Origin of the sequence: Cupriavidus sp. BIC8F (assembly GCF_032465815.1) — a bacterium.
Lineage (GTDB): Bacteria > Pseudomonadota > Gammaproteobacteria > Burkholderiales > Burkholderiaceae > Cupriavidus > Cupriavidus necator.
On record NZ_CP136095.1, the window covers coordinates 1705497 to 2618723 of the forward strand.

813 protein-coding genes, 3 tRNA genes, 3 rRNA genes, 27 pseudogenes and 1 riboswitch (2 of these 847 running past the window's edge) are annotated in these 913227 nt (G+C 66.8%); of the genes and pseudogenes, 432 read left to right on the forward strand and 414 right to left on the reverse strand.

Annotation, left to right across the window (positions count from 1 at the left end; genetic code table 11):
* On the forward strand, window positions 1-688 hold the 3' portion of the coding sequence (locus RS901_RS27850) for a LysR substrate-binding domain-containing protein (protein ID WP_316153745.1). 215 nt of this gene lie to the left of the window's left edge; the window shows 688 of its 903 coding nt (coding positions 216-903); its start codon lies off the left edge, out of view; it ends in the stop codon at window positions 686-688.
* Window positions 689-702: 14 nt separating this feature from the next.
* Here RS901_RS27850 and RS901_RS27855 read toward each other — a convergent pair whose 3' ends face one another.
* The 6 genes from RS901_RS27855 to RS901_RS27880 all read right to left on the reverse strand — a co-directional run bounded on the left by RS901_RS27855 (window position 703) and on the right by RS901_RS27880 (window position 8637).
* Window positions 703-2235: a class I adenylate-forming enzyme family protein gene (locus RS901_RS27855; protein ID WP_316153746.1), complete on the reverse strand. Its 1533-nt coding sequence runs from the start codon at window positions 2233-2235 to the stop codon at window positions 703-705.
* A gap of 143 nt (window positions 2236-2378) precedes the next feature.
* The gene (locus RS901_RS27860) at window positions 2379-3677 is read right to left on the reverse strand and encodes a CaiB/BaiF CoA-transferase family protein (RefSeq protein WP_316153747.1); all 1299 of its coding nucleotides are present in this window, start codon (window positions 3675-3677) and stop codon (window positions 2379-2381) included.
* A gap of 89 nt (window positions 3678-3766) precedes the next feature.
* Window positions 3767-4924 (reverse strand): acyl-CoA dehydrogenase family protein, encoded by a 1158-nt coding sequence (locus RS901_RS27865; RefSeq protein ID WP_316153748.1) that lies wholly within the window; start codon window positions 4922-4924, stop codon window positions 3767-3769.
* 52 nt (window positions 4925-4976) lie between these two features.
* Window positions 4977-5963, reverse strand: a complete 987-nt coding sequence (locus RS901_RS27870) for a tripartite tricarboxylate transporter substrate binding protein (protein ID WP_316153749.1) — start codon at window positions 5961-5963, stop codon at window positions 4977-4979.
* A 119-nt stretch (window positions 5964-6082) separates the two neighbouring features.
* Window positions 6083-7291: an acetyl-CoA C-acetyltransferase gene (locus RS901_RS27875; protein ID WP_316153750.1), complete on the reverse strand. Its 1209-nt coding sequence runs from the start codon at window positions 7289-7291 to the stop codon at window positions 6083-6085.
* Window positions 7292-7332: 41 nt separating this feature from the next.
* Window positions 7333-8637 (reverse strand): acetyl-CoA hydrolase/transferase family protein, encoded by a 1305-nt coding sequence (locus RS901_RS27880; RefSeq protein ID WP_316153751.1) that lies wholly within the window; start codon window positions 8635-8637, stop codon window positions 7333-7335.
* A gap of 255 nt (window positions 8638-8892) precedes the next feature.
* Between RS901_RS27880 and RS901_RS27885 the strand changes: the two genes are divergently transcribed.
* Window positions 8893-10059, forward strand: a complete 1167-nt coding sequence (locus tag RS901_RS27885) for an acyl-CoA dehydrogenase family protein (RefSeq protein ID WP_013952984.1) — start codon at window positions 8893-8895, stop codon at window positions 10057-10059.
* A 150-nt stretch (window positions 10060-10209) separates the two neighbouring features.
* Here the strand turns inward: RS901_RS27885 and RS901_RS27890 are convergent, their stop codons facing one another.
* Window positions 10210-10725: an Lrp/AsnC family transcriptional regulator gene (locus RS901_RS27890; protein ID WP_316153752.1), complete on the reverse strand. Its 516-nt coding sequence runs from the start codon at window positions 10723-10725 to the stop codon at window positions 10210-10212.
* 192 nt (window positions 10726-10917) lie between these two features.
* Between RS901_RS27890 and RS901_RS27895 the strand changes: the two genes are divergently transcribed.
* Window positions 10918-11934: a 1-aminocyclopropane-1-carboxylate deaminase gene (locus RS901_RS27895; RefSeq protein ID WP_316153753.1), complete on the forward strand. Its 1017-nt coding sequence runs from the start codon at window positions 10918-10920 to the stop codon at window positions 11932-11934.
* Window positions 11935-11975: 41 nt separating this feature from the next.
* On the opposite strand, the gene paaX is transcribed toward RS901_RS27895, so the two are convergent.
* Window positions 11976-12917, reverse strand: coding sequence for a phenylacetic acid degradation operon negative regulatory protein PaaX (gene paaX, locus RS901_RS27900; protein WP_316153754.1), 942 nt, complete (start codon window positions 12915-12917; stop codon window positions 11976-11978).
* 131 nt (window positions 12918-13048) lie between these two features.
* Here paaX and paaA point away from each other — a divergent pair, with 131 nt between their 5' ends.
* The 12 genes from paaA to RS901_RS27960 all read left to right on the forward strand — a co-directional run bounded on the left by paaA (window position 13049) and on the right by RS901_RS27960 (window position 23546).
* Window positions 13049-14035: a 1,2-phenylacetyl-CoA epoxidase subunit PaaA gene (gene paaA / locus RS901_RS27905; RefSeq protein ID WP_316153755.1), complete on the forward strand. Its 987-nt coding sequence runs from the start codon at window positions 13049-13051 to the stop codon at window positions 14033-14035.
* 54 nt (window positions 14036-14089) lie between these two features.
* The gene (gene paaB / locus RS901_RS27910; protein WP_010809321.1) at window positions 14090-14371 is read left to right on the forward strand and encodes a 1,2-phenylacetyl-CoA epoxidase subunit PaaB; all 282 of its coding nucleotides are present in this window, start codon (window positions 14090-14092) and stop codon (window positions 14369-14371) included.
* Between the two features lie 11 nt (window positions 14372-14382).
* The gene (paaC, locus tag RS901_RS27915) at window positions 14383-15138 is read left to right on the forward strand and encodes a 1,2-phenylacetyl-CoA epoxidase subunit PaaC (protein ID WP_316153756.1); all 756 of its coding nucleotides are present in this window, start codon (window positions 14383-14385) and stop codon (window positions 15136-15138) included.
* A gap of 5 nt (window positions 15139-15143) precedes the next feature.
* A complete protein-coding gene (gene paaD, locus RS901_RS27920) occupies window positions 15144-15659 on the forward strand; it encodes a 1,2-phenylacetyl-CoA epoxidase subunit PaaD (protein WP_316153757.1) in 516 nt (171 codons plus the stop codon).
* 19 nt (window positions 15660-15678) lie between these two features.
* Window positions 15679-16755, forward strand: a complete 1077-nt coding sequence (gene paaE, locus RS901_RS27925) for a 1,2-phenylacetyl-CoA epoxidase subunit PaaE (RefSeq protein WP_316153758.1) — start codon at window positions 15679-15681, stop codon at window positions 16753-16755.
* A 58-nt stretch (window positions 16756-16813) separates the two neighbouring features.
* Entirely contained in the window at window positions 16814-18478 is a 1665-nt protein-coding gene (gene paaN / locus RS901_RS27930; protein ID WP_316153759.1) for a phenylacetic acid degradation protein PaaN, read from the forward strand.
* 80 nt (window positions 18479-18558) lie between these two features.
* A complete protein-coding gene (paaK, locus tag RS901_RS27935; RefSeq protein ID WP_316153760.1) occupies window positions 18559-19908 on the forward strand; it encodes a phenylacetate--CoA ligase PaaK in 1350 nt (449 codons plus the stop codon).
* A gap of 255 nt (window positions 19909-20163) precedes the next feature.
* On the forward strand, window positions 20164-20472 hold the full coding sequence (locus tag RS901_RS27940; protein WP_316153761.1) for a DUF485 domain-containing protein: 309 nt from the start codon (window positions 20164-20166) through the stop codon (window positions 20470-20472).
* Window positions 20469-22133, forward strand: a complete 1665-nt coding sequence (locus RS901_RS27945; RefSeq protein ID WP_316153762.1) for a cation acetate symporter — start codon at window positions 20469-20471, stop codon at window positions 22131-22133. The genes RS901_RS27940 and RS901_RS27945 overlap by 4 nt, the downstream gene beginning before the upstream one ends.
* A gap of 283 nt (window positions 22134-22416) precedes the next feature.
* Complete coding sequence (locus RS901_RS27950) at window positions 22417-22926, forward strand: lecithin retinol acyltransferase family protein (RefSeq protein WP_316153763.1); 510 nt, start codon at window positions 22417-22419, stop codon at window positions 22924-22926.
* A 193-nt stretch (window positions 22927-23119) separates the two neighbouring features.
* Complete coding sequence (locus RS901_RS27955) at window positions 23120-23413, forward strand: hypothetical protein (protein ID WP_316153764.1); 294 nt, start codon at window positions 23120-23122, stop codon at window positions 23411-23413.
* Window positions 23397-23546: a hypothetical protein gene (locus RS901_RS27960; protein WP_316153765.1), complete on the forward strand. Its 150-nt coding sequence runs from the start codon at window positions 23397-23399 to the stop codon at window positions 23544-23546. Before RS901_RS27955 ends, RS901_RS27960 begins: the two co-directional genes overlap by 17 nt.
* 8 nt (window positions 23547-23554) lie before the next feature.
* Here the strand turns inward: RS901_RS27960 and RS901_RS27965 are convergent, their stop codons facing one another.
* The 4 genes from RS901_RS27965 to RS901_RS27980 all read right to left on the reverse strand — a co-directional run bounded on the left by RS901_RS27965 (window position 23555) and on the right by RS901_RS27980 (window position 30184).
* Window positions 23555-25102, reverse strand: a complete 1548-nt coding sequence (locus RS901_RS27965; protein ID WP_316153766.1) for a class I adenylate-forming enzyme family protein — start codon at window positions 25100-25102, stop codon at window positions 23555-23557.
* A gap of 68 nt (window positions 25103-25170) precedes the next feature.
* On the reverse strand, window positions 25171-25680 hold the full coding sequence (locus RS901_RS27970; protein WP_316153767.1) for an acetone carboxylase subunit gamma: 510 nt from the start codon (window positions 25678-25680) through the stop codon (window positions 25171-25173).
* 23 nt (window positions 25681-25703) lie between these two features.
* The gene (locus tag RS901_RS27975) at window positions 25704-28028 is read right to left on the reverse strand and encodes a hydantoinase B/oxoprolinase family protein (protein WP_316153768.1); all 2325 of its coding nucleotides are present in this window, start codon (window positions 28026-28028) and stop codon (window positions 25704-25706) included.
* A gap of 11 nt (window positions 28029-28039) precedes the next feature.
* A complete protein-coding gene (locus tag RS901_RS27980) occupies window positions 28040-30184 on the reverse strand; it encodes a hydantoinase/oxoprolinase family protein (RefSeq protein ID WP_316153769.1) in 2145 nt (714 codons plus the stop codon).
* Between the two features lie 450 nt (window positions 30185-30634).
* Between RS901_RS27980 and RS901_RS27985 the strand changes: the two genes are divergently transcribed.
* Together RS901_RS27985 and RS901_RS27990 are read left to right on the forward strand one after the other, a co-directional pair.
* Window positions 30635-31168, forward strand: coding sequence for a lecithin retinol acyltransferase family protein (locus RS901_RS27985; protein WP_410054192.1), 534 nt, complete (start codon window positions 30635-30637; stop codon window positions 31166-31168).
* A gap of 296 nt (window positions 31169-31464) precedes the next feature.
* The gene (locus RS901_RS27990) at window positions 31465-33444 is read left to right on the forward strand and encodes a sigma-54-dependent Fis family transcriptional regulator (RefSeq protein WP_316153770.1); all 1980 of its coding nucleotides are present in this window, start codon (window positions 31465-31467) and stop codon (window positions 33442-33444) included.
* A 320-nt stretch (window positions 33445-33764) separates the two neighbouring features.
* On the opposite strand, the gene RS901_RS27995 is transcribed toward RS901_RS27990, so the two are convergent.
* On the reverse strand, window positions 33765-34493 hold the full coding sequence (locus RS901_RS27995) for a TetR/AcrR family transcriptional regulator (protein WP_316153771.1): 729 nt from the start codon (window positions 34491-34493) through the stop codon (window positions 33765-33767).
* Window positions 34494-34779: 286 nt separating this feature from the next.
* On the opposite strand from RS901_RS27995, the gene RS901_RS28000 reads away from it, so the two are divergent.
* From RS901_RS28000 to RS901_RS28055, 12 genes are all read left to right on the forward strand, one after another.
* Window positions 34780-36612, forward strand: a complete 1833-nt coding sequence (locus RS901_RS28000; protein ID WP_316153772.1) for an FAD-dependent monooxygenase — start codon at window positions 34780-34782, stop codon at window positions 36610-36612.
* On the forward strand, window positions 36609-38543 hold the full coding sequence (locus RS901_RS28005) for an FAD-dependent monooxygenase (protein ID WP_316153773.1): 1935 nt from the start codon (window positions 36609-36611) through the stop codon (window positions 38541-38543). Before RS901_RS28000 ends, RS901_RS28005 begins: the two co-directional genes overlap by 4 nt.
* The gene (locus RS901_RS28010; RefSeq protein WP_316153774.1) at window positions 38540-39136 is read left to right on the forward strand and encodes a VOC family protein; all 597 of its coding nucleotides are present in this window, start codon (window positions 38540-38542) and stop codon (window positions 39134-39136) included. Before RS901_RS28005 ends, RS901_RS28010 begins: the two co-directional genes overlap by 4 nt.
* Window positions 39137-39149: 13 nt before the next feature.
* A complete protein-coding gene (locus tag RS901_RS28015) occupies window positions 39150-40115 on the forward strand; it encodes a fumarylacetoacetate hydrolase family protein (protein WP_316153775.1) in 966 nt (321 codons plus the stop codon).
* Between the two features lie 71 nt (window positions 40116-40186).
* Window positions 40187-41512, forward strand: coding sequence for an OmpP1/FadL family transporter (locus RS901_RS28020; RefSeq protein WP_316153776.1), 1326 nt, complete (start codon window positions 40187-40189; stop codon window positions 41510-41512).
* Window positions 41513-41624: 112 nt separating this feature from the next.
* The gene (locus RS901_RS28025) at window positions 41625-45086 is read left to right on the forward strand and encodes an indolepyruvate ferredoxin oxidoreductase family protein (protein WP_316153777.1); all 3462 of its coding nucleotides are present in this window, start codon (window positions 41625-41627) and stop codon (window positions 45084-45086) included.
* A gap of 45 nt (window positions 45087-45131) precedes the next feature.
* On the forward strand, window positions 45132-46055 hold the full coding sequence (locus RS901_RS28030; protein WP_316153778.1) for a 3-keto-5-aminohexanoate cleavage protein: 924 nt from the start codon (window positions 45132-45134) through the stop codon (window positions 46053-46055).
* Between the two features lie 243 nt (window positions 46056-46298).
* A tRNA-Met gene (locus RS901_RS28035) sits at window positions 46299-46374 on the forward strand.
* Between the two features lie 587 nt (window positions 46375-46961).
* On the forward strand, window positions 46962-49457 hold the full coding sequence (locus RS901_RS28040) for a heavy metal translocating P-type ATPase (RefSeq protein WP_425476456.1): 2496 nt from the start codon (window positions 46962-46964) through the stop codon (window positions 49455-49457).
* Between the two features lie 15 nt (window positions 49458-49472).
* A complete protein-coding gene (gene cueR / locus RS901_RS28045; protein ID WP_316153780.1) occupies window positions 49473-49961 on the forward strand; it encodes a Cu(I)-responsive transcriptional regulator in 489 nt (162 codons plus the stop codon).
* A 16-nt stretch (window positions 49962-49977) separates the two neighbouring features.
* A complete protein-coding gene (fdx, locus tag RS901_RS28050) occupies window positions 49978-50316 on the forward strand; it encodes an ISC system 2Fe-2S type ferredoxin (RefSeq protein WP_316153781.1) in 339 nt (112 codons plus the stop codon).
* 96 nt (window positions 50317-50412) lie between these two features.
* Window positions 50413-50589, forward strand: a complete 177-nt coding sequence (locus RS901_RS28055) for a hypothetical protein (RefSeq protein ID WP_316153782.1) — start codon at window positions 50413-50415, stop codon at window positions 50587-50589.
* Between the two features lie 90 nt (window positions 50590-50679).
* Here RS901_RS28055 and RS901_RS28060 read toward each other — a convergent pair whose 3' ends face one another.
* Window positions 50680-50874 carry a heavy-metal-associated domain-containing protein gene (locus tag RS901_RS28060; RefSeq protein ID WP_316153783.1) on the reverse strand — a complete coding sequence of 65 codons (195 nt, stop codon included), beginning with the start codon at window positions 50872-50874 and terminating at the stop codon, window positions 50680-50682.
* Between the two features lie 441 nt (window positions 50875-51315).
* On the opposite strand from RS901_RS28060, the gene RS901_RS28065 reads away from it, so the two are divergent.
* From RS901_RS28065 to RS901_RS28080, 4 genes and pseudogenes are all read left to right on the forward strand, one after another.
* Window positions 51316-52818, forward strand: a complete 1503-nt coding sequence (locus tag RS901_RS28065) for an ISNCY family transposase (protein WP_410054180.1) — start codon at window positions 51316-51318, stop codon at window positions 52816-52818.
* A 153-nt stretch (window positions 52819-52971) separates the two neighbouring features.
* Window positions 52972-53265 (forward strand): annotated as a pseudogene (locus RS901_RS28070) (helix-turn-helix domain-containing protein); the annotation flags it as partial.
* Between the two features lie 111 nt (window positions 53266-53376).
* Entirely contained in the window at window positions 53377-54606 is a 1230-nt protein-coding gene (locus RS901_RS28075; RefSeq protein ID WP_316153784.1) for a molybdopterin-dependent oxidoreductase, read from the forward strand.
* A gap of 10 nt (window positions 54607-54616) precedes the next feature.
* Window positions 54617-54895 carry a cytochrome c gene (locus tag RS901_RS28080; RefSeq protein ID WP_316153785.1) on the forward strand — a complete coding sequence of 93 codons (279 nt, stop codon included), beginning with the start codon at window positions 54617-54619 and terminating at the stop codon, window positions 54893-54895.
* A 112-nt stretch (window positions 54896-55007) separates the two neighbouring features.
* On the opposite strand, the pseudogene RS901_RS28085 reads toward RS901_RS28080, so the two are convergent.
* Window positions 55008-55115 (reverse strand): annotated as a pseudogene (locus tag RS901_RS28085) (type II toxin-antitoxin system YoeB family toxin); the annotation flags it as partial.
* A 167-nt stretch (window positions 55116-55282) separates the two neighbouring features.
* Between RS901_RS28085 and chrA the strand changes: the two are divergent.
* The gene (gene chrA, locus RS901_RS28090; RefSeq protein ID WP_316153786.1) at window positions 55283-56512 is read left to right on the forward strand and encodes a chromate efflux transporter; all 1230 of its coding nucleotides are present in this window, start codon (window positions 55283-55285) and stop codon (window positions 56510-56512) included.
* A gap of 35 nt (window positions 56513-56547) precedes the next feature.
* Here the strand turns inward: chrA and RS901_RS28095 are convergent, their stop codons facing one another.
* From RS901_RS28095 to RS901_RS28125, 7 genes are all read right to left on the reverse strand, one after another.
* Entirely contained in the window at window positions 56548-57927 is a 1380-nt protein-coding gene (locus RS901_RS28095) for a YncE family protein (protein WP_316153787.1), read from the reverse strand.
* A gap of 36 nt (window positions 57928-57963) precedes the next feature.
* Window positions 57964-58410 carry a CopM family metallochaperone gene (gene copM, locus RS901_RS28100; protein WP_316153788.1) on the reverse strand — a complete coding sequence of 149 codons (447 nt, stop codon included), beginning with the start codon at window positions 58408-58410 and terminating at the stop codon, window positions 57964-57966.
* A 111-nt stretch (window positions 58411-58521) separates the two neighbouring features.
* The gene (locus RS901_RS28105; protein ID WP_316153789.1) at window positions 58522-59340 is read right to left on the reverse strand and encodes a hypothetical protein; all 819 of its coding nucleotides are present in this window, start codon (window positions 59338-59340) and stop codon (window positions 58522-58524) included.
* 118 nt (window positions 59341-59458) lie between these two features.
* Window positions 59459-60649 carry a class C beta-lactamase gene (gene ampC / locus RS901_RS28110; RefSeq protein WP_316153790.1) on the reverse strand — a complete coding sequence of 397 codons (1191 nt, stop codon included), beginning with the start codon at window positions 60647-60649 and terminating at the stop codon, window positions 59459-59461.
* A 173-nt stretch (window positions 60650-60822) separates the two neighbouring features.
* A complete protein-coding gene (mdeB, locus tag RS901_RS28115; RefSeq protein ID WP_316153791.1) occupies window positions 60823-63519 on the reverse strand; it encodes an alpha-ketoglutarate dehydrogenase in 2697 nt (898 codons plus the stop codon).
* Between the two features lie 172 nt (window positions 63520-63691).
* Window positions 63692-64171, reverse strand: a complete 480-nt coding sequence (locus RS901_RS28120; protein ID WP_010809356.1) for an Lrp/AsnC family transcriptional regulator — start codon at window positions 64169-64171, stop codon at window positions 63692-63694.
* A gap of 168 nt (window positions 64172-64339) precedes the next feature.
* Window positions 64340-65272, reverse strand: a complete 933-nt coding sequence (locus RS901_RS28125) for a LysR family transcriptional regulator (RefSeq protein ID WP_316153792.1) — start codon at window positions 65270-65272, stop codon at window positions 64340-64342.
* Between the two features lie 165 nt (window positions 65273-65437).
* On the opposite strand from RS901_RS28125, the gene RS901_RS28130 reads away from it, so the two are divergent.
* From RS901_RS28130 to RS901_RS28155, 6 genes are all read left to right on the forward strand, one after another.
* Window positions 65438-66202, forward strand: a complete 765-nt coding sequence (locus tag RS901_RS28130; RefSeq protein ID WP_316153793.1) for an SDR family oxidoreductase — start codon at window positions 65438-65440, stop codon at window positions 66200-66202.
* Window positions 66203-66330: 128 nt separating this feature from the next.
* A complete protein-coding gene (gene phnC, locus RS901_RS28135) occupies window positions 66331-67185 on the forward strand; it encodes a phosphonate ABC transporter ATP-binding protein (protein ID WP_316153794.1) in 855 nt (284 codons plus the stop codon).
* Between the two features lie 54 nt (window positions 67186-67239).
* Window positions 67240-68232 (forward strand): phosphonate ABC transporter substrate-binding protein, encoded by a 993-nt coding sequence (gene phnD, locus RS901_RS28140; RefSeq protein WP_316153795.1) that lies wholly within the window; start codon window positions 67240-67242, stop codon window positions 68230-68232.
* Window positions 68233-68316: 84 nt separating this feature from the next.
* Complete coding sequence (gene phnE / locus RS901_RS28145) at window positions 68317-69129, forward strand: phosphonate ABC transporter, permease protein PhnE (RefSeq protein ID WP_316153796.1); 813 nt, start codon at window positions 68317-68319, stop codon at window positions 69127-69129.
* A 4-nt stretch (window positions 69130-69133) separates the two neighbouring features.
* A complete protein-coding gene (locus RS901_RS28150; protein WP_316153797.1) occupies window positions 69134-69670 on the forward strand; it encodes a phosphonate degradation HD-domain oxygenase in 537 nt (178 codons plus the stop codon).
* Window positions 69667-70131 (forward strand): GNAT family N-acetyltransferase, encoded by a 465-nt coding sequence (locus RS901_RS28155; RefSeq protein ID WP_316153798.1) that lies wholly within the window; start codon window positions 69667-69669, stop codon window positions 70129-70131. The genes RS901_RS28150 and RS901_RS28155 overlap by 4 nt, the downstream gene beginning before the upstream one ends.
* A 41-nt stretch (window positions 70132-70172) precedes the next feature.
* On the opposite strand, the gene phnN is transcribed toward RS901_RS28155, so the two are convergent.
* The 3 genes from phnN to phnF all read right to left on the reverse strand — a co-directional run bounded on the left by phnN (window position 70173) and on the right by phnF (window position 72349).
* On the reverse strand, window positions 70173-70763 hold the full coding sequence (phnN, locus tag RS901_RS28160; protein ID WP_316153799.1) for a phosphonate metabolism protein/1,5-bisphosphokinase (PRPP-forming) PhnN: 591 nt from the start codon (window positions 70761-70763) through the stop codon (window positions 70173-70175).
* Window positions 70760-71485, reverse strand: a complete 726-nt coding sequence (locus RS901_RS28165; RefSeq protein ID WP_316153800.1) for a DUF1045 domain-containing protein — start codon at window positions 71483-71485, stop codon at window positions 70760-70762. The genes phnN and RS901_RS28165 overlap by 4 nt, the downstream gene beginning before the upstream one ends.
* 129 nt (window positions 71486-71614) lie before the next feature.
* Window positions 71615-72349 carry a phosphonate metabolism transcriptional regulator PhnF gene (gene phnF, locus RS901_RS28170; RefSeq protein WP_316153801.1) on the reverse strand — a complete coding sequence of 245 codons (735 nt, stop codon included), beginning with the start codon at window positions 72347-72349 and terminating at the stop codon, window positions 71615-71617.
* A gap of 178 nt (window positions 72350-72527) precedes the next feature.
* On the opposite strand from phnF, the gene phnG reads away from it, so the two are divergent.
* From phnG to RS901_RS28205, 7 genes are read left to right on the forward strand one after another with little or no spacing between them, the layout of a single operon-like run.
* The gene (gene phnG / locus RS901_RS28175) at window positions 72528-73013 is read left to right on the forward strand and encodes a phosphonate C-P lyase system protein PhnG (RefSeq protein WP_153956203.1); all 486 of its coding nucleotides are present in this window, start codon (window positions 72528-72530) and stop codon (window positions 73011-73013) included.
* Window position 73014: 1 nt separating this feature from the next.
* Window positions 73015-73632, forward strand: a complete 618-nt coding sequence (gene phnH, locus RS901_RS28180) for a phosphonate C-P lyase system protein PhnH (RefSeq protein WP_316153802.1) — start codon at window positions 73015-73017, stop codon at window positions 73630-73632.
* Window position 73633: 1 nt separating this feature from the next.
* Window positions 73634-74758, forward strand: coding sequence for a carbon-phosphorus lyase complex subunit PhnI (locus RS901_RS28185; protein ID WP_316153803.1), 1125 nt, complete (start codon window positions 73634-73636; stop codon window positions 74756-74758).
* Window positions 74755-75657 (forward strand): alpha-D-ribose 1-methylphosphonate 5-phosphate C-P-lyase PhnJ, encoded by a 903-nt coding sequence (locus tag RS901_RS28190; protein ID WP_316153804.1) that lies wholly within the window; start codon window positions 74755-74757, stop codon window positions 75655-75657. The genes RS901_RS28185 and RS901_RS28190 overlap by 4 nt, the downstream gene beginning before the upstream one ends.
* On the forward strand, window positions 75654-76430 hold the full coding sequence (gene phnK, locus RS901_RS28195) for a phosphonate C-P lyase system protein PhnK (protein WP_316153805.1): 777 nt from the start codon (window positions 75654-75656) through the stop codon (window positions 76428-76430). The genes RS901_RS28190 and phnK overlap by 4 nt, the downstream gene beginning before the upstream one ends.
* A gap of 5 nt (window positions 76431-76435) precedes the next feature.
* Window positions 76436-77161: a phosphonate C-P lyase system protein PhnL gene (gene phnL / locus RS901_RS28200; RefSeq protein WP_316153806.1), complete on the forward strand. Its 726-nt coding sequence runs from the start codon at window positions 76436-76438 to the stop codon at window positions 77159-77161.
* Window positions 77162-77198: 37 nt separating this feature from the next.
* A complete protein-coding gene (locus RS901_RS28205; protein WP_316153807.1) occupies window positions 77199-78416 on the forward strand; it encodes an alpha-D-ribose 1-methylphosphonate 5-triphosphate diphosphatase in 1218 nt (405 codons plus the stop codon).
* Between the two features lie 186 nt (window positions 78417-78602).
* On the opposite strand, the gene RS901_RS28210 is transcribed toward RS901_RS28205, so the two are convergent.
* On the reverse strand, window positions 78603-79439 hold the full coding sequence (locus RS901_RS28210; RefSeq protein WP_316153808.1) for an IclR family transcriptional regulator: 837 nt from the start codon (window positions 79437-79439) through the stop codon (window positions 78603-78605).
* Window positions 79440-79621: 182 nt separating this feature from the next.
* On the opposite strand from RS901_RS28210, the gene RS901_RS28215 reads away from it, so the two are divergent.
* Entirely contained in the window at window positions 79622-80608 is a 987-nt protein-coding gene (locus RS901_RS28215; protein ID WP_316153809.1) for a tripartite tricarboxylate transporter substrate binding protein, read from the forward strand.
* A gap of 71 nt (window positions 80609-80679) precedes the next feature.
* Window positions 80680-83022: a cytochrome P450/oxidoreductase gene (locus RS901_RS28220; RefSeq protein WP_316153810.1), complete on the forward strand. Its 2343-nt coding sequence runs from the start codon at window positions 80680-80682 to the stop codon at window positions 83020-83022.
* An 11-nt stretch (window positions 83023-83033) separates the two neighbouring features.
* Here RS901_RS28220 and RS901_RS28225 read toward each other — a convergent pair whose 3' ends face one another.
* Window positions 83034-83540: an N-acetyltransferase gene (locus RS901_RS28225; RefSeq protein ID WP_316153811.1), complete on the reverse strand. Its 507-nt coding sequence runs from the start codon at window positions 83538-83540 to the stop codon at window positions 83034-83036.
* Between the two features lie 183 nt (window positions 83541-83723).
* Between RS901_RS28225 and RS901_RS28230 the strand changes: the two genes are divergently transcribed.
* The gene (locus RS901_RS28230; protein ID WP_316153812.1) at window positions 83724-84281 is read left to right on the forward strand and encodes a hypothetical protein; all 558 of its coding nucleotides are present in this window, start codon (window positions 83724-83726) and stop codon (window positions 84279-84281) included.
* Between the two features lie 21 nt (window positions 84282-84302).
* On the opposite strand, the gene RS901_RS28235 is transcribed toward RS901_RS28230, so the two are convergent.
* Window positions 84303-85208: a LysR family transcriptional regulator gene (locus RS901_RS28235; RefSeq protein WP_114136106.1), complete on the reverse strand. Its 906-nt coding sequence runs from the start codon at window positions 85206-85208 to the stop codon at window positions 84303-84305.
* Window positions 85209-85420: 212 nt separating this feature from the next.
* Between RS901_RS28235 and RS901_RS28240 the strand changes: the two genes are divergently transcribed.
* From RS901_RS28240 to RS901_RS28270, 7 genes are all read left to right on the forward strand, one after another.
* A complete protein-coding gene (locus RS901_RS28240; RefSeq protein WP_316153813.1) occupies window positions 85421-87421 on the forward strand; it encodes an FUSC family protein in 2001 nt (666 codons plus the stop codon).
* A 26-nt stretch (window positions 87422-87447) separates the two neighbouring features.
* Window positions 87448-87666: a DUF1656 domain-containing protein gene (locus RS901_RS28245; RefSeq protein WP_316153814.1), complete on the forward strand. Its 219-nt coding sequence runs from the start codon at window positions 87448-87450 to the stop codon at window positions 87664-87666.
* Window positions 87663-88571 carry an HlyD family secretion protein gene (locus tag RS901_RS28250; RefSeq protein ID WP_316153815.1) on the forward strand — a complete coding sequence of 303 codons (909 nt, stop codon included), beginning with the start codon at window positions 87663-87665 and terminating at the stop codon, window positions 88569-88571. Before RS901_RS28245 ends, RS901_RS28250 begins: the two co-directional genes overlap by 4 nt.
* The gene (locus tag RS901_RS28255; RefSeq protein ID WP_316153816.1) at window positions 88568-90031 is read left to right on the forward strand and encodes an efflux transporter outer membrane subunit; all 1464 of its coding nucleotides are present in this window, start codon (window positions 88568-88570) and stop codon (window positions 90029-90031) included. The genes RS901_RS28250 and RS901_RS28255 overlap by 4 nt, the downstream gene beginning before the upstream one ends.
* Before the next feature lie 181 nt (window positions 90032-90212).
* Window positions 90213-90566, forward strand: a complete 354-nt coding sequence (locus tag RS901_RS28260) for a hypothetical protein (RefSeq protein WP_316153817.1) — start codon at window positions 90213-90215, stop codon at window positions 90564-90566.
* Between the two features lie 92 nt (window positions 90567-90658).
* Window positions 90659-90865, forward strand: a complete 207-nt coding sequence (locus tag RS901_RS28265) for a hypothetical protein (RefSeq protein WP_316153818.1) — start codon at window positions 90659-90661, stop codon at window positions 90863-90865.
* 105 nt (window positions 90866-90970) lie between these two features.
* Window positions 90971-91306: a cupin domain-containing protein gene (locus tag RS901_RS28270; protein WP_316153819.1), complete on the forward strand. Its 336-nt coding sequence runs from the start codon at window positions 90971-90973 to the stop codon at window positions 91304-91306.
* 280 nt (window positions 91307-91586) lie between these two features.
* On the opposite strand, the gene RS901_RS28275 is transcribed toward RS901_RS28270, so the two are convergent.
* On the reverse strand, window positions 91587-92471 hold the full coding sequence (locus tag RS901_RS28275; protein ID WP_316153820.1) for a LysR family transcriptional regulator: 885 nt from the start codon (window positions 92469-92471) through the stop codon (window positions 91587-91589).
* Window positions 92472-92593: 122 nt separating this feature from the next.
* On the opposite strand from RS901_RS28275, the gene RS901_RS28280 reads away from it, so the two are divergent.
* Window positions 92594-93025 carry a VOC family protein gene (locus tag RS901_RS28280; RefSeq protein WP_316153821.1) on the forward strand — a complete coding sequence of 144 codons (432 nt, stop codon included), beginning with the start codon at window positions 92594-92596 and terminating at the stop codon, window positions 93023-93025.
* Window positions 93026-93040: 15 nt separating this feature from the next.
* Here the strand turns inward: RS901_RS28280 and RS901_RS28285 are convergent, their stop codons facing one another.
* Window positions 93041-93364 (reverse strand): thioredoxin family protein, encoded by a 324-nt coding sequence (locus RS901_RS28285; protein WP_013952898.1) that lies wholly within the window; start codon window positions 93362-93364, stop codon window positions 93041-93043.
* A gap of 124 nt (window positions 93365-93488) precedes the next feature.
* Window positions 93489-95795, reverse strand: a complete 2307-nt coding sequence (locus RS901_RS28290) for an ATP-dependent DNA helicase (RefSeq protein ID WP_316153822.1) — start codon at window positions 95793-95795, stop codon at window positions 93489-93491.
* Between the two features lie 194 nt (window positions 95796-95989).
* Here RS901_RS28290 and RS901_RS28295 point away from each other — a divergent pair, with 194 nt between their 5' ends.
* On the forward strand, window positions 95990-97567 hold the full coding sequence (locus RS901_RS28295; RefSeq protein ID WP_316153823.1) for a fatty acid--CoA ligase: 1578 nt from the start codon (window positions 95990-95992) through the stop codon (window positions 97565-97567).
* Window positions 97568-97570: 3 nt separating this feature from the next.
* Here the strand turns inward: RS901_RS28295 and RS901_RS28300 are convergent, their stop codons facing one another.
* The 3 genes from RS901_RS28300 to RS901_RS28310 form a co-directional block, all read right to left on the reverse strand.
* Window positions 97571-98044, reverse strand: a complete 474-nt coding sequence (locus RS901_RS28300; protein ID WP_316153824.1) for an RES family NAD+ phosphorylase — start codon at window positions 98042-98044, stop codon at window positions 97571-97573.
* Window positions 98041-98556 (reverse strand): type II RES/Xre toxin-antitoxin system antitoxin, encoded by a 516-nt coding sequence (parS, locus tag RS901_RS28305; RefSeq protein WP_316153825.1) that lies wholly within the window; start codon window positions 98554-98556, stop codon window positions 98041-98043. The genes RS901_RS28300 and parS overlap by 4 nt, the downstream gene beginning before the upstream one ends.
* A gap of 96 nt (window positions 98557-98652) precedes the next feature.
* On the reverse strand, window positions 98653-99618 hold the full coding sequence (locus RS901_RS28310; protein WP_316153826.1) for a DNA-binding protein: 966 nt from the start codon (window positions 99616-99618) through the stop codon (window positions 98653-98655).
* A 113-nt stretch (window positions 99619-99731) separates the two neighbouring features.
* Between RS901_RS28310 and RS901_RS28315 the strand changes: the two genes are divergently transcribed.
* A complete protein-coding gene (locus RS901_RS28315) occupies window positions 99732-100859 on the forward strand; it encodes a site-specific integrase (RefSeq protein ID WP_316153827.1) in 1128 nt (375 codons plus the stop codon).
* 239 nt (window positions 100860-101098) lie between these two features.
* Window positions 101099-101524: a hypothetical protein gene (locus RS901_RS28320; protein ID WP_035823937.1), complete on the forward strand. Its 426-nt coding sequence runs from the start codon at window positions 101099-101101 to the stop codon at window positions 101522-101524.
* A gap of 51 nt (window positions 101525-101575) precedes the next feature.
* On the opposite strand, the gene RS901_RS28325 is transcribed toward RS901_RS28320, so the two are convergent.
* The 4 genes from RS901_RS28325 to cls all read right to left on the reverse strand — a co-directional run bounded on the left by RS901_RS28325 (window position 101576) and on the right by cls (window position 104663).
* Entirely contained in the window at window positions 101576-101758 is a 183-nt protein-coding gene (locus tag RS901_RS28325; RefSeq protein WP_316153828.1) for a hypothetical protein, read from the reverse strand.
* Window positions 101759-101835: 77 nt separating this feature from the next.
* Window positions 101836-102138, reverse strand: coding sequence for a hypothetical protein (locus RS901_RS28330; protein WP_316153829.1), 303 nt, complete (start codon window positions 102136-102138; stop codon window positions 101836-101838).
* A 314-nt stretch (window positions 102139-102452) separates the two neighbouring features.
* Window positions 102453-103097, reverse strand: coding sequence for a TetR/AcrR family transcriptional regulator (locus RS901_RS28335; protein WP_316153830.1), 645 nt, complete (start codon window positions 103095-103097; stop codon window positions 102453-102455).
* 129 nt (window positions 103098-103226) lie between these two features.
* Window positions 103227-104663 carry a cardiolipin synthase gene (gene cls, locus RS901_RS28340; protein ID WP_316153831.1) on the reverse strand — a complete coding sequence of 479 codons (1437 nt, stop codon included), beginning with the start codon at window positions 104661-104663 and terminating at the stop codon, window positions 103227-103229.
* A gap of 439 nt (window positions 104664-105102) precedes the next feature.
* Here cls and RS901_RS28345 point away from each other — a divergent pair, with 439 nt between their 5' ends.
* Entirely contained in the window at window positions 105103-105858 is a 756-nt protein-coding gene (locus RS901_RS28345) for a response regulator transcription factor (protein ID WP_410054193.1), read from the forward strand.
* On the opposite strand, the gene RS901_RS28350 is transcribed toward RS901_RS28345, so the two are convergent.
* On the reverse strand, window positions 105855-107705 hold the full coding sequence (locus RS901_RS28350; RefSeq protein WP_316153833.1) for a phosphodiesterase: 1851 nt from the start codon (window positions 107703-107705) through the stop codon (window positions 105855-105857). The two genes, RS901_RS28345 and RS901_RS28350, sit on opposite strands and share 4 nt — an antisense overlap.
* 231 nt (window positions 107706-107936) lie before the next feature.
* On the opposite strand from RS901_RS28350, the gene RS901_RS28355 reads away from it, so the two are divergent.
* The 3 genes from RS901_RS28355 to RS901_RS28365 all read left to right on the forward strand — a co-directional run bounded on the left by RS901_RS28355 (window position 107937) and on the right by RS901_RS28365 (window position 110826).
* Window positions 107937-109553: a methyl-accepting chemotaxis protein gene (locus RS901_RS28355; protein WP_316153834.1), complete on the forward strand. Its 1617-nt coding sequence runs from the start codon at window positions 107937-107939 to the stop codon at window positions 109551-109553.
* A 191-nt stretch (window positions 109554-109744) separates the two neighbouring features.
* Entirely contained in the window at window positions 109745-110341 is a 597-nt protein-coding gene (locus RS901_RS28360) for an HAD domain-containing protein (protein WP_114134743.1), read from the forward strand.
* A gap of 116 nt (window positions 110342-110457) precedes the next feature.
* Window positions 110458-110826: a 5-carboxymethyl-2-hydroxymuconate Delta-isomerase gene (locus RS901_RS28365; protein WP_035823957.1), complete on the forward strand. Its 369-nt coding sequence runs from the start codon at window positions 110458-110460 to the stop codon at window positions 110824-110826.
* Between the two features lie 225 nt (window positions 110827-111051).
* On the opposite strand, the gene RS901_RS28370 is transcribed toward RS901_RS28365, so the two are convergent.
* The 3 genes from RS901_RS28370 to RS901_RS28380 all read right to left on the reverse strand — a co-directional run bounded on the left by RS901_RS28370 (window position 111052) and on the right by RS901_RS28380 (window position 113198).
* Window positions 111052-112038 carry an alpha/beta hydrolase gene (locus RS901_RS28370; RefSeq protein WP_316153835.1) on the reverse strand — a complete coding sequence of 329 codons (987 nt, stop codon included), beginning with the start codon at window positions 112036-112038 and terminating at the stop codon, window positions 111052-111054.
* Window positions 112039-112168: 130 nt separating this feature from the next.
* The gene (locus RS901_RS28375; RefSeq protein ID WP_316153836.1) at window positions 112169-112627 is read right to left on the reverse strand and encodes an HU family DNA-binding protein; all 459 of its coding nucleotides are present in this window, start codon (window positions 112625-112627) and stop codon (window positions 112169-112171) included.
* Window positions 112628-112808: 181 nt separating this feature from the next.
* Entirely contained in the window at window positions 112809-113198 is a 390-nt protein-coding gene (locus RS901_RS28380; protein ID WP_316153837.1) for a hypothetical protein, read from the reverse strand.
* Window positions 113199-113276: 78 nt separating this feature from the next.
* Between RS901_RS28380 and RS901_RS28385 the strand changes: the two genes are divergently transcribed.
* From RS901_RS28385 to RS901_RS28400, 4 genes are read left to right on the forward strand one after another with little or no spacing between them, the layout of a single operon-like run.
* Complete coding sequence (locus RS901_RS28385; protein ID WP_316153838.1) at window positions 113277-113627, forward strand: PepSY domain-containing protein; 351 nt, start codon at window positions 113277-113279, stop codon at window positions 113625-113627.
* A 16-nt stretch (window positions 113628-113643) separates the two neighbouring features.
* Entirely contained in the window at window positions 113644-114318 is a 675-nt protein-coding gene (locus RS901_RS28390) for a response regulator transcription factor (RefSeq protein ID WP_316153839.1), read from the forward strand.
* Window positions 114319-115311: a sensor histidine kinase gene (locus RS901_RS28395; RefSeq protein WP_316153840.1), complete on the forward strand. Its 993-nt coding sequence runs from the start codon at window positions 114319-114321 to the stop codon at window positions 115309-115311.
* Window positions 115301-115657, forward strand: coding sequence for an ATP-binding protein (locus RS901_RS28400; protein ID WP_316153841.1), 357 nt, complete (start codon window positions 115301-115303; stop codon window positions 115655-115657). The genes RS901_RS28395 and RS901_RS28400 overlap by 11 nt, the downstream gene beginning before the upstream one ends.
* Here RS901_RS28400 and RS901_RS28405 read toward each other — a convergent pair whose 3' ends face one another.
* The gene (locus RS901_RS28405; RefSeq protein WP_316153842.1) at window positions 115658-116155 is read right to left on the reverse strand and encodes a DUF962 domain-containing protein; all 498 of its coding nucleotides are present in this window, start codon (window positions 116153-116155) and stop codon (window positions 115658-115660) included.
* A 186-nt stretch (window positions 116156-116341) separates the two neighbouring features.
* On the opposite strand from RS901_RS28405, the gene RS901_RS28410 reads away from it, so the two are divergent.
* From RS901_RS28410 to RS901_RS28430, 5 genes are all read left to right on the forward strand, one after another.
* Window positions 116342-117094 (forward strand): Crp/Fnr family transcriptional regulator, encoded by a 753-nt coding sequence (locus tag RS901_RS28410; protein WP_316153843.1) that lies wholly within the window; start codon window positions 116342-116344, stop codon window positions 117092-117094.
* Between the two features lie 27 nt (window positions 117095-117121).
* A complete protein-coding gene (locus tag RS901_RS28415; RefSeq protein WP_316153844.1) occupies window positions 117122-117988 on the forward strand; it encodes an arylamine N-acetyltransferase in 867 nt (288 codons plus the stop codon).
* Between the two features lie 205 nt (window positions 117989-118193).
* Window positions 118194-118958 (forward strand): SDR family oxidoreductase, encoded by a 765-nt coding sequence (locus tag RS901_RS28420; protein WP_316153845.1) that lies wholly within the window; start codon window positions 118194-118196, stop codon window positions 118956-118958.
* A gap of 97 nt (window positions 118959-119055) precedes the next feature.
* Window positions 119056-120804 (forward strand): class I adenylate-forming enzyme family protein, encoded by a 1749-nt coding sequence (locus RS901_RS28425; RefSeq protein ID WP_316153846.1) that lies wholly within the window; start codon window positions 119056-119058, stop codon window positions 120802-120804.
* Window positions 120805-120852: 48 nt separating this feature from the next.
* Window positions 120853-121695: a phosphatase PAP2 family protein gene (locus RS901_RS28430; RefSeq protein WP_316153847.1), complete on the forward strand. Its 843-nt coding sequence runs from the start codon at window positions 120853-120855 to the stop codon at window positions 121693-121695.
* A 33-nt stretch (window positions 121696-121728) separates the two neighbouring features.
* Here RS901_RS28430 and RS901_RS28435 read toward each other — a convergent pair whose 3' ends face one another.
* The 3 genes from RS901_RS28435 to RS901_RS28445 form a co-directional block, all read right to left on the reverse strand.
* Entirely contained in the window at window positions 121729-122211 is a 483-nt protein-coding gene (locus tag RS901_RS28435; protein WP_316153848.1) for a CreA family protein, read from the reverse strand.
* Window positions 122212-122225: 14 nt separating this feature from the next.
* Complete coding sequence (locus tag RS901_RS28440; protein ID WP_013952870.1) at window positions 122226-122711, reverse strand: acyl-CoA thioesterase; 486 nt, start codon at window positions 122709-122711, stop codon at window positions 122226-122228.
* Window positions 122712-122922: 211 nt separating this feature from the next.
* Entirely contained in the window at window positions 122923-123204 is a 282-nt protein-coding gene (locus tag RS901_RS28445; protein ID WP_010814166.1) for an HU family DNA-binding protein, read from the reverse strand.
* A gap of 507 nt (window positions 123205-123711) precedes the next feature.
* Here RS901_RS28445 and RS901_RS28450 point away from each other — a divergent pair.
* Both RS901_RS28450 and RS901_RS28455 read left to right on the forward strand, forming a co-directional pair.
* Window positions 123712-124914, forward strand: a complete 1203-nt coding sequence (locus tag RS901_RS28450) for an ammonium transporter (protein ID WP_316153850.1) — start codon at window positions 123712-123714, stop codon at window positions 124912-124914.
* Window positions 124915-125127: 213 nt separating this feature from the next.
* A complete protein-coding gene (locus RS901_RS28455; protein ID WP_316153851.1) occupies window positions 125128-125982 on the forward strand; it encodes a mechanosensitive ion channel family protein in 855 nt (284 codons plus the stop codon).
* Window positions 125983-126001: 19 nt separating this feature from the next.
* Here RS901_RS28455 and RS901_RS28460 read toward each other — a convergent pair whose 3' ends face one another.
* Entirely contained in the window at window positions 126002-127207 is a 1206-nt protein-coding gene (locus RS901_RS28460) for a Bcr/CflA family multidrug efflux MFS transporter (RefSeq protein WP_316153852.1), read from the reverse strand.
* Between the two features lie 387 nt (window positions 127208-127594).
* On the opposite strand from RS901_RS28460, the gene RS901_RS28465 reads away from it, so the two are divergent.
* Window positions 127595-128182, forward strand: coding sequence for a hypothetical protein (locus RS901_RS28465; protein ID WP_114134757.1), 588 nt, complete (start codon window positions 127595-127597; stop codon window positions 128180-128182).
* Window positions 128183-128288: 106 nt separating this feature from the next.
* On the opposite strand, the gene mdoH is transcribed toward RS901_RS28465, so the two are convergent.
* The 3 genes from mdoH to RS901_RS28480 all read right to left on the reverse strand — a co-directional run bounded on the left by mdoH (window position 128289) and on the right by RS901_RS28480 (window position 133211).
* A complete protein-coding gene (mdoH, locus tag RS901_RS28470; RefSeq protein ID WP_316153853.1) occupies window positions 128289-130901 on the reverse strand; it encodes a glucans biosynthesis glucosyltransferase MdoH in 2613 nt (870 codons plus the stop codon).
* Window positions 130874-132472 carry a glucan biosynthesis protein G gene (locus tag RS901_RS28475; RefSeq protein ID WP_316153854.1) on the reverse strand — a complete coding sequence of 533 codons (1599 nt, stop codon included), beginning with the start codon at window positions 132470-132472 and terminating at the stop codon, window positions 130874-130876. Before RS901_RS28475 ends, mdoH begins: the two co-directional genes overlap by 28 nt.
* 367 nt (window positions 132473-132839) lie before the next feature.
* On the reverse strand, window positions 132840-133211 hold the full coding sequence (locus RS901_RS28480; RefSeq protein ID WP_114134759.1) for a hypothetical protein: 372 nt from the start codon (window positions 133209-133211) through the stop codon (window positions 132840-132842).
* Window positions 133212-133411: 200 nt separating this feature from the next.
* Here RS901_RS28480 and RS901_RS28485 point away from each other — a divergent pair, with 200 nt between their 5' ends.
* Window positions 133412-133843, forward strand: a complete 432-nt coding sequence (locus RS901_RS28485) for an RT0821/Lpp0805 family surface protein (protein WP_316153855.1) — start codon at window positions 133412-133414, stop codon at window positions 133841-133843.
* 29 nt (window positions 133844-133872) lie between these two features.
* Here the strand turns inward: RS901_RS28485 and RS901_RS28490 are convergent, their stop codons facing one another.
* The 4 genes from RS901_RS28490 to ribB form a co-directional block, all read right to left on the reverse strand.
* Window positions 133873-135534, reverse strand: coding sequence for a mechanosensitive ion channel family protein (locus tag RS901_RS28490; RefSeq protein ID WP_316153856.1), 1662 nt, complete (start codon window positions 135532-135534; stop codon window positions 133873-133875).
* 444 nt (window positions 135535-135978) lie between these two features.
* Window positions 135979-136212 carry a hypothetical protein gene (locus tag RS901_RS28495; RefSeq protein WP_114133674.1) on the reverse strand — a complete coding sequence of 78 codons (234 nt, stop codon included), beginning with the start codon at window positions 136210-136212 and terminating at the stop codon, window positions 135979-135981.
* Window positions 136213-136387: 175 nt separating this feature from the next.
* A complete protein-coding gene (locus RS901_RS28500) occupies window positions 136388-136975 on the reverse strand; it encodes a surface-adhesin E family protein (protein ID WP_316153858.1) in 588 nt (195 codons plus the stop codon).
* A 103-nt stretch (window positions 136976-137078) separates the two neighbouring features.
* The gene (ribB, locus tag RS901_RS28505; RefSeq protein ID WP_316153860.1) at window positions 137079-137762 is read right to left on the reverse strand and encodes a 3,4-dihydroxy-2-butanone-4-phosphate synthase; all 684 of its coding nucleotides are present in this window, start codon (window positions 137760-137762) and stop codon (window positions 137079-137081) included.
* A gap of 171 nt (window positions 137763-137933) precedes the next feature.
* Window positions 137934-138092: riboswitch (FMN riboswitch) on the reverse strand.
* A gap of 328 nt (window positions 138093-138420) precedes the next feature.
* On the opposite strand from ribB, the gene RS901_RS28510 reads away from it, so the two are divergent.
* Entirely contained in the window at window positions 138421-138960 is a 540-nt protein-coding gene (locus tag RS901_RS28510; protein ID WP_316153861.1) for an acyloxyacyl hydrolase, read from the forward strand.
* Here RS901_RS28510 and RS901_RS28515 read toward each other — a convergent pair.
* The 5 genes from RS901_RS28515 to RS901_RS28535 all read right to left on the reverse strand — a co-directional run bounded on the left by RS901_RS28515 (window position 138935) and on the right by RS901_RS28535 (window position 144266).
* Window positions 138935-139828, reverse strand: a complete 894-nt coding sequence (locus RS901_RS28515; protein WP_316157313.1) for a helix-turn-helix transcriptional regulator — start codon at window positions 139826-139828, stop codon at window positions 138935-138937. The genes RS901_RS28510 and RS901_RS28515 overlap by 26 nt on opposite strands.
* A 36-nt stretch (window positions 139829-139864) precedes the next feature.
* Window positions 139865-140854: a LysR family transcriptional regulator gene (locus tag RS901_RS28520; RefSeq protein WP_316153862.1), complete on the reverse strand. Its 990-nt coding sequence runs from the start codon at window positions 140852-140854 to the stop codon at window positions 139865-139867.
* Between the two features lie 98 nt (window positions 140855-140952).
* Window positions 140953-141903, reverse strand: coding sequence for an amidohydrolase family protein (locus tag RS901_RS28525; protein ID WP_316153863.1), 951 nt, complete (start codon window positions 141901-141903; stop codon window positions 140953-140955).
* A complete protein-coding gene (locus RS901_RS28530) occupies window positions 141900-143237 on the reverse strand; it encodes an MFS transporter (protein WP_316153864.1) in 1338 nt (445 codons plus the stop codon). Before RS901_RS28530 ends, RS901_RS28525 begins: the two co-directional genes overlap by 4 nt.
* An 84-nt stretch (window positions 143238-143321) precedes the next feature.
* Window positions 143322-144266 (reverse strand): YncE family protein, encoded by a 945-nt coding sequence (locus RS901_RS28535; RefSeq protein WP_316153865.1) that lies wholly within the window; start codon window positions 144264-144266, stop codon window positions 143322-143324.
* A gap of 252 nt (window positions 144267-144518) precedes the next feature.
* Between RS901_RS28535 and RS901_RS28540 the strand changes: the two genes are divergently transcribed.
* The 3 genes from RS901_RS28540 (at window position 144519) to RS901_RS28550 (ending at window position 147744) form a co-directional block, all read left to right on the forward strand.
* Window positions 144519-145832, forward strand: coding sequence for a hemolysin family protein (locus RS901_RS28540; RefSeq protein ID WP_041228620.1), 1314 nt, complete (start codon window positions 144519-144521; stop codon window positions 145830-145832).
* Between the two features lie 316 nt (window positions 145833-146148).
* The gene (locus RS901_RS28545) at window positions 146149-147468 is read left to right on the forward strand and encodes a GGDEF domain-containing protein (RefSeq protein ID WP_316153866.1); all 1320 of its coding nucleotides are present in this window, start codon (window positions 146149-146151) and stop codon (window positions 147466-147468) included.
* Between the two features lie 144 nt (window positions 147469-147612).
* A complete protein-coding gene (locus tag RS901_RS28550; RefSeq protein ID WP_010814145.1) occupies window positions 147613-147744 on the forward strand; it encodes an entericidin A/B family lipoprotein in 132 nt (43 codons plus the stop codon).
* Between the two features lie 94 nt (window positions 147745-147838).
* Here RS901_RS28550 and RS901_RS28555 read toward each other — a convergent pair whose 3' ends face one another.
* The 3 genes from RS901_RS28555 to RS901_RS28565 form a co-directional block, all read right to left on the reverse strand.
* Complete coding sequence (locus RS901_RS28555) at window positions 147839-148483, reverse strand: bifunctional 4-hydroxy-2-oxoglutarate aldolase/2-dehydro-3-deoxy-phosphogluconate aldolase (RefSeq protein WP_316153867.1); 645 nt, start codon at window positions 148481-148483, stop codon at window positions 147839-147841.
* A gap of 65 nt (window positions 148484-148548) precedes the next feature.
* Entirely contained in the window at window positions 148549-149484 is a 936-nt protein-coding gene (locus RS901_RS28560; protein ID WP_316153868.1) for a sugar kinase, read from the reverse strand.
* A 13-nt stretch (window positions 149485-149497) separates the two neighbouring features.
* A complete protein-coding gene (locus tag RS901_RS28565) occupies window positions 149498-150766 on the reverse strand; it encodes an amino acid deaminase (protein WP_316153869.1) in 1269 nt (422 codons plus the stop codon).
* A gap of 224 nt (window positions 150767-150990) precedes the next feature.
* Here RS901_RS28565 and RS901_RS28570 point away from each other — a divergent pair, with 224 nt between their 5' ends.
* The 8 genes from RS901_RS28570 to RS901_RS28605 all read left to right on the forward strand — a co-directional run bounded on the left by RS901_RS28570 (window position 150991) and on the right by RS901_RS28605 (window position 156674).
* Window positions 150991-151896: a MurR/RpiR family transcriptional regulator gene (locus RS901_RS28570; RefSeq protein ID WP_316153871.1), complete on the forward strand. Its 906-nt coding sequence runs from the start codon at window positions 150991-150993 to the stop codon at window positions 151894-151896.
* 2 nt (window positions 151897-151898) lie between these two features.
* On the forward strand, window positions 151899-153371 hold the full coding sequence (locus RS901_RS28575) for a D-aminoacylase (protein WP_316153872.1): 1473 nt from the start codon (window positions 151899-151901) through the stop codon (window positions 153369-153371).
* A gap of 52 nt (window positions 153372-153423) precedes the next feature.
* Window positions 153424-153816, forward strand: a complete 393-nt coding sequence (locus RS901_RS28580; RefSeq protein WP_012355941.1) for a RidA family protein — start codon at window positions 153424-153426, stop codon at window positions 153814-153816.
* Window positions 153817-153927: 111 nt separating this feature from the next.
* Window positions 153928-155289, forward strand: a complete 1362-nt coding sequence (locus tag RS901_RS28585; RefSeq protein ID WP_316153873.1) for a GntP family permease — start codon at window positions 153928-153930, stop codon at window positions 155287-155289.
* Window positions 155290-155396: 107 nt separating this feature from the next.
* Entirely contained in the window at window positions 155397-155699 is a 303-nt protein-coding gene (locus RS901_RS28590) for a hypothetical protein (protein ID WP_316153874.1), read from the forward strand.
* A gap of 96 nt (window positions 155700-155795) precedes the next feature.
* Window positions 155796-155981, forward strand: coding sequence for a DUF1484 family protein (locus RS901_RS28595; RefSeq protein WP_316153875.1), 186 nt, complete (start codon window positions 155796-155798; stop codon window positions 155979-155981).
* Between the two features lie 109 nt (window positions 155982-156090).
* Window positions 156091-156297, forward strand: a complete 207-nt coding sequence (locus RS901_RS28600; protein WP_316153876.1) for a type II toxin-antitoxin system VapB family antitoxin — start codon at window positions 156091-156093, stop codon at window positions 156295-156297.
* A complete protein-coding gene (locus RS901_RS28605) occupies window positions 156294-156674 on the forward strand; it encodes a type II toxin-antitoxin system VapC family toxin (protein WP_316153877.1) in 381 nt (126 codons plus the stop codon). Before RS901_RS28600 ends, RS901_RS28605 begins: the two co-directional genes overlap by 4 nt.
* Window positions 156675-156775: 101 nt before the next feature.
* Here the strand turns inward: RS901_RS28605 and RS901_RS28610 are convergent.
* Window positions 156776-157048: pseudogene (locus tag RS901_RS28610) on the reverse strand (ABC transporter ATP-binding protein); the annotation flags it as partial.
* 89 nt (window positions 157049-157137) lie between these two features.
* Here RS901_RS28610 and RS901_RS28615 point away from each other — a divergent pair.
* From RS901_RS28615 to fghA, 9 genes are all read left to right on the forward strand, one after another.
* Window positions 157138-158055: an aldo/keto reductase gene (locus tag RS901_RS28615; RefSeq protein WP_316153878.1), complete on the forward strand. Its 918-nt coding sequence runs from the start codon at window positions 157138-157140 to the stop codon at window positions 158053-158055.
* A gap of 12 nt (window positions 158056-158067) precedes the next feature.
* Window positions 158068-159435: an NTP/NDP exchange transporter gene (locus RS901_RS28620; protein ID WP_316153879.1), complete on the forward strand. Its 1368-nt coding sequence runs from the start codon at window positions 158068-158070 to the stop codon at window positions 159433-159435.
* A 150-nt stretch (window positions 159436-159585) separates the two neighbouring features.
* Window positions 159586-161049, forward strand: coding sequence for an MFS transporter (locus RS901_RS28625; protein ID WP_316153880.1), 1464 nt, complete (start codon window positions 159586-159588; stop codon window positions 161047-161049).
* Window positions 161046-162569, forward strand: a complete 1524-nt coding sequence (locus RS901_RS28630) for an FGGY family carbohydrate kinase (protein ID WP_316153881.1) — start codon at window positions 161046-161048, stop codon at window positions 162567-162569. Before RS901_RS28625 ends, RS901_RS28630 begins: the two co-directional genes overlap by 4 nt.
* Before the next feature lie 18 nt (window positions 162570-162587).
* Window positions 162588-164267: a glycerol-3-phosphate dehydrogenase/oxidase gene (locus RS901_RS28635; RefSeq protein ID WP_316153882.1), complete on the forward strand. Its 1680-nt coding sequence runs from the start codon at window positions 162588-162590 to the stop codon at window positions 164265-164267.
* Window positions 164264-165814 (forward strand): FAD-binding oxidoreductase, encoded by a 1551-nt coding sequence (locus tag RS901_RS28640; protein ID WP_316153883.1) that lies wholly within the window; start codon window positions 164264-164266, stop codon window positions 165812-165814. The genes RS901_RS28635 and RS901_RS28640 overlap by 4 nt, the downstream gene beginning before the upstream one ends.
* Window positions 165815-165819: 5 nt before the next feature.
* Window positions 165820-166404, forward strand: a complete 585-nt coding sequence (locus tag RS901_RS28645; protein WP_316153884.1) for a glycerol-3-phosphate responsive antiterminator — start codon at window positions 165820-165822, stop codon at window positions 166402-166404.
* 170 nt (window positions 166405-166574) lie between these two features.
* Entirely contained in the window at window positions 166575-167681 is a 1107-nt protein-coding gene (locus RS901_RS28650) for an S-(hydroxymethyl)glutathione dehydrogenase/class III alcohol dehydrogenase (protein WP_010814124.1), read from the forward strand.
* A gap of 13 nt (window positions 167682-167694) precedes the next feature.
* Window positions 167695-168537, forward strand: a complete 843-nt coding sequence (gene fghA / locus RS901_RS28655; protein ID WP_316153886.1) for an S-formylglutathione hydrolase — start codon at window positions 167695-167697, stop codon at window positions 168535-168537.
* Between the two features lie 10 nt (window positions 168538-168547).
* On the opposite strand, the gene RS901_RS28660 is transcribed toward fghA, so the two are convergent.
* A complete protein-coding gene (locus RS901_RS28660) occupies window positions 168548-169561 on the reverse strand; it encodes an AraC family transcriptional regulator (protein WP_316153887.1) in 1014 nt (337 codons plus the stop codon).
* Between the two features lie 152 nt (window positions 169562-169713).
* Here RS901_RS28660 and RS901_RS28665 point away from each other — a divergent pair, with 152 nt between their 5' ends.
* The 6 genes from RS901_RS28665 to RS901_RS28690 all read left to right on the forward strand — a co-directional run bounded on the left by RS901_RS28665 (window position 169714) and on the right by RS901_RS28690 (window position 176152).
* Window positions 169714-170847 (forward strand): acyl-CoA dehydrogenase family protein, encoded by a 1134-nt coding sequence (locus RS901_RS28665; protein WP_316153888.1) that lies wholly within the window; start codon window positions 169714-169716, stop codon window positions 170845-170847.
* A gap of 45 nt (window positions 170848-170892) precedes the next feature.
* Window positions 170893-172416, forward strand: coding sequence for a CoA-acylating methylmalonate-semialdehyde dehydrogenase (locus RS901_RS28670; protein WP_316153889.1), 1524 nt, complete (start codon window positions 170893-170895; stop codon window positions 172414-172416).
* A gap of 240 nt (window positions 172417-172656) precedes the next feature.
* The gene (gene mmsB / locus RS901_RS28675; RefSeq protein WP_316153890.1) at window positions 172657-173562 is read left to right on the forward strand and encodes a 3-hydroxyisobutyrate dehydrogenase; all 906 of its coding nucleotides are present in this window, start codon (window positions 172657-172659) and stop codon (window positions 173560-173562) included.
* The gene (locus RS901_RS28680; protein ID WP_316153891.1) at window positions 173559-174329 is read left to right on the forward strand and encodes an enoyl-CoA hydratase; all 771 of its coding nucleotides are present in this window, start codon (window positions 173559-173561) and stop codon (window positions 174327-174329) included. Before mmsB ends, RS901_RS28680 begins: the two co-directional genes overlap by 4 nt.
* 9 nt (window positions 174330-174338) lie before the next feature.
* Window positions 174339-175472 (forward strand): enoyl-CoA hydratase/isomerase family protein, encoded by a 1134-nt coding sequence (locus tag RS901_RS28685; RefSeq protein WP_316153892.1) that lies wholly within the window; start codon window positions 174339-174341, stop codon window positions 175470-175472.
* Window positions 175473-175486: 14 nt separating this feature from the next.
* Window positions 175487-176152 (forward strand): Crp/Fnr family transcriptional regulator, encoded by a 666-nt coding sequence (locus RS901_RS28690; RefSeq protein WP_316153893.1) that lies wholly within the window; start codon window positions 175487-175489, stop codon window positions 176150-176152.
* A gap of 12 nt (window positions 176153-176164) precedes the next feature.
* Here RS901_RS28690 and alaC read toward each other — a convergent pair whose 3' ends face one another.
* The 4 genes from alaC to RS901_RS28710 all read right to left on the reverse strand — a co-directional run bounded on the left by alaC (window position 176165) and on the right by RS901_RS28710 (window position 179604).
* Complete coding sequence (gene alaC / locus RS901_RS28695; RefSeq protein ID WP_316153894.1) at window positions 176165-177391, reverse strand: alanine transaminase; 1227 nt, start codon at window positions 177389-177391, stop codon at window positions 176165-176167.
* A 131-nt stretch (window positions 177392-177522) separates the two neighbouring features.
* Window positions 177523-177933: a hypothetical protein gene (locus tag RS901_RS28700; protein WP_316153895.1), complete on the reverse strand. Its 411-nt coding sequence runs from the start codon at window positions 177931-177933 to the stop codon at window positions 177523-177525.
* Between the two features lie 57 nt (window positions 177934-177990).
* Window positions 177991-178818, reverse strand: coding sequence for a siderophore-interacting protein (locus tag RS901_RS28705; RefSeq protein ID WP_316153896.1), 828 nt, complete (start codon window positions 178816-178818; stop codon window positions 177991-177993).
* 78 nt (window positions 178819-178896) lie between these two features.
* Entirely contained in the window at window positions 178897-179604 is a 708-nt protein-coding gene (locus tag RS901_RS28710; protein ID WP_316153897.1) for a PadR family transcriptional regulator, read from the reverse strand.
* A 296-nt stretch (window positions 179605-179900) separates the two neighbouring features.
* Here RS901_RS28710 and RS901_RS28715 point away from each other — a divergent pair, with 296 nt between their 5' ends.
* On the forward strand, window positions 179901-180953 hold the full coding sequence (locus RS901_RS28715; RefSeq protein ID WP_316153898.1) for a hypothetical protein: 1053 nt from the start codon (window positions 179901-179903) through the stop codon (window positions 180951-180953).
* Window positions 180954-181031: 78 nt separating this feature from the next.
* On the opposite strand, the gene RS901_RS28720 is transcribed toward RS901_RS28715, so the two are convergent.
* The 7 genes from RS901_RS28720 to RS901_RS28750 all read right to left on the reverse strand — a co-directional run bounded on the left by RS901_RS28720 (window position 181032) and on the right by RS901_RS28750 (window position 189839).
* A complete protein-coding gene (locus tag RS901_RS28720) occupies window positions 181032-181271 on the reverse strand; it encodes a hypothetical protein (RefSeq protein WP_316153899.1) in 240 nt (79 codons plus the stop codon).
* Between the two features lie 566 nt (window positions 181272-181837).
* Window positions 181838-183259, reverse strand: a complete 1422-nt coding sequence (locus RS901_RS28725) for a mannose-1-phosphate guanylyltransferase/mannose-6-phosphate isomerase (RefSeq protein WP_316153900.1) — start codon at window positions 183257-183259, stop codon at window positions 181838-181840.
* Window positions 183260-183309: 50 nt separating this feature from the next.
* Window positions 183310-184869 carry a capsular biosynthesis protein gene (locus tag RS901_RS28730; RefSeq protein ID WP_316153901.1) on the reverse strand — a complete coding sequence of 520 codons (1560 nt, stop codon included), beginning with the start codon at window positions 184867-184869 and terminating at the stop codon, window positions 183310-183312.
* 444 nt (window positions 184870-185313) lie between these two features.
* Window positions 185314-186465, reverse strand: a complete 1152-nt coding sequence (locus RS901_RS28735; RefSeq protein WP_316153902.1) for a glycosyltransferase family 1 protein — start codon at window positions 186463-186465, stop codon at window positions 185314-185316.
* Window positions 186466-186615: 150 nt separating this feature from the next.
* On the reverse strand, window positions 186616-187665 hold the full coding sequence (locus RS901_RS28740; protein WP_316153903.1) for a polysaccharide pyruvyl transferase family protein: 1050 nt from the start codon (window positions 187663-187665) through the stop codon (window positions 186616-186618).
* Window positions 187665-188978, reverse strand: a complete 1314-nt coding sequence (locus RS901_RS28745) for a glycosyltransferase (RefSeq protein ID WP_316153904.1) — start codon at window positions 188976-188978, stop codon at window positions 187665-187667. Before RS901_RS28745 ends, RS901_RS28740 begins: the two co-directional genes overlap by 1 nt.
* Window positions 188979-189047: 69 nt before the next feature.
* A complete protein-coding gene (locus tag RS901_RS28750; RefSeq protein WP_316153905.1) occupies window positions 189048-189839 on the reverse strand; it encodes a hypothetical protein in 792 nt (263 codons plus the stop codon).
* 42 nt (window positions 189840-189881) lie between these two features.
* Between RS901_RS28750 and RS901_RS28755 the strand changes: the two genes are divergently transcribed.
* Window positions 189882-191111 (forward strand): ISAzo13 family transposase, encoded by a 1230-nt coding sequence (locus RS901_RS28755; RefSeq protein ID WP_316149395.1) that lies wholly within the window; start codon window positions 189882-189884, stop codon window positions 191109-191111.
* A gap of 385 nt (window positions 191112-191496) precedes the next feature.
* Here RS901_RS28755 and RS901_RS28760 read toward each other — a convergent pair whose 3' ends face one another.
* The 3 genes from RS901_RS28760 to RS901_RS28770 are packed head-to-tail and all read right to left on the reverse strand — an operon-like array spanning window position 191497 to window position 194438.
* Complete coding sequence (locus RS901_RS28760) at window positions 191497-192162, reverse strand: ABC transporter ATP-binding protein (protein ID WP_316153906.1); 666 nt, start codon at window positions 192160-192162, stop codon at window positions 191497-191499.
* Window positions 192162-193457 (reverse strand): ABC transporter permease, encoded by a 1296-nt coding sequence (locus tag RS901_RS28765; RefSeq protein WP_316153907.1) that lies wholly within the window; start codon window positions 193455-193457, stop codon window positions 192162-192164. Before RS901_RS28765 ends, RS901_RS28760 begins: the two co-directional genes overlap by 1 nt.
* Window positions 193458-193508: 51 nt before the next feature.
* Window positions 193509-194438, reverse strand: a complete 930-nt coding sequence (locus tag RS901_RS28770; protein ID WP_316153908.1) for a polysaccharide biosynthesis/export family protein — start codon at window positions 194436-194438, stop codon at window positions 193509-193511.
* Between the two features lie 1091 nt (window positions 194439-195529).
* On the opposite strand from RS901_RS28770, the gene RS901_RS28775 reads away from it, so the two are divergent.
* The 7 genes from RS901_RS28775 to RS901_RS28805 are packed head-to-tail and all read left to right on the forward strand — an operon-like array spanning window position 195530 to window position 209615.
* Window positions 195530-196735, forward strand: a complete 1206-nt coding sequence (locus RS901_RS28775; RefSeq protein ID WP_316153910.1) for a capsular biosynthesis protein — start codon at window positions 195530-195532, stop codon at window positions 196733-196735.
* Window positions 196732-197517: an SDR family NAD(P)-dependent oxidoreductase gene (locus RS901_RS28780; RefSeq protein WP_316153911.1), complete on the forward strand. Its 786-nt coding sequence runs from the start codon at window positions 196732-196734 to the stop codon at window positions 197515-197517. Before RS901_RS28775 ends, RS901_RS28780 begins: the two co-directional genes overlap by 4 nt.
* A gap of 6 nt (window positions 197518-197523) precedes the next feature.
* Window positions 197524-199041: an LTA synthase family protein gene (locus RS901_RS28785; RefSeq protein ID WP_316153912.1), complete on the forward strand. Its 1518-nt coding sequence runs from the start codon at window positions 197524-197526 to the stop codon at window positions 199039-199041.
* Window positions 199042-199095: 54 nt separating this feature from the next.
* Window positions 199096-206685, forward strand: coding sequence for an SDR family NAD(P)-dependent oxidoreductase (locus tag RS901_RS28790; RefSeq protein ID WP_316157314.1), 7590 nt, complete (start codon window positions 199096-199098; stop codon window positions 206683-206685).
* The gene (locus RS901_RS28795) at window positions 206682-207578 is read left to right on the forward strand and encodes a UDP-3-O-acyl N-acetylglycosamine deacetylase (protein ID WP_316153913.1); all 897 of its coding nucleotides are present in this window, start codon (window positions 206682-206684) and stop codon (window positions 207576-207578) included. The genes RS901_RS28790 and RS901_RS28795 overlap by 4 nt, the downstream gene beginning before the upstream one ends.
* A gap of 14 nt (window positions 207579-207592) precedes the next feature.
* The gene (locus tag RS901_RS28800) at window positions 207593-208942 is read left to right on the forward strand and encodes an aminotransferase class I/II-fold pyridoxal phosphate-dependent enzyme (RefSeq protein ID WP_316153914.1); all 1350 of its coding nucleotides are present in this window, start codon (window positions 207593-207595) and stop codon (window positions 208940-208942) included.
* Between the two features lie 22 nt (window positions 208943-208964).
* Window positions 208965-209615, forward strand: coding sequence for a GNAT family N-acetyltransferase (locus tag RS901_RS28805; protein WP_410054194.1), 651 nt, complete (start codon window positions 208965-208967; stop codon window positions 209613-209615).
* A gap of 20 nt (window positions 209616-209635) precedes the next feature.
* On the opposite strand, the gene RS901_RS28810 is transcribed toward RS901_RS28805, so the two are convergent.
* The 6 genes from RS901_RS28810 to RS901_RS28835 all read right to left on the reverse strand — a co-directional run bounded on the left by RS901_RS28810 (window position 209636) and on the right by RS901_RS28835 (window position 217278).
* Window positions 209636-210724, reverse strand: a complete 1089-nt coding sequence (locus tag RS901_RS28810; protein WP_316153916.1) for an MBL fold metallo-hydrolase — start codon at window positions 210722-210724, stop codon at window positions 209636-209638.
* A 165-nt stretch (window positions 210725-210889) separates the two neighbouring features.
* Window positions 210890-212335: an FAD-binding oxidoreductase gene (locus tag RS901_RS28815; protein WP_316153917.1), complete on the reverse strand. Its 1446-nt coding sequence runs from the start codon at window positions 212333-212335 to the stop codon at window positions 210890-210892.
* Window positions 212336-212360: 25 nt separating this feature from the next.
* Complete coding sequence (gene hpaI / locus RS901_RS28820) at window positions 212361-213170, reverse strand: 4-hydroxy-2-oxoheptanedioate aldolase (protein ID WP_316153918.1); 810 nt, start codon at window positions 213168-213170, stop codon at window positions 212361-212363.
* Between the two features lie 37 nt (window positions 213171-213207).
* Window positions 213208-214680 carry an NAD-dependent succinate-semialdehyde dehydrogenase gene (locus RS901_RS28825; RefSeq protein WP_316153919.1) on the reverse strand — a complete coding sequence of 491 codons (1473 nt, stop codon included), beginning with the start codon at window positions 214678-214680 and terminating at the stop codon, window positions 213208-213210.
* A gap of 34 nt (window positions 214681-214714) precedes the next feature.
* Window positions 214715-216238: an altronate dehydratase family protein gene (locus RS901_RS28830; RefSeq protein WP_316153920.1), complete on the reverse strand. Its 1524-nt coding sequence runs from the start codon at window positions 216236-216238 to the stop codon at window positions 214715-214717.
* 23 nt (window positions 216239-216261) lie between these two features.
* Entirely contained in the window at window positions 216262-217278 is a 1017-nt protein-coding gene (locus RS901_RS28835) for a tripartite tricarboxylate transporter substrate binding protein (RefSeq protein ID WP_316153921.1), read from the reverse strand.
* A 144-nt stretch (window positions 217279-217422) separates the two neighbouring features.
* Here RS901_RS28835 and RS901_RS28840 point away from each other — a divergent pair, with 144 nt between their 5' ends.
* From RS901_RS28840 to RS901_RS28860, 5 genes are all read left to right on the forward strand, one after another.
* Complete coding sequence (locus tag RS901_RS28840) at window positions 217423-218358, forward strand: LysR substrate-binding domain-containing protein (RefSeq protein ID WP_316153922.1); 936 nt, start codon at window positions 217423-217425, stop codon at window positions 218356-218358.
* 374 nt (window positions 218359-218732) lie between these two features.
* Complete coding sequence (locus RS901_RS28845) at window positions 218733-218879, forward strand: DUF3096 domain-containing protein (RefSeq protein WP_013952956.1); 147 nt, start codon at window positions 218733-218735, stop codon at window positions 218877-218879.
* Window positions 218880-218931: 52 nt separating this feature from the next.
* Complete coding sequence (locus RS901_RS28850) at window positions 218932-219087, forward strand: hypothetical protein (RefSeq protein WP_316153923.1); 156 nt, start codon at window positions 218932-218934, stop codon at window positions 219085-219087.
* Window positions 219084-219602 (forward strand): hypothetical protein, encoded by a 519-nt coding sequence (locus RS901_RS28855; protein WP_316153924.1) that lies wholly within the window; start codon window positions 219084-219086, stop codon window positions 219600-219602. Before RS901_RS28850 ends, RS901_RS28855 begins: the two co-directional genes overlap by 4 nt.
* A gap of 387 nt (window positions 219603-219989) precedes the next feature.
* The gene (locus RS901_RS28860; protein WP_316153925.1) at window positions 219990-221084 is read left to right on the forward strand and encodes a branched-chain amino acid aminotransferase; all 1095 of its coding nucleotides are present in this window, start codon (window positions 219990-219992) and stop codon (window positions 221082-221084) included.
* Between the two features lie 24 nt (window positions 221085-221108).
* Here the strand turns inward: RS901_RS28860 and RS901_RS28865 are convergent, their stop codons facing one another.
* Window positions 221109-221852 carry a sulfite exporter TauE/SafE family protein gene (locus RS901_RS28865; protein ID WP_316153926.1) on the reverse strand — a complete coding sequence of 248 codons (744 nt, stop codon included), beginning with the start codon at window positions 221850-221852 and terminating at the stop codon, window positions 221109-221111.
* Window positions 221853-222275: 423 nt separating this feature from the next.
* On the opposite strand from RS901_RS28865, the gene RS901_RS28870 reads away from it, so the two are divergent.
* Genes RS901_RS28870 through RS901_RS28880 form a run of 3 tightly spaced genes read left to right on the forward strand, consistent with a single transcriptional unit; the run spans window position 222276 to window position 224882 of the window.
* Window positions 222276-223709, forward strand: coding sequence for a cytochrome ubiquinol oxidase subunit I (locus tag RS901_RS28870; protein ID WP_316153928.1), 1434 nt, complete (start codon window positions 222276-222278; stop codon window positions 223707-223709).
* A 4-nt stretch (window positions 223710-223713) separates the two neighbouring features.
* Window positions 223714-224721, forward strand: a complete 1008-nt coding sequence (cydB, locus tag RS901_RS28875) for a cytochrome d ubiquinol oxidase subunit II (protein ID WP_316153929.1) — start codon at window positions 223714-223716, stop codon at window positions 224719-224721.
* The gene (locus RS901_RS28880; RefSeq protein WP_316153930.1) at window positions 224721-224882 is read left to right on the forward strand and encodes a DUF2474 domain-containing protein; all 162 of its coding nucleotides are present in this window, start codon (window positions 224721-224723) and stop codon (window positions 224880-224882) included. Before cydB ends, RS901_RS28880 begins: the two co-directional genes overlap by 1 nt.
* 25 nt (window positions 224883-224907) lie before the next feature.
* On the opposite strand, the gene RS901_RS28885 is transcribed toward RS901_RS28880, so the two are convergent.
* The 5 genes from RS901_RS28885 to RS901_RS28905 form a co-directional block, all read right to left on the reverse strand.
* A complete protein-coding gene (locus RS901_RS28885; protein ID WP_316153931.1) occupies window positions 224908-225672 on the reverse strand; it encodes a fumarylacetoacetate hydrolase family protein in 765 nt (254 codons plus the stop codon).
* Between the two features lie 92 nt (window positions 225673-225764).
* Complete coding sequence (locus tag RS901_RS28890) at window positions 225765-227219, reverse strand: MFS transporter (RefSeq protein WP_316153932.1); 1455 nt, start codon at window positions 227217-227219, stop codon at window positions 225765-225767.
* A gap of 107 nt (window positions 227220-227326) precedes the next feature.
* Window positions 227327-228853, reverse strand: coding sequence for an amidase family protein (locus RS901_RS28895; RefSeq protein ID WP_316153933.1), 1527 nt, complete (start codon window positions 228851-228853; stop codon window positions 227327-227329).
* Between the two features lie 93 nt (window positions 228854-228946).
* Window positions 228947-230251: an MFS transporter gene (locus tag RS901_RS28900; RefSeq protein WP_316153934.1), complete on the reverse strand. Its 1305-nt coding sequence runs from the start codon at window positions 230249-230251 to the stop codon at window positions 228947-228949.
* A 119-nt stretch (window positions 230252-230370) separates the two neighbouring features.
* Window positions 230371-231591, reverse strand: coding sequence for a pyridoxal-phosphate-dependent aminotransferase family protein (locus RS901_RS28905; RefSeq protein WP_316153935.1), 1221 nt, complete (start codon window positions 231589-231591; stop codon window positions 230371-230373).
* A 180-nt stretch (window positions 231592-231771) separates the two neighbouring features.
* Here RS901_RS28905 and RS901_RS28910 point away from each other — a divergent pair, with 180 nt between their 5' ends.
* From RS901_RS28910 to RS901_RS28945, 8 genes are all read left to right on the forward strand, one after another.
* Window positions 231772-232491, forward strand: coding sequence for a GntR family transcriptional regulator (locus RS901_RS28910; protein WP_316153936.1), 720 nt, complete (start codon window positions 231772-231774; stop codon window positions 232489-232491).
* Window positions 232492-232698: 207 nt separating this feature from the next.
* Window positions 232699-234753, forward strand: a complete 2055-nt coding sequence (locus tag RS901_RS28915; RefSeq protein WP_316153937.1) for a LamG-like jellyroll fold domain-containing protein — start codon at window positions 232699-232701, stop codon at window positions 234751-234753.
* 90 nt (window positions 234754-234843) lie between these two features.
* A complete protein-coding gene (locus RS901_RS28920; protein ID WP_316153938.1) occupies window positions 234844-235077 on the forward strand; it encodes a hypothetical protein in 234 nt (77 codons plus the stop codon).
* Between the two features lie 48 nt (window positions 235078-235125).
* Complete coding sequence (locus RS901_RS28925) at window positions 235126-237282, forward strand: phosphocholine-specific phospholipase C (protein ID WP_316153939.1); 2157 nt, start codon at window positions 235126-235128, stop codon at window positions 237280-237282.
* A 148-nt stretch (window positions 237283-237430) separates the two neighbouring features.
* Window positions 237431-238318: a LysR substrate-binding domain-containing protein gene (locus RS901_RS28930; protein WP_316153940.1), complete on the forward strand. Its 888-nt coding sequence runs from the start codon at window positions 237431-237433 to the stop codon at window positions 238316-238318.
* A gap of 124 nt (window positions 238319-238442) precedes the next feature.
* Window positions 238443-239144, forward strand: a complete 702-nt coding sequence (locus RS901_RS28935) for an HAD family hydrolase (RefSeq protein ID WP_316153941.1) — start codon at window positions 238443-238445, stop codon at window positions 239142-239144.
* 4 nt (window positions 239145-239148) lie between these two features.
* Window positions 239149-240171, forward strand: coding sequence for a M14 family zinc carboxypeptidase (locus tag RS901_RS28940; RefSeq protein WP_316153942.1), 1023 nt, complete (start codon window positions 239149-239151; stop codon window positions 240169-240171).
* Window positions 240168-240923 (forward strand): alpha/beta hydrolase, encoded by a 756-nt coding sequence (locus tag RS901_RS28945; protein ID WP_316153943.1) that lies wholly within the window; start codon window positions 240168-240170, stop codon window positions 240921-240923. Before RS901_RS28940 ends, RS901_RS28945 begins: the two co-directional genes overlap by 4 nt.
* Here RS901_RS28945 and RS901_RS28950 read toward each other — a convergent pair.
* From RS901_RS28950 to RS901_RS28965, 4 genes are all read right to left on the reverse strand, one after another.
* Window positions 240909-241496 carry a TetR/AcrR family transcriptional regulator gene (locus RS901_RS28950; RefSeq protein ID WP_316153944.1) on the reverse strand — a complete coding sequence of 196 codons (588 nt, stop codon included), beginning with the start codon at window positions 241494-241496 and terminating at the stop codon, window positions 240909-240911. The genes RS901_RS28945 and RS901_RS28950 overlap by 15 nt on opposite strands.
* A gap of 209 nt (window positions 241497-241705) precedes the next feature.
* Window positions 241706-242326 (reverse strand): copper resistance protein CopQ, encoded by a 621-nt coding sequence (locus RS901_RS28955; RefSeq protein WP_316153945.1) that lies wholly within the window; start codon window positions 242324-242326, stop codon window positions 241706-241708.
* A gap of 412 nt (window positions 242327-242738) precedes the next feature.
* Window positions 242739-243305, reverse strand: a complete 567-nt coding sequence (locus RS901_RS28960) for a TetR/AcrR family transcriptional regulator (RefSeq protein WP_316153946.1) — start codon at window positions 243303-243305, stop codon at window positions 242739-242741.
* A gap of 271 nt (window positions 243306-243576) precedes the next feature.
* On the reverse strand, window positions 243577-243972 hold the full coding sequence (locus RS901_RS28965) for a hypothetical protein (RefSeq protein WP_316153947.1): 396 nt from the start codon (window positions 243970-243972) through the stop codon (window positions 243577-243579).
* A 380-nt stretch (window positions 243973-244352) separates the two neighbouring features.
* On the opposite strand from RS901_RS28965, the gene RS901_RS28970 reads away from it, so the two are divergent.
* The 5 genes from RS901_RS28970 (at window position 244353) to RS901_RS28990 (ending at window position 247368) form a co-directional block, all read left to right on the forward strand.
* Window positions 244353-245357, forward strand: a complete 1005-nt coding sequence (locus RS901_RS28970) for an alpha/beta hydrolase (protein ID WP_316153948.1) — start codon at window positions 244353-244355, stop codon at window positions 245355-245357.
* A gap of 183 nt (window positions 245358-245540) precedes the next feature.
* On the forward strand, window positions 245541-245825 hold the full coding sequence (locus tag RS901_RS28975) for a hypothetical protein (RefSeq protein WP_316153949.1): 285 nt from the start codon (window positions 245541-245543) through the stop codon (window positions 245823-245825).
* A gap of 90 nt (window positions 245826-245915) precedes the next feature.
* Window positions 245916-246608, forward strand: coding sequence for an alpha/beta hydrolase (locus RS901_RS28980; RefSeq protein WP_316153950.1), 693 nt, complete (start codon window positions 245916-245918; stop codon window positions 246606-246608).
* A gap of 60 nt (window positions 246609-246668) precedes the next feature.
* Window positions 246669-247037, forward strand: coding sequence for a hypothetical protein (locus tag RS901_RS28985; RefSeq protein WP_316153951.1), 369 nt, complete (start codon window positions 246669-246671; stop codon window positions 247035-247037).
* Window positions 247038-247134: 97 nt separating this feature from the next.
* On the forward strand, window positions 247135-247368 hold the full coding sequence (locus tag RS901_RS28990; RefSeq protein ID WP_316153952.1) for a hypothetical protein: 234 nt from the start codon (window positions 247135-247137) through the stop codon (window positions 247366-247368).
* Window positions 247369-247513: 145 nt separating this feature from the next.
* Here the strand turns inward: RS901_RS28990 and RS901_RS28995 are convergent.
* Together RS901_RS28995 and RS901_RS29005 are read right to left on the reverse strand one after the other, a co-directional pair.
* Window positions 247514-248411, reverse strand: a pseudogene (locus RS901_RS28995) (DUF2827 family protein).
* A 358-nt stretch (window positions 248412-248769) separates the two neighbouring features.
* A complete protein-coding gene (locus RS901_RS29005; RefSeq protein WP_316153956.1) occupies window positions 248770-249900 on the reverse strand; it encodes an AGE family epimerase/isomerase in 1131 nt (376 codons plus the stop codon).
* Between the two features lie 136 nt (window positions 249901-250036).
* Between RS901_RS29005 and RS901_RS29010 the strand changes: the two genes are divergently transcribed.
* The 3 genes from RS901_RS29010 (at window position 250037) to RS901_RS29020 (ending at window position 251096) form a co-directional block, all read left to right on the forward strand.
* The gene (locus RS901_RS29010) at window positions 250037-250285 is read left to right on the forward strand and encodes a hypothetical protein (RefSeq protein ID WP_316153957.1); all 249 of its coding nucleotides are present in this window, start codon (window positions 250037-250039) and stop codon (window positions 250283-250285) included.
* 236 nt (window positions 250286-250521) lie between these two features.
* Window positions 250522-250800 carry a hypothetical protein gene (locus tag RS901_RS29015; protein WP_316153958.1) on the forward strand — a complete coding sequence of 93 codons (279 nt, stop codon included), beginning with the start codon at window positions 250522-250524 and terminating at the stop codon, window positions 250798-250800.
* A gap of 23 nt (window positions 250801-250823) precedes the next feature.
* A complete protein-coding gene (locus tag RS901_RS29020) occupies window positions 250824-251096 on the forward strand; it encodes a DUF6566 family protein (protein WP_316153959.1) in 273 nt (90 codons plus the stop codon).
* Window positions 251097-251117: 21 nt separating this feature from the next.
* Here RS901_RS29020 and RS901_RS29025 read toward each other — a convergent pair whose 3' ends face one another.
* Window positions 251118-252752, reverse strand: a complete 1635-nt coding sequence (locus tag RS901_RS29025) for an acyl-CoA synthetase (RefSeq protein WP_316153960.1) — start codon at window positions 252750-252752, stop codon at window positions 251118-251120.
* Window positions 252753-253020: 268 nt separating this feature from the next.
* On the opposite strand from RS901_RS29025, the gene RS901_RS29030 reads away from it, so the two are divergent.
* The 5 genes from RS901_RS29030 (at window position 253021) to RS901_RS29050 (ending at window position 259060) form a co-directional block, all read left to right on the forward strand.
* A complete protein-coding gene (locus RS901_RS29030; RefSeq protein WP_316153961.1) occupies window positions 253021-253725 on the forward strand; it encodes a Crp/Fnr family transcriptional regulator in 705 nt (234 codons plus the stop codon).
* Between the two features lie 125 nt (window positions 253726-253850).
* Window positions 253851-254492, forward strand: coding sequence for an AraC family transcriptional regulator (locus tag RS901_RS29035; RefSeq protein WP_316153962.1), 642 nt, complete (start codon window positions 253851-253853; stop codon window positions 254490-254492).
* Between the two features lie 193 nt (window positions 254493-254685).
* A complete protein-coding gene (locus tag RS901_RS29040) occupies window positions 254686-256287 on the forward strand; it encodes a hypothetical protein (RefSeq protein ID WP_316153963.1) in 1602 nt (533 codons plus the stop codon).
* Window positions 256288-256592: 305 nt separating this feature from the next.
* Window positions 256593-257228 carry a response regulator transcription factor gene (locus tag RS901_RS29045; protein WP_316153964.1) on the forward strand — a complete coding sequence of 212 codons (636 nt, stop codon included), beginning with the start codon at window positions 256593-256595 and terminating at the stop codon, window positions 257226-257228.
* Window positions 257228-259060, forward strand: a complete 1833-nt coding sequence (locus tag RS901_RS29050; protein ID WP_316153965.1) for a hybrid sensor histidine kinase/response regulator — start codon at window positions 257228-257230, stop codon at window positions 259058-259060. The genes RS901_RS29045 and RS901_RS29050 overlap by 1 nt, the downstream gene beginning before the upstream one ends.
* 33 nt (window positions 259061-259093) lie before the next feature.
* Here the strand turns inward: RS901_RS29050 and RS901_RS29055 are convergent, their stop codons facing one another.
* From RS901_RS29055 to RS901_RS29075, 5 genes are all read right to left on the reverse strand, one after another.
* Complete coding sequence (locus RS901_RS29055; RefSeq protein ID WP_010812488.1) at window positions 259094-259261, reverse strand: hypothetical protein; 168 nt, start codon at window positions 259259-259261, stop codon at window positions 259094-259096.
* 265 nt (window positions 259262-259526) lie between these two features.
* Complete coding sequence (locus RS901_RS29060) at window positions 259527-259949, reverse strand: VOC family protein (RefSeq protein ID WP_316153967.1); 423 nt, start codon at window positions 259947-259949, stop codon at window positions 259527-259529.
* A gap of 29 nt (window positions 259950-259978) precedes the next feature.
* Window positions 259979-261094 (reverse strand): NADH:flavin oxidoreductase/NADH oxidase, encoded by a 1116-nt coding sequence (locus tag RS901_RS29065; RefSeq protein WP_316153968.1) that lies wholly within the window; start codon window positions 261092-261094, stop codon window positions 259979-259981.
* Between the two features lie 81 nt (window positions 261095-261175).
* Window positions 261176-262522, reverse strand: a complete 1347-nt coding sequence (locus tag RS901_RS29070) for an MFS transporter (RefSeq protein ID WP_316157315.1) — start codon at window positions 262520-262522, stop codon at window positions 261176-261178.
* Window positions 262523-262758: 236 nt separating this feature from the next.
* Complete coding sequence (locus tag RS901_RS29075; RefSeq protein ID WP_316153969.1) at window positions 262759-263526, reverse strand: glucose 1-dehydrogenase; 768 nt, start codon at window positions 263524-263526, stop codon at window positions 262759-262761.
* 163 nt (window positions 263527-263689) lie between these two features.
* Between RS901_RS29075 and RS901_RS29080 the strand changes: the two genes are divergently transcribed.
* Entirely contained in the window at window positions 263690-264283 is a 594-nt protein-coding gene (locus tag RS901_RS29080; protein WP_316153970.1) for a TetR/AcrR family transcriptional regulator, read from the forward strand.
* A 105-nt stretch (window positions 264284-264388) separates the two neighbouring features.
* Window positions 264389-265693: an MFS transporter gene (locus RS901_RS29085; RefSeq protein ID WP_316153972.1), complete on the forward strand. Its 1305-nt coding sequence runs from the start codon at window positions 264389-264391 to the stop codon at window positions 265691-265693.
* 185 nt (window positions 265694-265878) lie between these two features.
* Here RS901_RS29085 and RS901_RS29090 read toward each other — a convergent pair whose 3' ends face one another.
* Both RS901_RS29090 and RS901_RS29095 read right to left on the reverse strand, forming a co-directional pair.
* Window positions 265879-266109, reverse strand: coding sequence for a hypothetical protein (locus tag RS901_RS29090; RefSeq protein ID WP_316153973.1), 231 nt, complete (start codon window positions 266107-266109; stop codon window positions 265879-265881).
* Window positions 266110-266142: 33 nt separating this feature from the next.
* Window positions 266143-266289 (reverse strand): annotated as a pseudogene (locus tag RS901_RS29095) (porin); the annotation flags it as partial.
* A 40-nt stretch (window positions 266290-266329) separates the two neighbouring features.
* Here RS901_RS29095 and RS901_RS29100 point away from each other — a divergent pair.
* Window positions 266330-266731, forward strand: coding sequence for an IclR family transcriptional regulator domain-containing protein (locus RS901_RS29100; RefSeq protein WP_316153974.1), 402 nt, complete (start codon window positions 266330-266332; stop codon window positions 266729-266731).
* A gap of 55 nt (window positions 266732-266786) precedes the next feature.
* On the opposite strand, the gene tssL is transcribed toward RS901_RS29100, so the two are convergent.
* The 8 genes from tssL to RS901_RS29140 all read right to left on the reverse strand — a co-directional run bounded on the left by tssL (window position 266787) and on the right by RS901_RS29140 (window position 277075).
* The gene (tssL, locus tag RS901_RS29105; RefSeq protein ID WP_316153975.1) at window positions 266787-268094 is read right to left on the reverse strand and encodes a type VI secretion system protein TssL, long form; all 1308 of its coding nucleotides are present in this window, start codon (window positions 268092-268094) and stop codon (window positions 266787-266789) included.
* Window positions 268095-268157: 63 nt separating this feature from the next.
* On the reverse strand, window positions 268158-270545 hold the full coding sequence (locus RS901_RS29110) for a DUF2235 domain-containing protein (protein ID WP_316153976.1): 2388 nt from the start codon (window positions 270543-270545) through the stop codon (window positions 268158-268160).
* Window positions 270542-271159, reverse strand: a complete 618-nt coding sequence (locus tag RS901_RS29115) for a DUF3304 domain-containing protein (RefSeq protein ID WP_316153977.1) — start codon at window positions 271157-271159, stop codon at window positions 270542-270544. Before RS901_RS29115 ends, RS901_RS29110 begins: the two co-directional genes overlap by 4 nt.
* A gap of 101 nt (window positions 271160-271260) precedes the next feature.
* Complete coding sequence (locus tag RS901_RS29120) at window positions 271261-271989, reverse strand: DUF3304 domain-containing protein (protein WP_316153978.1); 729 nt, start codon at window positions 271987-271989, stop codon at window positions 271261-271263.
* On the reverse strand, window positions 271989-272606 hold the full coding sequence (locus RS901_RS29125; RefSeq protein ID WP_316153979.1) for a DUF3304 domain-containing protein: 618 nt from the start codon (window positions 272604-272606) through the stop codon (window positions 271989-271991). Before RS901_RS29125 ends, RS901_RS29120 begins: the two co-directional genes overlap by 1 nt.
* The gene (locus RS901_RS29130; RefSeq protein WP_316153980.1) at window positions 272593-273390 is read right to left on the reverse strand and encodes a DUF4123 domain-containing protein; all 798 of its coding nucleotides are present in this window, start codon (window positions 273388-273390) and stop codon (window positions 272593-272595) included. Before RS901_RS29130 ends, RS901_RS29125 begins: the two co-directional genes overlap by 14 nt.
* 91 nt (window positions 273391-273481) lie before the next feature.
* Window positions 273482-276040 (reverse strand): type VI secretion system Vgr family protein, encoded by a 2559-nt coding sequence (locus tag RS901_RS29135; protein ID WP_316153982.1) that lies wholly within the window; start codon window positions 276038-276040, stop codon window positions 273482-273484.
* Window positions 276041-276337: 297 nt separating this feature from the next.
* On the reverse strand, window positions 276338-277075 hold the full coding sequence (locus tag RS901_RS29140) for an XRE family transcriptional regulator (protein WP_316153983.1): 738 nt from the start codon (window positions 277073-277075) through the stop codon (window positions 276338-276340).
* A 186-nt stretch (window positions 277076-277261) separates the two neighbouring features.
* On the opposite strand from RS901_RS29140, the gene RS901_RS29145 reads away from it, so the two are divergent.
* Genes RS901_RS29145 through RS901_RS29180 form a run of 8 tightly spaced genes read left to right on the forward strand, consistent with a single transcriptional unit; the run spans window position 277262 to window position 287078 of the window.
* Entirely contained in the window at window positions 277262-278428 is a 1167-nt protein-coding gene (locus tag RS901_RS29145) for an FAD-dependent oxidoreductase (protein ID WP_316153984.1), read from the forward strand.
* A gap of 51 nt (window positions 278429-278479) precedes the next feature.
* A complete protein-coding gene (locus RS901_RS29150) occupies window positions 278480-279934 on the forward strand; it encodes a M81 family metallopeptidase (RefSeq protein WP_316153985.1) in 1455 nt (484 codons plus the stop codon).
* 60 nt (window positions 279935-279994) lie between these two features.
* Window positions 279995-281578: an ABC transporter substrate-binding protein gene (locus tag RS901_RS29155; protein WP_316153986.1), complete on the forward strand. Its 1584-nt coding sequence runs from the start codon at window positions 279995-279997 to the stop codon at window positions 281576-281578.
* Window positions 281579-281612: 34 nt separating this feature from the next.
* Window positions 281613-282554: an ABC transporter permease gene (locus RS901_RS29160; protein WP_316153987.1), complete on the forward strand. Its 942-nt coding sequence runs from the start codon at window positions 281613-281615 to the stop codon at window positions 282552-282554.
* A 26-nt stretch (window positions 282555-282580) separates the two neighbouring features.
* On the forward strand, window positions 282581-283474 hold the full coding sequence (locus RS901_RS29165; RefSeq protein WP_316153989.1) for an ABC transporter permease: 894 nt from the start codon (window positions 282581-282583) through the stop codon (window positions 283472-283474).
* A 16-nt stretch (window positions 283475-283490) separates the two neighbouring features.
* Entirely contained in the window at window positions 283491-284546 is a 1056-nt protein-coding gene (locus tag RS901_RS29170) for an ABC transporter ATP-binding protein (RefSeq protein ID WP_316153990.1), read from the forward strand.
* Window positions 284543-285535 carry an oligopeptide/dipeptide ABC transporter ATP-binding protein gene (locus RS901_RS29175; protein ID WP_316153992.1) on the forward strand — a complete coding sequence of 331 codons (993 nt, stop codon included), beginning with the start codon at window positions 284543-284545 and terminating at the stop codon, window positions 285533-285535. The genes RS901_RS29170 and RS901_RS29175 overlap by 4 nt, the downstream gene beginning before the upstream one ends.
* Before the next feature lie 31 nt (window positions 285536-285566).
* On the forward strand, window positions 285567-287078 hold the full coding sequence (locus RS901_RS29180) for a D-aminoacylase (protein WP_316153995.1): 1512 nt from the start codon (window positions 285567-285569) through the stop codon (window positions 287076-287078).
* A 25-nt stretch (window positions 287079-287103) separates the two neighbouring features.
* Here RS901_RS29180 and RS901_RS29185 read toward each other — a convergent pair whose 3' ends face one another.
* The gene (locus tag RS901_RS29185; RefSeq protein ID WP_316153996.1) at window positions 287104-287742 is read right to left on the reverse strand and encodes a CDP-alcohol phosphatidyltransferase family protein; all 639 of its coding nucleotides are present in this window, start codon (window positions 287740-287742) and stop codon (window positions 287104-287106) included.
* Between the two features lie 9 nt (window positions 287743-287751).
* Entirely contained in the window at window positions 287752-288042 is a 291-nt protein-coding gene (locus tag RS901_RS29190) for an antibiotic biosynthesis monooxygenase family protein (RefSeq protein WP_041228612.1), read from the reverse strand.
* A 146-nt stretch (window positions 288043-288188) separates the two neighbouring features.
* Here RS901_RS29190 and RS901_RS29195 point away from each other — a divergent pair.
* Window positions 288189-289997, forward strand: a pseudogene (locus RS901_RS29195) (ExeM/NucH family extracellular endonuclease).
* Here the strand turns inward: RS901_RS29195 and RS901_RS29200 are convergent.
* From RS901_RS29200 to RS901_RS29235, 8 genes and pseudogenes are all read right to left on the reverse strand, one after another.
* The gene (locus RS901_RS29200) at window positions 289949-290416 is read right to left on the reverse strand and encodes a DUF2127 domain-containing protein (RefSeq protein ID WP_316153997.1); all 468 of its coding nucleotides are present in this window, start codon (window positions 290414-290416) and stop codon (window positions 289949-289951) included. The pseudogene RS901_RS29195 and the gene RS901_RS29200 overlap by 49 nt on opposite strands.
* Window positions 290417-290508: 92 nt before the next feature.
* Complete coding sequence (locus RS901_RS29205; protein ID WP_316153998.1) at window positions 290509-290940, reverse strand: hypothetical protein; 432 nt, start codon at window positions 290938-290940, stop codon at window positions 290509-290511.
* Between the two features lie 25 nt (window positions 290941-290965).
* Complete coding sequence (locus RS901_RS29210) at window positions 290966-291445, reverse strand: YbhB/YbcL family Raf kinase inhibitor-like protein (protein ID WP_316157316.1); 480 nt, start codon at window positions 291443-291445, stop codon at window positions 290966-290968.
* A 144-nt stretch (window positions 291446-291589) separates the two neighbouring features.
* A pseudogene (locus RS901_RS29215) lies at window positions 291590-292117 on the reverse strand (SRPBCC family protein); the annotation flags it as partial.
* Window positions 292118-292182: 65 nt separating this feature from the next.
* Window positions 292183-293725 (reverse strand): annotated as a pseudogene (locus RS901_RS29220) (efflux transporter outer membrane subunit).
* A pseudogene (locus RS901_RS29225) lies at window positions 293725-296909 on the reverse strand (efflux RND transporter permease subunit). Before RS901_RS29225 ends, RS901_RS29220 begins: the two co-directional pseudogenes overlap by 1 nt.
* Before the next feature lie 118 nt (window positions 296910-297027).
* Entirely contained in the window at window positions 297028-298278 is a 1251-nt protein-coding gene (locus RS901_RS29230; protein ID WP_316153999.1) for an efflux RND transporter periplasmic adaptor subunit, read from the reverse strand.
* A gap of 183 nt (window positions 298279-298461) precedes the next feature.
* Window positions 298462-299427 (reverse strand): alpha/beta hydrolase, encoded by a 966-nt coding sequence (locus RS901_RS29235; RefSeq protein WP_316154000.1) that lies wholly within the window; start codon window positions 299425-299427, stop codon window positions 298462-298464.
* A gap of 387 nt (window positions 299428-299814) precedes the next feature.
* Between RS901_RS29235 and RS901_RS29240 the strand changes: the two genes are divergently transcribed.
* The 3 genes from RS901_RS29240 (at window position 299815) to RS901_RS29250 (ending at window position 303163) form a co-directional block, all read left to right on the forward strand.
* Window positions 299815-300750 carry a LysR family transcriptional regulator gene (locus tag RS901_RS29240; protein WP_316154001.1) on the forward strand — a complete coding sequence of 312 codons (936 nt, stop codon included), beginning with the start codon at window positions 299815-299817 and terminating at the stop codon, window positions 300748-300750.
* Between the two features lie 118 nt (window positions 300751-300868).
* Window positions 300869-301441, forward strand: a complete 573-nt coding sequence (locus tag RS901_RS29245; RefSeq protein ID WP_316154002.1) for a superoxide dismutase family protein — start codon at window positions 300869-300871, stop codon at window positions 301439-301441.
* A gap of 144 nt (window positions 301442-301585) precedes the next feature.
* Window positions 301586-303163: a phospholipase D family protein gene (locus RS901_RS29250; RefSeq protein WP_316154003.1), complete on the forward strand. Its 1578-nt coding sequence runs from the start codon at window positions 301586-301588 to the stop codon at window positions 303161-303163.
* A gap of 25 nt (window positions 303164-303188) precedes the next feature.
* On the opposite strand, the gene RS901_RS29255 is transcribed toward RS901_RS29250, so the two are convergent.
* Both RS901_RS29255 and RS901_RS29260 read right to left on the reverse strand, forming a co-directional pair.
* Complete coding sequence (locus tag RS901_RS29255) at window positions 303189-303452, reverse strand: hypothetical protein (RefSeq protein ID WP_316154004.1); 264 nt, start codon at window positions 303450-303452, stop codon at window positions 303189-303191.
* 122 nt (window positions 303453-303574) lie between these two features.
* Window positions 303575-304834 (reverse strand): M20/M25/M40 family metallo-hydrolase, encoded by a 1260-nt coding sequence (locus RS901_RS29260; RefSeq protein WP_316154005.1) that lies wholly within the window; start codon window positions 304832-304834, stop codon window positions 303575-303577.
* A gap of 193 nt (window positions 304835-305027) precedes the next feature.
* On the opposite strand from RS901_RS29260, the gene RS901_RS29265 reads away from it, so the two are divergent.
* Window positions 305028-306110, forward strand: a complete 1083-nt coding sequence (locus tag RS901_RS29265; RefSeq protein ID WP_316154006.1) for a GlxA family transcriptional regulator — start codon at window positions 305028-305030, stop codon at window positions 306108-306110.
* Between the two features lie 19 nt (window positions 306111-306129).
* On the opposite strand, the gene RS901_RS29270 is transcribed toward RS901_RS29265, so the two are convergent.
* Window positions 306130-306861, reverse strand: coding sequence for a BON domain-containing protein (locus tag RS901_RS29270; protein ID WP_013952736.1), 732 nt, complete (start codon window positions 306859-306861; stop codon window positions 306130-306132).
* Window positions 306862-307010: 149 nt separating this feature from the next.
* Complete coding sequence (locus tag RS901_RS29275) at window positions 307011-308663, reverse strand: AMP-binding protein (RefSeq protein ID WP_316154007.1); 1653 nt, start codon at window positions 308661-308663, stop codon at window positions 307011-307013.
* A 240-nt stretch (window positions 308664-308903) separates the two neighbouring features.
* On the opposite strand from RS901_RS29275, the gene RS901_RS29280 reads away from it, so the two are divergent.
* Window positions 308904-309578, forward strand: coding sequence for an SOS response-associated peptidase (locus RS901_RS29280; protein ID WP_316154008.1), 675 nt, complete (start codon window positions 308904-308906; stop codon window positions 309576-309578).
* A 51-nt stretch (window positions 309579-309629) separates the two neighbouring features.
* Here the strand turns inward: RS901_RS29280 and RS901_RS29285 are convergent.
* Window positions 309630-310986: pseudogene (locus RS901_RS29285) on the reverse strand (TonB-dependent siderophore receptor); the annotation flags it as partial.
* 101 nt (window positions 310987-311087) lie between these two features.
* On the opposite strand from RS901_RS29285, the gene RS901_RS29290 reads away from it, so the two are divergent.
* Together RS901_RS29290 and RS901_RS29295 are read left to right on the forward strand one after the other, a co-directional pair.
* Window positions 311088-311357 carry a BrnT family toxin gene (locus RS901_RS29290; RefSeq protein WP_316154009.1) on the forward strand — a complete coding sequence of 90 codons (270 nt, stop codon included), beginning with the start codon at window positions 311088-311090 and terminating at the stop codon, window positions 311355-311357.
* 7 nt (window positions 311358-311364) lie between these two features.
* Complete coding sequence (locus RS901_RS29295) at window positions 311365-311691, forward strand: BrnA antitoxin family protein (protein WP_316154010.1); 327 nt, start codon at window positions 311365-311367, stop codon at window positions 311689-311691.
* Between the two features lie 57 nt (window positions 311692-311748).
* Here the strand turns inward: RS901_RS29295 and RS901_RS29300 are convergent, their stop codons facing one another.
* From RS901_RS29300 to RS901_RS29310, 3 genes are all read right to left on the reverse strand, one after another.
* The gene (locus RS901_RS29300; protein WP_316154011.1) at window positions 311749-312297 is read right to left on the reverse strand and encodes a helix-turn-helix domain-containing protein; all 549 of its coding nucleotides are present in this window, start codon (window positions 312295-312297) and stop codon (window positions 311749-311751) included.
* 107 nt (window positions 312298-312404) lie between these two features.
* Window positions 312405-313796: a dihydrolipoyl dehydrogenase gene (locus tag RS901_RS29305; RefSeq protein ID WP_316154012.1), complete on the reverse strand. Its 1392-nt coding sequence runs from the start codon at window positions 313794-313796 to the stop codon at window positions 312405-312407.
* Between the two features lie 141 nt (window positions 313797-313937).
* A complete protein-coding gene (locus RS901_RS29310; RefSeq protein WP_316154013.1) occupies window positions 313938-314669 on the reverse strand; it encodes a glutathione peroxidase in 732 nt (243 codons plus the stop codon).
* A gap of 304 nt (window positions 314670-314973) precedes the next feature.
* Here RS901_RS29310 and RS901_RS29315 point away from each other — a divergent pair, with 304 nt between their 5' ends.
* Window positions 314974-316692, forward strand: coding sequence for a dipeptidase (locus RS901_RS29315; RefSeq protein ID WP_410054195.1), 1719 nt, complete (start codon window positions 314974-314976; stop codon window positions 316690-316692).
* Window positions 316693-316796: 104 nt separating this feature from the next.
* Here RS901_RS29315 and RS901_RS29320 read toward each other — a convergent pair whose 3' ends face one another.
* Window positions 316797-317276 (reverse strand): nuclear transport factor 2 family protein, encoded by a 480-nt coding sequence (locus RS901_RS29320; protein ID WP_316154015.1) that lies wholly within the window; start codon window positions 317274-317276, stop codon window positions 316797-316799.
* Window positions 317277-317512: 236 nt separating this feature from the next.
* On the opposite strand from RS901_RS29320, the gene RS901_RS29325 reads away from it, so the two are divergent.
* Window positions 317513-318289 (forward strand): 2OG-Fe(II) oxygenase, encoded by a 777-nt coding sequence (locus tag RS901_RS29325; RefSeq protein ID WP_410054242.1) that lies wholly within the window; start codon window positions 317513-317515, stop codon window positions 318287-318289.
* An 8-nt stretch (window positions 318290-318297) separates the two neighbouring features.
* Window positions 318298-319368 (forward strand): bifunctional DNA-binding transcriptional regulator/O6-methylguanine-DNA methyltransferase Ada, encoded by a 1071-nt coding sequence (gene ada / locus RS901_RS29330; protein ID WP_316154017.1) that lies wholly within the window; start codon window positions 318298-318300, stop codon window positions 319366-319368.
* Between the two features lie 11 nt (window positions 319369-319379).
* Here ada and RS901_RS29335 read toward each other — a convergent pair whose 3' ends face one another.
* A complete protein-coding gene (locus tag RS901_RS29335; protein WP_316154018.1) occupies window positions 319380-321116 on the reverse strand; it encodes an FAD-dependent oxidoreductase in 1737 nt (578 codons plus the stop codon).
* A gap of 203 nt (window positions 321117-321319) precedes the next feature.
* On the opposite strand from RS901_RS29335, the gene RS901_RS29340 reads away from it, so the two are divergent.
* From RS901_RS29340 to RS901_RS29350, 3 genes are all read left to right on the forward strand, one after another.
* Window positions 321320-322060: a YceH family protein gene (locus RS901_RS29340; RefSeq protein ID WP_316154019.1), complete on the forward strand. Its 741-nt coding sequence runs from the start codon at window positions 321320-321322 to the stop codon at window positions 322058-322060.
* A 229-nt stretch (window positions 322061-322289) separates the two neighbouring features.
* Window positions 322290-323192 carry a patatin-like phospholipase family protein gene (locus tag RS901_RS29345; protein WP_316154020.1) on the forward strand — a complete coding sequence of 301 codons (903 nt, stop codon included), beginning with the start codon at window positions 322290-322292 and terminating at the stop codon, window positions 323190-323192.
* A gap of 151 nt (window positions 323193-323343) precedes the next feature.
* Entirely contained in the window at window positions 323344-323937 is a 594-nt protein-coding gene (locus RS901_RS29350) for a TetR/AcrR family transcriptional regulator (protein WP_316154021.1), read from the forward strand.
* 9 nt (window positions 323938-323946) lie between these two features.
* Here RS901_RS29350 and RS901_RS29355 read toward each other — a convergent pair whose 3' ends face one another.
* A complete protein-coding gene (locus RS901_RS29355; RefSeq protein ID WP_316154022.1) occupies window positions 323947-324453 on the reverse strand; it encodes a hypothetical protein in 507 nt (168 codons plus the stop codon).
* Between the two features lie 139 nt (window positions 324454-324592).
* Between RS901_RS29355 and RS901_RS29360 the strand changes: the two genes are divergently transcribed.
* Window positions 324593-325078 carry a helix-turn-helix domain-containing protein gene (locus RS901_RS29360; protein WP_316154023.1) on the forward strand — a complete coding sequence of 162 codons (486 nt, stop codon included), beginning with the start codon at window positions 324593-324595 and terminating at the stop codon, window positions 325076-325078.
* The gene (locus RS901_RS29365) at window positions 325075-325626 is read left to right on the forward strand and encodes an IS630 family transposase (RefSeq protein WP_316154024.1); all 552 of its coding nucleotides are present in this window, start codon (window positions 325075-325077) and stop codon (window positions 325624-325626) included. The genes RS901_RS29360 and RS901_RS29365 overlap by 4 nt, the downstream gene beginning before the upstream one ends.
* A 130-nt stretch (window positions 325627-325756) precedes the next feature.
* On the opposite strand, the gene RS901_RS29370 is transcribed toward RS901_RS29365, so the two are convergent.
* Together RS901_RS29370 and RS901_RS29375 are read right to left on the reverse strand one after the other, a co-directional pair.
* On the reverse strand, window positions 325757-326437 hold the full coding sequence (locus RS901_RS29370; protein ID WP_316154025.1) for an Hpt domain-containing protein: 681 nt from the start codon (window positions 326435-326437) through the stop codon (window positions 325757-325759).
* Between the two features lie 39 nt (window positions 326438-326476).
* Entirely contained in the window at window positions 326477-327103 is a 627-nt protein-coding gene (locus tag RS901_RS29375) for a response regulator transcription factor (protein WP_316154026.1), read from the reverse strand.
* A gap of 101 nt (window positions 327104-327204) precedes the next feature.
* On the opposite strand from RS901_RS29375, the gene RS901_RS29380 reads away from it, so the two are divergent.
* Both RS901_RS29380 and RS901_RS29385 read left to right on the forward strand, forming a co-directional pair.
* Window positions 327205-327453 carry a hypothetical protein gene (locus tag RS901_RS29380; protein WP_316154027.1) on the forward strand — a complete coding sequence of 83 codons (249 nt, stop codon included), beginning with the start codon at window positions 327205-327207 and terminating at the stop codon, window positions 327451-327453.
* Window positions 327454-327787: 334 nt separating this feature from the next.
* Window positions 327788-329722 (forward strand): PAS domain-containing sensor histidine kinase, encoded by a 1935-nt coding sequence (locus RS901_RS29385; RefSeq protein ID WP_316154028.1) that lies wholly within the window; start codon window positions 327788-327790, stop codon window positions 329720-329722.
* Here RS901_RS29385 and RS901_RS29390 read toward each other — a convergent pair.
* Window positions 329719-330192, reverse strand: a complete 474-nt coding sequence (locus RS901_RS29390; protein WP_114136464.1) for an Lrp/AsnC family transcriptional regulator — start codon at window positions 330190-330192, stop codon at window positions 329719-329721. The genes RS901_RS29385 and RS901_RS29390 overlap by 4 nt on opposite strands.
* 231 nt (window positions 330193-330423) lie before the next feature.
* On the opposite strand from RS901_RS29390, the gene hppD reads away from it, so the two are divergent.
* From hppD to RS901_RS29415, 5 genes are all read left to right on the forward strand, one after another.
* Window positions 330424-331503, forward strand: a complete 1080-nt coding sequence (gene hppD / locus RS901_RS29395; RefSeq protein ID WP_316154029.1) for a 4-hydroxyphenylpyruvate dioxygenase — start codon at window positions 330424-330426, stop codon at window positions 331501-331503.
* Window positions 331504-331690: 187 nt separating this feature from the next.
* Window positions 331691-333085 carry an amino acid permease gene (locus tag RS901_RS29400; RefSeq protein WP_316154030.1) on the forward strand — a complete coding sequence of 465 codons (1395 nt, stop codon included), beginning with the start codon at window positions 331691-331693 and terminating at the stop codon, window positions 333083-333085.
* A gap of 109 nt (window positions 333086-333194) precedes the next feature.
* Complete coding sequence (locus tag RS901_RS29405; protein ID WP_316154031.1) at window positions 333195-334391, forward strand: amino acid aminotransferase; 1197 nt, start codon at window positions 333195-333197, stop codon at window positions 334389-334391.
* 174 nt (window positions 334392-334565) lie between these two features.
* Window positions 334566-335426: a MipA/OmpV family protein gene (locus tag RS901_RS29410; RefSeq protein ID WP_316154032.1), complete on the forward strand. Its 861-nt coding sequence runs from the start codon at window positions 334566-334568 to the stop codon at window positions 335424-335426.
* 175 nt (window positions 335427-335601) lie between these two features.
* On the forward strand, window positions 335602-336603 hold the full coding sequence (locus tag RS901_RS29415; RefSeq protein ID WP_316154033.1) for a tripartite tricarboxylate transporter substrate binding protein: 1002 nt from the start codon (window positions 335602-335604) through the stop codon (window positions 336601-336603).
* Between the two features lie 151 nt (window positions 336604-336754).
* Here the strand turns inward: RS901_RS29415 and RS901_RS29420 are convergent, their stop codons facing one another.
* A complete protein-coding gene (locus RS901_RS29420) occupies window positions 336755-337201 on the reverse strand; it encodes a cupin domain-containing protein (RefSeq protein WP_316154034.1) in 447 nt (148 codons plus the stop codon).
* Window positions 337202-337933: 732 nt separating this feature from the next.
* On the opposite strand from RS901_RS29420, the gene RS901_RS29425 reads away from it, so the two are divergent.
* Complete coding sequence (locus tag RS901_RS29425; protein ID WP_316154035.1) at window positions 337934-339031, forward strand: porin; 1098 nt, start codon at window positions 337934-337936, stop codon at window positions 339029-339031.
* Window positions 339032-339271: 240 nt separating this feature from the next.
* Here RS901_RS29425 and RS901_RS29430 read toward each other — a convergent pair whose 3' ends face one another.
* The 3 genes from RS901_RS29430 to RS901_RS29440 form a co-directional block, all read right to left on the reverse strand.
* Window positions 339272-340414, reverse strand: coding sequence for a 3-deoxy-7-phosphoheptulonate synthase (locus RS901_RS29430; RefSeq protein WP_316154036.1), 1143 nt, complete (start codon window positions 340412-340414; stop codon window positions 339272-339274).
* A gap of 472 nt (window positions 340415-340886) precedes the next feature.
* On the reverse strand, window positions 340887-341123 hold the full coding sequence (locus tag RS901_RS29435; RefSeq protein ID WP_316154038.1) for a hypothetical protein: 237 nt from the start codon (window positions 341121-341123) through the stop codon (window positions 340887-340889).
* Between the two features lie 188 nt (window positions 341124-341311).
* Window positions 341312-343288, reverse strand: a complete 1977-nt coding sequence (locus RS901_RS29440; RefSeq protein WP_316154039.1) for an aconitase family protein — start codon at window positions 343286-343288, stop codon at window positions 341312-341314.
* A 107-nt stretch (window positions 343289-343395) separates the two neighbouring features.
* Between RS901_RS29440 and RS901_RS29445 the strand changes: the two genes are divergently transcribed.
* The 3 genes from RS901_RS29445 to rraA all read left to right on the forward strand — a co-directional run bounded on the left by RS901_RS29445 (window position 343396) and on the right by rraA (window position 345954).
* A complete protein-coding gene (locus tag RS901_RS29445) occupies window positions 343396-344286 on the forward strand; it encodes a LysR family transcriptional regulator (RefSeq protein ID WP_316154040.1) in 891 nt (296 codons plus the stop codon).
* Window positions 344287-344420: 134 nt separating this feature from the next.
* The gene (locus RS901_RS29450) at window positions 344421-345401 is read left to right on the forward strand and encodes a tripartite tricarboxylate transporter substrate binding protein (protein WP_316154041.1); all 981 of its coding nucleotides are present in this window, start codon (window positions 344421-344423) and stop codon (window positions 345399-345401) included.
* A 10-nt stretch (window positions 345402-345411) separates the two neighbouring features.
* Window positions 345412-345954: a ribonuclease E activity regulator RraA gene (gene rraA / locus RS901_RS29455; protein ID WP_316154042.1), complete on the forward strand. Its 543-nt coding sequence runs from the start codon at window positions 345412-345414 to the stop codon at window positions 345952-345954.
* An 18-nt stretch (window positions 345955-345972) separates the two neighbouring features.
* Here rraA and RS901_RS29460 read toward each other — a convergent pair.
* The 4 genes and pseudogenes from RS901_RS29460 to RS901_RS29475 form a co-directional block, all read right to left on the reverse strand.
* A pseudogene (locus RS901_RS29460) lies at window positions 345973-346170 on the reverse strand (LysR substrate-binding domain-containing protein); the annotation flags it as partial.
* Between the two features lie 98 nt (window positions 346171-346268).
* On the reverse strand, window positions 346269-346961 hold the full coding sequence (locus RS901_RS29465) for a 3-oxoacid CoA-transferase subunit B (protein WP_316154043.1): 693 nt from the start codon (window positions 346959-346961) through the stop codon (window positions 346269-346271).
* Entirely contained in the window at window positions 346951-347628 is a 678-nt protein-coding gene (locus RS901_RS29470) for a 3-oxoacid CoA-transferase subunit A (RefSeq protein WP_316154044.1), read from the reverse strand. Before RS901_RS29470 ends, RS901_RS29465 begins: the two co-directional genes overlap by 11 nt.
* Window positions 347629-347676: 48 nt before the next feature.
* Window positions 347677-348696: a tripartite tricarboxylate transporter substrate binding protein gene (locus tag RS901_RS29475; RefSeq protein WP_410054196.1), complete on the reverse strand. Its 1020-nt coding sequence runs from the start codon at window positions 348694-348696 to the stop codon at window positions 347677-347679.
* A gap of 32 nt (window positions 348697-348728) precedes the next feature.
* Here RS901_RS29475 and RS901_RS29480 point away from each other — a divergent pair, with 32 nt between their 5' ends.
* Window positions 348729-349190, forward strand: a complete 462-nt coding sequence (locus RS901_RS29480) for a hypothetical protein (protein ID WP_316154045.1) — start codon at window positions 348729-348731, stop codon at window positions 349188-349190.
* 504 nt (window positions 349191-349694) lie between these two features.
* On the opposite strand, the gene RS901_RS29485 is transcribed toward RS901_RS29480, so the two are convergent.
* From RS901_RS29485 to imuA, 3 genes and pseudogenes are all read right to left on the reverse strand, one after another.
* Window positions 349695-353117 carry an error-prone DNA polymerase gene (locus tag RS901_RS29485; RefSeq protein ID WP_316154047.1) on the reverse strand — a complete coding sequence of 1141 codons (3423 nt, stop codon included), beginning with the start codon at window positions 353115-353117 and terminating at the stop codon, window positions 349695-349697.
* Complete coding sequence (locus RS901_RS29490; protein ID WP_316154048.1) at window positions 353114-354685, reverse strand: DNA polymerase Y family protein; 1572 nt, start codon at window positions 354683-354685, stop codon at window positions 353114-353116. Before RS901_RS29490 ends, RS901_RS29485 begins: the two co-directional genes overlap by 4 nt.
* Window positions 354618-355486 (reverse strand): annotated as a pseudogene (gene imuA / locus RS901_RS29495) (translesion DNA synthesis-associated protein ImuA). Before imuA ends, RS901_RS29490 begins: the two are co-directional and overlap by 68 nt.
* A gap of 372 nt (window positions 355487-355858) precedes the next feature.
* Here imuA and RS901_RS29500 point away from each other — a divergent pair.
* Both RS901_RS29500 and RS901_RS29505 read left to right on the forward strand, forming a co-directional pair.
* The gene (locus tag RS901_RS29500; protein ID WP_316154049.1) at window positions 355859-356119 is read left to right on the forward strand and encodes a helix-turn-helix domain-containing protein; all 261 of its coding nucleotides are present in this window, start codon (window positions 355859-355861) and stop codon (window positions 356117-356119) included.
* On the forward strand, window positions 356116-357435 hold the full coding sequence (locus tag RS901_RS29505; protein ID WP_316154050.1) for a type II toxin-antitoxin system HipA family toxin: 1320 nt from the start codon (window positions 356116-356118) through the stop codon (window positions 357433-357435). Before RS901_RS29500 ends, RS901_RS29505 begins: the two co-directional genes overlap by 4 nt.
* A gap of 18 nt (window positions 357436-357453) precedes the next feature.
* Here RS901_RS29505 and RS901_RS29510 read toward each other — a convergent pair whose 3' ends face one another.
* Entirely contained in the window at window positions 357454-358317 is an 864-nt protein-coding gene (locus RS901_RS29510; protein ID WP_316157318.1) for a transporter substrate-binding domain-containing protein, read from the reverse strand.
* Between the two features lie 99 nt (window positions 358318-358416).
* On the opposite strand from RS901_RS29510, the gene RS901_RS29515 reads away from it, so the two are divergent.
* Complete coding sequence (locus RS901_RS29515; RefSeq protein ID WP_316153348.1) at window positions 358417-359775, forward strand: IS1182 family transposase; 1359 nt, start codon at window positions 358417-358419, stop codon at window positions 359773-359775.
* A gap of 273 nt (window positions 359776-360048) precedes the next feature.
* Here the strand turns inward: RS901_RS29515 and pedF are convergent, their stop codons facing one another.
* Window positions 360049-360528: a cytochrome c-550 PedF gene (gene pedF / locus RS901_RS29520; protein ID WP_316154051.1), complete on the reverse strand. Its 480-nt coding sequence runs from the start codon at window positions 360526-360528 to the stop codon at window positions 360049-360051.
* A 276-nt stretch (window positions 360529-360804) separates the two neighbouring features.
* Between pedF and RS901_RS29525 the strand changes: the two genes are divergently transcribed.
* Entirely contained in the window at window positions 360805-362775 is a 1971-nt protein-coding gene (locus tag RS901_RS29525) for a sigma-54-dependent Fis family transcriptional regulator (protein WP_316154052.1), read from the forward strand.
* Between the two features lie 39 nt (window positions 362776-362814).
* Here RS901_RS29525 and RS901_RS29530 read toward each other — a convergent pair whose 3' ends face one another.
* Together RS901_RS29530 and RS901_RS29535 are read right to left on the reverse strand one after the other, a co-directional pair.
* Window positions 362815-363777 (reverse strand): MBL fold metallo-hydrolase, encoded by a 963-nt coding sequence (locus RS901_RS29530; protein WP_316154053.1) that lies wholly within the window; start codon window positions 363775-363777, stop codon window positions 362815-362817.
* Window positions 363777-364736: an alpha/beta fold hydrolase gene (locus RS901_RS29535; protein ID WP_316154054.1), complete on the reverse strand. Its 960-nt coding sequence runs from the start codon at window positions 364734-364736 to the stop codon at window positions 363777-363779. Before RS901_RS29535 ends, RS901_RS29530 begins: the two co-directional genes overlap by 1 nt.
* A 92-nt stretch (window positions 364737-364828) precedes the next feature.
* On the opposite strand from RS901_RS29535, the gene pqqA reads away from it, so the two are divergent.
* The 5 genes from pqqA (at window position 364829) to pqqE (ending at window position 368052) form a co-directional block, all read left to right on the forward strand.
* The gene (gene pqqA / locus RS901_RS29540) at window positions 364829-364903 is read left to right on the forward strand and encodes a pyrroloquinoline quinone precursor peptide PqqA (protein WP_010809778.1); all 75 of its coding nucleotides are present in this window, start codon (window positions 364829-364831) and stop codon (window positions 364901-364903) included.
* A 132-nt stretch (window positions 364904-365035) separates the two neighbouring features.
* Window positions 365036-365953 (forward strand): pyrroloquinoline quinone biosynthesis protein PqqB, encoded by a 918-nt coding sequence (gene pqqB, locus RS901_RS29545; RefSeq protein ID WP_316154055.1) that lies wholly within the window; start codon window positions 365036-365038, stop codon window positions 365951-365953.
* Window positions 365950-366660: a pyrroloquinoline-quinone synthase PqqC gene (gene pqqC / locus RS901_RS29550; RefSeq protein WP_316154056.1), complete on the forward strand. Its 711-nt coding sequence runs from the start codon at window positions 365950-365952 to the stop codon at window positions 366658-366660. The genes pqqB and pqqC overlap by 4 nt, the downstream gene beginning before the upstream one ends.
* Window positions 366657-366929 (forward strand): pyrroloquinoline quinone biosynthesis peptide chaperone PqqD, encoded by a 273-nt coding sequence (gene pqqD / locus RS901_RS29555; protein WP_010809775.1) that lies wholly within the window; start codon window positions 366657-366659, stop codon window positions 366927-366929. The genes pqqC and pqqD overlap by 4 nt, the downstream gene beginning before the upstream one ends.
* Entirely contained in the window at window positions 366901-368052 is a 1152-nt protein-coding gene (pqqE, locus tag RS901_RS29560) for a pyrroloquinoline quinone biosynthesis protein PqqE (protein WP_410054243.1), read from the forward strand. Before pqqD ends, pqqE begins: the two co-directional genes overlap by 29 nt.
* An 80-nt stretch (window positions 368053-368132) precedes the next feature.
* On the opposite strand, the gene RS901_RS29565 is transcribed toward pqqE, so the two are convergent.
* The 9 genes from RS901_RS29565 to RS901_RS29605 form a co-directional block, all read right to left on the reverse strand.
* Complete coding sequence (locus tag RS901_RS29565) at window positions 368133-368456, reverse strand: c-type cytochrome (protein ID WP_316154058.1); 324 nt, start codon at window positions 368454-368456, stop codon at window positions 368133-368135.
* A 120-nt stretch (window positions 368457-368576) separates the two neighbouring features.
* Window positions 368577-370319, reverse strand: a complete 1743-nt coding sequence (locus tag RS901_RS29570) for a PQQ-dependent methanol/ethanol family dehydrogenase (RefSeq protein ID WP_316154059.1) — start codon at window positions 370317-370319, stop codon at window positions 368577-368579.
* A gap of 201 nt (window positions 370320-370520) precedes the next feature.
* Window positions 370521-371492: a quinoprotein relay system zinc metallohydrolase 1 gene (locus tag RS901_RS29575; RefSeq protein ID WP_316154060.1), complete on the reverse strand. Its 972-nt coding sequence runs from the start codon at window positions 371490-371492 to the stop codon at window positions 370521-370523.
* Window positions 371489-372268, reverse strand: a complete 780-nt coding sequence (locus tag RS901_RS29580) for a quinoprotein dehydrogenase-associated SoxYZ-like carrier (RefSeq protein WP_316154062.1) — start codon at window positions 372266-372268, stop codon at window positions 371489-371491. Before RS901_RS29580 ends, RS901_RS29575 begins: the two co-directional genes overlap by 4 nt.
* A 17-nt stretch (window positions 372269-372285) precedes the next feature.
* Window positions 372286-373098, reverse strand: a complete 813-nt coding sequence (locus RS901_RS29585; RefSeq protein WP_316154063.1) for an ABC transporter permease — start codon at window positions 373096-373098, stop codon at window positions 372286-372288.
* 7 nt (window positions 373099-373105) lie between these two features.
* Complete coding sequence (locus RS901_RS29590; protein ID WP_316154064.1) at window positions 373106-374311, reverse strand: ABC transporter substrate-binding protein; 1206 nt, start codon at window positions 374309-374311, stop codon at window positions 373106-373108.
* On the reverse strand, window positions 374304-375332 hold the full coding sequence (locus tag RS901_RS29595; protein ID WP_316154065.1) for a PQQ-dependent catabolism-associated beta-propeller protein: 1029 nt from the start codon (window positions 375330-375332) through the stop codon (window positions 374304-374306). The genes RS901_RS29590 and RS901_RS29595 overlap by 8 nt, the downstream gene beginning before the upstream one ends.
* The gene (locus RS901_RS29600) at window positions 375329-376105 is read right to left on the reverse strand and encodes an ABC transporter ATP-binding protein (RefSeq protein ID WP_316157319.1); all 777 of its coding nucleotides are present in this window, start codon (window positions 376103-376105) and stop codon (window positions 375329-375331) included. Before RS901_RS29600 ends, RS901_RS29595 begins: the two co-directional genes overlap by 4 nt.
* Entirely contained in the window at window positions 376105-377100 is a 996-nt protein-coding gene (locus RS901_RS29605) for a tripartite tricarboxylate transporter substrate binding protein (protein ID WP_316154066.1), read from the reverse strand. Before RS901_RS29605 ends, RS901_RS29600 begins: the two co-directional genes overlap by 1 nt.
* Window positions 377101-377486: 386 nt before the next feature.
* Between RS901_RS29605 and RS901_RS29610 the strand changes: the two genes are divergently transcribed.
* Window positions 377487-379931: a TonB-dependent receptor gene (locus RS901_RS29610; RefSeq protein WP_316154067.1), complete on the forward strand. Its 2445-nt coding sequence runs from the start codon at window positions 377487-377489 to the stop codon at window positions 379929-379931.
* 140 nt (window positions 379932-380071) lie between these two features.
* Window positions 380072-380404, forward strand: a complete 333-nt coding sequence (locus tag RS901_RS29615; RefSeq protein ID WP_316154068.1) for a hypothetical protein — start codon at window positions 380072-380074, stop codon at window positions 380402-380404.
* Window positions 380405-380441: 37 nt separating this feature from the next.
* Here RS901_RS29615 and RS901_RS29620 read toward each other — a convergent pair whose 3' ends face one another.
* The gene (locus RS901_RS29620; RefSeq protein WP_316154069.1) at window positions 380442-381215 is read right to left on the reverse strand and encodes a GntR family transcriptional regulator; all 774 of its coding nucleotides are present in this window, start codon (window positions 381213-381215) and stop codon (window positions 380442-380444) included.
* 179 nt (window positions 381216-381394) lie between these two features.
* Window positions 381395-381907, reverse strand: a pseudogene (locus RS901_RS29625) (helix-turn-helix transcriptional regulator); the annotation flags it as partial.
* A gap of 47 nt (window positions 381908-381954) precedes the next feature.
* Between RS901_RS29625 and RS901_RS29630 the strand changes: the two are divergent.
* On the forward strand, window positions 381955-383184 hold the full coding sequence (locus RS901_RS29630; RefSeq protein WP_316149395.1) for an ISAzo13 family transposase: 1230 nt from the start codon (window positions 381955-381957) through the stop codon (window positions 383182-383184).
* Between the two features lie 28 nt (window positions 383185-383212).
* On the opposite strand, the pseudogene RS901_RS29635 reads toward RS901_RS29630, so the two are convergent.
* Window positions 383213-383734, reverse strand: a pseudogene (locus tag RS901_RS29635) (AraC family transcriptional regulator); the annotation flags it as partial.
* 127 nt (window positions 383735-383861) lie between these two features.
* On the opposite strand from RS901_RS29635, the gene RS901_RS29640 reads away from it, so the two are divergent.
* Complete coding sequence (locus RS901_RS29640) at window positions 383862-384773, forward strand: TauD/TfdA dioxygenase family protein (RefSeq protein WP_316154070.1); 912 nt, start codon at window positions 383862-383864, stop codon at window positions 384771-384773.
* A 159-nt stretch (window positions 384774-384932) separates the two neighbouring features.
* Here the strand turns inward: RS901_RS29640 and RS901_RS29645 are convergent, their stop codons facing one another.
* The 9 genes from RS901_RS29645 to cyoA form a co-directional block, all read right to left on the reverse strand.
* Complete coding sequence (locus RS901_RS29645; RefSeq protein ID WP_316154071.1) at window positions 384933-385928, reverse strand: tripartite tricarboxylate transporter substrate binding protein; 996 nt, start codon at window positions 385926-385928, stop codon at window positions 384933-384935.
* A 260-nt stretch (window positions 385929-386188) separates the two neighbouring features.
* Complete coding sequence (locus RS901_RS29650; RefSeq protein ID WP_316154072.1) at window positions 386189-387250, reverse strand: 3-keto-5-aminohexanoate cleavage protein; 1062 nt, start codon at window positions 387248-387250, stop codon at window positions 386189-386191.
* A gap of 71 nt (window positions 387251-387321) precedes the next feature.
* On the reverse strand, window positions 387322-388302 hold the full coding sequence (locus RS901_RS29655) for a quinone oxidoreductase (protein WP_316154073.1): 981 nt from the start codon (window positions 388300-388302) through the stop codon (window positions 387322-387324).
* Window positions 388303-388522: 220 nt separating this feature from the next.
* Window positions 388523-389515, reverse strand: coding sequence for a tripartite tricarboxylate transporter substrate binding protein (locus tag RS901_RS29660; protein ID WP_316154074.1), 993 nt, complete (start codon window positions 389513-389515; stop codon window positions 388523-388525).
* A gap of 173 nt (window positions 389516-389688) precedes the next feature.
* On the reverse strand, window positions 389689-390675 hold the full coding sequence (locus RS901_RS29665) for a hypothetical protein (RefSeq protein ID WP_316154075.1): 987 nt from the start codon (window positions 390673-390675) through the stop codon (window positions 389689-389691).
* 59 nt (window positions 390676-390734) lie between these two features.
* Window positions 390735-391160 carry a cytochrome o ubiquinol oxidase subunit IV gene (gene cyoD / locus RS901_RS29670; protein WP_316154076.1) on the reverse strand — a complete coding sequence of 142 codons (426 nt, stop codon included), beginning with the start codon at window positions 391158-391160 and terminating at the stop codon, window positions 390735-390737.
* The gene (gene cyoC / locus RS901_RS29675) at window positions 391157-391813 is read right to left on the reverse strand and encodes a cytochrome o ubiquinol oxidase subunit III (protein WP_316154077.1); all 657 of its coding nucleotides are present in this window, start codon (window positions 391811-391813) and stop codon (window positions 391157-391159) included. Before cyoC ends, cyoD begins: the two co-directional genes overlap by 4 nt.
* On the reverse strand, window positions 391806-393809 hold the full coding sequence (gene cyoB, locus RS901_RS29680; protein WP_316154078.1) for a cytochrome o ubiquinol oxidase subunit I: 2004 nt from the start codon (window positions 393807-393809) through the stop codon (window positions 391806-391808). Before cyoB ends, cyoC begins: the two co-directional genes overlap by 8 nt.
* Before the next feature lie 81 nt (window positions 393810-393890).
* The gene (gene cyoA / locus RS901_RS29685) at window positions 393891-394928 is read right to left on the reverse strand and encodes a ubiquinol oxidase subunit II (protein ID WP_316154079.1); all 1038 of its coding nucleotides are present in this window, start codon (window positions 394926-394928) and stop codon (window positions 393891-393893) included.
* A gap of 177 nt (window positions 394929-395105) precedes the next feature.
* On the opposite strand from cyoA, the gene RS901_RS29690 reads away from it, so the two are divergent.
* The 4 genes from RS901_RS29690 (at window position 395106) to RS901_RS29705 (ending at window position 399582) form a co-directional block, all read left to right on the forward strand.
* On the forward strand, window positions 395106-396425 hold the full coding sequence (locus RS901_RS29690) for an MFS transporter (RefSeq protein WP_316154080.1): 1320 nt from the start codon (window positions 395106-395108) through the stop codon (window positions 396423-396425).
* A gap of 235 nt (window positions 396426-396660) precedes the next feature.
* Window positions 396661-397710: a transposase gene (locus RS901_RS29695; RefSeq protein ID WP_316157320.1), complete on the forward strand. Its 1050-nt coding sequence runs from the start codon at window positions 396661-396663 to the stop codon at window positions 397708-397710.
* Window positions 397711-397763: 53 nt separating this feature from the next.
* On the forward strand, window positions 397764-398672 hold the full coding sequence (locus RS901_RS29700) for a DMT family transporter (RefSeq protein ID WP_316154081.1): 909 nt from the start codon (window positions 397764-397766) through the stop codon (window positions 398670-398672).
* Window positions 398673-399021: 349 nt separating this feature from the next.
* On the forward strand, window positions 399022-399582 hold the full coding sequence (locus RS901_RS29705; RefSeq protein ID WP_316154083.1) for a cysteine peptidase family C39 domain-containing protein: 561 nt from the start codon (window positions 399022-399024) through the stop codon (window positions 399580-399582).
* Between the two features lie 340 nt (window positions 399583-399922).
* Here the strand turns inward: RS901_RS29705 and RS901_RS29710 are convergent, their stop codons facing one another.
* Window positions 399923-400966, reverse strand: a complete 1044-nt coding sequence (locus RS901_RS29710; protein WP_316154084.1) for a hypothetical protein — start codon at window positions 400964-400966, stop codon at window positions 399923-399925.
* Between RS901_RS29710 and RS901_RS29715 the strand changes: the two genes are divergently transcribed.
* Window positions 400965-401258, forward strand: a complete 294-nt coding sequence (locus RS901_RS29715; RefSeq protein WP_316154085.1) for a hypothetical protein — start codon at window positions 400965-400967, stop codon at window positions 401256-401258. The two genes, RS901_RS29710 and RS901_RS29715, sit on opposite strands and share 2 nt — an antisense overlap.
* A gap of 441 nt (window positions 401259-401699) precedes the next feature.
* Here the strand turns inward: RS901_RS29715 and pstS are convergent, their stop codons facing one another.
* On the reverse strand, window positions 401700-402737 hold the full coding sequence (gene pstS, locus RS901_RS29720; protein WP_410054244.1) for a phosphate ABC transporter substrate-binding protein PstS: 1038 nt from the start codon (window positions 402735-402737) through the stop codon (window positions 401700-401702).
* A 305-nt stretch (window positions 402738-403042) separates the two neighbouring features.
* Window positions 403043-405178, reverse strand: a complete 2136-nt coding sequence (ppk1, locus tag RS901_RS29725; protein WP_316154087.1) for a polyphosphate kinase 1 — start codon at window positions 405176-405178, stop codon at window positions 403043-403045.
* 201 nt (window positions 405179-405379) lie between these two features.
* Between ppk1 and RS901_RS29730 the strand changes: the two genes are divergently transcribed.
* The 5 genes from RS901_RS29730 (at window position 405380) to RS901_RS29750 (ending at window position 410386) form a co-directional block, all read left to right on the forward strand.
* Window positions 405380-405661 carry a hypothetical protein gene (locus tag RS901_RS29730; RefSeq protein WP_316154088.1) on the forward strand — a complete coding sequence of 94 codons (282 nt, stop codon included), beginning with the start codon at window positions 405380-405382 and terminating at the stop codon, window positions 405659-405661.
* An 88-nt stretch (window positions 405662-405749) separates the two neighbouring features.
* Window positions 405750-405980, forward strand: coding sequence for a hypothetical protein (locus RS901_RS29735; RefSeq protein ID WP_316154089.1), 231 nt, complete (start codon window positions 405750-405752; stop codon window positions 405978-405980).
* A complete protein-coding gene (locus RS901_RS29740; RefSeq protein ID WP_316154090.1) occupies window positions 405981-407513 on the forward strand; it encodes a CHAD domain-containing protein in 1533 nt (510 codons plus the stop codon).
* Between the two features lie 325 nt (window positions 407514-407838).
* Complete coding sequence (locus tag RS901_RS29745) at window positions 407839-408879, forward strand: isocitrate/isopropylmalate dehydrogenase family protein (RefSeq protein ID WP_316154091.1); 1041 nt, start codon at window positions 407839-407841, stop codon at window positions 408877-408879.
* Window positions 408880-409066: 187 nt separating this feature from the next.
* Window positions 409067-410386, forward strand: a complete 1320-nt coding sequence (locus RS901_RS29750) for a CitMHS family transporter (RefSeq protein ID WP_316154092.1) — start codon at window positions 409067-409069, stop codon at window positions 410384-410386.
* Between the two features lie 131 nt (window positions 410387-410517).
* Here the strand turns inward: RS901_RS29750 and RS901_RS29755 are convergent, their stop codons facing one another.
* The gene (locus RS901_RS29755) at window positions 410518-410871 is read right to left on the reverse strand and encodes a hypothetical protein (RefSeq protein ID WP_316154094.1); all 354 of its coding nucleotides are present in this window, start codon (window positions 410869-410871) and stop codon (window positions 410518-410520) included.
* 177 nt (window positions 410872-411048) lie between these two features.
* On the opposite strand from RS901_RS29755, the gene RS901_RS29760 reads away from it, so the two are divergent.
* Complete coding sequence (locus RS901_RS29760; RefSeq protein ID WP_316154095.1) at window positions 411049-412272, forward strand: polyhydroxyalkanoate depolymerase; 1224 nt, start codon at window positions 411049-411051, stop codon at window positions 412270-412272.
* A gap of 99 nt (window positions 412273-412371) precedes the next feature.
* On the opposite strand, the gene RS901_RS29765 is transcribed toward RS901_RS29760, so the two are convergent.
* The gene (locus tag RS901_RS29765) at window positions 412372-413544 is read right to left on the reverse strand and encodes an FAD-dependent monooxygenase (protein WP_316154096.1); all 1173 of its coding nucleotides are present in this window, start codon (window positions 413542-413544) and stop codon (window positions 412372-412374) included.
* Between the two features lie 280 nt (window positions 413545-413824).
* On the opposite strand from RS901_RS29765, the gene RS901_RS29770 reads away from it, so the two are divergent.
* From RS901_RS29770 to RS901_RS29780, 3 genes are all read left to right on the forward strand, one after another.
* Window positions 413825-414718, forward strand: coding sequence for an SDR family oxidoreductase (locus tag RS901_RS29770; RefSeq protein WP_316154097.1), 894 nt, complete (start codon window positions 413825-413827; stop codon window positions 414716-414718).
* A 484-nt stretch (window positions 414719-415202) separates the two neighbouring features.
* Window positions 415203-416429 (forward strand): cyanophycinase, encoded by a 1227-nt coding sequence (locus RS901_RS29775; RefSeq protein ID WP_316154098.1) that lies wholly within the window; start codon window positions 415203-415205, stop codon window positions 416427-416429.
* A gap of 245 nt (window positions 416430-416674) precedes the next feature.
* A complete protein-coding gene (locus tag RS901_RS29780; RefSeq protein WP_316154100.1) occupies window positions 416675-417793 on the forward strand; it encodes a WD40 repeat domain-containing protein in 1119 nt (372 codons plus the stop codon).
* Between the two features lie 110 nt (window positions 417794-417903).
* On the opposite strand, the gene RS901_RS29785 is transcribed toward RS901_RS29780, so the two are convergent.
* A complete protein-coding gene (locus RS901_RS29785; RefSeq protein WP_316154101.1) occupies window positions 417904-419178 on the reverse strand; it encodes an MFS transporter in 1275 nt (424 codons plus the stop codon).
* 313 nt (window positions 419179-419491) lie between these two features.
* On the opposite strand from RS901_RS29785, the gene RS901_RS29790 reads away from it, so the two are divergent.
* The 3 genes from RS901_RS29790 to RS901_RS29800 all read left to right on the forward strand — a co-directional run bounded on the left by RS901_RS29790 (window position 419492) and on the right by RS901_RS29800 (window position 422135).
* Window positions 419492-420721, forward strand: a complete 1230-nt coding sequence (locus RS901_RS29790) for an ISAzo13 family transposase (protein WP_316149395.1) — start codon at window positions 419492-419494, stop codon at window positions 420719-420721.
* 358 nt (window positions 420722-421079) lie between these two features.
* Window positions 421080-421586: an ester cyclase gene (locus RS901_RS29795; protein WP_316154102.1), complete on the forward strand. Its 507-nt coding sequence runs from the start codon at window positions 421080-421082 to the stop codon at window positions 421584-421586.
* A gap of 39 nt (window positions 421587-421625) precedes the next feature.
* Window positions 421626-422135, forward strand: coding sequence for a 2,4'-dihydroxyacetophenone dioxygenase family protein (locus RS901_RS29800; protein ID WP_316154103.1), 510 nt, complete (start codon window positions 421626-421628; stop codon window positions 422133-422135).
* Between the two features lie 8 nt (window positions 422136-422143).
* Here RS901_RS29800 and RS901_RS29805 read toward each other — a convergent pair whose 3' ends face one another.
* The 7 genes from RS901_RS29805 to RS901_RS29835 all read right to left on the reverse strand — a co-directional run bounded on the left by RS901_RS29805 (window position 422144) and on the right by RS901_RS29835 (window position 428534).
* Entirely contained in the window at window positions 422144-422821 is a 678-nt protein-coding gene (locus RS901_RS29805; protein WP_316154104.1) for a Crp/Fnr family transcriptional regulator, read from the reverse strand.
* 6 nt (window positions 422822-422827) lie between these two features.
* Window positions 422828-423799, reverse strand: a complete 972-nt coding sequence (locus tag RS901_RS29810; protein ID WP_316154105.1) for a tripartite tricarboxylate transporter substrate binding protein — start codon at window positions 423797-423799, stop codon at window positions 422828-422830.
* 51 nt (window positions 423800-423850) lie between these two features.
* Window positions 423851-424357, reverse strand: coding sequence for a 2,4'-dihydroxyacetophenone dioxygenase family protein (locus RS901_RS29815; RefSeq protein WP_316154106.1), 507 nt, complete (start codon window positions 424355-424357; stop codon window positions 423851-423853).
* 33 nt (window positions 424358-424390) lie between these two features.
* Window positions 424391-425359 (reverse strand): tripartite tricarboxylate transporter substrate binding protein, encoded by a 969-nt coding sequence (locus RS901_RS29820; protein WP_316154107.1) that lies wholly within the window; start codon window positions 425357-425359, stop codon window positions 424391-424393.
* 204 nt (window positions 425360-425563) lie between these two features.
* A complete protein-coding gene (locus RS901_RS29825) occupies window positions 425564-426541 on the reverse strand; it encodes a zinc-binding dehydrogenase (RefSeq protein ID WP_316154108.1) in 978 nt (325 codons plus the stop codon).
* Window positions 426542-426719: 178 nt separating this feature from the next.
* Complete coding sequence (locus tag RS901_RS29830) at window positions 426720-427751, reverse strand: LacI family DNA-binding transcriptional regulator (protein WP_316154109.1); 1032 nt, start codon at window positions 427749-427751, stop codon at window positions 426720-426722.
* Window positions 427752-427991: 240 nt separating this feature from the next.
* Window positions 427992-428534 carry a VOC family protein gene (locus RS901_RS29835; RefSeq protein ID WP_316154110.1) on the reverse strand — a complete coding sequence of 181 codons (543 nt, stop codon included), beginning with the start codon at window positions 428532-428534 and terminating at the stop codon, window positions 427992-427994.
* Window positions 428535-428758: 224 nt separating this feature from the next.
* On the opposite strand from RS901_RS29835, the gene RS901_RS29840 reads away from it, so the two are divergent.
* Together RS901_RS29840 and RS901_RS29845 are read left to right on the forward strand one after the other, a co-directional pair.
* Entirely contained in the window at window positions 428759-429538 is a 780-nt protein-coding gene (locus RS901_RS29840; RefSeq protein ID WP_316154111.1) for an SDR family NAD(P)-dependent oxidoreductase, read from the forward strand.
* A gap of 85 nt (window positions 429539-429623) precedes the next feature.
* Window positions 429624-430061: a nuclear transport factor 2 family protein gene (locus RS901_RS29845; RefSeq protein ID WP_316154112.1), complete on the forward strand. Its 438-nt coding sequence runs from the start codon at window positions 429624-429626 to the stop codon at window positions 430059-430061.
* 57 nt (window positions 430062-430118) lie between these two features.
* On the opposite strand, the gene RS901_RS29850 is transcribed toward RS901_RS29845, so the two are convergent.
* Window positions 430119-431450: an MFS transporter gene (locus tag RS901_RS29850; RefSeq protein ID WP_316154113.1), complete on the reverse strand. Its 1332-nt coding sequence runs from the start codon at window positions 431448-431450 to the stop codon at window positions 430119-430121.
* Window positions 431451-431823: 373 nt separating this feature from the next.
* Here RS901_RS29850 and RS901_RS29855 point away from each other — a divergent pair, with 373 nt between their 5' ends.
* Window positions 431824-432267, forward strand: coding sequence for a cupin domain-containing protein (locus tag RS901_RS29855; RefSeq protein WP_316154114.1), 444 nt, complete (start codon window positions 431824-431826; stop codon window positions 432265-432267).
* Between the two features lie 80 nt (window positions 432268-432347).
* On the opposite strand, the gene RS901_RS29860 is transcribed toward RS901_RS29855, so the two are convergent.
* The gene (locus RS901_RS29860) at window positions 432348-432995 is read right to left on the reverse strand and encodes a TetR family transcriptional regulator (protein ID WP_316154115.1); all 648 of its coding nucleotides are present in this window, start codon (window positions 432993-432995) and stop codon (window positions 432348-432350) included.
* A 164-nt stretch (window positions 432996-433159) separates the two neighbouring features.
* Here RS901_RS29860 and RS901_RS29865 point away from each other — a divergent pair, with 164 nt between their 5' ends.
* A complete protein-coding gene (locus tag RS901_RS29865) occupies window positions 433160-436447 on the forward strand; it encodes a bifunctional cytochrome P450/NADPH--P450 reductase (RefSeq protein ID WP_316154116.1) in 3288 nt (1095 codons plus the stop codon).
* Window positions 436448-436486: 39 nt separating this feature from the next.
* Here RS901_RS29865 and RS901_RS29870 read toward each other — a convergent pair whose 3' ends face one another.
* On the reverse strand, window positions 436487-437983 hold the full coding sequence (locus RS901_RS29870; protein ID WP_316154117.1) for a M81 family metallopeptidase: 1497 nt from the start codon (window positions 437981-437983) through the stop codon (window positions 436487-436489).
* A gap of 29 nt (window positions 437984-438012) precedes the next feature.
* The gene (locus tag RS901_RS29875; protein WP_316154118.1) at window positions 438013-439332 is read right to left on the reverse strand and encodes an MFS transporter; all 1320 of its coding nucleotides are present in this window, start codon (window positions 439330-439332) and stop codon (window positions 438013-438015) included.
* Window positions 439333-439470: 138 nt separating this feature from the next.
* Here RS901_RS29875 and RS901_RS29880 point away from each other — a divergent pair, with 138 nt between their 5' ends.
* On the forward strand, window positions 439471-440433 hold the full coding sequence (locus tag RS901_RS29880; protein WP_316154119.1) for a LysR family transcriptional regulator: 963 nt from the start codon (window positions 439471-439473) through the stop codon (window positions 440431-440433).
* A 26-nt stretch (window positions 440434-440459) separates the two neighbouring features.
* On the opposite strand, the gene RS901_RS29885 is transcribed toward RS901_RS29880, so the two are convergent.
* From RS901_RS29885 to RS901_RS29910, 6 genes are all read right to left on the reverse strand, one after another.
* Window positions 440460-440801 carry a zinc ribbon domain-containing protein YjdM gene (locus RS901_RS29885; protein ID WP_316154120.1) on the reverse strand — a complete coding sequence of 114 codons (342 nt, stop codon included), beginning with the start codon at window positions 440799-440801 and terminating at the stop codon, window positions 440460-440462.
* 58 nt (window positions 440802-440859) lie between these two features.
* Window positions 440860-441243 (reverse strand): hypothetical protein, encoded by a 384-nt coding sequence (locus RS901_RS29890; protein WP_316154121.1) that lies wholly within the window; start codon window positions 441241-441243, stop codon window positions 440860-440862.
* Between the two features lie 134 nt (window positions 441244-441377).
* The gene (locus RS901_RS29895) at window positions 441378-442388 is read right to left on the reverse strand and encodes a tripartite tricarboxylate transporter substrate binding protein (RefSeq protein ID WP_316154122.1); all 1011 of its coding nucleotides are present in this window, start codon (window positions 442386-442388) and stop codon (window positions 441378-441380) included.
* Between the two features lie 114 nt (window positions 442389-442502).
* Window positions 442503-443561 (reverse strand): 3-keto-5-aminohexanoate cleavage protein, encoded by a 1059-nt coding sequence (locus RS901_RS29900; protein WP_018309550.1) that lies wholly within the window; start codon window positions 443559-443561, stop codon window positions 442503-442505.
* 50 nt (window positions 443562-443611) lie between these two features.
* Complete coding sequence (locus RS901_RS29905; protein WP_316154123.1) at window positions 443612-444454, reverse strand: TauD/TfdA dioxygenase family protein; 843 nt, start codon at window positions 444452-444454, stop codon at window positions 443612-443614.
* Between the two features lie 12 nt (window positions 444455-444466).
* A complete protein-coding gene (locus RS901_RS29910) occupies window positions 444467-445447 on the reverse strand; it encodes a quinone oxidoreductase (protein WP_316154124.1) in 981 nt (326 codons plus the stop codon).
* Between the two features lie 161 nt (window positions 445448-445608).
* On the opposite strand from RS901_RS29910, the gene RS901_RS29915 reads away from it, so the two are divergent.
* A complete protein-coding gene (locus tag RS901_RS29915) occupies window positions 445609-446607 on the forward strand; it encodes an AraC family transcriptional regulator (RefSeq protein WP_316154125.1) in 999 nt (332 codons plus the stop codon).
* Between the two features lie 10 nt (window positions 446608-446617).
* On the opposite strand, the gene RS901_RS29920 is transcribed toward RS901_RS29915, so the two are convergent.
* Window positions 446618-447037 carry a PaaI family thioesterase gene (locus RS901_RS29920; protein WP_316157321.1) on the reverse strand — a complete coding sequence of 140 codons (420 nt, stop codon included), beginning with the start codon at window positions 447035-447037 and terminating at the stop codon, window positions 446618-446620.
* A gap of 308 nt (window positions 447038-447345) precedes the next feature.
* Between RS901_RS29920 and RS901_RS29925 the strand changes: the two genes are divergently transcribed.
* Window positions 447346-448752: a selenium-binding protein SBP56-related protein gene (locus RS901_RS29925; RefSeq protein ID WP_316154126.1), complete on the forward strand. Its 1407-nt coding sequence runs from the start codon at window positions 447346-447348 to the stop codon at window positions 448750-448752.
* Window positions 448749-449414 (forward strand): hypothetical protein, encoded by a 666-nt coding sequence (locus RS901_RS29930; protein ID WP_316154127.1) that lies wholly within the window; start codon window positions 448749-448751, stop codon window positions 449412-449414. Before RS901_RS29925 ends, RS901_RS29930 begins: the two co-directional genes overlap by 4 nt.
* Window positions 449415-449423: 9 nt before the next feature.
* Here RS901_RS29930 and uraD read toward each other — a convergent pair whose 3' ends face one another.
* Together uraD and RS901_RS29940 are read right to left on the reverse strand one after the other, a co-directional pair.
* Complete coding sequence (gene uraD / locus RS901_RS29935; protein WP_316154128.1) at window positions 449424-449942, reverse strand: 2-oxo-4-hydroxy-4-carboxy-5-ureidoimidazoline decarboxylase; 519 nt, start codon at window positions 449940-449942, stop codon at window positions 449424-449426.
* A 124-nt stretch (window positions 449943-450066) separates the two neighbouring features.
* Window positions 450067-451011: a LysR family transcriptional regulator gene (locus tag RS901_RS29940; RefSeq protein ID WP_041228594.1), complete on the reverse strand. Its 945-nt coding sequence runs from the start codon at window positions 451009-451011 to the stop codon at window positions 450067-450069.
* A 390-nt stretch (window positions 451012-451401) separates the two neighbouring features.
* Between RS901_RS29940 and RS901_RS29945 the strand changes: the two genes are divergently transcribed.
* The 3 genes from RS901_RS29945 to uraH (RS901_RS29955) are packed head-to-tail and all read left to right on the forward strand — an operon-like array spanning window position 451402 to window position 453617.
* A complete protein-coding gene (locus RS901_RS29945; RefSeq protein ID WP_316154129.1) occupies window positions 451402-452742 on the forward strand; it encodes an MFS transporter in 1341 nt (446 codons plus the stop codon).
* 1 nt (window position 452743) lies between these two features.
* Window positions 452744-453250, forward strand: a complete 507-nt coding sequence (gene uraH, locus RS901_RS29950; protein ID WP_316154130.1) for a hydroxyisourate hydrolase — start codon at window positions 452744-452746, stop codon at window positions 453248-453250.
* A 31-nt stretch (window positions 453251-453281) separates the two neighbouring features.
* On the forward strand, window positions 453282-453617 hold the full coding sequence (uraH, locus tag RS901_RS29955; protein WP_011616942.1) for a hydroxyisourate hydrolase: 336 nt from the start codon (window positions 453282-453284) through the stop codon (window positions 453615-453617).
* 64 nt (window positions 453618-453681) lie between these two features.
* Here uraH (RS901_RS29955) and RS901_RS29960 read toward each other — a convergent pair whose 3' ends face one another.
* Window positions 453682-454128 (reverse strand): helix-turn-helix domain-containing protein, encoded by a 447-nt coding sequence (locus tag RS901_RS29960; RefSeq protein WP_316154132.1) that lies wholly within the window; start codon window positions 454126-454128, stop codon window positions 453682-453684.
* 103 nt (window positions 454129-454231) lie between these two features.
* Between RS901_RS29960 and RS901_RS29965 the strand changes: the two genes are divergently transcribed.
* Complete coding sequence (locus RS901_RS29965) at window positions 454232-455488, forward strand: MFS transporter (RefSeq protein WP_316154134.1); 1257 nt, start codon at window positions 454232-454234, stop codon at window positions 455486-455488.
* 42 nt (window positions 455489-455530) lie between these two features.
* Here the strand turns inward: RS901_RS29965 and RS901_RS29970 are convergent, their stop codons facing one another.
* From RS901_RS29970 to RS901_RS29995, 6 genes are read right to left on the reverse strand one after another with little or no spacing between them, the layout of a single operon-like run.
* Window positions 455531-456517 (reverse strand): tripartite tricarboxylate transporter substrate binding protein, encoded by a 987-nt coding sequence (locus tag RS901_RS29970; RefSeq protein ID WP_316154136.1) that lies wholly within the window; start codon window positions 456515-456517, stop codon window positions 455531-455533.
* 60 nt (window positions 456518-456577) lie between these two features.
* Window positions 456578-457339 carry a cupin domain-containing protein gene (locus RS901_RS29975; RefSeq protein WP_316154137.1) on the reverse strand — a complete coding sequence of 254 codons (762 nt, stop codon included), beginning with the start codon at window positions 457337-457339 and terminating at the stop codon, window positions 456578-456580.
* A 14-nt stretch (window positions 457340-457353) separates the two neighbouring features.
* On the reverse strand, window positions 457354-458181 hold the full coding sequence (locus RS901_RS29980; protein WP_316154138.1) for a GntR family transcriptional regulator: 828 nt from the start codon (window positions 458179-458181) through the stop codon (window positions 457354-457356).
* A complete protein-coding gene (locus RS901_RS29985; protein ID WP_316154139.1) occupies window positions 458178-459959 on the reverse strand; it encodes an acyclic terpene utilization AtuA family protein in 1782 nt (593 codons plus the stop codon). Before RS901_RS29985 ends, RS901_RS29980 begins: the two co-directional genes overlap by 4 nt.
* A gap of 23 nt (window positions 459960-459982) precedes the next feature.
* Window positions 459983-460750 (reverse strand): enoyl-CoA hydratase/isomerase family protein, encoded by a 768-nt coding sequence (locus RS901_RS29990; protein WP_316154140.1) that lies wholly within the window; start codon window positions 460748-460750, stop codon window positions 459983-459985.
* A 2-nt stretch (window positions 460751-460752) separates the two neighbouring features.
* Window positions 460753-462003, reverse strand: coding sequence for a CoA transferase (locus RS901_RS29995; protein ID WP_316154141.1), 1251 nt, complete (start codon window positions 462001-462003; stop codon window positions 460753-460755).
* A 147-nt stretch (window positions 462004-462150) separates the two neighbouring features.
* Between RS901_RS29995 and RS901_RS30000 the strand changes: the two genes are divergently transcribed.
* The gene (locus tag RS901_RS30000) at window positions 462151-462744 is read left to right on the forward strand and encodes a hypothetical protein (protein WP_316154142.1); all 594 of its coding nucleotides are present in this window, start codon (window positions 462151-462153) and stop codon (window positions 462742-462744) included.
* Window positions 462745-462792: 48 nt separating this feature from the next.
* Here RS901_RS30000 and RS901_RS30005 read toward each other — a convergent pair whose 3' ends face one another.
* On the reverse strand, window positions 462793-463695 hold the full coding sequence (locus RS901_RS30005; RefSeq protein WP_316154143.1) for a LysR family transcriptional regulator: 903 nt from the start codon (window positions 463693-463695) through the stop codon (window positions 462793-462795).
* Window positions 463696-463835: 140 nt separating this feature from the next.
* Between RS901_RS30005 and RS901_RS30010 the strand changes: the two genes are divergently transcribed.
* From RS901_RS30010 to RS901_RS30020, 3 genes are read left to right on the forward strand one after another with little or no spacing between them, the layout of a single operon-like run.
* A complete protein-coding gene (locus RS901_RS30010; protein ID WP_316154144.1) occupies window positions 463836-464831 on the forward strand; it encodes a hydroxyacid dehydrogenase in 996 nt (331 codons plus the stop codon).
* 45 nt (window positions 464832-464876) lie between these two features.
* Window positions 464877-465581: an RraA family protein gene (locus RS901_RS30015; protein ID WP_316154145.1), complete on the forward strand. Its 705-nt coding sequence runs from the start codon at window positions 464877-464879 to the stop codon at window positions 465579-465581.
* A gap of 51 nt (window positions 465582-465632) precedes the next feature.
* Entirely contained in the window at window positions 465633-466607 is a 975-nt protein-coding gene (locus RS901_RS30020; RefSeq protein WP_316154146.1) for a tripartite tricarboxylate transporter substrate binding protein, read from the forward strand.
* Window positions 466608-466659: 52 nt separating this feature from the next.
* Here RS901_RS30020 and RS901_RS30025 read toward each other — a convergent pair whose 3' ends face one another.
* The 4 genes from RS901_RS30025 to RS901_RS30040 all read right to left on the reverse strand — a co-directional run bounded on the left by RS901_RS30025 (window position 466660) and on the right by RS901_RS30040 (window position 472292).
* The gene (locus RS901_RS30025) at window positions 466660-468249 is read right to left on the reverse strand and encodes a gamma-glutamyltransferase family protein (RefSeq protein WP_316154147.1); all 1590 of its coding nucleotides are present in this window, start codon (window positions 468247-468249) and stop codon (window positions 466660-466662) included.
* 65 nt (window positions 468250-468314) lie between these two features.
* Window positions 468315-469292, reverse strand: coding sequence for a tripartite tricarboxylate transporter substrate binding protein (locus RS901_RS30030; protein ID WP_316154148.1), 978 nt, complete (start codon window positions 469290-469292; stop codon window positions 468315-468317).
* 273 nt (window positions 469293-469565) lie between these two features.
* Window positions 469566-471017 carry an NAD-dependent succinate-semialdehyde dehydrogenase gene (locus RS901_RS30035; protein ID WP_316154149.1) on the reverse strand — a complete coding sequence of 484 codons (1452 nt, stop codon included), beginning with the start codon at window positions 471015-471017 and terminating at the stop codon, window positions 469566-469568.
* 9 nt (window positions 471018-471026) lie between these two features.
* Window positions 471027-472292 carry a 4-aminobutyrate--2-oxoglutarate transaminase gene (locus RS901_RS30040; RefSeq protein WP_316154150.1) on the reverse strand — a complete coding sequence of 422 codons (1266 nt, stop codon included), beginning with the start codon at window positions 472290-472292 and terminating at the stop codon, window positions 471027-471029.
* A gap of 140 nt (window positions 472293-472432) precedes the next feature.
* Here RS901_RS30040 and RS901_RS30045 point away from each other — a divergent pair, with 140 nt between their 5' ends.
* Window positions 472433-473947, forward strand: coding sequence for a PLP-dependent aminotransferase family protein (locus RS901_RS30045; RefSeq protein WP_316157322.1), 1515 nt, complete (start codon window positions 472433-472435; stop codon window positions 473945-473947).
* A gap of 43 nt (window positions 473948-473990) precedes the next feature.
* On the forward strand, window positions 473991-475175 hold the full coding sequence (locus tag RS901_RS30050; protein WP_316154151.1) for an amidohydrolase family protein: 1185 nt from the start codon (window positions 473991-473993) through the stop codon (window positions 475173-475175).
* A 38-nt stretch (window positions 475176-475213) separates the two neighbouring features.
* Here RS901_RS30050 and RS901_RS30055 read toward each other — a convergent pair whose 3' ends face one another.
* A complete protein-coding gene (locus RS901_RS30055; RefSeq protein ID WP_035827823.1) occupies window positions 475214-475429 on the reverse strand; it encodes a CDGSH iron-sulfur domain-containing protein in 216 nt (71 codons plus the stop codon).
* Between the two features lie 249 nt (window positions 475430-475678).
* Here RS901_RS30055 and RS901_RS30060 point away from each other — a divergent pair, with 249 nt between their 5' ends.
* Window positions 475679-476020, forward strand: a complete 342-nt coding sequence (locus RS901_RS30060) for a hypothetical protein (RefSeq protein ID WP_316154152.1) — start codon at window positions 475679-475681, stop codon at window positions 476018-476020.
* Window positions 476021-476083: 63 nt separating this feature from the next.
* A complete protein-coding gene (locus tag RS901_RS30065) occupies window positions 476084-477124 on the forward strand; it encodes a ribonuclease Z (protein ID WP_316154154.1) in 1041 nt (346 codons plus the stop codon).
* Here the strand turns inward: RS901_RS30065 and RS901_RS30070 are convergent.
* On the reverse strand, window positions 477121-479022 hold the full coding sequence (locus RS901_RS30070) for a potassium transporter Kup (RefSeq protein WP_316157323.1): 1902 nt from the start codon (window positions 479020-479022) through the stop codon (window positions 477121-477123). The genes RS901_RS30065 and RS901_RS30070 overlap by 4 nt on opposite strands.
* 64 nt (window positions 479023-479086) lie before the next feature.
* Between RS901_RS30070 and RS901_RS30075 the strand changes: the two are divergent.
* Both RS901_RS30075 and RS901_RS30080 read left to right on the forward strand, forming a co-directional pair.
* Window positions 479087-479296 (forward strand): annotated as a pseudogene (locus RS901_RS30075) (coniferyl aldehyde dehydrogenase); the annotation flags it as partial.
* A 148-nt stretch (window positions 479297-479444) separates the two neighbouring features.
* Entirely contained in the window at window positions 479445-479993 is a 549-nt protein-coding gene (locus RS901_RS30080; protein ID WP_316154155.1) for a ProQ/FinO family protein, read from the forward strand.
* Window positions 479994-480031: 38 nt separating this feature from the next.
* Here the strand turns inward: RS901_RS30080 and RS901_RS30085 are convergent, their stop codons facing one another.
* Both RS901_RS30085 and RS901_RS30090 read right to left on the reverse strand, forming a co-directional pair.
* Window positions 480032-481171, reverse strand: a complete 1140-nt coding sequence (locus RS901_RS30085; protein WP_316154156.1) for an acyl-CoA dehydrogenase family protein — start codon at window positions 481169-481171, stop codon at window positions 480032-480034.
* The gene (locus RS901_RS30090) at window positions 481164-482360 is read right to left on the reverse strand and encodes a CoA transferase (protein ID WP_316154157.1); all 1197 of its coding nucleotides are present in this window, start codon (window positions 482358-482360) and stop codon (window positions 481164-481166) included. Before RS901_RS30090 ends, RS901_RS30085 begins: the two co-directional genes overlap by 8 nt.
* Window positions 482361-482476: 116 nt before the next feature.
* On the opposite strand from RS901_RS30090, the gene RS901_RS30095 reads away from it, so the two are divergent.
* Window positions 482477-483382 (forward strand): LysR family transcriptional regulator, encoded by a 906-nt coding sequence (locus RS901_RS30095; protein WP_316154158.1) that lies wholly within the window; start codon window positions 482477-482479, stop codon window positions 483380-483382.
* Window positions 483383-483629: 247 nt separating this feature from the next.
* On the forward strand, window positions 483630-483854 hold the full coding sequence (locus tag RS901_RS30100) for a DUF3820 family protein (RefSeq protein ID WP_013952607.1): 225 nt from the start codon (window positions 483630-483632) through the stop codon (window positions 483852-483854).
* A gap of 18 nt (window positions 483855-483872) precedes the next feature.
* Here the strand turns inward: RS901_RS30100 and garD are convergent, their stop codons facing one another.
* Complete coding sequence (gene garD / locus RS901_RS30105; protein WP_316154159.1) at window positions 483873-485438, reverse strand: galactarate dehydratase; 1566 nt, start codon at window positions 485436-485438, stop codon at window positions 483873-483875.
* Window positions 485439-485827: 389 nt separating this feature from the next.
* Here garD and RS901_RS30110 point away from each other — a divergent pair, with 389 nt between their 5' ends.
* The 4 genes from RS901_RS30110 to RS901_RS30125 all read left to right on the forward strand — a co-directional run bounded on the left by RS901_RS30110 (window position 485828) and on the right by RS901_RS30125 (window position 489936).
* Window positions 485828-486883 (forward strand): cyclase family protein, encoded by a 1056-nt coding sequence (locus tag RS901_RS30110; RefSeq protein ID WP_316154160.1) that lies wholly within the window; start codon window positions 485828-485830, stop codon window positions 486881-486883.
* Between the two features lie 28 nt (window positions 486884-486911).
* A complete protein-coding gene (locus RS901_RS30115; protein ID WP_316154161.1) occupies window positions 486912-488153 on the forward strand; it encodes an ABC transporter substrate-binding protein in 1242 nt (413 codons plus the stop codon).
* Between the two features lie 156 nt (window positions 488154-488309).
* Window positions 488310-488585 carry a helix-turn-helix transcriptional regulator gene (locus tag RS901_RS30120; protein ID WP_316154162.1) on the forward strand — a complete coding sequence of 92 codons (276 nt, stop codon included), beginning with the start codon at window positions 488310-488312 and terminating at the stop codon, window positions 488583-488585.
* 4 nt (window positions 488586-488589) lie between these two features.
* Complete coding sequence (locus RS901_RS30125; RefSeq protein WP_316154163.1) at window positions 488590-489936, forward strand: type II toxin-antitoxin system HipA family toxin; 1347 nt, start codon at window positions 488590-488592, stop codon at window positions 489934-489936.
* Window positions 489937-489967: 31 nt separating this feature from the next.
* On the opposite strand, the gene RS901_RS30130 is transcribed toward RS901_RS30125, so the two are convergent.
* The 4 genes from RS901_RS30130 to selB form a co-directional block, all read right to left on the reverse strand.
* Window positions 489968-490555, reverse strand: a complete 588-nt coding sequence (locus tag RS901_RS30130) for a PAS domain S-box protein (RefSeq protein ID WP_316154164.1) — start codon at window positions 490553-490555, stop codon at window positions 489968-489970.
* 501 nt (window positions 490556-491056) lie between these two features.
* Window positions 491057-492475 carry a pyruvate kinase gene (gene pyk / locus RS901_RS30135; protein WP_316154165.1) on the reverse strand — a complete coding sequence of 473 codons (1419 nt, stop codon included), beginning with the start codon at window positions 492473-492475 and terminating at the stop codon, window positions 491057-491059.
* Window positions 492476-492530: 55 nt separating this feature from the next.
* Window positions 492531-493619 carry an iron-sulfur cluster carrier protein ApbC gene (gene apbC / locus RS901_RS30140; RefSeq protein WP_316154166.1) on the reverse strand — a complete coding sequence of 363 codons (1089 nt, stop codon included), beginning with the start codon at window positions 493617-493619 and terminating at the stop codon, window positions 492531-492533.
* Between the two features lie 45 nt (window positions 493620-493664).
* Window positions 493665-495575, reverse strand: a complete 1911-nt coding sequence (gene selB, locus RS901_RS30145; RefSeq protein WP_316154167.1) for a selenocysteine-specific translation elongation factor — start codon at window positions 495573-495575, stop codon at window positions 493665-493667.
* A 510-nt stretch (window positions 495576-496085) separates the two neighbouring features.
* On the opposite strand from selB, the gene RS901_RS30150 reads away from it, so the two are divergent.
* Window positions 496086-497087 (forward strand): Dyp-type peroxidase, encoded by a 1002-nt coding sequence (locus RS901_RS30150; protein ID WP_316154168.1) that lies wholly within the window; start codon window positions 496086-496088, stop codon window positions 497085-497087.
* Between the two features lie 8 nt (window positions 497088-497095).
* Here RS901_RS30150 and RS901_RS30155 read toward each other — a convergent pair whose 3' ends face one another.
* The gene (locus tag RS901_RS30155) at window positions 497096-498634 is read right to left on the reverse strand and encodes an FAD-dependent oxidoreductase (RefSeq protein WP_316154169.1); all 1539 of its coding nucleotides are present in this window, start codon (window positions 498632-498634) and stop codon (window positions 497096-497098) included.
* A gap of 158 nt (window positions 498635-498792) precedes the next feature.
* On the opposite strand from RS901_RS30155, the gene RS901_RS30160 reads away from it, so the two are divergent.
* The 5 genes and pseudogenes from RS901_RS30160 (at window position 498793) to RS901_RS30180 (ending at window position 502932) form a co-directional block, all read left to right on the forward strand.
* Window positions 498793-499443, forward strand: a complete 651-nt coding sequence (locus RS901_RS30160) for a DUF1345 domain-containing protein (protein ID WP_316154170.1) — start codon at window positions 498793-498795, stop codon at window positions 499441-499443.
* 107 nt (window positions 499444-499550) lie between these two features.
* Entirely contained in the window at window positions 499551-499835 is a 285-nt protein-coding gene (locus RS901_RS30165; protein WP_316154171.1) for a hypothetical protein, read from the forward strand.
* 113 nt (window positions 499836-499948) lie between these two features.
* A pseudogene (locus RS901_RS30170) lies at window positions 499949-501051 on the forward strand (malate/lactate/ureidoglycolate dehydrogenase).
* Window positions 501052-501126: 75 nt separating this feature from the next.
* The gene (locus tag RS901_RS30175; protein WP_316154172.1) at window positions 501127-502035 is read left to right on the forward strand and encodes a 2-hydroxy-3-oxopropionate reductase; all 909 of its coding nucleotides are present in this window, start codon (window positions 501127-501129) and stop codon (window positions 502033-502035) included.
* Window positions 502036-502065: 30 nt separating this feature from the next.
* A complete protein-coding gene (locus RS901_RS30180) occupies window positions 502066-502932 on the forward strand; it encodes a DMT family transporter (RefSeq protein WP_316154173.1) in 867 nt (288 codons plus the stop codon).
* Here RS901_RS30180 and RS901_RS30185 read toward each other — a convergent pair.
* A complete protein-coding gene (locus tag RS901_RS30185; RefSeq protein ID WP_316154174.1) occupies window positions 502929-503486 on the reverse strand; it encodes a flavin reductase family protein in 558 nt (185 codons plus the stop codon). The genes RS901_RS30180 and RS901_RS30185 overlap by 4 nt on opposite strands.
* Window positions 503483-504661 carry an acyl-CoA dehydrogenase family protein gene (locus tag RS901_RS30190; protein WP_316154175.1) on the reverse strand — a complete coding sequence of 393 codons (1179 nt, stop codon included), beginning with the start codon at window positions 504659-504661 and terminating at the stop codon, window positions 503483-503485. The genes RS901_RS30185 and RS901_RS30190 overlap by 4 nt, the downstream gene beginning before the upstream one ends.
* Before the next feature lie 146 nt (window positions 504662-504807).
* Here RS901_RS30190 and RS901_RS30195 point away from each other — a divergent pair, with 146 nt between their 5' ends.
* Entirely contained in the window at window positions 504808-505812 is a 1005-nt protein-coding gene (locus tag RS901_RS30195; protein ID WP_316154176.1) for an AraC family transcriptional regulator, read from the forward strand.
* Between the two features lie 78 nt (window positions 505813-505890).
* Here RS901_RS30195 and RS901_RS30200 read toward each other — a convergent pair whose 3' ends face one another.
* A complete protein-coding gene (locus RS901_RS30200) occupies window positions 505891-506034 on the reverse strand; it encodes an entericidin A/B family lipoprotein (RefSeq protein ID WP_316154177.1) in 144 nt (47 codons plus the stop codon).
* A 269-nt stretch (window positions 506035-506303) separates the two neighbouring features.
* Here RS901_RS30200 and RS901_RS30205 point away from each other — a divergent pair, with 269 nt between their 5' ends.
* From RS901_RS30205 to RS901_RS30220, 4 genes are all read left to right on the forward strand, one after another.
* Window positions 506304-506576, forward strand: a complete 273-nt coding sequence (locus tag RS901_RS30205) for a DUF2188 domain-containing protein (RefSeq protein ID WP_316154179.1) — start codon at window positions 506304-506306, stop codon at window positions 506574-506576.
* A 199-nt stretch (window positions 506577-506775) separates the two neighbouring features.
* A complete protein-coding gene (locus RS901_RS30210) occupies window positions 506776-506973 on the forward strand; it encodes a hypothetical protein (RefSeq protein ID WP_316154180.1) in 198 nt (65 codons plus the stop codon).
* A 148-nt stretch (window positions 506974-507121) separates the two neighbouring features.
* On the forward strand, window positions 507122-507460 hold the full coding sequence (locus tag RS901_RS30215; protein ID WP_316154181.1) for a hypothetical protein: 339 nt from the start codon (window positions 507122-507124) through the stop codon (window positions 507458-507460).
* Between the two features lie 206 nt (window positions 507461-507666).
* On the forward strand, window positions 507667-509937 hold the full coding sequence (locus RS901_RS30220) for a VTT domain-containing protein (protein WP_316154182.1): 2271 nt from the start codon (window positions 507667-507669) through the stop codon (window positions 509935-509937).
* On the opposite strand, the gene RS901_RS30225 is transcribed toward RS901_RS30220, so the two are convergent.
* The gene (locus tag RS901_RS30225) at window positions 509934-510416 is read right to left on the reverse strand and encodes a DUF1579 domain-containing protein (RefSeq protein WP_316154184.1); all 483 of its coding nucleotides are present in this window, start codon (window positions 510414-510416) and stop codon (window positions 509934-509936) included. The two genes, RS901_RS30220 and RS901_RS30225, sit on opposite strands and share 4 nt — an antisense overlap.
* A 226-nt stretch (window positions 510417-510642) precedes the next feature.
* On the opposite strand from RS901_RS30225, the gene RS901_RS30230 reads away from it, so the two are divergent.
* The 3 genes from RS901_RS30230 to RS901_RS30240 are packed head-to-tail and all read left to right on the forward strand — an operon-like array spanning window position 510643 to window position 511855.
* Window positions 510643-510963, forward strand: coding sequence for a helix-turn-helix domain-containing protein (locus RS901_RS30230; RefSeq protein WP_316154186.1), 321 nt, complete (start codon window positions 510643-510645; stop codon window positions 510961-510963).
* The gene (locus RS901_RS30235; RefSeq protein WP_316154188.1) at window positions 510960-511424 is read left to right on the forward strand and encodes an SRPBCC family protein; all 465 of its coding nucleotides are present in this window, start codon (window positions 510960-510962) and stop codon (window positions 511422-511424) included. Before RS901_RS30230 ends, RS901_RS30235 begins: the two co-directional genes overlap by 4 nt.
* 14 nt (window positions 511425-511438) lie before the next feature.
* Window positions 511439-511855: a GFA family protein gene (locus RS901_RS30240; protein ID WP_316154189.1), complete on the forward strand. Its 417-nt coding sequence runs from the start codon at window positions 511439-511441 to the stop codon at window positions 511853-511855.
* A 2-nt stretch (window positions 511856-511857) separates the two neighbouring features.
* On the opposite strand, the gene RS901_RS30245 is transcribed toward RS901_RS30240, so the two are convergent.
* Both RS901_RS30245 and RS901_RS30250 read right to left on the reverse strand, forming a co-directional pair.
* A complete protein-coding gene (locus RS901_RS30245) occupies window positions 511858-512220 on the reverse strand; it encodes a DUF2880 domain-containing protein (protein WP_316154190.1) in 363 nt (120 codons plus the stop codon).
* A gap of 113 nt (window positions 512221-512333) precedes the next feature.
* Complete coding sequence (locus RS901_RS30250) at window positions 512334-513071, reverse strand: GntR family transcriptional regulator (RefSeq protein WP_316154191.1); 738 nt, start codon at window positions 513069-513071, stop codon at window positions 512334-512336.
* A gap of 140 nt (window positions 513072-513211) precedes the next feature.
* On the opposite strand from RS901_RS30250, the gene RS901_RS30255 reads away from it, so the two are divergent.
* From RS901_RS30255 to RS901_RS30280, 6 genes are all read left to right on the forward strand, one after another.
* Entirely contained in the window at window positions 513212-515359 is a 2148-nt protein-coding gene (locus RS901_RS30255; RefSeq protein ID WP_316154193.1) for an acetate--CoA ligase family protein, read from the forward strand.
* A gap of 25 nt (window positions 515360-515384) precedes the next feature.
* Entirely contained in the window at window positions 515385-516698 is a 1314-nt protein-coding gene (locus RS901_RS30260) for a DUF1254 domain-containing protein (protein ID WP_316154194.1), read from the forward strand.
* 11 nt (window positions 516699-516709) lie between these two features.
* Window positions 516710-518026, forward strand: a complete 1317-nt coding sequence (locus RS901_RS30265) for a DUF1254 domain-containing protein (RefSeq protein ID WP_316154195.1) — start codon at window positions 516710-516712, stop codon at window positions 518024-518026.
* Window positions 518023-519003, forward strand: coding sequence for a tripartite tricarboxylate transporter substrate binding protein (locus tag RS901_RS30270; RefSeq protein WP_316154197.1), 981 nt, complete (start codon window positions 518023-518025; stop codon window positions 519001-519003). Before RS901_RS30265 ends, RS901_RS30270 begins: the two co-directional genes overlap by 4 nt.
* 58 nt (window positions 519004-519061) lie before the next feature.
* Complete coding sequence (locus RS901_RS30275; protein ID WP_316154199.1) at window positions 519062-520075, forward strand: tripartite tricarboxylate transporter substrate binding protein; 1014 nt, start codon at window positions 519062-519064, stop codon at window positions 520073-520075.
* 78 nt (window positions 520076-520153) lie between these two features.
* Window positions 520154-520645: a flavodoxin family protein gene (locus RS901_RS30280; protein WP_018309499.1), complete on the forward strand. Its 492-nt coding sequence runs from the start codon at window positions 520154-520156 to the stop codon at window positions 520643-520645.
* Window positions 520646-520690: 45 nt separating this feature from the next.
* On the opposite strand, the gene RS901_RS30285 is transcribed toward RS901_RS30280, so the two are convergent.
* Complete coding sequence (locus RS901_RS30285) at window positions 520691-520900, reverse strand: hypothetical protein (RefSeq protein WP_316154200.1); 210 nt, start codon at window positions 520898-520900, stop codon at window positions 520691-520693.
* 363 nt (window positions 520901-521263) lie between these two features.
* Here RS901_RS30285 and flhC point away from each other — a divergent pair, with 363 nt between their 5' ends.
* From flhC to RS901_RS30300, 3 genes are all read left to right on the forward strand, one after another.
* Entirely contained in the window at window positions 521264-521857 is a 594-nt protein-coding gene (flhC, locus tag RS901_RS30290) for a flagellar transcriptional regulator FlhC (protein ID WP_410054197.1), read from the forward strand.
* A 130-nt stretch (window positions 521858-521987) separates the two neighbouring features.
* Window positions 521988-522365, forward strand: a complete 378-nt coding sequence (locus tag RS901_RS30295) for a hypothetical protein (protein WP_316154201.1) — start codon at window positions 521988-521990, stop codon at window positions 522363-522365.
* Window positions 522366-522727: 362 nt separating this feature from the next.
* Entirely contained in the window at window positions 522728-523606 is an 879-nt protein-coding gene (locus RS901_RS30300; protein WP_114135422.1) for a lipid A biosynthesis lauroyl acyltransferase, read from the forward strand.
* A 7-nt stretch (window positions 523607-523613) separates the two neighbouring features.
* Here RS901_RS30300 and RS901_RS30305 read toward each other — a convergent pair whose 3' ends face one another.
* Window positions 523614-524450: an IclR family transcriptional regulator gene (locus tag RS901_RS30305; protein ID WP_316154202.1), complete on the reverse strand. Its 837-nt coding sequence runs from the start codon at window positions 524448-524450 to the stop codon at window positions 523614-523616.
* Window positions 524451-524558: 108 nt separating this feature from the next.
* Here RS901_RS30305 and RS901_RS30310 point away from each other — a divergent pair, with 108 nt between their 5' ends.
* The 4 genes from RS901_RS30310 to RS901_RS30325 all read left to right on the forward strand — a co-directional run bounded on the left by RS901_RS30310 (window position 524559) and on the right by RS901_RS30325 (window position 528797).
* Window positions 524559-525329: an enoyl-CoA hydratase/isomerase family protein gene (locus tag RS901_RS30310; RefSeq protein ID WP_316154203.1), complete on the forward strand. Its 771-nt coding sequence runs from the start codon at window positions 524559-524561 to the stop codon at window positions 525327-525329.
* A 13-nt stretch (window positions 525330-525342) separates the two neighbouring features.
* Window positions 525343-526533: a CoA transferase gene (locus RS901_RS30315; protein ID WP_316154204.1), complete on the forward strand. Its 1191-nt coding sequence runs from the start codon at window positions 525343-525345 to the stop codon at window positions 526531-526533.
* 20 nt (window positions 526534-526553) lie between these two features.
* Window positions 526554-527720, forward strand: a complete 1167-nt coding sequence (locus RS901_RS30320) for an acyl-CoA dehydrogenase (protein WP_316154205.1) — start codon at window positions 526554-526556, stop codon at window positions 527718-527720.
* Between the two features lie 72 nt (window positions 527721-527792).
* Entirely contained in the window at window positions 527793-528797 is a 1005-nt protein-coding gene (locus tag RS901_RS30325) for a tripartite tricarboxylate transporter substrate binding protein (RefSeq protein WP_316154206.1), read from the forward strand.
* 21 nt (window positions 528798-528818) lie between these two features.
* On the opposite strand, the gene RS901_RS30330 is transcribed toward RS901_RS30325, so the two are convergent.
* Window positions 528819-529712 (reverse strand): LysR family transcriptional regulator, encoded by an 894-nt coding sequence (locus RS901_RS30330; protein WP_316154207.1) that lies wholly within the window; start codon window positions 529710-529712, stop codon window positions 528819-528821.
* A gap of 133 nt (window positions 529713-529845) precedes the next feature.
* On the opposite strand from RS901_RS30330, the gene RS901_RS30335 reads away from it, so the two are divergent.
* The 6 genes and pseudogenes from RS901_RS30335 to RS901_RS30360 form a co-directional block, all read left to right on the forward strand.
* Window positions 529846-531399: an AMP-binding protein gene (locus tag RS901_RS30335; protein WP_316154208.1), complete on the forward strand. Its 1554-nt coding sequence runs from the start codon at window positions 529846-529848 to the stop codon at window positions 531397-531399.
* An 11-nt stretch (window positions 531400-531410) separates the two neighbouring features.
* Complete coding sequence (locus RS901_RS30340; protein WP_316154210.1) at window positions 531411-532595, forward strand: acyl-CoA dehydrogenase family protein; 1185 nt, start codon at window positions 531411-531413, stop codon at window positions 532593-532595.
* Window positions 532596-532658: 63 nt separating this feature from the next.
* Complete coding sequence (locus RS901_RS30345; RefSeq protein ID WP_316154211.1) at window positions 532659-533651, forward strand: tripartite tricarboxylate transporter substrate binding protein; 993 nt, start codon at window positions 532659-532661, stop codon at window positions 533649-533651.
* A gap of 79 nt (window positions 533652-533730) precedes the next feature.
* Entirely contained in the window at window positions 533731-534873 is a 1143-nt protein-coding gene (locus RS901_RS30350; protein ID WP_316154212.1) for a CoA transferase, read from the forward strand.
* Window positions 534874-535991: 1118 nt separating this feature from the next.
* Window positions 535992-536174: a DUF1484 family protein gene (locus RS901_RS30355; protein ID WP_316154213.1), complete on the forward strand. Its 183-nt coding sequence runs from the start codon at window positions 535992-535994 to the stop codon at window positions 536172-536174.
* A gap of 173 nt (window positions 536175-536347) precedes the next feature.
* A pseudogene (locus RS901_RS30360) lies at window positions 536348-536533 on the forward strand (DUF1016 N-terminal domain-containing protein); the annotation flags it as partial.
* Between the two features lie 6 nt (window positions 536534-536539).
* On the opposite strand, the gene RS901_RS30365 reads toward RS901_RS30360, so the two are convergent.
* Entirely contained in the window at window positions 536540-536821 is a 282-nt protein-coding gene (locus tag RS901_RS30365) for a DUF2188 domain-containing protein (RefSeq protein WP_316154214.1), read from the reverse strand.
* 94 nt (window positions 536822-536915) lie between these two features.
* Window positions 536916-537131, reverse strand: a complete 216-nt coding sequence (locus RS901_RS30370; protein ID WP_316157325.1) for a GDCCVxC domain-containing (seleno)protein — start codon at window positions 537129-537131, stop codon at window positions 536916-536918.
* A 151-nt stretch (window positions 537132-537282) separates the two neighbouring features.
* Here RS901_RS30370 and RS901_RS30375 point away from each other — a divergent pair, with 151 nt between their 5' ends.
* Window positions 537283-537696 (forward strand): MerR family transcriptional regulator, encoded by a 414-nt coding sequence (locus RS901_RS30375; RefSeq protein ID WP_316154215.1) that lies wholly within the window; start codon window positions 537283-537285, stop codon window positions 537694-537696.
* A 157-nt stretch (window positions 537697-537853) separates the two neighbouring features.
* Here the strand turns inward: RS901_RS30375 and RS901_RS30380 are convergent, their stop codons facing one another.
* From RS901_RS30380 to RS901_RS30400, 5 genes are read right to left on the reverse strand one after another with little or no spacing between them, the layout of a single operon-like run.
* Window positions 537854-538843: a tripartite tricarboxylate transporter substrate binding protein gene (locus RS901_RS30380; protein ID WP_316154216.1), complete on the reverse strand. Its 990-nt coding sequence runs from the start codon at window positions 538841-538843 to the stop codon at window positions 537854-537856.
* A gap of 51 nt (window positions 538844-538894) precedes the next feature.
* Complete coding sequence (locus RS901_RS30385) at window positions 538895-539899, reverse strand: nitronate monooxygenase (RefSeq protein WP_316154217.1); 1005 nt, start codon at window positions 539897-539899, stop codon at window positions 538895-538897.
* On the reverse strand, window positions 539896-540669 hold the full coding sequence (locus tag RS901_RS30390; protein WP_316154218.1) for a crotonase/enoyl-CoA hydratase family protein: 774 nt from the start codon (window positions 540667-540669) through the stop codon (window positions 539896-539898). Before RS901_RS30390 ends, RS901_RS30385 begins: the two co-directional genes overlap by 4 nt.
* A 7-nt stretch (window positions 540670-540676) precedes the next feature.
* Window positions 540677-541468, reverse strand: coding sequence for an SDR family NAD(P)-dependent oxidoreductase (locus tag RS901_RS30395; RefSeq protein ID WP_316154219.1), 792 nt, complete (start codon window positions 541466-541468; stop codon window positions 540677-540679).
* On the reverse strand, window positions 541465-543006 hold the full coding sequence (locus RS901_RS30400; protein WP_316154220.1) for a class I adenylate-forming enzyme family protein: 1542 nt from the start codon (window positions 543004-543006) through the stop codon (window positions 541465-541467). The genes RS901_RS30395 and RS901_RS30400 overlap by 4 nt, the downstream gene beginning before the upstream one ends.
* Window positions 543007-543200: 194 nt before the next feature.
* Between RS901_RS30400 and RS901_RS30405 the strand changes: the two genes are divergently transcribed.
* Together RS901_RS30405 and RS901_RS30410 are read left to right on the forward strand one after the other, a co-directional pair.
* The gene (locus RS901_RS30405) at window positions 543201-543650 is read left to right on the forward strand and encodes an OB-fold domain-containing protein (protein WP_316154221.1); all 450 of its coding nucleotides are present in this window, start codon (window positions 543201-543203) and stop codon (window positions 543648-543650) included.
* A gap of 18 nt (window positions 543651-543668) precedes the next feature.
* Window positions 543669-544826: a thiolase family protein gene (locus RS901_RS30410; protein WP_316154222.1), complete on the forward strand. Its 1158-nt coding sequence runs from the start codon at window positions 543669-543671 to the stop codon at window positions 544824-544826.
* 19 nt (window positions 544827-544845) lie between these two features.
* Here RS901_RS30410 and RS901_RS30415 read toward each other — a convergent pair whose 3' ends face one another.
* On the reverse strand, window positions 544846-545499 hold the full coding sequence (locus tag RS901_RS30415; protein ID WP_316154223.1) for a TetR/AcrR family transcriptional regulator: 654 nt from the start codon (window positions 545497-545499) through the stop codon (window positions 544846-544848).
* A 288-nt stretch (window positions 545500-545787) separates the two neighbouring features.
* Here RS901_RS30415 and RS901_RS30420 point away from each other — a divergent pair, with 288 nt between their 5' ends.
* The 14 genes from RS901_RS30420 to RS901_RS30485 all read left to right on the forward strand — a co-directional run bounded on the left by RS901_RS30420 (window position 545788) and on the right by RS901_RS30485 (window position 561463).
* Window positions 545788-547020 (forward strand): MFS transporter, encoded by a 1233-nt coding sequence (locus tag RS901_RS30420; RefSeq protein WP_316154224.1) that lies wholly within the window; start codon window positions 545788-545790, stop codon window positions 547018-547020.
* Window positions 547021-547139: 119 nt separating this feature from the next.
* Complete coding sequence (locus RS901_RS30425) at window positions 547140-547433, forward strand: hypothetical protein (RefSeq protein WP_316154225.1); 294 nt, start codon at window positions 547140-547142, stop codon at window positions 547431-547433.
* Complete coding sequence (gene kdpF, locus RS901_RS30430; RefSeq protein ID WP_010809614.1) at window positions 547433-547522, forward strand: K(+)-transporting ATPase subunit F; 90 nt, start codon at window positions 547433-547435, stop codon at window positions 547520-547522. Before RS901_RS30425 ends, kdpF begins: the two co-directional genes overlap by 1 nt.
* Window positions 547522-549342 (forward strand): potassium-transporting ATPase subunit KdpA, encoded by a 1821-nt coding sequence (gene kdpA, locus RS901_RS30435; RefSeq protein ID WP_316154227.1) that lies wholly within the window; start codon window positions 547522-547524, stop codon window positions 549340-549342. The genes kdpF and kdpA overlap by 1 nt, the downstream gene beginning before the upstream one ends.
* A gap of 103 nt (window positions 549343-549445) precedes the next feature.
* Window positions 549446-551680, forward strand: coding sequence for a potassium-transporting ATPase subunit KdpB (gene kdpB, locus RS901_RS30440; RefSeq protein ID WP_316154228.1), 2235 nt, complete (start codon window positions 549446-549448; stop codon window positions 551678-551680).
* 20 nt (window positions 551681-551700) lie between these two features.
* A complete protein-coding gene (gene kdpC, locus RS901_RS30445) occupies window positions 551701-552324 on the forward strand; it encodes a potassium-transporting ATPase subunit KdpC (RefSeq protein WP_316154229.1) in 624 nt (207 codons plus the stop codon).
* A gap of 69 nt (window positions 552325-552393) precedes the next feature.
* Window positions 552394-555240, forward strand: a complete 2847-nt coding sequence (locus RS901_RS30450; protein ID WP_316157326.1) for a sensor histidine kinase KdpD — start codon at window positions 552394-552396, stop codon at window positions 555238-555240.
* A 32-nt stretch (window positions 555241-555272) separates the two neighbouring features.
* The gene (kdpE, locus tag RS901_RS30455; protein ID WP_316154230.1) at window positions 555273-555968 is read left to right on the forward strand and encodes a two-component system response regulator KdpE; all 696 of its coding nucleotides are present in this window, start codon (window positions 555273-555275) and stop codon (window positions 555966-555968) included.
* Window positions 555969-556099: 131 nt separating this feature from the next.
* Window positions 556100-556924, forward strand: a complete 825-nt coding sequence (locus tag RS901_RS30460) for a TorF family putative porin (RefSeq protein ID WP_316154231.1) — start codon at window positions 556100-556102, stop codon at window positions 556922-556924.
* A 100-nt stretch (window positions 556925-557024) separates the two neighbouring features.
* Window positions 557025-557423, forward strand: coding sequence for a hypothetical protein (locus tag RS901_RS30465; protein ID WP_316154232.1), 399 nt, complete (start codon window positions 557025-557027; stop codon window positions 557421-557423).
* Window positions 557410-558378, forward strand: coding sequence for a 4-hydroxy-tetrahydrodipicolinate synthase (dapA, locus tag RS901_RS30470; protein ID WP_316154234.1), 969 nt, complete (start codon window positions 557410-557412; stop codon window positions 558376-558378). The genes RS901_RS30465 and dapA overlap by 14 nt, the downstream gene beginning before the upstream one ends.
* Before the next feature lie 591 nt (window positions 558379-558969).
* Window positions 558970-559233 carry a hypothetical protein gene (locus RS901_RS30475; protein ID WP_316154235.1) on the forward strand — a complete coding sequence of 88 codons (264 nt, stop codon included), beginning with the start codon at window positions 558970-558972 and terminating at the stop codon, window positions 559231-559233.
* Window positions 559234-559301: 68 nt separating this feature from the next.
* Window positions 559302-559565: a hypothetical protein gene (locus RS901_RS30480; protein WP_041228579.1), complete on the forward strand. Its 264-nt coding sequence runs from the start codon at window positions 559302-559304 to the stop codon at window positions 559563-559565.
* 632 nt (window positions 559566-560197) lie between these two features.
* Window positions 560198-561463 (forward strand): IS256 family transposase, encoded by a 1266-nt coding sequence (locus RS901_RS30485; protein WP_316154236.1) that lies wholly within the window; start codon window positions 560198-560200, stop codon window positions 561461-561463.
* A gap of 13 nt (window positions 561464-561476) precedes the next feature.
* On the opposite strand, the gene RS901_RS30490 is transcribed toward RS901_RS30485, so the two are convergent.
* The 3 genes from RS901_RS30490 to RS901_RS30500 all read right to left on the reverse strand — a co-directional run bounded on the left by RS901_RS30490 (window position 561477) and on the right by RS901_RS30500 (window position 563739).
* Window positions 561477-562232, reverse strand: coding sequence for an isochorismatase family protein (locus tag RS901_RS30490; RefSeq protein ID WP_316154237.1), 756 nt, complete (start codon window positions 562230-562232; stop codon window positions 561477-561479).
* 247 nt (window positions 562233-562479) lie between these two features.
* Entirely contained in the window at window positions 562480-562914 is a 435-nt protein-coding gene (locus tag RS901_RS30495; protein ID WP_147266318.1) for a hypothetical protein, read from the reverse strand.
* Between the two features lie 9 nt (window positions 562915-562923).
* The gene (locus RS901_RS30500; RefSeq protein WP_316154240.1) at window positions 562924-563739 is read right to left on the reverse strand and encodes a class III extradiol ring-cleavage dioxygenase; all 816 of its coding nucleotides are present in this window, start codon (window positions 563737-563739) and stop codon (window positions 562924-562926) included.
* 399 nt (window positions 563740-564138) lie between these two features.
* On the opposite strand from RS901_RS30500, the gene RS901_RS30505 reads away from it, so the two are divergent.
* From RS901_RS30505 to RS901_RS30515, 3 genes are all read left to right on the forward strand, one after another.
* Window positions 564139-564444 (forward strand): hypothetical protein, encoded by a 306-nt coding sequence (locus tag RS901_RS30505; RefSeq protein ID WP_316154241.1) that lies wholly within the window; start codon window positions 564139-564141, stop codon window positions 564442-564444.
* Window positions 564445-565020: 576 nt separating this feature from the next.
* Entirely contained in the window at window positions 565021-565284 is a 264-nt protein-coding gene (locus RS901_RS30510; RefSeq protein ID WP_316154242.1) for a hypothetical protein, read from the forward strand.
* Between the two features lie 64 nt (window positions 565285-565348).
* Window positions 565349-565612: a hypothetical protein gene (locus RS901_RS30515; protein WP_316154243.1), complete on the forward strand. Its 264-nt coding sequence runs from the start codon at window positions 565349-565351 to the stop codon at window positions 565610-565612.
* Window positions 565613-565786: 174 nt separating this feature from the next.
* Here RS901_RS30515 and RS901_RS30520 read toward each other — a convergent pair whose 3' ends face one another.
* From RS901_RS30520 to RS901_RS30535, 4 genes are all read right to left on the reverse strand, one after another.
* Complete coding sequence (locus RS901_RS30520) at window positions 565787-566662, reverse strand: ABC transporter permease subunit (protein ID WP_114134385.1); 876 nt, start codon at window positions 566660-566662, stop codon at window positions 565787-565789.
* A gap of 10 nt (window positions 566663-566672) precedes the next feature.
* Window positions 566673-567449, reverse strand: a complete 777-nt coding sequence (locus RS901_RS30525) for a taurine ABC transporter ATP-binding protein (protein ID WP_316154244.1) — start codon at window positions 567447-567449, stop codon at window positions 566673-566675.
* Between the two features lie 86 nt (window positions 567450-567535).
* On the reverse strand, window positions 567536-568534 hold the full coding sequence (gene tauA, locus RS901_RS30530) for a taurine ABC transporter substrate-binding protein (RefSeq protein ID WP_316154245.1): 999 nt from the start codon (window positions 568532-568534) through the stop codon (window positions 567536-567538).
* A 269-nt stretch (window positions 568535-568803) separates the two neighbouring features.
* A complete protein-coding gene (locus RS901_RS30535) occupies window positions 568804-569784 on the reverse strand; it encodes an ABC transporter substrate-binding protein (RefSeq protein WP_316154246.1) in 981 nt (326 codons plus the stop codon).
* Window positions 569785-570161: 377 nt separating this feature from the next.
* On the opposite strand from RS901_RS30535, the gene RS901_RS30540 reads away from it, so the two are divergent.
* Entirely contained in the window at window positions 570162-572210 is a 2049-nt protein-coding gene (locus RS901_RS30540; RefSeq protein ID WP_316157327.1) for a TonB-dependent receptor, read from the forward strand.
* Between the two features lie 66 nt (window positions 572211-572276).
* Here RS901_RS30540 and RS901_RS30545 read toward each other — a convergent pair whose 3' ends face one another.
* Together RS901_RS30545 and RS901_RS30550 are read right to left on the reverse strand one after the other, a co-directional pair.
* A complete protein-coding gene (locus tag RS901_RS30545; protein WP_316154247.1) occupies window positions 572277-572696 on the reverse strand; it encodes a DUF1801 domain-containing protein in 420 nt (139 codons plus the stop codon).
* 91 nt (window positions 572697-572787) lie between these two features.
* A complete protein-coding gene (locus RS901_RS30550) occupies window positions 572788-573756 on the reverse strand; it encodes a GlxA family transcriptional regulator (protein WP_316154248.1) in 969 nt (322 codons plus the stop codon).
* 180 nt (window positions 573757-573936) lie between these two features.
* Here RS901_RS30550 and RS901_RS30555 point away from each other — a divergent pair, with 180 nt between their 5' ends.
* Window positions 573937-574545: a cysteine hydrolase family protein gene (locus tag RS901_RS30555; protein WP_316154249.1), complete on the forward strand. Its 609-nt coding sequence runs from the start codon at window positions 573937-573939 to the stop codon at window positions 574543-574545.
* A gap of 84 nt (window positions 574546-574629) precedes the next feature.
* On the opposite strand, the gene RS901_RS30560 is transcribed toward RS901_RS30555, so the two are convergent.
* The 5 genes from RS901_RS30560 to gtdA all read right to left on the reverse strand — a co-directional run bounded on the left by RS901_RS30560 (window position 574630) and on the right by gtdA (window position 579840).
* Complete coding sequence (locus RS901_RS30560) at window positions 574630-575970, reverse strand: aromatic acid/H+ symport family MFS transporter (RefSeq protein WP_316154250.1); 1341 nt, start codon at window positions 575968-575970, stop codon at window positions 574630-574632.
* Between the two features lie 109 nt (window positions 575971-576079).
* Window positions 576080-577294: a 3-hydroxybenzoate 6-monooxygenase gene (locus tag RS901_RS30565; protein WP_316154251.1), complete on the reverse strand. Its 1215-nt coding sequence runs from the start codon at window positions 577292-577294 to the stop codon at window positions 576080-576082.
* A 27-nt stretch (window positions 577295-577321) separates the two neighbouring features.
* Window positions 577322-577963, reverse strand: a complete 642-nt coding sequence (gene maiA / locus RS901_RS30570; protein WP_316154252.1) for a maleylacetoacetate isomerase — start codon at window positions 577961-577963, stop codon at window positions 577322-577324.
* Between the two features lie 36 nt (window positions 577964-577999).
* Window positions 578000-578698, reverse strand: coding sequence for a fumarylacetoacetate hydrolase family protein (locus RS901_RS30575; RefSeq protein WP_316154253.1), 699 nt, complete (start codon window positions 578696-578698; stop codon window positions 578000-578002).
* Window positions 578699-578793: 95 nt separating this feature from the next.
* Complete coding sequence (gene gtdA, locus RS901_RS30580) at window positions 578794-579840, reverse strand: gentisate 1,2-dioxygenase (RefSeq protein WP_316154254.1); 1047 nt, start codon at window positions 579838-579840, stop codon at window positions 578794-578796.
* 152 nt (window positions 579841-579992) lie between these two features.
* Between gtdA and RS901_RS30585 the strand changes: the two genes are divergently transcribed.
* Window positions 579993-580913, forward strand: coding sequence for a LysR family transcriptional regulator (locus tag RS901_RS30585; RefSeq protein WP_316154255.1), 921 nt, complete (start codon window positions 579993-579995; stop codon window positions 580911-580913).
* A gap of 248 nt (window positions 580914-581161) precedes the next feature.
* Here the strand turns inward: RS901_RS30585 and RS901_RS30590 are convergent, their stop codons facing one another.
* Both RS901_RS30590 and RS901_RS30595 read right to left on the reverse strand, forming a co-directional pair.
* Window positions 581162-582274 (reverse strand): porin, encoded by a 1113-nt coding sequence (locus tag RS901_RS30590; RefSeq protein WP_316154256.1) that lies wholly within the window; start codon window positions 582272-582274, stop codon window positions 581162-581164.
* Window positions 582275-582436: 162 nt separating this feature from the next.
* On the reverse strand, window positions 582437-583792 hold the full coding sequence (locus RS901_RS30595) for a serine hydrolase (protein WP_316154257.1): 1356 nt from the start codon (window positions 583790-583792) through the stop codon (window positions 582437-582439).
* A 199-nt stretch (window positions 583793-583991) separates the two neighbouring features.
* On the opposite strand from RS901_RS30595, the gene RS901_RS30600 reads away from it, so the two are divergent.
* Window positions 583992-584903 (forward strand): YihY/virulence factor BrkB family protein, encoded by a 912-nt coding sequence (locus RS901_RS30600; protein WP_316157328.1) that lies wholly within the window; start codon window positions 583992-583994, stop codon window positions 584901-584903.
* 22 nt (window positions 584904-584925) lie between these two features.
* Here the strand turns inward: RS901_RS30600 and RS901_RS30605 are convergent, their stop codons facing one another.
* From RS901_RS30605 to RS901_RS30620, 4 genes and pseudogenes are all read right to left on the reverse strand, one after another.
* The gene (locus RS901_RS30605; RefSeq protein ID WP_316154258.1) at window positions 584926-585876 is read right to left on the reverse strand and encodes a GTP-binding protein; all 951 of its coding nucleotides are present in this window, start codon (window positions 585874-585876) and stop codon (window positions 584926-584928) included.
* A pseudogene (locus tag RS901_RS30610) lies at window positions 585873-587535 on the reverse strand (amidohydrolase). Before RS901_RS30610 ends, RS901_RS30605 begins: the two are co-directional and overlap by 4 nt.
* A 12-nt stretch (window positions 587536-587547) precedes the next feature.
* Window positions 587548-588930, reverse strand: coding sequence for a sodium:solute symporter family protein (locus tag RS901_RS30615; RefSeq protein WP_316154259.1), 1383 nt, complete (start codon window positions 588928-588930; stop codon window positions 587548-587550).
* 13 nt (window positions 588931-588943) lie between these two features.
* Window positions 588944-589150, reverse strand: coding sequence for a DUF3311 domain-containing protein (locus tag RS901_RS30620; RefSeq protein WP_013952505.1), 207 nt, complete (start codon window positions 589148-589150; stop codon window positions 588944-588946).
* 155 nt (window positions 589151-589305) lie between these two features.
* Between RS901_RS30620 and RS901_RS30625 the strand changes: the two genes are divergently transcribed.
* Together RS901_RS30625 and RS901_RS30630 are read left to right on the forward strand one after the other, a co-directional pair.
* Window positions 589306-590241, forward strand: coding sequence for a LysR family transcriptional regulator (locus tag RS901_RS30625; protein WP_316154262.1), 936 nt, complete (start codon window positions 589306-589308; stop codon window positions 590239-590241).
* A 59-nt stretch (window positions 590242-590300) separates the two neighbouring features.
* Complete coding sequence (locus RS901_RS30630) at window positions 590301-591338, forward strand: LacI family DNA-binding transcriptional regulator (RefSeq protein ID WP_316154263.1); 1038 nt, start codon at window positions 590301-590303, stop codon at window positions 591336-591338.
* 4 nt (window positions 591339-591342) lie between these two features.
* Here RS901_RS30630 and RS901_RS30635 read toward each other — a convergent pair whose 3' ends face one another.
* The 3 genes from RS901_RS30635 to RS901_RS30645 are packed head-to-tail and all read right to left on the reverse strand — an operon-like array spanning window position 591343 to window position 594870.
* A complete protein-coding gene (locus RS901_RS30635; RefSeq protein ID WP_013952502.1) occupies window positions 591343-592050 on the reverse strand; it encodes a sulfite exporter TauE/SafE family protein in 708 nt (235 codons plus the stop codon).
* A 2-nt stretch (window positions 592051-592052) separates the two neighbouring features.
* On the reverse strand, window positions 592053-593501 hold the full coding sequence (locus RS901_RS30640; protein ID WP_316154264.1) for an amidohydrolase family protein: 1449 nt from the start codon (window positions 593499-593501) through the stop codon (window positions 592053-592055).
* A gap of 19 nt (window positions 593502-593520) precedes the next feature.
* The gene (locus tag RS901_RS30645) at window positions 593521-594870 is read right to left on the reverse strand and encodes a uracil-xanthine permease family protein (RefSeq protein ID WP_316154265.1); all 1350 of its coding nucleotides are present in this window, start codon (window positions 594868-594870) and stop codon (window positions 593521-593523) included.
* A 301-nt stretch (window positions 594871-595171) separates the two neighbouring features.
* Here RS901_RS30645 and RS901_RS30650 point away from each other — a divergent pair, with 301 nt between their 5' ends.
* The 4 genes from RS901_RS30650 (at window position 595172) to RS901_RS30665 (ending at window position 598075) form a co-directional block, all read left to right on the forward strand.
* Window positions 595172-596443: a molybdopterin-dependent oxidoreductase gene (locus RS901_RS30650; protein ID WP_316154266.1), complete on the forward strand. Its 1272-nt coding sequence runs from the start codon at window positions 595172-595174 to the stop codon at window positions 596441-596443.
* Window positions 596444-596453: 10 nt separating this feature from the next.
* A complete protein-coding gene (locus RS901_RS30655; protein ID WP_316154267.1) occupies window positions 596454-597113 on the forward strand; it encodes a c-type cytochrome in 660 nt (219 codons plus the stop codon).
* Window positions 597114-597213: 100 nt separating this feature from the next.
* Window positions 597214-597618, forward strand: a complete 405-nt coding sequence (locus RS901_RS30660; RefSeq protein WP_114134436.1) for an ArsR/SmtB family transcription factor — start codon at window positions 597214-597216, stop codon at window positions 597616-597618.
* Window positions 597590-598075, forward strand: coding sequence for an SRPBCC family protein (locus RS901_RS30665; RefSeq protein WP_316154268.1), 486 nt, complete (start codon window positions 597590-597592; stop codon window positions 598073-598075). The genes RS901_RS30660 and RS901_RS30665 overlap by 29 nt, the downstream gene beginning before the upstream one ends.
* A gap of 160 nt (window positions 598076-598235) precedes the next feature.
* Here the strand turns inward: RS901_RS30665 and RS901_RS30670 are convergent, their stop codons facing one another.
* The 6 genes from RS901_RS30670 to RS901_RS30695 all read right to left on the reverse strand — a co-directional run bounded on the left by RS901_RS30670 (window position 598236) and on the right by RS901_RS30695 (window position 602664).
* A complete protein-coding gene (locus tag RS901_RS30670) occupies window positions 598236-598493 on the reverse strand; it encodes a PAAR domain-containing protein (protein WP_316154270.1) in 258 nt (85 codons plus the stop codon).
* Window positions 598494-598499: 6 nt separating this feature from the next.
* Entirely contained in the window at window positions 598500-599084 is a 585-nt protein-coding gene (locus RS901_RS30675) for a hypothetical protein (protein WP_316154271.1), read from the reverse strand.
* 73 nt (window positions 599085-599157) lie between these two features.
* On the reverse strand, window positions 599158-600273 hold the full coding sequence (locus RS901_RS30680) for a DUF6708 domain-containing protein (RefSeq protein ID WP_316154272.1): 1116 nt from the start codon (window positions 600271-600273) through the stop codon (window positions 599158-599160).
* A gap of 9 nt (window positions 600274-600282) precedes the next feature.
* A complete protein-coding gene (locus RS901_RS30685) occupies window positions 600283-600678 on the reverse strand; it encodes a hypothetical protein (protein ID WP_316154273.1) in 396 nt (131 codons plus the stop codon).
* Between the two features lie 90 nt (window positions 600679-600768).
* Window positions 600769-601884 (reverse strand): DUF6708 domain-containing protein, encoded by a 1116-nt coding sequence (locus RS901_RS30690; RefSeq protein WP_316154274.1) that lies wholly within the window; start codon window positions 601882-601884, stop codon window positions 600769-600771.
* A 9-nt stretch (window positions 601885-601893) separates the two neighbouring features.
* Window positions 601894-602664 (reverse strand): hypothetical protein, encoded by a 771-nt coding sequence (locus RS901_RS30695; protein WP_316154275.1) that lies wholly within the window; start codon window positions 602662-602664, stop codon window positions 601894-601896.
* Between the two features lie 75 nt (window positions 602665-602739).
* Here RS901_RS30695 and RS901_RS30700 point away from each other — a divergent pair, with 75 nt between their 5' ends.
* Window positions 602740-603969, forward strand: coding sequence for an ISAzo13 family transposase (locus RS901_RS30700; protein ID WP_316149395.1), 1230 nt, complete (start codon window positions 602740-602742; stop codon window positions 603967-603969).
* Window positions 603970-603987: 18 nt separating this feature from the next.
* On the opposite strand, the gene RS901_RS30705 is transcribed toward RS901_RS30700, so the two are convergent.
* The 9 genes and pseudogenes from RS901_RS30705 to RS901_RS30750 all read right to left on the reverse strand — a co-directional run bounded on the left by RS901_RS30705 (window position 603988) and on the right by RS901_RS30750 (window position 616192).
* The gene (locus RS901_RS30705; RefSeq protein WP_316154277.1) at window positions 603988-605814 is read right to left on the reverse strand and encodes a T6SS effector BTH_I2691 family protein; all 1827 of its coding nucleotides are present in this window, start codon (window positions 605812-605814) and stop codon (window positions 603988-603990) included.
* The gene (locus RS901_RS30710; RefSeq protein WP_316154278.1) at window positions 605795-606715 is read right to left on the reverse strand and encodes a DUF4123 domain-containing protein; all 921 of its coding nucleotides are present in this window, start codon (window positions 606713-606715) and stop codon (window positions 605795-605797) included. Before RS901_RS30710 ends, RS901_RS30705 begins: the two co-directional genes overlap by 20 nt.
* A gap of 9 nt (window positions 606716-606724) precedes the next feature.
* Window positions 606725-609237, reverse strand: a pseudogene (locus tag RS901_RS30720) (type VI secretion system Vgr family protein).
* A 411-nt stretch (window positions 609238-609648) separates the two neighbouring features.
* On the reverse strand, window positions 609649-610674 hold the full coding sequence (locus tag RS901_RS30725) for a porin (RefSeq protein ID WP_316157329.1): 1026 nt from the start codon (window positions 610672-610674) through the stop codon (window positions 609649-609651).
* Window positions 610675-610729: 55 nt separating this feature from the next.
* Window positions 610730-611737 carry a tripartite tricarboxylate transporter substrate binding protein gene (locus RS901_RS30730; protein ID WP_316154281.1) on the reverse strand — a complete coding sequence of 336 codons (1008 nt, stop codon included), beginning with the start codon at window positions 611735-611737 and terminating at the stop codon, window positions 610730-610732.
* Window positions 611738-611843: 106 nt separating this feature from the next.
* A complete protein-coding gene (locus RS901_RS30735; RefSeq protein WP_316154282.1) occupies window positions 611844-612989 on the reverse strand; it encodes an acyl-CoA dehydrogenase in 1146 nt (381 codons plus the stop codon).
* Window positions 612990-613044: 55 nt separating this feature from the next.
* Window positions 613045-614268, reverse strand: coding sequence for an acyl-CoA dehydrogenase family protein (locus RS901_RS30740; protein ID WP_316154283.1), 1224 nt, complete (start codon window positions 614266-614268; stop codon window positions 613045-613047).
* 14 nt (window positions 614269-614282) lie between these two features.
* Window positions 614283-614972, reverse strand: coding sequence for an enoyl-CoA hydratase/isomerase family protein (locus RS901_RS30745; protein ID WP_316154284.1), 690 nt, complete (start codon window positions 614970-614972; stop codon window positions 614283-614285).
* Window positions 614969-616192, reverse strand: coding sequence for a CoA transferase (locus RS901_RS30750; RefSeq protein ID WP_316154285.1), 1224 nt, complete (start codon window positions 616190-616192; stop codon window positions 614969-614971). Before RS901_RS30750 ends, RS901_RS30745 begins: the two co-directional genes overlap by 4 nt.
* Window positions 616193-616390: 198 nt before the next feature.
* On the opposite strand from RS901_RS30750, the gene RS901_RS30755 reads away from it, so the two are divergent.
* From RS901_RS30755 to RS901_RS30765, 3 genes are all read left to right on the forward strand, one after another.
* The gene (locus tag RS901_RS30755) at window positions 616391-617323 is read left to right on the forward strand and encodes a LysR family transcriptional regulator (protein ID WP_316154286.1); all 933 of its coding nucleotides are present in this window, start codon (window positions 616391-616393) and stop codon (window positions 617321-617323) included.
* A 220-nt stretch (window positions 617324-617543) separates the two neighbouring features.
* Entirely contained in the window at window positions 617544-618797 is a 1254-nt protein-coding gene (locus tag RS901_RS30760) for an alkyl sulfatase dimerization domain-containing protein (protein WP_316154287.1), read from the forward strand.
* Window positions 618798-618806: 9 nt separating this feature from the next.
* Complete coding sequence (locus tag RS901_RS30765) at window positions 618807-619829, forward strand: tripartite tricarboxylate transporter substrate binding protein (protein WP_316154288.1); 1023 nt, start codon at window positions 618807-618809, stop codon at window positions 619827-619829.
* 80 nt (window positions 619830-619909) lie between these two features.
* Here RS901_RS30765 and RS901_RS30770 read toward each other — a convergent pair whose 3' ends face one another.
* From RS901_RS30770 to RS901_RS30780, 3 genes are all read right to left on the reverse strand, one after another.
* Window positions 619910-620749, reverse strand: coding sequence for a universal stress protein (locus RS901_RS30770; protein WP_316154289.1), 840 nt, complete (start codon window positions 620747-620749; stop codon window positions 619910-619912).
* Window positions 620750-620908: 159 nt separating this feature from the next.
* Window positions 620909-621838, reverse strand: a complete 930-nt coding sequence (locus RS901_RS30775) for a glyoxylate/hydroxypyruvate reductase A (RefSeq protein WP_316154290.1) — start codon at window positions 621836-621838, stop codon at window positions 620909-620911.
* Window positions 621839-621840: 2 nt separating this feature from the next.
* Window positions 621841-622611, reverse strand: a complete 771-nt coding sequence (locus tag RS901_RS30780; RefSeq protein ID WP_316154291.1) for a class II aldolase/adducin family protein — start codon at window positions 622609-622611, stop codon at window positions 621841-621843.
* 109 nt (window positions 622612-622720) lie between these two features.
* Here RS901_RS30780 and RS901_RS30785 point away from each other — a divergent pair, with 109 nt between their 5' ends.
* Both RS901_RS30785 and RS901_RS30790 read left to right on the forward strand, forming a co-directional pair.
* Complete coding sequence (locus RS901_RS30785) at window positions 622721-623428, forward strand: Crp/Fnr family transcriptional regulator (protein ID WP_316154293.1); 708 nt, start codon at window positions 622721-622723, stop codon at window positions 623426-623428.
* Window positions 623429-623585: 157 nt separating this feature from the next.
* On the forward strand, window positions 623586-623981 hold the full coding sequence (locus tag RS901_RS30790) for a hypothetical protein (protein ID WP_316154294.1): 396 nt from the start codon (window positions 623586-623588) through the stop codon (window positions 623979-623981).
* A 71-nt stretch (window positions 623982-624052) separates the two neighbouring features.
* Here RS901_RS30790 and RS901_RS30795 read toward each other — a convergent pair whose 3' ends face one another.
* Window positions 624053-624949 carry a LysR substrate-binding domain-containing protein gene (locus RS901_RS30795; protein ID WP_316154296.1) on the reverse strand — a complete coding sequence of 299 codons (897 nt, stop codon included), beginning with the start codon at window positions 624947-624949 and terminating at the stop codon, window positions 624053-624055.
* Between the two features lie 112 nt (window positions 624950-625061).
* On the opposite strand from RS901_RS30795, the gene phnA reads away from it, so the two are divergent.
* Both phnA and RS901_RS30805 read left to right on the forward strand, forming a co-directional pair.
* Complete coding sequence (gene phnA, locus RS901_RS30800) at window positions 625062-626282, forward strand: phosphonoacetate hydrolase (protein ID WP_316154297.1); 1221 nt, start codon at window positions 625062-625064, stop codon at window positions 626280-626282.
* A gap of 91 nt (window positions 626283-626373) precedes the next feature.
* Window positions 626374-628053: a Na/Pi cotransporter family protein gene (locus RS901_RS30805; RefSeq protein WP_316154298.1), complete on the forward strand. Its 1680-nt coding sequence runs from the start codon at window positions 626374-626376 to the stop codon at window positions 628051-628053.
* Between the two features lie 96 nt (window positions 628054-628149).
* Here RS901_RS30805 and RS901_RS30810 read toward each other — a convergent pair.
* Window positions 628150-628425, reverse strand: a pseudogene (locus RS901_RS30810) (MFS transporter); the annotation flags it as partial.
* Between RS901_RS30810 and RS901_RS30815 the strand changes: the two are divergent.
* Window positions 628397-628582: a hypothetical protein gene (locus RS901_RS30815; RefSeq protein ID WP_316154299.1), complete on the forward strand. Its 186-nt coding sequence runs from the start codon at window positions 628397-628399 to the stop codon at window positions 628580-628582. The pseudogene RS901_RS30810 and the gene RS901_RS30815 overlap by 29 nt on opposite strands.
* Before the next feature lie 10 nt (window positions 628583-628592).
* Here the strand turns inward: RS901_RS30815 and RS901_RS30820 are convergent, their stop codons facing one another.
* The gene (locus RS901_RS30820; RefSeq protein ID WP_316154300.1) at window positions 628593-629429 is read right to left on the reverse strand and encodes a DUF2182 domain-containing protein; all 837 of its coding nucleotides are present in this window, start codon (window positions 629427-629429) and stop codon (window positions 628593-628595) included.
* Between the two features lie 8 nt (window positions 629430-629437).
* The gene (locus tag RS901_RS30825) at window positions 629438-630214 is read right to left on the reverse strand and encodes a DUF899 domain-containing protein (protein WP_316154301.1); all 777 of its coding nucleotides are present in this window, start codon (window positions 630212-630214) and stop codon (window positions 629438-629440) included.
* Window positions 630215-630312: 98 nt separating this feature from the next.
* Here RS901_RS30825 and RS901_RS30830 point away from each other — a divergent pair, with 98 nt between their 5' ends.
* The 6 genes from RS901_RS30830 (at window position 630313) to RS901_RS30855 (ending at window position 635049) form a co-directional block, all read left to right on the forward strand.
* Entirely contained in the window at window positions 630313-631533 is a 1221-nt protein-coding gene (locus RS901_RS30830; RefSeq protein WP_316154302.1) for a helix-turn-helix domain-containing protein, read from the forward strand.
* A gap of 34 nt (window positions 631534-631567) precedes the next feature.
* A complete protein-coding gene (locus RS901_RS30835; RefSeq protein ID WP_316154303.1) occupies window positions 631568-632236 on the forward strand; it encodes a glutamine cyclotransferase in 669 nt (222 codons plus the stop codon).
* A 108-nt stretch (window positions 632237-632344) separates the two neighbouring features.
* A complete protein-coding gene (locus tag RS901_RS30840) occupies window positions 632345-632539 on the forward strand; it encodes a hypothetical protein (RefSeq protein WP_013952470.1) in 195 nt (64 codons plus the stop codon).
* A 128-nt stretch (window positions 632540-632667) separates the two neighbouring features.
* Window positions 632668-633201, forward strand: a complete 534-nt coding sequence (locus RS901_RS30845; RefSeq protein WP_316154305.1) for a hypothetical protein — start codon at window positions 632668-632670, stop codon at window positions 633199-633201.
* Between the two features lie 110 nt (window positions 633202-633311).
* Window positions 633312-634529, forward strand: coding sequence for a phosphoglycerate dehydrogenase (serA, locus tag RS901_RS30850; protein WP_316154307.1), 1218 nt, complete (start codon window positions 633312-633314; stop codon window positions 634527-634529).
* 172 nt (window positions 634530-634701) lie between these two features.
* Complete coding sequence (locus RS901_RS30855) at window positions 634702-635049, forward strand: hypothetical protein (protein WP_316154308.1); 348 nt, start codon at window positions 634702-634704, stop codon at window positions 635047-635049.
* A gap of 66 nt (window positions 635050-635115) precedes the next feature.
* Here the strand turns inward: RS901_RS30855 and RS901_RS30860 are convergent, their stop codons facing one another.
* Window positions 635116-635421, reverse strand: coding sequence for a tripartite tricarboxylate transporter substrate-binding protein (locus tag RS901_RS30860; protein WP_316154309.1), 306 nt, complete (start codon window positions 635419-635421; stop codon window positions 635116-635118).
* Window positions 635422-635562: 141 nt separating this feature from the next.
* Between RS901_RS30860 and RS901_RS30865 the strand changes: the two genes are divergently transcribed.
* The 16 genes from RS901_RS30865 to ccmI all read left to right on the forward strand — a co-directional run bounded on the left by RS901_RS30865 (window position 635563) and on the right by ccmI (window position 649528).
* Window positions 635563-637191, forward strand: a complete 1629-nt coding sequence (locus tag RS901_RS30865; protein ID WP_316154310.1) for a hypothetical protein — start codon at window positions 635563-635565, stop codon at window positions 637189-637191.
* A complete protein-coding gene (locus RS901_RS30870) occupies window positions 637188-638243 on the forward strand; it encodes a LuxR C-terminal-related transcriptional regulator (RefSeq protein ID WP_316154311.1) in 1056 nt (351 codons plus the stop codon). Before RS901_RS30865 ends, RS901_RS30870 begins: the two co-directional genes overlap by 4 nt.
* 114 nt (window positions 638244-638357) lie before the next feature.
* The gene (gene napE, locus RS901_RS30875; RefSeq protein ID WP_316157330.1) at window positions 638358-638522 is read left to right on the forward strand and encodes a periplasmic nitrate reductase, NapE protein; all 165 of its coding nucleotides are present in this window, start codon (window positions 638358-638360) and stop codon (window positions 638520-638522) included.
* Window positions 638523-638597: 75 nt separating this feature from the next.
* The gene (locus tag RS901_RS30880) at window positions 638598-638936 is read left to right on the forward strand and encodes a chaperone NapD (protein WP_013952464.1); all 339 of its coding nucleotides are present in this window, start codon (window positions 638598-638600) and stop codon (window positions 638934-638936) included.
* On the forward strand, window positions 638933-641428 hold the full coding sequence (napA, locus tag RS901_RS30885; protein ID WP_316154312.1) for a periplasmic nitrate reductase subunit alpha: 2496 nt from the start codon (window positions 638933-638935) through the stop codon (window positions 641426-641428). The genes RS901_RS30880 and napA overlap by 4 nt, the downstream gene beginning before the upstream one ends.
* A 24-nt stretch (window positions 641429-641452) precedes the next feature.
* Window positions 641453-641941 carry a nitrate reductase cytochrome c-type subunit gene (locus tag RS901_RS30890; protein ID WP_316154313.1) on the forward strand — a complete coding sequence of 163 codons (489 nt, stop codon included), beginning with the start codon at window positions 641453-641455 and terminating at the stop codon, window positions 641939-641941.
* Window positions 641942-641953: 12 nt separating this feature from the next.
* On the forward strand, window positions 641954-642541 hold the full coding sequence (locus RS901_RS30895) for a cytochrome c3 family protein (RefSeq protein ID WP_189374239.1): 588 nt from the start codon (window positions 641954-641956) through the stop codon (window positions 642539-642541).
* 69 nt (window positions 642542-642610) lie between these two features.
* Window positions 642611-643225: a cytochrome c biogenesis heme-transporting ATPase CcmA gene (gene ccmA / locus RS901_RS30900; RefSeq protein ID WP_316154314.1), complete on the forward strand. Its 615-nt coding sequence runs from the start codon at window positions 642611-642613 to the stop codon at window positions 643223-643225.
* Window positions 643222-643899: a heme exporter protein CcmB gene (gene ccmB / locus RS901_RS30905; RefSeq protein WP_035819421.1), complete on the forward strand. Its 678-nt coding sequence runs from the start codon at window positions 643222-643224 to the stop codon at window positions 643897-643899. Before ccmA ends, ccmB begins: the two co-directional genes overlap by 4 nt.
* Entirely contained in the window at window positions 643896-644687 is a 792-nt protein-coding gene (locus RS901_RS30910) for a heme ABC transporter permease (protein ID WP_316154315.1), read from the forward strand. The genes ccmB and RS901_RS30910 overlap by 4 nt, the downstream gene beginning before the upstream one ends.
* A complete protein-coding gene (gene ccmD, locus RS901_RS30915) occupies window positions 644684-644827 on the forward strand; it encodes a heme exporter protein CcmD (RefSeq protein ID WP_316154316.1) in 144 nt (47 codons plus the stop codon). Before RS901_RS30910 ends, ccmD begins: the two co-directional genes overlap by 4 nt.
* Entirely contained in the window at window positions 644824-645297 is a 474-nt protein-coding gene (gene ccmE / locus RS901_RS30920) for a cytochrome c maturation protein CcmE (protein ID WP_114131623.1), read from the forward strand. Before ccmD ends, ccmE begins: the two co-directional genes overlap by 4 nt.
* The gene (locus RS901_RS30925; protein ID WP_316154317.1) at window positions 645294-647324 is read left to right on the forward strand and encodes a heme lyase CcmF/NrfE family subunit; all 2031 of its coding nucleotides are present in this window, start codon (window positions 645294-645296) and stop codon (window positions 647322-647324) included. The genes ccmE and RS901_RS30925 overlap by 4 nt, the downstream gene beginning before the upstream one ends.
* Complete coding sequence (locus RS901_RS30930; RefSeq protein WP_316154318.1) at window positions 647321-647863, forward strand: DsbE family thiol:disulfide interchange protein; 543 nt, start codon at window positions 647321-647323, stop codon at window positions 647861-647863. The genes RS901_RS30925 and RS901_RS30930 overlap by 4 nt, the downstream gene beginning before the upstream one ends.
* Window positions 647856-648326: a cytochrome c-type biogenesis protein gene (locus RS901_RS30935; protein WP_316154320.1), complete on the forward strand. Its 471-nt coding sequence runs from the start codon at window positions 647856-647858 to the stop codon at window positions 648324-648326. Before RS901_RS30930 ends, RS901_RS30935 begins: the two co-directional genes overlap by 8 nt.
* Window positions 648323-649528: a c-type cytochrome biogenesis protein CcmI gene (gene ccmI, locus RS901_RS30940; RefSeq protein ID WP_316154323.1), complete on the forward strand. Its 1206-nt coding sequence runs from the start codon at window positions 648323-648325 to the stop codon at window positions 649526-649528. The genes RS901_RS30935 and ccmI overlap by 4 nt, the downstream gene beginning before the upstream one ends.
* A 4-nt stretch (window positions 649529-649532) precedes the next feature.
* On the opposite strand, the gene RS901_RS30945 is transcribed toward ccmI, so the two are convergent.
* Complete coding sequence (locus tag RS901_RS30945) at window positions 649533-650489, reverse strand: L-threonine 3-dehydrogenase (protein WP_316154325.1); 957 nt, start codon at window positions 650487-650489, stop codon at window positions 649533-649535.
* On the reverse strand, window positions 650489-651688 hold the full coding sequence (gene kbl / locus RS901_RS30950) for a glycine C-acetyltransferase (protein WP_316154327.1): 1200 nt from the start codon (window positions 651686-651688) through the stop codon (window positions 650489-650491). The genes RS901_RS30945 and kbl overlap by 1 nt, the downstream gene beginning before the upstream one ends.
* Window positions 651689-651792: 104 nt before the next feature.
* Here kbl and RS901_RS30955 point away from each other — a divergent pair, with 104 nt between their 5' ends.
* Window positions 651793-652389 (forward strand): helix-turn-helix domain-containing protein, encoded by a 597-nt coding sequence (locus RS901_RS30955; protein ID WP_114131630.1) that lies wholly within the window; start codon window positions 651793-651795, stop codon window positions 652387-652389.
* A 35-nt stretch (window positions 652390-652424) separates the two neighbouring features.
* Here RS901_RS30955 and RS901_RS30960 read toward each other — a convergent pair whose 3' ends face one another.
* Genes RS901_RS30960 through RS901_RS30995 form a run of 8 tightly spaced genes read right to left on the reverse strand, consistent with a single transcriptional unit; the run spans window position 652425 to window position 661158 of the window.
* Entirely contained in the window at window positions 652425-653600 is a 1176-nt protein-coding gene (locus RS901_RS30960; RefSeq protein WP_316154328.1) for a xanthine dehydrogenase family Fe-S subunit, read from the reverse strand.
* A gap of 9 nt (window positions 653601-653609) precedes the next feature.
* Window positions 653610-654437 carry an FAD binding domain-containing protein gene (locus RS901_RS30965; protein WP_316154330.1) on the reverse strand — a complete coding sequence of 276 codons (828 nt, stop codon included), beginning with the start codon at window positions 654435-654437 and terminating at the stop codon, window positions 653610-653612.
* Between the two features lie 3 nt (window positions 654438-654440).
* Entirely contained in the window at window positions 654441-656837 is a 2397-nt protein-coding gene (locus RS901_RS30970; protein WP_316154332.1) for a xanthine dehydrogenase family protein molybdopterin-binding subunit, read from the reverse strand.
* Window positions 656838-656883: 46 nt separating this feature from the next.
* Window positions 656884-657510, reverse strand: a complete 627-nt coding sequence (locus RS901_RS30975) for an N-carbamoylsarcosine amidohydrolase (protein WP_316154334.1) — start codon at window positions 657508-657510, stop codon at window positions 656884-656886.
* A 2-nt stretch (window positions 657511-657512) separates the two neighbouring features.
* Window positions 657513-658568, reverse strand: coding sequence for a 2,5-dihydroxypyridine 5,6-dioxygenase (locus RS901_RS30980; protein ID WP_316154336.1), 1056 nt, complete (start codon window positions 658566-658568; stop codon window positions 657513-657515).
* 16 nt (window positions 658569-658584) lie between these two features.
* Window positions 658585-659412 (reverse strand): alpha/beta hydrolase, encoded by an 828-nt coding sequence (locus RS901_RS30985; RefSeq protein WP_316154338.1) that lies wholly within the window; start codon window positions 659410-659412, stop codon window positions 658585-658587.
* Window positions 659413-659421: 9 nt separating this feature from the next.
* Window positions 659422-660174 (reverse strand): maleate cis-trans isomerase family protein, encoded by a 753-nt coding sequence (locus RS901_RS30990; RefSeq protein WP_035819453.1) that lies wholly within the window; start codon window positions 660172-660174, stop codon window positions 659422-659424.
* A 21-nt stretch (window positions 660175-660195) separates the two neighbouring features.
* Window positions 660196-661158, reverse strand: a complete 963-nt coding sequence (locus RS901_RS30995; protein ID WP_316154341.1) for an amidohydrolase family protein — start codon at window positions 661156-661158, stop codon at window positions 660196-660198.
* Between the two features lie 440 nt (window positions 661159-661598).
* On the opposite strand from RS901_RS30995, the gene RS901_RS31000 reads away from it, so the two are divergent.
* From RS901_RS31000 to RS901_RS31045, 10 genes are all read left to right on the forward strand, one after another.
* Entirely contained in the window at window positions 661599-663203 is a 1605-nt protein-coding gene (locus tag RS901_RS31000; RefSeq protein ID WP_316154343.1) for an MFS transporter, read from the forward strand.
* Window positions 663204-663373: 170 nt separating this feature from the next.
* Window positions 663374-664591 (forward strand): ABC transporter substrate-binding protein, encoded by a 1218-nt coding sequence (locus RS901_RS31005; RefSeq protein ID WP_316154345.1) that lies wholly within the window; start codon window positions 663374-663376, stop codon window positions 664589-664591.
* A gap of 7 nt (window positions 664592-664598) precedes the next feature.
* A complete protein-coding gene (locus RS901_RS31010; protein WP_316154347.1) occupies window positions 664599-665405 on the forward strand; it encodes an ABC transporter ATP-binding protein in 807 nt (268 codons plus the stop codon).
* Window positions 665402-666139 (forward strand): ABC transporter ATP-binding protein, encoded by a 738-nt coding sequence (locus RS901_RS31015; protein ID WP_316154349.1) that lies wholly within the window; start codon window positions 665402-665404, stop codon window positions 666137-666139. Before RS901_RS31010 ends, RS901_RS31015 begins: the two co-directional genes overlap by 4 nt.
* Window positions 666140-666150: 11 nt before the next feature.
* A complete protein-coding gene (locus RS901_RS31020; protein WP_316154351.1) occupies window positions 666151-667035 on the forward strand; it encodes a branched-chain amino acid ABC transporter permease in 885 nt (294 codons plus the stop codon).
* Window positions 667035-668081 (forward strand): branched-chain amino acid ABC transporter permease, encoded by a 1047-nt coding sequence (locus tag RS901_RS31025; protein ID WP_316157331.1) that lies wholly within the window; start codon window positions 667035-667037, stop codon window positions 668079-668081. The genes RS901_RS31020 and RS901_RS31025 overlap by 1 nt, the downstream gene beginning before the upstream one ends.
* Before the next feature lie 82 nt (window positions 668082-668163).
* Window positions 668164-668469: a non-heme iron oxygenase ferredoxin subunit gene (locus tag RS901_RS31030; RefSeq protein WP_013952434.1), complete on the forward strand. Its 306-nt coding sequence runs from the start codon at window positions 668164-668166 to the stop codon at window positions 668467-668469.
* Window positions 668470-668480: 11 nt separating this feature from the next.
* On the forward strand, window positions 668481-669761 hold the full coding sequence (locus RS901_RS31035; RefSeq protein ID WP_316154354.1) for an NAD(P)/FAD-dependent oxidoreductase: 1281 nt from the start codon (window positions 668481-668483) through the stop codon (window positions 669759-669761).
* A 12-nt stretch (window positions 669762-669773) separates the two neighbouring features.
* The gene (locus RS901_RS31040; RefSeq protein WP_316154356.1) at window positions 669774-671063 is read left to right on the forward strand and encodes an aromatic ring-hydroxylating dioxygenase subunit alpha; all 1290 of its coding nucleotides are present in this window, start codon (window positions 669774-669776) and stop codon (window positions 671061-671063) included.
* Between the two features lie 35 nt (window positions 671064-671098).
* Complete coding sequence (locus RS901_RS31045) at window positions 671099-671614, forward strand: aromatic-ring-hydroxylating dioxygenase subunit beta (protein ID WP_410054198.1); 516 nt, start codon at window positions 671099-671101, stop codon at window positions 671612-671614.
* A 39-nt stretch (window positions 671615-671653) separates the two neighbouring features.
* Here the strand turns inward: RS901_RS31045 and RS901_RS31050 are convergent, their stop codons facing one another.
* Together RS901_RS31050 and RS901_RS31055 are read right to left on the reverse strand one after the other, a co-directional pair.
* Window positions 671654-672184 (reverse strand): MarR family winged helix-turn-helix transcriptional regulator, encoded by a 531-nt coding sequence (locus tag RS901_RS31050; protein WP_114133620.1) that lies wholly within the window; start codon window positions 672182-672184, stop codon window positions 671654-671656.
* Between the two features lie 75 nt (window positions 672185-672259).
* Window positions 672260-672934 carry an ankyrin repeat domain-containing protein gene (locus RS901_RS31055; protein ID WP_316154360.1) on the reverse strand — a complete coding sequence of 225 codons (675 nt, stop codon included), beginning with the start codon at window positions 672932-672934 and terminating at the stop codon, window positions 672260-672262.
* Window positions 672935-673199: 265 nt separating this feature from the next.
* On the opposite strand from RS901_RS31055, the gene RS901_RS31060 reads away from it, so the two are divergent.
* From RS901_RS31060 to RS901_RS31105, 10 genes and pseudogenes are all read left to right on the forward strand, one after another.
* A complete protein-coding gene (locus tag RS901_RS31060) occupies window positions 673200-673667 on the forward strand; it encodes a nucleoside deaminase (protein WP_316154362.1) in 468 nt (155 codons plus the stop codon).
* Between the two features lie 366 nt (window positions 673668-674033).
* Complete coding sequence (locus tag RS901_RS31065; RefSeq protein WP_114133617.1) at window positions 674034-674243, forward strand: hypothetical protein; 210 nt, start codon at window positions 674034-674036, stop codon at window positions 674241-674243.
* Between the two features lie 67 nt (window positions 674244-674310).
* Window positions 674311-675018, forward strand: a complete 708-nt coding sequence (locus tag RS901_RS31070) for an intradiol ring-cleavage dioxygenase (protein WP_316154364.1) — start codon at window positions 674311-674313, stop codon at window positions 675016-675018.
* 249 nt (window positions 675019-675267) lie between these two features.
* Window positions 675268-675804, forward strand: a pseudogene (locus RS901_RS31075) (twin-arginine translocation signal domain-containing protein); the annotation flags it as partial.
* 26 nt (window positions 675805-675830) lie between these two features.
* A pseudogene (locus RS901_RS31080) lies at window positions 675831-677745 on the forward strand (TRAP transporter large permease).
* A 34-nt stretch (window positions 677746-677779) separates the two neighbouring features.
* Complete coding sequence (locus RS901_RS31085; RefSeq protein WP_316154366.1) at window positions 677780-679246, forward strand: MFS transporter; 1467 nt, start codon at window positions 677780-677782, stop codon at window positions 679244-679246.
* Between the two features lie 519 nt (window positions 679247-679765).
* A complete protein-coding gene (locus RS901_RS31090) occupies window positions 679766-681145 on the forward strand; it encodes an HlyD family efflux transporter periplasmic adaptor subunit (RefSeq protein ID WP_316154368.1) in 1380 nt (459 codons plus the stop codon).
* A 27-nt stretch (window positions 681146-681172) separates the two neighbouring features.
* The gene (locus RS901_RS31095) at window positions 681173-682525 is read left to right on the forward strand and encodes a hypothetical protein (RefSeq protein WP_316154370.1); all 1353 of its coding nucleotides are present in this window, start codon (window positions 681173-681175) and stop codon (window positions 682523-682525) included.
* 2 nt (window positions 682526-682527) lie between these two features.
* Window positions 682528-684489: a glycosyltransferase gene (locus RS901_RS31100; protein WP_316154372.1), complete on the forward strand. Its 1962-nt coding sequence runs from the start codon at window positions 682528-682530 to the stop codon at window positions 684487-684489.
* Window positions 684490-684528: 39 nt separating this feature from the next.
* A complete protein-coding gene (locus tag RS901_RS31105) occupies window positions 684529-686262 on the forward strand; it encodes an efflux transporter outer membrane subunit (protein WP_316154374.1) in 1734 nt (577 codons plus the stop codon).
* Between the two features lie 28 nt (window positions 686263-686290).
* Here the strand turns inward: RS901_RS31105 and RS901_RS31110 are convergent.
* Window positions 686291-687506: pseudogene (locus RS901_RS31110) on the reverse strand (DUF1624 domain-containing protein).
* Between the two features lie 2 nt (window positions 687507-687508).
* On the reverse strand, window positions 687509-689692 hold the full coding sequence (locus RS901_RS31115) for a TonB-dependent siderophore receptor (RefSeq protein WP_316154376.1): 2184 nt from the start codon (window positions 689690-689692) through the stop codon (window positions 687509-687511).
* 99 nt (window positions 689693-689791) lie between these two features.
* Between RS901_RS31115 and RS901_RS31120 the strand changes: the two genes are divergently transcribed.
* Both RS901_RS31120 and RS901_RS31125 read left to right on the forward strand, forming a co-directional pair.
* The gene (locus tag RS901_RS31120) at window positions 689792-690214 is read left to right on the forward strand and encodes a transcriptional repressor (protein ID WP_316154377.1); all 423 of its coding nucleotides are present in this window, start codon (window positions 689792-689794) and stop codon (window positions 690212-690214) included.
* Window positions 690215-690345: 131 nt separating this feature from the next.
* On the forward strand, window positions 690346-691221 hold the full coding sequence (locus RS901_RS31125; protein WP_316154379.1) for a DMT family transporter: 876 nt from the start codon (window positions 690346-690348) through the stop codon (window positions 691219-691221).
* A 9-nt stretch (window positions 691222-691230) separates the two neighbouring features.
* Here the strand turns inward: RS901_RS31125 and RS901_RS31130 are convergent, their stop codons facing one another.
* Window positions 691231-691812: a GNAT family N-acetyltransferase gene (locus RS901_RS31130; protein WP_316154381.1), complete on the reverse strand. Its 582-nt coding sequence runs from the start codon at window positions 691810-691812 to the stop codon at window positions 691231-691233.
* Between the two features lie 78 nt (window positions 691813-691890).
* Between RS901_RS31130 and RS901_RS31135 the strand changes: the two genes are divergently transcribed.
* The 9 genes from RS901_RS31135 (at window position 691891) to RS901_RS31175 (ending at window position 703968) form a co-directional block, all read left to right on the forward strand.
* Window positions 691891-692376 (forward strand): helix-turn-helix domain-containing protein, encoded by a 486-nt coding sequence (locus RS901_RS31135; RefSeq protein WP_316154383.1) that lies wholly within the window; start codon window positions 691891-691893, stop codon window positions 692374-692376.
* Window positions 692377-692693: 317 nt separating this feature from the next.
* Window positions 692694-694013: an MFS transporter gene (locus tag RS901_RS31140; RefSeq protein WP_316154385.1), complete on the forward strand. Its 1320-nt coding sequence runs from the start codon at window positions 692694-692696 to the stop codon at window positions 694011-694013.
* Between the two features lie 64 nt (window positions 694014-694077).
* Window positions 694078-696639 (forward strand): nitrite reductase large subunit NirB, encoded by a 2562-nt coding sequence (gene nirB, locus RS901_RS31145; RefSeq protein WP_316154388.1) that lies wholly within the window; start codon window positions 694078-694080, stop codon window positions 696637-696639.
* A 26-nt stretch (window positions 696640-696665) separates the two neighbouring features.
* The gene (nirD, locus tag RS901_RS31150; RefSeq protein ID WP_316154389.1) at window positions 696666-697055 is read left to right on the forward strand and encodes a nitrite reductase small subunit NirD; all 390 of its coding nucleotides are present in this window, start codon (window positions 696666-696668) and stop codon (window positions 697053-697055) included.
* A gap of 58 nt (window positions 697056-697113) precedes the next feature.
* Complete coding sequence (locus tag RS901_RS31155; protein ID WP_316154391.1) at window positions 697114-698355, forward strand: NAD(P)/FAD-dependent oxidoreductase; 1242 nt, start codon at window positions 697114-697116, stop codon at window positions 698353-698355.
* A 45-nt stretch (window positions 698356-698400) separates the two neighbouring features.
* Window positions 698401-701130, forward strand: coding sequence for a molybdopterin-dependent oxidoreductase (locus RS901_RS31160; RefSeq protein ID WP_316154393.1), 2730 nt, complete (start codon window positions 698401-698403; stop codon window positions 701128-701130).
* 94 nt (window positions 701131-701224) lie between these two features.
* Window positions 701225-701797: a dihydrofolate reductase family protein gene (locus tag RS901_RS31165; RefSeq protein ID WP_316154395.1), complete on the forward strand. Its 573-nt coding sequence runs from the start codon at window positions 701225-701227 to the stop codon at window positions 701795-701797.
* 129 nt (window positions 701798-701926) lie between these two features.
* Window positions 701927-702934 carry a tripartite tricarboxylate transporter substrate-binding protein gene (locus RS901_RS31170; protein WP_316154397.1) on the forward strand — a complete coding sequence of 336 codons (1008 nt, stop codon included), beginning with the start codon at window positions 701927-701929 and terminating at the stop codon, window positions 702932-702934.
* A 524-nt stretch (window positions 702935-703458) separates the two neighbouring features.
* Complete coding sequence (locus tag RS901_RS31175; RefSeq protein ID WP_316154399.1) at window positions 703459-703968, forward strand: MFS transporter; 510 nt, start codon at window positions 703459-703461, stop codon at window positions 703966-703968.
* A gap of 78 nt (window positions 703969-704046) precedes the next feature.
* On the opposite strand, the gene rrf is transcribed toward RS901_RS31175, so the two are convergent.
* The 5 genes from rrf to RS901_RS31200 form a co-directional block, all read right to left on the reverse strand.
* Window positions 704047-704159, reverse strand: a 5S ribosomal RNA gene (gene rrf, locus RS901_RS31180).
* A gap of 126 nt (window positions 704160-704285) precedes the next feature.
* Window positions 704286-707166 (reverse strand): 23S ribosomal RNA (locus tag RS901_RS31185).
* A 296-nt stretch (window positions 707167-707462) separates the two neighbouring features.
* Window positions 707463-707538, reverse strand: a tRNA-Ala gene (locus tag RS901_RS31190).
* A 12-nt stretch (window positions 707539-707550) separates the two neighbouring features.
* Window positions 707551-707627: transfer RNA gene (locus RS901_RS31195), tRNA-Ile, on the reverse strand.
* 62 nt (window positions 707628-707689) lie between these two features.
* Window positions 707690-709221, reverse strand: a 16S ribosomal RNA gene (locus RS901_RS31200).
* The 16S, 23S and 5S rRNA genes sit together here with 2 tRNA genes alongside, the layout of an rRNA operon.
* A gap of 489 nt (window positions 709222-709710) precedes the next feature.
* Between RS901_RS31200 and RS901_RS31205 the strand changes: the two genes are divergently transcribed.
* Together RS901_RS31205 and RS901_RS31210 are read left to right on the forward strand one after the other, a co-directional pair.
* Entirely contained in the window at window positions 709711-711306 is a 1596-nt protein-coding gene (locus tag RS901_RS31205) for an exonuclease domain-containing protein (RefSeq protein WP_316154401.1), read from the forward strand.
* A 113-nt stretch (window positions 711307-711419) separates the two neighbouring features.
* Entirely contained in the window at window positions 711420-711860 is a 441-nt protein-coding gene (locus RS901_RS31210) for a hypothetical protein (RefSeq protein ID WP_316154404.1), read from the forward strand.
* A gap of 29 nt (window positions 711861-711889) precedes the next feature.
* On the opposite strand, the gene RS901_RS31215 is transcribed toward RS901_RS31210, so the two are convergent.
* From RS901_RS31215 to RS901_RS31225, 3 genes are all read right to left on the reverse strand, one after another.
* The gene (locus RS901_RS31215; RefSeq protein ID WP_316154406.1) at window positions 711890-712897 is read right to left on the reverse strand and encodes a tripartite tricarboxylate transporter substrate binding protein; all 1008 of its coding nucleotides are present in this window, start codon (window positions 712895-712897) and stop codon (window positions 711890-711892) included.
* A 139-nt stretch (window positions 712898-713036) separates the two neighbouring features.
* Window positions 713037-714011 (reverse strand): pyridoxamine 5'-phosphate oxidase family protein, encoded by a 975-nt coding sequence (locus tag RS901_RS31220; protein WP_316154409.1) that lies wholly within the window; start codon window positions 714009-714011, stop codon window positions 713037-713039.
* A 54-nt stretch (window positions 714012-714065) separates the two neighbouring features.
* A complete protein-coding gene (locus RS901_RS31225; RefSeq protein ID WP_316154411.1) occupies window positions 714066-714707 on the reverse strand; it encodes a glutathione S-transferase in 642 nt (213 codons plus the stop codon).
* Between the two features lie 98 nt (window positions 714708-714805).
* Here RS901_RS31225 and RS901_RS31230 point away from each other — a divergent pair, with 98 nt between their 5' ends.
* The 4 genes from RS901_RS31230 (at window position 714806) to RS901_RS31245 (ending at window position 718186) form a co-directional block, all read left to right on the forward strand.
* Window positions 714806-715708 (forward strand): LysR family transcriptional regulator, encoded by a 903-nt coding sequence (locus tag RS901_RS31230; RefSeq protein ID WP_316154414.1) that lies wholly within the window; start codon window positions 714806-714808, stop codon window positions 715706-715708.
* 23 nt (window positions 715709-715731) lie between these two features.
* Complete coding sequence (locus RS901_RS31235) at window positions 715732-716466, forward strand: VIT1/CCC1 transporter family protein (protein ID WP_316154416.1); 735 nt, start codon at window positions 715732-715734, stop codon at window positions 716464-716466.
* A 160-nt stretch (window positions 716467-716626) separates the two neighbouring features.
* A complete protein-coding gene (locus RS901_RS31240; RefSeq protein ID WP_316154418.1) occupies window positions 716627-717313 on the forward strand; it encodes a TetR/AcrR family transcriptional regulator in 687 nt (228 codons plus the stop codon).
* A 198-nt stretch (window positions 717314-717511) separates the two neighbouring features.
* Window positions 717512-718186, forward strand: coding sequence for a histidine phosphatase family protein (locus RS901_RS31245; protein WP_316154420.1), 675 nt, complete (start codon window positions 717512-717514; stop codon window positions 718184-718186).
* Between the two features lie 169 nt (window positions 718187-718355).
* On the opposite strand, the gene RS901_RS31250 is transcribed toward RS901_RS31245, so the two are convergent.
* The 3 genes from RS901_RS31250 to RS901_RS31260 form a co-directional block, all read right to left on the reverse strand.
* Window positions 718356-719531 carry an acetyl-CoA C-acetyltransferase gene (locus tag RS901_RS31250; RefSeq protein WP_316154422.1) on the reverse strand — a complete coding sequence of 392 codons (1176 nt, stop codon included), beginning with the start codon at window positions 719529-719531 and terminating at the stop codon, window positions 718356-718358.
* 146 nt (window positions 719532-719677) lie between these two features.
* Window positions 719678-720148: a PaaI family thioesterase gene (locus tag RS901_RS31255; RefSeq protein ID WP_316157332.1), complete on the reverse strand. Its 471-nt coding sequence runs from the start codon at window positions 720146-720148 to the stop codon at window positions 719678-719680.
* Between the two features lie 4 nt (window positions 720149-720152).
* A complete protein-coding gene (locus RS901_RS31260; RefSeq protein WP_316154423.1) occupies window positions 720153-721124 on the reverse strand; it encodes a nitronate monooxygenase family protein in 972 nt (323 codons plus the stop codon).
* Between the two features lie 231 nt (window positions 721125-721355).
* Here RS901_RS31260 and RS901_RS31265 point away from each other — a divergent pair, with 231 nt between their 5' ends.
* Together RS901_RS31265 and RS901_RS31270 are read left to right on the forward strand one after the other, a co-directional pair.
* Window positions 721356-722231 (forward strand): crotonase/enoyl-CoA hydratase family protein, encoded by an 876-nt coding sequence (locus RS901_RS31265; RefSeq protein ID WP_316154425.1) that lies wholly within the window; start codon window positions 721356-721358, stop codon window positions 722229-722231.
* A 34-nt stretch (window positions 722232-722265) separates the two neighbouring features.
* Window positions 722266-722937 (forward strand): nitroreductase, encoded by a 672-nt coding sequence (locus RS901_RS31270; RefSeq protein ID WP_316154427.1) that lies wholly within the window; start codon window positions 722266-722268, stop codon window positions 722935-722937.
* Between the two features lie 39 nt (window positions 722938-722976).
* Here the strand turns inward: RS901_RS31270 and RS901_RS31275 are convergent, their stop codons facing one another.
* Window positions 722977-725739, reverse strand: a complete 2763-nt coding sequence (locus tag RS901_RS31275) for a LuxR C-terminal-related transcriptional regulator (protein WP_316154429.1) — start codon at window positions 725737-725739, stop codon at window positions 722977-722979.
* A gap of 154 nt (window positions 725740-725893) precedes the next feature.
* Window positions 725894-727441: an AMP-binding protein gene (locus RS901_RS31280; RefSeq protein WP_316154431.1), complete on the reverse strand. Its 1548-nt coding sequence runs from the start codon at window positions 727439-727441 to the stop codon at window positions 725894-725896.
* Between the two features lie 255 nt (window positions 727442-727696).
* Between RS901_RS31280 and RS901_RS31285 the strand changes: the two genes are divergently transcribed.
* From RS901_RS31285 to RS901_RS31300, 4 genes are all read left to right on the forward strand, one after another.
* A complete protein-coding gene (locus tag RS901_RS31285) occupies window positions 727697-728848 on the forward strand; it encodes an acyl-CoA dehydrogenase family protein (RefSeq protein ID WP_316154433.1) in 1152 nt (383 codons plus the stop codon).
* Between the two features lie 45 nt (window positions 728849-728893).
* Entirely contained in the window at window positions 728894-730129 is a 1236-nt protein-coding gene (locus tag RS901_RS31290) for an acyl-CoA dehydrogenase family protein (protein WP_316154435.1), read from the forward strand.
* A 577-nt stretch (window positions 730130-730706) separates the two neighbouring features.
* On the forward strand, window positions 730707-731843 hold the full coding sequence (locus tag RS901_RS31295) for an FAD-dependent monooxygenase (RefSeq protein WP_316154437.1): 1137 nt from the start codon (window positions 730707-730709) through the stop codon (window positions 731841-731843).
* 69 nt (window positions 731844-731912) lie between these two features.
* Window positions 731913-732752 carry an IclR family transcriptional regulator gene (locus tag RS901_RS31300; protein ID WP_316154439.1) on the forward strand — a complete coding sequence of 280 codons (840 nt, stop codon included), beginning with the start codon at window positions 731913-731915 and terminating at the stop codon, window positions 732750-732752.
* On the opposite strand, the gene RS901_RS31305 is transcribed toward RS901_RS31300, so the two are convergent.
* The 7 genes from RS901_RS31305 to RS901_RS31335 form a co-directional block, all read right to left on the reverse strand.
* On the reverse strand, window positions 732739-733755 hold the full coding sequence (locus RS901_RS31305) for a tripartite tricarboxylate transporter substrate binding protein (RefSeq protein ID WP_316154440.1): 1017 nt from the start codon (window positions 733753-733755) through the stop codon (window positions 732739-732741). The two genes, RS901_RS31300 and RS901_RS31305, sit on opposite strands and share 14 nt — an antisense overlap.
* A 38-nt stretch (window positions 733756-733793) precedes the next feature.
* Window positions 733794-734669, reverse strand: a complete 876-nt coding sequence (locus RS901_RS31310) for an IclR family transcriptional regulator (RefSeq protein WP_316154441.1) — start codon at window positions 734667-734669, stop codon at window positions 733794-733796.
* A 102-nt stretch (window positions 734670-734771) separates the two neighbouring features.
* Window positions 734772-735512, reverse strand: coding sequence for an SRPBCC family protein (locus RS901_RS31315; protein WP_316154442.1), 741 nt, complete (start codon window positions 735510-735512; stop codon window positions 734772-734774).
* Window positions 735502-735978 carry a (2Fe-2S)-binding protein gene (locus tag RS901_RS31320; RefSeq protein ID WP_316154443.1) on the reverse strand — a complete coding sequence of 159 codons (477 nt, stop codon included), beginning with the start codon at window positions 735976-735978 and terminating at the stop codon, window positions 735502-735504. Before RS901_RS31320 ends, RS901_RS31315 begins: the two co-directional genes overlap by 11 nt.
* A 9-nt stretch (window positions 735979-735987) precedes the next feature.
* A complete protein-coding gene (locus RS901_RS31325) occupies window positions 735988-736854 on the reverse strand; it encodes a xanthine dehydrogenase family protein subunit M (protein WP_316154444.1) in 867 nt (288 codons plus the stop codon).
* Complete coding sequence (locus RS901_RS31330) at window positions 736847-739138, reverse strand: xanthine dehydrogenase family protein molybdopterin-binding subunit (RefSeq protein WP_316154445.1); 2292 nt, start codon at window positions 739136-739138, stop codon at window positions 736847-736849. The genes RS901_RS31325 and RS901_RS31330 overlap by 8 nt, the downstream gene beginning before the upstream one ends.
* A gap of 49 nt (window positions 739139-739187) precedes the next feature.
* Complete coding sequence (locus RS901_RS31335) at window positions 739188-740180, reverse strand: Bug family tripartite tricarboxylate transporter substrate binding protein (RefSeq protein WP_410054199.1); 993 nt, start codon at window positions 740178-740180, stop codon at window positions 739188-739190.
* A gap of 320 nt (window positions 740181-740500) precedes the next feature.
* On the opposite strand from RS901_RS31335, the gene RS901_RS31340 reads away from it, so the two are divergent.
* Window positions 740501-741019 carry a MarR family winged helix-turn-helix transcriptional regulator gene (locus tag RS901_RS31340; RefSeq protein WP_316154446.1) on the forward strand — a complete coding sequence of 173 codons (519 nt, stop codon included), beginning with the start codon at window positions 740501-740503 and terminating at the stop codon, window positions 741017-741019.
* A gap of 61 nt (window positions 741020-741080) precedes the next feature.
* On the opposite strand, the gene RS901_RS31345 is transcribed toward RS901_RS31340, so the two are convergent.
* The 13 genes from RS901_RS31345 to RS901_RS31405 form a co-directional block, all read right to left on the reverse strand.
* On the reverse strand, window positions 741081-742499 hold the full coding sequence (locus RS901_RS31345) for an MFS transporter (protein ID WP_316157334.1): 1419 nt from the start codon (window positions 742497-742499) through the stop codon (window positions 741081-741083).
* Between the two features lie 253 nt (window positions 742500-742752).
* Window positions 742753-743709, reverse strand: coding sequence for a PDR/VanB family oxidoreductase (locus tag RS901_RS31350; protein WP_316154447.1), 957 nt, complete (start codon window positions 743707-743709; stop codon window positions 742753-742755).
* Between the two features lie 26 nt (window positions 743710-743735).
* A complete protein-coding gene (locus RS901_RS31355) occupies window positions 743736-744710 on the reverse strand; it encodes a VOC family protein (protein ID WP_316154448.1) in 975 nt (324 codons plus the stop codon).
* A gap of 23 nt (window positions 744711-744733) precedes the next feature.
* Window positions 744734-746212, reverse strand: a complete 1479-nt coding sequence (locus RS901_RS31360; protein WP_316154449.1) for an aldehyde dehydrogenase — start codon at window positions 746210-746212, stop codon at window positions 744734-744736.
* 40 nt (window positions 746213-746252) lie between these two features.
* A complete protein-coding gene (locus RS901_RS31365) occupies window positions 746253-747053 on the reverse strand; it encodes an aspartate dehydrogenase (RefSeq protein ID WP_013952368.1) in 801 nt (266 codons plus the stop codon).
* A 12-nt stretch (window positions 747054-747065) separates the two neighbouring features.
* On the reverse strand, window positions 747066-748781 hold the full coding sequence (locus tag RS901_RS31370) for a thiamine pyrophosphate-binding protein (protein ID WP_316154450.1): 1716 nt from the start codon (window positions 748779-748781) through the stop codon (window positions 747066-747068).
* Window positions 748774-749577, reverse strand: a complete 804-nt coding sequence (locus tag RS901_RS31375; protein WP_316154451.1) for an SDR family oxidoreductase — start codon at window positions 749575-749577, stop codon at window positions 748774-748776. The genes RS901_RS31370 and RS901_RS31375 overlap by 8 nt, the downstream gene beginning before the upstream one ends.
* A gap of 5 nt (window positions 749578-749582) precedes the next feature.
* On the reverse strand, window positions 749583-750437 hold the full coding sequence (locus tag RS901_RS31380) for an IclR family transcriptional regulator (protein WP_316154452.1): 855 nt from the start codon (window positions 750435-750437) through the stop codon (window positions 749583-749585).
* Between the two features lie 38 nt (window positions 750438-750475).
* Window positions 750476-751012 carry a cupin domain-containing protein gene (locus RS901_RS31385; protein WP_013952364.1) on the reverse strand — a complete coding sequence of 179 codons (537 nt, stop codon included), beginning with the start codon at window positions 751010-751012 and terminating at the stop codon, window positions 750476-750478.
* A gap of 34 nt (window positions 751013-751046) precedes the next feature.
* Window positions 751047-751820 carry an SDR family oxidoreductase gene (locus RS901_RS31390; RefSeq protein WP_316154455.1) on the reverse strand — a complete coding sequence of 258 codons (774 nt, stop codon included), beginning with the start codon at window positions 751818-751820 and terminating at the stop codon, window positions 751047-751049.
* Window positions 751813-752874 (reverse strand): aromatic ring-hydroxylating dioxygenase subunit alpha, encoded by a 1062-nt coding sequence (locus RS901_RS31395; protein WP_316154456.1) that lies wholly within the window; start codon window positions 752872-752874, stop codon window positions 751813-751815. The genes RS901_RS31390 and RS901_RS31395 overlap by 8 nt, the downstream gene beginning before the upstream one ends.
* A gap of 40 nt (window positions 752875-752914) precedes the next feature.
* On the reverse strand, window positions 752915-753220 hold the full coding sequence (locus RS901_RS31400; protein WP_410054200.1) for a recombinase-like helix-turn-helix domain-containing protein: 306 nt from the start codon (window positions 753218-753220) through the stop codon (window positions 752915-752917).
* Between the two features lie 251 nt (window positions 753221-753471).
* On the reverse strand, window positions 753472-754356 hold the full coding sequence (locus tag RS901_RS31405) for an alpha/beta hydrolase (RefSeq protein ID WP_316154458.1): 885 nt from the start codon (window positions 754354-754356) through the stop codon (window positions 753472-753474).
* Window positions 754357-754670: 314 nt separating this feature from the next.
* Here RS901_RS31405 and RS901_RS31410 point away from each other — a divergent pair, with 314 nt between their 5' ends.
* The gene (locus RS901_RS31410; RefSeq protein ID WP_316154460.1) at window positions 754671-755765 is read left to right on the forward strand and encodes a porin; all 1095 of its coding nucleotides are present in this window, start codon (window positions 754671-754673) and stop codon (window positions 755763-755765) included.
* Window positions 755766-755877: 112 nt separating this feature from the next.
* Window positions 755878-756870: a Bug family tripartite tricarboxylate transporter substrate binding protein gene (locus tag RS901_RS31415; protein WP_013952358.1), complete on the forward strand. Its 993-nt coding sequence runs from the start codon at window positions 755878-755880 to the stop codon at window positions 756868-756870.
* 38 nt (window positions 756871-756908) lie between these two features.
* Here RS901_RS31415 and RS901_RS31420 read toward each other — a convergent pair whose 3' ends face one another.
* Both RS901_RS31420 and RS901_RS31425 read right to left on the reverse strand, forming a co-directional pair.
* Window positions 756909-758990: a 3-hydroxyacyl-CoA dehydrogenase NAD-binding domain-containing protein gene (locus RS901_RS31420; RefSeq protein WP_316154463.1), complete on the reverse strand. Its 2082-nt coding sequence runs from the start codon at window positions 758988-758990 to the stop codon at window positions 756909-756911.
* Window positions 758987-760372, reverse strand: a complete 1386-nt coding sequence (locus tag RS901_RS31425) for an MFS transporter (protein WP_316154465.1) — start codon at window positions 760370-760372, stop codon at window positions 758987-758989. The genes RS901_RS31420 and RS901_RS31425 overlap by 4 nt, the downstream gene beginning before the upstream one ends.
* A 498-nt stretch (window positions 760373-760870) precedes the next feature.
* On the opposite strand from RS901_RS31425, the gene RS901_RS31430 reads away from it, so the two are divergent.
* The 7 genes from RS901_RS31430 to RS901_RS31460 all read left to right on the forward strand — a co-directional run bounded on the left by RS901_RS31430 (window position 760871) and on the right by RS901_RS31460 (window position 769344).
* Entirely contained in the window at window positions 760871-762055 is a 1185-nt protein-coding gene (locus RS901_RS31430; protein WP_316154467.1) for an acyl-CoA dehydrogenase family protein, read from the forward strand.
* 53 nt (window positions 762056-762108) lie between these two features.
* The gene (locus RS901_RS31435; protein ID WP_316154469.1) at window positions 762109-763248 is read left to right on the forward strand and encodes an acyl-CoA dehydrogenase family protein; all 1140 of its coding nucleotides are present in this window, start codon (window positions 762109-762111) and stop codon (window positions 763246-763248) included.
* Window positions 763249-763598: 350 nt separating this feature from the next.
* On the forward strand, window positions 763599-764555 hold the full coding sequence (locus RS901_RS31440; protein WP_316154471.1) for an ABC transporter permease: 957 nt from the start codon (window positions 763599-763601) through the stop codon (window positions 764553-764555).
* Complete coding sequence (locus tag RS901_RS31445; protein WP_316154473.1) at window positions 764555-765466, forward strand: ABC transporter permease; 912 nt, start codon at window positions 764555-764557, stop codon at window positions 765464-765466. Before RS901_RS31440 ends, RS901_RS31445 begins: the two co-directional genes overlap by 1 nt.
* A 127-nt stretch (window positions 765467-765593) precedes the next feature.
* A complete protein-coding gene (locus RS901_RS31450; RefSeq protein ID WP_316157335.1) occupies window positions 765594-767261 on the forward strand; it encodes an ABC transporter substrate-binding protein in 1668 nt (555 codons plus the stop codon).
* Between the two features lie 24 nt (window positions 767262-767285).
* Window positions 767286-768287, forward strand: coding sequence for an ABC transporter ATP-binding protein (locus tag RS901_RS31455; RefSeq protein ID WP_316154475.1), 1002 nt, complete (start codon window positions 767286-767288; stop codon window positions 768285-768287).
* Window positions 768274-769344: a dipeptide ABC transporter ATP-binding protein gene (locus tag RS901_RS31460; RefSeq protein WP_316154477.1), complete on the forward strand. Its 1071-nt coding sequence runs from the start codon at window positions 768274-768276 to the stop codon at window positions 769342-769344. The genes RS901_RS31455 and RS901_RS31460 overlap by 14 nt, the downstream gene beginning before the upstream one ends.
* Before the next feature lie 4 nt (window positions 769345-769348).
* Here RS901_RS31460 and RS901_RS31465 read toward each other — a convergent pair whose 3' ends face one another.
* The 3 genes from RS901_RS31465 to RS901_RS31475 all read right to left on the reverse strand — a co-directional run bounded on the left by RS901_RS31465 (window position 769349) and on the right by RS901_RS31475 (window position 773174).
* Window positions 769349-770587, reverse strand: a complete 1239-nt coding sequence (locus RS901_RS31465; protein WP_316154479.1) for a TetR/AcrR family transcriptional regulator — start codon at window positions 770585-770587, stop codon at window positions 769349-769351.
* Between the two features lie 145 nt (window positions 770588-770732).
* Entirely contained in the window at window positions 770733-772316 is a 1584-nt protein-coding gene (locus RS901_RS31470) for a fatty acid--CoA ligase (protein ID WP_316154481.1), read from the reverse strand.
* A gap of 75 nt (window positions 772317-772391) precedes the next feature.
* A complete protein-coding gene (locus tag RS901_RS31475) occupies window positions 772392-773174 on the reverse strand; it encodes an SDR family NAD(P)-dependent oxidoreductase (protein WP_316154483.1) in 783 nt (260 codons plus the stop codon).
* A 265-nt stretch (window positions 773175-773439) separates the two neighbouring features.
* Here RS901_RS31475 and RS901_RS31480 point away from each other — a divergent pair, with 265 nt between their 5' ends.
* Together RS901_RS31480 and RS901_RS31485 are read left to right on the forward strand one after the other, a co-directional pair.
* Window positions 773440-775776 carry a mechanosensitive ion channel family protein gene (locus RS901_RS31480; RefSeq protein ID WP_316154485.1) on the forward strand — a complete coding sequence of 779 codons (2337 nt, stop codon included), beginning with the start codon at window positions 773440-773442 and terminating at the stop codon, window positions 775774-775776.
* Window positions 775777-776123: 347 nt separating this feature from the next.
* Window positions 776124-777320, forward strand: a complete 1197-nt coding sequence (locus RS901_RS31485) for a helix-turn-helix transcriptional regulator (RefSeq protein WP_316154487.1) — start codon at window positions 776124-776126, stop codon at window positions 777318-777320.
* Between the two features lie 24 nt (window positions 777321-777344).
* Here RS901_RS31485 and RS901_RS31490 read toward each other — a convergent pair whose 3' ends face one another.
* Window positions 777345-778235 (reverse strand): LysR family transcriptional regulator, encoded by an 891-nt coding sequence (locus RS901_RS31490; protein ID WP_316154489.1) that lies wholly within the window; start codon window positions 778233-778235, stop codon window positions 777345-777347.
* A 106-nt stretch (window positions 778236-778341) separates the two neighbouring features.
* On the opposite strand from RS901_RS31490, the gene RS901_RS31495 reads away from it, so the two are divergent.
* The 5 genes from RS901_RS31495 to RS901_RS31515 are packed head-to-tail and all read left to right on the forward strand — an operon-like array spanning window position 778342 to window position 783302.
* Window positions 778342-779565, forward strand: a complete 1224-nt coding sequence (locus RS901_RS31495; RefSeq protein WP_316154491.1) for a CoA transferase — start codon at window positions 778342-778344, stop codon at window positions 779563-779565.
* On the forward strand, window positions 779562-780023 hold the full coding sequence (locus RS901_RS31500) for a MaoC family dehydratase (protein ID WP_316154493.1): 462 nt from the start codon (window positions 779562-779564) through the stop codon (window positions 780021-780023). Before RS901_RS31495 ends, RS901_RS31500 begins: the two co-directional genes overlap by 4 nt.
* A 50-nt stretch (window positions 780024-780073) precedes the next feature.
* Window positions 780074-781063: a tripartite tricarboxylate transporter substrate binding protein gene (locus tag RS901_RS31505; RefSeq protein WP_316154495.1), complete on the forward strand. Its 990-nt coding sequence runs from the start codon at window positions 780074-780076 to the stop codon at window positions 781061-781063.
* A gap of 40 nt (window positions 781064-781103) precedes the next feature.
* Window positions 781104-782264 carry an acyl-CoA dehydrogenase family protein gene (locus RS901_RS31510; protein ID WP_316154497.1) on the forward strand — a complete coding sequence of 387 codons (1161 nt, stop codon included), beginning with the start codon at window positions 781104-781106 and terminating at the stop codon, window positions 782262-782264.
* 39 nt (window positions 782265-782303) lie between these two features.
* The gene (locus RS901_RS31515; RefSeq protein WP_316154499.1) at window positions 782304-783302 is read left to right on the forward strand and encodes an acyl-CoA dehydrogenase family protein; all 999 of its coding nucleotides are present in this window, start codon (window positions 782304-782306) and stop codon (window positions 783300-783302) included.
* 31 nt (window positions 783303-783333) lie between these two features.
* Here the strand turns inward: RS901_RS31515 and RS901_RS31520 are convergent, their stop codons facing one another.
* The 8 genes from RS901_RS31520 to RS901_RS31555 form a co-directional block, all read right to left on the reverse strand.
* Window positions 783334-784887: a SpoVR family protein gene (locus RS901_RS31520; RefSeq protein WP_316154501.1), complete on the reverse strand. Its 1554-nt coding sequence runs from the start codon at window positions 784885-784887 to the stop codon at window positions 783334-783336.
* Window positions 784888-785022: 135 nt separating this feature from the next.
* Window positions 785023-786285 (reverse strand): YeaH/YhbH family protein, encoded by a 1263-nt coding sequence (locus tag RS901_RS31525; protein ID WP_316154503.1) that lies wholly within the window; start codon window positions 786283-786285, stop codon window positions 785023-785025.
* 37 nt (window positions 786286-786322) lie between these two features.
* Window positions 786323-788245: a PrkA family serine protein kinase gene (locus RS901_RS31530; RefSeq protein WP_316154504.1), complete on the reverse strand. Its 1923-nt coding sequence runs from the start codon at window positions 788243-788245 to the stop codon at window positions 786323-786325.
* A gap of 427 nt (window positions 788246-788672) precedes the next feature.
* A complete protein-coding gene (locus RS901_RS31535) occupies window positions 788673-789860 on the reverse strand; it encodes an acyl-CoA dehydrogenase family protein (protein ID WP_316154506.1) in 1188 nt (395 codons plus the stop codon).
* Window positions 789861-789996: 136 nt separating this feature from the next.
* On the reverse strand, window positions 789997-790776 hold the full coding sequence (locus RS901_RS31540) for an enoyl-CoA hydratase/isomerase family protein (RefSeq protein ID WP_316154508.1): 780 nt from the start codon (window positions 790774-790776) through the stop codon (window positions 789997-789999).
* Between the two features lie 23 nt (window positions 790777-790799).
* The gene (locus RS901_RS31545) at window positions 790800-791783 is read right to left on the reverse strand and encodes a tripartite tricarboxylate transporter substrate binding protein (RefSeq protein WP_316154510.1); all 984 of its coding nucleotides are present in this window, start codon (window positions 791781-791783) and stop codon (window positions 790800-790802) included.
* 34 nt (window positions 791784-791817) lie between these two features.
* The gene (locus tag RS901_RS31550) at window positions 791818-793530 is read right to left on the reverse strand and encodes a long-chain fatty acid--CoA ligase (protein ID WP_316154512.1); all 1713 of its coding nucleotides are present in this window, start codon (window positions 793528-793530) and stop codon (window positions 791818-791820) included.
* A 34-nt stretch (window positions 793531-793564) separates the two neighbouring features.
* Complete coding sequence (locus RS901_RS31555; RefSeq protein WP_316154514.1) at window positions 793565-794557, reverse strand: tripartite tricarboxylate transporter substrate binding protein; 993 nt, start codon at window positions 794555-794557, stop codon at window positions 793565-793567.
* Between the two features lie 315 nt (window positions 794558-794872).
* Here RS901_RS31555 and RS901_RS31560 point away from each other — a divergent pair, with 315 nt between their 5' ends.
* Complete coding sequence (locus tag RS901_RS31560; protein ID WP_316154516.1) at window positions 794873-796054, forward strand: AraC family transcriptional regulator; 1182 nt, start codon at window positions 794873-794875, stop codon at window positions 796052-796054.
* 75 nt (window positions 796055-796129) lie between these two features.
* Here the strand turns inward: RS901_RS31560 and RS901_RS31565 are convergent, their stop codons facing one another.
* From RS901_RS31565 to RS901_RS31595, 7 genes are all read right to left on the reverse strand, one after another.
* Window positions 796130-797482 (reverse strand): TolC family outer membrane protein, encoded by a 1353-nt coding sequence (locus RS901_RS31565; RefSeq protein WP_316154518.1) that lies wholly within the window; start codon window positions 797480-797482, stop codon window positions 796130-796132.
* 166 nt (window positions 797483-797648) lie between these two features.
* Window positions 797649-804650, reverse strand: a complete 7002-nt coding sequence (locus RS901_RS31570) for a VCBS domain-containing protein (protein ID WP_316154520.1) — start codon at window positions 804648-804650, stop codon at window positions 797649-797651.
* Between the two features lie 74 nt (window positions 804651-804724).
* Window positions 804725-806113 carry an HlyD family type I secretion periplasmic adaptor subunit gene (locus RS901_RS31575; protein WP_316154522.1) on the reverse strand — a complete coding sequence of 463 codons (1389 nt, stop codon included), beginning with the start codon at window positions 806111-806113 and terminating at the stop codon, window positions 804725-804727.
* Complete coding sequence (locus tag RS901_RS31580) at window positions 806097-808292, reverse strand: type I secretion system permease/ATPase (RefSeq protein ID WP_316154524.1); 2196 nt, start codon at window positions 808290-808292, stop codon at window positions 806097-806099. The genes RS901_RS31575 and RS901_RS31580 overlap by 17 nt, the downstream gene beginning before the upstream one ends.
* Before the next feature lie 306 nt (window positions 808293-808598).
* Entirely contained in the window at window positions 808599-808805 is a 207-nt protein-coding gene (locus RS901_RS31585; RefSeq protein WP_010813946.1) for a DUF6494 family protein, read from the reverse strand.
* A 145-nt stretch (window positions 808806-808950) separates the two neighbouring features.
* A complete protein-coding gene (locus RS901_RS31590) occupies window positions 808951-810195 on the reverse strand; it encodes a CaiB/BaiF CoA-transferase family protein (protein ID WP_316154527.1) in 1245 nt (414 codons plus the stop codon).
* Window positions 810195-811109 (reverse strand): SDR family NAD(P)-dependent oxidoreductase, encoded by a 915-nt coding sequence (locus RS901_RS31595; RefSeq protein WP_035820693.1) that lies wholly within the window; start codon window positions 811107-811109, stop codon window positions 810195-810197. Before RS901_RS31595 ends, RS901_RS31590 begins: the two co-directional genes overlap by 1 nt.
* 190 nt (window positions 811110-811299) lie before the next feature.
* Between RS901_RS31595 and RS901_RS31600 the strand changes: the two genes are divergently transcribed.
* A complete protein-coding gene (locus tag RS901_RS31600; RefSeq protein WP_114135631.1) occupies window positions 811300-812202 on the forward strand; it encodes a LysR substrate-binding domain-containing protein in 903 nt (300 codons plus the stop codon).
* A gap of 21 nt (window positions 812203-812223) precedes the next feature.
* Here RS901_RS31600 and RS901_RS31605 read toward each other — a convergent pair whose 3' ends face one another.
* Both RS901_RS31605 and RS901_RS31610 read right to left on the reverse strand, forming a co-directional pair.
* Window positions 812224-812730, reverse strand: coding sequence for a DUF2628 domain-containing protein (locus tag RS901_RS31605; protein WP_316154529.1), 507 nt, complete (start codon window positions 812728-812730; stop codon window positions 812224-812226).
* Between the two features lie 196 nt (window positions 812731-812926).
* Window positions 812927-813394 (reverse strand): MgtC/SapB family protein, encoded by a 468-nt coding sequence (locus RS901_RS31610; protein ID WP_316154531.1) that lies wholly within the window; start codon window positions 813392-813394, stop codon window positions 812927-812929.
* Between the two features lie 499 nt (window positions 813395-813893).
* Between RS901_RS31610 and RS901_RS31615 the strand changes: the two genes are divergently transcribed.
* The 5 genes from RS901_RS31615 (at window position 813894) to RS901_RS31635 (ending at window position 819501) form a co-directional block, all read left to right on the forward strand.
* Window positions 813894-815063: an acyl-CoA dehydrogenase family protein gene (locus RS901_RS31615; protein WP_316154532.1), complete on the forward strand. Its 1170-nt coding sequence runs from the start codon at window positions 813894-813896 to the stop codon at window positions 815061-815063.
* Window positions 815064-815072: 9 nt separating this feature from the next.
* Entirely contained in the window at window positions 815073-816269 is a 1197-nt protein-coding gene (locus tag RS901_RS31620; RefSeq protein WP_316154533.1) for a CaiB/BaiF CoA-transferase family protein, read from the forward strand.
* A gap of 111 nt (window positions 816270-816380) precedes the next feature.
* Window positions 816381-817763 (forward strand): MmgE/PrpD family protein, encoded by a 1383-nt coding sequence (locus RS901_RS31625; protein ID WP_316154534.1) that lies wholly within the window; start codon window positions 816381-816383, stop codon window positions 817761-817763.
* 10 nt (window positions 817764-817773) lie between these two features.
* Window positions 817774-818592 carry a CoA ester lyase gene (locus RS901_RS31630; RefSeq protein ID WP_316154535.1) on the forward strand — a complete coding sequence of 273 codons (819 nt, stop codon included), beginning with the start codon at window positions 817774-817776 and terminating at the stop codon, window positions 818590-818592.
* Window positions 818593-818634: 42 nt separating this feature from the next.
* Window positions 818635-819501 carry an FAS1-like dehydratase domain-containing protein gene (locus RS901_RS31635; protein ID WP_316154537.1) on the forward strand — a complete coding sequence of 289 codons (867 nt, stop codon included), beginning with the start codon at window positions 818635-818637 and terminating at the stop codon, window positions 819499-819501.
* A 165-nt stretch (window positions 819502-819666) separates the two neighbouring features.
* Here the strand turns inward: RS901_RS31635 and RS901_RS31640 are convergent, their stop codons facing one another.
* The 4 genes and pseudogenes from RS901_RS31640 to RS901_RS31655 form a co-directional block, all read right to left on the reverse strand.
* Window positions 819667-820002 carry a helix-turn-helix domain-containing protein gene (locus RS901_RS31640; RefSeq protein ID WP_316154539.1) on the reverse strand — a complete coding sequence of 112 codons (336 nt, stop codon included), beginning with the start codon at window positions 820000-820002 and terminating at the stop codon, window positions 819667-819669.
* Window positions 819999-820172 (reverse strand): annotated as a pseudogene (locus tag RS901_RS31645) (type II toxin-antitoxin system RelE/ParE family toxin); the annotation flags it as partial. The gene RS901_RS31640 and the pseudogene RS901_RS31645, both read right to left, overlap by 4 nt.
* A gap of 991 nt (window positions 820173-821163) precedes the next feature.
* On the reverse strand, window positions 821164-822135 hold the full coding sequence (locus RS901_RS31650; protein ID WP_013952320.1) for a Bug family tripartite tricarboxylate transporter substrate binding protein: 972 nt from the start codon (window positions 822133-822135) through the stop codon (window positions 821164-821166).
* A gap of 56 nt (window positions 822136-822191) precedes the next feature.
* Entirely contained in the window at window positions 822192-823712 is a 1521-nt protein-coding gene (locus RS901_RS31655; RefSeq protein WP_316154541.1) for a class I adenylate-forming enzyme family protein, read from the reverse strand.
* A 345-nt stretch (window positions 823713-824057) separates the two neighbouring features.
* Between RS901_RS31655 and RS901_RS31660 the strand changes: the two genes are divergently transcribed.
* On the forward strand, window positions 824058-825251 hold the full coding sequence (locus RS901_RS31660) for an acyl-CoA dehydrogenase family protein (RefSeq protein ID WP_316154542.1): 1194 nt from the start codon (window positions 824058-824060) through the stop codon (window positions 825249-825251).
* A gap of 13 nt (window positions 825252-825264) precedes the next feature.
* Entirely contained in the window at window positions 825265-826392 is a 1128-nt protein-coding gene (locus RS901_RS31665; RefSeq protein ID WP_316154543.1) for an acyl-CoA dehydrogenase, read from the forward strand.
* 75 nt (window positions 826393-826467) lie between these two features.
* On the opposite strand, the gene RS901_RS31670 is transcribed toward RS901_RS31665, so the two are convergent.
* The 3 genes from RS901_RS31670 to RS901_RS31680 all read right to left on the reverse strand — a co-directional run bounded on the left by RS901_RS31670 (window position 826468) and on the right by RS901_RS31680 (window position 830556).
* Window positions 826468-828255 carry an acyl-CoA dehydrogenase family protein gene (locus RS901_RS31670; protein ID WP_316157336.1) on the reverse strand — a complete coding sequence of 596 codons (1788 nt, stop codon included), beginning with the start codon at window positions 828253-828255 and terminating at the stop codon, window positions 826468-826470.
* A gap of 75 nt (window positions 828256-828330) precedes the next feature.
* Window positions 828331-829554 (reverse strand): CaiB/BaiF CoA-transferase family protein, encoded by a 1224-nt coding sequence (locus RS901_RS31675; protein ID WP_316154544.1) that lies wholly within the window; start codon window positions 829552-829554, stop codon window positions 828331-828333.
* 15 nt (window positions 829555-829569) lie between these two features.
* The gene (locus tag RS901_RS31680) at window positions 829570-830556 is read right to left on the reverse strand and encodes a tripartite tricarboxylate transporter substrate binding protein (RefSeq protein WP_316154546.1); all 987 of its coding nucleotides are present in this window, start codon (window positions 830554-830556) and stop codon (window positions 829570-829572) included.
* A 155-nt stretch (window positions 830557-830711) separates the two neighbouring features.
* Between RS901_RS31680 and RS901_RS31685 the strand changes: the two genes are divergently transcribed.
* Together RS901_RS31685 and RS901_RS31690 are read left to right on the forward strand one after the other, a co-directional pair.
* Entirely contained in the window at window positions 830712-831596 is an 885-nt protein-coding gene (locus RS901_RS31685; protein ID WP_316154547.1) for a LysR family transcriptional regulator, read from the forward strand.
* Window positions 831597-831824: 228 nt separating this feature from the next.
* The gene (locus RS901_RS31690; protein WP_316154549.1) at window positions 831825-833204 is read left to right on the forward strand and encodes a DUF1329 domain-containing protein; all 1380 of its coding nucleotides are present in this window, start codon (window positions 831825-831827) and stop codon (window positions 833202-833204) included.
* 295 nt (window positions 833205-833499) lie between these two features.
* Here the strand turns inward: RS901_RS31690 and RS901_RS31695 are convergent, their stop codons facing one another.
* The 20 genes from RS901_RS31695 to RS901_RS31790 all read right to left on the reverse strand — a co-directional run bounded on the left by RS901_RS31695 (window position 833500) and on the right by RS901_RS31790 (window position 855101).
* Window positions 833500-834291 (reverse strand): SDR family oxidoreductase, encoded by a 792-nt coding sequence (locus RS901_RS31695; RefSeq protein ID WP_316154550.1) that lies wholly within the window; start codon window positions 834289-834291, stop codon window positions 833500-833502.
* Between the two features lie 25 nt (window positions 834292-834316).
* Entirely contained in the window at window positions 834317-835417 is a 1101-nt protein-coding gene (locus RS901_RS31700) for a Rieske 2Fe-2S domain-containing protein (protein WP_316154552.1), read from the reverse strand.
* A gap of 75 nt (window positions 835418-835492) precedes the next feature.
* On the reverse strand, window positions 835493-836686 hold the full coding sequence (locus tag RS901_RS31705; RefSeq protein ID WP_410054245.1) for an NADH:flavin oxidoreductase: 1194 nt from the start codon (window positions 836684-836686) through the stop codon (window positions 835493-835495).
* 71 nt (window positions 836687-836757) lie between these two features.
* Window positions 836758-839199, reverse strand: coding sequence for an efflux RND transporter permease subunit (locus tag RS901_RS31710; protein ID WP_316154555.1), 2442 nt, complete (start codon window positions 839197-839199; stop codon window positions 836758-836760).
* Between the two features lie 38 nt (window positions 839200-839237).
* Entirely contained in the window at window positions 839238-840212 is a 975-nt protein-coding gene (locus tag RS901_RS31715; protein WP_316154556.1) for a WD40/YVTN/BNR-like repeat-containing protein, read from the reverse strand.
* Window positions 840213-840282: 70 nt separating this feature from the next.
* The gene (locus RS901_RS31720; RefSeq protein ID WP_316154557.1) at window positions 840283-841485 is read right to left on the reverse strand and encodes an acetyl-CoA C-acyltransferase; all 1203 of its coding nucleotides are present in this window, start codon (window positions 841483-841485) and stop codon (window positions 840283-840285) included.
* Between the two features lie 13 nt (window positions 841486-841498).
* The gene (locus RS901_RS31725) at window positions 841499-841954 is read right to left on the reverse strand and encodes a MaoC family dehydratase (protein ID WP_316154558.1); all 456 of its coding nucleotides are present in this window, start codon (window positions 841952-841954) and stop codon (window positions 841499-841501) included.
* A gap of 243 nt (window positions 841955-842197) precedes the next feature.
* A complete protein-coding gene (locus RS901_RS31730; RefSeq protein WP_316154560.1) occupies window positions 842198-843001 on the reverse strand; it encodes an SDR family oxidoreductase in 804 nt (267 codons plus the stop codon).
* Window positions 842998-844200, reverse strand: a complete 1203-nt coding sequence (locus RS901_RS31735; protein WP_316154563.1) for an acyl-CoA dehydrogenase family protein — start codon at window positions 844198-844200, stop codon at window positions 842998-843000. The genes RS901_RS31730 and RS901_RS31735 overlap by 4 nt, the downstream gene beginning before the upstream one ends.
* A complete protein-coding gene (locus tag RS901_RS31740) occupies window positions 844197-845360 on the reverse strand; it encodes an acyl-CoA dehydrogenase family protein (RefSeq protein WP_316154565.1) in 1164 nt (387 codons plus the stop codon). Before RS901_RS31740 ends, RS901_RS31735 begins: the two co-directional genes overlap by 4 nt.
* Before the next feature lie 11 nt (window positions 845361-845371).
* Window positions 845372-846256 carry an SDR family oxidoreductase gene (locus RS901_RS31745; RefSeq protein WP_316154567.1) on the reverse strand — a complete coding sequence of 295 codons (885 nt, stop codon included), beginning with the start codon at window positions 846254-846256 and terminating at the stop codon, window positions 845372-845374.
* A gap of 10 nt (window positions 846257-846266) precedes the next feature.
* Window positions 846267-847418, reverse strand: a complete 1152-nt coding sequence (locus RS901_RS31750) for an acetyl-CoA C-acetyltransferase (RefSeq protein WP_316154569.1) — start codon at window positions 847416-847418, stop codon at window positions 846267-846269.
* A gap of 20 nt (window positions 847419-847438) precedes the next feature.
* A complete protein-coding gene (locus RS901_RS31755) occupies window positions 847439-848518 on the reverse strand; it encodes an acyl-CoA dehydrogenase family protein (protein ID WP_316154571.1) in 1080 nt (359 codons plus the stop codon).
* A 20-nt stretch (window positions 848519-848538) separates the two neighbouring features.
* Entirely contained in the window at window positions 848539-849705 is a 1167-nt protein-coding gene (locus tag RS901_RS31760) for an acyl-CoA dehydrogenase family protein (protein ID WP_316154573.1), read from the reverse strand.
* The gene (locus RS901_RS31765) at window positions 849695-850486 is read right to left on the reverse strand and encodes an enoyl-CoA hydratase family protein (protein WP_316154575.1); all 792 of its coding nucleotides are present in this window, start codon (window positions 850484-850486) and stop codon (window positions 849695-849697) included. The genes RS901_RS31760 and RS901_RS31765 overlap by 11 nt, the downstream gene beginning before the upstream one ends.
* A 19-nt stretch (window positions 850487-850505) precedes the next feature.
* The gene (locus tag RS901_RS31770; RefSeq protein WP_316154577.1) at window positions 850506-851588 is read right to left on the reverse strand and encodes a nitronate monooxygenase; all 1083 of its coding nucleotides are present in this window, start codon (window positions 851586-851588) and stop codon (window positions 850506-850508) included.
* On the reverse strand, window positions 851585-852475 hold the full coding sequence (locus tag RS901_RS31775) for an enoyl-CoA hydratase (RefSeq protein ID WP_316154579.1): 891 nt from the start codon (window positions 852473-852475) through the stop codon (window positions 851585-851587). Before RS901_RS31775 ends, RS901_RS31770 begins: the two co-directional genes overlap by 4 nt.
* A gap of 7 nt (window positions 852476-852482) precedes the next feature.
* The gene (locus RS901_RS31780; RefSeq protein WP_316154581.1) at window positions 852483-853283 is read right to left on the reverse strand and encodes a ketoacid CoA transferase; all 801 of its coding nucleotides are present in this window, start codon (window positions 853281-853283) and stop codon (window positions 852483-852485) included.
* 23 nt (window positions 853284-853306) lie between these two features.
* Window positions 853307-854197: a CoA transferase subunit A gene (locus RS901_RS31785; RefSeq protein WP_316154583.1), complete on the reverse strand. Its 891-nt coding sequence runs from the start codon at window positions 854195-854197 to the stop codon at window positions 853307-853309.
* A gap of 7 nt (window positions 854198-854204) precedes the next feature.
* On the reverse strand, window positions 854205-855101 hold the full coding sequence (locus RS901_RS31790; RefSeq protein WP_316154584.1) for a VOC family protein: 897 nt from the start codon (window positions 855099-855101) through the stop codon (window positions 854205-854207).
* Between the two features lie 282 nt (window positions 855102-855383).
* On the opposite strand from RS901_RS31790, the gene RS901_RS31795 reads away from it, so the two are divergent.
* The 3 genes from RS901_RS31795 (at window position 855384) to RS901_RS31805 (ending at window position 858166) form a co-directional block, all read left to right on the forward strand.
* Window positions 855384-855821 (forward strand): helix-turn-helix domain-containing protein, encoded by a 438-nt coding sequence (locus RS901_RS31795; protein WP_410054201.1) that lies wholly within the window; start codon window positions 855384-855386, stop codon window positions 855819-855821.
* Window positions 855821-857182, forward strand: a complete 1362-nt coding sequence (locus RS901_RS31800; RefSeq protein WP_316154585.1) for a HipA domain-containing protein — start codon at window positions 855821-855823, stop codon at window positions 857180-857182. Before RS901_RS31795 ends, RS901_RS31800 begins: the two co-directional genes overlap by 1 nt.
* A gap of 117 nt (window positions 857183-857299) precedes the next feature.
* On the forward strand, window positions 857300-858166 hold the full coding sequence (locus RS901_RS31805) for an SDR family NAD(P)-dependent oxidoreductase (protein WP_316154586.1): 867 nt from the start codon (window positions 857300-857302) through the stop codon (window positions 858164-858166).
* A gap of 918 nt (window positions 858167-859084) precedes the next feature.
* Here the strand turns inward: RS901_RS31805 and RS901_RS31810 are convergent.
* From RS901_RS31810 to RS901_RS31850, 9 genes and pseudogenes are all read right to left on the reverse strand, one after another.
* Window positions 859085-859255 (reverse strand): annotated as a pseudogene (locus RS901_RS31810) (nuclear transport factor 2 family protein); the annotation flags it as partial.
* On the reverse strand, window positions 859255-860895 hold the full coding sequence (locus tag RS901_RS31815; RefSeq protein WP_316154588.1) for a FadD3 family acyl-CoA ligase: 1641 nt from the start codon (window positions 860893-860895) through the stop codon (window positions 859255-859257). The gene RS901_RS31815 and the pseudogene RS901_RS31810, both read right to left, overlap by 1 nt.
* A 1-nt stretch (window position 860896) precedes the next feature.
* On the reverse strand, window positions 860897-861964 hold the full coding sequence (locus RS901_RS31820; RefSeq protein ID WP_316154590.1) for a ferredoxin--NADP reductase: 1068 nt from the start codon (window positions 861962-861964) through the stop codon (window positions 860897-860899).
* 27 nt (window positions 861965-861991) lie between these two features.
* Window positions 861992-862756, reverse strand: a complete 765-nt coding sequence (locus tag RS901_RS31825; RefSeq protein WP_114133836.1) for an SDR family oxidoreductase — start codon at window positions 862754-862756, stop codon at window positions 861992-861994.
* Window positions 862740-864446: an FAD-binding protein gene (locus RS901_RS31830; RefSeq protein ID WP_316154594.1), complete on the reverse strand. Its 1707-nt coding sequence runs from the start codon at window positions 864444-864446 to the stop codon at window positions 862740-862742. The genes RS901_RS31825 and RS901_RS31830 overlap by 17 nt, the downstream gene beginning before the upstream one ends.
* 19 nt (window positions 864447-864465) lie before the next feature.
* The gene (locus RS901_RS31835; RefSeq protein WP_316154596.1) at window positions 864466-865002 is read right to left on the reverse strand and encodes a flavin reductase family protein; all 537 of its coding nucleotides are present in this window, start codon (window positions 865000-865002) and stop codon (window positions 864466-864468) included.
* Window positions 864999-866753, reverse strand: coding sequence for an FAD-dependent oxidoreductase (locus RS901_RS31840; protein WP_316154598.1), 1755 nt, complete (start codon window positions 866751-866753; stop codon window positions 864999-865001). The genes RS901_RS31835 and RS901_RS31840 overlap by 4 nt, the downstream gene beginning before the upstream one ends.
* A gap of 26 nt (window positions 866754-866779) precedes the next feature.
* Entirely contained in the window at window positions 866780-868009 is a 1230-nt protein-coding gene (locus RS901_RS31845; RefSeq protein ID WP_410054202.1) for an acyl-CoA dehydrogenase family protein, read from the reverse strand.
* Between the two features lie 161 nt (window positions 868010-868170).
* On the reverse strand, window positions 868171-869322 hold the full coding sequence (locus RS901_RS31850) for an LLM class flavin-dependent oxidoreductase (protein ID WP_316154600.1): 1152 nt from the start codon (window positions 869320-869322) through the stop codon (window positions 868171-868173).
* Between the two features lie 211 nt (window positions 869323-869533).
* Between RS901_RS31850 and RS901_RS31855 the strand changes: the two genes are divergently transcribed.
* Complete coding sequence (locus tag RS901_RS31855; RefSeq protein ID WP_316154602.1) at window positions 869534-869878, forward strand: VOC family protein; 345 nt, start codon at window positions 869534-869536, stop codon at window positions 869876-869878.
* A 6-nt stretch (window positions 869879-869884) separates the two neighbouring features.
* On the opposite strand, the gene RS901_RS31860 is transcribed toward RS901_RS31855, so the two are convergent.
* Window positions 869885-871069, reverse strand: coding sequence for a helix-turn-helix transcriptional regulator (locus tag RS901_RS31860; RefSeq protein WP_316154604.1), 1185 nt, complete (start codon window positions 871067-871069; stop codon window positions 869885-869887).
* A gap of 400 nt (window positions 871070-871469) precedes the next feature.
* On the opposite strand from RS901_RS31860, the gene RS901_RS31865 reads away from it, so the two are divergent.
* From RS901_RS31865 to RS901_RS31875, 3 genes are read left to right on the forward strand one after another with little or no spacing between them, the layout of a single operon-like run.
* Window positions 871470-872279, forward strand: a complete 810-nt coding sequence (locus RS901_RS31865; RefSeq protein ID WP_316154607.1) for an SDR family NAD(P)-dependent oxidoreductase — start codon at window positions 871470-871472, stop codon at window positions 872277-872279.
* Between the two features lie 33 nt (window positions 872280-872312).
* Window positions 872313-873269 (forward strand): alpha/beta hydrolase, encoded by a 957-nt coding sequence (locus tag RS901_RS31870; protein ID WP_316154609.1) that lies wholly within the window; start codon window positions 872313-872315, stop codon window positions 873267-873269.
* A complete protein-coding gene (locus RS901_RS31875) occupies window positions 873266-874366 on the forward strand; it encodes a 3,4-dihydroxy-2-butanone-4-phosphate synthase (RefSeq protein ID WP_316154611.1) in 1101 nt (366 codons plus the stop codon). Before RS901_RS31870 ends, RS901_RS31875 begins: the two co-directional genes overlap by 4 nt.
* Before the next feature lie 4 nt (window positions 874367-874370).
* On the opposite strand, the gene RS901_RS31880 is transcribed toward RS901_RS31875, so the two are convergent.
* From RS901_RS31880 to RS901_RS31895, 4 genes are read right to left on the reverse strand one after another with little or no spacing between them, the layout of a single operon-like run.
* Complete coding sequence (locus RS901_RS31880; protein WP_316154613.1) at window positions 874371-875336, reverse strand: acetyltransferase; 966 nt, start codon at window positions 875334-875336, stop codon at window positions 874371-874373.
* Window positions 875337-875359: 23 nt separating this feature from the next.
* A complete protein-coding gene (locus RS901_RS31885; protein WP_316154616.1) occupies window positions 875360-876151 on the reverse strand; it encodes an SDR family oxidoreductase in 792 nt (263 codons plus the stop codon).
* A 33-nt stretch (window positions 876152-876184) separates the two neighbouring features.
* Entirely contained in the window at window positions 876185-877378 is a 1194-nt protein-coding gene (locus RS901_RS31890; RefSeq protein WP_316154618.1) for a sulfotransferase, read from the reverse strand.
* Window positions 877375-878493 carry a DUF1214 domain-containing protein gene (locus tag RS901_RS31895; protein ID WP_316154620.1) on the reverse strand — a complete coding sequence of 373 codons (1119 nt, stop codon included), beginning with the start codon at window positions 878491-878493 and terminating at the stop codon, window positions 877375-877377. The genes RS901_RS31890 and RS901_RS31895 overlap by 4 nt, the downstream gene beginning before the upstream one ends.
* A 212-nt stretch (window positions 878494-878705) precedes the next feature.
* Between RS901_RS31895 and cysD the strand changes: the two genes are divergently transcribed.
* From cysD to RS901_RS31915, 4 genes are all read left to right on the forward strand, one after another.
* Complete coding sequence (cysD, locus tag RS901_RS31900) at window positions 878706-879602, forward strand: sulfate adenylyltransferase subunit CysD (protein ID WP_035826692.1); 897 nt, start codon at window positions 878706-878708, stop codon at window positions 879600-879602.
* Window positions 879602-881548, forward strand: coding sequence for a sulfate adenylyltransferase subunit CysN (gene cysN / locus RS901_RS31905; protein ID WP_316154622.1), 1947 nt, complete (start codon window positions 879602-879604; stop codon window positions 881546-881548). Before cysD ends, cysN begins: the two co-directional genes overlap by 1 nt.
* Before the next feature lie 103 nt (window positions 881549-881651).
* The gene (locus RS901_RS31910) at window positions 881652-882791 is read left to right on the forward strand and encodes a helix-turn-helix transcriptional regulator (protein WP_316154624.1); all 1140 of its coding nucleotides are present in this window, start codon (window positions 881652-881654) and stop codon (window positions 882789-882791) included.
* A gap of 78 nt (window positions 882792-882869) precedes the next feature.
* Window positions 882870-883310, forward strand: coding sequence for a nuclear transport factor 2 family protein (locus tag RS901_RS31915; RefSeq protein ID WP_316154626.1), 441 nt, complete (start codon window positions 882870-882872; stop codon window positions 883308-883310).
* A 66-nt stretch (window positions 883311-883376) separates the two neighbouring features.
* Here RS901_RS31915 and RS901_RS31920 read toward each other — a convergent pair.
* The 6 genes and pseudogenes from RS901_RS31920 to RS901_RS31945 form a co-directional block, all read right to left on the reverse strand.
* A pseudogene (locus RS901_RS31920) lies at window positions 883377-883712 on the reverse strand (isochorismatase family cysteine hydrolase); the annotation flags it as partial.
* Window positions 883713-883764: 52 nt separating this feature from the next.
* Window positions 883765-885342 carry an IS66 family transposase gene (gene tnpC, locus RS901_RS31925; RefSeq protein WP_316154628.1) on the reverse strand — a complete coding sequence of 526 codons (1578 nt, stop codon included), beginning with the start codon at window positions 885340-885342 and terminating at the stop codon, window positions 883765-883767.
* 32 nt (window positions 885343-885374) lie between these two features.
* Window positions 885375-885728, reverse strand: coding sequence for an IS66 family insertion sequence element accessory protein TnpB (tnpB, locus tag RS901_RS31930; RefSeq protein WP_316154630.1), 354 nt, complete (start codon window positions 885726-885728; stop codon window positions 885375-885377).
* A complete protein-coding gene (locus RS901_RS31935) occupies window positions 885704-886204 on the reverse strand; it encodes a transposase (RefSeq protein WP_316154632.1) in 501 nt (166 codons plus the stop codon). Before RS901_RS31935 ends, tnpB begins: the two co-directional genes overlap by 25 nt.
* An 82-nt stretch (window positions 886205-886286) precedes the next feature.
* Window positions 886287-886538: pseudogene (locus RS901_RS31940) on the reverse strand (cysteine hydrolase); the annotation flags it as partial.
* Between the two features lie 77 nt (window positions 886539-886615).
* Window positions 886616-887536: a pyridoxal-phosphate dependent enzyme gene (locus RS901_RS31945; RefSeq protein WP_316154633.1), complete on the reverse strand. Its 921-nt coding sequence runs from the start codon at window positions 887534-887536 to the stop codon at window positions 886616-886618.
* 141 nt (window positions 887537-887677) lie between these two features.
* Between RS901_RS31945 and RS901_RS31950 the strand changes: the two genes are divergently transcribed.
* Window positions 887678-888595, forward strand: a complete 918-nt coding sequence (locus tag RS901_RS31950; protein WP_316154635.1) for a LysR substrate-binding domain-containing protein — start codon at window positions 887678-887680, stop codon at window positions 888593-888595.
* A 57-nt stretch (window positions 888596-888652) separates the two neighbouring features.
* Window positions 888653-889621 (forward strand): bifunctional helix-turn-helix transcriptional regulator/GNAT family N-acetyltransferase, encoded by a 969-nt coding sequence (locus RS901_RS31955; protein WP_316154637.1) that lies wholly within the window; start codon window positions 888653-888655, stop codon window positions 889619-889621.
* A gap of 95 nt (window positions 889622-889716) precedes the next feature.
* Here RS901_RS31955 and RS901_RS31960 read toward each other — a convergent pair whose 3' ends face one another.
* Entirely contained in the window at window positions 889717-890007 is a 291-nt protein-coding gene (locus RS901_RS31960; RefSeq protein WP_316154640.1) for an excalibur calcium-binding domain-containing protein, read from the reverse strand.
* Between the two features lie 78 nt (window positions 890008-890085).
* Window positions 890086-890544 carry a MarR family winged helix-turn-helix transcriptional regulator gene (locus RS901_RS31965; protein ID WP_316154641.1) on the reverse strand — a complete coding sequence of 153 codons (459 nt, stop codon included), beginning with the start codon at window positions 890542-890544 and terminating at the stop codon, window positions 890086-890088.
* Between the two features lie 68 nt (window positions 890545-890612).
* Here RS901_RS31965 and RS901_RS31970 point away from each other — a divergent pair, with 68 nt between their 5' ends.
* Both RS901_RS31970 and glnA read left to right on the forward strand, forming a co-directional pair.
* Window positions 890613-891092, forward strand: coding sequence for a PaaI family thioesterase (locus RS901_RS31970; RefSeq protein ID WP_316154643.1), 480 nt, complete (start codon window positions 890613-890615; stop codon window positions 891090-891092).
* Window positions 891093-891241: 149 nt separating this feature from the next.
* The gene (glnA, locus tag RS901_RS31975) at window positions 891242-892717 is read left to right on the forward strand and encodes a type I glutamate--ammonia ligase (RefSeq protein ID WP_316154645.1); all 1476 of its coding nucleotides are present in this window, start codon (window positions 891242-891244) and stop codon (window positions 892715-892717) included.
* A gap of 19 nt (window positions 892718-892736) precedes the next feature.
* Here the strand turns inward: glnA and RS901_RS31980 are convergent, their stop codons facing one another.
* The gene (locus RS901_RS31980) at window positions 892737-893654 is read right to left on the reverse strand and encodes a LysR family transcriptional regulator (protein ID WP_316154647.1); all 918 of its coding nucleotides are present in this window, start codon (window positions 893652-893654) and stop codon (window positions 892737-892739) included.
* Between the two features lie 292 nt (window positions 893655-893946).
* Here RS901_RS31980 and RS901_RS31985 point away from each other — a divergent pair, with 292 nt between their 5' ends.
* Genes RS901_RS31985 through RS901_RS32000 form a run of 4 tightly spaced genes read left to right on the forward strand, consistent with a single transcriptional unit; the run spans window position 893947 to window position 897529 of the window.
* Window positions 893947-895149 carry a CoA transferase gene (locus tag RS901_RS31985; RefSeq protein WP_316154649.1) on the forward strand — a complete coding sequence of 401 codons (1203 nt, stop codon included), beginning with the start codon at window positions 893947-893949 and terminating at the stop codon, window positions 895147-895149.
* 13 nt (window positions 895150-895162) lie between these two features.
* Entirely contained in the window at window positions 895163-896116 is a 954-nt protein-coding gene (locus tag RS901_RS31990; protein ID WP_316154651.1) for a hydroxymethylglutaryl-CoA lyase, read from the forward strand.
* A gap of 19 nt (window positions 896117-896135) precedes the next feature.
* The gene (locus RS901_RS31995; protein WP_316154653.1) at window positions 896136-896522 is read left to right on the forward strand and encodes a VOC family protein; all 387 of its coding nucleotides are present in this window, start codon (window positions 896136-896138) and stop codon (window positions 896520-896522) included.
* Window positions 896523-896560: 38 nt separating this feature from the next.
* The gene (locus RS901_RS32000) at window positions 896561-897529 is read left to right on the forward strand and encodes a tripartite tricarboxylate transporter substrate binding protein (RefSeq protein WP_316154655.1); all 969 of its coding nucleotides are present in this window, start codon (window positions 896561-896563) and stop codon (window positions 897527-897529) included.
* Window positions 897530-897576: 47 nt separating this feature from the next.
* Here RS901_RS32000 and RS901_RS32005 read toward each other — a convergent pair whose 3' ends face one another.
* The gene (locus tag RS901_RS32005; protein WP_316154656.1) at window positions 897577-898731 is read right to left on the reverse strand and encodes a glycerate kinase; all 1155 of its coding nucleotides are present in this window, start codon (window positions 898729-898731) and stop codon (window positions 897577-897579) included.
* 31 nt (window positions 898732-898762) lie between these two features.
* Window positions 898763-899719: a D-2-hydroxyacid dehydrogenase gene (locus RS901_RS32010; protein ID WP_316154658.1), complete on the reverse strand. Its 957-nt coding sequence runs from the start codon at window positions 899717-899719 to the stop codon at window positions 898763-898765.
* A gap of 336 nt (window positions 899720-900055) precedes the next feature.
* Between RS901_RS32010 and RS901_RS32015 the strand changes: the two genes are divergently transcribed.
* The gene (locus RS901_RS32015) at window positions 900056-900766 is read left to right on the forward strand and encodes a DUF899 domain-containing protein (RefSeq protein ID WP_316154660.1); all 711 of its coding nucleotides are present in this window, start codon (window positions 900056-900058) and stop codon (window positions 900764-900766) included.
* Between the two features lie 19 nt (window positions 900767-900785).
* Here RS901_RS32015 and RS901_RS32020 read toward each other — a convergent pair whose 3' ends face one another.
* A complete protein-coding gene (locus RS901_RS32020; RefSeq protein ID WP_316154661.1) occupies window positions 900786-901160 on the reverse strand; it encodes a VOC family protein in 375 nt (124 codons plus the stop codon).
* Window positions 901161-901490: 330 nt separating this feature from the next.
* Between RS901_RS32020 and RS901_RS32025 the strand changes: the two genes are divergently transcribed.
* Window positions 901491-901970: an SRPBCC domain-containing protein gene (locus RS901_RS32025; protein ID WP_316154663.1), complete on the forward strand. Its 480-nt coding sequence runs from the start codon at window positions 901491-901493 to the stop codon at window positions 901968-901970.
* 131 nt (window positions 901971-902101) lie between these two features.
* On the opposite strand, the gene RS901_RS32030 is transcribed toward RS901_RS32025, so the two are convergent.
* Window positions 902102-903001 carry a LysR family transcriptional regulator gene (locus tag RS901_RS32030; protein WP_316154664.1) on the reverse strand — a complete coding sequence of 300 codons (900 nt, stop codon included), beginning with the start codon at window positions 902999-903001 and terminating at the stop codon, window positions 902102-902104.
* 145 nt (window positions 903002-903146) lie between these two features.
* Here RS901_RS32030 and RS901_RS32035 point away from each other — a divergent pair, with 145 nt between their 5' ends.
* Together RS901_RS32035 and RS901_RS32040 are read left to right on the forward strand one after the other, a co-directional pair.
* The gene (locus tag RS901_RS32035) at window positions 903147-904169 is read left to right on the forward strand and encodes a tripartite tricarboxylate transporter substrate binding protein (RefSeq protein ID WP_316154665.1); all 1023 of its coding nucleotides are present in this window, start codon (window positions 903147-903149) and stop codon (window positions 904167-904169) included.
* Window positions 904170-904215: 46 nt separating this feature from the next.
* On the forward strand, window positions 904216-905391 hold the full coding sequence (locus RS901_RS32040) for a M20 aminoacylase family protein (protein WP_316154666.1): 1176 nt from the start codon (window positions 904216-904218) through the stop codon (window positions 905389-905391).
* A gap of 323 nt (window positions 905392-905714) precedes the next feature.
* Here RS901_RS32040 and RS901_RS32045 read toward each other — a convergent pair whose 3' ends face one another.
* The 6 genes from RS901_RS32045 to RS901_RS32070 all read right to left on the reverse strand — a co-directional run bounded on the left by RS901_RS32045 (window position 905715) and on the right by RS901_RS32070 (window position 910036).
* Entirely contained in the window at window positions 905715-906869 is a 1155-nt protein-coding gene (locus RS901_RS32045; protein ID WP_316154667.1) for an IS110 family transposase, read from the reverse strand.
* Between the two features lie 79 nt (window positions 906870-906948).
* Window positions 906949-907185, reverse strand: a complete 237-nt coding sequence (locus RS901_RS32050) for a hypothetical protein (RefSeq protein ID WP_316154668.1) — start codon at window positions 907183-907185, stop codon at window positions 906949-906951.
* A 135-nt stretch (window positions 907186-907320) separates the two neighbouring features.
* Window positions 907321-907926: a TetR family transcriptional regulator gene (locus tag RS901_RS32055; RefSeq protein WP_316154670.1), complete on the reverse strand. Its 606-nt coding sequence runs from the start codon at window positions 907924-907926 to the stop codon at window positions 907321-907323.
* Window positions 907927-907939: 13 nt separating this feature from the next.
* Window positions 907940-908317, reverse strand: coding sequence for a nuclear transport factor 2 family protein (locus tag RS901_RS32060; RefSeq protein ID WP_316154672.1), 378 nt, complete (start codon window positions 908315-908317; stop codon window positions 907940-907942).
* A 21-nt stretch (window positions 908318-908338) separates the two neighbouring features.
* On the reverse strand, window positions 908339-909124 hold the full coding sequence (locus RS901_RS32065; protein WP_316154674.1) for an SDR family NAD(P)-dependent oxidoreductase: 786 nt from the start codon (window positions 909122-909124) through the stop codon (window positions 908339-908341).
* Between the two features lie 39 nt (window positions 909125-909163).
* Window positions 909164-910036: an alpha/beta fold hydrolase gene (locus tag RS901_RS32070; RefSeq protein ID WP_316154677.1), complete on the reverse strand. Its 873-nt coding sequence runs from the start codon at window positions 910034-910036 to the stop codon at window positions 909164-909166.
* A gap of 126 nt (window positions 910037-910162) precedes the next feature.
* On the opposite strand from RS901_RS32070, the gene RS901_RS32075 reads away from it, so the two are divergent.
* The 3 genes from RS901_RS32075 to dmpE all read left to right on the forward strand — a co-directional run.
* Complete coding sequence (locus RS901_RS32075) at window positions 910163-910951, forward strand: SDR family oxidoreductase (protein ID WP_316154679.1); 789 nt, start codon at window positions 910163-910165, stop codon at window positions 910949-910951.
* Between the two features lie 136 nt (window positions 910952-911087).
* Window positions 911088-912650, forward strand: coding sequence for a DUF1302 domain-containing protein (locus RS901_RS32080; protein WP_316154681.1), 1563 nt, complete (start codon window positions 911088-911090; stop codon window positions 912648-912650).
* A 68-nt stretch (window positions 912651-912718) separates the two neighbouring features.
* On the forward strand, window positions 912719-913227 hold the 5' portion of the coding sequence (gene dmpE / locus RS901_RS32085) for a 2-oxopent-4-enoate hydratase (RefSeq protein ID WP_316154682.1). 274 nt of this gene lie beyond the right edge of the window; the window shows 509 of its 783 coding nt (coding positions 1-509); the start codon lies at window positions 912719-912721; its stop codon lies beyond the right edge, outside the window.

The following is a 913227-nucleotide window of genomic DNA, read 5'->3' on the forward strand; positions in this document are numbered from 1 at the left end:
CGTGCTGCGTCAGCTGGAGCAACTGAGCGGCGATCTGCAGGAATACGCGGCGGGCGTGAAAGGGCATGTGCGCGTGTTCGCCAACACCACCGCGATGAGCGAGTTCCTGCCGGCGGTGCTGCGCAGTTATCTCGTCAGCCATCCGGACGTGACCATCGACATGCACGAGCGCCTGAGCCCGGATATCGTGCGCGCGGTGCAGGAGGGCATGGTGGATATCGGCATCATTGCCGGCAACGTGCGCACGGAAGGGCTGGAGGTGATGCCTTACCGGCGCGACCGCCTGGTGCTGGCCACGGCGCTGAGCCATCCGCTGGCCGAGCGCGGCAGCGTGGATTTCATCGATACGCTGGACTATGACTTCATCGGCCTGCCCGAGGCCAGCGCGATCCACAATTTCCTGATGCGGGCCGCGGCCGACCTGCAGCGCACGCTGCGCTGGCGCGTGCAGGTCAGCAACTTCGAGACCGCCTGCCGGATGATCGAGGCCAATGTCGGCGTCGGCGTGTTGCCGGAGACTACCGCCAGGCGCCATGCGAAGACGATGGCGCTGCGCATCGTCCAGCTCAACGATGAATGGGCCGAGCGCAAGCTGCAGGTATGCGTGGCCGACCTCGGCGCCTTGCCGCTGTTTGCGCGCAAGCTGGTGGACCTGCTGGTCGAGGACGGCCTGGGGCGCCAGGACTGAGGGCGCCTGGTGGACTAGGCCTTGTCAGCCAGCATCTGCCGCAGCTGGTGCTTCAGCAGCTTGCCGCTGGCGGTGGTGGGAATCGAGGCCACGCGCAGGATCCGCTCCGGGCGCTTGTACGGCGACAGGCGGTCGACCAGGTAGTCGTGCAGCGCCGGCGCATCGAATTTCTCGCCATCCCTGATCTCGACGAAGGCGATCACTTCCTCGTTGCCGTCCGCGGTCGGCTGCCCGATGACGGCTGACACGCGCACGGACGGATGCGTGTTGATGACCGATTCGACTTCGATCGGGTAGACATTGAAGCCCGAGCGGATGATCAGGTCCTTGGTGCGGCCGACGATAAACAGCGCGCCGTCCGGGTCCAGCCGGCCGATGTCGCCGGTGCTGAGCCAGCCGTCGGGCCGCAGGGCCTCGGCGCTCAGGTCCGGTGCGCGGTAGTAGCCGCGCATCACGCCGGGCCCTCTGATCCATAGCTCGCCGGGTTCCCCCTGCAGCACCGGCTTGCCCTCCGGCCCGACTACCCGCAGTTCTGCGCCTTCGACGATCTCGCCCGCCGAGCAATCGGTGCGCGGCCGGTCCATGCGGGTCACGAACAGCGACCCGGCGTATTCGGTCATGCCGTAGCCATGGTGCAGCGGCTGGCCGAACATCGCCTCGACGTCGTGCTTGAGCGTCGGATCAAGCGGCCCGCCGCCGGTGTAGAGATAGCGCAGCCGTGGCGAAGGCTGCAGGGGCGTGCCCGTTGCCCGCACATGGGCGAGGATGCGGTTGAACATCGTCGGCACGCCCTGCAGCAGCGTGATCGCACCCTGCCGGATCGCCGCGGTGACGTCCGCGGCATTGAAGCGCGCGCTCAGGTACAGGCTGGCGCCAGCCTGCAGGGTCGACACCAGCAGCGTCCCCAGGCCGAACACATGCGACATCGGCATGACCGCATAGGCGCAGTCGTCTGCCCGCATGCGGCGCGACGCCACCGTGACGCGCGCAAAGTGCAGCAAGCCTCGGTGGGTGACCATCACGCCCTTGGGCTGTCCGGTGGTGCCGGAGGTGTAGATCAACGCGGCGACGTCACGCGCCAGCGCTTCAGGCTCGCGCTCGCCGGCCTCGTCGACAGCGCCTGCCATCAGCGGGCCGAGGCCGGCCGGGGCAATCTCCCTGGCCCGGCAGCGCACGCCGTGCCGCAGGGCATCGGGCGACACCGCGTGGGTGAACAGCATCAGGCGCGGCTGGCAGTGGGCGCGGATCACCTCGATTTCGCGCTCCGACAGGCGGGCGTTGACGACGACCGGCCACGCGCCCAGCTCCGACAAGGCGAAAACCAGCGTGATCACCGCCAGGCAGTTCTCGGCCGTGATCAGCACCCGATCGCCGGTGCCGACGCCCTGCGATTGCAGGTAGCGCTGCGCATCCTCGATGCCCGCCCACAGCTGCGCATAGGTGGTGGTCCGGCCTTCCTCGAAGACGGCCACATGGCCGGGGGTCTCGGCGGCCCAGTGGCGTGGGATGTCGCTGATCCGTGGTGGGGTGTCTCGGTCCGGTGGCATCTCGCGGGAATCCTTGTGCTGGAATAACCGTTCGGCAAGGCGGCATGCCAGCCGAACGGCGCCAGTGTATGTGTGCCCGTTGCACGGTGCAATCAGCAATCGGCAAAGGCGGATTTCTTGCCCGCCGAAAGCCGCCTGGCCCCTTACACCACGCGCCTGGCGCGCAGTGCTTCCAGTTGCTGCGGGCTCAGCCTCAGGTACTCGCGCAGCACCTCGTCGGTGTGCTGGCCCAGCGCGGGCGGGGCATAGCGCAGCGTCGGGGGCGTCTCCGACAGGCGCAGCGGGCTGGCCGCGGTAACCACCTGGTTCACGGACTCGCCGGCGGGCGGCTGGGCTCCCGGATAGCGCTCTTGCTCGACGCGCAGGCCCCGGTGCAGCACATGGGGGTCGGCGTGGGCCTGGGCGATGTTGTTGATGGGGCCGCAAGGCACGGAATTGGCTTCCAGCAGCGTGACCCATTCCGCCGTGGACCGGGTGCGCGTGAGCTCCATCATCATCGCGATCAGCGTCTTGCGGTTGTTGACGCGGCCGGTGTTGGTGGCATAGCGCTCGTCGCGCGCCCAGTCCACGCCCGCGGCGTCGCAGAAGCGCGCGAACTGCCCGTCGTTGCCGATGGCCAGCAGCATATTGCCGTCGGCGGTCGGGAAGTCCTGGTAGGGCACCACGCTGGGGTGGATATTCCCCTGGCGCCGGGGGACGTCGTCGGCGTTCAGGAAGCCCGCGCCCTGGTTGGCCAGCACCGCCATCGCCACATCCAGCAGAGCGATGTCGATATGCTGGCCGCGGCCGGTGAAGTGGCGCGCCTCCAGCGCGCTCAGGATCGCGGTGGTGGCGTACATGCCGGTGAACAGGTCGATCACGGCCACGCCCACCTTCATCGGGCCGCCGCCAGGCTCGCCGTCGGCGTGGCCGGTGATGCTCATCAGGCCGCTCATGGCCTGGATCAGCAGGTCGTAGCCGGGCCGCGCCGCGTAGGGACCGGTGTGGCCAAACCCCGTGACCGAGCAGTAGATCAGGCGCGGGTTGAGCGCGCTCAGGCTGTCATAGTCCAGCCCGTAGCGCCTGAGGCCGCCGGTCTTGAAGTTCTCCACCACCACATCGCTCTGCCGGGCCAGTTCGCGGATCAGTTCCTGCCCCTGCGGCGTGGCCATGTCCACCGTGACCGAGCGCTTGTTGCGGTTGGCGGCGGTGAAATAGCAAGCCTGCCGGGTCGGCGCGCCGGCCTCGTCAGCGAGGAACGGGGGCCCCCAGTGGCGGGTATCGTCGCCTTCGCCGGGCTTTTCGATCTTGATCACGTCGGCGCCCATGTCCGCCAGGTTCTGGGTGGACCATGGCCCGGCCAGCACGCGCGAGAGGTCGAGCACCCGCAGGTGGCTCAGGGCGCCGGTGCGGGGGGAGGGGGGAGGAAGGCCAGCGGCCGGCGTAGCGGTGGAATCTGTCATGTCAGGGCAGGGGTCTCAAGGCAGGCTGCCCGTCCTGGGGACGAGCAGCGTCGCGCGTGGGCTTGGGTCAGGCGTCCTGGAGCGGGTTCCTAGGCGCCGCGGGCTTCACGGATCATGTTGCGCGCGATGATGACCTGCTGGATCTGCGTGGTGCCCTCATACAGGCGGAACAGGCGCACATCGCGGTAGAAGCGCTCGATGCCGAACTCGGAAATATAGCCGGAACCGCCAAGGATCTGCACCGCGCGGTCCGCCACGCGGCCCACCATTTCGGTGGCGAACATCTTGCAGCACGAGGCCTCGGTGGAGACGTTCTTGCCATCGTCGCGGCGGCGCGCGGCGTCGATCACCATGCATTCGGCGGCATAAAGCTCGGCCTGGCTGTCGGCCAGCATGGCCTGGATCAGCTGGAACTCGCAGATCGGCTGGCCGAACTGCTGGCGCTCCAGTGCGTAGTTCAGCGCGTCGCGCAGCACGCGCCTGGCCACCCCGACGCTGACCGCCGCAATGTGCAGCCGGCCCTTGTCGAGCACCTTCATCGCCGTCTTGAAGCCCTGGCCTTCCTTCAGGCCGATCAGGTTGGCCGCCGGGACGCGCACGTTATCGAAGATCACGTCGCAGGTATGCGCGCCTTTCTGTCCCATCTTCACGTCGCGCTTGCCGAAGCTGATGCCCGGTGTCTTGGCATCGACGATAAATGCCGAGACGCCGGCCGAACCCTTGATTTCGGGATTGGTACGCGCCATCAGCGTGAACATGCCGGCCTGCGGCGCATTGGTGATAAAGCGCTTGGTGCCGTTGACCACGTAGTGGTCGCCATCCCTGACCGCGGTGGTGCGCAGCGAGCCGGCGTCCGAGCCGGCTTCCGGTTCGGTCAGGGCAAACGAGGCCAGGAGCTCGCCGGTGGCCAGGCGGGGCAGCCAGGCGGCCTGCTGCTCCGGCGTGCCATCCATCAGGATGCCCTGCGAACCGATGCCCACAGTGGTGCCCAGCAGCGAGCGGAAGGCCGGCGAGGTCTGGCACAGCTCCATGACCACGCGCACTTCCTCTTCCATGGTCAGCTCCAGGCCGCCAAAGCGCTCGGGGATGGTCATGCCGAACAGGCCCATCTCGCGCATGTCCTGCACGATGTCCTGCGGGATTTCGTCGGTCTCGGCGACCAGCGCCTCGGCGGGAACCAGGCGTTCGCGCACAAAGCGGCGCACGCTGTCGAGCAGGGCTTCGAGGATGTCGTTATCGCGGATCATGTCAGTTCTTCCTGGATGTCGGGTCGGTGTCCGTTCGAGGGTGGCGGGGCCATCAGTCCAGCGTCACGCCCTTGAGCACGCTGGCCCACTGCGTGCGCTCGCGCGCGGCGGTGTTCACGACGTCCTGCGTGGTGCCGCTCCACTGTTCGTAGCCCAGTTCGGCATAGCGCTTCCTGAGCTCCGCGTCTTCCACGGCCTGCCGCACTGCCGCGGCCAGCTTCTGGGTTTGCTCGGGGGTTACGCCCCTGGGAGCGTAGATGGCGTACCAGCCGCCGGCTTCGTATTCCTTGAGGCCGGCAATCCCGGATTCGCGGAAGGTGGGCACGCCGGGCAGCGATGCACTGCGCTTGGGCGAGCCCACGGCGATGGGCTTGACCTTGCCGCTCTGCACATAGCCGCTGGCGGTGCTGATGATGTCGAACATCACGTCGATCTGGCCGCCGATGGTGTCGGTCATGGCCGGGGCATTGCCCTTGTAGGGAATATGGTTCAGCTCCACTTGCGCCTGCCGGGCGAACAGGGCCATGGCGACGTGGTTGGAGCTGCCGACGCCCGAGGAGCCGTAGCTGAGCTTGCCGGGATGCGCCTTGGCATAGGCAACCAGGTCCTGGGTGCCCTTGAACGGCTCTTTGACGTTGGCCACCAGCATGTTGTAGTAGCGTGCCACCGGTGCCACCGGGGCGAGATCCTTCGCCGGGTCGTATGGCAGGCTCTTCATGATGTTGGGCGCGACCGTCAGCGCCGCGCTGGCTGCGAACCACAGCGTGGCGCCGTCGGGCTTGGCGCGGACCACTTCATAGCCGGCCAGCGTGGCATTGGCGCCGGGCTTGTTGTCGACGATGACGTTGGCGTTGAGCGCCTTTCCCAACGCCACGGCAAACAGGCGCGCGGCCTGGTCGGCGGGGCCGCCGGCCGCGTAGCCGACCACGAGACGCACCGGCTGGCCGTTGGGCTGCGCCGAGGCAGGGGGAGTGGCCAGCGTTGCGCCGCACAGGGCCAGGGCGGCCAGCATGGCGTGGCGGCGTGAGGTGGAAATCAAGATACTTCTCCTACGTAAAGCAAAGAGCCGATGGCAAAAGCCGAAAAGCAAAAGGCTAAAGGCGGGCGCCGCCCCCGCCGTCGCGCACGGGGGCTGTGCGGTGAATGCAGTGGGTCTTCTCAGTAGCGTTCGAAGACCGCGGCGATGCCCTGGCCGCCGCCGATGCACATGGTTTCCAGGCCATAGCGGCCGCCGCGGCGCTGCAGTTCGTGCAGCAGCGTGGCCAGGATGCGCACGCCGGTGGCGCCGATCGGATGGCCCAGCGAGATCCCCGAGCCGTTCACGTTGAGCTTCTGCTCGATCGCGTCCTGGTCATGCCATTCCCAGCCCTTGAGCACCGCCAGCACCTGGCAGGCGAAGGCTTCATTCAGCTCGACCAGGTCCATCTGGTCCAGCGTCAGTTTCAGGCGCGCCAGCAGTTTCTTCACCGCGGGCACCGGGCCGATGCCCATGTGCGAGGGCTCGCAGCCGGCCGCCGCCCAGCCCACCAGCGAGGCCATGGGGGTGAGGCCCAGTTCAGCCAGCTTGTCTTCGGCCACGATCAGGCAGGCGGCCGAGGCGTCGTTCTGCTGGCTGGCGTTGCCGGCGGTGACGGTACCGTTCGGCATCAGCGTGCGCAGCTTGCCCAGGCTTTCACGCGTGGTATCGGGGCGGAAGCCTTCGTCGCGCGTGAACCGCACCGGATCGCCCTTGCGCTGGGGCACCTGCACGGGCACGACCTCGGCATCGAAGCGGCCGGCCTCCCAGGCTGCCGCGGCGCGTGCGTGGCTGCGGGCGGCGAAGACATCGGCCTGTTCACGGCTGATGCCGTAGTCGCGCGCCAGGTTCTCGGCCGTCTCGATCATCCCGGAGATCTTGCCGAAGCGCTCGACCGGCTGGGAGCGTTCACGGCCGCGGTCGAGGCGGTCGAAGAAGCGCACATTGCCCGAGCGCGCGCCCCAGCGCATGTCGGTGGTGTAGTACTCGATATTGCTCATGCTCTCGACGCCGCCCGCGATTACCACGTCGGCGGCGCCGCTTTGCACCATCATCGAGGCCGTGACGATGGCCTGCAGGCCGCCGCCGCAGCGGCGGTCCAGCTGCATGCCCGGCACCTCGACCGGCAGGCCGGCCTGCAGCGCGGCCCAGCGGCCGACGCAGGGCACTTCGCTGTTGGCGTAGGACTGGGCAAAGACCACGTCATCGATACGCGCGGGATCGATGCCGCTGCGTTCCACCACGGCGCGCACGGCGGTGGCGGCCAGTTCCTCGACGGGCACCGGGCGCAGGCTGCCGCCGAAGGTGCCGACGGGCGTGCGGAGGGGAGTGACGATTGCAGCTCTGCGCATGGAAGTCTCCTTGGAACTCTGTGTTGGGGTGAGCAAATAGGTCAGTCGGTCAGCGAGTGCCCGGGAAGGGCCACGAAGGCCGCGCCGCACTGGCGCAGCAGGGCGTGGGCCTGGCGCTCCAGGTCCTCGCGGTGTTCGGGGGCGGCAATGTCCAGCATGCGGCGCACGCGCTGCGACAGCGTCTGGCCGCGCAGGTCGGCCACGCCGTGTTCGGTGACGATCAGGCCCGCGTCCGAGCGGGGCGTGCTGACCGGGCCGGACAACTGCGCCACGATGCGGCTCGCGCCCTTGGCGGTCGCCGGCAGCGCGACGATGGGCAGGCCGCCGCGGCTGCGCGCGGCGCCGCGCAGGAAGTCCACGGCACCGCCTACGGCGCCGACATAGACGCCGGCGGCGACTTCGGCGTTCACCTGGCCGGTGAGGTCGACCTCGATGGCGGAGTTGATGGCGGTCAGCTTGTCGACGCTGGCCAGCACCTCGGGGTGATGGGTATAGGCGGTCTCGCGCAACTGCAGCTGCGGATTGCGGTGGGCCCAGCGCCGCAGCCGTTCGCTGCCCATCAGGATGCCGGCGATGCCCACGCCCGTATCGATGCTCTTGCGTGCGTTGGTCAGCACCCCGGCTTCGGCCAGCGCCGCAATGCCGTCGCCGATCGCGCCACTGTGCAGCCCCAGGTCGCGGTGGCCATGCAGCGCAGCCACCACCGCCTCAGGGAGGTTGCCGATGCCCATCTGCAGGGTAGCGCCATCCTCCACCCAGCCGGCGATGTGGCGGGCAATGGCCTGTTCGGCCGGGCCGGGCGCGCTTCGGTCAAGGCTGATCGGCGGGTGCAGCGCTTCGACTTGCAGGTCGATGTCGTCCGCGGTCAGGTAGCGGCTGCCGTGGGTCCACGGCACCTCCGGGTTCACCTCGGCAATGATGACGCGGGCGCGGTCGAGCGCCGCGGGGATGTATTCATGCACCAGCCCCAGACTGTGGCGCCCCTGCTCGTCGGCGGGCGAGACCTGCACCAGCACCACGTCCGCCCGCAGCGTGCCCTGGCGGATCAGCCCGGGCAGGTGCGAATAGTGGCTGGGCACGATGTCCAGCACGCCGGCCCTGGCCAGTTGCCGGTGCGGGCCGCTGGCGGCGTAGCCGAAGAAGTCGAGCACTTCGGCCTGGGCCGGCTGCAGGGTGTCTGACTGCCCGATGCCGACAAAGACACTGAGCCGTCCGCCCTGGGCGATGGCGTGGCGGTGTTCCACCAGCGCGCGCGTCAGCGTCAGCGGCTCGGCGGTGGCTTGCCCCCACCAGATGTGGTCTCCGGGGCGGATCAGGGCTTGCAGGCGGGAGGCGAGGGTGTGCATGTCCACGGGGCAGCGGTCAGTCGGCGCATGCGCCAGATAGCCCGGAGCATGTCCCCAAAGCGGGGTTTGCGCTATTTGACAATGCCAATGGTGGACTTTGGCGAAAGCGAAAGGCCTTGACCGCCGCCGGGACTTAACCCCGGTGGAAGGCGCGCTTTCGGAAAGGCTGATTGTCCAACTGGCCGAACGCCGCGACCATTGCGGCTATCACAAGGAGGCGGCCGTCCGCCAGAGACCGAACGCAAGCCAAGCGCCATGATCGAACAGACCCAATCGAACAACTTCCAAGAAATCCGCGACGCCATCCGCGCCCTTTGCGCCGAGTTTCCCGATGAGTACTTCCGCAAGGTGGACGAGCAGCGCGCCTATCCCGAGGCCTTTGTCAATGCGCTCACCGCGGCGGGCTGGCTGGCGGCGCTGATTCCGCAGGAGTACGGCGGTTCCGGCCTGGGTCTGACCGAAGCCTCGGTCATCATGGAAGAGATCAACCGCTGTGGCGGCAACTCCGGCGCCTGCCACGGCCAGATGTACAACATGGGCACGCTGCTGCGGCACGGCTCCAAGGCACAGAAGGACAAGTACCTGCCGAAGATTGCCTCGGGGGAATGGCGCCTGCAGTCCATGGGCGTGACCGAGCCCACCACCGGCACGGACACCACCAAGATCAAGACCTCGGCGGTCAAGAAGGACGGACGCTACGTCATCAACGGCCAGAAGGTCTGGATCAGCCGCGTCCAGCACAGCGACTTCATGATCCTGCTGGCGCGCACCACGCCGCTGGCCGAGGTGAAGAAGAAGAGCGAAGGGATGTCGATCTTCATGGTGGACCTGCACGAGGCGCAGAAGAAGGGCCTGACCGTGCGCCCCATCCCCAATATGGTCAACCACGAGACCAATGAACTGTTCTTCGAGGACCTGGAAATCCCCGAGGAAAACCTGATCGGTGAAGAGGGCAAGGGCTTCAAGTACATCCTCGATGGCCTGAACGCCGAGCGCACCCTGATCGCGGCCGAGTGCATCGGCGACGGCTATTGGTTCATCGACCGCGTGACCAAGTACGTCAAGGAACGCGAGGTCTTCGGCCGTCCCATCGGCCAGAACCAGGGCGTGCAGTTCCCGATTGCCGAGTCCTTTATCGAGCTGGAAGCGGCGAACCTGATGCGCTGGAAAGCCTGTGAGCTGTTTGACAAGCACGAGCCCATGGGGGCCCAGGCCAACATGGCCAAGTACCTGGCGGCCAAGGCCAGCTGGGAGGCCGGCAACGCCTGCCTGCAGTTCCACGGCGGCTTCGGCTTTGCCTGCGAATACGACGTGGAGCGCAAGTTCCGGGAAACGCGGCTGTACCAGGTGGCACCGATCTCCACCAACCTGATCTACTCTTTCGTCGCCGAACACGTCCTGGGCCTGCCCCGCTCATTCTGAGCGGTGAACTGCGCGCCAGCCCCAATGCCCAAGGGGCTGGCCGGGTGGAACCCCGGCAGCAACGGCCCCGGGGTTACTGCTTCGTCCCAGGCCCCGAATTTCCCTCCCTGTCTCCACTCCTTGTCCGCGCAGCTGGATCCAGGCCGACCCTCAAATCGGAAACTGCGTCGTCGACAGCACCTGCTTGAGCACCATGAACGAGCGAATCTGCCGCACGCCCGGCAGATAGAGCAACTGCTCCGCGTGGAGGCGGTTGAAGCTCTCGCTGTCCTTCGTCCTGAGCATCATGATGTAGTCGAACTCGCCGGTGACTTCATGGCATTCCATGCAGCCTGATACCTTCTGCGCCGCTTTCTCAAAGGCGGCGAAGGACTCGGGCGTGGACCTGTCCAGCACGACCCCGATGATGACCAGCATCCCCGCGTCCAGGGGAGCCGGGTTCAGCAGCGCCACGACGCCGCGGATCAGGCCATCCGCTTTCAGGCGTTCCACGCGGCGCAGGCATGCGGGCGGGCTGAGGCTGACCTTGCCCGCCAGGGCCAGGTTGGAGATGGACGCATCGCGCTGCAAGGCGCGGAGGATGGCCTTGTCCGTGCGATCCAGCACCGGCGCGGGCTGCGGGGAGGTCTCGGATTTCGTACGAAATTTTATTCTGGATGTGGTCATTTCTACGGAATAAAGAGAATTTCGTGGTGCTTCCGGCCTTTTTATCGTGCAAGAAGTCGCAGATCTTTGCAAGCACCTTTCGTCTCAGCCTTCTTATGATGATTCCAGATGCGGCGTCGCGCAGCTTCCGTGCGAATGCCGGGCATTGCGGCTGCCGGGCGCCCGCATGCCAACCACAACCTGGAGCCAGTCATGAACCTGAAGCAATTTCCGCGTCATTCCCTGACCTTCGGCCCGACGCCGATCCATCCGTTATCGCGGCTGAGCGAAAGCCTCGGTGGCAAGGTCGAGCTCTATGCCAAGCGCGAGGACTGCAACAGCGGCCTTGCCTTTGGCGGCAACAAGACGCGCAAGCTCGAATACGTCATTCCGGACGTCCTGGCGCAGGGCGCCGATACGCTGGTCTCGATCGGTGGGATCCAGTCGAACCACACCCGCCAGGTTGCCGCCATCGCGGCCCACCTGGGGCTGAAGTGCGTGCTGGTGCAGGAGAACTGGGTCAACTACTCAGACGCGGTCTATGACCGCGTGGGCAACATCCAGATGTCGCGCATCATGGGGGCCGATGTGCGCCTGGTCAGCGAAGGGTTCGACATCGGCATTCGCCCAAGCTGGGAAGATGCCATGGAGAGCGTGCGCAAGGCGGGCGGGAAGCCTTACCCGATTCCGGCCGGCTGTTCGGAGCATCCGCTCGGCGGCCTCGGCTACGTAGGGTTCGCCGAGGAAGTGCGAGAGCAGGAAGCTGGACTCGGCTTCAGGTTCGACTACATCGTCGTCTGCTCGGTCACCGGCAGCACCCAGGCGGGCATGGTGGTGGGATTCGCTGCGGACGGCCGCGCGGACCGCGTCATCGGCATCGATGCATCGGCCAGGCCGGAACCGACGCGCGCGCAGATCCTGCGCATCGCACGCCATACCGCGGAGCTGGTCGGCCTCGGCCGCGACATCACTGAAGCGGATGTGGTGCTGGACACCCGCTATGGCGGACCTGAATACGGCCTGCCTTCGGCGGGCACCCTGGAAGCCATCCGCCTCAGCGCCAGGCTGGAGGGCATGATGACCGACCCGGTCTATGAGGGCAAGTCCATGCAGGGCATGATCGACATGGTCCGTCGCGGCGAGTTTCCGCAAGGATCGAAGGTCCTGTTCGCACACCTGGGCGGGGTGCCGGCACTGAACGCCTACAGCTTCCTCTTCAAGGACGGGTGATTCCGTGCGCAGTTTCGCAGCCGGGATACCCCGTTGCCCGGCTAAGTGCGGCCGGCCGCCTGCGCGCCGGCCCCAAAGCGCAGGCGCAGGCTCTGGTTGGCATCCTGCAGCGAACCGTCTGCCACCTCCACCACGCGGTGCAGGTAGTCTTCGCTTGCGTCGAGCAGTGCCCCATACAGGGTGTGGCACAAGCCGCGCGCGGTGCGGCCGGGCCAGTCTTGCGGCAGCATCGCCTCGGGCAGGTTGGGGTCGCGCAGCAGCACGCGCCGGTATTCGTGCACCAGCAGCGTCCGCACGAAGAAGGCATCGGTCGGAGCAAGCCCGGCGGCCTCTTCGGCCAGCGGCGTAAAACGGCGCAGCAGTGCCTGCCAGGCAGCGGCCACGTCGCCGAGCTTGAAGGTCTGGTGCATCAGCGCCTGCAGTGGCCGGATGGAAAACGCCTCAAGGCTGCTTGCCTCCATCACCGCCACATCGTCCTGCGCGCGTGCGGCCTGGATGATTTCGCGCAGCGAGGCGAGGTCCGCATTGGGGTGGGCCATCACCCCTGGCGCGATGGCGCCGAAGCCCTCCCACAGTAATTCCCGCTTCAGCTTCTGCCGGACCGTGGCGCGTACGTCACCGCGCACCATTACCAGGGTCCAGCGGCCGTCCCATTCGGATGCCTCACCCGCATAGATGCGCTTGCCGGCGTGCAGTACACGCTGCAAACCGGCTTCTGACAGCCCGTAGTAGCTGCGCCGTCCGATCCTGGTCGCGGCCAGCCAGTCGTCGGCGGTCAGGCGAAAGGTGGCGGTGCGCACCAGCCGGTCATTGATGCCGAACGGCGCCGCCAGCCGGATCAGGCTGCCCAGCCAGATTGCCTGGGGCCGCGGCGCCACCACATCGCCGAACAAGGTCACCAGCATGGAATTGGCGCCCAGCTTCAGCCCGCGTGCCAGCCGCGCCACGCGCGGAGAAACCGGATCGGTGCCTGACGTCGCCATTGGTCTGCCCCCTGAAGTGATACACAAACGCCGATTGATTGAATCAAATTGTATCACTACCATCCATTGCAACTGACGATGTTGATGCAGGTCAAGACCCCGATTCAGAGCAACCAAGAGCGGAGCAAAGGATGTACGCACAGCTGGTGGAGACAGGAGCGACGAGGCTTCGCGCCATGGAAGAAATGGAGCCGCAGGAACGCGAGTTCCAGGCGCGCGTGGATGCCGGGATCAAGATCGAGGCCAAGGACTGGATGCCCGAGGCCTATCGCAAGACCCTGGTCCGCCAGATCTCGCAGCATGCGCATTCGGAGATCGTGGGCCAACTGCCGGAAGGCAACTGGGTCACCCGCGCGCCGACGCTGGAGCGCAAGGCAGTCTTGCTGGCCAAGATCCAGGATGAGGCCGGCCATGGCCTGTATCTCTACAGCGCGGCTGAGACGCTGGGCGTGTCGCGCGACCAGATGCTGGGCGACCTGCACACCGGCAAGGCCAAGTACTCCAGCATCTTCAACTACCCGACGCTGAGCTGGGCCGATATCGGCATGATCGGCTGGCTGGTCGACGGTTCGGCCATCATCAACCAGGTGCCGCTGTGCCGCTGCTCGTTCGGCCCGTATGCGCGCGCCATGGTGCGTGTGTGCAAGGAAGAGTCCTTCCACCAGCGCCAGGGCTACGACATCCTGCTGTCGCTGTGCAACGGCACGCCCGAGCAGAAGCAGATGGCGCAGGGCGCGCTGAACCGCTGGTGGTGGCCGGCGCTGATGATGTTCGGCCCGTCCGACGGCGATTCGCCCAACAGCGCGCAATCCATGCAATGGCGCATCAAGCTGTTCTCCAACGACGAGCTGCGCCAGAAGATGGTCGACCAGACCGTGCCGCAGGCCGAGTACCTGGGCCTGGCGATTCCGGATCCCGAGCTGAAGTGGAACGAGGAGCGCGGCCACTATGACTTCGGCGAGATCGACTGGTCCGAGTTCTACAACGTCATCCAGGGCAACGGTCCCTGCAACCGCGACCGCCTGCGCACCCGCGTCAAGGCCTGGGAAGAGGGCGCGTGGTTCCGCGATGCCCTGGTGACCCACGCCGACAAGCAGGCGCAGCGCGCCGCCGCCTGACCCCGCGGCGCCCGGCGCCGCCATCCATCCAACGCAGTGACACAGGAGGTTGCCATGAAAGAGTGGCCGCTTTGGGAGATCTTTATCCGCAGCCAGCACGGCCTGGCCCACAAGCACGTGGGCAGCCTGCACGCGCCGGACGGCGAAATGGCAATCAACAACGCGCGTGACGTCTATACGCGCCGCAACGAGGGCGTCAGCGTCTGGGTGGTGAAGGCCGGCGACGTGGTCGCCAGCAGCCCGGGCGACAAGGGCCCGCTGTTCGAACCGGCCAACAGCAAGGTCTACCGCCACCCGACGTTCTTCCCGATGCCGGAAGCGGTCAAGCACATCTGATACGGGCTCGCATGATGGACAACCACAAGCTTGAATACCTGCTGCGCCTCGGCGACTCCACGCTGGTCCTCGGCCAGCGCCTGTCGGAATGGTGCGGCCGCGGCCCGGCGCTGGAAGAGGACATCGCGCTGACCAATGTCGCGCTCGACCTGATCGGCCAGACCCGGCTGTGGCTGGGCTACGCCGCGCAAGTGGAGGGCGCCGGCCGCACCGCCGACCAGCTGGCCTACCTGCGCGACGCGCACCAGTTCCGCAACCTGCTGCTGGCGGAGCAGCCCAACGGCAGCTATGCCGATACGCTGGCGCGGCAGTTCCTGTTCGACACCTGGCACTACTTCCTGCTCGATGGCTTGCAGCGCTCGACCGATGCCCGCATCGCCGAGATCGCCGCCAAGTCGCTCAAGGAAGTGACCTACCACGTGCGCCGCAGCGCCGACCTGGTGGTGCGCCTGGGCGACGGCAGCGAAGAGAGCCACCGTCGCATGCAGGATGCCTTCGACGACCTGTGGATGTTCAGCGGTGAGCTGTTCGAGTCCGACGCGGGCGACGCCGCGCTGGTGCAGGACGGCGTGGTGCCCGATCCCGCATCACTGGCCGCACCGTGGCAGCGCCACGTGGCCGCGGTGCTGGACGAGGCCACGCTGCAGCTGCCTGCCGGCACGTGGTCGCAGAGCGGCGGCCGCCACGGCCGCCATACCGAACACCTCGGCTACCTGCTGGCCGAAATGCAATTCCTGCAGCGAGCCTATCCGGGCGCCAGCTGGTGAACGCCATGACTGCGCAAGCCATCGCACGCCCGGCCGTCGGGCAGGTCTGGACCTGGCTCGATACGGTGCCCGATCCCGAGATCCCGGTGATCTCCGTGGTGGATCTCGGCATTGTGCGCGACGTGGCATGGGAGGATGACGCCTGCGTCATCACCATCACCCCGACGTACTCCGGCTGCCCGGCCATGACGGTGATCCGGGAGGAGATCGAGCGCACGCTGGCCGCGCAGGGCATCGCCAGCGTGCGCGTGCGGACGCAACTGGCGCCGGCCTGGACCACCGACTGGATGACGCCGCGCGGCAAGGCCAGCCTGGGCGGCTACGGCATTGCGCCGCCGGCCCAGCAGGTGATCGACATCAGCGGCATCAGCCGCAAGCCGGCGCCGGCGCTGGTGGTGGCCTGCCCGCACTGCGGGTCGCGGCACACGCGGCTGGTGAGCCAGTTCGGCTCGACCGCCTGCAAGGCCCTGTACCGCTGCGGCGACTGCAAGGAACCGTTCGATTACTTCAAGGCGCACTGAGCCTGACCGAGGTAGTGAGATGAGCAAATTCCATGAACTGACCGTGGCCTCGGTCACCCGCGAAACCCGCGATGCCGTGGCCGTGACCTTTGCCGTGCCGGATGAACTGGCCGACACCTACCGCTACATCCAGGGCCAGCACCTGACGCTGCGCACCGGCATCGGCGGCGAGGACGTGCGCCGCTCGTACTCGATCTGCTCGGCGGTGCAGGACGCGCAGCTGCGCGTGGCGATCAAGCGCGTCGACGGCGGCTTGTTCTCCAACTGGGCCAACGAACAACTGCAGCCCGGCATGAAGCTGGAGGTGATGCCACCGTCCGGCCACTTCCATGTGCCGCTGTCTGCCGCGCAAGCGAGGCACTACGTGGCATTTGCCGCCGGCAGCGGCATCACGCCGATGCTGTCGATCATCAAGACCACGCTGCAAGCCGAGCCGGAAAGCCGCTTCACGCTGTTCTACGGCAACCGCGCGTCGTCGTCGGTGCTGTTCAAGGAAGAGCTGGAAGACCTGAAGGACACCTACCTGCAGCGCTTCAACCTGGTGTTCGTTCTCAGCCGCGAGCAGCTGGATATCGACCTCTTCAACGGCCGCATCGATGGTGACAAGGTCAATGCCTTGCTGAAGCACTGGGTCAAGCCGCAGGACATAGACATCGCCTTTATCTGCGGCCCGCATTCGATGATGGAAGAGGTGTCGCAGGCGTTGCTCGACAACGGCGTGGACAAGGCTCGCATCAAGCGCGAGCTGTTTGCCACCAGCATCCCCTCGGCACGCCCGCCCGCGCATGCGCACAAGCAGGTGGGTCAGCAGCAGTGCGAGGTGACGGTGATCCAGGACGGCCGCACGCGTTCCTTCACGCTGGAGAAGAACAAGGAGACGGTGCTGGATGCCGCGCTGGCGCAAGGCATCGAGCTGCCTTACTCATGCAAGGGCGGCGTCTGCTCGACCTGCCGCTGCAAGCGCATCGAAGGCGAGGTCGACATGGACGTCAACTTTGCGCTGGAGGACTATGAAGTCGCGCGCGGCTTCATCCTCAGCTGCCAGAGCTACGCCGTCAGCGACAAGCTGGTGATCGACTTCGACCAGGAAACCTGAGGCGTTTCCTGCTGCTGTCCCGCCCCATACACAAACCATTCTGCCCCCGGAGCAAGCCGTGTCCCATCCGTTTTTTGAACGCCACCAGGCGCTGCTGGAACAAGCCACCCAAGCCATTGCCGAGCGCGGCTACTGGAGCCCGTTCACCGAAATGCCGAGCCCCAGGGTCTACGGCGAAACCGCCAGCGCCGACGGCAAGGCAGCCTTTGACGCCCGCCTGAACCGGCCGTTCGCGCTGTCGCAGCCGGGCACCGTCGGCCAGGCGGGCAAGGAAGTATCGCCCTACGGCGCGGAACTGGGCATCACCTATCCGAAGCCCGACCTCGACCAGCTCTTTGCCGGCGTGGCCGAAGGCATGCCGGCCTGGCGCAAGGCCGGGCCGGAAGCCTGGGTCGGCGTCTCGCTGGAAATCCTGCAGCGCCTGAACCGCCGCAGCTTCGAGATCGCCTACGCGGTGATGCACACCACCGGCCAGGCCTTCATGATGGCCTTCCAGGCCGGCGGCCCGCACGCGCAGGACCGCGGGCTGGAAGCGGTGGCCTACGCCTGGGACGAGATGCGCCGCATCCCGAAACAGTCTGTCTGGGAGAAGCCGCAAGGCAAGAACGAGCCGCTGCGCATGGAGAAGCGCTACAGCGTGGTGCCGCGCGGCGTGGGCCTGGTGATCGGCTGCTGCACCTTCCCGACCTGGAACGGCTATCCCGGCCTGTTCGCCAGCCTGGCGACCGGCAACGCGGTGGTGGTCAAGCCGCACCCGGGCGCGATCCTGCCGCTGGCGATCACCGTCGAGGTGGCGCGCGAGGTGCTGCAGGAAGCCGGCTTCGACCCCAACCTGGTCACGCTGGTGGCCAACGACCCGACCGAGCGCATGGCGTCCACGCTGGCGCTGCGCCCTGAAGTGCGCCTGATCGACTTCACCGGCAGCAGCGCCAACGGCGACTGGCTGGAGCGCAATGCCCACCAGGCCCAGGTCTATACCGAGAAGGCCGGCGTCAACCAGATCGTGATCGACTCCACCAGCGACTTCAAGGGCATGGTGCGCAATATCGCGTTCTCGCTGGCGCTGTACTCGGGCCAGATGTGCACGGCACCGCAGAACATCTATGTGCCGAAGGACGGCATCGACACGCCGGAAGGGCACCTCAGCTTTAACCAGGTGGCCGCGGCGATCGGGGAGGGCGTGGTCAGGCTCACCAGCGATGCGGCCAAGGCGGTGGAGCTGCTGGGCGCGATCCAGAACGACGGGGTGGTGCAGCGCATCGAATCGTCGCGCGCGCTGGGCGAGATCGTCGCCGACAGCCGCGTGCTGGAGCACCCGGAGTTCCCCGGCGCGCGCATCCGCACGCCGCTGGTGCTCAAGGTGGACGCCAGCGACGAGGGCAAGATCATGCAGGAGCTGTTTGGCCCGATCTCCTTCATCGTCGCCACCGACAACACCGCGCACAGCATCGCGCTGGCACAACGCGGCGCGAAGGAACATGGCGCACTGACGTTGTCGGCCTACACCACCGATGCCGGCGTGACCGAGGCCATCCGCGATGCCGCCGAGGACGCGGGCGTGGCCCTGTCGCTGAACCTGACCGGTGGCGTGTTCGTCAACCAGTCGGCCGCGTTCAGCGACTTCCATGCCACCGGCGCCAACCCGGCAGCCAATGCCTCGCTGTCGGATGCGGCCTTCGTCGCCAACCGCTTCCGCGTGGTGCAGAGCCGTTCCCATATCTGATGGACTAGCTAGCAGTCGCAGTACCCGGCGCCGGCCCCCGATACCCATGCGGCGCAATCATAACGATGATGGAGCAGACAATGGTTCAACGCATCCCCAACCCCAACGAGCTGGAGCCGATCGAGCGCGCCAGCCGCGACGAACTGCAGGCGCTGCAGCTGGAACGGCTGAAATGGAGCGTGCGCCATGCCTATGACAACGTGCCGCATTACCGCAAGGCCTTCCATGCGGCCGGGGTGCATCCGGACCAGCTGCAGTCGCTGTCGGACCTGTCGAAGTTTCCGTTCCTGACCAAGCAGGACCTGCGCGACAACTATCCCTTCGGCATGTTCGCGGTGCCGCGCGAGAAGGTGGCGCGCGTGCATGCGTCGAGCGGCACCACGGGCAAGCCGACCGTGGTCGGCTATACCGCGAAGGATATCGATACCTGGGCCAGCGTGGTGGCGCGCTCCATCCGCGCCGCCGGCGGCCGCGCCGGCGACCTGGTCCATGTCAGCTATGGCTATGGCCTGTTCACGGGCGGCCTGGGTGCCCACTATGGCGCCGAGAAGGCCGGCTGCACGGTGATCCCCATGTCCGGCGGACAGACCGAGAAACAGGTGCAGCTGATCCGCGAGTTCCAGCCCAACATCATCATGGTGACGCCGTCGTACATGCTGAACCTGATCGAGGAGATGGAGCGCCAGGGCATGGATCCGTCGGAAAGCTCGCTCAAGGTCGGGATCTTCGGCGCCGAGCCGTGGACGGATGCGATGCGCGCCGAGATCGAGGCCCGCGCCGGCATCGACGCGGTGGACATCTACGGACTGTCTGAAGTGATGGGGCCGGGGGTCGCATGCGAATGCATCGAGAGCAAGGATGGCCCGGTGATCTGGGAAGACCACTTCTACGCCGAGATCATCGACCCGGTGACCGGCGAGGTGCTGCCGGATGGCGAAGAGGGCGAACTGGTGTTCACGTCGCTCACCAAGGAAGCGCTGCCGGTGATCCGCTACCGCACGCGCGACCTGACGCGCCTGCTGCCGCCCACCTCGCGTTCGATGCGCCGCATCGGCAAGATCACCGGCCGCTCGGACGACATGCTGATCATCCGCGGCGTCAATGTGTTCCCGTCGCAGATCGAGGAACTGATCCTGAAGACGCCGGCCCTGGCGCCGCAGTACCAGCTGGTGGTGACCCGCGACGGCCACCTGGACAAGCTGGAAGTGCGGGTCGAAGCGCGGCCCGGAACTTCGGCACCCCTCTGCGCCGACGACCGAGCGACGCTGGAGCGCGAGCTGAAGGCGCAGATCAAGACCTACGTGGGCGTGACCACGCGGGTGCAGGTGATGGATGCGGACGGCATCGAGCGCACCACGGTCGGCAAGGCACGGCGGGTGCTCGATATGCGGCCGAAGGTCACGCACGAGCAGCCGGTCGGGGCGATCTGACGCCCTGTTTTCTACCAACACCCGTGGCAAACGCACCCCTCTCCCGCTTTCGGGAGAGGGGTGGGGGAGAGGGCAGGAGTATCCACTGAGTGTGGCGGCAACGTGCTTGCCACACGCCTGCCCTCTCCCCCGGCCCCTCTCCCGCGCGCGGGAGAGGGGTGCAAGCCGCGGGCAGATTCATCGCCGCAGCAATTCACCCACCGATAGCGCCCACCCAGAGGCGCCACGCCCACCCCTGCGCCAAAGGAGACCACCATGGACGCGCGACAACTGGAAACCATCCAGAACCACCCCGATTTCATCCGGCTGACCAACGGGCGGACCCGCCTGGGCTGGTCGCTGACGCTGGTCATGCTGGCAGTCTACTTCGGCTTTATCCTGCTGCTGGCGTTCTCGCCGGCCACGCTGGGCACACCGCTCGGCGCGGGTGTTATGACCGTGGGCATTCCCGTCGGCGTGGCCGTGATCGTCTCGGCTGTGCTGCTGACCGGGATCTACGTGTACCGGGCCAACCGCGACCTGGACCCGCTCAACGAACGCGTGCGCAAGGAGTGCCAGGCATGAAGCCCGCCAACCGTTACCTGTGCGCGGCCCTGCTCGGGCTTGCCAGCATGGCCGCCTCGGCGGCACCCGCAATCCAGGGCAATGCCGCGCCGCGGCCGCTGAACTGGAGCGCCATCGTGATGTTCATGCTGTTCGTGCTGTTCACGCTCGGCATTACCCGCTGGGCCGCGCGCCGCACGCGCTCGGCATCCGACTTCTATGCCGCCGGGGGTGGGCTGAGCGGCTTCCAGAACGGCCTGGCAATTGCCGGCGACATGGTTTCCGCGGCCTCTTTCCTCGGCATCTCCGCGATGATGTTCGACAAGGGCTATGACGGGCTGATCTACGCGCTGGGCGTGGTCGCCGGCTGGCCGATCATCCTGTTCATCGTCGCCGAACGGCTGCGCAACCTTGGCCGCTATACCTTTGCCGACGTGGTGTCATACCGGCTGGCGCAAAAGCCCGTGCGGATCACCGCCGCCTGCGGCACGCTGACGGTGGTGATCATGTACCTGGTGGCGCAGATGGTCGGCGCCGGCAAGCTGATCGAGCTGCTGTTCGGCACCAGTTATGAGTCCGCCGTGGTGATCGTCGGCCTGCTGATGGTGCTCTATGTGATGTTCGGCGGCATGCTGGCCACCACCTGGGTGCAGATCATCAAGGCCGCGCTGCTGCTGGGCGGCGTGACCTTCATGGCGGTGATGGTGCTGGCGTACTTCGGCTTCAGCCCGGAAGCCATGTTCGCCGGTGCGGCGAAGGTGCATGACAAGGGGCTCGCGATCCTGTCGCCGGGCGGGCTGGTGTCCAATCCCGTCGATGCGATCTCGCTGGGGGTGGGCATGATGTTCGGCACCGCGGGCCTGCCACACATCCTGATGCGCTTCTTCACCGTGGCCGACGCCCGCGAGGCGCGCAAGTCCGTGCTCTACGCCACCGGCTTCATCGGCTACTTCTACGTGCTGATCCTGGTGGTGGGCTTCGGTGCGATCGTGATGGTGGGTGCGGATCCGGCCTACCGCGATGCGGCCGGCAAGATCATCGGCGGCAGCAATATGGTGGCGGTGCACCTGTCGCATGCGATCGGCGGCGATCTTTTCCTGGGCTTTATCTCGGCGGTGGCGTTCGCGACCATCCTTGCGGTGGTGGCGGGCCTGGCCCTGTCGGGCGCTTCGGCGGTCTCGCACGACCTGTACGCCAACGTGTTCCGCCGCGGGCAGGCCAACGAGAAGGACGAGATCCGGGTGTCCAAGGCGGCCACCCTGGTGATCGGGGTGCTGGCCATGGTGCTGGGCGTGATGTTCGAGAAGCAGAACATCGCTTTCCTGTCCGGCCTGGTGCTGGCGATCGCGGCCTCCGTCAACTTCCCGGTGCTGTTCCTGTCGATGTTCTGGAAGGGCCTGACCACGCGCGGCGCCGTGGCGGGCAGCCTGGCCGGTCTGGTGTCGGCGGTGGCGCTGCTGGTGCTGGGCCCGACGGTCTGGGTGGGCATCCTGCATCATGACAAGGCGATCTTCCCGTATGCCAACCCGGCACTGTTCTCGATGACGCTGGCCTTCGCCAGCGCCTGGCTGGCGTCGGTGCTTGACCGCTCGGCCCGGGCCAGCACCGAGCGCCAGCGCTATGGTGCGCAGTTCGTGCGTGCGATGACCGGGATTGGCGCTGCCGGGGCAAGTCAGCATTGATCCTGGGGGCAGGGCAGCGGCGTGCGCGCGCCTGAGGCGCAGTTCCCGGCATCGCAAGCGCCCGAACCGCGCACCCGCGACAGGACATCCGCGGCGAAGTGGACTGACGAGGGGCCGATTCAGCGCGCAACCAGGGCGCTGTTGATACTCCGTCGCCGATCCAGTAGCAGAACGCATGGCATAAGCAAAAATTTATGGTCAATAGAAGAAGGTTTAATTGTTATTAATGTGTTGCCGGGCATAGGCTTTTCTCAAGTTCACCTGATCGCTTGGGCATTCGAACATGGGCCAGCCAACCTCCAACCAACGTCGCACCGCCAGCGCAGCCCTTGCGCAGTGCCCCCTCGATGCCGGCGCAGAACCGCCGCTAGGTGCCCATCTCGTCACGCCGCGGCGCGGCTACAGCCACCATGGCATCTATGTTGGCGATGGCAAAGTGGTGCATTACGCCGGACTTGCCGGGTCGCTGCGTCGCGGCCCTGTCGAGGAAATCAGCATCACGCGTTTCGCCGCCGGATTCGAAGTCCTGATCGAACCAAGTGCTGACCCGGTGTACGTCAGGCACGAAGCCGTGCGGCGCGCACGCTCGCGGTTGGGCGAGAATCGCTACAGGCTGCTGACCAACAACTGCGAGCATTTCTGCGCCTGGTGCCTGTATGGGGAAAGCCGCAGCGAGCAGGTGCTCGCGTGCTTCATCGACCCGCGCGCAGCCCTTCGGACCGCGTTATGCCTGTTCACGGCATGCCTTGCGGTGGCATGGCCAATGCGGCGCATCGAAGCTTGCGTGGCCTGACCGGCCCGGTTCTTCCCATGCCGTACAGCGCGGTTGCGGTAAAACCGCCGAATGACGCTCTGCACTTGACAGCGTTGTCGGCGCGCCCCGGCGACGATGCCATCACTGGGGATCAGACGAGGTCGTAACGATTACAGTCTTGTCAATCCGCACATGGAGCCGCGCCGACGGACTGCCTGTGCGGGGCATTTCGATGCTTGCGCACGCCGGAGCGCTGCCGCTGCCGGTGCAAGTCATGGTCTACCAGGTTGCAGCGTCGCGCATGGCACTGTTGCGCGCCTACCGTTGGAAGCTGGTCATGGCAACGTGCTTCGGTGTCCTGGCCGCGGGCATGCTTGGCTATGCCGCGCTGCGCGCCGGCATGGCGCCATTGCATCGCATAGCCGCTGGCACCCGGGCCGTGACATTCACCAGCGGAGCGCTGCCCGTCGATCCGTCGCTGCTTCCCGCGGAACTCCATGAGGTGGCGCTTGCGTTGCAGCATTGAGCGGCTGCGTGAGCGCTATGAGCGCTTGTCGCAGTTCTCCGCGGACCTGGCGCACGACTGCCGCACGCCCATCAACAACCTGCTTGGACAGACGCTGCCGGCCATGTCAATGATCTTGATGACAGAGTTGTAAGTCTCGGTCTACGCAAGCTGCCAGCGCCACGTCCTGGCATTCGCCTGTTCGCCACCTTGGGCCAACAGCTCGCGTAGCGCCGTCTTGAGTACCTTGCCGTTGCTGTTCTTCGGCAACGCATTGACGAACAGATAGGCTTTCGGCCGCTTGAATCTGGCGATCCGGTGCAGGCACCACAGATCCAGTTCGGACTGGGTCATCCGCATCCCGGCCTTGAGCACGACGACGGCCACCACTTCCTCTCCCCAGACCGGATGCCTGCGGCCGAGCACGGAGACTTCAGCCACCGCGGCATGGGCGAGCAGGGCGTCCTCCACTTCGCGCGGGTAGATGTTGGAGCCACCGCTGATAATCGTGTCCTTGCTGCGGTCCTTCAGCGCGAGCTGCCCCTGCTCGTCCACGCACCCGACATCGCCGGTATGCAGCCAGCCATTGCGCAGCGTCGCCACACTGGCCTCCGGGTTGTTCCAATAGCCTTGCATCACGGTGGGCCCGCGCACCAGGACTTCACCGACTTCCCCCACCGGGAGCGCACGGTCCGCGGCATCGGCGATACGAATCTCCACGCCGGGCAGGGCATGCCCGACCGAAGCCAGAGCCTTGAGGTCGCCGACGGCGCAGGCGCGGCCGATTTCGTGGGACGACTGGGCGGTGATGGTCATCGGACTTTCGCCCTGGCCGTAGATCTGCGCGATGCGGGGGCCCAGGCATTCGATTGCGGCGATCTCGTCCTCCACATAGACGGGCGCACCGCCACAGACTACGACCTTGAGATTGGAGAGGTCGGCCCGGGTCCGGCGTGCGTATTCGACCAGGCGGTTGAGCATGGTCGGCGCAGCGAAGAAGCTCGGGCGCTGGTGTGCGGCGACGAGGCCCGCCAGTTCGGCGGCGTCGAAGCCGCCTGAAGGTGGAATCACCTGACTCGCACCTTCGGCCATGTGGGGGACCACGTAGAGTCCCGACCCATGGGACATTGGCGCCGCGTGAATCAGGCTGTCGCCTGGAAGGACGCGAGTGACCGCGCTGGCATAGGCGCGGGACATGGCGGTCAGATTGCGGTGCGAGAGCATGACCCCCTTGGGCTTGCCGGTCGTGCCGCTGGTGTAGAACAGCCAGGCGAGGGCGTCTTCGGACACATCGGTGACCGGCATGCCGTGTGCCGCAAACAGGGCATGGTAGTCGGTGGAACCGACCACGATGGTCCGGGCGCCAGGCGCTGCTTCGGCGTCGGCGGCGAAGCTGAGGCGGGCGCCGCTGTCCTGCAGGATGTCCTCGATTTCACGCGGATGCAGCCTGGCGTTGATCGGCACGGCACACAGGCCGGCGTGCCAGATGCCGTACAAAAGCTCGACGTACTGTGGGCAGTTCTTCATGACCAACGCGACCCGGTCCCCGGCATGCAGGCCGAGCCAGTCACGCAGCCCGCAGGCGCAGCGTGCCACGCGATCGGCGAGTTGCTCGAAGGTACATAGCGGCTCGGTGCCGAGATAGAGCGCTGCCTGATCGGGATAGGCGCGGGCCGTGCGGACGAGCATTTGCGCAAGGTTGGGGTTCATGCTGCCTCCCGTTTTAACCGTTGTCTGCAGGGGACAGGCAGTGCCTGCCCCCGCTCTTCACGCTGCGCTCAGTCCGGGGCGCGCTCCGGAACCGGCAGGTGCACCCATTCCTTATAGAAGGCCTCGATGTCCGGCTCGAAGTCGTGGATCACCGGATACCACGGGGTGGGTGCTTCGACGTCGTGCATGGTGCCGCACGATGGGCAGTAGTACTCGCGATACACCTGCCACTGGGTGTCGGGGGCCATGAGCCTGGGATAGACCTCGGTCATTGCCTCCTCGGTGTCGCGCACGTAGATCGAGGCATGGAGTTTCCAGTTCTCGCGGTAGTCGCAGAACTCGTGGCCGCAATCGCACTTGACCAGCCACTTCTTGGTGCTGGCCGATTGCACGATATGCATATGCGGGCCGAGCGGAAGCACAATGCGGTCCGCAAAGCTCACCTTGGCCTGCAGGGCCGCCAGGTACTGCTCGAACCGACTGTCATCCTTGGGCATTGAGAGCATGCGGAAGGTGGTTTCCCAGTCCAGGGAACCCTCGACGAGGTGAGCGACCTGTTCATTGGTATAGGCAGACATTGTTCAGCTCCTTGATTCGGTGATTACTCTTCGACCTGGACGACAGTGGTGACGTCGGGCAGCAGGGAGAGGTCCATGCGGTGCCTGGCACCGTAAGAGGGCACGCCCAATTCCTCCTCCAGTACCTGCCAGTCCGCGGGGAGATTCCAGAATTCCTTGAACTCCCGGGTGAACTTCTCGGACAGGGCAAAGCTGGTGGCGAACATGTGTTGCACCTGGACGGACGCGTGCTTGTTGAGGATGCGTTCGCGCTCTTCCTTCATCCATTCGCGCGTCGGCAGGGCTCGGGCGAGGCGTTCCTTGCGGATCTCGGCACGGCGAGCCTGGGTCTTGGCTGCATCCACCGTGAACACGCCCTTGGCGTCCTGGGTGAAGACGGCGCCATAGACCTTCTGCGCATACTCCGGCAGCAGGAACTTCTGGTTGAGGTCCGCTTCGACGGCCTTCGGATCCCGGTCGATCGGGTCACCGAAGCCCGGGCCCCCGCGCAGGTAGTTGAGGTACAGGTCGTGGTTGGCGTAGCAGTCCTCGGTGGTGATGCACTGTTTGTCACGCTTGACCACGGCAGTGGCATCGATGTGGCGCTCGTAGTCCGGGTTGCCCGGATCGATGTCGCCGCCCAGGGGCAGGGAATCGCCGATGGCGATGCGCTTGTCCAGCCCTGTCTTGTGTGCCTCAAAGCGGTAGCCGGTGGCTGAGGGATAGCCGCCCATCATGCCCCAGTCGCTGTTCATGAAGCCGTTGCCCATGAAGAACATGGTCCAGTCCTGGGCGTTCCACACCATGCGCAGCGTCTCGAAGCCGCAGCCGCCGCGGTACTTGCCATACCCGCCGGAGTTGGCCTTGACGTTCCGGCCAAGGTAGAGCAGCGGCTCGGCCATCTCCCAGATCTCGATGTCGCCCATGTCGCCTTCCGGGTTCCAGATCGCGGCGGCGTGGTTGAGGCCATCCTTGACGGCGCAGGCACCGGTACCGCAGGAGCTGGCCTCGAAGCTGTTGACCGCGTGGATCTCCCCATCCTGGTTGATGCCGCCGCCCTGAAGCCAGTTGGAGGTATTGGCGTTACCGGCATTGACCTCTTCCAGATAGCCGCGGCTGAAATAGGACTGTGAAAGGCCGCGCCACAGGGCCGCCCAGCCGGAGACCAGGAAGTGCCAGGCGTAGGCGTGGCCGGTGCGGCGGTCATCCGGGTTGCACCACGTGCCCTTGGGCAAGCGGAATTCGGTGGCAAAGTAGGCACCGTCGTTGATGCGCTGGGTGGGCACCAGGGTCTGGCACATCATCACCCAGATTCCGGAAGTAAATGCCACCTGGTGAGCATTGAAGGTGTGCCAGCCCCAGCGGCTAGCGCCTTCGAAGTCGAGGCGCCACTTGCCGTCCGGCTTGATGGTCATCTCCACCGGCGAGTGCATGATGGAGTCGAGCTTGGCGAACGCGTTGGAGACCTGCACGTCATCGTGCTTGTATGGCACGTCGACAAAGGAAACCTTGCGGTACTTGCCAGGCAGGGTCATGGCCTTGATGCGGCTCTGCAGTCCGCGGCGGCCTTCTTCGATGACCTCGTAGGTGAACTTCTCGTAGGCCTCGATGCCGTCGGCACGAATCACTTCCTCGACCAGGTCGCGAATCATGTGGCAGCCGGCAATGCGCGTCTTTTCGTCCAGGATCCAATACTTGGGCGTGCGCACTGAGCGCTGGGACTCGTGCAGCCAGTCGCGCAGCGGTTCGTCATTTACCCCGGTCTTGCGGCAGGTGATCATGTAGCCGTCGCCGAAGCGCTGGGTCTGGCCGGTGGACATCGAGCCCGGCGTCACCGAGCCGGTGTCGATGACGTGCGTGACGCCGCCCACCCAGCCGATCAGCCGGCCCTTCCAGAAGATCGGGACGATGGTGGCGATGTCGCAGGGGTGGACGTTGCCGATGGCACAGTCATTGGTCGTGAACATGTCGCCGGGGTTGATGCAGGGGTTGGCTTCCCAGTTGTTCTCGATCATGTACTTGATCGCCGCGCCCATGGTGCCGACGTGGATGATGATCCCGGTCGAAGTCAGGACGCAGTCCCCGGCGGCGTTGTAGAGCGTGAAGCAGAGTTCGCCTTCCTGCTCGACGATGGGGCTGGCGGCGATCTTCTTGGCAGTCTCGCGGGCATGCACCAGGCCGCCGCGCAGCTTGGAGAACAGTTTCTCGTAGCCGATCGGGTCGCTGTCACGGAATTCCAGCTTCTCGAGGCCGTTGTAGTGGCCGGTGGCCTTGGTGCGCTCGATGATGCCGTCGCGGTGCTGCTTGAGCGTCTGGCCGTTCTGCAGCAGGTCGGCGAAGCCGATTTCTTTATTGCTCATCATGTTCATGGCGGGTCTCCTTACTTCACTTCCTTGAGATGGAACAGGCGGTGCTTGTCGATCGTGGTTTCGAAGCCGTCGGGCACGACAAAGGTCGTGGCGTCGGATTCGATGATGGCGGGACCCACGATGTGGTTGCCGGCCTTGAGGGCTTCCATCTTCCAGAGCGCGGCATCCACCCACTTCTTGTGGCGGTAGAAGGGACGGGTTCCGAGATAGGCTTTTTGGGGCGGCGTCGGGCCGGCATCCGCGTCTTCGGGCAGCACCGGCTTCTGGGTCACGACGGTGCCGCGCAGGATGGCGCCGGTGATCGAGAAGCCCAGTTCCGGCGAGCGGGCGGAACTCGCGTACACGCGGCCGTAGGTGTTCTCGAAGGCCTCGACGATCTGGTCCCAGTCGGCGGCGGTGGCGGCGCGGGTCACCGGCGAGACGATTTCGAGGTCATTCAGCTGGCCCATGTACTGCATCTTGTAGCCAGGGATCAGCAGCACGTCCTCGGCCTTGTAGCCGTTGAGAACGAATTCGTCGATAACCTTGACTGCCAGTTCAGACCAGGCTTCCTGCAGGCTCTTGCAGGCGGCTTCCTTGTCGGCGTCGGGGGCGTGCTGGGCGACACCAAGGTCCACTGACTTGTCGTAGCGGTACTCGAAGTCGGCGCAGGCGCAGCCGAAGGCCGAGAAGCCGGCCGCCCAGGCCGGCACGACGACGTCCTTGAAGCCGACGCCCCCGGTGTAGCCATAGGTGTGCACGGGGCCGGCGCCGCCGTAGGAGAAGCAGGTGAATTCCGCCGGGTTGTAGCCCTTGGCACTGATGTTGGCGCGCAGGTACTCGGAGAGCGTGAGATCGAGCAGCTCGATGACGCCGGCGGCGGCATCCTCGACCGACAGGCCGAGCGGGTCGGCGATCTGCGCCTTGATGTGGTCGCGGGCGCGCTGCACGTCGAGCTTGATGGCACCGCCCAGGAAGTTCTCCGGGTTCAGGTAGCCGAGCACGACGTGGCAGTCGGAGACCGACACCGTGTCGAGCCCGCTTTCCGGCCAGCAGGTGCCGACGCGGTAGCCGGCGCTGTCGGGGCCGAGCTTGATCGACTTGCTGTAGGGGTCGAGGCGCACGAAGCTGCCGGCGCCGGCACCGACCGAGTCCATCGCCACCAGGGGCAGCGAGAGCACCAGGCGGGCCATGTCGGGGTCGGACTTGATGGCGAAATTGCCCTTGGTGATCAGGGCCACGTCGAAGCTGGTGCCGCCGATGTCGGAGCAGGCAATGTTCTCGTCGCCCAGGTACTCACCCAGCAGCTTGGAGCCGATGACGCCGCCGATGGGGCCGGACACGATCGTGCGCGCGAGTTCCTTGGCCTTCCAGCTGATGGTGCCGCCGTGCGTGGCCATCACCCGCAGGTCGAACCTGGCACCGTGCTTCTTGAAGCGATCGCTGACCTTCTTCAGGGTCTGCCGCGAAGGCTCCGCGCCGTAAGCCTCGAGGATGGTGGTATTCATCCTGTGGCTCTCCTTGCGCGACGGGTAGTAGTCCACCGAGGCGAAGACCGGGATATCCGCCTTCAGCTTTTTGAGCTCCTCGCGCACGATGTCACGGGCGCGTTGCTCGCTCGATTCGTTCTTGTGGGATTGCAGCAGGCAAATGACGATGGCTTGCGAGCCGGCCTCGACCAGTTCCCGGGTTGCCTGGCGGACCTCGTCTTCACGCAGCGGGATGACCACCTTCCCCTGCACGTCGGTTCGCTCGGTGACGCCGCGCGTGCGCGAGACGGGCACCAGCGGCTCGTCGTAGCGATGGGTGTTCAGGTGAATGCGGTCCTCCAGCGCATAGCCCAGGTAGCTCTGCAGCGCACGGCCCATCGAATGGATCTGCTCGAAGCCGCGGTTGCAGATGAGGCCGACGGCAAGGCCCTTGCGCATGAGAATGCGGTTGAGCATGGCCGTACCGGAATAGACGCAAGTCACCAGCTCCGGATAGACGTCGTCCACGGTCCGCTCCCAGTGGGCGAGGGCGTCTTCGGAAGAGTTGTAGATGGCAAGGGATTCGTCGCCGGGATTGCTCTGTGCCTTGCCGACCACGAAGCGGCCATCGGAGCGCACGAAGAATGTGTCGGTCATCGTGCCGCCAGCATCGATGCCCATCACCTGTACGGTGGACTGCGGTTGCATACTGCCTCCTGTCGTTGGTGTCGTCATGGTGGGAGTTCCCCACGATCCTTCCATGGCAAGGCCTGTGCCAAGCGCTGGCTGGCACAGGCGCGCAGCGCCGGTATGCAATGGAATCAACACGTTGCGGGCATTCCCCGGCCACTCCGGCGGTAGCGGGGGTGCCTGCTGTCGCTGTCCGGATTCACGACGCCCCTGCACAGCGGTGTCCGGGAACCGGACATCTTCTGGCCAGCGATTCGATGCGGTTGTCTAGCGGCGAGCCCAGGCTTTAGCGGCCGGGGGCATGCGCTGTTGCCCTGCGCGGATGGCGCCGGGCGTGGGGATGGGCGTGGGGATGGGCGCTTGCCTGTCGCCGCAGCGATGGTCTTTGACTTCCCTGTGCCCGGACACAGCGCTGGCACGCCCTGTGCGCTGGTTTCCTGCGAATGGCAGCGAAACGTGGTGAAGTCCATGAAGAATTCAACGATGACAAGGCGCCTGATGGTCGAAGCGGTTGCCGACACCGACCTGGCGCCCGGCGCCCATCTCGTCACCGATCGGTTTGGGTACACGCATCACGGCGTCTATGCGGGCGCCGGCAAGGTCGTGCATTACGCGGGTCTGTCGCGGTCACTGCGTCCGGCCCCGGTGCACGAGGTCACGCTCGAGGAATTCGCGAACGGGCGTCCGGTGCGGGTCCGGCAAAGCCCCGGTGCCAGGTTCGCAGGTGTGGAAGCCGTCCGGCGCGCCTACTCCCGCCTCGGCGAGGATCGCTATCGCCTGATTTCCAATAACTGTGAGCACTTCTGCATGTGGTGCTTGTATGGCGAGAGCCGCAGCGATCAGATCGACCTCTGGAAGTCGTGGGCAAGCGATATGCTGGCTGCCTGCCGCAACGCCATCAGGCGGCTCGCGGACTCGCGCAGTGTGCCGGTGGTGCGAGCCGATTCCCGCTTCGGATTCGAGTGCGGAACGCTCGTGAATTCAACGCAATCCTCTTCCTGAATCGTGCTCGGGCGACATGCATGGCTTCCGGCACATCGGCCAACGATCATACGGCCGCTACCTTCGTGGCGGCTACGGCAAACGCAACCGGACCTGTCGCGGGCGACGGTTGGCACTGTCCGGTTTCCGGACACCTGAAGCGGCGTTGACCGGAAACCGGACACCCTCCGAATGATTTGCTGCAGAGCACAAACTGTTGATTTCAAAGAGGTTGTTGACTTGGGGATAGCGCGGGCATACGGTTACTGCAGTCAATTGATAGTGATCGTTCCATGCCGTCTTTACATTGCAGCGCCTTGATCCCCCGCATCGGCGACGAACTGGTCGTGGCGTCGGCCTGGGAGCGTTTTCTGCAGGACCAACCCGTGGAAGCGAAGGGGGTGCGAAGCGTTGTCCTCGCATCGTGGCAGCGGTGTCGGTCCGAGGCCGTTGATCCTGCCAAGCACTCCGCACCGGGGGCTGGCGCCGAGCATGTGCGCCAGTTGCAGCGCCAGAGCCGGGACCTGTGCGATGCCGCCAGGCCGGCACTCGAGGGCCTGCGCGAGATCCTGCGGGAATGCGGCACCCTCATCATGCTCTGCGATCCGGGTGGCACCATTCTGCTACTCAACGGTGAAACCCGGGCCCGCAGCGTTGGCGAGAGGATCAACCTGGCCGCAGGTGGCTGCTGGAATGAGGACGTGATCGGCACCAATGCCATCGGCACCGCGATCGCCACCGCCGCCGCGGTTCAGATTCATGCCAACGAGCATTTCTGTGTGGACGTCAAGAGCTGGACCTGCGCCGCGGCGCCCATTCTCGACCCCTTTGGCGGCACCCTGCTGGGCGTGGTGGATGTCTCCGGCGTCAAGGAAACGTTCCATGGCCACACCCTGGGCCTGGTGGTGGCTGCCGCCAGGCAGATCGAATGCGAGCTGGCCCGCCGCAGCGTTGCCATGCACGAGCGGCTGCTGACCCGATCGATCGATCATTTCATCCGCTACGCCAGCGACTACGTGGTGCTCGTCGACAGCCGCGGGCGCGTTGTCCGTACCAACGGCAATGCGCAGGCGGCGCGCGAGAGCCATGACGTGCGGCTGCCCCTGGAAGTCGGCGCCCAGGTGCCGGGACTCAACCTTGCACTGCCCGATATCGACCGGAGCTGCCAACGCCCGCAATGGCTGAGCCCCGAATGGCTGCACCCGGTGAAGGACCATGACGGCATGCTGGGTACGATGCTGGTGATCCCGCTCGAGGCGCGCCAGCATCGAAGCGCGGTATCGTTGCCCACGGCTACGGCATCGATGGCAGCCAACGATGCGTTTGGCGAGATCATCGGGGCAAGCGAGGTGCTGGTGGCGACCAAGGCGCGCGCGCGCCGTATCGCACCTCTCGATCTGCCGGTACTGCTGCTTGGCGAGACCGGGGCCGGGAAGGAACTTTTTGCGCGGGCGCTTCATCAGGCGGGTAGCCACCCCGACGGTCCTTTTGTTGCCGTCAACTGCGGCGCTTTTACCCGTGAGCTGCTGGCCAGCGAACTCTTCGGCTATACCGACGGCGCCTTTACAGGCGCCCGCCGTGGTGGCCTTCCGGGCAAGTTCGAGCAGGCCGACGGCGGTACGTTGTTCCTGGACGAGGTTGGCGAGATGCCGCTGGACATGCAGCCCCACCTGTTGCGCGTGCTGCAGGACGGCGTTGTGGTCCGCCTGGGCGATACCCGCGAGCGGCGCGTCGCGGTGCGCGTCGTCGCAGCCACCAACCGTGACCTGCAGAAGGAGATCGCGGCCGGGCACTTTCGCGAAGACCTGTACCACCGCCTCTGCGTCGTCAGCCTGCTGCTACCGCCGCTGCGCGACCGGCCCGGCGATATCGAGGCAATCATTGCGCATCTCAACGGCAAACTGGCGTGCAAATATGGCTGTGCGCCCAAGCAGCTCGAGCCCGCCGTGTGGCAGGCGCTGCTGCGCTATCGCTGGCCGGGCAACATACGTGAACTGCACAATGTCTTCGAGGTGATGTTCGCGCTCAGCGAAGGCCACGTCATCGATTCTTCTCTGTTACCCGCGGGCATCGCGCAGACGCCAAAGGACTCGGTTTCCATATCCACCTCGACGTCAATGCCCGTTCCGCGCGGTCGTCTTGAGGAAATGGAAAGACAAGCGATACTCGATGCGATCGCGAATTCCCACGGCAATATGTCCATGGCCGCCAGGACGCTGGGAATTTCGCGGAGCACGTTGTATGTCAAATTGGCCGCAATCCATTCCGACCTTGGCAGCTCAGGCGCCGGCATGTAGCGGTTTGATTTGACCCGCCGCGTGACATCCTTGCGCTGCCATAGCATCGCCGAGTGCAGATGGTGTGGGTCTTCAAGGCTCCGGCGCTTCCCGGCCTACTCATTTGCAGACAACATCGCGTGCATGCCCTTCAGGGATGACGATCTGGGGCGCATTGCGAAGGGTCTGGACAGGGCTGGATTGCTTGCAAGCTCCCACATTGTTCCCTGAGCATGGGCGATGCCGCGGTCGCGCGACGCCCATCGGGCGGGCGCAGCAACGCTATTCGGCCAGGGGTTTCTGCGGCAGTACTCCATGCCACCAAGCCGGGCTACGCCGAACTAGACAGGGCCTGCCGCCCGCCGCCGACCGGGCTTGCGGGCGGCCATGCCATGCATCAGGACATCGATGACCTGTTCCGCATGCTGTTCCGCCTGGGCCGGTGTCATGGGCCCGACGCCATAAAGGCGCTTCAGCAAATGCGTGGCTGACTGCACGGCCGTAAGCATGGCCGTCATCGTGACGCTGGCCCGTTCCGCTGGGTAAGGCTTGAGTAGTTGCGCTGCATGGCACTCCGCGATCAGCGCATCGAGCTCCTCGTGAAACGGCTTCATATAGTTGTCCACCAGCCAGTCCAGCCTTGGACCATCCTGCGCGACTTCCATCAGGACCAGGGAGTGCGCCGCCGGATGCAGGACATTGCTCACCGCGAAGGCCTTTAGCGCTGCCTGCAGGCGGGCGAGCGGGTCGGAGCGGTCTAGGGCGGCCGCTGCCTGCCTGGACGCGGCCAGCAATCCCGTGTACGCGTTCTCCACTACCGCGCGCCAGAGCCCTTCCTTGCTGCCGAAATGGTAGTTCAGCAGCGGTTGCTTTACGCCCGCGCGGTTTGCGATCGACAGGACGGACGCCCCGTCGAATCCCTTTTGCGTGAACTCGATTTCGGCGGCGTCGATCAGGCGCTGGCGCCCCGGCACCTCGGCCGCGCGGGCGACTGGTGTCGGGGCAGCGGAGGCTTCGGTGGCGCGCTTGCGGGCAGGAGTCTTCGAGCGTCGGCTCTCAACAGTTGTCATGGTGGTTTGGGACGCGTTTCACACACGGTAGCGATCTCGCCATTCTCCCACATGGCCGGGACCTGACCCCCAACCACATCCGGGGGCGGCGGCTTTGCCGGGCCGTCCGCTCGCGCGTTCGTCGAGGTCATCCTTATATAAGTATAAACACTAGTGTGAGTTTGACTTATACTTATATAAATTCACGGTCCAGGGCGGCCATGAGGCGGCGAGCAACATTGGGGGCAGGATGCGCGAGTTGGAGGTTCCGGTATTAATCGTGGGTGCTGGCCCGGTTGGCATGCTGATGGCAGCGCTGCTGGCGGACCAGGGCATTGAATCGCTGCTGGTCGAACGTCGTGATGACCTGCATCTCGCGCCGCAGGCGCACGTCATCAACAGCCGGACGCAGGAAATCCTGGCAGGTATCGGCGTCACCGACGAGGCACTGGCCGGTATCACGACCCATAGCAGCGATGCACGCTTCGTGACGTGGCGGCGCAACCTTGCCGAGGGCGACCTGGCTCGCATCGATATCGGCAGCCCTGGCTACCTTGCCGGCATGGCGGCCGCCAGCAGCAAGCGCACCGCGAACATCCCCCAGCATCATCTGGAGCGGCTGCTGTTTGCCCAGGTGTCGCGCCGCGTCCGCTGCCAGGCGCGCTTCGGCCATGCCTGGCAGGAAGCGGAGCACAACGAGCACTGCGTTGTGTCGTCCGTGCGCGATGCCGCGACTGGCGAGATCTACCGGGTGCGCAGCGAATGGCTGATCGCGGCCGACGGGGCCGGTAGTCCGGTACGGCGCAGCCTGGCACTGCCCATGGTCGGGGAGACCAACCTGGCGCATCTCATCACCATCAACTTCGAGGCGGATATCCGGCATCTGGTCAGGGACAGTCCGTCGATCCTCTTCTGGGTCCTGTCGGCCGCGGCGCCCGGCACGTTTATCGTCCACGATTCGGCGCGCTACTCGGTGTTCATGACACCGTATTTTCCGCAGCATGAATCGCCGGCGGACTTCCCCCTGGCGCGCTGCGAGCGCCTGCTTCGGACCGCGCTCGGGGATCGCCATATGCCTTTGCGCATCACGTCGCTGTCGAACTGGACGATGCAGGCGCACATCGCCGCGTCCTACCGCAAAGGGCGAGCCTTTCTCGTGGGCGATGCCGCGCATCGCTTTCCGCCCACTGGCGGACTCGGGCTGAACACAGGCGCTGCCGATGCCCACAACCTGGCATGGAAGCTGGCCAGCGTCATCCAGGGCAGGGCGGGTCCGGGGCTGCTCGATACCTATGGTGACGAGCGCAAGCCGGTGGCCGAGACCAACTGCGGCGTCAGCGTGGCAAACCACCGGAAGATGCGGGAGGTCACCGCGGCCTTGGGTCTGGATGAGGCCAAGTTGCCGACGCTGGCGCGATTGCGCGCCAGCGCACCGGCCCGCGCGCTCCCCGCTGCGCTGCGTTCCGCCGTGAAGCGGATGCTGGTGGCGCCCGTCGACGCGCGGACCCGGCGCGTGCAACTGGCGACAACGCCGCGGTTCGCGGCCATCCAGCGCAACGTGCAACAGGCTGCTGAAGCGCAGATGGAGCATTTCAATACGCTCGGGCTGGACCTGGGCTACGTGTACCGGAGTTCGGCTGTCTGCGACAGTGAGGCGATGCCCTCGGGGGCGCCAATGGCGGCAAGTTCGGTACTGGAGGTGGCGCAGTCGTTCACCCCGGGCGCGCGGCTGCCGCACTTCCGGCTGCAGGACGCTTCCGGCGCGTCCGCCACTTCGCATGACCTGGTTGGCAACGGGCACTTCCTGCTCGCGGGCTTCGGCCGGCATGGCAAGGCATGCGCCGGGCTTGCCGCGTGTGCGAGCCAGCGGCTTGGCGGCCTGCCGGTGCACGGCGTGGACATTGGCGCAGCCATCCATTGCGCCGACATGCAGCAACTGTCCCGATGGAACCGGGGCCTGCCGGACGGCGTCCTCCTGGTGCGTCCCGATGGCCATATTGCCTGGCGCCATGCATCGGCCACGGACGTGCAGGCGGAGGACGTGCTCACCGCCCTCTGCCGGGTGCTTCAGGTTCCAGTGCCGTCGCCGCTCCGCGCGGCACAGCCACCTTTCAACACACTCGCGAAGGTTCACCAGTGACATACGATTCCGAAGCCCCGCCGCCGCGCCAGGATGGGCATTCCGTTCCGGACCCGATTCCCGTGGCGATCATCGGCGCGGGCACGGCCGGCTCCGTGCTGGCCTTGCTCCTGGCCAGCCGCGGCATCCGCAGCGTGCTGGTCGAGCGCCAGGGCGACGCGGACACGCACCCGCGCGGACACGTCTGGTCCGCCCGCGCGATGGAGGTGATCCGCGCCATCGATGTCGAACTTGCCGAGCAACTGCGCGAGATCAGTTCGCCACCGCTCAAGCTGCGCTACATCACCTGGTGCACGTCGCTGGCCGGGGCCGACCTGGGCCGCTGCGTGCCGATCGGAAATGACCCCGCGCATACCGCCAGCCTGCTGGGTAGCGGCCCCTGCCGCCCGCTGCACTTGTCCCAGAACGTGACCGACCCGATCCTGCGGGAGCGCGTGGCACGCAACGCGCTGATCGAGTTCCTGCCGGGGTACGAACTGGAGTCGCTGTCGCAGGACCAGCATGCCTGCACGTTGACGCTGCGCGAACTGCGCAGCGGCCTCAGCGTGCGGCGCAGCGCGCGTTTCGTCGCGGGTGCCGATGGCGCGCAGAGCACGGTGCGGCGCCTGCTGGGCGTGCCATCTGTGCAGACGCCGCTGCAGGCGGTGGCGCAAATCCATTTTCGCGCGCAGTTGGACAAGCTGACCGTAGCGCGGCCAAGCCCGTTGTACTGGATTCTCAATCCCAAGGTGGTGGGCACGCTCACCGCCCACACCGCCGATGAACAGGACTGGGTCCTGACGACGGCGGTGCTGCCTGCGCTCGAGCCTGCCGGCGGGATGCCGGCCGCGCAAGCGCTGTCGCTGGTGCAGGCCGCGATCGGCGACCACAGCGTTGACGTCAGGGTGCAGTCCGTCCGTCCATGGACCATGGCGCTGCGCCGTGCGGAAGTGACCCGGGTCGGGCGCGTGCTGCTGCTTGGCGACGCCGCTGCCGGCTTCTCCGCCATCGGCGGCTTCGGCATGAACCACGGCATCGAGGACGCGGCGAGCCTGGCGTGGCGGCTGCAGATCCTGCTGGGCAGTTTTGTGCCCGACGACCTTGGGCAGGCGCTGTTGTCCAGTTATGCCGAGGAAAGAGCGGCGAGCGCCCAGGCGCATGCCAGCCGTACGCAGCAACTGAGCGACCTGGCCGACCAGGTGCTGCGCGCCACCGGTGTGGATCCGGACGGTTTCCAGACCTTGTCCGCGCTCTCCCGGTCCCCCTGGGTCCGGCTGCTGCCCAGGCCTGCCGCGCGCACGCTGTTCCGGGCCGTGACCGGCGCTGGCCTGAAGCCGCTGGGCCGGCTCGCGGACGCTGGCCAGGCAGGTGCCGACGCCCGTGCTCGCGTGCGCAGGGCGATCGACCGGCAGCGGGAAGTGTTTGTGACGCTGGGTACCGATCTTGGCTATGCGCATGCGACGGGATTCCTCTGCCGCGAGCCCCATCCGCAGGCGAAATCGCCCCACGCGGGCACCGACTACTGGCCGGAGACCAGCCCCGGCGCACTGGTCCCCCATCTGTGGAGTGACGCGGATGGCGCATCGCTGTCAACGCGCGACCTGGCCCGGCGTGCCCCTATGACGCTGCTGGTCCACGAAAAGGAGCGCGTGCGCTGGCAGGCGGCGCTGGCGCAACTGCGCGCCGCCTGGGGTATCGACGTGGCGTGTCCGCGGGTCGGCACGGGCGACGACGCGCAGTTCCGCATCGGTGCGCCGGCGTTTGCCGAAGCCTTGCAGGTCGACGTGTCCGGCGCGGTGCTGCTGCGCGGCGACGGCATCGTGGCCTGGCGCAGCCGGCGCCAGTGCGCCGATCCCGGCGCGGCGCTGCAGGCGGTCATGGCGCGCATGGTTTCCCAGTCCAACACGATCCGCGCCGCGAGCGCGGCACACCTGACCAAGGAGATGCAATGAGCGACAGCATGGACCAGTTCCCTATCCCCTGCCCAGACCCGGACGCGCGCCCGCCGCAAAAGCTTGCGCACATCGTGCTGGCCACGCGCCGCTTTGACGAAACGATCCACTGGTGGAGCATCGTGCTGGGCGCGCGCGTGATGTATCGCAATGCCTTGCTCTGCTTCCTGTCCTTTGACGAGGAGCATCACCGCCTGGCGCTGATCAATGCCGCGAACTTCTCGCCCCGCCGGCGCGAGAGCACAGGCCTGGACCACGTGGCCTTCACCTACAGCTCGCTCGGCGACCTGCTCCACACCTATGAGCGGCTCAAGGGCCATGACGTCCGCCCGGAATGGTGCATCAACCACGGACCGACCACCTCGCTGTACTACCGCGACCCCGACGGCATCCAGGCGGAACTGCAAGTGGACAACTTCGAGACGCTGGAGGCACTGGATGTGTGGCTGCGCTCGGGAGCCTTCGCGGAGAACGCGATCGGGGTCGAGTTCGATCCGGAGCATCTGCTCGAACGCTACCAGGCTGGCGAGCCGGAAGCCAGCCTGAAGCAGCCCGGCGCGGTGACCAGCCGTCAGTTCCTGACCCTGCGCTGAAAGGGGAGAGCCCGTGAGATTGTGCACGTTTTCCACCGCGCAGGTGCAGGGCCATGTCGGCCTGGGCCTGGCCGGCGACCGGGTGCTGGATGTGACCGCGACCTTCGCGGGCGACGCGCGCTTTGCCTGCCTGCTGGCGCTCATTGAGCACCAGCAGGACACGCTGCCGGCCCTGCGGGCGTTGCTGGAAGACCGAACCCGAGACGGCGCGCACCAGGTGTACGCGTTGCGCTCGATTCGGCTCCAGGTCCCTTACCGTCCGCCGCAGATCCGTTGCTTCAGCGTCTACGAGCAGCATCTGCGCAATGCCTTCGGGCAGGTCATGGCCCATGGCGTCAGCCCGGCTACAGGCCTGCTGATGCGGGCGCTGGGTGCGGGCAGGGTGCCGAAGGCCTTCTACGAAACGCCGATGTACTACAAAGGGGCGCGTCTCAATCTGTCCGGCCACGGCAGCAAGGTGGCCCGGCCCGATCCCGGCAGCAAGCTGGACTACGAGGCCGAACTTGCTGTCGTGATTGGCCGCCCCGGCAAGAACATCGATCGCACGGTGGCAATGTCGCACATCTTCGGCTACGTGATCTTCAACGATTTCTCCGAACGCGCCCAACTGATGAAAGAAATGCGCGCCCGCCCGAATGCCGGCCCGGCCAAGGGCAAGGACTTCGACGGCAGCAACAGCCTCGGCGCCTGGATCGTCACCGCCGACGAGATTGCCGATCCACACGCGCTCGATGTCACCGTGCGCGTCAACGGTGAAGTACGCGGGCAGGGCAGCACTGCGGGGATGACCCACCGCATCGACCGCATCGTCAGCTACGCGTCGTCCAACGAGACGCTGCACGGCGGCGAGCTGCTCGCCACCGGCTGCGTGCCGAACTGCGCCGGCATCGAGCAATGGCGCTTCCTGGAGGACGGCGACTGCGTCGATGTGGAGATCGCCGGGCTAGGCGTCCTGACCAACTCGATCGCCGGCAACTAGCCGTACCTCAGCCCCCACGCCCGGCGGCCCGAGACCTTCCCGCGGCAATAACAATTAGATTGGAGACAGCAGTGAACCCGAAACAGTGGATGGTCCTATCCGCGGTAGCCCTGCGCCCGGCGCTTGGGCTGGCCGACAACGGCTACTTCCAGATCGGCTACGGTGCCGAAGCGCGTGGCGTGGCAGGTGCGGCTGCGGCGTCGACCCGCGACGCGTTCGGTGGTGCCAGCAACCCCGCCACCACGGTGTGGGCTGGCAACAGCTTCGAGGGCAACCTGATCGCGACCAACGGCCGCACCAGCATGAGCCGCGCCGCGGGATTGCCGCCGCCGTTGAGCGGGGTGCTCGATACGAACACGGCCAGCGCAAGCCGCTGGGTGCCGCTCGCGGACATCGCGGTGAGCAAGATGGTCACGCCTGACTTGTCGCTGAGCGTGGTCGGCTACAGCAATGGCGCAGGCACCTACTTCCCGGATGGCACCACGACCTGCCTGGCGCCGCCGCCGGCGGGCGCCGGCACCACCTATCGTGGCAACCTGCTGTGCGGCAGCGGCAGGGCCACCACCACGATCCAGCAACTGACGATCGCGCCGACGGTGTCGGCGCGGGTCTCCCCGAGCGTCTCCTTCGGTTTCTCGGTGCTGCTGACCGGCCAGTTGTTCAGCGCCGAGGGTCTGCAGGCGCTGGCGCCGCAGTCAGCGGCGCCGGACTACCTGACCAACCAGGGCAGTGCGTCCTCGTTCGGCGTGGGCATGCGCGTGGGCGCGTACTGGCGCGCCAGCGACGCGCTGGCTTTCGGTGCCGCCTACTCGCCCCGTATCCGGATGGGACGGCTCAAGGAGTATGAGGGCCTGCTGGCGGACCAGGGCCGCCTGGATATCCCGGAGAACATGTTGCTGGGCTTGCAGTGGTCGCCCACGCAGGATCTGTCTTTTCTCTTCGACTACCAGCGCATCAATTACTCGGCTACGTCCGGCCTGGGCAACCCATCCTTTGATGGCACCGCCCTGCGCGGCAGCAGTGGCGGTCCGGGCAACGGCTGGAAGGACATGCATGTGTTCAAGGTCGGCGTGCGCTACCAGGTGACGCCGGCCCTCAATGTCTCGGGCGGCGTGTCGTTTAACAGCGCGGCCTATGCGGACGAGGACACGGCGAACAACGTCACCGCGCCCGCCACCTTCCGCCGGCACTACACCCTCGGGCTTGGCTACGCGACCGGGCCCAACAGCAAGTGGTCGGTCTTCTACTCCTTGTCTCCGGGGCACACCACCACCGGCAGTTCGGCCCTGGCATCGGCCGTTGCCACGCAGCTTGCAGGCAGTCCCACCGTAGCGGGCCAGGAGTCCCTGGCCACGCGGCAGCAGAGCATCGGCGTGCAGTACTCGCAACGGTTCTGACTGTCTTCGGCACCTACCTGACCTATCGGTTCATTCATCACGGAGTACGTTCGATGCAGGCTTGTCTTTTTCTGTACCACAGCGGTAACCGCGTCCTCACAGGCGATCAGGCATGAACGCACGCACGGAGCCATCGGCGCTGCAGTCGCCACGGCTGGACGACCGCTTCGAGCAGCTGGCCGGCAAGGTCTTTCTCACGGGAAACCAGGCCATCGTGCGTATCGCGCTGGACCAGCGCCGCATCGATAGCGCCCTGGGCCGGAATACCGGCGGCTTTATCTCCGGATATCGCGGCTCGCCGCTGGGCCGGCTCGATATGGAGCTGTGGCGGATCGAGCCGCTGCTGCGGACGGCCAACATCCGCTTCCAGCCTGGCGTGAACGAGGACCTGGCCGCGACCGCGATCTGGGGCACGCAGTATGTCGGCACCTTTCCCGGGGCAACCGTGGACGGCGTGTTCGGCATCTGGTATGGCAAGGGACCGGGTGTGGACCGCAGCGGCGACCCGTTCAAGCACGGCAACCTGGCCGGCACCAGCGCCGCCGGCGGCGTACTGGTGCTGGCGGGCGATGACCATAGCGCAAAGTCCTCCACCACCGCGCACCAGTCGGATTTCTCGCTGATCGCGGCAGGCATCCCGGTGCTGTATCCGGCCAACGTCCAGGACATCATCGACTTCGGCCTGCGCGGCATCGAGATGTCGCGCCACAGCGGCTGCTGGGTGGGGATGAAGCTGGTGACCGACGTGGTGGAGTCCGCCGCTGAGGTCGAGGTGGGCCAGCAGGCACCCGTCGAGGTCTTGCCCGCCGCCAACGGGGCCTTGCATATCCGCGCCTTCGAGATGGCGCCGGCCGCCGAGGAGCGCCTGTACGTGCAAAAGCTGCCGGCGGCCGTACAGTTCGCCAGGGCGGCGGGGCTCAACCGCCTGGCATGGCCCGCTCCGGCAGCGAAGGTGGGCATTGTCACCGCCGGCAAATCGTATGCCGACACCATGCAGGCCTTGCAGCGGCTGGGGATCGATGCCGCCGGCCCGCACGGCGCCACGCTGCGCATCCTCAAGATCGGCATGGTGTGGCCGCTCGAAGACGAGATCGTGCGCGCCTTTGCGCAAGGTCTCGATACCATCCTCGTGATCGAGGAAAAGCGGCCGCTGCTTGAGTCGCAGCTGAAATCCATCCTGTTCGATGCGCGCCTCGCGCGGCCGCCCGTGGTGCGCGGCAAGTTCGACGGCGCGACCGAATGGTCGGCGTCCCGCGGCACGCCGGTGCTGCCCATTTGCAACGAGTTGACGGTGCTCCAGGTCGCCGAAGCGATCCGGCGGCTGCTGGGCCTGCCGCCCGCGCCGGACGTGAACGCCCCGATCCCGTGCGAGGCGGGGCAGGGCGCGCCGCTGCGCCGCCCCAGCTTTTGCGCGGGCTGTCCGCACAACACGTCGACCCGGCTGCCGGATGGCAGCCGGGCGCTGGCCGGCATCGGCTGCCATACGATTGCCATGCTGAACGACCCGACCAAGACCCACACGGCTTCGCATATGGGTGGCGAGGGGGTGATGTGGATGGGGCAGGCGCCGTTCACGCGCGAGCCCCACGTCTTTGCCAATATGGGCGACGGCACCTATTTCCATTCCGGCTACCTGGCTATCCGCCAGGCGCAGGCGGCCAATCTGCGGATGACCTACAAGCTGCTGTTCAACGGCTTTGTCTCCATGACCGGCGGCCAGCCTGTGGACGGCGAACTGAGCGTGGACAAGGCGGTGGCCCAGCTGCAGGCGGAAGGGATCGGCAAGATCGTCGTGGTCACCGATGACGTGACCGCTTACGACGCGCCAAGGCGCGCGGCGCTGGGCGTGCCGGTGCACGACCGCGCGCAGCTGGAGACCGTACAGCGCGGGCTGCGCGAACATGCCGGCCTGTCGGTACTGATCTACGACCAGGCGTGTGCCACCGAGGCACGGCGCTTGCGCAAGCGCGGCAAGCTGCCCGACCCGCAGGTCCGTACCTATATCGATCCGGAAGTCTGCGAGGGCTGCGGCGATTGCGGCGAGCAGTCCGGATGCCTCGCGATCGAACCGCTGGAGACGCCGCTGGGCCGCAAACGGCAGATCAACCAGTCTTCGTGCAACAAGGACCTGTCGTGCGTGCGCGGCTTCTGCCCCAGCTTTGTCACGCTCGATGGAGCCAGGCCGCGCCGGCCACAGCGCGGCAAGGACGGCGACCTGACAATTCCCGCGCTGCCGGACGTTGAGATTCCGGCCGATTTCGCGCCGACGGCAATCCTGGTGGCGGGCATCGGCGGCACCGGCGTGGTCACCATCGGCGCGGTGCTGACCATGGCGGCGCACCTGGACGGCAAGGCCGGCAGCTCGCTCGACGTGACCGGGCTCTCGCAGAAGTATGGCGCGGTCGGCTCCCACATCCGCATTGCGCCACGCGCGGAACTGCTGCACGCCGCGCGCATCGGCAGCGCGGAGGCCGATGTCCTGCTGGGATGCGACCTGATCGTCGCCGCGGGCGCGGACGCGCTGTCCCGACTGCGAGCGGAACAGGCGCGCGCCTTCGTCAACACCGGGATCGTGCCCACCAGCGACTTTACCAGCCAGCCGGACTGGTCGGCGGATGAGGCAGGCCTGAGGCAGCGGTTGAGCGGGGCCCTGGGCGTGCGCGCCGAGTTCGTCGATGTGGCGGCGCTCGCGCAGCAGCTCCTTGGCGACGCCATCCTCTCCAATATGCTGTTGCTCGGCTATGCCTGGCAGAAGGGCGCGATCCCGGTGCGGCGCAAGGCGATGGAGAAAGCCATCGAACTCAACGGCGTGGCGACCGGAACCAACCACAAGGCATTCGCGCTGGGCCGATGGCTGGCGCACGACCACGCCGCAGTGGGGCGCCTGCTGGCGCCCGCGCAGGTGGTCCAGTTCCTGAAGAGGGCCGACGGACCGCTGGGCGAACTGATCGACGACCGGGCCCGGCGCCTCGTCGACTACCAGAACGCGGCACTGGCCACGCGCTACCGTGCACGGATCGAGGCAGTGCGCCGGATGCTGGCGGGCCGCAGCGATGCGCAGGCGCTGCTGCGAGAGGTGGCAACGCAGTACTACCGTTTGCTGGCGGTCAAGGACGAGTTCGAGGTGGCGCGCCTGTATTCGCGCCCGGCGTTCATGCAGTCCTTGCGCGACGGCTTCGAGGGCGACTTCAAGGTCAGCTTCCATCTCGCGGGCGGCCCCTTCGGCAAGCTGGACAAGGTGACCGGGAAGATCGGCAAGACCGCCGTCGGCGCGTGGATCCGGCCCGCGTTCCGCCTGCTGGCCGGTGCGCGCTTCGTGCGCGGCAGCCGGCTTGATCCGTTCGCGCGGGGCGCCGAAGCACAGCTCAATCGCCGCGTGCTGGCGGCCTATGAGGCAGACCTTGACCTGCTTGGCCACGCCGCGGCGCAGTGGCCGGCCGAACGCTTGCAGGCCTTGCTTGGCTGGCCAGCCAGCGTGCGCGGCTACGGCCACGTGCGCGATCGGCAGGCGCAGGCGGGCTTTGCCAGACGGGAGCAGGCACGCGAGGAGTGGGGCGGCGATGCCAGCCGGTAGCGACAACGGCATCCGTGCGATGCCATCACCGAAAGCGGAAACACCATGAACAAAGTCATCATCACCTGCGCCATCACCGGTTCGATCCACACTCCGTCCATGTCACCCTACCTGCCGGTTACGGCCGATGACATCGCGGCGAGCGCGATCGACGCCGCGCGGGCCGGAGCCGCCATCGTCCACCTGCATGCGCGCGATCCCGCGGACGGGCGCCCGTCGCAGGACCCGGCACTGTTCCGCCGGTTCGCGCCAACCATCAAGGCGGCATCGGACGTGGTGATCAACCTGACAACCGGCGGTGCGCCGACGATGAGCGTGGAGGAACGCCTGCAGCCGGCACTGCAATTGCGCCCGGAAGTCGCCTCGCTCAATATGGGCTCGATGAACTTCGGACTGTACGAATTGCTGGACCGCTTCACGGAATTCCGACACGACTGGGAACGGCCTTATCTTGCGCAAAGCTATGACGGCATCTTCAGGAACACCTTCAAGGATATCGCCTACATCCTGCAGTCCTGCAGCGAGAACCAGACGCGCTTCGAGATCGAATGCTACGACATCGGGCACCTGTACACGGCCGCCCATTTTCTCGATCGCGCACTGCTGACGCCGCCGCTGCTGATCCAGTCCGTATTCGGACTGCGGGGCGGCATCGGCGCGCATGTGGAGGACCTGATGCATATGCGCCGCACGGCGGACCGGCTGTTCGGCAAGGACTATGTCTGGTCGGTGCTGGGCGCCGGCCGCAGCCAGATGTCCATGGCGGCGATCTCCGCGGCGATGGGCGGCAACGTACGCGTCGGGCTGGAGGACTCGCTGTGGGACGGACCCGGGAAACTGGCCGACAGCAATGCCGCGCAGGTCCTGCGTGTGCGCAGTGTAATTGAAGCGCTGTCGCTGGAGGTTGCCACGCCGGAGGAGGCCCGTACGTTGCTGAAGCTCAAGGGGCGGGAGAATGTTGGGTTCTGAACGGAGGACGCCGGCGGTCGGGCAGCGCAGCGTATCGGTCTTGCCATCTGGACAGCGACCGTGGCAACGCGCCAGGACACGCCTGGCCAAAGGCAGACTTCCTTTGTAGCGAGATTCCAGCAAGAGCGAGCTTCCGGAAGTCCGTGCCAGAAGCGCTCGGCCCAAGAGGGCCTGCTCAACAATCTGCGCAGTTTTTTTTTGTAAGGGGTATCCAGGTGCCGCCAATCAGCGTATATTTCGCCCCGCGGGGTGGAGCAGTTGGCAGCTCGTCGGGCTCATAACCCGAAGGTCGCAGGTTCAAGTCCTGCCCCCGCAACCACATTCGTCCAAGCCCCGCCGGAGCCATCCGCGCGGGGCTTTTGCATTTGGTTCCAGCCGCAGATGCACGTATAGCCCTCAGCCTTATGGCTGGACTGGTCGCCTGGGAGCTGAGCCTTGTATTCCATGCGTTTTGGCGCCAGGTACAGCGGGTCCTTTCTGTTCCGCCGGTTCGCTAAGTGGTCCTCATCGCGATGACTCCAGAGTTTCCTGGCGGGAGCAGCTGGTGCAAGTGATGAGCAGGAATTTCGTCATGGGTTCTTCCTCAATCAGGCTCGGCGGCGCAGTTTAACTGGCTTGCTGCGGGTCAAGCCGGTGCCGGTTCCGTGCGGGCCTCCGAGCTTGCGTTATTGCGATTCAGTGGGTATGGCTGCCACAGACGGCGGCACAGCGCATGCTGTGGGGAAGCGCCAACGTTGATGACACGCCCTCAGCGACCGGGCACGTGCAAGGGCCACGCGCTGGAGAGTACGTTGCTGACCAGTCCAATGCGATGCAGAAAAGTAAACGAAACGCTTGACCTTCCCACGATGGCAAGGGTCAAGCTGCGCTTCTATCGAGTTTCAACTATGGAAGCAAACCATGAACATGCCAAGCACAAGCGGTGCTCGTGCCACTGCGACAGCGATCAGCCTGCCCATCGAAGGCATGACTTGCGCAAGTTGCGTTGGCCGCGTCGAGGCTGCCCTTGCCAGGGTCGACGGCGTGGGAAGCGTATCGGTCAATCTCGCCACCGAACGAGCGGACATCCGCCTGGCGGGTCCCGTCGAGCGCATGGCGCTGGTTCAGGCGGTGGAGAAGGTGGGCTACGACGTGCCTGCCAGTACCGTCGAGCTGGCGGTCGAGGGCATGACCTGTGCCTCGTGCGTCGGTCGGGTCGAGCGGGCGCTCAAGGCCGTGCCAGGCGTCTCGAATGCGGCTGTGAATCTGGCGACCGAGCGCGCCACCGTGCGCGGTGTGGCCGTCGTGGAGGCTTTGGTGGCCGCCGTCGAGAAGGCGGGCTACGAGGCCCGTCCAGTCGATAACGCAGCGCAAACTGACGATGAGGTTACTGAAAAGAAGGACGCCGAGCGGGCCGAACTCCGGCGCGACCTGACCTTGGCCGCCGTACTGGCGCTGCCGGTATTCGTGCTTGAAATGGGCTCGCACCTGATCCCCGGCATGCACGAGTGGGTCATGGCCACCATCGACATGCAGCAGAGCTGGTATCTGCAGTTCGTGCTGACGGCGCTGGTGCTGGCCATTCCGGGCAGGCGCTTCTACCTCAAGGGCTTCCCGGCGCTGGTGCGCCTGGGGCCGGACATGAATTCTCTGGTGGCTGTCGGCACGGCGGCGGCATTCGGCTATTCGGTGGTTGCAACCTTTGCTCCAGGCCTGCTGCCGGCCGGAACGGTGAATGTCTATTACGAAGCGGCAGCCGTCATCGTGGCGCTGATTCTGCTGGGGCGCTTCCTTGAGGCACGCGCCAAGGGGCGCACCTCCGAGGCCATCAAGCGCCTGGCCGGTTTGCAAGCCAAGGTTGCGCACGTCTCGCGCGATGGCCGCATCGTGGACATTCCGATTAACGAGGTGGCCCTGGGCGACATCGTGGAAGTGCGTCCTGGCGAGCGGGTGCCGGTCGATGGCGAAGTGACCGATGGCCGCAGCTTTGTTGACGAGTCGATGATTACCGGCGAGCCGATTCCCGTCGAGAAGACGACCGGCAGCGCCGTGGTGGGCGGCACCGTCAATCAGAAGGGCGCCCTGACGCTGCGCGCCACGGCCGTGGGCGCCCAGACCATGCTCGCGCAGATCATCCGGCTGGTCGAACAGGCCCAAGGCTCCAAGCTGCCGATCCAGGCCGTGGTGGACAAGGTGACGTTATGGTTCGTGCCGGCGGTCATGCTGGCAGCCTTGTTGACCTTTCTGGCCTGGCTGATCCTGGGGCCGTCGCCAGCACTGACTTTTGCACTGGTCAACGCGGTGGCCGTGCTTATCATCGCCTGCCCCTGCGCGATGGGCCTGGCTACACCGACCTCCATCATGGTCGGCACCGGCCGCGGCGCCGAAATGGGCGTGCTGTTCCGCAAGGGCGAGGCGCTGCAGTTGCTCAAGGATGCCCGGGTGGTGGCCGTGGACAAGACCGGTACGCTGACCGAGGGCCGCCCGGTACTGACCGACCTGGAGGTCGCCACCGGATTCGACCGCAGCCAGGTGCTGCGGTGGGTTGCGGCGGTGGAGTCGCGTTCGGAGCACCCGATTGCCCGCGCCATCGTCGAGGCCGCAGAGGAGGGTGGCATTGCGCTGCCGGTAATGACCGATTTCGAGTCGGTCACCGGCATGGGCGTGCGCGCCACCGTGGATGGCGCCCGCGTGGAGGTTGGTGCTGACCGCTACATGCGTGCGCTGGGGCTGGACGTCGGCGCCTTCGCCCGCACCGCCGGACGCCTGGGCGACGAGGGCAAGTCGCCACTGTATGCCGCCATTGACGGCCGACTGGCTGCCATCATCGCTGTCGCCGATCCGATCAAGCCCAGCACGCCCGCCGCCATCGCCGCTCTGCACCAGTTGGGTCTGAAGGTGGCGATGATCACGGGCGACAACGCGCGCACCGCGCAGGCGATCGCCAGGCAACTGGGCATCGACGAAGTCGTGGCCGAGGTTCTGCCCGAGGGCAAGGTGGAGGCTGTGCGCCGGCTGAAGGCAGCCCACGGCCAGATCGCCTTCGTGGGTGACGGCATCAATGATGCACCGGCGCTGGCCGAGGCCGATGTGGGCCTGGCAATCGGCACGGGCACCGATGTGGCGGTGGAATCTGCCGACGTGGTGCTGATGTCCGGCAATCTGCAAGGCGTGCCCAACGCCATCGCGCTGTCCAAGGCCACCATCGGCAATATTCGTCAGAACCTGTTCTGGGCCTTTGGCTACAACACGGCGCTGATTCCAGTGGCCGCAGGCGTGCTGTACCCCACCTACGGGGTGCTGCTGTCGCCCATCTTCGCGGCCGGCGCGATGGCGCTGTCCAGCGTGTTCGTTCTCGGTAACGCGCTGCGCCTGCGCCGCTTCCAGGCGCCGCTGGCGGCGGTATCCGATACATCTCATTGAGCAAGGAGGACAAGCATGAATATCGGTGAAGCATCCAAGGCATCCCGCGTGTCGGCCAAGATGATCCGCTACTACGAGCAGATCGGCTTGATTCCCCCAGCGGACCGGACTGGCTCGGGCTACCGTGCCTATGCCCCAGCTGACGTCAATCGGCTGCACTTTATTCGCCGCGCCCGCGACCTCGGGTTTTCGGTGGCCGAGATTGGCGGTCTGCTGGGGCTCTGGAATGACCAATCGCGTCACAGCGCGGACGTCAAGCGGCTGGCCGAGCAACAGATCGCCGAGCTGGATCGGCGAATGGAGAACATGCGGCAGATGGCTGAGACACTGACGGCACTCATCAGCTCCTGCGCGGGCGACCACCGCCCTGACTGCCCGATCCTTGATGAGCTACAGCAGCCGGATAACGATTGTGCAGCACCTGAGGCGCGCACCGGCGCGGTGGCTCGTCGTGCGCGCGGTAAAGCGGCTATCGCGGTTGAGTCATGCACTTGCACACACTGAGCGGCGAGGAGACGAAATGCCCAAACTAACAGTCCTGCCTCATGCAGATCTGGCGCCTGAGGGCGCCGTGTTGAACGTGTCTGCGGGCGCGTCGATTTGCGCGGCGCTGCTCGACCATGGGATCGAGATCGAACACGCTTGCGAACAAAGTCGCGCATGCACGACCTGCCACTGCATCGTGCGCAAGGGCTTTGATTCCCTCAACGAGGTTGAAGAGGGCGAGGATGATTTGCTGGACCGGGCCTGGGGACTGGAGGCGCAGTCGCGCCTGAGTTGCCAGGCCATCGTGGCAGGTGAAGACCTGACGATCGAGATCCCCAAGTACACGATCAATCATGCCAAGGAAAACCAATGAGCTGGCGTAGCGCACGCCGGCTCACAAAATGCTGCATCGGCCGCGCTTTATCCGCTGATGTGTCCGTGGCCCCCTCTGGTGGTTGCAGGTGCAAGCATGCTCGCCTCTACTGGTGCTATTGACAGCATCAAGCGGCGGGCTGCTGCTTTTGAGGGGGATGAGTTGGCTCAAGCAACGGTGCGCAAGATTCGCTCGGACTTCACATCGCTGACGAAGAATCTGCTGATCGCGGCCATCACCCTATGGGAGTGGGCGACGCTTGCCTGGCGCTGAGCATGAAAAGGCGCGGCCCACACTCTTGGATCGGAGCGCCTGCAGGACAGACAGCCTGCCGAAGCGCCTCCGGCAGGCTGCAAGGTTGCCTTACTGTGCGCGGGGCGGGAAGCCAGCCTCACGCAGGGCCGTGACGATCTGCTCCTCGGATGCCGAGGTTTGCACCTGCACAAGACGGGTGGGCGGATCCGTGACGACCCTGGCGCCGGGATCGATCATCTGGATCGCCTTGGTTACTGTGCGGGCGCAGCCGCCGCAGGTCATGTCATCGAGGTGGAACTGCATGGAAACTCCTTTCATGTTGGGGTGCTCAGCAGTTTGGTCCTTGCCACGGTTGGAAGGTCAAGCCTCTAAGATGCGCGTGGCCGAATACTCGACCAACTTGCCAGTCTTCAGGTCAAAAGGACTCACGCTTGACCGGGGTCAGTTCATAACGACCGGCACTTGCGTTTTGCCCATTCCCATTGCGCCTGGAGATACTGTGGTTGCTGATTTTGCGTGGCTCGGCGGCGAAACAGGCAGATGTAAGCGGATTATCGCTACAGCTCCGTCTCGCGCCATGGTGATGTGACGATATTTAACATAACACTTATTATGCGAGTAACGCCTGTTGGCGCCAGATTCTAATGTCCGTTTATAGCCAGATTCAAATGTCCGAGTTGGTCCGGGTAACCTGTACGGCCTTGAGCCAGCCAGGGAGCCGCCATGCGACCGGACACGATCACCATGACGATGCGTCAATTGGACCGGCTCAAGGTCCTGCAAGCCTTGGCAGACGGTCACTTGAAGACAGGCATTGCGGCGGCTCGGCTGGGACTCAGCACACGGCAAACGTTGCGCTTGCTTCGTCGGTACCAGGTCGGAGGTGCGCCGGGCTTACAGAATCGCCGGCAAGGCGCTCCGGGTCATCGCCAGTTGCCGCCCGGGCTGGAGTCCCGCGTGCGTGGCCTGATCCGCGACACCTACGCCGACTTCGGCCCGACCCTGGCGGCTGAGAAGCTCAGAGAACGCCATGGTATCGACCTGGCCACGGAGACGGTGCGCCGGATCATGATCGACGCCGGTTTCTGGGTGCCGCGCAAGTTGCGCCCGCCCAAGGTGCACCAGCCGCGCAACCGCCGCGCCTGCCTTGGCGAGCTGGTGCAGATCGACGGCAGCGACCACGCCTGGTTCGAGGACCGGGCGCCGGCGTGCACGCTGCTGGTCTACGTCGATGACGCGACCGGCAAGCTGATGCAGCTGCGATTCGTGCCGAGCGAATCGACGCCGGCGTACTTCAGCGCCACGCGTGACTATATCGAGCGCCACGGCAAGCCGATGGCGTTCTATTCCGACAAGTTCAGTGTCTTCCGGGTCAATGCCCGGGACAGCGCCGAAGGCCGCGGCTACACCCAGTTCGGGCGCGCGCTGTTCGAGCTGAACATCGACATCCTGTGCGCCAATTCGAGCCCGGCCAAGGGCCGTGTCGAGCGGATGAACGGCACGTTGCAGGACCGGCTGGTCAAGGAACTGCGCTTGCGCGGCATCAGCACCATGGCCGCGGCCAACGACTTTGCCGCGCATTTCATGGCCGACTTCAACGCCCGCTTTGCCAAGGTGCCCAGGCGGGACTTCGACGCCCACCGGCCGCTGCGTGGCGACGAGGACCTGGCGCGCATCTTCAGCTGGCGCGAGTGGCGCAAGGTGTCACACAGCCTCACGCTGCAGTACGACAAGGTGCTGTACCTGCTCGAGGACCGACCCGAACACCGGCGCCTGATCCACCGCTATCTCGAGGTCGCCGAGTACCCGGACGGCAGGGTTGAGTTGTGGGCCGACGGCGCGTCCCTGCCCTACACCACCTATGACCGGCTCGGCGAGCTCGACCAGGGCGCGATCGTCGACAACAAGCGGCTGGGGCACGTGCTGGCCATCACGGCGCAGGTGCAGGCGCAGCGCGACAGTCGCCAGCAGGCGGGGCCGTCGCGCACGCTGCAAGGCGAACCGGCCCGGCCCCATCGCGCGCCGCTGAACGTCAAGCGGCAGCGTCTGATCAACCGGCTCGATCTCGAGCGCGCGATGGCGGCGGCACCGCTGCAGCGGAACGCGGACATTTTAACTTTGCCTACCGTGAATCCACCGCCCCACCCTGGGCCAGACTCGGTCACGTCAGGCCAGCACCACCGCCCTACCATCCCCCCACAAAAGCATCCAACCCCGCACAAAAAGCACGCCCGCACCGACATTTGAATTTAGCGGAGGGGGCGACCTTTCAAAACCCACTGGACAACGCCTGTTGGCCCCAAATAGTAATGTCGCATTTGAGCCAAATAGAAATGTCGTACCCCCTTGCCAAGGCTGGCATGCTGGCGGTTTTCCGTCTGTCCGAGACCGGAGGCCGCGATGCCCAAGCCCGAGACCATCACGATGACGATGCGCGAACTCGATCGGCTCAAGGTGATTCAGGCCGTGGTCGACCATGGCCTGGCGGTCTGGCGCGCGGCCGAGAAACTAGGCTTGTCCCGGCGCCAGGTGGAACGGCTGGTGTTGCGCTACCGCGAGGATGGCCCCAGCGGCCTGGGCTCACGCAAGCGTGGCCGTGACAGCAATCGCCAGTTGCCGCCCGGGCTGGAGTCCCGCGTGCGTGGCCTGATCCGCGACACCTACGCCGACTTCGGCCCGACCCTGGCCTGCGAGTGCGCCTCTCTTCCGCGCCCCAGGATGAGCTTTGGTGCCAGACCGCCGCTTCTGGGCCAATGGCGCGGCATGCACTAGAGTGATGTCATGTGGACCTCGGACGGGGGCGACATGACATCACGCAGAGCGTTTCTCAAGCGCGGAGCCGGACTGCTGGCCGCCGCCACTGGGCCATTGCTGCCGGCACCGCTTTTCGCGGCGATCGCAGACATGCCGCCCGAACTGCCTGAAGGCGCGCGGGAATCAGCGGTGCTGGACGCGCTGCCGGGCAAGCTGCCGCTCATCAAGCGGACTTACCGGCCACCGAACTACGAAACGCCACTGGCATATTTCGGTGAGGCCTTCACCCCCAACAATGCATTCTTCGTGCGCTATCACCTCGCTTCCATTCCCGAGGTGAACGAGGCCGACTGGCGGCTGCGAATTGGCGGAGAAGCCGCCACAAGTCCGTTCGAGCTGACGCTTTCCCAACTGAAGAAGGACTTCGAACCGTTCGAGGTGGCGGCGGTTTGCCAGTGCTCTGGCAACCGGCGGGGCCTGTTCCTGCCCCACGTGCCTGGCGTGGAATGGGGGCCAGGCGCGATGGGCAATGCAAAATGGCGCGGCGCAAGGCTCAGGGACGTACTGGCCAGGGCCGGGATCGGCAAGGACGCCGTGGAGATTGCCTTCGACGGCGCCGACCGGCCCGTGATGGCGCAGACGCCGGACTTCGTCAAGAGCATACCGGCATGGAAGGCGATGGAGGAAAGCGCCCTGATCGCCTGGGAAATGAATGGCGCCCCGCTGCCGCACTGGAACGGCTACCCTGCGCGCATCGTCGTGCCCGGGTGGACCGCGACGTACTGGGTCAAGCACATCGTCTCGATCAGTGCGCTGGCCAAGCCGTTGTCCGGCTTCTGGATGAACCCCGCCTATCGCATCCCCAAGGGCAAGTTTCCGCAGGTCGACCGCTTTGTCAGCCAGGAAACCGACGTCAACATGCCGATCACCGAGATGGTGGTGAACTCGCTGCTGACGAATCCGCTGCCGGGCCAGCGCATACGGCGCGGCACGGTGCTGGAGGTGAAGGGGATCGCCTGGGACGGCGGTTACGGCATCCAGCGCGTGGAAGTCTCGATCGACGGCGGGCGAACCTGGCAAGCAAGCGAGCTCGGGACGGAGCACGGGCGCTACGCCTTCCGGCTCTTCAGCCTGCGGTTCACGCCCGGCAAGAGCGGCAAGCTTGCCGTCATGGCCAGGGCCAGCAACCGCGCCGGCGCCACCCAGACGTTCGAGCTGATCCACAATCCCGCAGGCTATCACCACAATGTGGTGCAGCGGGTCGAAGTCGAGATCGTGTGAGGGAGATGCCATGAAAGCCATGCTGCTCAGCCTCATCCTGTTGACGGGCAGTGCGCTGGCCGATGAGGCGAGCATCAGGCTCAAGGACGGTGCCGGCAAGGACAAGGTCATGGCCAACTGCATCAGCTGCCATAGCATCGACTACATCCCGATGAACTCGGTCTTCCTCGATCGCAGCGGCTGGACCGCCACGGTGAACAAGATGGTGAAGGCGTTCGGCGCCCCCATCAAGGACGAAGACATCCCTCAGATCGTGGACTACCTCAGCCGGTACTATGGCAAGGGATGAGGCGGGCGAAGGCGGTCAGGAGGCGAAACGCGGCACCCATTGCGGTGGCGGCACTCAGGGCCTTCCGGCTTCCCGCCTGACGCGCAAGTGGTCAGCTTACTTGTCGACGTAGTTACTTGTCGCCGTAGTGGTAGCGGCAGCTGACAATGCGCATCGTTTCATCATCCGCCGCATAGACCAGGCGGTTCGTGTCGTCGATACGGCGCGACCAGAAGCCCGACTTTCCATCCAACCGTCGTACCGCTCCTGTACGATCGCCAGCACGCCACCCTGAGGTAGGCTCGATACAATATCGAAGTTCGTTATGCAACGGCCGTCAGGCACTGGGGGCTTTGCGCCCACGGCTCGCGGAACTGGTCGATGAAACCTTAACCGAGAAAGCCGCCGATGCCCCCCAACCCCGCCCAGGACACAAACCGCGCCGCTGCGGCAGCAACACGTGGCACGGTTCCAGAGGTTCTGCGGGCGTTCCTGAAACTTGGCCTGACTTCGTTCGGCGGCCCGATCGCGCACCTGGGTTACTTCCGCACCGAATTCGTGGAGCGCCGCCGCTGGCTGGACGACAAGAGCTACTCGGACCTGGTCGCGCTATGTCAATTCCTGCCTGGGCCTGCCAGCAGCCAGGTTGGCATGGCGCTGGGGCTGCAGCGGGCGGGCTGGCTTGGCGCACTGGCCGCCTGGGCGGGCTTTACCCTGCCCTCTGCGATTGCACTTGTCCTGTTTGCCTTTGGCGTTGCGCGGTGGTCAGGCGTTGCGGATTCCGGGGCAGTCCACGGCCTGAAGGTGGCGGCCGTGGCGGTTGTTGCACAGGCGGTATGGGGCATGGCCAGGTCGCTGTGTCCGGACCGGCTGCGCGCGGGCATCGCAGTCGTGGCCGCGCTTCTGGTCCTCGCGGTGCCAAGTGCGGTGGGCCAGGTTGCTGCCATTGTGCTGGGTGGCCTGGTTGCGCGCTGGACCTTGCGGTTGAACCATCTGCCTCCTGCCCAGCATCTCAACTACGGTGTGAGTCGCCGGGTGGGCGTTTTGCTTCTCGCGCTGTTCGGCGTGATGCTGGTGCTGCTCCCGGCCCTTGCTGCAATGACCGGGTCCACGGCGGTTTCGGCCGTGTCGGTCTTCTACCAGGCCGGAGCGCTGGTTTTCGGGGGTGGGCATGTCGTGCTGCCGCTGCTGCAGGCTGGCGTGGTGCCCCCTGGCTGGGTCGGCAATGATGCATTCCTGGCGGGCTACGGCGCAGCACAAGCTGTTCCGGGCCCCCTGTTCACCTTTGCCGCATACCTCGGGGCGCTCTCCCCCGCGCCACTGGGTGGATGGGTGGGCGCGCTGATACTGCTTCTCGCGATCTTTGCGCCGGCGTTTCTGCTGGTGGCCGGCGCATTGCCGTTCTGGGAAAGCCTGCGCCAGCGCGATGGGGTGCAGAGCGCGATGGGTGGCATCAACGCCTCTGTCGTTGGTGTCTTGGCCGCCGCGCTGTACGACCCCGTGTGGACCAGCGCGATTCACTCGAAGGCGGATTTCGGCTTGGCGCTGGCGGCCTTCGGCCTGCTTGTCTACGGCCGCGTGTCCCCCGTGCTGGTGGTGGCCGGCGCGGCGCTGGGCGGATGGATCCTGGCGCTCTAGCCTGGCATCCGCGAACCCGGCTCACCAGGCTCAGCTCACGGCACGCTCACCAACACCGCCGTAGCCGGATCCGCCGCTGCGTCGCCCTCCATGACGATCAGTTTCGCTGGGGTGGCGCTCTTTGGCGAAAGCGTCGTCACGACTTCGCGCAGCGGGCCAATGGCGGTGCCGTTGGCCATGCCGGCGGCATTGGTGCGGAAGCTTGCCACGGGCGTGGCCTGTCCTGCGACATAGACGCTGTAGGTGGTTTGCGGCTTCAGCTTGAACAGGGATACCTCCAACGCGTCGACAACACCGAGATTGCGCGCAACCACAAAGCCCTTGGCATCGCCATTGACCGGTCTGAGGGTGATGTTGACCGGATCGCTGTTCGCTCTCTGCACAAGGTTTGCGGTCCCGTCGCCGCCTGGCACGGCGCTGGAGACGTATACCAGTGCCTGCGGTGCCTGGCCCACTGGCACGCGGGTCATGACCTGGTTCGTTGCGGTGTCGATCACGTCGACGGCGTCGCCGTTTTCCAGGCCGACATAGATGCGTGAACTGTCGTCGGCAGCCCAGATGCCGTGCGGCAGCGCGCCGACCGGAATGGTCGCTGCCAGCCGCGGTTCGGCCTCGGTGGTGAATACCTTGACCACGTTTTCGCCGCCCACCGTCACATAGGCGAACGTGCCACGCGCAGTCCTGGCAAAGGCAAGGTGATTGGTGATGAAGCCGGTGTCGAAGACGCCCTTCACTTCCAGTTTTTCGGTGTCGATGCGGGTAACCTTGCCCACGTCCTTGTGCGTCATCCACACCTCGCGGAAGTCCGGCGTGAATTGCAGGAACGGTGAAAACGGGCTGGTGACATTGAGCCGCTTGACCACCTTGTGTGTCCTGACATCGATGACATCCACCACGGGGTTGAAGCTCGATACCACGAAGGCGAGCTTGCCGGCAGGATGAAACAGCACCATGCCCGGCCCTGCCGTGGTCTGGATGCGGCGGGTTTCCCGGAACGTCACCGGGTTGATGACGGAGATATAGTCTTCGCCGCGCACGACAACCCACACCTCTTTTCCATCCGCGGTAAAGAAGCCCTCATGCGGTGAGCGGCCGATATAGGCAATGCCCTTGACCTTGTTGGTTGCGGTATCGATGAACGCGACGGAATTCGAGCCGTTCGAGATCGCGATCAGGGTCCGATGGTCAGGCGAGAAGCCAAGGCCGTGGACATTGAGCTCGCCCTTGTATAGCGGCGACAGCACGTCCGGCCGCGCGTTGCCAAGGCGGATCTGCCCAAGCAAGGTGTTGCTCACCGGATTGATCACTGAAACGGTGTTGCTGTTCTGGTCAGCGGTATAAATGCGATCCTGTGGCTGCGGCGCGGCGACTGCGAGAGGCGCGGCCAAGGCAAGGATAAGGGCATGTCTTTTCATGATTCGGTTCCGATGCGGGCGGTGGATGTCCGCCGGTTAGCGAGGATTGGCGGCGCCAGGTGCCCTGGCCTGGCTGCGCTGGAGCCAGGCTTGCATGAGGCGGATTTCGTTTTGCTGCTCGGTAATGATGGCCTGGGCAAGATTGCGCAGCTCCGGGTCCTTGCCATACAGCAGCAGCGCCTTGGCCATGTCGATCGCGCCCTGGTGGTGCGGGATCATCATGGTGACAAAGTCGTGGTCGGGGATGCCGTTCATGGCTGCTTGCGCCATGCCGTGATCCATCACGGCCATGGCGTCACCCATCAGGCCGGAGAACGGTTTTGCGGTGCTGGCGACGAAGGGCGGCGGTGCCTGCCCCAGGGTGGTTTGGTGATGCCGGTGGGCGTCCTGGGCTGGCGCGGCAAAGCTTGCTGCCCATAAGAACAGCGCCGGCACCATGCGTGCCGCAGTGCCGACGCCGTTGCGTGCGGTTCTCCATTGCATTGCAGGGTCTCCTGTTTTCCGGGCCTGGCGTTCGCCGGCGGCCGGGGGATTACCTGCGTATACACGCGGGGCGCGTGAACTATTCCATGGAGAACCGGATATTTTTGCGCGCTAGCCGTTGGGGTACGCCGCCGCGATAGCCATGGCGCGCAGCCTCTGCACCTGGGCGGACATATCGTGCAGCAGGTAGAGGTCGCGCCGACGCGTCCAGGACTGGCCCGATTGCGCGTCGTATTCGCCAGGCATTTCCACACCTTCCGGGGCAAAGGCATTCATGCCGCGGTCCCGCGAGGTCAGCACGCAGCGCTTGACGTGGTCACGGAAGCCGATGACCCCCACTACCCCCATGGCGGCGGCATTGTTCTGTTCGAGTTCCACCACCTTAGCAGCAACGCCATCGGTGCTCAGGTAGGTGATGCTGCCATCCGGATTGGTCACCGGCTCGATCGATACCATATCGGTCAGGCCGTACTTGGACTTCAGGAAGCGCGCAATCTCCCACTGCGCATAGACCTTTACCGGGTGCTGCTGATAGATGGCATGGACGGTGTCGGCGAGCTTTTCATTGACGGGGCCCGGGTCCGGCAGTGCGGCCTGGTTGCCGCCATTGGTAGGCGTGTTGCCGCTTTGCGCGTTCGGCCGGTTGCCGAACCCATACGCCACAATGCGGTTCAGCCTGGATACCGCGATGGTCGGAGGCTGCCAGGTGAGCGCAAAGTCCAGCACCTGGGGCGAGATCTGCTCCGCAGCTGCGGTGTCTTTAAGCTGAACGGCCAGGCGCGCGTTCATCTGCCGTTGCAGTTCCGCATCGGAGATCGCGGCAGGTGCGTCGGCGGCATTGCCGTCCCCGCAGGCGCTCAGGATGGTGGTGGCGATCGGGGCCGCAATGGCCGCGGAGGTTGATGCAAGGAAACGGCGGCGTTCAAGCATGAGTGGACTTCATCGGATAGGAATCAGGGCGACGATGCCTTGCCAGATCAACCGGCAAGCGCGGACCAGGCAGCTTGCCTGGGTATCGTGTCGCCTTGATGAAAGGCGTGCCCTCCCCTTACCGGCTGCCGGGCCCTGCCGGCACACCGTCCAGCACCGCCAGTATCCGAAACGCTGCCTTTACCCGCTCCGGCACCGGGAAGTTCTTGTTCGCCAGCATCACGATGCCAATTCGCTTCGCCGGCACAAAGACCACGTAGGCGCCAAAGCCATTGGTCGAGCCGGTCTTGTTGACCAGCACATCGGCGGGCGATGCCAGCGGCGGCTCCAGCCGGCTCACCGGGTTCGCCTCGAGCACGACCTGCGGTGAACTGCCGGCCAGCACGCTGTCGACCCGGGTGGGCCAGGCGTACATTTCCCAGCCCAGCCCCTGCACCATGTCGCCAACCTTGAAGTACCCGGTGTGCGTCCCGGCAATGGCACGCCGCAGCTTGTCGTCCAGGCCGGCGCTGTCGATGTTGGCTTCGACAAAGCGGATCATGTCGGCCGCCGTGGTTTTCACGCCGTAGGCTTCGGCGTCCAGCACGCCGGGCGTCACGCGGACCGGCTTGCCGTCTTTCGAATAGCCATAGGCGTAGTCGCCCATGCGCGCTTTCGGCACCCTGATGTAGGTGTGGGCCAGGCCCAGCGCCGGGAACAGCGTCTTCTCCATCAGGTCATCGAAGGGCTGGCCCATGCTGCTGGCAGCCAGATAGCCGAACAAGCCGATGCTGGGATTCGAATACTGGCGATGGGTGCCGGCGGCATATCTGGGGCGCCAGCCGCGGAAATAGTCGACCATCGTCCTGGTATCGGTGACCGCATCCGGAAACTGCAGCGGCAGGCCGCCGGCTGCATAGGTGCCAAGATCAAGCAGGCTGGTCGCGCCCAGGCTGCTTCCCGCAAGCGCCGGCAGGTATTTCCCGGCAGGGTCCGCCAGAGACAAGGTGCCGCGGGCCTGTCCATAGGACGCGAGCGTCGCGGTGAAGGTCTTGCTGACCGAGCCGATCTCGAAGAGCGTGTCGCCGTCGACCTTGCGCCCGCCCTCCTTCGTCGCGACGCCGTAGTTGAAGACATAGCGCTTGCCGCCGGCCGTGACGGCAACGGCCATGCCGGGGACGCCGTGCGCCGCCATCAGGGGGCGGATGGCATCGTTCACGGCGCGTTCTATCTGGCGCTGGCCGACACTGTCGGCGGCACTGGCATTGGCCGCGAAGAGGCTGCAAGCCATGGCGATGGCGGCGATGCGGGCAACAGGAATCCGTTTCATATCCGACGTTTTGCGATCATGCTGGAGGGCGGCGCCGGTCCATGGCGGCACGGGCGCGCAACTGGAGCGGCTGCAAAGGGATAAAGCTTAACAGCCGCAGCCGCAGCCGGAGCCGGAGCATGTGGAGTCGCACCGGTTCGCCCCGCCAGGCCTGCAGGGCGAACCGGGGGATATCAGAGCGAGGACGGCGCAGGCTTGTCCGTGTCGATGCCGTAGCGCGCGATCGCCTCGGCCACCACCGACGCCGGCATCGTGCCCTGCGCCGCAAGCGCGCGCAGCGCCGCCACGCAGACATAGGCGCGATCGACCTCGAAGAAGCGGCGCAGCGACGGCCGGTTGTCGCTGCGGCCATAGCCGTCGGTGCCCAGCACCGTGAAGGGGGCCGACACATACGGCGCAATCAGCTGCGGATAGGCGCGCACGTAGTCGGTGGCCGCCACCACCGGGGTGTCACCGGCCAGCAGCGCTTCCACATGGCTGGGGGCGATGTTGTCCTGCGGGTGGTGCAGGCGCTGGCGCGCGGTCTCGCGCGCCTCGCGCTCCAGCTCGGAGAAGCTGGTGACGCTGAACACCTCGCTGTCGACCTGCCAGTCCTCGGCCAGCATCCGCGCCGCGGCCTCTACCTCGCGCAGGATGGTGCCGCTGCCGAGCAGCCGCACCCGGGCGCGCCCGCCCCCTTCCACCTGCGCAAGCCGGTACATGCCGCGCACGATGTCGCGCTCCACGCCGGCCGGCATCGACGGCTGGGCGTAGTTCTCGTTCATCACGGTCAGGTAATAGAACACGTCCTCCTGGCGCTCCATCATCGCGCGCATGCCCTCGTCGACGATCACCGCCAGTTCGTAGGCATAGGCTGGGTCATAGGCGCGGCAGTTCGGGATGGTGGCGGCAATGATGTGGCTGGTGCCGTCCTGATGCTGCAGCCCTTCGCCGGAGAGCGTGGTGCGGCCGGCCGTGGCGCCCACCAGGAAGCCGCGCGCACGCTGGTCGCCGGCGGCCCAGATCAGGTCGCCGATGCGCTGGAAGCCGAACATCGAGTAGTAGATATAGAGCGGCAGCATGGCCGTGCCATGGGTGCTGTAGGCAGTGCCCGCGGCAATCCACGACGACATCGCACCGGCCTCGGTGATGCCCTCTTCGAGGATCTGGCCGCGGATGTCCTCGCGGTAGTACAGCATCGAGCCGGCGTCCTCGGGCTCATACAGCTGGCCCTGCGATGAATAGATGCCGACCTGGCGGAACAGGCTGGCCATGCCGAAGGTGCGCGCCTCGTCGGCGACGATGGGCACCACGCGCGGGCCGAGCGTCTTGTCCTTGAGCAGGCCGGTCAGCATGCGCACCATCGCCATGGTGGTCGACATTTCCTTCTGGCCGGCGTCCACGGCGAACTGCCCATATTGCGCCAGCGGCGGCACCGGCACGGCGCCGGCCTGGCGCCGGCGCGCCGGCAGGTAGCCGCCCAGGGCCTGGCGGCGGTCGCGCAGGTAGCGCAGCTCAGCGCTGTCCTCCGCAGGGCGGTAGAAGCGCATCGATTCCAGGTCTTCGTCGGACAGGTCCAGGCCGAAGCGGCTGCGGAACGCCTTCAGCGCCTCAAGATCCAGCTTCTTCTGCTGGTGCGTGGTGTTCTGCGCCTGGCCGGCATTGCCCATGCCATAGCCCTTGATGGTCTTGGCCAGGATCACCGTGGGCTGGCCCTTGTGCGCGCGTGCCGCGGCAAAGGCCGCATGGAGCTTGCGCAGGTCATGCCCGCCGCGGTTCAGCGCCGCCACCTCATCGGGTGTCATATGGGCGACCAGCGCCTTCAGCGCTTCGTTCTGGCCGAAGAAATGCTCGCGCCCGTAGTGGCCGTCCTTGGCCTTGTAGGTCTGGAACTGGCCGTCCATGGTCGAGGCGAAGGCGCGCAGCAACGCGCCGGAGTGATCGCGCGCGAAGATCGGGTCCCAGGCGCTGCCCCACAGCACCTTGATCACGTTCCAGCCGGCGCCGCGGAACAGCGCCTCCAGCTCCTGCACGATCTGGCCGTTGCCGCGCACCGGCCCGTCCAGGCGCTGCAGGTTGCAGTTGATGACAAAGGTCAGGTTGTCGAGCTTCTCGCGCGCCGCCAGCGGCAGCGCGGCGATCGATTCGGGTTCGTCCATCTCGCCGTCGCCGAACACGCCCCACACGTGCCGGCCCGAAGTGGCCTGCAGGCCCCGGTGCTCCAGGTAGCGCATGAAGCGCGCCTGGTAGACCGACTGGATCGGGCCCAGCCCCATCGAACCGGTGGGGAATTGCCAGAAGTCCGGCATCAGCCAGGGGTGCGGATACGAACACAGGCCCTGCCCGCCCGCCTCGCGGCGGAAGTTGTCGAGCTGGGCTTCGGACAAGCGCCCTTCCAGGAAGGCGCGCGCGTACACGCCCGGGGCCGAGTGCGGCTGGAAGTAGACCAGGTCGCCGCCGTTGCCGGCATCGGCGCCCTGGAAGAAGTGGTTGAAGCCGACCTCGAACAGGTCCGCCGCCGAGGCATAGCTGGAGATGTGCCCGCCCAGCTCACCGTAGGCCTGGTTGGCGCGCACCACCATGGCAAGGGCATTCCAGCGCACGATGCCGGTGATGCGCGCTTCCATCGCCAGATCGCCCGGATAAGGCGGCTGGCGCTCGACCGGGATGGTGTTCAGGTAAGGCGTGTTGCTTTGCGCCGTGGTCGACACACCCAGCGCGGGCGCGGCATCGAGCAGCCGGCTGAGCAGGAAGCGCGCGCGCTCCTGCCCGCATTGCGCCACCACCGCCTCCAGCGCGTCCAGCCATTCGCGCGTCTCCTGCGGATCGTCGTCGCCCTCGGGCATGGCCTGGGCGAGCAGGCGGGCGTGCGGGGAGGCAAGGTCGGTCATGGGGAAGTCTCCAATGGGTTTTGCCCCATTCTATGGAGTGCCCTCCCGCATGAGGTGCTGAAGTTGACTGCCCGCTCGGAAGATGGCAGCACAATCCACTGCTGCTCACGATCAAAACCACTCAAAAATGCTGAAGCGCGGCATATCCCACGCCGGGCGGCGCCTTGCCCGGCTAGCGCGGATTGCGCAGCGGCAACGCTGTGTCGTACATCACTTGCTTGAGTGCGAAGCTGCTGCGGATGTTGGCGACGCCGGGGATGCGCGTGATCTCGTCGACGATCAGCCGCTCCACGGCCTGGACGTCGGCCACCACGGCGCGGATCAGGTAGTCCGCGTCGCCCGTCATCAGGTAGCACTCCATCACGTTGGGCAGCGCGCGCACGGCGCGTTCGAAGGCATCCAGCCCCTCGCGCGCCTGCCGTTCCAGCGACACGTGGATAAAGACGTTGACGTTGAGGCCAAGCTTCTGCGGATCGAGCAGCGTCACGCGCTGCCGGATGATCCCGCGCTGCTCCAGCGCGCGCACGCGCGCCAGGCAGGGCGACGGCGAGAGGTTGACGCGCGCGGCCAGCTCGACGTTGGTCAGGCTGGCGTCGCGCTGCAACGCCTCGAGGATCCGGATATTGATTTCATCCAGTTCGGGTTCCTGCATGGGGTTCCTGTATGGCCGGCTCGATGTAAAGCGCATGGCGCCCTGCCTGCTTGCGGAAACGGGGCGCCGGGCAGGGCACTAGAATACAGGCCGCGCGACGCGGGCGGCAACCTTCCGGGCTTGCGGGGTCGCCACATGGCGCTCATGGAACCCTGCCAGCAGCCGGCATCAGGTTCCCGCGCCCTCCCCGCGTGCCTGCGCCCATGCGTCCCAGTACGGCGGACTCCCGATTGCCATGCGCACGCACTCCGCAAACGCGCGCAGCCGCGCCGACACCCGCCGACCTTCCGGGTGGGCGATATAGATGGATTCCGGCTCGGCCCGCAGGCCGACCTCGATCACTGCCAGCGCCCCCTGCCGGATGGCATCGCCGGCAATAAAGGTCGGCAACAGCGCGATGCCGACCCCCGCGATGGCGGCATCGCGCATCATGTCGCCGTTGTTGACGCGCAGCGCAACGGCCGCACGGGCGATTTCGGTGCCGTCCGGGCCTTGCAGGCGCCAGTCAGCCGCGCCGCGGTTGGCGTAGAAGATGCCACGGTGCTGCTGCAGCTCCGCCAGCGCTGCCGGCGTGCCCATCTGCGCGAGGTAATCCGGGGATGCGACCAGGAGGCGGTGGCTGGGGGCAAGCTGCCATGCCACCAGGCGCGAGCTCTCCAGCGGGCCGTGCCGCACCACGGCGTCATAACTGTCCGTGGCCGCGTCCACGCGCCGGTCGTCCAGGTCCAGGCTCAGCTCCAGTTCCGGATGCCGGGCCAGGAACGGATAGATGGCAGGGCCCAGGTGCATCCGGCCAAATGTGACCGGCGCGGAAATCCGCAACGACCCGGCCAGGGTGCCGCGCCGCTCGGCAACATCGGTTGCGGCCGCCTCTACCTCATGCAGGATGCGCGTGGCCCGTTCCAGGAAGGCGGCGCCGTCCTCGGTCAGCGACAGCCGCCGCGTGGTCCGGCGCAGCAGGTTGGCACCCATCGCCTTTTCAAGCTCGGCCAGGCGTTCGCTGACAACGGACTTGGACAAGTTGAGCCGCCTCGCGGCCTCGCTGATGGAACCTGCCTCCACCACGGCGACAAAGCTGGCGACACCTTCTAGCTTGAACATTGTTCGGCATATCCGGAAAGTTGTTCCGCGATCTTCAGTCTAGTGCGAACCACGCGGGTTGCCCATACTGGTTTCACGAGGCAGCGGGACGGTTCCTGCTGCCCTACCCGCAAAACCGGCGCTGTGGGCCAGCAAGTTGCCCCGGCGCCAGCCCGGAGATCGATCATGGGACGTTTGTCTGGAAAAGTTGCCATCATTACCGGCGCCAGTGCCGGCATTGGCCGCGCCACTGCATTGCTGTTTGCCGCCGAGGGTGCCAGGGTGGTGGTCGGCGCCCGCCGCCAGTCCGAACTGGACAGCCTGGTGGCGCAGATCCGTGACGCCGGCGGCGACGCGGTCGCGCTCGCCGGCGATGTGCGGCGCGAGGAATACGCCAGCGCGCTGGTGGCGCTGGCGGTCGAGCGCTATGGCCGCCTGGATATCGCCTTCAACAACGCCGGCACGCTCGGCGAGGGCGGGCCCAGCACCGCAGTTTCGGCTGAGGGCTGGAACGACACCCTTGCCATCAATCTCACCGGCGCATTCCTCGGCGCCAAGCACCAGGTCGCACAGATGCTGAAGGACGGCGGCGGATCGGTGATCTTCACATCGACCTTCGTTGGCTACACCGTCGCCTTTCCCGGCGTGGCCGCGTATGCGGCAAGCAAGTCCGGCCTGATTGGCCTGACCCAGGCGCTGGCGGCCGAGTATGGGCCGCAGGGCATCCGCGTCAATGCGATCCTGCCGGGTGCCGTGGACACGGACATGTATCGCACCATGAACGACACCGCGGAGTCGCAGGCGTTCATCACCAACCTGCATGCGCTCAAGCGCGTGGCGACGCCGGAAGAACTGGCGCGCTCGGTGCTGTATCTGGCATCGGACGATTCGGCTTTCGTCACCGGCACGGCGTCGCTGGTGGATGGCGGCGTCTCGATCACGCGCACCTGACCCACCGGCGCCGGCGGCCAGCACGGCTGCCGGCGCTGCCAACTGGTTTCAGCCCCCTTCCGCTCAAGTCATCGTTCTGTCATCCGCTCCGGCCAGAATGCGCAGGTCATTCAAGCCAGGGAGTCGACATGACGCACGCAATTGAAGTCCGCGGGCTTTCCAAATCGTTCCGCGCGGACCGCAAGGCGCTTGACGATGTCACGCTGCACATCGCGCCAGGCGAGATGGTCGCCCTGCTGGGTGCATCAGGATCGGGCAAGTCCACGCTGTTGCGCCACGTGGCCGGATTCATCACGGGCGATGCCGGCACTGGCGAAATCCTCGTCAACGGCCGCCATGTGCAGCGCAACGGCCGCCTGGCCCGCAACGTGCGCAAGGTGCGTGGCGAGATCGGGTTTGTGTTCCAGCAGTTCAACCTGGTGGGCCGTCTTCCGGTCATCACCAACGTGCTGGTCGGCATGCTGGCCCGCGTGCCCAGGTGGCGCAGCCTGCTGCGCATCTTCAAGGCCGATGAAGTCCAGGGCGGGCTCGATGCACTTGCACAAGTTGGTATAGACGACTATGCGTTTCAACGGGCCTCGACGCTGTCGGGCGGCCAGCAGCAGCGCGCCGCCATTGCCCGCACGCTGGTGCAGAACGCCAGCGTGATCCTGGCCGACGAGCCGATCGCCTCGCTCGACCCGGAATCGTCGCGCCGGGTGATGTCGCTGCTCAGGCAGATCAACCGCACGCGCAAGGTCGCGGTGCTGGTGTCGCTGCACCAGGTGGATGTGGCGATGCGCTACTGCCCCCGCGTGGTGGCGCTGCGCCACGGCAAGGTGGTCTATGACGGCCCCTCTGCCGCGCTCACGCCCGGCATGCTGCGCGATCTCTACGGTACCGAAGCCGACGAGCTGCTGCACGATTCCGTGCCCGACGAAGACGTATCCACTGCGGCCATGCCGGCACCGGCGATGGTCACGATGAACCTGGCGGCCGCCTGAACGGCCGCCTGTCCAAACCGCTTTCCCCCAAACCGCTTCCCTCCGGAGTTGTCCATGCTTCGCAGAACCTTTCTCGCCGTCGTGGCCTCGGGCGTGGTCGCCCTGCCCGCCTTTGCGCAGGATGCCAAGAGCCTGAACATCGGCTTTATCTCGACCGAATCGTCATCGAACCTGAAGTCCGCCTGGCAGCCGCTGATCGACGATCTCAGCAAGACGCTGGGTGTACCCGTCAAGCCCTTCTTTGCGTCCGACTATGCCGGCATCATCGAAGGCATGCGCTTCAACAAGGTGCAGATCGCCTGGTTCGGCAACAAGTCGGCCATGGAGGCCGTGGACCGTGCCAACGGCGAGGTCTTTGCCTCGGTGATCGACAAGGACGGCAACCCGGGCTACTGGTCGGTGCTGATCGTCAACAAGGACAGCGACCTGAAGAGCGTCGAAGACGTGATCAAGCGCGGCAAGGACCTCAGCTACGGCGCCGGCGACCCCAATTCCACCTCGGGCACGGCCGTGCCGGGCTTCTACCTGTGGACTGCCAACAAGGTCGAACCCAAGACGTTGTTCAAGGCCGTGCGCATCGGCAACCACGAAACCAACCTGCTGTCCGTGCTGAACAAGCAGGTGGATGTGGCGGTGAACAACACCGAGAACATGGAGCGCTATCGCATCAACACCGGCAAGAACGCCTATGACCAGGTGCGGGTGCTGTGGAAGTCGCCGCTGATCCCGGCCGATCCGATGGTCTATCGCAAGGACCTGCCGCCGGAGGTGAAGAAGAAGATCCAGGCCTTCTTCGTCAACTACGGCAAGGGCGCCGACGCCGCGCGTGAAAAGCAGGTGCTGGCCACCCTGACCTACCAGGGCTTCCGCACCGCCAGCGATGCACAGCTGGTGCCGATCCGCCAGATCGAGCTGGCCCGCGAGAAGGCGAAGATCGAAACGGACACCACCCTGGCCGCTGCCGACAAGGAAAAGCGACTGGCCGAGGTGACCCGCCGCCTGGCTGAGCTGGACAAGGCCGCCGGCAACGCCACCAGCACGCAATAAGCCCCACCCGGCCGAGGCCGGTGGCACCCCGCCGCCGGCCCCGCATCGCTTTCGATTTGTTTCCGCTTGATTCCGGATTGCCCCATGACCGTCACCGCCAGGCCCGGCCTGCCTCCCACGCCCCAGAGCAACGTGCGCCCGCCGCGCGCTTCCCTTGCCGTGATGCTGACCTGGGCAGTCCTGCTGGCCATGCTCGCCCTGTCCTGGCAAGGCGCCGACATGCGCCCGCTGGACCTGCTGCGCGACTCGGACAACATGGCAAAATTTGCCGCCGATTTCTTCCCGCCCGACTTCCGCGACTGGCGGCACTACCTGGACGAGATGCTCGTCACCGTGCAGATCGCGCTGTGGGGCACCGCCCTGGCCGTGGTGATGGCGGTGCCGCTGGGCCTGCTGTGCTCGGCCAATATCGTCCCGGCGTGGGCCTACCAGCCCGCACGCCGCATCATGGACGCTTGCCGCGCCATCAATGAGATGGTGTTCGCCATGCTGTTCATCGTGGCCGTAGGCCTGGGACCGTTTGCCGGCGTGCTGGCGATCTGGATCCACACCACCGGGGTGCTGGCCAAGCTGTTCGCCGAAGCCGTCGAGGCCATCGACCCGCGCCCGGTGGAAGGCGTGCGCGCCACCGGCGCCGGCCCGATCGAGGAGATCGTCTACGGCGTGATTCCGCAGGTGCTGCCGCTGTGGCTGTCGTTCGCGCTGTACCGCTTCGAGTCCAACGTGCGCTCGGCCTCGGTGGTGGGCATCGTCGGCGCCGGCGGCATCGGCACCGTGCTGTGGGAGATCATCCGCAGCTTCCAGTATGGGCAGACCTGTGCCGTGATGATCATCATCATCCTGTTCGTCTCGGCCATCGACATCATCTCCGCACAAATTCGCAAGGTACTGGTCTGACATCATGCTGAACCTGTCCCGCATCGAAACGCTGTTTGCCGACCATGGCAATGCCTGGTACGGCGGCGAAGCCATCAGCCAGACCGCGCACGCGCTGCAGTGCGCGCAACTGGCCGAACAGGCCGGCGAGCCGCAGCCGCTGATCGTCGCGGCCCTGCTCCACGACGTTGGCCACCTGCTGCTGGCCGAAAGCACCACCACCGACATGCGCCACCAGGAGGCCGCCGCCGATGCGCTGGCCCGACTGTTCGGCGACGAAGTGACCGAGCCCGTGCGCCTGCACGTGGCGGCCAAGCGCTACCTGTGCGCCGTCGATCCCGCGTATTCCGGCTCGCTGTCCCCCGCTTCAGTGCAAAGCCTGGCGCTGCAAGGCGGCCCGTACAGCGCCGCGCAGGCCGATGAGTTCGCCGCCAGCCGCCACGCCGCTGCCGCGGTCCGCCTGCGCCGCTACGACGACCTGGCCAAGGTGGTCGACCTGGCCACGCCGCCGCTGGCGCACTATCTGGACATGGCCGCGCGTTGCGCGCGGACTGGCGCATGAACACCATCGCTGAAGCCGTGCTTGCCCTGCGTGAAGTGCGCGGTTCCGACGCGGAACTGCGGCACCTGTCCGCGCTGCTGGCCGCGATGGACGATGAGTCGCCGATGCCGCTGGCCACCATGCGCGAGCGCTACGCAACCATGCGCCGCTATCCGGACTACCGCTGCTACATGATGGTGGATGAGGACGAGGTGCCGCTGGGCACCTTCAGCCTGCTGGTATTTCCCGTGATGGTCCACGACGGGCGTCCCGAGGCGATTGTCGAGGCAGTGGTGGTGGCGCCGTCCGCGCGCGGCATGGGCGTCGGCAAGGCGATGATGCGCGCAGCGATGCGCCTGGCCCGTGAGGCCGGTGCGGCCAAGCTGGCGCTGTCGTCCAACGCGCGGCGCCTGCAGGCCCACCAGTTCTATCGCCGGCTCGGTTTCACCGAGCACGGCATCAGTTTCAGCATCGAACTCTGATGGCAAGGCCGTGCCGGAGGCTTTACCCGGGCACGGAATTATCAGCCTAATGTTGCGCTATCGGAGGTAGTCCCGACCAACCGCGCGAACGCTTCCGCCGCGGTTTCCAGGGCGCCGCTATTGTCGAACTCGACCAGGCGGCACCCTGCCGGCACGGTGAATGCCTGCGCCGCGCGCGCCAGGCGCCGGGCAATCGCCTCTTCCGACTCGCGGCCACGCTGGCGCAGCCGGGTGGCCAGCACCTCCGGCCGCACGCGCACATGCACGGCGCACAGCTTCGGGTAGCGCGCCACGGCTTGCGGCAGGTACTCGCGCGAGCCATTGACGATCACCGTAAGGCCCCTGGCCAGCCACTGCTCGATCTCGATACCGATGCCGTAATGCAGCCCGTGGCTGCGCCAGTCCAGCGCCAGGCAGCCGAGTGCCTGGCGGCGCCGGAATTCATCGGGGGTCAGAGCAACGGAGGCCTCGTTGGCATCGGCCTCGCGGGTGATATAGCGATGCGCGATGATGATGCGGTCGTCCGGCCCGAGGCGCTCGCGCAGCGCGCGCAGCAGCGAGTCCTTGCCGCTGCCGGACGGCCCCATCAGGTAGAACAGGCCGTGTCCGTCGGCCGCGCCATGTGCGTTCATGCGTCCAGGTACGCCGCGCCGGCGCCGTCGGTGGTGCTGCCGTTGAAGCCGTAGTGGCGGGCAACGATAAAGTCGTCGCCCGGCGCCGGCTGCACGAATACGCTGATCGCATCCACATGAAGCGGCGCCTGCAGCAGCCTGCCGCTCGCGGCCCCAAGGCGCTCCATGGCGGCGCGCTGGCCGGCAGTGTCAAGCATGCCGGTCAGCGTGATATGGAAGACGAAGGTAGCAAACACATACGGGTAGCCCCATGCGTCGAGCATGCGACGCTCTTCGTCGCTCAACTGGTCCGGTTTGCGCCGGCCGAGCTCTTCGGCCGTGGGCGGGGCGCGCAAGCGCTCGAATGCCAGTACGCACGCATCGGCCAGCGCCTGCATCGGGGAGGATCCGCCATCGGCCAGGCACCACGCCACAAAACCCCGCAGCGCACGCAGCGCCAGCGGCGCGTCGAATGCCTCGCAGCCACGCACGAAGTCCCGCGCAGCGGCGTCGAGCATCGGCCCGTTGGTGCCCTGTGCAAGCCGGAATGGCGGCTTCAGCGTGGCATGCAGGCCGTAGTGCGCCGGGATCTGGACCCATTCCGCGGGCGGCGGCGCCATGCCTGCCGGGGCGGGCAGCGCGGCGCCGGTTTCGGCGTCGCGGCCCAGCCACTGGCTGCCAAACGTGCGGAAGGGATCGGCGGGCGCCAGGTAGATGGCGTAACGGTGCGCTGGCAAGGTCATGCGGCAAGGTTACCAGCGGCGCCAAACGCCCGGCGGCGGCGACTGCCCTGGTTTGTGGTCTGGACCGCAGACACGTTAGCGCAGGCAGATGACAGCCGGATGTCTAGACCAATGCCACGGCGCCCCACCTCAATCATTGTCGGAAACCGTCAGCTGCACCCAGTCCCCGGCAAACCGCACCAGGCTGTACTGCACCGGCGCCCCGTCGATATCGACGTTCAGCGCCTCCACCTGCAGCACCGGGCGCGTCTTCGGCTGGTTCAGCAACCGCGCCACCGGGGCGCTGGGCATGGCCGCCGTGATGCGCGACCACTTGCGCGTGTAGTCGGCAATGCCGAAATGCGCCAGCGCGCGCGACACCGATTGCCTGGCGCGCAGCACCTCGTCGATACCCGGGAAGCGCTTGAGGTCGAAGTAATGCTCGGCAACGTCGATGGTGCGCTCTTCGGCCTTGCCTATCATCTGCACGTGCAGGATCTCCGCCGTGCGCGCCAGGCCCAGTTGCTTTGCCACTTCCGGCGCGCGCACCACCTGGCTGTCGATGATCTCGGTATGCCCGCGCATGCCTTGCGCGGCCAGGTTTTGCGAGAAGCGCGTGCGGCGCCCGATCGCGTAGTCGATCGCGTGCTCCTGCACGAAGGTGCCGCGGCCCTGCTCGATCCGCACCAGCCCGCTCAGCTCCAGCTCGCCCATGGCGCGGCGGATGGTGTGGCGGTTGACCGCGAAGCGCGTGGCCAGTTCAGGCTCAGGGGGCAGCTGTTCGCCGGGCTGGTACAGCTTCTTGCGGATGTCGTCCGCCAGCGCCTCGCCAATCTGGCGCCATACCGCCACGCCGGAACCCCGTTCCACTTCTCGATCAGACATCTCGCGCTGCCCTCTTGTCATCAAGCGTTCACCATTGCCATGCGATTGTGCCTCAACCGCGCCGCGATGGCGGGGTGCCCGAGCAATGCCCCGCCCCGTCATGAAACGTTCATCTGCCTGTGGTCTAGTAGCTGCGTGCTCAAGCAGTGACATCTAAACGTATAGACGTATAGGGGTGATGATGCAAAGCGAAACCGCGCAGGCCCATGCCGCCCGCGCCGCCTGGCTCCGGATCCTGGCGACGGCGCCCACCGACGCGCTCGACGGCGCTTACCAGCGGCTTGGCCAGGCGCAAGCCCTGCCGGCCTACAGGCTGCTGCGCAAGCCGGAGTCCGGCATGGCCATGGTCCGGGCCCGCGCGGGCGGCACCGGTGCCCAGTTCAACCTGGGGGAAATCACGGTCACGCGCTGCGCGGTCGTGCTGGAAGACGGCGCTGCCGGGGCCGCTGCAGGCGTGGCCTATATCCAGGGCCGCAGCGCCCGCCACGCCGAACAGGCCGCGGTGCTGGACGCGCTGCTGCAGCGCCCGGCCTGGCACCAGCGCGTGCAGGACCTCGTGCTGGCGCCGTTGGCAAGCACGCAGGCGGAGCGCGCGGCACACGCAGCGGCCACTGCCGCCCAGACCCGCGTCGAGTTCTTCACCATGGTCCGGGGAGAGGACTGAGATGACTGCCATGCAACCGATCCTGTCCACCCCGGCCGCCTCGCTGCTGCCGGGTTTCAACAACCCGGTCGACGACGCCCAGCAGGTCTTCCGCGCCGCGCTGCAGGCGTTTGCCCATCCGGGCCGGCTGCAAACGCTGCCCGTGGCCAGCGGCCTGCCCGACGGCCTGTCGCCTGCGCTGGCCGCGCTGCTGCTGACGCTGGCCGATCCCGATACCCCGGTCTGGCTGCCTGCCGGCGTGCCGGCCGCGGCGCGCGCGTTCCTGCGCTTCCATTGCGGCTGCCCGCTGACCGACGATGTCGGCGCCGCGGCCTTTGTCTGCGTGCCCGCCGGATATGCCATGCCGGCACTGGCGGACTGCGCGCAAGGCGACCCGGCCTTCCCGGACCGCTCGGCCACGCTGCTGATGGAGATGGCCTCGCTTGCCGATGGCGACACCCTCACGCTGCGCGGCCCCGGCATCGAAACCACGCAAGTGCTGCGCGTGGCCGGCCTGCCCGCGGACTTCCGCGCCGGCTGGCGCGCCAACAACGCCGCCTTCCCGCTCGGCGTGGACCTGCTGCTGGCCTGCGGCGACCGATTCTGCGCCCTGACGCGCACCACGCTGGTGGAGGACTGACATGTACGTAGCCGTCAAAGGTGGCGAGCGCGCCATCCTCAATTCCTACCGGATGCTCGATGCCTACCGCCGTGGCGATACCGCGGTGCCGGAACTCACGCTGGCGCAGATCCGCGAACAGATGCCGCTGGCGGTGTCGCGCGTCATGGCCGAGGGCTCGCTGTACGACCCGCACCTGGCCGCGCTGGCCCTGAAACAGGCCGCCGGCGACCAGATCGAGGCGATCTTCCTGCTGCGCGCCTATCGCACCACGCTGGCGCGCTTTGGCTATACCCAGCCGGTGGATACGGGCGCGATGCGCCTGCAGCGCCGGATCTCGTCCACGTTCAAGGACGTGCCGGGCGGCCAGGTGCTGGGGCCGACCTACGACTACACCCAGCGCCTGCTGGATTTCACGCTAGAAGCAGGCCGCGACCCCGAGCCGCTGCCGCCCTCGCCCGAACCCCTCGCCGCCAGCATGCCGCGCGTGACCGGCCTGCTGGAAGCGGATGAACTGGTCGAAGCCGACCAGATCCCCGCGGGCGACCCCACGCCGCCCGACCTGACGCGCGAGCCGCTGGCCTTCCCCGCCAACCGCGCCGCGCGCCTGCAGAACCTGGCGCGCGCCGATGAAGGTTTCCTGCTGTCGATGGGCTATTCCACCCAGCGCGGCTACGGCAACTCGCACCCGTTCGCAGCCGAGATCCGCTACGGCACTGCCGAGGTCGAACTGTTCGTGGAAGAGCTTGGCTTCGCCGTCACCATCGGCGAGATCGAGCTGACCGAATGCCAGATGGTGAGCCAGTTCGCCGGCAATGCCGACGAAGCCCCGCGCTTCACGCGCGGCTACGGGCTGGTGTTCGGCTACAACGAGCGCAAGGCCATGTCGATGGCGCTGGCCGACCGCGCCATGCGCGCCGAAGAACTGGGCGAGGCCGCCGACGCCCCGGCCAACGATATCGAATTCATGCTGTACCACAGCGACAATGTCGAGGCCTCCGGCTTCGTGCAGCACCTGAAGCTGCCCCACTACGTGGACTTCCAGGCCAACCTGGAACTGCTGCGCCGGCTGCGCGCGGAACAGGATGGCGCCGTGACCGCTACCGTCCAGAAGCAACCGCAGCCGCACGAGGAGACGCTGGCATGACCACCGCCGACACCACCATGGCAACGGGCATGGCCCGCGACGACCACTACAATTTCGGCTACCTGGACGAGTCGACCAAGCGCATGCTGCGCCGCGCGCTGCTCAAGGCCGTGGCGATTCCCGGCTACCAGGTGCCCTTCGGCAGCCGCGAGATGCCGCTGCCCTACGGCTGGGGCACGGGCGGCATCCAGGTGACGGCCGCCATCATCGGCAAGGATGACGTGCTCAAGGTGATCGACCAGGGCTCGGACGACACCACCAACGCCATCAATATCCGCCGCTTCTTCGGCCGCGTCACCGGCGTTCAGACCACCGAGCGCACCGCCGAGGCCAGCATCATCCAGACCCGTCACCGGATTCCGGAAACGCCGTTGCGCGCGGGCCAGACCATGGTGTTCCAGGTGCCCATCCCCGAGCCGCTGCGCTGGCTGGAACCGAGCGAGGGCGAGACCCGCACCATGCACGCGCTGGCAGAGTACGGCGCGATGCACGTCAAGCTGTATGAGGACATCGCCCATCACGGCCATATCGCCACCACCTACGACTACCCCGTGATCGTCAACCAGCGCTACATGATGCGGCCGTCGCCGATCCCCAAGTTCGACAATCCCAAGCTCGACCGCAGCCCCGCGCTGATGCTGTTCGGCGCCGGGCGCGAGAAGCGCGTCTATGCCGTGCCGCCGTACACCGCGGTGAAAAGCCTGGACTTTGCCGACCATCCCTTCACCGTGGAGAAGTGGTCCAGCTGCTGCGCCCAGTGCGGCGCCACTGACAGCTACCTGGACGAGATCATCACCGACGACGCCGGCACGCGCCTGTTCGTGTGTTCGGACACCGAGTACTGCGCCGACCGCCAGGCGGCCCAGGCCGTCAAGACCGCTGCCGGAGGTGCCCGATGAGCGCCACCCCGCTGCTGTCGGTGCGCAACCTGACGCGCACCTGGGATGGCCTGCATGGCTGCCATGACGTCAGCTTCGACCTGTACCCGGGCGAGGTGCTGTGCGTGGTGGGCGAATCGGGCTCCGGCAAGAGCACGCTGCTGCAGGCCTTGTCGATGCAGGCGCCGGCGCAGCGCGGCAGCGTCAGCTACGACATGCGCGAGTCCGGCCTGACCGACCTGGCCACGCTGTCCAGCGCGCGCTTGCGGCTGCTGGCCCGCACCGACTGGGGCTTCGTGCGCCAGCACGCGCGCGACGGCCTGCGCATGCAGGTCAGCGCCGGCGCCAATATCGCCGAGCGCCTGATGGCCGTGGGCGAGCGCCACTACGGCAACCTGCGCGAGGTCGCCGGCAACTGGCTGGAGAAGATGGAAATCGACCTGGCCCGCCTGGACGACGTGCCTGGCACCTTCTCCGGCGGCATGCAGCAACGCCTGCAGATCGCGCGCAACCTGGTCACGCACCCGCGCCTGGTGTTCATGGACGAGCCCACGGCGTCGCTGGACGTGTCGGTGCAGGCCCGCCTGCTAGACCTGGTGCGCCGCCTGGTGGCGGACCTGGGCCTCGCCGCCGTGCTGGTCACGCACGACCTGGCCGTGGCGCGCCTGCTCGCGCACCGCACGCTGGTCATGCAGGGCGGCCGCGTGGTGGAGCAAGGCCTGACCGACCAGATCCTCGACGACCCGCAGCACCCGTATACGCAGTTGCTGGTCTCTTCCATCCTGCAGGGCTGACGACGATGCACGCAGAACACCCACAGAAGCTGGTCGAGGTCCGCGCCCTCGGCAAGATGTTTACGCTGCACAACCAGGGCGGCATCCGCCTGCCCGTGCTGCGCGCGATGGATTTCGATGCCGCCCGCGGCGAATGCCTGGTGCTTTCCGGGCCCTCCGGCACCGGCAAGAGCACCCTCCTGCGCTGCCTGTACGGCAACTACCTGGCTACCGAAGGCAGCATCCGCCTGCGCGATACCAGCGCCGAGGGCGAGCCGTGGGTCGAGCTGACCCACGCCCCCGAGCAACGCGTGCTGAAGCTGCGCCGCGAAGTGATCGGCTATGTCAGCCAGTTCCTGCGCGCGATTCCCCGCGTCGGCGCGCTCGACGTGGTGGCCGATCCGCTGCAGCAGCGCGGCGCCAGCCATGAGGAGGCCCGCGCCCGCGCGGCAGACCTGCTGGCACGGCTGAACCTGCCGCGCCGGCTGTGGGATTTGCCGCCGGCCACTTTCTCCGGTGGCGAGCAGCAGCGCGTGAACATCGCGCGCGGGCTGATCGGCGGCCACCCGATCCTGCTGCTGGACGAGCCCACCGCCTCGCTGGACGCCGACAACCGCGCCGTGGTGGTCGAGCTGATCCGCGAGGCGCTGGCCGAAGGCCGCGCGCTGATCGGAATCTTCCACGACGAAGCCGTGCGCGACGCCGTGGCCACGCGCCTGCTGCCGCTGCAACCCGCTACCGCCCTTGCCTGATTTGATCCCAGAACGGAATCCCAGAACGGAGCCGGACATGTCTGCTACCTACCTGACGCACGCCACCCTGGTGCTGCCGGACCGCGTGCTGCACGACAGCGCGCTGCTGATCGAAGATGGCCGCATCGCCGCCATCGAACCGGCACCCGCCGCGGTGCCTGCCCACGCCGCCGTGATCGACCTGCATGGCCACACCGTGATGCCGGGCCTGGTCGACGTGCATTGCGACGCCATCGAGAAGGAAGTCGAGCCCCGCGCCAGCGTGCTGTTCCCGCTGGACTTTGCCGTGGCCCAGGTGGACCGCCGCAACGCGGCGGCCGGCATCACCACGCCGTACCACGCGCTGTCGTTCGCCGGCAACCAGTTCGGTGTGCGCAATGTCGACACCGCGGCCACGGTGGTGCGCACCCTGGCCGCGTATCGCCGCCACAGCCTGGTCGACAACCGCATCCATTGCCGCTACGAAGTCACCGATTCCAGCGCCGTGCCGGTGCTGGAAGCGCTGATGGCCGAGGGCGTGGTCGACCTGCTGTCCGTGATGGACCACTCGCCGGGCCAGGGCCAGTTCAAGACCATGGATGCCTACCTGGCCTACATGATGGGCAACCACGGCATGAGCCGCGAGGAAGCCGCCGATGCGGCCCACAAGAAGGCCGCCGCGCTGGAAGGCGCGCATGACCGCGTCAACCGGCTGGTGGCCAGGGCGCATGCGCTGGGCATCCCTACCGCCAGCCATGACGACGATTCGCCGCAGCGCATCGCCGCCATGCACGCGCTGGGCGTGCGCATGAGCGAGTTCCCGATCAACCTGGAAACCGCGCAAGCCGCGTGCGCCCAGGCGCTGCCGACCATCCTGGGCGCGCCCAACGTGCTGCGCGGCAAGAGCCAGAGCGGCTCGATGCGCGCCATCGACGCCATCCACGCCCGGGTCGGCACCATCCTGTGCTCGGACTACCAGCCGTCCACGCTGATCGCGGCCGCGTATGCCGCCGCGCGCCTGGCCGACCTGCCGCTGAACCAGGCGCTGGCGCTGGTCACCGCCAATCCCGCCGACGCCTGCCTGCTGGACGACCGCGGGCGCCTGGTGCCGGGGCTACGCGCGGACGTGATCGCCGTGTCCGGCGTGGCAGGCCAGCCGATGGTCACGCATACCTGGTCTGGCGGGCGGCTGGTGTTTGCGGCGGGGTATCCGTCGGTGCGGCACGTTGGCGATGCCGCCATGCCGCGCGAACCCGCACTGCGCGAGGTGGCATAGGGAGGATTGGCCGGGATTCGTAAGAATCCGCCACGCCTCCGCCAGGCGGCTGATCTGAACAGGAAGTCGAGCGCAACCTCGGTCAGCGCTTGGACGAGCCAGCGCCGGTCAGGCCGGCAACACAGTAGCGCAGGCTACGGCGGCTCGCTGCTGGCCGATGGCGGCTTCACCGGCTGAGGCTTCGGGTCAAGCCCCGGGGTTGAACCCCAGCGCCGTGCTGACCGCGCGCGCCTCGCGCCGCACGGCGCTGCCGATGGGCCCGTCGATGGCGGGATCAAAGCCGCCGGTGGCGCCCAGCGCCGTCAGCACCGCGCAGACGCGCCCGGTGTAGTCGCGCACTGGCGCCGCCACGGCGCTGATGCCGGTCAGGTTGGTGTCGCGCACCCAGGCGCAGTCGTCGGCCTGCACCGCGCGGCGCAGCGCGCCGATGGGATCCCTGGCATCGAGCAACGCCAGCCGCGCCGGGCTGGCCGTGGCCAGTTCGTCTTCGGCCTGGGCATGCACGCGCTTTTCATCGAGCAGGCCCAGGAACACGCGCCCGGTGGCCGACCACAGCAATGGCATCACCGAACCCGCGCGCACGTTCACCGTCACCGGCAAACCCGGTTCTTCAAAGCGCATGATGGTCGGCCCCTTGTTGCCCATCACCGCGACAAAGCAGGTCACCTCCAGCGCTTCACGCAGGCGCACCAGCGAGGCTTCGGCCAGCCGGATCGGGTCGGCCTGCCGCATCGCCGCCATGCCGATCTGCAGCGCCTCGAAGCCCAGGTGGTATTGCTGCGTGCCCGCCTCCTGCGCCACCAGCCCCTCTTCCACCAGGCTTACCAGGTAGCGGTGCACCTTGGCCGGGCTTTCGTCGATATGCGCGGCCAGCGCGGTCAGGCTGGCGCGCCCGCCCAGCCGGGCCAGTCCCTTGAGCACGGCCATGCCGGTGACCGCCGACTGCACGCGCTGGCGGCGTTCGCGCGTGCGGGGCGCGTCGGCAGGTTCGATAGGAGGTTCGGTAGCTTTCGGTCGGGGCATGGCGGGAAGATCCGGCAAACGGTAAGCGGTCATCACATGGAAGGCGGATTAAGCCATGCGGCCGCCGCAGGGTCAGTTCAAGGTTAACCCGCATTCAATCATTACGCAATGCGTATATTATTTACGCAAAACAGAAACACCGGTGCCGTACACCGGGCTGACCAACAAGGAGACAAGCCCCCATGCCCCGCCCCCACTTCAAGCACCTGGCCATTGGCGCCCTGGCCCTGCCGATGCTGGCCGCTGTCCCGGTGCACGCCGCCGACGCCTACCCTGCCAAGCCGATCCGCTGGATCGTCCCCTACGCCGCCGGCGGCGGTTCGGACTTCCTGGCGCGCACGATCAGCCAGGGGCTGTCGGCCAAGGTCGGCCAGCCGGTGGTGGTGGACAACAAGCCGGGCGGCAATACCGCCATCGGCGCGGCCGAGACGGCGCGTTCGGCCGCCGACGGCTATACCGTGCTGTCGGCCGACAACGGCACGCTGGTGTTCAACCCCGTGCTGTACAAATCGCTCTCCTACAACCCTGGCAAGGATCTGGCTCCGGTGACGCTGCTGGGCCGCTTCCCGATGATCCTGGTGGTGGGCGCGACCAGCCCGGTCAAGAGCGCCAAGGAATTCATCGCGCAGACCAGGGCCACCCAGGGCGGCATCAACTACGGCTCGGCAGGCGCGGGCAGCCCGCACCACCTGGCGATGGAGCTGCTGAAGGTGGAAGCCGGCCTGTCGATGACGCATGCCCCGTACCGCGGCGCCGCGCCGGCGCTGTCGGACGTGGCCGCCGGGCAGGTGGTGGCGATGATGGTGGACTACGCGGCCGGCGCCGGCTTTATCAAGGGCGGCAAGGTCCGGCCGCTGGCAGTGGCCAATGCCACCCGGCTGCCGCAGCTGCCTGACGTGCCGACCTTTGCCGAGCTGGGCTACCCGCGCGTGGAGGCTGCCGCGCTGGTGGGCATGGTGGTGCCGGCCGGCACGCCGCCGGAGGTGGTCAACACGCTGAACAAGGACGTGGTCGCGGCAATCCGTGAGCCCGCTGTCAACAAGCGGCTGGTGGACTTCGGCGTGGAGCCGGTCGGCAACTCGCCGGCGCAATTCAGCGAGCTGCTGCGCAGCGAGTCCGCCCGCTGGACCAGGCTGATCCGCGACCTGAAGATCACGCTGGACAACTGAGTCCGGCCGCAACACCGAATGGCCGTCCGGCCCTGACCGGACGGCCCTGTTTTTCGCCAGGAGTACGCAGTATGGCCAACCCCTCCCCCAGCGCCGCGCGCAGCGGCTGCCCGATCGACCACAGCGCCTTGACCGCGCCCAACGGCTGCCCGGTCAGCCACAACGCGGCGCAATTCGATCCCTTCGGCGACGGCTACCAGCAGGATCCCCCCGAATACGTGCGCTGGTCGCGTGAGCAGGAGCCAGTGTTCTACAGCCCCACGCTGGGCTACTGGGTGGTCACGCGCTACCAGGACATCAAGGCGATCTTTCGCGACAACCTGACCTTCAGCCCGTCGATCGCGCTGGAGAAGATCACGCCCACCGGCGACGAGGCCAATGCCGTGCTGGCGTCCTATGGCTACGCCATGAACCGCACGCTGGTCAACGAGGACGAGCCCGCCCACATGCCGCGCCGGCGCGCGCTGATGGCACCGTTCACCCCCGCGGAACTGGCGCACCATGAGCCGCTGGTGCGCCGCCTGGCGCGCGAGTATGTCGACCGCTTTATCGACGATGGCCGCGCCGACCTGGTCGACCAGATGCTGTGGGAGGTGCCATTGACCGTGGCCCTGCATTTCCTGGGCGTGCCCGAAGAGGACATGGACTTGCTGCGCCAGTACTCCATCGCCCATACCGTCAACACCTGGGGCCGGCCGAAGCCGGAGGAACAGGTGGCGGTGGCGCATGCCGTGGGCAACTTCTGGCAGCTGGCGGGCCGCATCCTCGACAAGATGCGCGAGGACCCGTCCGGCCCGGGCTGGATGCAGTACGGCCTGCGCAGGCAGAAAGACCTGCCCGAGGTAGTCACCGACTCCTACCTGCATTCGATGATGATGGCCGGCATCGTCGCCGCGCACGAGACCACCGCCAATGCCTCGGCCAATGCCATCAAGCTGCTGCTGCAGCATCCGGATGCGTGGCGCGAGATCTGCGACGATCCATCGCTGATCCCCAATGCGGTGGAAGAATGCCTGCGCCACAACGGCTCCGTCGCCGCATGGCGGCGGCTGGTGACGCGCGACGCCGAGGTCGGCGGCATTCGTCTGCCCGCGGGCAGCAAGCTGCTGATCGTCACGTCTTCGGCCAACCATGACGAGCGCCATTTTGCCGATGCCGACCTGTTCGATATCCGCCGCGACAATGCCAGCGAGCAGTTGACTTTTGGCTACGGCTCGCACCAGTGCATGGGCAAGAACCTGGCGCGCATGGAGATGCAAGTCTTCCTGGAAGAACTGACACGCCGGCTGCCACACATGCGCCTGGCCTGGCAGACCTTCACTTACGTGCCCAACACCTCGTTCCGTGGCCCGGAGCACCTGCTGGTGGAATGGGATCCTGCGCAGAACCCTGAGCGCCGCGACCCGGCCTTGCTCGAGGTGCACCAGCCGGTGCGCATCGGCGAGCCGTCCGCGCACACCATCGCCCGCACGGTGGTGGTCGAGCGCGTCACGCCCGCCGCCGACGGCGTGGTCCGGCTGCGGCTGGCGGCGCCTGACGGCAAGCCGCTGCCGCGCTGGGCGCCGGGCTCGCATATCGACGTGGAATGCGGCGATACCGGGCTGTCGCGCCAGTATTCGCTGTGCGGGGATCCGGACGACGCCGCGGCGCTGGAGATTGCCGTGCTGCGCGACCCCGACAGCCGCGGCGGCTCGGCCTGGGTGCATGGCAGCGTCCGGGCCGGCGACCGCCTGCGCGTCCGCGGGCCGCGCAATCACTTCCGCTTCGATGAAAGCTGCAGGCGCGCCGTCTTTATCGCCGGCGGCATCGGCATCACGCCGGTCAGCGCGATGGCGCGGCGCGCCCGTGCGCTTGGCATCGACTACGAATTCCACTACTGCGGCCGTTCGCGCCAGGCGATGGCGATGCTGGATGAACTGCAGGCCCTGCACGGTGCACGGCTTCAGGTCCATGCCAGCGACGAAGGCCAGCGCGCCGACTTCCGCAAACTGCTGGCGCTGCCGGACCCGCGCACCCAGATCTACGCCTGCGGCCCGCAGCGCATGCTGGATGCGCTGGCCGAGTGCTGCGCGGCGTGGCCGGAAGATGCGCTGCGCGTGGAACACTTCGTATCGAAGCTGGGCACGCTGGATGCGTCGAAGGAACAGCCCTTTACCGTTGAGCTGAAGGACTCCGGCCTGATCATGGAAGTCCCGGCCGGCCAGACCCTGCTGAGCGCGCTGCGCGGCGCCAATATCGACGTGCAGAGCGATTGCGAGGAAGGCCTGTGCGGGTCCTGCGAGGTGCGCGTGCTGGCCGGCCAGGTCGACCATCGCGACGTGGTGCTCACGCGCAGCGAGCGCGAGGCCAACCAGCGCATGATGGCGTGCTGCTCGCGCGCCTGTGGCGGCGGCCGGCTGGTGCTGGAGCTCTGAGCGCCCGCCCGTCAGGCGGTGGCGTTGAAGGCGTCGTGGTATTGCACGCTGCCCGCCGGATAGCCGCCGTCGAACGCCAGTGCCTGGAAGTACTCGGGCGGCACGCCGTCCAGCACCAGCCCGGGCCGCGCGGCGAAGCCGAAGCGGCCGTAGTAGGCGGGATCGCCCAGCAGCACGCAGCCAGCGGCGCCAAGGCGGCGCAGGTCGGCCAGTGCCGCGTGAATCAGCTGTGAGCCGATGCCCTGTCCCTGCCGGTCCGGCGCCACCGAGATCGGACCCAGTCCGTACCAGCCGGTCGCGCCGGATGAGAACGTCACCGGCGAAATCGCCACGTGCCCCACCAGCCTGTCGCCGGCCTGTGCCACCAGCGACACCGTCAACTGGCCGGCGCGGCGCAGCGCATTGACGACAAACGCCTCGGTGTGGCTGGTGTGCGGCGCCGTCAGGAAAGCGGCGGTGGTCAGCCGGGCGATGGCGTCGGCGTCGGACGGCGATTCTGGGCGGATCTGCACGGACATGGCGGGACTCGGGACTTCGATCAGGTCTTGGGGACCTGGATTCTACGCTCCCCGTTCACTGGCATGGCGCGGCCGCCAGCGCAAGCCACCGTTGCGCCGTAGGACAACGCCTGACAACGGCGGCAAGGCGCCAAGGCTAAAGTAGCAGCGCGAACCCCAAGGCAATCCTGTCCCCGTTGTGTCATGCGCCCTGCCCCTGCTTTCCCTGCTGCCCCTGCCGTCCCCGATCGCCATCCTTTGCGCCATGCCGCTGTGTGCCTGGGCCTGCTGGCCGCGCCACTTGCCCTTTCCGCCACCCTGGCTGCCCCGCCTGCGCCGTCCCCGCAACTGTCAGGGCTGGCCATGTTGCTGCTGGGCACGGTGCGCGGCAAGCCCACCGGCATGAACGGCGTGACCCGCCTGACCACGGGCGATGTCGACCGTGAGCTGCGCATGGCCTGCCAGGAGCTGATGCGCGCCGGCCCGCTTGACCTGGACGACACCACCCGCTTCGACGGCTGCGTGACGCGGCCGGGCAAGATTGTCGAGTTCCAGCTGAAGGTTTCGGGGGTGGATGCCGCGCGTGACGATACCCGCGAGTTCATGGCGAGGGCCAAGCCGATCCTGGAGCGCGGCATCTGCCGCAACCCGGATGTGCCGGTGCTCGGCAAGCTGGGGGTCAGGTTGCGCTACCACTACGTGGCCGGGCAGAAATCGCTGGTCTTGCTGGATATCCCGCCGGACCAGTGCCTGAAGAAGTAAGGCCGCCGCACGCGCGCCGGTTCAAGTTCCCTTTCCGCTCCCCAGCACCTCATCGCAAACCGCCAGCCACGCCCGCGCCGCATGCGACAGGTAGCGTCCCGGCGACCAGATATGCGCCATGGTCCAGTCCATTGCTGGCTCGGTCAGCCGCGCCATGGCCAGCGTGCCCTGGCCCTGCAGGCGCTCAGCCAGCGGCTGCGGCAGGAAGGTAGTGCCCAGCCCCGCCGCCGCCATCGACGCCAGGAAATCCCAGTGCCCGCTGCGCGCCACCACGCGCGGCTCGATGCGTGCTTCGAGAAATGCCTGCCGCAGCTTGCGCGTCAGCGAGAAGTCATCGGTCAGCATCACCAGCGGCTCATTGCGCAGCGCCGCCAGCGTGACGGTGCGCCCGCGCGCCCAGGCGGCCTTGCGCGGCCCCACGGCCCAGATCGGGTAGCGGCCGAACTGGCGCGTTTCCAGCGCCAGGCCGCTGTCGCCAGGCAGCACCGTGGCGCCGACTTCCAGCTCGCCGCTGGCCACCAGTTGCTCCACCACCTGCCCGCCGTGTTCATCCAGCGTCAGCAACAGGTTGGGATAGCGCTGCCGGAAGGCGCTGACCGCCGGTGAAAAGAACAGGTTGACCATCGGCGGGATCCCCACCGTCAACTGCCCCCGGCCCAGCGAGGACAGGTCGGACACCTCCAGCGTCAGCCGGTGCACCACGCCCAGCGCCTCCTGCCCGCGCTCGTAGACCACGCGGCCAACGTCGGTCAGCCGCACGCTCTTGCCTTCACGGATCAGCAGCGGCTGGCCGACCTCGTCCTCCAGCTGCTTGACCATCTTGCTGATGGTCGACTGGGTGACAAACAGCGAGGTCGCGGCCTGGGTAAAGCTGCGCAGCCTGGCAGTCTCGACGAAATAGCGCAGGGCGCGGATATCGATGGGCATGGTGCTGAGGGACGGCGAGCGGGCTGCCGGCAGGCCGCTTGCGCCATCCATGAACAAAGGGAATGGAAAGACCAATATTAAATCATGAATAGAATGCGAAAGGTTTGGCTACACTTCGCTTCCACACATCGCCCCCGCCCAACCGCGCCGTCAATGAAGCGTGGAGCGGCAGGCCGCGGTGTGCCCTCAACTCCTCCTGAAGACCCCGCTCCATGGCTAGCTGGCCGAATGCACGACAGTGGCTGTTCTCGCTGAAGGCATTCGCCGCCGCGATGCTGGCGCTCTATATCGCGCTGGCGCTGGGCCTGCCGCGGCCGTACTGGGCCATGGCAACGGTGTACTTTGTTTCCCATCCCCTGACCGGCGCCACCCGTTCCAAGGCGGCCTACCGCGTGGCCGGCACGATGCTGGGCGCCACCGCCGCGGTGGCCACGGTGCCGCAGCTGGTCAACATGCCGATCGTGCTGATGGGTGCGATCGCGCTGTGGATCACCGTGCTGGTGTACCTGTCGCTGCTGCAGCGCACGCCGCGCAGCTATGTGTACCTGCTGGCGGCCTACACCCTGCCGATCGTCGCGCTGCCGGCCGTCAGCGCGCCGGCGCAGATTTTCGATATTGCCGTGGCCCGGATCGAGGAAATCGTGATCGGCATCGTCTGCGCCGGGCTGGTGGGCTCGGTCGTCTTCCCGGCCAAGGTGGCGCCCGCGCTGCGGTCCCGCGCCGCCACCTGGCTGGCCGACGCGGCGGCCTGGGCATCGGACATCCTCACCGGCAGCCCGCGCGCCGATGACAGCCGCCACCGGCTCGCCGCCGACATCCTGGCGCTGGACCAGCTGGCCAGCCAGCTGGCCTATGACACCGAGGGCAGCCACACGCTGCGCCATGCCCGCGCGCTGCGCCAGCGCATGACCATGCTGATGCCGCTGCTGTCGTCGCTGGAAAGCGTGCTGCAGGCGCTGCGCCGCCATCCGGACGACATGCCGCTGCCGCTGCGCGAGGCCTTGGCTGCGACGACCGCCTGGCTGGGGACCGATACTGCCACGCCGCCTCCCGTCACCACGGGCGGCTGGCTTGCCGATGGCCGCGCGGGTGATGTCGGCTGGCAAGCCGGCCTCGCCGCCACGGCGGCGGACCAGCTGCGGCGCCTGGGCACCTTGTACGCTGAATGCCGCACCCTGCAGCAAGGCATTGGCGAGCGCAGCGCCGGCGCGCCGCTGCTACGCGGCGACCCGGCCCCGGAGGCTGCCGGCCATCACCACGACCACGGCATGCTGCTGTTCGGCGCCGTGTCCAGCGGCCTGGCCGTTTTCTGCGCGGGGCTGCTGTGGATCTTCTCAGGCTGGGAGGACGGCGCCGGCGCGGTCGCGGTGGCATCCATCGCCTGCTGCTTCTTTGCGGCCATCGACGAGCCGCGCCGCATGGCCGGCCCCTTCCTGCGCTGGAGCACGATCTGCCTGCTGGTGTCGTCCGGCTACCTGTTCCTGGTGGTGCCGCACACGCACACCTTTGAAGCGCTGGCCGCGATGCTGGCGCTACCTTATCTCGGCATTGGCCTGCTGATTGCGCGGCCCGGCTTCCAGCTGATCGCGATGCTGCTGTCGGTCAACACGGCCTCGTTCGCCAACGTGCAGGCCGTGTTCGACGCGGATTTCCTCGGCACCTTCAATACCTGCCTGGCCGGCGCCGCGGCAATGCTGTTCGCGCCGCTGTGGTCGATGGCGGTACGCCCGTTCGGCGCGCGCGCGGCGGCGCACCGGCTGGTGCGCGCCAGCTGGCAGGACCTGGCCCGGGCCGCCACGCTACGCGCGGCCGATGGCGATGCGCAGCTGGGCGCGCGCATGCTGGACCGGCTCGGCCAGCTGGTGCCTCGGCTGGGGGCTGCCGGCGATCCCTTGTCGTCCGACGGCTTCCATGCGCTGCAAGTCGGCTACTGCGCGCTGGCGCTGCAGAAGGCGCTGCCGGCCTTGCCGCCCGCGGCGCGCAAGCCGGTGCGCCGCGTGCTGGCCGCAGTGGCCCGGCATTTCCGCGCACGGCTGCGCGCGGGCTATGCCGTGCCGGCGCCGGCGGGGCTGGCCGCCTGGGTGGCCGATGCCGTCGCCGGCGTGGCCGCGCTGCCCGCAGGTGACCGCTCTGACCACCGCGGCACGCTCGGCGCGCTGGTGGTGCTGCAGGTCACGCTGCTGCCTGGCCCGGCGGCTGCCCTGTCCCGCTGATCTCCCTAACTCTCTGCTGCCGCCGAATGCTCAGTGAAATCGACCTCTATGGCGTCTTCGTGCCAGGCGTGCTGGTGCTGATGGTGCTGGCCTTCGCCGTCACTACCGCGATCCGCATGGTGCTGGCCGCGCTGGGCTGCTACCGGCATATCTGGCACCGCTCGCTGTTCAATTTTTCCCTTTATGTGATCGTCCTTGGCGCCGTGGCCGCAGTCTTTGTCGCGGTGCCGGGACTGCCTTCATGACCTTCCGACTCCGCCCCCTGCTTCCCTTGCTGCCCACGCTGCTGGCCGCCATCGCCGCCCTGCTGGTGCTGCGCCACCTGTGGGACTACTACACGGCCGCGCCGTGGACCCGCGACGGCCATGTGCGTGCCGACATCATCCAGGTAGCGCCCGATGTGTCAGGGCTGGTCACGCGCGTGCTGGCGCGCGACAACCAGCATGTGCAGCAAGGCGAAGTCCTGTTCGAGATCGACCGCGACCGCTACGCGCTGGCCCTGCAGCAGGCACTGGCCACGGTAGCGACGCAGCGCGCCGCGCTGGCGCAGGCGCGGCGCGAAGCCGCGCGCAACCGCAATCTCGACGGCCTGGTTGCCGCCGAAGTCGCGGAACAGGGGCGTGCCCGCGTAGAGCAAGGCGAAGCCGCGCTGGCACAGGCCGAAGCCGCGCTGCGGCTGGCCCGGCTGAACCTGGACCGCACCAGCGTGCGCAGCCCGGTGGCAGGCTACCTGAACGACCGGCTGCCGCGCCTGGGCGACTATGTCTCGACCGGCCGTCCGGTGCTGTCGATGGTCGACGCCGGTTCCTTCCACGTGGAAGGCTATTTCGAGGAAACCAAGCTGCACCGGATCCGCATCGGCAGCCCGGTCGACGTGCATATCATGGGCGAGCCCCGGCACCTGCGCGGGCACGTGCAGAGCATCGCCGCCGGCATCGAGGACCGCGACCGCAGCGCGGGCTCGAACCTGCTGCCCAACGTCAACCCGACCTTCAACTGGGTGCGGCTGGCACAGCGCGTGCCGGTGCGCATCGTGCTGGAGGACGTGCCCGCGGATGTGCGCCTGGTTTCCGGCCGCACCGCGACTGTGGCCGTTCGCGAAGCCAGGCGCGACGATGACGCCGGCCGCCGCGCGGGGCCCCGGTCGTGAGGCCGCGCCATCCCTGGCTGGCGTGCGCCGCGGCCTGCCTGTGCGCCTGCACCACCGTGGGCCCGGACTATCGCGGGCCCGATCATGCGGCGGTGCGCGCGCCCGCGGCCAACGGCCCGCTGCAGGGCGCCGAAGCGCACGGCGTGGCCATCGCGCCCGTGCCCGACGACTGGTGGCGGCTCTATGACGACGCGCGGCTCGACCGGCTGGTCGAACAGGCGCTGGCCGCCAACACCGACATCCGCGCCGCCAGCGCCAACCTGCGCCGCGCGGTGGCGCTGCTGCACGAGGTGGAGTCCGAAAACCTGCCCCAGGGCGGCGCCAGCGCCAGCGTATCGCGCGCGCAGCTGTCGGGCGAGAGCTTCCTGCAGAGCACCAAGCCACCGGTATTCAACCTGGGCGACTTCGGTTTCGGCGTGTCCTACCTGATCGACTTCTTCGGCAAGCTGGCCCGCGCCGACGAAGCCGCGCTGGCCGGTGCTGAAGCCAGCGAGGCCACGCTCGACATGGTGCGCGTCACTGTGGCAGCGCAGACCGTGCGCGCCTACGTGCAGGGCTGCGCCGCCACGCATGAACTGGCCGCCGCCACCCAGCAGCTCGCGGTACAGCAACGCACGCTGGACGCCACCGGCCGCCTGGTCGCAGCCGGCCGCGGCGAGCCCACCGACGTAGCGCGCGAGCGCGCCCGCACCGAAGCGCTGCGCGCTGCCTTGCCAACGCTGGAAGCCGCGCGTAGCGCCGCACGCCACCGGCTGGCGCTGCTGCTGGGTAAACCGCCTGCGGCACTGCCAGAGACCGAGGTGGACTGCCATGCGGAACCCAAGCTGCGAGTGCCGCTGCCCGTGGGTGACGGCGCCGCGCTGCTCAGGCGCCGGCCCGATATCCGGCAGGCGGAACGCGAACTGGCCGCGGCCACCGCTCGCATCGGCGTGGCCACGGCAGACCTGTATCCATCGATCCGCATCGGCGCCAGCGCCGGGCTGACCGGCGTGCTGAGCCACCTTGGCAGCGGCCCGACGGCGCGCTGGAGCGTGGGGCCGCTGCTGAGCTGGTCGCTGCCGACCAACGGCGTGCGCCATCGCATCCACGGACATGAAGCCGCGGCCGACGCCGCCCTGGCGCGCTTTGACGGCACGGTGCTGCGCGCATTGCAGGAGACCGAAGCGGCGTTGTCGGCCTACACGCGTGAACTGGAACGGCACGAAGCCCTGCACGCGGCGCGCGAACAGGCCGCGGAAGCGGCGCGGCTGCAGCGCCGCCTGCAGCAGGCGGGGCGTATCCCGTACCTGGCGCACCTGGACGCCGAGCGCACGCTGGCCGATGCAGAGGCCGCACTGGCTGCGTCCGAAGGCCATGTCGCCGCGCGCCAGGTCGACCTGTTCCTCGCGCTCGGCGGGGGCTGGCGGGCCGGCCGCAAGGTGGCTGCCGCCCATGCGACTGGCGATGAAAAAAATGACTGATCTCTCGACGTTTAAATCATCACAGGAATGCATCGACCTGACTAAACTTCGTCCTGTGCCGCACGCTTTCCACGCGACGGCACCGCCCAAACGGCGAACCCGGACGGCGCGGGAGGCAGATCCGCCATCCCCGCGCGGCCCCTCGCGGGCCATGCCGTCCATCCACCCAAAAACAGCAGACATGCATAAAAACGCCCTCAAAGCCCTCCTTGCCACGACCCTCTCGATCGCAGCACTCGGTGCCGCCGCACTGGCCAGCCCTGCCATGGCGCAAGGCCTGAACGACCGCGGCGTTGCCGCCGACCGCTACGGCTACAACCTGCACAACGGCAAGCGCGACCCGTTCACCGAAGGTGCGCACATCCATGGCAAGCGTGACCCCTTCACCGATGGCGCCCGCGTCAACGACCGGCGCGACCCGTTCACCGACGGCGCCAACCGCGCTGCCGCCGGCATGGAAGTGGCGGGCATGGACCGCAGCGGCGTGTCGGCACCGCCGGCCCATAGCGGCTCGCGCGTTTCGGCTGCCGCCTGACCAGCGCCTGCTCGCGCCACGGCAGCCGCCGTGGCGTGTCGACGGGGCGCAAGGCCCCGTCTCTTCTCCCGTTCCTCCTGAAGACCTCCCTCATGAAAACCATCCTGTTCGCGCTGCTCGGCCTTGGCGCCCTGGCCGCGTCTTTTCCCGCTGCCGCCGGTCCTGACTGGGCTGTGATCGAGCGCGGCCGCGCCGCTGCCAGGACCGCAGCCGAGCGCACCGCCCAAGCGCACAATGCCACGCCTTGCGCACAAGCGGACGTTGCCGCGTCGGTGCCTTCGCCGGTTACATCACGCTGAGTACTACTGAGGTGCGCGCTCCGGTGCTAGATTGAGAAGACGTGCCGCCGCCAGGCGCCGGCCGTGCCTGACAAGCCACCCCACCAGAAGAGCGAGGAGCCGCGCATGTCCCTTCCCCATCTTGCATCCGGACAGATCGCCAGCGTGCTGCCACTGGGCACACGGCTGGACCAGACCGCGACCCAGGCCCTGTTCAAGGAAGGCCCGCTGGAAGTGATGCGGCTGGTGCTGAAGGCGGGCAAGCATATGCCGCCCCATGCAGTGGATGGCCCGATGACCGTGCAATGCCTGGAGGGCGAGGTGCGCGTGCGGGTGGACGGCGCCGAGCGCCAGCTGCATCAGGGCGACCTGCTCTACCTGGGGCCGAGCGTGCGCTACGACGTCACCGCCATCTCCGATGCCTCGGTGCTGGTCACGTTGGTCCTGCCCGGCAGCCGCTGAGTCGTCCGGCCTTAGAACCCATTTCATAATGAAGAAGGGGCGCGAAGGCTGCTGCCGGGCCGCAGGGCTAGGCGTGGCCGACGCCGCGTGGTTATTCCACGCAAGGAGGCCGCAACAACGCCATGCGGCACGGCAGCAGCCTTCCCTTCGGGTTCAAGCCAGGCGCGGCGCATGCGTCGTTACGGGCCTTGACCTTGGAATCACCAAGGCCGGCGGCCCGCGCCTAGCCTGCGCCGCGCCTGGCTTGAACGCGTCCCCTTCTTCATTATGAAATGGGTTCTTAAGCCACAACAGGCTGCCAGCGCGCGCTGGCGGCCACAAAGGCATCGATCAGCGCCGCCACCGGCTCGCGGCGCAGTGCCGATTCGCGCACCAGCACGCCTACGTCGCGATAGAGCGGCCCGCCCGGCAATGGCGCCTGCACCACGCCCGCGGACTGCTCCAATGGCACCAGTTCGGACGGGATAATGGCGCAACCCAGGCCGGCTGCCACCATCTGCAGGATCACGGCCGGCTCATCCAGTTCCATCCCTTCCCTGACCCATAGCCGCTGCCGCTTCAGGTAGCCGTCCACCAGCTGCCCGCCGGTGCTGTGGCGGTTGTAGCGGATGAACGGAAGCGTCTCCAGCAGCGCGCGCAGGTCTGCAGGCGCACCGGCGGGACCAATGCCGACAAAGCCCTCGCGCACCAGCGGCACCCACTTGAGGTCCGGCGGAAAGCCCAGCCGCGGCCGGATCAGCACGGCAATGTCCAGCTCGCGCGCATCCACCTGCGTCAGCAGCTGGGTGGACATGCCCGGCACCACGTTGACGTGCGAGTCCGGAAAGCGCCCCCGGAAATGCCGCATCGCATCGGCCAGCAAGGTGGCCTGAACCGTGGACACTGCACCCAGCTCCACCGGCGCGGCGTCGGCGTGCGGGCCGGCGCGGTCCTTCATCGCGGCATAGAGCTCGACAAAGCGCCGCGCCTCCGGCACCAGCCGGCGGCCGGCTTCGCTGAGCGCGACCGACTTGCCGGTACGATCGAAGAGTACGCAGTCCAGGTCCTCTTCCAGCCGCCGGATCTGCGTGCTGACGGCCGACTGCGTCAGCGCCAGCCGCGCCGCGGCGGCGGAAAACGAGCCGGTCTCGGCAGCCACCAGGAAGGTCTGGAAGTAGCGGATCATCTATCGAAAAGTCTGATGCTCAGAGCAAAAATGATTCGCTTTATATTACGGCTTGTGCTGGCTACAATCAACGCGCAGGCCAGCGCCTGCCCGCATTCCGACCCCCGACAAAGGCCCCCCGCATGAGCGTGACTTCCTCCATTCCCCTGTTCCACCTGGCTTTCCCCGTGCGCGACCTGGCCGAGGCAAGGCGCTTCTATGGCGACTTGCTTGGCTGCCCCGAAGGGCGCAGTTCCGAGGCCTGGGTGGACTTCAATTTCTATGGCCATCAGGTGGTGGCGCACCTGTCGCCAGAGGAATGCGGGCACCACGCCACCAGCGCCGTCGATGGCGATGACGTGCCGGTGCGGCACTTCGGCGCAATCCTGCCGATGGGCGAATGGGAGGCCTTGGCCGAGCGGCTGCGCGCGGCGGGCACGCAGTTCGTGATCGAGCCGCATGTGCGCTTCAAGGGCCAGGTTGGCGAGCAGGCCACCATGTTCTTCCTGGACCCGTCGGGCAATGCGCTGGAGTTCAAGGCATTTGGCGACCTGAGCCAGGTGTTCGCTAAATAAGGCAGCGCGGCCGGGCTACGCAATGCGGCGCATGGCCTCGCGGATCGGGTCGGACTCGGTCGGGCGCACCAGCCGCGCCACTTCCTGCCCGTCGCGCAGGAACACCAGCGTCGGCCACAGCTTGATGTGAAACGACCGGCCAAGCCGGCGCCCGCTGCCGTCCTCGATCTTGAGGTGGCGCAACGCCGGATGCACGGCAAAGGCCTCCGCCAGCGCCGGCTGGGCGCGCTGGCAGTAGCCGCACCACGGGGCGCCGAATTCCAGCACGGTGGCGCCCGGCAGCGCATCCACTTCCGTGCGGGTCGGCTCGGTGGCCGCGTATTGTTGGGTCATGGGCATGGATCTGGTCCTTTCGCGACAGCCGGCTGATGGCATCCGCATGCCTGCCAGATTCGTTCCAGCGGCAACTCCGGGCAGGCACCGCGCAAAGAGGATGCACCAGACCGGCCCGGCTGTGTAATTTCTACGCCGCCGTGGCGATTTCCCACCAAGCCGGCAGCAGTTCGCGCACCTCGGCCGCGGCAAAGCGGTCGTCGATCAGGTAGACCACGCCCTGGTCCTGCTGCGTGCGGATGACCCGGCCCGCCGCCTGCACCACCTTGCGCAGCCCGGGATACAGGTAGGCATAGGCATAGCCCTGCCCGAACGCCTGCTGCATGCGCGCGCGGAACTGCTCGTTGACCGCGTTGAACTGTGGCAGTCCCAGGGTGGCAACGAAGGCGCCGATCAGGCGCTCGCCGGGCAGGTCCACGCCTTCGGCAAAGGCGCCGCCCAGCACCGCAAAGCCGATGCCCTCGCCGCCTTCCGCAAACGTATCCAGGAACGCCGCCTGCGCGGCTTCGTCCATGCCGCGCGACTGCACCCAATGCGGAATATCGGGGTGAGACTGGGCAAAGCGGGCCACCGCTTGCTGCAGGTATTCATGGCTGCTGAAGAACGCCAGGTAGTTGCCGCGCCGCGCGCGGAACTGGCCGGCCATCAGCGCGACGATCGCCGGCAGCGATTGTTCGCGCCGCGCATAGCGGGTGGAGATGCGCGCTGCAATCCGCACTGACAGTTGCTCGGCGCGGAACGGCGATGGCACTTGCACCCGCGCGCAATCGGCCGGCAAACCCAGCGTATCGAGGTAATAGGCGGCAGGATCGAGGGTCGCGGAGAACAGCGTGACCGAATGCGCGGCGGCAAAGCGCTGACGCAGGAACGGAGCCGGGATGACATTGCGCAGGCACAGCCGCGCATGGTGGCCGCGGCCGCTGCGGGGCACGCGCTGGATATCGAACAGCGAATGCGCGTCGAGCTGCTCGGCGAGGCGGCCAAAATGCAGCGCATCGAAATAGAAGCGCTGCAGCGCCGGATCCTGCGCGCCTGGATGTTCGGTCATATGCGTCAGTGCCGCCGCGCAGCATTCGTCCAGCGCGCGGCGGAAGGCGGCGGGCACTTCGGGCAGGACTTCATAGGCGCCGTCACTCTGGCGCGCCAGCGCGCTCCATTGCCGGGCCAGCCGCGTCAATGGCTTGCGCACGATGGCCGGCGCGCTGCGGCGCACCTCGCGCAGCGATTGGGGGTCGAGTTCCGCGGTGTACATGGCGCGGCCGCGCTCGACCAGGTTGTGGGCCTCGTCCACCAGCACGCTGGCGCGCCAGCCATTGGCCGCGGTCAGGGCATACAGCAACGCGCTGCGGTCGAAGTAGTAGTTGTAGTCGGCCACCACCACGTCGCTCCAGCGCACCAGCTCCTGCGACAGGTAGTAAGGGCAGACCCCATGTGCCAGCGCCAGCGTGCGTACCGCGGCGCGGTCGCGCACCGGCACGCCGCGCGCGGCTTCGCGTGCTGCCGGCAGGCGGTCATAGAAGCCGCGCGCCAGCGGGCAGGACTCGCCATGGCAGGCCAGCTCCGGATGCTCGCAAGCCTTGTCGCGGGCCACCAGCTCCAGCACATGCAGCGGCTGCGCGCCGTGGCCGCGCAGCGCATTGGCGGCGTGCAGCACCACCCCGCGCCCGGTGGAGCGGGCCGACAGGAAGTACACCTTGTCGATGCCCTGCCCCGGCATGGCCTTGAGCACCGGGAATAACGTGCCGACCGACTTGCCGATGCCGGTAGGCGCCTGCGCCAGCAGGTGGCGGCCCGCGCGGTTGGCGTTGTAGACCGCCTGCGCCAGTTCGCGCTGGCCCGGACGGAAGCCCTGGTGCGGAAAGGCCAGCTGCGTCAGCGCGCCATCGCGCGCCTTCCGGTGGGCCAGTTCCGCCTGCGCCCAGTGCAGGAACTGCTCGCAGGTCTGTACGAAGAAGGCTTCAAGCGCCTGCGCGGTGAAGTGCTCCGCGACCGGGTGCTCGCGCTGGCTGATGATGTCGAAATAGACTACCGCGATCTCCAGCCCGGGCAGCCCCAGCTTGCGGCATAACAGGCAGCCGTAGACCTTGGCCTGCGCCCAGTGCAGGTGGCGGTGGTTGTCCGGCACGGCGGCATCGCCGCGCACGGTCTTGATTTCTTCCAGGCGGTTGGCAGCGGGATCGTAGCCATCGGCGCGGCCGCGCACATGCAAGGGGCCGAAATCGGCGGCAAGCGCCACCTCGGCCTGGTAGCCCTCCCCGCGCCGGCTGGTCACTACGGCATGCCCGGCCACGCCCTCCTGCGCCGATGGCGTCGGCACGAAGCGCAGGTCCAGGTCACCCGCCTTGGCGGTGAACTCGCACAGCGCACGCACGGCCACCACGTAGGCCGGAGCGGCTCGCGTGGCAGGCGGGGCTGGAATGGGCGGGACGGCGGACACAGGAACGGGGCGCGGCGATAACTGTATGAATATACAGTATCCCGCAAGGCGTTATCGCGTGACGGCCGCTCCGGCATAAGGAAAGAGCAAAACGTTATTTCCATGTGCCCCACCCGCCGCTCTATATTGTCCGGCTTACAAGACAACAACCGCCTGCCGGCAAGCCGGCGGCGGACCACGACCGGAGCACAGCCTTGACCCGCGGCATCACCCTTGGCGACACCCTCTCCTGGCCCGCGCGCTACCTGCCGCGCAAGACCGCGCTGGTCAGCGGCATCGGTGCCGGTCGACGCGCGTGGACGTATGCGGAGCTCGATGCCGAGGTCCACCGCCACGCGCACGCGCTGCAGTCGCTGGGAATCGGCAAGGGCGACGTGGTCGCGGCCTTCCTCTACAACACCCCGGCCTTCGTCTTCACGCTGCTGGCCACGGCGCGCATCGGCGCGGTCTACAACCCGGTCAACTACCGCCTGGCTGCGCAGGAACTGGCCTACATCCTGAACGATGGCGGCGCCAAGGCAGTGCTGTTCGAGCAGGAAGGCGCGGGCGTGGTGGAGAAGGCGGCCGAACTGGCCCCCGGCACCGCGCTGCGCATCTATGCCGACCCCGATGCCGCGCCCGCCTTTGCCACACATCGGCTCGACACGCTGGTTGCGGGCCGGCCGGCCACGCCGCCCGCGGTGACGGTCCTTGAAGACGACCCTTGCATCCTGATGTACACCAGCGGCACCACCGGCCGCCCCAAGGGCGTGGTGCACACCCATCGCAGCAAGCTGCAGCACAACGCGATGATGCACCAGGCCATGACGCTGTCGCGCGAGGACGTGGGCCTGTCGGTCGCGCCGCTGAACCATACAGCCGAGCTGCATACCAGCTTCCTGCCCCGCCTGCAGGTCGGCGCGACGCAGGTGCTGCAGCGCCGCTTCGACGCGGGCGAGGCCTGGCAACTGGTGGAAAGCGAACGCGTCACGCATTTCTTTGCCGCGCCGACCATGGTGGGCATGCTGCTGAACCATCCGGACGCCGAAACACGCAACGTGTCTTCACTGCGGCTGGTGGAATACGGCGGCGCGTCGATGGCACCGCACCTGATCCGCGAGTGGGACCGCAAGGTCGGCGCCGGGCTGGTGCAGGTGTACGGCACCACGGAAATGGGCCCGTGCATGTCGGTGCTTTACCCGCAAGAGCAACTGAGCCACGCTGGCTCGGCAGGCCTGCCCGCGCTCGGCCATGAACTGGTGGTGGCCAGGCTGCGCGACGACGGCGAGCCGACCGACCCCTTGCAGCCGTGCGCGCCGGGCGAAGTCGGCGAAGTGCTGGTGCGTGGCCCCTGCATGATGCAGGGCTACCTGAACCGCCCGGATGCCAATGCGCGCGCGCTGGCGCACGGCTGGTACCACACCGGCGACCTCGGCAGCCTGGATGCGGACGGCTACCTGTGGATCCGCGACCGCATCGACTACATGATCAATTCCGGCGCGGAGAACGTCTATCCGCGCGAGGTGGAAGACGCACTGATCGAGCATCCGGCCGTGCTGGAGGTAGCCGTGCTGGGCGAACCCGATCCGACCTGGGGCCAGGTGGTCGGCGCCTATGTGGTGACGCGCGGCGACGCACCGATCAGCGCGGCACAGCTCGACGCCTTCCTGCTGCAGGGCGACCGGCTGGCAGCCTACAAGCGCCCGCGCCGCTATCACTTCCTGGACGCATTGCCCAAGACCACCAGCGGCAAGATCCAGAAGCATATGCTGCGCGCAGGCGCCACGGCCTGAGCCTCAGACCAGGCGCGCATCGTACTGCCAGCGGCGCACCTTGACGTAGGCCAGCCGCGCGGCGTCGCGGTGTGCCGGGTTGACCAGCACGTTGTGCTCTTCGGGAATGACGATGGAAGGCACCAGCAGCAAGGCGCTGGTGCCAGCCATGGTCCAGGCTTGGCCGGCGTCGAGGCTGGTCTTGCCGGCGGGAATGGCATCCCAACCAACCGGGGCAGTGTCCGCGCTCAGTCTCTGCGCCGCCGCCCATAGCTCGTCAGGGATGTCGATCCGGACCAGGTGGCGGTTCAGCGGCAGCCCGCCCGCGCCCAGGTGGACCAGCGTTTCCAGGCAAGCCAGCGCGATACTGGACGCCGCATAGATCAAGGGCGTGCCTTGCCGGTTCCAGCGCCCGCCGGTAGCCTTGGCGCCGGCGCCGCTGGCATCGTCCGCGGTGTAGTCTGGGGTGTCGGTCGCGATCCGCCAGGCTGGCCTCACGCGTAAGCCCCGCTCTGCATCCTGGCCACCAGGTCGGAAACGATGCGCTGGCCGGCGAGGGTATCCATCAGCTCAGCGGGGCGGCGCCCGCCCAGCGCAGGCGACGGCTGCTCCAGCCACTGCGCCACCCACTGTGCCGCGCTGAAGCCGCGCGGATCGCCCGAGCTTTCCACCAGCGCCTGGACCTGCCCGACCAGCCGCGCCATGCCCAGCACGCGCTCGCTCTGCTCGCTCGACAGGTTCTGGTGCGCCCGTGCCTTGCGGTCCACGGTGGCGCGCGGCAAGTCCAGTGTCTTGATCAACTGCTCCTTGGTCGTGCCCATGGATTCGGCCAGGCGGGTCAGGTCTGAAGCCGGCACACCTTCACGAATCGCGCGGATGACCGACATGGCGCCTTGCGTCGACAGGCTGGCCTCATAGACGGCGACGTAGTTGTTGACGCTCAGCTCGGGCGGAGCCGGGCGTTCATGAGCCAGCGGATAGCGGCCTTCGGGAGTGAATGTGAGCGGCATGGCAGATCTCATCAAATGAGCATTCAGTATAGCTCAATTGACAAAAGCCACCTGGGCACCCGCCATGCATCCCCGGGGTGCCCTGTGCCAGGTGCGCTATAAGCCTCGCATGCGCCGCCGGCTGCCCTTGCCGGCTGCCAGCGCAGCGCGGGCCGGCTTTGTGCGGCGGCCGGCCGGACTGGCGGGGCCGGCGGCGGCCGTGGTTGCGGCACCCGCCTGGTCGCGATACTCGGCCAGCAGGCTTTCCCGCTGCCGCACCCGTTCTTCCAGCACGGCGAGCGCCTGGCCAAGGCGGGTCATCTCGCTGCCCTGGCGCGACGCGGCCTCGGCGGCACGCGTCAGCCGCTCAACGGCCGCCTTGCGTTCGGCTTCCAGCAGCTTCTGGGCTTCCCTGGCGGCCATGCGCGCGGCGTCCAGCTCCAGCGCCATGCGGCGCTCATTGGCGGCGGCGCGCTGGGTCACGGTTTCCCGCTCCTGGTCCCACGCCGCCCGCTGCGCGGCGAAATCCTGCTGCATGGCGTTGTGCGCCGACAGCGCCGCGGCCGACTCTGCGCGCATGGTCTGCGCCTGTTGCTGCAAGGCGGCGGCCGCTGTTTCAGCACGCACGGCGCGCTCCGTGGCGTCGTCTCGGGCCCGTGTCAGTTCCGCCATGGCCGTCTCGGCCCCTTCCAGTCGGGCCTGCATGACCTGGCGTTCCTGCGCCAGCGCCTCGCGCTCCTGCTCCAGTGCCGCCCGGGCCTCGGCCAGCGCCGCCTCACGCTGCATCAGCGCGGCCTCGGCCGAAGCCTTGGCTACCTGCAGCGCCGCTTCCCACAGGTAGCGCGCTGCCTCCGTGACTGGCTCCGGGCATCCGGGTGCGGGCGCAAAGCCCTGTGGATCCTGGATACGTCCACCCAGCGCCGCAAACCAGGCATCCAGGTGCGGGCTGACCGTATTGGGCGAGCCCCGCCCCAGGTGCAGTCGGATGCGTTCGATGGTGGGCCGCTGGCCGGCCTTGAGCAAGCTGTCGGCGGCCTGCCAGACGTCGTCTCGGGTAATGCCACGGCTGCGGAGGGTTTCCATGATGGGATCCGGCAAAAGTCTGTGAGGAAGAGAAATAAAGTTCGATAATGGAGACTTATCGGTTGTTATTTGTTTTTTTCGTATGATATATTACAGCATACATCATATTTGATATGATAAAAATCAAAGAAGCCCACGCGGCCTACTTTCCACCGATCGCATCCGATGTCGAACTACCGGCGCCGCTTCGTCCGTCCGAACTGGATCCTCTTGCCGAGCAAGCGGCCAATGCCTTGCGCCGCGAAGGCGAATCCCAAAACACGGTGGCGAGCTACCGGTCCGCATTGCGCTACTGGGCTGCCTGGTATGCCCTGCGCTACCGGCAACCTGTGCGGCTCCCGCTCGCGCCTGCCGTCGTCATCCAGTTCATCGTCGACCACGCCACGCGCCAGACGCCGCAGGGCCCTGTCTGCGAGATGCCCGCGGCCATCGACCAAGCGCTGGTCGCTGACGGATACAAGGCACGACCCGGCCCGCCCGCGCTGTCCACGCTGACGCACCGGCTGGCGGTACTGGCCAAGGCCCACCACCTGCAGGCCCTGCCCAACCCCTGTGCCGAAGCTGCGGTGCGCGAACTGATGGCCGGCATCCGGCGTGCCTATGCGCGCCGCGGGCAGCGGCAGGCGCGCAAGGCGGCGCTGACCCGCGATCCGCTGCTGCGCCTGCTCGATACCTGCGATGACTCGCTGCGCGGCCTGCGCGACCGCGCGCTGCTGCTGTTTGCGTGGGCCAGTGGCGGGCGCCGCCGCTCTGAAGTCGCGCGCGCGACCCTCGACCACCTCACCCGGCTTGGCCCAGGTGATTTCGTCTATGCACTGGGCTGGTCCAAGACCAACCAGTCAGGCAACGAGCGCGCCGATACCGCCAAGCCCGTCACCGGTGCCGCCGGCCAGGCGCTGGAGGCATGGCTTGCGGCCGCCGGCATCAGCAGCGGGCCGCTGTTTCGCCGCATCCGCCGCGGCGGGCATGTGGCAGAAGGTTTGTCCGATGCGGCAGTCAGCCGCATCGTCAAGACGCGCTGCGCACTGGCGGGACTGGAGGGCGACTACTCAGCGCATTCACTGCGCTCGGGCTTTGTCACTGAGGCCGCTGCGCAACAGGTGTCGCTGGCCGAGACCATGGCCATGACCGGCCACGCAAGCGTGTCGACGGTAGTGCGGTATTTCCGCGCAGCGGACGCGCGGCGCTCACGTGCGGCCGACCTGCTGGCGCAAGCGCCGCAATCCGCCGAAGGCGACTGACGGCGGCTTGCAACTGGCGCCAATCATGCCGCGCAGCCGGCCCAAATACGGGTATTTCGCTAGCTGGCAGCGCTGGCTCGGGCTGCGGGGGGTGCCTATACTGGCAGCGCGCCGCACAGTGCCAGGCATGGCCGGCCGCGCCCGGAGAATCCGGCAGGCAATCGCCATTGGCACGATGTGCAGCGGCGGGATGCAATTGCGCACCACCTGCCTGGACCGGAACAAGCAGAAACGCGGAGATGGGGATGCCCAACGAACAATTCCTCGCCACCCAGGAAACCCGGCGCTCGGGGCTGAAAGCCCTGCGGGCTGCCTTGCTGCAGGTTCACAAGGAAGTCATCGGCTATGACAGGACCCAGTATGAGCGCCTGAACGGCCCGATTCCGGCGGGCCTGTTTGTGCAACTGGTGACTGAAGACAACTACTTCCGCTGGCTCGACCCGCTGTCGCGCCTGATCATCGAGATCGACGAAGAGCTGGAGGCCAAGGAACACCACGACGAAACCTGCCGTGCAGTCGGACGCGCCGCGGAAAGACTGTTCAGCGACGGTTCCGACCCGGCCTTCCGCAAGCGCTACCAGGAAGCCCTGCAGGACGAGTCCGGCGTCATCGTGGCGCACGGACGGCTGATGTCGGTGATCGGGCAGTTGCGCCAGTTGCCATAGCACGCCGGATTGCGGGGGCGCGTTGCACGCCCCTCGGCATAGCCTGCCCGCCTACTTCACCGGCTTCGATCCCGGCCCGGGTTTGCGCGGCGCATGGGTATCGACAGCCACGGGGTCGCTCGCCGGGAACGTCTCTTTCAGCGCCTCGTCCAGTTCGCGCTCGATCAGTTCATCCTTCCGCTGTTGTTCACCGGAGGCTGGCGTCTGGTGCTTCTGCGTTGCGGGCTTGGTCATGGCGATGGGGCTCCGTTGGCGTCCATGAGCGGATGGTAATCCCGTGCGGGCTGCCTTGCCATCACGGCGACGCATGGTCATCGGCCCCTGCCACCGCGTCCGCCCCCATGCCAGCCGCCATTCCCGTGGCCACCACCGCCATGCCAGTGATGCCCGCCGTAACCGCCGCCATGGATATAGGTAAAGCTGCCGTAGAAACCACCGTAGCCGGGCCAGGGACCGTAGTACGGATAGTACGGCGCAGCCGGGTAGCCATCGTAGTAGGCAGACGACACCGGATAGGCCGGATAAGCGGGGTAGTAAGGGTCGCCTGCATATGGATAGGCGACGCAGCCAGCCAGCACTGCCACGCAGAGGGCCGCTCCCAATCCATATCGCATGATCCGCTCCTCACCGTGGCGCCGGCGTTCGGCCGCCTGACAGCAAGTTAGACCGCTCGGCAAGCCTCGCAATTCCTCGAAATGCGGCCGCGCCCTGATGACGTGCAGCAATCGACGTGCATATATCGGGACAATTCAACGCCATATTTAAGAAATGTCCGATATTCAGATGAGAAACAACAGAATACAGTCCTCTTGCACCCGGCCCGCGGGTGCCCCGACTGAGCCAGGTTGACCCCCTTCCTGGTTCCTTACACTGCCACGATGGTCCCCGCCATCGTGGCATTTTTTTCGCCGCGATCCTGCTGCAGGCGCTACAGGCCCTTCTCGACCATGTCGAGCAGGCGCTGCCCGAGGATCTCTGCCTGCTCCCTGGCGCGGCTGCGCAGCGGGCCGTCGATCAGCAGGATGGCCAGGCCATGCACGGCCGACCACGCCAGGTACTCCGCACCCGGCCGGCGCTCGGGCGGCAGCACGCCGGCCTCCACCAGCTTGTCGAGTGCCGCGCCCAGCAGCTGGAACGGATTGAGGCCGCTGTTGCCCGCCTTGGCCGGGTCGGCATCGTCTTCCACTTCATCCGGCACCGAGAATGCGGTGCGGAACAGTCCGGTCTCGGCCAGCGCAAAGCGCAGGTAGCCGGTGCCGACCGCGCGCAGGCAGGCACGCGCATGCGCGGCGGCCCCGCGGCCCGGGCGCAGCCCGCCGATTTCACCTTCCATGGCAATGGCAAGCGACGACAAGGCCGAGGCCCGCACCGCCTGCAGCAGGTCCTGCCGGCTGGCAAAGTGCCGGTACGCGGCATTGGGCACCACGCCGGCACGGCGCGTGGCCTCGCGCAGCACGATGGCGTCGGGGCCACCCTCGCGCGCCAGGTCGATGCCGGCGTCCAGCAGCGCGCGGCGCAGGTCCCCGTGGCGGTAGGTGGCGCGCGCCGGGGGCACGGGGACAGCCCGGGTCATGCGGCCCCCCTTGAATATGGATAACGGTTCATGATGTGCATACGCTTATAGTGAACAGTGTACACAATCAAGCCGAAACAAGTCTGTTGCATCAAGGATTGCAGGAACCAGCGGACCGGAATGCGGGCTTCAGAGGATTGGCGCAAACAGCTTGGCGACGTGCATCGCCACGCGCAGCGGCGCCGGCGCGTCAAGGAACTCGTCCACGCCGATGCGCCGGGCCTGGGCGAAGTCGGCTTCGAGCATGGTGGCCACGCTCGCGGCAAAGCCCTTGTCGGCGGTCATCACCATCAGCTCGAAGTTGAGCCGGAACGAGCGGTTGTCCAGGTTGGCCGTGCCGACGGCCGCGGCTTCATCGTCGATCAGGATGACCTTCTGGTGCAGGAAGCCCGGCTGGTAGCGATACAGCTTGATGCCGGCGGACACGGCCTGGTACGCATAGATGGTGGAGGCAGCATAGACCACCAGGTGATCGGGCCGCGCCGGAATCAGGATGCGCACATCCACGCCGCGCAGCACGGCCAGCCGCAGCACCGCAAATACCGCCTCGTCTGGCACGAAATACGGCGACGTGATCCACAGCCGGTGGCGCGCCGACTGGATGGCCTCGACAAAGAACAGCGAACAGGTTTCCTGCGCGTCGGCAGGGCCTGATGGCACCACCTGGCAGGTCATGCGCCCGCCCACCTCAGGCGGCGGCATCAGCAGGTGCGGCACCTCCCGCGCAGCCCAGAACCAGTCTTCGGCAAAGGCCATCTGCAGGTCCAGCACGGCGCTGCCGCGCAGCACGATATGGGTGTCGCGCCACGGCGCCAGCGGCGGGCGTTCGCCCAGGTATTCGACGCCGACGTTGTGGCCACCGACAAAGGCCTCGCTGCCATCGACGATCACCAGCTTGCGATGGTTGCGAAAATTGAGCTGGAACCGGTTGACAAAGCCGCTGTGCGTGGAAAACGCCCGCGCATCGACGCCAGCCTCGGTCAGCGTGCGCACATAGCTGCGCGGCAGCGCGTGGCAGCCGATGCGATCGAACAGGAAGTACACCTTGACGCCGGCCCGCGCGCGCTCACACAGCAGCGCCTGCAGGCGCTGGCCCAGCGCGTCGTCATGCACAATGAAGAACTGCACGATCAGCACCTGGCTGGCCCGCGCGATCGCGGCAAAGATCGCCTCGAAGGTCTGCTCGCCGTTGACCAGCAAGCGCACGTCATTGTTGGCCAGGCACGGCATGCCGGTCAGCCGGGGCAGCGCACGCATGCAGACTTGCGCCGGCGCATGGACCACGCAGGCGCTGCGCGCCTCGCGCTCGCGCGGGGTCATGCCGTGGCGCAGCTCGCGCAGGTGGTCGTCATTGAAGCGCCGCGCATCGACGTAGCCGGCGAAGGTGCTGCGCCCGAAGATCAGGTAAGGCACCAGCGTGAAGTACGGCATCATCAGCAGCGACCCCGCCCACGCGATCGCGCCGGGCGCGGTACGCACCGTCATGACGGCATGCAGGGCGGCCACCACGCCGACGACGTGAAAGCACAGGACGATGATGGCGATGACACTCGGGCTCTGCAGCATCGGTGGGCTTGAGTCCCCGGACCGGAACGGGATGCGCGCTATTTTGGCACACCCCGCCCGGATGTTGACAGCACGGCGCCCATAACTTCAACGCGGCTGCCTTCTTTTTTGGCACGCCGACAGCATCACGGTGCCAGGCCGAAGTCCGGCCACTGCTCCCCGGCTTGTCCACAGGAACTGTGGACAACTTTCCATATCGCCATCGGCCCCGTCGACATGCGCTCCGTCACGCCAAGAACGCGAGCTCCATCAAAAAAAACAGCAGAAATTTCAGAAATGTCTGATTGTCCTGTTGACCGCACTTTTTGTACGCTTGCTGCTTGCGATCGGTAGTGCTGCGTGCGTGCGCGCCTGGTGCCTGCCTTCGTCCCATCGTGGTCCGGCTCCTGCCCTACCGCGGTCCGGCCGTCCCTGCCAAGGCTCTCGTATTTCGCCATCGATGAATATTGCGCTGCTCATGGGCAAGTCGCCCCAACTCCGGCAGGTGCCGGAACTGCTGGCACGTTCCGGTTATCGCTGCAATGTGTTTGAAACGGGCCGCGACCTGATCCACGGTGTCAGCCAGGCACCGTTCGAGCTGCTGCTGATCGATGACGAGTTGCCGGACCTGCCAGCCGTCGACGTTATCCGTGCCGTGCGATGTGCGCGCTCTCGCGATGTGCCCATCATCATGCTTGCGGCCGACAGCAGTGAAGACGGCCTCGTCGATGCACTCGAAGCCGGCGCCGATGACTACGTGTGCCGCCCGCTCAATGCGCGCGTGCTGATGGCACGCATCACGGCGCTGCGCCGCCGGGTGACCGGCGAGCGCCTGCGCCAGGGCCTGGTGGTGCGCGTCGGCCCCTACCAGCTCAACAGCGTGGGCCGCTTTGCCACGCTGCGCGACGAGCGCATCGAAATGACGCCGAAGGAATTCGATCTGGCCATGCTGCTGTTCTCCAATGTCGGCCGGGTCCTGTCCAGCGACAGCATCCAGCAGGCGGTGTGGCGTCATGAACTGGCACCGCTGTCGCGGGCGCTGGCGGGACTGATCTCGCGCCTGCGCAGGACCCTGCGCATCGGCATCGCCAACGGCATCGTCATCACCGTCGTCTACGCGCACGGCTACCGGCTCGACGTACTGGAAGGGGGCGACGCGCCCAGGCTGCCCGCAGCGGACCGCCGGGTTACAAGACGCAGGCAGCTGGACCGCTAGGCCGACAGCGTCGCCGCCAGCGACAGGAAATCCAGCACGGCCATGCCGGTTGCCGAGCGCTTGGCCTCGCGCTTGGCTGCCGCCGCCGCGGCACCGATATGCTGGCTGCCCATCCGCTGCAGCCCCGCCACGCCCTCGCCGCTCACGCACACCACGCCAACCGCCATCGACACTGGCGCGAAGAACACTGGCCGTCCGTGCCGGTCTTCGCCATGCATGCCGCCGGCGCTGCGATCGGCGGGCGAATACATGGCGCGCGCCGCGTCGTTGAAGCGCCGGATCGCAGCTTGCAGGCGCGCGGCCCAGTCGTTGCTCTGGTACAGGACCAGGAAGTCGTCGCCGCCCACATGGCCGAGAAAATCACGTGCGGGATCACAGGCCTCGGCCAGGATGGCGGCCGCACCCTTGAGCATCTCATCGCCCTTCCAGTAGCCATACTTGTCGTTGAAGGGCTTGAAGTGGTTCAGGTCGACATAGCAGGCGCGGAACTCGCTGGCGGCTTCGATCAGGCGCTCGATATGCTGGTTCAGCGGAATATTGCCGGGCAGGAAGGTCAACGGATTGGCGTAGCGCGCCGCCTCCATGCGCACTTCGGTGATGGCGCGGATCAGGTCAGCGCCGGTGCCCAGGCCGATATAGCAGCCCTGTTCGGTGATCACGAAACCATCGGCAAGCGAGCGCGTGTTCTCGCCGGACAGGATCTGCGCCATCTCCTCCAGGCTGGCGCGATGGTCAAAGCAGGCCGGCTCGCGGTTGGCCATGGCGATGCAGGCCTTCTTGCCATACAGCTCGCGATGGAACGGCGCCGCGTAACGGTCGACAAATGCCTGGCGGCTGATGATCGCCAGCGGCCGGCCTTCGTCATTGACGACGGCCACGGCCTGCAGGTCGGGCTGGTCCTGGAAGACGCGCAGCGCCGCATCGTTGCTGGTGCCAGGCGACACGGTCGGCGCGGGCCGCAGCAGGCGCCCGGCGGTGATGCCCGACCATCCTGAGCGCACCATCTGCGGAAACACCGCGATATGCCGCGACGCCAGCGCCTGGTGCACGTGCAGCGGCGCCTGCGCGGCCGGCCGTGCCACGGGCCTGCCCACGTAGTAGCCCTGGGCGCCGGTCACGCCCAGGTCGCGGATCACGGCGAGCTCGTCCTCGCCTTCAATGCCTTCGGCGATCACGCGCCCGCCAAAGGCGCTCATCAAGCGCAGCAGCGCGCGCAGGATCTCCAGCCGGCGCGAACAGGACGCAATGCCCCGCACCAGCGATTTGTCGATCTTGACGAACTGCGGCGACAGGTGTGCCAGCAGGTCGAGGTTGGCATGCCCGGTGCCGAAATCATCCAGCGCGTACTGCATGCCGAGCTCGCGCAGCACCGCCATCGCCTGGGCAAAGCTGGCCGCATCGCCGATCGGAGTCTGTTCGGTGACTTCGATCACCAGGCGCGATGGCGCAATGCCCGCTTCCAGCAGCGCCGCCATCAGCCGCCCGCGCTCGGCCAGCAGGTGCCGCAATGTCATGGGGCTGAAATTGAGGAAGAGCTTGCCGGGAAGGTCCAGGCTGCGCCAGGCGGCCAGCGCGGTGCGCGCTGCGTGGATCTCCAGCGCCATGGTCGCGGCAACGCCCTGCGCCAGCCGGAACAACGCGTCGGGTTGCGCCCAGGGCGAGCCCGCCGGCCCCCGGATCAGCGCCTCGTAGCCAAGGATCTCTGCGTTGTCGGCCTGCACGATCGGCTGGAATACCGCGTGTAGCGGCGGCAGCCGCGCACGCACCAGTGCCGCCGCGACGGGGGGGCCAGAAGATGCGACAGGTGCGCGGTCGTGCGAAGGCGTGGCGGCAGGCAGGCCTGTCATGGAGGGAAATCCGGGGGTGGAGCAAAAAGGGCGAGCGACATTGCATGACATGGAGATGACAGCGTGATGACAAAGATCCTCATTCCATGTCACGCCAGCGTCACGTTAATGACCGACCATCCGTGCGCCGCCTGCGACCGCCCCGGACAGAGGACAGCGCGCGCGGCAATTCGGGTCAAGCCCGGGCCGTGCATCCTTCTGGAACCAGCGTGCCCGTTTGGAGTCTTCTCCGTGTTGCAAGTCATCAAGACACACCTGCCCGGCCGCAGCCGGGCAGCTGCCTCCGCGCGGCTTTCCGCACGACTGGCCCGCCTGCCGCTGGTGGCGCGCCTGTGCGCCGCCTTTGCCCTGGTATATCTGTTCGGCGCCGCCGTCGGGTTGACCGGCATCGCCAACCTGGTCTCGATCAAGGCGCGCACCGACACCCTGTACGAGCACGACATGCACGGCGCCATCTCGGCCGAGCGTGCGCAGTCAGCGCTGGCCACCCTTGGCCGTGCCCAGCTGGCGCTGACCATGGCTACCAGCAGCACCGAGCGCGACGATGCCTCCGCGGACATTACGCGCGGCCTGTCGCAGCTCGATGCTGCGCTGGCCGGCGCACGCCAGGCCGCCGCGGCACAGGCCGCGCCGCTGCTGCGCGAACGCCAGCGCGCCGGCGAGCTGGTACAGGCCTATGTGGCGCTGTTGCGCAAGCAGCCGCTGGACTCGCTGCAATTCGACAGCGCGGTCTCGGTCGACGGCCACTTCGTCACCGAACAGCTGCAATCCCTCAGCCGGCAGGTGGAAGCCATGCGCCAGCAGCAGGAACAAAAGGCCGCCGCCACGGTGGCTAGCGTGGCGGCCAGCCAGCTGCGCGCACAGGCCTGGATGGCCGCCCTGCTCGGCGCCAGCCTGCTGGCGGCCGCCGCGCTGGCGTGGATCGCGGCACGCAGCCTGCGTGCCGAACTTGGCGGCGAGCCGCGCGACGCCGCCGAGATCGCCCGCCGCATAGCCGCCGGCGACCTGACTGCCACCATTGCCCTGCGCCCGTCGGACCACAGCAGCATGCTGCACCACGTGGCCGGCATGCGCGACCAGCTTGCCGGCGTGCTGGCGCGCATCCAGGCCAGCGCACAGGAGATCACCGCGGCCGGCCAGCAGATCGCCGAAGACAACCAGGCCTTGTCGGCGCGTACCCAGCAGCAGGCCAGCGCGCTCGATGCCACCACCGGCAGCATGCAGGCACTGGCCGCACGCGTGGCCGACGCGCACGCCCAGGCCACCGAATCGAGCCAGATGGCCAGCCAGGCACGTGCCGCCACCGATGCCGGCGCTGCCGTTGTGCAGCAGATGCGCGGCGCGATGGATACGCTGCACGGCCACTCGCGCCATATCGCCGAGATCGTCGGCGTGATCCAGGGCATCGCCTTCCAGACCAATATCCTGGCGCTGAATGCCGCCGTGGAAGCGGCCCGCGCCGGCGCCGCCGGCCGCGGCTTTGCGGTGGTCGCGCAAGAAGTGCGCGCGCTGGCCCAGCGCAGCGCCGATGCGGCGCGCGAGATCGGCGGCATCGTCGGCACGGCTACGCACGAGATCGAGCAAGGCGCGCGCCTGAGCGCCAGCGTGGTGGCGGCGATGGACCGCATCGCGGCTACCGTGGGGCACAGCCATGCGCTGGCCGAGGCGTTGCGCACGATTGCCGACGAGCAGGGCGGCAGCGTGCAGGCCGCCGGGCAATCCGTATCGCAGCTGCGTCAGACCGCCCAGCAGAACGCGGCGCTGGTCGATGACCTGGCCAGCCAGGCAGCCCGGCTGGACCAGCAGGCAGCGGCACTGGCCGACGATGTGGCCCGCTTCCGCTTCTAGTGCGTGTCATCTTTGTATCGGCCAGATGTGTCTGGGCGATACATTTGTCATGGCGGCGTAACCGGCATTTACGTCTTCCCCGACAAAGTTACAGATCTGTTTCAACTGAACCCGCGCCGGTTACGTGTCAGCCTGCCCGTGGCGAGTAATCTTGGTTCACACCAACTGAACTGGCACCCGCACAGGAAACCATGGCTGAACGACTCATCATGCTGGACGTACCCGGCGTCCTGTATTCCGACCGCTCCCGCACCCGCCTCGGCGGCATTCCGGATTCGGGCACGCTGCGCGACGTCCGGTTCTTTGATCCTGTCGCGCTGGGGTTCGTACGCAGGTTGTTCGGCGTGGCCGGCGCCCGCGTGGTGGTGTCCGACGCCTGGCGCCGCGGCACGCCCGCGGCAATCCTGCAGCAGCTGGACCTGCAGGTCGAAGCCATGACCCCGCCGGCCGCAGGCGGCCATGGTGCGGAAATCGAAGCCTATTTCGCCCAGGGCGCCAAGCCGGTCCACTACGTGATCATTTCCTGCGCCGCCCCGGAGTCCATGCCCGAGGCCTTGCGCGAGCACCTCGTCACCGTTGACCCGGCTGCCGGGCTGACCCTGGAGAACTTCCAGCAGGCACTCGGCATCCTGGGCGTGGCCTGCCCGTCCACGGTGATGCCCGCACCGAAACTGGATGCCGGCCTGAAGGCAAAGCTGGCCCAGCTGCAGCAGCTCGCCCGGGAGAATCCGGCCCGCTTCGACGGCGCGCTGGCACCGGCACGCGAGCGCACGCCCGTCCACGCCTGATCCCGCACCGGCAGCACATCCCGACGGGGCGCCCAAAGGCGCCCCGTTTGCATTGGTACGCCCGGCGATCCCGTATCATGCTCGGTTTCACCGGAACACACAGTCAGGACGCCGCCATGCCTCACCTCGTCATCGAACTCACCGAAAACACCCGCCTGAACTGTTCGCAGGAAGAGTTGCTGGATGAAGCCAATGCCGCCCTGCTGGCTTCCGGACAGTTCCAGGAAGCGGACATCAAGTCGCGCTGCATCACGCTGTCGACTTACCGCCAGGGCGTGGACGCGGTCGAGCGGGCCTTTGTCCACGCGCGCCTGTCCATCCTGGACGGCCGCGACACCGCCGTGCGCCAGGCACTGGCGCAGGCCGTCTGCGACGTGATTGCCGAAGCGGTGCGCGCTGGCTCCGGCACCGGCCAGGACGTGCAGGTGTCAGTAGAAGTCTGCGAGATGGCGCGGGCAACCTATGCCAAGCAGGTGGTGGCCTGAGGTAGCGGACCGGATGGTGGCCGCCAAGTAAAAAACCCGCGGCCATTGCGGCCGCGGGCGGAAGCTTCAGGAAGACTCCGGAAGCTCTGTCATGGGGAGCGCCCCCGCACCCATGACCTGACCGATTCTAGGGGGGCGCCCGTCCTGTCCATTTGACGCAGATTAAACTTGCTCCAGTCGGATCCGGTTGCGGCCAGCCTGGCATGCATCACCCGGCGGCCGGCATCAGCCCGGATCCGTCACCTCCTGCGGGCCAACGGCAGCGCACACCGGCGCCAGCCCGTCCCTGCCCTCGGCGCCATGGGCTTCGTCGGCAAGCACGGACCGCACAATCTCGGCAAAGGCCGCGTCCGCTTCCGGCATCGGCAGCAGCATCCAGACGTGGAACATCCCCTCGCCCTCGTGATACCGAAGCGGCAGGCCTTGCTCGTCGGCCATCTGGCGGAACTTCCTGCAGTCGGGCAGCAGGATGTCATGGGTGCCGATGAACAACGTGGTGGGCGGCAGCCCGCGCAACACGCCGTGCATGGGACTAACCTGCGGCAAGGTGACCGGATCGGCGCCGGCATAAACGCGCCCGCATTCAATGCCCCCGGGGCGTGACAGCATCGGGTCGAACGGCTCCAGGGCATCGATGCCGGGATTGTCGCCGGTTGCATCCAGGAACGGCGACATCAATACCAGGCGCCGCGGCAGCGGCTGGCCGCTGTCGCGCAGCACCTGTGCCAGCGCCAGCGCCATGCCGCCGCCAGCGGAATCGCCCATGACGGTCAGGTCTGCGCCCGCATAGCGCTGCTGCAGCGCCTGCCACAGCGGCACCATGGCCGCGAACACGTCGCGGTGGGTATGTTCCGGCGCCAGCGGATAGACCGGCACCGTCACCGCGCAGCCGAGCGCGTCCACCAGCTTGCCGACGAAATCCCAGTGCTGGCTGACGATATCGAAAACATAGCCGCCGCCGTGCAGGTAAAGGATATGGCGGGCCTTACCGTGCGCAGGCCCGCTCCTGGGCTGCACGGTGTAGACCTCCATCCCGGCGATCCGCTCCTCGCTCACCGCGTGCCGCGCACGCAGGCGCCGGGACGGATAGGCGCGCCCGGCGATACGGCGCCGCCGGATTTCATCATGGAGCGCCTGGGCGCTGGCAAACCGCCGCTTGCGGCGGACCAGGCGCAAGGCAAGCCGCCACAGCTGGCATTGCAGACTTGGCATCGTGTCTCCTCCCGCGCCGGTCTGTCGCCGGCGGCTGAAAATGCAGGAACGCGCAGCAGGTATTGCGCTCGCGCAATAAAAAAAGGAGCCGGCAAGCGGCTCCTTTTTTGTCAGGACAATGTGGCGCAGATCAGGCTGCGGCGTCCTTCAGCTTCTTCAGCGGACGGACCTTGACCTTGACGCTGGCCGGCTTGGCCGGGAACCAACGCTCTTCACCGGTGAACGGGTCCTTGCCGAAGCGCTTCTTCTTGGCCGGCACTTGCTGCGCCGTGACCTTCAGCAGGCCGGGCAGCGTGAACTCGCCAGCGCCCTTCTTGCTCAGCGCGCCGATGATGGTGGTTTCCAGGTGGGCCAGCACCGTCTTCACGGCCTTGGCTTCCAGTTGGGTCTGGGCTACCAGGTGAGCGACCAGGCTCGACTTGTTGAAGGTGTCCTTCAGCGGGCGCGCAACGGGCGCAGCGGCGGGAGCAGCCTTCTTGGCCGGCGTGGCCTTCTTGGCGGCAGCCTTCACGGGTGCCTTGGTTGCCGCGGCCTTCTTGGCAGCGGGCTTGGTTGCAGTCTTCGCGGTCGGTTTCGCTTTGGTCGCCATATCGATATTCGTAAGTTGAACAAATGGGTGTCGGCAGGTGTTTCGCATTGCTTCTCAGCGTTGCGCAATCGTCTTCTCGACGCCCACTGAATCATAGCGGAAAGTACCGTAAGTCAAGGGGTTTTCGTGCATGCGAAGCGTAAAACCCCGTGAAAACCCCGGGTTTTGTCGCGGCTTTGCCTCAGTGGAAACGCGAATACGGCCTACGTACCCCCCTTTTGGCGTTCACGGCAGCCGCTTCAGGTGCCTGCGCGCGCAGCGATGCGCGTGCCGCGGCGCTACCGTTTGCTGCCTGGTCACCCGTGCAAAGCGCCAGCAAGAAGCCCGCGACGAGAGTGCCGAGCGCGATCATCGCCAGGCTTGCATCGGCATGCCACCATGCCTGCCAGGACGCAAGCAGGCCGGCCTGCATGCCGAACAGGCTCGCCACGCACAGCAGTGAAACCGGCGCGCCGGCCGCCAGTGCGAGCCAGCGCAGCCACCTTGCGCGCGACGAAGACAAGTGGCGGGCGGGTGTCGATACGGGCGGCATGGGCGGGCTCTCTGGCAGGATGGCTGTGATGGCGGCCATTGTCCGTGCCGGCGGCTGAACGCCGCCTGAGGGTTCCGTTCAGCCCGCATTCAGGCAATTTGATGCAAACTCCGGGCCATGAAGTTCAATTTCCCGGCCCTCCTGCGCCCGCGCATTCTGGTCGCCGCGGCGCTGCTGGCGCTGGCGGCGATGCCGGCCGCGCACGCCGACAAGGACGCCGACCGCGCCCGCGCGGCCGTGCAGTCGGGCGAAATCCTGCCGCTGTCGCGCATCCTGGAAACAGTATCGCGCCAGTACGCGGGCGACGTGATCGGCGTGGAGCTGGACCGCGACGACGGCATCTGGCAGTACGAGGTCAAGCTGCTGTTGCCGGGCGGTTCGGTAGCCAAGCTCAAGTACGATGCACGCACGGCCGCCCTGCTCAAAGCCAAGGGGCGTGGGCTGGAAGACGCCCGCCGCAAACCCTGACCGACAGGAGACCCCGATGCGCATCTTGCTGGTCGAAGACGAAGCCGCCCTCGCCGCCCAGGTCCGTGCCAGCCTGGCCGACGCCGGCTATGCCGTCGACGTGGCCGCGGACGGCCTGGACGCCTGCCACCTGGGCGAGCAAGAGCCCTACGACGCCGTCATCCTGGACCTGGGCCTGCCGCGGCTGGACGGCCTTTCGGTGCTGCGCCGCTGGCGCGCCGCGCAGGTCAGCGTGCCGGTGCTGATCCTGACCGCGCGCGACAGCTGGACCGAGAAGGTCGAAGGCATCGACGCCGGCGCCGACGACTACCTGGCCAAGCCATTCCGCATGGAAGAGCTGCTCGCGCGCATCCGCGCGCTGATCCGGCGCGCGCACGGCATGCCGGCGCCGGAGCTGCAATGCGGCCCGGTGCGGATGAATCCGCGCGCAGGCACGGTCACCGTCGACGGCACGCCGGTGGCGCTGACCTCGCATGAATTCCGCGTGCTGGACTACCTGATGCACCATCCCGGCGCCATCGTCAGCAAGACCGCGCTGACCGAGCACATCTATGCCCAGGACTTCGACCGCGACAGCAACACCATCGAGGTCTTTGTCGGGCGGCTGCGCCGCAAGCTTGGCGTGGACGTCATCGAGACCGTGCGCGGCCAGGGCTACCGGCTGCGGCCGCCGTCGCCGCCGCAGCCCTAGATGCCCGCCCGCCTGCGCCGATCCCTTGCGCTGCGCCTGCTGGCAGTGGCGGCGATCTGGCTGGCAGCGGCGCTGGGCGTCAGCGGCTGGCTGCTGTCGACACTGTTCGAGCGCCACGTCAACAACACCTACGTGCGCCAGCTCGACCACCAGTTGGCGGGCCTGGCCGCGGCACTGGACTGGAGCGCCGACGGCAAGCTGGTCCTCACCCGTACCCCTGCCGATCCCCGCTACGAGCTGCCCTACTCCGGCACCTACTGGCAGGCGCGCGCGCCGGGCGCGCTGCTGCGCTCGCGCTCGCTGTGGGATGCGGAAATGCCGGTGACGGTCGAGCGCCGCCTTGCCGGCGCCCAGGCCGACGTGCGCCCGGGCCCCAGCAACCAGTCGCTGCTGGTGGTGTCCCGGCAACTGGTGCTGCCGTCCGCGGATACCCCGGTGGAGATCTCGGTGGCGCTGGACCGGACCGAGCTGCGCGCCGCGCGCCGCAGCTTCAACCGGACGCTGGCGTGGTCGCTGACGGCGCTGGGACTGGGGCTGATGCTGGCGGTCGCGGCGCAGGTGAAGTTCGGCCTGGCGCCGCTGGCGCGGCTGCGGCGCGCGCTGGGCACGATGCAGGCGCGGCGCGAGGCGCGCCTGGGCGGCAACTGGCCCACCGAAGTCGAACCCCTGGTGGCCGAGATCAATGCCCTGCTGGCGCGCAACGCCCAGGCGCTGGAACGCTCGCGCCGGCAGGCGGCGGACCTGGCGCACGCGGTCAAGACCCCGCTGGCAGTGCTCGCCAACGAGGCCGCGGCGCTGCCGGGGGCGCCGGCGCAAGCCGTGGCGGCGCAGGTCGAAGCGATGCGCCGGCAGGTCGACCGCCACCTGGCGCGCGCCCGCGCTGCAGGCGCCGCGGCGGCGCGCGGCCAGCGCATCAATGCCGGCCCGCCGGTACGGGAGCTGACGCGCGCACTGGCGCGGCTGCACGCTGAGCGCGCTGGCATTGACGGTTGAAGGCGCCGGGCACTTTGCCGGCGACCGGCAAGACCTGGTCGAAATACTCGGCAACCTGCTCGACAATGCCTGCCAGTGGGCGCGCACGCGCGTGCGCATCACGCTGCAGGAAGCGGATGGCGAACTCGAAATACTGGTCGAAGACGACGGCCCGGGCATGCCGACGGAGGCGCAGGCACTGGCCACCGCCCGCTTTGGCCGGCTCGACGAGGCCGCTGCCGGCAGCGGGCTGGGCCTGGCGATCGTGACGGAAATCGCCGCGATGTACGACGGCAGCCTGGCGCTGGCATCTAGCCCGCTGGGCGGACTGGCGGCGCGGCTGCGGCTGCCGGCGGGGCTGCCTTGATCAGTGCGCGCGGGCGGCCATGGCCTCGCGCGTGTCGCGTGCCAGCCCCATCGCAAAGGCGGTTTCCGCCACCAGGAACAGCGGACCGATCAGCAGGCCGACCAGGTCGTCGACGAACGCCGGCTTGCGCCCCTCGTAATAGTGGCCGATGAACTGGATCACCCATCCCACCACGGACAGGCCAACCCCGATGGCAAGCCACCAGGCTGTGGGCATCGCCGCAATATGCGCGCCGGCATAGAGGAAAAACGCCAGGATGACCGCCATCGCCACCCCGAACACCAGCGACAGGCGCAGGTAGAACAGGCACGACAGGATGTACAGCAGCATCGCCGGCGTCAGGTAGGCGGAGCCGTCGCCCAGCGGCAGCGCCGGGCGCGCCAGCAACGTCGTCACTGCCAGCACGATCATCGGGATGCCGATGAAGTGCGTAAACACGTTGCGCGGGTCGCGATGGTAGGCGGCGTAGTTGGCCAGGTGTTCGATCAGGGTTTTCACGGGGGCGTCTCCTTGTGCGCAGGCGTGCGCGTGCCGCCTGCTGCTGCGCGGCGGGCGCGATGTGGATTTATAGTAGTGGGCACGCACGGTCCGGTCTGTCAGGTTTTTGACAGTCCGGACCGTCGCCGCGTGCCCTTGTGTGTCCCTGCTGACACCCGGCACAGCCCCATATGAAAGGAGACCGGCATGGGACTGGCGAGCCCGCCGCAACGCCCCCGATCGCAACTCGCCGGCACACTGCCCGGCACGCTGCCGCCGCGCGACGATGCGCTTGCTGCCGTACGTGCCGGCGCCTGGTTCAGCCAGTTGCCGCCAGCACTGCGCCAGGCACTGCTCGATGACGGCAGCCTGCGCCGGCTGGTAGCCGGCGAGACGCTCTTTGCGCGCGGCGACCGTTTCGACGGCCTGTATTGTGTCGCCAGCGGCACCATGCAGATCCACGCCAGCGGCGAATCGGGCAAGGCGGCGTTGCTCGGCCTGCTGGAACCCGGCACCTGGTTCGGCGAGATCTGCCTGTTCGACGGCCTGCCGCGCACCCACGACGCGCGCGCGGTCAGCGCCACGCTGCTGTGGCACGTGCCGCGCGCCAGCCTGGAACGGCGCCTGGCGCAGCAGCCGGCTTGGTGGCAGGCCTTCGGGCAACTGCTGGCCGCCAAGACGCGCCAGGCCTTCAACTATGTCGAGGAAGCGCAGTTGCTGCCGCCGGCGGCGCGCATCGCCCGGCGCCTGGCCGCGATCGCCCATGGCTACGGCAACCCGCCGCAGGCCCAGGCCACGCAGCGCGTGCGCATCCCGCAGGAACAGCTGGCGCAGATGCTGGGCCTGTCGCGCCAGACCGTGAACCACGCGCTGCGCGAACTGGAAGCGCGCGGGCTGCTGCGACTGGAGTATGGCGGCATTGAACTTCTCGACCTGCCGGCGCTGGAAGCGCTCAACTGAATGCATCGCACCGGAGCCCCGCACACCATGCTGACCCTGGACGCCCCCCAACTGGACGCCTGGCTGGCGCGCCTCGGCATTGCCGCCCCGCCCTCGCCCACCCTGGAAGCGCTGGATATCGTACTGGACGCGCACTTGGCCAGCATCCCGTTCGAGAACATCGATCCGCTGCTGCGCCGGCCTGTACGGATCGAACTGGATGCGGTCTTCGACAAGCTCGTCACGCGCCGGCGCGGCGGATACTGCTTTGAGCTCAATACGCTGCTGGCGGCCGGGCTGGGCGCGCTCGGCTACGCCGTGACGCCGCTGGCCGCGCGCGTGCGCTGGGGCGTTCCCGACGATGTGCCGACCGCGACCTCGCACATGCTGCTGCGCGTGGAAGTGGCGCATCGCAGCTACCTGGCCGATGTCGGCTTCGGCGGCCCCACGCCATACCGGGCGATGCCGCTGTCCGAGCCGGCCGATGACAGCTTCCCGTACCGTCTGGCCCCTTCGCAGCCGGAGGCCGCCACCACCGCGTTCCACAGCTACGACCTGGAGGCGCGCGGCGGCGCCGGCTGGATCAAGGTCTACCGCTTTGACCTGACGCCGCAGCCGTGGATCGATTTCGTGCCGCGCAACTGGTATGTGTCGACGCACCCTGACAGCGTGTTCCTGCAGCGGCTGATGGCCGCGCGCACCGACGGCGGCACCCGCGTGACGCTGGCCGACGGCGACCTGGCCGAGCGCGCAGCGGACGGCACCGTGCGCCGAACGCGGCTGGCCTCGCCCGAGGCCGTGGTGCAGGCCTTGTCGGATCGCTTTGGCGTGCTGCTGGACGATGACCTGCGGCGTGGCCTGGCCGACGCCCTGCCAGCGCTGCTGGCACCCGCAACGGCATCCTCGGGCACCTGAGGCGCCATGATTCCGCTATGCAGCATGCGCGCCATGCACGGCGCGCATTGCCCGCAGAAAGAATCCTGATATGGCCGGCGCACGGCACCCGGACCTGTGGACTGGGGCCAGCGGCGCCACCATAATGTCCCGGCGATGCTGCCTGCGGGCACGTCGCCAGGACAAAGCCGGCCCCTGACGCCGGCGCAGCCATACAGGAGACTCCATGTCATTGTTTGATCTGACGGGCAAGGTTGCCATCGTCACCGGCTCCTCGCGCGGGATTGGCCGCGCCATCGCCGAGCAGATGGCCATCCAGGGCGCCAAGGTGGTCATTTCTTCGCGCAAGATCGAGGCCTGCCAGGAAGTGGTGGATGCCATCAACGCCCGCCACGGCGCCGGCACCGCGATCGCGGTCCCTGCCAATATTTCTTCGAAGGACGACCTGCAGCGTCTGGTCGACGAGACCAACCGCGCCTTCGGCAAGATCGACGTGCTGGTCTGCAATGCCGCGTCCAACCCGTACTACGGGCCCATGAGCGGCGTGTCGGACGACCAGTTCCGCAAGGTGCTGGACAACAATGTCATCTCCAACCACTGGCTGATCCAGATGGTGGCCCCGCAAATGATCGACCGCAAGGACGGCTCGATCATCATCGTGTCGTCGATCGGCGGCCTGCGCGGCTCGCCCACCATCGGCGTGTACAACATCTCCAAGGCCGCCGACTTCCAACTGGCGCGCAACCTCGCCGTCGAGTTCGGGCCGCACAATGTGCGCGTGAACTGCATCGCGCCGGGGCTGATCAAGACCGACTTTGCGCGCGCGCTGTGGGAAGATCCCGAGCGCTACAAGCAGTCCACCCAGGGCGCCCCGCTGCGCCGCATCGGCGAACCCGTCGAGATCGCCGGGGCGGCGGTCTACCTGGCGTCGGCGGCCAGCACCTTCATGACCGGCCAGGCGCTGGTCGTGGACGGCGGCGTGACCATCTGAGCGTCTGGCCCCAGCGTTGCGGGCGCCGGCCTGTAGGCCGGCGCCCGCCGCTTTCCTGCATTTCCCTCAACCTGCAGTGCAGTTCCGGGAGGCAGTCATGTCGAGCAATCCGCAAGTGGCCGGCACCTGGCCGGTCATGTCGCTGGCCGAGGCCCACGCCCGGCTTACCGCGCCCGGCGCGCCGTTCGAAACCGAAACGCGCGTGATCCGCGGCATCCCCACCACCGTCTGGAAGAACGCACCGCCCACGCTGCGCGAGCTGCTACTGGCCACGCGCGCGTTTGCCGACCGCACCTTCGTGGTCTACGAGGACGAGCGCGTCTCCTACGATGCCTTCCGGCGCGCCGCCATCGCCCTGGCCCATGCACTGGTGCGCGACGGCGTGCGCAAGGGCGACCGCGTGGCCGTGGCCATGCGCAACCTGCCTGAATGGCCGGTGGCTTTCTATGGCGCGCTGCTGGCTGGCGCCATCGTGACACCGCTCAACGCCTGGTGGACCGGGGCCGAGCTGGAGTACGGCCTGGCCGATTCGGGCAGCTGCGTGGCCATCGTCGATGCCGAACGGCTCGACCGCATCCTGGGACATCTGCCGCGCTGCCCGGCACTGGAACGCGTCTATGCCTCACGTGCCGGCGGCACCGCGGCCGAGCCGCGCGTGGCCCCGCTGGAGAGCGTGATCGGCAGCCCGGCTGACTGGGCCGCGCTGCCAGACCAGGCGCCGCCACAGGTCGATATCGATCCGGACGACGACGCCACCATCTTCTACACCTCGGGCACCACCGGCAAACCCAAGGGCGCGCTCGGCACGCACCGCAACTCCACCAACGTGGCGGTCGCCGGCAGCTTCAGCCCGATCCGCAACCTGTTGCGCCGGGGCGAGCCGATTCCCGCGCCGGACCCCGCCGCACCGCAGAAGGCCATGCTGCTGGCGGTGCCGTTCTTCCACGTCACCGGCTGCATGGCGGTGCTCAACGGCGCCATCGCCACCGGCGGCAAGATCGTGCTGATGCACCGCTGGGACGCGCTGCGCGGCATGGAGCTGATCGAGCGCGAGCGCTGCACCGCGGCCGGCGGCGTGCCCACCATCGCATGGCAGATCCTGGAGCATCCGGAGCGCGGCCGCTTCGACCTGTCCTCACTGGAGAATGTCAACTACGGTGGCGCGCCGGCATCGCCCGAACTGGTGCGGCGCATCGGCGAGGTATTCCCGCTGGCCGCACCCGGCATCGGCTGGGGCATGACGGAAACATCGTCCACCTTCACCAGCCACAGCGCCGAGGAATACGTGATACGCCCGGACAGCAGCGGCCCGGCACTGCCGATCGGCGAAATGAAGGTGGTGGACGGGCACGGCCGCGCCTTGCCGCCCGGCGAAACCGGCGAGCTGATGGCGCGCGGTGCCAATGTCGTGCGCGGCTACTGGAACAAGCCCGAGGCCACGGCGCAGACCTTTGCCGACGGCTGGCTGCGCACCGGCGACATTGCGCGGCTGGATGAGGAAGGCTACGTCTATATCGTCGACCGGATGAAGGACATGCTGATCCGCGGCGGCGAGAACATCTACTGCATCGAGGTGGAAAGCACCCTGTACGAGCATCCGGCGGTGATGGATGCCGCGGTGGTCGGGCTCGCGCACAAGACGCTGGGCGAAGAGCCGGCCGCGGTGGTCAGCCTGAAGCCCGGCATGCAGGCGAGCGAGGCCGAGCTGCAGGATTTCGTGCGCACGCGGCTGGCAGCGTTCAAGGTGCCGGTGCGTATCCTGATTTACCAGGAGATGCTGCCGCGCAATGCCAATGGCAAGATCCTGAAGTCGAATCTGCGCAAGCTGTTCGACGCGGCCGCCTGAGTCGCGGCAGGACAGCCCCGACTCGACAAAAAAAACAAGGACGACAAATTGACGGAACAAGCAAAGCGTGACCGCTCCCTGTCCACCCCAGTGCGGGCAATTGCCGCGGTGACACTCGCCGCCCTGGTGGCGGGCTGCGCCGCCGGCGGCACCAACCTGTCCGCGGTGCCAGAGCTGCGCCCCGGCGTGGCGGCAGGGTACCTGGCGGCCGATGCGCGCCCGGACAGCCTGAAGCTGCTGCCCGCGCCGCCGGCGCAGGGCTCGCCCGCCCTGGCGCTGGATGAAGACGCCGCGCGCCAGTCCGGCACGCTGCGCGGCTCGCCGCGCTGGCAGCTGGCCACCGACGATGCCGTGCTGACGTTCCCGCAGGCTGCCAGCGCGTTCTCATGCGTGCTGGGCGTGCCGGTCAGCGAGAAGGACACGCCCTACCTGAACATCCTGCTGCGGCGCAGCCTGGTCGATGCCGGCCTGTCCACCTATGGCGTCAAGGACCGCTACAAGCGCACCCGCCCCTTTGTGGCCAACAAGACGCCGATGTGCACGCCGGCCGAGGCCGCCAAGCTGGAAAAGGACGGCTCGTACCCGTCCGGCCACAGCGCCATCGGCTGGGCCTGGGCGCTGATCCTGGCGGAGGTCGAGCCGGAACGCGCCAATGACATCCTGGCGCGCGGGCGCGCGTTCGGCCAGAGCCGCGTGGTCTGCAACGTGCACTGGCAAAGCGATGTCAACGAGGGCCGCATGATGGCCGCGGCAACGGTGGCGCGGCTGCATGCCGACCCCACCTTCCGCGCCGACCTGGACCAGGCCCGCCGCGAAGTGGCGGCGGCGCGCGCCAGCGGCGCGCGCCCGTCGCGCGACTGCCAGGCGGAGAGCGCAGCGCTGGCCCCCTGATCCGCCGGTTGCCGGCGCCGGCTACGGCACGGGTTACTTCACCGGGATGACCGTGCCGGCCGGCACCGGCACGGCGGTGACGCTGTTCTGCGGGCTGCCGCTGACAATGCGGTCGGAGTACGTCAGGTACACCAGCGTATTGCGCTTGCGGTCGACGGCGCGCACGACGTGCAGAGCCTTGAACAGGATCGACATGCGCTCGGAGAAGACGTTGTCCTGTTGCCGGATCGGCCCCTTGAAGGCGATCGTGCCCACCTGCCGGCAGGCGATCGATGCCTCCGGCGGGTCTTCGGCCATGCCCAGCTGGCCCTTGATGCCGCCCGTGCGGGCGCGCGACACATAGCAGGTCACGCCGTCCACCTGGGGGTCGTCATAAGCTTCGATCACGACCTTGTCGGAACCGGTCATGCGGAAATTGGTGCTGACGCTGCCGATCTCCTCGGCGTGGGCGCCCGAGGCAGCCGCCAGACAGGCGACGGCCAGGACCGTGCGGATGCGATTGCAGGTGCGCTTCATGGCGGGGTCGGTATTCAGGTCACCGACGACTTGATGTCGTCGTGGCGCTTTTCCATTTCCTGGCGCAGCGCGCGGCGCTGCTGGGCGGCGGCAAAGCGCTGGCGCTCCACCTCGTCGCGCGGCTCCAGCGGCGGCACCTCGGCCGGCGTGCCGTTGTCGTCCACGGCCACCATGGTGAAGTAGCAGCTGTTGGTATGGCGCACCAGCTTGCTGCGGATGTTCTCGGTCACCACCTTGATGCCGATTTCCATCGAGCTGCGGCCGGTGAAGTTCACCGAGGCCAGGAAGGTCACCAGCTCGCCCACGTGGATCGGCTGGCGGAACACCACCTGGTCGACCGACAGCGTCACCACGTAGCGGCCGGCGTAGCGGCTGGCGCAGGCATAGGCAACCATGTCCAGGTACTTGAGGATGGTGCCGCCGTGGACGTTGCCGGAAAAGTTGGCCATGTCCGGCGTCATCAGCACGGTCATGGAAAGCTGGTGGGACTGGTCGTTCATGGTGCGGGTACGGATTGCGGGGCGGGATTTCGGGGGCGAACCTGCGACGGCGGCATTGCCTGAATGCAATTGCCGGAACGCTGGCGCCGGCAGTTTAACCCGGATCGTGCCCGCCGTTACCGGCGGCAGCCCGGTGCCGGCAGGCGTGGCCGTGCCGGGCAACAAAAAAGCGGCCTGCAAGGCCGCTTTTCACGCTGTGGACGCAAACTGCTTACTTCTTCTTGTTCACCGCGTCCTTGAAACCCTGCCCGGCAGAGAACTTGACCGTCTTGGCGGCCGGGATCTTGATGGTTTCACCGGTGCGCGGATTGCGGCCGGTGCGGGCGGCGCGTTTGCCGGCGCTGAAGCTGCCAAAGCCCACCAGCGTCACCGAATCGCCCTTTGCCACTGCCTTCTTGATACTGTCCAGCGCTGCGTTGAGCGCACGCTCGGCGGCGGCATTGCTCAGTTCTGCTTCCGCGGCGATGGCCGATACCAGTTCACCTTTATTCATGGCTGATTTCCCTTGTTGGTCGTCGTCACCGATGTGCGTGCCTCGCGGCAAAGCCATCGATCGGCGCAGTCTAATCTGCCCGTTGCGCGTAGAGCAATCCCCAGTGGCACCAATGCGACAAAAAAACCGCAAATCCTTGATTGAGGCCGGTTAGCGGGCAATTTACCTCGCTTTTCCCGCTTGCCAGAAGCCGGCTTTTCCAGGCTGTCCTGCCGAGCGGCAACGCCGGGCCGGCCCGCAGCTGGGGCGAACCAGCAGCATAGGACAAATTCCCCTAAATGGGGCGACGCACCATAACGGTTCAGCATGTGCCGCCGCCGCGCGCCATTTCGGCGCATCCGCACCACCACGGCGATGCCCATGGCAACGATACCAACAGCGTCGCCCCTGCCTGCACGCGGCATTCCGGTGCGGTTTTACCCGGCAAGGTGCAAGTGGCACCAGGATGCGGCCATTGCTGGAATGCTTTTTGCGTACCCACGCTCCCATTTTGAGCATGAGGTCACAATGGACAACTGGAAGACCGGCACCGACGCCCTGTTTATCTTGCTAGGCGCCATCATGGTGCTGGCCATGCACGCCGGCTTTGCCTTCCTGGAACTGGGCACGGTGCGCAAGAAGAACCAGGTCAACGCACTGGTAAAGATCCTGGTGGATTTTGCGGTATCGACGATCGCCTATTTCTTTATCGGCTACACCATTGCCTACGGCGTGCAATTCATGTCCGGGGCCGAAACGCTGGCGCAGAAAAACGGTTACGAACTAGTCAAGTTCTTTTTCCTGGCGACATTTGCTGCGGCTATTCCGGCGATTATCTCGGGCGGTATTGCCGAGCGTTCACGCTTCAATCCGCAGCTGGTCGCCACCTTCGTGCTGGTGGGTATTGTCTATCCGTTCTTCGAAGGCATCGCCTGGAACCAGCGCTTTGGCGTGCAGGACTGGATCACGCGCGTGGCCGGCGCACCGTTCCATGACTTTGCCGGCTCGGTGGTGGTGCATGCGCTGGGCGGCTGGATCGCGCTGCCCGCGGTGCTGCTGCTGGGCGCGCGGCGCGGGCGCTACCAGAAGGACGGTCGCATCAGCGCCCATCCGCCCTCAAACATCCCGTTCCTGGCGCTGGGCGCCTGGGTGCTGGCGGTAGGCTGGTTCGGCTTCAACGTCATGAGCGCGCAGACGGTCGACAAGGTCAGCGGCCTGGTGGCGATCAACTCGCTGATGGCAATGGCCGGCGGCACGCTGGCGGCCTGGGCCGCCGGACGCAACGACCCGGGCTTTGCCTACAACGGGCCGCTGGCCGGGCTGGTGGCGGTGTGCGCGGGCTCGGACCTGATGCACCCGCTCGGCGCGCTGATCACCGGCGCGGTGGCCGGCGCGCTCTTTGTCTATATGTTCACGCTGGCGCAGAACAAATGGCATATCGATGACGTGCTCGGCGTGTGGCCGCTGCACGGGCTGTGTGGCGCCTGGGGTGGCATTGCCGCGGGCATCTTCGGGGCCAGGGCGCTGGGCGGGCTGGGCGGCGTGTCGCTGGGCGCGCAGGCAATCGGCACCGTGCTTGGCATCGTGGTGGCGCTGGCCGGCGGCACCCTGGTATATGGCGCGCTGAAGAAACTGGTGGGCATCCGGCTGGATGCCGAAGGCGAATTCAACGGAGCGGACCTGACCTTGCACCGGATTTCGGCAACGCCGGAACGGGAAACCAACTGGTAATGGCGTTCGGGCCGTCCTGATCTAAATAGACAAGCTGCGCCAAGCAGCTTGTCTTAACAATAATTTGCTTGCACTTCCGGTACGGCGTCTCAATAATTGCCGTGCCCATGTATTGCGCCGCAACAGCGCGCAGGGCTAGCACGCAGCTGCCGGCTGAATCGGGAGATGTTGTGCCGGCGGCCGGCCGGACACCAACATGAAAGGACTACGCCGATGGATGCCACTACCTTCGATAACCTCAAGGCCCTGGTTGTCACCTACGCGACGGAATTCGGGGTCAAGATCCTGGCGGCCCTTGCCTTCTGGGTCATCGGCCGCTGGCTGATCCACTTTGTCGTGCGCATGGTGCAGAACGCGCTCGGCAAGCAGAAGGTCGATCCCACGCTGCTGCGCTATGTCGGCTCGATCGTCACCGTGACGCTGAACGTGGTGCTGGTGATCGGCATCCTCGGCTACTTCGGCATCCAGACCACGACCTTTGCCGCACTGATCGCCGCCGCTGGCGTGGCCATCGGCATGGCCTGGTCGGGGTTGATGGCGAACTTCGCTGCCGGCGCGTTCCTGGTGGTGCTGCGTCCGTTCAAGGTGGGAGACTTCGTGACGATCGGCGGCGTGACCGGCACGGTGCGCGAGATCGGCCTGTTCGCAACCTCGCTCGACACACCGGACAATGTGCAGACCGTGGTCGGCAACAACAAGATCTTCAGCGATACCATCCAGAACTTCACGGCCAACCCGTACCGGCGCGTGGAACTGAAAGCGCAGCTTGCCGGCAGCACCGACACCGCCCATGCGGCAACGCTGCTGAAGACCCGCATCGCGGAGATCCCCAACGTGCTGGCCGAGCCCCCGGTCGATGTCGAGATCCTGGAGTTCACGCTGGTCGGCCCGGTGCTGGCGGTGCGTCCGCACTGCCACAACGACCACTACTGGCAAGTCTATTTCGATACCAACCGCATCATCCGCGAGAGCTTCGGCCAGGCCGGCTATGCCGCACCGATGCCGGCGCAGATGGTGGTGGTGCAACAGGCTGCCGCCCAGCAGGCCGCCGCGCAACAGGCCGCCTGACGACGGCTCGCAGCCGGTGTCAGCGGGGACCTGAGCGCCCGTAGTAGCGCATCAGCACCGCGCCCGCGCCGCAGGCCGCCATCACCACGCCCAGCGGCAGCGCGGTGCCGTCGCGCCACAGGCTGACGGCCGCGCCGCCCAGCGTCCCGAGTGAAAACTGCAGCGTGCCCATCAGCGCCGAGGCCGTGCCGGCGCGATGGCCCTGATGGGCGAGCGACAGTGCCGACGCATTCGGCGATACGCAGCCAAGCGCGCCGATAAAGACGAAGAAGCCCGCCAGCAGCACCGGCAGCACTGCCGCGCCTGCAAGCGCGGCAACAGCCAGCGCCAGGCCCGCCGCAAAGGCCGCCAGCAGCGCGCCCCCGAGCACCTGATCGAGCGAGCGGCCGCGCACCAGCCTGGCGTTGAGCTGCGACATCGTGATCAGGCCCAGCGCATTGGCGCCGAACACAAAACCGTAGTGCGACGGCGCGATGCCGTGCAGCTCGATCAGCACGAACGGCGAGCCGGAGATATACGCGAACATGCCTGCCGAGCCGAAACCGGCAGACAGCGAGTAGCCGAGGAATTCGCGATCCCGCAGCAGCTCGGCATAGCTTTTCGCCACGGTGCCGAGCCGCAGCGGCGCCGCATGGCGCCGGTCCAGTGATTCTTCCATGCGCAGGTGGACCAGCAGCAGGATCAGCATCCCTGCCGCCGCCAGCACCCAGAAGATCGCGCGCCAGCCCGATACCGAGAGAATGGCGCCACCGACGATCGGCGCCAGGATCGGCGCAACCCCCATCACCAGCATCAGCGACGAAAAGGCGCGCGCCGACTCATGCGCCTCAAGCCGGTCGCGGATCACCGCGCGTGCCATCACCATGCCCGCGCAGCCGCCCAGGGCCTGCAGGAAGCGCCACAGCATCAGCGACTCCACGCTGCGTGCCAGCGCGCAGCCCACCGCGGCGGCCACGTAGAGGCACAGGCCGACATAGAGCGGCGGCTTGCGCCCGAAGCGGTCGCTGAACGGCCCATAGAAGGCCTGCCCCAGCGCCAGCCCCACCAGGAATGTGCCGAGGGTCAGCTGCACCTGGCCGATGTCCACGCCGAGATCGCCGGCCAGCGACGGAAAACTCGGCAGGTACATGTCGATCGACAACGGCGCGATCGCCATCAGCGAACCGCAGATCAGCAGCCAGGCAGGAAAGCGCGCGGGCGAAGCCGCGCTGGTGGAACGGGGCATGGAAAGTATCCGGGGGAACGGCGTTGTCACGCACGGCCAGCCTGCTTGCGGCCCGCGCCTGCAACCCGTGAAAAGGCGCAATTGTTGCACAGCATAACGAAGGCGGTACGGCCCTGGCGCGCAGGGCTTTGAAACAGTCGTTCAGAAAAACTGCCCTGCCAAGGTCGGGTCCGATGGTGCTGGCGAAGTTGGCGCTATTGGTGAATAGTGAGGTCAGGTCATTTGCGATCACGGCGGCGCGTGTCCGGCGCTGCAGATGCCCTTGCCGGGTGGCGCGGCTTTCACCTGCGGCAAGGTGGAGGGTACAATGCCAGCCTGTCGGCGCAAGCCACACCGTCGGCCACGCAGAGACGGACGACAGTATCGGTCCCGGCAACGTTAGCCTGCATGAGAATACGACACACGCCGCTTCCCGCTTCGCTAGGCCCGGCCGCACTCGCGGCTGCGCTGCTGTTGCCGCTGCCCCTGCCCGGCAACGCCGCGCCGGTGCAGGCGCGCAATGTCGCCGCCTCGGCGCCGGCCCCGGCGATCGATGAGGCCGACCCGCTGTCACGCATGCTCAAGGGCGCTGCCACCGGCCAGAACACCGGCGCCGCCGGCGTGCCTGAATTGCTGCGCAACACCACGCGGCCCGACAACGTGCTGGCACGCGCCTGCCGCCAGCTCAACGACGCCCTGCCGATCGAAATCGACGGCGAAACGCGGCTGCGCCGCTGCCAGTCTATCCCCGGCAAGCATGTGTTGTTCCAGCTGGAGCTCACCAACTACCGCGGGCCGATGCTGGACCTGGCCAGCTTCGAGGTCAACTACGCCGCGCCGCTGCAGCGCAATATCTGCGCCAACCGCGACGTCGAGATCCTGACCAAGCTTGGCATCAGCCTGATGTTCCGCTATATGACGCGCAAGGACCGTGGCGAGCGCCGCATCGGCGATGTCTACATCAATGCGCCCATCTGCACGGCGGCGCTGCGCTAGCCAACACAAACAAGAATCGATTGCAATTGACGCGGGACGACATGCCGCCTGCGCAAAAGAAAGACGGCCCGCAGATGCGGGCCGTTCTCGTTTGGGACAGTCCCGCTCAGGCAGCGCGCGGGCGCAGCGGCAGCACGTTGGCCGCGCGCCGCACCAGGATGCGTGTGTCCTTCCAGCCGGCATCGGCCAGCGGCGAGCCCCACACCAGTTCATGCAGGCGTGCCAGTGCAAACGGATTGCCCAGCAGCACATGCTTCTGCGCCGGGGTCAGCGCGCGCGGGCCATGCGTGAGCGCATGCTCGACCAGGGCCTCATGACGCCTGCGGGCCGATTCCGGCTGCACCACGCGCGGCGTGGCGGTCGCGCACATCAGCGCATTGGTAACCGGGTCCACCACGGCATCGACAAAGTCAGGCGTTTCGGCCGCGGCTTCGACATGCTGCTGGGTTTCGACGATCTCGCGCGGTACCTGCGTCTCCTCAGGGATCATGAAGAGGCCCGCATTGCGCGAGGCACGACCGAACGAAACCCGCGACAGCATCACCGACAACGGGATCGACAGCGCCAGCGAGCCCACGATCGGCAACAGCCACAGCACGTAGGACGGGTTCAGCCAGTACACCAGACCACCCCAGGCCAGGCCCAGCGCGGTGTGCCAGCCGTGGCGGCGGAACGCTTCGCCCCAGGTGGTCTCGGCGTCTTCACGCGGAGGCGACTTCCACGAGATGCCCCACCCGCTGTACGCGGCGATCACGAACTTGGTATGGAACAGCATGCGCGTGGGCGCCAGCAGCGCGGACAGCAGCACCTCGATCAGCATGCTGGCAATCAGCTGCACCGCCCCGCCATAACGCCGCGCCTGCTTCATCAGCAGCACCACGCTGGCCAGCTTGGGCAGGAACAGCAGCGTGGCCGTGGCAGAGAACAAGGCCAGCGCTTTCTCCGGATGCCATTCGGGCCAGGTCGGGAACAGCTGGTATTGCTGCGTGAAATACTCCGGCGGCACCAGCGCATGCTTGGCCAGCATCGCCGTGGACAGCAGCAGGAACAGCAGCCACAGCGGCGCCGACAGGTAGGCCATGATGCCGGTCAGGAACACCGCGCGGTGCACCACGTGGAAGCCCTGCTTGAGCCACAGCCTGAAGTTCATCAGGTTGCCCTGGCACCAGCGGCGGTCGCGCTTGACCTCGTCCAGCAGGTTGGGCGGCAGTTCCTCGTACGAGCCTTCCAGGTCGTAGGCGATCCACACGCCCCAGCCGGCACGGCGCATCAGCGCGGCTTCGACAAAGTCGTGCGACAGGATCTCACCCGACAGCGGCCCGCGGCCGGGCAGCGGCGCCAGCGCGCAGTGCTCGATGAACGGATGCACACGGATGATGGCGTTATGGCCCCAGTAGTGCGATTCACCCAGCTGCCAGTAATGCAGGCCGGCCGTGAACAGCGGCCCGTACACGCGCGTGGCGAACTGCTGCACGCGCGCGTAGAGGGTCTCGCGGCCCACTGCCAGGGGTGCGGACTGGATGATGCCCGCGCCGGGGTTGGCTTCCATCAGCCGCACCAGCGTGGCCAGGCAGTCGCCGCTCATCACGCTGTCGGCATCGAGCACCACCATGTAGCGGTACTTGCTGCCCCAGCGGCGGCAGAAGTCGGCCACGTTGCCGGTCTTGCGCTTCACGCGGTGGCGGCGCCAGCGGTAGAAGATGCGGCCAAAGCCGCCGACGGCGCGGCACAGCTCCATCCACGCGTCATGCTCGGCCGTGCGCAGGTCCGGATTGCCGCTGTCCGACAGCACGATGAAATCGAAGTTGGACAGGTGACTGGTGCGCGCCAGCGATTCATAGGTGGCGCGCAACCCCGCGAACACGCGCGTCACGTCCTCATTGCAGATCGGCATGATGATGGCGGTGCGCGCCTCGGGCGCGATCGGGCCATCTGGCGCTGCCGAGCGCGAGATCAGGTGGCGGTCGCCGCCCTTGGCCAGCACCAGAAAGCCCATCATCGCCGTCCAGAAGCCGGCCGACACCCATGAGAACAGGACGGCGAACAGCACCAGGATCGCGATCTCGAGCGGATCGGCGCCGTGGTACGGCAGCACATTGCTCATGAAGTACGTGGCCAGCACGGTCTGGATCACGACCAGGCCCAGCAGGAACCAGCGGCGGTGCGAGCCGGCCGGATGCCATTTGCCTTCGGCATCGGGACCGTCGTGCAGCGTGTCCCAGGTCTCGGGCACGGGCGGGCGGCCCAGCATGCGGCGCCAGGTATTGCGCAGCCAGCCGGTGACGATATGCGGCGGCCACTGGCGCGGCACCATCGAGCTGCGCTCGGGCTCGGGGCCGGTGTCGACCTTCACGGTGCCGTCTTCGCGCCGCTGCAGCAGCGGCGCACCATCCACCTGGGGATTGCCGTATGCCATCGTGAAACGCCGGCCGACGGAGGCGTAGGCACTGCCGCCCTGCGCGGGCGGCGTGTCCTTGGCCGCCAGGCGAGACTGCAGGCGCGTGATCGCTTCCTGCGCATCGCGGCCGTCGGCGGTAACCGCGATCACGGGGGCAACGGATGCCACGGGCGTGACCGGTGCGACCGGCGTCGCGGCCGCGCCGTCCGCCAGCAGTTCGCTGCGCACTTCAGGCGATACCGGCAGGCGGTCGACATAGCGCTCGCATGCCGCCGCCTGGGCCGGTCGCTGCTTTAGCCTGGGGGTAAGATGTAGCTCCACGTCTCGGATAGGGTTGTATTGCCGTTGCGAAGATAGCCGCGCAACTCAACCGGCTTGGTTTCGTCCTTGCGGCGCATCACCATGGTCATGCGCCAGCCGCCGGTCGCCTCATTGCGCTGCACCGACGTTTTCAGCAGCTCACCGTTGGCATCGGCCGAAACCACCGGGTCGATGCGCACGTTCGCCGGCAGCTTGCCGAAGGCCGGGCCTTCGAAGTCCACCACCAGCGAAAAGCTCGTGTCTTCCTTGTTGCGGGTCTGGCCCTGCCCCAAGCGGGTCTGGGTCACCCACGACAGCGGCGGCTGTTGTTCGCCGTCCTTCTGCCACAGCAGCCGGTACTCATAGTCGAAGGGTTGCTTCGGCTTGGGCGGGTTGTCCGGCACCCAGTACGCGACGATGTTGTCATTGGTCTCGTCCGGCGTCGGGATCAGCACCAGCTCTACCCGGCCCGAGCCCCAGTTGCCGCGCGGCTGCACCCAGCCACTGGGCCGGCGCTCATACCATGAGCCGATCTCCTGGTAGCTGTTGAAGGTGCGGTCGCGCTGCATCAGCCCGAAGCCCTGCGGATTGGTCGCCGCGAACGAGGTGACCAGCAAGCGCTTGGGATTGACCAGCGGGCGCCAGACCCATTCGCCGGTGCCCAGGTGGATCGACAGGCCGTCAGAGTCATGCACCTCGGGCCGGAAATCCTGCGCGGCCGACGGCTGGTTCTCGCCGAACAGGAACATGCTGGTCAGCGGCGCCAGGCCCAGCTTGGTCACGTTCTCGCGCAGGTAGAGGCGCGACTTGACCTCCATCGCGGTCTCGGCGCCGGGCTTGATGGTGAAACGGTACGCGCCGCTCATGCGGCGCGAATCCATCAGCGCGTAGATCGTGATCTCCTTGGCATTGGGGCCGGGACGCTCGATCCAGTATTCAACAAAGCGCGGGAACTCCTCGCCCGAATTGAGCGCGGTGTCGACCGCCAGGCCGCGTGCCGACAACCCGTACCACTGGTCCTTGCCCAGCGCGCGGAAATAGCTCGCGCCCAGGAACGACGCCAGCTCATCCTTGCGCTTGCCCTGGTTCAGCGGATACAGGATGCGGAAGCCTGCGAAGCCCAGGCCCTTGAGCTTGCCGGCATCGACCTTGTGCGGGCCGTAGTTGAACGCGGACGGGTCGAAGCGGAATTCACGCACGCTGTTGTCCACCACTTCATGAATGCGCACGGGCTGGTCGAACACCATGCCCTCGTGGAAGAACGACAGCTCGAACGGCGAGCGCGTGCCGCGCCAGGCAAAGCGTTCGGGCTTGTATTCGATCTCGCGGTAGCGCTCGTACGACAGCTCGCGCAGCTCGCGCGGCAGGTTCTGCGGCGGCGCCTTGTAGGGCGACGCCGCCAGCTGGCGCGCGCGCGCCGCCACGGTGTCGAAATCGAACGCATGGGCTGCCATGGCACAAAGCGCCAGCGCACTGCCACCAAGCCAGGCTGCGATCCGAACACCCGCCCGCGCAGTGCGGCGGCGAGCCCCCGGCCCGGCGACGGGCAAGGCATGGGTAACGGACAGGCGTGGCGTGGCGATCTGTGACATGTATGCCAGGGTGAGCGGTTGAATCGGGGTGACCGGCATCGGCAGTCGGAACGAAGGACGACACAGCAAGAGACGGGCCCGGCGCCGAGTGGCGAGGCCCGGACACGAGGCAAACGGCCCGCGGGGCACTGTGTCCGGTTTGTTGCGATGCGCAATAAACCATAACAATTCGAGACGCAAAAGTCACGTTTCGATCACGCAAGGTTTGAAACAAAATGTTGGCCAGGTTGCCCGAAAGCCGCTCCGGACAAGGCTTTGCGGGCGCCGGGGTCACACGGCCGCAAGCCCCGGCGAGGCCAACGCCTGCCGGCTGCGAGAATCTGGTGGAGATCGGGGCCGGCCGGCAGCCGGCCCTTTTAATACAGTGTTACTTCTTAGCCCCTTCGCTGTACGGATCGAACTTGCCGCTCTTGGCGCCTTCGGAATACGGGTCGAACTTCCCGCTCTTCATGCCACCCTGGCTATATGAATCGAAGGACTTCTGCGCGCCGCCCTGGATCGGCTCCATCTGGTCAGGGCGGGCACCCGGGTTCAACGAGGTCACGTTGTCGCTTTTTGCGCCATCCGAGTACGGGCTGAATTTGTCCTGCTTGGCACCATCGGAGTAGGGACTGAACTGGTCTTGCTTGGCGCCGTCGGTGTAGGGATTGAATTTGTCGGCCTTGCCCGTGGTCTGGGCGTGCAGCGTGCCGAATGCGCAGGCAAGTGCCAGGCCGATGGTCAGATAGCGCAGCTTCATTGGATCTCCTCTCGCAGGGGGAAAGGCGCTTGCCTTGCAAAGCGCACAGCAGGCGCCGCTGCCGGCCAACGCGAAGCGCGGGGCAACAATCAACGCTAGGTCAGCGGCTGGCACGTGTCAACCGCACCGCGCGCTGCCGCGGCGCTGCATTGCGCTTACAATGCCACCCAAACGCCACCACGAAGCCACAAGGAATCGTCATGCTGCCTCGGCCATCCGACCCTACCGCCAGCCCTGCCCGCCCTGCCCTGCGCGCCGCCGTCACTGGCGCGCTTGGTGCCGCCCTGCTGTTTGCCGCTGCGGCACCGGCGCAGGCGTACTTCGACAACTACCTGAGCGGCACCATCATTGGCACGCTCAACGACAAGGAAGGCGCGTCGCTGGCCAAGTCAGTGCGCACGGCACTGAACGATACGGCCGACGGCAAGACCGTTGAATGGACGTTCCCGGCAGCGGGACGGCGCCAGCAGATCGACGGCACCATCACGCCGATCGAAAGCAAGACCGACAAGGGCCAGCCCTGCCGGCGCCTGAAGTCCGACCTCAAGCGCGGCAGCGCTGAAGAGCACTGGAGCGGCTGGTTCTGCAAGCAGTCCAACGGACAATGGAAGTCGCGCCAGGTGGCTGACTAAGCGGCGCTGATCGCTCGCGCAGCCATCGTTCATGCCGCGCGCGACGGCGCGCGATGCGGCCGCGCTGCCGGATCGACCTGCGGCGACCCTGGTTCCTCGTACCACTTGGTCCCGGGCACGTAGACAGTCTTGTCCGGCTGCGCCATGAAATGCGGCGACATGATCTGCACGCCGTGGGTGTTGAACTGGTCCTGGATCGCCGCGTGCAGGGCCGACAGCGCGTAGAAGCGATTGCGCGGATGGTCCAGCGCGCAGAACAATTCGTACTCGACGTAGAAGTCGGACAGCCCCCGCTGCAGCACGAATGGCGTCGGCGACGGCGCAATATGTGCCGCCTCGGCAGCGGCTGCCAGCAGCATCGCATGGACCTGCCGCCAGGGCGTGTCGTAGCCGATCGTGACCGAGGTCGAGATCAGCGCAGCCTGCCAGCCTTCCTGCGCGTGCGGATCACGCACGCTGCCGTGGCGGGTGTAGTTGTGGATGGCACTGCCGACCACCACCGCGTTGGGCAGCGTCACCTCTTCATTGCGCAGGTTGATCACCTTCACCGAGAGCGCGTCCAGCGAGGCCACGGTGCCCACCGTATCGCCGATGCAGACCATGTCGCCGCGCCGCAGCGCCCGCGAATACACCACCACCATGCCGCTCATCAGCTGGTTGACCACATTGGCCGATCCCAGCGTCACCATGAAGCCGAGCAGCACTGACAGCCCCTTGAAGACATCGCTCTCCGAGCCCGGGATGTAGGGGTAGGCAAAGGTGAAACCCAGCGCCCAGATCACCACCGCCGCCAGCCGCCGCGTGGCGCCTGCCGTCTCCGGATGCATGCCGGGCACCGTGATCTGGCCTTTCTGCACCGCCTTGAAGATGTTCGACACCAGCCGCTGCACCGCGCGGGTAATCAGCAGGATCACCGCCACAGTGACCAGGCCCGGCACCGACGACACCATCGACAGCGCGATCTGCGACAGCAAGCCGACGATAAAGACGCCCATGCGGTCGCCCATGGGCTGGGTCAGCGGAAACTGCTCGAGCGCAAACTCCAGCCAGGCAAAGGCCAGCACCAGCACCAGCCCGATCGCCAGGATCTGCACGACGCGGGCAACCAGCTGGTAGAGCGCGCCGGTCCAGTCGAACTGGCCGCCAACGCGCTGCGCCAGGTGCCGCTCCAGTGCCACGTGCAGGCGGGCGCGCAGGGCCACGCCGGCTCGCGCCACGCCCCATGTCAGCGCGGCCAGCACGGCCAGGCCAAGCAGGCTCAGCGCGGCACCGTGCAGCAGGTTGGGCCAGTGCAGGTGCGCGCGCCGTGCGGTAATGGCCTGGCGCAGGCCCGCGGTGGTACGCGTTGCGGCCGCTTCAAGCGTAAGGTGGTCCTCCGGGGAGAGGTCTTGCGAGGTCAGCGCGAACAAGAGCCGATCGCCCAGCCGGAAGGCGACCATCGGCGCGTCGCCGAACGTGCCGCTGACCTGTCCGAGCGGCAGTGCCAGCTCGCTTTCCGTCAGGTCGTTGAACACCAGTTGCACGCGCGAGACGCGCATGGCCGGGGTGGCACCCGCAATCTCGGCGCGCATGGTGGTGATGGGCCGGTCCATCAGGCGCAACTCGACCGCGGCCCCGCTGCGCACGGCAATTGGAACCTGCACGGCCGCGGCCGCGGCCTCGGACGCCGGCGCGGCCAGGCTGGCTTGCATCCACAGCGCGCCTATCACCCAGCCTAGTCCCGCCATCCAGAATGCCGTCAATCGCCGCCACCGCCGCCACACCGCTAGCGTTGCCATAAGACCGCTCCCGTCCGAGTTCGCCTGCGCCGGCGCGAGGGCTCCACGCCCTGCCCGGTACGATGCCCGCAAGCATAGCGTGCGGCGGCGCAGGCGCAAAGCCGGCGCGGCGGCCGCCGCTTGCGGCAGCGGACGAAAAAAAGGAGGCCGAAGCCTCCTGTTGCGATCCGCCCGACATGCCCGGCTTTATCCCCCCGGAAGACACGCAACGCGTGCCGCAGGGCTGTCCTGCGCGCGGCGGGTCCGCGCCATGCAGGCACGGCCGGCCATTATTTGCGTGGCGGCATGGCAGTCACGGACGCAGCCTGCATCCCCGCTTGCCGGGGAGCCGTGCGCCCGCCGCCATCGTCAGCGCGCTCAGGCGCCTTTGTTCTTCGTCGGATCCTTGGCCGCAGGCGCGTGGCTCTTCTTCTTGGTGCTGGTCTTCTTGGCCTTGGCCTTGCTGCTGTCTGCCTTGGCCGGCGCGGCCTTGTCAGTCGACGCTGCCGCCGGCGTGGCCGGGGTGGCAGGCGTCGCCGGAGTCGCAGGCGTCTGCGCCATCGCGCCCGCACCAAACATTGCCATCGACAGCATGACGATCCATTTCTTCATTTCCGTCTCCTCGTTTGCCCTGCGGATAGGTATGGCAGGGATGCCTGCCATGACTGGCGCTTCTGGCTCGCGCCCTGTCACCAGCATCAACGAGGAAGGTTCGCGCGCCGTTGACCGGGACAAACCCTGATAGGGAGATGGATAGGGAGCCGTGGATCGCCGGTCGCCGCCAGGCTTACCTGCACAGCTTGCGCAGCAACTCCGCGGCAATCGTGCCGGGGCCGGCAACCTGGAAGGTGCCGTACTGCGGCGCGCGGATCGTATAGAGCGAGTCGCCGCGCGCAAAGCGCTTGCTGTAGAGCGTCTGCTCGACCACGGCGAACATGGACGTGGCGCAGTTCAGCACCATGCGCTTGAGCGACGAGCGGATCGGCTCGCCGCTGGCGGTGCGGATCACGCCCGACGGTGAGTTGCGCATCACCACCACGCCGACTTCGGTGCCCTGGCGGCGCACCGCGGACTGGTCGAAATAGGAAACCACGCCATTGGCACCCATCAGGGGAAGCCATCGCTGCGGATCGGGGGCGGCGGGATCGGGTGCCGCGACCAGCCGGCAGCCTTCCCTGGGCGTGGACCGGAATACCGTGCCGGTGCCGGCGACCTGGCACTCGTACAGGCCAGCGGCGGCAGCCGGGCGGGTGGTGCTGGAGGGAACGGGGGACGGTGCCGGCGCGGCGCTGCCTTCGGCATGCGCCAGCGGTGCGGCCAGTCCGAGCAGGCAGCCAGCAAACGAGGCTGCCTGCCTAAAAATGCGGAACATCATGGAATTGCCCTCATATAGACGGGAAAAAGCGATCCGCATTGTCGCACAGGAAGCACGCATCCCGGCGCGTTTGCATGCCGGGATGCGTGCAGGCGGCGACTTTTCAGTCGTGCAGGCGCCGCCAGGCTACCAGGTCCTCGATGGTCAGCACCGGCAACTGGTACATCTCGGCAAAGGCCAGCGCCTCTGGCCGGCGTGCCATGGTGCCATCCGGGTTCATCAGTTCGCACAGCACCGCGGCAGGCGACAGGCCTGCCATGCGGGCCAGGTCGACCGAGCCCTCGGTATGGCCGCGGCGCACCAGCACGCCGCCGTCGCGCGCCACCAGCGGAAACACATGGCCCGGGCTGACCACGGCATCGGTGCCCGCATCCCCGGCGATGGCGGCGCGGATGGTGGTGATGCGATCCGCGGCGCTGACACCCGTGCTGACGCCTTCGCGGGCTTCGATCGATACCGTGAAGGCGGTGCCGTACTGGCTGCGGTTGTGCTCGACCATCGGCCGCAGGCCGAGGCTGCGCACCTTGTCTTCGGTCAGGCACAGGCAGACGATGCCGCTGCATTCGCGGATCATCATCGCCATGTTGGCGTTGGTCAGGCGTTCCGCGGCCAGGATCAGGTCGGCCTCGTTCTCGCGGTCGTCATCGTCGAGCAGCACGACCGGGCGGCCTTCGCGCATGGCGTCCAGCGCCTGCGCGATGCGCGCGGCCAGGGAACGGGGGTCGGCATCGGCGGCAGGATCCGCGGACACCTCGGGTGCAACAGCTTCGGTGGAAAGGCTAGACATGAAACGCTCCTTGTTCAGCATCAATGGGCGTTCCAGGGGAAGGATCAACGGAGCCGCAGCGCCGCACGCCGCGCCGGAAGCGCGCGCACGAACAGCCGCGCCCTGCGCGCGGCGCAAGGCAACAGCAAACCGCCAGGCCGGGCAAGGCGCCAGGTCGCGCGGGCAAGCTCCGTCCATCTTCTTTCATCCGGACTATGACCGTCGGCCCTGGCCTCTCACCAGGTCTGCTGACCTCGCACGGGAATGCGAGCGCTCGCGGGCTCGCCGGACACGCACTGCGCGCCGCGGCATACCGCCGGTGGGGACTTTCACCCCGCCCTGAAGACGTAACGAACCGGTGCGGCCATGTAGCCGGCACCGGCCAGCGCATGTTAGCACGATTGTTGTTTTTTTCTTCGCGCGGGCGCTCACCCACGTTCGGCCATGTCCGACCATCGCAAGGTGCCTTCCCGTGTACTACAAATAAGGAAGGGAGGCAGCGCATGTGCAAGCGGTTCCCGCAGTGGCGGCCACCTCATACCTTGCCGGACAACAACGCAGCACCTCTTCATCCGTGCTTCCCATGCGCCGACTCGAACAAGAAGCCAGACAAGACCGCCATGTGAGTAGTTCCGCCTGCCATCCGCCCCCGCCCTGCCGGCGTGCGTGGCAACAGCGGGTGCGCCGCACCGTCGCCGCGGGCCTGCTTGCCCTGCCCTTGTGCCTGGGAACGACGGCGCGCGCCGCGCCTGCCGTGCAGATTGGCTACGGCTTCGACAATAACAACGACGTGCAGAAGGCGGAGGTCGCCATGTTGTGGGATTCGGGCTTTGCGTGGGGCAATCCACAAGGCTGGCAGGTCGACCTGCAATGGGAGGTCAACGTTGCGCGCTGGCGCAGCAGCAGCGACAACCAACCTAACGACCTATGGGAGTTCGGTGCCTCGCCGGTGGTGCGGATCGCATGGTGGCGCCACACCTGGGTGCCCTTCCTTGAGCTGTCGGTCGGGCCGCGCCTGCTGACCAGCACGCACACTTCGGCCGAGCACAACATTGCCACCGCCTTCCAGTTCTCGGACTACGCCGGGATCGGCCTGACGGTCGGCAAGGACCGGCGCTTTACCGCGGGCTACCGCTTCCAGCACCTGTCCAACGCCGGCATCAAGCAGCCCAATCCTGGCACCACCTTCCACGTCATTTACCTGCGCTACCACTTCTGAGCGCCGGCCGCTGCGGCGCGCCCTGCGTTTCAAACAGGGTGCGGGTGGCGTCGTCGGCCGGGAAAAAGCATTCGATGCGCAGCTCCTGCAGCGTGATGTCCTGTGGAATGCCGAGCGTGGTCAGGGTCGAGAACAGCGACGCGCGGAACGCGCCCGCATGCAGCACCACCGGCAGCAATGGCGCCGGCGGGCCATCGGTGCCGTCGTCCTCGCGCAGCAGCATGCCGCCCGGCCCCACCATGTCAGGATGCCAGGCGGCGATGCGCCCGAAGATCTCGCGCGCGGTCTGGTCGTGGGCCTGCACCTGCAGCTCCTGCCACACGCGCCGCAACAGGTAGCGCCCGACCTGGCGCGCGTTCTCGATCACCGGCCACAGGCCCTCCGGATCAAACACGGTCAGCATCAGGTTGATCCTGTGACTGCCTTCCGTTAGCGATGCCGGCGCGCGCCCGCCCAGCAGGGTATCGAGCATGCGCCGGTAGGCCGGGTTGGCATCCACCAGGTTCCAGAAGCGGTCCAGCACCACGGCCGGGTACGGCTCCTGCTTGGCCAGGATCAGCGCGATCGCCTGCTGCACCATCTGCAGCGGCGGCGAAGCCAGCGCGTGTTCGCTGTAGGCCGGTGCAAAGCCGCCGGCCAGCAGCAGCCGGTTGCGCTGGCGCAGCGGCACGCCCAGGCGCTCGGCCAGCGCCAGCACCATTTCACGGCTGGGGCGGGCGCGGCCGGATTCCAGGAAGGAAATGTGGCGCTGCGAGACTCCGGCCGCCAGCGACAACGCCAGCTGGCTGTAGCCGCGCTTGCCTCGCCAGTAGCGCAGCAGGCCGGGGAAGTCGAGGGTGGCCTCGGAGGCTGGGGTCAGCGTGTCCATGGCATGCATTACAGCATGCGCCGCGGCGTATGACCATTACCTGGCAGGTAATGGCTCCAATTCAGTCACCGCCTGCGGAGCGCCGGGCCCCGCCGCCCGCACCGCGTCGATCAGCAGGCGCATGGCCGGCGTCGCGGCCCGCCGCCGGCGCAGCACAATCCCATAGGGCACCAGCCGCCCTCGCATCGGCACCGGCAGGACCGCCAGTGCGCCGAGGGCGGCGAAGTACTCCGCGATGGCGCCCGGCACGACGGCAATGCGGTCGCTGTCCGCCAGCAGCGGCAGCGTGCCCATGATTGACGAGGTCTCGATGATGTCTTCCGGCAGCGGCACGCGGTTGTCGCGGAAGGTCTGGTCGATGATCTGCCACATCGGCACGGCCGCCGGCGGGATGATCCAGGGATAGCCAGCCAGGGCGGCCAGCTTGACGCTGCGCTTGCCTGCCTGCGGATGGCCGGCACGCGCCACGATGGCCAGCGACTCCTCGAACAATGGCTCAAAGGCGAGATCGTCGGCCATCGCACCTTCCGGAATGCGCCCGATCACCACGTCCAGCGCATCCTGCCGCAGGGCCTGCACCAGCACGTCGCTGGTATCGACCTGCATCAGGATATGCAAATGCGGAAAGCGCGCCTTGAGCGCATTGATGACGCCGGACAGCACCGAAGGCACCGGGGCCAGGATCGAGCCGAGCCGCACCTTGCCCACCTCTCCCGCGGCGATGGCGGCAAATTCATCATGCAGGGCATCCAGGTCGGCCAGCACCACGCGCGCGTAGCGGATCAGCGCCTCGCCGAATACCGTCGGCTCGATGCCGCGCGCATGGCGCGTAAACAGCAGCGTGCCGACCACGCTCTCGAGTTCGTGCAGGGCCTTGGTGACAGCCGGCTGCGATAGCGACATCTGCGCGGCGGCGCGCCGCAGCGAACGGTGTTCGGCCAGCGCAAGGGCCAGGCGCAGATGCCGCATGTGCAGGCGTTTGCGCAGGGTGGAGGCGCTGGACAGTGTGGCGGGGAGGTCTGGCATGGTGGCCGCTCAGGGTGATCTTCGGCGAAGATCGGGCTTTATAGCATGCGCCATCGCCGCTGACGCTCCTCTCCCGCTGAGTGCGAGAACAACCTTGCTCAGGCTAGCTCGAACGGCTTGGGAGCACAGATGCGATAGAACCTCGCCGCATTGCCAACCAGCACGCGCTGCCTGGCCACGGGATCTGGCAGCGCCTCGCAAACCGTGCCGAGGATCGTACCGAAGTCCGCGCTCAGGCCCGAGACCGGCAGGTTGCTGCCGAACATCGCCCGCTCATGTCCGAAAATCGCCAGCACCTCGCGCACGATGCGGCGGTTGCCCTGCGCATCCCAGCGCCCGCCGGCCAGCCCGAACTCCGACAGCTTGACCGACACATTGGCGCAGGCAGCCAACGCCTCCATGCCGGCGCGCCAGCTAGCCAGGCCCTCCTCCGAGCGATCCAGCGGCAGGCCTGCGTGATTGAGCGCGATCGGCACGCCCGGCAAGGCGGCCGCCACCTGCGCCGCCTCGCGCAAATGCCAGAACGGTACCCGCAGGTCCCACGACAGGCCGTGGCGCTCCAGCCGCGCCAGGTCATCCAGCCAGTCCTGGTCCTGCATCGACCCGGGGCGCCCGGCTACTGACTCGCCCGGCGCCAACGCCGTCAGCGGTTTGCACCGGATCCCCCTGACCCGCGCGAAGCCAGCCTGGCGCGCCAGCAGTTCGGCGCACCCAGGGGTCCCGAACGGTGCATAGGCCACCACCGCGGCAGCCATCCCGGGGCGCCAGGCCTGCCGGTGCAGCCACGCGGTCTCGTCAATGGCTTCGCGGCGGTCGCGTTCGGCTTCTATGTGCACGCTGGCCAGCACGGTGACGACGCTGGTGTCATGCGCGTACTGCGCCTCCAGGTAATCGCGGCGCAGAGTCTCGTAGTCGCCGAGAAAGAAGGTCTGCGGCCGGTATTCGTCCTGCAGCCAGGGATAGCGGCCGCGCCCGAGTTGCCACAGGTGGTGGTGGGCGTCGACGATGGCCAGGCCTGCGGGCAGCGCGCCAGTTGTTGCCCGGTTCATCGGCACCGCCTCGGCAACGTGGCAGCCAGGGCGCCAGCCAGCACCAGCGCGGCGACCAGCAAGTAGACACCGGCGCCCGCGCCGACGCGCTCGATCAGCACGCCAGCCGCATAGGGACCGCAGAATCCGCCCAGGTTGCCGAGCGCATTGATCACGCCGCGCGCAACACCTGCGTGCTCGGCGGCCAGCAACCGCGGCGGCAGGGTCCAGAACACCCCCGCGGCGGACTGCAGGAAGAAGCCGCTGCCGACCAGCAAGCCATAGGACACCCAGGTGTTGTCGTGCCACCAGACCGAACCGGCCAGGCAGGCGGCGAAACCCAGCAGCGGCCAGACCACGAAGGCCTTGCGCCGGCCGGTGCGGTCGGACAGCGAAGACATCGCGAGGATGCCGGCCATGGTACCCAGGTAGGGCAGCACAGCCAGCATGCCGACCTGCCCCATTCCGCCTCCTGTCAGGCCCTTCAGGATGGTGGGCAGCCACAGCGTATAGCCGTAGATCCCCATCTGATAGAGAAAATTGACGGCGATCAGGCGCCAGATCACATCCTGCGACAGGATGTGAGCCAACACCGCCCGCGTGCTGCCCGCGCCCTGCCCCACGTTCGCGCCAGCCACGGCTGCCTGCTGCTCTTCCTCGCGCAGGCGGGCCAGCAGATAAGCCTTCTCTTCGGCGGAAATCCAGCGCGCCTGCTCCGGCCGGTCACAGGCCAGCTTCCACCACACGCCGAGGCAGGCCAGCGAAATCAGGCCTTCCACGATGAACAGCCAGCGCCAGTCGAGCGCCGCGATCACCAGGCCCGACAGCGGCGCGGTGATGATGCCGGCGATTGGCACGAACAAGATCACCAGGGCGTTGGCTCGTCCGCGCTCGTGGTCGGGAAACCAGTTGCCGACCATGGTCAGCACCACTGGCAGCATGCCGCCCTCGGCCACCCCGAGCGCAAAGCGCAGAATCAGCAGTTCCGCCTCGTTGCGCACCAGTCCGGTCAGCACGGAAATGACGGCCCAGGCCAGCATCGACCAGGCGATGAAATTGCGCCCGCTGCCGCGCACGGCCAGCTTGCCGCCGGGAATCTGCAGGAACAGATAGCCGACAAAGAAAATGCCGCCGGCCAGGCCGGCCATGCTGGCACCGATACCGAGCGCGTCGCCCATCCCGCCCGGCATCGCGAAAGCGATATTGACGCGATCCATGTACGAGACGATGCAGACCATCAGGATCGGCGGGATGATGCGCCACCAGCGCTGGGCGGGGATGCTGGGCGCACCGGTGAGAGGTGTCGCGTCGATGGCGACGGACGTGCCGGCGCCGGCTTGGTCCAAGCCTTTCATACTCTGTCTCCGTATGGATTTCTGGGTATCAGCCGCCGGCATCTGCGCTGCCTTCGCGGCCTTGTCGGTTGAAACGCCCGCTGGCTACCGCGGCGGCAAAGCCAGGATGGCAAGACCGTCCGGTTCCTTGCCGGTGGTGAAGGCATGGCGCAAGGTCAGGCCAGGCAGGTCAAGCTGGCCGACGGTGTGGTCGTTGAGCGCGACATAGGCGCGGCTCGGGTCAGCCGGATGGAAGGCGAGCGCGATCGGCTTGGCGCCGGTATCGACCCGACCGGTCTCTGCGAGCGTGTCGGGGTCGAAAATGCGGATGCTGCGCTCGCCGTAGTTGAGCACGAACAGGTGGTTGTCCGGCGACCAGTAGATGCGGGTGGGGTCCTCGCCGGTCGGCACTGTGCGCACGGTTTCCATCGTGCGCGCGTCCAGCCGGGTAAGACTGTGATCATCGCGGCTGGCGACGTAGAGCGCCGCTTCGTCGCGACTCAGGCAGCAGCCCTCGGGGCGCCTGCCGGCGTACGCTGCGCGCGGAGCGCGGGTGGCGTCGTACGGGTGCACCAGTGTCACGGTATGCGACAGCAGGTTGGTCACGTAGGCACGCTCGCCATCGGCCGACAACACAAACAGATGGCTCTTGACCCCGCCCGCCGGCACCGCGCGGTCCGGCACCGGGCGCTCTAGTGGCGCCTCGAACACGAGCAGCATATTGTCGCGCTCGCTCAGCGCGTAGACGCGCCCTTGCCGGTCGATCTGCAGGCCATGGATGCGGTGATAGGGCGAGCAATCCAGCCGTGCCCCGACTGTGCCGCGCATCAGGTCGACCGCAATCACCGCGGCGCCGCCGTCGCCGGCATGTGCGAAGGTCTGCACACCATAGTGGCCGACGTAGCCGCACAGGCGCTCGCGGTCCACCACGAATTCATGGGGATAGTCCGGCAACTGCACGCTGAAGCGGCGCTCGCCGCCAACCAGTTCGTAGGCGCTGAAGCTATGGCCGAATTTCTCCACCAGCACGGCCGTCCATCGGTTGTCCATTCTGTCTCCTTGTGATTCGCACGCCTGTCGGATCCAGGCTTTTCGTAAGGGGGCACAGGTAGTGCCACGGACAGGAGTTTGGCGCGGCCAACGATAACTATCTATTGAATATTAGGCATCGAGCTATCTCCGCTGGTTATCGCTAAGCGACCGGAGCAGCCGCCACCATTGCCAGGCTGCCCGGCGCCGTGTCGTCATGCGCGGATGGTATGCTTGGTGCTTTCAACTCACACGCAAAGGGCGCGTACCCTGATGGAAATTGCCATACTACTGGCGCTGATTCTGCTCAACGGCCTGTTCGCGATGTCCGAGATCGCGCTGGTCACGGCCCGTAAGGCACGTCTGCAGCGCCAGATCGAGAACGGTGACCGCGGCGCGATTGCCGCGGTCCAGCTGGGCGAGGACCCCACGCGCTTCCTGTCCACGGTGCAGATCGGCATCACGTCGATCGGCGTGCTCAATGGCGTGGTCGGCGAATCCACGCTGGCGCAGCCGCTGGGCCTCTGGCTGCAAGGCTTCGGCTTGTCGCCGAACACGTCCGGCTATGTGGCGACCGCCATCGTCGTGGCCGGCCTGACCTATTTTTCCATCGTGCTGGGAGAACTGGTGCCCAAGCGCCTGGGCCAGATGGCCCCGGAAGCGATCGCGCGGCTGGTCGCGCGCCCGATCGGCTGGCTGGCCGTGGCCTCCACCCCGTTCGTCAAGCTGCTGTCCAGCTCCACGCGGCTGGTGCTGCGGATGCTGGGCACCAAGGTCGATCGCGGCCCGGGCGTGACCGAGGAAGAAATCCACGCACTGCTGGTCGAGGGCTCCGAGGCCGGCGTGATCGAGCAGCACGAGCACACCATGGTGCGCAACGTGTTCCGGCTGGACGACCGCCAACTGGCTTCGCTGATGGTGCCGCGCGGCGATGTCGTGTACCTGGACGTGGAGGAGACGCTGGATGAAAACCTGCACCGCATCGAAGAATCCGACCACTCGCGCTTTCCGGTTGTGCGCGGCGGCATGCACGACATCATCGGCGTGGTCAGCGCGCGCCAGCTGCTGGCACGCCGGCTGCGCGGCGAGGAAGCCGACCTGAAAGCCGCGGCGCAGCCGGCGGTGTTCGTGCCCGAGAGCGTGACCGGCATGGAGCTGCTGGAGAATTTCCGCGGCTCCGGCGGCCAGATGGCCTTTGTCATCGACGAATACGGCGAAGTGCTGGGCCTGGTCACGCTGCAGGACCTGATCGAGGCCATCACCGGCGAATTCAAGGCCGACGCCGCCGGCGAGGAATGGGCGGTGCAGCGCGACGACGGCTCGTGGCTGCTCGACGGTCTGATCCCGATCCCGGAACTGAAGGACCGCATCGGCCTGCGCCAGGTGCCGGAGGAAGAAAAAGAGCGCTACCACACCCTGTCCGGCATGCTGCTCCTGCTGCTGGGCCGCCTGCCGCAGATCGCCGACAGCGTGCAATGGGGCGACTGGCGCTTCGAGATCGTCGACATGGACGGCAAACGCATCGACAAGGTGCTGGCCGCGCGCCTGCCCCCGCAGGAAGGGCCCGAGGAAGAAACCACCGGCTGATCAGGCCAGCCAATCCGCCGCTGCCGGATTCCGGCGGCGGCATCAATCCAGGATCACTGCCGATGACGGCCATCTTGATCCACATCAAGTTGCAGGTTGCGACCAAGTCACCTTGGCGCAATTTGCAATGTTCCGCCCCTCCCCCTTCGCTTATGATCGGCCTGTGCGGCCCGCATGCGGCCGTGGCAGGCATGAATCACCAGGGCCTGACGACAAGCGCCGGCGGCCGCCCCAGCGGCCAGCCGAACGACCAAATCTGATACCGGGGAGACGCGGGCATCGCACGGCCATCAACAGGCGGCCCGCAAGACCATCCATGCATCCTGATGCTGATGACATCGCCGCGGCCGCGGGCGCGCCTGGCGCGATGCAGCCGTCCGCCCTGGTGTCCGCGCTTGCGGCACGCCGCTCCGGCACCGGGCAGCCAGCGACGATCCTTTCTATCCGCCTGGACCGCTTTGCCAGCGCCTGCGAAACCCTGGGGCCCCGGCGCGCGGCCAGGCTGCAGGCCATCGTGCAGGCACGCATCGCCTGCCTGCTGCCGCCCGGCGCCATCATGCACTGGATGGCGGCGGCAGACCTGGTGGTCATTACCGCGCTGCCTGACGGCGTGCCCGACCCCGGCCCGGTCGCCAGCCGGCTCGCCGACGACCTGTCCCGGCCGTTCGCGCTGGAGGGCTTCGAACTGTTTATTTCGTGCAGCATCGGCGTGGCCACCGACCATCCGGACATCCCGGCGGAACGCAGCCTGCAGCAGGCCCTGGACGCCATGCTGCGGGTCGATCGACGCGGGGGCGACGGCCTGGCGCGCGCCGACAAGCCCGCCGCGCCGCCGATCGCGCCCCTGCTGGCAGCCCTGCCCGACGCACTGGAGCGCGGCGAACTGAGCCTGCAACTGCAGCCGCGCGCCAACTTCGCCAGCGCCGTGGTCAGCGGCTACACCGTGCGGCTGCGCTGGCATCATCCGGCGCTCGGGCGGGTGGCGCCGCAGGATTTCCTGCCGGCGGTGGAGTCGCTGGGGCTGGTCGGCCGGATTGGCAGCTGGCTGCTGGAAAGCGTGCTGCCGCTGGTACGCGCCGCCGAAAACGTGGCCCCGCTGCAATTCACCCTGCTGGCCTCCAGCGCCCAGCTGCACCGCCCGCAGATGGTGGAGGCACTGGCCCAGGCCATCGACGCAGGCGGCATCGCACCGGACCGCCTGTGCATCGAAGTGTCGGCCAGCGCGGTGCCGGCCGACGCCGACATCATTGCCCGCTTTGCCGCCCTGCGCCGGCGCGGGCTGCAACTGACGCTTGGCGATTTCGACGACAGCCCGGGCTGCCGCCAGTTGCTGGCGGCGCTGCACCCGGACAGCGTCACGCTGGACGCGCGCCGGCTGGGCCATGCACCCCGGCCCGGCGATTCCGCCAACCGTGCCGACAGCCTGCGCGCCGCCTGCCGGCTGGCCCGGGGCGCCGGCGTGTCGGTCTGCGCCAAGGGAATCGAGACGCGCCAGCAGCTTGAGGCGGTGCGTGCCTGGGGCTGCCACAGCGTGCAGGGTTACCTGCTGGCGCAGCCATTCCCCGCGACCTGGCTGCTACAGACCCATGCGGCAATCCAGCAACGCGCCCGGGAGCTGCTGGCGCCGCACGCCTGAGAGGCGGCTGGCGTTGCGGCCGTTGCACGATTTACAAATTGGCACATACCAGATGTCAAACCGGCTCACAGCAGCGGTAAAATCAGCGCAAATCCCTCAATCCCTGAATCTCTCGATTCTTGAAATCCTCGAAAGGAGCCCGGCGTGAAGAAAGGTTGGATCTGGTGCGTTTTGTTTGCCACCCTGTTGGCTGGCTGCAACACGATGGCGGGGCTCGGCCAGGACATTCAGCGCGGTGGCCAGAAGCTTGAAAGCTCGGCGGACCGTCACAAGTAAGCCGCCAGCCCCAAAGTCTGATGCGGCCCGGACCGCGTCGAAAATGAAAACGGCACGCCATGCGGCGTGCCGTTTTCATTTGCGCTGCCGGTGCTCAGCCCTTGCTGCGCAGCGCCCTGGCCTGCTCGGCCAGCGTGCGGATGCGGCTCCAGTCGCCGCTGGCGACGGCGTCCTTGGGCACCACCCACGAACCGCCCACGCACACCACGTTGGGCAGCGCCAGGTAGGTCGGCGCCAGCGCGGCGTCGATGCCACCGGTCGGGCAGAAGCGCAGCTGCGGCAGCGGCCCGCCCAGCGACTTCAGCATCGGCACGCCGCCCGCGGCCTGCGCCGGGAAGAACTTGAGGAAGGTGAAACCGGCTTCCAGCGCCGCCATCGCCTCACTGGCCGTGGCCACGCCTGGCAGCAGCGAGATGCCCGCGCCCTGCGCGCCCTCGGCCAGCGCCGGGGTCAGGCCGGGCGAGACGGCAAACTGCGCGCCCGCATCGCGTACGGCGTGCAGCTGCTCGACGTTCAGCACGGTGCCGGCACCGACACAGGCCTGCGGCAAGGCTGCCGCCACGGCCCTGATCGCTTCCAGCGCCACCGGCGTACGCAGCGTGATTTCAAGCAGCGGCAAGCCGCCGGTGACCAGTGCCTCGCTGACGTGCAGGGCCTCGTCGACCGAGTGGAATTCCAGCACCGGGATCACCGGCACATCGGCAAGGCGTTGAAGCAGCGGGGAAGTCTGGTTTTGCATGGCTGTCTCAGAGTAGGGAGTGCAGAAGCAGGGTTTCAGAAAAGCAGGAGTTCAGGCCTACGGGGTCACGCGATCACCGACACCGACTGCGCCAGCCGGCCTAGCACGGTCTGGGCGTCGGGGATCGGCGCCACCGCGCCGTAGCCGGTGGTCGACAGCGCCGCGGCCACATTGGCATAGCGCGCCGCCTCGAACGGATCGGCACCCGCGGCCAGGCGCGCGACAAAGCTGCCGCCGAAGCAGTCGCCGGCGCCGGTGGCATCGATCGGCTTGACTGGATAAGGCGGCACCAGCGCGCGCGACTCGGGCGTGGCCACATAGGAGCCCTCTTCGCCCAGCTTCAGCGCGACCAGGCCGATGCCGCAGCCCAGCAGGTAGTCGACGATGGCGTCGCGGTCGTCCAGCCCGGTCAGCACGGTGATGTCATCCCAGCTGGGCAGGCACACATCGGTCAGCATGAGGGCCTCGCGCATGATGCCGCGCGCGCGCGCCAGCGACCACAGCCGCAGCCGCAGGTTGGTGTCCAGCGTGACCTTGGTGCCGGCCTTGCGCGCATGCTCCATCGCGTCCAGCCCGGCATCGCAGGCGCTGGTGCTGATGGCCAGGCTGATGCCCGACAGGTGCAGGTAGCGCGCCGCGGCGATCGCACCCAGCGGCAGATGCTCGTGCTGGTAGCGGCTGGCGGCAGAGCCTTCGCGCAGGTAGTCGAAGCGGTGGCCGTGGTTGTCGTGCGAGACAAAGTAGACCCCGGTGGGCGCGCTCGGGTCGATGCGCACGTGGCGGGTATCGACCCGCTCCTGCGTCCATAGCGCGCGCAGGCGCTCGCCGAAGGTGTCGGCGCCGACCGCGCAGATGTAGCCGGTGCTGGCGCCCTGGCGCGCAGCCGCAATGCAGAAGTTGGAAGTGTCGCCGCCAAAGCCTTGCAGGTAGCGCGACGGATCGTCGGGCTGCTGGTTGAACTCCACCAGCGGTTCGCCGTAGGCCAGGATGTCGATGCTCATGGGGCTGCCTGCCTCAGAAGAAGGTTTGCACGATGTCGATCACGCGCATGTCGCGGTCCAGCACCGGGATATGGCGCCACTTGTCGAAGGTCAGGCACGGGTGCGAGATATCGAAGGCGATCATGTCGCCAACCTGCACGTCGTCGCCCGGCTTGACCTGCAGGTAGGCGTGCTGGTCCATCATGCCGGTGACCTCCCAGTGCGCTGGCACGTCCACCGGCGCCTCGGTGCCGGGCCGGTACAGCCGTGCCGGGATCGGCATGCCGGCGTCGAAGGCCGCATCGCGCTTGCCCATGCCGATGATGACGCGGTCCGGCTCGGGGATCGACTGCACATAGGCCCACAGCTGCAGCGCCGGCAGCAGGCCCTCGCGCATCTTCTGCGCGACCGGGTTGCTGGCCAGGATGCGTTGCTGCGCGGCGCGGTAGATGCCCACGTCATGCGTCAGGTAGCAGCCCGGGCGCAGCACGATGTCGATCGGCGCGCCGATCTCGGTGCGCGCGAATTCCTCGGCCACCACGTCGTACCAGGCCGAGCCCGCGCCCGACATCACCACCGGGCTGCGGCCGAAGCGGCCTTCCCGTGCCAGCTGCCGCGTCACCGCCACGGTGCGCTGCAGGAACTTGCGGATATCGGCTTCTTCCTTGAGCACGCCTTCATAGATCTCGACGCCGGCCAGCGACAGCGCCTGCGGCCAGCGCGCCAGCGCGACCAGCACGGCCTGCTGCTGCGCATCGTCGCGCACGCCGGTGCGCCCGCCTTCCACGCCCAGTTCCAGCAGCACCTGCAGCTTCTGGCCGCGCTCCTGGAAGTACTTGCCGAGCTGGTCGACCAGCGCGGCCGAGTCCACCAGCGCGAAGAATTCGAAATCCGGATCGCGCAGCAGGTCAGCGATGATTTCCATATTGCGCCGGCCCACCAGCTGGTTGGCCATCAGTACGCGCTTGACGCCGTGCGCATGCGCGGCCGCGGTCTGGTGCGCGGTGGCCAGCGTGATGCCCCACGCGCCGGCGCCAAGCTGGCGCGCAAACAGCTTGGGCGCCATGGTGGTCTTGCCATGCGGCGCAAGCTGCACGCCGTATTCGTTCATGAAGCGGCGCATCCATTCCAGGTTGTGCGCAAGCCGGTCTTCATAGAGCACCGCGGCCGGCAGGCTCAACTCTTCCTGCAACAGGTTCCAGCCGGTCTGGCCGGCCGCATCCGGGGCGATCGGGGCTTCCATCCGGCCCAGCGCCTTGTTGAGCGGATCGATCACGCCGGCCTGATACTTTATTTCACGCATGCTTGTCATCATCCTGAAAAAATCTGATTGACGTAATGATAGCCCTGAAAATAAGATATTTCATCCTTGTTATAAAGTAACACGCAGATGCCCGGAAGGGCTAGCCGGGACAACGCGATTGGCACCCGCCACGTGCGCCAATCACAGTTATAGCCCCTGCCCGCGGGCACTGCCGCCTCCGTCACATTTCGATCCGACCCGTCTTCCGACCAGACCTGCCGCCCATGACCGCGCCCTTCGACATCCTGACCCGCATCGCCGAGCGCGGCCCCGCGCTGCGCCTGGCCGAGCAAAAGGTGGCGCAGGTGGTGCTGGAAGACCTGGCCGGCGCGGCCGCCGCCAGCATCAATGAGCTGGCGCGCAAGGCCGGCGTCAGCGAGGCCAGCGTGACGCGCTTTGCCAAGGCCATCGGCTGCCGCGACGTGCGCGACCTGAAGCTGCGCCTGGCCCAGGCCACCGCGGTGGGTGCGCGCTTCCTGCAGCCCGGCAGTGTTCCGGCTGGCGAAGCCGCCCCGGCCACGCTCGCTGACAGCATCCACGCCGACATCCTCACCGCACTGGAAGTCAACCGCGGCATGATGGATGCGAAGCGCATCGAACAGGCCGCGCGCCTGTTGCTTGGCGCACGCATGGTCTACGCTTTTGGCATGGGCGGCGGCTCGTCGTTCATGGCCGACGAGGCGCGCCATCGCCTGGCGCGCCTGGGCCAGCCGGTGGCGAGCTACCAGGACGCCCTGCTGCAGAAGATGGTGGCGGCCACGCTGGGCCGCGACGACGTGGTGCTGGCCTTCTCGGCCAGCGGCCGCGTGCCGGAGATGCTGGCCAGCTGCGATATCGCGCGCGAGTACGGTGCCCGCCTGGTGGCCGTGACCGCGCTGGGCTCGCCGCTGGCCGCGCGTGCCGACGTGCTGCTGCCCGTGCGCACGCTGGAGACGGATTTCATTTTCAAGCCGTCGGCATCGCGCTACGCCATGCTGATGGTGCTGGACGTGCTGGCCACACAATGCGCGCTGTTGCAGCCGGACCAGAGCAAGGAGCGACTGCGCCGGCTCAAGTACGTGCTGGACACCCACCGCGGTGAAAGTGCCCCCGCCAGGGGCCCTGACAGCCGCCAGCCGCTGGGAGACTGACCATGCCACACCTGTTCGATACCCTGATCCGCTGCGTCACCCTGATCGACGGCTCCGGCGCCGCCGCGCGCCTGGCCGACGTGGCCCTGCGCGACGGCCGCATCGCCCGCATCGATGAAGCCGGCGCGATCGATCCAGACGCCGCCTCGCATGTTGTCGAAGGCGACGGCCTGGTCCTTGCACCGGGCTTTATCGACGTGCATACGCACGACGACACCAACGTGGTGCGCCAGCCCGAGATGACGCCCAAGCTGTCGCAGGGCGTGACCACGGTGGTGGTCGGCAACTGCGGCATCAGCGCCGCGCCGGTGACACTGGCGGGCGAGCCGCCCGACCCGATGAACCTGCTCGGCCATGCCGACGCCTTCCGCTACCCGGATTTCAAAAGCTACGTCGATGCGGTGGAAGCCGCGCAGCCCGCGGTCAACGTTGCCGCGCTGGTCGGCCATACCGCGCTGCGCAGCAACCATATGGACCGCTTTGACCGCGCCGCCACGCCGGAAGAAATCGCGGCAATGCGCGCGCAGCTGGAAGAAGCGCTGCAGCACGGCGCGTTGGGACTGTCCACGGGCCTGGCCTACGCCAACGCCTTCAGCGCGCCGACCGATGAGGTGCTGGCGCTGGCCGAACCGCTGGCCAAGGCCGGCGCGCTCTACGCCACCCACCTGCGCAGCGAGTTTGCCGAGATCCTCGACGCCATGGACGAGGCCTTCCGCATCGGCCGCCATGCGCGCGTGCCGGTGGTGATCTCGCACCTGAAATGCGCGGGCGTGGCCAACTGGGGCCGCAGCACCGAGGTGCTGGACGCGCTCGACGGCGCGCAGCGCTGGCAGCCGGTGGGCTGCGACTGCTACCCCTACACCGCCAGTTCCTCCACGCTGGACCTGAAGCAGGTCACCAGCGACTTCGACATCATGGTGACCTGGTCCGAAGGCGCGCCCGAAATGAGCGGCCGCCTGCTGGCCGACATCGCCGCCGAATGGCAGGTCGACCTGCACGAAGCCGCGCGCCGGCTGATGCCCGCGGGCGCGGTCTACCACTGCATGGAAGACGCCGACGTCGACCGCATCCTGAGCCATCCGGCCACGGTGGTCGGCTCGGACGGGCTGCCCAACGACCCGCTGCCGCATCCACGCCTGTGGGGCGCCTTCCCGCGCGTGCTGGGCCACTACGCCCGCGACCGCGAGCTGTTCCCGCTCACGGTGGCCGTCAACAAGATGACCGGCATGTCCGCCGAGCGCTTCGGGCTGCATGAGCGCGGCTTCGTGCGCGAAGGCTACTGGGCCGACCTGGTGCTGTTCGACGCCACCACCATCCGCGATGCGGCCAGCTTTACCGATCCCATGCAACCGGCCGAGGGCATTGCCGCGGTCTGGGTCAACGGCGAGCTGTCATGGCAGCAGCGCCAGACCACCGGCGTGCGCGCCGGCCGGTTCCTGCCGCGAGGCTCGCGGCCTGAGTTCGGCGCCGCCTGACCGGCGCGCTGCCCTCCTTCCTTCCCATATCCAACACATCCCAGGAGTACCCATGGACATCAAACGATTCGGCGTCGAAGGCGGCACCGGTACCGGCGGCCAGCACATGCCCTTTGCCCGCGCGGTTGCGGCCGATGGCTGGCTCTATGTCTCCGGCCAGGTGCCGATGGTCAACGGCGAGGTCATCGACGGCGGCATCGTGCCCCAGACCCACCAGGCCATCAAGAACGTGCTGGCCATCCTGGCCGAGGCCGGCTACGGCCCCGAGCACGTCGTGCGCTGCGGCGTATGGCTGGACGACACGCGCGACTTCGCCTCGTTCAACAAGATCTTCAAGGAATACTTCGGCGCCAACCCGCCCGCGCGCGCCTGCGTGCAGTCGAGCATGGTGGTGGACTGCAAGGTCGAAGTGGACTGCATCGCCTACAAGAAGCCGGCGGCCTGAGCCTGCTGCCTGCGGATTGCGTACTCCCCTCTCCCAACCGCGGGAGAGGGGAAAAACTAAAAACTAACCCCTGCCGCCACAAGCGGCCTTTTTTCCACACAAGGAGACAATATGGGTGCCGTCACCGGAACCACGCTCTTGGTGTATGCGCTGATCGCAGTGATCGCACTGGTGGTGCTGATCGCGCGCTTCAAGCTCAACCCCTTCATTACCCTGGTGGTCGTTTCGGTGCTGCTCGGCTTTGCCGTGGGCATGCCGATGGGCGACATCGTCAAGTCCTTTGAAGCCGGTGTCGGCGGCACCCTCGGCCATATCGCGCTGGTGGTGGGCCTGGGCACCATGCTCGGCAAGATGATGGCCGAATCCGGCGGCGCCGAGCGCATCGCGAACACACTGATCGATTTCTTCGGCGCGAAGAACGTGCATTGGGCGATGGCCACCATCGCCTTTATCGTCGGCCTGCCGGTGTTCTTCGAGGTGGGCTTCGTGCTGCTGGTGCCGATCGCCTTCAACGTGGCCAAGCGCACCGGCACGTCGATGGTGCTGGTCGGCATCCCGATGGTGGCCGGCCTGTCCGTGGTGCACGGCCTGATCCCGCCGCACCCGGCCGCGCTGCTGGCGGTGACCGCCTATGGCGCCGACATCGGCAAGACCATCATGTACGCGCTGATCGTTGGGATTCCCACGGCAGCCCTCGCTGGCCCGCTGTTCGCCAGGCTGATGGACCGCTACGTCAAGCTGCCCGAGGTCAACCCGCTGGCGGACCAGTTCACCGAAGAGGATGAGCGCGTCAAGGCATCGCATGAATTGCCGGGCTTCGGCATCACGGTGTTCACCATCCTGCTGCCCGTGATCCTGATGCTGATCGGCAGCTGGGCAGACCTCATCGCCACGCCCAAGACCTTTGCCAATGACTTCCTGAAGCTGATCGGCAACTCGGTGATGGCGCTGCTGATTGCCGCGCTGGTGAGCTTCTACACCTTCGGCAAGGCGCGCGGCTTCAACCGCGAGACCATCCTCAAGTTCACCAACGAGTGCGTGGCGCCCACCGCCATCATCACGCTGGTGGTCGGTGCCGGCGGCGGCTTTGGCCGCATCCTGCGCGACTCGGGCATCTCCAACGCCATCGTCGACGTCGCCACCGGCGCCAACGTGTCGGTGCTGGTGCTGGGCTGGCTGGTGGCGGTGATGATCCGCATCGCCACGGGCTCGGCCACGGTGGCCATGACCACCGCCGCGGGCATCGTCGCGCCGATCGCCGCCAGCGTGCCGGGCACCCGCCCGGAACTGCTGGTGCTGACCACCGGCGCCGGCTCGCTGATCCTGTCGCACGTGAACGACGGCGGCTTCTGGCTGGTCAAGGAGTACTTCAACATGACCGTGACCCAGACCTTCCAGACCTGGTCGGTCTGCGAAACCATCATCTCCGTGGTGGCACTGCTGCTGACGCTGGGCCTGGCCACGCTGATCTGAGCGTTTCCTCCCGCGCCCCCACCCCGGGGGCGCGCCAGGCGGCCCCGGCAGGCCCCGGTGTCAACCGGGATTGGCTTGCCTGCACGGGCCGTCCCAGCTTCATGGCCGTGGCTGCCTTCGACGGCATGGGCGCGGTCTACGAAAGCTGCACGCGCATTTTCAAGAGTCAGCGATTCCTGGATCCGCTGCATGGATTCAAACTTCGCCCGCCCTGGAAATGCGACATCTCTCATCGATTCCCCGGCACCGACAGCAAATACTGGTGGCGTCATCGGATCACCGATGATCGGGTGTGGAAAGCCCGGATGTTTAAGGTGGACAGGCGTTGCGCTTACAGCGGGCAACGCCTGTGTGCTCGCATGAACCAAGTTGGTTCCCTGGCGGGCCGGGCGAGGCAGCCGCAAGGCTGACCGGTTCCCCACCTTAGACCGGTCTTTCCACCCTCGCTGTCTGGCCCGCCGCCCTCATGTGGAAATGACTGGCGCGCATTCACTAGTGGGGAATCAATGACAACGATCGATGAAATGACTAACGAATGCCTGCAGCAGGTTCGCGCTGGTATTGACGGAGTTCTCGTACTTATGGATCACGAAAGCGAACGCTCGGAGGGCTGCTTCAGCGCGCTTTGCCTGCTTGGCAGGGTGAAGGCGCAGCTTGATGGACTGCTGGCCGAACGGGAGCGGATGCTGTAGCGGCCCGGTGGCATGACGGGGCAGTCACCGTCACACCATCCTGCGGGCAACCTTGCCTAGATGATTTTTTTGATGCAAGATGACATCAAATATGAGGCAAGGAGCAGCTATGCGCACGACCGTCACTATCGACGACGCCCTGTATGAACAAGCACTAGAGATGGCCGACCCTGGCATGGACAAATCTGATCTTTTTCGTGAGGCAATCAAGACTTTCGTGCGGGTGCAAGCAGCCAAGCGGCTCGCTGCGCTGGGTGGCACCGCTCCCGACATGGAAGATGTGCCACGTAGCCGCATGGAACCCGAATCGAAATGAGCGTGCTCGTCGACACCTCTGTGTGGGTGGACCATTTCAAGAACCGCAATGACGCACTGGTCAGTTTGCTCGTGTCGGATCAAGCACTGACCCACCCCATGGTCCTGGTTGAACTAGCCTGCGGGACGCCCCCGGCACCGCGTGCGCGGACACTCGGTGACATCGGGCTGTTGCAGCCCGCAAGGCAGGCGAGCCTGGCAGAGGTAATGGCGTTCATCGAGCACGAGAAATTGCATGGACTGGGTTGCGGCCTGGTGGATGTCTCATTGCTGGCTTCCACTTTGATTACGCCAGGCGCACGGCTGTGGACATTGGACCAACGTCTCAACGGCTTGTCAGTGCGTTTTCGTGTGGCGCATCGACCCAAGCTTCACTAGGTCACGTGAAGCGCGGCGACTCTATTCAGCAACGAAGCACTGGCTGCTGAAAGCGACCGGCAGGTTAACCTGCACCAGGTTCGCGACGGTTTTTGGCCACGTCATACCCCGCCCACACTCATCAGCGCATCCAGCCGCGCCTTGTCTGCCAGCAACACAGCGCCGTCCGACGCATGCACCACCCTTCGCCGGTCCAGCACCATCGCCCGCTGCGTCATCGCCAGTGCCAGTCGCGCATTCTGTTCCACCACGATCACCGCCATGTCCGACTGGCCGATCAGTTGCCGGATCACCCGCTGCAGTTCCTGCACGATGATCGGCGCCAAGCCTTCCATCGGTTCGTCCAGCAGCAACAGCACCGGGTTGAGCATCAGTTTGCCGCGCAACTGATCAACGCAACGGTTTACAAGGGTCCGCCCGCAGCCTAAGGTCAACCAGTCAGTGACCTGCCGGGAACCACCCCATGTCGATCGACCGCCGCTCCTTCCTCAGCCTGGCAGCCGGCCTGGCCGCTACCGGCCTCGGCCCTGTGCTGCCCGCCCATGCCGCCACCGTCGCCGCCCCCTTGCGCCGCAACATCCCGGGCACCACCGAAGCCCTGCCCGTGATCGGCATGGGCACCGCCGACACCTTCAACGTCGGCACCGGCGCCGATGAACGCAAGCCGCTGGCGGAGGTGATGGGCCTGCTGCTGCAGAGCGAAGGCTCGGTCGTCGACACCGCGCCCAGCTACGGCAGCGCCGAAGTCGTGACCGGCGACCTGCTTCGCGCGGCCAATGCCCGCAGCCGGGTGTTCCTGGCCACCAAGATCTCGGCCAAGTCCGGCGCGCCCGCACAGGCGCAATGGGCGCACTCGATGGCCGACCTGCAAGTGGACAAGATCGACCTGCTGCAGATACACAACCTGATCGACTGGCAGGCCAACCTGCGCTGGCTGCGCGAGCTGAAGGAACAGGGCCGCATTCGCTACCTGGGCATCACCCATTACCGCGAGGACGCGCACGAGGCGCTGGAGAAGATCGTGCGCAGCGAGCGCGTGGATTTTGTCCAGATCAACTACTCAGTGGCCGAGCGCAATGCCGAACGCACACTGCTGCCGCTGTGCGAAGCGCGCGGGGTGGCGGTGCTAGTCAACCGGCCATTCCAGGACGGGCGCCTGTTCCGCGTCGTCAAGGACCGCCCGCTGCCGCCGTGGGCCGGCGATATCGACTGCGGCTCGTGGGGCCAGCTGTTCCTGAAGTTCATTGTCAGCCATCCCGCCGTGACCGCGGCGATCCCGGCCACTTCCAAGCCGCGCAACATGGCCGACAACCTTGGCGCCGGACTGGGCCGCATGCCCGATCCCGGCCAGCGCGAGCGCATCGCCGCGCTGCTGCGCTGAGCCGTATCGATCGTGGACAATCCCGCGCGCGACCCGCCTGCCGGTGGCCTGGCCCGGCTGCGGCGCGGTTTCGGCATCCACCCCGGCGAGGGCGGAGCCGTGGTGGCCGGCTTCCTGTTCTTCTTCTGCCTGTTCGCCAGCTATTTCATGCTGCGGCCAGTGCGCGAGACCATGGGCATTGCCGGCGGCGTGAAGAACCTGCAGTGGCTGTTCACCGCCACCTTTGTCGTGATGCTGGCCGCGATCCCGCTGTACGGTGCGGTCTGCGCGTGGCTGCCGCGGCGCCGCTTCGTGCCCTGGGTGTACGCCTTCTTTGTCGCCAACCTGCTTGGCTTTGCGCTGGCCACTCGCGCCCTGCCTGACAACGTCTGGCTGGCGCGCGTGTTCTACGTCTGGCTGTCGGTGTTCAACCTGTTCGTGGTGTCTGTGGCATGGAGCCTGATGGCCGATGTGTTCCGCCCCGAGCAGGCGCGCCGTCTGTTCGCACTGCTGGCCGCCGGCGCCAGCGCGGGCGGGCTGGCCGGCCCCGTGCTGGGCGGCTGGCTGGTGCCGCAGATCGGCCTGACCGGGCTGATGCTGCTGTCGGCAGCGCTGCTGGCCGCCACGCTGCCCGGCGTGGGCTGGCTGTTCGGCTGGCGCCGCCGCGCCGGCGCGGGCGTGGTGCAGCCGGGCGAAGCCCCGGCCGGCGCGGCGCAGGATCCGGCAAACCCCATCGGCGGCAGGCTGCTGGCCGGGCTGTCGCTGCTGCTGCGTTCGCGCTACCTGCTGGGCATCGGCCTGTTCGTGATCCTGCTGGCCACGGCCAGCACCTTCCTGTATTTCGAGCAGGCGCGGCTGGTGGCCGACGCCTTCCCGGAACGCACCCGCCAGACCCAGGTCTTCAGCGCGCTGGATGCTACCGTGCAGGCGCTGACCATCCTGGTCCAGCTCTTCTTCACCGGCCGCATGGCGCGCCGCTATGGCGTCTCGCTGCTGCTGACCGCGGTGCCGCTGGCAGTGACCTGCGGCTTTCTCATACTGGCGATGCTGCCGACCTTCGGCGTGCTGGCCGGCGTGATGATCCTGCGGCGCGTGGGCGAATACGCGCTGCTGCGTCCCGGGCGCGAGATGCTGTTCACCGTGGTCGATCCCGAGACCAAGTACAAGGCCAAGAACGTGATCGACACCGCCGTCTACCGTGCGGGCGATGCAGTCAGTGCGTGGGTCAAGACGGGGATCGATGCGCTGTCGGGCCATCCCGCCACGGTGGCCCTGGCTGGCGCAGTGCTGGCGCTGGCGTGGGCGGGATTGGGGTGGTGGCTGGGGCGGCGGCATGAGGGGCAGCTGGGCCCGCCGGATGCCAGTCTGCGCCGTGCCGTGGGGAATACCGCTGCACGCTAATGCCCAGGACAAGGGTTTTCCCGCTTGACGCTGTGTCTGCGAAGCCATACATTGGCCACGCAGATCTAGATAAGAGACCATCTGTAAGATGGTCTCTTCGCGCCTTGCAGTCGCTGCGGCCTCTTACAGAACAAATAAGAGGAAACCGCCGTGCAACGCTCTGCCATCAAAATTCGTGGCATCGATGATGTCATTGCCTACATAGATTCCTGCCCAGGCATTCGCGGCAGGGCCGGTGTCATCTGGTGGCTCGCACTCGGCGGGCTATTCCTTGATGCGTTTTCCAATTCTGCACTGAGCGCCGGCCTCGGGCCGATGACGCGCAACCTTCAACTCGCGCCCGCAAAGGTCGCCCTGTTGACCTCGTTCGCCTCCTGGGTGGCCATTGCCTTCAACCCTATCGGCGGCTGGATGGCCGACCGCTGGGGCCGCGTCCGCCCGCTGATTCTCGCCAAGGTCCTGGCTGTGGCCGGCGCATTGCTGGTGGTGTTTGCCCCCGGCTTCGAGGTGATCCTGGCCGGGCGCTTCTTTGTCGGCGCGGCCTACGGCATCGACTTTGCCATCGCCATGGCGGTGCTGGCGGAGTTCACGCCGGTGAAGCTCAAGAGTCGGCTGAACACGTGGCAAGGCATGTGGTACACGGCCGTCTGCTCTAACCTGTTGCTGGCACTGCTGTTCTACTCCTGGGACGTTGGCGACACGATCTGGCGCTACTCGGTGGCAGCCACCGCGGTCTTCGGCGTGATCATCCTGCTGCTGCAGGGCCTGTTCCTGGTGGAAAGCCCGATCTGGCTGGCGCGCAAGGAATTGCTCGATGCCGCCGCACACGCCATGACGCGCATCTACGGACGTGAATTCGTTGCCGCCCCGCCCGCGGAACGCATCCCCGTCCTCAACCAGGCGCGCCGCGGCCTGGCCAACGTGCTGCTGATCTTCCGCGGCGTCTACCTGCCGCGCACCATCCTGGCGGCCACCGTGCAGATCGGGCAGTCGATCCAGTACTTCGCAATCGGCTGGTACCTGCCGCTGATCAGTGCGGCCCTGTTCGGCAAAGACTTCGTCTACGCGACGATCGGCGCGCTGGTTTTCAACGTCTGCGGCATCTTTGGCGGCTTCCTCTCGCCCCTGATAGGCCGCAAGCTGGGCCTGCGCCGCGCCTCGGCGTTCGGCTTTGCGGCGGTATTCGCCATGCTGCTGATCCTGGGCCTGTTCAACGGCAAGATGCCGATGTGGATGGCAGTGGTCGTTCCGTCGCTGTTCATCCTGTTCCACTCGGGCGGCCCCGGCGCAAATGGCAAGAGCCTGTCGTCACTGTCTTTCCGCAGCGAACTGCGCGCGGGCGCCAACGGCATCATCGGCGCGCTCGGTGCCATCGGCGCTGCACTGGGCCTGCTGGTCTTCCCGCTGTTCCGCGCACAGTATGGGCTGGAGGCCACCTTCCTGATTCTCTCAGTGGTCCCGCTGCTGGCCAGCATCATCTGCTTTGCGATCCGCTGGGACCCGACCCGCACCACCATCAACCCCGACAATGAAGCCGATGCCCCGCAGTTCAAGGGCGATGTGCCGGACGCTCCGGGCTTCATGAATCCCGCGATTGAGAAGGCCCGCCCATGACCCAGCGCAGAAATGTCATCCTTGCGATCGATGAAGGCACCTCAGGCACGCGGGCAGCGGTGGTGGCCGCCGACGGCCATGTCATGTGCCTCGAGTACACCACACTTGAGGTCCGTTCCCCCTGCCCTGGCGTAGTCGAGCAGGACGCCGACGTCCTGCTCGACAAGACCGTGGCGGTTTGCCGCGCCACCCTGGCGCAGGCTGCTCGCGAAGACCTGACCGTCACCGCCCTTGCCATCGCCACCCAGCGCGCCACCGCGGTACTGTGGGACACGCAGACCGGGCGTGCCCTGGTACCCGCCATGGTGTGGCAGGACACGCGGTACGCGGCCGATCTGGACCAGCTCGCGCCAATCTGGGATGCGACCCTGCGCGAGACGGTCGGCCGCCCCACCGGTGTACGCTCGCCTTACCTCTGGGCAGCGCGGCACCTGCGCGACACGCCGGCTGTGGCTGACGCCTTCCGTGCGCGCCGGCTCGCCTTTGGCACCATCGACAGCTGGCTGCTCTGGCACCTGTCGACGACACGCGCGTGCATCACCACGCCGACCAACGCCACCTCCTGCAACGCCTACGTGCTGACCGGGCATCACTACCAGCTCGACTGGATCGACGCGCTTGGCTTTCCGCGTGAACTGCTGCCCGAACTGCGCCAGGATGCGGACGACTTCGGCCGCACCCGGCCGGACGTGCTGGGTATTGACGTGCCGATCCTGGCTTGTGCCGGGGACCAGCTCGCCGGCGCAATCGGCCTGGGATGCCTCGATGCCGGCCAGGCGATGTGCCTGCATGGCACCGGCAGCTTCGTCGACCTGGTAGTAGGCCCGAACCTTCCCCCACGCAGCGGCAAGTCGGACAGCACCCTGACCATGACCGCGCGCCGGCAGCTGGGCGTGTCGCATTTCTCCGTCGAAACCTTTGTCGCCACCACTGGCTCCGCGCTCAACTGGGTCTGCGACAAGCTCGGCTGGTTCGAGAACGCCCGGCAAATCAGTGCGCTGGCCAGCACGGTTGCGTCGTCACGGGGCGTGACTTTTGTTCCCGCGCTGACTGGCCTGCGCGTCCCACGCATGCAGCCCGAGGCGCGCGCGGCGCTGACCGGCATCTCGATGGCAACGACGCAGGCCGAGATGGCCTTTGCCATCCTCGAAGGCATTGCGCATTCGGTGACCTCATGCATCGAGGCAAACCGGGAGATCGCGGGCGTGCCGGTGTCGGAGCTCGTGGTCGGCGGCGGCTTGTCTGGCAGCGATGCACTGCTGCAGATGCAGGCGGATCTCAGCGGAATTTCCATCCACCGCATGAAGGAGACCGACCGCGCCAGCCTGCGCGGCATCGCTTACCTTGCCGGCTCGTCCGGCCTGCTTTGGGATTCCATGCAGCAGGCCCGGGCCACCACGACCCCGGACGCGGTATTCGAACCGGCGATCAGCGCGGATGAACGTGCCCAGCGGCGCGCGCGCTGGAATGCGCGGGTGGCATCCGAGCTCAACCATGCGGACGCGCTTGCGGTCCACTAATCAGGAGCAACAACAGACATGGTGATTTTTCCATCCCGCAGCGCTAATCGCGAGCGCGCCGCCATGACCAGCACGGAGCCGTTGCGGCTGGTGCGCCGGGACCTGCTTGACCGCCTGGAGACGGATTCGTTCGACATCCTGGTGGTCGGCGGCGGCGTGACGGGCGCCTACGCCGCGCTGGATGCCAGCTTGCGCGGCTATCGCGTGGCGCTGGTTGAAAAGTGCGACTTCGCCGCGGGGACCTCGTCCAAGTCATCAAAGATGGTGCACGGCGGCCTGCGCTATATCGAGCAGGGCAATCTCGGCCTGGTGCGCCATTCACTGCTGGAGCGCCAGCGCCTGCGCCGCAACGCGCGCCATCTGGTGCAACGGCTGCCGTTCCTGTTCCCGGTGATGGAGCGCAACGGCGTGTTCGACAAGCGCCTGGCCAAGGCCTTCGAAAGCCTGCTCTGGACCTACGACCTCGCCGGTGGCTGGCGCGAGGGAATCCTGCACCAGAAGCTGACCAAGGCCGAGGTGTTGTCCCACTGCCCGACCTTCAATGAGGAACATCTGACCGGCGGCTACCTGTACTTCGATGCGCGCGTCGATGATGCCCGGCTGACGCTGAACATCGCGCGCACGGCAGCATTCCATGGCGCGGCCGTGGTCAACCACGCGACCGTCGCCGAGATCACCCGCGACGGACACGGCAAGGTGGATGGTGCCATTGTCCACGCCGGCGAGCGCGAGATCCGCGTGCGCGCAGGCGTGGTCATCATGGCAACCGGTGTCTGGCTGCGCGACTGGACCGGCCGCAGGAAGGGCGAGGCCAGGACCCTGCACATTCGCCCCGCCAAGGGCGTCCACGTTGCCATCCCGTGGCTGAAGATCCGCAATGACTGCACGGTGACGATCCCGGTGCCCGGGCGCAGCCGCCGGGCAACCATCACGCGGTGGGGCAATGTGTCCTACCTTGGCACCACCGACGAAGACTATGAGGGTGACCTCGACAATGTCATGTGCACCCGGCAGGAACTCGACTTCCTGCTGGAGGGCGCGCGCTCGGCACTAAAGACCGATCTGACGCCGGAAGACGTGGTGGGCAGCATCGCGGGGTGCCGCCCACTGGTGGCGCCGCCCGGCGGCAAGACCCTGGAAATCAAGCGCAATCACGAGATTCATACCGCGGACGACGGCCTGGTGACCATCGTCGGCGGCAAGCTCACGACCTCGCGGCACATGGCCGAGCAAACCATCGATGCCGCGCAGAAGGTCATCGGCAAGCGCAGCAAGTGCCTGACCAAATCGGCCTATCTGCTCGGGGCGGCTGGCTATGACGCGCAGGCTATCGTCGCATCCGGCGGCATGTCCGCGCACCTGGGCGAGCGCTACGGCACAGAGGCGCGCTTTGTCAGCGACATGCTGCAGGCGGACGCCACCCTGGCCAGGCCGATCGTCGAAGGCCTGCCGTATACCGAAGCCGAAACCGTCTATGCCGTGCGCCATGAACTGGCCGGTACGGTCGACGACGTCTTGTCACGACGCATCCGCGCCCGCCTGATGGCGCGCGATGCCTCGGCCCGCGCCGCGGCGCGGGTGGGCCAGATCCTCCAGGCCGAACTCGGATTGTCCGAGGCGGCCGTGGCGCGGCAAGTCAGCGAATACCTGGCCGCCGTCGCCCTCGAAAAATCCGTCCTCATGGGAGACTCAGCATGATCAGCAAGGAAGCCATCAAGCGCGGCTACAACCGCGGCAACTACGTCGTCGGCGCCCACACGCCGCCGGGCTATGCGGCGAACATCCACGGCACCCCGGATGCGCCGGGCCTGCAACGCGACAGCATTTCCGTCTGCGCGGCCGATGTCGCGGCCCTGCGCAAGGTGGCCGACGAGGTCCTGACCGATACCGCCGATGTCGTGGCGTGGACCCGCGACTGGTGGGCCGGATCGATGATCTCGGAGACCGCTGGCAAGCCCGCCACGCCACGCGGAGTCATCGTACGCGCTTCCACCGTGGAACAGGTGCAGGCAGTCATGCGCATTGCCAGCGCCAGTGCCATTCCGGTCACCGTATCGGCCGGCCGCAGCAACGTGACGGGCGCCGCCCTGCCCGTGCGCGGCGGAATCGTGCTGGACGTGTGCTGCCTGAACAGGCTTGTCGGGTTCGACCAGGACAGCCAGATCGTCGACGTGGAGGCTGGCATGTTCGGCGACATCTTCGAGGAGACCGTGCAGAAGGAATTCGGCATGACGATGGGCCACTGGCCATCGTCGTACGCGATCAGCACGGTCGGCGGATGGGTAGCCTGCCGCGGCGCCGGTCAGTTGTCCACGCGCTATGGCAAGATCGAAGACATGGTGTTCGGCATGGACGTGGTGCTGGCCAACGGCAGCCTGGTCACCGTGGGCGGCTACTCGCGCGCGGCATTGGGCCCGGATCTGCAGCAACTGTTCATCGGATCCGAGGGCATGCTGGGCGTGATCGTGCGCGTGCGCCTCAAGCTGCACCGCCTGCCCGACTACGGGCGTGCCATCGCCTACGGCTTCAAGACCTTTGCCATTGGCCTGGAGGCCTGCCGCGAGATCATGCAGCGCGGGGCCAACCCGGCGGCGCTGCGACTCTATGACGAACTGGAGAGCGGAGTGCAGTTCGGACTGCCTGACACCAACGTCCTGCTGGTTGCCGATGAGGGTGCGCGCGAGATGGTCGATGCGGTGATGACGATCAGCGAACGCGTGTGCCAGGAACGTGGTGACAAGCTGGACAGCGAGTCCATTTTCGAGCGCTGGCTCGACACGCGCTACCTGACCGGCAAGAGCGCCGAGGGCTTCAAGCGCAGCCCCGGCTTTGTCGCCGACACGCTCGAAATGTCGGGACCGTGGCGCGACCTGGCTGCCATCTACGCGGACGTGGTCAAGGCCATCAATGCCGTGCCGGGCACCCTCGCCGGCTCCGCGCACCAGTCGCACGCCTATGTGGACGGCGCCTGCCTGTACTTCTCGCTGCGCGGCGAGGTCGCGGTGGAACACCGCCAGAAGTGGTATCGCCAGGCATGGGATGCTGCCAATGCGGTGCTGATCCAATACAATGCGGCACTGAGCCACCACCACGGCATCGGACTGCTGCGCGCGCCATACATGGCCTCGTCGCTGGACACGGCGTTCCCGCTGCTGGCGGCAGTCAAGCAGGCACTTGACCCGCAGAATATCCTGAACCCAGGCAAGCTGGGTCTCAGTGACGTGCTCACCAACGAACCGAAGTAACCAGCATGGACAGGTCCCTCGGTGCGCGCCTGACGCGACACCCCGTCATCGGCACACTCTACGGTGTTGACCAGATCGACGCCATCTTTGAAAGCGTGGCCGAGGTCTGCATTGTCGCCAACGTGGAGTTGCGCAAGCTGCAGCCCGTCATCGCCACGCTGGCCGGCGCTGGCAAGTACGTCATCGTCAATATCGACAGCTGCGAAGGCTTGTCGCAGGACAAGGGCGGGGTGGAGTACCTGGCCGACATCGGGGTGACCAGCCTGGTTTCCACGCGCGTGGCAACGATCCAGCGGGCCAACCGCGCGGGCATGGTGACGATGCAGAAGGTATTTGTGACTGACCGCTCCACCTGGCCGCGCAGCGTCAAGGCGCTCGAACAGAGCGACCCGAACCTGGTGCAGCTGATGCCGGCGCCGATGCTGTCGCACCTGCCCGAAGCGGACCGCAAGGCGCTGCCGCCGATCGTGACATCAGGCTTTGTCTGCAATCGGGATGATATCCGCAGCGCGCTCGCACATGGCGCCGTGGCCGTCTCCACCAGCGACCGCAAGCTCTGGAATCTGGAAGCGAGAGCGCTGAAGGCGTAAGAGTCCCGCCCAGGCAGTTTCGCTGACCGATGATCGGCCAAAACTGGCCTGCTGCCGCAGGAAGATCGTATAGTCATGTCCTCGGACCTGGCTTGTCCCCGCGCCGCGCCGGCCTGCGCCGCGCAGCCTGCAAGCCACCCCCCACATTCCTGATCCCGGAGGACTCCCCCATGAAAACCAAAGCCGCCATCGCCTGGAAAGCCGGCGCCCCGCTGACCATTGAAGACGTGGACCTGGACGGCCCGCGCGCCGGGGAAGTGCTGGTGGAAGTCAAGGCCACCGGCATCTGCCATACCGACTACTACACGCTGTCCGGCGCGGATCCGGAAGGCATCTTCCCCGCAATCCTGGGCCATGAAGGCGCGGGCATCGTCACCGACGTTGGCCCGGGCGTGACCTCGCTCAAGCCCGGCGACCACGTGATTCCCCTGTACACGCCGGAATGCCGCCAGTGCAAGTTCTGCCTGTCGCGCAAGACCAACCTGTGCCAGGCGATCCGCGCCACCCAGGGCAAGGGCCTGATGCCGGACGGCACCTCGCGCTTTTCCATCGACGGCAAGCCGATCTTCCATTACATGGGCACCTCGACCTTTGCCAACCACATCGTGGTGCCGGAGATCGCGCTGGCCAAGATCCGCCCGGATGCGCCGTTCGACAAGGTCTGCTACATCGGCTGCGGCGTCACCACCGGCGTGGGCGCGGTGCTGTTCACCGCCAAGGTGGAAGCCGGCGCCAATGTGGTGGTGTTTGGCCTGGGCGGCATTGGCCTGAACGTGATCCAGGCGGCCAAGATGGTAGGCGCCGACAAGATCATCGGCGTGGACCTGAACCCTGGCCGCGAAGCGATGGCGCGCAAGTTCGGCATGACGCATTTCATCAACCCGAAGGACGTGGAGAACGTGGTCGACCACATCATCCAGCTGACCGACGGCGGTGCCGACTACTCGTTCGAATGCATCGGCAACACGCAGGTCATGCGCCAGGCGCTGGAGTGCTGCCACAAGGGCTGGGGCAAGTCGATCATCATCGGCGTGGCCGAGGCCGGCGCTGAGATCTCGACGCGACCGTTCCAGCTGGTGACCGGGCGCGAGTGGAAGGGCTCGGCCTTTGGCGGCGCGCGCGGGCGCACCGATGTGCCCAGGATCGTCGACTGGTACATGGAAGGCAAGCTCAATATCGACGACCTGATCACGCACACGCTGCCGTTGGAGCGCATCAACGAGGGCTTCGACCTGATGAAGCGCGGCGAGTCGATCCGCTCCGTGGTGCTGTACTGAGGACGGCGCCGACATGGAACTGATCTCGCAACACGGCTGCCACGGCGGCGTGCAGCGCTTCTATCGCCATGACTCGGCGGCGATCGGGCTGCCGATGCGTTTCTCGGTCTACCTGCCGCCGCAGGCCCAGGCAGGCGGCAAGGTGCCGGTGCTGTTCTACCTGGCCGGCCTGACCTGCACCGAGGAAACCTTCATGATCAAGGCTGGTGCGCAGCGCTTCGCCGCCGAGCACGGCCTGATGCTGGTGGCGCCCGATACCAGCCCGCGCGGCGCGGGCCTGCCGGGCGAGGCCGATGCCTGGGACTTCGGCGTGGGTGCCGGGTTCTATGTCGATGCCACCGAGGCGCCGTGGCAGGAGTACTGGCGCATGGAAAGCTATGTGGCCGACGAGCTGTTCGGGCTGGTCACCACTGCGTTGCCGGGCGATGCCAGCCGCGTCGGCATTTTCGGGCATTCCATGGGCGGGCACGGCGCGCTGGTGCTGGCACAGCGCCATCCGCAACGCTTCCGCTCGGTGTCGGCGTTCGCGCCGATCGCCGCGCCGTCACGCTGCCCGTGGGGGGAGAAGGCTTTCACCGGCTACCTGGGCAGCGACCGCGCCGCGTGGGCCGAATATGACGCCAGCGAGCTGATGGCACGCCAGCAGGGCGCGCCCTTCCCGGCCGGCATCCTGGTCGACCAGGGACTGGACGACCAGTTCCTGCAAAGCCAGCTGCATCCGGAGGCATTCGCGGCGGCCTGCCAGTCCGTCGGCCAGCCGCTGACGCTGCGCCGGCATAGCGGCTACGACCACGGCTACTACTTCATCACCAGCTTTATCGCCGACCACATCCGCCACCACGCGGCGCAGCTGTAGACGCACCGCATCAACCTTCCGCCACCCGGCGGTAAGCCCCCGGGCGCGATCCGGTCCAGCGCCGGAACGCCCGGTGGAACGCGCCCGGCTCGGCAAAGCCGAGCTCGGCCGCGATATCCGCCACCGGGCGGCCGGAATGGCTGAGCGCCTCGATGGCAAGATCGCGCCGCAGCGCATCCTTCAGGTCCTGGTAGCTGACGCCCTCCTCCATCAGCCGGCGCCGCAGCGATGATGCGGACAGGTTCAGGCTGATCGCCAGGTCTTCAAAGGTGGGCCATTGATCCGGACGCTGGTTGCGCAGCAGCCTGCGCACGCGCGCGCCCACGCTGGCGCGGTCGGAATACTTCACCACCACGTTGTGCGGCGCATCGCGCAGGAAGGCCTTCAGGCTGCGCTCGTCCTGGCGCACCGGCTGCTCCAGCAGTGCCGCGTCGAAGACCAGCGCCGTGGCCGGCTGCCCGAACGCCAGCTGGCGCGAATACATGACGCGGTATTCCGCACTGTATGGCGGCTCGTCGTAGTCGAAGGCGGCCAGCCGCACCGGCACGCGCCGCCGCAGCAGCCAGCTCATCAGGCCATGCAGCATGATCAGCATGGTTTCCTTGGCAAACACGCCGGGCTGCCGCCCCAGGTGCGCGCAGGGCGCGGTCAGCACCAGCGCGGCCTCGTCGCTGTGGCGCTCCAGCCGCACGCCGATATCGTCCAGCAGCAGCCGGAAGTACCGCGTGATGCGCTCCAGCCCCTGCGCAAGCGTGCGGCTGCCGGCCACCGCGTGGCACAGCATGGCAAAGCTGCCGCATTTCATGCTGCGCGAATCCTGCCCGAAGAATTCATCATCCAGCACCGCCGCCACGGCCAGCCACAGCTCGCTGTAGCTGGCGGACGAGACGCGCGCCTGCGGCACCGCCAGCAGCGCCGGCGCAATGCCGGCGCCGCGCAGCACCGGATCGGGGTCGATGCCGCGTGCGCGCAGCCCCGCAATGGCGTGGTGGACGAAACAGATGGCGACACTGCCTTTTTCCATGGCGCTGGCGGGTGGCAAACGAGTTCACAAAGATTGGCGGATTTTGGCATAGGAGCCCGCCCCTGGCGTTCCTACACTGCCCGCAGGTCAAACGCCAAGCGCGCATTCTGCCTGACTTGCAGCGCGGCTCCAAACGCCCACCCTTATCTGCCATGCACAGCGACTACACCGAAGAGCAAACCATGATCCGCGACAGCGCGCGCGCCTTTGCCAGCGAACGGCTGGCCCTGGGCGCCGCGCAATGGGACCGCGACGGCCGCCTGCCCGATGAAGTCGTCGCCGAGATGGGCGCGCTGGGGCTACTGGGCATGATCGTGCCCGAGGAATGGGGCGGCACCTATACCGACTACGTCGCCTATGCGCTGGCCATCGAAGAAATCGCCGCCGGCTGCGCCGCCTGCGCCACCATGATGAGCGTGCACAACTCGGTCGGCTGCGGGCCGGTCCTGCACTATGGCACCGATGCGCAGAAAGAACGCTACCTGGCGCGTCTGGCCAGCGGCGAGCTGATCGGCGCGTTCTGCCTGACCGAGCCGCAGGCCGGCTCCGAGGCGCACAACCTGCGCACGCGCGCCCGCTTCACCGATAACGGCTGGGTGCTCAACGGCAGCAAGCAGTTCGTCACCAACGGCCAGCGCGCCGGTGTGGCGGTGGTGTTCGCCTCGACCGAGCCCGAGCGCGGCAAGAAAGGCATCTCGGCCTTCCTGGTCCCCACAAACACCCCCGGCTTTATCGTCCACGCCCCGGAGAAGAAGCTCGGCATCCGCGCCTCCGACACCTGCGCGATCACGCTGGAAGACTGCACCGTACCCCACGACGCACTGCTGGGCGAGCCCGGCGAGGGCCTGCGCATCGCGCTGTCCAACCTGGAAGGCGGGCGCATCGGCATCGCCGCGCAGGCAATCGGCATTGCGCGCTCGGCCTTCGAGGCCGCATGCCGCTATGCATCGGAACGCATCCAGTTCGGCCGCACCCTGCGCGAACACCCGCCCATCGCCAACATGCTGGCCGACATGGCCACCGAACTGAACGCCGCGCGCCTGCTGGTGCACCGCGCCGCGCGCATGCGCAGCGAAGGCGTGCCGTGCCTGTCCGAAGCCTCGCAGGCCAAGCTGTATGCGTCGGAGCTGGCCGAGCGCGTGTGCTCAAAGGCGCTGCAGATCCACGGCGGCTACGGCTACCTCGAAGACTACCCGGTCGAGCGCCACTACCGCGACGCCCGCATCACCCAGATCTACGAAGGCACCAGCGAGATCCAGCGCATGCTGATCGCGCGCAGCCTGTAGTCCCGCCATCCCTTGCCAACAGAACCAGACCTTCCGGAGACAACCATGAGTGCCGTGCCCAAGACCGACAATGCCGTGCCGACCGTGCCGCTGCTGATCAACGGCGAATGGGTGGATTCGTCCGCCACCGAATTCCGCAACGTGGTCAATCCCGCCACGCAGGAGGTGCTGGCACGCGTGCCGCTGGCCACCGCAAGCGAGGTCGCCGCCGCCGTGGGCGCCGCGCACCGCGCCTTTGCCACGTGGCGCCATACGCCCATCGGCGCGCGGCTGCGCGTCATGCTGCGCTTCCAGGCACTGATCCGCGAGCACAGCAAGCGTATCGCCGCCATCCTGACCGCCGAGCAGGGCAAGACCCTGGCCGATGCCGAAGGCGACATCTTCCGCGGGCTGGAGGTGGTGGAGCACGCCTGTTCGATCGGCACCCTGCAGCAAGGCGGTTTTGCCGAGAACGTGGCCGCCACCGTCGACACCTACACGCTGCAGCAGCCGATCGGCGTCTGCGCGGGTATCACGCCGTTCAACTTCCCGGCGATGATCCCGCTGTGGATGTTCCCGATGGCGATCGTGTGCGGCAATACCTTCGTGCTCAAGCCGTCGGAGCAGGACCCGCTGTCCACCGTGGAACTGGTCAAGCTGGCGCTGGAAGCCGGCGTGCCGCCGGGCGTGCTGAACGTGGTGCACGGCGCCAAGGACGTGGTCGATGCGCTGTGCACGCACCCGGACATCAAGGCTGTGTCGTTCGTGGGCTCGACCGCCGTTGGCACCCACGTCTACAACCTGGCCGGCGCCCACGGCAAGCGTGTGCAGTCGATGATGGGCGCGAAGAACCATGCGGTGGTACCGCCCGATGCGCACAAGGAGCAGACGCTGAACGCGCTGGCCGGTGCCGGCTTCGGCGCGGCCGGCCAGCGTTGCATGGCCACCTCGGTGGTGGTGCTGGTGGGAGCGGCACGCGACTGGGTGCCCGACCTGGTCGAACGCGCCAAGACCCTGAAAGTCGGCGCCGGCGCGGAAGCAGGCACCGATGTCGGCCCCGTGGTATCGGTGGCGGCAAAGGAACGGGTCCTCGGCCTCATCGCAGCCGGCGAGCGCGAAGGCGCGACGCTGGTGCTGGATGGCCGCGGCGTGGAGGTGCCGGGCTATCCGCAGGGCAACTTCATCGGCCCGACCATCTTTACCGATGTCCGCACCGACATGTCGATCTACACCGAGGAGATCTTCGGGCCGGTGCTGGTGGTGATCGGCGTCGATACGCTGGACGAGGCCATCGCCCTGGTCAACCGCAATCCGTTCGGCAACGGCACCGGCGTGTTCACGCAGAGCGGCGCCGCGGCGCGCAAGTTCCAGAGCGAGATCGACGTGGGCCAGGTCGGCATCAACATCCCCATTCCGGTGCCGGTGCCCTACTTCAGCTTCACCGGATCGCGTGGTTCCAAGCTGGGCGACCTGGGGCCGTATGGCAAGCAGGTGGTGCAGTTCTATACGCAGACCAAGACGGTGACGGCGCGGTGGTTTGATGACGCGACGGTGAATGATGGGGTGAACACCACCATCAGCCTGAAGTAAGGCAGGGTGTCGAGCGCACCCGCTGCCTTGCTCCCCTCTCCCGCTCGCGGGAGAGGGGCTGGGGGAGAGGGCCGGCGCTGGCAGCACCTCACCCTACGCAAACCACCGGCACGCGATCGCGAGCAGCCTGAAGCAACCCAGCAGCAATAGACACTCCCGCCCTCTCCCCCGCCCCTCTCCCGCAAGCGGGAGAGGGGAGAAAACAAGCGGGATTCGAGATTCATCATCGAAGGAGACCCCATGCATATCGCCTTCATCGGCCTGGGCAACATGGGCGCGCCCATGGCGCGCAACCTGCTCAAGGCCGGCCATTCGCTGACCGTATTCGACCTCAACGCCGCGGCGGTGGCGTCGCTGTGCGCCGAGGGCGCCGCCACCGCGGATTCCGCCCGCAAGGCGGTGACCGAAGCGGACTTTGTCATCACCATGCTGCCCGCCGCCGCCCATGTGCGCAGCGCCTACCTGGGCCCGGAAGGCGTGCTGGCCGGCGTGCGCCCGGGCGTTCCGCTGGTGGACTCCAGCACCATCGACCCCGCCACCGTGCGCGAACTGGCCGCTGCCGCCGAGGCGCACGGCAATGCGCTGGCCGACGCACCGGTCTCCGGCGGCACTGTTGGCGCGCAGGCCGGCACGCTGACCTTCATGGTCGGCGCCTCCGAAGCGCTGTTCGCCCAGGTGCGCCCGGTGCTGGCCGGCATGGGGCGCAACCTGGTCCACTGCGGCGGCACCGGCACCGGCCAGGTCGCCAAGATCTGCAACAACCTGATTCTCGGCATCTCCATGATCGGCGTATCCGAGGCGATGGCGCTGGGCGTCAAGCTCGGCATCGACGCCAACGTGCTGGCCGGCATCGTCAATACCTCCACCGGCCGCTGCTGGGCCTCGGATACCTGCAACCCCTGGCCGGGCGTGATCGAGACCGCGCCGGCCGGGCGCGGCTATACCGGCGGCTTTGGCGCCGACCTGATGCTCAAGGACCTGGGCCTGGCCACCGACGCCGCGCGCAGCGTGAAGCAGCCGCTGTTCCTGGGCGCGCTGGCGCAGCAGGTGTACCAGGCCGTGAGCCATGCCGGCGATGGCCAGCTCGACTTCTCCGGCGTGATCCGCCAATACCTGTCCGCAGCCGACAAGGAGGGCAAGCAATGATCGAGTTTGCCCTGCAAGGCCACGTCGCCACGCTGACGCTGAGCCGCCCGCCCGCCAACGCCTTCACCGCCGAAGGCCTGCAGCAGCTGCGCGAGCTGGTGGCCAGGATCGACGCCAACCCTGAAGTACGCGCCGTGGTCATCACCGGTGCCGGCGAGAAGTTCTTCAGCGCCGGCGCCGACCTGAACGGCTTTGCCGAGGGCGACCGCGCCCATGCCCGCGTGATGGCGCAGCAGTTCGGCAGCGCCTTCGAGGCCCTGCAGAACGCGCGGCCCGTGGTGATCGCCGCGATCAACGGCTATGCCATGGGCGGCGGCCTGGAATGCGCCCTGGCCTGCGATATCCGCATCGCCGAGGAACACGCGCAGATGGCCCTGCCTGAAGCCGCCGTCGGCCTGCTGCCATGCGGCTGCGGCACGCAGACGCTGCCGTGGCTGGTGGGCGAAGGCTGGGCCAAGCGCATGATCCTGACCAACGAGCGCGTGGATGCCGCCACGGCGTTGCGCATCGGGCTGGTGGAAGAAGTCGTGCCGCGCGGCCAGGCCTTCGCCACCGCGCTGGCGATGGCTGAGCGCGCCTGCAACGTCAGTCCCCGCGCCGCCGCGCACAGCAAGCGGCTGGTACACCTGGCGCGCCAGGGCGTGCCGCGCCAGGCCGCGCTGGCGCTGGAGCGCGAGCGCTTTGTCGACCTGTTCGACGATGCCGACCAGCGCGAGGGGGTCAACGCCTTCCTCGAGAAACGAACGCCGCAATGGCGCAACGCCTAGGAGCCCGCCATGCGCCTGACTGAAGAGACCAAGGCCGCCAACCTGGATGCCGCCGAGCCGGAGGTGCTGTTCCAGGTCGTCAACGGTGTCGGCATTGCCACGCTGAACCGGCCGCGCCAGCTCAATGCCCTGTCGTACCCGATGATCGTCGCGCTCGGTGCGCAGATGGAAGCCTGGGCGCAGGATGACGCCGTCCGCGCAGTGGTGCTGCGTGGCGCCGGCCCCAAGGCCTTCTGCGCCGGCGGCGACATCCGCGCGCTGACCGACAGCTACCGCGACGGCACCCCGCTGCACCGCCGCTTCTTCATCGACGAATACACGCTGGACTATCGCCTGCACCGCTATCCCAAGCCGCTGGTGGCGCTGATGGACGGCATTGTCATGGGCGGCGGCATGGGCCTGGCGCAAGCCGCGCACCTGCGCCTCGTCACCGAACGCTCGCGCGTGGCCATGCCCGAAACCGGCATCGGCCTGGTGCCGGACGTGGGCGCCAGCCATTTCCTGTCGAAGCTGCCGGTGCAGCTGGCCCTGTACCTGGGGCTGACCGGCGTCACCATCGGCGCGGCTGATGCGCTGCTGTGCGGACTCGCCGATGCCGCGGTGGACAGCGCCACGCTGGGCGGGCTGGAGCAAACGCTTGCCGGCATCGCCTGGGGCCATGACACGCTGGCAGACCTGCGCCATGCGCTGGTGCGCGAGCACGTGGCCAGCGCCGCCGACGCGCCGCTGCTGCAAGTGCTGCCGGCACTGCTGCAGCATTTCCCGGCGCACGCGACACTGCCCGAAATCCTGGCCGGCCTGGCTTGCCAGGACGACCCGGCCTACGCCGCATGGGCCAGCCGCACCATCGATGTACTGCGCACCCGTTCGCCGCTATCCGCCTGCGCCACGCGCGAGTTGCTGCTGCGCGCGCGCCGCATGGACCTGGCCGACTGCTTCCGCATGGAGCTGGCGGTGGTGGTCAACACCTTCACGCAAGGCGATTTCATCGAGGGCGTGCGCGCGCTGATCGTCGACAAGGACAATGCCCCGCACTGGCGTGCCACCAGCTATGACGGGGTGGATAACGCCGCCGTCCAGGCGCTGTTCCGGCCGTGGTGGGCGCCGGGCGAGCAACCGCTGCCCCTGGGCCCGCGCGGCTGAGCGGATGCGCTGCCGTGAGCCTCGACGCCCTGCTGGCGCGCAGCCCCTGGGCCGCGGCACTGACCCCGGCGCAACGCCAGCGTGTGCGCGCCGAGCTGCGTGAACGCACGGTGCCGCAAGGCGCCTATGTCATCCGCAAGGGCGACCGGGCCGACAGCTGGCTAGGCATCGCCGAGGGCCTGGTCAAGGTGCATTGCGCATCGCCCTCCGGCAAGCGCGCGACGCTGACCGGCGTGCCGGCCGGCGGCTGGCTCGGCGAAGGCTCCCTCCTCAAGCGCGAGGCGCTGCGCTATGACGTGGTGGCGCTGCGCGATTCCCGCATCGCCTGCATGCCGGGGGCCACCTTCCGCTGGCTGCAGGAGACCAGCCTGCCCTTCAACCGCTATCTGCTCGACCAGCTCAATGAACGGCTCGGCCTGTTCATCGCGACCGTCGAGCATGAACGGCTGCACGGCATCGAGGGCCGCGTGGCGCGGGCGCTGGCTACGTTATTCCATCCGGTGCTATGCCCTGGCCTGGGCCCGGCGCTGCATCTGACACAGGAAGAAGTCGGCCTGCTGGCGGGGATCTCGCGCCAGCGAGCCAATGCGGCGCTCAAGGTGCTGGAGAGCGAAGGCTTGCTGGCGGTCGAGCACGGCGCGGTGCATGTGCTCGACCTGGAGGCACTGCGCCGCTACTGAGGCGGCGCCCGTTCATGCCTGCGCCGCCGACGGCGGCTTGACCAGGCCGTCCGCCCGGAACATCGCCTTGATGCCGCGCACCGCCTGCCGGATGCGCGATTCGTTTTCGATCAGGGCAAAGCGCACGTATTCATCGCCATAGTCGCCAAAACCGATGCCCGGCGACACCGATACCTTGGCCTTGGCCAGCAGCTGCTTGGAGAATTCCAGCGAGCCCAGCGCGCGGTACGGCTCGGGAATCCGCGCCCAGATATACATCGACGCCTTCGGAATCTCCACTGGCCAGCCCGCCTCGATCAGCCCGCGCGCCAGCACATCACGGCGAGACTGGTACTGCGCGGCGATCTCGCTCACGCATTTCTGGTCGCCCTCCAGCGCGGCGATGGCCGCGATCTGCAGCGGCGTGAAGGTGCCGTAGTCATGATAGCTCTTGATGCGCGTCAGTGCCGCCACCAGGTCCGGGTTGCCCACCATGAAGCCCACGCGCCAGCCCGCCATGTTGTAGCTCTTGGACAGCGTGAAGAACTCCACCGCGATGTCCTTGGCGCCCGGCACCTGCATGATCGATGGCGCCTTCCAGCCATCGAAGACGATGTCGGCATAGGCCAGGTCGTGCACCACGAAGATATCGTGCTTGCGTGCCAGCGCAATGACGCGCTCGAAGAAGTCCAGCTCCACGCATTGCGCGGTGGGGTTGGACGGAAAGCCCAGCACGATCATCTTCGGCTTGGGATAGCTGCCGCGGATGGCGCGCTCCAGCTCGGCAAAGAAGTCGATGCCCGGCACCAGCGGCACCGAGCGGATATCCGCGCCGGCAATGACCGCGCCGTAGATATGGATGGGGTAGCTGGGATCAGGCACCAGCACCGTGTCGCCGCGGTCCAGCGTGGCCAGCATCAGGTGCGCCAGGCCTTCCTTGGACCCGATCGTGACGATGGCCTCGGTATCCGGGTCGATCTCGACGTCATAGCGTTCGCGGTACCAGTGCGCGATCGCGCGGCGCAGCCGCGGGATGCCCTTGGAAGCCGAGTATCCGTGCGTATCGGGCCGCTGCGCCGCTTCCGTGAGCTTGGCCACGATATGCGCCGGCGTGGCGCCATCGGGGTTGCCCATGCTCATGTCGATGATGTCCTCGCCACGGCGGCGGGCGGCCATCTTCAGCTCGGCGGTGATATTGAAAACGTACGGGGGAAGGCGATCGATGCGCGCAAAGCGGCGCTTGCCGGAGGCGGCAGTCATGTAGAGTTCCTTTACGTAAGCGCCCGGAACCGTCCGAGCGACGTCGGCAGCCGTTGTCTCGGCTGCCGGAGACTCATGTTAGCGGGGATGCGGCGAATGCACAACGGCCGCGTGAGGCCGCGCGCAAAAGATCAAAGCAGCTTGCCGCCCGGCGGACGCGTCGGCCGGTCCGCCGGCAGGTTGCGCACGATGCAGTCCAGCGCGCGCGAATCGGACTTGCCGCCAAGCGCCGCGCTGACCGAATCGCGATACTGCGCCGGCGAGATGCGCTGGTAGTAGAGCCGCGAGGTCTGGTCCAGCCAGTAGACATAGTTGTCGTCGTCCCTGCTGCCACTGGCGCGCAGCCAGTCGCTGATATTGCTGGAGCCAACGATCATGTTGGGGCAAGCGGTCTGCAGCGAATCGAGATAGGCATTGAAGCCCTTGGCCTGGATATTGCGCACGGAGTCCGGCGCACAGGCCGCCAGCAACGCTGCGCAGGCGGAGGCCAGCGCGAAACGCCGGCTGATCGTGAAGCGGCGAAAGATGGGCGAAGGCTGCACGGCAGGGTCTCCCTGGCGGATGGCGATGGCGCTATCTTACCGGCACCCTGCCCCGCTTCAGTCGTCCAGCGTCTCATGCACGGCAGAATCGCCGCGCTTCCAGTACGCCGACGCGCGGATGCGGCGCTTGTCGATGCCGCGTTCGCTGACCAGGTACTGGCGCACCGCTTTCATCGCTGCGGCTTCACCAGCGGCCCACACGTAGCCCTCGCCGCGCGGCAGCGTGAGCTTGCGTAGCGCCCCTTCCAGCAGGCTGCCTTCCAGGGCATCGCCACGATGCAGCCAATGCACATCGCATTGCGCCTGCGTCGGCAGCGAAATCTGCGCCGCGGCATTGCCCACTTCCACCACCACGATGGCGCGCGTATCGGCCCCAAGCTCTTCCAGGCGCCGGGCGATCGCCGGCAGCGCGGTATCGTCGCCGATCAGCAGGTGCCAGTCGAACGCCGTGGGCACCACGAACGAGCCGCGCGGCCCGCCCACGCCGAGGTACTGGCCCGGCTGCGCATGGGCCGCCCAGGTCGACGCGGGACCATCGCCATGCAGCACGAACTCAATATCCAGCTCCTGCTTCGCTGCGTCGTAGCGGCGCGGCGTGTAGTCGCGCGCGGCCGGCCGCGGCTGGCCTTCGGGGACGGTGATGCCGTCCGGGGTGACCTGCGGCAACACCGGCTTGTCTGCGCCGTCCACCGGGAAGAAGACCTTGACGTGGTCGTCGAACGACGCCGAGACAAAGTCCTGCAGATCAGCGCCGCCCAGCGTGACGCGCAGCAGCTGCGGTGACACTTGCGTGGTGCGCACCACTTGCAGCAGGCGCATCTTAAGAGGGTGGCGCACGCGCTGCACAGCCAGGTCGCGTGCGAAGTCTTGGTTGTTTTCACTCATGTTGGAATTCCTTGGATTCAAACCCGGCGTCTGCCGGGTCAGGTTGCCGATGGCCGCGGCCAGCGTCAGTGCCACGTGTCAGGCCTTGCGGACCGCTTCGATCTCGGCCGCCGCGCGCAGCAGGATCTCTGCGATGCGGCGCTGCTCGTCGGCGCCCGCATCGCTGCGCAGCGCAATGGCACGCTTGATCGCGGCACGGGCCTGCATCAGCTCGGGCAGCCAGCCGCCCTGCTCCGGCTCGGGCTGCGGCTCGCCGCTCATGGCGCGCCGCATCCATTCCACCTTGCGCGCCACGTGGCGCAGCTTGGCAATCATCACCTCGACCCGCTCGCGGTTGGCCGCCAGGTGGGCCTTGCCGGTCTCGGACAGCTGGTAGCGCTTCTTGTTGCCCTCCGTATCGACGGTGGCGTAGCCGACTTCTTCCAGGTAAGTCAGGGCCGGATAGACCACGCCGGGACTGGGCTTGTAGAAGCCGTTGGTACGGGTCTCGATCGCCTTGATCAGTTCGTAGCCATGGCTCGGCTTCTCCTCGAGCATGGCGAGCAGCAGCAACTGCAGGTCATCGGCGCTGAACTTGCGGCCCCGGCGCCAGCCTTCGCCGTCGAAGCTGCCGGGACCATCGGGGCCGCCCGGGCCGAAGCCGTCGTCATGGCCGCCGCCCCAGAAGCCGCCGCCGTGGCGACCCATGGCGTGGTGGGCGAAGTGATTCTCAAAGTGCGGCACAAGGCTCATCAACAGGTGACGGCCGCGGCCTGAGAAGCCAAAAGGGTGGGAATGATGGCGCATGACTACCCTCCGATATGTCGTAAAACATATCTTACGATATATATCGTACGAGCCAATGTCAAGCACAGCCAAGCTTCCGTCAGCCGGTACGTGCCCTGCCGCACCAAGCCGACTTGTAGAGCGGCTCCCCGCTTTCCAACATTCATTTAACGCCAGCCTCGAAAAACAAGGCGAGAACAAGGCACAAAAAAAGCGAACCGGGAACGAGAGCAAGAGCGCGACAACAAGCGCCAAAAGAAGCATCAAACCGGTCCGCCAGAAGCCGCAACAACCGAGCTGGCACACCGGGGAACCACATGAACGCCATCAAACAGCGAAGGCTCGCGGCGGCCTGGATCGGTGCCATGATGCTGGGAACGTGGCATGCGGCGCACAGCGCCATGGAAGATGCGCTGCTCAGCGCCGAGCCGGTAGGCCCGGCACCGCAAGGCTATATGGCGGAAGGCGCCTATGACTTCAGCGGTCACTACCAGGGTGGCCATCTCAGGGCAGGCTACAAGTTCTCGCCTTCCTGGTCGCTGGAAGCAGGATACTGGGGCCGGCATATGAGTCACGGGCAGGACTCCGCGGACGTCGACAGCTGGCTGGCTGGCGTGAGCTATGGCCTGCTCACCAGCCCCGATGCGGGCCGCAAGCTCACACTGCGGCTGTCCGCCTGGGGCAACTATGCCGGCAGCCTGAGCAGGAGCGGATCCAGCAACGGCAAAAAGCTTGGGGACTTCACCGTCGCGCATCCGAACGACACGCAAGTGCAGGCAGACCTCATCTACACCGGGCAGCCATGGACCAACCACTTCCTGACGGGTTTTGTCAGCGCAGGCTATAGCTGGGTGCGAGCCGGCGATATACAGGGCACGTGGCAACAGGGCGCATGCCAGTACAACATCAGGGTCAGCGCGGACAACATGGCCATCGGCACGCTCGCAGCGCCATGCCGGATGGGACGCGCCACCATCACCAGTGCCAGCGTCCGCGTCAACGCGACCCAGTTCGGCCTGGACGCGGGAGACGGCTTTCATGACAGCAGCGCCTTCGTCGGCGCCGGAGGCTCATGGCGGTGGCGGTTTGGCCCGATAGGCCTTCTGGCCGGCTACCATGCCCAGTACTTCCTTCGCGAACTAGACCAGCGCTACTCGTCCTATGGTGCACCGAAGGCCCAATTTAATCAGACGATTGCACTGCAGGCTTCCTATGCGGTCAACCGCTACATTGACGTGTTCGTACGCGGGGAAGGCTCGCAGAACAGCCTCTTCGGCTATGTGCCGATGCTCTACAACCCGGTCATGGCAAGGGGGCTGGGCCGATCAAATGGGCTGGTATCGATCGGGCTGCGTATCAACGGCTTCTAGAAATGGCCCCGCCAGGCCAGTTGCCCGCGGGACCGGGTAGCCCGACAGCCGCGGCACCACACCGCGGCCCGCGCAACATCAGTCACGCTGCAGTGCCTGGCGATGCAGCAAGGCCAGCTCGCTCAACACCTGCGTCTCATGCGCCAGCCTGCCCGCAAGGGAAAGCAGGCTCTCCCTGGTCTCCTGGCTCAGACCGCCCAGGTCCTCGCCCGAGGCGCCATAGTCGCTGGCCATCAACAGCAGGCCATAGAGCTCGGCTGCGCGTTCTGCCGCAAGGCTCAGCGGATTTTCGCCCGGGCTGTGGGCAGTCACGAGCATGTCAGCACCATTGTGTTCCGCTGTGATGCCGTGATGGCTATGGCTATACATGGCGCACCTCCGCATGCGTGGCTCGCACGCGCTGATGCATTGTGCAGATACTGGAGATTGCCAATCGCCCAATATGGGCAAGCAAAGACTGAAGCATGGAAATGCCCCCTTTTTCATACAGGTTCAGTCCCGCTCCCCGGGTGCAAATCGGGGTGGGCGGGCGCAAGGCAGGGTTAGCGGACCGGGGAACAGGAGCCGGCGAGCCCGGGGGCTCCCCTGCCAGGGCCCGCCCGTGGAAGGGCGTGCGCAGGCACGGCGGCCGCCAGAAGGCGGTCGTTTGGCGTGCTCACTCGGGCCGCTAAACCCGGTCGCTACGATGGCAGCGACGTGCCTAGTATGGCGAGGGACAAGACCTGCTGGTATGGGCAAATTCGCAAAAGCGGCCGTAGGCAGCGCAGTATCGCGGCGTTTGTCAGCAACACCGCCCTGCCGACCCCGTTGCCCGACCGGGTTCACGAGTTGCCAACTATTGGCAAATCGTCAGCACGCCACGGGCGCGGGGCCCGTGCGCTACGTCATTGCACGCGGCCGTAGTTGTCCTCAAAGCGAACGATGTCGTCTTCGCCCAGATAAGTACCGGATTGCACCTCGATAAGTTCAAGCGGAATCTTGCCCGGATTCTCGAGACGGTGGGTTACGCCCAGCGGAATGTAGGTCGACTGGTTCTCTGACAGCAGCAAGACCTGGTCGCCATTGAAGACGCGTGCGGTGCCGCGCACGACGATCCAGTGCTCAGCGCGGTGATGGTGCATCTGCAGGCTCAGCGATGAGCCTGGCTTTACGACGATACGCTTGACCTGGAAGCGGTCGCCCTGGTCAATGCCCTCGTAAGAACCCCACGGGCGGAACACTTTGCGGTGAGTAACCGATTCATGGCGGCCGGACTCGTTCAGCTGCTCGACGATCTTCTTCACATCCTGCGCGCGGTCGCGGTGCGCCACCAGCACGGCGTCCGCGGTTTCTACAACCACCAGGTTCTCAACGCCGACCAGCGCGACCATGCGGTGCTCGGCACGCACATAGCTGTTGCTGACGTCCTCAGTCAGCACATCACCCAGCAGCGCATTGCCCTGCTCGTCCGAAGCCTCAATTTCCGCCAGCGCCGTCCACGAGCCAATGTCATTCCAACCCAGGCCGGCTGCGGCCACCACTGCGGCTTGCTCGGTCTTCTCCATCACGGCGTAGTCAATGGAGATGCTCGGGCAGGCGGCAAAGGCTTGCGCATCGAGACGGATGAAATCTGCATCGCGCGTGGAGGCTTGCAAGGCCAATTCGGCCTGCTTCAGGATTTCCGGCTCGTGGCGGCCGAGCTCCTCAAGGTAGGTGGCCGCCTTGAGCATGAACATGCCGCTGTTCCAGTAATAGTTACCTTCCTTGAGGAAACCTTGCGCCGTGGCGCTGTCCGGCTTCTCGACAAAACGGTCCACCAGATATGCGCCATCACTGCCCAGACCTGCGCCGCTGCGAATGTAGCCGTAGCCTGTGTGTGGCTCCGTGGGCTCGATACCGAAGGTCACCAGATAGTTATCGCGCGCGATGGCTGCTGCGTCATTCGCCAGCTTGGCGAACATAGCCTCATTGGCGATGACATGATCCGATGGCAACACCATCAGCAATGCATCGTCAGACTGCTGGCGGGCCAGCAACGCTGCCACGGCTACCGCCGGTGCTGTATTGCGGCCCATTGGCTCCAGGACGATCGAGGATGGCGTGATGTCAACGCTGCGCAGTTGCTCGGCCACGAGGAAGCGCTGTTCGGCGTTGGTAATGACGATAGGCGATGCCACATTGCGTACGCCATTGAGGCGCAAAGCCGTCTGCTGGACCAGCGTATTCTCACCAGTCAGTTTCAGGTATTGCTTAGGGTACCCGCCGCGCGACATTGGCCAAAGGCGGGTACCATTGCCGCCGCAGAGAATTACGGGGTGAATGTTCATGACAACTCCCGAAGAGAGAAATAATTGTTATTGATTTGAATTCAATGCATCTAGGCAATAGCACCGCGCTGGCGTTGCCAAGCCCATACTCCATACTTCACAGCATTCCGACTCCAGCGCCAGATCTTCCGAGGCCAACGCATCGGGTCCTTCGCAATACGAACCAGTGGTCGGCTAGCAGTTTTACCCAGCAAATTCACCACGGCCTCGGGTGTCGTGAACATCTGCATGCGCCAATCCCAATACACCGGATAGCGAAGCAAAGTCCCTGCCACCAACATATCCAGTGTCAGACTGCGTTCGCGCCAAGGCTGTTCAAGCTCATCGGTCGTCAGTCCCCAACCTGCATAAAACGGCAAGCCGTATGTGAACACCCGTTTTCCCCGCAATAGGGCATCGAAACCTGCCAGCGACGACAGCACGTGGACTTCATCGGCCCGATCTATCAACGACAGTACGTCAGCGTCAGCATCCACAACATCGGCAAGCCGTTGGGCGTGGACCAAGCCGTTTCGGTTGCCCGACAGGACATCGGGGTGAGGCTTGTAGACGATGAAAGCATCGGGATTGCGCTGGCGCACGGTTGCCAGCAGCGCCTCAGCAGTGCTGATGGCACCGGTGCCGAAACGAATGGAGGCGTCATCGGCTACCTGGCCCGCCACCAAAAGCACCCGCCGATTTGCCGGCACACGCCAGCGCGGCACGCAGCGTCCGAGGTTGTACTTGGTCACGCCGAGCCGGCATGCCAGTACGCGCAGCGCCGCCGCGCGCTTCAGTTCGGCCTCGTCGAAGCAAGCCTGATTCAGGATATGTGTCAGTTCGCTCGGGCGTCGGGCATCGAAATACAGGCCATGCCGGTCCAGCACCTGACTTTGCGGCGCATTCATGTCTGAGCCCAGTCCGTCGGAATGGAAGAATCCATCTTCCATGCGCAAGACCGGTGTGCCGACGGGAATGTCCTCCGCACTCTTCCCGCCCCATACCACAACCCGCTCACCAGGCATGATCTGTTCGGGCGCATCTGTCCAGCGCAACTGACCGCCGCCCGCACCAAGGAAAGGCGTTGCAAATGGCCGCTTCCATATCTGGAAGCGTAGGCCTGCCAACTGGCCGCAATCCGCAAAGCGTCCACGCACAGCGCGCTGTAGTTCGATGCAGTCAAGCAAGCGCTGCAACGTACCGACATCTTGAGTTTCCGGGTCCAGATAGTGTGCGAGCCGCAAATAGACCACTTCAAATAGTGCAGCGAGTGTGGGCCGCGCGCGACGCTCCGGCATAGGCAAGTCGTCAACTGTTAGCCCCCAACCCGCATAGAAGGGGCGACCAAATACCCGCACCGGCACCCCGGCCAGCAAAGCTTGCATGCCTTCCGGGGCGCTGACGGTATAGATACGATCAATTTGTGACAGCGCGGCGAAAAGGCTGAATCCCGGCGAAACGTAACTGGCGTCCCTGGGCAAGTGACGGACACGGGCGAGTTCGCCCGCCGCGCCACTCTCGGCAGGCCATATCCAAAATTCTGCGTTGGGATCGTCGTTACGCGCCGCTGCGACCATACGCATGAAGGCGAGACGTGTTGTCTTGTTGCCTCGCGGCTGATCAATTAGCATGATCCGTGTGCTGCGGGGAGGCTGAAGCAACTCCGGGGGGCAGGCAGGTATAGCATCGCGCGAGATTTCCGCGCGTGCGGCCACGAGGCGCGCTATCAGCCCTGGCAGGTCCGGAGATGTGCCAAGGCCCTCGTCCGTATCGATAAGCGCCTGAATGGCCCGGCACATTGAGCCACGTACGCTGCCAGGGTCGGGGAGCACGAACCAAGAGAGCATCGGCACGCTCCTCCGGCGTGTCGACCATACAGGGCCAGAAAACAGGGCGGGCGTGGCCGGATAGAAAATTTGCCTCAGCCGCACCATAGCCCGCCCGGCAAGGCGTCCGCACCATACACTGCCGGCGGTGCCGTAAATGGATGCGAGCGTTCGCCGACCGCGCGCCATGCTGCGGAGATCGAAGGGGGCCCGCCACACAGGTCCGATGGCCGCTCTAATCTGGCTCATCTACATCAATTCCTCGATGAACCGATCTACCGCAGAAAAATGCTGCTCCCAGGTTGGCTCGCGAAACCCCTCAATGCGCTCAATCTGCGCAGCGCGCTGAGGGCTCTCCTCGGTTGCATACTCCATGACGCGCGTCATCCAGCCGAGGCCATCTAAGGGATCGAGGTACTCTGGAATCTCGCCAGCGATTTCGCGAAACGCAGCCAGGTCACTGGCAATCACCGGCACCCGCATTGCCAACGCTTCAGCCAGCGGCATGCCATAGCCCTCCACGAACGACGGAAACAACAGAGCACGGGCATGGTTCAGGTAAGTACAGAGTCGCTCGTCGGAGCAATTGGCTTCTTCTATCACCTTGCCGCGCAGAGGAGCACAGCGTTCAAGCATATCGATCACGTTTTCGCACTCCCACCCGCGCCTCCCGATCACCACCAATACTGGCGCCCTCTGTCCCATAACTTCGACCAGACGGCGCCAGACATGGAGCAGCAACCAATGATTCTTACGCGGCTCGATGGTGCCCAGCATGACGAAATACGGTTGCGCAAGCAGACACTCGCCCGCGACGCCGGATATCCCCGAAGCGAGCCGCGCCACCACCGCCCCAGGGACCGACCAGCCGTTGTGTCGCGCTTGCTGCACGAGGGAGTCGAGCGTGTCCTGAGAGTTTGCAACAATGCCCGCAGCATGACCGAGCGCTACCCGCATCCGTTCGAGATGGACTTCCCGCACACCAGGGCGGCAGTACTCTGCATGCGTGACCGGAATCAAATCGTGCAACATGAACACCGTATGGATATTCCGGCGTTTCAGCGACTTGAAGTAGCGGCCATACTCCAGCCCAGAATGGCTGGTGTGCAGTAGCACCCCCCCATTGAATATCTCGTGTCGCAATGCACCGCATATGGCACGTACCAAAAGGGACTTGATCCCTGCTGGCTTGGAAGAATGCTGCTTCAATAGCAGCTCAAATGCCTCAGCAGAATGCTCCGCTGACAACACCACGTTGAAGCCGCGGATACTCAACACCGCGCGGGCGCGGTGTGCATAGTGTTTGATATAAAGGAGACCAACACGGTCAACGCCTGTGGGCAAAATCTGCTGGCCCAGGCGATCCAGGAGCCGCGTGACGTCGAGGAAGATCGGGATCAAACTTTCTTCTTTCCTTGAAGATCCGTGACCTAAACCAAGATCACCTGTTAAACCAAGTCATGTGACCACAGACGGCATTCACCACCGTCACATCGTGCCCCTCCGGCTGCACGTGCCTTTGCCTGGTGACTGCAGTGCAACCAATCCGACTCACAGAATCATTTTCAAGACGCTCATATACCTGTGCTTCATATCGTCAAGTCGCTCACTATAGAATCCCCGGTTCACCGTCGCGTAACTGTCCGCCTCCCGCAACAGGCGCGATGGATCATCCACGGCATCTGAAAGCGATATCATCGGCAACTGCAAGTCATGACAGATCGTCGTAATCTTCAATTGCCAGGGAATGCGCGGCGTTTCAACGTAGATGACCGGTCTGCCAAGCGATGCCGCAAATATCAGCGGGTGGTAGCGCCCGGCCGATACGACGAGCCGGCACTTCGCCAGTACCGCCTTTACCGCTTGCGGATTCCACCAACACTCACAAACTTCAGCAACCCGCTGCTCGGAGGCATACTTCCGCATTTCGCGAGCGTCTTCGGGTGAAAACGGAACAAACAAGCACCGCAATCCCAATGTTTCGAGCTTCTGGGCGAGCAACTCGATGCGACCCTCTCCAAAAGCGAGTTCCGGCCCATTCTCTTCCCGCACTACGATTGCTACGGTGTTCTCTTCAATGCTGATGTCGTCCGGAACATCGCCGATGGGCAAGTCCCAGGCCCAGTCCGCTCCAAGGTGGGCTTTCCTTGACAACATCGAATAGCGTTCATAGCTCCAGCGCGTGCGAAAGCTCACGAACGCGAGATGCTGCGTAAAGAATTCTGTTGTCGATCGAAGGCGCACATGTGCATCCCCAACAATGGTCGGGAAGTCGATCCCGCTGACCAGCACTGGAACGTTAGACAGAATTGCATGAATCAGCTGCGCGCCATTGAAACTGAAACCCAAGCCGCCCCCGCCAATATGCAGCGCCGCTGCACGATCTGGCTCCACCGGACCGATTTCAAGCTGATGGACGCTGAGGCATTGTGTGTATGGATGCCAGTTCCAGAAGCCGTCGTAGGCGCCATGCCTGTCGAGTGACAACGTGACAGGCATGGTCGGAGACAGGAAGTCATAGATGCGCTGCAGCATCGCCTCGTCACCTGTGTTCCCTCTACCCCAGAAACCTGATACAACAATGGGCTTGCTGTGTTTCATCAGTACCCCATTGCCTGCTTGTACACGAGAGTATTGCTCTCTGCGTCATACTTCCCTTGTGTGTGGACTACGTCTTCACGCGCTGCCACCGCGCAAACCACTTGCGCCAACTCCAGGAAATTGCCAATCTCGAACAGATTGAGGCGATCCGGGTGATAGCGTTCGATCTGCATAAACGCCTTGGTTCGCGAAGCCACAATAGGCTTGCCCATCTCGATGGCAATTGACATCGGTCCCGACGAGGACTGACCCACTTCCATATAGGGAAGCAGCGCGACGTCACAAACTTCCATCGCTTTAGGGAAATCATCATCCTTCAGGGCGCCCACGAAGTGCACGCGTGATGACAGGTCCGACGGATGCTTAGCGAGTGTCAACTTCTCGTAGTCGCCCGCAGACAACGTCAGATTGACCTTGGCATCTTCATCCTGTCTAACATCGAGCCACTTTCGCCCAGGTTCGATTTGACCAAGCAGGTTCGAAACATAGGCGTCAATGGAAACACCCTGCTTGATCTCATTGGGGTGCAAACCGCCAAAGATCGCCAGGTGGAAATTCGACGGAAGCAACCTGAGGGCACGCAACGCCACGTCAATACCCTTGTACTTGCTTACGAAGCCAAAGCAGCCAAGCACAACCGTACCTTCAGGCAACTGGCCAAGCCGGAGAAAGTCCTCGCGCCTGGTCGTTCGCTTCACCTCATCGACTACAGCCTTTGGATAAAAGGCGAGCGGATGGTCGAAGATACTCTCGATACCATGGACATACTTCAACATGCGCATGTCGCGTCGCGTGTGCACGATGACAGAGGCCTGCCGCTTTCTCAGGTGGGCGTATAGCTTCGTCGACAGCATCTCATTGTCCACGTGGTTGCCGTAGATGCCTACGACCTTATCGAACCGAAGCTTCAATACTGCGCTGGCAACGTCGCCCCAAGGGAATTGCTTGGATTGCAGAATCGTGTGAAACGTGACGCAAACTCTAGGCGAGGCGTCCACAAGCCTCGTGAAACGGCGAAAGATCGCCTTCTTCGTACGCCCGAGCGTGCCGTGCTCAAGCTGGATATTGACAGCATCGAAGTTCCGCAGCTCTTTGCAGATCCGAGTGATTTCCGCATCGGCAAGCCGCTGAACCGACTTCGCCTCGGCGCGAAACAGGAACTGGTCCAGATCGAACACAGTGATGTCGAAATGATTCTTGAGTTGCGGCACCAGCGCCTTCGTATATCCAGCAATGCCGCAAAGCTCATCGAAAGTACTTATGATCGCGAGCCGAGGCTTCCCACTCTCTCGAGAAACTGCAAAGTTCGTCATTATTTTGCTTTTCGGATTAAATCATCAGCGAGGCGATCGCCTTGCTGGCGTGAACACTCAACACAATATTCAGGTCAGGTGGTCCTTTGTGGCCTGGCGCGCAAACACTGCGATTACCGACATGAGGAGACCTCCAATAAGCGTCAGCAGAACCGCGCGCCAGCCATGTGGTCGGGTGGCGCTATCGGGCAGCACAGCGTCAACGAACTTGACGAGATATAAAGACTGACGCTCCGCATTCGTAATTTGTCGTTGGCGCGCATCGGTGGCCGAGGCGAACAGCTTCTCAAGCACCGTGATATCGGATTTCAGGTTTTCCAACTCCTCAATGCGCGGCGCATAGTTGCGCGCGCTCGCACCCAAGCCGGAGCTATTGTTTAACTGTTCGATACGGGCTGTGATGAACTTGATCTTGCTGTTCAGATTCTTCATCACGGGGGAGTCAGCACTGAGTTCCTGACCCATGGCCCGCTTCTGTGCCTCCAACGAAACGAGGTCATCCTCCAGCTTATTGATGAACTGCAGGTTACTAAGCGCAACCGCAGACTGGTCGATAATGCCGTATTGCGTACGCTTCTTTGCCAACTCACGTCGCTTCTCGTTCAACTCCCGGCTAGCGCGGTCGACGTCACGATTCGCAGTTGCCACCGCATCCCGGCGGATGCGATCCGATATATCGTTGATCAGCCCTTCGGAGATCTTCAGTACCTCAAGGGAAAGGCGATAAGAGTCATCTGCGCTGAACGCCTCAACGTTGACACTCACCAAGCCCGTCGTGATGTCGAAGTACGGCTTGATCTTGCGCTTGAGGTAGCGAAGCTTCTGTTCGGAGTCGGCATCGGCTGCTAAGGACCCTAGCAAAAATAACTTGAACAGTTGTCCTCGCGTCTATACGATGCGCACATGGATATCAGCGAGGCAGTCGAAGCGAAGTTTCGGGCCCTGCAGGCGCGCCTTGATGAGGCGACGTTGCGCCTATGGGCCGCCGCCGAAGCGCGCAGCCTGGGGCGTGGGGGCGTGAGTCTGGTGGCCAAAGCGATAGGCATCTCGCGCACCACGATCTATGCGGGACTGGCCGAACTCGAAGCGGCCGGTGGAGCGACGCGGGACATGACGGCCAAGCGCATTCGTGCCCCGGGAGGCGGGCGCAAGAGGCTAACTGAGCTCGATGCGAGGTTGTTGGAGCACCTGGATGCACTGGTGGAGCCGACCAGCCGGGGTGACCCGATGTCAGCACTACGATGGACGTGCAAGAGCACCACCCGTCTGGCCGAAGAGCTCAACCGGCTGGGGCATCGCGTGAGTCAGCGCACGATCTGCGATCTGCTGACGCAGACGGGCTACAGCTTGCAATCGGTGCGCAAGACACGCGAAGGCGCGCAGCACCCCGACCGCGACGCGCAGTTCCACTACATCGCCGACAAGGTGGCGCAGTATCAGCGCCAGCGTCAGCCGGTCATCTCGGTGGACACGAAAAAGAAGGAGCTGATCGGCGATTTCAAGAACGCTGGCCGCGAATGGCAGCCCAAGGGCCAACCCGAGCAGGCGCGTGTGCACGATTTCATCGACGATGAACTGGGCAAGGTTGCCCCGTATGGCGTCTATGATGTGACGGCCAACGAGGGCTGGGTCAGCGTGGGCATCAACCACGACACCGCCGAGTTCGCGGTTCAAAGCATCCGTCGCTGGTGGCTGGAGATGGGCCGTCCGTTGTATCCGAAAGCCAGGCGACTGCTGGTCACCGCCGACTGCGGTGGCAGCAACGGGTATCGTGTGCGGCTGTGGCGGGTGCAGTTGCAGCGACTGGCCGACGAACTCGGTTTCGCTGTGCAGGTGTGCCACTTTCCGCCGGGTACGAGCAAGTGGAACAAGATCGAGCATCGCCTGTTCTGCCATATCACGAACAACTGGCGCGGCCGACCGCTGTTGACGCGTCAGGTGGTAGTGAACCTCATCGGCAGCGTGAGTACCGCTGAAGGGCTGAAAGTGCGTGCGGAACTGGACGAGAACATGTACGACGCAGGTATCAAGGTCAGCGACGCCGAACTCGCTGCCGTGGCCATTGAGCGCGACGAATTTCATGGCGAGTGGAACTACCGCATCAAACCTCGAACATCTCGTCGCAAGACGTAATTGTTCAAGTTATTTTTGCTAGGATCCTAAGTGGTCTAGGATATCGCCACGGCCTCGCCCGAACAGCACTTGCAAATTGAGCCTCGATCCAAGGTCGCGCACGAAGGCATCGCTCTCCAAGTACCGCACGACCCCGTAGGAGGTAACTCCGACCTCCGAAGAGAACGGCACGCTTTGGGCAATGCCAGCACCTTCGCTCTTTACCTGCGTGGGCTCGGCCGGTCGTACACCAAATTGCACGGTCGTGAGATAACCTGGACGCGCAATGAGCCCATAATATCCCCCTACCAGCAGAGTAGGAACGATGCAGAATAATACAAAAAACAATACATTGGATTTAGGCCAGGCAATGCCTAGCGACCTGCTCGGTGCATAACCGAGCGTTTCATTCGTGGCCATTTTTTTGAATGATATCGTTATAAGCTTGAATAGCGCTCTCGATGTCATCATGCAGGGTGACCGTACCGTTATTCAGCACAAGGCCGCAATCGCACGAGTCGCGCAAAACATCGTTGTTGTGGGAAACCAGGATGATATTGGCATCTCGTATGCGCTTATTAAGCTCGTTCTGCGCCTTCTGACGAAACGCCGCATCACCTACCGCAGTCACTTCGTCAATGAGATATGTATCGAAACGAAAGGCAAGACTCAACCCGAACGCCAACCTCGCTCGCATCCCGGATGAGAACGTCTTAATTGGCATGTCGAAGTAGCTGCCAATCTCGCAAAATGCCTCGACATACGCCATCACTTCACGCGACTCATAACCATAGACCCGCGAGACGAATATCACGTTCTGGCGGGCGCTTAGACTGCTGATGAAGAAACTGCTCAGCGCCATTGGAAATGAGATTGCCCCGCTACGTCGGATCGCTCCTCGATCGGGCTTTTCCGCGCCGGCGATGAGACGAATCAGCGTTGACTTGCCAGCGCCGTTACGTCCCAGAATTGCCAGATTGCGTCCCTGCGGGATAAAAAAACTCACGTCATCGAGGATCACTTTCGTTTGTCGCGATGTTCGAAAGGCTTTTGAAACACGCACAAACTCCATCAACTCTCGACTCCGATGTGCCGATCGAGCACACGCATTAGTATTAACCCGCCAGCAAGCAATAAGGTGGAAAGCAGAAGCAAATACCCAGGTTCCAGCCACGGCGGTTGGAATCCACTATAGAATCCCGCGCGCAATAGTTCGATGCATTGCAATACGGGGTTCCAGATCAACACTGCCCGGATCTCCGGCGGCATCTTTTCCGCGATGTAGAAGATCCCGCTGCAGAAGTACAGCACCCGTGTAATCTGCGACCAGATCATCTCCCAAGATTCGAACATCTCATTGAGCATTGCCATGAAGATGCCGAGAGATACTCCAAAGAACCATGCGAGGAGCATTGCCCCCAAGATCGAAAGGCCATCCTCGGGGACCGCCTCGATGCCAACAAGATTAAAAATAACTAGAATCAGAGCCGCAACGAGCAATTCTGTCAGCAACGACAGGATTCCGCGCGCAACGAGCACGTCGAATACCTTAATTGGTGGCAGGAGCAACAAGGATCGATTGGCACTCAGCCCTTGCATTACTTTAGACCCGGTATGAATCACCATGAAAAAAGGCAGCAAACCGGTGAGGTAGAACAGATAGAGATTGTGGCCGAGTGGTGCTGTCGAGTGATTAAGGAGTGAGAAGAAGAAGCCCAGAACCATCAGGTGCACAATCGGTTCAATGATGGCCCAGAGGTATCCGAGCCTCGACCGCTCATATTGCCCGGCGATCTCGCGTAGGATCAGTGCGTGGAGGACACGCAACTGGGCCTTAAACGGCCCGGTGGGCGGACGTCGGGGAGGGGCAGAAGCGCTTTCCATAGACAGATTTACCTGTATCTGCCGTTCAACGTGGGCACTCAGGCCTTCGGCGTGCGCAAGAAACTCATCGTGCCCGGGCCGTTTCGCGACAGCCGCTTCCGCGTGTTGAAGCGCACGTCGGTACTCGCCGCAAGCGGCCCAGGCACCGCTGAGTACGCGCTCAAGAGTCCCGTCCCCGTTCGGGGCGATACGCGCCTGGAGCAAATGCACAGCTTCGTGGGGGCGTCCGGACTCGATTGCCAGAGACGCGCTGTGAATTGCGTAGTCCAGATTATGCGGCTCCATCTCCAGACAGCGCGCGGCATCCTCGCGAGCCTCGTGGAATCGCCCAGCGCACGCGAGCGCGCCGCTTCGCGCGCGCAGAACGGCCGCGCTCTCACCGCCACGCTCGATCAATTGATTTGCCAAGTCAATGGCACGATCATAGGCACGAGCTTGTACAAGCTCGTGGACCTGGTTCAGCTCCAACGCCGAATCTTTCATACCAGCATGAATCCCGTCATCCCGCACTGCACGCCTTCAACTGATCAACCGTTACTTGAATGCATTGATAGAGTTGACAACCGGATAAGCCACCGAGAAAACGACGTTGAGGAACTTTTGCAGGTCCGCAATTGGCGCGTTCGCCACATACATGATGTCCTGATCATGCATCTTAAAGCTACGCGCCAGGAAGTAGTTGCCCGGGTCCCTAAGGTCAATACGATAAATCACCGGGACCAGCTGACTCTCCGAAGAATCAGCTACGTCACCAGCCAGCGCCGAACGGCGCTCCATACGGAAGACGAATACCCCACTGGGATCTGCGCGATTGTCCAGCAGACCGCCCGTACGAGCCAATGCCTGCGTCAGTGAGATCCCTGGCTCTTCAAAGCTGATTTCGTCGTTCTTCCCGCTTGCACCAAACGCCACAAATGTATTCGGCTTGAATAGCAGCGCAACGGTGTCGCCAGGAAACAGCCTGATGTTCTGCCGGGGATCCTTGATTACCGTCGACAGCGGCATGCTGCGCACTAAATTGCCCCGCGTGATCTGTACCGTCAGCTTATCCAATTGCTGCTTTCCACCTCCCGCGCTCGATATCGCATCGAGCAGCCTTTCACTTTTCGGAGTGAAGGGTACACGCGTGGCCCCGCCAGCATCGCTGATCACGGTAACGAATGACGTCTGATTCTGCGCCAGCCGCACCAGCACCTGCGGTCGGTTAGCCTTTCCATTCAGACCTTGCGAGATCTCGGCAGCAACCTGGGCCACGCTGCGCCCTGCTGCCCGCACACGCCCGACAAATGGGACCATAATGTTCCCTTGGGCATCAATCACCTGGGTCGGCAACTGTGTTGCGTGACCACCCGCAGCCCCCGAAAGGCTCTCCGCTTGCAGGCCACCGAACAATACGGCTGGTGGCGCCTCCCAGATCGTGATGTCCAGCAGATCTCCCGCAGCGAGATCCTGCTGCGCAGGCATGCGGTCTCCGAGCGTTTCCGCAAAGGTCGATGTCCCCTCTTGCGCAGCCAATCGCCTGATGACGGGTACGCTAAGTTCTACGAGATCGATCCCCCTGGCTTTCAAATCGGCTTGCGCGGAATCGATCTGATCCGTCCGCGGCCCTGCCGACGGAATACCGGCGCATGCGCTAAGGCATGCGACTGCTATTGCAGCCACAACCGATCTGAAGAGGAATGAAACTCGCATTACTGTACTACCCAAATCAGGACTTGAAGACATTGCAGCCAGGCTATGGCGGATGGGATCTTCTGCCACTCCACTGCCTCTGCTTGGGTGGCGGCGCAACGGAGAGCCTCAACGCGGGAGTCAGCGAACGCCGAAGAACGCCGCGAGTAGTCGGAAAACAAATTTGACACTATGCGGCACGCAATTATAGCGAGCACTAGCCCAACTTGCCATGTAGAAGTGGATCTTGCGGCAACGCCCCCACCCAGATTGCTCATCGCACCTTGCCCGTACCAATCATGCGAGCAACACATCATCTACCCCGCAGCCGCATGTTAAATCCAGCGTTAGCGGGGCAAGAAGCAGACCCGCTCGCAGCCTTCTTCGCTACAGCAGGACTTTGCGATAGCTGTAGCCCTCCCGGGGATCGCCCCAGTAAAAATATCAAATATGCTCACACCAGCAGAAGTGCCGGGGACCGTGTAGCCAGCCCAACACCGCCTCCGAGACGCGATCCAAGGCGCCTTCGGTACAGTGCCAAATGCCCGCGCATGCTGATCGGGCTCCCGCCCCCCGCAACTCCCTTGCGACCAGGAAATCCTGTGCGCCACCAGCAAACGATGCGGGTTTCCGCGACGGACTACGGACGTAGCGGAAGACCGTAGATTATCCCCGCCGCACATGACAAAACTTGCGGACCTGCGTTTCTATGCGCAACCGCATCGGCCAAAGCGCAAAAGATGCTGAAAATGCTTAACAATGGGCGGCGCGTTCGGGTATCCTCCCTGCTTCCGCGGTCACGCCCATTTCTGCTCCCCGGTGGCCCTGTTTCGCACGGGGTTGTTGCCGCACGCCGCCCTGCTTGCGCCCGTCCTTCGCTACCCATGCCCCGCTCCTTCCTGACCCTGCAAGGCACGGCTTCTCCCTTCTTTAGTCAGTTGGCTATCGCTCTGGCCGAGCGCGGCCAACCGGTACGGCGCGTCAACTATTGCGGCGGCGATTTGGCCTATTCGGGCAAAGAACAAGCCTATAACTACTGCGCGGAAATGCAGGCGCTGCCGGATTGGTACAACAAGATACTTGGCTCTGGCAATTTCACCGACATCCTACTTTTCGGGGATTGCCGAAAGATTCATAAGGCGATATATCCGATCGCACAACAATATGAAATCCGTGTGAACGTATTCGAAGAGGGCTACGTCCGGCCAAACTGGCTGACCCTGGAAACGCATGGTGTCAACGGCCGCTCGCGGCTGCCGCGCGACCCTGCGTGCTATCGCGAGCAGCGCGGCGTCACGCCGCCCTGCCCTTCCAGCCAGCCCACCGGCTACAGCCTCTTTGAGCGCGCTTTTCACGATATCCGCTATCGCGCAGCGAACGCACTGTATGCCGGCCGTTTTCCGCACTACCAGAGCCATCGCCCTCATAACGGATATCGGGAATATGCCGGCCTGGCTCGCCGCCTGCTCCAGCAACGCCAGCACCGCATTGAAGCCGACCGGCTCACGGAACGCCTCCTGGCCAGGAAGCTGCCCTATTACCTCTTCCCGCTGCAGCTCAACTCGGACTCCCAGATCCAGGTCCACTCGCCGTTCGAGGGCATTCGGCAGGCTATCGACCACGTGCTGATCTCTTTTGCGGCGCACGCACCCACCGACGCCCTCCTGGTCATCAAGAATCATCCGCTTGACACAGGACTGATCGACTATCGCCACTACGCCAAGATGAAGGCAAAAGAGCTAGGCATGGACGATCGCCTCGAATTCATCGACGCCGGCCATCTGCCCACGCTGCTCGACCACGCACGGGGCGTGGTGGTCGTCAACAGCACGGTCGGGCTGTCCGCCCTGCACCATCGCCGCCCCCTGGTGGCATTGGGAACGGCGATCTACGACATGGCCGGCATGACCTGGCAGGGCAACCTGGATGCCTTCTGGCGGGAAGCGGAAGGACCGGACATGGGCCTGTACCAGGCATTCCTCGATTACGTGGTGCACCACACGCAGATTAATGGCGATTTCTATACCCGCACCGGTATTGCCATGGCCGTCGCCGGCGCGGTGAAGCGGCTGGAGGCCAGTCCTCAATGACGGACCGCGGCCCCCGCCACGTTGTCATCACCGGTGCAAGCGCCGGCATCGGCCAGGCGCTTGCCCGCGCCTACGCGGCTCCCGGCGTGACGCTGGGCTTGGTCGCCCGCGACGCAGCGCGCCTCGCCGCATGCGCGGAACAATGCCGCCAATCCGGTGCGACGGTGGAAACTGCGCAACTGGATGTCCGCGACGCCGCCGGCATGTCGGCATGGCTGATGGCCTTCGACGACGCCCACCCGATCGACCTGCTGATTGCCAATGCCGGCGTCGCCAGCACCTTGGCAACGACCGGCGACTGGGAAGACCTGGAGCGTACGCGCCGCGTCTTCGACACCAATTTCTATGGCGCCATGCACACGCTATTGCCGGTGATCGACCGGCTGCGCGGGCGCAAGCGCGGACAAATCGCGATCGTCAGCTCGCTGGCCGCACTGCGCGGCATGGCGATTTCGCCGGCCTATTGCGCCAGCAAGTCGGCCATCAAGGCATACGGCGAATCCGTGCGGCCGCTGCTGGCCCGCGATGGCGTCCGGCTTTCGCTTGTGTTCCCGGGCTTCGTGAAGACATCGATGAGCGACGTCTTCCCCGGAGAAAAGCCGATGCTGTGGTCCGCCGACAAGGCCGCACGACACATCCGCGCCAAACTTGCCGCCGGACGCGCGGAGATCAAGTTCCCCGGCCTGCTTGCCTTCGGCATGGGCCTGCTGCCGCTGCTGCCCGCCAAGCTTGGCGATGCCATTCTCAACCGGCTCTCCTACGTGCCCCGGGAAGATCGCTAGGCACTAATGTCGGGCTGGATCTACTTCCTCCTGGCGCACGCCATCTCGTTTGTGCCGGACGGCATCGTCCTGCCACAGCCCCGCGCACCCTGGCGCCGGGGCATCCGGGCTCTGAGCATCCACTGCCTGTCGGTGACGAACCTCTTTTCGCTGACGCTGCTTTGCACCGCACGCCCGGCCTTTGCGGCGCTCGTTGCTGCCTCGATCGTCGGCCTGCTGGCGGTGGTCAGCAACGCCAAGTACGCGTCGCTGCGCGAGCCGTTCGTCTTCACGGACCTGAGTCTGTTCAGCCAGCTCTTCCGCCATCCGCGCCTGTACCTGCCATTCCTCAGCGTCGTTGAGGTCCTCGCGATGCTTCTCGGTGCGGGCCTGTTCGCCGGCGCCTTCATCGCTAGCCCGGCACTGCCCGCAGTGCCCGCCGTCGCCCTGCTGGCCACGTCCGCCGCATGCGTGCTTTGGGGCGCGGTGTTCTCCGCCGCCCTGCCGCTCACGCTCGAACCCGGCAAAGACCAGCAGCACCATGGCTTCTTCGCGGTGTTCGTCGCCTACTTGCTGAATGGCATGCGGCCCGCTGTGATGCGCGGATTCCGGGCCGCGCTGGTGGCCGGACCCTTCTCCGGAAAGGCCGCGCCGGCGGAGAAGCCCGACGTCATCCTGATCCAAAGTGAATCGTTCTTCGATGCCCGGCGACTCGGCGATGCGATCCGCCCGGAGTTGCTACGGCACTTCGATGCGGCCCGGCAATCCGCCTTGCAGCACGGCGAGCTGCGCGTGCCGGCCTGGGGCGCCAACACGATGCGCACGGAATTTGCTGTGCTGACGGGACTGCCCGAGTCGGAGCTTGGTTTGGCACGCTTCTACCCCTATGTGTTCATCCGTCGGCCGTGCGCATCGATCGCCGGCTGGTTCCGCCGTGCGGCCTTTCGCACCGTCGCGATCCATCCCTACTACGCGGACTTCTTCGGGCGCGACCGCGCGCTGCCGCTAATGCACTTCGAGCGTTTTCTCGATATCCGTCACTTCACGGATGCCAGCCGGGCTGGTCCCTATGTCTCGGACGCGGCAGTCGCGGACGCAATCCTCGCGGAACTGGAAGCCGCCGGCAACGAGCCGGCGTTCGTCATGGCGATGACCATGGAGAACCACGGGCCGCTGCACCTGGAGAAGGTGGCACCCGGCGAAGGCGCGCAGTACCACACACGCGGCGATGGCGCTCCGTGGGACGACCTGACGGCGTACCTGCGCCACCTGGCCAACGCCGACGCAATGATCGGGCGCCTGATGGAAGCCCTGCGAGCGCGCAAGCGCAGCGCCATCCTGTGCTTCTACGGCGACCACGTACCGGCGCTGCCCAGGGTCTTTCAGGCGCTCGGCGGCATGCAGGCACACAGCGATTACTTTATCTGGCGCAGCGACGACGGCGGGGAATCCGCCCCGCTGCGCCGGGACATATCAGCAGCTGAGCTCGGACAGGAACTGGTACGGCGCATCCAACAAGCGGTGCCCGCATGCCTGTCGGCATAAGCAGAAGAAAAATACGAATTGAGCAGTAGCAGGGATAGCAGGGTCTTAATAAAAATGAAAGATGCAATTGCGATCGTCGGAATGTCGTGCAGGTTTCCGGGAGGCGTACGCAGCCCGGAAGATTACTGGAACCTCTTGCTGGCGGAGAAGGATGCGGTAACGTCGGTACCGCCCGGCCGCTTCGACACCGAGTTCTACCAGCACCCCTCCAAGCGCGAGCCAGGCAAGAGCTACACCTTCTCCGCCGGCGTGATCGACGACGTGGCCGGCTTCGATGCCGACTTCTTCGGCATCTCGCCGCGCGAAGCCCAGCAGATGGATCCGCAGCAGCGCCTGCTGCTCGAACTCGCCTGGGAGGCCTTCGAGAATGCCGGCCAGCTGCCGCAGCAAATGGCCGGCAGCAACTGCGCCGTCTTTGTCGGCGTGGCGAGCCAGGACTATGGCGATCGGGCCGTCGACGACCTGAGCGTGGTCGATGCCTACTCCGCTACCGGCAATACGCTCTCCATCGCGTCGAACCGGATTTCCTACCTGTTTGACCTGCGCGGCCCCAGTATGTCGATCGACACGGCGTGCTCGTCGTCGCTCGTCGCGCTGCACCAGGCCTGCAACGCGATCCGCTCTGGCGAAGCCGAGACGGCGCTGGCCGGTGGCGTCAACCTGCTGCTGCACCCCTTCCCTTTCATCAGCTTCTCCAAGGCCTCGATGCTTTCGCCGACGGGTCGCTGCCGCGCGTTCGACGCCAGCGGCGACGGCTACGTCCGCGCCGAAGGCGGTGCGCTCGTGCTGCTCAAGCCGCTCAGCAATGCGCTAGCGGACGGTGACACCATCCACGCGGTGATCGCTGCCTCCGGCGTCAACTCGGATGGCCACTCGCATGGCGGCATCAACGTGCCCGGCGCCGCAACGCAGGCCGCGCTGCTCGATGCCGTCTACGCTCGCGCCGGGGTGGATCCGCGCGACCTGGCCTACGTGGAAGCGCACGGCACCGGCACCGCGGTCGGCGACCCGATCGAGGCCCGCGCGCTGATCGACGTGATCGGCAGCCGGCGGAGTGCCGAGTCGCCGCTGCTGATCGGTTCGGCCAAGACAAATCTCGGCCACCTCGAAACGGCGTCGGGCATGGCGGGCCTGCTGAAGGCGGTGCTCTGCCTGAAGCACCGGGCGGTGCCGGCATCGATTCATTTCTGCAATCCCAATCCGAACATCGACTTCGCTCGTGGCAACCTGCGCGTCGTCGATCGCTACCGGCCGCTCCAGACCAGTACTGCGCCGCTGCTGATGGGCGTCAACTCGTTCGGTTTCGGCGGCACCAATGCCCACGTCCTGCTGCGAGAAGCAGTGGCCTCGCCTGAAACCAAGCCCAAGGTGCCCGACGCAGAAGTACCCCGCCTCGCACCGCTGGTGCTGAGCGCGCGTGCGCCGCAGGCGCTGCAGGCGCTGGCCGGCGAATACCAGGCACGGCTGCGGGCCGGCGCCTCGTGGCAGTCGCTCGCCAGCGCCACCGCGCATCGGCGACAGCTGCTGCGGCACCGCGCCGTAGTCGCCCCCGCCACAGTGGCGGAGGGCCAGGCCGCCCTCGCGCTGCTGGCAAAGGGCGAAGGCTCGCCGTCGTATGTCATTGGCGAGGCGGCCAGCCAGAGCGGCAAGCTTGCGCTCGTCTTCTCCGGCAACGGCTCGCAGTGGATCAACATGGGTCAGCGCCTGCTTGCCGAGGACGCCGTCTTCCGCGCCGCACTGGAGGAAATCGACGCGCAATGGCAGGCCGACGGCAGTCAGTCGTTGGCCGGCGTAATGCGTGACGGCGCCAGCGCCGAATGGCTGCAGCGCACCGAAAACGCACAACCCCTGCTGTTTGCGATGCAAGTCGGCATCGTTCGCTCGCTCCGCGTCAGCGGCCTTGAGTACGACGCCTGCTACGGCCACAGCGTGGGCGAGATCGCCGCAGCATGGGCATCCGGCGCGCTGACACTGGCGCAGGCCGTCAAGGTGATCAAGGTACGCAGCCGCGCGCAGGCGCTGACGGCAGGCACCGGGAAAATGGCTGCGGTGGGCCTCGGCGAGGCGGCAGCGCAGGAGCTCATCGAACAGCTAGGACTGGCCAAAGACCTTGAAGTGGCTGGCATCAACAGCCCGGAGGCCGTCACGCTGGCCGGCTCGCCGCGTGCGTTGCAGGCGCTGCAGGACCATGTCTCCCGCCAGGGCAAGTTCTTCCAGTTGCTCGACCTCGACTACGCGTTCCACAGCAAGCGGATGGATACGATCCGCGAGACCGTGATGTCGGGGCTGGCCGACCTGCGTCCGCAGCCAACGCAGACTGTGTTTGCTTCTACTGTGACCGGCGGGCAGTTGTCCGGCGTGGAGCTCGACGCACGGTATTGGTGGCGCAACATCCGGGAGCCGGTTCGCTTTGACGCCGCCACAAGGCAACTGGCTAGCACGGGCATTCACCTGTTCCTGGAGGTGGGCCCGCATTCGATCCTTCGCAATTACGTGGTTCAGTCCCTGGAGCAAACAGGATCAGGAGCCCGCGTCCTGCCCACGCTGAAGCGTGGTCATGATTCTGCCGCGCAACTGCGTCATGCGCTATGTGCCGCCGTGGCGCATGGCGCCCGCCTTGACCACGCCACCCTCTATCCGTACGTGGATCGCACGCTGTCGCTGCCGGGCTATCCCTGGCAACGCAGCCGTCACTGGGTACCTGTCACCCCCGAAGGCTACAACCTCGTCGATCGCCATCGCGAGCACCCGCTGCTAGGCTACCGCCTGAAGGACAGCGCGGCCGCCTGGGAAAACCAGCTTGACCCGGTCAAGCTACCCGCGCTCGCCGCGCACGTGGTGGACGGCACCGTGACCTTCCCGGGCGCCGGCTACGTGGAAATGGCGCTGGCGGCAGCACGCCTGTACTTTGGCACCGAACAGTGCGCAGTGGAGAATCTCGACATCCGCGCGCCGGCCGTGTTCCAGCCGCAGCAGAGCAAGCTGTTCCGCTTCACCATCGAGCCGCGCACGGCCAGCTTCGCCATCGAATCGCGGTTGCGCGGCAGCAACGATCCCTGGACGCTGAACGCCGTCGGCCGCCTGCTCATCGGCGGCCCGGCGCTGCCGGCGCCGACTCCTGCCGCGGCGCAACTTGCTGCGCTGCAGGCCGCGCCCGTCATTGACGGCGAAACGCTGTATCAAGGGGCTGCAGCCATCGGACTGGAATTCGGGGACGCGTTCCGCTGGGTGGGGAACGTCCGCGTGGACGGCGACACCGCGCTGGCGGCATTCAATGCGCCCGCCGCGCTGGCGGACCCGAAGGCTGTCGCGGCCTACGTGATGCACCCGGGCGCAATGGACAGCGGTTTCCATCCGCTGCTGGCGCTGGAGGCCAACGGCCGCAAGTCGGCGGACAGCGCGGCCTACGTCCCGGTGCAGTTCGGCCGGATCGACTTCTACGGCGGCGGTGCCCCGGTGCGCGTCGTCGCCCGCATCGACCGCCGCAACCCGCATTCACTGGTCGGCACCTTCACCTACCTGGACCACGCCGGCAATGTCACGCTGCGGATCAGCGAATGCCGCTTCCGCCGCGTCGACCTGGTGGCGCGCCGCCATGGCGCGCCCGGCCGCTATGTGTTCGCGGCCGAGGCTCGTCCGCATGCGCAGGACATGAGCGCCGAGGCACTGCCCGTACCGGCCACGTTGCTGGCTACCGCCGCGCAGGCCGTTGCCGCTCGGGAGGATGCCGCGCACCGCAATTCCCACCGGACTGAGGTGATGCCGCTGCTGGACGTGCTGGCCGCCGCCTATGCGTGGCGCGCCATCGAGGCACTGGGCGTGCTCGAGGCCGAAGCACTCCCCACCACGGCGAACCCCGCATTGCTGGAGCGCCTGATTGGCATGTTGCTGGAAGATGGCGTGCTGGCGATGCGCGACGGCCGCCTGGTTCGCGGCGACGAGACGTTGCCGTCGATCGAGGAACTCTGGCGCACTCTGTTGTCCGCATCGCCGGGACATGTTGCCGAACTGACGCTGCTCGCACATTGCGGCGCCTCGCTACCTGCGATCCTGCAGGGCGAGCGTGACGCATCGGCGGTGCTGCCTAGCGGCCGCAGCAGCCTGCTCGATCATTTCTTCGAGGCCTCGCCCACCTGGGCGCATGTGAACGCGATGGCTGAGTCCTGCCTGGACGCCGCAGTGCGGTCCTGGACCCAACGCCGGCCGATGCGGATCCTTGAGGTCATCACCCCCGGCGCGGACCTGTTCCAGCCGATCGGCGCACACTGGCAAGACCGCTGCGACTACACGATCGCCGGCAGCGTCGAACAGCTTGGCGCCTTCGATGCCGCCGGTCACCCGCGGATCCGCACCGCGCCGATCGAACTTGGCAGCGAAGTCACGCTGGCCGTCGAGCCGGGCCGCGGCAAGTCGTTTGACGTTGTCATCGTCAACAACCTGCTGCTCGCGGGCGGCCAGCCGGCCCACCTGCTGGCCGCCATCCGCTCGTGGATGGCGCCCGGCGCGATGCTGATCCTCGCCGACGGCCAGTCCAGCCGGTTCTCCGACATCGTGTTCGGGCTGTCCCCGGAATGGTGGCGCCATGGCCGCGGCGAGCTGATCCCGGCTGCCGCGATCAGCGCAATGCTGCACGCGCAGGGCTTCGAGGCTGCGACGCGGCATGTGGAAGCCGATCTCGATATCGAGGGCGCCCCGCTGCTGCTGGTTGCCCGCCGCGACGCGTCGCACGACGAAACCGCGCCCGCCGCCACCCCTGCCACGACCTCTTCCGCGGTGCACTGGCTGCTAGCCTGCCCGGGCGAGCCCGGCCCGCTGGCAGCCGCGCTGGCCCAGGCCATCCAGGTTGCATCGCCGGTGGCGCAAGTGTCGCTGCTCGCCTCGCCGGATGCCTGCATCGCGCACGCCACGGCGGCCATGGGCGGCGGCACTCCCTGCCATGTGGTATTCCTCGCGGCCGATGCAGCGGTGCAGTCCGCAGCTACGGACGGCAATGCGATGATGCTCGCGCAGGAATCGACCTCGATCGCGCTGGCTCGGCTGGGCCGCGAACTGCCCGGCAGCATGCCCGCCGTGCGGCTGTCGGTGGTCACGCGCGGCGGCGCACCATTGCCGGTCGCGGACGCCAGCGCGGAAGACTTCCAGCCAGCGCAGGCCACCGTATGGGGACTGGGCCGTGTGCTGATGAACGAGCGCGCGGAGCTTGGCTGCCGCCTGATCGATCTCGATGCGACAAGCAAGGCACCGGCTGCCGCGCTCGCGTGCGAACTGCTGTCTGCCGACCAGGAAGACGAAGTGCTGCTGTGGGGCGGCGAACGCTATGTCCCGCGCATGCTGCCGGCCGGTCTTGCGCCGCGCCAGGACGTCATGCCCGACCAGTCCGCGGCGGCGCCTCACAGCGTGCTGGCGTTCGAATCGCCAGGTTCGCTGCGCCACCTGCAATGGTTTGAACAGCCGGCCTTTGATCTTGCACCCGACGAGGTCGAGGTCGAGCCGACTGCCACGGGCCTCAACTTCCGCGACGTGATGTACGCGATGGGTCTGCTGTCTGACGAGGCCGTGGAAAGCGGCTTTGCCGGCCCCACCATCGGCCTGGAGTTCTCCGGCCGTGTCACGCGCGTCGGCAGCGATGTGCGGTCCTTCGCCGTCGGTGATCCTGTGCTGGGCTTCGCACCGGCGTGCTTCGCGAGCCGCGTGCGAACGCGAGCGACAGCTATCGCGCACAAGCCGGTGCGAATGAGCTTCGAGGAAGCCGCCACCATTCCCTCCACGTTTTTCACGGCCTACTACGCGCTGTGCGAGCTGGCGCGGCTGCGCAAGGGCGAGCGCGTGCTGATCCATGGCGCCGCTGGCGGCGTAGGGATCGCCGCGATCCAGCTGGCGCGCCATCTTGGCGCGGAGGTGTTTGCCACCGTCAGCAGCAACGAGAAACGGGAGTTCGTGCGCCTGCTGGGCGCCTCCCACGTGTTGGACTCGCGCAGCCTGTCGTTTGCCGACGATATCCGCCGCATCACCAACGGCCAGGGCGTAGACATCGTGCTGAACTCGCTGGCCGGCGAGGCGATGGTGCTGGGCATCGATGTGTTGCGCCCGTTCGGCCGCTTCCTTGAGCTTGGCAAGCGCGACTTCTACGAGAACAGCCGCATCGGGCTGCGCCCGTTCCGGAACAACATCAGCTACTTCGGCATCGACGCCGACCAGTTGATGAATGCCGCGCCTGAGCTGACCGCCTCGCTGTTCAGCAATGTGATGACGATGCTGGACGAGGGCTCGCTCGACCCGCTGCCGTACCGCGCCTTCCCCGCCAGCCGCGTGGAGGAGGCATTCCGCTACATGCAGCAGGCGCGCCAGATTGGCAAGATTGTCATTACCTTCCCGCACGGCGCGCCGGCGCCGCAGGCAGATGAGCCGGCCGGCCTGGCGCTGGACGCTCATGCCGCCTACCTCGTCGTCGGCGGTACCAGCGGCCTCGGCTTCGCCACCGCGCGCTGGCTGGTGGACAAGGGTGCGCGCCACCTGGTGCTTGCCAGCCGCCGCGGCGCGCTGGCACCGGAACTGGCCGCCGAAGCTGACCGCTGGCGCGACGAGCACGGCGTTGCCGTCACGGTGTCTTCCTGCGACTTCACCGATGCCACGGCAGTGGACGCGCTCGTTGCGGGCATCGCCGCGCGCGGTGCGCCCCTCAAGGGCGTCGTGCATTCGGCAATGGTGATCGCCGATGGCCTCCTCGCCAACCTCGACGATGGCAAATGGCGCGACGTGCTTGCGCCCAAGGTTGCGGGCGCGTGGAACCTGCATCGCGCCACGCAGGCACTCGCGCTGGATTTCTTCGTGGTCTACTCATCGGCCACCACGTTCCTGGGCAATCCGGGACAGGCCAACTACGTGGCTGCCAACAGCTTCCTCGAATCGCTCGTGCACCAGCGGCGTGCTGCAGGCCAGCCGGGCACCTTCATGGCCTGGGGCCCGCTTGAGGACGTCGGCTTCCTGGCGCGCAACGCGCAGACGCGCGAGGCGATCCAGTCGCGCATCGGAGGCCGCTCCATCACATCCGACGAAGCGATGGCAGCGCTCGAACGGGCACTGCTCACCAACCGCGCCGGCGAGGCGCTGCTGTGGCTGGACTGGCAGGCAATTTCGCGCGTGATGCCGGCCGCGCGCTCGCTGCGCTATATGGAGATGGGCGCGGGCACGAGCCAGGACGCGCAGCGCCAGGGCGGCGCCAGCGTCGCAGCCGACGTGCGCGCCCTGCCCGTCAATGAAGCCGTGCAGCGCGTCATCGACACGCTGCAAGCCCAGATTGCGCACATCCTGCACCTGTCGGCAAAGAAGATCGATCCGGACCGCTCGATCACCGACCTGGGCATGGATTCGCTGATGGGCATGGAACTCGGCATGGCCGTCGAAGAGTCCTTTGAGGTCAAGCTCTCGGTGATGCTGCTGGCCGAAGGTGCTACCGTGCGCTCACTGGCGCAGAAGATCGTTGAGTCAGTGCGCGCCGGCGCGGACAGTCAGGATGGCGGGGAAGCCGCCAGCATGGAGCAACAGATCGCTGCGATGGCATCGATCCATGCCATCGATCTGTCGCAGCCGGGACACGACGGCACCGCCGGCACGACGATCCTCGCCGACGAGGCCGCGCAGTGACGGCGCAGCCCGGCTGGGCGCAGCAGCAAGGCACGCTTGCGACCGAACTGCGGCTGTCCGGCCACGGCCTGCACACGGGGCGGCGCGTCAACGTGCACATCTCGCCCGCACCGCTGGGCCAGGGGATCGTATTCCGACGCATGCGGGCGGGGCGCGTGGTGGCTGAGTTGCCCGCGTCGCCGCAGCTCCGGCTCGGGCAACCGCTCTGCACGGCGCTGCAGTCGGCAAGCGGCGTGCGCGTGCGCACTGTGGAGCATCTGCTCGCGTCGCTGCTGGCCTGCCAGATCGATCACGCCACGGTCGGGCTCGATGCTGAAGAAGTACCGATTCTCGACGGCAGCGCATTGCCATGGATCGCGGCCATCGATGCCTGCGGGCGCGCCGCACTGCCGGCGCCCAAGCGCTTTCTGCGCATCCGGCGCGCGGTGACGGTCGAGGATGGCGGCACGCGCCGCCTGACGGTAACGCCCGCGGACGGCTACGAGATGGATGTCACCAACGATCTGAAAGGCTTTGGCGAACTGAAGTGGGCAGGCACGATCGACCCGGCCTCCTTCGCCACCGAGATTGCGCCGGCGCGCTCGTACGGGCGGCTCAAGTGGGCGGTGCCTGCCATCGCCTTCGGCTACCTCCGCGGCAATCCGATCCTGCGGGGCGCGCGGCCATCCTGCACCGCGACCATCGTCGGCAACGGTGTCATCGGCGGCATGCGGCTGCCGATGGAGTTCGTGCGGCATCGGGTGCTCGACCTGATCGGCGATCTCGCGCTGCTCGGCGCGCCCCTGCTGGGCAAGGTCACGGCGCTGCGCCCCAGCCATGAAATGAACTACCGCCTCTGTGCCGCCCTGCTCGACCAGCCCGATGCGTGGGAGTGGGCGGACACGGCCAACTGAAAACAAGGACAAGCATGGGACTGGGAGACCAGTTGAGACAGCAACTCGCGGCCAAGGCACTCAAGCGCCAGTTGGAACGGGTGACTAACGAGATCGATTCGCAAGTCACTGCGCGCGACGCGAACGACGTCACGCCGCGCGCTGTGACGGCACCGGCCGACCTGGCGGAGCTCTCCCGCTTTGACACGATGCCGGCCTACCAGCAGGTGGCGATCGGCCGCCAGATGAGCGAGCGGCTGCGCATTCCGTCGCCGTTTTTCCGCGTGCACGAGGCAGTGGCCAGCGCCACCACGCAAATCGACGGGCGGACTTACGACAACTTCGCCAACTACAACTATCTCGGCTTGGCCGGAGACCCGGTGGTATCCGCCAGCGCCAAGGCTGCGATCGACCGGTACGGCACGTCGGCCTCCGCCAGCCGGATCGTGGCGGGCGAGCGGCCCATCCAGCGTGAGCTCGAGCAGGAGCTGGCGCGCCTGTACGACGTGGACGACTGCGTCGCATTCGTCAGCGGCCACGCCACCAACGTCACGGTGATCGGCTGCCTGTTCGGGCCGGCCGATCTGATCGTGCACGATGCGCTGGCTCACAACAGCATCGTGCAGGGTGCGCAACTGAGCGGCGCCAAGCGCTTGAGCTTCCCCCACAACGACTGGGCAGCGCTGGACGCGTTGCTGACGCGCGTGCGCCGGCAGTACCGGCGCGTGCTGATCGCCGTGGAAGGCATCTACAGCATGGATGGCGACTTCCCGGAACTCGATCGCTTCATCGAAATCAAGCGCCGGCACGCAGCGTTCCTGATGGTGGATGAAGCCCATTCGCTCGGTGTGATGGGCGCACGGGGCCTTGGCATCCGCGAACACTTCGGGCTGGCTGGCCGCGATGTCGATATCTGGATGGGCACCTTCAGCAAGACGCTGGCCGGCTGCGGCGGATACATCGCAGGCGAGCGGGCACTGATCGACATGCTGCGCCATCTGGCTCCCGGCTTCCTCTATAGTGTCGGGCTCTCGCCCGTGCTGGCGGCTGCATCGCTGGCCGCGCTGCAGTGCATGTTGCGCGAGCCGCAGCGCGTGACGAGCCTGCAGCAGCGCGGACTCCAGTTCCTGGAGGAAGCGCGCCGCGCGGGACTCAATACAGGCCTGAGCGCCGGCTACTCGGTGATCCCGGTCATCAGCGGCAGTTCGATGAAGGCAGCGCAGTGGGCCAATACGCTCTTTGACCAGGGCATCAACGTGCAGCCGATCTTCTATCCGGCAGTGGAAGAGAAGGCGGCGCGGCTGCGCTTCTTCATCTGTTCAACGCATACGCCCGAGCAGATCAGTGCCACGGTGGACGCCGTGGCGCGACTGGCGCACGGATAGCGCGTCGACAGGCATTCACACCATGCAAGATCGCCTCGGGTTCCGGTCCGCCACGGCAGACGACGCACGCGTGCTGGCACCGCTGGTGCTGGCCTCTGGACGTCAGGAATTCGCGTTCCTGTTCGATGACAGCGATGCCGCATGCGAGGGATTCCTGGCGTATGCAATGGCTGCGGGGCATGGGCGCTTTTCCTGGCGGCGTCACTACGTTGCAACCCTCGATGACATCCCTGTGGCCGTGATGGCGATTCAGGACGGCCGCGGCCGCACGGGCTGGCTGGACGATGCGGTTGCCGCCGGCCAGTTCCTGCGCCACTTCGGCGCGCGCCGCACGGCCGGCATCATCCGCCGCGGGCTGCTTCTCGAACGAGAAATCCCGAATCCCGCCGCACATCAGACCCTGATGGCACATTGCGCCACGCGGCCCGAAATGCGCGGCACAGGCATTTTCCATGCGCTATTCCAGCACGTTATCGAGACGAGCCGCCTGCCTGCATGCCCCGGCCAGGAGTTGGTGCTTGACGTACTCAAGCACAATACGCGCGCGGCAGCGTTGTACAAGCGGCTGGGTTTTATCGTTGCCGCGGGCAAGCGCCCCGCTCCGCGAGGCCTGCCTGTCTCACTTGCCGCGGATCGGATGGCTTTCAGTCAAAAACCGATCACACAAGGGTAAACCCTTGGTCGCTCAACGGCCTACCTTAGCCGATACCAATAGCACCCGTCATCGCCGCGCTCCCGCACGGCCTCTTCCCGCGTCAGCAAGTAGTTCAGGTGCGCGATGCTTTCCCCCGTTGCCATCCCCAGCAAACCGCCACTCCCAGTGATCGGCCGCGAGAACAATTCACCGAATACGTCCACGGCCCGCTTCGGTGTGGTCAACGCCCCACGCAACCGATCCAGCGCCTGCAACTGGCTCGCCCGCAAATAGTCGATGCGCGCATGCAGCCCACGGAACGGTTCGTTATGCGCCGGCAGCACCAGCACATCGTCCGGCACGGCGGCGCGCACCTTGTCGAGTGAAGCCAGCCAGTCCTGCATCGGATCGGCATCGGGCTCGGTCGGAAACACCGATACATTGGAGGAAATGCGCGGCAGCACCTGGTCGCCGGACACCAGCAGTTTCAACGCCGGGCAGTACAGGCACGCATGTTCGGGCGAATGACCGGTGCCGACGATCACCTGCCAGTCGTGCGCGCCAATGCGCACGGTGTCGCCATCGGACAGCCGGTGGAAGCTCTCGGGCAAGGCGTGGACATATTTGCCGAAGCCGCCGAAGCGGGTGCGGTAGACCTCGATCGCTTCGTCGTCCCAGCCGGCCTTGCGATAGAACTCGATCGCGTCATCCGGCGCGGCGCGCCCCGTATCGGCTGCCAGCACGCGGCACATCAGGTATTCCAGCCGCGTCATCCACAGCTGGCAGTCGAATTTACCGGTCAGCCACCCGGCCATGCCGATGTGGTCGGGGTGCATATGGGTGACGAACAAGCGTGTCAGGCCGCCGGCGAGCGCGCCGTTTTCGCTGAACAGCGCACGCCAGGCCTGGGCGGTTTCCGGCGTCTGCAGGCCCGAGTCGACCGCGGCCCAGCCGCTGCTGTCGCGGATGGCCCACAGGTTGATGTGATTCAGGCCCAGCGGCATCGGCATGCGCAGCCACAACACGCCGGGGGCGACCTCACGGGCGCGGCCGGGCTCGGGCGCGTCGCCGCAGGGGTAGTCAAGCTCGGGCTTTTCGAGGGAGATGGGGGCAGCTGCGAGGGCGATATCGGGGGATTGGGCGCTCATCGGTGTCTGGGCCGGTGGGCCGGCCGTGCTGTGCACGGTGGCCGAAGCGGCTATGCCCCGGCTCCGCGCGTTCTGGATAGCTGACACCTTAGCCCAGATAGGCGATTCCTGCTACGCACGCCCTGCCCGTGTTCCGCGGCGTGGAACCGCGTGGAATGGCTGGCGCTATCGGCCCGGCGCCGGCAGCACCTTGCCCGGATTGAGCAGGTTCAACGGATCCAGCGCCTGCTTCACCTGCCACATCAACTCCAGCTCCACCTGGGACTTGTAGCGCGTCAGGTCGTCGCGCTTGGCCACGCCGATGCCGTGCTCGGCCGAGATCGAGCCGTTTTCCGCATGGGCCATGCCGTCGACCAGCGCCGAGACCCGCTCATACCACTGAGCCAGGAACTCTTTACCTGGCTGATCCCTGGGCCGCAGCGGGTTGAAGTGCACATTGCCGTCGCCCATATGGCCGTAGATCACCATGCGCGCGTCCGGCACCAGTTCCAGCACCTTGGCCGAGGCTTCCTCGACAAACGCGGCGATGCGCGACAGCGGCACCGAGACATCGCACTTGATGCTGCCGCCGGTGCGGGTCTGGGCGTCGGAGATCTCTTCGCGGATGCGCCAGAAGGTCTGGGCGTCGGACAGGCTGGCGGCCACGGCGGCGTCGAGCACCAGGCCCTGGCTGAAGCCGGATTCGAGGATCTCCATCAGCGTGGCGTTCAAGCTTTCCGCATCTGCGCCAGAGGTCAGTTCGATCAGCACCATCCAGTCGTGCTTGTCCTGCAGCGGGGAAGCCACGTTGCCAAGATACTCAAGCACCAGTTCCAGCGCGGGCCGCGAGATCAGCTCGAACGCGGTCACGGCCTGGCCGGACAGGCACTTGGCTTCGCCCAGCAAGGCCACGGCCGCGGCGGGGTCCTGCACGGCGACAAAGGCCACGGCGCTGCTGCGCGGCTGCGGCATCAGCTTGAGCACGGCGCCGGTGATGATGCCAAGCGTGCCTTCCGCGCCGACGAACAGGTGCTTGAGGTCGTAGCCGGTGTTGTCCTTGCGCAGGCCACGCAGCGACGAGTAGATGCGGCCATCGGGCAGCACCACTTCGATGCCGAGCACCAGGTCGCGCATATTGCCGTAGCGCAGCACCGCGGTGCCGCCGGCATTGGTCGACAGGTTGCCGCCGATCTGGCACGAGCCTTCGGAGCCGATGCGCAGCGGGAACAGGCGTTGCCCGGCCTCGGCGGCGCCGCGTGCCGCGCTCAGCGTGACGCCGGCCTGCACGGTCATGGTGTCGTTGATGGTGTCGATGTCCAGCACGCGGTTCATGCGGCTGAGGTTGACGACCACGGCGGTGCCGCTGTCGTCCGGGACGGCGCCGCCCATCAGCGAGGTATTGCCGCCCTGCGGCACCACCGGCACGCGCTGGGCATGGCACCACTGCAGCACCTGGCTGACCTCTTCCGTCGATGACGGCAGCACCACTACCTGGGCCTGGCCGCGGTAGATGCCGCGGTAGTCGGTGACGTAGGCCTGCGTGTCGGCATCGCCGCTGCGGCAGGCGTTGGCGCCGACGATAGCCTGCATCGCGCGCAAGGTGGTGTCTGGGGTCGGGAGGTCAGCTGGCATGTGTGTAAGGCCTAGGAAATACGGGTCAGTACGCGGCGGAAGGCTTGTCTGCGGCGGGGGCGTCCGCGGGCTGCGCACGGAACGATGCGGCAAGCTTGCGCGCGGCGTTGGCGTACAGCATCACGTCCACGCCCGTGGCCACGAAGGTGCAGCCCAGGTCGAGGTAGCGGCGCGCCAGTGCCGGGTCCGACGTCAGCGTGCCGGCGGCCTTGCCGCTGGCGATGATGGTACGCATCGCGCCTTCGATGGCGGCCTGCACCTCCGGGTGTCCGGGGCGGCCGCGGTGGCCCATCGACGCGGCCAGGTCGGCCGGGCCGATAAAGACGCCGTCGACGCCGTCCACCGCGCAGATCGCTTCCAGGTTCTGCAATGCGGTGACGGTTTCGGCCTGCACCAGCAGGCAGACTTCATCGTCGGCCACATCGAGGTAGTCGGTGCGGGCGCTCCACTGCGAGGCGCGCGCAATCGCGCTGCCCACGCCGCGGATGCCTTGCGGCGGGTAGCGCGTGGCGCTGACCACCATGCGGGCCTGTTCCGCCGTATCCACCATCGGCACCAGCAGGCTGCGCGCGCCGATGTCGAGCAACTGCTTGATCAGCGGCACTTCGCCGGCCACGGCGCGCACCACGGGCTGGACCGGGTATGACGCCACCGCCTGCAGCGCGTGCAGCGTCGAGCGCAGGTCGTTGGGGGCGTGTTCGCCGTCGATCAGCAGCCAGTCAAAGCCTGCGGTGGCCGACACTTCGGCCAGGTACGGCGTTGCCATCGACAGCCACAGGCCGATCTGCGCCTGGCGGGCGGCCAGCGCCGTCTTGAAGGGATTGTTTGCGGGCATGGTGTGTTCCGGTTCGATGATCGATGGGCCCGGCGCGTCAGCCGAGCTGGCCCTGGCAAAGGTACTTGGTGTGCATGTAGTCGTCCAGCCCGTGGCGCGAGCCTTCGCGCCCGTAGCCGGATTCCTTCACGCCGCCGAACGGCGCCGCCTCGGCCGCGATGGCGCCCTCGTTGATGCCGACCATGCCGGTTTCCAGCGCCTGCGCCACGCGCCAGATGCGGCGGATGTCGTTGGAGTAGAAGTAAGCAGCCAGGCCGAACGGGGTGTCGTTGGCGTCGCGGATCACCTCGGCTTCATCGCGGAAGCGGAAGATCGGCGCGACCGGGCCGAAGGTCTCCTCGCACGACAGCTCCATCGCGGGGGTCGCATCGGCCAGCACCGTCGGTGCATAGTAGTGCGGGCCATCGCCGGTGCGCACGCGCTTGCCGCCGGTGACCACGCGCGCGCCCCGGGCGACGGCGTCTTCCACATGGCGTGCGATCTTGTCGACGGCGCGGGCATTGATCATGGGACCGATCTGCGCGGCCTCTTCCGTGGCCGGACCGACATGGAGCGCGCCAACGCGCTGTGCCAGGCGCTCGACAAAGGCGTCGTGCACGGCGTCGTGCACATAGACCCGGTTCGGGCACACGCAGGTCTGGCCACCGTTGCGGAACTTGGACGCCATCAGGCCATCGACCGCGGCGTCGAGATCGGCGTCCTCGAAGACGATGAAGGGCGCGTTGCCGCCCAGCTCCAGCGACAGCTTCTTCAGCGTGGCCGCCGATTCGCGCGCGAGGTGCTTGCCCACGGGCGTGGAGCCGGTAAAGGTGATCTTGCGCACGCGGCTGTCGGCCAGCCAGGCGTCGACCACGCCCGGCGTGTGCTCGCGCGATGCGGTGACGATGTTGAGCACACCCGCGGGCATGCCGGCCTGCTGCGCCAGCCATACCAGCGCCAGCGCGGTCAGCGGCGTGTCCTCGGCGGGCTTGGCCACCACCGTGCAGCCGGCGGCCAGCGCCGGGGCGATCTTGCGGGCAATCATCGCCAGCGGGAAGTTCCACGGCGTGATCGCCGCGACCACGCCCACCGGCTCCTTCAGCACCAGCAGTTTGCGGCCCGGCACGGCTTCGGCGACGATATCGCCACAGATGCGCGTGGCCTCTTCGGCAAACCACTCGACATAAGACGCGCCGTACTGCACCTCGCCGCGTGCCTCTTTCAGGGGCTTGCCCTGCTCGGTCGAGATAATGCGCGCCAGGTCTTCCTGGTGTGTGAGGATCAACGCATGCCAGCGCTTGAGCAACTGGGCCCGTTCGCGCGCGGGCCGGCGGCTCCACGCCGGGAAGGCGGCGGCGGCGGCATCGACGGCAAGTCGGGCATCGCCGGCATCGCTGTCTGGCACGTTGGCAAAGGTTTCCCCGGTGGCCGGGTCGGCGACCGGCAGGCGGGCGCCAAGGCCGGCATCGCACCACCGGTCGTCAATCAGGTTCTGGCTGCGCAGAAGCGCTTGCTCGGAAAGCGTCGGCATAAGTGTGGAGGAAGCGAGATTGGCGGAAGGCGGATTAGCTGACGATGCCGAGGTGCCATGGCACGAACTCGTTGTCGCCCAGGCCCAGCGCTTCGCTCTTGGTAGGCTCGCCGGAGGCCGCGCGCAGGATATGTTCGAAAATCCGCTGGCCCATCTGCGGCACGGTCAGCTCGCCGTCGAGCACCTGCCCGCAGTTGATGTCCATGTCTTCTTCCAGGCGGTGGTACATCGCCGAGTTGGATGCGAGCTTGATCGTCGGCGCGGGCTTGGAGCCGAACATCGAACCGCGGCCCGTGGTAAAGCAGATCAGGTTGGCGCCGCTGGCGATCTGGCCGGTGACGGCCACCGGGTCATAGCCGGGCGAGTCCATGAACACAAAGCCGGCCTGGTCGATCGGCTCGGCGTATTCGTACACCGCCTGCAGCGGCGTAGTGCCGCCCTTCATGGCCGAGCCCAGCGATTTCTCGAAGATATTGGCCAGCCCGCCCTGCTGGTTGCCGTGGCCGACCACGCCGTTGAACTGCGCGTTGTGGCCGGCGGTGTAACGCTCCCACCAAGCGAGGCGGTCCAGCAGCTTCTGGCCGACCTCGGGGGTTACCGCGCGGCGCGTCAGCATGAATTCCACGCCGTGGATTTCCGGCGTTTCAGACAGGATGGCGGTGCCGCCATGGCGCACCAGGATATCCATCGCCGCGCCCAGCGCCGGGTTGGCGCTGATGCCGGAAAACCCGTCCGAGCCACCGCATTCCAGCCCGATCTTCAGGTGGCTGGCCGATACCGGCTGGCGCACCGCGGCATTGGCCGCGGGCAGCATCGATTCGATCGCGCGGATGCCTGCGGCAATGGTGGCACGCGTGCCGCCGGCATCCTGCATCACAAGCGTGTGCACCGCGGGGCCGGGCTCCAGCCCCTGCGATTCCACCAGCGATGCCACCTGGTTGCGCTCGCAGCCCAGGCCGACGATCAGCACGCCGGCCAGGTTGGGATGGCACGCATAGCCGGCCAGCGTGCGGCGCAATACGTCGAAGTGCTCGCTCGGCGACGACATGCCGCAGCCGCTGGTCTGCGCGAAGGCCACCACGCCATCGACGTTCGGAAAGGCCGCCAGCCGCTCCGCTGTGAAATGCGCGGCAATCTGGCGGATCACGGTGGACGAGCAATTGACCGACGACAGGATGCCGATGAAATTGCGCGTGCCCACGCGCCCGTCCGGGCGCACAAAGCCGTTGAAGGTGGCGCGCCGGGCCTCGGGCACGTAGTCGACCGGCCGCACGTCCTGGCAGAACGCCGGGTCGCGGTAGAAATCGACCAGCGTCAGGTTGTGCGAATGCACGTGGTCGCCCTGGGCGATATCGCGCGCGGCCACGCCGATGACGGTGTCGAACTTGCGCACCGGCGTGCCGGCCGCGATGGCGCAGGCAGCGATCTTGTGGCCGGCCGGCACCTGCGCGCGCACGCGCACGGCGGGGTCAACCAGCTGCTGGCCAAGGCTGAGGTCGCTGCGGGCGACCAGCACGTTGTCGTTGGCGTGCAGGCGGATGACGGGATTGGGATTCACTTGGACTTGGCCTTAGACGGCATTCAGCCTTGCTGCAGCAGTTCTTTCAGCTTGAGGCGCTGGATCAGCTGGGTTTCCTGGTCATAGACGCTGGCCACATACTTCTTGTAGTCAGGACCGTCCAGGTACATCACGGGCGCATCCAGGCGCGCTGCCACCTGCTTGAACTCGTTGCTGGCCACGGCGCCGCGAAAGGCGTCACGCAGCTTCTTTTCCACGGCGGGCGGCAGGCCCTTCGGGGCGCCGATGCCGTTGGGCGCTTCCACCACCACGTTGTAGCCCAGTTCCTTCAGCGTCGGCGTGTCCTTGAAGCGGGTCGCGCGCTGTTCGCCCCAGGTGGCCAGCAGGCGCAGCTTGCCGGCTTCCACGTGCGGCGCCCACGAGCTGGAATCGGCCAGCAGGTCCACCTGCCCGGCCAGCACATCCTGCAGCGCCGCCGCGCCGCCCTTGTAGGCGATGGCATTGAACTGGATCCCGGCGGCCAGAGCGAACTGCTCCATGCCGACGTGGGTCGCGCCGCCGATGCCGGCGTGCGCATAGGTGATCTTGCCGGGGCTGGCCTTGGCGGCGGCCACCACGTCCTGCAGTGTCTTGTAGCGCGAGTTGGCCGGCACGGCGATGCCGAAGGTCTGGCCCGAGGTGCGCGCCAGGTAGGTCAGCTCGGTGCGCGGATCCAGTTGCAGCATGCCGAGCTGCGAAAAGCGCGTCACCGAGATCGGGATCTGGCCGATGGTGTAGCCGTCCGGATTGGCGCGCGCCAGGGCCTTGGTGCCGATCATGCCGGAGGCGCCGGCGCGGTTCTCGACCACGATCGACTGCTTGAGAATGCCGCCGGCCACCTGGCACAGCGCGCGCATCGACTGGTCAGCGGTGCCGCCCACCGGCCACGGGCAGATAAAGGTGATGGGACGCTCGGGATACTCGGCGGCCAGCGCCCGTGCGGCAGGCAGCAGCACGCCGGCGGCGCCCGCGGCAGCACCCGCTGCGGCTCCGATGAGCAGGCGGCGGCGCTTGGAATCGATGGGGAAGCCTTGAGTCATTTGCGGGTGTCTCCGATGTTCTGATTATCGGCGGGACCGGCGCAGCCAGCCTCGTCATGCCCGCATTCTGTCGTGCCTCAACATAACAATCCAATCAAAGAGCGGCATTGCTTCATAACCTTAAGGTTAGATAGACTGGCGGGCATGGTCCAGATCGATCGCGCGCTGCGCTCCAATATCAAGCTGCGCCACCTGCAACTGCTGGTGGCGCTGGATGAGTTCCGCCACCTCGGCCGCACGGCGGAGTTCCTGTCCGTGAGCCAGCCGGCGGTGTCCAAGGTGCTCACCGAAGTCGAAAAGATGCTGGGTCTGTCGCTGTTTACGCGCTCCACCCGCGGCACCGAGCCCACCCCCGCCGGTGAATCGCTGGTGCGCTTTGCGCGCTCGGTGCTGGCCCAGTACGAGCAGACCCGCGACGAGATCGCCGCGGTGCAGAGCGGCGCCTCCGGACGCATCCGCGTGGGCTCGATGGGCGCGGCGCTGCCGGTGCTGCTGGCGCAGGCTGTGGGAACGCTCAAGGAGCGCCACGCGCGTGCCACCGTGCTGGTGGAGGAAGGCGACCTGACCCACCTGCTGCCCAAGCTGCGGCTGCGTGAACTGGACCTGATCGTGGGCCGGTTGGAGCCGGGCTATGCCGCGCCGGACCTGCTCACCGAAGCGCTCTACGAAGAGCCCATGGTGATAGTGGTCCGGCGTGGCCACAAGCTGGCACGCAAGGCGCGCCCCGGCTGGGCCGACCTGGCCGCGATGCCGTGCGTGCTGCCGCCGCCGTGGGCATCGCTGCGCGTGAAGATCGAACAAGCGTTCTATCGCCACGGCCTGCACCCGCCGCAGGATGTCATCGAGACCTCGTCCTACCTGGCCCAGGCCACCTTTGTCGGCCAGCGCGGGGCGGCCGGCTTCATGGCCGAGTCGGTCGCCTTGTCGCTGCAGGAGGAAGGCAGGCTGCAAGTGCTGAAGATGGAGGTGCCGGTCGACCTGCCGCCGGTGGGCATCATCACGCTGCGCGAGCGCGCACCGTCGATCGGCACCGACCAACTGGTGGCGTGCCTGCGGGAAGCCGCTGCGGCGCGCGCCTAGCGTCCTCGGCGCGCCCAGCCGGTTGTTATCCAGGTAGATATGATGAACTCCTCGAGCTTGCCGAGGAGTTTGGCTCATCGGGACTAGCCTCGGCAGCCAGACCCCAGCTTAGGCTTTCCAGCCGACGCAACGCTGGAGGGGCAGCCCAGTGCATGAAGGGATGGCGCTCGCTGAGTGTGCACGCGAGTTAAAGAATGACGTCAAGACCGCGGGCAAGAAGACTGGCCACCAACGCGCCCGCCTGGCGCTTCCTTCGTATGCTGTCATATTGCAATCCCACACACGCTGGCCTACGCTGAATTATTGACAAATAAGCAAGCGCCCGTAGCCACCGGCGGAATTACCCTCCGATCACGCCAATACATGGAGTCATCGTGAATATCATCACCAGCGCTGGCCCTCTCATTTCCCTGATCGCTGGGATCCTGATTCTTGTCATGCCGCGGCTGCTTAACTACATCGTCGCCATTTACCTTATCGTCATCGGCCTGCTCGGACTGTTTGGCGGACATCTGCGCTGATGTGGACACGGTGTCCTGCTTCGTTTTTCCACCTCCACGACAAAGGACCGACATGCGAACCCCGCATGAAATCGCCGCGCTTCTGCTGCTTGGCGATGCGCAGGATATCCATGACCCGAGCAATTGGCAGCTTACTGGTCCAAGCAATAAGCTGATGGAGTTCACCGGCCTGCATCCTGAGCAATCAAAGCGTCGCGAACAGGCATGAAGCGCAGGCTGGTAGCCGCGAGTCTGATTTGCCTCGTTGCGTGTGACCACCGGCCCGCTGATCCAGCGCGATCCGGCGCAACAGAGTCTGCCTCCTCAGCGGCGCCAGCCTCATCCGCCGAGGCACCTTCCCCTGCCGTCCTTAAGTGGAATGAGTTCAAAGCCAAGGCTGGCTTTGACGAGGCCACTCCAGAAGAACAAGGTCTTATCTGGGAAATCTACCGGGACCAGTTCCTGCCCACCATTGCGGCCGACCAAGGTGACACCGTCGATGAAATGACGCGCCGGTTCGAAGCTCAGGTGCCCCGTCCGACGCAAGGCGATGCCGGCGGCGAACGGTTCTTAGGCTCCCGCTGCACCCGGGACTGCACAGGACATGAAGCGGGCTACTACTGGGCGGCTGACAACGATATCTCCGATCCGGACGATTGCACCGGTGACTCCCAAGCCTTTGTTGAGGGCTGCCAGGAGTATGCCGAGGAGCGCCGAGAGTCCAGCAGCAACCTCGAGCATTGAGTCCTCAGGCTCACCGCATTCGTCGTCGCCGGCGTCTATAACAGTACTGAACCGCATTAAGGCGCCTGTACTCTTGCAACGCACGCGCCCTGCTCATTCTGCTGGCAGGCTTAGAGATGAAGCATGGCTAACATCGACCGTGGAGTCGCCGGTCTGGGCCTGCGCGGCTTCGGCGACGCGCCCTGGTCAGCTTGCTCTGGCATATGGCAGTCCTTAGAGTCCCGGATTCCAGGAGCCGGCCAGGAGCCAGGCGAAAGACAACCGGGGTGGTTTGCGTCGTGCACCGAGGTATAATCCACGGCCTGTGCTGGCGGAAAACCCGCCACAGCAAGCTGTATCCAGGCCGAGAGCATCGTCGGTGCGAAAACCATCCTATGACACTGAAACATGAGCACTGACAACCAACTGAAGTTCACCGTGGAGCGTCACTCCAACCCCACGCCGGCCGAACAGATCGCTGCCAGCCTGGTCGATCCCGTCTTCGGACGCGTCTTCACGGACCACATGGTGACGATCCGCTGGACCGAAGGCCGCGGCTGGCATGACGCCAAGGTGGAAGCGCGCCGTCCGTTCCAGCTCGACCCGGCCTGCGCCGTGCTGCACTACGCCCAGGAGATCTTCGAAGGCATGAAGGCCTACCGTGGCGCCGACGGAAAGATCTCGCTGTTCCGCCCCGGAGAAAATGCCAAGCGTTTCCGCGCCTCGGCCGCCCGCATGTCGATGGCCGACCTTCCGGAAGACGTGTTCCTGCAGGCCGTCGGGGCCCTGGTTGACATCGACCGGGACTGGATCCCGGGCGGTGACGGCAGCCTGTACCTGCGCCCGTTCATGTTCGCCGCGGAAAGCTTCCTGGGCGTGCGTGCGGCGGCTGAGTATATTTTCTGCGTGATCGCATGCCCGGTCGGCGCGTACTTCAAGGGCGGAAAGTCGGCGGTGACGGTCTGGGTGTCTGACCAGTACACGCGCGCCGCCTCTGGCGGCACGGGCGCAGCCAAGTGCGGCGGCAACTATGCCGCCAGCCTGATCGCCCAGACCGAGGCGTCGGCAAATGGCTGCGACCAGGTCGTATTCCTCGACGCCGCGGAGCATCGCTGGATCGAGGAACTGGGCGGGATGAACGTGTTCTTCGTGATGGACGACGGCTCGCTGCTGACGCCGCCGCTGGCCGGCACCATCCTGCCGGGCATCACGCGCGCGTCGATCATCCAGCTGGCGCGGCATGAGGGCATGACGGTGACCGAGGCCCCCTACGCGTTCGAGGCCTGGCGTGCCGATGCCGCCAGCGGCCGCGTCAGGGAAACCTTTGCCTGCGGCACGGCTGCGGTAGTCACCGCGATCGGCCAGGTGCGCCATGCCGGTGGCGAGTTCACCATCGGCAACGGCGCCGAACGCGACGTTACGCAGCGCCTGCGCACCCTGCTGACCGGCATCCAGCGCGGCAAGGTGGCGGACTCGTTCGGGTGGGTGCACCACATCGCCTGAGACCCGCTGGCTCCCGGCAGCAGGCTACAGCAGTTCCGGCAACGATGACGCCAGCAGCGCCACGCCTGATGCCGTCAGCAGGATCAGCACGATCTTGCGGAACGTGGCCTCGCTGATGCCGAGGTAGAGCCGCGTGCCCAGCAGCGTGGGCACCAGCATCGCGGGAGCCACCACCAGGAACATCGGCAGCATCTCACGCGTGACGATGCCCTCGCCCACATAGGCGGCCATCGTCATGGCCAGGGTGGCGAGGTTGAAGTTCTGGATCACGGCGCGCTGCTCGTCCTTGTCAAAGCCGCGCAGCGTGCACCACAGCGTGGGGATCACGCCGGTAAAGCCGCCGATGCCGCCCATCACGCCGCCGGCCGCGCCGGCCACGCCATCGGCCACGCGCCCGCCCACGCCGATATGCGGCAGCCGGCGCGCCATCAGCATCACCGGGCACCACAGCGTCAGGAAGGCGCCGAGCACGGCCTTGAACCACTGCGCATCGAGCACCGGCAGGATCGCCACGCCCAGCGGAATGCCAATCATGCCGCCGGCCACGAACGGCCACAGGCGCCGCCACGACAGCCCGCGGCGTACCGACGCTGCCGCCAGCAGCTGGCCGGTGAGCGCGCCGAACACGGTCATGGCCGCGGCCAGCCGCGGCTCGATCGCCCAGGCCCAGAACGACATTGCCACCATGCCGAAGGCAAAGCCCGACAGCCCCTGGACAAAGCCGGCAACGGCGGCGCCGGCGATCACGATCAGCAAGGTGGAATCCATGGCGGGCGGGGCCGCGTCAGGCAGTGGCGGACGCGATGTTCAAAGGCTTCTGGGAAGCGCATGACTATGCACTTCTTTATCCTCCTTGTCAGCCGCTGCCTCTGCTGCGCCGCGCAAAACTGATACGATAATTTTTCAATGAGGTGATGCTGTTCTGTTCATCCCGGCTCCGTTAGCATGGTCGCCATCAACAAGGGCACCGGGCCGCGTGAAGCGGCGCCGGCGGCACCGGGTGCGGCGATATGTCACCCGTACGCCGCCGGCAGCAACAGTGCCGTTTGCTAAGCGCGCGGCGTACACTACGCTTTACCGCACGCGCCTACGGCCCGCGCCCCGGCGCGCCCTGCCGACCAGCCCGGCCTGCCAGACGGCAGTGCCGCGCCCGTCACAGGCGTGCGCCAGGCCAGCGCCACGGAGAACAACATGTTTGGTTTGACCGCCCTAGACCTCGCCCGCACGCAGTTTGCGTTCACGATTTCCTTCCACATCATTTTCCCGGCGATCACCATCGGCCTGGCCGCCTACCTGGCAGTGCTGGAAGGCTGCTGGCTGCGCACGCAGCGCACGCATTACCGCGACCTCTACCACTTCTGGTCCAAGATCTTTGCCGTCAATTTCGGCATGGGGGTGGTGTCCGGGCTGGTGATGGCCTACCAGTTCGGCACCAACTGGAGCTTCTTCTCGGAGTTCGCGGGCAGCATCACCGGGCCATTGCTGACCTATGAGGTGCTGACCGCCTTCTTCCTGGAGGCGGGCTTCCTGGGCGTGATGCTGTTCGGCTGGAACCGCGTCGGGCCGGGGCTGCATTTCCTTGCCACGGTGATGGTGGCGCTCGGCACGCTGATCTCCGCCACCTGGATCCTGGCATCCAACAGCTGGATGCAGACGCCGGCGGGCTTCGAGATCATCAACGGCCGCGTGGTGCCGACCAACTGGTTCGAAGTCATTTTCAACCCGTCGTTCCCCTACCGCCTGGCGCATATGAGCGTGGCGGCGTTCCTGGCCACGGCGCTGTTCGTCGGCGCGTCCGCTGCCTGGCACCTGCTGCGCGGGCGCGACAACCCCGCCATCCGCAAGATGCTGTCGATGGCGATGTGGATGCTGCTGATCGTCGCGCCGATCCAGGCCGTGATCGGCGACATGCACGGCCTGAACACACTCAAGCACCAGCCCGCCAAGATCGCCGCGCTGGAAGGCCACTGGGAGAACAAGGGCAATGAAGGCCTGCCGCTGCTGCTGTTCGGCTGGCCCGACATGGCGCGCGAAGAGACACGCTTCGCGGTCGAGGTGCCGCGCCTGGGCAGCCTGATCCTGACCCATACCTGGGACGGGCAGATCAAGGGCCTGAAGGAGTTCGCGCCGCAGGACCGGCCCAATTCCACCATTCTGTTCTGGTCGTTCCGCGTGATGGTGGGGCTGGGGCTGCTGATGATCCTGCTGGGCGTGTGGAGCCTGCTGCTGCGCAGGGGCGAGCGCATGTACCGCTCGCGCGGCTTCCTGCATATGGCGCTGTGGATGGGGCCCACCGGCCTGATCGCCATCCTGGCCGGCTGGTTCACCACCGAGGTCGGGCGCCAGCCGTGGGTGGTCTACGGGCTGCAGCGCACCGCCGACGCGGTGTCGCCGCACGGCGTGCCCGAGCTGGCGGCGACGCTGGCGATCTTCGTGGTGGCGTACTTCTTCGTGTTCGGCGTGGGCATCGCCTATATGATGCGGCTGGTACGCAAGGGTCCGGCGCTGGAAGAAACCAAGCCGGAAGGCGGCCCCGGACGCGAGCATACGCCGGCACGGCCATTGTCAGCGGTGGATGACGACGAAGCGCTCGCCCCCGCCACCACTGCACGCACCCGGAGCTGACACCATGGGCATCGACCTCTCGCTTCTCTGGATTGTCATCATCTTTTTCGGCGTGATGATGTACGTGGTGATGGACGGCTTCGACCTGGGCATCGGCATGCTTTACCCGTTCGTGCCGGACCGGCATGACCGCGATGTCATGATGAACACGGTGGCGCCGGTCTGGGACGGCAACGAGACCTGGCTGGTGCTGGGCGGCGCCGGGCTGCTGGCGGCATTCCCGCTGGCGTATTCGGTGGTGCTGAGCGCGCTCTACCTGCCGCTGATGCTGATGCTGCTGGGCCTGATCTTCCGCGGCGTGGCGTTCGAGTTCCGCTTCAAGGCCAACGACCGCGAACGCCCGGTGTGGGACGCCTCCTTCATCCTGGGCTCGGCCACGGCCACGTTCTTCCAGGGCGTTGCGCTGGGCGCCTATATCGACGGCATCAAGCTGGAGGGCCACCGCTTTGCCGGCGGCCCACTGGACTGGCTCACGCCCTTCCCGCTGTTCTGCGGCGTGGGCCTGATGGTGGCCTACACGGTGCTGGGCAGCACCTGGCTGATCATGAAGACCGAGGGCAACTTGCAGCAGCGCATGATCAAGCTGACCGGCACGCTGGCGTGGCTGCTGCTGGCGGTGATCGCCGTGATCAGCCTGTGGACGCCGCTGACGCATCCCGAAATTGCCGAGCGCTGGTTCAGCCTGCCCAACCTGTTCTGGTTCTCGCCGGTGCCGATCCTGGTGGCGCTGTGCATGTTCATGCTGATGCGCGCGCTGCGTCACGAGCCCGATATCTCGCCGTTCATGTACGCGCTGGGGCTGGTGTTCCTGGGCTACAGCGGGCTGGCGATCAGCGTCTGGCCCAATATCATCCCGCCGGGAATCTCGATCTGGGACGCCGCCGCACCGCCGCAAAGCCAGGGCTTTGCGCTGGTGGGGGCGCTGTTCATCATTCCCTTCATCCTGATGTACACGGTGTGGGCCTACTACGTGTTCCGCGGCAAGGTGCGCCACGGCGAGGGCTACCACTGATGGAAACGGATGCACAGCGCCAGAGGACAGGGACGGGCGGCGGCATCTGGCTGCGCCGCATCGGCTGGCTGGTGCTGATCTGGGCCGCCAGCGTGGCGGCACTGGGCGTGGCCGCGTGGGTGCTGCGGATCATCATGCAGGGCGTCGGCTTGCGCAGCTGACGCCCCATGCTCCGGTCAGTTGACCTCAGAGCTGGACCGAGGCCTCGCCGATGCCATCGAACTCCGCAGTCACCAGGTCGCCAGCCGATGCATCCAGGATGCCGACCCAGGTGCCGGTAGTGACGACCGTGCCGGCCTCTACGCGTCGCCCGTCGCGCGTGGCGTGGCGCAGCCAGGCGACCAGCCCATAGGCCGGATCGCCCAGCGCGTGGGTGCCGCGGCGCTCGGTCGTTTGCGTGCCGATCCGCACCCGGCAATGCTGTGCCGCCCAGTCCCGCGCCGCATAGTCACGCCATTCGCCAAGCACCAGGGCGCCGTGGGACTGCAGGTCGGCCAGCTTCAGCAGCGCGGGCGTGGCGAGATACTGCCGCCAGCGCGAATCGACGACTTCAATCGACACCGCCATCGCATCGACCAGCCCGGCCGCGCCGGCGTAGTCGAGGGCGGCAGCCTGCGCGGCGTCAACGCCCTGCCCCAGCCGCAACGCAATCTCCGCCTCGATGCCGCGCCATGAGAAAGGCCAGTCGCCGGCATGCGCGGGGCTGGTCCAGACCCCGGCCGGCGGCAGTTGGGCATGCGTCAGCACCGCCTCGCGCGAGGCGCCGCCGGATTTCCAGTAGCCGGCGCCTGACACTTGCCAGCCAAGCGCGCGGGCCACGGCCGACTGTACGGCGTAGGCCTGTTCCGCATTCTCAAGCACGGTGGCAAATTGCCCTGCATCGGCGCAGCCCTGTTCGCTACGCGCGCTGAGCAGGGCCTGCGCGACCCGATCGATATTGGAAGATGTCATGCCTTGGGTATTTCCTTGAATGAGGGATGAATATTGCCTGGCATCCCGCTCCCGGCAAGCGCGCGCAGCACGCTGCCGGGGGCGGGCCGGTCTCAGGAACCGCTGGCTCCGGCCGCGGTGCCACTGACCGCAGGCCCGGCTTCGTCGTTGTCGTCGGCGGCGGTCTCGCCCATGGCGCGGCCGAAGGTTTCCGGCGCGAACTGCACGGCCAGCGCAAACACTGCGTACATCGCCGCGAGCATGCTGAACATGCCGCCAACGCCGTAGGTTTCGAACACGCGCCCGCTGACCAGCGGCGTCAGCGCCCCGGCCAGGGTGCCGAGCGCCAGGATCAGCGAGGTGCCGAACGCGCGCACGTGGGTGGGATACTGCTCCGGCGCGAAGATCCAGATCGACGTGTTCAGCAACACCACGCAGAACGTGAAGGCCGCGCCAAACAGCAGCACCAGGCCCACGTTATACGTCAGGAAGCCGAAGCACAACCCGGCTGCGCAGGCCAGCCCCGCGCCTATCGTCAGCACCCGCTTGCGCGGAAAGTGATAGCCGCAGTACGACGCCGCGAGCGCGCCGAACAGGCTGCCGCTCTGCATCACCATGGTGAAGAGAAAGCTCTTGGAGATGGTGTAGCCCTGCGACATCAGGATGGTCGGCATCAGCGTCAGCACCGAGATCTGCGCGCCGTACGTCATGGACACCGCAATCCCCAGCGCGATCGTGCGCCGTCCCAGGCGGCCCTTGAAGATGTCGCTCAGGCGCACCCTGGTGCGCGGCGCCTCGTCCTGGAGCGCGGCCTTGATATAGGGCGTCGGCTCGCCGTCGAGCTTGCCCAGGCGCCCGGATGCGAGCACCGACAGCACCCGGTTGGCCTCGTCCACGCGCCCCTTGGACAGCAGGAAGCGCGGCGTCTCCGGAATAAAGCGCCGGTAGAACACGACGAAGAATGCCGGCAGCACCAGGCAGGCAAACAGCCAGCGCCAGCTGTCCGGACCCGGGAACATGGCGAATACCGCCAGGCCGAAGGCCGGCGCCAGCATATTGCCCAGGCCGCCGCTGCCCACGCTGACCAGGCCCACCGCGGTACCGCGGAAGCGCGTCGAGCACAGCTCGGCCAGCATGGTCACGGCGATCGAGATTTCCCCGCCCAGGCCGATGCCGACGATAAAGCGGCCCGCCGCCAGCACACCATAGTTCGGTGCCAGCGCGCAGATGATGGCGCCCAGCGTGAACAGCAGCAGGTTGGCGCTCAGCATCGTGCGCCTGCCGTAGCGGTCCGCGATATAGCCGGAGCCGATGCGTCCCAGCGCGGCGGCACTGAAGGTCAGCGTATTGAGAAAGCCGATCTCCGCCACCGAGATACCCCACTGCTCGCGCAGCATGGGGCCGATCAGGCCGACGGCGTTCTGTTCGAAGACATCGAACATCACCCCGAGCATGATCATGAAGATGATCTTCTTGTGCGATGCCGTTACCCCGATGCCATCCATGGCCCGGTCGAGCTCATGCTGCTGTGGGGAATTCGGCGATTGAACTACAGTTTCTGCGCCCATCTTTGTCTCCTCCTCGTTTCGAGGTTGCCGCGCTATGTCCGCGACCTTGTCGCCGCCGTGTCCGGGGCGTTTGTAGAGCAGCGATAAAACTTCGTTCCGGCGCGCGCCTATTCCAGCGCGGGCGTCGAGTGCGGCGGCCGGCGGGCCCGCAAGGCCTGCTCGGCCGCATAGGCCAGCCGTATCAGCACGGGTTCGGTGAAAGGCAGGCCAAAGAACTCCAGCCCGACCGGCACACCCAGGGGGGCATTGCCGTCCGGCGCCGAAAATCCGGCCGGAATCACGATGGCCGGAAAGCCGGTGGCCGACGCGAGCACGCCATTGCGCTCTGCCTGGGTCTCGCCGACCGGCACCACCAGGCGCCGCTGGTGCGGAAATGCCAGCGCGTCAAGCCGATGCCGCGCCATCAGGTCCTGCAGCCGCTGGCGCAATGCCTGCTGGCGCTGCAGGCGTTCGCGGTACTCCCCTTCCCGCCCGCTCAGCGCTGCCGCGGTGGCGAGGGTTCCCGCCACGCTTGGATGGACAGAACCGGCAGTGATGATGTCCTGCATCGATCGCACCGGGACGCCGGGGGGCAGCCCCGCCAGGTAGGCATCGAGATCGCGCTCCATCTCGTAGTGGTGCACAAGCGTGGACGCGAGCAGCTCGTCCGGGCCGATGGCGTCGTCAAGGGCGACCAGCTCGGCGCCTTGTGCCGCGATGGTGGCCAGCGCTGCCTGCATCACGGTGTTGACGGGACGGTGCACATCCTGGTCGCCGAAGAAATGGCGCAGCACGCCGATGCGCGCGCCCCTGAGTCCGTCGCGGTCAAGGCTTGCGGCATAGCTCGCCGGGATGTGGGGCGCGCCCTGGCTGGTGACCGGGTCGGCCGGGTCATAGCCGGCGATGACATCGAGCAGCAGCGCCGTATCGGCAACGGTGCGGGTGATCGGGCCGATGGTGTCCTGCGTCAGCCCGCAAGGGACCAGCCCGGCCCGGCTGATCAGGCCCATGGTCGGGCGCAGGCCGACCAGGTTGTTGGCCGAGGCCGGCGAGCGGATGGAATTGACCCCGTCGGTACCGATGCCAAGCAGGCCGAAGCTGGCGGCGATGCCGGCGCCGGTGCCGCCGCTGGAACCGCCGGGCGTGCGCGTCAGGTCATAGGGATTGAGGGTCTGGCCAGACAAGGTGCTGACCGTCTCGCCGCCGGAGGCAAGCTCGTGCAGGTTGGTCTTGGCCAGGACGATGGCGCCCGCCTCGCGCAGCCGGCGGATGACGAAGGCATCGCCGGTGGACAGGTTGCCGCGCAGGCAGGCGGCGCCGGCGGTAGTTTCCATGCCGCCGCATTCGATGTTGTCCTTGACCAGCACCGGGATGCCATGCAGCGGCGCCAGCGCCTGCGACGGGTTGCGCCCCGCCATGGCGTCGATGCGTCCGGCCTCTTCCAGCGCCTGCGGGTTGCGCTGCAGGATGCTGCGCAGGGCAGGACCATCCTGGTCATAGGCCGAGATGCGCGCCAGGCATGCGCTGGCCAGCTGGCGCGCCGTCAGCCTGCCGTCGCGCATCGCGGCATGCGCGCTGGCGACGGTGGCTTCCACCACGCTGAACGGCGCGTGATGGCCCGGGCCGTCCGGCACCGGTTGGTACGAGTTTGTCATGAGAGCCTTCCATGCGCCGGCAAGGGCGCGAAGTGTTTGCGAGGTGATGGGCAGGCGGGGCAGCGGCACGATGCCGCACCCCGCTTTGTCTCGCTATCGGTTGACCAGGCGGGCAGGTATTGTCCAGATGCAGAACGCACCCAGCATCAGCATCCCGGCAATCATGTAGTAAGCACTGTTGCCGCTCTGGGTCACGTCGCGCAGATAGCCGATCATGTAGCCGCTGGTAAAGCCGGCAAGGTTGCCGATCGAGTTGCTCATGGCGATGGCCGTGGCCAACGCCGCGCCGCTGAGGAAAGCCGTCGGCAGGGACCAGAACAGCGGCGTGCAGGTCAGGATGCCGGCTGCGGCGATCGACAGGAAAACCAGGGACAGCGCGGTGTTGTGCATGACCCAGGGCAACGCCAGGAAACCGATCGCGCCCATCATGCACGGGATGATCAGGTGCCAGCGCCGCTCGCGATGTTTGTCGGCGCTGCGCCCGAAGAAGTACATCGCGACAATGGCCGCCATATACGGTATCGCGCTCAGCAAGCCGATATGGAGCGGGTCGCTGACACCGGTCGACCTGATGAACGTGGGCAGCCAGAGCGTGATGCCGTACTGGCCCGTGACATAGCAGAAGCAGATCAGGCTGATCAGCCAGACGCGCGGATCGGTAAACACCTTGCCGACGCGTGCCTGCGGGTCCACCGCCTTGACGTCCTCCGACTTGGCCAGTTCAAGGACCTGCTTCTCCGCGCTGGTCAGCCATTTGGCCTTGGCAATGGAGTTGTCCAGGTAGTAGAAGCAGAAGCACCCCAGCAGCACCGCCGGCACCGCCTCGATGAAGAACATCCATTGCCAGCCGCCCAGGCCAGCCACGCCGGCCATGCTGCCCATCAGGTAGCCGGACAGCGGATTGCCGATGATGCCGGACAGCGGCGAACCCATGCAGTAGATGGCCATGATCTTGGCACGCCGGTGCGACGGGTACCAGCACGACAGGTAGTACACGATGCCTGGCGTAAAGCCGGCTTCGGCCAGCCCCAGCAGGAAGCGCAGCGTGTAGAACTGGGTTGGCGTCTGCACGAACGCAAAGCACGCGGAGAGTATCCCCCACGTGATCATGATCCGGCCGATCCACACCTTGGCGCCAAACTTGTGCAATGCCAGGTTGCTCGGCACCTCGAACAGGAAGTAGCCGATAAAGAAAATCCCGGCTCCCAGCCCGTAGACGGTTTCGCTGAAGCCCAGTTGCTGCGACATCTGGAGCTTGGCAAAACCTACGTTGACACGATCGAGATAAGCGATCAGGAAGCAGACCATCAGGAATGGCACCAGCCTCCAGCTCACCTTGCGATAGGTCGCATCCTCGAACGTCCTGATCTTTTCTCCCGCCTGCAGGGTTGTATCCACAGCGTCTCCTCTGTTTTTTGTCAGGTACGGCAGTGCTGCGCTGATCCGTTGCGATCAGTCCGGCGGGGGCGTTGCGCACGCGCGGCGCCCGCCCCCGTCTCGGATGGCAGTGGCTCTCGTCAGGCGGCAGCCTTGAGCGACAGCGGCGTGGCGTGCGCGGCGAGATAGTCCATCGCGGCAACGGTGCCGCTGCCCGCGAGCGGAACGCCCGAGATCTTCAGGCCCATCTCGCAGCCGGCCAGCGTGGCCATCAGCGTGAGGTCGTTGCAGTCGCCCAGATGGCCGATGCGGAACATGCGGCCCTTGACCTTGCCCAGGCCGGCGCCGAGCGACATGTTGAAGCGGTCATAGATGTTCCTGCGCACCAAGTCCGCGTCGATCCCCTCGGGCATCATCACGCCGGTCAGCACCGGGCTGTAGACGGCGGGGTCCGCGCACTGGATCTCCAGGCCCCAGGCCTTGACCGCGCGGCGGCAGGCTTCGGCCAGGCGCTGGTGGCGGGCGAAGACGTTGTCCAGCCCTTCCTCAAGGATCATGTCGAGGGCTTCGGACAGGCCATAGAGCAGGTTCGTGCTGGGGGTATAGGGCCAGTAGCCGGTCCGGTTCATCTCGATGATTTCATCCCAGCCCCAGAAGCTGCGCGGCAGCCGGGCCGTGCGGGAGGCTTCGATGGCCTTGGGCGACACCGCATTGAAGCTGATGCCAGGCGGCAGCATCAGGCCCTTCTGCGAGCCGGACACGGTCACGTCAACGCCCCACTCGTCATGCCGGTAATCGGCGGAGGCCAGCCCGGAAATGGTGTCGACCAGCAGCAGCGCCGGGTGTCCGGCCGCATCGATGGCACGGCGCACGGCGGCGATATCCGAGGTCACGCCGGTCGAGGTCTCGTTGTGCACCACGCACACTGCCTTGATCGCATGCGCGCTGTCGGCACGCAGGCGGGCCTCGATCATGTCGGCCTGCACCCCGTGGCGCCAGCCCTCCACGCCCGGCAGGCCGAGGAACTCGGGCTTGATGCCCAGGTTCTCGGCCATCTTCTTCCACAGCGTGGCGAAGTGGCCGGTCTCGAACATCAGCACCGTGTCGCCAGGGCTCAGCGTGTTCGACAGCGCCGCTTCCCAGGCCCCCGTGCCCGAAGCCGGATAGATCACCACCGGCTGCTCGGTCTTGAAGATCTTCCTGATGCCGTCCAGCACCTTGAGGCCCAGCGCGCCGAATTCCGGGCCGCGATGGTCGATGGTCGGATAGCTGATGGCGCGCAGGATGCGATCGGGAACCGGGCTCGGTCCGGGGATCTGCAGGAAGTGGCGGCCGGCGGGATGGAAGTTGAGATTCAGCATTTGACTCCTCCTGTTGAGTTTTGAATGCAAAATACTTTATCAGAGGAGCGACGGAAAAACAGGGTAGATTGCGCGCAAATTCTCTAGCGTTTACCCCACAGTACAAGGGTTTACCTGCGTTTTTGAGTTCCAGTTAAGAGTCTGCTAAAATTGAACACAATCACGCGATAGGAATTTTGAATGCAAATGGTCGCCACTTCCGGCACGGATTCGCCGGCCCCGGTACTGCCCAGGCTCGAACGGCAACGCTTGCACGACACCGTGGTGGCCCACCTGCGCACGTTCATTGTCGAGGGCGCCCTGGAACCGGGCAGGAAGCTCAATGAGCGCGAACTGTGCGAGACCCTGGGCATCTCCCGCACGCCCCTGCGCGAGGCCCTGAAGGTGCTGGCAGCAGAGGGGCTGATCGATATCTCGCCCAACCGCGGGGCGACCGTATCGCGCCTGTCCGGGGCGGAGATCCAGGACACGTTTGAGCTGATGAGCGGGCTGGAAGCCTTTTCCGGCGAACTGGCCTGCGAACGCATCACGGCCGTCGAACTGGCCGAGATCAAGGCCCTGCACTATGCGATGCTGGCCTGCCGGGCAAATGACGACCTGCCCGGCTATTACCGCATCAACCACCAGATCCATGACCGCATCAACCTGGCGGCCCGCAATTCGGCGCTGCGCCAGACCTATCTGTCGGTGAACCGGCGGCTTCAGGCGCTGCGCTTCCGCTCCAACTATCAGAAGCCGAAGTGGGACAGCGCCATCCGCGACCACGAAGAGATGCTGCAGGCGCTTGAAGCGCGCGATGGCAAGCGCCTTGCCGCCATCCTGCGCCAGCACCTGCTGGACAAGCGCGACGCGGTGCTGCTGATCCAGGCAGGCGATGCCGGCGGCATGCCGCAGGCTTAGACCCGTTTCAGAATGAAGAAGGGTTCTTAGGACGCTGGCGCCACCCTTACCTCAAGAATCCGAATAGCCCCATCAGCATTCTTTGCCCCGCTGTCACCACGGTGACAACCCCGGTTCTTACTCTGCGAGCGCATTGCGGCAAACGCAATCGGCCACGCGGCACCTGCCGCCGGCACACAACAACGCAGATGAACAGGGGAATGAAAGATGGCAGGGAACAACCTTGCACCGGGCAGGCTGGCGGGGATGGCGCGCGGCCGTGTGCTGGCCGGCACCGTGATCGCCGCACTGGCAGCAACACTGGCCGGCTGCGGCGGCGGCGATGACGCCGCGCCGGCAGCCGCACCGACTGACACCACCATCAAGACCCCGCCGCCTGCCGCTGCCGGCGGCCCGCGCGTGCTGCTGGTGGGCGTGGACGGCGCCACCTATGCCCAGGTGCAGGGCGCGCTCCTGCGGCGTGAGCTGCCCAACCTGGCCCGGCTGAACCTGGTGCCCACCGCCACCGGCGGCATGCCCGGCACCATCACCGCGCAGCCGCCGCTGGACGCGCCCAGCTGGGCCACGGTGCTGACCGGCGCCTGGGCCAACCGCCACGGCATCGAAGACGACACCGGCAGCACCGCACCGCAGGCCCCCACCGTATTCCGCTACCTGCGCGCGGCCGGCAAACCCGGCCTGCAGCAAGGCGCATCCACCAGTTCGGGGGCGCTGCCGGGCCTGCTCAAGGCCGAGCAGGAAGCGGGCATGCTCGATACGCTGGTTGACTGCGCGGGGGTCGACAGCTGCGTCACGCAGAACGCCGTGCGGCAGGTGCAGTCCGGCTATGGCGTGGTGTTTGCGCAATACAGCGCGCCGGCACAGGCGGCGGAAGACGGCGGCTTCGGCAACGGCGCCTATGCCACGGCCCTCACCGGCATCGACAAGGCGCTGGGCGAGCTGCTCGGCGCCGTCGCCGCGCGCAGCCAGGGGCAGCCGGGTGAGGACTGGCTGGTGATGGTCACCACCAGTCATGGCCTGGATGCCACCGGCGCCACCACCACGGTGCCGACGGTGGAGAACCGCACCGCCTTCCTCGCCACCAACAAGACGCTCAACGGCGCACTGGCCAGACCTGGCGCAGCCGCGCCGGACACCCCGGCGGACCTGTCCGCGCTGCCGACCGAAGCCGATCTCGTCCCCACCGTGCTGGCCCACGCCGGCGTGGTGCTTGACCCGGCCACCACGCGGCTGGACGGTTCGGCGCTGACCACCGCCACCGCAGGCGTGCGCGCCATCGGCGCCAGCATCAGCCAGTACAACGATGCCATTACGCTGAGCTGGCAGAACCCGACCGAAGCCTTCGGCGTCACCCGCGTGCTGCGCGACGGCGTGCAGATCGCCTCGCTGGGACCGGAGGTGCGGCAGTTCACCGACAAGGCCTTCAACATGGCCACGGGCCTGTACCAGTTCAACTACACGCTGGTGCGCAATGACGTGCCGGTGTCGTACCTGGCGCAGATCCACTACGTCAAGCCGGTCACGCTGGCGCCGACGCTGCTCAATGGGCTGGCCACGTACTTCAGCCTCGACAGCAAGCCGCTCGCCGACGCGAAGAACGCCGCCACGCTTGGCCCGTGGGTGGCAAGCCTCGACGGCGGCACGCTCGCTGCCGACAACTTCAGCGGCCAGTCGCTGCAGCTGGACTCGCGTGTCGACAGCTACAAGCTGGCTTACAACGCTGCCGATATCACGCAAAGCCCGCAGTTCACCATCGGCTTCTGGTTCCGCACCGACTGCACCCAGGGCAACGGCACCGGCGAGCCCATCCTGTCCAACAAGAACTACATCTCGGGCGCCAACCCCGGCATTGCCGTCGCGCTGTTCGGCAGTTGCGAGATCCGTTTCAACCTCGGGAGCGGCAGCGGCAAGCGCGACGACATCAACGGCATGAAGGTGTCGGCCAACCAGTGGGCCTACCTGGCGCTGTCGGTCGATGCGGCAGCCAGGCGCTTCAGCGCCTATGTCATCGATCCGGTGCTGGGCGTGCAGAAGACCGAGAACAAGGCAATCGCCAACACCGACGTTACCAAGCTGGCCGGGCTCGGCACCGGCTGGGGCGTGAACGACGATGCCACGCACAACTACGTGGGCAACAACCCCGGCGCGCTCAAGGGCGTGATGGGCTTCAACGACCTGGCGATGTGGACGCGCGTGCTGTCGCTGGACGAGCTGAAGGCCATCACCGGCGCACGCCAGCCGCTGTCCACGCTGAATCCATAAATCCGGCCGGAACCCGTTTCGTCATGGAACGGGTTCTTCACCACCGACCCTTACCCTCCCCCGCCCGATCCCCTGCAGGAGATTGAAACCATGACTTTCCGACCTTCCACCCTGACGCGGCCGCACTGGCTCGCCGCCCTGCTGATGTGCGCAGCGCTCACCGCCTGCGGCGGCGACTCCGGCGAAAGCCCCACCGGCTCGCCCAACGCGGCACCAACCACGCCGGGTGCCCCGGGCACCGGCGGCAACCCCGGCCAGGGGAATGGCAGCGACCGGCCTGGCGAGACGCCCGCCGTGAAGCCGCAGCTGCGCTGCGCGCCCTGAAGCCGGGCCTGGCCCGTCTCCCTCCCGAAACCACCCGGCAAAGAATCCATGAACCCGCAAAGCAGACGCAACTTCCTCAAGCTCGCCGGTGGCAGCGCCGCCGCCACCGCCGCGCTGGCGGCCTTCCCGCCGTCCATCCGCCGCGCGCTGGCGATCCCGGCCAACAACGCCACCGGCACCATCCGCGACGTCGAGCACGTGGTCATCCTGATGCAGGAAAACCGCTCGTTCGACAATTACTTCGGCACGCTGCGCGGCGTGCGCGGCTTTGGCGACCGCTTCCCGATCCCGCTGGCAGGCGGCCTGAACGTCTGGCAGCAGACCTACACCAACGGCAGCACCACCCGCACCGTGCTGCCTTACCACCTCGACAGCAGCGCCGGCAATGCGCAGCGCGTCAGCGGCACGCCGCACTCGTACCCGGATGCGCAGAACGCCTGGGACCTGGGCCGCATGAACAAGTGGCCGACCTACAAGCAGACCCAGTCGATGGGCTACTACACCGAGGCCGAGCTGGACTTCCAGGTGGCGCTGGCCAATGCCTTCACCCTCTGCGACGCCTACCATTGCAGCTTCCATGGCGGCACCAACTCCAACCGCCTGTTCCACTGGACCGGCACCAACGACCCCGGCGGCGCCAACGGCGGGCCGGTGATCGACAACAGCGGCGACTCGTTCACGGGGTCGGCCCCGCCCTACACCTGGAAGACCTACCCTGAGCGCCTGGAAGCCGCCGGCGTGAGCTGGAAGGTCTACCAGAACATGCCGGACAACTTCACCGACAACCCGCTCGCGGGCTTCAAGCAATACCGCGACGCCAACGCCGCGCGCGGCAACCAGGCCAACGGCAGCCCCTACCCGGCATACACCAGCGCCGACGACGCCATCAGCCCGCTGCTCAAGGGCGTGGCCAACACCATGCCTGACGGCGGCTTCCTGCAATCGCTGCGCGACGACGTTGCCGCGGGCAAGCTGCCGCAGGTGTCGTGGATCGTGGCGCCGGCGACGTACTCGGAGCACCCCGGGCCTTCCAGCCCGGTGCAGGGTGCCTGGTATACGCAAGAGGTGCTGAATGCCCTGACCGCCAACCCGGCGGTGTGGAGCAAGACCGTGCTGCTGATCAACTTCGACGAGAACGACGGCTACTTCGACCACGTGCCGCCGCCGTGCGCGCCCGCCTACGACGGCGACACGCTGGCCGGCGCCACCACGCTCGACCCGCAACAGGTCAGGCCGGAATACCACGTCGACAAGCACCCCTACGGCCCCGGCCCGCGCGTGCCGATGTACGTGGTCTCGCCATGGAGCCGCGGCGGCTGGGTCAACTCGCAGGTGTCCGACCACACCTCGGTGCTGCGCTTCCTGGAAGCCCGCTTTGGCGTGGCCGAGACCAATATCAGCAGCTTCCGCCGCGCGGTGGCGGGCGATTTGACCTCGGCCTTCAACTTCGTCAGCCCGAACACCAACCCGCTGCCCACGCTGCCCAGCCGCGACAAGGCCAGCGCCGATGCCATCCGCACCGCGCAAGGCGTGCTGCCGCAAGTGCCGCTGCCATCGGCCAGCAGCCAGCAGATGCCGCAGCAGGACACCGGCACGCGCCCGTCGCGCGCCCTGCCCTATGAGCTGCACGTGAGCGCCCGAGAAGACGCCCGCGACCAGCGCGCGGTGTGGCTGCTGTTCAGCAACACCGGCACGGCGGCGGCGGTGTTCCACGTCTATGACCGCCTGCACCTGGACCGCGTGCCGCGCCGCTACATGGTCGAGCCGGGCAAGGAACTGCATGGCAGCTGGGACGTCTTTGCCAGCGACGACGGCAAGTACGACCTGTGGGTGCTTGGCCCCAACGGCTTCCACCGCGCCTTCCGCGGCAACGTGGGGGCCGTCACCGCGGCGGGCGCCAGCGCGCCGGAGATCCGGGTCTGCTATGACATCGCCAACGCCGCGGTGTACGTGGACATGATCAACACCGGCAGCGCCCCCTGCACCTTCACCGTGCAGCCCAACGCCTACCGCACCGACGGCCCCTGGACCTACGAGGTGCCGGCCGGCATGCAGCTGCAGCAGCACTGGCCCGTGGCCCGCCAGGGCAACTGGTACGACTTCACCGTCACCACCGCGCAAGGCGGCTTCATGCGCCGCTTCGCCGGGCGCATCGAAACCGGCAAGGACAGCGTGTCCGATCCGGCGATGGGCCTCAACGGCTGACGCGCACGTCGCCTGACGGGCAGCGCTATGCCCGCCCCCGGCCGCTCCGGCCGCGGGCGGGCGTAGCCGTTTTGTCATATTGGCCCGCTAGACTGCGCGGTCGTCCGGGACATGTCCGGGCTGCCCCCCAACTTACCTGCGGATGACCATGCTCGGCGACCTGCTGATGACCTTTTTCGAAGTGGCGCGCCAGGGCAGCATCACCATGGCGGCCAGGCAGTTGCGCATCAGCCAGCCCACCGTCACCGGCCGCATCCGCCAGTTGGAAGAGACCTACGGCGTGGAGCTGTTCCACCGCCGCGCCAGCCGCGTCGACCTGAGCGATGTGGGCGTGGCGCTGATGCCGGTGGTCGAGCAGCTGATGCAGCAGGAAGGCAATGCCGACTACCTGCTGCGCAACGCCGGCAACCTGCGCTTCGGCAACCTGCGCATCGGCGCCACCGGCCCCTACTACATCCTGCGCACGGTGGCGGCGTTCCGGCAGCGCTACCCGGCGATCGACGTCAGCCTGGACATCGGCAATTCGCAGCAGATGCTGGAGGCGCTGTTCGAGTACCGCATCGACGCCGCAGTGTCGTCGCACCCGGTGGACGACGACCGGCTTGCCTGCATCCGGCTGGCGTCGGACCCGATGGTGCTGGTGGTCCATCCGGACCATGCGCTGGCGCGGCTGCCGCAGGTCGAGCTGCCGCAACTGCGCGGCTGCCATCTGCTGGTGCGCGAGCACGGCTCGATGACGCGCAAGGCCACCGAGACGGCGCTGGCCGCGTGCGGGCTGGAGCTGCCGCCGCACACTGTGATCGGCAGCCGCGAGGCCATCTACGAGGCCATCCGCCAGGGCCTGGGCGCCAGCGTGGTGCCGCTGGGCGAGGTGCCGCGCGACCCGCTGCTGCGCGTGGTGCCGTTCGCACAAGGCGCGCCGGTGCTGCATGAATACCTATACTGCCTGCAGAGCCGGCGCGAGACGCGGCTGGTCGGCGCCTTCCTGGACTGCGTGGCGCTGGACGAGCCGACCGCCGCCCCCCACGCCGCCTGACACCCGCATGCCTGCCGCGCCAGATAAGGCACCAATGCCGGTATCGGAAAACTTGGGTTCTTCATCACCGTGCGGTCACCACGCCGCGCCAAGCTTGCCGGTTTCGCCAACTGAGCTATCCCGCATGCCCGCTGCCCCCCGCCTCGCCCTGTTTGACCTCGACCACACCCTGCTGCCGCTGGACAGCGAGTATGAGTGGGCCCGCTACCTCGTCGCCGTGGGCGGCGCCGAGGCCGCCGAGATCGATGCGCACAATGCGCGCTGGCTGGCCGCCTACCAGGCCGGGCGCCTGGACTTTGCCGCCCATGCCCGCTTTGCCCTGGGCCTGCTGGCACGCCACCCGCGCCAACGCCTCACGCAATGGCGCGCGGACTTCATGCGCGAGGTGATCGTGCCCGCCATCCGGCCCGAAGCGCTCGACCTGCTGGCGCGCCACCTCACCGCCGGCGACCTGTGCTGCATCGTCACCGCAACCTGCCGCTTTGTCACCGAACCGATCGCGCGCCAGCTGGGCGTGCCGCACCTGCTGGCGGTAGAGGCCGAACACGACGCGCGCGGCGAATTCACCGGGGCGCTGGCCGGCGTGCCGGCCTTCGGCCCCGGCAAGGTGCTGCGGGTGCTGTCGTGGCTCGAGACGCTGGGCATTGCGCACACGGCGCTGGCGCAGGCCACCTTCTACAGCGATTCCCGCAACGACCTGCCGCTGCTCGAAAGCGTTGGCCACCCGGTCGCCGTCAATCCGGATTCAACGCTGCGGGACGCGGCCGAGGCACGCGGGTGGCCGGTCTTGCACCTGTTCGGCACGGCCGGCGCGCCGGCCGCCTGAGTCCATGCACCCGCGCGCCGGCTTCCCCGAGTACGACCAGCTGCTGGCCTTGCTGGATACGGGCAGCCACGTGCTGGATACGCGGGTGGTCTGCGAAACCATGATGCAGGGCCGTCGCTTCGGCGTCCATGTCGCCACGCTCGGCAGCCGCGATCCGGGCGCGCCGGCGATCGGCATCTTCGGCGGCATCCACGGGCTGGAACGCATCGGCACGCAACTGGTGCTGGACTACCTGCGCTCGGTGCTGAGCCGGCTGGCGTGGGACGAGCTGCTGCACCGCGAGCTGCAGTCGGTGCGGCTGGTGTTCATGCCGATCGTCAACCCCGGCGGCATGTGGGCCGGCACCCGTGCCAACCCCAACGGCGTCGACCTGATGCGCAACGGCCCGCAGGATGCCGATGCGCGCGTGCCCTTCCTGGCCGGCGGCCAGCGCATCGGCGCCTGGCTGCCCTGGTACCGCGGCCCGGCGGGCGCCCCGATGGAAGCGGAAAGCCGCGCGCTGCTGCGCGTGGTGCAGGAAGAACTGCTGCCACGCCCGCTCAGCTTTGCGGTGGACTGCCATTCAGGCTACGGCTGGCGCGACAGCATCTGGTTTCCGTACGCGGGCACGCGCCGGCCGATGGCGCACCTGCCCGAGATGTACCTGCTCAAGACGCTGTTCGAGCAGGCCCACCCGCACCACGGCTACACCTTCGAGCCGCAAAGCCACCAGTACCTGCTGCACGGCGACTTGTGGGACCATGCCTATGACCTGACGCCGCACGGCAACCTGTTCCTGCCGATGACGCTGGAACTGGGCTCGTGGCTGTGGATCAAGAAAAACCCGCGCCAGCTGTTCTCGCGCGAGGGCATCTTCAACCCGATCAAGGCGCACCGCACCGCGCGCGTGCTGCGCCGGCACGTGAGCCTGTTCGACTTCCTGGGCCGCGTGGCCTATGCGCCCGATCGCTGGCTGCCGCGCGGCGCGCAGCGCGACGATCTGCTGCTGCAGGCACGCGCACACTGGCAGACGGAGGCGCCGCCATGAGCCGATGGGTATTCTTGCGGGGACTGACGCGGGAATCGCGCCACTGGGGAAGCTTGCCGGCACGTTGGGAGGCGGCCGGGCTGGGGCGGCCGCTGCTGCCCGACCTGCCCGGCAACGGCGCGCTGTCCGCGCAGCCGGCACCGTGGAGCGTGCCTGAGATGGTCACCGCGGTAAGGCGCCAGTTGTCGGCCGCCGGCGCGCACGGACCCTACCGCGTGCTGGCGATGTCGCTGGGCGCAATGGCCGCGACCGAGTGGGCCAGCGCCTATCCGGAGGAAGTCGGCGGCCTGGTGCTGGTCAATACCAGCATGCGGCCGTTCTGCACGCCGGCGCAGCGCCTGCGGCCGCGCAACTGGGGCAAGCTGGCGCGCGTGGCGCAGCGCTGGCAGGACCGCGCGTACTGCGAGCGGACCATCCATGCCATCACCTGTGCGCGCACCGATACGCTGGCGCGCGACATCGAGACCTGGCAGGCCATTGCCGCCGACGCGCCGGTGAGCCGCCAATCCGCGCTGGCACAGTTGCTGGCCGCGGCCCGCTACCGTGCCCCCGCCAGTGCGCCGCGCTGCCCGGCACTGCTGCTTGCCTCGGCGGCAGACCGCCTAGTCAACCCAGTGTGCTCGGCGCGCATCGCGCAAGCCTGGGATGCGCAGTTGCTGACGCACCACTGGGCCGGGCATGACCTGCCCCACGATGACCCGCAGTGGCTGTGCAATGCCGTCGCCGGCTCGGTGGTGCTAAGCCGCGGCTAAGGCCTGCTCCGCCGGCATGGCACTGGACAGCAGCGCCGCCGCGGCATCCAGCCGGTCCGGCGTGCCAAACAGCCGCGCACTGGTCAAGCCGTTCTGCAACGCCCCGAACACCACCTGCGCCAGCTGCTGCGGCGGCACCGGATAGGGCGCCTTGCGCTGCGCGGCGGCGCGCTCGAACAAGCGGGCCAGCCATTGCTCATTGAGCCGGATAAAGTCCTGCATCGCGGCACGCACCGCGTCTGGCAGCATCAGCACGTCGGCCGACAGCATGCCCACCAGGCAAGCCTGGTCGGTGCCGGCACCCGCGCGCAACGGCGCAAGGTATTGCCGCGCCTGCTCGGCAGGCGGCAGGCTGGCGTCGATCGCATCCAGGCGCGCCCGCCTGCGGGTGCCGTATTCGCGCACCGCTTCCAGCACCAGGTCGTCCTTGGACGGGAAGTAATAGTGGATGCTCGAAGTCTTGACCCCGACCAGGTCAGCCAGGTCGCGGTAGCTGAAGCCGTTGAACCCCCTGCGGCGGATCAGCACCAGCGCATGTTCGACCAGTTGCTCGCGTACGGATCGGGTGTTCATGGCATCAACTCCATCGTCTTGCTGCCGCGCCGTTCAGGCCGGCAGCGTTTGTGCCATCAGCGTGATGAGGGACCCGCTTGCGAAGCAAAGCCCTACCCATCCGCCAAGGATCAGCGCAGTGTCACGCCAACGCATGATCAACTCCTGAAGACGGGCCGCACGCTGGCGGCCCGGCGGGTTTCAATGGCCGGCATCATGCCCGCCGGCTCTCAGGCGATGGCGCCGTCGGTATAGGGATCAGCCTTGCCCACGCGCGCACCGTCGGTGTACGGGTCGAAGCTGCGCGACGGTTGGGCCGACACGCCGCTGCGGTCCAGGCCGGCTACCGTGCGGGCACCGTCGGTGTAGGGATCAGCCTTGCCAACGCGGGCACCGTCGGTGTACGGGTCGAAGCTGCGCGACGGTTGCGCCGACACGCCGCTGCGGTCCAGGCCCGCTACCGTGCGGGCACCGTCGGTGTAGGGATCAGCCTTGCCAACGCGGGCACCATCGGTGTACGGGTCGAAGCTGCGCGACGGTTGGGCCGAGACACCGCTGCGATCCAGGCCGGCTACCGTGCGGGCACCGTCGGTGTAGGGATCAGCCTTGCCAACGCGGGCGCCTTCGGTGTACGGATCAAACTTGCCAGTGCGGGCGCCTTCGGTGAAGGTGTCGAACTTGCCGGTGCGGGCGCCTTCCGTGAAGGTGTTGAACTTGCCGGTGCGGAAGGTGTAGCCGTACTTGTCGCCGGTGAAGGTGCTGTCCTGCACGCTGGCCGCTTGCGCAACACCGCCCGCGAGCGCGGCGGCAAGGGTGGCGGCGGTAATCAGGGTCTTGGTGATCTTGGTCATGATGGGCTCCAGGGTGCGATGTTTCGGGATCGCGTCAATTCGGTATCAGTGGCTGTGGCAGGTTGTTCTTTCGACCCCGCATCTACTAGTAGATAGATACTCGGCCTCGAAAAAATGACCGCCTTCGGTCATGCAATGGGACCGCCACGTTCTCGCCTTGTCTTGCTTGTTGCCGGCGGTGCAGCGCTTCCATGAACCAAATACTATCTACTACTAGGTAGAGAGTCAAGGAAAAACATTTCTATCGGCCCGATAGCCTATGTCTTTCTTGGCTCTATCTCATTGTTTTAAAAGCGCTTATCCCCGATTCCAAAGCGTCGGCGGCAAACCGGCTGGCTGTCAATAAAAAAGCCGCCATGCAGCTTACGCCACATGACGGCTTCAGACGCGCCACTGATATTGCGCGAAAACCTCAGCCGGCGACGGCGGCCATCAGCGTGTCCGCCGCGGCCTCAACCCGGTCAGACGTCCCGAACAGGCGCGCCGCAATCAGCCCGCTCTGCAGCGAGCCAAACACCACCTGCGCCAGCCGCGCCGGCGGCACCGGGAACGGCGTGCTGCGCTGCGGCTGCGCGCGCTCCAGCAGGCCGGCCAGCCATTGTTCGTTCATCAGGAAGAAGCCCTGCAACATCTTGTGCACGGACTCCGGCAGGCACAGCGTCTCGGTCGACAACATGCCGCACAGGCAGATCTGGTCCGAGCCGCAACTGGCGCGGAACGGCGCCAGGTAGATGGCCGCCTGCTCGGTGACCGGCAGGCTGGTGTCGATGGAGCGGATGCGCTCGGCCAGGCGGGCACTGTATTCCTTCACCGCCTCCAGGACCAGGTCCTCTTTGGCCGGGAAGTAATAATGGATGCTGGAGGTCTTGACCCCCACCAGTTCCGCCAGGTCGCGGTAGCTGAAGCCGTTGAAGCCGCGGCGGCGGATCAGGACGAGGGTGTGCTCGAGCAGTTGCTCGCGTACTGATTGCGTTTTCATGAAAGCAGTGTATCTACGCGAAGATAGGCGCTCAAGCCGAAATGCCCCGGGGCTGGGGTAATTCCCTAGCCCCGGGGCATCTGTGGGATGTGCTTTAACCAGGCAGGACCTGCGCGGCGAAGGTGATCATCGAGCCACTCGTCACGCAAAGCACCAGCCATCCGCCTAGCAGCAGGATACTGTCACGCAAACTCATGATGGCCTCCATCGGACGGCAGTCAGCGTGACCGCCGCCGTAAAGTTGTTGGCCGCCGGCCTCAGCCGGCAGCAATCAGGCCAGGGCGCCGTCGGTGTAGGGGTCAGCCTTGCCGACGCGCGCGCCGTCCGTGTACGGGTCGAAGCTGCGGGCCGGCCCGGCCGACACGCCACTACGGTCCAGGCCAGCCACGGTGCGGTAGCCGTCGGTGTAGGGATCGGTCTTGCCGACGCGGGCGCCGTCGGTGTACGGATCAAACTTGCCAAAGCGAGCGCCTTCCGTGAACGGGTCGAACTTGCCGGTGCGGGCACCTTCCGTGAAGGTGTCGAACTTGCCGGCGCGGTAGCTGTAGCCGTACTTGTCGCCAGCCGAGGTGTTGTCTTGCACGCTGGCGGCTTGCGCCACGCCACCTGCCAGTGCGGCGGCAAGGGTGGCGGCGGTGATCAGGGTCTTGGCGAACTTGGCATTCATGATGGGCTCCTGGGTGCGATGTTTCGGGATCGCGTCAATTCGGTATCAGTGGCTGTGGCAGGTCGCTCTTTCGATCCGCATCTACCAGTAGATAGATGTCGGGTGCTAAAAAAATGACCGCGCCGGTCTTGCGATGGGATCGCCACTTTTCCGCCCGTTCTTGCTTGCTTCCGGCGGTGCAGCGGTGCCATGGACTGTATGCTATCTACTACTAGGTAGATAGTCAAGGCAAAAGTTTTCTATCGGACCGATAGCCGCCTGCCCGACGCTGCACCATATGGACGCAAATCCACTTGAGGCACGCATGCGAATGAACTTTTCTTCACCCGGACGCTGATGGCCTGCTAGCCTGAAGGGAACGCCCTCCCCGAAACATCGCCATGCCTGAAGGCCCCCGCCCCGCTCAGCCGGCATCCCGCCACCGCTGGCTCGCCACCGCCGCGGCACTCGCCGTGGCCGCGGGTGTTGCGCGGCATCTACTGTTTCGTGCGGTGGAACGCAAAGCCTTTGTCACGCCGACGGATGAAACAAAGGATGCGGCAGCACCCGACATTTCAGCCCTGACGGTGCGCCATGCCACGTTCGCCAGCGGCAGTCGCATCCTGCACGCCGCCTTCATGCCGGCCGCGGACCCCGAAGCGCCGGCGCTGATGGTGTGCCACGGCGACAATGAGAGCCTGCCCGACTGGGCCCCGGTCCAGGCCATGCTGGCCGGCGCGGGCATCGCCTCCTACGTCTTTGACTACAGCGGCTACGGCCGCAGCAGCGGGCGGCCAAGCGTGCGCCGCCTGCGCGAGGATGCGCTGGCCGCCTACCGGCAATTCCTGGCAGCCACGCCGCAAGCAAAACGGCGCGTGGTGCTGGGGCATTCGCTGGGATCGGGCATCCTGCTGGAGGTGGCACAGCGCTTCGATCCGCAGCCCGATGGCTATGTCATTGCGGCGGGCTTCAGTTCGGCGCGCCTGGCCGCGGTGCAGACCGGGCGCATCCCCGCATGGGCCGCGTGGCTGCTGCCGGATCCGTGGAACAACGCCGCGCGTGCCAGCCGGCTGGAGCGGCCGCTGCTGGTGGTGCACAGCCGAGACGACGCGGTGATCGTCCCACCCCACGCGGAACGCGTGGCCCGTGCGGCCAGGCATCTGCATGCGCTGGTGATGCTGGAAGCCATGCCGCATGACGCAGCCATCCTGCCGGAACATATCGATGCATTCTGGCCGCCGATCCTGCGCTTTGTGCGCGCGCAGGACGGCGATGCCATGCAGGCACTGTTGGCAGGAAACGACGCGAAATATGAAGGCGATTCGCCTGGAAACACGGATCAGGCAGGCACACCGAGCAGTCGCACAGGCACGTTGGCGACAGCAAGCGGCAAGCGCGGGCAGTAGGGTCGCGGGACGGCCGGTCCCTGGCCGGACAATCTACCGCAGACGTCCGCCACCGGCAATCATCCTTGTGGGCGAGGCGCCACGGCGAGGTGTCCGAGAGACTTTTTGACGAATTCTTGTCTATATTGGACCCCATGGCACGAGCATCGCAATTTCGCCGTTGACAGCACTGGAGGTACTGCCATGCGTTCGCTTGCAAACCTGTTCAGTCCGCCGACCCCGGAGAAAATCGCCGAGAGGGAACTGCAAGACATGAGGCTGACGCTGTTCCAGGCCGAAAGGCGCTTGCTCGAGGCGCAGATGCAGGTGGCCTACTACCGCGACATGGTGGCTTTCCTGGAAGACGTCGCGGCCAAGGGCGTGGAAGACGTGGTCGACAAGCGCCGCGCCACGCCGCCTGCCGTGCCGGAGCTGCCGGCACGCACGCCCGGCCTCACCACGGTACCGATCGTTCCGTCCGCGGCCTGACGCAGCCGGGGCTGGTCCCGACCTGTGCGATACTCGCGCTGCCTGGCGCCCGTGCGGCGCGCAGGCGCACCATCCACAGGAACCAGCCCCATGAGCGAACTGCTGCCCGCGATCGAATTCGAAACCGCGCCCAATCCCGCCTGCGCCGTCATCTGGATGCATGGGCTGGGCGCCGACGGCAGCGATTTCGCCCCGGTCGTGCCTGAGCTGCGCCTGCCCGCATCGCCCGGCGTGCGCTTTATCTTCCCGCATGCGCCGGCTATCCCCGTGACCTGCAACGGCGGTTATGTCATGCCAGCCTGGTATGACATTTATTCCCTCGATGAATCCGGCCGACGCGCCGACGAAGCCGGCATCCGTGCCTCATGCGAAGCCATTCGCGCACTGATTGCGCGCGAAAACGCCCGTGGCATCCCCACGCACCGCATCGTGCTGGCAGGCTTCTCGCAAGGTGGCGCGATTGCCTACACTGCCGGGCTGAGCCATGCCGAGACGCTGGCCGGCATCGTCGCGCTGTCCACCTACATCCCTGCGCCGGCAGCGCTGGCGGCCGAGGCCAACGCCGCCAACGCCACCACGCCCGTGTTTGCCGCCCATGGCACGCAGGATGACGTGGTGCCGCTGCAGTTGGGCGTCGCCGCCCGCGATTTCGTGCAGGCGCGCCAGCATCCGGTGACGTGGCACACCTATCCGATGGGCCATTCGGTCTGCCTGGAAGAGATCGCCGCCATCGGCGCCTGGCTGGCAGCGCGCTTTGCGCAGGCAGCCACCGCGCAGTCCTGATCCGCTCCCTGACAAGATGATTGCCGGCCGCTGCGCCGCGCATCGCACCACGCCGCAAGCATGACCCTCGCCCCACCGCCCAGGATCGATTTCAATACCCGCAAGGCGCTGCTGTTCGCGCTGGCCGCCGAACGGCTGTCGGCCTACTACGAACACCGCCAATGGATGACCGACGCCCAGGGGGCGACGCTGGCCGGCGAATGGCTGTCGCGCTCGAAGCTGCAGTTGCCGCTGTCCGAGCGGCGCCTGTTGTCCGAACTGAGCGACCAGTTTGCACGCCAGCTGGCTGAGGCCCTGTCACGCGAGGCCGGCCTCTATGCCGCGCACGAGATGATGGAAGCCCTCGATCCCAACTACCAGTCCGCGTTTGCCTACGACATGCTGGAAGAATGCGAGCGGTTGCTGCATGAAAACGGCGTGACGGAATAGCGGGCCGGGCGGCCGGCGGCGTTTGCAAAGATTGACAGTTGCATTGCGCGCGGGCGCGTAAACTTCGCGCTCTGATAACGCCCCCCACCCGCCAATCATGGAACGCAAGCACTGCCTGGCCTGGATCGCGCTGAGCATGATCGCAGCAGCCTTGCTGACACTGCTGTGCCTGATCCTGAATGACCACGCCGAGACGCAGGCCGCCAAGCGGGTCGAACAAATGGCCATCCGGGTGAAGCCCGCGGGCGCAGGCCTGATCCAGACCCGCGCTGCGTCCCCGGCCGCTCAGCAGCCGGAGCGGCTGTCGCAGGCCCTGGGCGCGCGGCGCTGAGGCGCATCGGGTGCGCCCCGGCCCGTAACTTCAGAACGACGACCAGTGGTTAAGAAGAACAACAGCACAGGCCGGAGCGCGGGCTTGAGTGTAGGCGCGGTGCCCGCCGACGACTGCAAAGAATTGATAAGAGCGCGGTAGCCGCCTACACCAGCGCCGCTGCAGAGCCTGCACCGCCACAAATGGCGCGCAGCAGCGCATCATAGGCCGCCACATTGCCGGCATTGCGGATGCTCACCCCATCCAGCAACGCCTGGCACGCCTGCTCGTACTCCTCCAGCCGCGCATCGTGGTGCAGCACCGTCTCGCGCAGGGCCCTGGCCCCGTCCTGGGCATCGAGGACGCGTACTGGTAGCCAAAGCCGGGCAGCAAGTCCGAGTTGTGGACCAGCGGATAGCGGCCATAGGCAGCATCGTAGTAGAGGTAGTTGAGCCCGTTTTCCCACTGGTGCGTGACGACGACATCGGTGAAGCGCGCAAGAAAATGCGGCGTGCTATAGCGCGCCTCGAACGAGGCCTTGCCCGCCTGCACGATATCCAGCCTGAGCGCAAACCGTTCAAAGGCTTCATGCCGCTTCAGGTCGATGGCATTGGTGACAAAGATGTCGCCAATGCCGGACGGATCCTGCCGATCGAAGCGCACGCCGTTGAAGATGCCGGTGCCGTGCTTGCCGGCGACGACCCTCTCGATCTCCATCACATAGTCGTTGCCGACCCGGTAGGCGATCACGCGCGCGCCCTGGGCGCGTGCCCGCTCGACTGTCTCCGGGCCCAGTTGCGCGCCCGTCTCGATCAGCAGGTCGAGCCTGCCCATGGCCGCCTCCAGGCCGATCACGCTGACGCCCGCGGGTGCCATGCCCACGCCGCCCGGGCCGGCCTCGCCATCGCCGGCGTTGACACCATCCAGACTTCGCCTACGCCGGGGCAGCGCTGGAACAGCCAGTAAAGGAAGAAGCAGTTCTGCACCGCGCCGTTGGCCCAGATCGACTGCGGCTCCCGCCGGCCAAAGTAAGAAATGCCCACGCGCACGGGTCTCGACAGCATTCAGCGCCCTCCATGACGTCGTGCAACATCGCTTCGTAGGTCTGCAGCAATGCCGGATTGCGCGCGCTGAATGCCTGCACGGCTTCCCGCTGCCGCGCATAAAAGCCGGCGTAGTCCCGCTCCGACAAGCTGACGGCGGCATCCAGCGCCTGCACCGCCTCATCGAGTGAATTGCCGCGAAAATAGAAGCCGACCGACTGAGAACGTTCATGTCTTCCGATAGATGCAGGCAAAGGTAGGCTTGTCGGCCTCCATTGCAGGCATGGCGTGGCCCGGTTGGAAGACGCGTTGGCGTGCGCTGCCCGCGCAGCAGGCAGCGCATGGGAAAAGTAAGCGCAAGAGGCCCGCGCAGGGCGACCTAGACCGCTGGCGGGGCCGGCCACACCGCGCCGGTCAGCGCGGCCAGCGCACTGTATGACGTGGCCAGGTGATAGGGCGAAGTCGACGGCATCTCCGCGCGCACCACCTCCCCCGAGCGCGCCAAGCATTCATGCCAGCCCATTTCCTGCAGAAAGCGGCTGCGGAACTGCTGCGTCCAGGCTTCCAGCGCCGCCATCGACTCCGGCGCGCCATGCACGGCGAGCGCGCGCGCGTACTCGGTCTGCGCCCAGATGCGCTGGGTATCGTCCAGCATGGAGCCATCGGCGTTCAGTGCCGCGCTGACGCCCTGCGTCGACGGCACCACGCCGTGCCGCTGCGCAAAGGCAAAGGCCTGGCGCAGCGTATCGGCCAGCGGCAGGTCGCCGAACAATGCCGGCCTGCCGGCCACCAGCGAGAACCACTCGAACTGGTGGCCCGGCTCGATGCGGTTGCCGGCGCTGCCTTGCGGCAGCTCGGCAATGCAGCCGCTGGCCGGATCGACAAAGCGCTCATGCACGGCCATGGCGATCTCGCGCAGGCGTTCGGCATACCACTCGTCCCCGGTCGCATCCAGCGCGGCCAGGTAGGCCTCGGTCAGGTGCATGATGGGGTTCTGCAGCACGCCGGCGCCCTTCGGCCGGAAATGCTCGGTGAGCGCGGCCTGGTACAGGCCCGCGCCGTCGGCGAAGCGGTCTTCGACGATGTCGACGGTTTCATCGAGCACGTCGAGCGCGTCAGGGTTGCCGCGCCGCGCGTGATACGTGGCGCAGGCAAAGATCACGAAGGCATGGGTGTAGAGATCGCGCGTGGCATCGAGCGGCGTGCCGGCCGGGTCGACGCTGTAGATCCACGCGCCCTCGCCATTGCCGAAGTAGGCCTGCAGCGAGCCGAAGAGCGTATCGGCATGCGCATGGTTGCCGGCCAGCGAGAACACATAGAGCTGGCGGGCGCACGCCATGGCGCGATAGCGGGCCGGCGGCAGCGGCGCGGCACTGGCGCCGTCGAGTGCCTCATAGGGCAACAGCAGGTCGGTATTCCAGCCGCTGGCGGTCCACAGCGGCAGCACGGTGGCATCGTAATGTGCCGTCAGGGCGGCGACCCGTTGGCTGAGCTCAGGCGAGTTGGGCATGATCTGGCGAGGAAGTACAAGCGCGGCGGCGGCCGCAAAGGCCGTATCTTGCCATGCCGCGGCCGCAAGACAGTCATGGCATTTGCGGCGTCCACTTGCTAGCATCAATGGCGCCCCCCGCGAAAGGGAGATACCCATGTCGACTTTGCCCCTCACGCTGACTGACGATCACCGCACATTGGTGCTTCACGTCCTGGAAGATGCACCCGGCCAGTTCACCTGGCGCATCGTCATGGAAGAACGCTGTGGCGCCGCCGACGAGGATTGCACCGTCGCAGCGCCATCCACCTACGGCTCCCGTGCGGAGGCCGAGGCCGCTTGCTGGGCCGCCGGCAACGGCATACTGAACGGTCCGCGCGCCTCAGGCGAACTGCGCGCCACCTGAAGCGTCCGCGGCATCGCGCAACACTTGCACTACGTGCCGCGTGTCCTAGTCTGGAAGCGTGGCAGTGGCAACGCGGGGTATGCATTTACCCGCGGTTTTCCGTTCCGGCCACGCCCGGGCAACGGCTGCCCGGGGCGCTTCCTGCCACCTGCCTGTCATATTCCTGGCCTTAACTGACCTGGTCGCCATGCCGCCCCTAGAAACGGGCACGGTGGGCAAGGCCGCAGGAGCATGCAATGGACAAGCCGGTCGTCACGCCCCAGCGCTTCGTTGAACTGATGAACGAGCGCCTCACCAAGCATCCTCTCTTCCGCGAGGGCATGCGCGTCTATGCCATCCCGCAGCACTCCGACCATCCGCGTAGCCTGGTCTGCGTGGGGCCGCGCGGCACCGAATGCGTATGCGCCACCATTGAAAACATCGTGCGGGGTGAATGTGAGGTGTTCCCCGACATCGATCAGGACTGGCACCGCCCGCCCAAACCCGGCACCCCCGCCGAGATGCGGGCGCGCTGAATTGCCCGGCGCGCCCGACGCCTATGCCCAGCGGATGGCATGACCAGAACGTGACGTACCGCGGCCACCGCATCCATGTCGCGGCGCTGCGCTATGGCGGCCAGCATGACGGGTGGTGGACGCTGCGCGCGGAGATCTGGCATCACGGCAACAAGCTGGCGCTGCCCTGCCCGGCCGCGCAGACGCGCTTTGGCTGCGCCACCGACGCCACGCGCGCGGGCGTTGCCTGGGGGCGCGAGGCCATCGACACGCACATCGCCGGCCTGCGCGATGCCGAAGACGCGGCGCTGCAATAGCGCAGCAATAGCTTCAGCCCATCAAACGTCGATCGCCGAATCCGACTTCACCTTTCGGCGCAGTTCGAACTTCTGGATCTTGCCGGTCGAGGTCTTGGGCAGCGGCCCGAAGTAGACCGCCTTGGGTACCTTGAAGCCCGCCAGCAGCGTGCGGCAATGCGCGATCAGTTCTTCCGCGCTGACGCTGGCGCCGTCTTTCAGTTCGACAAACGCGCATGGGGTCTCGCCCCACTTGGCATCGGGCTGTGCCACCACCGCGGCAGCCAGCACCGCGGGATGCCGGTAGAGCGCGTCCTCCACCTCCACGCTGGAGATGTTCTCGCCGCCGGAAATAATGATGTCCTTGCTGCGGTCCTTGATCTTGATATAGCCGTCGGGCATGCACACGCCCAGGTCGCCGGTATGGAACCAGCCGCCGGCAAAGGCCTCGCGCGTGGCCTTCTCGTTCTTGAGGTAGCCCTTCATGCAGATATTGCCGCGGAACATGATCTCGCCGATGGTCTCGCCATCGGCCGGCACGGGCTGCATGGAATCGGGATCGAGCACCGCCACCTGCGACTGCAGGTGATAGCGCACGCCCTGGCGCGCCTTCTTGACCGCGCGGTCCTGCTCGGACAGCGTGCTCCAGTCATCCTGCTCGGCGCAGACCGCGGCCGGGCCGTAGACCTCGGTCAGGCCATAGACATGGGTCAGATCGAACCCCATCGCCTCCATCTGCGCCAGCACCGCAGCCGGCGGCGGTGCGCCGGCCACCATGCCGCGCACCGGGCCGCGCACGCCCTCGCGCCACGCGGCGGGCGCATTGACCAGCGCGGTATGCACGATCGGCGCGGCGCAGTAGTGGGTCACGCCCTCTTCGCGCATCAGGTCAAACACCAGCCTGGGCTCGAACTTGCGCAGGCACACGTTGACGCCCGCGCGCGCCGCCACGGTCCACGGGAAGCACCAGCCATTGCAGTGGAACATCGGCAGCGTCCACAGGTAGACCGGGTGCTTTGGCAAATCCCACTCAAGGATATTGGACACGGCATTGATGGCTGCGCCGCGGTGGTGGTAGACCACGCCCTTGGGGTCGCCGGTGGTGCCCGAGGTGTAGTTCAGCGCGATGGCTTCCCACTCGTCGGCCGGCATGTGCCACGCGTAGTCCGGGTCGCCCGAGGCGAGGAAGGATTCGTAATCGGTGTCGCCGAATGGCGCCTCTTGCGGACCCAGCACGTCATGCACGGCGATGACCTTCAGGCCGGGGATCTCCAGCGCCATCTGGCGCGCCAGGTCGGCAAACTCGGTATCGGCCAGCAGCACGCGCGCCTCGCCATGACGCAGCATGAAGACCAGGTTGGCGGCGTCGAGGCGGATATTCAGCGCATTGAGCACGGCACCCGCCATCGGCACGCCGAAATGCGCCTCCACCATGGCCGGCGTATTGGGCAGCAGCGCGGCCACGGTATCGCCCTTGCCGATGCCGGCACGCGCCAGCGCGCTGGCCAGGCGCCGTGCGCGCGCATAGGTGTCGCGCCAGTTCTGGCGCAGCGGGCCGTGCACGATGGCCAGGCGCTCGCCGTACACCTCGGCGGCGCGGACCAGGAAGTCGATGGGCGTAAGCGGCACGAAGTTGGCCGCGTTGCGGGCCAGGCCGCTGTCGAAATCGGTGGGCATTGCTTATGTCTCCGCGTATCTGGCGGCGTTGGCGGCGGGGCCGCGCAACAGGCCGCGTGATGCTGTCAATGCGCTGCATGGGTGCAGCGATGTCCGGGGCGATGTGACCATTGTCCGCGCCATCCGGCGCTGTCACTTTTTCTGGCACAAGGCTATCATCGCACACGCTGGCGCACTGTCGCCCAGACGACAAACCTGCCGCAAACCCGCGCCAGGCAAGGCTTACACGATTCTTACAGGGACCCGGCCCGAGCCGCGCGTCCATGCCATGAGCGAACCTGCAGACCCGATTTCCGCCCCTGCCGCAGTCCTTGCCGGCCATGCCTGGTTCGGCGCACTGGCGCCGGAACACCAGGCGCTGGCCGCGCGCGCAACGCTGCTGCAGTCCTTTGCCGCGGGCGCCTTCATCGCCCGGCGCGGCGAGCCGTCGCGCCACTGGATCGGGGTGGACAGCGGCCTGATCAAGCTGGCGGTGTATACCCCCGACGGGCGCGGCTGCACCTTCTCAGGCGTGCCCGCGGGCGGCTGGTGCGGCGAAGGCAGCGTGATCAAACGCGAAGACCGCCGCTATGACGTGATCGCGATCCGCGACTCGCAGGTGCTGCTGGTGCCAGAGCCGGTGTTCAACATGCTGCTGGCGCAGAGCCTGCCGTTCGCCAGCTTTGTCGTGCGCCAGCTCAACGAGCGCATGGGCCAGTTCATCGCCACCGTGCAGAACGACCGCCTGCTGGGCGCCGATGCGCGCGTGGCGCAGGCAATCGCGCAGCTATTCCACCCGGACCTGTATCCGCGCACCAGCCCCGTGCTGGAGCTGTCGCAGGAAGAGATCGGCCTGCTGACCGGGCTGTCGCGCCAGCGGGTCAACCAGGCGCTGCGCCGGCTGGCCGATGTCGGCATGGTCCACCTGTCCTACCAGAGCATCCGCGTGACCGACCTGCCCCGGCTGCGCCACTTCGGGCTGTCCGAGCTGTAACGCCGCCGTCACCGGGGCGCAGTGAACGATCGACCGGACGATGTCCGCGGCCTTGCGCGGCCCGTGGAATCCTGCGACAGTTACCGGCCGCACCCCCTCCGCTCAGCTTCCGGGTTGTCCTCCGCATGCCGCTTGTCAGCCGTCACCACGTCCGCTTTGCCCGCCTGCGCTTCCCCTTTGCCGTGCATGTGCAAGCCCTGCATGGCACGGCCAGCCTGCGCGACGCCAATGCACGGCGCGAGGTGCGGCCCGGCGACCCGTTCGTGGTCCACGCCTTTGCCCACTTCGACTGCGACTTGCCCGGCACGTGGCAGCACCCCTGCGCCATCGTCCTGACCGCCGTCCCGGACAGTGAATGTCCCCGCCTGGCCGGCAAGCCCGGCGACAGGCCCTGGTCGCGCCGCTTCGCCGGCCTGGTCTTTTCCCGCCCCGATACCGACTGGAATGTCGAGCGCCTGGCCGCGCAATGGCAGGTGCCGGCACGCCAGGTGCGCGCCCGGCTCTTCGCCGAAGGCGAGGCGCTGCACCCGCTGCTGCGCGAGCAACGCGCCGCCCATGCCCTGCACGCGCTGGCCGCCGCCGGCCCGGTGTCTTCGCTGGACGTGCTGGCGGCGCATGCCGGCCTGCGTTCCGGCAGCGCACTGGCGCGCAGCTGGCAGAACTGGTTCGGCATCGATGCGGCGCGCCTGGTGGAAGATTGCCGGGCAGGCAACCGCACCACAGTGCCTGCCCCCACCTGGCCCGGCCTTGTGCCGACAGCTGCCTGACGCAGCGGCGTCCGCGTCACACCGCGGGGAATTTGTCAACCACCGCAACGAAGGTTGGCGACATTTGCGCGCTTCGCGCAGAATCGCGCCGCGCAGGGCGGGCCAGCCACCCTGTGGGCGGGGTCCTGCATGAGCCAGGTGTCCATCACCGCAGCGCCCTGCCATAACAAAAACCACAGGAAGCAATACAGGGATGAAAGCAAAACATCTGTTTTTGACGGGTCTGGCTGCAGCCGTGCTGTCGGCATGTGGAGGCGGTGGAGGGGATTCGACGACGCCTGCCACCACCAAGATCAGCGGCACCGCCGCAGTTGGCGCTGCGCTGGGAAATGCCGCCGTGCAAGCCAAGTGCGCATCGGGCAGCGGCACCGCCACCACCGCGGCGGACGGCACCTTCACCATCAGCATTGCAGGCGCCACGCGCCCCTGCGTGCTCAGCGTCAAGGCGCCTGACGGCACCACGCTGCACTCCGTGGTCGAAGCCGGCACCGGCACCACCGCGACGGCCAACATCACGCCACTGACCGAACTGGTCACCGCTTCGCTGGCACAGGGCAACACCGACGCCTTCTTCGAGCAGTTTGATGCGAACGCACAGGCCAAGCTCTCCACCGACAACGTGAACGCTGCCATCGGCGCCGTGCGCCTGGTGCTGACGGGCGTGGCCGACTTCTCCAGCATCGACCCGGTCAAGGACTCGCTGGTGGCCGCCAACGGCGCCAACACCGGCAATGCACAGGACAAGCTGCTGGACCAGCTGGGCGATCGCCTGAAGGCATCCAGGACAACGCTGGCCGAGCTCTCTTCGGCAGTCGCATCCAATGCCGGCGCGGCGGCGGTCCAGACCGCACTGCAACCGGCAGCGGCCAGCTGCGCCGGGTTGAAAACCGGCAAGTACCATGTGTTCGGGCTGGGCACCACGGCCGCTGCCACCGGCGAGATCGATGCTGCCGCGCTGAAGCTCCAGATCGGCGCCGAGGTGATCCCCTTCACCGCCGTCACGGCGGATGCCTGCCGCTTCACGGTGCCGGGCGAGAACGGCGCCACCATCACGGCGCTGGTCTCCAAGTCAGGCCTGGGCGTAGTGCTGCCGCCGGCGGGCGCGCCGTCGAGCCTGCCCACCCTGCTGGTGCCGGCCCAGGCCATTGCGCTGGCCGACCTGGCCGGCGACTGGAACGGCCTCGGCATGGAGCGTTACGACAACACGACGCCGTATGCACCGCGTCGCGTGACCTTCAGCATCGATACGGCGGGCAAGGTGACCAAGGGGGCGGACTGCTCCGGCATCGACACCTGTGAAGCCTGGCTGCCGAATGAACTGCCGACGGTCAGCGCCAACGCCGACGGCAGCTTCAAGATCACCGACAGCTTCGGCGTCCAGTTTGCCTATGCGTTCAAAGGCACCGATGGCCAGGTGACCGTCATCATCACGCACGACGACGGCTTCATGATCGCCGCCAAGCAGATCGCACGTGCGCTGCCAGCGGTTGGCTCGGGCGGCTCGTACTGGGATTCAATCCTGTACTCCGGCAAGGCCCCCGTACTGAACGGCCCGACGGTGTGGTCGACCACGATCGCCTCGGTGGACGCCCAGACCGGCACCTACACCCGCAAGCGCCTGGAAGACAACCGCCTGGACGTCTGGAAGGTGAACAGCCCGGCCGTTGGCCTGCGCCATCGCGCCGCAACCAGCAATGCATCGGAAATGATTTCGCTGATCCCGGGCAATACCGGCCTGACCCTCGGCATCGCCGTGAACGGATCGTTCTACGATATCTCGGTCGGCCGCCCGTAACCTCGCCGCCAGCCGTGAATCCGGGCACCCCGCGCCCGGACACGAAGCAAGCCGGTGCCGCCCTGCGGCACCGGCATTTTTTTTCCCACTCCGACCGCAGGCAAAAAAATACCCACCGCCGGGTGGTAGTGGGTAAGTAAAAGCGGTGCAGGCACGTCGCGGAACTGCCCACGCCCCGAATCTTCGCACCGCCCCGCCGCGCGGCAAATAATCTTTCCGGACTAGTCGCACGCACGCACCTTGTGCATGGACAAGCGCCCGGGATTCTTGTCCAATGGCTTTCGCCCGCTGCCCGCCCCTCGCCCATGTCCCAGGCCAGACTGCTGCTGATCGACGACCATACCTTGTTCCGCACCGGCCTGCGCATGGTGCTGGCCGACAGCCCCAGCGTGGCACATATCATCGAGGCCGGCTCGGTGATGCAGGCGGTGCAGGACCATGGCGGCGCGGCCGTGGACATCCTGCTGCTCGATATCCAGATGCCGGGGCTGAACGGCATCGAAGGCGTCAAGGTGCTGCGCCGGCATTTCCCCACCGCGCGCATCCTGATCGTGTCAGGCACATCGGGCCTTGAGATCATCCCGGCCGAGGTGCGGCGCGACATCGCGGGCTTCCTGCCCAAGTCCGCCGATGCCCGCGAGATCGAGGAAGCGATCGCCTGTTGCCTGGCAGGCGGCACGCATTTTTCCGGCGATGCCGATGCCGGCATCCAACCGCCCCCGGCGCCCTATGCCGCCAGCACGCTGACGCCGCGCCAGCTGGAGGTGCTGCACCAGCTCACGCTCGGCCGCTCGAACAAGGTCATTGCCTACCATATGGGCCTGTCCGAAAACACGGTGCGCGTCCATGTCGCGGCCATCCTCAGTCATCTTGGCGTGGTCAGCCGCGTGGAAGCCATCCTTGAAGCCCAGCGCCGCGGCCTGGTGCAGGCGGCGCGGTGATGGCGGACCTTGCTGCATCGTCACGCATCCGGCTGCCGTGGCTGCCACGCTACGACGAGCCGCGGCTACTGGCCGCGCAGATGACCCTGATCGACCAGAGCTTCAGCAGTGCCATGCTGGGCTGCTCGCTGGCGGCCTTTATCCTGGCGACGGGCCTGACCCTGACCGGCAGCCGGCCCGGCTCCCTGCCCTGGGCGTGCGCGATGGCCCTGGCCTGTGCGATTGCGTATTTCGGCCGGCTGCGGCTGCCGGGACGGCTGTCCGAAGCCGGCGCAGGGCGCTATGCGCGCGGCATGACCGCGATGCTGACGCTGATCGGCGCGCTGTGGGGCCTGGTGGCATGGCTGTACCTGGACGTGCGCCAGCCAGCGGTGGTGATCTGCGTGTTGTCGCTGATCGCCGGCATGAGCGCGGCGGCACTGGCCGTGTTCTCGGCATGCCTGCCGGTGGCAATCGGTTTCTTCCTGCCTGCGATCGTGCCGGTCTGGATCGCATTCCTTGCCACCGGCGATATCGAGTACCTGCCGATGTTTCTCGGCACGCCGCTGTACCTGTGCGTGCTGCTGGTCTTTGCCCGCAACTACGCGCGCGTGGCGCGGCACGCGATTGCGCTGCAATTCGAGAACGTGGAGCTGATCTCGCAGTTGCGCGAGCAGACCGCGCGCGCCGAGGCCGCACAGCATGCGGCCGAAGACGCCAGCCGGGCCAAGTCAGTATTCCTGGCCTCCGCCAGCCATGACCTGCGCCAGCCGCTGCATGCCATGGGACTGTTTCTGGTATCGCTCGGGCGCACCGGGCTGGATGAACGCCAGCGCCAGCTGGTGGCGCATATTGAAGCCTCTTCCGGCGCGGCGCGCGAGATGCTGAACTCGCTGCTGGATTTCTCCAAGCTGGAGGCCGGCGTGATCACGCCCCGGGCGCGCGCCTTCCGCCTGCAGCCGCTGCTGCACAAGCTGGAAAACGAGTTCGCGCCACAGGCCGACGCACGCGGGCTGGTGTACCGCACGCGCGATACCACCGCCATGCTCTACGGCGACCCCACGCTGGTCGAACTGGTGCTGCGCAACCTGATCGCCAATGCCATCCGCTATAGCCGGCAAGGCGGCGTGCTGGCGGCCTGCCGCATGCGCCGGCTGCACGCCGTGGTCGAGGTATGGGACACCGGCATCGGCATACCCGCCGCGCAGCACCGTGACATCTTTCGGGAATTCCACCAGCTCGGCAATCCGGAACGCGACCAGCGCAAGGGGCTGGGCCTGGGGCTGGCCATTGTCGACGGCCTGGCGCGCACCATGCGCACGCGCGTGACGCTGGGCTCACGGCCCGGGCGCGGCTCGGTGTTTCGCTTTGGCATGCCGCTGGCATGGGGCACGCCGGAAGAAGCGCCACGCCCGCCGGCGCCGCACGGCCTGGACGGGCTGCGCGTGCTGGTGATCGACGACGACGCCGCCATCCGCACCGCCATGTCCGAACTGCTGGCGGCGTGGCAATGCGAGTGCCGCACGGCCGAATCCGAGGAAGAAGCGCTCGCGCTGCTGTCTTCCTTCACCCCGGCGCTGATCCTGGCGGACTACCGCCTGCGCGGCCACCGCACCGGCCAGGAAGCGCTGGACGCGATCCGCCAGCGGCTGGGCCGGCACGTGCCAGCAATCATCATCACGGGGGATACGGCGGCAGACCGGCTGCGCACAGCGCACGCGTCCGGCACCGCGCTGCTGCACAAGCCGGTGGTACCGCAGGAATTACAGGCAGCGATCGATACGCTGCTGCGCGACCCGGCCACGCAGGGCGAAGGCAATCCCGACCGTCAGGCGGCGGCCGTGGCAAGGTAAGCAGCACCCCCGCTCAGCCGGGGGCCGGCGGCGTCAGCCGCCCGAGTGCAGCGGGGACAGCGAATAGGCGAGCACCAGCCCCGCAACGATCGCCGGGGAACCCAGCCGAATCGCGGTGCTGCGGGACAGCACGCCCAGATACACATACAAACACACCAGCACCATCGCAGTCACATACAGCAGGCTGTCATAGACTTGCATGGATGTCTCCCTTGCCATTGTTCTTATGCTTTACTTCGGTGGGCTGCCGACGGCGGCGTGATGCGGGGGTCTTGCGGGAATGCGTGGGGGGCGCTCCGTCGCCAGCATGCTATGGCTGTCTGTTGAAATGATAGTCACCACTTCGACGGAGCGTGGCAATCATGGAAATCCCTTTGCGGCACCGCACCAGTCATGATGCAGCGCCGCAAAGCAATGTCTTGATACAAGGGATTCGGGCATGCGCAAGGCGCGCACCGCGCCGGTCTCAATCCGCGGGCAGCATCTCAGGATTCCAGGCAATTTCCCACAGATGCCCGTCGGGATCCTGGAAATAGCCGGCGTACCCGCCCCAGAACGTATCCTGCGCCGGCTTGACCACGCGGGCGCCCGCGGCCCGCGCCTGGGCCATCACCGTATCCACTTCCGCCTTGTCGCCGACGTTGTGCGCCAGCGAGAAATCCGTCTGCGCGCGCGGCGTCACCGGCAGTCCGGTGTCATGCGCAAGACTGGTGCGCGGCCAGACCGCCAGCTTCAACCCGGCCTGCAAGTCGAAGAACGCCACTGCGCCGTGCTCGAACTGCTCGCCGACGATGCCGGCGGTGGGCAGGCCCAGGCCGTCGCGATAAAAGCGCACCGCACGCTGCAGGTCATCGACACCCAGCGTGATCAGCGTAATCCGGGGTTTCATGGCGGGTACCTCCTGTGTCGACCGGCAGCCTAGCGCTGCCCGAAAGCCGCATCGGCGAACAGGTCCTTCAGTTCGCGCGGCTGCGAGCGCCAGTATTGCTTCGGCGCCTGCACGCTTGCACCCAGCCGCGCGGCCGCATGCCAGGGCCAGCGCGGGTCATACAGCATGGCACGGGCCAGCGACACCGCGTCGGCTTCATGGTTGGCGATGATGGCTTCGGCCTGTTCCGGCTCCGTGATCAGGCCCACCGCAATCGTCGGCAGGCCAACCTCGGCCTTCACGCGCTGCGCGTAGGGCACCTGGTAGCCGGGCCCGAGCTTGATCGCCTGCTGCGGCGACACGCCGCCGGTGGTCACGTGGATCGCCGCGCAGCCGCGTGCCTTCAGCGCCTTCGACAGCGCCACCGTTCCTTCGATATCCCATCCGCCCGGCACCCAGTCGGTTGCGGAAATACGCATCCACACCGGACGCTCAGCCGGGAACACCTCACGCACCGCGTCGAACACCTCGATCGGGAACCGCATGCGGTTCTCCAGGCTGCCGCCGTATTCGTCGTCACGATGATTGGCCAGCGGTGACAGGAACTGGTGCAGCAGGTAGCCGTGCGCGGCATGGATCTCGATCCCATCCAGCCCCAGCCGCGCCGCACGCCTTGCCGCCGCGACAAAGTCATCGCGCACCTTGTCCATGCCGGCGCGATCCAGCGCGACAGGCGCGGCTTCTTCCGCGCCATGCGGTACCGCGGAAGGCGCCACCGCATGCCAGCCACCAGGCGCATCCGGCGCGATCTGCTGCCCGCCATCCCACGGCGCCTGGCTGGACGCCTTGCGGCCGGCGTGCCCCAGCTGGATCGCAATGGCGATCAGCGAATGCGCGCGCATCGCATTGATCACGCGGCCAAGCGCCGCCTCGTTTTCGTCCGAGTACAGGCCCAGGTCCTGCGGCGTGATGCGCCCTTCGGGCGAGACCGCCGTGGCTTCCACGATCAGCATGCCGGCGCCGGACAGCGCCAGCGAACCAAGGTGGATCATGTGCCAGTCGCCCGCATTGCCATCCTGCGCGGAATACTGGCACATCGGGGCGATGATGATGCGGTTGGCGAGGGTGAGTTCGCCGATGGCGAGCGGTTCGAACAGAAGGCTCATGCGTGCTGCTCCTTGCGGGGATCGGACAGGAATTATCGATTCTAGGCCGGCGCCGGAATTGCTGCCGGCCCGGCCACGCCGCTACGCCGCCGCCAACGGATCGCGCGCTGCCAGCCGCAGCCAGCTCGCGATCGCGGCCAGCCCGGCGAAGCCCGCGCCCAGCGCCAGGGCCAACCCCGGCCCGTGGTCGCCGGCGATGCCAAAGCACAGCGCCACCAGCGCCGCACCGCTGGCCTGCCCCAGCAGCCGCGCCGTGGCCACCACGCCGCTGGCGCCGCCGCTGCGCTCGCGCGGGGCGCTCGTCATCAACGCCTTGAGGTTGGGCGACTGGAAGAAGCCGAAACCCGCACCGCAGATGCACATGCGGATGCCGATATCGAGCGCGCTGGGGTCGGCCGGCAGCATGGCCAGCGACAGCATGCCGGCGCTGAGCACCGCCAGCCCCACGCCGCCAAGCACGGCCGGCGGATAGCGGTCAGACAGGCGCCCGGCAAGCGGCCCGATCAGCGCTACCACGACGGACCATGGGGTCAGCAGGAAACCGGTCTCGACCTGCCCGCGCCCGAGCACGTGCTGGAAGTAGAACGGCAGCGAGACGAAGGCCAGGCCCTGCGCGGCAAAGGAGCACACCGCGGTCAGCGTCGACAGCGCGAACATGGGCCGCCGGAACAGGTCCACCGGCAGCATCGGTGCCGGATGGCCGCGCTCGCGCCACAGCAGCAGGCCGAACGTCACCACGAAGATGCCCGCTGCGGCCAGCGACAGATGCAGCGGCGCGCGCTGTGCGCCCTCGCCCAGCGCGAGGACCAGCGCGGCAAAGGCAACCACGCTGAGCCCCGCCGCGACGCGGTCGAAGCCGTGCGTGCTGCGCGGCGTCTGCGGCAGCGAACCGCGCCCGATCGCCAGCGCCAGCAGCCCGATCGGCAAATTGACGGCAAAGAGCCACGGCCACGTGCCGAACGAGAGGATCACCGACGCCACCGTCGGCCCCACCGCGAACGAAACGCCGACTACCAGCGCGTTCAGCCCAAGCCCGCGCCCGAGCCGGTGCGTGGGGAAGATGGCGCTGATCAGCGCCGTGTTGACGCTCATGATGGCCGCCGCGCCGATGCCCTGCAGCACCCGCGCCGCCGCCAGTGTCGGCAGCGACCACGCCAGCGCGCACACCACGGAGGCGGCGGTGAACAGCACCACGCCGCCAAGGTAGATGCGCCGGTGGCCCACCACGCCGCCCAACGCCGCGAACGGCAGCAGCGTCGACACCATCGCCAGTTGGTAGGCATTGATCACCCACACCGACGCGGCCGGTGTGGCGCGCAGGTCTGCCGCGATCGACGGCAGCGCCGTGTTGGCGATCGCGGTATCCAGGGTGGCAAGGGCGACCGCGATGAGGATGGCGGCCATGCCGCGGCGCTCGCGCGAGGTCATGGCGGCGTCCGCGGTCGAGGCGGACTGGAGGGGGGCTGTGCTGGACAATGTCTTTACCGGTTGCCGCCATGCCGGGACTAGTGGTGCAAAGGCTGCACACGAGGCATGGTGATCGTCAGGTCAAGACGATACGGGAAAACCCTTCAACGTGCTGAAGACGCGTTCATATGTATGTACATTGTCGATCCCTGCCCGGCCAATGACACTGAGCACTGGCCGGTGCCACGCCCCCGCGGTTACTGCACTGACAACCCGCCATCCACGCCGATGCTCTGCCCGTTGATGAAGCGCCCGGACGGTGCCGCCAGCAGGACGGCAAGACCCGCGACATCGCTGGCCTCGCCGATGCGCCGCATCGGTACGCCGGCAGCCAGCCGCGCCTCGCGCTCCGGGTCGCCCCACAGCGCGTCGCGGGAGAACTCGGTGCGCACCGGGCCGGGATTGATCGCGTTGACGTTGATGCCGGACGGCCCCAGCTCCAGCGCCAGGCTGCGTACCGCCTGGTCGATGGCGGCCTTGGTCACGCTGTACATCCCCAGGAAGGCAGAGCCACGCTTGGCGGCAATGCTCGACATAAAGATGATGGATCCGTCACGGCGATCGATCATCTGCGGCGCCAGGGCGTTCACCAGCACCAGGTTGCCGCGCACATTGCCCGCCATGGCAGCTTCGAACACCTCAGGCCCCTGGCTCAGCATCGACCCGGGCTGGCCGCTCGCGGCGGCATTGAGCACCAGTGCATCGACGCGCCCGTACGCGGCCAGCGCCTGCCCGGCAAAGGCGCGCACGCTGTCAACGTCGGCGATATCGCAGGCGACGCCGGTGGCGCGGATGCCCTCGGCCTCCAGCTGCCTGGCGGCGTCGCGCGCCGCGCCTGGATCGCGCCCGGACACCACCACGGCGGCGCCGGCCGCGCCAAGCGCGCGCGCCATTTCCAGGCCCATGCCGCGCGTGGAGCCGGTGATGACGGCAACGCGGCCGTTAAGGTCGAATAGATTCTGCATGACTGATCACTCCTGTGAGGATTGGGAGCCGGCGCCTCGACAGCACATCGGCATAAATGCGGCGAAAGGGATAACAGACATAAATGATGCTTGTCATCTATTGAATAAAGTATGGCCATCATCTAAACTCCGGTCAAGGCAGAAATCTCGAAGAGGTCTTCAGATGGCACGCGCATCACGCGAACAAACCGACAAGAACCGCGAGGCGATCGAACAGGCGTCGTCGCGGCTGTTCCGCGAACGCGGCCTGAATGGCGTCAGCGTGGCCGAGTTGATGGCCGACGCGGGCCTGACCCACGGTGGCTTCTATGGCCACTTCGCCTCCAAGGACGCGCTGGCCGCGCAGGCCTGCAAGCGCGCGTTTGAAGAATCGACCGCCCGCTGGGAACGCCGCCTGGCCCGCGCCGACGGCGACCGCAAGGCCATGCTGGCCAACCTGGTGGAGCCTTACCTGAGCGCCGCGCATTGCGCCAGCCCGGGCGTGGGCTGTGCCGCCGCGGCACTGGCCGTGGACGTGGCCCGCGAACCTGCCGGCAAGCCCGTGCGCCAGGCCTACGTGGAAGGCTTGCGCGTGATGGTGGACGACATGGCGCAGACCGTTGAATCCGATGACCCGCAGGTGCGCCACGATGAAGCGCTGGTGCGCATGGCGCTGCTGGTGGGCGCCCTCACGCTGGCGCGTGCTACCGACGGCGATCCGCTCTCCGACGAGATGCTGAACGCCGTGCGGAGCCGCCTGCTGGGCAGCACCGCCTAAACCCCGTTTTCCCCAAGCCTGAAACACCCCCGCCGCCAGGCGCGGCGGGGATGGCTACGCCTTGCCCTTTGCCAACGCCTCCTAGACCCTGACAACGAGACCCCCATGTTCGCGCAAGCCCTTTCCAGCCGGCTCGACCGGCGCGGCATCCACTACTCGTGGCTGGTCGCCGCCCTGACCTTCCTGGTGATGCTCACCACTTCGGCCGCGCTTGGCCTGCCAGGTGCGTTCCTGAAGCCGCTGACACAGGAGATGGGTTGGAACACCGACCAGATCTCATCGATCCTGGCCTTCCGCTTTGCGCTGTTCGGGTTGATGGCGCCTTTCTCCGCCCTGCTGATGGAGCGCTTCGGCGTGCGCAACGTGGTCTGCGCCGCGCTGGCGCTGATTGCCAGTGGCATGGCGCTGGCCACCGTATCGACCGAGTTGTGGCAGCTCTTTGTCGCCTGGGGCCTGATGCTGGGCGTCGGCTCCGGACTGACAGCGCTGGTGCTGGCGGCCGTGGTCGCCAACCGCTGGTTCAGCGCGCGGCGCGGCCTGGTGATCGGCATCCTGACCGCCAGCGCAGCAACGGGGCAGCTGGCCTTCCTGCCCGTGGCCGCCTGGCTGATCGAGCATATGGGCTGGCGCGTGGCCGTGCTGCCGGTGCTGGCTGCCTGCGCGGCCCTGGCGCTGCTGGTATTCGCGCTGATGCGCAACCGGCCCGCCGATGTCGGCCTGACAGCGTTCGGCGAAGTCCCGGCCCATCCAGCCACGCCGCCCGCCGCACAGCCCGTCACGCCGTTCACGCTGCGCGGGCCGTTCCTGGTGCTGAGCGATGCCGCCCGTACCCAGACCTTCTGGGTCCTGGCCGGCACCTTCTTCATCTGCGGCCTGAGCACCAACGGGCTGATCCAGACCCATTTCATCGCGCTGTGCGGCGACTTCGGCATGGGCCCGGTGCCGGCCGCCTCGGCGCTGGCGATGATGGGTGCGTTCGATTTCGTCGGCACCATCCTGTCGGGCTGGCTGTCGGACCGCTACGACAGCCGCAAGCTGCTGTTCTGGTACTACGCGCTGCGCGGCCTGTCGCTGTTCTGGCTGCCGCATTCGACCTTCACGCTGTACGGCCTGTCGATCTTTGCGATGTTCTACGGCCTGGACTGGATCGCCACCGTGCCGCCCACGATCAAGCTGGCGGCCACCGCGTTCGGGCGCGAACGCGCGCCGATGGTGTTCGGCTGGATCTTCGCGGCCCACCAGATTGGCGCGGCCGTGGCAGCGTTCGGCGCGGGGCTGAGCCGTACGCTGCTGCTGACCTATACGCCGGCGCTGTATTCGGCCGGTGCGGCCTGCATGGTGGCGGCGTTGCTGGCGCTGATGGCCAGCCGGACACGCGCGGCGGCGGCAACCGAGGCAGCGCGGGCCTAGTGTCCTGTTCCGCAAATACCTTGCCATGAAATCGCCCGGTTGGCCGCCATGCGTGGTTGCTCGTCGTTGCCATAGCTACGGCTGTGGCGCCTCCTCGCGCCTAGTCTGACGGCCAACTGGACGATTTCATCTTGGCGAGCTATCTACGGAACAGGACACTCGCCTGCGCTGCCTCGGTGCCAGCTTCAACCTCCCTTCGCGTAAGCCACGAATTTGGCGCCCTTATACCACGCGAGCGTGTCTTCACGCGTCGCAGGGGCCTTCGCTGCATCGGCCGCTGCCGGCACCCGCATGGATGCCGGGGCCGCGCTGGCCTGCGTGGTGTCAGCGCCCGTGTCGCCGCCGCACGCGGCCAACAGCGAGGCGCCGGCGATGAGCGGTGCACCAAGCTGCCATAGTCGTAGAGTCGTCTTCATTGCTGTCTCCTTCCCTGATGACTGGCAGGGCATTCAGAACGAATGCGCAATGCCCGTGTACGCGCCCAGCTGGTTGCGGCCTGGTGCCGGGTTGTTGTTGGTGGCTTCCACCGAGAAGTTCGCCGTGGCGCTGTTCAGCACCGTGCCGACGCTGGCATAGAGCAGCGTGCGCTTGGACAGCCAGCGTGCTGATCGTGGCGCAGGTGCCCGGACCGGGCGCGTGGGGGCTTTCAATCCGGCAGGGGCGCGCGTCAGCCTGATCGATACCGGCTCAGGCCACGTGCTGCTGGCCTGCCCGACCGACACGCGGCGCCAGCAGATGCTGGACGAACACCATGCGGTGGAGGGGGAAGTGCAGATCCCGCGCGAGGAACTGGAGCAGACCTTCGCGTCGCTCCGGGAGCTGGGCTACAAGCAGCGCGACAGCCTGCAGTCTTTTGGCGTCACGGATATCAGTTGCCCGATCCTCGACCCCAGGGGCCATGCGATGGCGGTGCTGACGTGGCCGTATATCCGCAGGATCGACCGGCATGTCGGGCCAACGCTGGATGAAGCGCGGGCGCTGCTGATCCGCACGGCGCAGGCGCTGTCGGTGAACCAGCAAGCGGAAGAGAACGCGTGAAGGGGAAACCGCCGGCTCAACAGCCCTTTTTAGCCCGCCTTGGCGTCCGAGCTTCCTACTGTGTGACGACCACTTCCACGCGCCGGTTCGCCGCGCGGGCGGCGGGGGTCTTGTTGTCCGTCAACGGCTCGGTGTCGCCTTTGCCGATGGCTTCGAGGCGTCCCTTGGCGACGCCCTGGCTGGCGAGGTATTCGCTGACCATGGCGGCACGCTCCTCGGACAGGACCTGGTTGGACGGGTAGCGGGCGCTCTTGATGGGCTGGTTGTCGCTGTGGCCGATCACCTGCACCTTGCCCTCCAACTTGTTGATTTCACCCGCCACCTTGTTCAGCGTCGGCGTCAGCTTCGCGTTGACCTCGGCCCGGCCCGCGTCAAACATGTCGTCGCCGCGGAACACTACGGTGCTGCGGTGGTTGTCGTCCCTGACAGCTACCACGCCGCGCGCGATCTCGTCCTTGAGCAGCTCGGCCAGGCGCAACGCCTTCGGTGCCGGGGGCGGAGTCAGGTTGCCAATGGCCTCGATCTGTTGCATTACGTCACGCTCCCGGAGCATCAGCTGGTACTTGTAGTATCCGGCCAGGCCAGCGACGGCCAGAAGCCCCGCTGCCCCGGTCATCCAGACCGGGATGCCGCGCAGGTGATGGAAGCGGCCAGGCGGGGCGGGCTGCCAGTGGGGAGACAGTTCCTTGGGCACCGGTCCGTTGTGCTTGCTGATCGCATCGAGCAGGCGTCCCCGGATCGCGTGCAGTTGCTGGTCACCGTCCGCCACGCCGCGATACCGCCCCTGAAACCCCAGCGAGAGGATGTGGTAGTAGACCTCGATGGGGCCGATGTTCTCGGCCACCGATTCCACCAACCGGCCCAGGATGAGGAACACCTTGGTGCCGCCCTCGCGGTCCTGGTGGAAGGTCGAGGCCAGGGCGCTGCCAGGCCATGCGCCCAGCGAAGCCGCACTGCCGCCGCCCCACTCGGTATGGCTCACGGCCTCATCCAGCGCGGTGCAGAGCGCGTAGTGCGCGGCGGTGGTGTGCTTGCGGTCAATGTTCAGTCGGTCGCACACCGCCTGGAAGGTGCGCAATTCCTGCTCCAGCAGGGCGCGCAGACGTTCCACCGCACCGCGCTTGTCCAGCTTGGGCGGGATGTCTGCCAGTGCGCGCAGCAGCGGTCTGGCGGCCTTCAGCATGGGATTGGGCGCACCCTTGATCTCGGCGATGCGGGCCTCGATGGTCTTGGCCGAAGGGAGAAGCTTCGTGGCGGGCTCCTGGGCCTCCTGGCCGGTTACGGCCTGCCTGGCAGAGGAGCCTGGTTTCGGCGGCCGCGTCCGTTGCGGCGCGGGATCATCTTTGTCTAGCCATGCTGTCATGTTGGCGTTCCTTCAAGGATTGACGGATGCGGCATGAGCCGTGCCTTTGCCATCGCGCGCCCGTCACAGTCTTGGCATCGGGAATCCCGAGGGGATGACTCTTTCCATGGCCTTCTTGCCTTGATCGATGACTGCATCCCGGGCGGCATCCGCTGCGCACCCTGCCGCGTCGCCCAATGCCCGTATCGCCCTGTCCCTGGCGGCATCGATTTCGCGCTCGACGGCCAGAGCGGTATCCTGCACCTTGTCCAACACGCCCTTTGCGCTCATGCCGAGGTGCCGCACCGCCTTGTTGTCGCCGACAAAGAATGTCCTGGCCCACCCGTAGCCGCCTGGTGCGTATTCGTGGAAATTCGGCACACGGAACCAGGCGCGGCTGTCGTGGATGTAGTTATCGAACAACTCAATGGCTGCCTTCTCGCGCAAGGCAAAGTCGTCCACGGCTTTGGCAGCGGTCGTGGCCCTCAGGTAGAGGATCATCTCCGGCGCAGGTTCCACCAATACGTCATCGATGGGCCAATAACCGCGAACGGCAGCGCTTTTGGTCAAGATATCGTCGTCGACCATAACGAGCAGCTTCGAATCCGTGCGTGGACGCTCTGCGCGGGGGGTCGCCAGGTACTTGAAACCATTGGCGACCCGTTCCGCTGCCCCGATGGGTGAAAAGACCGGCCGGGCCATCATTTCCTTCCGCACATTCAAGCTGGGCTGAAGCTCGGGGTGCAGGTATCCCAATAGCAACTGGAATTCCTCAGCCGCCTCCAGCAAGTCGGTGCGGTCATTGGTGACAAATTCGTCGGCACCTTCCCCAGGGCGGCAGTCGGCCGGGTCCTTGCCAACCGCCTCCGCCATCAGCTCATTCTCTCGCGCGGCGATGGCGGCATCGTTCGCGGCAACCCTGGCCTCCAGGGCTCGGCGCTTCGTCAAATCCGCCATGGACTGCGAAGTCGTCTGGGGAAACATTGCGCGGTCTCTGAGCTGCTGGACCTGAAGCTTCAACTGGATGTTGTCCTGTTCCAGCTTCTGGATTACGGGATCGGCCTTCCTTGTCTTATCCACGTCCGTGCGCAGTTGCTGGGGAGTCTTGCTGTCCTCGCGCTTGTTCGCCGGCTCCGCGCAATAGTGGTAGAACCCTTGGTTGGTAACGTAGGTGCCGGTGTGCCAGCGTGCGCGCAAGGTGCGCCATTGCAGGCTTTGCCGCAGGCCAAATTCCAGGGCTTTCTCCACGCCGTCAATGGCGGGCAGTGTCGCCCGCCAGTCGTTGAAGGCCTTGGCAACGGCGGGGTCGATGGCGAAATCTGCCAAACTATCTGTATCCATCTGGTTCGCAGCCCCTTTGTCGTTCAGCGTCAAGGGAACCCCAGACTTCAGTGCCTCGACGTACATGTCGTGCAGCGGAATCTTGCCCAGCCGGTGCCCCTCGCCCTTGGCCGACTTGCCTTGGTCGCCCGGCGCGTAGCTGCCACCCACGTCTGAGTGGACGCCCGGGTAGGGCACCTCCAGCAGCTTGCTGTCACCTGCCGGGTAGCTCTTCCCCTTGCGGATGGAATCCAGCGGGAAGCTCATGCGTTGTTCATGCATGGAGAAGAAATGCACGCACCGCCGCACCTGGGCGGGAATGTTCAGGGCGCCGCCCCCTGCCGCCCAGAAATGTCCGTCGAAGTATTCCAAATCCACGGCGGATTGAAACGACTCGGGCGGGCCCACCGACGCGACCGTATCGAACAGCCCCATGAAGTTGACTTCATAGTCGATCTTGCCCGCCAGCTTCCCGGCCCTGGCCCAGTAATTGATCAGCTTGCTGACGAACACCCGGGCGCCCGCCGCGCCGCGCGAAAAGCCGAACACGTTGATGTAAGCCTTCTTGATGAGGCGGTTGCGCTTGCATTGTTGAACCAGCGACTCATGCAGGCTGCCGAGGTGCTTTTCCTTGGTGGTGAGCAAGGAGGAACCGAGGTTCCAGTCGAGTTTTTCACAGATTCTCGTAGCTTCGTCGTCCTTGATCAGGTCATCGCCGCGCACACCGGTCATTGCTTCGTGCGCGGCGTTCAGCACGCGCGTGTAACCCCAGGCACAGCGTTTGGCAAAGCCGCTCGCAAAAGCCTTGCCACTACTGCTATAGGTGTGTTCGCCCAGATCGTGAAAGAGCGTGCCGACTCCTGCAATGTAAGAACTGAAGATCCCCTGCTGCGGGCGGGTAGGGCAGGCCCTGAACAACCGCGCAACATTGGTGTGCGTCTTGTGGGTAGAATCCCGCCAGCGGGCAGGAGTTCTGACATCGTCATTGTTGTTGGTGCCATCGAAGAACAGGTTGATGTGAATCGTCTGTTCACAGTCGCCATGGGGATCGTCCACGGTGGTCTTGCCATTCTCGTAGGCCCGCTTTCCCTCGGGAAGGCGACCTTTATCCGTTTCCGGCATGGCAATGGGCAGGCGGAAAGCGGTCATCATTGGAACCTCTTCAGTGCTTGCTGGGTCAGGGCCTCGTCACGCACTCCCTTGACAATGAAGGGATCGTCGTCGGCAGGTCTGACGTTGAGATCGTTATGCCCATTGGCGTTGCCGTCCGCCACCATAACTTTCACGCGGTCTCCTGGCAGGAAAATCGCCCAAAAACCTGATGTACTTGCCGCATATTCCGGCACGGTGACGATTGCAGTCAGCACCGCCAGCCCGCTTCTGTCCTTGTAGTCAAAGGGCTTGCGGTCACGCTCCCATTCGATGCGTAGCTGCGTGCCGGGCTTCCATGGCTGAGGGATGCCGACGCAACACATCTCGCCAGGCTCGGCAGGCCCTTCCTCATAAGCCGGGCTCATCTTGCCGCCCCCTCCGTTCATTCCACGTGGACCCGTGACGTAATAGCTATAGATTGCATCGGACGAATAGTTAAGACCGCGAGCGCTGCCGAAGATTATTTTCTCCTCCTCAGCTCCAACGGCGGTTTTTGCCGCCAATTCAGTCCGCGATTCGCCCGAGCATGCCGAAATGGCTCCAAGCGCGCCCAGCAACACCAGCGCGGCGAACCATGAAGGAGCGCGCTTCCGCATCAAGCTACTTGTTCTCATCGTTCTTATCCATTTGTTGATCGGCCTGCGGGACCATCACGCGGTTCCCCACGTAGTCCGGGACATCCGCTATGGAGGCATTGAAGGTGCGCCCTCGCTCATTATTGAAATCTCTCCAGTGCTTGCTGGGTCAGGGCCTCGTCACGCACTCCCTTGACAATGAAAGGATCGTCATCGGCAGGTCTGACGTTGAGATCGTTATGCCCATTGGCGTTGCCGTCCGCCACCATAACTTTCACGCGGTCTCCTGGCAGGAAAATCGCCCAAAAGCCTGATGTTCTTGCCGCATATTCCGGCACGGTGACGATTGCGGTCAGCACCGCCAGCCCGCTTCTGTCCTTGTAGTCAAAGGGTTTGCGGTCCCGCTCCCATTCGATTTTCAGTTGCGTATTCGGCTTCCAGACTTTCGGAATCCCGATACAACATTTCTCGCCCGCTTCGCCAGGGCCTTCTTTGTATGCAGGTCCCATGTTTGCGCCGCCACCGTTCATGCCACGTGGCCCGGTGACGCTAAAGCTATAGATTGCATCTGACGAGTAGTTCAGCCCGCGCACGCCACCCCCATAGATTTCTTCCTTGGCGGCCCCGCCGGCGGCATCGGCCGACAGGTCAGACCGTGACTCTCCCGAGCATGCGGAAAGGGCACCGAGCGCGCTCAGCAACACCAGAGCGGCTTGCCATCGATGTGTGCGCTTCCGATTCAAGCCATTCTTTGCCATCGTTCTTCTCCGTTTGTTGGTGGTAATGCCGTTCTCGTAGGCCCGCTTTCCCTCGGGAAGGCGGCCGGTGCTCGTTTCCGGCATGGCATTGGGCAGGCGGAATGCGCTCATTATTGAAACCTCTTCAGTGCTTGCTGGGTCAGGGCCTCGTCACGTACCCCACGGACGATGAAAGGGTCGTCATCAGCGGGCTTCGTTCTTACGGAATTGTGGCCATTCGCATTGCCGTCCATGACCATGACCTTGACACGATCCCCCGGCAGGAATATCGCCCAAAAGCCGTAGGTATCTGGACCATATTCCGGCACGGTGACCGTGGCAGTCAGCACCGCCAGCCCACTTCTGTCCTTGTAGTCAAAGGGCTTGCGGTCGCGCTCCCATTCGATGCGTAGCTGCGTGCCGGGCTTCCATGGCTGAGGGATGCCGACGCAACACATCTCGCCAGGCTCGGCAGGTCCTTCTTTGTATGCAGGCCCCATGTTTCCGCCACCACCGTTCATTCCACGTGGACCCGTGACGTAATAGCTATAGATTGCATCGGACGAGTAGTTCAGACCGCGAGCGCTGCCGAAGTTAATTTTCTCCTCCTCAGCTCCAACGGCGGCTTTGGCCGCCAAGTCAGTCCGCGATTCGCCCGAGCAGGCGGAAAGGGCACCGAGCGCGCCCAACAACACCAGAGCGGCTTGCCATCGATGTGCGCGCATCCGATGCAAGCTATTTTTTGTCATCGTTCTTCTCCGTCTGTTGATCGGCCTGCCTGGCAATCACGCGCTTCCACACGTATTCAGGAACATGGGCCATGCAGGCGTTGAAGCTGCCGCCCTCATGCAGCCGTTGTTCCAACGCGCGGTACACCTCTGGATCCTGATCAAAGTCGGCGCCATAGCGGTACGAGTATTGGCAGTACCCAAGGCGGTCGGCGGGCTCGATGAGCCGCCAGGCAGCCACGCGCTTGTAACGCGCAACGAAATCCAGGAAGCGCGGCAGGTAGGGACCTTCGCCCGGTACGGTGCCGTCTTCAACGAGGCCCGCCAGCATCTGATCCGGCTCGCAGTGCGCCATGAAGTCATCAACCTGCTGCTCATCGAATGTAATGGCAACTGGTGTCGTCTCGAACTGATTGCCGTTCAGCGGCCCATCCAGTCGCTTCCATTCGGTCTCGTGGCCGCGGTACTTCCACTGGAGAATGGGCTCCATCAGCTTGTGCGTCGTCTCTTCGCCCCACAGCGTCATGACCGTGCGCAGGTTGCGCGGATCGAAATATCGCACCATGGCGTTCAGCCCGTCGCCGAGGTCGGCGATCAGGAACTGCCGCAGGTGCGTGGCGAGCGCGTCGATGCCGACGCGGCTCCAGATCAGGGTCATGCAGGGGGCCAGCAAGTCCAGTTCGTCCAGCTTGGCAAGCCACGGTTCGTCCGCATCTGCAATGCGCGCCAGGAACAGCGAGGCGTCGCCCGCGTCTTCCTCGGGAAGGCCGGCATACACATTACGGTGCTCGGCGGCCTCGCGCATCAGGTCGCCAATCAGCAGCGGGTGCTGGGCGCCGTCGGCGAGCGCGTAGATATAGACGGGGTTTGGTTCGGTTGTCATCGCCGGTCTCGGGTCAGCGCAGCAGCAGGCCCGTGTTGCGCCTGGCTGCCTTGAGCAGGCATTCCAGGCAGACCTGCTTTGTGCTCAGTTCCGTCGGGATGCTGTTCGGCCCGGTCAGCAGCTTGCTGGCGGCGTGGACGGTGAACCTGCCGTTGGCGCCATGCTCGATGTTGCCGTCCAGTCGCAGGTAGCTGCCGCCGCCTGCCAGCAACAGTTTCTGCCTGGCCTGGATGATGATCTCGTCGGCGGTCAGGGTGATCTTGAGCTTCGCCAGCAGGTTGATATTGTTCTTCAGGGCTTGCAAGTCGATATCGCCCATGTTTGCAACCAGCTTCATGCCAGCCTCATAGGCAAACATGCGCAGCGCCTTGCGCACGCTGACAAAGAAGCCGCCACCGGCGGTGACGGACAGGTGTTCCCCCGTGGTCAGTGCGGTGTCGCCGCCGCTGGCGATGTGGGTCGAACCAGCTGCGGTGGAGACGATGCCGGCGGGGCTGGCCGATACCAGATGGGGGGCGGTAAATTCCTTCAGTTCTCCTCCGCCCTGGATTTGCTCCAGCTGCTTTTCCAGCAGTTTCGCAATATCGGTCTGTTCGCCGTCCTGGGCCTGGGCTTCAGTCGCCTTCTCTCCCATGGTGGCGGCAATGCGCTGTGCCTGTTCGAGCAACTGGACGACATCCCGCACATTCATCGCGTTGCCTTCAGCGTTCAGGCGCGAAAAGGTGGTGATGAGCAGGCCAAGTGCGGCGCGCAGCGCCCCATGCGCGTCGGTGCGCAGTTCGAACCCTTCTCCTCGCTTGTCCTTGCGTCCCTCCCAACCCTTCACCCGGACATTGTGGCCCAGGGCCAGCAGGCTGTTCTGGTAGTCCGACCCGACTTGCACCTGCTGCTGGCCCTGCGTGTCGTCGTAGAGGGTGTGGTTGCGGCCTCCGCCGAACAGTTCCTTGCTCTGGTAGCCGGACAATGCATGCTGGCTGGGCAACTGCCACGGCGGCAGGTTCAGCCGGTTATTGACAGGCCCGATGATGATTGGCCGGTCCGGGTCTCCGCCCTCGTATATGACAATGACTTCCTGGCCGATGCGCGGCAGGTGCGTGTTGCCGAAGCGACCGCCCGATGAGAAGCCGGTTACGCGAATCCAGCAGGAGCTATTCTCGTCAAAACTACCGTAGCGGTCCCAGACAAACTGGCAGCGCACCCGTCCCAGATCATCACTCCAGATTTCCTGATTGGCCGGGCCGACGACCCTGGCGATGTGATGCCCGCCGATGTAAGGCTTCCTGACCGACTCGGGCCGGAAGATTTCGCTGGTGGGCTGGGCTTCGAACTCCACCTCGCAGCGCCATTGCTGGTCGCTGCCCGCGAACTCGCCCACGTCCTCGATTAGCAGGCGCGTGGCAAAAATCAGGTACTCGCGGTTGGCCTTCGCGCGCAGGAAGCGCTTCAGCGTAAAGGTGTGGCCCGGCGCCATTGCGCGCACGTTGCCCTGGCCGCGCACCCGCACGCCGTGTTGCCGCAGGCGTTCCATGTTGATGCGCGCCAGCATGTCGCCTTCCTTGCGGGCGTCATTGCCGGTCTTGGGCTGAACGTAATCGCCCGGCCAGCTGTACAGTTCATAGGTGGCATGGCTGGTCTCGCGGGGGTCGTCGACGGAGACATTCAGGTCGGCGCGGGGCTGGTTGTAATCGTAATCCCCGTGCGCCCACGAGCCTGTAATCAGGCGATCGCGTACTTCGAATTGGTGGAGGTGCTCTTCGTCCACCCGGTCCGAGGATGGATACCAGTTGATGGTGTGATAGGCGAAGCTGGGGATGTTCTGGAAGGCGCCATTGCCATCCGTCAGCACCATGCGGTGATGGCCGTTCGTGTGCTCCCAATGGAAATTCAGGCCCCACTCTGCGAGCAGCCGGCGCACGAACTGGTAGCCAGTCTCGCCGGCCTGCAATTGATACTCGCGCTTGGGATACTCGATGAGTGAAAGCCGGCGCTCGACCGGAAAGGTATATCTGCTCAGCACCGCCTCCACGATTTCCAGGACATTCATGTTCTGAAACCGCTTGAAGGTGGAGGTGAGCGTGCCGAGCCAAAACCAGGGGCGCAAGGTCAGGCGATAGCGAATGCGTTCGTTTTCGTGGTAAGGGCCGCGCACGTCGGTGACGATCCCGGTAATCTCGCGCTTGCCCCTGCCGAGGCCGCCGTCCAGGCCGCTGCCGGAGCCGTCCAGTTCGATACTGACTGTCAGCTCCTTGCCCTGCATGGCTTCCAGGTCGAAATCGCCCTCCGGGCCGTACAGGACATTGCGGTCGTCCGGCGTCTTGAGTTCCAGCTCATACTCGAACAGCGAATTGATACCCTCGGTGCCGGACAGCCTGGAAAATACTAGCAGCGGCTGTCCCAATAGTTCCGGCAACCCATCACCGGATACGGTAACGGTACGGGAGGAAAACGGTAATCGGCTACCCATGCGAAGCACTCCGTGGAGTTGAACGCTTTCGTGCCGAAAAAAACCAGTGACTGGATACGCTGCGTCTCGCGGCACGCTATCGCTGCGGCGGTCATTGAATGACGGCACTGCAACTCAAGATGGATAGTAAAAATGGTGCTGTCGAAAAATAAATCAGGCGATTCTGATTTTGCGCCTCAAGAAAAATAAAACCAGAATTCAAAAAAACTGAATTCACCAGTGGACAGCCTGCTCGCAACGGCATGCAAGCCGCGCCGGCGCCGTGAAGAAATGCGACAACTGCTGGTCGGCCACGTAGAACATGGCCAAGAACACCGCCCCATGCCGCAGGACGCATCCACGGCCACGCGGGGCTCCGCAAGCAATGTTTCACCCCGGACCCTGAAAGCGCGGGTTCCGGCCCCTTCAGCCTTTGCCCTTGCCCCTGGTCGCGGCGGCTTTCCCCTGCGAGCGCCCGACGGTCCGTTTTCGCACCGCCTCCGGCTTCGCCGCCTGGGCCGACTTCATGAAGTTGCTTTCGCTGGTGGTCACGCCCACGATCCGGGCGAGCTGCCGGCTTACGCTGATGTAGGCGTGGCCCATGCGGGCATCGAAATACAACGCATCGCCCCGCGCCAGGTGCACCTTCTCGCCGTTGTCGAAGTGGATTTCGATCTCGCCGCTGAGCACATAGACAAACTCCTCGCCGGGATGGCGCGAGAAGTCACCGGGGCCCTCGATGCGGCGCGCATGCACGGTGCCGAGCACCGGGCTCATCTGCTTGCCGACGGCCTCTGTGCCAAGAAATTCATAGGTCAGCGACGATCCCCGGTAGGTCACGCCCGCGCCGGCCCGGGTCACGACCGGCCCCTGGAACGGTGACGTTTTCGTGCCGGCACCCGCAAACATCGAGCCCATGTCCATCTGCAGCGCCTGGCCCAGCGCGGCAAAATTCTCGTAGCCCAGCGCCAGTTGCCCGCGCTCCGCACGCGAGATGGTGGTGATCGAGACGCCTGACAGTTCGGCGAGGTGCGCCAGCGTCCAGCCGAAGGCCTTGCGCGCCGAGCGCAGGCGCTTGCCAAAGGTTTCGCGGTCGAGCGTGCGCGACTCGTCGTCATCGGTCCCGATGCCGCTGCCGCGCCCCTGGGCGGTGTGTGGTTTCAAGCCTGCGTCCTTTTTTCCGTTGGACGGAATGCTAACAGAGCAGACCGCGCCAAGGCTCATCCCCTGGCGCCCACCTTAGCGCAAGATTTGCGTATCCGCAATTTGCATATACGCAAATTCTTGCCTACACTCACTCCCATTCCGAATGCACGAGCGCCCCGCAGGCGCTCTCCTGCCACCTGATCCATGCGCCCGATTCACGCTGCCTCACCGATTCCCACCGACTATCTCATCATCGGAGGCGGCATTGCCGGTGCTTCCGTCGCGTACTGGCTCGCGCCCCATGGCCGCGTCATCCTGCTCGAACGCGAAGCCCAGCCTGGCTACCACTCGACCGGCCGCTCGGCGGCGTTGTTCATGGAAAGCTACGGCACCACGCAGGTCCGCGCGCTGACGATGGCAAGCCGCGCCTTCCTGCAGGATCCGCCGCCGGGTTTTGCCTCGCACCCGCTGCTCACGCCGCGCGGCGCGCTGATGGTCGCCGGCCCCGGGCAACAGCATTTGCTTGACGCGCACTGGGACGTGGTGCGCGCCGTCGATCCCGACGCCCGCCTGCTGTGTGCCGCGCAAGCGTGCGAACGCGTACCGGCGCTGCGCGCGGAGCAACTGGCCGGTGGCGTTTATGAGCCCGGCGCCGCAGACATGGATGTGGACGCGATCCACCAGGGCTACCTGCGCGGCATGCGCCAGGCCGGCGGCAAGCTGGTGTGCGATGCCGAAGTCACGGCCATGGCACGCGTGCGGGACCACTGGCACGTGGAGGCTGGCGGGGCAGTATATGCGGCGCCGGTGGTACTCAACGCCGCCGGCGCCTGGGCCGACGTCATCGCGCGGCTGGCCGGCGTGCAGCCGCTGGGGATTGAACCCCGCCGCCGCTCTGCCTTCGTCTTCGCGCCGCCCGTGGAGATGGACACCAGCGGCTGGCCCATGGTCTTCGGCGCCGACGAGGACTGGTACATCAAGCCCGATGCCGGCATGTTGCTGGGCTCCCCGGCCAATGCCGACCCGGTCGAGCCACAGGACGTCCAGCCCGAGGAAATGGATATCGCGCTCGCCATCGACCGCATCGAGACCGCGACCTCGCTCAGGATCCGCCGCCCTGCGCGCACCTGGGCCGGGCTGCGCTCCTTCGTCGCCGACGGCGACCTGGTGGGCGGGTTCGACGACGCCGTGCCGGGCTTCTTCTGGGTGGCGGGCCAGGGCGGCTACGGCATCCAGACCTCGGCCGCCATGGGCGAGACCTGTGCCGCGCTGGCGCGCGGCCTGCCGGTGCCGGCGCATCCCGCGTCGTTCGGCCTGAGCGCCGAAATGCTCGGGCCCGCGCGCCTGCGCCGCCTGGCCGCTTCGGCCTGAATCGCATCTCCCCCCAACCGCTAGTCCCCGACTGACCAGGAGCCAACCATCGTGCGTGTCTTCAGTGCCTCCCTCGCTACCGAAACCAACACCTTTGCGCCGATGCCCACCGGCCTGTCGTCCTTCAGGGATCGCGGCTACTTCGCGGCCGGCCAGCATCCTGACCAGATGACGTTTTTCTCGGGCCCGCTGTGGGCAGCACGGATACGCGGCAAGGAGCGCGGCTGGCAGCTGTGCGAAGGCATGGTGGCCGGCGCGCAGCCCAGCGGCACCACCACCCGCCATGCCTACGAAACCCTGCGCGAGGAACTGTTGACCGACCTGCGCGCGGCGCTGCCGGTGGACATGGTGGTGCTCGGCCTGCACGGCGCGATGGTGGCCGATGGCTACGACGACTGCGAGGGCGACCTGCTGCAGCGTGTGCGCGCGATCGTCGGCCCCGAGGTGGTGATCGGCGCGGAGCTGGACCCGCACTGCCACCTGACGCCCGAGATGGTGGCCTGCGCCGACGTGCTGGTCGCCTTCAAGGAATACCCGCATACCGACGTGCTGGAACGCGCGCTGGAACTGGTCGACCTGTGCGCGGCCACGGTGGAAGGCAAGGTTCGCCCGGTGGCGGCGGTGGTCGATTGCAGGATGATCGTCACGATCCACACCTCGCGCGAGCCGGCGCGCGGCTTCATCGACCGCATCCAGTCGCTGGAAGGGCGCGACGGCGTGCTGTCGATCTCGGTGGCGCATGGGTTTTCATGGGGCGATGTGCCGGGGATGGGCACCAAGGTGCTGGTCTACGCCGATGGCAACCAGGCCAGGGCTGATGCGCTGGCGCGGCAGCTGGCCGACGAACTGATCGCCATGCGCGACGGGCTCACGGTGCGCTATCCGGACATCGACACCTCGCTCGACGAGGCGCTGGCCTTCGACGGCGGGCCGGTGGTGCTGGCCGACGGCGCCGACAATCCCGGCGGCGGCGCAGCGAGCGACTCCACCTTTCTCCTGCGCCGCATGATCGAGCGCGGCATCGGCAATGCGGCGGTCGGCCCGGTGTGGGACCCGATCGCGGTGCGCATCGCCTTCGATGCCGGCGTGGGCGCACGCCTGTCGATGCGCATCGGCGGCAAGATCAGTCCGCTATCCGGCGACCCGTTGGATCTGGACTGCACGGTCAAGGCTCTGCTGCCCGACATGGTGATGACCGGGCTGTCCGACGCGCCGGTGCAGATGGGCGACTGCGCGCTGGTGGAAGCCAACGGCATCGACATCGTGCTGATCACGCTGCGCAACCAGGCCATGGGCACGGACATGTTCACCCAGCTGGGTTGTGACCTGGCGCGCAAGCAGATCATCGTGGTCAAGTCCTCGCAGCACTTCTACGCCGACTTCTCGAAAGTGGCACGGCACGTGATCTACGCAGGCGCCCCGGGTGCTGTCACGCTTGACCTCACGACCCTGCCCTATCGCAAGATCCAACGGCCCAAGTGGCCTCTGGACAGCGTAGCGGGCTGAGCGCCGGCCGCCTGGCTGCGATCACAACAACAACGACAACGACAAGAACGGAGACTGCAGATGACACCAAACCGATCCCTGTCCGCCGCGCTCGCGGTGGGCGCCCTGGTCCTGGCAGGCGCCAGCCTTCCCTTGCTGGCGCAGACCAAGACGCTCAAGGTCGTGGCGCATGCCGACCTGAAGATCCTCGATCCGACCTTCACCACGGCCTATATCACGCGCAACTTCGGCTACATGGTCTACGACACGCTGTTCGCGCAGGACGCCAGGGGCAAGCCGCAACCGCAGATGGTCGAGAAGTACAGCAGTTCGAAGGATGGCGGGCAGTGGAGCTTCACGCTGCGTCCCGGCCTGAAGTTCTCGGATGGCAGCGCGGTTACCTCCGCGGACGCGATCGCCTCGCTGCAGCGCTGGGGCGCGCGCGACAGCCTGGGCCGTGCCATGGGCGAAGCCGGCGCCGAGTGGAAGGCGGTCGACGCGCGCACGTTCACGCTGACGCTCAAGGAGCCCTTTGGCATGGTGCTCGATGCGCTGGCCAAGCCCTCTGGCTTTCCGCCGGTGATCCTGCCGGAGCGCCTGGCCAGGATGCCCGCCACCGCGCCGCTGCCCGAGGTGCTGGGCTCCGGCCCCTTCATCTTCAAGCGCGACGAATGGGTGCCGGGCAACAAGGCGGTGTTCGTGCGCAACCCGCACTACGTGGCACGCAGCGAGCCCGCGAGCGGTCTCGCCGGCAGCAAGCAGCCCCGCGTGGACCGCGTCGAATGGCTCTACCTGCCGGACGCCAACAGCGCCATCGCGGCGCTCAAGCGCGGCGAGGTCGACCTGATCGAACAGGTACCGCCGGACTACATCACCCCGCTGCGCGGCGACGCCGGCATCAAGCTCGGCGCGGGCGGCGCCTACCAGGGCGTGCTGGTGATGAACCAGCTGCATCCGCCATTCAACAACCCGAAGGTGCGCCAGGCCTTCCTGCAGGCGGTCAGCCAGGAACGCTTCACCGCGGCCATGGGCTATCCGCTCGACATGCGCATCAACTACTGCGCCACCTTCTTCATCTGCGGCGGCCCCAACGATACCGCTGCCGGCGCCGAACCGTACCGCAAGGCCGATCCGGCCCGTGCCAAGCAGTTGCTGGGCGCGGCGGGCTACAAGGGCGAAAAGGTGGTGCTGCTGGTGCCGACCGACGTTCCCCAGCTCAACGCTGAAGCCCTGATGGCGGCACAGACCATGCGCAGCATGGGCATGAACGTCGACATGCAGAACATGGACTGGGCCTCCATCGGCGCGCGCCGCGCCAAGCGGGATGCGCCCGAGGCCGGTGGCTGGAATATGTACGTGACCGTCGCGGGCGAGTTCGATGCCGATTCCCCGATCACCAATGCCTACCTCGGCGCCGCCTGCGGCACCAGCCTGCCCGGCTGGCCCTGCGACAAGCCGCTCGACGCACTGCGCACGGCCTGGATCCGCGAGACCGCGCCCGCCAAGCGCAAGGAACTGCTCGATGCCTTCCAGAAGCGCGCCTATGAGGCGGTGCCCTATGTGAACGCCGGCCAGTACTCGGCGGCGTTCGCGGCGCGTGCCAGCCTCAAGGGCATCGACAGGATGTGGGCCGGCATGCCCACGGTCTGGATGCTCGACAAATAACCACAACGCACCAACCACCGGGAGAGATACGACGATGGGCTACCTGCTCCGACGCCTGGCCGCGACGCTGCCCGTGATGGCGGTGGTGGCCGTGGTGGTCTTCCTGCTGATCCACCTGTCGCCGGGCGATCCGGCGGCGCTGATCGCAGGCGACCTCGCGACCGTTGACGACATCGCCAGGCTGCGCGGCGTGCTGGGGCTGGACCAGCCGCTGTGGCGGCAGTTCTTGCTGTGGCTCGGCCGGCTCGCCACCGGCGACCTCGGCACCTCCATCTTCACCCAGGTGCCGGTGGCCCAGCTGCTGGCGCAGCGGCTGGAGCCGACCGTCTCTGTCGCCGCGCTGACCATGCTGCTGACCTTGCTGGTCGCGGTGCCACTGGGAACGCTGGCCGCGTACCGCGCCGGCAGCTGGGTCGACCGGCTGGTGATGCTGTTCGCGGTGCTGGCATTCTCGCTGCCGGTGTTCCTGGTGGGCTACCTGCTGGTCTACGCCTTTGCCATCCAGTTGCCGTGGTTCCCGGTACAGGGCTATTCGCGCCTCGCCGACGGCGCCGGCGCCGGCGCATGGCTGCGCAGCCTGGTGCTGCCCTGCGTCAACCTGGCGCTGGTCTATATCGCGCTGGTGACGCGCATGACGCGCGCAACCGTGCTGGAAGTCCTGCACGAGGACTACATCCGCACTGCGCGCGCCAAGGGCCTGGGCGTGCTGCCGGTGCTGGGCCACGCGCTGCGCAACGCGGCGATCCCGATCGCCACCACCGTCGGCATGGGCATCGCGCTGCTGATCGGCGGCGTGGTCGTGACCGAGACCGTGTTTGCGATCCCGGGTGTCGGCCGCCTGGTGGTCGACTCGGTGCAGCGCCACGACTACCCGGTGATCCAGAGCGTGCTGCTGGTTTCCGCCGGGGTCTACGTGCTGATCAACCTGATGATCGACCTCAGCTACCGGCTGTTCGATCCGCGCATCAAGTACTGATGGCTTTTGCCGCGAGACCTGCTGACATGACCACTTCCCTGCCCGTGACCGAACCTGCCGTCCCGGCGCCCGACGATGCGCCTTTCGTGCTGCCGCGCTGGCACTGGGCGCGCAAGCACCCCACGCTGATCCTGGGCGCGCTGCTGCTGGCGGTGATCGCCGTGCTCTCCATCGGCGCGCCCTGGATTGCCACCGTCGACCCGCAGGACATCGACCCGCTGGCGCGCATGCAGCCGCCATCGGCCGAGCACCGGTTCGGCACCGACGCACTGGGCCGCGACGTGTTCAGCCGCGCGGTCTGGGGCGGCCGCGTATCCATGATCGTGGGCCTGTCGGTCGGGCTGCTCGCAACCGTGTCCGGCGTGCTGCTGGGCCTGGTCGCAGGCTTCGTGCGCCGGGCGGACTCCCTGGTGATGCGCGTGATGGACGGCCTGATGGCAATCCCGGGCATCCTGCTGGCGATTGCGCTGATGGCCGTTACACAGGCCAGCCTGGGCGCGGTGATCATCGCCATCGCCATACCCGAGGTCCCGCGCGTGGTGCGGCTGGTGCGCTCGCTGGCGCTGACCCTGCGCGAGCAGCTCTACGTCGAGGCGGCGCATGCGGTCGGCACCCGCCTGCCGGTAATCCTTGTGCGCCACGTGGTGCCCAATATGGTGGCGCCGCTGATCGTTCAGGCCACTTTCGTGGCCGCCACCGCCGTGCTCACGGAAGCCGCGCTGTCTTTCCTCGGCGTCGGCGTGCCCGGCCAGATGCCGAGCTGGGGCAACATGATGGCCGAGGGGCGCAATTTCGTGGCCGTGGCCTTCCACATCATCCTGTACCCGGGCATCCTGCTGGCCGCGACGGTGCTGGCCATCAACCTGCTCGGCGACGGCCTGCGCGACGCACTCGATCCGCGCCTGGCGCGGCAACTCTGAATCCGGGAGCGCAACCATGACCATCACGACCTCCCGGGCGATGTCCCGTGTTACGCCGGCCACGGGCGAGCCGCTGCTCGAAGTGGAGGACCTCCATACGCATTTCGACACGCTCACCGGGCCGGCCCGCTCGGTCAACGGGGTCTCGTACACCGTGCGCGCCGGCCAGACGCTGGGCGTGGTGGGCGAGTCAGGCTGCGGCAAGAGCGTGACGGCGCTGTCCATCATGCGGCTGCTGCCCACGCCGCCGGCACGCATCCGCGGCGCTGTGCGGCTGCGCGGCACGGACCTGTTGCAGCTCAGCGAACGCGAGATGCGCCGCATCCGCGGCAATCGCGTCTCGATGATCTTCCAGGAGCCGATGACCTCGCTGAACCCGGTGCTGACGATTGGCCGCCAGATTGCCGAAACCGTGCAGCTGCACCAGGGCGCGAGCCGCCCCGAAGCGCTCCGGCGCGCGGTGGAAATGCTGAGGCTGGTGCAGATCCCCGAGCCTGAACGGCGCGTCAACGAGTACCCGCACCAGCTTTCGGGCGGCATGCGCCAGCGCGTGATGATCGCGCTGGCGCTGGCCTGCAATCCCGAGGTGCTGATCGCCGACGAACCCACCACGGCGCTCGACGTGACCATCCAGGCGCAGATCCTGGACCTGATCCGCCGCCTGCAGCAGGAACTGGGAATGGGCGTGGTGATGATCACGCACGACCTGGGCGTGGTGGCCGAATGCTGCGACCGCGTGATCGTGATGTACGCCGGGCTCAAGGTCGAGGAAGCCAGCGTCACTGAGCTGTTCGACCGCCCGCTGCACCCCTACACCCGCGCGTTGATGGCATCGATGCCGTCGATGAACACCAGCAGCCGGCGCCTCGCTGAAATCCCCGGCCTGGTGCCATCGCCACAGGAAGCGCGCCGCGGTTGTGCCTTCGCGGCACGCTGCGCGCATGCCAACGCGCGCTGCGCGCGCGAGCTCCCGCAGCTCACGCGCCACGGCGGCGACCATGCGGTGGCCTGCTTCGCCGTCGAGGAAGGCCGCATCGAATGCAACCCACAAGCCCAGGAAGCCATCGCATGAGCACGACCTCCGCCACGCCAACGCCCCTGCTCAAGGTCGACTGCCTGAGGAAACACTACCTCGCCCCGCGGCGCTGGCTGGCACCGGCCAGGCCGCCGATCCAGGCTGTGGACGGCGTGTCCTTCACCGTGGAGCGCGGCGACACGCTCTCGCTGGTCGGCGAATCCGGCTGCGGCAAGACCACCACGGCCAAGTCGGTGCTGCGCCTGATCGAGCCGACTTCAGGCTCGGTGCAGCTCGACGGCGAGGAACTGCTGGGCCTGCCGGCAAGCGCCATGCGGCAGCGCCGGCGCGACCTGCAGATCATCTTCCAGGACCCCTATGCCTCGCTCAGCCCGCGGCTGACGGCGGGCGAGATCGTCGGCGAGCCGCTGCGCAACTTCGGCCTGCAGTCGCGTGCCGAGCGCAACGAGCGCGTGCAATGGCTGTTCAGCAAGGTCGGCCTGCGGCCCGAAGCCGTGCGCAAGTTCCCGCACGAGTTCTCCGGCGGCCAGCGCCAGCGGCTGGGCATCGCGCGCGCGTTGGCACTCAACCCGAAGCTGATCGTCTGCGACGAGCCGGTATCGGCGCTCGATGTCTCCGTCCAGGCGCAGGTGGTCAACCTGCTGATGGACCTGCAGGCCGAATTCGGCATCGCCTACCTGTTCGTCGCGCACGACCTGGCCGTGGTGCGCCATATCAGCCGCCGGGTCGCCGTGATGTACCTCGGCCAGATCGTCGAACTGGCCGACCGCGACACCTTGTTCTCCGCGCCGCGCCACCCCTATACGGAGATCCTGCTGTCCGCCGTGCCGGTGCCCGACCCGCGCAAGCCCGCGCGGCGCCTGCTGCTGCAGGGCGATCCGCCCAGCCCGGCCAATCCGCCAGCGGGCTGCCGTTTCCACACGCGCTGCCCGCATGCGCAAGCCCGCTGCAAGGAGCAGGCCCCCTTGCTGACAGAACGTCCCTCCGCCACCGGCATCCACCAGGTGGCCTGCCATTTCCGCTGACCGCTACGCTCCAGTCCAGGAAAGGAATCCCATGTCCGACCCCACCTCTGCACACGCCACGCACTATGACCTGCTGATCGCCGGCGGCACCGTGATCGACGGCAGCAAGGCACCCCGCTTCAGCGCCGATATCGGCGTGCGCGACGGCTGCATCGCGGCGATCGGCGACCTCGGCGGGCACACAGCCGACCGGGTGCTGGATGCAACGGCCCTGATCGTCGCCCCTGGCTTCATCGACGCGCACACGCATGATGACCAGGCGGTGCTGTCGCAACCCACCATGCCGTTCAAGGTCTCGCAGGGCGTCACCACCGTGATCGCCGGCAACTGCGGCATCAGCGCCGCGCCGCTGCGTGCCGACATGGATTTGCCGATGCCGCTGAGCCTGATCGACACACCGGCGCAAGGCCGCTTCACCACCTTCGCCGCCTACCTCGACGCGCTACGGACCATGCCGAGCTCGGTCAATGTAGCCGCGATGGTCGGGCATTCCACCTTGCGCGCGGTCACCATGGCGGCGCTGGACCGGCCAGCCGATGCCAAAGAGATCGCCGCCATGCAGGCGCTGGTCGAAGAAGCCATGCAAGCCGGCGCGATCGGCCTGTCGACCGGCACCTTCTACCCGCCCGCCGCCATGGCGACGACCGAGGAGATCATCGAAGTCTGCCGGCCGCTCAGTGCCCGCAAGGCACTCTACGTCACGCATATGCGCGACGAGTCCGACCACGTCATGGCCTCGCTCGACGAGACTTTCCGCATCGGCCGCGAGCTCGACGTGCCAGTGGTGGTGTCGCACCACAAGGTGCAGAGGCAGGCCAACTTTGGCAAGAGCCAGGTAACCCTGCCCTATATCCGCGAGGCCATGAAGCACCAGTGCGTGTCGCTCGACTGCTACCCGTACACGGCCGGCTCCACCATGATCCGCACCGACCGCGGCATGCTCGACGGCCGGGTGCTGATCGCCGCCAGCGAACCGCACCCCGAATGCGCGGGCCGCGATCTCGACGACATCGCCAGGGAATGGGGCGTGCCCAAGGAGGAAGCCGCGCGCCGCCTGCAGCCGGGCACAGCGATCTACTTCCAGATGGACGAGGACGACGTCCAGCGCATCCTTGCCTTCGACGAAACCATGATCGGCTCCGACGGCATCCCCGTCGGCGCCAGCCCGCATCCGCGCCTGTGGGGCACCTTCCCGCGCGTACTGGGGCACTACTGCCGCGAGGTCGGCCTGTTCCCGCTGGAGACGGCGGTCTGGAAAATGACCGGGCTGACGGCGCGCAACTTCGGCCTGCACCGGCGCGGCACGCTCGCCGTGGGCCACCACGCCGACATCGTCGTTTTCGATGCGGCCAACGTGCGCGATGCCGCCAGTTACGAGACCCCCACCCGGCCAGCCGAAGGCATCGACACCGTGATCGTCAACGGCGCCATTACCTGGCAGCACGGCGCGCACAGCGGGGCGCGCAACGGGCAGGTCATCACGCGGCCAGCAGGTCCTGAGGCGGGAAACGCGGCGCCTGTCCAAGGTTCCCGCCCTGCCTGAAGCCAGAAGCGAAGCCGCCGGCGGCTCAGAACTTCGGGATGCGCAGCGTCTTGCTGACCATCAGCGTGCCCGACAGCGCGAACAGCAGCACCAGCGGATGCAGCACTGCCGGGCCCAGCACCCACGCGCCGCCCGGCAGCTCGCCGCCAAGCTGGCCTTGCCAGGCGCACCATGCCAGCACCGCGGTCAACAGCACGCTGGTCGGGATCGGCGTGCCTTCGAAGTAGGCCACCTTGCCGCTGTCGCTGCCCTCGGCCAGCGATTCGGCGGTGACGTTGAAGCGCGCCAGCCGGCTCACGCCGCAGCAGACAAAGTAGATCAGCACGGCCAGGTCCCAGCCGCCGCGCATGCCGGCGGCGAAGGCCAGCGTGGCCGGCCCGACGCCGAACGAGATCACGTCGGCCAGCGAATCCAGCTCGCGCCCCAGCGCCGAATGCGCATGGCGCCAGCGCGCGATGCGGCCGTCGAGCACATCGAAGATAAAGGCCAGTGGCGCCAGCGCCGCCGCCGTGAAGAAATGCGACAGCTGCTGGTCGGCCACGTAGAACATGGCGAAGAACACCGACCCCATGCCGCAGGCCGCATTGCCCAGCGTAAAGACATCGGCCAGCTGCAGTTCGCGCAGCATCGAGAAATGGCGGGGACGTTCCGGCCGGGTGCTCATGGTGCGCGCTTACAGGACCTTGGCCACGTGGTGCACATTAGGCGGCGCGGCAAAGGTTTCGCCCACCAGGGCGCGCCATTGCTGGAACTCGGGCGACTCGCGGAAATGGACCATATGGTCTTCCACCGTCTCCCATTCCACCACCAGCGTGTAGTGTTCCGGCTGCTCGATCGAGCGGAACAGCTGCACGCCGTGGCAGCCGCGCGAGCGCAGGAACAGCGGCGTGGCCTGGCTCACGCCCTGCTCCAGCTGCTTGTCCATGCCGGGCTTGATGGTGAGTTGTGCGATTTCCTTGATCATGGCGGTTTTACCAATGGAGTGGATGCCGGGGCACCGGCGGGTGTCTGCTACCTTAGCATGATCGCGGGGCCGCGTGCCTGCTGCAAGCATTCCGTTACACGCGGCGGTTAGCATCGTCCACCCTGCCACTACCTGCCGATAACGCCATGCGATTGTCCCTGCGCAAGCGCCACCTCGCCCGGGCCGTATTGCCCGCCCTCACCTTGACCTGCCTGGCAGGCGCGCATGCTGCATCGCAGCCATGCGGCACGCCAGCGACTCCGATTGCCGAGATCCAGGGTGCCGCCGCGACGTCACCGCTCGCGGGCAGCTTGGTGGAGGTAGAGGCTATCGTCACCGCGGACTTCAGCGGCGATGGCGGCCTGCGCGGCTTCTTCCTGCAGACCGCGGACGCGCAACGCCTGCACCGGCCCGGCGTGTCGGAAGGTCTGTTCGTCTATGCGCCACGCACCACGGCACGCGCTGGCGACATGGTGCGCGTGTCCGGAAGGGTCGAAGAGAAATTCGGGCAGACGCAGCTGGTGCTGTCCGGCGCGCTGGCGGTGTGCGCGCGCGGCATGGCGGTGACGCCACAGACGCTGACCTTGCCGGTCGCCGGCGAATCCGGTCTTGCCGCGCGTGAAGGCATGCTGGTGTGCCTGCCGCAGACGCTGACGGTTGCCGATACCCATGAGCTTGGTCGCTATGGCACCTTGGCGCTGAGCGACGGCCGGCCCATCGCACCGACGCAACAGGCACTGCCTGGCACGGCCGCGCGGCAAGCCGCCGCCGCCAACGCCCGCAACCGGCTGTTGCTTGACGATGGCTCGACGCGCCAGTACCCCGCCGTGGTGCCCTACCCGCCACCGCGCCTGGCAGCGGACCATCCGGTGCGTGCCGGGGACACGGTCAGCAGCGTCCAGGGAGTGCTGGAAAAACGCCACGGGCAGTGGCGCCTGCAGCCCGTGCCCGGTGCGAGCGCGCCGGTGTTCCAGGCCACCAACCCGCGCCGCGGCGCGCCGCCACGGCATCCGGCCACCACGCTGCGCGTGGCCGCCTTCAACCTGCAGAACTACTTCAACGGTGACGGCCAGGGCGGCGGCTTCGATGCCCCCGGCAACCGCGGCGCGCAGGGTGCCGAGGCGCTGGCGCGCCAGCAAGCCAAGCTGCTCGCCGCGCTGCGGGGGCTGGATGCGGACGTGATCGGCGTGATGGAGGCAGAAAACGACGGCTACGGCCAGGACAGCGCGATCCGCCAGCTGGCAGCGCGGCTCGGGCCTGACTGGCGCGTGCTCGACCCCGGCACGCCGGCGCTTGGCAGCGATGCCATTGCGGTCGGGCTGCTGTACAACGCCCGCACCGCCGTGCCCGCCGGGCGCGCGGCCACCACCTGGCTGGGCGAGCGCAGCCGCCAGCCGCTGGCCGGCACCTTCCGCGCGACAGCTGGCGGCGCGCCGGTCACGGTCGCGGTCAATCATTTCAAGTCCAAGACGTGCACCGAAGCCACCGGCGCGCAGGCCGACCAGGGCGATGGCCAGGGTTGCTGGAATCCCGCGCGCGTGTAGGCCGCCCAGGCGCTGGCCGAATGGCTGGGCGCAACGCCGACGGGCGTGCCCGGCGCGGGCGTGCTGGTGATCGGCGACCTGAACAGCTATGCGATGGAAGACCCCGTGCGCGTGCTGGCGCGCCGCGGCTATGCCGACATGGTTGCGGAATTCGCCGGCAAGCCGGCCTACAGCTACGTCTACAACGGCCAGGCCGGCTATCTCGATCATGTGCTTGCCGATGCCGTCGCGGCCCGGCATGTCATCGCCGTGCATGCCTGGCATATCAATGCCGACGAGCCCCCGGCCTTCTCCTACGCCCCGGCGCCGGGTGCGCCTGCGGTGCCGGGCCACTATGCGCCCGACCCCTACCGTTCGTCAGATCACGACCCCTTGGTGGTCGACTTCGCCAGCAGCCCCCGCGCCAGGTAAAGCACTACCAGCAGGTTGGCTGCCGCCAGCGTGCCATGCAGCCAGCTGGGGTGGACCAGGGCCTCGTACAGCTCCAGCGGAATATAGATGCCGCCGGACCACACCCCGATCCAGTTGCCCCATGCCAGCCCGCGCCACAGCCCATACGCTTCGGCAAAGCGCATCAGCGCATAGACCGCTGCCGAAGCGCCGATGGCCCACAGGCGGGCATTGTCGGGATGCGCAAGCAAGGACAGGAAAATGGTGGGATAGCGGCTGGCCGGGTTGACGTGAATGCGCTGGATGACGGCCTCCGCCAGCGCCTGGGCGTCGCGGTGCAGCAGCGCGGCCAGGCCCAGGCCGGCCACGATCACCAGCAAGCCCTTGGCGGCCTCGAACAATGCGATGCCCCTCAGGCCCAGTGCGCCCTGCTTTGCCATGCGGTGTCTCCGGTCGATGCAAGAATTGCAAAGCCGGTATTGTGCAACACTGCCGGGCAATGCCGCGGCGTGCATGGCGCCGGTGCGCGCTGTCAGCGCCCGTATTCGCGCTCGCGCATCGGCCCGTCGGCATCGATGCCGCCGCTGGCGGCAATGGGGCCGTCCACGGTCAGCGGGCCGGCCACGCTCAGGTCGCCCTTGACCACCATGTCGCCATGCACCGTCACCGGGCCGTTGAAGACCTTGAGATAGCCGCCGCCGTACGGCAGCCCCCGCGCGCTGGCGGGTCCGGTGAAGTACGCCGCGGTAAGCGGGCCGCTGGAATAGACGTGTCCGGCGACAACCAGCTTGCCGTGCACGGTCAGCGGCCCCTGCACCTGCGCCGAACCGCCGATGGTGATCGGGCCGGATTCATGCGGCTGGGCGCGCAGCGGGCCGGCCACGGCCAGCAGTGCCAGCGCCCCGGCCGCCGCCAGCCACCACCACGGCCCTCGGACATCACGGCGAAGCATTCGGTGCGACATGATGTAGCCTCCGGCCGCACCGCGCCTAGCGCTGCAGCTTCTGGTAAGTGCCGATCAACTCTGCGGTGGCCAGGATATGGCCCCGCATTGCCCGCTCCAGCGCCGCCTTGTCAGGCATCCCCAGGTCCGGCAACGCCGCGTTCAGCGCATAGAGCTTGAAGAAGTAGCGGTGCCGGCCGATCGGGGGGCATGGGCCGCCATAGCCGGCGCGGTGCCAGTCGTTCAGCCCGTCGCGCGTGCCGGCGGGCAGCCCGGCCTTGCCGATGTCCGCCGGCAGCGCCTCGGCATGGGCCGGCAGGTTGTAGACCAGCCAGTGGACCCAGGTCATTTTCGGCGCGGCGGGGTCGGGTGCATCGGGATCGTCGACGATCAGCGCCAGACTGGCCGTGCCGGGCGGCAGGCCGGTCCAGGCAAGCGGCGGGGAAATATCGGCGCCTTCGCAGGTGTGCTCTGCGGGGATCTCGCCACCCGTGGCGAATGCGGTCGATTGCAGCTGGAACGGCATACGGGCCTCGCTGGACGCATTGAGGGATGGCTCCAACTTAGGCCGGATCGGTGCCTCGCGCAAGGCGATGGCGGCAGCGGGCGTCTCCAGCAGCGCCTTGAGCCGGCGCACGGCTTCGGTGGACTCGGCCTGGACGCGCTCGCGCAGCATCAGGCGGTTGATCAGCGCAAAGAGCAGCGTAGGCGACCGGTAGCGAAATTCCCGCTCTATGCGCGTGCGTTCGCCCGCCGGGGTCAGCGACGGCGTCATGGCGGGCGTAAGCCGGTAGGTGATGGTGCCGACCCTGCGCCCGTCGGCCACGCCCTCGATCGACCACGTTCGCGGCCGCCGGCTTTCGATGACGGTCCAGACCACCGCGCCACCGCGCTGCGCGACCATGAAGGTCTCGGTCACGCGCTCGCCCTGCCCTAGCGGATGGTCGGTCGCTCCCGCCACCCCAAGCGAGGCCGGATGCCATTCCGGCCAGTGCAGCGGCGTCGACACGTAGTCGAAGACCTGGGCTGGCGGGCGGGCAATCACTACCTCGTCATGGATGGCGGTACGGTCGGACCAGGGCAGCGGCGCCAGCAGCGTGCCCACGGTGATCGTGGCGAAGATCAGTCCCCAGAACGGTTTCCTGTGTCGAACAAGCATGGCGGCGGGACAGGACGCATCCGGGGCGCACCCGTGCATCCCGTACGCATGGCGCGATGCTTCCAGTGTAGTGACTGGGAAGCATCGCGCCAGTCCCGCGCGGCTTAGCGGGCCTGTGAGGCCGGCGCGCCCTCGGCTGCCGGCGCCGGCACGGCCGCCACCGTCGCCGGCAGCGGGCCCCAGCCGCCGCCCAGCCGGCGGATCAGCGACACCGTTGCCGCAGCCCGCAGGCCGGCCACCTGATTGGCCTCGCGCTGCGACTGCAGCACGGTGCGGTCGGCATCGATCACCGTCAGGTAATCGACCGCGCCGGCGTCATAGCGGCTGCGCGAGATCCGCGCCGCGCGCCGGGCGCCGCCAAGTGCGCCGTCCAGCGCGCCGGCCTGCTGGCTGAGCCAGCGCACGTCCGCCAGGCTGTCTTCCACCTCGCGGAACGCCACCAGCACGGTCTGCCGGTAGCCGGCCACGCTTTCCTCGTGCGCGGCACGGGCACCGGCGAGGTTGGCGCTGTTGCGCCCGCCATCGAACACGGTCTGTGCGATGGTGGAGCCGATCAGCGGCCCCAGCATCCAGGTGCGCGACGACCACTTGAACAGGTTCGACAGGTCCGCCGATTCAAAGCCGAACAGGCCGGTCAGCGTGATGCGCGGGAAGAACGCCGCCTTGGCCACGCCGATGCGCGCGTTGGCCGCGGCCATCTGGCGTTCCGCCGCGGCGATGTCGGGGCGGCGCTCCAGCAGCTCGGACGGCAGCCCGCGGGAACCGCGATCGGCGCGGCGTCGAACGGGCGCGCCGGCAGCGAGAATGCCGCCGGCGGCACGCCGGTCAGCACCGCCAGCGCATGCTCCTGGTTGGCGCGGCGGCGCTCGATGCCGGCCAGGTCCGCGCGCGCGGTGCCGAGCTCAGCTTCGGCACGGGCGGGATCGAGGTCGGTGGTTTCACCGGCGTCATAGCGCTTCTTCAGCAGCGACAGCGCATCCTCGCGCAGCTTGATGGTGGCGTTGAGCAGGTCGCGCTCGCTGTCCAGCGTGCGCAGCGCGAAGTACGCCTGCGCCACGTCGGCCTGCAGCGCCAGCTGCACCGAGCGATACAGGTCCTCCGCCGCCTCGCCTTCGGCGCGGGCGGCGTTGACGCTGGACGCGACGCGGCCGAACAGGTCGAGCTCATAGCTGGCGAAGGCGCGCGCCTTCAGCACCGTCTGCGGCGAGACCCGCGTGCCGTCGGGCAGACCCTGCGAGGCCGCCGACGGCTGGCTGCGCGTCGGGTCCAGCCCGACGCTCAGTTGCGGGTAGAGGTCCGCCTCAGTGGCGCCTGTGAAGGCGCGTGCCTGCTTCAGGCGGGCAGCGGCAATCGCCAGATCCTGGTTGGAACTGCCAGCCGCTCGATCAGGCGGTCCAGTTCGGCATCGCCGAAGATCTTCCACCAGTCGCCGCGATGCTGGCCTTCGGCCGGCGTCGCGGTCTTCCATTGCGCGCCTTCGGCCTGGGCGGCCTCGGCCTCCTTGAAGGCCGGCACGGTGGCCGTTTCGGGCACTTTGTAGGTCGGGGCCAGCGAGCAACCCGCAAGGACCAGCGCTGCGGCCAGCGTCGCCAGCTTGGGCAGCCAGTTTGTTGTCAAAAATGCAGGGGCATTCATGTTGATCACCATTATTCGGCCGATGCCGTCAGTTGCGCGCTTTGCTCTTGCGTAGCCGCGCGGCGCTGGCCGCGCGTGGCCAGCAGGCGCAGCGCCACATAGAACACCGGCGTCAGGAACAGCCCGAAGAAAGTCACGCCGAGCATGCCCGCGAACACTGCCACGCCCATGGCATGGCGCATTTCGGAGCCGGCGCCGGTGGAGATCACCAGCGGCACCACGCCCATGATGAAAGCGAACGAGGTCATCAGGATCGGGCGCAGGCGCAGGCGGCTGGCTTCGATCGCGGCCTGCACCACGGTGCGGCCGTGATGCTCCAGCTCGCGCGCAAACTCCACGATCAGGATCGCGTTCTTCGCTGACAAGCCCACAAGCACAATGAAGCCGATTTGCGTGAAGATGTTATTGTCGCCCTGCGTGAGCCACACCCCGGTCATTGCTGCGAGCAGGCTCATCGGCACGATCAGGATCACCGCCAGCGGCAGCGTCAGGCTTTCATACTGGGCAGCCAGCACCAGGAACACCAGCAGCACGCACAGCGGGAAGATCCACACCCCCGCATTGCCGGCCAGGATGTCCTGGTAGGTCAGCTCGGTCCATTCGAACTTCATGCCCTTGGGCAGCGTCTCGGCGGCAATGCGCTCGGCCGCGGCCTGGGCCTGGCCCGACGAGAACCGGGCGCGGGCCCGCCGTTCATGTCGGCGGCGGTAAAGCCGTTGTAGCGCACCACGCTGTCCGGACCAAAGCCTTGCTTGACCTGCACCAGCGACGACAGCGGCACCATGTCGCCGGCGGCGTTGCGCGTCTTCAGTTGCAGGATGTCCTCGGCATGGGCGCGGAACGGCGCGTCTGCCTGCACCTTGACCTGGTAGGTCCGGCCGAACTTGTTGAAGTCGTTGACATAGGCCGAGCCCAGGTAGGTCTGCAGCGTGTCGAACACCTCGGTCACCGGCACGCCCAGCTGCTTGGCCTTGACGCGGTCCAGCCTGACGTCGAGCTGCGGCACGTTGACCTGGTAGTTGCTGAAGATGCCGGTCAGCTCGGGCGTGGCGCGCGCCTTGTTGGCAAACGCGTTGGTGGCCTCGAACAGCGCGTCATAGCCCAGCGCGGCACGGTCCTCGATCATCAGCTTGAAGCCGCCGATGGTGCCCAGGCCCTGCACGGGCGGCGGCGGGAACACCGCGATAAAGGCATCCTGGACGGCCGCATACTTCTGGTTCAGGTCGGCCGCAATCGCCGCGCCGGACAGTTCCTTGGTCTTGCGCTCCTCGAACGGCTTGAGCGTGGCGAACACGATGCCGGCGCTCGGGCTGTTGGTGAAGCCGTTGATCGACAGGCCCGGGAAGGCCACCGCCGATTCCACGCCCGGATGCTTGAGCGCGATGTCGCTCATCTTGCGGATCACGTCCTCGGTGCGGTCCAGCGTGGCGCCGTCCGGCAGCTTGGCAAAGCCCACCAGGTACTGCTTGTCCTGCGCCGGCACAAAGCCCTTGGGCACCAGCTGGAACACGCCCCAGGTCAGCGCCAGCATCACCGCGTAGATCCCGAATACCGAGCCCTTGCGGCGGATCACGCCCTTCACGCCACGGCCATAGCTTTCAGCGCTGCGGCCGAAGAAGCGGTTGAAGCGCTTGAAGAAGCCGCCGAATACGCGGTCCATCCAGCGCGACAGCCAGTCCTTGGGCGCGTCATGGCTCTTGAGCAGCAGTGCCGACAGCGCCGGCGACAGCGTCAGCGAGTTGAACGCCGAGATGATGGTCGAGATCGAGATGGTCAGCGCAAACTGCTTGTAGAACTGGCCGGTCAGGCCCGTCATGAAGGCCAGCGGCACGAACACGGCGATCAGCGTCAGCGCGATGGCGATGATGGGGCCGCTGACTTCGCGCATGGCCTTGTAGGTGGCCTCCTTCGGCGTCAGCCCCTCTTCGATATTGCGCTCGACGTTTTCCACCACCACGATCGCATCATCGACCACGATGCCGATGGCCAGCACCAGCCCGAACAGCGACAGCGCGTTGATCGAGAAGCCGAACGCATGCATCAGCCCGAAGGTACCGACGATCGACACCGGCACCGCCAGCAGCGGGATGATCGACGCGCGCCAGGTCTGCAGGAACAGGATCACCACCAGCACCACCAGCGCGATGGCCTCGAACAACGTATGCGTCACCGCCTCGATCGAGTGGCGCACGAACTGCGTGGGGTCATAGACGATGCTGTAGTCGATCCCGTCCGGGAAGTTCTGCTTCAGCTCTTCCATGGTCTTGCGCACGTCATCCGAGATCTGGATGGCGTTGGAGCCCGGCGCCTGGAAGATGGGGATGGCCACCGCCGGCTTGTTGTCCAGCAGCGAGCGCAGCGCGTATTCCGACGCGCCCAGCTCGATGCGGGCAACGTCCTTCAGGTACGTGACGGCACCGTCGGCGGAAGTGCGCACGACGATGTCGCCGAACTCCTCCACCGTGCTCAGGCGGCCCTGCGCATTGACCGACAGCTGCAGGTCCGCGCCCGGCAGCGCCGGCGACTGGCCGATCACGCCGGCCGCCACCTGCACGTTCTGCTCGCGGATGGCCTTGACCACGTCGCTGGTGGCGAGTTGGCGCTCGGCCATCTTCTCGGGGTTCAGCCAGACGCGCATGGCGTAGTCGCCCGAGCCGAACAGCTGCACCTGGCCCACGCCCTGCAGGCGCGCCAGCCGGTCCTTGACGTTGATCACCGCGTAATTGCGCAGGTAGGTCATGTCATAGCGGTCGTTCGGCGAGACCAGGTGGACCACCATGGTCAGGTCCGGCGAACTCTTGACCGTGGTGATGCCCAGCCGGCGCACGTCTTCCGGCAGGCGCGGCTCGGCCTGCGAGACGCGGTTCTGCACCAGCTGCTGGGCCTTGTCCGGGTCGGTGCCCAGCTTGAAGGTCACGGTCAGCGTGAGCAGGCCGTCGCTGTTGGACTGCGAAGACATGTACAGCATGTCCTCGACGCCGTTGATCTGCTCTTCCAGCGGCGAAGCCACGGTCTCGGCAATCACCTTGGGGTTGGCGCCCGGAAACTGCGCGCGCACCACCACCGACGGCGGCACCACTTCCGGGTACTCCGAGATCGGCAGCTTGAACATCGATATGGCGCCAATCAGGAAGATCAGCACCGACAGCACCCCCGCGAAGATGGGGCGGTCGATAAAGAATTTAGAGAGATTCATCTTGGTCTCTGCCTGCGTTGGCGTAGCGGCTCCCCTGGCGGCCCGCCGAAGCGGGCGCCATCCACATCACGGGGAGCGCAGAAGTTGTCTGGCTGTGCTGGTTGCCTTGCGTCCGGGATCAGATCACGGGCTTGCCGTCGTCGCCTTCGGCACTGGCCTTGCCGCTGGCGGCCTGCTTGCGGTCGGGCGTGGTGCCGCGCGGTTCCAGTTCGCTGCGGAAGGCCATGGCCACCGGCTTGGGCTGGACCGTGTCGCCCGGGCGCACGCGCTGCAGGCCATTGACGACGATGGTCTCGCCCGGCTTCAGGCCCTTGCGTACTACGCGCAGGCCGTCATGGTTGGGCCCCAGTTCCACTTCGCGGTAGACCAGCTTGTTGGCGCGGTCCACCACCAGCACGAACTTCTTGCCCTGGTCGGTGCCGACGGCGCGGTCATTGACCAGCACCGCCGCATGCGGCGCGCCGCCGCCCAGCTTGACCTTGGCGTACAGGCCCGGCAGCAGGCGCCCGTCTTCGTTCTGGAACACCGCACGGACGCGGATGGTGCCGCTGCGCGGGTCCAGGCGGTTGTCGACCGACTGGATCTTGCCCTCATGCGGATTGCCGTCCTCGTTGGCCAGGCCCAGGTAGACCGGCAGGTTGGGCTGGCCACCGCCGGCACCCGGCGCGGTGTAGCGCAGGTAGCTCTGCTCGTCGATCTCGAAGCTGGCATAGACCGGCGACACCGACACCACCGTGGTCAGCGCCGGCGAGGCCGCGCCCGGCGCCACCAGGTTGCCGACGGTGATTTCGGCGCGCGACACGCGCCCGGCCACCGGTGCGGTGATGCGCGTGTAGGCCAGGTTCAGGCGCGCGGTTTCCAGCTGCGCCTGGGCGGCGCGCACGTTGGCGCTGGTTTCGCGGGCGGCGTTGATGCGCTCGTCGAACTCGCGCTTGGAGATCGCGTTGTCATCCAGCAGCCGCTGGGCGCGCGTCTGTTCGCTCTGCGCATGGGCAGCACGCACCTGCGCCGCGGCCAGCGCGGCGTCGGCGCGGGCGACTTCCGCGGCATAAGGACGCGGGTCAATCGTGAAGAGCGGATCGCCCTTCTTCACCAGCGCGCCCTCGCGGAAGTGCACGGCGTCAATGGTGCCGCCGACGCGCGGGCGGATCTCTACGCGCTCCACAGCCTCGATCCGTCCGGAGAACTCATCCCACTCGGTGATGGTCTGGCCGACCACAGCGGCCACTTCAATCGCCGGCGCGGGCGGCGGGGTGTTGGCATGGGCTTCACCGCTATGCCACGGGCGCAAGATCGAGCCGGCCACGCCGGCGCCCAGCACCACGACGATGGCGAGGGCAATCAAGGTACGTCGTTTCTGCTGCTGCATTTCTCAAACTCCTGGATCGGGTTTTCTTCAACCGGAAAAGCAAATGGCCGAACGCCGCCTGCCGGTCCGCGTGGGCGGACCGGAACCATGGCCAAACTGATGGTCGGACTTAGGACCGCTTGCGTATTGCGGCGGTCCTGGCTCTGGCCGAAACAGAGCCGGCTGGCGGTTGTCTGGAGCGGCTCAGCCGGCGGGCTTGGCTCCAGGCCGGCTGGCATTGGCGTCAGCGCGGCGTTCAGTCAGGGATGAGGTATCGTCGGCCGCGGCCAGACATCGCCGCAGGAACCGCGCACCTTCGTCGACCCATGCCTGACAGCTGTCATGGGCCTCTTCCACGCCGTCGCCGCAGGCGCCGGGCATGATCATGGCCTGGGCCGGCACACCGGCCTTGGCCAGGCGCCCGGCGAAGGCTTCGCCCTCGGCACGCAGCGCGTCGTATTCAGCCACCTGGACCAGCGTGGGCGGCAGCCCGGCCAGGCGCGAGGCCAGCGCCGGGGCGGCATACGGATGCACCGTATCCGCCGGCGTCGGCAGGTAGTCGCGATAGTTGTCGGCCAGGCGCCGCAGGATGTCCATCGGAACCTGCCCGCCGTCGAACCCCGCGCAGGAGGCGTGCTGCAGGCACGGGTCCGTCACCGGGCGGATCAGCCATTGCCCGCGCGGTTGCGCGGTGCCGCGGTCGCGCAGCATCTGCGCCAGCGCGATCGCCAGGTTCCCCCCGGCCTCCTCGCCCACCAGCGCAAAGCGGGTCTTGTCCAGCTTCAGCCGCCGGGCATTGCGCAGCACCCACTGCACCGTGCTGTGCGCGTCCTCCGGCGCCGCCGGGAACGGATGGTCCGGCGCCAGCGAATACGCCGGCGTTACCACCACCGCCGGCACCGTGGTGGCCAGGTCCTGCACCAGCTGGCATGCGTGTTCCAGGCCGCCTTCGACGAAGCCGCCGGCATGCAGGTACACCAGCCACGGCAGCAGCGCCGCGCCCTCGGCGCCCGGCGCCGGATAGCCCGCCGGGTAGCACACACGCACCAGGATCTCGCGCCCGTCGCTGGTCACCGTATGCTCAGCCACGCGCGCCTGCCCCTGCCCGGCTGCCGCGGGGGCAGTGGCGGCGCTGGCTGCATCAGGGCGTTGGCCTGGCTTCTGGGACATGGCATTGGCGCACGCAAGAAACAATGCGCTTGAGTGTTGCGATGCACTGGATTATGGTGATTGACGAGGATGGGATAAAGCGAGAGATCGCCAATGCACTGTTCCGGAATTGGAATAATCGCAAACCGCCTCGTCATGCCACTGAAACTGCATATCCCCACGCATGACAAGGTCTTGGATTTTGTGATTCACTGCGGCTCTCGGCACGCGCGGCGGTCTGCCAGGCCGGTGCGCGCCCGATCAGAATCCATGCCGGAACCCGCGCCCAGCCAGCGCGCAGTCGCAGTAGCAGCCAGCCGGCAGACTCCCCACAATATCAACCAGCATGGCCACGTGCGTCACAAGCGCGCGCGGCACGCCGTTCGGATCTATCGTCGGAACCTCATCATGGACCGTCTCGTATCAATGCAGGCATTCACCCGGGTCGTGGACGTCGGCAGCTTTGCGCGCGCCGCGGAATCGATGGACTTGCCCAAGGCCACGCTGACCCGCCTGATCCAGAACCTGGAAACCCACCTGGGCGTCAAGCTGCTGCACCGGACCACGCGCCGCATCAGCGTGACCAACGACGGCGCGGCCTATTACGAACGTTGCGTGCGCATCCTGGCCGATGTCGAGGAAGCCGAGCAGTCGCTGACGCGGCAGAACAACTCGCCGCGCGGCACGCTGTCGGTGGACACCACCGCGGGGCTGGCGCAGCTGGTGCTGGTGCCCCACCTGCATGAATTCTTCCAGGCCTACCCGGACCTGAAGCTGGACCTGACCATCAACGGCAAGCCGATCGACCTGCTGCAGGAAGGCGTCGACGTGGTGCTGCGCGTGGGCACGCCGGTCGAGGAATCCATGGTGGCCCGCCGCATCGGCCATGTGCAACTGGCGTTCTACGCCTCGCCGATCTACCTGAACCGCTTCGGCACCCCGCACGACCTGGCCGAGCTGGCCCAGCACAAGGCGGTCAATTTCCTGTCCAACCGCACTGGCCGTGAGATGCCGTGGCCCATGGCGCGCGGCATGGAACGGAGCGAGGTGCTGCTGCCATCGGCCATTTCCACCAACGATGCCGATGTCTACATGAGCTGCGCGCTGGAAGGCCACGGCGTGGCACGGGTCTCGCGCGCCATGGCCGAGCCCTATGTGGCCAGCGGCCGGCTGGTGGAGATCATGACCGACTGGCAGACCGAAGACCTGCCGATCTCGGCGATGTATCCGCAGAACCGGCACCTGTCGGCCAAGGTGCGGGTGTTCGTCAACTGGGCGGCGGACCTGTTCTCGCGCCACCCGCACTTTGGTGCGGCACAGCAGCGGCTGGCGGTCGCGGCCTGATGGCGTGATAGGCTAGTGGCCGCAGTCTAGTGCGGCATGTAGGACAAAACCGGAAATCGGCCTGGCGCCGGCCAGCCTATACTGTTCCTTCCGAAATCACGACAAGAAGAGGAGTCCGATGAAACAAGTGCTTACCCCCCTCGCAGCCTGCATTGCCGCGACCGTTGCACTGGCCGGCTGCGCCGGCTCCGGCATGAGCTCCTCGTCTGCAGCCAGCGCGCCCGGCACCAGCGGCAGCGGCAGCGCCAGGGCGACGGCCACGCTCCAGCCCAAGAGCGGCACCAATACCGGCGGCACCGTGAACTTCCAGCAGCAGCCGGGCGGCGTGATGATGACCGCGGCGATCAGCGGCCTGCCGCCCAACTCCGTGCACGGCTTCCACGTCCATGAGAAGGGCGACTGCTCCGCGCCTGACGCGATGAGCGCGGGCGGCCACTTCAACCCGACCGGCAAGCCCCACGGCCAGATGACCATGCCCGACCACCACGCCGGCGACATGAACAACGTCACCGCGGACGCCAACGGCAACGTGCGCGTCAGCATGCTGCTGCCGGACCTGACCGTTGGTACGGGCGCCAACGGCGTGATCGGCCGCGCGGTGGTGGTGCACAAGGACCCGGACGACTACAAGACGCAGCCGACCGGGAATGCGGGCGGGCGGATTGCTTGCGGGGTTGTCGCGGCTTCGTGACCGCGTCACAAACGACCGGTGGGCTCCGACAAACCCGCCGGTGTTCTCCCTCGGCAGCGACAATCACTCGCTGCCTCCACGGCATGGCAACATGACGGCATTGCCGTAACGACCGGACTCCGCGAGGGGTCCGCCAAGACCGCCATGTCATCGCCGACAGACGCCGCGTTCGCCCCCCACCGCCGCCTGCGCGCCAATTCGCTGCTGCTGTGCTGCGCCGCCCTGCTCGGCGGCTGCGCCTTGCCGCCGCTGGATCACCGCACCGAATCCTCTGCGCTGACGCCTGCCGAATCCCAGGCCACGCCGCTGGGCCAGGCGGTGGCCGGCGAAGTGGCGCGCCATCCGGGCCTGAGCGGCATCCATCCGCTCGAGAATGCCTACGCCGCCTTTGCCGCGCGCGTGCATCTGGCGCGCACCGCGCAGCGCACGCTCGACGTGCAGTACTACATCTGGCGCGACGACCTGACCGGCACCCTGTTGCTGGAAACGTTGCATGAAGCCGCCGACCGCGGCGTGCGCGTGCGCCTGCTGCTGGACGACAACGGCATCGCCGGCATGGACGAATTGCTGGCGGCCATGGACGCGCATCCGCAGGTCGAGGTGCGGATCTTCAACCCGTTCGTGATCCGCCACCCCAAGACGCTCAATTTCCTGACGGATTTCCGGCGCCTGAACCGGCGCATGCACAACAAGTCCTTCACCGCCGACGGCGTCGCCACCATCATCGGCGGGCGCAATGTCGGCGACGAATACTTCGGCGCCACCAATGGCGTGCTGTTCGCCGACCTCGACGTGATCGCCGTGGGCCCCGCCGCGGGCGACGTGGCGCAGGATTTCGACCGCTACTGGTCCAGTGCGTCGGCCTACCCGGTGGACCGGCTGGTGCCGCCGGTCAGCGTCGAACGGCTGCAGGCGCTGGCCGGCAATGCCCGCGCCGTCGAGCAGAACCCGGCTGCCGCCGCCTACCTCACCGCGGTGCGCGACCTGCCCGACGTGCAGCGGATGCTGAACGGCACGCTGCAGTTCCAGTGGGCAAAAACGCGCATGGTCAGCGACAACCCCGCCAAGGCGCTCGGCGAGGCGTCGCGCAACACCCTGGTGGCGCACCAGCTGCGTGAAATCCTGGGCGATCCGCAGCGCGAGCTTGACCTGGTCTCGCCCTACTTCGTGCCATCGACGGGCGGCACGTCCTATTTCGCCGACATGGCAAAGCGCGGCGTGGCGGTGCGCGTGCTGACCAATGCGCTGGAAGCCACCGACGTGGCCGCCGTGCATTCGGGCTATGCCAAGCGGCGCAAGGCGCTGCTGGAAGCTGGCGTGGACCTGTATGAGCTGCGGCGCTCGGCCGCGCCCGGCAAGAAGGAAGAACGCGCCGGCCCCTTCGGCAGCTCGGGCTCCAGCCTGCATGCCAAGACCTTTGCCGTGGACGGCACCCGGGTCTTCGTGGGCTCGTTCAACTTCGACCCGCGCTCGGCCACGATCAACACCGAACTGGGCTTCGTCATCGACAGCCCGGAGCTGGCTGGCCGGATCGAATCCACCTTTGCCAGCGTGGTGCCGCGCGCGGCCTACCAGGTCAGGCTAGATGAAACCGGCAAGCTGTACTGGCTGGAACGGCGCGACGACGAAGTCATCCGCCACGACACCGAGCCGAACACCAGCTGGTGGCGCCGGCTAAGCATCTGGTTCATGTCGATTCTGCCGATCGAGTCGATGCTGTAGAACGGGTTCCCGGGAGCGCGGCCCGTCAGATCTGGTCGAGCAGGCTGCGCACCACATCGGCCAGCCGGCCGGCGCGCTGGCGCCCCTTGGTGTCCAGCGCCATGCCGCTGCCGCCGGCCAGCGCCTTCAGGCCAAACAAGGCATCGCCAACGTCGCGCCAGGCCGGGTAATCGGCATGGATTCTTTCCAGCGCGGCGGCGCCGGCGGCCACCTGCGCGGGTGCGGGCGTGCGGCCGGCGGCCAGGTCTTCCAGTGCCGTGGCCGCGTCCAGCAAGCCTTTGCGGTTCATCTCCGTCTCCCCCTGCAATGTCTCTTTTGTCATGGCCGCCACGTGCGGGCAGCCATGACACTGTAGCAGGCTTGCCGGGAAGGGCAACCAGGCGCTGGCAACGCAGGCCTGGCGGCACCGCCTCAGTTGCGCCCGATATCCTGCAGGATGCGGGTCATCAGGTACAGGCGCGGCACGATCGAGTCCAGTTCGATGTACTCGTCGCGGGCGTGATAGCCGAAGCCGGCCAGCCCGAAGCTTTCCACCACCGCGGGCTTGCCCGAGCGCGCGGCATAGCTGGCGTCAGTGGCGCCGCCAGTGCCTTCGGCGAGGGCCAGCGTGCGGCCGTCCAGCTCGGCGTAGATCTCCTGTGCGCGCTTGGCCAGCGCGCGGCCGCGCGCGTCGGCCACGAACGGCGGGCGGCCCTCTTCCATCGTCACCGTGGTCTGCGTCTCCGGCACCAGCTGGCTGGACTTGGCCTTTTCCTGCAGCGTCACCCTCAGCTTCTCGGCTGCGCCGGCCGCGGTGGTGCGCACATCGCCGTAGGCGACAGCGCTTTCCGGGATCTGGTTGCGCACCGTGCCGGCCTGCGCCTGGGTCCAGTTCAGCTGCGAGCCCGGCACCTGGCTGGCGGTGTCGCGCGTCTGCTGCAGCTGGTGGGCGAGTTCGATCAGCGCATTGCGGCCGCGCTCCGGCGCGGCGCCGGCGTGGGATGCGCGGCCCTTGACCTGCATGGTGGCGGTGGCGGTGCCAGAGGCGCCCAGCAGCAGCGACTCCGCCTTGACCACATCCTTGGCAGCGGTGGGTTCGCACGACAGCACCACGTCGTGCTGCGCGGCCAGCGCGGCAATGGCCTCGCCGGAGCCGACCGAGCCGACCTCTTCGTCAGGATTGAACAGCACCGTGATCTGCGCGTAGTCGCGCCAGCCCTGGTTCTTCAGGATCTCCAGCGAATGCAGGATCACGGCGATGCCGCCCTTGTCGTCGGCAATGCCCGGCCCGTAGAGCCGGTTGCCTTCCTCGCGGATGGGCTGCGTGGCCAGCGTGTTGTCCGGGTACACCGTGTCCATGTGGGCGATCAGCATGATGCGGCGCTTGCCGGTACCGGTGAAGGTGGCCTTGACCATGGTGCCCGGGCCCTTGGTGACGGGCATGCGTTCAACCTTCGCGCCCAGCGCCTGCAGGCGCTTCTCGGTATAGCCGGCCATCTGCGCCAGCCCCTTCGCATTGGCGCTGCCGGATTCGATCGTCACCATCTCCTTGAGCGACTGCACCAGCGCGGGCTGGGCCGACTGCGCGGCGGACAGCAGCGCGGCATCGGGCTGGGCGGCACTGGCCAGGGTGCCGGCCCCGGCAAGTGTCAGGGCGGCGGCAACGGCAACGTGGCGAACGGAAAACGGCATGGAATCTCCTCGGATTGGTCTTGTTGGTGCCATGCCCCGGCGCACGGGCAGCGCCGCGGCATAACTGCACGATGCTAGCCCTTGCCAGAATCTTAGGGGAGGATCAATATCGCCAATCCGGATGCCGATCCCGCCACGCGTATCCTGCTCCTGCCCCACTCATCGCGCCATGCACCCGACCACGCCACCAGGCATGCCAGCCGCCATCGAGCCGCCGTCACAGAACATCCCGCTGCATGTCCGCCTGCTATGGCTGCCGCAAGCCATGCCGGGCAGCCTGTTCACCACGCTCGACGTGCTCCGCACCGTGGCCGGCGTCGCCAGCCTGCAGCGGCCCGACGCCGCGCCCACGCTGAGCTGGCAGCTGTGCGGCAGCAACGGGCGCACGCTGGCGGCAGACCTGCCGGGGCTGGTGTCCTCCACCCGGCGCGCCCGCGCCGCGGACAGCCGCACGCTGCTGGTGATCCCGGCCCTGCTGGCCAGCAACGCGCTGCAGCTGGGCGAGATCGTGCAGCGCGATGCCGCGGCGCTGCGCCTGGTGGAGCGCCATGCGCAAGCGGGCGGGTGGATCGCGGCATGTTCGTCGGGGATGGTCTTTGCGCTGCAGCTGGGGCTGCTCGACGGCGCCAGGACCGGCGCGCCGTGGATGTTCCAGAGCTGGATGATGCGCCAGTATCCGCATTGCGACCTGGGCAGCGACCAGGCCATGAGCGTGCACCAGCGTGTGTTCTCGTGCGTGGCACCGGCGCTGCAGGTGGAATTCATGCTGCGCGTGCTGGGCCACCTGCACGACCCGGACCTGGCACAGGCGGCGTCGCGGCTGATGCTGTTCCAGCCCGAGCGCCAGCGCAGCGTGCCAGCGCTGGTGTCGCAACGCTGGCTCAGCCGCACCGCCGACAGCCCGGTGTACCGCGCCATCCAATGGCTGCAGGACCATGTGTCCGAGCCCTACAAGCTGGCCGCGGTGGCCCAGGCGGCCGCGGTCAGCGAACGCACCCTGCTGCGGCATTTCCGCCAGGTCACCGGGCTGAGTCCGCTGGACTACTTGCACACCCTGCGCGTGGAGCGCGCGCGCATGCTGCTGGAAGTCACGCTGCACGGCACGCAGGGCATTGCCGAAGCCTGCGGCTACAGCGACGCCGCCGCGTTCCGGCGGCTGTTCCAGCGCACCACGGGCATGTCAATGTCAGACTATCGCGCCCGCTTTGCACTGCGGGCGCGGCGGCGCTACTGGCGCATGGAAGATGCGGCGGTACGGCGCGGCACCGGGGAGTGACCGCGCCCAAAGGCAGCGCTCAGGTGCGCAAGGCGATGTGGTTGACCACGTTCTCCACGCCCTGCACGTACCATGCGTCGCGCTCGGCCTGGCGCCGCGTGTCCTCGCTGGTGACGCAGCCTTCCAGCGTCACCACGCGGTTCTCGGTGTGCACGCTGACCTGGCCGGCATCGACGAAGGGATCGGTCTCAAGCACCAGCATCAGTGCCTCGGTGATTTCATCGTCGCGGTCGGCTTCGGCGGGCGCTACCACCAGTTCATTGACCACGCAGCGGCAACCGCGCGACCACCAGGCCAGCACACCGGCCAGGCGCATGTGCGACAGGCTGATCACCTGCCCCCACAGCGTGACCACGCCGTCGTGCACTTCCACTTCAATCCAGCCGCTGCGTTCGCCCACGGCTTCGCGCATGGCCTCGGGCTTGCCCTTGACGCGCGCGCAGATCTTGCAATTGCGGAAATCGATGGCGTTGAGCAGGCGCTCGCACACCGCGTCACGCAGTTCACCGTCGCCTACCTGCATGCCGCCGTCGGCCACGCGCAGGTGATCGATCACGCTGGTTACACCGTCCACGCGCCGCACCGTCGCCGCGGCCCGGGTCTTGTCGACGATATCGGCCACCTCGCCTTCCAGGATCAGCGCGCCGTCAGAAAGCCTCAACTGGATGGTGGGATGGAGGACATGACCCTGATAAGGCACATGCGCCAAGGCTGCGCGCGCCTGCGTCAGCACCGCTTCGCTACTCTGCATTTTGTTCGCCTCGCCCGATTGGTCTGGAGATGGAGGACGCGCGCCCCTGCCTGCAGGCGCGCCTGGCGCGGCGCCGCAGGCTCCTTCACCCCCGGGGCCCTGGCAACCGCATCCTCATTATAGGAAGCGGTCCGGGAACGGCTCGGGTCTCAGGCAGCGGCGGCCTCGCGCGCGCGGGCCACTTCCTGGTTGCGCAGGATAAAGCGCTGGACCTTGCCGCTGGGGGTCTTGGGCAGTTCTGCGACGAACTCGATCTCGCGCGGGTAGGCATGGGCGGCCAGGCGCTTGCGCACGTGCTGGCGCAGCGCCTCGGCCAGTTCCGGCGCGGCGCGATATTGCGGGTCCAGCACGACAAAGGCCTTGATCAGCTCAGTGCGCTCCGGATCGGGCTTGCCGATCACCGCGGCCTCGACCACGGCCGGATGTTCGATCAGCGCGCTTTCCACGTCGAACGGGCCCACGCGGTAGCCCGAGGTGGTGATGACGTCGTCGGCCCGGCCGATGAAGCTGATGCTGCCGTCGTCGTTCAGCTCGGCGGAATCGCCGGTCAGGTAGTAGCCGCCGGCAAACCCGCTGGTGGGCGTGCCGTGATAGCCGCCGAACCAGCACATCGGCGAGCGCTTCAGGTCCAGCGCCAGCGTGCCCGGCTGGCCCGGCGGCAGTTCGCGCTGCTCATCGTCCACCACCACCACGCGGTGCCCCGGGCTGGCAAAGCCGGCCGCGCCCATGCGCACCGGATGCGCCAGCGCATGGTGGTTGCACAGCACCATGCCCAGCTCGGTCTGGCCGTAGTGGTCGTGGATGGTCACGCCCAGCTCGCTGGCGAACCAGCGGATCACTTCCGGGTTGAGCGGCTCGCCCGCGCTGCTGACAGCGCGCAGCCGCCCGCGCAGCGGGCCTGACACGGCCTCGCCCGCGGCGATCAGCAGCCGGTATGCCGTGGGCGAGCCGGCCAGGTTGCTGATGCCGTACTTGCGGATCACACGGCATGTGCTCTCCACGGTGAACGGGCCATCGTAGAAGGTGGTGGGATGGCCCAGCGCCAGCGGGCCCGTGACCGCGTAATACAGGCCGTAGGCCCAGCCCGGATCGGCCAGGTTCCAGAAAGCATCTTCCGCGCGCAGGTCGACCGCGTCGCGCATATAGCCGGCAAATGCGGCGATGGCCTTGAGCGGCACCAGCAGCGGCTTGGCCGGGCCGGTAGTGCCGGAGGTGAACATCATCAGGAAGGGGTCGTCGCCCCGGCGCGGCACCGGCTCGAACGACGCCGGCTGGCGTTCCAGCTCGGCCCAGAAGCTGAAGTCGCCGCGCACCAGGCCGCGGCCTTTGTCGCCGGCCACGGTGACGATAGCGGGACAGCCATCCACGTCATCCAGCTTGGGGCGGTTGGCGCCATCGGTGACCACCACCTTCGCGCCGGACGCATTGAGCCGGTGCTCGATGGCCTTGGGGCCAAAGGCCGTGAACAGCGGCTGGTACACCGCGCCGGCGCGCCAGGTGCCGAGAATCGTCACCAGCAGTTCCGCATTGCGCGGCAGCAGGCCCGCCACGCGGTCGCCCGGCTGCACGCCCTGCGCCTTCAGGAAACCGGCAAACTGCGCGGACAGTGCCTGCAGCTCGGTAAAGGTCCAGCTGCGCGAATTGCCGTCGCGCCCTTCCCAGAACAGCGCGATACGGCCAGGCAACGCGTGCCGGTCGCAGCATTCGACGCAGGCGTTCATTGCCTCCAGGCTGCCCTGCAGCTGCCGTGCCACGGCGTCGTCATAGGAAAATCCGTCGAAGGCTTGGGCGTAGTCGCGCATGGTGTCTCCTGTATTCCGGCTTGTGCCTTTTGGTAGGTGGCCAGTGCGCGCGGCATGGCGGCGCGCAGCGGCTGCCGCAAGAGTGTGCGCGAGCGCCAAGGGAGCAGGCAATAGCCGATTCCGCCAGCGCCGCTGACAGTTTTTGCCATTCCTGCCGTGAGCCCTGAGGCACCTTGAGCCACCCTTGACGCGGCACCGCCCGGCGCCGACGATACGGGCATCACCGCCAGGAGACAGCGCATGTGCACCAACTACGCCCCGGTCCAGCGACGTATCCTGCGCGAAATCTTCGGCGTGGAACCGCCGCCGGGGCTGTACAAGGCTGAAACCTATCCGGACTACGCGGCGCCGATCGTGCGCGCCGCGGACGATGGCGCGCGCAGTGGCGCACTGGCCTCGTTCGGCATGGTGCCGCGCCCGCGCATCCCGCCTGGCGCACGGCGCTTTGACACCACCAATGCCCGCAGCGAGACCGTGGGCGAGCGCCCCGCCTTCGCGCGCTACTGGCGCCAGGGCCAGTTGTGCCTGGTGCCGGCCACGGCGTTCTATGAGTTTGCGTATCCCGAAGATGCAGTGCCCGGCGGCCCGCCCGGCAAGCCGGTGCGCTCGCGCGTCTGGCTGCCCGGCGAGCCGGCATTCGGCATTGCGGGCCTGTGGCGCAGCTGGCCGGACCAGTCGCTGTCCTTCACCATGCTGACCATCAACTCGGCCGAGCACCCGGTGATGCAGCGCTTCCACAAGCCGGGCGAGGAAAAACGGTCCGTGGTCATCGTGCCGCGTGAACAGTGGGACGACTGGCTCGCCTGCCGCGATCCCGAGGTGGCGCGCACCTTCCTGACGCTCTTGCCCGCGGACGCCATGCGGGCCGAACCGGCGCCCAAAGTGCAGGGAGCGCCAATCCCCGACTCGGAGTAAGCGCGCCGCTTTCGCCGCCATGGCCGCGGGCTCGCTTCCATGCGAGGCGGGTCAGAAGCGGTAGGTAACGCTGCCCACCACCGTGCGGCGCGCGCCGAAGCAGCAGTCACGGCGCGCCAGGCAGGTGGTCAGGAATTGCTTGTCAAACAGGTTGTTGGCATTCAGCGAGAGGCGCAGCGGGCCGTGGTCATAGGCGATCATCGCGTCGTAGAGCGTCACGCCGCCCACCCGGTTCTGGTCGGCACCGTCATAGCTGGGACCGACATAGCGCACCCCGCCAGCCGGCGACAATGCCCGGCACGCCAAACAGCCTGAAGCGATAGTTGGCCCACAGCGACGCCATGTTCGACGGCGTGCTCGCCAGCTTCTTGCCCACCTCGGCCGGCGTGCCGTCGATCACGCGCCCATCCAGGTAGGTATAGGTCGCGATCAGGTCCAGCCGGCTGGACAGCGAGGCCAGTGCCTCCACCTCGATGCCGCGCGTACGCGCCTCGCCCACCTGGACCGAATCGGGAATGCCATTGACCACGCCAGCGGTCTTGCGGTTCTTCTCGCGCATATCGAATGCGGCGATGGTCAGCGTGGCGTTCTTGCCCGGCGGCTGGTACTTGATCCCCGCCTCCCACTGCGAACCGCGCAGCGGCTTGAAAGCCTGGTTGGCCTTGTTGAAGCCGGCCAGCCCCTGGAACGACTCGGAATAGCTGACGTACGGGTTGAGGCCGATGTCCGAGCGGTACATCAGGCCGGCACGCTTGGTCAGCTCGCCGTCGTCGCGGCTGGCCGAAGGCGTGTTGTCCTGCGCGGCGCGCGACCAGTCATAGCGCAACCCCAGCATCAGCAGCCACTTGTTCCACGACAGCTGGTCCTGCACGTACAGGCCGGTCTGCGCCTGCGTGGCGGGGTTCAGGTCGCGCGTGCCCGGCAGGGTGAAATTGCCGTAGACCGGGTTGAACACATTGAGCGGCGCGGCCGTGCCCCCCACCCCGGCGCGCCCCGTGATCTCGGCGTGCTGGTAGTCGACGCCGGTCAGCAGCGTGTGCTGGACCGGGCCGGTGCGAAAGTTGGTCTGCGCCTGGGTATCGACCGCGAACGAGTTCAGCGTGGGCTGGTTCAGGTAGACCGTGCGGCGCATCAGCGTATCGCTACCCGGCACCCAGCCGTGGCCGGCGCCGTTGAAGCCGGTTGCGTAGATGCTGCGGTAGTCCACCGTGCTGTGCGAATAGCGCAGGTTCTGCCGCACCGTCACGGTGTCGTTGAACTTGTGCTGGAACTCATAGCCCACTGACGCCTGCTCGGCGTTGTAGCGGTCGAAGCCGGGCTCGCTGATAAACAGGTGATCGGGGATCTGGCCGGCCGGGTTGGCCTGCAGCGTGCCCCGCCAGGGGAAGAAGCCGACCGAGGTCCCGCTTTGCAGAGTGATCAGCTTTCCGCTTTACTACGATGCCGGGATTAACGCTGTAGCATAAAAATGTTGCACCACCCCATTTCTTGCTGCTACAGTAAATCCGAATGGAAATCGAGTTTGACTTGGCGAAGGACGCTATCAACCAATGTCAACACGGGTTGTCACTGGCCGCCGCGGGGTTGATGGACTTTGGTAGCGCCCTGCTGGAGATCGATGACCGCAAGCCATATGGCGAAACCCGCTACATCGCATATGGGCCGATTGGCCGGCGCCTGTATTGCCTGGTATTCACCATACGCGGCAACACGCTACGGGCAATCAGCCTGCGTAAAGCCAACTCCCGAGAGGTGCGAGACTATGAACAGGAAACCTGACCTCACCATGCCGACGCCCGCGGAAGATGCCGCCATTGCGCGCGGCATTGCCGGAGACCCCGATGCGGTGTCGTTGCCGACCGAGCAAATCAAGCGAATGCGCTCGGCGCGCGAGGTACTCGAGCAGCTCGTGGGAAAAGAAAATGCCGATGCGCTGGTGAAACGCCGTGGCAGGCCGGCCAAGCCGGCTGGCGAGCGCAAGGTCAACCAGACCTTGCGGATCGATCCCGATGTACTGGACGCCTACAAGGCCACCGGCAGCGGATGGCAAACGCTGATGAACGACGCACTGCGCGATTACGCGAAATCGCACCGGATGCTGCCTCGGCGCTAAGCCAGACGAAGGAAGCGTCGGGCAGTCCTCAGCCTCAGTGAGCAGCCCCCAAACCAATCAGCCGGCCTGCAGCCGGCCCAGCAACCGCCGCCCCGCCTCGATCACCGCCGCATCCGGCTGCATCTGGTAGCGCACGATCATGCCTTCGATGCACAGCATGGCTTCCTCGGCCACCGCTTGCGGCTGGTCCAAGCCCAGGCGCGTGGCGATGTCGGCGACGAACGCCTCCAGTTCGGCCTTGTGGGCCGCCGCCTGCTCCGCCGCGCGCGCGTCGCCGCCCGCCTCGGCCACCACGTTGATAAAGGCACAGCCACGGAAGTCGCGGCTGAACCAGTCCGCCAGCGAGTCGGCAATCACGTCCAGGTGCGGGCGCGCGGCCAGCCGGGCTTCCACGTCCTGCCGGAACCACGCCATCCACTCGTCATGGCGGCGCGCCAGGAAGGCCGAAATCAGCTCGTTCTTGGAGGCGAAATGGCGGTAAAGCGACATCTTGGCGACGCCGGATTCGGCAATGATCTTGTCGATGCCGGTGGCGCGGTAGCCCTCCTGGTAGAACAGGCGGGCAGCGGTGTCGAGGATGCGGTCGCGGGCGGAAAGCGTGGCCATGTTGGCTGCGGAGTCGGTAATGGGAGCGGCCGGACGGCACTCTGCGCCGCCCGGCCTCTATAGGTCGATACTATGACAGACAGACCTGTCTAGCAAACCTGGCCCGCTCAGACCTGCAGCTTTGCCTCCGCATCACGCAGCGCCGTACGCAGGCCCTCTTCTACCACCGGGTGGTAGAACGGCATGCCCAGCATCTGCCCGATACTCAGGCCCTGCTGGTACGACCACGCCAGCAGGTGGGCGATGTTCTCGGCACGCGGGCCGGTCCATTCCGCGCCCAGGAAGCGGCCCGTGGCCTTGTCGGCATAGACGTGCATCAGGCCGCGGTTCTTCAGCATCACGCGGCTGCGGCCCTGGTCCTCGAAGCTGACCTCGCCGGTCACGAACGTGCCTTCGGCCAGGTCGGCGTAACGCTGGCCGACCATCGCGATCTGCGGGTCGGTGAACACCACCGCGATCGGCGCGCGGCGGGCCAGCGGCTTCACCTGCGGATAGCTGGCGGCGTTCTCGCCCGCGGCCTTGCCCTCGTCGGCGGCCTCGTGCAGCAGCGGCAGGATGTTGTTGGCGTCGCCGGCAATGAACACCGGCGCATTGCCGCACTGGAGCGTGCGCGCATCGAACCGCGGCACGCCGCGCGCATCCAGCGCCAGGCCGGCATGCTCCAGGCCCAGGCCGCGCACATTGGGCACGCGGCCGGTGGCGACCAGCGCATAGTCGAAGCGCTCGGTCACGCTGCGGCCTTCGCGGTCCAGGTAGGTCACCACCACCTGGTCGCCGTCGCGGGCCATGTCGGTCACCTTGGCGTCCGGATCGAGATAGAACTCGCCGTTGAAGGTCTTCGCCGCGTAGGCGCGGATCACAGGGTCCGTCAGCGGGCCGAGCGAGCCGCTGACGCCAAACACGCGTACCCGCACGCCGAGCCGCGACAAGGCCTGGCCCAGTTCCAGCCCGATCACGCCGGGGCCGAACACCACCAAGCTGGCGGGCAGGTCTTCCCAGGCGAACACATCGTCATTGACGATCAGGCGGTCGCCGAACACCTGGAACGGCGCCGGCAGCATCGGCGTGGAGCCGGTGGCGATGACCACGCGGCTGGCACGCACGGTGGTGTGCCCATCCACTTCCAGCGTGGTGTTGTCGATAAAGCGGGCATAGCCGCGAATGCGGTCGGCGTCGGGGATGCTCTCCACGCCGCGCACCACGAAGCCGACAAAGCGGTCGCGCTCGCTGCGCACGCGGGCCATCACCTCGCGGCCGTCGATGCGGACCTGGCCATCCACGTGCACGCCGAACGGCGCGGTGTGGCGCAGTTCGTGCGCGGCCTCGGCGGCAGCGATCAACAGCTTGGAGGGCATGCAGCCCACCCGGGCGCAGGTGGTGCCGTACGGGCCGCCTTCGATGATCACGGCGCGCTTGCCCGCGGCAATCGCGGCACGGTAGGCGGCAAGGCCGGCGGTGCCTGCGCCGATCACGGCGACGTCGGTCTGGATAGTGGTCATGGCGGTCGGTTCCTTTGTCTTGATGGCGTCAAACTGGTGTCAATCAGCGGGCTGGATGGGGCCGCCAAGCCGCCGGGCAAGGCGACCCCATCGGGTCCGGCGACTGCCGGTCCCCGAATGGGGGATGGAAGGGGAATCGGCTTACTTGCCCAGGTACTGCTGCAGCGCCTCGGCGCCGCCGATGAGCTTGCCGTTGATAAAGACCTGCGGAGCCGTCATCTCGCCCGACACGGCGCCCAGCACCTTGCCGCGCACCTTGTTGTCCAGCGGCACGTCGATGTAGTCGAAGCCGTTGTCGTCCAGTAGTTGCTTGGCCTTGGCGCAGAACGAGCAGCCGACCTTGGAGAACACCACCACCTGGTCCGGCTTGCGCGCATTCGGGGCGATGTGGGCCAGCATGGTGTCGGCGTCGGAGACCTTGAACGGATCGCCCGGCTCTTCCGGCTCGATGAACATTTTCTGCACCACGCCGTCCTTGACCAGCATCGCATAGCGCCAGCTGCGCTTGCCGAAGCCCAGGTCGGCCTTGTCCACCAGCATGCCCATGCCTTCGGTGAATTCACCGTTGCCGTCGGGGATCATGGTGATGTTCTCGGACTCCTGGTCCTTGGCCCACTCGTTCATCACGAAGGTGTCGTTGACGGACACGCACAGGATGTCGTCGACGCCGTGCCTGGCGAACACCGGGGCCAGCTCGTTGTAGCGCGGCAGGTGGGTCGACGAGCAGGTCGGCGTGAAGGCGCCCGGCAGCGAGAACACGACCACGGTCTTGCCGGTGAACAGCTCGCCGGTGGTGACGGTCTTCCACTCGTTGTCTTCACGCATGCGGAAAGCGACATTGGGAACGCGTTGGCCTTCACGGGATTGCAGCATCAGTTCACTCCTTGGTCTGGATCGGGTTGGTTTCTGCTGCGGGTTGCAGCGAAGGCCCCATTCTGTCGACCGGGATGTGATTTGTACAATTCATTGCTTTAACCACAGCGATTGTCTTGCGCTATTGACCAGCCATAGCCACTCCCTATTGCGCCGGCAATGGCACCTCATCCGCGCGCACGCAAGAGCATATTTTTTCGGTAAATACCGGCGAGTGCCCTATCATGCGGCATCCACTCAGACTCCCGTTTTGTCCGCAATGACCCGATCTTGCCGCCTGCCGTCTCTCTGCCGATGGGCCCCCATGCTCGCGCTGTCGCTGATGCTTGCGCAACCCGCGCAGGCGCAAACCCTGAAGAAACCGGCCCTGGATGCGCTGGTTTCCGGCACCCGAACGGCAGCCCATGCCGACCTGCAGGCATTCATGGCCGCCGCGGCCAGGGCCGAGCCCTCCGTGGCGCCGGCCGTGGCGGCATGGCAAGCCCGGTCGCCGCTGGCCGGCGACAACCTGGCCAATATCGGCCGCCTGCTGGGCGTCTACAACCGCGTCCACAACGAGGCCGCGGTGATCGACGCCATCGGCAGGATGGTGGCGCTGCGGACCGTGCGCGACGAGAAGATCCCGCAGCACGAGAACCCCGCCATCATCGAGTTCGGGAAGATGATCGAGGCCATGGCGCGTGACTTCGGGCTGGCCTTCCGCAATGTCGACAACCGGGTCTTCGAAGTCACGCTGCCCGGCGGCGCCAAGGACACCTTCGGCATCCTGACCCACGCCGACGTGGTGCCTGCGCTGGCCGAGGAATGGGTGCTGGAGGACGGCACCAAATTGGATCCGTTCCGCATGACGCGCGTAGGCGACACGCTGTACGGGCGCGGCACCATCGACGACAAGGGTTCGATCGCCGCGGTCATGTATGCCATGAAGACCGTCAAGGAAAGCGGCGTGCCGCTGGAGCGCACCATCCGACTGATGATCGAGACCACGGAGGAAACCGGCGGCGACGGCATGAAGTACTACCGCCAGCACACCACCCTGCCCGAGTACAACGTCGTGCTCGACAGCAAATACCCCGCGGTGGTGGCGGAAAAAGGCGCGGGCACGCTGACCGTCTCCTTTGGCATCAAGGCGGCGGACGACAAGAGCGCGCAAGGCAAGGCCGACCACAAGGGACCGGCCATCGTTGCCATGCGCGGCGCGGCCTCGGCCAACGCCATCCCCGAGACCGCCACCGCGCGCATTGCCGGCGGCGACCCGGCCGCGGTGGCCGCCACGCTGGAACAGGCACGCGCTGAATTCCTACGCCGCCACACCCCGCGCGGCAAGTTCTCCATCGACGTGAAGCGCGCCGGCAACGACGTGGAAGTCAAGGTCACTGGCACCTCGGCGCATGGATCGCGCCCGGAGGAAGGGGTCAACCCATTGCCGCGGCTGGCGCTGTTCCTGCAGGCCAGCGGCGTGCAATTTGCCGAAAACCACTACCTGAACGCGGTCCGCTACCTGAACGACCTGTATGGGCTGGACTACCTGGGCACCAGGATGGAGGTGGCCTACCGCGACCCGTTCATGGGCCCGCTGACCATGTCGCCCACGCTGGTGCGCGAGCGCGGCGAATACGTCGACGTGGTCACCAATGTGCGCATGCCGCGCGGCCGCACGCCGGACGAGCTGGGCGGCAAGATCACCAAGCGAATTTTCGGCTGGGCCGCAACCCATGGCCCGGTCGAGATCAAGTACGACCAGGGCAACTGGATGGCACGCGACCCCAAGGGCGCGTGGCTGTCCACGCTGCTGAACATCTTTGGCGATACCACCGGGCTGGAAGCCAAGCCGGTTTCCACCGCCGGCAGCACCACCGCCAAGCTGATGCCCAATGCCATCAACTTCGGGCCGGCGATGCCGGGCAAGAAGTACACCGCGCACAATGCGCGCGAGTACAAGGAAGTGGCCGACCTGAACCTGGATATGCAGATGTTCACCGAGATGCTGGTGCGGATCGGGAACCTGGACAAGATGCAGTAAGGCGTTCCCTCACCGCTTGTGTGCTCCCCTCTCCCGCGCGCGGGAGAGGGGACCGGCCTCAATCGGTTCGAGCGTCAGCGTTCGAGCTGATACCCGAACAACTGTCACAACCCCAGTTCACTCAACCCCGCATGTTCATCCGGCCGCCGGCCCAGTGGCCAGTGGAACTTTCGGTCCGCCGCCTTGATCGGCGCATCGTTGATGCAGGCATAGCGCCTGCGCATCAGCCCCGCCTCATCGAACTCCCAGTTCTCATTGCCGTATGACCGGTACCAGTTGCCGGAATCGTCGTGCCATTCGTAGGCAAAGCGCACGGCGATGCGGTTGCCGTCGTGCGCCCATAGCTCCTTGATCAGCCGGTAATCCAGCTCCTTCTGCCACTTGCGCTGCAGGAACGCGACGATGTCGGCGCGGCCGTTGACGAATTCCGCACGGTTGCGCCAGGCGCTGTCGACGGTATAGGCCAGCGCCACGCGCTCGGGGTCGCGGCTGTTCCAGCCGTCCTCGGCGGCACGGACCTTGGCGATGGCGGATTCACGGGTGAATGGGGGCAACGGCGGACGGATTTCGGCTTGTACGGACATGCGGAGGCTCCTTTGCTGAAAACAGGATGAATCAGGTGGGAAGAACAGCCTGTTCGATATGATACAGATCTGTCTCATTATTGATAGACAGATCTGTCTTGTCAAGGCAGGATGCGGGGCAGAATTCAAAAGCAAGACCCGGAGTGCGAGGCGCACGCGGGCGGCCTAAAGTTGGCACCATGCAAGCGAGAGACAGGAGACCCGCGGTGAGCATCACCCAGATACAACGCCCCGAAATGGCCGTGGCAGGGCCGCGCAGGCCAATACCGCCGGCGCGCGGCACGGCGCGGGGGCATGGGCACGGAGCCGGTATCGCCACCCGCGTCGATGGCACCGACTGGGCGGCCGTCGCACGCGAGCTCGACGACTACGGCTGTGCCGCGATCCGCGGCCTGCTGTCGGCAGCCGAATGCGACGCGCTTGCCGCCGGCTACGCGCAGGACGTGCTGTACCGCTCTCGCATCGACATGCGCCGGCACGGCTTTGGCCAGGGCGAGTACAAGTACTTCCGCTACCCCCTGCCCGACACCGTGGCCGCATTGCGCACGGCCCTGTATCCGCACCTGGTGCCGGTGGCCAACCGCTGGAACGCCGCCATGGGCATCGATGTGCGTTATCCCGCCGCGCACGCCGACTATCTTGCCCGCTGCCACGACGCCGGCCAGTTGCGCCCGACGCCATTGCTGCTGCGCTACGGCCCGGGCGACTACAACTGCCTGCACCAGGACCTGTATGGCGAGCACGTATTCCCGCTGCAGGTCGCCATCCTGCTGTCCGAGCCGGGCCGCGACTTTACCGGCGGAGAATTTGTGATGACCGAGCAGCGGCCGCGCATGCAGTCGCGGGCCGACGTGGTGACGCTGCACCAGGGCGATGCCGTGGTCTTTGCCGTCAGCCAGCGCCCGGTGCAGGGCAGCCGCGGCAGCTACCGCGTGAACCTGCGGCATGGCGTCAGCCGGCTGCACGCGGGCCAGCGCTACACGCTGGGCATCATCTTCCACGACGCCACGTGAGGTATTCCATGACCCGTTCCACACAGCAACCGGAAGCCAGCACCATCGAACGCGACCCGCGCTGGGCCCGCGTGCTGGCGCGCGATCCGGGCGCCGACGGTGCCTTTGTCTATGCGGTCAAGACCACCGGCGTGTACTGCCTGCCGAGCAGCCCGTCGCGCCTGCCGCATCCGGCCAATGTCGAGTTCTTCGACAATGCCGCCGCGGCCGAAGCCGCCGGCTACCGGCCCAGCCGCCGTGCCGCCGCGCCTGCGCTGGCGGAACAACACGCAGCCATCGTGGCCGACGCCTGCCGCCGCATTGAGGCCGCCGACACCCTGCCCACGCTTCCCGAACTGGCCAACGCCGCGGGCGTCAGCCCTTATCACTTCCACCGCCTCTTCAAGGCCGCCACCGGCCTGACACCGCGCGCCTACGCCGCCGCGCATCGCGCCAGGAAGCTGCGCGAGCAACTGGGCACCAGCGACTCCGTGACCGAGGCGATCTACGACGCCGGCTTCGGCTCCAACAGCCGCTTCTACGAGACCTCGGACGCAGTGCTGGGCATGACCCCGTCGCGCTTCCGCGCGGGCGGGGCCGACACCGATATCCGCTTTGCCATCGGCCAGTGCTCGCTGGGCGCGATCCTGGTGGCCCAGAGCGAGCGTGGTGTCTGCGCGATCCTGCTGGGCGACGATCCGCAAACGCTGCTGCAGGACCTGCAGGACCAGTTCCCGCGCGCCAACCTGATCGGCGGCGATGCGCAGTTCGAGCAACTGGTGGCGCAAGTGGTGGGCTTTATCGAGGCACCTTCGATCGGCCTGACGCTGCCGCTGGATGTGCGCGGCACCGCGTTCCAGCAGCGTGTATGGCAGGCCCTGCAGGAGATCCCTGCGGGCAGCACCGCCAGCTATGCCGAGATCGCCGCGCGCATCGGCGCGCCGCGTGCAGTGCGCGCGGTGGCGCAGGCATGCGCCGCCAACCACCTGGCCGTGGCCATTCCCTGCCATCGCGTGGTGCGCAGCGACGGCGACCTGTCGGGCTACCGCTGGGGCGTGGCGCGCAAGCGCGAACTGCTGGAGCGCGAGGCGCAAGCCTGAGTGGCCCGCGCTCAGCGCGCCACGGCTGCCTGCACCCGAGCCAGGTAGTCGTGGATCTGCGCCACCACCGCCGCGCCCTCACCTACCGCCGCGGCGACCCGCTTGGTCGACCCCGCCCGCACATCGCCGATGGCGAACACGCCCGGCACGCTGGTCTGCAGCGGATACGGCACCGCCGACGCGCAGCCCAGCTCGCCGCCGCCGGTGCGCACGAAGCCCTTGTCATCGACCTCGACGTTGCAGGTGCGCAGCCACGACGCATTGGGATCGGCACCGATGAACAGGAACAGGTGCCGCACGTCCATCGTGACCGGTGCCGGGCTTTCCGCCCGGCATTCGTAGCGCACCGAACTGAGCCACCCTTCTCCCGCCAGCGCGCTGATCTGCGCATGCGTGTGCAGCGTGATATTGGGCAGCGAACCGATGCGGTCGATCAGATAGCGCGACATGGTGGCGGCCAGCCCCGGCCCGCGCACCAGCATATGCACGTGCGCCGCGTGCGAGGCCAGGTAGACCGCTGCCTGCCCGGCCGAATTGCCGCCGCCCACCAGCATCGCCGGCTCGTTCTTGCACAGCTTCGCCTCCACCGGCGAAGCCCAGTAGTACACGCCGCGACCTTCAAAATGCTCCAACGCGGCGATGTCCGGGCGCCGGTACTGCGCCCCGGTGGCGATCACCACAGTACGCGTCGGGATCATGCGGCCATCGGCCAGCTCCAGCCGGATCGGGTCCGCGCCGCAATGCAATGCCTTGACCTCCAGCGGGATGGCGATATGCGCGCCGAACTTCAGTGCCTGCACGAACGCGCGCCCGGCCAGCGCCTGCCCGGAGATGCCGGTGGGAAAGCCAAGGTAGTTCTCGATCCGGGCACTCGCGCCCGCCTGCCCGCCCGGCGAGCGGCAATCGATCACCGCCACCGACAAGCCTTCGGACGCGGCATACACGGCCGTGGCCAGCCCTGCCGGCCCGGCGCCGACCACCACCACGTCATAGACGTGGGCCGGATCGAACTCCGGCAACAGCCCCAGGCACGAAGCCAGCTGCCCTTCGTCCGGCGCGCGCAGCACGCGGCCATCGGCGCAGATCACCAGCGGGAAGTCGCTGGCGGGCGCGTTGGCGTAGTCGACCAGCAATGAGCAGTCGCGTTCCGCGTCGATATCGATGACCGTATGCGGGTAGCCGTTGCGCCGCAGGAAGGCCTGCAGTGCCACCAGCTGCGGCTCGGTGCCGTGGCCGACCAGCACCGGCCCGCTGCCGAATTCGATCAGCCCCACGCGGCGCAGGATCAGCGCGCGCATGATGCGCTCGCCCAGTTCGGCCTCGGCCACCAGCAGGGCGCGCAGCCGCTCTGGTGTGATTGAATAGCCTTGGGTATCGGTCACTGCCACGCCGTCGACCAGCGCCGGGCGGCCGCTGAGCGTGCCGACCTCGGCCAGGAAGTGGCCGGGTCCCTGCTCGGTAATCTGGTGTTCGCGGCCCAGGCCGTCGCGCCGCATCAGGCGCACGCGGCCGCTGCCGATCAGGTACATGCCCCGGCCCGTATCGCCGATGGCAAAGAGCTTCTCGCCAGCGCGCCAGTTCTGCGGCGTGCCGAAGCGCCGCACGCGCGCCATGTCGTCGGCGCTGAGTTGCGGGAACATCTGGTGCCAGCGTGATTCCAGCGTGGAATAGGGCGCCTCCAGGCCGCCTCCAGCCTCCGGGCCGGCGTCCTCATCCGGTGCCATTGCCTCTGACTGCGAAATCGCCATGCTCCCTCCCCGTCTGGATCCGCGCCTGCCCTGGCGCATTTTCCCGGTTGCCGCGGCGCGGCCTATCGATAGTAGACGGCGGCGCGCAGAATGCGAGGATCGCACGGTGCAGTTGCGGATTGTGCCGGCTTGGGATTGAATGAGCGCCTCGGCGTGCCCCCAAGGCCTCTGCCACCGCCGCCACCCTTCAGAACCAAGACTTGATGCATTCCAGCCCTGAATCCGACGCCAGCCAGCCTGGCGAGCACACCGACCGTCCCGCCCGCCCCGCCCTGCGGCCCCTCACGCCCCTCGAAGGCCGCGTGCTGGGCGTGCTGGTCGAAAAACAGCACACCGTGCCCGACACCTATCCGCTGTCGCTCAATGCGCTGGCCTCGGGCTGCAACCAGAAGACCGCCCGCGCCCCCGTGATGAATGTCAGCGAGGCTGAGATCCTTGAGGCCATCGATGGCCTCAAGGGCCTGAGCCTGGTCTTTGAAGGCAGCAGCAGCCGCGTGCCGCGCTTCGAGCACAATATGCAGCGCGTGCTGGCCGTGCCCAAGCAGTCAGTCGCGCTGCTGGCGCTGCTGCTGCTGCGCGGCCCGCAGACCGCAGCGGAGTTGCGTCTGAACACCGCGCGCCTGCACGGCTTTGCCGATATCTCGTCGGTCGAGGCCTTCCTTGACGAACTGGCCGGCCATGCGCCGCCCTTTGTTGTCCGGCTGCCGCGCGCGCCGGGGGCACGCGAAAATCGCTGGATGCACCTGCTGAGCGGCGAAGTGAGCGCCGCAGCGGCCGCCGACGATGCCGAACGCACCACGGGCGGCGCCACCGCCTCGCCGGGCGAACTCGAACAGCTGCGCGCCGAGCAGCAGGCCCTGACCGAGAAAGTGGCGAAGCTGCAAGGCCTGGTCGAACACATGGCCGGGCAACTCGGTATCCCCGTGGACGAGTTTCTCGACTGATACCCCGCCTGCGTCATACCTGACAGGACCGGCCACCCCGCTGCCAGCCAGCATTGGTGGTTGGTAGATATTCCTGGCGGTTAATTGCGTTATTAGCTCGCGAAGGCGAACCACTGGCTCAGACCGTAGCGCGGCAGACAACCTGCCGCCGACCTGCCCCGATGACCCGGATGTCGCCTATGCTTTGCTCAGGACAGACAACAGACTAGAAAGGGAGACCGGCGCAGCCATGGACAAGACAGCCTTCGTATTTGCCGGCGGCGGCAGCCTGGGTGCGATCCAGGTCGGCATGCTGCGCGAACTGGTGGCCTGGGGCGTGATGCCCGATATTGTGATCGGCGCCTCGGCCGGCGCCATCAACGGCGCCTACTTTGCCTGCAATCCGGGAGTGGCCGGCGCCGGCCGGCTTGACGAGCTGTGGCGCGGCATCCGGCGCTCGGACATCCTGCCGTGGAGCTGGCGCAGTGTCTTGAGCATGTTCGGCGGCAACCGCGGCCACCTGGTGGAGGCGGCCGGGCTGCGCGCGCTGCTGGCGCAGCACTTCGGGCCGCGGCGGCTGGAAGCGGCGGAACTGCCGCTGCATGTGGTGGCCACCGACATGCACAGCGGCGACGAGGTCTTGCTGTCCAGCGGCAGCATCGTCGACGCGGTGCTGGCCAGCGCGGCCATTCCCGGCGTGTTCCCGCCGGTGCAGTTCGAGGGCCGCACGCTGATCGACGGCGGTGTGGCCAACAACACCCCGGTGTCCACCGCGATCGCACTGGGTGCCACGCGCGTGATTGTGCTGCCCGCGGGCTTCACCTGCGCCGAGCGCCGCCCGCCGCGCGGCGCACTGGAACATGCGTTCAACGCCCTCTCGCTGCTGGTGGCGCGCCAGCTCGTGAACGACCTGCAGCACTTCGCCGACCGCGCGCAGATCAGCGTGGTGCCGCCGCTGTGCCCGCTCGATATCTCGCCCTACGACTACTCCAAATGCGGCGAGCTGATCGACCGCTCCGCGGCCACCACCGCGCAGTGGCTGCAAGGCAAGGGCCTGGACAGCCAGCGCATACCGGGCGCGCTGGCGCCGCATTCGCACGACGAAGCGACACCCAGCTGCAGCGCCGATATCCCGGCGGCGGCACCCCACTGAAGCCGCTCAGCCCCGGGGTGGAAGTACACGAACGGATTGTGCCGCGCCGCATACTGGTCGCCCTTGTATCGGCCTTCGTCGACGCGGATCAAAGCATGCCCACGCTGCCCGCGCGCCAGGCTGCCCTCTGGCCATTGCTACAATCCGACAGATGTCCACCCAAGCCGAACGCAGCGCCAGCACCCGCCAGTCCCTGATCGACGCCGCCGTGGCCTTGCTCGTCGAGCAAGGCTATGCAGCCTTTTCAGAAGCGCGCGTGTGCGAGCTGGCCGGCAGCAGCCGCGGCTCACTGCGGCACCATTTTCCCGAAGGCCGCCATGACCTGCTGCCAGCCATGCTCACCTGGCTGCTGGAGCATGAGGCGGCGCGCCTGGCCGCGCTGGGCCCGCTCAGCCCTTCGCTGCGCCTGCACCTGATGCTGCATATCCTGGCGACCCGCCCGCAGCGGCATACCTCGCTCGCAATACTGGAGGTGTGGATGGCAACGCGTGGAGACGCGCGCCTGGCCACGGCCGTGCGCGCGCCGCTGGAGGCCGTGCCGCAGATGCTGTTCGGCCAGCCGCCGGACGCGCCGCCAGAGCCGGAATGGCTGGCGCTGCGCTGTTTCCTGCACGGCGCCACGCTGCACAGCTTTGCGCCGGACTACGACCGCCAGGACTTGTCCGAAGCGGTGCGCTGGCTGATGGCGCGCCTGCCGGCTCCGGCGGGGCTGGACGCCTTGCTGGCGCGCATGCACGCGGATTAATCCACCGGATCAGGGCAGCCGCGCCAGCAACCGGTCGCCCAGCGTGGGCGGCAGCACCAGGCGCCCTGCCTTGCCAGGCGCCGCGGCATCGAAGACTACGGCCTGGCCATCCCAACTGAGCCGCACGGGCCCGCTGCTGTTGAAGGTGCGCTGGGCCAGCACGCGGTTGCGCTCCACGCCGTAGATGCGCAGCAACACCCGCTCCCGGCCCAGATAGCAGTATTCCGCTGCGTAGCGCGCGGCGGCATCCAACGACGGCAAGTGCCGGCAGTTGTGCGCGCCAGCGCGCTCCCAGGCGCCGTGGCCATAGGCGATGGCGGTCCAGATGCCACCAAGCGCCAGCAGCCGCCCCGCGCTGACCAGTGCCAGGCGCTGCGCGCGGGCCTTGCGCCCGTCCGGGGTGGCCATCACGTGCGATACCGCGCGGTACAGCGTCAGCCCCAGCAGCAGCATCGTCACCGCCGCCAGGTGGAAATAGAACGCCGACTCCGGCATTGACGCCATGATCTGACCCATGCCCGCTCCCGGAAAATATCGTCAAACTACCGCTCCGCCGAAATCAAAATCCGGCGCCCGCGCCGTCATATATAAATGCGCACCGCATTAAGTGTTTTGAGTAAACCAATTTCACGAATGAGAGTCAGATGCCAGTCACATGAAGAATGAGCTGGCATCGCCGATGAAGTGCACCATCGAACTGAACGACGTGGAGAAACGAACCTTGCAAGAGCTTGCGCTGCGGCATCCGTATGAAGACTTCCGGGTCAGAGGACAAGGCTTGTTGCTGCTCGGCGCAGGTCAACGAGTGCACGAGATCGCGAAGCAGTTGAATGTGAGCAAGAAGACGGTGTACAACTGGACGAACGCCTGGCGCGAGAAAGGGCTGTGCGGCTTGCTCAACGGTCATAAGGGAGGCCGCCCCCATTCGCTCTGCGAAGACATGGTTGCCACGGCTGTAGCCGCGGCGCGTGCGCAGTCCATGACGCTCAAACAGATTGCGCAGTGCATCGAGGCCGCCCATGGCATGCCGTTGCCCTGCCGCCTTGAAACGTTGGCCGGGGCACTGAAACGGGCAGGCTTTTCGTACAAGCGTGGCCGATACGCGCTCAAAAAAAACGCGACGAACAGGAGTTTGCCGTGAAGGCTGCCACGCTCGAGAAATTGCAGCAAGCTGCTCGTGATGGTGCATGTCGTCTCGTCTATCTTGATGAGGCCGGATTTTCGGCCTCGCCGCCGGTGCAGCGTGGCTGGTCGCCAATTGGCCAACCTCACTGCACGGTTCCCCAACCGCATTGCAGGCGTTCAGTCTTGGGAGCATTGGATTACGGAGCCAACCGGCTTATCCACCAGACCAGCAAAGGCAGCATCAAGCGTCCCTTCGTTATTGAGTTCTTGGAACAGATTGCTCAAAGTGCCACGCCTGGTCAGCTCACGGTCGTCGTGCTCGACAACGCGAAGATCCATCACGCCATCGAGCAGGATATCCTGGATCGCTGGCTCTTCGAGCACCGTATGGTTCTCTTTCATCTGCCGCCTTACAGCCCCGAACTCAACCTGATTGAAATCGTATGGAAACATGCCAAGTACCACTGGCGACGCTTCATCACATGGACCAAAGAAACCATCGATACCGAGATCGAGGATCTCCTCTCCGGCTACGGCTCAAAGTTTGAAATCCGTTTCTCGTGAATACTTAATCGGCACCATTTATTCCAGCATATTGAAAATCGGCGCCCTGATATATCGAGCATAATCAACCGACCGCACCCGGCCAATCCGGTGTATTCCCGCACCGGACCTGCCGGCGACCACCGCGGTCTTATTTTTCCGATGGCAGCGCCGCGAGCAGGCTGAGCAGCCGCGCCACCGTCGGCGCCACGATCGCGGCCAGCGCAGCAGCGTTGGCGGCATCGCCGTCGCCGGCGGCATGCTCCAGGCGCTGGGCAAAAGCACGCAAGGTATGGCAGCCGACGTAGTGGGCAGATGACTTGAGCCGGTGGGCGACGCTGCGCACCGTGTCCAGCGCGCCGTCCGTGGTGCGCAGCTGCGCCAGGTCGGCCTGCGTCGAGGTGACCAGGGCGTGCACCAGTTCAGCGGCAAAGGCGCGGTTGCCGAAGGTCTGCGCGGCGATGGCTGGCGCGATGCCAGCGGCCTCGCGCGGGGACAGCGCCAGGTAGCGCTGCCGGGCCAGCATGGCGACGATTGCCGCTTCGGTCACCGGTTCGCGCAGGCAGGCGATCACCGCCTCGTCCGCGCCGGGCACCGGCACCGCATCGGCCGGCAGCACCACGGCGCAGACCGGGCCGGTGGCACGCCAGGCACGCAACAGGGTGTCGGGGATCCTGGTAGCGGCGCCGGCAATCACCAGGCCGATGTCTGCGGCGGCGTTCGGCGCGGGCGTGTCGGTATGCACATCAAAGCCGAGATCGCGCAGGATCGGCGCAACGCCGGCGACCCAGCGCGTGTCACCGGGCGTGGCAAGCAGCAACGCGCCGGTCATGCGCAGCCTCGCGACACGAGACGAATGACGGGCAGCATGCTAGCCAATCGCGATATGGTGGCGCCGCGCGAAGTCGATGACATCGACAATCGATCTTGCCCCGAGTTTTTCCATGACCCGGGTCTTGTGCGTGCTGACCGTCTTGTTGGAGATAAACAGGGTTTCGCCGATTTCCTTGTTCGACATGCCCTTGGCAAGCATCTGCATGACCACCAGTTCCTTGTCGGAAAGGCTGGCCAGGCGCGCAGCTTCGTCGGCCTGGCCGGGGTTGTTGCGATGGTCGATTTCCGGCATCACCGTATAGCCGGCCAGCACGGACTCGGTGCAGCGCACGATCTCGGCCAGTTCCTGGGTCTTGCTGACAAAGCCATGCGCGCCGGCCTGGCGCGCGCGTGGGGCAAACGTGTTCTGGTCCTGGCCGGAAATGACCAGGATGCGCACGGCGGGGTGGCAGGCCTTGAGGCGGGGAATCACGTCCAGCCCGTTGATCTTCGGGATGTCCAGGTCCAGGATCACCACGTCGGGGGTGTACTGCCGCACGATCTCGATGGCGGCCTGCCCGTTGTCGGCCTCAAGCACATGGGTGATGCCCAGCACCTGGGAAAAGTGCGTCTTTAGCACCACCCGCACGGGCGGGTGGTCGTCGACGATCAGGATTGTGGCCACGACTTGAACTCCATAGCAGGCGCCTCGATGTCCGGGCGCCCGGGCACATCATTTTGCTCAGCATTTGTGCCGGAGGGCACCGGAAATTTCCGACCGGAGGCTTGCATCTTCCGAAAACCCGGCCGGGGGCTTTGCAAGCCTGGCGTAATGCGGACCATCGCAATCGGGCAACTGCCAATCATAAGGCTGCCGCCACGGCAAGAAAAACCATCGCCGGACAACGGCAGGGGTATCCAAAGGCTTTCGACCTGCGCGCAGCCATCGAATTCCCCGATGCTGCCGCGTGCGTGCTGGCTGATGCCGGCGTGCCGGCCAGTGAGATGCTGACCGGAATTGTCTTCGATATGTGACGTGACAGGCGTCAATGGCGCGTGATCCGGAAATTTCACCCTCAATCTCAGATTCGTCTTAATGAGATATCGAGGCTGAGCCCATAGAGTGAAAACAAGCCAGCCCGCCGCTACGCCAACCGCGCAGCGGTGGCTGCCACGTTTTCACTGTATTTTGCCGCCCCGCTTGTCTATTCGCCCGCCCATCCATATCGAACCGCCCTCGGCCACCGCTTGCCCGCACCGCTTCACGCGTGCCTGGCGGCTGGCATGTGCCGCCCTGCTCGTCAGCGCATCGATCTGCGCCGGTACCCCACCTGGGACAGAATCCGCCGCGACGCCATCCCTGGCTGGCATGCCCGTCGCCCTGCCCGAGGCACCTGCCCTGCAGCCGCCGGGGATCGGCACGCCCACACCCCGCATCGCCCCACCATCGCACGCAAAGCCACAGGCGCACTGGCGGGTGCTGGGGTGGACGACCGGGCTGCTCTGCCTGCTGACGCCATGCCTGCTGGCATGGATCTTCGTGCTGTATCGCGAGGTGCGCCGGCGCCGGGCCGCGGAGATTGCGCTGAAGGACAACATCGCGATCCAGTCGGCGCTGCTCGACGGCATTCCCCAGCCCGTCTACCTGCGTGATGCCTCGCTGCGGCTCATCACCTGCAACCGCAGCTATGAAGAACTGGTCGGCGCCACGCGCGACACGTTGCGCGGGCAGCCGCTGGAGGCGTCGGTCCAGGTGCATCCCATCGCCATCGACATGGCCGAGGTGGTTCGCGACTACCACAAGGTAATCGAAGACGGCATCCCGCTGCACAAGGACCGCTGCCTGCGCCTGGGCGGGCGCACCCACCACGTGCTGAACTGGATGACACCGCTGCGCGGCGCCGATGGCACCGTCAAGGGCCTGGCCGGCGGCTGCGTCGACCTGACCGAGCGCCACGACATGCTGGCCGAGCTGGCCCACGCCAAGACAGAAGCCGAGGCCGCCAACCGCGCCAAGTCCACCTTCCTGGCCTCGGTCAGCCATGAGATCCGCACCCCGATGAACGCCATCACCGGCATGCTGGAGCTGACCCTGGCGCGCTGCCAGCTGGCCGAGCAGGAACGCCTGCAGCTGGTCACGGCGCACAAGTCGGCACTGGGCCTGCTGGCGCTGATCGACGACATCCTGGACCTGTCCAAGATGGAGGCCGGCAAGTTCAGCATCCACCCGGCACCCGCTTCGCTGCCCGGGCTGGTCAAGGACACGCTGCTGATCTTCGGACCGGTGGCCGCGCAGAAGGGCCTGCCGCTGACCAGTGGCATCGGCGTCGCCGTCGCGCCGCTGCACCAGGTCGATGCCCTGCGTTTCCGCCAGATCCTGGCCAACCTGGTGTCCAACGCGGTGCGCTTCACGGACAGCGGCACGATCCACGTCAGGCTTGACGCGCAAGCGCCTCGCGACGGGGTGCAGCAGGTCATGCTGACCGTCTCCGACACCGGCATCGGGATTCCCGCCGGCGCGCAGGCGCGGATGTTTGAACCCTTCGAACAGGTGCATGACCGCACCCGCCCCCAGGCCGGTGGCACCGGGCTGGGGCTGGCGATCTGCCAGCGCCTGGCCAGCGCGATGGGGGGCCAGATCTTGCTGTCCAGCCAGCCGGGCCGGGGCACGCGCGTCATGGTGACGCTGCCGCTGACGCTTGCCGTCGCCACGGAACTGCCCGAGCCGGTGCCGCCGCCCACGGCTGGCTGCGCACGGCGCCGGGTCAGCGTCCTGGTGGTCGACGACCATGCGCCAAACCGATTGCTGCTGCAGCGCCAGCTGGAACACCTGGGCCACCGCGTGAGCACCGCCTGTGATGGCCGCGAAGCGCTGGCCAGGCTGGACGGGGCCAGCTTCGACGTGATCGTGTGTGACTGCGCCATGCCGGTCATGGACGGCCTGGCATTCGCACGGGCGGTACGCGCGCGCAAGGATGCGCGCGGCGGCGTGCCGGTGATCGGCTGCACGGCGAGCGCCGTCGCGGCGGACCACGCCGCGGCACTGGCGGCGGGCATGAATACCGTGATCGTCAAGCCGGTTGGCCTGCGGGCGCTGGATGCGGCGGTGGCACAAGCCTGCGCCAGTGGCTACCGGGCTCGCCAGGAGGCCGTGCCAGTGCAGGTCAGCACGCAGGACAGCCAGGCCGGAACCCGCGTCGAGGCCGCCCACTGCGGCGTCACGCCCGGCTCGCGGCCGTCATGGTGCGCGGTGTGCCGGGCGATGAACGTGCAGTGCGACCGCCTCGACCAGCCGGAAGACTAAGCCTCCAGCGGCACCGCGCTGGTGCACTTGATCTCGTCCAGGCATACGCTGGACTTCACGCCACTGACACCCGGGATACGCATCAGCGTATCGAGCAGGAAGTCAGACAGCGACTTCAGGTCCTTGGCGACCACCTTGAGCACGTAGTCGATATCCCCGGTCACCGAGAAGCATTCCTGGATCTGTGCCAGCTCCGCCACCAGGCGCTTGAAGTTGGACAGGTCGCGGATATGCCCGCGCTCCATCGTCACATGGATAAAGGCCACCACGCCAAAGCCCAGCGCCGCCGCGTCCAGCCGCGCCTCATAGCGCTTGACCAGCCCGGCCTCTTCCAGGCGGCGGTGGCGCCGCATGGTCTGCGCCGGCGACAGGGCAATGGCCTCGGCCAGCTCCAGGTTGGAAGCCCGCCCCTGCTCCTGCAATACCCCCAGCAAGCGGCGATCGGTACGGTCCAGTTCGATCGTTTGCACTTTGATTTCCCCATATCAGCCAAGTACGAAACAAGATTTCATAATCTAGGGTTTCCCTGCGTGTTTTACGAAATCCAATTTTGTCGTCCGGAATATACACTGCATCCCAAGCAAGCGCACTCCAGGCCCGTACCGCAAAAGGTTTCCGCCGAGCCGACCCAGCTCCGGCGCGACCCCGCCGCCAAGTGCCGCCGCCACAATATTATTTCCCGCCCCTTTAGTGAGAAAGCCATGGCCGACCTGTTTGACAACCCGATGCAGCTGATGGGCTTCGAATTCGTGGAATTCGCCTCGCCCACCCCCAACGTGCTTGAGCCGCTGTTCGAGCAGATGGGCTTCACGCTGGTGGCAAAGCACCGCTCCAAGGACGTGGTGCTGTACCGCCAGGGCGAAGTGAACTTCATCGTCAACCGCGAGCCGCACAGCCACGCCGCGTACTTTGCCGCCGAGCACGGCCCGAGCGCCTGCGGCATGGCATTCCGCGTCAAGGATTCGCACAAGGCCTATGCCCGCGCGCTGGAACTGGGCGCACAGCCGGTGGAGATCCCGACCGGCCCGATGGAGTTGCGCCTGCCCGCGATCAAGGGCATCGGCGGCGCGCCGCTGTACCTGATCGACCGCTTCGAGGAAGGCAAGTCGATCTATGACATCGACTTCGAATTCATCGAGGGTGTCGACCGCCACCCGGTCGGCCATGGCCTCAAGCTGATCGACCACCTGACCCACAACGTCTATCGTGGCCGCATGGCTTACTGGGCCAACTTCTACGAAAAACTGTTCAACTTCCGCGAAATCCGCTACTTCGACATCCAGGGCGAATACACCGGCCTGACCTCCAAGGCCATGACCGCGCCGGATGGTAAAATCCGCATTCCGCTGAACGAGGAATCGTCCAAAGGCGCCGGGCAGATCGAAGAGTTCCTGATGGCCTTCAACGGCGAGGGCATCCAGCACATCGCCTTCCTGACCGACAACCTGATCGAGGTCATCGATCGCCTGCAACTGGCAGGCGTGCCGCTGATGACCGCGCCGAACGACTACTACTACGACGCACTGGACACGCGCCTGCCCGGCCACGGCCAGCCCGTCGAGCAACTGAAGTCGCGCGGCATCCTGCTGGACGGCACCACCGAAGGCGGCAAGCCCCGCCTGCTGCTGCAGATCTTCTCCAAGACCGCGCTCGGCCCGGTGTTCTTCGAGTTCATTCAGCGCCGCGGCGACGAAGGCTTCGGCGAAGGCAACTTCAAGGCCCTGTTCGAGTCGCTGGAACGCGACCAGATCGCACGCGGCACGCTCAAGGTCGAGGCCTGACCGGCATCGGCCTTCCCTGACCGGCAGCCCTTGACGGGCACAGCCGGCTCCGGAAACGCGCACACCACCTTCGCGGCAGTCACCCTGCCGCGCGGGCGGTGACGTCCCCCAGGCCCAAGCGTCCGACTCGACAAATGCCAGAGACGCGGGCCCGCATTCCATGAGAATGGGTAGAGGAAACAACTAAATGCATGCAAGCAGCAATGACGGCACGCTCAAGCGCGGCCTGAAGAACCGGCATATCCAGCTGATCGCGCTGGGTGGCGCCATCGGCACCGGCCTTTTCCTGGGCATCGCCCAGACCATCAAGATGGCGGGCCCCTCGGTCCTGCTGGGCTATGCGATCGCCGGCATCGTGGCGTTCTTCATCATGCGCCAGCTGGGCGAGATGGTGGTAGACGAGCCTGTCGCCGGCTCGTTCAGCTACTTCGCCGACAAATACTGCGGCCACTTCGCCGGCTTCCTGTCGGGCTGGAACTACTGGGTGCTGTACATCCTGGTGAGCATGGCCGAGCTTTCGGCCGTTGGCATCTACGTGCAGTACTGGTGGCCTGAGATCCCGACCTGGGTCTCGGCGCTGGCCTTCTTCGTGATCATCAACGCGATCAACCTGTCGAGCGTGAAGTCGTTCGGCGAGATGGAGTTCTGGTTCTCGATCATCAAGGTCGCGGCCATCATCGGCATGATCGGCTTCGGCGGCTACCTGCTGGTGTCCGGCAATGCCGGCCCGCAAGCGAGCGTGGCCAACCTGTGGCAGCACGGCGGCTTCTTCCCCAACGGCATGGGCGGCCTGGTGATGGCCATGGCGGTGATCATGTTCTCGTTCGGCGGGCTGGAGCTGGTGGGCATCACCGCGGCCGAGGCGGATTCCCCCGAGAAGACCATCCCTAAGGCCACCAACCAGGTGATCTACCGCATCCTGATCTTCTACGTGGGCGCGCTGGCAGTGCTGCTGTCGCTGTACCCGTGGGAGAACGTGGTCACCGGCGGCAGCCCGTTCGTGCTGATCTTCCACGCGCTGAACAGCAACTGGGTGGCCAATGTGCTGAACGTGGTGGTGCTGACCGCGGCGCTGTCGGTCTACAACAGCGGCGTGTACTGCAACAGCCGCATGCTGTATGGCCTGGCCCGGCAAGGCAATGCCCCCAAGGCGCTGCTCAAGGTCAACCAGCGCGGCATTCCGCTGACGGCACTGGCGTTCTCTGCCGTGGCCACCGCGGCCTGCGTGGTGATCAACTACTTCATGCCCGGCAAGGCGTTTGAGATGCTGATGGGCCTGGTGGTGTCGGCGCTCATCATCAACTGGGCAATGATCAGCCTGATCCACCTGAAGTTCCGCGCCGACAAGCGCCGCGCCGGCCAGGCCACGAAGTTCCAGAGCTGGGGCTATCCGCTGACCAACTACCTGTGCCTGGTGTTCCTGGCCGGCATCCTGGTGGTGATGTACCTGACGCCTGGCCTGCGCCTCTCGGTCTACCTGATCCCGGTGTGGCTGGTGGTTCTCGGCGTGAGCTACCTGGTGCGCCAGAAGAACGCGGCCGCCGCGCTGCAAAGCGGCGTGGCCGCCCAGCAACTGCGCTGAAGCTGCAAGGCGGCGCCTGCAGGCTGCGGGCGCCGCCGGTTAGAATTCAGGCTGCGCGACGCCCCCTGCGCCGCGGCAGCTGCCCCCCGACCCAATTCCATCGCATCCCATGTTTGCACACATCGAGGCATTTCCCGGCGATCCGATCCTCTCGCTCAACGAGGACTTCCAGCGCGACCCGCGTACCGACAAGGTCAACCTGAGTATCGGCATCTACTTTGACGACGAGGGCCGCCTGCCGGTGATGCAGGCCGTGGCCAAGGCCGAAGCCGCGCTGCTGGCCGACATGGGCCCGCGCCCCTACCTGCCGATGTCGGGCCTGGTGGCCTACCGCAACGCGGTGCAGGCGCTGGTGTTCGGCGAAGACTCGCCGGCGCGCGCCGCCGGCCGCATCGCCACGCTGCAGACGCTGGGCGGCTCGGGCGCGCTGCGCGTGGGCGCCGACTTCCTCAAGCGCTACTACCCGCAGGCGCAGGTGTGGATCAGCGATCCCAGCTGGGAAAACCACCGCGTGGTGTTCGAGCGCGCCGGCTTCACCGTCAATACCTACCCGTACTATGACGACGCCACCGGCGGCCTGAAGTTCGACGCGATGATGGACGCGCTGCGCGCCATCCCCGCGGGCAGCATCGTGCTGCTGCACGCCTGCTGCCACAACCCGACCGGCGTGGACCTGAACCAGGACCAGTGGCGCCAGCTGATCGCGCTGCTCAAGGCCAACCAGCTGCTGCCGTTTGTCGACATGGCCTACCAGGGCTTCGGCGCCGGCCTGGAAGACGACGCCTTCGCCATCCGCGAGCTGGTGGCGCAGGATGTGCCCTGCCTGGTGGCCAACTCGTTCTCGAAGAACTTCTCGCTGTACGGCGAGCGCTGCGGCGGCCTGAGCGTGTTCTGCAACACCGCCGGCGAAGCCGCCAACGTGCTGGGCCAGCTGACCGGCGCGGTGCGCGCCAACTACAGCAACCCGCCCACGCACGGCGCGCGCGTGGTGGCCAAGGCGCTGACCACGCCCGAGCTTCGCCAGCTGTGGGAAGAAGAACTGGCCCAGATGTGCAACCGCATCGCGCGCATGCGCGAGGCAATCCACCACAACCTGCGCGACCATGTCAGCGGCGAGGCCCTGTCGCGCTACCTGACCCAGCGCGGCATGTTCACCTACACCGGCCTCACCGCCGACCAGGCCGAGCGCCTGCGCGAGCAGCACGGCGTGTACCTGCTGCGCTCGGGCCGCATGTGCGTGGCCGGGCTGAACGAGCGCAATGTCGGTATCGTGGCCAAGGCCATCGGCAGCGTGCTGGCAGGCTGATCCGGTCCATGCAACTGCCCGCCATTGCGGGCGGATCGCGGCAAAGCGGCGCCCGGTGGCGCCGCTTTTCTTTTGTCCCGACGGCTTGCGCGCGCCGCCATCCAATGAAAAGATGTTGCCTACGGGCCTCATGCCCGCAACCTGACTGCCCGCCTGGCGGGCGTGGAGGCTGCCGTGACCGAGCTCTACCCCAAGCGTCCGTCCTCGTGCATTGCCCTGCTGCTGGCCGCCGGCGCCGTCCTGGCCCCGGGCCTGACCACCGCCCAGACCCCGGCACCGCTGGCGGAATGGCAGTTCTCCGCCGGCATCCCGCTACAGAAGCTGTTTGAAGACACCATCCCCGACTGGCAAGTCCGACTCGGCGCCGCGGCCATGGTGCGGCCGCGCTACGACGGCTCGTCGGAATACATCCTCATCGGCGGGCCCAGCATCGATATCCGCTACCGGGACCTGGCCTTTGCCTCGATCGGCGAAGGGCTGGGCGTGAACCTGCTGCGCGGCAAGAACTGGCGCGCGGGGATCGCGCTGTCCTACAACCTTGGGCGGCGCGCAAAGGAGGATTCGCCGCATCTGGACGGCATGGGCAATATCAACCCGGCGCCGGAAGGCAAGCTGTTCGCGGAATACGCGGTCTCGAAGGAATTCCCGCTGGTGCTGCGCATCGACGCGCGCCGCAGCCTGGGCGGCAGCGACGGCTGGGTCGGCGATATCGGCGCCTATATGCCGCTGCCGGGCAGCTCCGAAAAATTCTTCTGGTTTGCCGGCCCCACCGTGACGCTGGCCGACTCGCGCTACATAAACGCCTGGTACGGCGTCAGCGACTCGCAGGCCCGTGCCGGACGGCCCGCCTACCATGCGCGCGGCGGCATCAAGTCCTATGGCTTCGGCGTTAGCGCGGTGCGGTATTTCAACAAGCACTGGTTTGCCACCAGCGACATCGCGATCTCGCAGCTGGCTGGTGATGCGGCGGGCAGCCCGATCACGCGCAAGTCGACCAACGGGGTCTTCGACCTCTCGATCAACTACGAATTCTGAGCCGGATCATCGGCCGCGCCGTGCGGCTATCGCACAGTGGATGGCTGGCGTCCGCGATTTGGGCAGTATTGCCACGGCACCTCAATATTGCGTCCCGCATAATTGGCCGACCGGAATATCCGGCCGCAGCATCCCCGCCAGGGGATAGTCGAAGAAGCCAAGGAAGGAGATGTAGTTGAAGTCCAGCATCAAGCATCGCGTATCACGCAGCGCGCGTTTCGCCGCCATGGCCATTGCCGGCCTGGCCGCCGCTCACACCGCCCCCACTGCCCTCGCTGCCGAAGCGTGGCCGGCCAAGCCGATCAAGGTAATCGTGCCGTACACGCCGGGCGGTTCCACCGACACCGTCTCGCGCGTCGTGTTCGAAAGGGTTTCGCAGCGGCTGGGCCAGCCGATCATCATCGAGAACAAACCCGGCGCCAACAGCACCCTGGGAGTCGGCGTGGCCGCGCGCTCGGCGCCGGATGGCTACACCTTCGTGTCGGTACTGGCCGCCTACAGCGCGAACATGTCGCTGTACTCGAAGCTCAGCTACAAGCCCACGGACCTGGTGCCGGTGGCGGAAATGGCCGAGCTGCCGCTGTTCCTGTTCTCCAGCAAGAAGCTGCCGGTCAAGACTGTGGCCGAACTGGTCGACTACGGCAAGAAGCACCCTGACACGCTGACCTTTGGCTCCAGCGGCGTCGGCAGCTCCGCGCACCTGACGGGCGAACGCCTGGCGATGGAATCGAAGCTCAAGCTGACCCACGTGCCGTACAACGGTAGCGCGCCGATCCTGCCCGCGCTGGTGTCCGGCGAAGTCTCCGTGGCCTTCGACCCGCTGCTGGTGCCGATGCCGCATGTGAAGTCTGGCAAGATCAATGTGCTGGCCGTGGCTTCCGCCAAGCGCTGGCCCGGCGAGCCCAACATCCCGACCATGGAAGAAGCAGGTTTCCCCGGCTTCGTGATGAGTTCGTGGACCGGGCTGATGGCGCCTGCCGGCACGCCGCAACCGATCGTCGCACGCATGGCCAAGGAAATCGCCGCGGCCACGCGCAGCCCGGAGGTCACGAAGAAGCTGACGGACCTCGGTTTTGTGCCGGTGGGCGGTACGCCTGAAGAGTTCCGCAAGCTGATTGAGCGTGATACCGCGCGCTATGCGGAGATTGTGAAGGCGGGGAAAATTACGCTGGATTGAGGTTGCAGACCGCGATACAAGCCCGGGTATAAACGTGGCGAGCTACTGGGCTCGCCATTTTTTTTTGATGGCGACTTCCGGGGTGAACGAAGGTCTCTTGTCGAGACCCTGAACAGTCAGATGAGTCTTCCGAAAAACCGACGCCCAGCTTTCATTGTGGTGGTGGCGCCGGCACCAGCCCGTACCTGGACATGACATCGATAAGCTTCGAGCGGTCGAGCGGCCCGCCGGCGCTTATGATTGTCCCGACATCACGAAAATACTGGGCACCTATGTCGGGCGTAAGGACAATCAGTGCGCGGGCCGTGCCATTGTGCGGGTTGCTAAAGTGATGAACCGACCCACGTGGGGTAAACATCCATTCGCCCGGTACCAGGTCTCGGACTACCCCGTCGACCGAGTACCGAAGTATGCCCTCCAGCACATAGACGCACTCTTCGTTATGTGTGTGGCTATGCGGCGGCGGGACTTGTGAGCCGGGGGCCACAGTCAATTCGAAAACACCCATCCCGCCCGTGGCAGTTCCATCAATCAGGTACTGAATGCTCAATTGACCAATGTTGATTGGTTCGATCGGAGCGCCGCCGCTAAGTGTCATTTTCGAACTCCTTCGGATTAAGGATTCTCGTCAGTCCGCCGGCGTTGAAGGAAAGGGGCGTACCACTTGCGGCGCGTCCGCCGACAGAACGAACCGCAATTCATCCAGGATTATGCGCCTCTCAGGAACGCATTTTGATTTCGATCACTCGTCCGAAATTGCGTGCGCAAGCGAACATCGCGCGTGGGGTGCCCATCTGCACACTCCGGGGGGCAGGCTCCAATCCAGCCTGCAATTCCTTGAGCGCCCCGCTGGTCCCCCGGCTACGGGGCGCCTTTTTGCTACAAGTTCCTGAAAGGCGGATCAGCGTGGAGCGCTCGACTGGCCCCACTCGTTCAGACGCCTCGAGCTTCGATACGAACGATACGTAGATGTCCTCGGACCCTTCCTGTCCCTTGCCTGTTCACTGATTTGCTGGAGCAGGCTAAAGCACTGCATGAACTGATTTCATGACAGCTTCTTATGGGGCAGCAGATCACGTTCCCTTGTTTCACGGTGTATTCGGTGGGCGTTCGCACAAAGCATCATTCAATAGTCCATCGTACCCAGATAACAGCAAATACAATTCAGCTTCAAAGTGCGTGTGCCGCGGAATGACCTGTGTCGATATGTACGCTTGTTCCGTGGCTACGCGCGGCATGGACGGGGTATGCAAGCATTGGCCGCTGGTAGTTGGTTATCTGCGGGCACTGCATGTCAGTCTTGCCTCATTCGTCCCATGCGCGTCTGCCCATGAGCAAAATGAGAGGTCAGATGAAAAGGATTCTTGCGGTCGTTGCCGCATCCGTCGCAGCCAATGCCGTGTCTGCCCAGTCCAGCGTGACGCTGTTCGGTATCGCCGACGCCGGTATCGAGTTCAACAACAATGCCGGGCGCAACGGTGACAGTGTCGTGCGACTGGTTTCCGGGAACCAGTCTGGCTCGCGTTGGGGTCTGCGCGGCGTGGAGGATCTGGGCAGCGGGCTGAAGGCGGTCTTTCATCTGGAAAGCGGCTTCGACATCGATACCGGCAATTCGGCCCAGGGCGGGCGTCTGTTCGGCCGCGGCGCCTATATGGGGCTGGATAGCTACTATGGCTCACTGCTGTTCGGGCGGCAGCAGACCGCCATGCGCGAATTCGGCAATATCTACGATCCTAATGCGATTGCCGACCGCTACGGCATCCTCTCGATTGCACCAGAATTTGGAGCGCGCGCAGACAATGCCGTCAAATATGTCGGAAAGTTCGGGAGTCTCACTGGACAGGCTTTCTACTCCTTCCAGGCTAATGGCAGCGAAGTGGCCGGCAGCAACGTATTTGGGCGCAATTTCGGCGCGTTCGTCAACTATGCCTCCGGCCCCTTCGCGCTCGGCGTGGCCTATGACGATGCGCACGTCGGCACGCCGTCAAACCAGGCGCCGGTCCTGCGACGCGTTTCCGTGGCCGGCACGTATGCGGTGGGTGATGCCAAGGTATATGTGGGCTACCGCCTGGCGAAGGCCTATGATGGGGCCATGCTGCCGGGCGCCCAGGCGGCCAACGCCGGCTCGAACCTTTACTGGCTGGGCCTGGCTTACAAGCTGGGGCAGGCGTTCTCCCTGACCGGCACGGCCTACTACCAGGACTTCCGGCAGACTGGGTCTGACCCGTGGCAGTTCGTGCTGACCGGCGACTATTTGCTCAGCAAGCGCACCGACCTCTACGCTTCAGTCTCCTACGCGCTAAACAAGGATAACTCGGCACTGGGCGTCAACGGCTTCAACAGCGGCAGCGGCACGTCGGCCGTCTTCAACGTACAGCCGGGCAAGAACCAGGCGGGTGCGGTGATGGGCGTTCGCCACCGGTTTTGATGCGACTTGCCCGGGCGACGGCGCAAAGTTCCGAAACGGTTGACCAGCAAATTGGGCAGCCCTGTCTGCGGCGTGCTCTTGACAGCGGGAACAGGACATTCCGAGTTGGACGGGCACGCCCGTCCCCGCCTGTGTCCGTTAGTTATAGTGGACGCGGCGTGTCGCCGGCGGAAGTACCTCCAACCGAGCCGTCAGCTGCTATCCCGGATACTGGCGGCATGAAGTGTCCTGACGTCTTTCCTACAACCGCGAATCCAACCCACGGCGTAGATTGACCGCCTCACTAAGCACATCCAGCACTGCCACCGAGTCGTCCCATCCGATGCACGCGTCGGTGATGCTCTGTCCGTATGACAACGCGGACGGACTGTGCTCGCCCGGGGTGAACTTCTGTGCGCCGGGGAACAGATGGCTCTCGACCATTACCCCGAAAATGGATTCACTGCCGCTGCTGATCTGTTGCGCCACGTCCCGCGCGACATCGACCTGCCGCTGGTATTGCTTGCTGCTGTTGGCATGGCTGCAATCCACCATCAGCGAGTTGCCGAGCCCGGCCGCTTCCAGTTCCCTGCAGGCGGCCGCCACGGAATCCGCATCGTAGTTCGGGGCCTTGCCGCCACGGAGAATGACGTGGCAGTCCGGGTTGCCCTTGGTATGTACCGTCGCCACCTGCCCGTTCTTGTGCACGCCCAGGAAGTGATGTGGACGCGATGCGGCCTGGATAGCGTCGATGGCAATCTTGATGTTCCCGTCAGTGCCATTCTTGAAGCCAATCGGCGCTGAAATGCCCGAAGCCAGCTCGCGGTGCACCTGGCTCTCAGTGGTGCGGGCACCAATCGCGCCCCAGCAGATCAGGTCGCCGATGTACTGGGGCGAGATCACGTCCAGGAACTCGCCGGCCGCCGGCAATCCGAGGCGATTGATATCAACCAGCAGGCTGCGCGCGATGCGCAGGCCCTCGTCGATGCGATAGCTCTCGTCCAGATAAGGGTCGTTGATCAGCCCTTTCCAGCCCACCGTGGTACGCGGCTTCTCGAAGTACACACGCATCACGATCTCCAGGGACCCGGCGTAGCGCTGACGCTGCTCCATCAACCGCCGTGCGTACTCGAGTGCCGCCTGCGGGTCGTGGATCGAGCAAGGTCCCATGATCACGAGCAGCCGGTCATCCTTGCCATGCAGAATGCGCGAGATGCGCTGGCGCGTCTGTGTGACCAGGGATTCGACAGGCGTGCCCCGGATGGGGAAGAAACGGATCAGGTGTTCAGGCGGAGGCAGCGGAATGATCTCTTCGACGCGGGCGTCGTCAGTCACGCTGGTGCGGTCCGGCGGCGCCTGCCAACCCTCGGCAATGGTCAACGGAGATTTCTGTGGGTCATTCATGGCTAGCTCCTGGAGAACTGGGACAGGAAGACCGCCGGCGGGTGCCAGTCAGGCGCCGCAGCGGAATCCGGGCAATATATCGTTGCGATGCGGGCAGGTAGCGACGGCGACAGATGCTGAGGGATGGTCCAGGCGCGCTGGTGCGCGTCAGCAAATGCCCGCATCCAGCCAGGACCTGGCCATTCTCACCCCCTCAGCCCTTGTCGTCATGCATCCTCCCGAGGCCACTGTCGTGATTATCAGCCCGGCGCTGCGCAAAGCCAACCATGGCGATTGGCAAACCGCCAATCAGCGGTCCCGGCTTTTGCGGGGGAACTACGATGCCAGGCTGCCCGCCGAATGCCCATAGCCGGGCAAGACGGCGGCCGTGCGTGCCACGAAGCTTGGCTCGAAAGCCGTCTGTGTCGCGTGCTGCGATTCGGGGAAGATCAAGCCGTTGACGCCCGGGTCGGAGTGGATTATCGAATCGATCTCACGGCATGCCAACTGAAGATCCGCACTTCCCTAGCAACATGTGCGGCAACATCGCCTGCACGACCCGGCCAACGTTGGCAGCTACCACTGCGGGAGCAAACATGTCGGTATCCGCATAGGTTTCCAGAACCTCAGTTCCCTTCGGTACTGGTCCGCCGAAGTCGAATCGACAGCCACCGTGGTAATGGCTGCGAACCATAGCCGATTTCGGGAATAGTGCTTCGGTGGTGCGCAAGCGTACTGCAGCAGCCGTGCTCGGGGTTCCGTCATAGACCTTGCCCGCGGTCAGTTCGGGAAGGGATCCGACTGCAGCGGCATTAAAAATTGGCTTTTGCTACAGCCCTGTGGACAGGCTCCCCTGCATATCAGGGCGAACGCTCCCCCGCAGTCCAGATTTGGACCGCGAGAGATAAGGGGGGTGAATCAACGAGCAATAGCCGGAGCGCGCCGTTGCAACTCTCCGAACGACATCAGCGTCCCCGCGATGGCGCTAGCCGCGACGGTAGGGGGGCTGGCCAGCCAAACCTTTCCTGGGCCGGAACGACCCGGGAAATTCCGGTTGATGGAGCTCACCGTCACTTGCTCCGGGCTCGTGGACGATCCCGGGCCGCAATTCGCACACGCACCGCAAGACGGCTGCAGGATGCGAGCGCCGACCGCTTCGAACGCTTTCAGATAGCCTTGCTTCTGGCAGTAGTCGCGCACGTCGGTGGTGCCGAACTGGAGGTACAGCGTGACGTGGTCGGGAACGCGAAGCCCATGCTCGGCCGCCCACTGGAAGACCGCGTGATATTGGTCGAAGTCCTCGCGCTTGCCTGCGGTACAGGAGCCACCGTAGGCAATGTCCACTTTCACCGTTTCGTCGAGTTCGCCGAGCGGAAGACCGTTGCCAGGATCGCCCGGCCGCGCCACCATCGGCGACAGCACGCTGCAGTCGACCTCGAGCGTGGCGGCGTAATGCGCGCCATCATCGCTGCACATCCACGGTTCCAGCTCGAAATCGATGCCGCGCCTTTCCCGAAGAAAACGTACGGTCTCCGCGTCGGGCGCCACGATGCCGGTAAAGCCGCCCAACTCGGCGCACATGTTGGTGAGCGTCGCACGCTCGTCGACACTCATGGCCGATACGACCGGGCCGGTGAATTCGAATACCTTGCCCACACCGGCGCCGGACTTGATGGCGGGTTGGGCGAGCAGTTGCAGTACCACATCCTTGGCGGTCACGCCGGCCTGCAGCGTGCCATTGAGCACCACGCGGATCGATTCGGGAAGGGTCATTCGCACCGCGCCGGTGACGAACGCATTCGCCATATCGGTGGTGCCGACGCCGAAGGCCACGCAGCCTAGAGCGCCGCTGTGCGGCGTATGGGAATCGGTGCCCACGACCACTTGTCCCGGTAGCGCATAACGCTCGGCCATCATCGCGTGCGAGATGCCCGCGACATTGCTGCCATCGTCCTGCCGCACTTCCTCGTCGGTCAGGGTGCGGTGGAACGTCAGTCCGTAGGTCTTCACGAAGTCGCGCTGCGCGAAGCGCATCTGGACCACGTTCTCGACCAATCCGTTGCGCACGTGCGCCGGGCTTTCCGTAACGTATGAGGTGTGATCCTCGAAGACGACGATATGGTCCGCCTGTTTGAGTTGCACCGGCTTGCCAAACGTCGCGTGCAGCATGTGTGCGCACATGCCGGTGTAGTACTCGTGGATGAAGCGCCAGTGCGCCTGCACGAAGATGCCATCGCCAGGGTTGGGATTGGCTGGCGTGACAGGCGTCGACAGTAGATTGCGCCGGACGATTTTCTCGAACAGCGTCTGCGGCCGTTGCGCGTCAACGATGCCGGCCGGCTTCACGCTGGTCAGGTACTGCTGCCCGAACTTGAGCAGGCCGCCATGCTTGAGGATCGAAGCGGCGAGGGCATCGCGCCCGGCCACGAGGTCATCGATCGGAACCGGTTCCCCCGCTTCGAGGCGTGCTACGAGCCCGAAGTCCGTGGAAGTGTAGAGGCCGATATTGTCGGCGTTCTGGCGGTAGATGCGCTCAAAGCTCTTTGCGACGACCAGGCGAATGCCGGCGAGCTTCTCAGCCGCCGGACTATGCTCGCGCGACGACCCCTTGCCGTACCGGTTGCCGGCCACGGTGACGCTGAACTTGCCGAGGCGAACCGAATCGGGAACAAACGGCAGCGTGTCGCCCGCCTTGTAGCCAGTGTACGGATAGCGTCCAAGCGCATCGTCGTAATGGGTGAGGATCGGGACCGGCGTGATCTCGTCGGTGGAGACGTCGTCGCGTAGCGACCCTGCGGTGGCCAGTGTCAGATCCTGGCCCGCCAATTGCTGCGCCATCGCCGTCGACGAGTCGGCCAAATACAATATACGGCCGCGGGGCTCGAGGACGTTCATGGGGGGCTCCTGTGGGATTTTGTTGGACTTTACGTCGGCCCGTTCCACAAGGTGAAGCGCTGATGTAGCATTCCCGGTATCGCATACCAAGATAGCGGGTATACCCTTTGCATCGCATCGACCCTGTCAGCATCCAGCTCTTTCTCTCTGTGGCTCGGGAAGGTTCCATCAAGCGGGCGGCGGAACTGGAGCACATCGCCCAGTCAGCGCTGAGCCGCCGCATTGCCGAACTGGAGCGCAGTCTTGGGGTGATACTGTTCGTTCGCTCGACAACGGGCGTGGAGCTGACCAATGCGGGCGAGCGAGCGTTGGAACTGGGCCGCAAGCTCAATGCGGACATCGTGGCCTTTGCACGCGAGGTACAGGACCTTGGCGAGCAGGTGGCCGGCGTGGTCAGGCTGGCCGCCAGTCCCTCGGCCATCATCGGCTTTCTTCCGGAGCGGCTGCATTTATTTAAGCAGGCCCATCCTCACGTGGAGATTGCGTTGTTCGAGCGTTCGACGGCGGAGTCGATTCGCGCATGTCTGGACGATGGCGCCGATGTGGGGATCGGTGTCGCCACGAACGCAGCGCCCGGCTTGGAGTCGTGGCCGTTCGCCATTGACCCGCTCAATGTCGTGGTGCCGATCGATCATCCCCTGGCGAGCCGCGAACGCCTGCGCTTTGTCGAGGTGCTCGACCATGCCCTGGTCGTTGTCCAGCCCGGTGGCGCATTGGCGACGGAACTCGGCGAGCAGGCGACGAACCTGCGCAAGCCGTTCAACCAGAGCGTGACCGTTTCCAGCTTCGAGGCCGGGTGTCGTATGGTGGAGGCTGGCTTGGGGATCGCTGTGTTACCTGCAAGCGCGAGTGCGGCATATGCCGGTACCGATCGATTCATGCGGATTCCTCTGGACGAAGCGTGGAGTAGCAGGCGCCTGCTTGTTTATGCGCCTTACAAGACTCCGCGGCTGCGCGCGGTGACCGCGCTCATCGACACACTCAGACAGGAGGGCTAGGGAAATTACGCTATGCCGTAGTGCGATAGCGGGTGCCCAAGATTAGCACTCTTCCTGCGCTGGCCGTGGCACTACACTCCGTCCAACCAGACATTGCCCTCGGATGCGGTGTCACACAATAGACGGAGACAGTAATGCCCACCCCACTTCTGAAGCAAGTGCGCAACGCGTTTGCCGTATTGACTTCGCTCGTGCTGGTCACTGCGAATTTCTCGCCTGCACAAGCACAAGCACCCATCCGCCTGATCGTGCCTACGCAGGCCGGTTCGCAAGCCGATGCGGTGGCTCGCGCGATGAGTCAATCTCTGTCCAAGAACCTTGGCCATTCGGTGGTGGTGGAAAACTTGCCGGGCGCCGGCGGCGTTCCCGGAACACAGCAAATCGTGCGGGCGCCGAAGGATGGCTCGACACTGGGCCTGATCTCTTCGAATCACGTGATCAACCCGTTCATCTACAAGAACATGCCGTATGACGCGTTGAAGGACATTACGCCTATCACCGTCATTGGCACGCTGCCGCTGGTACTTGTGGTCAACCCATCGATGCGCGCGAACAACACGAAGGAGCTTGTGGCGCTGCTGAAGTCCAAGCCCGGTGAATTCAACTACGGCTCGTCCGGCAACGGCACCGTGCTCCATCTCGCGGGCCAATTGTTTGCCAGCGAGGCGAAGGTCGAGGTCAGCCACGTGCCCTACAAGGGCGCGGGCAACTACACCACCGATCTGGTCGGCGGCCAGGTCCAGCTTGGCTTCCTGACATTGCAGACCGTGCTGCCGCTCGTCAGGTCCGGCAAGCTGAAGGCCATCGCGGTGTCGACAACCCAGCGCCTGCCCGGCCTGCCCGATGTGCCGACGCTCGCGGAATCGGGCCTTCCGCATTACAACTTCGATGCCTGGCTCGCCATCGTCGGCCCGGCTGGCATGCAGGCCCAGAACGTCGCTCAACTTCAGTCGAAGATCAAGGCGACCTTGCAGGACAAGGATGTGCAGGAGCAACTCGCGCAGCAGGGCGTCATTGTCTCGACTACGGGTTCGGAGAGTGCCGGCGCGTTCATGAAGACCGAATTGGACAAGCACGCCCGGATCGTCAAGCAAGCCGGCGCGACGCTGAACTGAACGTCGGGGCATGATCATGGGAACCTGTAAAGCCTGCGTGATCTCGACCAGCGATCTTGCGGATAACCAGCCGGGCGCCGTCGAAGGCTACGAATCACCGTTCAAGACCTATGGAGGACGCCGCGCATTCCACGGCGCCATCGCAACGGTCACATGTTTCGAGGATGCCGGGCCCATTCGCGCATACCTGGCCGAGCCCGGGCACGGACGCGTGCTGGTGGCAGATGCGGGCGGCTCACGACGCGTGGCGGTATTGGGCGACAAGATGGCCCGATTGGGACTCGGGAACGGCTGGGCCGGTGTGATCGTCAATGGCGCAGTGCGTGACTGCGAAACACTGGCCACCCTCGATGTTGGCGTGCTGGCCCTCGGCTCAGTACCGGTGCGCGGTGGGCTGCATGGACAAGGCGAACGGGAGACGGACGTTACCGTCGCCGGCATTCCCTTTGGCGCTGGCAAATACGTCTATGTCGATGCGGATGGCATCCTGCTTTGCCGTGGACCACTGCGGGTCGATAGCACGGGCGATGGTGCCGAATGCGTACTTCGGTAGTCCGCGCGTGCAACCAACCTAACGGTAACAGCTGCAGGCGTGGATCAGGAAGTCGCGCAGGGCGGCAGCCGGCACCGACAGTTCCGCATCCTTGCGCCAGATGCCCCCCACTTCCATATCCGGTGCGGGCATTGCGAGCGGCCGGGCTTCGATCTCCTTGCCTTCGAGCGACCACGGCCGGAAGACCATGTCCGACAGCACCGTGACGCCGAATCCAATGGGCGAGCCTTGGCTGGGGAGCCTTTGGGCTCGCCGGGTTTCCGAGTGCCCGGTCTGCAGCGTGCCGCAGGTCGTCCGGATCCATGGGTATGACACTAGCGCAACACCCGGCATTGCGGCTTCAGCATGAGCGGCGCCGCGCTCAGTGCCGCCGCCGTTTCGAATGACACGCCTTCGGCCAGGCCGGTGACCAGCAGCCCGCCGCCAGGCTGCACGTCGATCACCGCCAGGTCCGTGTAGATGCGGTCCACCACGCCAAGGCCGGTAACGGGATAGCTGCAGCGCTCCACGAGCTTGGGTTGGCCGTCGCGGGTGACATGCTCCATCATCACGAACAGCCTGGCCGCTCCCGCCACCAGGTCCATGGCGCCACCCACGGCGGGAATCGCGTCGGGCCCGCCGGTCGACCAGTTGGCCAGGTCGCCCGTGGCGGAGACCTGAAAGCCGCCCAGCACGGAGATGTCGAGATGCCCGCCGCGCATCATCGCGAAGGACATCGCATGGTCGGAGATGGAAGCGCCCGCCAGCAACGCGACCGGCTCCTTGCTGGCGTTGATCAGGTCGGGATCGGCCGCGCCGTCGCGGATCACCCGCCCCATGCCAAGGATGCCGTTCTCGCTGTGCAGGATGATCTCCCGATCCGGCGGCAACTGGTCCGCCACCAGGGTCGGCATGCCGATGCCGAGATTGACATAGCTTCCATCCGGAATGTCGGCTGCCACGATGCGCGCCATGGCGTGGCGGCTGAGCCGGGGCAGCTGCCGGATCTGCGGCATCTCACGCGGCATGGCGTTCTCCCGTCTGCACCACGGCGTGGACGAAGATGCCTGGCGTCATCACCTGCTCTGGCGCCAGCGTGCCCAGCGGCACGATCTCATCGACCTGGACGATGGTGTGTCGGGCTGCAGTGCACATCACCGGCCCGAAGTTGCGGCCCGCATAGCGGTAGTCGAGATTGCCCCAGCGATCCGCCCGATGCGCCTTGACCAGCGCGAAATCGCCGCGCAAGGGTTGCTCCAGCACATAACCCCTGCCATCGATCTCGCGCGTTTCCTTGCCCTCAGCCAGGGCCGTGCCATACGCGGTCGGCGTGAAGAACGGCCCCAGTCCGGCGCCGGCGGCGCGCATGCGCTCCACCAGCGTGCCTTGCGGCACGCATTCCAGTTCGACCTTGCCGGCGCGGTAGGCTTCGATAAAGGCTTCGGCATTGCTGGAACGCGGATGGGAGCAGATCACCTTGCGCACAGCCCCGGCGCGTATCAGCGCCGCAATGCCCGTGTCGCCGTTGCCGGCATTGTTGTTGACGATGGTGAGGTCGCGCGCGCCGGCGGCGAGCAGCGCGTCAAGCAGCGCGCCGGGAATGCCGGAGCCGCCGAAGCCGCCCACCAGCACGGTAGCGCCGTCGGTAATGCCGGCCACCGCTTGTGCCAGTGAGGCCACAGTCTTGTCGATCATGTTGATGGTCTCGTGACGGCCAACCTGCCCCGGCCGGCCGGTATTGGTTCATTGCTGCGGAATGCCGGTGTCCTTGACCACGCGCGCCCAGCGCTCGCGCTCGCTGTTGATGAAGGAGCCGAAGTGAGCGGGCGTATCGCCGCCTGGGATCCCCCCTAGCTCCGCCAGCCTTGCCTTGATGTCGGGCTCGTCCAGGATGCCGGCGACAGACTTCTGCAGCCGGTCAATCACCTCCCGCGGCGTGCCGGCCGGCGCCACCAGGCCGAACCATGCCGTCACCTGGAAGTCGTTCACGCCAGCTTCCTTCATGGTAGGCACATCAGGCAGCTCGGGCACCCGGCTGGCGCTGGTCACCGCCAGCGCGCGCAGCTTGCCCGACCGGATATGCGGCAGCGAGCTGGGGAGATTGTCCACCATCATGGTGACCTGTCCCGCGACCAGGTCGGCCACGGCCGGTGCCGCACCCTTGTAAGGAACGTGGATGAGGTCAGTGCCGGTGCGCTTGCGGAACAGCTCGCCGGAAAGGTGGACCGACTGGCCGGAGCCCGAGGAAGCAAAGGAGTACTTGCCGGGCTGCGCCTTGGCCAGCGCGACCAGTTCGGCCACGGTTCGGGCCGGCACGCTGGCATTGACGACCAGGACATTGGGCACCGACACCACCATGGTAATCGGCGCAAAGTCCTCGGCGCGGTAGGGCAGTTGCCGGTACAGGCTGTAGTTGATGGCATTGGGCCCGATATTGCCCATCATCAGGGTGTAGCCATCGGCGGCAGACTGCCTGAGCGCCTGGGCGCCAATGATGCCGCCTCCGCCGGCGCGGTTTTCCACCACCACCGGCTGGCCAAGCAACTCGCCCATGCGCTTGCCGACCAGGCGCGACGCGATATCCGTTGTACCACCCGCGGCCGCCGGCACGATCAGCCGGATCGGCTTGTCGGGATATGCCGCCAGCGCTGTGCCTGGGGCCACCACGACGGCAACGCCAACCACCCCCGCCATCCCGGTCGCCGCTAGTGCCAGCCTGGCGCGCGCCAGCCACCGCCCATCGAAAGCCTGCTTCATCGTCATCTCCTTTTACGGTATCGCGCCATGTTCCTGGGATGTGGTTCCAGCGCGGCGTCAATGACGATAAATCGCCCGTCAGGGCACGTGAATTCACAATTCGCAAAAGAAGGCTTCTGCCTGACGGAACCCATGCGTACGCTGTGGCACCGCTATCTGCGGCTATCGACCTTTTCGAGAAAAATCCGGGCTGTGCATTAACTTTTCTCCGAGTTTTGACGCCGGTTTCCGGCATCAGTACCGCGGTTTCCGCAGCAGCGCTCGGATTTTTCCAGGCGAGCGCATGCGCACCCGCTTGCAGGCGGCAATGCGCTTCACAAGCATCGTGTCGACCTTTCCTGTTTCACGCACCATCGATGGCAGCCTCAAAGAGGCTTGAGTTGGAACTGGCCCTGTGGCAACTCAAGTCCCCGCACGAAATTGCCGATATCAGCCTGGAGCCGGCAAATTCCGCGGACACCTTGCCCGTCGCCGGCAAACCAGGAGAAGCACAATCGTGACGATGACCGTGGTGCTGTACATCACGATGCCGGCGCCGCGGCCGCTCTGGCCGGTGCAGGGTACGCTGACGATAACGTTGTGGCCGGCGCCCTTGAGGGCGTCGTACAGCGCCTACAGGTTGCTGGTCAGGCCGTCGTCATTGGTCAGCAGGATATTCAGGGCGAAGGCGGGACTCGCCGTAGCGGCCAGCAAGGCCGCGGCGATCAGGCGCGATTTCATGTCGGTGGTGTATCGAGGTGGTTCAGGAATGCGGGACGGGCTTGCCCCGCGCGGCAGGGAAGTAACTTCAGGCAGCTCGGTGAGGCTGGCGGGCGCACGCGCCGGCAGCGCCGGTGCAGGAGGCGCGGGCCGGGCGCAGCGCCCTGTGTATCCGGTGGCGGACGGACGCTACCTTACCCGCGGCGCATGAAAGTTGCGTGAACAACAAAAGGACCTGGCGATAAACCAGGCTGCCCGCAAACCGCTTTACGCATCACGCATGCGCTGGCGGGCGACCGTGCGGCTCAATGAAAATCCCGGCTCCCCACCATCAACCGCCCCAGCATCGGGCTTAAATCCACCAGTTCCTTGGCCACCAGGTGGCGCACGTCGCCCTGGCGCTGCCAGGTGCCGACCACGCCCAGCAGCGTGGCGCCCAGCACCTCCTTGCGCTGGCGCTCGACCAGGTCGGGCCACAGGATCAGGTTGACGGAGCCGGTCTCGTCCTCGATGGTGGCGAAGATGGTGCCGCTGGCCGTGGATGGGCGCTGGCGCACGGTGACGATGCCGCAGGCGCGCACGCGGCGGCCGTTGGCGCAGCGCGCGAGCTGGCTGGCGGTGGCGAAGCGCATGGCCGCCAGCTTGTGCCGCAGCAACGCCAGCGGGTGCGACTTGAGCGACAGGCCCAGGCTGGCGTAGTCCGCCGTCACGTCTTCGCCGAGCCGGGGCGCGGGCAGCGTCAGCGCGGCTTCGGCGGGTGGGGCCTCATACAACAGGTCGCGGTGCGCGGCATGCGAGGCGGCGGCGCGCGCCTGCCAGCGGGCCTGGCGGCGGTTGCCGGCCAGCGGCGCCAGTGCGTCGGCGGCGGCCAGCACGTCGATGTCGTGCCGGTCCAGGCCGGCGCGCAGTGCCAGGTCTTCGACGCTGTCGAACGGACGCTGGGCGCGCGCGGCCTCGATGCGCAGCGCTGCCGCTTCACGCATGCCCTTGACGCGGCTCAGGCCCAGGCGCACGCGCGGATGCTGCGGCCTGGTGCGGGCCTGCGCATCGGCGACATCGGCCTCCACCGGCTCCAGCGTGCTGTCCCAGCGGCTGACGGTGACATCCACCGGCAGCACCTGCACATCATTGCGGCTGGCGTCCTGCACCAGTTGCGACGGCGAATAGAACCCCATCGGCTGGCTGTTCAGCAGCGCGCACAGGAAGGCGGCCGGATGATGACACTTGAGCCAGGCGCTGACATAGACCAGCTTGGCGAAGCTGGCCGCGTGGCTCTCAGGGAAGCCATACTCGCCAAACCCCTCGATCTGCTTGCAGATCGCCAGCGCGAAGGATTCCGGGTAGCCGTTGCCGGTCAGCGCGCGCACCAGCGCATCCTGGTGCTGGCGCAGGTCGCCGCGCCGCCGCCACGCCGCCATCGATCGGCGCAGCTGGTCGGCCTGCCCTGGTGAAAAGCCAGCCGCGTCGATGGCCAGCTGCATCACCTGCTCCTGGAAGATCGGCACGCCCAGTGTGCGGCCCAATACCTTTTCGATGACCGGGTTGAAGTAAGTGGGCGGCTTGCCGGTGCGGCGGAAGGCCTCGCGCCGCTTCAGGTAGGGATGCACCATGCCGCCCTGGATCGGGCCGGGCCGCACGATGGCGACCTCCACCACCAGGTCGTAGTACTTGCGCGGCTGCAGCCGCGGCAGCATCGATTGCTGCGCGCGCGATTCGATCTGGAACACGCCGATGGTCTCGGCCTTGCAAATCATGTCGTAGGTTTGCTTGTCTTCCTTGGGGATGTCTTCCATCCGCGTCGGCAATGCGGCGCGGGCGGGATCCGGGTTGGGGATCACCTGCAGCGCGCGCCGGATCGCCGACAGCATGCCCAGCGCCAGCACATCGACCTTGAGCAGGCCCAGCGACTCCAGGTCGTCCTTGTCCCACTGGATCACGCTGCGGTCGGCCATGGCCGCGTTCTCGATCGGCACCAGCCGCGACAGCTTGTGCTGCGCGATCACGAAACCACCCACATGCTGCGACAGGTGGCGCGGAAAGCCGCGCAGCTGCGCGGTCAGGCTGGCCCACTGCTGCACCGCCGGCGATTCGGGATCGAGCCCGTAGCGGGCGATCTTCTCGACAAAGCCGCGGCCGCCGTCCCACCAGGCCTGGCCCTTGACCACCTGCTCCACCACGCTGGCGTCGATGCCCAGTGCGCGGCCCACGTCGCGCAATGCGCTGCGCGAGCGGTAGGTGATCAGCGACGCCGCCAGCGCGGCGCGGTGGCGGCCGTATTTCTTGTAGATGTACTGGATCACCTCTTCGCGCCGCTGGTGCTCGAAGTCCACGTCGATATCGGGCGGCTCATCGCGTTCGCGCGAGAGGAAGCGGCCGAACAGCAGGTTGGCCTGCTCGGGGCTGACCTCGGTCACATACAGGCAGAAGCACACCAGTGAATTGGCGGCCGAGCCGCGCCCCTGGCACAGGATGCCCTCCCCGCGCGCAAAGCGCACGATGTCGTGCACGGTGAGGAAGAAAGGCTCGTAATGCTTCTCCTCGATCAGTTGCAGCTCTTCTTCCAGCTGTTTCTCCCACTCCGGCTTCAGATCGTTGGGAAAGCGCTCGCGCTTGCCGCGCTCGACTTCCTTGCGCAGGTAGGAGATCGGCGTCTCGCCGGCCGGCACCAGTTCCTCGGGATATTCATAACGCAGCATCCCCAGCGAGAAATCGCACGACTCGGCAATCTTCAGCGTCTGCGCCAGCGCCTCGCGCGGGTACAAGCGCGACAGCACCTGGCGCATGCGCAGGTGCTGCTCGGCATTGGGCGCCAGCGCCATGCCGCATTCGGCCAGCGGCTGGCCCAGCCGGATCGCGGCCAGCACATCGGACAGCGGCTTGCGCGAGCGCACGTGCATGGTGACCGCGCCGGCCGCCGCCAGCGGCACGCCGGTCTGTGCCGATACCGCTTCCAGGCGCGCGCGGTGCAATGCATCGGCATGGCCCTGCAGCTGTTCCAGCGCGATCCAGGCGCGTTCGCCGAAGACCGCGCGGCACCACTCGGCCTGCTCGCGCAGCAGTTCAGGATCGGCGCAATAGTCGGGCAGCAGCAGCGCCACGCAGCCGGGCATGCCGCGCAGGTGCGCTTCGTCAGCGGCAGGCGCGGCCAGGTCTTCGGGATGCAGGCGGTAGGTGCCCTTCTGCGCGCGCCGGCGGCCCAGCGTGATCAGCTCGCTCAGGTTGCCGAAGCCCTCGCGGTGCTGGGCGATCAGCACCAGCCGCAGCGGCGGGCGCGCCGAACCATCGGCCGGGGTCAGGCTGAAGCGGCTGCCGATCAGCAGCGAGAAGGCATCGGCGGCGCGGGCCAGCGCCTGCAGCCGTTGGTGGCGGCTGGCTTGGGCGTGGGGATCGTCATCGCCGGCGTCAGGCTCTTCGTCATTGTCCAGCAGCGGCTCATCCACGCCCTCCTCCCCGCGTGCCGCGCTGCGCGCCACCGCGTCGTGCAGGCGCTTGCGCAGGGTCTCGATGGCATCGTGCGCGCGCGCGGTGCCGGCCACCGAGCATTCATCGGTCAGCGCCAGCCCGCTGTAGCCCAGGCGGAAGGCGCGCTCGATCAGTTCGCCCGGGTGCGAGGCGCCGGTCAGGAAGGTGAAGTTGGAGATGCAGTGCAGCTCCACGTAATCCGGCAGCGCCGGCAGCAAACCCGGCAGCGAGGCAGGCAACGAGACAGGCAAAGGCGGCGCGCTCATGCGAACAACCCATGCAGGAACCAGCGGTACTCGCCGCCATCGTCCTGCGCCGCATGGCCCGGACGTTCGCGGAAGATCCAGCAGCGCAGGCCGTCGGCGCGCTCGGCGATAAAGTAGTCGCGCGTGGCCAGCGCGCCGTCCCACCAGCCCGCCTCGATGCGCTCGGGCCGGCTCAGCAGCGCCAGCGGGCCGCCGTGGCAGGGCCGGTGGCGCTGCACCGGCAGCGGCAGCGGCTGTGGCAGCAGCCACAGCGGGCGCTCCGGCTGCGGATCCGGCAGGCTGGCGGCCTTGTTGGCGCCGGGCTCGTCGACCGGGCACCAGCGGTTGGCGCGCTCGGGCCGGTGGTCGGCCAGCGGCCGCGGCTGCAGCACGTTGTCACGGCCCAGCCGCGCCATCAGCGTATCGAGCAGGCGGCCCAGGTCTTCCGGCGTGCCGCCGGGCTCGGGGAACAGCGCATCGCTTTGCGGCACGCATGCGGCCATCGCTTCCACGCGCAGCGCCAGGCCAGTCACCGGGGCATGGAAATTGAGCTTGTCGAGCTTCTCGCGCAGCAGCCGCGACAGGTGCGCGGGGTCGCGGCTGGGCTGGGCCAGGCCCACCGGCACCTCGGTGCCGTCGGTGTCCACGCCGCGCCGGTAGCGCTCATGCTCCAGCACCAGCACGCAGCGCGTGACGCCGGCCTGCTGCACTGCCAGCCAGCCCGCCAGCGCCAGCAGCAGGCGCTGCGCGCCGGTCAGCACGCCCTCGGCGGATTCGATGCGGCCCGGCAGGTCCATGCGCTGCGCAAACGCGGGCGGCGCCACAAACCAGACAAAGCGCGCCGGCGCCTCGCCATAGGCCTGGTCCAGCCGCGCCAGCAGCGCCGGGCCCAGCCGGCGCGTCAGGCCCGCGCGCGGCAGGCGCCGCACCTCGCCCAGCGTGCGGCAGCCGATGCCGTCCAGCCAGGCCGGATCGGCCAGCGTATGCAGCGCCTCCACCGGCAGGCGGTCCAGCAGCCGGTGCAGGCGCGCCATGCCCACCGCGCGGCGCCCGGGCCGCACCACGCCGCGCCGCGTGCGCCGCAGCGGCTGGCGCGCCAGCCACGCGGCACCGTGCGCGGTCGGACCGGAGCCCACCTGGGCAAAGGTGCCAAGCTGGCGCACGCAGGCGCGCACCGCGCGGCACAGCGCGCGGTGGCCGCCAAACAGGCGCAGGCTGGCGGTAACGTCCAGCATCACCGTGGCCGACTCCGGTTCCTCGTCGACGGTCACGCCCGGCGTGAAATGCAGCAGCGCCAGCGCCACCGCCTCCATCAACGAAGCTTCCGCGGCCAGGTCGCGCTCCAGTTGCACGATGTCGGCCGACAGCGCCTGCACGCCGCCGCGGCGCATGCCGTAGCGCACGCCGAGCTGCATCGCCGGGCCGTTGGCCAGCACCACCTGCTCGCGCGCCATCACCGCCACCGGCAGCGCATGGTGCAGCGTGGCGGTGGCGGCAGGCGGGCTCACGGCGGGCGCCAGCTCAGGCCAGTTGGGCTGCAGGGCGTCCAGGGGCAGGCGCGGCAGGTGCACCGCGATCCAGTACGGCATCGGAAGAAGATGGAGAAGACGATTCAGACAAGGCAGGCGCACCTGCCGGGACAGGCCAGGCGGCTGCGCGCGTGGCCGCTGCCATCCCGTCCAGGCGCAGCAGCAGCGGCGTGTCCCGCACCGGCCCGCGCCGCTTGTGGAAGGTGATCGACAGCACATTGCCGGGCAGCGGCGCCAGCAGCAGCCGCAGCACCGCCGGCGACGACTCGCGCAGCGCCGTGGCCGGGCGCAGCGCCCATGCCACCGCGTCACCGGCCTGCGCCAGCACCTGCAGGCGGCGCAGCGCCTCGGGGCGGGCCGCGGGCAGCCAGACCAGCACGCCGCCAAAGGCCTGGCTGCGCAGCACCTGCTCGGCCGCCCACAGCATGTCGGCCTGCTGCGCGGCCTTGCCGGCACCGGCCGGGGGCGCATCCAGTAGAGCTGGCGCGCCGGCAGCCCGGCCGCGGCCAGCCCCATCGCATTGGGCAGGCAAGGCGGCGCCACCAGCGCAATGCGGCGCCCCGCCCCGGCCAGCGCGCGCAGCGCCGGCAGCAGCAGGCGCAACTCGCCCGCACCACCCTGCGCCGTCAGCAACTCCGTCAGCCCGCCCGCCGGCCAGCCGCCGCCGGGCAGCTCCGCCGACAGCGCGTCATACCCGGTCGGGCATATCGCCGCACTGCCGGCACGGCCCAGCTGGCCGGCCCGCCACAGCCCGGGATAGCGCTGCTCGAGCGCCGACAGCGCCTGCTGGCGCGAGGCCGGGGCAGACGGGGCAGGCTCCGGGAGCGCCGGCGCAGGAAAAAAAAGGCCCTCCGCCGCCATGGGCGGGGCTGCGTGCGATTGCGCAGTCATGTGGAGTTGGCGTCGCTCGCCGGGGCGGCGAGGAACTAGTATGTTTACGATACCTGTATATTTATACAGTATCTGGTGCCAGCGCAAGGGGTAGCGGCGAGGGGTGGCCTGGAGGACACCGGGGAAGTGAGACGGGCGGGCGGCGGCCCGTCTTCATTTGCTCCCGGCCGGTTTCATGCCGGGGGTCGTCCGCAATAAAAAATAATTCGATAGCATTGCTTTATAGCAATATAGCTACTATCGAATGATATGTGCCTGGTTATCGGCGCGCCGATGTATCATACTAAGACATGCATACATCAGTGAAATAATGCTATGTCATTAGTTTCTCAGTGCCGCGACATGCGTGCAGCCAGAGGCAAGACCCTGACCGAGATCGGGCGGGTGCTGGGCATGGCAAGCCAGAACCTGTCGGCGATCCTGCTGGGGAAGAAGGACAGCCGCGCATCGACCCTCGAAGCCCTGGCGGCCGCCCTGGACGCAGAATGGGTCCTGGTGCCCAACGAGCGGGCACAGGAAGTCAGGCAAGTCCTGGAAGGCAAAGGCATCGGGCCCGACCGCAGCGCCCGCAGCGCAGTCGACATCTTCCTGGACCAGGAATGAGCTACGAACTGCATCCGCGCTTTCTTGAGGTCCGGCTGTACGACCAGCTATGTGGCTACCTGTGCGAGGCCAGCGGCAATGTCCGGTTCGTGCCATCCGAAGCCTTCCGGGGCGACACGCGCCGCCCCACGCTGAGCCTGTCGATCAGCGTCCCGACCGAGGCCGGCCGCAAGGCCACCGCCGAGGTGCTGGACAACCCCTTTCATCCTGCCGTCTACAGCACGGGCCATGAACTGCCGCCCTACTTTGCCGGCCTGCTGCCCGAAGGCGAACTGCGCAAGCGGCTCGAGGCAACGCGGAGCAATCCCGATGACAAGGACGATTTCGGCATCCTGGCATCGGCCGGCAATGATCTCCCCGGGGCCGTCGTCATCGTGCCGGCGGACATCGGCGCCTTGCCGGAGTATGCGCGGACGTATGGCGTGACCGGCGGCGCGGACAACCTGGAAATTGCCGTGGTGGAGGGCGCCACGCAGGGCGCGGCCTCGGTGTCCGGCGTGCAGAACAAGCTGGCCCTGTCGACGGTGCTGCAGGACAAGCGCTACACCCTGCCAGCCAAGGGCAGGCTGTCTGACATCATCGCCAAGCTTCCTGCCAGGAACGATGATTCGCAGGTGTTCAACGAATCGATCTCGATGCAGCTCGCGGCCGCCGCCGGCGTCCATGTTGCGCCGACGAGAGTGTTGCCAGTCTCGACCATCGAGGTCGAGGGACTGGTTGAATCGTTGGGCGAAAACCTGCACTACCTTGCGGTGGACAGGTTTGACCGCACCCCGGCCGGGCGTGTGCACGCCGAAGACGGCTGCCAGATGCTGGGCAGGATGCCAGCGAAGAAGTACGCCGGCATCGAGAGCTACATTCAGCTCGTTGCCACCCTGTATCGCCTGAGTCCGAGCGGGGTCGAGCATGCCCGACAGTTCTTCCTGCGCCAGGCGGTCAACACGCTGATCGGCAACAGCGATGCGCACCTGAAGAACTTCTCGGTGATCTATCACAACGGGGTCTTGCCAGAACTGTCACCGGCGTACGACATCGTCTGCGTGGCGGCGCTCCCCGGCTTTGCGACCTATGGCCAGAACGTTGCCATCGACAAGCGGCAGCGTGAAGAAACCCTGGCAACGTATGAGACGATCGCAGAGAAGGCCGGCGTCCCGCGGCGCATTGCGACCGCCGCCGTCAGGGAAGCCGTCGCGCTGGCGCATGCCAACTGGCCGCGCATGCTGGACGACCTGGACGCGCCGCAGGCGATCCGCAATGTCGTTGCCGAGCGCCTGCAGACGCTGCCGCTTGCGCGGGCCGGCAGGCCGGCCAGGTGAGGCGCCCGCCAGCCACCCTCACGGCGCCTGCATCGACACCCCATAGCCGGCAAAGATGCGCGCCAGCTCGCCATTGCCGCGCAGCGCGCTCAACGCCTTGTCCAGCGCTTCGGCCAGTTCCCGCTCGTCGGCCTTGACCGCCATGCCGACGGCCCACCCGCGCTGCGGCAGCAGTGGCGCGCTGGGTTCCGTCGCGGCAAAGCGCGCCCCGGATTGCCCCGCGGCCTTGAGCGCGCTCTCGTATTGGGCGCGCGTCACCATCGCCGCCGCGATCTCGCCGGAAAACAGCGCGCGCAATGCCGCGTCGGCTTCGGGGTAGATCCTGACCTTGTCGCGCAAGGCGCCGCCCGCGCCGGACAGCAGCGCATTGGCCCCGGCCGAACCGGCTGCGGCGCCGGTCGGCTGCCCGGCCAGGTCTTCCAGGCCGCGCACCGTCGGCACGCGCTCGCGGTCCTGCACCAGCACGAAGGTCTCGCGGTAATACGGCGCGAAGATCAGCGCCTTGTCGTTCTCGCGCATGAAGGCGCGGTCGACCGGCACGTGCAGCATCACGTCGGCCGGTCCGTAGCCAAGGTAATGGCCGCGCCAGACCATGGCACGCAAGTCGTCAGCCATGCTTTCGTCGGCATCGAACGGCATCAGCGCCACCGACAGGCCCAGCTCCTTGCCCAGTGCCCTGGCCAGGGCCACGTCGATGCCCGCGACCTGGCTGCCCGCGATCGCGGAGAACGGGGGCAAGCCTTTGTAGACCGCCACCTTGAGGGTGCCGGCCTGGCGGATCCTGGCCAGGTCGGCCTGGGCCGGTTGCGCGCAGACGAGCGCGGCGGCAGCCAGCATGGCGCCGCACAGCCAGCGCACGGCGCCGGCCGGTGCCGCCGGCATGGGGGACACGGAAAGCCTAGGAGTTTGTCGGGCTTTGCAGTCTTCCGCAAGATGACGTTGTCCGAGATAATCGCTGGCGCACAACCAAAGACCTACCCGATGAGCCGCTTCGTTCCCGTAGACCGAGATACCGCGTACCTGTTGCCGCCCTCAGTGGACGAATGGCTGCCCGATGATCACTTGGCGCGCTTCGTAGTCGAAGTCATCGAGCAGCTCGATCTGAGCGAACTGACACGCCAATACGCGGGCCGGGGTTCGGCGGCGCACCATCCCGCCGTGTTGCTGGGCTTGCTGATCTACGGCTATGCCAATGGCGTGCACTCGAGCCGCAAGCTCGAACGCGCGACCTACGACTCGGTGGCCTTCCGCTATGTGGCAGCCAACACCCACCCGGATCACGACACGCTGGCGACGTTCCGGCGTCGATTCCTGAAGGAGGTGGAGGCGCTGTTTGTGCAGGTGCTGGTGCTGGCGCGCGAGATGAAACTGCTCAAGCTCGGGCACATTGCGCTGGACGGCACCAAGATCGACGCGAACGCGAGCAAGCACCGCGCCCTGTCGTGGGGTCATGCCCAAAAGATCGAGGCGCAGTTACGACAGGAAGTGCAGGCCCTGCTTGCGCTGGCCGAGAACAGCGACCGCGCAGCCATCCCGGATGGCATGGACGTGCCGGCGGAGATCGCTCGACGCGAAGACCGCTTGAGCGCGATGGCGCTGGCCAAGGCAAAGATCGAGCAGCGCGCCGCCGAGCGTCATCAACTCGAACAGCAGGAGTACGAGGCCAAGACGGCTAAGCGCAAGTCTCAGCGGGACGCTGGCAAGAAGCCGCGCGGCAAGGATCCCGAGCCACCAGAGGCGGGGCCCAAGGATGGCGATCAGGTGAACCTCACGGATGAAGAGTCACGCATCATGCCCGTCTCGGGGGGTGGCTTCGAACAAAGCTACAACGCGCAAGCCGGGGTAGACACAGAGACGATGATGGTGGTCACCCAGCACGTGAGCCAGGCGTGCAACGACAAGCGCGAAGTCGTGCCCACGCTGGAGCAGATCGCGGCGTTGCCTGCGGTGCTGGGCGAGGTGCGCACGCTGATCACGGACAACGGCTTCTTCAGTCAGGCCAACGTGATCGCGTGCCACGATGCAGGGATCGAGCCGCTGCTGGCGCTAAGGCGGGAGCCGCATCATGCCCCTGTGCTGGAGCGCTTTGCCCCCGATGTGCCGCAGCCCCAGACCACGGACCCGGTTGTGCAGATGGCGCACCGACTGGGCACACAAGCCGGGCGCGCCCTCTACAGCTTGCGCAAGCAGACGGTGGAGCCGGTGTTCGGCATCATCAAACGGGTAATGGGTTGGCGCCAGATGAGCATGCGCGGGCTGGACAAGGCGCAAGGCGAATGGAGTCTTGTGACCATGGCCTGGAACATCAAGCGCATGCACGTTCTGCGAGCGGTTGGATAGCAAAGTGCGCCTCGACTACCCAAAGCCGAGCCCCTAAGGCGCTCCAATGTGCCATCACAGTGCCTCGTCAACCATCAAGAGCGTTCGATCAGCGCGATTGCCGTCCAAAAATCTCGTCGCACCGATCATTCGGATTCGCCCGGGCTCAAGTCCGACGGACTCCTAGGGCCGCGGACAGGGCTGGCAGGCATGGGATGACTCCTGGAAGTGGCGTTGACCCGGCACTGCGGGCCGGGACTGGACAACGGGAAGGACTGCCGGCGCAGCCGCCCCTCACTCGCGGCGCGACTCCAGGTAGGTCTTGATGGCCCACACCGCCTCCTGGCTCAGCACGCCGTCGAACGGCGGCATGTACACGCGGCCGTCGCGCGTGCGGCCCTTGCGCACGGTGGTGGTGTAGAACTGCGAGATCTCGCTCATGCACGCCTGCTTTTTCTTTGCATCCGCCAGTGAGACGCAGTCGCCGTCAAGCTTGCGCAGGTCCGGCGCAATGCCCCCTGACACCGCTTCCAGGCCATGGCAGCGCGCGCAGTTCTGGTTGTAGGCCGAGGTGCCGATGCGCAGCGCCTCCTTGTGCGCATCGCCGCTGCGGTAGGGATTGTCCGGGCGCCATTCGTCGCCCAGTTGTGGTAACGCTTTGGTATCGACGGCCTGGGGCGTGACGTCGCCATGGGCCAGCACAGAGCCGGCCGGGATGGCGGTCAGGGACGCGCAAAGCGCGAGCAAGGCAAGCAGGCGGCGCTGCGTTTTCATGGATGTCTCCTACAGTGGATGGGTCTTGGTTGTTTGCCCTGTTTCCGCAAGAGCCATACCAGCCAGCCGGACCAGGCCCGGAGGCGCCTGCAGGCAGGCTTCACCGCGCCGCCATCGTTCTGTGCAACGCAGCATCCCGGCACGGGTGTCCCGGATTGCCACACCCTGGCAAGTGTTTTGCTTCATGACGCAACACTGTCGACCATGCGCCCGGCGAAGGCGCCGACAGCGACCCGCGCAAAGATCGCGGGCGGACCTTCCACAGGAGACAGAGAAATGACCTTCCAGCCGGAACCGGCCCGCCCGGGCGCCCCGGGTGACACGGGGCAGCCCGAGCGCGCCGAACTGATTGCCCAGGCCCACCAGCGTTCCGAGTCCTATGGCTTGCGTCCCTATGAATCGCCCGACTTCTGCCCGGTGCTGCAGAGCGAGCTGAAAACCCGGATCGAGCGTAGCCAGTCGCTGTTCGCCTATGCGCTGCCGGTGATGGAAACGCTCTACGACCAGATCGTGAATACGCAGAGCATGGTCATCCTGACCGACGCCGATGGCCTGATCCTGCACTCGATGGGCGATGACGACTTTCTTGCCCGGGCCAACCAGGTCGCGCTGCGCCCGGGCGCGGAGTGGTCGGAAGCGCGCCGCGGCACCAACGCCATCGGCACGGCCCTGGCCGAGAACCGGGCCACGCTGGTACACGGCGCCGACCACTTCCTGGAGGCCAACCAGTTCCTGACCTGCTCGTGCATGACCATCCTCGACCCTTACGGCAAGACCGTGGGGGCGCTGGATGTGACCGGCGACCAGCGCGGTTTCCACAAGCACACCATGGCGCTGGTGCGGATGTCGGCGCAGATGATCGAGAACCAGCTGTTCGGCAACGCCTTCCGCGACATGGTGTGCATCCGCTTCCATTCGCGCGCGGAGTTCCTGGGCACGCTGGTGGAGGGCATCGTCTCCTTCACGCCCGGCGGGCGCTTCCTGTCAGCCAACCGCAGCGGGCAGTTCCAGCTTGGCCTGTCCAATGGCGCCCTGCATGCGCACACCTTTTCCTCGCTGTTCGGGCTGTCGATGTCGCAGCTGTTCGACGCGGTGCGCGCGGCCCATGCGGGCATCGTCCAGCTGCACCTGCCCAGCGGCGTCAAGGTCAGCGCCCGGGTCGAATGGAAGTCACCCGCCGCATCGCTGCCAGGCAACACCGATGCCGGCCACGCAGCCCCGCCCGGCACCGCCGCCGCACCGCGCAGCCTGGCCGCAGGCCCGGCCAGCTCGCCCGGGCTGGACGACCTGGACACGGGCGACGCGCAAATCCGCGCGGTCATCGGCAAGCTGCGCAAGGTCATCGGCAAGGATATTCCGGTGATGGTGCTGGGCGAAACCGGCACCGGCAAGGAACTGATGGCGCGCGCCATCCACGCCGACAGCCCGCGCCATGCCGGGCCCTTCATTGCCGTGAACTGCGCCTCCATCCCGGAAAACCTGATCGAGTCCGAGCTGTTCGGCTATGAAGAAGGCGCCTTCACCGGCGCCCGCAAGAAGGGCGGCATCGGCAAGATGCTGCTGGCCAACGGCGGCACACTGTTCCTGGACGAGATCGGCGACATGCCGCTGCATCTGCAAGGGCGGCTGCTGCGCGCGCTGCAGGAACGCGCGGTGTCGCCGCTGGGCAGCAGCAAGGTCATCCATGTCGACGTCTCGGTGGTGTGCGCCACCAACCGCAACCTGCGTGATCTGGTCGCCAACGGCCAGTTCCGCGAAGACCTCTACTACCGCCTCAACGGGCTGGTGGTGCGGCTGCCGGCCCTGCGCGAGCGCGGCGACCTCGACGCGGTGGCCGCCAGGCTGCTGCGCCAGGACCAGGCGGGCGTGCAACCCGGCGAGCCGCCCCGCATCCGCGAGTCGGTGATGGAAATGTTCCGCCGCTACCACTGGCCGGGCAATATCCGCCAGCTGTGCAACCTGCTGCGCACCGCGCGGCTGATGGCCGAAGGCGAAGCCGAGATCACCGAGGACCACCTGCCCGACGACTTCCTCGATGACCTGCGCGAGCGCCAGGGACATGCGGCAGTGCCCGCGGCCCATGTGCTGCCGGGCGCGCAGCCCACGCGGCTGGCCGATGTCGAGGCCATGGCCATTGTCGCCACGGTCAAGGCGCACAACGGGAATATCTCCGCGGCGGCCAAGGCGCTGGGGATCTCGCGCAATACGGTCTACCGGAAAATGGAAGAGGCCCGCGGGCTGCCCTAGGCCGGCTGATCCCGGCCAGGCACCAGGGCAGCCGCGCGCTCAGGCCAGCGGCTCGCCCAGTATCCACAGGTCTTCCAGCTCGCGCCAGGCGCGCTGCACGTTCAGCGGGTGGCGCGACTGGAAATGGCGCCAATGCCGGAACGGCGCCGCCGCCACGGCGTCGCTGGCGCGCGAGGCATCGCTGCCCGCGGCCAGCGCGGCGCCGATTCCGTCCGCCAGCGCATCCAGGTAGGCCAGTGTCGGCGCCAGCGTCTGCGCGGGCGTGCCCGGCGCGGTGCCCACCACCGTGCGCGCCGGCAGCTCCTGCAGCCGCCGCAGCGCACGGCGCCACCCCTGCAGGGAGGCCTCCTGCATCTCCGGCACGCGCTCGCGGTAAGCCAGGCCGCCCGCACACAGCAGTTGCAGCTGCGGCGCGTACAGCACCGTATCCGAGGCACTGTGCGCGTTCGCGTAAACCTGCACCTGCCAGGCGGTAACGCCGGTGTGCAGCCAGCCATCGGGCTGCAGCGCGGGCTCCGGCAACACAATCGCGGCGCCGCGCATGGCACCGTTCCCGAGCAGCGTGGCCATGCGGGCCAGGCAGGCTGCGCAGCGTTGCCGCATCAGCGCAGCCGTGGCGGCGGAGGCCAGGAACACGGGCCGGGGCCGCAGCCGTGCGAACTCGGCATTGGCCAGCACGTTCTCCGGGTGGGCGTGCGTGTTGACCACCCAACGCACGGGCTGCGGCGTCAGCGCCCGGATGGCGCCGAGCAGCGCACCGCCCCACGCCGCCTGCGGCCCGGGGTCCACCACCAGCACGCCCGCACCGCTCAGATGGACCAGGGTCGGCACCACTTCGGCGGCGTTGTCGCCCGCCACTTCGGCATTGCCGGCGCGGGCCACGTACACGCCTGGCTGCAGCCGCTCCAGCGTGACCCGCGTGCCGGCAGCGGCCGCCGGGTGCCAGCCGTTCATGGCCAGCGCAAGCGTGGCGCCAAGAAAGCCGCGCCGCGTCGTGGGCATCACCGCTGCCAGCCAGCGGCGCGGATCGCGGCCACCAGCGCGTCGCGCATGGCCCCGGTCGCCAGGTGTCCGCCGTCCACCCAGGCCAGCCTTGCGCCCGGCATGGCGGCCTGCAGGCGCAGCGCGTTGGCGGAACGGCAGACCTTGTCGGCGCGGCCATGCAGCAGCGTCACCGGCAGGCCATGCGCGGCGATGACCCGCGCCGCCCTGAGCAGGGCTGGCTTGCCCAGTCCGGCCCGGTTGCGCAGGTAGTGCGCCTGGATGCGGTACTTGTTCACCGCGGCCATGCGCTCAGGCCGCGGCTGCCGGCGCGTAGGCGACGCGGGGGCAAGACCCAGCAATGCGTGTTCGCTCGCCTGCCACGCCGCGGCAGTGTCCCGTTTTTGAACAGGCGTACCACTTTGCAACAGCCGTGACACAGTGAGCAGCCGCGCGCGCGCATCGGGCAAGCGCTCGCCCCATGCCTTGACGCAATGCAGCATGCGGCGGCCCCCATGGCGCGGTGAAAACAGCGCGAGCACATCGTCGCGGCCAGTCAGGAAGGTCCCGCGCAGGACCAGCGCCGCCACGGCGTGCGGGCATTGCGCCGCGTACGCCAGGGCAAGTGCCGCGCCCCATGATCCGCCCACCACGCCCCAGCGTTCGATGCCCAGCGCGCGGCGCAGCCGCTCCAGGTCGGCCAGCAGCGCGCTCACGGTATTGCGGCGCAGGCAGCCAGCCGGCCTGGAACGGCCGGCGCCGCGCTGGTCCGGCATCACCACGCGGTGCCGCCGCGGGTCGAACCATTGCGCCATGGCGGCAGAGCAGCCGCTGCCCGGCCCGCCATGCAGCACCAGCCACGGCTCGCCGTCCGCGGCGCCGGCCAGCCGCACATGCACGCGCTGGGCGTCGGGCGTACGCAGGTAGAAGGTGGTGACCGTGCCGGAAAAGCCGGCGGATATCGTGGATGCGTCGGGCATGGATGTTGCCTTGAGGGAATGCGGCAGTCGGGCGGCAGCCAGGCGCCGCTGCAAGACGATATTCACTAACCATGCCACCCAAGGAGAGAGACATGCGCTGGACCACCCCCGCCTACACCGAGCTGCGGCTTGGCTTTGAAATCACGATGTACATCGCCAACCGCTGAGCGTGCCGCGGTGCCTGCGACCGGCGGTGCGCCGACAGGCAAGCCGTGGACCGCAAGCACAACCAACGCAGGCAGGCGCCAGGGCTGGCGCCTGCTCCATGAAGCCATGACCCAACACCAAGCGCTCGCGCCATGACAAGCATCCGGGTACTGGGGTCGGCCGCCGGCGGCGGCTTTCCGCAGTGGAACTGCAACTGCCACAACTGCGACGGCGTGCGCCGCGGCACGGTGCGCGCCACGCCGCGCACGCAATCCTCGATCGCGCTGACGGGCGACGGGCGTGATGCCATCCTGGTCAATGCCTCGCCCGATATACTGCAGCAGCTGCGCCAGGCGCCCGCGCTGCAGCCCGCGCGCGCGCCGCGCGACACCGCCATCGCCGCGGTCGTGCTGATGGATGCGCAGATCGACCACGTCACCGGCCTGCTGATGCTGCGCGAACACCGCCAGGCGCTGCCGGTCTATGCCACGGCCGCCGTCCTCGACGACCTGGGCGCCGCCTTCCCGCTGACGCGCATCCTGTCGCACTACTGCGGATTGCAGACGCACGCCCTGCCCTGCGACGGCACCTCGTTTTCAGTCCCGCCGCTGGACGGCGTGACACTGACGGCGATACCGCTGGAGAGCAAGGCCCCGCCCTACTCGCCCAACCGCCACGCGCCGCGCACGGGCGACAACATCGGTCTGCGCATCGAAGACCGCCGCAGCGGCCGCAGCGCCTTCTATGCGCCCGGCCTGGGCCGCATCGACGACCACGTCTTTGCGCAGCTGCACAGCGCCGACATCGTGCTGGTCGACGGCACCTTCTGGCGCGACGACGAGATGCAGGCGCCGGGCTTCTCCGGCAAGACCGCCGCCGACATGGGCCACCTGGCCCTGTCCGGACCCGGCGGCATGATCGAGGTCCTGGAGCGGCTGCCCGCCAGCCGCAAGATCCTTATCCATATCAACAATACCAACCCGGTGCTGGTGGAAGACTCGCCGGAGCGCGCAGAGCTGGCGCGGCATGGCATCGAGGTGGCGTACGACGGCATGGAAATCGCCCTATGACATCAGCCATCCTCCCCATCTCCCCCATCGCCTGGACCGAGGCCGAGTTCGAGGCCCGCCTGCGCGCCAAGGAAAGCGGCTACCACATCCACCATCCCTTCAACCAGCGCATGGCGACGGGCCAGTGCTCGCCCGCGCAGATCCGCGCATGGGTGGCCAACCGCTTCTACTACCAGGACAACATCCCGCTGAAGGACGCCGCCATCCTGTCCAACTGCCCCGAGCGCGACACCCGCCGCGAGTGGGTGGTGCGCATCCTTGACCACGACGGCACCGACACCCAACCCGGCGGCATCGAGGCCTGGCTGCGCCTGGGCCAGGCGGTGGGCCTGGAGCGCGCAGCGCTGCTGAGCCACCGGCACGTGTTGCCCGGGGTGCGCTTTGCCGTCGATGCCTATGTCAACTTTGCGCGCCGCGCGCCGTGGCAGGAAGCCGTGTGCTCGTCGCTGACGGAGATGTTCGCGCCCGAGATCCACAAGGAGCGCCTGGCCGGCTGGCCCACGCATTACCCGTGGATCGAGGCCGCCGGGCTGGACTACTTCCGCTCTCGCATTCCGCTCGCGCAGCGCGACGTGGACCATGGCCTGCGCGTGACGCTGGGCCACTTCCGCAGCGCGGCGCAACAGCAGCGCGCCCTCGACATCCTGCAGTTCAAGCTCGACGTGCTCTGGTCGATGCTCGACGCCATCCAGCAAGCCAACCCATGACAGCCAGCACGCAAGACCTCGCCAGACCGACCCTGCACCGGACCTTTCGCCTGCAATGGGAAGCGTCCCAGCAAAGCTGGGTACTGCTGTACCCGGAAGGCATGGTCACCCTCAACGACAGCGCCGCCGCGATCCTGCAGCGCTGCGACGGCAGCCACACGCTGGACATGCTGATCGACGACCTGCAGGCCGCGTTTGGCGTGCAGGGCATCGCCCCGGAGGTACATGCCTTTGTCAAACATGCCATCGAACGCGGCTGGCTCGTCTGAGGTCGCGCCAGGCCCGCCGCTATGGCTGCTGGCCGAGCTGACCTACCGCTGCCCGCTGCATTGCGCCTTCTGCTCCAACCCGGTGGACTATGCCCGGCATGCGGCCGAGCTGAGCACCGCGCAATGGTGCGATGTGCTCAGCCAGGCGCGGGCGCTGGGCGCGGTGCAGCTCGGGCTGTCCGGCGGCGAGCCGCTGCTGCGCAAGGACCTGGAGATACTGGTCCGGCATGCGCATGGCCTGGGCTTCTACACCAACCTCATCACCTCGGGCGTGGGCCTGACCGACGCCCGCCTTGCCGACCTGCGCGAAGCCGGCCTGGACCATATCCAGCTGTCGTTCCAGGACTCCACCCGCGAGCTCAACGACTTCCTGTCCAGCACCCGCACCTTCGACCTGAAGCAGCGCGTGGCGCGCATGATCAAGGCACACGGCTACCCGATGGTGATGAACTGCGTGCTGCACCGGCATAACCTGCCGCATGTCGGCACCATCATCGAGATGGCCCTGCAAATGGGCGCCGAATACCTGGAACTGGCCAACACGCAGTACTACGGCTGGGCCTGGGAGAACCGGCTGGCGCTGCTGCCCACCCATGAGCAGCTGCGCGAGGCCGAGGCCGTGGTCCGGCAGTACCGCGCGCGCATCGGCAGGCAATGCCAGATCCTGTTCGTCGTGCCTGACTACTTCGAGGCACGGCCCAAGAAGTGCATGAACGGCTGGGGCACCACCTTCCTTGGCGTGGCGCCCGACGGCACCGCGCTGCCCTGCCACGCGGCGCGCATGCTGCCCGGCCTGGCGCTGCCGAACGTCACCACGCAGGGGCTGCGCGAGATCTGGACCGAAAGCGATGCCTTCCGCCGTTTCCGCGGCACGCAGTGGATGCAGGAGCCCTGCCGTTCCTGTGACCAGCGCGAGCAGGACTACGGCGGCTGCCGCTGCCAGGCGTTCCTGGTCACCGGCGACGCCGCCGCCACGGACCCGGTGTGCGAGCGCTCCGGCGCGCACGGCAAGGTCAGCGAGATCGTGCTGCAGGGCCGGCTGGCCGTGGCGCAGGCGCGCGAGCAAGCGATGGTATTTCGCAGCGATGGCAACTCGCTGCGGCTGAGCAGCGGCCAGCGGTAAGAAAGGAAAGACCCCGGCATGGCAGGCGCCAGCCGGGGTTCCTTGCCGGCAAGCCGGCATCGTCAAGACAGTCGCCGGCCTCAGCTGGCACTCAACACCCACTCCGCCAGCTTCTTCGCGTCATCCTCACCAAGGCTGCCATGCGGCGGCATAGGAATCCGCCCCCACGCGCCCTTGCCGCCTTCGCGGATCTTCTTTGCCAGCCGCTCCGCCGCCTGGCTATCGCCCTTGTACCTGGCGGCCACCTCGGCAAACCCCGGCCCCACCAGCTTCGACTGCATGCCATGGCAGGAAAAGCAGCCGCTCTTGTCGGCCAGGGCCTGCATGTCGGCGGCCGTGCCGGCCAGCGCCGCGCCCGGCAGCAGCGCCGAAGCCGCCGCCAGCGCCATCCATTCCTTCTTCATACCTGTGTCCCTCTTCGTCTCATTTCGTCCCATTTCGTCCTGTTGCAACCGCGCCCGGCGCACGCCGCGCACCCATGATGCGATGCGGGCGTGCGCCGGACCGTGTCACCTCCCGCCGGCTCAGCTCTTGTGCAGCTTGAACACCCACACCGAGCCGCCCTGCTCCAGGAAGTTCACGCGCTTGGCCACCTCGCCGCCCCACAGCGGCACCGCGCCGCCCCAGCCGGACACCACGGCCACGTACTGCTCGCCGTTCTCTTCCCAGGTGACCGGAGGCGCCACCACGCCGCTGCCGGTCTGGAACTGCCACAGCTCCTTGCCGGTCCTGGCGTCGGCCGCCTTCAGGTAGCCCTCCGGCGTGCCCCAGAACACCAGCCCGCCGGCGGTGGTCATCACCCCGCCCCACAGCGGCGCGCTGTTCCTGACCTCCCACATGATCTTGCCGCTCTTCGGGTTGATGGCCCGCAGCGTGCCGATGTAGTCCTCGTTCAGCGGACGGATGGTGAAGCCCGCGCCCAGGAAGGCGGCGCCTTTCTTGTAGCTGATGGGCTCATTCCAGATATCCATGCCCCACTCGTTGGCGGGCACGTAGAACAGGCCGGTCTGCGGGCTGTAGGCCATCGGCTGCTGGTTCTTGCCGCCAAGGAAGCCCGGCGCGGCAAACACGGACTTGCCCTTCTTCTCGTCGCTGCCGGCAGCGGGGTCGCCGGGGCGGCCTTCGGCGATGTAGTTGGGGCGGCCGCTCTTCAGGTCGATGCCGGTGGCCCAGGTGATTTTCTTGACGAAGGGGAAAGCATTGACCAGCTTGCCGCTGGCCGCGTCGTTGACGTAGAAGAAGCCATTGCGGTCGGCCTTGCCGCCCATGCGCTTGCCGTCCAGGTCGAAGGTCACGAACTCATTGACGCCATCGAAATCCCAGCCGTCGTTCGGGGTGTTCTGGTAGTGCCAGACGATCTTGCCGGTGGCGGGATCCAGCGCCACCGTCGAGGCCGAGTAGAGGTTGTCGCCCTTGCGGATATGGCTGTTCCACGGGCCCGGATTGCCGGTGCCGAAGTACACCAGCCCGGTGGCCGGATCATAGGTGCCGCCCAGCCAGGTGGCGGCGCCGCCGGTCTTCCAGGTCTCGCCCGGCCAGCTTGCGTTGGCGGTGCCGGTCACGCCGTTCTCGGTCTTGTTGCCGTCCTTGTCGAACTTGTAGCCCATATGGCCTTCGACCACCGGCCGCGACCACACCAGCTGCCCGGTTTTGGCATCGCGCGCCTCGACCCGGCCCACCACGCCGAACTCGCCGCCGGAGATGCCGGTCAGCACCATGCCCTTGACGATCATGGGCGCCGCCGTGTACGAATAGCCGGCGGCGTAGTCCTCCAGCTTCTCCTTCCACACCACCTTGCCGGTCTTCTGGTCCAGCGCCACCAGCTGCGCATCGAGCGTGCCGAAGATCACCAGGTTGTCGTAGAGTGCCGCACCGCGGTTCACCACGTCGCAGCACGGCATGATGCCTTCGGGCAGCCGGTGCTCATACTTCCAGAGCTTGCGTCCGGTCTTCAGGTCCAGCGCATAGATGCGCGAATACGAGGCCGTCACGAACATCTTGCCGTCATGGATCAGCGGCTGCGATTCCTGCCCGCGCTGCTTCTCGCCGCCAAACGAGAACGACCACGCCGGCACCAGCTGCCCGACGTTCTTCGTATTGATGCGCGACAGCGTGGAATAGCGCTGGCCTTGCGGGCCCATGCCCCACGACAACACATCGCCGGGGCTCTTTGCGTCGTTCTCGATCATGGCATCGGTCACTGCCGCCTGCGCGGCCAGACTGGCCGCGGCAGCCGCAACCGCCATCACTGCTCGTAACGTCCTCATTGTCATCTCCTCTCTTGTTTTGGGTTTCCCTGGTGCGCCACTGCGCCACACACCAGACATGCCTTTGGCAATTCCCATGCCAATCGCATCCCCGCACCAGCACGCCGGTTGCGGCCCCGTTGCGTGATGACAGCCGTGCCAGCGCGCAACACTGCGTTGCAGCTGCTCCAGAATTGAACAGCCCGCCACGGCTGGCCGGCGTCAGTGCCCAAGCGCGGCTTCCTCACGCGCCGGGTAGAGATGGCCGACGTTGCGCAGGTACTCCGCGGGCATCGCGGCCCAGTGCGCGTAGGGCTGCGGCACCGGCATCGCCATGACCTCGGCCAGGTCCCGCCCCTGCGCCGCGGCCTCGCGCAGGCGCGTATCCAGCCATTGCAGGTAGCCGCGCGTCTGCGCGATGGCCTCTGCGCCGCCGGCGGCCGCAGGCACTGGTCCGTGGCTGGGGACCAGCACGCGCGCCCCGCTGTCGGCCATCAGCGCCTGCAGCCGGTCCAGGCTGGCCAGCCAGCGGCCGATATCCGCGTGCGGCGTGGTCGGAATGCGTTGCCGGAACACCAGCCCGCCGGCAAAGACCACGCCTGCGGTGTGGTCCAGCACCACCAGGTCGTCGCCGGTATGGCCGCCCAGGCGCACCAGCTCCAGCGTATGGCGCCCGATCGTGCGGCGGCCCGGCGCCAGCGCGTGGGCAGCCGGCGCGGGCTCGGTGCCGCGCATCCAGTCGCCGCACAGGCGGTAGAGGTTGTCGGCATAAGCGGCGCCCTCGCGCCGCGCCCCGTCGATGGTGCCGGCCAGGGCGCTGCCGCCCACGTCGGCATAGGCCTGGTTGCCGAAGAAATAGTCGGGATGCAGGTTCAGGTTCAGCACCAGCCGCACCGGCGCGGCCGTGACCGATGCAATCGCCCTGCGCTGCTGCTCGCCATACAGCCGCGACGGGCCGGTGTTGATGACCACCACGCCGTCGCCGGTGTCGATAAACGCCGTATTGATGATGTTGCAGCCGTTGCCGGGCGCGAAGTCGGCATTGGCGCCTTCCAGCAGCCACACGCCCGCGGCGATCTCGCGCGGAGCCAGGCGGTAGTCAGGAGGCTGCAGCGCGGCCTGCTGGGCGAGTGCCGGCGGCACGGGCTGGCCCGCCAGGCATAGCAGCAACCACAGTAGCAATCGTCGCTTCATGGGGACACCCGCGCCGCGATGCGGTTGCCGTTGTTGTCGTGGCCGGCCACCGTCATGCCCGGCTGCACGGCATCGCGCAGGTCGAAGGAGAAGATCGGGTTCTCGGCAACCGGCTCATGCAGCGTCAGTCGCAGCAGCGGCTGCCGGGCCGCGTCAGCCAGGACCAGGGTCTCGATATGGAACGCCGGGATGCCCGCCGCCAGGCCGGTATCCATCGGATGCATCACGCGCAGCCGCACGCGCGCCGCGGCCTCGCCGAAGCCCGGGAACACGCGCGCGTCCACGCGGTTGAGCGTGCGGCTCCAGCTGCCGTCGCGGCGCGTGGCGCCGGGCACCGTGCAGCCCCCGCCGCCGGCATCGACCAGCACGCTGCCGACATGCCAGGTGCCATCGCGCGTGCGCGCCGCCACCCGCACCGGCGACGCCTGTTCCAGCTTGAAGCGGAACGACAGCGACGGGCGCACCCGCAGCGGTTCGAACGCCAGCACCTCGCGGATCGGGTTGCGGTCCACCGCCACCACGATGCGATCCACTTCGCCCAGCGCCGAGGCATCGAAGGCGATCGGCACGCGCATGGGGTCTTCCGCAAACGCCGGCCCGGTCACCCTGACGCGGCTGTCGAACACCACCGGCCCCATCTGCAGCAGCTCCTTGTGGATCCAGGCCCATTGCGGCGACTGCAGCGGATCGCTGTGCGCGATGACGGCGCCCGCTGCCCCGGCAGCCGCCACCGCCGGACTGGCCATGCCCAGTGCGGCCGCCATCAGCAGGACCATGCCCCGCGTCCGGCGCCTCATGCCTGCTGCCCCCGGCGCGCCATGCCGCGCTGCGGGTCGTAGCCCTGCAGCGCCAGCGCGAAGAACACCGCCGCGCTGCCCGCGACCACCGCCAGGCTCAGCGGCGCCACCTGCCCGTACAGCGCAAAGCGGATCGCCTCGACCGCGTGGGTGAAGGGATTGAAGCGGGCCAGCTGGTACACCACCTCCGCGCCCGACTCCTGCAGCTTCCACAGCGGATACAGCGCCGAGCTGATGAAGAACATCGGGAAGATCACGAAGTTCATGGTGCCGGCAAAGTTCTCGAGCTGGCGCACATGGACCGACAGCAGCAGGCCCAGCGCGCCCAGCATCAGCGCGGCCAGCGCCATGGCGCCCGTCGCCGCCAGCAGGTGCAGGGACTCGAAGCGGATGCCAAAGGCCATCGCCACCAGCAGGAACGCGGCCATCTGCAGCAGCGACAGCACCGTGCCCGCCGCCAGCTTGCAAGCCAGCAGCCAGCCCCGCGGCAGCGGCGCGGTCAGCAGCAGCCGCATCACGCCCATCTCGCGGTCGTACACCATGGCCAGCGACGACTGCATGCCGTTGAACAGCGCGATCATGCCCAGCAGTCCGGGCGCCACGTAGACCTTGTATTCGATGTAGGTGTCGTAGGGCGGCGCAATGGCGACGCCCAGCGCGTTCTGGAAGCCCGCGGCAAACACGAGCAGCCACAGCAGCGGGCGCACCAGCGACGACAGCAGGCGCCCGGGCTGGCGCAGGTACTTGCGCAACTCGCGCCCGCAAACCGCGCGCAGCGCGCGCCAGCGATGGATCAGGATGGAGGCCATGGGTGCGCTAAGCGGATGGGGCCCGGCACGCCGTGTCGGCTTCATCGGCGCCCAGGGTGTCGAGGTTGTTCTTCGGATGCAGCACGCCTTCCACCGGGGCCATGCCGACCACGCCGTCAGGGTGGGCCAGCAACACCGGCTGGCGCAGCTGGCGGTCCCAGCGGCGGAACGACAGTGGCGGCCCCTTGAAGCCGTCCACCACCACCTGCCCGGCGGCAAGCGCCTGCGCCTGTCCGGCAAACCCGGCCCTGGGCAGGCGCGCCACGCTCTCGGCGATGGCCTTGACCGCCACCCAGGCAGCCCAGTCGTAGCCGGTCATCGGACGGCCCGCCGCGCGCATGAAGCGCCGGTTGAGCTGCGGCCCGCCATTGCGCTCCCAGGCCCAGTGCCACGCCTGCGCGCCCAGCCCGCTGGCGCCCACCACCGGGCGCGGCAGCAGCGTGGCGTAGGGCACGCCGCGGGCGAACTCGCCGTCGGCATCGGCCACCACCACCACGTCATAGTCCACGCCGCCGGTCAGCAGGCCAAGGTTGGCCTGGTCGCGCTCACGCGGGTCGTTGGACAGCCTGAAGGCGCGCTGCGCCGACCAGGCAATGCCAAAGCGCCGCGCCGACGTCACCAGCGCGTCGCGCTGCGCCGCATCGGCCGCGGACGGGCCGCTCAGCAGCAGGGCGCGGCGCCATTTGCGCAGTACCAGGTACTGCATCAGCGCATCCGCGCGCATGCGCAGGCTGGGCAGCGTGTGCAGCAGCACCGGCGCGCAGCCGGCGCCGCGCAACTCGTCGTCATCGGCGGACACGTTGAACAGCAAGGCCTCGCCCGGCTTGACGGCGCCCGCGGCCACCCTGACTGACGCCGACGGCAGGTCCAGCAGGATATAGCGCGTGCCCTGCCGCGCCAGCGCAGCGACCAGCGGGGCCACCTCGGCGCCGGTGCGGGCTTCCTGTGCCTCCAGCCTGAGCGACTGGCCCGCGGCCTCGAGCGCCACGCGCGCTTCCGCGGCCGCCACCTGGGCGCCGTCGAGCGCACGGCCCTGCGGCTGTCCGGGATAGCGCTGCGCCAGGCGCCGGGGCGCATAGCGCGCGTCGTCGGCCTGCGACACGACCGCCACGCGCACCTCGGCAGCGTGCGCCGCGGCAGGCAGCCACGCCAGCGCCATGGCGCCCAACCCGGCACGCCACCACGGCCACCACGCACGCGAGCGCTCAGTCATCGATCGCCACCGAATGCGGCACCCGGCCCGCCTTGAGCGTGGCCACCGCCTTGCGGCTGGCGGTGTCCACCACGCTGACATCGTCGGACAGGCCGTTGGCGACATAAAGCCGCGCGTTGTCGCGGCTCAGCGCCAGCCCCCATGCGCGGCGGCCGACCAGCACATAGTCCTGCACCCGGCGCGACGCCACCTCGACCACCGCGACATGGTTGGCGCGGCCCAGCCCGATGTAGGCGCGCGTGCCGTCGCCGCTGGCCGCCATGCCCACCGGGGTCACGTCCTCGGCGCGAAAACCCCGGGGCGCGAAGGCGATGGTCTGGGCCACCTCGAAGGTATCGGTACGGATCACGCTGACGCTGGCCGAGAGCTCGTTGGACACCCACAGCTCCTTGCCGTCGCGCACCAGCAGCAGCCGCCGCGGCCGGTTGCCGACCTGGATATTGCGGATCACCTTGCGCGAGGCCACGTCGATGACATGGACCAGGTTGGCCACCTCCGAGGTCACGTACACATGCCTGCCGTCGGTGCTGACCTTGACGCCCTCCGGCTCCTCGCCCACCCTGACCGCGAACACGCGCTTGCCCGACGCCGTGTCGTAGGCCGACAGCAGCCCGTCCTCTTCATTCGAGACATAGAGCGTGCGGCCGTCCTGGCTGAGATCGAACAACTCCGGATCGTCCCCCACCGGCAGCGATGCCACGGTCTTGCGGCTGGCCACATCGACCACATCCACCCGGTTGTCGTCGCTGCAGGCCACGTACAGGCGCGTGCGGTCGGGCGACAGCTGCAGGTGGCGCGGCCGCCTGCACTGCCGCCATACCGCGACCAGCTGCCGGCTGCGGGCATCGAAGACGGCGAGGGCGTCGTCCTTCTCGCTCGATACAAAGACCTGGTTGGTAGCCTGGCCGACGGGAGGCGCGGCCCCACCCTGCGCGCCTTCGGCCAGGCCGGCGGCAACCAGCAGCGTTGTGACCAGCAGCAAGGCGCCGGCAAACCAGACGGGGGATGGCATCTTGTTCATGCGGGTACGCGCCTCGCAGCCGGGTCAGTGACAGGGGCCGGCGGCGTCATGGCCAGGAAGGCGCCCTCCAGGGTGTCGCACGCCGCGGCGCCGCGCAGTGCGGCCGGGGTGCCGTCGAAACGCACGGTGCCGTGGTCCAGCACGATCACGCGGTCGGCGTGCTCCACCTCCTGCACCAGGTGGGTGGCCCACAGCACGCCGGCCTGCGCCCGCGCCGTCAGCCGCCGGGCATCGGCCACCAGCTGCGCGCGTGCGGCCGGGTCCAGCCCCACCGTCGGCTCGTCCAGCAGCAGCATGGCCGGTTCATGCAGCAGCGCGCGCGCCAGTTCCACCTTGCGCCGGTTGCCGCCCGAAAGCTCGCGCACCGGAGCGCGCGCACGCGCCGCCAGCCCGAAGTCATCGAGCAGCCGGGCGATGCGCTGCGCCGCCACGCCGCGCGGCAGCCCGTGCAGGTCCGCGTGAAAGCGCAGGTTGGCCAGCACCGGCAGGTCCAGGTCGATGGCGGGCTGCTGGAACACGATGCCCAGCCGTGCCAGCGCGCGCACCGGATCGCGCCGCATGTCGCTGCCCATCACCGTGACCTGACCCGCATCGGCCACGAACAGGCCGCTGAGGATCTGGAACAGCGTGGTCTTGCCCGCCCCGTTGGGCCCGAGCAGTGCCACGAACTCGCCGCGCCGCACGCTGAGCGAGACCCCGTCCAGGGCCACGCGGCTGCCGAACGCCTTGCGCACGGCGTCGCAGCACAGCGCCGGCGGTGCTTGCATGGCTATCACAGCTGCCCCCTGGGCCGCGCGGTGCCCACGCGCTCGGCAAAGGTCCGCTCGGTCTCCCACGCATGGCGCAGGAAGGCATCGTATTGCGCGGTGTTCAGGTAAGTCAGCTCCTGGTCGTACCTGGCCAGTTCCGCAAGGTGGCGCGGCTGCTGCATCGCGGCGCGGAACGCGTCATGCAGGCGGCCGACGATTGCCGGATCGGTGCCGCGCGGTACGCCGATGCCGTAGGGCGAGTTATGGACCGCATCGGCAAAGCCCAGCTCGCTTACCGTCGGCACCTCAGGCCAGCGCGGTGAGCGCTGCGCGCTGAACACGGCCAGCAGGCGCAGCTTGCCGCTCTCCACGAAGAGCGCGAAGCCGGTGGAATTGACCCCCGCCATCAGCGAACCGTTGGCCACCGCCAGCATCTGGTCAGCGGTGCCGTGATACGGCACGTGGATATAGCGCACGCCGCTGCGCCCGAGCACGTCCTCCATCGCCAGATGGGCGGTGGTGCCGATGCCGGTGGAGCCCACGGTCAGCTCGCCCGGATGCGCGCGGCCCCAGGCGACCAGGTCGCGCAGCGAGCGCAACGGGCTGTCTGCGGGCACCACGATGCCGAAGGTATAGCCCGATATCATCAGCACCGGCTGGATGTCGCGCAGCGGCTGCCAGGCGGTCTTCTGCTGATGCGGGAAGCGATACACCGTCAGCGGCAGCTGGCCGATGGTGTAGCCGTCCGGCCGCGCCGCGGCAAGCAAGCCGCCCACCAGCGTGCCGCCGGCGCCCGGCCGGTTCTCCACCACGACCGGCTGCCCCAGCTCACGCCCGGCCAGCTCCGCCAGGATGCGCATGGAGATATCGGTGGCGCCGCCCGCTGGCCATGGCACCACCAGCGTGATCGGCCGCGACGGATACCCCTGCGCGCCCTCGGCCAGCGCGGCGCCCGCATGGACCAGGCCGAGGCACGGCAACAGCAGGCAGGCAAGGCAGCGACCGAGGCGGCGGAACATGGCTGGGCACCAGGCAAAGTGTTGATGCGGGTGAACAGAGCAAGGCCGATACCATGTGCAGCGCAGCATGGGGCCGCGCTCCATGCCAGGCGTTGCCTGGCCGCGCCGGACGCACTGCCGCACGCACTGCCGGACGCTGCCGCCAGGCCGTGCCTTGTGCGGTGCGCCGCGCACGACTGTCCCATGGTGGAGCACCGGCCCGCTGCTTGTGCCCGCGGCTGTCCTGTTTTGTGACAGGCGCAGTCCCACCACGCCGCGGCGCATGCGAACGCGCCGTAGCGGCATCCCGATCCCCCGTTGCGAGGCCCAAGGTATGAAACCTGCTCAGCTCCGGGCAAGCGCTACCCAATGCAGGTATCGCACCGCTTATCCGGAGGAGACGGAACATGCCAGCCAACCCGCGCCCCACACCGCCAGGGCAGGCGTCGCGCGACACCGTGGCTTGCCGCGGCAGGGCCCGCCGCGGCGCCGCCACCGCGATTGCCGTGGCGGTCGCCCTGATGATGGCCCAGCGGCCCGCTGTTGCGCAGCAGGACACCCCTGTCCCAAACCAGGACAGCGCGATGCTGCCGGAAGTCCTGGTGGTGGCCGCCGCGCCGCTGCCAGGCATCGGCGTGGACAGCGACCTGGTGCCCTACACCGTGCAGACCGTGCGCGGCGACGACCTGGACCGGTCGCGCGCCGGCAACCTGGCCGAGTACTTGTCCCGCAATCTGGCCGGCGTCAACGTCAACGACATCCAGGGCAGCCCGTTCCAGACCGACATCACCTACCGCGGCTTCCGTGCCTCGTCCATTCCGGGCGTGCCGCAGGGCCTGTCGGTCTACCTGGACGGCATCCGCGTCAACGAGCCCTTCGGCGACGTGGTCAGCTGGGACATGATCCCGGAAGCCGCGCTGGCGAGCGTGTCGCTGGTGTCCAGCGCCAACCCGGCCTACGGCCTCAATACCCTGGGCGGCGCGCTGGCCATGACCACCCGTTCCGGGCTGGACTCGCCCGGCTTCACGGCCGACCTGTCCTACGGCAGCGGCGCCCGCAAGCGCGCCGACCTGTCCGGCGGCGTGCGCAGCGACAGCGGCTGGCACGCATTCGCGGCCGGCACCCTGTTCCAGGAGCATGGCTGGCGCGACCAGTCGGGCGGCCGGCTTGGCAACGTCTTCGCCAAGGCTGGCTATGCGGGCGACACTGACAGCTGGGACGTCTCCGTGCTGCACGGCCGCAGCACGCTGACCGGAAATGGGCTGGTGCCCAGCTTCCACGCCAGCGGCAGCGGCACCCTGCCAGACCTCTACCAGGCCAACCGCCGCGCCGTCTACACCTACCCCGACCAGACCCGCAACCAGTTGACCCAGGTCGCCGTCAACGGCCGCCACTGGTTCGACGACAAGACCAGCGCAGCCGCGCTGGCCTACGTGCGCACCAGCCGCCGCGACACCACCAACGGCGATGTCAACCCCGCCTACGAGGCCTATGCCGAAGACTGCGAGGACGGCTTTGCGCCCGACGGCAGCCCGCGCGGCGACGCCTGCGGCATGACCCGGGCCGAAGGCGCCGCGCTGCATCCTGCCGTGATCAACACCACCCATATGTGGCAGCAGACCGTCGGCATGGCGCTGAGCATGGCCAGGGAGACCGACCGCCACCTGCTCAACGCCGGCCTGACCCTGGACCGCAGCCGCCTGACCTACTCGCAGTACGCCCAGCCCGGCACCTTCACCGACGACCGCGGCGCCGTGGCCGACCCGGACGCCCCCAACGCCCTGTTCTCCGGCGTCGGCGGCAGCTCGCGCATGCTCGGCCTGTACCTGTCCGACACCTGGTCGCTGACCCCCAGCACCTTCCTGACCGCCTCGGCCAGGTGGAACCACGTCGCGGTAAGCAACACCCTGCGCAACAGCGACGGCAGCGAACAGCCGCGCGAGAGCTTTACCTACCGCCGCCTCAACCCGGCGCTGGGGCTCTCGCAGAAGCTGGGCGGCGGCGTCACCGTGTTCGGCGGCTACGCCCAGAACAACCGCGTGCCGACCGTCCTCGAACTCGGCTGCGCCGACCCGACGCGGCCCTGCCGCCTGCCGGCCGGCCTGCAGGCCGACCCCTACCTGAAGCAGGTGGTCTCACACTCCTACGAAGCAGGCGTGCGCTGGCACCGCGGCAAGGACACCGAAGTCACCGCGTCGCTCTACCGCGTCGACAATCACGACGACATCCTCTTCCTGCGCGCCCCGAACACCCAACTCGGCTATTTCGCCAACTTCGACCGCACCCGCAACCAGGGCCTGGACCTCACCGCCCGCCAGCGCGTGGGCGATGTCACGCTGCGGCTTGCCTACAGCTATCTCCAGGCCACCTACCAGGCCGCCGGCCAGCTTGCCGCCGGCGAACGCACCATCGACATCCGGCCCGGCATGCGCATGGCTGGCCTGCCCCGCCATACGCTCAAGCTGGGCCTCGACTGGCAGGCACTGGCCGGCCTGACGCTTGGCGCCGACCTGGTGGCGGTATCAAGCACCGTCTCCAGCGGCAACGAAGACGGCCTGCGCAGCGACCCGCAACCGGGCGCGCCGCCGAAAACCGCCGACTGGCATGTGCCCGGCTACGCCACCCTCAACCTGCGCGCAGCGTACAAGGTGAACAAGCAGTTTGAGATCTATGCGCGCGTGGCCAATGTCTTTGGCCGGCGCTACGAGACCTATGGGCAGATCGCGAATGATGTGTTCCCCGGCGGCAGCCTGGTGCGCCCGCATGTGGCACCGGGGGATGCCGCCAGCGCGCTGTTCGTGGCACCGGGCGCGCCGCGGAGCTTCTGGCTGGGGGTGGTGTTCCGGATGTAGCAAGCCAGGCGGGTTCCGCTGAGCAATGCGAAGCGGGCCGGCACGCAATGAGAACCAGTCGGCCCGCTCCCGGGGCGCGCTACTATTCGCCTGACGCGGCGCCTTTGCGTCTGGCGTCAGCCCTCCCCCCACAACCCGTCATGACCCGCATTGTCCGCATCGCCCTCCACACCCTGGCATCCGCAGGCCTCATGTTCCTGAGCACCGCGCATGCCACCGACATCGACTGCGATCCGTCAGCCACCGCTGCCAGCGCCACGCAGGCGCAGCGCCTGATCTGCGAATCCGCGCTGTTTTCCATGGGCTACCAGCGCATCTATGCCGAGCAGCAGCGCCTGCTCAAGGCGCGGGCAATCACTGAGGCGGACATTGCAGCGTTCCGCAAGAAGCGGGACCGTTGCGATTCGGCGTCCTGCCTGGATACGGTCTTCCGGGAATGGAATGCGTTCGCCAGCCGGGCGCGGGTCCCTTGACTGGAGAGCCACAGCGCGCAGTCCTGCCCGCGCGGACTCAGAAAGCGCTGGCTGGCACAGCGCCGTGGCCGGCAGGGCCGGCCTTGCCTTTCCGGACCCCGGATGCCAGGGCGCGGATGGCGGCTTCGCGGGAGTTTCCGATGCGCTTGTGCGCGGTCTCCAGGACCGCATCGATGTCCCGCCTGGTCACGGCGCGCTGCAGGGCACGCCAGGTCTTGAAGGAATTCTCCAGCGACCCGGGACGGGATGCGAGCCCCAGCCGCACATAGCGCAGGACCCGCAGGGAGATCGAGTTCAGCAGCTCCCCGACCAGCCGGTTGCTCGACAGGTCTGCCATGGCCATGTTCGCCAGGAAGGTCACGCTGATATAGGCATCCACGGATTCCTCGACAGCCTTGCCGAGCCGCGGCATGAATTGCCCGAATAGCGCATCAAGCGCGTCCGCGCGCTCTTCCATCAGTTGCCTGAGCAGAATCGCAAACAGTGCGTCCCGCACGACGTAGATATCCCGCAGATCCTGGGCATTGGGCTCGGTGACAATGGCGCCGCGCCGCGCGCGGAACTCGATCAGCCGCTCCCGCTCCAGGATGCGCAAGGCCTCGCGCACAGGAGCGCGGCTGACCTCCAGAACCTCGCTGATGTCTTTCTCAAGCAGGCGTTGGCCTGCGTGGATCACGTCGATCGTGATCAGTCCCGCCAGCCGCACCGCAATCTGGTCAGCGACTGATGCCGACCAGTCGCGTCCATGCATAAGCGCCTGCTCGACCGCCAGCGTGACCGGATTCTGCGGTGTTTGCGGCGCAAGCAGCAACTGCAGTTCTGGCGTGTTGGTAGTCTTGAGTCTGCCCATGAGGGGTAAATCCTTCCGATTATTGGGGAACCGGTCGGGTGCTGCCCTCGATCGGCGCTGCACCGCTCGCAGCGTCCAAGATCTTACCTTACGTGGCGTATCGGGCGGATGGCCGAGTGTGGCATTTCGGTCGGTGCAGGCTAAGCAGTCGTCTTTCGGCGTGCTGTGCCGCGTGTGGCCCGGCTCTCCTTGGGGCTGCAGCCAAATTGCGCGTGATACCAGCGCGAGAATCCGCTCGGCGCGGAAAAACCGAGTAGCGTCGCCACCTCGGTCAACGGACGATCGCTTTCGTTGACATGACGCGCGGCGAGTTCCGTGCGGATGTCGTTGACGATCGACGAGAAGCTCTGTCCCTCTTCCGCCAGCCGGCGCTGGACCGTGCGGCACACCACGCCAAGGTGGTCCGCCACTTGCTCGATGCTGCAACGTCCGCTGGGCAACAGCAGCAGGACAATGCGCCGCACGTCCTCAAGCATTGTCGCCTGCTGCGACATCACAGACGCGTCTATCAGCTGCTGCGCGTAGCGCGCCATGGCCGGATCGGCAGACGGGTTGCGTGCATCGAGATCGGCCTTCGCGCAGATGATGCAGTTGAAGTCATAGTCGAACTCGACGCAAGGGCCAAAAAACCGTTGGTGCGTACTAAGGACCCTAGCAAAAATAACTTGAACAGTTGTCCTCGCGTCTATACGATGCGCACATGGATATCAGCGAGGCAGTCGAAGCGAAGTTTCGGGCCCTGCAGGCGCGCCTTGATGAGGCGACGTTGCGCCTATGGGCCGCCGCCGAAGCGCGCAGCCTGGGGCGTGGGGGCGTGAGTCTGGTGGCCAAAGCGATAGGCATCTCGCGCACCACGATCTATGCGGGACTGGCCGAACTCGAAGCGGCCGGTGGAGCGACGCGGGACATGACGGCCAAGCGCATTCGTGCCCCGGGAGGCGGGCGCAAGAGGCTAACTGAGCTCGATGCGAGGTTGTTGGAGCACCTGGATGCACTGGTGGAGCCGACCAGCCGGGGTGACCCGATGTCAGCACTACGATGGACGTGCAAGAGCACCACCCGTCTGGCCGAAGAGCTCAACCGGCTGGGGCATCGCGTGAGTCAGCGCACGATCTGCGATCTGCTGACGCAGACGGGCTACAGCTTGCAATCGGTGCGCAAGACACGCGAAGGCGCGCAGCACCCCGACCGCGACGCGCAGTTCCACTACATCGCCGACAAGGTGGCGCAGTATCAGCGCCAGCGTCAGCCGGTCATCTCGGTGGACACGAAAAAGAAGGAGCTGATCGGCGATTTCAAGAACGCTGGCCGCGAATGGCAGCCCAAGGGCCAACCCGAGCAGGCGCGTGTGCACGATTTCATCGACGATGAACTGGGCAAGGTTGCCCCGTATGGCGTCTATGATGTGACGGCCAACGAGGGCTGGGTCAGCGTGGGCATCAACCACGACACCGCCGAGTTCGCGGTTCAAAGCATCCGTCGCTGGTGGCTGGAGATGGGCCGTCCGTTGTATCCGAAAGCCAGGCGACTGCTGGTCACCGCCGACTGCGGTGGCAGCAACGGGTATCGTGTGCGGCTGTGGCGGGTGCAGTTGCAGCGACTGGCCGACGAACTCGGTTTCGCTGTGCAGGTGTGCCACTTTCCGCCGGGTACGAGCAAGTGGAACAAGATCGAGCATCGCCTGTTCTGCCATATCACGAACAACTGGCGCGGCCGACCGCTGTTGACGCGTCAGGTGGTAGTGAACCTCATCGGCAGCGTGAGTACCGCTGAAGGGCTGAAAGTGCGTGCGGAACTGGACGAGAACATGTACGACGCAGGTATCAAGGTCAGCGACGCCGAACTCGCTGCCGTGGCCATTGAGCGCGACGAATTTCATGGCGAGTGGAACTACCGCATCAAACCTCGAACATCTCGTCGCAAGACGTAATTGTTCAAGTTATTTTTGCTAGGATCCTAAGGTCGCGCGGCGCCGGGTGCTCGAAGCACACACGCCGCGGCTCCCAGTCTGGCTTGAGAAGCTGGCGTATCAGCCGCACCATTACGCCCAGCGCCAGTTCAACCCGTTGGCGCGTGGGCTGATGTGCACTGCCAGCGATGACCGCCTCGCGAATAATGACCAGTTCGCCGCACTCCTCTACCGCCAGCGACAGCGCACCGTTGAGCAACGCCTGATAGCGCATCAGCATGCGAAGCGAGTCGCGCAGCGTCGCCTGGTCGCGGATCAGCAATCCTACGGCCCCAAGATTCGACAACAGCCGCGACTCGGCCATGCACAGGCCGAAACTCTCGTTGCCAGACAGGGTTGCTGACGCCTGCAGCAGTCGTCCGACACGCTCCACCGGAATCATGAGGTCCGGCTCTTGCAGCACGCCCGGACTCAACCCCGCGTCAAGGAGCATCCGCACCGGGTCCAGTCCGGCGGCTCGGGCGACCTCGCTGTAGTTGGTGAGGGCCGCAGCGCGGACAAGTGACGACATTGGAGGGCGGAGTAGAACATTGACATGGAATGATAAATCCCAGTCATGTACTGTCAAGCGGGAGAAACCCGTCACATCCAGACTCGCAAGGATCGATCGGCCTAATCGGCAATAGGAGACAGCGTTCATGATTCAGCACCTCAAGGCGGCACCCGCATTGGTCCGCGCAACTTCTCTGGGCAATTCGATCCAGGTGGAGCAAGTCACTTGCACGATCGGTGCGGAACTCAGCAACGTCAACCTCGGCGCGGCTGCCGAAGACGACCAGCTGATGGCAGAAATCCGTGCCCTGCTCCTCAAGCATCGCGTGCTGTTCTTCCGCGACCAGGACATCACGCGCGCGCAGCACGTGGCTTTTGCACGCCGCTTCGGCGAGCTGGAGGACCATCCGGTGGTGGGCAGCCATCCCGATTACCCGGGACTGGTTCAGATTTACAAGACCCCGGACAGCCCTCCCGAACGCAACGAGAATTCCTGGCATACCGATGCCACCTGGCGCGAAAAACCACCGCTGGGCTGCGTGCTGCGCTGTATCGAGTGCCCGCCCGTGGGCGGCGACACGATGTGGGTCAACATGGTCGAGGCCTATAACCAGTTGCCCGAGGAGATCAAGACGAAGATCGCCTCATTGCGCGCGCGCCACGGCATCGAGGCCAGCTTCGGCGCCGCCATGCCGATCGAAAAGCGTCTTGCACTGAAGGCTCAGTACCCCGATGCCGAGCACCCGGTTGTGCGCACCCATCCGGAAACCGGAGAGAAGATCCTGTTCGTCAACGGAAGCTTTACGACGCACTTCACCAACTACAACGTGCCGGACAACGTGCGCTTCGGGCTGGACAAGGCGCCGGGTGCCAGCAATTTGCTGAACTACCTGGTCAGCCAGGCCACCATCCCCGAATACCAGGTGCGTTTCCGCTGGAAGAAAAACAGCGTTGCGTTCTGGGACAACCGTTCAACCCAGCACTACGCAGTGATGGATTACCCCCCGTGCCACCGGAAGATGGAGCGCACCGCCATCATCGGTGACGCGACTTACTGAAAGATCGACGTGATCGGTCTGGCATCTGACTCCCGCTTCTGGCTATGGCGAGTGGCCGCAGGCCGAAGCGTTCATGCGCAAACGCTCGTGATCAGGCTTCACCAGGGCCTGCCGCAACGGTAGTCACCCAGCCAGTTGCGCGGCCAGGTGACTGCCGTATTACTCTGGCTGGTAGTTAATGGACTTCAGCAGCGCGGCCTGTTGCTGGTATGCCTGCTTCAGGTCCGCCATCATCTCTTCCGAGGTGACGGCATTCCCCTGCTCCATGCCCATATCCTTGACGCGGTTCTGCACTGCGGGTTGCTTGAAGTACGCCAGCGTCGCCTCGCGGATTTTTTGCTGGACTGCCGGAGCGACATCCGGGCGCGACCACACGGCGAACCAGCCTGCCTGCGCCAGCTGCGGGTAGCCGAGCTCCTTGAACGTAGGCACATCCGCCAATGCGGCGATTCGGCTTGGATAGGCCACCGCAATCGCCTTGATCTTTCCCGCCTTGATCAGCGGCAATGAGGTAGTCACCCCATCGAACATCAGCGGCACGTGGCCGCCCATCAGGTCGTTCAATGCCGGAGGAGAGCCCTTGTAGCCAACATGCCGCATTGGCACATGGGTGAGTTGCCCGAGCAGTATGCCCGAGGTGTGGCCCCTCAATCCCGCAGCGTAAGACGCGAAAACCAGGCCATCCTTTTGCGATTTGCCGTAGTCCACCAACTGCTTCAGGTTGGATACAGGCACATCCTTGTTGGCAACCAGCACCAACCCCGTGCGGCTGACCTGGGCCAGGGGCTTCAGGTCGGCAAAGGGCTTGTAATGGACCTTGTAGGCCAACGGCGCTTCGCTCACGACGCCGCCCTGAATGACCAGAAGGGTATGACCATCCTTGCCGGTGGCCTGCAAATCGCTGATCGCCAGCGCGCCGGCAGCACCGGGCTTGTTTTCTACGATAACCGGCTTGCTCCATGCCTTCTGCAGGCCTTCCGCCAGCAGCCGCGCCAACGCGTCGGCGCTGCCGCCGGCAGGCCCCCCCACCACCAGGCGGATCGGCTTGCTTGGCCAATCCTCCTGGGCCTGAGCCACGGGCATCCCACCGACGACGCCAACACCGATCGCCAAGGCGTATCCGCGCCACCATAAGTTATTGGTCCGCTTCCTCATGTCTGTACCTCTTGATTGCCGTCTTTTCTCCATTCTCGGATCGCCCCGCGTCAACCGGCTTGACCGATCACGACAAGTTGTTGTCGATTCGCGCAAACAGAGGGAAAACCCTGCCCGCGGTATCGGCCACACGGCAATTGAGGTCTTGAGGGTCCACGGCAGCAAGGCGAAAGAACGGGACGCATACCGCCGCGGGTCCCGCCTTCGGCACTCACATGGTGGGTCCAGGGTGCCCGGCCGTCAGGTCCCCCAAGGGCTTTTTACATGCATTCGGCCTTGCGCAGGAAGCCCTGGTGGCCACCGTTACGATTGGGTGCGAAGCCATTCTTCTGAAGCGTCTCTTCCACCGTGTCGTAGAAGACCCCAAGCTGCAAGATCTCCCGGGTCTGCTGCGCCGTCGCGATGGGGCGACCAAATTCGCCGGCGATACGCACCAGTTGCCTGATCTGCTCGACGGTGCTCATCTTGCCCGTGCGGGTCTGGTTCCAGAGTACGTCCTCGATGCCGCACCGCACATGCAGGCCCAAAGCCATGCCGATCATGTTGATGGGAAGCACATTCAGCACCGAACTCTCCACCGTTACCACGGCTCCGTCCGGCACAGCTCGCAGGATGTTTGCCAGGTTGTAGATGTTCGCCTGATCCATGCCGCCGCTGATAGCCACCCAGTTCATCACCAGCGGGCCCTTGTAGACGCCGCGGCGAATCATCCGCTCAATCGTTTCAAAGCTGTTGATGTTGTAGCACTGAAACTCACTCTGGATTCCGGCGGCTGTCAGACGTCGAACGTGCTCCTCGAACCAGCTGGGATTCGAGGGCACGACCATGTCCTTGTAGGTATCGTAGAGGTGCGCGAACCCTCGCGACACCCCCTTGAAATCATCCACACCGGCATGCTCCGTCACATTCATCTGCGAGGTGTTGACGGTCACCGTCACCTGGTCGGGCTTCGGATCGAGTTCGGCCAGCATATGCCGCGTGTCATCGCTAAGCCATTTGGCGGCTTGCCCCTCTTCAGGCGCGAAGCTGATAGAGCCTCCCACCTGGATGACCATTTCCGGACAGGCCTTGCGCACGCCGGCGATCAGCTCATTGAACTTGGACAGGCGCTTGCTGCCCTTGCCGTCCTCTTCGCGCACGTGCAGATGCAGCACTCTCGCACCGGCTTCATAGCAATCCACCGCCTTCTGGATCTGATCCGCCATGGTGACAGGGATATCTTCCGGGAAGTCTGACGGGATCCAGCCCGGCGCATAGGGAGCGGCGGTGATGATCAGAGGCTGCTGGTTCTCGGGATACAGGTGGCCGTCAAGGAAGTTCATGTTGATGGATCTCCAGGTTGAGATGCGAATCTTGAGAATGTCGAATTGGATGAGAGCGCTGCTTCGTGCTGTCAAATCACGAAAATGGACGAGCCGGTGGTCTTTCGCGACTCCAGGTCCCGGTGTGCCTGCACCGCATCCTCCAGGGCATAGCGCTGATTGATCCCGATGCGGATGCGGCCAGCCGCCACGTGGCCGAACAGCTCGCCGACCAGTTCCGCCTTCTCGGCAGGATCGGCGATATAGTCGGCCAGGCCCGGGCGCGTCAGGAATGCCGAGCCTTTGCGGGCCAGAATTGCCGGATCGAACCCGGTGACCGGGCCGGAGGCGAAACCCACGCACACCAGCAGGCCGCGACGCTTGAGGGAGTCCAGCGAGGACATGAAGGTGTCCTTGCCCACGCTGTCGAAGACCACGTTCACGCCCACGCCCTCCGTCAGTTCCCGCACGCGCCTGGCCACGTCCTCATGGCTGTAGTTGATCGTGTGGTCACAGCCGTGGGCGCGCGCCACTTCGGCCTTGGCATCGGTCGAAACCGTGCCGATCACTGTCAGCCCCAGCAGTTTGGCCCACTGCGAAACAATCAGGCCGACACCACCTGCCGCGGCATGCAGCAGGATGGAGTCGCCCGCCTTGAAGGGGTAGATCCGGCGCATCAGGTAGGCCGCTGACAAGCCCCGCATGGTCATGGCCGCCGCGACTTCGCAACTGATTGCCTCCGGCAGCCTGATCAGCGGATCGGCAGAGATCAGCCGCTCCGTGCTGTAAGCGCCCAGCGTGTTGGTAAATCCCGTATAGGTGACACGGTCGCCGACCGCCAGATGGGTGACGCCGGCACCGACGGCCTCGATCACGCCAGCGGCCTCGTTGCCGATGCCGCTGGGCAGCGGAACCTTGTAAGTACCGCTGCGGAAGTAGGTATCGGCAAAGTTCAGGCCTGCCGCCACATGGCGGACGCGGACCTCCCCCGGTCCGGGCTCACCAACGCTGCCGTCCTCAAAACGAAGGACGTCGGGTCCGCCTGTTTCGTAAAACTTAACCAATTTCGCCATGTCGTCTCCTGTGCTCTATCGAATATGACCGTTCACCTGCGGATCGCCGCTTGAGTTCGCCAAAGGACAAACCGGTTTGGTGACGCAGTGGATCGGTTGATGTCTGAGTGTCTTTCTCGACGATTGAATCATCTGGCAAGGCGCAACGTTCCGCTTTACCTTGCACGCCTTGAACTTGCCTTCTTGTGACAAGGATCCGCTGGTGCAGGTGCGCCAGCTCCTATTCGTCGACCTTGATCCCTGCGTCGTTGGCGATCTTCGTCCAGACTTGCAGATCGTTCCGGACAATCTCGCCCAACTGCGCGGAGGTCTTTACCGGAGGTGGCTCGAAGTTCAGTCTCTTCATCAGCGCCGCGATCTCCGGCAATGCCTGCACCTTGTTGGCCTCATCGGCCAGCCGCTTCACGATCGCCGGACTGGTTCCGGCCGGCGCGAACATGCCGAACCATCCCACCGTATTGAACTTGTAGCCCTGTTCACTCATCGTCTTGACGTTGGCAAGCTGAGGCGAGCGCACGTTGCCGACAATGGCAACGCCACGCACTTTCCCCGAACGCAGGAACGGAACCGCCACGCTGGGATCGGTCCAGCCGATCTTCAGCACCCCCGAGGAAAGCTCGGTGAGCAGCTGACTGGATGTCCGATATGCGACGTGCTCGGTCTTCATGCCGGTCTGCTTCTTCAGCCATTCCATCGTCAGGTGCGCGGACGAGCCGGTGCCCCAGCTGCCATAGCTGTACTTGTCCGGATTGGCCTTCACCAGCTCGATCAGTCCTGGCAAGTCGTGCACCGGCAGATCCGGGCTCACCAGCAGCAACACCCCACCCGCAGCTGTCTGCGCGATCGGCACGAGGCTCTTCCTTGCCTCCTGGGATACGGACTTCATGACGGCCGGCGCAACCACCATGTTGGATGCCGTTGTGTAGAGAATCGTGTAGCCGTCCGGCGCCGCCTTGAGAACGGCATTGGTCCCGATCACCCCGCTGCCGCCCGGCCGGTTCTCCACGACCACAGCCTGCTTCAGCGATTCGGAAAGGCGTTGCGCCATGGCCCGCGCCAGCGCATCGGTTCCCGACCCGGGAGACGACGGAACGATCATTTGAATCGGGCGCGCGGGCCAGGCTTCCTGTGCCTGCACCGGTCCCGGCGCGCACAGTGCAATGATTGCCCCGGCGCACAATGTGATGGCGAGCAGCTTGTTCAGTGATGACATCGTCGTCCCCATTCTCTGTCGACTATTTCCCAGCCTGAGAAGTGCTGCCAGCCCGCACCACTGTGCGGCAAGCGATTTCTACCGGCTCAGGCTATCGTGCGGCCAATCATAGCAGCCGTATTTTTTATTGTCGACATGAATATATTGGCTTGTCGTGAGGTGCCGGAATCGACTCAGTCCGATCTCTTTCCCGTCGGCGCCGTGCCCTCCGCCGCAGGCGCCTCGAAGGCGTCGAACGTCAAGTCGGGGGCGCTGGTGTTGTGACGCGACCGGACCGTACGGCCGAATCGCACCGCGGTCGCCTGCATTGAAGTGACGGCCATCACTGGCTTCCTGATGGCCTCACCAGCCGGACCGGTCGTCCAGGTGACCTCGCTCGCGTCTGCATTGTCGTCGGCAACATACATGGAACGCAGCATCGCAAAGGGACGTTTCGCGTCATAGGCCGGCAGGAACCGGACATCGAGCGCCGTGCGCATGTCGCTGATTTCAGTGATCGTGACCGTTGCCTGGCCTCCTTCCGTGAAATGCAGCCTGAAGGCCAGGGGTTGCGGCTCGATTTCTATCCGCGCGATGTTGACCACCGGGCGCCCCTCCTGCTCTACCGGCCCCAGCAGGAACGAAGAGCCGTACGCATTGACACCCAGATGGCGGGCCGGCAACGGTTTCGCCCGCCAGTAGCCATCGGCGGGATAGAGCACCAGGACCTCGGTACGCGTCCGGCCGGATTTCCGGAACACCTGGATCAGGTGAAAGCCGGCATCGGCCCTGCCCGCTACCGTGACCGGGACCCGATGTGGCCGCCAGAAGCTGGCGAACGTGATGCCGACAATGGCAATGTTCCTGTCGTCATGAAGGATGACCGTGCGCGGCACGAAGACATGACGCGGATCAGTCGGGTGAGGCGTCTTGCCGAAGTTGCACCCGGAGAAATCCGGCGCGGAGCTGTCAATGCGGATGGCGTTGACGTAGGGGGGATGCAATGCCTGGATCCGGAACCTGCCAACCGCGGCGGCGGACAGGGCGAACAAGACATTATCTTCTTCCGCACATTGGCCTGGCGTGCTGAAGTTCTCGACCTCCACGGCCAGCCGCTGCGCGCAAGCCGGCACGGAAAGCAGCGCCAGGCACAGGGTCGCGACCAGGCGCGTTGCGCGCATGACAGGCTCCGTGAACGGGAACGAGCCGGGAACCCGTTCCCGCCGCTGCGGGCCCGTGCCTACTTGGTCCTGGGCGGCACGATCGCCGTGCCCGCGTCTGTCGTGCGCTCATGCTGCATGGTCGGCATCATATTGCTGTTCAGGTGGAACATCACCCATAGCGAACCCGTCAGCGCGATCACCACCAGCACCAGCGTGAACATCAGCGACAGCATGTTCCAGCCGCCCTCCGACCTGGCGTTCATGTGCAGGAAGTAGATCATGTGCACCACGATCTGCACGGCGCCGATCAGCAGGATGACGATGGCGGTGGTGGACGACTTGTCGAACACCTTTCCCATCACCAGCCAGAACGGGATCGCGGTCAGGAAGACGGACAGCACGAAGCCCGTCAGATAGCCGCCCAGCGTGGCGTGCGGCCCCACTTCCTCGTCATGTCCATGGCTGTGTCCGTGGCTGTCCAGCGTTTCGTCGTGCGCGCTCATGGCAACGCTCCCATCAGGTAGACGAAGGTAAAGACGCCGATCCAGACGACGTCGAGAAAGTGCCAGAACATCGACAGGCACATCAGCCTGCGCTTGTTGGCCGTGATCAGCCCATGCTGCGCCACCTGGGTCATCAGCACGATCAGCCAGATAATGCCGCACGTCACGTGCAGCCCGTGGGTGCCGACGAGCGCGAAGAACGAGGTCAGGAACGCACTGCGCTGCGGCCCTGCGCCCTCATGGACCAGGTGCGCGAACTCATAAAGCTCGACCGCCAGGAACCCCGCGCCGAAGATCCCCGTGATGGCCAGCCAGATCTGGGTGCCGGCGATGCGGTTCTGCTGCGTCTGCAGCATGGCGAAGCCGTAGGTGATCGAGGACAGCAGCAGGAACGAGGTGTTCAGCGCCACCAGCGGCAGCTCGAACAGCTCTGCCCCGCTCGGTCCTCCCGCATACTCCCGGCCCAGCACGCCATACGCGGCGAACAGGCACGCGAATACCAGGCAGTCGCTCATCAGGTAAAGCCAGAACCCGAGCAGCGTCCCGTTCTCCGGGTGATGGTCTTCGGGCAGGTAGAACTGGTAGCCTCCAGGCGGGGCCGTGTCCGCGGCGGCGGTGCCGCTCACATGGTTGGGAAAGGTCGTGTCAGCCATGGCCTGCCATCCGTTGTGTGCGCGCCGCCTCGGTCTGGACCACCAGATCGGCCGGGAGGTAGTAGTCGCGCTTGTAGTTGAACGTATGGATGATCGCGCCGATGATCGTCGCCGCGAACGCTGCCGCAGCGAGCCACCAGATGTGCCAGATCAACGCGAAGCCGCAGAGCGTGGAGAACCCCGCGAGCACGATGCCGGCCGCGGTGTTCTTCGGCATGTGGATCGGAATAAAGCCCTGCTGCGGCCGCGCATAGCCATTCTGCTTCATGTGCCACCAGGCGTCGGTGTCGTGCACCACCGGCGTAAAGGCGAAGTTGTACTGCGGCGGCGGGGATGAGGTCGACCATTCGAGCGTGCGGCCGTTCCACGGATCGCCGGTCAGGTCCCGAAGCGCCTCGCGGTGGATGAAGCTGACCACCAGCTGGACCAGGAAACAGGCAATGCCGATGGCGATCAGCAAGGCGCCGAACGCAGCCAGCTGGAACCAGGCCTGGTACGTTGCGTCCTCGAAATGGCTCATGCGCCGGGTCACGCCATGCAGCCCCAGCCAGTACAGCGGCATGAACGCAAAGTAGAAGCCGACCAGCCAGAACCAGAACGATGCCTTGCCCCAGGACGAGACCAGGCGATAGCCGAATGCCTTCGGGAACCAGTAGGTGATGCCTGCCATCAGGCCGAACAGCACGCCGCCGATGATCACGTTGTGGAAATGCGCGATCAGGAACAGGCTGTTGTGCAAGGAGAAGTCAGCGGGCGGCACCGCCAGCAGCACGCCGGTCATGCCGCCGATCACGAACGTGACCATGAAGCCGATGGTCCAGAGCATCGGCGGCTCGAAGCGGATCTTGCCGTGGTACATCGTGAACAGCCAGTTGAAGATCTTGGCACCGGTCGGGATCGAGATGATCATGGTGGTGATGCCGAAGAACGAATTGACGCTGGCGCCCGATCCCATCGTGAAGAAATGGTGCAGCCAGACCAGGTACGACAGCACGGTGATCACCACCGTGGCATACACCATCGACGCGTACCCGAACAGGCGCTTGCGGCAGAACGTGGCGACCACTTCCGAGAACACCCCGAACACGGGAAGCACAAGGATGTACACCTCCGGATGGCCCCAAATCCAGATCAGGTTCACGTACATCATGGCGCTGCCGCCTTGCTCGGCGGTGAAGAAGTTGGTGCCGGCGTAGCGGTCCAGGGCAAGCAGCGCCAGCGCCGCGGTCAGCACCGGGAACGCGGCGATGATCAGCACGTTGGTGCACAGCGCGGTCCAGGTGAAGATCGGCATGCGCATCAGCGTCATGCCGGGCGCCCGCATCTTGACGATGGTCACAAGCAGGTTGATTCCGGACAGCAAGGTCCCTACCCCGGCTACCTGCAGCGCCCAGATGTAGTAGTCGACGCCGACGTCAGGGCTGTGGATGATGCCGGACAACGGCGGATAGGCCAGCCAGCCGGTGCGCGCGAACTCGCCCACGAACAGCGACATCATGACCAGGATGGCCCCGCCCGTGGTCATCCAGAAGCTGAAGTTGTTCAGGAACGGGAAGGCCACGTCGCGGGCGCCGATCTGCAGCGGCATGACGAAGTTCATCAACCCCGTGACCAGCGGCATGGCCACGAAGAAGATCATGATCACGCCGTGCGCGGTAAAGATCTGGTCGTAGTGGTGCGGCGGCAGGTAGCCAAGGTTGTCGCCGAACGCGACGGCCTGCTGGATGCGCATCATGACCGCGTCGGCAAAGCCCCGCAGCAGCATCACGATGCCCAGGATCACATACATGATGCCGATCTTCTTGTGGTCGATGCTGGTGAACCATTCCCGCCACAGGTAGCCCCAGAGGCGGTAGTAGGTAAGCGCCGCGACCAATGCGCCTCCGCCGAGCACCACCACCAGGAAGGTGCCGAGCAGGATGGGTTCATGCAGCGGGACGGCCTCCCACGAAAGTCGGCCGAAGATCAAATTGGCGAGTTCCGAGCGCTCGGGCATGTTTGTCACCTGGGGCCTGAATTAACCAACCATGGCCGATGGGGCTGGCCAGTACCGCAAGGGAGGATCCGGATCCGCGCCTTACTGCAGCAGCACCCGGCCGTCATTGCGCGCGAACACGGGTGCTGTGGCCGGGGTGTTGCGCGCAGTGCAGACCGCGCCGGACGGGTCGAATTTTCCGCGGCTGCGGTCAAGCGCCATGGTGTCTGCCATGCACGGCCCGCCACCCACGCAACGGTTCAGGATCAGGTCGTATAGGCCTGGCGCCACGTTGGCATAGCGTTGCACCGCCTCGCGTTCGCTGGGCTGCGCGAGCTTGAGGTAGGTGTCCGTTGACAGCCCCTGGCCCGATGCCTTGACCTGCTGGATCCAGCGCTCGAAATCCTCGCTCGACAGCCCGTGGAACTTGAAACGCATGTGCGAGAAGCCCGCGCCGCTGTAGTTGGCGGAGAAGCCTTCATATACGCCGGACTTGTTGATCACGGCATGCAGCTTGGTTTCCATGCCGGGCATGGCGTAGACCATGCCGGCCAGCGACGGGACGAAGAATGCGTTCATCACCGAGGTGGCGGTGATGCGGAAAGCGATGGGACGGTCGACCGGTGCAGCCAGCTCGTTGACGGTGGCGATGCCCTGCTCGGGATACAGGAACAGCCACTTCCAGTCCATCGCCACCACCTCCACCGTCAGCGGCTTCACGTCCACCGGCACCGGCCGGCCTGGTTCGATCCGCGTCAGCGGACGGTAGGGATCGAGCTGGTGGGTGCTGACCCAGGTCACGGCCCCCAGCGCGATGATGATCAGCAGCGGCGCGGACCAGATCGCCAGCTCAAGCACCGTGGAGTGGTCCCAGTCGGGGTTGTAGGGCGCGTCGGTTGCGCTTTCCCGATAGCGCCACGCGAACAGCAGCGTGAGGATGATCACCGGAACGATGATCAGCAACATCAGGCAGGTGGCGATGAGGATCAGGTCGCGCTGGCGCACGGCCATGTCTCCGGATGGCGCAAGCAGCACTGCATTACAACCGGCCAGGCACGCCAGCATGACTGCGGCGGCACACCGAAGCAGTAACCTTCCCTGCACACGTCTTAGCGGCACTACAGCGTCGAAGCGGCCCATAGTCTCGGATGTGGCGTCTGAGGAATATCGGCAAACTGCCGGTGAACCCGCCTTTCGTTTTTCTATGGCAGTTTAGGCGCTATTCTTGTGAGTGCGAGACTTAAGAGCCAATTTCATCCGAATGGGGTCGGCTCCACGTGCAGTATCGAAGCACTCCTGCCAGAAGGAGACTTGACGATGGCCAGCCTCACCCACCAGCATCGCGCATCGCCGACTGCACCTCCGGCGCCCGGCCACCACCAGGTGGCACCCGCCGAGATCGCCACCGGGGTGGTGATCGGACGCGCCTCGGAGTACTTCGACTTCTTCGTGTACGGCATCGCCTCCGTGCTCGTCTTCCCGGCGGTCTACTTTCCGTTCGCGGGCGAGCTGGCCGGGCTGCTCTACAGTTTCACGATCTTCTCGTTTGCGTTCATCGGGCGCCCGTTCGGCACCGCGCTGTTCATGCGCATCCAGCGGCGCTGGGGCCGGGGCATCAAGCTGACGGCGTCACTGTTCCTGCTTGGCACGGCCACGGTGGGAATTGCATTCCTGCCGTCGTACGCGTCGATCGGTGCCGCGTCGATCTACCTGCTGGCGCTGTTCCGCTTCCTGCAGGGGATTGCGTTCGGCGGGTCGTGGGACGGGCTGCCGTCGCTGCTGGCGCTCAACACGCCGGAGAACAAGCGCGGCTGGTATGCGATGGTGGGCCAGCTCGGAGCGCCCACTGGCTTTATCATCGCCAGTTCGCTGTACCTGTTCCTGCATGCCAGCCTGACCCCGCCTGAATTCATCGAATGGGGCTGGCGCTATCCGTTCTATGTGGCCTTCGCCATCAACGTCGTGGCGCTGTTTGCGCGGCTGCGCCTGGTGGTGACCCATGAGTACACGCAGCTGCTTGAAGAAGACGAGCTGGAGCCGATCAGCACCTTGCAGATGGTGAACGCGCAAGGCTTCAACATCTTCCTGGGGGCCTTTGCAGCGCTGGCCAGCTATGCGCTGTTCCACCTTGTCACGGTGTTCCCGCTCTCCTGGGTGATCCTGCACCGCACACAGGACATCTCTGACGTGCTGGCCGTGCAGATCGTGGGCGGCTTCATCGCGTTCATCGGCACGCTGCTTTCCGGCTGGATCGCGGACCGCATCGGCCGGCGCACCACGCTGTCGGCAATGGCCGTGCTGATCGGCATCTTCAGCCTGGCAACGCCGTGGCTGCTCGGTGGCGGCGCCACCGGCCAGGACACCTTCATCCTGGTCGGCTTCGGCCTGCTGGGCCTGTCGTACGGGCAGGCCGCGGGCGTAGTGACGTCAAACTTCGAACGCCGTTTCCGCTACACCGGGGCCGCCCTGACCACCGACTTCGGCTGGCTGTTCGGCGCCGCCTTTGCGCCGCTGGTGGCGCTGGGCCTGTCATCGCTGTTCGGCCTGGCGGCGGTCAGTCTCTACCTGCTGTCTGGCGTGATCGGCACCCTGGGAGCGTTGCGCATCAGCCGCGCGCTCGGGACACCTGACCAATGACTACGGTCATGGCCTGCGCAAGGCCATGACGAATCCCCTGCGACGGGCGGGCTGATTCGCCGCCCGATGTCTCCCTCCCCTTCCTTGCTTGCTGGCCTCTGCCAGGCTGCCTGACTCTTGGCGCCTGGCGCCCCGGTGCCGTTCATCAGACTTGCTCCGCGAAACCCCGACCTTCAGGGCGGGGAGTGAAAGGAGTGCTGCCGGCAGCAAGCAATCCCAATTTAGAATGACCGGCATGCTTCTCGTCTATCGCTACCGGGTGAAGTCGCTGAACGGCCTGCTCAATCAGCAGAGCCGCGCGGTGAACTACGTCTGGAACTTCTGCAATGACACGCAGAAGCACGCGCTCAAATGGGGCAAGAAGTGGCCCACGGGCTTCGATCTGAACGTGTTGACGACCGGCAGCAGCAAGGAACTCCGTATCCATTCCGGCACCATCAACGCGGTTTGCGAGCAGTACGCCAAGTCGTGCAGCCAGCACCGCCGGCCGTACCTGCGCTATCGCGGCCGCAAGTTCCTCGGCTGGGTGCCACTCAAGGGCCGGGATCTCAAACGTTCTGGCGACGCATTCCGCTTTGCTGGCAGCACGTTTCGCGTGTTCAACTGCAGGCCCCTTCCCGAGGGCAAGATCAAGGACGGCACGAATTTCTCCCGCGACGCGCGAGGCAACTGGTTCCTGAACATCGTGATTGAAGTTGCCGACACCCAGGCCCGGTCCCCGGCACGCGGCGTCGGCATCGATCTTGGCCTGAAGAACCTTGCCACGCTTTCCACTGGCGAGAAAGTCGCAAAGCCACGTCACCTTGGCCAACTCGAGCAAGCCCTTGCCAAGACCCAGCGGGCGCGAAAGATACGACAGGCGACGAACCTCCACGCGCGCATCAAAAATGCACGGCGTGACTTCCTTCACAAGCTCTCGCATCGCATCGTGCGGGACTTTGACTACATTGCGGTGGGGAATGTGAATGCCGCCGGCCTCGCCAGGACCAGCATGGCGAAGTCCGTCCTCGATGCGGGCTGGTCGTCCTTCCGCACAATGCTCGCGTACAAGGCGATTGCGCATGGCGCGTGGTACGAGGAAGTCGACGAACGTTTCACCACCCAGGTTTGCTCTTCGTGCGACGCGATGCCGCCGGAGAGGCCGAAAGGTATCGCAGACCTTGGAATAAGGCAGTGGGTATGCAGTCGATGCGGTGCTGTACATGATCGCGATGTGAACGCTGCGCTAAATATCCTTGCCCGATCGGGACATCGATCGCCTGCAGAGGGAATCCCCACTCTTTAGGGAGGGGGAGGATGTCAAGGCGGATAATGCGCTTTTCACAAGCGCCCCTCTCCATGCACGCAAGCAGCAACACCACTGGACGCATCGACTGGACAACCCTGTTCCTGCTTACCTTCCCGCCACTGAGCTGGGCCGGCAATGCCATCGTCGGCCGCCTGGCCGCCGGCACGGTGCCACCCATCACCCTGAACTCTGTGCGCTGGGTGCTGGCCGGGCTGCTGCTGGCACCCTTTGCCTGGCGTGGCGTGATCGAGCACCGCGCGGCACTGCGCCGGCACGCCGGCGTAATCACCGCCCTGGGCGTGCTTTCGATCGCCAGCTATAACGCCCTGCAGTACCTGGCGCTGACCACCTCGACACCGATCAACGTGACGCTGATCGGCGCATCCACGCCGCTGTTTCTGATCGTGATCGGCGCGATCTGTTTTGGCGAACGGGTGAAGCCATGGCATGTCGCCGGGGCGCTGCTGTGCATGGTCGGCGTGACCTTTGTCCTGGTACGCGGCGAGCTGGGCCGGCTCGCCCAACTGGACCTGGTTGCCGGCGACCTGTTCATGCTGGCCGCCACCATCGCCTGGAGCGGTTATACCTGGTTGCTGCGCAAACAGCGCCCCTCCGTGCCCCTGCCCGTGCTGCTGTTCGCGCAGATCGTCACCGGCGTACTGGCAAGCGCTCCCGTGACGGCATGGGAGCTGATGACGCTGGACCAGCCCCTGCAATGGAACGGCAAGGTTGCCGCCATCCTGCTCTATGTAGCAACCATTCCTTCGCTGCTCGCCTACTTTGCCTGGGACCGCGCCATCGCCCGCGCGGGCGCTCAGTTGCCGGTGTTCTTTATCACCCTGACACCGGTGTTCGCCGCCCTGCTGTCCACGCTGCTGCTGGGCGACTGGCCCCGCTGGTACCACGCAGTGGGGCTGGCCGCGATCGCGGCGGGGATCTGGCTGGCGCAGCGGCGTTGAGGGGGGCGGCCGGTCCACGCCAGGGAACAGGCATGCCCCGGGTGTTTCAATCCTGAATCAGTCTTGCCGCGGCTGCACTAGCCTGTTTGCAGGATGGGCTCGCGCCCCCTGGTGCACTACCCTCGCAGTAGAGCTCACACCACTGAAGCCGGGGGGAATCATGGGTGAACGGAATCCGCGCGGGCGACATGCGTCGGCTGACCTTGCACTATGCGAGGCGCCAGCAGAAGACATCGAAGCTGAATCAGCGCCACTGCGGCGCACACAGCAACCCAGGACAACGCCCGCGGTGCATCCCGGCACTTCCGACCCGTCTTTCATAGCTGGCCGCCGGGAGCCTCCTGCCGCAATGGGCCGGCTCACGGGTGCGGACGATCCGATGCTGGGCTGCCTGCTGTTGCTGAACCGGGCCTTGCAACGGACGGTGCCTTCAGCGGTCCTGCTGGAAGGGCTGCCGCTGGACGGGCAGGCCCTGACGTTGCCGCTGCTCTGCGCCGCGGCGGCGCGCGCCGGCTTGTCGACCCGGCTGGCGGAGCGCGAGCTCGACGATATCCCGGATACCTCGTTGCCGGCCATCCTGTTGCTGGACAAGAACAGGCCGTGCGTACTGCTGCAGCGCTGTGAGCACGGACGGCTCCTCGTCGCCCTGCCAGGTTGGGGCGGTGGGGTGCAGGAAGTCAGCCGCGAGGAACTGCTGGCCCAGTACAGCGGGCACGCTGTCTTCGCGCAGCCCGCGCTGCAAGCGGACGTGTCAGCGGCTACGGAGCCGGCACAGCCGTGCCCGTTGCCCGGCGACGCGATGCGGCCATCATGGCGGCGCCATTGGGAGCGGCTGCTTGCCGCGACGCTCAGGGTACTATGCCTGCGGCGCAGGTTGCCGGCTGCAGATGTGGCCCGCGCTGGTGGCTAGTCAGAGTCCGGCCAGATAGGCGCGGCTCTGATGACGCATCAGGACGTCGGCGATGCCGACGTGTTGCCCGAACTGCTCGACCAGATCCCCACCGATAGGTCATGTTGAGCGGAAACCGCACGTCGTAGCGGTGGCCGATGTCCCCGGTCAAGCCGGCCAGGGCCCTCCGCGATCCGCACTGTCCCGGTATGCAACAGGTCAAGCCGAACGGGCTGCACGCAGTCGTTCACCATCCCAGGCACCACGGAAAAAGTGAAAGGAGGCAGGACAACTAGCCCTGCCTCCGCTCAGTTGCGCGTCTGCCTCCCCCGAGACAGACGCGCGCCCCCATCCAACCGGCTTATTTGACGCAGGCGAGGTTGACGGCGAGGCCGCCCCAATCGGTGGCCTGGTTGTTGTCGACCTGTACCTGCAGCTTGTCGTTGTGGCTGACGGTTCCGGACGGCACCTCCTGACTGCAGGTCTGCTGGCCGTTGGTGACTTTGCAGCTCAGGTCTTTGACGGGCGTGAGGATCACTGACGCGCCGGACCCCGTCACCTTGTACACCGAGATGTCCAGCGTTCCGTGCACCTTGCCGAGTGTGCTGGCAGTGAGCGCGACCTTGGCGCAATCGTAGGGGATCACGACGCCGAAGTCCGACGGCAAGGGAACCGCCCCGCCGGCGCCGGTCATGGCATAGCGGCCGCTGCTGAGCGTGTCTGGCACGTTGAAATTGCCGTTGTAGACGGTGCCTGCCCCCATGGTCACGCCCGAGGTCGGCCACTTGCCGCCCGCCTTGGGACCATACAGCGTCCAGGTCGTGGTGTCGAAATAGAAGTCGCCATCGACGCCGATGGCGTCGGTCGGCGCACCGCTGCCGTACAGGATGTGTCCGCCATTGCCTGCAGTGCCGCCTCCGGTGCCGCCGGTGCCGCCGCTGCCGCCCGGCTGAATGACCAGCGAGACCCCTGCCGGCCACACGTCATTGGCCTTGGGCCCATACAGCGTCCAGGTGTTGGTGTCGAGGTAGTAGTCGCCATTGTTGCCGACACTGTTGGCTGGCGCCCCCGCGCCCGTCAGGACGACACCGCCGGTGCCCGACCCGGTGCCGCCCCCCATCGGGACGCCCGGCGGCCACGTGCCGTTTGCCTTGGGCCCGAACAGGGTCGAGGTGGTGGTATTGATGTAGTAGTCGCCATTGTTGCCGACGCTGTCGGTCGGATCGACCGAGCCGGACAGGATGGTGTTCCCGGCCGTGCCGGTATTGCCGGTACCCGCCAGCGAAACCCCTGCCGGCCACACGCCGTTTGCCTTGGGCCCGAACAGCATCCAGGTCACGGTATTCAGGTAGAAGTCCCCGTCTTTACCGATCTCGGGCCCGGGATCGGTGGTACCCGACAGCATGGCGCTGCTGCTGGCCGCGGTCTGCGTTGTTGGCGACGTGGGTGAAGTGGGTGAAGTGGGTGACGTTGGCGTTGACGTTGACGTTCCGGTGCCTGGTGCTGTGGTGGCGGCAGTGGCAGACGTCGAGTCGCCCCCGCCTCCCCCGCAACCTGCGACCGTGATGACGAGACAGGCAAGCGGCAAGGCCGCCAGCTTCATGTGGATGCGTTTCATGGATGGACCCCCTTTCCTTGGCCTTTTGAGCACGCAAAATTCGATGGCCTTGGCCGCGCCAACGATGAGGTCAATCTAGCTGGCGGAATCGGAATGGAAAATCGGCCCTATGGACGAGCCGCGATTATGCGGAATGGCGTCCCGCGGCGCGGATGAAAATGGGTCCGCGCCACAGGCGCAGGATAATGTCGGAGCGCGCGGCACTGGTCACGGGTACCGTCGCCGCGGGGCTTCTGGACTCCCGTGAAGCCTTGCAGGACAAGGCATTGCCGGTCATGGAAAGTCGTTTCCGAAGGCTCGGGCCGGCACTGCAGACACGGGTATCCAGCGCCCCGAAAATGCGGTCAATCCCCACGGAAGTGGAATGCCGGCGCGAGCTGAACGGCTTAGCGAGGAAGTAGTAGACAGGCCGCCGGAGCAACCGGAAAAAGTATGTATAGAAAATGAAACATCATGAGCCCCATCAAATTAATGGTGAAGGCAGGCCACTGGAGCCGCAAGGCGGGGGCGCGGCACCCCGCTATCGAAAGGCCTCCTGCCAGTACGATTCAACATTCCTGACGAGGCTATCGGGGAGCGCGACATAATGCTCGGCCGCGGCGTCGGCCTGTCCCTCTGAGAGCGCCCAACGGAAGAATGCGAGCGCGTCTTTCGTCTCGGCGGCGTTGCCACGCGTCCTGGAAATCAGCACAAACACGACACCGGCAATCGGCCATGCCTGCGGCCCGGAGGCATTCGTCACTACCTGGTAGAAATCGGCCTTAGGGTTCCATTCTGCCGAGGTGACCGCGGCGCTGAAGGTTTCGCGCGATGGCTGCACAAATACCCCGTCGCGATTCCTGACCGAGGCATAGGACAGCTTGCGCTGCAAGGCGTAGGTCAACTCAACGTAGCCAATGGATCCCTTCACGTTACGGATATAAGTTGCAACCCCCTCGTTTCCGTTCGCGCCCACCCCAACGGGCCATTTCACAGTCGTGCCGGCGCCCACGCTTGCACCCCATTGCGGGCTGACCTTCGTAAAGTAGTCGGTCCAGTTGAACGTGGTTCCCGAACTGTCGCTCCGATGGACCACCACGATCTTCTGGTCGGGAAATACCATGCCCGGATTTTCCGCCGCAACGGCCGGGTCATTCCAGTTGACGATCATTCCCTGGTAAATGTCCGTCAGCAGCGTGCCGGTCATGCGCAACTGGCCCGGTGCAACCCCGTCGAGGTTCAGCACCGGCACAACGCCCCCCACCACGATAGGAAATTGCAGCAACCCCGCAGCCCGCAGCTCTTCGGGCTTGAGTGGCATGTCGGTAGCGCCGAAGGTCACGCTGGCAGACCGGATCTGGCGAATGCCGTTTCCCGATCCGGTGGGGTGATAGTTGACCTGCTGGCCGGTACGGGCATAGTAGGTCGCCGCCCATTTGGACATCAGCGGATAGACAAAGGTTGAACCCGCCCCTGTGACATCCCCGGCCCGAGCCAGCGCGACCGCGCCAAGCAACAGCAGCAGGACCGTCGCTTGCCGGCCCAATGCATGGAGAAAACGCAACCGGCAATCGTGCATTGGCTTCATGATTCTTCTTCCCTTGTCTGACGAAGACGTTTCTACGCCTGGGCAATTCAGGCTAGCAGATCGCTGCCCTTTGAGGCAGGACAAAACGACTGACGTCTTGTCGCCGGCAACAAAAAAGCCGCCCTGCTACAGACGGCCTCTTTGTCTCTGGCGATGAGATGGATCACTACAGCCGGCATCAGGCCGCTATGGCTTCTGCTGCCGCACGATTATTACTGTCATGTTTCTGTCATCCGGTGATCGTGCGACACCGAACCACCAATGAGAAACCTGCACTGCGTGCAAACCCCATTGGCTCACGTCAAAGCCGACAGCAGGATATTCTGCGCGCCCTCGCCGTCTCGCGAGGCCTGACGCTCGTATCTTCCGTCCGGCGTCATCTGCCAGGCATCACACCGGTCTGCCAGGTACGGCTTCAGCCCTTCCGCGATGACGCGCTCCTTCAACCTGGCATCGAGGATGGGAAAGCAGATCTCGATGCGCCGGGACAGGCTTCGTTCCATCCATTCACCGCTGGACAGCATGACCCTTTCCGCGCCGCCATCGTGAAAATAAAAGATGCGCGAGTGTTCGAGAAACCGGCCCATGACCGATTTCACCTCAATGTTCTCCGACAAGCCGGCAACGCCGGGGCGCAGCGCACAGGCGCCCCGGATGATCAGGTCGATACGGACCCCGTCACGTGAGGCGTCGTACAGCGCCTGGATCAGGTCAGGCTCCAGCAATGCGTTCATCTTGGCAATGATCCATCCCTTGCCGCCAGCCCTGGCATGCCCGGCTTCGCACCGGATCGCCTCAAGCAACGCCTTCTTCATGGTAAAGGGCGATTGCCAGATATGGCTCATGCAATGCGTCTGGCCACGGCCCGTCAGCTGGCTGAACACTTGCGCCACATCCTGCGTCAGCGACTCATTGCATGTGAGCAACCCAAAATCCGTATAGGTGCGCGTGGTCTGGTGGTGATAGTTCCCGGTGCCGAGATGCGCATAGCGCCGGAGCTTCCCACCCTCGCGTCGCAATACCATGACCATCTTGGCGTGCGCCTTGAAGCCGACTACCCCGTAGATGACATGCGCGCCGACTTCCTCCAGTTGCGTTGCCCAACCGATATTGGCCTCTTCATCAAAGCGGGCCAGCAGTTCCACCACGACGGTGACTTCCTTTCCGTTGCGCGCGGCTTCAATAAGTGCCGAGAGCAGGACCGAGTCGTGCCCGGCCCGATACACTGTCTGGCTGATTGCCACCACATCGGGGTCCTGTGCCGCCTGCCTGACGAAGTCCACCACCGGTGTGAACGACTGGAACGGGTGATGCAGCAGGATGTCGCCCTCGCGAATGGCGCGAAAGATATCGGAATGCTCGTGCAGCACCTTCGGCAGGCCGGCCCGGAAAGGCAGGTATTTCAGTTCCGGCCGGTCCACCTGATCTGGCACCTGCATCAGGCGAACCAGGTTGACCGGTCCGTTGACGGAGAACACCTCGCTTGCCGCCAGGCCGAATTGATGCTGCAGGAACGCAGTCATTGCCGGCGTGCAGTTATCTGCCACCTCCAGCCGGACCGCATCACCATAATGACGGTGCGGCAGTTCGCCTTGCAGCGCCTCGCGCAGGTTCTTGACCTCTTCCTCGTCCACGAACAGCTCGCTGTTGCGGGTCACGCGGAACTGGTAGCAGCCGCGCACCGTCATGCCACTGAACAGCTCGCCGACGTGGGCATGCAGGATGGACGAAAGGAAAACGAGGCCATGCTCGCATCCGGCAATATCCGGTGGCAAGGCGATAACCCGCGGCAGCGCTCGTGGCGCCTGCACGATCGCATAGCCGGAGTTGCGCCCGAACGCATCCTTGCCCTCGAGCTCAACGGCGAAATTCAGGCTCTTGTTAAGAACCCGCGGAAACGGATGCGCCGGGTCCAGGCCGATCGGTGTCAGGACTGGCATCAGTTCGGCGAAGAAGAATTCCCGGATCCATTCCGCCTGCGCGGGGTTCCACGAGGGCCGCCGCAAGAAGCGGATCTGCTGCTCGGCCATGGCCGGAATCAGCATGTCATTGAACAGGCGGTACTGCTGATCGACCAGCTCCCGGACCCGTTGGTTGACCCTGGCATAGACCGCCTGCGGCGTCAGCCCGTCCGGGCCGACTACCGGAGACTGAAGCAAGCACTGCTCCTTCAGGCCGGCCACGCGGATCTCGTAGAACTCATCCAGGTTGCTGCTGAAGGTACACAGGGAACGCAGGCGCTCCAGCAGCGGCACCGCGGGATCGGCGGCCTGCTGCAGCACGCGCCCGAAGAACTCCAGCTGGCTGAGTTCGCGGTTGATATAGAGCTCATTGCCATTCAGCAGGCCATCCGGATCGACCGGGGTGCCGAGGCGCCCCTCTCCCGCGGCCATCGGCGACGCATTCTGCATGGGATCGGATTCGGGTTTCATGGTGTGAGTGCCTGTGCGGGGGAATCCTTCCCGATTCTAGCTGGCGTATCGCGCATATCGAGGCGAATCTGATCGCACTGCTCCCGCGAAATACGTACCATCTTACGAGCATCCGATGCGTAGAATGAACTGACGCGCCCACTGGAGCTGCCAATGACACACGAAATACCTTCTGCGACCGAGACCACCCCGGACGGCCTGATGCGCTTGATCGAGCATATTGGAGGTGCTGCAGCGCAAGGTCACCTTGACCCGGAGTTTGTGCGCAAGCTGGCGAAGCGCATTGCCAACGAATTGCAGCAGATGAAAGCGACCAGGGTGCCGGGTGACCGCGAGCTTGCGGGGCTGGACGACGGCATAGAGGCCCTGCTGCTGGCCGCGGACCGCAAGTACGGCGCCAGGCTGACCCGATCACTGCAGAAGTTGCGGGAGCACGAAATCCCCTTCACCGGCGCGGAGTCAAATGCAGGCCAGCCGAACTAGCAGTGCTGCCTGATGACGCAGTGAATTCACTAAGCAGGTAGTTCAATGATTTGGGTTGTGATTACCACCGCGGATAACCTTGGAACCTATGTCAAAGACTGACAAGAAGCGATACCTGAAAGCACTTAACCGGCGCCTGAAGAAAGCGTCGGCCGGAAAGTTCGATACGCTCTTTGTCTTCGACCCGCCCGGCTCGAAGCCAAAGAACGCCACAGGCGTGACGGCCAGCGGCCCTGCCAGTGACGAGATCCTTGCAGTGATGAACGCAGTCCAGGCCAGCGTATACGCAAAATTCGAGGGCACGGCAAAGCTCGGATAAATGGAACGCGAACTCAAGCTCGAGTTGCTGCAGGACCAGGCCGAAGGGCTGATCGGCTTGCCCCTGGTGTCGTCCTGCTGCGTGGAGCCGCCGCACGAAGACAGGCTCGTGAGCACGTATTTCGATACGTCGGATCTTGCTTTCCGGCGTATGCACGCATCGCTGCGCGTGCGACAAGCGGGTGATCATTACGTGCAGACCTTGAAGACCTGTGGCACGCAGCATGGGGCGCTTTACGAGCGGGAAGAGTTTGAGTCGGCGGTTCCGGGAAATACGCCAGATCTTGGAGCACTGCGAGACAAATTGCCCGAGGGCACTGCGTTGGGGATGCTGCTCCGTGAAGGCAACCTGGCAGAACGCCTGAAGCCGATCTTCGTCACGGATGTCCGGCGCACGGTCCTGCTGTTGCGCTTGCCACAGGGGGACGAGGTCGAACTGGCTGTCGATCGCGGCGTTGTTCGTGCGAACGATGCCACGGAGCCGATCCGCGAGCTTGAGATGGAGATCCAGGCCGGGGAGCCGGCCCATCTGTCAGCGTTTGCCCTGCGGCTGCTCGACGCAGTGCCAATGCGCCTGAGCCGTGCCAGCAAAGGCGACCGTGGCTATGCGCTGGTCGCTGACGAGGCCAATGAAGCGGTACGGTCTGAGCCCCTCAGGCTGGCCGACGCCGGGTCGGCGGAAGCAGTGTTTCAGTGCATTGCCCGGAACTGCCTGGCGCAAATCTCCGGGAACGAACGCGGCGTGGTCAACAGCTCCAACCCGGAAAGCGTGCACCAGATGCGTGTCGGCCTGCGTCGCCTGCGCTCCGCGCTTGACATCTTTGAGCCGCTGGTTGCCTGTCCGCCGGCACTGCAAGCGGAACTCAAATGGATTGCCGATGAACTGGGCCCCGCACGCGACTGGGACGTGCTTGCCAACACCACCTTGCGTGACGCGTTCGATGGGGCGCCGGAGGACGTGGGCGCGGGCGCGGTGCTTGCCGCGGCGAAGGCAGTCGCGGCCGATGCCCGGCAACGCGCGGCCCAGGCCGTGAATTCCGATCGTTACACCCGGCTGGTCCTGACGCTGAACCATTGGCTGGGCAGTGCGGACTGGCGCCATGGCCTGGACGAGGCGCAGCGCGCGGCACTCAGCGGACCCGCCAGGGACTTCGCGCTGACCACGCTGCGCAAGCGGCAACGCAGGCTTCTCAAGCGGGGGCGGGGCATGGCCAAGCTCGATGAGCAGCGGCGCCACCGTGCGCGTATCGCCGCAAAGAAGCTGCGCTACGCGACCGAGTTCTTTGAATCCTTGTTTGCCGCGGATAAGGTGCGCCGCTATCGCCGGCAACTGTCGCGCCTGCAGGATGACCTGGGATGGCGCAATGATATGGCGGTTGCAGTGGGATTGTTGCTGCGCCTGGGGACAGAGCGGCAGCAACTTGCGATTGGCTGTGGCTATGCGCGCGGCTATATCGCAAGGGGCGTCAGCGTTGACAGGGAGCCGCTGCGCCGCCTCTGGAAACAATTCAAGGCGGCACGCCTGCCCGCTTAGCGCGGCTTCCGGGCATCGGCGCACGTTCATCGTCGCGGCCAGTCCCGGCGCACTGCAGTGGCGACTATTTCACTGTCGCCGGCCCCGATTCCTCAGTCGATCTCCGTCAGCAGCGTTTGCCGCCCTCAGCGTAAACCCCAATGACATAGCCGGCACATTGACAGTTTCCTGACAGCCTTCCCCGCCTAGAATCGGGCCCCTGGTTAGCCGGACCGGCGGCAAACGGCGGAATCCGCCACCGGCGCCCCCCAGGGACGAGAAACACAGTCCCTGGCCCGGCGTCTTGGCCGGCCAGCGCAACGCTTACTTCACGACAGGAACGCAAATGGAAAACGGTGCACGCGAACAGATCCCGGCCACGCTGATCCCCGGCGACGGGATCGGTCCCGAAGTCGTGGACGCCACCGTCCGGGTGCTGGATGCGCTTGGCGCCCCGTTTGCCTGGGATATCCGGCGGGCGGGCATGGCCGGCGTCGAATACAGCGGTGATCCCTTGCCCGAAGACACACTGGACAGCATCCGCCGCACCGGCCTGGCCCTGAAGGGGCCGCTGACCACGCCGGTGGGCGGCGGCTTCCGCTCGGTCAATGTGCGCCTGCGCGAGGCGTTCAACCTCTATGCCAATGTGCGCCCGGCCCGCACCCTGGTGCCGGGCCGCTTCGAGAATATCGACCTGGTGCTGGTGCGCGAGAACGTCGGCGGCTTCTATGTGGCCCATGACTACTACATTCCGGTTGGCGACGACCCGCATGCGGTAGCGGTGTCCACCGGCACCAACACGCGCGACGCCTGCCGGCGCATTGCCCGCTTCGCCTTCGAGTACGCCGTCAAAAACGGCCGCAAGAAGATCACGGTGGTGCACAAGGCCAATATCCTGAAGGCGCTCACCGGCATCTTCCTGGAAGCGGCGCGTGAAGTGGCCCAGGACTACGCCGGCCGCGTCGACATGGACGACATCATTGTCGACGCCTGCGCCATGCAGCTGGTGCTCAACCCGTGGCGCTTCGACATGCTGCTCTGCACCAACCTGTTCGGCGACATCCTGTCGGACCAGATCGCTGGCCTGGTTGGCGGGCTTGGCATGGCGCCGGGCGCCAACATTGGTGACAACGCCGCGATCTTCGAGGCCGTGCACGGCTCGGCGCCCGACATCGCCGGCAAGGGCATTGCCAACCCGATCTCGCTGATGCTGGCCGCCGGCCTGATGCTCGACCACGTGGGCCGCCAGGACCTGGCCACGCGCCTGCGCACAGCCATCGAGCTGACCCTCGGCCAGGACCAGGTGAAGACCGGCGACCTGCACGGCACGGCCTCCACGCTGCAGTTTGCGGACGCGGTAGTGAAACGCATCGTTTCCGCCGGCTGAGCCACACCCGCGCGGCCCGCCTGGGCCTGCGCACAAGACTGCCACCCTCCGCGGTCATTCCATACCCGGCACGCCCTGGCGTGCCGGCGGGATCGGCCTCGCCCTTGACCTCGTGCGCCAGACGGACGCACACACACCCGCCCCTAAGCGCCCCACGCGGCAGGGCGGCAAAGAGATACAGAGAAAGATGTTGACCCTGCTCGCCTATTCGATGGTGATCGTGTTCATGGCACTGATCATGACCAAGCGGCTCTCGGCCATGGTGGCGCTGATCCTCGTTCCGATTGCGTTCGCCGCAATCGGCGGTTTCGGCCCGGAACTCGGCCCGATGATGCTGGACGGCGTCAAGAAGCTGGCGCCGACCGGCGTGATGCTGATGTTCGCCATCCTGTATTTCGGCCTGATGATCGATGCCGGGCTGTTCGATCCGGTGGTGCGCGTGATCCTGAAATTAGTGGGCGGTGATCCGGTCAAGATCATCATGGGCACCTTCGTGCTGGCCGCGCTGGTGTCGCTCGACGGCGACGGCTCGACCACTTACATGATCACCTGCGCCGCGATGCTCCCGCTCTACAAGCGCCTGGGCATCAGCCGGCTGGTGCTGGCCTGCGTGATCATGATGGCGGGCGGGCTGATGAACATCCTGCCCTGGGGCGGCCCGACCGCGCGTGCCGCCAGCGCGCTGGGCGTGGACGTGGGCTCGCTGTTCGTGCCGATGATCCTGCCGATGATTGTCACCGGCATGTGGGGCCTGTTCGTGGCATTCCTGCTCGGCCGCCGCGAACGCAACCGGCTTGGCAGCATCGCACTGATGCGCACCGGGGCCGGCGATGACGGCCATGCCATGCCGGAGGCCGCCGGCGATCCGCAGATCGCCAGGCCGAAGCTGCTGTGGTTCAACCTCCTGCTGACCATCGCACTGATGGTGCTGCTGATTCTCGGCACCTTGCCGCTGCCTGCACTGTTCATCATCGCATCCGCCATCGCGCTGATGGTCAACTACCCGAGCCTGCACGAACAGAAGGAGCGCATGGGCGCGCATGCCGCCAACGTCGTGCCGGTGGTGTCGCTGATCTTCGCCGCCGGCATCTTCGTCGGGATCCTGTCGGGCACCAAGATGGTCGACGCCATCGCCAACAGCGTCATCAGCGCCGTGCCGGACTGGATGGGTCCGTACATGGCCCTGGTGACCGGGGTGCTGAGCATTCCGTTCACGTTCTTTATCTCGAACGACGCGTTCTACTTCGGCATCCTGCCGATCCTGGCCAAGGCTGCCGCCGTCTATGGCATCGGCGCGGCGGAGATCGGACGCGCCTCGCTGATCGGGCAACAGGTTCACCTGCTGAGCCCCCTGGTCGCGTCGACCTACCTGCTGGTCGGCCTGGCCGAGGTCGAATTTGGCGATCACCAGCGCTATACGCTGCTCTGGGCGCTGTCGGCGGCAGTGGTCATGATGCTGGCTACCGTCGCCTTCGGCGTGATTCCGGTCATTGGCCGGGCAGCGTGACGGCGAGGAATCGGGACCGGGCGGGTCAACGACATCCGCCTGCCTGGCGTTTTACCCGAACGCAACTTGCAAAAATTTACAAATAGCCTGGCAGACGGCCCGGCTGGGTCCGCCCTGCTGGCAATAGAGGATCACATATTGCCAGCACATAAGACCACATTCGCATCGAATGAACCCGCCAGCCTTCCTTCGTTGCCAAGGACGTATGCAAAGCGTTGCAATAGGGTTAGATCGAATGTGTTACTGAATGTAAATGGCGTAACTTGATTGCAAGCTGTACCGCTGGCATTGCGACGCAATGCTGGTGGCTTGAGTAGTGGGGGGACATCATGCAGCATTCCAGCCGATTCGCGTCCGACCTGGGCCGCGCGCAACTGTCCGGCCGCAACGGCCACCACGGCAACACCGGAGCCTCCCGCAGCCAGTCCATTCGACATCGACGGCACCTGAGCCGCGCGCAGCACTTCTCGGTGCACCAGCGCCACCTTCCCACCAACGCACCCGCGGCAGAAGCCTGTCGCCCGCCCGCCCACCTTGCACGAAGCCGGCCGTGCGGCTGTCGGGCGCGCCATCTGCGCTGAAGCCCGCATTGCGCGGCGCCCGGTCTGCCGGCCCCTGCGCCAGAACAACACACCAACCCTATTCAAGAGGCGGGAATCGCCATGGCGCTCTATGCTCTGCGGGAACTCACGCTGCAGTCCCTCGGCCCGCTCGGGGCGATGATTGAGGCAGGTTATCGTGCAGTCAATTTCTGGGGCGAATCGGTCGCCTGGATTCCGGGACTGCGCGAGGCCGACGCCGCGCTTGAGTTGTTCACCCGGCTGACCAAGGCCTACGGGAAACCTCGCTTTGAGATCGACGAGGTCTTGGTACGCGGGCAACGGGTGGCCGTCACCGAGACCGCGCTCATCGAAGAGCCCTTCTGCCGGCTGCTGCATTTCAGGAAGGACATGTCCAGTCCTGGCCCGCGGGTGTTGCTGGTGGCGCCGCTCTCCGGCCACTACGCCACCCTGCTGCGCCCGACGGTCGAGGCATTGCTGCCCGGACATGATGTCTATATCACCGACTGGGCCGATGCGCGCGTGGTCCCGCTTGACGCCGGGCACTTCGATCTTGGCGGCTATGTCGGTTACCTGAAAAAGTTCTTGCGGTACCTCGGCGCGGGCACCCATATCGTGGCGGTTTGCCAGCCCGGGGTCCCGGTGCTTTGCGCGGTCGCCCAGATGGCCGAAGACAACGAGCAGATGCAGCCCCGCTCCATGACCCTGGTCGCCGCGCCGATCGACACCCGCGTCAGCCCGACCGCGGTCGACCAGTTCGCGCAGCAATATTCGCTGGCGTGGTTCGAGACCAACGTCATCGAACGGGTGCCCGCCGGCTACCCGGGAACCGGGCGCCGGGTTTATCCGGGCTTCCTCCAGCTTGCAGGCTTCGTGTCGATGAACGTCGCACAGCACGCCGGTGCGCACCTCGACTTTTACCGCCACCTGGTCGATGGGAGGCAGAGCGAGGCAGCCAGGCATCGCAAGTTCTATGACGAGTACAACGCCGTGCTCGACGTGCCGGCCGAGTACTACCTGGAAACCATCCAGAAGGTTTTCCTGGAGCATCACCTGTGCCGCGGCTGCATGGAAGTCGGCCAGCGCCGTGTCTACCCCGAGGCCATTACCAACGTTTCATTGCTGACCATCGAAGGCAGCGAGGACGACATCACCGGCCGCGGCCAGACCGAAGCGGCTCACGCGCTCTGCGCGGGTCTTGCCGCCGACCGGAAAGAACACCTGGTCGTTGACGGCGTGGGTCACTATGGCACCTTCGCCGGCCAGCGTTTCCGGGAATCCATCCTGCCTGCCATGATCCAGTTCATTCAGCGGTGCGCTGACTGAGCGCCATGTCGCATCGGCGAGGCCGGACCATGGTGGCACGGGAAGGCCCAAGCAACGAGCGATAGGCGCAATGCGCAATACTGCCGATGGGGTCCACGGTCACGCCCCAGGTCCATGCAGCCCGAAGATCAACTCGGGATCGCCTGCAATCCAATTGCAGTCTACCTGGGAACGGCGGCCGATGCGCCGCGTGCGCTCGAGCAATTGCTTTCCAAGTGCAAGTTGTCGCGGTTCCCAATCGGCCAGCGCAGCCACCACGTCCCCATGACGCTTCAAGGCACCCGCCAGGGACCAGGCATCGGCTGCTGCCTTGGCGGTTCCGGCTGCTGCATGCGGCCTGACGACGAATGCCGCATCCCCGATCAGGCAGACGCGGCCAAAGACCATCCGTGGCACCTCGACGTCGCAAATAACCTGCAGGAATGGCTGCGCGGCACCGCACACGACCTGCGCAAACGGTGCCGGGAGCCGGGATGCAGCCATTGCCCTCAGCTCAGCCAGGTGTGCGTCTCTCACACTCCCCGGAGGCAGGGAGAGGTCGTGCCGCTGGCCGGCAGTGTCGGTCAGCAGTTCGTCGAGGTCGCTGCCTTCGAGGTAGTTCCGGTACCAGACGAAGTTGATCAGCCGCTCGCCCGGTGCGATCGAGCCATCTGCCCCAGGAATTGGATAGACAAGAATGTGGCTGTTCGCAAGAACGTAGTACGTAATCGCATCGTGGAACACCACGCGCGTCGCTGGATCCAGCGAAGATTCGGAAACCTTGCCGCGCCATGCCACATAACCCGAATAGCTTCGCCGCACTTGTGGCAAAAGGCGCGACCGGGCAGTCGAACCGACCCCATCTGCGCATATCAGCAGGTCCACAGCGGTTGAAGACTGATCCGCGAACTGGACCGCCATGCCCCAGTCGCCTTCGGACCATCCGGTCATCTCGTGGCCGAGGTGATAGTACTTCGGATCGATCAATGCCAGCAGGTGCCGGTACACCGTATTCCAAGAACTGAACCGGTAACCGTGCGCGGCTTCGTAGATGCGTTCTCCGCGACGGTCCAGGTATCGGATGCAGGACGTAGCGATGCTGATATCGTCCAGGGCCAGGCCTGCGTTCTGAACCAGATATCGGGCTGCGTCGGGCAGGAAGCCTATCCCCGCGCCGCGCTGGACCAGCTCGGCGGGCGAGCGCTCGTAGACATCGACCTGGATGTCCAGATCGCGCAGCAGCAGTGCGGCCGTCAATCCACCGAGCGAACCGCCGACAATGGCAGCACGCATGTTGGCTCCCAGTCAATATTTGTCAAGGCAGCTGGGCCGGTTGCAAGTGAACTGGTGACCAGCCGACTGCATATTCACAGCAATTCCCACTAAGGAAGACTGCAAATTAAAAGGTTAGTACATGCTGAAGTCGGGTGCCACGGCTGAAATGGGTGGAGCGTGCTCGGTTAGCGCCGTGGCCCGAATACTCATGGCTGGGCTGAACCCGATGTCCGTAGCCATTCGACTGGCAAAAGGATGCCCCCGATTCTCCGCCGAATTGGCCTAGTATGGAAGTGACGTGTCAAGTCACACCCAGTTGGCCATTGACGGGTTTCCATTGCTGGTCAAGCTCGCCGGACTCGGCATGACAAGTGCATCCGCACCCACGGTGACTGACATGATCGAGCCGAAAAGAACGATTTTGGTAACTGGTGCCACTGGTGGTATCGGGAGTGCCGTCTGCGCACGCCTGGCGGAGGCTGGCTACTCATTGATTCTCGCCGCCCGCAATGCCGACCGGCTCCAGTCTGCTTGTGTGGCTCTGCCAGAGCCAGCCCGCGGTTCTCATTGCTGGATCGCGGTGGACATGGCCAGCGATGCCTCTGTTGCGACCTTTGGGGCTCAGCTCGCATCAAGCGGTGCAGTCCTGGATGGCGTCGTACTCATGCCACCGCAGATGCGCCCTACCGGTGACTGTCAGCCGCCCGCCGATACGTGGCGCGAGCTGTTCCAAAGTCATTTCATCGGACCGCTCGAGCTCCTCAGGAACGCGATCTCCACAATGCGCCCGGATCCCGCTCAGGAAAGGCGCGCAAAGATCGTCATTGTTTCTGCCATCACCTCGGTGCAGGCACTCGGTAACTACGCCACCAGCAACGTCCTGCGCTGCGCCTGGCTGGCGCAGGCCAAGACGCTGGCTTTGGTGCTTGGCGAAAAGGGGATTCACGTCAATACCCTTTCGCTTGGCGGCACGCTCACCCCCGACTACATTGCATCGATTGAGCGGCGTGCGGCGGACGCTGCCATGAGCTTCGCCGAACGGCTTGCCGCCGAGACTGAGAATATTCCGCTGCGCAAGTACGGTCGCCCCGAAGAAGTTGCGCTCGCCGTTGAAGTTTTGCTATCGCGTTTCTCCGACCACATGACTGGGGCGAACCTGTTGCACGATGGGGGATTCACCAGGGCGTACTGATTGGGCGCTTGAAGAATCCAGCGGAAACAGGTTCCTCCAACACCAGCAGGCATCGATGTGTTCCCGCCCGCTGATGCCATTGCCAGAACACCCATGGCCGGGACAGAGGCGGCGAGCAGTGCAACGCCAGCGTACGCAAGCGAACAGACCTTTCCGATTGCCGTGGCACCTTTGCTCCCATGGCGATCCGGCATGCGAGAGCGCTGCCAGTAGTGACCTTCGGAAGCTGGCCGCGATAGTAGCTTGGTTGCTGCTGGTCGTTTCTGTCTCACCGCGTCTCCCGCCGCGGCCAGGGCCGGCTGGAGTTTTTGTGCGCCAGCATCTATAACGGAACGCCTGCACGTCCCGCACCCGTGCTCGGAATAGCGGCCGGAAGCTCTTGCCCGGCAACGTGACATCTGCCAGCCCTGCCAGGGATTTGGCGCGTTGCTTTTCTGTCATCAACGAGTTGTACGAAGAAGATAGCGCCAGGGGGTGTCACGTCATGGAATCCATTTCGAAGCTCACACAGCATTGCAGGGTGGTGGCGTACTACGCGGTCGCCTGCATCAGCGTGGTACTCGGGGTGCTGATTCCCCCTGCGTTTGCGGGTGACAAGACCACCCCCTCCTACAGCTACTTCGTAACCGGTACACAGTACTTCATGACTCCCAATCCGGTGCCTGTGCAGACCCTCCCCACACCCCAGCCACAGGCGGTACAGCCGGTGGTCATCATGGGGGGCGGGCCCGATGTCGATGCCGCGTATCGCTGGATGATTCAGCAGGCGGGCATTACGAAAGCAACGGGCGGTCGCATGGTCGTGATTCGCGCGACCGGTACCGACGCTTACGACCCTTACTTCTATTACAGCAACAAGAAGAACGCGACCGATATTCCCGCGGTGGACGGCTATGTCGGTGGCGCGTACCTCGGCCTGACTGCGGCGGAAACGCTGGTCATTACCGACACTGCCGCGGCGAATGACCCGTTTGTCAACGCCGTTGTCGGCAGCGCAAACGCGCTGTGGATTGCGGGCGGTGATCAGAGCAACTACATCAATTTCTGGAAAGGTACGAAGCTCAACGCCACCATCGCCGCGCTCATGCAGCGGAACGTTCCTGTTGGCGGCACCAGCGCCGGGGCCAACGTCCTGGGGCAGTTCGTTTTCTCCGCCATCGAAGGGACGGTCACATCGACGCAGGCGCTGAGCGATCCGTACAACAAGTACATGACATTTGACCCGAAAGGGTTTTCCGGCCCCAGTTTCCTGAACGCTACGGCATTGGACGATACGTTCGTCGATCCGCACTTCGACTCGCGCGATCGCATGGGCAGGCTGGTCACGTTCCTGTCAAGAAGCATTGCGCCATGGTCCGGTTCGGGCTGCGAGGGCGGAGTCCTGAAGAACCCGTCGGCCGCCCGGGGGATTGGCCTTGACGTCGAGACAGCATTGCAGATTCAGAAGATCTCAGGCCGTTTCATTGCACAGCGCGTGACCAACATATCCACGACATCGCCCAGCGCTGTTCACTTCCTGAGGCCACTGACTTCGCCCGCGGTCTGCGCGCCCGGCAAGCCGTTAACCATCTACGGCGTCCATGTCCAGCGGCTGGACGACGAGACTGTCTTTGATATGACAAACTGGTGGAATGGCGGCAGCGCAGGAATCGAAGCGTATGTCGTTGACGAGAACGCCGGCATCCAGAGCCCGGCCACCATACATTACTAGGGTCTGCCGCTCCCTCCTCGCCCGCCAGCGATTGCGCACGCCACCATCCCGCACCCGCCTGGAACCCTGCGACGCGGTGGCCGATGCTCGGCGGCGTGGCAACCAAGTCCGCCGGCAAGCGTGCCTCGGATCTCGGCCGGCGGCCTGCTGGCGCTGCGCGGCCGCCGGGAACAGCCGCAATAACAATGGCACCCATCCGCGCCCTACAGCAAGATCGGAGGGTAATCAAAGTCGGAGCGTGATAAATGACTCGCCTCCCCTTCCTTACCCTTCTCTTTCTGTGGGCGCTGGTAACAGGCTGCGCTGCGCCCCCTGCTCACCCGGGTCAGTTCCTTGGGGGGTATGCACGTGCGCTTGCATGGGCACCCGATGGCAGCGCCATTGTTGCAGTTCGCGATCAGGAAATCGTAATCGCGGATTCGAGCACGCTGGTGCCGATCAAGAAGCTCAAAGGCAATGATCCCTGGAGCCTGCACAAGAATGCCGCCGCAGTCGCCTTTTCGCCTGACGGGAAAGTGTTTGCAACTGCCGGGTTCGATAACGGTGTGTTGATCTGGGACGCCAGGACATGGCAGCGCATCCTGCGGTTCAAGGAGTCGGATGGTGCCACGACACTTGCATTTTCTCCGGCCGGAACGAACCTGGTAAGCGCGGGCCCGGAGGCTCCCATCAAGCTGTGGGACGTGAACACGGGTTCGCTGAGTGCAGTGTTGACTGATGCCAAATCGGGCGTGATGTCAGTCGCCATTTCGCCTGATGGCAAGTTACTGGCGGCAGGAGACATCCATCGCAATGTCACGTTCTGGGAACTATCGAGCCGGAGAATTGCTGCAGTTTTCAAAGATTTCTCAGGACCGGTCTTGTCAGTCGCCTTTTCTCCTGACGGCACGCGACTCGCTGCCGGGGCAGGCGGCTATGAGGTTCGCTTCCTTGCAACCGGCGATTTCGCGGTTCAGAAATTGCTCGTCGATCCTAAAAAACCTACGGCCGGCAGTCAGTCGGCGGAAAGACTTGTCTCCGTTGTCTCGGTAATCGGCTTGGCACGTACGCTCCAATTGACGGGCGCTCCGAGCGGAGTCCCGGTGACAGGGTTCGCGCAGGCGTCATGGCCGGCTTTCAACTGCCCGCTGGCATTCTCGCCAGATGGGAAATGGCTCGCCATGATTCGTTTTTCTCGTGAACTGTCTGCGGACTATCACCTGGAGATCTATGACACTGAAAGCGGAGACCTCGTCAACCGGTACAGCGGAGCGCTTTCATCGCTTACGTTCAGCCCCGACAATCAGCGACTGGCAACAAGTGGAATTATCCGGGTCATTCTGCTTGATCCCCGGACAGGAAAGGAAATTTCACTGACACGCTGAGGCAGCGCGATCGACCATTCCCCCACGCCGCACGCTGTCTCCAGCCTGATTCCTGGTGCGTCGCGGAAAGAGCCGGCTGGCTGGGTAATGGATCACCAGCGGGCCGACACTTAGGCTTGGACCTCCGGATTTGGTTCGCCATCCCTGGTAGCAATCAATGCTTTCGGCGTCAGCGGGATCAAAAGCAGGATCAGTGCGTACACCACGGTAGTCGCGATCACGCAATATGTGAAACCGTGCGTTGGGCTGCTGTTATAGATCCACGAGCCCAGGAGATCGCCGGCACGCGCCGAGAGCGCGAGAACGCCATCCACCAGCATCATCAGGGTCCCTTGCAGGCCCGGCGGACAGGACCGCATCGCGAGATCGAAGTATGCTGCCGTGGCTACACCGCCCATCAGCCCTATCGGTGCCGCCAAGACAAGGGCGAGATTGGATGAGTGAATGAATGCCAGCGGAATCATCTGCGGCACTGCGACGATCGTTCCCCACCACAGCAGCTTGTTCAGTGATACCTTCTTGCACAGAAAGCCATACAGCAAGAATGTCGGGATGAACGCTGCGGCAAAGATCCCGTTGTAGTACGAGTAAACGGAATCCGATGCATGCAGCTCATTGCTCAGATAGAACTGCAGCGGCGTGGCCGCTCCTGGCGCAAAATTCCACAGGAAGCAGATGAGAACCGCTGGATAAACAGCCTTATGTCTCACCAACCGCCTGACATTCCCGACAAGATCCGTGCCCCTGGCTTGCGGCTTCTCGTAGATTTGGCCGAACACGGAAACGGGCTTCCAGAGCCCCAACACGGCGATCAACAAGGCGAACATCGCCACCAGGAAGAAGGCCTCTTTCGCGGCAAGATGATCGGAGATGTACCCGGAGGCGAACGCTCCCGCAACGACCGGGACGGAGCCGACCACGTTCAACAGAGCGCTCAGGCGCCCGGACATGAGCTTCTCCTGGCCCACCAGGGCGATCAGCCCCTGATAGGCTGCGGCGATAAATCGGGACGACAGCATTGCCAGCAGCATCCCGATTACCAGTCCCGCGTATGAGAAACCTGAATATGCCATCCAGATGAATGCCACCGCGGTCGCCGGAGCGAAAATCAGGAAGAAGCCGCGATCCCGCAATCCCAGCGGGTTCCATTGGTCGCGCGCGAGACCAAAAACGAACGCAAGGTACACTGGTATTCCCGTCACCAGCCGGAATATCGAGATCTGCGTTGCGGTCGCATGCAACTGGTTCTTGAGCAGGTACGACGTCTGTATATCAACCAGGGCACCGGCCGGCGTTGCCAGAGCGATGAACAGGGTCAGGCAACCGAAATACAGCAGGGTTCGGTCGCTGCCCTCGGAACCAGTATGACCAGAAGCGGCCAGCATTTTCGCAGCCCAACAGCAACAGTGGAATTTCGATCTGCCCCGGATTGCCGGCCAGAACTGCTTGCAGAGCCACATCTACGGACAGGGTGCAGGCGGGGATCTCGCCATGAGCCCGGACGACAACTCCCGGATATGGCGTGGAGTCCTTGCCCGCGTGCGGTTCCGTGGGTGCGCGGCAGCCGGCTTCTCGAGAACCGCCCAAGCGGCCGCCAGTAAGCCGACGATACTGTTAGCGTAGGCGAAAAAATGAGATCTGTTAGGACCCTAGCAAAAATAACTTGAACAGTTGTCCTCGCGTCTATACGATGCGCACATGGATATCAGCGAGGCAGTCGAAGCGAAGTTTCGGGCCCTGCAGGCGCGCCTTGATGAGGCGACGTTGCGCCTATGGGCCGCCGCCGAAGCGCGCAGCCTGGGGCGTGGGGGCGTGAGTCTGGTGGCCAAAGCGATAGGCATCTCGCGCACCACGATCTATGCGGGACTGGCCGAACTCGAAGCGGCCGGTGGAGCGACGCGGGACATGACGGCCAAGCGCATTCGTGCCCCGGGAGGCGGGCGCAAGAGGCTAACTGAGCTCGATGCGAGGTTGTTGGAGCACCTGGATGCACTGGTGGAGCCGACCAGCCGGGGTGACCCGATGTCAGCACTACGATGGACGTGCAAGAGCACCACCCGTCTGGCCGAAGAGCTCAACCGGCTGGGGCATCGCGTGAGTCAGCGCACGATCTGCGATCTGCTGACGCAGACGGGCTACAGCTTGCAATCGGTGCGCAAGACACGCGAAGGCGCGCAGCACCCCGACCGCGACGCGCAGTTCCACTACATCGCCGACAAGGTGGCGCAGTATCAGCGCCAGCGTCAGCCGGTCATCTCGGTGGACACGAAAAAGAAGGAGCTGATCGGCGATTTCAAGAACGCTGGCCGCGAATGGCAGCCCAAGGGCCAACCCGAGCAGGCGCGTGTGCACGATTTCATCGACGATGAACTGGGCAAGGTTGCCCCGTATGGCGTCTATGATGTGACGGCCAACGAGGGCTGGGTCAGCGTGGGCATCAACCACGACACCGCCGAGTTCGCGGTTCAAAGCATCCGTCGCTGGTGGCTGGAGATGGGCCGTCCGTTGTATCCGAAAGCCAGGCGACTGCTGGTCACCGCCGACTGCGGTGGCAGCAACGGGTATCGTGTGCGGCTGTGGCGGGTGCAGTTGCAGCGACTGGCCGACGAACTCGGTTTCGCTGTGCAGGTGTGCCACTTTCCGCCGGGTACGAGCAAGTGGAACAAGATCGAGCATCGCCTGTTCTGCCATATCACGAACAACTGGCGCGGCCGACCGCTGTTGACGCGTCAGGTGGTAGTGAACCTCATCGGCAGCGTGAGTACCGCTGAAGGGCTGAAAGTGCGTGCGGAACTGGACGAGAACATGTACGACGCAGGTATCAAGGTCAGCGACGCCGAACTCGCTGCCGTGGCCATTGAGCGCGACGAATTTCATGGCGAGTGGAACTACCGCATCAAACCTCGAACATCTCGTCGCAAGACGTAATTGTTCAAGTTATTTTTGCTAGGATCCTTAGTTCCAGACCTGCCTCGTCGAAGCGAAAGCCTTGCGGACGCATACACTGTCTCGCTCGTAGCTCTTGACATCCGCTCGGGGTCGGCAGACATGTCCGTCCCCTGCCCTTGCCCGGCCGAAGGCGGTCACTACCAGACGCTCTCCCGGCCAGCGCCGTGCCACGGCTGAACGCCTGGCAACACACCCCAACCAAAGCCGGGAATACCCCGGGATCGAAACGCCAATCCGCGACAGTCTTCTTCGCCTCCCGTCCCGATAATTGCTCCCGGAGCGCTGCCATCCGCAACGGCTGGGCAGCGTCCCTCACAAAAGCGCAACGGAGACTTCGATGACGACAACAACCACTTGCGCAGACCTGCGCACGCTTCGCGAACGCGTGGTTCGCGATCACTTTGCCGACGAGATCCGGCAGGACTTCGATGCGGTCCTGTCGACGTTTCCGCATCCGCACTACGAGCTCATTGCGAGCGGCGCAGTGTTTGATGGCAACGATGATGTTCGGAAGTACTACACGCAAAGTCGCGTGGCGTTCCCGGACCAGCGCAGCGAGATCATCCAGCTCCGGCACACCGACGACGCCGTGATCGTCGAGTTCTGGCTGCTCGGCACGCATCGCGGCAACCTGAACGGCCTGCCACCGACGGGGAGGCAGTTCCGCTGCCGCATGATCGCCCTCTTCCTGTTCGACGGCGAGACGCTGGCCTGTGAACGGATCTACTACGACAGCCTGACCATGATGCAGCAGCTACTGGCCGGCTTGCCCGCCGGGCAGAAGGCGCAGGCCCTTGCCGGCCTGTTGCGGGACACGACGGCAAACCAGGCTGCCGCGGCGTAATTCGCCGGCACCGATCACCATTCCTACGGAGACATCGACATGTCCTTGCCGCAAGCCACGACGCATCAGGAGCGCCTGCTGACGATCAATACCAACGAAGTCCCGCGCCTGCCGACGGAAGTGCCGGGGACCACCATCACCCCGCTGTTCCTGGACCGCGAGAACGGGGTCTGGGTGCTCTACGGGCGATTCGAGCCAGGGACGATCTTGCCACCGCATTTCCATACGGGCACGGTGCATTTCTACACCACGCGCGGCATGTGGCACTACGCCGAGTACCCGGACGATCCGCAAACGGCGGGCAGCTACCTGTTCGAGCCCGGCGGGTCCATCCACACCTTCATGGTGCCGGCCGATGCCAGCGAACCGGCCGAGGGCCTGATGGTGGTCCATGGCGCCAACATCAACTTCGTCGATGGCGAGTACCACAGCATTATGGACGCCGGCGCCATCGAGGAAGCACTGCTGGCCGCCGTGAAGCTGGGCGCCATGCCAATGCCGAAGTACATCCGCCCGAAAGGCGGCGCGGAGTTTGCCAGCGCCAGGTAGCCAGCGCGTCAGGCCAGGCGCCGCAAGGCGTCCTGGTCCAGCAGGGTGACGTGCCCGTAGTGGAGCCGCAGGATCCGCTGGCCTTCCCACTCCTTGAGCTGCCGGTTGATGCTCTGACGTGAGACGCCCAGCATGTGCCCAAGGTCCTCCTGAGACAACTGCAGCGCGGCATCCCCGCCGGCCGGCGCCGATAACGCGTGCGCGTGCTGCGCCGCCAGCAGCCGGCGCGCCAGCCGTACCGGCAGCGGTTGCAGGATGGTCTCGTCGATCCACTCCAGCGCCCAGCGATAGCGCCGGCAGATCAGTCGCGTGAATTCCATCAGGAATGCCGGGTGATGGTCGACGATGGCGTGGAACGCCTGCGCGGGCACCATGAGCACCTCGCAATCGACTACCGCGCGCGCGTCATAGACGCGCGGCGCCTCCATGAACAGCGAGACCTCGCCGAACCATTGCCCGGGCTCCAGCACGCTGAGCACGGCCTCGCGGCCGTTGGCCGCCGTGACGCTGAAGCGCATGCGGCCGCGCTCCACGCAGAACAGCGCCTCCGGCGACGAGCCATAGGTGAACAGCACTTCGTTCTTCGCAAGTTGCCGGCGGATGACATGGGCGCGCAACGCGGCCTCCAGCTCTGGAGACAGCAGTTCCGGGCCAGCATGGCCGCTGGCATCCGCGACGCCGGGCATGGGCGGTCAGTCCAGCGTGATGTTGGCTTCCCGGGCCACGCGCTTCCAGACCTCGATCTCGCGCACGTTGACGGCAGCCTGCTCCGCGCCGCCGAGGTAGTCGGGGGTGATGCCCCAGTCGTTCATCCTCGCCATGACGGAGGGATCCTGCAGCGTGTCCTTCAGCGCCGCCTCGATCTTGTCGACGATGGGCTTGGGCACGCCCGCCGGCGCGAACATCGCCCACCCCGTCCACTGGTCGAAGTCGACGCCCTGCTCCTTGTACGTGGCAACGTTCGGGAAGTTGGCAGTGCGCCGGGTGCACATTGCCAGCGGCTTGATCTTACCTGTCTTCACCGCGGCCGTGCCGGACCCGATGTCGAGCCAGCCAACCTTGATCACATCGCCCATCATCGCCGTCATGACCGCCGCACCGCCCTTGAACGGTATATGGTCAAGCTTGATGCCCGTCTTCTGCGCCAGTACTTCGGCACAGAAATGCCCCGTCGAGCCCTGGCCCCAGGTGCCGAACTGGATCGGCTTTGCACTGCGCCTGGCAAGTTCGATAAGCTCCTTCAGGTTGTTGGCCGGCAGGTCGGTGGTGGCGACCAGGATGATCGGCGAGGAGCCGACCCGTGCCAGCGTGGTCAGGCCCTTGACCGGATCGTATGGCAACTGGTGGTAGACCGCCGGCGCCAGCGTGGTTGTGGTCATCGTGCCCAGGGCGATGGTGTAGCCATCTGGCCTGGCGTGCGCCAGTTGTCCGATTGCAATCGTTCCGGCCGCGCCGGCGATGTTCTCCACGACAAACGGCTGCTTGAGACGTTTGCTCAGTTGATCGCCGAGCAAGCGGCCAAAGGCGTCCGCGCCGCCGCCAGGCGCAGAGGGCACGATCAGCTTGACCGGGCGGCCTGGATAGTCGCCAGCTGGCTGGGCAAAGGCGACGGTGGCAATCGACATGCAGAGCGCCGCGAGGCCGCGGCAAAGGGAATGCTTCATGACAGTTGTCTCCTGAGTATTTTGTTCTGACCTGCCAACTGCGGGGACGCTTCAGCCCGCGGAGAACTCCGCGCCGCCCTTGGGACGGATGTAGCGCGGCACGGGAATCCCGGCCTTGCGCGCGGCCGCGAGGATGCCCTCTTCGATCGCGCCGGCATCGCGAACACTCTGGAATTCGCCTTCCGAGAAGATCACGTTGGCGCCGTAGACGACCATGAAGCCTTCGGCCGGCTCCTTTGCATCCGCCGGCACGGAGAAGGTATGCACCGAGCCGCCGGGTTCATACAGGTAGCTGCCCGCGGTTTGCGGATCCTCGGGATACTCGATGTAGTTCCACTGCCCCTTCGTCGTGAAGAAGTGCACGGTACCGGTATGAAAGTGGGGCGGGAGCGTGGTGCCCGGTTCAAACTTGCCGTAGAGGACCCAGACGCCGTTTTCGCGATCGAGGAACAGCGGAATGATGGTCGAGCCTGGCTCGGATCCGGGAAACTCGTGCGATTCATTGATGTTGACCGACAACAGCCGGTCCTGGTGCGTGACAACCTTGGGCAATGTCATGGCTACCTCCAAAAGATGGATATGGGGAATGTTCTAGTCCAGCTTGATGTTGGCTTCGCGCGCGACGCGCTTCCACACTTCGATGTCGCGCGCATTGATCGCGGCCTGTTCGCTGCCGGCGACGTAGTCAGGGGTGATGCCGAGGTCGGCCATCTTGCTCGTCACCGCCGGATCCCTGAGCGTCTCCTGCACGGCCGCGGCAAGCTTTTCCGTGATCGGCTTTGGCAGACCCGCGGGCGCGAACATGGCCCAACCCGTCCATTGGTCGAAATCGACCCCCTGCTCCTTGTAGGTGGGAACATTGGGGAAATTTGCCGTGCGGCGTGTGCACATGGCCAGCGCCTTGATCTTGCCGGTCTTGACGGCCGACGTGCCGCTGCCGATATCCAGCCAGCCCAGCTTCACCACCCCGCCCAGCATGGCAGTCACCACGGGCGACGAGCCCTTGAACGGGATGTGGTCCAGCTTGATACCGGTCTTCTGCGCCAGCACCTCCGCGCAGAAGTGGCCGGTGGAACCCAGCCCCCAGGTGCCGAACTGCAGCGGCGAAGCGCTCTTCTTCGCCACGGCCACGAGTTCCTTCAGGTTGTTGGCGGGGAAGTCCTTGGTGGCGACCAGGATGATCGGCGACGTTCCCACGCGGGCGATGGTCGTCAGGTCCTTGACGGGGTCGTACGGCAGCGCCCGGTAGACGGCCGGGGCCAGCGTGGTGGTCGTCATCGTGCCAAGGCCGATGGTGTAGCCATCCGGCGTGGCCCGCGCGAGTTGTGCGATCGCGATGGTGCCGGCCGCGCCGGCATTGTTCTCGACGACCAGCGGCTGCTTCAGGCGTCGGCCGAGCTGGTCCGCGAGGATTCTGGCGAACACATCGCCGCCACCGCCCGGTGCGGTCGGGACAATCAGGCGGATCGGCTTGCTCGGATAACTGGCTTCACCCTGCGCCTGCGCGCCAAAGGACAAGGCGACTGCAGCAAGGAAACCGAGGGCGGCGGACTTCTTCATCTTTGTCTCCAACTTCTGTATTTCACGCGTTCAGCGCTTCATGTCCGCTCGCCGTGGGGTGAGGCATTTTCTGGAACATGAAGAAACGTTTCCACAAATTGTGCGACTGTGAGAGCGCGAATCAAATGGTGGTAAACCCGTGAATCTTTGTGAGGCTTTTGGGGCGGCCTGGCGAATGCCGTCAGGCCAGGCGTCGCGTGCGCCTTATGCGTCCTGCGTCAGGACGATCTTTCCGAAATGCGTGTTCCTGCGCATCATCTCGCAGGCCTCGGCGACACGATCCAGCGGCAACCTTGCATCGATCGGCAGGCGCAGCTGTCCTTGCCGGAGAGCCGGCCAGAAGTCTCGTTGCACACGCTCGGCAATCACGCCGAAATCCTCGACGGTGCGCGTCCGGAAGGTCATGCCGAGGTACTGGATCCGGCGCAATGAATGGAGATCGAAGTCGAATTCTCCGCTCTCCCCTGCCATCCGTCCGATATTGACGATGCGCCCACCGATCTTCACGGCGCGCATGCTGTCGTTGATAAACGGACCGGCCAGGAAATCGACCAGCAGATCCACGCCGTGGCCATCGGTGTGTTCCAGCACGGCCTTCACCCAGTTCGGATCGTTGCTGTCGAGCGCGATGTCAGCGCCGAACTCCGACAGGCGCGCGCGGCGGTCGGGCTTGGTCGACGTGCCGATGACCAGGCTGGCGCCGAAGTGCTTTGCCACCTGCAATGCCATCAAGCCCACGCCGGAGGAAGCGCCGAGCACCATTACGGTCTGCCCGGCTTCGAGCCCGGCCAGATGGCGCATCGCCGTATGGGTGGTGCGCAGTGCGACGGACAGGCAGGCACCGGTCTCGTAGTCCATCTCCGGGTCAGGAAACGGGAAGGCGCGCCGCCAGTCCGCGACCGCATACTCGGCGAAGCCGCCGAGGCCAGAGCACATCACCTTGTCGCCGACTTTGTATGCGGTGACGTCCGCGCCAACCTCCACCACATCGCCCGACCATTCCAGGCCCAGGGGCGTGCCGGTACCGCCAGCTGCCCCATGCGCCTTCCCGTCGACCAGCGACAAATCGGCGCGATTCAGGGAACTGGCCCGCACTTTCACAAGGATTTCAGTGGGCTTGGGTCGAGGGATTTCCAGCTCTGAAAAAACAAGTCCCGTCTCACCGCGAATCGCAGCTTTCATTGCACATGTCTCCTGTCGAATAGGTCTGGGTACGTCGGCACGGCGTCACCGCTGTTGCGACGTAATGCGTATCCATTGTAGAAACGTTTTCGCATTTTACGCAAGGACCGAACGGACAAAAAAAATGCCGCCTCGAATGAAGGCGGCATCGCTGCACGGGAGGCAGATTATGCTGCAGCTACGCGGTGGCTTTCTTGCGCGCGGTGGCGGGACCACATGACTCGCGCAGCACCAGTTGCGTGGTAATCACGATGGTCTCAGGTTCGATGTCTGCGTCGCGTTCCAGTTGCTTGAGCATCAACTGGGCGAGCACGGTGCCGACGATCTCCAGGTCCCACGTCAGCGATGTGATGGACGGGCTGAACAGCTGCGACAGGTCGGTGTCGCCGATGCTGATCACGCTGACATCCCCGGGGGCCGTCCGGCCGGTATGCCGCAGCGCCTGCAGCACCCCGGCCAGGATGCGCGTGCCGAGGCACATGAAGGCCGTGGGCGCTTCCGGGCCGGATAGCAGCGACAGCGCTTCGGTGAATGCGAAATCCATCGCGGATTTCTCGCAACGGATCAGCTTCGGCACCGGCTTGAGATCCTGCTCCTTGTACGCTTCCTTGAAGCCGGCGATACGTTCCCGGCCCGGACGCAGGACGCTGCCCGGCGTCAGCAGCGCGATGCGGGTGTGGCCCAGGTTCAGCAGGTAGCGGGTCGCCTGCAGCGCGCCGGTGTAGTGATCGACATAGACGCCGGTGCCGGTCGGGCCGAAATCCCGGTCGAGCGCGATGACCGGCATATCCTGCGAGAGTTGCTCCAGCAACTTGGGGTTTTCCGTCTCGCAGGGACCCAGGATCAGGCCGTCCACGCGCCGGCGGCGGAACAGGTCGATCAGGTTCTTTTCGCGCTTGCCGTCGTTATGCGTGCTGGCGATCAGCAAGGCGTATCCGGCCGCCTGCAGCGCGGCCTCCACCGAAGTGATGATCCTGGCGTAAAGCGGGTTGGCAAGATCTGACACGATCAGGCCGATGGCGCCGGACGAGCGCGTGCGCATGCTCTGTGCGATCGCATCGGGCTCGTACCCCAGCCGCCTGGCCGCCTTGGACACCGCGGCAATCGCTGCTTCGCTGACACGCCCGGCACGATTGAGCGCACGGGACGCCGTGCCAATCGAAACGCCGGCCTCCTTGGCAACCTCCCGGATCGTGATGCGTGGCTTCATTGGCTACGTGTCACGAAACGTTGTGCCGCAACGGGCATAACACAAGACTGCAACATCGACTCCCTCCCCGGCTTTTTTTTACCGCTGGCCGCCGCGGTTGCGCGGCGAGCCAGCGACGCGTGACGCGTCATTTCCTGAACGTCAGGCATTCTAGCTCACCAGATGACGCGGGCTCCTCAGGCCTGCGGCCGGAAAGAGACCCGGCCGGGAAAGGGCAGGCCTGCCGGCCCGGCGGCGCCGCTATCGCGGCGCGCCGATCTGGTGGATGGCTTGTCCCTTGCCGTCCCAGGCCAGCCCTGCGCGCCTGACCTCGGCAAAGTACTCGCCTTTGCCGCCGGTCAGTTCGGAGATCTCGAACATGCCGCTGGGCAGTTCCGGATTCACAAAATAGGCAAAGCGTCCACGCGGCCCCATCCGCCCACCATGCCCCTCTACATACCCTGCCTCCAGCAGGTGGGCCACGATTTCGTCGAAGCGGTCCTCGGTCCAGTAGGCGATATGTTGCGCACCTTCGCCACCGCGCTTGAGCGAGTCCAGGTAGAGCGACGGGGCGTCGTCGCGTTGCTGGATCAGTTCAATCTGCAGGTCGCCGGAATTGGCCAGCGCGATCGACAGCTTCGGCGGCGTGGCGGGCTTGCCGTAGTAGCGGTATTCCGTGGTGCCCACGTCTTCCTTGTAGAACCACGGTCCGACGCCCAGCTTTTCCGTCCAGTGAGCCATGGCCCTCTCAATGTCGCTCACCACGTAGCCAAGCTGCCGGACGCCGCCGAACAAATAACTCATCGCTGTCTCCTTGTGTCTGAAGGTTGCGGTCCTGCTCTTGCAGAAACGTTTTCACAATATAGCCGCAACGACTCAATTCATGTGGGTAGTGTTTACCATGATTGTCCATATTTTTCGCGGCAACAACAATCCGAATCAGCGGTGGAAACGTTTCTTCATTAGCGCAGAAACAGGCGATATGCAGGAAGCTGCGCTTGCAGGACAACTCACAGGAGACTATCGAAATGAACCAGTTCAAGGACCAAGTGGCGCTGGTGACCGGCGGCGCGAGCGGCATCGGCGCCGCAACCGCGCGCCTGCTGGCGGAGCGCGGCGCGCGTGTCGTCATTGCCGATCTTGCGAACGGCAACGGTGCCGCGGTGGCGGACCGGATCGGCGCCGAGTTCATGGCGCTGGACGTCACCAGCGAGCCGGGCTGGAAAGCCACGATCGCCGCCATCCTTGAGCGCCACGGGCGACTCGACGTGCTCGTCAATGCGGCCGGCATCGTCGGTGACGTGGTCAATGGCACCCTCGCCAACACCACCCTTGCCGACTTCCGGCGCGTGATGGCGGTCAACCTGGACGGGACCTTCCTGGGCTGCCGCGAAGGCGTCGAAGCCATGCGCAGAACCGGCAAGGGCGCCATCATCAATCTCGCGTCCGTTGGTGCGTATTACCCGACCCTCCAGAGCGTCGCCTATGGCGCCAGCAAGGGCGCCGTGACGCAACTGACCAAGACCGTGGCACTAGCCGGGTCCGAGAACGGCCACCAGATCCGCTGCAATTCCGTCCATCCCGGCAAGATCGCCACGCCGATGCTCGAAACGATCTTTGATCAGTACAAGCAACGCCAGGCGGCGGGCGGCGTGGACCCCCGAACGGCCGGCCGGCGCATTCCGCTCGCCGAGGAAGGCAAGCCCGAGGACGTCGCCAACCTGATTGCCTTCCTGGCGTCGGACCAGGCCGGCTACATCACCGGCGGCGAGTTCACCGTAGACGGCGGCTGGCGGCTGTTGCGCTGACACTGCATTCCATTCCCATATGGCGACCGGCGCAGCGCGGGCCGATGCCCGTCGCCGATCCTTCCCGCAAAACCTGATGGAGAACATGATGTCCGAATCCCTGAACGCCGCACGCATCCAGACCGTGCGTGATCACATGGCCCTCGAATGCACGCACGAATGGGATGCCGTGATCGACACCTTCGCGCATCCCCGCTATGAAATGCACGCCACCGGCACGGTATTCGATGGCGAGGAAGAGGTGCGCGGCTACTTCGACGCGTCGCGCGCTTCGTTCCCCGACCTGGCCAACGAGATCATCGCCATCGCCGCCGCAAACGACACCGTGCTGGTTGAGTTCTGGCTTTCCGGCACGCACCTGGGCGATCTCAATGCCAACGGCAAAGTCTTCCCGCCCACCGGCCGCAAGTTCCGCGTCCGCATGGCCGCGACTTTCGAATTCGGGCCGAACTCCGACAAGATCATCTGCGAGCGTCCCTACTCCGCCACGGACGCCAAGCTGCGCGCCCTCGGCCTGCTCTGACCCGTCCCGGCGATTCCAGGAAGCGGCGAGGGCCTGATGGCCCTCGCTTCTTTTTCGTCAAGCGGCCGATGTGTGGCTTGCCGGACTCGCAACACGGCGTGCGGCGGCACCGTCCCTGAAGTAGTACGCGAAAATGACGGCGGCGCAAGCCAGAGCGCCGCTCAGCACGTAAAGGCTTGCGGTAAAGCCGCCAGTAAGGGTCTTCAATGCCCCGACGAGCAGTGGCGCGACCGCGCCGGAACTCGAACCGATCGTCGTGATGACTGCAATGCCCGCGGCAGCGCTGGGGCCGGACAGGATAGTCGCGGGCATCGCCCAGAAGACCGCATAGGCACTGGACATGCCGATCGACGCGAGCGTCAGGCACGCGATGGTCATGACCGGATCTTGCGGGAACCACGACGCGCACAGCATGCCGACGGCCCCCACCATGGCGGCAATGGCAAAGTGCCAGCGGCGCTCGCCGGTCTTATCCGAATGACGGCCGACCAGAATGGCTGCGGTGACCCCGAACAGCGCAGGGATCGTTGCAGCCAGGCCCACCTGCATGACGGTCAGGCCCATGCCCTTGAGCAGGGTCGGCTTCCAGAACGACAGCGCAAAGACGCCGAACACGACCAGGAACACGATCAGCCCCAGCACCCAGACGCGCGCATCAAGGACTGCGTCGCGCATCCGGGCGTGGCCATGGCCGGCGCGATCCTGCCCCAGCATCTGTTCGAGGTCAGTTCGCTCACGGTCGGTCAGCCAGCGTGCCTCCTTCGGGCTTTCCGACAGCAGCAGGTACGCCATGACACCCAACGGCACGCACGGCAGGCCTTCCAGCAGGTAGAGCCATTGCCAGCCGCGCAGTTGCAACGCCCCATCAAGCCAGGTCATGATTGCCCCGGCTGCCGGGCCGGCCAGGATCGGAGCAAGTGTATAAGACATATAGAAAATCGCGGTCGCCTGGGCGATGCGCCGCTTCGGATACCACAGGGTCAGGTAGTACAGGACGCCCGGGACAAACCCGGCCTCGAACACCCCGACGAGAAAGCGCATGATGTAAAACTGCGTGGGCGTCTCCACGAAGATCATGGCCGCAGAGGCGAGTCCCCACAGGATCAGGATGCGCAGGAAAGTCTTCCGGACCCCGATGCGCGACAGCAGCATGTTGCTGGGCACCTCGAACAGCGCATAGCCGATGAAGAAGACGCTGACCCCCAGCCCGAATACCGCATCGCTGAAACCAAGCTCGTCGCGCATCTGGAGCTGGGCGTAGCCCACGTTGGTGCGATCAAGAAAGCTGAAGACATAGCAGACACACAGCACCGGCAGTATTCGCCAGCTCACCTTCCGGAACAGCCTGCTTTCATCGTCCCCGTTAATGTCAGTACGCACCAGGTCCATGCCATGTCTCCCAGAGTTATAGGCGTTGCGCCGATTATCTGAGCGGGGTCGGGTACGGACTGTCGCCTTTTGGCAGTCGTGCATGCGGACTAACCCCCATCGCCGTCCTTCACCTTTGTCTGGCGCAGAAGTCGCGGCCACCAGCTCTGCCATGCAGGGAGCAATGTTTGCTGACGCACATTGGCCGCGGCAATCCTCGCTTCCTGGCGATGACTTCCCCTCGTGGGCCGCCTAAGATTGCCAGACATCAAACAAGGGGGCAGCCCATGCCCCGCCCGCCAGGCGCCGTGGCCGGCTCGCTTTGGAGCTGCCGCATGCCTCACACCCGGGTAGCATCGCCACGGCGACGTTCTCACTGACGGAGCAGAGAAGCATGAAACCAGAACCATTTGCAGTGACTCCGGATGCGTATGCACGCGCGCTCAACGTGGTGGGAGAAAGGATCACGGTGCTGGCATCCAATGCCGCCACGCAAGGTTATGAGGTATTTTTGCAGCAGGGCGAAGAAGGCAGTGGCCCACCGCCCCATAGCCATGACTGGGACGAATCGTTCTACGTTACCAGGGGGACGATCGAGATCGGCTATGGCGATCAAGCGATCACTGCTGTCGCCGGCACCTTTGTTCATGTGCCGGCGGGCACGGTGCATTACTTCCGGTTCGGCATCGGCGGCGGCGAAATGATTTCAGTCACCAGCCACGGCGGAAGCGCATCGCGCCTATTCACGCGGCTCGATGAGGAAATTCCGCCAGGCGCGCCAGACATGGAGAAGCTATTGGCGGTGGCGCAAGAGTGTGGCGTCACGATTTCAGGGTGAGCGCTGGCCCGGACACACCCCTTCGCTTCGGCCACTGCTTCGGCTGAGGTTCTTCCTTCTGCGTGTTTCGTCGCAACCTGCTACGCAGCCACGGACTTGCGCTCCCTGCCTGATTTCGTTCCCGGCTGGGCATTCGGCCCCGCCGCGCCCTGCAGCAGCCAGCAGCTCAACTGCACCGAGCGCGCCATCAGCCTGCGCCGTCCGGCAGCATCGGCTTCGATGTAGTCGACGCATTGATGGAAAAGGTATGAAACGACGTACGCGCAGACGTCGTCAATGGCCGGGCGTGAAAGCTTGGGACACAGCCCCAGGCGCTCGATGTCTTCCGCCATCTCGGCAGCGATGTCATCCAGCACCGTGCGAATGGCAACGCGAAGCGCGGGCTGCGGGCCCGTGATCCCGCACACACCAACGATGAATGCATCCGGGTGATGCTGCGCGTACAAGAACAGGGCTTCGCAGGCACGCGTGGCCACTTCACCCGGGTTGTCGCGGGCAGCGGCCCATCGGACCGCACGCAGCATCGGCCGCAGTTCGGCGCTTACCTCGGCCATGGCAGTGATGGCCAGGTCTTCCATGTCGCTGAAATGCCGGTAGAACGTGTTGGGATTCAGGCCGGCCTCGCGCGCGATCTCGCGCAGCTTGAGTGCCGCAAAGCTGCGCTTGGCTGCGGCCAGCCGCAAAGCGGCGTCGATCAGGCGGCGTTTGCCGTCGGCAATGGCTTCCATGAATGCGGTTTAGTAGCAGGACTCGGTTTTTGCCCGACATGCTTCGTTGACAGCATGTCTACAGTTGTCTACGCTTGCGCCGGTAGACAGATGTCTACGTTAAATGAAACGGCCGCACGTGGCAAATCGCGTGTCAGCGCCCGTTCAGGAGACACAGCCCTGCCATGCCGCCGCCCATTGAGCTATCCAGCCCCGACCAGGCCTCCGACGCGCCGCATCCATCCCCTGCCCGCTCCATGCATGCCCCCGTCCCTGAGCCCATTCCGCGCGACCCGGGTTGGCCGCTGGTGGGCAACCTGCTGCAGATCACACCCGGTGCGCTGGGCCAGCACCTGCTGGGGCGCAGCCGCCACCATGACGGCATCTTCGAGCTGAACTTCGCCGGCCGGCGCGTGCCGTTTGTGACGTCGGTGGCACTGGCCAGCGAGTTGTGTGACGCCGCGCGTTTCCGCAAGTACATCGGCCCGCCGCTGTCCTACCTGCGCGGCATGGCCGGCGACGGCCTGTTCACCGCACGCTCCGACGAGGCCAACTGGGGCAAGGCACACCGCATCCTGATGCCGGCGTTCAGCCAGCGCGCGATGAAGGGCTACTTCGACGTCATGCTGCGCGTGGCCAACCGGCTGGTGGACAAATGGGACCGGCAAGGCCCGGATGCCGATATCGCCGTCGCGGACGACATGACGCGGCTGACGCTCGATACCATCGCGCTGTCCGGCTTCGGCTACGATTTTGAATCGTTCGCCAGCGCAGAGCTGCACCCCTTCATCGAGGCCATGGTCGGCGCGCTGGAAGAGGCGATGGCCAAGCTGACGCGCTTTGCCCTGCAAGACCGCTTCATGCATGCGGCACACCGGAAGTTCGACCAGGACACCCGCTTTATGCGCGACCTGGTGGACGACGTGATCCGGCGGCGGCGCGCGGGCAACGCGGCGGAACGCCGGGGCGGCACGGCCAATGACCTGCTCGGCCTGATGCTGGAAGCGCGGGATCCGGACACCGACCAGCGGCTGGACGACGAGAACATCCGCAACCAGGTGATCACCTTCCTGATCGCGGGCCACGAGACGACCAGCGGGCTGCTCACCTTCGCGCTGTATGAACTGCTGCGCAACCCGGGCGTGATGGCGCAGGCTTACGCGGAGGTGGACGCCGTGCTGCCCGGCGACGCGGCGCCGGTCTACGCCGACCTGGCGCGGCTGCCGGTACTGGACCGTGTGCTGAAGGAAACGTTGCGCCTGTGGCCCACCGCGCCCGCCTTCGCCGTGGCGCCGTTTGAAGACACGCTGCTGGGCGGCCGCTACCTGATCCGCAAGGACAGGCGCCTGTCGGTGGTGCTGACCGCGCTGCACCGCGACCCCAAGGTGTGGGCCGACCCGGAACGCTTTGACATCGATCGTTTCCTGCCTGAGCAGGAAGCAAAGCTGCCGCGCCACGCCTACATGCCTTTCGGCAACGGGGAGCGTGCCTGCATCGGCCGCCAGTTTGCGCTGACCGAGGCCAAGCTGGCACTGGCGCTGATGCTGCGCAATTTCCAGTTCACCGATGCCCACGATTACCAGTTCCGCATCAAGGAAACGCTGACGATCAAGCCCGACGGATTCACGGTGCGTGCGCGCCGGCGCCGGCCGCATGAGCGCATCGCCGCGGCGCCGGCGGCCGGGACCGCGCAAGCGCCGCAGGCGGGCCCCGATGTGCAGGGCGGCGGCAGGCCGCTTGCCGTGCTGTGCGGATCCAGCCTTGGCACCGCGCGCGAACTGGCTGAGCAGGTGCATGCCGGCGCGCTGGCGGCGGGCTTTGATGCGACGCTGCGCGACCTGGACGATGTCGCCGACGCGCTCCCGACCAGCGGCCTGGCGGTCATCATCGCCGCCACCTATAACGGCCGCGCGCCGGATTCGGCAAGGCGGCTCGAAGCGCTGCTCGATAGCGGTGCCGCCAACGGCTACCGTGCACAAGCGCTAAACGTGGCCGTGTTGGGCTGCGGCAACTCGCAATGGCCGACGTACCAGGCCTTCCCGCGCCGGGTCTATGAATTCTTCACCAATGCCGGCGCCAGTCCACTGCTGCCGCGTGGCGAAGCCGACGGCAACGGCGACTTCGACCAGGCCGCGGAGCGCTGGCTGGCCTTGCTGTGGCAAGCCTTGCAGGCCGGTGACGGCGTGGGCGGGCCGGCCCACGGAACGCCGCCGGTCCGGGTGCAGATAAGAGACGTCGCCGAGATCCGCGCATCCACGCTGCCGGCAAACACCCAGGGCTTCACGGTCCTGGCCAACACCGAGCTGGTGAACGATCCGTCCGGCCTGTGGGACTTCTCGCGCGAGGCGCCGCGGACTTCCACGAGCGATATCCGCCTCAGGCTGCCCGAAGGCGTGCGCTACGCCACGGGCGACCACCTCGCCGTCTATCCGCAGAACCAGCCCGAGATGGTCGCGGCCCTGTGCGAGCGGATCGACATCGACCCGGACGCCATCGTCACATTGTCGGCCTCCGGCGGGGCCGCGCGCGGCCTTCCGCTTGGCGAGGCCCTGTCCGTGCGCCAGCTGCTGACCCATTTTGTGGAGCTGCAGGACGTGGTGTCGCGCCATACCCTGCGCCTGCTGTCGCAGTCTTCGCGCTGCCCGGTCACGCGCCAGGCCCTGCTGCAGCTGGCCTCGGACGACGCCGAGGCCGGGTACGCCGCCCAGGTGGCGCCGCGCCGGCTCGGGCTGGCCGACGTGCTGGACCGTTTTCCCGCCATCGAGGTGGATCTGGCCGGCCTGCTGGCTTGCACCGTGCCGATGCGGCCGAGGTTCTATTCGATTGCCTCATCGCCTCTGGTCTCGCCCGACGTGGCGACCATCACCGTCGGCACGGTCTGGTCGGCGGCGCTGTCGGGCCGCGGGCTCTTCCGCGGCGTGGCCTCTACCTGGCTGCAGGGCCTGGCGCCCGGCGCCATGGTGGCGGGCGCCATCCGCACCCCCAATCCCACCTTCGCGCCCGCGGCAGACCCAGCCACGCCCATGATCCTGATCGGCCCCGGCACGGGCATTGCGCCGTTCCGCGGCTTTCTTGAGGAGCGGGCCGCGCAACAGGCGGCCGGGCAGCCGGTGGCCCCCGTGCAGCTGTACTACGGGTGCCGCCACCCCGCGCACGACTGGCTGTACCGCGACGACGTGGAGCGCTGGCAGGCACAGGGCGTGGTGCAGGTCCACCTGGCCTGTTCCGTCGTGGATGGCGAGCCGCGCTACGTGCAGGACCTGCTGTGGCAGCGCCGTACTGATGTCTGGGCCCGGCTGAACCAGGGTGCGATGCTCTACGTGTGCGGCGACGGCCGCCACATGGCGCCTGCGGTCAGGCAGGTGCTGATTCGGATCGGCGCAGAGCAAGGGGGGATGACACCAGAGGCGGCGTCGGACTGGCTGGCGGAGCTGGTCAGCACGGGCAGGTACCGGCAGGATGTCTTCAACTGACGCCCCGCCGGGTCGCTCGGTCGCGTCGCTGGCGCGGTACTAGCCTTGGAAGGGCTTGCCCATCGGCTTGAGACGGATGCCGGGGGCAAGCCTGGTCCAGGGCAGGTCCGCGGGATCCGCCGTCATCGGGCCGGGCGCCTTGGCCACCAGCACGGCGTGCGCGATGCCCTGGAAATCGGCCCGGAAATGCACCGAGCTCTTGTTGACGAGAATCTTCATCGCCTCGGGCTCCACCCCGCCCACGCGGAACAGGTTGCGGTCCAGCATCTGGGCCTTGCCGGCACTGACGACCACCAGCACATCGTCGATACGCAACAGCGCGACGGGCCCGACATCGGCCAGCATGCCGTTCATCATCGGCCCGCCGTAGCGGCATACGCCATCGGAGAGCTTCAGCACCTCGAAGCGCCCCCGCAGCGGCTCGTCACCGGGCACCCCGGAAACACCGCCGAGAGCGACGTCGATGGTGGCTCCCACGCCGGCGCGGTGCGCCTCGGCCGCCACGGCCGGATCCCAGATCAGCCCGATGGCCGCGTGCCGCGCGCCGTGGCGCAGCAAGGCGCGCAGCATGCCGGTGGTGTTCGAGTCGCCGCCGGCCCCGGGGTTGTCCTGCGTGTCGGCAATGACCACCGGGCGCGTCGCCGCCTCGGCCAGCCGCATGGCCTCGAGCACGGCTTCGTCCGGCGAGAGGAACGGGACCTCCCAGGCAGGCTCATCCGCCAGCATCCGGTCGTACAAGGCCTGTACCGCCGCGTCGACCGCTGCGGCATCCTCGCCGTATCCCCAGATCACCGGCCCGCATTCCGGGAAATCGGCCGCGGGAAAGCCCGGCGCGAACGACAGCGACGCCACGGCGCCGCTTTCCCCCTGCTGCAGCAGCGAATACATGGCGCGGGCAGGCTCCAGCATCGTGCACATGCCGTTGATCGGGATCAGGAACGGCAGCCGGCGTACGGCGCGATGCAGCGGCCCCCTGCCCTCCAGCAAACGCTGCAGCAATGCCGCGGCCCGCTCGCCGGTCTCGGCCATGTCCACGTGCGGATACGTGCGATAGGCCACTAGTGCGTCGGCGGCCTCGAGCATCGCCCGCGTGACGTTGGCATGCAGATCGAGCGACGCGACCACCGGCACGCCCGGCCCCACCACGGCACGGATGCGCGTGAGCAGGGTGCCTTCGCCATCGTCCGTATGTTCGGCAACCATCGCGCCATGCAGGTCCAGATAGACCGCATCGAATCCGCCGGCGCGCGTGGCCTCGACGATTTCGCCGGCAATGCGCTCGAACGCATCCTCAGTCACGTGCGCGGATGGGCTTGCGCCGGCCCAGATCACCGGCAGCAGCATCCAGCCGCGCCGCTCTGCCGCGGCAATGAAGCCGCCGGCCGGAATGTTGACGTCGCGCAGCGACAGCACGTCATCGCCACGCACCATCGCCGGAAAGCCTTCGCCGCGCTCGAAGCTGGCATAGGTGGCCTTTGACGGCGCAAACGTATTGGTCTCGTGCTGAAATCCGGCGATCAGAATCCGTGTTGCCAATGTTCTCTCCGTGAATTGAATGGCCAGCCTCAGGCGGGCGAGACCGCGCCCTGGGGCGAGGGCATCCGGTTGGCTACCAGTACGGCCGCTCCGGCCATCAGCAGCGCCACCATCACCAGCAGGCCGGCCTGCATGCTGCCGGTGGCGGTGCGCACCGCGCCAATGATGGTCGGGCTCAGGAAGCCGCCAATCAGGCCGATGGTATTGATCAGCGCGATGCCACCCGCGGCGGCATCGCCCTTCAGGTATTGCGACGGAATCGCCCAGAACACCGTATAGGCGGCCCACATCATCGCCGTGGCGATGGTCATGCAGAGCAATGACAGCGGCAGGTTGCCACTCGATACCGTGGCCAGGGCCAGGGCCACGGCGCCGACAAATGCGGGGACCGCGCTGTGCCAGCGGCGCTCGCCGCGGCGATCCGAGCTGCGGCCGATCACGACCATGGCAATCGCCGCCGCAATATACGGAATCATCGAGTACAGCCCGATCTGCATGGTGTCCGTGACGCCGTCGGCCTTGAGGATCGACGGCAGCCAGAAGCTCACGGCGTAGATGCCGCAGATCATCGTGAAGTAGGCAAAGGCCAGCAGGTAGACGCGCCGGTCGCGTGCCACCTCGCCGAATGACTGGTGGCCGCCTGCCGGCACCTGCAGTTCAGCCGCCAGCATGCGCTTCTCTTCGTCGCTGAGCCACTTTGCCTCGGCGGGCCTGTCGGCCAGCACGCGCAGCGCCAGGGCACCAAGCAGCACGCAAGGCAGCCCTTCGACCAGGAACATCCATTGCCAGCCCGCCAGGCCATGTGCGCCGGACAGGCCTGTCATCAGCCACGTGGACAGCGGCGAGCCGAAGATCCCGCCGATGGGCCCGGCCAGCATCACCACGGCCATCACGCGCGCCATGCGCCGCTGCCCATACCAGTAGGTCAGATAGAAGATCATGCCCGGTGCAAAGCCGGCCTCGAACACGCCGAGCAGGAAGCGCAGCACATAGAACGTGGTCTCGTCACGCACGAACATCATGCCCGCGGAAGTGAGACCCCACAGCACCAGGATGCGGCTGATGGTCTTGCGGGCACCGATCCGGGGCAGCAGCAGGTTGCTCGGGATTTCGAACAGGACGTAGCCGAAGAAGAAGATGCCGGCGCCCAGCCCGTATGCCGCATCGGAAAAGCCGAGATCGCTTTGCATCTGCAGCTTGGCAAAGCCGATATTTACGCGATCCAGGTAGGCAAAGGTGTAGCAGAGCAGCAGGAATGGCAACAGGCGCCAGTTCAGCTTGCGGTACAGCGCCTGCTGCGCGGCGCTGCCGTACTCCGGCATGGTACGTGGGGGCAGGGTTGCGGACATGTCGGTCTCTCCCGTGGTCGGCTCTATCTCTTGTGGATGCCAATGTCGTTCAGGGTCGATCGTCTGGCATATGAAAAAACAGAGCAAGAGCAACTTAAGTCGGCTATCGTTGCCCTATTGGCAACAGCGGGATCCGACATGCGGGAACTGAACCAGCGCAGGCTGCGCTATTTCCACGAGGTACTGACACATGGCTCGATCCGTGGCGCGGCCGACAGCATCAACACGTCGCCATCGGTGATCACGCGCCAGATCCGGCTGCTGGAAGAGGAGGTCGGCGCGCCGCTGTTCGACCGCCATGCACGCGGGGTGCAGCCAACCGAAGCCGCAGTGCACCTGCTTGAGTACTGGCGCGGCTGCCGCGCACAGCAGGAGCTCTTCGAAGACCGCCTGCAGGCCTTGCGCGGCCTGCAGCACGGCCAGGTGCGCATCGCCACCAGCGAGGGCTATGTCGACGGACTGATGGACGAAGTGCTGACGGATTTCTGTGCGCGCTATCCCAGGCTCGACGTGACCGTCGACATCCTCCCGGTCAACAACGTCCTGCAAGAGGTAGCCGAAAGCCGCGCGCATATCGGGCTGGCCTACAATCCGCCTTCCCATGCCGATATCACCTGGGTTGCCACGTCATCGCAACCGGTGGTGCTGCTCGTGCATGCCGGGCATCCGCTGGCACGCCGGGGCGGCAAGGTCGACGTGCACGAACTGGGCGACTACCCGCTGGCGATGATGCCGCCGGCATTCGGACTCGGGCAGGTCGTGCAGATGCTGGCCTACACGGAGAATGTCCAGATCCGCCCGACGCTGACCACGAACTCCCTGGCCGTGCTGCGCCATTTCGTGAAGCGGCATGATGGCATCACGCTCATCGGCGGGTTCGCGGCCTATCGTGAGTTGCAGTCCGGCGAACTGGTGACGCTGCCTATCGCCCATCCGCTGTTCGAGGCCGCCAAGGCACGTCTGCTGGTGAAGGCAGGCCGCCCGATGGGCGTGGCCGCGAATACGCTGCTGGACTGTATCCTGCGCGACATGCAGATGTTCGCGGCAGCCCGTTCGCGCAGCCGGGGGACGACCCCGTCCAGGAAGCCGCCGCGCGGGTGACCGAGCGGCGAAGGTGCAACGCCCGGTCAGACCTTCCTGACGAACTCCGTTTTCAGGCTCATGGCACCAAAGCCGTCGATCTTGCAGTCGATATCATGGTCACCGTCGACCAGGCGGATGTTCTTCACCTTGGTACCCATCTTGACCACACCGGCCGACCCCTTCAGCTTCAGGTCCTTGATGACGGTGACGGTGTCCCCGTCCTGCAGGACATTGCCTGCCGCATCGCGATACACCCTGGCCTCTGGTTCGGCCGGCGCCGCGGCCTGCGCCGACCATTCATGCGCGCATTCCGGGCAGATGTAGAGGCCCCCGTCTTCATAGGTGAACTCGGAATGACATTTTGGGCAGGGAGGCAAAGCGCTCATGGGGACTCTCGGGTGTCTGGCCAGGGCCGTAAAGGAGCGGAAGTATACCGCCCCCCGCCTATGGCAACACGTCAGGCGCCAGCACGCTCCATCCCGAAACGCTACCGGACGTCGTCAGGCGCTGGCTCCTGAGGACGCCGTTCTCGTCGAACTCGAAGAAGACCGTCGACGACCGGATCGCGCCGCCGGCGAACAGCGGGCCAATGAACGGGATAAAGCTCTCAGGGTGCGGCCTGGAGGCCGCAAACGAATAGATCAGGATGGTTGACCCGTTGACCAGGGTGGTCTGCGACGAGGGCTTCCCCAGCTGGGTGGTAACGTCGTCGAGGGTCGAGAAACCGAGCAGGAAGTTCGCCATTTGCTCCTGTTTCACCTCGACGCCCGTCGATACGCAGGCGGCCAGCATGACGCAAGTCACAATCAATGCGTGAGCAGGCTTCATGTCGTCACCGCCATACTGTTTGCGCCGTGACGGGAACGCGCTGGAGGCGCCCGGCAGGCCATTCAGAAAGCATACAACTTTGCTGAATGCTGCGCTGAGGCGCCCGCAGGGCGCCTGCCCTCCTTGCCGGCTCCCTACTCCGGCACGAAATGTATCGACCGCAGCAACTCCGCCTGCCGCTCATGGGCGGCGCGCGCCTCCTTGGACAACGCCTCGCTGCTGAGCGGCTGCCCGGCATCCATGCCCATGGCCTCCACGCGCTCGCGGTAGCCGGGCCGCTGCACGATGGCCAGCGTGGCGTTGCGGATCTTTTCCTGCACCGCCGCCGGCACGTCCGGTGGCAGCCACACCCCCATCCAGCTGGGCTCCGTCATCGCCGGGAAGCCGACTTCGGCGAAGGTCGGCACATCGGGCAGCGCGGGGATGCGCTTGGGATACGCCACGGCATAGGCCTTGAGCTTGCCGGACTTGATCAGCGGCAGCGACGTGGCCAGGCCGTCGAACATCAGCGGCACATGGCCGCCCATCACGTCCTGCAGCGCGGGCGGCGATCCCTTGTAGCCGACATGGTTCAGGTTCACGCCCGCCAGGCGGTTGAACTGGACGCCGATGGTCTGCCCGCGCATGCCTGCGGCATAAGAGGCATAGTCGATCTGGCCGGGCTTGCTCTTGATGTAGGCAAGCAGCTCGCTGAAGTTCTTCGCCGGCAGCTTGGGGTTGCCCACCAGCACAAGCCCGGTGCGAGCCACCTGGGCAACGGGCTTCAGGTCCTTGAAAGGATCGAACGAGACCTTCAGCGCCAGCGGCGTTTCAGAGACGATGCCGCCCTGGATCAGCAGCAGCGTATGCCCGTCATGCGGTGCGGAAAGCAGTGTGTTGACCGCGATCGCCCCGGCACCGCCTGGCTTCTGCTCGACGATCACCGGCTTGCCCAGCGACTGCGTCAGCCCCTCGGCCAGCAGGCGCCCGAGGAAATCGGCGGTGCCGCCGGCAGGGCCGCCGACCACGATTTTGACCACCTTGGTCGGCCACGCCTGGGCCTGGGCGGTCGATGCAAGCGCAGCCGGCAGCGCCACCGACAGCGCCAGGCCGAACATGCATGACAGCGACGCCCTGCGGCGTGCCGACGGTTCTGCTTGATTCATTTTTGTCTCCGAATGTGCGAGGGTTGTTCAGGGCAGCAGCCGGCTTCATCGTGAGCCGGTGATTTGCCACCCTTGCCCTTCTGCTGGCGGATCGTCAGTGCCGACCGGGCCGGGTCAGGCGGCCTTGCGCAGGAAGCCCTGATTGCCGCCATTGCGGTTCGGCGCGAAGCCGTTGGCCTCCAGCGTCTCTTCGACCGTGTCGTAGAACACGCCGATCTTCTGGATGTCGCGCGCTTCCTGGGCCGTTGCCACCTTGCGGCCGAATTCGCCCGCGATGCGCACCAGCTGCTCGATCTGCTTCACTGTGCTCATCTTGGCCGTGCGTGACTGGTTCCAGAGGCAGTCCTCGGTCCCGCATCGCGCATGCAGGCCCAGGGCAATCCCCATCATGTTCACAGGCAGCACGTTGCGCACGGAGCTTTCGACGGTCAGGACCGCGCCATCCGGGACGGCGCGAACGATGTTGGCCAGGTTGAAGACGCTGGGCGCATCCATGCCGCCGCTGATCGCCACCCAGTTCATGACCAGCGGGCCCTTGTACACGCCGCGCCGGATCAGCCGCTCAACGGATTCGAAGCTGTTGATGTTGTAGCACTGGAATGCGCTCTGGATGCCGGCAGCGGAAAGACGCCGGATGTGCTCTTCGACCCAGCCCGGCTGGGCGGGAACCGTCATTTCCTTGTACGCGTTGAAGATCGCGGGGTTCTCGCGCGAGGTGCCCTTGAAATCCGCAAGTTCCGCATGCTCCGTCACGTTCATCTGTGACGTGTTCACCGTGACGGTGACCTGGTCCGGAACGGGGTCGAGTTCGGCAAGCATGTGGCGCGTGTCGTCGGACAGCCACTTGGCGGCATCCCCCTCGTTTTCCGGCGCAAAGCTGATCGATCCGCCCACCTGGATGATCATCTCCGGCACCGCCTTGCGCACCCCGGCGATCAACTCGTTGAACTTGGACAGACGCTTCGAGCCTTTGCCGTCAAGCTCGCGCACATGCAGGTGCAGCACAGTTGCGCCGGCGTTGTAGCAATCCACTGCCTTCTGGATCTGGTCTTCCATCGTCACGGGGATGTCTTCCGGGAAATCGGAGGGCAGCCAGCCCGGTGCGTAGGGTGCCGCGGTGATGATCAACGGCTGCTGGTTTTCAGGGAACAGGGATCCATCGAGGTAATTCACGGCATGTCTCCATTGATATAGGCACGTGGCCTGGCGGCGGCTGGCGCGCCTTAGAACGGCTTGTCGCCGATGATGGCGGCGCGCTCCATCTTGCGCGGCGCCGGCCAGTAGTCCTGCACCGCGTAGTGCTGGGTGCAGCGGTTGTCCCAGATGGCCACGCTGTTGGGCTGCCAGCGGAAACGCACCTGGTATTCGGGAATCGCCGCCTGGCTGATCAGGTAGTTCAGCAGATGGCTGGCGCCCGGGGTCTTGTCCTGTCCGTAGCGCACGTTCTCGGGCGTATGGAAGTTGGCGAAATGCGTGGAGAAGCCGCAGACGTAGAGCGCCTTCTCGCCGGTTTCCGGATGCGTGCGCACCACCGGGTGCTCGACCATGGGGTACTGCGCGGCAAGGCTGGCGCGCTTTTCCGGGCTCATCGCCGCGCCGAACGAATGCTCGATGCTGTGCTTGGCGCGCAGGCCGGCGATACGCTGCTTGACTTCCTCGGGCAGGTGCTCGTAGGCCGCCGCCATGTTGACCCAGATGGTGTCGCCGCCGACCGGCGGGCATTCAATGCAGCGCAGCACGCAGCCCATGGGCGGGGTTTCGCGCCAGCTGCCGTCGGTGTGGTAGCTGTTCTCGTAGTTCTCGCGCTTGTCGCTGCGATAGATCTGGACCAGCCCGGGATGGTCGGGATCGCTGCCGGCGACGGGATGGTCTTCCAGTTCGCCGAAACGGCGCGCGAATGCCACGTGATCCGCGCGGGAGATTTCCTGGTCGCGCAGGAACAGCACCTTGTGCGTGAGCAGCAGGGACTTGATCTCGGCAAACAGCGCGTCGTCGCGCGCGGCATCGGCCAGGCTGACGCCGCTGACTTCGGCGCCGATATTGCAGGTAAGGGGTTGGGCTCGCATGGGGACGCTCCTTTACAGCACAAAGATCGAAGACCCGGTGGTCTTGCGTGATTCCAGGTCGCGGTGGGCCTGCACGGCATCCTGCAGCGCATAGCGCTGGTTGATTTCGATGCGGATACGGCCAGCGGCAACGTGGCCGAACACCTCGGCGGCCAGTTCGGCCTTTTCGGCGGGGTCCGCAATGTAGTCGGCCAGCGCCGGTCGGGTCAGGTAGACCGAACCCTTCCTCGCCAGCAGCTGCGGATCAAACGGCGGGATGGTGCCGGAGGCCGTGCCGACGCAGACCATCAACCCGCGCCGCTTCAGCGAATCCAGCGACGCCATGAAGGTGCTCTTGCCCACGCTGTCGAAAACCACGGACACGCCCGCGCCATCGGTCAGCTCCCGCACCCGCTTTGCCACGTCCTCATGGCTGTAGTTGATGGTGTGGTCGCAGCCATGGGCACGCGCCACCTCTGCCTTGGCCTCGGTCGAAACGGTGCCGATCACGGTCAGGCCGAGCAGCCTCGCCCATTGCGAGACGATCAGCCCCACGCCGCCGGCAGCCGCGTGCAGCAGGATGGTTTCGCCACCGCTGAACGGGTAGATGCGGCGCATCAGGTAGGCGGAGGTCAGGCCGCGCATGGTCATCGCCGCCGCGGTCTCGAAGCTGATCGCTTCCGGCAGGTGGATCAGCGGTGCGGCAGGCACCAGGCGCTCGGTGCTGTACGCGCCCAAGGTGTTGATAAAGCCGGTGTATGTGACGCGATCGCCCTCCGCGACAAGGGTCACGCCCGGCCCGACCGCCTGCACCACGCCGGCTGCCTCCACGCCCATGCCGCTGGGCAGCGGCACCGGGTAGGTGCCGTTGCGGAAGTAAGTGTCGGCATAGTTCAGCCCGACGGCGGCGTGGCGGATCCGCACCTCGCCCGGGCCCGGGTCGCCTGCCTCGGCGTCCTCATAGCGGAGGACTTCGGGGCCTCCGGTTTCGTACATGCGAATGGCTTTTGCCAAGGCTGTCTCCTGATTGTCGTGTCCTGCCCGCGCCGCTATCATTGGCGCGACGGTAACGATTGTCAGACAGCCATGGCGCGGCACCCTTGACCGATCGCGCCAGGATTTGACATTTGATGACGGACACGACCGATGCCCCCACCCACTCTCGCGGCAGCCTTATGACCGTCCTTGTTCGCAGCGCCTCCCTGACCAAATACCTGGAGATTGCCCGGGGCGCGGGCCTGGATCCGGTGCGCATGGTGGCCCAGGCAGGCCTGGACCAGGCCTGCCTGTACACCCCGGACCTGCGCATCCCGGAAGCGCGCCTGGCCGAAGTGCTGGAGGCCTCGGCGCGAGTCACGGCCTGCCATTCGCTTGGCCTGATGGTGGGGGAATCGTGGCGCCTGTCAGACTTCGGCCCGGTCAGCCTGCTGCTGCAGCACCAGCCCACGCTGCGCCACGCGCTGGCGGAGATCGAGCGCTACCGCCACTGGCTCAGCGACTCCATCTCCATCCTGGTCACGGAATATCCTGAGATCACGGTGCTCCATGTGACGTTGCAGACGGGCCGGCACCAGCCCGGCAGGCAGGCCATGGAACTGACCGTTGCCGCCCTGTACAGCCTGATCCGCGCCATCCTGGGCGCGTCCTGGAAGCCGCACAGCGTGCATTTCGCGCATGCGGCGCCGGCCGACCTGCAAATCCACCGGCGCCTGTTCGGGCAACACATTGAGTTCGGTTCGGAGTTCGACGGGCTGGTGCTTGCCAGCGGCGACCTGGATCGCGTCAATCCCCTGGCAGATGCCAGCCTGGCCGGGTACGCCAGGGGCTTCCTCGACCTGCAGCCGGGGGCCGGCAAGCCTTCCATCGCGGCCGACGTCCGGCGCACCCTGCACCAGCTGTTGCCGCGCGGGCGCGGCGCGGTGGAACAGGTCGCGCAAAGCCTCGGCATCAGTCCGCGCACGCTGCAGCGCCAGCTGGAGCAGGATGGCGATACCTTCTCCGCGCAGGTCAATGAAGTGCGCCGCGAGCTTGCGCAACGCTACCTGCAGGATCCGCAGCGCCCGCTCGCCCGGGTCGCCACGCTGCTGGGGTTTTCGGAACCCAGCGCATTCTCGCGCTGGTTCGCGGCACAGTTCGGCAAGTCGCCGACACGCTGGCGCCAGGACGGCGCCTGAGACGGGCGGCCTACTTCAGGTACTTCATCGTGGCGACACCCGTTGCCACCAGCAACTCCCCGTCCAGCCACACCTCTGCGCGCGAAAAGAAGATCGAGCGCCCGCGCCGGTCGACCATGCCCTTTGCGGTCAGCAACTTGCCCGTCCCGTTGCTCAGGAAGTTCGAGGTCAGCGACAGCGTGACCGCATGGCGCGCGGCCTCGCCCGGCGCCGAGTAAAGGCCCGAGTAGCCAGTGGCGGCGTCGAGCAGGGTGCAGAGGGTGCCGCCATGCACCACCCGGCTGCGGTTGAGCATATTGGGCGCGAGCGGCAGCTCAAGTTCTACATAGTCGTCGCGCCACTGGGTGATCCTGACACCGATGCTTTCCAGTGCCGGATTGTCCAGGCAGAACTCATCATTGCCCTCACCTTGAGGTTTCACCGCATCCATTGCTTGGGTTTCCATTTCGCTGATTGTTTCCCTGATACCGGCGCAGCACGCGTTGCGCGCGCTGGCCCCGGAGCCCCATTTCTGCTTGATTTACGGTTTTTCGTAAATCTCTATTTCACGAAGCGCATCTTTTGCCAGCATGAATAAGGCCCCCTAGGGGTCATTCGTTTGCCGCGCCTGCGCCGCCTTTGACTCGGTATTGAGAACGACCTAGGCTAAGTAGGCTTCCCCTGCACCTTGGCCATGCGCCACGGGCAAGTGATGTACCGGCGACGTTGCGACGTCCTGCAAAACCAGGAGGGCTCCCCATGAACATGCGGCCAGATCCGACATTTCACGCCTCGCCGGAACTCGCGATCAGCGCACCAGCGGAATCATTTGCCTACACGGTGCTGCTAAGCCCCGACGCCTCGCAGCCAGACGCGCTCGCGGTGATCGACGCCAAACCCGGCTCGCCCACCTACAGCCAGGTGGTGCATACCGTGCCGATGACCAACAAGGGCGACGAGTTGCACCATTTCGGCTGGAATGCGTGCTCGTCGTCGTTGTCGCCGCTGACCGGCCATGCGTTTCTCGAACGGCGCTACCTGATCATTCCGGGCATGCGCTCGTCGCGCCTGTATATCATCGACACCAAGCCGCACCCGACCCAGGCACGGATCCACAAGATCGTTGAGCCGGACGAGATCTTTCGCAAGACCGGCTACTCCAGGCCCCACACCGTGCACTGCGGGCCGGAGGGCATCTACGTCAGCACGCTCGGGGGCAGTGGCCCGGATGGCACGGACGGCACGCCCGGCATCTTCATCATGGACTGCGAGACCTTCGATGTGCTGGGCCGCTGGGAAATCGACCGCGGCGACCAGGAGAAGCATTACGATTTCTGGTGGAACCTGCCGCGCGACTACATGGTGTCCAGCGAATGGGCGCTGCCGCCGCAGTTCGAGAACGGGCTGGTGCCCGAGGACCTGCTGGGCAACCGCTACGGGCACAAGCTGCATTTCTGGGACCTGCGGGCGCGACGCAACGTGCAGACCATCGACCTGGGCGCCAATCACCAGATGGCGCTGGAAGTCCGGCCTGCGCATGATCCGATCCGCGAATACGGCTTTGTTGGCGTGGTGGTCGATACCACCAACCTGGAAGGCTCGATCTGGACCTGGTGGCGCGAAGGCGGCAAGTTCCACGCCGAGAAGACGGCAACCATCCCGCCCGAAGCCGCCGATGCGAGCCTGCTGCCGCCGCTGCTGCAGGGCTTCGGCGCCGTGCCGCCGCTGGTGACCGATATCGATCTGTCCCTCGATGACAAGTTCCTCTACGTGTCCTGCTGGGGCACCGGCGAAATGCGGCAGTATGACGTGAGCGATCCGCGCAACCTGAAGCTCGCCGGCTCGGTCCATATCGGCGGCATCGTCCGCCGCACGCCGCATTCCAACGGCAAGCCCTTCACCGGCGGCCCGCAGATGGTCGAGATCAGCCGCGACGGCAAACGCGTCTACTGGACCAACTCGCTCTACTCCACCTGGGACAACCAGTTCTACCCCGACGGCATCCCAGGCACGCAGGTCATGGCGCATGCCGGGCCAGACGGCGGGCTGACATTGGCCGAGAATTACTGGGTCGAGTTTCCGGAAGGCTACCGCGCGCACCAGATCCGGCTGGAAGGCGGTGACTGCTCGACCGACTCGTTTTGCTATCCCTCGGTCAAGGCTTGAGCGGTCACGCCTGGGAACAGATCGGCCTCTGGTCGGCAGTGCTGGCCAGCGGCCTCTATCACGGCATCAACCCCGCCATGGGCTGGCCGCTGGCGGTATCGAACGGCTTGCTGGCGCATAGCGGCCGCGCCCTCCTTGCCGCGCTGGGGTACCTGGCTTGCGGGCACGCGCTTGCGGTATTGGCGGTGACGCTGCCTTTCGGCATGCTGGCTGCCCTGGTCGCCTGGCAAGCGCAGATCCGCATCGGCGCCAGCGTGCTGCTGATTGGCTGCGGCATCGTGCTGCTGCTCAGGCGAGGCCACCCGCGCGCACTGGTGCGCATCGCCCCATCGCGGCTCGCGCTATGGTCGTTCGCGGTGGCGATCGCGCATGGCGCCGGCCTGATGCTGGTGCCGATCTATCTTGGCCTCTGCCGTGTCGGGACGGACCTGGGGCACCAGGCCGTCGTCACGCTCGCCAGCGCCAACCTGGGCATGGCGCTGGTGGTCGCCGTCATCCACACCCTGGCCATGTTCGCCGTGGGCGGCGGCATGGCATGGCTGGTCTACCGCTACCTGGGACTGAAGTTCGTGTCGCGGAGCTGGTTCAACCTGGAGGCGGTCTGGGCCGGCAGCCTCATCCTGGTGGGGATGCTGGCGCTGGGTCTTGAAGCCTCTGGATAAGCGCTGAACTCAGCCGGCCAGCCGCGCCGCCAGCCGCCCACGCGTGATCGCGGCGATCTGTGCCAGCGCTTCGTCAAGCTCCTGCTGCGTGCTGCGGCCAAGCCGGCGCTCGAACGCGGCGAAGATGCCTTCGCGGGTGTAGTGGCGCACGCAGATGATGAACGGGAAGCCATGGCGCGCCTGGTAGTCAGCGTTGAGCTGGTCCAGCGCGGCCTCTTGCTGCGCCGACATCGCATCCAGGCCGGCGCTCTTCTGCTCGGCGTTGGAATCGGCCGTCATCGTGCCCGCGCGGATATTGCGCGCCGACAACTGCGGGTGCAGGTTCAGGAAATCGCGCTGGCGCGGCTCGTCGAGCTTGCGCACCACTTCCATCATGGCGCCATGCAGCGCCGTTGCCGATGCAAACGGCCGCTGCGCCCAGGCGCCCTCGGCGGCCTGCGGAAAGTGTTCGAACACGCTGCCGAAGGCATCGGCAAAGGCCGCTTCGTCCAGGGCGTTGACCGACGCCAGGTCGAGTGGTTGAGACATGGATGCTTCTCCCGTAGGGATCCCGCGCATGGGGAATCGTTGGATACGGGGCCGAGTATAGGAACGGCCCGCCGCAGCGGCGAGAGCCCGGGCCCTATAGATCCCATAACAGAAACCGATACCGCTAGCGGCGCATATCGCGCAGGTCGCGCAGCTCCTGCGAGGCGGCGGTCAGCATGCCGCGCAGCCAGACATGCGCGGCCGAGCGGTGGCGCGACGGATGCCACAGCTGGTAGAAGCGCATGAACGGGAACTCGATCGGCGGCTCCAACACCGCAAGCGGCACATGCTGCGCATGGTAGTTGGCGAAGTGGCGTGCGGTGGTCAGGATCAGGTCGGTGCCGGGGATCAGGCTGGGCGCCAGGTTGAAGTAGGGACAGCTGATGCGGTTGTCGCGGTGCACGCGCATGGTGCTCAGGCCGGCATCGACCAGGCCGCGCTGGTCGCGCGAATACGGCGTGGGCACGATATGCGAAGCACCCAGGTAGGCCTGGGCGGTGAACTTGCCGGGCTGCGCATGCACGCTGTCCTGCGCCACCACGCACACCACCTCGTCTTCCAGCAGCACGGACAGGTGCAGGTGCTCAGGCGGGTTAGGCCAGTTGCCAATCACGATATCGACCGTACCCGCCGACAGCGCCTGCTCGTAATCGAAGGTGGCCCCCAGCGGCAGCGCCGACAGCCGCGCGTGCGGCGCCGCACGCCGCACCGCGCGCACCACGTGCGCGAAGAACGGCGGCGCCAGGTAGTCTGGCATGGCCACCACAAAGCTCTGCTCGGTGGTGGCGGGATCGAAGCGGTCGTCCGAGACCAGCAGGTTGTCCAGCGCGCTGAGCGCGGCCTGGGCATTGCGCGCCAGCTGCAGCGCGCGCTCGGTCGGCACCATCACGTTCTTCTCGCGTGTGAGCAGCGGGTCGTTGAAGATCGCCCGCAGGCGCTTGAGCGCGGCGCTGATGGCCGGCTGCGACTGGTTCAGGCGGATCGCCGTGCGCGACACGCTCTGCTCGGCGATCAGGATGCACAGCACGCGCAGCAGGTAGGTATCGAACGGGTCGTCGGCGCGAATCATGTTGGGTCCGTGGCAGGAAAAGTGGAGGCCTGGCAGGTGCGGCTGCCGCCGCTCCGGGCGGCAACGCCATGCCAGGCAATGGCGACTTTGTAGCGTGTCGCGCACCGCACGGCAACCGGTACAACCCGGACGAGCCTGCCCGGTCCGCGTGCGCGCACCCCGGCAAACGGCCTGCCTAGGGTAATCCATAGGTCCGCCAGGGCCCCGCCGGAGCACCCGCAAACCCGCGCCACACAAGGGATTGCAGCCCATATCGGTGCTGCTATGGGGTCTATACCAGCCCCCTCGTTTCGCATTGGCGGGCCATTCATATACTTGCTCCCAACCCGGCGGACGGCATGCACCGCCGCCAAGCAAGACCTGGCAGAACACGACAAGACAGGAGACATCATGTCGATCACAAAACAAGGCATCCCGGTATTTGCCGGCACCGCCGACGACGCCGAGGACAGCGTCTACCGCAAGGTAACCTGGCGCCTGCTGCCCTTCCTTGGGGTGCTGTGGGTACTGGCCTGGCTGGACCGCGTCAACATCGGCTTCGCCAAGCTGCAGATGCTGGACGCGCTGCACTTCAGCGAGGCCGTGTATGGGCTGGGCGCGGGCATCTTCTTCCTTGGCTACTTCTTCTTCGAGGTGCCGTCGAACATGCTGCTGCAGAAGATCGGCGCCAAGAAGACGATCATGCGCATCACCATCTGCTGGGGCGTGATCTGCATGCTGCAGACCTTTGTCACCACGCCCACGCAGTTCTACATCCTGCGCTTCCTGCTGGGCGCGTTCGAAGCCGGCTTCTATCCGGGCGTGATCCTGTACCTGACCTACTGGTACCCGTCGCAGCGCCGCGCGCGCGCCTTCGGCACCTTCATGTCCGCCTCCGCCATCGCCGGCGTGCTGGGCGGCCCGCTGGCCGGCTGGATCATGACCAGCATGGCTGGCGTGAACGGCATGCACGGCTGGCAATGGCTGTTCATCCTGGAAGGCATCCCGTCGGTGCTGGCCGGCATCTTTGCCTGGTTCTACATGACCGACAAGCCGGAGCAGGCGCGCTGGCTCTCCGACGACGAGAAGCGCGTGCTGCAGGACGCCCTCAAGCGCGACAACGCCACCCTGGGCGAGCGCGGCCACGACTGGCGCACGCTCTTCACCAACCCCAAGGTGTGGCTGCTGATCGCGATCTTCTTCTGCCTGCTGTGCGCCAACTCGACGCTGACGTTCTGGATCCCGACCATCATCAAGGACGTGGGCTTCACCACGCCGATGGCGGTGGGCTGGATCGCGGCCGTGGCCTACCTGTGCGGCGCCGCCGGCATGATCCTCAACGGTGCGCATTCCGACCGCCGCAACGAAGTGCGCTGGCACTTCAGCGGCGCGGCACTGGTCGGTGGCGGTGCCATGGCCGTGCTGGCCGTGCTGCTGGGCGCGCAGGTGCTGTCGCCGGTGATCGCCCTGCTGGCCATGACTGCCGCGCTGGTCGGCACCATGAGCGCCATCCCCGTGTTCTGGCAGCTGCCCAACCGCTACCTGGCAGGCAGCGCCGCCGCGGTGGGCGTGGCCCTGATCAACTCGGTGGCCAACCTGGCCGGCTTTGGCGCGCCCTATGTGATGGGGCTGATCAAGAACACCACCGGCAAGCTCACCTCCGGCCTGTACCTGGTGGCGGTGATCGAGGTGGTGGCCGCGGTGCTGGTGCTGGTCGGCATCCGCAAGCTCGGCGGCAAGCAAGGGGCCTGACATGGACGACGCTTTTGATCCCACCCGCCGGCGCTTCGCGCTGCAATCGATGACGCTGGGCGGCGGCGCGCTGCTGGCCGGCGCCAGCTGGGGCGCCACGCCGGATGCGGCGGCCCCCAACCAGACCGCAGCACCGGTGCAGCAAGGCGGCCTGAGCCCGCGCCTGACGCTGCACGCGCTGGACACCTACCACGGCACGCCCGCCGCCGGCATGCGCGTGGAGATGTTCCGCATCGACAATGGCCAGCGCACGCCGCTGCAGACCGTCACCCTGGCCGCCAACGGCCGCAGCGAACCGCCGCTGCTGATCGGCGAAAGCTACCGCACCGGCACCTACGAACTGATCCTGCACGCGGACGAGTACTTTGCCGCGCGCAAGGCCAGCCTGCCGCAACCCTCCTTCCTGTCGAAGATCCCGCTGCGCCTGCGCGTCACCGACGCCAGCCAGCGCATCCACCTGCCCGTGCTGTTCGGGCCGTGGAGCTACAACTACTACCGCGGCAGCTGACGCCGCGGCCCAACCCGGAGACACACGCATCATGGCAGGCATCAGCACACATGTGCTCGACGTATCCCTGGGCCGCCCCGTGGCCGGCATGCAGGTGGAACTGTTCGACGTCGCCACCCAGCCGCCACGGCTGATCGCGCGCACCCGCACCAACCACGACGGCCGCACCGACACGCCGATGCTGCCGCCGGCCCAGGCGCGCACCGGCGAGTTCGAGCTGCGCTTCTGGGTGGCGGACTACTTCCGCACCCCCGACGTCTTCGCCGACATCGTGCCCGTGCGCTTTACCATCGCGGACGCCGCGCAGCACTACCATGTGCCGTTGCTGTGTTCGCCATGGAGCTTCGGGACTTATCGGGGCAGCTGAAGGCGGCAGCAGGTCGCCCGCGCTGAAAAGCGGGCGACTTTCGACGACCTCGTCACCACCCCACCTAGCGCGGCTTGCGCACTTCCGTTTCCCCTGGCAAGAGCACATCACCGTCGCTGGTCCGGGGCATCATCAGCGGCACCGGCTTCCCGGTCCGCTTTTCCACCATCTGGGAGCGCCGCTCGCCGCGCGCAAACAGATGGTGTTCGCCCCATTGGCGCAAGGCCAATACGACGGGGAACAGGCTCTCTCCCTTCTTCGTCAGCACATACTCGTGATACGCGCTGCCATCGGAAGCCGGCTGCGTCGTCAGGATGCCGGCTTCCACCAGCCGGCGCAGACGATCGGACAGGATGTTGCGCGCGACCGCCAGGCTGCGCTGGAAGTCGCTGAAACGGCGCATGCCGTCGAACGCATCGCGCACGATCATCAGCGACCAGCGCTCGCCGACCAGCTCCAGGGTACGCGCAACGGGGCAGGTTTCATCGCTCGGGTCCTTGCGGGTGGCCATGTCTTGGTTGCCTTGGGCTGTGCAGCCCGTCAATGTAGTTGCATTTTAAAACCAGTAGGCTTACGCTTCAACTGGTTTTTATTTGCAACTACATGGTACTGGTATGGAAACCTCCCCCGCAACGCCGGTGACGGCACCGCCTCCGACTTGCCCTGCGGCACCGCGTACGAACCTGCCGCGCGGCGCGGTGCTGCTGTTCGCCTGCGCCAGCGGCCTGAGCGTCGCCAATGTCTATTACGCCCAGCCGCTGCTGGATGCGCTGATGGCGGATTTCTCCATCAGCGCCGGGGCCATCGGCGGCGCGGTCACCGCTACCCAGCTAGGTTGTGCCCTGGCGCTGCTGTTGCTGGTGCCGCTGGGCGACCTTGTGCAACGCCGCCGCCTGATGCTGGCACAGGTGCTTACCCTGGCCGGCGCGCTGGCTGCGGTGGCGCTGGCGCCGTCCGTTGCGGTGCTGCTGGCGGGGATGCTCCTGACCGGCTTGCTCGGCACCGCCATGACCCAGGGACTGATCGCCTATGCGGCCGCGGCAGCAGGACCGCATGAACGCGGGCACGTGGTCGGCACCGCGCAGAGCGGCGTCTTTATCGGACTGCTGCTGGCGCGTGTGGTGGCCGGCGGCGTCAGCGACGTGGCCGGGTGGCGCAACGTCTATGTCTGCGCCGCAGCGGCGATGCTGGTGCTTGCGTGGCTGCTATGGCGTGCGCTGCCAGTGGTGGCCAGCGCCGGCCAGCGGATGCGCTATGCCAGCCTGGTCGCATCGATGTTCCTGCTGCTGCGCCGCGACCGGGTCTTGCAGATCCGGGGCACGATCGCGCTACTGATGTTCGCGGCGTTCAACATCCTGTGGAGCGCCCTGGTATTGCCGCTGAGCGCTCCGCCCTACGGGCTGTCGCATACCGCCATCGGCGCTTTCGGGCTGGTTGGCGCGGTGGGTGCCCTGGCGGCTGCGCGTGCGGGGCGCTGGGCGGACCAGGGCTTCGGGCAGCGCACCACGCTCGCGGCACTGGTGCTGCTGGTGGCGGCCTGGCTTCCGCTGTCGTGGCTGGAGGCATCGCTGTGGCCGCTGGCCATTGGCATCGTGCTGCTCGACCTGGGCGGCCAGGCCATCCACGTCACCAACCAGAGCATGATCTTCCGCACCGATCCCGCGGCGCACAGCCGGCTGGTCGGCGCGTACATGCTGTTCTACGCGGCGGGCAGCGGGCTGGGTGCGATTGCCACCACCGCGGTCTATGACGCTGCCGGCTGGCGGGGCGTCTGCGTGCTGGGCGCCGTGGTCAGCTTGCTGGCGCTGGTGTTCTGGGCCGCCACCTGCCGCTTCATGCCGGCGCAAGCCGCGCAAGCGCATGAGGTGTAGGGCCTGCAGGGGGCGTTCTGCGCATCAGCGCCCCCCTCTGCGTCACTCGGGCTCGATTCCCGCCGCCTTGATCACCTTGGCCCATTTCAGGGTCTCGCTGCGGACAAAGGCGGCCAGTTCCTCGGGCGTCGACGGCGCAGGCTGGCCTCCGGTGCGGGCAAAGTAGTCGGTGGCAGCCGGGCCGGTCAGGCCATTCCGCATCAGTTCGCTCATGCGGTCCACCACGGGCTTTGGCGTCCCGGCCGGGAAGAAGGCCGCCGACCATGCCACCATCTCATAGCCGGGCAGGCCGCTCTCAGCCATCGTCGGGACATCCTTGAGCACCGGATTGCGCTGCGCTGTGGTCACCGCGACCGCGCGCAGCTTGCCGCCCTGGATCAGCGTCATGGCCGGCGATATATCGGAGATCATGAAATCGACCTGGTGCCCCATCAGGTCGGTCAGGGCCAGCGGCACCCCTTTGTAGGGCACGTGCAGCGCCTGCACGCCGGCCAGCATCTTGTAGAGTTCGCTGGCGATGCGGGTCGACGAACTGCCGCTGGCAAACGTCAGCGCCCCATTTTTTGCCTTGGCCAGCGCGGTCAGGTCTGCCAGCGTGCGTACCGGACTGTCGGGTGGCACCACCAATACCAGCCCGCTCTTGGCGATCAACGATGCCGGGGCGAAATCCTTGATCGGATCATAGGGCAGCTTCTTGAACAAGGACGCATTGGCAGCATGCGTGGTGTTGGTCGTCACCAGCACGGTGTAGCCGTCGCCGGTAGCGCCGGCTACGGCCTTGGCGGCAATGAAGCCGTTGGCGCCCGGGCGGTTGTCCACCACCACGGGCTTGCCCGTCTGCGCGGTGATCCGCTCGCCGACAAAGCGCGCGCTGCTGTCGGTGCCGCTGCCCGCGGGAAACGGCACGATGACGCGGACTGCCTTGTCGGGATATTGGCTGGCGTCCGCGGCCTGCGCCATCCCGGCTGTGGCCGCGGCCAGCGGCCACAGCAGCCCGATGGCCACGTTGCGCATGCATGGATGAATCATGGTTTGTCTCCTCGTGCCTTTGGCATCTGTTGATGGTTCGGACCCTGGCGCGGGCCGGGTTCAGGGCACCGCGTCGTGCGCCCGCACCAGGATGGCCTCGCACGGGCCACCCTGCGCCGCAAAGCTGAACGTGCCGCCCTCCGGCACAAAGACCCAGTCCCCCGACTTCGCTGTGAACTGCTGGCCGTTGATCTCGCCGCTGACCGAACCCGACTGCAGGAATAGCACCTGCTCAGTAGCGGCCACCGCGTGCGCTTCGGCACCGCCCGTGGCTTCCAGCGCCAGCGCACGGATATCCAGGTGCCGGGCGCCGACCGTGTCGCGTGTAATCACGGGCCTTGCACGGACGCGATGGTAGTGAGGCAGGCTTTGCGCCGCTTGCTGCGTCGGCACCTCGCGCAGGCTGTCCGCCTGCGCGCTGCAACGGGGGTCATCCGCTGCGCTGGCGACCACGGCGGCGTCCGGGTTTTCGCTGTACGGTGGCGCGTACACCACCATGACCTGCACCGGCTCGTCGCTGACGACCTCGAAGCGGTGGAATACCCCCATCGGATTGAAACCCCAGTCGCCCGCACGCAAGGTGCGCGCCCTGCCGGCGACCTCGCCGATGCCCTCGCCCGCCAGCAGGTAGGACGCCTGCTCCAGGTTCGGATGCGCATGGGGCAAGGCGCCATGGCCGCGAGAGATCGTGCCCAACAGCACTTCGATGCGCCGCGCGCCGACCGTCTCCTTGCCGATCACGCGCTGGTTGGCGGTTCCGGTATGGTTTGCCGGGGAATAGGCGGGCACATCGGCGGCACGCCGTACGAATTGCGATGTCATGCGTTGTCTCCTGATTAGTCTTCTTGTCGGGCAGCAGCTTTCGGCACGGCCAGTTCGGGGTAACGATCGGTCAGCTGCGCGGGCATCTCCACGTCGAGGATGAAGCGGTCGCCGCGGTACCAGAACCGGCCTGCCGTGAGCACGTTGCCGTCGACATCCAGCGTGGTACGGACAATGCGCGCGACTGGTGCCGCAAAGGCATAGTCCAGGTCGCGCGCCAGCATGGCGTCGGCCGGCTCCACGGTCATGGTCTGGCGCATCGTGCCAAGCCGGTCGCCCAGCTGCTCCCGCAGCAAGTAGGCAATCTTGTGGTGCTTCTCACCGCCGCGCGGGAACCTGGCGAACACCGCTTTGGCCACATACAGCTCGATCAGGCAGAACGGCATCCCGTCATGCACATGCAGCTTGCGCAGCATCACATAGCGGTCCATTGGCGCGCCGCAGGTGGCAAGCCCGGGCGGCAGGGTCATATCCTTGCGCTTTTCCAGGATGCGGATCTCAAGGTCGCTGGCGCCTACCGAGACATCATTGATGGCCGAGCGCATGCCTTCGCCCGGGCCGGACGGCACCAGGATGACGTGCGTGCCCCGCCCGCGCTGGCTGCTGATCAGCCCTTCCTCGGTCAGCAAGGCAAAGGCCTGCCGCACGGTGACCTTGGCAATGCCGTACGCCTGCGCCAGGTGCTCCACCGTGGGCAGCTGGTGCCCGACCGGATACTCGCCGGCGACGATCTTGTGGCGCAGCACGCTTGCCAGCTGCCGGTAGCGGGTCACGCCGCCGGCGCTGTCGTCGGCCAGCGCGATGCCGTCATTGGCTGCGACATTGGCGGTGGCGCGCGTCATGACAGCAGGCTCCGCGGCACGCGCACCGGCATCGTCAGCAGGATCTGGGCCATCCCCTTGCCAAGCGGGTCATTGCGCAGCGATGCCATGCCGCCGCCATCGAGCGCCGACTCGCAGACGAAGTTCATCGCGTCGAAGCCCGGCAGGTCATAGCGCGAGACCGGCCCCATCACCAGGTGGCCCAGCCAGTCGGCCACCCGCGCGGACGTGACCTCGGCGCGCAGCAGCGGGAGGTATTCCGGCCGGCGCGCAATCAGGCCGATATTGGAGATATCGCCCTTGTCGCCGCTGCGCCCGTAGGCAAGCCGGACCAGGGGGACTTCAATGCTGTCGCCACCGGCCGGGCTGGCGGCGGCCTGCGCCGTCGCGGGGGCGGCGGCATCCGGCGTTGCGTGCCCGGCCGGGATGGAGACGGCCGTCCACACGCCATCCATGACCACCGCCGGCGACAGCGCGCCCTTGTCCAGCAGGAAGGCATATTGCCGGATCGATGGCGACGGGCTGGCGCGTCCGCCGCCCGATCCCGTGGTGCCCGGCGACCAGCTCGTGCCGGCTGCCGCGATTTCGCGGGCGAACAGTTCAAGGGCCGCCTTCTCGGGATGCATGACCGCAAGCCGCATGATGGCCTCGCGGGTATGGCGCGCCGCGGCGTGTGGCCCGAAGCAGGATTCCGCGCCCAGCACTTCGACCCGGGTGCGGGTGTAGTCGCCCCAGCCGTTTTCCGCGAAGAGCCTGCGCGTGCGGGCCAGGATGGCCTCGGCCGTGCGCTCGGCCTTGGCCACGGCGTCAATGCCGACGATGGTCAGCTGGGCATTGCAGCGGAAGCCTTCCATGTAGGTGGCGCTGACCTTGTAGCAGTGGCCCGGCGCACGCCCACGTGCGCCGCGCACCTCGACCAGGTCCGGCCCGGCCTGGCGCAGCGCCACCTGCGTGAAATCGCAGGTCACGTCCGGCAACAGATAGGCCGAAGGGTCGCCGATCTCGTACAGCACTTGCTCGCCCACCGTGGCAGTAGTGACCAGCCCGCCCGTAGCGGGTGGCTTGCCCACCAGGAAGCTGCCGTCCGCCCGGCACGCCACCACCGGATAGCCGATGTTCGGCCAGTCCGGCACCTGCTCCCAGTCGGTATGCAGCCCGCCTGTCGCCTGGCAGCCGCACTCGATGATGTGGCCGGCCAGGCTGCCCTGCGCCAGCCGGTCATAATCGTCCGCCTGCCAGCCGAATTCATGCATCAGCACGCCCAGGGTCACGGCGCTGTCCACGCAGCGGCCGGTAATGACGATCTGCGCGCCCTGGTCCAGCGCCTTGCAGACCGGCAGCGCGCCAAGATAGGCATTGGCGCTGACCAGCTGGTCCGGCAGCGGCAAGCCTTTCTGCATGTCGGTGATGCCTGCCTGGCGCAGCGACGCCACCATCGGCATGACATCATCGCCCTCCACCACGGCGATGCGCACCGCAATGCCCTGCTCGGCGGCGATCTCCGCCAGCGCCTGCGCGCAGCCCCGCGGATTGATGCCGCCGGCATTGCTGACCACGCGGATATTGCGCTCAACGATCTCCCGCAACAGGCTCTTCATCGTCACCGTCACGAAGTCGGTGGCGTAGCCGAGCTCCGGCTTGCGCAGCCGCGCCGCGGCCAGCACGGACATGGTCAGCTCCGCAAGGTAGTCGAACACCAGGTAGTCGATCTCGCCATGGCGCACCAGTTGCGGCGCGCCCACGCTGCTGTCGCCCCAGAAGCCGGAAGCGCCGCCAATGCGCACTGTCTTGTCATGCATGGTCCTGTCTCCTTGCCTTTGGCTTACTTGCCGGTCCAGTTCGGCTTGCGCTTTTCGCGGAAGGCGAGCTGGCCCTCGCGCGCGTCCTCGGTCATGGCGAACAAGCCGATCTGGCTTTCCGTGAATGCCATCGACTGCTCGAAGGACATCACATCGATATGCTTGAGGGTATAGAGCCCACGCCGGATCGCCACGGGCGACTTGTCGAGCAGCCGGCCCAGCAGCCAGTCAAGCTTGCCGTCCAGGTCCGCACTGACGTGGTTGACCAGCCCTGCCGCCAGCGCTTCCTGCGCGGTCAGCGGCTCGCCGCAGAGGCAGAGCTCATTGAGCACGCGCCGCGGCACCAGGTGCTGCAGCACGCTCAGCACCTGGGCCGGGAATACGCCCACCTTGACCTCGGGCAGGCCGAACACGGCCCGCTCGCTGGCCACCGCCATGTCGCACATGGCCATCAGTCCCATGCCACCCGCCATGCAGGCGCCGTTGACGCGCGCGATCAGCGGGACGTTGGAGCGCCGCGCTTGGCGCAGCAGGTCCGCAAGCCGCTGGCTCGGCTCCGAATAGTCGAACGCAAAGGACTTGCCGCTCTGCAGGTCGGCGCCCGCGCAAAAGGCCTGGTCCCCGGCCCCGGTGATGACCACGGCGCGGATGGCCTCGTCATGGTTGGCACGATCGATTCCCGCGCGCAGCCCGTCCAGTACCGCCGGATTGATCGCGTTGCGGCGCTCGGGCCGGTTGATGGTCAGCCAGAGGACCGCGCCGCGGACTTCGCTCAGGAGTTCTTCATTCATGCTCAGGCCTCGCTTGCCGTGCCGGTCGCATGCGCCGATGCCTGGCGCGGTTCGCGCGATGCGCCGGATGCCATCAGGCTGTCGATGTCGGCCTCGTTGTAGCCGGCTTCGCGCAGCACCTCGCGGCTATGCTCGCCCAGGGCCGGGGCGTGGCGGCGCTGCGATGGCGGCGTGCCGTGCCATTCGCTGGGCACTGCCATTTCGCGGATGCGGCCCACCGCCGGGTGATCGGATTCGCTGAAGAAGCCGATGTCATTCAGGTGCGGATCATCGAGCAGCGATTCAAAGGTGTGCATCGGGAACACGGGGATATCCGCCTCCTTCAGCAGCACCTGCCATTCCTCCGTGGTCCGCCTGGCCAGCTCGTCGCTGACCATGCCGTAGAGCTCGGTGATGTGCGCCGTCCGGGTGGTGATGTCCGCGAAACGCGGATCGGTGTCGTACAGGCCGGGCTTGCCGATCACCTTCAGGAAGGCACGCCAGTGATGGTCGTGATAGATCAGGCAGCAGACATGACCGTCGCGGGTCCGGTAGGGCCGGCGCTCGGGAGACAGCAGGCGCGGATAGCCAAATCCGCCCTTGGCTGGCACGAAGGTCTCGCCATAGAGATGGTCGCCCATCACGTAAGGCACCATGGTTTCGAACATCGGCACATCGACGCGCTGGCCGCGGCCGGTGCTCGCCCGCGCGTAGAGCGCGGCACAGATCACGCCGAAGGCATAGAGCCCGACGGAGCGGTCGGCAATGGTCAGCGGGAGATAGCGCGGAATGTCGCCGGTGCCAATGGCGACCGCCTGGGGCAACCCGGTGGCCGCCTGGATCAGGTCATCGAACGCCGCCTGCGGGGCATAGCGTCCGCGCTGCGAGAAGCCGAACATGCCGACATAGACCAGGCGCGGATTGATCTGCGCCAGCGTCTCGTAGTCCAGGCCGAGCCGCTGCATCGCCTGGGGCCGGACGTTGTAGGCCAGCACGTCCGCATCCGCCACCAGGCGCAGCAGCGCCTCGCGCCCCTGCGGCGACTTCAGGTCCAGCACGATGCTGCGCTTGTTGCGGTTCAGCCCCAGGAAAAGCGGCCCCATCTTCTCATTGCCGCAAGGTCCGATGCCACGGGTGCTGTCGCCCGTGGGCGGCTCCACCTTGATCACATCCGCGCCGAGGTCGCCGAGCATCTGCGTGGCCGAGGGACCCATGAACACCGCCGTGATGTCCACAACCTTGACGCCAGCCAGCGCTCCAGTCCTTGTCTCCATCCTTGCTCCTGTATTATTTCTATAGTTCTATGAATGGAACTATATGACAGGCAGCCCGGCGGTGCAAGTGCCACGGGCAGGCATGGAGATGCATGGCAGGAAGCAAGAAAGCCGTAGAATCCCCGGCTGACAACTTCCCTCAAGACCGTGAAAGCACTTTCCCGCCTGAACCTGAAGCAGGTCGCCCTGCTCTGCGCCACCCTGCTGGCATCTGTTTCGATCCATGCCGCATCCCCTGCCCAGCCTGACGCAGCCAGCAACACCGCGGCGCCGCTGGGACTGGAGCTGGGCAAGGCCAGGTGCTCTCGCCTGGCGCCGCCGCAGAATCACGCCAGGACCGGCAAGTCCGAGTGGGCCGGTGGCGACGCCGTTGAGCTCAGGCACCTGGAGCGCTTCCACCTCCCGGGCCTGACGCGCGTAATCCTGAACTGCGATGCGCAGGACACCGTGGCGCTGATCACGATGACGTTCGAGCGCACGGCGCTGGATGAGGTGCGCAAGAAGCTCGACGAACGCTATGCGCCCCTGCGCAAGACTGAAGGCGCGGCGGAGAATGGCTACGCCGAGTGGGCCGCCGCCAATGGCAGCCTGGAATTGCTCTATGGGCGCGACAGCAAGCACTTCACGGTGGCGTACTGGGCCAGGGGCGCGAAGGCGAGGTACTTCTCATATAGCGGCACTGACAACAAGAAGCCCGCCGCGGCCACGCCTGCCAGCCAGCCCCAGCCTGCGCCGCTGTGACGGGCCGCGCGGTCCACGCAGGCGCCGTGGACACGCTAGCCGCAAGCCTCAGTGGAGTTGGTCGAAGAGCGTCTTGCCAAAATCATGCAGCAGGCGGATCAGCCGGTCTGCCACGGGCGAAAGCGGCTGGTCCTTGCGAAACGTGATGCCGAAGTTCCGCACAAGCGTGGCAGCGGGCAAAGGCACTTCCACCAACTCGCCACCACTGGCGCGCAGGGTGCGGCGCGAGACAAAGGTCAGCAGCTCGGTATCGGCGACCACACGGGGAATCAGCGGGATCGAGTTGGTCTCGATCTGCACCACGGGCCGCGGCAGGCTGCGCGACTCCAGCGTGTGGTCGAGCCAGGTCCGGCTGGGAACGGCGCGATTGGGCAGGGCCCAACGATATCCGGTCAGCGCTTCCAGCCCCGGCTTGCGCACCCGGAAGATCGGATGCCCCCTGACTGCTGCTACGACCACGGTGTCTTTCAGCAGCGTCTCGCAGTGAAACTCGTCTTCCTGTTCCGGCACGAAGCCGAGAATCACGTCCACGCGCCCTTCCCGAAGATCGCCGCGTAGCTCGTAGTTGTTGCGAATACTCAGTTGCAGCACCACGTTGGGGGCTTCGCGCAGCAGCATTCTGCAGATCGGCGGCAACAGGTATTCCGCGCCGAGCGGTCCGCTGCCCAGTCTCACCGTACCCGCAACGCCCCGGGCAATGGCCCCGACTTCATCACGCACCAGCTCCGCCTCCTGCAACAGGCCGGCGGCCCGGGCGCGCAGCGCGGTCCCTGCCGCGCTCAGCTTCTGTCCCCTGCCGTCGCGCTCGAATAGTGCCGCGCCCAGCGAGGCTTCGAGCCGGTCCACCGCCTTGGTCAGGGTTGGCTGGCTACGGTGCACCAACTCGGCCGCACGCCGGAAGTTGCCGGCATTCGCCACGGCAAGAAAGTACTTGAGGTCACGCAAATCCATACCGGCACTCCGCATCGGGTGGTCGGGAAGTCGGGGCAAGCACGACTGATTACTAATATTTATCGAAAAAGAAAAATTATAAGCTGGACGGCATCTGACAAGCGGGACAAGAATGGCCCCATACCAAACCGATCGCAGCCATGCCCTACACCGTCCTTGTTACCGCGCCCCGCCTTGCCGATGCCGGCGTCCGCCTGCTGGAAGCCGCCAACGCCAGGTTGCACTGCCTGGCCAACCCCGATGACTCGCGGGAGCTGCATCACCTGCTCGGCACCCTGCCGGTAGACGCGGTGATCTCACGCACCGTGGACCTGACCGGTGCCGCCATCGACGCCTGCCCCACGCTGAAGGTGATCTCCAAGCATGGCGTGGGCGTCAGCAACATCGATGTCGGCGCGGCCACCAAACGTGGCATTCCCGTCTATGTGACGCCCGGCGCCAATGCCCAGTCGGTGGCGGAACTCACGCTTGGCCTGATGTTCGCCGCCGCCAGGCGTGTGACGTGGATGGATAGCGAATTGCGCGCGGGCCGGTGGTCGCGCGCGCAGGATGGGGTGGAACTGCATGGGCGCACCATCGGCCTGGTCGGATTCGGGCAGGTCGCGCAACGCGTGGCGCGCGTCTGCCTGGCGCTGGGCATGCAGGTCGCGGCCTTTGATCCCGCCCTGGCCGGCACTGCGGTGCCGGCCGCCGGCGTCACCCGTTTCGACACGCTGGAAGCATTGCTTGCCGTGAGCGATGTGGTCAGCCTGCACGCTCCCCTGAACCAGCACACGCGCGGGATGATCGGCCCCGCCCAGCTTGCATGCATGCGGCATGGCGCCATCCTGATCAACACCGCGCGTGGCGAGCTCGTCGACGAGGCGGCCCTTGTTGCCGCCTTGCGCGGCGGGCGGCTCCATGGCGCAGGCCTCGACACGATGGCCGTTGAGCCGCTGCCGGCGGGCAGCCCGCTGCTCACGCTCGGGAACGTCGTGCTGACGCCGCATGTCGGCGGCTCCACGCCGACGGCGCTGGCGGCCATGGCCAGCGATGCCGTGCGCAACGTGCTCGGCTACCTGCAAGGGACGCCGCCCGTGCCGGCCTTGTGCGTGAATCCCGGCGTGCTTGCCGGGCTGGACCAGCGCATCGCATAGCGGCTGGCTGCCAACCTTCCCACCCAGCTTTCCAAGGAGATACCCATGCACACCGAGCAAGCCACGGCCCTGTCATGGCCGGCGGGATACCGCATCAACCCCTGCGCCGACGGCTTTCCGGCCCCGCTGATCGCGGCGTTCCGCGAGCTGCCGGTGCCGGCCATCGGGGACGCCATGAGCCGCCAGATCGGCACGATCGGCCTGCGTCCCTACCATCGGCGGCCGGAGGCAGTGCTGTGCGGCCCGGCCGTTACCGTGCGCGTGCGGCCGGGCGACAACCTGATGATCCACAAGGCCCTGATGATGGTCCGCGCGGGCGACGTGCTCGTCATCGACGGCGCAGGCGATGTCACCCAGGCGCTGGTGGGCGGACTGATGCGCACCACCTGCGTGGCAAAACGGCTTGCCGGCCTGGTGATCGACGGCGCGATCCGCGACGTCCTGGAATGGGCGGAAGACGGCATGCCCATCTTCGCGCGCGGCAATACCCATCGCGGCCCGACCAAGGACGGTCCCGGGGAGATCAACGTGCCGATCACCTGCGCGGGCATGGCCGTGATGCCGGGAGACCTGATCGTGGGCGATGCGGATGGCGTGATCGCGGTGCCGGCAGCGCAGGCCGCCGAGATCCTCGCGCGCACGCGCGCCCACCTGGAGAAGGAAGCGAGGATCCGCGCCGGCAATGCCACGGGAACGTCGGATCCGGAGCGCTTCGATGCCACGCTGCGGGCCAAGGGGCTGCCGGTCTGACCGGCCTTTGCATTACGTCATGGCCTCACAACAAAGATTACGGAGACAACGATGCAACGACGTCAGTTTATCCAGGCCGGCGCAGCGATGACGCTGGCCGCCTCCGGCTTCGTCCGGGCGCAAGGACCCTGGCCGCAGAAGCCTGTACGGCTGGTGGTGCCCTTCCCGCCCGGGGGCGGCACCGATGCCACCTCGCGGCTGATCGCCGAGAAGCTGGCAACGCTGGAGCGCTGGACCGTGGTGATCGACAACAAGCCCGGCGCCGGCGGCAACATCGGCCTGGACATGGTGGCCAAGGCCGCGCCGGACGGCTACACCATCGGCATGGGCCAGGCCGCCAATCTCGCCATCAATCCCGGGCTCTACCCGAAGATGCCATTCGATCCGCTGAAGGACTTCACGCCCATTGCCGGCGTCGCGGCACAGCCGGTGGTGCTGGTCGTGCGGCAGGATTCCCCGCTGCGCACGCTCGCCGACTTCATCCAGGCAGCAAAAGCGCGCAGCGGCGAGACCGGCATTGCCCAGCCGGGCAACGGCACGGTCGCACACCTTGCGGGAGAGATGTTGGCGCGGCGGGCCGGCGTGCGCCTTATGCAAGTGCCTTACAAGGGAGCGGGCCCGGCCATGAACGACCTGCTTGGTGGCCAGGTGGCTGCCTGCTTCGGCAACACGGTGTCGGTCATGCCTCAGCTTGCTGCCGGCAAGATCCGCGCGCTGGCGGTGACCTCGGCGCAGCGCCTGTCCGCGCTGCCAGCCGTTCCCACCGTCGCCGAACAGGGCTTCGCGGGCTTCGAGGTAACGACCTGGCTCGGCCTGGTCGCGCCGGCGGGCCTGCCGGCCGAGGTGACAGCAAAGCTCGCGGCAGCAACCCTCCAGGTCATGAGCCGTCCGGATGTCCAGCAACGGCTGAAGCAGGAAGGCAGCATCGCGACCCCAACGCCGCCCACCGCATTCGCCGCGCATATCCGCGCGGAACACGCCAGATGGGGCGCGCTGATTCGCGAGGCACAGATCAGGCTGAGCTGACCAAGCCATCGACGCCGACGCGGGTGGGTTGCCCCGCAACGCCCGCGCCCGCCTAAAACCCCACTGCCTGCCCGTCGCGCCGCGAGTCCGAGGCCGCGATATAGCCGTCCGGCGCCTTGTAGATGAGCTGCGCCGAGCCGAACTCCAGGCTGTCGCGCGGCGCCACTTCAACGCGATGGCCCATGCCGCGCAGCGTGGAGACCACGTCCGGCGGCAGATGCGCCTCGACATTCACCACCGGCCCGTGCTCCACGCGGAAGCGCGGGGCATCGCTCATGGCCTGCGGATTCTGGCCGAAGGCAGCAAGCCGCGCCATCATCTGCACATGGCCCTGCGCCTGCATCGAGCCGCCCATCACGCCGAATGACATCACCGGCTCGCCATTGCGGGTGACGAAGCCCGGGATGATGGTGTGCATCGGCTGCTTGCCCGGCGCCACGCAGTTGGCGTGGCCGGGCTTCAGGTTGAAGCCCGCGCCGCGGTTATGCAGCGCGATGCCGGTGCCGGGCACCACCACGCCGGAGCCAAAGCCGCGGTAGTTGGACTGGATATACGACACCATCGACCCAGCGGCATCCGCGCTGGACAGGTAGACGGTGCCGCCGATCTTCGGCATGCCTGCGGTGGGAGTGCCTGCGCGTTTCATATCGATCAGCGCCGCGCGCTCGGCAAGATAGGCCGGATCCAGGAAGGCGGCGGGCGCGTGCTGCATGGTGGCGGGGTCCGACACGTGGCGGTGCAGGTCGGCAAAGGCCAGCTTCATCGCCTCGATGCTGACGTGGTAGAAGCCGGCGCTGTCGCAGCCCATGCTTTCCACGTCGAAGCGGTCCAGGATGCCAAGGCCGATCAGCGCGGCGATGCCCTGGCCGTTCGGGGGAATTTCATGGAGCGTGTAGCCGCGGAACTGCTGCGCCATCGGCTGGACCCAGGCGGCGCGATGCGCGGCCAGGTCGTCGGCGCGGATGGCGCCTCCGGTCTCCTCGGCGAACGCGACGATGCGCGCGGCGAGTTCACCCGTGTAGAAGCTTTCGCCATCGCTTTCGGCAATACGCTGCAGCGTGGCGGCCTGCTCCGGGAAACGCCAGCGCTCGCCCGCCTGCGGCGCCCTGCCGTCGCGCAGGAACGCCTTGGCAAAGCCAGGCTGGCCGGCCAGCACCGGCACCTGCGCGGCCCATTGCCGTGCGATCTGCGGCGACACCAGGAAGCCCTGTTCAGCGTACTCGATGGCCGGTGCGAACAACCGCGCGAACGGCAGCTTGCCGAAGCGGGCCGACAGCGCCTTCCAGCCCGCGACCTGGCCCGGCACGGTGACCGTATCCCAGCCCACCTGGGGCATGCTGTCGTGCCCGGCGAAATGATCCAGGGTCCAGCGCGCCGGCGCCCGGCCGCTGGAGTTGAGCCCGTACAACTGCCCCTCGTGCCAGACCAGCGCGAACATGTCCCCGCCAATGCCGTTCATCACCGGCTCCACCACGGTCAGCGCAATCGCGCTGGCAATGGCGCTGTCGATGGCATTGCCGCCTTCGTACAGCATGCGCAGCCCCGCCTGCGCGGCGAGCGGCTGGCTGGTGCTGACCGCGTTGGCGGCCAGCAGCGGCATCTTTTGCGACGGGTAGGGAAAGGTCCAGTCGAAAGGCAACATCGGGAACTCCATTCAGAACAGATGAAAGGGCGCGCGCGCGGCGCCCCAGGGTTGCTGCACGCGGCTTATTGCAGCGTCACGCCGGACTGCTTGACCAGCTTTTCGGTGCGCGGGATCTCGGCGCTGACCATCGCGCTGAAATCGCCGACGCTGCCGCCGCGCGGCTCGGCGCCGGTGGCGGCCAGGCGCTCGCGAAACTCCGGGGCCTTGAGCAGCTTGTTGATCGAGACATTGAGCTTGCTGACCACGTCGGCCGGCGTGCCCTTGGGCGCGACAATGCCGTACCAGGGCGCGATATCGAAGCCGGCATAACCCTGCTCGGCAATCGTCGGAATCTCCGGCGCGTTGGGCGACCGCTTGCCGGTGGACATGCCGAGCGCGCGCAGCTTGCCGGCCTTCACATAGGGCAGGCCGGTCATGATGGTGTCGAAATACATCGACACCTGGCCTGACAGCAGCGCCGGGATCGCTTCGCCGGCGCCCTTGTACGGCACATGGACAATATCGATACCGGCCGCGGCCTTCAGCATCTCGCCGGCAATATGCGAGGTGGTGCCGGCACCGAACGAGGCATAGGTCAGCTTGCCCGGATTGGCCTTGGCATACGCGACCATCTCGGGCAGCGTCTTGAACGGCAGCGAGGGGTTGGACAACAGGATATTCGGCGTGACCGCGACCACTGCGACCTTCTCGAACGCATCCGGGTCATAGCTGAGCTTCTTGTACAGGAACCGGTTGGTCACCATCGATGCCGGCCCGGACATCAGCAGCGTATAGCCATCGGCCGGCGCGCGCGCGGCCACCTCGCTGCCGATCATCGCGGCGGCGCCCGGGCGGTTTTCAACCACGAAGGTCTGGCCGTATTCCTTGCCGAGCCCGATGCCGATCTGCCGCGAGATCAGGTCGGTGGCCGAGCCGGCCTGGAACGGCACGACAATACGCACCGGCTGGCTGGGCCAGTCGCGGGCGCCTTGCGCAAGTGCCAGTGAAGAGGCCGCCAGCATGGTGACAGCAAGCAGGCTGCGGATAGCAGTGGAACGCATCTTTGTACCCTCATCGATAGAAGAAATGGCATCCGCTGACAGGAACGGATGGCACTTCCCAGTCCGCAATATGCGTGCCACTGGCGTTGGGCCGATCCCGGCGCGCGTCCTGTCCGCCCCCTTCCGTTTCCTGGAAGTCTGCGCAGGTCTTGCACCGCCATCGCCCACCTGGCACCGGCATTTGCCGGACTGTCTTGTCTCCGTGGGGCCAGCGCACTGCGTGGGTGCGCCATGCCCCGCCCTGGTGGTGGGGTGTGCTTCACCCCATTGCTGTTATTCGACTTCCATGCAGAGGTACTTCGTCTCCAGATACTCGTCGATGCCATGGCGTGAGCCTTCGCGGCCCAGCCCCGATTGCTTGACGCCGCCGAACGGCGCCACCTCGTTGGAGATCAGGCCGGTGTTGATGCCGACCATGCCGTACTCGAGCGCCTGCGCCACGCGCCAGATCTTCGCCATGTCGCGCGAGAAGAAGTAAGCGGCCAGCCCGGACTCGGTATCGTTGGCCATCGCCACCACTTCTGCTTCGCTGGTAAAGCGGAACAGCGGTGCCAGCGGGCCGAAGGTCTCCTCGCGCGCGACCCGCATCGACGAAGTCGCATTGGCCAGCACCGTTGGCGCGAAGAAGGTGCCGCCGAGCGCATGGCGCTGGCCGCCCGTCAGCACCGTGGCGCCGTGCGCGAGCGCGTCGGCGATATGCGTTTCGACCTTGGCCACCGCATCGGCGTCGATGAGCGGGCCTTGCGTGACCCCGCTGTCGACGCCATGGCCCGGCCGCAGCTGTTCGACCGCGCTCACCAGCCGGCGCGCGACCTCGTCGTAGACGCGGTCGTGCACATAGATGCGGTTGGCGCAGACACAGGTCTGGCCGCTGTTGCGGAACTTGGAGGCAAGGATGCCCTCGACCGCGCGATCCAGGTCGGCGTCGTCGAAGATGATCAGCGGCGCGTTGCCACCCAGTTCCAGCGAGAGCTTCTTCACGGTGCCGGCGCACTGCGCCATCAGCAGCTTGCCGATCGCGGTCGAGCCGGTAAAGCTGAGCTTGCGCACCACCGGGCTCGCGCACAGCACGCCGCCGATCTGCACGGCGTCGCCGGTCACCACCTGCAGCACGCCACGCGGCACGCCGGCCTGTTCGCCCAGCACGGCCAGCGCCAGGGCCGTGAGCGGCGTCTGTTCGGCGGGCTTGACGATGATGGTGCAGCCGGCGGCGAGCGCCGGGCCGACCTTGCGCGTGATCATCGCCGCGGGGAAGTTCCACGGCGTAATGGCCGCGCACACGCCCACCGGCTCGCGCAGCACCAGCATCTTCTGGCTGCTGCGCGGGCTGGCCAGCACCTCGCCATCGACCCGCTTGGCTTCCTCGCCAAACCACTCGAGGAAGCTCGCGGCATAAGCCACCTCGCCACGCGCCTCGGCCAGCGGCTTGCCTTGCTCGGCGGTCATCAGCCGGGCCAGGTCTTCCTGGTGCGCCAGCATCAGGTCGGCCCAGCGGCGCAGCACGGCGGCACGCGCCTTGCCCGTCTGCGCGCGCCACGCCGGCAGCGCGCGCTCGGCGGCGCGCACCGCCTGTTCGGCTTCAGCCGCGCCGGCCAGGGGCACCGAGCCGATCCGTTCCTGAGTCGCCGGGTTGAAGACGGCGAGTTCTGCGCCGCTTTGCGCCCCGGTCCATTCGCCGTCGATCAGGCAATGGCTGCGCAGCAGCGCGGTATGTTGGAGTTCCATGTGTTCCCCTTATTCGGCCAGCGCCTGGGTCAGCACCGCCAGCGCCGCGTCGAACTGCGCCTGCGGGATGGTGAGCGGATAGAGGAAGCGGATGACATTGCCGTAAGTGCCGCAGGTCAGCAGCACCAGGCCGGCTTCCAGCGCACGGGCCTGGACGCGCTTGGCATGCTCGGCGCTGGGCTGGCCCGTGGCGGGATCACAGAATTCGGCGGCGACCATCGAACCCAGCCCGCGCACCTCGGCCACTGCGGGGCAGTGCTTGCGCTGCGCCAGCAGGTGCTCGCGCAACTGCTGGCCAAGGCTGGCGGAGCGCTCGCACAGCTTTTCTTCCTCAATGACGTCGATGACCGCGTGCGCCGCGGCCACCGCCAGCGGATTGCCGGCATAGGTGCCACCGAGGCCGCCGGGCAGCGGCGCATCCATGATCGCGGCCCGGCCGCTGACCGCCGACAGCGGCATGCCGCCGGCCAGGCTCTTGGCCATGGTGATCAGGTCCGGCTCCACGTCATAGTGCGACATCGCGAACATCTTGCCGGTACGGCCAAAGCCGGTCTGCACTTCATCGGCAATCAGCACGATGCCGTGCTGGTCGCACACCGCCCGCAGGCCCCGCATGAAATCGGCCGGCGCCGCCTGGAAGCCGCCCTCGCCTTGCACCGGCTCAACGATGATCGCGGCCACGCGACCCGGGTCGATATCGGTCTTGAACAGGCCTTCAAGCGCCTGCAGCGCCCGCTCAGTGCTGACGCCATGCAGCGCGCTGGGGAACGGGGCGTGGTAGATGTCGGAGGGGAACGGGCCGAACCCGATCTTGTACGGCGCCACCTTGCCGGTCAGCGCCATGCCCAGCAGCGTGCGGCCATGGAAAGCGCCCGAGAAGGCGATCACGCCGGGGCGGCCGGTATGCGCACGGGCGATCTTGATGGCGTTCTCCACGGCCTCTGCGCCGGTGGTGAACAGGGCCGTCTTGTTCAGGCCCTGGATCGGCACCAGCGCGTTGATGCGCTCGGCCAGCGTGACATAGCCCTGGTAGGGCACGATCTGGTAGGCCGTATGCGTGAAACGCTCCAGCTGCGCGGCGATGGCCTGCATCACGCGCGGGTGGCGGTGGCCCGTGTTGAGCACGGCGATGCCGGCGGCGAAGTCCGTGTAGGCACGGCCTTCCACGTCCCACAGCGTGGCGTTCTCGGCGCGGTCGGCGTAGAAATCGCACATCACGCCCACGCCGCGCGGCGTCGCGAGGGTACGGCGTTGGTTCAGTTCGAGGTTTTTCATGGTCATTGTGCGGTAAGGACTGTCGGCACCGGCCGACTCGCGAAACGGGCACCGCTGGCAGGGGTCCAGCGATGCCAGCCATTTCAACCGGCCTTGGCCCTATAATCCAGTACCGCTTTCGCAATTCCGATGGTGCCAATTTGAAATCGATCTGCGGCGACCAGCTGCTCCAGCGCCTGGGCCCCGAAGGCACGGCGGCACTGGGCAAACCGCTCAACCGCGGCCTCTACGAATGCATCCGCGGCGCGATACAGGACGGCAGCCTTGCGCCGGCCACGCGCCTGCCGCCGCAACGCGACCTGGCCGCCGAACTGGGGTTGTCGCGCAATACGGTGATGTTTGCCTACGACCAGCTGCTGGCCGAGGGGTACCTGTACGCGCGCACCGGCAGCGGCACCTTCGTTGCCGCCACCGCGCCGGAGCGCTACCTGAACGCCGCCGCCGTCCCGGCGACCGAGGTCGGGCCGCAGGCCATGCCCGGGCTGTCGCCGCGCGGACAGCGGCTGCTGGCCAATGCCTCGGCCTCGCCCACGCAATGGGGCGCCTTCATGCCGGGCGTGCCCGACGTCACGCGCTTCCCGCATCGCCGCTACGCCCAGATCTCGGCCCGCGTGTGGCGCAACCCGCACCCGGAATGGCTGAGCTACAGCCATGGCGGCGGGCTGCCGGCGCTGCGCGAAGCCCTGGCGGCGCATTTGCGGGTGGCGCGCTCGGTGCGCTGCGATCCGGACCAGGTGCTGATCACCGAGGGGATTCACCAGGCCATCGACCTGGTGGTGAGGATGCTGGGCTCGCCCGGCGACCAGGCGTGGGTGGAGGAACCCAGCTATTGGGGCATCCGCGGCGTGCTGCAGGTCAGCGATATCGGCATGGTGCCGAAGCTGGTGGACGACGAGGGCCTGACGCTGCCCGACACCGAAGCCGGCAGGGAGATGCCCGCGCCGCGCTTTATCTTCGTCACGCCCTCGCACCAGTACCCGCTTGGCGCCGTGATGAGCCTGAAGCGCCGGCGCGCGCTGCTGGAGTATGCCCGCCAGCGTGGCAGCTGGATCGTGGAGGACGACTACGACAGCGAGTTCCGTTTTTCCGGGCAGCCGATTCCGTCGTTGCAGGGCATGGAACCGGATGCGCCGGTGATCTATATCGGCACCTTCAGCAAGACGCTCTATCCGGGCTTGCGCATGGGCTACCTGGTGTTGCCGCGCAGCCTGGCCGGCGCCTTCCAGACCGCGCACGCGGAGCTATACCGGGCCGGCCACCTGATGACGCAGGCAACCGTCGCCGAATTCATGCAGGCCGGCGACTATGCCGCCCACATCCGCCGCATGCGGCCGCTGTATGCCCGGCGGCGCGCCATCCTGGCCGCGTTGATCGAGCGCTACCTCGGCCCCGGCGCGCTGCACGAACACGGCAGCAATGCCGGCCTGCACCTGGTGCTGCGCCTGCCCGGCGATGCCGACGACGTGGCCATCACCGCCGCCGCCCGCGCGCGCGGGATCGTGGTGCGGCCGCTGTCGCGCTATTTCATCGGCGATGCCGTCCAGCAAGGCCTGCTGCTGGGGTACGCCTGCGTGCCGGAAGAGGACATCGCGCCGGCCTTCGACAGGCTGCTTGGGTGCCTGCCGCGCGGCAGCATGCGCGCCCCGCCGCGTTGAACCGTGCAGTGAGAGTTTCATCCTGACAAAAACGGGAATTGCAATGAATCATCTGTTGGTGCGCAATGTCCGGCTCGCAGCCGGGAACCACGTCGATCTCCTGATGGCAGACGGCCAGTTCGTGCGCATCGGCGCCGGGCTTGAGGCGCCGGCCGGATGCCAGGTCGAGGACGGCGCCGGCGCGCTGGCGCTTCCCGGCCTGGTCGAGGCGCACACCCACCTGGACAAGACCCTGTGGGGCATGCCCTGGTATCGCAATGAGGTCGGCCCCAACCTGACCGATCGCATCGACAACGAGCGCCGCTGGCGCGCCGCCACCGGCCACGATGCCCGCGCGCAATCGCTGGTGCTGGCGCGCGCCTTCCTTGCGGCGGGCACCACGCGGCTGCGCACCCACGTCGACATCGACACCGACGCAGGCCTGCGCCACCTGCACGGCGTACTTGCCACGCGCGACGAGCTGTGCGCGCAGATGGACATGCAGACCGTCGCGTTCCCGCAGTCGGGCGTGCTGGGGCGCCCCGGCACGGAAGCCCTGCTGGATGCGGCGCTGCGCGCTGGCGCCGACATCCTCGGCGGGCTGGACCCGTGCGCCATCGAAGGCGACCCGGTGCGCGCGCTGGATGTCCTGTTCGGCCTCGCGCAGCGCCATGGCCGCCCGCTCGACATCCATCTGCACGAGCCCGGCACCATGGGCGCCTGTTCCCTCGACCTGATCCTGCAACGCACGGCCGCGCTGGGCATGCGCGGCATGGTCACCGTCAGCCATGCGTTCTGCCTGGGCGATATTGCCGAACGCGAGCGCGATGCGCTGCTGCGGCGCATCGCCGACCTTGGGGTCGTCATCGTCACCACCGCGCCGCCGTCGCGCCCGGTGCCGCCTGTCGCCGCGTGCCGCGCGGCGGGCGTCAGGATCGCCGGCGGCAACGACGGCATCCGCGATACCTGGACGCCCTACGGCTCGCCCGACATGCTGGAGCGGGCCATGCTGATCGGCCTGCGCAACAACTTCCGCCGCGATGACGAACTCGCGGTTGCGCTCGATTGCGTGACGTATGCGGCCGCCGGCGCATGCGGCTTCCAACGCTATGGCCTGGCGCCGGGCGACCGGGCGGACCTGGTGCTGGTCGCCGCGCAAACGGTGGCCGAGGCGGTCGTGGCAAGGCCGGTCCGGCAACTGGTGGTGTCGGCCGGCCGGGTGGTCGCGCGCAATGGCGCGCTGGCATGAACCAGGGCTGTGCTGGCGCTGGTTCGATCACCGGCGGCTCAAGACTTCGGCTGTGGCGTGCTGCTGAACCCCTGCCGCTTGTGCGAGCCATCGCAGAAAGGCTTGTTCTCGGAATGGCCGCACCGGCACAACCACACCTGATCGCCTTCAAAAGCGAAGGTGGCGCCTGCCGGGGTCACGATCCTGACGGGACCCTTTATGCGGTACGGCCCATTGTCCTGTACCGTAACGGTGACAACGGTGTCTTCGTCCATGATGCATCCACTCCCAGGCGACAGCCACGCTGGCACCCCGGTGGCAACCTTGTGCGCGCCTGTCTCTTCAAATCTACTCCAGTTTGTGGCGGGCGTTAAATAGACTGGCTGTAGGGCAACGTTGAGCTCGTGCGTTGCGTGGCAGTCCCTTGCAAGGCACTTTGCGGCCACAGACGGCCAGCTTCCGGCACTCCGGCCGCGGTTGCCCGCCGGGCCCGGGTGCCCACAACCGTACGGAGGTGGCCTTCCATGAAGCCTCGTCAAGACGCACAGGAGTGGCGCCGCTTCTATATCCTGGATGAAAAGAGCCGGCCAGTGCAGGTAACCGACCACGACGAATGGTCACGCTGGATGGCGGACAACGACCTGGTATTCCGCCGCACCCTGCTGGAGCAGTCCGGCGGCATGGTGACGACCCGCTTCCGGGGCGTGTCGGAGGCCGCACCGACGGACACCCCCTTGTTCATCACGCGCGTGACGGGGCTGGCTGAGCAGGACAATGAAAGTTTTGGCGCGCAGACGCTTGACACGGCACTGGAAGAGCATGAGCGGATCGTGCAGAAGCTGCTGCGCCAGCTGACCGGGCGGTGACTGGCAGCCCGGACCAGCATGCGCCTTTGCCTGACCCTGGTGCCGGTCGCACCGCGATTGATCATGCGCCCTTTGCTGGAAGCCCGCCTCGTCAACGATGCCTTTGGCGACCCGGGGCTGTTCGTCGACTTCCTGGACGAACGGCGCGCGCTGCTGTTCGACCTGGGCGACATCGCCCGGCTGATGCCGCGCGAACTGATGCGCCTGTCGCATGTGTTTGTCACGCATGCGCACATGGATCATTTCTCTGGCTTCGACAAGCTGCTGCGGGTGCTGCTCGGGCGCAAGCCGCGCATCGTGCTGGTCGGCGGGCCGGGATTCCTGGCACAGGTCGAGCACAAGCTGCTTGCCTATACCTGGAACGTGGTGCATCGCTACACCACCGAACTGGTCATCGAAGTGGCCGAACTTGGGCTGGACGGGCAGATGCGGCGCGCCTGCTTTTCCAGCCGGCACGGCTTTGCCAGGGAGGCCGAAGCGCGCGCCGACAGGACCGGCGATATCGTGCACGACGAAGCGACGTTCCGGGTGCGCGCCTGCTTTGTCGACCACGGGATTCCATGCCTGGCCTACCTGGTGGAGGAAAAGGCCCGGCTTGGGGTCAACAAGGAACGCCTGGCCGCATCCGGCCTGACCACGGGCGCCTGGCTGCGCGAACTCAAGCATGCCGTCCTGACCGGCGCCGCCGGCGATGCGCCGATCCTCGTGCAGTGGCGGGACCGGCGCGGCGACCATGCGTCGGCGCGAACAGTCGGCGAGCTGAGCCGGCTGATCCTGGATGCCGAGCCCGGCCGGCGCATCGGCTACGTGACCGACCTGCGCTATACCAGCGAGAACGTGCAAGCGCTGTCGCAACTGATGCAAGGCGTCGACCAGCTCTTCATCGAGAGCGTGTTCCTGGACGTTGACCGGGCACACGGCCTGCGCAAGAACCACCTGACCGCCGCCCAGGCCGGATTGATTGCGCGCAGCATAGGCGCACGCGCGGTGACGCCGTTCCATTTTTCGCCACGCTATCAAGGACGCGCCGATGAACTGGCTGCCGAGGTACGGAATGCCTGGGCCACGGAGTCCTTGGCTGAACAGGTACCGCCGGCGGTCTAGATCTCGATCTGCGTGCCAATCTCGATCACGCGATTTGCCGGTATGCTGAAATAATCTGCAGCATTACCGGCGTTCCTGCTCATCGTGGCAAACAGGCGTTCACGCCATGACGCCATGCCACTGGAAACGCCGGCTGCAGGGACGATGGCCTCGCGACTCAGGAAGAACGAGGTGTCCATGATGTCAAACTCCAGGCCAGCCGCCGGAGGCAGCGCGCCGAGCGCCTGCGCAACATCGGGCCGGTTCATGAAGCCGAAGCGCAGCGTAATCCGGTAGCAGGCGTGTCCGAGCGGTTCAACGGCCGCGCACTCGGTCACCGGCACCGATGGTACGTCCTTCATCTTCACGGTAAGAAACACGACGCGCTCGTGTAGCACCCTGTTATGGTTGAGGTTATGCATCAACGCGTGTGGCACCACATCCGGTGTCGGGGTGAGGAACACCGCCGTGCCGGGCACACGCGGTGGTGGTGAGAGAAATAGCGATTCCAGGAACGACTTGAGGGGTACGTCGGTACTTTGGAGCCGCTCCAGCAGGGCTTGCCGGCCGCGAACCCATGTCAGCATCACGACGAACATCCCGGCCCCGACAACGAGGGGGAACCAGCCCCCTTCGGCAACTTTCAACAGGCTGGAGGAAACGAAAGCCATATCCACCGCGATAAAGAAGCCAGTTGCGAACAGGCTTAGCAGCAAGTTGTAGCGCCAACCGTAGTGGATCACAAAGAAGGTGAGAAGCGTCGTCACCAACATCGTGCCGGTGACCGCGACACCGTATGCCGAAGCGAGATTGGACGAAGACCCGAAGCCGAGCACCGCAATCAGAACCGCAACAAGCAATATCCCGTTGAGCGTCGGTATGTAGATCTGACCAATCGCCCGCTCTGATGTGTGCACCACGTTCATGCGTGGCAGATAGCCCAGCTGGATTCCCTGTTTCGTCAGCGAGTAGGCACCCGAAATCGTCGCCTGGGACGCGATCACTGTTGCCGCTGTTGCAAGGGCAACCATCGGATACAGGGCCCACGACGGAAAGAGCAGGTAGAAGGGGTTCCCGATCGCCTTTGCATTGACAATGATCAGTGCACCCTGCCCCAGGTAGTTGAGCGCCAGCGCCGGGAATACCAGCCCGAACCACGCCAGGCGAATCGGGGCACTGCCGAAGTGTCCCATATCGGCGTAGAGCGCTTCGGCACCGGTGAACGCGAGCAGCACCGCCCCAAGCACCGCGAACGAGGCAAACCCGTGCTGCGTAACGAAACCGAGCGCGTGCAGCGGGCTGAGCGCGCCCAGGATTGCGGGATACCGGGCGATGCCGTGGATGCCCGCGGCGGCCAGGGCGATAAACCACGCGATCGTGACAGGCCCGAACAGCGCGCCGATGGCCGCGGTGCCATGCCGCTGGAACAGGAACAGCGCGATCAACACACCCACGGATGCCGGCAAGATATAGGGCTGCAGCGCGGTAGTGCCCACCTCGATGCCTTCGAGCGCCGAGAGCACCGACATGGCAGGTGTCAGCACGGCATCACCGTAGAAGAGTGCCGCGCCGAACAGGCCCACGAGCAGGATCGGCGTCGGGGAGCGACCGACCTTTTTCACGGACGACAGGGCGAGCGCGAGCAGTGCCATGATGCCGCCTTCGCCCCTGTTGTTTGCCCGCATGATGAGGATCACGTACTTGAGCGAAACGACCACCATCAGCGCCCAGAGGATCGCGGAGATGCCGCCAAGTATGTTCTCGGTTGCAAGGGGTATCCCGTGGGCTGGATTGAAGGTTTCCTTGACCGCATAAAGGGGGCTCGTGCCGATATCGCCGTAGACCACGCCCAACGCAGCAAGCGTGAGCGCTGCGCGGGATTGCTGCGGGTGCGACGCGTCTGGCGTTTCAGCGTTCATGGCATAGGAATCCACCGCTGCTCCTCGATATCCTTGAGTCTTCAAGCTCTGCTCAGGCTCTTGCTGCATCTGGCATTTTGGCCAGGAGTCGCAGCCTTTTGGCGGCGTCGGCGCAAGCGGCATGGGCGCCTATCACGGCGAATGGGGGTTCCGGACCTTCAGCAAGGAGAAGCCGGTCTTCATGCAAGAGCCGGTCAATGGCATCGGCTTGCTGCATCCCCCCTGCGGCAAGGCATTCGAACGGATGGTCCGCCTGCTCAGGGCAACTATGTGAGGGCGCCCCGCCGCCAGCCCTTCTGTCCGGGCACCGTCTTACTGGAACGGGAGGCGTTTTCGGCACATACCCGCCGCATGGAAAATGCCGCAGAACCTGTCGATGGCCCAGCCTTGCTACAATTCTGGTTCACAGAACGGCAAATATCATGGGCTTTGAACAACTCGCAGCACTAAGGGATCAACTGGCAAACAAGGCGAAGGCCGAATCACGTACGGAAGGCAAGCGCCGGCGCCCCGCGCCAGCTGCCGCGCCGGCTGCCGCACCCGCGAAGCCGCCCGTCGATCCGGTGGTGCATTCCATTGCCCGGCTGCAGAAGCACTTCCCCAAGGCGTTTCCGAAGAACCCGGCGCCCAAGGTGCCGCTGAAGGTCGGCACGTTCGAGGATCTGGCCCAGCATGCGGCCAGGCTTGCCCTGACCGAGGCGGAGCTGCGTGAAGCGATCCGCACCTGGTGCAGCGGCGCACGCTATTGGTCGTGCATGGTGGAAGGCGCCAAGCGGCTGGACCTGGAGGGCAATGAGGCCGGCGTCGTCAGCCTGGCGGATGCCAAGCGGGCCCAGCAGCTGAAGGCCCGCCGCAGTGCGGGCGCCCGGCCGCGGAAAGCCAAGCCTGCCACGCCCGCCGCCACGCCTGACACACCTGCCGCGCCCGCCGCCACGACGCCTGACAGCCCTGACACACCTGCCGCGCCCTGATCCCCCGCTGTCCCCCGCCGTCGGATCTGCAGCGGCGCTTACGCCAGCACCGCGCGCGCGATCACCGTCCGCTGGATTTCCGACGAGCCTTCATAGATGCGCAGGATCCGCGCATCGCGCACCAGCCGCTCCAGCGGCATTTCGCGCGTGAAGCCATAGCCGCCGTGGATTTGCAGCGCGGCGTCGGTGACAAACCCGACCATCTCTGAGGCATAGAGCTTGGCCATCGATGCCTGCTCGGTGAAGGGCTCGCCGTCCCGGCGCCGCACCGCCGCCTGCAGGGTCAGCAGCCAGGCCGCCTCCAGCCGCGTGCGCATGTCGGCGAACATCCATTGCAGGCCTTGCTTGCGCGCCAGCGGCTCGCCACCGACCTGGCGCTGCCTGGCCCAGTCCGCCGCGCAGGTCAGCGCTGCCTCGGCAATGCCCAGGCTAGTGGCGGCCACGTCCAGGCGGCTGTTGTCCAGCACCTTCATCGCGGTACGGAAGCCCGTGCCTTCCGGCCCCAGCCGGTTGGCGGCGGGAACGAAGCAGTCCAGCGCCACCTCATGGGCCGGCGCCCCGCGAATGCCCATCAGTTTCTCGGCGGGCGCGATCTGCACGCCCTCGCTGTGCCGGTCCACCACGAAGGCGCTGATGCCGCGCGTGCCCGCGGCGGGATCGGTCTTGGCGTAGACGACGATAAAGTCCGCAGCGTCAGCGTTGGAGATGAAATGCTTGACGCCGCGCAGGCGGTAGCCGTCGCCCTCCGGGGTGGCGCGCGTGGCCATGTCGGCCGGGTTGGAGCCGGCGCGCGGCTCGGTCAGCGCAAAGGCGCCCAGCTTGCCCCCGGCGGCCGCGTCCGGCAGGTAGCGCTCGCGCAGGCTGTCGTCGCCGCCGATCAGGATGGAATCGGTAGCCAGGTAGTGCGCGCCGATCATCGACGAGGTCGAGGCGCAGGCCCTGGCAACCTCCACCAGCGACAGGATCAGTGCCACGGGCGAGGTCCCAGTCCCGCCCCAGCGTTCCGGCAGGTTCATCCCCATCAGGCCGAGTTCGCCAAGTTGCGGCAAATAGCACGTGGTGGAGGCTTCGGCCCGGTCCACCTCGGCCGCCTTCGGGGCCAGTTCGCTTTGCGCGAAGCGGCCGATGGCATCGGCAATCTCGAGATCGCCCGGCTCGACGCCCAGTCGCTTATGCATGTTGTTTCTCCTTGCTGAACACTTGCGGATGCGCCGTAGCAGCGTTGGCCAGCACGGCCAGGATGGCTTCGGTGTGCTGCCCCAGCGCCGGCGCGGGCGTCACGCGGTTGGCGCCGTAGCCGGAGAACTTCACCGGCTGCGAGGGCAGCCGCACGGTGCCGCCCTCCGGCCCAGGCACTTCGGCAAGCAGGCCGCGGTGGGCGGCATGGTCGCTTTCCAGGGCTTCCTTGACGTTGCGGATGGGCGCGACAGGAATGCCCGCCTCGCTCAGCAGGCGGTTCACCTCGGCCACGGAAAGGCGGGCCGACCAGGCTTCGAGACCGGCGCGCAGATCGCCCTCGAAGCGGCAGCGCGTCTCGTCGTCGGCAAAGCGCGGATCCTGCGCCATCTCCGGCCGGCCGATGGCATTGGCCAGCGCCTGGAACAGCTTGTTGTTCAGCACCGCCACCACATAAAAGCCGTCCGCGGCGCGGTACACACCGAACGGCGCGGACGAGGGATGGCGGTTGCCGACGCGCCGCGGCGCCAGGCCGGTCGCGGCATAGCGCGCAACCAGGGTGGCGCTCAGGCTCAGGGTGGCGTCGAACATCGAGACATCGACCTGCGTGCCCCGCCCGGTCTTCTCGCGCGCCAGCAGCGCGGCCAGCACGCCCCATGAGGCAAACAGGCCGCTGACCGCATCGGAGACGGCCTCGCCCAGCATGGTCGGGGTGCCGTCCGGGGCGCCGGTGGCATCCATCAGCCCACACATTGCCTGCAGGATGATGTCGTAGGCCGGGCGGTGCGATTCCGGCCCGGTCTGGCCGAAGCCCGACACGCTGGCGTAGACCACCGGCGGATTCAGCGCACGCAGCGCCTCATAGCCGATGCCCAGCTTGTCGGCGACACCCGGGCGGAAGTTCTCGACCACCACATCGGCCCGGACGCAGAGCGAGCGCGCCAGCGCCAGGCCCGCTGCCGTCTTCAGGTCGATCACGATGCTCTGCTTGTTGCGGTTCATGGCAGAGAACAGGCCGCTCTTGCCATCGACAAAAGGACCGACCGCGCGGTAGTCGTCGCCGCCAGGCGGTTCGATCTTGATCACCTCGGCGCCAAGGTCGCCGAGCAGCGCCGTGCAGTATGGGCCCGCCAGCACGCGCGAGAAATCGATCACGCGGATGCCGGCAAGCGGCAGGTCGGTATGGGTCACGTCTTGGCCTCCAGGGCTTGCAAACCCGCGGGCTTGCGTTTCAGTGACACCAATTCTGCGCAGCGCAGGCTATCAAGTAAAATATGGAATTCGACTAGCACCTATAGGATTTCCTGATGCGTGTCTCCTTGCGGCTGTTGCGCTACTTCGCCGCGACGGCGGAAACCGGCAGCACCACGGCGGCGGCGCGGCTGCTGAACGTCTCGCAGCCCTCCATCTCCGTTGCCATCCGTGAACTGGAGACGCTGTTCGAGGAAGCCCTGTTCGCCCGCGACCTCGGCGCAAGGATGACCCTGACCCGCTTCGGCGTGCGCAAGCTGGCGGAAGCGCGCCATATCCTTGGCGCAGCAACGGCATTTGAAGTGGACAAGAGCGGCGATGCCGCGGCGGGCGAGGTGCAGATCGGCGTCTTCCGCACCCTGGCGCCGGTCTACCTGCCGGTGGTGCTGCGCCTTGCACGCGAGCGCTATCCCAAACTGTCAGTACGCTTTGTCGAAGGCGATCTCGCCCAGCTGGAAGACTGGCTGCACGGCGGGCAGATCGAGCTGGCGCTGACCTACGACGTGGGCATGCCCGATGACATCGAGCGCGAACTGCTGGCAGAGCTGCGGCCCTACGGCCTGCTGCCCGCGGGCTCACGGCTGGCCAGGCGCAAAGGCAGCCTGTCGCTGCATGAACTGGCGCAGGAACCGCTGATCCTGATCGACCTGCCGCACAGCCGTGAATTCCTGATGGCACCGTTCTGGCAATTCGGGCTGCAGCCCGAGGTGCGCTACCGCGCGACTTCGCTGGAACTGGCGCGCGGCATGGTGGCGAACGGACTGGGCGCGGCGCTGCTGATCACGCAGGCGCCCGCGTCGTCCCAGGTCACCGCCGTCGTGGAAAAGCCGATACGGGAAGACACCGTGCGCCAGCCGCTGGTGATCGCGCGCACGGCCCGCGCCACGCGCACCCGGGCGTCAGAGCTGCTGGCCGAATGCGTGCGCGCGGCTGTGGAAGAAGCGAGGATCCAGCGCGCCTGACGGCGGGCGGCATCCATTCAGCAGAGCCGGTCCGCGAACCAATCCGCCGCCAGTGCAGTCGGCTCGGCCGCATGGTTGTAGATCGTATGCTCGCCTCAGGTAATGGCCCGGCGACGGGGGCATGGATCAATGGGCTCTTCGGGCCCAACGCGGCTTCGGGCGGGCGCACGCCGGTGCTTGGTCGAATGGGCACCACGAGCGCTTTCTGACTGTGATAGCGTGGAGCCTTCCGACTTTCCACCCACCCATGACCGATTTCGACGCAGACGCCCTCAAACGGCTGGTCACAGTCACCATGCCCTTTGGCAAGCACAAAGGCACGGTGATCGCCGACCTGCCGGGCAACTACCTGAACTGGTTCGCGCGCGAGGGCTTCCCGCCGGGGCAGATCGGCGCGTTGCTGGCGCTGATGCACGAACTGGATCACAACGGCCTGTCGCATCTGCTCAAGCCGTTGCGCGGGCGCACTTAAGCTTTTCAGCCCCGGACTTCAGGTCACCGGCGCCGGGTTGAACAGCACCAGCGCATTGCGGATCTTCCAGTGCTCGGCCCATGACTTCTTGCCGCTGGCCACGGCCAGCAGCGTGTGGAACAGCTCCCAGCCCACTTCCTCGATGGTGGCCTCGCCGGTGGCAATGCGGCCGGCGTTGACATCCATCAGGTCATGCCAGCGCCGTGCCAGGTCGTTGCGGGTGGACACCTTGATCACCGGCACCTCGGCCAGCCCGTACGGCGTGCCGCGCCCGGTGGTGAACACGTGCAGGTTCATGCCGGCGGCCAGTTGCAGCGTGCCGCAGACAAAATCGCCCGCGGGCGTGGCGGCATAGATCAGCCCCTTCTGCGTGACCTTCTCGCCGGGGCCGGTGACGCCGTGGATCGGGCCCGTGCCTGACTTGACGATCGAGCCCATTGCCTTTTCCACGATGTTGGACAGGCCGCCCTTCTTGTTGCCCGGCGTGGTGTTGGCGCTGCGGTCGACCTTGCCCTGCTCCAGGTAGCGGTCATACCAGGCCATCTGCCGCACCAGCGCCTCGGCCACCTCTGGCGTGGCGGCGCGCGCGGTGAGCTGGTCGATGCCGTCGCGCACCTCGGTCACTTCGGAGAACATCACCGTGGCCCCGGCGCGCACCAGCAGGTCGGTGGCAAAGCCCACCGCGGGGTTGGCCGTGACGCCAGAGAAGGCATCGCTGCCGCCGCACTGCACGCCGACCATCAGGTCAGACGCCGGGCAGGTCTCGCGCCGGCGCGAGTCCAGCCGGGCCAGGTGCTTCTCTGCCGTGGCCATGATCGAATCGATCATCGAGGCAAAGCCCACGTGCTGCTCGTCCTGCAGGCAGACCACGTCGGGCTCGCCCTCCTTCTGGATCGGGATGGTGCCGGCGCCGATCAGGCGCGCCGGCTGCAGCTTCTCGCAACCCAGGCTGACGATCATCACCTCGCCGCCGAAATTGGGGTTCAGCGCGATATTGCGGATGGTGCGGATCGGGATGCCGGCATCGGGCGCGTCGATCGCCACGCCGCAGCCGTAGGTGTGCTCAAGGCCCACCACATCGTCCACATTGGGATACTTCGGCAGCAGTTCTTCCTTGATGCGCCGCACGGCAAACTCCACCACGCCCTCCACGCACTGCACCGTGGTGGTAATGCCCAGGATATTGCGCGTGCCGACCGAGCCGTCCGCATTGCGGTAGCCCTCGAAGGTATAGCCTTCCAGCGGCGGCAGCGGCGCCACGTGCGTGCCGACCGGCAGGTCGTGCAGTTCCGGCGCGGCCGGCATGCGGATCACGCGCTCATTGACCCAGCTGCCGCGCGGCAGGTCCTTCAGCGCGTAGCCAATCACCACGTTGTAGCGGATCACCGCGTCGCCCTCGCGCAGGTCGGCCAGGGCCACCTTGTGGCCCTGCGGCACGCCCTCGGCCAGCACCAGGCCGCAGGGGAATTCCGTTCCCGCCGGCAGGCCGCCGTCGTTGGCCACGATCGCAACGTTGTCGTTCGCGTGCATCGTGATGTACAGGGGGCGAGCCGCCTGTCCACCTGCCGTCGGGGTCATTGCCATGTCATCTCCAGCCTGGTGCGCGTCGCGCACCTTTAGTCTTACGTTGTCTGACAACATTCTACCTGCTTATGGTGATTTAAGGCCCCGGGAATTCCCTATCCCGCGTTACTATGGAACGGACATAAGGCACTTCCTCGATTATGTTGTACGACAACATATCATGAGCCAGCATTGCCCGCCCCAATAAGGCTGCCACCGCGCCGAAATCCTGCTGCACCGCAAAATGACCATTCCCCGCAATATGGCCTATAAGGATGCAACCGGTTTCATGCCACGAGAGCCGGACAGGAGACCTTCCGCGTGGCCACGCACATCGCGCAGCCACGCCGCACTGATACCCCATACACCGGCCGCTCCCTCGGCCACGCACACGACAGGAGGCATGACTCATGCGCTGGAAGCAACGTCCGCAAGGTTCCAACTGGGGTGACTTCGGCCCCGACGACCAGCTCGGCCGCATCAACCTGATCGGCCCGGAACAAGTCGTCAAAGGCGCGCGCGAGGTGCAGGCCGGCATCAGCTTCTGCCTGTCTTTGCCGCTGGACTACCCCGGCGGCAACAAGCTCAACCCGCGCCGGCATCCGCCGGTGCTGCGGCCCACCTTCCGCGACGACATCCCCTATGTGAACTTTCCGCTGGCCAAGATGGACCCGGCTGCCACCGACGTCATCAGCGACGACCAGGTGCTGCTGTGCCTGCAATACAGCACGCAATGGGATGCGCTGGCGCACGTGGGCGCGCTGTTCGACGCCGACGGCGACGGCCGCCCGGAGCGCGTCTACTACAACGGCTACCGCGCCAATGAGCATATCGTCGGCCCGGTGGACTATGCCGAGGACGACAACTTCGCCGCGCACCCTTGCGGCCACGACCACAGTGCCGCGCAGGCGCTGGGCATCGAGAACTTCGCGGTCAAGGGCATGCAGGGCCGCGGCGTGCTGGTGGACCTGGCGCACACCTTCGGCATGGATTTCCGCAATGTCGGCTACGACGACCTGATGCACGCACTGGACGCCGGCAAGGTGGAAGTCGAACGCGGCGACATGCTGCTGCTGCGCACCGGCTTTGCCGAGGTGGTGCTGTCGATGCAGCGCAACCCCGATGAAGCCGTGCTGCACCACAGCTGCTGCGCGCTGGACGGCCGCGACGAGCGCCTGCTGAACTGGATCACCGATGCCGGCATCGCCGCGCTGATCGCCGACAACTACGCGGTGGAACGCTACCCCGCCCGCCCCGCGCCCGATGGCGACAAGCGCCACCCGCTGCTGCCGCTGCACCACCACTGCCTGTTCAAGCTGGGCCTGCCGCTGGGTGAGCTGTGGTACCTGCGTGAACTGGCGGACTGGCTGCGCGCCAACGGCCGTACGCGCTTCCAGCTCACCGCCCCGCCGCTGCGCCTGCCCGGCGCAGTGGGCTCGCCGGTGACGCCGATCGCCACGGTATAAGCCAACAACAATAAATCAGGGAGACACCATGAACCATCGCCACGCGATCCGCCGTATTGCCGCCAGCGCCCTCGCCTTCGCCGCGGCGCTTGCCTGCGGCACCGCCCAGGCCCAGCCCAGGGCCGCCGTCTCTGACGATGTCGTCAAGATCGGCATGCTGCTCGACATGAGCGGCCTGTATGCCGACGTCACCGGCCGCGGCAGCGCCACCGCCGCGCAGATGGCCATCGACGATTTCGGCGGCAAGGTGCTGGGCAAGAAGATCGAGCTGGTGGTGGTCGATCACCAGAACAAGGCCGACATCGCCGCCAACAAGGCGCGCGAATGGTTCGACACCGCCAATGTCGACGCCATCCTCGACGTGGCCGCGTCGGCGCCGGCGCTGGCGGTGCTTGAGGTTGCAAGACAGAAGAACCGCATCGTGGTGTTCTCCGGCCCGGGCACCGAGCGCATCACCAACGACCTGTGCACGCCGGTGTCAGTGCACTACGCCTACGACACCTACGCGCTGGCCAACACCACCGCGCGCGCGATGGTGCAGCGCGGCGGCAAGTCCTGGTTCTTCCTGACGGCGGACTACGCCTTCGGCCACACGCTGCAGGACTCGGCCACCGCGGTCATCAACGAGACCGGCGGCAAGGTGCTTGGCGCCGCGCGCCACCCGCTGGCCACCAGCGACTTCGCCTCTTACCTGTTGCAGGCGCAGGCCAGCAAGGCACAGGTGGTGGGCCTGGCCAATGCCGGCGGCGATACCGTCAACGCAATCAAGGCCGCCTCTGAATTCGGCCTGACCCGCAACAACACGCAGCGCATGGCGGGCCTGCTGCTCTATATCAATGACATCCACGCCATCGGCCTGAAGACGGCCTCCGGGCTGGTGCTGACCGAGGCCTTCTACTGGGACATGAACGACGCCACCCGTGCCTGGTCGCGCCGCTATTTCGACAAGCTGAAGAAGATGCCTAACATGAGCCAGGCAGGTGCGTATTCATCGGTGACGCACTACCTGAAGGCCGTGCAGGCAGCGGGCACCGACGAGACCGAGGCGGTGATGAAAAAGATGAAGGCCATGCCCATCAACGATTTTTTCGCCAAGAACGGCCGCATCCGCGAAGACGGCCGCATGGTCCACGACATGTATCTGTTCGAGGTCAAGACACCGGCCGAGTCCAAGTACCCATGGGACTACTACAAGCTGCTGGCCACGGTGCCGGGCGAGCAGGCGTTCATGCCGGTGTCGAAGTCGCAGTGTTCGCTGGTCAGGCGCTGATGGCGGCGCCGATAGGGATAAGCGATGTATGAGGCGCGGAGCGGAGGTTTCTGACAAACACAAATCATAGTTTGTATTCAATAGATACAAACTATATTGTGTATTACCGGAAAACAACCTATGCTTTGTATATCGTAAATACAGTCTATGAATTGTATGACCGACTATACTCTGCGTACTCCCGAGCAGCTTCCCACCCTCTTGCAAGCGTTCCGCAAGGATGCCGGACTGACTCAGGCCCAGGTGGCAAGCCGCCTGGGCGTCACACAGCAGACGTTGTCCGCGCTTGAGCGCAACGCCGAAGCGGTGAGTACTGGCCGGTTGATGCGTCTGCTGGCGATTCTGGGCGTGGAACTGGTGCTGCGCAAAGATGGTCAGGACCCGGCAACATCAGGGGCCTCTTCTGGCGCGCCGTCCGACCAACCCTGGTGATGCAATGGGACGTCGCTCGCATACTCGGGCCCAGGGCCTGTGGATGAACGGTGCCCATGTCGGGACCTGGCAAGTGACTCCGCGCCGGGGCGATACCCTGGTGTATTCGCCGGAATGGGTCTCCTCCGCGCAGGGCCGCCCCCTGTCGCTGTCGTTGCCGTTCACCCCTGGGAACGCGCCTCTGCGTGGCGAGAAGGTCCGGTCGTACTTTGACAACCTGCTGCCAGATAGCCTGACCATCCGGCAGCGAATCGCGCGCCGGTTCCAGGCCAGGAACACCGAAGCCTTTGACTTGCTGGCGCAGATCGGCCGCGACTGCGTCGGGGCCCTGCAAATTCTCCCGCATGGAGCCGTCCCTGTGGGAGTCCAGCGCGTGGAGGCGCAACCCCTCAGCGAGCAGGAGGTCGCACAGATCCTGCGCGCGACCGTCGCGCCCCCGCCACTTGGCGGCGTCCCTGACGATGACGAAGACTTCCGGATCTCTATCGCTGGCGCTCAGGAGAAGACTGCCTTCCTGCTGAATGACGGCCAGTGGTGCCGGCCGCACGGCGCAACGCCAACCACCCACATCTTCAAGCTGCCGATGGGGTTGGTGGGCAACATGAAACTCGACCTGACCGAGTCGGTGGAAAACGAGTGGCTCTGCTCCCTGATCCTGAAGGCCTACGGATTGCCCGTGGCGAACTGCGAGCCGTTGCGCTTTGAGGATCAAAAGGTGCTCTGTGTGGAACGGTTTGACCGGCGCTGGTGGGAGCGTGGGGGCCGATGGCTCATCCGTGTCCCCCAGGAAGATATGTGTCAGGCGACGGGCACGCCGCCACACCTGAAGTACGAATCAGACGGCGGCCCAGGGGTCAGCCAGATCATGGGGCTGCTGGACGGCTCCATGCATCGCGATGCCGACCGGCTGCAATTCTTCCAGGCCCAGGTCCTGTTCTGGATGCTGTGCGCGACCGACGGCCACGCCAAGAACTTCAGCCTGTTCCTGCGCCCTGGTGGCACCTATGCGCTGACCCCGCTGTACGACGTGATGTCGGCCTACCCTCTGCTTGGCGAAGGGCCTGGAAAGCTCTCGCCGCACAGTGCCAGGATGGCCATGGCTGTGCGCTCGAAGAACGCACACTGGAGGATGCGCGACATCCTGCGCCGGCATTGGCTGGGCGTGGGCCAACGCCTCGGCATTGTCACGCCCGACGGCAAGGATGCAAGTTTCGTCGTTGACGACCTGATTGCCCGCACGCCGGGGGTCGTACATGCGGTGCGCGCTCAACTGCCTGAAGACTTTCCCCCCGGGCTTGCGGACAGCATTCTGAATGGCCTTCAGGCTGCGGCGAAGAAATTGGCCGGATAAGCCCAGGCCAGCGTTTGGTCTGCCGCTACGCCTAATCCCTGGTCAGGTTTTCCAGCCACAGGCTCATCAACCCGGCCCGGCCCCTGACGCCGAATTTCCGGAAGATGCCGGTCACATAGGAATGGGTCGTGGAAACCGCCAGGCCGAGGCGCTGGGCAATCTGCTTTTCCGATGCGTCGGTCAACAGCAGCCGCAAGACCTTCTGCTCGTGGGGCGCCAACGGAACCGAAGAAAGGGCCAGCCCAAGGTCAAGAATGCTCTCCTTCTTCAGCGCAGTGACATCGCGGGCAACCCCGACGCGCAGCCGTTCCGACTGGAGCCATCCGGCGGACCACATGATATGGACGGCACTGCCGTCCTTGTGGCGATAGCGGTTTTCAAAACCGATCCGCTTCTTTCCCGACATGACCTGCTTGGCCTCGGCAATGGTCCGGTCCCGGTCGGCGGGCATGACCAGATCGATGATGAACTCGCCCGCCATATCCCTCGGCGTATAGCCAAAAATGCCCTCGCACGCTGCGCTGACATACTGGATGCGGCCGCCTGTGTCGACCAGGAATACGGCGTCCAGCAGTTGGTCGGCAAACGCAGTGATGTCTTTTCCGATCTCGATACTCATGGCAGTCCAGACCCCCGATACTGGCGCTTTTACTGGCGCCTTGATTGGCCCCTTCGCCCGGATTTCACCCGAACGCGGGTCAACGTGAAGACTAGACCACGCGCCAGCGCATGTACAGTGTTGGCATCGATAAAACCGTGCGAGGTTCGCCAGCCGGAAGGCCTTTAACGGCGCCACTCATGCCAGCGCGCCGTCAAAGGCACCCTGCTGATTAGCAGGCTATGACTTTTGCACGGTTTCGATACCATCATGGCCATCATTTGCCCGGTCTTCGGCCAAATAGCAATGGCCCCGCCGGGGGCTTCCAAAGCCGTAGTCAACGAGAGTCGGGGCAAATGAGCCAAGCCTCAGCATTGCCTACCCCTTTCGAGGGGGGAGTCGAGCTCAGGAGGGGAGCGGCCCGGCCCGCTGACGGAGGTGGCAGTGGCCTCTGTCAGCGGGGACCGTGCAACGCTGCGGCAATGCCCCGGGACGTACCTGTCCGGCGGCGTCCCTACCCCCTCATTGGATCTGCGCAATCCGCAGCAGGTTGGTGGTTCCCGCCACCAGGAACGGCAGCCCGGCAGAGATGACGATGGACTGTCCGGCTTCCCCGAACCCCTCCGCCACCACAGTGCGGCTGGCCAGATCGGTCATCTCCGGCACATCCAGCACCTCGTGGCAGAGCACCGCATGCACGCCCCAGGTGAGCGTCAGCCGCCTCGCCGTCGCCATGCGGGGTGTCATGCCGAGGATGGGCACCTGCGGCCGCTCGCGCGCCATGCGCAGCGCCGAGTAGCCCGAGCTGGTATAGGCGACCGTCGCCGGCACCCTGAGCAACCCCACGATATGCCGCACCGCGTAACCGATGGCATCAGCCGCTTCCGCGCGCGGCGGGGTGTGGGATGCCTCGATGGCGTCGCGGTACAGCGGGTCGGATTCAGTGCGGGAGATAATGCTGTTCATCATTCGCACCGCCTCCACCGGATACCGGCCGGAAGCCGACTCGGCCGACAGCATGACCGCGTCGGCACCGTCGTAGATCGCCGTCGCCACGTCTGACGCTTCCGCACGGGTAGGCACGGGGGCGGCAATCATCGATTCAAGCATTTGCGTGGCAACGATGACCGGCTTGCCGGCCTTGCGGCATGCGCGGACGATCTGCTTCTGCAGCGACGGCACCTGCTCGGCGGGCATCTCCACGCCCAGGTCGCCGCGCGCCACCATGATGGCATCGGCCTCGGCGACGATCAGGTCCAGGCTCTGGATGGCGGCAGGCTTCTCCAGCTTGGCCACGATGCCGGCGCGGCCGTTGACGATTGCCTTGATCTCCCGGATGTCCTCCGGCCGCTGCACGAAAGACAGCGCGATCCAGTCCGCACCCAGCGCCAGCCCGAAGTCTAGGTCGCGCCGGTCCTTCTCGGTCATGGCCGACAGCGGCAGCACCGCGTCCGGCACGTTCACCCCCTTCCGGTCCGAGAGCGTGCCGCCGTTGACGACCGTGGTCTCGGCGAAGTCGGCGCCGCACTGCCCGACGCGCAACCGGATCTTGCCGTCGTCCAGCAGCAGCTCCACGCCCTCGCTCAGGGCGGCGAAGATCTCCGGGTGCGGCAGGCAGACCCGGCTGGCCGAGCCGGGCGCCGCACTGTCCAAGTCCATCTGGAAGCCGGCCCCCGCGGCAAGTTGCACCGGGCCGTCGGCGAAGGTGCCGATGCGCAGCTTCGGACCCTGCAGGTCGAGCAGCACGCCGATCGGGCGGCCCCGTTCGCGCTCCACGGCGCGGATCGCTTCGAACCGTTGCCGGTGGTCGTCGTGGGTGCCGTGGCTGAAGTTGAGCCGGAAGACATCGGCGCCGGCCTCGAACAGCGCGTCGATGAGCTCGGGGGTGCTACTCGCGGGGCCGAGCGTGGCCACGATCTTGGCGTTGCGAAGGCGTCTCATGCCATTGCTCCATGTCAGCGCGCGACGGGCGCCGCGCGTAAATCGTTCACCCTGGTCAGGTGTTCTGCACGACGATGCTCGGAAACTTGCTGGTCATGTCACGCGCCTTGTCGGCGACCTTGATCGCCACCTTGCGCGCGATGGCGCGGTACGTCTCTGCCACCGGGCTGTCGGGCTCGGCCACCACGGTCGGACGGCCGGAGTCGGCCTGCTCGCGGATCTGCAGGTTCAGCGGCAGGCTGCCGAGCAGGTCCACGCCGTAGTCGGCGCACATCTTCTCGCCGCCGCCGTGCCCGAAGATATGCTCGACATGGCCGCAGTTCGGGCAACAGTAGACTGCCATGTTCTCGACGATGCCGAGGATGGGAATGCCCACCTTCTCGAACATCTTCAGGCCCTTCCTGGCGTCCAGCAGCGCGATGTCCTGCGGCGTGGTGACGATCACCGCGCCGGTGACCGGCACCTTCTGCGACAGCGTCAGCTGGACGTCGCCGGTGCCCGGCGGCATGTCGACGATCAGGTAGTCCAGGTCGTGCCAGTTGGTCTGGCGCAGCAGCTGCTCCAGCGCCGAGGTCACCATCGGGCCGCGCCATACCATCGGGTTGTCCTGCTCGATCAGGAAGCCGATCGAGTTGGCCTGCAGGCCGTGGCCTTCCAGCGGCTCCATGGTCTGGCCGTCGGCGGATTCCGGGCGGCCGTCGATGCCCAGCATCATCGGCAGGCTCGGGCCATAGATGTCTGCGTCGAGCATGCCGACGCGCGCGCCCTCTGCCGCCAGCGCCAGCGCCAGGTTCACGGCCGTGGTGGACTTGCCCACCCCGCCCTTGCCCGACGCCACCGCGATCACGTTCTTCACGCCCGGCAGCAGCTTGACCCCGCGCTGCACCGCGTGCGCGACGATCTTCATGGTCACGGCCACGCTGACATTGCTCACGCCCGGCACTTGCCGCACTGCAGCCACCACCAGCTTGCGGATCGGATCAAACTGGCTCTTCGCGGGGTAGCCGAGTTCGACTTCCAGCGAGACATCGCCGCCGTCGACACGGATGTTCCTGGCCGAGCGGGTGGACACCAGGTCCTTGCCCGTATTGGGGTCGATGACGGTGCGCAGGGCTTCGGTGACCTGCTCAGTGCTGACGCTCAAGACAAACTCCGCTGCTGGTGAATGTAGGAAGGCAGTCGTCGCCTGTCAAAGCAACTCCAGCCAACGACTGTCCGTGCGCACCAGATGCCGGCCACGGTCGAAGCGCGTATAGCCAACACGGTCAAAGAACTCCAGGACCTGAACCGCACGTTTTCGTCCGAGTCCGGTGGCATTGCGAAATGCCCCGGCGACGACCGTGCCGGCGTTCCTGCTGGCGTCGACAGCGGCGAGCAAGGCCAGCTCGCGAATCGCCTCCGGATCGTAGAAGAGGTCGTGCACGACCTGAAACGTCTCGCCATGACGCGCAAGCTTGCGCATCAGTTGCCGCACCCTGTCCTCCGGCACGCCATGCGCGCTCGCCAGCTCGCGCACCCATGGCGGATCGAAGCGCCCCGCTTTCATGTCCTGCTGCAATGTCGCGGCAAGCGAGCGATCCGCATCGTCGAGCGTCACGGTGTGCTCGGGCAGGTGCAGCCAGGGGCCGTCCCTCACGATCTGGCCGCGCGCGCAGGCGTCATCGACGATCGCACTCCACAACGCGTCTTGCGCGAGCGGTGCGGCGATCCTGCGCAAACGCGCCACCTCCGGGCCGAGTACATCCGGCGAGCGCCGGTGGAATTGCTGCAGCGCAGTGGTCAATCGCCCCGCCAGCGCCCGCCACGCCGCGCTGGACACCAGCAAGGCATCGTCGCCCGGAAGTTCGATCACGCGCGTGTCCCGCGGCAGTTCGATGGCCGCCGCCGGCATGCCGCTCAGCCGCTCCAGCAGCGCGCGCGACAGCCCGTTTGGCGCCTGCTCGAGCAATGTGTCAACCGAACCGGTGTCAAGCATGGCCTGCATCGCGTCTAGCCACGCCAGCCGCGCCGGGGAACGGCGCTTGCGCGCGGGCGCGAACGGATCCAGTACTTCACCGCCGCCGATGGTGCGGCTGGCCTGCGCGTTCCGCACGACAAAGGGATCGCCAGGCAGCGCGCACACCGGCCGCTCAAACACCAGCTGCACGCGCGCGCGCTGGCCGGGGGCAAGCGTCGGGCCATCGAGCAGCGCGACATGCGCCACCTGGTGCTGCGTGCCCAGGTGAACGTGCATGGGCGCCCAGTGCTCCAGCGCAGGGGCGTCTGGCAACAGGGTCAGCATCACATCGATGCGCTCCGACGCCTGTGCCAGGCGCACATCGACCACCCAGTCACCACGGTCGATCGCGCCACGGTCGATGCCGGCCAGGTTCAGCGCGCAGCGCTGCCCCGCCCGCCCGGCAGCAGCAGGACGATTCTGCGCATGGATGCCGCTCACGCGCACAGACTCGTTCTTCGGTGCGAGCAACACCCTGTCGCCGACATGGATGCGCCCGGACACCACGGTTCCGGTCACGATCGTCCCTTGTCCGGCAAGCGTGAAGACCCGGTCAACCGCAAGGCGGAACAGCCCGTCGTCGCGCCTGGTGCGCGACGCAGCCGCGGCCGCGTGCAAGTGCCGCTTCAACGCATTCACACCCGGATCGTCGGCGCGCATTGCGCAGGTTTCAAAAACCGGTGCATCTTCCAGCATGCTGCCGCGCCGGAACGACGCAATCTCCTCGCGCACCTGCCGCAGCCGCGCGTCATCCACGCGATCGACCTTGGTCAGCGCAATCGCTCCGCGCCGGATGCCGAGCAGTTGCACAATCGCCAGGTGCTCGCGCGTTTGCGGCATCACGCCGGCATCGGCGGCCACCACGAGCAGCGCGAAGTCAATACCGCATGCGCCCGCGGCCATGGTGTGAATCAGCTCCTGGTGGCCCGGGACATCGACCAGGCCGAGCACGTTGCCGTTCTCGAGCGGCACGTACGCATAGCCAGGCTCGATCGAGACCTCGCGCGCCTTCTTTTCCTTCAGGCGGTCGGTATCCATGCCCGACAGCGCCCTGACCAGGCTGGTCTTGCCGTGATCGATATGTCCTGCCGTGCCGACGATCATGGCTGCGTCAGGTAGCCCGGCAACCTGACGCGCCGCAGGCCATCAGGCACTGTCGCCGGAATATCCTCGTCGTGAACATGCATGGTCTCCTGTCCCTGTTCGAATGGCCGATGAGGCTTGCTCAAGCGTGCACTGATACCGCCGCGCTTAGGGTTCCTGCATCGTTGGAGACAAGATAATTGCCTGGCCACTTAAGGTAAATTCAGCGATTCTTTGCGTGCCTATAAGCGATGCCTTAAGTGACAAACTGGATGGACAGATTGACCCGAGACCTGGCTCAGCATGGACATCTTGTCCATCGCGCAGGCCCCGCAGCGCTTGCAGCGTGCCGGAACCGTCCGACTGCCCAAGGATGCCAACGCAGGCATGGGCCTTGCTCACGAACGCGTTGTCACCGCGCCAGGAGAGATCCAAAGGCCAGAGGCACCACATAATTCGTGTAGGCTTATGCATTGAATTCCCATTCGTTCCCCCGCGAACCGTATCGGCTTACACAACATGAAGAACCCGATGCCTACCTATGCCCCCGAACCGCAAGCCGTTTCCGGCACAGTCACCCGCAGCGCCATATTCATCGTGGCGACGCTCACCGACGGCGACGACCACGCCGACACCGTCCGCGCGTGGTGTGCCGACGTTGCCGCCGTCGTGCGCGCGGTCGGCCATCGCGTGCCGTCAGGCAACCTGTCCTGTGTCTGCGGCTTCGGCTCCGACGCGTGGGACAGGCTGTTCGGCAAGCCCCGCCCCGCGGCGCTGCATCCGTTCCGGGAGTTCGGCACCGGCGATCGCGTCGCCGTCGCCACGCCGGGTGACCTGCTGTTGCACATCCGTGCCGATTCGATGGACCTCTGCTTCGAGCTTGCCACGCAACTGCTCGGCAAGCTTGGCGATGCGATCCAGGTTGTCGACGAGGTGCACGGCTTTCGCAACTTCGACATGCGCGCGATGATCGGCTTTGTCGATGGCACGGAGAATCCGGCCGGACGCGAGGCGGTCGATTTCACGGTGATCGGCAATGAAGATGCCGAGTTTGCAGGTGGCAGCTACGTCATCGTGCAGAAGTATCTGCACAATATGACGGGGTGGAATGCCCTTCCCGTGGAGACACAGGAACTGATCATCGGACGCAAGAAGCTGTCCGACATCGAACTGGACGAAGAGATCAAGCCTTCGTCATCGCACAGTTCGCTGACAACGCTGGTCGAGAACGGGCAAGAGGTGAAGATCCTGCGTGACAACATGCCGTTCGGGCGCCCGGGCGCGGGCGAGTTCGGCACCTACTTCATCGGCTACGCCCGTTCGCCCGCGCCGATCGAGAAGATGCTCGAGAACATGTTCGTCGGATTGCCGCCCGGCAATTACGACCGGCTGCTCGACTTCAGCAAGGCAGTCACCGGCAGCCTGTTCTTTGTCCCGTCGGCCGACCTGCTTGAAGGGCTTGCCGATCGCGAAGCCCCTGCTGCCACGCCGGATATCGCGCCGCGCTTCGCCAGGTTGCCTGAAGCTCGCTAGGTTGCCGATCACGCCCCGGATCCTGTCGTCTGCTGCTCGAACGCGGCCTCCGCCCGAAGACTCGCCAGGTCGCGCCCGACCGTGGCGACCGCAAGCCGCTTGTCCTTGCTCCAGTAGGTCACCGTACAGTCATGCGCGGCGGGATCGCCGTCGACTTCAAGGCGATCCCATTGCTCCGCATGGCCCACGTAGTTGATGGCCACATCGTAGTGCTGGGTCCAGAAGAATGGCACTGCCGCAAAGCGTTGCCGCTGTCCCAGGATGTTTCGCGCTGCCACCACGCCCTGGCGCTCGGCGACCACCCAGTGTTCGACGCGGATACGCTGGCCCGTTCCCGGGTCAGGCCAGCGCGCAATATCGCCCGCGGCATAGATGCCAGGTTCGCTCGTCTGGAGAAATTCATCGACCGCCACGCCCTTGTCCAGCGCGAGGCCGGCGTCCTGCGCCAGCGCCACGTCGGGGCGAACGCCAATCCCGGCCACGACCAGATCGGCAGCCAGCTCCGCGCCGGTCGACAATTTCACCCGATCCGGCTGAATCTCCGCCACCGTGGCCCCGAGATGGAACGTTACCCCGTGCGATTCATGAAGCGCCTTGATCATGCCGCCGAGCTCCGCACCCAGGACCCGCTCCATCGGATGCGCTTCGGGCGCGACAACATGCACTTCAAGGCCTCGCGTTCGCAGCGCCGCCGCGACTTCCATCCCGATAAAGCTTGCGCCCACCACGACGCATCGGCGTGCCGTGCCGAGACGCGCGATCAACGCGTCGCAGTCGGCCAGCGTACGGAGCACGCCCACGTGCGGCAACGATGCGCCAGGAACGTCGAGCCGTATCGGCACGGCACCGACGGCAAGCAGAAGCGCGCCGTAGCTCACGTTGCTGCCATCCGAGAGCGTCACGGACTTTTGCGCGGGGCTGAGCTTGACGACACGGTTGTCGGAGCGCACGTCGATGTTGTGATCCGCGTAGAACGTCGGTGGCCGCATTGGCAGCCAGTCCGCGTTTGCCGTCCCGGCGAGGTAGTCTTTCGACAGATTCGGCCGGTCGTACGGCAGTGAGCGATCGGCGCTCAACAGCGTGACGGGGCCGCTATAGCCTTCCCGCCTCAGGGTTTCGACCGCGGCAGTCCCGGCGGCGCCGCCGCCGATGATCACCACGGATTCAGGGAGTCGGGCGGCGGCAAGTCTCGGTGGCCGCACCGCCGGCAGCGCTTCGCGGACGAAGGCCTTCCCGTCTTGCTGTTCCACGCGCCAGCATTTCAGATCGTCCTGGGCGGGCGGCCCCATGACCTCGCCGGTACGAAGACTGAAGCAGGCGTGATGCCATGGACATCGGATCGTGTCGCCGACCAGCAGGCCGTCCGCCAGTGGCGCGCCATAGTGGGTACAGGTCGCACCAACGGCAAACAACGCATCGGCCCGACGCACGAGCAAGACCGGTTCGCCGCCAACCTGCCCTGTCAACATGCCCCCTTCAGCGATATCAGCCAGCGGCACCCCCTGGGCGAGATCGGGTTCATCCGTGGACGAAGAGCGTTCGGTCATGGCGTCTCTCCTTGCCGGTCATGGCACAGGGCCATTATCAACCCCGATGCCGTCAAATGAAAGGCGCATGCAGCGTTACAAACTGCGCGACGGCACGGATATGATTCACGCATGACCAGCCTCCTTTCCTGACGAAGGGTCACCCGGATGACTGCCCTATGAACAGACCCGCCCGCTTCGCTATCGGCAAGCGCATTGCACCCGCACGCTTTCTGCTGTGCGGCGCCATATTGATCGTTGCGACCTTCGCCGCGGGTGCGCTCGGCGCAGAGCCACGTATTGCGCTGCTGATCGGCTTCGATCTCGCGGCCCTTGTCTTCCTTGGCGCCGCGCTGCCGCTGTTGCGCGCCGATGCTGCTGCCATGCGGCATACAGCGGAACACAACGATGCCAACCGCACCGCGCTGCTCACGATCACCGTGCTGCTCTCGATGGTGATCCTGGTTGCGATCGGGACGCTGATCGCGCGCCCCGAGACACCGCACTGGGCCGACATCGCGCTGATCGTCGCCACGCTCATCCTGTCCTGGCTTTTTGCCAACACCGTTTTCACGCTGCACTATGCGCATCTCTACTATCTCCAGACCGCCACCGGCGACCAGGGCGGGCTGCAGGTGCCGGGCGTGAAGGACCCCAGCTATTGGGACTTCCTCTATTTCAGCTTCACGCTGGGCATGACTTTCCAGACGTCTGACGTGACCATCGCCGGCGCCCACATGCGCCGGGTGGTCCTGGGCCACTGCGTGGCCGCGTTTCTGTTCAACATGGGGATTCTGGCGTTCACCGTGAACGCCCTGGGTGGCTTGTAGTCAACTTGGCCACGCGACCAAAGTGTTCCTGGACAAACTCCTTGCATCCCGCCGGATACTGTATATATTTACAGTAACTGTATGGATGAACAGTAGGAGTCCCGTCCATGGAACACCTGATCCGTGTGCAAAACGACTATGACCGCCAGGTGCTGGCCTGGCTGCGCGGGCGCATCGGCGATGCCGCGCTGCAGACCGCGGCACTGCGCCTGGGCGGCGAGCGCAAGCCTTACCTGTCAACGATCTGCCGCAGCCTGGGCATCCGTCCGCCCAGCCGGCGCCAGTTCGCGGCCGAGGCGGCGCGCTTGCACCGCGCGGTGGGCGATACCTACCTGGCCCGTATCCGCGAAATCCTTGGCCAGTCACCTGCCGAAGCTGCGCTGCGCCAGTAAGCAGTTGCCGATCACCGGCCACGCCGGCACCGCCGGGCTCGCGCCGGCCGTATCATGAAGCCCCGTTGCCGTCACACGGCACGGGGCTTTTTTCATCCCTAGCCAAGGCCGATATGAGCGAACACCGCATCCCTACCGCCGCCCTGCACCAGTGGGTGGCCGATCTCTGGCTTGCCGCGGGCAGCAGCGCGCAAGAGGCGCGCCTGACGGCCGACCACCTGGTCGGCGCCAACCTGAGCGGGCATGACTCGCACGGCGTCGGCATGATCCCGCGCTATGTGCTGGCCTGGCGGGCCGACGAGCTGCAGTTGAACCAGCAGGCCAGCGTGCTGCACGATGCCGGCAGCATGCTGAGCCTGGACGGCAACCGCGGCATGGGCCAGGCGGTGACGGCGCAGGCCATGGACATGGCCATCGGCCGCGCGCGCGAGCATGGCGTCTGCGTGATGGGCCTGCGGCAGTCGCACCACCTGGGGCGCGTGGGCCACTGGGCCGAGCAGGCCACCGCCGCCGGCATGATCTCGATCCACTTCGTCAACGTGCTGTCCAAGCCCATCGTGGCGCCGCACGGCGGCTACGATGCGCGCTACGGCACCAACCCGTTCACCATCGGCGTGCCGGTGGCGGGCGAGCCGCCGCTGGTGCTGGACTTCGCCACCAGCGCGATTGCGCTGGGCAAGGTGCGCGTGGCCCACAACAAGGGCGTGCCGGTGGCGCCCGGCTGCCTGCTGGACGCGCGCGGCGAGCCCACCGCCGATCCTGCCGTGTGTACCCCGACGGCGGCGCGCCGCAAGGCGCGCTGCGGACCTTTGGCGAGCACAAGGGCCATGTGCTGGCCGTGATGTGCGAGCTGCTGGGCGCCGCGGTCACCGGCGGCCACACCATCCGCCCTGAAACGCTGCGGCATGAGCACGCGGTCTGGAACAACATGCTGGCGATCGTGTTCGATCCCGCGCGCCTGGGCACCAGCACATCGTTCGGGCATGAGGTGGCGGCGTTCGCCGAGTGGATGAAGGCCTCGCGGCTACAGCCGGGGCAGGATGGCATCCGCCTGCCGGGCGAGCCCGAACGGGCCTGGCGCGCCGCCCGCGCCACCCATGTCCCGGTTGACGCCGGCACGCTGGCGCAGCTGGACGATGCCGCCGCGCGGGTGGCGGCCGCGCGCGCCAGCGCGCAGCCTGCGCCGGGGCCGCTGTCTGCGCTGGCTTGCGACTGACTATCATCAGAGATGAACCCGGCGTCGTGCGCGACGCACGGCCGGCCTGGCGCCTGACCACTACCGGACACTGACATGAGCAAGATCGGCTTTATCGGACTTGGCGTGATGGGCAAGCCCATGGTGCAGCACCTTGTCGACGGCGGGCATACCGTGTTCGCCCATACCCGCAGCGGCGTGCCGCAGGACCTGCAGGATGCCGGCGTGAAAGCCTGCGCCAGCGCCGAGGAGGTGGCAAAGCAGTCGGAAACCATCATCCTGATGCTGCCTGACACGCCCGACGTGGAGCGGGTGCTGTTTGGCGAGAAGGGGGTCGCTGACGGCCTTGCCGACACGGCAGGCGGCGTCACCGTGATCGACATGAGCTCGATCTCGCCGATCGCCACGCGCGAGTTCGCGCGCTGCATCGAGGCGCTCGGCGCCGACTATGTCGATGCGCCGGTCTCCGGCGGCGAGGTCGGGGCCAAGGCGGGCACGCTGTCGATCATGGCCGGCGGCAAGCAGGAAGTGTTCGACCGCGTGCTGCCGATCCTGCAGCTGATGGGCAAGAACATCACGCGCGTGGGCGAGGCCGGCGACGGCCAGGTGGCCAAGGTGGCCAACCAGGTGATCGTGGCGCTGACCATCGAGGCGGTCAGCGAAGCGCTGGTGCTGGCCGCCCGCGCCGGCGCCGATCCCGCGCGCGTGCGCGAGGCGCTGATGGGCGGCTTTGCCAGCTCGCGCATCCTGGAAGTGCATGGCGAACGCATGATCAAGCGCACCTTCGACCCGGGCTTTCGCATCGCGCTGCACCAGAAGGACCTGGACCTGGCGCTGTCCACCGCGCGCCAGCTCGGCGTGGGTCTGCCCAGCACGGCGTCGTGCCAGCAGCTGTTCAATGTCTGCAGCGGGCTGGGCGGCGCGGGCTGGGATCATTCCGCGCTGGTCAGGGCGATCGAGCACCTGTCCTCGTTCGCCATCGGCGACGAGCCGCCCGCAGCCTGAACCACGCAGCCGCCACCGCCGCCCCGCCGCATGCCGCGCGCGAACACCGTGGTGCTGACCGCACTGGCGATGCTCGCCTTTGCCGGCAATTCGCTGCTGTGCCGGCTCGCGCTTAAAGGCACCACCATCGACGCGGCCAGCTTTACGCTGGCCCGCGTCGCCGCGGCGGCGCTGGTGCTGTGGGTCATCGTCGCGGCGCGGCACCAGTTGGTGCGCACGGTCGTGGCGCAGCGGCTGCCGCCGGTGCAGGGCAACTGGATCTCCGCGCTTGCGCTGTTCTGCTATGCCGCGGCCTTTTCCTTCGCCTATGTGCGTCTCACCGCGGGGACCGGCGCACTGCTGCTGTTCGGGGCGGTGCAGGCCACCATGACCGGCTATGGCCTCTATGCCGGCGAGCCCATGCGCGCGCAGCAATGGTTCGGCCTGGCCCTGGCGCTGGCCGGGCTGGTGTGGCTGTTGCTGCCGGGGCTGGCCGCGCCGCCGCTGCTGTCCTCGCTGCTAATGATCGCGGCCGGCATCGCGTGGGGCGTTTATTCGCTGCGCGGCAGGCGCGCCGCGGATCCGGCCTCTACCACCGCGGGCAATTTCCTGCGCGCGGTGCCGATGGCGCTGGCGCTGGGTGCGGTGATGCAGGCGCAGCGTTCACTGGACAGCGCGGGCCTGGCCTATGCGCTGTTGTCCGGCGCCATCACCTCCGGGCTGGGCTATGTCATCTGGTATGCCGTGGTGCCTCGGCTGAAGGCCGCCACCGCCGCCACCGTGCAACTGAGCGTGCCGGTCATTACGGCGGCGGGCGGCATCGCGCTGCTCGGTGAAGCGCTGAGCCTGCGGCTGGCATTGAGCGCGGCCGCGGTGCTGGGCGGCATTGCGCTGGTGATTGCAGGCAAGCGCGCCTAGCTGCCGGCAAACCCGCCCGCATGGAACACCAGCGGCGCACCTGGCGTCGAGCCATAGGCCACCACCTCCACGACAAAGATCACGTGGTCGCCGACCACGCGCACCGAGCGGTGCCGGCAGATGAAATGCGCCAGCGTGCCGTCGATCAGCACCGTGCCGCATGGCCCGGGGCGGCAATCGACGCCTGCAAAGCGGTCACCACTGCGCGCGGCAAAGCGCCGGCACAATGCCTGCTGGCCACTGCCCAGCACGTTGATCGCGTGGCACGGTGCCGCGCGCAGCGCCGCCAGGCTGCCGGAGCTGCGTGCCAGGCACCACAGCAGCAACGGCGGTGCGAGCGACACCGAGGTAAAGGCGTTGATCGTGACGCCGACAGGCTGGCCGTCGGCGTCCGCGGCCGTGACGATGGTGACGCCCGTGGCAAACTGCCCCAGCGCGTCGCGCAAGGCCCGCCGCGCCGCGCCATCGTGGCTGATGGCGCGGGCCGAGTCGTCCTGGCCGCTGTCGTTGCAGGCTTGCGTGGCATACGGCAGCGGCGCCAGGGCGGGCATCATTGCGCGGCAGGCCGCACCTCGCCGGGCGGCGCGTCGATATCCAGCCCCAGTGCCATGCGCCCTGCGTACTCCTGCTGCGCACCGGCCTGCAGCGGATGGAAGCGCGCGCCCTGCGCATCGCGAAAGCGCCGCTCCAGCCCGGCATCGCGATAGAAGCCCGCGCCGCCGGCCAGGTCCATCGCCCCCTCGACCGTCGCCAGCACCGCGCGCGCAGCCAGCGTGCGGGCGCACATGATGCGGTTGGTGGTGACCGCACCCGGCGCCTGCCCCGACGCCGCCGCGAACATCGCATCCAGCGCCAGCTGCGCGGCATCGGCCTCGTTGCACAGGCGCCCGGCGGCTTCCACCGCATGCGCGCTCAGGCGCCGCTGGCGCGCCAGCTGCAGCGCGATATCGCGCGCGGCCTCGGCCACGCCGACGTAGACCGCATAGATCAGCGGCAGCGCGATCATCGCCACCGTATGCATCATCGGATGCCACACGCCTTGCGGGCGGCGTGCGCCGATGGCGGTATCCGGCACCAGCACGCCTTCCAGCAGCACATCGTGCGAGCCGGTCCCCCGCATGCCGAGCGTGTGCCAGTTCGACAGCACGCGTACGCCCGGCGACTTCATCGGCAGCGCGAAATGCAGCACGGTGGGCCCGGTCTCCGGATCGTCATGGACGGCGCAGGTCATGAACAGGTCCGCCGCCGGCGCGCCGCTGGCGAAGATCTTGCGCGCATCCACGCGAAAGCCGCCATCCACGCGCGTAGCCTTGCCGCTGCCTTGCAGCCAGTCCGAACCGCCGCTGCCCAGCAGCACCATCTGCTCGCCCGCCACGCGCTTGAGCAGCCCCTCCACCGGCGCTTGCTGATTGCGCCAGCGCCACACGGCCGTGGCCACCGGGTGGGTGTGCATGGCAAAGGCCAGCGCGGTCGATCCGCAGTACTTGCCCAGCTCGCGCAGCACCGCGCCCAGCTCCTGGTGCGAGAGCCCGGCGCCGCCCAGTTCCTGCGGCACGGCCGCGGCAAAGAAGCGGTGCGCGCGCAGGTCGTCGTAGTTGGCGCTGACGAACTGCCCGCTGGCATCGATCTCTGGCGCGCGTGCGTCGAAGGTGCGGCCCAGGGTCGCGGCCAGGCCAAGCCAGTCGGCCTGAGCGCCTGCGCTGGCATCCGCTGCGGAAAGGGTTTCCATGGTGTTGTCTCCGGCTTGTCTGATACGTGCGCTGCGGCGTTGTATGGCGCCAGGCACGGTGCTAGTATCGGAGCCCGGTCCCCTCGCCCATATGATCGGGCGTCCGGCTTTCTTGCGCGAAACACCGGATCTGGAGGAATGTGACCATGGATGCCTTGTCCGACCTCTTGCGCGCCGTGCAGCTCAGCGGCGCCGTGTTCCTGAACGGCGAGTTCAAGTCGCCGTGGTGCCTGATCAGTGAAGCGGATGCTGAATTGCGCGCCGCCTTCCTGCCCCGAGCCGACCGCGTCGTCTCCTACCACCTGATTACCGAAGGCACCTGCTGGGCGCGCCTGGTCGACGGCACCGGCGCGGGCGTGCGCGTGGACACCGGCGAACTGCTGGTGGTGCCGCAGGGCGAACCGCACGTGCTGGGCAGCGACCTGCGCCTGCAGCCACTGCCATCCGCTCCGCTGGTGTATGACATGCTGCGCAACAGCCCGGGCGAGGTCATGCGCGTGTCCTACGGCGGCGGCGGCGAGACCACGCGCATGGTGTGCGGCTTCCTGGGGTTCGACGACACCATGGGCAATCCCTTGCTGACGTCGCTGCCGCGGCTGTTCAAGGTAGGACTCGGCAGCGGGCTGGAATCGGCATGGCTAGCATCGGCGCTGGCCTTTGCCACCTCGGAAGCGGCGGAACCGCGCGCGGGCACCGCCACGGTGCTGGCCAAGCTGTCCGAGCTGTTGTTCGTGCAGGCAGTGCGGCGCTGCATCGACACCCTGCCTGACAATGAAAGCGGCTGGCTTGCCGCCCTGCGCGACCGCTATGTGGGGCGGGCGCTGTCGCGCGTGCACGCGCGGCCCGCCTATCCGTGGACGGTCGATGAGCTGGCGGGCAACGTGGGCCTGTCGCGCTCCGCGCTGGCGCAGCGCTTTACCGACCTGCTGGGGCAGCCACCGATGCAGTACCTGGCGCACTGGCGGCTGCGCTCCGCGGCCGCCGAGCTGCGCAGCGGCAACCGTTCCATCAGCGAGGTCGCGGGCGCGGTCGGCTACGACTCGGAGGCCGCGTTCAGCCGCGCATTCAAGCGCGAGTTCGGCCTGCCGCCCGCCAGCTGGCGCCGCAACCACATCGACGCTGGGCAGGCTCCGGCGGCGGCCGCACATTGAAATTCACCTTGGCAATGACAACGGCCCGCGTCACCAGGCGCGGGCCGTTGTCATTGCCAGGGCGGCAGGCAGCGGGACTTACATCTTCTGCTTGGTGCTTTCCGCCGCGCCCTGCACCTTCTCGCCGCCGCGCTCGATATCCTTGCCTGCGCCGGCCATGGTGTTGCAACCCGTGATCAGCAATACGCCGGCGAGGGTAAACAGTGCAAATAGCTTTCTCATGACGATCTCCTTGCTTCGTGTGGATGCGGCATGCGCCGCCAGGATGGAGTGGATCGGAATGACTTGACCGGGCAGCCGCTTGCCCGACCGGCAATTGGATCGTAGCAATGCACCGCAGCGCGAAAAGTCGGCTTTCGTCCTACCGGGATGTCAGCCGACGGCGCGTCGGGCCGTCACCGCGTGCGCGCTTGTAGGACAGCGACGGATACCCTGCGGCGGCGCCATCGCTTAAAAGTCAACAGTCAAGTCCAAGCCCTCCGGAGAACACCATGACGTCACGCAGCATCCACGTGCTTCCCGCCGCAACCGACAACACCGAATACGCCGGCGACGGCGCATGGGCGCTCACCATCGAAGGCCTGGAGAACGGTGGCGACGACACCGCGCTGCATTTCCCGACCCAGGAAGCCGCGATTGCGGCCGGCTGGATGCGCGCGCGCGAGGATGGCGTGCCGTTGTGCATCCACGGCCGCGACGGCCTGGTGCGCGAGCGCAAGATCTATTGCCGGGACGCACGCGGCACCGCCCGCATCGGCTACTGAGCACTCCGGCCACCGTCAGCGGCCGGCCCCATCCCCTGCATCCCCGGGGCCAGCGGCCAACGCGGGCACAACAGTCCATTGCGGGCAACACATTGAGTGAAATCAATGTGTTACGCCTCCGTTCGTGAAAGCTGCGGGTCCGTCACCGATACTGGAATCAAGGCAGCACGCCATGATCCAGAACCAACCGAGACCCCCCATGCGCCTGTTCCTCAGGTACCGCCCGCTGGACATCTATCCCGACCCGATCGACGCCAGGGTTGCCGAACTGCACGAGCTGGCCGAAGACGTCCATGCCAGGCACGCGCGCAAGTGGCGCCAGCACGGCACGATGCTGACCCCGCGCGACGGCGCGGATCGCAGATTTCCGGCCGGCGACCCGGAAACGCGGCATTAGGTTAGGAAAAAATCCTCTCTGCGCTCGGAAATGTGAACAAGTGTCATATCCGGTTGGCAAGGATATGACCCCTGCGAAAGAATGGGTACCGTACGCGGCAGGCTCGATTGGCGAGCCCACCGCTGCACCCTTTTCCTGACGCAGCGAAATGAATCGAACCACCCGGGAATGCGTGATGGCGTTGATTGCCAGCCTGCGTGCCAAGGGGCCCATGCCCCGGCACCAGCTTGCCGCCGCCAGCCGCCTGAACGCCGCGGAACTGACGCGTGCGCTGAAGTCCGCCCGCCAGATGGGCGTGGTGGCCTACGCCGGCGAGCCTGAATCGCCGGCCGAGGCCGATACCCCGCTAATGCTGACCGGCCGGCCCTTGCCGCCGCCGCGGCGCGTGGCGCCGGCACCGCGCGAAAGCAAGCCGCATTTCGAGCCGCTGCTGGATGTCTGGGGCATTGCCCGCCCCACCGCGCTGCGGCGCGGCCATCCGTCGTAGCGTCTTCGCCGCACGCCGGGGTCTTCCGACCCGCCCTCGCCGGCATGCCGTTCTTACAAAGGCAGGTAAAGCGCACTCGCGCCTGAACCGCCCAAGGCTCGCCCTTATCCCCTGGTGCGCCGCCTGCACGCCTGGGCGAGCCCACTTGCCGCGCCGGTACGGAACTTGCGCGACGCTTCTGGCTGAACCTCCCGGAAGCGTGCGACATGAGGCAACACAACCAGCCCGGCACCGCCGCGCCCCCCGCAACTGGCCCGCCGCATGATTGCCAGGCGCCGGCCGGCTTTACGCCGGAGCCGGGGCGCAACTGCTGGCGCGTCGAGCCCTGCCAGCGCTTTGCCATGCTGGTCGACGCCGACGCCTACTTCCGCGCGCTGCGCGAAGCGCTGCCGCGCGCCGAGCACACCATCTTCATCCTGGGCTGGGATATCGACAGCCGCATGGAACTGGTGCCGCAGGGCGCGCAGGACGGCCTGCCGGCGGGCCTGCGCGACTTCCTGTGCGCGCTGGCGGACCAGCGCCCGGAGCTGCGCATCTATATCCTGAGCTGGGACTACGCCATGGTGATGGCGATGGAGCGCGAGTGGCTGCCGTCGGCCAGCGCGCACTGGCAGGCGCACCGGCACCTGTCGTTCCGGCTTGACGGCAACCATCCCCCCGGCGCCTCGCACCACCAGAAGGTGGTGGTCATCGACAACAAGCTCGCCTTTGTCGGCGGGCTGGACCTGACGCTGCGCCGCTGGGACGACAGCCGCCATGCCCCCGGCGCGCCGCTGCGCATGGCCGAAGGCAAGCCCTACCCGCCCTTCCATGACGTGCAGTGCGCACTCGACGGCCCCGCCGCCGCGGCGCTGGGCACCCTGTGCGCGGCGCGCTGGCTGCGCGCCAGCGGCAGCCAGCCGCGCCCGGTTGCGGCCACCGCGTCAGACCCGTGGCCGCCAGGCCTGGCGCCGGAGTTGACCGACGTGCGCGTCGCCATCGCCCGCACCATGCCCATGTGCGAGGACGAGCCCGGTGTCAGCGAGATCCGCATGCTGCTGCGCGATGCCATCGCCTCGGCCCGGCACAGCATCTACATGGAGAACCAGTACTTCAGCTCGCGCGAGATCGCCAACGCGCTGGAGGCACGGCTGGGGCATGAGGAAGGCCCCGATATCGTGCTGGTGTCTAGACACAACGAGAGCGGCTGGCTGGAAGCGCACAGCATGGGCGTGCTGCGCGCGCGCCTGTACCGCCGCCTGCGCGCAGCCGACACGCAGGAACGCTTCTGCCTTTACTGCCCGTCGATTCCGGGCCTGATGCCTGAATGCGTCAACGTGCATAGCAAAGTCACGGTGATCGACGACGACCTCATCACCATCGGCTCATCCAACCTCAGCAACCGCTCGCTGGGGCTGGATACCGAGTGCAATATCGTGGTGGTGTCGGGCGGCGACCCGCGCGTGCAGGCGGCCATTGCCGCCATGCGCGCACGGCTGCTGGGCGAGCACCTGGACGTGACACCGGAAACCTTCCAGGCCGAGGTCGCAGCCACCCGCAGCGTGCTCGCGGCCATCCGCCGCCTGCAGCGCGCGGACGGGCGCTCGCTGGAAGCCTACGAGCCGCCGTTGCCGGACGATGTCGATGCCGCCTCGCCGGCGGCCAGCCTGCTGGACCCGATCGAGCCGATCGACAGCGACCAGGTGCTGGCCGAGTTCGTCAGCCATGAGGCACGCCCGCGCGTGCTCGGGCGCGTCGGAATGATGGTGGCGCTGGCGCTGCTGCTGGCGGGGCTGGCGTTTGCGTGGCGCCATACGCCGCTGCGCGAATGGGCGGACTTCCGCGCGCTGCTCAGCGTGGTCGAGCAGCTGGACGAGATGCCGCTGGCACCGCTGGCGATGATGGGCGTCTACCTGGCCGGCGCGGTGACGATGCTGCCGGTGACGCTGCTGATCCTGGTGACCGTGGTCATATTCGGCCCGCTCTACGGCGCCGCGCTGGCGCTGTGCGGCACCGTGCTGAGCACCGGCGCGGGCTACCTGGCCGGCCGCTTGCTGGGGCGCAATGCCGTGCGCCGCTTTGGCGGCAGGCGGCTGAACCGGGTCAGCCACCAGTTGGGCAAGCACGGGGTGGTGGCGATGGTGGTGCTGCGGCTGGTGCCGATTGCACCGTTCTCGCTGGTCAACCTGGTGATCGGTGCATCGCGCATCAGCCTGCGCGACTGCCTGCTCGGCACCGCACTGGGCATGCTGCCCGGCATCGTGGTCGCTGCCTGCCTGGTGAACCGCGTCGCCGCCGCGGCGCGCGATCCGGGCCTGGTCACCTTCGCCTTGCTGGCGCTGGTGCTGCTGGTGCCGGCGTCGCTGCTGCTGGTGCTGCGCCGCCGGCGCCGGCGCCATGCCGAGGGCGCCGCCGCGCGCCGGCACGACGATCCGCCCGGCCCCCGCGGCCGGCTGGCACGGCTGGCACGGCTGGCGGCACTGCGCCGCCAGGCCTAACGCTGGCGGCGATAGCTGGCGTTCATGAACTGGGTCCACTCGCCGTTCTCGCCCAGCATGTAGGAGGTCAGCGTGCGGTGGTCGTCGTCGGTGAAGGTGATTACGTCGCGGTACTGGGCCATGCGGCCATTGCCGGAGCAATCCGGCCCCTCGGCACGCAGCGTCAGTTGCTGGCCGCCGGCATCGAGCTCGCCTTCATAGATCCACAGGTGAGTCATCATCGAGCCGATGAAGGTCCCCACGAAATGCTTGCGGACGGGGTCGTAGCCCAGCGTCATGACCGTGGTGGACGGGCCGCAGCCGGGCATGTCGCCCTGCGTCACGCACTGGACCCAGACCTCGCCGACGCTGCTCACGCGCTCGGGGATCTCCCACTTCTGCACCGGCTGGTCCGGCCCCATCGATGCCTCGCCTTCGGCGATCCAGTTGCCCACCAGCCGTTGCAGCCAGCGGTGCTCCTTCTGCGCTTCGGTCTTCATTCGCGGTCTCCTCGGGTTGCAGCCACAGATGTTTGTGGATGCCGTACACATAGCCTAGCAAATGAAATGGACAGTGTCCACTTTTGCCTGCGATTTGCTGTGCTGCGTTGGCCTGTCACGGTATCCCTTCAAGCGAGCCATCGCGCGGCACGCAGGGCGATGCGCTGATTGACATGCAGGTATTTGCCTGCATATACTCCTCTCACGCACAAAGACAACGGATGGGATGGACGCTGACAAGGTTTTCAAGGCGCTGGGCGACCCGACACGCAGAAAGCTGCTCGACCTGCTGTACGAGAGGAACGGGCAGACGCTGGGCGAGCTCTGCGAGCACCTGGACATGGCGCGGCAATCGGCCACCCAGCACATCGGGATCCTCGAGGCGGCCAATCTGGTGAGTACGGTCCGGCGTGGCCGGGAGAAGCTGCATTTCATCAACCCGGTGCCGCTGCACGAGGTCTATGAGCGCTGGGTGCGGAAATTCGAACGTCAGCGGCTCAGCCTGCTGCACGACCTGAAGAACGAACTCGAAGGAGATCAGCAATGAGCCAGGAGAAGACCAGCTTCGTCTATGTGACCTACATCCGCTCGACGCCTGAAAAGGTGTTCGAGGCCATCACGAAACCGGAGATCGCGCGGCGCTACTGGGGCCACGAGAACGTCTCCGACTGGAAGCCCGGATCGGCCTGGGAGCACGTGCGCGCCAACGAGCAGCGCACGGTCCAGGTGGTCGGCAAGGTAGTCGAGGCCGCGCCGCCGACGCGCCTGGTCATCACGTGGGCGAGCCCCTCGCAGGCCGCCGATCCGGCCAGCTACAGCCACGTGAGCTTCGACATCGAGGCGTACGAGGAGATGGTGCGGCTGACCGTCACCCACGACGAACTCGAGGCCGGCAGCGGGATGGCCAAGGGCATCAGGCAGGGCTGGCCGATCGTTCTTTCCAGCCTGAAGTCCCTGCTGGAAACAGGGCAGGCCATCGATGTCTTCGCCAAGCCCAAGGCGGCCTGAACCGGGAGTTGCTCATGACCCAGACCTACACCGGCGGATGCGCGTGCGGCGCGATCCGCTACGCAACCAGGCACGCGCCCGTCTTCCAGAACCACTGCCAGTGCCGCGACTGCCAGCGGCGCAGCGGCACCGGGCACGGCTCCTACCTGACCTTTCCCGCGCGCGCCGAGATGACCATCACCGGCGCGGCGGCGCACTGGGAGGTCGCGGGCGACAGCGGCAACGTGAAGGTCCACGCCTTCTGCCCGGTCTGCGGCACGCCGGTCTTCCTGCGCTTTGCCGCGATGCCGGAGCTGATCGCGGTCCACGCGGGCAGCCTGGACGACCCGGACCGCTTCGTGCCGCAGGTCCTCACCTACAGCGTCCGCGGGCCGGCGTGGGACGCCATCGATCCTTCGTTGCAGGCATTCGAGCGGATGCCGGCCGGCTAGCCCTAATGCGGCAGCCTGACCTTGGGCACCACGAACCGGTTGCCCGGGGCGCGCAGCACGTCGCACTGGACCTTGGCCTTGCGCACGGCGCCGTCCTGCGCCAGGTATTCGACGTCGGCCACCACGCTGTAGGCGTCTTCGGCCACCTTGCGGGTCTTGCCGCCGACCCACTTGAAGCTGGCGGGATTGGGCAGCGCTGCCTTGACTGCCTTCATGCAGGCGACCGGGGCCTCCGGGGCCTCGTCCTTGCCGCGCGGCTTTGGTGCGTCGTCTTGCCCGGCAGCCAGCGCCGCCGACGCGCACGTGACCGACAACGCCATCACCAGCGCGGTGGGCAGGGAACGCGAAAAAAGCGGCGAAAGCATCTTGGACTCCTGGGCTGGGGCGGAACTGGACGCCACATTCTAACGCCGGCGCCGATGCCGTTCAGGCCACGGCGCCGGCACAAAAGTTCCCCTGACGCCACCGCCAGGCAGCGCTAGCGCCGCACGCAGGCCTTGTAGGTGAACTTGTCGCCACGAAACATGAATTCGGAGAAAGCCAGCGGCTTGTCGTCGATGTCGTGCGGCGTGAATCGGATGCGCAGCAGCGGCTCGCCCGGCGCCACCTTGAGGCGGCGCGCGGTTTCGGCATTGGCAGGGATCGCTGCGCTCTCCGTGTGCAGGTACTTGAGGCGATAACCCAGGCGGGCTTCCACGATCATCAGTGCATCGTGGCGTTCAAGGTCGTGCTCCAGGATCGCGCGCATCAGGGGTTCGGGCGCCATCGTCATGCCGACCGCCACCGGGGTGCCGGCCACTGACTTGAGCATGGTCACGCACAGCAGCTTTGTTCCCGGCGGCAGGCGCAGCGCATCGGTGGCGATGGCCGGCGCCGCAATCAGACGCGTCGACAGCAGCTTGCCGTGCGCTTCGTGCCCGCGCGCGCGCATGTAGTCGAAAAAGCCAGTCAACGGCCCCAGGTCCGCCTGCCCCGCCGGACGGCTGACAAAGCTGCCCTTGCCGTGCACCGTCTCGATCAGCCCTTCGGCGAGCAGCGATGCCAGCGACTGGCGCACGGTGATGCGGCTGACGCCGAATTCAGCCATCAGCTCAGCCTCGGAGGGCAGCTTGATGCCCGGGGTCCATTCGTTGTTGACGATGCGCTGGCGCAGCGCACCTTCGATCTGCTTGAAGCGAGGCAGTGAGCTTGTTGTCACGAAATTAGCGGTGTTCACGGCATGTCCGATGCGGGCTTCTACTTATCATAACAACATTGACTCATCATAACATGTTATGACAACATGTTCCGACACACCAATGACAAGATTCGCGGCGCCGTTCCACACGTCATGGCGCACGCATACGGAGACAAGCGATGCCAGACCTCTGCGCCCTGTTGCAGCCGCGCACCATCGCCGTGATCGGCGCCTCCACCCAGGCCGACAAGGTAGGTGGCATGCCGGTGCGGCTGCTGAGCGAACTAGGCTACGCCGGCCGCATCATTCCCGTGCATGCCACGGCGCGCGAAGTACAGGGGCTGGCTGCGGTGCCCTCGCTGGATGCGCTGGACACACCGGCCGACCTCGCCATCGTGGCGCTGCCGGTCAGTGCCAGCCTGGACGCCATGCGCCAGCTGGCGCGCAACGGCACGCGCGCCGCGGTGTTCTTCACTTCGGGCTTTGCTGAAACCGGCGGCGACGGCATCGCCATGCAGGCGGAGCTGACGGCCCTGGCGCAGGCGCACGGCATCACGCTGCTGGGGCCCAACTGCCTGGGCGCGATGAACCTGCGCGAGCGCGTCTTTGCCACCTTCTCGCCGATGCCGCTGAGCGGGCTGCCGCCGCTGGGCGATGTCGGGCTGGTCAGCCAGAGCGGCGCCTTTGGCGCCTATGCCTTTGCGCTGGCGCGCGAGGCATCGCTGGGCCTGAGCCACTGGGTCACCACCGGCAACGAGGCCGGCCTGCACGTGGCCGACGTGATCGAATGGCTGGCGCACGACGACGCCACCCGCGTGATCCTGGCCTACCTGGAAGGCTGCCGCGACGGCACGCGCCTGCGCCGCGCGCTGGCGGCGGCGCGTGCCGCGGGCAAGCCGGTGGTGGTGACCAAGGTCGGCACCACCGAGGCCGGGGCCCGCTCCGCGCAATCACACACGGCCAGCCTGGCCGGCGAGGACGCCGTCTACCAGGCGGTCTTCGACGAGTACGGCGTATTCCGCGCCCATACGCTGGATGACTTCTTCCGGCTGGGCTACGTGCTGTCGCGCGGGCGCCGCCCGAGGCACTGGCAGCCCTCGGCGAAAGAGCCGGCAAACACCGTCACGCCGGTCGCATTGGTCACGGTTTCAGGCGGCGTCGGCATCATGATGGCCGACCAGGCCGAGGCGCTGGACCTGCCGCTGCCGCCCATGCCGGAAGCCGCGGCCACTGCGCTGCGCTGCGCCATCCCCTTTGCCAGCACGGCCAATCCCATCGACGTCACCGGGCAGATCGTGGCGCAGCCGGAAGTGCTGCTGGACGCGATTGCCGCCGCGGCGCAAAGCCCCGACTACGGCAGTGTGGTCGCCTTCCTGGCGGGCGGCGTTGGTGCGCCGCGCATCTGGCCCGGGCTGCAGGAAGCTGTCGAGACCCTGCACCGCAGCGGCACCGCGGCGCCGCTGCTGTTCAGCGGGCTGGTCGATGACGAAAAGCGCCGCTGGCTGGAAGCGCGCGGCGCGCTGGTCTTGCGCGAGCCCGCCCACGCGGTGCAGGCCGTAGCCGTGCTGGCCCGCGCCGCCGCGCAGGCTGCGGCAGCACAAGCGAAGCCCGCCGTATCCGCCGCGGCCCTGGCTGCGCCGGACCTCCCGCGCGACACCACGTCGCTGTCCGAGTTCGATGCCATGCAGTGGCTCACCGCCTGCGGCATCCCCACCGCACCCCATGGACTGGCGCGCGATGCCGACGAGGCCGTGCGCATCGCCGAGTCCATCGGCTACCCCGTTGCCGTCAAGCTGTGCTCGCCCGACATCCTGCACAAGAGCGACGTGGGCGGCGTGGTGCTGAACGTGGCTGATGCGCAGGCGGTGCGTGCGGCTTTTGCACAGGTGCAGGCCGCCGCAAACCACGGCAGCCCGGCGCGCTTCGACGGTGCGCTGGTCGCCGGCATGGTGCGCGGCTGGGGCGAGCTGATGGTGGGCGTGCGGCGCGACCCGGTATTCGGGCTGGTGGCGCTGGCCGGCATCGGCGGCACGGCGGTGGAGATCTTCCGGCAGACCGCGTTCGGCCTGGCCCCGCTGACCCATGCCCGCGCCTGCACCATGCTGCGCGCAAGCCGTGCCGAAGCGCTGCTGTGCGGCCATCGCGGCCATCCAGCAGTCGACGCCGATGCCGTGGCCGAAGTGTTCGTGCGCATATCGCAGGCCGCCGCCGCACTCGGGCCGCGGCTGGAAACGCTGGAGATCAATCCGCTGATCGTCACCGCCCAGGGCGTGGTCGCGGCCGATGCCGTAGTCACGCTGCATGCCGGGGACGGTATCAACGACTAAAGCCAAACCCGACGGAGACAACGCCATGAACCAACCCGCTGCGCCCTTCCTTGCCGGCGCGCCCATCGACACGCCCCAGGAAGCCCTCACTGCCGCGGCGGCGCTGCCGCTGGTGCTTGCCACCTATCCGCTGTTTGAAAGCCTGCGCACCTGCCAGCTGCAGACCTCCGTAGCGCAGGCGACGGGTTATGGCCGTGCCCCCGTCAACGTGCTGTCGGCCAGCACGCACCAGTGGACGCACAAGGACCGCGACGTCGTCACCCCGGCCAACGACCTGCTCTACTTCTGCGCCTGGGTCAACCTGGCCGACGGCCCGGTCACGCTGCGCGTGCCGGCACTGCCGGACGCCAGCCGCTATTACGTGGTGGAGCTGCTGGACGCCTGGACCAACAACTTCGAGAACCTGGGCCCGCGCAACGTGCCCGCGGCCGGCGCCGACATCGTGCTGGCCGGCCCCGGGCAGCACGCCGAAGGCGACCACGTGGTGCGCTGCCCCACGTCACTGGTCTGGCTGCTGGGCCGCGTGCTGGTGACCGGTGCCGACGACCTGCCGGCGGCGAGCGCCTTCGAGAACGGCTTCCGCCTGTCCGGCGGCACCAGCATGCAGCCCGCCTGCGTGCGCGACTGGCAGGAAGGCGGCGAGCCCGCGCTGGACTTCTTCGCCAACATCTTCAACGCGCTGCGCGAGTATCCTGCCGAGCCTTCTGCCGCGGGCCTGCTGTCACTGCTGCGCAAATGCGGCATCCGCGCCGGCGACGCCGTCGATGTGGGCGCGCTGCGGCCTGCGGTGCAACAGGGCCTGGTCCGCGCCTGGCACGAAGGCATGGCCCTGATCGAGGCCAACACCCGCAGCCATGCGCGCAAGAGCTGGACCTACAGCCTGCTGCTGGGCCGCTATGGCGACGACTGGATGCAGCGCGCGGTCACCGCGATGAAGGGCCTGGGCGCACTGCGCGCCGACGAGGCCGTCTATGCCGCTGCCGACTACGACGCCGACGGCGAACTGCTGCACGGCCGCCACGCCTACGCGCTGCACTTCCCGGCGGGACACCTGCCGCCGGCGCAGGCGTTCTGGTCGGTCTCGCTCTACGGCGCCGACCGATTCTTCACCGACAACGCCATCGGGCGCTACGCACTGGGCGACCGCAGCCCCGGGCTGCAATACGATGCCGACGGTGGCCTCACGCTGACCATCTCGCACCAGCGCCCCACGCAGGCGCAGGACAACTGGCTGCCGGCACCTGACGGCCCGTTCTACCTGATCCTGCGGCTCTACCACCCGACCGATGGCTTCATGGCCGGCGACTACGTGATCCCGCCCTTGCGGCGCGTTGCCTGATGGAGCGCGCCATGGAGCCCCACGACAACCAGCTCGGCACGCTGGCGCGCGACGCGGTGCGCTACACGCTGCCGCTGTACGAGATGGCGCGCATGCGCGCCGCCACCTGCCCGCGCCGCGATGGCGCCGGGGTCTTTGCCGGCGACGGGCCCGATTCCACACTGCGCTGGATCAACACTGCCACGCATGTGCGCGCGCTGCTCGGCCCGCAGCACCGGCAGGTCGTCACGCCGAACAACGACACGCTCTACACCAATGCGTGGCTCGACCTGTCCGGCGGCCCGCTGCTGCTCGACGTGCCCGACTGCCACGGCCGCTACTACGTGCTCGGCCTGCTCGACGCCTATACCAACCCGTTCGGCTATATCGGCACCCGCACCACCGGCGCGCAAGGCGGCACGTGGCTGCTGCATGGGCCAGCCTGGCGCGGCGAGGTGCCGGCCGGCGCAACGCCGCTGCCCTGTCCCACCAACGCGGTCTGGATCATCGGCCGCATCCTGGCCGATGGCGAAGCCGATTTGCCGGGTGCACATGCCCTGCAGGACGGCATCCGCCTGCGCCGGCCAGACGGCACCAGGGCAGCAACCGTATTCGATGCTGGCATGCAAGCCGGCGAGCGGCCAGCCGATCCCGACCGCTACGCCGCCGTCGTCACCCGCATGCTGCGCGAGAACCCGCCACCCGCCGCCGAAGCGGAACTGGTCCGCGCCTTTGCCCCGGCCGGCATCGGCAGCAATGCGGCGCTGAGCGGGGCACAGCGCGCGGCGCTGGCCACCGCGCTGACGCAGGTCGACGCGGAACTGGCCGCGCCCAGGGCCTCCGCGCTGGGCGGCGGCTGGTTCCTGCCGGTGGAAATCCGCACCTCGTTCGGCACCCACTACGCTCTGCGCGCCGAAGTGGCGCGCAACTACATCGGTGCGCTAGGCGTTGAGGAAGCCATGTACCTGATGGCCGATTGCGATGGCGATGGCTTGCCGCTGGACGGCACGCACCAGTATGAACTGGTGTTTCCCCGGCAAGGACTACCCCAAGTGGGCGCATTCTGGTCGCTGACCATGTACCGTAAATCGGACTGCATGCTGGTCGAGAACCCCCTGCAGCGCTACTCGCTGGGCGACCGCTCGCCGACCCTGCGCTCGGCGCCCGATGGCAGCCTGCGCATCGTGCTGGGCGCGCAACCCCCTTCGGAGAACGCCCTGGCCGGCAACTGGCTGCCGGCACCCGCGGAGCCGTTCTATGTAGCGTTGCGCCTCTACGTGCCCGGCACCACGCACCTGGAACGCACCTTCCGCTATCCACCCATCCGCCGCATGAAGGAACCATCATGAATCGGACCTCAATCTTCGCCCGGGCCGTGCTGACGGCCGGCCTGGCGATGCTGTGCCTGGCCAGCCCCGCGCAGGCGCAAACGTATCCGTCGCGGCCGGTCAAGCTGGTGTCGCCATATGGCGCTGGCGGCTCCAATGACATCTCTGCCCGCATCCTTGCCGAGGCACTTGGCCACAAGCTTGGCCAACAGGTGGTGGTGGAGAACAAACCTGGCGCCGGCACGCGCCTGGCCACCGAGCAGGTGGCCCATGCCGCGCCGGACGGCTACACGCTGCTGTGGGCCGCCGCGCCCTTCGCCATCAATACCGCGGCAGGAATCGCTCAGCGCTACGACGTTCACAAGGACTTCGTGCCAGTAGGGCCGCGCGTGCTGGGCCCGGTCTTCCTGATCGTCAATGCCAGCTCGCCGGCTCGCACCGTGGCCGACTTCGTGCGCATGGCCCGGGACAAGCCGGATGGCGTGACGCTGGCCTCCCCGGGCGCAGGCTCCGGCCCGCACCTGACCGCCGAACTGTTCGGGCAGGTCGGCAAGTTCAAGCTGCTGAATGTCCACTACCGCGGCGACGCCACCGCCTATACCGAACTGCTGGCCGGCCGCGCGGACGCCACCCTGACCGCCATCACCTCGGCGCTGCCCTTTATCAAGGCCGGCAAGCTGCGCGTGCTGGCAGTGGCCTCGGAACAGCGTTCGCCGGTCTATCCGGATGCGCCCACCTTTGCCGAGCAGGGTTACCCGGGCATGGTCGGCTACGGCTGGTTCGGCCTGGTCGCGCCGGCCGGCACACCGCCCGCCGTCTCCGAGCGCTTGAACCGCGAGGCATCGGCCGTGCTGGCCGATGCCGACATCCGCAAGAAGCTGCTGGGGCTGGGGCTTGAGCCGCAGCCAGAGCCGGGCAGCGCGTTTTCCGCCTTCATCGACCAGGAGATCGGCAAATGGGGCAAGCTGATCAAGGCGCGCGGCATCAAGCTGGAGTGAGACATCCCCTTCGACGTAGGCAACACGTGACAATCCATCCCAAGGAGACAACGCCATCATGATGACCGCTGCCCCCCTGCTGCGCGGCCCGCTGCTGCAAGTCGCCCTGCCCCTGCTCACCATGCTGGCCCTGGCCGCCGCGCCCGCCCCCGCTGGTGCACAGGGCGCCTACCCGGCCAAGCCCATCCACCTGATCGTTGCCTACCCGCCGGGCGGGCTGACGGACACGCTGGCGCGCACCATCGGCGATGGCCTGTCGCGCCAGCTCGGCAAGACGGTGGTCGTGGAGAACAAGGGCGGCGCCGGCGGCATCATCGGCACCGACTACGTCGCCAAGTCGGCGCCTGACGGCTATACGCTGCTGATGACCATTCCCGGCCCGATCACATCCAACCTGGCGCTGTACAAGAAGCTGCCCTACGATCCGCGCACCGAACTGCGCCCGATCTCCGACATCGCCACCGCGCGCACCGTGCTGGCGGTCAACAGCAGCGTGCCGGCCAAGACCGTTGCCGAACTGCTGGCCTATGCCAAGGCGTCGCCCGGCAAGCTGCGCATGGGGTCGTGGGGCCCGGGCACGCAGCCGCATACGATCCAGACCTACCTCGCCAGGCAATACCAGGCGGACATGCTGCACGTGCCCTACCGCGGCGAAGGGCCGATGGTGACCGACCTGCTGGCCGGCCAGGTCAACGTGACGGTGGGCTCCGTGACCGCACTCAAGCAACACTTCGCCACCGGCAAGCTGCGGCCCCTCGCGGTCACCGGCACGCGCCGCGCACAGGGCCTGCCAGACGTGCCGACCTTCGCGGAAGCCGGCTACGCTGACGACCCGTTCCGGCTGACCGGCCCCATCACCCTGATGGCACCGGCCAGGACGCCGCAGGACATCATCGACCGCCTGGGCCGCGAGACCGCCAGCCTGGTCGCCAGCGCCGACATGCAGCGGCGCATCGTGGACATGGGCGCGGAACCGCTCGGCAATACCCCGGCACAGGCGGAGGCAGCGTACAAGGCCTACCTGCCAGTGGTGCTGAAGCTGACGGCGGATACCGGGGTGACGCTGGATTGACAGCCACAGCGTGAACCGGTCGTGCCGGCGACTGCGTGCTACAGTCGTCGGCAACAGGCATACCGTGAACACGCAAGCATGAAAACGCTGCTGATCGTCTATCACACCATGACCGGGGGCACCCGGCAGATGGCCGAGGCCGCCGCTGACGCGGCCCGCCAGCAGCCCGGCGTCACGGTCGTGCTCAAGACAGCTGCCGAGGCCGGCCCGGACGATGTCCTTGCCGCCGACGGCTATCTCTTCGCCACGCCGGAGAACCTGGCCGCCATGGCAGGGATGATGAAGGACTTCTTCGACCGCTGCTATTACGCCGCGCTGGACCGCATCAACGGCCGCCCCTACGCCACCATGATCTGCGCCGGCAGCGATGGCGAGAATGCGCTGCGCCAGATCGACCGCATCGCCACCGGCTGGCGGCTCAACGGCGTGGCGCCGGGGCTGATCGTCTGTACGCATGCGCAGACGCCTGAGCGCATCCTCGCACCCAAGCACATTGAAGCCGGGGACCTGGCGCGTTGCGCGGAGCTGGGTGAGGGGTTGGCGGCGGGGTTGGGTCTTGGGGTGTTCTGATGGCACGCAGGGGCCATCCGGCGCTACGGGGCGAGGCGGGCCCGTTCAGGCAGCCAGTGGTGCGATGCCGCGCGAGGTGTCCTTGCCGCCCTCTTCCTCCTGCACGATCAGCGCGACGCCACGCCGCCTGGCCGCAGCCATGCCGATATTGACGGCGATTTCGCGATCCTCGCAGTGCACCAGGCCCTTTAGGGCACTTTCGACCGTCAGTTCCCAGCCTTGCGCCGTCTGCCTGATCAGGAAGTTCGCAGCCATGGGTCGCTCCGTCGTTGGTGTTCTTGCAGCGTAGTCCATGGGCCTGCCAATGAAATCGGCGTCAGTCCGATAGCGTGCGGGCACTTCTCCTACACCAGGGTGGGGACGGTCAAATCCAGGCGCCGTACATGACACACAATAATCGCGGAAATATGATTGTTGATGCATGTCATGGTTATAACTCCCCGATCGATCCAAAAATCCTCCTCGACTACGAGAAACCTGAGCCCCGGACCCGCGAGAAACCGTGCCGCGCACGGTCACACGCCGGATCATGATTATCGGTGACAGGCCCGGGCAAGCCGGATCAGCAACCGGCACTTTGCCCGCGCCCAATTCCGATATATCTCCAGGAGGAGACCCATGGATGTACACGATATCGCCGGCACGGCTGTGGCCGGCTCACCGGCCCCGGTTCCGCGCGCCAGACCCCCGCTTCCCGGCAAGAGCATGCTGCAGGATGTTGAGCAGATCCGCCTGGCGATCGAGATGATCGGCCTGGGCGCCCGCCTGCAGGTGCTGGAATCCGAAGTGTCGCTGCCACGCGTGCGGCTGATCCGGCTGTACAAGGAGCTGTGCGGAGTATCGCCGCCCAAGGGCATGCTGCCGTTCTCCACGGACTGGTTTGTCACCTGGCGCCCGAATGCCCATGCCTCGATGCTGCTTGGCGCCTACCGCTTCATGACCAGCCGCGGTGGCCTGGACGGGATCCGCGCGGTCTTGTCCAGCTACCGCATGTACCGCGAACAGCTGTGCGCCACCGGCGAGGCCTCGCAGCTGAGCTTTACCCGCGCCTGGACGCTGGTGCGCTTCTATGAGCGCGGCATGCTGCGGCTGGCGCGCTGCAGGGACTGCCGGGGTGAGTATGTCGTGCAGGCCGACGATGCGCGCCACCGCTACGTCTGCGGGCTATGCCTGCCGCCGGCGCGCGCAGGCAAGTGCCGCAAACCCGGCTGACGCCGCGCAAGCCGTCCCAGTGTCTGCCGCCGCACAGTCCGGTGCACGGCAGGCTTCCATGATGAGTGCTTCTGCCATCCAGGCCGCCGGCGTTCCAGGCCGGCCCCGCTTGTACCAGGGAGCCTCGCCCATGTTCAGGATCACTATGCTTGGAAAAAAGACCGGCGCGGCCGCGCCCGACAACAATGGCCACAACGCCGCCGAAGCTCCCGCGCCGGCCGCGCCCGGCGAGCCGGGCAAGACGATGCCGGAACAGTTGGCGCAAAACCTCAAGACACAAGGCGATGCCATGATCCAGTACGGTGCGCGCCTGCTGGTGATGCGCGAGCTGCTGTGCTCGCTGACCACGGGCCTGCCGCCGGCGGCGCGCGCCAGCGCCGAGCAGCGCTTCCGCCAGCGCATCAACCAGTTGATGTCGCTGACCGACGACCATGTCCTGCCGGCGGAATTCCACCGCGCCCTGCTTGCCGAGGTCAATTACTATCTGGGCGAGCTGAAAAAACCCTGAGCAATGCCTGTCGGATAATCCCGCCGGTCATTATTGCAGGCCTGGCGGCGCCGCCTGCGCGTATTATTCAGCGCCATTTTCCTTTCTCCGGATCGCAGCCTGAAATGCCCTGCCCCTGCCAGGGCATTTCCGCGGAATCTCCCAGGCGCTGCAATAATCTCGCCCTGTTTGCTACTGGTAGTAACCGTCATCGCCGGGCAGCGGCCATCGTGCTACAGTGCGCCCTTCGGAGAACGCTTGCGCAGCGACGCACAGCGCACTCATGCCGCCCCTCTCAGCCGGCACACCGCCCGAATTATTGCCGCGCAGCCGCCTGCCCGGGGCCATTGCCCCAGCCGCCGCTGCCGCTCCCTAGGATCTTCATGAAACACCGGCTCCAGGCTGCGCTCACCATCGCAGTCTTCAAGCTCGTCGCCGCCCTGCCGTACGGTGTCACCGCACGCCTGGGCGATGCGATCGGCAAGCTGCTGTATCGCATTCCCAGCCGCCGCCGGCGCATTGTCCATACCAACCTGTCCCTGTGCTTCCCGGACATGGATGCAGACACGCGGGACAAGCTGGCACGAAACCACTTCGGCCACGTCCTGCGCAGCTACCTGGAGCGTGGCGTGCAGTGGTTCGGCAGCGCCGAGCGCCTGGGCAAGCTGGTGGAACTGGACTCGCGCATCGACCTGGCCTCGTGCGCGGAGCATCCGACCATCTTCATGGGCTTCCATTTCGTCGGCATCGAGGCCGGCTGCATGTTCTATTCGATGCGCCACCCGGTGGCCTCGCTGTACACCAGGATGTCCAGCCCGATGCTGGAACAAATCTCGCGCACGCAGCGCGGGCGCTTTGGCGCCGAGATGATCCCGCGCAGCGGCAGCGGCAAGCAGGTGGTGCGCACGCTGCGCGCCGGCTGCCCGGTGATGCTGGCGTCGGACATGGATTTCGGCATCAACGATTCGGTGTTCGTGCCGTTCTTTGGCGTGCCGGCCTGCACGCTGACCTCGGCCTCGCGCCTGGCCAGCATGACCGGCGCGCGCGTGGTGCCCTTCACCACCGAAGTGCTGCCCGACTACCGCGGCTACCGGCTGCGCATATTCGACCCGCTGGAAGGCTTCCCCTCGGGCAGCGTCGAGGAAGATTCGCGCCGCATGAACGCCTTCCTCGAAACCCAGATCGCCACCATGCCGGAGCAGTATTACTGGATCCACCGGCGCTTCAAGAACCGGCCCGCAGGCATGCCGTCGGTGTACTGAGCCCGGATTATCCGGCCGCGCGGCGCCAGGCCTCCTGGATGTCCGCCACCAGCCGCGCCAGCTGGGCCGCATAGCGGGCATTGTCGCGGCCGCGCTCGCTCTCGTTGAACGGGAAGCTGATATTGAGCCCGTACAGCTGCTGGTCCGGTCCGGAGAATGCGGCCCCCACCGCCAGCAGGTGCCCGGGCTGGTAGGCCGCGGTGCAATAGCCGTGCCGCTGCGCCTGCGCAATGCCGCGCAGCACCTGCGCCCGCATGCCGGTCCAGGCCTCGCCCTGGCGCGCGGCGACGCCGGCCAGCAGGTCCTCCCTCACCCCCTCAGGCTGCGCCGCCAGCCATGACAGCCCGATCGCCGTCATCTCCATCGGCACGCGTGTTCCCGGCACCACGCGCCGCGTGCGCGACACGCTGTCGCGGCTGTGCCGGATCGACGCCAGGTACACCATCTCCAGCTGGTCGCCCACGGCCAGCCCCACGTTGACCTTGCCGGACTCGGCCACCTTGCGCATCAGCGGCAATGCAATGTCCGGGGCGCGGCTGGACTGGTGGAAGGCATCGGCCAGGCTCAGCACCACCGGCGCCAGCCGGTAGGCGCGTTCGTTCACGTCATAGCGCAGGAAGCCGGCATCCACCAGCGAGCGCGTCAGCCGGCTGACGGTGGGGCGCGGCAGGCCGGTGCGCACCGCCAGCTCGGCATTGGTCAGGCTGGTGGTGCCAACACGGAAAGCCCGCAGCAGCACCAGCCCGCGCTCCAGCGACTGGCTGCCCGCGGTGTCGCGGGTAAAGCGGCCGGTCTGGTGCGTGACGCGGCGGGTGGAGAGCTCTGGCAGCACAGCGTCCGGCATCGTCAGTAATTTCAGTTAGTGAAATTTGAGTATAGCGGTACGGCCGTGCGGCGCGAATACTGTGTGCATCCCGGCCCCGAGCCGACCCACCACAGAGGAGCGCCCCACATGTCAACCGACGCCGATATCCAGGTCGCCCATGAAGGCCACGTGGCCCGCATCGTCCTGTCCCGCCCGCCGCACAATTTTGTCGATGCCGACATCATGCGGCGCCTGGCCGACACCCTGCAGGCGTTGGACGATGACCACAACTGCCGCGCCATCGTGCTGGCGTCCGGCGTCAGCGCGTTCTGCGCCGGCGCCGACTTCAGCGGCGCCGACCAGGGCGCGGTCGCCAACGACCCGAGCGGCTTCTACGCGCATGCGATGAGGCTCTACCGCAACCGCAAGCCGATCGTGGCTGCGGTGGAAGGCGCCGCCATCGGCGCCGGCATGGGGCTGGCGCTGGTGGCGGACTTCCGCGTGACCTGCGCCGAGGCGCGCTTCAGCGCCAACTTCAACCGGCTGGGCTTTCACCCCGGCTTCGGCATGAGCCTGACGCTGCCGCGGCTGGTGGGCGAGCAGCAGGCCGCGCTGCTGTTCTACACCGGCCGGCGCATCACCGGCACCGACGCCGTCGAGATCGGCCTGGCCGACGAACTGGTGGAAAAGGCGCAGGTCAATGCCCGCGCCATGGCCCTGGCGCAGGAGATCGCCGGCTCTGCCCCGCTGGCCGTGGAAACCACGCGCGCCACGCTGCGCGAAGGGCTGGCTGACCGCATCGCCGAGATCAACCAGCGCGAACTGGCAATCCAGCACGGACAGTTCCGCAGCGAAGACTTCCGCGAGGGCGTCGCCGCCATGGCCGCGCGCCGCGCCCCTGTTTTCAAGCGCCGTTGAAGGAGTGGGCCTGATGAGCGAACAAGACACCCGCGCCACGCCGGCCGGCCCGCTGGACGGCATCCGCGTGCTGGACCTCACTGCGGTCGTGCTCGGGCCGCTGGCCACGCAGGTGCTGGCCGACTTTGGCGCCGACGTGATCAAGATCGAAGGGCCGGAAGGCGACCTGATGCGCGCCAACGGCGTCTCGCAGCACGCCGGCATGAGCTCGATCTACCTGGCGCTGAACCGCAACAAGCGCTCGGTCGTGCTCGACCTGAAGACGCCCGAGGGCGCCGCAGCGCTGCGCGGGCTGATCGCCAGCGCCGACGTGCTGGTGCACAACATGCGCGTAGCCGCGATCGAGCGGCTGGGCTTCGGCTATGCCGAGGTGGCGCGCATCAACCCGCGCATCGTTTACTGCGTGGCCACCGGCTTCGGCCAGGACGGCCCGCACCGCGACAAGCCGGCCTTCGACGACATCATCCAGGCCGGCTGCGGGCTGGTCGCGCTGGGTTCCACCACCGGCGATCGCCCCGAGTACGTGCCCAGCCTGATCGCCGACAAGACCACCGGGCTGGCACTGGCCAACGCTGTGCTGGCAGCCCTGCTGTACCGCGAGCGCCACGGCGTCGGCCAGTCGGTGGAGGTGCCGATGCTGGAGACCATGACCGCGTTCGTGCTGGCCGAGCACCTGGGCGGCCTGACCTTCGAGCCCGCGCCCGCCGGTGCCGGCTACGCCCGCCTGCTGCAAGGCGGGCGCCGCCCCGCGCCGACCCGCGACGGCTGGATCTGCGCCCTGCCCTACACCGAGCGCCACTGGCAAGCCTTCTTCCGCGCGGTGGGCCGCGACGACCTGGCCGAGCGCTACGAAGTGGCCGACCGCGCGCAGCGCAACGCCAATATCCGTGCGCTGTACGGGCACCTGGCCGAACTGACGCCGGCGCGCACCACCGACGAATGGATGGAGTTGTTCGAGTCGCTCGACATCCCCGCCACGCCGATCTACGGCCTGGACGCGCTGGTCGACCATCCGCACCTGCGCGCCGTCGGCCTGTTCCAGGAAACGCAGCACCCCACCGAAGGCCCGCTGCGCGAAGTGCGCCCCGCCGCGCGCTTCTCGGCCACGCCGCTGTCGCTGCGCCGCCATGCGCCGCGGCTGGGCGAACACACCGCCGAAGTCCTGCAGGAGCTGGGCCTCGCGCAAGGCGTCAGCCAACGATAACGAATCAGCAGGAGACAGGCATGAACTTTGAACTGGACGAAGAACACCAGATGCTCAAGGACCTGGTCGCGCGCTTTGTGCGCGAGCAGCTGATCCCGCTGGAACCCGCGGTGCTGGCGCGCGAAGCCGCCGGCGGGCAGATGACGCTGCTGCCGGAAGAGCACGCGCGGCTTGACGCGATGTCGCGCGAACTGGGCCTGTGGGGCCTGGATGCGCCCACGGAGATGGGCGGCGCCGACCTGCCCACGGTGGCGATGGTGGGCGTCAACGAAGAACTGGGCAAGACCATCACGCCCTACGAACTGCCGCCGGACTCGCCCAACCTGCGCATGCTGATGCTGAGCGCCAGCGAGGCCCAGCGTGAGCGCTACCTGGCCCCTTACGCGCGCGGCGAGACCGTGTCGGCCATCGCCATTTCCGAACCCGGCGCCGGCGGCGACCCCGCCATGATGACGACGCGCGCCGAACGCGACGGCGACCAATGGGTGCTGAACGGCCGCAAGATCTGGATCAGCCGCGCGGCACGCGCGGACTGGACCATCGTCATGGCCGTGACCGACAAGGCCAAGGGCGCGCGCGGCGGCATCTCGGCCTTTATCGTCGAGCGCGGCACGCCGGGCTTCCGGGTGGAGCGCCGCATCCCGATGATCGGCGGCGCATCGACTTACGAGGTCGTGCTGGAAGACTGCCGCATCTCCGCCTCGCAGTTGCTGGGCACCGAGGGCCAGGGCTTTGCGCCGATGCAGGCGCGGCTGTCCACGCGCCGCGTGCAGATGGCCGCGTGGTGCATCGGCCGGGCGCAGCGGGCGCTGGACATGATCTGCGAGTACGCGCCGCAGCGCCAGACCTTCGGCGCGCCACTGGCGCAGCGCCAGGCGATCCAGTGGTGGGTGGCCGACGCCGCCACGCGCATCCACGCCTGCCGCCTGATGACCTACGAAGCCGCCAGCCGCATCGACGCCGGCGACGAGGCCCGCACGCAGGTATCGATGATCAAGGTATTCGCCACCGAGATGGCGTGGGACGTGATCGACCATGCCATGCAGACCTTCGGCGCGATGGGCATGACCAAGGAGCTGCCGCTGCAGCAGATGGCCAACGAGACCCGTTTGATGCGCATCTATGAAGGTCCTAGCGAGGTGCACCGCTGGGTGATTGCACGCGACCTGCTCGGCCTGCGCCGCTAAGCCCCCGCTTATCCCCGCTTATCCCCTTGCACCGGCGGGAACACGCCGGGCATTCCACGCTCAGGAGACACCATGCAACAGGTTTTCCGTTCCCGCCGCCGCTTCCTCGGACTGGCTGCCGCCGCGCTGGCGGTCATCGGCACCGCCACGCCGCAAGCGGCACCCGCTGCCGAGTCCGCCGACGCCTTCCCCGCCCGCCCGATCCGCTTTATCGTGCCCTTCCCTTCCGGCAGCGGCACCGACACCACCGCGCGCATGTTCGCCAAGAAGATCGGCGAGCTGACCGGCCAGGGCGTGGTGGTGGAGAACAAGCCCGGCGGCAACGGCTTTATCGGCGTGCAGACCGCGCTGAACGCGCCGCCTGACGGCTACACCGTCTTTATCGGCAGCAATTCCACGCTGTCGACCAACGCCGCCACCTTCCGCAAGCTGCCGTATGACCCGTTGACGGACTTTGCGCCGATCACGCTGCTGTCACGCGGGCCATGCGTGATCATCGTGCCGGCAAGCTCGCCCTACCGCACGCTGACGGAGCTGCTGGAAGATGCCCGCAAGCGCCCCGGCGCGCTCAACTACGGCACGGGCTCGATCTCCTACACGCTCTACTCCGAGTGGCTCAACGAGCTGGCCCGCATCAAGACCACCGCCGTGCCGTACAAGGGCGCGGGCGATGCCATCAACGGCGTGATGGCGGCCAATGTCGACTTTGCCGTGGTGGATGCCACCGGCGCCATCGAACTGGTCCGTGGCGGCAAGGTCCGCGCGCTGGCCTACACCGCGCCGCAGCGCTCGCCGCTGCTGCCGGACGTGCCCTCCATCGTCGAAGCCGGCCTGCCTGACTTCCTGGCCTACAACTGGGTGGCCGCGGCGGTCTCGGCAAAGACCCCGCCGGCGGTGGTGAAGCGGTTGCTGGACCTGTTTGCGCAGGCCGGCAACGCCCCGGATGTGCGCGAGTACTACACGCGCCAGTCGACCAAGCTGATCCTGTCGTCGCCGGCCGAGATGCTGCAGTACCAGAAGGACGAGATCCAGCGCTGGAAGCGGCTGGCGGCGGTGGCGAAGATCCCGCTGCAATAGCCGCGTGGCCCTGCCGCTGGCTCAGCGGCTGTGCTCGCGCAGCAGCACCGTCAGGCGCTGCGCCAGCGGCGACAGATAGGCGCCCTCGCGCGAAATCACGCCGATGTTCCGGCGCAGGTCCAGTTCCTCCACGGCCAGCGGCAGCACACGCAGGCCGTGCTGCATGGCGTCGCCGCCTTCATTGGCGATGCTCAGCATCTGCGTACCCTGCATCAGCGCAAACAGCGAACTGCTGCCAAAGTCGATCTCGATGCGCGGCTGCGGCTCCGGCAAGCCGCGCTGGCGGAACGCCGCGTCCACCTGCTGGCGCAGCGTGATATGCCCTTCGGGCAGCAGCCATTCCTGGTCCGCCAGGTCCGCCAGCCGCAGCTTGCGCCGCTGCAGCAAGGCGTGGCCCTCGTCCGCCACCACCACCAGCCGGTCGTCGAAGAGCGGCTGTACCGCCAGGCCGGCCGATGAGGCTGCCAACGGCGCCGGCGCCACCGCCACATCCAGTTCCCCCGCCGCCAGCAGGTCCAGCAGGTCGCGCGCCAGCCTGCGGCGCAGCCGCAGCCGCGCCACGGGACGCTCGCGCACCAGTTGCCGGCAAGCGCCCAGGATCACGCTGCCCGGGATCGACGGCGAATACCCCACGCGCAGGATGCCCTGCTCGCCGGTGCGGATGCCCAGCATCTCCTTGATGCCGTCCTCGTATTCCAGCTGGATGCGCCGTGCCCGCTCCAGGAAGCGCGTGCCGGCGTAGGTGGCGGTCATGCCGTTGGCGGTGCGCTCGAACAGCGGCAGCCCCGCCTGCGTCTCCACCCGCTGCACCGCCTTGGTCAGCGCCGGCTGGCTGATGCCCAGCGCGTCGGCGGCACGGCCGATGCCGCCGTGCGCCGCCACGGCGAGGATGTATTCGATATCCCGCGTCTCCATTGCCTCACATTCCTGATGGTTATGACTTTATAGCCAATACGTCATTGTGGTGATGCCTGTCATCTTACAGACTACGGTGCACGAGCACACGCAAAAGCGCTCGCCAGGATCATCAAGCATCAACGGAGACAGCATGGGTTTCGCGTATTTCCTGCGCCGCGCCGCGCGCTACTGGGGCGACCAGCCCGCCATCCTCTATCAGGACCGGGTGGTGACCTATCGCCAGCTGGACGAACGCTCCACGCGCCTGGCCAATGCGCTGCTGGCACTGGGCCTGCAGCCCGGCGACCGCGTCGCGGTGCAGTCGCGCAACCGGCCCGAGCTGGTCGAACTGGAATGCGCGCTGTACAAGGCCGGCCTGGTCAAGGCGGCGCTCAACCCGCGCTTCACTGCGGCCGAGGCCAGCGACGTGGTCGAGAACTGCACCCCGCGCGTGCTGATCGCCGGCCCCGGCTACACCGGCTATGCGCGCACCACGGCCGGCTTCGGCAGCATCGAGACCTTTATCGCCATCGGCGATGCGCCGGCGGGCTATGTCGAATATGAAACGCTGCTGGCCAACGCCGGCACCACGCCGCCGGACATCACCCCTGCCCCCGACGACCTGGCCGTGCTGCACTTCTCGTCCGGTTCCACCGGCAAGATCAAGGCTGCCATGCAGAGCTACGGCAACCGCATGGCAGCGCTGCGCAAGATGGTGTCCGGCATGGACCGCCCGGCCCGCCCCGGCGACCGGCTGGCGCTGATCGGGCCGGTCACGCACGCCTCCGGCATGCTGATGCAGCCCTACCTGTACCAGGGCGCCACGCTGGTGCTGTTCGAGAAATTCGAGCCCGCGCACTTCCTGGCCGAGGTGGCGCGGCTGCGCATCACCCACGTGTTCATGGTCCCGGCCATGATCAACATGCTGCTGGCCGAACCCACGCTGGCGCAAGCCGACCTGTCCAGCCTGAAGACCCTGGCCTACGGTGCCGCCCCGATGGCGCCGGCACGCATCCGCGAGGCCTGGGAGCGCATCGGCCCGATCCTGTCGCAGGGCTATGGCGCCAGCGAATCGACCTCCGGCGTGACGCGCCTGTCCACTGCCGACCATGCCGACGCCATCGCCAATCACCCGGAGCGCCTGGCCTCCTGCGGCCGCGCCCTGGGCGAGACCGAGGTGCGCGTGGTCGACGAGCAAGGCAAGGAGGTTGCCGTGGGCGAGATCGGCGAACTGGTGATCCGCGGCGAAGACGTGTTCCACGGCTACTTCAACGAGCCCGCGCTGACGCGCGAGACCGTCATCGACGGCTGGCTGCACACCGGCGACATGGCGCGCGTGGACGAGGCCGGCTACCTGTACCTGGTCGACCGCAAGAAGGACATGATTATTTCCGGCGGCTTCAACGTCTATCCGACCGAGGTGGAAGCCACGCTGTACCAGCACCCCGACGTGCTGGAAGCCTGCGTCATCAGCGTGCCGGACGACACCTGGGGCGAAAGCGTCAAGGCCGTGGTCACGCTGCGCCCCGGGCGCGAGGCCACCGCGCAGCAGCTGATCGCGCACTGCCGCGAGCGCATTGCCGACTACAAGTCGCCGCGCTCGGTGGACTTTGTCGCCGAACTGCCCAAGAACGCCAGCGGCAAGCTGGCCCGCAAGATCGTGCGCGAACGCTACTGGCAAGGCGTCGGGCGCCGCGTGAACTGAAGGAGTCCGCCATGTTCGATCACCTGACCAATCCCGTATTGCTGGAAACCCGCGCCGGCATCCGCCGCTTTATCGACGAAGAGATGCGCCCGCTGGAACAGGAACTCGGCCTGGGCTCTGAAGACCCGTGGCCGCGCGAGACCCTGCGCAATGTCTGGCGCCGCTCCAGCGAGCTGGGCGTCTATGCCGCGTGCCTGCCGACATCGCTCGGCGGCAAGGGCCTGAACATCCAGGAGCAATGCGCGCTCAAGGCCGACCTGGCCGCCAGCGGCTCCACCCTGGCCGCGCACGTGCTGGGCGACCTGGGCGGCCCGCCGCGCGTGGGCAATATGCTCAAATACGCCACGCCGGACCAGCTCAAGCGCTACTTCGAGCCCGTGATCCGCGGCGAGAAATCGACCTGCTTCGCACTGACGGAAACGCATTCCGGCTCCGACGCGCAAAGCATCAGGACTTCGGCCGTGGCCGATGGCGACGAGCTGGTCATCAACGGCGGCAAGCACTACATCAGCGGCGCCCCGTTCGCCGACTTTGCCATCGTCATGTGCGTGACCGACGCCACCACCACGCCGCCGGCCATCACGGCGGTGCTGGTCGACCTGAACCTGCCGGGCGTCACGGTGAGCAACGAGTACGTGCCGATGTCGGGCCAGCATATCGACGGCGACATCCGCTTCGAGAACGTGCGCGTGCCGCGCGCCAATATCTTTGGCGGCGAAGGCAACGGCTTCAAGCTAGGCATGTCGCGCATCAACGTGAACCGCCTGCTGCACTGCCCCAGCATGCTGGGGCTGGCCACCAAGGCGTATGAGTCGTCGGTGGCATACGCCGCCCAGCGCCGCCAGTTCGGCGGCCCGATCGCGCGCTTCCAGGCGATCCAGCACATGTTGGCCGACATGGCCGCCGCGCTGTGGGCCTGCGAAAGCATGATCACGCATACCGCCGCGCTGGCCGATGCCGGCGCCGATCTGCGCATGAAGGCCGCGGCGTGCAAGCTCTTTGTCTCGGAGCGCTGCTTCGAGGTGGCGGACAAGGCCGTGCAGATCCACGGCAATGTCGGCGTCACGCGCGGCCATCCGGTGGAGCAGACCTTCCGCAAGCTGCGCATGTTCCGCATCTTCACCGGCACCAGCGAGATCCAGCGCAACACCATTGCGCGCGCTATCCTCGAACCGCTGCAGCAGCAGAAGGCCTGACCGTGCCGGCGGCACGGTCGCCGCCGGCATGAGGACCATACGACAAGACCACGGAGACCAAGCATGAACCGCCGAAACTGGCTTGCCACCGCCGGCGCCGCCGCGCTGGGCAGCCTGCTGCTGCCGGCCCGCGCCGCCAGCGCATCATCCAGCTACCCCAACCGCCCGATCCGGCTGATCGTTCCGTTTATCGCCGGCAGCTCGCCCGACAACGTCGCCCGCACGCTGTCGGCGGAGCTAGGCAAGAAACTCGGCCAGCCGCTGGTGGTCGAGAACATGCCCGGCGCCGGCGGCATCATCGGCGCCAGCGCGCTGCGCCGGGCCGCACCCGATGGCTATACGCTGGGCATCCTGGCCAATACGCACGTGATCAACGTGCACATGTACCGCAAGATGCCGTATGACCCGGCGCAGGATTTCACGCCGATCACTGCCCTGTCCGGCGGACCGTCCGCGCTGGTGGTGCCGGTCTCGTCGCCCTACAAGACCGCTGCCGAACTGATCGCCGCCATGAAGAAGGCCCCGGGCAAGTTCAACTACGGCTCTGGCGGCAAGGGCAGCATTGCCCACCTTGCGGTGGAAACCATGCTGCACCAGACCGGCTGCGAAGCCGTGCACATCCCCTACAAGGGCGCGCCGGAAATCATCACCGCCATGCTGACCGGACAAACCCAGTTCGGCATGCCGGTGCTCGGCACCGCAACGCAGTACGTACGCAACAACCAGGTCAGGGTGCTTGCCGTCACTGCCGCCGCGCGCTCGCCGTTTTTCCCGGACGTGCCAACCATGGCCGAAGCCCTGCCCCCGGGCCTTGTCATCGACAACTGGAGCGGCCTGTTCGCACCGGCCAACTTCCCGGCCGAACTGGCGCAGAAGCTGCATGCCGCCGTCGGCGCCCTGCAGAGCGCCGGCGTATTCGATGCCCAGCTCAAGGCCAATGCCGGCGAGTTGCGCCGCAGCGCCTCGCCCGCGCAGTTCGGCACCATGGTCGCCAGCGACAACGCGCGTTACGGCGACCTGATGAAGTCGATCGGCATGGTCGGCGACCTGGGCTGAGCGTCCTGCCCGCCCCCGCCGCACGCCTCCCTCCGCGCGTGCGGCGCTCTCCTTCGCTTTCTTCCCGCAAAGGCCCTGTATGAAGCCAGAATGGTCCTGCCTCAAGGACGTCACCATCATCGATGTCAGCCAGTTGCTGCCCGGCCCGCACGCATGCAGCCTGCTGCGGCAACTGGGCGCGGATGTGATCAAAGTGGAACAGCCCGGCACTGGCGACACCGCGCGGCAGCTTGGTCCGACGGTGTTTGCACAGTTCAACCGCGGCAAGCGCTCGGTTGCGCTGGACTTGAAGACCGATGCCGGCCGTGAGGCCTTCCTTGACCTGGTGCGCAATGCCGATGCCGTAGTGGAAGGCTTCCGCCCCGGCGTGATGGCGCGGCTTGGGCTGGGCTATGAAGCGCTGGCGTCGGTCAATCCGGCTATCGTGCTGTGTTCGGTCTCTGGCTTCGGCCAGACCGGCCCCTATGCCAGCCATGCCGGGCATGACCTGAACTACCTGGCGCTGGCTGGATACTGGGCGACGCCGGTGCAGGTGCACGACAAGGTCTCGCGCCCGCGCGTGCGGGTGTCGGATTACGCCGCCTCCGGCTACGCGGCGCTGTCGCTCGCGGTGGCGATCATGAGTGCGCGCCAGAACGGACAGGGTCAACATCTGGATGTCTCGATCCATGACGCGATCCTGTCGTGGACCGCTCACGGCGCGTGGGCCGCGCGCGGGCACGAGGCGTCGCCGCAGGCATCTCCTACCGTGATGCCGGAGAACGATCTCTTCGAGACGCGCGACGGCCTGCATCTGGCGATGGGCATCCTCGAGAACAAGTTCTGGGTCAACCTGTGCGAGGCGCTGGGCGAAGAATTCCCGGCCTTGCGTGATCCGCGCTTTGCCACGCGGGCTGGGCGGCATGGGCACAAGGTGGAGGTCAATGATTTGATGGCGGCGGTGTTCCGTACACGCGATCTCGCCGAGTGGGAGGTGTTCTTCGGGCCGCTGGATATTCCGTTCTCGCCCGTCCTGGGGGCGACGGCACTGTTTGAGGATCCGCATGTGCAGGCGCGGGAGGTGGTTCGGCCGGTGCCTGGGGAAGGCGGGATCGCAGTTAATTTTCCGGTGAGGTTCTCGTTGGGGTTGCCGGAGGGGGAGGATTTTGTGGCTCAGGTGGGGGAGCATAGTGCGGACGGATCTCTGCCCAAGATCATCGGTGGCGGGATCGGGAACTCGTAATTTGGCTTAGTTCCATGCGGTTGGTTGTCGTGCTTGGCGGGCGTGGGCTGTTTCGCCGGCGTAGCCGGCGAGTCACTTTCTGTCCGAGCGACAGAAAGTAACCAAAGAGCGCGTCGCCTGGGCGGCTGGCCATCCATTTCACGGCGTTGGTGGTTCGGGCAATGGTGATTTCCGTTCGATGGGGTTGGTGGTTCGACCCTGCTACGCACCCTGTCCGGTGCCTGCGTCCAGACACTATTGGACGAACCCGACTTTAGGCGGTTGGCAGCCTGCTAACCACCGCGTCGGTGGGACGCCTTCGGCTGCGCTTCGCGCCGGCCCTAACGTGGCAGAACGAACGGCCACTTCCTGATTTGCGCTTTTGGCCCGGCGTCATTGGCGACAGCGCCATGCGAGCGCAGCGACGCATTCCGTGCCTGGGCACCTGACCTGCGATACTGAGTGCGCGCAGCGCAGCCGAAGGCGTCCCACCAATAACGTGGTTAGCAGGCTGCCAATAGCCTAAAGTCGGGTTCGTTCAATAGTCCGTTGACGTAGGCACCGGACAGGGAGCGTAGCTGGGTCGAACGGGCAACCACGCCCAAATAGCAAGCACCGCCGCTCGAACCACCCCCGCCACCAAATTTATGGCCAGCCGCCCAGGCGACGCGCTCTTTGCCTACTTTCTGTCGCTCGGACAGAAAGTAGGTCGCCGGCTACGCCGGCGAAACAGCCCACGCTAGTCAAGCACGACAACCAACCGCACAGCGGCGACCATCTCGCATTCCAAGACTCAGCGATTTCCTACTCAATCGCGTTGCGGCAAGCTTCGCCCGCCCCTTCCAAATGCGACATCTCTTATCGCCTGCACGACTCCGGCAGGAAATACTGGTCACGTCATCGGATCGCCGATGACCGGGCGTGGAAACCCGAAGGTCGGAACAGGGACAGGCGTTGCGCTTTCAAATGGCAACGCCTGTGCTCGCACGAACATGTCTGGTTCTATGGCGGGCCGAGCGAGGCAGCTGAAAGGCTGACCGGGTTCTTCCCTGTTCTAACCGGGTTTCCACCCTCGCTGTCTGGCCCGCCACCCTCACCTTCAAATGAGTGGCGCGCATTAGCCTGGTAAGGAGTCAGTAATGGTCGATGCAATCGAAACCAACGCGTGCCTGCATGAAGTGCGTGCCGGCATTGAAGGCGTGCTCGTGCTGCTGGAGCAGCAAAGCGTGCGCTCGGAAGCGTGCTTCAGCGCGCTCTGCCTGCTTGAAATGGTGAAGGCAAAGCTGGATGCCTTGATGGCAGCTGGGCCGCTTGCGGCGTAGCAATGCCTCTGGTCTGGCGGTGCTTCGGCACCGTCAGACAGTCCTCGTGAAAGCCGCATCAAGCGTGGCCGTTCGATCGGATCTGCCGGACGGTATCTGCCAAATCGCCCGCTCATGGAATTTGCCAGACACTGCCTGGCAAATGTGCGCCCAAAACATCACTTAAGCTCACCACCCTTGCCCAAGCGTTCCCCTTGCCCTGGTCCGCCCACGTGCGCCTGCTATCGGTCAAGAACCCGCGGGCTCGTACCTTCTACGAAAGTGAGGCGTTGCGCTGTGGGTGGAGCGTACGACAGCTAGATCGTCAGATCGGCAGCCAGTTCTACGAGCGGACAGCCCTTTCACGCTTCACAGCTAGTACGGCGTCACCGCTGCGGCTCCTGTTTCTTGTCACCGCACGCGTTGCGCAAGTGCACATCCCCGTCGTGACGATGTATGTGCAATTCAGCGTTCTCCCGCCTGGCCACGTCCCAACCCGCAGCAATTGCCGCTTCCATGGTCGGAAATCTCTGGGCCTTTGTATTGAGGCCGCCGAACTCCAATGCCCAACCATCTTCTGCGGGCAGAACGCGAATGATCCGCGATTGCATAATGACCCTCTCTAAATTTCCCGCGACATACAGCGGGCATCGCGTACTGTCGAGCAAGAACACGTTCCCGCGGACAAGCGTGGCTGGGTGAGAGCCGGGATCATCCGGGAGGAGCCGCATCGAGGGTACGTCGTGCATCGCTGTATCTGCGTCAACGAACACACGAGCAAGACTGCTGCTGCATGGGCGGGCACCTTTCGGTGCCATATGAACAGAAGACGCAGCAATCACCGGCCTTGGGCCTTAGCAACGCGTGGCAGCGCTCGCACTCATAGCACCACTGGCAGGCATCAATGGGCATGGTTTCTTCTTTTGCATGCGCGCACCTGGGGCAGGTGATGATTGACTGCAGCTTGACGGCGCTCATCATTTCTCTTTGCCTCACGGCCGATGGGCAGTAGACGGTCACCGTGCCTGGCGACCTGATCCCCGGCGCTGCCCATCGCAATGCGATCCGCCCTTCCCGTATGTGCGGTTTAGGCGTAGCCTAGGTCCGTACCAAGGTACGGAGTCAAGCAATGGACCACACACTGACAATCGGGAAGCTGGCCAAGGCGGCCGGTGTTGGCGTGGAGACGGTACGCTACTACCATCGGTGCGGCCTGCTGCCGGTGCCGGAGCGTGCCTATGGCGCCATTCGGCAGTATTCGCAGCAGAGCTTGCAGCGGCTTCATTTCATTCGCCAGGCCCAGACGCTCGGGTTCACCCTGGATGAAGTCCGGGTACTGCTGCGACAGAACGATGGCGGCACGTGCAGCACAGCCCGCACACTGGCCGAGCAAAAGCTCAGTCTTGTGGAGGAAAGATTGAAGGACTTGCGACGATTACGAGCTGAACTGAAGAATCTCATTGGGCAATGCCATGCCAATGGCAATGAGGATTCTTGTCCCTTGATTGACACCTTGTCTGCCAACATCGGTAGAGAGGCTTAGGATCGGGCCTGATACGACATGCAACGGAAAGGTGGGCCGGCCAACGGCAAACAGCGTGACAAGTGGTCCAGCGCGGACAAGCCGCGCTGAGGCTGGCGCACCTGTGGGCGGACGACCCAGACGAAGCCTCGTCAGGCCCGGCGCCCACTGGCTGTCTTCAGTTCACTGTAACACCCCCGATGCCCTGTACCGCCTGCTGCCAGCGCGTGCGCTCTTCATCCAGCACGCGGCCCGCTTCAGCCAGCCCCGTGCCGGCAGGCTCCCCGCCTTGCTCCCGCAGCAGCGCCGCCATCTGCGGGGTCTTCACGATCTTGACGATTTCCGCGTTCAGGCGCTGCAGGATTTCCGGGGGCGTGCCCGCCGGGGCATAGATTGCGTGCCAACCCACCATCGACTCCAGCGCCGGCATGCCCTGCTCGGTGAAGGTAGGGACTTGAGGCAGCAGGCTGGAACGGTCCTTTCCGGCAATGGCCAGGGCGCGGATCTTGCCGGCATCGATCAGGGGCTTGGCGGAACCGGGTTCACCGAAGCCGGCCACCACCTGCCCGCTGGCGAGATCGTTCATGAAGCTGCCCTTGTAGGGAACGTGGACCAGGTCGATACCGGCCTTCTTGTTCAGATATTCGCCCGCGATATGCGCCGAGGAGCCGGTGCCGAAGGACGCATAGGCAAGCGACCCGGGGTTCTGCTTTGCATAGGCCACGAACTCCTGCAGCGTCTTCGCGGGCACCTTCGCGTTGACCAGCAGGATCAGGGATCGCTTGACCACCTGAGAGACCACCACCACGTCTTTTTTGGCATCGTACGGCAGGCTCTTGTAGGTCAACGGATTGAGCACGATCGGGCCGGAGATGGTGTAGAGCAGCGTGTAGCCGTCTGGCGCGGCCTTGGCCACCGCGTCCGTGCCGATGATGCCGGAGGCCCCAGGCCGGTTCTCGACCACGATGGTCTGTCCAAGCGCGGCGCCCAGCTTCTGGGCGAGCGGGCGCGCGATCGCATCCGGGCCGCCACCTGGCGGATAAGGCACGATCAGCTTGATGGGCCTGGCCGGGTAGCCCGATGTGGCATCAGCGGCGATGGCCGGCACCGCGGTGCAGGTGAACATGATCAGTCCGGCAATGAGGCCGGCATGGCGCAATTCGAACATTTTGTCTCCTGGTTGGCGCTCTGGCGGCGCTCACTATGCGGTTGACCGGGGCTATGCCGGTGGCTGATCCGACAACAGGGCTTGCGTGCGCAAGCGTGCGGCTTCGTACTCCTTGCGTGTGGTGGCGATCACGGCAGCCACGCTGCCAACGTCGGATACCCCTGAGACGGTATGTCCGGCGCTCCAGATATCGCTCCAGCGTTTGGGCTTGTCGTGCGCCTTGCCCCCGCCGAAGCGGGCCCTGGCTTCTTCAAACGTGACCGACTCGTCCAGACCGTCAGGGTCGAGGCCGGCGGCCTCGATGGAAGGTCGCAGCATGTTGGTGTCGAGCCCCGTGAACGCGCGCGTGCGCAGCACGTCGTCGAGGCGACTCGCCACCACCATCTCCTTATGGCGTGCATCTGCCATGCTTTCCGCGGTGGCGATGAACTTGGTGCCCATATAGCCAAGGTCGCAGCCCAGCACCCGGGCAGCCCACAACGCGTGGCCGTCCGAGATGCCGCCGGCCAGCACCAGCGGCCCATCGTAGAAGGCCCGGACCGCACGCGCGAAGGCCATCCCGTTGGCCCATCCGGTCTGCCCGCCCGCGCCGGCGCTGAGCAGCACCAGTCCGTCGGCGCCGGCCTGCAGCGCCTTCTCGGCGTGCGCAACTGAGGCTACGTCTGCCAGCACCATGCAACCGATGTCGTGCAGCGGCCCGACCACCGCGGCAGGGGAGCCCACGCTGGTGATGACCATTTCCACCCGATGGCGCACCAGGCAGGCCAGATCGTCCTGCAGCCGCGGCTGGCGGATGATCAGGTTGGGGCAGAACGGCGCCGGCTCGGCTTCGCCCGCTTCGCGCTCACCGAGGTCAGCGCGGATGGTCGTCAGCCACTGATCGAGCTCCGCCACCGTGCGCGCGTTGGCGGTCGGGAAAGCACCGACCACGCCGTTGCGGCAGGCAGCGGTCACCAGCGCCGGCCCGCTGATGCGCAGCATGGGCGCGGCGATCAGCGGCAGGCGCAGGCGCGGCCACGGCAGCGCCGGCCCACGGGTTGCGGTGGCGGACCTCATCGGCCCCGCCATTGCGGCTTGCGCTTTTCCGCGAAAGCGGCCAGGCCTTCGCGCCGGTCTTCGGAATCCAGGGCGCGCGCGGCAATCGGGGCCTGCTTCTGCCAGGCCTCCTCGTCGGTCCAGTCGGCGCTGCGGCGCATGATTTCCTTGCTCGCGGCCATGGCGAGCGGCGCGTTGACCAGCAAACCCTCGGCGAGCGTGATGGCTTCCTGCAGCGCGGTGCCCGGCTCCACCAGGCGGTTGGCGAGTCCGTGCTGATGGAAGAAGGCGGCGTCGCGGATCTCGCCGGAGAGCGCCAGCTCCATCGCGATGTGGTAGGGAATGCGGCGCGGCAGGCGGAACAGGCCGCCGCCTACCGCCACCACGCTGTGGCGCACTTCCGGCAGGCCCATGCGGGCATTGCGCGCGGCCACGATCAGGTCGCAGGACAGGCAAAGCTCCAGCCCGCCGCCCACCGCATAGCCTTCCACCGCCGAGATCAGCGGCTTGCGCGGCGGGCGGCGGAACAGCCCGAAGCCGCCGCGGTCGTCGGTGGTGGCGCGCTCGCCGCGTGCCACGGCCTTGAGGTCCGCGCCGGTGGAGAAATTGCCATCGCTGCCAGTGAGGATGCCGATGAACAGGCTGTCGTCGTCATCGAGCAGGTCCATGGCGGCATTCATCTGCGCCGCGGTTTCAGCGTCGCACGCATTCTTGACCTGCGGGCGGTTGATGGTGACGATGAGCAGCGGACCGCGCCGCTCTGTCAGCACCTTGGGAGTATCGTCGTTCATGCTCACCTCACTGGGCAAAGGAGAAGCCGCCGTTGACCGGATAGGTCTGGCCGGTGATCCAGGCGCTGGCATCCGAAGCCAGGAAGAGCACCATGTTGGCCACGTCCTCGGGGCGCCCCGGGCGGCGGATGACGTACTTCTCCATCATCTTCTTCAGCCTGTCGGGATCGTCAGCCAGGCGCTTCTCGATCGCGGGTGTCGCCGTGGCCGCGATCGCCACGGTATTGGCCGTGACCTGATAGCGCCCGAGCGTGCGGGCAATCGCGCGCATGAAGCCGGCAGCCCCCGCCTTGGCGCCGGAATAGATCTCAAGGCCAGGTTCGCCCACGCGTCCGGCATCGGAGATGATGGTGATGATGCGGCCGCGTTTGCGCTCGATCATGTCGGGGATGCAGGCGCTGGCGCAGTGGATCACGCCGTAGAAATTGACCTCGATCGCGCTGTTCCAGGCGTCTCGTCCATGCTCCCAGAACGGTTTGCGCACGTCTGGCGACGGCGTCGCGCCATGGTTGCCGGCATTGTTGACCAGCACGTCGATGGGGCCGGCAAGTTCGCGTGCCTGCTCGACCATGCGCCTGACGCTCTCGGCATCGGACACATCCGCCTGCACCGCGAACGCGTTGCCGCCGGCGTCCCGGATCGATTGCGCGACGGCTTGCGCGCGTTCGGCAAAGTAATCGTTGACGATCACCGCGGCGGCGCCGTGCCCGGCAAAGTGCCGGGCGATCTGCTCGCCCACGCCCTGACCAGCGCCTGTCACCAGCGCCACCTTGCCTTCGAGACTGAGTAGGTCGTTCATACGTGCCGCTCCTTTCCTTTCCAATAGGGATCCCGCAATTCGCGCTTCAGGAGCTTGCCCATGGTGTTGCGTGGCAATTCCTGCATGAATTCGATGCGGCGCGGCCGCTTGTACGAAGCGAGATGCTCCGCGCAGTGGGCCAGCACCTCATGCTCGCCGGCGCGGTGGCCGGGCTTGAGTTCGCAGAAGGCAAGCACCTGCTCGCCGAACTCGTCGTCGGGGATGCCGATCACCGCGGCGTCCAGGATGGCGGGATGCTTGAGCAGCGCCGCCTCGATCTCGGCCGGATAGATGTTCACGCCGCCGGAAATAATCATGTCCTTGGCGCGGTCGGTGATGAAGATGTACCCGTCCTCATCGAGGTAGCCGACATCGCCGACGCGGAAGAAGCCCTCGGCGTCAACCGTGTCGGGGCCGAGCGGAGGCGCATTCAGGTAGTTGCGGATGGTCACCGGCGTGCGGATCCACAGTTCGCCGCGCTGGCCTGCCGGCAGGCAATGTCCTTGCGCATCGCGGACCTGCACGATGACATGCCGGTGCGGCTTGCCGCTGGAGCCTGGCTTGATGCGCTGCATCTCGGGCGGCAGCCGGGAAATCATGCCGACCTCGCTGGCGCCGTAGCCTTCCTGCAGGGTATCGGCGCCGAAGTAGCCGAGAATCCATTCCTTCAGCCCGTAGGGCACGGGCGCGGCCCCGATGCTGAGGCCGCGGATCGACGAGACATCGTAGCGGGCCAGCACTTCGGCAGGCAGCGCCGCCAGGCGCTTGTACATGGTGGGCACGCCGGTCCAGGTGGTGACCTTGTGCCGGGCAATCAGTTGCAGCGTCTCTTCCGGCAGGAAGCGCCGCTGCAGCACGGTCTTGCCGCCACGACGCACGCACGCCCAGAACTGGGAAGGGCCGGAACCGTGGTGGGCCGGCATGTTGATCAGGCTGACGCTCTCGCCGGCGCCGCCGCGGTAGGCCTCCACGGACTCGCGGTACTCGCGCATCGCCTGGGGATCGGCGCCGCGATGCATCGTCACCCCCTTGGGCAGCCCGGTGGTGCCTGAGGTGTAGATGATCAGCGGGGGCTCGGCCTGCGCATGGAGTGGTGCATCGCTGCTTTCGAGCAAGGTGCCATATGGCAGGAATCCGTCGGCGGGCGCGTCGATCGAAATGGCGAGCTTGATGGGCGACGCATCCAGCACGGGCTTCAGTGCTGACGGATCGGCATCGTCGCAAAGGAACACGGTGGCCCTGCTGTCAGCCATCACGTGGCGGCATTCTTCCGGTGTCAGCCGCCAGTTCAGCCCGAGCATCGTGCTGCCCAGCTTGGCGAGCGCGCCGGCAACGATGGCCCATTCGAGCCGCACCTGGGTGCGCAGCACGACGATGTCGCCGGCACCGACCCCGCGTTTCCGCAATCCATGCGCGACGCGGTTGGCTACCTCGTTGAACGCCGCCCAGGTCAGGCTGCGCTCTCCTTCGACCAGGGCCACATCGTCGGGTTTTTCTGCCGCCCATCGTTCGATTCCAATCAGCATTGCTTGGTCCATGTCTCCTTACCTCGGCGATGTCGGGCGGGGCTGTTGCCACTGCCCGAACCACAACTTGCTTGTCGTCGGACAAGAATATGTATTTGCTTGTTCACCAGCAAGTAAGTGTATTCCCGGATTTCGCCGTGAAGGCCGATCGCTAAAACTGGGCAGGCCATCCCACTACTCGCGCCACCCCGAGTGGCGCATTCGCCATGACCCTGCCCTTACTGAAACCTGTGCTCTACCGCGCGCAGGGCACGCCGGCGTTGCCGGAACACCCCGCCCTGCTCGGCGGAACATGCCGCTGCGGCCATGTCTTTTACCCGTGGCAAAGCTATGGCTGCGAGCGCTGCGGCGCCACCGGCGACGCGCTGACACCCGTGGCCCTGAGCGGCCGCGGCCGGGTGGAATCCAGCGCTGTCGTGCATCTCCACGCCTCGCCAGCGCGGCAGGCGCCTTTCACGGTCACCGCGGTGAGGCTGGAAGACGGCCCCCTGGTGCGAACGCTTGCGCTCGGGAGCGAAGCTGGCCAGGGCACTGGGGGAACGGGGCTGGTGCCGGGCGATGCCGTCGTCGCCGTGCTCGCCGAGGTCTCGGACGGGCAGCAGGAAGGCAGCACGCAAGCGCGCGCGCTGGATCTTCGCTTTGTTCGCGTCGCCTGAACCGGAGGAACGGATCCCATGAGCGTTGCACTCACCACCCTTCGCCCGGTCTATGTCATCGGCATCGGCTTTCATCGCTACCAGCCGCTGAGCGAAACGCCTTACGTTCAGCTCGGGCTCACCGCCGCCCGCGCCGCGCTGGCCGATGCCGGCGTGCCGTGGGAAGGCGTCCAGTCCGCCTATGTCGCCACGGCCTTGCTGCCGATGGCCGCGGGCCGGCCCATGCTGCGGCACCTCGGCGCCACCGGCATCCCCATCGTCCATATCGAGAACGCCTCTGCCTCTGGTTCGGCGGCATTTCGCCAGGCCTGCCTGGAAGTGGCGACGGGTCTCACTGACATGTCCCTCGCGCTTGGCGTCGACAAGCCGCGCACGCAGGGGCGCCCCGAACGCGCGGAACACCAGACTGGCATTGCCAGCCTGGCCGACGACGCCATCGTGCCATTCACGCATTTCGCGCTGCTGGCCGATGCCTACGCGCACCGTAACCGCGTGGCAGTCGAGGACATTGCCCTGGTGGCGGTGAAGAATCACCGCAATGGCGCCAGGAATCCGTTCGCGCAGCGGCAGAAAGCACGCACGCTGGATGAGATCCTGGCGGGCAAGCCCATTGCCGGCAGCTTTACCGCGCTGCAGTGCACGCCGGTCGGAGAAGGTGCGGCCGCCGTCATCGTGGCTTCGGAAGCGGCACTCAGGCGCTACGGCGTGGATCCGGGCCGGGCCGTCCGGGTGCTGGCCTCGGCCGCGGGCAGCCAGCGCGTGTACGACGATCCTGCGCGCTATGACACGCTGCTGACGCAGGAAACGGTGCACCGGGCCCTGGCCGATGCCGGCGTTTCGCCACGGCAGCTCGATGTGGTCGAACTGCACGACGCGTTTACGGTAGAGGAACTGGAGTACCTGGAAGCGATCGGCGTGTGCGATGAAGGCCATGCCATGCCGCTACTCAAGGAAGGTGCCTTCGACGTTGGCGGCCGATGCGCCGTGAGCCCGTCCGGCGGGCTGATCGCCATGGGCCACCCGATCGGGCCCACCGGGATCGGGCAAGTGGGCGAGATCGTGCGGCAACTGCGGCACGAGGCCGGCGACCGGCAGCAAGCTTCTGCCCGTTACGGGCTGGCCCACATGGTCGGCCTGGGCGCCGTCTGCTACGCGCACGTGCTGGCGCGCCCCTGAAGCTCGCCGCAGCGCTGCGTCATGCCGCCGGGTCCGGACGCAGCGCGCGCGCCATCGTGCCCACCAGGGCATCCCGCACCTGGGCGGGATTGGCATGCGGCGATCCCAGCAGGAACTGCGCCGAGATGCCGCGCAGCGCGCCAAGCATGACGATGGACTCCGCCACGGGGTCGACATCGGCCCGGATCTCCTGCTTGCGGATGCCGATGCGCAGATGCCCCTCGAAGTACGCCAGCGACGCGCGGTTGAACTGATCCAGCGCGACTGCCAGCGCCCCGCCCGAGACAAAGGCTTCGGTGAACATGATGTACAGCGCGCGGGTGGCGCAGTCGTGGCTCGCGGCCCGGTCGATGTAGAGCCCGACCACGCCGAGAATGGCATCGAGGCCCGGCCGCCACGGACCTGCGGTGTTTCGCGCAGCACGGAAGTTCCTGCCGATCCGTCCCACCAGCGCCGTCAACAGGCCTTCCTTGTTGCCATAGTGGTGGGCCGGCAGGCCCCGGCTGTAACCCGCCCGTTCGCCGACCTCGCCCAGGGTCGTCCCCGTCACGCCTTTCTCGCTCACCAGTTCCATGGCGCTCTGGAGAATGCGGCGTTCCGCTTCTTCCCTGCGGTCGCTTTGCTTGCGGCGTTGCCTGGCGGGAGGCGCTTCGATTCCGGAGGGGCTGTCCATGTGACTGATAGGGCGATCGTTTGAAACTTGCTTGTCAGCCAGGATGATACTTCAGGCGCGCCCCTGGTTCCTCCCCCACCTGTAGCGATCTCTACGCTATTGAAGCGCAGCCTACGGGCATCTAACATGCCGCCATGCCTGCCATTGTCGTGCGCCTTGCCCAAGCCGGTGCCTTCGAGTCCGGCGCATGCTGTTTTTGTACGGCGGGGTCGTCACGGACTTTCACTGACAGCATGAGACGCCCGGGATACGGACGCCATTGCGATGCGCACACCTGAAGACCCGGCCATGACTGTCAGCAGAGGCTGGCTTGCGCGCATGGTCCTGCCCGCGGGCGTTCATACCGGCGCCTTGCCGCTTCTCGTCGGGCGCGCGCTGCGCGGGTTCTGTGACGGCTTTATCGCCGTGCTGTTGCCCGCGTACCTGCTGGCCCTCGGTTTCGCGCAACTGGCAGTGGGACTGGTCAGCAGCGCCACCCTGATCGGCTCGGCACTGGCGACAGTCCTGGTGGGCGTCATCGGCCACCGCTATCCGCAGCGCAGGCTGCTGGTGTCGGCGGCCGCGCTGATGGCCGCGACCGGCATAGGCTTCGCCGGGCTGTCCTCCCTTTGGCCGCTGTTGCTGGTCGCGTTCGTCGGCACGCTCAACCCCAGCTCCGGCGACGTCAGCGTCTTCCTGCCGCTTGAGCATGCCGGTCTTGCCGATTCAGCCTCCCCCGATGCTCGCACTGCGCTGTTCGCCCGCTACAGCCTGACCGGGGCCCTCTGCGCCGCCATAGGCGCGCTGGCGGCGGCGCTGCCGGACTGGCTCGCGGCGCAGCTTGGGGTTCCTGTCCTGAGCGCGCTGCGCGCCATGTTCATGGTCTATGCCCTGACCGGTGCCGCACTCTGGATTCTCTATGCCCGCATGTCGGAGCCGCCACCGCACCTGGCAACGGCGAGAGTCCCGCTGGGACCGTCTCGCCGGATCGTTACCCGCCTTGCCTTGCTCTTCAGCGTCGACGCCTTTGCCGGCGGCCTGGTGGTGAATTCTCTGCTGGCGCTCTGGTTGATGCAGCGCTTCGGCCTTTCCATTGGTGCCGCCGGGCAGTTCTTTTTCTGGGCCGGGCTGCTCAGCGCCGGCTCCCAGCTCGTGGCTGCGCCGCTGGCTCGCAGGTTCGGCTTGCTGAACACGATGGTGTTCACCCATATCCCATCCAGCCTCTGCCTGATCGCGGCCGCGTTCTCCCCCGCCCTGCCGGCGACCCTGGCGCTGTTGCTCGTACGCAGCGCGCTGTCGCAGATGGATGTACCGACCCGGACCGCCTATGTCATGGCCGTGGTGACGCCGCCCGAGCGGCCGGCGGCGGCAAGCCTGACCGCCGTGCCCAGGAGCCTGGCTGCCGCATTCGGCCCGACCCTGGCGGGCGCGCTGCTGGCCATGGGCTGGGTCGGGACTCCGCTGGTTGCCTGCGGCGTGCTCAAGATTGCGTACGACCTCGCACTCCTTGGTGCGTTCCGGCGGGTCAAGCCTCTCGATTGACGCGCTGGGCCATCGCGTAAAGATTCGAAAAAGAAGCGTCGCGGCGGCGAAGCACCTCCGCCAACAGCAGCGGCCCTGCCACCACGCATCACGATCGCCAGCGGCCAGGAAAGTGCACATTGGTTCGCGCGCGCAAGCTGATCGCCCCAATCTTTATGCGTTCTTTATACGCACCGGCCACCTTTCTACCCTGTTTTTACGACCCCGTCGCTAATCTGCAAGCCGAAACCATTCAAGGGTGCTTTGTTATGGACGGGATCTTTTTGATCGTATTGATTGGCTTCGCCGTGCTGAGCGCGGCCCTGCTGGGGCTTTGCGTCGTGCTTGCGCCGAAATCTCCGGCAGGCAGCGAGCACGGCGGCGCGCATAACCAGATGCTGGGAAAGAACAGCGCGTCGGACAGGAGGTTGTGATGAGCTGGACCGATCTGTTGAGCGGCGTGCTGGCCATTGCCATTTTTGTTTACCTCCTCATTGCGTTGTTCCGGCCGGAGAAATTCTGATGTCCACCCAATTCGTGGGCCTGCTGGTCCTCTATCTCGCCATCCTCCTGGCGTGCGCCCCCTTTCTCGGACGCTATATCCGGCGTGCCGTGGAGGATGGCAACTATTCGCTGACCGTCTGGGGCCGGCCGCTGGAACGGCTTCTGTATCGCCTGGGCGGCGTGCGTGCCGATACCGGGATGGGCTGGAAGCAGTACGCCGTCGCGGTGCTGGCGTTCAACCTGCTTGGCGTCGTGGCCGTCTATGCGCTGCAGCGCCTGCAGGGCATGCTGCCGCTCAATCCGCAGGGCTTTGGCGCGGTGTCGCCGGACTCGGCCTTCAACACAGCGATCAGCTTTGTCGCCAACACGAACTGGCAAGGCTATGCCGGCGAGTCGACCATGGGCTATCTGACGCAGATGCTCGCGCTCACCGTGCAGAACTTCCTGTCCGCGGCGACCGGCATCGCCGTGGTGTTCGCGCTGATTCGCGGATTCGCGCGCCAGAGCGCCGCCACCATCGGCAATTTCTGGGTCGACATGACGCGGGTCACGTTGTACGTGCTGGCGCCGGTTGCGACCGTGATCGCACTGGCGCTGGTCAGCCAGGGTGTGATCCAGAACTTCGATGCCTACAAGGAAGTCAGCCTGGTCACGCCGGTTGGGTACAGCCAGCCGAAGCTCGATGCGGCCGGGCAACCGGTTCTCGATGCACAAGGCAAGCCCGTCACGGAAGACCTGAAGACCGACAAGCAGACGCTGGCGATGGGACCGGTTGCCTCGCAGGAAGCCATCAAGATGCTCGGCACCAACGGCGGCGGCTTCTTCAATGCCAACTCGGCGCATCCGTTCGAGAACCCGAATGCCCTGGCCAACCTCCTCGAGATGCTGGCGATCTTCCTGATCCCGGCGGCGCTGTGCTTCACCTTTGGCGAAATGGTGGGCGACAGGCGACAGGGTGTGGCGGTGCTGGCCTCCATGACGGTCATCTTTGTAGCGATGGCCTGCGTGGCGGCGATGTCCGAGCAGATGGCCAACCCGGCGCTGGCCGGATTGCCGGTGGATCACGCCGCGTCGCTGTTGCAGGCCGGCGGCAATATGGAAGGCAAGGAAACGCGCTTCGGCATGGCGGCTTCGGCACTGTTCGCCACCATCACGACCGCGGCGTCGTGCGGCGCGGTCAATGCCATGCATGACTCCTTCACCGCCATCGGTGGCCTGGTGCCGATGCTGCTGATGCAGCTGGGCGAGGTGGTGTTCGGCGGCGTCGGCTCCGGGCTGTACGGCATGCTGGTCTATGCCGTGCTCGCGGTATTCATCGCCGGACTGATGATCGGCCGCACGCCGGAGTACCTCGGCAAGAAGATTGAAACCTACGAAATGAAGATGACGGCCGTGGCGATCCTGGTCACGCCGCTGCTGGTGCTGCTCGGCACGTCGGTGGCGGTGATGACCGAGGCGGGGCGCGCGGGTGTGTTCAATCCCGGCACGCACGGCTTCTCGGAGATCCTGTACGCGCTCTCCTCGGCGGCCAACAACAATGGCAGCGCCTTTGCGGGCCTATCTGCCAACACGCCGTTCTACAACACGCTGCTGGCCGCGGCCATGTGGTTTGGCCGGTTCTGGATCATCATCCCGGTCCTTGCGCTGGCGGGCTCGCTGGCAGCCAAGAAGCGCGTGCCGGTGAGCGGCGGCACGATGCCGACGCACGGCCCGCTGTTTGTCGTCCTGTTAGTGGGCACGGTGCTGCTGGTCGGGGCGCTGACCTATGTGCCGGCACTGGCGCTCGGGCCGGTTGCCGAGCAACTCCAGGGCGCGGTGACGGCAACCGCGGCGAAGTAAAGCGACTACTGACGACGAAATATCGAGCATTCCTACACGTCCGGTACCTGCGCTGCCTCACAGATGCACGTGCCGGATGGCTCTAGCGGATTGCGGAGAAACCATGCAACATGATTCGATGGCCCCAGTGGCCAAGCGCGGCGGCAAGACGCCGGACGCTGCTTCCTCCAACGCGGTCCAGGACAAGATCGCACCGGTTTCCGGCCAGCAACGCGGTACGCATCATCATCATCCGCATCGCCCGCCGGCGCGCAGCATGTTCGCGCCGGAGCTGGTGAAGCCCGCGCTCGGCGCGGCCTTCAAGAAGTTGTCGCCGCGCGACCAGCTGCGCAACCCGGTGATGTTCGTGGTCTACGTGGGCAGCATCCTGACCACTATCCTCTTCCTGAAGGCAATGGCCGCGCCGGCAGCAACCCCCGGTGGAGAATCCGCGGGCTTCATTCTGGCGGTGTCGGTGTGGCTGTGGTTCACGGTGCTGTTCGCGAACTTTGCCGAGGCACTTGCCGAAGGTCGGAGCAAGCAACAGGCAGAGGCGCTGCGCGGCCTGAAGACCACGGTCACCGCACGTGTGCTGAAGGACGGCAAACGTGGAGGTGCCACCGAAGCGCGCCCCGCGACGGCGCTGCGCCGCGGCGACGTGGTGCTGGTACAGGCCGGCGAGATGATCCCCGGCGACGGCGAAGTGATCGACGGCGTGGCCTCGGTCGACGAAAGCGCCATTACTGGCGAATCGGCGCCGGTGATCCGCGAGTCCGGGGGCGACTTCTCGTCGGTGACCGGCGGTACGCGCGTCCTGTCTGACTGGATCGTGGCGCGCATCACGACCAACCCGGGCGAGAGCTTCATCGACCGCATGATCACGATGGTCGAAGGCGCCAAGCGGCAAAAGACACCGAACGAACTGGCCCTGACGATCCTGCTGGTCGGGCTGACCATCGTGCTGTTGCTGGCCACGGCCACGCTGCAGCCGTTCTCGCTCTACAGCGTCCTGGTGACAAAGGCTGGCGTGCCGGTGACGATCACGGTACTGGTGGCCCTCCTGGTTTGCCTGATTCCCACCACGATCGGCGGGCTGCTGTCGGCCATTGGCGTGGCGGGCATGAGCCGGATGATGGAAGCGAACGTGATTGCCACCTCGGGCCGTGCTGTCGAAGCCGCCGGTGACGTGGACGTGCTGCTGCTCGACAAGACCGGCACCATTACCCATGGCAACCGCCAGGCATCGCGCTTCATCCCGGCCCCGGGCGTGTCGCAGCTGCAACTCGCTGAAGCGGCATGGCTGTCGTCGCTGGCCGACGAGACCCCGGAAGGCCGCAGCATCATCACGCTGGCCCGCCAGCTGCCGGGGCTGACGGCGCCGGTGATGGCAAGCCTGAAGCCGGAATTCGTGCCGTTCAGCGCTCACACCCGCATGAGCGGTGTCGACCTGAGCGATGGCGGCGGCGAGCGTCACGTGCGCAAGGGTGCGGCCGATGCCGTGCGCCGTTACGTCACGGAACGCGCCGGCAAGTTCCCCGATGCGGTCTTGCAAGCCGTGGATGAGGTCGCCCGCGCCGGCAGCACGCCGCTCGTGGTAGCAGACGCCAGCGGCGATGCGGTGCGCGTGCTTGGCGTGATCGAACTGAAAGACATCGTCAAGAGCGGCATTCGCGAGCGCTTCGGCGAACTGCGCAAGATGGGCATCAAGACCGTGATGATCACCGGCGACAACCGGCTGACGGCGGCTTCGATTGCGGCCGAAGCAGGCGTTGACGACTTCCTGGCCGAAGCCACGCCGGAAGCCAAGCTGAAGCTGATCCGCCAGTACCAGGCCGAAGGGCGGCTGGTCGCGATGACCGGCGACGGCACCAACGACGCCCCGGCACTCGCCCAGGCCGACGTGGCCGTCGCGATGAACAGCGGCACCCAGGCGGCCAAGGAAGCCGGCAACATGGTCGACCTGGACAGCAACCCGACCAAGCTGATCGAGATCGTCGAGATCGGCAAGCAGATGCTGATGACGCGCGGCTCGCTGACGACCTTCAGCGTGGCCAATGACATCGCCAAGTACTTCGCGATCATCCCGGCGGCGTTTGCCACCACCTATCCGCAACTCAACCTGCTCAATGTGATGGGGCTCGCCACGCCGGCGTCGGCGATCATGTCGGCGGTGATCTTCAACGCGCTCATCATCGTCGTGCTGATCCCGCTTGCGCTCAAGGGCGTGGTCTACCGGCCGCTGGGCGCCGCGGTGCTGCTGCGCCGCAACCTGCTGGTCTACGGTCTTGGTGGCATCCTGGTGCCGTTTGCCGGCATCAAGCTGATCGACATGATCCTGGCCCTGTTTGGCTGGGTCTGATTTTCTCCTACGGAGCATTCATGAATACGCAAGTGCAGTCCCGCCAGCCATCGCCGGCACCCGTGCAAGGTGGCTTGTTGCGGCCAATGTTGGTGGTGTTCGTTGGCCTTTCGCTGGTGACCGGCCTGCTGTATCCCGGCGTGATCACGGCAATCTCCAAAGCCGTGTTCCCGCATCAGGCGGCCGGCTCGCTGATCGAGAGGGATGGCAAGACAGTTGGCTCGGAACTGATCGGCCAGCCGTTCTCCGACCCGAAGTACTTCTGGGGCCGCCTGTCGGCCACGGCGCCGATGCCGTATAACCCCTCGGCTTCGGCCGGATCCAACCTGGGTCCCACCAATCCGGCGCTGACCGACGCCGCACGCGCGCGCGTCGACGCCCTGCACGCCGCGGATCCGGACAACCAGGCGCCCGTGCCGGTGGACCTAGTCACGGCATCCGGCAGTGGGCTGGACCCGCACATCAGCCCTGCAGCCGCGGAATACCAGGCGGCGCGCGTCGCCCGCGCCAGGGGGATACCGGTCGAGCAGGTGAAGCAGCTGATTGCGGAAAATACCGAAACGCCGCTACTGTCGGTCCTGGGCGACCCGGGAGTCAATGTCCTGAAGCTGAACCTTGGCTTGGATGCCATCGCACGGAAGTAACCCGGTGCCGGGATGCGGATGCGAGGCAGAACTGGTTTGCCAATGCCAGGATAGAGAGTGAGCCAACCGATGCCTGATGCCGAATTGCGCGAAGCCGGCGCGCGCCCCGACCCCGACGCCCTGCTCCAGATGGTGCAGGAGGAAGGCGCTCGCGCCTTGCGCGGCAAGCTCAGGGTCTACTTTGGCGCTTCTGCCGGGGTCGGCAAGACCTTCGCCATGCTCACCGCCGCGCGGGCGGCGTCCACGCAGGGCACCGATGTCGTCATCGGCATCGTGGAGACCCACGGCCGCGCCGAGACCGAAGCGCTGATCGCCGGTATCGAGCGCTTGCCAATGAAGGACGTGCCGTACCGCGAGCGGGTTCTGCAGGAGTTCGACCTGGACGCGGCGCTGGTCCGGCGACCAGCCCTGGTCCTGGTTGACGAACTGGCCCATTCCAACGCACCGGGCAGTCGCCATCCCAAGCGGTGGCAGGATATCCAGGAACTGCAGGCCGCCGGGATCGACGTCTGGACCACGGTCAATGTGCAGCACCTGGACAGCCTGAATGAGGCGGTGGGCGGCATCACCGGCATCCGCGTCTGGGAAACCGTGCCGGACGTTGTCTTCGACAGCGCCGACGAAGTCGTGCTGGTGGACCTGCCGGCCGACGAGCTGCTGCGCCGGCTGAAGGAAGGCAAGGTCTATCTGCCGGAGCAGGCGCGGCATGCGGCGCGCAATTTCTTCCGAAAGGGCAATCTGATCGCCCTGCGCGAGCTGGCGCTGCGCCGGACCGCCGACCGGGTGGACTCCGATGTCCGGGCCTGGCGTCAGTCCGAAGCCGTGCAGGGCGTGTGGCGGACCCGGGAGGCCGTGCTGGCTTGCATCGGTAGTGGTGACGATGCCGAGCAGGTCGTCAGGAGTGCGCGCCGGCTTGCCGGCCAGCTCGATTGCGACTGGCATGTGGTGACCATCGCCACACCCAGGCTGGCTCCCCCGTCCGATTTCGCCAAAACGCGTCTGCAGACGGCCATGCGTCTTGCCGAGGAATTGGGCGCACGCACCGAGACCCTGGCGGGCAATGACATGGTCCAGGCAATCGTGGGGTACGTGCGCCGCCACAACCTGACCAAGGTGGTCATCGGCCGGGCGCCGGCGGACTGGCGCCGGGGGGGTGCCTCCGTTGCGGAGCGGGCCCGCTCCCTGCTCGGCCTGGCCTTGACGCCATTTGTGAACGCGCCGGCGTGGCTGTTCGGCCGCCGCAGCTTTGCCGATGCGCTGGCGATCGGCTGCCCTGAGATCGATATCATCCGCGTGGCGGCAGACACGACGCGGGTGGATCTTCGCCCGCGCCATGGCACTGAAGAGCCAGACGCCCCCGCGCCAGGCGACGGGGCCACGCGCAAAGACTATGTTCTGGCGGCGGTATGGTGTGCCGGCGCCACGGCGCTGTCGGCGCTGGCATTTCCATGGTTCGACGTCGTCAACATTGCCATGCTGTTTCTGGCGGCGGTGGTCGGCGTCGCGCTTCGTCATGGCCGCGGACCGGCGGCGCTGGCTTCGGTACTGGCCGTGGCCGCTTTCGACTTCTTCTTCGTACCGCCGCGGCTGTCGTTCGCCGTCAGCGACGTGCAGTATCTGCTGACATTCCTCGTGCTGCTGTCCGTGGGGCTGGTCATCGGGCAACTGACGGCCGGTTTGCGCGAACAAGCGCAGGTGGCCGTGCAGCGCGAGAACGATGCCCGCACGCTGTACGAACTGGCCCGGGAACTCTCCGCGGCGCTGATGCCGGACCAGATTGTTTCGATCGCCAGCCGTTTCCTGCGCGCTGCCTTCGATGCCAATTCAGCCTTCTTCCTGGTTTCCCCGGAAGGTCGCCTGCTACCGCCCGTGTCTGATGTCGAGCAGCATGACACCGGGGCGCGAACCGACTCGATTGACCGTGTACTGGCAGAGTGGGTATTCGATCACGGCCAGCCGGCCGGCACCGGCACGCATACATTGCCCGGCAGCACCGTGCTGTATCTGCCGTTGAAGGCGCCGATGCAGACCCGTGGCGTCCTGGCGGTCGAGCCTGCAGTGTCACGCGCCTTTGCGCAACCTGCGCTACGGCGCCAGGTCGATGTATTCTGCACGCTGATCGCGATCGCCATCGAGCGCTTGCATTACGTCGAAGTGGCGCAGCAGGCCTTGCTGTCGATGGAATCAGAGCGCCTGCGCAGCTCATTGCTGGCCGCGGTCTCCCATGACCTGCGAACCCCGCTGACCAGCCTGATCGGCATGGCAGAAACCATGCAGCGTAGCGATCCCGGGCTGACGCCGTCGCTGGCCGAAACCGCGGCCGCCATGCTGGAACAGGCCAGGCGGATGCGGACGATGGTGGTGAATCTGCTGGATATGGCGAAGCTGCAGGGCCGGGAAGTCCGGACGAGCAAGGAGTGGCAATCGGTGGAGGAACTCGTTGGCGCCAGCCTGGCTGCCATGCGCGAGGCGCTCGAGCACCACCGCGTGGTTGTCGCCGACTTGTCCCGGGTTCCCCTGATCGAATGCGACGCCGTGCTGATCGAGCGCGTGCTGTGCAACCTGCTGGAGAATGCCGCCAAATATACGCCTGCTGGCACAGAGATCCGACTCTCGGCCGCGCCGGTCGACGACGAGATCAGGATTGCGGTAGAGGATGATGGCCCGGGCGTGCCCAAGGGCAAGGAACGGCAGATCTTCGAGAAATTCACGCGCGGTGAGCGCGAATCCGCGACGGCGGGCGTCGGCCTGGGCCTCGCCGTATGCGAGGCAATCGTGCAAGCCCATGGCGGGCGCATCTGGGTGGAACCCGCGCAACGGCCAGACCGGCCCGGCGGCCAGGCGGGCGCGCGCTTCCTGGTAGCGTTGCCGCGTGGAAATCCGCCAGCGGTGGAGCCGGAGCAGACTGATGCCTAGGGTCCCGATACTCACGCAAAGAGAGGGAGTTGATGCCATTTGATTTTTCCCCGACGGTCTTGCTGGTTGAGGATGAGCCGCATATCCGGCGCTTTGTCCGCTCGACCCTGGAGTCCGAAGGTTGCACGGTGCACGAGGCGGAATCGCTCAAGCGCGGACTGATCGAGGCAGGCACCCGGCAACCTGACCTCGTCATTCTCGACCTGGGCTTGCCGGACGGAGACGGGGTGCAGTTGATCAGCGAGATCCGTACATGGACTGACGTACCGGTCCTGGTCCTGTCGGCACGTAGTGGCGAGGCCGACAAGATCGGTGCGCTGGATGCCGGCGCGGATGACTACCTGACCAAGCCCTTTGGCGTTGGCGAACTGGTCGCACGCCTGCGCGTGCTGCTGCGCCGGCATGCCAGGGCCAACGCCCAGGGCTCTCACCAGATCCTGTTCGGCGACGTGCAGGTTGACCTGGCCAGCCGCGTCGTCACCCGTTCGGGACAGGCCGTGCACCTGACGCCAATCGAGTATCGTCTCCTGGCGGTCCTGATCGCCCACCGCGGCAAGGTGTTGACGCACCGGGAATTGCTGCGGGAGGTGTGGGGCCCTTCCCAGGCCGAAAGCAGCCAGTACCTGCGCGTCTATATGGGACATCTGCGGCACAAGCTCGAAGCGGACCCGGCGCGGCCCGCCCACTTGCTGACGGAGATCGGGCTCGGCTACCGCTTTGCCGGATAACGCTGAAAACCAGGCGCATTGATTGGATTTGTACGCGGGCACCGCGGCTTTTGATACCGTTTTTACGCGTCAGGCCATATCGTGGCGAAGCTCCCTGCAACGGGATTCCTTCAACTCTCGTCACAACAACAATGACTGACCTGCGCCATACCGCGGCCGCGCTGCTCGCCTGTTCCGCATCTTCCATCTTCCTCGCTGCCATGCCGGCCATGGCGCAATCCCAGCCTGACGCCGAGGCGCCTGCAGCGGCTCCGGCCACTGCCGCAGCCGGGCCGGCATCGCCGCATACGTTCACGGCCAACGTGTCGCTGGTCTCGGACTACCGCTATCGCGGCATCAGCCAGACCAACCTGCGCCCGGCCATCCAGGGTGGCTTTGACTACGCCCACGAAAGCGGCTTCTACGTGGGCAACTGGAACTCCAGCATCAGCTGGCTCGAGGATGCCAACCCGGCGGTGTCGGCGCCGGTCGAAATGGATTTCTACGGCGGCTTCAAGAACACCTTCAAGGTTGCCGGCACCGAATTCAACTATGACCTGGGCGTGCTCGAGTACTACTACCCGGGCGGCTACAACAACCCGCGTCCCTACACCACGGAACTGTACGCCGGCATCGGCTGGGGCCCGGTGTTCCTGAAGTACTCGCACTCGGTCACCAACCTGTTTGGCTGGGCCGACAGCAAGAACAGCGGCTACATCGACCTGAGCGCCAACGTGCCGCTGAACTTCTGGGATCTGACCCTGAACGCGCACGTCGGCTACCAGGACGTCAAGCACAACAGCAATGCCTCGTACACCGACTGGAAGATCGGCCTGACCAGGGACCTGGGCAAGGGCTTTGCGCTGGCGGTGGCCTACGTGGACACCAACGCCAAGGAATCGGCCTACACCAGTGCCAACCGGGGCCGCTACCTCGGCAAGGCCGCGGCCTGGGCTTCGCTGACGAAGACGTTCTGAGCGCGAGCGCTTTGCCAGCGTCGCTGATTTTGATGCGGATTTAACGCCAAAGCCCAATATCCTTGCATCAAATTAAGACGGCGCTGGCTAGCATAAAGCCATGTCCAACACGCGACCCGCTACCGCGCGGGTCCATCCAATCATGCGACAGTCAAGCCTGGCCGTTGATACCGTTCCCCGACGTACCACCCTGCGCAGCAGCAAGGCCACCGTGCCCGCGCTGCGCGCGGTCTCCCAGCCGGCACCGGCCTGGATCCGCATGCATCTTGCGGTGGCATCCACCGAGGTGTTCGGCCTGCGCCAGACCATGCACAGGGCGCTCGGTGAACTGGCCCGCGTCTATGTGGTGAACGTGGACTACCGGCACGGCGAAACCACGCTGCACGTGGAGATCGCACGCACGGACCGCGACGCGGCCATGGATGCCATCATGACGGCATTTCCGGCTGCCGAGTTCGGCGTCACCACAGGCCTGGGAGACGACTATGTGGCGCACTGAGGAAGAGAGCTTCTCCGGTGCCGCCGTTCACGCCTGCACCGGTATTGCAGCGATTTCCCGCCAGTCGCCATGGGGCATCTGGGTGCCCATGGTCACGCCGATGCGTGCCGGCTCGCTGGACCTGCCCGGGGCCGCCAGGCTGGCTGAGCGTTACCTCGAGGCAGGCGTGAACGGCCTGATCATATTGGGCACGACCGGCGAGGGAAGCCTGCTCTCCACGCACGAGCGGCAAGTCTTCACGGCGGCAGTGCTCGAGGCCGTCCATGGCGAGCTGCCGGTGATGGCTGGCGTCGGAGCGGTCGATACGCGCGCGGTGTGCGCGCAGGTTGCCGAGCTGGACGCCTTTGATCTTGCCGGCTACCTGGCGCCGCCGCCCTACTACCTGCGGCCATCCGATGAGGGCATCGTGTGGCATTTCAATGAGGTGGCGCGCGCAACCGAACGCCCCCTGATGCTGTACAACGTGCCGAAGCGAACTGGCTGTGCGATGTCGCCGGCGCTCATCCGATCGCTGCTTGCGCACCCGCAGATCTCGGCGGTCAAGGAGTGTGACGCCGGCAATCTCCGGACCCTTGTCAACGATCCGCATGTCACCGTGCTGTGCGGTGAGGACGCGGCTCTGTTGGATCACCTGCTTGCAGGTGGCGCCGGCGCGATCGCCGCGTCCTCGCATATTCGTCCGGACCTGTTCGTGCGCCTGCTGCATCTGGCGCAGACAGGCCGCTTGCGCGCGGCCCGCGCATTGTTCGCGAAGCTCTCGCCGTTGATCTCGCTCATTTTCGCGGAGCCGAATCCGGCACCGGTGAAAGCCGCCCTGGCGCTGTCCGGCGTGATTTCCCCGGAAACCCGCCTGCCGTTGCAGCCGGCAAGTTCCGCGCTGGTTCAGAGGCTGGAAGAGGCGATGGCCCTTCTTCCTCCGCATTCTGTGGCACGGGATGAGCATCTGGCGGCCTGAAGGCTGGCCATCCTTGCGAGGCGATTATGAAACCTCCGGTTCCACTCTTCTTCACCTGCACGGCGTGCGGGCACATCCACTCCGAAACCCTGCGGGATATGGTCTCGGGAAAGCTGCCTCGGCCCCTGACTTGTCCCGCTTGCCACCGTGAGCTGAGCATCGACTGGGACTGGATCACTGACCAGGCCGAGCAACTGGGACTCATCTTCACGGAGCGATAAGGCGCTCGTCGACATCGCCGGCCCCGGGCAATGCTGTACGCCGTCTCTCAGCCTGGCGCTGCGCGACAACGCCACCGATCTGCACGGCGTGGTAGTGCGCGTGGCGCCCGCTGCGCAATGCCTGTTCGACGACAGGCGGCGCCTGATATGTGTCCGTCTGGCCAACAGTGCCATGAAATGAGTTGGCCCGCGCCCAACACAAAGTCTGCCTAATGGGGATCGGGAAGTGCCAGCATTCCATGAAAAACCTTTGTTTTTCATGGCGTTAGGAATTTTACTGCAGCATCCTCCCGGGCCTGGCACGGCCCATGCTCTATACCCTTCGAGCGCAACAACGTGCTCCCCCAACCGAACCCCAAGGAGACTTACCATGCAATCGACCCTCATGATCAAGGATCTGCCGCTCGACCAGGAACTGGACGGCAAGACCATGTCCGCTGTGCGCGGCGGCCACGCCCTCTCTGTTGTCGGCGGCAACGCCCAGAACGTCGTCGGCGGCGGCGGCTTTGCCAGCCCGACCATCGGCTTGCAGGTCGGCGCGACCGTGAACACGATCGACGCCAGCTCGCACCTCAGCCTGAAGATCCCCACCATGCAGAACTTCGGCAACGGCACCCAGGTGGCCACGCTGTAACAACGCTGCATGCGGGAGGCCCGCCAAGGCGGGACTCCCCTTCAACCGAACCCCCAAGGAGACTTACCATGCAATCGACCCTGATGATCAAGGACCTGCCGTTCGACCAGGAACTGGACGGCAAGACCATGTCCGCTGTGCGCGGCGGCAGCGCCTACTCGCTTGTCGGCGGCAACTATCAGAACGTCGTCGGCGGCGGCGGCTTTGCCAGCCCGACCATCGGCCTGCAGGTCGGGCCGACCGTGAACACGATCGACGCCAGCTCGCACCTCAGCCTGAAGATGCCCACCATGCAGAACTTCGGCAACGGCACCCAGGTAGCCGCGCTGTAACGGGACCGAGATGCGTCGCCCCCGCTTCAACGGGTGGCGACGCACCTTGGAGTCCGCAGCGGAAGATACAACCTACGGTATTCCAGTCCGGAGCCCGTAGCACTTGCCAGTCTTGGCAAGCACTAGACAGGTTTTCAGCAGTCTGAACCCGCCCTATTCTGGGCGTTTTTTTTGGTTCATCACCGATCTCCGGGGAAGGCCGAATACGGCCAGGAACCGTCGTTGAGTGAACACCAAAGAGCAGCCATACAAATGGCTACCCCGCGCTGAAACCTGCTGCCTGACCTCAGTGCGCGAGAGGGCGACCCGGCTAAAGCGGAAATACGCGGAGGGTCTCGCACTACGTCCCCGCCGGCCTCCAGTGGCAATATGGCGCAGACCGCAGCGGCTGGTCAGGCCGCCGCGCTGCAGGGATGGCTGCGCCAAAATGCGGCGATATCTTCCGCGCACCGTCTTTCCGTTACTTCACCATCCCGAACGGATCGGGGACGACATGGCCGTTGGCATTGTTGAGCTAAAGTCGAAAGTGGTGTACGGCGGGGGATTTGAGGCGCGGAGTCGAGGGCGGTGGAGCTTTTCGCTGAGAATCTGATTGTCGAGATCGGAAACCAGCACAAAAAAAGTCCACCACCATGAGCAAGGATAAGGGTAAAGAAGCAGTCGGTCTATCGGAAATCGGGCTTGGGCTCGAGGAGTTGATCAGGCGCGGGGCCCGGCGGGTCATCCAGGAGGCGATCGAAGTGGAACTGGCAGAGCTGCTTGAGCAGTTCAGTAACGTCAAGACGTTGAGCGGGCAGCGCGCCGTGGTTCGCAATGGCTACCTCCCGGAGCGGGAGGTGCTGACGGGCGCCGGACCGATTGCCGTGAAGGTGCCCAAGGTGCGCGACCGGTCCGGTTCCGGCGTGAAGTTCAACTCGGCGATCGTGCCGCCGTATGTGAGGAAGTCGCCGCGGGTGAGTGCGGCGCTGCCCTGGCTGTACCTGAAGGGAGTCTCGACAGGCGACATGAGCGAGGCGCTGTCGGTGCTGCTGGGCGAGGATGCCAAAGGGCTATCGGCCAACGTGGTGAGCCGATTGAAGGCGCAGTGGGCAGACGAGCATGCGAGTTGGAATCAGCGTGATTTGTCAGCGGCGCGGTATGTGTATTGGTGGGTGGACGGCATCCATACGGGTCTGCGCAGCGAAGGCTCGGACGGGCAATGCCTGCTGGTGATCATCGGCGTTACGCCCGACGGCAGGAAGGAGCGCGTGGCGATCGGTGACGGCTATCGGGAATCGAAGGCATCGTGGGTGGAAGTCCTGCTGGACCTGAAATCCCGCGGCTTGCAGGCTGGCCCGCTGGCGGCGGTCGGCGATGGCGCCATGGGATTCTGGGCTGCCCTGGAAGAGGTGTTCCCGGCCACGCGTACCCAGCGTTGCTGGTTCCACAAGATGGGCAATGTCCTGAACGCCTTGCCAAAATCCCAGCATGGCCGCGCCAAGGCAGATCTGCAGGCGATTTGGATGGCAGCCACCAGGGCCGATGCCGATGCCGCCTTCGATCGCTTTGTAACGATCTACGGCGCCAAGTATCCCAAGGCCACCGGCGTGCTCACCAAAGATCGAGACAGCCTGCTGACGTTCTACGACTTCCCGGCCGAGCACTGGCAGCACATCCGCACGACCAATGCGATTGAATCAACCTTCGCGACCGTGCGTCACCGCACGACGCGCACGCGCAATTGCGTGTCCCGAGCGACCTTCCTTGGCCTGGCCTTCAAGCTGATCGAGGAAGCCGAGAAAACCTGGCGCCGCATCAACGGTGCCGAACACATCGAACTGCTCTTGAAGGGCGTTCCCTTCAAGGACGGAACTCCGGCGCATGACAATCCGCCGGTTCAGCAGAAACTCGCCGCCTGACAGCCGGCCACGATCAGCCCTCGTACACCAGATTTGACAATATCTCGGCATTGTTCCAGAAATTCTGAAGGACAAAGCCGTATTCGGAGAGGTTCTGGTTGAACGGCTCGAGCATCGCGTTTGCACTGGACAGCTTCCAGTCGGCCTGCAGCTCGCAGGCGAGCGCGAAGGTCGTGACCAGTTCCGCGCCAGCATTGGCCATACGCGACATGGCGGCATCCGCCTCGTAGCGGTTCCACGCGCCACAGGCGTCGACCACCGGGTAGACGCTGTAACCGTCGTTAAGCATCGACAGTGTGGGCAGCGCACAGCAGGTTCCGATCGTCACGCCGGCGATGACGATGTGCCGGCGGCCAGTCTGGGCAACAAGATCTTCCAGCGCCTTGCGGAAGGTCGGATCCTCATAGCAATTGATGATGCCGGTGCGGCGGTAGATGGGCTGGTCGTCAAAGATCTCCTTGATCTCCGGTAGATTGTCGCCGTTCTGCCACTGCGCGTTCGACGAGGTGATGAGCGTGGGTAGGCCCAGCGCCTTCGCCGTGCGGGCAAGACCGATTACATTGCTCTTGAGCTCAGCCAGCGAGGTGGTGTCGCGCATCCCCGCCATCAGCCCGATCTGGTGATCGACTAGCAGGACGATACTGTTTTCGGCAGTCGGCTTGTCATGGCCGTAGCGGCCGGCAGCGCGGGCGTCAGCGGCGGACACCCGGTTGGGAAGAGCGCTGTCGGTAATGGGGCTGACGATATCGGCGGGACGGGTCGCGGTCATGCTGTCTCTCCTTGATGGTTATGGGAATATGCCGGGGCACGGACTCGACGTCTGCGCCCTGGGGATTCACTACGCCAAGCACTAGCGCGGCAGTTACGCGTAACTTCATGTCGCCCCCTCTTCCATAAGCCGGTTGCGGTGGCCGGCAATCCGAGTTAAGGGCCAATTTGGCTCTTGCCGACCGGCGAAAGTATGCCGTTCTGCTGAGGGGTTGAACATTTCTTGCAAATTTGTACTTGGTGATGGGTTAGCGAGTCAGAAGCCGACCAAAGCCCAGGTGATGCATAAACTCGCGCAGGATCAGCACAGCACTTGCATGGCGCTGGTCGGACAGGACAGCGTCAGTGATTGGGCCGCCGTATGCGACAGCTACGACGGAGTTGAAGCGCGCCTCCACATCATCGATGTCGCGCAATGCCTTGACCTCGCGAGGCAACTCGCCTTCAACCGCCAGTACCGCATCGCGTGGCAGGCGACGAGCTAGCGGCATCACTACGTTTTCCACGTATTCGATGGCCGCTTCCAGCTCGCTGGGATGCGGTGGCTGGGTGCTGAAGGTGCCAGGCCGGACATTGTCCACGCCTATCGCCAGGGTCATTGTGTCGTGGCGCCCGTCTGCGGTAGTCGACAGCACCCGAGACTGGGTAGTGCCAATGATGAGCCGGACTCTCGCTGCGGTCATGGCACGCGCTCAACCCAGTCGATAACTCGACACCGATAAGCCCCCAAAGAAGCGGCCCTCGTGATAGACACGCGTTGCCGTGTCGCTCTCGGCCGCCCCCACCGCCACCATGACGGGAAGGAGGTGCTCTTCGCGCGGGTGGGCCTGACGGGCTGAAGGCGCTTGTTCCCATTGCAACAGGCGATCGGTGCGGGTACTCCCCTCGTGATGCAGCAACGTATCTCTTAGCCATCCGTCGAACGCAGCGGACGCGGCTTCGCCCGCCGGACCAAACGCCCGCAGGTTGTGGTAACTGAGCCCGCTACCCACGATCAGAACTTCCTCGTCACGCAACGTCGCGATGCTTCGTCCAAGCTGGATGTGGGCTTTCGGCTCCAGCCCTCGCAGCAGTGACAGTTGCACCACCGGCACATCCGCCTCGGGAATCATCACGGCCATGGGCGCGAACATTCCGTGGTCGTAGCCACGCTCGGGATCGATGTCTCCCGGCAAGCCTGCCGCGCGGATGAGTTGCAGGGTGCGAGCGGCCAACTCTGGTGAGCCGGGAGAGGCATAGCGCACCTGATAGGTGTGTTCGGGGAAACCGTAGTAGTCGTAGACCATACCCGGGCGGGCTGCTCCTTGCACAGTGAAGGCAGGTGCCTCCCAGTGTGCCGACACCATCAGGACCGCCCTCGGCTTGCGCCCGATCTGGCGCGGCATATCTGCGAGCGCCGCGGCCAGCGGTGCGTACCGTGTCTGCAGTTCCTGCTTCATCCACGGCCATGGACCGCCACCGTGGGAAATGAAATAGGTGGGCATGCGGGAAGAATCGCGTACGGTCATGGCAGATCCTTGGTATCCGTGGCGACCTGGTAGCCTGTTCGCACCGCGAAAGGCAGACACCAAGCCGGCGGTGAGAAGCGGCGCTTCGCCTGTTCGCCGTCCCACTGCCTGGAGGCAGTATGCCGTCCCTGCAGTGGAATTGAAAACTACTTACAAGTTTTTCAGTAGTGGTCGCGCCCGCGGCCACTCATCGTCCGCGCTCAGCCGTGGATTCCTACTCGACGATGTTTGCGCCAGCATCCTCCGGGTGCTCTGAACCTTCGGCTGCCATCTGCCACCTGGTAGCGAGATCGTTGAGTTTGTCCAGCACCTGGCGTAGCGCATCACGATCCGCTGCATGGTCTGAGCCAGTTAGCCGCCTCATTAACTGGGGGCAGTATGCCTTTCCCGCAGTGGAATTTGAACCTGCTTGCAAATTTGGAAGTGGTGGTCACGCCCTCGACCACCCATCATTCGCGCTCCACCGTGGACTCCAAATCGACGATGTTTGCTCTGGCCAATATGCGGGCTGCAGAGTGCATTGTCCAACTGAAGCTATGGGCGATCCGCCACCACCGGTTCGTGCTCGTAGACATCGACGGCCGCAAATCCCGGGTGGCCAGCTCGGAGCCTTCCGCTCACCAAGACGGGATGCGCCAGCGCCTGATCCAGCTAGGGTTCGGCGTTGCAGCAAATAGCTGCCTGCACGCCTCCCGACCGATGTGACCTCACGAATGACCGGTTGAATCCGCACTTTGGAGCAGCCCTAGCGGTGGTCCCGAGTCGAAGGGCATTCCGGGTCGACTACGGCCGGCTGCAGTCGGCGGAAGTCGGGGCGCCCTGGGACACTCTGCCCATCCCGCAGATCGGCGATGAACTTTTTTTTCTTCGCCGGACCTTGGGGCCGCGCTTCGAGCGCGGCCATTTACGTGCCATCACGGCTGCGGCCATCTCGCATCAGTGGCGCGCACAAATCGCGCACGTCCAGGCAGAGAGCTGACCCACCGAAGCCCCGTGTCATTGGTTTCAAGGCGGCTTGGCTCGACGCAGTCAGTTCCGCGGGGCAACTGTATTCATTCGGCCAACAGTGCCATGAAATGAGTTTGCCTACGCCCAACACCAACTCTGACAAAGTTTCGCCCGACGGACCTCAGAAAACGCCAAGATTCCATGAAAAACCTTTGTTTTTCAATATGTTAAGCAGCTCACCGCAGCGCTCTCCCGGGGCCTGGCACGGCCCATGCTCTATACCCTTCGAGCGCAACAAACGTGCTCCCCCAACCGAACCCCAGGAGACTCACCATGCAATCGACCCTCATGATCAAGGATCTGCCGCTCGACCAGGAACTCGACGGCAAGACCATGTCCGCTGTGCGCGGCGGCCACGCCCTCTCTGTTGTCGGCGGCAACTTCCAGAACGTCATCGGCGGCGGCGGCTTTGCCAGCCCGACCATCGGCGTGCAGATCGGGCCGATCGTGAACACGATCGACGCGAGCACACACCTCAACCTGAAGCTCCCCACCCTGCAGAACTTTGGCAACGGCACCCAGATGGCCGCGCTGTAACGCTGCATGCGGAAGTCCCGCCGACGCGGGACTCCGCTCAACCGAACCCCCAAGGAGACTTACCATGCAATCGACCCTCATGATCAAGGACCTGCCGCTCGACCAGGAACTGGACGGCAAGACCATGTCCGCTGTGCGCGGCGGCAGCGCCTACTCGCTTGTCGGCGGCAACGCCCAGAACGTCGTCGGCGGCGGTGGCTTTGCCAGCCCGACCATCGGCTTGCAGGTCGGGCCGACCGTGAACACGATCGACGCCAGCACGCACCTCAGCCTGAAGATGCCCACCATGCAGAACTTCGGCAACGGCACCCAGGTGGCCGCGCTGTAACGGGACCGAGATGCGTCGCCCCCGCTTCAACGGGTGGCGACGCATCCTGGAGTCCGCAGCGGAAGATACCGCCTACGCTATCTTCCACTGCCTTCTTCGGCCAGGCCTGAACGAGTCATCGTGGTCCCTGGGGAGGTTGCCCCGGGATGATGATCCCGGAGCTACGCCCTCACCTCACATCCGTCCCTTCCAGGGCACCAGGACCTTCGCCAGCTTGCGCATCAGCAGGTCGAACACGTAGGCGATCAGCCCGATCAGCACGATGCCCATGATCACCACGTCTGTACGCAGGAAGTTGGAGGCATTGAGCACCATCTGGCCAAGGCCGGCGGTCGCGGCCACCATTTCAGCGGCAACCAGGGTGGTCCACCCGAAGCCGATGGCAATGCGCATCCCGGTCAGGATATCGGGCAGTGCGGCGGGTATCACCACGTGGCGGACCACCTGCCACGGCGTGGCACCCATCGAGTAAGCCGCGTTGATCTGCTCGATGGTGACCGAGCGCACGCCGGCCTGGGCCGACATTGCCAGCGGCGCGAAGCAGGCCAGGAAGATCAGCAGCACCTTCGAGGTCTCATCGATGCCGAACCAGATCACGATCAGCGGCAGGTACGCCAGCGGCGGCAGGGGACGGTAGAACTCGATCGGCGGATCGAAGACGCCGCGTGCGATGCGCGACACCCCCATCATCACGCCGATCGGCACCGCCGTGACCACCGCCAGCCCGAAGGCGCCGAACACGCGCAGCATGCTGGCCGCGAAATGCTCGGTCAGCGGCTGGCCACCTTGCAGGTTGCCCTGCCAGGCATCGATAAAGGCGGTGACGATCGACTCAGGCGTGGGCAGGAACAGCGGCGGCAGCCAGCGCAGATGGCTGGCAAGCCACCACAGCGCGAGCAGCAGGACCACGGTGATGGTGGAGATGCGTGAACTTGATCCCTCGCCGGGCAGGCGGTAGCCCGAGACGGTCTTCATTTGCTGGCTGGCCCCGGCCGCGGCGGCTTTGGTGGCGCGCGGCGTGGGTTCGATGCGTTGGACGGAAGCGGGCATCTCGTGTTCCTCAGGCAGTGGCATGGATCAGGTCAATGATCTCTTCGCGATAGCGGATGAATTCCGGGTCGGCCTTGACTGCACGGGCGTCTCCGCATTCGATGAAGCGCCGCGCGAACGGCAATTCATAGGTGTGCGCGATGCGGCCAGGCGACGGCGTCATGACAATCAGCCGCGTGGCCAGGAACAGCGCCTCTTCCACGCTGTGCGTGATAAAGAAGACGATCTTCTGTTCCTTGGCCCAAAGCTTGAGAATCAGCGCCTGGATCGATTCGCGCGTCAGCGCGTCGAGCGCGCCCAGCGGCTCGTCCATCAGCATCACCGCCGGATCACAGGCGAGTGCGCGGGCAATCCCGACGCGCTGCTGCATGCCGCCCGAGAGCTGATAGACCGGCTTGCTGGCGACGTCTTCCAGACCGACCGCGGCCAGCTTCTCATGCGCGACCCGCAGTCGCTCGGCACGCGGCACGCCGCGCAGGCGCAATCCCAGCGCGACGTTGTCTGCCACGCTGAGCCACGGCATCAGGGCGTGCTTCTGGAACACCACGCCGCGTTCGGCACCCGGCCCGCGCACCACCTTGCCGGACAGCCGGATCTCGCCTTCCGAGGGCTCCATGAAGCCTGCGATGCACGACAGCAAGGTGGTCTTGCCGCAGCCCGAGGCACCGAGCGCCACGACGAAATCGCCGCGCTCCATGGTGAGGTTGACTTGCGACAGGGCCAGCGTTTTGGCGCCGCCTGCGACGCCATAGTTGACACTGAGATTATCGATTTCAAGCTTGTACATGATGGGCTTCCGCAACAGGACCTTCGGGGCGGCCGCGCCGGACTGGCTTGCGCGCGGCGGCCATCTTCAGCGCGATGGGCGCGGCGTCAGCGCAACGCCCGCTTTGCCCATTCCGCGTTGACGCCCGGGCCATAGTCCGGCAGGACGGTCTGGATGGTGCCCTGCTCCTTGAGGAACTGCGCCGCGGACTGCAGCGCGCGCGCCGCGCCGCCGCCCAGCCAGCGCTCCGACACCTGCTCCTGCAGCGTGGGGAAGGCGTACAGCGCCATGCTCGCGGGTACGGTCTCGGCCTTGGCGCCAGACACCTTGGCCACCGCCTTCACCATGGGCGAATCGGGGGTCCAGGACGCCTTGTTCTTGCGGTAGTTTTCATCGGCGGCGGCCAGCACGCGCACCAGCTTGACCATGAACTCCGGGTTTTCGCGGGCAAACTTCTTGTTGGCGATCATGCCGTCGAAGGTGGCCTTGCCGGTGTCGGCGGCAATCTGGCCGGAGGTCATCAGCACGGTGCCTGACTGCTTGAGCTTGGCCAGCACCGGGTCCCAGATAAAGGTGGCGTCGATATCGCCGCGCTCCCAGGCGGCGGCTACCTCGGGCGGCCGCATGTTGACGATGCGGACATCCTTCGGATTGATTTTGGCGCGCTCCAGTGCGACCAGCGTGTGGTAGTGCGTGGTCGACACGAAGGGCACGCCGACGCGCTTGCCCTTCAGGTCGGCGACGCTGGCGATCTTGCTGCCATTGCGCGCCACCATCGCCTCGGCCGCGTTGATGTCGTCCAGGATCCAGAACAGTTCGACATCCAGCCCTTGCGACAGCGCCGACGCAATCGGCGAAGTGCCGGCCTCGCCAATGGCGATCTGGCCTGAAGCCATGGCGCGGATCACATCCCCGCCACCGCCGAACTGGCGGAACGAAACCGTGTAGCCGGTCTGCCTTTCCAGTTCCTTCATGTCCTGCGCGTAGCGCCAGGGCACCACCATGTCCTGGTAAGCAATCACTACATTCTTGCTCTGGGCGTGTGCGGCTGGCGCCAGCGCGGCCACCAGGGCGAAATACGTCGCTATCTGCTTGATCCACCGCATGGTTGTGCTCCTCGGAAGGGAAATATGTTTGGGGGTCACGGCTTTATAGGTGAGGGCCATTCCGGGCCTATAGGACCAGTTGCCCGGATTCGCTGGAACCAGAACGGGCCGCGCGGGCGCAGGCCGCGCCAGGCCGTGAAATGCGCTGGCGCGGGGCGGCGTCAATCATGGAAATCCTTAGCGGCTACCGACGAGGCTTTGGTCGTGCCGGAGGCGCTTCCCGAGGCCGTCGAAGGTCCCGTTGCACGGCCTGACGCCGCCCGCGGCAGTCAGGCGGTAAGGGAGAACCCGGAGTCGAAGGTCTGCCGCACGTCGAGCCGTTGCCTGAGCAAGCCCGCTTTCTGGTAGAAATCCGCCGTGCGCTGCTGCTCGGCGACCAGTTCGGCATCAATGCTCCGCCATTGCGTGTGCCGCCGCTCAAACTGCAGCCGTGCCGCCTGCGGCGGGATCCCGATGATGCGGGCGAGCGTCGCCGAGAACTCCGGTACATGCTGGTAGGACCATTGCTGCGCACGCACCACCCGGCGCAGGAAGTCTTGCAGCACCACGCGCTTGGTCGCCAGCGCGGCATCGGTGGCCGCCAGATAGCTGAGGCCGGACCACAGCCCGCGTCCGCTGACCAGCACGCGCGCGTGGCCGCTGGTTTCCGCCATCGCGGTATAGGGTTCCCAGGTCGCCCACGCATCCACCGAGCCGCTGCTCAACGCGAGCTTGGCATCCGCCGGCGGCAGGAAGCGGAGGTTGGCGTCCTCCGGCTTCAGCCCCGCGGATTCCAGCGCCTTGAGCGTCACCAGGTGCCCGATCGAGCCACGGTTCGTGCCGATGCTCTTGCCTTTCAGGTCGGCGGCCTGCCGCAGCGGCGAGTCGGGCCGCACCAGGATTGCCGTGCCGTAGGGGTCAGAGCGGTTGGCGCCGATCAGCTTGATCCGCGTGCCGGCCGCCAGCGCGAAGATCGCCGGGGCATCGCCGATCGGGCCGCTGTCGACCGCACCCGCGTTCAGCGCCTCGGCAAGCGGTGCCGCGGCAGGGAACTCGGTCCATTGAATGTCGTAGCCCAGGCCCTCGAGCGCGTTGGCGGACTCGAGCAGCGCGCGCAGGCCGCCCTTCTGGTCGCCGGCTTTCAGGACCGGGCGCCCCTGCGCTTGCGCATTGCCGGCGGCGAACGTGGTGAAGGAAAGGATGGGGCCGGAGGCGAGCGCGGCCGTGGCGGCGGCGCCCTGGCGCAGGAACTGTCGTCGGGAAGCGGTCATGGCATTCGCGGGGAGTTTGAGAACCCACGAACGTACGCGCGTGGCACGCGAATACCAACGAATAAATCCGGCATTCCATATGCACGGCCCAGCCGGCTGCGGCATCGCGAAGTTCAGGCACAAGGCCTAAGCTCGCGCGTCCTGGCCGGATAGCCAGATTGTTCTGTCGTAGTTAGAAGGGGGCCTCATGGTAACGTTCAGTTCCTGCCCGGAGACCCTGCCTGGCAGTTGGTATGAAGCTTGCGTAAATCTTCATACCATTTCATAGAACAATCATGCGCCAGCAACCTTCATCCCGCCGCGCGCCCAGGAAGCGCCGAGCCACTACATCCTATGGCCTTCTTGCGGCGACCTGCCTTGGCACTCCCTTCTCGAGCATGGCCGGGGGTCTCCAGCATGTGCCGCAGGAATTGCCGACCATTACCGTCCGCTCGACCACAATGGAAGGCACCACCGCCGACACTGCGGTCGCAGCAAATCAGGGACTTGTCACGCGCGAGCAGCTTCAGAACCGGCCGCTGCTGCGCCCTGGCGAGCTGCTGGAGACCGTGCCGGGGTTGATCGTCACCCAGCACAGCGGCGACGGCAAGGCGAACCAGTACTTCCTGCGCGGCTTCAACCTGGACCACGGCACTGACCTGTCCACGACAGTAGCTGGCATGCCGGTCAACATGCGCACGAATGCGCACGGCCAGGGCTACACCGATCTCAATTTCGTCATTCCCGAGCTGGTCAGCGGCATCGCCTACAAGAAGGGCACCTACTTTGCCGAAGAAGGAGACTTCTCGGCGGCCGGTGCGGTGAGCATGGACTACGTGTCGCAGTTGCCGGCCGGCATCGCCCAACTCGAGCTCGGTCAGCACGACTACCGTCGCGCGGTGCTGGCGAACTCGCATCAGATCGGCCCTGGCACTGCGTTATATGGCCTTGAATGGATGGCGGAAAACGGCCCCTGGGTGCTTCCCGAAGGCGTGCACAAGCTCAACGGGGTGCTTCGCTACACCATGCCGCTTGGCAGTGGCGAGTGGGTTGGCGTGACCGCGATGGCATATCGCAATAGCTGGACCTCCACGGACCAGGTGCCCCAACGCGCCATCAGCGAGGGATTGATTTCCGGCTTCGGCTATATCGACCCGACAGACGGCGGCTACGCGTCGCGCTACAGCCTGTCCGCGGACTGGTTGCGGCCGGTTCAGTCCGGATTGTTCAAGGCCAACGCCTACGTCATCAAGAGCCGGCTGCAGCTGTTCTCCAACTTCACCTACGCACTGAACAACCCGGAACGCGGCGACCAGTTCCAGCAGTTCGAGAACCGCGTGACGGCGGGCGTCAATGCGTCGCGGCTCTGGTTTGGCAAGCTTGGGCACCACGAGTCGGAGACCGAGATCGGCGCGCAGGTCCGCTTTGACCGCCTGGACCCGATCACGCTTGCCAACTCGGAAGCCCGGCAGATCTATGAGACCGTGCGCACCGATACCGTCAACGAGAGCAGCGCTGCGCTCTACGTCCGCAACACGACCGAGTGGCTGCCCTGGTTGCGAACCGTGGCGGGCCTCCGCGCGGATCAGTTCTGGTATGGCGTGTCGAGCGACAACCCGGCCAATAGCGGCAACGGCACCGATCAGATCCTGAGCCCCAAGTTCAGCATCGTGATGTCGCCGGCGGACCAGACCGAAGCCTTCCTGAACTGGGGCCGCGGCTATCACAGTAACGACGTGCGCGGCGCCACGACCACGATCGATCCGTCTACCGGCGAGCCGGCCCGGCGGGTCAGCGTGCTGGTGCCAGCGACGGGATACGAGGCAGGTGTCCGTACCAGGCGCCTCACCCCCGGCCTGCAGTTATCGGCCTCGTTGTGGCAGCTCGACATCGGCTCTGAGCTCGTATTCTCGGGCGATAGCGGCACGACGGAACCGAGCCGGCCGAGCCGCCGGCGCGGCGTGGAGCTGGCGGCCTACTATGCCCCGCCAGCGGGCCCGCTCGCCGGCCTGATTCTGGATGCGGACGCTGCATTCTCGCGGGCCCGGTATCGAGACCATGAAGACGCTGGCGACTACATCCCGGAATCCATCCAGACCACGGCATCGATGGGCGTCTCCCTGAACCGGGGACGGTGGTCGATGGGGGTGCGCGGCCGCTATTTTGGTCCACGTCCGCTGGTGGAAGACAACAGCGTACGATCGGCCTCTGCGTTCCTGGTCAACCTTAAGGTGGGCTATCGCTTGCTGAAGGATGTTCGCGTCTTCGCCGAAGTGCTCAACGTCTTCGGCAAGCGGGCGAACGATATTGACTACTACTATGCTTCGTTGCTGAAGGGAGAGACATCCCCCTTGAACGCCGACGGCACGCCGGCCGGCATCAATGACCATCACATCCATCCGGCTGAACCGAGAACCTTCCGCGTGGGTGTTTTGTGGAGCTTTTAGCTATGGCATCGGTCTGACCCGGAACTTCCAGGTCAGCGAGGTTAATAGCCAGGGAAAGCCGGAGCTTCACGCCTCCTTGCTTTTTTGCACTTTCGCTCGGGTCCCCACAGTCGCCTTCTTCTTCAATTTGCTCTGATTGAAATCAACGGCGGCACGGATGAGATTCTTCAGGGCACGCGTGTCGATCTTGTCGCCCTCGAAAAGATCGATCGCACGCCACTTGTTGCCGCCGAGGCCGGCGTTGAAGAGCTTGTCAGGATCCGGGAGGCTGGCCCCATTGGTGAAGGTGATCTTCACCTTCTCCTTGTGCGCGTTGGCGACCGCGATCATGCCGTCACGCGACCACACCGGGCTCCCCATCCATTTCCATTCCTCGATGATCTCGCCGTCGGCTTCAAGGATGGTCTTGCGGAGGCTGGCCAACGTCTTGCCACGCCAGTCGGTGAGTCCTGCGATCAGCTCGTCAATGCGTTCCGATGGATTCATTGGCTCTCCATTCCTTGAATTGGCCCCGGTTCTCATGCGACCGCAATGGTAATGTAGCGACGACATTATCGCCTATGAACCACGAGCAAGGTCAACGCTGACAGCCTGCGTCCGCACCGCCAAGCTGCTTGCGGTAGGCAGACGGAGAAACGGCGAAGGCCTGGCTGAAGTGCTGCCGGAACGAAACGGCGGATCCAAACCCTACCAGCTCGGCGATGAGGTCGACCCCCTTGTCCGTCGTCTCCAGCAGGCGCTGCGCCGCCGTGAGCCTGTGGTTCAGCACCCACTGCGTCACCGTTGTGCCAGTCTTCGCCTTGAAGCGCCTGGTGAAGTTGCGCCGGCTCATCCCGGCCTTCTCCGCCAGCGTGTCCAGTGCCAGCGCCTGGTCCAGGTTCTCGATGGCCCAGTCCGGGGTCGTGCTGAGCTTGTCCGCGCCGTCCATCCGGGGCAGCGGCTGTTCGATGTACTGGGCCTGGCCGCCATGCCGGTGCGGGGCAACAACCATGCGGCGGGCCACCCGGTTGGCGACGTCCGCGCCATGGTCGCGGCGCAGCAGGTGCAGGCAGCAATCCAGGGCGGCCGCCGTCCCGGCCGAGGTCAGGATGTCGCCATCGTCGATGTACAGGGAGTTGCGATCGAGCCGGACCTTCGGATACCGGTTCGCAAAGTCATCGGCCCAGGCCCAGTGCGTGGCCGCCGTGCGCCCGTCCAGCAAACCCGCCTCGGCGACCACGAACGTGCCCAGGCAAAGGCCGGCAATCCGCGCGCCCCGCACGCTGGCGGTTTGCAGCGCTTCCACCAGGGCCTGGGGCGGGCGCTCCGCCGGGTCGCGCCAGGCCGGCATGATGACCGTATCCGCCTCGGCCAGCACCGAAAGGTCGTGCTCGACCTCGATCCTGAAACCGGACATGGTTGGAATCAGCCCGGTCTTCTCGCCGCAGATGATCAGCCGGTAGCGCGGCACGCCCAGCCGGGCAAGATCGTCGCCAAACACGATACAGGGCACGGACAGGTGGAAGGGGCTGATGCCTTCGAAGGCGATCACCGCGACGGTATGCATTGCATTCTCGCAGCAGGGACAGGGATTGAGGTTGGCCCAATTCTATCGGATGTTGTCCAACGGGCCACTTTCGGGGTTCCAGCGGGCGTTGGAAACTACATCCCATGCCGCGGTTGCGGTGATTGGGGTGGCCTCCTCGCCAGCGGCGCCGCCCTCTTCTTCTCCATGACGAGGACCATAATGAACCACCCGACGATTCGCACCATGGCCGGCGCACCGGCCCCCACCGCGATCGAAGCCGCCAGCAGCGCCTTGCTGGTGATCGATTTCCAGAATGAGTACTTCAGCGCAAAGATGCCGATTCCGGACGGCGCGCGCGCCCTGGGCAATGCGCAACGCCTGATCGCTCATGCGGATGCGGCCAGGATTCCTGTTTTCCACATCCAGCATGTGACGCCCGCGGGCAGCCCCATCTTTGCGGAACAGAGCGCCAGCGTGGCATTCCACAGCGACCTGCAGCCGGCCGCGCATCACACCGTATTGCAGAAGACCTCGGTCAGCGTGTTCCCGACGACCGACCTGGACCAGCGTCTCAAGGCCGCCGGCATCAAGACCCTGATCATCACGGGCCTGATGACCCATGCCTGCGTGTCGGGCGCGGCGCGCGATGCGGTGCCGCTCGGATACGGCGTGATCGTGGCGGAGGATGCCTGCGCAACGCGCGATCTGGATACTGCCGGCGGCGTGGTGCCGCACCGGGACCTGCACCGGGCCGCGCTTGCCACCATCGACGACACCTTCGGCGATATCCTGACGACCGAGCAGGTGTTGAAACTGCCGATCACCTGATCGATCGCCGACCGCCGTGGTGCCGAGGGGGAGAACGTCAGGCCATGCACCTCCCCCTCAGTCAGTGGCTCCCGCCGCCCGCCTTCAGACTGCCAGGCGCTCCACCGTCCTCTGGCGCCTGACCATCCCCAACGAGAACATCGACAACCCTGCGATCAGCGCCGGCACGCCAATCAACGCAAACAACGCCGGCATGCCCAGGCCCATCGACAACATGGTCGCCCCGCCGACCGACCCCACCACCGAGCCCATCCGGCCCACGCCGTTGGCCCAGCTCACGCCTGTGGCACGGCAGTCCGTCGGATAGAAGCTGGCAGACAGCGCATTCGCACCCACCTGCGACCCTGAGATGCAGAAGCCCGCAAGGAACACCGCCATGCCAGCAGCCATCGGCTCGGAAGCAACGCTGCCCACGGCCGCAATGCCAAGCGCGGCCAGCGCATAGCTGGATGCCAGCACATAGTGCGGATTGATCCGGTCCATCAGCCAACCCAGCGCAATCGCCCCTATCGTCCCGCCGACCTGGAACATCGTTGTCACCAGCGCGGCCGTGCGCAGCGAATGGCCGGTCGTTCGCAGCAGCGTCGGCAGCCAGCTGGACAGCAGGTAGATCACCAGCAGGCTCATGAAGAACGTCAGCCAGAACAGCAGCGTGCCCCGCAGCAGCTCGGGCCGGAACAGGTGTCGCACGGGCGAGCTGGTGCTGCGCTGTTCGCCGACCACGAAGGTGGCGTCGCGCAGGTCGGCTTGCGGCGCGATCTTCTGCAGCGTGGCGACGATGCGTTCGCGCTGCTTGCCGGCCAGCACAAGGTAGCGCACCGATTCCGGCAGCAGCCACTGCAGCAGCGCCGCCAGCACCAGCGGCATGACCCCGCCGGCCACCAGCACCGAGCGCCAGCCAAAGGCGTCGATCAGCCCGGCGGAAGCAAGGCCGCCAAAAGCCGAGCCCAGCGTGAAGCCGCAAAACATGGTCGTGACCAGGAACGAGCGCCGCTTTTCCGGACAGAACTCCGAGGTCAGCGTGATGGCGTTGGGCATGGCCCCGCCCAGGCCCAGGCCAGTCAGGAAGCGCAGCAGCACCAGCGTCCACAGGTCATGCGACCAGGCCGAGGCCAGGCTGGCGGCACCGAAGAACAGCACCGACAGCACCAGCACGCCCTTGCGGCCGAAGCGGTCGGCCAGCGGGCCGAAGAGAAAGGCGCCGACCATCAGGCCGCCGAGCCCGGCGCCGAACAGCGGCGCCAGCTGGGCCGGCGTCAACTGCCATTCCGCGCGGATGGCTGGTGCGATGAAGCCGATCGCCGCGGTATCGAAACCATCGACCGCAACGATCAGGAAGCAAAGCACGACGATGCTCACCTGGAACGCTGAAAGCGGCTGGCGGTCGATGAACGCGGTGACGTTCAGGGGTTGGCTGGCAGGCATGGTGGTCTCCTCCTTGATGCCAGGATTAGGGGCGAGTCACGCCCGGCGGCCTTATAGGCGGCCGCCAGGTCGTTTTGGATTGACTGCGAAGAAAGGTTGCGTCAGCGGCTTACAGCCACGGCGTGGGGCTCAGGCACTTGTCGGCACGCCAGCCATGCAGCCACTGCAGCGCATCGTAGAACTGCGCCTGCGTGCGGCCAGTCCACAGGCTGTTGCGCACCAGCCGGTCCACGCCCTTGGCGTGGTACACCCGGCCCATGTCGCGCGCGGCGTACAGCACGCGGGCGGTGCGCGGGATGCGGGCCTGCTCGTAAAGCTTGAATGCCGCTTCAAAATCTCCGTCCGCCACCTTCACCGCCTCGCCCAGCGTGACGGCATCTTCCAGTGCCTGGCACGCGCCCTGCGCGACGTACTGCGTCATCGGGTGCGCGGCATCGCCGAGGATGGTGGCGCGACCGAAGCTCCATTGCTCCACGGGGTCGCGGTCGGCGGTGGCCCAGCGCTTCCACGAGGTCGGGCGGTCCAGCATCTGGTGCGGCAGCGGGTGGATGCCTTCGAAATACGACAGCACTTCTGCCTTGCTGCCGTCGCGCACGCCCCAGGTTTCCTGTTCGCGGCTGTGGAAGGTCACCACCAGGTTGTACTGCTGCCCCCCGCGCAGCGGGTAGTGGACCAGGTGGCAATGCGGGCCGGCCCACACCACGGGTGCATTGACCTGGAGGTCCTGCGGCATATTGGCGACGTCGACCACGGCGCGGTAGACCACATGGCCGGTGACGCGGGGCTCATCGCCGATCAGTGCCTGGCGGATGGCGGACTTGACGCCGTCGCAGCCGATCACCGCGTCGCCACGGTGGTGCTCGCCGTGCTGGTCGATCACGGTCACGCCCTTGTCGTCCTGCAGCAGCTGTTCCACGCGCGTGCTGGTGCGGAAGGTGATCAGCGGATGGTTCTGCACCGCCTCCAGGATCGACAGGTGGATATCGGCGCGATGGATCACCGCATACGGGTTGCCGAAGCGCTCGCGGTAGGCCTGGCCCACGTCGACCCGGGCAATCTCGCTGGTATCGATCGCATCGCGCAGGCTGAGGTAGTCGGTAAAGACCGCGCGGCTGCGCGCGGCCTCGCCCACGCCGAGCGCGTCGAGCGCGGCAAAGGCGTTGGCGGCCAGCTGGATGCCCGCGCCGATCTCGCCGATCTGCTCGGCCTGCTCCAGCAGTTCGATGCGGATGCCCTGGCGTGCCAGCGCCAGCGCCGCGGCCAGGCCGCCGATGCCGCCGCCGATGATGAGGACCTTGCCGGTCGCGTTGTTGGTACTGCTCATGTCTTGTCTCCTGGCCTGCGCGATGCGTCAGGCGATGTGGTCGGGCTGGCGCCCGGGCGCCGCCTGGGCAAAGGCGGGATGGGCGCTGGCGTGGGCGTAGACCGCCATCGCGCGCTCGTACCGGCTCAGGTCGCAGCCCATGCGCAGGGCGTTGGCGACTTGCGGCACCAGCGTGACGTCAGCGAGCGTTGGCGCATCGCCGAAGCACCACCTGCCATGCCCGTGCAGCACCAGCAGGCGCTCCACGCCGGCCATCCCTTCATCGATCCAGTGGCGGTACCAGGCGTCCTTCTGCTCGGGCGAGACCTTCAGCACATCCTGCAGGTAGCGCAGCACGCGCAGGTTGTTGACCGGGTGGATGTCGCAACCGATCAGCGTGGCCAGTTCCAGCACCCGCGCGCGCTGCACCGGGTCTTGCGGGAGCAGTCGCGGCTCCGGATGGAGCGCGTCCAGGTAGTCGATGATCGCGAACGACTGCCCGAGCGTAAAACTGCCATCCACCAGCGCGGGCACGGTCGCGGACGGGTTGATGCTCTCGACATACTCCGGCGCGCGCTGCTGGCCGGTGCGGATATTGACCGGCAGGTAGTCGTACGGCAGGCCCTTGAGGGCCAGCGCGATGCGCACCCGGTAGGACGTCGAGCTGTTGAAGAAGCTATAGAGCTGCATGATCGGTAATGCCTGTGTGCTGCGATTCACGGGGGGTCAGATCACGCGCACGGTCAGCTCGCCGAGGCCATCCACGCCCGTGACCATGGTCTCGCCGGCCTTGACCGCGCCCACGCCTTCCGGCGTGCCGGTGAAGATCACATCGCCCGGTTCCAGCCGGAAGAACTGCGACAGGTAAGCCACCGTCTCGGCGACCGACCAGATCAGGTGCGACACGTCGCTGCGCTGCTTCGTTTCACCGTTGACGGTCAGCCAGATGCCGGCCTGTTGCGGGTGGCCGATCTCGCTGGCGCGGTGGATCGGCGCCACCGGCGCCGAGGCGTCGAAGGCCTTGCCGATTTCCCAGGGGCGGCCCATCTCGCGCATCTTCATCTGCAGGTCGCGGCGGGTCATGTCGAGGCCGACGGCGTAGCCCCACACGTGTTCGAGTGCCTGTTCGACGGGGATATCCGAACCAGCCTTGCCGATCACGGCCACCAGCTCGGCCTCGTAGTGGTAGTTCTGCGTCTGCGCCGGATACGGCAGGTCCAGCGTGGTGCCGGCCTGCACCGGGACGATCGCGTCAGCCGGCTTGCAGAAGAAGAACGGCGGCTCGCGGTCGGGATCGAAGCCCATCTCGCGGGCATGGGCGGCGTAGTTGCGGCCCACGCAGTAGACGCGGCGCACGGCGAACTGGTCGTCGCTGCCGGCAACGGGGATGGAAACGGTGGCGGGAGGCGTGAAGACGTAGGACATGGTTCGAAGTTTCCGGAAGTCGTCAGGTAAGCGGGAGCCTCCGGCGGTGCGCGCTGGCACCGCCCGGGGCAGGTCGGATCAGGGCTGCGGGATGCTCAGGTGCGCGCTTCGCGCAGCAGGTTCATCGCGGACAGCACGGGCCGGTCGGAATAGCTGAACAGCACCGCGTCTTCCAGCGCGCCCAGCTGCACCGGCGCCCACGACGGGGCCACGAAGATGTCGCGCGGCTCGAACTGGAACTGGTCGTCGCCGATGCGCACCGTGCCGCGCCCTTCCACCACGCTGTAGATGGTGGCGTCGGTGCTGCGGTAGGTCTTGCCCTGGAAGCCCGCCGGCAGGTACTGCATGAAGGTGGCGATGGTCGGCATAGGCCAGCCGCCGGTGGCCGGGTTGATATAGCGCAGCTTGACGCCGTCCCAGGCATCGAGCTCGCCGTTGCGGTAGAGCTGGTCCAGCGCCTCGCGCGAGCGCTCGTACGGGTAGCTGAAAATCGGTGAAGTGGGATCGGTCACGCGGTGCCGCACCGGCACCATGTTGTGCCCGAAGCGGGCAAAGCTGTCGCCCTCGACGCGGGTCACGGGCTGCTGGGCTTCCGGGTAGTTCTCGGCAAAGCCGGCATCGAACTGCTGCACCAGCGGGATATCCAGCCCGTCCAGCCACACCACCGGCTCGCCGCCGTCCTCGACGGCAGGGTTGCCATGGTCATGCCAGGTCCACGACGGCGTGATGATGAAGTCGCCGGGGTGCATGGTGGTGCGCTCGCCGTTGACCGCGGTCCAGGCGCCCTTGCCTTCGACGATAAAACGCAGCGCCGACTGGGTATGCCGGTGGCTGGGGGCGATCTCGCCCGGCAGGATCAGCTGCAGGCCGGCGTATAGCGTGGAGGTGATGCTCGACTTGCCCGGGATCCCCGGGTTCTCCAGCACCAGCACGCGGCGCACGGCTTCCTCGGCGCTGATGACGCCGCCGGCCTGCATCACCAGCGGGCGAATCTGCGCGTACTTCCAGATGGCGGGAACGATCTGCGGCCGCGGTTGCGGCGGCACCAGCGCGTGCAGCGACTCCCACAACGGGGTCATGTTGCTGCGGCCGATTTCTTCGTAATAGGCCACGCGGGCCGGGTCTGGGGTGTGTTCGGACATGCTGTCTCCGTAACTTTATGCAGGGCTTTGGGAGCGCTTTTGTGGGTGCGTGTCATCGCTCGCACCGTCTTGTTGTCGTTATACGCGCCGCCCTATAAGATTTGAAATGAACTTTTCATCTTATCGATACGATTTTTTATATAGGTAGCCCCATGGACTGGACCCAGAGATTGCGGCTGCGCAACCTGCAGATGCTGCTGAGCCTGGCCGAGACCGGCAATATGAGCCAGTCGGCAGCCATGCTGAACACGACCCAGCCGGGCCTTTCCAAATGGCTGAAGGACCTGGAGGACGATATCGGCCTGCCACTGTTCGAGCGCCAGGCGCGCGGGCTGCGGCCCACGCCCTACGGCGAGTCGCTGATCGAGCACGCACGCCGGATCGAGGCCCAGCTGGATACCGCGCGCGACGACCTGCAGGCCATGCGCGACGGCGGCAGCGGGATTGTGGTGGTGGGTACGTCAGGCGCGTCGTCGGCGGATACCGTGCCGCTGGCAGCGCTGCATTTGCTGCAGCAGATGCCCCGCGCCAGCGTGCGGCTGGTGGAAACGACCATGGACCGGCTGATGAGCCAGCTGGCACACAGCGAGTTGGATATCGTGGTGGGCCGCTCCGCGCCCGAACTGCAGGACGCGCACATGCGCACCGAATCGCTCTACATGGAGCCGATCCACTTCGTCGCCCGGCCCCGCCATCCGCTGCTGCAGGGCGCAGGCATCGGCTGGGACGACCTGTATCGCTACCGCTGGGTGGTGTGGCCGCGCGGCACGCCCATCCGCAACGCGCTGGAAGGCGCGCTGGCCAGCGCCGAGCGTGCCCTGCCGGCCGATTGCGTGGAGAGCAATTCCACCGTGCTGAATCTCACGCTACTCAACAACAGCGACATGATCGGCCTGGCCTCGCACCGCACCGCGCGCCGGCTGGAAGAGCTCGGCGCGCTGCGCATCGTGCCGCTGCGGCTGGCGGGGTTCGGCTCGGTGTCGATGTACTGGCGTGACGACGCGCAGTCGCGCGCGGCGGTCATGGCCATGCTGGATTGCCTGCGGCGGGCGGCGGGGGCACCGCAGGACTAGTCCGCTGAATCATTGAAATGGGAGGTGAAGGACATGTCATGCGGGATGCAGCGCTAGGGCGAAGCAGGGGTTTCGGATTGCATTGCAATCCGCCTGCGTAGCGACATGCGCTTGCAAGCGCATGTGCGCCCTGCAAGGGCAAAGCGCAGCAATAGCACGGCTATTGCGAGCATTTGCAACGACGCGATGCGCCCGCATGACATGGCAGGCACCGACCAATTTCAGTGATTCAGTGGACTAGGTGCTGCTCAGAATCGATGCCGCATCCCCACCGCCACGGCCGTCATGCTGCGATGCCCGCTGCCGAGGAAATACCCGTTGGCAAAGCTCACCGCCGAGGTATCGAAGTTGATGCCGGCATGCTGGACATAGGCCGTCGTCAGATAGACATCGGTACGCTTTGACAGGTTGTAGTCGGCGATGAAGCTCACCTGCCAGGGGTTCTTCACGTTGCTCCCGGCAAGCGCCTTGACGTCGTCGTAGTAGTACGCGAGCGTCAGGTCCAGACTGGAGGTGGCGCGGTAGTTGATGCCAGCCCAGTAGTAATCGTCGCGCACGATGGTCGTGCCGTTGGCCGACTTGTTGAGTCCCCAGCGATAGCCGCCCATCAGCTTGACCGGGCCTGCGCGATAGCTGACCGCCGCCCCGGCCTTGCGGAAATTGCCGACGGCGGCGCCAGCCCCCAACGTCGGGTTGTAGCGGTTGAACGCGAGCGCCGCTCCGAAACCGCCGGCAAAGTAGTTGAGGCCGGCGCCATAGCCCGTATCACGGCGCGATTGCCCGGCGACCTCGCCAGCGCCGAATACGCCGTTGCCGAACGAATAGTTGCCGATGGCGGTAACCCCGCCGAACGTGCCCGTGTACTTCACGTTATTGTCCGAGCGGAAGTCCAGGCCAAGCTGGGCCGCGATCGGCTCGTACTGCGTCGAATAACCATTTGGCGAGAAGTTCGAGAAGGCATCGAAGATCGATGTGTACTGGCGCCCGAAGGTCAGCCGGCCGGCGCGCTCGCTCAGCAGGCCGACAAAGGCCTGGCGACCGAACAGCCGGCCGGATTGCGTCTGCCGGCCATCGTCGATGCCGAAGCCGCTCTCCAGCACAAACACGGCCTTGAGGCTGCCGCCCAGGTCCTCGGTACCGCGCAGCCCCCAGCGTGAGCCGGACAAGCCGCCAGAGCCCAGCGCCACGCGGCTGTGTCCCGGGCCGGGAAAGCCCGGCTGCGTCGGCAGCATCGTCGACAGGTGATTGACGTATTCGATGTTGGCATCGGCCACGCCATACAGCGTCACGTTCGCCTGCGCCGTGCCGGCCAGCATGCCCAGCGCTGCCGGCAGCATCAGCTTCTCAAGCCTGATTTTCATTGTCTCCATTCTCTTGCGTTGTGGTTGGTCATCGCCACGGCGGAGGTGCCGATGGCTGGATTGCGGACTGCGCGGCCGCAGGCGCGCAGCTGTCCTGCGCACGCCCTGGCTGCGTGCGTGAGAGGTAGATCGGGAGAATCTGCCGGCCCCTGCCGGCGTGGGTCAGCGGCTGACCGCGCGCTGGATCGCGAGCGCCGCGGCCACCATGGCCTCGGCGGATTCCAGCGCCCGGGCCGGATCGTCGCGCTTGCGCACCCCGGCCGCGCTGGTCGCACGCGCGGCGCCGTCCGGGCTGGCGGAGAACTTCACCACCGTCAGCCCCTTGGCCGGGTTGATATAGATCTTCTGTCCGAAGCGCCCGCCGGCCTCGATGCTGCCGTCGCCGTCATTGCGCTGGAACCAGTAGTTGCGGTAGCCATAGCCGTCGCGGCCCGGCATGGTGTTGCCGCGCGCAAAGCGGGCCTGGTTGCCGGCCGGCTGCAGCGCAATGCGCACCGCCGCCGGCGAGATCCCGCCCGAGGCGTCGCCCGCCGCCGCCCGGCGCACCGCCTCGGCAAAGCGGGCGGCGTCGCGCAGCGTGGAATTCATGCCGCCGCTGGCCATTTCCGTGCCCTGGCGGTCCACCTGGGTGTAGGCATCATCGTCGGCAAAGCGGGACCACAGCCGCTCAGTCACCAGCTGTGCCCAGCTCTTGCCGGTGATGCGCCGCAGCGCCCATGCCACCGCTTCCGGCGAGCCGTTCTGGTAGTACCAGACGCCGCCTTGGTCGCGCCCGCCGGTGGCGTGGACGACCTTGAGGAAGTCATAGATGGTGTCCGGCGCATCCGCCTTGCGCGGCACGATCCCCACCGCCCCGAACAGTCCCAGGTCCGGCGGCAGCCCCTCCGGATAGCCCACCGGCACCTCCATATCCAGGTTCTGCTGTACCGTGGCCTCGCCGAACGGATTGCCGGCCAGTTCCGGCACATACTGCGCCAGCCGGGCCTGCGGATCGAGCTTGCCCTCTTCGACCAGCATGGCGGCCAGCAGCCCGGTGACGGACTTGGTCATCGAGGCCCAGATATGCGGCTGGTAAGGACCAAAGCCCGCGAGGTAGCGCTCGTAGACGACCTTGCCCTGGTGCAGCACGATAAAGCCGTCGGTATGGGTGTCGCGCAGGTAGTCGGCCAGTCGGACAGTATTGCCCGCCACGGCAAACGTGGAGCCGTCCAGTTCCGTACCGGGCTGGCCAGCCAGGGCCAGCGGCTGGCTGGCATGCCGGATGCCCGCCGTTGGCGACATCTCGCGCGCATGCCGGAACGCCCAGCGCATATACGGCGGACGCAGCCCGCTGCCGCGGCTGACTTGCTTGTCGGGCGGCGGCGGAAAGCCCTGCATGACCTCGTCCTCGGCAACGGCCAAAGGCTGGCCGGTGCCCTGCGCCAGCGAAACGCTCATCGGCGCCACCAGCAACGCCACGGCCAACCACACCCGACTGCATCCGAATCCTGTTCTGCACGACACTGTTTGCGCTTGCATGCTGTCTCCATTCCTGTCCTGGCGGTTGCACGCACGGTGCGCCGCCTTGTATGCATGAGGTGCAAGCCCGCATGGTGCAGGCCGCGGGCGCCATCTTGGAGGACGCGGATCCTGAACACAATGATGCATTCGGAATGGAGCCATAACCCGGTGGAATGTCAGGCACCGAAGCCGCATAATGGCGAAACCCTCCTCTCCGATGTCTGCCATGCAGCTTCCCGACGCCCGCGTCCGCGACCTGCTCCGCCATCCGGGGCGCTTTGCCTGGCACACGCTCAGGCAGTTCCGCGCCAACCAGGGCCTGCTGCTGGCCGGCGCGGTGGCCTACTACGCGCTGCTGTCGATCGTGCCGCTGCTGATCCTGATGATCATTGCACTGTCGCACGTGATCGGACCAGACCTGCTGTTGTCCACGCTCGCGCGCTACCTGGAGTGGGTGGTGCCGGGGCAGTCCAGGGCCCTGATCACCGAGCTTGCCGCCTTCCTGCGCAACCGTGGCACGATCGGCTGGGTGCTGCTCGGCACCATGCTGTTCTTCAGTTCGCTCGCCTTCACCGTGCTGGAGAACGCCATGTCGGTTATCTTCGAGCACCGCGTGGCGATCCGGCGCCGGCATTTCCTGGTCTCGGCGCTATTGCCCTACTGCTACATCGCGGTACTGAGCGTGGGCCTGCTGCTGGTCACGGTGGTGTCAGGCGGCCTGCTGGCCATCGGCGAACGGCATGTGGAAGTGCTGGGCCGCGACTGGTCGCTGGACCGGCTCTCGACCGGCCTGCTCTACCTGCTCGGCTTCATTGGCGAGGTACTGATGCTGACTTCGATCTACATGGTGATGCCGGTTGGCAGGCTGTCGCTGCGGCATGCGCTGAGCGGCGCGTTGATCGCGGCCGTGCTGTGGGAAGTCTCCCGCCATGTGCTGGCGTGGTACTTCACCACGTTGTCGCAAGTGAGCCGGGTCTATGGCTCGCTGACCACGGCGATCGTGGTGCTGCTGAGCCTGGAGATTGCGGCGACCTTGCTGCTGCTGGGGGCGCAGGTGATCGCGGAGTTCGAGCGTGGCGGATGGGAAGGCAGGCCAGCGCACGCGGAGCCGGAAGAATTCCACACGTGAGCGGCGCCGTTCACGCACCCGCTCAGGCGAGCGCCAGATCGAGGCAGGCGCGAATACGCCTCTCCTCCTCCGCACCGAAGGCGCCGATAAAGACCAGTGCAGACCCCGCCCCATCGCCTTGCGCCATCGGACTCAGCCGCATGCGGCCCGCGACCACATGCAGTTCATGCAGGCGCGGATCGGCTGCCAGCCTGACCATACCCTTCGCGCGCAGCAGGCGCACCGGCGGCGTCTTCAGCGCCTGCCGCAGCCGCGTCTTGTCGAAGTCGCGGCCGGTCTGGTATGAAATGCTGCGGATGCCGGCGTGCACGGTGCCGACGGCTCGCCGCCAGTGCCCGCCCGCCTGCAGCACGGCTTCGCCATGTGGTTCCGGCAGAGCGGCGTCGACAAAGACCGACAACGGAACCTCGCCCTCGCATGCGGTCAGCACCGCGGCACGCGGCGCGATGGCGTCGACCGTGGCAGCAGCCATTGCCAGCGCATCCGCATCGGCAAGGTCTGCCTTGGTCAGCACCACCACCGAGGCCCCCGCGATCTGCTGCCGCACCATGTCGCCCACCAGCGGATCGTGCAGGCTGTTGGCGACCTCGATCACATCCACAGCCACCACCACGGCATTGAGCGCAAAGGCCCGATCCAGCAAGCCGACCTGCGCAATGCGCTGCGGGTCCGAGACACCGCTGGCCTCGATCACCAGCAGGTCGGGCCGCTGCTCCCTTGCTGCGATGGCCACCAGCGCCTCGGCCAGCCGCCCGCCGATCGAGCAGCAGATACAGCCGTTCTCCAGCTGGATCACGTCGTCGCTGCGCGTGCGGATCAGCGCGGCATCGATATTGATCTCGCCGAAGTCGTTGACCAGCACCGCGATGCGGCGCCCGTGCGCGTTGGCCAGCAGGCGGTTGAGCAAGGTGGTCTTGCCGGCGCCAAGGTAGCCGCCGACCACCACCAGCGGGACCGGAGGCCGCGTGTTCATTGGGCCGGCGCCGGGAACACGCGCCCGCCCAGCACCGTGCCCCAGACGCGCACATCCTTCAGGCACTCGGGAGCCACCGTGGTCGGGTCATCTTCCAGCACGGCGAAGTCCGCCAGCTTGCCAGGCGCGATGCTGCCGATGCGGTGATCGAGCTTCAGCGTATAGGCCGCACCCATGGTGATGGCATACAGCGCGCCGGCGACCGGCAGGCGCTCCGCTTCGCCCAGCACGCTGCCGGAAGCGGTCTGGCGCTGCACCGCGCACCACGCCGTGAAGAGCGGGTCCAGCGGCGTGATCGGCGCATCGGAATGAATCGCGAACGGAATCCCCAGCCGTCGCGCCGTGCCCGCCGGGTTCATGCGCGCGGCGCGCGCCGGTCCCACGGTCTGGCCGGCATGCGCATCGCCCCAGTAGTACAGGTGGTTGGAAAAGAAGTTGATGCACAGGCCCAGCCGCGCCGCGCGCGCCAGCTGTGCCTCGTCCGCCAGCTGGCAGTGCTGCAGCGTATGGCGATGGTCCGCGCGCGGATGGCGTGACAGCATGGCTTCAAGCACGTCCAGCACCACCTCGGTCGCCTCATCGCCATTGGTGTGGATATGCAGCGGCAAGCCGGCCAGGTGGAATGGCGTGAAGGCGTCGAGCAGTTGCCCGGGCGGGATCAGCCACAAGCCATTGGCCTGGCCGCCGGCATACCCCGGCGCGCAGGCGCGCGGTAAAACCCTGGATCGAACCGTCGACGATGAACTTGACCGGGCCGAAGTGCAGCTTGCTGGTGCCGGCCGCCGCGGCTGCCTGCACGCGGGCCGGCCCGCCCTGCGCATTGCGCTGCGGCGAGAACGCCGGGACGATGCGCAGCGGGAAGCCGGGGTCGGCAGTGACCGCCTGCAGCGTCTCCAGCCCCTTGGGCGACAGGTCGTTGACCAGGTCAGTCGCCGTGGTCACGCCCGCCAGTTGCGCCACGCGGCCGAAGCGGCGCACCGCGTCGGCATTCTCGGCCGCCGCCAGTGACAGGCCGCTGCCAAGCACACGCTGCACCGGGAACATCGCCGCAAATTCCTGCAGCTCGCCGGTGGGCAAGCCCCGCGCGTCCTTGTGCACGCCGTCGATATCGGTGTCCTCGTCGATGCCGGCCCGCGCCAGCATCGCGGAATTGACGTTCATCAGATGCACGCTGGCATGCATCACCACGATGGGCCGCGTGGCCGAGACGCGATCCAGCTCGCGCACCGACAGCCGGCTGGCGCCGAAATAGATCGGGTCGAAGCCCCAGGCCAGCAGCGGCGTATCCAGGTCATGCATCTGGCTGGCCGCGCCCGCGAGGCGATCGATCACCTGCTCCAGCGTGCGCAGGCCGCGCCACAGCTTGCCGTCCGGATCACGGCGGTCAAAGTAGCCGACGTAGACCGCATCCCACATCGCGCCTTCCATCAGGTGGCAATGGCCTTCCACCAACCCGGGCATCAGCACCTTGTCGCGGAAGGTGTCGACCTGCACCGCATCCGGCCAGGCGGCCATCTCGGCCGCGCCGCCCACGGCAAGGATCTGGCCGTCGCGCACCGCGACATGGGTCGCCTCGGGCTGGCCGGCTTCCATCGTGAGGATCTTGCGCGCCACGAATACCTGCGTGCGCGCCGTGTCGTCTTGTGTCATCGATTGCATGAGTCCGTTCATTCACGCCGCCTGCACGCGGGCCAGGCGGGGCGCGTAGTTCACCAGCGCGGTGACCACCAGGTTGACGCCCAGGCTGATCAGCCCGAGGTTGATGCCGCCGAAATCGACCTGCTGCACATACAGCGCGATCGCCAGTGCCTGGCCGGTGACGATGCCGAGCGCAATCGCCAGCGGCCGCACCTTCAGCGAGAACAGGATCACCAGCACGCCAGGGAAGAACTGCGTCACGCCATAGTAGGTGGTGTTGATCAGCGTCAGCATCAGGTTGGGCGTGGCCAGCGTCATGGCGATGGACAGCACCAGGTAGATCACGATCACCACCTTGGCGCCCTGCTTCTGGCGCGCCTCGGGCATTCCCGGCAGCAGGTTGCGCGTGACGATGGGGCCGATCGCCAGGCAGATGCCGGCCAGCACCAGCAGCCCCGACAGCGCCGCGCCGGCGGTCACCAGTCCGAGCAGCCAGTCCGGCAACAAGCGCACCGCGGCCGCGAAGAAGGCCTCATTGGGGGAGGCGAGCTGCAGGTTCTGGCTGATCGCGTAGTACGACGCCAGCACCAGGAACGGATACATCAGCATGTACAGCGGCATCGCCACCTGCGTGCGCCGGATGGTGTTGGCGCTCTTGGCCGTGAAGAAGTTCTGCACCGCGAACGGCATCACGTAGAAGCCCAGCGCCTGGAACAGCATGGTGCTCATCGAGAAGCGTAGCTGGGTGTCATTCATCTGGTTGCTGACCTGCATGCTGGCGGCATGGAACACGTCGCCCACGCCCGCCTTCCAGCCCACCGCAACGCCGGTGGCGACGATCGCCACCACCATCAGGATGTCCTTGAGGATGGCGATATAGGCCGATGCGCGAACGCCGGAGATGGCAATGTAGGTAAAGGCCAGCGCCGCCGAGATCATCACCAGGTACACCGGCTCAAACTCCCAGCCCAGCCCCTTGAGCGCCGCCACCAGCCCGGTGAACTGCAGCTGGCCCCAGGGCAGCAGGAACAGGATCGCCGAGCCCGCCACGATCAGCTCCAGCGCACGGCTGCCGTAGTGGCCCTTGAACAGGTCCGGCAGCGTGATCGCGTTATAGCGCGCGCCGGCCTGCCAGATCTTGGGCCCGAGAAAATAGCCGAGCGGATACGCCAGCAGGATGTAGCCGAGGAACCAGACCCCGTAGGTCGGCCCCTTGGCATAGATGCCACCGGGAAATCCCACCATCGTGCCGATGCTGTAGATCTCGCCCGCGGCCAGGAAGAACACCAGGTAGGCGCCGAACTGCCGCGACGCCACGAAGAAGTCATGCACGCTCTGCGCGCCGTGGCCCTTCTTTGAGCGGATGGCGAGATAGAGCGAGAAGACGATAAAGCCGAGGAATACCGCTGTGGTCATGGTGGTCTCCCCTTCAGGCTTCATGCGCCGCGTCGGCGGCGTGGCGGTCGAACAGCAGCCAGCACGCCAGCATGCAGCCGGAGGTCAGCACGAACCACGCAAAGATCCAGGCGTAGATGAAGGGCACGCCGAGCACGAAGCGCTCGACAGTCGCCACCCAGGGCAGCATCCCGATGACGCCGATATACGGCAGGCCAAGGCCAATCAACAGCTTGAGCATGATGTCTCTCCGGTTTCCGATGGACGGTGGATGGCGGGCGCCGTGTGTGCTGTCACCGGCCCGCTCTTGTGTTCCGGTCATCATAGGGAGGGCGGAGGTATGATTCAAATGCAAATGTTTAACCGATCCCATAACCAACGCGCATGGTTTTCCGCATGGACACACAGAAACTTCTGCACCTGCTCGCCGTGGTCGAGCACGGCACGTTCTCCGAAGCGGCCCGTGCCATACACCTGACCCAGCCGGCGCTGAGCCGCAGCATCCGCGCGCTGGAAGACGAGCTCAAGGCGCCACTCTTTGACCGCGGCGCGCGGCGCGCGCGCCTGACGGTGTTTGGCGAACTGGTGGCCGACCGCGCGCGCCGCATGCGGCTGGAAGAACGCCAGTTGCGGCGCGACCTGGACCTGCTGCGCGGCGGCGAGGAAGGCTCGCTGACGATCGGGGTGGCGCCCGCGCCGGCGGCGCTGCTGCTGACGCCGTTCCTGATCCACATGGCGCAGGCCCACCCGCGCATCAAGGTGCGCACCGAGACGGGCGCCACCAGCGCCATGCTGGAGGCACTGCGCAACGAGACCATCGACGCCATCGTCGGCGATGCCTATGTGCTGCGCGCAGCCGACGACATCGACGTGGAGCCATTGGGCGAGCTACCCGCAGGCCTGGTATGCCGCGCCGGGCATCCGATCCTGCGCAAGCGCCGCATCGATATCGAGACCATTCGCGCCTACCCGGTGGCAACCACCACGCTCAGCACCGTCGTCAGCCGGCAACTGGCGGAGCTATGGGGGCCGGGCGCCGCGCCTGACAAGCTCTTCACCCTGCATTGCGACAACCTCGACATGCTGCGCAGCGTGACGCTGGCCAGCGATACGCTGCTGTTCGGCGTGCTCTCGATCACGCGGCAGGAGCGCGCCGCGGGGCTGATGGCCGAAGTGCCGATGCCGCCCGATCCGCGCCGCTGCGGCCGCTATGGCATTGCACGCATGGCGGCGCGCTCGCTGTCGCCAGCGCTGGAGGTGCTCTATCGGTTCACGCGGGAACACTGGAAAGCGCTGTCGTCCGAAGCTGGCGGTGCCAACGCGCGCCGCTGAACCTGCCCCTTGCCGCGCGCTGTTGTATGCTCCGCCCTGAACCATCGCCCGTGTCCCGCATGACCGAATCCACGCCAGACCGCCCTCGCCGTATCACCATCCACGACGTCGCCCGCGCCGCCGGCGTGTCGCTGACCACGGTGTCGCACGCGCTGAACGACCGCGGCGTGCTGGACCCGGCCACCCGTGCGCGCGTCAAGCGCGTTGCCGCCGAGCTGGGCTACCGCCCCAGCGTGCGCGCGCAGCGGCTGCAGTCGGGCCGCGCCAACTGCATCGCGCTGTTGTCGTCGATGCCGTTCGCGGTGGCGGGCGGCACATCGCGGCTCGGGTTCATGATGGAGGTGGCGGCGATTGCCGCCGAGGCGGCAATGGGGCGCGGCCTGGGCGTGGTGCTGGTGCCGCCGCTGGAAGGCGCCGGGGGCCTGCTCGATACGCTGGACATTGACGGCGCGATCGTGATCGAGCCGATCGCGGGCGACCCGCATATCGCGCGCCTGCGTGAGCGCGGCGTCAGCATCGTGTCGATCGGGCGCGAGCCGCTGACCGACACGCCGGTGCCTTGCGTCGACCTGCAATCGGCCGAAACCGCCCGGCTGCTGCTGGCGCATCTGCACGGGCACGGGGGCCGGCATATCGGCCTGATGATCGGCGCGGCGCCGCGCCAGTCGTATGTGGAAACCGAACGCGCTTACCGCGAGTTCACGCAGGCGCTGGGCTTGCCCTGCCATATCGTCAAGGCAGCCGAGGAACACGGCGAAGCCGCGGGCGCCGAGGCCTGCGCGCAATTGCTGGCGCAGATGCCGGCGCTCGATGCGCTGTGCGCGCCGGTGGATGCGTTTGCGGTGGGCGCCATGGCCCACCTGCAAGGGTTGGGCAAGCACGTGCCCGACGATGTGCTGGTGGTGACGCGCTACGACGGCATCCGCGCCCGCAGCGCGCAGCCGCCGATCACCGCGGTCAACCTGCATCTGGAGCGCGTGGCATCGCTGGCGGTGGAGCTGCTATTCGCGCACCTGTCCGGCGACCGCAGCCGCAACGTGATCACCGGGCCCGCGCCCGAACTGGTGGTGCGGGCATCGTCCACGCCAGGCGTCTAGGACACTAACCGCGCAGCAGCACCACCGCACCGGAAACCAGCGCGAACACCAGCACGCCGATGCGCAGCATGCGCTGGTTGATGCGCTTGTGCACCAGGTGGCTGGCCACCATGCCGACGATCAGCACCGGCAGCAGACCGATGGCATAGAGCACCTGCTCCATGCCGAGCCGGTCGCTCAACGCCAGCACCACCAGCGAGATCGATTCACCGACCAGGAAGCACAGCGCCACGGTGGCGCGCAGCGTCGCGACCGGCGCATGCTGGTAGGCCAGCGCCAGCGGCGGGCCGCCGACACCGGTTGCGGTTTCGGTCACGCCGGTGATCAGGCCGGTCGAGGCAAAGGTCAGCCGCCCCGGCGTAAAGGCCGGCGCCAGCAATGACACCACCGCTGCGGCAATGGTGCTGCCGCCGACCAGCGCGTTGAGCCATGCCATCGGCATTGCCACCAGCACCCACAGCCCGCCGAAGGTGCCGGCCAGCCGCCCGGCGCTGATCCACCCTGCGCCGCGCAGGTCGATGGCATGGCGTTCGCGCCAGGCCACGTAGGCGTTGAGCGGCAGCATCGCCAGCAGCAGCGCGCCGGGCAGCATTGCCGGCGCGGCCAGCGCCAGCACCGGCACCACGATCAGCGCGAAGCCCATGCCGGTCGCACCCTGGACCAGCGCGCCGGTAAAGACCGCCACGCCGACGCTGAACAACGTCATGTCCATGGTCAGGATGCCTCCGTGCCGGCTTGGCGCGCGCGGTGCACGTCCGCGGCGTCGTGCAGCTTGCGGATCGGGGCATTGGCGACGGTGTCCCCGGCCATGGCGTGGATCGCCCGCATCAGCGCGCGTGCGTCCCAGTCCGTGGGCCAGCCCTGCCACAGGCGCAGGCTGCCATCGACAAAGACCGCGCGGATCTGGTCGCGGTTGGCCAGTCGCACCAGTTCCCAGGTCAGGTCCCAGGATGGCGTCAGCTCCGGCACGTCCAGGTCGACCAGCAGGAAGTCGGCGCGCTTGCCAGTGGCGATTTCGCCGGTGAGCGCACCGAGACCCGCCACCTCGGCGGCGTCGTGCGTGGCCATGTCGACCCAGCGCCAGCCCGCGCCGCAGGAGGAATCGCCCACGCCGATGCCGAAGGCGAAGCGCTGGGCGGCCTCGGCATAGTCCAGCAGGCGGAAGCCGTCGCTGCGGGTGCCGTCGGTGCCCAGGCCCAGGCGCACGCCGAAGGTGGCCATGGTTTCGGCCGGCGCCACGGCATTGCCCTTCCAGGCGCTGGCCACGGGGTTGTAGGCCACCGCGGTGCCGGTGTCGGCCAGCAAGCGGATCTCATGTGGCGTCACCAGCGTGGCATGCGCCAGCAGCGCCGCCGGGCCCAGTGCGCCGACTGCCGCGAGATGTTCGATCGGACGTCGTCCGCAGGCATTGAGCGAGCGCTCCACCGCCACCAGGTGCTCGTTGGCATGCGTCTGGAAGATGCGGCCGGACTCGGCGCACAACTGGTAGACGTGGTGCAGCATCGCGTCAGAGGCCACCTCGGGAATCGAGATCGCCAGCGACGGGGCCACCAGCGGAGCGCCGGCGTACTTGTCCAGGTGAGCGGCGGCGCGGCGCAGGATCGGCGCGGCGTCGAGTGTTTCGGCGCCGGGCTTGTCGTTGCAGATCAGGCCCAGCACGCAGCGCACGCCGGCATCGGTGACGGCGCGCGCAACCGCGTCCAGCCCGGCGTCGCTGCGCGTGCCGGCATCGACCACGGTGGTGAAGCCGCCGCGCAGCGCTTCCAGCGCCGCCAGCTTGGACGACAGGTACAGGTGCTCCGCCTTCAGGCTGCCCTCCAGCGGCACCCACACGCGGCGGAAGATCTCCGACGGCTCGCCGAACACCAGCGACTTGCCGAACGACTGCGTCAGGTGGTGATGCGTGTCGATCATGCCGGGCATCAACAGCATGCGCGGCAGCGGCAGGGTTTCCAGCTCGGGGAAGCGCGCAGCGACTTCCCTGGCCGCGCCCACTGCCGTGAAGCGGCCACCCTCCACCACCACCGCGTGGCCGCGTACCGCGCCCTGGCGCAGCAAGGTCCATTCCGGCAGCAGGATGCGCGGCTGCTTGAAACTGTCCGGCACCAGGGCCGGGTTGGTATCGCCGGGCCAGGCCGGCGTCGAGTCAGAACGATCAGTCATTGCAATTCAGGAAGCCGGGTCAATGCGTGGCGGCGGCATCGTCGCGGGCGACCGGGCCCGCTGCCGCGGCCCGCAGGCCCGTATGGAAAAACAGGAAGTTGAGCAGCGCCGCGGTCATGGCACCCATGGCCACGCCATTGCCCACCAGGATGCGCACATTGGCCGGCAGGCCGCCATAGATGCCGGGCACCAGGATCGGCAGCAGGCCCACGGCCAGCGCCACGGCCACCACGTACATATTGGCGTGGTCGCGCAGGTCCACCTTGCGCAGCATGTCGATGCCCATGGTGCCGACGATGCAGAACACCACCAGCCCAGTGCCGCCGACCACGGCCTCGGGGATCGCGCTGATCAGCGACGACACCGGCACCAGCAGCCCGAACGCCACCAGGATCGCGCCCGACATCGCCGTGACAAAGCGCGAGCGCACGCCGGTGGCACGCACGATGCCGATGTTCTCGCCGCTAGTGATGATCAGCGAGGTGCCGAACATCCCGCCCAGCAGCGAAGTCAGCGCATCGGCGCGGATGGTGCGCGGCACGTCGCGCTGCTGGTCAACCGGCCGGCCCACGGCGTCGCTGATCGCCAGCGTCTGGCCGGTGGCCTCCACCATCGAGATCACGGCGAACACCATCAGCGGGATTGCGGCCACCACATCGAAATGCGGCCACCCGAACGGGAACGGCGTGGGCAACGCGAACACCGGCGACATCGACACATGACCAGGCTGGAACGCACCGGCCAGCCCGGCCACCAGCGCACCGCCCAGCAGGCCGAGCAGGATCGCCAGCTGCGCCAGCATGCCCGACAGCAGGCGCGATGCCGCCACGGTGCAGGCAATGGTGGCGAACGCCAGCAGCAGGTTGAGCGGGTCCACCGTGCTGCCCGCGGCCGGGTGGCCGGCAACCAGCTTGCCGGATACCTGCGCCAGGTTGATCGCCACCAGCAGCAGCATGGTCCCCACCACCACCGGCGGGAAATAGCGCAGACAGCGCCGGAACACCGGCAGCACGCAGAAGTAGAAGACGCCGGTCAGGATCACCGCGCCGGCAGCGGTCTGCACGTCGGTCTGCTGCGCGATCAGGATAAACAGCACGATCGGGGCGCCGCCGGGCAGCATCACGAACGGCAGCCGGGCACCGATGCCCCGCTTGCCCAGCGACTGCAACAGCGTGCCGAGGCCGCAGATCACGAAGGTGGCGCTCAGCAGCTGCACCGCCAGCGCGGGCGGGAAGTTCAGCGCCTTGCTCATCAGGAAGACGGACGCGATCGGCGACGCGGCCATGACCAGTACGTGTTGAAGCCCGAAGACAAACAGGCGCCGCCATGGCAGCCGTTCATCCACCGGCGCGGGGGCGGGGTGGGACATGCTTTGCTCCTCGTTTGGTGTGTGGGCGTTGTGCCGGTGGCCCGCAAGCCACTTGCCGCGTCTGTGCGCAATTCGCCTCGGATATTATCGATTTCCGACAACAAAAACGTTTTGGTAACTATAGGGAAACGGAATTCGCGATGCAAGCGGTTTCTCGGCGGAGCGCCCGTGGTCTTCCCCTATATCGATAAAATCGATAAGTGCTAGCGGCAAAACACGTTTCACAAGTTGATGCCGCGGCCTCAAAGTACCCGCCATAGCGCCTTGCGCGACACAACACGCCCCTGAAGGAGACGCCCCCATGCGAGACAAGAACAGTCCGGCGGAATCTGCCGCCCCCGCCCAGCCGCTGCCGGCCCGGCGCCGCATCGTCCAGGGCGCGGGCCTGCTCGCCCTCAGCGCCTCCCCGCTCGGCGCACTGGCCGCCCAGGCCGCGCGCATCAGCGACGGCGTCACCCTGGCCGACGGCCCTCGCCCGCTGGTGCGCTATCCGGGCAAGCGCCCGCTGGTACGCGTGAGCACCCGGCCGCCACACCTTGAGACGCCCTTCTCCGCGTTCAACGAGGGGCCGATCACCGCCAACGATGCCTTCTTCGTGCGCTACCACCTGGCCAACATTCCGCTGTCTGTGGATCTCGCCACCTTCCGCCTGACGGTTGGCGGCCACGTCAACAAGCCGCTGAAGCTGTCGCTCGATGAACTGAAGCGGCTGGCCGATCCGGTGGACATCGTCGCCGTGAACCAGTGTTCAGGCAACAGCCGCGGCTTCTCAGAGCCACGTGTGTTCGGCGCCCAACTGGCCAACGGCGCAATGGGCAATGCGCGCTGGACCGGCGTGCCGCTGCGCAAGGTGCTGGAGCACGCGGGCGTCAAGGCCGGCGCCAAGGTGGTCACGTTCAACGGGATGGATACGCCGGTATTGCCGAGCACCCCGGACTTCCGCAAGTCACTCGATATCGCCCATGCGATGAACGGCGAGCCGATGCTGGCCTGGGGCATGAACGGCGAAGACCTGCCGCTGCTCAACGGCTATCCCATCAAGCTGGTGGTGCCGGGCTACTTCGGCACCTACTGGATCAAGCACCTGTCCGAGATCGAGGTGCTGGACCACCCGTTCGAAGGCCATGACGCGTTCTTCATGACCAAGGGCTATCGCGTACCGGATAACGACTGCCAATGCGTGGCGCCGGGCACCCCCGCCAGCAAGACGCGACCGATCTCGACGCTGGCGGTGCGCAGCTTCATCACCAGCGTCGGCGCCGGCGGCGTGCTGCCCGCCGGTCGCATGGTGGAGCTGAAAGGCATTGCCTTCGATGGCGGCTCCGGCATCCGCGGCGTCGAAGTCTCGGTGGACGGCGGGCAGAGCTGGCAGGCCGCCACGCTGGGCCAGGACCTGGGCCGCTTCTCGTTCCGCCCCTGGCAACTGCCGGTGAAGTTCGCACGCAAGGGCCCAGCGGTCTTGATGGTGCGCGCCACCAGCGTCCAGGGCGAGGTGCAGCCGGCCAAGGCCAACTGGAACCCGGCCGGCTATCGCCGCAACGTCATTGAATCCACGCCGGTCACCATTGCCTGAGGAGCGCGCCATGCATCGATCCATCACCCCTATGCTGCTCGCGCTCGCCCTGCTGGGTACGGGCGGCGCGTCCGCGGCACCCCAGGACATCAAGCTGCCGGCGGAGAACGTCAAGCTCAAACCGGCCAAGCTGCCCGGCTACGGCATCGCCATGCAGAAATGCGCGATCTGCCATTCGGCCGACTACGTCGCCTACCAGCCACCCGGCCTGAGCCTGACGCAGTGGACCGCCGAGATGAAGAAAATGCAGCAGGCCTATGGTGCGCCGATCGACGATGGCGAGGTCGAGCAGCTCGGCGCCTATCTCGCGGTGGCCTACGGCTCCGCCAAGATCAAGGATCCGGAGATCGTGGCAATCACGCAAAAGGCGGGCAAGCCCGCGCCGGCCGCACCCGCGGCCGCCTCGGCGCCTGCCGCCGCGGTGGACGTGCAGGGCCTGCTGGCCAAGAACGCCTGCCTGAGCTGCCACAGCGTGACGCAGAAGGTGGTCGGCCCGGCTTATCATGAAGTCGCCACCCGCTATAAGGACGATGCGCAGGCACAGGCCAGGCTGGAAGCCAGCATCCGCGGCGGCAGCACCGGCAAATGGGGTTCGGTGCCGATGCCGCCGTTTGCCGGGTTGAATGCAGACGAAGTCAAGGCGTTGGCGGCATACGTGCGGCAGCAATAGCCTCCGCCCCGCTTCCCCGATTGCAAGGCGCCCCGGCTGACCCCGGGGCGCCTTGCATTTTGCGCTTGCAGTTTCCCGTTGCCTCCCTATACTTAGCCACATGGCTAACCATTGTGCCGAGTTTGCTGACGTGTCCCAGGCTGTCGATATTTCCCCGCTTTCCGACGTGTTCTACGCGCTGGCGGACCCGACCCGCCGCGCCATCGTCAGCGTGCTCGGCCGCGGGCCGGAAACGGTTTCGGCGCTGGCGGCACCGTTCACGATGGCACTGCCCTCGTTCATGAAGCACCTGCAGGTGCTGGAGCGCAGCGGCCTGATCCGCTCGCGCAAGACGGGGCGCGTGCGCACTTGCGAACTGGTACCGCAACCGCTGTCAGACGCGCAGCAATGGCTGGCCGACCAGCGCGCCATGTGGGAGGCCCGTACCGACCGCCTGGCCGCCTTTGTCGAAGCCCTTCATCAGGAGGAACAGTCAGATGCCGAACGAAAACGCCGCCAGCCCTGAAAGCCAGGACCTGGTCATCTCGCGCCTGCTCAAGGCCCCGCGTGCCAAGGTCTGGCGTGCATGGAGCGATCCCAAGCTGCTCAAGGAATGGTGGTGCCCCAAACCCTGGACCACCGAGGTCCTGGCCTTCGACATGCGCCCCGGCGGCGCCTTTCATACGCTCATGAAAGGCCCGGACGGCGGCGTCAGCGACAACCCGGGATGCTTCCTCGAGATCGTGCCGATGGAGAAGATCGTCTCCACCTCGGCCCTGGTGGCCGGGTACCGGCCCAACAAGCCGTGGCTGTCGATGACCGCGGTCATCACCATGGCCGACGAGGGTGACGGCACCCGCTACATTGCGCGCGTGATGCATCCGGACGAGGCCACGCGCAAGCAGCATGAGGAGCTGGGGTTCTATGAAGGCTGGGGCATCTGCATTACGCAGCTGGATGCGTTTGCGCAGCAGCTGAAGTAAGGCTGCGGCAAGTGAACGGCGCCGGCACGTGATACCGTGCCGGCGCGACTTCCTTGATATTTCGCCGGTCTGCGTGGTGAGGTGAGGGTCTCAAATAGAATGGCCTCAAGGAAAGGCTGATTTAAACAGCGTGTCGTCTGGCGGACGCTCGGAATCAACGTCACCCGACAGTGGCGCTGTCGCCGCCAATCAATGTGGCACCGCATCGCGTGCGATCCCCGTGCAGCGCCGCAGGTTTCCCGTCGACATCCATGCCTGAGCTGGCTTCTATGATTTCGTTGACACCGTGCAGGGGGCAGTCCACCAGGTCCCCGAGTCGGGCGATGGGTTTGCCGTCGAGCAGGCTCTCGGGTGACCCGGATTTGACAGGGCCGCCATGCGAATGCATATCGCCGACCTTGATCATGCTCTTGTCCATTTTTGCCTATCCATGTGGGTGATTGTTCTCCGGCACATCGTCCATCGACTGGCAAGGGACAAAATGCCATTGTTCCGCCTCCGGATCGAATACGGCGACCTGGTTCACGACCTGACCAGCTGAGTGCACTACCGTACTTGCGGTTGCCATGGCACTGTCTATCGCGTGCTTCATGCGGTCGCCCTTCCAGATCTTGGCTATCGACTGCAGTGTGTCCGGCCAAGCAAAGAGACCTGCGCTCTCAAAGAGACGGCTGATCGCGCGTCGGGCATCGGTGGTGTATTCAGGCAAAAGATTTCCCATCCGCAAAGGCGCGCGCACGTCATGCACCAAGACGTTGCGCCGCCACTTGCCGCTTGGGCTGAGCAGGAGCCGTCCGTCGCGGGCGAGAAAGCCGCAGGCAATGTCCAACTCCACGCCTGTCGGGAAGGTTTGCTTCACGCGGGCTGCGGGCAGCCGGTCAAGGGATGGATACCTGAAGGCTTGATTGGGAGCGCTGCCCCGCATTGAGTCCAACAGCAGGTCAATCGGCGACAGGTAGGCAGTCAGAACCGTCTTGTTCCCGTAGCGCATGCCCCAGAAGCCTTCCATTCCGCGCTTGCCCGGTACGTTGAAGGTTGCTGGATCAAGATGACATGAGGCGCTGGTAGCGGCGAAGTGGTGGTCATGTGGTCTGTTCTGTAGTGTTTCGAAGCAGGGCTTCCGCTTCCGCGCGGGTCAGCGCGCCAGCGTTGCGTCGCTCATGCTGCTGGTCCAACACTCGCGCCAGATCCTCGCGGGAAGGCCTGGCATCCGGGCCGCTTGGCACGCCGATGTAGTCGTCGGCGTACGGTCGGGCGTACGGGTCATTGGGCATGGGCTTGCACGCCGTCTCGATGTCCTGCGGCCACACGGGATCACTGCACGTGACGAGCACGAGCCAGCGAGCGATCGCATCCAGCAATGCGAACGGTGCAAACATTACGTCGGATAAGGTGAAGAACGCTCCGGAGAATTTGCCCCCTCTGCAAATTTTGTAGCCTTCCCAGAACGTTTCCCGCGGCGCCCAGAAGCGATAAGGCTCGGGCAGCTCAGCTGGCCCATCCTGCATGTAGCGGCGGTAGTACTCCCACTGCGCGTAGGCTTCTTCCAGGGTGAAGACGAACTGGCCGAGCACGAACGCCCGGACCACGTTGCCACTGGCGTCGAGCTGGTAATGGCGGATGTCGTACATGTCGTAGGCGCGTGACAAGCCGCCCATGCGCCGATGGCCCACACAGAAGAACTCGTCATGGCTCCAAGGCACTTCCCAGATGCCATCCGGGTCCTTGGTTCGAATGGCATAGATGCGGCGGGTCTTCCGGTTCAGGCGGATGGGGCGGCGCTTCAACGTGAACATGTTGCGCCGCATCGGATCGAAGGCAAGCAGACCGAAGAAGCCAGCAGAACTAAAGCCAAGTACTATGCCAACGATCGTACCGAACCAATACCCGTTCTTCGCCATCATTTCCTCAGGGTCTCTGAATGGACTTGTTGCAAGCAATAATCCGTAAAAGAGAGAAAACGACGCAAATGCTGAACAGATAATCCAAAGCAGCCCAACGTTCTGCATCCGACTCTGCGACTCGTCGGTGATCTCCAGGCAGATCGAATCAATACGGTAGACATTGCCGCTCTCCAGCACATGCTCGCTGGCAGGCTGGTCGACATAGAGCCGGTGTTCTTGCTCCCACTTGCCCAGCGGTTTGCCCTGTTGGCGGAAGTAGAACGGCGAGCGTTCATCCTTGGTCGGGAATTTCATCGATGAGTCCTATTTGACGCCCTTGAGGCCCAGTTGCACGAACTCGAACGACTCGGTCTCCAGGCTGGTGTAGCGTTCGCTGGCGGGTCCCTTGCTGAAACGGCAACGCTTGGCCCATTTGAGCGTCGCCGGGTCGTCCAGCATCAGGATGCCGATATTCACTGCAAGCAACACGACTAGGAACGGCCAGCTAGGCACGCCAACGAGGAAGGCCAGGAATTCTTCAGTCGCCAGCGGGAGCGCTGCTGCTGCGCCTCCAGACATCGCAGAGCCAAAATATAGTATTGAGACTGTCCGGTTTCCCCTCATGCCTTCATCGTAGGCATGGTACGCATCCCATCCCACTCCAACTGCTGCCCCGGCAATACCAATCCAACGTCCTCTGACGGCCAGCTTCTTGCCCATTTCCAGCCATTCCGCCTTCGGCGGTGAGCGCATGATGCGCCGGACCCTCGATCAAGATGACATGAGGCGCTGGTAGCGGCGAAGTGGTGGTCATGTGGCCTGTTCTGTAGTGTTTCGAAGCAGGGCTTCCGCTTCCGCGCGGGTCAGCGCGCCAGCGTTGCGTCGCTCATGCTGCTGGCCCAACACTCGCGCCAGATCCTCGCGGGAAGGCCTGGCATCCGGGCCACTCGGCACGCCGATGTAGTCGTCGGCGTACGGTCGGGCGTACGGGTCATTGGGCATGGGCTTGCACGTCGTCTCGATGTCCTGCGGCCACACGGGATCACTGCACGTGACGAGCACGAGCCAGCGAGCGATCGCATCCAGCAATGCGAACGGTGCAAACATTACGTCGGTTAAGGTGAAGAAGGCTCCAGAGAACTTTCCCCCTCTGCAAATTTTGTAGCCTTCCCAGAACGTTTCCCGCGGTGCCCAGAAGCGATAAGGCTCGGGCAGCTCAGCTGGCCCATCCTGCATGTAGCGGCGGTAGTACTCCCACTGCGCGCAGGCTTCTTCCAGGGTGAAGACGAACTGGCCGAGCACGAACGCCCGGACAACGTTCCCGTTGCCATCGAGTTGATAGTGGCGGATGTCGTACATGTCGTAGGCGCGTGACAAGCCACCCATGCGCCGATGGCCAACGCAGAAGAACTCGTCATGACTCCAGGGCACTTCCCAGATGCCGTCCGGGTCCTTGGTTCGAATGGCATAGATGCGGCGGGTCTTTCGGTTCAGGCGGATGGGACGGCGCTTCAGCGTGAACATGTTGCGTCGCATAGGATCGAAGGCAAGCAAACCGAAGAAGCCTGCGGCGGCGAAGGCAATCAATGCGCCAATAATCGTGCCAGACCAGTACCCGCTCTTCGCCATCATTTCGCCAGAGTCTCTGAACGGACTCGTAGCTGCGAGCACACCGAAAAAGAGAAATAGTGCGGTGAGTGCCGAGCAGATTATCCAAAGCATCCCGACGTTTTGCATACGACTCTGCGACTCATCGGTGATCTCCAGGCAGGTCGAATCGACGCTGTAGACGTTACCACTCTCCATTATGTGCTCGCTGGCGGGGCAGACAATGGGCAGCCTGTGTTCCAACTCCCACGCTCCCAGCGGTTTGCCCTGTTGCCGAAAATAGAACGGCGTACGCTCATCTTTGGTCGGGAACTTCATCGATCCTCCCTACTTGAGGTCCTTGAGACCCAGTTGCACGAATTCAAACGATTCCGCCTCCAGGCTGCTGTAGTGCTCGCTGGCAGGCGCTTTGCCGAAGCGGCAGCGCTTGGTCCACTTGAGAGTGGTGGGATCGTCCAGAAGTAGGATGCCTACGTTGACGGCGAGCAGCACAACGAGAAACGGCCAGCTCGGTACGCCAACCAAAAAGACCAAAAATTCTTCAGATGCCAGGGGTAGAACTGAGGCAGCGCCACCAGATATGGCCGAAGTCAGATAGAGAGCAAACAGCCATCGATGACCTTTGCCAAATTCGTCGTATGCATGGTACGCATCCCATCCCACCCCAACTGCAGCCCCGGCAAAACCAATCCAACGCCCTCTGACGGCCAGCTTCTTGCCCATTTCCAGCCATTCCGCCTTCGGCGGTGAGCGCATGATGCGCCGGACCAGTGCGTGCGTCGGCGCCTTCTCCAGCACGACGCCAGTCTGCTCTGCAAGGGTCCCGGCCATGGACACCAGGCCGCCGACCAGCTTGATTCCTCTTTCGGGTTCGTCGAACTCGCCCGCTGCCCGGAACGATTGCGTGGCGTGATAGAGCGCCAGTCCCTGCAGGATGCAGGCGACCGCCCCGACATTCACGAAGCGTGAACCCAGGACTGCCTTCACTTGGCGCACCCCGGGCACGTCGTTGACGGTGCGCAGCTTGAGGACGCTCAGTTCCGGATTGCGCTCCAGGTCCTCGGTCTTGAACCACACTAGCTTGGCAGTCTTGTTCATGCGCTGGCCCATATGCCCTAAGGACCCTAGCAAAAATAACTTGAACAGTTGTCCTCGCGTCTATACGATGCGCACATGGATATCAGCGAGGCAGTCGAAGCGAAGTTTCGGGCCCTGCAGGCGCGCCTTGATGAGGCGACGTTGCGCCTATGGGCCGCCGCCGAAGCGCGCAGCCTGGGGCGTGGGGGCGTGAGTCTGGTGGCCAAAGCGATAGGCATCTCGCGCACCACGATCTATGCGGGACTGGCCGAACTCGAAGCGGCCGGTGGAGCGACGCGGGACATGACGGCCAAGCGCATTCGTGCCCCGGGAGGCGGGCGCAAGAGGCTAACTGAGCTCGATGCGAGGTTGTTGGAGCACCTGGATGCACTGGTGGAGCCGACCAGCCGGGGTGACCCGATGTCAGCACTACGATGGACGTGCAAGAGCACCACCCGTCTGGCCGAAGAGCTCAACCGGCTGGGGCATCGCGTGAGTCAGCGCACGATCTGCGATCTGCTGACGCAGACGGGCTACAGCTTGCAATCGGTGCGCAAGACACGCGAAGGCGCGCAGCACCCCGACCGCGACGCGCAGTTCCACTACATCGCCGACAAGGTGGCGCAGTATCAGCGCCAGCGTCAGCCGGTCATCTCGGTGGACACGAAAAAGAAGGAGCTGATCGGCGATTTCAAGAACGCTGGCCGCGAATGGCAGCCCAAGGGCCAACCCGAGCAGGCGCGTGTGCACGATTTCATCGACGATGAACTGGGCAAGGTTGCCCCGTATGGCGTCTATGATGTGACGGCCAACGAGGGCTGGGTCAGCGTGGGCATCAACCACGACACCGCCGAGTTCGCGGTTCAAAGCATCCGTCGCTGGTGGCTGGAGATGGGCCGTCCGTTGTATCCGAAAGCCAGGCGACTGCTGGTCACCGCCGACTGCGGTGGCAGCAACGGGTATCGTGTGCGGCTGTGGCGGGTGCAGTTGCAGCGACTGGCCGACGAACTCGGTTTCGCTGTGCAGGTGTGCCACTTTCCGCCGGGTACGAGCAAGTGGAACAAGATCGAGCATCGCCTGTTCTGCCATATCACGAACAACTGGCGCGGCCGACCGCTGTTGACGCGTCAGGTGGTAGTGAACCTCATCGGCAGCGTGAGTACCGCTGAAGGGCTGAAAGTGCGTGCGGAACTGGACGAGAACATGTACGACGCAGGTATCAAGGTCAGCGACGCCGAACTCGCTGCCGTGGCCATTGAGCGCGACGAATTTCATGGCGAGTGGAACTACCGCATCAAACCTCGAACATCTCGTCGCAAGACGTAATTGTTCAAGTTATTTTTGCTAGGATCCTAACGCGACAGCGTCCTCACGTCGTCGGGTGCGACCCAGTTGCTTGTACAGTTCTGGATTGACCGCTTGGAGGTCGTTCAGCACGACCGCGCGGATTTGCATGACGCTGGCCGTCGGGGCAATCAGGCGCACGCCGCCTAGCAGGCTCATCCCGTACAAGGCGAGCCTGGCCGATGCCGAGCTGAAGCTGTTTGCAAGGGTCGGAATGATCTGGTCGGCCAGTATCCAGGTCAGGCGCGGTACCAGGCCCATCTTCGCTTGGGCTTCGGGAAGGGTGAGGCTCTTTGCCATGGAGTCCATCTTGTCGAGACCGCTCCTCAAGATGCCGAAGATGGCGGCATAGCCCTGGTCGGTCGGGTCCGGCACGGTGTCGATGATGGGCTTGTGGTCCAGCAACAGGGCGCGCGCAAGCAGATTGCTGTGGTTTTCCGGATTCGCCTCGTTGAACCAATGCTGGATGACCCGACGGCATTCCACGGTGTCCAGCGCGCTCTCCAGGCAGCGCGTCAGGGATTCGTTGTAAACATAGCCGTGCAGCAGGTCCATCTTGTCATGCCGGTATTGCATGTAGGAAGCAAGCTGTGGACTCATGAGCCACTGTGCGAACGACGTCGCAATGGGTGCCAGCACGTTCTCGTTGAGGGCCTTCAGTCTGGGGCTCAGGTCCTGGTGGCGCTTGCCTGGCGTGAGTTCGTCTTCGTAGGGTTTCCAGGCGGCGTCGCTGGCGGCGTTCTTGCGGGCAAGTCGCGTGGCTTCGCGCGCGGCGTCTTCCCGCTTCCATCGCTCGGCGGTCGCCTTTCCATTGAATAGTACCGACATCAGTTCGTAAGCCGGGAATCCATCCGGCGTGGTCGCCATGCGCTCGGCCTCGGCTGCCGCGGCTTCCGCCTCTTTAGTGTGCTGCGCCTCGGCGTTGGCCCGGATGTTCTTCTCGAGCGTATCCAGGAACAGATCTGTTGCCTTGTCCCAGATGACCCCGTTGTTTGCCTTGGGGTGCAGCTTGGGATTGGTCAGGATGCTCAAGTCCTCGGTGATTGCGAGCGGATCATTGAACGCCAGCATCATCGCCTTGCCGGGGGACACGATCTCCATCCGGTCCGCAAGCATCGAACCGCTTGTGGGGCCGATCGGTGCAATCTCGCCCAGGTTAATGGTTCCGGGTGGTGTCGCGCTCAGATACCGGAATGCTTGTTGCTGCGCTTCGGGCTTCATGGCGAACGATGCCACGCGTTTGTTGATCTCCGCCGCGCGGGCGGCGTGTGGCTGGTTCTGGTTGCCCATCCAGGCCGCTACGTCGAGGCATTGCATATGCGCCTTGCGCACATCAAGCTCGAACTGGTTCGCATCCAGTTGTGCCTTGGTCCAGGCTACATGCGAATAGGCATACCAGACATGCGTCGCGTGCGCGGGATCGGGAATGGTGAAATACAAGGATTCAAGGCTGTGGTGCAGACTAACACTGCAACTGAAAGCCTCCGGGACTTTGGCTGGCCCAGGATTCTCGGGAATGACCTTCCACAGGTGACCGCCCTTCATGACCACATAGGCATCCCACATCTGCATCGCTTCATGGAAGACGTACAGGAAGCCGGGGCGCATCGTGCGAAGGATGTACTGCACCCCGCTGCCGAGTTGCGCAGGGGCGTTCTCAATCGTGAAATTCCCTGAGAGCGGCGGCGCCCCGTTCTTGTCCTCCGGTCCGACGACGGCGTACCGGACCGGCAGCACGGCCAAACCGGGTTCATGGTGACAAAAATTGCACTCCTTTACCGGTTTGGATGAGCGTTCTATCGTGCTGTCAACGTTGTACATGACCATGGTGGCGTTCTGATGAGATTTGCCTGGCGTGCTGCGCCAGGATTTTCATGAGTTCCCAGTCGTCGCTGGACAGCAATCCCAGCGCCTGGCGCAGCGTCATTTCGCCTGCGGCCACGGCGGGCCACGCGGCCTGCAGTTTCGGTTGGTCCTCGAACGGCTGCCCAAATGCCGCGACGTGTGTGGCGTAGTGACGGCGATCCGCCGGCAAGGTCAGATGCAGCGCTTTGTCGGCGTGCCGCAAGGCGCGGTCCACGGTTGGGGCGTGGGCTAGCGACGGCTTGCTCTCGCCGGCCACGCGTGCGAGCACCTGTTCAATGTCGGCGGTCAGTTGCACGGTGGGCCACTGGGCTGCGTCGGGCCACCACGGGCGCGGCAATGTTGGCGCAGATTCGGTGAGTGTGGGCCGGGCAAGCTGGTACCAGTCGCCGGCCCAGGCGAAGCCCCATTGCTCGCAGGGGCCGAACAGGGCGTGCAACTGGGCCGGGCGTAACAGCCACGCCATATGGATAAAGACGCGGGGATCGTAGAAACGCCACAGGGCGTGACCCTCAGCGTGATCGGTTCCGGTCAGGCAGGACGCCAGGTGGCTGCTGACTTCCTGCATTGAGGCCGGGCTTTGTAGCCACGCGCAAATGAAGGGAGGATCGCCGCGCATGGCGGATTGCCAGGCATGGATCAGCAGCGTGCGCTGCACGTCGGTCGGGGTGGTTGCCAGGTCCACCAGCGCCGGCATCAGGTGCGCGTTGTCACCAATGCCTGCCGGCACGCACTCATGCAGCGTCAGCGCGGACAGGTCGAGCAATGCGGGATCGTGGTTGAGAAAATCCAGCACCAGATAGCCATCCGCCCAGCCTCGGGGCCAGGGCTGCGGGGTCAGATGGTCGGTGGAAAACTTCGCCATGCGCGTCTCCTAGCGAAGCGGCACGGCACCGGCGCCGGATGCCGCCGCCCCCGCCGCCAGGTGCGAGCAGATCTTGGTGGTGGGCATCGTATAGGGAGCATTCTTTGGCCCGGTGAGCGACTTGCTGGCCGAGAACACAATCCACTTGCCCGTCGAGATGTTCTCGATGCCCTCCGGCGTGATGCGCAACTCGTTGCCTTCGACATTGACCCGAACGCCTTTCTTGCCGCTGATCTCGACCCAGTCGGTCGTGGACAGCAGGCGCAGCACTTTCTGTGCGATCACATCGACGCCATCCGACTGGGCCTGCACCTCCACCTTGCCTTTTGCCGAATACAGCTTGATCCCGTCGCGCTGGACAAAGAGCGAGAAGCGGTCGGTGATCGTGGCGTACATGCCACCGCCGCAGGAGAGAGGTGCTGGCCGCTGGTCAGCGCAATGTGTTCGCCGCTGCAGACGTGCGTGGAGCCCGGCGCGGTGGTGGCAATGCCCGCCCGGCTGGCAACGTTGATGTGCGGCTCGGTGAATTCCCCCAGCTTGCCGCCACCCTTGACCGCATCGGCCTGGCTGCGCAAAGTCTTGGCAACCTCCTGCTGCTGGCCGGTCTGGGCCTGGGCATTGACCGCGCTCTGGGCGAGCGAATCCGCCAGCGTCAGGGCTTCCATGAACACGTGGATGACATCCTCCACGTTCATGGCGTTGCCCTCAGCCCGTTCGCGCGGGTAGGTGGTCAGCAGCATGCCCAACGCCGCGCGTAGCGCGGCATGTCCATCGGTGCGCGCTTCCAGCCCCTCACCACGCTTGTCGCGGCGTCCCTGCACGTCAGGGATGCCGGTGATGTACCCCATGCTGATCTGCGACTGCAGGTGGTCCGATGCGAGCTGCGCCTGGATTTGTCCCTTGGTGTCGTCCAGCACCAGATGATTGCTGCGCCCGCCATCGTGCTCGCGGCTGCGAATGCCGGTGAGAGCGAGCTGGTCCGGCAGCTGCCACGGCGGCATGTTGAGGCTGTTCGGCACCGCGCCCATCACAATGGGCTTGTCCGGATCGCCGCCGTCCAGGAACATCACCAGCACTTCGCTGCCGATGCGCGGGATGCTGATCTGGCCGTACTGTGAGCCCGCCCACGGCGTGGCGACGCGTACCCAGCAGGACATCTTGTTGAAGCGGTCCCACGGAAACTGCACGCGCACGCGTCCGAACTGGTCAGGCCATACGGTATGGCCATCGGGGCCAACTACCGTCGCGCTTTGCGGGCCCGTCACCACTGGCCACGGGATGCTCAGTGCCGGGCGGAAGACCTCATGGGTGGGGTGGCACTCGAATTCCACCCGGCAGTGCCACCGCTGGCCCTCGCCGGTGGCCTCGGCCACGTCTTCGAGTTTGAGGCTGGCGCCAAGCACCACGTACTCGCGGTTGGCCGCCTGCTGGGGGTGTCCCTTCACGCTCATGGTGCAGCCTGGCACCACCGCGCGCAGGTTGCCGGTACCAAAGCAGCGCAGGCCGCTCGAACGGATCTCCTCCATGCGGATGCGCGCGATCATGTCGCCTTCGTTCCACGGGCGATTGTCCGTGGCGGGCTGGGCATGCTCGCTGGGAAAGTCGTACACCTCCTGGTGCAGTGCGCCAGTATTCAGGCCCGTGTCACGCGGGTCCGAGCTGCTGGCGGTCAGGTCGCCGCGCGGCTGGGTGAAGCTGTAGGCGTTGGTCGTGTACTTGCCTGCGACCACGGCATCGACGACCGAGAAGACATCGAGGTGTTCCTGATCGACCCGGGCGCCGGGCGGATGGATCTCCAGAACCTGATACGCCTCGCTCGGCATGTTGCGATTACCGCCGACGTGATCGACCAGAACCAGGCGGTGCTTACGCTCCGAGTGTTCGAAGAACCACGATATGCCCCAGTGCTGCATGAGGCGGGCGATGAAGGTGTAGTCGCTCTCGTCGCACTGGGTGCGGTAGACCCGCCTGGGGTATTTCGCCACGTCGAGCCTGCGCTCAACCGGAAAGGAGTACGCGGACAGGACCTCTTCGATGATCTCGATATCGGTGCGATTTTCGAAAACGCGGCTGTTCCGGTTCTGGGAGGCAATCCACAGCCAGGGGCGCAGCGTCAGTCCGTAGACGAAGTGCCGCCCTTCGGCGCGCAGGTAGCGGGCACGATCGACGATGCCGCTGATCTCGCGAGTGCCTGCGCCAATGCGTCCCGCCAACCCCGTACCCATGCCATCCAGTTCGATGTGCACGGTCAGTTCGCGCCCGTTCATCTCGCGTAAGTCGAAATTGCCTTCCGGCCCGTGGAAGTTGTAGGACTTGTCGGGCGTCTTGAGTTCGATGTCGTATTCGAACAGGTCCCAGACGCCTTCCTTGCCATCCAGGCGCACAAAGGTGAAGGGGGACTGTCCGAAGAGTTCCGGCAACGCCGGACCAGACACGGTGACGGTGCGGGAGGAAAGAAACGGCGGCCGGTTATCCAAGTGAAGCACTCCGTAGCGTTGAACTTTCTCTTGTCGCCGAAGCACCAGTGTTCTGGTGCTTTGCTTTTCGCGTCATGTGTATGACCGTCAAGAAGATGAGTTCGTCGCGTACGGTAGCCGTTATGCGTTGAGGAAGGAAGGCGGATTATTCAGATACCGCTATTGTTTTCGATTGAATGAGAATTCCAATAGAAATTAAGGGATGTCCTATATCAATCTCGTATCACCATGATCTATATGGTTGCTCCGTGCGGGTTCGTTCGCCTTGTGAAGCGCGAAGAGTAAGCACAAAGAGAAATGACACCGACACGAGCGACAGCCCGGGATACGTTCTTGAGATTGGCGCCCTCTCCCACTTGCGGGGAGCGTCCGCGGGACAGGTGGCAGCCCGACCCGGACGCCTCCGTAGCCTCAGCGGCCTGGCCTCAGCCCCGCATGAACGGACCGCAGTCCGCCTCAGAACCGATGCCGCACCCCCAGGCTCACCGACTTCGCATCATCCCCGCTACCCGGATCAATCACGATGCTGTTGTTGCTCACGCTGCCGCCGGTGCTGTTATGCACCAGCACTGCCCGCACATAGGCGGTGGTGCGCTTGCTCAGGTCATGGTCCCACCCCAGCGTCACCGCCAGCGGCCGCTGGCCGCCGCCCAGGATCTGGCGCTTGAGTGCGGCGGCCTTGAAGGTGTCGCGCTGCGTCACGTTCCAGCTGAAGGTCACGCCGTAGTGGCGTGCTGAGCGGGTCTCGGGCCGGTCGCTGCTTGCGGCGCTGTACAGCAGGCCGATCTCCACCGGCTTGAAGCGATAGGAGCCGCCGACGAAATGGTTGGAAGTCAGCGTCGGCTCCACCGGCACGTTGGCGCCTGAATACATCCCCTGGTAGGAGTAGAACGCGTAGACGTTGCCGGCCTCGCAGGTCGCATTCATGCCGAAGTTCAGCCCTGAGCGAGCCGACCCCGGCACCTCGCCGGGCGCCACTGCGGCGCCGAAGGAAAAGCCGCCCCAATTGGGCGAGAAATACTGCACCGCGTTGTCGAAGCGGGCGCCGTAGGCCACGTGCCCGGTGCCCTGCGATGCGGTCGCGCTCAGCAGGTTGAACGGCGACACCGCGCCATTGAGCAGGAACGGATCCAGCCGCAGCAGCGCATAGAACGACGGCGTGTACTGCCGCCCCAGCCGGAACTCGCCCCAGTTGCCCGACAGGCCCAGATAGGCCTGCCGCCCGAACAGCCGGTTGTTGCCGAAGAACTCCGTGCCGTTGTCGATATTGAAGCCCGACTCGACCAGGAAGTTGGCCTTGAGCCCGCCGCCGAGGTCCTCAATGCCGCGGATGCCCCAGCGCGACGCGGCCTGCTGGCCTTCGCGCATGCGCACCACGCTTTCCGAACCCCTGGCGTATTCGATCGATGCATCGACCACGCCGAACAACTGCATCGTGCCGGCCACGGCATTGCCCGCGGCCAGCGCCGCGCCCATCACCATCCACTGTCTTGCCTTCACGCTGCCTGTCTCCCGTTCTTGTTGTTGTGGCCCAGCCTTACTTCGCCTGCAGCCCCGCCACCTTCACCACCTCGCCCCACGCGGCCAGGTCGGCGCTGACCAGCTTGCCCAGGTCGGCCGGGCTCGACGGCGCGGCCGGCTGCAGGTTCATGGCGGTGAATTTCTCGCGGTCGCCCGGTGTCTGCAGGATGCGGTTCACCTCGGCGTTCAGCCGGTTGACGATCGGCGCGGGCAGGCCCCTGGGGCCGAAGATCGCGACCCAGCTGGCTTGCTGGAAGGGCACGCCCTGCTGCGACATGGTTGGCACATCCGGCGCCGTCAGCAGGCGCTCCGGACCGGAGACCGCAATGCCCCGGATGCGCCCGGACTTCAGGTGCGGGACCGACGAGATGGCGTCGGTGATGCCGATGGTGACGTGGCCCGCGGCCAGGTCGTTGCTGCACTGGGTGGCGGTCTTGTAGGGGATATGGCGCAGGTGGATGCCGGTCTTGGCCTTCAGGTATTCCATGGCCAGGTGGCCGCCCGAGCCCACGCCCCATGAGCAGTACGCCAGTTCCGTCTTGCTGGCCCTGGCGTAGGCAACCAGCTCCTGCAGGTTGTGCGCCGGCACATTGGCGCTGACCGCCAGCAGGTTGCCGCCGGGCTGGCTGGGGCGTGCGATGGGGGTGAAGTCCTTGATCGGGTCATAGGGCAGCGACGGCGTGGTCCACGGGTTCACCGTCATGGTCGCGGCGTAGGTGAACAGCAGCGTGTAGCCGTCGGGCGCGGCGCGCGCCACGGTCTCGTTGGCGATGATGCCGTTGGCGCCGGGGCGGTTGTCGACCACCACCGGCTGCTTGAGCGCGGCGGTCAGGCGCTCGGCCACCAGCCGTGCAGTCTGGTCGGTGACGGTGCCTGCGCCCGAGGGCAGCACCATGCGGATGGGCTTGCTGGGGTATGGGGCCCCGGCGTGCGCGCTGGCGGCGCCCGCCAGGGCCAGCGCCGCGGCCAGGGCCGCTGTGCGCGTGGCACAGGCCCAGCGGGCGCCAGTGTGCTGGCTGCTCATGTTTGCTGTTTCCGTTGCGGTGCATTGGCCGCGGATGCCGGTACGTTGCCGGCCTGTCATGGGTGGGCGCACCGGGCAGCGGCCCGGGCGCCCTGGCTGAACCGGCTCAGGCTTGCACCTGCGCCGCGTGATCGAGTGCCGCCAGCCGTTCGTAGTGCCAGTCGGCATCGCCGAACAGGTTGGCGTGGGCTGCCAGGCGCTTGTAGCAGTGGCCGATTTCCATCTCGTCGGTCATGCCCACCGCACCGTGCAGCTGCACCACGTCTTCGCCGAGCGCGCGCCCGGCGTCCGAGACAAAAGCCTTGGCATGCGATACCGCGCGCATGCGCGCCACCGCATCGCCATGCAGGGAATTGGCTGCCAGCTCGGTGATGGCGCGCGCCTGTTCGACGCTGACATAGAGGTCCACCAGCCGGTGCCGGATCACCTGGTTGGCCGTCAGCGCGCGGCCGAACTGCTCGCGCGTCACCAGGTAGTCGCGGGTCAGGTCAAACGCGCGCGACATGGTGCCCACGGCTTCGGCGCACGCCATCACGGTGGCCTGGTCGATGGCGGCTTCCACCAGCGGCCAGGCACCGTCCACCGGTTCGATGCGCGCGCTGTCCGGCACGGTCGCGCGGCGCAGCGTCACGCTGGCGGTCTGGCGGCCGTCGTAGGTCGGCAGCGCATCGACGCTGACACCGCGCGTGCCGGCCGGCACCGCGAACAAAGTCAGGCCGCTGTGGTCGCGGCGCTGGCCGCCGGTACGCGCCAGCACCAGCAGCACGGCGGCACTGCCGCCGCCCAGCACCAAGGTCTTGCGGCCGTCCAGCGTCCATTGCCCCGGCTCATGCTGTTGCGCGGTGGTGCTGATATCGAACGCGTCATAGCGCCCCTGCGTTTCCCATGCGGCCAGCGCCAGCATGGCGCCACCCTCGGCCATCGCCGCCGCGATCGCAGCGTGGGCGGGATCGCCGCAGGCGGCCAGCAGCGGCGCGCATAGCGCGGCATTGGCCAGCCAGGGCTCGGCAGGCAGGGCGCGGCCCAGTTCCTCGGCCAGCAGAGCCTGGTCCGCGGCATCGCCCAGGCCGCCACAGGCTTCGGGCAGTCCCACGGCCAGCCAGCCCATTTCGGCAAACGCCTGCCAGTGCTTGCGCGAGAAGCCGTCGGGCTCGGCCAGCGCCGCGCGGCGCTGCTCGAAGCCGTAGCCGCGCTCGACATAGCGCCGCACGCTTTCCTGCAGCATGCGGCGATCGTCTGTTGAATCGCTCATGTGTCTTGTTCCTTGTCCTGGGTTGCGGGCGCTGCTGCGGGCACGATTGGGGGCACTACAGGCCCAGCACCTGCTTGGCCAGCAGCTCGTGCTGGATCTCGCTGGAGCCGCCGGCGATGGTGTAGCCGCGGGTGACGAAGCGGCGCGCCGATGCCGCCGCGGCGTACGCCGACTGGCCCGCTTGCGGCACGGCGGGCTCGAAGTGCGCGGCGCGGTCATAGGCCAGCGTGTCCGGCCCCAGCGCATCGACCGCCAGGTTCTCGATGTCCTGGATCAGCCGGCTGCCCAGCAGCTTGAGCATGCCGGTCTCCGGCCCCAGCGTTTCGCCGGCGCGCGCCCGCTTGCGAAAACGCAGCACGGTTGCCGCCAGCGCTTCGAGCCGCACTTCCAGCGCGCGCAACCGGCGTGCAAACCACGGGCGCTGCGACAGCGGCTGGCCGCCCTCCTCCAGCTCTTCGCCGATGGCGCGCACCTTGGCCAGGCGGCGGCGGTTCTCCGCCACGCGCGCCAGGTTCAGCCGCTCATGTTCGAGCAGGGACTTGGCGATGGTCCAGCCAGCGTTCTCTTCGCCGACCAGGTTCTCCACCGGCACTTCCACCTCGTCGAAGAACACTTGGTTGAACAGGTGCCAGCCATGGATGCCCACCAGCGGCCGCACGCTGACGCCGGGGCTGCGCATGTCGATCAGCAGGAAGCTGATGCCCTGCTGCGCGCGCGCCTCGGTATCGGTGCGCACCAGACAGAAGATCCAGTCCGCGCACTGCGCGTAGGACGTCCAGATCTTGCTGCCGCTGACCACGTAGACATCGGTGCCGTCGGGCCGTGTCTTGCGCACCGCACGCGTCTTCAGCGAAGCCAGGTCCGAGCCGGAGTTCGGTTCGGAATAGCCCTGGCACCACCAGTGCTCCTGGCTCAGGATGCGCGGCAGGAAGTACTGCTGCTGCGCCGGCGTGCCGTAGCGGATCAGGATCGGGCCGATCATCTCGAAGGTGATGCCGCCGCTCTCGGGCGCGTGCGCCAGCACTAGTTCTTCCTGGAATACGGCACGGCGCTCGGCGCTCCAGTTGCAGCCCTGCCATTCAGGCGGCCAGTGCGGCGCCAGCCAGCCGCGGTCGGCCAGCCGGTGCTGCCAGTCGACCAGTTCTTGCTTGCTGACTTCCAGTCCGAGGCGGACTTTCTCGCGCACGGCATGGGGCAGCGCCCGGGCGACGAACTCGCGCACCTCGCGGCGGAAATCCTGCAGCGACGCGTCGTCGTCGGTGCTGATGGAATCTGTCATGGAAATATCGGTCCTCAGGAATTCTTGTCGCGCGCAGCACGTGCCATGCGCATCGTCGCGGCGCGCATGCCGCCCTTGATCGCGGCCACGCCATCGGCCGGAAAGGCGCCGATGGTGGCGGCCAGGCCGCGCGCGCGGTCCAGTACCTCGGCGTCTTCGACCAGTTCGGTGGCAATGCCCAGGCGCAGCAGCTCCGGCGCGGGCACGCGGTCGCCAAGCAGGCACAGGCGCGCGGCCACGGCCTCGGAATGGCGCAGCGCCAGCCAGTCGGCATTGCGCGGCGCGGCCATGCCCAGGCGGATCTCGCCGATCTGCAGGAAAGCGCTGGCGCCGCACACCAGCACGTCGCCGGCCAGCGCCAGCGCCGCGCCGCCGTTGATGGCATGGCGCTCCAGCGCCACGACCCATGCCTTGCGGCTTTGCATCAGGCCCAGGTGGACGCGCTCCCAGACCGGCGCAAACGCGGCCAGCCCGCCCGGCTCAGCCTGCAGTGCCTGCAGGTCCAGGCCGGAACAGAAGGCGCCGTCGGCGCCGCGCAGCAGCACGGCGCGCACGCTGTCGTCGGCGGCCAGGGTCTCGATGGCGTCGCCCAGCGCGCGTGCCAGCGACATATCGATGGCGTTGCGACGGGCCGGGCGGTTCAGCACCACCTCGGCCCAGCCGGCATGGCGTTGCAGCAGTACGGGGGATTGGGGGGTGTTCATGCGGGCTCCTGCTGGGCTTGTTCCACGCCGATCGCGCCGGCGCGGGCCATGGCGTCGATCTCCGCCGCGTTGTAGCCGAGCCCGGCCAGCACTTCGGCCGTATGCTGGCCGAGCCGCGGCACCGCGGGCGTGGCCCCTGCAGGCAGGCTGGCCATGGTGAACGGCAGCCCGGGCAGGTCCAGCTGGCCGCCCTCGCCGTCATCGACCGGCCGCAGGATGCCGCTGGCGCGAACGTCGGCACTCGCGTTGACCTGGTGATAGTCACGCACCACGCCCACCACCACCTGATGGCGCTCCAGCAGCGCACGGGCGGCGTCGCCGCTCAGGTGGCGCATGGCGTCGTGCAGGATGGCCAGCAGCGCCGGGCGGTTCTGCACGCGCAGCGCGTTGCAGGCAAAGCGCGCGTCCCGCGCCAGCGCCGGCTGGCCGATGGCCTCGCACAGGCGCGTCCAGTGTTCGTCGAGATAGGCCGACAGCACGATATGTCCGTCCGCGACCGCGATCACATCGGCAGCCGGCGCGGCCTTGGGCTGGCTGTTGCCGCTGCGCACCGGCAGCGCGCCGGAGCACTGGTACTCGGCCCACAGCTGGGCCTGCATCTGTACGCCGACCGACAGCAGCGAGGTCTCGATAGTCTCGCCGGCGCCGGTGCGCTCGCGCCGGAACAGCGCCGCCAAGATGGCGTTGCCGGTCGCCAGCGCGGTGGCCGCGTCGATCAGCGCGAAGCCGGCCTTCAGCGGCTGCCCGCCGGCCTCGCCGGTGACGGACATCATGCCGCTCTCGGCCTGCGCGGCAATATCCAGCCCGGGGCGCGTGCGCGACGGCCCGCGCGTGCCGAAGCCGCTGATGGAGGCGTAGATCAGGTCAGGACGCGCCGCGCGCAGCGTGGCGGCGTCCAGCCCCAGCGCTTCCATTACGCCGGCGCGGGTGTTGTGCAGCACCACGTCGCTGGCCAGCGCCAGCCGCCGTGCGGCGTCCAGCCCGCCGGGCGTGCGCAGGTCCAGCGCGATGCCGCGCTTGCCGCGGTTGTAGGCCAGGTACATCGGGCTCTGCGGGCTGGTGCCGTCAAAGCGCCGCGCGCTGTCGCCGCGCAAGGCCTCCACCTTGACCACGTCGGCGCCAAGGTCGGCCAGCATCATGGCAGCGCCCGGCGCCGCGATGAACTGCCCGAACTCCGCCACGCGTATGCCTGCCAGCGGCAGGTCTTGCCGGTTCGTCATGCGATGCCACTCCTCGAAGATGCCGGCATGGCCGGCGGTTTGTGACGATGTGGGGCGATCATGCGTTAGCATCGCGCGCCATGGCAGATGCCAAAACGGCTTCGGCGCAAACCAACGGTTAGCACCCTGGGGTTATCCCGAACACGACGGAATGCCGCTAAGCTGTGCGCCCAGAGCATCGTCTGAACGGGGCAATCCATGCGTCTGAGCCAACTCCAGGACTTCATCGCCGTGGCCGAGCACGGCAGCATCCGCGCCGGCGCGCGCGCGCGCGATGTGTCGGCGCCGGCGCTTACCAAGAGCATCCGCCAGCTGGAAGAGGAGCTGCACGTGCCGCTCCTGACACGCACCACCCGCGGCGTGGTGTTGTCGCGCTATGGCGAGGCATTTCTGCGACGCGCGCGCCTGATCGCCACCGAGGCGCGCAAGGCCAGCGACGAGATGAGCCAGATGCTGGGCGCGCGCAATGGCGTGGTGCGCGTGGGCGCCACCGGCGGCCCCGCGCACCTGCTGCTGCCGGCGGTACTCACGCGCTTCCGGGCCCAGCATCCCGATGTGCTGGTGTGCATCGACAGCGGGGTCTACCCTACCCACCTGGACGATCTGCGCGCGGGCGTGATGGACATGGCGGTCAGTCCGGTGCCGGACGAGGGCATCGAGCGCGAATTCTCCTGCGAGCCGCTCTACAACAACGATTCGGTAGTCGTGGCGCACCGCGAGCATCCGTTGCGACATGCGCGCCGCCTGCGCGAGCTGGTGGGCTCGGACTGGGTGCTGACCGGCCAGCGCATGCAAGGCCCCGGCGCCGCCATCCTCGACGCCTTTCGCGAGCATGACCTGCCGCTGCCGCGCGTGGCAGTGCGCTGCGACACCATCGGCATGATCCAGTCGCTGCTGCAGGACCGTCACCTGCTGTGCATGCTGCCGCGCCAGCTGGTGCCGGGCCAGCTGGCCGCCGCCGGCCTGGTGCCGCTGCCGATCGAAGACCGGCTGCCCAGCCACACGGTCAGCCTGATCTATCGCGCCGATTCGCCGATGACGCCGGTGGCCGCGCAGTTCGCCACGCTGCTGCGGCGCGAAGTCCACTATCTGACGAACATGCCCGACAGCCCGCTGCGCCGGCCAGCCTGAGCGGCGACTACCGCAACGCGTGCTCGCTGGGAACTCCCTGCGCTGGCGCGGTGCTAACCAGCGGTTTACACCTGAAATTCTCAAACCCCAGCCATGCCGCACCGGCACTCGGTATGCGGGCAGTGCGCCGCATCCCGCCGGGATTTTCCCCAATCGCTGCGCAGCGCCTGCCTGCATGACAGTGGCACTGGACACAAACCGGAGCGCAGGGGAGGCAAGCATGCAGGACATCGAAGACCGGCCGGCGGCGCTGGTCACTGGCACGGGGATCGACAGCGCCGGCGACGGCGTATGGCTGCTGCACGGACAAGGACAAAGCTTTGTCGCCGACGTGGGCGAGGGCCTGCTGGTGGTCGACAGCGGCCCCGGCGGGCGCGTCACGCGCGGCATGATCGAGGCGCTGCGCACGCAGACCGGGCTGCCGGTGCTGGCCATCTGCTACAGCCACGGCCATATGGGCTACAACGCCGGCCTGCAGCAATGGCTCGACCACGCCGCCGCGCGCGGCGAGCCCGCGCCACGCGTACTGGCCCACGTCAACGTGCTGGCGCGGCAGGCGCGCTACCGCGAGACCCAGCGCATGCAGGAGCGCATGGCGGAGATCCAGTTCCGCCAGCCGGCCGGCGCGCTGGCGGGAAAGCTGGTCCACATCGAACCCACCGAGACCTTCGCCGACGGCCTGACGCTGGGCCGGGGCGAACGCCGCGCGGAAATCCTGTGGGCGCCGTCCGAGACCGACGACGCCGTGGCCGTCTGGCTGCCGGGCCGGCGCCTGCTCTACGGCGGCCCCGCGGTCATTGATTCGATCCCGAACATCGGCACCCCCTTCCGCACCATGCGCGACACCGTGCGCTGGGCCGAGACGCTGGAACGTTTGGCCGGGCTGCAGCCGCGCACCGTGGTGCGAGAGTTCGGCGCAACGCTGCAAGGCGAGGACGAGTGCCAGCGCGTGCTGTGCCAGACCGCCAAGGCCCTGCGCTGGCTGCACGCGGAGGTGGTGCGGCTGATGAACGCTGGCTGCAACGAACGCCAGGTGCTGGCCGCGCTGAAGCCACCGGCTGAGCTGTTCGACCAGCCCTGGATGCGCCCCACCTATGGCGACCCCAGCTATATCGCGCGCGACATCTATCGCTCGGAGAACGGCTGGTGGGACCGCAATGCCACCACGCTGCATCCCGCACCGCCTCAACAGGCGGCCGCCGAGATCGCCGCGGCCGTGGCCGACCATGGTGCGCTGATCCGCCACGCCCAGGCCCTGGCCGCGCGCGGCGACACGCAGCTGGCGCTGCATGTGATCGACGTGCTGGCGCTGGCGCCCGATGAAACGCCCACCGTGCGCGAGGCCCGCCAGCTCAAGGCCGCCTGGCTGCGCCAGCGCGCCACCCAGATCCGCAGCTATGTGTCGCGCAGCCTGTATGGCGCGGCCGCCGACGCGCTGGAAAGCGACGCGGCGGACAACTTCGGCATGCATTAGGGAGACGCCATGCCACGAGCAATGCATCCGGTTCCGACGGAACTGCCTGGCAACACGCGCCGGCGCGACGTGTTGCGCGGGCTTGCCGCACTCGGTCTTGGCGCGGCGGCCAGCCCGCTATGCGCCAGCAACGCCTGGCCCGCCAAGCCCATCCGCCTGGTGGTGCCGGCCCCGCCCGGCGGCGGCACCGACCTGTTCGCGCGCGCGCTGGCCGCATCGCTCGGCAAGGCGCTGGGCCAGACCATCGTGGTCGACAACAAGCCGGGGGCGACCGGCATCATCGGCAACGATACCGTGGCCAAGGCCAGCCCCGACGGCTACACGCTGCTGTTCACCTATGCCGCCACGGTGGTGATCAACCAGACCCTGCAGCCCAAGCTGCCCTATGACGGCCTGCGCGACCTGTTGCCGGTGGCGCAGGTCGGCGCGGGCGGCAATTTCCTGGTGGTGACACCGGACTTCCCGGCGCGCACGCTCAAGGAGTTCGTCGCCCACGTGCTCAAGCGCCCGGATGCGTACGACTACGGCTCATGGGGCATCGGCTCGGGCGGCCACCTGACCATGGAAGCCCTCAAGATGCAGACCGGCATGAAGCTGCGCCACGTGCCGTACAAGGGCGTGGCGCAGATCCTGACCGACATGCAGGGCGGCGTGGTCAAGGTGGCCTTTGTCGATACCTCGTCGTCGCTGCCGCTGATCCGCGCCGGCAAGCTGCGCGCGCTGGCCATCAGCGGCACGCGCCGCGCGCCGGCCACGCCGGACATCCCCACCATGACCGAGCAGGGCTATCCGTTCGATACCGACAGCTGGTATGGCCTGTTCGCGCCGGCCGGCACCAGCGCTGCCATCGTGCAGCGGCTCAATACGGAAGTGACCCGCCTGCTGGCTGACGCGCCGATGCGCGAGCGCTTCCTGCAGCTGAACATGGGCATGGCGCCTGCCACGAGTGCCGAGCAGTTCGCGCAGACCGTGCGCGGCGACGTGGGCGTATGGGGCAAGGTGATCAAAGCCAACCACATCACGGTCGACTGAAGACCACCAGGGGACGCTGCTCTGGCGCGGCATGCCGCAGGCATCCTGATGCCGCAGGCATCCTGATGCCGCGCTGCGCTTCAGTGCGAGAACAGCACCGGCACCGTCATCGACTCCAGCACCACCCTGGTCACGCCGCCCAGCACCAGCTCGCGCAACCGGCCGTGGCCGTAGGCACCCATCACGATCAGGTCGGCATCAAAGTCTGAAGCTCGCGTCAGGATCAGCTCGCCGATGGCCAGGTCGCCACCGCCCGGGCCGTGCTCCACATCCACTGCCACACCCTGCCGCTCCAGCATGTGCACGGCGTGGCTGACCGGGGTGGCATCGGCACGCGGCTCCCTGCCGGCATGGGCGCTCAGCACCCGCACCCGCGCCCGCGCGCCGGCCATCAGCGGCAGCGCATCGTGCAAGGCACGCGCGGCCTCGCGGCTGCCGTTCCAGGCCACCAGCACGCGTGTGCCCACGGTGGCGAATGCCCCGGCACAGGGCACCACCAGCGCCGGCCGGCCGCTCTCCAGCAGCAGCGCCTCCAATAGCTGCCGCGCCACCGGGCCTTCAGCGTTGTCGGCGTCGTACTGGCCGGAGACGATCAGGCCGGCCTCGCGCGCCTCGCGCAGCGCCAGTGTCACCGGATCGCGCTCGACGGTGCGCCAGTCGCAGGCAACCGCCAGCTCGCGCGTGGCGGCCTCGAAGGCACAGCGCATGTTCTCGCGCTGCAGCCGGCGCCGCTCCTGGTCTTCGGCCAGGCAACGCTGGGCATTGTTCATGCGGTAGAACCAGCTGGGGTCCGGCACGCGCCCGGCCAGCAGGCCGATCAGCGGACACTGGCTGGCGGTGGCAAGGCGCGCCGCAATCTGCAAGCGCTGCATGGCCTGCCGGTTGCCGTCGAGTTGGACCAGGATGCTCTCGTACGCCATGATGCCCTCGCGTCCAGACCGTTTGCTTTCAGTCTAGGCCGTGGCAGGCAATGCATGCCGACTTGCCGATCGCGGCAGCGGAAACCTCAGGTTTGCAGGCCCTGGGCATGGAAGGCAAGCGCAGCACATCGCAGGTTACCGCCCATGCCCACAGGGTGTTCAATACCCCGCTTGCCGGTCCACCTGGTTCAACAGCTCACGCCCGTCGCGCGCGCGCCGCAGGTTCTCGATGCATTGCCGCGCCACCAGTTCGTAGGAGGGGTCGGCCGCGATATGCGGCGTGGCCTCGATGCGGCGATGGTTCCAGACCGGATCGTCCGCCGAGGGCGGCTCCTTGGCGAACACGTCAAGCGCCGCGCCGGCAAGGTGGCCTTCGTCGATCAGGGCGACCAGGTCGGGCTCGACCACATGCTCGCCACGCCCGACGTTGATCAGGAACGCCCCCTTGGGCAGCCGTGACAGCGTCTGGCGGTTCAGCATGCCCTCGGTGCGCGGCGTCAGCGGCAGCGTGCAGACCAGGATGTCGCTCTGCGCCAGCATGGCATCCAGCCCGTCGTCGCCGGTAAAGTCGGTCACGCCGGGCAGATGCTTGGCGCTGCGGCTCCAGCCGCTGACCGGGTAGCCGATGGCGGCAAACATGCGCGCGACCTCGCTGCCGATCTCGCCCAGCCCCAGCACGCCCACGCGGCAGCGCGACACATCGCGCCCCCGGTGGCGCTTCCATTCACCGCGGCGCTGCTGTTCGGCGTACAGGCCGAGCGCGCGGGTATGGCGCAACGCCATCGCCAGCACGTAGTGGGCGATGCCGGTCTGCTGGCCGGGATCGACGATGCGCGTGACCGGCATGCCAGGCGGCAGGTCCGGCGCGGCCAGCAGCTTGTCAACGCCCGCGGTGGCGGCGCAGACCAGCCGCAGCTTCGGGTAGGCCGGCAGCACGCCGGGCTTCAGGCCCCAGGCGATGATGGCTTCGACCTCTTCCGCGACGGCGGCCTCGCGGCCGTTCCACACGGTGATGTCCGGCGCGGCTTCGCGCAGCGCGGCGGTAATGGGGACCGCCATGAACGACGGCAGGTGGACGAGGATGGCCATGGTCAGTTGCAGTAGTCAGGGTTGATGCGGTCGAGGCGGCGCAGCAGGCCCGGCCAGGCCAGGCCGGAGCCCTTGCCCTTGGTGGCCTGGCGCGCCTGCTGGCCCATGTTGGCGCTGGCGGCTTCGGGGACCATGGTCAGCGGCGCGCCGCCGCTTTGCGCCAGGATCTGGATGCGGCAGGCGGACTCGAGCGTGTACATGGTCAGGAAAGCATCGGATACCGTGCGCCCGCACGTCAGCAGGCCATGGTTGCGCAGGATCATCTGCTTGCAGCGGCCCAGGTCAGCCACCAGCCGCGCCTTCTCGTCCTCGCGCAGCGCCACGCCTTCATAGTCGTGGTACGCCAGCCCGGTCAGCGCGAACATCGATTGCTGCGAGATCGGCAGCAGGCCCGCCTGCTGCGCCGAGACGGCGACGCCGTGCGAGGTATGCGTGTGCATCACGCAACCGACTTCGGGGCGCGCCTCATGCACGGCGCTGTGGATGATGAAGCCGGCCGGGTTGACGTCATACGGCGTTTCGAGCACCGGCTGCCCTTCGTGGTCGACCTTGACCAGGCTCGATGCCGTGATCTCGTCGAACATCATCCCGTACGGGTTGATCAGGAACTGGTCCGGCGCATCGGGCACGCGTGCCGAGATATGGGTGAAGATCAGGTCGTCCCAGCCGAAGTGGGCGACCAGGCGGTACGCGGCCGCCAGGTCCACGCGCATCTGCCATTCGGCGTCGGAGACACGGTCCCTGATTGAATCGACAAGCTGGATTTGCGCCATATGCGTACCTCCCGGGGGGGTGTGAGTCATTGAATCGATGCATTGTCCGGGCGCACCGCGCCAAAGTCTGTTAAGTATTGGACAATCTCGGCTCCAGCAGGAGAGCGATGTGAAGGGTGATGTGAAGCGTGGATCAAGAGCAGCGGTGGAACCGGTGCGCACGCTGCCGCGCAGCGTGCTGGCCAGCGGCTGGCTGCGCAATGCGCCGCCGGGCGTGCTCGATGCCGTGGCGAACGCCGCACGCCGCCAGCGCTTTGGCGACGGCGAGATGATCTTCGCGCGCGGCGATCCGCCCACCTACTTCTGCATGGTGCTGTCGGGCCGGGTGCGCATGAGCCGGGTCAGCACGGGCGGGCGCGAGTCGGTGTACTCGGTGATCGGGCGTGGCCGCTGGTTCGGCGAGATCTCGCTGCTGGACGGCAAGCCGCGCACGCACGACGCCTTCGCCGTCGGCAACACGGAACTGATGGTGCTGAGCCAGCGCGACTTCCACCGCATCCTGGGCGCGCATCCGGAAGGCATGCAGCTGATCGTTCAGCAGATCTGCGCGCGCCTGCGCGTAGCATTCGACCACGCGCAAAGCGCGGCGCAGGCCCCCATCGACGCACGCATGGCAGCACGCCTGCTGGAACTGGCCGACCGCACCGACCATGTCGTGCGCATCAGCGCCGAGGACCTTGGCGACATGGTCAACCGCTCGCGCCAGACCGTGGCCAAGTACCTGCAGGCATGGGAGGACGCGGGCCTGATCCGCCGCGAGTACCGGCAGATCGAACTGCTGGACCCCGCGGCGCTCAAGCGACTGGCCAGGCGTTGACAGCCGCGCGAGGTTTGCAGAGCGCGCGCGCAATTAACCTGCGCTGGCCCCGATGGCAAGGCTGGTTAACGACCGTTGCAAAATCAAACAGAATGTCAGGTGCCTCGGCGCTACAGTGACTATTCCCTTGCCTGTAGGCGTTCTAGGAGGTACACGAATGAAGCAACATCTGGCGAAATCCCTGGTCGTGGCTGGCGCGATGATCGCGTCCTACCCGCTGTTTGCCCAGCAGGCCCAGCCCCTGCAGCCGAGCCAGCCCATGCCAATGACGCAGCCGATGCGGCCGATGCAATCCACTCAGCCGGTGCAATCCGCCCAGCCCGTGCAAGCCATGCCGTCGGCAGCGCCGTCGGCCCTGGCGGCACCCGCAGCGGGCGGCAGCTATGCGCAGGCGCCCGTACAGGCGGCCCAGCCGGGCATGGCACCGGCAGCCGCCGACCCGACCATGGCAAGCAGCCCCGCCTCGGCCGTGGACCCCGCCAGCATGAGCCTGGCCCCCGATGCGCTCGGCACGCGCCTGGGCCAGCGCAGCGCGTTCCTCGACGGGGCCTGAGCGCCCGTCAGCGCAGGCCCGCAGCGCGCGGGCCGCGCACCACACTCACCCCGCTTCCCGGGCGCGCCGCTTCAGGTCTCCACGGCCGCCTCCCCCTGCTGCTGCAGCCACTCCAGGAACGCGCGCAGATGCAGCGGCTTGTCGGCATCGCGCGGCACCAGCGCATGATAGGTATTGCCCGGTGCGCGGATGGCGGCAAACGGCGTCGCAATGCGCCCGCCCGCGCGATCCGTTGCCAGGGTCGGAAAGGTGCCGATGGCAAAGCCAAGGCTGTCCACCACCGCCTGCAGCGTGACAAAGAAATGGTCGAAGCGCAGCGTGCGCACCGGCAGCAGCGAGGCATGTCCCGCCTGCTGCAGCCACGATTCCCAGCTTCCCGGCCGGGTTTCCGTATAGAGGAAGACGCCCTCCACCAGGTCCTCTACACCTTGCAACGGCACCTGCTCCAGCATCGCCGGACTGGCGATCACCGTCTGGTACTCCGAAAAGATCGGCACTGACTCGAACTGTTCGCCACGTTCGAGGGTGCGCCGTATCGCCACGTCAAAGGTGCCGTTGAATCCCGCCTCGTTGCTGAAGGCGGTAGACACACGTACGTCGACCTCGGGCTGCTGGCGCCGGAAGTCATCCAGCCGCGGAATCAGCCAGCGCATGGCAAAGGTTGCCGGGGCATTGACTCGCACCACCTTGCGCGTGGCAATGCGGCCATAGCGCTCGGAAGCGGCGCTGATCTGGTCGAACGCCGTGCTGATCTCGCGCGCGAACGCCTGCGCGTGGACAGTCGGCACCATACGCTGGCCCTGGCGGATAAACAGCGGCTGCCCCTGCCATTGCTCCAGGATCTCGATCTGCCGGCTGACCGCGCCATGAGTCAGGTGCAGTTCGCGCGCGGCCGCCGAATAGCTGCCGGCGCGGGCAGCAACCTCGAAGATGCGCAAGGCGTTGAGCGGGGGCAGCTTGTGCGGCATTGTGAGATTTCCTGACAGAATCTGGACAATAAACTCGATTGTGAGAGTTTATCGCCTAACTTAGCATGGGTCTCAGGCAATTCCCATCGACAATCCTTGCGCAAGAGACGCCATGAGCACCCAGATCCAGGTCAACGGCCACCATTACCAGCTTCCCGCCCGCCCCACCGTCATCGTCTGCATCGATGGCTGCGAGCAGGAATACATCAACCTTGCCGTGCAGGCGGGCGCCACCCCCTTCTTCGCCAGCCTGGCCAAACGCGGAACGGTGCTGACCGGCGACTGCGTGGTGCCGTCGTTCACCAACCCCAACAACCTGTCGATCGTGACCGGCGTGCCGCCGTCGGTGCACGGCATCTGCGGCAACTTCTTCTACGACACCGAAGCCGGCGCCGAAGTGCTGATGAACGATGCCCGCTACCTGCGCGCCCCCACCGTGCTGGCCGCGGCAGCGCAGGCCGGCGCATCGGTGGCAGTGGTCACCGCCAAGGACAAGCTGCGCGCGCTGCTTGGCCACGGCCTCAAGGGCATCTGCTTCTCGGCGGAGAAGGCCGACCAGGCCACCATCGAAGACAACGGCATCGACGACGTGCTGCGCAAGGTCGGCATGCCCCTGCCCTCGGTCTACAGCGCCGACTTGTCCGAGTTCGTGTTCGCCGCCGGCGTGGCCTTGCTGGAGACCGTGCGGCCCGACCTGATGTACCTGTCCACGACGGACTATGTCCAGCACAAGCACGCCCCGGGCACGCCGCAGGCCAATGCCTTCTACGCCATGATCGACAGCTACCTGCAGCGCCTGGACGCGCTGGGCGCGGTCATCGGCGTGACCGCCGACCACGGCATGAATGCCAAGACCGACTCGCTGGGCAAGGCCAACATCCTGTTCCTGCAGGAGGTGCTGGACGAGCGCTTCGGTACCGGCGCCACGCGCGTGCTGCTGCCGATCACCGATCCCTATGTCGCCCACCATGGCGCACTGGGTTCATATGCCACGGTCTACCTGCCCGCTGGCACCGATCATCGTGCCGTGCATGAAGCCATCGCTGCGCTGCCCGGCATCGAGCTGGTGCTGGACAAGCGCGCAGCCAGCAAATGCTTCGAGCTGCCACCCGATCGCATCGGCGACCTGGTGGTGGTCAGCGAACGCCTGACCGTGCTCGGCACCACGCCGGCACGCCATGACCTGAGCGGCCTGGATGCTCCGCTGCGCTCGCACGGCGGCCTGTCCGAGCAGAAGGTGCCGTTGCTGTTCAACCGCAAGGTTGCAGCGCCCGCCGGCCAGCGGCTGCGCAACTTCGACATCCTGCGGCTGGCGCTGAATCACGCGGACTAAGTCCGGTGCGTGCCGGCCTGGCGGCCGGCACGCTTCATCAACAAGCAGATAATGGTGGTCGCGAAGACGGTCACCACCGGGGGGCGGCGCCATGCAAATCCTGCTTTCCCTGATGTCCGGGGTTGCACTACTGATCTGGGGCGCGCATGTGACGCGCCACGGCATGCTGGAGGTATTGGGGCCGCGCTTGCGCCTGGTGCTGGCCGCGGGCACGGCCAGTCCCGCGCGAGGCTTCCTGGCCGGGCTGGGCGTGACCGCGCTGATCCAGAGCAGCAGCGCCACGGCGCTGATGACGAGCGCCTTTGTCGCAGGGGGCCTGGTGTCGTTGCCGGCGGCACTGCCGATCGTGCTCGGTGCCGACGTCGGCACCAGCCTGATGGCGCGCTTGCTGTCGGTCGACATCTCGTGGCTCTCGCCACTGCTGCTGGTGATCGGCATCGCACTGCGCCTGTCCGGCAAGGCCAGCCTGCGCGGACAGACTGGCGAAGTCATCGTGGGACTGGGGCTGATCACGCTGGCCTTGCAGCTGATCCGCCTCTACGCCGCGCCGCTGCTGCACGCCGAGATCGTGCGCGCCATCTTCACCTCGCTTGGCCATGACGCACTGCTGGCGCTGGTGATCGGCGCCCTCGTGACGTTGCTCGCGTACTCCAGCCTGGCCGCGGTACTGCTGACCGCAACGCTGGCCATGGGCGGCGTCATCGGCCCTGCCACCGCCTTGCCGCTGGTGCTTGGCGCCAATCTTGGCAGCGGCCTGATTGCCTGCCTGGCCAATTCCGGCGGTCCGCCTGCCGCGCGGCGGGTATCGCTCGCGAACCTGATCTTCCGGTTCGTGGGGATACTGGCATTCCTGCCGCTGCTGGACGCGATGCCCTGGCTGCTGGCCCGCCTGGGCAGCAGTGCCGGCACCATGGCCATTGACTTCCACATGGCATTCAACGTGACCCTGGCCGCAACCCTGGTCTGGTTCGTCAACCCGGTGGCGTCCCTGTGCACCCGATGGCTGCCTGATGCGCACGACGACGCAGCGCCCGGCGGCGCGCGCTACCTGAGCCGGGGCGACCTGCGGCATCCTTCCGTCGCCCTGGGCAATGCCACGCGCGAAGTCGTGCGCATCGGCGACGTGATCGAGGAGATGCTCCATGGCATGAAGCTCTCGATCGTGGGCAACGACCGCGCCATGAACGCCCGCTGCCGGGCGCTGGACGACCGCATCGACGCACTCTATTCGTCGGTCAAGATGTACCTGACCGACGTCGACGCCGGCAGCCTCGACGGTGAGGATTCCGCGCGCTGGGATAAAATCATGCTGGTGAACATCAACCTGGAATATGCGGGCGATATCGTCGAACGCATCCTGGTCGATCTGGACCAGCGCAAACTGAGCCGCAACTACTGCTTCTCGGATGAGGGCAGCGCCGAACTGCTCGAGCTTTGCGACATGCTGGTGGCCAACCTGCGCACCAGGATGTCGCTCTTTGTTGCCAACGACCGCGCAGCGTCGGCATTGCTAGTCGAGTGCGCCGGCGACTTCCAGGCACGCGCCGGGCGCTTCACCGCCCGCCACATTGCCCGGGTGGCGCAGCGCCGCACCGCGAGCGTGGAAACCAGCGCCTTGCACCTGGACACCCTGCGCGAGCTTTCCCAGATGAACGCGTTGCTGTGCGCAGCGCCGGCAGGCATGCGCGGCGCCCTCCCTGAAGACACCTCGTTCCTGCCCGCCGACAACCCCGGCGCGCCGCACGCACAGGAACGCCTGCTCAGTCCGTGACGCCGCAAGCAGCAGGCAGGCGGCCGGACAGGGCCACAAGGCTTGAACCCAACGACAATCCCCACAGGAGACACTCATGCAGGCAAAGCAACGCAAGCCGAACAGGCGGTCGGAAATCCAGCCGTTGCTCAGGGCGCCGAACGCCATGCCTACCGGCAGCGCCACCGAGATCCACGCCGGGTCGATCAGCGTTTCAGCGCTTTTCCAGTTCTTGCCCAGGAAGTGGACCGGTACCCAGACGATCAGGCCATAGCGCGCGGCATTCTGGAAGCCGATCGACAGGCCCGCGATCAGCAGGCGCGGGTTGCACAGCACGGCCTTGTAGCGCGACCAGGAGCTTTCATTGGCGTCGGTTTCGACCGCCGCGGTCTTCAGCTTCGTCACGCAGATCGAATGCATCCCGCTGCCGGGCCTGCAGGTGGTGCCGGTCGACGAGCCGCTGCTGTCGATCGACTATTCGCTGTGCTGCCTGGAGGTGCGCAAGGAGCGGCCGCTGATTGCGGCGCTGTTCGCGGTCGCGCTGGGCTAGCACCACCCCGTCATCCGCCCCAACCTGCCTGCACCAGCGTAGCCACGCCCACGCCGACCAGGACGGCCCCGGTGAGCCGCACCGCAAGCCTGGTCACGCGCGCACCCGCCGGCATCCATCGTTCGAGCGTCATCGCCAATGTCACCGCTGCCATCACGCGCAGGTCCATCACCCCCATGACGAGCAATGCCGCGGCCAGGCCCGCACAGCACCGGATGCAGTGCAGGCCCAGCCGCAGGCCATCGCGCCACGCCGAGCCGGCATCCGCCGGCAGTGCCCGCGTGCGGCCCGCTGCGTTGGTGCAGCAGGCAAGCTGCCGTGCTTTCCACGCGGTGAACTGCAGCACGCCTGCCATCGCCAAGACCACCGCAGCAGCGAGCGGCGCCGCGCGCGCCAGGCCCTGCGCCTGCGTGGCGATTGCTGCCAGCGCAGCGCCAACCGGGAAAACGGCGAGGCCCGCCATGCCCCACACGAAGAAGTAGCCGGCGCCCGCCAATACCATCGACATGCCCGGGCGCACCTGCCCTGCCGCCGCCAGCGCCTGGCGGTAGCGCCACAGCATCGGTGCCAGCGAGGGCAGCATCATCGGCACCATCATGGCGATCCACATGCCGAGGAAGGCCATTGCCGTGCGGGTCCAGGTCTGGCCGCACATCCGCATCCACGCCATCGACATGGTCCAGCCGCCGGGCATCGGCATCGCGCCCATTGCGGGCATGGATGCATGCCAGGCGAGTGTCGCCGCCACGCCGGCGATGAATAGCACGGCCAGGATGCCAAAGAAGGCAAGGCGCGGGCCGGCGCTGCGTGAGCGCGCCGGCCTGTGCGCGGTGAGTACGCTGGACACAGCCTGCCTCAGCCCTGCTCGTACTCATCGTGCCGGCGCCACCAGACCCCGGCCTCGTTGCGTCCGCGCGGCGCGCGGTCCAGCCACTGGTACATGCCCCACAGGCCATCCAGCCCGCGCGCATAGGTGGAATAGGTGTGGTACACAACGCCATCTTCCAGTGCGAAGGCGCTCATGCCCGGCCGGTCGCGCTGGTACGTCGCGGCATCGGTGCCGCACATGGCAGCAAAGCGGGCCTCGGCTGCAGCGCCGCCGGCCTCCAGCTCGGGGCGCCAGGCGAATGCCGCCTCGCGCCGGTAGTTGTAGTCGATATCGCCCTGGCGTTGTTGCGCTTCGCTGAACCAGACGTTGAAGTCCGTGTTGAAGTCGCTGCCCTGCGAAGACGCCCACGGGAAGGTCCAGCCCATGCGCCGCTGGTACGCCAGCAATTTCGCCAACGGTGCCCGCGACACCGCGGCCAGCGTGACGTCGTGATGCGCCAGGTGGACGGCAAAGCCGTCAAACCCGTCCGCAATCGCGGAGCAGGACGGGCAACCTGCCTGGTAGTCCGGGCCGAACATGAAGTGGTAGACCAGCAGTTGCGTACGTCCCTGGAACAAGTCTGCCAGCGAGGCGCTGCCCGCCGCGGTCTCGAACCGGTAGGGCTTGTCGACCCGAACCCACGGCAACGCCTGGCGCTGCCGTGCCAGTTCATCGCTGCGTCGGCTGAGATCCTTTTCGGCCTCGAGCAGTTCACGCCGCGCGGCGAGCCATGCTTCACGGGTTCCGGTGCTGTGTGTGGTCATCGTGCATCCCTCCGTTGGTTGGTGTTCGTGTGCTAGATTAGGCGCCGGCTTCCAACGGTGGGAGTGACAAGTGTGGCGGGATTTCTGGCGGAATTCGGATGGACTCACGCATTGCCGCCGCGGCGCTCGCGCTCGCCGCGGGTGATCCGCTTGGCGCGCTGAACCGGGTTGCCCTGCGCGACGATCCGCCGGCGCTGGCGCTGCGCGGCATCGCCATGGCGCAGCTTGGCGACTTCATCCGCGCCCGGGCACTGTTGCGCAGCGCGGCGCGCGCCTTCGGTCCGCGGGAAGCCGTAGCGCGCGCCAGGTGCGTGGTGGCCGAAACGGAGATCGCCTTTGTCTCGCGCGACCTGGGCTGGCCGGCAAAGACGCTGGACAGCGCGCGCGCCACCCTTGAAGCGCACGGCGACTGGGTCAACGCCGCCCATGCGCGCTATCTGGCGATCCGCCGGCTGCTGCTGATCGGCCGCATCGACGACGCCGAGCAGGCGCTTGCCGGGCTCGACCCCACCCCCTTCCCGCCCGCGTTGCGCACAGCCCATGCCCTGATCGTGGCGGGCATCGCGATGCGGCGCGTGCAGACCCGGCCGGCGCGCACCGCGCTGGCACAGGCCGCGCGCGCGGCGCAGCGCGCCGGCATCCCATCCTTGAGCGCCGAGGTGGAAAGCGCGGCCCAGGCGCTGCACAGCCCCGCGGCACGCCGCATCGCGCGCGGCGAGGAACGGCCCCTGCTGCTCGAGGAAGTCGAAGCGCTGCTGGCGTCGAAAGCGCTGGTCGTTGATGCGTGCCGCTATGCCGTGCGTTGCGCTGGCACCGCGGTCTCGTTCGCCCGGAGACCGGTGTTGTTCACACTGGCGCGCGCGCTGGCCGAGGCCTGGCCCGCCGACGTGCCGCGGGACACGCTGATCGCGCACGCCTTCCGCACCAGGCACGCCGATGCTTCGCACCGCGCGCGGCTGCGTGTCGAGATCGGTCGGCTGCGCAAGGTGCTTGGCGCATTTGCCGGCATCACCGCAACCGGGCGCGGCTTCGCGCTGGTGCCGCACCGCGCGCGCGAGGTGGTGGTGCTGGCGCGGCCCGTGGAAGAGAAGCACGCGGCGTTGCTCGCCTTGCTGGCCGATGGCGAGTCATGGTCCAGCTCTGCCCTCGCGCTGGCGCTGGATGCCAGCCAGCGCTCGGTGCAACGGGCACTGGAAACGCTTGCGGCCGCGGGCAAGATCCAGTCCCTTGGCCACGGGCGCGCGCGCCGCTGGATGACGCCGCCGGTGCCGGGATTCACGACGACCTTGTTACTCCCCTCGCCGTTGCCGATTGACTAGCATGTAGCCATCCCCAAGCCACCAGGATGACAGCATGAAACGATCACAAGCCGAAGTGCTTCGCGAGTATGGCCCCTTCCCCGGGGTCGAGAACGTCCACGGTGTCAGCTATGACGGCCAGCGGGTCTGGTTTGCCAGCGGAGACAAGCTCAATGCCCTGGACCCGGTCACCGGCAGGACCTTGCGCTCGCTCGATGTCGCCGCCCATGCCGGAACGGCTTTCGACGGCCAGCACCTGTACCAGATTGCCGAGGACCGCATCCAGAAGATCGATCCGCACAGCGGCCGCGTGCTGGCCACGATCCCCGCGCCGGGCGGCGGCGGCGACTCGGGGCTTGCCTGGGCCGAAGGCACGCTGTGGGTGGGCCAGTACCGGGAGCGGAAGATCCACCAGGTCGATCCGCAGACGGGGGCGATCCTGCGCACCATCACGTCGGACCGCTTTGTCACCGGCGTCACCTGGGTCGATGCCGAGCTCTGGCACGGCACCTGGGAAGGCGACCAGAGCGAGCTGCGGCACATCGACCCGCAATCGGGCGTGGTGCTGGAATCGGTCGCCATGCCGGCCGGCGCGGGCGTGTCGGGGCTGGAGTCCGACGGCGGCGACCAGTTCTTCTGCGGCGGCGGCAACAGCGGCAAGATCCGCGCGGTGCGCCGGCCCAGGCCAGCCGGGAAGCGCCCCGCCGACGCCACGGGCAAGTAGCCGGCATTCACGCTGAGCGGACAACGTTCACTATTCCTTACAGACAAGGGCGCTGCCACCATCTATTCTCCTGTCGCAAACGGAATCCCCCACAACAAGGAGAATGCGATGAAATCCGCTCTGGCCCTTCTGGTCGCCTGCAGCGCACTGCTGGGCGGCTGCGTGGTAGCCCCCTATGACGACTACGGCAGCGGCCACCAGGGCTGCCCGCCGGGGCAGGCAAAGAAGGGCAACTGTCGTGTCGACACGTATGGCAACGAGTCCTTCTGCCCGCCGGGCCAGGCCAAGAAAGGCCGCTGCTGAGCCCGCGCCGGCCCCGCACTGACCGGCCGGTCCCGACTGGCGCCGCCTGGCGCCAGCCGGTATTGCACGGGCCGGCCTGACGGACGGAGAATGGCGGGATGCGGGCATCTCGCCCGCAGGAGAGCGCCATGCCATCCCGCACGCCATCCCGGTATCTCGGCAAACTGTGCGTTGCCGCTGTCGTGCTCGGCTCGCTCGGGGCCTGTGCGACCTTGCAGCCGGAACAAACCGGCAAGCAAATGATCGGCAGCCCTGAAAGTGCCGTACGCAGTACATTCGGATCCCCCACCGAGACCTACCGCCTCGCCGACGGCACCACCCGCTGGATCTGGTCGCGCCAACCCCTCGGCCATGAGGTCTATGCCGCTGATTTCGACGCCGGCGGCAAGCTCACCGACTATCGCCAGATGCTGACCGAGACGGAGATCTACCGCGCCCAGGTCGGGACCTGGACCAAGAAAGACGTGCAGGAGCGCTTTGGCCGGCCGCGCGAGCCCATCCAGTACTACCCCCTGATGAAGCGTGAAGCCTGGTCCTGGCGCATGTACAAGACTGGCTTGCAGACCGCGCATTTCAGCTGCTACTTCGATGACGCCGGTGTGCTGCGCCAGACCATGATCATCGTCGACCCGCTCGGCGGCGACTCGCGCCACTCGCGCTGAAGCAAGGCCGGCGAGGCCGCCGGTGCCATTGCCGGCAGCAGGGGCTCCCCGGCCCACGGGCCTTTTTGCGCGCAGAATGGTGGCGATGCGGCAACCGCCGCCAACCCTCCATGCGGAAAACGAACGTGACCACTGCGATCCTGCTCGAGAACATCCACCAGAGCGCCAACGCCCGGCTGACTGAAGCCGGCCTGCAGGTCGAGCGCCGCACCGGCGCCCTGGCCGGTGCCGAACTGCGCCAGGTGCTGGCCAGCCACGACGTGGTCGGCATCCGCTCTGCCACCCACCTGCGCGCCGACGACATCCGCAGCGCGCCCGGGCTGCTCTCGGTGGGCTGCTTCTGCATCGGCACCTCGCAGGTGGACCTGGAAGCCGCCACCACCGCCGGCATCCCGGTGTTCAACGCGCCCTTCTCCAACACCCGCTCGGTGGCCGAGCTGGTGGTGTCCGAAGCGGTGATGCTGCTGCGCCGGATTCCGGAGAAGAACACCCTGGCACACGCCGGCAAATGGGCCAAGGGCGCCGCCGGCGCGTTCGAGGCGCGCGGCAAGACCATTGCCATCGTCGGCTACGGCAATATCGGCTCGCAGGTGGGCGTGCTGGCCGAATCGATGGGCATGCGCGTGGTCTACTACGACGTGCTGGCGCGGCTCTCGCACGGCTCCGCGCGCGCTGCGGGCTCGCTGGAAGAAGCGGTGTCGCAGGCCGAAGTGGTGACCCTGCATGTGCCAGCCACGCCGCGCACGCGCAATATGATCGATGCGCGCATCCTGGCGGCCTGCAAGCCGGGCGCGATCCTGATCAATGCCTCGCGCGGCAGCGTGGTGGACATCGCGGCGCTGGCCGCGGCGCTGCGCGAGAAGCGCCTGGGCGGTGCCGCCATCGACGTGTTCCCGGAGGAGCCGAAGACCAACAACGACCCCTTCGTCAGCGAACTGCAGAACCTGCCCAACGTACTGCTGACCCCGCACGTGGGCGGCAGCACCGAAGAGGCGCAGGAGAATATCGGCACCGAAGTGGCGGCCAAGCTGGCGCACTTCCTGGCCACCGGCGGCACCATCGGCGCCGTCAACTTCCCCGAAGTCGACCCCGGCCCGCTGCACGCGCCGGCGCGGCTGCTCAACGTGCACGGCAACGCGCCGGGCGCCCTGGCGGCACTGAACACGCTGCTGGCGCAGGAGAGCGTGAATATCACCGGCCAGCACCTGCAGACGCGCGGCCACACCGGTTATGTGGTCACCGACCTCGACCGGGTGCCGTCAGACCAGTTGATGCAGGCGCTGCGCACCCATGCAGGCTTTGCCCGCTCGCGGCTGATCCTGCGATAGGACAGCGGCCATCCCCAAGGTCAATTGTCACAAGAGTGTCACAACCCTTAAGAATGTTCTGAGCCCGTCGCTATGATGAATGTGGCCCACGCGCGGATCCGTGGGCCAGCCTTGTGCGGGTTCTCGGTGGCGGCCTGCCTCAGCGCCACGCTGACAATATGAGAGGGTACTCATGAAAACGGTCGAACTCAGCAGGAAGCCCGCCGGCGTTGCCGGCCGGCTGGTCGCAGCAGGTCTTCTGGCAGCCGCGGGGGCCGGCCCCGCTGCGGCGCATACCGGCACCATTACTTTCCTTGGGGGAATCTCGTACCCGTCCTGCGGCTTCAGCCCATCCGCCGGATTGTTGCAGGCAAGCTGCCGGCAGCCGTCGGGGCAGACCGTCTCGGCCCCCTTGCCGATGTCGCCTGCCCGGATGCCCGGGCAAGCCCGCGTCGGCGTGGCAAGGATGGACGTCGAGCCCGCCCGTGCCGGGCAACGCGGCACGCCGGACGCGTACGTGGTGGTAGTGACCTATCAGTAAACGTCACGGCAGGCAGGTGCCCGCACAAGCCGGGCCTGCCTGCCGCCATCCCCTGCCCGCGCCGCGTCAGTCCAGGCGGATATTGGACGCCCGGATCGCTTCAGCCCAGTAGGTCTGCTCCACCTTCACCACATCGGCAAAGGCCGCGGGGGAGCTTCCCTTGACGATAATGCCGAGATCGACCAGCCGCGCGTGCAGCTCGGGGTTGGCCAGCACGCGGTTGACGTCGGCAGACACCTTGTCGACCAGGGCGCGCGGCGTCGCCGCCGGCGCCAACAGGCCCAGCCAGCCCTGGCGCTCCAGCCCGGACACGCCCGCCTCCTGGAAGGTCGGCACATCCGGCAGCAGCGGCGAGCGCGACTGCCCGGCCACGGCGACCACCCTGAGGGCCGTGGAACAATCGCCCGGACCTGATGCCTCTCGCCCAAATATTGCAGATACAGCACTTATGAGCCTGTCCGCCGCATGCGGGCCGGGGTGGCCGGCGGCGGGCATCGCCCATAGGAGAGTGCATTGCATCCCTTTGCCAACCACGCCGTGAACGGCGGCCCACTGCCGCTGCCGATGGTGCTCGCCTCCAAGCTCGCGCCCCCCGTGGCGCACCCCGCCACGATCGGCCGGCCGCACCTGGTCGCGCGCATGGCGCAGGACCGCGCGGCCCGCGTGATCCTGGTGCGGGCCGCGGCCGGCTTTGGCAAGACCACGCTGATGCAGCAGTACACGGAGTACTGTGCAGCGCAGCTGCAAGCCACGGTGTGGCTGCGCCTGGATGCGGGTGACAATGACCTGGAACGGCTGCTGGTCCACCTGGACGCCGGCCTGGCCGCGCTGCGCGGCGGCAAGCGGCGCGGGGCGGCAACGCAGGAGCCGGCCAGCGGGCCGCGCCTGGCACACCGCATCCGGGGGCTGGTGGGCGCCGCGGCACAGCCGTTTGCGATCGTGCTGGACGATTTCGAGACCTTGCAGAGCCCGCCGGCGCTGGACCTGGTGCAGCAGCTGATCGAGGTGATGCCGCCCTGCGGCACGCTGGTGATCGGCTCGCGCACCGCGCCGGAAATCGGCCTGGGCCGGCTGCGCGCTCGCGGGCAGTTACTGGAGATCCCGCCCGCCGCCCTGCACTTTTCCGTCGACGAGGCCACGCAGCTGCTGCGCGGGCGCTGCGGCCTGCCGCTGCGCGACAGCGACATTGCCACGCTGCACCGCCGCACCGAAGGCTGGGCCACCGCGATCCACCTGGCCGCGCTGTCGCTGCAGCAGCGCAGCGACCACGCCGCCTTCGTCACCGCGTTTTCCGGCACCCACCTGGAACTGGGCGAATTCCTGGCCGAGGACATCCTGGCGCGGCAGTCCGACGCGTGCCGTGCCTTCCTGCTGGAAACCAGCGTGCTGGGCCAGCTGAGCGCGCCGCTGTGCGACGCCCTCACCGGCCGCGCCGATGCGCGCGCGATGCTGGATCACCTCGAACGCGCCAACTTGCTGCTGTTCCCGCTCGATGCCGAACGCACGTGGTACCGCTACCACCGGCTCTTTGCCAGCTTCCTGCGGCACCGGCTGGCCGTGCAGGCGCCGGAACGGGTGGCGCCGCTGCACCTGGCCGCCGCGCACTGGTACCTGGAGCACGGCTACCCGATCCCCGCGGTGGACCACCTGCTGCAGGCCGGCCGGCATGACGAGGCCCTCGGCGCCATTGCCAGCCAGTCCTACTCGCTGCTGGGCACTGGTCGGGTGCGCCTGCTGTTGCGCTGGTTCGACCAGATCCATCCCGCAACGCTGGCGCGGCAGCCGGCGCTGGCGCTGACGCGCGCTTGGGTACTGCTGCTCAACCGGCGCCACCCCGAGGCCATGGCCGCACTGGCGTCATTCCAGCCCGAACTAGAGCAACTCGGCGACGACAACCAGCGCGCGCGCCTGGGGGTGGAAGCACAGACCATCCACTGCGTGCTGCTGGCCATGACGGATCAGGTCGAGGCCTGCCGCGATGCCGCCAGCGCGCACCTGCGCCGCCTGGCGCCGGACGAGCGCTTCCAGTACCGCATCCTGGCCAACTCGCTGGCCTACGCGCTGATCTGCACGCACCGCTACGACGAAGCGCGCAGCAGCCGCAGTCGGTACGCGGCGTCAGCGACACGCTGGAAGGCGTGATCGACCTGGTGCAGGGACGCCTGGGCAACGCGCTGGCGCGCCTGCGCGCAGCGTCCGGTGATGGCCCGGGCAGCGACGTGTTCTGGGCACTGGCGCTGTATGAGCACGACGCGCTGGAAGAGGCCGGGCGCCTGCTGGCCAATGCCCTGCCCTACAGCAAGGGCAACGGCCCGCCCGATTCGATGATCGCCTGCCACGTGCTGAGCGCGCGGCTGGCGCTGGCGCGCGGGGACCGCGGCCAGTGGCTGCAGCGCCTGGCTGAACTGGAGCAACTGGGACAGCAGTGCGGCACCGCGCGCATCGTGTGCTCGGCCTGGCTGGAGCGCGCACGCGCCGCCACGCTGGAAGGCAAGCTGGAAACGGCATTGCAGGCGTTGCAGGCCGCCGACCTGTACGGCGGCTGGGAAGCGCTGGACGCCACCGGCCATGCCAACGATATCGACCGGCCTTCCATCGCGCGCTGCCGGCTCGACATTGCCCGCGGCAATATCGCGCCGGCGCTGTCCGCGCTGGATGCCGCCATCCCGGCCGCAGTGGCACGCCAGCGCTACTGGCGCCTGATCCGGCTGCGCATCCTGCGCGCCACCGCGCTCGACGGCATGCAGCAACACGATGCCGCCCTGCAGGACATGACCGAAGCCCTGCGCCTGGCCAGCCATGAAGGCTTCCTGCGCTCCTTCCTGGAAGAAGGCGAACGCGTTGCCGTGCTGCTGCGGGCCTGGGCAGGCTCCCATCTGGCACAGGCAGCAGCGCTTGGCGTGGCCGAGCCTTTTGTCGCCAGCCTGCTCGCGCGGCTGCCCGGGCCGGGCTCGACCAAGCCGGCCGCAGAAGCGCCCGCGGAACCGGCGCACCAGCCCGACCAGCTGACCGGGCGCGAACTGGAAGTGCTGCGCATGCTGTCCGCTGGCTACCGCAATCGGGTGATCGCGCAGAAGCTGTTCCTGTCCGAGCTGACCGTCAAGTCGCACCTGCGCCGCATCCATGCCAAGCTGGGCGCGCAAAGCCGCACAGAAGCGGTGGCGCTGGGCCGCGCGCGCGGCATGATCCCGTGAGCCGTGCGCACGGATAAGCGAGTGCAGTCTTGACACCTTGGTTCCTGCTTCCTTTAATGGTGTAACGCATCAGGTGTCTTGCCTGATCACTTTTGCCGATTACTTCAAGCCATGATGGAAACCGGTGAAGTCCACGATCCGCAGCGCAAGCAAGAAGAACTGCGCAGCTTCCTTTTCCTGACCGCCGTGATGGTGCCGGTACTCTCAGTCATCATCGTGGCGGGCTATGGGTTCATTGTCTGGATGACCCAACTGATCAGCGGTCCGCCGTCGCATTGAGCGACCGGGGCGGCATTTGACAAATAAAAACAAGCTGCAGCACAGACTGAAACGGCATCGAACCGGAGCTTGCGCATGCCCGCAGCTAGACGTGCCATCCCCATCCAGCCGCTGCCCGCGAGCGAAGAGTGGCATATCGCCGGCATCGTCGTGCATGCGATTCCCGACAGCCTGGCGCAGGTGCGCGCCGCGATCGAAGCCATCACCGGCGCCGAAGTCCACGCCGCCAGCGATGCCGGCAAGCTCGTGGTCACCATCGAAGCCCCCACCTCGCGCGCCATTGCCGCGCACCTGACGTACCTGCACCAGCTCGAGGGCGTGCTGTCGGCCGCGCTCGTCTACCAGCACAACGAAGACGCCGAGGCAATGCACGAAGCGATGGACCCGGCAATGAACGAGGAGGCAGGCACATGACCATCTCTCGTCGTGATTTCATCAAGCAGACCGCTGTCGCCGCGACCGCATCGGTTGCCGGCGTGACGCTGCCGGCCGGGGCCGCCAACTTTGTCACCGACAGCGACATGACCAAGCTGAAGTGGTCCAAGGCGCCCTGCCGCTTCTGCGGCACCGGCTGCGGCGTGACCGTGGCGGTCAAGGACAACAAAGTGGTGGCCACGCAGGGCGATCCGCAGGCCGAGGTCAACAAGGGTCTGAACTGCGTCAAGGGCTATTTCCTGTCGAAGATCATGTACGGGCAAGACCGGCTGACCAAGCCGCTCATGCGCATGAAGAACGGCAAGTACGACAAGAACGGCGAATTCGCCCCGGTCACGTGGGAGCGCGCCTTCGACGAGATGGAACGCCAGTTCAAGCGCGTGCTGAAGGAAAAAGGGCCGACCGCGGTGGGGATGTTCGGCTCGGGACAATGGACGGTGTGGGAGGGCTATGCCGCGTCCAAGCTCTACAAGGCAGGCTTCCGCTCCAACAATATCGATCCCAACGCGCGCCACTGCATGGCATCGGCCGTGCAGGGCTTCATGCGTACCTTCGGCATGGACGAGCCGATGGGCTGCTACGACGATTTCGAGGCCGCCGATGCCTTCGTGCTGTGGGGCTCGAACATGGCCGAGATGCACCCGATCCTGTGGACCCGCATCACCGACCGGCGCCTGAGCTATCCCAAGACGCGAGTGGCGGTGCTGTCCACCTTCACGCACCGTTCCTTCGACCTGGCCGACATCCCGGTCATCTTCAAGCCGCAGACCGACCTGGCGATGATGAACTACATCGCCCACTACATCATCAAGAACAACAAGGTCAACAAGGACTTCGTCAACAAGCATACGGTCTTCAAGGAAGGCGTGACCGACATCGGCTATGGCCTGCGCCCGGAACATCCGCTGCAGAAGGCGGCCAAGAACGCTGCCGATCCCGGTGCCTCGCGCCCGATCACCTTCGATGACTTCGCGCGCTTCGTGGCCAAGTACGACGCCGACTACGTCAGCAAGCTGTCGGGCGTGCCCAAGGCCAAGCTGGACCAGCTGGCAGAACTGTATGCCGACCCCAACGTCAAGGTGATGTCGCTGTGGACCATGGGCTTCAACCAGCATACGCGCGGCAGCTGGGCCAACAACATGGTCTACAACCTGCACCTGCTGACCGGCAAGATCGCCACGCCGGGCAACAGCCCGTTCTCGCTGACGGGGCAGCCGTCGGCGTGCGGCACCGCGCGCGAGGTGGGCACCTTCTCGCACCGGCTGCCGGCCGACATGGTGGTGACCAACCCCAAGCACCGCGAAGAGGCCGAGCGCATCTGGAAGCTGCCGGCGGGCACCATCCCCGACAAGCCGGGCTACCACGCGGTGCTGCAGAACCGCATGCTCAAGGACGGCAAGCTCAATGCCTACTGGGTGCAGGTCAACAACAATATGCAGGCCGCCGCCAACCTGATGGAAGAAGGCCTGCCGGGCTACCGCAACCCGCAGAACTTCGTGGTGGTGTCCGATGCCTATCCCACCGTGACCGCGCTGGCCGCCGACCTGATCCTGCCCAGCGCGATGTGGGTGGAAAAGGAAGGCGCCTACGGCAATGCCGAGCGCCGCACGCAGTTCTGGCACCAGCTGGTCGATGCACCAGGCGACGCGCGCTCGGACCTGTGGCAGCTGATGGAGTTCTCCAAGCGCTTCAAGGTCGAGGACGTCTGGCCCGCCGAACTGATCGCGAAGAAGCCGGAGTACCGCGGCAAGACCCTGTTCGACGTGCTCTACCGCAATGGCCAGGTCGACAAGTTCCCGCTCAAGGAAGTCAGCGCCGAGTACCACAATGCCGAAGCCAAGGCTTTTGGCTTCTATGTGCAGAAGGGCCTGTTTGAAGAGTACGCAACCTTCGGCCGCGGCCACGGCCACGACCTGGCCCCGTTCGACGCCTACCATGAGGCGCGCGGGCTGCGCTGGCCGGTGGTCAACGGCAAGGAGACCCGCTGGCGCTACCGCGAGGGCAGCGACCCTTATGTCAAGGCCGGCACCGGCTACCAGTTCTACGGCAACCCCGACGGCAAGGCGGTGATCTTCGCCCTGCCCTACGAGCCGGCGGCGGAATCGCCCGACAAGGAATACCCGTTCTGGCTCGCCACCGGCCGTGTGCTGGAGCACTGGCATTCCGGCTCGATGACGCGGCGCGTGCCGGAGCTGTACCGCGCCTTCCCCAACGCGGTGGTGTTCATGCATCCGGAAGACGCCAAGGCAATGGGGCTGCGCCGCGGCGTTGAGGTGGAAGTGGTGTCGCGGCGCGGGCGCATGCGCTCGCGCGTGGAAACCCGCGGACGTGACGCGCCGCCGCGCGGGCTGGTGTTCGTGCCGTGGTTCGATGCCAGCCAGCTGATCAACAAGGTGACGCTGGATGCCACCTGCCCGATCTCGCTGCAGACGGACTTCAAGAAGTGCGCGGTCAAGATCGTCAAGGTCTAGCCCGGAATCGAACAGGGAGACGCCATGAAACCAAGCCGATCCTGGATGCCCCTGCTGGCCCTGTGTGCGCTGCTGCTGGCCGTGCTGGCAATACCGGCGCACGCGCAGGGCCTGGTCGACGCGATGCGCGGTCCCACGCCCATCGCCAGCGAGAGCAAGGCGCCGCTGCTCTACCCGACCGAGAACAAGGACATCCGCCGCACCCGCAACTACACCATGCAGCCGCCGACGATCCCGCACAAGATCGACGGCTACCAGGTCGACAAGGACTTCAACCGCTGCATGTTCTGCCACGCCCGCACGCGCACCGAGGAAACCCAGGCGATTCCGGTCAGCATCACGCACTACATGGACCGCGACAACAACGTGCTGGCCGATGTCTCGCCGCGCCGCTACTTCTGCACGCAATGCCATGTGCCGCAGGCCGACGCCAAGCCGCTGGTGGGCAACACCTTCATTGACGTCGAGCAGATGCTCAAGCGCAAGCCCGGCGTCAAGGGCTCATCCAACTAGCGGATGCGCGCCATGCTCGACCTGATCAAGCGTTACTGGCGAACCATCAACCGGCCCAGCGCGTATTTCAGCCTGGGCTTCCTGACGCTCGGCGGCTTTGTCGCCGGCGTGGTGTTCTGGGGCGCGTTCAACACCGCGCTGGAACTGACCAACACCGAGCAGTTCTGCACCGGCTGCCACGAGATGCGCGACAACGTCTACCAGGAGCTGCAGGGCACCATCCACTTCACCAACCGCAGCGGCGTGCGCGCCAAATGCTCGGACTGCCACGTGCCGCACAACTGGACCACCAAGATGGCGCGCAAGATGCAGGCGTCCAAGGAGGTCTGGGCCAAGATCTTCGGCACCGTCGACACCCGCGAAAAATTCCAGGCGCACCGGCTCACGCTGGCCCAGCACGAGTGGGCGCGCTTCAAGGCCAACGATTCACTGGAATGCCGCAACTGCCACGACTACCAGTCGATGGACTTCACGCGACAGAGCCCGCGCGCGCAGGCCATGCATTCCACCTACCTGGCCAACAAGGAGAAGACCTGCATCGACTGCCACAAGGGCATCGCGCACCATCTTCCCGACATCTCCAAGGCCGAGGAGAAATGACGCGTGCCAGTCTGCTCGCCCGCGCCGCCATCCGAGCTTCCGCCTGAATCCCCACGTTGCGCCGCCCCCGTGCTGAGCGCGAGCGGGCTGGCCATCTCGCGCGCCGGACGCCCGGTGTTGCGCGGCATCGACCTCGACCTCGCCGCCGGCGGCCTGCTGCAGGTACTCGGCCCCAACGGCAGCGGCAAGACCAGCCTGCTGCGCGTGCTGTGCGGGCTGGCCATGGCCGATGCCGGCACGCTGCACTGGCGCGGCCGCCCGTTGCGCGCCGCCGACCCTGACTATCAGCACGCGCTGGCGTATGTCGGCCACACCAACGGCATCGACCCTGACCTGAGCCCGGCGGAAAACCTTCGCTTTGCCGCGCGGCTCGCCGGATCGAACGACAGTGCCGATGGCATCGCGCGCGCCCTCGCCGCGCAAGGGCTGGAGCGGGTCGCAAACGCGCCGGTGCGCACGCTCTCGCAAGGGCAGCGGCGGCGCGTCGCACTGGCGCGCCTGTCGCTGGCGCAGCGCGCCCTGTGGCTGCTGGATGAACCGGTGACCGCGCTGGATGCCGATGCCTGCGCGCACTTCGATGCGCAGCTCGGCACGCACCTCGCCGCCGGCGGCATGGCCGTGATCGCCACGCACCAGCTGCTGCCCGCTGGCGGCGCGGTGCTGCACCTGGGGGCGCCGGCATGATGCGCACGCTCGCCGCCATCGTCGCGCACGATGTCTCGCTGTCCTGGCGGCGGCGCGGCAGCCTGCTCGGCGGCGTGGTGTTCTTTGTCATCGCCGCCAGCCTGTTCCCGCTGGCGATCGGCCCCGAGCCGCAGCAGCTGCGCGCGCTGGCGCCCGGCATCCTGTGGGTGACGGCACTGCTGGCGTCGATGCTGTCGCTGTCGCGGCTGTTCGCGCAGGAGCACGCCGATGGCAGCCTGGACCAGCTGCTGCTGTCGCCGCATCCGCTGGCGCTGCTGGTGCTGGCCAAGATCGCCGCGCACTGGCTCACCAGCGGCCTGCCGCTGCTGTTGCTGACACCGCTGCTGGCGCAGCAGTACGGGCTGCCCCTGGGCGCATCGCTGCTGCTGGCGGCGTCGCTGCTGGTGGGCACGCCGGCGCTGAGCCTGATCGGCGCGGTCGGCGCGGCGCTGACGCTGGGCGTGCGCGGCGGCGCGGTGCTGCTGTGCATCCTGGTGCTGCCGCTGTGCGTGCCGGTGCTGGTGTTCGGCGCCAGCGCCGCGGCCGCGGCCGATGCCGGGCTGGACGTGATGCCGCAGTTCTCGCTGCTGGGCGCCTGCCTGGCGCTGTCGCTGTTCCTGTGCCCGCTGGCCACCGCCGCCGGGCTGCGCATTGCCATGGAGACGCCGGCATGAGCCAGCCGCTGCCATCCGTCCACCCCGCTGCCGCGCCGCGGCCCCCAGTCCGCGGCGGCTGGCTGGCCTATGCGGCGCCGGTGCGCTTCTATCCGCTGGCCGGGCGCATGGCCCCGTGGTTCTTTGCCACGGCGGCACTGTTCGCGGTGGCGGGACTGTGGCTCGGCTTTGGCGTGGCCCCCACCGATGCGCAGCAGGGCGAGGTCTACCGCATCATTTTCATCCACGTGCCGGCGGCATGGATGTCGATGTTCATCTACCTGGTCATGGCCGGCTACTGCGCGCTGGCACTGGTGCTGCGCACGCGGCTTTCGTCGATGATGGCCTCGGCGCTGGCGCCCACCGGCGCGCTCTTCACCGCGCTGGCGCTGTGGACCGGCGCGCTGTGGGGCCAGCCCACCTGGGGCACCTGGTGGGTCTGGGATGCGCGGCTCACCTCCGAGCTGATCCTGCTGTTCCTGTACCTCGGCTTTATCGCGCTGGAAGCGGCCATCGACGAGCCGCGCCGGGCCGAGCGCGCGTGCGCGGTGCTGGCGCTGGTGGGGGTGGTCAATATCCCGGTGATCTATTTCTCGGTGCAGTGGTGGAACACGCTGCACCAGGGCGCATCGGTCAGCCTGACCGCGGCGCCGTCGATGGCGGCCACCATGCTGGCTGGCATGCTGCTGATGACGATGGCGTGCTGGATGTACACGGTGGCGGTGGCGCTGGTGCGCGTGCGCTGCATCCTGCGCGAACGCGGCGAGGTGCCGCACGGCCTGGCCATGGTTCCCGGAGAGACCTCATGACGCTGTCCTCGCTGCTGCCCTACGGGCATCACGGCATCTTCATCGCCGGCGCCTTCGGCGTGAGCGCGGTGCTGCTGGCGCTGGAGCTGGTGCTGCTGGCCCGGCGCTGCCGTGCCACGCGCCAGGAAGCCGCCCAATGACACCACGCCAGCGCCGCTTCGGGCTGCTCGCCGCGGCGCTGGCCTGCTGCGGCATCGCGGCGGCGCTGGTGCTCAATGCCTTCCGCTCCAACCTGGTGTTCTTCTTCAGTCCCAGCCAGGTCGCCGCGCAGGAGGCGCCGGTGGCACGCAGCTTCCGGCTGGGCGGCCTGGTGGCACCCGGCTCGATCCGGCGCGAGGGCGACGGCATGACGGTGCGCTTCGTGGTCACCGACACCGCGCGCCAGGTGCCGGTGCTGTACCGCGGCCTGCTGCCCGACCTGTTCCGCGAAGGCAAGGGCGTGGTGGCGCGCGGCCAGCTGCAGGCGGACGGCACCTTCATCGCCAGCGAAGTGCTGGCCAAGCACGATGAAAACTACATGCCGCCCGAAGCCGCCGACGCGCTCAGGCAGGCCGAACAGGTGAACCGCCGCATGGCCGAGGCCGCGCCGGCACAGGGAGTGCGCCAGTGATCGCGGAACTCGGCCATTTCGCGCTGATCGTGGCGCTGCTCGTCGCGCTGGTGCAGGCCGTGGTGCCGCTGGCCGGGGCCGCGCGCGGCCAGCTGGCGTGGATGGCGCTGGCGCGCCCCGCCGCGCGCGTGCAGTGCCTGCTGGTGGCGCTGTCCTTCGCCGCACTGACCTGGTCCTTCGTCAGCAACGACTTCAGCGTGCGCTATGTCGCCGCCAACGCCAACAGCGCGCTGCCGCTGGCGTACCGCATCGCCGCGGTCTGGGGCGGGCACGAGGGCTCGATGCTGCTGTGGACGCTGATGCTGGGCCTGTGGTCGCTGGCCGTGTCCGCGTGCAGCCGGCAGCTGCCGCTGGCCGCCGTGGCCCGCGTGCTGGCCGTGATGGGCGCGATCAGCGCCGGTTTCCTGGCATTCCTGCTGTTCGCCTCCAACCCCTTCGTGCGGCTGCTGCCGCCCGCGATGGAAGGCCGCGACCTCAACCCGCTGCTGCAGGACCCGGGCATGGTGTTCCACCCGCCCCTGCTCTACATGGGCTACGTGGGCTTCTCGGTGACCTTTGCCTTTGCCGTGGCGGCGCTGCTGGCCGGGCGCGTCGATGCCGCCTGGGCACGCTGGTCGCGGCCGTGGACCACGGTGGCGTGGGCCTTCCTGACGCTGGGCATCATGCTGGGCAGCGCCTGGGCCTACTACGAGCTGGGCTGGGGCGGCTGGTGGTTCTGGGATCCGGTCGAGAACGCCTCGTTCATGCCGTGGCTGGCCGGCACCGCGCTGATGCATTCGCTGGCGGTCACCGAGAAGCGCGGCGCCTTCCGCGCCTGGACCGTGCTGCTCGCCATCTTCACCTTCTCGCTGAGCCTGCTGGGCACCTTCCTGGTCCGTTCCGGCGTGCTGACCTCCGTCCACGCCTTCGCCGTGGACCCGAAGCGCGGCATCTTCATCCTGGCGCTGCTGGGGCTGGTTACCGGGCTGGCCCTGGCGCTGTATGCGTGGCGCGCGCCGCGGCTGGCGCGGCGCGTGGAGTTTGCGGCGGTCTCGCGCGAGTCGATGCTGCTGGCCAACAATGTGCTGCTGGCGGTGGCCGCAGCCACGGTGCTGCTGGGCACGCTCTACCCGCTGCTGGTCGATGTGCTGGGGCTGGGCAAGATCTCGGTCGGCCCGGCCTATTTCGAGCAGGTCTTCGTGCCCTTGATGGCCCCCGCGGTGCTGTTGATGGGCGCCGCGCCGCTGGCGCGCTGGCGCCGCGGCAGCCTGCCCGACATGGCGCGCCGCCTGCGCTGGGCCGCCATCGCCAGCGCGGCCATCGGGCTGGGGCTGCTGCTGGTGCTGCGCAACGCGTCGGCGCTGAGCGGGCTGGGGCTGCTGCTGGCGGCCTGGTGCGTGCTGAGCGCCGTGGCCAGCCTGGCGGCGCGTTTGCGCCAACAGCAAGGGCGCCGCCTGGCCGCGCTGCGCCAGTTCACGCCCAGCTACTGGGGCATGCTGCTCGCCCACGGCGGCGTGGGCGTCTTTATCGCCGGCGTGACGCTGGTATCCGGCCAGGAAAGCCTGCGCGAGCTGCCGATGCGCGCCGGCGACAGTGTCAGCGTGGGCGGCTATGACTTCCGCTTTGCCGGCGTGACCCAGGCCGGCGGGCCCAACTACGACGCGCTGCGCGGCACGCTGGTGGCCTCGCGCAATGGCAGGCGGGTAGCACTGCTCCACCCCGAGCGCCGCATCTACCGCAGCCAGGACATGCCCACCACCGAGGCCGCGATCGACAGCGGCCTGGCGCGCGACCTCTACGTGGCGCTGGGCGAGAATGTCGGCAACAGCGTCGATGGCGGCGCCTGGGCCGTGCGCATCCACGTCAAGCCCTTTGTCGACTGGATCTGGGCCGGCTGCGTGCTGATGGCGCTGGGCGGGCTGCTGGCCGTCTGCGACAAGCGTTACCGGCTGCGCCGCCGTGCCGCCAATCCTGCCGCCGCGCCGGATGCGCCGGATGCACCCGCAGTGCCGGCATTGGCCTCCGCCCATGAGGAGACGCCCGCGTGACGCGTTTCCTGCTGCCGCTGGCCGCCTTCCTCGCCCTTGCCGTCGCGCTGGCCGCCGGGCTGCGCCACGACCCGCGCGAACTGCCCTCGCCGCTGGTCGGCAAGGCCGCGCCGGCGTTCCGCCTGCCGCTGCTAGAGCCCGAAGGCCGCACGCTGGCCAGTGCCGACATGCGCGGCAAGGTCTGGCTACTGAATGTGTGGGCGTCGTGGTGCGCGGCCTGCCGCTCCGAGCATCCGCTGCTGGTGGATTTTGCCGCGCGCTCGCCGGTGCCGCTGTATGGCCTCAACTACAAGGACGAGACCGGCGCCGCGCGCGACTGGCTGCAGCGGCTGGGCAATCCCTATGCGGCTTCGCTGGTAGACGCCGACGGCCGCGTCGGCATCGACTACGGCGTCTACGGCGTGCCCGAGACCTTTGTCATCGACCAGCACGGCGTGGTGCGCTACCGCCAGGTGGGCCCGGTCACGCGCGAGGTGCTGGAGCGCAAGCTGATCCCGCTGATCGAGCAGCTGGAACGACAGGGAGACAGCCATGCGTAGCCGGATCCGCGCTACGCTTGCCGTGTGGCTTTGCTGCGTCTCGCTGCAGGCGACGGCGCTGACGGAAGCCGAACTCGATGCCCGCGTGCACGCGCTGTCCAACGAGTTGCGCTGCCTGGTCTGCCAGAACCAGACCCTGGCCGACTCCAACGCCGACCTGGCAGTCGACCTGCGGCGCCAGATCCGCGCGCAGTTGCGCGGCGGCGCCAGCGACGAGGCGGTGAAGGACTACCTGGTGCAGCGCTATGGCGAATTCGTGCTGTACAAGCCGCCGCTGCGGCCGCTGACGTGGCTGCTGTGGTTCGGTCCGCTGCTGCTGGTGGCCGGCGTGGCGGCCGCCATCGTGCGAGCGCGCTCGCGCAGCCGCCAGGCCGAAGCCACGCTCGACGACAGCGCGCAGCGCCAGCTAGCGGCCTTGCTGGACGAATCGACTACCACGCCCATGGAGCACCGCCAGCCATGACCACCTTCTGGCTGCTCGCCGCCGCCCTGATCGCCGCCACCACCGCCTGCCTGCTGTGGCCGCTGCTGCGCCGCCAGGCTGTGCCAGACCCGGGCACGCCGGAACGCACCTTGCTGGTTGACCTGTACCACGACCAGCTGCGCGAGCTCGACACCGACCTGCGCGGCGGCACCCTCACCGCGGCGCGCCACGCCGAAGCCCGCGACGAACTCGGCCGCCGGCTGCTCGATGACGCCGCCGGCGCCGCCATCGGCACGGGACGGGCCGGCACCTCGCCCCTGCTCGCCGCGCTGCTGCTCGCATTGCTTCCCAGCGCCGCCATCCTGCTCTACCTGCACCTGGGCAACCCGGTCGCGCTCTGGCGTGCCGACGACCTGCCCGAAAGCACCGGCAACCAGCACCAGCTGAGCGGCGCGCAGGTCGAGGGCATGGTGAACCAGCTCGCGCAGCGCCTGCGCGAGTCGCCCGGCGACGCGCAGGGCTGGGCCATGCTGGCACGCTCATACAGCGTGATGGAGCGCCATGCCGACGCCGCCGCGGCCTACGCGCGGGCCGTCGAACTGGCGCCGGACGTGGCCGCGCTGCGCTCCGACTACGCCGATGTGCTGGCCAGCCTGAACGGCGGCTCGCTGGATGGCCCACCCATGGCGCAAGTGCGCCAGGCGCTGGCGCTGGACCCGGACGACCCCAAAGCGCTGGCGCTTGCCGCCGGCGCCGCGGCCGAACGCGGCGACAAGCAGGCGGCGATCGGATATTGGGACCACCTGTACCGGCTGCTGCCGGCGGATTCGCAGACCGCGGCGCGCATCGCCGCCAACCTCGCGGCCGCGCGCGGCACGGCTGCCGCAGCGCAAACCCCGAAGATCACCGGCATGGTCACGCTCAGCGAAAAGGCCGGGCGCACGCCGCAACCCGGCGACACGCTCTTTGTCTATGCGCTGCCCGCCGACGGCTCACGCATGCCGCTGGCAGTACTGCGCCGGCAGGCGCGCGATTTGCCGCTGTCGTTCACGCTGGATGACGCGATGGCGATGCGGCCCGACCACCGGCTGTCAGGGCAGCAACAGGTCATGCTGGAAGCGCGGATTTCCGCCAGCGGCGGCGCCTTGCCGAAGGCCGGGGACCTGGTGGGACGCACCGGACCGGTGGCAGTCGGCACCGAGGGCATCCGCATCGCCATCGACGGCGCGATCGCGCCATAGTGGCTCAGGCGGGCAGCGTCGCCTTCAGGTTGGCCAGCATGTCCGCCACCATCTCCTTCAGGCCGTACTCGGCCTTCCAGCCCCAGTCCGCGCGCGCGACCGAATCATCGATCGAATCCGGCCAGCCCTGCGCAATCGCCTGGCGATAGTCGGGTTCATAGCGGATCTGGAAGCCTGGCACCTGCTCGCGGATGGCCGCCGCAATCTGCGCGGGCGTGAAGCTCATCCCGGCAATGTTGTAGCTGCCGCGCTCGCCGAGCTTGTCCGCCGGCGCCTCCATCAGTTCGATGGTGGCGCGGATGGCATCGGGCATATACATCATCGGCAGGGCCTCGTCTTCCTTCAGGAAGCAGGTGTAGGGCTCTCCCTTCACCGCCGCATGGAAGATGTCGACCGCATAGTCGGTGGTGCCGCCGCCGGGCGGGGTCTTGTGCGAGATCAGGCCCGGATAGCGCACGCTGCGCACATCCACGCCGTGATTGGCGTGATACCAGCGGCACCAGCCCTCGCCTGCCTGCTTGGAGATGCCGTAGACGGTGGTGGGCTCCATCACGGTCTTCTGCGGTGTCTGCCCGGCAGGCGTGGTCGGGCCGAAGGCTGCAATCGAGCTTGGCCAGAACACCCGCTCCAGCCCGGTCTGCCGCGCCAGTTCCAGCACGTTGAGCAGGCTGGTCATATTGAGGTTCCAGGCCCACTGCGGCGCCTTTTCGCCGGTGGCGGACAGCGCGGCGGCCAGCAGGTAGACCTGGGTGATGCCATGGCGCTCGACCACGGTCGCCAGCTCGCCCCGGTCGGTCGCGTTGAGCATCTCGTGCGTCAGGTGCACGTGTCGGCCAGTGGGCACCACGTCGGAGGTGATCACGTTGGTGCGCCCGTAGCGCTCGGCCAGCGCCAGTGCCAGTTCAGACCCGATCTGGCCGTTGGCGCCGACGATCAGGATCTTCGGTTTGCCATCTTCCATCAGATCAACCCCAGTTCGCGGCCGGCCTGGCCAAAGGCTTCCAGCGCCGCCTGCAGCGCGGCTTCGTCATGCAGCGCGCTCATCTGCACGCGGATGCGCGCCTGACCCTTGGGCACCACCGGGTAGAAGAAGCCGACCACGTACACGCCCAGCTCCAGCAGCCGCTGCGCGAGCTGCTGCGCCTTGTCGGCGTCGTAGACCATGATCGGGATGATGGGGTGGTCGCCCGCCTTGACGTCGAAGCCCAGCTGGTCCAGTCCCGCGCGGAAGAACCTGGTATTACCCTCCAGCCGGTCACGCAGCTCGGTACTGGCTTCCAGGATATCGAGCACCGCGATCGACGCGCCCACGATGGCCGGCGCCACCGTATTGGAGAACAGGTAGGGCCGCGAGCGCTGGCGCAGCAGCGCCACGACTTCCTTGCGCGCGCTGGTGAAGCCGCCGGAGGCGCCGCCCAGCGCCTTGCCCAGCGTGCCGGTGATGATGTCGATCTTGCCGAACACGCCGCGCGCCTCATGCGTGCCGCGCCCGCGCTGACCCATGAAACCGGTGGCATGGCATTCGTCGATGCCCAGCAGCGCGCCGTACTCGTCGCAGATCGCGCGCATCTGGTCCAGCCGCGCCACGGTACCGTCCATCGAGAACACACCATCGGAAAACACCAGCGTGTAGCGCGCGCCGTCGGCCCGCGCCTGCTCCAGCTGCATGCGCAGGTCGTCCATGTCGTTGTGCTGGTAGCGGTAGCGGCGTGCCTTGGACAGGCGGATGCCGTCGATGATCGAGGCATGGTTGAGCGCATCGCTGATGACCGCGTCTTCCGCGCCCAGCAGCGTTTCGAACAAGCCGCCATTGGCATCGAAGGCCGAGCCATAGAGGATGGTGTCCTCGGTGCCGAGGAAGGCCGACAGCCGCGCCTCCAGCGTCTTGTGCAGGTCCTGCGTGCCGCAGATAAAGCGCACCGAGCTCAGCCCGAAGCCATGCGTGCGCAGCGCCTCGTGCGCGGCCTCGATCACCTGCGGGTGCGATGACAAGCCAAGGTAGTTGTTGGCGCACAGGTTGATGACCTCGCGGCCGTCGGTGGTGCGCACCCGCGCACCCTGCGGCGTGGCGATCACGCGCTCATTCTTGAACAGCCCCGCCGCGCGGATGCTTTCGAGTTCAGTACGGATGGATGCATAGAATGCCTCGGCATTCGACATGGCTTGGCTCCCGGTGGTGTGCGAGGGATGTGCTAGGATTCGATCGATAAATCGAACACGTTCTGTATATCGAACATTTTGCGCAATATAACGAACATTAATCCATGACGCAAGCCCTCGCCCAGACCCCGCAGGCCGATGGCCCGCCCGCCGTCGGCATGGCGCTGCAGGCGCTGCGTCAGCAGCAACGGCTGTCGCTCGATGAACTGTCGCGCCGTGCCGGGGTTTCCAAGTCGATGCTGTCGCAGATCGAACGCAACCTGGCCAACCCCACCGTGGCGGTGCTGTGGCGCCTGGCCAATGCGCTTGGCGTGAACCTGACGGACTTCCTCGCCGGAGGCGCCGCTGAGCGCCCCGGCGGCGGCATCACGGTGGTCCAGCCGCACGCGATCCCGTCGCTGAAAAGCCCCGATACCCGCTGCGACCTGCGCATCCTGGGCCCGATCGACCTGGCTGGCCGCTTCGAGTGGTATGAGCTGACCATCCAGGCCGGCGGCGTGCTGGCCTCCGAGCCGCACGAGGCCGGCACCCAGGAACACCTGTCGGTGCTGAGCGGATCGATGACGGTGCGCGCGGGCGCCGATGAGAAGAAGCTGAGGCACGGCGAGACCGCGCGCTATGCGGCCGATGTCGCACATGCGATCTCCAATGGCGGCAAGACCACTGCCACCGCACTATTGGTTGTAGTGCATCCGGGCTGACGCGGGCAAGGGTTGCGACAGCCCGGCCGGCGGATTCAGCGGGCGCCGAACCACCGTTTGACCCGCTCCCACAGCACGCCGAAGAACATCGCCACGGGATTGAGGCGTACCGCCTGGTTGCGTTCGGCATCGCTCAGCGTCGGGTCCATCCGGCGCGCCACTGACTTGCCGAAATCGGCAATCATGCGCCGCACGAAATCGCGCACCAGCCCCGACCGCGAGAACTGCGCCAGCGGCCCCTGCAGTGAATACTGCAGGTCGACCGCGACTTCGGTCTCGTGCGCGGAGAGCGCCTTCAGCTGGTAGGCGATATCGCCCGCGGCCTTGGAATTGCTGAGCGAGTCCTGGCCCGCGCCCTTCAGCACGCCACGCTTGAGCGCATCGTCGCGCTGCAGGCGCGCGGCGCCGTCGAACCTGGCGGACATCGGGCCGAACTTGATGGCGATATGGCCCTTGACCTTCTCCCCCGCCATTTCAGTGAGCACCGCGCCCGGCAGGCAGCCCGCCACGGCCGGCAGGTCAGCCATGAAGGCCCATACCGCGTCGAGCGCGTAGGGGACGGTGAAGCTGCCTTCGATGCGCGACCAGCCTTTGCGGTCGGCTGACCGTTCCGCCTCGGCGCCGGTGCCGGCGGCCAGGTGCGGCAGCGTGCCGAGCGCTTCGTCGGCAACGGCAAAACCGGTGAACTGCGCTTCGGCCGGGGCCGGGGCCGCGCCCGCGACGTGCCGCGCAATCACGCCGGCTGCGTCGCGGCGTGCGTCCAATACCGAGCGGATGGCGGCGACGATCCCCATATAGCCAGTGCAGCGGCACAGGTTGCCTGACAGCTCGTGACGGATGGTAGCGTCGTCTGCGTCAGGCAGGCGCAGCACGATGTCGCGTGCGGTCGCCAGCATACCCGGCGTGCAAAAGCCGCACTGCAGCGCATGATGCTGGTTGAACGCCGCGCGCAGGTCGGCCATCACGGCATCGTCCTGGTAGCCTTCGACGGTGACGATGTCGGCGCCCTGGCAGGCAGCCGCGAAGGTGATGCACGACCGCACCGGCTTGTCATCGAGCAGCACGGTGCAGGCGCCGCACACGCCGTGCTCGCAGCCGAGGTGGGTGCCGGTCAGCCGGTGCGTGTCGCGCAGGAAGTCGCCCAGGTGCGTCCGGTCCGCGCACGCGCCGGAAACCCGGCGGCCGTTGACATTGAATTCGATGGTCTGCACGGGCGCTCCTCAGTTCAGCATTTGCGTGACGCAGCGCATCACGACGGTACGGTAAAGCTTGCGGTCGATGGCGTCCTTGCCTGGCGCGGCCTGCGCCACCGCTTCGTCCACGGCACTGGCGGTGAGCGCTGCGGCGCCTTGCGCGGCGACCGCGCGCGTGAGGCCGGGCAGCACCACCGGTGGCCCGTCCAGCGCGCCGAGCACGATGCGTGCAAAGCGGCGGCTGGCATCGAAGTACGCGGCGCAGCTGGCTTCGGCAAACTCGCCGGTCTTGCGGCACAGCTTATGGTAGCCCCAGCGGCTGTGCGCGGTGGCATGCGGCACGCGCACGGCGGCGATCAGCTCGCCGTCGGCCAGCACCGTGGTGTAGGCGCCGATCATGAAGGCTTCCATGGGCACCTCGCGCGTGCCGGTGCCTGATGCAATCTCGATGCGCGCACCCAGCGCGGTCATCGCCACTACCCAGTCCGCGGCCGGGTCCGCATGGGCCAGGCTGCCGCCCACGGTGCCGCGGTTGCGGATCGCGCGGTAGGCTATGCCACCCGCCACGGCCTGCAGCATGGTGCCGCGCAGCGGCGCGAACACGCCGTCCTCGATCTGCGCATGGGTCACGCAGGCGCCGATGCGGATGTCATCGGGGGTGGATGCGACTTGCCGCAGTTCGGCCAGCCCCGACACATCGACCACCGTGTCGGGACGGGTCAGCCGCAGGTTCAGCATCGGGCCGAGCGACTGGCCTCCGCCCATGGTCTTGGCCACATCGGTGCCCGCGCCAAGGCGGGCCAGCGCCTCCGGCAGCGAGCCGGGCGCATGATAGGAAAAAGCGACGGCTTTCATCGGTCAGGCTGCCTTCTTGCTTTGTGCGCCGGCTACTGCCGCATCCAGCGCTTCAAGGATCTTTCTCGGGGTCAGCGGCGTTTCCTGCAGTTCGACGCCGAAGTCGCGCAAGGCGTCGTTCACCGCGTTGAAGATCGCCGCCGGCGGTGCGATGGCGCCGCCCTCGCCCATGCCCTTGGCGCCAAATTCCGTATGCGGCGACGGCGTCTCGAAATGATGGATGCGGATCGACGGAATCTCGGTCGGCCCGGGCAGCATGTAGTCCGCCAGCGTGGAGGCCAGCGGCTGCCCGTTGCCGTCATAGCGCATCTCCTCGAACATCGCGGTGCCGATGCCCTGCGCCACGCCGCCATAGGTCTGGCCCTCGACCACCATCGGATTGATCATGGTGCCGCAGTCTTCCACCACCACGTAGTCCAGGATCTCGACATGGCCGGAATCGATATCGACTTCCACCGCGACCGCGTGGGTGGCATAGGTGAAGCTGCCGGTATCGACCGCGGGCTTGAAGCCCATGGTGACCTCCAGCCCTTGCGCATCCACGTCGGACGGCAGCAGGTGGGGATTGATGTACCAGGCGTCGGCAATGCGGCCGATGTCGATGACGTCGGCATTGCCTGCACGAACCGCGCCGGCTTCGAACGTTACCGCCTCCACCGGCTGCCCCAGCATATGCGCACCAATCTTCCGCAGCCGCGGCAGCAGCGCCTTGCATGCCCGCGACACCGCGCCGCCCGACATCACCAGCGAGCGCGAGGCATAGGTGCCAGTCGAGAACGGCGTGAGCCCGGTATCGCCGTGCACCAGCTTGATCCGTCCGATATCGATGCCCAGGATCTCGTGGGCAATCTGCGCGAACGTGGTCTCCATGCCCTGCCCGTGCGAATGCACGCCGACCCGCACTTCGAGCCCGCCATCCGGCGTGATGCGCACCGTGGCCGAGTCGAAGCCGGGGATCACCGGCGTGCCCCAGGCCGCGAACACGGAAGTGCCGTGCGCCGACTGCTCGGTGTAGGTGCCAAAGCCCACGCCGACATAGCGGCTGCCCTGCGGACCCGCCTGCTGCCGCGCGCGGATCGCGGGCAGGTCGATCATCTCCATCGCCTGGCGCACGCTGGCCGGGTAGTCGCCGCCGTCGAAGTGCTTGTTGGTCACGTTGACGTAAGGCATGGCCTGCGGCGGCACCAGGTTTTCGCAGCGCACCTTCCACGGCTCGCGCCCCACCTCGCGCGCGATCGCGTCCATCATCAGCTCCATGGCGAAGCAGACGCCGGTCCGGGCCACCCCTCGATACGGCACGAAGCCCGGCTTGTTGGTGGCCACGCAAGTGGTTTCGCAGCGGTACCCGTCAAAGGCATAGGGACCGGGCAGGTTGCCGATCGCCTGCCCCGGCTCCAGCCCGATGGTGAAGGGCCAGACGGAATAGGCACCGCCGTCGATGGCGATCTTCGCGTCCAGCGCCAGCAGGCGGCCGCGTTTGTCGGCATAAGCGGTAAGCTCGTAGTGATGCTCACGCGAGTTGGCGCCGGCGGTCAGGTGCTCGCGCCGGTCCTCGATAAAGCGGAACGGCCGCTTGTAGGTCATCGCCAACCAGGCGATACAGAGCTCTTCCTGCTGCAGCACGCACTTGTAGCCAAAGGCGCCGCCCACGTCCGGCGAGATCACGCGCACGCGCGCCTGGTCCAGGCCCAGGCAGTGGCTCAGGATGGTCCGGATCATATGCGGCACCTGGGTGGCGCTGTACACCACCAGCTGGTCGAACTGGTGATCCCAGTAGGCCAGCACCGCCTTGCCCTCCATCGGCACCATGCACTGGCGCGCCAGGTTGATCTTGCGGTGGACGACGACGGATGCCTCGCGCTGGCGCGCCTCGAAGTTCTTGTCGATATTCAGCGTCAGGAAGGTGTTGTCGCGCCAGTGTTCGTGCACGCGCACCTCGCCGGCGAGCTGGCGGGCCTGCGCCACGTCGGTCAGCGCGGGCAGCTCGTCGAACTCGGCCACCACCTGCTCGGCGATGTCCTCGGCTTCGGCGCGCGTGGGGGCAAAGGCCATGGCAACGGGCTCGCCGACAAAGCGCACCTTGCCGCTGGCCAGCGGCGCCTGCGCCGACGGCTGGTAGGACGGGAACGCCGAATCCGCGACGATGTCGCGCGCCGCCGCCATATCTTCACGCACGATCACCGCTTGCTCGTGGCGCGCTGGCTTGGTCACGGACAACAGCCTGGCATGCGCCACGGGGCTGCGCAGGAAGGCCACCTCCTGCAGGTCCGGCATGGCAATGTCCGCGACAAAGCGCCCCTTGCCGTGCAGGTGCCTGGCATCTTCCTTGCGCGCCACCCGGGCTCCCACGCCCTGGCCGCGTCCTGCCTCCGAATGATCCGATTCCGTCGACGATGTCATTGCTCTGTCCGTCCCGATGATTCCGTCTTGTTATTCATGCAAGCGTTCATTCGCGCACCCCGATGGCAGCCAGCCCTTCCGCGCGCGTGGTGACCGTCGCATATTTCTGTTCCATGTCGAACAGGTTGGCTTCGTGCGGGCCAGGCGCCCGGTCGCCGACGCAGTCCGACAGCACCAGCGGCCGGAAGCCGTACTGCATGGCGTCCACCACGCTGGCGCGCACGCAGCCGCTGGTCACCGCGCCGGCCACCACCAGCGTGCGCACGCCGCGCTGCGTCAGCCAGGCGGCCAGCGACGTGCCGAAGAATGCCGACGGCACGGTCTTGCGCACCACCAGCTCGCCCGCCCGCGGCGCCAGTTCTTCGACGATGGCGCTGTTGCGCTCGCGTTCCTTCAGCGACAGCATGTTCGGCACCTTCATGGAAAAGATGTTGTGGTCCGAACCATCGTCCGCAAAGACAATGCGGCTGTGCGCAATCGCCCAGCCTTCGCGCCGAGCCACGGCCAGCAGCGGCACGGTGTTGGCGATGGCCTCGCGGATATTGCCGCCGCCGAACACCTCCGGATCGGCAAAGCCGTTGACGAAATCGACCACCAGCAGCCCGAACGGGCCCGCCAGTTCCAGGTCGTTGCCGAAGCCCTGGCGCTGGTACGCGCCGATCTCCTTGTGCATGGCTACTTCTCCTCCGGGTAGCGGAACCCGTCCGTGACCTTGCCGCGGGTCACCACATCCACACCGTCCAGGCGGACGGTGCAGCTGCGCACGGGAATATCGATATGGCAGGCCGTGGTGCGGCTGCCGCCGGCTTCGTTATTGGGGCCGAGCGAGAACAGGAAGTTGCCCTCGAAGGCACGCGCGTCCATGCCGATGGTGGCCTCGCGATCGTACAGCCCCAGCGTGGACCAGTGCGCGCGCGGCTGCAGTCCCCAGCCGATATGCGAGATGGCGTAGGCCTGCGGGTCGTTGAACGACGCCATGTACTCGCTCAGCAGCTCGGCGTGCAGGCCGCCTTCGATGCGCGTGGCGAAGCCGCCCTCCACCGTCAGCATGACCGGCTCGGTCACGTAGGTCTTCTGCGGCAGCAGGATGTCGCCGCGGTCCAGCACGATGGTGCCGCTGGCCGCGCCTTCGTTGGGCCAGGTCAGCGCGAAGCCGCTGGGCCAGTGGTCCCAGCGCCCGGGCTCGTCGACAAAACCGTACTCGCTGATGGCCGGGAACTCGCCCAGCGGGCAGCGCAGGTCGGTGCCGGCCGGCGACACCACATGCATTTCCTTTGCGCGGCCGAGCCGCGCGGAGGCGGCCTTGACGCGCTCGCGGTCGGCCTCGCAGGGCACCAGGCGCGCCAGCACCTCGGGCGGCTCGACGGCCAGCAGGATCCTGGTGCCGCCCTTCAGGATCTCGTGCTGCTCGGGGGAGAACAGCAGCGTCATCAGGTCCAGCACCAGGTCGCTTTCCCTGAGCGCGGCAATCGCGGCACGGTTGCCCGTGAGCGGGGTCGTGCCCAGGTAGGCCAGCGCGTCGCGGCTCAGCGCCTTCTCGCCGTTGACGGGCGGCAGGTCGAGCCGGTTGACGATGGCACCCATCGCCTGCGTGGCGATCAGCGCGGTGGAGAGCGTCTGCGGGTGGGTCGCGGCGCTGGTCAGGATGGTGACGGTCTGCCCCGGCTCCAGCCGGGACAGCTTCAGCACCTTGCGCCAGGCCTCGATCATCTGGTGGTCACTTACCGGCATGTCGCCTCCTTGCGTGTCATTGCGTCAGTGGCGCGCCGAGGAAATCCCCAAGCGCCGCGTAAAAGCCCGCTTCGTCATCCCACGGGATCATGTGGCCGGCACCGGCAACGTGGCTGACCAGCACCCCCGGCAGCAGCGTGCGGATCTCCGCCACGTCTTCAGCGCGCACCACGTCGCCACGCCCGGCGGTCATCAGCAGCGTCGGCACCTTGACCCGGGGCAGGTCCGCATGGATGTCGTCGCGATGGAAATCCTCGAAGCTGCGCACCACGGCGTCTTCGTTGCAGGTATGCAGCCATTCGGCGCGCAGGCGCAGCTGCTCGTCGGTCCAGGTCGGGCAGAAGCGGCGCATGCCTTCCATGTCGGTGCCCTGACGCGACAGGCGGATGGAGTCCACATACCACGGCAGTTGCGCAGGATACGCGCGGCGCCCTGGCCCCGACACCGGCGGATCGGCCAGCACCAGTCGCGCCAGGCCGTCTGGCCGGCCCGCCGCGGCGCGCACGCCGATGCGCGCGCCCATCGAATGGCCAACCACGCTGTAGCGGCGCAGGTTGAGCGCCCCGGCAAAGGCCACCACGTCGCGGGCCTGGGCGTCGAGGCTGTAGTCCAGCCCGGCCTCAGCCGACGACAGGCCGCGCCCGCGCACGTCCAGCACATAGGTATCGAAGCTGGCGCCAAAGCGCTCGCCGACGAAGCCCCAGGTGATTGCCGGGCTGGTGATGCCCGGCACGATGATCACGGGATCGCACGCGGCACGCGCACCGTCATTGCCGCCATAGCGCAGGTAGTGCTGGCGAATGCCGTTGGCATGGACATGGCCGCCATAAAGGAAGGTGGTCATGGCATGCCCTCAGTAGGCGCCCGACAGCAGCGCGCCGGCGCCCGGCACGACCGGCTCCAGGTCCAGCGCCTTGAGCATGGCGTAGGTGGTGGCGATGGCGGCGGTGATGACCGGCTTGCCCGTCATCGCCTCCACCTTTGCCACGGCCGGCAGCGACGGCATCTGCACGCACGCCGACAGCACGATGGCATCGACATCCGCCAGGTTCATCTGCGACACGATGCCAGGCAGCCGCGCCGGATCGTGGCGGCCGACCTCCAGGTTGTCCGGGATCTCCAGCGCACGGTAGTCCACCACCTCATAGCCTTCGTTGCGGATGTAGTCCACCACCAGCTCGGTCAGCGGCTTCATGTATGGCGCCACCACCGCGATGCGGCGCGCGCCGATCACGCGCAGCGCATCCACCAGCGCACCGGCGCTGGTGATGACCGGTGCGTCGCCGCCATTCTCGATGGTGTGGGCCTTCAGGCGCTGCTCCGACTTGCGGTGATAGCCGTGGCCCATGGCCATGATGGCGACCAGGCAGGCGTAGCCGAGCACGTCGACCCGGGCGTCGCTGAGCTCCACCGCGCAGCGGTCGGATTCGGCATCCATGGCGGCCAGTTCTTCCTTGACCACCTTCTTCATGCGCATGCGGCTGGAGTGGAAGGTAAAGCGCTCCGGACGGATCTGCTGGCGCGCCAGCAGCATGGCGGGAATCTCGGTTTCCATGGTCGTGTTCGAGCTGGGAACGATCTGGCCGATGCGAAAGACTTTTTGCATGAGGGTCCTCGGGTTGTACGGTTACAGCTTGAGCAGGCGTTGCGCGTTGCCGTGGCAGACCAGCGCGCGCGTGGTGTCGTCGAGCGGCGCGTCTTCGATAAACTTCGCCGCGACTTCAGTGGATTCGTAGGGATAGTCGACCGAGAACATCACCGCCTCCGCGCCGAGCTCGGCGATGGCACCGGCCAGCGCACCGTGCGAGCACACGCCCGAAGTGGTGATGACGATATTGGTGCCGATGTACTCCGAAGGCGCGCGCGCCAGCCGGACGCCGTGCGAATAAACCGCAAAGCGGCTGTCGAAGCGCCAGCGCTGGTACGGCAGGCCCTCGCCCATATGGCCGAGGATGATCTTCAGGCGCGGGAAGCGATCGAACACGCCGCCGAACAGCAGCCGCAGCGCATGCGATGCGGTCTCGACGCCCCAGCCCCACGCCGCACCGGTCAGCTCGGGGTGGCCCGCCAGGACCTGCGGCTGAACCAGCGCGTCGGTCGGGTGCAGGTACATGGGCACATCCAGCGCCTGCATGCGTTCCCAGAAGGCATCGTATGCAGGGTCGTCGTAGTAGCGGCCGTGGGTATGGCCGTTCACCAGCGAGCCCTTGAAGCCAAGCTCGCGCACGGCGCGTTCCAGCTCGCGCGCGGCGTGTTCCGGGTCGTGCATGGGCAGCGCGGCAAAGCCGGCAAAGCGCGTGGGGTGGCGCGCGATCTGCGCGGCCAGGAAGTCATTGCTCTCGCGCGCCCGCGCCACGGCAAGGCCGGCGTCGGACTCGCCCTGCACGCCCGGTCCAGTCTGCGACAGCACCGTGATGTCGATGCCGGCACGGTCCATCTCGGCGAGGCGGTCCTCGTCGAAATCGGCGAGGCGGCGGCCCAGTTCGGCAAACACCGCCGGATCGATATGCTGCGTGAACGCCTTGGAATAGGCCTGGAATCCCGGCGTCATGAAATGCTCTTCGAGGGCGATCTTCTTCACTTTGGTCATGCTGGTGGGGGCTCCTGATTGGTGAAATCGCTTCGCTGCGGGCGCGTCCCGCACGGCATGCGGCGTGCGCCTATGCAATTACTCAGTACACTGATTAGTTTCGGATTCTAGTCAGCGAAGTTCCAAAAGTCTAGAAGCGGCGCGGAGGGTTAACACCTATAACGATGGGCCATATACCCTCAGTACACTGAGTCCAGATGCTCAGTATGCTGACGATATTAAAAGACCATTTAAATAGGCGATTTCGGGCACGCCGGCACATTGCGGATTGGCCCGCATTTTGCTCAGCATACTGCGCTTCTCATCAGCATACTGACTGATGCACCGGAAGGATGCGGCGCTGCACTGCGCGAGGGACCGACAGGCCCTGGCCAGCGGCGCCGGCACCTCCGGGACGAGCAGACATATAGAGACAATAGCTTCACCAAAGGACCCCCGCCATGACGTTCAGCCTGACTCGCAGTGAGACGAGCGCCCCCGCTTCCGGCATGACTGCCGAGGAGCGCAAGGTCATCCTTGCCTCTTCCTTCGGCGCCCTGATGGAGTGGTACGACTTTTACATCTACGCCGCGTTGGCGGTGTATTTCGGCGCACTGTTCTTCCCCAAGGGCAATGAGACTGCCGCGTTCCTGGCCAGCCTGGCCACCTTCGGCGCAGGCTTCCTGATACGGCCGGTGGGCGCGCTGCTGTTCGGCCGCCTGGGCGACCTGATCGGGCGCAAGTACACCTTCCTGGTCACCATCCTGCTGATGGGTGTTGCCACCGTCGGCGTCGGCGTGCTGCCCACATATGAGCAGATCGGCATCACCGCGACGGTGCTGCTGGTGTTGCTGCGGCTGCTGCAAGGCCTGGCGCTGGGCGGCGAGGTCGGCGGCGCGGTCACCTACGTGGCCGAGCACTCTCCCGCGCACAAGCGCGGGCTGTATACCAGTTCGCTGCAGACCACGGCAACACTGGGCCTGCTGTCCTCGTTGCTGGTCGTCTACCTGCTCAAGACCTTCCTGACCGAGGCCGAGTTCCGTGACTGGGGCTGGCGCATTCCCTTCATCGTGTCGCTGGTGATGCTGGTGATCTCGGTCTACATCCGCGGCAAGCTGCACGAGTCGCCGGTCTTTGCCCGGATGAAGGCCGCCAACACCACCTCCAGGGCGCCGATCCGCGAGAGTTTCACCAACTGGAAGAACCTCAGGTCCGTGCTGCTGCTGTTCGTGGTGGCGGCTGGCCTGGGCGCCATCTTCGGCACCGGCCACTTCTACTCGATGTTCTTCCTCAACAAGACGCTGCACGTGCCGCTCGAAACGGTCCACAAGCTGATCGGGATCGCGCTGGTGGTGGCCACGCCCTGCTACCTGCTGTTCGGCTGGCTGTCCGACCGCATCGGCCGCAAGTACATCATGATGGCCGCCTGCCTGCTGGCGGCGGTGTGCATCCAGCCGGTGTTCAAGGGCCTGACGCACTATGCCAATCCGGCACTCGAGCAGTTCCAGCAGCAAGGCGCCGTGCAGGTGACGGCCGGCGACTGCAAGGCGCGCCTGTTCGGCGAGCCGGTGTCCGCCTGCGACAGGATCCGTGGCTACCTGACCGACCTGGGCGTGGGCTACACCTTCGTGCCGGCCACCAATCCGGCGCAGGCGGAAGTGCGCATCGCGGACCGCACGCTGCAGGGCTTTGACCGCGACGCCATCAAGGGCGCCCTGGTGGCAGCCGGCTGGCCCGAGCGCGCCGACCCCGCGAAGATCAACACGCCGATGGTATTCGTGCTGCTGCTGGCCCCGATCCTGTTCCTGGCCATGGTGTACGGGCCAATGGCGGCCTTCATGGTGGAACTGTTCCCGGCCCGGGTGCGCTACACCTCGCTGTCCCTGCCCTTCCACCTCGGCGCGGGCTGGGTCGGCGGCATGCTGTCCTTCGTGGTCACGGCCATGAACGTGGCCAGCGGCGACGTCTACTTCGGCCTGTGGTACCCGGTGATCATCGCCGGCCTGGCCTTCGTCATCGGCATGCTGTTCGTGCCGGAGACGCGCGGCCGCGACCTGGCCACCTGAGCGGCACTACGGGTGAAGCTGAAGGGCGGATCTCTCCGCCCTTTTTTCCAGTCAACTATTCAGCATACTGAATTTATCCGCACTACCGCGGCGCAGCGATGGCGCCGCGGTCTGCCGACGCAGTCATCGCAACCATTCCAATTTTTCGCGTAGACAACCTGGAGCCCCTGATGTCCACCTCTCGCATCCTCCGCACCCTCGCTGCGTCCTCCACCCTGCTGGGCCTGGGCGCCGCCACGCCAGCACTGGCCGACGCCGGCGGCGTCAAGATCGGCGTCATCACCGACATGTCCGGCGCCTATGCCGACCTTTCCGGCAAGGGCTCGGTGCTTGCCGCGCAGATGGCGGTGGAAGAGTTCGGCGGCAAGGCCCTTGGCAAACCCGTGACGGTGCTTTCCGCCGATCACCAGAACAAGGCCGATATCGCCTCGTCGCTGGCGCGCCGCTGGTTCGATACCGATGGCGTCGACATAGTGGTCGACCTCCCCAATTCGTCGACGGCGCTGGCCGTGCAGGAAGTTGCGCGACAGAAGCAGAAGATCGACATCGTCTCGACCGGCGGCGCCATGGCGCTGACCAACCAGAACTGCTCGCCCACCGGCTTTCACTGGTCCTGGGACACCTATTCGGTGTCGTATCCGCTGGTGCGGCGCATGATCGACCAGGGCCGCAACAGCTGGTATTACATCACCGTGGACTACGCCTTCGGCCAGTCGCTGGAAGCCGACTTCCGCAAGGCCGTGGATGCCGGCGGCGGCAAGAACGTGGGCAGCACCCGGCATCCGCTCAATGCCAGCGATTTCAGCAGCCCGGTGGTGGCCGCCTCGGCCTCCAAGGCCAAGGTGGTGGTGCTGGCCAACGCCGGCAACGACATGATCAACGGGCTCAAGGCGGCGGGCGAGTTCGGCCTGATCAAGGCCGGCCAGACCGTGATCACCCCCTCCACCTTCATCACAGACCTCAAGAGCCTGGGCCTGGTCACCGCGCAGGGCCTCACCTATGTGGACCCGTTCAGGCTTGACCTGGATGCCAAGTCGAAGGAGTTCGTCGAGCGCTACTTCAAGCGCCAGAAGGCATATCCCACGCATGGCCAGATCGGCGTCTATTCCGGCGTGCTGCATTACCTGAAGGCAGTGGAGGCAGCGAAGACCGTGGATGGCCCCGCCGTGGCGGAAAAGATGCGCGCGCTGCCCGTCAACGATGCCTTCGTGCACAACGGCAAGGTGCGCGTGGACGGCCGCATGGTGCACGACATGTACCTGGCCCAGGCCAAGACGCCGGCCGAGTCCAAGGGCCCCTGGGACCTGGTCAAGTACATCGGCACGATCCCGGGCGATGAGGCCGCCCGTCCGCTGTCGGCCAGCGAATGTCCGCTGGTGAAGAAGTGAGCGCGCCATGCATGACACCGACGTAATCCTGCAGACGCACGGGCTGACCAAGGCATTCGTGGGCTTTGCCGCCGTGAGCGATGTCAGCCTGTCCGTGCGGCGGGGCTCGATCCATGCGCTGATCGGCCCCAACGGCGCCGGCAAGACCACCTGCTTCAACCTGCTGACGAAGTTCCATGCCCCCTCGTCCGGCTCGATCCATTTCAACGGCACCGACATCACCGCGCTGCGCCCGGCCCAGATCGCCCGCATGGGGGTGATCCGGTCGTTCCAGATCTCGGCGGTATTTCCGCAACTGACAGTGCTGGAGAACGTGCGCATCGCGCTGCAGCGCCGGCTCGGAACCTCCTGGCATTTCTGGCGCGGCAAGCGTTCCCTGTCGCGGCTGGACGGCCGCGCCATGGAACTGCTGGATGCGGTCGGCCTGGCCGGCTTCGCGCACCTGGGCACGGCGGAGCTGGCCTACGGGCGCAAGCGCGCGCTGGAGCTCGCCACCACGCTGGCGACCGATCCGGAACTGATGCTGCTGGACGAACCGACGCAGGGGATGGGCCATGAAGACGTGGAGACCGTCACCGCCCTGATCAAGCGCGTTTCGGCAGGGCGGACGGTGCTGATGGTGGAGCACAACATGAGCGTGGTGTCGTCCATCGTGGACCGCATCACGGTGCTGCAGCGCGGCGCGGTGCTGGCAGAAGGGACCTATGACGAGATCTCACGCAATCCGCAGGTAAGGGAAGCCTATATGGGAACCACTGACGAACCCGAGGACGGCCATGCAGCCGCGGCGGCGCTGAGCGCGGAGGCATCATGACCAGGACGGCCTCCCCTGCCCTCGAACTGCGCGGCCTGCACGCCTGGTACGGTGAATCGCACATCCTTCACGGCGTGGACCTGACCGTCAACCCGGGCGAGGTGGTAACGCTGCTCGGCCGCAACGGCGCCGGGCGCACCACCACGCTGCGCGCCATCATGGGCCTGGTCGGCACGCGCAAGGGTTCGGTGTGCGTGCACGGCCAGGAAACGATCGGCATGAGGACGCACCGCATCGCGCCGCTGGGCCTGGGCTACTGCCCGGAAGAGCGCGCCATCTTCGCGAGCCTGTCCTGCGAGGAGAACCTGCTGCTGCCGCCGCAGTTCGCCTGCACCCCGGGCGCAGTCGGACTGCGCGAGCCGATGACACTGGGCGAGATCTACGAGATGTTCCCCAATCTGCATGAGCGGCGCAAGAGCCAGGGCACGCGCATGTCGGGCGGGGAGCAGCAGATGCTGGCGGTGGCCCGCATCCTGCGCACTGGCGCCAGCGTGCTGCTGCTCGACGAGATCTCGGAAGGCCTGGCGCCCGTGATCGTGCAAAAGCTGGCGAAGATGATCGCCATGCTGCGCAGCCGCGGCTACACCATCGTCATGGTGGAGCAGAACTTCCGCTTTGCCGCGCCGCTGGCGGACCGCTTCTTCGTGATGGAGCACGGCCGCATCGTCGAGGCGTTCGGCGCCGATGAGCTCGAACGAAAGATGCCCACGCTCAGCGCCTTGCTGGGCGTTTAAGGAGACTTTTCATGGAATTGTTTGGAGTGCCCCTGCCCGCGCTGCTGAGCCAGTTGCTGCTGGGGCTGGTCAACGGCTCGTTCTACGCCATCCTGAGCCTGGGGCTGGCCGTGATCTTCGGCCTGCTCAACGTAATCAACTTTGCGCACGGCGCGCTGTTCATGCTCGGCGCGGTGCTGGCCTGGATGGGCCTGAACTACCTCGGGCTGAACTACTGGCTGATGCTGGTGCTGGCACCGGTGGTGGCCGGGGCGCTGGGCGTGGTGCTTGAGCGCACCATGCTGCGCCACCTCTACCGCTTCGACCACCTGTACGGGCTGCTGCTGACGCTGGGCATCTGCCTGCTGATCGAAGGCGCGCTGCGCTCGGTCTACGGCGTCTCCGGCCTGCCCTATCCAACGCCGGAAGCCTTGTCTGGCGTGAGCCACCTGGGCTTCATGGTGCTGCCCAACTACCGCGCATGGGTGGTGCTGGCGTCGCTGACGGTGTGCTTTGCCACCTGGTTCATGATCGAGAAGACCCGGCTGGGCGCCTACCTGCGCGCCGGCACCGAGAATCCGCGCATGGTCGAGGCCTTCGGCGTCAACGTGCCGCTGCTGGTGACGCTGACCTACGCATTCGGCGTGGGCCTGGCCGCGCTGGCGGGCGTGCTGGCCGCGCCGGTGATGCAGGTTTCGCCGCTGATGGGCCAGAACCTGATCATCACGGTCTTCGCCGTGGTGGTGATCGGCGGCATGGGTTCGATCCTGGGCTCGATCTTCACCGGACTTGGGCTGGGTGTCTTCGAGGGCATCACCAAGGTCTACTACCCCGAAGCCTCCGCGACGGTGGTCTTCGTCGCCATGGTGTGCGTGCTGCTGGTGCGCCCCGCCGGGCTCTTTGGAAAGGAAAAATGATGGCAAGCGGAAAGCGTGCAACCTTCGCCTACGGACTGCTGCTGGCGGTCCTGCTGCTCGCGCCCTGGCTGGGCGCCTACCCGGTGCTGGTGATGAAGCTGCTGTGCTTCGCGCTCTTTGCCTGCGCCTTCAACCTGCTGCTGGGCTACACCGGGCTGGTGTCGTTCGGCCATGCGGCCTTCTTCGGCGGCGCCGCCTATGCCTGCGGCCATGCGATGAAGTTCCTGCAGCTGACGCCGGAGCTGGGCCTGCTGGCAGGCACCGCGTTCGGGGCCCTGCTCGGCCTGGTGTTCGGGACATTGGCGATACGCAGGCAGGGCATCTACTTCGCCATGATCACACTGGCGCTGGCGCAGATGTTCTACTTCTTCTGCCTGCAGACGCCCGCGACCGGTGGCGAAGACGGCCTCCAGGCGGTGCCGCGGGGCGACCTGTTCGGCGCGCTGCCGCTGGCGTCGGACCACACCATGTACTACGTCGTGCTGCTGATCACCGCTGCGGCCTTCCTCGTGATCATGCGCATCGTCAACTCGCCGTTCGGGCAGATCCTGCGCGCGATCAAGGAGAACGAGCCGCGTGCCATCTCGCTGGGCTATGACGCGGACCGCTTCAAGCTGCTGGCGTTCGTGCTGTCGTCGGCGCTGGCCGGGCTGGCGGGAGCGCTCAAGACCCTGGTGCTGGGCTTTGCCACGCTCACCGACGTGCACTGGATGATGTCGGGCACGGTCATCCTGATGACCCTGGTCGGCGGCATGGGCACGTTGTCGGGCCCGCTGGTCGGCGCGCTGGTGATCGTGGCGCTGGAAAACAAGCTGGGCGACGCCGGCAACGCGCTCGCGGCCATGACCGGCATCGGCTGGTTCGAAGCGCTGGGCGAATCGGTCAGCATGGTGACGGGGCTGATCTTCGTGGTGTGCGTGCTGACGTTCCGCCGCGGCATCATGGGCGAGATCCTGGCTCGCTGGCGGGCCCATCCGTCACAGCAGGCCGGCGCGCCCGCGGTGGAGCCAGCCAGGTCCGGCGCGGCCAACCCCGGCCAGGGTTAACCAGAATACTGCGAGCAAAAAACATCAGTACACTGATCTTATATATTCAGCATACTGACAAATCAAATTCACGGAGATCGCCATGGCATGGATTGAAATCGACGCCGCGCACGGCCTGCAGAACGACGAGGTAATGCCGCTCACGCTGGGGGACCGCCAGCTCGCCGTCTATCGCAGCGACGACCAGTACTTCGTCACCGACAACGTCTGCACGCACCAGTACGCGCTGCTGTCCGACGGCTACCTGGAAGACGGCTGCATCGAGTGCCCGCTGCACCAGGCCCGCTTCGACATCCGCTCCGGCAAGGCCATGTGCGCGCCTGCCACCAGCGACATCCGCACCTACCCGGTCAAGTTCGAAGACAGCCGGGTGTGGGTCGAGCTTTGAGGGAGCCGAGCATGCCGCAAGACACGCCCATCCTGATTGTCGGCGCCGGCCAGGCTGGCGCGATGGCCGCTGCCGAACTGCGCAGGCTCGGCCATCGCGGCCGCATTGTCATGGCCGGCGGCGAGCGCCATGCACCGTATGAACGCCCGCCGCTGTCCAAGTCCGTGCTCGCCGACGCCGCGCAGGACGGCAAGATCGGCGTGCACCCCGCCGGCTTCTATGCCGGGCAGGAGATCGAGCTGCGGCTTGGCACCACGGTCACCGCGCTGGACCCCGCGCACAGCGTGGCGCACTGCGCCGATGGCGAGGCCCTTCGCTACGCCGCCTGCCTGCTCGCCACAGGCGGCAACGCGCGCGTCCTGCCCGCGCTGCCGCCGGGCACGCCCCACGTGCACTACCTGCGCACGCTCGACGACGCCGCCCGCCTGCGCGATGCCATGCAGCGCGCGCGCGAGGTGATCGTGATCGGCGGCGGCTTCCTTGGCCTGGAAACGGCCTCGACCGCGGACGGCCTCGGCCTCCGGGTCACGCTGATCGAAAGCGCCGACCGACTGCTCGGCCGCGCGCTGCCGCCTGAGCTTGGCAGCTGGCTGGCGCGGCGCGTGCTAGCGCAGGGCGTCGAGCTGCGGCTCGACTGCGGCATCGCGGCCCTGGTGCCGCAGGCCGATGGCGTGCAGGTCCGGCTTGCGGATGGCGCGGCGTTGCAGGCGCCGCTGGTGGTCGTCGCGATCGGGCTGACGCCCGAGGTGGCGCTTGGCGCCGCCGCCGGCCTGGCGCTGGACCCCGCCAACGGCGGCATCCAGGTCGACCAGCAGGGCCGCACCAGCGCGGCCGGCATCTATGCCGCGGGCGACTGCTGCAGCCAGTACCAGCCCCTGTTCGGCGCTCACATGCGGCTGGAATCCTGGCAAAGCGCCAACGAGCAGGCGCGCATCGCCGCCGCGGCCATGCTGGGCGTGCAGGCCGAACCCGCGGCGATGCCGTGGTTCTGGACCGACCAGTTCGGCTGCAACGTGCAGATGCTCGGCGCGGCCACTCCCGATACCCGCTATGCCTGGCGCGGCATCGCCGCCAGCGACGCGCCCTCCCCCAGGTTCATGCTGCTCGGCACCCGGCACGGCCGGCTCAGCCATGCCATTGCCATCAATGCCGGCGGCGACTTGCGGCCGTTGCGCGCGCTCTTCGGCCATGCCGTCGAAGACCTGCTGCCGCGGTTGTGCGACGACGCCTTGCCGCTGCGACAGCTGGTGCGCGACCTCCCGACGCCAGCGGCCAGCCCCACTACACTCTGAAAGGACTCCCACATGTACCAGACACAAGCGGTGATCCAGCACACGCTGGGCAAGAAAGACGCCGGCCTGGCCGACTGCCGTTGGCCCGAAGACAGCCTGCACTACATCCCGGACTGGGTCTACACCAGCAAGGCGGTGCATGACCTGGAGCTGCGGAAGATCTTTCGCGGACGCTCCTGGAACTATGTCGCGCTCGAGGCGGAGATCCCCAACGCCGGCGACTACAAGCGCTCCTATGTCGGCGCGACGCCGGTGGTGGTGTCGCGCGCCGAAGACGGCTCGGTCAACGTCTTTGAAAATCGCTGCGCGCACCGCGGCGCCGAGTTCTGCCGCCACAGCCAGGGCAATGCGAAAGAATTCGTCTGCCCCTATCACCAATGGTCCTACGATCTCAAGGGCAACCTGCAGGGCGTTCCGTTCAAGCGCGGCGTCAATCGTGCGGGCGGCATGCCCAAGGACTTCCGCAACGAGGACCACGGCCTGGTCAAGCTGAACGTGGCCACGCGCAACGGCGTGGTCTTCGCCTCGTACGCGGCGGACATGGAAAGCCTGGAAGACTACCTGACGCCGGAGATCCTCAAGGACTTCGACATCGTCTTCAACGGCAAGCCGCTCAAGGTGCTCGGGTACTACAAGAACGAACTCCCGTGCAACTGGAAGATGTACCACGAGAACCTCAAGGACCCGTACCACGCCACGCTGCTGCACTCCTTCCTGGTGGTGTTCGGGCTGCTGGTGGCGGGCAATGAAAGCGCCATGATCGCCGATCCGGTGCACGGGCGGCACGGCACCATGGCGTCAGCGAAAAAGGAGGACAAGTACGCGGCCGTCAGCGACGAGAACAAGAAGGAAATGCGCTCATACCATGAGGGCATGCGCCTGGAAGACGAACGCTTCCTGGAGTATGTGAAAGAGTTCGATTCGCCGTGGTCGGTAACGATGCAGACGATCTGGCCGAACCTGATCGTGCAGCGTGAAATGAACACCCTCGGCGTGCGCCAGATCGTGCCCAACGGCCCGGACAGCATGCTGATGCTGTGGACCATGTTCGGCTACGAGGACGATACCGAGGAGATGACGCAACACCGCCTGCGCCAGGGCAACCTGATGGGCCCCGCAGGTTTCCTGGGGCTGGAGGACAACGAGGCGATGAAGTTCGTGCAGGAAGGCGTGCGCCGCTCCAGCAGCGACCTCAATGTGCTCAAGCTGGATCCGGACCAGGTCGGCACCTCCAACTCCCTGATCTCCGAATCCGCCATCCGTGCGATGTACCAGTACTACCGCGGCGTGATGGGATTCTGAACGGCGGCTAACGGGATTCCCAGAAGATGAAACCGATGAACTATTCCCTCTATCGCGAGAGCGCCCTCGGCACCGCGCGCGCCATTGAACTGCGACTGGAGATCGAGGCCTTCCACGCGGAATACTGCGCGGTGCTCGACGCCGGCCTGGTCGAGCAATGGCCCCGCTTCTTCACCGAGGACGCGCTCTACCGGATCACCGCGCGCGAGAATGCCGAGCGCAACCTGCCGGTGGGGCTGGTCTACGCCGAAGGGATGGGCATGATGCGCGACCGCGCTGCTGCGATTGCCAATACCCAGATGTTCGCGCCGCGCTACAACCTGCACCTGGTGACCAACACGCGCGTCAGCGACGAAACCGCGGACGGCGATATCCTGGCACAGGCCAACTACATGCTGCTGCAGACGCTGGTGGAGGGCCCCACCACGATCCACCTGGCGGGGACCTACTACGACCGCTTCCGCCGCCAGGGTGGCAGGCTGCTGCTGCGCGAGCGGCAGGCCGTCTACGACACCACCATCATCGCCAACGACCTGGTCTACCCGGTCTAGCGAGCGTGCGCATGGCGGGCCATGCGCCCGCCGTCGGGCTTACATGCTGCGCAGCACGGTGCGGCTGTACTGGTTGTTGGCCTCCACCAGTGTCGCCAGCAGGTCCATGAACACTTCGCGCTGAGCTGGCTTCAGCGGCGCCAGCATGCGCTCCTGCGCACGCGCCATGTCGGCGCGCAGCGCCGTGACCACGCTCTTGCCTTCCCGCGTCAGGTAGACATGGCGGGTGCGCCGGTCGGCGGGGTTGTCGCGGCGCTCTACCAGCCCGCGCTCTTCGAGCCGGCGCACGACGTCGGCGGTCGTGGTCCGGTCCAGGCCGACCTCCTGCCCGAGCGAGGTCTGGTCCAGACCCGGCAGCACCGACAGCACCGTCAGGATGGCATATTGCACGGGCGTGATATTCGGCGACTTGCACTCCTCGAAGAACATCGCGACGTGGATCTGGTGCAAGCGCCGCACCAGGAACCCCGGACGTGCCCAGAGCAACTCCTTTGCCGGATCGGCTTCCGGCACGGCATCCGCCGCCTCATTACTGCCGCTCGTTGCGTTGCGTTTCGCTCTCGCAGACATCGCTCTCACCATTTTGTATGCACACTGACAGTATATATGAGGCGGACGAGAGCGAGCCGCCTCGCGGCGCAAGGTTCAGCGTGCGCCGGCGGCGCTGAGAACCTGTTCGATCTGCGTATAGCCGCGCTGGCGCGCATGCTGCAGCGGCGTGACGCCGTCGCCGTCGGCCAGGTTCACGTCGGCGCCCGCCTTGACCAGCAGGCGCACAATCTCGGTATGGGCCTGCCCGCCGTTGCCGAGGATGATGGCCTCGAGCAAGGCCGTCCACTTGAGCTTGTTGACGTGGTTCACCGCCACGCCGGCCGCGATCAGCGTGCGCACGGTCTCGACATGGCCGCGCTCGGCGGCGGGAATCAGCGCGGTGCCGCCGTAGCGGTTGGTGCTGCGCAGGTCCGCGCCATGGGCCAGCGTCAGGCGCAGGATCTCGTTGTGGCCGCGCGCGCCGGCGTACAGGTAGGGGCTGTCGTGGATGGCGTCTTTCGCATTCACGTCGGCGCCGGCATCGATCAGGACCCTGGCCGCCTGCACGCGGTTGTGGTGCGTGGCCAGCAGCAGCGCGGTGCGTCCCTGCGCATCGCGGTCATCGATGCTGGCGCCCTGGCCAAGCAGTGCGGTGACATGCGTGGCGTTGCCGCTGGCCGCGGCCTCGCGCAGCTGTTGTTCGGGCGGGCGACCGGCGGCGGCGGCTGTGGTGGGTGTCAGCATGGCAATGACCAGGGCAAGGCAGATGGACAGGCGCGCCGCCAGCATGTTCTTTCCTCCGTGCGGATGCGTCAGGTGCAAGGGGTATCGGGGTATCGATGCGGTCCGGTGCATTCTGTCATGCCGGCCACGCCGCGCGAAGTGATGGATTCGAATGCGCGCCAGTGCCATCGCCAATAGCCGGCGCTGCGCGCGCACGGCCCAAATACGCCCTATAACAACCTGCGCCACCATGCCGGCGCGCGCTGGCCTATATTCCCGAGGCCCGAACCATCGTCCGCCTGCACGGGCCAGGCCTCACTGGAGACAACGCGTGTCCACGACAGAAGCCTATCTGCTTGATTCCATCCGCCTCGCCATGGAGAACGTGCGCGAACGCAATACCTGGCCCTTTGGCGCCGTGGTCGTCAGGGACGGCAAGGTGCTGGCCCGCGCGGTAAACGAGGTGGAGGCCAACTGCGACCCGAGCGCACACGCCGAAATGCAGGCGGTGCGCGCCGCCAGCCGGGCGCTGGGCAAGCCGGACCTGAGCGGCTGCACGGTGTACGCCAGCGGCTACCCCTGTTCGATGTGCCTGTCGGCGATGTACCTGGCCGGCGTGAAGGCGGTCTACTATGCCTACTCCAATGAAGACGGCGAACCCTACGACCTGTCCGCGGAGCGCGGCTATATCGAGCTGGCCCGGCCGCTGGCGCAAAGGGAGATGACGCTGGCCTACGTGCCGGCGCGCGACGAGGGCATCGACCTGTACGAGGCGTGGCGCGAGCAGCAGGGCCAATAGACGCCACCATGCGGCGCAAGCGGTGCAGCCAGTGCAAGGGGCGGGAGGCTGCCGCCCCGATTGCACAGCATCGGCATGGCCATCACATTGTCATCGTGACAGGTTAATAGTGAATCACGATGACGGCGGTGCGGCGCCCGGTCACATGTAACGGTGAGCCGATGCACGGAACCGCGTGCTGCCGGCCTCGTCAAACGAATTAGTCGCCGGAGACAGGATGCGGCGCCGCAGCATTCCACCGCGGCGCAGCACATGCACGCGGCATGTGCTGCATCGTCTCCAGGACTTTTTGACCTCTTCCCGCGCCGGCGCTGCTGCGCCGCGCAGACTCCCAGCAAACGCCCCCCTCTAGCCAAGGAGACGAACGTGCTGAGCCCGCATGAACTTGCCACACTGCTATTGTTGAGCGATGGTCCGGATTCCCTCGATTCCAGCGATTCCCGCCAGATCGATCCCATCGACCTGAAGGCACTGGTCGAAAAGCAACTCGTACAACTTGAGATCCTGCACGGCAGCCGGCAGGAGCCCCGCATCACCAGCCACGGCTACTCGATGCTCAAGGCGATGGGGCGCTGACGCCCCGAGGCCCAGCCCAGCGGCACCACGCGCCCCAAGGCGCAACCGGAACACCACGGAGCCCACGATGACGGAGCACCCAGCAGTTGGCGCCGACGGCACGGCAGACACCGACGCGGCGCGCCGCCGCTTCCTGCATGAGCTGGGCGGCCTGCTTGCCGCGGCCGGCATCGCGCCCGGCGCGGCAGCGGCAACGGCAGCAGCAACCCCCGCCGCCTGCCTGCTGACGCCCGCCGCCACCGAAGGCCCCTTCTATCTTGACGACGCCCAGGTACGCGCCGACATCCGCGACGACCGGCCCGGACAACCCTTGCGCCTGCGCATCCGGGTGGTGGATGCCGGGCGCGGCTGCACGCCGGTGCCGGGTGCGCTGGTCAGCATCTGGCATTGCGATGCCGACGGCAGCTACAGCGGCGAGGCCCGCGGCAACCGCCAGGCGCGCTTCCTGCGCGGCGTCCAGCCCACCAGCCAGGACGGCGTGGCCACGTTCATGTCGATCTATCCCGGCTGGTACGCGCCGCGCGCCATCCATATCCATTTCAAGGTGCTGCTCGGGCAGTCGGAAGCGCTGACCAGTCAGCTGTACTTCAGCGATACCCTGAACCGCGAGGTGCTGGGCAGCCACCCGGCCTACCGCGCGCGCGGCGTGCCGTCGCGCGCCACCGCGCAGGACCCGATCGCGGGATCCCACCCGAACCAGATGCGCGTGCGCCAGGCCGCCGATGCAGCGGGGCTGCTGGAGGCCGAGTTCACGGTCGGCATCGCCCGCACCTGAGCCGCCGGATTCCGCCAAAAAGTGCACGGGCCCACACCGCGCGGGTAATCCCTAGATTGTGGTTCCCCGTCCCTTTCCTACCGTGAAGGGAATCACGGGCCACCTGCACGCCCGCTCCTGCCGCGCGGCCACTGGCCCGGCATGCTCAAGATTTCCCGACTTTTCCGATGTTCGCGTCAGTGGCGAGTTGTCTCGGCCCCCGTGGCCAGCGCTCGTGGGTAGTCACACACTCGGCAAATGGAGGCAGTCATGGCATCCAGGACAAGGAAAGCAGGCGCGGCAAAACCGGAAGCGGAAACCAGGCCAGGCGTTTCCCGGCGCGGCTTCCTTGGCGGGGCCGCCGGTGCGGCCGCGGGCGCCGCGGCGATGGGCTTCCCGGCCATCGTCAAGGCCCAAGGCCCGGTCACGATGCGCTGGCAGAGCACCTGGCCCACCAAGGACATCTTCCATGAGTTCGCCGGCGACTTCGTCACCAAGGTGAACAATATGTCGGGCGGCGACCTGAAGATCGAGCTGCTGCCCGCGGGCGCGGTGGTCAAGGCCTTCGACCTGATTGACGCGGTCAGCAAGGGCACGCTGGACGGCGGCCATGGCGTGATCGCGTACTGGTATGGCAAGAACTCGGCGCTGGCGCTGTGGGGCTCGGGCCCGGCCTGGGGCATGGACCCGAACATGCTGCTGGCCTGGCGCAAGTACGGCGGCGGCAAGGAGCTGCAGCAGGAGATCCACCGCAGCCTGAATCTGGACGGCACCCCTACCGTTGCGCAGGCCGAGTCACCGCAGCCGCGCGACGACCAGCCTGGAGCCGGCCGATGAGGAAGGAACTGTGGTTCGGCGCTTCCCTGATGGTGCTGATCATCGGCGCCGTGGCCTGGTTCATGCCCGCGCCGGCGGACTGGACCAACGGGCACCTCGGCCTGCTGATGCTGGCGCTGATCGTGGTGGCGATCATGCTGGGCTTCCCCACCGCGTTCACGCTGATGGGCATGGGCGTGCTGTTCGCCTGGCTGGCCTACCGCCACGCCGACCCCTCGATCGCGGTGCAGCAGACGCTGGACCTGATGGTGCAGCGGGCCTATGCCGTCATGACCAACGACGTGCTGATCTCGATCCCGCTGTTCGTGTTCATGGGCTACCTGGTCGAGCGCTCCAACCTGATCGAGAAGCTCTTCCGCAGCCTGCACCTTGCACTGGCGTGGATTCCCGGCTCGCTCGCAGTCGCCACGCTGGTGACCTGCGCGATCTTCGCGACCGCCACCGGCATCGTCGGCGCTGTGGTCACGCTGATGGGGCTGCTGGCCTTCCCCGCCATGCTGCGCGCGGGCTACAGCACGTCGCTGTCGGCCGGCGCGGTCACCGCGGGCGGTTGCCTGGGCATCCTGATCCCGCCGTCGGTGCTGCTGATCGTCTACGGCGCCACCGCCGGCGTGTCGGTGGTGCAGCTCTATGCGGGCGCGTTCTTCCCGGGCCTGATGCTGACCGGTCTCTACATTGTCTACATCCTGATCGTGGCCAAGCTCAAGCCTGCGCTGGCGCCGCCGCTGCCGGAAGCCGAGCGGGTGGTGCCGCTGCCGCCGGTGGCGCGCACGCTGGAAGCCCGCGGCGCCACCCATGCCTTGCCTGCGCTCGGTGCCGGCCTGATGCGCGCGCTCAAGGGCCCGCGCAATGCCGACCTGCCGACGGCCGTGTTCGCGCGCCAGCTGGGCATCGTGCTGCTGCCAGCGCTCGCCGTGGTGCTGGTGATGGGCACCATATACGGCGCGCTCACCGCGCCCGCCGCCAGCATCACGGCGGAAGCACCGCTGTCGCTGGGCGGCGCCGAGGAACGCAGCGCGGCGCTCGACGGCCTGCAGGCGCCGCCGGTGGAAGAATCCGCTGCGCCCGCCGCACCGGCCGCCCCCGCCGCTGCTACCCCTGCACCCCACGACCGCAGCGCCAGCCGGCGCGCAGCCAGCGCCGGCGGCGGGCGCGGTATCTGCACCGCGCTGGTTCTGGATCACGCTGGCCGCCGTGGCGGCGGTGCTGGTGTACTTCTACTGGCGCTTCAGCTTCGCGCGGCTGGAAATCTTCAAGATGCTGCTGGCATCGTTCTTCCCGCTGGCGCTCCTGATCCTCGCGGTGCTGGGCTCGATCGTGTTCGGGCTGGCCACGCCGGCCGAGGCCGCGGCGGTGGGCTCGCTCGGCGGCGCGCTGCTGGCGGCCGCGTACCGGCAGCTGAACTTCCGCGTGGTCAAGGAATCGGTGCTGCTGACGGCCAAGACCAGCGCCATGGTGTGCTGGCTGTGCGTGGGCTCGTCGATCTTCTCTGCCGCGTTCGCGCTGCTGGGCGGACAGGCGCTGGTCGAGCAATGGGTGCTGTCGCTGGACCTGTCGCCGGTGCAGTTCATGATCCTGGCCCAGGTGATCATCTTCCTGCTCGGCTGGCCGCTGGAATGGACCGAGATCATCATCATCTTCATGCCGATCTTTATCCCGCTGCTGGACAACTTCGGCATTGACCCGCTGTTCCTCGGCCTGCTGGTGGCGCTGAACCTGCAGACCGCCTTCCTGTCGCCGCCGGTGGCCATGGCCGCGTTCTACCTGAAGGGCGTGGCGCCGCCGCATGTCACGCTGAACCAGATCTTCCTGGGCGTGCTGCCGTTCATGGGCATCCAGCTGATTGCGCTGGTGCTGCTCTACGTCTTCCCCGGCATCGGCCTCTGGCTGCCCACGGTGCTGTACCGCTGAGCGCGGCGGCACCCGTTTCCTATACTGGTTGGCGATGCCAACCGATACCGCCCTCGCCAGCCTTCCCGTCGACACCGCATTCCGCACGGACATTCCCGGGCGGCTGGACCGCCTGCCATGGTCGCGCTGGCACTGGCGCGTGGCGATTGCGCTGGGTGTTGCCTGGGTGCTCGATGGCCTGGAAGTCACGCTGGTGGGCTCGGTCGGCGCCGTGCTGGAGCGCCCCGATACGCTGGGCCTGACCGCGACGCAGGTGGGCTGGTCGGGGTCGCTGTATATCGCCGGCGCGGTGCTGGGGGCGCTGGTGTTCGGGCGCATGGCCGACCGGCTCGGGCGCAAGCGGCTGTTCCTGGCCACGCTCGCGGTCTACATGGTGGCGACGCTGGCCACCGCGTTCTCACCCGGCTTTGCCTTCTTTGCGGCCTGCCGCTTCTTCACCGGCCTTGGCATCGGCGGCGAATACGCGGCCATCAATTCCGCCATCGACGAACTGATCCCGGCGCGCGTGCGCGGGCGTGTCAACCTGGCCATCAATGGCAGCTTCTGGCTGGGCGCGGCGCTGGGCGCCGGGCTGAGCCTGGTGCTGCTCGATGCGCGCGTGTTCGGCCCGGTCTGGGGCTGGCGCGTCTGCTTCGCCCTGGGCGCGGTGCTGGCCGTGGCAATCGTGCTGGTGCGCAAGCATGTGCCGGAGAGCCCGCGCTGGCTTGCCACCCACGGCCGCCTGGAAGAGGCCGAGCGCGTGATCGCCGCGATCGAGGCCGAGGTGCGCGCCCGCCACGGCCCGCTGCCGCCGGTGGCACCCGATTGCGTGGCGATGACCATGCGCCGGCGCGCCGCGCCGGGCGTGGGCGAAGTCATGCGCCTGCTGTTGCGGCGCTTCCGCCGCCGCAGCGTGATCACGCTGGCGCTGATGGTGGCGCAAGCCTTCTTCTACAACGCGATCTTCTTCACCTATGCGCTGGTGCTGACACGCTTCTATGCCGTGCCGGAAGCGCGCGTGGCGCTGTATATCTTTCCCTTTGCGCTGGGCAACGCCCTGGGGCCGCTGCTGCTTGGCCCGCTGTTCGACCACATCGGGCGCCGGCGCATGATTGGCGCCACCTATGTACTGTCCGGCATCGGCCTGGCACTGACCGGCTGGGCCTTCGTTGAAGGCTGGCTCGATGCGCGCGCCCAGGCGCTGTGCTGGTCGGCGGTGTTCTTCCTGGCCTCGGCCGCGGCCAGCTCCGCCTACCTGACCGCCAGCGAAGTATTCCCGCTGGAAATGCGCGCGCTGGCGATCTCGGTCTTCTATGCCGTGGGCACCGGCACCGGCGGCTTTATCGCGCCGGTGCTGCTGGGCGCGCTGATTGAAAGCGGCAGCCGCGAAGCCGTGGCTGCAGGCTACGGCTTCGGCGCGGTGCTGGTGATCGTCGCCGGGCTGCTGGCGTTGCGCTTCGGCATCGACGCCGAACGCCGGCCGCTGGAGCACATCGCACCGCCGCTCGCTGCCGACGATTAGCCGCGTCACCGCAGCGCGCGTCAGCTGCCATCGCTGCCAGATTCAACACCTTCGCCAGCGTTATCAAGACCCCGTCAATGTGTGCCGCATTCGTCGTGCAGCGCATGCCATGTTACTGCCGTGTTAAGCAGTGCTACAGCCTCCTCTTACACATTTTTACAGCAAGGGACGCGGCAACTGACTAGCCTTTAACTCACACGCGGCAGCCTGAGTGCATGAATCTTTGCGTCAGCGGGCTGCCACTTCTTGGTCATTGACTGGCCATTGTTCAACTCTGCCCGGATGAAGCCGGGCTAATCCACGGGCTGCTTGTCGGCCCGATTGCAAGGTGCGCCGATACGGCCTGGCCACATCGCGCGTGCTGCAGACAACAAGCTGAATTGGGGACATGCAAGCCGGGCATCGCGCGACAGCCCTTGCGCGACGCTACCCGCTTGCCTGGAATTTCGCTCGCCCGGCCTGCACCCCGTGCATGCCGGCGGGGATGCTTTTTGACTTTGCTTGCCGGAGAACAACACCATGGGCGACCAGCGCAATAATCCGCCACCCAGACAACACCCGCTGACACCGGCTCCGCTGCGCCAGCCCCACGGCGACGGCCTGGTGCAACGCCCGCAGCCCGTTCCGGTGCCGCTGTGGCATATCGTGCCGCGCATGGCGGGCTACGGCGTGGTGCTGTTCATCATCTGGGCCGTACTGACAATCATGTTTCCAAATGTGTTTACGCGCTCATCGGAGCGGGCCGTGGTGAACAGCCCGGTCAGCCTGGTGACCTCTCCCGTGGAAGGCATCGTGATGAAGCAGATGGTGGCCGCGGACCGGCCGTTCTCGGCCAACCAGGCACTGATGATCGTGCAGAACCCGAACATCGACCGTTCGCTGCTGGTCGACCTGACCGGCAAGAAGCTCGATAACCAGCAGCGCTATGACTCTGCCAAGGCGCGGCTGGAGAGCAACCGCCGGCTGATGGCCGCCACCGAGCAGGACCTGCAGCGCTACAACAGCGCTGCGCAACGCGAGCACGCGGCGCGCGTACGCGGGCTGGAGGCGCGCCTGGCATCGGCCAGCGCACAGGAAGACCAGCAGCAGGAAGTGGTCAACCGCAACCAGAGCATGCAGTGGGCCGGGGCGGTCAGCGAGGCCTACACCAATGCCTCGCGCTACCAGCTGTCGATGCTCTCCAATGCCAAGGCGGCGGCCAAGGCCGAGCTGGATAACGCCGTCGGCGTGAGCGAGGCCGCGCGCAACAAGGTCTATGCCTCGTCCACCGACGGCCCCAGCGCCACGCTGGCCCAGCGGCGCCAGGTACTGGGCGCGGAATCGGCACAGCTGACGGCAGAGCTGGAGCAACTGGAGGCCTATGGCAAGTCGGTCGACGAGATGATCGCCACGGAACAGGAACGCCTCGACCGGCTCTCGAACCTGGAGATCCGCTCGACCGAACCCGGCACCATCGAAGACCTGATTGCGCAGCCCGGCATGCGCGTGGCCGCCGGCGCCACCCTGGCGCGCGCCAGCAACTGCGCGCAGACCCGCGTGGTGGCGGTATTCCCGCGCAGCCTCAGCGACAACCTGCTGCCCGGTGCACGGCTGAACGTGCATGTCGACGGCGTGCCCACGGCATTGCCGGCATCGGTGGCAGAGGTGCTGCCGCGCGCGCCGGACGGCGATCAGGCGCGTTATTTCGTGCCATTCCCGCCGATCGAGAAGAACGAGATCTATGTGATCGCCAAGCTCGACCGCCCGCTGGACAACGTGCCGGGCAAGGCTGCTGCCTCAGGGACAGCAACACGGGCCGCGGCAGGGCCAAGCCAGTCCGGCCATTGCGGCATGGGCCGCTGGGCGCGCGTGACGCTGAACCAGAGCTGGCTGGGCCAGCTGCGGGCATCGCTGACATAACCGCCGACGCAGGCAAAGGAGACCCGGATGCGACTGCCGATCCCGACTGCACGCCTGCCCCGCCTGGTTGCCGGCGCGCTGCTTCCCGCCGTGCTGGCGCTGGCGCCATGCGCGGCGCGCGCTGCCGAGCCTGCCCAGCAGACGCTGCTGGCCGACGGCTGCAAGACGCTGGCCGAGCGCGTCAGCCGTGAAAGCGGCAACGGCCCCGTCTTCCTCGCCAGCTATGAACCCGCGCCGGGCGGCGAGCCGCTGGCCCCGGCGCTGCGCAATGCCGCCTTCGTCTACGACAACGCGCTGGCCGGCATCGCGCTGGTGGCCTGCAAGCGCCCCGCCGAAGCGCGCCGCATTGCCGACGCCTTGCTGCAAGCGACCCGCCAGGACCGCCACTTCCGCGATGCGCGCCTGCGCAACGCCTACCGCGCCGGCCCGCTGCCGGCTGGCCCGGTGCCGCTGCCAGGCTGGTGGGACGAACCCAGCAAGCGCTGGTTTGAAGATGCCTACCAGGCCGGCACCGCCACCGGCAACGTGGCCTGGGCCGCGCTGCTGCTGCTGGCCGTGCATGACGCCACGCGCGATGCGCGCTACCTCGATGGCGCCGCCGCGCTGATGGGCTGGGTGCATGCCACCGTGCCCGACACGGGCGCGCCCGCCGGCTATATCGGCGGCTTCTTCGGCCATGAGCCGAAGCAGACCCGCCAGGGCTGGAAGTCGACCGAGCACAACGTCGATACCTATGCCGCCTTCAGCTGGCTCGCCAGCCAGCGCAACGATCCGCGCTGGCGCGATGGCGCGGCGCGCTCGCGCGGCTTTGTCGGCGCCATGTGGCAGGCGCGCGAGGGCCGCTTCATCATCGGCACGCGCGACGACGGGCGCGCGCCAAACGCCGGCCCGTCCGCGCTGGATGCGGTGCTGTGGCCGCTGATCGCGATCCCGGACCCGCCGCAGGACTGGCGCCGCAACCTGGCGTGGGTGGAGGCCAAGCACCGCGCCGGCGCGGGCTACGGCTTCAAGGGCGGCCCCGACGGCATCTGGACCGAAGGCACCGGGCAGGCCGCGCTGGTGCTGCAGGCCGCCGGGCAGGCGCAACAGGCGCAGCCACTGTGGCAGCTGCTGCTGTCGCAGCGGGCGCCGTCCGGGATGCTCTACGCCACGCCCGAGGCGCGCATCAGCACCGGGCTGTCGATCGGGCCCACCTCGACCACGGAAGACTTCCACTACTTCCACCTGCCCCACCTGGGCGCCACCGCATGGGCCGTGCTGGCCGCGGCGCGCTGGAACCCCTTCCGTCCGGGCGGATGCCTGGAACCGTCCTGCCCGCCGCCGGCCATTGCGGCCGCGGCACCTGCAACCGCCCCTACCAACACCGCCGCCAAGGAGTGACGATGTTCGCCCTGTTTCTGGAAAATCAGACGTTGCTGGTCATCAACGGCGGCGTGCTGCTGGCGATGGTGCTGCTTTCGATGCTGTGCCGGCATGACCGGCCGGCGGACCGTGTGCTGTTCGGCGGCGTCACCGCCTTGCTGCTGGCGGTGTACCTGACCTGGCGCATCCGCGAAACGCTGCCGGACTGGCAGATGACCTTCGCCAGCGTGTGGGCCCATGTGTTCTTTGCCTTCGAATGCATGACGCTGGCCTATACGCTGCTGTCGATCGTGGTGCTGGCGCGCACCAGCAACCACACCCCCGACGCCAACGCGGGCGAGGCCGCCTTGCGCCGCGCCAAGCAGGTGCCGCCGGTGGACATCTTCATCGCCACCTACAACGAAGGCCTGGACATCCTGGAGAAGACCATTGTCTCGGCGCTGGCGATCGACTACCCGGACTTCCGCGTCTGGGTGCTGGACGACACCCGCCGCGACTGGCTGCGCGAGTTCTGCGAACGCGTCGGCGCGCACTACGTGACACGCCCGGACAATGCCCACGCCAAGGCCGGCAATCTAAACAACGGCCTGCGCCACAGCGCCGCGGCCGGCGGCGCGCCCTACATCCTGGTGCTGGACGCCGACTTCGCGCCGCATCGCAATATCCTGCTGCGCACCGTGGGCCTGTTCAGCGATGCGCGCGTGGGCGTGGTGCAGACGCCCCAGTTCTACTACAACGCGGATCCGATCCAGTACAACCTGCGCGCCACCGAATGCTGGGTCGATGAGCAGCGCGCCTTCTTCGACGTGATGCAGCCGGCCAAGGACGCCTGGGGCGCGGCGTTCTGCATCGGCACCTCGTTCGTGGTGCGGCGCGACCTGATCGACCTGATCGGCGGCTTCCCCACCGGCACGGTGACCGAGGACATCCACCTGACCTACCGGCTGCTGCCGCACGGCTATCTCACGCGCTGGCTCAATGAGCGCCTGAGCGTGGGGCTGTCCGCCGAAGGCCTGCCCGAGTACATCAGCCAGCGCAGCCGCTGGGGGCTGGGCACGATCCAGGTGGCGCTGACCGCGGACGGGCCGCTGCGCGGGCGCGGCTACACCGGGATGCAGCGGCTGCACTACGTGCACGGCCTGTTGCACTGGCTGTCGCGGCCGTTCACGCTGATGCTGCTGGCAGGGCCGCTGCTGTACTGGTACTTCGGCGTCTCCACGCTGTACGGCGAGCCGCTGCAGTTTCTCGCCTACGGCCTGCCGGCGCTGGTGGCGTACTGGGCGTACAGCATCTGGATCACCGGCCAGCGCGCGCTGCCGATCTTCACCGAGGTCACGCAGATCGTGGCGGCACTGGCCGTCACCGCATCGCTGGTGAGCGCGATGTTCAAGCCGTTCGGGCGGCCGTTCAAGGTGACCAACAAGGGGCTGGACCGCTCCAAGCTGGTGATCCACGGCAAGTTCGTTGCGCTGTACGCGGGGTTGCTGGGCTTCTCCGCGCTGGGCCTGGGCCGCGCCCTGGTGGTGGACCCCGATGCGCAAGGGCTCGCCTTCAACACGATCTGGACCGGGGTGGCGCTGATGCTGTACCTGGCCTCGCTGCTGGTCTGCGTGGAACTGCCGCGCCCGCGCAAAGAAGAGCGCTTCCCGCACCGCGCGGCAGCGCTGCTGCGCGTGCATGACAAGGAATACCGCGTGACCACCAGGGATCTTTCCTGCAACGGCGTTGCCGTCACCACGCCGCTGGCGCCTGCCTTCCCAGCCGGCACCGAGGGCGCGCTGTGGCTGGCGCAGACCGGCTGGATCCCGTGCCGTGTGGTGCGCCGCGACGGCCAGTTGCTGGGCATCGCCCTGAACGCCGGCATGGCGGCGCGCCACGCGCTGATCCGGCTGCTGTTCACCGATCCCGCACACAACATCGCCCGGCAGGGGCGGCCCAAGCTGGCGCTGTCGCGCTTTGTGCGGCGCGCGCTGCTGGGCTGAACCATGCCAGATAACAATCCCCACTCTCCGGAACCATCCATGCGAAGCTTGCCACGCCCCCGTACTCTGCCCCCGCCGCGCCTGCTGCTGCAAGGCGCACTCGTGCTGGCCCTTGCGGCCTGCTCGCTCGAACCGCAATACCAGCGCCCCGACGCGCCGGTCCCGTCGGCGTGGCCGGAGGGCGCTGCCTACCGCACCCCGCAGGCCAGTGCGGCACAGCCGGGCCAGCCGGCCCAACCCGCCGGCCCTTCGGCCGCGGACCTGGGATGGCGCGATGTTTTCGTCGATCCGCAACTGCGGCAGCTGATCGAACTGGCGCTGGCCAACAACCGCGACCTGCGCATGGCCACGCTTGCCATCGACGAAGCGCGTGCGCTTTACCAGATCGAGCGCGCGGCGCAATTCCCCACGGTGGAAGGCAATGCCGGCATGGTCTCGCAGCGGCTGCCGCAACGGCTGCGCGCGGCGGGCCAGTCGCCGCAGATCACCACCTATAACGCAGGCATCGGCTTCACCGCGTTCGAGCTTGATTTCTTCGGCCGGGTGCGCAGCCTCAAGCATGCCGCGCTCGAGGAATACATGGCCACGGAAGAAGCGCGCCGCAGCGCGCAGATCAGCCTGGTGTCCGAGGTGGCCAACGCCTACCTGACACTGCTGGCCGACCGCGCGCTGCTGAAGCTGTCGCAGGACACACTGAAGACGCAGCAGGATGCGGCAGAGATGGTGCGGCGCGGGCGCCAGGTCGGTGCGATGGCGCAACTGGACCAGCATCGCGCGCAAACCCAGGTGCAGACCTCGCAGGTGGGCGTTGAGCAATACACGCGGCAGGTGGCGCAGGATGAGAACGCGCTGTCCTTGCTGATCGGCGGCCCGTTGCCGAAATCCGTGACCGATGCCGGCGCGGCAGCTGCCAACGCCAACGCGGCCGCGCAGGATCCGCTGGACGCGCGCACCCTCGTGAGCGAGTTCCCCGAAGGGTTGCCGTCCAGCGTGCTGGTGCGCCGCCCCGACATCCTCAACGCCGAGCACCGCCTCAAGGCGGCCAATGCCAATATCGGCGCGGCGCGCGCGGCGTTCTTCCCGCGCATCTCGCTGACCGGCGCGCTGGGCGTGGCCAGCAGCAGCCTGGCGGGGCTGTTCTCCGGCGGCATGGCGTGGGTGTTCGCGCCGCAGCTGACCGTGCCGATCTTCGATGCCGGGCGCAACCGTGCCGGGCTGGATGCGGCCAACGTGCGCAAGGACATCAACGTCGCCAACTACGAGAAGACCATCCAGACCGCGTTCCGCGAAGTGGCCGACAGCATGGCGGCACGCGCCACCTATGAGCGCCAGGTGCAGGCGCAGGAAGCCCTGGTGCGCGAAGGCAGCGAGACCCGGCGGCTGTCGGAAATGCGTTTCAAGAATGGCGTGGACGACTACTTCGGCGTGTTCGACGCGCAGCGCCAGCTCTACACCGCGCAGCAGGCGCTGATCACGTACAAGCTGGCCGGCCTGACCAGCCGCGTATCGCTGTACAAGTCGCTGGGCGGCGGCTGGCGCGAGGTGACCGAGGCCGCCCCGGCGGCCAATGGCGGCGCACGCCAGGCACCCGCCGCACGGCCGCAAGCCGCGGCACAGCCCCAGGCGGGAGCACGGCCTCAAGCCGTGGCGCAACCTCAAGCCGTGGCGCAACCTCAGGCCGTAGCGCGGCCCCAGGCCGCGGCGCAACCCCAGGCTCCGGCGCAATCCCCGGCGGCGGCACAGCCGGCACCCGTCGCGGCCACGCCGCGCTGAGCCGGGGCGTGCGGGACCCAGGCGCTGGTCAGAAGTACTTCAGCCAGCGCCAGTCCCGCCGCCTTGCCTTGAGCGCCGCGAACCAGCGCACCGCCGGCCACAGCACCAGGGCCAGCACGGCCGCCCCCAGCCACAGCTGCCAGACGTGGTCAAGGCCGAACACCTTGCCCTGGTTCAGGCCCCAGCGGTGCACGCAGGCCTGGTACAGCCCCTGCAGCACGTAGAGGTGCAGCAGGTAGAAGAACATCGGCACGGCGCCGAACACGGCCAGGTCCCGCGCGATCAAGCTTCCCTGCGCACGCTCCAGCCACGCCAGCAGCAACCAGCCCACGCCCAGCGTCAGCAGCAGGAACAGCAGCGACGGCGGGTATTTGGTGACGTTGAGGAAGCTCATCGCGGTGTGCAAGGCGTCGCTGCCCGACATCCACTTCTGCTCCTGCCCGTAGCCGTTCAGCGTGCGCAGCACCGCAAAGCCTGCCAGCGCCGCCAGCCCGCATCCGGCCAGCCGCCGCTGCCGTACCCCGGCAGGCACCGTGGCGGCAAACCACGGCCCCGCCGCATAGCCCAGCGCAATCACGCCGACACGGCAGCACCGGGTATGAGGTACGCACCCTGAAGCCGTCAGCCACCTCGATCCAGCTGCGCTCGTGCAGGATGGCCCAGGGCACGTGCCAGGCGCTGTCCACCGGGAAATGCAGCGGGCTCAGCAGGTTGTGGCCGGCCACCAGCGCCATGCCCGCCGCGATCAGCACCGCCCGCGGCAGCCACACCAGTGCCGCCAGCGCCATCATGCTCAGGCCGATGGCCCAGATCACCTGCAGGTAGATCACCTGCGGCGGCAAGGTGCCGGTCCAGGCAAAGCCGACCAGCGTCACCTCGAGCAGCACCAGGAACACGCCGCGCTTGAGCAGGAAGCCGCTGACGGCGCGCCGGTCGTGGCCGGCGGCACCGTAGAGCCACGCCGATACGCCGGCCAGCCAGATGAAAACCGGTGCGCACAGATGCGCGGCGAGCCGGCTGAAGAAGAGTGCCGGGGAGGTCGTGGCGACATCCATGGGATCGGCCACCTGGACGTGCAGGAAGAACATATCCCGCACGTGGTCCAGCAGCATGATCAGGATCACCAGTCCACGCAGCGCGTCGATGGACAGCAGCCGGCCGCCGGCCGGCCGCGCAACCGCGGCAGAAGGGAAGACTGTCGGAGAAGACAGGGGCGCGGCAGTGCGCGCCTTGGCTGGCAGCATCGTCAATAGCTCAGTTGCACGCCCAGCCGCACGCTGCGGCCCGCCCCCGGCGCAATCCACAGGCTGCTGTACGAACTGGCGTAGTAGGTCTTTTCGAACAGGTTGCCCACGTTGAGCGACACGCGCACATTGCGGCTGTATTGCCAGTAGCCATGCAGGTCCACCAGCACATAGGCCGGCAGCGAGAAGCTGTCCTGCACATCGCCCGGACGCCGCCCCACGTAACGCAGGCCGGCACCGACGCCATAGCGCTGGCCCACCGGCGCGGCATCCTCATACACCGCCAGCACGCTGCCGCTGGTGCGCGGCACGTTGGACAGCGGCGTGCCGGCGGCAAGTCGCGTGTCCTGCGTGATCTCGGCATCGGTCAGCGCAAAGCTGCCCGACACGCGCCAGTGGGTGCCAAGCTGCCCGGCCACGTCCAGTTCCAGGCCGCGGCTGCGCGCCTCGCCGGCGGCGATATAGAAGGACGGATCGGACGGGTCGGCGGCCAGCACATTGCGCTTGCGGATCTCAAAGATGGCCAGCGTGGCGCCGGTGCGGCGGTCCTCGCTGTCGAACTTGATGCCGGCCTCCACGGCGCGCCCGCGCTCGGGGTCGAAAGGCTGGCCCGCGGCGTCAGCGCCTGCATTGGGACGGAATGACTGGCTGGCATTGGCAAACAGCGACACGTTCTGGCTGGCCAGGTAGCTCACGCCCACGCGCGGCGACACCGCATTCTGGTGCTGCGTGGTGCGCGTGCCGCGCAGGTGGTTGTCCAGCGACTGGTCGAAGGCGTCGAAGCGCACGCCGGCCAGCACGCGCCAGCGCGCGCCCAGGCTCAGCTGGTCCTGCGCGTAGGCGCCGAGATTGCGCTGGCGCTCGTACGTGTCCATGTTCCACGGCATCGGCGGCGCCGGCTGGCCATAGGCCGGCTCGTAGATGTCGATCGCGTACGGCGCCGCGGCGCTGGGGTTCTTGCGCAGGATCGCCATGGTATTGCCGAAGCGGTAGGCATCCATCCCCATCAGCAGTTCATGCCCGACCGGGTCGGTGCTGAACTTGCCGGTCACGCTGGCCTGCAGCGAGACATCGTCCGACTGGAAGTCGCGGTAGCGGCGCTGGCGCCAGAGCGTGCGGCCATCGGCGGCCAGCGAAGCGCCCTCGCTGCTGTGCCCCGTCAGTGCGCCGCCACGATACGACAGGCCGAGCCTGCCCTTCCAGTTCTGACTGAGCTGGTGCTCCACGCTGAGCTGGTGCGACTGGCTGTCCAGCCGCATGTCGCCGTCGCCGGGCTCGCCCAGGAAGCGCGAGCGCGGGATGCGCCCCAGCTGGCCGTTGACGGCCACCACGCCGCGGTCCATCGGCGTGGTGTAGCGCTGGAATTCAGCCGCGTACTGCAGCACGGTGTCGTTACCCAGCGTCCAGGTGAACGACGGCGCCACCAGGTAGCGCTGGCTGTTGATGTAGTCGCGCGTGCTGCCCTGGTGGTCGGCCACGGCGATCAGCCGGCCGGCCACGTTCTCGCCGAGCGGCCCGGTGACGTCGGCCGTGGCACGATAGCCGTCGCGCGTGCCAAGCTCGAAGCCATAGCGCTGCGCGGGCCGGAACTGCGGCTGGCGCGTGACCACGTTGAAGGTGCCGCCCGGCTCGCTGGTGCCGTACAGCGATGACGTCGGGCCCTTGAGCACTTCCACGCGCTCGATGGTGGCCGCGTCCATCGGCGCGGTATAGCCGCGGTTGGCGGCAAAGCCGTTGACCAAGTAGCCCGCTCCGGTGTTCTCATGACCGGTGAAGCCGCGCATGGCGAAGTTGTCCCACAGGCCGCCGAAGTTGTTCTGGCGCGCGATGCCGCTGACATAGTCGAAGGTCTGGTCGAAACGGGTCGCGGCAATGTCGTCCAGCATGGCGCGCGGCACCACGCGCACTGACTGCGGAATTTCGCGCAGCGGCGTGTCGGTGCGGGTCGCGCCGGAGGCGTCGGGCGGGTTGTATGATGCGGAGGCCGTGCCGACCACCGACACCGCCGGCAGCGTAATATCGGAGGCCTCGGCGGTATCCGCCGCCTCGGCCAGGCCGGACATCGCCAGCATCAGGGCGGCCACCGGCCGCAATGAGCGCGCCTGGACCGGGCGCAAGTCTGGCACAACAGGCAGGAACGAAAACCGCGCGCGGCGCCGGGCACGGCTGGGCTGCGCAAGCAGCATAAGGAACACCCCAACAAAAACGAGTCGCGGCGGCGGCCATCCGACTGGCAAACCGCAGCGAGTCACTAATGATAATATTTTCTCATTAAGATTTTAGGCATGGAACGCATGACCCGTCAACGCGGCGCCGTCATCGACGCGCTGCGCGAAGCCGGCCGGCCCCTGAGCCCGGCCGAGATCCTGGCCGCGGCCCAGCGCCAGGTGCCGTCCTTGGGTCTGGCCACGGTCTATCGCAACATCCGCACCCTGCTGGACGATGCGCAGGTGCATGCGGTGGAACTGCCGGGCCAGCCCGACCGCTATGAACTGGCGGGCGATCCCGGCGCCGTGACGCACCGCCACTACTTTCAGTGCCTGACGTGCGATCGCGTATTTCCGCTGGAAGGGTGCCCCGGGCACATGGAAGAGATCACGCCGCCGGGCTTCGAGGTGGAGCACCACGAGCTGACGCTGCTGGGGCGTTGCCCGGACTGCGCCAGCAAGCCCGGCAAGCGGCGCAAGGCGGCGGCGCGGGACCACTGAACAGCGCCGTGCTCCGGGCACGGCCAACTGTACTGAGCCAATGGCCCGCACCTGTATATGGCGCCCGCGCCGCGCTTGCCGCATGATGCGGCAGCATTGCACAGGCCACGCCATCAAACAGGATCTCCAAATTGCCGCAAACCGCCGCCCACCGCCGCTCGACCCTGATCGCAGTGCTGGCCCTGACCGGCTCGATGGCCTCGCTGTGCATCGGCACCTCGTTTGCCAAGAGCCTGTTCTCGGCGCTTGGGGCGCAGGGCACCACGGCGCTGCGGGTGAGCTTCTCGGCGCTGATCCTGCTGTGCGTCTGGCGCCCGTGGCGCATCCCGCTGACGCGCGCCAACGCGCGCGCAATCGCGCTGTACGGCGCGGCGCTGGGCGCGACCAACCTGCTGTTCTACATGTCGCTGCGCACCATCCCGCTGGGGCTGGCGATCGCGATCGAGTTCACCGGACCGCTGACGGTCGCGGTGCTGTCGTCGCGGCGCGCGATCGATTTCCTGTGGATTGCCTTTGCCGTGGCCGGGCTGCTGCTGTTGCTGCCGGTCGGCGATGCCGCCGGCACGCTGGATACTGTGGGCATCGGCTATGCACTGGCCGCGGGCGTGGGCTGGGCGCTGTATATCGTGTTCGGGCAGATGGCGGGCAACGCCCACGGCGGGCAGGCCACCTCGCTGGGGCTGACCATGGCAGCCCTGGTGGTGCTGCCGTTCGGGCTGGCGCATGCGGGCACCGCGATGTTCAGCCCGACGCTGCTGCTGTTCGGGCTGGCGGTGGGCATCCTGTCAAGCGCGATTCCCTATTCGCTGGAGATGGTGGCGCTCAAGCGCCTGCACCGGCGCACCTTCGGCATCCTGCTGAGCATGGAGCCGGCGATGGGCGCGCTGGCCGGGCTGGCGTTCCTGCATGAACAGCTGAGCGCGCTGCAATGGCTGGCGATCGCCAGCATCATCACCGCCTCGGTCGGCTGCACCATGACCTCGCGCGGCAAGCGCGAAGCCGGTTGACCGCTGGGATCAGGGCGCGCTGAACCAGTCCGCCGGCAGCCGCAGCTCGCTGCGCGCCGGCTGGCCAAGCGCCAGCGTGACTTCATGCAGGTAGCTGTCCTCCGGATTGCGGCGGCTGGCAAAGCCGAGGCCGCGCAGGATGGCCAGCATGCGGCGGTTCTCGCTGAGCACGTCGCCGCGCAGGGTGCGCAGGCCGGCCGCGCGGGCCAGCTCGCACAGCCTGGCGATCAGGCGCCGCCCCAGTCCCTGCCCTTGCCAGCCGTCGGCAACGACCACGGCAAATTCCCCGACCTGCCCGGACACAACGTATTCCGCACTGGCGACAATGGCTGATACACCCTCTTCGTCGGGCGCCTCCACCACCAGCGCCACCCCGCCAGGCCCCGGCGCGGCCAGGCCGTCGACAATCGCGTCCACCACGCGCCCGCCGCTCAGGAAGCGGAAGTAGCGGCTCTCACGCGAGAGTCCGTCCACCAGCGCGCGCAGCGCCCCGCCATCCTGTGGCCGCGTGCGGCGCAGCGTCACCTGCACGCCCCGTCCCACCATCCAGCTTTCCGCCTTGCCCGTGCGGGCTTCGCTTTGATCATCCATCCTGGCACCATCTGGATTCAAAATTTGTAGTCAGAGTATAGGAGATAACCTGACTTTTGCAAATGAAGTCAGCATGCTATGCTGGCCCGCATCATGACCCCCAACGCGTCCGACCTCCGCCACTGCTCGATTGCCGCCACGCTGTCGCTGGTCGGCGAAAAGTGGACGATCCTGATCCTGCGCGACGTCTTCCACGGCGTGACGCGCTTCGACGACTTCCTGCGCCGGCTGGAATGCTCGCCCGCGGTGCTGTCCGCGCGCCTCAAGACGCTGACCGACGCCGGCCTGCTGCGCAAGGTCGGCTACCGCGAGCCCGGCGAGCGCGAACGCTTCGAATACCGCCCCACCCGCGCCGCCGTGGAGTTGCTGCCGGTGCTGGTCGGGCTGATGCAGTGGGGCGACAGCCACATGGCCCCGTCCGGGGAAGGCCCGGTGCAGATCCGCTCGCGCGCCAGCGGCAAGCTGGTGCGCGCGGCACTGGTCGACGAGGACGGCGCGGAAGTATCGCCGCGCGATATGCGGATCGTCCCCGTCAACGCCCAGTCCCCGGCTTCGGACCAATAGCGCCGACCGCGGTATTGCACCGCACCAGCGCAACCCACCGCACTGCACCATGAGTGTGCCGCCAGCCCGGCGGCCGCCCCACCACAGCGCATCCCGGCATCACTCCGCCGCACCTCAGCGCAACAAACCCCACTCACCGTCACATACCGGCCTGGCACACCCCTTGCGTAACAGGGTACGGGCCCGTCAACGGCGACCGGCCCACCCCACATACGCAGCCCCTATCCCATGTAGTGGCTGTCAGGACAACGGCGTCCCCTGAACTGGCCTGAACGGCCTGGTTTGCGGGACGCCATTTGTTTTTGGAGCCAAGGACGATGACCGGCAAAGCCACCCGCATCGAGCTGCTGAGCTTGAGCACCCCGCAGATGCGCGCCTTCCACCTGACCTGGATGGCGTTTTTCGTCTGTTTCTTCGCGTGGTTTGCCTGCGCGCCGCTGATGCCGGTGCTCAAGGGCGAGTTCGGCCTGACCCCGGGCCAGATCGCCAACATCAATATTGCGGCGGTGGCCGTGACCATCCTGGTGCGCCTGGTGATCGGCCCGATGTGCGACCGCTTCGGCCCGCGCAAGACCTACACCGGCCTGCTGACGCTGGGCGCGCTGCCGGTGCTGGGCGTGGCGCTGGCGCAGAACTACGAGACTTTCCTGATCTTCCGCCTGCTGATCGGTGCGGTCGGCGCGAGCTTCGTGATCACGCAGTACCACACCTCGGTGATGTTCGCGCCCAACGTGGTCGGCACCGCCAACGCGGCCTCGGCCGGCTGGGGCAATGCCGGCGGCGGCGCCGCGCAGGCCCTCATGCCGCTGCTGCTGGCCGCAGTGCTGATGATGGGCGCGGACCACGCCTTCGGCTGGCGCATCGCCCTGCTGGTGCCGGGCGTGCTGATGCTGGTGATGGCGGTGGTCTATTACCGCTTCACCCAGGATTGCCCGGAAGGCAACTACTCGGACCTGCGCGCCAAAGGCATCGAGATCAGCGGCAAGGATGGCGGCAAGGGTGGTGGCTGGGCCAGCTTCCGCGCCGCCAGCGCCAACTACCGCGTGTGGCTGCTGTTCATCACCTACGGCGCGTGCTTCGGCGTGGAAATCTTCATCCACAACATCGCCGCCATGTACTACGTCGACCATTTCGGCCTGAGCCTGAAGGCCGCCGGCATGGCTGCCGCAAGCTTTGGTTTGCTGGCGCTGTTCGCCCGCGCCCTGGGCGGCTGGCTGTCGGACAAGGCTGCGCGCCGCCGCGGCCTGGATGCGCGTACCACGCTGCTGTTCGTGCTGATCCTGGGCGAAGGCCTGGGTCTGCTGTGGTTCGCCCAGGCCGGCAACGTGGCAATGGCCGTGGTCGCGATGCTGATGTTCGGCCTGTTCACCCACATGGCCTGCGGCGCGACCTACGCCCTAGTGCCTTTTATCGACCGCAAGGCGCTGGGGGGCGTGGCCGGGATCATCGGCGCCGGTGGCAACGTAGGCGCGGTGGCCGCGGGCTTCCTGCTCAAGGGCCTGGGCAACGTGCAGCAGACGCTGACGGTGCTGGGCGTGCTGGCCGCCATCGCCGCCGTCTGCGCCATCGCCATCCGCTTCAGCGCCGAGCACAAGGCCCGCGAGCAGGCACTGTACGACAGCGCGCTGGCCAACTGAATCCCCTGTATTGCCCCCACAGCACAACAAGCAGCAAAGACTGACTCCGGACAAGGAAAGCATCATGAAACTGATCATCGTCGGCCACGGCATGGTAGGTCACAAGTTCCTGGAATGCCTGGCGGAAGCCGGCGCGCATAACGTGGAAGTGACCGTGCTGTGCGAAGAACCGCGTCCCGCCTACGATCGCGTGCACCTGTCCGAATTCTTCGCCGGCAAGTCAGCCGAGGACCTGTCGCTGGTGCCCGCCGGCTTCTTCGAGCAGCACAACAACATGCTGCTGCGCCTGAATGCGCGTGCGGTGGAGATCGACCGCGCCGCGCGCACGGTGAAGGTGTCGACCGGCGAGACCCTGTCCTATGACAAGCTGATCCTGGCCACCGGCTCCTACCCCTTCGTGCCGCCGGTGCCGGGCAAGGACCGCAAGGACTGCTTTGTCTATCGCACCATCGAAGACCTGGAAGCGATGCGCGAATGCGGTGCGCGCTCGAAGACCGGCGTGGTGGTCGGCGGTGGTTTGCTTGGCCTGGAGTGCGCCAAGGCGCTGCGCGACATGGACCTGCAGACGCACGTGGTGGAGTTTGCGCCGCGCCTGATGGCGGTGCAGGTCGACGAAGGCGGCGGCCGCATGCTGCGCCAGAAGATCCATGGCCTGGGCGTGACCGCGCATACCGGCAAGAACACGGTGGAGATCATCGACGGCGAAGACGGCACCCACCGCATGGTGTTTGCCGACGGCACCCACCTCGACACCGACATGATCGTGTTCTCGGCCGGCATCCGCCCGCGCGACGAACTGGCGCGCACCAGCGGCCTGGCGGTGGGCGAGCGCGGCGGCATCGTGGTGGACAACCAATGCCTCACCTCGGACCCCGACATCTACGCCATCGGTGAATGCGCGCTGTGGCAAGGCAAGATCTACGGCCTGGTGGCGCCGGGCTATGACATGGCCCGCGTCGCCGCGCGCCACCTGCAGGGCGAGGCCGCCGAATTTGCCGGCGCCGACATGAGCACCAAGCTCAAGCTGATGGGCGTGGACGTGGCCAGCATCGGCGATCCGCACGGCACCGTGCCGGGCGCGCGCTTCTACCAGTTCTGCGACGACCGCAAGGAGGTCTACAAGAAGCTGGTGGTGTCCGACTGCGGCAAGTACCTGCTGGGCGGCGTGCTGATCGGCGACGCCAGCGAGTACGGCACGCTGCTGCAGATGATGCTGAACAAGATCGAGCTGCCCGAGTCGCCCGAATTCCTGATCCTGCCTGACAGCAGCGGCAAGGCCAGGCCCGCGCTGGGCGCCGACGCCCTGCCCGACACTGCCCAGATCTGCTCGTGCAACAACGTCTCCAAGAGCGAGATCTGCGCGGCCGTGTGCGACGGCGCCACCAGCATCGGCGCGCTCAAGACCTGCACCAAGGCCGGCACCGCCTGCGGCGGCTGCGTGCCGCTGGTCACCCAGATCATGAAGGCCGAGATGAAGAAGCAGGGCATGGCCGTCAACAACCACCTCTGCGAGCACTTCCCGTACTCGCGCCAGGAGCTGTATCACCTGGTGCGCGTGGGCAAGTTCAAGTCCTTCGATGCGCTGCTGGAAGCGCATGGCAAGGGCATGGGCTGCGACATCTGCAAGCCCACGGTGGGCAGCATCCTGGCCTCGTGCTGGAACGAGTTCGTGCTCAAGGAAGAGCACGCCAGCCTGCAGGACTCCAACGACTACTACCTGGCCAACATCCAGAAGGACGGCACCTACTCAGTGGTGCCGCGCATGCCGGGCGGCGAGGTCACGCCCGAGGGCCTGATCGCGGTCGGCCAGGTGGCCAAGAAGTATGGTCTCTACACCAAGATCACCGGCGGCCAGCGCGTGGACCTTTTTGGTGCACGCGCCGAGGAACTGCCCTTCATCTGGGAAGAACTGATCGCCGCCGGCTTTGAATCGGGCCATGCCTACGGCAAGGCCCTGCGCACGGTGAAGTCGTGCGTGGGCTCCACGTGGTGCCGCTATGGCGTGGGCGATTCGGTGGGCCTGGCGATCGAGCTGGAGAACCGCTACAAGGGCCTGCGCGCGCCGCACAAGATCAAGTTCGGCGTGTCCGGCTGCACCCGCGAATGCGCCGAGGCGCAGGGCAAGGACGTTGGCGTGATCGCCACGGACAAGGGCTGGAACCTGTACGTGTGCGGCAACGGCGGCATGAAGCCGCGCCATGCAGAGCTGCTGGCCAGCGACCTCGACCACGACACCCTGGTGCGCTACATCGACCGCTTCCTGATGTTCTACGTGCGCACCGCCGACCGCCTGCAGCGCACCAGCGTCTGGCGCGACAACCTGGAAGGCGGCCTGGACTACCTCAAGGCCGTGGTGCTGGACGACAAGCTGGGCCTCGCCGCCGAGCTTGAAGCCGAGATGCAGCACGTGGTCGACACCTACGAAGACGAGTGGAAAAAGGCCGTGACCGATCCCGAGACGCGCAAGCGCTTCCGCCACTTCGTCAACAGCGACCGCCGCGACGACAACGTCGCCTTCATCGAAGAGCGCGGGCAGATCCGCCCCGCCACGCCGGAGGAACGGAAATTGCATCGTTCCCGCCTGAGCCAGATTCCCGTGGTTGCCATGCCCGCAAAAGCAGCCTGACCGTGCCCGCAAACAAGGAGAACGTGATGAGCCATCCCCACCATCCCGAAACCTGGACCGCCGTCTGCACCGTACGCGATATCGTGCCCAACACTGGTGTGTGCGCACTGGTGGACGACAAGCAGGTCGCCGTGTTCCGCATCGGCCGTGGCGACGAGGTCTACGCCATCGACAACTTCGATCCCAACTCGCAGGCCGCGGTGCTGTCGCGCGGGCTGGTCGGCAACCTGGGCGAGCGCCTGGTGGTGGCTTCGCCGATCTACAAGCATCACTTCGACCTGCGCACCGGCGAGTGCCTGGAAGCACCCGAGCATTCGGTCAACGCTTACGCCGCACGCGTCTATGACGGCAAGGTCTGGATCGCCGCCGGCGTGACCGTGACCGTGAGCGAGGCCGAGGAAGAACTCGCCGCCTGACACCGGCGCCCATTTGATGTTCCCCCTGTCCTCAAGCCACGCCAACGGAGATTCCGGCATGACGCCTTCCGCCAACCCCCAAGCCCGCCCGCGCCTGGTCGTCGTCGGCAACGGCATGGCCGGCATGCGCACCGTCGAGGAACTGCTGAGGCTCGCCCCGGACCTGTACGACATCACGGTGTTCGGGGCGGAGCCGCACGGCAACTACAACCGCATCCTGCTGTCGCCGGTGCTGGCCGGCGAAAAGTCGGTGGCGGACATCATGCTGAATACGCGCGAGTGGTACGCCGAGCATGGCATCGAACTGCTTGCCGGCGATCCGGTGGTGGCCATCGACCGCCCGCGCCGCATCGTGCGCTCGGCCTCGGGGCGTGAAGTGCGCTACGACCGCCTGCTGCTGGCCACCGGCTCCAAGCCCTTCATCCTGCCGGTGCCGGGGCACCAGCTCGACGGCGTGATCGCCTTCCGCGATATCCAGGACGTGGAGACCATGCAGCAAGCCGCGCGCGACCACCGCCATGCGGTGGTGATCGGCGGCGGCCTGCTCGGCCTGGAGGCCGCCAACGGGCTGCTGCGCCAGGGCATGGACGTGACCGTGGTGCACCTGCCCGACAGCCTGATGGAGCGCCAGCTCGACAAGCCCGCCGCCACGCTGCTCCAGAGCGCGCTCGAACGCAAGGGCCTGCGCTTCCTGCTGGGCGCGCAGACCGCGGAGATCCTCGGCACCGACCGCGTCACCGGCGTGCGCTTCAAGGACGGCTGCGAGATCCCCGCCGACCTGGTGGTGATGACCGCGGGCGTACGCCCCAATATCGAGCTGGCCGCCAGCGCCGGCCTGCACTGCGAGCGCGCCATCGTCGTCGACGACACGCTGCAGACCTATGATCCGCGCATCTACGCCGTGGGCGAATGCGTGCAGCATCGCCAGGCCACCTTCGGCCTGGTGGCGCCGATCTGGGACCAGGCCCGCGTGTGCGCTGCCCATCTCGCCGGCGCTGGCCATCGCCACTACGTGCAGCAGGCCACCGCGACTAAACTGAAAGTGACCGGCGTCGACCTGTATTCCGCCGGCGACTTCATCGGCGCCGAAGGTAGTGAAGACCTGGTGCTGCGCGATCCGCGCCGCGGCGTCTACAAGCGCCTGGTGCTGCAGGACGGTTATCTGGTCGGCGCCGTGCTGTACGGCGACGTGCAGGACGGCCCCTGGTACTTCGACATGATCCAGCGCCGCACGCCGGTGGGCGCGCTGCGCCAGCGCCTGCTGTTCGGTCAGGCGCAGTGCGAAGCGCTCGCCGCATAAGCATCACCGTAAGTAAGCTATACAACGCCCCCGCACGGAGAACGCGTGAACCTGTCCGACATCCCGGTCGTCTCGGCAACCCTGACCACCACCACCGCCACCACCTGCCCGTACTGCGGCGTCGGCTGCGGCGTGCGCGCCACCGTGCGTGCCGACGGCCAGGTCGAGATCGCGGGCGACGCGCAGCACCCGTCCAATCACGGCCGGCTGTGCGTGAAAGGCTCGGCGCTCGGTGAAACCGTGGACCTGGAAGGCCGCCTGCTCCACCCCAAGGTGCGCGGCACCGATGGCTCCCTGCAGCAAGTCTCCTGGGACCATGCGCTGGACACCGTAGCACGAGGCTTCTCGGACATCGTCCGCCGCCACGGCCCGGATTCGGTCGCGCTCTATGTCTCGGGCCAGCTGCTGACCGAGGACTACTACATCGCCAACAAGCTGATGAAGGGCTTCATCGGCAGCGCCAATATCGACACCAACTCGCGCCTGTGCATGTCGTCGGCCGTGGCCGGCCACAAGCGCGCCTTCGGCGAAGACCTGGTGCCGGGCAACTACGAAGACCTGGAACTGGCCGACCTGGTGGTGCTGGTGGGCTCCAACACCGCGTGGTGCCATCCGATCCTGTTCCAGCGCCTGTCCCAGGCCAAGGAAGCGCGCCCCGAGATGAAGATCGTGGCGATCGACCCGCGCCGCACCGCCACCTGCGAACTGGCCGACCTGCACCTGGCCATCCGCCCGGGCACCGACGTGTGGCTGTTCAACGGGCTGCTGAGCTACCTCGCGCGCGAAGGCCGCACCAACGCCGCCTTCGTCGCCGCCAGCACCGCGGGGCTGGATGAGGCCCTGCAGGCCGCGGACGCGGCCTGCGCCGATCCCGCTGCCGTGGCCCGCGCCTGCAAGCTGAACGTGCAGGACGTGCTGGCGTTCTACCAGCTGTTCGCGCAGACCGAAAAGACCGTGACGGCCTTCTCGCAAGGCGTCAACCAGTCGTCGGCCGGCACTGACAAGGTCAACAGCATCATCAACTGCCATCTGCTGACCGGCCGCATCGGCGCCCCGGGCATGGGCCCGTTCTCGCTCACCGGCCAGCCCAATGCAATGGGCGGGCGCGAGGTCGGCGGCCTGGCCAACATGCTGGCCGCGCACATGGAACTGGCCAACCCGCTGCATCGCGACGTCGTGCAAAGCTTCTGGCAATCGCCGGTGGTGGCCGACCGCCCTGGCCTGAAGGCGGTGGAACTGTTCGAGGCGATCGAAGCCGGCCGCGTCAAGGCGGTCTGGGTGATCGCCACCAACCCCGTGGTGAGCCTGCCCGACGCCGACCAGGTGCGCCGCGCGCTGGCCAGGTGCGAACTGGTGGTCACCAGCGACATCATGGAGCGCACCGACACCAACGCCGCCGCGCACGTGCTGCTGCCCGCGCTGGGCTGGGGCGAGAAAGACGGCACCGTAACCAACTCGGAACGGCGCATTTCCCGTCAGCGCGCCTTCCTGCCCGCGCCTGGCGAGGCGCGCGCCGACTGGCGGATCCTGTGCGACGTCGCGCGCCGCATGGGCTTTGACGGCTTCGACTATGCAGGCGTGCATGAAATTTTCGACGAGCACGCGCGCCTGAGCGCCTGGCGCAACGATGCCGCACCGCGCGTGTTCGACATCGGCGGGCTGGTCGGCCTGGACCAGGCGCACTATGACGCGCTGGAGCCCGTGCAATGGCCGCTGCCCGCAGGCGCTCCGGCCGGCGCCGGCACGCAACGCCTGTTTGCCGACGGGCGCTACGCCCATGCCGACGGCCTGGCCCGCTTTGTCGCCACGCCGCCGCGCGCTCCGGCCCACGCGCCCGACGACGATTTCCCGCTGATCCTCAACACCGGCCGCGTGCGCGACCAGTGGCACACCATGACGCGCACCGGCAAGTCGGCCAAGCTGGCCGACCACCTGCCCGAGCCTTTCGTCGACATGCACCCGCAGGACGCGCTGTTGTCCGGCGTGGGCGAAGGCAAGCTCGCGCGCGTCAGCACGCGCTGGGGCGCGATGGTGGCACGCGTGCGCCATGGCGGCGGCATCCCGCGCGGCAGCGTGTTCGTGCCGATCCACTGGAACGGCCAGTTCAGCTCCGACGCACGCGTCGGCGCACTGGTCAATCCCGTGGTCGATCCCGTTTCCGGCGAGCCCGAATTCAAGCACACGCCGGTGCGCGTGGAGCCATTCGGCGTGAACTGGCATGGCTTCGTGCTGAGCCGCGGCGCGCTGCCCGCCGAAGCCCTGACCTACTGGACGCGCGTGCAGGGCCGCCAGTTCCAGCGCTATGAATTCGCCGGCCGCGACACCGTGGCCGACCGCACCGCCTGGGCCCGCACGCTGCTCGGCGTGACCGACCCGGACGCCGACTGGCTCGAGTACGAGGACCGCACCGCCGGCGTCTACCATGCGGGCTATGTCGTCGACGACCGGCTTGAAGCGTGCGTCTACGTGTCGACGCGGCCCGAGCTGCCCTCGCGCGCGTGGCTCGCCGGCCTGTTCGGCCGCGAGCGGCTGGAAGACGCCGACCGCATCGGCCTGCTGCTCGGCCAGCCGATGGAGAAAAGCGCCGACACCGGCCCGACGGTGTGCTCGTGCTTTGGCGTGGGCCGCAACACCATCTGCGACGCCGTGCGCAAGCACGACCTGAAGACGCCCGCGGAAATCACCGCCTGCGTCAAGGCCGGCGGCAACTGCGGCTCGTGCGTGCCGGAACTGAAGAAGCTGCTGGTGGAAGTGCGCGTGGCCGAAGTCGCCTGAGCGGTGCAGTGGCGGGGCAACCGGGTTAGCATGGCTGCCCGGATCCGGCAGGCTGACCGCAGCCTCCCCGGATCGCCCCGACCCGGAGCGAGCCTTGACCACTGCACCGAACCTGCGTTTCTCTGTCTTTATCGCCACCAGCCTCGACGGCTTCATCGCCCGCGCCGACGGCGACCTGGACTGGCTGCTGTCCGCCACCACCTCCACCGACGACCACGGCTACGCCGCCTACATGCAGTCGGTCGACACGCTGCTGCTGGGGCGCAATACCTACGAGAAAGTCCTGACCTTCGACCCCTGGCCCTATGCCGGCAAGCGGGTGATGGTCATGAGCAACACCCTGCCGGCCGACGCCGTTCCGCCGGCCCTGGCCGATGAGGTGCGCCTGCTGCGCGGCACGGTGCGCGAAGCCGCCGCGACACTGGCCGCGGCCGGTGCGGCCAGTGTCTATGTCGACGGCGGCAAGCTGATCCAGTCCTTCCTGGCCGATGGCCTGATCGATACGCTGACAATCACCCGCATCCCGGTGCTGATCGGCCAAGGCATCCCGCTGTTCGGCGATGCCGGACACGACATCCAGTTGGCTCACCTGCGCACCACCACCTACGCAAGCGGTTTCGTGCAAAGCACGTACCGCGTGGTCGCCACGCACGGCCAGCCGGCCTGATCTTTCATCAGGGATTAGGCACCCTTCACGAGAACCAGATTGCGGTCGCTGCGGCGTGCCCCCATGCTAGCCGCGCAACCCCGACAAGCCGCCCCGGACTCACGGTGCGGCACCAATCTGGAGACAGCAATGAAGGATGCGAAGGATTTGCCCGCCAGGCCACGATGGCTGGCGGGCGTGATGGTGATGGCCTCGGCGCTGGCCGGCACATGCGGCGTGGCAGCGGCGGACGCCTACCCCGGCAAGCCGATCACGCTGGTCGTCCCCTACTCCGCCGGCGGCCCGACCGATGTCGTGGCACGCACACTGGCGCAGGCAATGTCGCAGGATCTCGGCCAGAGCGTGGTGGTGGAAAACCGCACCGGCGCCGGCGGCACCGTGGCTGCCGCTTTTGTCGCCCGCGCACAGGCGGACGGCTATACGCTGCTGATCCACCATAACGGCATGGCGACCGCGCCGGCACTGTACAAGAAGCTGTCCTACGCGCCGCTGAAGGATTTCGAGTATGTCGGCCAGGTAGCGGACGTGCCGATGACCCTGATGGGCCGCAAGGACCTGCCGGCCAAGACCGTGCCGGAACTGATCCGCTACGTGACGCAGAACAAGGACAAGGTGTCGCTGGCCAATGCCGGGCTGGGCGCCGTATCGCAGCTATGCGGCGTGCTGTTCGAGCAATCGGTCCACGTGAAGCTCAATGCGATCCCTTACCAGGGCGCCGGCCCCGCGCTGACCGCGCTGCTGGGCGGCCAGGTCGACCTGCTGTGCGACCAGACCACGGCCACGCTGCCGCATATCCAGGCCGACCGCGTGCGCCTGTTCGGCGTGACCACGCCGGCGCGGATCAAGGCACTGCCCAGTGTGCCAACGCTGCAGGAAGGCGGTCTCAAGGGCTTTGACGTCAAGGTCTGGCATGGCATCTATGCGCCCAAGGGCACGCCGCCCGCTGTGGTGGCTCGGCTGACCAAGGCTCTGCAAAAGGGGCTGCAAGACCCCGTGGTGATCAGGAAGCTCGATGGCCTGGGCGCGGAAATCGTGCCAGTGGACAAGCAGACGCCGGAAGGCCTGCGCACGCTGCTCAAGGCCGAGAGCGACAAGTGGCAGCCGCTGCTGAAGTCGATGCAGACCGAAGCCGATTAAGGATCTTGTCGGCCATGCCGCCGGTGCCAGGCACCGGTGGCCCTAATTGTTAGCAATCCGCTAGAATCGTCCCCGACTTCCTGGCGATCTTTCTGAATCGCCCATTCTCGCAGTATCCGGTGCCTGCTTGCACCGCCTCTTCGCGCCTGACTCAGCGGCGCATTCATTTTCCGAATTTACCCACTGTTAGGCGGTGATGCCGTCGCGTGCCTTTTGCGCGTCTCGGCCGGTATCGCCACGTCCCCCTCAACGTTGAAGTCCGAGGAGGCTTCCCCATGCCATCTCCCTGTCTGCTGCCCATGCTTGCCCTCGCCGTGTGCATGGTCGGCGCTGCCGAATCGATGGATTCGGCTGGCGCGCCCCCTTCCTTGTCACCGCCGGTGGTTGCCTGGCAGCCTTTCTTGCCGGCTGCCATGTACTTCCTCCGCGCAATCTGTCGCGTCGCGGCGATTCTCTGGAAAGATTCAAGAACACCCCAATATCTTCATGCATCCTGCTGCCATTGATCGCGAAATGCGCCTGGAATGGAAGCGCCGTGGCGGGCTATGTACTGGCGGGGGGAAGTGCTGCGACTGCGTTACGGGCTCGGTGTGGCCGGCGTCGGCGCGGCACTGTCGGTGTTTGGCCTCGGCCTGGCCGTCGGCAATCTGCTGGCAGGACGTGCCAGCCAGTGCTTCGCGCGCGAGGAAAGTGCTCTGATGGTGGCCACCGCGCTTGTCGCCCTGGCCATGACCCTGTTCACGACAGCCATCATGGGGTTGGCCGGGTCGCTTGTCTGCCTGCTGGCATGGGGCGCGGCACTCGGCATCGCGGCGCCATCGAGCACCGCCATCCTGGCTCGGCGGGCTGCCTCGGCAAAGGGACAGGTTCTGGCCGTCTCGGAAAGCATCAACAACCTGGCTGTGCTGATGCTGATGCCAGTCGCGGTCGGCTCACTGGCAGTGCACGGCACCGTGCCAGCCGCCTTGCTGGTTGGAGGCTGCTGCATGGCCGGCGTTGCGCTGACTGTCGCGGACCGGCGGATGACGGCATGAGGAGCGCGGGTGTGATATTCCGCCGCGCCAAAGCAAAAACCCCCAGCCTTTTGGGGCTGGGGGTTCTGCGGTATAAGAGCCTGGCGATGACCTACTTTCACACGGGTATCCGCACTATCATCGGCGCGGAGCTGTTTCACGGACCTGTTCGGGATGGGAAGGGGTGGTTCCAGCTCGCTATGGTCACCAGGCATGAGGGGTTGCAGCGCTGGGGTTGAGGTCAACGCTGCGAATAGGGATGTAGTTGGGGTTGTGCGTCTTGTGTCAACTGTTTCGGCACAGTCGCGATCACACACCAGGTGAAACACACTGGTTATAGGATCAAGCCTTACGGGCAATTAGTACTGGTTAGCTTAACGCATTACTGCGCTTCCACACCCAGCCTATCAACGTCCTGGTCTCGAACGACCCTTCAAGGAGGTCAAGCCTCCAGGGAATCCTCATCTTCAGGCGAGTTTCCCGCTTAGATGCTTTCAGCGGTTATCTCTTCCGTACATAGCTACCCTGCGATGCCTCTGGCGAGACAACAGGTACACCAGCGGTACGTCCACTCCGGTCCTCTCGTACTAGGAGCAGCCCCCGTCAAGATTCCAACGCCCACGGCAGATAGGGACCAAACTGTCTCACGACGTTTTAAACCCAGCTCACGTACCTCTTTAAATGGCGAACAGCCATACCCTTGGGACCGGCTACAGCCCCAGGATGAGATGAGCCGACATCGAGGTGCCAAACACCGCCGTCGATATGAACTCTTGGGCGGTATCAGCCTGTTATCCCCAGAGTACCTTTTATCCGTTGAGCGATGGCCCTTCCATTCAGAACCACCGGATCACTATGTCCTGCTTTCGCACCTGCTCGACTTGTCGGTCTCGCAGTTAAGCACGCTTTTGCCATTGCACTTTAGGTACGATGTCCGACCGTACCAAGCGTACCTTCGAACTCCTCCGTTACACTTTGGGAGGAGACCGCCCCAGTCAAACTGCCTACCATGCACTGTCCCCGACCCGGATTCACGGGTCAAGGTTAGAACCTCAAACAAACCAGGGTGGTATTTCAAGGACGGCTCCACGTGAACTAGCGTCCACGCTTCAAAGCCTCCCACCTATCCTACACAGATCGGTTCAAAGTCCAATGCAAAGCTACAGTAAAGGTTCATGGGGTCTTTCCGTCTAGCCGCGGGGAGATTGCATCATCACAAACACTTCAACTTCGCTGAGTCTCGGGAGGAGACAGTGTGGCCATCGTTACGCCATTCGTGCAGGTCGGAACTTACCCGACAAGGAATTTCGCTACCTTAGGACCGTTATAGTTACGGCCGCCGTTTACCGGGACTTCAATCAAGAGCTTGCACCCCATCATTTAATCTTCCGGCACCGGGCAGGCGTCACACCCTATACGTCCACTTTCGTGTTTGCAGAGTGCTGTGTTTTTATTAAACAGTCGCAGCCACCATTTTATTGCAACCCCTTCACCCTTCTGGCGCAGGCCAGTCAAGCTACCAGGGCGTACCTTATCCCGAAGTTACGGTACCAATTTGCCGAGTTCCTTCTCCCGAGTTCTCTCAAGCGCCTTAGAATACTCATCTCGCCCACCTGTGTCGGTTTGCGGTACGGTCTCGTATGACTGAAGCTTAGAGGCTTTTCTTGGAACCACTTCCAATTGCTTCGCAGCACTAGGCCGCTCGCCCCGCATCCTTGAATTCCGCGCCCGGATTTGCCTGAGCGCCTTCTCCAATGCAGGGACCGGGACTTCCAACACCCGGACAACCTTCCGCGATCCGTCCCCCCATCGCATCATACGACGGTGCAGGAATATTAACCTGCTTCCCATCAGCTACGCATCTCTGCCTCGCCTTAGGGGCCGACTCACCCTACGCCGATGAACGTTGCGTAGGAAACCTTGGGCTTACGGCGAGGGGGCCTTTCACCCCCTTTATCGCTACTCATGTCAGCATTCGCACTTCCGATACCTCCAGCATCCTTTACAAGACACCTTCACAGGCTTACGGAACGCTCTCCTACCACGCACATTACTGTGCGTCCGCAGCTTCGGTATATAGCTTAGCCCCGTTACATCTTCCGCGCAGGACGACTCGATCAGTGAGCTATTACGCTTTCTTTAAAGGGTGGCTGCTTCTAAGCCAACCTCCTGACTGTTTTAGCCTTCCCACTTCGTTTCCCACTTAGCTATATTTGGGGACCTTAGCTGGCGGTCTGGGTTGTTTCCCTCTTGACACCGGACGTTAGCACCCGATGTCTGTCTCCCGTGATTGCACTCTTCGGTATTCGGAGTTTGCTATGGCGGGGTAATCAGCAATAGACCCCCCAACCATGACAGTGCTCTACCCCCGAAGGTGAGACACGAGGCACTACCTAAATAGTTTTCGGAGAGAACCAGCTATTTCCAGATTTGTTTAGCCTTTCACCCCTATCCACAGCTCATCCCCTAACTTTTCAACGTTAGTGGGTTCGGTCCTCCAGTACGTGTTACCGCACCTTCAACCTGGCCATGGATAGATCATCTGGTTTCGGGTCTACACCCAGCGACTCAACGCCCTGTTCGGACTCGCTTTCGCTACGCCTTCCCTAATCGGTTAAGCTTGCCACTGAATGTAAGTCGCTGACCCATTATACAAAAGGTACGCCGTCACCCGTTGCCAGGCTCCGACTGTTTGTATGCATGCGGTTTCAGGATCTATTTCACTCCCCTCCCGGGGTTCTTTTCGCCTTTCCCTCACGGTACTGGTTCACTATCGGTCGATCACGAGTATTTAGCCTTGGAGGATGGTCCCCCCATCTTCAGACAGGATTTCACGTGTCCCGCCCTACTTGTCGTACACCTAGTTCCACAACGCTGTTTTCGCATACAGGGCTATCACCTGCTATGGCCGGGCTTTCCATCCCGTTCTGCTAACAATGCTGCTAAAGAGTACAAGGCTCTTCCCATTTCGTTCGCCACTACTTTGGGAATCTCGGTTGATTTCTGTTCCTGCAGCTACTTAGATGTTTCAGTTCGCCGCGTTCGCTTCCCTGACCTATGTATTCAGTCAGGGATGACCCATACGGGCCGGGTTTCCCCATTCGGACATCTCCGGATCAAAGCTTGTTTGCCAGCTCCCCGAAGCTTTTCGCAGGCTACCGCGTCCTTCATCGCCTGTGATCGCCAAGGCATCCACCACATGCACTTGTTCGCTTGACCCTATAACGAGTGTGTCTCGATTGCTCGAAACAGTCGCTACAGGATGAGTTCTCGCATTTGTGCCGTATTCCAAGTCATCTTTCGATCACTTAAATACATTTTGGTTGATACAATCACAACCCGGTATCGCGTTTGGTACTGCAGCGTCTCATCAACGCTTCGCGACACCTTTACTACATCCCATATTGTTAAAGAACAGCCGATCTTGCGATCGCTTGGCAATGCCAAATGAAAACACTCGCAACTCAGCGTCGCGAAGCGCTTTCATTTGACAACCAATCCAAGGTACCAGGTGATGGTGGAGGATGACGGGATCGAACCGACGACCCCCTGCTTGCAAAGCAGGTGCTCTCCCAGCTGAGCTAATCCCCCTTCCGGATAACTTGGTGGGTCTGGTAGGACTTGAACCTACGACCCCCGCCTTATCAAGACGGTGCTCTAACCACCTGAGCTACAGACCCTTGGCTGTAACAGCAAACAAACCGATAAGTGTGAACGCTAGGCTTGAGACACAAGCCTCTAGAAAGGAGGTGATCCAGCCGCACCTTCCGATACGGCTACCTTGTTACGACTTCACCCCAGTCATGAACCCTGCCGTGGTAATCGCCCTCCTTGCGGTTAGGCTAACTACTTCTGGCAAAACCCACTCCCATGGTGTGACGGGCGGTGTGTACAAGACCCGGGAACGTATTCACCGCGGCATGCTGATCCGCGATTACTAGCGATTCCAGCTTCACGTAGTCGAGTTGCAGACTACGATCCGGACTACGATGCGTTTTCTGGGATTAGCTCCCCCTCGCGGGTTGGCAACCCTCTGTACGCACCATTGTATGACGTGTGAAGCCCTACCCATAAGGGCCATGAGGACTTGACGTCATCCCCACCTTCCTCCGGTTTGTCACCGGCAGTCTCTCTAGAGTGCCCTTTCGTAGCAACTAGAGACAAGGGTTGCGCTCGTTGCGGGACTTAACCCAACATCTCACGACACGAGCTGACGACAGCCATGCAGCACCTGTGTCCACTTTCCCTTTCGGGCACCTAATGCATCTCTGCTTCGTTAGTGGCATGTCAAGGGTAGGTAAGGTTTTTCGCGTTGCATCGAATTAATCCACATCATCCACCGCTTGTGCGGGTCCCCGTCAATTCCTTTGAGTTTTAATCTTGCGACCGTACTCCCCAGGCGGTCAACTTCACGCGTTAGCTACGTTACTGAAGAAATGAATCCCCAACAACTAGTTGACATCGTTTAGGGCGTGGACTACCAGGGTATCTAATCCTGTTTGCTCCCCACGCTTTCGTGCATGAGCGTCAGTGACGTCCCAGGGGGCTGCCTTCGCCATCGGTATTCCTCCACATCTCTACGCATTTCACTGCTACACGTGGAATTCTACCCCCCTCTGACATACTCTAGCCTTGCAGTCACAAGCGCCATTCCCAAGTTGAGCTCGGGGATTTCACGCCTGTCTTACAAAACCGCCTGCGCACGCTTTACGCCCAGTAATTCCGATTAACGCTCGCACCCTACGTATTACCGCGGCTGCTGGCACGTAGTTAGCCGGTGCTTATTCTTCCGGTACCGTCATCGACCCCGGGTATTAACCAGAGCCATTTCTTTCCGGACAAAAGTGCTTTACAACCCGAAGGCCTTCTTCACACACGCGGCATTGCTGGATCAGGGTTGCCCCCATTGTCCAAAATTCCCCACTGCTGCCTCCCGTAGGAGTCTGGGCCGTGTCTCAGTCCCAGTGTGGCTGATCGTCCTCTCAGACCAGCTACTGATCGTCGCCTTGGTAGGCTTTTACCCCACCAACTAGCTAATCAGACATCGGCCGCTCCTGTAGCGCGAGGCCTTGCGGTCCCCCGCTTTCACCCTCAGGTCGTATGCGGTATTAGCTAATCTTTCGACTAGTTATCCCCCACTACAGGGCACGTTCCGATGTATTACTCACCCGTTCGCCACTCGCCACCAGGCCGAAGCCCGTGCTGCCGTTCGACTTGCATGTGTAAGGCATGCCGCCAGCGTTCAATCTGAGCCAGGATCAAACTCTTCAGTTCAATCTCTGTGTGGACCCTCGCGGGTCCTCGCTCTTTCGAGCGGTCGCTCACTCTCAGAAAACTGACTGACCAGATCCGAAGATCCAGTCACGTTTTGCTGTGCGAGCACTGTATAACTTGTGAAGCAACACCGTCCGAAGACAGTGGCGTCCGCTACCCAGCGCTCACACTTATCGGTTGTTTGTTTGTTAAAGAACTTCGCTGCCGGCTTTGCCGTTCAGCGCTGCTGCGTTGTCTGCAGCAGAGAAACGAGATTATGCAGAGCTTTCTTCGTTTCGTCAACCGTTTCAGCAATCTTTTTTCGCTGCGGTCAGCGCGCTAACTTCGCTGCGCCAACCTCTCCGGTCGACCCCGCAACCCGCGCCCCGTCTGCTTTGCAGCGCTGCGTTGTGTTGCGAGGGGGCGAATATTAAGTGACCGCAGCGGGGTTGGCAAGGGGTTTTTGAAAACTTCTTCGTGCCGCCGTCAGCGCGCCCTTAAAATCGGCAGATGCCTGACATGCCTACCTACCTGCCGTCACGCCTGCCAGCGGACGGTGCGCGCCTGTTCGACGCCCAGTCTCTCGCCGCGGCGCTGTCGCGCCCTATTGTCTTTGTCGACCTGGAGACCACCGGCGCGGACGCCCAGCGCGACCGCATTACTGAGATCGGCGTGGTCGAAGTCGGCCCGGACGGCATCGTTGAATGGGACACCCTGCTCGACCCCGGCATGTCGATCCCGCCGTTCATCCAGCGCATGACCGGCATTACTGAAGAGATGGTGCGCGGCCAGCCGACCTTCGAGTCACTGGCGGAATCGCTTGCCGAGCGCCTGCAAGGCCGCTTGTTCGTGGCGCACAACGCGCGCTTCGACTATGGCTTCCTGAAGAACGCCTTCCGGCGTGCCGGGGTGACCTTCCGGGCCGACGTACTGTGCACGGTAAGGCTGTCGCGCTCGCTGTTCCCTTCCGTGGAACGCCACGGCCTGGACGCGCTGATCGCACGCTTCGGGCTGACGCCCAAGGGCCGCCACCGCGCGCTGGCCGATGCCGAGCTGCTGTGGCAGTTCTGGCAGAAGATCCATGCCACGTATTCTGTCGACCTGGTCGAATCGGCCGTGCGCACGCTGGTGCGGCGGGCCAGCCTGCCGGCCGGGCTGGACGAAACCGCGCTGGAAGACGTGCCGGCGGCGCCCGGTGTCTATATCTTCTATGGCGACCAGGACGTGCCACTCTATGTCGGCAAGAGCGTGCACCTGCGGCAACGGATCGGCGCCCATTTCTCCGGCGACTACCGGTACGGCAAGGACATGCGGCTGGCCCGGCTGGTTCGCCGCGTGGAATGGCGCGAGACCGGCGGCGAGACCGGCGCGCTGCTGCTGGAGGCCCGGCTGGTCAAGGCAATGCAGCCAGTGCACAACCAGCTGTTGCGCCGCAATGCCCGGCTCTTTGCCTGGGAACTGCCGCAGCAGTTGTCGGTGCCGCGCCTGCGCTCGGATCGCGATACGGATTTCTGCCGGCATCGCGACCTGTTCGGCGTGTTCGGCAGCCGCGGCGCGGCCGAGGCTCGCTTGCGCGCACTGGCGCAGGAGCACGGCCTGTGCCTGGCCACGCTGTCGCTGGAGAAAACCACCCGCCATGGCAGCCCCTGCTTTGCGCGCCAGGTCCATCGCTGCGCCGGTGCCTGCGTCGGCGCCGAGCCGTCGAGCGCGCACCGCGCCCGGCTAGCCGCCGCGCTGGCGCCGATCGCGCTGATGCCCTGGCCCTTCGATGGCCCGGCCGCCTGGCGCGAGCAGCACGACGGACGCGCCTGGTGGCATGTCGCCGACGACTGGTGCTACCTGGGCTGCGCAGCCACGCTGGAAGAAGCGCAGGCGCTGGCGGCGGCACCAGCGTATTTCGACCTCGATACATACCAGATCCTCGCGCCGCGGTTGGCGCAATGGATGCCACAGGCGATGCCGCTGTCCGTGCACAGACCGTTCACGCTGACCGCCCCCGAGGCCCCCGCCGAGGCGCCACGCCCGGCACGCCTCCCGGCCGGGCAGACTGCCCGCAAGGCGCCGTCGGCTGCCGCACAGCAACCCCTGGGCTTGTTCGCCGACTGAAGCCGGCCACGCTCTGTACGTCATCGCGCAGAGCGCGCTTGCAGCGAGACACGCGGCTCCGTTAGCCTGCACAGGCCGGCCCTTGCAGCCGGCCGCGCCGACGCGGAGCTTACATGCCAGCCAACCCAGTCCCTCCTGCCGAAACGGCCCACGGCGCCGCCAGCGTGCGTGCAAGCCTGGCCGTCTTGTGGGCGGCAGCCATCACCGGTGCCTGCGCCGGCCTGGAGGCCAGCGCCATGCAGGACGTCTTCGACTCCTGGAAAAACATCCCCATCGATGAGGCGAAGCGCCAGTGGGGTCCACCGCAAGCGATGCAGGCGCTGCCCTCCGGCACGGCCTATGTCTGGAACGATTCGGTTGCGCCCGCGCGCGCGCCGGGCAGCGGCCCGCGCGATGCCGGCATGGAGCGCACGCCGGTGCCGGGCCAATGCCAGCGCAAGCTGGTGACCGGCCAGGACGGCATCGTGATCGGCGGCGAGTGGCGCGGCGATGCCTGCTGCATCACCACGCTCATCGGCCACTGCGCCAGCCTGAAATATCGGGGGCACAGCTGAGCCACGGCGCCCGCGGGTGCCAGCCCGGCTCAATCGATACTGGCGCCCGATGCCTTCACCGCCTGCCCCCAGCGCTTCTGCTCGGCTGCGATCGTGGCGGCAAAGGCCTCCGGCGACTGCCATGCGGGCTCGGCACCCTGCTGCTCGAGCTTCGCCTTGGTGTCAGGGTCGGCCAGCACCGTGCGCAAGGCACCGGACAGGCGCGCGACCACGTCCTTGGGCGTGCCCGCCGGCGCCAGCATGCCGTAGAAGCCCACCACCTCGAAGCCCTTCAGCCCGGCCTCCTGCATCGTCGGCACATCCGGCAGCGCGGGCGAGCGCTGCGGTGACGTCACCGCCAGCGCACGCACCTTGCCCGCCTTGATGTACTGCATGAACAGCGGGATCGAGTCGGCCATCATCTGCGCCTGGCCGCCCATCACGTCGGTCAGCGCCGGCGAGCTGCCCTTGTACGGGATATGGACGATGAACGTGCCCGAAGCCTGCTTGAACATTTCCGGCATCAGGTGCGAGATGCCGCCACTGCCGCCCGATGCAAAGTTCAGCTTGCCCGGGTTGGCCTTCGCATAGCTGATAAACGTCTTCAGGTCGCGCGCCGGCACGTTGTTGTTGACCACCATCACCAGCGGGATCAGCGCCGTGCGTGCCACCGGCGCGAAGTCCTTCGGCATGCTGTAGGGCAGCTTGGGATAGAGCGAATTGTTGATGGCCATCTGCCCGGTGTTGGCCAGCAGCAGCGTGTAGCCATCCGGCGCGGATTTGGCGACGTTGTCCGAGCCGATATTGCCGGCGGCGCCGGCCTTGTAGTCGATCACGATGGTCTGGCCCAGGACCGGCTGCAGCTTTTCGGCCAGCAGGCGCGCGTGCGTGTCGACGGGGCCGCCGGGCGGGAATGCCACCACCAGCCGGATCGGCTTTTCCGGCCAGGCCGCTTGCGCGGTCCCCGCCGCCAGCGCCAGCGGCGCGGCGGCCAGGGCCAGCAGTGCATGTTTCAGGATGTCCCGGCGGGCTTGCGGCTTGTTCTTCGTCTTGTCCACGGTTGTTTTCTTCTTGATACAGGGCTGCCCGCCAGCGCCCTGGTCGGCGTGCTACGGACAGTCGCCAGCCGACATTGTGACTCTTTTGTGACTTTTGGATGTCATTTTTATGACAGTTTCCTGGCCTGGACCACCGGACTCAACGCGCCGGCCACGCGCCCGTGTCCGCCAGCACCGGCGAATATTCGCGAAAACCGAAGCGCAGCGGCAATACCGCCGTACGCCGCACCACGCGCTCGACATGCAGGCGCACCAGCCGTTCGGCACCGGCGTATGACGCCAGTTCATCGCCCTCCCAGATCACCTCGGCGCGCCCGCCCACATGCAGCAGCGAGCCATCGGCAAAATCCGGCACCAGAATCCCGGCTCGCGGATTGGCCAGCAGGTTGCCGACCGTATTGAAGAAGTTGTTGCCGTTGAAGTCCGGGAACGTCAGCGTGCCGGTCTCGTCCACGCGGATAAAGCCAGGCTTGCCGCCGCGGTGCGAGACATCGGTGCCGCCGGTGTGCTCGCCCTCGTCCTGCGGCGATGCGGCGTGGCTGGTGGCGATGAACAGGGTATCGGCGCCGCGCAGCCAGGCCACCGCCTGCTCGTCCAGCGCGTCACCGTGCCAGGCGGGTGGCGCGGGCACCGGCTCGGCAACGCTCACGTCGCGCAACTGGATATAGCGCGGGCAGTTGCCAAAGCTCTGCTCGACCTCGACCGTCATCCCGCCCTCGTCGCGCGCCACGATGATCCCGTTCATGCGGTTGCGCCGGCGCGTAGGCAGCTCGATCCCGAGCAGGCCGATACGCGCGCCCTGCGCCAGTGCCGGGGCCGCCGGGTCACCCGGCAGCGGCACGGTGTCGATGCGCAGGTGCGTGGCGTCAGGCGCATGCGCAAACCCCGGCGTCCCGGCCAGCATCGTGGCCCAGGGCTGCCCGTCGGCATCGACGGCGCCAACCAGCAGGAACGGCAGTTGCGCAAAGAACGTGCGGTGCTGCTCCGGCATCTCGCCACGGATCACCCGCGGGCCGGACGCGGCCATGCGTTCGCGCTTGCCGGCGCGCTCCTGGGCGGCCAGTTCGCCGGCGTGGAATGGCAGGCCGGCGTGCGGCCATGTGGGCAGATCCATGACGGGCTCCTTGTCCTTGTCCGATAGATTGGCGATACGCTGGACCGGCAGGCGCTACGCGGCCAGGCCGACTTTCGACACCAGCATCGGCACGAAGCCGGGCAAGGCTTCGATGCGGCGCAGCCAGGCATTCAGCGCGAGGTACGGCGCCAGCGGCACGTTGCCTTCCTCGGCGCGGGCGATATAGCTGTAGGCGGCCACGTCGGCGACGGTGGCATGGTCGGCCGCCAGGAACGGCTGCCCGGCGAGCAGGGTTTCCATCAGCGTGAACAGCCGTTGCGCGCGGGCGATGGCATCGTCCATCGCCACCGGCCTGCCGAACAGCACGCCCAGGCGCGCCGCCGCCGGCCCGAAGGCAATGTCGCCGGCGGCCACCGACAGCCAGCGCTGCACGCGCGCCGCGCCCACCGGGTCGCGCGGCAGCCAGCGGCCGTCGTCATAACGCGTGGCCAGGTAGACCAGGATGGCGTTGGAATCGCCGACGACCACGCCGTCATCATCCAGCACCGGCACCTGGCCGAACGGGTTCATGCGCAGGAAGGCCTCGCCGCGCTGCTCGCCGCCGCGCAGGTCGACGTCCACCAGCCGGTAGGGGAGGCCCAGCAGCCCCAGGAACAGTTCTGCGCGATGGGCGTGGCCGGACACCGGCGAGCGGTACAGCACCAGCGGCTTGGCGGGGCGGTTGGTCTCTTGCATGGCACTCTCCTCAACGGTTGGGATAGCCGGATTCTGGGCGCCGGACCCGTTGCAATAAATAGGGCAATTGATATTTGACTACTCCAAAAAATGGAGTAATGTGTGGCGCCATGGACAAGCTACGCGCGATGCAGACCTTTGTGCGGATCGTCGACGAGGGCAGCCTGACGGCAGCCGCCACGACGCTGCATACCTCGTTGCCGGCGGTGGTGCGCACGCTGGCGGCGCTGGAATCCGAACTGCAGGTCCGGCTGCTCAACCGCACCACGCGGCGGCTGTCACTGACCGGCGAGGGGCGCAGCTACCTGGACAGCTGCCGGCGCATCCTGGCCACCATCGACGAGGTCGAGGCCGGCCTGACCGCCAGCCATGTCGAACCCAGCGGCCAGCTCACGCTGACCGCCTCGGTGCTGTTCGGGCAGATGTATGTGGCGCCGGCGGTCACGCGTTTCGTGCAGCGCTATCCGCGCGTGCGCTGCCGCATGGAATTCACCGACCGCGTGGTGAACCTGCTTGAAGAAGACCTGGACGTGGGCGTGCGCATCGGCCCGCTGGCTGATTCCACGCTGGTGGCGCAGACCGTCGGCCGCATCCGCCGCGTGGTGGTGGCCACGCCCGCCTACCTGCGCAAGCACGGCGTGCCGCGCCATCCCGAGCAACTGGCCAGCGCCAACTGCGTGCGCTTCACCGGCAACCACGCGCACTGGTGGACCTTCCAGGAAGACGGCCGCGAGTTCCACGTGCAGGTGTCCGGCAACCTGGAATTCAACCAGACCGCGCCCGCCGTGGCTGCCTGTGCCGAAGGCGCGGGCTTCGGCCACTTCCTGTCTTACCAGGTCGCGCAACTGGTCGAGGCGCGCAAACTGCGCATCGTGCTGGAGGGTTTCGAGCAACCGGCATGGCCGCTGTCGCTGATCTATCCTCATGCACGGCTATTGCCGGCACGCACGCGCGCCTTTATCGAATGGATGCGGGATGACCTGGGCCCGCGCTTCAACTGACCACGTTCCATCGCCAAAAGACCATGCCCCTGTCGAGCGGCCCCACTCCAACCGGCTTCGGCACCCGCGTGCGGCGCCTGCTCCATCGACCGAGCGGCAACGCCTTGCGCGCAGCCGTGCTGGGCGTCAACGACGGGCTGGTGTCCAGTTTCTGCCTGGTGATGGGCCTGGAGGGCGCGGCGGCCTCGCGCGAGGCCGTCATCCTGGCCGGGCTGGCGGGCCTGACCGCGGGCGCTTGCTCGATGGCTCTGGGCGAATGGCTGTCGGTGACCAACAGCCGCGAGATGAACAACAAGCGCCTGCGCGACATGGCGCACGAGCTCGCGCATGATGCCGCCCGGGCTCGGCAGCGGCTGGTCGCGGTGATCGTGGGCAAGGGCGTGCTGCCGGCCGACGCCGAGCGCGCCGCCGACGAGATCATGCGCAACCCGCGCGCGGCCCTGGACACATTTGCGCGCGAAGTGCTGGGTATCAACCCGCAGGAGCGCGGCGGCAACCCGGTGCAGGCGGCGGTGATTTCCTTCGTGCTGTACAGCAGCGGTGCGCTGGTGCCGTTGCTGCCGTTCCTCGTGACCGCAGGGCCATCGGCGCAGTTCGGCAGCATCGTCGCGTGCCTGGCCGGCCTTGGCCTGGTGGGCTGGGGCACCTCGTCGTTCAATGGCCGCCCGGGATGGTTCTCGGCGCTGCGGCAGGTGCTGATCGGGGGCATGGCGGCAGCCTTCACCTACGGACTGGGCACCGTGTTCGGCTCGCTCTGACCCGCGCTGACGCAAGCGGCGCGGCGTGCGCGCCGCGCCGCCACCTCCGGCGCAGCCCACCCACCCGCCACGCCGGGCCACCACCCGACAAAACCCTTGACGCGTCGCGGCGCGCACCGGTATTTTCAAATTCGAATCAGAATTCGAATACGGAGTGCCTATGTCAGCGACCCAATCCGGCCTCACCGCCAACGCCTCCTTTCCCCGTATCGATACCCCCTCGATCCTGCAGCCGCCGCGCCAGCGCCGTGCCCGCGAGACCGAGCAAGCCTTGCTGGGCGCGGGCCGCGAACTGCTTGCCTCGCGTGACTTTGCCGCCGTTTCCGTGGCGCAGATCGCCGCGGCGTGCCAGGTGTCGGTGGGTGCCTTCTATGGGCGCTTCCGCGACAAGATGGCCTATTTCGAGGCCTTGCGCGCGCTGGTGATGGAAGAAACTGCCGCGTCGACCGAGCGCTACCTGGCGCAGGAGCGCTGGGAGGACGTGCCGACACCGGTGCTGCTGGAAAAGGCCACGCGCTTCATGGTGCTCGGCACCCTGGCCAACCGCGGCGTGATCCGGGCATCGCTGCGGCATGCGTCCACGCGGCCCGAGGAATGGGTGCCCCACCGCCAGAGCGGCGAAGCCATCGTGGAGCGCATGGTGCAGTTGCTGGTGCCACGGCTGGCGATGCCTGCCGAGACCGCCGAGCTACGCGTGCGCTTTGCCATGCAGGCGGTGTTCAGCGTGCTGGTCAATGCCGTACTCAATGATTCCGGCCCACTGCACCTCGACGACGAACAGATGATCCCGGAACTCAACCGCCTGCTGGCCGGCTATCTCGGCATCACCTGCGCAGAGCCGGCCTGAGCACACCACCGGCCCACGCGACCCGCGGTAATGCAGCCAGGCCATGGCTGCCATGAATTGCGCAGCGCTTGCTTGGCTGGCGCGCCGTCCCTCCCTAGAATGTGCCTACGCCGGGCCCCGTGCCCGGCGCCCCCGGCCTGCCGCAAAACGGCGCGCCGGGCGCAGCCCTATCCGCCTCAACGTTCACCGGGACCGCTCATGGCCACGCTTTTCCTCGTCCGGCACGGACAAGCCTCGTTTGGCGCCGCCAACTACGATTGCCTGTCGCCGACCGGCCGCCAGCAGGCACGCTGGCTGGGCGAGTATTTCCAGGAGCGCGGCGTCAGCTTCAGCCGCGTGGTAGCCGGCACGCTGGTGCGCCAGCAGGACACCGCCAGCGAGATCCTGGCCGGCATGGGTCAGCCGCAGGCACCGATCGTCTCGCACCCGGGCCTGAACGAATACGACGGCGAGGCGCTGTACCGTTGCCACACCGGCGGCGCCGACCACCGCGCGCACCAGAACGGCGACTACAACGATTACTGGCGCACCTTCCGCGCGGCCTACGCCGCATGGACCCAGGACGGGCTGGCCGACATGCCCGAGAGCTGGGCCGATTTCGGCGCCCGCATTGCCGGCGCCCTGGCGCACGCGAGCGAAGGCACGACGCGCGAGGATGCCATCCTGGTGGTGAGCTCCGGTGGCGCCATCGGCCGTGCCACGGCCGACCTGCTTGGCGCACCGGCCCAGGCCGCCATCGAGATGAACCTGCAATTCCGCAATACGGCGTTCTGCGAGATCATCGTCGGCCGCGGCGTGCAGCGGCTGCTGAGCTTCAACAACGTGCCGCACCTGGAACGCGCCGACCGGCGCAGCGCAGTGACGTTCGCCTGACGCGCGACACACCGCAAACAAGAAGGCCGCGATACCGCGGCCTTTTTTTCCGGCTGCTGGCGCGGACACTCTGACATGCCCGCGCCGCCGGTCCTTCTCCCTTTACTACCTCTTGCCGCAGCAATCCTCGCGGGGCGTGCCGGCGCGGCACGCCCCGGCTGCTACAGCTTTACAGACGCTCGACGATGGTCACATTGGCCAGCCCGCCGCCTTCGCACATCGTCTGCAGGCCGTAGCGCTTGCCGTGCGTATGCAGCGCATGCACCAGCGTGGTCATCAGCTTGGCGCCCGAGCCGCCCAGCGGATGGCCCAGCGCGATCGCGCCGCCATGCACGTTCAGACGCTCCGGATCGGCGCCGGTGGCCTTCAGCCAGGCCAGCGGCACCGGGGCGAAGGCTTCGTTGACTTCAAACAGGTCGATATCGCCGATGCGCAGGCCCGCCTTCTTCAGCGCGACTTCCGTGGCCGGCAGCGGCGCTTCCAGCATCACGACCGGATCATGGCCGATCACCGTCATGGTGTGCACGCGCGCCAGCGGCTTGACGCCGAGCTTCTTCAGTCCGGCCTCGTTGACCACCATCAGGCCGGCGGCGCCGTCGCAGATCTGGCTGGCGGAAGCGGCAGTCACGCGGCCGCCTTCGGCGATCAGCTTGACGCTGCCAATGCTTTCCAGCGTGGCGTCATAGCGGATGCCTTCGTCAGTGGTGTGCATTTCCCCGTTAGCACCGTCAGCCGTACGCACTTCCACCGGCAGGATTTCGGCAGTGAAGCGGCCCGCCTTGGTGGCGGCGATGGCGCGCTGGTGGCTCTGCAGGGCGTAGGCATCCAGCTGCTCGCGCGACAGGCCGTACTTGCGCGCGATCATCTCGGCGCCGGTGAACTGGCTGAACTGCACGCCGGGGTAGCGCGCCTCGACACCGGGGCTCTTGGGCACGCCGAAACCGTTCTTGGCCGGCAGCTGCGACGAAAGGCCCATCGGCACGCGCGTCATGCTTTCCACGCCGGCGGCGATGACGATGTCCATCGCGCCGGACATCACTGCCTGCGCGGCAAAGTGCAGTGCCTGCTGCGACGAACCGCACTGGCGGTCCACCGAGGTGCCGGGCACGCTTTCAGGCAGGCGCGAGGCCAGGATGGCATTGCGCGCCACGTTGCCGGCCTGCTCGCCGACCTGGCTCACGCAGCCCATGATGACGTCTTCGACCAGCGCCGGGTCGGCGCCGGTGCGTTCCACCAGCGCGTCCAGCACCTGTGCGGCCAGGTCGGCCGGATGCCAGCCCGACAGCTTGCCGCCCTTGCGGCCGCCGGCGGTACGGACCGCCGCGACGATATATGCCTCTGCCATGTGATCTCCCTGATTCGGTGCAGGCTGCCGGGGCAGCCATGGTGTTGTCCGGAGTGCCGGCATCTGGCGCCGGCAGTGTCGCTTTGCATTGTTGCGCGGCGGGTGGCGGCAAGCGTCGTCGGAAGCGACGAAGTTTGCCGCAGGCCTCAGGTACGCGGCGCCAGCACCGCAAAGATCGCGGTCGCGCGCAGCAGGCAGCGCTCGCCGCTGACCAGCCGGCAGGTGCCATAGCGCAGGCGCGAGCCGAGCTTGTCGAACTCCACGCGGGCCTCGACCCAGTCGCCCAGGCGCGCGGAATCCAGGTAGTCCAGGCTCAGGTTGACGGTCACCGCGCTCTTGGAGCGCCCGGTTTCCAGCGACATCATCATGCCGATGGCGGTATCGGCCAGCGTCGCCAGCATGCCGCCGTGCGGGATGCCCAGGTTGTTCAGGTGGCTCTCGTCGATCCGCACCGCCAGCGTGCGGCGCTCCGCATGCAGGTAGAGCTGGCCGAAACCTGCCATGTAGCCGCTCATCCGGCGCAGCGGGACGAAGCCCTCCGGCACGTCCCCGCCGGCAGCTTCGCCCGGCTCGGCGATGGCCCTGGTCATCGCCGCCTCGATCTCGGCCTCGGCCATGGCGTCAGGCAAAGAAGCGCGAGGCCACGCTGAGGTGCTCGCGGCAATCGGCCACCATGCGCGTGATCAGCTCTTGGCAGCTGGGCACATCGTCGATCAGGCCCACGCACTGGCCGGCGCTGATGATGCCACCGTCGGTCTCGCCCGCCTTGAGCGCCGCCTTGCCGCGCACGCCGGCGACCAGGTGCTTGACGTCCTCGAACTGCGCGCCACCCGGGCGGCGTTCAATGCTCACCACCTCGTCCGACACGGCGTTCTTGAGCACGCGCGCGGTGTTGTGCAGCGTGCGGAAGATCAGGTTGGTGTCGCGCTCGCTGGCCTGCACCAGCGCCTTCTTGACGTTGTCGTGAATCGGCGCCTCGCGCGTGGCGCAGAAGCGCGTGCCCATGTTGACGCCCTCGGCGCCCAGCACCAGTGCCGCTGCCATGCCGCGTCCGTCGGCGATGCCACCGGAGGCGATCACCGGGATCGACAGCTTGCGCACCGCCTGCGGGATCAGCACCATGCCGGGCACGTCGTCCTCGCCGGGGTGGCCGGCGCACTCGAAGCCGTCGATCGACACCGCGTCCACGCCCAGGCGCTCGGCCGACAGCGCATGGCGCACCGCCACGCACTTGTGGATCACCTTGATGCCGGCGGCCTTGGCGCGCGCGATATGTTCCTTGGGGTTGTTGCCGGCGGTTTCCAGCACCTTGACGCCGCTCTCGATGATGACGTCGAGGTAGCGCGCATACGGCGGCGGGTTGATCGACGGCAGCAGGGTCAGGTTCACGCCGAACGGCTTGTCGGTCATCTCGCGGCAGCGGCGGATCTCTTCGGCCAAGTCCTCGGGCGTGGGTTGCGTCAGCGCCGTGAGGATGCCCAGCCCGCCGGCGTCGGAAACGGCGGAGGCCATCTCGGCGTAGCCAACCCATTGCATGCCACCCTGGATGATCGGGTAGCGGATGCCAAGCAGTTCGGTGATTCGTGTCTTCATGGATGTCCCTTTGCTGTCTGCGCTGGCAGGGCGCGCACGCACGGTGCTACGGTGTGGCTGTGGGTGTGCCGGTCCTGCCGCTTGATCCCCGTCAGTCTACGACCGGGCGCCGATTTCCGGCTTCGTCGGAAGCGACGATTGCGGGCGGCGCATTCTGCACTAGTGTTGGGCGAGCCCCCGTGCCGTCTTCCCCATCCCGGCACCCCTCCCCCTTTCCCGGCAGGAGCCCTCATGACGCAAGCCACGCCTTCATTCGAAACCCTGCGCTACGCCGTTGCAGACGGTGTCGCCACCATCACCCTGCACCGCCCGGACCAGCTCAATGCGTTCACCGCGCAGATGATGCATGAGCTGATCGCCGCGTTCGACGCCACCGATGCCGACGACAATGTGCGCGCCGTGATCGTCACCGGCTCGGGCCGGGCCTTCTGCGCCGGCGCCGACCTGTCCGGCGGCAGCTCCACCTTCGACTTCGAGAAGCGCTATGGCGCCAGCCCCGATACCGCGCACCGCGACGGCGGCGGGCGCGTGTCGCTGCGCATCTTCCGCAGCCTCAAGCCGGTGATCGCCGCGGTCAACGGCGCCGCGGTCGGCGTGGGCGTGACCATGCAGCTGCCGATGGATATCCGGCTGGCATCGACCGACGCCAAGTTCGGCTTTGTCTTTGCGCGCCGGGGCATCACGCCCGAAGCGGCGTCGTCGTGGTTCCTGTCGCGCGTGGTCGGCATCTCGACCGCGCTGGAATGGTGCTATACCGGCCGCGTGTTCTCGGCCCAGGAAGCGCATGAGCGCGGCCTGGTGCGCTCGCTGCACGCGCCTGAGGACCTGCTCCCTGCCGCCCAGGCCATTGCCCGCGAGATCGCCGCCAATGCCGCGCCGGTCTCGGTGGCGATCTCGCGCCAGCTGATCTGGCGCATGGCCGGCGCCAGCCACCCGATGGAAGCGCACAAGCTCGACAGCCGCGCGATCCAGTCGCGCGGGCGCTCCGCCGACGTGAAGGAAGGCGTCAGCGCCTTCCTGGAAAAGCGCCCTGCCGCCTTCCCGGAGACCGTGTCGCACGACATGCCGGACTTCTTCGACTGGACCAGCGAGCCGCCCTTCATCTGAAGCGCGCCCGTCAATCAACTTTTCCGGAATTCGCATGAACGTCAGCCAAGCCGTCGCCAGCCGCAAGTCCGTCCGCGGCTTCCTGCCCCGGGCCGTTGCGCCCGCCACCATCCGGCGCGTGCTCGACGCCGCCGCGCGCGCGCCCTCGGGAGGCAACCTGCAGCCCTGGCATATCCATGTCGTCGGCGGCGAGGCCCTGGAGGGGCTGCGCGCCATCATGCGCGAGCGCATCACCCAGGCGCCCGCGGGTGAAGAGCGCGAGTACGACATCTACCCGCGCGAGCTGGTCTCGCCCTACCGCAACCGCCGCTTCCAGGTGGGCGAGGCGCTCTACCACTATCTCGGCATCCCGCGCGAGGACAAGGCGCGGCGGCTGGCCCAGTTTGCCAATAACTTCACCTTCTTCGGCGCGCCGCTGGCGCTGTTCTGCACCGTGGACCGCCGCATGGGCCCGCCGCAATGGTCGGACCTGGGCATGTACCTGCAGACGGTGATGCTGCTGCTGCGTGAAGAAGGGCTGGACAGCTGCGCGCAGGAATGCTGGGCGATGTACCCGCAGACCATCGGCAAGTTCCTGTCGCTGCCGGCCGAACGGATGCTGTTCACCGGCATGGCGATCGGCTACGAAGACCCCGAGGCGCCCGCCAACCAGTTGCGCGCCGTGCGCGCGCCGCTGGACGAATTCACGGAATTCATGGGCATCTGAGCCGCAACCGCGCGCGCAGCCTTCGGCTGCGGCGCGGCCTCAGAGCAGCCCGAGCTGGCGCGCGATGGCCACTGCCTGGGTGCGGTTGCTGGCGTGCAGCTTGGCGCTGATATTGCGCAGGTGCGTGCGCACCGTGGTTTCGGACACGAACAGCCGCTCGGCCATGGCCACATTGGAATAGCCCTCGGCCAGCAGCTGCAGCACCTTCTGCTCCTTGGGCGTCAGCGGCTCCACCAGTGCGGCCGGTGCCGGCCGGCCCGCACCGGCGGCCTGCTCGCCCCCGGCCTGGCCGCAGGCCTGCAGCAGCTTTTCCACGTACGGGGCAGGCAGGCTGGCAGACTGGCGCGAGCAGGCATCGGCCACCAGCCTGCGCACATCGTCGCCCTCGTCGGCAAAGATGCGGACAAAGCCTTCGGCAGCGCCGAAACGCAGCGCCTCGCCCATCACCACCAGCGCGTGCGCGCCGTCGCCAGTGCGCTGGCACGCCTGCGCCAGCAGGATGCGCAGCTTGAGCGCACGGCGCATCAGCTGGTTGCCGGCAGCAGCCGTCAGCTCGCGCTCGATGGCCTCGCGCACCGGCGTGCCCGGGCGCGCATGCAGGTCCAGCCGCAGCCGGCCAAGGGTGATGTCCTCGACATCACTGGCAAAGGAGCTGACCCCGGGCCGCGTGCGCCACAGCGCCGGATCGGCGGCGCGTTCAATCGCCTCCTGCGCCGCGTGGACATTGCCCTGGCGCAGTGCCAGCCGTGCGCGCTCCAGCATTGCCGCCATCACCAGCCGCGTCAGCCCGCGGTGGTGCCCCAGCGCTTCCAGCTGCGCCAGCCATTCATGCGCCTGGTCGGCTTCGCCGCGCTCGAAGGCAATGCGGGCCAGCACCGTGTGCCCGGTGATGATCTGGTCAGGCAGCCCGAGGTCGCGCGACAGCGGCAGGTAGACGTTGAGCAATCGGCTGGCGCGCTCGGAATCACCGCTCTCGTACAGGCCTTCGGCCAGCAGGATGCCGGCCATGGCATTGCCGTTGGTGGGCCCGAAGCGGTTCGGCAGCATCGTGCTGGCGGCGATGCGAAACCGTGCCAGCGCCTGCTGCAGCCGCCCCTGGCGCAGGTCGATCAGCCCTTCGACCGACTCCGAGAAAATCTTGTTGAAATTGCTGTCCGAGCCGCGCACCGCGTGCCGCGCCACCTGCAGCAGCCGGCGTGCCTCCGGGTAGTCGCCGGCGACTGCAGCCAGGCGCGCCATCGACGTGCCCAGGATCGCATCGGGGAAGGCATAGCCCATCGGCAACGGCGGCAGCTCATTGCGGGCGAAGGCGCGCGCATCGTCGAAGCGGTCCATCATGTTCAGCAGCATATGGCGCAGCGCGCGGATATGCGCCAGCAGGTCGCCGGCCGCGCCCTCGGTGGGGATCTGCTGCAGCAGGGCAATGGCTTCGGCCGGGCCGCGCGTGAACGACACCGCCCAGACGCGCGCGATCTGCAGCTTGGGCCAGCGCGCCAGTTCCTCGGCCGGCACCGCCTCCAGCCAGCGCGTCAGCAGGCGCATGCGGCCCTGCGCCAGCAGGTCGTCCGCGGCGCCGTCCAGCAACGGCAGCGCGTGCGCCAGCGCACCGGCCGCGAAGGCATGCTCGATGGCGGGCACCGGGCGACCCTGCGACTCATACCAGCGCGATGCCGACAGGTGCAGCTGCGGCACGGCGTCAGGCATGGCCTGCGCCAGCTGGCCGCGCAGGAAACCGGAAAAGAGGCTGTGATAGCGGTACCACTGCTCCGATGCCGCACCGGAGCCACGCTCGCCATAGCGCTCGCTCTCCAGCGGCAGCAGGAACAGGTTGGCGCGCTCCAGCCAGGCCAGGATTTCGTCGCTGCTGCCAGCTGTCGCGGGCTCGCACACGGCGTCGCACAGCGGCCCGCACAACTGGTCCAGGATCGAGGTGCGCAGCAGGAAGTCGCGCACCGCCTCGGGCAGGTGCAGGAATACGTCTTCGACCAGGTAATCGGCAATCGCCGCGTTGGAGCCGGAGAAGCCGGCGATAAAGCCCTCTGGCTGGCTGCGCCGCTCCAGCGCCACCGACGCCAGCCACAAGGCCGTGGCCCAGCCCTCGGTACGCCGGTGCAGCACGCTGATGGCCGCCTGCTCCAGCTTCAGCCCGCGCGCCTGGCGCAGGAAGGATGCGGTTTCGCCGGCGGAAAAGCGCAGCTGCGCGGGCTCGATCTCAAGCAGCTCGCCGCGCGCGCGCAAGCGGCCCAGGCCGGATTCAGGCACCCAGCGCGTGCCGATCACCACGCGGCAGCCGGGCGGCAGGCTGTCCACCAGTTGCCAGACCAGCCCGGTCACGGTGGCGTTCTGGATCGCTTCGAAATCATCGAGGAACAGCGTGAAGGCGCCATTGTGGCTGGCCAGGCGGTCGATCAGCGCGAGCGCCTGCTCGCCGGGATCCTGGGCCAGCGCCCCGTGTGCGGACCGGCCGGGCCCGCCGCCGCCCAGGCCCTGCGCGATGGCGGCTTCGACCGAACCCAGAAAGCGCGAGGCATCATTATCCGAACGATCCAGCGTCAGCCAGGCGGTGCGCCCGCCCGCGGCCTCCAGGCGCGCGCGGCACTGGAGCATGGCCGTGGTCTTGCCGAAGCCCGCTGGTGCGCGCACCAGCACAAGCTTGACGAAGCCGGCCGCACACACGGTCTCGCAGATCGCCGCGCGCTCGACCTGGAACGGGGTCAGCAGCGGCGGACGCAGTTTGGCCGCCAGCGATGCGGCGCCGGCGGGCGGCGGCGTGCGCCGTCCGGTCTCCTCGATACTTGCCATTGGCTGTTGTCGTCTCCCGCACATCGCTGCCGTTGCAGGCCGCGCGATGCGCCGCCCGCGCTGCGGATGCAGCCGGGCGGCCGTGGCTGTGATGTAACGGAGGATTATGACGTAAACCGCCGCACTCGCGAAAATGCGGGCGGCGGCAAGTGGCCTACACCAGCTTGTTGGTGTGGCCGGCCCAGTAGCGGTCGCGCAGCAGCCGCTTGAGCAGCTTGCCGGTCGGCAGGCGCGGCAGCTCGGACTCGAAGTCTACCGAGCGCGGGCACTTGATGGCCGACAGGTTCGCGCGGCAGAACGCGATCAGTTCCGCGGCCAGCTCGGGCCCGGCCTGGCCCATGTCGGCCGGCTGCACCACGGCCTTGACCTCTTCGCCGAAGTCCTCGTTGGGCACGCCGATCACGGCCACGTCCATCACCTTGGGATGCGTCATCAGCAGGTTCTCGGCCTCCTGCGGGTAGATGTTGACGCCGCCGGAGATGATCATGTTGGCCTTGCGGTCGGTCAGGTACAGGTAGCCGTCCGCATCCACATAGCCGACATCGCCGATGGTGCTCCAGTCCGGCTGCTGCGGGTGGCGCGACTCCGCGGTCTTGGCCTCGTCGTTGTGGTACGCAAAGGCGCGGCCTTCGGCAAAGTAGATCGTGCCCGATTCGCCCGGCGGCAGCAGCGCGCCGTCCGGTCCGCAGATGCGCAGCTTGCCGACCATGGCCCGGCCCACCGTGCCCTTGCGCTCCAGCCACTCCGGCGTGCTGACCACGGTCACGCCATTGCCCTCCGTCCCTGCGTAGTACTCCCAGATCACCGGCCCCCACCACGCGATCATGGCTTCCTTGACCTGCACCGGGCACGGCGCGGCCGCGTGGATCGCCACGCGCAGTGACGACACGTCAGAGGCCTGCCGCTGCGCCTGGGGCAGCTTGAGCATTCGCGAGAACATCGTCGGCACCAGCTGCGTATGCGTGATGAGGTGCTGCTGCACCAGCTGCAGGTAGTGCCCGGCATCGAAATGCTCCATCACCACCGCAGTCCCGCCCAGCGCCTGCACGGCCATGTTGTAGCGCAGCGGCGCCGCGTGGTACAGCGGCGCCGGCGACAGGTAGCGCGTCTCGGCATCGAAGCCATAGAGCCGCTGGCACAGGCTGGTCAGGGTCGTGGGTTCTTCGATATTCGCGCTCGACGGCGGCGCATACACCCCCTTCGGCCGGCCAGTGGTGCCGGACGAATACAGCATGTCGCCGCCGGTCACTTCGCCATCGATGCGCGTTGCCGGGCAGCGCGCCAGCGCGGTCTCGTACGCGTCATAGCCCGGCACGGTGCCGTCCAGCATCAACCTGCCGCGCAGCGCCGGCGTCTGCCCGACCAGGGCTGCCGCGACCTCGGCCTGCGCGTGCGTGGTGACCAGCAGCTTCGCGCCGCTGTCATTGATGATGTAGGCGGCATCGGCCACGTTCAGCCGCGTGCTCAGGCAGATATAGATAATGCCGCTGCGCTGCGCGCCCCAGCACAGTTCAAACAGGCGCGGATGATTCTCGACCATGAACGCCACGCGGTCACCGGGCTGCAGTCCCTGGCTGCGGAACAGATGGGCGACCTGGTTTGAGCGTTCGTCCAGTTCGCGGTAGGTGACGACTGCGCCGCTGCCACCCATGATGACGGCTGGCTTTTCGGGCGTGCGCTGCGCGTGGATGTGCGGATGCATGGCGTTGAACTCCTCGACGGGTGTCGGTGTGTTGGCGGATGCCGATCCCGCATTCTCGGAACGTCGGCCAGTTCAACCATCGTCGGAAGCGACGAAGCGGTCCCGCCACCGTTTTGCCGCAGTGCCGCAAAAAAGGGCCGCGCACGCGCCGCGGGCAGCTTCGTCCGATGCGACGATGCGCCACCGGCGCGGCCCGGCAGGATGATGCCAGCCAGACTACCGCAATCACGCCTCCCCCATTCCGAAGGAGCCAAGGTGGATTTCCAGTTCAGCGAAGAACAGTCGATGCTGCGCGACACGCTCGCGCGTTACCTGGCCGACCACTATGATTTCGAAGCCCGCCGCGCTGCCGTGCGGTCCGCCGCGGGCTGGCGCCCGGATTGCTGGCGCGCATTCGCCCGCGAGCTCGGCATTCTCGGCGCGGCCTACCCCGAGACGCTGGGTGGCCTGGGCGGCGGCGCGGCCGAGCACATGATCGTGATGGAACAGCTGGGCCGCCACCTGGTGCTGGAGCCCTACCTGGGCACCGTGGTGCTGGGCGGCGGCGCGCTGATGCACGGCAGCTCCGAACTGGCCGCGCAGTGGGTGCCGGCCATCATCGGCGGCGAAGCCACCGCCGCCTGGGCCCATGCCGAACCCGCCAGCCGCTATTGCCGCCACGACGTGCAGGCCAGCGCCACGCGCCAGGGCAACGGCTACAAGCTGAGCGGGCACAAGCACGCCGTGGTCGGCGCGCCGTTCGCCACCCACCTGGTGGTCAGCGCCCGCACCTCCGGCGCACGCCGCGACCGGGACGGCATCAGCCTGTTCTGGATTGCACGCGACACGCCGGGCGTGACGCTGCGCGAGTACCCGACCTTCGACGGCCTGCGCGCCGCCGAGGTGCTGCTAGACAACGTGCAGGTGCCAGCCAGCCAGCGTATCGGCGCGGAAGGCGAGGCCTTTGCGCTAATCGAACAGCTGTGCGACGAGGCCATGGTCGCGCTCTCTGCCGAAGCCAATGGCGCGATGGCGCGCATGCTGGCCGACACCATCGACTATGCGCGCCAGCGCAAGCAGTTCGGCGTGCCGATCGGCACCTTCCAGGTGCTGCAGCACCGCATGGCCGACATGTACATGCAGCTGGAGCAATCCGTGGCGCTGACCCAGGTGGCGGCGATGCAGGCCGCCAGCGCGCCGCAGGCACGCGCCCAGGCGGCGTGCGCGGCCAAGATCCAGGCCGGCCAGGCCGGCGCCTTTGTCGGCCAGGCGGCGGTGCAGATCCACGGCGGCATGGGCGTCACCGAAGAGCTGGCCGTGGGCCACTACTTCAAGCGCGTCACCGCGATCGACCTGCAGCTGGGCTCGGCCGAGCACCACCTGCGCCGCTACGCCGACCTGCTCTACCCCGCCCAGGCCGCGGCCTGAAGCCGGCATCCCCGAACACAGACGATTACCCAGCGAGGCCCGTCGATGAATCTCGATTTCTCCCCGCAAGACCAGCAGTTCCGCGAAGACGTGCGCGCCTGGATCGCCCAGGCCTATGACGCCGACCTGCGCGCAATGATGGCGCAGTCCAAGAACGGCTATCTCGACAAGGCCGCGCAACTGCGCTGGCAGAAGGCGCTGCACGCGCGCGGCTGGGCCGCGCCGAACTGGCCCAAGGAATACGGCGGCCCGGGCTGGACCTCGACCGAGCGCTTTATCTTCCAGTCCGAACTGGCCGCCGCCGGCTGCCCGCCGGTGTCGCCGATGGGCCTGAAGATGGTGGCGCCGGTGATCATGAAGTACGGCACGCCTGAACAGAAGCAGCGCTTCCTGCCGCCGATCCTGAGCTCGGATGTGTGGTGGTGCCAGGGCTACTCCGAACCGAACTCCGGCTCCGACCTGGCCTCGCTGCAGATGCGCGCCGATCATGGCACTGACAGCGAGGGCGAGCACTACATCCTGAACGGCTCCAAGATCTGGACCACGCATGCGCAGTGGGCCGACTGGATGTTCTGCCTGGTGCGCACCAGCCGAGAATCGAAGCGCCAGGAAGGGATTTCGTTCCTGCTGCTCGATATGCATACGCCCGGCATCACGGTGTCGGCGCTGCCGACGCTGGACGGTCCCATGACCGGGCAGCAGGAAGTGAACCAGGTGTTTTTCGAGAATGTGCGCGTGCCGGTGGCGAACCGCATCGGGGAGGAAGGCAAGGGCTGGACCTATGCCAAGTACCTGCTGGAGTTCGAGCGCGGCGGTACGTATAGCCCGATGCTGCGCAAGCAGCTGTCGAAGATTGCGGACATCGCCGCGGAGCAGCCTGCCGACGACGGTGGCCGCCTGCTGGACGATCCCGCCTTCCGCCGCAAGCTGGCGGGGCTGCACCTGCGTGCTGCCGCGCTTGAAGCGGTTGAGTTGCGGATGTTCTCAGGCGTGGAATCCGGGACCTCGATCGGGGCTGCGTCGAGCATGCTGAAGCTCACGGGCACTGAGACTCTGCAGGCGGCAAGCGAACTTGCGGTGGAAGCCGCAGGGCCGGCTGCGTTGCCGTTCGTGCAGGATACGTGGGCTGCGTTGCAAGGGCGCGAGGCCGCGCCGCAGGTCGGGCCGGATTATGCTGCCGTGCTGGCGCCGCGCTATTTCAACTATCGCAAGGCTTCGATTTATGGGGGGTCTAATGAGATCCAGCGCAATATCATTGCGAAGCTTGTGTTGGGGCTTTGAGGGGTCCTGTACCAGTGATGGGTTCAAGAGCAGCCGCTGTGTGCGGCTGTTTATTTGGGGGCTTGGCGATATCGCATCAACGCCTTTGGCTGCGCTCCGCGCAAGCGCAAAAAAAGACGACAGGGCACTTTGGGCCTGCGCAGCAGCCGTAGGCGTCCCCGCAATGCCGTTTGCAGCAGGCGGCCTACGCCCTGCATGGGGATCGTTCAATAGTGGGTTAACGCAGGCACTATCCCACACTCACATGGCGTAGCAGGGTCGAACGGGCACCCACGCCCAAACGGCAAGCACCACCGTGCGAACCACCAACGCCGTGGAATTGATTGCCAGCCGCATAGGCGACGCGCTTTTTGGTTACTTTTTGTCGCTCGGACAAAAGTGACTCGCCGGCTACGCCGGCGCAACAGCCACGCTGCCAGAAGCCACAAACCGACCGCATTGCCCCAGCCCCATCCCGCCAAAGACTGAAAACCAGCGCTCCTAGGGTTCACCCTTAATTGACTGTTCACCTCTCACGCTCATATATTTTTATGAACATATAGTTCATTTTTGAACGCACAACCAGCAGGTAGACAAAATGCCCCTCAAGATCGGAATCAACGGCGCCGGCATCGGCGGCCTCGCCGCAGCCATCGCACTGCGCAAGCTCGGCATGGACGCAACCGTCTACGAACAAGCCCCCCGCTTCGCCCGCGTAGGCGCCGACATCAACCTGACCCCCAACGCCGTACGCGCCCTCGACGGGCTAGGCATCGGCGACACCCTGCGCGAAACCGCCGCACGCCCCAGCCACCGCATCAGCCGCATGTGGGACACCGGCGAAGAAACTTCCCGCCTGCCGATGCAGGAAGACGCCGAGCGCCGCTACGGCGCCCCGCAGCTGACCATGCACCGCGCCGACCTGATGACCGCGCTGGAGGCCGCCGTGCCGGCCGAATGCGTGCGCCTTGGCCACAAGGCCGTGGCCATCGAGCCGCATGCCGATGGCGCCACGCTGCGCTTCGCCAATGGTGCGCAGGAGCGCGTCGATGTGCTGGTCGGCGCCGACGGCATCCACTCCACCGTGCGCACCACCCTGTTCGGCCAGGAAAGCCCGATCTTCACCGGCGTGGTGGCCTACCGCGCGGTCGTTCCGGCCGAGCGCCTCGCCGGCGTGCCCAACCTGGGCGCCTTCACCAAATGGTGGGGCCCGGAGGCCACCACGCAGATCGTCACCTTCCCGCTCAACCGCGGCCGCGACATCTTTATCTTCGCCACCGTCGCGCAGGAAGCCTGGCGCCATGAGTCCTGGACCACGCCGGGCCGCGTGCAAGACCTGCGCAGCGCCTATGCCGGCTTCCACCCCGAGGCGCGCGCACTGCTGGATGCCTGCGACGAGGTGCTGATCTCCGCGCTGTACGTGCGCGACCCGCTGCCGGCATGGTGCGCCGGCCCGGTCACGCTGATGGGCGACGCCTGCCACCCGATGATGCCGTTCATGGCGCAGGGCGCCGGCATGGCGATTGAAGACGCCGTGGTGCTGGCGCGCTGCATTGCCGATGCCGCACCCGGCGGTGCCGCAGGCGTGCCCGCCGCGCTGGCGCGCTACCAGGCCGCGCGCCATGAACGCACCAGCCGCATCCAGATCGGCTCGCGCAGCAATGCCTGGCTGAAGGAAGGCGGCAATGCCGACTGGGTGTACGATTACGACGCCTGGAACGTCGCCCTCGGCTGAGGCCGCGGCGATCGTTTCCGCCAGCACGGCCGCCTGCGCGGCCGTTTTCCGTTGACAGCAGACACCACCATGCCCAAGTCCCGCCCACAGCCTGACCTTGCCGACGATGGCGATACTGAGGACGCCCGCGAAGCCCAGCTGGTCTCACCGGTGATCCGCGGCCTGCGCCTGCTGCGCTTCATCGCCGAGGGCGGCGCCACCGCCAACCTGAGCGAAGTGGGCCGGCGCATCGACGTGAACCGCGTCACCGTGATGCGGCTGCTGGACACACTGGAGCATGAGGGCATGGTGGAACGCCTGCCGCAAGGCGGGCACCAGGTCGGCTTCAACTTCCTGAAGCTGGCCTCGCGCGTGCTGGCCACCAATGACCTGACCAGCTTTGCCGCACGCGTGCTGGCCCGGCTGAGCGCGTCGCTGCAGCTGTCGGCCTACCTGGCCGTGCGCGATGGCGGCGATGCACTCTACCTGCTGCGGCAGATGCCCGCGGCCTCGCTGGTCAGCAATATCCAGGTGGGCAGCCGCGTGGCCGCACACCTGACCACGCCGGGGCGGATGCTGATTGCCGAACTGCCGCCGGAGACGCTGCGCGAGCTGCTCGGGCCCGATCCCCTGCCGACGGTCACCGGCCAGAGCCCGGCCACCCACGCGCGGCTGGCCGATATCCTTGCCGCCGACCGCGAACGCGGCTGCGCCTGGAGCTTCTCCGCCTATGAACCGGGCATCGATTCCTGCGCGGCGCCGGTGCGCGGCGCCGACGGCGACGTGATCGCCGCCATCAGCGTGGCGGGGCCGCAGCAGCGCTTTGAAGCCGATGGCGCGCTGCGCGAGCGCGCGGAGAAGGAAGTCAGGCAGGCCGCGCGCGACCTGTCGGGGTTGATGGGATACCGCTGCGCCACTACTCCGCGGTAATCCCGTACGCCTTGATCAGCTTCGCCCATGCCGCGGTTTCCTCGCGGATGCGGGCCTCGAGCGCCTGCGGCGTGCTGCCCACCGGCTCCATCCCCTGGCGCTGCAGCTCGGCGCGCGCCGCGGGCGTGGCCAGCAGCGCGCGCACGTCGGCGCCGAGCGCATCGGCCGCCGGCTGCGGCGTGGCCTTGGGCACCAGCAGCGCATACCAGGAACTGACGTCGATGCCGGGCACGCCCTGCTCGGCCAGCGACGGCACGTTCGGCGCGGCCGGCGAGCGCCTGGACTGCGTCACCGCCAGCGCGCGCAGCGCGCCGGACTGGATGAACGGCGCCAGCGTCGGCCACGTGCCGAACAGCACCGGCACCTGCCCGCCCACCACGTCGTTGAGCGCCTGCGTGGTGCCTTTGTAGGGCACGTGCAGCAGCGTGATACCGGCCTTGTTGCGGAACAGTTCGCCAGCCAGGTGCAGGCCGCTGCCGACACCCGGGCTGGCGTAGCCCAGCGGCTTGCCGGACTTTTCTGCCTGCTGTGCCAGCTTGACCAGGTCCTGCACGGAATTCGCCTTCACTGACGGATGCACCGCCAGCACGTTGGGCGAGCCCGCCAGCAACGACACCGGCCGGAAATCCCGCTCGACGCTGTAGCTCAGCGCCGGCATCAGCGTCGGGTTGATGGTCAGGTTGCCCGCCGGGGCCACCAGCAGCGTGCAGCCGTCGCCCGGTGCGCGCCGCACCGTGTCGATGCCGATATTGCCGTTGGCGCCAGGCTTGTTGTCGACCACGAACGGCGTGCCGCGCCGCTGCTGCAGCCCGTGCGCCAGCGTGCGCGCGAGCTGGTCGGCCGGCCCGCCGGCCGGGAACGGCACCACGATGCGCACGTTGGCGCAGCCGGCGGCCTGTGCCGCCTGCCACGGCACGCACGCCGCCAGCGCTGCGGCCAGCGCCGTGCCAACCAGCCATTGCCGCCGGCGCGGCGGCCTGTTGTATGTCTTGCATTGCTGCATATTGCTTCCCATCGGATGGCAGGCGGCGCGCGTTGCCGTCAGGCGAACGGCTTCGGCACCTCCGGCCGGTAGTCGAGCAGGCGCGACAGCTCGGCCGCCGCCCGCCTGACCTGTTCCACCACGTTGTCGAGCTGGTCCGGATCGATGCGCGAGGCCGGGATGGTCGCGCCCAGCGCCGCCACCACCTTGCCACTGCGGTCGCGCACCGGCGCCGCGATGGTAGAGATGCTGGCCTCGAAGAACCCTTCATGCAGCACATAGCCGCGCTGGCGGTCACGCTGGACCATGTCGTAGAGCTCTTCGACGGTGCGCGGCGTGCTTTCGGAATACACCTCAAGGCGCTCTTCCGGATACAGTGCGCGCAGTTCCGCCAGCGACAGGTCTTCCAGCAGCACGCGGCCCAGCACGGTGGCGTGCGCCGGCAGCCGCGTGCCGACGTTGACCGTGCTGGCAAACGGGCGCGAGGCCACCGACTTGGCCACATAGACGATGGAGCGGCCGTCGCGCACCACCAGGTTGCACGGATAGTGGATCTCGTCGCGCAACCGGTCCAGCAGCGGGCGGCCCAGCTCGGTCAGCTCCAGCGAAGCGAGGTAGTCAAAGCCCAGCCGCAGCACCGCCATGCCCAGGCGGAACTCGCGCCCGCCGTCGGTGCGCTCGACGAAGCCCATCATTTCCAGCGTGGCCAGCAGCCGGAACACGGTCGAACGCGGCACCTTGAGCCGGCGCGCCAGCTCGGCCGCCGACAAGGTGCGCTCACGGCTGCTGAATTCGGCCAGCAGCCGCAGGCCGCGCTCCAGCCCCGGCACGATGTACTTGTCCTGGGCGCTCTCCTGGGCGCTCTCCTGGGCGCTCTCCTGGGCGCCCTCCTGGCCGCCTTCCTGCGTGTCTTCCTGCGGCGAATCGGTCGTCATGGTCTGTCTCTGCACTATTCGGTCTTGGCGTAACGCTCTCATATATCACGCCTGCACCCCGTAGGGTACCCGTATTGCCGGCAGACCCCGCCCTGGGCCCGCCTACGCCCCTGGGCGCAGGTAGTCGCGCAGCCAGGCCGCGCATTGCTCGCCCTGGGCGGCGGGCCAGCGCACCACGATGGTCTCGTCGCGGCGGCGCAGCTCGACGCAGATGTCCGACAGCGGCCCGCGCGCGGCCTCGCCGCGCCCGAACAGCCGCGAGAACAGCCCGCCGGCGGCGGGTGCGGGCGGCGCGGACCGCGTCGGCAGCACCGCATGGCCGTTGACCGCGGCAGCCGATGCCACCGGTGCCGCAGGTGCGGACTTCGCCGCCGGCTCGGGCGCTGCCTGCGCCGCCTGCGGCGACAGCCGTGCCAGCAGGTTGGCGCCGAACTCGTCCCACATGCGGTCGGCCTTGGTCTTCATCACGCTCAGGCCGAAGGTGCCCAGCCGGCCCAGCACGTCCACCTGCACCCTGATGCGCAGCTGCGTGCCGCCATCGTCCAGCGCGGTCAGGAAGAGCTCGCTCGACTGGCGCAGCGAGCTGGCCACCGAGGCGTCCTCGCCGGTGCCCTCGGTGCGCAGGTAATGCGGCGCGCGTGTCTCGACGATCTTCGTATGCAGCCGGAAGCGCGCGTTGATAAAGGCAATCTTGACCGCCATGTGCGCGATGTACTCGACATCGCTCAGCACTTCGATCGATTCCATTCCGGGCACGCAGGCGCCCATCACGTTGGGGTCGAGCAGCAGCTCCCACACGCGCGCCGGCGGCGCCGCGGTGACCAGGGTCTTTTCAATTTCCACGCATTTTCTCCGCGGCGGACAGGACCGATTCAACGATGCCGACATAGCCGGTGCAGCGGCACAAGTTGCCGTTGAGGCCGTGGCGGACTTCGTCTTCGGTCGGGTTGGGGTTGTTGGCAAGCAGCGCGCACGAGGCCATCAGGAAGCCCGGGGTGCAATAGCCACACTGCAGCCCGCCGTTGTCCATGAAGCACTGCTGCAGGGGATGCAGCTGGCCGTCGGCGGCCAGCCCCTCCACGGTCATCACATGGCGCCCGCGCGCCTGCACGGCGAGCATCAGGCAGGACTTGACCACCTCGCCGTCGACCAGCACGGAGCAGGCGCCGCAGATGCCGGTCTCGCAGCCGCGCTTGGTGCCGGTGAGGTTCAGGTCGTCGCGCAGCAGGTCGGACAGCAGGCGCCGCGCCGGCACCTCCACCTGGTGTTCTTCGCCGTTGACGGTGAGTTCTATGCTGACTTTGTTCATGGGGATTCCTTACTCCGATGCCACGCCGAACAGCTCGGCAATGGTGCGGCGCGCGACCACCCGCACCATCTCGCGCCGGTAGCTTTCCGACCCGCGCATGTCCGAGACCGCGTTGATGTCCGCGGCAACGATGGCGGCAGCTTCCTCGGCCAGTGTCGCGGTGACGGCCTTGCCGGCCAGCAGCGCTTCGGCGCGGCGCAGCCGGGCCGGAATCGGCGTGGACGCGCCCACCGCCAGCCGCGCCTCGACGCAGAATGCGCCCTCGCGCCGCACCGCCAGCGCCACGCTGGCCAGCGGCCGGTGCTCGGCGGCGGTGCGCAGGAAGCGCGCATAGCGGCCATCGGCGCCGGCACCGGGCGCCGGCACGCGGATCTGCGTGACGATCTCGTCCGGTGCCAGCGCCGTGACGTAGTAGTCGACGAGGAAGTCCTCGATATCGATCTCGCGCTCGCCGCCTCGGCCGCTGACCACGATCCGCGCGCCCTGCGCCATCAGGCAGCCCGGCGGATCGGTGGCGGGGTCGGCATAGCAGAGGTTGCCGCCGATGGTGCCCTGGTTGCGCACCTGTGGGTTGGCCACGCGCGAGGCCATGCTGGCCAGCATCGGGTAGTGCGCCTGCACCAGCGGCGAGCGCGCCACCTCGGCATGCAAGGTCAGCGCGCCGATGGTCAGGCCCTCGCGCGCATCAAAGGTAATACCGCGCAGCGCCTCGAGCCGGCCCAGCGAGACCAGGTGGCCAGGCGTCAGCATGCGCTGGCGCATGCCGAGCATCAGCGCGGTGCCGCCGGCAAGGATGCGGCAACTGTCGCCCAGGTCGGCCAGCATCTGGCTGGCCTCGGCCACGGTGGCTGGCTCAAGGAATGCAAAGTCACGCATGGGCGGCCTCCTTCTGCTTCAGTTCGCGCAGGCCCGCCAGCACCTTCTCCGGCGTGATCGGCAGCGACTGGATGCGAACGCCCACGGCGTCGAACACGGCATTGGCGATCGCCGCCGCGCCCGGCAGGATCGCGGTTTCGCTGGCGCCCTTGGCGCCATAAGGGCCGTTGGGGTCGTTCGATTCCACCACGTCGGTGCGCAGCATCGGCACCGCGTTGGCGGTAGGCATGGTGTAGTCGGCAAAGTTGCCGTTCATCAGGCGGCCATCCTCGTATTGCAGGTTCTCGTACAGGGCCCAGCCGATCGCCTGCACGGTCGCGCCGTGGGTCTGGCCGTGCACGGCGAGCGGGTTGATGGCCTTGCCGCAGTCGTCGGCGACAAAGCTGTCGATCACGGTGACCTGGCCGGTGCTGGTGTCGACTTCCACTTCCACCGCCTGTGCCGCGAAGGAGTGCGCGGGCGCGACGTTGCCGTAGTAGTCGGCATCGTGCATCACCGTGGGCGCGTCGTAGGTGGCGCGCACGTGGATGCCCTCGCCGCCGTGGCGGAAGATATGCAGCCGTGCGATCTCCGCCAGCGTGGCGGACTTGTCCGGCTGGCCCGGCGCGGCGATGCGGCCATCGGCAATCGCCAGTTGTTCCGCGTCCACGCCAAGCTTCTCCGCCGCGAGGACCAGCAGCTTCTGGCGCGCCTCGCGCGCGGCACGCAGCACCGCGTTGCCAGCGATGATGGTCACGCGCGACGCCAGCGAGCCCAGGCAGAACGGCGCGGTATCGGTATCCGGCGCCATCACGGTGACGTGCGACAGCGGGATGCCCAGCTCTTGCGCGCAGATCTGGCTGAGCATGGTGTTGGCGCCCTGTCCCATGTCGCATTCGCTGGTCTGCAGCATCACGCGGCCGTCCTCGTTGACCTTGAGCAGGATGGTCGAGCCGTCCCAGTTGCCCAGCGTGCGGTTGCCGCTGACGTGCATGGCCGCGGCAATGCCCACGCCTCGCCGGCGCGTGCCGGTGCCGCGCGGGGCGGCGCGCTTCTCGTCCCAGCCGATGGCCTTGCGGGTCATGTCCAGGCACTCGGCCATGCCGGTGCTGCTGATCTTCCAGCCATGCACGCTGGTCTCGCCCGCGCCGATCGCGTTGCGCTTGTGCACCTCCACCGGGTCGATGCCGAGCATGCCGGCCAGCACGGTCAGGTGGCAGTTCAGCGGGAATTGCATCTGCTGCCCGCCAAAGCCGCGGAAAGCGCCGCGCGGCGGGTTGTTGGTATAGGCCATCACCGCATGCGAGCGCACGTTCTGCACGCGGTGCATGTTGTCGCTGCGCATGGCGGTGACATGCATCACATCGCCGGCAAGCCCGGAGTAGGCGCCGCATTCGGCCGTGATGCGCACATCCTTGGCCAGGATCACGCCGTCCGCCGACAGCCCCATGCGCAGCCAGACCCGCATCGGCACGCTGGCGCGCGCACCCTGGAAGTCTTCCAGCCGGTTGTTGACCAGCCGCACCGGGCACTCCAGCCGGCTGGCCAGGAAGGCGCAGATCAGGCTGTTGTTCTCCTCGACGATCTTGGCGCCGAAGCCGCCGCCGGTGGTGGCCTGCACCACGCGGATGGTCGAGACCGGCCGGTCCAGCGCCTCGGCCAGCCGCGCGCGCGCCAGGAACACGGACTGGGTCGAGGCCCACAGCGTGAGCCGCCCGTTGCCGTCCTGCGCCGCCACCGACGCCATCGGCTCGAGGTAGCCGGGGTACTGCGAGTGCATGTCGTAGGTGGCCTCGTACACCGCGGCGCAGGCTTCGAATGCGGCATCCACGTCGCCCCGCACGATGTGCATCTCGTGGCCGATATTGCGCGTGCCGGCATGGATCTCGGGTGCGCCCTCGGCCAGCGCCGCTGCGGGCGTCAGCAGCGCGGGCAGCGCCTCATACTCGATGCGGACCAGGTCCAGCGCGTCGCGCGCGATTTCCTCGCTGACCGCCACTACCGCGGCCACTTCCTCGCCGACGTGGCGCACCACGCCGCAGGCCAGGATGCGCTGCTCCTTGCGGTGCGGGCCCCAGTTGCGGGCGGGCACATCCTGCCCGGTCACCACCAGCTTGACACCGGGCAGCGCCTTCGCCGCGGCGGTGTCGATGCGCACGATGCGCGCGTGCGGGTGCGGGCTGCGCAGCACCTTGGCGTGCAGCATGCCGGGCAACTTGATGTCGCCGGCGTACTGCGCGCGCCCCATGACCTTTTCCCGCGCGGTCACCTGCGGCGTGGAGCTTCCCACGATGGCCTTGCTCATGCCGGCCTCCTGCTTGTCTGGTTGCATGAATGCGATGCGGTGCCCTGCGTCATTCCGCCGTGATCGCGAGGTCGCGGATCACCTTGCCCAGCCGCTCGTAGTCGGCCGCATTGACCTTTTCCAGCGCGGCCGGGGCGCCGCCCACCGGGCTGGCGCCGAAGGTGGCCATCTTCTCGGTCACGTCGGGCAGGCGCAGCACGTCGTTGAGCTGCTGGTTCAGCGCCTTGACCACCTCGGGCGGAGTGCCCTTGGGCGCCATCACGCCATGCCAGGCGCCGACCACCACGTCCTTGTAGCCAAGCTCGGCCAGCGTCGGCACGTTGGGCAGCAGCGGCGAGCGCTTTGCGTCCGTGATCGCCAGCGGGATCAGCCGGCCGGTGTTGATGTACTGCGCCACCGGGCCCAGCGTGACGTAGGCAAAGTTCACGTGCCCCGCCACCACGTCGTTGACCGCCGGCGCCACGCCCTTGTACGGCACGTGCTGGATCTTCACGCCCGCGGCGCGGTTCAGCATCTCGCCGGCGATATGCATCGGCGAGCCCGCGCCCGGGCTGCCATAGGTCAGCGTCTTGCCGCCCTTGGCCGCGGCAATCATCTCGCCGACGGTCTTGATACCCGCCTGCGGGTTGGCCACCAGCAGCACCGCCTGCACCGCGGTCTGGATCACGGGGGTGAAGCCGTGCAGCGGGTCATAGCTGGCCGACGGCGCCAGCCTGAGCACCATCGGCGCCAGCGTGAAAGGATTGGGCGTGTACAGCAGCGTGTAGCCGTCCGCCGGCGCGCGGCTGACGAAGCTGGCGCCGACCACGCCGCCGGCGCCGGGGCGGTTCTCGACAATGACCGGCTGCTTCAGGCGCGCCGACAGCTTGTCGGCATAGAGCCGGGCCATGGCGTCGGTGTCGCCGCCGGGCGGATAGGCCACGACCATGGTCACGGTCTTGGCCGGGTACGCGGCGGTGGCCAGCGCGCTGCCCGCGGCAAGCGCGAGCGCGGCCATGGCAGTAGCGGCAAGGAAAAGGCGGCGGGGGCGTTCGTGTCTCATCAACAGCTCCTGTGGGGGCGCATTCGCGGTTGGAGTGGGCTGTTGTGCGCACCGCGAAAACAGGGTTGGCTCGGGTTACAACACTTTCGGTTGTTTTATTAGTAAAACGTACGTTCACACCAGGAACATGAATGATCCTAGGTCGCTAATATTGACAACTCAACTTGCGTTAAATACCAATTGACATTGTAGTTTTTTATGTGTTTTTTCAGTTGCCATGAAAGCGGCACACGATGGCGGAATTGGCTAGCGGCTGTGAGACAATCTGGCCCGCAAACCGGCCCCGCATGGCGGCCGGCAGACCCGATCAAGAGGAACGCATGCCCCGTGACGCCGCGCCCGCCAACGGCCAGCCCGCGCCAGACACCGACAACACCAGCCCATGGACCGACCTCGATGAGGCCGGCAGCGGCCTGACCGTCGACAATTTCCTGACCACGATGCTGAGCCAGCTGGTCACCGCGCTGCGCAGCACGGTGACCAAGCCCTATGCGGAACAGTTCGGCCTGACCGTGCCGGAGTGGCGCATCCTGGCGCTGCTGGCGCACGCGCGCGAACTGCCGTTTGCCGAACTGGTGACGCAGTCGACCTCGGACAAGGCACTGGTAAGCCGCACGCTGCGGCTGCTGGAGGAACGGGGATTGGTGCGGCTGACCTCAGCCGGCAACACGCCGCGCAAGAAGCTGATCTGCGCGATCAGCGAAGCCGGTGCCGCGCTGCACGACCAGGTGATGCCGCTGGCGCGGCGGGGGCAGGCGCAGGTGATCCGGCAGTTGTCGCCGCAGGAGCGGGAAGCGGTTTACCAAGGGCTGCGCAAGCTGTTGCGCACGCAGGAATAGGAAAAAGGGCCGCACCGGATTGCGGAGCGGCCCTAAGGGTACGGGACGAGCACGCGCCCGTTCAGACCTCCAGTTCTTCCAACACCTTCCCCTTGGTCTCGATACCAAGGAAATGCACGGTAACAGCCGCCAGCGCCGGCACCACGGACAGCGCGAAGAAGGCAACGCTGAGGTCACCACTGCCGATGGTGCTGGCAATCAGTCCCGGCGCGAAGATCGCCGCCAGCTTGAGCCACGCCCCACCGAGCCCGCACCCCATCGCCCGCACGCTGGTCGGATACAGCTCCGGCGTATAGACATAGGCGGTGATGAAGCCGCTGGCCAGGAACCCCATCGCCAGCGCGCAGAGGGTCGCGACCACGTACACGTTCGACGCGTGGAACACCCCCGCCAGCACCAGCGACAGCGCGCACAGCAGGAACGACACATTGATCACCGGCTTGCGCCCAACCTTGTCGACGATCATCGCGCACACCAGCGAACCGACCACGCCCAGCACCGAGGCGCCAGCGGCGAGGTTCAGCGCCAGTTGCAGCGGCGCGTGGTAGACGGTCTTGTAGACCGTGGGCAGCCACGTCGACAGCCCGTACTGGATAAAGCCGCAGGTTGCCCACAGCATCCACACCGCCAGCGTGCGGCCGATATAGGGCCTGCTGACCAGGTCGCGCACGCGCCGGCGCGGGTGCTGGGCCATGCGTTCGTAGGCGCTGGTGTCGCCCAGCGGCGGCAGCGGCGTCCTGGCGCGCGCCTCGAATGCCCGCAGCGCGGCGTCGGCCTCTTCCAGCCGGCCCTTCTCGGCCAGCCAGCGCGGCGATTCCGGGATCACGCGGCGCAGGATGAAGAACAGCACCAGCGGCACGCCGCCGATGAAGTACATCACCTCCCAGCCGTAGTGCGGCACCAGCCAGGCGCCGATGCCGTTGGACACCATCAGCCCGATCGGGAACACCACTTCGTACAGCAGCACGAAGCGCCCGCGCCCATGGGCGCGCGTGACCTCGTTGATATAGGTGGCCGCCACCGGCAGCTCGCCGCCCAGCCCCAGGCCCTGCACGATGCGCAGCAACGCGAAGATCTCGAACGACGGGGCAAAGCCGCAGGCCAGGCTCATCAGCCCGATGATGCCCGCGCTCCAGCCGATCGAGCGCAGCCGGCCGAAGCGCTCGGCCAGCCCCGGGAACAGCAGCGCCCCGACCAGCTGGCCGACCGACGGCGCCGCGATCAGGAAGCCGATCTGGCCCGGCGTGAGCGACCACTGCGCTATCAGCAGCGGCAGCGTGGCGGCAATGGCGATCACGTCGAAGCCATCGAAGAAGGTGGCCAGGCCGATCAGCAGCCGGGCGCGGATATGCATGGCGTTGCCCGGCATGCGCTCGATGCGGGCAACGATATTGCCGCGCGTGAGCGGGCCGCCGCGGGCCGCCGCCGCGCTCTGGCCAGCGCTGTCAGCCGTGGTCACGATACCTGCGGTGGCGGCCACCGGTGCGCCGGGGGACGCTGAGTCTTGTCTCTGGGTCAGCACGGGATTTCTCGGTTTGATTCTTCGGGGGTTGCTCCCCTCTCCCGCTTGCGGGAGAGGGGCCGGGGGAGAGGGCAGGCGCTTGCTAACGGCAGATGCCGCGGCGGCCTGGGAAGAGGAAGTCTGGATTCGACAGCGCGTCGGCTACGGCGCGGGCTGGCCCTCTCCCGCGCCCTCTCCCGCGCGCGGGAGAGGGGAGAACACAATCGCGAAATTACAAGTCCAGCACCAGCTTGCTGCCCTTGCACCCCGACACGCACACCATCATGGTCTTGTTGCTGGCGCGCTCGCTGCTGCTGAGCACGCTGTCGCGATGGTCGGGGCAGCCTTCCAGCACCGCGGTCTCGCACGAGCCGCACACGCCTTCGCGGCAGCTGTAGTCCATCTGCACGCCGGCATCGAGCAGCGCGTCCAGCAGCGACTTGCCGGACGGCACCTTGACGGTGGTGCCGGTGCGCGACAATGACACGGTGTACTCGCCCTCCTGCACCGCCTCGGTCGAGGGATCGGCGGCAAAGCGCTCGATGTGCACGTTCGGGTAGCCGTGTGCTTCGCAGGCAGCCTCGAACGCCTTCAGCATCGGACCGGGGCCGCAGCAGTAGAAGTGCGTCTGCACGTCCTGGCCGGCCAGCGTCGCGTTCAGGTCCGGCGGCACCCCGGCCTCGTCGTCGAAGTGAAAGCGCACGGCATCGCCATGGGCCGACAGCTGTTCGACGAATGCGGCCTCGGCGCGCGAACGGGCGCAGTAGATCAGCGTGAACGACTTGCCCAGTTCGGCCAGCCGGCGCGCCATGCAGACGATCGGCGTGACGCCGATGCCGCCGGCGACCAGCACGGTGTGCGCGGCGCTTTCGTCCAGCGCGAAGTTGTTGCGCGGCGCCCCCACGGTCAGCGTGGCGCCCACGCGCAGCTGCTCATGCACGTAGCGCGAGCCGCCGCGGCTGCCGCGGTCCAGCAGCACGCCCACGGTATAGCGCTGGCGCGCTTCGGGCGCGCCGCACAGCGAGTAGCTGCGCACCAGGCCGTTGCCCAGGTGCAGGTCGATATGGGCGCCCGGGCTGTACTCGGGCAGGGTCTTCCCTTCGGGATCTTGCAGTTCGATGCTGACCACGCCGCGCGCTTCATAGCGCATGGCGTGGACGCGCAGGGTCAGGGACTGGTGGGCACTCATTGCTGCTTCCTTCGATGGCTGCTGACTTACCGCTTCTCGGTCAGGAACTTGCCTGCCGGTCCGCCCGCGTTCTTCTGGCGGCGGGTGTTGCCGTCGATGCCGCCTTCGATCGCCCATTCGGCGAACATGGTCGGGCCGGGCTCGAAAGCGCGCGGCTCCCAGTGTTCGTCCAGCTGGTCCTCGTCGGCGTAGTACTCGATCAGGCCGCCGGCCGGGTTCTTGAAGTACCAGAAGTAGGCCGACGAAATCGGGTGCCGGCCCGGGCCGAGCTGCGTGTCCCAGCCCTTGCGCGAGACATGCATGCCGCCGCCGAAGACTTCATGGATGTCCCGCACGGTGAAGGCGACGTGGTTCAGGCCGCTCTTCGGTTCCGGCAGCTGCAGCAGGAACAGGTCATGGTGGCCGCCTTCGGGCGTGCAGCGCAGGAACGCGCCGCGGTCCGGGTAGCGGTCGGACGGCACGAAACCGAATTTCTCGACATAGAAGCGCTCCGTGGCTTTTACGTCTTTCACGAAGAACACCACGTGGCCCACCTCGATCGGCGTGGCGTGGTCGTAGATCGGGCTGCGCTGGTTCAGGCGCGGCTTGTCGTTCCACGTGTTCATCAGCGCGCAATCGACCTGCACGTCATGCTTGCGCGTGACCTGGAAACGCACCGCCAGGCCGTTCGGGTCGGTGCAGCCCACGCGTAGCGTATCGCCCTCGCCTTGCTTCACGAAGCCCGGCGCATCGGCAATCGTCTTGGCGAGCTGATCCAGCGATGCCTGCGAGTCCACGCCCCACACCACTTCGCGCAGCGTCGGGCCGGCTTCGATCGCAGGCGGCAGGGTGGCGTCGTCGATGCGGCGCACCAGCACGCGGCAGCCGTTGAGCGTTTCGAAATCCAGGCCCTGCGCGTCGTCGCGCTTGATGGCCAGGCCCCAGTCGGTGAAAAAGCCACGGCAGGCGTCAAAGTCATCCGCGCCGTAGACGATCTCGTCGATCCCCAATACCTTGATCATTGCTTCTCTCCAGCCTGCCGGGTTCAGTGGTTGGCCCACGGCAGCGGTTGTTCGTTCAGGCCCCAGTACACGCTCTTCTGCTCCATGTACTGCAGGATGCCAAGCCGTCCCTTCTCGCGGCCCAGGCCGCTGTCGCGCCAGCCGCCGAACGGCGTCGCGATCGAAAACTGCTTGTAGGTGTTGATCCACACATTGCCCGCCTGCACAGCGCGTGCCACGCGCCAGGCGCGCTTGTAGTCGCGCGTCCAGATGCCGGCGGCGAGCGCATAGACGCTGTCGTTGGCCTGCGCGATCAGGTCGTCCTCATCGTCGAACGGGATCGCCACCAGCACCGGCCCGAAGATCTCTTCCTGGCAGATGCGGGCGTTGTTATCGAGCCCTTCGATGATGGTCGGCGTGTAGAAGTAGCCGTTGGGCAGGCCGGCCACGTCGGGACGCAGGCCGCCGGTGCGCAGCTGGCCGCCCTCTTCCACGCCCGCCGCGACGTACGACTCGATACTGTCGCGGTGGCGGTCGGTGATCAGCGGGCCCATCTGGGTGCGCTCGTCGGCGGGGTCGCCCACGCGCAGGTGCGCGGCGCCCGCGGCCAGGCGGTCGATAAAGGCCTCGTACTGCGAGCGCGCCACGAACAGGCGCGAGCCGGCGATGCACGACTCGCCCGACGAGCTGAAGATGCCGTACAGCACGCCGTTGACCGCATGGTCCAGGTCGGCATCATCGAACACCATGGTCGGCGACTTGCCGCCCAGTTCCAGCGACACCGGCATCATCTTGTCGGCGGCGATATGGGCGATGTGCTTGCCGGTGGTGGTGCCGCCGGTGAATGACACGCGGCGCACCAGCGGATGCTTGGTGATGGCGTCGCCGATGACCGAGCCCTTGCCCGGCAGCACGCTGATCAGGCCCTTGGGCACACCGGCCTCTTCGCAGATGCGCGCCAGCTCCAGCGCCATCAGCGGCGTGACTTCAGCGGGCTTGACCACCACGGCGTTGCCCGCGGCCAGCGCCGGCGCCATCTTCTGCGCCTCGCTGGCGATCGGCGAGTTCCACGGCGTGATCGCCGCGACCACGCCCATCGGCTCGTACACGCTCATGGTCAGGCAGTCGCCGCGCTGCGGCGTGATGGTTTCTTCCAGCGTCTCGCAAGCGGCGGCAAAAAACTGGAAGGTGCCGGCGGCACTGGCCACCAGGGCGCGCGTCTCGCTGATCGGCTTGCCATTGTCCAGGCGCTGGCGCTGGGCCAGTTGCTCGCCCTGGGCGCGGATCAGCTCGGCCACGCGGTACAGCACGGCGGCGCGCTCATGCGGCTTGCGCTGGGCCCAGCCGCTGGCGAGGAAGGCCTGGTGGGCGCCCTGCACGGCTTCTTCCACGTCCGCCAGGCTGGCGGCGTTGAGTTCGGCCACCACTTCGCCGGTGGCCGGGTAGCGCGTGCCGTAGCGGTCGCCGGTCCCCAGGCGCCATTCGCCCGCGATGCAGATGGGGAGTACTTCTTGCGTCTTCATTGTCGTTGCCTGCTAAGTCTGTGGGGCGTGGCTGCCGGGACTAGATCGATACCGCGTGCGCCCGGTTGCCCAGGGCGCGCACCACGCTGAACACGGTCAGCGCGGAAGTCTTGGGGTTGGCCGCGAGCGGCTTGCCGCGCATGGTCAGTTCGAAGCCGCCGAAGGCTCCGCGCGCCTCCACGTGATGCACGTTCTCCACCGCATGCGGGTCCGCCAGCAGCTTGACCGAGGTGCGATCCAGGCCGAGGCCGGCCAGCGATACCGTGGCGGCCACGTTGGCGTTCTTGGGATACAGGCGCGCTGCGTCGCGTGCCGTGCCTTCGAAGATCACGGTCGCCTCGGTCAACGCATTCAGATCGAAGAGCTGCTCGGCCGGCGTGCCGGCCCAGGCGCGAGCCGGCTTGCGACCGGTGTAGATCACTTCATCCAGCCCGCCGACACGCGCCGCGGCCAGCGCATCGATGGCACCGATCGCGCCCGACAACAGCTGCACCTGCGTGCCGCCGCGGCGCGCGGCCGCTTCCAGCCGCTCGGCCATGCCGGGCTCGGACAGCGCGCCCACCGATACCACCATGCACGGGATGCCGCGTTCCAGCGCCGGCACGATGTGCTCTTCCAGCGCGTGGTGGCCGGCGCACTCGACCAGCAGGTCGGGACGCTGGTCGTCCAGGTGCGTCGCCACGCGGGCGCCCGGCGCCAGCGCGCAGACCGCGTCGCGGGCCTCGTCCATCGTGTGCTCCGGCACGATCACCACGTCGAACACCACGTCAGGATCGCTCTTGAGCAATTCCATCACGCCGCGGCCGATCGCGCCGCAGCCAACCATGGACACATGCAGCATCTCCGGTCTCCCTCAGGCGGTGACAGTGGTTTGTTCGCGCGCCGGCTCTTCGTTGTCCTTGTTCACCGGGGGGCCGGCAAAGATGGTCTTGAAGGAACCGATCGACAGCATGTCGATTTCGAGCAGGAACGGGCCGGACTCGGCCGTGGCCGCTTCCAGCGCGGCACCCACGTCTGCCAGGTTGCTCACGCGGGCATGGCGCAGCGACAGCGACTTTGCCAGCGTGGCGTAGTCCGGCGTATGCAGGTCCACATAGTGGCGGCGGCCGCCGTACTGCGCGTCCTGGATGTTCTTGATCACGCCGTAGCCCTTGTCGTTCATCAGCACGATCACCATGTCGGCGCGTTCCTGCACCGCGGTGGCCAGTTCGCCCAGGTTCAGGATAAAGCCGCCGTCGCCGGCCAGCGTGAAGGTCTTCTTGCCCGAAGCGGTCGCCGCAGCACCGATCGCTGCGCCGATGCCCATCGCCAGGCCCTGGCCGATGCCGCCACCCAGCGCGTGCACGCCGGCACGCGAATCGAAAATGCGCAGATGGCGGTTGCCCCAGGTGCTGTTCGACACGGTCACGTCGCGCACCCAGTTGAAGCTGCGGCCAACCGCGCCCTGCAGCGCCTGCACCAGCGCCGAGTACGGGCCCAGGCCGTCGACCAGGCCGTTGACGGCGGTGTCGTGCGCACGGCGCAGGTCGGCTGCGAAGGCCGGGTCGATCTGCATGCGCTGCTCGAGCCGATCCGCCAGCGCATCCAGCGCCAGCGCGGCGTCGCCGCTGACAAAGTAGTCGCTCAGGTAGCAGCGGCCTTCGGCGGCCGGGTCGGCGTCGATGCGCAGCAGCGGGCGCGGCAGCTTCAGTTCGTACTTCAGGGTTTCATTGCCGCGCAGGCGCGAGCCCACCACCAGCATCGCGTCGCAGGTCTGGTAGAAGGCCTCGACCGGCTTGTGCAGGTTGTAGGCGCCCAGCGAACGGGGATCGTCTTCCGGCACAATGCCGCGGCCCTGCGTGCTGGTGACCACGCCGAAGCCCAGGTCCAGCAGGCGCTGCACCTGCTTGCTGGCGTGGCGCGCACCGCCGCCCAGCCACAGCAGCGGGCGCTTGGCCTTGACCAGGCGCTCGGCCAGCGCGTCCAGCGCGTGCGCCGACGGCACGTGCTGCGGCACCGGCAGCGGCTGCAGGTCGGCCGGCATGTCGATCAGCGCGGCCTGGATGTCGATGGGGATCTCCACGCTGACCGGGCCCGTCGGCGCCGTCAGCGCGGTCTGCACGGCCAGCTTGATGGTGCTGATCGCGGTGTCGGCGCTGCGGATGCGGAAGGCGGCCTTCGACACGGCTTTCAGCATGGTGAGCTGGTCCGGGGCTTCGTGGATGTAGGCGAGGCTCTGGTCCAGGTACGGCGTTTCGATCTGGCCGGTGATGTGCAGCATCGGCGTGCCGGCGGTCAACGCTTCCACCATCGCACCAGCGGCGTTGCCCGCCGCGGTGCCCGTGCTGGTCAGGCACACGCCCAGGCCGCCGGTGGTGCGGGCATAGGCATCGGCCATATTGGTGCCGCCCGCTTCGCCGCGCGCCGGCACGAAGCGGATGTTGCCGCGCTCGCCCATGGCGTCGAGGATCGGCATGTTGTGGATCGAGATCACGCCGAAGGCGGCCTTGACGCCGCACTGCTCGAGAAACGCCGTGATGGCGCAGCCGACGGTGACCTGCTGTTGTTCGTACTGGTGTTGATTAGGCATGACGGGAGTGTCCTCCGGAGATATCGATATGGCTGCCCGTGGTGTACGAAGACAACGGCGAGGCAAGGAACAGGATGGCGCGGGCTGCCTCGACCGGCAGGCCCAGGCGGCCAAGGGGAATATGCTTTTGCTGGGCCAGGCGCGCGGTCCATGCGGCCCAGTCCAGGTGGCGGTCTGCTTCGGGGCGCGCCTCGAAGCGGCGGCGCCACTGGCCCGATTCGACCAGCCCGATCAGGATGCCGTTGACGCGGACGCCCTTGGGCGCAAACTCGGTGGCCATCGAGCGCACCAGGTTGAGCACGCCGGCACGCGCGGCGGAGGTCGCCACCATGTGCGGCTCCGGCTGCTGCGCCAGCAGCGAGTTGACGCATACGATGGCGCCCTGGCCTGACTTCTCGAGCTGCGGCAGGAAGGCGCGCGTCGGGTGGATCACGGAGAAGAACTTGAGCTGCAGCTCTTCCATCCAGGCAGCGTCTTCGGTGTTGGCGAAGGTAGAGACACGGCCCTGGCCGGCGTTGTTGACCAGCATGTCGACGTTGCCCAGCGTGGCCTGCACGCTGGCGGCAAAGGCAGCGACCTGTTCCGGCTTGAGCACGTCGCAGGCGGCGGCATGCAGCCGGCACCCGGGGAACTTCTCGCGCAACTGCGCCTCTGCGCTGCGCAGGCGGTTCTCGTCGCGGCCGCACATGGCGACCGCGGCGCCCGCTTCGAGCAGCAGCTCGACGGTCGCCAGCCCGATGCCGGAGGACCCGCCGGTAACGACGGCAACCTTGCCGCCGAGTTCAATCATGGACATTGTCCTCACTCCCGATACAGATTCACCACCTTGGCGCCGCTGCTATGCAGCGACGGGCGGTAGTCGAGCAGGCGCGACAGCTCGCCCGCGGTATCCCTGACCTTCTCCACCATCGCATCCAGCTGCGCCGGATCGATATGCGCGGCGGGGATGGTGGCGCCCAGCGCCGCCACCACCTTTCCGGTACGGTCGCGCACCGGCGCGGCAATGGTCGAAATGCTGGCTTCGAAGAAGCCCTCCTGCAGCACGTAGCCGCGCTCGCGGTCGCGCTGGACGATCTCGTGCAGCTCGTCGACGGTGCGCGGCGTGCTCTCGGAGAACACCGCAAGCCGCGTTTCCGGGTAAAGCGTGCGCAGCTCCGCCAGCGACAGGTCTTCCAGCAGCACGCGCCCCAGCACCGTGGCATGCGCGGGCAGGCGCGTGCCGACATTGACCGAGCTGGCAAACGGCCGCGGCGACACCGCCTTGGCCACGTAGACGATCGAACGCCCGTCGCGCACCACCAGGTTGCTGGGGTAGCCGATCTCGTCGCGCAGCCGCTCCAGCAGCGGGCGGCCCAGTTCGGTCAGCTCCAGCGACGCCAGGTATTCAAACCCGAGGCGCAGCACGGCCATGCCCAGCCGGAAATCCCGGCCGCCATCGGCGCGCTCGACAAAGCCCAGCATTTCCAGCGTGGCCAGCAGGCGAAACACGGTCGAGCGCGGCACCTTCAGGCGGCGCGCCAGTTCCGCTGCCGACATGGTGCGGTCCTTGCTGCTGAACTCGCTCAGCAGGCGCAGGCCGCGCTCCAGGCCCGGGACGATGTACTTGTCCGGGGTTTCGTTGGCGGCGGGCGTGGCCGGGATGGGGTTGCTGCTCATGGCTTCGGTGAATGCGTGCTGACGGACGTTCGCCGGCATCAGCGCTTGATCTTCGTCAGCGGATGCTCGGGCGGGTAGGTCGGCGTGATCGGCTTCTTGGCACCCAGCATCACGCACATCAGCGCGTCTTCCTCGCCGATGTTGATTTCCTCGCGGTAGACGCCCGGCGGCACCGAGACCAGGTCACGGTCGGTCAGGATGGTCTCGAAGCGCTCGCCGTCCTTTTCGAGGATCAGCTTGACCTTGCCGCGCAGGATGAAGAACACCTCTTCCACGTCGGTGTGGATATGCGACGGGCCTTCATGGCCGGCCGGGATGATCATCGTGGAGAAGGTGAAATGCTCGCTCGGCACGGTGTTGGTGTCGGCGGCCACGCCGGTGCCGCCGGTGCCCAGGTAGCGCATCTGCGCGCGGCGGTACTTGGGGTCGTAGTCGGCCTGGAACTTGAGCGCGTCCCAGTCGTACTTGCGCGTGGAGAAGCGCGCCACGCGGCTTTCCATCCACTGGTCGAACGAGGCGTCCTCCGGCTGGTCCCAGGAACGCTTGATGTTTTGTGGTTGAGAAAGATCACTCATTTGGATTCCTTCTGTTTTCAGTGGATCGGTTGGATCAATGCATGACAAAGCCGCCGTTGACCGCCAGCGTCTGGCCGGTCACGAAACGGGCGAGGTCGGACAGTGCAAACAGCACCGCGCCGCAAACATCGTCGGGCAGTTGCTCGCGCGTGATCGCGCGCTGCTCGCGGTACAAGTCGTGCCGGTGCTGCGGCACGTATTCGGTGGCTTCCACCAGCGTCAGGCCCGGGGCCACGGCGTTCACCGTGATCTGGTCCTTGCCCAGTTCACGCGCCATCGACCGGGTCATGCCGATGATGGCGCTCTTGCTCGCCACGTAGGCCAGCAGGTTGGGCGCGCCCCACAGCGGCGTGTCCGAAGCCAGGTTGACGATGGCGCCGCGGCCGCTGGCGCGCAGTGCCGGCAGGCAGGCGGTGGTCATCAGCCAGGTGCCGCGCACGTTGACGTTCATCACGCGGTCCCAGGTGGCGATGTCGATGGCGGCGGCGTCACGGCCGCCGGAGTCCGTCACGGCGGCGTTGTTGACCAGGCCGTCGAGCCCGCCCAGCGCCTTGACCGCGGCCTCGGCGCAAGCCTGCACCGAGGCCGGATCGGACAGGTCCAGCGTGACCGGCACCACCTTCAGGCCGCGGGCGCGCAGGGCGTCGGCTTCCTGCTGCAGGCGCTCGGCCAGGATGTCGGCCATGGCCACGGTGGCGCCGGCTTCGGCCAGCGACTTGACGAAGGCCAGGCCCAGTCCGCGCGCCGCGCCGGTGACCAGCACCTTGCGCCCGGCCAGCAACGTGTTGTTGGTGTTTGCCTCAGGCATGGCTGGCGGCTCCGGCGGGTTGCAGCATGGCGACGGGCTCGTCGGCCACTTCCTGCTCGGCGCGGCGCTTGAGCAGGCGGCGCACGCGGGTAATGCCGGCGTCGTGCTGGTACAGCATCTCGTGGTCGCGCGCGTTCGGGGCCATCATTTCCAGCACCACGCGGTCCTGCTCCAGCACGTCCCAGTGCAACTGCTCCAGGCGGTTGCGGTACAGGAAGCGCCACACGTCGCGCTCCCAGCCCTGCACGTGGCGGGTACGCCAGAAGAACACCATGCAGTGGTCTTCATCCACCGGCGTGGCCATGCCGACGATGCCGAACGGGCCGCCGGGGCCGACCCTGGCGCGGTACGGAATCGCCAGGCGCAGCCACAGCGTGCCGGTCTCGCCAAATTCCACCCAGTCGAAATTGACGCCGCGCTGGCCGGTCTTCTCGAACACCAGGCCGTGCTCGGTCTCGCGCACCTGCATCACGGCGGACTTCTCGCCGCTGGCCATCGAGTGCGACACCGCATGCAGGTAGGCACCGTGCATCGGGTCCATCACGTTGTCGATAGCGTAGCGGTAGTTGCAGTCCCAGTGCGCCACGCACAGGAAGTTGCTGTGCTCTTCGCTGACCAGTTCTTCCGGCAAGCGCAGTTCGTCGGGGCTGCCCTCGCCTTGCGGGGCCTGGTCGCCGAACCACAGGAAGATGGCGCCGGCCTTCTCCTGCACCGGGTAGCTGCGCACGCAGGTGCGGCCTTCCAGCGGGCAGCTTTCCACCGCCGGCACGCTCTTGACCTGGCCGTCGCCGCCGACCTCGACGCCGTGGTACCAGCAGGCAACGCGGTCGCCCAGGTTCCAGCCCATCGACAGGCGTGCGCCGCGGTGCGGGCAGCGGTCTTCCAGGGCGTGGACCTGGCCTTCGCCGTCGCGCCACAACACGATGTTCTGGCTCAGGCGGGTGATGCCGATCGGGGCATGGGACACCGCCCACGAGGCGGCGACCGGGTACCAGTAGTTGCGCAGACCGGTGTTCAGGCGGGCTTCGGTGCGGGCTTGCTTGTTCGATTCCATGGTTTTCTCGCTTCGAGGCTGGACTTGGACTGGGGCGGGCTCAGGCACCCAGCCGGCGCATTTCGGACAGGAAGCGCTCTTCGGTCCAGGGCTGGCCGTCCACGCCCAGGAAACCGGCGTCATTGAAGGCGCGCACGATGTCCTGCGGGTTCTGCGCGCCGCCTTCGAACGCGGCTTCGAGGGCATCGCCCAGCGCGTTCTCATAGGCGGTCGGTGCGGCGGCGCGGGTCTGCCAGACGATGTTGGCGACCTTGCCGGATTGCTCGATATGGCCCTTGCCTGCCACGTTGTTCGGCGCCGGACGCTCCCAGGGCACCAGGTTCGGGTTGTACGAGAGGCTTTCCATTGCGCTTTGCTCCATGTCTTGCAGCGGGGGGACCGTGTTCCGCGTGCCGTGTCGACCGGTCTGGCGATCGCCTGGCTACGTTTTACTAATGAAACACTGGTTTAGATATTGAACACAGGTACGACTATAGACAACGCGGCCGCAAAAATTGACTGGGGTTAACCCGCGCTCAGCACTACGAAATCTGGAAGGGGTGGCGCAAGGTGCGCGTCACCACGTGGGCTGCGGCGGCAGGCGCCGCCGCGGTGGCTTCAGGTGACGTCGTCCAGCACCGAGCGGATCAGCCGCGCGGTGGCGGCGGCCTGGTCGATATAGCAGGCGTGGCCGGCATCGGGGATCAGCGAAAACGGCAGGCCGAAGCGTTCGGCCAGCGTGCCGCAGGCGGGCGGCGTGGTGACAACATCGCGGCTGCCGCAGGCGATCTGCATGGGCAGGGCGTCCGGGCGCCGTGCCAGGTAGGCGTGGATGTCATCGCCGCACAGCATCGCCACCGCCTGCCGGTAGCCGTCCGGGTTCAGCCGCTGCATGTTCCAGCGCACCCATGCCTGGGCGCCGGGGTCGGCCTCTTCGCTCAGCAGTCGGGCCGGCCCGCGTTGCGCCAGCCCGTCCACGCCAAGGGACTCCAGCGCCTCCAGCCGCTGGCGCGCAACCTCCCTTGCCTGGGCTTCCCTCCCCGCGCCGCCGTAGCCTTGCGCCACGCTGAGCAACAGCAGGCGCGCGGGCAGCAGGCGTGCGTTGGCGACATAGGCCGCGGCCATCAGCGCGCCCAGCGAATGCCCGACGATCAGCGCCGGCTGCACGCCCAGCGCCTGCAGCAGTCCGTCCAGCCGCTGCGCATAGTCAGACGCGAGCGGCCGCGCCTGCGGCAGCGGCGACGAGTCGCCATAGCCCGGCGCATCCCAGGCAATCACCCGCGCGTGCGCGGCCAGCAGGCTCGCGCACGGCAGCCACGACGCCGCGCCGGAACTGATGCCGTGCAGCAGCACGACCGCCGGGCCCGTGCCCCCCCCGCAGCGGTAGGCCACGTGCTCGCCGCCCGCGCCCACCTGCACCACGCGCTGGGCAAACCCGCTGTCGAGGGCTTCCAGCAGATGCCGGTCCGGCTGCGCTGGCATGTGTGGCTGATCTTGTTCCATATATAAAACTTAGGTTTGAGAATAAAACTTTTGAAGCATAGGCGTGTCGGGGGGCAGCTGGGATGAGGGTTAACGATAAAAAGATCGAAAACCTGCGCGCACAGCCGGCGTTAGCCGTCGTGGCGCCGCCTCACTAGGGATAACCCTCCTCACATCTTGTGGAGACTCGCAGCTATATTTTGCCTGACGTTTCTTATGTTGTTTGATGTTTCATATATAAAACACAAAAGAGACCGAAACAACATTCGCAGCCGCCATCCGCAGTGGCAGCGGACGACAAGACGACAAAACGGAAAACGGAAGGAAACTGGTAGATGAAACTTGCACGAATCGCCGCAGGCCTGGCCGCGGCTTTCCCCCTGCTGGCCTCGGCACAATCCTCGGTCACCCTGTACGGGGTCATCGACACGGGCGTCGAGTATGTGAGCAATGTCGGCGCCAACGGCAACGGCCTGGTGCGCATGCCCAACCTGACCGCCACCGTGCCCTCGCGCTGGGGCATCCGCGGCACCGAAGACCTGGGCGGCGGCCTGAAGAGCATCTTCGTGCTGGAGTCGGGCTTCTCGCCGGATTCGGGCACCTCCAACCAGGGCGGTCGACTGTTCGGGCGCCAGGCGCTGGTCGGGCTGACCAACCAGTACGGGCAGCTGTCGTTCGGCCGCCAGTACACCATGCTGTTCTGGGCCACGCTCGACAGCGATATCCTGGGGCCCAACGTGTACGGCTCGGGCTCGCTCGACAGCTATCTGCCGAACACGCGCGCCGACAATGCGGTGTCGTACAAGGCCAACTTCAGCGGCTTCGTGGTGGGCGCCACCTACAGCTTCGGGCGCGACGCGGTCAACGCCGGCCCCAGCCCCTCGGGCACCAACTGCGCCGGCGAGAACGCCGCCGACAAGAAGGCGTGCCGCGAGTGGTCGGCCATGCTCGGCTACGACAACAAGACCTGGGGTGTGACCGCCGCGTATGACTCGCAGCGCGGCGGCCCGGGCGCCTTCGGCGGCCTGACCAACAGCAACCTGACCGACGACCGCCTGTCGCTGGGCGGCTACATGCTGTTCCAGCGCGCCAAGATCGGCGCCGGCTGGATCCGCCGCGACAACGAGGGCAGCCGCACGCCGATCAGCGACCTGTACTACGCCGGCGCGTCCTACGACATCACCCCCGCGGTCAACCTGGCGGGCCAGGTTTACTTCCTGAACTACCACGGCAGCGACAACCAGGCCATGCTCTATACGCTGCGCGCGATGTACAGCTTCAGCAAGCGCACCTCGGTGTACGCCACCGCCGGCTTTATCAACAACGGCGGCCAGCTGGCCATGTCGGTCAGCGGCGGCTCGCCTGGCTCGAACCCGCGCCCGGGCGAGAACCAGTGGGGCTCGATGATCGGCATCAAGCACGTTTTCTGATTTCCTCCGCGCCCCCCGGCGGTACCGTCCGGCGCATGCAACGCGCCGGACGCCAACACAGCCATTGGCCCCGGCCCGTCCGGGCGCCACGTCTTACAGAGGTCTGAACATCATGAAGTCCGTACGCCGCAAAGTACTCGCCACGCTGGCCGCCGCGACCGCCCTGGTCGCTGCCACCGGCGGCACCGCCCTGGCCCAGGGTGCGTACCCGAACAAGCCCATCACCATCGTTGTGGCCTACCCGGCCGGCGGCGACGTCGACGTGCTGGCGCGCATGTTCGCCGAAAAGCTCGCCCCGCGCCTGAAGCAGTCGGTGGTGGTGGAAAACCGCACCGGCGCCGCCGGCACCATCGGCAGCGCCTACGTGGCGCGCGCCAACCCGGACGGCTACACCCTGCTGCTGGCCCCCAACACCGTCGCCATCGCGCCGCTGGTGCTCAAGGCTGGCGCCGGCGCCAGCTACGACGTGCAGCACGACTTCACGCCGATCAGCCAGATCGGCACGCAGTCGCTGTTCGTGGTCGTCAACAAGGGCACCGGCATCACCAAGGTCAGCGACCTGGTGGCGCGCGCCAAGGCCGGCAAGGTGGAAACCTATGCCACGCCCGGCAATGGCTCGCCGATGCACATCATGGGCGAACTGTTCAACAAGTCTGCCGGCATCAAGATCAGCCAGGTGCCCTACCGCGGCCTGGCCCCCGCCATCGTCGACGTGATCGGCGGGCAGGTGCCGGTGACCTACATCACCTACGGCGCGATCTCGCAGTATGTCGGCAACGGCAGCCTGGTGCCGCTGGCGGTGGCGGACCAGAAGCGCTCGCCGTTCGCGCCCAACGTGCCGACGCTGGCCGAGCTGGGCTACAAGGATGTGGAGATCGGCGCCTGGCAGGCCCTGCTCGGGCCCAAGGGCATGCCGGCCGACCTGGTGCGCACGCTCAACACGCACGTCAATGAGATCCTGAAGATGCCCGACGTGGTGGCGCGCATGGCCACCATCGCGGTCACGCCTTCGGGCGGCGAGCCCGCGGTGCTGTCGAAGCTGATCGCAGCCGACACGGCCCGCTACACCAAGGTGGTCAAGGAGTTCGGCATCCAGGCCGACTGAGTTCGCCCGCCGCGCCGGGGGACTCCCCCCGGTGCCCTCTATTTGAGGTCCGCAAACCCGCGGCCCCGCGCCACCAGTTCCTCCAGCAGCGGCGCCGGCGCGAAGTCCGCGCCATAAAGCGCCTCGTAGCGCCGCATCGCCGCCAGCACCTGGTCCAGGCCGATGGTGTCGGCATAGCACATCGGGCCGCCGCGATACACCGGCCAGCCATAGCCGTTCACCCAGATCACGTCGATGTCCGAGGCGCGGATCGCCTTGCCTTCCTGCAGGATCTTCGCGCCTTCGTTGATCATCGGATAGATGCAGCGCTCCAGGATCTCCTGCTCCGACACCGCGCGGCCGGTCCTGCCCTGTTTCGCGGCGAAGTCGCGAATGACCTGCTCGACCACCGGCGACGGCTTCGCGTTGCGCTGTTCGTCGTAGTCGTAGTAGCCGGCGCCGGCCTTCTGCCCGCGGCGGTCCATCTCGCACAGTACCTCGCGCAGCGTCGAGCCGCTGGACTTCTCGCGCACCCAGCCGAGGTCAAGCCCGGCGAGATCGCTCATGGCGAAGGGGCCCATCGGAAAGCCGAAGTCGTACAGCACGCGGTCCACGTCCCACGGCAGCGCCCCGTCCAGCACCAGCTTCTGGGCTTCGCGCTGGCGCTGGGCCAGCATGCGGTTGCCGACAAAACCCGGGCACACCCCGACCAGCGCCGCGACCTTGCCGATCTTGCGCGCGAGTTCCATCGCGGTGCGGATCACCGGCTTTGCCGTCTTGTCGCCGCGCACCACTTCCAGCAGCTTCATCACGTTGGCGGGCGAGAAGAAATGCAGGCCGATGACCGCCTCCGGGCGCGAGGTCGAGGCCGCGATCACGTTCACGTCCAGCGCCGAGGTATTGGTGGCCAGGATGGCACCCGACCTGGCGATCCGATCCAGCTTGCCGAACAGCTCTTGCTTGACCTCCATGTTCTCGAACACGGCCTCGATGATCAGGTCGGCATCGGCAAGCCGCTGCAGGTCCAGCGTGGGCGTGAGCAGCGCCATTCGCGCCTCGACATCGGCCGCGCTCAGGCGTCCCTTGCGCGCGGTATTTTCGTAGTTGCCCCGGATCGTCTTCAGGCCGCGGTCCAGCGCCTGCTGCGAGGTCTCGACGATGGTCACGGGGTAGCCGGCGTTGAGGAAATTCATGGCGATGCCGCCGCCCATGGTGCCGGCGCCGACGATGCCGATGCGCTTGACCGCAAGCGCGGGCGTGTCGGCTCCCACATCCGGCACGTTCCATACCTGGCGCGAGGCAAAGAAGTAATAGCGCTGGGCCGCCGACTGCGTGCCGTTGAGCAGCTCGGTGAACAGTTCGCGCTCGCGCTTCAGGCCGGCTTCGAATGGCAGCTCCACCGCCGCCTCGATGCAGCGGATATTGAATTCGGGCGCATCGAAGCCGCGAATGCGGCGCGCGTTGGCCTTGCGGAAGGCCGCGAACAGTTCCGGCTTGCCGCGCGCGGCTGCCACCTTGTCATCGGATTCGCGCACCTTGCGCAGCGGCCGCTTCTCGGCCACCACCTTGCGCGCGAACGCCACCGCGTCGGCGCGCAACGAGGCGTCGTCGGTCAGCAGGTCGACCAGACCCATCTCCGCCGCGGCGCTGGCCGCCACATGCGCGCCCGACGTGACCATCTCCAGCGCCATTTCCGGGCCCACGATACGCGGCAGCCGCTGGGTGCCGCCCGCCCCCGGCAGCAGGCCGAGATTGACTTCCGGCAGCCCGCACTTTGCCGAGCGCGTGGCGATGCGGTAATGGCACACCAGCGCCAGCTCCAGCCCGCCGCCGAGCGCGGTGCCGTGGATGGCGGCCACCACCGGCTTGGGCGCGTCCTCGATCATGGCCTGCACCTCTGCCAGCGACGGGCCCGCCGGCGGCTTGCCAAACTCGGTGATGTCCGCGCCCGCGACAAAGGTCTTGCCGGCGCAGATCAGCACCACGGCCGTGACGGCATCGTCGGCAAGTGCGCGCGCCATGCCGTCGCGGATGCCGCTGCGCACGGCAGCGGACAATGCATTGACGGGGGGCGAGTCGAGGGTCAGGACGGCGATGTCGGCGTCCACCGTGAGGTCGGTCACGGCGTTGATGGCGGTCATGGATCGGTTCTCCTGGATTGAATCGGTGTGAGGTGCCCGTGCAGGCCCGGCGGATGCTCAAGCGCCGCCCTGCGCCGGCGCGGGTCGACAATGCGCAGGGCCAGCACGAAGGCGGCGCACTTGACCAGGATGGCCAGCGCAAACACCACCCAGAAGCGCACGCCCTGGGCCAGCAGGCCGCCGCAGACCGGGCCGATGGCCATCATTGCATAGGTGGCGGTGTCGGACACCGCCAGCAGCATGGGCCGGTCCTTGCGGGTGCCGAACTCCATGACGAGGTTGTCCGCGGAGATGAAGAAGCCGCCAAAGGCGGCCCCCAGCCCACAGAAGGCCAGCAGGAAGCCCGGCAGCGTGGCGCCGCACAAGAGCAGCAGCGTTGCCGCCACCCACAGCGCGATGCTGGCCAGGAACACCAGCCGGTAGCCGTGGCGGTCGGCGATGCGGCCCCAGGCCAGGCTGCTGGTGGTCTGCGCCAGCAGGTAGGACAGGCTCATGTAGCCCAGCACCGCGCCGGACAGGTCGATATGCGTGCCGGCATAGATCGCATAGAACGGCATCGCCATCATGCCGAACGCCACCAGCGCACGCGCCACGAAGAAGCGCACGAAATCGCGGTCCGCGCGCAGCAGCGCCGGCACCTCGGCCAGGCGGCGCAGGAAGCCCGCCGGCAGGCGCACGTCGTGCAGGGTCGGCTCGCGCATCTGCGTGAGCGCTGAAATGCCGATGCTGGTCAGCACGAAGGCCGCCAGGAAGGTGGCGGCATAGCCGTTGCCCAGCACCTGGTTGCCCACCAGGTAGCGCCCGCCCAGCCACGCCACCGCGGCCGCCGTGAGCCCGCCGCAGAAATTGCGCAGCGCGGTCAGCCGGCCGCGGCGCGCCAGCGGGATGATCTTGGAGGTCAGGTAGTTGAAGCTGACGTTCTGCACGCCGTTGAGCAGCCCGAACAGCAGCAGGAAGATGCCCGCCGCAACCAGCGCCGCCTCGCCCGACAGCCACAGCGCCGACAGCGCCAGCCCCAGGATCTGCGCGCGCACCAGCCAGCCCACCAGGTAGATCAGCGGCATCACGCGCGGGCGGTGCTCGATCAGCGTGGCACCCCAGATCGACGACGCCGCCATGCCCGCGTACTGCGCCGACAGCACGATGCCGACGGTCAGCTTGGAGCCGGACAGCAGGTACAGGTAGGCCGGCACGAAGGTGGGCGCGGTCACCAGCCGGAACCCGGTCATGCCCAGCATGCCGTGCGCCAGGTACGCACGGGCGTTGCGCGGCAGATGCTGGTCGACATGCTGGAGATAGCACCGCTCAGCCTGTTCATGCGCGCTCAGGTCAGGTCCCTCGTCGGGGCCGGCTACCCGCTCGGGGGTCCGTGCGCCTGTCATGCGCCGGGACCTGTGCCGCCCGATTCCAGCCAGCGCACGCAGTCCGGCGCGCGGGCACCGGGATACGAAACAGTTCGCTCGCCGAGCGAAGGCATGACGACGGGCACGGCTCAGTCTCCCTGTGTTTTCCGCCATTTTAGTGATAGCGGTATGTTTTGAAAGGATGCTATCACAGGAAACGCCTCAATGCCTGAGCGCCCTGCCGATGGGCACTTGCCCCAATTCGCCCGGCAATTTCTCGGATATTTCTTGCTCATACAGGAATTGTGACCTGCTCCATGGTTCTGCGATGCGGGCCATGGCACACTTGGCCATGGCGCCTCGGCATCCGTTTTAGGTAATTGAGTATTGACGCTGCCAGGTGCGACTTGTATAACGGGATACGCCGCCTGGCTGGTCCGCCACAGAACGGACCAGCCAGGTGCGGGCGACCTCACCGGCAGCGCGCCAGAGAAAGAGGCGTTCAGCGACAGACCCCCGAGAAAAATGGAGACACGCGTGGACGAGTTGGAGACCTTCCGGCAGCAGGCGCGCGCCTGGCTGGAGCAGAATTGCCCGGCCGAGATGCGGCAACCGGTGCGCAACGAAGATGACATCTGCTGGGGCGGGCGCAGGTTCCGCTTCCAGTCCGAGGCCCAGCGCCAGTGGCTTGGCCGCATGGCCGACAAGGGATGGACCGTGCCCGAATGGCCCGCGGAATACGGCGGCGCCGGCCTGGCGCGCGAGCAGGCCAAGGTGCTGCGCGAGGAAATGGCCCGGCTCGGCTGCCGCGCACCGCTGCAGAGCTTCGGCATCTCCATGCTTGGCCCCGCCCTGCTCCGCTACGGCACCGAAGCCCAGAAGCGCGAGCACCTGCCCCGCATCGCCCGCGGCGAGATCCGCTGGTGCCAGGGCTACTCCGAGCCCAACGCCGGTTCCGACCTGGCTGCGCTGCAGACCCGCGCCGAGGACCGCGGCGATCATTTCCTGGTCAACGGCCAGAAGGTGTGGACGTCCTATGCCGACCAGGCCGACTGGATCTTCTGCCTGGTGCGCACCGATGCTGCGGCGCAGAAGCACACCGGCATCAGCTTCCTGCTGTTCGACATGGAAACGCCGGGTGTGACAACCCGGCCCATCCTGCTGATCTCCGGCAAGTCCCCCTTCTGCGAGACTTTCTTCGACGACGTCGCGGTGCCGCGCGCACAACTGGTCGGCGAACTCAACGGCGGCTGGGAGATTGCCAAGTACCTGCTCACCCACGAGCGCGAGATGATCAGCGCCATCGGCAGCCGCGGCATGCGCCAGCCGCTTGGCGCGCATGCGGCAAAGGCCATCGGGCTGGACGCCGCCGGCCGGCTCGACGAGCCGATGCTGCGCGCGCACATCGCGCAGTTCGAGATCGACGAGGCCGCCTTTGCCGCGGCCGGCGAGCGGGTGCGCGACCTGGCCCGCCAGGGCGAGGGTATCGCGGCGTTCTCGTCGGTGCTCAAGTACTACGGTGCGGAACTGAACAAGCGCCGCTACGAGCTGCTGATGTCGATCAGCGGCAGCGACGCGCTGGAATGGGAAAGCGAGCGCAGCCAGCAGGGCGCGCTGGCACGCGCGTGGCTGCGCAGCAAGGCGAACTCGATCGAGGGCGGCACCAGCGAGGTCCAGCTCAATATCGTCGCCAAGCGCCTGCTCGGCCTGCCTGGCGCCTGAGCCCGGCCCCGCGCGCTTCCCCCGCTGCCCCGTACCCAGACACGAGTCCGCCCATGCCCATCGTACTGAACCAGACGCAGGAAATGCTGCGCGACAGCGCCCTGACCTTCCTGCGCGAATCCGCCCCGATCTCCGCGCTGCGCACGCTGCGCGACACCCGCGACGAGACCGGCTTCTCCCGCCCCTTGTGGCAGCAGTTCGCTGACCTCGGCTTCGCCGGCGTGTTGGTGCCCGAGCAATATGGCGGCAGCGGCCTGGGCGTGGTGGAGGCCGGCGTCATCATGGAAGCGATCGGGCGCACGCTGGCGCCCTCGCCATTCCTGTCCACCGCCGTGCTGGGAGCGGCGCTGCTCACCCACTACGGCAGCAATGCGCAGCGCACGGCGATGCTGCCCGCCATCGCCGCCGGCCAGCACCTGACCACGCTGGCACTGGAAGAGAGCGCCAGGCACCGGCCCACGCGCCATGCCCTGCGCGCAAGCGCCGACGGCGACGGCTTCCGCCTCGATGGCGACAAGGTTTTTGTCGTCGATGGCCACGTTGCCGACACCCTGATCGTGGCGGCGCGCACCGCCGGCGCGCCCGACGACCGCGACGGCATCACGCTCTTCCTGGTGCCGGCCGGCAGCACCGGCCTTTCGATCGAGCGCACGGTCTTGGCCGACGCCACCAATGCGGCGCGGGTGACCCTGCGCGAGGTCCGCTTGCCGGCCGCCGCGGTGCTGGGCACCCCTGGCGATGGTGCCGCCATGCTGGAGCGCGTGCTGGACATCGGCCGCGCCGTGCTGGCGTCCGAACTGCTCGGCATTGCCGACGAGACCTTCGACCGCACGCTTGCCTACCTGAAGGAGCGCCGTCAGTTCGGCCGCATCATCGGCGAGTACCAGGCGCTACAGCACCGCGCCGCGCACCTGTTCACCGAGATCGAGATCACCCGTGCCGCGGTGCTGCAGTGCCAGCAGCGGCTCGATGCCGGCACGGACGACGCCGCCGGCCTGGTCTGCGTGGCCAAGGCGCGCGCTGGCACCAGCGCGACCCTGGCCGTGCAGGAGGGCGTGCAGATGCATGGCGGCATCGGCATGACCGACGCGCTGGAGATCGGCTTCTTCATGAAGCGGGCACGCACCGCCGAGGACCTGCTCGGCGATGCCAACGTCCAGTTGCAGCGCTGGGCGACGTTGCGCGGCTACTAGCCGTCGCGCGCGCTGGCGCAGGCAACGCGCAGCCGAGCCCGGCGTGCGCGTGCCGGCGCACGTCCCGCACACCGCCGCGAGGCCATGGAAAACCACTAGCCTTTGCGCGCAGCAATCGGGTTGTTTTCGTTTCGAACGATCAGTATGCTGGGGTGACGGCCTCGCAAGACCACCCGCAACGGTGTTTCGCCACCGGCGAAATACCAAAAATCACTCCCACTCAGCAGCAGAATCCTGTGCTGGCGGATATAAAGGGGTCGGGAGACAGGAGACGACATGTACCAAGCATCATGCAGATTCGTGTTGCCGGTATCTTCCGTTTCGGCTAGCCGCGCCAAGGCAGGGCTGCGATGAGCGCCTACGTGCTGCGCCGGCTGCTGGCGCTGGTCCCCACGCTCTTGTTCGCCAGCCTGATCGTCTTCACCATCGTGCGCATGGTGCCCGGCGATGTGGTCGACCTGATGCTGAGCCAGAACGACATCAGCGCCGATACCCGTACCCGCGAAGACCTGATCCGCGCCCTCGGCATGGACCGCCCGATGTGGCAGCAGTATGTGCACTGGGTCGGCGGCATCGTGCTGCGCGGCGACCTGGGCCAGTCCCTGTGGCAGGGCGAGCCGGTGCTGTCGATGGTGACCGCGCGCATCCCTGCCACCTTCTCGCTGGGCGTGATCGCGCTGGTGGTGGCGCTGTCGGTAGCGCTGCCGATCGGCGTGCTGTCGGCCATCCGCCAGGACAGCGCCGCCGACTACATTGCGCGCTCGTTCTCCATCCTGATGCTGGCCATCCCCAGCTTCTGGCTCGGCACCATGGTGATGGTGTTCCCCTCGGTCTGGTGGGGCTGGTCGCCCGAGGCCCGCTACGTGCCCTTCCATGAAGACCCGGTGCAGCATGTGCGCAACATGCTGATTCCCGCCATCGTGCTGGGCATGGCGCTGTCCGCCATCACCATGCGCATGACACGCACCATGATGCTCGAGGTGCTGCGCCAGGACTATATCCGCACCGCCTGGGCCAAGGGCCTGAGCGAGCGCCTGGTGGTACTGCGCCACGCCCTGCGCAATGCGCTGATCCCGGTGGTGACGCTGATCGGGCTGCAGGCGCCGCTGCTGATCGGCGGCGCGGTCATCATCGAGCAGATCTTCGCGCTGCCCGGCATGGGCCTGCTGCTGCTCGACGCCGTGCACCAGCGCGACTATCCGGTCATCACCGGCGTGTTCCTGGTGGTGGGTGTCGCGGTGATGCTGATCAACCTGCTCGTCGACCTGAGCTACGGGCTGTTCGATCCGAAAGTGAGGCACCGCTGATGGCCAAGCCCGCCCTGCACCCCAATCCCGCCGCCCCAGCTGCCGCACCGGTCCGGCGCGCCGTGCCCGGCCGCGGGCTGCTCGGCCGGCTGTTCCGTGACAAGCCGCTGGGCGCCGCCGGCGCCGTCATCTGCGCCATCTTCCTGTTCTGCGGCGTGTTTGCCGACCTGCTGGCGCCGTACGGCATGAACGAGATCAACATGCTGCAAAGGCTGCAGGCGCCCTCCTGGGCGCATCCGTTCGGCACCGACAACCTTGGCCGCGACATACTGTCGCGCTGCCTGTACGGCGCGCAGCTGTCGGTGGTGATCGGCATGAGCGCAGCCACGCTCGCCACGGCGATCTCGGTGCTGCTCGGCATCCTGACCGGCTACCTCGGCGGCAAGCTGGACCTGATCGTGCAGCGCATGGTCGATGCCTGGATGAGCTTCCCGGACCTGGTGATCCTGATCGTAGTGGTCTCGGTGCTGGGCCCGGGCAGCTGGCAGATCGTCTGCACGCTGGGGCTGCTGCTTGGCATCGGCGGCTCGCGCATCGTGCGCAGTACGGTGGTCTCGGTGCGCGAGAACATGTATGTCCACGCCGCGCAGTCGATGGGCGCGTCAACGACGCGCATCCTGTGGCGCCATATCCTGCCCAATGTGCTGCCCCCGGTGATCGTGCTGTTCACCACCCGGGTCGGCACGGCAATCCTGGCGGAATCCGGCCTGTCCTTCCTGGGCCTGGGCGTGCCGCCGCCCGCGCCCACGTGGGGCGGCATGCTGTCCGGCGACGGGCGCACCTTCATGTTCCAGGGTCCCTGGCTGGCGCTGGCGCCGGGCATCTGCCTCACCATCGTGGTCTACGCGATCAATATCTACGGCGACGCCCTGCGTGACCTGCTGGACCCACGCATGCGCGGCACGCGCTAGCGCCTGCCCGAATTGCAGCCCCCTGCCGCGCTGGCGCGGCGGGGCACGGATTTCCCGCGCGGCCATGCCGCCGGGCCAACGGCAGTCGACCACGGAGGGCTTCGGTTTGAACACACAGGCATCCTCGATGTTGGCGGGTGTGGCGCTCGCATTGTGCGCAGCCACGGCGGGCGCGCAGAGCGACGCGCCCAAGTACGGCGGCACGCTGGAGATCGGCTCGGTCTACCCGACCATCTCGGCGCTGTCATGGGACCTGGCCGACTGGAACTGGAAGCAGAACTACGACACCGGCCAGGTCTACGAGCAGCTGTTCGTGGCCGACCTGTCCAAGTCCAGGCGCCTCGGCGGCAAGTACAGCTTCCAGGCCGACGCGTGGCTGCCCGAGGACGCCATCCGCGGCGAACTGGCCGAAAGCTGGAAGTGGCTCGATCCGCAGACGCTGGAAGTCAGGCTGCGCAAGGGCGTCAGGTTTCCTGCCAAGCCCGGCGTGATGGAAGAGCGGGAGCTGGTGGCGGACGACGTGGTCTTCAGCTACACGCGCCAGGCCGAAAGCGCGAAGAAGATCCCCACCTATTTCGACCACCTTGCCAAGGTGGAAGCGAAGGACAAGCATACGGTGCTGTTCCGCTTCAGCAAGTACAACGCCGAGTGGGACTACCGCTTCGGCTGGGGCTACTACTCCGGCATCATGCCGAAGGAGGTGGCCACCGCCGGCGCCGGCAACTGGAAGCACGTCAATGGCAGCGGCCCGTTCCAGCTGACCCAGTTCGTGCAGGGCAACGCCAGCACCTACACCCGCAACGCCTTGTACTGGGATACCGAGAAGGTGGGCGGCAAGGATTTCAAGCTGCCCTTCGTCGACAAGATGGTGCTGCGCACCATCAAGGACGAAGCCACGCGCAACACCATGCTGCGCACGGGCAAGCTCGACGTCATGGAAGGCATACGCTGGACCTCGGTGGAAGAGCTGAAGAAGAGCGCGCCGCAGCTGCAGTGGTCGCGCTGGCTGTCCTTCACCGGGCAGTACCTGGCCATGCGCGTGGACACCAAGCCCTTCAACGACATCCGCGTGCGCCGCGCGCTCAACATGGCGGTCAACAAGCAGGAGATCGTCAAGCAGTACTATGGCGGCAATGCGGAGCTGTTTGCCTATCCGCAGCACCCGGACTATGTGGGCTACTTCGAGCCGCTCAGCGCCATGCCGGAGAACGTGAAGGAGCTCTTCACCTACAACCCCGACAAGGCCCGCAAGCTGCTGGCCGAGGCCGGCTACCCCAAGGGCTTCAAGTTCAAGGTGCAGGTGTGCGCATGCGCGCCGGACCATATGGAGCTGCTGCCGCTGATCGCGGCATACCTGGAACAGGTCAACGTGCGCATCGAAATCCAGCCGATGGAGTATGGCGCGTTCCTGTCCGCGATGACGACCCGGACCAATGCGCCCGGCTACATGATGGCCAACGGCCATACCAATCCCACCACCACGATCCGCAAGAGCTTCGTGCCGGGACAGGTATGGAACGCCGCGCAGTGGGGCAACGACGCTTACACCAGGCGGGTCGAAGCCGCCTTCGAGCTGCGCGATCTCGGCAAGCGGCAGGAAGCGCTGCGCGGGCTCACGCGCGACATCCTGGCCGAGGCGCCCTATATCTGGCTGCCCACGCCCTACATGTACACCGCCTGGTGGCCGTGGGTACGCAACTACGGCGGCGAGCTGCGCGCGGGCGCGGTGCGGCCCGGGCCGATCTATGCACGCATGTGGATCGACCAGGACATGAAGAAAAAGCTTGGCTTCTGAGCCGCGCCACCCGAGGAGACATGCATGACGCAGCCCATCCTGCAGGTCAGGGACCTCACCACGCGCTTTCGCACCGATCGCGGCGTGGTGACCGCCGTCGACCAGGTCTCGTTCGACGTGGCCCCGGGCGAGACCCTGGCCATCGTCGGCGAATCCGGCTCGGGCAAGAGCGTGACGGCCCTGTCGATACTGGGCCTGATCCCCGCCCCGGGCGGTTCGATCGACGCCGGCGAGATCGTGTTCGAGGGCCAGGACTTGCTCAGGCTCGCCCCCCGCGGCATGCGCGCCATCCGCGGCAACCGGATCGCGATGATCTTCCAGGAGCCGATGTCGTCGATGAACCCGGCGCTGACCATCGGCAAGCAGATTGCCGAGCCCATCCACCTGCATCGCGGCCTGCCCTGGAAGACCGCGCTGGGGATGGCCGGCGAGCTGCTCGGCAAGGTCCAGATCCCCGAGCCCCAGAGCCGGCTTTCAGCCTATCCGCACCAGTTCTCAGGCGGCATGCGGCAGCGCGCGATGATTGCCATGGCGCTGGCCTGCGAGCCGCGGCTGATCATCGCCGACGAGCCCACCACCGCGCTCGACGTCACCGTGCAGGCCCAGATCCTGGACCTGCTGAAGGACCTGGCCGAGCGCATGGGCACGGCGCTGATCCTGATCACGCATGACCTGGGCGTGGTGGCGCGCTATGCCGACCGGGTTGCCGTGATGTACGGCGGCAGGCTGGTGGAGACCGCCTCCGCCGAGGCCCTGTACCGGCAGCCCGCCCACCCCTACACGCGCGGGCTGATGGCCTCCGTGCCGCGCATTGACGGCGACACCCGGGAGCCGCTGGTTCCCATCGAAGGCCAGCCGCCCGACCTGACGGCGCTGGGCCCGGGCTGCGCCTTCCTGCCGCGCTGCAAGCAGGCGATCGACCAGTGCCGCAGCGCCCGGCCGCCGTTGCACGGCGTGCCGGACGCGGCAACGCGGCAGCTCTCCGACCAACATTTCAAGGCGTGTTTCCTCCATGAACTCCATTGAAGCGATAGCGGAGCCGGCAACTGGCAACGGCGGTGTGCAGGCTGGCGTGCAGCGTGACGCGCGGGCCGACGTGCAGAGTGGCGATGAGATCCTGCGCGTCGACGACCTCAAGGTGCATTTCCCGGTCACGCGCGGCGTGCTGCTCAAGCGCCAGGTGGGCTCGGTCAGGGCGGTCGACGGTGTGTCATTCACGCTGCGCCGGGGCGAGACCCTGGGCCTGGTCGGCGAAAGCGGCTGCGGCAAGTCCACCACGGGGCTTGCCATCCTCAAGATGCTGGCCGCCAGCGCCGGACGCATCGCCTTCCGCGGCGACGACCTGGCCAGCTTCACGCGGGCGCAGGAGAAGCAATTCCGCCGCAGCGTGCAGATGGTCTACCAGGACCCCTTCGGCTCCCTGAACCCGCGCATGAAGGTCAGCGACATCATCAGCGAACCGCTGGAGGTGCATGACTTCCCCGGCGGGCGTAGCGCCCGCCGCGCGCGCGTGGCGGAGTTGCTGGACATGGTCGGGCTGCTGCCCTATATGGCGGACCGCTACCCGCACGAGTTCTCCGGCGGGCAGCGCCAGCGCATCGGCATCGCCCGCGCGCTGGCGCTCGGGCCCAGCGTCATCGTCTGCGATGAGCCGGTGTCGGCGCTCGACGTGTCGATCCAGGCGCAGGTGGTCAACGTGCTGATGTCGCTGCAGCGGCGTCTTGGCCTGTCCTACCTGTTCATCGCGCACGACCTGGCCGTGGTGCGGCATATCAGCGACCGCATCGCGGTGATGTACCTGGGCCGCATCGTCGAGATCGCAAGCCGCGAGGCGCTCTACGCCCGCCCCCGCCATCCCTACACCCAGGCGCTGCTGTCGGCGGTGCCGGTGGCCAGCGTGGAAGGCGAGCGCAGCCGCAAGCGCATCGTGCTGCAAGGCGAGGTGCCAAGCCCGATGAATCCGCCGTCGGGATGCCGCTTCCATACGCGCTGCCCGGTGGCGATGGCGCGTTGCCGCAGCGAAGACCCGGCGCTGCAGGCGCAGCCGGATGGCCAGATGGTGGCCTGCCACCTCTACACTTGAGCGCTCAGGGCTCCGACAGGATCCCCATCAGCAACGGCCGCACGAACAGGTCAGCGGCGTTGTCCGCATGGGCGTCACGCACCCAGCGGGACAACTCCACCGCGGCATTGATCATGCCGTTGACCTGCAGCGCGGCAATGGACTGGTCCAGCGCCCGGATCGAGCCATCCTGCATGCCCAGCACCATGAAGCGCACGATCCGCGCCGACAGCCGGCTCATGGTCAGCATCTTCTCCTTGCGCATGTCCTCGGGCAGTGCGCCATAGATGGTCAGGCGCAGCAGCGGCCCCTGGCTGGAGAACTGGTATTGCACCAGCGCCCGCGACACCGCGCACAGCTTGTCCCAGCCGGTGCCGGGGCCGTTCTCCACCAGCGTCTGGGTATTGCGGATCACTGCGAACATGCGGTCGACGCAGGCCGAGATCAGGTCGTCCTTGTTCTCGTTGTGGTGATAGAACGCGCCTTTGGTCAGGTTCAGCCGCGCCGAGATGCGGTCGGCCGACGCGCCGCGATAGCCCTGCTCGTTGAGCAGCTCGGTCGCCGCGCGCAGGAACGCCTCCTGCGTTGTCTCGGGCTTGTCCGGCGCCGGCAGCAGCGCGGATACGTCCATCTGCGCATGCCAGCGGGCCGACGGCGCGGCAATGCCGTGCAGCAGCACGTCGACCACGGTCTGCGCCACCTTCGGATAGTCCTCAGGCTCATAGCGCTCCACCCACGACATCGCGCCGGTCGCCAGCGACAGCAGCAGGTGGGCGCGCGCGCTCAGCGCACTGCGCTGCGCCGGATCGGCCGGCGGGCGCTCGCGCAGCAGCTGGCGGATGCGGCGGAACATGTCCGTGTAGGCGTCGAATGCGATATCGGCATGGCTGTCCGGCAGCGCCCGGATCTCGCGAAAGCTCATCAGCTCAGGCCGCTCGCCGGTGGCGGTACGCGCCAGGCGCTCGAAGAACAGCGCGATGAAGGCCTCCACCCGGTCGCGCGGCGCCGGCTGATGCTGGGCCGCGCTGGCAATGTCCACCATCTCGCCGATGGCGCGCAGCAGGCACGCCACCACCAGGTCTTCCTTCTTGCGGTAGTAGTACGTGATGCTGTTGGTGCTCAGGCCCACGTCCTCGGCGACATCCGACAAGGTGGTGCCCCGTACGCCCTGGTGGTTGAAGCGCCGCGCGGCGGCGTCCAGGATGGCCTCGCGCTTTTCGACATAGCGGCGGGTCAGGCGGGCTTGCGCGGGGTCCTTGGACATGGCTTGGGGGGTGGTCGCGCAATATTGCGGGTGACGTGGTAAGGCGGCACAGTGCCTGCGCGGATTATAGCGGGCGCCCCGCTCCCTGCCCGCCAAAGCAAAAGCCCGCCAGTGACGGCGGGCTTTGGCTTGCTGCTTGCCGGCGTCAGTTCACCCGCCGGTTCATCCCTTCCCAGAACGGCTCGCGCAGCTTGCGCCGCAGCAGCTTGCCCGAGGGGTTGCGCGGCAGCGCCTCGACAAACTCGATGCTCTTGGGCACCTTGAAGCCCGCCAGCCGCTGGCGCGTCCACGCGATGATGCCGGCCTGATCCGGCGCCTGCCCCGGCTTGAGCACGACGATGGCCTTGACCGCCTCGCCCCACTTCTCGTCCGGCACGCCGATCACCGCCACGTCGGCCACCTGCGGGTGGCCGTAGATCGCGCTTTCAACCTCGGCCGGATAGACGTTCTCGCCGCCGCTGATGATCATGTCCTTGACGCGGTCATGGATGTACAGGTAGCCCTCGGCATCCATGTAGCCCGCGTCGCCGGTGCGCAGCCAGCCTTCGGCGTCGATGGTGCGCGCGGTCTCTTCGGGCTGCTTCCAGTAGCCGGCCATGTTGTGCTGCGAGCGCACCACGAGCTCGCCGACCTCGCCCGGCGCGAGCTGGCGGCCTTCATAGTCGACCACCTTGATCTCCACGCCAGGCAGCGGCTTGCCCGCGGCACGCATGCGCGGCACTTCCTCGGTGGTGTGGTCCTCGGGCGGCAGCGCCACGATGGTGCCGGTGGTCTCGGTCATGCCGTACTGCTGCACGAAGCCGCAGCCGAACACCTCGATGCCCTCGCGCAGCAGCGCCGCGGGAATCGGCGCGGCGCCGTACAGCAGGTACTTCAGGCGCGAGTAGTCCACCTGGCGCGCGCGCGGGTCGCGCAGCACGATCTGCATCGCGGCCGGCACCAGGAACAGCTTGCTGATTCGTTCCTTCTCGATAAAGTCGAGCACCGCGCGCGGATCGAACTCGCGCGCGACCACGCCCTTGGCACCGGACAGCAGGTTGCGCAGGCCCCAGCCGGAGCCGCCGATATGCGCCACCGGCATCGCCACCAGCGAAACATCGTCGGCGACCCAGTGCGACCAGAGCACGTTCTCGCGCTCGCTGACTTCGGTGCCGATGGTCAGGTTGCGGTGCGTGAGCATCGCGCCCTTGGGCCGGCCGGTGGTGCCGGATGTGTACAGCTGCAGCAGCACGTCATGCGCGGCGGGCTGGTGCGCGGGCGGCGTGTCCGGCTGCGCGTCGCGCCAGTCGGTGTAGCACTGCCAGTCGCCTTGCTCGGCGCACGGCTCCATCACCACCACCTTGCGCACCATCGGCAGCGTGGGCAGCAGGTTCCGGACCATTGCTGCCGATTCCGCCCCGACGAAGAGCACCACGGCATCGCAATGGCCGAGGATGAACTCCACCTCGGGCGGCGCCAGGCGCCAGCTGGCCGGCGTCATCACCGCGCCGATCTTGGACGCGCCAAGCAGCAGCTCGAAATAATGGTCGCTGTTCTTGCCGATATAGCCAATGCGCTCGCCGACCCCGGCGCCTTCAGCCAGCAGGGCCTGTGCCACGCGATTGGTGTTCCGCTCGAACCCGGCATAGGTGGTCTGCCGGCCTTCGAACGCATACGCCACCGCCTCGGGCCGCAGGCGCGCGAAGTGGCGTACCGCGTGGGGCAGTGTCGTCAGATAGCTGAAGTCCATCCGCGTCTCCTGGTTTTGATGGTGTCCGGACCAGCGGTGCGCGGGCCCGGACACGACGATGTGCTGGCGCTACGCTCAGCGCGGCGCCATGCGGATGGCGCCGTCCAGGCGCACCGACTCGCCGTTGAAATAGCCGTTGCGGCACATCTCGACGGCCAGCGAGGCAAACTCTTCCGGCTGCCCCAGGCGCTTGGGGAACGGCACCGAAGCGGCCAGCGCGGCCTTGACGTTCTCTGCCGCGCCCTGCAGCAGCGGCGTATTGAAGATGCCCGGCAGGATGGTGTTGACGCGGATGCGTTCACCCGCCAGGTCACGCGCGATCGGCAGCGTCATGCCGACCACGCCGGCCTTCGATGCCGAGTACGCGGCCTGGCCCATCTGGCCGTCCTGTGCCGCCACCGACGCGGTATTGATGATCACGCCGCGCTCGCCGCCGGCGCTGTCCAGCGTCAGCATGCCCGCGGCCGAGCGTGCGATGCAGCGGAAGGTGCCGATCAGGTTGATCTGGATGATGCGCTCGAAGGCATCGGTCGGGAAATGCTTGATCTGGTCCGGCGCTTCCTTGGAACGCGAGGCGGTCTTGATGGCGTTGCCCGTGCCGGCGCAGTTGACCAGGATGCGTTCCTGGCCGATGGCGGCGCGCGCCTTGGCAAAGCCGGTCTCGACCTCGGCCTCTGAGGTGACGTTGACCTGGCAGAACACGCCGCCCAGTTCACGCGCCAGCGCTTCACCCTTTTCCACGCTGAGGTCGAACAGCGCCACACGCACGCCCTGCGCTGCCAGCGCACGTGCCGTTGCCGCGCCCAGGCCCGAAGCGCCACCCGTCACCACTGCCGATACCGATGCATTGAGTTCCATATCGTCTTTCCTTTGTCTCTAGTCTCTGGCCCGGCCGGATCCAGCGCGGTCCCGCGGTTTGATGAAGCCGGCAGGCGCAAGAATCGCCTGTACCGGAGTGGGCTCGAGATTCGTGGATCGGCCGTTGCGACGCATCGTCCGAAGCGACGAATGAGGATGGCGCGTGCCTGCGGCGCGCTCCGGCACCCGGCGCGACCAATGCGCTACAGTGACGCGATCGACGGCCATTCCGGCGCCGCCCGGCACCGGCAACCGACTACGAACCATGCACAAACCCGAACACCACGCCCCCACCCCTGCGCCCCGCTGGCATGCCGCACTGCAGCCGGTGCTGCGTGCGTTCGCCGTGCTGGCCGCGCTGTTGACGCTGCTGTGCGCCATCCCGGCGCACGCCGCCCCGGCCGGCTCCCTCGCGGCACTGCTGGGCAAGGCGGAGAAGCCCGCGGCGCCGGCCAGCGCACCCGCCGCCAGCGTGCCGCTGGCGCAGTCGCTGGACCAGGTGATCGCCACGCTGCAGAACGACGGCGAGCGGCGCGCCCTGGTGGGCCAGCTGCAAACCATGCGCCAGGGGCTGGGTGCCTCCGGGGCCGCGCCCGCCTCCGCCGCGGCAGCCCCGGCCGGCGCCTCCGCGCCAGGCCTGATCGGTGCCGTCGCTGAAGTGCTGGACGAGGTCGATACCCATCTGCGCAAGGATCGCGGCCCGTGGCAGTTCTGGCGCTGGCGCACGCGCTTCGCGGGCGAGGAGTGGCACGCTGCGCTCACCCACAACGGCACCCGCACGACGCTGGCCTCGCTGCGTGAATTCGCGCTGGTGCTGGCAGCCTGGGCGGTGAGCGGCGGGGTCTTGTGGGAGATCGGCCACCGCATCCGGCGCCGGCGCGCGCGCAAACCCACGCGCGCCGAGCGCGGCAAGCTGCCCGAGCTGCCATCGTGGGTCGACGTCGGCGTCTTCATGCTGCGCCATATCGGGCCCTGGGTGGTGGCATTCGGGCTGACCTTGCTGCTGGCCCAACGCGTATTTGCCCAATCGCCGGCCAGCGTCGCCGCCGTGCTGGTAGCGTATGCAATCGTGGCGGGGGCGATCGCGGCAGCGGTGTGCCAGGTCATCTTCACGCTGTTCCGCAGCGCGCACCGGCAACTGGCGGTGCGGCAGCTGCTGGCGCACTCACCGTGGCTGCTGTTCTGCACTGGGGCGCTGGCGGCACTGGGTGACGGCGCCACCGACAGCCGCGTGATCGCCGTGCTCGGCACCAACCTGTGCGCGCTGGTGGCCACCGTGGCCAATATCGCCGCGGCCCTGGGCATCGGCGCGTTCGCGCTGTGTTTCCGCCGGCAGATCGGCCAGCTGATCGGCCAGCGGCCGCTGGCCTTCCGCCAGGCCCACCCGGCCGCGACCGACCTGCTGCGGCTGGCCGGCCAGGCCTGGCACCTGCCGGTGCTGGCGGTGGTGGTGGCATCGGTGGTCGGCACCATCCTGGCCACCGGCCATGCGGATGTGTTCCTGCGCCGCACGGTGGCGTCGGTGGCGCTGTTCCTCGCCGGGCTGTTGCTGACGATGGTGGCGGGGCACTCGCCCAAGGCCACCGCACGCGCGCCGCGCATCCGCGACCGCCGCCGCTCGGCTTACCTGCAGCGCTTCGGGCGCTTTGCGCTGGCACTGGTGCGCGTGCTGATCTGGGCAGTCTTCATTGAGATGGTGATGCGCGTCTGGGGCACGTCGCTGGTGCGCCTGGCCGAGTCGTCCGCCGCGGGCCGCCATCTCACCGAGACGGTCTTCAGCGTCACCAGCACGGTGCTGCTGGCATGGCTGGTCTGGCTGCTGATCGACACCGCCATCATGCAATCACTGTCGCCGGCGCACGGGCGCGGCGCGCAGCCCAGCCTGCGGGCCAAGACCATCCTGCCGCTGGTGCGCAACGCCTCGCTCATCGGCCTGCTGCTGATCACGGTGATCGCGGTGCTGGCCAACCTGGGCGTCAACGTGACGCCGCTGCTGGCCGGTGCGGGCGTGGTCGGCCTGGCCATCGGCTTCGGCGCGCAAAGCCTGGTGCAGGACCTGATCACGGGGCTGTTCATCGTGGTCGAGGACTCCATCGCCATCGGCGACTCGATCGAGCTGCCGGACCACGCCGGCGTGGTCGAAGCCATGACCATCCGCACGGTCAGGCTGCGCGACGGCCGCGGCGCGCTGCACACGCTGCCGTACAGCCAGATCAAGGCAGTCAAGAACCTGTCGCGCGGCTATGCCTACGCGGTGTTCAACATCGGCATCACCTACCAGAGCGACCTGGACCAGGCGCTGGAGCTGATCCGCACCACCGGCGCCGAACTGGCACGCGACCATCACTACGCGCGCAACCTGATGTCGGGGCTGGACATCCTGGGGCTGGACCGTTTCGACCCCAACGGGCCGGTGGTGATGGCACAGTTCAAGACCCGGCCGCTGATGCAGGCCGAGATCACGCGCGCCTTCAACGCGCGGCTCAAGCGCAATTTCGACGCCAGCGGCATCCGCATGGCATCGCCGAGCCTGACGATTCAGGTGGATGGCGGGGTCGCGCAACTGGCGGGCAAGGAGGACGTGAACCCTGCGCCACAATAGCCAGCGCTGCTGTGGCATGGGAGAAACGCTGGACAATTTCAGCGTTGAAGATTTTGAAGTTTTCCTCAAGCGTATTACCTTCGCGCCGCGGCATGATCACGCCCCTGCCTGGCCTGGCGGGGAGTTACGCTGCGCAATCCGTGTTTCCCCCCCTACACGGGGGATAAAACAAACAACATTGTTTGGCATGATTGCGGTACGGCGGACATGATGGGAAAATGCGCGCCGCCAGCAGCATCCGTATCGGTGCAGATACAGAACGCCAGAACGGGACCGATAACACAAAAAGATGTAGCCACTTGCCGTGGCACAGAGCAATAGGCGTTTGCCACCGGGGGGATCTGAACATGGGCGAACACCCGACTACGGACGAGGACTTCCATCGCCTGGTCGACTCAATCTACGAGTCCGCACTGGACGTTGCGGCCATGCCCGCCGCCCTCGACCTCTTTTCCCGATACACCTGCACAGGCAGCCCGCGTTACCTGATCTGGGACAAGCTGGCCGGCCATGCCCGCCTTGGCGTGACCCCGCACGGCTGCTTCACCAGTGGCGTCAGCATGCCCGACTGGCTGCCCGGTCCGCTCGACCTGCCCCATCCGGGCGCTTGCTGCACGCCCAATGACGCCCCCGCGCTGGCCTGCGACGGCACGTCCGCGCTGGCGGCCTCGCACGATGGCGGCATGGCGGATGCGGCCACGGCTGCGCTGGCCTGCAGCGGACTGGAACAAGGCATCCGCCTGATTGAGAACGCCGAGGTTTGCGTGCTGATGAGCGGCACCAGCGCAGGCAGCATCAGCACTGGCCAGCGCGAGCGGCGCCTGGCCCACGTGATGCCGCACTGGGTGCGCGCGGCACGGATGCAGCAACGCAACTTCGAGCTGAGCGGGCTGGCCAGCCTGGGCCTGGCCGGGCTGGATACGCTGGATTTCGGCGTGATGGTGCTGCAGGCGGACCTGCGCGTGCGCTATGCCAACAGCTGGGCCGAGGCGCTGGTGCAGGCCGACGGCCACCTGTCGCTGCAGGGCGGCGTGCTGCGCGCCCACAGCGACACGCTGCAGGCGGTGCTGCGCAAGCTGCTCGATGGCGCCATGCGTGCCCGCGGCACGGAAGCGGCCTCCGGCTCGTGGATGCACATCACCTCCGGCGGACAGCCGGTGCCGATCATCGTCACGCCGCTGGTGTCGCGCCAGCCGGTGGAGGGCCCGTGGCAGCTGCCGGCCGCGATGATGCTGTTCGGCAACTCGGAATCGCGCTCGGTGCTGGATGCCGGCGTGCTGACCTCGCTGTTCGGGCTGTCGCGCAAGGAAAGCATTATCGCGGTCCGCCTGGCTGCCGGCGAAACCCTCAACGAAATTGCCGAGCGCGAATTTCTTTCGCCCCACACCGTGCGCGTGCATATCCGCGACACGCTGCGCAAGACCGGCACGCATCGGCAGTCAGAACTGGTGCGGCTGCTGCACCTGCTGCCGGGCGTGAACCTGGAGCGCGCCGGCGTGACGCCGCCTGCGCGGCCGCGCAAGCCGCGCACGCGAGCCTCCTGAGACGCTACACCACCCGCCCGCCCATCAGTTCACCGCCGCCTGCGCCGCCGCCAGGAAGCGCTTCACCTGGCGGTCGCCGTCATCGGGCCGCGCCGCCAGCGCAATGCCGATGCGCCCGGCCGGACGCGGGCTGGACAATGACAGGAAGCGCACGCGCCGGTTGGCGTAGCGGGCTGCCACGCTCGGTACCAGGGCCACGCCAAGCCCACTCTCGACCAGGCTGACCTGGGTCTGCACCTGCACCGCCTCCTGCGTGACGCGCGGCACAAAGCCCGCCTGCTGGCACAGCAGCATCGCCACCGCGTGCAGGTTGGGCACCTGCGCCGCCGGATACATGATGAAGGGCTCGTCCGCGAGCGCGCGCAGCGGGATGGCGTCTGCGCTTGCCAGCGGGCTGTCAGCCGGCACTGCCGCGACAAAGACGTCGTTTTCCAGCGGCGTCAGCGAATAGTTGCCGGTGTTCAGGATCGGGAAGCGCACCAGGCCGGCGTCGATCTGGTGCTTTTCCAGGCGGTCCAGGATCGCGGCGGTGGTGGATTCATGCAGGATCAGCTCGATGCCGGGATGCGCCGCGCGGAACGCCGGGATCAGCTTGGGCAGCAGCGCATACGTCGCCGAGCCGATAAAGCCGATGCGCAGGGCGCCGCGCTCGCCCTGCCCCGCGGCGATCGCCGCGGCACGTGCCTGCTGTGCATGGAACAGCGCACGGCGCGCATCGTGCAGCGCGGCCTCGCCCGCCTGCGTCAGCCGCACCCCGCGCGAGGTGCGCGCGAACAGCGCCGTGCCGAGCTGGTCCTCGAGCTTGCGGATGGAAATGGAAAGCGGCGGCTGCGCCATGTGCAGGCGTTCGGCGGCGCGGTGGAAGTTGCCCGTCTCGGCCAGGGCGACGAACTGCTGCAGCTGGCGGAAGTCCATGGCTCGTTAATATCCTCTGAATATCGATTTCTAAAAAACTAATATTAGACCAAGCCTCGCTCGCTGATCTACCCTGTGCCCCACAGTCAACAAGATCGGAGACAACATGCTGCCGCTTGCAGGCATCCGCGTGGTCGACCTGTCCACGGTGGTGATGGGGCCGTATGCCAGCCAGTGGCTGGCCGACCTTGGCGCCGAGGTGATCAAGGTCGAGCCGCCCGAGGGCGATTCCACGCGCCGCACCGGCCCCGCCACCGAGCCCGGCATGGCGGCCATTTTCCTGGGCGTGAACCGCAGCAAGCGCAGCGTGGTGCTGGACCTGAAGCAGCCGGCCGCCCAGGCCGCGCTGGACCGCGTGCTGGCCGGCGCCGACGTGCTGATGCACAGCATGCGCCCGCAGAAGCTGGCCGCGCTGGGACTGGCGCCCGATGACGTGCGGGCGCGCCACCCGGAGCTGGTCTTTGTCAGCCTGCTCGGCTTTGCCGAGGATGGCCCCTATGGCGGCCGCCCGGCGTACGACGACATCATCCAGGGCCTGTCCGGCAATGCCGCGTTGATGGCGGCGCAAACCGGCGACAGCCGCTACTTCCCCACCATCGCCGCGGACAAGACCAGCGGGCTGGTGGCAGCGCTGTCGGTCTGCGCGGCGCTGGCCGGGCGCGCGCGGCGCAATGCCGATGGCAGCACCGGCCACGGCACGCTGGTCGAAGTGCCGATGTTCGAATCCATGGTCGCCTTCAACCTGGTCGAGCACTTCTACGGCCGGCATTTCGAGCCGCCGCGCGGCCCCAGCGGCTACCCCCGCGTGCTGGCGCCACTGCGCCGCCCGTACCGCAGCGCCGACGGCTACGTCTGCATGATGCCGTACACCGACGCTCACTGGCGCGACTTCTTCCACGCCGCCGAGCGCCCCGAGCTGGCCGCCGATGCGCGCTTTGCCGATATCGCGGCACGCACGCGGCATATCGAGACGCTGTACGAGCTCACTGGCGAAGTCGTGCAGGGACAGACCACTGCGCACTGGGTGGAGCTGTGCGAACGCCTGCAGATCCCGGTGGCGCGCATCAATGAACTCGACGACCTGCCGGCCGATCCGCACCTGGCCGCCACCGGCTTCTTCGAAACCGTCGAAGACCCGGCCATGGGCACGTTGCGTTTTCCCGGCGCGCCGGTGCGCTTCGACAGCCAGCGCGCGCCGCTGGGCATCCCGCCGCGGCTGGGCGAGCACACCGGGAGCGTGCTGGCGCAGGCGGGACTATCCGCAGAAGCGATCGCGCAATTGCAACAAAGCGGTGCCGCACGCTGCGCGCCCGCCAAGGAGACACCATGACGCATGCAGAGCTGCCCCGCCTCGGCCAGGGCTTCTACTGGCAAGACCTGCAGGAAGGCCAGGCCTTCCGCACCTTCGCCCGCACCGTGACCGAGACCGACCTGGTCAATTTCATCTCCGTGACCGGCATGGTCGAGGCCATCTTCATCGAAGCCGGCTATGACGGTGGCGCCATCCAGGGCCGGCCGGTGCCGGCGGCGCTGACCTACACGCTGATCGAGGGCTTCATCCTGCAAACCATGATCCAGGGCACCGGGCTGGCCATGCTGGAACTGACACAACAGATCCACGCGCCCGTGATAGTGGGCGACACCATCCACGCCACCGTAACCGTGACCGGCATCCGCCCGACCTCGCGCAGCGGCCGCGCCGTGGTGGATTCGCGCATCGAGGTGTTCAACCAGCGCGGTGAGCAGGTCATGACCTACACCGCGCGCCGGTTGCTGGCGGGACGCTGAACCCATGGCGGCATCCGCCGCGTGGCTGCATGGACGGAGGAGACAAGCACATGAAGGCAAAGACTTTCATCACGACACTGGCTGCCGCGGCAGCCATCGTATTGCCAGCGGTGCTGGCGCAGCCGGCGGCGGCCGCCGATGCCGCCTACCCGTCGCACCCGATCCGCATGGTGGTGCCGTTCCCGCCGGGCGGCCCGACCGACCTGGTGTCGCGCGTGATCGCACGGCGCATGAGCGAGGCGCTCGGCCAGCAGGTGCTGGTCGACAACCGGCCCGGCGCCAACGGCAATATCGGCGCGGAGATTGTCGCCAAGGCGCCGGCCGACGGCTATACGGTGCTGTACAACACCTCGTCGATCGCGCTGAGCCCGGCGCTCTACCGCAAGCTCAGCTACGACGTGAAACGCGATTTCGCCCCGGTGGCGCTGACGGCGATGGTGCCGCTGGTGCTGGAGGTCAACGCGCAGCTGCCGGTACAGAACCTGAAAGAGTTCATCCAGTACCTGAAGGCCAACCCCGACAAGCTCACCTACGGCTCGGCTGGCAACGGCAACGTGACGCACCTGGCGGCCTTCATGTTCCTGCAGGCCAACGGTCTGTCGGCAGTGCATGCGCCCTACAAGGGCAGCGCGCCGGCACTGACCGACCTGGCCAGCGGGCAGGTGCAGTTCATGGCCGACACCATCAATTCATCGCTGCCCTTCATCCGCGACAAGCGCATGCGCGCACTGGCCGTCACCAGCACCACGCGCAGCGCCCAGTTGCCGGACGTGCCCACCCTTGCCGAAACCGTGCAGCCGGGCTTCGAGGTCGGCGCCTGGCAGGGCATGATGGTGCCTGCCAGGACACCGGCCGAGATCGTGCGCAAGCTCAATGCCGCCGCCACCAAGGCGCTGGCCCACCCCGAGACGCGCGCGAGCCTGGCCGCGCAGGGTGCGGAGCCGCGCGGATCGACCCCGGAGGCCTACGCCGCCTACCTCAGCACGGAAATGGCGCGCTGGCAAAAGGTCGTGAAGGATTCAGGCGCGACGCTGGACTGAGACCACTGCCACCAGCCAATACCAGACACAGGATTTCACCGTGACCGCATTGCTTTCCACCTTCGCCCTGACCTCCCTGCCGCCGCACGCCGTGGCGTTCCGCGGCGAGGTGCGGGCCTTTCTCGAAGCACACCTGCCCGCGCTGCCGCCGGAAACGCGCGCGCGCTCGTGGATGGGATTCGACGCCGCCTTCAGCCGGGCGCTGGCCGCGCGCGGCTGGGTCGGCATCACGCTGCCGGCTCAGTTCGGCGGCGCGGGCCTGGACCCGTTTTCGCGTTTCGTGCTGGTGGAAGAGCTGCTGGCCTGCGGCGCGCCGGTGTCGGCGCACTGGATCGCCGACCGCCAGAGCGGCCCGCTGATCCTGCGCTACGGCAACGACGCGCAGAAGGCGCGCTACCTGCCGGCGATCAGCCGCGGCGAGGCCTTCTTCTGCATCGGCATGAGCGAGCCCAACTCTGGCTCGGACCTGGCCAGCGTGGCCACGCGCGCGGTGCGCCAGGCGGACGGCAGCTGGCGCCTGAACGGCCGCAAGATCTGGACCACCAATGCCGACCGCTGCCACTTCATGATCGCGCTGGTGCGCACCTCAGGCACGCCGCAGGACCGGCAGGCCGGGCTGTCGCAGTTCATCGTCGACCTGCACGCACCGGGCGTCACGGTGCGGCCGATCCACGACCTGGCGGGCGACGCGCACTTTTCCGAAGTCACCTTCGACGACGTGGCGCTGGCCCCGGACGCGCTGGTCGGCCAGGAAGGCAGCGGCTGGGAGCAGGTCAATGCCGAGCTGGCATTCGAGCGCAGCGGCCCGGAGCGCCTCTATTCCAGCGTGGTGCTGCTCGACACCTGGCTCGACGCCATGCGCCGGCTGCCGCCCGCACGGCGCGACACGGTGACCGCGGGCCGGCTCGCCGGCCACCTGGCGGTGCTGCGCGCCATGTCGCTGGCAGTCACGTCGCGGCTGGCCGCCGGTGCAAGCCCGGTGGTGGAGGCCGCGCTGGTGAAGGACCTGGGCACGACCTTCGAGCAGTCGATTCCGGCACTGGTGGAAGCCGCGCTCGGTGATGAACCCGCCCTGGCGGCCGATGGGGCGCTGTACCGGACCCTGGCCTATGTCACGCAGATCGCGCCGTCGTACTCGCTGCGCGGCGGCACCCGCGAAATCCTGCGCGGCATGATCGCGCGCGGGCTGGGCCTGCGTTGAATCCGCCCCCGTCGACAGCCACCCTGAACGAGATACCCCATGCATAACGCCTACTCCGACGCCCTCGACGCGCTGCTGCGCGACTGCTGCCCGCCCGCCACCGTGCGCGCGCTGGAACAGCAGGCCAATCCGCAGCCGCTGTGGCAAGCGCTGCTGGAAAGCGGCTTTGCCGACTGCCTGCTGCCCGAATCCGCCGGCGGCGCCGCGCTGCCGCTGCGCGAGCTGGCGCCGGTGCTCTTTGTCACCGGCCGCCACGCCTTGCCGCTGCCGCTGGCGCAGACCATCTTTGCGCGCGCGCTGCTGCAGGCGCATGGCATCGCCCTGCCCGCCGGCCCGGTCGCGCTCGCCGGCTTTGAAGACGGCGCCGGCGCTGCGCTGGTGGCGGATGCCCGCCATGCGCAGTGGTTCCTGCTGCAAGATGGCGAGCGTTGCCTGCTGCTGTCGGCGGCCGACGCCCGCGCCGAAGCGACCGGCGCCCATCACGACCTGACGCTGCGCGTGCCGCACCCTGACGCCGCGGCGCCAGCGGCCTTTGCACTGCCCGCCGGCACCCTGCGCACGCTGGGCGCCTGCCTGCACACGGCGCAACTGGCCGGCGCGCTGTCGCACGTGCTCGACCTGACGCTGCAGTACGCCAACGACCGCCAGCAGTTCGGGCGCGCCATCGGCAAGTTCCAGGCGATCCAGCACCAGGTCAGCGAGATGGCCGAGCACGTTGCCGCGGCACGCGTGGCCGCACAGCTGGCCTGCGACAGCGGCACCGGCACGCCCGACCGGCTGCGCGCGGCCATCGGCAAGCTGCGCGCCAGCGATGCGGTCACGCCGGTGGCCGCCATCGCCCACGCCGTGCACGGCGCCATCGGGATCACGGAGGAATACGACCTGCAGCTCTATACGCGCCGGCTGCATGCGTGGCGCGTGGCGGACGGGTCGGAGCGCTGGTGGAGCCGGGTGCTGGGCGAGGAGGTGTGCGCCAGCGCCGGCCGCAACGCGGTGGAACTGGTGCGCGAATGGTGCGAGCCCGCGCCCGCCGCCTGAGCGGCGGGGCTCAACCCCGGCAATCTCGGGATCAGGCGGCCAGGCTGAGGCCGCCGCCGTGCGGGCGGCGGTGGCGCCGTTCCGGCTTGCACTCGTACTTCAGCTCGGTGCGGCCGTCCTCATAGGCCACCTCGAGCCGCACGGTGAAGCCCCACAGCCGGGTCACGTGCCGGATCACCTCATCGAAGTTGTGCGCCAGCGGCCGGCGGTCGTTCTGCAGGTGCCGCAGCGTCAGCGAGCGGTCGCCGCCGACGTCGACATTGGTGACCTGGATATTGGGCTCCATGCTGGAGAGGTCATATTGCGCCGCCATCAGCTGACGGATCGCGCGGTAGCCTTCATCGTTGTGGATCGCGGTGACGCGCAGCTTGCCTTCGCGGTCATCGTCCAGCACCGAGAACAGCTTCAGCTCGCGGATCACGCGCGGCGACAGGAACTGCAGCAGGAAGCTCTCGTCCTTGAAGTTGCGCATGGCAAAGTCCAGCGTCTTGCGCCAGTCACTGCCGGCGAATTCCGGAGCCCAGCGGTAGTCCTCTTCGGTCGGGTTTTCGCACATGCGGCGCAGATCCTGGAACATCAGGAAACCGACCGTGTAGGGGTTCATGCCGCTGTAGTAGGGGCTGTTGTACGGCGGCTGGTAAATCACGTTGGTATGCGCCTGCAGCAGCTCCATCATGAACGCATCGTTGACCAGCTTTTCCTCGTACAGCTGGTTGATGATGGTGTAGTGCCAGAACGTGGCCCAGCCTTCGTTCATGACCTTGGTCTGGCGCTGCGGATAGAAGTACTGCGCGATCTTGCGCACGATGCGCACGATCTCGCGCTGCCACGATGCCAGCTTGGGCGCGTTCTTCTCGATGAAGTACAGCAGGTTCTCCTGCGGCTCCGGCGGGAAGATGATTTCCCCCTCGGATGCGTCGTCGTCCGACGCCAGCGCATGCGGCCGGGTCTTGGGCAGGGTGCGCCACAGGTCGTTGACCTGCATCTGCAGGTAGTTCTCACGATCGGCCTGGCGCGCCTTCTCTTCGGTGATGGACAGCTTCTTGGGGCGCTTGTAGCGGTCCACGCCGTAGTTCTGCAAGGCGTGGCAAGAGTCCAGCAGCAGTTCCACCTCGCGTTCGCCGTAACGCTGCTCGCACTCGGCCACGTAGTTCTTGGCAAACAGCAGGTAGTCCACGATGGCGTCCGCGTTGGTCCAGGTGCGGAACAGGTAGTTGCCCTTGAAGAAGGCGTTGTGGCCGTAGCAGGCGTGCGCGATCGTCAGCGCCTGCATCGGCATGGTGTTCTCCTCCATCAGGTAGGCGATGCAGGGATTGGAGTTGATGACGATCTCGTAGGCCAGCCCCATGTGGCCGCGCTGGTAGCTGCGCTCGGACGCCAGGAAGTGCTTGCCGTAGGACCAGTGGCTGTAGCCAACCGGCAGCCCCGCCGACGCATAGGCGTCGAGCATCTGCTCGGCGGTGATGATCTCGATCTGGTTGGGATAGGTATCCAGCCCGAATTCGCCGGCGATGCGGGCGATCTCGCGGTCATACCGTTTGATCAGCTCGAAGGTCCATTCCGAACCCGTGGAGAGATAAGCCATCTTCGCCCCTTGTTGCCCGGGCAAGGCGCCAGACCCGTCCGGCGCGCACGGCATCGCCGCGCCGCGTGGTCCGCGTTGCCTCGCCATTTGCCTTCACTGTGGCCCGCCGCAAGGAAGGCCAGGATCGGCGCCACCCTATGCTGCGCGCTTCTGGAACAGGTCGTGCAGCACCGGGTAGATCTCGTCCGCACCGATAATGCGCTGCATCGCAAAGTGGTCGAACTGTCCCTTGACCGTCAGATACTCTTCCCAGAGGTTCTGCGGCTCTTCCGATGCGACTTCAACATATGCGTAGTACTGCACCAGTGGCAGGATCGAATCGCGCAGCAGGCGTCCGCACAACTCGGAATCACCGGCCCAGTTATCACCGTCTGACGCCTGAGCGCAGTAGATGTTCCACTGGCTCGGCGGGTAGCGGTCGTGGATCACTTCCACCATCAGCTTCAGCGCACTGGACACCACGGTACCACCGGACTCGCGCGAGTGGAAGAAGTCTTCCTCATCGACTTCCTTCGCCACCGTGTGATGGCGAATAAACACGACGTCGATGCGCTCGTAGTTTCGCTTCAGGAACAGGTACAGCAGCATGAAGAAGCGCTTGGCCAGGTCCTTGCGGCTCTCGTCCATCGAGCCGGACACGTCCATCAGGCAGAACATCACCGCCTGGGCCTGCGGGCGCTTCTTCAGCACGCGGTTGTTGTAGCGCAGGTCGAGCTTCTCGATAAAGGGCACGCGGTCGATGCAGGCACGCAGGTGCCGCATCTTCTCCATCACCTCGAGCGTGCCTTCGGCATAGGGGCCGTCCTTGTCCAGCGCCTCGCTGTATTCCAGCTCCAGTTCGCGCAGGCGCTTCTGGTAAGGGCTGGACAAGGCGATGCGCCGCCCCAGCGAACTGCGCATGGTGCGCAGCACCGACAGGTTGGCAGGCGTGCCGTCGATGGAAAAGCCGGCGCGCACCTTGCGCACCTCGGCGATCTTGGCGAGGTGGCGCTTGGCCAGGTCCGGCAGCGCCATGTCCTCGAAGAAGAAGTTCAGGAAATCCTCGCGCGACAGCGTAAAGACGAAATCGTCTTCGCCTTCGCCGCTGTCGCTGGCACGCGAACCGGTCCCGCCACCGCCCTGCTGCTGGCGGTCGAAGGAATCACCCTTGACGAACTTCTTGTTGCCAGGGTGAATCCACTCGCGCCGCCCGCCCGGGCCGTGGTGGAAGATCGGTTCGGAGATGTCCTTGACCGGAATGGACACCTGGCCGCTCTGCTCGATGTCCATGATCTTCCGGCCGGACACCGCCTTTGCCACCGCCTGCCGTATCTGCTCGCGGTAGCGCTTGATGAAACGTTGCTGGTTGACGGCACTCTTGTTGCCGCCGTTCTCGCGCCGATCGATGACCGTAGCCATAAGTTGCCCTCGTTGAGAGACCTGTTCCGCGGCGCCGTTACGATGACTTTCTTACGCGCAGATACCACTCCACCAGAAGTCTCACTTGCTTGGGCGTGTACCCCTTCTCGACCATGCGGTTGACGAAGTTCTCGTGCTTGTCCTGGTCTTCGCGAGAAGACTTGGCGTTGAACGAGATCACCGGCAGCAGGTCCTCCGTGGTGGAGAACATGCGCTTCTCGATCACCATCCGCAGCTTTTCATAGCTGGTCCAGACCGGGTTCTTGCCACTGTTGTTGGCCCGTGCCCGCAGCACGAAGTTGACGATCTCGTTGCGGAAGTCCTTCGGGTTCGAGATACCCGCGGGCTTCTCCACCTTCTCAAGCTCGTCGTTCAGCGCGTTGCGGTCGAGGATCTCGCCGGTGTTGGGATCGCGGTACTCCTGGTCCTGAATCCACAGGTCGGCGAACACCACATAGCGGTCGAAGATGTTCTGCCCATACTCCGAATACGACTCCAGGTAGGCAGTCTGGATCTCCTTGCCGATGAACTCCACGAACGGCGTGGTCAGGTACTCCTTGATGTACGACAGCAGCTTGGATTCCTGCTCCGGCGGGAACTGCTCGCGCTCGATCTGCTGTTCGAGCACATACAGCAGGTGCACCGGGTTGGCCGCCACTTCGGTGTTGTCGAAGTTGAAGACCTTGGACAGGACCTTGAACGCAAAGCGCGTCGACAGCCCGTTCATGCCTTCGTCGATGCCGGCGTAGTCGCGGTATTCCTGGTACGACTTCGCTTTCGGATCCACGTCCTTCAGGCTCTCGCCGTCATAGACGCGCATCTTCGAGAAGACATTGGAGTTCTCGGGCTCCTTGATGCGCGTGAGCACCGCGAACTGCGCCATCATCTTCAGCGTGTTGGGCGCGCACGGGGCGGCCGACAGCGAACTGCTGCGCAGCAGCTTGTCGTAGATCTTCACCTCGTCGGACACGCGCAGCACGTACGGCACCTTGACGATATAGATCCGGTCCAGGAAAGCCTCGTTGTTCTTGTCCGCCTTGAAGGTCGTCCACTCAGCCTCGTTCGAGTGCGCCAGGACGATGCCGTCGAACGGGATCGCGCCGAAGCCCTCGGTGCCCTTGTAGTTGCCTTCCTGCGTTGCCGTCAGCAGCGGGTGCAGGACCTTGATGGGCGCCTTGAACATTTCAACGAACTCAAGCAGGCCGCGGTTGGCCAGGCAGAGCCCGCCGGAATAGGAGTAAGCGTCCGGATCGTCCTGCGGAAAATCTTCCAGCTTGCGGATGTCGACCTTGCCGACCAGCGAGGAAATATCCTGGTTGTTTTCGTCGCCAGGCTCCGTCTTCGAGATCGCAATCTGCGACAGCACCGAAGGGCGCAGCTTGACCACCCGGAACCTGGTGATATCGCCGTTGAACTCGTGCAGGCGCTTGACCGCCCAGGGCGAGGCAATGGTGTTCAGATACCGGATCGGAATGCCGTAGTCCTCTTCCAGGATCTTGCCGTCTTCCTCTGGCGCGAACAGCCCCAGCGGCGATTCATGGATCGGCGAACCCTTGAGCGCGTAGATGGGGATCTCCTCCATCAGCGCCTTGAGCTTTTCAGCGAGCGAGGACTTGCCACCACCCGGGGGCCCGAGCAGGTAGAGGATCTGCTTGCGCTCTTCCAGGCCCTGCGCCGCGTGCTTGAAGAACGCGACGATCTGTTCGATCGTGTCCTCCATGCCATAGAAGTCACGGAAGGCCGGATAGATGCGGATGACCTTGTTGAAGAACAGGCGGGACAGCCTGGGGTCGTGGTGGGTATCCACCAGCTCAGGCTGGCCGATGGCGGCAAGCATGCGTTCCGCAGCAGTCGCGTAGGCAGTCGGATCCTTCTTGCAGATCTCCAGGTAGTCCTGGATGCTGTATTCCTCTTCCTTGCGAGCTTCGAAGCGCGTAGCGTAATGGCCAAAAATGTCCATACCTCACTCCCGTCAGAGTTCACGTCCGAGGCGTGCTACCCCTAAGGCTTCGCGCAACGTTCGCGGCACACCACCCCGGCCTGGCGACCTGTCATGTTGCGAAGTCTTTACTTCATCATAGTCAAATAACGGCGATGGTGGAGTCCGAGTTGACGAATCTTGCATCGATGCAACGGCTGTTTCGTTGCTGCATTTTCTGCATGATTTCGCTTCAGCTTTTGGCTGGATTTCCGCTCGGGCCTTGCCCCCGCACGCGACGGGCCATTGACCATGCTTGTGAAACACCTTACACCTTTCCCGCCATCCGTGCACATCCGGTTTTGTAACCATACGCACGAAAGCCGGCACTGGTGCCGGCTTTCGCTTTTCCGCATTTTCTTACGCGTTTGCGCGCACTAGCACGCGCACACTGCTGATAGCAGACGCGTCAAAGCGTGCGCGCAACCAGCTCCTTCATGATCTCGTTGGAGCCGCCGTAGATCTTGCTCACGCGTGCGTTCGCATACATACGCGCGATCGGGTATTCAAGCATGTAGCCGTAGCCGCCGTGCAACTGCAGGCACTCGTCGATGACCTGGCAGTTCTGCTGCGTGCACCACCACTTGGCCATGGCGGCCGTGGCAGCATCGAGCTTTCCGTCCATCAGGCGCAGCATGCAATCGTCGACAAAGGTCGCGGCAATGGTGGCGACCGTCTTGCACTCCGCCAGCTTGAAGCGCGTGTTCTGCAGATCGGCCAGCGGCTGGCCGAACACCTTGCGCTGGCGCACGTATTCGGTGGTCAGCTCGATGGCGCGCTGCATGGTTGCCACGGCCCCGAGCGCAATGATCATGCGCTCTTGCGGCAGTTGCTGCATAAGCTGGTAGAAACCCTGCCCTTCCTGCGTGCCCAGCAGGTTGGCGCACGGCACCAGCACGTCGTCGAAAAAGAGCTCGGCGGTGTCCTGCCCTTTCTGCCCGATCTTTTCGAGAATGCGGCCACGACGGAAGCCCGGCAGGTCGCGCGTCTCCACCATGACCAGCGACACGCCGCGCGAACCGGCTTCCGGATCGGTCTTGGCCACCACGCAGACCAGGTCGGCGTGATAACCGTTCGTGATAAAGGTCTTTGCACCGTTTATGCGATAGCAATCCCCGTTTTCGGTCTGTTCGCGCACCGCGCGGGTGCGTATCGCTTTGAGGTCAGAACCGGCGCCAGGTTCCGACATGGCAATGGCCGCCACCATTTCGCCGCTGGCCATTTGCGGCAGCCATTTCTTCTTCTGCGCTTCCGTGCCGTAGTTGAGCAGGTAATGTGCCACGATGCCGCTGTGCACATTATTGCCAAGGCTGGCGCAGACGGCGCGCGACATTTCCTGGGTGATCACGGCCTCGTGGGCAAAGGTGCCGCCGCCGCCGCCGTATTCCTCGGGGATGCTGGCGCACAGCAGCCCGATCTGGCCGGCGCGGCGCCAGACCTCGCGGTCGATATAGCCCTGGTCGGCCCAGCGGGCCTCGTTGGGCGCCAGTTCGCGCTCGATGAAGCGGCGCACGGTTTCCTGGAACATTCCCAGGTCTTCGGTCATCCAGGGGGTCTGGCGTACGGCGGGCGCCGTGTGCTGGTCGTGGGATCCCATATGGTGTGCTGATATCAGGGTAAACGAGAAAACGGGCAGGCGACCGGTACTGTCCGGCCAGCACCCGCCTGTATACGTAAACTACGGCCTGGAGAGGCAGCCGGATGCTGCGGAGCAGCATGACCGGCGCTGCCGCTCAGTCCGGCCAGCGGTAGCGCAGCGGCTGCTTGGCCATGAAGCGGTCGGCAGCCTCGCGGCGATAGGCGGTGGAGAAGGCAATGCCCTGCCCGTCCGCTTCCATCGCCAGCATGGTGTGCAGGTCCTGGTTCAGCGAGGCGTTCAGCGCCTGCTTGGTCAGGCCCACCGCCACCGGCGAGGCCTCGGTGAAGGCCTGCGCCAGCGCCCGCGCGCGTTCCTGCAGGCTGTCCGCCGGCACGATTTCCATGACGATGCCAAGGTCTTGCGCGGCCTGGGCGTTCAGCTCGCGCATCGAGAACATCAGCGCCTTGGCCCGCTGCAGGCCGATCATCCGCGGCAGCGTGTAGAACACGCCACAGTCGGGGATCAGCCCCATGCGCAGGAACGGCAGCCCGAAGCGCGCGCGCGGCGTGGCCAGGATGATGTCGGCCGTCAGCGCCAGGCTGAAACCCGCGCCATAGGCCGCGCCGTCCACCGCGGCGATGACCAGCACGTCGAGCTGGATCAGGTCTTCCAGCCAGCCGTGGACCTTCTGCAGGCGCTTGCGGCCCTGCTCGGCATTGATCTCGACCTGCATCGAGCTGATGTCGCCGCCCGACGAGAAATCGGTGCCGGCTGCGGTCAGGATCAGCGCGCGCACGCTGTCGTCGGCGCGTACCCGGCGAATCACTTCGCCGATCTCGTCGCGCATCGGCAAGGACAGCGCGTTCTTGCGCGCCGGCGAGTCCAGCGTCAGCGTGGCGATGCCGTCCTCGACGGCAAAGCGGATGGTTTCCATCGGTGGGCTCCGTGAGGCGGGTTTCAGTCGAGCTGGATATTGGCGTCGCGCACAATCCTGGCCCACTTGGGGGTGTCGCCGGCGACCACGGCCGCCAGTTCCTGCGGCGTGGACCCGACCGGCTGCAGGCCCATGCCGGCCAGCTTTTGCGTCACTTCGGGCAGCCGCACGATGCGCGCGGTCTCTGCCGCCAGCTTCGCCGTCACGTCCTTGGGCGCGTTGGCAGGCAGGAACAGCGCGAACCAGCCGTTGGGCTCGAACCCCGGCAGGCCCAGTTCAGTGAACGTCGGCACATTGGGCAGCGCCTTGTAGCGCTGGGTACCGGTGATGCCGAGGATCTTGAACTTGTTGCTGCCCAGGTACGGGTTGGCCGAGGTCACGTCCACAAAGGCGCTGTCCACCTGGCCGCCGAGCAGGTCGCTCATCAGCGGCGCCGCGCCCTTGTAAGGGATATGCGCGATCTCGATGCCTGCCTGCTGCTTGAGCAACTCGCCGTGCAGGTGCGACGAGGTGCCGTTGCCGTAGGAGCCATAGCTGAGCTTGCCGGCCTTGGCCAGCGCCAGGAACTCGCGCATATTGTTGGCCGGCACGCGGTTGGGCACCACGAACAGGTCGGACGACTTGGCGATCAGCGAGACCGGCGTGAAGTCCCTGGCCACGTCGTACGGCGTGCGCTTGTACAGGGCCGGCGACTGGATCAGCGCGGTGATCGCCAGCAGGATGGTATAGCCGTCTGCCGGCGCCTTGGCGACGGTGTCGTTGCCCAGCATGCCGCTGGCGCCGGGCTTGTTTTCCACCACCACCGGCTGGCCCAGGCTTTCGGCCAGGCGCTGGCCGATCAGGCGGCCCACGGTGTCGGTGCCGCCGCCGGCCGGGTACGGCACGATCATGCGGATCGGCTTGCCGGGATACGGTTGCTGCGCGAAGGCGCTGCCCGCGCCGCCGAGGATGGCCGCGCCGGCCAGGGTGCCGGACTGTGCCAGCCAGTTGCGTCTGCTTTGCTGCATGCTGTCTCTCTCTTTGCTGAATTCGCCGGTGGCGTCAGGCGCTCGGGTTGTCCGCCTGCATCTCGCGCTCCTGCAGGGCGCGCCACAGGATCTTGCCGGTGGCCGACTTGGGCAGCGCATCGACCACGTCGACGATGCGCGGCACCTTGTACGCGGCCATATGCTCGCGGCACCAGGCCATGATGCGTTCGGGGTCGGCTTCGGCCGTGCCGCGTGCTTCCGGGCGCAGCGCCACCACGGCCTTGACGGTCTCGCCGCGGCGCTGGTCGCGGGCGGCGATCACGCAGGCTTCGTGGATGGCCGGGTGCCCGTACAGCAGGTTCTCCACCTCGGCCGGCCAGACCTTGTAGCCGGACGCGTTGATCATCCGCTTGAGGCGGTCGCGCATGAAGAAGTAGCCTTCCTCGTCCATGAAGCCGAGGTCGCCGGTGCGCAGGAAGCGCTTGCCGCCGATCTCGATGAAGGTGGCCGCGTTGGCTTCCGGGTTGTGCCAGTAGCCCTGCATCACCTGGCCGCCGTGGACTACGATCTCGCCGGTCTCGCCGTGGGGCAGTTCCTGCAGCGTCCCGGGATCGACCACGCGCGCGTCCACGCCGAAGGTGGCGATGCCCAGGCATTCGCGCTTGGGCTGGTTGCGCGGGTTCGACAGGATGAAGGCCGCGGTCTCGGTCATGCCGTAGGCCTCGACGTAGGGCAGGCCGAAGCGCTCCTGCAGCATATTGGCCACCGCTTCAGGCATGGCCGCGCCGCCGCCGCCCACGTAGGCCAGGCTCGACAGGTCGCGCGCATCGATGCCCGGCTGCGAGAAGAAGTCCACCATCATCGCCGGTGGCGCGCCCCAGACCGAGACGCGGTAGCGCTCGATCAGGTCCGCGGCCAGCGCGCGGTCCCAGCGCGGCATCAGCACCACGGTGGCGCCCAGGTAGAGCGGCGAGTTCATGCAGTTCTGCATGCCCAGCAGGTGGAACATCGGCGCCACGGCCAGCACCACGGATTCGGGCGTGGCGCCGCGCCAGATCACCGAACCGGCCGCCGCGGTCATCAGCGTGCCATGGGTATGCATGCAGCCCTTGGGGTGTCCAGTGGTGCCGGAGGTATAGGCCAGCATGCACAGCGTGTCGTAGCCGGCCTGGTGCGGCAGCGGCCGGTACCCGGCGGCGCTGGCCGCGTCCCAGGCCACCGGCTTCGCGCCGGAGGGCGCAGCCTGCGGCGCGGGCGGCGGTTCGCGCAGCCAGGCCGGCACCGCCAGGCCGCCGTCGTCGCGCAGCATGCCGGCATAGTCGTGCAGGATCACATGGCGCAGCGCCGGGCCGTGCAGCGGCGCCACGCGCTGGTACAGCTCGCTGCCGGCGAAGGCGGCAACCGCGCCGCTGTCCTGGACCACATGGGCAAGCTCGGCTTCCAGCCACATCGGGTTGGCCGGCACCACCACGCCTTCGGCGCGCAGGATCGCGTAGTACGCAATGATGAATTGCGGGCAGTTCTGGCTGAACAGCAGCACCCGGTCACCCGGCTGGATGCCGCAGGCCTGCTGCAGGTAGCCCGCCATCCGTTCGATCTCGTCCTGCAGCCGGGCGTAGGAGATCGCGGTGCCGAAATACTGGATTGCGGTCTTGTCCGGATAGCGGTGCGCCGCCGCCTCGACGTTGTAGAACAGGCTGGTGCGCGGCGTATGCAGCGCGGCCGGCAGGCCGGGCGGCCAGGCGGGGGAACGGAATGGCTGGTGGGTACTTGTAGCAGGCTTCATTTGCAGCAATCGATACGGGTCAGTCGGGAAGAACTCAGTCCAGGCGGATGTTGTTGGTGCGGATGACCTTGCCCCAGCGCGCGTAGTCAGCCTGGACGGTCTGCGCGAACGCATCCGGCGTGCTGCCGGTCAGGACGATGCCCATGTCGTTCATGCGCTTGCGAATGTCCGGCTGGGTCAGGATGCGATTGACGTCGGCCGAGTACTTGTCGACGATGGCCCGGGGCGTGGCGGCAGGCAGGAACAGACCGAACCATCCCAACCCATCCATGCCGGCAACGCCCGCTTCGCGGAAGGTCGGCACATCCGGCAACTGCGGCGAGCGGCCGCCGCCGGTCACGGCCAGCGCGCGCAGGCGGCCCGAGGCGTTGTGCGGCTTGGCGCCCATCACCGAGATGATGGCGGCCGGCACCTGCCCGCCCAGCAGGTCGTTCAGCTCCGGTGCCTCACCCTTGTATGACACATGGACCATGTCCAGCTTGGCCGACTCCTTGAAGATCTCGCCGTACAGATGGCCGCTTGAGCCGGTGCCGTAGGAGCCGTAGGAGAACTGCCTGGGCTTGGCGCGGACCAGCTCGATGAATTCCTTCAGGCTGGTGGCCGGCACCGAGTTGTGCACGGCAAAGACCAGGTTGGTGGTGCCCAGCTCCGACACCGCGGCAAAGTCCTTGACCGGGTCCACCGGCGGCTTCGCATACAGGCTGGGCGCCTGCACGAGGGTGGTGATCGTCAGCAATGCGGTATGGCCGTCAGGCTCGGCGCGGGCCACGGCCTCGGAGCCGATCATGCTGCTCGCGCCGGGGCGGTTCTCCACCACCACCGGGCGCGACCAGGCCTTGCCAAGCCCGTCGGCAATGGCACGCGCCAGCACGTCGGTGGCGCCGCCGGCCGGGTATGGCACGACCAGCCGGACCGTCTTCGACGGGAATTGCCCCTGGGCGAAGGCGGCACCCCCACCCAGCACCCCGGCCACGGCCAGCAACCCGGCCCCAAAGCGCCACAACGCACTACGACGATCTGCCTGCATTGTTGTCTCCATTGTTTTCCTGAGGCGGGAACGGGTCTTTGCCCCGTTTCTGGTCCCGTCCGGGCCGGTGCGCCGGCCTTGTATCGGTATTAGCCGCAGAGTGCGCGATGCTGCGGTGCGTGGACAATGACCAGACAGGCCAAAATGATTGGCCGAATCGCTCAGATGGAAGGCAGCCTTTGGCAAATCCCGATTGTGCGGTGCGGTCGCGGCTTGCTAAGGTGGCGGGACGATGTGGCGAAACGTCCGGGAACGCCCGCGGAACCAGCCGTTCCGTGGTGCCGGCGCCGACGCGTCACCGTGATGAGGAGACCCATGCATACCGCTGTCCTGTCATCGCTGCGCCCGCCCGTGCCAGGCAAGCTGCACCTCGCCGGCAGCGCACTGCCGCCGGCGCTCGGGCACGGCCATGCCCCAGGCTGTGCCGAGGCCCCGGCCACCCCGGCGCAAGCCGCGCCACAGGCCTCGGCGCGCCACACCATTGCGATCCAGCATGTGGATCACATCCTGCTGGGCCCGCGCCGGCTGGGCCACGACATTGCCGCGCTGCTGCGCCGGGCCGGAATTTCACCGGCGCTGCTGGCCTCGCCCAATGCGCGCGTCACCCAGGGCCAGTACGCGGCGCTGATCCGCACGCTGCGCCGCGTCATGCGCGATGAACTGTGGGGGCTGCTGGACCGGCCCGTGACCCCGGGCGTGTTTGCGCAGGCGTGCCGCAACCTGATCCATTGCGCCACGCTGGAAGACGCCATCCGCGCCGGCCTGCGCCTGTACCGGCTGCATATCGACGCCTTCGCGCCACGCCTGCATCTCAGCGCCGACGGCAAGACCGCCTCCGTGGTGCTGCATCCACGCGCGCCGGACTCGGCCTGCCGCAGCTTTGCCGAATCGACTTTCGTGTTCCATGCCTACGCGCTGCTCAGCTGGCTGGTCGCCGGCCATATCCCGCTGGCGCGGGTCGACCTGAGCGCCGCGCCGTCACAGGGGGGCCCGGAGACCGAGCGCGTCTTCAAGACCGCCGTGCATTACGGCCAGCCTGTCTCCGTGCTGCATTTCGATGCCGCCAGCCTGCGCCTGCCGGTGATGCAGGACGCCGCCAGCCTGCGCGAATTCCTGCGCGAGACGCCGCGCAACCTGCTGATCCGCTACCGCGACAACAGCTGCCTGGCCGAGCGTATCCGGCAGCACTTGCGCTCCCACCTGGATCACGAACTGCCGTCGCTGGAGCAGATGGCGCAGATGCTGCGGCTCACGCCCCAGACCCTGCGCCGCCGGCTGCGCGACGAGGGCAGCGGCTACCAGAGCATCAAGGACAGCCTGCGCCGCGACGTGGCCATCGGCATGATGGAACGCCCCGGCATGACGCTGCAGGACGTGGCGCTGCGGCTTGGCTTCTCCGAGCCGAGCACGTTCCACCGGGCCTTCAAGAAATGGACGGGCGTGGCGCCGGGAGAGTATCGGATGCGGGGATTGCGGGGAGAGGCTGTGCCGGGCTGATGCGGACCGGGTCAGGATCTCCGGTGGCCGGCGGCTGAAGCATGGCTGCCGGACTGCCCGGCACCGTCCCTCCCCCTACCTCTGTCCCACCGGCGGCGCTGCCCGCTGCCCCACCTGCACCATCCCCGTCTGGGGCGGGGGCACCTGCAGGGTCGCCAATAGCAAGCCCATGCCGGCAAGGATGCGGTACTGGCTGGCCAGCTCGTTGTACTGGCCGGTCACATAGGCCGTGCGGGCGCTGAAGTACTCGTTCTCGGCATTCAGCAGGTCAAGCAGGCTGCGCTGCCCGATCCGGAATTGCTTGCCGTAGCTGACGCGCGTGGCATCGCTGGCCTCCACGTATTGCTTGAGGCTCACCAGCCGGTCCTGCGCCGTCAGGTGGGCGTTATAGGCCTGCGATACGGCCTCCTGCACCTGCCTGCGCAGCCGGTCCAGATTCTGCTCCGCTTCCTGGACCTGGTAGCCGGCCTCGTTGATGCGCGCCTTGTCGGCGTTGCCGCGAAACAAGTTGTAGCGCACGCGCAGCATCACGCTGCGCTCGTCGGTGGTGCCAAGCACGCGGTCGCGGTCGCGCGCCACGCCGACCTCGAGATCCAGCCTTGGCCACAACGCGGCCTTGGCCAGCGAACGCCCGGCCTGGGCTTCGGCGATATCGGCCTGCCCGGCACCCAGCGCGGGGTGATTGGCATTTGCCACCTGCTGTGCCTCCCGTTCGGTGGCAGGCAGGAGCGTCGACAGCGAGTCCGGCCTGGACAAGGCCTCCGGCGGCGCGCCGACCACGCGCAAGTAGGCTGTCATGGCGTCCTGCAGGCTGCCCTGCTCGGCGCGCAGGCTGGCCTTGGCCAGCGCCAGGCGGCTTTCGACCTGGTAGAGATCGGCGCGGCGCAGCACCCCGTTGTCGGCGCCAAGCCGGATCTGGTCATAGATGTGCTGGTGCGCCTCCAGATTGGCCAGGCCGATGACCACGGTTTCCTGGCGCCGCAGGACCTCCACATAGACGCCGACCGTGCGCAGCGCGATGTCTTCGGCAGTCGCGCCGACCCGATAGGCCGCGCCGTCGATCCGTGCGCCCTGGCGCTCCACATCGCTGCTGGTGGCAAAGCCATCGAACAGCATCTGCGAGATCGTCACGCCGGCCGCGTGGCTGGCATAGGAAGAGTCGGACAGGCCCATCAGCCGGGTGCTGTGGCTGTCCAGGCGTACGCGACCGGTGGCGGCATTGACATCGACCCGCGGCAGGTAACCGGCGCGCGCCTGCGTCAGCCCCTCGTCCGCGGCCAGCCGGCGGCTGCCCGCCGCCAGCACTTCGGGATTGGTATGCACGGCTTGCTCGACTGCCTGGCGCAGCGCCTGGGCTGCCGCGTGATGCGGCACCACCATGGCTGCCCATAGCAGTACATGTGCCAGCCGGCACCATGTCGTTGTCATGCTTCCCCCACTCGGGCGCACCCGCTGCCGCATATCGCGCCGGCCGGCGCCTGCGCGATACGGGAAGCGGTGCGCTACCCGCTTATTATGGTTTTCAGCTGCGCCGGAGTCCGGCTTTACTGCCGCCCTGCATTTCCCTTTCTGAATCCGCCACCAATCGCACGCCTCAGGCAGTGTGGATATTGCCGTTGCTCAACAGCGTGTTGAGATCGAGCCCGACCACGCCCTGCAGCACGGCCACGTCCTGGAATGCAGCCGCCGCGCCACTGCCATCCCGATCCAGGCTGACGACGGTGTTGCCATCGACTTCCGACAGGCGAATGAACTGCCCGGCATTGGCAGAGGTGACGTTGACGCCGGAGAGCAGGTCGGACAAATCCAGCACATCGCCGCCCGCGGCCGCGGGCGCCCGGTCAAAATCGGTGACCTTGTCCACCGAGGCCGGGTCGGCCCGGAGGAAGGCGAAAGTATCACTGCCCGCACCGCCGGTGAGGGTGTCGACACCGGCACCGCCAATCAGGGTGTCGTTGCCGCTGCCACCAGTCAGGTTGTCATCGCCGGCGCCGCCACGCAGCACGTCGTTGCCACTCGAGCCAATGAGGTTGTCGTTGAAAGCCGAACCGATCACGCCTTCCATGTTCTTGTAGCTGTCGGTGCCAAGGCCGACCGCACCCAGGTTCAGCGCGGTGGCACTGCTGCTCTGCGTCAAAGTGAGCGAGATCGCGCCGGTGGCATCGGAGAAGTCCAGCAGGTCGATGCCTGCACCGCCGTCGATGGTGTCATTGCCCGCACCGCCACGCACGACGTCGCCGGCCGAGCTGCCGGTCAGCGTGTCGTTGAAGCGCGAGCCGATCACGCCTTCCATATTGCTGTAGGTATCCCGGTCCAGGCCGACGCTGGTCAGGTTGACGAGGGTGCCGCTGCTGCTCTGGGTCAGGGTAAAGGTGACAGCGCTGCTCGCATCCGAGAAGTCCAGCATGTCGATGCCGGCGCCGCCGTCGAGCGTGTCGTCGCCCGCCCCGCCGCGCAGCACGTCGTCGCCGGTCCCGCCCTTGAGCGTGTCGGCGGCGTTGCCGCCAATAAAGACGTCGCGGGTGGCGCCGCCCGTGAGCGCATCGGAGTTGCTGCCGCCATCCAGGTAGGAAGCCTGGTAGTTCAGGCCCGCCAGCGACACGTCGGCCGACCCGTTGGTCGATGAGACATTGACCGTGACGGTAGCCGTACTGGTGCCTCCCGCACCATCGGAAATGGTGTAGCTGAAGCTGCCCGACGTCCCGTTGTCGGTGTTGAACATGACGTAGCTGTTATTGGTCCCCGGCGCGAACGCCAGGTTGCTGACCGCGCCCGTGGCAGACCCCAGCGCAATCACCGACAAGGCCATGCCATCGACATCGCCGTCATTGCCAAGCAGTGCGCTGACAGGGATCAGGATGCCGCTGGTATTGTTCGAGGCGTAGACCACGTCTGCTGCCGCCACTGGTGCGTCATTGACCGGATTGATTGCAATCGCGACCGAGTCGCTATCGACCGAGGCGCCATCGCTGGTCTGCATCTGCAGCGTGGCTGCGCCCGCATAGTCCTTGTCACCGACGAAACGCAGGCCGTTCAACGCGGCATTGATCGCCGCGTCACTGCCCGTGAACGTCATGGTGCTGTCCGCGGCGCCGTCGCCCGCCAGGAACTGCAACCCCGCGAAACCGTTCAGGCTGATCGTGCCGGAGGTCGCACTGAGCGTCACGGTATGGCTGCCGTTGTCCACGTCAGAGATGCTGAGGGCGTTGCCATTGGTGGTGCTGAACACCAGCGGCGTGTCTTCGTTGACTACCTGTGCCGTGGGCATGGCGTTCACTGCTGCATCGTTGGCGCCGGTGATGTTGACTGTGATTGCCTGGGTGGCGGTGAGATCGGCCGATTGCACGGACAGCGAGTCGGTCACATGCTGGCCTGCGGCGAGAAACTGCGCCTTGCTGTTGTCGAGCGTGTAGGTCCAGGCGCCGGTGTTGGTGTCGAAGGTGAAGTTTCCATACTGCCCGGCCAGGTTGGCCGGCGTGACGGCAGCAAAGTGCGCTTCGCCGCTGTCGACATCGCTGACCGTCAGCTTGCCACTGGCAGATGCGTCGCCGGGGTCGGTGTTGCCTGCACCGCCGGCCTCGGTCACCGCCTTGTCCTCGCTGGCCGAGGCCGTGATGGTGGCGTGGTCGTTGGCACCGGTGATGTCGACCTTGATGGTCTGCTGCGCGCTCTGGTCGGCCGAGGACACCGTCAGCGAATCGCTGACCTGCTGGCCCGCGATCAGGGCATCGGCCTTGGTGTTGTCGAGCGCATAGCTCCAGGCGCCGGTGTTGGTGTCAAAGCTGAACGTGCCGTACTGTCCTGCCAGGCTCTCCGGCGCCACTGCGGCGAAGTGCGCTTCGCCGCTGTCGACATCGCTGACCGTCAGCTTGCCGCTGGCAGAGGCGTCGCCCGTTTCAGCATTGCCTGCACCGCCGGCTTCGGTCACCGCCTTGTCCTCGTTGGCCGAGGCCGTGATGGTGGCGTGGTCGTTGGCACCGGTGATGTCGACCTTGATGGTCTGCTGCGCGCTCTGGTCGGCCGAGGACACCGTCAGCGAATCACTGACCTGCTGGCCCGCGATCAGGGCATCGGCCTTGGTGTTGTCGAGCGTGTAGGTCCAGGCGCCGGTATTGCTGTTGAAGCTGAAGGTGCCGTACTGTCCTGCCAGGCTCTCCGGCGCCACCTCGGCGAAGTGCGCTTCACCGGTATCGACGTCAGTAACCGTCAGCTTGCCGCTGGCAGATGCGTCACCCGTTTCGGCATTGCCTGCGCCGCCGGCTTCGGTCACCGCCTTGTCCTCGGTGGCCGAGGCCGTGATGGTGGCGTGGTCGTTGGCACCGGTGATATTGACCTTGATGGTCTGCTGCGCGCTCTGGTCGGCGGACGACACCGTCAGCGAATCGCTGACCTGCTGGCCCGCGATCAGGGCATCGGCCTTGGTGTTGTCGAGCGTGTAGCTCCAGGCGCCGGTGTTGCTGTCGAAGCTGAACGTGCCGTACTGTCCGGCCAGGCTCTCCGGCGCCACCGCGGCGAAGTGCGCTTCACCGGTATCGACGTCAGTAACCGTCAGCTTGCCGCTGGCAGATGCGTCACCAATTTCGGCATTGCCTGCACCGCCGGCTTCGGTCACCGCCTTGTCCTCGCTGGCCGAGGCCGTGATGGTGGCGTGATCGTTGGCACCGGTGATGTCGACCTTGATGGTCTGCTGCGCGGTCTGGTCGGCCGAGGACACCGTCAGCGAATCACTGACCTGCTGGCCCGCGATCAGGGCATCGGCCTTGGTGTTGTCGAGCGTGTAGGTCCAGGCGCCGGTATTGCTGTTGAAGCTGAAGGTGCCGTACTGTCCTGCCAGGCTCTCCGGCGCCACCTCGGCGAAGTGCGCTTCACCGGTATCGACGTCAGTAACCGTCAGCTTGCCGCTGGCAGATGCGTCACCCGTTTCGGCATTGCCTGCGCCGCCGGCTTCGGTCACCGCCTTGTCTTCGTTGGCCGAGGCCGTGATGGTGGCGTGATCGTTGGCACCGGTGATGTTGACCTTGATGGTCTGCTGCGCGCTCTGGTCGGCGGACGACACCGTCAGCGAATCGCTGACCTGCTGGCCCGCGATCAGGGCATCGGCCTTGGTGTTGTCGAGCGTGTAGCTCCAGGCGCCGGTGTTGCTGTCGAAGCTGAACGTGCCGTACTGTCCGGCCAGGCTCTCCGGCGCCACCGCGGCGAAGTGCGCTTCACCGGTATCGACGTCAGTAACCGTCAGCTTGCCGCTGGCAGATGCGTCACCAATTTCGGCATTGCCTGCACCGCCGGCTTCGGTCACCGCCTTGTCCTCGCTGGCCGAGGCCGTGATGGTGGCGTGATCGTTGGCACCGGTGATGTTGACCTTGATGGTCTGCTGCGCGGTCTGGTCGGCCGAGGACACCGTCAGCGAATCACTGACCTGCTGGCCCGCGATCAGGGCATCGGCCTTGGTGTTGTCGAGCGTATAGGTCCAGGCGCCGGTGCCGCTGTCGAAGCTGAAGGTGCCGTACTGTCCGGCCAGACTCTCCGGCGCCACTGCGGCGAAGTGCGCTTCACCGGTATCGACATCGGTGACCGTCAGCTTGCCGCTGGCGGATGCATCGCCGGGGTCGGCATTGCCTGCACCGCCGGCTTCGGTCACCGCCTTGTCTTCACTGGCCGAGGCCGTGATGGTGGCGTGGTCGTTGGCGCCGGTGATGTCGACCTTGATGGTCTGCTGCGCGCTCTGGTCGGCCGAGGACACCGTCAGCGAATCGCTGACCTGCTGGCCCGCGATCAGCGCATCGGCCTTGGTGTTGTCGAGCGTGTAGGTCCAGGCGCCGGTGTTGCTGTCGAAGGCGAAGGTGCCGTACTGTCCCGCCAGGCTCTCCGGCGCCACCGCGGCGAAGTGCGCTTCACCGGTATCGACATCGCTGACCGTCAGCTTGCCGCTAGCAGAGGCGTCGCCAATTTCGGCATTGCCTGCACCGCCGGCTTCGGTCACCGCCTTGTCTTCACTGGCCGAGGCCGTGATGGTGGCGTGGTCGTTGGCGCCGGTGATGTCGACCTTGATGGTCTGCTGCGCGCTCTGGTCGGCCGAGGACACCGTCAGCGAATCACTGACCTGCTGGCCCGCGATCAGGGCATCGGCCTTGGTGTTGTCGAGCGTGTAGCTCCAGGCCCCGGTATTGCTGTCGAAACTGAAGGTGCCGTACTGTCCTGCCAGGCTCTCCGGCGCCACCTCGGCGAAGTGCGCTTCACCGGTATCGACGTCAGTAACCGTCAGCTTGCCGCTGGCAGATGCGTCACCCGTTTCGGCATTGCCTGCGCCGCCGGCTTCGGTCACCGCCTTGTCCTCGCTGGCCGAGGCCGTGATGGTGGCGTGGTCGTTGGCACCGGTGACATTGACCTTGATGGTCTGCTGCGCGGTCTGGTCGGCGGACGACACCGTCAACGAATCACTGGCCTGCTGGCCCGCGATCAGGGCATCGGCCTTGGTGTTGTCCAGCGTATAGCTCCAGGCGCCGCTGTTGCTGTCGAAGCTGAAGGTGCCGTACTGCCCCGCCAGGCTCTCCGGCGCCACCGCGGCAAAGTGCGCTTCCCCGGTATCGACATCGGTGACCGTCAACTTGCCGCTGGCAGAGGCGTCGCCAGTTTCAGCATTGCCTGCGCCGCCGGCTTCGGTCACCGCCTTGTCGTCGCTGGCCGAGGCCGTGATGGTGGCGTGATCGTTGGCACCGGTGATGTTGACCTTGATGGTCTGCTGCGCGCTCTGGTCGGCGGACGACACCGTCAGCGAATCGCTGACCTGCTGGCCCGCGATCAGGGCATCGGCCTTGGTGTTGTCGAGCGTGTAGCTCCAGGCGCCGGTGTTGCTGTCGAAGCTGAACGTGCCGTACTGTCCGGCCAGGCTCTCCGGCGCCACCGCGGCGAAGTGCGCTTCACCGGTATCGACATCGGTAACCGTCAGCTTGCCGCTGGCAGATGCGTCGCCCGTTTCGGCATTGCCTGCGCCGCCGGCTTCGATCACCGCCTTGTCCTCGCTGGCCGAGGACGTGATGGTGGCGTGGTCGTTGGCACCAGTGATGTCGACCTTGATGGTCTGCTGCGCGCTCTGGTCGGCGGACGACACCGTCAGCGAATCGCTGACCTGCTGGCCCGCGATCAGCGCATCGGCCTTGGTGTTGTCGAGCGTGTAGGTCCAGGCGCCGGTGTTGCTGTCGAAGGCGAAGGTGCCGTACTGTCCCGCCAGGCTCTCCGGCGCCACCGCGGCGAAGTGCGCTTCACCGGTATCGACATCGCTGACCGTCAGCTTGCCGCTGGCAGATGCGTCACCAATTTCGGCATTGCCTGCGCCGCCGGCTTCGGTCACCGCCTTGTCCTCGCTGGCCGAGGCCGTGATGGTGGCTCCATCGTTGGCACCGGTAATCCGGATGCTCAGCGATGATGCCGCGCCGGCCTGCCCGTCGGACACCTCATAGTTGAACGTGTCCTGGACTAGCTGGCCCTGCCGCAATGCCTGCACCTGGCCATTGCCGTTGTCCAGCGCATAGCTGTAGCTGCCGTCGGCGTGGAGCGTCAGCGTGCCGTACTGGCCGGCATAGGTGCCGGGGTTGGCCACGGCCAGCACGTTGCCCGCATCGACGTCGCTGTCGTTCGACAGCACATTGCCGGTGATCGGGTTCGGAGAGTTGTTCTCGCCAATCGCGTGGGTATCGGCCATTGCCGTTGGCGCATGGTTGTCGTAGCCAGCGAAGTCCGACTTGGTCAGTTCGTGCAGGCCGTTGAGCTTGATGACCATTTCCGCCGTGGCGGAATTGCCGTCGACATCAACGTAGACATAGGTATTGCCCCCCGATTGCTGGAACCAGGCTCCGTGGGCCGTGGGCTGGCGGCCACCCCATTCAAAACCAGTGTCGCCCAGCACGGGCCGCAAGTCGAGGTCGTCCACGCCGCGCTGGAAGTCGGTGATCACATCCATGCCGGCCGCGGTGGAGTCGGAGACAGCGTTATAGACAAAGACGTCAGCGCCGCTGCCGCCGCTCAGGGTGTCGCCGCCTGCCCCGCCGGCGATCTTGTCGTTGCCGCCTTCACCGTAGATGGTGTCCTTGCCGTTGCCACCGGCGATGATGTCGTCGCCGCCCAGGGCGGCATTGTTGCCGTTGTCCCCGTAGATCAGGTCGTCGCCATTGCCACCATAGATGCGGTCGTTACCCGGCCGGGCCGACTCATGGCCGGCACCGAGCAGGTAGTCGGCGTAGCTGTCGTAGCCGTCGCCGTACAGCGTATCGCCGCCATTGTCGCCGGTGTAGAGGGCCGAGGCCCCGTCCAGGCTGCCGATCACGTCATCGCCGCTGCCGCCATAAACCGCGTCGGTGCCATTGCCGCCAGACAGCTTGTCGTTGCCGAGCCCGCCGAAGACCCGGTCCTTGCCGTTGGCGCCCAGCAGGGTGTCGTCGCCGCTGCCGCCTTCGACGATATCGTCGCCATTGCCGGCATCGACATAGTCGTTGCCATCGCCGGCACTGACGTAGTCATTGCCATTGCCGCTCAGGATGGTGTCGGCGGACGTGGTGCCGCTGATGCTGTCGCTGCCGTTGCTACCTGTCAGGGTTGCCATGATCACTCTCCGTCCTGAATGCCAGCCTGCTGGCCATGTCTTGCTTGTTATCGTCGTGGGCAAACCGCCCGCTCTTATCGTTCCCGGAACGCCAGTTCCCTGGTCTTGATGATGGGCTTGAGCAGGTAATGGAGCACCGTCTTCTGCCCGGTCAGCACATCGACCGTGGCCACCATGCCGGGCAGGATGGGTACCTGCACGGCACTGCCGCCAGGCCGGTTGTCGCGGGTGCGCACTCGCACCAGGTAGTAGCTTTCGGGGCGCTCGCCCGGGCGCTCCGGCGTCAGCGTATCGGCGCTGATATGTTCCACGGTGCCGGGAAAGCCGCCATAGACCGAAAAGTCGTAGGCCGACAGCTTGACCACCGCCGGCTGGCCGGGCCGCAGGAAGGCAATGTCGGCAGGCCGCACGCGCGCCTCAACCAGCAGCGTGTCTTCCAGCGGGACGATCTCCAGCAGGTCCATGCCGGGCTGCACCACGCCGCCCACGGTATTGATCTTGATCTGCTTGATGACGCCCGCAAGCGGGGCGCGTACCAGGGTACGGTCGACGCGGTCCTGCAGCGCCGTGTTGGTGGCGCTCTGCGCGGCCTGTTCGGCCTTGGCCTGGTTGAGCTCTTTCATGGCCTCGGCGCGATAATGCGTGCCCAGTTCGTCGGCTTTCTGCTGGCTCTCGCGGTAGGCGGCCTCCAGGCGCGGCATGGCAAGCCGCGCGGCCTCGAGCTCGCCTTTCAGGTCATTGGCCTGGCGCTCCAGCCGCAGCAGGTCGACCTCGGACACCACGCCCTGCGCCATCATCGGGCGCATCATGGCCAGCTCCTGTGCCACCAGCCGATGGCTCTGCCGCAGTTGCTGCTCGCGCGAGCGCTTCTCGGTCAGCTCCTGCCGCCGTTGCTCGGACTGCTGGCGCAGCACGGCGAGATTGGCATCGAACGCGCGCTTGCGCGACTCGAACAGCGCGCGCTCCTCGGACACGAAGCGGCGGCCCTCGGCATCGGCCGGCGCGCTCGCCACGAACGCCGTGCCGTCGGCCTCGGCGCTCAGGCGCGCAATGCGTGCCACCAGCGCATCGTCCCTGGTGCGGCCTTCCTGGTATGAAGCCGTGAAGCGGGTATCGTCGATGCGCATCAGCGGCTGGTCCTTGTTCACCACCTGCCCCGGTCGCACCATGATCTCGGCGATGATCCCGCCTTCGAGGTTCTGCACCACCTGCACCTGGCTCGACGGGATCACCTTGCCCTCGCCCACGGCCACCTCGTCCACCCGCGCCAGCGCGGCCCAGGCCAGCGCCACCAGCACGAAGACCAGGGCGGACCAGAGGATCCAGTGCGTGAAATAGCGCGGTTGCGCCATCGCGGCCGCATCGCGCTCGCACATGAAGGCGGTGTCGTCGGCACGCGGCCTCAGCGCCGCGATCAGGCGCCGCACTGGCCCCATGCGTTGCGGATCAGGCTGAAGCGACATGGAGCTTCCTCCCCGCGAGCGCGTTCAGGACTTCGGCCTTGGGGCCATCGGCGACGATGCGGCCCTGGTCCATTACGATCAGGCGATCGACCAGGCTGAGCAGCGAGCCGCGATGCGTGACCAGGATCAGCGTGCGCCCGCCCAACGCCGAGGCCAGGCGCGCCTTGAACTGGTCCTCGGTGCGGTTGTCCATGGCGCTGCTGGGTTCGTCGAGCAGCAGCAGCGGCGGCTGCATCAACTCGGCACGGGCAATGGCAATGGCCTGGCGCTGGCCGCCAGACAGGCCTTCGCCGCGCTCTCCCAGGCGCAGGTCATAGCCGTCAGGCAGGCGATCGACAAAATCGCTCACGCCGCCCAGGCGCGCCGCGCGCAGCACGGCCTCGTCGTCGGCGTACGGGGCGCCCATCACGATGTTGTCGCGCAGCGTCCCGCTGAACAGCATCACGTCCTGCGGCACATAGCCGATGTCGCGCCGCAACGCGGCCGGATCCAGCTGGCGCACCTCCGCGCCGTCGACCAGCACGGTGCCGGCATCCGGTGTGTACAGGCCGAGGATCAGCTTCTCGATGGTGGTCTTGCCTGAGCCGATGCGGCCGATCAGGCCAACCCGCTCGCCGCTGGCAATGCGGAACGAGACCCCATCCAGTGCCGCGATGTCGCGGCCCGGATAGCGAAAGCTGACCTGCCGGAACTCGATTTCGCCGCGCAGTGGCGGGCGGTGCAGGAAATGCTTGCCGGGCGGGCGCTCGACGGGCAGCGCCATCATGCGATCAATGCCGGCCAGCGCAGTGCGCGCCTGGTGATAGCGGGTGGTCAGCCCGGCCACTTGCGAGAGCGGCGCCAGCGCGCGGCCGGCAAGGATGGTGCAGGCAATCAGGCCGCCCGTGGTCAGCCGGTCGTCGGCGATCAGGTAGACGCCGATCACCACCACCACCAGCGTGGCAGCCTGCTGGGCGAACAGCGAAAGGTTGATCACGCAGGCGGAGAGCAGCCGCGCCCGCAGCCCCAGTTGCGCCATCTGCCCGACCACCTGCTCCCATTTGCGCTGGGCGGCACCTTCGGCACCGCTGGTCTTGATGGTCTCCAGCCCCACCAGGGTTTCGACCAGTGCGGCCTGGCGCTGGGCCGCGCAGGCGCTGCAGGCGTGTACCGCGCGCGACAGCGGCCCCTGCAGCAGCAGGCTGGTGCCGATCACCAGCGGCACCGCCAGCAGCGGCACCCAGGCCAGCGGGCCACCGACCCAGAACATGGCAGCAATGAAGACCGCCGCGAACGGAAGGTCGACCAGGGTCGTGATGGTGGCCGAGGTCAGGAACTCGCGCACCGACTCGAATTCATGCAGCTGGCTGCTCAGGCTGCCCACCGACGCCGGCCGCGCCTTCATCTCAATGCCCAGCACCTTTTCGAACACCGTCGCGGAGACCGTGACATCGATGCGCCGGCCCGCCACGTCGACAAAATAGCCGCGCAGCGTGCGCATCACCAGCTCGAAGCCAAGCACCAGGCCTACACCGATGGCCAACGCCCACAGCGTTTCCAGCGCATGATTCGGCACCACGCGGTCATAGACGTTCATGGTGAACAACGGCATGACCAGCGCGAACAGGCTGAGCAGCAGCGAGGCAACCAGCACCTCGCCATAGAGCGGCCACGACTGGCGCATCACGCCCCAGAACCATCCGTGCGGCGACGTCGGCCCGGCATCGCCCGCCGCCTCGAAGCGGTGCGCGGGCCGGGCGAAGATGGCATGGCCGGTGTACCGGGCCAGCAGGTCTTCGCGGCAGACCGGCTGCTCGCCGTCGCCCCAACCCGGCTGCGAGACCAGCAGCATGCCCTCGTCGTCACGGCGCAGCAATACGCAGGCCTCGCCCTGGTCGAGCAGCAGGATGGCGGGCAGCACCAGGTCCGGGATGTCGTCCAGCGGGCGCTTGACCAGCCGGGCCGACATGCCCGCGCGTGCGGCCGCGCGTGGAAACAAGACAGGGGTCAGGCGATCCGCCTCCAGCGGCAAGCCCGCAATCAGGGCTTCGGCCGCCACAGGCCGCTGGAAGCGCCGGGCCAGCCAGAGCAGGCACGCCAGCAGCGGATCATCGGGGCGCGCGTGCCGACCTGCCGTATCCGGCAGGCTCCAGCCGGCGTCCTCGATGTTCCTTGCGGGCGTAGTGGCGGCGGCGTGCATGGCAACGGCCCCCGCGCTTCAGAGCGGCCCGTGGCGCGCGCGGTGACGTGCAACCCGCGCTTGCGCACGTCGCGTTGCACGGCCTGCGCATACCCCGCCCCCCGCGCAATGCATGCGCTCGTTGCATCCAGCCATGGTATCCCCCCGGTCCCATTGGTTCGACGTTTCCGGGAAGGATATGTGAGAGGGGCCTGCGCGCCCATCGTGCAGAAGGCTCAACTTGCGCAACAAAAGGACCGGACAGGCTCATCCTTTTGGCGTTTCACGCAAGAAACAGAACCAAGGCGAGCGCCGCCATGACCAGCCTTACTCAAGCTGGATTTCACCCTCGAAGCGCGCCTGGAGCTTGACGCCCGCCAGTTCCAGGGTCACCGACACCGGCAAGTGCTCGTTGCCGGCGATGGTACCGTCGGCCATTGCCCTGGCTATCGCCTGTTCGATCTCGCGCTGGGAGCTGACGCCGACCACCTTCAGGAACTTGCGGATGCTGAGGTTGAAGGTCTCTTCGTTCATGGCTGTCTCCTGTGGGGAACCGGGAATCGCGGTTCGGGCCGCTACCCAGACAGCCTAGGCGATGGGGGGAATTTGTGCAGAGGCCTGGTGATCCGACCGGAAGCAGGCGGTGCCCGGCAGTTGCCTGCCAGGCACCCGTCACCAGTCAGACCACGCCTTGCTCGCGCAGCCTGGCGATGCGCTCGGCCGACATACCCAGCACCGTTTCCAGCACGTGCCCGGTATGCTCGCCAAGTCGCGGCGGCGGTGCGTCATATTGCACCGGGGTTGCCGACAGCCGCAGCGGACTCTTGACGGTCGGGCACAGGCTGCCATCGTCGCGCACCAGGTCGACCTGCAGCTCGCGATGCCGCACCTGCGGGTCGTCCAGCACCTGGCCGTAGTCATTGATTGGCCCGCACGGGATGCCCTGCGCTTCCAGCGCCTGCACCCAGTGCGCCGTCGGCCGCGTGCGCATATGCGCCTCAAGCAGCGGCACCAGCGTGTCGCGATGGATGATGCGGCCGGGGCCGGTGGCAAAGCGCTCGTCGGCGGCCAGGTCGGGACGCTCGACGCCGCGGCAATACGCCTGCCACTGCCCGTCGTTGCCGGCCGCCACGATCATGTAGCCGTCGGCGGTGGCGAACACATGGTAGGGCACCATGTTGGCGTGCGCGTTGCCGTAGCGCGGCATGGCCTTGCCGGTCACGCGCTGGGCGATGATCGGCGTGGCGCCGACCGCCACCACCGCATCGAGCAGCGCCATGTCGATATGCTGGCCCTCGCCGGTGCGCTCGGCATGGCGCAAGGCGGCCAGCACCGCCACGGTGGCATACATGCCGGTAAGCATGTCGACCACCGCCACGCCCACCTTCTGCGGCCCGCCGCCGGGCAGGTCGTCGCGCTCGCCGGTGACGCTCATCAGGCCGCCCAGGCCCTGGAAGATGAAGTCGTAGCCGGGCTTGTGCGCGCTCGGGCCGGTCTGGCCATAGCCCGTGATCGAGCAATAGACGATCGACGGGTTGATCGCCTTGAGGCTTTCATAGTCCAGCCCGTAGCGCTTCAGGTCGCCGACCTTGTAGTTCTCCAGCACGATCTGCGACTTCGCGGCCAGTTCGCGCACGATCTCCTGCCCTTGCGGGCTGGCGATATCGAGCGTCACCGACTGCTTGCCGCGGTTGGCGCCGGCAAAGTAGGTGGCGTCGCGCGACGGCTGCCCGTCCGCGCCGGGCAGCCAGGGCGGCCCCCACGAACGGGTGTCGTCGCCCGCGCCGGGCCGCTCCACCTTGATGACCTCGGCGCCCAGGTCCGCCAGGTTCTGCGCGCACCAGGGACCGGCCAGGATGCGCGACAGGTCCAGCACCCGCACGCCGGCAAGCGCGCCGTGCGTCGGGGCCTGGCTGCCCGCCATCAGATCGGGTCCCAGCTGATCACGTCGGGCGAACGCTCCAGCTTGAAGAAGCTGTTGCGCATGGCCGGCATGGCGATCTCGCCCACCGTCTCAGGCGTCCAGCCCTCGCTCATATGCACCGAGCGCACCGGGCGCGGCTGGCTCATCAGGATGATCTCGTTGGCGCGCACCGCGAAGATCTGGCCGTTGACTTCGCTGGCGGCCGGGCTGGCAAGGTAGACCGCCACCGGCGCGATCTTGCCGGCTTCCATCTTCTGCAGCTTGGCCACGCGTGCCTTCTCTTCCGGCGTTTCGGCCGGGATCGAGCTGGTCATGCGGCTCCAGGCGAACGGCGCGATGCAGTTCGAGCGCACGTTGAAGCGCTGCATGTCCAGCGCGATCGACTTGGACAGCGCGGCAATGCCCAGCTTGGCCGCCGAGTAATTGGCCTGGCCCAGGTTGCCGATCAGGCCCGAGGTGGAGGTCATGTGCACGTAGGCGCCGCTCTCCTGGTCCTTGAAGTAGTTGGCCGCGGCGCGGCTGACGAAGAAGGTGCCGTGCAGGTGCACGTCAATGACCGAGCGCCATTCTTCTTCATTCATCTTGAAGAACATGCGGTCGCGCAGGTTGCCGGCGTTGTTGACCACGGCGTCGATGCGGCCGAAGTTGTCCAGCGCGCATTGCACGATGGCATTGGCGCCGTTCCAGGTCGACACGCTGTCGGTATTGGCCACGGCCTCGCCGCCGGCGGCGCGGATTTCCTCCACCACGCGCTGAGCGGGGCCGGCGTCGCCGCCCTCGCCGGTCATCGACACGCCGAGGTCATTGACCACCACCTTGGCGCCGGCGGCGGCCAGTGCCAGCGCGATGCCGCGCCCGATTCCACCACCTGCGCCCGTCACCAGGGCGACCTTGCCTGCCATCAAACCGCTCATTGCGCTGCTCCTCTGAATACTTTTTTGTGCGGTCACCGACCGCAAACCCGGCGAAACACCCCTGCGCCGCGGGCATCGCCCGCCGATGCGGTCAATCCGGATGTCCACGCCGCAGTGGATACGATAAATTGACGGCCGAGACTTTGGAATTCACGAATCACAAAACTGGCCTTTGGCCTGACGGAAGCCCATGCATTACGACCTGACCGACCTCCGCCTCTTCCTGAACGTTGGCGAGACGGAGAACCTGACCCGCGCGGCCGAACGCAGCTTCCTGTCGCTGCCCGCGGCCAGCACCCGGATCAAGCAGCTGGAAGAGGCGTTCCAGACACAATTGCTGATCCGCCAGGTCAAGGGCGTGCGCCTGACGCCGGCGGGCGATGCGCTGCTGCGCCACGCGCGCGAGGTCTTCCGCGAACTGGAATGCCTGCACGCCGACCTGCGGCCCTATGCCAAGGGCGTCAAGGGCCGCGTGCGGCTGCTGGCCAACACCACCGCCACCAACTCGTTCCTGGCCACCGGCGTATCGCGCTTCCTGAGCGAGAACCCGGACGTGGACATCGAGCTGGAAGAGCACCTGTCGCAGGAAATCGTCTCGGCGATCAGCGCCGGCGCCGCAGACCTGGGTATCGTGGCCGGTGAAGTCGCCACCCAGGACCTGGACGCGATGCACCTGTGCAGCGATGAGCTGATCGTGATCGCACCGGTCAACCACCCGCTGCCGGCCTTCAAGCGGCTGCATTTCGCCGACCTGATCGATACCTGCCGCTTTGTCGGCCTGAACCAGTTCAGCGCGATCCAGTCCTTCCTGGACCGCATCGCCAGCGGCATGGGCAAGCGTATCAGCCTGCGCATCCAGGTGGGCAGCTTCGATGCCGTATGCCGCATGGTCGAGGCCGGCGCGGGCATCGCCATCGTGCCCAACAGCTGCGCGCGCCGCTACGCCAGCCGCAAGGTGCTGCGCTTTATCCAGCTGGAAGACGAATGGGCCAAGCGCGAGCTGCGCCTGGTGCGCCGCCCGGGGCGCGAACTGCCCCAGTTTGCCGAAACGCTGATCCAGTACCTGGTCGACGCGGCGCGCGAGCCAGTGTAAGCCGGGTAAGTCGTCGACCGTTCAGCCGGCGGCCAGCCCGCCGCCCTGCACCACCAGCCCCGCCAGCGGGCTCAGCGACACCGCCATCACCACCAGCAGCAGGGCCATGGCGAACACACCGGGCCAGCTGGTGCGGCCACAGCGCGCCAGCGAGTCGTGCACCAGTTCCGGTGAAAAATGGTACTCGCGCAGGTGCCGGATGGTCGCCTCGGCATGCCAGCGGTAGATCTGGTTGCCATACATGCCCAGCAGCAGCGCCATGGCATACAGCATCGGCCGGACCGCCAGCGGCATCTTCAGCCCGAACAGCGCGTGCAGCACCGGCTCGGCGCAGACGATCAGCGCAAAGACCCCCACCTGCCAGTACATGCGCCGGTAGGCCATCCAGAACGGTCCCAGCAGGCACGCCGCCCAGTTCCAGGACATGCCGCCGCGCGCCTCGGCCAGGGACCAGCGCTGGCTGTAGTACGCATAGCGCGGCCCCACGAATGCGGCCAGCGCCGCGTCGTCACGGATCGAAGATTTCATCGCTACCTCCCCCTGCTCTGCCACGGCTGCGCCTGTGGATCGCGGCGCAACCTGTGCCACAGCATAGGACGCGCCGCGCGCGGGCAGCGTGCGCTGGCGCGCATTGCAGTGGGAAATGACGCAAATTGGCGGGCAAGCGAACAGACCGGCGCACGCCGGGCGTGCACGGGTGCCGGATGCGCCGGGTGCGGGTGCACTATTTCCAGCGATGCAGGACCTGCAGGATGACCAGCGTGAAGATGGTGGCGATCACCGCGGTGGTATCGCGCCCCAGGCCGGCAGCCACGCCGATGGCCGCGACCATCCAGATGCTGGCCGCGGTGGTCAGGCCCTCGATGTGGGCTTCGTCGCTGTGCTTCAGGATCGCGCCGGCGCCAAGGAAGCCTATGCCGGTAATCAGCCCCTGCAGCACGCGGCTGATGTCGCCCAGCGGCACCCCGGCCTGCAGCGGCACCAGCACGAACAGCGCCGAGCCCAGCGCCACCAGCATATGGGTGCGCAGCCCCGCTGCCTTGCCGGAGACCTCGCGCTGATAGCCGATCAGGCCGCCCAGCAGCATCGCCATGAACAGGCGCGTCAGGATGCGGGTGGCCTCGGCAGCGTCCGGCACATCGGCGAACTCGGCGCGCAAGACCCTGAAAATCTCAGACCAGACCCCGTCCATGGCTCGCCTCCGGGTGCTTTGGTGCAGACCTGAGCGTAGCACGGGATGGCCCGCCGGCAACCGGGCCGGCGGGCCGCAAGGCGCTGGCGCCACATCGCGCGGGCCGCCCGCCAGGTGCGCGCGGCTGCGTCCTACACCGCAAGCGGAAGCTCCCCGACAGTGCCGCCATGGCGGCGTTCCTATATTGGAGTCACTGATTACCGTCATCAACAGGAGTTGCACCATGCCCTATATCCTCGCCTGGCTGCTTGGTGTTCCGGCCTTCATCCTGATCCTGATCTGGCTCTTTATGCACTGATTCCCAGGCCCGGCCTGCCAGCCATCCCTGCGCGCGAGGCCGCTGCACCGGCCTCTTGCGCATCTGCAGGCGCCCGGCGGCGCATGCAGCTTCCGCCTCCCCCGCTTCCGGCCCACCTAAGCCGCTCTTTCGCAAATCCGAATTTCAGCGTGCCGGGGGCTCGGGAATAATGGCCCCATTCAATCTGAGCGGGGCTACCCCATGCACGCACATCAGGATCCAGACCAGCTGTACCCCGAAATCCGCGAAGCGGTGCGCGACCTCTGCTCCGGCTTCGATTCGGCGTACTGGCAACGGGTGGAAGAGCAGAACGCCTTTCCTGAGACCTTTGTCCAGGCGCTGACCCAGGCAGGCTGGCTGTCGGCGCTGATCCCGGAAGCCTATGGCGGCTCGGGCCTGTCGCTGACCGCGGCCTCGGTCATCATGGAAGAAATCAACCGCAGCGGCGGCAATTCCGGCGCCTGCCACGGCCAGATGTACGTGATGGGCTGCCTGCTGCGTCACGGCTCCGAAGCGCAGAAGCAGCGCTGGCTGCCGGGCATCGCCTCGGGCGAGCTGCGCATGCAGTCGATGGCCGTGACCGAGCCCACCACCGGCACCGACACCACCAAGCTCAAGACCACCGCGGTGCGCAAGGGCGACAAGTACATCGTCAATGGCCAGAAGGTATGGATTTCGCGCGTGCAGCATTCGGACCTGATGCTGCTGCTGGCGCGCACCACGCCGCTGGACCAGGTCAAGCGCAAGTCCGAAGGACTGTCGGTATTCGTGGTGGACCTGCGCGATGCCATCGGCAAGGGCCTGACGGTCAAGCCGATCCGCAACATGGTCAACCACGAGACCAACGAGCTGTTCTTCGACAACCTTGAAGTCCCCGCAGAAAACCTGATCGGCGAGGAAGGCAAGGGCCTGAAGTACATCCTTGACGGCCTCAACGCCGAGCGCATCCTGATCGCCGCGGAGTGCATTGGCGACGGCTACTGGTTTGTCGAGCGCGCCAGCAACTATGCGCGCGACCGCATCGTGTTCGACCGCCCGATCGGCCAGAACCAGGCCGTGCAGTTCCCGATCGCGCGCTCGTATATCAATGTCGAGGCCGCCAGCCTGATGCGCTACAAGGCCGCGCAGCTGTTCGACGCCGGCAAGCCGTGCGGCAAGGAAGCCAATATCTCCAAACTGCTTGCCGCCGACGCCTCGTGGGAAGCGGCCAACGTTTGCCTGCAGACGCACGGCGGCTTCGGCTTTGCCGCCGAGTACGACATCGAACGCAAGTTCCGCGAGACGCGCCTGTACCAGGTGGCGCCGATCTCGACCAACCTGATCCTGTCCTACGTGGCCGAGCATGTGCTCGAGCTGCCGCGTTCGTTCTAAGGCCCCTGCATGTCCCATTCCCCCAAAGGCATCCGCCCGCTCGACGGCATCCGCGTGGTCTCGCTTGAGCACGCGGTGGCCGCGCCCTTCGCCACGCGCCAGCTAGCCGACCTGGGCGCGCGCGTGATCAAGGTCGAGCGCCCCGGCGCGGGCGACTTCGCGCGCGGCTATGACCAGTCCGTGCACGGCCAGGCCTCGTACTTCGTCTGGCTCAACCGGGGGAAGGAAAGCCTCACCCTGGACCTGAAGGATGACGAGGCTCAGTCCATCCTGCACCGCCTGCTGGCCGATGCCGACATACTGGTGCAGAACCTCGCGCCTGGCGCCGCCGCCCGCATGGGGCTGGATTTCGACACCCTGCACGGCAAGTACGAGAAGCTGATCGTCTGCGACATCTCCGGCTATGGCGACTCGGGCCCCTATCGCGACAAGAAGGCCTACGACCTGCTGATCCAGGCCGCCGCCGGCCTCGTGGGCCTCACCGGCGGCCCGAACGAGCCGTCGCGCGCCGGCGTTTCGATCGCCGATATCTCGGCCGGCATGTACGCCTACAGTGGCATCCTCTCGGCGCTCCTGCAGCGTGGACGCACCGGCAAGGGCCTGCGCGTCGAGGTCACCATGTTCGAGGCCATGGCAGAGTGGATGAACCAGGTCCTCTACTTCGGCCACTACGGCGGCACGCCGCCGGCACGCTTCGGCGCGTCGCATCCGACCATCGCACCGTACGGCGTGCATCGCACCGGCAATGGCAGCGTGATCTTCAGCGTGCAGAACGAACGCGAGTTCGCCAATTTCTGCGAGGTCGTGCTCGGGAATCGCGCACTGGCGCAGGACGAGCGCTTTTCCAGCAATACCGCCCGCGTGCGCAACCGCCCCGAACTCACCGCGCTCATCGAAGAACGCTTCGCACCGCTGACGGTGGCGCAGGCCGAGGCGCTGCTGGACCAGGCGCAGATCGCCAATGCCCCGATGAACGACATCGAAGGCGTGTGGAACCATCCGCAGCTGCAGGCGCGCCAGCGCTGGCGCGAAGTCACCACCCCAGGCGGCCCGATCGGCGCGCTGCTGCCACCCGCCAACCTGTCGGGCGTGGAGCCCGTCATGGGCGATGTGCCGGCACTGGGCGCGCACAGTCGCAGCATCCTGGCTGAACTGGGCTATGGCGATGGCGATATCGACGCACTGGTGAGCAAGAAGACTGTCTGAGGACGTCCGCGCGGCGTCCGTTCCCCCCATCCTCTCCCGGCATCGGCGGAGGATCCTGATCCCCGCGAGGCCGCGAGCGGCCGAGCCAAACCAACTATCTCCGGAGACGGCATGAGCCAACCCGCAGACCAATCCTATCCGACCCGCCAGCTTTGCGAATTCCTGGCCCGCTTCACGCTGGCCGACGTGCCGGCGCCCGTGATCGAGCGCACCAAGGACCTGTTCCTTGACTGGATCGCCTCGGCCATCGCGGGCAAGGACGCCCCGGCCGTGCGCCGCATCCAGGAGTTTGCCGCCGCGATGGGGCCGGCGCAGGGCGCGGCCGAAGTGCTGGTGGACCGCCGCCGCACCTCGCCCTACTTCGCCGCGCTGATCAACGGCGCTTCGTCGCACGTGGTCGAGCAGGATGACGTGCACAACGGCTCGGTGCTGCACCCGGCCGCCGTGGTGTTCCCTGCCGTGGTCGCCGCCGCGCAGGCCGAAGGCAAGACCGGCGCCGAGGTGCTGCTGGCCTCCATCGCCGGGTATGAAGCCGGCATCCGCATCGGCGAATTCATGGGCCGGTCGCACTACCGGATCTTCCACACCACCGGCACGGTCGGCACGCTGGCTGCCGCCGCGGCGGTCGCCAAGCTGTACAACCTTGACGCCGAAGGCATCAACCAGGCGCTGGGCTCGGCCGGCACGCAGGCCGCGGGCCTGTGGGAATTCCTGCGCGACGCCGCCGACTCCAAGCAGCTGCATACCGCCAAGGCCGCGGCCGATGGCCTGCAGTCGGCCTGGCTCGCGCGGGCCGGCTTCACCGGCGCGAAGCAGATCCTGGAAGGCGCGCAGGGCATGGCTGCCGGCATGTCGAGCGATGCCAACCCCGCCTGCCTGACCGACGGCCTGGGCACGCGCTGGGCCACCGCCGAGACCTCGTTCAAGTTCTTCGCCTCATGCCGCCACACGCACCCGGCCGCCGATGCGCTCAAGGCGCTGATGCAGCGCGAAGGCATCAGCGCCGACCAGGTCGCCAGCGTCACCACGCATGTGCACCAGGGCGCCATCGACGTGCTCGGCCCCGTGGTCAACCCCACCACCATCCACCAGGCCAAGTTCTCGATGGGCACGGTGCTGGGGCTGGTGGCCGTGCACGGCCATGCGGGCCTGGGCGAGTTCGAGCAGCATGCGCTGCAGGACCCGAAGGTGACCGCCTTCCGCGGCAAGGTCGGCATGGAACTGGATGCCGAGATCAACGCCGCCTACCCGCGCCAGTGGATTGGCCGCATCACCGTCAAAACCACCGACGGCCGCACGCTGGCCGCGCGCGTCGACGTGCCCAAGGGCGATCCGGACAACACCCTGTCGCGCCCGGAACTGGAAGCGAAAGCGCTGCAGTTGGGCGCGTTCCGCCACGGCGCGAGCGAGGCCGAGATGCGTGCCATCATCCAGCGCGTGTGGGCGCTGGAACAGGCCCCGAACGTCAACGACTGGCTGCCCGCCGCAGGCTGAGAAGCAAGATATGACCACCGCAGTCACCTACCTGTTCGTGCCGGGCGACCGGCCGGAACGCTTCGACAAGGCCGCGGCCGCCGGCCCCGATGTGATGATCCTGGACCTCGAGGACGCGGTTCATCCGGACACGAAGCCCGCCGCGCGCGAAGCCATCGCTGCCTGGCTGGCCGGACGGCCCGCGGCCAACGCCTTTGTCCGCATCAATGACAGCGCCTCGCCATCCTTTGCCGCCGACCTGGCCTGGCTGCGCGAGCTGCCGCCGGGCACCGCGCTGGCTGGCCTGCTGGTGCCCAAGGCAGAAGATGCCGCAGCGCTGGCCACCATCGCGCAGGCCCTGCATGCGATCAACCCGAAGGGCGAACTCGTCGCGATCATCGAAACCGCGCTCGGTCTTCATCAGATCGACGCCGTGGCCACCGGCGTCGCGCGCCTTGCCTTCGGCTCGCTCGACTATGCGGTCGACCTGGGCTGCAGCCATACGCGCGACGCGCTCGCCTTTGCGCGCGCGCGCATCGTGCTGGCCTCGCGCGTGGCCGGGCTGCCGCCACCGGTCGACGGCGTGACCACCGCACTGAAAGACGAGGCCGTGCTGGCCAGCGACGTTGCCTATGCGCGCGAACTCGGCTTTGCCGGCAAGCTCTGCATCCACCCGGCCCAGCTGGCCGCGGTGCGCGCAGGCTTTTTGCCCAGCCCCGAGCAGCTCGACTGGGCCCGCCGCGTGCTGGAAGCTACCGCCAGTGGCAGCCATGCGGTGCAGGTCGATGGCAAGATGGTAGACCGGCCCGTGATCGAGCAGGCCCGCCGGCTGCTGGCACTGGCGCAGTAACCCGCCGCCCGACAACCTTCACGCACTACAAGGCCTACTGTCATGACTGACGCCACTTCTGAACTCGAACGCCTGCGCGGCTGGATCGGCCGCAGCGAATCGCGCACCGAAACGCTGTCGCCGGAACCGGTGATCGGCCTCGCCGCCACCTTCGACCTCGACCCCGAAGCCGTTGCCGCCGGCCCGCTGCCGCCGCTGTGGCACTGGCTCTACTTCCTGCCGCGCGCGCCGCAGCATGAACTGGGACGCGACGGCCATCCCACCCTCGGCGGCTTCATGCCGCCGGTGCCGCTGCCGCGCCGCATGTGGGCCGGCAGCGAACTGAGCTTCAGCCATCCGCTGCATATCGGCGATACCGTCACGCGCACCTCCACCATCAAGGACGTGCAGTACAAGACCGGGCGCACCGGTGAGCTGTGGTTTGTCGCCGTCGATCACGAGCTGACCGTCAACGGCAAGACCACGGTCAACGAGCGCCACGATATCGTCTACCGCGCCATGCCCGACCCGTCCAAGCCGCAGCCGCCGCGCCCGCGCCTGGAGCAGACCGCGCAGTGGCAGCGCACGCTGCAGGCGGATCCGGTGATGCTGTTCCGCTATTCGGCACTGACCTTCAACGGCCACCGCATCCACTATGACCGCCAGTACACGCGCGAGGTCGAGGGCTACCCCGGCCTGGTGGTGCACGGGCCGATGCAGGCCATGCTGATGCTGGATCTGGTGGCGCGCGAGCAACCGCAGGCGCGCGTGCGCCGCTTTGGCTTCCGCGGGTTGGCGCCGCTGTTCGACCAGGACACCATCATCGTCGGCGGCGCGGCTGATCCGGCGCAGGCGGGCCGGCTGGTGCTGTGGACGGGGGATGATGCCGGCGGGCAGGCGATGCAGGGGTGGGCGGAGGTGGAAGGGTAAAAGGTTAGGCCGCAGGCGGATGTTGCAGGCGGCTGCTTTCCTTCTGTTCCCTGCTAGCGGTAGGTTGAGGTGACGGAGAATGCCAGTCCGCTGATTCGCTGCGACTGGCGGGCGTCTGCTAATTCAATGATGGGTACGCCGCGTCGCCACCGATGCGCCCCTGGCTTACCGGCCAATTGCCAGGCGGACGGGCTTGCCAATGCGGCTCAACATCTCAACCAGTGTGTCGATGGTGAATTTGGCCGTCTTTCGGTTCACTACGTCCGACACGCGCGGACGAGACACCATCAGGATTTCCGCAGCCTCTGCCTGTTTCAGGTGGTGTTGCTCGATCCATGCCGCCAGTTCGCCCATGAGCTGTTCCTTGAGCTGCTTCGTGTCGTTGATCTGCTTTTTGGATGCCGCCTGCAGCCGCTTGGCTTCCTCCGGCGGAAATCCAAGTTCCAGGAACAGATTGGCGCCTGGCTTGGTGACATGGCGGATCCCGGTGTCGATCTTCATGATTTGCCTTTCCTCGCGTTGGCGATAGCTCGATAGCGAGCCTCGGCGATACGCTTGTCCGTCAGGTTGGTCGCCTGCGTCTTCTTCTGGAAGCAATGCAATACGTACACGGCTTCCTCGAACTTGGCGACATATATCACACCAAACGCGCCGCTCGCATCACGCAGGCGACGAGGTAGCGTGGACCGGGTTCTCACTCCCGGCCCCTGCTGTATCAGGAGCCCATCCAGTCTAGAGAACCCTGCCGTTCACAATCAAGGCGCAGATTGTGAAGGATAGATACGCTAAGTTAAGCGTCAGTTGCCAACGTCCACAGAGCGGAGAACTCCACGCCTTGGCGAAGGCACGCATCACGGCTTACGGGCAATGCCTTGATGGCATTCAACAAGGTACTTCGGCGGATTTGTGGTGGTGGCTCTTGGAGAGGCCCCGGTTTCGCCCCTGAAGGGGCGAGTCACTTTTGTCCGAGCGACAAAAGTAACCAAAAACGCGTCGCCTGGGCGGCTGGCCATCCATTCCACGGGGTTGGTGATTCGAGCGGCGGTGATTTCCGTTCGATGGGATTGGTGGTTCCACCCTGCTACGCACCCTGTCTGGTGCCTCCGTCCACGGACTATTGGACGAACCCGACTTTAGGCCATTGGCAGCCTGCTAACCACCGCGTCGGTCGGACGCCTTCGGCTGCGCTTCGCGCCGGCCCTAACGTGGCAGAACGAACGGCCACTTCCTGATTTGCGCTTTTGGCCCAGCACTACGACAGCGCCATGCGAGCGCAGCGACGCAATCCGTGCGAGGGCGCCCGACCTGCGATACTGAGTGCGCGCAGCGCAGCCGAAGGCGTCCCACCGATAACCTGATTAGCAGGCTGCCAATAGACTAAAGTCGGGTTCGTCCAATAGTCCGTCGACGGAGGCACCGGACAGGGAGCGTAGCTGGGTCGAACGGGCAACCACGCAAAACGGCAAGCACCACCGCTTGAACCACCAACGCCGTGCAATTTATGGCCAGCCGCCCAGGCGACGCGCTCTTTGGTTACTTTCTGTCGCTCGGACAGAAAGTGACCCGCCCAGCAGGGCGGAACAGGGCCGTCGACCTACGACAACATCGAACAGGGCCGTCGACCTACGACAACATCGAACCAGCCCCCAAGCCCCTCCCCCCTCAATCCGCCTGAATCTTCGCCGCCTTCACCACCCCACCCCAAAGCGCCAGCTCCCGCTGAATCCGATCCCCCAGCGCCTTCGGCGTGCTGATATTGACGTCATACCCCCCAGCCGTCATGCGTTGCCGGAAGGCCGCATCCTCCCCAACCGCCTTCTGCGCCTTGACCAGCTTGTCGACCACATCGGCCGGCAACTTCTGCGGCCCCACCAGCGCATACCAGCCAGTCAGGTCATAGTCCTTCTGCCCCGACTCGATCATGGTCGGCACGTTCGGCAGCGCCGGATTGCGGGTCTTCGACGTGACCGCCAGCGCGCGCACCTTGCCGCCGTTGATATGCCCGATAGCCGTGCCGGTGATGTCGAACATGAACGTCACCTTGCCGCTCATCACGTCAGCCATGGCCGGTGCATTACCCTTGTACGGCACGTGCAGCATCTTCACGTTGTTCATCTGAGCCAGCAGCTCCGCGGACAGATGGTTCGATGCCCCAATGCCGGCCGAGCCGAACGAGACCCCCTCAGGGTGCTTGCGCGCGTAGTCGACCAGCTCGCCCACGTTCTTCGCCGGGAAGTCCTTGTTCACCAGCAACACGTTGGTGTAATCGGTGATCAGGCCGATATAGGTAAAGTCCTTGACCGGGTTGAAGTTGACCGAGTGCTGGATCAGCGGGGTCATGGTCATGGTCGGGCTGGCGACAAAATACAGCGTGTAGCCGTCCGGCGCCGCCTTGGCGGTCATGTCAGCGGCGATGGCGCCGCTGGCGCCCGCACGGTTGTCCACCACCACCGGCTGCTTGAGCGCGCGCCCAAGCTGCTCGGCATAAATGCGCGCGGCGGTGTCGACCGGGCCGCCGGGCGCGTAGCCCACCAGCAGCTTGACCGGCCGCGACGGGTAGGCGTCGGCGGCCCACGCCGCGCCCTGCAGCAGCAGCGTGGCGGTCAGGGCTGCCAGTGTCGTCCATGTCTTCATTGTTGTCTCCTCCAGGTATGGCTGTAGTGCCGGGGGCCGGCAGGCCCGCCGGGCGTTTAGTCGAGCATGGCGCGCAGCGGCTGCTTGAGCAGCTTGCCGCTCGCCGTGGTCGGAATCACGTCGACGGTGCGGACCTCGGCGGGGCGCTTGTACGGGGCCAGGCTCTCGCGCAGGTAGGTGTCCAGCGCCTTGCGGTCAAGCTCGGCGCCGTCCTGCATTTCAATGAAGGCCACCACTTCCTCGTTGCCGTCGCTGGTGGTGCGCCCAACCACCGCCGACTGGCGCACGCCGGGGAAGGCATTGATCACCGACTCGACCTCGATCGGGTAGACGTTGAAGCCGGAGCGGATGATCAGGTCCTTGGAGCGGCCGGAGATGAACAGCGCGCCGTCGGCATCCAGGTAGCCCAGGTCGCCGGTGTTGAGCCAGCCGCCGGGCAGCAGCGCCTCGGCGGTCTGCTCGGGGTTGCGGTAGTAGCCCAGCATCACGCCCGGGCCGCGCACGCGGATCTGGCCGCGCTCGCCGGCGGGAAGCACCTTGCCTTCGGCATCGGTGATCTCGATCTCCACGCCTTCGACGATATAGCCGGCCGAGCAGTCGGCGCGCGGGGCTTCCATGCGCGTGATGAAGAGCGAACCGGCGTATTCGGTGATGCCGTAGCCATGGTGCAGCGCCTGGCCGAACAGGGTTTCGACCTCGCGCTTGAGCGTGGGGTCCAGCGGCGCGCCGCCGGTATAGAGGTAGCGCAGGCGCGGATAGGCGCCGGGCTTCGCGCCGACGGTGGGCGCCACCGCCATGATGCGCGTGAACATGGTCGGCACCCCCTGCAGGATGGTGACGCCTGGCGATGCCAGCGATTCGAATACTTCATTGGCGTCGAAGCGCGGGCGCAGGAACAGGCTGGCGCCGGCATACAGCGTGGCCATCAGCACCGTGGCAATGCCGAAGATATGCGACATCGGCAAGGCGCCGTAGGCCACGTCGGCCGGGCCCATGTCGCGCGAGGTGGCGGAGATGCGCGCAAACTGCGTCAGGCCCGCATGTGGCACCATCACGCCCTTGGGCGCGCCGGTGGTGCCGGAGGTATAGATCAGCGTGGCGACGCTGCGGGCCAGCCCGGCCGGCTCGCGCTGCGGCGGGGTGGCCGCGCGCGCCACCCGCATGCCAGCGTCGAACACCGGGCAGCCGGCGGCCTGTGCGCCCAGCCGTTCGCCGTGCGCCGCGGCCACGTCGGAGACATGGCCGGTGAACAGCACCAGCGCCGGCTGCGCATGATCGCGGATATTGTCGATCTCGCGCGCGGACAGGCGCGCATTGACCTGGATCGGCCAGGCGTGCAGCAGGCTGCTGGCGAACAGCGTGACCACCATCTCGTTGCAGTTCTCGCCAACCACCATCACGCGGTCGCCCTCGCCCACGCCCTGCGCCGCCAGCCAGTCGCGGGCAGCCTCGATGCGCCGCCACAGCTCGCCGTAGCTGATGACGGCGCCGTTCTCGTGCAGGCACGGCGCGTCGGGCGTCTGCCCGGCCCAGTAGCGGGGAATCTCGTGGATATATTCGGGGCGGAAGGATGACATGGTGCTGGTTGGTCTCTCGATGCAGGCTGAGTCGGATATGCGGCGGAATGCACCCGGCCACATGAAACTGGCTGCATCAGTTTGCGGCAAGCCCCGTGCCGGAGCCATTTGGAATTCACTAAGGCCGTGTTCGTCAACGCCACTGGCCAGCCGCCGTCCGCCCCGCCACCACCCGGCGCAGGTGGTTCCGCCTCCACGAAGGACGGCTTTACCATTGATGAAGCAAGGAATCGCGTCCGGCCCCCTACAATCGGCCGGCACAGTGAGGGCCGCCGCTTTGACGCATTGCACAACCAGGCTGAGCCAAAAGCGCCGCGCGGCCCGCGTACCACAGGGGACATTCAGATGGATTTGCGTTTCACCGCCGAGGAACAGGCCTTCCGCGAGGAGGTCCGCGCATTCGCGCAGGCCAGCCTGCCGGAAGACATCCGCAACAAGGTACTCAACCACCAGCGCGTGGAAAAGGACGACTACATCCGCTGGCACCGCATCCTGCAGGCCCGCGGCTGGGGCGCGCCGACCTGGCCCACGCAATGGGGCGGCACCGGCTGGACCGCGCTGCAGCGCCTGATCTTCGAGATCGAGACCTTCCGCGCCGGCGCTCCGCGCATGCTGCCGTTCGGGCTGACCATGATCGGGCCGGTGCTGATGAAGTACGCCAGCCCCGAGATGCAGCAGCGCTTCCTGCCGCGCATCCCCAATATCGACGACTTCTGGTGCCAGGGCTACTCCGAGCCGGGCTCGGGTTCCGACCTGGCCTCGCTGAAGACGCGCGCGGTGCGCAAGGGCGACAAGTACATCGTCAACGGCCAGAAGACCTGGACCACCATGGCCCACTTCGCCGACTGGATCTTCTGCCTGGTGCGCACCGACCCGGAGGCCAAGGCCCAGGAAGGCATCTCGATGCTGCTGATCGACATGAAGTCGCCCGGCGTGACGGTGCGCCCGATCAAGACGCTCGACGGCGGCCATGACGTCAACGAGACCTGGTTCGAGGACGTGGAAGTGCCGGTCGGGAACCTGGTCGGCGAAGAGAACCGCGCCTGGACCTATGCCAAGTACCTGCTCGGCCATGAGCGCACCGGCATTGCCGGCATCGGCCACTGCAACCGCGAGCTGCGCCTGCTCAAGCACTACGCCAGCCAGGCCACCGACGGCGCCGGCCGCCCGCTGATCGAAGACGTGCGCATGCGCGACAAGATCGCCCGCCTCGAGATGGACATCATGGCGCTGGAAATGCTGCTGCTGCGCGTTGCCACGCAGGCCGCCGGCACCCCCGGCCCCGAGGCCTCGATCGTCAAGATCCGCGGCTCCGAGGTGCAGCAGGACCTGGGCATGCTGATGATGGAAGTGGCCGGCCCCAACGCCTGGCCGTATTCGCCGGACTGGCTTGAGCCGGGCGCGACGCAGCCGGTGGCGGGCCCTGAGTGGGCCGCCCCTGCCGCCTCCACCTACTACGACATGCGCAAGACCTCGATCTACGGCGGCGCGACCGAAGTGCAGAAGAACATCATCTCCAAGATGATCCTGGGTTTCTGAAGGGATAGCTGACATGGACTTCACCTACAGCGAAGAGCAACAGATGCTGGCGGACAGCCTGCGTCGCTTCATCGATACCGAATACACCTTCGAGGCCCGCCGCAAGAGCGCGCGCGCAGGCGCAAGCCTGGATCGCGGCATGTGGAACAAGCTGGCTGAAATGGGCGTGCTGGGCCTGACCGTGCCGGCCGACTTCGGCGGCTTCGGCGAAAGCCCCGCCAGCCAGCTGGTGGTGCAGCGCGAACTGGGCCGCGGCCTGGTGCTGGAGCCAGTCACGCCCAGCGGCGTGATGGCCGCCGCCATCCTGGCCGCCCACGGCAGCGCCGCGCAGAAGGAAGAATGGCTGCCCGCGATCGCCTCGGGCGAGCGCATCGTAACGCTGGCCTACCTGGAGCCGACCACCCGCTACCGCCCGGAATCGGCCCGCGCCAGCGCCGAGCGCAGCGGCGACGGCTACGTGCTCAACGGCATCAAGAGCGTGGTCTGGCACGGCGCCGCCGCCGACGCCTACCTGCTGACCGCGCGCGTGGCCGGCAGCAATGAGATTGCGTTGTTCCTGGTGCCGCGCGACAGCAAGGGCCTGGGCGTCACCGCCTATCCCACCATCGACGGCCTGCGCGCCGCCGACCTGTCGCTGCAGGACGTGACAGTGCCGGCCAGCGCGCTGGTGGGCCAGCCCGCCGACGGCCTGGCCGCGCTGGGCGTGGGCCTGGAGCACGGCGTTGCCGCGCTGTGCGCCGAGGGCGCCGGCGCCATGGAAAAGCTGATCGAGATCACCGCCGAGTACCTGGGCACGCGCCAGCAGTTCGGCAAGCCGCTGGCCAGCTTCCAGGCACTGCAGCACCGCATGGCCGACATGCTGGTGCAGAAGGAGCTGGCACTGTCGATGGCCTACGTCGCAGTCCAGGCACTGGACGAGGCCGATCCTGCCGCGCGCCGCCGCATGCTGTCCGCGGCCAAGGTGACGCTGGCCCGCGCCGGGCGCTTCGTCGGCCAGCAGGCCGTGCAGCTGCATGGCGGCATGGGCATGACGGATGAGCTGTCCGTGGGCGACTACTTCAAGCGCCTGACCATGCTGGACCAGCTGCTGGGCGACAGCGACTACCACCTGCAGCGCTTCGGCGAAGTGATGGAAGCCTGACCCTGGCTGCGGCTGCTGGCCGCACGCTGGCGCGAGGCCGGGCACTTGCCCGGCCTCGCGCCGTTCAAAACCCCTTCAGCTGCCCAGCGCCGCGCAAGCCGCTTCGAATGAGACCGGATCGCCCTGCAGCAGCAGCGCGTCCATCTTGTCCTCTCCGGCCTTGACCGGGCAGGCAAGGGGATCGGCTGGTGACAGGTAGTGGCGAAGCACCGAGCTGGCCAGCAGCAGGCGCCTGCCGTCGACGCCAGGCTGTGCGCCTTCCCAGGCCAGCACCGCCGCGGCCGTGGCGTAGTAGAGCGCACTGGCTGCGCGGCGGACTTCCGCTTCATGCCCGTCGTGCTCCGCTACGCATTCAGCCAGCGCGACGGATCGGCTCAGTGCCTGCAGGACCGCATGGCGCAAACTCGCCGGCAGGCGCGGGGCCTGCTCCAGCCGCCCGGACAATTCCGCCAGCAGCAGATGCTGAGCGCCATCCTTGCGCACAGCACGCTGGATAGCATCGAGTGCGTTGATGTTGCTGGTTCCCTCCCAGAGCACGCCGATATGAGCGTCACGCACCAGTCTCGCGTTGACGAAATCCTCGATATAGCCGTTGCCGCCCCGGATTTCCATGGCGCCCGTGGCAACCGTGATGTTGTCACGGCAGGCCCGGAACTTTAGCAGCGGCGTCAGCAACCGCAGGACCTTGCCGGCCGCCGCATCGCCTTCGTTGGCCCTGCGCATGATGTCCGCGGTTGTCATGGTCATCGAGAGCGCTGCCTCGGTCGGAATCATCAGCTTCAGCAACTGCCGGCGCAGCAGCGCATGGCCAATCACCTCCATCCCGAATGCCGAACGGGATCTTGCGGCAAGCGCGGCTTCGTTCAGGCAGCGCCGCATCATCGCGGCGGCGCGCACGGCATGAGAGAGACGCGACAGGTTGACCTGCTCCATCATCTGCTTGAGGCCGCGGTCGGGCGCGCCGACAAGGTAGGCCAGCGCCCCGTCCAGCCTGATTTCCCCGCTCGCCATCGAGCGCGTTCCCAGCTTGTCCTTGAGGCGCACGATGCGATAGGCATTGCGCCTGCCGTTCTCCAGCCTGCGTGGCAGTGCAAAAAGGGCGAGGCCGCGGGTGCCGGCCGGCGCCCCCTCGGGCCGCGCCAGCAGCAGCGCGACATCGGCATCGGTGTGGGAGCAGAACCATTTCTCGCCGTAGAGCCGCCAATGGCCGTCGACCTGCCGCGCCACTGTCTCGATCGCGCCGACATCCGAGCCGCCGGCCTTTTCGGTCATGAACTGAGTACCCTTCCACAACTGGTCCGGATCCGGCGACAGCATGCGGGGCAGCAGTTTCGCCTGCAGTTCCGGGCTGCCGTACTTGCGAATCAGGTGGATCGACGTGTCGGAAACGCTGATCGGGCACATCTGTCCGAACTCGGACTGCACGAACAAGTACTGGAATGCATATTTGGCCACCGGGGAAAGCGGCGCACTGCAACCCAGGACACCATCACGGTGGCTCATGGCATGGAACTGGAAGTCGCCGAACGCGATATGCTCCATCTCCTGATAGGCGGGGTGATACTCGATCCAATCCTCGTCTTCGCCCCAGCGGGTGCGCGCGTGCAGGACGGGAGGATGCTTGTCGGCCACGATCGAAAGGGCGTTCAGGCGGCCGCCCGCCAGCGCACCCATGCGCTGGTAATGCGGGAGCAAATGGCTGCGCACGTCTTCCGGCAGATAGAGCGACAACAGGTCCTGCAGGCCGCGGTCCAGCGCAAGGAAATCGAGACCCGCGCAATCCGGAGCGAGACGGTGGGAGCTTTGGTCAGAACTGGCGGGACGTGGACGAACGTAGTCGTCATAGTTGGCTTGGAATGACATGGGAGCCTTGTTCAGTTGACGAGGGAAACCGGGAGGCGGCGGCCGCCGGATCGCGTGGCGGCCAGCCAGGCGCATTCAGATCGCGCCGGCCGCGCGCAAGCGCTTCAGGTCCTCGGGCTCAAGCCCGAGGAGATCGGACAACACGGCGTCCGTATGCTGGCCAAGCGCAGGCGGACCTGCCTTGTAGTCGAGCGGCGTGGCGGAGAAGCGCATCGGGCTCGCAATGCCGGGGCAGGAGCCCCCGTCCGGCAGCGGCAGTTCGATCCGGATGCCGCGATGCTGAACCTGGGCGTCAGCGAGGGCCTGGCTGAAATCGTTGATCGGCCCGCAAGGCACGCCCGCGGCTTCGAGGCGGGCCAGCCAGGATGCCGTGGTATCGCCACGCATGATGTCAGCCAGCATGGGCAATAGCAGCTCTCGGTTGACCAGTCGGCCGGTCACCTTGACAAAGCGGTCGTCCTCCGCCAGTTCCGGTCTTCCGATCGCCCTGCAGAAGGCCGCAAACTGGCCATCATTGCCGACGGCGACCACAAAGCGGCCGTCCCGGCTTTCGAATACCTGATACGGCGCGGCGTTGGGATGCGCATTGCCCAGCCGGCGCGGCAGATTGCCGGAGACCATGTAGTTGACGGCCTGGTTGCTGTTGAAGGCAAGGATGCAGTCGAGCAAGGCCATGTCGATATGCTGGCCCTGCCCGCTGCGCTCACGCCAGGCCAGCGCAGCCGTAATGGCCAGGCTGGCGTACATGGCGGTGGTAATGTCCGCGACGGCAATGCCGACCTTCTGAGGGCCGCCTCCGGGCAGGTCATCGCGTTCACCGGTGATACTCATCAGTCCGCTCATGCCCTGGAATACAAAGTCGTACCCCGGGCGGTGCCGGTACGGGCCGGTCTGGCCGAAGCCCGTCACGGAGCAATAGATCAGGCGCGGATTCACTTCGCGCAGATCGTCATAGGCGAGCCCGTAACGTGCCAGCGTACCGACCTTGTAGTTTTCGACCAGCACGTCTGACGTGCTGGCAAGGCGCCGGATGATGTCCTGGCCTTGCGCGCTCGCCAGATCGACGGTGATGGACTTCTTGCCGCGATTGGTCGAGGCGTAGTACCCGGAATCCTCCCCCAGGCCGCCATCCGCGCATGGCAACCATGGCGGGCCCCAGCCGCGCGTTTCATCGCCCACTCCCGGGCGCTCGACCTTGATTACCTCGGCACCGAGGTCGGCCAGGTTCTGTGTGCACCACGGCCCGGCCAGCACGCGGCTCATATCCAGTACGCGGACATGGGAAAGCGGTTTTGTCATGGAGTTGGTCTCGATTCAGTCAGCGCGAATGTGGGAAGCCGTGATGACTCTTCCATAGCGGGCGTTCTCGTCGCGCATGTAGGCTGCAAATGCTTCCCCGTAGTACCCGGCTGGCTCGGCGCCGCTTTGCAGCAACGTGCGCCGGACATCGGGTTCATTCACGATGCGCTCGATCTCGCTGGCGAGCTTGCTCACAATGGCTGGCGGGGTGCCGCGCGGGGTCATGAACCCCACCCAGGCTGCCATCTCCATGCCCGCATAGCCGAGCTCCGCCGTGGTTGGCACGTCGGGCATGACGGCTGACCGCTTGCTGCTCATGACCGCCAGGGCGCGGAGCTTGCCCGCGGATATCTGCGGCATCCCGGTAAAGGCCGGTTCGAAGGTCACAGAGACTTCATTTGCCATCACGGCGGCCTTGGCGGGCGCGCTTCCCTTGTACGGCACATGCAGCAGTTCGACGCCGGCCCGTGCTTTCAGCATTTCACCGGCCAGGTGGGCCGTCGAGCCATTGCCATAGGAGGCATAGCTGACGCTCCCGGGCTTCGTGCGTGCCAGCTGCACCAGGTCGCCAAGGTTCTTAGCCGGCAACTGCGGATTGACCACGATCACGCTTGGGGCACTGGCCACCATGGCAATCGGCGCAAAGCTCTTGACGGGGTCATAGCGAAGACTTGGATAGAGCCATGGATTGATCGTGAGCGTCGTGTTGGTCGCGGCCAGCAGCGTGTAGCCATCGGGGCGGGCGCCGGCAACCAGCTCGGCACCGACAATGGTGGCGGCGCCCGGGCGGTTCTCCACCACCACCGGCTGCCCCAGGCGCTCACCCAGCTTCTGGCCTACCACGCGGGCCACGATGTCTGTCATGCCTCCCGCGGCGTAGGGGACAACGATACGGATTGCCTGGCGTGGATAGTCTGTCTCCGGCGCCGCGGTGGCCGCAGACACCGCGAGCGGGGTCATCGCGGCAACACAGCCCAGCACTGCATGGAAGGCCTTGTCCACAGTTTGTCTCCTCTGGTCTTGTTATCACGCGTCGATGGCCGGGCGATTGCCGGGGGCGGCGTGTTGGAGCCAATTCTTGTGGCTGTGATTGCGCGCGTCCAATATAATTTTCTGGCCTATTAATACAAGAATTGAATAAATCCCGGGGAGCGCCAATGGATCTCAGGCAACTGCGTTACTTCGTCGCTGTCGCCGAGGAACTGCATTTCGGGCGTGCGGCTGCGCGCCTGGCGATTACGCAGCCGCCGCTAAGCTTCAATATCAGCAAGCTTGAGGAATCGCTCGGCGTTCAGTTGCTGCGACGCAGTACGCGGGAGGTCGCACTGACACCAGCAGGCAAGGTGATCTACCAGGAAGCCCTCCGGATGCTCGCGCTGGCGCGCAATGCCCAGGAAATGGCGAGCCGTGCCGCGCGCGGAGAAACCGGGACAGTCCGCGTCGGCTTCGTGGGCTCAGCGCTGCTCACGTGCCTGGGCGACAGGATTCGCGCGTTTGGCGCCGGTGGCGGCGACATCAATGTGATCGTGCATGAGCTGAACAGCTTCGAGCAGATCGATGCGCTGCAAGGCGGACAGATCGATATCGGCATCATTCACCCGCGCATCATTCCCGCCGGCATCTCGTCGTGCACACTTCATTCGGAGCGGTTCGTGTGCTTGCTGCCGGCAGCCCATCCGCTTGCGGACCGGCAACTGATCGATATCCGCAAGCTGCGCGACGAAGATTTTGTGCTGTTCCCGCGGCACTTCTCTCCGGAGTTCCACGACAAGATTGTCGCCATGTGCGTGCGCGCCGGATTCACGCCCAACATCCGGCATGAAGTTCGCCACATGCTGACGATCGCCACGCTGGTCTCGAAGAACTTCGGTGTGTCGCTGGTCCCGCAATCCGTGGATACGGTGGCGCTGCCGAACCTGGTCTGCCGGCCTCTGTTCAGGCAGGGGAAGCTCTCCGAGTTGCAGGGAATCTGGCGCAGTGACGAGGACTCGCCGGTGGTGCTGTCGATGCTGGATGCATTGGGGGGAAAGCCTGGAGCGTAACGCGCTATCGCACTGCCAGCCTGCCAACGTGACAATGCCGCGATTCCGGCACCCCACCCGGATCGCCTCCCGCTCCGCGCCACACCCTGCCCGCCGCCACGCCGGGGGCTAGGGAAATCCACTAGTCCGTTCCAACGATTCCCCGCCGCCGCGCCATCACTACGCTGTCACCACAGGCACAGGCACAGCCAGCGCCGGCAATTCCTCTTTACAAGGAGCGAGACTTCAATGAAATCCAGCACAAGACAACTGATACGCGGTGGCCTGCTGCTCACCAGCATGGCCTTGGCGGCGGCATCGTGGGCGAAGGCCTCCCCGGAGGAGCTCAAGCAACTGGATGGCACCCTCACGCCGATGGGCGCCGAGCGTGCCGCCAGCAAGGACGGCGAGGTCCCGGCATGGTCCGGCAAGTGGCTGGGCACGCCGGCCCATGTCAAATACCAGCGCGGCGAACGCTACCCGGACCCGTATGCCGACGAGAAGCCGCTGTTCGTCATCACCGCGCAGAACATGGCGCAGTATGCCGAGCGGCTCAGCGACGGGCAGAAGGCGCTGTTCAAGAAGTACCCCGACAGCTTCAAGATGCCGGTGTACCCAAGCCATCGCGACTTCCGCTACGAGGACGCGGTCTACAAGGACATTCGCACCTACGCCTCCACCGTCAGCATGACGAGCGATGCCAACGGCCTGAAGGAAGCGGGGCCCCAGGTTCCCTACCCGATTCCGAAAACCGCGATGGAGCTGCTGTGGAACCAGCGCTTCTCGTCGGCCATCGGCACCGAGAAGGCGCAGTTCGACCAGGCCGTGGTCTATCCGAACGGCTCGATCGCGTGGGGGCGCGTCTCATACAGCATCCTGTCACCGCGCAATAACGGCAAGTTCGACCCCCGCAGCGCGCTCAACGAGCGCTCCTTCTTCCGCACCGCCACCGACCTGCCGTTGCGTGACCGCGGCCAGGTGATCGTTGGCTACGCGGTCTGGGACCAGGAGGGTTCTGACACCAACCGCACGTGGATCTACAACCCGGGCACGCGGCGGGTGCGCCAGGCGCCGGAATTCGGCTTTGACCAGCCCCAGGGCCCCGGCGGCTTCCGCACCGTGGACGACGACCGGCTCTTCAACGGCTCGGGCGAGCGCTACAACTGGAAGATCGTCGGCAAGAAGGAGATCTTCGTCCCGTACCACAACTACAAGCTGCTGAGCACTTCCGTCAAGTACAAGGAGCTGCTCACGAACGGCCACGCCAATCCGGACGCCATGCGCTATGAACCGCATCGGGTATGGGTACTGGAAGCAACGCTCAAGTCCGGTTTCCGGCACCAGTATGCGAAGCGCGTGCTGTATCTCGACGAAGACAGCTGGCTAGCCCTGGCGGCCGACAACTACGATGGCCGCGGCCAGTTGTGGCGCACCAATCTCCAGGCCTCGGTGTACGCCTATGATGCACGCCGCTACTATCCGACCACGGTGTTCTACCATGACCTGATTTCGGGTGCCTACATGGCCGACCGCCTGACCAACGAAGGACCGATGGCAACGCTGAACAACAGCCCGGAATTCAACGAGGCGTTCTTCTCCCCGGACGCCGCGCGCGGGTCGGGTACCTGATCCGATCGTGATATCCGGCCGGGCGCAGCCTTTGGCGCCCGGCCGCGCTCCCGCCCTGAACTGCCCCCCAGAAGTTGGAGACAACTTTTGGGGGTTTTTACATGGCAAAGCCCAGCCGCTCCGATTGCAACCCGGGCTGCGCCCGTTGCGTCTATCTCAGAAAGGAAGCCCTGTATCCCGGCGAACGCAAGCGCCGGATGAAGGATGATGTCGGGGTCGCGTAAGTCCGGAACGCCATCGAATAAAAATGGGGCATCCGCCGCGGCTCGCGGCGGATGCCCCATTGGCCAGGAGATCAGAAGTTCAGCGGTCGCTGCGCGGCATCCAGGCCGCCATCGATGAACACCACGTTGCCATGGATGTAGGCAGCCTGCGGCCCGCACAGGAACGCGATCAGCGCGGCCACTTCCTCAGGCTGCGCGCGCCGCCCCAACGGCGGCAGGAAATCGCGGATGGCGTCGCCATAGCGCGGATCCTTCAGGCCGGCCTGCAGCAGCGGCGTTTCCACCGCGCCCGGCGCGACCACGTTGAGGCGCACGCCGGCCTGGCCCCACGCGGCAGCACGTTGCCGCGCGGCCGCCGCCACCGCATGCTTGGAACTGGCATAGGCGATATAGCCAGCCTGGTCCCGGGTGACTTCCGCCGCCGCGGCGGCTGCCACCATCGCGCGCACGCCGGTCTCGTCGCCGGCAAGGTAGGCATCACGCAGCGGGCTGCCCTCCCAGGACTGAAGCGTGGCCGAACTGGACGACACCACCACGGCGCACGGATCCGAGCCCTGGCGCAGCGCCTCGAACAGACCATCCAGCAGCCCTATCACGCCGAAGTAGTTGACCGATGCCACCAGCGTGGCGGGTTCGACATGCGGGCCCAGGCCAGCACAGCAGATCAGCTGGTCGATGCGGCCGCCTGACCGCGACAGTACGGCGTCGATTGCGGCAGCGCGGCCCTGCTGGCTGGACAGGTCGGCAAGGATGTCGGCATCGCGCAGGTCGATGCCGATGACCCGGCAGCCGTCCGCGAGCATGCGCTGGCGCACGGCCGCGCCCATGCCGGACGCGGCTCCGGTAATGACTACGGTTTTCATGTGTTGGGTTCGGTGACGGTGTCGGTCAGGCCTCGAACACATGCCGCAGCGCCGGCGGCTCGATGTTGCCCGGGTTCAGCTCAAAGGTGCGCCGCGCCACGCTGGACGGCCGCACCTGTTCCACGTCGGTGTAGAACTGCTGGTACCAGTCACGCATCTGGTAGATCGGCCCGTCGCCTTCGCACAGCAGCGGGTTGTCGATGCGGATCTTGCTGTCCCAGATCGCCACGTCCTCGTAGAAGGCCTGTTTGGCCTGTTCCACATAGGCTTGCGCCATGGCACGGTTCTGTTCCTCGGACAGCCCCGGGATCTTCTTCACCAGCACGCCGTAGCGCAGCGCGAAGCTGTTGAGGTCGATCGGCACGTGGCAGTTGAGCAGGATCGAGTGGATCTGCTGGTCGCCCATCTGTCCGCTCATCTCGGTGATGTGGTACGCGGGCCCGAAGTACGTGGACAGCGCCGTCAGCTGCGCATCGCCCGAGAGCCGGGCACTGCGCCCGATCATCAGCTGCGTGGCCTTGTGGTCTTCGAACAGGTTGGCAAAGTAGTCCACCGGCGCGCCATGGACCGTGCCGAAATGCGCCATGTCAGAGATATTGTCGACCAGCTCGCGGCAATTGGTGCGGATCAGCATCTCGTCGATGGCCCAGTCCGACCACTCCGATGAGAAGCAGGCTTCGATGCGCGGAATCGCCACCTCGCGGGGCGCCGGGCGGCCTTCGGGATCGTGCCAGATAAAGAGCAGCCGGTTCTGCTCGCAGGTCTCCCAGGCGCCGACGCGGGCCTTGGGCGGCACCCGCTTGCAGTAGGGAATGGACTTGCAGCCGCCGTCGCCACCCCACTGCCAGCCGTGGAACGGGCAGACCAGGTTGTCGCCCTGCACGGTGCCGGTGCTCAAGTCTGCGCCCATATGCGGACAGTAGCCGTCGATCACGCGAATCGCGCCGGTGGAGTCGGCAAACGCCGCCAGGCGCCGGCCGAAGATATTCAGCGTGTGCGGCACGCCGTCGCGGTAGCCATCGGCCAGGCCGAGGCAATGCCAGCCGCGCGCGTAGCGGGCCTCGGGCGGGCGTGATTCGATCTTGTAGCCGGCCTTGTAGCCAGTCTGGTTGCCGTCAGCGGTCATGGCGTCTGTCTCCTTGAATTCCCGTGGGACCTTCAAGATAAGAGCGTCTGGCCGGCGGCTCATCGTCCCATCGGACTACTGCAGCACGGCAATTCGCGTCAGCGCCGGATCATTGCCGGGGCCGTGCACGCAACTGACGCCGGCCGGATCGTAGATCCGGGCCACGCAGCCATTGCAGCTGTCACAGGCCGAATGCGCCACCGCGCCGCTGCGCCAGCTGGCGACCAGCGCGGGATCGTGGATCAGCGCGCGCGCCAGCGCGACACAGTCGAAGCCCTCTTCCATCAGCTGCGCGACATTGCCGATCGACTTGACGCCGCCGATATAGGCCAGCGGCATGCGCACCGCCTGCCGCACCACGCGCGACGCCTCCAGGAAGTACAGCTCGCGAAAGGCCAGCGCGCGCGGCGTACGCTTTTCCAGCATGGTGATGCCGAAGCGCGCCACCGCGGTCGGCGCGGCGGCCTTCATCTGCGCCGTGGGCATGGGGCTGCCGAACAGCGCCCACGGGCTCTCCACGTTGCGCCCGCCGCTAAGCGTCAGCAGGTCGGCGCCTTCCGCCTCCAGCAGGCGTGCGGTCACAGCGGAATCCGCGGGTTCGTTGCCGCCCGGCACGCCGTCGCTGACGCTCAGCTTGCAGCAGACCGCCAGCTTGGCGCCGACCGCGTCCTTCACCTGGCGCAGCACCGCGGCCGGAAAGCGGGTGCGGTTCTCCACGCTGCCGCCGAACGCATCGCGCCGCCGGTTGCTCAGCGGCGACAGGAACTGGTTGAGCAGGTAGCCGTGCCCCATGTGGATTTCCACCGCATCGAAGCCGGCTTCGCGCGCCAGCCGCGCCGCCGCGGCAAACTGGCCGGCAACGCGTGCCATGTCCGCCTCGCGCATGGCACGCTGGAAATACACGCCATGCAGCATGCCAAAGGCATTGAGTCCGGACGAAGCACTGCCCGGCGCGCGGCTGCCGCCGTGGCGCATGGTGGTGAACGAGCCCGCATGGGTGAGCTGCAGGCAGGCCGCCGCGCCTTCGCGATGCACGGCATCGGTCAGCACGCGCAGGTGCGCAACCTGCTCCGGGCGCATGCTGAGCTGGTGCGAAAAGGTCAGGCCGTCGTCGGCCACCGCCGCATACGCCACCGTGGTCATGCCCACGCCGCCCGCGGCAAGCTCGCGGTGGTGCCTGACCAGCGCCTGGGTCGGCAGGCCATGCGGCGTCATGCCCTCGTTGGCGCCGGCCTTGATCAAGCGGTTGCGCAGCGTGAGCGGGCCGATGCGGACCGGCGTGAATGCCGCCGCCGCCCAAGCCTGGTTATCGTGCATGCTGTCTCTCCGGGCCATCGGCCCTATACCACGTCGGATTTCAGGGCGTGCGCCGGCGGCACCGCCTCGCCGCGCGCGGCGCCACCGGCACCACCGGCGGCCACGCGCGCACGCTCTTCTTCCTCCACCCCCAGCCACGCAGCAAGCGCCGGCAGCAACGATACGGCACCGAACAGGTTCACCAGGAACATGAAGGCCAGCAGGATCCCCATGTCGGCCTGGAACTTGAGCGCGGCAAAGGCCCAGGTGCCCACGCCGATGCACATCGTCAGCGCCGTGAAAAGCGCCGCCGAGCCGCGCTGGCGCATGGCCTCGGCAAAGGCCTGCGGCAAGGCCTGCCCTTCCTCGCGGATCTGGTGCTGGATGCGCTCATACAGGTAGATGCCGTAGTCCACGCCAACGCCCACGCCCAGCGTGATGACCGGCAGCGTCGACACCTTCAGCCCGATGCCAAGCCGCGCCATCAGCGCATTGCACAGCACCGACACCAGCGTCAGCGGCACGATGATGCACAGCACCGCGCGCCACGAGCGGAACGTCAGCAGGCACAGCAGCGTGATCGCGCCGAAGATCGACAGCAGCATCGTCACTTCGGCTTCCTCCACGGCCTCATTGGTGGCCGCCATCACGCCGATATTGCCGCCCGCCAGGCGGAACGCCACGTTGGGGGTCTTGTCAGCGGCAGTGAAGCGGCGGATCTCGCGGATGATGTGGGCGATGGTGGCGCCCTCGTGGTTGGCGGTGTAGATCAGCACCTGGATGGCCTGGCAGTTCGAGGTATTCATGCCGTTGTCCGGGTCGAAGGCCTTGGCACCCTGGCTCAGGCCCTCGCTGCTGCGCGGTAGCGCCTCCCAGCGCGGGTTGCCCTCGTTGTAGGCGCCGATCACCACCTTCGCCAGTGACGACACGCTCACCACCGACTGCACGCCGGACACGCCGCGCATATGCATCTCGAAGCGTTCCACCGCACTCATCACCGGGTAGTGCAGGCAACCGTCGTCGAAGCCGGTGGGTTCCACCACCACGGTCAGCGCATCCGAGCCGATGTTGTACTGGCTCACCACACTGGCGCTGTCGCGGTTATAGCGCGAATCCGCGCGCAGTTCCGGTGCGCCGCTGCCGACATCGCCGATCTTCAGGCCGCGCGAATCGATGGCGCCGGCCGCCAGCAGCGCGAGCGCCGCCACGAACACGCCCAGCGCCGGTCCCGGGCGCGCCAGCGCGCCGAACTTCTGCCACAGCCCGCCGGTTCCCTGCGCGCGCCGGGCCTGCGCCGATGCCAGCGCCGACGGCTCCAGCCGCGTGTACGACAGCAGGATCGGCAGGAACACCTTGTTGGTCACGATCATCAGCAGCACGCCCAGGCACGCCGTGATGCCAAGCTCGCGCACGATGTCGATCTCGATGCGCATGATGACCATGAACCCGAGCGCGTTGGTCAGCAGCGCGACCGTGCCGGGGATGAACAGCTTGCGGAAGGCCGCGCTGGCGCTGTCCAGGGCATTGTGCCCCTGCACAACCTCTTGCTTCCAGGCATTGGTCATCTGCACCGCGTGCGAGACCCCGATCGAAAAGATCAGGAACGGCACCAGGATCGACATCGGGTCGATGCCGTAGCCCAGCAGCGGCAGCAGGCCCAGCAGCCAGGCCACGGGCAACAGCGCCACCACCAGCGACAGCAGCGTGATGCGCAGCGAGCGCGTGTACAGCCACAGCAGCAGCGCGGTCACGGCGAAGGCCAGCGCGAAGAAGCCCATCACGCCGGCGATGCCCTCTTCCACATCGCCCACCAGCTTGGCAAAGCCGACGATATTGACTTCGACGTCGGTGCCGCTGAATTCCCCGCGAATCTTCTCCAGCTGGCGCGCGACCGAACCGTAGTCGATGGTCTTGCCGGTGGCCGGATCAGTCTCGCGCAATTCCGCGCGGATCAGCGCGGACCTCAGGTCGTTGCTGACCAGGCGGCCGATCTGGCCGGAGCGCGCCACGTTGCGGCGCACCTTGTCGAGCTCGGCTGGCGTGCCGGAGAAGCGTCCCGGCACCACCACGTCGCCGCGAAAGCCCGCCTCCGTCACCTCCGTGTAGCGCACATTGGGCGTGAACAGCGAAAACACGCGCGAGCGGTCCACGCCGGGAATGAAGAACACGTCATCGGTGGCGCGGCGCAGCTTGTCCATGAAGGCCGCGTTATAGATATCGCCGTCACCCTTCCAGCGCAGGCTCAGCAGCACCGTATTGGCACCGGAGAAGGTGCTCGCGTACTTGGTGAACACCTGCATGTACGGGTGCTGCAGCGGGATCATCTTGTTGAAGCCGGGATCGAGCCGCAGCCGCGTGGCCGAGACGCCCAGCGCCACGGTCACGGCCAGGCACAGCACCAGCAGCAGGCGGCGCCGGTGCATCAGCAGGCTGGCGCAGGCATCGACAAGGCGGCCCAGGCGGCCGGAGGAATGGGGGCGGTTCATGATCGTTCTCGCATTCGGTAAGCCAGGGTCAGGCAGGGTCAGCGGGGGTTGGCGGCGAGCGTGGCGCCGGCAAGGCCGCCATTGCCGCCCAGCGCCAGCGTGTCCTTGCCGGCAGGGGCCAGCGCGGCCAGGGTCTGCGGGCTGCCGGCGGGCAGGGCGGTGAAGTGGCGCCCGCCGTCGGCGGACATCACCAGCGTGCCACCCTGCCCGGCCAGCACGATGCGGCCATCGGGCAGCTCGACGCCGCCAAAGAACGAGGTCTTGAGGCCAGTGTCCGCGGCCTGCCAGGTGGCGCCGAAGTCCTCGCTGCGCAAGGCGTTGCCGCGCATGCCAAAGGCCAGCCACGCCCCGTCGCGCAGCGGCTGCACGCCGTACAGCGAACCCTCGTAGGGGGACTTCACCACTTCCCAGCGGCTGCCGCCGTCGGGCGAGCGCAGCACCAGGCCGGCTTCGCCGACCAGCATCAGGCGTCCCTGCCCATCGCCGGCGATGCCGTTGAGGTGGCGGTCCTGCATGGCCCCGTTGGCGTTGCGGGCGGCCGCCTCCCAGTGCCTGCCCTGGTCGCGCGAGACCAGGAAGCGGCCAAAGCTGCCGACCGCGAACCATGGGCCGCCCGCCTGCGCCCAGGCGCCCAGCAGCGGATCGGACGAGCGCGCGTCGAAGGCCACCTGCTGCCAGTGGGCACCGCCGTCTTCGGTGCGCAGGATCCAGCCGCTGTGCCCGACCGCCATGCCGTGGCGGCTGTCGGCAAAGGCCACCTGGGTCAGCGCGGCGCCTTGCGGATGATCCACGACGGCCGTGCGCCAGTTGCCGCCCTGGTCGTCGCTGAACAGGATCTGGCCGCGCTCGCCCACTGCCACCAGGCGCTCGCCGGCGCGCGCAATGCCGTTGACCTGCAGGCCGTCCGGGCGCAGCGTCGTGGCCGCGAACGGCGGCAGCGGGCGCGGCGCGAAGGCCCATACCGCGGTGGCCAGCACGGCCAGCGACATGGCGACGCCGATCAGTCGTTTCATGATGTCTCCTCCGGTTGGAGTGATGGCAGGCGGCCTCGTTGCGGGCCGGTCCCTGCAGGGCGGCTTGTGATTACAGAACGTCGAACAGCGCGGCGGCGCCCATGCCGCCGCCGATGCACATGGTCACCACCGCCTGCTGCACGCCGCGGCGCCGGCCTTCAATCAGTGCATGCGCGGTCATGCGCGCACCCGACATGCCGAACGGATGGCCGATCGAGATCGCGCCGCCGTTGACGTTCAGGCGAGCATCCGGGATGCCCAGCTTCTGCTGGCAATACAGCACCTGGCAGGCAAAGGCCTCGTTCAGCTCCCACAGGCCCACGTCGGCCACCGTCATGCCATGGCGCGCGAGCAGCCTGGGCACGGCGAACACCGGGCCGATCCCCATCTCGTCCGGCGCGCAGCCCGCCACCACCATGCCGCGGTAGCGGCCCAGCGGGCGCAGGCCGCGGCGGCGGGCCTCGTCGGCGCTCATCAGCAGCACCGCGGCGGCGCCGTCCGACAGTTGCGAAGCATTGCCGGCGGTGATGTGCTCGCCGGCGGCCACAGCCTGTCCGCCGCCCCAGACCGGCTTCAGCGCCTCCAGGCTGCTGGCCGTGGTATCCGGCCGGTTGCATTCGTCGTGCGCAAGCCGCACGGTCTCGTGGCCGGTCAGCGTGCCGGCCTTGTCGAACAGCGCGCGGCGCGTTTCCAGCGGCACGATCTCGTCGTCGAAGGCCCCGCGCCGCTGCGCCTCGGCGGTGCGCTGCTGGCTGCGCCAGGCATAGGCATCCTGCTCGGCGCGGCTGATGCCATAGCGGCGCGCCACCACCTCGGCGGTCTCGATCATCGCCATGTAGGCTGCCGGCTGCCGCGCCAGCACCGCTTCGGACTGGGCGCGGTAGCTGTTCTTGTGCCTGGTCTGCGTCAGCGAGATGGATTCCGCGCCGCCGGCGACGATGATGTCGGCCTCGCCGCACTGGATCGCGCGGGCGCCCGCCGCGATCGTCATCAGGCCCGAGCCGCACATGCGGTCCAAGGTCATGCCGGGCACGCTGTCCGGCAAGCCGGCTGCCACCGCGCACAGGCGGCCCAGGTTGTAGCCCTGGGTGCCCTGCTGCGCGGCCGCGCCGATCAGCACATCTTCCACCTCGGACGGATCCACGCCGGCGCGCCCCACCACCGCGCGCACCACGTGGCCGCCCAGCACCGGGGCCTCGGTGTCGTTGAAGGCACCGCGGAAGGCCTTGCCGATCGGTGTGCGCGCGACGGCGACAATGACTGCTTCTTTCATTCTGGATTCCTGTTCAGAAGTAATAGCGGCTGATGGTCTCGGCCACGCAGGCCGGCTTGTCCCCGCCTTCGATTTCCACGGTCATGCGCACCACCGACTGCACGCCGCCCTGCAAGGTTTCTGCGCGCACCAGTTCCCCCACCCCGCGCACGCGCGCGCCGACGCGCACCGGCGCCGGGAAGCGCACCTTGTCGCAGCCGTAGTTGACGCCCCACTTCATGTCTTCGACCGTGACCAGCTCCGGCAGGAACTGGTTGACCAGCGCCAGCGTCAGGTAGCCGTGCGCGATGCAGGCGCCGTATGGGCCCTGCGCGGCGCGCTCAGGGTCCACGTGCAGCCACTGGTGGTCGCCGGTGGCATTGGCGAACTGGTTGACCTGTTCCTGGGTGATCTGCGTCCAGGCGCTCTCGCCAAGGCGCTGGCCGACGGCGGCGTGGATGTCTTCGGCGGAACGAAAGATTCTTGGCATTGCTGTTCCCTGTGTTACCTGACCTGCCGGTCCGACTTGCCGACAAGCCTCCCGTCCCGCTTGTTTGCTCCCCTCTCCCGCTTGCGGGAGAGGGGCCGGGGGAGAGGGCCGGCGCTGGCATACCGACGCGCTTCACTTCGTGGAAACTCCGGCCCTCTCCCCCACCCCTCTCCCACTTCGCGGGAGAGGGGAGCCTTTGCGAAGGGCGGTGGCAAGCGCCAGCGCTTTCACATACCGCCGGCTTCAAGCCCGCTGGCTGCTCACCGGCAGCACCTCGCCCGTCATGTACGAGGCATAGTCGCTGGCCAGGAACACCATCACATTGGCCACCTCCCACACCTCGGCCGCGCGCCCGAAGGCCTCGCGCTCGCTGAGCTGGCGCAGCAGGTCGGCCGGCGCCGACTTCTTCAGGAAGTCGTGCAGCGCGATGCTGGGCGCCACCGCATTGATGCGCACGCCAAATTCAGCGGCCTCCATCGCGCTGCAGCGCGTCAGCGCCATCACCCCGGCCTTGGCCGCGGCGTAGTGCGACTGCTCCTTCTGCGCACGCCAGCCCAGCACCGAGGCGTTGTTGACGATGGCGCCGCGCCGGCGCGCCTGCATGTGCGGCAACATCGCACGCGTCATGCGGAAGGTGCCCGTGAGGGAAATATCGATCACGCGCGACCACTCGGCATCGTCCATATCAACTAGGCGGCGCGAGCCGCCCAGGCCGGCGTTGTTGATCAGCACGTCGGTGCCGCCCAAAACTTCTTCGGCGGCGGCCACAAGTGCGCGCACCTGCGCTTCATCCGACACATCGCAAAGCTGGCCATGGATCGCCTGCAGGCCGGTTTCCGCGCGCAAGCGCCCGACCGCTTCGTCCAGCCGCTTCTGGTGGACGTCGGAGATCATCAGCGCGCGGCAGCCCTCCTCCGCGCAGCGGCGCGCGGCGGCAAAGCCGATGCCAGCGCCCGCCGCGGCGGTGATGAGCACGCTCTTGCCGGCGAGCAGCTGATGGCCGGGCACATAGGCCGGGGTGCTGGGGATTTCGGTGTTCAGGGTCATGGCTGTCCTCGTGCTTCGCGCGGCATGCCAAGGCCGCGTTCGGCGATGATGTTGAGCTGGATTTCGTTGGTGCCCGCGTAGATGGTGTCGGCGCGCGAGAACAGCGCCATCTGCTGCAGCCGCGTGCGGCGCGTGTCGCCGGCGTCCAGCACATTGGCCGGCGGGCCCAGCACGTCCAGCGCCAGCTGGCCCAGGTCGCGGTGCCAGTTGGACCAGTAGTACTTGTAGATCAGCGCCTCGCGCTGCAGCGCAGTGCCACCGTCCTGGCCTGCCTGCGCCGCGCCCGCCAGCATGCGCAGCGCATTGGCGCGCATCACGCGCAGGCCGGCCCAGGCGCGCGCAATGCGCTGGCGCACCAGCGCGTCGCGGCTGCTGCCGTTGTCGCGCGCGGCCTGCGCCACCCATTCCAGTTCGTGCGTGAACTGCATCTGCTGGCCCAGCGTGGAGATGCCGCGCTCAAAGCCCAGCAGCGCCATGGCGATGCTCCAGCCATCGCCGGGCGCGCCCAGCACATCGGCGGCGGCGGCACGCGCGCCGTCGAAGAACACCTCATTGAATTCGGCGCCGCCGCCCATCTGGCGGATCGGCCGGATCTCAATGCCGGGCTGGTCCAGCGGCAGCATCAGGAAGATCAGGCCCTTGCTGCCGCGCGAGCCGGGCTCGCAGCGCGCCAGCACGAAGATCCAGTCCGAATCGTGCGCGAGCGAGGTCCACACCTTCTGGCCGCTCACCAGCCAGTCGCCAGTGGCCGCATCGCGCTCCGCCCGCGTCCGCACATTGGCCAGGTCCGAGCCCGCCCCAGGCTCCGAATACCCCTGGCACCAGAACGTGGTGCCATCAAGGATGCCGGGCAGCAGGCGCGCCTTCTGGTCCTCGGTGCCGAAGGCGACCAGGGTCGGGCCGATCAGCCCCTCGCCGATATGGCCCATGCGGCCCGGTCCCCCTGCGCGCGCGTATTCCTCATGGAAGATCACCTGCTGCATGACCGGCAGCTCGCGCCCGCCATGCGCGCGCGGCCAGCCCAGGCCGGTCCAGCCGCCTTCGGCCAGCCGGCGCTCCCATGCCTTGCGCAGTTCGGGATAGGCCTCTTCGTCGCCGGGGCCGCCGCGGTGCTTCAGGCAGGCGAACTCGCCAGCCAGGTTGGCGGCCATCCACTGCGCGACTTCGGCGCGGAATGCCGCCTCGTGATTCGCTGTCATGCTGTCCTCCAGGCATGCGGGCCATTTGCTGCGAGATACGCCAGCGCCGCGCCGGCACCGCCCAGCCAGTGGCTGGCGGCCTGCGCGCGCTTGAAATAGAGCTGGGGGTCGTATTCCCAGGTGAAGCCGACACCGCCATGCAACTGGATGGCCTCCTGCGCGCAGAAGCGCAGGGCATCGTCGGCGGCCACGGATGCGGCGGCGATGTCGAGGCGGATGCCGGTCACATCCGTCACCTCGCTCGACTCCCACGCCTGCGCCGCGCCATACACCGCAGAGCGCGCCGCCTCGACCAGCACCATCATCTGCGCACAGCGGTGCTTGACCGCCTGGAACGAGGCGATGGCGCGCCCGAACTGGATCCGTTCCGATGCATAGGCCACGGTCAGGTCCAGGCATTGCTGGGCCGCGCCAAGCTGCTCCGCCGCCAGCATCAGCTTGCCGTGCCACCAGGCCTGGGCCAGGCCGAAGGCCGCCGCGTCCGCGCGCGCCAGGCAGGCACTGGCGGGCACGGGCAGTCCGTCCAGGCGCAGCGCGGCCAGCGGCCGCGTGCGGTCCAGCGTATCGAGCGGCGCCAGCATGAATCGCGCATCCTGTTCCAGCGCTGCCGGTTCCAGCAGGAACAGCGCAGGCACGCCGTCTTCGAGCCGGGCCGGCACCAGCAGCCAGTCGGCGCCAACAGCATCGGCCACCTGCGCGGCGCTGCCGCGCAGCACGAAGCCATCCGCGCCCGCCTGCGCGCCGATGGCGACGCCGTCGTACTGCCAGCCGCCATCGTCCGGCAGCACCGCGGCGGCACGAAGCTCGCCACAGGCCAGCCGTTCCAGCCACTGCGCGCTGCCATGCGGGCCCAGGCTGGCCTGCAGCCAGGGCGCGGTCACGCACACTGTGGACCAGAACGGCACGCAGGCCAGGCGCTGGCCCAGTTGTTCCTGCAGCAGCACCAGCCCGGGCGCGCCCAGGCCGGCGCCGCCCACGGCTTCGGGCAGCGCGATGCCGCACCAGCCGAGTTCGCCCGCGACCGCGTGCCACAGGGCCCCGTCGTGCCCCGGGCCTGCCTCGGTCACGCGCCGCACCGCCGCCGAATCGCTGTGCGCGGCGAGGTAGTCGCGCGCGCTGTCGCGAACCATCTGCTGTTCGACGCTAAGGGAGAAGTCCATGGCCGTCGCGCTCAGCTGCCGTAGACCGGCTGGGGCGCCTGCGCCTGCGCCAGCAGTTCCGCCACGGCTGCGCCCAGTTCGGCAGGCTGCCAGCGCGATCCCTTGTCGGTCTTGGGTCCGCTGCGCCAGCCGTCGGCCACCGAGACCATGCCGCCGGCCGCCTCGAACATGCGCCCGTTGACCTGCGCGGACGCGGCGCTGCCCAGCCACACCACCAGCGGCGCGACGTTGGCCGGGTCGTAGTAGTCAAAGCCGTCGGCCGGCGCCCGCATCATGTCCGCGAACACGTCTTCGGTCATGCCGGTGCGCGCCGCCGGCGCCAGCGCATTGGCGGTGATGCCATAGCGGCCCAGCTCGGCGGCCTGCACCAGCGTGAGCGCGGCAATGCCGGCCTTGGCGGCGGCGTAGTTGGACTGCCCGACCGAACCCTGCAGGCCCGCGCCGGAGCTGGTGTTGATGATGCGCGCATCGACGGCGCGGCCGGCCTTGGCGGCATCGCGCCAGCGTTTGGCGAGCAGGTTGGCCAGGCAGAAGTGGCCGCGCAGGTGCACACGCATGACGTCGTCCCAGTCCGCTTCGGTCAGGCTGACAAACATGCGGTCGCGGCAGATGCCGGCGTTGTTGACCAGCACGTGAACCTCGCCGAAGGCCTCGACCGCGGCATCGACGATGCGCTGCGCGGTGGCCAGCTGCGTGATGTCGTCAGCGCTGGCCAGCGCCGCGTTTGCATTCGCGCCGGCCGCACGGATCTCCGCGCAGACGGCCTCGGCCGCCTCGCGCCGGATGTCGTTGACGACCACATTGGCGCCCTCGGCGGCGAAGGCCAGCGCATAGGCGCGGCCCAGCCCGCCGCCGGCGCCGGTGATGATGACGGTGCGTGCGTCGCAGATTCCCATGGCGGTCTCCTTACAAGCGTTCGATGATGGTGACGTTGGCCAGGCCACCGCCTTCGCACATGGTCTGCAGGCCGTAGCGCCCGCCGGTGCGTTCCAGCTCATGCAGCAGCGTGGTCATCAGGCGCGCGCCGGTGGCGCCCAGCGGGTGGCCCAGTGCGATGGCGCCGCCGTTGGGGTTGGTGCGCTCGGCCGCGTAGCCAGTCTCGGCCAGCCACGCCATCGCCACCGAGGCGAACGCTTCATTGATCTCGACCACGTCGATATCGGCCAGGCGCAGGCCGCTGCGCTCCAGTGCGCGTTTGGTCGCAGGGATCGGCGCGGTCAGCATCCACAGCGGGTCGTCTCCCAGCACGCTCATATGCGCGATGCGCGCACGCGGCTTGAGCTGGTAGCGCTTGAGCGCGTCTTCCGAGACGATCAGCAGCGCGGCGGCGGCATCGGCGGTCTGGCTGGACACCGCGGCGGTCAGCGCACCGCCAGGCATCAGGGGCTCCAGCGCGGCCATCTTTGCCAGCGTGGTATCGGGGCGCGGAGTCTCGTCATGCTTCACGCCTTCGCACGGCACGATCTCACGCGCAAAGCGGCCGTCTTCGATGGCCGCAGCGGCGCGCCGGTGGCTTGCCAGCGCGTAGGCTTCCATGGCCTCGCGCGACAGCTTCCAGTGATCGGCAATGCGCTGCGCGGCATGGAACTGCGACACCGGCGCATCGCCAAAGCGTGCCTGCCAGCCCTTGCTGCCCGAGAACGGGTCGGCAAACCCCAGCGCCTGCCCGGCCAGCATGGCCGACGAGATCGGGATCTGCGTCATGGTCTGGACGCCGCCGGCGATCACCACGTCCTGCGTGCCGCTCATCACCGCCTGCGCGGCAAAGTGCACGGCCTGCTGCGAGGAGCCGCACTGGCGGTCCACGGTCACGCCCGGCACCGTCAGCGGCAGGCCGGCAGCCAGCCAAGCGCTGCGGGCAATATTGCCGGCCAGCGGGCCGATGGTGTCGACGCAGCCGAACACCACGTCGTCATAGTCTTCGGCGGGAATGCCGTTGCGGCGCACCAGTTCGGCCAGCACGAAGCCGCCCAGGTCGGCGCCATGCATGTGCGACAGTCCGCCCTTGCGGCGCCCGGTGGGCGTGCGCAGGGCATCAACGATATAGGCGTCTTTCATGGTCTTTGCTCTCTTTGGATTCAGGCGAAGGTGGCGCCGGCGCCGATGTCATGCGCGCCGTCAAGGATGTGCGCGCCCACGCGCGCCTTGTGGAAGGCACGGTCGCCCCAGCTTCCCGCCAGGGCCCAGGCCCGCTTGGTGAAGATCTGCAGGTCCAGTTCCCAGGTGTAGCCCATTGCGCCATGGACCTGGATGGCCTGGCGCGCCGCGCTCCACGCGCAGCGCGCGGCGGCCACGCGGGCGTGCGAGACATGCAGGCCCGCCTGCAGGTTCCGGTCGGGCAGGCCATGCGCCAGCGCGGCGGCGGCGCGCAGCAGCACCGGCCGGGCGAATTCAAGCTGGATCGCCACGTCGGCCAGCAGGTGCTTGACCGCCTGGTAGGCGCCGATGGCCTTTCCGAACTGCTTGCGCTGCGCGCTATAGTCGATCGCCAGGTCCAGCATGCGCTGGGTCAGGCCCAGCTGCTGCGCGGCCACGCCGAGCGCGCCGCGGTTCAGCGCACTGTCCCACAGGCCACCGCCGGACGGGATCAGCGCGGTATCCGCGGCCGGCGTCCACGCCAGCTCGAACAGACGGCGCGAAGGATCGAGCCCGGTGCGCGCCGTCAGCACGGCCTGGTCGGGCCGCAGCAGGTGCACGGCACCTTCGTGCGCGCACAGGATGGCGTCGGCCACATGGGCGTCGGCGACCAGCCGCTCTTGCGGATGCGCCACCGCCACGCGCGCATCGCCGGCGGCGATGCGCTCCAGCAGCGTGGCGCAGCGTTCGCGCGCCGAAGCGTTCGGCGCTGCCGCGAGCGCGTCGCGCAACAGCCCGGCCGCGACCAGCGCGGTGTCGAGCAAAGGCTCAGGCAGCGCAAAGTAGCCGCAGGCCTGCGCCAGCGGCGCCCATTCGACCTCACCCAGCCCCAGTCCGCCCTGCTCCTGCGGCACCATCACCGCGGTCAGGCCCTGGTTGGCAAGCTGGCGCCACAGCGCGTCGGAGCGGCCGGACTCGGTGGCCCACAGCTCGCGCGTCAGCTCGGGCGTCATCTCGGTCATCAGGAAGCGCCGGATCGCCTCGGCAAACTGTTCCTGCTCTTCGGTCAATGCGAAATCCATGGTGTTTTCCCCGGGTGCCGTCATGCGCGCGGCATGCCGAGCAGGCGCTCGGCGACGATATTGCGCTGGATCTCGTTGGTGCCGGCATAGATCGGCCCGGCCTGCGAGAACAGGAAGCCGTCCAGCCAGTGGCCGAGCGAACCCGGCGGCTGGCCGTCGGGCGCGACCTCTGCGGACTGCCCCAGGATGGCCAGCGCGGTATCGTGCATATGGATGTCCAGCTCGGACCAGAACACCTTGTTCGTGCTCGACTCCGCGCCGATATGGCCGCCGCGCACCAGGCGGCTCGCGGTGGCGTAGGTGGACAGCGTGTAGGCCTCGGCGTCCATCCAGGCGCGCAGCACCGCCTCGCGCAGCGACGGGTCGCGGTCCGCCGCCTCGCGGTTGGCCTGGTACAGCCTGACCAGCGCGCGGGCGGTTTCCTGGAAGCGCGCCGGCGAGCGCAGCATCAGGCCGCGCTCGAAGCCGGCGGTGGCCATGGCCACCTGCCAGCCGGCGCCTTCGGCGGCCAGGCGGTTCTCCACCGGCACGCGCACGTCGTCGAAGAAGATCTCGGCAAAGCCGGTCTGGCCGTTGAGCTGTCGGATCGGGCGCACGGTGATGCCGGGCGTGTCCAACGGCATCAGGATGAAGGTCAGGCCATGGTGTCGCGTTGAGGCCGGGTCGGTGCGGAACAGGCCGAACAGCCAGTCCGCCCAAACCGCCCGCGTCGACCAGATCTTCTGGCCGTTGATCACATAGTCATCTCCCTGCCGGATCGCGCTGCAGCGGATCGCCGCCATGTCCGAGCCGGCGTTCGGCTCGGACCAGCCCTGCGCCCAGACATGCTCGCCCGAGGCCATGCGCGGCAGGAAGCGCGCCTTCTGCGCCTCGGTGCCGAACTCCATCAGCGTGGGCCCGAGCAGGAAGATGCCGTTCTGGTTGACGCGCATCGGCGCGCCGGCACGCCAATACTCTTCCTCGAAGATCAGCCACTCGATCAGGTCGCAGCCGCGCCCGCCCAGTTCGGCCGGCCACGTGACCATGCTCCAGCGGCCCTGGTTGAGCGTCGCTTCCCAGGCGCGGTGCTGGGCGAAGCCCGCTTCGGTATCGAAGCTCGCCAGCGGCGTGCGCGGCACGTGCGCGGCCATCCAGTCGCGCACCTCGGCGCGGAAGGTGCGCTGGGCGTCGGTGTACTCAAGCTGCATCGCGCTCTCCCTGCGCAAAGCGGGCTTCGCGGCCTTCGACGAAGGCGGCGCGCGCCTCGCCGGAATCGGCGCTCATATAGGCCTGCAGCGTGAAACCCTGTTCCCAGCGGTACTTGTCCTCGAGGTTGCCGTCTTCCACGCCATTGAGCGCTTCCTTGGCCAGCTGGAGCATGGCCGGGCTCTTGGCGGCGATCTGGCGGGCCAGCGTCATGGCGGCGTCGCGCAACTCGCTGCGCGGCACCACGCGCTCGACCGCGCCCAGCCGGTACGCCTCGGCGGCATCGATCATCTCGCCGGTGAAGTACATCGCCCTGACCTTCTGCGCGCCGAACATGCGCTGCAGGTGGGCGCCGCCGCCCATGGCGCCGCGGTCGATCTCCGGCACGCCGAAGCGCGCGCATTCGGCGGCCACGATGATGTCGGCCGCGCCGCAGATACCGATGCCGCCGCCCAGCACGAAGCCGTGCACGGCCACGATGACCGGCTTGGGATTGCGGTGCACGGCGCGGAAGGTGGCGTAGTTGCCGGCGTTGACATCGACGATGCGCTGCGGGTGCGCGGCCAGCTCCTTGATGTCGACGCCGGCGCAGAAGCCGCGGCCTTCGCCGCGCAGCACGATCACGCGCACGGCGGGATCGGTGCCCAGCTGGTCGATCGCGGCGGCCAGCGCATGCCAGCCGGCGCTGTCGAGCGCGTTGACGGGCGCATGGTCGATCACCAGTTCGGCGATGCCGTCGGCGGTGTCGATGCGGAACGGCCCGGTCTTGTGGTTCATTTGCATGGTTTCCTCTGTCTGTGGGTCAGGCCGCTGCAGCCAGTCCGGCGCCAGCCAGCGCCGCAAGGCGCGCCTGCGCCTGCGCGGCCATGCCGGCCACGATCTGCTCGCAGGATTCGATGGCCCGGATCGCCGCGGCTGCCTGGCCGCTGGGCAGCACGCCTTCATCGGGGCACCCCTCCACCATCGCGCGCTGGATCAGCACCGGCGCGTTGGCGGCCATCAGGGTCTGGGCGGCGCTGTAGTCCTGCTCGCGCATCGCGCGCCAGGCGGTGGCCAGCATCTGCGCGCTGCGCATGCCGGTACGCGCCTGCCATTTGCGCGCGGCCGCCAGGGCCAGCCAGGTGCGCCGCAGCGGACCGGCCTTCTCCAGCGCCAGCAGCAGCTCGTTGTCGATCATTCGCTGCGGCAGGCCGTCAATGGCCAGCGATACGCGGATACTGGCCGGGTCGCGCGCCTTGACGTAGCGCTCCAGCGTTGGCGCCGGCACCGGCGATTCGGCCGACATCAGGAAGCGCGTGCCCATGGCCACGCCGACCGCGCCGTAGGCCAGCGCCGCAGCCAGTCCGCGGCCGTCGAAGAAGCCGCCGGCGGCCACCACCGGCACGCTCACGCTGTCCAGCACCTGCGGCAGCAGCAGCGTCGTCGGCGTGCCGCCGGTATGGCCGCCGCCCTCGCCGCCCTGCACGGTGACCACGTCCGCGCCCAGTTCCACGGCCTTGGCCGCATGCTTGGCCGCGCCGACGGTCGGCATGCAGACCACGCCAGCCGCCTTGAGCTTGCCGATCATCTTCGCGTCCGGGCCGCGTCCGTAGCTGACGGCGCGCAGCCGGTGGCGGATCGCCATCTCGATCACTTCATCGGCGTTGGGCTGGAACATGTGGAAGTTGATGCCGAAAGGCCGGTCGCTGAGCGCCTTCACGCGCAGGATCTCGCGCTCGACCTCGCCAGGCGGAATCGTGGCGCCGGCCAGGAAGCCGAAGGCCCCGGCATTGCCGCTGGCCGCGACCAGCTTCGCATCCGCCACCCAGCCCATCGCCGTCTGCACGATGGGGTAGCGGCAACCCAGCAGGTCGCACAGCACGGTGTGCAGGCTCGCGGTGCTCATGCCTTGTCCTCGCCGCCGGTGCGTTGCGAAGCGGCCATGGCGCGCGCGTCATAGCCGCCGAGCTTGTCGCCGCTGACCAGTTCGTTGTGCGCGTGGGCGAAGTGGTGCCAGGCAAACACCGCATCCATCGCGGTGCGCTTGCCCTGCAGGTCTTCCACATGGTTGACCGCCTGCTTGGTCAGCGTCAGGCCCAGCCGCGGCATCTGCGCAACCTTGGCGGCCATGCCGTAGACGGTGTCTTCCAGCGCGTCGCGCGGCACCACGCGGTTGACCATGCCCATGCGCTCTGCGCGTTCGGCGCCCATGCGTTCGCCCAGGAACAGGAACTCCTTGGCGATGCGCGGATGCAGCTCGTAGGGATGCGCGAAGTACTCCACGCCGGGAATGCCCATGCGCACCACCGGATCGGCAAAGAAGGCATCGTCCGACGCCACGATCAGGTCGCACACCCAGGCCAGCATCAACCCGCCGGCAATGCAGGCGCCATGCACCATGGCGATGGTCGGCTTGGGCAGCTCGCGCCAGCGCCGGCACATGCCCAGGTAGACCTCCTGCTCGCGGGCATAGAGGAACTCGCCGCCCGGCTTGTTGACGTGGTCATACCAGAGCGAGGCACGCTCGAACGACTCGTTGATGTCGCGTCCCGGCGTGCCGATGTCGTGCCCGGCCGAGAAATGCTTGCCGGCGCCGCGCAGCACGATCACCTTGACCGCGTCGTCCGCGGCGGCGCGCCGGTAGGCCTCGTCCAGCGCGTAGGTCATCTTTGAGTTCTGCGCGTTGTGGAACTGCGGCCGGTTCATGGTCACGGTGGCAATGCCGTCCGCGACCTGGTAGAGCACCTCGGCATTGGGGCCAAGGCTGATAGCTTCGATAGCTGGCGTTGTCATGTCGGCCTCACACGCGTCCGGAAGGATTGCCACGCACGATGGCCGCGCGCAGGTTGTGCGGATCAAGCTGGGCGATCAGCCGCAGCTCTTCCGGTGTCGGAGGCGCCGTCTCCGGCAGGGCCTCGCCGGGTGTATTCGCCAGCGCGAAGCCCGTGGCCGCCTGCACCTGGTCGAAGCTCACGCCCGGGTGCAGCGAGCGCACGCGGATGGCATGGTCAGCCCCCCCGAAATCCATCACGCACAGGTCGGTGACGATCACGCGCAGGTCAACGAAGCTGCGCATGCCCTCCAGCTGGCGGGCCGGGTTGTAGCCGGCGCTGCAGACCATGTCGACTTCACCGGCGACGAACGCGCGCGTGCTGTGGGCCGGCACGAAGAAGGAATTGGCGTGGTGGATGCTGTTGCCGGGAAAGCCGCGCGCGCCCAGCAGCTGGGTCTTGGGCTGCGCATGGGTGCCGCCCAGGCAGGAGATATTGGCCTGGCCGAAGCGGTCGATCTGCGTCGGCATCACCAGCGCGTGGCGCCGCCCGCCCCACAGGCAGTCGAACACGCGCGAGTAGCCCATCCAGCCGCTGGCGCGCACCTTGTAGCCGGGCTCGCGCGGGCCCAGCGGCACCGGCGTTTCCACCAGGTAGGCCTCGCCGTCGGTCAGCAGCAGGGCCGGGTTGTGCGCAAGCCGCGCCAGGCCGGCGGCGATGCGCGGGCCGGTGCCGATGCCGGTGGCCAGCACCTCGCCGTCGTCGCGCCATGCGCGGGCGGCGGCGGCAATCATCAGCTCGGCGCGGGTGAATTCATAAGTGGCGCTCACGGTCGCTCCTTGGGTTGGCGGGTTCAAAGTACCGGCAGCGGCAGGTCATGCACGTGGCCAAGGCCGCCTATGCGCTCCAGGTAGGCCGCTTCGCTCGCGCCCACCACCTCGTCGCGGTAGGTGCGGAAGCCGTCCTCGGCCTCGGCGCTGGCGCAGTACGCCTTCAGCGCGGGCAGGTCCCAGCCGTAGGCCGGCGCGCAGGAAGTGGGATGGGCGCCGCCGGGCACGTGCACCACGCCGCTCACCAGCGAGCGCTCGAAGGCGTTGTTGCGCGCGCGCGCCAGGTCTTCGTCCTCAAGGCGCGGGTGCAGCGTTTCGCAGCTCACATAGCAGCGGTGCGCGGCGCGTGCGAACCATTCATCGAAGAACGGATCCGGGCCATCGATGCGGGTGTTGCCGAGCACATCGCTGTCGTTTACGTGCAGCAGCGCGGCATCGAGCTCGATCGCCGGCATCGCCACCAGCACTTCGCCGTCGGCATAGGGCGAGCGCACCGTCTTCAGCTGGGGGTTCTGGTCCAGCACGTCGGTGCCCAGCGCGGCGCGCGTCGGCAGGAACGGCAGGCGCGCGGCCGCCGCGCGCAGGCCCAGCTGCAGCATGCCTTCATCCAGCTCCGTCACCTCCAGCACGCCGCGCTCGCGCGCCTGGCGGAAGTAGGGTTCGAGCGGAATCACGTCGAGCGAGACGAAGCCGAACACCAGCCGGCGCACCTTGCCGGCCGCGCACAGCATGCCCACCTCGGGGCCGCCGTAGGCGACCACGGTCAGGTCCTTCAGCGGCGAGCGCAGGATCTCGCGCACCAGCGCCATCGGCTTGCGGCGCGGGCCCCAGCCGCCGATGCCGATGGTCATGCCATCGGCGAGCTGGCCGACCACGTCGGCCGCGCTCATGGTCTTGTTGATTGTCTTGATCATGGTGTGTTTAGCGGTATCCGATGCTGAAGTCGTGTCCCCACAGGCTGACGCGCGTGGCCTCGTAAGCCGCGTGGTGGCTCCAGTCCACCACCAGGCCGCCGTGGCCGAACTCGAGGTCGAAGCCGCCGGGGGTCTTCATGTAGAAGGAAGTCATGCGGTCATTGCAGTGCTGGCCCAGCGTGGCGGAGAGCTTCACGCCGTGCTGCTGCACGCGGTCCAGCGCGCGGCCCACCTCGGCCATGTCCGGGACCTCGGCCATCACGTGGATGCAGCCGGCTTCCGACGGCATCTCGAAGATCGCCAGGCTGTGGTGGCGGGCGTTGCCGCAATGCAGGAAGTGGATGCGCTTTTCCGGTTCGGCCGGGTCGTTGGTAAAGCGCACGCGGAAGATGTCGGACAGGCCGAAACCCATCACCTCGCACAGGAAGGCATAGGTCTCATCGAAGGCCGGCGCGGGCAGGACCGCATGGCCCGCCCCCATCGGGTCCGTGATGAAGCGCGGCACGCCCACCGGCGAGACAAAGCGCAGGAAGTCCGAGCGCATGCCCCAGGAGATCTCATGGCGGTTGCCCGACGGGTCGGCAAACCAGGCCATGGCCTGCACGCGGCGCTGCGCCAGTTCCGCCGCGCTGGCGTGCATGACTTCCACGTTGGCCTGGCGCAGGGTGTCGAGCGCATGGCGGTAGGCCGGCTCGTCGGCCAGCTCCCAGCCCGATGCCAGGTAGCGGTCGCGCGCGCCCGGCACCACCAGGTAGCGGTAGTCGCGCTCATCCATCTTCACGTACAGCGCACCGCCGGGGGCGCCGGAACAGGCCATGCCCAGCACTTGTTCGGCATAGTCTCGCCACTGCCCGATGTCGGTGGACTCGACCACGATGTAGCCAAGCGCACGAATGTCCAACATGCCGGTCTCCTCTGGTTCGATGTGGGGGTCGAAGCGGGCCGCTGCGCTGCCGCAGCCCGTCGATGGGACCGATTCTTTCGCTTGCGGGCTGGAGGCACATCGTCCTGGCGGACTAGCTGATGTGGGGCGGCGGGCCGGGTCCGCTGAGAGTTGGCGCGGCTTTGGTGGCGGCAGTGGTTGGGCAGGTCGAGTGAAGTGCTGGCGCCGCGCGCGCCGTGGTCCGGGCGTTGTCGTCTGCCTCGAGCCAAGTGATAATTCCTGGAATATCGGAACAATGCCTCGATGCCGGCTCTTCGATGCTTTGTTCCGAAAATAGCGGAACTATTGATAAACGCTGAATGGAAGATCTATAATTCCGCTATTGTCGTAATTATCGCGGCGCGCCATTCCCGCGCCGTTTGTTCCTGGTATCCCGGAATTATGGCGCGCACCCTTCCCCATCCAGATGAGTCCTTAGAGCCACTAGCCTCCGATCTTGAGGCGCTTGGCGCACTAGTTCGCAACCAGCGAGCGCGTAGCAGACTGCGCATAGATGATGCTGCGGACCTTCTCGGCGTCTCCAAAGACCTGCTGTCCAAGTTGGAAAACGGTGGGCCAGTGGGTACTGACAAGCTCCTCCGTGTACTGAACGGCCTGGGGCTCATGATGCTGGTGGCAAACAAGACGGAGACCAGAACTGCCCTTTCCGCATTACTTCAGTCGCGTTCGGAGCGCACCTGATGCAACACGTCCTTTATGTCTGGGCGCATGGCGAGCCCGTTGGCCAGCTTGCCTTCGAGCCCATGCAAGACCAGTACACCTTCGCATATCACCCCGACTGGCAAGCGCGTGATGGGGCTTATTCTCTGTCGCCCCATATCCCGGTGACAGGTGAAGTGCCTGTGCCGGGCGCTGTCGCGAGATTTCTTGGCAATCTCCTGCCGGAAGGGCATGCGCTGGAAGTCGCGTCGAGCTTGTATCACGTATCAAAAAGCAATATCTACGCGCTGATTCGCAGACTCGGGAAAGAGCCGGTCGGTGCGCTGAGCTTTGTCGCCAGCGAGGAGGAGCAGGATCCCGGGGCGCTCTCGCGGGAATTGCTGGAGCCTGTGCGCCGGGAGATTTCTCCGGAAGAACTGGCGCACCGCATCCAGGAACGAGCCGCGATCCCCTTCCCTGTATGGGATGGCCAGGTACGTCTGTCGATCGCGGGCTTCCAGGACAAGCTGCAGGTGTTGGTTGAAGGAGAGAACTTTTCGCTTGTAGACGGATCGCTCAGTTCGACACACATCCTGAAGCCGGAATCCGTCAATCCGCTCACGCAGTTCATCGTCGCCAACGAGCACTATTGCATGTCGCTGGCGGCCAGCATGGGGCTGCCGGTCGCGCCGGTCTCCATTCGCCGGATTCCGGCGCCGGTTCTCCTGATCGAGCGCTTCGACCGTATCGTGACCCCGGACCCGGAGTTTCCCGACCGAGCCCAGTCCGTACGGCGCTTGCATGTCATTGATGGTTGCCAAGCCCTGGACCTGCCCCATACGTACAAATATGAGCGCAATCTTGGGCATACACGGGACGTGGCAAATATTCGGGATGGGGCCAGCTTCGAGAAGCTCTTCTCCTTGACACCGCATCTGGAGACGCCCGTAGTCACGCAGCAATTCATGTTGCGGTGGGCAATCCTGCAGTTGCTGCTGGGCAACAGCGACGCGCACGGCAAGAATATTTCATTTTTCGTGAAGCCCGGCGGGCTGGCGCCCGCGCCAATCTATGACTTGGTGGCAGTCAACGTCTATGGCAATGCCTTCATTCCAGACATGGCAATGGCATATGGCGATGTCTTTCTTATCGACGAACTGACACCGTTCGCCCTCGCCGACTTCGCCAAGCGCGCCAACATTCGCCCAGTGCTTCTCGCGCGTGAGATGACGCGCTTGGCAAAGCTGGCGTTGCAGCATGCGCCCGAACAAGCCAGGAACGCCGTGTATACGGATGATGAGCGAGCGCTCGTGCAACAGATATCTGACTTCGTCTGCGTGCAGGCGAACCGGCTACTGAGCCTCGCACCGCATGTACCCAAGGTGAACTCCGACTTGCTTTGACAGTGAGGAGAGGGGTCTGGCCACCATGGCGGTACCTCTAGTCCGAACGAGTGATGTGCCGCCCCCGCGCGCACCGCACGCTTGAAGCCTGACCATCCTTCCACCAAGGAGAGAGACATGAAGGCTTCAGGACAACCCTGCGTCGCCGTGGTGACCGGGGCATCGCGCGGCGCCGGCCGGGGGATCGCGCTGGCACTGGGCGCCGCCGGTGCCACCGTGTATGTCACCGGCCGCACCGAGCAGGAAGGCAGCGCGCCGCTGCCGGGCACCATCCACGCCACTGCGCGTCAGGTCGATGCGCTCGGCGGGCGCGGTATCGCGGTGGCCTGCGACCACGGCGACGATGCGCAGGTGGCGGCGCTGTTCCGCCGGGTGCGCGAGGAAGCCGGACGGCTCGACATCCTGGTCAACAACGCCACCTTCCTGCATGACGAGCTGATCCTGCCGGGGCCGTTCTGGCAGAAACCGCTGGAGATGGCCGGCATCCTCGACGTGGGCCTGCGCTCAGGCTACGTGGCCAGCTGGCATGCCGCGCCCATCATGGCCGCGCAGGGCCGCGGGCTGATCGTGTTCACCTCGTCATTTGGCGCCAACTGCTATATGCACGGTCCGGCCTACGGCGCGCAGAAGGCGGGCATCGACAAGTTCGCGCACGACATGGCGGTGGACCTGCGGCCATACGGTGTTGCTGCGGTGTCGCTGTGGATGGGTCCACTGCGCACCGCGCGCACGCTGCGGGTATGGGAAACGCATCCGGACAAGTACGCGGCCTTCGCGCCGGTTGCAGAGACGCCTGAGTTCACAGGACGCATCATCGACGCGCTGTATCGCGATCCCGCGCTGATGGAGACATCCGGGCGGGTGCTGATCAGCGCCGAGGCAGCGCTGGCTTATGGCATCGTGGATGCGGAGGGCGTGCAGCCGCCGTCGTACCGGCAGGCGCTTGGTGGGCCGCCGGGGGTGCATCCGGCGATTGTGGAGTAGGAGGGGGGAATGGATTGGGCTCTGGGCTCTGGGCTCTGGGCTCTGGGCTCTGGGCTCTGGGCTCTGGGCTCTGGGCTCTGGGCTCTGGGCTCTGGCACTGCGGTCGGTTGGCGTGCTTGGCTGGCGTGGGCTGTTTCGCCGGCGTAGCCGGCGACCTACTTCTTGTCCAAGCGACAAGAAGTAGGCAAGAAACGCGTCGCCTGGGCGGCTGGCCATCCATTCCACGGGGTTGGTGATTCGAGCGGCGGTGATTTCCGTTCGATGGGGTTGGTGGTTCGACCCTGCTACGCACCCTGTCCGGTGCCTCCGTCCACGGACTATTGGACGAACCCGACTTTAGGCGGTTGGCAGCCTGCTAACCACCGCGTCGGTGGGACGCCTTCGGCTGCGCTTCGCGCCGGCCCTAACGTGGCAGAACGAACGGCTACTCCCTGATTTGCGCTTTTGGCCCGGCATCATTCACCACAGCGCCGTGCGAGCGCAGCGATGCACTCCGTGCCTGGGCACTTGACCTGCGATACTGAGTGCGCGCAGCGCAGCCGAAGGCGTCCCACCGATAACCTGATTAGCAGGCTGCCAATAGACTAAAGTCGGGTTCGTCCAATAGTTCGTTGACGTAGGCACCAGACAGGGAGCGTAGCTGGGTCGAACGGGCAACCACGCCCAAATAGCAAGCACCGCCGCCATATGACCAACACCGTGCAATTTATGGCCAGCCGCCCAGGCGACGCGCTCTTTGCCTACTTTCTGTCGCTCGGACAGAAAGTAGGTCGCCGGCTACGCCGGCGAAACAGCCCACGCCAGCCAAGCACGCCAACCGACCACAATGCCAGAGCCCGACATACGAAAATTACCCCTGCAACAACACCCCAGTCGTAAAAGCCGTATCCCGAATCACCCACCCCCCATCAACCAACAGTGGATATGCGCGCCGTCGGCGACAAAGCAGGCCCGCATGGCTTCCGGATCCTTGTCATCGCAAGCGCGCAGGTAGCGCAGCTTGAGCGCGCGGATCGCATCCGCGGCTTCCAGCCGCGCAAGGCGGCCGGCAATGGCGGCGATGTCGGTCATGGTCGGTTCCTTGTTCATCAGGCTTCGCGCAACTGGTACTTCAGCACCTTGCCCGCGGCACTGACCGGCAGCGACGTCACGAACAGCACCTCGCGCGGCACCTTGTAGTTGGCCATGTGCCGGCGCGCCCAGGCGATCAGGGTTTCGGCGTCCACGCGGGCGCCGTGGCGCAGCACCACGTAGGCACGCCCCACTTCGCCCAGCCGCTCGTGCGGCATGCCCACCACCGCCACCTGGGCCACGGCCGGGTGGGCCACCAGCAGCTTCTCCACCTCCGCCGGGTAGCAGTTGAAGCCGCCCACGATAAACATGTCCTTGATGCGGTCGGTGATGCGCAGGTAGCCGCGCGCATCGAGCGTGCCGACATCGCCAGTGTGCAGCCAGCCATCGCTGTCGATGGCTTCGGCGATGGCTTCGGGCAGGCCGAAGTAGCCCTGCATCACGTTGTAGCCCCGCACCAGCACCTCGCCGGGCTCGCCGGTGGCGGCCGGCTGCCCCTGCGCATCGATGCAGCGGATCTCGATGCCCGGCATGGCGCGGCCGGAGGTGGCGGCGACGGTTTCGGCGTCGTCGCCGGCGCGGGTCAGCGTGGCAAAGCCGCACGACTCGGTCAGGCCGTAGCCGGTGATGATGGTATCGAAGCCCAGTTCGTCGCGCATGCGCTGGATCAGCGCAGGCGCGATCGCCGAGGCGCCGGTCACCGCGACGCGCAGCGATGACAGGTCGAACTCACGCAGGCGCGGGGCGTTGAGCAGGGTCTGGTAGAGCGTCGGCGGCCCGGGCAGCACCGTGATGCGTTCGTTCTCCACGCGCGTCATCACGGCCTCGGCGTCGAACACCAGGTGGGGCAGCACCGTGGCCCCGCGCGACAGCGCGGCAAGCCATCCGGCCTTGTAGCCGAAGGTATGGAAGAACGGATTGACGATCAGGTAGCGGTCGCCCGGCCGCACCCCGGTGATGGCGGCCCAGCCGTCGATGGCGCGCAGGTTCTGCGCGTGGGCGGTCATCACGCCCTTGGGACGCCCGGTGGTGCCCGAGGTGAACATGATGTCCATCAGCGTGTCGCCGCGCACGCCGGCCTCGCGCTTGGCGAACGCCGCCATGTCCGCCTGGGGCGCCAGCGCGAGGAAGGCTTCCCAGGCCAGCTCGTCGGGGCCGGGCGCCAGGCCCTGCCCGGGGCGCAGGATCACCAGCCGCTCCAGCGTGGCGGGGCGGTGCGGGGCCAGCATCTGCGGATAGCTTTCGCCGAGGAAGGCGTCGACGCAGAACAGCAGGCGCGCGCCGCTGTCGGCCAGCACGGCACCGGCCTCGGCCCCCTTCATGCGCGTGTTGAGCGGCACCAGCGCCGCGCCTATGCTGTGCGTGGCCAGCGCCGCGATGATCCATTCGGAGAAGTTCGGCGCCCAGACAGCAACGCGGTCGCCGGGCTGCACGCCCAGCGCCATCAGCGCCCGGGCCGCCTGTATCCGGCTGGCGTCGAGCGCGGCGTAGGTGAGGCGCAGCCCGTCTTCCTGGATGGCGATGCGCTCGCCATGGCGCCTGGCCGCGCGCCGAACCAGCTCGGGAATGGTCGCGGCAATGTCGTCGTTGGCGGCGGCGAGATCGAGGTCGAGGCCGGCCGGTGCCGCAATGGCGTCGATGATGTCAGATGGGGTCATGTCAATCCGGGAACTTCAGGTGGATTTCGCCGCTGGACGGGCGGGCCTGGCAAGCCAGGGTCCAGCCCGCCTCCAGGTCGGCGCGGTCGAGCACATGGTTATCGCCGAGCGTCACATCTCCCTGCGTCACCTGGCACATGCAGGCGCCGCACAGCCCGGCGCGGCAGGAACTGGGCGCGGCCACGCCGGCGCGCTGCAGCGCGTCGAGCACGGTTTCGTCCGGCGCCACGCCGACGTGGTGGGTCTCGCCGTCGAGCTGCACGGTCAGTGCGGCACCGCGCATCGCGGCCACGGGGGATGCCGGGGCGGTGTCCCCCGCGCCAGGGGCCCCGCTTGCCGGCGCCTTTGCCGCCGGCACGTCGGGCAAGGACACGAAGCGCTCCACGTGCAGCTGCCCGCGCGGCACCCCCAGGGCCTGCAGCGCGGCCTGGGCGCCGTCCATGAACGGGCCGGGCCCGCAGACAAAGCACTGCGCCACGCTCCACGGCCGCACCAGTTCCTCGATCTGGCGCTGCGTCGGCGGCCCCTGCACGCTGTCGAGCCAGTGGATCACGCGTAGCCGGCCAGGGTGGCTGCGCGCCAGTTCGGCAAGCGCCTCGCGGAAGATGATGGAGCGTTCGTCGCGGTTGGCATAGACCAGCGTGACCGCGCCGCGCCCGTGGCGCAGCGCCGCCTTGGCGATCGACAGCACCGGCGTGATGCCGCTGCCGCCGGCCAGCAGCAGGAAATCGCCATGCAGCGCGGACGGAGTGAACATGCCGGCGGGCGGCATCACCTCGACCGTATCGCCCGCGCCCAGGTGGTCGCAGATCCAGTTGGACACGCGCCCGCTCTGCACGCGCTTGATCGTCACGCGTAGGGCGTTGTCCACCTCAGGCGTGCTCGACAGCGAATAGCAGCGCTGCAGCGGCACGCCGTCCACGGGCACGCGCAGGGTCAGGAACTGCCCGGGACGGTAGGCAAACGCATCGCGCAGGCCGTCCGGCAGCGCGAATACCAGCGAATGCGCCTGGTCCGTTTCCGTGACGACTTCGGCGATCTGCAGCCGGTGGAATTGCACTGGCGCCATGATGTCCTTCTTTTGCTCGGGGCGGGGTCAGGCCACGCCCATGATGGTCTGCGCGTTGTCGATGCGCAGTTCCGCACCGTTGATGAAGCGCGATTCGTCGGAGGCCAGGAACAGCACCAGGTTGGCCACGTCGCGCGGATGGCACATACGCTGCATCGGCTCGGCGCCGCCCACCTCCTCCGGCAGGGCCGTGGCACCGCCTGGCAGGAAGGCCGCGGTCATCGGCGTGAGGATGCCGTCCGGGTGGATCGAGTTGCAGCGGATCCGGTAGCCGCTCTGCTTGCAGTGCCCCGCCACGGCGCGCGTGAGCGCGGCCACCGCGCCCTTGCTCGCGCTGTAGGCGCAGAACGCGCCCATGCCGCCCAGCGCCGCCACCGACGACATATTGACGATGCTGCCGCCGCCCGCCTTCATCGCGGCCACGCCGTACTTGCAGCCGAGGAAGTAGCCGTCGGCATTGATGCGCATCACGCGCTGCCATTGCTCCAGCGTGGCGTCCTCGACCGAGCCCAGCATCAGGATGGCGGCATTGTTGACCAGCACGCTGGGCGCGCCGAATTGCTTTTCGGTGCGCGCCATCACCTGCTGCCAGCCGGCTTCGCTGGCGATGTCATGCGGCACGAACAGCGCGGTCTCGCCGATCTCGCGCGCCAGCGCATGGCCCGCTTCCTCGTTGAGGTCGGTCAGCACCACGCGCGCGCCTTCGCGCGCCAGCAGCAGTGCGTCTTCCTTGCCGACGCCGCTGGCGGCCCCGGTGACGATGGCGATCTTTCCTTCAGTACGTTGGCTCATGGGTAGTCTCCTCGTTGGTGTGTGCCTGCCGGTCGCCGGCAGGCTGTCGTGTCAGGTGGCGGCCCGCGTTGCGCCCCGACCAGATGCAGTCGGCAAGCGACAGGCCGCTTACGTAATGGTTGGATGCGATGCCGACGGCAGTGCGGCCCACGGCGTAGAGCCCTGGAATGGGCGCCCCGCCGGCGGCAGCCAGTACACGGCCGCTGGACTCTTCCACCGACAAGCCGCCCAGCGTGATGGCCGGACACGGAAAGACGCGGCTGTTGGCAGAGATGTCGATGGCAAGCCACGGCCCGGTTTCGAGCGACGCGCACATGGGCGCCGACTTGCCGGCCGGATCGGGGATCTCGCCGCGGGCCGCGGCGTTATAAGCGTCGACGGTGGCCCGCAGCGCCGCGCCGGGCATGCCCAGCTTGCTGGCAAGCGCTTCGAGGCTGGCGGCGCGCCGCGCCCCCGCCAGCATCAGCAGCGCCGCGGGCAAGGCCTGGAAGGCCCACAGCCGGCCGCCCAGGCATTCGCGCAGGGCGGCGCGCGCCAGTTCGCGGTTCAGGACCAGCCAGGCCCGCCCGCCGTGCCGTTCGCAGATGGCGTGGCCAAGGGTGGCGCCGTAGGTTTCCTCGTTGCCGATGCGCGCGCCCTGCGCATCGACCACGCAGCCGCGCGCCCAGTCGAACGGCGGATTGATGAAGCGCCATGCCGAGACCCGCTCCAGGTGCCGCGTGGTCGCGCCCGCCGACTCGCCGAGGCGGATGCCGCTGCCGTCGCACCCGGTCGCGCCAAGGCGCCAGGTCTGCAGGTACTTGCCGGCGTGGCGCGCCACCATGGCGCGGTTGAAGATAAAGCCCCCGGTGGCCAGCACCACCGCGCCGGTGCGCACCGCGACCGGGCGCGCATGGCGCAGTTCCAGTTGCAGCACGCGCTCGCGCAGCAGGTCGGCCAGCGCAGGCGCTGCGTTGTGCAGGCGCTCGGCCAGGCGCGCCAGGCGGGCGTGGCGCTTCTGGTGGCGTCCCGGCGGCAGCTGCCACAGCTCGATGCCGACGACCGCGCCGTCCTTGTCGAGAATCAGCCGCCGTGCCGCGGTCTGGCGCATCACCGTCACCTCCGGCCGGGTCTGCACGGCGGCGCGCAGCGCGCCATACAGCGTGCGGCCGGACATCCCGGGGCCCTTCACGCGGTGGCCGCGCGGCGCGGGCGCGGCATGCTGCGCGTAGGCGGCAACCGCTTCGTTGCCGGAGTAGTAGAGGTAGTAGGGCTGCGCCGGATATGAGGTCTTGCGCGGCGGCACGGTGGCGGCAAAGCGCACGCCCAGGCCTTCCAGCCAGCCGATCATCTCGCGGCTGCGCTGGCAGAACGCCTGCAGCGTGGCATCGCTGACGACCCCGCCCGTCTCCTGGCGCAGGTAGTCCGCCATCGACTGCGGTGTATCGGCATAGCCCGCGGCGGACTGGTAGGGCGTGCCGCCGCCGGCGTAGACCACCCCGCCGCTCTTGGCGCTGGCGCCCCCGCCTTCGAAGCGTTCCGCAACGATCACGCGCGCGCCGCCATGCGTGGCTTCCAGCGCGGCACAGGCCCCGGCAGCGCCGAAGCCCACAACCACGGCATCGCAGGCGGCCTGCCACGGGTGTGCGTCCGGATCGTCCAGGCGCAGCGGCGCGTGGACCGGCGTGGCGGAATCGGGCGAAGGGTACATGCTGGCTTGCACTCCCGGCTTAGGCCGAACACAGTGCGCCAAGCGGCGCGGACGTGGTATAGGCACCGTCGACATAGACCAGCGGTGACACCTCGCCGGCCAGCTTTACCTCGCGCAGGCGCCCGATGAAGACCGCGTGCGTGCCATAGTCGAAGCGGCCATCCTGCTGGCACACCAGGTTCGCCTGGGCGTCGCGCAGGCACGGCACGCCGAGCAGGTCGTCCTCCCACTCGCCACTGGTGAAGCGTTCCTCGCCCTTGAGCCGGCCGCTGCAGTCCACCGCGATATCGCGGTGGTCGGCTGCCAGCAGGTTGATGCAGAAGTCCGCGCCGGCGTCCAGCGGCGGGTAGATCGACGAATTGCGGTTAATGCAGATCAGCAGCGAAGGCGGGTCCGCGGACAGCGAATCGACCGCGGTCACGGACATCGAATAGCGGCGCTCGCCATGGCGGCAGCTGATCACCGCCACCGAGCGCGCCATGCGGCGCATCGCCATCAGCATGTCTTCGCGCAGCGCGGTGCCGGGTTCGGCGCTGTTGTCTTGACTGGCGCTCATAAGGCCTCCTGTACGGTTTGAGCATGGGGCGCGGCGGCAGGCTGGCGCGCGTTCTGGGAGAGCACGTCGGCAGCGATAAAGCCGAAGGTCATGGCCGGGCCCAGGGTGGAGCCCGCGCCGGGATAACTGGTGCCCATCATCGAGGCACTGGTATTGCCGATGGCGAACAGCCCGGCAATGGCGGTGCCGTCGTCGCGCAGCACGCGCGCGCTGGCGTCCGTCACCAGGCCGCCCTTGGTGCCGATGTCGCCGGCATCGAGCCGCACGGCGTAGAACGGCGCCTTGCCGATTGGCGCCAGGCACGGGTTGGGCTGCACAGCCGGGTCGCTGTAGTAGGTATCGAACAGGTTGTCGCCCTTGCCGAACTCCTCGTCCACGCCGGTGGCCGCGTAGCGGTTCATGCGGGCCACGCTGTCAGCCAGGCCGCCGGCATCGACGCCGATCCGCTGCGCCAGCTGCGCCAGCGAGTCGGCGCGCACCAGGATGCCGGACAGGCTTGCCGGAATGCTGCGGTCCGGCATGACCGAGCCGGGCAGGATCGGCCCGCACGGGTATTTGTGGCGGAAGGTGGCGTCGAACACCATCCACGCCGGCACGCTGCTGCCGGTCTTCTCGTGGTCGCGGTACATGGCGGGCACGAACTCGGAATACGGCGCGGCCTCGTTGACGAAGCGCCGGCCCTGCCCGTTCACCACCAGGCAGCCGGGCATGGCGCGCTCGATAAAGAGCGCGCGCTGCTTTTCCTCGCCCTGCACATGCACGGTGGGTGCGCCCCAGACGTGGGACATCAGCGCCACGCCGGCACCGGCTGCCTGGGCGGCGCGGATGCCGTCGCCGGTGTTGTTGGGCGGCGTCGCGCTCCAGGCGGCCTGGGTCGGTTGCGGCAGGTACTGTTCGCGCATGGCCTGGTTGCGCTCGAAGCCGCCGGCGGCCAGGATCACGCCGCGCAGCGCGCGGATCTCCACCACGCGCCCGTCCTGCACCGCGCGCACGCCGCGGACGGTACCGTCCTCGACGATCAGGTCCTGCAGCGCGGTATCGAGCCACAGCGGGATCGCGCGGTCCATCATGGCCCGCCGCAGGCCGCCGACCAGGCTGTTGCCGAGCGTGAGCCGGCGGTCGCGCCGGGTCTTGCGGCGCCAGCCCAGGTCGAGCCAGTAGCGGGCAAACTGGCGCACCGCCAGGCCCAGCCAGCCGGGGGCGCGGCACAGCAGCGCATGCGCCTCGGCCGAGGTCACGGCCACGCGCCCGCCCACCAGCGTGCCCGGCGACGGCGGCCGCAGCCGCGAGAATTCCTCGCGCAGCTGCGCGCCGTCGAACGGCATCGGGTCGAGCGCGCGGTAACCCGGCATCGCGCCCGGAACCTTCTGGAAGTAGTCCGCGTAGCGCGGCAGCGTGTAGTAGCGCACGCCGGCCTGCTGCTCCAGGTACTGGAGCATGCGGGGCGCCTGCTCAAGATAGGCGCGCACGCGCTGCGGATCACCGTGCTCGCCGGCGCACGCCAGTATGTATTCCAACGCCGTGGCGTAGTCGTCGCGCCCGCCTGCCGGCGCGATATGGTGGTTGAGCGGAATCCAGATGCCGCCGCCGGACACCGCCGAGGTGCCGCCGTACTGGCTGCTCTTTTCCAGCACCACCACCGACAGTCCGCGGTCCGCGGCGCGGCAGGCGGCCAGCATGCCGCCGGCGCCCGAGCCGACCACCACCACGTCAAACTCGCTGGGCTGCATGCGCGCTCTGCTCTGGCTCATATTGAATCTCCGTGCCGGCGCGCGGCTCAGATGAAGAAGTCAGTGTTGGCGCGGCCCATCATCACGCCGCCCAGGTTCTGGCCGAAGCGGTCCAGGTTGTTGGCGTAGTGGGCGCGGGCCGCATGCAGGTCGAGGAAACGGCGCACCATCGGGTTGCTGCGGTAGATGCCGTTGCCGCCGGCATAGCGCAGCAGGCCGTTGGCCAGCTGCGCGCAGCGCTCGGCCACTTGCGCGGACTGGTAGCGGAAATGCAGGCGGCGCGGGGTCTGCACCTGGCCGCCTCCACGCGCAACGGTCAGCAGCTCGTCGAAATTGCGCTCAAGGATGGTCCGCATCTCGTCGATGGCGACCTGCGCGTTGGCGCAAGCCATCTGCGCGCCGCCGTCTTCCGCGGTCTTGCCGCCACCGTTGCTGCTGACGCGGCCATCGGCATAGGCGACAAAGTCATCGAGCGTGCCTTCCAGCGCCCCGATGCAGGCGGTGCACACCGCGCGCACGAAGATCTGCGCGAACGGCAGCCGGTACAGCGGCGCGTCATTGACCGCCAGCCCCGGGCTGGTGCCCATGGCGCCATCGACGGCGCGGTGGGTTCGGTAATCGGGCACGAACACGTCCTCGACCACGATATCGTGGCTGCCGGTCGCGCGCAGGCCCAGCACATCCCAGTTGCGCACGATCTTGTAGTCGGAGCGCGGCAGCAGGAAGGTGCGGTAGTCATAGGCGCCGCCCGGCTCGGCCGGCGGCACCAGCCCGCCCAGGAAGATCCAGTCGCACAGCTCGCTGCCGCTGGAGAACTTCCAGTGGCCGGAGAAGCGATAGCCGCCTTCAACCGGCGTGACCTTGCCCACCGGCATATAGGTCGAGGCGATCAGCGTGGCCGGATCGCTGCCCCACACTTCCTGCTGCGCGCGCTGGTCGAACAGCGCCAGCTGCCAGTTGTGCACGCCGACCACGCCATAGACCCAGGCCGTCGACATGCAGCCCTTGGCCAGTGCCATCTGGATGCGGAAAAAGGTCTGCGGATCGAGCTCGTAGCCACCGTGGCGGCGGGGCTGCAGCACCTTGAAGAAGCCCGCGGCCTGCATGTCGGCAATGGTCTCGGCGGGAATGCGCGCTTCGGCCTCGGCCTGCGCGGCGCGCTCGGCCAGCACCGGAATCATCTGCTCGGCACGCGCGATCAGCCGTGCCGCCAGTTCCTTGGGATTGTTGTCGTGATGCACCGCGGTCTCCTTGTTGCCTGGTTTTGTGGCTGGCATCGATGTTTGCACCGGTGGGGCGGGGTGCCATCGTCTGTTGGGACTAGCCTTGCGGGAAACAGGCTCGCCATCCATTGGCGATGCGTCTCCCAATCCCGACGGTGTGCTCCCTCTCCCGCAAGCGGGAGAGGGAGCACACCGGCAGGCTTGCGTAGCACCGATCAGGCCAGCGCGCGCAGCTTCCGTCCCTGCTTGCGGAAATGCGGGATCACGTGCTCACCGATATTGCGGATAGTCTCCAGCTGCGCCCACTGCGGCACCGTGCCCATCTGGCAAATGAACAGGATCTCGTCGGCGCCGGAATCGATCAGGCGCTGCACGTAGCCGATGCAGTCCTCCACCGTGCCGTAGGCATGGTTCGGGTTGAGCATCATCATCGCCGGGTCGCTGAAATCCACCGAGACCTTCTCGGAAGCGAAATTCGTGTTGATGACGGCCTTGCCCTGCGCGTCAGTGGCGGTGACATGCTCGTCGTCCCACTTCGAAGGATCGGGGCGCTCGCCGCCCGCATACCAGTACGACAGCGACTCCATGAAGTAGCGCTGGCCCTTGATGCCGATCTTGCGCGCGGCCACGCCGTCGTCCAGCACGATGGTCGGGCACAGCGCAGCCAGGTGCTGGTGCGGGCGGAAGCCAACCTGGTCATCGGGCTTGCGGCTTTCCCAGGCCGCGCGGTAGATCTCGTTCTTCTTGGCGACATCCTCGGGACCGCCGAAGCCGAGCACCAGCGCGCCCATGCCGCGCGCGCCCGCACGCTGCAGCGTGTCGGCATTGGTGCAGGCCAGGTACATCAGCGGGTGCGGGTCCTGGCGCGGCTTGGGGTGGATCGGACGGCGCGGGATCTTGATGAACTCGCCGTCGTGCTCGATCTCGTCCTGCGTCAGGATCTTCGGGATCAGGTACATCGACTCGTCGATCATCGGGTGCAGGCTGTTCAGGTCGTAGCCGAAGGTGCCGGCCTCCTGCTGGGTGCCGCCCTTGCCCACGCCGAAGTGCACGCGGCCGCCGGACAGGATGTCCAGCGTGGCGATGCGCTCGGCCACCTTGACCGGATGGTTCATCGCCGGCGGCAGGCACACTACGCCGTGGCCGATGCCGATGCGCTGCGTGCGTCCGGCAACGAAGGCCAGGAAGGTCTCCGGTGCGCTCATGTGCGCATAGTTGGTCAGTGCGGTGTGCTCGACCGCCCAGACCACGTCAAAGCCCATGTCCTCGGCCAGCACCACCTGTTCCATGATTTCATCGAACACCTGGTGGTCGCCGGCACGCGAGGCATCGACGGTCTGGGCTTCATAGATCAGTGAAAAACGCATTGCAGTCCCCTTCTCTGGCATTGATGGTTCAGGACCGCCGCCGGGGCGCCGCCGGTTGCCGCGCCACCGGCCCGAAGCGGCCTGTGTGATCGCAGTGTGGTCGGCGCAAGGCGTTGCAACATCGTCTGATTGGATTATGAGCAGGACATGGAGCATCCCTATCATTGGCCACGGGCATCACGCCCGCTTTCACCAGGAGGATCAGGACATCATGCAAGCCAGGCTGCTGCTTTACCCCGTCGCGGACATCGACACCGCGCTGCCGTTCTTCACGGAAGGACTCGGACTACCGGTGAAGTTTCGCGACGGAAACCGCTATTGCGCGCTCGACGCGGGCGCGCTGACTCTGGCGCTGGTGGCCGGCGAGGAACGCCTGGTGGACCAGCCCGCGCTGGCCTTCAGGGTGGATGAGGGTGACGATATCGCCGCGGCGATGGCACGGCTGGTGGATGCCGGTGCCAGCGTGACGCTGCCCGCGGCGCAGGGGCCGCATGAGACGCGCGCGGTGCTGGAAACACCGGAAGGCTTTGCGCTGGTGCTCAGCGCAAAGCCCTGACGTGGATTAGCCGAGAGAAATCACGCTGCTCAGCAGCATGCGGACCAGCGTGGCCTGCCGGGTCACGCCGGTCTTGGAGAAGATCGCCCGCAGGTGCGCGCGCGCCGTGTTCTTGCTGATGCCGAGCTCGTCCGCGGCCTCATCGAGCGTGAGCCCGTTGGCCAGCTGCAGCGCCAGCTGCGTCTCCGCCGGGGTGAAGTCAAAGAGCTGGCGCACCACCTCGTGCGAGGCCTGCGAGCGCCGCTCCGGGTCGCGGATGAACACCACGCAGGCGGGGCGCTTGCGGTTGTCCTCGGACCACTCGCTGAGCGGGATGGTGCGGATCAGGACGCCCAGCCTGGCGCTGCCGGACGGGCGCGTGATCGACATCGCTTCCATCAGCGCCGGCGTGGTGCCGAGGTGGCCCATCATGGCCTGGCGCAGCAGGCGCTGGAACTTGCGGTTCTCCTGGCCGTATTCCACGTCCAGCCCGCCTTTGGCAACGCGGATGCCATCCTTGGCGCCAAGGATTTCATCGGCGGCGGCATTGGTCTTGATGATGGCGCCGGACTCGTCCAGGATCACCATCCCGACCAGCATGCGGTCAATGGCGCTGGCATACACGGTGCGCTCGGATTCAACCACGTCGATGCGCGAGTGCAGGTCCACCGCGCGCTTCAGGTGCGGCAGCAGCGCGGTGCACAGCGCCTTGTCGGCGGCGGAGAAGTCGCGGCCGTCATGCTCGCGGCACACGCGGAAGCGGCATTCGACGCCGTCATCGGTACGCAGGTCCGCGCCCAGGATATAGCGGATGCCGATGTCCTTGAGGAACTGCTGGTAGAGCTCGCTCTGGCACCAGGCGCCGGGCCCCAGGTGTTCATCGATGGTCACCACCCGGTCCGACGGCAGGCCGATGAAGGGGTCGAGCGCGTAGTAGTAGTTGTTGTAGGAGATCTCGCCCGGCAAGGTCGAGCCATGCTCGGACGCGTTGACCATCAGCCCGGGACGGTCCGTGGCCGGCGAGCGCAGGATCAGCGTGACATAGTTGGCATTGAGCTGGCGGCGGATCTGTTCCAGTGCCTTGCCCCAGGGCACCTGCTCCATCGGGCCCTGGTAGATATTGCCCAGCAAAGTGCTGAACTCCGACAGCGACACCGTTGCCTGCGCGAACAGGTGTGCGGTCGCCTGGTTCTGGCTAACCTCCATCAGCATTTCCTCTGTCTCCATTGTGGCGTGCGCAGCGCTTCGGACTTGCCGGGTCGGCGCTGGCCTGCTACGGGCTCTGTGGCCCTTTTTGTGCCCTGATTATAGGGACGGCGTAGGGGTCGCGGCTTGCCCCCGCCTTCATGGTTTGCCCTAGGCAAGACCGGCGGCACACGCTGGCCGGACTAGTCCTGCGGGACAGGCCAATCCTCACGCGCCGGCGGGCCGAACACATACTCCAAACAGACTAAGGACAGACCCATCCGGGCCGTTCAAGGGCAAACCCCTACACGCCGTGTGATGCCCCCCTGTCCTACCCAAACAGACGATGCCGTGCCGCCGCGCTGCCGCTACAAGTCAGCCATGCGCGGCGATCCCCGCCGCCTTCTTTTCACGGAGAACCACGACCATGGCGGCAAACCCGCGGCAGCAGGCCGCAGTGATCACTGGAGCGGCCAGCGGCATCGGCCGCGCGCTCGCGCAGGCCCTGGCCGCGCAAGGCTATGCGCTGGCGCTGGCCGATATCGACGCCAAGGCACTAGAGGCGGCGCGCGCGGCGCTTGCCGGCCAGGGGGCAAACGTCATCGCCGTGCCCACCGATGTCTGCGACGTGCGGCAGATCGAGCACCTGTGCGAGGAAAGCTTCCTGCGCCTGGGCCGTGTCGACCTGCTGGTCAACAACGCCGGCGTGCTCGCCACCGGCCGCTGCTGGGAGCTGCCGCCGGAGGTGTTCGACCATGTGATGCGCGTCAACCTGTGGAGCGTGCTGCACGCTCTGCGCTGCTTCGTGCCGCGCATGGCGGCGCAAGGCGCGGGCCATATCGTCAACGTGGCCTCGATGGCCGGCCTGGCCGTGGGGCCTTGGCTGGCCCCCTACACGCTGTCCAAGCAAGCCGTGGTGGCGCTCAGCGAAGGGCTCGCGCTGGAGCTGCAAGCTGCGGGCCTGCCGCTGGGCGTGTCCGTGGTCTGCCCCGGTCCGGTGGCCACCGGCATCGCGGCCGGCATGGACGGCGGCGGGCCGCAGGAGGTGGACCAGATGAACGGCGCGCTGCGCAGCGGCATTGCCGCCGGCATGACGCCGGACGCGGTCGCGCGCTACATCCTGGACGGGGTCGCGGCCGGCCGGTTCTGGATCCTGCCGCACGAGCAGGCCGTGCATGCGGCGCTGGCGCGCGCGCAAGGCATTGCCGCCGGCACCCCGCCGGCGTTCGCGCTCTGACACTGATTTCCCCACTGCAATCCAGGAGACCCCATGCCGCTCGATCCCCAGGCCCGCGCCGTGCTTGAAGCCATGGCCGCCATGCCCAGCCCCGACTTTTCCACCCTGCGCGCCGCCGACTACCGCGCCGCGCTGGCGGCCATGCCCGCGTTCGCGCCCGGCGACACCATCGCCGCGCAGCAAGACTTCACCATCGATGGCGCCGCAGGCCCGCTGCAGGCCCGCCTGTACCGGCCCAACGACAGCACGGCACTGCCGCTCGTGGTTTATTTCCATGGCGGCGGCTTTGTGCTCTGCGGCCTCGATTCGCACGACAACATCTGCCGCGGCCTGGCGCGCCGCAGCGGCGCGCTGGTGCTGTCGGTCGACTACCGGCTCGCGCCGGAGGCACGCTTCCCCGCCGCCGCCGACGACGCCGTCGCGGCAGTGCGCTGGGCCGCCGCGCATGCGGCGCAACTGGGCGCCGACCCGGCCCGCCTGGCCGTGGCCGGCGACAGTGCCGGCGGCAACCTTGCCGCCGTGGCCTGCCAGCAGTTGCGCGGCAGCGGCATCGCGCTGCGGCACCAGCTGCTGCTCTACCCCTACCTGGACTGCAGCGACGCCGCGGCCGCCAGCGCCAGCTACCGCGCATGCGCGCAGGGCTACTTCCTCGGCGCCGCGGAACTGGACTGGTATCGCGCCCAGTACCTGGCCAACCCCGCCGACGCCGCCGATGTGCGCGCCAGCCCGCTGCACCAGCGCGAGCTGCACGGCCTGCCGCCGGCCACCATCATCACCGCGGAATACGACCCGCTGCGCGACCAGGGCGAGGCCTATGGCGAGGCCCTGCAGCGCGCGGGCGGCAGCGCCACCGTGCGCCGCTGGCCCGGCCAGTTCCACGGCTTTATCAGCATGCAGGGGATGATCGATGCCGCCAGCGATGCGCTGGATGCGGCCGCTGCGTCGCTGCGCCAGGCCTTTGGTGGCAACGGCCGACAGGAGGCAGCATGAGCGCCGCCACCACCCTGCCGCCGATGGCCGACGTGCTGGCGGCGCTGGCCGCGGGCCAGCGTGTGCTGGTGATCGAGGACGAGACCGACGAAGCCACCGGCTGCGTCCTGGTTGCCGCGGAACGCGCCAGCGAGGCCGATGTCAACTTCATGGCCGCCGAGGCGCGCGGCCTGGTCTGCATGGCGATCACCGAGGCGCGCCGCGCGCTGCTGCAACTGCCGCCGATGGCCGCGAACCACCGCCAGCGCGAGCGCTACACGGTGTCGATCGAAGCGGCCACCGGCGTCAGCACCGGCATTTCCGCGGCCGACCGCGCGCTCACGCTGCGCGTGGCGGCGGCCCCGCGCGCGCAGCCGCATGACCTGGTCCAGCCCGGCCACATCTTCCCGGTGGTGGCCCAGCACGACGGCGTGCTGCGCCGCGCGGGCTTTGCCGAGGCCTGCTCCGACCTGCCGGCGCTGGCCGGGCGCGTCGCCGCCGGCGCCTACGCGATGCTGCTCGATGACGATGGCGACCTGCTGCGCGGCCCCGCGCTGCTGGCCTTCGCGCGGCACCACGGCCTGCCGGCGGTTTCGATCAGCAGGCTGATCCACCACCGGCTGCTGACCGAAAGCGCACTGCGCCGCACGCATTCGACGGAACTGGCCACGCCCTACGGATGCTTCACCGTGCACGCCTACCATGACGCGCCGGTCGATGCGCTCCATCTGGCGCTGGTGCTGGGTCAGCCCGACCCGCAGCGCCCGGTGCTGACGCGCGTGCAGGCAGTGGAAATGCAGCGCGACGTGCTGGGCTTCGGCACGCCGGCCCAGCCCGCGTGGAACCTGGAGCGCTCGCTCGCCCGCATCGGCGCCGAAGGTTGCGGGGTGCTGGTGCTGCTGGATGAGCGCGAATCGCCGCAGCAGCGGCTGGACCGGCTGGCGGCGCCGGCCGCCGCCTCGCCGGCGCCGGCCTTCGCGCAACGCGCGCTGGGGGTCGGGGCGCAGATCCTGCGCGATGTGGGGGCGCACAAGCTGCGCCTGCTCAGCCACCCGGTGCCGTATCGCGCCGTCACCGGCTTCGACCTGGAGGTCACCGAGTTCGTGCCGCCGTGCTGATCTGTCAGGAACGGCAGCCGAAGCAATCGGCAAAGCTGCGCGTGAAGCGCTCCACTTCGGCGTCTGGCAGGTGGTTGATGCCGCCTGCCAGGCGCCGGCCGCCGCCGGTCTCGAAGCCGCGGCAGAAATCGGCCGCCCCGGTGGCACTGTGCGCGGGCACCCGCACGCTGACGGCAAAGCCGCCGCCGGACTTCGGCGAGAGCAGGCCGATGGCGTCGCCGGGCCGGCCGCGCACCAGTTCATTGGCCAGCACGCCGATCGCGCGCCGCGCCCACGGCGCGTCAGGCAGCACCAGCAGCGCGGCGCCGGGCACCTCGTGCGCGGGTGCCAGGCAGCGCGCGCGGGCCATGTCGTCCTCATAGCCGTCGCACAGCACCGCATAGGCTCCGCATTGCGCGGCGAAGGCCAGCGGGTCGGCAAACGGCAGCATGTGCCGCGCCAGCTCGGCGGGATCGAAATGCAGGTCCGCCACGCACTCGCCATAGGCGTTGTAGTTCAGGCAGGTGCCCAGCTGTTCCAGCACCGCGGTTTCGCACTCGCCCAACCCCGCCTGCGCCGCCAGCGCGCGCGCCACACCGCCCAGGTTGTCGCCAAACGCGGCGGTGATCGCCCAGCGCCGGTGGCAGCCATCCAGGTAGCGGTCGACCAAAATGCTGGTGCAGACCTCCGGCCCCTCGTCGATATGCGCGCGCAGGCCGGCATGTCCGGGCAGTTCGCCGGCATGGTGGTGGTCGAAGTAGTCCACCCGCGCACCGGCCCCGAGCAGCCGCATCAGGCCATCGCGGTTCTGCTCTAGCGAGATGTCCAGCGCGGTCACGGTGTCGCCCGGCCCGGCGTCGATACGCTCGAGCAGCCGGATATCGCGCTTGACGCCGGTGACCAGCGTGGCGTCGCCGGCATGCGCCAGGCGCAGTTGCTGCAGGGCGCACAGGCCGTCGGCATCGCCGTTGAAGGCAAAGTAGCGTGTCATGGCAGGCTTGCGGTGGTGTGGACTCAGGGCATGAAATCGCCGCCGTTGGCATCGAGCGAAGCGCCGGTGATGGCCCTGGCGTAGTCTGACACGAGAAACAGCGCCGCGCGCGCGCAGTCGTCGTCGGTCGGCATGCGGCCCAGCGCAATCTGCGCGGCCACCGGCGCGATCACGGTGTCCTCGCTCACGCCCTGCTCGGCCGCGGCGTGACGCACATAGCCCTGCACCGGCTCGCCCCACATCCAGCCCATGAAGATGCTGTTGGCGCGGATGCCATGCGGGCCCAGTTCGCGCGCCAGGTACTTGACCGCCACCGCCAGCGCGCCCTTGGACGCCGCGTAGCCGGATTCGCCGGGCATCGGCTTGCGCGTGGCCTGGGTGTTGATCATGACAATGGCGCCGCCGCCCTGCGGCTTCATCAGCGCCGCCACTTCCTGCGTCAGCGTCATGGTGCCGAACACGTTGGTGTCGAACACCTGGCGCCAGACGTCCAGGTCGGCCGCTGCCACCGGCTCGGGGAAGTTGCCGTGCTGGAAGGCGCTGTTGACCAGCGCGTCGATGCGGCCGAAGCGGCGCATGGTCTCGCCAGCCAGGTGCCGGGACTGGGCCCGGTCGGTGATGTCGGTCACCACCTTGAGCACTTCGCAGTCGGCGCCCAGTGCGTCAATGCGGGCCTGGGCGTCGTCCAGTTTCGCCGCGGTGCGCGCGGCGATGGCAACGGCGCGGGCGCCTTCGCGCGCCGCCTCCACGGCGAGCTTGACGCCCAGCCCGGGGCCGATGCCGGATACGATGACGATCTTGTCCTTCAACAGCATGGTGTTGTCTCCTGTGATGCGCAGTGCGCTGTCTTAGTTTTGCTTCAGGATATGCCGCGCGCGGTAGCCGGCGAAATCGCGTTCCAGTTGTTCCTGGCTCAGGCCGAACTGCTCCAGCGTGTAAGCGTGGGCCGCGCGCTGGTTGCGCGGGTTGCCCTCCATCCATGCCCACATGCCGGCGCGGGCGGACTCGGTCAGCGGCATGCCGGCAAAACGGTAGACCGCCCGCGCCACGCCGAAGGGATCGCGCACCGTATCCTCGAAGCGCACGTCGAGGAAGCGATCGGCAGGCAGACCGTCGCGCACCGTCATGGCATGGGCGGTGGCGCGCTGCATCTGCCCGCTCCACTGCCGCCCCACCGTGGCGGCATCGGGCGCGTCGGCGTACAGCTTCCACAGCGTATGCGCCATGCTGGCCATCGACGGAATGGTCTGGGCCGGGTCGCGATGGGTCAGCACGACCCGCGCGCCGGGAAAGACCCGGAACAGGATTTCCAGCGTATGCAGGTGCTGCGGCGTCTTCAGCACCCACCGCTGCGCCGGCGCCTCGCCGCGCTGCCGCTTCTGCCACTGCAGGAACTGCAGCATGGTCTTCAGGTAGGCATAGACCTGGGTGCGGTCCTGCCGCGCCAGCCAGTCGGTATAAGACGGCACGTTGGCATAGGAATCCATCGCGCACAGGAAGGAATGCTCCATCAGCATGAATTCCTCGTCGGCCGCCATGGCGTCGAGCGGATGGATGGCGAGGATTTCCGGGATAAAGTGGATCATCTGCGCCACTTCCTCGCGCGCCAGCCCGATGCGCCGGCCGGCGTCGCGCGCGTCCTCGCCGGGCAGCGGCGCCGGGTAGCGCGTTTCCCACCACGCCGCCGAGCAGAAGCGCGCGTCCGTGGCCAGCATGCGCTGCAGCAGCGTGGTGCCGGTGCGCGGCAGGCCGACGATCACCAGCGGATCGTCGACGCGCTCTTCCAGGATCTCGGGATGGCGCCGGCAGTAGTCCTGGATCACCAGCCGGTTCACCAGTTGCGCCTGCAGCTTGCCTTGCAGCATCTGCGCGCCCTGCGGCGACAGCCCGGCTTCGCGCGCGAGCGAGTCGGACAGCACCTCCAGCGCCTCGCGGTAGTCGCCCGGGCCAAAGTCAGTCAGCCCGCCGGCCTGTTCGCTGGCCTGTGCCAGCAGACGCCCCACGTCAAGCACTGCGGTGTCGTCGGATGCGATGGTGTTCATGCGTTCTCCCTGCATTCATGCCTGAGCGATTCAAGCTTGACCACGCGCGTGCGCGGATGCACCGGCTGCGCCGCCCCCACCCAGCGCCAGCACATGGTGCCGTTGCGGTGGCCGGCGGTTTCCAGCCAGTTGGGCAGGCCCGGAGCGCGCGCGCTGAGGATGACGGTGACGCCGCCGTTGGCATCCAGCCGGGCACTGTGCTTGTTCAGGCAGATGTCGTGGTAGCGGTAGTCGAGCGATTCCATCCAGTAGTTGTTGATCTGGAAATTCCAGAAATCGCAGGCCGGCACCCGGTCCACCTCGACCACCAGCGCTTCGTCGTCCGCCAGCGCCCAGCAGGAGTGGTAGTAGAAGATGTTGGGATCGCCGCCGGCCGCCTGGCATACGGCCTGGTCGGCGGGCGGCAGTGCATTGACATGGCCGCCATAGCCCTGGGCCCAGTCGGCGAAGATGCGCGCGGTGCCCTCGACAAAGCCCGCGGCGCGCAGCAGGCCGCCATGCAGGCGCTCGGCATCGAGCACCGGCGGCTTGCCGCCGCCATTGAGGCGCTCGATGTGCAGTTCGGCGGGGGTCTCAGCCTTGCGATCGAGAAAGGTCTGCCGCACCACCAACGCATTGGTGCCCGGCTCCATGCGCACCCAGTTGCCTTCGTGCTGGCGCGCGCTGAGGACGATTTCGAAACTGCCATCCGCCTCCACTGCCAGCTTGTTGCTGTCGAGAAAGCCGGTCTGGACCATGCGCCCGTCGGTTTCGTAGCCGCCCTTCTGCGTGCCGAAACTCAGGTAGGCCACCGTGCCGCGCCGGCCGCGGATGCGGTACTCGGCACTGCCGTCCAGGCGTGCGTAGCGATAGAGATTGTCCGGATTGTCCGCGCCGATCTTGGCGGTTTCGTGCGACGGCGAGAAGAAGCCGGGAAACGCCGGATCGGCAAATTCCACATGCATCTCCAGCGCAATGCGCAGCAAGCGGCTCAGGTAGCGGAAGCCCTCGGCGCGCGTGAGCGCGTCCGACGGGGCCTCCGGACGCAGGATCTGCTGCCCGCTGCGCTTGAGCACCTCGCAAAACTCGGCCCAGGTCTGGCCGCACAGCAATTGTTCTTCGGCGGAGTTCGCCATCTGCCTGCTCCCGTGGTTCGTCGGCGAAGCAACGATACCCAGCGCGGGGCAGCCCCAGCCTCGTCCGGGTGGACTAGGAAATGCGCGCCGCGTCCCGCGATTTCTTAGTCCGCCCGGACGAAGTGGCGAGGGGCCCCGGCTCGCTACCTTGTGCCCATGCCAGACCGCCGCGACATCCCTGCACGGCGCCGGCAAACCAAGAGGAGATCCCGATGTTGACCCACCTGGAGCAACTGGAGGCGGAGAGCATCCACATCATGCGGGAGGTGGTGGCGGAATGCGAAAACCCCGTCATGCTCTATTCCATCGGCAAGGACAGCGCCGTGATGCTGCACCTTGCCATGAAGGCCTTCCACCCCGCGCGGCCGCCGTTTCCGCTGCTGCATGTCGATACCACATGGAAGTTCGGCGAGATGATCGCGTTCCGCGACCAGACCGCCGCGCGGCTTGGCCTGGACCTGCGCGTGCATGTCAACCCCGAAGGGCTGGCACGCAACATCAGCCCGCACGAGCACGGCTCCGCCGTCCATACCGACGTGTGGAAGACCCAGGGGCTGAAGCAGGCGCTGGACCACTACGGCTTTGACGCCGCCTTCGGCGGCGCGCGCCGCGACGAGGAAAAGTCGCGCGCCAAGGAGCGCGTGTTCTCGGTACGCACCGCCCAGCACCGCTGGGACCCGAAGATGCAGCGCCCCGAGCTCTGGCGCCAGTACAACACGCGCAAGCGCAAGGGCGAAAGCCTGCGCGTGTTCCCGCTGTCCAACTGGACCGAGCTGGACATCTGGCAATACATCTACCTGAACGACATCCCCATCGTGCCGCTTTACTACGCCAAGGAGCGCCCGGTGGTGGAGCGCGACGGCACGCTGATCATGGTCGACGACGAGCGCCTGCCGCTGCGCCCCGGAGAAACGCCGCAGATGCGCAAGGTGCGCTTCCGCACGCTGGGCTGCTACCCGCTCACCGGCGCGATCGAGAGCGAGGCCGACACCCTCGGCGGCATCATCCAGGAAATGCTGCTGGCGACCACCTCGGAGCGCCAGGGACGGCTGATCGACAGCGACTCGGCCGGTTCGATGGAAAAGAAGAAGCAGGAGGGATACTTCTGATGGAAACCCTGATCGACACCGCGCCCGCGCTTGCGCAAGACGCCGCGCAAGCCACCGGCACCTCGGGCGAGATCGCCCGCTACCTGCGCGCCCAGCAAAGCAAGGGCCTGCTGCGCTTCATCACCTGCGGCAGCGTCGACGACGGCAAGAGCACGCTGATCGGCCGGCTGCTGTATGAATCCAAGATGCTGTTCGAAGACCAGCTCGCCCAGCTGGAAGCCGACTCGAAGAAGATGGGAACGCAGGGCGAGAACCTCGACTTCGCGCTGCTTGTGGACGGCCTGGCCGCGGAGCGCGAACAAGGCATCACCATCGACGTGGCCTACCGCTTCTTCGCCACCGACAAGCGCAAGTTCATCGTCGCTGACACGCCGGGGCACGAACAGTACACGCGCAACATGGTCACCGGCGCCTCCACCGCCGACCTGGCCATCCTGCTGGTGGACGCACGCCGCGGCGTGCAGACCCAGACGCGCCGCCACAGCTACCTGGTGGCGACGCTTGGCATCCGCCGCGTGGTGCTGGCCGTCAACAAGCTGGACATGGTGGACTACTCGCGCGAGGTCCACACCCGCATCGAGAACGAGTACCGGGAGTTTGCCCGGCAGATCGGCCTGACCGATATCACCTGCATTCCGATGTCAGCCCTGCGCGGCGACAACATCACCGAGCCCAGCGCCAATACCCCGTGGTATCACGGCCCGACGCTGATGGCCCACCTGGAGAACGTGCCGATCGACAACGCGCCCGTGCAAGGCGAACCGTTCCGCCTGCCGGTGCAGTGGGTCAACCGGCCCAATCTGGACTTCCGCGGCTTTGCCGGCACCGTCAGCGCCGGCGAAATCCGCCGTGGCGACCGCGTGCGCGCGCTGCCCTCGGGCCGCGAGAGCCGCGTGGCCGGCATCGTCGGCGCCGCCGGCGCGTGCGAACACGCCATGCGCGGCCAGGCGGTGACGCTGACGCTGGAGGATGAGATCGACATCAGCCGCGGCGACGTGCTGGCCTGCCCGGAAGACCCGCCGGCGGTGGCCGACCAGTTCGAGGCCACGCTGGTGTGGATGAACGAGGACGCCATGCTGCCCGGGCGTCCCTACCTGCTCAAGCTCGGCACGCGCACCGTGGGCGTGACCGTGGCGCAGCCCAAGTACAAGGTCAATGTCAACACGCTCGAACACCTGGCCGCGCGCACGCTGGAGCTGAACGAGATCGGCGTGTGCAACCTGCACCTGGACCAGCCGGTGGCCTTCGATCCCTACGCGCGCAACCGCGAGCTGGGCGGCTTCATCATCGTCGACCGCCTCAGCAACAACACGGTCGGCGCCGGCATGCTGCACTTTGCACTGCGCCGGGCGCAGAACGTGCACTGGCAGGCCATCGACGTGGACCGCCGCGCCCATGCCGCGCTCAAGCACCAGTCGCCGCGCATCGTCTGGTTTACCGGACTCTCCGGCGCGGGCAAGTCCACCATCGCCAACCTGGTGGAAAAGCGCCTGCACGCGCTGGGCCACCACACCTACCTGCTCGACGGCGACAACGTTCGCCACGGCCTGAACAAGGACCTGGGCTTCGCCGAGGCCGACCGCGTCGAGAACATCCGGCGCGTGGCCGAAGTGGCAAGGCTGATGCTCGATGCGGGCCTGATCGTGCTGGTGTCCTTTATCTCGCCGTTCCGCTCGGAACGCGACATGGCCCGCGCGCTGGCCGGCGACGGCGATTTCGTCGAAGTCTTCATCGACACGCCGCTGGCGGTGGCCGAGCAGCGCGACCCCAAGGGCCTGTACCGCAAGGCGCGGCGCGGCGAGCTGAAGAACTTCACCGGCATCGATTCGCCGTACCAGCCGCCCGAGCGGCCTGAGATCCGCATCGACACCACCGCCGACACCGCGGAGCAGGCGGCTGAGCGGATCGTGGCGTGGCTGCGGGAGGCAGGCGTGCAGCGCGAGTAGCGCATCTAGCCCGAACGGACGATGATGGCGTGGCCGCTATCGGTACGATGGGAAAGGCGGGATTCCCGCCTTTCCTGTTGCCCTGCATCGACGGACCTTCATCATGCTGCCAGACCCCCTGCCGGCCGCCGAGCTGAGCACCCTGCTCGCCCAGCTCTACCAGGGCCCGACCGAAGCCGTGCCCTGGGCCGGCTTCCTGGAAAGCGTGCGCCAGCGCCTGGGCGCCGCCTTCGTCACGCTGGTGCTGCGCCACCCTGCCACCGACCGGCCAGGCCTGATCGTCAATGCCTCCGACTACGGCCCGCACCTGCCTGGCGAACCGTCGTACAGCGAGCAGTACTACGCACTGTGCCCCTTCCTGGACCTGCACCCCGACCGGCTCTTCAGCGCCGACGAACTGTTTGGCGAAGCCGGCTGGCTGGCACACCCTTTCTACACGCAGTACCTTCAACCGCTGGGCCTGCGCTATATCCTGGCGGCCAACCTGGTCACGCCCGACGGCGTGGAATGCGCGCTCTTCATCAGCCGCACCGACGAGAGACAGGATTTCGGCGACGCCGACAAGGCACTGCTGCACGGCCTGCTGCCGCACCTGAAGCGCGCCGTGGACCTGCATGCCGCGCTCGACGTGCTTGCCTCTGAACGGTCCCTGTACGCGGATGCCGTGGACCGGCTGCAGGTCGGCACTGTCATCCTGGACGAGCATGGCATGGCCATCCGGACCAACGACGTCGCCGGCCGCCTGCTGCAGGCGCGCGACGGCCTGTACCTGTCAGACGGCGCGCTGTACGCGCACTGCCCGGTGGAAAACCGCAGGTTCCGCAAGATCCTGGAAGGCGCGGCCCAGGCCCACGCGCTGGCCGCACCGCGCAGCGAAGTCACCACGCTGAGCCGGCCCGCCGCGCCGACGCCCCTGAGCGTGCTGGTGCGGCCGATCCCGCTCAGCTATCGCAGCGAAGACAAGTCGCGCCGACCCGCGGTGGCGGTGTTCATCCGCGACCCGGCGGGATCGCCGCGCAATACCCACGCCAACCTGCGCAAGCTGTTCCACCTGACCCCGACCGAGATCGAACTGGCTTTGCTGATGGTCGACGGGCTGACGCTGGATGAAGCGGCGATGCGGCTTGGCGTCAAGAAGAACACGGCGCGGGCGCACCTGCGGGGCATCTTTGCCAAGACCGGGGCGACGCGGCAGGCGGTGCTGGTGAAGATGTTGCTGTCCAGCGTGGTGGGGATGGGGTAAGGGCTTCGTACTCCAACCGGACGATGTCGGAATATCGCTGGACTGCCTTAATTCTCCCAATCTACCGGAGACAAGCCGATGACCGACGATGCAGTGCAGCTTGCCAATCTCCTCTACATCTATGCCGAGCGCATGGACGCCGGTGATCTGCCGGGGGTCGCTGCACTGTTCGAACATGCGGAGATCGAAACCGGAGATGCCGTGCAGCGAGGTTCCGAGGCCATGCTGAAGCTCTGGCGAGCCTATGTGAAATTGCATGCGGATGGAACGCCCAGAACCAGGCATGTCATCAGCAATCCGATCATTGAGATTGCTTCGGACGGCCTGACAGCGACCGTCAGATCGTACTATACGGTCCTCCAGGCATCCGAACGTATCGCGCTACAAGTGATCGCGGCCGGTCGCTATCATGACGCCTTTGAAAAGGTCGAGGGACGCTGGCGCTTCAGCCGCCGCAATTATGCGATGCTCGATTTGAAGGGCAACCTGACCGATCATCTGCTCGTGCCGTCTGCCTGAGGGATGACACGGTGGCATTCTAAGAATGGGTAATTGCTTCCCAGACTGCCGCAATGCCAGCCAATGCTAGGCAAGCAAGCGCAAGGCATCAGCGAGCGAAAGCACCGTTGTGCGCGAATCGAACGCCGTTGAAAAGAGATGATCGTGCACGACCTGATCCGGGTCGTAGCAGCAATCCTTGACCGTGAATAAACGGAAGTCCGCATCGCTCGCGTAGGCGACCGACGACAGCACCACACCGGTCGACGCAATGCCCACCATGAGCAGGGTATCGATACCCTGCGCGGAAAGCCGCACCTGCAGGTCGGTACCAAAGAACACGCTGGCACGATGCGCGATGATGAGCGGCTCCGTGGCCCGCTGGCCGAGTTCCGGCGAGATCTGGTCGTCGACGAAAAGACCGTAAGCAGTCTTTTAACGACGCCCCTCAGCGTTGCAGCGTGAGACGCAAGATTCAGCGGGGTGCAGCAGGCATGTTCCACGGCATCAACGCCGCGTAGTCGTCGGCAGTCTGTGCGAGCGGGAGGCGCTGGAACAACCAGGTCAGATAGCGATACGGTTCGATGCCGTTGGCCCGGCAGGTCTCGATGAGCGAGTAGAGGTTCGCGCTGGCTTCTGCGCCGGCGACGGAGGTCGAGAACAGGAAGTTTTTGCGGCTGATCACGAATGGCCTGATCGCGTTCTCACAGGCGTTGTTGCTAATTGGCCAATCCCCATTCTCGACGTAGCGAATGAGCTTGGGCCACTGCCCGCGCAGGTATTGCAGCGCCTTTCCAAGCAGGCTGCCAGGCACTACGTTTGGCAACTGTTCGCGCAGCAACTCCTCGATGGCTTGTAGCACACGCGCACTGTATCGGCGACGAAGCCGCTGTCGCCGCGCTGACGGCCACTCGGCCGAGCGCGATTCCGCGGCGAACAACTTGCCGATGAGCTTGACGAAGCGCGTGGCCGTCAATTGCGGCGTGCGCAGGGCCTTGGGTACAGCCTCCTCTGCCTTGATCACGGCACGCCGCGCGTGGGCCCAACAACCAAGGTGAATGAGCTGGTGCTCGATCGCCAAGCCGTTGTAAAGCTCGTAGCCATCGGTCATCAACGCCGCACCTGGACGGATGCCAGCATAGATTTCCTTGGCGTGTTTGGCGCCGCGTCCCGACGCGTAGCTGAACAAGCGCACGGGCGGCCCGGAGCCGTTCATTTGCGCCCACATGTAACTCTTCGTCTGTGGCCGCCGTCCCGGCTCCTTCAAGACCTGGAGGACCGTCTCGTCGCCGTAGAGGATGTCAGACTCAAGCAGCGTGTCGCGCAGCAGGTTGATCACCGGCTGCACGGCCTGACCCACGCGCACCATGCTGGCGGCGATGGTATTCGCCGAGATGTCGCCGCCGAAGCGGCGCAGCAATGCGGCCTGGCGATACAGCGGCATGCCGAACTGGTACTTGCCGGTGGCAATCCAGGCCAGTGCCGACTCGGTGAACAGGCCACGGGGGATGATACGCGGCGGGGCCGGCGTGACCTTGATGCCCAGATCGCAGCACGGGCAGGCGCGCTTGACGCGCTGGTGCTGGATGACACGGACCTGTTCCGGGATCACGTCCAATTGTTCGCTGATCTCGACACCGATCTCGACCAGCGCGTGTCCATCGTTGGCACAGAAGCGCTCGGACTCTGGCAGGTCGTGGCGCACCACTTCGCGTGGCAGATTAGGATCGAGGGGCTTGCGACCACGCTTCTTGCGGGTGTGAGCAGCGATCTTCGTGCCGGGCACGTCTTCCTGTGCCGGCTGTGCGTTGGCGGTGAGTGCTTCGGCCTCGTTGAACAGCCCGAGCTGGTCCGCATCACGCGCTTCGCTCTTGGCGCCGAACAGTTCGCGCCGATAGGCACGCAGTCGTTCTTCTGCTAGGTCGCGCTCCGCCTTTACCAGGCGCAACTCACCCTGAAGGACATCACGTTCGAGGCGAAGCTGGCGCGCTGCGTCGCGTTCTGCGAGCAGCTCCTCAAGTTCTTCAGCGGTGATCGTGACGTTGATGGGCATGGCGGGTTGGACCGACATGCCCATGCGAGAGTTCAACTCGTTCGCACGTAGATGCGTTGGGGATGCTTCCTGATGACTGCGATGTCGATGCCGTCCAGCAACCAATGCAACTGATCGACGGTGAGCGTGACGATATCGGTCGTGTCCGGCCACACGAAGCGATCCTCGGCTTCCAATCGCTTGAGGAATAGCCAGAAACCAGCACCGTCCCAGCCGAGGATTTTGATACGGTCGCACCGTCGGTTGCCGAACACATACAGCGAGTGGTCGAACGGGCTGAGCAACATCGCCTGCTCCACCAGAATCGACAGTCCGTTGATCCCCATCCGGAAGTCCACCGGCTCGCGATGCAGGAATACCTTCAGCCCGCTGTCGAACCGGAACACGGCATCCTCCCCAGCATCTGGACAATCATCGTCAGCCCTGCGAGATCCGCCTGGCTCAGATCCAGTTCGACGCCATTGGGCAATCGCACATGCAACGCGACGGCCATACAGGCGGAGGTTGGATCGACTGACGTCGCCTCTGAGGACTCCACGGCCACGAATGCTGAGGGTCGGTTCTCGGTCATCGTTCTCGTCTGCATCTGTTGCACAGGATCGCCGGGCGGATCGGGGAAATCCGCTGCTTGGCCGACAACCGGCGCCTGATCACTCATCGTGCGCTCACGCTCCAGCAGATACTGCGCTATCCACTTGCGCAGCAGGCTGACGTGCACGCCGCTCTCCAGCGCCTGGCCTGCGATGGATATCCCTGGCCGCAGACAGGCCTCAACCAGTGCTCGCTTGCTGGCCTTGTCGTATCGCTTGCGACCCCTGCTGTTGCTGCTGACAACTTTCAGTTCCGGCGATGCTTCGCTCATCAATGTTCTCCTGAAGTAGGTGGAGAACATCATCACCATTCAGACTGCCATTTGATAGACGCCAATGAAAGACTGCTTACAAAAGACCAAGCTGCTTGATTCCCTGCCCGTTCCGGTTCAACGGACTGACTTCCGGATAGCCTGGACCAAAGTGGATCTTGGCGAAATAGACGCTGACGCCCCTGGCCCGGGCAGCGTCACACAGCTTGCGCGTATTTGAGAGCAGAGTGGGCGCGACCGATGGAAATAACTCCAGGATGTCGGTCTGGTAATGCATGACCACCAGCGCGGTTTGCGCGGGAACAATTGCCGGTATCTCAACGGGTGGCGACATAAGGCTACGCGATAAGAAATGATGGTCGACTCTACCACGACCAATCGGTTGGCCGTTCCGGGTCTCCTTAAGCCCGCTCAGTCCCGCATTGCAGCAAAGTCATGCAGTTGCTGAGCGGTCACCGTGGCCCCGCCACATACCACCACGGCGATGTTGGATGCCGCCTTCAGCACCGGGTTGTCGCAATCCAATGCCGCCAGGGCTGCGCCGCATGCCGGCTCAACCAGGACGCGGTGTTCGTCAAGAAACCTTATCGCTGCCTGCACCGCCTGTTCGTCTGACACAACGACGCTGTGGACCTCGTGACGCTGCGCCCATCGGAGCGCGCCATCACACGGCCGCCTGGCGCCAAGCGACGTCGCCACGCTGGTGATCGTTGAGAGTTCGACCGGCCTGCCTTGGGCAACCGAGCGGGCGTAGCAGTCCGCACCGTCGGTCTCTACCGCGATGACAGGCACGTCGGACCAGCCATTCCGCTGCAGCCCTTCCAGCACGCCGCACAGCAGGCCACCACCGCCCACGGCAAGAACAATGGCGCCTGGCTTCGGCCCGGATACCGCCATCTCGTCCACCAGCGTGGCGTGCCCCTGCCAGATGAGCGGATCGTCGAACGGGTGCACGAAGGCATCGCGCGGCCCGATCAGGGACAGTGCAAACTCGTGCGCTTCCGCCCATGTGCCTCCGTGCACGATCAACTCCGAGCCTTCCAGGCGGATCAGGTCGCGCGCTCGGGGCGGCGTGCTCTCGGGTACCACCACCACGACGGGAACGCCGAGTTCGCGTCCGCAATAGGCTGCCGCAATCCCGGCATTTCCGCCTGAAGATGAAACGAATCGCTGTGCGCCCGCGGCGTGCCGCGCTTCACACAAGGCTCCGACACCCCGGAGCTTGAAAGACCCGGACGGCTGCGCGGCTTCCATCTTTAACCAGACCGGCTTGCCGAGCCGCCGCGAATTGGGCTGGGACTTTACAAAGGGGGTGTTGATGTGGAGCGTCATGTTTCGTAGCGAAATGGGGAAGCGAGCCGTCCCTGCAACGCGGGAAGCTGCGCCATCGTAGACGCAGGAAGCTATGCAAACAAATGTTATTTAGGTAGTCTAGCTATGCTTTTCGAGCATGAATGAAGGGGCGGAAGCGGTATGCGGAACATTGAATTGCGACATCTGCGCTACTTCATCGCGGTAGCGCAGGCCGGCAGCGTGGTGGCGGGCGCCCGTGCCGTCGGCATTGTTCAGCCCGCCCTGTCGCGGCAAATCATCGAACTTGAGGCGGCCATCGGTACGCCACTGCTGGCGCGCAAGGCAAGGGGCGTGCAACTCACCGTGGCGGGCGAGAGCTTCCTGCGGGATGCCACACAACTTCTGGCAAACCTGCAAGCCAGTCGCGATCGCGCCCTGCGTTGCGCTGCCGGGCAGCTCGGCGAGCTGCGCCTTGGTGTGTTGCCGAACTACCTGAGTTCAGCCGTCGTGACGGAGGTGCTCAGAGCCTTCCGGACGGCGTGCCCGGAGGTCAAGGTCCTGGTGGACCCGATGCTATCGACGGAGCAGATCGCCGCGATCCGGCACAGGCAGGTGGATGGCGGCATCATGGCCTGGCGTCGGCATGAGGCGCCGCATCTGACTGGCATCGTGTTGCTCAGCGACCGCTTCGTATTGGCCATGCCTTCATCACAGACCGCCCGCCACAAGCAGCCGAAACGGCTGGTAGACGTGGCGGATCTGCCCTTCGTCTGGTTCGATCCGGCGCGGTCCTCGTCCCAGCATCGCTTCCTGATGACGCAGTGCGAGCGCGCCGGTTTCTCGCCCCGCGTGGCCCAGGTTGGTAGCGACATCCCGACCGTGCTCGGTCTGGTTTCGGCGGGGATGGGTTGCGCGTTTGTCCCCGAAAGCCTGTCAACCGTCTGTCCGCCGACCGTGCGGCTGGTGCCACTGCCTGAGGTCGCTGACCGCTTCGACGTGGAATTCGCGTTCGACGAGGAGGTAGCGACGCCAGCCGTCAGGCAATTTGTGCAGGCGCTGCAGCAGGTGATCGATGATCGGGCAAGCCAAAGAACTTGATTAAGTTGCGTTTCACAACTATATTGGTTGCGAAACGCAACTTATATGAGGCCGCCCATGGACCTTGTCGATATTCCAGCCAAGTCTCGAGAAGCGACGATTCTCGAACTTCGCGACTTTTCCCGAAGACTGGTTCGCGAGCTTGGTTTCATGCGAGCCACCCTGGCCGATAGCGACCTTGCCCCGTCGGCGGTTCACGCGATCATCGAAATCGGAGCGCAGCCAGGGATCAGCGCAAAGGATTTGGGCAACATCTTGCGCCTGGACAAATCGAACACGAGCAGGCAGGTCGCAAAGCTGGAGGCTGGCGGACTCGTGGAGCGCAAGACCGCAAGCGAAGATGCCCGTTCGTCCGAGCTGTACCTGACCGAGGCAGGCCAGAAACTTCGAAAGAAGATCGACCGCTTCGCAACGGATCAGGTATCCAGCGCGCTTCGACGGATGGTTCCGGCTGACCAGCAGGCCCTGGTCCGCTCTCTCGCGCTGTACGCCGACGCACTTACGCAAGACAACGCGGTCAGGACCGCCCCCGGAGATGCCGTGGCCGGACGGATCCTGGAGGGCTACCAACCCGGCTGCATTGGTGACGTGGCAAGCTTGCACGCCCGGTTTTACTCGGAACATTGGGGCTTCGGCGCGTTCTTCGAAAAGAAGGTGGCGACAGAGCTTGCCGAGTTTGTCGGCAAGCTGCCAGCCGATGACAAGGCGCTGTGGCTCTACGCCGAAAACGGCCGGTCGCTCGCCTCGCTGGCCATCGACGGGGATGATGAACAGGGCATCGCCCATTTGCGCTGGTTCATTGTGGATGACGCATTGCGTGGTTCCGGTGTCGGACGGCAACTGATGTCACACGCGATGAAATTTGTCGACGAGCGATATCGCGAGACCTACCTATGGACGTTCAAGGGGCTGGATGCGGCACGCCATCTATACGAGTCGTTTGGTTTCCAATTGGTGGACGAATCGGAGGGGACGCAATGGGGAACCCGGGTCATCGAGCAACGGTTTAGTCGTTGCCTGGCATGAGCCCAGCCTTGATGCGACCGCTAACCTGCCCTTGTCTTCATGAGGAATGTCGCCGCGCAGGCGTGAACCGCAGGGCGTGGCCCGGCAATGGCACGTCAAAACATGCACTGGAGGGGCGGCGTCTCACAGGGAATGCCGTCGCCGTCCCCATCCATCTTTACCGCCGGGCAGTTTTTCAGATAGAAGCGCGCTTCCGCGCAGGATGCCATCTGGCTGCAGTGCTGTTTGCCCTCGCAGCGGAATGCCGGTTCCGCCGTGGCTGGCACGGCTGAAACCTCGATCCGCTGTGGCTCGGCCTGGGCCACGGGATTTACCAGAGGCGCGTGCGTTTTGTAATAGATGAAGGCGGCCGCGACGGCCGCAACTACCAGCAAGCCCTTATACATGTTGACCCCTACCCTTCTTTTTCTTTTGGAAATGGAAGGATGCCACAACAGCGTCGTTGTCGGTCAGGCGCTCTGCCGCTACTCTGCCAGCCTTGCCGCGACCTCGCCTACCATGTCGTGCAACTCTGAACCCAGCTTTTGCCGCAACGCGCGGTGGCCGGGCTGCCACAGCGCCAGAGCCTGTTGCAACTTGAAGGCGCCGGCCTCTGTCAACCACACCGCGCGGCGGCGGCGATCCGCTTCGGACATGACGACTTCCACCAGCCCCGTGCTGACAAGCTGATCCACATTCCTCGACATTGTCGATTGATTCAGTCCGGCTCGTTGCGCCAATGCGCCAAGGGTGTCGTCCGTTGCCGACGCGATCAGGCACATCAATCCAAATTGCGTACTGGACAGGCCAGACGAAGCCAAGGCCTCATCCAACTCCGCTGTAATTCTGCGCGCCAACAGGCGCGACCACCAGCCGAGATCGACATCGAGAACCGCAGCGGCGTCTGCGCGCAGGGTCCTGGCTCCTTGCTTTCGTTTTTCCATGTCGATACTATATGCAGATGCATTGTTTGTATCTGCATATATTACCAACAACGAGGAGATCGGACGAGATGGAATATCGATATGGCCTTGCCGCACCCGCCGACGTCGCAAACATGAACGGCAGGGCAATTCTTCAAGCCATTGTGGACGGACGTCTGCCACAGCCGCCCATCTCACAGGCCCTCGACTTCTGGTTGGTCGAGGTCGGCGACGGATTCGCCGCGTTCGAAGGCGAGCCGTCGTCCAGACTGCTCAATCCAATGGGTTCGGTCCACGGCGGATGGCCTCTGACGCTCATTGACAGCGCAACCGCGTGCGCGGCCAACTCCCTTCTTCCCGCTGGCGCTGCTTACACCACTGTCGAAACCAAGGGAAATTTCTCCCGACCGATCAAGCCTGATACAGGCAGGGTCCGTGTCGAAGGCCGCGTTGTCAGCCACGGCCGTCAAATCATTACCGCGGAAGCTCGCGTGCTTGCGAAGAACGGGCGCGTTCTGGCCCATGGCACGTCTACGCTACTTGTGCTAGCGCCTGCGCGGGAACAATAGGCGAACCAAGCGAACGTCAGGGGAAGCCGGCTTGAGTCAGGCTGGCGACCACAGCCATTCGGCAAGACTGCAGGGTTGGTGAGGCGCTTTCCATTCGGAATCTGACAGGCTAATGTTGAACTAGCCGCTGGCAGACGATGGAGGCAGGTATGGGCATGGTCTCAATAGAACCCGGCAGCTATCACGTTGCGCCGCCGCAAAACCCCGGCGAAGTCATCGATCTGATCCGGACGCACGCGATCCAGGTCGTTGACCTCAGGTTCACCGACTTGCCCGGCGTGTGGCAGCACTTCTCGATCACGCTGCCGGAAATCAACGACGATTTGTTCTCGGCCGGCATCGGCTTCGACGGGTCTTCCATTCGCGGGTTCCAGGAAATCCACGAGTCCGACATGCTGGTCAGGCCTGACCCGGCCACGGCATTCATCGATCCGTTTTGCACGGCACCAACGCTCGCGCTGATCTGCGACGTGCTGGACCCCGTCCTGCACCAGCCGTACTCGCGCGATCCGCGCCACATCGCACGCAAGGCCGAGCTATACCTCCGGCAAACCGGTCTTGCCACGGTTTGCTACCTTGGCCCCGAACTGGAATTCTTTATTTTCGACTCCATCCGCTTCGGGCAGGACCAGCATTCTGGCTACTACCACGTCGAATCCGCCGAAGGCGAATGGACCTCGGGCCGTGACGAAGGCGCCTATGGTGGAGGCAATCTAGGCTACAAGCAGCGCTACAAGGGAGGATACTTTCCCGTGCCGCCAAGCGATACGCTGCAGGACATCCGCTCCGAAATCGTACTTGCGCTGATGCAGGCCGGCATCCAGGTCGAGGTGCATCACCATGAGGTCGCCACCGCGGGCCAGAATGAAATCGACATGCGCTTTGCGCCACTGACGCGCATGGCAGACAACGTGATGATGTACAAGTACATCTGCAAGAACGTTGCGCGCCGCCACGGCAAGGTCGCCACATTCATGCCCAAGCCCCTGTTTGCCGACAACGCGAGCGGCATGCATTGCCACCAGAGCCTCTGGCGCGACGCCGAGAACCTCTTCTATGACAAGAACGGTTGGGCGCAGACGTCCCAGATGTGCCGTTGGTACATCGGCGGCTTGCTCAGCCACGCCCCCGCGCTGATGGCTTTCTGCGCACCGAGCACGAACTCCTACAAGCGGCTGGTGCCCGGATACGAGGCGCCTGTCAATCTGGCCATGTCGCAGCGCAACCGATCCGCCGCGGCCAGGATTCCAATGGTTTCGGATTCCCCGAGCGCCAGGCGCGTTGAATTCCGCTGTCCTGACCCGTCCGCCAATGCCTACCTCGCCTTCTCGGCAATGCTGCTCGCCGGCCTGGACGGCATTGAAAACCAGACCGACCCCGGCGACCCGCTCGACAAGAACATCTATGATCTGCCGCCGGAGGAAGCCGCCCGCATCCGCCAGGTACCAGGCTCCCTGGAAGAGTCGCTTTGCGCGCTGGAAGCCGACTCAGCGTTCCTGCGCAAGGGGGATGTCTTCACTGAAGACCTGATCACGACCTGGATTGACTACAAGCGCACGCACGAGATCGATACCTTGAAGGTGCGGCCACACCCGTGGGAATTCCAGCTCTACTTCGACATTTGATCACGGCACATCTGTGCCATCAGCCACTCGCGCTGGCAGAGCCCGCTGCGCGCAGATGCTCCAGGAGCGTCCTTGCCTCCGGCAGGAGAGCTGCTTCATCCCTCACGCCCAGCCAGAGAATGCGTGATGCCCAGGCGTCGGACAGGTAGACGGCATGCAGCCCCGCCCCCAGCAGTTCGGGCCGGACCGCGCCATCCGGCAGGACGCCGATGCCCAGGCCCGCCTCGATCATCCGGCAGATCGCATCGAAGCTGCTGACCTGGATCCGCAGCCGCACGACCTTGTCCAGTGCCGATGCAGCGTCGGTCAGACGCTGCAGCAGCGAGCTGCCCTGGTTGAGGCCGACAAAGTCGTACTCCAGGGTTTCGTCGAAACTCACTTCCGAGCGCGCGGCCAGTGGATGCCCGGCAGGCACCAGGACGACCAGGCGGTCACGCCGATAGACAGACTTGCTGACGTCATAAGCCGGCACGTTGTCGGCGAACACGCCGATATCGGTTTCACCGGACAGCAGCGCCACCACCACGTCCTGGCTCAGGCGCTCCTCCAGGCTGATCCTGATCATCGGCTGCGAGGCCAAGAAGCTTGCCAGGTCGTGCGGAAGAAACTGGATCACGGCTGACGTATTGGCCCAGACCTTGACGTGTCCGCGCACGCCGATGGCGAAGTCGCTCATCTCGCCCGCCATCTGGTTGACCTTGTCGAGCACCATGCGCGCGTGCTGGACAAGCTCATGGCCAGCGGGCGTCAGCTCAAGCCCGCGCCGAACGCGCAGGAACAGTGCGCATCCCACCGTGCGCTCAAGGTCCGCGATCCGTTTGCTCAGGGCGGAGAGCGTCATGTGTGACTTGTTCGCCGCCTGCGTCAACCCGCCGCATTGGGCCACCAGCTGGAAGACGCGCAGGGACTGGAGATCGAAATGGGCAGGATTGATCATGGTATTGCCTTCGCCGCAAGACATGGCGACACGCGCCGACAGGATTGAAAGTCAGGAAAGGCTAGTAAGCCGATCGCGCCTTGTCAAACGGCACTCCCCGCTCGCGGCATCTCAATGCAAGCCTTGATCCGCCTGGGATAGCCAACAAAGCGGCGGGTTGTGCCGGTCGTGGTGCCCCCGTACAGCAAGATGGACCACCTTTTCCCGCAAGGAAAGGACAGTTGAGAATCCATCGATTACCAGGCAACGGCTTTTGACCCACTATCTCCAGCACACAGCAGGAGCCATGGAGATGGAAACAAGCAAGTCAAAGCCCCTTGCCGGCGTACGCGTCCTGGAACTGGGACAACTGATCGCCGGGCCGTTTGCCGCGCGCATGCTGGCGGCGTTCGGCGCGCAAGTGATCAAGGTCGAGCCGCCGGGCACGGGCGATCCGCTGCGCAAGTGGCGGCTGTTGCATGAAGGCACCTCGGTCTGGTGGGAGGCACAGTCCCGCGACAAGCAGTCCGTCACGCTGGACCTGCGCACGCCGCAAGGCCAGGAAGTCGTGCGCAAGCTGGCCGCGCAAAGCGACGTGCTGATCGAGAACTTCCGCCCGGGCACGCTCGAAGGCTGGGGCCTGGGCTGGGACAGCCTGCGCGCGGCCAACCCCGGGCTGGTGATGCTGCGCGTGTCCGGCTATGGCCAGACCGGGCCCTATCGCGACCGGCCGGGCTTCGGCGTCATTGGCGAAGCGATGGGCGGCTTGCGCCACCTGAGCGGCGAGCCGGGCCGCACTCCGGTGCGTGTGGGGGTGTCCATCGGGGATTCCCTGTCCGCCCTGCACGGAGTGATCGGCATCCTGCTGGCGTTGCGGCACCGGGAGCAGAACGGCGGCCAGGGCCAGGTCGTGGATGTGGCCTTGTACGAGTCGGTGTTCAGCATGATGGAAAGCCTGCTGCCGGAATACTCGGTGTTCGGCACCGTGCGGCAAGCGGCCGGCAGCAGTCTTCCCGGCATCGCGCCGACCAATGCGTACCGCTGCGCGGACGGCAAGTACGTGCTGATCGCCGGCAATGGCGATGGCATCTTCAGGCGGCTGATGGACATGATCGAGCGCCCCGACCTGCGCGACGACCCTGCCCTGGCCCACAACGACGGCCGGGTCAGCCAGGTCGCAATGCTCGACGCCGCCATTGGTGAATGGGCGGCACAGCGCAGCCTCGAAGCGGCCCTCGACGCCCTCAATGGCGCCCGCATCCCCGCGGGCAAGATCTACGACATCGCCGATATCGCCAGCGATCCGCACTACCGCGCGCGCGACATGATCCTGGACGCGCAATTGCCGGACGGCACGCCCGTCCGGTTGCCCGGCATCGTGCCGAAGCTGAGCGCCACCCCCGGCGCACTGCCCAACCCCGCCCCCGCGCTTGGCCAGCATACCGACGCAGTGCTGGAAGGCCTTGGCATCGGCGCGGCGCAGCGCGAGGCATGGCGCGCGGCAGGGATTATCTGACAAGGAGACCGGCATGACTGCCAGGAAGGTGTACATACATGAAGTCGCCACGCGAGACGGCTTCCAGAACGAGGCCCGCTTTGTCGAGACCGATGACAAGGTCGCCCTGATCGACGCCCTGAGCGCATGCGGCTACGCCAGGATCGAGGTGACTTCCTTCACCTCGCCCAAGGCGATTCCCGCGCTGCGCGACGCGGAAGCGGTGATGCATCGCATCGCGCGGCGCGCGGGTGTGGTCTACACGGTGCTGGTGCCAAATGTGCGCGGCGCCGAGCGCGCCCTCTCCTGCCAGGTGGACGAGGTCAACCTGGTGATGTCGGTCAGCGAAAGCCACAACCGCACCAACCTGCGCATGTCGCGCGAGCAATCGTTTGCCCAGCTTGCCGACGTCATCCGCGTGGTAAGAGAGACGCCGACCGCGATCAACATCTCGCTGTCGACCGCGATGGGTTGCCCGATGGAAGGCGACGTGCCGCTGGAAAACGTGCTGGGCTGGATGCAGCGCTTCGCTGACCTGGGGGCTCACGGCGTGACGCTGTGCGACACCACTGGGATGGCGTTTCCGTCCCAGGTCGCCAGGCTGTGCGAGGCCGCGCGGCGGCAGTTCCCCAGCCTGGCGCTGACCCTGCATTTCCACAATACCCGGGGCCTGGCGCTGGCCAACACGCTCGCTGCGCTGGACCAGGGCATCGACCGCTTCGACGCTTCGCTGGGCGGCCTCGGTGGCTGCCCGTATGCCCCGGGCGCGACCGGCAATGTCTGCACCGAAGAACTCGTCCATATGCTTGAACTGGACGGCTATGACACCGGCGTCGACCTGGCAGCCATCCTGCATGCCGCCGCGCGCTTGCCGGGCCTGATTGGCCATGACGTCCCAAGCCAGCTGCTGAAGGCCGGCCGCCGCCTCGACCTGCATCCGATGCCTGCCGCCGACGCGATCCCCGAACAGCGGGCTTTCCAACCCTGACACCTGCCTGGAAACCATCATGTCCCTGATCGACCATCTTGACCATCTGGTGCTCACCTGCGTGGACCTGGAAGCCACGCGGCACTTCTACACCGAAGTCATGCGGATGCAGCCTGAAACCTTCGGCAACGGTCGCCTGGCTTTCCGCTTCGGCAACCAGAAGATCAATCTCCACCAGCGCGGCGCCGAGTTCGAGCCCAAGGCACACCTGCCCGTGCCCGGCGCACTCGATCTTTGCTTTATCGCTTCGGTCCCGCTCGACGAGGTCATCGCCCATCTTCAGCGATGCCAGTGGCCCATTGTCGAAGGACCTGTGGCGCGCACCGGCGCCACGCAGAAGATCCGCTCGGTCTACGTGCGCGATCCGGACCTGAACCTGATCGAAATATCAGAACTGGTCGACTGAAGATCGGCCCACCCGACAAATCGATGGAGGAGACCCCCATGAAACGCATGACGATCGCCGCGGCCGCCCTGGCAGCCCTGGCTGCGGCCGCCCCGGCCCACAGCGCCAACGCCTACCCCAGCAAGCCGGTCACCCTGGTGGTGCCCAGCGCACCGGCCGGATCCACCGACATCGTGGCGCGCCTGGTTGGCGAACAACTGCAGGCCGCGCTTGGCCAGCCCGTGGTGGTGGACAACAAGCCCGGTGCCAGCGGCAATATCGGCACCGAAGCCGTGGCGCGCGCCGCGCCGGACGGCTATACGCTGCTGCTCCAGTACTCCGGCTACCACGTCGGCAATCCGGCGCTGTTCCCGCAGATCCGCTGGAAGCCGTCCAGCTTCGTCCCGGTGGCGCTGGTCATGCGCGCGCCGCACGTCATCGCCGTCAGCGGCAAGCTGCCCGCGACATCGATAGCCGAACTGATCGCCTACGGCAAAAGCAATGGCAAGGGCCTGTTCTATGCCTCGTCCGGCAATGGCTCGATCCAGCATATCGCCGGCGAGATGCTGGCGCGGCAGACCAGGGTGCCGATGACGCACGTACCGTACAAGGGCGCCGGGCCCGTGATCACCGACCTGATCAGCGGCCAGGTCGACATGTTCATCACGACCCCGCCAAGCGTGATCGGGCATGTGCAGGCGGGCAAGATCAAGGCGCTTGCCTATGCCGGACCGAAGCGCCATCCCTCGATGCCCAATGTGCCGACCACCGCGGAGGCTGGCCTGCCGGGCTATGAGGTGGAATCCTGGTTTGCACTGTTTGCGCCGGCGAATACACCGCCGGCCATCGTCGAGCGCTTGTCCCAGGAGGTGAAGAAGATCGTCGCCAGCGACACGTACAGGAAGAAGATCGAGGAACAAGGTGCCTTCGCTGCCTACATGGGGCCGCAGGAGCTGGGCAAGTTCGTCGACCAGGAACTGGCGTCCTGGTCGCGTGTGGTCAAGGCATCGAATATTCGCGCGGATTAAGCGCCTTCGGTGCGTGGAAGGTCTCCCCTGGCGGGGAGACTCTTTTGCTATACGCCCGGGCGATTTTCCTGGCGGCTGGCGGCGATGTAGAGGCGCGCAAGCTGGCACGCAGCATCCTCAAGCAATGCCGCCGCATGCTCCATCGCAAAGTGGATCGATACCGGCCCCTGCTGGATCGAGATGCACCCGTCGAAGGCTTCGGCCAGCCCGGCATCGGGCTCGACGGCCCCTGAGAGCAGCGTCACCGGCACACCCGCCTGGCGCGCCATGCGCGCGATCATGGCAGGACCTTTCCCCATCATGGTCTGCGCATCGGACCGTCCCTCGCCGGTAATGACCCAGTCGAAGGCGCCGAGCCCGGCATCGAGGCCCGCAGCACCCAGCACAAAGGCCGCGCCCGGCACGATCTCGGCGCCGAGCAGGCGCAATGCAAAGCCGATGCCGCCGGCGGCGCCGCTGCCTTGCGCATCGGCAAGATCCAGCCCGACGACGGCCGCGCATCGCCTTGCAAACCGGTCCAGCCGGGCATCCGCAGCGGCCAGGTCTTGCACGCCCTTCTGCGGGCCGAAGACAAAGGTCGCGCCGTTTGGCCCGCAGAGCGGATTGTTGACGTCCGACAGGCCCAGCAGCCGGACGCCGCCAAGCTGCGCAGGCCGCTGAAACGTTGCGGCGCTGATCGCGTCCAGCGTATCCAGGGTTGGCCACAATGCGTTGCCCCGCGCATCGGTAAAGCAAAAGCCGGTTTCCGCCAGCAGGCCGGCACCTGCGTCATTGGTGGAAGATCCGCCCAGCCCGATCGCGATGGTATCGACACCCCGCTCAGCGATCGCCCGGATGACATGGCCGACTCCCCTGGTCGTGCGTTGCCCGGGCGCTACCAGGGCGTGCGGAAGGCCGACAACTTCTGCCACCTCGACGATCGCGAGCTCGCCAAACTCCTGCGTGCGGCTGCGGAAGTACCGTACCGGCTTTTGCACGCCATTGGCATCGATGGCGACCACCTCCTCCCACACGCCCGCAAGCGAGGCCGCCAGGACTTCGGCGGTCCCTTCGCCGCCATCGGCAATCGGCGCCACGGTGACGTCCGCACCAGGCACCGCGCGCCGGATGCCGGCGCGGATGCGATCCGCCACCTCAGTCGCGCAGAGGCTGCCTTTGAACGAGTCAGGTGCAACCAGCACCTTGAGTCCTGCTGCTTTCATTGTCTTCCCCATCCTTCGTCTGGCGGGCACGTCATCCGGTCACCACGTTCCTGGGTGCTCCTTGCACGAAGGCACGGATATTGTCGACAAGCTGGTCGGCCAGGCCTTGCACGGCTTCGTCGCTGGCCCATGCAACGTGCGGGGTCAGGATGAAGTTCGGCGCATCCTTCAACTGATGGAACGGGTGCTCCGCGCCGGGCGGCTCCTGCGTCGCAACGTCAAAGCCGGCCCCGGCCACCTTTCCGGATTGCAGCGCTTCCACCAGCGCCGCTTCATTGACCAGCCCGCCTCGGGCGGTGTTGATCAGCAACGGACGCCGTTCCATCTTCAAGAACTCCGCGGCGTCGATCAGGTTGCGTGTCTGCGCCACCAGCGGGCAATGCAAGGTGATGATGTCGCTACGACGCAGCACCTCGTCGAAAGGCGTGTAGAGCGGGCCCATGCCCTCGCGTCCCTTGTGGGCCGCAAACAGCGGTTGCATGCCCAGCGCACTCGCCATCCTGGCCACCGATTGGCCGAGCACGCCGTCGCCGACGATGCCAAGCACCGACCCGTGCAAGTCCTTGATGGGATAGTCAAAGAAGCAGAAGGATCCGGATTCCTGCCAGCGGCCGCGCCGGACCGCATCGTGGTAGGCCGCCAGGCTTCGCCGCAGCGCGAAGATCAGGGCAAAGGTATGTTCCGGCACCGTATGGACGGCATAGTTGCGGATGTTGGAGACGACGATGCCGCGGGCGGCACAGGCTCGCAGGTCGACAACATCGGTGCCGGTTGCCGCGATGGCGATGAGCTTCAGATTCGGTGCCTGCGCAAGCTGGCGGGCATCCAGCTTCACCTTGTTGGTGATGACCACGTCCGCGGCAGCAATGCGCGCGGCGACGTCCTCGTCAGCCGTTTCCCCGTAGAGTTGGAGCTCATGCGGGAACGGCAGCGCTCGCAGCGTGGTCTGCGGCGAGATGGTGGAACGGTCCAGGAATACGATCTTCATCAGAGTTGCTCCTTGCTGGTCCGCCGCAGCGTGCCGATGTGAGGCACGGCCCTCGCACTGGCGCGTAAGGACGGGCTGCGGTCGGAGGGCGGCAGGCATCTGCCGCGTTATTGCGCCAAAGACATGATGAGGGGAAGGCAGGCCGGGCTGGAATCGCGGCTTTCTCCACCGTCCTTTCTCAAATGGAAAGGGACAGGCGGCATCGGCCCTGCATGGCGCGGAACATTCCGACCCGGGCTGACACGAACTACGAGAGGGCCGCGGAATTGTCGACGCAGCGCGACGGCATCACATTCCCTGGCCATTCGCGATAGCTATCCTGGCAGGAGGACCGACATGAACACCACTGCAAAACTCATGCCGTCATCAGAGCTGGCGCAACAAAACCCCGTCCGGTTTCCCAATGAAAGCGCGGAGTACCGCAAGGCGCGCAATGCGCTGCTCGCGGAGGAGATCGAGCTGCGGCGCCACATTGAGCGCGTGGCCGAACAGCGCCGCGGCCTGCCCGCGGGCGGCGAGGTGACAAAGCGCTATACCTTCCAGGGAGAACGCGGTCCGGTCACGCTGGCCGAACTGTTCGGTGACAAGGACACCCTGGTCATCTACAGCTATATGTTCGGACCTCAGCGGGAACAGCCTTGCCCCATGTGCACGTCGGTGATGGCGTCGTGGGATCACAAGGTTCCGGACATCGAGCAGCGCGTGGCGCTGGCGATGATCGCCCGCTCGCCCATCGACCGCCTTGTCGCCGCCAAGAAGGCGCGGGGCTGGACTAAGCTGAAGGTCTATGCGGACGTTGATGGCGATTTCACCCGCGACTATGTCAGCGCCGAGGATGCCGACGTCCCGGCCTACTCGGTCTTTACGCGCCGGGACGGCAAGATCCGCCATTTCTGGAGCAGCGAGATGTACGCCCTCTCGGCTGACCCGGGTCAGGACCCGAGGGGCGCGCCGGACCTGGATCCGCTGTGGACTCTGCTGGACACCACGCCGGAGGGCCGAGGGGCGGACTGGTATCCGAAGCTGGGATATCCGGACGGGAAATAATCCTCCCTCGATGGAAAGGTCAGGCCTCGGGTTGGTGGCAAACCACTTCGATGTTGTGCCCGTCCGGGCCAATGACGAACGCTGCGTAGTAGTTGGCGTGGTAATGCGGGCGCAGACCGGGCGCACCATTGTCTTTGCCACCGGCCTCCAGAGCCGCGCGATGGAAAGCTTCGACTTGCTGGCGATTCTCGGCCGTGAACGCCAGGTGTAGATGCGCCGGCTTCTCCTCGGTCTGGAACAGGCACAATGAAGCCTTACCCGTTGGGCAAAGCTCGACACCGTACGTCGGCGGCCCCTCCGAGGCAACAGCTACGCCGAGCGGTTCGAGTGCCTTGAGGAAGAACGCCTTGCTCGCTGCATAGTCGCTGACTCCGAACTTGACGTGGTCAAACATGAGTTCTCCTGAAGTGTGTGGGCCTGCGCGCGGCCCGACGTTTGCGAGAGACCGCTCTTCCTCAAGATCCGCGCCCCACCCCGGAGTCTGACGACGAACCAAAAAAAATGCCAGCCATCCCGGATGGCCGGCACCAAGCTCACAGCAGCTGGAGACTGAGACCCCGCCGCGCGTCGCCGCCGGACAGCGCGCCCTCGGGGCAAGCATCAATCTGCATGACCCCGACAACATCGCCTTCGTCCACCCGGACTCGTCCGTTCGGGGTATGCAAAGCCCACACGCACGGCTCTAGTGTGTCCCTTCCCAATGACTTTCATGAAGGAGGGGCCAATGGCCAAAGCGGAGAATCTCGTGACGTCGATCCAGGTGGAAATCGACGCGCCGGTAGCGCTGGTGTGGGAAGTGCTGACCGACTTTGCGCGCTACGCGGAATGGAATACGTTCTGCCCCGGGCTGGAGACCACCGGCCGGCTCGGCGACATGGTGCACATGCAGGTGCGCATCCCGGGCACCGACCAGGTCATCCCGGTCAACGAGTACCTGGTGGCGTGGGAACCGGAGCGCCTGCTCTCGTGGGAGCAGCGCCCCACCGACGAGAACAAGGATGCCGCCCGGCGCGACCAGTACCTGGAAGCCGCCGGGCCCGGGCGCACCCGCTACTTCACCACTGACCTGTTCCTGGGGCTGAACGCGGAGACCATCATGCGCGAGCACGGTGCCTGGGTGAAGCAGGGGTTCGACCAGGTGGCACGCGACGTCAAGGCGCGCGCGGAAGCGCTGAATGCGCAACGGCGGGCTGGCCGATGCTGACCAGGGAAGTGCTGATCAACGAGGTTTGCACTATGTAGCACAAGCCAATGGCCACGCGTAACAGCAAGGACTTCGAAGGTCCCGGCATCTTTCTGGCCAATCCAGGGCTGGATTGACAGGCGGCAGCGCCGCTACTCCCGCATCCTCTCTGCCATGAATGCCCGCAGCATCTCCATCGCGGGCGTCTCGGTCCGTCCCTGCAAGGTGATCAGCGCGAATTGCGCGCTGGTGTGCAGGGGCGGCGTCAATGCCAGCTCCACCAGTTCCCCGCTTGCCATGGGCTCGCGCGCGGCGGCGATGATGCCGAGGAACACCGCATCGGTGATGCGGGCCGCTTCCACCAGGCTGGAGATCTCCTCGCAGCGCAGCGTGACCATCTGGTCGGGATGGGCGCGTGGCCCGAAGTGGGCGATCAGGATGCGCGCCACCTCGTCCGACAAGGGGCTGGAAGCGATCGGATAGGCCAGCAGATCGTCGAAGCTCACGCGGCGCAGCTTGCACAACGGATGGCCGCTGCGGCAGATGAAGCCGGCGCGCAGGTCCGGCAGCCGCTCCACGCGCAGGTCGGGGCCCGGCACTAGCGAGCGCAGATCGATGACCACGCCGTCAAGCGCGCGGGCGCGCAGCTGCTGAAGCTGCAGATTGGTCGCGCCGCGCGAAATGGTCAGCCTGACCCTGGGATGATGCCTGGCCATATGCACCAGCAACGGCGTCATCAGCATGGCGCCCGGCCCGGATCCCAGGCCGATGCGCAGCGTCCCCGCCTGGCCGGCCTGCAACGCCAGCGCGCTCTGCCTGAGCTCGCCAGCCTCGAAGGCGATGCGCCGTGCCCTTTCCAGCGCCAGCTGCCCGAACGGTGTTAGTTCGTTGCGCTTGCCGATGCGGTCTACCAGTGGCATGCCCAGCTCGGCTTCCAGGGCCTGGATGCTGCGGCTGAGTGCCGGCTGCGTCAGATGCAGCCGCGCGGCAGCCTGGCTGAACGAGCCGGTCTCCGCCAGCGCGATCAGGTGCTTGAGCTGAATCAGGTTCATTACCGTCCTCGCATGCAATCTTGTAATGATAATGAGAAAAATGATGCATTGGACATCAGGTTGCCGCCTTCCTAACATGGCTGCAAGCCGTGCGTCCCGCCGGGGCAAACAAGACAGACGCGGCATCCATGATCAGGAGACGACGATGACCCTCACACAATGCCTGCGCCGCCCGCTGGCGAGACTGACCGGCGGCCTGCTTGCCGCCGTGCTGGCCGGCGCAACCGCAACCGCGGGGGCGACCGGGGCGGCGGCCGCATCCTATCCCGCCAAGCCGATCGCACTGATGGTGCCGTATCCCGCCGGCGGCGCCTCCGACGCCATCGCCCGCGTGCTGAGCCAGCCCGTCGGCAAGCAGCTCGGCCAGACCGTGCTGGTGGAGAACCTGGGCGGTGTCAGCGGCGCCATCGGCGCGCAGAAGGTGCTGTCGGCGCCGGGCGACGGCTACTACCTGTTCCAGGGCTCTCCCAACGAAGTGATCCTGTCTCCGCTGGCCAATGCCGCGGCCAAGCTGCAGGCGGAGGACTTCCAGCTGGTGCAGCCGATTTCCACCGCGGTGCTGGCACTGATCGCACGCAAGGACCTGGAAGCCAACTCCGCGGACGAACTGATCGCCCTGGCGCGCAGCCGCAAGGACCAGCCCCTGTCTTACGGCAGCGTGGGAGTGGGCTCGCTGTACCACATCCTGGTCGAGCACATGCAGCAGCTCACCGGCACCAGGATGACCCACGTCCCTTACAAGGGCGCGGCCCCGCTGGTACAGGACCTCGGCGGCGGCCAGCTCGACTTCGCCATCGTGCCGTTCAACGCCGCGCTTGGCGCGATGGCCCAGCAGGGACGGCTGAAGCTGCTCGCCACCGCGGGCGCCACCCGGGCGCCGCTGTTGCCCAATGTGCCCACCATCAGCGAAGGCAAGCTGCTGAAGAACTTCGCCTTCACGATCTGGACCGGCTTCATGGTGAAGAAGGGAACCCCGCCCGAGGTGGTGCAGCGCCTGAACCTGGCGCTCGGCAATGTCCTCAAGGATCCCGCCGTGCGCGCCGGGCTGGAAGCCCAGATGCAGATCGTGGCCACGCCGATGACGCTGCAGGAGGCGGCCCGCTTCTACGAAGGCGAGACGGCGCGCTACCGCGGCCTGGCCAAGGCCATCGGGCTGCAGCCGCAATGACGCAACGCCAACGCCATCGCATCTAGAGAGAGAGGAGCGAAAACCCATGCACGCCATCCTGGAATCGCTGCGCTCCCGCGCGGACAAGTTCGTTGCGCTGCGCCGCGACATTCACCAGCATCCGGAACTTGGCTTCCAGGAGCACCGCACCAGCGACGCCGTGGCCGAGCGCCTCGCCCAATGGGGCTACGACGTGGAGCGTGGGCTGGGCGGCACCGGCGTGGTGGGCAGGCTGCGGCGCGGCAGCGGCACGCGCCGGCTCGGCCTGCGCGCCGACATGGACGCCCTGCCGATCGGCGAGGCGACCGGCCTGTCCTACTCCAGCAGCCATGCCGGCGTCATGCATGCCTGCGGGCACGATGGGCACACCGCCATGCTGCTTTGCGCCGCGGAATACCTGGCGCAGGAAGCGCAGTTCTCCGGCACGCTCAACCTGATTTTCCAGCCAGCCGAGGAAGGCATGGGCGGCGCCGTGCGCATGATCCAGGACGGGCTGTTCGAGAAGTATCCCTGCGACGCCGTCTTCGCCATGCACAATATGCCCGGCATCACGCAGGGACGGCTGGTGCTGCGCGACGGTCCCACCATGGCTTCGTCGGACTACGCCACCGTCACGGTCAGAGGCGTGGGCGGCCACGGCGCGCTGCCGCACCGGGCAGCCGATCCGCTGGTGGCCGCCGCCGGCATCGTGTTGGCCCTGCAGACCGTGGTCTCGCGCAACGTCGACCCGCTGCAGATGGCAGTGGTGACTGTCGGCGCCATGCATGCCGGCAAGGCCAACAACGTGATCCCGCAGGAAGCCACGCTGGAAATCAGCGTGCGGGCGCTCGACCGCGACGTGCGTGCCACCCTGGAGCGGCGCATCAAGGCCCTGGTGCAGGCCCAGGCGGAAAGCTACGGCGTGCGCGCCGAGATCGATTACCGGCAAGGCTATGCGGTGCTCGTCAACACTCCGGAAGAGACGGAATTCGCGCGCCAGACGGCGCTCGCCTTGCTTGGTCCGGACAAGGTCGTGCCGCAAGGCCCGGCGCTGCCCGGCAGCGAGGACTTCGCCTTCATGCTGGAGCGCTGCCCCGGCAGCTATCTGCTGATCGGCAACGGCGATGGAGACAGCGCAGGCGCCTGCATGGTGCACAACCCCGGCTACGACTTCAACGACGACAACGTCGCCATCGGCGCAGCCTATTGGGCGCTGCTGACGCAGCGCTTCCTGGTCGACTGAGGTTGCAGATCGCTTCTATGGGAAATAGTTTGTCAAGTAGCGGCAAGCCTTCTACAAAGATTCAGATCATAAAAAGTCCTCGATGTCGGGGCTACGTGGCCTCGACTAACTTGAGGGGGACGGCTGGTGCGCACGTGAGACATCGACGTCTCACCGACTTCTATCCGCCGGTAGTACCGGCCTCATCCTGTATGCGCGTGGCGCCGGATAGTGCAATCCGGGAGATGTGCCCCATCTAATTATCGGCCGCGCTAAGCAGGCCTGCGATCTGCACGGGCACAACTCATCTCACCCTCGAGTGTTAAGCGACATCGCAACTGATGTCATGCCGGTTTGAACTGGGCCCCGTCGGGGATGATGCCCTCCTTTAGGTAACGCCATAGTGCGATCACGAGGCGCCTGGCGAGCGCGACGATGGCAATGCGGCGGGCACGGCGGTTGGGCCCGGTACCTTGGGTTCGCTCGTTGAACCATCGTGTAAGCGCGCTGCCAGGCTGGTATCGGAGCCAACCCCAGGCCATCTCGATAAGCTGAACCCGTACCCGTCGATTGCCTTGCTTGCTAATACCCTGATCGACGCGGCTCTGGCCGCTGTCGTAGGGCTGGGGCACGAGTCCTACGCACGCGCCGAGCTGTCGGCGGTTGCGGAACTGCCGCCAAAACAGTTCGAGCATAAGACGCGATGCACCAATGTCACCCACTCCCCTCAAGCGCTTGAGCCAGGTGATTCGCTCACGTACCGGCTCGGGTAGGCGGTCGTGAAGAGTACGCTGGAGATCCTTGAGTTGCTGCTCGGCGAGTTCCAGGCGATGCGATTCACGCAGCAACCGTTCGCGCAGTTCGTCTGGCAACGGGGAGCCGTCGTGGCAGGTCAGTTCGCCGCTAGCGAGCCGCTTGGCGAATGCACGGTGGTCAACCTCGTCCCAACAGCCAACGGTAACAAGCAGTTTGCGCATGCGGTCGCGGTGCTGCATGACTTCCTTTTGCAGTTGTCCGCGATCGCGAATCAGATGACGCGACGCTTCATCCTGCAGAGAGGGCGCACGTACCACCCGCATACGGTCTCGCTCGCCATGTAGCCACGCACGTAAATTGGTGACGAGCTTGATCGCATCGAGGCGGTCCGTCTTCGCACGCCGCTTGTGGCGCTCCACCGGGATGCTCGCGGCATCGACCATATAACAGTCGATGCCGCGCGAGCGCAGCGACCGAAGGATCCAGAATCCGTCCTGTCCAGCTTCGTAGCTAACAACCACGCGCACATGCGAAGGCAGCGACCACTTGCGCTTTTGCTGCTCGATCAACTCAAGGACGGCCTGCAGTCGAAGAGCGGCTTGTAGAGCGCCAACCGAGTGAACCGCGGGTCTCTCCCTGAGGCCGTCGTGAAGTGCAACCTTCCATTGTGCGGCCGACAGTTCGAGAGATACCGCCAGGATGGCGTCTTCAGCATGTAGTTCGGTAGCGTGATCGGCGTCCATGATGCCCTCCATTGAGCAAGCCCGTGCCCCATCAATCCTACTGCTAGCCGTCTTGGCGATCCCTTCCCCTACATAGGATCTATTTCGGAGGTCTCTGGCTTAGCACCACCAGCGCCGCAGTGCCGCGGCTGCGCACGCAGGCTTCGTCGCAATGGTCCTGCGCCGCGTCGGCGGAGGCCATGCTGACAGCGGGCATCTCGTCCTGGCTGCCATGCGCGGTGGCAAGGCCGCCACCCACGGCAAGCGCCCAGGCCGCGCCCATTGCGGCGCCGGCCCCGGCCAGGCCTGCCGCCCAACGAAATCCGAGCCGCCTCATCGCTGTCTCCTCCGCACCCTTGCCGGGTTTCCATGCTTTTGAAAGCATCGTAGTCAGCGCCGGCCCGAAACGCTTCGTCCGAGCAGACTAAGGGGTATCCCGCAGCAGCACCGGATCGAAAGTGGCGCCGGGCCCTCAGGAAGAGATGGTGGACAGAGCCGGATGCGGCGGCACATCAGGCCCTTGATACAACCGGGCCAGCGATCCGGCACAGCCAGACAACCCGGACGGCGCCAGGTGCATGGCATGCGCGCTAAGCAGGCCCCACAGGTGCGCCATCAGCAGGCTGGACAGGCCGGGCGCCGGCAGCAGGTCCGCCAGGGTTTCACGCAGCGTCTCGACGCCCGCCAGCACGCGGGCGCGCAGCGGGCAAAGCTCGCAGTCGTCGCCGCACTTGTGCTGCAGCAGGGCCGCCAGCAGGCTGACGTGGCGCGCCAGGTCATCGCCATGGAGCAAGGCGGCCAGCGCCTGCTCCAGAGTGCCTGGCCCGCTGCCGGCGCGGCCCTGCGCCAGCGGCGCGAGGCGCGCGGTGAAGTCGGCTTCGGCGCACGACAGCAGTGCGCCCAGCAACTCGGTGCGGGAATGGAAATGCCCATAGACGGCCCCGCGCGTCATGCCGATGGCGCGGGCCACGTCGTCCACGGTGACGCAATGCAGGCCGCGGTGCCGGATCAGTTGCAGCGCGCTGGCCAGGATGCGCGCCCGCGTGACGGCGGCATCCTCGCGGGTGTGACGGGCCATGGGCGCGGCCGGCCTACAGGAAATGCACGTCGTCCGGCCCCCAGTGGGCGCGCATGCTGCGGATGCGGCCATCCGCGCCGAACGTCATGATGTCGGTCACGTCGATGCGGGCCGGCCGCCCTTCCAGGCGGGCGTGCACGGCAAAGGTCAGCGCGGCGGCGTCGCCGTGCGAACCGCGCGGCGGCGCCACCACCTCCAGGCGCGCGCCCAGCGCGGTGGCGTGCTGGTAGAAGGCCAGGATCGCCAGCTTGCCGGCGATCGGCTGCGCGCCGACCGGGTCTTCGACGGTGGCATCGTCGGCGTAGAGCGCGGCAACGCCCTGCGCGTCACCGGCATTGAAGCGATCGACATAGGCGAGCAGCGTGGCTTTCATCGCGGCGCTATCGGGCATGGGTGTTCTCCTCTGGTTGTTCTAGCGTGCGGTGTAGCCGCCGTCGATCACCAGCTCGGCGCCGGTGACATAGCGCCCGGCGTCGGACACGAGGTACAGGATGCCCGCGGCGATGTCGCGCGGCTGGCCCACCTTGCCCGCAGGGGTCTGCCCGCCCAGGTAGCCAAACAGCGCCTCGCCCTGCCCCGAGGCCTGGGCCACGTGTTCGAGCATCGGCGTGCGGATATAGCCGGGGTGGATCGAGTTGGCGCGAATCCCCTTGCCGGCGTAGAGCATGGCATCGGTCTTGGCCATCATCCGCACCGCGGCCTTGGACGCGTGATAAGGCGGCACGTCCGGCCCGCCGGCGATGCCGTACATTGACGACACGTTGACAATGGCACCGCCGCCGGCGCGCTCCATGTGCCCGATGGCGTGCTTGGTGCACAGGAAGGTGCCGGTCACGTTCACTGCCATGACCTGCTGCCATTGCTCCAGCGCCAGCTCATGGGTCGGCGCATTGGGCCCTTCGATGCCGGCGTTGTTCACCAGGATGCCAAGGCCGCCGAAGCGCGCCGCGATCTCCGTGAACACGCGCGCCACGTCGCTTTCGCTGGTGACGTCGAGCTTCCAGAACGCGGCCTCGCCGCCTTCGGCGCAGATGGCTTCGGCAGTGATCTTGCCGTCGGCTTCCAGTACGTCAAGCACCGCGACCTTCGCGCCGGCCGCTGCCAGCACGCGGGCGGTTTCCGCGCCGATGCCGCGCGCGGCACCGGTGATGGCGGCAACCTTGCCGCGCAGGTCGAACAGGCTATACGGGTATTCCATGATGTCTCCTGGGTCTTGTTGTGTGGGCGTGCGAGCCAATTATGCCGCGCCGAGCTGGGCGGTATCCGCCAGGAAGCCGAGACATTCACGGTTGAAATAAGCGGCGTGCTCAACCATCACCCAGTGGCCGCAGCGGTTGATCATGACGAAGCGCGCGTCGGCGCAGCCGGCCAGGAATTTGGTGGCGCCCGAGGCGGGATTGAACTGGTCTTCCGTGCCCCAGAAGCCCAGCACCGGGCACCGGATCTCGCCCAGCCGCGCGGTCAGGTTGGGCACCTTCATGGTGGCCAGCACCTCGCGCGGCTGCTCGCGGCACACGGCCATGCGCTCTTCGACCAGCGCGTCGGTGACCAGGCTGGCGTCGTGCACCAGCAGTTGCAGCAGCTGCCGCATGGTGTCCGGGTTCATGTGGCCGCCGGTAAACAGCGACACCATGCGCTGGATGCCCTCCATCTGGAAATAGGTCTCCCGCTCTTCCACGCCGCCGGGCGCCATCATCACCAGGCGGCTGACATGCTCCGGGAAGTCCAGCGCGTATTGCAGAGCGACGGCGCCGCCAAGCGAATTGCCCACCAGCACGCAGCGCGGCAGTTCCAGTGCCAGCAACTGCTCACGCAGCGCGGCCACGAAGAAGTCCAGGGTGTACTCGACTTCGTCCGGCTTGGACGACAGACCATACCCGGGCAGGTCCACCACCACGGTGCGAAAGCCCGCCTCGGCGAAGGCCGGCGCGTTGTGGCGGAAGTTGCTGTGCCCGCTCGCACCCGGCCCGCTGCCGTGGATAAAGACCACCGGCTCGCCGCTGCCGGAGTCCAGGCAGTGCAGGCGCAGGCCCGTTGACGTGGTGGTGAAGCGCCCGACCGGCAGGTTCGGGTGTGGGGACAAAGGCGTGTGCTGTGACGTAGCGGACATGAGGGCGTCTCCCGTGGTTTGCCCAGCATATTGCGCAGCGCCGCCACCCCGGGCATCGTTCATTCGGACTACGAGCCGGACGGCCACTTCTCCTACGATGGGCGCTCCATGCATCAAGGGGGACCCATGACAGGATTCAACTACACCGGCCAGACCGTGCTGGTCACGGGCGGCATGCGCGGCATCGGCCGCGCCATCAGCGAGGCCTTCCTGCGCGCCGGCGCGCAGGTCTTCGTGTGCGGCCGCACCGCACCCGCTGACGACAGCGAACTGCCAGCCGCGGATGGCCGCAGCGCCCGCTTCATCGCGGCGGACATCCGCGACATCGAACAGGTCGATGCCATGCTGGCGCAGATCGCGCAGGCCAGCCCCACGCTCGACGTGGTAATCCACAACGCCGGCGGCTCGCCGTTCGCGCTGGTCGCGCAGGCCTCGCCACGGCTGCTGGAATCGGTGATCCGGCTCAACCTGGTGGCGCCGCTGCAGCTCGCGCAGCGCGCCAATGCACGCATGCAGCAACAAGCCGGCGGCGGCACGCAGCTGTTCGTGGGCAGCGTCAGCGCGCTGCGTCCTTCGCCCGGCACGGCGGCCTATGGCGCCGCCAAGGCCGGCATCCTCAACGCGGTGCGCACGCTCGCGGTGGAATGGGCGCCCAAGGTGCGCGTTGCCGCGGTCAGCCCGGGCATGGTGCTGACCGACACCTCGCAGCAGCAGCACTACGGCGACCCCGAGGCGTTGCGCACCATGGCCGCGACGGTGCCGCTGGGCCGGCTCGCGCACCCGGACGACATTGCCAGTGCGTGCCTGTTCCTGGCATCGCCGCAGGCGTCGTACGTGTCGGGCGCCAACCTTGTGATCGACGGTGGCGGCGAGCGCCCGGCCTTTCTCGACGCGGCTTCGGTCAATCGCGGCTGAGCGGCTGCCCGTAGGGAAACCGCCTAGTCCGTTCTGCCGATTTGTGCATGGCTGCCCCTCTCTACGCTTGCGACCAGGCGAGCGCCATTCGAAGTGCCAGGCAATGAACCAACACCGACACCACGGGGAGACCACCATGCACCATCCACCATCCGGCCCACTGAAACGCCGCAACCGGCTGCGGCCAATCGCTGCCGCGGCGGCACTGGCCGCGCTGCTTGCAACGCCTGCCAGGGCGGGCGAAACCATTGATCTTGGCCATGACACCACGCTCGACTACAGCGTCACCGCCTCCTACGGGGCGGCGGTGCGCACCGGCCACCAGAGCAACACGCTGCTGAGCCCGGCCAACATCAACGGCGACGACGGCAACCGCAACTTCAAGCGCGGCGACATGATCGCCAACCGCGTCTCGCTGCTGGGCGAAGCGCATGTCAAGCACGATGCCTTCGGGGCGCTGGTGCGCGGCAGCGTGTTCCAGGACTGGGCCTACAGCGGCACCAACTCGAACAATGCGCCGTTCACGGTCAACCACAGCGGCCCGTTCAACCAGTTCACCGGTTCCGCTAAGGACTATCACGAGCACCGCGCGCAACTGCTCGATGCCTATGTCTATGGCGCGACGCCGATCGGCAGCACGCAGCTGAGCTTCAAGCTGGGCAACCAGGTGGTGGCGTGGGGCGAGAGCCTGTTCTTCGCCAATATCGCCGGCGCGCAAGGGCCTGCCGATGCGACCAAGGCCTTCGTGCCAGGCGCCGAGGTCAAGGACATCCTGCTGCCGGTGCCACAGGCTTCGCTGCAGCTGCAGGTCACGCCGGCATTCAGCGTGATGGGCTATTACCAGTTCACCTACAAGCCGAACCAGATCTTCGCACCGGGAAGCTATTTCAGCACCTCCGACGTGGTCGGCCCGGGCGCGGAGTTCATCATCGGACCCGGCTTCAATATCCCGCGCGGCCCGGATATCCGCCCCTCCGACTGGGGGCAATGGGGCGTGGGCGCGCGCTTCCGCGTATTTGAAAGCACCGAGATCGGGCTCTACCAGCTGCGCTATCACGACAAGAACCCGAGCGTGGTCACCTCGCTCTTCCCCACGCTGCAGTACCAGCAGAAGTTCTACGGCGGCATCAACCTGACCGGCGCCAGCTTCTCCACGCAGGTGCTGGGCGCCAACGTGGCCGGTGAAGTCAGCTACAAGGACGGCGTGCCGATGCTGGTGGACGTGGCCGGCTCGCCCACCGCGACGCGTGGCAAGGCGCTGCAGGGCCAGCTCTCTGCGATCTATTCGGTGGGCCCGACCTTCCTGGCCGACTCGCAGACGCTGCTGGGCGAAGTCGCCTACCTGCACGTGCTGGACGTGGACCCGGTGATGGGCTTCAGCAAGCTGTCGAACACCCGCAACTCGGCGGCGTTCCAGGTGGGCTGGTCGCTGAACTACAACAATGTGTTCGATGGCTGGGACATGTCAGTGCCACTCACCTACGCTCAGCAGTTCAGCGGCCAGGCGGCAGTGGCCGGCGCCTTCGGCACGCTGATGGGCTATGGCGACAAGCGCGCCAGCGTGGGGCTGACCTTCAAGTACCTGAACAACCTGGAACTCAACCTGACCTACGCCGCGTTCATCGGCGGGGCCAACATCGCCAACCGTCCGCTGGCTGACCGCGACTACGTGGCCTTCAACGCCAAGTACTCGTTCTGACCTTTGTCCTGACCCGAACTGCCGCGGCGCGCTGCCGCCGCGGCAGCGCGGCCCGACCCTCCCCTGCCATGAACGCCGACCTGATCACCACGCTCAGCAATGAACTCCACCATGCGCTGGTCACGCGCTCGCCGGTGCCGCCACTCAGCGGCCGCGGACTGGGGCTCGACGTCCACGCTGCCTATCGCATCCAGCAAGGCTTTATCGCCCACCGGCTGGCGGCCGGCGACCGCATCACCGGCAAGAAGATCGGCGTGACCAGCGAGGCTGTCCAGCAGATGCTGGACGTGCACCAGCCGGACTTCGGCATCCTGCTGCAGAGCATGCAGTACGCCGCCGGGCAGCCCATCCCCACCGATACCCTGATCCAGCCGCGCGCCGAGGGCGAGATTGCCTTCTTCCTGCGGCGCGACCTGCGCGGCCCGGGCGTGACGCGCGACGATGTGCTCGACGCCACCGAAGCGGTGGCGGCCTGCTTCGAGATCGTGGATTCGCGCATCCGGGACTGGCGCATCCGCATCGAGGACACCGTCGCCGACAACGCCTCTTGCGGCGTCTATGTGCTCGGCGAGGAACG

Bases quoted from the DNA above. Each gene is read 5' to 3' on its own strand.
- RS901_RS30030 (WP_316154148.1), bottom strand. From the start codon at position 469,292: ATGCGTTCCACTGCTATCCGCAGCCTGCTTGCTGTCACCATGCTGGCG.
- RS901_RS30645 (WP_316154265.1), bottom strand. From the start codon at position 594,870: ATGTCCCACCCCGCCCCCGCGCCGGTGGATGAACGGCTGCCATGGCGG.
- RS901_RS30015 (WP_316154145.1), top strand. From the start codon at position 464,877: ATGCACACCGAGCAAGCCACGGCCCTGTCATGGCCGGCGGGATACCGC.
- RS901_RS30380 (WP_316154216.1), bottom strand. From the start codon at position 538,843: ATGTTCGAATTGCGCCATGCCGGCCTCATTGCCGGACTGATCATGTTC.
- RS901_RS31590 (WP_316154527.1), bottom strand. From the start codon at position 810,195: ATGGCGGGCAGCCAGGCCCCGACGCACGGCGCGCTTGCCGGCGTGCGG.
- RS901_RS30540 (WP_316157327.1), top strand. From the start codon at position 570,162: ATGGCCGGGGGTCTCCAGCATGTGCCGCAGGAATTGCCGACCATTACC.
- RS901_RS31515 (WP_316154499.1), top strand. From the start codon at position 782,304: ATGCATAACGCCTACTCCGACGCCCTCGACGCGCTGCTGCGCGACTGC.
- RS901_RS28870 (WP_316153928.1), top strand. From the start codon at position 222,276: ATGTTTGGTTTGACCGCCCTAGACCTCGCCCGCACGCAGTTTGCGTTC.
- RS901_RS29075 (WP_316153969.1), bottom strand. From the start codon at position 263,526: ATGCAGAATCTATTCGACCTTAACGGCCGCGTTGCCGTCATCACCGGC.
- RS901_RS30965 (WP_316154330.1), bottom strand. From the start codon at position 654,437: ATGAAAGCCGTCGCTTTTTCCTATCATGCGCCCGGCTCGCTGCCGGAG.
- RS901_RS28220 (WP_316153810.1), top strand. From the start codon at position 80,680: ATGGCCAACCCCTCCCCCAGCGCCGCGCGCAGCGGCTGCCCGATCGAC.
- RS901_RS29605 (WP_316154066.1), bottom strand. From the start codon at position 377,100: ATGTTCCGCCGCCTCGGTCGCTGCCTTGCCTGCCTGCTGTTGCCGTGC.
- RS901_RS29815 (WP_316154106.1), bottom strand. From the start codon at position 424,357: ATGACATTGCCCAAGGTTGTCACGCACCAGGACCGGCTGTTGTCGGTC.
- RS901_RS31140 (WP_316154385.1), top strand. From the start codon at position 692,694: ATGACCGGCAAAGCCACCCGCATCGAGCTGCTGAGCTTGAGCACCCCG.
- RS901_RS29535 (WP_316154054.1), bottom strand. From the start codon at position 364,736: ATGCCCGACGCATCCACGATATCCGCCGGCTTTTCCGGCACGGTCACC.
- RS901_RS31820 (WP_316154590.1), bottom strand. From the start codon at position 861,964: ATGGCGCCAGTGCAATTCCACCGGCTGCAGATCGCCGAAGTCGTCACG.
- RS901_RS28455 (WP_316153851.1), top strand. From the start codon at position 125,128: ATGGATGCCACTACCTTCGATAACCTCAAGGCCCTGGTTGTCACCTAC.
- RS901_RS31980 (WP_316154647.1), bottom strand. From the start codon at position 893,654: ATGATCAATCCTGCCCATTTCGATCTCCAGTCCCTGCGCGTCTTCCAG.
- tssL (WP_316153975.1), bottom strand. From the start codon at position 268,094: ATGACAGCATGGCTAGACAAAGATGATCCCGCGCCGCAACGGACGCGG.
- RS901_RS29795 (WP_316154102.1), top strand. From the start codon at position 421,080: ATGACGACAACAACCACTTGCGCAGACCTGCGCACGCTTCGCGAACGC.
- RS901_RS31795 (WP_410054201.1), top strand. From the start codon at position 855,384: ATGCCGGCTCTTCGATGCTTTGTTCCGAAAATAGCGGAACTATTGATA.
- RS901_RS28495 (WP_114133674.1), bottom strand. From the start codon at position 136,212: ATGAAGAAATGGATCGTCATGCTGTCGATGGCAATGTTTGGTGCGGGC.
- RS901_RS30685 (WP_316154273.1), bottom strand. From the start codon at position 600,678: ATGGGCAAGAAGCTGGCCGTCAGAGGACGTTGGATTGGTATTGCCGGG.
- RS901_RS31360 (WP_316154449.1), bottom strand. From the start codon at position 746,212: ATGAAGACGCAAGAAGTACTCCCCATCTGCATCGCGGGCGAATGGCGC.
- RS901_RS31830 (WP_316154594.1), bottom strand. From the start codon at position 864,446: ATGTACCCTTCGCCCGATTCCGCCACGCCGGTCCACGCGCCGCTGCGC.
- RS901_RS29295 (WP_316154010.1), top strand. From the start codon at position 311,365: ATGCCGACGCCCGCGGAAGATGCCGCCATTGCGCGCGGCATTGCCGGA.
- RS901_RS28485 (WP_316153855.1), top strand. From the start codon at position 133,412: ATGCTGCCTCGGCCATCCGACCCTACCGCCAGCCCTGCCCGCCCTGCC.
- RS901_RS31455 (WP_316154475.1), top strand. From the start codon at position 767,286: ATGACGCAGCCCATCCTGCAGGTCAGGGACCTCACCACGCGCTTTCGC.
- RS901_RS29260 (WP_316154005.1), bottom strand. From the start codon at position 304,834: ATGCCGTTTTCCGTTCGCCACGTTGCCGTTGCCGCCGCCCTGACACTT.
- RS901_RS31960 (WP_316154640.1), bottom strand. From the start codon at position 890,007: ATGTATAAGGGCTTGCTGGTAGTTGCGGCCGTCGCGGCCGCCTTCATC.
- RS901_RS28235 (WP_114136106.1), bottom strand. From the start codon at position 85,208: ATGCCCATCGATATCCGCGCCCTGCGCTATTTCGTCGAGACTGCCAGG.
- RS901_RS31850 (WP_316154600.1), bottom strand. From the start codon at position 869,322: ATGCGTTTTTCACTGATCTATGAAGCCCAGACCGTCGATGCCTCGCGT.
- napE (WP_316157330.1), top strand. From the start codon at position 638,358: ATGGAAACCGGTGAAGTCCACGATCCGCAGCGCAAGCAAGAAGAACTG.
- RS901_RS28420 (WP_316153845.1), top strand. From the start codon at position 118,194: ATGTCATTGTTTGATCTGACGGGCAAGGTTGCCATCGTCACCGGCTCC.
- RS901_RS28055 (WP_316153782.1), top strand. From the start codon at position 50,413: ATGCTCGCCTCTACTGGTGCTATTGACAGCATCAAGCGGCGGGCTGCT.
- copM (WP_316153788.1), bottom strand. From the start codon at position 58,410: ATGCAATGGAGAACCGCACGCAACGGCGTCGGCACTGCGGCACGCATG.
- RS901_RS28450 (WP_316153850.1), top strand. From the start codon at position 123,712: ATGGACAACTGGAAGACCGGCACCGACGCCCTGTTTATCTTGCTAGGC.
- RS901_RS31265 (WP_316154425.1), top strand. From the start codon at position 721,356: ATGACGCAAGCCACGCCTTCATTCGAAACCCTGCGCTACGCCGTTGCA.
- RS901_RS31470 (WP_316154481.1), bottom strand. From the start codon at position 772,316: ATGGACTTCAGCTATCTGACGACACTGCCCCACGCGGTACGCCACTTC.
- RS901_RS29005 (WP_316153956.1), bottom strand. From the start codon at position 249,900: ATGCCCAACTCGCCTGAGCTCAGCCAACGGGTCGCCGCCCTGACGGCA.
- RS901_RS28990 (WP_316153952.1), top strand. From the start codon at position 247,135: ATGGAACGCAAGCACTGCCTGGCCTGGATCGCGCTGAGCATGATCGCA.
- RS901_RS30635 (WP_013952502.1), bottom strand. From the start codon at position 592,050: ATGGACATGACGTTGTTCAGCGTCGGCGTGGCGGTCTTTACCGGCGCG.
- RS901_RS28915 (WP_316153937.1), top strand. From the start codon at position 232,699: ATGGCAGGGAACAACCTTGCACCGGGCAGGCTGGCGGGGATGGCGCGC.
- RS901_RS30395 (WP_316154219.1), bottom strand. From the start codon at position 541,468: ATGAACGACCTACTCAGTCTCGAAGGCAAGGTGGCGCTGGTGACAGGC.
- RS901_RS29820 (WP_316154107.1), bottom strand. From the start codon at position 425,359: ATGAAGAAGTCCGCCGCCCTCGGTTTCCTTGCTGCAGTCGCCTTGTCC.
- RS901_RS30180 (WP_316154173.1), top strand. From the start codon at position 502,066: ATGCCGCGCGCGAACACCGTGGTGCTGACCGCACTGGCGATGCTCGCC.
- RS901_RS31805 (WP_316154586.1), top strand. From the start codon at position 857,300: ATGAAGGCTTCAGGACAACCCTGCGTCGCCGTGGTGACCGGGGCATCG.
- RS901_RS29690 (WP_316154080.1), top strand. From the start codon at position 395,106: ATGGCCAGCCTCACCCACCAGCATCGCGCATCGCCGACTGCACCTCCG.
- RS901_RS28325 (WP_316153828.1), bottom strand. From the start codon at position 101,758: ATGACCAAGCCCGCAACGCAGAAGCACCAGACGCCAGCCTCCGGTGAA.
- RS901_RS27885 (WP_013952984.1), top strand. From the start codon at position 8,893: ATGATCGAACAGACCCAATCGAACAACTTCCAAGAAATCCGCGACGCC.
- RS901_RS30245 (WP_316154190.1), bottom strand. From the start codon at position 512,220: ATGCTTTCGCCGCTTTTTTCGCGTTCCCTGCCCACCGCGCTGGTGATG.
- RS901_RS31625 (WP_316154534.1), top strand. From the start codon at position 816,381: ATGAGCCAACCCGCAGACCAATCCTATCCGACCCGCCAGCTTTGCGAA.
- RS901_RS30910 (WP_316154315.1), top strand. From the start codon at position 643,896: ATGAGCCAGCCGCTGCCATCCGTCCACCCCGCTGCCGCGCCGCGGCCC.
- RS901_RS31040 (WP_316154356.1), top strand. From the start codon at position 669,774: ATGTACCAGACACAAGCGGTGATCCAGCACACGCTGGGCAAGAAAGAC.
- RS901_RS30220 (WP_316154182.1), top strand. From the start codon at position 507,667: ATGAGGCAACACAACCAGCCCGGCACCGCCGCGCCCCCCGCAACTGGC.
- RS901_RS28130 (WP_316153793.1), top strand. From the start codon at position 65,438: ATGGGACGTTTGTCTGGAAAAGTTGCCATCATTACCGGCGCCAGTGCC.
- RS901_RS32065 (WP_316154674.1), bottom strand. From the start codon at position 909,124: ATGGAATACCCGTATAGCCTGTTCGACCTGCGCGGCAAGGTTGCCGCC.
- RS901_RS31635 (WP_316154537.1), top strand. From the start codon at position 818,635: ATGACTGACGCCACTTCTGAACTCGAACGCCTGCGCGGCTGGATCGGC.
- RS901_RS31390 (WP_316154455.1), bottom strand. From the start codon at position 751,820: ATGCCTGAGGCAAACACCAACAACACGTTGCTGGCCGGGCGCAAGGTG.
- RS901_RS29420 (WP_316154034.1), bottom strand. From the start codon at position 337,201: ATGACACTTAGCGGCGGCGCTCCGATCGAACCAATCAACATTGGTCAA.
- parS (WP_316153825.1), bottom strand. From the start codon at position 98,556: ATGCCGCTCACATTCACTCCCGAAGGCCGCTATCCGCTGGCTCATGAA.
- RS901_RS31815 (WP_316154588.1), bottom strand. From the start codon at position 860,895: ATGACCCCATCTGACATCATCGACGCCATTGCGGCACCGGCCGGCCTC.
- cysD (WP_035826692.1), top strand. From the start codon at position 878,706: ATGTTGACCCACCTGGAGCAACTGGAGGCGGAGAGCATCCACATCATG.
- RS901_RS31000 (WP_316154343.1), top strand. From the start codon at position 661,599: ATGACGTTCAGCCTGACTCGCAGTGAGACGAGCGCCCCCGCTTCCGGC.
- RS901_RS31585 (WP_010813946.1), bottom strand. From the start codon at position 808,805: ATGAACGAAGAGACCTTCAACCTCAGCATCCGCAAGTTCCTGAAGGTG.
- paaC (WP_316153756.1), top strand. From the start codon at position 14,383: ATGATGGACAACCACAAGCTTGAATACCTGCTGCGCCTCGGCGACTCC.
- RS901_RS31870 (WP_316154609.1), top strand. From the start codon at position 872,313: ATGCCGCTCGATCCCCAGGCCCGCGCCGTGCTTGAAGCCATGGCCGCC.
- RS901_RS28075 (WP_316153784.1), top strand. From the start codon at position 53,377: ATGACATCACGCAGAGCGTTTCTCAAGCGCGGAGCCGGACTGCTGGCC.
- RS901_RS31995 (WP_316154653.1), top strand. From the start codon at position 896,136: ATGTCCCTGATCGACCATCTTGACCATCTGGTGCTCACCTGCGTGGAC.
- RS901_RS28185 (WP_316153803.1), top strand. From the start codon at position 73,634: ATGTACGTAGCCGTCAAAGGTGGCGAGCGCGCCATCCTCAATTCCTAC.
- glnA (WP_316154645.1), top strand. From the start codon at position 891,242: ATGGGCATGGTCTCAATAGAACCCGGCAGCTATCACGTTGCGCCGCCG.
- RS901_RS28930 (WP_316153940.1), top strand. From the start codon at position 237,431: ATGCTCGGCGACCTGCTGATGACCTTTTTCGAAGTGGCGCGCCAGGGC.
- RS901_RS29280 (WP_316154008.1), top strand. From the start codon at position 308,904: ATGTGCACCAACTACGCCCCGGTCCAGCGACGTATCCTGCGCGAAATC.
- RS901_RS30655 (WP_316154267.1), top strand. From the start codon at position 596,454: ATGCATCGATCCATCACCCCTATGCTGCTCGCGCTCGCCCTGCTGGGT.
- RS901_RS29705 (WP_316154083.1), top strand. From the start codon at position 399,022: ATGGGCCGGCTCACGGGTGCGGACGATCCGATGCTGGGCTGCCTGCTG.
- RS901_RS30165 (WP_316154171.1), top strand. From the start codon at position 499,551: ATGGAACACCTGATCCGTGTGCAAAACGACTATGACCGCCAGGTGCTG.
- RS901_RS28940 (WP_316153942.1), top strand. From the start codon at position 239,149: ATGCACCCGCGCGCCGGCTTCCCCGAGTACGACCAGCTGCTGGCCTTG.
- RS901_RS30705 (WP_316154277.1), bottom strand. From the start codon at position 605,814: ATGGTCATGTACAACGTTGACAGCACGATAGAACGCTCATCCAAACCG.
- RS901_RS29895 (WP_316154122.1), bottom strand. From the start codon at position 442,388: ATGAATCAAGCAGAACCGTCGGCACGCCGCAGGGCGTCGCTGTCATGC.
- RS901_RS28860 (WP_316153925.1), top strand. From the start codon at position 219,990: ATGAGCACTGACAACCAACTGAAGTTCACCGTGGAGCGTCACTCCAAC.
- RS901_RS28205 (WP_316153807.1), top strand. From the start codon at position 77,199: ATGTCTGCTACCTACCTGACGCACGCCACCCTGGTGCTGCCGGACCGC.
- RS901_RS31955 (WP_316154637.1), top strand. From the start codon at position 888,653: ATGGACCTTGTCGATATTCCAGCCAAGTCTCGAGAAGCGACGATTCTC.
- RS901_RS31025 (WP_316157331.1), top strand. From the start codon at position 667,035: ATGGCAAGCGGAAAGCGTGCAACCTTCGCCTACGGACTGCTGCTGGCG.
- RS901_RS31600 (WP_114135631.1), top strand. From the start codon at position 811,300: ATGCATTACGACCTGACCGACCTCCGCCTCTTCCTGAACGTTGGCGAG.
- RS901_RS31385 (WP_013952364.1), bottom strand. From the start codon at position 751,012: ATGAGTGATCTTTCTCAACCACAAAACATCAAGCGTTCCTGGGACCAG.
- RS901_RS28565 (WP_316153869.1), bottom strand. From the start codon at position 150,766: ATGCGTGAAATAAAGTATCAGGCCGGCGTGATCGATCCGCTCAACAAG.
- RS901_RS29110 (WP_316153976.1), bottom strand. From the start codon at position 270,545: ATGATGACCGCTTTCCGCCTGCCCATTGCCATGCCGGAAACGGATAAA.
- RS901_RS29040 (WP_316153963.1), top strand. From the start codon at position 254,686: ATGAAAGCAAAACATCTGTTTTTGACGGGTCTGGCTGCAGCCGTGCTG.
- RS901_RS29035 (WP_316153962.1), top strand. From the start codon at position 253,851: ATGCCGCTTGTCAGCCGTCACCACGTCCGCTTTGCCCGCCTGCGCTTC.
- RS901_RS29785 (WP_316154101.1), bottom strand. From the start codon at position 419,178: ATGCTGGCCGCTTCTGGTCATACTGGTTCCGAGGGCAGCGACCGAACC.
- RS901_RS31605 (WP_316154529.1), bottom strand. From the start codon at position 812,730: ATGAAATCTTCGATCCGTGACGACGCGGCGCTGGCCGCATTCGTGGGG.
- RS901_RS28840 (WP_316153922.1), top strand. From the start codon at position 217,423: ATGGTCCAGATCGATCGCGCGCTGCGCTCCAATATCAAGCTGCGCCAC.
- RS901_RS28980 (WP_316153950.1), top strand. From the start codon at position 245,916: ATGAGCGAACTGCTGCCCGCGATCGAATTCGAAACCGCGCCCAATCCC.
- RS901_RS28540 (WP_041228620.1), top strand. From the start codon at position 144,519: ATGGAAATTGCCATACTACTGGCGCTGATTCTGCTCAACGGCCTGTTC.
- RS901_RS29265 (WP_316154006.1), top strand. From the start codon at position 305,028: ATGCCAGCCGCCATCGAGCCGCCGTCACAGAACATCCCGCTGCATGTC.
- RS901_RS31435 (WP_316154469.1), top strand. From the start codon at position 762,109: ATGCCCATCGTACTGAACCAGACGCAGGAAATGCTGCGCGACAGCGCC.
- RS901_RS27860 (WP_316153747.1), bottom strand. From the start codon at position 3,677: ATGACAGATTCCACCGCTACGCCGGCCGCTGGCCTTCCTCCCCCCTCC.
- RS901_RS29025 (WP_316153960.1), bottom strand. From the start codon at position 252,752: ATGCCCACCGATTTCGACAGCGGCCTGGCCCGCAACGCGGCCAACTTC.
- RS901_RS31305 (WP_316154440.1), bottom strand. From the start codon at position 733,755: ATGCAGCAATGCAAGACATACAACAGGCCGCCGCGCCGGCGGCAATGG.
- RS901_RS30845 (WP_316154305.1), top strand. From the start codon at position 632,668: ATGCCATCCCGCACGCCATCCCGGTATCTCGGCAAACTGTGCGTTGCC.
- RS901_RS31425 (WP_316154465.1), bottom strand. From the start codon at position 760,372: ATGACAGGCGCACGGACCCCCGAGCGGGTAGCCGGCCCCGACGAGGGA.
- RS901_RS30740 (WP_316154283.1), bottom strand. From the start codon at position 614,268: ATGACAGATTCCATCAGCACCGACGACGACGCGTCGCTGCAGGATTTC.
- RS901_RS28320 (WP_035823937.1), top strand. From the start codon at position 101,099: ATGGGGATGCCCAACGAACAATTCCTCGCCACCCAGGAAACCCGGCGC.
- cls (WP_316153831.1), bottom strand. From the start codon at position 104,663: ATGCTGCAGAGCCCGAGTGTCATCGCCATCATCGTCCTGTGCTTTCAC.
- RS901_RS28740 (WP_316153903.1), bottom strand. From the start codon at position 187,665: ATGAAACACAGCAAGCCCATTGTTGTATCAGGTTTCTGGGGTAGAGGG.
- RS901_RS30160 (WP_316154170.1), top strand. From the start codon at position 498,793: ATGAACAGACCCGCCCGCTTCGCTATCGGCAAGCGCATTGCACCCGCA.
- RS901_RS28560 (WP_316153868.1), bottom strand. From the start codon at position 149,484: ATGAGCATCGACATCCTGGCCTACGGCGAACCGCTGGTGGAGTTCAAC.
- nirD (WP_316154389.1), top strand. From the start codon at position 696,666: ATGAGCCATCCCCACCATCCCGAAACCTGGACCGCCGTCTGCACCGTA.
- paaK (WP_316153760.1), top strand. From the start codon at position 18,559: ATGGTTCAACGCATCCCCAACCCCAACGAGCTGGAGCCGATCGAGCGC.
- RS901_RS29355 (WP_316154022.1), bottom strand. From the start codon at position 324,453: ATGGGTCAGATCATGGCGTCAATGCCGGAGTCGGCGTTCTATTTCCAC.
- RS901_RS31840 (WP_316154598.1), bottom strand. From the start codon at position 866,753: ATGAGCCAGAGCAGAGCGCGCATGCAGCCCAGCGAGTTTGACGTGGTG.
- RS901_RS28785 (WP_316153912.1), top strand. From the start codon at position 197,524: ATGTCGGGCTGGATCTACTTCCTCCTGGCGCACGCCATCTCGTTTGTG.
- RS901_RS29890 (WP_316154121.1), bottom strand. From the start codon at position 441,243: ATGAAGCCTGCTCACGCATTGATTGTGACTTGCGTCATGCTGGCCGCC.
- RS901_RS31295 (WP_316154437.1), top strand. From the start codon at position 730,707: ATGCCCCTCAAGATCGGAATCAACGGCGCCGGCATCGGCGGCCTCGCC.
- RS901_RS29155 (WP_316153986.1), top strand. From the start codon at position 279,995: ATGACACCAAACCGATCCCTGTCCGCCGCGCTCGCGGTGGGCGCCCTG.
- RS901_RS30175 (WP_316154172.1), top strand. From the start codon at position 501,127: ATGAGCAAGATCGGCTTTATCGGACTTGGCGTGATGGGCAAGCCCATG.
- RS901_RS31540 (WP_316154508.1), bottom strand. From the start codon at position 790,776: ATGGAAACCATCCGCTTTGCCGTCGAGGACGGCATCGCCACGCTGACG.
- RS901_RS30735 (WP_316154282.1), bottom strand. From the start codon at position 612,989: ATGAGCGATTCAACAGACGATCGCCGCATGCTGCAGGAAAGCGTGCGG.
- RS901_RS31055 (WP_316154360.1), bottom strand. From the start codon at position 672,934: ATGCTGGCGGCGCGCCTGTCCATCTGCCTTGCCCTGGTCATTGCCATG.
- RS901_RS30065 (WP_316154154.1), top strand. From the start codon at position 476,084: ATGCGCCCTTTGCTGGAAGCCCGCCTCGTCAACGATGCCTTTGGCGAC.
- RS901_RS31865 (WP_316154607.1), top strand. From the start codon at position 871,470: ATGGCGGCAAACCCGCGGCAGCAGGCCGCAGTGATCACTGGAGCGGCC.
- RS901_RS31530 (WP_316154504.1), bottom strand. From the start codon at position 788,245: ATGGACATTTTTGGCCATTACGCTACGCGCTTCGAAGCTCGCAAGGAA.
- RS901_RS30535 (WP_316154246.1), bottom strand. From the start codon at position 569,784: ATGACCGCTTCCCGACGACAGTTCCTGCGCCAGGGCGCCGCCGCCACG.
- RS901_RS29310 (WP_316154013.1), bottom strand. From the start codon at position 314,669: ATGCTGCAATCCCGTGAAGGCCAACGCGTTCCCAATGTCGCTTTCCGC.
- RS901_RS29975 (WP_316154137.1), bottom strand. From the start codon at position 457,339: ATGACATCGCAATTCGTACGGCGTGCCGCCGATGTGCCCGCCTATTCC.
- RS901_RS27880 (WP_316153751.1), bottom strand. From the start codon at position 8,637: ATGCACACCCTCGCCTCCCGCCTGCAAGCCCTGATCCGCCCCGGAGAC.
- RS901_RS27865 (WP_316153748.1), bottom strand. From the start codon at position 4,924: ATGATCCGCGATAACGACATCCTCGAAGCCCTGCTCGACAGCGTGCGC.
- RS901_RS31845 (WP_410054202.1), bottom strand. From the start codon at position 868,009: ATGCCAGCCACAAAACCAGGCAACAAGGAGACCGCGGTGCATCACGAC.
- RS901_RS31300 (WP_316154439.1), top strand. From the start codon at position 731,913: ATGCCCAAGTCCCGCCCACAGCCTGACCTTGCCGACGATGGCGATACT.
- RS901_RS30880 (WP_013952464.1), top strand. From the start codon at position 638,598: ATGCCCGCAGCTAGACGTGCCATCCCCATCCAGCCGCTGCCCGCGAGC.
- RS901_RS30780 (WP_316154291.1), bottom strand. From the start codon at position 622,611: ATGGCGCAAATCCAGCTTGTCGATTCAATCAGGGACCGTGTCTCCGAC.
- RS901_RS30805 (WP_316154298.1), top strand. From the start codon at position 626,374: ATGCAAATCCTGCTTTCCCTGATGTCCGGGGTTGCACTACTGATCTGG.
- RS901_RS30565 (WP_316154251.1), bottom strand. From the start codon at position 577,294: ATGAGCAGTACCAACAACGCGACCGGCAAGGTCCTCATCATCGGCGGC.
- RS901_RS28060 (WP_316153783.1), bottom strand. From the start codon at position 50,874: ATGCAGTTCCACCTCGATGACATGACCTGCGGCGGCTGCGCCCGCACA.
- RS901_RS29090 (WP_316153973.1), bottom strand. From the start codon at position 266,109: ATGAAGACGACTCTACGACTATGGCAGCTTGGTGCACCGCTCATCGCC.
- RS901_RS29405 (WP_316154031.1), top strand. From the start codon at position 333,195: ATGTTTGCACACATCGAGGCATTTCCCGGCGATCCGATCCTCTCGCTC.
- RS901_RS30390 (WP_316154218.1), bottom strand. From the start codon at position 540,669: ATGAACGACGATACTCCCAAGGTGCTGACAGAGCGGCGCGGTCCGCTG.
- RS901_RS31170 (WP_316154397.1), top strand. From the start codon at position 701,927: ATGAAGGATGCGAAGGATTTGCCCGCCAGGCCACGATGGCTGGCGGGC.
- RS901_RS29835 (WP_316154110.1), bottom strand. From the start codon at position 428,534: ATGAGTTATTTGTTCGGCGGCGTCCGGCAGCTTGGCTACGTGGTGAGC.
- RS901_RS29750 (WP_316154092.1), top strand. From the start codon at position 409,067: ATGTTGACCCTGCTCGCCTATTCGATGGTGATCGTGTTCATGGCACTG.
- phnG (WP_153956203.1), top strand. From the start codon at position 72,528: ATGATGCAAAGCGAAACCGCGCAGGCCCATGCCGCCCGCGCCGCCTGG.
- RS901_RS28770 (WP_316153908.1), bottom strand. From the start codon at position 194,438: ATGCCTGCGCAGCAGGATCTCGCTGCGGGAGATCTGCTGGACATCACG.
- RS901_RS31445 (WP_316154473.1), top strand. From the start codon at position 764,555: ATGGCCAAGCCCGCCCTGCACCCCAATCCCGCCGCCCCAGCTGCCGCA.
- RS901_RS29475 (WP_410054196.1), bottom strand. From the start codon at position 348,696: ATGACGATGAAGCAGGCTTTCGATGGGCGGTGGCTGGCGCGCGCCAGG.
- RS901_RS29940 (WP_041228594.1), bottom strand. From the start codon at position 451,011: ATGATTCGCGCCGACGACCCGTTCGATACCTACCTGCTGCGCGTGCTG.
- RS901_RS31440 (WP_316154471.1), top strand. From the start codon at position 763,599: ATGAGCGCCTACGTGCTGCGCCGGCTGCTGGCGCTGGTCCCCACGCTC.
- kdpF (WP_010809614.1), top strand. From the start codon at position 547,433: ATGAGCTGGACCGATCTGTTGAGCGGCGTGCTGGCCATTGCCATTTTT.
- RS901_RS28765 (WP_316153907.1), bottom strand. From the start codon at position 193,457: ATGAAAGATTCGGCGTTGGAGCTGAACCAGGTCCACGAGCTTGTACAA.
- RS901_RS30355 (WP_316154213.1), top strand. From the start codon at position 535,992: ATGGTCGATGCAATCGAAACCAACGCGTGCCTGCATGAAGTGCGTGCC.
- RS901_RS28685 (WP_316153892.1), top strand. From the start codon at position 174,339: ATGCGCCTGACTGAAGAGACCAAGGCCGCCAACCTGGATGCCGCCGAG.
- RS901_RS31825 (WP_114133836.1), bottom strand. From the start codon at position 862,756: ATGAGCCAACGTACTGAAGGAAAGATCGCCATCGTCACCGGGGCCGCC.
- pqqD (WP_010809775.1), top strand. From the start codon at position 366,657: ATGACAGCCAGCACGCAAGACCTCGCCAGACCGACCCTGCACCGGACC.
- RS901_RS27980 (WP_316153769.1), bottom strand. From the start codon at position 30,184: ATGCAACCGCAGTCCACCGTACAGGTGATGGGCATCGATGCTGGCGGC.
- RS901_RS31715 (WP_316154556.1), bottom strand. From the start codon at position 840,212: ATGAAACGACTGATCGGCGTCGCCATGTCGCTGGCCGTGCTGGCCACC.
- RS901_RS29980 (WP_316154138.1), bottom strand. From the start codon at position 458,181: ATGACGCGCGCCACCGCCAATGTCGCAGCCAATGACGGCATCGCGCTG.
- RS901_RS30255 (WP_316154193.1), top strand. From the start codon at position 513,212: ATGCCAGACCTCTGCGCCCTGTTGCAGCCGCGCACCATCGCCGTGATC.
- RS901_RS29210 (WP_316157316.1), bottom strand. From the start codon at position 291,445: ATGCCGTTCCAGCTGCAATCGACCGCATTCGCCACGGGTGGCGAGATC.
- RS901_RS29425 (WP_316154035.1), top strand. From the start codon at position 337,934: ATGAGCAAAATGAGAGGTCAGATGAAAAGGATTCTTGCGGTCGTTGCC.
- RS901_RS32045 (WP_316154667.1), bottom strand. From the start codon at position 906,869: ATGGACGCCGATCACGCTACCGAACTACATGCTGAAGACGCCATCCTG.
- RS901_RS29805 (WP_316154104.1), bottom strand. From the start codon at position 422,821: ATGCCCGGCGTCGCGGATGCCAGCGGCCATGCTGGCCCGGAACTGCTG.
- RS901_RS28230 (WP_316153812.1), top strand. From the start codon at position 83,724: ATGCGCCCTGCCCCTGCTTTCCCTGCTGCCCCTGCCGTCCCCGATCGC.
- RS901_RS31950 (WP_316154635.1), top strand. From the start codon at position 887,678: ATGCGGAACATTGAATTGCGACATCTGCGCTACTTCATCGCGGTAGCG.
- RS901_RS31400 (WP_410054200.1), bottom strand. From the start codon at position 753,220: ATGGAAAGCCTCTCGTACAACCCGAACCTGGTGCCCTGGGAGCGTCCG.
- RS901_RS29505 (WP_316154050.1), top strand. From the start codon at position 356,116: ATGAGCTACGAACTGCATCCGCGCTTTCTTGAGGTCCGGCTGTACGAC.
- RS901_RS28335 (WP_316153830.1), bottom strand. From the start codon at position 103,097: ATGACCCGGGCTGTCCCCGTGCCCCCGGCGCGCGCCACCTACCGCCAC.
- RS901_RS27875 (WP_316153750.1), bottom strand. From the start codon at position 7,291: ATGCGCAGAGCTGCAATCGTCACTCCCCTCCGCACGCCCGTCGGCACC.
- RS901_RS28895 (WP_316153933.1), bottom strand. From the start codon at position 228,853: ATGACAAACTCGTACCAACCGGTGCCGGACGGCCCGGGCCATCACGCG.
- RS901_RS28585 (WP_316153873.1), top strand. From the start codon at position 153,928: ATGGGTGCCGTCACCGGAACCACGCTCTTGGTGTATGCGCTGATCGCA.
- RS901_RS29700 (WP_316154081.1), top strand. From the start codon at position 397,764: ATGCACGCAAGCAGCAACACCACTGGACGCATCGACTGGACAACCCTG.
- RS901_RS30995 (WP_316154341.1), bottom strand. From the start codon at position 661,158: ATGACCAAAGTGAAGAAGATCGCCCTCGAAGAGCATTTCATGACGCCG.
- RS901_RS29850 (WP_316154113.1), bottom strand. From the start codon at position 431,450: ATGGACCTGGTGCGTACTGACATTAACGGGGACGATGAAAGCAGGCTG.
- RS901_RS30050 (WP_316154151.1), top strand. From the start codon at position 473,991: ATGAATCATCTGTTGGTGCGCAATGTCCGGCTCGCAGCCGGGAACCAC.
- RS901_RS31890 (WP_316154618.1), bottom strand. From the start codon at position 877,378: ATGAACACCATCGCATCCGACGACACCGCAGTGCTTGACGTGGGGCGT.
- RS901_RS29960 (WP_316154132.1), bottom strand. From the start codon at position 454,128: ATGGCCACCCGCAAGGACCCGAGCGATGAAACCTGCCCCGTTGCGCGT.
- RS901_RS32075 (WP_316154679.1), top strand. From the start codon at position 910,163: ATGACAGGATTCAACTACACCGGCCAGACCGTGCTGGTCACGGGCGGC.
- RS901_RS31575 (WP_316154522.1), bottom strand. From the start codon at position 806,113: ATGTCGCTTCAGCCTGATCCGCAACGCATGGGGCCAGTGCGGCGCCTG.
- RS901_RS28260 (WP_316153817.1), top strand. From the start codon at position 90,213: ATGCATAAAAACGCCCTCAAAGCCCTCCTTGCCACGACCCTCTCGATC.
- RS901_RS31545 (WP_316154510.1), bottom strand. From the start codon at position 791,783: ATGCAGCAAAGCAGACGCAACTGGCTGGCACAGTCCGGCACCCTGGCC.
- RS901_RS29845 (WP_316154112.1), top strand. From the start codon at position 429,624: ATGATGTCCGAATCCCTGAACGCCGCACGCATCCAGACCGTGCGTGAT.
- RS901_RS29080 (WP_316153970.1), top strand. From the start codon at position 263,690: ATGGCACGCGCATCACGCGAACAAACCGACAAGAACCGCGAGGCGATC.
- RS901_RS30120 (WP_316154162.1), top strand. From the start codon at position 488,310: ATGACCGACTATACTCTGCGTACTCCCGAGCAGCTTCCCACCCTCTTG.
- RS901_RS28855 (WP_316153924.1), top strand. From the start codon at position 219,084: ATGAAGCGCAGGCTGGTAGCCGCGAGTCTGATTTGCCTCGTTGCGTGT.
- RS901_RS31375 (WP_316154451.1), bottom strand. From the start codon at position 749,577: ATGTCCATGATTGAACTCGGCGGCAAGGTTGCCGTCGTTACCGGCGGG.
- RS901_RS28730 (WP_316153901.1), bottom strand. From the start codon at position 184,869: ATGCTAATTGATCAGCCGCGAGGCAACAAGACAACACGTCTCGCCTTC.
- RS901_RS30460 (WP_316154231.1), top strand. From the start codon at position 556,100: ATGACTGACCTGCGCCATACCGCGGCCGCGCTGCTCGCCTGTTCCGCA.
- RS901_RS31640 (WP_316154539.1), bottom strand. From the start codon at position 820,002: ATGAAGATCGACACCGGGATCCGCCATGTCACCAAGCCAGGCGCCAAT.
- RS901_RS31485 (WP_316154487.1), top strand. From the start codon at position 776,124: ATGGGCGAACACCCGACTACGGACGAGGACTTCCATCGCCTGGTCGAC.
- tauA (WP_316154245.1), bottom strand. From the start codon at position 568,534: ATGCGGTGGATCAAGCAGATAGCGACGTATTTCGCCCTGGTGGCCGCG.
- RS901_RS28570 (WP_316153871.1), top strand. From the start codon at position 150,991: ATGACCGCGCCCTTCGACATCCTGACCCGCATCGCCGAGCGCGGCCCC.
- RS901_RS28530 (WP_316153864.1), bottom strand. From the start codon at position 143,237: ATGAAAGGCTTGGACCAAGCCGGCGCCGGCACGTCCGTCGCCATCGAC.
- RS901_RS28345 (WP_410054193.1), top strand. From the start codon at position 105,103: ATGAATATTGCGCTGCTCATGGGCAAGTCGCCCCAACTCCGGCAGGTG.
- RS901_RS30375 (WP_316154215.1), top strand. From the start codon at position 537,283: ATGGACCACACACTGACAATCGGGAAGCTGGCCAAGGCGGCCGGTGTT.
- RS901_RS30385 (WP_316154217.1), bottom strand. From the start codon at position 539,899: ATGAGGTCCGCCACCGCAACCCGTGGGCCGGCGCTGCCGTGGCCGCGC.
- RS901_RS28440 (WP_013952870.1), bottom strand. From the start codon at position 122,711: ATGAACGACCAGTCCCACCAGCTTTCCATGACCGTGCTGATGACGCCG.
- gtdA (WP_316154254.1), bottom strand. From the start codon at position 579,840: ATGTCCGAACACACCCCAGACCCGGCCCGCGTGGCCTATTACGAAGAA.
- RS901_RS29350 (WP_316154021.1), top strand. From the start codon at position 323,344: ATGTCCACCCAAGCCGAACGCAGCGCCAGCACCCGCCAGTCCCTGATC.
- RS901_RS29985 (WP_316154139.1), bottom strand. From the start codon at position 459,959: ATGCATGACAAGACAGTGCGCATTGGCGGCGCTTCCGGCTTCTGGGGC.
- mdeB (WP_316153791.1), bottom strand. From the start codon at position 63,519: ATGACCGACCTTGCCTCCCCGCACGCCCGCCTGCTCGCCCAGGCCATG.
- RS901_RS29315 (WP_410054195.1), top strand. From the start codon at position 314,974: ATGCTCGCGCTGTCGCTGATGCTTGCGCAACCCGCGCAGGCGCAAACC.
- RS901_RS31745 (WP_316154567.1), bottom strand. From the start codon at position 846,256: ATGGGAATCTGCGACGCACGCACCGTCATCATCACCGGCGCCGGCGGC.
- RS901_RS29810 (WP_316154105.1), bottom strand. From the start codon at position 423,799: ATGAAGCATTCCCTTTGCCGCGGCCTCGCGGCGCTCTGCATGTCGATT.
- RS901_RS30200 (WP_316154177.1), bottom strand. From the start codon at position 506,034: ATGAGAAAGCTATTTGCACTGTTTACCCTCGCCGGCGTATTGCTGATC.
- ccmE (WP_114131623.1), top strand. From the start codon at position 644,824: ATGACACCACGCCAGCGCCGCTTCGGGCTGCTCGCCGCGGCGCTGGCC.
- RS901_RS31875 (WP_316154611.1), top strand. From the start codon at position 873,266: ATGAGCGCCGCCACCACCCTGCCGCCGATGGCCGACGTGCTGGCGGCG.
- RS901_RS31570 (WP_316154520.1), bottom strand. From the start codon at position 804,650: ATGGCAACCCTGACAGGTAGCAACGGCAGCGACAGCATCAGCGGCACC.
- RS901_RS28310 (WP_316153826.1), bottom strand. From the start codon at position 99,618: ATGGAAACCCTCCGCAGCCGTGGCATTACCCGAGACGACGTCTGGCAG.
- RS901_RS31770 (WP_316154577.1), bottom strand. From the start codon at position 851,588: ATGAGCACCGCGAGCCTGCACACCGTGCTGTGCGACCTGCTGGGTTGC.
- RS901_RS30190 (WP_316154175.1), bottom strand. From the start codon at position 504,661: ATGGAAACCCTTTCCGCAGCGGATGCCAGCGCAGGCGCTCAGGCCGAC.
- RS901_RS32035 (WP_316154665.1), top strand. From the start codon at position 903,147: ATGACCCTCACACAATGCCTGCGCCGCCCGCTGGCGAGACTGACCGGC.
- RS901_RS28215 (WP_316153809.1), top strand. From the start codon at position 79,622: ATGCCCCGCCCCCACTTCAAGCACCTGGCCATTGGCGCCCTGGCCCTG.
- RS901_RS30710 (WP_316154278.1), bottom strand. From the start codon at position 606,715: ATGGCGAAGTTTTCCACCGACCATCTGACCCCGCAGCCCTGGCCCCGA.
- RS901_RS29170 (WP_316153990.1), top strand. From the start codon at position 283,491: ATGACCATCACGACCTCCCGGGCGATGTCCCGTGTTACGCCGGCCACG.
- RS901_RS31015 (WP_316154349.1), top strand. From the start codon at position 665,402: ATGACCAGGACGGCCTCCCCTGCCCTCGAACTGCGCGGCCTGCACGCC.
- RS901_RS29030 (WP_316153961.1), top strand. From the start codon at position 253,021: ATGAGCGAACCTGCAGACCCGATTTCCGCCCCTGCCGCAGTCCTTGCC.
- RS901_RS32005 (WP_316154656.1), bottom strand. From the start codon at position 898,731: ATGAAAGCAGCAGGACTCAAGGTGCTGGTTGCACCTGACTCGTTCAAA.
- RS901_RS31990 (WP_316154651.1), top strand. From the start codon at position 895,163: ATGACTGCCAGGAAGGTGTACATACATGAAGTCGCCACGCGAGACGGC.
- RS901_RS31115 (WP_316154376.1), bottom strand. From the start codon at position 689,692: ATGCTGCTTGCGCAGCCCAGCCGTGCCCGGCGCCGCGCGCGGTTTTCG.
- RS901_RS30005 (WP_316154143.1), bottom strand. From the start codon at position 463,695: ATGGATTTGCGTGACCTCAAGTACTTTCTTGCCGTGGCGAATGCCGGC.
- RS901_RS28370 (WP_316153835.1), bottom strand. From the start codon at position 112,038: ATGCCAAGTCTGCAATGCCAGCTGTGGCGGCTTGCCTTGCGCCTGGTC.
- RS901_RS31650 (WP_013952320.1), bottom strand. From the start codon at position 822,135: ATGAAGACATGGACGACACTGGCAGCCCTGACCGCCACGCTGCTGCTG.
- RS901_RS30415 (WP_316154223.1), bottom strand. From the start codon at position 545,499: ATGGACAGCCCCTCCGGAATCGAAGCGCCTCCCGCCAGGCAACGCCGC.
- RS901_RS29500 (WP_316154049.1), top strand. From the start codon at position 355,859: ATGCGTGCAGCCAGAGGCAAGACCCTGACCGAGATCGGGCGGGTGCTG.
- RS901_RS31310 (WP_316154441.1), bottom strand. From the start codon at position 734,669: ATGACGACCGATTCGCCGCAGGAAGACACGCAGGAAGGCGGCCAGGAG.
- RS901_RS29240 (WP_316154001.1), top strand. From the start codon at position 299,815: ATGGACCGTCTCGTATCAATGCAGGCATTCACCCGGGTCGTGGACGTC.
- RS901_RS31615 (WP_316154532.1), top strand. From the start codon at position 813,894: ATGCACGCACATCAGGATCCAGACCAGCTGTACCCCGAAATCCGCGAA.
- RS901_RS28615 (WP_316153878.1), top strand. From the start codon at position 157,138: ATGTCGATCGACCGCCGCTCCTTCCTCAGCCTGGCAGCCGGCCTGGCC.
- RS901_RS30795 (WP_316154296.1), bottom strand. From the start codon at position 624,949: ATGCCGCACAAGCTGCCCCCGCTCAACGCCTTGCGCATCTTCGAGGTT.
- RS901_RS31915 (WP_316154626.1), top strand. From the start codon at position 882,870: ATGACCGACGATGCAGTGCAGCTTGCCAATCTCCTCTACATCTATGCC.
- dapA (WP_316154234.1), top strand. From the start codon at position 557,410: ATGTGGCGCACTGAGGAAGAGAGCTTCTCCGGTGCCGCCGTTCACGCC.
- RS901_RS31225 (WP_316154411.1), bottom strand. From the start codon at position 714,707: ATGCAAGAGACCAACCGCCCCGCCAAGCCGCTGGTGCTGTACCGCTCG.
- RS901_RS31475 (WP_316154483.1), bottom strand. From the start codon at position 773,174: ATGGAACTCAATGCATCGGTATCGGCAGTGGTGACGGGTGGCGCTTCG.
- RS901_RS28885 (WP_316153931.1), bottom strand. From the start codon at position 225,672: ATGACATCTTCCAATATCGATCGGGTCGCGCAGGCCCTGCTCAGCGCG.
- RS901_RS31660 (WP_316154542.1), top strand. From the start codon at position 824,058: ATGGATTTGCGTTTCACCGCCGAGGAACAGGCCTTCCGCGAGGAGGTC.
- RS901_RS31665 (WP_316154543.1), top strand. From the start codon at position 825,265: ATGGACTTCACCTACAGCGAAGAGCAACAGATGCTGGCGGACAGCCTG.
- RS901_RS31280 (WP_316154431.1), bottom strand. From the start codon at position 727,441: ATGCATCCGCACATCCACGCGCAGCGCACGCCCGAAAAGCCAGCCGTC.
- RS901_RS29615 (WP_316154068.1), top strand. From the start codon at position 380,072: ATGACCCGCATTGTCCGCATCGCCCTCCACACCCTGGCATCCGCAGGC.
- RS901_RS32000 (WP_316154655.1), top strand. From the start codon at position 896,561: ATGAAACGCATGACGATCGCCGCGGCCGCCCTGGCAGCCCTGGCTGCG.
- RS901_RS30830 (WP_316154302.1), top strand. From the start codon at position 630,313: ATGGACTCACGCATTGCCGCCGCGGCGCTCGCGCTCGCCGCGGGTGAT.
- RS901_RS29745 (WP_316154091.1), top strand. From the start codon at position 407,839: ATGGAAAACGGTGCACGCGAACAGATCCCGGCCACGCTGATCCCCGGC.
- RS901_RS31855 (WP_316154602.1), top strand. From the start codon at position 869,534: ATGCAAGCCAGGCTGCTGCTTTACCCCGTCGCGGACATCGACACCGCG.
- RS901_RS31450 (WP_316157335.1), top strand. From the start codon at position 765,594: ATGTTGGCGGGTGTGGCGCTCGCATTGTGCGCAGCCACGGCGGGCGCG.
- paaX (WP_316153754.1), bottom strand. From the start codon at position 12,917: ATGGCGACGTCAGGCACCGATCCGGTTTCTCCGCGCGTGGCGCGGCTG.
- RS901_RS31480 (WP_316154485.1), top strand. From the start codon at position 773,440: ATGCACAAACCCGAACACCACGCCCCCACCCCTGCGCCCCGCTGGCAT.
- RS901_RS32055 (WP_316154670.1), bottom strand. From the start codon at position 907,926: ATGGCCCGTCACACCCGCGAGGATGCCGCCGTCACGCGGGCGCGCATC.
- RS901_RS31725 (WP_316154558.1), bottom strand. From the start codon at position 841,954: ATGCCAAGAATCTTTCGTTCCGCCGAAGACATCCACGCCGCCGTCGGC.
- RS901_RS28835 (WP_316153921.1), bottom strand. From the start codon at position 217,278: ATGACTCAAGGCTTCCCCATCGATTCCAAGCGCCGCCGCCTGCTCATC.
- RS901_RS31620 (WP_316154533.1), top strand. From the start codon at position 815,073: ATGTCCCATTCCCCCAAAGGCATCCGCCCGCTCGACGGCATCCGCGTG.
- RS901_RS28390 (WP_316153839.1), top strand. From the start codon at position 113,644: ATGCGCATCTTGCTGGTCGAAGACGAAGCCGCCCTCGCCGCCCAGGTC.
- RS901_RS29995 (WP_316154141.1), bottom strand. From the start codon at position 462,003: ATGGAGACAAGGACTGGAGCGCTGGCTGGCGTCAAGGTTGTGGACATC.
- RS901_RS29590 (WP_316154064.1), bottom strand. From the start codon at position 374,311: ATGACTGAGCGCTCGCGTGCGTGGTGGCCGTGGTGGCGTGCCGGGTTG.
- RS901_RS28480 (WP_114134759.1), bottom strand. From the start codon at position 133,211: ATGAAGCTGCGCTATCTGACCATCGGCCTGGCACTTGCCTGCGCATTC.
- RS901_RS30955 (WP_114131630.1), top strand. From the start codon at position 651,793: ATGACGCAAGCCCTCGCCCAGACCCCGCAGGCCGATGGCCCGCCCGCC.
- RS901_RS28960 (WP_316153946.1), bottom strand. From the start codon at position 243,305: ATGAAAACGCAATCAGTACGCGAGCAACTGCTCGAGCACACCCTCGTC.
- RS901_RS30755 (WP_316154286.1), top strand. From the start codon at position 616,391: ATGCGTCTGAGCCAACTCCAGGACTTCATCGCCGTGGCCGAGCACGGC.
- RS901_RS31395 (WP_316154456.1), bottom strand. From the start codon at position 752,874: ATGGAATCGAACAAGCAAGCCCGCACCGAAGCCCGCCTGAACACCGGT.
- RS901_RS29370 (WP_316154025.1), bottom strand. From the start codon at position 326,437: ATGACCGGCGCGTTGCTGCTTGCCACGCCCGGTGACACGCGCTGGGTC.
- RS901_RS29490 (WP_316154048.1), bottom strand. From the start codon at position 354,685: ATGCCGTACTGGATCGCGGTGCACCTGCCGCGCCTGCCCCTGGACGCC.
- RS901_RS30935 (WP_316154320.1), top strand. From the start codon at position 647,856: ATGCGTAGCCGGATCCGCGCTACGCTTGCCGTGTGGCTTTGCTGCGTC.
- RS901_RS31555 (WP_316154514.1), bottom strand. From the start codon at position 794,557: ATGCAGGCAGATCGTCGTAGTGCGTTGTGGCGCTTTGGGGCCGGGTTG.
- RS901_RS29450 (WP_316154041.1), top strand. From the start codon at position 344,421: ATGCCCACCCCACTTCTGAAGCAAGTGCGCAACGCGTTTGCCGTATTG.
- RS901_RS29945 (WP_316154129.1), top strand. From the start codon at position 451,402: ATGTCGATCACAAAACAAGGCATCCCGGTATTTGCCGGCACCGCCGAC.
- RS901_RS31560 (WP_316154516.1), top strand. From the start codon at position 794,873: ATGCATACCGCTGTCCTGTCATCGCTGCGCCCGCCCGTGCCAGGCAAG.
- RS901_RS28380 (WP_316153837.1), bottom strand. From the start codon at position 113,198: ATGGCCGCCATCACAGCCATCCTGCCAGAGAGCCCGCCCATGCCGCCC.
- RS901_RS30025 (WP_316154147.1), bottom strand. From the start codon at position 468,249: ATGTTGCCTTTCGACTGGACCTTTCCCTACCCGTCGCAAAAGATGCCG.
- RS901_RS30745 (WP_316154284.1), bottom strand. From the start codon at position 614,972: ATGAACACCCCCCAATCCCCCGTACTGCTGCAACGCCATGCCGGCTGG.
- RS901_RS30215 (WP_316154181.1), top strand. From the start codon at position 507,122: ATGAATCGAACCACCCGGGAATGCGTGATGGCGTTGATTGCCAGCCTG.
- nirB (WP_316154388.1), top strand. From the start codon at position 694,078: ATGAAACTGATCATCGTCGGCCACGGCATGGTAGGTCACAAGTTCCTG.
- RS901_RS31365 (WP_013952368.1), bottom strand. From the start codon at position 747,053: ATGCTGCATGTGTCCATGGTTGGCTGCGGCGCGATCGGCCGCGGCGTG.
- RS901_RS29660 (WP_316154074.1), bottom strand. From the start codon at position 389,515: ATGTCATCACTGAACAAGCTGCTCGCCATCACATTGTGCGCCGGGGCA.
- RS901_RS28410 (WP_316153843.1), top strand. From the start codon at position 116,342: ATGGGACTGGCGAGCCCGCCGCAACGCCCCCGATCGCAACTCGCCGGC.
- RS901_RS29790 (WP_316149395.1), top strand. From the start codon at position 419,492: ATGGATATCAGCGAGGCAGTCGAAGCGAAGTTTCGGGCCCTGCAGGCG.
- RS901_RS30650 (WP_316154266.1), top strand. From the start codon at position 595,172: ATGCGAGACAAGAACAGTCCGGCGGAATCTGCCGCCCCCGCCCAGCCG.
- RS901_RS30270 (WP_316154197.1), top strand. From the start codon at position 518,023: ATGAATCGGACCTCAATCTTCGCCCGGGCCGTGCTGACGGCCGGCCTG.
- RS901_RS30510 (WP_316154242.1), top strand. From the start codon at position 565,021: ATGCAATCGACCCTCATGATCAAGGATCTGCCGCTCGACCAGGAACTC.
- RS901_RS30230 (WP_316154186.1), top strand. From the start codon at position 510,643: ATGGACGCTGACAAGGTTTTCAAGGCGCTGGGCGACCCGACACGCAGA.
- RS901_RS29055 (WP_010812488.1), bottom strand. From the start codon at position 259,261: ATGCAAGTCTATGACAGCCTGCTGTATGTGACTGCGATGGTGCTGGTG.
- RS901_RS28665 (WP_316153888.1), top strand. From the start codon at position 169,714: ATGCACAGCGACTACACCGAAGAGCAAACCATGATCCGCGACAGCGCG.
- RS901_RS30370 (WP_316157325.1), bottom strand. From the start codon at position 537,131: ATGAGCGCCGTCAAGCTGCAGTCAATCATCACCTGCCCCAGGTGCGCG.
- RS901_RS30325 (WP_316154206.1), top strand. From the start codon at position 527,793: ATGCAACAGGTTTTCCGTTCCCGCCGCCGCTTCCTCGGACTGGCTGCC.
- RS901_RS30665 (WP_316154268.1), top strand. From the start codon at position 597,590: ATGCCGAACGAAAACGCCGCCAGCCCTGAAAGCCAGGACCTGGTCATC.
- RS901_RS27975 (WP_316153768.1), bottom strand. From the start codon at position 28,028: ATGAACATGATGAGCAATAAAGAAATCGGCTTCGCCGACCTGCTGCAG.
- RS901_RS31340 (WP_316154446.1), top strand. From the start codon at position 740,501: ATGCCCCGTGACGCCGCGCCCGCCAACGGCCAGCCCGCGCCAGACACC.
- RS901_RS28680 (WP_316153891.1), top strand. From the start codon at position 173,559: ATGATCGAGTTTGCCCTGCAAGGCCACGTCGCCACGCTGACGCTGAGC.
- cyoD (WP_316154076.1), bottom strand. From the start codon at position 391,160: ATGAGCGCGCACGACGAAACGCTGGACAGCCACGGACACAGCCATGGA.
- RS901_RS31735 (WP_316154563.1), bottom strand. From the start codon at position 844,200: ATGACAGCGAATCACGAGGCGGCATTCCGCGCCGAAGTCGCGCAGTGG.
- RS901_RS29120 (WP_316153978.1), bottom strand. From the start codon at position 271,989: ATGAGCGCATTCCGCCTGCCCAATGCCATGCCGGAAACGAGCACCGGC.
- RS901_RS29345 (WP_316154020.1), top strand. From the start codon at position 322,290: ATGGACAAGACAGCCTTCGTATTTGCCGGCGGCGGCAGCCTGGGTGCG.
- RS901_RS29915 (WP_316154125.1), top strand. From the start codon at position 445,609: ATGACCGTCCTTGTTCGCAGCGCCTCCCTGACCAAATACCTGGAGATT.
- RS901_RS29990 (WP_316154140.1), bottom strand. From the start codon at position 460,750: ATGAATGAAGAACTCCTGAGCGAAGTCCGCGGCGCGGTCCTCTGGCTG.
- RS901_RS30100 (WP_013952607.1), top strand. From the start codon at position 483,630: ATGACCGATTTCGACGCAGACGCCCTCAAACGGCTGGTCACAGTCACC.
- RS901_RS31580 (WP_316154524.1), bottom strand. From the start codon at position 808,292: ATGCACGCCGCCGCCACTACGCCCGCAAGGAACATCGAGGACGCCGGC.
- RS901_RS29970 (WP_316154136.1), bottom strand. From the start codon at position 456,517: ATGATTCATCCATGCATGCGCAACGTGGCCATCGGGCTGCTGTGGCCG.
- RS901_RS27955 (WP_316153764.1), top strand. From the start codon at position 23,120: ATGCTTGCGCACGCCGGAGCGCTGCCGCTGCCGGTGCAAGTCATGGTC.
- RS901_RS30225 (WP_316154184.1), bottom strand. From the start codon at position 510,416: ATGAAGACCGAAGCGCAGAAGGAGCACCGCTGGCTGCAACGGCTGGTG.
- RS901_RS30790 (WP_316154294.1), top strand. From the start codon at position 623,586: ATGAAGCAACATCTGGCGAAATCCCTGGTCGTGGCTGGCGCGATGATC.
- RS901_RS31935 (WP_316154632.1), bottom strand. From the start codon at position 886,204: ATGAGCGAAGCATCGCCGGAACTGAAAGTTGTCAGCAGCAACAGCAGG.
- RS901_RS29800 (WP_316154103.1), top strand. From the start codon at position 421,626: ATGTCCTTGCCGCAAGCCACGACGCATCAGGAGCGCCTGCTGACGATC.
- RS901_RS28780 (WP_316153911.1), top strand. From the start codon at position 196,732: ATGACGGACCGCGGCCCCCGCCACGTTGTCATCACCGGTGCAAGCGCC.
- RS901_RS29465 (WP_316154043.1), bottom strand. From the start codon at position 346,961: ATGCCGCGTGAGATGCCGCAGATCCGGCAGCTGCCCCGGCTCAGCCGC.
- RS901_RS31685 (WP_316154547.1), top strand. From the start codon at position 830,712: ATGGATCTCAGGCAACTGCGTTACTTCGTCGCTGTCGCCGAGGAACTG.
- RS901_RS31550 (WP_316154512.1), bottom strand. From the start codon at position 793,530: ATGAAGCCTGCTACAAGTACCCACCAGCCATTCCGTTCCCCCGCCTGG.
- RS901_RS29205 (WP_316153998.1), bottom strand. From the start codon at position 290,940: ATGTCGCACCGAATGCTTCGCCGTGATGTCCGAGGGCCGTGGTGGTGG.
- RS901_RS31460 (WP_316154477.1), top strand. From the start codon at position 768,274: ATGAACTCCATTGAAGCGATAGCGGAGCCGGCAACTGGCAACGGCGGT.
- phnE (WP_316153796.1), top strand. From the start codon at position 68,317: ATGACCGTCACCGCCAGGCCCGGCCTGCCTCCCACGCCCCAGAGCAAC.
- RS901_RS28955 (WP_316153945.1), bottom strand. From the start codon at position 242,326: ATGACCAAGATCACCAAGACCCTGATTACCGCCGCCACCCTTGCCGCC.
- RS901_RS29050 (WP_316153965.1), top strand. From the start codon at position 257,228: ATGGCGGACCTTGCTGCATCGTCACGCATCCGGCTGCCGTGGCTGCCA.
- RS901_RS28330 (WP_316153829.1), bottom strand. From the start codon at position 102,138: ATGCGATATGGATTGGGAGCGGCCCTCTGCGTGGCAGTGCTGGCTGGC.
- ppk1 (WP_316154087.1), bottom strand. From the start codon at position 405,178: ATGAAACCCGAATCCGATCCCATGCAGAATGCGTCGCCGATGGCCGCG.
- RS901_RS29385 (WP_316154028.1), top strand. From the start codon at position 327,788: ATGCCCGTCGCCCTGCCCGAGGCACCTGCCCTGCAGCCGCCGGGGATC.
- RS901_RS29875 (WP_316154118.1), bottom strand. From the start codon at position 439,332: ATGTCCGCAACCCTGCCCCCACGTACCATGCCGGAGTACGGCAGCGCC.
- paaD (WP_316153757.1), top strand. From the start codon at position 15,144: ATGACTGCGCAAGCCATCGCACGCCCGGCCGTCGGGCAGGTCTGGACC.
- RS901_RS31710 (WP_316154555.1), bottom strand. From the start codon at position 839,199: ATGAACCGCCCCCATTCCTCCGGCCGCCTGGGCCGCCTTGTCGATGCC.
- RS901_RS32040 (WP_316154666.1), top strand. From the start codon at position 904,216: ATGCACGCCATCCTGGAATCGCTGCGCTCCCGCGCGGACAAGTTCGTT.
- RS901_RS29740 (WP_316154090.1), top strand. From the start codon at position 405,981: ATGGAACGCGAACTCAAGCTCGAGTTGCTGCAGGACCAGGCCGAAGGG.
- RS901_RS31415 (WP_013952358.1), top strand. From the start codon at position 755,878: ATGAAGTCCGTACGCCGCAAAGTACTCGCCACGCTGGCCGCCGCGACC.
- RS901_RS28315 (WP_316153827.1), top strand. From the start codon at position 99,732: ATGATAAAAATCAAAGAAGCCCACGCGGCCTACTTTCCACCGATCGCA.
- RS901_RS27970 (WP_316153767.1), bottom strand. From the start codon at position 25,680: ATGTCTGCCTATACCAATGAACAGGTCGCTCACCTCGTCGAGGGTTCC.
- RS901_RS30205 (WP_316154179.1), top strand. From the start codon at position 506,304: ATGACGTCACGCAGCATCCACGTGCTTCCCGCCGCAACCGACAACACC.
- RS901_RS30195 (WP_316154176.1), top strand. From the start codon at position 504,808: ATGGATGCCTTGTCCGACCTCTTGCGCGCCGTGCAGCTCAGCGGCGCC.
- RS901_RS31050 (WP_114133620.1), bottom strand. From the start codon at position 672,184: ATGTCTGCGAGAGCGAAACGCAACGCAACGAGCGGCAGTAATGAGGCG.
- RS901_RS30185 (WP_316154174.1), bottom strand. From the start codon at position 503,486: ATGATGCCCGCCCTGGCGCCGCTGCCGTATGCCACGCAAGCCTGCAAC.
- phnC (WP_316153794.1), top strand. From the start codon at position 66,331: ATGACGCACGCAATTGAAGTCCGCGGGCTTTCCAAATCGTTCCGCGCG.
- RS901_RS30980 (WP_316154336.1), bottom strand. From the start codon at position 658,568: ATGCCGGTAAGTGACCACCAGATGATCGAGGCCTGGCGCAAGGTGCTG.
- RS901_RS29855 (WP_316154114.1), top strand. From the start codon at position 431,824: ATGAAACCAGAACCATTTGCAGTGACTCCGGATGCGTATGCACGCGCG.
- rraA (WP_316154042.1), top strand. From the start codon at position 345,412: ATGATCATGGGAACCTGTAAAGCCTGCGTGATCTCGACCAGCGATCTT.
- RS901_RS30235 (WP_316154188.1), top strand. From the start codon at position 510,960: ATGAGCCAGGAGAAGACCAGCTTCGTCTATGTGACCTACATCCGCTCG.
- RS901_RS29470 (WP_316154044.1), bottom strand. From the start codon at position 347,628: ATGATCGACAAGACTGTGGCCTCACTGGCACAAGCGGTGGCCGGCATT.
- RS901_RS30485 (WP_316154236.1), top strand. From the start codon at position 560,198: ATGAGCAAGGATAAGGGTAAAGAAGCAGTCGGTCTATCGGAAATCGGG.
- pqqE (WP_410054243.1), top strand. From the start codon at position 366,901: ATGCCATCGAACGCGGCTGGCTCGTCTGAGGTCGCGCCAGGCCCGCCG.
- RS901_RS30350 (WP_316154212.1), top strand. From the start codon at position 533,731: ATGAAGCCAGAATGGTCCTGCCTCAAGGACGTCACCATCATCGATGTC.
- RS901_RS31380 (WP_316154452.1), bottom strand. From the start codon at position 750,437: ATGAGCAGCAACCCCATCCCGGCCACGCCCGCCGCCAACGAAACCCCG.
- phnD (WP_316153795.1), top strand. From the start codon at position 67,240: ATGCTTCGCAGAACCTTTCTCGCCGTCGTGGCCTCGGGCGTGGTCGCC.
- RS901_RS30035 (WP_316154149.1), bottom strand. From the start codon at position 471,017: ATGGAACTCCAACATACCGCGCTGCTGCGCAGCCATTGCCTGATCGAC.
- RS901_RS31790 (WP_316154584.1), bottom strand. From the start codon at position 855,101: ATGTTGGACATTCGTGCGCTTGGCTACATCGTGGTCGAGTCCACCGAC.
- kdpB (WP_316154228.1), top strand. From the start codon at position 549,446: ATGCAACATGATTCGATGGCCCCAGTGGCCAAGCGCGGCGGCAAGACG.
- RS901_RS29780 (WP_316154100.1), top strand. From the start codon at position 416,675: ATGACTCGCCTCCCCTTCCTTACCCTTCTCTTTCTGTGGGCGCTGGTA.
- RS901_RS28715 (WP_316153898.1), top strand. From the start codon at position 179,901: ATGAACGCCATCAAACAGCGAAGGCTCGCGGCGGCCTGGATCGGTGCC.
- RS901_RS29760 (WP_316154095.1), top strand. From the start codon at position 411,049: ATGGCGCTCTATGCTCTGCGGGAACTCACGCTGCAGTCCCTCGGCCCG.
- RS901_RS30280 (WP_018309499.1), top strand. From the start codon at position 520,154: ATGAAAACGCTGCTGATCGTCTATCACACCATGACCGGGGGCACCCGG.
- RS901_RS29650 (WP_316154072.1), bottom strand. From the start codon at position 387,250: ATGAACTTCCTTGACGGCCACCTGTATCCCGAGAACCAGCAGCCTCTG.
- RS901_RS30295 (WP_316154201.1), top strand. From the start codon at position 521,988: ATGTTCAGGATCACTATGCTTGGAAAAAAGACCGGCGCGGCCGCGCCC.
- RS901_RS30660 (WP_114134436.1), top strand. From the start codon at position 597,214: ATGGCTAACCATTGTGCCGAGTTTGCTGACGTGTCCCAGGCTGTCGAT.
- RS901_RS28360 (WP_114134743.1), top strand. From the start codon at position 109,745: ATGGCTGAACGACTCATCATGCTGGACGTACCCGGCGTCCTGTATTCC.
- RS901_RS29235 (WP_316154000.1), bottom strand. From the start codon at position 299,427: ATGTCCCAGAAGCCAGGCCAACGCCCTGATGCAGCCAGCGCCGCCACT.
- RS901_RS27945 (WP_316153762.1), top strand. From the start codon at position 20,469: ATGAAGCCCGCCAACCGTTACCTGTGCGCGGCCCTGCTCGGGCTTGCC.
- RS901_RS27950 (WP_316153763.1), top strand. From the start codon at position 22,417: ATGGGCCAGCCAACCTCCAACCAACGTCGCACCGCCAGCGCAGCCCTT.
- RS901_RS28190 (WP_316153804.1), top strand. From the start codon at position 74,755: ATGACCACCGCCGACACCACCATGGCAACGGGCATGGCCCGCGACGAC.
- RS901_RS30465 (WP_316154232.1), top strand. From the start codon at position 557,025: ATGTCCAACACGCGACCCGCTACCGCGCGGGTCCATCCAATCATGCGA.
- RS901_RS31155 (WP_316154391.1), top strand. From the start codon at position 697,114: ATGACGCCTTCCGCCAACCCCCAAGCCCGCCCGCGCCTGGTCGTCGTC.
- RS901_RS31720 (WP_316154557.1), bottom strand. From the start codon at position 841,485: ATGAAAGAAGCAGTCATTGTCGCCGTCGCGCGCACACCGATCGGCAAG.
- RS901_RS30265 (WP_316154195.1), top strand. From the start codon at position 516,710: ATGGAGCCCCACGACAACCAGCTCGGCACGCTGGCGCGCGACGCGGTG.
- RS901_RS31255 (WP_316157332.1), bottom strand. From the start codon at position 720,148: ATGGCCGAGGCCGAGATCGAGGCGGCGATGACCAGGGCCATCGCCGAG.
- RS901_RS28040 (WP_425476456.1), top strand. From the start codon at position 46,962: ATGCCAAGCACAAGCGGTGCTCGTGCCACTGCGACAGCGATCAGCCTG.
- RS901_RS28645 (WP_316153884.1), top strand. From the start codon at position 165,820: ATGGACAGGTCCCTCGGTGCGCGCCTGACGCGACACCCCGTCATCGGC.
- RS901_RS31405 (WP_316154458.1), bottom strand. From the start codon at position 754,356: ATGGAACAAGATCAGCCACACATGCCAGCGCAGCCGGACCGGCATCTG.
- RS901_RS27890 (WP_316153752.1), bottom strand. From the start codon at position 10,725: ATGACCACATCCAGAATAAAATTTCGTACGAAATCCGAGACCTCCCCG.
- RS901_RS30575 (WP_316154253.1), bottom strand. From the start codon at position 578,698: ATGTCCTACGTCTTCACGCCTCCCGCCACCGTTTCCATCCCCGTTGCC.
- RS901_RS29175 (WP_316153992.1), top strand. From the start codon at position 284,543: ATGAGCACGACCTCCGCCACGCCAACGCCCCTGCTCAAGGTCGACTGC.
- RS901_RS31800 (WP_316154585.1), top strand. From the start codon at position 855,821: ATGCAACACGTCCTTTATGTCTGGGCGCATGGCGAGCCCGTTGGCCAG.
- RS901_RS29320 (WP_316154015.1), bottom strand. From the start codon at position 317,276: ATGTCCGTACAAGCCGAAATCCGTCCGCCGTTGCCCCCATTCACCCGT.
- ccmB (WP_035819421.1), top strand. From the start codon at position 643,222: ATGATGCGCACGCTCGCCGCCATCGTCGCGCACGATGTCTCGCTGTCC.
- RS901_RS28375 (WP_316153836.1), bottom strand. From the start codon at position 112,627: ATGGCGACCAAAGCGAAACCGACCGCGAAGACTGCAACCAAGCCCGCT.
- RS901_RS28080 (WP_316153785.1), top strand. From the start codon at position 54,617: ATGAAAGCCATGCTGCTCAGCCTCATCCTGTTGACGGGCAGTGCGCTG.
- RS901_RS30600 (WP_316157328.1), top strand. From the start codon at position 583,992: ATGTCTGCCATGCAGCTTCCCGACGCCCGCGTCCGCGACCTGCTCCGC.
- RS901_RS28245 (WP_316153814.1), top strand. From the start codon at position 87,448: ATGCTCAGTGAAATCGACCTCTATGGCGTCTTCGTGCCAGGCGTGCTG.
- RS901_RS28270 (WP_316153819.1), top strand. From the start codon at position 90,971: ATGTCCCTTCCCCATCTTGCATCCGGACAGATCGCCAGCGTGCTGCCA.
- RS901_RS31755 (WP_316154571.1), bottom strand. From the start codon at position 848,518: ATGGATTTCGCATTGACCGAAGAGCAGGAACAGTTTGCCGAGGCGATC.
- uraH (WP_011616942.1), top strand. From the start codon at position 453,282: ATGGCAGGCATCAGCACACATGTGCTCGACGTATCCCTGGGCCGCCCC.
- RS901_RS30055 (WP_035827823.1), bottom strand. From the start codon at position 475,429: ATGGACGAAGACACCGTTGTCACCGTTACGGTACAGGACAATGGGCCG.
- RS901_RS28920 (WP_316153938.1), top strand. From the start codon at position 234,844: ATGACTTTCCGACCTTCCACCCTGACGCGGCCGCACTGGCTCGCCGCC.
- RS901_RS31010 (WP_316154347.1), top strand. From the start codon at position 664,599: ATGCATGACACCGACGTAATCCTGCAGACGCACGGGCTGACCAAGGCA.
- RS901_RS28010 (WP_316153774.1), top strand. From the start codon at position 38,540: ATGAGCGACAGCATGGACCAGTTCCCTATCCCCTGCCCAGACCCGGAC.
- RS901_RS29125 (WP_316153979.1), bottom strand. From the start codon at position 272,606: ATGACAAAAAATAGCTTGCATCGGATGCGCGCACATCGATGGCAAGCC.
- RS901_RS28760 (WP_316153906.1), bottom strand. From the start codon at position 192,162: ATGGAGTTTGTGCGTGTTTCAAAAGCCTTTCGAACATCGCGACAAACG.
- RS901_RS31775 (WP_316154579.1), bottom strand. From the start codon at position 852,475: ATGACAACGCCAGCTATCGAAGCTATCAGCCTTGGCCCCAATGCCGAG.
- RS901_RS28805 (WP_410054194.1), top strand. From the start codon at position 208,965: ATGCAAGATCGCCTCGGGTTCCGGTCCGCCACGGCAGACGACGCACGC.
- RS901_RS31895 (WP_316154620.1), bottom strand. From the start codon at position 878,493: ATGGCGAACTCCGCCGAAGAACAATTGCTGTGCGGCCAGACCTGGGCC.
- RS901_RS28925 (WP_316153939.1), top strand. From the start codon at position 235,126: ATGAACCCGCAAAGCAGACGCAACTTCCTCAAGCTCGCCGGTGGCAGC.
- ccmI (WP_316154323.1), top strand. From the start codon at position 648,323: ATGACCACCTTCTGGCTGCTCGCCGCCGCCCTGATCGCCGCCACCACC.
- flhC (WP_410054197.1), top strand. From the start codon at position 521,264: ATGGATGTACACGATATCGCCGGCACGGCTGTGGCCGGCTCACCGGCC.
- RS901_RS28395 (WP_316153840.1), top strand. From the start codon at position 114,319: ATGCCCGCCCGCCTGCGCCGATCCCTTGCGCTGCGCCTGCTGGCAGTG.
- RS901_RS28425 (WP_316153846.1), top strand. From the start codon at position 119,056: ATGTCGAGCAATCCGCAAGTGGCCGGCACCTGGCCGGTCATGTCGCTG.
- RS901_RS31945 (WP_316154633.1), bottom strand. From the start codon at position 887,536: ATGACGCTCCACATCAACACCCCCTTTGTAAAGTCCCAGCCCAATTCG.
- RS901_RS28210 (WP_316153808.1), bottom strand. From the start codon at position 79,439: ATGCCCCGACCGAAAGCTACCGAACCTCCTATCGAACCTGCCGACGCG.
- RS901_RS29655 (WP_316154073.1), bottom strand. From the start codon at position 388,302: ATGGCGAAATTGGTTAAGTTTTACGAAACAGGCGGACCCGACGTCCTT.
- RS901_RS29480 (WP_316154045.1), top strand. From the start codon at position 348,729: ATGTGGTTCCAGCGCGGCGTCAATGACGATAAATCGCCCGTCAGGGCA.
- RS901_RS28710 (WP_316153897.1), bottom strand. From the start codon at position 179,604: ATGCGCCATCATTCCCACCCTTTTGGCTTCTCAGGCCGCGGCCGTCAC.
- RS901_RS31120 (WP_316154377.1), top strand. From the start codon at position 689,792: ATGGAACGCATGACCCGTCAACGCGGCGCCGTCATCGACGCGCTGCGC.
- RS901_RS30010 (WP_316154144.1), top strand. From the start codon at position 463,836: ATGCCCTACACCGTCCTTGTTACCGCGCCCCGCCTTGCCGATGCCGGC.
- RS901_RS30990 (WP_035819453.1), bottom strand. From the start codon at position 660,174: ATGCAAAAAGTCTTTCGCATCGGCCAGATCGTTCCCAGCTCGAACACG.
- phnK (WP_316153805.1), top strand. From the start codon at position 75,654: ATGAGCGCCACCCCGCTGCTGTCGGTGCGCAACCTGACGCGCACCTGG.
- RS901_RS31330 (WP_316154445.1), bottom strand. From the start codon at position 739,138: ATGAGCAAGGCCATCGTGGGAAGCTCCACGCCGCAGGTGACCGCGCGG.
- kdpA (WP_316154227.1), top strand. From the start codon at position 547,522: ATGTCCACCCAATTCGTGGGCCTGCTGGTCCTCTATCTCGCCATCCTC.
- RS901_RS32010 (WP_316154658.1), bottom strand. From the start codon at position 899,719: ATGAAGATCGTATTCCTGGACCGTTCCACCATCTCGCCGCAGACCACG.
- RS901_RS30080 (WP_316154155.1), top strand. From the start codon at position 479,445: ATGGGCTTTGAACAACTCGCAGCACTAAGGGATCAACTGGCAAACAAG.
- RS901_RS30330 (WP_316154207.1), bottom strand. From the start codon at position 529,712: ATGGAGACGCGGGATATCGAATACATCCTCGCCGTGGCGGCGCACGGC.
- chrA (WP_316153786.1), top strand. From the start codon at position 55,283: ATGCCCCCCAACCCCGCCCAGGACACAAACCGCGCCGCTGCGGCAGCA.
- RS901_RS31275 (WP_316154429.1), bottom strand. From the start codon at position 725,739: ATGGCAAGTATCGAGGAGACCGGACGGCGCACGCCGCCGCCCGCCGGC.
- RS901_RS29255 (WP_316154004.1), bottom strand. From the start codon at position 303,452: ATGAACCGCAAAGGCTTGCTGGACGCGGCCACGGCACTGGAAGACCTG.
- RS901_RS31035 (WP_316154354.1), top strand. From the start codon at position 668,481: ATGCCGCAAGACACGCCCATCCTGATTGTCGGCGCCGGCCAGGCTGGC.
- RS901_RS28415 (WP_316153844.1), top strand. From the start codon at position 117,122: ATGCTGACCCTGGACGCCCCCCAACTGGACGCCTGGCTGGCGCGCCTC.
- RS901_RS31235 (WP_316154416.1), top strand. From the start codon at position 715,732: ATGCCCCTGTCGAGCGGCCCCACTCCAACCGGCTTCGGCACCCGCGTG.
- RS901_RS27995 (WP_316153771.1), bottom strand. From the start codon at position 34,493: ATGACAACTGTTGAGAGCCGACGCTCGAAGACTCCTGCCCGCAAGCGC.
- RS901_RS29440 (WP_316154039.1), bottom strand. From the start codon at position 343,288: ATGAACGTCCTCGAGCCCCGCGGCCGTATATTGTATTTGGCCGACTCG.
- RS901_RS28935 (WP_316153941.1), top strand. From the start codon at position 238,443: ATGCCCGCTGCCCCCCGCCTCGCCCTGTTTGACCTCGACCACACCCTG.
- RS901_RS31490 (WP_316154489.1), bottom strand. From the start codon at position 778,235: ATGGACTTCCGCCAGCTGCAGCAGTTCGTCGCCCTGGCCGAGACGGGC.
- RS901_RS29270 (WP_013952736.1), bottom strand. From the start codon at position 306,861: ATGCAGAGTAGCGAAGCGGTGCTGACGCAGGCGCGCGCAGCCTTGGCG.
- RS901_RS29065 (WP_316153968.1), bottom strand. From the start codon at position 261,094: ATGAGCCTTCTGTTCGAACCGCTCGCCATCGGCGAACTCACCCTCGCC.
- ampC (WP_316153790.1), bottom strand. From the start codon at position 60,649: ATGAAACGGATTCCTGTTGCCCGCATCGCCGCCATCGCCATGGCTTGC.
- RS901_RS28970 (WP_316153948.1), top strand. From the start codon at position 244,353: ATGCCTGAAGGCCCCCGCCCCGCTCAGCCGGCATCCCGCCACCGCTGG.
- RS901_RS31370 (WP_316154450.1), bottom strand. From the start codon at position 748,781: ATGCCTAATCAACACCAGTACGAACAACAGCAGGTCACCGTCGGCTGC.
- RS901_RS31070 (WP_316154364.1), top strand. From the start codon at position 674,311: ATGACGGAGCACCCAGCAGTTGGCGCCGACGGCACGGCAGACACCGAC.
- RS901_RS30730 (WP_316154281.1), bottom strand. From the start codon at position 611,737: ATGAGCAGCCAGCACACTGGCGCCCGCTGGGCCTGTGCCACGCGCACA.
- RS901_RS31675 (WP_316154544.1), bottom strand. From the start codon at position 829,554: ATGACAAAACCGCTTTCCCATGTCCGCGTACTGGATATGAGCCGCGTG.
- RS901_RS29905 (WP_316154123.1), bottom strand. From the start codon at position 444,454: ATGCGAGCCCAACCCCTTACCTGCAATATCGGCGCCGAAGTCAGCGGC.
- RS901_RS30855 (WP_316154308.1), top strand. From the start codon at position 634,702: ATGAAAACGGTCGAACTCAGCAGGAAGCCCGCCGGCGTTGCCGGCCGG.
- RS901_RS30550 (WP_316154248.1), bottom strand. From the start codon at position 573,756: ATGCATACCGTCGCGGTGATCGCCTTCGAAGGCATCAGCCCCTTCCAC.
- RS901_RS28600 (WP_316153876.1), top strand. From the start codon at position 156,091: ATGCGCACGACCGTCACTATCGACGACGCCCTGTATGAACAAGCACTA.
- kbl (WP_316154327.1), bottom strand. From the start codon at position 651,688: ATGTCGAATGCCGAGGCATTCTATGCATCCATCCGTACTGAACTCGAA.
- RS901_RS31565 (WP_316154518.1), bottom strand. From the start codon at position 797,482: ATGACAACGACATGGTGCCGGCTGGCACATGTACTGCTATGGGCAGCC.
- RS901_RS31500 (WP_316154493.1), top strand. From the start codon at position 779,562: ATGACGCATGCAGAGCTGCCCCGCCTCGGCCAGGGCTTCTACTGGCAA.
- RS901_RS29180 (WP_316153995.1), top strand. From the start codon at position 285,567: ATGTCCGACCCCACCTCTGCACACGCCACGCACTATGACCTGCTGATC.
- RS901_RS32080 (WP_316154681.1), top strand. From the start codon at position 911,088: ATGCACCATCCACCATCCGGCCCACTGAAACGCCGCAACCGGCTGCGG.
- RS901_RS28775 (WP_316153910.1), top strand. From the start codon at position 195,530: ATGCCCCGCTCCTTCCTGACCCTGCAAGGCACGGCTTCTCCCTTCTTT.
- uraD (WP_316154128.1), bottom strand. From the start codon at position 449,942: ATGTCTCAACCACTCGACCTGGCGTCGGTCAACGCCCTGGACGAAGCG.
- kdpE (WP_316154230.1), top strand. From the start codon at position 555,273: ATGCCATTTGATTTTTCCCCGACGGTCTTGCTGGTTGAGGATGAGCCG.
- RS901_RS31325 (WP_316154444.1), bottom strand. From the start codon at position 736,854: ATGCGTGACTTTGCATTCCTTGAGCCAGCCACCGTGGCCGAGGCCAGC.
- RS901_RS31760 (WP_316154573.1), bottom strand. From the start codon at position 849,705: ATGCAGCTTGAGTACACCGACGCCCAGCGCACCTTCCGCGCCGAGGTG.
- RS901_RS31350 (WP_316154447.1), bottom strand. From the start codon at position 743,709: ATGAGTGCCCACCAGTCCCTGACCCTGCGCGTCCACGCCATGCGCTAT.
- RS901_RS30310 (WP_316154203.1), top strand. From the start codon at position 524,559: ATGTCAACCGACGCCGATATCCAGGTCGCCCATGAAGGCCACGTGGCC.
- RS901_RS30595 (WP_316154257.1), bottom strand. From the start codon at position 583,792: ATGCAAGCGCAAACAGTGTCGTGCAGAACAGGATTCGGATGCAGTCGG.
- RS901_RS29715 (WP_316154085.1), top strand. From the start codon at position 400,965: ATGGCGCTGCTGCTGGCCGCGGTCTGCGTTGTTGGCGACGTGGGTGAA.
- pqqC (WP_316154056.1), top strand. From the start codon at position 365,950: ATGACATCAGCCATCCTCCCCATCTCCCCCATCGCCTGGACCGAGGCC.
- RS901_RS30895 (WP_189374239.1), top strand. From the start codon at position 641,954: ATGCTCGACCTGATCAAGCGTTACTGGCGAACCATCAACCGGCCCAGC.
- RS901_RS30420 (WP_316154224.1), top strand. From the start codon at position 545,788: ATGACTGTCAGCAGAGGCTGGCTTGCGCGCATGGTCCTGCCCGCGGGC.
- garD (WP_316154159.1), bottom strand. From the start codon at position 485,438: ATGGCAATGACCCCGACGGCAGGTGGACAGGCGGCTCGCCCCCTGTAC.
- RS901_RS28975 (WP_316153949.1), top strand. From the start codon at position 245,541: ATGCGTTCGCTTGCAAACCTGTTCAGTCCGCCGACCCCGGAGAAAATC.
- RS901_RS29275 (WP_316154007.1), bottom strand. From the start codon at position 308,663: ATGCGCGACTACGCCCAAGCCTTCGACGGATTTTCCTATGACGACGCC.
- RS901_RS29825 (WP_316154108.1), bottom strand. From the start codon at position 426,541: ATGAAAGCTGCGATTCGCGGTGAGACGGGACTTGTTTTTTCAGAGCTG.
- RS901_RS28660 (WP_316153887.1), bottom strand. From the start codon at position 169,561: ATGGAAAAAGGCAGTGTCGCCATCTGTTTCGTCCACCACGCCATTGCG.
- RS901_RS30750 (WP_316154285.1), bottom strand. From the start codon at position 616,192: ATGACGAACCGGCAAGACCTGCCGCTGGCAGGCATACGCGTGGCGGAG.
- RS901_RS29200 (WP_316153997.1), bottom strand. From the start codon at position 290,416: ATGGCAAAGCAGGGCGCACTGGGCCTGAGGGGCATCGCATTGTTCGAG.
- RS901_RS30410 (WP_316154222.1), top strand. From the start codon at position 543,669: ATGAGCGTTGCACTCACCACCCTTCGCCCGGTCTATGTCATCGGCATC.
- ccmD (WP_316154316.1), top strand. From the start codon at position 644,684: ATGACGCTGTCCTCGCTGCTGCCCTACGGGCATCACGGCATCTTCATC.
- RS901_RS28910 (WP_316153936.1), top strand. From the start codon at position 231,772: ATGCAAATGGTCGCCACTTCCGGCACGGATTCGCCGGCCCCGGTACTG.
- RS901_RS29230 (WP_316153999.1), bottom strand. From the start codon at position 298,278: ATGCAGCAGCAGAAACGACGTACCTTGATTGCCCTCGCCATCGTCGTG.
- RS901_RS30405 (WP_316154221.1), top strand. From the start codon at position 543,201: ATGACCCTGCCCTTACTGAAACCTGTGCTCTACCGCGCGCAGGGCACG.
- RS901_RS27985 (WP_410054192.1), top strand. From the start codon at position 30,635: ATGAAGAATTCAACGATGACAAGGCGCCTGATGGTCGAAGCGGTTGCC.
- RS901_RS30700 (WP_316149395.1), top strand. From the start codon at position 602,740: ATGGATATCAGCGAGGCAGTCGAAGCGAAGTTTCGGGCCCTGCAGGCG.
- RS901_RS28945 (WP_316153943.1), top strand. From the start codon at position 240,168: ATGAGCCGATGGGTATTCTTGCGGGGACTGACGCGGGAATCGCGCCAC.
- RS901_RS29525 (WP_316154052.1), top strand. From the start codon at position 360,805: ATGACCTTCCAGCCGGAACCGGCCCGCCCGGGCGCCCCGGGTGACACG.
- RS901_RS31695 (WP_316154550.1), bottom strand. From the start codon at position 834,291: ATGAAAACCGTAGTCATTACCGGAGCCGCGTCCGGCATGGGCGCGGCC.
- RS901_RS28465 (WP_114134757.1), top strand. From the start codon at position 127,595: ATGAGAATACGACACACGCCGCTTCCCGCTTCGCTAGGCCCGGCCGCA.
- RS901_RS29570 (WP_316154059.1), bottom strand. From the start codon at position 370,319: ATGAGGACGTTACGAGCAGTGATGGCGGTTGCGGCTGCCGCGGCCAGT.
- RS901_RS31130 (WP_316154381.1), bottom strand. From the start codon at position 691,812: ATGGATGATCAAAGCGAAGCCCGCACGGGCAAGGCGGAAAGCTGGATG.
- RS901_RS28745 (WP_316153904.1), bottom strand. From the start codon at position 188,978: ATGACGAACTTTGCAGTTTCTCGAGAGAGTGGGAAGCCTCGGCTCGCG.
- RS901_RS31105 (WP_316154374.1), top strand. From the start codon at position 684,529: ATGCGAAGCTTGCCACGCCCCCGTACTCTGCCCCCGCCGCGCCTGCTG.
- RS901_RS29190 (WP_041228612.1), bottom strand. From the start codon at position 288,042: ATGATCAAGGAAATCGCACAACTCACCATCAAGCCCGGCATGGACAAG.
- RS901_RS30675 (WP_316154271.1), bottom strand. From the start codon at position 599,084: ATGGAAGGCTTCTGGGGCATGCGCTACGGGAACAAGACGGTTCTGACT.
- RS901_RS29305 (WP_316154012.1), bottom strand. From the start codon at position 313,796: ATGACCACTATCCAGACCGACGTCGCCGTGATCGGCGCAGGCACCGCC.
- RS901_RS28810 (WP_316153916.1), bottom strand. From the start codon at position 210,724: ATGAGCGCCCAATCCCCCGATATCGCCCTCGCAGCTGCCCCCATCTCC.
- ada (WP_316154017.1), top strand. From the start codon at position 318,298: ATGACCCGTTCCACACAGCAACCGGAAGCCAGCACCATCGAACGCGAC.
- RS901_RS28275 (WP_316153820.1), bottom strand. From the start codon at position 92,471: ATGATCCGCTACTTCCAGACCTTCCTGGTGGCTGCCGAGACCGGCTCG.
- RS901_RS31860 (WP_316154604.1), bottom strand. From the start codon at position 871,069: ATGCTGATGGAGGTTAGCCAGAACCAGGCGACCGCACACCTGTTCGCG.
- RS901_RS30450 (WP_316157326.1), top strand. From the start codon at position 552,394: ATGCCTGATGCCGAATTGCGCGAAGCCGGCGCGCGCCCCGACCCCGAC.
- RS901_RS29070 (WP_316157315.1), bottom strand. From the start codon at position 262,522: ATGACCTCGCGCGAGCGCCGCGGCATGGCCGCCATCCTCATCGCGGTC.
- RS901_RS31910 (WP_316154624.1), top strand. From the start codon at position 881,652: ATGCTGCCAGACCCCCTGCCGGCCGCCGAGCTGAGCACCCTGCTCGCC.
- RS901_RS29130 (WP_316153980.1), bottom strand. From the start codon at position 273,390: ATGCGCGAGGCCGCCGAGCACCGTAATGTGTATGCCGGCCTTCCCGAG.
- RS901_RS31175 (WP_316154399.1), top strand. From the start codon at position 703,459: ATGGAAGCGCCGTGGCGGGCTATGTACTGGCGGGGGGAAGTGCTGCGA.
- RS901_RS30490 (WP_316154237.1), bottom strand. From the start codon at position 562,232: ATGACCGCGACCCGTCCCGCCGATATCGTCAGCCCCATTACCGACAGC.
- RS901_RS31970 (WP_316154643.1), top strand. From the start codon at position 890,613: ATGGAATATCGATATGGCCTTGCCGCACCCGCCGACGTCGCAAACATG.
- hppD (WP_316154029.1), top strand. From the start codon at position 330,424: ATGGCCGACCTGTTTGACAACCCGATGCAGCTGATGGGCTTCGAATTC.
- RS901_RS29325 (WP_410054242.1), top strand. From the start codon at position 317,513: ATGGCCGTGGCAGGGCCGCGCAGGCCAATACCGCCGGCGCGCGGCACG.
- RS901_RS30835 (WP_316154303.1), top strand. From the start codon at position 631,568: ATGAAACGATCACAAGCCGAAGTGCTTCGCGAGTATGGCCCCTTCCCC.
- RS901_RS29765 (WP_316154096.1), bottom strand. From the start codon at position 413,544: ATGCGTGCTGCCATTGTCGGCGGTTCGCTCGGTGGATTGACGGCCGCA.
- RS901_RS32020 (WP_316154661.1), bottom strand. From the start codon at position 901,160: ATGTTTGACCACGTCAAGTTCGGAGTCAGCGACTATGCAGCGAGCAAG.
- RS901_RS28790 (WP_316157314.1), top strand. From the start codon at position 199,096: ATGAAAGATGCAATTGCGATCGTCGGAATGTCGTGCAGGTTTCCGGGA.
- RS901_RS32025 (WP_316154663.1), top strand. From the start codon at position 901,491: ATGGCCAAAGCGGAGAATCTCGTGACGTCGATCCAGGTGGAAATCGAC.
- RS901_RS29580 (WP_316154062.1), bottom strand. From the start codon at position 372,268: ATGGTCCTGCTGATGGCGGCCGCACTGGGCATGGCCAGTCCGGCGGTG.
- RS901_RS30495 (WP_147266318.1), bottom strand. From the start codon at position 562,914: ATGACCGCAGCGAGAGTCCGGCTCATCATTGGCACTACCCAGTCTCGG.
- RS901_RS28350 (WP_316153833.1), bottom strand. From the start codon at position 107,705: ATGACAGGCCTGCCTGCCGCCACGCCTTCGCACGACCGCGCACCTGTC.
- RS901_RS30640 (WP_316154264.1), bottom strand. From the start codon at position 593,501: ATGACTGATCGTTCTGACTCGACGCCGGCCTGGCCCGGCGATACCAAC.
- RS901_RS28985 (WP_316153951.1), top strand. From the start codon at position 246,669: ATGACCCTCGCCCCACCGCCCAGGATCGATTTCAATACCCGCAAGGCG.
- RS901_RS31740 (WP_316154565.1), bottom strand. From the start codon at position 845,360: ATGGACTTCTCCCTTAGCGTCGAACAGCAGATGGTTCGCGACAGCGCG.
- RS901_RS29360 (WP_316154023.1), top strand. From the start codon at position 324,593: ATGAAGAATGAGCTGGCATCGCCGATGAAGTGCACCATCGAACTGAAC.
- cyoA (WP_316154079.1), bottom strand. From the start codon at position 394,928: ATGGGCCGCTTCGACGCTGTAGTGCCGCTAAGACGTGTGCAGGGAAGG.
- RS901_RS30670 (WP_316154270.1), bottom strand. From the start codon at position 598,493: ATGGACAAGAGCATGATCAAGGTCGGCGATATGCATTCGCATGGCGGC.
- RS901_RS29250 (WP_316154003.1), top strand. From the start codon at position 301,586: ATGTCATCGCCGACAGACGCCGCGTTCGCCCCCCACCGCCGCCTGCGC.
- RS901_RS31630 (WP_316154535.1), top strand. From the start codon at position 817,774: ATGACCACCGCAGTCACCTACCTGTTCGTGCCGGGCGACCGGCCGGAA.
- RS901_RS29630 (WP_316149395.1), top strand. From the start codon at position 381,955: ATGGATATCAGCGAGGCAGTCGAAGCGAAGTTTCGGGCCCTGCAGGCG.
- RS901_RS31535 (WP_316154506.1), bottom strand. From the start codon at position 789,860: ATGGGATCCCACGACCAGCACACGGCGCCCGCCGTACGCCAGACCCCC.
- RS901_RS30890 (WP_316154313.1), top strand. From the start codon at position 641,453: ATGAAACCAAGCCGATCCTGGATGCCCCTGCTGGCCCTGTGTGCGCTG.
- RS901_RS30110 (WP_316154160.1), top strand. From the start codon at position 485,828: ATGCGCTGGAAGCAACGTCCGCAAGGTTCCAACTGGGGTGACTTCGGC.
- RS901_RS30945 (WP_316154325.1), bottom strand. From the start codon at position 650,489: ATGGAAGATGGCAAACCGAAGATCCTGATCGTCGGCGCCAACGGCCAG.
- RS901_RS31355 (WP_316154448.1), bottom strand. From the start codon at position 744,710: ATGATCAAGGTATTGGGGATCGACGAGATCGTCTACGGCGCGGATGAC.
- RS901_RS30315 (WP_316154204.1), top strand. From the start codon at position 525,343: ATGAGCGAACAAGACACCCGCGCCACGCCGGCCGGCCCGCTGGACGGC.
- RS901_RS31410 (WP_316154460.1), top strand. From the start codon at position 754,671: ATGAAACTTGCACGAATCGCCGCAGGCCTGGCCGCGGCTTTCCCCCTG.
- RS901_RS28435 (WP_316153848.1), bottom strand. From the start codon at position 122,211: ATGAAGCGCACCTGCAATCGCATCCGCACGGTCCTGGCCGTCGCCTGT.
- RS901_RS28650 (WP_010814124.1), top strand. From the start codon at position 166,575: ATGAAAACCAAAGCCGCCATCGCCTGGAAAGCCGGCGCCCCGCTGACC.
- RS901_RS29340 (WP_316154019.1), top strand. From the start codon at position 321,320: ATGCATTCCAGCCCTGAATCCGACGCCAGCCAGCCTGGCGAGCACACC.
- paaB (WP_010809321.1), top strand. From the start codon at position 14,090: ATGAAAGAGTGGCCGCTTTGGGAGATCTTTATCCGCAGCCAGCACGGC.
- phnN (WP_316153799.1), bottom strand. From the start codon at position 70,763: ATGAACGCACATGGCGCGGCCGACGGACACGGCCTGTTCTACCTGATG.
- RS901_RS29015 (WP_316153958.1), top strand. From the start codon at position 250,522: ATGGACAAGCCGGTCGTCACGCCCCAGCGCTTCGTTGAACTGATGAAC.
- RS901_RS28635 (WP_316153882.1), top strand. From the start codon at position 162,588: ATGGTGATTTTTCCATCCCGCAGCGCTAATCGCGAGCGCGCCGCCATG.
- RS901_RS28265 (WP_316153818.1), top strand. From the start codon at position 90,659: ATGAAAACCATCCTGTTCGCGCTGCTCGGCCTTGGCGCCCTGGCCGCG.
- RS901_RS30260 (WP_316154194.1), top strand. From the start codon at position 515,385: ATGAACCAACCCGCTGCGCCCTTCCTTGCCGGCGCGCCCATCGACACG.
- RS901_RS28630 (WP_316153881.1), top strand. From the start codon at position 161,046: ATGACCCAGCGCAGAAATGTCATCCTTGCGATCGATGAAGGCACCTCA.
- RS901_RS28555 (WP_316153867.1), bottom strand. From the start codon at position 148,483: ATGCAAAACCAGACTTCCCCGCTGCTTCAACGCCTTGCCGATGTGCCG.
- RS901_RS29860 (WP_316154115.1), bottom strand. From the start codon at position 432,995: ATGGAAGCCATTGCCGACGGCAAACGCCGCCTGATCGACGCCGCTTTG.
- RS901_RS29775 (WP_316154098.1), top strand. From the start codon at position 415,203: ATGGAATCCATTTCGAAGCTCACACAGCATTGCAGGGTGGTGGCGTAC.
- RS901_RS28755 (WP_316149395.1), top strand. From the start codon at position 189,882: ATGGATATCAGCGAGGCAGTCGAAGCGAAGTTTCGGGCCCTGCAGGCG.
- RS901_RS31260 (WP_316154423.1), bottom strand. From the start codon at position 721,124: ATGAAGACACGAATCACCGAACTGCTTGGCATCCGCTACCCGATCATC.
- RS901_RS29920 (WP_316157321.1), bottom strand. From the start codon at position 447,037: ATGGATGCGGTGAAACCTCAAGGTGAGGGCAATGATGAGTTCTGCCTG.
- pstS (WP_410054244.1), bottom strand. From the start codon at position 402,737: ATGCACGATTGCCGGTTGCGTTTTCTCCATGCATTGGGCCGGCAAGCG.
- RS901_RS31020 (WP_316154351.1), top strand. From the start codon at position 666,151: ATGGAATTGTTTGGAGTGCCCCTGCCCGCGCTGCTGAGCCAGTTGCTG.
- RS901_RS29010 (WP_316153957.1), top strand. From the start codon at position 250,037: ATGTCGACTTTGCCCCTCACGCTGACTGACGATCACCGCACATTGGTG.
- RS901_RS31690 (WP_316154549.1), top strand. From the start codon at position 831,825: ATGAAATCCAGCACAAGACAACTGATACGCGGTGGCCTGCTGCTCACC.
- RS901_RS28525 (WP_316153863.1), bottom strand. From the start codon at position 141,903: ATGAACCGGGCAACAACTGGCGCGCTGCCCGCAGGCCTGGCCATCGTC.
- RS901_RS29610 (WP_316154067.1), top strand. From the start codon at position 377,487: ATGCCAGCCAACCCGCGCCCCACACCGCCAGGGCAGGCGTCGCGCGAC.
- RS901_RS30480 (WP_041228579.1), top strand. From the start codon at position 559,302: ATGCAATCGACCCTGATGATCAAGGACCTGCCGTTCGACCAGGAACTG.
- RS901_RS29165 (WP_316153989.1), top strand. From the start codon at position 282,581: ATGACCACTTCCCTGCCCGTGACCGAACCTGCCGTCCCGGCGCCCGAC.
- RS901_RS30765 (WP_316154288.1), top strand. From the start codon at position 618,807: ATGCCACGAGCAATGCATCCGGTTCCGACGGAACTGCCTGGCAACACG.
- RS901_RS31270 (WP_316154427.1), top strand. From the start codon at position 722,266: ATGAACGTCAGCCAAGCCGTCGCCAGCCGCAAGTCCGTCCGCGGCTTC.
- RS901_RS31335 (WP_410054199.1), bottom strand. From the start codon at position 740,180: ATGAGACACGAACGCCCCCGCCGCCTTTTCCTTGCCGCTACTGCCATG.
- RS901_RS30520 (WP_114134385.1), bottom strand. From the start codon at position 566,662: ATGCCCGCTTCCGTCCAACGCATCGAACCCACGCCGCGCGCCACCAAA.
- RS901_RS29885 (WP_316154120.1), bottom strand. From the start codon at position 440,801: ATGAGCGCTTTGCCTCCCTGCCCAAAATGTCATTCCGAGTTCACCTAT.
- serA (WP_316154307.1), top strand. From the start codon at position 633,312: ATGCGGAAAACGAACGTGACCACTGCGATCCTGCTCGAGAACATCCAC.
- RS901_RS31750 (WP_316154569.1), bottom strand. From the start codon at position 847,418: ATGAAAGACGCCTATATCGTTGATGCCCTGCGCACGCCCACCGGGCGC.
- RS901_RS28815 (WP_316153917.1), bottom strand. From the start codon at position 212,335: ATGCCAGCTGACCTCCCGACCCCAGACACCACCTTGCGCGCGATGCAG.
- RS901_RS30975 (WP_316154334.1), bottom strand. From the start codon at position 657,510: ATGCACAAGGAGATCGGCGCGTACCAGCGCCAGGGCTTCGGCAACGAC.
- RS901_RS30475 (WP_316154235.1), top strand. From the start codon at position 558,970: ATGCAATCGACCCTCATGATCAAGGATCTGCCGCTCGACCAGGAACTG.
- RS901_RS30285 (WP_316154200.1), bottom strand. From the start codon at position 520,900: ATGGCTGCGAACTTCCTGATCAGGCAGACGGCGCAAGGCTGGGAACTG.
- RS901_RS28105 (WP_316153789.1), bottom strand. From the start codon at position 59,340: ATGCTTGAACGCCGCCGTTTCCTTGCATCAACCTCCGCGGCCATTGCG.
- alaC (WP_316153894.1), bottom strand. From the start codon at position 177,391: ATGACTGCCGCCTCCGGCAAGCGCCGCTTTGCGCGCATCGATCGCCTT.
- RS901_RS29530 (WP_316154053.1), bottom strand. From the start codon at position 363,777: ATGCCCACGACGCGGCGCGGCTTTCTTGGCGCCACGCTTGCGCTGGCC.
- RS901_RS32030 (WP_316154664.1), bottom strand. From the start codon at position 903,001: ATGAACCTGATTCAGCTCAAGCACCTGATCGCGCTGGCGGAGACCGGC.
- RS901_RS27895 (WP_316153753.1), top strand. From the start codon at position 10,918: ATGAACCTGAAGCAATTTCCGCGTCATTCCCTGACCTTCGGCCCGACG.
- RS901_RS28825 (WP_316153919.1), bottom strand. From the start codon at position 214,680: ATGCCGACGCTTTCCGAGCAAGCGCTTCTGCGCAGCCAGAACCTGATT.
- RS901_RS28800 (WP_316153914.1), top strand. From the start codon at position 207,593: ATGGGACTGGGAGACCAGTTGAGACAGCAACTCGCGGCCAAGGCACTC.
- RS901_RS30770 (WP_316154289.1), bottom strand. From the start codon at position 620,749: ATGGCGTACGAGAGCATCCTGGTCCAACTCGACGGCAACCGGCAGGCC.
- RS901_RS31610 (WP_316154531.1), bottom strand. From the start codon at position 813,394: ATGGACGGGGTCTGGTCTGAGATTTTCAGGGTCTTGCGCGCCGAGTTC.
- RS901_RS29595 (WP_316154065.1), bottom strand. From the start codon at position 375,332: ATGAACAAGATGCCATCCCCCGTCTGGTTTGCCGGCGCCTTGCTGCTG.
- RS901_RS28535 (WP_316153865.1), bottom strand. From the start codon at position 144,266: ATGGACAACCGATGGACGGCCGTGCTGGTGGAGAAATTCGGCCATAGC.
- RS901_RS28705 (WP_316153896.1), bottom strand. From the start codon at position 178,818: ATGAGTGAAAACAACCAAGACTTCGCACGCGACCTGGCTGTGCAGCGC.
- RS901_RS31985 (WP_316154649.1), top strand. From the start codon at position 893,947: ATGGAAACAAGCAAGTCAAAGCCCCTTGCCGGCGTACGCGTCCTGGAA.
- RS901_RS31245 (WP_316154420.1), top strand. From the start codon at position 717,512: ATGGCCACGCTTTTCCTCGTCCGGCACGGACAAGCCTCGTTTGGCGCC.
- RS901_RS29830 (WP_316154109.1), bottom strand. From the start codon at position 427,751: ATGAAGCCACGCATCACGATCCGGGAGGTTGCCAAGGAGGCCGGCGTT.
- RS901_RS28670 (WP_316153889.1), top strand. From the start codon at position 170,893: ATGAGTGCCGTGCCCAAGACCGACAATGCCGTGCCGACCGTGCCGCTG.
- RS901_RS31885 (WP_316154616.1), bottom strand. From the start codon at position 876,151: ATGCTGTTGAAGGACAAGATCGTCATCGTATCCGGCATCGGCCCCGGG.
- paaE (WP_316153758.1), top strand. From the start codon at position 15,679: ATGAGCAAATTCCATGAACTGACCGTGGCCTCGGTCACCCGCGAAACC.
- RS901_RS29400 (WP_316154030.1), top strand. From the start codon at position 331,691: ATGCATGCAAGCAGCAATGACGGCACGCTCAAGCGCGGCCTGAAGAAC.
- RS901_RS29880 (WP_316154119.1), top strand. From the start codon at position 439,471: ATGCGGGAACTGAACCAGCGCAGGCTGCGCTATTTCCACGAGGTACTG.
- RS901_RS30680 (WP_316154272.1), bottom strand. From the start codon at position 600,273: ATGAAATTCCCGACCAAGGATGAACGCTCGCCGTTCTACTTCCGCCAA.
- RS901_RS31095 (WP_316154370.1), top strand. From the start codon at position 681,173: ATGCGACTGCCGATCCCGACTGCACGCCTGCCCCGCCTGGTTGCCGGC.
- RS901_RS28365 (WP_035823957.1), top strand. From the start codon at position 110,458: ATGCCTCACCTCGTCATCGAACTCACCGAAAACACCCGCCTGAACTGT.
- RS901_RS29925 (WP_316154126.1), top strand. From the start codon at position 447,346: ATGAACATGCGGCCAGATCCGACATTTCACGCCTCGCCGGAACTCGCG.
- RS901_RS28520 (WP_316153862.1), bottom strand. From the start codon at position 140,854: ATGCCAGACCTCCCCGCCACACTGTCCAGCGCCTCCACCCTGCGCAAA.
- RS901_RS31525 (WP_316154503.1), bottom strand. From the start codon at position 786,285: ATGGCTACGGTCATCGATCGGCGCGAGAACGGCGGCAACAAGAGTGCC.
- RS901_RS31290 (WP_316154435.1), top strand. From the start codon at position 728,894: ATGAATCTCGATTTCTCCCCGCAAGACCAGCAGTTCCGCGAAGACGTG.
- RS901_RS28950 (WP_316153944.1), bottom strand. From the start codon at position 241,496: ATGAACACCCGATCCGTACGCGAGCAACTGGTCGAACATGCGCTGGTG.
- RS901_RS31085 (WP_316154366.1), top strand. From the start codon at position 677,780: ATGCCAACCGATACCGCCCTCGCCAGCCTTCCCGTCGACACCGCATTC.
- RS901_RS29965 (WP_316154134.1), top strand. From the start codon at position 454,232: ATGGAAACCTCCCCCGCAACGCCGGTGACGGCACCGCCTCCGACTTGC.
- RS901_RS27965 (WP_316153766.1), bottom strand. From the start codon at position 25,102: ATGAACCCCAACCTTGCGCAAATGCTCGTCCGCACGGCCCGCGCCTAT.
- phnA (WP_316154297.1), top strand. From the start codon at position 625,062: ATGAGCACCCAGATCCAGGTCAACGGCCACCATTACCAGCTTCCCGCC.
- RS901_RS30070 (WP_316157323.1), bottom strand. From the start codon at position 479,022: ATGAACGCTGAAACGCCAGACGCGTCGCACCCGCAGCAATCCCGCGCA.
- RS901_RS28460 (WP_316153852.1), bottom strand. From the start codon at position 127,207: ATGCCCCGTTCCACCAGCGCGGCTTCGCCCGCGCGCTTTCCTGCCTGG.
- RS901_RS31045 (WP_410054198.1), top strand. From the start codon at position 671,099: ATGAACTATTCCCTCTATCGCGAGAGCGCCCTCGGCACCGCGCGCGCC.
- RS901_RS27940 (WP_316153761.1), top strand. From the start codon at position 20,164: ATGGACGCGCGACAACTGGAAACCATCCAGAACCACCCCGATTTCATC.
- RS901_RS28240 (WP_316153813.1), top strand. From the start codon at position 85,421: ATGGCTAGCTGGCCGAATGCACGACAGTGGCTGTTCTCGCTGAAGGCA.
- RS901_RS31420 (WP_316154463.1), bottom strand. From the start codon at position 758,990: ATGACCGCCATCAACGCCGTGACCGACCTCACGGTGGACGCCGACATC.
- RS901_RS30970 (WP_316154332.1), bottom strand. From the start codon at position 656,837: ATGACATCGTCGACGGAATCGGATCATTCGGAGGCAGGACGCGGCCAG.
- RS901_RS30555 (WP_316154249.1), top strand. From the start codon at position 573,937: ATGAACCACCCGACGATTCGCACCATGGCCGGCGCACCGGCCCCCACC.
- RS901_RS28490 (WP_316153856.1), bottom strand. From the start codon at position 135,534: ATGCAAGCCAGCCTGGCCGCGCCGGCGTCCGAGGCCGCGGCCGCGGCC.
- RS901_RS30985 (WP_316154338.1), bottom strand. From the start codon at position 659,412: ATGACCACCTTCCTTTATGGCGGCCATGTCCATGCCAACGGCATTCGC.
- RS901_RS31250 (WP_316154422.1), bottom strand. From the start codon at position 719,531: ATGGCAGAGGCATATATCGTCGCGGCGGTCCGTACCGCCGGCGGCCGC.
- RS901_RS30125 (WP_316154163.1), top strand. From the start codon at position 488,590: ATGGGACGTCGCTCGCATACTCGGGCCCAGGGCCTGTGGATGAACGGT.
- RS901_RS28890 (WP_316153932.1), bottom strand. From the start codon at position 227,219: ATGGGCGCAGAAACTGTAGTTCAATCGCCGAATTCCCCACAGCAGCAT.
- RS901_RS30625 (WP_316154262.1), top strand. From the start codon at position 589,306: ATGGACACACAGAAACTTCTGCACCTGCTCGCCGTGGTCGAGCACGGC.
- RS901_RS28500 (WP_316153858.1), bottom strand. From the start codon at position 136,975: ATGATGTTCCGCATTTTTAGGCAGGCAGCCTCGTTTGCTGGCTGCCTG.
- RS901_RS28445 (WP_010814166.1), bottom strand. From the start codon at position 123,204: ATGAATAAAGGTGAACTGGTATCGGCCATCGCCGCGGAAGCAGAACTG.
- RS901_RS29060 (WP_316153967.1), bottom strand. From the start codon at position 259,949: ATGAAACCCCGGATTACGCTGATCACGCTGGGTGTCGATGACCTGCAG.
- RS901_RS28120 (WP_010809356.1), bottom strand. From the start codon at position 64,171: ATGCAGGAACCCGAACTGGATGAAATCAATATCCGGATCCTCGAGGCG.
- RS901_RS29515 (WP_316153348.1), top strand. From the start codon at position 358,417: ATGAGCCGCTTCGTTCCCGTAGACCGAGATACCGCGTACCTGTTGCCG.
- RS901_RS29160 (WP_316153987.1), top strand. From the start codon at position 281,613: ATGGGCTACCTGCTCCGACGCCTGGCCGCGACGCTGCCCGTGATGGCG.
- RS901_RS30695 (WP_316154275.1), bottom strand. From the start codon at position 602,664: ATGAACAAGACTGCCAAGCTAGTGTGGTTCAAGACCGAGGACCTGGAG.
- RS901_RS30630 (WP_316154263.1), top strand. From the start codon at position 590,301: ATGACCGAATCCACGCCAGACCGCCCTCGCCGTATCACCATCCACGAC.
- selB (WP_316154167.1), bottom strand. From the start codon at position 495,575: ATGATCGTCGGCACGGCAGGACATATCGATCACGGCAAGACCAGCCTG.
- uraH (WP_316154130.1), top strand. From the start codon at position 452,744: ATGGACGACGCTTTTGATCCCACCCGCCGGCGCTTCGCGCTGCAATCG.
- RS901_RS31730 (WP_316154560.1), bottom strand. From the start codon at position 843,001: ATGACCCTGAACACCGAAATCCCCAGCACCCCGGCCTATGTGCCCGGC.
- RS901_RS28905 (WP_316153935.1), bottom strand. From the start codon at position 231,591: ATGCTGAATCTCAACTTCCATCCCGCCGGCCGCCACTTCCTGCAGATC.
- RS901_RS30500 (WP_316154240.1), bottom strand. From the start codon at position 563,739: ATGACCGTACGCGATTCTTCCCGCATGCCCACCTATTTCATTTCCCAC.
- RS901_RS28155 (WP_316153798.1), top strand. From the start codon at position 69,667: ATGAACACCATCGCTGAAGCCGTGCTTGCCCTGCGTGAAGTGCGCGGT.
- RS901_RS30150 (WP_316154168.1), top strand. From the start codon at position 496,086: ATGCCTACCTATGCCCCCGAACCGCAAGCCGTTTCCGGCACAGTCACC.
- RS901_RS29665 (WP_316154075.1), bottom strand. From the start codon at position 390,675: ATGCGCGCAACGCGCCTGGTCGCGACCCTGTGCCTGGCGCTGCTTTCC.
- RS901_RS31835 (WP_316154596.1), bottom strand. From the start codon at position 865,002: ATGAGCGCCAGTCAAGACAACAGCGCCGAACCCGGCACCGCGCTGCGC.
- RS901_RS31230 (WP_316154414.1), top strand. From the start codon at position 714,806: ATGTGTGGCGCCATGGACAAGCTACGCGCGATGCAGACCTTTGTGCGG.
- RS901_RS31880 (WP_316154613.1), bottom strand. From the start codon at position 875,336: ATGACACGCTACTTTGCCTTCAACGGCGATGCCGACGGCCTGTGCGCC.
- RS901_RS30020 (WP_316154146.1), top strand. From the start codon at position 465,633: ATGCAACGACGTCAGTTTATCCAGGCCGGCGCAGCGATGACGCTGGCC.
- phnH (WP_316153802.1), top strand. From the start codon at position 73,015: ATGACTGCCATGCAACCGATCCTGTCCACCCCGGCCGCCTCGCTGCTG.
- RS901_RS29645 (WP_316154071.1), bottom strand. From the start codon at position 385,928: ATGAGGAAGCGGACCAATAACTTATGGTGGCGCGGATACGCCTTGGCG.
- RS901_RS30585 (WP_316154255.1), top strand. From the start codon at position 579,993: ATGGACTGGACCCAGAGATTGCGGCTGCGCAACCTGCAGATGCTGCTG.
- pyk (WP_316154165.1), bottom strand. From the start codon at position 492,475: ATGAGACGCCTTCGCAACGCCAAGATCGTGGCCACGCTCGGCCCCGCG.
- fdx (WP_316153781.1), top strand. From the start codon at position 49,978: ATGCCCAAACTAACAGTCCTGCCTCATGCAGATCTGGCGCCTGAGGGC.
- RS901_RS30775 (WP_316154290.1), bottom strand. From the start codon at position 621,838: ATGGCCATCCTCGTCCACCTGCCGTCGTTCATGGCGGTCCCCATTACC.
- RS901_RS30060 (WP_316154152.1), top strand. From the start codon at position 475,679: ATGAAGCCTCGTCAAGACGCACAGGAGTGGCGCCGCTTCTATATCCTG.
- RS901_RS31090 (WP_316154368.1), top strand. From the start codon at position 679,766: ATGGGCGACCAGCGCAATAATCCGCCACCCAGACAACACCCGCTGACA.
- RS901_RS30240 (WP_316154189.1), top strand. From the start codon at position 511,439: ATGACCCAGACCTACACCGGCGGATGCGCGTGCGGCGCGATCCGCTAC.
- RS901_RS29485 (WP_316154047.1), bottom strand. From the start codon at position 353,117: ATGAGCGCGCCGCCTTTGCCTGTCTCGTTGCCTGCCTCGCTGCCGGGT.
- cyoB (WP_316154078.1), bottom strand. From the start codon at position 393,809: ATGCCCGAGCGCTCGGAACTCGCCAATTTGATCTTCGGCCGACTTTCG.
- cyoC (WP_316154077.1), bottom strand. From the start codon at position 391,813: ATGGCTGACACGACCTTTCCCAACCATGTGAGCGGCACCGCCGCCGCG.
- ribB (WP_316153860.1), bottom strand. From the start codon at position 137,762: ATGTCTAGCCTTTCCACCGAAGCTGTTGCACCCGAGGTGTCCGCGGAT.
- RS901_RS29185 (WP_316153996.1), bottom strand. From the start codon at position 287,742: ATGAGCACCCGGCCGGAACGTCCCCGCCATTTCTCGATGCTGCGCGAA.
- RS901_RS28000 (WP_316153772.1), top strand. From the start codon at position 34,780: ATGGCAGCGCTGCTGGCGGACCAGGGCATTGAATCGCTGCTGGTCGAA.
- RS901_RS30305 (WP_316154202.1), bottom strand. From the start codon at position 524,450: ATGCCGGACGCTGTGCTGCCAGAGCTCTCCACCCGCCGCGTCACGCAC.
- RS901_RS31965 (WP_316154641.1), bottom strand. From the start codon at position 890,544: ATGGAAAAACGAAAGCAAGGAGCCAGGACCCTGCGCGCAGACGCCGCT.
- RS901_RS30725 (WP_316157329.1), bottom strand. From the start codon at position 610,674: ATGGTGATGGGCGCGGCGCTGGCCGCGGGCAATGCCGTGGCCGGCACG.
- RS901_RS29735 (WP_316154089.1), top strand. From the start codon at position 405,750: ATGTCAAAGACTGACAAGAAGCGATACCTGAAAGCACTTAACCGGCGC.
- RS901_RS28025 (WP_316153777.1), top strand. From the start codon at position 41,625: ATGAACGCACGCACGGAGCCATCGGCGCTGCAGTCGCCACGGCTGGAC.
- cueR (WP_316153780.1), top strand. From the start codon at position 49,473: ATGAATATCGGTGAAGCATCCAAGGCATCCCGCGTGTCGGCCAAGATG.
- RS901_RS29865 (WP_316154116.1), top strand. From the start codon at position 433,160: ATGCCGCCGCCCATTGAGCTATCCAGCCCCGACCAGGCCTCCGACGCG.
- RS901_RS29640 (WP_316154070.1), top strand. From the start codon at position 383,862: ATGATTCAGCACCTCAAGGCGGCACCCGCATTGGTCCGCGCAACTTCT.
- RS901_RS31670 (WP_316157336.1), bottom strand. From the start codon at position 828,255: ATGTCATTCCAAGCCAACTATGACGACTACGTTCGTCCACGTCCCGCC.
- RS901_RS29335 (WP_316154018.1), bottom strand. From the start codon at position 321,116: ATGGCGATTTCGCAGTCAGAGGCAATGGCACCGGATGAGGACGCCGGC.
- RS901_RS32015 (WP_316154660.1), top strand. From the start codon at position 900,056: ATGAACACCACTGCAAAACTCATGCCGTCATCAGAGCTGGCGCAACAA.
- RS901_RS29020 (WP_316153959.1), top strand. From the start codon at position 250,824: ATGCCCAGCGGATGGCATGACCAGAACGTGACGTACCGCGGCCACCGC.
- RS901_RS29585 (WP_316154063.1), bottom strand. From the start codon at position 373,098: ATGGCCTCCATCCTGATCCATCGCTGGCGCGCGCTGCGCGCGGTTTGC.
- RS901_RS31700 (WP_316154552.1), bottom strand. From the start codon at position 835,417: ATGACCGCTGACGGCAACCAGACTGGCTACAAGGCCGGCTACAAGATC.
- RS901_RS30615 (WP_316154259.1), bottom strand. From the start codon at position 588,930: ATGACCACAGCGGTATTCCTCGGCTTTATCGTCTTCTCGCTCTATCTC.
- cydB (WP_316153929.1), top strand. From the start codon at position 223,714: ATGGGCATCGACCTCTCGCTTCTCTGGATTGTCATCATCTTTTTCGGC.
- RS901_RS28125 (WP_316153792.1), bottom strand. From the start codon at position 65,272: ATGTTCAAGCTAGAAGGTGTCGCCAGCTTTGTCGCCGTGGTGGAGGCA.
- hpaI (WP_316153918.1), bottom strand. From the start codon at position 213,170: ATGCCCGCAAACAATCCCTTCAAGACGGCGCTGGCCGCCCGCCAGGCG.
- RS901_RS30760 (WP_316154287.1), top strand. From the start codon at position 617,544: ATGCAGGACATCGAAGACCGGCCGGCGGCGCTGGTCACTGGCACGGGG.
- RS901_RS30345 (WP_316154211.1), top strand. From the start codon at position 532,659: ATGAACCGCCGAAACTGGCTTGCCACCGCCGGCGCCGCCGCGCTGGGC.
- RS901_RS28225 (WP_316153811.1), bottom strand. From the start codon at position 83,540: ATGTCCGTGCAGATCCGCCCAGAATCGCCGTCCGACGCCGACGCCATC.
- napA (WP_316154312.1), top strand. From the start codon at position 638,933: ATGACCATCTCTCGTCGTGATTTCATCAAGCAGACCGCTGTCGCCGCG.
- RS901_RS30840 (WP_013952470.1), top strand. From the start codon at position 632,345: ATGAAATCCGCTCTGGCCCTTCTGGTCGCCTGCAGCGCACTGCTGGGC.
- RS901_RS31765 (WP_316154575.1), bottom strand. From the start codon at position 850,486: ATGCAAATGAACCACAAGACCGGGCCGTTCCGCATCGACACCGCCGAC.
- RS901_RS28250 (WP_316153815.1), top strand. From the start codon at position 87,663: ATGACCTTCCGACTCCGCCCCCTGCTTCCCTTGCTGCCCACGCTGCTG.
- RS901_RS29145 (WP_316153984.1), top strand. From the start codon at position 277,262: ATGCGCCCGATTCACGCTGCCTCACCGATTCCCACCGACTATCTCATC.
- RS901_RS30525 (WP_316154244.1), bottom strand. From the start codon at position 567,449: ATGTACAAGCTTGAAATCGATAATCTCAGTGTCAACTATGGCGTCGCA.
- RS901_RS30095 (WP_316154158.1), top strand. From the start codon at position 482,477: ATGCGTGTCTCCTTGCGGCTGTTGCGCTACTTCGCCGCGACGGCGGAA.
- RS901_RS28475 (WP_316153854.1), bottom strand. From the start codon at position 132,472: ATGTCACAGATCGCCACGCCACGCCTGTCCGTTACCCATGCCTTGCCC.
- RS901_RS28720 (WP_316153899.1), bottom strand. From the start codon at position 181,271: ATGCTCGTGACTGCCCACAGCCCGGGCGAAAATCCGCTGAGCCTTGCG.
- RS901_RS29290 (WP_316154009.1), top strand. From the start codon at position 311,088: ATGGAAATCGAGTTTGACTTGGCGAAGGACGCTATCAACCAATGTCAA.
- RS901_RS31135 (WP_316154383.1), top strand. From the start codon at position 691,891: ATGCTGGCCCGCATCATGACCCCCAACGCGTCCGACCTCCGCCACTGC.
- RS901_RS28095 (WP_316153787.1), bottom strand. From the start codon at position 57,927: ATGAAAAGACATGCCCTTATCCTTGCCTTGGCCGCGCCTCTCGCAGTC.
- RS901_RS30620 (WP_013952505.1), bottom strand. From the start codon at position 589,150: ATGCTCAAGCTGTTGATTGGCCTTGGCCTGCCGTATATCGGCGTCATC.
- mmsB (WP_316153890.1), top strand. From the start codon at position 172,657: ATGCATATCGCCTTCATCGGCCTGGGCAACATGGGCGCGCCCATGGCG.
- RS901_RS31005 (WP_316154345.1), top strand. From the start codon at position 663,374: ATGTCCACCTCTCGCATCCTCCGCACCCTCGCTGCGTCCTCCACCCTG.
- RS901_RS28165 (WP_316153800.1), bottom strand. From the start codon at position 71,485: ATGACCTTGCCAGCGCACCGTTACGCCATCTACCTGGCGCCCGCCGAT.
- RS901_RS31595 (WP_035820693.1), bottom strand. From the start codon at position 811,109: ATGAGCGGTTTGATGGCAGGCAAGGTCGCCCTGGTGACGGGCGCAGGT.
- RS901_RS28575 (WP_316153872.1), top strand. From the start codon at position 151,899: ATGCCACACCTGTTCGATACCCTGATCCGCTGCGTCACCCTGATCGAC.
- RS901_RS29245 (WP_316154002.1), top strand. From the start codon at position 300,869: ATGAAACAAGTGCTTACCCCCCTCGCAGCCTGCATTGCCGCGACCGTT.
- RS901_RS30400 (WP_316154220.1), bottom strand. From the start codon at position 543,006: ATGGACCAAGCAATGCTGATTGGAATCGAACGATGGGCGGCAGAAAAA.
- RS901_RS30560 (WP_316154250.1), bottom strand. From the start codon at position 575,970: ATGCCTGCCAGCCAACCCCTGAACGTCACCGCGTTCATCGACCGCCAG.
- RS901_RS30155 (WP_316154169.1), bottom strand. From the start codon at position 498,634: ATGACCGAACGCTCTTCGTCCACGGATGAACCCGATCTCGCCCAGGGG.
- RS901_RS29085 (WP_316153972.1), top strand. From the start codon at position 264,389: ATGTTCGCGCAAGCCCTTTCCAGCCGGCTCGACCGGCGCGGCATCCAC.
- RS901_RS28580 (WP_012355941.1), top strand. From the start codon at position 153,424: ATGGACATCAAACGATTCGGCGTCGAAGGCGGCACCGGTACCGGCGGC.
- RS901_RS32070 (WP_316154677.1), bottom strand. From the start codon at position 910,036: ATGTCCGCTACGTCACAGCACACGCCTTTGTCCCCACACCCGAACCTG.
- fghA (WP_316153886.1), top strand. From the start codon at position 167,695: ATGGAACTGATCTCGCAACACGGCTGCCACGGCGGCGTGCAGCGCTTC.
- RS901_RS31030 (WP_013952434.1), top strand. From the start codon at position 668,164: ATGGCATGGATTGAAATCGACGCCGCGCACGGCCTGCAGAACGACGAG.
- RS901_RS28865 (WP_316153926.1), bottom strand. From the start codon at position 221,852: ATGGATTCCACCTTGCTGATCGTGATCGCCGGCGCCGCCGTTGCCGGC.
- cysN (WP_316154622.1), top strand. From the start codon at position 879,602: ATGGAAACCCTGATCGACACCGCGCCCGCGCTTGCGCAAGACGCCGCG.
- RS901_RS30040 (WP_316154150.1), bottom strand. From the start codon at position 472,292: ATGAAAAACCTCGAACTGAACCAACGCCGTACCCTCGCGACGCCGCGC.
- RS901_RS29840 (WP_316154111.1), top strand. From the start codon at position 428,759: ATGAACCAGTTCAAGGACCAAGTGGCGCTGGTGACCGGCGGCGCGAGC.
- RS901_RS30545 (WP_316154247.1), bottom strand. From the start codon at position 572,696: ATGAATCCATCGGAACGCATTGACGAGCTGATCGCAGGACTCACCGAC.
- RS901_RS30130 (WP_316154164.1), bottom strand. From the start codon at position 490,555: ATGAGTATCGAGATCGGAAAAGACATCACTGCGTTTGCCGACCAACTG.
- RS901_RS30320 (WP_316154205.1), top strand. From the start codon at position 526,554: ATGAACTTTGAACTGGACGAAGAACACCAGATGCTCAAGGACCTGGTC.
- RS901_RS28595 (WP_316153875.1), top strand. From the start codon at position 155,796: ATGACAACGATCGATGAAATGACTAACGAATGCCTGCAGCAGGTTCGC.
- RS901_RS31100 (WP_316154372.1), top strand. From the start codon at position 682,528: ATGTTCGCCCTGTTTCTGGAAAATCAGACGTTGCTGGTCATCAACGGC.
- RS901_RS30210 (WP_316154180.1), top strand. From the start codon at position 506,776: ATGCGCCTGTTCCTCAGGTACCGCCCGCTGGACATCTATCCCGACCCG.
- RS901_RS30515 (WP_316154243.1), top strand. From the start codon at position 565,349: ATGCAATCGACCCTCATGATCAAGGACCTGCCGCTCGACCAGGAACTG.
- RS901_RS29300 (WP_316154011.1), bottom strand. From the start codon at position 312,297: ATGGCCACGCTTTCCGCCCGCGACCGCATCCTCGACACCGCTGCCCGC.
- RS901_RS30300 (WP_114135422.1), top strand. From the start codon at position 522,728: ATGAAACACCGGCTCCAGGCTGCGCTCACCATCGCAGTCTTCAAGCTC.
- RS901_RS30605 (WP_316154258.1), bottom strand. From the start codon at position 585,876: ATGAACACGCGGCCTCCGGTCCCGCTGGTGGTGGTCGGCGGCTACCTT.
- RS901_RS31505 (WP_316154495.1), top strand. From the start codon at position 780,074: ATGAAGGCAAAGACTTTCATCACGACACTGGCTGCCGCGGCAGCCATC.
- RS901_RS31520 (WP_316154501.1), bottom strand. From the start codon at position 784,887: ATGGCTTATCTCTCCACGGGTTCGGAATGGACCTTCGAGCTGATCAAA.
- RS901_RS30590 (WP_316154256.1), bottom strand. From the start codon at position 582,274: ATGAAAATCAGGCTTGAGAAGCTGATGCTGCCGGCAGCGCTGGGCATG.
- RS901_RS30335 (WP_316154208.1), top strand. From the start codon at position 529,846: ATGGGTTTCGCGTATTTCCTGCGCCGCGCCGCGCGCTACTGGGGCGAC.
- RS901_RS28725 (WP_316153900.1), bottom strand. From the start codon at position 183,259: ATGAACATTCACCCCGTAATTCTCTGCGGCGGCAATGGTACCCGCCTT.
- RS901_RS29045 (WP_316153964.1), top strand. From the start codon at position 256,593: ATGTCCCAGGCCAGACTGCTGCTGATCGACGACCATACCTTGTTCCGC.
- RS901_RS28850 (WP_316153923.1), top strand. From the start codon at position 218,932: ATGCGAACCCCGCATGAAATCGCCGCGCTTCTGCTGCTTGGCGATGCG.
- RS901_RS31220 (WP_316154409.1), bottom strand. From the start codon at position 714,011: ATGGATCTGCCCACATGGCCGCACGCCGGCCTGCCATTCCACGCCGGC.
- RS901_RS29730 (WP_316154088.1), top strand. From the start codon at position 405,380: ATGCGCTTGATCGAGCATATTGGAGGTGCTGCAGCGCAAGGTCACCTT.
- RS901_RS29695 (WP_316157320.1), top strand. From the start codon at position 396,661: ATGCTTCTCGTCTATCGCTACCGGGTGAAGTCGCTGAACGGCCTGCTC.
- RS901_RS32060 (WP_316154672.1), bottom strand. From the start codon at position 908,317: ATGCCCGATAGCGCCGCGATGAAAGCCACGCTGCTCGCCTATGTCGAT.
- RS901_RS27855 (WP_316153746.1), bottom strand. From the start codon at position 2,235: ATGCCACCGGACCGAGACACCCCACCACGGATCAGCGACATCCCACGC.
- RS901_RS28640 (WP_316153883.1), top strand. From the start codon at position 164,264: ATGATCAGCAAGGAAGCCATCAAGCGCGGCTACAACCGCGGCAACTAC.
- RS901_RS28965 (WP_316153947.1), bottom strand. From the start codon at position 243,972: ATGAATGCCAAGTTCGCCAAGACCCTGATCACCGCCGCCACCCTTGCC.
- RS901_RS28605 (WP_316153877.1), top strand. From the start codon at position 156,294: ATGAGCGTGCTCGTCGACACCTCTGTGTGGGTGGACCATTTCAAGAAC.
- kdpC (WP_316154229.1), top strand. From the start codon at position 551,701: ATGAATACGCAAGTGCAGTCCCGCCAGCCATCGCCGGCACCCGTGCAA.
- RS901_RS30275 (WP_316154199.1), top strand. From the start codon at position 519,062: ATGATGACCGCTGCCCCCCTGCTGCGCGGCCCGCTGCTGCAAGTCGCC.
- RS901_RS31210 (WP_316154404.1), top strand. From the start codon at position 711,420: ATGCCAGCCAACCCAGTCCCTCCTGCCGAAACGGCCCACGGCGCCGCC.
- RS901_RS28280 (WP_316153821.1), top strand. From the start codon at position 92,594: ATGAGCGTGACTTCCTCCATTCCCCTGTTCCACCTGGCTTTCCCCGTG.
- RS901_RS29565 (WP_316154058.1), bottom strand. From the start codon at position 368,456: ATGAAGAAGGAATGGATGGCGCTGGCGGCGGCTTCGGCGCTGCTGCCG.
- RS901_RS31495 (WP_316154491.1), top strand. From the start codon at position 778,342: ATGCTGCCGCTTGCAGGCATCCGCGTGGTCGACCTGTCCACGGTGGTG.
- RS901_RS30115 (WP_316154161.1), top strand. From the start codon at position 486,912: ATGAACCATCGCCACGCGATCCGCCGTATTGCCGCCAGCGCCCTCGCC.
- paaA (WP_316153755.1), top strand. From the start codon at position 13,049: ATGTACGCACAGCTGGTGGAGACAGGAGCGACGAGGCTTCGCGCCATG.
- RS901_RS31785 (WP_316154583.1), bottom strand. From the start codon at position 854,197: ATGATCAAGACAATCAACAAGACCATGAGCGCGGCCGACGTGGTCGGC.
- RS901_RS32050 (WP_316154668.1), bottom strand. From the start codon at position 907,185: ATGAGGCGGCTCGGATTTCGTTGGGCGGCAGGCCTGGCCGGGGCCGGC.
- RS901_RS29115 (WP_316153977.1), bottom strand. From the start codon at position 271,159: ATGAGAACAAGTAGCTTGATGCGGAAGCGCGCTCCTTCATGGTTCGCC.
- RS901_RS28065 (WP_410054180.1), top strand. From the start codon at position 51,316: ATGACGATGCGTCAATTGGACCGGCTCAAGGTCCTGCAAGCCTTGGCA.
- RS901_RS31655 (WP_316154541.1), bottom strand. From the start codon at position 823,712: ATGTCATCCTTCCGCCCCGAATATATCCACGAGATTCCCCGCTACTGG.
- RS901_RS28150 (WP_316153797.1), top strand. From the start codon at position 69,134: ATGCTGAACCTGTCCCGCATCGAAACGCTGTTTGCCGACCATGGCAAT.
- RS901_RS28385 (WP_316153838.1), top strand. From the start codon at position 113,277: ATGAAGTTCAATTTCCCGGCCCTCCTGCGCCCGCGCATTCTGGTCGCC.
- RS901_RS28880 (WP_316153930.1), top strand. From the start codon at position 224,721: ATGGAAACGGATGCACAGCGCCAGAGGACAGGGACGGGCGGCGGCATC.
- pqqB (WP_316154055.1), top strand. From the start codon at position 365,036: ATGACAAGCATCCGGGTACTGGGGTCGGCCGCCGGCGGCGGCTTTCCG.
- RS901_RS29430 (WP_316154036.1), bottom strand. From the start codon at position 340,414: ATGAATGACCCACAGAAATCTCCGTTGACCATTGCCGAGGGTTGGCAG.
- phnF (WP_316153801.1), bottom strand. From the start codon at position 72,349: ATGTCTGATCGAGAAGTGGAACGGGGTTCCGGCGTGGCGGTATGGCGC.
- RS901_RS28545 (WP_316153866.1), top strand. From the start codon at position 146,149: ATGCATCCTGATGCTGATGACATCGCCGCGGCCGCGGGCGCGCCTGGC.
- RS901_RS28515 (WP_316157313.1), bottom strand. From the start codon at position 139,828: ATGGACACGCTGACCCCAGCCTCCGAGGCCACCCTCGACTTCCCCGGC.
- phnL (WP_316153806.1), top strand. From the start codon at position 76,436: ATGCACGCAGAACACCCACAGAAGCTGGTCGAGGTCCGCGCCCTCGGC.
- RS901_RS31320 (WP_316154443.1), bottom strand. From the start codon at position 735,978: ATGAACAAAGTCAGCATAGAACTCACCGTCAACGGCGAAGAACACCAG.
- RS901_RS30085 (WP_316154156.1), bottom strand. From the start codon at position 481,171: ATGCATAAGCGACTGGGCGTCGAGCCGGGCGATCTCGAGATTGCCGAT.
- RS901_RS29575 (WP_316154060.1), bottom strand. From the start codon at position 371,492: ATGAAGCGACGATTGCTACTGTGGTTGCTGCTATGCCTGGCGGGCCAG.
- RS901_RS30340 (WP_316154210.1), top strand. From the start codon at position 531,411: ATGTTCGATCACCTGACCAATCCCGTATTGCTGGAAACCCGCGCCGGC.
- RS901_RS30825 (WP_316154301.1), bottom strand. From the start codon at position 630,214: ATGACCACACACAGCACCGGAACCCGTGAAGCATGGCTCGCCGCGCGG.
- tnpC (WP_316154628.1), bottom strand. From the start codon at position 885,342: ATGCCCATCAACGTCACGATCACCGCTGAAGAACTTGAGGAGCTGCTC.
- RS901_RS29710 (WP_316154084.1), bottom strand. From the start codon at position 400,966: ATGCTGTCGGGTACCACCGATCCCGGGCCCGAGATCGGTAAAGACGGG.
- RS901_RS28030 (WP_316153778.1), top strand. From the start codon at position 45,132: ATGAACAAAGTCATCATCACCTGCGCCATCACCGGTTCGATCCACACT.
- RS901_RS31240 (WP_316154418.1), top strand. From the start codon at position 716,627: ATGTCAGCGACCCAATCCGGCCTCACCGCCAACGCCTCCTTTCCCCGT.
- RS901_RS31465 (WP_316154479.1), bottom strand. From the start codon at position 770,587: ATGTCCAAGGACCCCGCGCAAGCCCGCCTGACCCGCCGCTATGTCGAA.
- RS901_RS29510 (WP_316157318.1), bottom strand. From the start codon at position 358,317: ATGCCGGCGGCACCGGCCGGCGCCGTGCGCTGGCTGTGCGGCGCCATG.
- RS901_RS31205 (WP_316154401.1), top strand. From the start codon at position 709,711: ATGCCTGACATGCCTACCTACCTGCCGTCACGCCTGCCAGCGGACGGT.
- maiA (WP_316154252.1), bottom strand. From the start codon at position 577,963: ATGCAGCTCTATAGCTTCTTCAACAGCTCGACGTCCTACCGGGTGCGC.
- RS901_RS28285 (WP_013952898.1), bottom strand. From the start codon at position 93,364: ATGCCCATGACCCAACAATACGCGGCCACCGAGCCGACCCGCACGGAA.
- RS901_RS30690 (WP_316154274.1), bottom strand. From the start codon at position 601,884: ATGAAGTTCCCGACCAAAGATGAGCGTACGCCGTTCTATTTTCGGCAA.
- pedF (WP_316154051.1), bottom strand. From the start codon at position 360,528: ATGAAAACGCAGCGCCGCCTGCTTGCCTTGCTCGCGCTTTGCGCGTCC.